The 922746-nt window shown below is 57.8% G+C and carries 700 protein-coding genes, 3 tRNA genes and 2 pseudogenes (2 of these 705 running past the window's edge); 312 read left to right on the forward strand and 393 right to left on the reverse strand.

Annotated features, from left to right (window positions below):
• Nucleotides 1-62 carry the 5' portion of a carboxypeptidase-like regulatory domain-containing protein gene (locus ETAA8_RS11355; protein ID WP_145088131.1) on the reverse strand. The gene continues 361 nt to the left of window position 1, outside the view, so only the first 62 of its 423 coding nucleotides appear in the window; the start codon lies at nucleotides 60-62; its stop codon lies off the left edge, out of view.
• Between the two features lie 140 nt (nucleotides 63-202).
• Between ETAA8_RS11355 and hpnE the strand changes: the two genes are divergently transcribed.
• The 3 genes from hpnE (at nucleotide 203) to ETAA8_RS11370 (ending at nucleotide 3369) form a co-directional block, all read left to right on the forward strand.
• On the forward strand, nucleotides 203-1627 hold the full coding sequence (hpnE, locus tag ETAA8_RS11360) for a hydroxysqualene dehydroxylase HpnE (RefSeq protein WP_202921768.1): 1425 nt from the start codon (nucleotides 203-205) through the stop codon (nucleotides 1625-1627).
• A 99-nt stretch (nucleotides 1628-1726) separates the two neighbouring features.
• A complete protein-coding gene (locus ETAA8_RS11365; protein WP_202921769.1) occupies nucleotides 1727-2935 on the forward strand; it encodes a M20 family metallopeptidase in 1209 nt (402 codons plus the stop codon).
• 32 nt (nucleotides 2936-2967) lie between these two features.
• Entirely contained in the window at nucleotides 2968-3369 is a 402-nt protein-coding gene (locus ETAA8_RS11370; RefSeq protein ID WP_145088134.1) for a DUF6331 family protein, read from the forward strand.
• On the opposite strand, the gene ETAA8_RS11375 is transcribed toward ETAA8_RS11370, so the two are convergent.
• Complete coding sequence (locus tag ETAA8_RS11375) at nucleotides 3366-4481, reverse strand: hypothetical protein (RefSeq protein WP_145088135.1); 1116 nt, start codon at nucleotides 4479-4481, stop codon at nucleotides 3366-3368. The two genes, ETAA8_RS11370 and ETAA8_RS11375, sit on opposite strands and share 4 nt — an antisense overlap.
• 370 nt (nucleotides 4482-4851) lie before the next feature.
• Between ETAA8_RS11375 and ETAA8_RS11380 the strand changes: the two genes are divergently transcribed.
• Both ETAA8_RS11380 and ETAA8_RS11385 read left to right on the forward strand, forming a co-directional pair.
• On the forward strand, nucleotides 4852-6348 hold the full coding sequence (locus ETAA8_RS11380) for an ATPase domain-containing protein (protein ID WP_238397735.1): 1497 nt from the start codon (nucleotides 4852-4854) through the stop codon (nucleotides 6346-6348).
• Entirely contained in the window at nucleotides 6348-7958 is a 1611-nt protein-coding gene (locus ETAA8_RS11385) for a hybrid sensor histidine kinase/response regulator (protein WP_145088137.1), read from the forward strand. Before ETAA8_RS11380 ends, ETAA8_RS11385 begins: the two co-directional genes overlap by 1 nt.
• A gap of 12 nt (nucleotides 7959-7970) precedes the next feature.
• Here the strand turns inward: ETAA8_RS11385 and ETAA8_RS11390 are convergent, their stop codons facing one another.
• The 5 genes from ETAA8_RS11390 to ETAA8_RS11410 form a co-directional block, all read right to left on the reverse strand.
• Nucleotides 7971-9422, reverse strand: a complete 1452-nt coding sequence (locus ETAA8_RS11390; protein ID WP_145088138.1) for a DUF1501 domain-containing protein — start codon at nucleotides 9420-9422, stop codon at nucleotides 7971-7973.
• 32 nt (nucleotides 9423-9454) lie between these two features.
• Nucleotides 9455-12091 (reverse strand): PSD1 and planctomycete cytochrome C domain-containing protein, encoded by a 2637-nt coding sequence (locus tag ETAA8_RS11395; RefSeq protein ID WP_145088139.1) that lies wholly within the window; start codon nucleotides 12089-12091, stop codon nucleotides 9455-9457.
• A gap of 121 nt (nucleotides 12092-12212) precedes the next feature.
• Entirely contained in the window at nucleotides 12213-12686 is a 474-nt protein-coding gene (locus ETAA8_RS11400; RefSeq protein WP_145088140.1) for a hypothetical protein, read from the reverse strand.
• A gap of 92 nt (nucleotides 12687-12778) precedes the next feature.
• Nucleotides 12779-12964 carry a hypothetical protein gene (locus ETAA8_RS11405; RefSeq protein ID WP_145088141.1) on the reverse strand — a complete coding sequence of 62 codons (186 nt, stop codon included), beginning with the start codon at nucleotides 12962-12964 and terminating at the stop codon, nucleotides 12779-12781.
• A 6-nt stretch (nucleotides 12965-12970) separates the two neighbouring features.
• Entirely contained in the window at nucleotides 12971-13183 is a 213-nt protein-coding gene (locus ETAA8_RS11410; protein ID WP_145088142.1) for a hypothetical protein, read from the reverse strand.
• Nucleotides 13184-13316: 133 nt separating this feature from the next.
• On the opposite strand from ETAA8_RS11410, the gene ETAA8_RS11415 reads away from it, so the two are divergent.
• Together ETAA8_RS11415 and ETAA8_RS11420 are read left to right on the forward strand one after the other, a co-directional pair.
• The gene (locus tag ETAA8_RS11415) at nucleotides 13317-14297 is read left to right on the forward strand and encodes a sialidase family protein (protein WP_145088143.1); all 981 of its coding nucleotides are present in this window, start codon (nucleotides 13317-13319) and stop codon (nucleotides 14295-14297) included.
• 34 nt (nucleotides 14298-14331) lie between these two features.
• Nucleotides 14332-16692, forward strand: coding sequence for a Kelch repeat-containing protein (locus tag ETAA8_RS11420; RefSeq protein WP_145088144.1), 2361 nt, complete (start codon nucleotides 14332-14334; stop codon nucleotides 16690-16692).
• On the opposite strand, the gene ETAA8_RS11425 is transcribed toward ETAA8_RS11420, so the two are convergent.
• From ETAA8_RS11425 to ETAA8_RS11455, 7 genes are all read right to left on the reverse strand, one after another.
• Nucleotides 16684-17076, reverse strand: coding sequence for a YidH family protein (locus ETAA8_RS11425; RefSeq protein WP_145088145.1), 393 nt, complete (start codon nucleotides 17074-17076; stop codon nucleotides 16684-16686). The genes ETAA8_RS11420 and ETAA8_RS11425 overlap by 9 nt on opposite strands.
• 13 nt (nucleotides 17077-17089) lie before the next feature.
• Complete coding sequence (locus ETAA8_RS11430; RefSeq protein WP_145088146.1) at nucleotides 17090-17668, reverse strand: heavy-metal-associated domain-containing protein; 579 nt, start codon at nucleotides 17666-17668, stop codon at nucleotides 17090-17092.
• A 5-nt stretch (nucleotides 17669-17673) separates the two neighbouring features.
• The gene (locus ETAA8_RS11435) at nucleotides 17674-20298 is read right to left on the reverse strand and encodes a DUF1592 domain-containing protein (RefSeq protein ID WP_145088147.1); all 2625 of its coding nucleotides are present in this window, start codon (nucleotides 20296-20298) and stop codon (nucleotides 17674-17676) included.
• A 9-nt stretch (nucleotides 20299-20307) separates the two neighbouring features.
• Nucleotides 20308-20718 carry a four helix bundle protein gene (locus ETAA8_RS11440; RefSeq protein ID WP_261343630.1) on the reverse strand — a complete coding sequence of 137 codons (411 nt, stop codon included), beginning with the start codon at nucleotides 20716-20718 and terminating at the stop codon, nucleotides 20308-20310.
• Between the two features lie 20 nt (nucleotides 20719-20738).
• The gene (locus tag ETAA8_RS11445; protein ID WP_145088148.1) at nucleotides 20739-21977 is read right to left on the reverse strand and encodes a DUF1552 domain-containing protein; all 1239 of its coding nucleotides are present in this window, start codon (nucleotides 21975-21977) and stop codon (nucleotides 20739-20741) included.
• Nucleotides 21978-22072: 95 nt separating this feature from the next.
• On the reverse strand, nucleotides 22073-23542 hold the full coding sequence (locus tag ETAA8_RS11450; RefSeq protein ID WP_145088149.1) for a DUF1501 domain-containing protein: 1470 nt from the start codon (nucleotides 23540-23542) through the stop codon (nucleotides 22073-22075).
• A gap of 13 nt (nucleotides 23543-23555) precedes the next feature.
• Entirely contained in the window at nucleotides 23556-26246 is a 2691-nt protein-coding gene (locus tag ETAA8_RS11455) for a PSD1 and planctomycete cytochrome C domain-containing protein (RefSeq protein WP_202921771.1), read from the reverse strand.
• Between the two features lie 236 nt (nucleotides 26247-26482).
• Here ETAA8_RS11455 and ETAA8_RS11460 point away from each other — a divergent pair, with 236 nt between their 5' ends.
• Nucleotides 26483-27901, forward strand: coding sequence for a DUF1501 domain-containing protein (locus ETAA8_RS11460; protein ID WP_145088150.1), 1419 nt, complete (start codon nucleotides 26483-26485; stop codon nucleotides 27899-27901).
• A 135-nt stretch (nucleotides 27902-28036) separates the two neighbouring features.
• On the opposite strand, the gene ETAA8_RS11465 is transcribed toward ETAA8_RS11460, so the two are convergent.
• On the reverse strand, nucleotides 28037-28519 hold the full coding sequence (locus ETAA8_RS11465) for a GNAT family N-acetyltransferase (RefSeq protein ID WP_202921772.1): 483 nt from the start codon (nucleotides 28517-28519) through the stop codon (nucleotides 28037-28039).
• Nucleotides 28520-29229: 710 nt separating this feature from the next.
• On the opposite strand from ETAA8_RS11465, the gene ETAA8_RS11470 reads away from it, so the two are divergent.
• A complete protein-coding gene (locus ETAA8_RS11470; protein WP_145088151.1) occupies nucleotides 29230-29460 on the forward strand; it encodes a hypothetical protein in 231 nt (76 codons plus the stop codon).
• A gap of 16 nt (nucleotides 29461-29476) precedes the next feature.
• A complete protein-coding gene (locus tag ETAA8_RS11475) occupies nucleotides 29477-30349 on the forward strand; it encodes a tetratricopeptide repeat protein (RefSeq protein WP_145088152.1) in 873 nt (290 codons plus the stop codon).
• Between the two features lie 31 nt (nucleotides 30350-30380).
• On the opposite strand, the gene ETAA8_RS11480 is transcribed toward ETAA8_RS11475, so the two are convergent.
• On the reverse strand, nucleotides 30381-31868 hold the full coding sequence (locus ETAA8_RS11480) for a prenyltransferase/squalene oxidase repeat-containing protein (RefSeq protein ID WP_145088153.1): 1488 nt from the start codon (nucleotides 31866-31868) through the stop codon (nucleotides 30381-30383).
• 264 nt (nucleotides 31869-32132) lie between these two features.
• Between ETAA8_RS11480 and ETAA8_RS11485 the strand changes: the two genes are divergently transcribed.
• Complete coding sequence (locus ETAA8_RS11485) at nucleotides 32133-32354, forward strand: hypothetical protein (RefSeq protein WP_145088154.1); 222 nt, start codon at nucleotides 32133-32135, stop codon at nucleotides 32352-32354.
• A gap of 307 nt (nucleotides 32355-32661) precedes the next feature.
• Here the strand turns inward: ETAA8_RS11485 and ETAA8_RS11490 are convergent, their stop codons facing one another.
• The 4 genes from ETAA8_RS11490 to ETAA8_RS11505 all read right to left on the reverse strand — a co-directional run bounded on the left by ETAA8_RS11490 (nucleotide 32662) and on the right by ETAA8_RS11505 (nucleotide 38109).
• Nucleotides 32662-32994 carry a heavy-metal-associated domain-containing protein gene (locus ETAA8_RS11490; protein WP_145088155.1) on the reverse strand — a complete coding sequence of 111 codons (333 nt, stop codon included), beginning with the start codon at nucleotides 32992-32994 and terminating at the stop codon, nucleotides 32662-32664.
• Nucleotides 32995-33109: 115 nt separating this feature from the next.
• Nucleotides 33110-33949 (reverse strand): DUF1559 domain-containing protein, encoded by an 840-nt coding sequence (locus ETAA8_RS11495; protein ID WP_145088156.1) that lies wholly within the window; start codon nucleotides 33947-33949, stop codon nucleotides 33110-33112.
• 6 nt (nucleotides 33950-33955) lie between these two features.
• The gene (locus ETAA8_RS11500) at nucleotides 33956-34420 is read right to left on the reverse strand and encodes a hypothetical protein (protein ID WP_145088157.1); all 465 of its coding nucleotides are present in this window, start codon (nucleotides 34418-34420) and stop codon (nucleotides 33956-33958) included.
• 83 nt (nucleotides 34421-34503) lie between these two features.
• Nucleotides 34504-38109 carry an acyl-[ACP]--phospholipid O-acyltransferase gene (locus tag ETAA8_RS11505; protein WP_145088158.1) on the reverse strand — a complete coding sequence of 1202 codons (3606 nt, stop codon included), beginning with the start codon at nucleotides 38107-38109 and terminating at the stop codon, nucleotides 34504-34506.
• A gap of 117 nt (nucleotides 38110-38226) precedes the next feature.
• Here ETAA8_RS11505 and ETAA8_RS11510 point away from each other — a divergent pair, with 117 nt between their 5' ends.
• Nucleotides 38227-39783: a YcjF family protein gene (locus tag ETAA8_RS11510; protein ID WP_145088159.1), complete on the forward strand. Its 1557-nt coding sequence runs from the start codon at nucleotides 38227-38229 to the stop codon at nucleotides 39781-39783.
• Nucleotides 39784-39937: 154 nt separating this feature from the next.
• Nucleotides 39938-41254, forward strand: a complete 1317-nt coding sequence (locus tag ETAA8_RS11515; RefSeq protein ID WP_238397737.1) for a GTP-binding protein — start codon at nucleotides 39938-39940, stop codon at nucleotides 41252-41254.
• Nucleotides 41255-41268: 14 nt separating this feature from the next.
• Here the strand turns inward: ETAA8_RS11515 and xseB are convergent, their stop codons facing one another.
• From xseB to dapF, 3 genes are read right to left on the reverse strand one after another with little or no spacing between them, the layout of a single operon-like run.
• Nucleotides 41269-41586, reverse strand: coding sequence for an exodeoxyribonuclease VII small subunit (gene xseB / locus ETAA8_RS11520; RefSeq protein WP_145088161.1), 318 nt, complete (start codon nucleotides 41584-41586; stop codon nucleotides 41269-41271).
• A 3-nt stretch (nucleotides 41587-41589) separates the two neighbouring features.
• A complete protein-coding gene (gene xseA / locus ETAA8_RS11525) occupies nucleotides 41590-42939 on the reverse strand; it encodes an exodeoxyribonuclease VII large subunit (RefSeq protein ID WP_238397738.1) in 1350 nt (449 codons plus the stop codon).
• Between the two features lie 4 nt (nucleotides 42940-42943).
• Complete coding sequence (dapF, locus tag ETAA8_RS11530; RefSeq protein ID WP_145088162.1) at nucleotides 42944-43783, reverse strand: diaminopimelate epimerase; 840 nt, start codon at nucleotides 43781-43783, stop codon at nucleotides 42944-42946.
• 334 nt (nucleotides 43784-44117) lie between these two features.
• Here dapF and ETAA8_RS11535 point away from each other — a divergent pair, with 334 nt between their 5' ends.
• From ETAA8_RS11535 to recJ, 3 genes are all read left to right on the forward strand, one after another.
• Nucleotides 44118-46130 carry a thioredoxin domain-containing protein gene (locus ETAA8_RS11535; RefSeq protein WP_145088163.1) on the forward strand — a complete coding sequence of 671 codons (2013 nt, stop codon included), beginning with the start codon at nucleotides 44118-44120 and terminating at the stop codon, nucleotides 46128-46130.
• 177 nt (nucleotides 46131-46307) lie between these two features.
• Complete coding sequence (rpmG, locus tag ETAA8_RS11540; RefSeq protein ID WP_145088164.1) at nucleotides 46308-46472, forward strand: 50S ribosomal protein L33; 165 nt, start codon at nucleotides 46308-46310, stop codon at nucleotides 46470-46472.
• A gap of 109 nt (nucleotides 46473-46581) precedes the next feature.
• Nucleotides 46582-48369, forward strand: a complete 1788-nt coding sequence (gene recJ / locus ETAA8_RS11545) for a single-stranded-DNA-specific exonuclease RecJ (protein ID WP_145088165.1) — start codon at nucleotides 46582-46584, stop codon at nucleotides 48367-48369.
• Between the two features lie 24 nt (nucleotides 48370-48393).
• Here recJ and ETAA8_RS11550 read toward each other — a convergent pair whose 3' ends face one another.
• Complete coding sequence (locus ETAA8_RS11550; protein WP_145088166.1) at nucleotides 48394-49221, reverse strand: YdjY domain-containing protein; 828 nt, start codon at nucleotides 49219-49221, stop codon at nucleotides 48394-48396.
• A 195-nt stretch (nucleotides 49222-49416) separates the two neighbouring features.
• Here ETAA8_RS11550 and ETAA8_RS11555 point away from each other — a divergent pair, with 195 nt between their 5' ends.
• Together ETAA8_RS11555 and ETAA8_RS11560 are read left to right on the forward strand one after the other, a co-directional pair.
• On the forward strand, nucleotides 49417-51246 hold the full coding sequence (locus tag ETAA8_RS11555; RefSeq protein WP_145088167.1) for a hypothetical protein: 1830 nt from the start codon (nucleotides 49417-49419) through the stop codon (nucleotides 51244-51246).
• Nucleotides 51247-51258: 12 nt separating this feature from the next.
• Nucleotides 51259-52056 (forward strand): HpcH/HpaI aldolase family protein, encoded by a 798-nt coding sequence (locus ETAA8_RS11560; protein WP_145088168.1) that lies wholly within the window; start codon nucleotides 51259-51261, stop codon nucleotides 52054-52056.
• A gap of 64 nt (nucleotides 52057-52120) precedes the next feature.
• On the opposite strand, the gene ETAA8_RS11565 is transcribed toward ETAA8_RS11560, so the two are convergent.
• Both ETAA8_RS11565 and ETAA8_RS11570 read right to left on the reverse strand, forming a co-directional pair.
• Nucleotides 52121-53566 carry a DUF1501 domain-containing protein gene (locus tag ETAA8_RS11565; protein ID WP_145088169.1) on the reverse strand — a complete coding sequence of 482 codons (1446 nt, stop codon included), beginning with the start codon at nucleotides 53564-53566 and terminating at the stop codon, nucleotides 52121-52123.
• Nucleotides 53567-53663: 97 nt separating this feature from the next.
• Nucleotides 53664-57149, reverse strand: coding sequence for a PSD1 and planctomycete cytochrome C domain-containing protein (locus ETAA8_RS11570; RefSeq protein WP_145088170.1), 3486 nt, complete (start codon nucleotides 57147-57149; stop codon nucleotides 53664-53666).
• A 243-nt stretch (nucleotides 57150-57392) separates the two neighbouring features.
• Here ETAA8_RS11570 and ETAA8_RS11575 point away from each other — a divergent pair, with 243 nt between their 5' ends.
• Genes ETAA8_RS11575 through ETAA8_RS11585 form a run of 3 tightly spaced genes read left to right on the forward strand, consistent with a single transcriptional unit; the run spans nucleotide 57393 to nucleotide 60179 of the window.
• On the forward strand, nucleotides 57393-58208 hold the full coding sequence (locus tag ETAA8_RS11575) for a hypothetical protein (protein WP_145088171.1): 816 nt from the start codon (nucleotides 57393-57395) through the stop codon (nucleotides 58206-58208).
• A gap of 58 nt (nucleotides 58209-58266) precedes the next feature.
• Complete coding sequence (locus ETAA8_RS11580; RefSeq protein WP_145088172.1) at nucleotides 58267-59487, forward strand: ABC transporter permease; 1221 nt, start codon at nucleotides 58267-58269, stop codon at nucleotides 59485-59487.
• Nucleotides 59488-59489: 2 nt separating this feature from the next.
• Nucleotides 59490-60179 carry an ABC transporter ATP-binding protein gene (locus ETAA8_RS11585; protein WP_145088173.1) on the forward strand — a complete coding sequence of 230 codons (690 nt, stop codon included), beginning with the start codon at nucleotides 59490-59492 and terminating at the stop codon, nucleotides 60177-60179.
• A 3-nt stretch (nucleotides 60180-60182) separates the two neighbouring features.
• Here ETAA8_RS11585 and ETAA8_RS11590 read toward each other — a convergent pair whose 3' ends face one another.
• From ETAA8_RS11590 to ETAA8_RS11605, 4 genes are all read right to left on the reverse strand, one after another.
• Complete coding sequence (locus ETAA8_RS11590; protein ID WP_145088174.1) at nucleotides 60183-60857, reverse strand: hypothetical protein; 675 nt, start codon at nucleotides 60855-60857, stop codon at nucleotides 60183-60185.
• A gap of 115 nt (nucleotides 60858-60972) precedes the next feature.
• Nucleotides 60973-62526 (reverse strand): group II intron reverse transcriptase/maturase, encoded by a 1554-nt coding sequence (gene ltrA / locus ETAA8_RS11595; RefSeq protein WP_202921773.1) that lies wholly within the window; start codon nucleotides 62524-62526, stop codon nucleotides 60973-60975.
• A gap of 782 nt (nucleotides 62527-63308) precedes the next feature.
• Nucleotides 63309-65594 carry a LamG domain-containing protein gene (locus ETAA8_RS11600; protein WP_145088176.1) on the reverse strand — a complete coding sequence of 762 codons (2286 nt, stop codon included), beginning with the start codon at nucleotides 65592-65594 and terminating at the stop codon, nucleotides 63309-63311.
• A 388-nt stretch (nucleotides 65595-65982) separates the two neighbouring features.
• Nucleotides 65983-66675 (reverse strand): hypothetical protein, encoded by a 693-nt coding sequence (locus tag ETAA8_RS11605; RefSeq protein WP_145088177.1) that lies wholly within the window; start codon nucleotides 66673-66675, stop codon nucleotides 65983-65985.
• Between the two features lie 610 nt (nucleotides 66676-67285).
• Between ETAA8_RS11605 and ETAA8_RS11610 the strand changes: the two genes are divergently transcribed.
• The 3 genes from ETAA8_RS11610 (at nucleotide 67286) to ETAA8_RS11620 (ending at nucleotide 70988) form a co-directional block, all read left to right on the forward strand.
• Complete coding sequence (locus tag ETAA8_RS11610; RefSeq protein ID WP_145088178.1) at nucleotides 67286-68890, forward strand: transglutaminase-like domain-containing protein; 1605 nt, start codon at nucleotides 67286-67288, stop codon at nucleotides 68888-68890.
• Nucleotides 68887-69489, forward strand: a complete 603-nt coding sequence (locus ETAA8_RS11615; protein WP_202921774.1) for a GNAT family N-acetyltransferase — start codon at nucleotides 68887-68889, stop codon at nucleotides 69487-69489. The genes ETAA8_RS11610 and ETAA8_RS11615 overlap by 4 nt, the downstream gene beginning before the upstream one ends.
• Before the next feature lie 74 nt (nucleotides 69490-69563).
• Complete coding sequence (locus ETAA8_RS11620) at nucleotides 69564-70988, forward strand: DUF1570 domain-containing protein (protein ID WP_145088179.1); 1425 nt, start codon at nucleotides 69564-69566, stop codon at nucleotides 70986-70988.
• A gap of 13 nt (nucleotides 70989-71001) precedes the next feature.
• On the opposite strand, the gene ETAA8_RS11625 is transcribed toward ETAA8_RS11620, so the two are convergent.
• Nucleotides 71002-72153: a hypothetical protein gene (locus ETAA8_RS11625; RefSeq protein ID WP_145088180.1), complete on the reverse strand. Its 1152-nt coding sequence runs from the start codon at nucleotides 72151-72153 to the stop codon at nucleotides 71002-71004.
• A gap of 531 nt (nucleotides 72154-72684) precedes the next feature.
• Between ETAA8_RS11625 and ETAA8_RS11630 the strand changes: the two genes are divergently transcribed.
• On the forward strand, nucleotides 72685-73860 hold the full coding sequence (locus tag ETAA8_RS11630; RefSeq protein ID WP_202921775.1) for a 3-keto-disaccharide hydrolase: 1176 nt from the start codon (nucleotides 72685-72687) through the stop codon (nucleotides 73858-73860).
• 99 nt (nucleotides 73861-73959) lie between these two features.
• On the opposite strand, the gene ETAA8_RS11635 is transcribed toward ETAA8_RS11630, so the two are convergent.
• Entirely contained in the window at nucleotides 73960-75765 is a 1806-nt protein-coding gene (locus ETAA8_RS11635) for an ATP-binding cassette domain-containing protein (protein WP_145088182.1), read from the reverse strand.
• A 209-nt stretch (nucleotides 75766-75974) separates the two neighbouring features.
• Between ETAA8_RS11635 and ETAA8_RS11640 the strand changes: the two genes are divergently transcribed.
• The 10 genes from ETAA8_RS11640 to ETAA8_RS11685 all read left to right on the forward strand — a co-directional run bounded on the left by ETAA8_RS11640 (nucleotide 75975) and on the right by ETAA8_RS11685 (nucleotide 88926).
• The gene (locus ETAA8_RS11640) at nucleotides 75975-77510 is read left to right on the forward strand and encodes a GumC family protein (RefSeq protein WP_145088183.1); all 1536 of its coding nucleotides are present in this window, start codon (nucleotides 75975-75977) and stop codon (nucleotides 77508-77510) included.
• A gap of 188 nt (nucleotides 77511-77698) precedes the next feature.
• Nucleotides 77699-78745, forward strand: coding sequence for a polysaccharide deacetylase family protein (locus ETAA8_RS11645; RefSeq protein WP_145088184.1), 1047 nt, complete (start codon nucleotides 77699-77701; stop codon nucleotides 78743-78745).
• A gap of 40 nt (nucleotides 78746-78785) precedes the next feature.
• Nucleotides 78786-80150 carry a lipopolysaccharide biosynthesis protein gene (locus ETAA8_RS11650; protein WP_145088185.1) on the forward strand — a complete coding sequence of 455 codons (1365 nt, stop codon included), beginning with the start codon at nucleotides 78786-78788 and terminating at the stop codon, nucleotides 80148-80150.
• Complete coding sequence (locus ETAA8_RS11655) at nucleotides 80147-81544, forward strand: O-antigen ligase family protein (protein ID WP_145088186.1); 1398 nt, start codon at nucleotides 80147-80149, stop codon at nucleotides 81542-81544. The genes ETAA8_RS11650 and ETAA8_RS11655 overlap by 4 nt, the downstream gene beginning before the upstream one ends.
• 13 nt (nucleotides 81545-81557) lie before the next feature.
• Nucleotides 81558-82529, forward strand: a complete 972-nt coding sequence (locus tag ETAA8_RS11660) for a glycosyltransferase (RefSeq protein ID WP_145088187.1) — start codon at nucleotides 81558-81560, stop codon at nucleotides 82527-82529.
• Between the two features lie 30 nt (nucleotides 82530-82559).
• On the forward strand, nucleotides 82560-83657 hold the full coding sequence (locus ETAA8_RS11665; RefSeq protein WP_145088188.1) for a GNAT family N-acetyltransferase: 1098 nt from the start codon (nucleotides 82560-82562) through the stop codon (nucleotides 83655-83657).
• Between the two features lie 16 nt (nucleotides 83658-83673).
• Nucleotides 83674-84807, forward strand: coding sequence for a GNAT family N-acetyltransferase (locus ETAA8_RS11670; RefSeq protein ID WP_145088189.1), 1134 nt, complete (start codon nucleotides 83674-83676; stop codon nucleotides 84805-84807).
• 78 nt (nucleotides 84808-84885) lie between these two features.
• On the forward strand, nucleotides 84886-86034 hold the full coding sequence (locus ETAA8_RS11675; RefSeq protein ID WP_145088190.1) for a GNAT family N-acetyltransferase: 1149 nt from the start codon (nucleotides 84886-84888) through the stop codon (nucleotides 86032-86034).
• A 32-nt stretch (nucleotides 86035-86066) separates the two neighbouring features.
• Nucleotides 86067-87260, forward strand: coding sequence for a glycosyltransferase family 2 protein (locus ETAA8_RS11680; RefSeq protein ID WP_202921776.1), 1194 nt, complete (start codon nucleotides 86067-86069; stop codon nucleotides 87258-87260).
• A 178-nt stretch (nucleotides 87261-87438) separates the two neighbouring features.
• Nucleotides 87439-88926 (forward strand): BBP7 family outer membrane beta-barrel protein, encoded by a 1488-nt coding sequence (locus tag ETAA8_RS11685; RefSeq protein WP_145088192.1) that lies wholly within the window; start codon nucleotides 87439-87441, stop codon nucleotides 88924-88926.
• Nucleotides 88927-88965: 39 nt separating this feature from the next.
• On the opposite strand, the gene ETAA8_RS11690 is transcribed toward ETAA8_RS11685, so the two are convergent.
• Nucleotides 88966-90477, reverse strand: coding sequence for a cytochrome P450 (locus tag ETAA8_RS11690; protein ID WP_145088193.1), 1512 nt, complete (start codon nucleotides 90475-90477; stop codon nucleotides 88966-88968).
• A 116-nt stretch (nucleotides 90478-90593) separates the two neighbouring features.
• Here ETAA8_RS11690 and ETAA8_RS11695 point away from each other — a divergent pair, with 116 nt between their 5' ends.
• Both ETAA8_RS11695 and ETAA8_RS11700 read left to right on the forward strand, forming a co-directional pair.
• The gene (locus ETAA8_RS11695; protein WP_145088194.1) at nucleotides 90594-90974 is read left to right on the forward strand and encodes a glyoxalase superfamily protein; all 381 of its coding nucleotides are present in this window, start codon (nucleotides 90594-90596) and stop codon (nucleotides 90972-90974) included.
• A gap of 155 nt (nucleotides 90975-91129) precedes the next feature.
• Nucleotides 91130-91540: a hypothetical protein gene (locus ETAA8_RS11700; RefSeq protein WP_145088195.1), complete on the forward strand. Its 411-nt coding sequence runs from the start codon at nucleotides 91130-91132 to the stop codon at nucleotides 91538-91540.
• 392 nt (nucleotides 91541-91932) lie between these two features.
• Here ETAA8_RS11700 and ETAA8_RS11705 read toward each other — a convergent pair whose 3' ends face one another.
• On the reverse strand, nucleotides 91933-92322 hold the full coding sequence (locus tag ETAA8_RS11705) for a barstar family protein (RefSeq protein ID WP_145088196.1): 390 nt from the start codon (nucleotides 92320-92322) through the stop codon (nucleotides 91933-91935).
• Between the two features lie 3 nt (nucleotides 92323-92325).
• Nucleotides 92326-92922, reverse strand: coding sequence for a ribonuclease domain-containing protein (locus ETAA8_RS11710; protein WP_145088197.1), 597 nt, complete (start codon nucleotides 92920-92922; stop codon nucleotides 92326-92328).
• 132 nt (nucleotides 92923-93054) lie between these two features.
• Here ETAA8_RS11710 and ETAA8_RS11715 point away from each other — a divergent pair, with 132 nt between their 5' ends.
• The 9 genes from ETAA8_RS11715 (at nucleotide 93055) to mutS (ending at nucleotide 106356) form a co-directional block, all read left to right on the forward strand.
• Nucleotides 93055-93516, forward strand: a complete 462-nt coding sequence (locus tag ETAA8_RS11715; RefSeq protein WP_145088198.1) for a hypothetical protein — start codon at nucleotides 93055-93057, stop codon at nucleotides 93514-93516.
• A 27-nt stretch (nucleotides 93517-93543) separates the two neighbouring features.
• Complete coding sequence (locus ETAA8_RS11720) at nucleotides 93544-93969, forward strand: hypothetical protein (RefSeq protein WP_145088199.1); 426 nt, start codon at nucleotides 93544-93546, stop codon at nucleotides 93967-93969.
• Between the two features lie 125 nt (nucleotides 93970-94094).
• The gene (locus ETAA8_RS11725) at nucleotides 94095-95477 is read left to right on the forward strand and encodes an SPFH domain-containing protein (protein ID WP_145088200.1); all 1383 of its coding nucleotides are present in this window, start codon (nucleotides 94095-94097) and stop codon (nucleotides 95475-95477) included.
• Nucleotides 95478-95535: 58 nt separating this feature from the next.
• Entirely contained in the window at nucleotides 95536-97572 is a 2037-nt protein-coding gene (locus ETAA8_RS11730) for a sialate O-acetylesterase (protein ID WP_145088201.1), read from the forward strand.
• 76 nt (nucleotides 97573-97648) lie between these two features.
• Entirely contained in the window at nucleotides 97649-98236 is a 588-nt protein-coding gene (locus ETAA8_RS11735) for a hypothetical protein (RefSeq protein WP_145088202.1), read from the forward strand.
• A gap of 307 nt (nucleotides 98237-98543) precedes the next feature.
• Nucleotides 98544-100595 (forward strand): prolyl oligopeptidase family serine peptidase, encoded by a 2052-nt coding sequence (locus ETAA8_RS11740; protein WP_145088203.1) that lies wholly within the window; start codon nucleotides 98544-98546, stop codon nucleotides 100593-100595.
• A gap of 24 nt (nucleotides 100596-100619) precedes the next feature.
• Complete coding sequence (locus tag ETAA8_RS11745; RefSeq protein ID WP_145088204.1) at nucleotides 100620-101570, forward strand: amidohydrolase family protein; 951 nt, start codon at nucleotides 100620-100622, stop codon at nucleotides 101568-101570.
• Complete coding sequence (locus ETAA8_RS11750; protein WP_145088205.1) at nucleotides 101567-103600, forward strand: tetratricopeptide repeat protein; 2034 nt, start codon at nucleotides 101567-101569, stop codon at nucleotides 103598-103600. The genes ETAA8_RS11745 and ETAA8_RS11750 overlap by 4 nt, the downstream gene beginning before the upstream one ends.
• 107 nt (nucleotides 103601-103707) lie before the next feature.
• Nucleotides 103708-106356, forward strand: coding sequence for a DNA mismatch repair protein MutS (gene mutS, locus ETAA8_RS11755; RefSeq protein WP_238397739.1), 2649 nt, complete (start codon nucleotides 103708-103710; stop codon nucleotides 106354-106356).
• Here mutS and ETAA8_RS11760 read toward each other — a convergent pair.
• From ETAA8_RS11760 to larB, 6 genes are all read right to left on the reverse strand, one after another.
• Nucleotides 106353-107717, reverse strand: coding sequence for a hypothetical protein (locus tag ETAA8_RS11760; protein WP_145088206.1), 1365 nt, complete (start codon nucleotides 107715-107717; stop codon nucleotides 106353-106355). The two genes, mutS and ETAA8_RS11760, sit on opposite strands and share 4 nt — an antisense overlap.
• Nucleotides 107718-107906: 189 nt before the next feature.
• Nucleotides 107907-108053, reverse strand: coding sequence for a hypothetical protein (locus ETAA8_RS34580; RefSeq protein ID WP_202921777.1), 147 nt, complete (start codon nucleotides 108051-108053; stop codon nucleotides 107907-107909).
• A gap of 107 nt (nucleotides 108054-108160) precedes the next feature.
• Complete coding sequence (locus ETAA8_RS11765; RefSeq protein ID WP_145088207.1) at nucleotides 108161-108511, reverse strand: hypothetical protein; 351 nt, start codon at nucleotides 108509-108511, stop codon at nucleotides 108161-108163.
• 174 nt (nucleotides 108512-108685) lie between these two features.
• Entirely contained in the window at nucleotides 108686-109000 is a 315-nt protein-coding gene (locus tag ETAA8_RS11770) for a hypothetical protein (protein WP_145088208.1), read from the reverse strand.
• Nucleotides 109001-109128: 128 nt separating this feature from the next.
• Nucleotides 109129-109638, reverse strand: coding sequence for a hypothetical protein (locus tag ETAA8_RS11775; protein WP_145088209.1), 510 nt, complete (start codon nucleotides 109636-109638; stop codon nucleotides 109129-109131).
• A 302-nt stretch (nucleotides 109639-109940) separates the two neighbouring features.
• Nucleotides 109941-110771, reverse strand: coding sequence for a nickel pincer cofactor biosynthesis protein LarB (gene larB / locus ETAA8_RS11780; protein WP_238397740.1), 831 nt, complete (start codon nucleotides 110769-110771; stop codon nucleotides 109941-109943).
• Nucleotides 110772-111145: 374 nt separating this feature from the next.
• Between larB and ETAA8_RS11785 the strand changes: the two genes are divergently transcribed.
• A complete protein-coding gene (locus ETAA8_RS11785; RefSeq protein ID WP_145088210.1) occupies nucleotides 111146-112360 on the forward strand; it encodes an argininosuccinate synthase in 1215 nt (404 codons plus the stop codon).
• Between the two features lie 26 nt (nucleotides 112361-112386).
• Here the strand turns inward: ETAA8_RS11785 and ETAA8_RS11790 are convergent, their stop codons facing one another.
• On the reverse strand, nucleotides 112387-115473 hold the full coding sequence (locus ETAA8_RS11790) for a fused MFS/spermidine synthase (protein ID WP_202921778.1): 3087 nt from the start codon (nucleotides 115471-115473) through the stop codon (nucleotides 112387-112389).
• A 499-nt stretch (nucleotides 115474-115972) separates the two neighbouring features.
• Between ETAA8_RS11790 and ETAA8_RS11795 the strand changes: the two genes are divergently transcribed.
• Both ETAA8_RS11795 and ETAA8_RS11800 read left to right on the forward strand, forming a co-directional pair.
• A complete protein-coding gene (locus tag ETAA8_RS11795; RefSeq protein WP_145088212.1) occupies nucleotides 115973-116302 on the forward strand; it encodes a hypothetical protein in 330 nt (109 codons plus the stop codon).
• Nucleotides 116303-116326: 24 nt separating this feature from the next.
• Nucleotides 116327-116713, forward strand: coding sequence for a hypothetical protein (locus ETAA8_RS11800; protein ID WP_145088213.1), 387 nt, complete (start codon nucleotides 116327-116329; stop codon nucleotides 116711-116713).
• 24 nt (nucleotides 116714-116737) lie between these two features.
• Here ETAA8_RS11800 and ETAA8_RS11805 read toward each other — a convergent pair whose 3' ends face one another.
• The 8 genes from ETAA8_RS11805 to ETAA8_RS11840 form a co-directional block, all read right to left on the reverse strand.
• Nucleotides 116738-118417, reverse strand: a complete 1680-nt coding sequence (locus ETAA8_RS11805; protein ID WP_145088214.1) for an RICIN domain-containing protein — start codon at nucleotides 118415-118417, stop codon at nucleotides 116738-116740.
• Nucleotides 118418-118507: 90 nt separating this feature from the next.
• On the reverse strand, nucleotides 118508-119338 hold the full coding sequence (locus tag ETAA8_RS11810) for a hypothetical protein (protein WP_145088215.1): 831 nt from the start codon (nucleotides 119336-119338) through the stop codon (nucleotides 118508-118510).
• A gap of 648 nt (nucleotides 119339-119986) precedes the next feature.
• Complete coding sequence (locus tag ETAA8_RS11815; RefSeq protein WP_145088216.1) at nucleotides 119987-122866, reverse strand: cytochrome b N-terminal domain-containing protein; 2880 nt, start codon at nucleotides 122864-122866, stop codon at nucleotides 119987-119989.
• Nucleotides 122863-123495, reverse strand: a complete 633-nt coding sequence (locus ETAA8_RS11820; RefSeq protein WP_202921779.1) for a QcrA and Rieske domain-containing protein — start codon at nucleotides 123493-123495, stop codon at nucleotides 122863-122865. Before ETAA8_RS11820 ends, ETAA8_RS11815 begins: the two co-directional genes overlap by 4 nt.
• A gap of 139 nt (nucleotides 123496-123634) precedes the next feature.
• The gene (locus tag ETAA8_RS11825) at nucleotides 123635-124618 is read right to left on the reverse strand and encodes a DHH family phosphoesterase (RefSeq protein ID WP_145088218.1); all 984 of its coding nucleotides are present in this window, start codon (nucleotides 124616-124618) and stop codon (nucleotides 123635-123637) included.
• Nucleotides 124619-124643: 25 nt separating this feature from the next.
• The gene (gene ribF, locus ETAA8_RS11830) at nucleotides 124644-125642 is read right to left on the reverse strand and encodes a riboflavin biosynthesis protein RibF (protein ID WP_238397741.1); all 999 of its coding nucleotides are present in this window, start codon (nucleotides 125640-125642) and stop codon (nucleotides 124644-124646) included.
• Between the two features lie 30 nt (nucleotides 125643-125672).
• Nucleotides 125673-126530: an NAD(P)H-hydrate dehydratase gene (locus tag ETAA8_RS11835; protein ID WP_145088219.1), complete on the reverse strand. Its 858-nt coding sequence runs from the start codon at nucleotides 126528-126530 to the stop codon at nucleotides 125673-125675.
• 14 nt (nucleotides 126531-126544) lie between these two features.
• A complete protein-coding gene (locus ETAA8_RS11840) occupies nucleotides 126545-127999 on the reverse strand; it encodes a type 2 periplasmic-binding domain-containing protein (RefSeq protein WP_145088220.1) in 1455 nt (484 codons plus the stop codon).
• 188 nt (nucleotides 128000-128187) lie between these two features.
• Between ETAA8_RS11840 and ETAA8_RS11845 the strand changes: the two genes are divergently transcribed.
• The gene (locus tag ETAA8_RS11845; RefSeq protein ID WP_145088221.1) at nucleotides 128188-129240 is read left to right on the forward strand and encodes a beta-ketoacyl-ACP synthase III; all 1053 of its coding nucleotides are present in this window, start codon (nucleotides 128188-128190) and stop codon (nucleotides 129238-129240) included.
• A gap of 27 nt (nucleotides 129241-129267) precedes the next feature.
• On the opposite strand, the gene hemG is transcribed toward ETAA8_RS11845, so the two are convergent.
• Nucleotides 129268-130701 carry a protoporphyrinogen oxidase gene (gene hemG / locus ETAA8_RS11850; RefSeq protein ID WP_145088222.1) on the reverse strand — a complete coding sequence of 478 codons (1434 nt, stop codon included), beginning with the start codon at nucleotides 130699-130701 and terminating at the stop codon, nucleotides 129268-129270.
• Nucleotides 130702-130743: 42 nt separating this feature from the next.
• The gene (priA, locus tag ETAA8_RS11855) at nucleotides 130744-133029 is read right to left on the reverse strand and encodes a replication restart helicase PriA (RefSeq protein ID WP_145088223.1); all 2286 of its coding nucleotides are present in this window, start codon (nucleotides 133027-133029) and stop codon (nucleotides 130744-130746) included.
• Between the two features lie 109 nt (nucleotides 133030-133138).
• On the opposite strand from priA, the gene ETAA8_RS11860 reads away from it, so the two are divergent.
• Nucleotides 133139-134161: a DUF1559 domain-containing protein gene (locus ETAA8_RS11860; protein ID WP_145100435.1), complete on the forward strand. Its 1023-nt coding sequence runs from the start codon at nucleotides 133139-133141 to the stop codon at nucleotides 134159-134161.
• Nucleotides 134162-134224: 63 nt separating this feature from the next.
• Entirely contained in the window at nucleotides 134225-134656 is a 432-nt protein-coding gene (locus tag ETAA8_RS11865) for a hypothetical protein (RefSeq protein ID WP_145088224.1), read from the forward strand.
• Between the two features lie 21 nt (nucleotides 134657-134677).
• Here the strand turns inward: ETAA8_RS11865 and ETAA8_RS11870 are convergent, their stop codons facing one another.
• From ETAA8_RS11870 to ETAA8_RS34585, 4 genes are all read right to left on the reverse strand, one after another.
• Nucleotides 134678-135364 (reverse strand): DUF4956 domain-containing protein, encoded by a 687-nt coding sequence (locus ETAA8_RS11870; RefSeq protein ID WP_145088225.1) that lies wholly within the window; start codon nucleotides 135362-135364, stop codon nucleotides 134678-134680.
• 23 nt (nucleotides 135365-135387) lie between these two features.
• On the reverse strand, nucleotides 135388-136293 hold the full coding sequence (locus tag ETAA8_RS11875) for a polyphosphate polymerase domain-containing protein (RefSeq protein WP_145088226.1): 906 nt from the start codon (nucleotides 136291-136293) through the stop codon (nucleotides 135388-135390).
• Between the two features lie 185 nt (nucleotides 136294-136478).
• Nucleotides 136479-137348 carry a dihydroorotate dehydrogenase electron transfer subunit gene (locus ETAA8_RS11880; protein WP_145088227.1) on the reverse strand — a complete coding sequence of 290 codons (870 nt, stop codon included), beginning with the start codon at nucleotides 137346-137348 and terminating at the stop codon, nucleotides 136479-136481.
• Complete coding sequence (locus tag ETAA8_RS34585; protein ID WP_202921781.1) at nucleotides 137345-139300, reverse strand: pseudouridine synthase; 1956 nt, start codon at nucleotides 139298-139300, stop codon at nucleotides 137345-137347. The genes ETAA8_RS11880 and ETAA8_RS34585 overlap by 4 nt, the downstream gene beginning before the upstream one ends.
• Nucleotides 139301-139687: 387 nt before the next feature.
• Between ETAA8_RS34585 and ETAA8_RS11890 the strand changes: the two genes are divergently transcribed.
• Entirely contained in the window at nucleotides 139688-140701 is a 1014-nt protein-coding gene (locus ETAA8_RS11890; RefSeq protein WP_145088228.1) for a hypothetical protein, read from the forward strand.
• A 9-nt stretch (nucleotides 140702-140710) separates the two neighbouring features.
• On the opposite strand, the gene ETAA8_RS11895 is transcribed toward ETAA8_RS11890, so the two are convergent.
• From ETAA8_RS11895 to ETAA8_RS11970, 16 genes are all read right to left on the reverse strand, one after another.
• A complete protein-coding gene (locus ETAA8_RS11895; protein ID WP_145088229.1) occupies nucleotides 140711-141529 on the reverse strand; it encodes an enoyl-ACP reductase FabI in 819 nt (272 codons plus the stop codon).
• On the reverse strand, nucleotides 141526-142113 hold the full coding sequence (locus ETAA8_RS11900) for a hypothetical protein (RefSeq protein ID WP_145088230.1): 588 nt from the start codon (nucleotides 142111-142113) through the stop codon (nucleotides 141526-141528). Before ETAA8_RS11900 ends, ETAA8_RS11895 begins: the two co-directional genes overlap by 4 nt.
• Before the next feature lie 33 nt (nucleotides 142114-142146).
• On the reverse strand, nucleotides 142147-142572 hold the full coding sequence (locus ETAA8_RS11905; RefSeq protein ID WP_145088231.1) for a 3-hydroxyacyl-ACP dehydratase FabZ family protein: 426 nt from the start codon (nucleotides 142570-142572) through the stop codon (nucleotides 142147-142149).
• 97 nt (nucleotides 142573-142669) lie between these two features.
• Complete coding sequence (locus tag ETAA8_RS11910; protein ID WP_145088232.1) at nucleotides 142670-143155, reverse strand: DinB family protein; 486 nt, start codon at nucleotides 143153-143155, stop codon at nucleotides 142670-142672.
• 11 nt (nucleotides 143156-143166) lie between these two features.
• Nucleotides 143167-144612 carry a phytoene desaturase family protein gene (locus tag ETAA8_RS11915; RefSeq protein ID WP_145088233.1) on the reverse strand — a complete coding sequence of 482 codons (1446 nt, stop codon included), beginning with the start codon at nucleotides 144610-144612 and terminating at the stop codon, nucleotides 143167-143169.
• Nucleotides 144613-144687: 75 nt separating this feature from the next.
• Entirely contained in the window at nucleotides 144688-145986 is a 1299-nt protein-coding gene (locus tag ETAA8_RS11920; RefSeq protein ID WP_145088234.1) for a 3-keto-disaccharide hydrolase, read from the reverse strand.
• An 88-nt stretch (nucleotides 145987-146074) separates the two neighbouring features.
• Nucleotides 146075-146896, reverse strand: a complete 822-nt coding sequence (locus ETAA8_RS11925; protein ID WP_145088235.1) for a sugar phosphate isomerase/epimerase family protein — start codon at nucleotides 146894-146896, stop codon at nucleotides 146075-146077.
• A gap of 5 nt (nucleotides 146897-146901) precedes the next feature.
• Nucleotides 146902-148515, reverse strand: coding sequence for a glycine--tRNA ligase (locus ETAA8_RS11930; protein WP_145100438.1), 1614 nt, complete (start codon nucleotides 148513-148515; stop codon nucleotides 146902-146904).
• Between the two features lie 562 nt (nucleotides 148516-149077).
• Nucleotides 149078-149839 carry a 2-phosphosulfolactate phosphatase gene (locus ETAA8_RS11935; RefSeq protein WP_145088236.1) on the reverse strand — a complete coding sequence of 254 codons (762 nt, stop codon included), beginning with the start codon at nucleotides 149837-149839 and terminating at the stop codon, nucleotides 149078-149080.
• 182 nt (nucleotides 149840-150021) lie between these two features.
• Nucleotides 150022-152715, reverse strand: coding sequence for a cation-translocating P-type ATPase (locus ETAA8_RS11940; protein WP_145088237.1), 2694 nt, complete (start codon nucleotides 152713-152715; stop codon nucleotides 150022-150024).
• A gap of 25 nt (nucleotides 152716-152740) precedes the next feature.
• Nucleotides 152741-153700 carry a diacylglycerol/lipid kinase family protein gene (locus ETAA8_RS11945; RefSeq protein WP_145088238.1) on the reverse strand — a complete coding sequence of 320 codons (960 nt, stop codon included), beginning with the start codon at nucleotides 153698-153700 and terminating at the stop codon, nucleotides 152741-152743.
• 72 nt (nucleotides 153701-153772) lie between these two features.
• Entirely contained in the window at nucleotides 153773-154858 is a 1086-nt protein-coding gene (locus ETAA8_RS11950) for an HlyD family secretion protein (protein WP_145088239.1), read from the reverse strand.
• Between the two features lie 13 nt (nucleotides 154859-154871).
• Nucleotides 154872-155621, reverse strand: coding sequence for an ABC transporter ATP-binding protein (locus ETAA8_RS11955; RefSeq protein ID WP_145088240.1), 750 nt, complete (start codon nucleotides 155619-155621; stop codon nucleotides 154872-154874).
• A gap of 19 nt (nucleotides 155622-155640) precedes the next feature.
• Nucleotides 155641-156786: an ABC transporter permease gene (locus ETAA8_RS11960; protein ID WP_145088241.1), complete on the reverse strand. Its 1146-nt coding sequence runs from the start codon at nucleotides 156784-156786 to the stop codon at nucleotides 155641-155643.
• On the reverse strand, nucleotides 156783-157448 hold the full coding sequence (locus tag ETAA8_RS11965; RefSeq protein WP_145088242.1) for a TetR/AcrR family transcriptional regulator: 666 nt from the start codon (nucleotides 157446-157448) through the stop codon (nucleotides 156783-156785). Before ETAA8_RS11965 ends, ETAA8_RS11960 begins: the two co-directional genes overlap by 4 nt.
• 215 nt (nucleotides 157449-157663) lie before the next feature.
• Entirely contained in the window at nucleotides 157664-158248 is a 585-nt protein-coding gene (locus ETAA8_RS11970) for a Maf family protein (RefSeq protein ID WP_145088243.1), read from the reverse strand.
• 120 nt (nucleotides 158249-158368) lie between these two features.
• On the opposite strand from ETAA8_RS11970, the gene ETAA8_RS11975 reads away from it, so the two are divergent.
• The 3 genes from ETAA8_RS11975 (at nucleotide 158369) to ETAA8_RS11985 (ending at nucleotide 161417) form a co-directional block, all read left to right on the forward strand.
• Nucleotides 158369-159757, forward strand: a complete 1389-nt coding sequence (locus ETAA8_RS11975) for a sialate O-acetylesterase (protein WP_145088244.1) — start codon at nucleotides 158369-158371, stop codon at nucleotides 159755-159757.
• 83 nt (nucleotides 159758-159840) lie between these two features.
• Entirely contained in the window at nucleotides 159841-160788 is a 948-nt protein-coding gene (locus tag ETAA8_RS11980) for an SMP-30/gluconolactonase/LRE family protein (RefSeq protein ID WP_145088245.1), read from the forward strand.
• 275 nt (nucleotides 160789-161063) lie between these two features.
• Nucleotides 161064-161417: a transposase gene (locus ETAA8_RS11985; RefSeq protein WP_145088246.1), complete on the forward strand. Its 354-nt coding sequence runs from the start codon at nucleotides 161064-161066 to the stop codon at nucleotides 161415-161417.
• Nucleotides 161418-161541: 124 nt separating this feature from the next.
• Here ETAA8_RS11985 and ETAA8_RS11990 read toward each other — a convergent pair whose 3' ends face one another.
• From ETAA8_RS11990 to ETAA8_RS12010, 5 genes are all read right to left on the reverse strand, one after another.
• A complete protein-coding gene (locus ETAA8_RS11990) occupies nucleotides 161542-162669 on the reverse strand; it encodes a redoxin domain-containing protein (RefSeq protein ID WP_145088247.1) in 1128 nt (375 codons plus the stop codon).
• Between the two features lie 129 nt (nucleotides 162670-162798).
• A complete protein-coding gene (gene lepB, locus ETAA8_RS11995; RefSeq protein ID WP_145088248.1) occupies nucleotides 162799-164199 on the reverse strand; it encodes a signal peptidase I in 1401 nt (466 codons plus the stop codon).
• A gap of 72 nt (nucleotides 164200-164271) precedes the next feature.
• Nucleotides 164272-164850, reverse strand: coding sequence for an RNA 2',3'-cyclic phosphodiesterase (gene thpR, locus ETAA8_RS12000; RefSeq protein WP_145088249.1), 579 nt, complete (start codon nucleotides 164848-164850; stop codon nucleotides 164272-164274).
• 115 nt (nucleotides 164851-164965) lie between these two features.
• Nucleotides 164966-166084: a mandelate racemase/muconate lactonizing enzyme family protein gene (locus tag ETAA8_RS12005; RefSeq protein ID WP_145088250.1), complete on the reverse strand. Its 1119-nt coding sequence runs from the start codon at nucleotides 166082-166084 to the stop codon at nucleotides 164966-164968.
• 116 nt (nucleotides 166085-166200) lie between these two features.
• Entirely contained in the window at nucleotides 166201-167625 is a 1425-nt protein-coding gene (locus ETAA8_RS12010) for an MFS transporter (RefSeq protein ID WP_145088251.1), read from the reverse strand.
• A 555-nt stretch (nucleotides 167626-168180) separates the two neighbouring features.
• Here ETAA8_RS12010 and ETAA8_RS12015 point away from each other — a divergent pair.
• Both ETAA8_RS12015 and ETAA8_RS12020 read left to right on the forward strand, forming a co-directional pair.
• Nucleotides 168181-169617, forward strand: a complete 1437-nt coding sequence (locus tag ETAA8_RS12015) for a right-handed parallel beta-helix repeat-containing protein (RefSeq protein WP_145088252.1) — start codon at nucleotides 168181-168183, stop codon at nucleotides 169615-169617.
• Nucleotides 169618-169887: 270 nt separating this feature from the next.
• Nucleotides 169888-172866, forward strand: a complete 2979-nt coding sequence (locus tag ETAA8_RS12020) for a LamG-like jellyroll fold domain-containing protein (protein WP_145088253.1) — start codon at nucleotides 169888-169890, stop codon at nucleotides 172864-172866.
• Nucleotides 172867-172907: 41 nt separating this feature from the next.
• Here the strand turns inward: ETAA8_RS12020 and ETAA8_RS12025 are convergent, their stop codons facing one another.
• Nucleotides 172908-174299 carry an SHD1 domain-containing protein gene (locus ETAA8_RS12025; protein WP_145088254.1) on the reverse strand — a complete coding sequence of 464 codons (1392 nt, stop codon included), beginning with the start codon at nucleotides 174297-174299 and terminating at the stop codon, nucleotides 172908-172910.
• Between the two features lie 1078 nt (nucleotides 174300-175377).
• On the opposite strand from ETAA8_RS12025, the gene ETAA8_RS12030 reads away from it, so the two are divergent.
• The 5 genes from ETAA8_RS12030 (at nucleotide 175378) to ETAA8_RS12050 (ending at nucleotide 180734) form a co-directional block, all read left to right on the forward strand.
• Nucleotides 175378-176700, forward strand: coding sequence for a Gfo/Idh/MocA family protein (locus tag ETAA8_RS12030; protein ID WP_145088255.1), 1323 nt, complete (start codon nucleotides 175378-175380; stop codon nucleotides 176698-176700).
• A gap of 213 nt (nucleotides 176701-176913) precedes the next feature.
• Entirely contained in the window at nucleotides 176914-177480 is a 567-nt protein-coding gene (locus ETAA8_RS12035) for a Uma2 family endonuclease (protein WP_145088256.1), read from the forward strand.
• A gap of 164 nt (nucleotides 177481-177644) precedes the next feature.
• Nucleotides 177645-178880, forward strand: a complete 1236-nt coding sequence (locus ETAA8_RS12040; protein WP_145088257.1) for an LL-diaminopimelate aminotransferase — start codon at nucleotides 177645-177647, stop codon at nucleotides 178878-178880.
• Between the two features lie 80 nt (nucleotides 178881-178960).
• A complete protein-coding gene (locus ETAA8_RS12045) occupies nucleotides 178961-179866 on the forward strand; it encodes a hypothetical protein (RefSeq protein WP_145088258.1) in 906 nt (301 codons plus the stop codon).
• Nucleotide 179867: 1 nt separating this feature from the next.
• Nucleotides 179868-180734: an alpha/beta hydrolase gene (locus ETAA8_RS12050; RefSeq protein ID WP_145088259.1), complete on the forward strand. Its 867-nt coding sequence runs from the start codon at nucleotides 179868-179870 to the stop codon at nucleotides 180732-180734.
• Between the two features lie 17 nt (nucleotides 180735-180751).
• On the opposite strand, the gene ETAA8_RS12055 is transcribed toward ETAA8_RS12050, so the two are convergent.
• From ETAA8_RS12055 to ETAA8_RS12070, 4 genes are all read right to left on the reverse strand, one after another.
• Entirely contained in the window at nucleotides 180752-181261 is a 510-nt protein-coding gene (locus ETAA8_RS12055) for a hypothetical protein (RefSeq protein WP_145088260.1), read from the reverse strand.
• Between the two features lie 229 nt (nucleotides 181262-181490).
• Entirely contained in the window at nucleotides 181491-182870 is a 1380-nt protein-coding gene (bioA, locus tag ETAA8_RS12060) for an adenosylmethionine--8-amino-7-oxononanoate transaminase (protein WP_145088261.1), read from the reverse strand.
• Nucleotides 182864-183151 carry an SAM hydroxide adenosyltransferase gene (locus tag ETAA8_RS12065; protein ID WP_145088262.1) on the reverse strand — a complete coding sequence of 96 codons (288 nt, stop codon included), beginning with the start codon at nucleotides 183149-183151 and terminating at the stop codon, nucleotides 182864-182866. Before ETAA8_RS12065 ends, bioA begins: the two co-directional genes overlap by 7 nt.
• A 110-nt stretch (nucleotides 183152-183261) precedes the next feature.
• Nucleotides 183262-184053 carry an SAM hydrolase/SAM-dependent halogenase family protein gene (locus ETAA8_RS12070; RefSeq protein ID WP_145088263.1) on the reverse strand — a complete coding sequence of 264 codons (792 nt, stop codon included), beginning with the start codon at nucleotides 184051-184053 and terminating at the stop codon, nucleotides 183262-183264.
• 163 nt (nucleotides 184054-184216) lie between these two features.
• Here ETAA8_RS12070 and ETAA8_RS12075 point away from each other — a divergent pair, with 163 nt between their 5' ends.
• The 3 genes from ETAA8_RS12075 to purB all read left to right on the forward strand — a co-directional run bounded on the left by ETAA8_RS12075 (nucleotide 184217) and on the right by purB (nucleotide 187541).
• Entirely contained in the window at nucleotides 184217-185305 is a 1089-nt protein-coding gene (locus tag ETAA8_RS12075) for a sugar kinase (protein ID WP_238397743.1), read from the forward strand.
• A 28-nt stretch (nucleotides 185306-185333) separates the two neighbouring features.
• Entirely contained in the window at nucleotides 185334-186032 is a 699-nt protein-coding gene (locus ETAA8_RS12080; RefSeq protein ID WP_145088265.1) for a Uma2 family endonuclease, read from the forward strand.
• 81 nt (nucleotides 186033-186113) lie between these two features.
• The gene (gene purB / locus ETAA8_RS12085) at nucleotides 186114-187541 is read left to right on the forward strand and encodes an adenylosuccinate lyase (protein ID WP_145088266.1); all 1428 of its coding nucleotides are present in this window, start codon (nucleotides 186114-186116) and stop codon (nucleotides 187539-187541) included.
• 98 nt (nucleotides 187542-187639) lie between these two features.
• On the opposite strand, the gene ETAA8_RS12090 is transcribed toward purB, so the two are convergent.
• The 3 genes from ETAA8_RS12090 to miaE are packed head-to-tail and all read right to left on the reverse strand — an operon-like array spanning nucleotide 187640 to nucleotide 190395.
• On the reverse strand, nucleotides 187640-188620 hold the full coding sequence (locus tag ETAA8_RS12090; protein WP_145088267.1) for a zinc ribbon domain-containing protein: 981 nt from the start codon (nucleotides 188618-188620) through the stop codon (nucleotides 187640-187642).
• A gap of 8 nt (nucleotides 188621-188628) precedes the next feature.
• A complete protein-coding gene (locus ETAA8_RS12095) occupies nucleotides 188629-189795 on the reverse strand; it encodes a zinc ribbon domain-containing protein (RefSeq protein WP_145088268.1) in 1167 nt (388 codons plus the stop codon).
• A 24-nt stretch (nucleotides 189796-189819) separates the two neighbouring features.
• Entirely contained in the window at nucleotides 189820-190395 is a 576-nt protein-coding gene (gene miaE, locus ETAA8_RS12100; protein WP_145088269.1) for a tRNA-(ms[2]io[6]A)-hydroxylase, read from the reverse strand.
• 120 nt (nucleotides 190396-190515) lie between these two features.
• On the opposite strand from miaE, the gene ETAA8_RS12105 reads away from it, so the two are divergent.
• Both ETAA8_RS12105 and ETAA8_RS12110 read left to right on the forward strand, forming a co-directional pair.
• Complete coding sequence (locus ETAA8_RS12105; protein ID WP_145088270.1) at nucleotides 190516-191244, forward strand: Uma2 family endonuclease; 729 nt, start codon at nucleotides 190516-190518, stop codon at nucleotides 191242-191244.
• Between the two features lie 49 nt (nucleotides 191245-191293).
• Entirely contained in the window at nucleotides 191294-193207 is a 1914-nt protein-coding gene (locus ETAA8_RS12110) for an ABC-F family ATP-binding cassette domain-containing protein (RefSeq protein WP_145088271.1), read from the forward strand.
• Here ETAA8_RS12110 and ETAA8_RS12115 read toward each other — a convergent pair.
• Both ETAA8_RS12115 and ETAA8_RS12120 read right to left on the reverse strand, forming a co-directional pair.
• Entirely contained in the window at nucleotides 193201-194088 is an 888-nt protein-coding gene (locus tag ETAA8_RS12115) for a cysteine peptidase family C39 domain-containing protein (RefSeq protein WP_145088272.1), read from the reverse strand. The genes ETAA8_RS12110 and ETAA8_RS12115 overlap by 7 nt on opposite strands.
• 302 nt (nucleotides 194089-194390) lie before the next feature.
• The gene (locus ETAA8_RS12120) at nucleotides 194391-197957 is read right to left on the reverse strand and encodes a secretin N-terminal domain-containing protein (RefSeq protein ID WP_145088273.1); all 3567 of its coding nucleotides are present in this window, start codon (nucleotides 197955-197957) and stop codon (nucleotides 194391-194393) included.
• Nucleotides 197958-198314: 357 nt separating this feature from the next.
• Here ETAA8_RS12120 and ETAA8_RS12125 point away from each other — a divergent pair, with 357 nt between their 5' ends.
• Nucleotides 198315-199787, forward strand: coding sequence for a DUF1570 domain-containing protein (locus tag ETAA8_RS12125; RefSeq protein WP_145088274.1), 1473 nt, complete (start codon nucleotides 198315-198317; stop codon nucleotides 199785-199787).
• Between the two features lie 17 nt (nucleotides 199788-199804).
• Here the strand turns inward: ETAA8_RS12125 and ETAA8_RS12130 are convergent, their stop codons facing one another.
• The gene (locus tag ETAA8_RS12130; protein WP_145088275.1) at nucleotides 199805-200134 is read right to left on the reverse strand and encodes a hypothetical protein; all 330 of its coding nucleotides are present in this window, start codon (nucleotides 200132-200134) and stop codon (nucleotides 199805-199807) included.
• A 989-nt stretch (nucleotides 200135-201123) separates the two neighbouring features.
• On the opposite strand from ETAA8_RS12130, the gene ETAA8_RS12135 reads away from it, so the two are divergent.
• Nucleotides 201124-204534 carry a PQQ-dependent sugar dehydrogenase gene (locus ETAA8_RS12135; protein ID WP_145088276.1) on the forward strand — a complete coding sequence of 1137 codons (3411 nt, stop codon included), beginning with the start codon at nucleotides 201124-201126 and terminating at the stop codon, nucleotides 204532-204534.
• Between the two features lie 80 nt (nucleotides 204535-204614).
• Here the strand turns inward: ETAA8_RS12135 and ETAA8_RS12140 are convergent.
• A tRNA-Lys gene (locus ETAA8_RS12140) sits at nucleotides 204615-204687 on the reverse strand.
• A 183-nt stretch (nucleotides 204688-204870) separates the two neighbouring features.
• Between ETAA8_RS12140 and ETAA8_RS12145 the strand changes: the two genes are divergently transcribed.
• On the forward strand, nucleotides 204871-205734 hold the full coding sequence (locus ETAA8_RS12145; RefSeq protein ID WP_145088277.1) for an SDR family NAD(P)-dependent oxidoreductase: 864 nt from the start codon (nucleotides 204871-204873) through the stop codon (nucleotides 205732-205734).
• Between the two features lie 26 nt (nucleotides 205735-205760).
• On the opposite strand, the gene ETAA8_RS34590 is transcribed toward ETAA8_RS12145, so the two are convergent.
• Entirely contained in the window at nucleotides 205761-205919 is a 159-nt protein-coding gene (locus ETAA8_RS34590; protein WP_202921782.1) for a hypothetical protein, read from the reverse strand.
• A 960-nt stretch (nucleotides 205920-206879) separates the two neighbouring features.
• Here ETAA8_RS34590 and ETAA8_RS12150 point away from each other — a divergent pair.
• Entirely contained in the window at nucleotides 206880-208169 is a 1290-nt protein-coding gene (locus tag ETAA8_RS12150) for a hypothetical protein (protein ID WP_202921783.1), read from the forward strand.
• A gap of 20 nt (nucleotides 208170-208189) precedes the next feature.
• Here the strand turns inward: ETAA8_RS12150 and ETAA8_RS12155 are convergent, their stop codons facing one another.
• The 5 genes from ETAA8_RS12155 to ETAA8_RS12175 all read right to left on the reverse strand — a co-directional run bounded on the left by ETAA8_RS12155 (nucleotide 208190) and on the right by ETAA8_RS12175 (nucleotide 214549).
• Complete coding sequence (locus ETAA8_RS12155; protein ID WP_145088278.1) at nucleotides 208190-209173, reverse strand: fatty acid desaturase family protein; 984 nt, start codon at nucleotides 209171-209173, stop codon at nucleotides 208190-208192.
• A gap of 289 nt (nucleotides 209174-209462) precedes the next feature.
• Complete coding sequence (locus tag ETAA8_RS12160) at nucleotides 209463-210800, reverse strand: toxin-antitoxin system YwqK family antitoxin (protein WP_145088279.1); 1338 nt, start codon at nucleotides 210798-210800, stop codon at nucleotides 209463-209465.
• 418 nt (nucleotides 210801-211218) lie between these two features.
• Complete coding sequence (locus ETAA8_RS12165) at nucleotides 211219-211545, reverse strand: DUF6793 family protein (protein WP_145088281.1); 327 nt, start codon at nucleotides 211543-211545, stop codon at nucleotides 211219-211221.
• A gap of 342 nt (nucleotides 211546-211887) precedes the next feature.
• Nucleotides 211888-213144 carry an outer membrane protein assembly factor BamB family protein gene (locus ETAA8_RS12170; RefSeq protein WP_145088283.1) on the reverse strand — a complete coding sequence of 419 codons (1257 nt, stop codon included), beginning with the start codon at nucleotides 213142-213144 and terminating at the stop codon, nucleotides 211888-211890.
• A gap of 412 nt (nucleotides 213145-213556) precedes the next feature.
• The gene (locus tag ETAA8_RS12175) at nucleotides 213557-214549 is read right to left on the reverse strand and encodes an alpha/beta hydrolase (RefSeq protein ID WP_145088285.1); all 993 of its coding nucleotides are present in this window, start codon (nucleotides 214547-214549) and stop codon (nucleotides 213557-213559) included.
• 225 nt (nucleotides 214550-214774) lie between these two features.
• On the opposite strand from ETAA8_RS12175, the gene ETAA8_RS12180 reads away from it, so the two are divergent.
• A complete protein-coding gene (locus ETAA8_RS12180; RefSeq protein ID WP_145088287.1) occupies nucleotides 214775-216070 on the forward strand; it encodes an aminopeptidase P N-terminal domain-containing protein in 1296 nt (431 codons plus the stop codon).
• Nucleotides 216071-216103: 33 nt separating this feature from the next.
• Entirely contained in the window at nucleotides 216104-219064 is a 2961-nt protein-coding gene (locus tag ETAA8_RS12185; RefSeq protein WP_145088289.1) for a PVC-type heme-binding CxxCH protein, read from the forward strand.
• Nucleotides 219065-219096: 32 nt separating this feature from the next.
• On the opposite strand, the gene ETAA8_RS12190 is transcribed toward ETAA8_RS12185, so the two are convergent.
• Nucleotides 219097-220026, reverse strand: coding sequence for a universal stress protein (locus ETAA8_RS12190; RefSeq protein WP_145088291.1), 930 nt, complete (start codon nucleotides 220024-220026; stop codon nucleotides 219097-219099).
• An 82-nt stretch (nucleotides 220027-220108) separates the two neighbouring features.
• Nucleotides 220109-221212: a pyridoxal phosphate-dependent aminotransferase gene (locus ETAA8_RS12195; RefSeq protein WP_145088293.1), complete on the reverse strand. Its 1104-nt coding sequence runs from the start codon at nucleotides 221210-221212 to the stop codon at nucleotides 220109-220111.
• 240 nt (nucleotides 221213-221452) lie between these two features.
• Here ETAA8_RS12195 and ETAA8_RS12200 point away from each other — a divergent pair, with 240 nt between their 5' ends.
• Complete coding sequence (locus ETAA8_RS12200) at nucleotides 221453-221881, forward strand: hypothetical protein (RefSeq protein WP_145088295.1); 429 nt, start codon at nucleotides 221453-221455, stop codon at nucleotides 221879-221881.
• A 494-nt stretch (nucleotides 221882-222375) separates the two neighbouring features.
• On the opposite strand, the gene ETAA8_RS12205 is transcribed toward ETAA8_RS12200, so the two are convergent.
• From ETAA8_RS12205 to ETAA8_RS12215, 3 genes are all read right to left on the reverse strand, one after another.
• A complete protein-coding gene (locus ETAA8_RS12205) occupies nucleotides 222376-222822 on the reverse strand; it encodes a DMP19 family protein (RefSeq protein ID WP_145088297.1) in 447 nt (148 codons plus the stop codon).
• 129 nt (nucleotides 222823-222951) lie between these two features.
• Nucleotides 222952-225093 carry an alpha/beta hydrolase family protein gene (locus ETAA8_RS12210; protein ID WP_202921785.1) on the reverse strand — a complete coding sequence of 714 codons (2142 nt, stop codon included), beginning with the start codon at nucleotides 225091-225093 and terminating at the stop codon, nucleotides 222952-222954.
• An 80-nt stretch (nucleotides 225094-225173) separates the two neighbouring features.
• Nucleotides 225174-226259, reverse strand: a complete 1086-nt coding sequence (locus ETAA8_RS12215) for a class I SAM-dependent methyltransferase (protein WP_145088299.1) — start codon at nucleotides 226257-226259, stop codon at nucleotides 225174-225176.
• Nucleotides 226260-226530: 271 nt separating this feature from the next.
• Here ETAA8_RS12215 and ETAA8_RS12220 point away from each other — a divergent pair, with 271 nt between their 5' ends.
• The 5 genes from ETAA8_RS12220 to ETAA8_RS12240 all read left to right on the forward strand — a co-directional run bounded on the left by ETAA8_RS12220 (nucleotide 226531) and on the right by ETAA8_RS12240 (nucleotide 232486).
• A complete protein-coding gene (locus ETAA8_RS12220; protein ID WP_145088301.1) occupies nucleotides 226531-226845 on the forward strand; it encodes a hypothetical protein in 315 nt (104 codons plus the stop codon).
• Between the two features lie 390 nt (nucleotides 226846-227235).
• Nucleotides 227236-227544 (forward strand): hypothetical protein, encoded by a 309-nt coding sequence (locus tag ETAA8_RS12225; protein ID WP_145088303.1) that lies wholly within the window; start codon nucleotides 227236-227238, stop codon nucleotides 227542-227544.
• A 663-nt stretch (nucleotides 227545-228207) separates the two neighbouring features.
• A complete protein-coding gene (locus ETAA8_RS12230; protein ID WP_145088305.1) occupies nucleotides 228208-229569 on the forward strand; it encodes a MotA/TolQ/ExbB proton channel family protein in 1362 nt (453 codons plus the stop codon).
• Nucleotides 229566-231473, forward strand: a complete 1908-nt coding sequence (locus tag ETAA8_RS12235) for a hypothetical protein (protein WP_145088307.1) — start codon at nucleotides 229566-229568, stop codon at nucleotides 231471-231473. The genes ETAA8_RS12230 and ETAA8_RS12235 overlap by 4 nt, the downstream gene beginning before the upstream one ends.
• On the forward strand, nucleotides 231470-232486 hold the full coding sequence (locus ETAA8_RS12240; protein ID WP_145088309.1) for a hypothetical protein: 1017 nt from the start codon (nucleotides 231470-231472) through the stop codon (nucleotides 232484-232486). Before ETAA8_RS12235 ends, ETAA8_RS12240 begins: the two co-directional genes overlap by 4 nt.
• 134 nt (nucleotides 232487-232620) lie before the next feature.
• Here the strand turns inward: ETAA8_RS12240 and ETAA8_RS12245 are convergent, their stop codons facing one another.
• A complete protein-coding gene (locus ETAA8_RS12245) occupies nucleotides 232621-233631 on the reverse strand; it encodes a hypothetical protein (protein WP_145088311.1) in 1011 nt (336 codons plus the stop codon).
• Between the two features lie 330 nt (nucleotides 233632-233961).
• Between ETAA8_RS12245 and ETAA8_RS12250 the strand changes: the two genes are divergently transcribed.
• The gene (locus ETAA8_RS12250) at nucleotides 233962-235557 is read left to right on the forward strand and encodes a hybrid sensor histidine kinase/response regulator (protein ID WP_145088313.1); all 1596 of its coding nucleotides are present in this window, start codon (nucleotides 233962-233964) and stop codon (nucleotides 235555-235557) included.
• Nucleotides 235558-235566: 9 nt separating this feature from the next.
• Here ETAA8_RS12250 and ETAA8_RS12255 read toward each other — a convergent pair whose 3' ends face one another.
• The 3 genes from ETAA8_RS12255 to ETAA8_RS12265 form a co-directional block, all read right to left on the reverse strand.
• Nucleotides 235567-236940, reverse strand: coding sequence for a DUF11 domain-containing protein (locus tag ETAA8_RS12255; protein ID WP_145088315.1), 1374 nt, complete (start codon nucleotides 236938-236940; stop codon nucleotides 235567-235569).
• 84 nt (nucleotides 236941-237024) lie between these two features.
• The gene (locus ETAA8_RS12260; protein ID WP_145088317.1) at nucleotides 237025-237813 is read right to left on the reverse strand and encodes a hypothetical protein; all 789 of its coding nucleotides are present in this window, start codon (nucleotides 237811-237813) and stop codon (nucleotides 237025-237027) included.
• A gap of 115 nt (nucleotides 237814-237928) precedes the next feature.
• Nucleotides 237929-239071 (reverse strand): hypothetical protein, encoded by a 1143-nt coding sequence (locus ETAA8_RS12265; protein ID WP_145088319.1) that lies wholly within the window; start codon nucleotides 239069-239071, stop codon nucleotides 237929-237931.
• Between the two features lie 331 nt (nucleotides 239072-239402).
• Between ETAA8_RS12265 and ETAA8_RS12270 the strand changes: the two genes are divergently transcribed.
• On the forward strand, nucleotides 239403-240521 hold the full coding sequence (locus ETAA8_RS12270) for a hypothetical protein (RefSeq protein WP_145088321.1): 1119 nt from the start codon (nucleotides 239403-239405) through the stop codon (nucleotides 240519-240521).
• Between the two features lie 143 nt (nucleotides 240522-240664).
• Here ETAA8_RS12270 and ETAA8_RS12275 read toward each other — a convergent pair whose 3' ends face one another.
• The gene (locus ETAA8_RS12275) at nucleotides 240665-241306 is read right to left on the reverse strand and encodes a histidine phosphatase family protein (protein WP_145088323.1); all 642 of its coding nucleotides are present in this window, start codon (nucleotides 241304-241306) and stop codon (nucleotides 240665-240667) included.
• A gap of 246 nt (nucleotides 241307-241552) precedes the next feature.
• On the opposite strand from ETAA8_RS12275, the gene ETAA8_RS12280 reads away from it, so the two are divergent.
• On the forward strand, nucleotides 241553-242242 hold the full coding sequence (locus ETAA8_RS12280; protein ID WP_145088325.1) for a hypothetical protein: 690 nt from the start codon (nucleotides 241553-241555) through the stop codon (nucleotides 242240-242242).
• A complete protein-coding gene (dtd, locus tag ETAA8_RS12285) occupies nucleotides 242239-242685 on the forward strand; it encodes a D-aminoacyl-tRNA deacylase (RefSeq protein WP_145088327.1) in 447 nt (148 codons plus the stop codon). The genes ETAA8_RS12280 and dtd overlap by 4 nt, the downstream gene beginning before the upstream one ends.
• Nucleotides 242686-242788: 103 nt before the next feature.
• Here dtd and ETAA8_RS12290 read toward each other — a convergent pair whose 3' ends face one another.
• Nucleotides 242789-243658, reverse strand: coding sequence for a metal-dependent hydrolase (locus tag ETAA8_RS12290; protein ID WP_145088329.1), 870 nt, complete (start codon nucleotides 243656-243658; stop codon nucleotides 242789-242791).
• A gap of 262 nt (nucleotides 243659-243920) precedes the next feature.
• Here ETAA8_RS12290 and ETAA8_RS12295 point away from each other — a divergent pair, with 262 nt between their 5' ends.
• Complete coding sequence (locus ETAA8_RS12295) at nucleotides 243921-244757, forward strand: CvpA family protein (protein ID WP_202921786.1); 837 nt, start codon at nucleotides 243921-243923, stop codon at nucleotides 244755-244757.
• A 1043-nt stretch (nucleotides 244758-245800) separates the two neighbouring features.
• Nucleotides 245801-246031 (forward strand): hypothetical protein, encoded by a 231-nt coding sequence (locus ETAA8_RS12300; protein WP_145088333.1) that lies wholly within the window; start codon nucleotides 245801-245803, stop codon nucleotides 246029-246031.
• Between the two features lie 409 nt (nucleotides 246032-246440).
• On the opposite strand, the gene ETAA8_RS12305 is transcribed toward ETAA8_RS12300, so the two are convergent.
• From ETAA8_RS12305 to ETAA8_RS12330, 6 genes are all read right to left on the reverse strand, one after another.
• A complete protein-coding gene (locus tag ETAA8_RS12305; protein ID WP_145088335.1) occupies nucleotides 246441-246848 on the reverse strand; it encodes a hypothetical protein in 408 nt (135 codons plus the stop codon).
• 9 nt (nucleotides 246849-246857) lie between these two features.
• Nucleotides 246858-247046: a hypothetical protein gene (locus ETAA8_RS12310; protein ID WP_145088337.1), complete on the reverse strand. Its 189-nt coding sequence runs from the start codon at nucleotides 247044-247046 to the stop codon at nucleotides 246858-246860.
• A gap of 58 nt (nucleotides 247047-247104) precedes the next feature.
• Complete coding sequence (locus tag ETAA8_RS12315; protein ID WP_145088339.1) at nucleotides 247105-248148, reverse strand: hypothetical protein; 1044 nt, start codon at nucleotides 248146-248148, stop codon at nucleotides 247105-247107.
• Between the two features lie 795 nt (nucleotides 248149-248943).
• Nucleotides 248944-250392, reverse strand: coding sequence for a voltage-gated chloride channel family protein (locus ETAA8_RS12320; protein WP_145088341.1), 1449 nt, complete (start codon nucleotides 250390-250392; stop codon nucleotides 248944-248946).
• Between the two features lie 21 nt (nucleotides 250393-250413).
• Complete coding sequence (locus ETAA8_RS12325; RefSeq protein ID WP_145088343.1) at nucleotides 250414-251460, reverse strand: acetyl-CoA carboxylase carboxyltransferase subunit alpha; 1047 nt, start codon at nucleotides 251458-251460, stop codon at nucleotides 250414-250416.
• A gap of 96 nt (nucleotides 251461-251556) precedes the next feature.
• On the reverse strand, nucleotides 251557-252459 hold the full coding sequence (locus ETAA8_RS12330; protein WP_145088345.1) for a serine/threonine-protein kinase: 903 nt from the start codon (nucleotides 252457-252459) through the stop codon (nucleotides 251557-251559).
• A gap of 248 nt (nucleotides 252460-252707) precedes the next feature.
• Here ETAA8_RS12330 and ETAA8_RS12335 point away from each other — a divergent pair, with 248 nt between their 5' ends.
• The 4 genes from ETAA8_RS12335 to ETAA8_RS12350 all read left to right on the forward strand — a co-directional run bounded on the left by ETAA8_RS12335 (nucleotide 252708) and on the right by ETAA8_RS12350 (nucleotide 257946).
• The gene (locus tag ETAA8_RS12335) at nucleotides 252708-254744 is read left to right on the forward strand and encodes a hypothetical protein (RefSeq protein ID WP_145088347.1); all 2037 of its coding nucleotides are present in this window, start codon (nucleotides 252708-252710) and stop codon (nucleotides 254742-254744) included.
• Nucleotides 254745-254857: 113 nt separating this feature from the next.
• Nucleotides 254858-255763, forward strand: coding sequence for an OB-fold nucleic acid binding domain-containing protein (locus ETAA8_RS12340; RefSeq protein ID WP_145088349.1), 906 nt, complete (start codon nucleotides 254858-254860; stop codon nucleotides 255761-255763).
• A gap of 55 nt (nucleotides 255764-255818) precedes the next feature.
• Nucleotides 255819-256472, forward strand: coding sequence for a response regulator transcription factor (locus ETAA8_RS12345; protein ID WP_145088351.1), 654 nt, complete (start codon nucleotides 255819-255821; stop codon nucleotides 256470-256472).
• Nucleotides 256456-257946: a sensor histidine kinase gene (locus ETAA8_RS12350; RefSeq protein WP_145088353.1), complete on the forward strand. Its 1491-nt coding sequence runs from the start codon at nucleotides 256456-256458 to the stop codon at nucleotides 257944-257946. Before ETAA8_RS12345 ends, ETAA8_RS12350 begins: the two co-directional genes overlap by 17 nt.
• Before the next feature lie 17 nt (nucleotides 257947-257963).
• On the opposite strand, the gene ETAA8_RS12355 is transcribed toward ETAA8_RS12350, so the two are convergent.
• The 3 genes from ETAA8_RS12355 to ETAA8_RS12365 form a co-directional block, all read right to left on the reverse strand.
• On the reverse strand, nucleotides 257964-258269 hold the full coding sequence (locus ETAA8_RS12355) for a type II toxin-antitoxin system RelE/ParE family toxin (RefSeq protein ID WP_145088355.1): 306 nt from the start codon (nucleotides 258267-258269) through the stop codon (nucleotides 257964-257966).
• Entirely contained in the window at nucleotides 258266-258463 is a 198-nt protein-coding gene (locus ETAA8_RS12360) for a hypothetical protein (RefSeq protein WP_145088357.1), read from the reverse strand. The genes ETAA8_RS12355 and ETAA8_RS12360 overlap by 4 nt, the downstream gene beginning before the upstream one ends.
• A gap of 138 nt (nucleotides 258464-258601) precedes the next feature.
• Nucleotides 258602-259609 carry a CPBP family intramembrane glutamic endopeptidase gene (locus ETAA8_RS12365; RefSeq protein WP_145088359.1) on the reverse strand — a complete coding sequence of 336 codons (1008 nt, stop codon included), beginning with the start codon at nucleotides 259607-259609 and terminating at the stop codon, nucleotides 258602-258604.
• 1104 nt (nucleotides 259610-260713) lie between these two features.
• Between ETAA8_RS12365 and ETAA8_RS12370 the strand changes: the two genes are divergently transcribed.
• Together ETAA8_RS12370 and ETAA8_RS12375 are read left to right on the forward strand one after the other, a co-directional pair.
• Complete coding sequence (locus tag ETAA8_RS12370; RefSeq protein WP_145088361.1) at nucleotides 260714-262222, forward strand: hypothetical protein; 1509 nt, start codon at nucleotides 260714-260716, stop codon at nucleotides 262220-262222.
• 3 nt (nucleotides 262223-262225) lie between these two features.
• Nucleotides 262226-263020, forward strand: coding sequence for a glycerophosphoryl diester phosphodiesterase membrane domain-containing protein (locus ETAA8_RS12375; protein ID WP_145088363.1), 795 nt, complete (start codon nucleotides 262226-262228; stop codon nucleotides 263018-263020).
• 24 nt (nucleotides 263021-263044) lie between these two features.
• On the opposite strand, the gene ETAA8_RS12380 is transcribed toward ETAA8_RS12375, so the two are convergent.
• Entirely contained in the window at nucleotides 263045-264037 is a 993-nt protein-coding gene (locus ETAA8_RS12380; RefSeq protein ID WP_145088365.1) for an NADPH:quinone reductase, read from the reverse strand.
• A gap of 326 nt (nucleotides 264038-264363) precedes the next feature.
• Between ETAA8_RS12380 and ETAA8_RS12385 the strand changes: the two genes are divergently transcribed.
• From ETAA8_RS12385 to ETAA8_RS12395, 3 genes are all read left to right on the forward strand, one after another.
• The gene (locus ETAA8_RS12385) at nucleotides 264364-266184 is read left to right on the forward strand and encodes a hypothetical protein (protein ID WP_145088367.1); all 1821 of its coding nucleotides are present in this window, start codon (nucleotides 264364-264366) and stop codon (nucleotides 266182-266184) included.
• A gap of 286 nt (nucleotides 266185-266470) precedes the next feature.
• Nucleotides 266471-267685: a hypothetical protein gene (locus ETAA8_RS12390; RefSeq protein ID WP_145088369.1), complete on the forward strand. Its 1215-nt coding sequence runs from the start codon at nucleotides 266471-266473 to the stop codon at nucleotides 267683-267685.
• 158 nt (nucleotides 267686-267843) lie between these two features.
• On the forward strand, nucleotides 267844-269169 hold the full coding sequence (locus tag ETAA8_RS12395; protein WP_145088371.1) for an ATP-binding protein: 1326 nt from the start codon (nucleotides 267844-267846) through the stop codon (nucleotides 269167-269169).
• A gap of 12 nt (nucleotides 269170-269181) precedes the next feature.
• On the opposite strand, the gene ETAA8_RS12400 is transcribed toward ETAA8_RS12395, so the two are convergent.
• Entirely contained in the window at nucleotides 269182-269973 is a 792-nt protein-coding gene (locus tag ETAA8_RS12400) for a ComF family protein (protein WP_145088373.1), read from the reverse strand.
• A 177-nt stretch (nucleotides 269974-270150) separates the two neighbouring features.
• Here ETAA8_RS12400 and ETAA8_RS12405 point away from each other — a divergent pair, with 177 nt between their 5' ends.
• Entirely contained in the window at nucleotides 270151-270579 is a 429-nt protein-coding gene (locus ETAA8_RS12405; protein WP_145088375.1) for an NIPSNAP family protein, read from the forward strand.
• A gap of 78 nt (nucleotides 270580-270657) precedes the next feature.
• On the opposite strand, the gene ETAA8_RS12410 is transcribed toward ETAA8_RS12405, so the two are convergent.
• From ETAA8_RS12410 to asd, 3 genes are all read right to left on the reverse strand, one after another.
• Nucleotides 270658-271821, reverse strand: a complete 1164-nt coding sequence (locus ETAA8_RS12410) for a glycosyltransferase family 4 protein (RefSeq protein ID WP_145088377.1) — start codon at nucleotides 271819-271821, stop codon at nucleotides 270658-270660.
• Nucleotides 271822-271827: 6 nt separating this feature from the next.
• Nucleotides 271828-272670, reverse strand: coding sequence for a tRNA pseudouridine(38-40) synthase TruA (truA, locus tag ETAA8_RS12415; protein ID WP_145088379.1), 843 nt, complete (start codon nucleotides 272668-272670; stop codon nucleotides 271828-271830).
• 158 nt (nucleotides 272671-272828) lie between these two features.
• A complete protein-coding gene (asd, locus tag ETAA8_RS12420; RefSeq protein ID WP_238397744.1) occupies nucleotides 272829-273959 on the reverse strand; it encodes an aspartate-semialdehyde dehydrogenase in 1131 nt (376 codons plus the stop codon).
• 1160 nt (nucleotides 273960-275119) lie between these two features.
• On the opposite strand from asd, the gene ETAA8_RS12425 reads away from it, so the two are divergent.
• From ETAA8_RS12425 to ETAA8_RS12435, 4 genes are all read left to right on the forward strand, one after another.
• Nucleotides 275120-275554 (forward strand): NINE protein, encoded by a 435-nt coding sequence (locus tag ETAA8_RS12425; protein WP_202921787.1) that lies wholly within the window; start codon nucleotides 275120-275122, stop codon nucleotides 275552-275554.
• A gap of 36 nt (nucleotides 275555-275590) precedes the next feature.
• Nucleotides 275591-275749, forward strand: a complete 159-nt coding sequence (locus tag ETAA8_RS34595) for a hypothetical protein (RefSeq protein WP_202921788.1) — start codon at nucleotides 275591-275593, stop codon at nucleotides 275747-275749.
• Nucleotides 275750-275847: 98 nt separating this feature from the next.
• Nucleotides 275848-278271: a DUF1549 domain-containing protein gene (locus ETAA8_RS12430; protein ID WP_145088381.1), complete on the forward strand. Its 2424-nt coding sequence runs from the start codon at nucleotides 275848-275850 to the stop codon at nucleotides 278269-278271.
• A gap of 92 nt (nucleotides 278272-278363) precedes the next feature.
• Nucleotides 278364-279812, forward strand: coding sequence for a DUF1501 domain-containing protein (locus ETAA8_RS12435; RefSeq protein ID WP_145088383.1), 1449 nt, complete (start codon nucleotides 278364-278366; stop codon nucleotides 279810-279812).
• 75 nt (nucleotides 279813-279887) lie between these two features.
• Here ETAA8_RS12435 and ETAA8_RS12440 read toward each other — a convergent pair whose 3' ends face one another.
• A complete protein-coding gene (locus ETAA8_RS12440) occupies nucleotides 279888-280364 on the reverse strand; it encodes a hypothetical protein (protein WP_145088385.1) in 477 nt (158 codons plus the stop codon).
• A 219-nt stretch (nucleotides 280365-280583) separates the two neighbouring features.
• Between ETAA8_RS12440 and ETAA8_RS12445 the strand changes: the two genes are divergently transcribed.
• Both ETAA8_RS12445 and ETAA8_RS12450 read left to right on the forward strand, forming a co-directional pair.
• Nucleotides 280584-281174, forward strand: a complete 591-nt coding sequence (locus ETAA8_RS12445) for a hypothetical protein (protein ID WP_145088387.1) — start codon at nucleotides 280584-280586, stop codon at nucleotides 281172-281174.
• 67 nt (nucleotides 281175-281241) lie between these two features.
• On the forward strand, nucleotides 281242-283041 hold the full coding sequence (locus ETAA8_RS12450; RefSeq protein ID WP_391484809.1) for a DEAD/DEAH box helicase: 1800 nt from the start codon (nucleotides 281242-281244) through the stop codon (nucleotides 283039-283041).
• 25 nt (nucleotides 283042-283066) lie between these two features.
• On the opposite strand, the gene ETAA8_RS12455 is transcribed toward ETAA8_RS12450, so the two are convergent.
• Complete coding sequence (locus ETAA8_RS12455) at nucleotides 283067-284365, reverse strand: phenylacetate--CoA ligase family protein (RefSeq protein WP_145088389.1); 1299 nt, start codon at nucleotides 284363-284365, stop codon at nucleotides 283067-283069.
• A 218-nt stretch (nucleotides 284366-284583) separates the two neighbouring features.
• On the opposite strand from ETAA8_RS12455, the gene yidC reads away from it, so the two are divergent.
• Both yidC and ETAA8_RS12465 read left to right on the forward strand, forming a co-directional pair.
• Nucleotides 284584-287037: a membrane protein insertase YidC gene (yidC, locus tag ETAA8_RS12460; RefSeq protein WP_145088391.1), complete on the forward strand. Its 2454-nt coding sequence runs from the start codon at nucleotides 284584-284586 to the stop codon at nucleotides 287035-287037.
• Nucleotides 287037-288419, forward strand: a complete 1383-nt coding sequence (locus ETAA8_RS12465; protein ID WP_145088393.1) for a tRNA modification GTPase — start codon at nucleotides 287037-287039, stop codon at nucleotides 288417-288419. The genes yidC and ETAA8_RS12465 overlap by 1 nt, the downstream gene beginning before the upstream one ends.
• Before the next feature lie 4 nt (nucleotides 288420-288423).
• On the opposite strand, the gene ETAA8_RS12470 is transcribed toward ETAA8_RS12465, so the two are convergent.
• The 3 genes from ETAA8_RS12470 to fliG all read right to left on the reverse strand — a co-directional run bounded on the left by ETAA8_RS12470 (nucleotide 288424) and on the right by fliG (nucleotide 292161).
• The gene (locus ETAA8_RS12470; RefSeq protein WP_145088395.1) at nucleotides 288424-289320 is read right to left on the reverse strand and encodes an alpha/beta hydrolase; all 897 of its coding nucleotides are present in this window, start codon (nucleotides 289318-289320) and stop codon (nucleotides 288424-288426) included.
• Between the two features lie 53 nt (nucleotides 289321-289373).
• Nucleotides 289374-291014 (reverse strand): arylsulfatase, encoded by a 1641-nt coding sequence (locus tag ETAA8_RS12475; RefSeq protein WP_145088396.1) that lies wholly within the window; start codon nucleotides 291012-291014, stop codon nucleotides 289374-289376.
• 154 nt (nucleotides 291015-291168) lie between these two features.
• Entirely contained in the window at nucleotides 291169-292161 is a 993-nt protein-coding gene (fliG, locus tag ETAA8_RS12480; RefSeq protein ID WP_202921789.1) for a flagellar motor switch protein FliG, read from the reverse strand.
• 204 nt (nucleotides 292162-292365) lie between these two features.
• Here fliG and ETAA8_RS12485 point away from each other — a divergent pair, with 204 nt between their 5' ends.
• Nucleotides 292366-293109 carry a hypothetical protein gene (locus tag ETAA8_RS12485; protein ID WP_145088401.1) on the forward strand — a complete coding sequence of 248 codons (744 nt, stop codon included), beginning with the start codon at nucleotides 292366-292368 and terminating at the stop codon, nucleotides 293107-293109.
• 28 nt (nucleotides 293110-293137) lie between these two features.
• Here the strand turns inward: ETAA8_RS12485 and ETAA8_RS12490 are convergent, their stop codons facing one another.
• Nucleotides 293138-293911, reverse strand: a complete 774-nt coding sequence (locus ETAA8_RS12490; RefSeq protein WP_145088403.1) for an NRDE family protein — start codon at nucleotides 293909-293911, stop codon at nucleotides 293138-293140.
• Nucleotides 293912-294430: 519 nt separating this feature from the next.
• On the opposite strand from ETAA8_RS12490, the gene ETAA8_RS12495 reads away from it, so the two are divergent.
• Nucleotides 294431-295552: a Gfo/Idh/MocA family protein gene (locus ETAA8_RS12495; protein ID WP_145088405.1), complete on the forward strand. Its 1122-nt coding sequence runs from the start codon at nucleotides 294431-294433 to the stop codon at nucleotides 295550-295552.
• A gap of 194 nt (nucleotides 295553-295746) precedes the next feature.
• On the opposite strand, the gene ETAA8_RS12500 is transcribed toward ETAA8_RS12495, so the two are convergent.
• Together ETAA8_RS12500 and ETAA8_RS12505 are read right to left on the reverse strand one after the other, a co-directional pair.
• On the reverse strand, nucleotides 295747-296778 hold the full coding sequence (locus ETAA8_RS12500) for a TIGR03000 domain-containing protein (protein ID WP_145088407.1): 1032 nt from the start codon (nucleotides 296776-296778) through the stop codon (nucleotides 295747-295749).
• Nucleotides 296779-297097: 319 nt separating this feature from the next.
• Nucleotides 297098-298066: an EamA family transporter gene (locus tag ETAA8_RS12505; RefSeq protein ID WP_145088410.1), complete on the reverse strand. Its 969-nt coding sequence runs from the start codon at nucleotides 298064-298066 to the stop codon at nucleotides 297098-297100.
• 202 nt (nucleotides 298067-298268) lie between these two features.
• Between ETAA8_RS12505 and ETAA8_RS12510 the strand changes: the two genes are divergently transcribed.
• On the forward strand, nucleotides 298269-299387 hold the full coding sequence (locus ETAA8_RS12510) for a retropepsin-like aspartic protease family protein (protein WP_145088412.1): 1119 nt from the start codon (nucleotides 298269-298271) through the stop codon (nucleotides 299385-299387).
• A gap of 12 nt (nucleotides 299388-299399) precedes the next feature.
• On the opposite strand, the gene ETAA8_RS12515 is transcribed toward ETAA8_RS12510, so the two are convergent.
• The 4 genes from ETAA8_RS12515 to frr form a co-directional block, all read right to left on the reverse strand.
• The gene (locus tag ETAA8_RS12515; protein ID WP_145088414.1) at nucleotides 299400-300188 is read right to left on the reverse strand and encodes a class I SAM-dependent methyltransferase; all 789 of its coding nucleotides are present in this window, start codon (nucleotides 300186-300188) and stop codon (nucleotides 299400-299402) included.
• Between the two features lie 47 nt (nucleotides 300189-300235).
• A complete protein-coding gene (locus ETAA8_RS12520) occupies nucleotides 300236-300835 on the reverse strand; it encodes a DUF4126 domain-containing protein (protein WP_145088416.1) in 600 nt (199 codons plus the stop codon).
• Between the two features lie 40 nt (nucleotides 300836-300875).
• On the reverse strand, nucleotides 300876-301835 hold the full coding sequence (locus ETAA8_RS12525) for a DNA-methyltransferase (RefSeq protein ID WP_238397745.1): 960 nt from the start codon (nucleotides 301833-301835) through the stop codon (nucleotides 300876-300878).
• Nucleotides 301836-301976: 141 nt separating this feature from the next.
• On the reverse strand, nucleotides 301977-302537 hold the full coding sequence (frr, locus tag ETAA8_RS12530) for a ribosome recycling factor (RefSeq protein WP_145088418.1): 561 nt from the start codon (nucleotides 302535-302537) through the stop codon (nucleotides 301977-301979).
• Nucleotides 302538-302777: 240 nt separating this feature from the next.
• Between frr and ETAA8_RS12535 the strand changes: the two genes are divergently transcribed.
• The gene (locus tag ETAA8_RS12535; protein WP_145088420.1) at nucleotides 302778-303272 is read left to right on the forward strand and encodes a CinA family protein; all 495 of its coding nucleotides are present in this window, start codon (nucleotides 302778-302780) and stop codon (nucleotides 303270-303272) included.
• 85 nt (nucleotides 303273-303357) lie between these two features.
• Here ETAA8_RS12535 and ETAA8_RS12540 read toward each other — a convergent pair whose 3' ends face one another.
• Nucleotides 303358-304140 carry an MBL fold metallo-hydrolase gene (locus ETAA8_RS12540; protein ID WP_145088422.1) on the reverse strand — a complete coding sequence of 261 codons (783 nt, stop codon included), beginning with the start codon at nucleotides 304138-304140 and terminating at the stop codon, nucleotides 303358-303360.
• A gap of 511 nt (nucleotides 304141-304651) precedes the next feature.
• Here ETAA8_RS12540 and ETAA8_RS12545 point away from each other — a divergent pair.
• Together ETAA8_RS12545 and ETAA8_RS12550 are read left to right on the forward strand one after the other, a co-directional pair.
• Nucleotides 304652-305728: an ADP-ribosylation factor-directed GTPase activating protein isoform b gene (locus ETAA8_RS12545; protein ID WP_145088424.1), complete on the forward strand. Its 1077-nt coding sequence runs from the start codon at nucleotides 304652-304654 to the stop codon at nucleotides 305726-305728.
• 263 nt (nucleotides 305729-305991) lie between these two features.
• The gene (locus ETAA8_RS12550; RefSeq protein WP_202921790.1) at nucleotides 305992-306669 is read left to right on the forward strand and encodes an SGNH/GDSL hydrolase family protein; all 678 of its coding nucleotides are present in this window, start codon (nucleotides 305992-305994) and stop codon (nucleotides 306667-306669) included.
• Nucleotides 306670-306686: 17 nt separating this feature from the next.
• Here ETAA8_RS12550 and ETAA8_RS12555 read toward each other — a convergent pair whose 3' ends face one another.
• On the reverse strand, nucleotides 306687-308042 hold the full coding sequence (locus tag ETAA8_RS12555; RefSeq protein ID WP_145088426.1) for a 2-oxo acid dehydrogenase subunit E2: 1356 nt from the start codon (nucleotides 308040-308042) through the stop codon (nucleotides 306687-306689).
• 174 nt (nucleotides 308043-308216) lie between these two features.
• Nucleotides 308217-310937 (reverse strand): pyruvate dehydrogenase (acetyl-transferring), homodimeric type, encoded by a 2721-nt coding sequence (gene aceE, locus ETAA8_RS12560; RefSeq protein ID WP_145088428.1) that lies wholly within the window; start codon nucleotides 310935-310937, stop codon nucleotides 308217-308219.
• Nucleotides 310938-311458: 521 nt separating this feature from the next.
• Between aceE and ETAA8_RS12565 the strand changes: the two genes are divergently transcribed.
• Nucleotides 311459-312271, forward strand: a complete 813-nt coding sequence (locus ETAA8_RS12565; RefSeq protein ID WP_145088430.1) for a hypothetical protein — start codon at nucleotides 311459-311461, stop codon at nucleotides 312269-312271.
• A 15-nt stretch (nucleotides 312272-312286) separates the two neighbouring features.
• Here ETAA8_RS12565 and ETAA8_RS12570 read toward each other — a convergent pair whose 3' ends face one another.
• From ETAA8_RS12570 to ETAA8_RS12590, 5 genes are all read right to left on the reverse strand, one after another.
• Complete coding sequence (locus ETAA8_RS12570) at nucleotides 312287-316297, reverse strand: WD40 repeat domain-containing protein (RefSeq protein ID WP_145088432.1); 4011 nt, start codon at nucleotides 316295-316297, stop codon at nucleotides 312287-312289.
• 152 nt (nucleotides 316298-316449) lie between these two features.
• On the reverse strand, nucleotides 316450-319530 hold the full coding sequence (locus tag ETAA8_RS12575) for a [protein-PII] uridylyltransferase family protein (RefSeq protein WP_145088434.1): 3081 nt from the start codon (nucleotides 319528-319530) through the stop codon (nucleotides 316450-316452).
• A 40-nt stretch (nucleotides 319531-319570) separates the two neighbouring features.
• Nucleotides 319571-321409 carry a sulfatase-like hydrolase/transferase gene (locus ETAA8_RS12580; protein WP_145088436.1) on the reverse strand — a complete coding sequence of 613 codons (1839 nt, stop codon included), beginning with the start codon at nucleotides 321407-321409 and terminating at the stop codon, nucleotides 319571-319573.
• Nucleotides 321410-321498: 89 nt separating this feature from the next.
• Nucleotides 321499-321909 carry an SRPBCC family protein gene (locus ETAA8_RS12585; RefSeq protein ID WP_145088438.1) on the reverse strand — a complete coding sequence of 137 codons (411 nt, stop codon included), beginning with the start codon at nucleotides 321907-321909 and terminating at the stop codon, nucleotides 321499-321501.
• 111 nt (nucleotides 321910-322020) lie between these two features.
• A complete protein-coding gene (locus ETAA8_RS12590; protein WP_145088440.1) occupies nucleotides 322021-323361 on the reverse strand; it encodes a DUF1501 domain-containing protein in 1341 nt (446 codons plus the stop codon).
• 279 nt (nucleotides 323362-323640) lie between these two features.
• Between ETAA8_RS12590 and ETAA8_RS12595 the strand changes: the two genes are divergently transcribed.
• The 3 genes from ETAA8_RS12595 (at nucleotide 323641) to coaD (ending at nucleotide 325673) form a co-directional block, all read left to right on the forward strand.
• Nucleotides 323641-324078 carry a hypothetical protein gene (locus ETAA8_RS12595; protein ID WP_145088442.1) on the forward strand — a complete coding sequence of 146 codons (438 nt, stop codon included), beginning with the start codon at nucleotides 323641-323643 and terminating at the stop codon, nucleotides 324076-324078.
• A 311-nt stretch (nucleotides 324079-324389) separates the two neighbouring features.
• Nucleotides 324390-324626, forward strand: a complete 237-nt coding sequence (locus ETAA8_RS12600; protein WP_145088444.1) for a hypothetical protein — start codon at nucleotides 324390-324392, stop codon at nucleotides 324624-324626.
• Between the two features lie 543 nt (nucleotides 324627-325169).
• Nucleotides 325170-325673: a pantetheine-phosphate adenylyltransferase gene (gene coaD / locus ETAA8_RS12605; protein WP_145088446.1), complete on the forward strand. Its 504-nt coding sequence runs from the start codon at nucleotides 325170-325172 to the stop codon at nucleotides 325671-325673.
• Between the two features lie 27 nt (nucleotides 325674-325700).
• Here coaD and glgA read toward each other — a convergent pair whose 3' ends face one another.
• On the reverse strand, nucleotides 325701-327203 hold the full coding sequence (gene glgA, locus ETAA8_RS12610; RefSeq protein WP_145088448.1) for a glycogen synthase GlgA: 1503 nt from the start codon (nucleotides 327201-327203) through the stop codon (nucleotides 325701-325703).
• A gap of 374 nt (nucleotides 327204-327577) precedes the next feature.
• On the opposite strand from glgA, the gene ETAA8_RS12615 reads away from it, so the two are divergent.
• From ETAA8_RS12615 to ETAA8_RS12630, 4 genes are all read left to right on the forward strand, one after another.
• On the forward strand, nucleotides 327578-328138 hold the full coding sequence (locus ETAA8_RS12615; RefSeq protein WP_238397746.1) for an RNA polymerase sigma factor: 561 nt from the start codon (nucleotides 327578-327580) through the stop codon (nucleotides 328136-328138).
• On the forward strand, nucleotides 328128-328688 hold the full coding sequence (locus ETAA8_RS12620; RefSeq protein ID WP_145088450.1) for a hypothetical protein: 561 nt from the start codon (nucleotides 328128-328130) through the stop codon (nucleotides 328686-328688). Before ETAA8_RS12615 ends, ETAA8_RS12620 begins: the two co-directional genes overlap by 11 nt.
• A gap of 56 nt (nucleotides 328689-328744) precedes the next feature.
• The gene (locus tag ETAA8_RS12625; protein ID WP_145088452.1) at nucleotides 328745-330097 is read left to right on the forward strand and encodes a S1C family serine protease; all 1353 of its coding nucleotides are present in this window, start codon (nucleotides 328745-328747) and stop codon (nucleotides 330095-330097) included.
• A gap of 148 nt (nucleotides 330098-330245) precedes the next feature.
• The gene (locus ETAA8_RS12630) at nucleotides 330246-332423 is read left to right on the forward strand and encodes a vWA domain-containing protein (RefSeq protein WP_145088454.1); all 2178 of its coding nucleotides are present in this window, start codon (nucleotides 330246-330248) and stop codon (nucleotides 332421-332423) included.
• A gap of 558 nt (nucleotides 332424-332981) precedes the next feature.
• On the opposite strand, the gene ETAA8_RS12635 is transcribed toward ETAA8_RS12630, so the two are convergent.
• Entirely contained in the window at nucleotides 332982-335627 is a 2646-nt protein-coding gene (locus tag ETAA8_RS12635) for a RecQ family ATP-dependent DNA helicase (RefSeq protein WP_145088456.1), read from the reverse strand.
• Nucleotides 335628-335743: 116 nt separating this feature from the next.
• On the opposite strand from ETAA8_RS12635, the gene ETAA8_RS12640 reads away from it, so the two are divergent.
• Nucleotides 335744-336532, forward strand: a complete 789-nt coding sequence (locus ETAA8_RS12640; RefSeq protein ID WP_202921791.1) for a peroxiredoxin family protein — start codon at nucleotides 335744-335746, stop codon at nucleotides 336530-336532.
• 101 nt (nucleotides 336533-336633) lie between these two features.
• Here ETAA8_RS12640 and ETAA8_RS12645 read toward each other — a convergent pair whose 3' ends face one another.
• Nucleotides 336634-336897 carry a hypothetical protein gene (locus tag ETAA8_RS12645; RefSeq protein ID WP_145088460.1) on the reverse strand — a complete coding sequence of 88 codons (264 nt, stop codon included), beginning with the start codon at nucleotides 336895-336897 and terminating at the stop codon, nucleotides 336634-336636.
• 315 nt (nucleotides 336898-337212) lie between these two features.
• Here ETAA8_RS12645 and bcp point away from each other — a divergent pair, with 315 nt between their 5' ends.
• Nucleotides 337213-337695, forward strand: a complete 483-nt coding sequence (bcp, locus tag ETAA8_RS12650) for a thioredoxin-dependent thiol peroxidase (protein ID WP_145088462.1) — start codon at nucleotides 337213-337215, stop codon at nucleotides 337693-337695.
• A 138-nt stretch (nucleotides 337696-337833) separates the two neighbouring features.
• Here bcp and ETAA8_RS12655 read toward each other — a convergent pair whose 3' ends face one another.
• A complete protein-coding gene (locus ETAA8_RS12655; protein ID WP_145088464.1) occupies nucleotides 337834-338319 on the reverse strand; it encodes a PA2169 family four-helix-bundle protein in 486 nt (161 codons plus the stop codon).
• Between the two features lie 438 nt (nucleotides 338320-338757).
• On the opposite strand from ETAA8_RS12655, the gene ETAA8_RS12660 reads away from it, so the two are divergent.
• Nucleotides 338758-341865 carry a PVC-type heme-binding CxxCH protein gene (locus ETAA8_RS12660; protein ID WP_202921792.1) on the forward strand — a complete coding sequence of 1036 codons (3108 nt, stop codon included), beginning with the start codon at nucleotides 338758-338760 and terminating at the stop codon, nucleotides 341863-341865.
• 2 nt (nucleotides 341866-341867) lie between these two features.
• On the opposite strand, the gene ETAA8_RS12665 is transcribed toward ETAA8_RS12660, so the two are convergent.
• The 5 genes from ETAA8_RS12665 to ETAA8_RS12685 form a co-directional block, all read right to left on the reverse strand.
• Nucleotides 341868-342788, reverse strand: a complete 921-nt coding sequence (locus ETAA8_RS12665) for a dihydrodipicolinate synthase family protein (protein WP_145088468.1) — start codon at nucleotides 342786-342788, stop codon at nucleotides 341868-341870.
• 30 nt (nucleotides 342789-342818) lie between these two features.
• Complete coding sequence (gene pdxA, locus ETAA8_RS12670; RefSeq protein WP_202921793.1) at nucleotides 342819-343826, reverse strand: 4-hydroxythreonine-4-phosphate dehydrogenase PdxA; 1008 nt, start codon at nucleotides 343824-343826, stop codon at nucleotides 342819-342821.
• 27 nt (nucleotides 343827-343853) lie between these two features.
• Nucleotides 343854-345131 carry an MFS transporter gene (locus ETAA8_RS12675; RefSeq protein ID WP_145088470.1) on the reverse strand — a complete coding sequence of 426 codons (1278 nt, stop codon included), beginning with the start codon at nucleotides 345129-345131 and terminating at the stop codon, nucleotides 343854-343856.
• A gap of 60 nt (nucleotides 345132-345191) precedes the next feature.
• Nucleotides 345192-346199, reverse strand: a complete 1008-nt coding sequence (locus ETAA8_RS12680) for a DUF1559 family PulG-like putative transporter (RefSeq protein ID WP_202921794.1) — start codon at nucleotides 346197-346199, stop codon at nucleotides 345192-345194.
• Nucleotides 346200-346611: 412 nt separating this feature from the next.
• Nucleotides 346612-347538 (reverse strand): DUF1559 domain-containing protein, encoded by a 927-nt coding sequence (locus ETAA8_RS12685; protein ID WP_145088474.1) that lies wholly within the window; start codon nucleotides 347536-347538, stop codon nucleotides 346612-346614.
• A gap of 201 nt (nucleotides 347539-347739) precedes the next feature.
• On the opposite strand from ETAA8_RS12685, the gene ETAA8_RS12690 reads away from it, so the two are divergent.
• Entirely contained in the window at nucleotides 347740-348177 is a 438-nt protein-coding gene (locus ETAA8_RS12690; protein ID WP_145088476.1) for a hypothetical protein, read from the forward strand.
• 487 nt (nucleotides 348178-348664) lie between these two features.
• On the opposite strand, the gene ETAA8_RS12695 is transcribed toward ETAA8_RS12690, so the two are convergent.
• The 5 genes from ETAA8_RS12695 to ETAA8_RS12715 all read right to left on the reverse strand — a co-directional run bounded on the left by ETAA8_RS12695 (nucleotide 348665) and on the right by ETAA8_RS12715 (nucleotide 357077).
• Nucleotides 348665-349105 (reverse strand): DUF4198 domain-containing protein, encoded by a 441-nt coding sequence (locus tag ETAA8_RS12695; protein ID WP_145088478.1) that lies wholly within the window; start codon nucleotides 349103-349105, stop codon nucleotides 348665-348667.
• Between the two features lie 46 nt (nucleotides 349106-349151).
• Nucleotides 349152-350108: a DUF1559 domain-containing protein gene (locus ETAA8_RS12700; protein WP_202921795.1), complete on the reverse strand. Its 957-nt coding sequence runs from the start codon at nucleotides 350106-350108 to the stop codon at nucleotides 349152-349154.
• 199 nt (nucleotides 350109-350307) lie between these two features.
• On the reverse strand, nucleotides 350308-351363 hold the full coding sequence (gene rtcA, locus ETAA8_RS12705) for an RNA 3'-terminal phosphate cyclase (protein WP_145088482.1): 1056 nt from the start codon (nucleotides 351361-351363) through the stop codon (nucleotides 350308-350310).
• 93 nt (nucleotides 351364-351456) lie between these two features.
• On the reverse strand, nucleotides 351457-353862 hold the full coding sequence (locus tag ETAA8_RS12710) for a hypothetical protein (RefSeq protein ID WP_145088483.1): 2406 nt from the start codon (nucleotides 353860-353862) through the stop codon (nucleotides 351457-351459).
• A gap of 83 nt (nucleotides 353863-353945) precedes the next feature.
• Nucleotides 353946-357077, reverse strand: a complete 3132-nt coding sequence (locus tag ETAA8_RS12715; RefSeq protein WP_145088485.1) for a serine/threonine protein kinase — start codon at nucleotides 357075-357077, stop codon at nucleotides 353946-353948.
• 286 nt (nucleotides 357078-357363) lie between these two features.
• Between ETAA8_RS12715 and ETAA8_RS12720 the strand changes: the two genes are divergently transcribed.
• From ETAA8_RS12720 to ETAA8_RS12730, 3 genes are all read left to right on the forward strand, one after another.
• Nucleotides 357364-358599, forward strand: coding sequence for a Glu/Leu/Phe/Val family dehydrogenase (locus ETAA8_RS12720; protein ID WP_145088487.1), 1236 nt, complete (start codon nucleotides 357364-357366; stop codon nucleotides 358597-358599).
• Nucleotides 358600-358805: 206 nt separating this feature from the next.
• Nucleotides 358806-359357: a hypothetical protein gene (locus ETAA8_RS12725; protein ID WP_145088489.1), complete on the forward strand. Its 552-nt coding sequence runs from the start codon at nucleotides 358806-358808 to the stop codon at nucleotides 359355-359357.
• Nucleotides 359358-359843: 486 nt separating this feature from the next.
• Nucleotides 359844-361088, forward strand: a complete 1245-nt coding sequence (locus ETAA8_RS12730) for an exo-alpha-sialidase (RefSeq protein ID WP_145088491.1) — start codon at nucleotides 359844-359846, stop codon at nucleotides 361086-361088.
• Between the two features lie 71 nt (nucleotides 361089-361159).
• Here ETAA8_RS12730 and ETAA8_RS35585 read toward each other — a convergent pair whose 3' ends face one another.
• Nucleotides 361160-361294: a hypothetical protein gene (locus ETAA8_RS35585; protein WP_261343632.1), complete on the reverse strand. Its 135-nt coding sequence runs from the start codon at nucleotides 361292-361294 to the stop codon at nucleotides 361160-361162.
• A 317-nt stretch (nucleotides 361295-361611) separates the two neighbouring features.
• Here ETAA8_RS35585 and ETAA8_RS12735 point away from each other — a divergent pair, with 317 nt between their 5' ends.
• Nucleotides 361612-362439, forward strand: a complete 828-nt coding sequence (locus tag ETAA8_RS12735) for a hypothetical protein (protein WP_145088493.1) — start codon at nucleotides 361612-361614, stop codon at nucleotides 362437-362439.
• Nucleotides 362440-362443: 4 nt separating this feature from the next.
• Here the strand turns inward: ETAA8_RS12735 and ETAA8_RS12740 are convergent, their stop codons facing one another.
• A complete protein-coding gene (locus ETAA8_RS12740) occupies nucleotides 362444-363283 on the reverse strand; it encodes a hypothetical protein (RefSeq protein WP_145088495.1) in 840 nt (279 codons plus the stop codon).
• 47 nt (nucleotides 363284-363330) lie between these two features.
• On the opposite strand from ETAA8_RS12740, the gene ETAA8_RS34600 reads away from it, so the two are divergent.
• Complete coding sequence (locus ETAA8_RS34600; RefSeq protein WP_202921796.1) at nucleotides 363331-363507, forward strand: hypothetical protein; 177 nt, start codon at nucleotides 363331-363333, stop codon at nucleotides 363505-363507.
• Between the two features lie 108 nt (nucleotides 363508-363615).
• Nucleotides 363616-364905 carry a purple acid phosphatase family protein gene (locus ETAA8_RS12745; RefSeq protein WP_145088497.1) on the forward strand — a complete coding sequence of 430 codons (1290 nt, stop codon included), beginning with the start codon at nucleotides 363616-363618 and terminating at the stop codon, nucleotides 364903-364905.
• 17 nt (nucleotides 364906-364922) lie between these two features.
• Here the strand turns inward: ETAA8_RS12745 and ETAA8_RS12750 are convergent, their stop codons facing one another.
• The 7 genes from ETAA8_RS12750 to ETAA8_RS12780 form a co-directional block, all read right to left on the reverse strand.
• The gene (locus ETAA8_RS12750; RefSeq protein ID WP_145088499.1) at nucleotides 364923-365351 is read right to left on the reverse strand and encodes a lipocalin/fatty-acid binding family protein; all 429 of its coding nucleotides are present in this window, start codon (nucleotides 365349-365351) and stop codon (nucleotides 364923-364925) included.
• Nucleotides 365352-365477: 126 nt separating this feature from the next.
• Nucleotides 365478-365813: a hypothetical protein gene (locus ETAA8_RS12755; protein WP_145088501.1), complete on the reverse strand. Its 336-nt coding sequence runs from the start codon at nucleotides 365811-365813 to the stop codon at nucleotides 365478-365480.
• A gap of 2 nt (nucleotides 365814-365815) precedes the next feature.
• Nucleotides 365816-366559, reverse strand: a complete 744-nt coding sequence (locus ETAA8_RS12760) for a BPL-N domain-containing protein (RefSeq protein ID WP_145088503.1) — start codon at nucleotides 366557-366559, stop codon at nucleotides 365816-365818.
• 126 nt (nucleotides 366560-366685) lie between these two features.
• On the reverse strand, nucleotides 366686-367735 hold the full coding sequence (locus ETAA8_RS12765; protein ID WP_145088505.1) for an alpha/beta hydrolase: 1050 nt from the start codon (nucleotides 367733-367735) through the stop codon (nucleotides 366686-366688).
• A 137-nt stretch (nucleotides 367736-367872) separates the two neighbouring features.
• Nucleotides 367873-368277 (reverse strand): carboxypeptidase regulatory-like domain-containing protein, encoded by a 405-nt coding sequence (locus tag ETAA8_RS12770; protein ID WP_145088507.1) that lies wholly within the window; start codon nucleotides 368275-368277, stop codon nucleotides 367873-367875.
• A gap of 18 nt (nucleotides 368278-368295) precedes the next feature.
• A complete protein-coding gene (locus ETAA8_RS12775) occupies nucleotides 368296-369309 on the reverse strand; it encodes a DUF1559 domain-containing protein (RefSeq protein ID WP_145088509.1) in 1014 nt (337 codons plus the stop codon).
• A 343-nt stretch (nucleotides 369310-369652) separates the two neighbouring features.
• Nucleotides 369653-372478 (reverse strand): hsp70 family protein, encoded by a 2826-nt coding sequence (locus ETAA8_RS12780; protein WP_145088511.1) that lies wholly within the window; start codon nucleotides 372476-372478, stop codon nucleotides 369653-369655.
• A 235-nt stretch (nucleotides 372479-372713) separates the two neighbouring features.
• On the opposite strand from ETAA8_RS12780, the gene ETAA8_RS12785 reads away from it, so the two are divergent.
• The gene (locus ETAA8_RS12785) at nucleotides 372714-374006 is read left to right on the forward strand and encodes an outer membrane protein assembly factor BamB family protein (RefSeq protein WP_145088513.1); all 1293 of its coding nucleotides are present in this window, start codon (nucleotides 372714-372716) and stop codon (nucleotides 374004-374006) included.
• Nucleotides 374007-374486: 480 nt separating this feature from the next.
• On the forward strand, nucleotides 374487-375878 hold the full coding sequence (locus ETAA8_RS12790) for a DUF1501 domain-containing protein (RefSeq protein ID WP_145088515.1): 1392 nt from the start codon (nucleotides 374487-374489) through the stop codon (nucleotides 375876-375878).
• A 19-nt stretch (nucleotides 375879-375897) separates the two neighbouring features.
• On the opposite strand, the gene ETAA8_RS12795 is transcribed toward ETAA8_RS12790, so the two are convergent.
• The 4 genes from ETAA8_RS12795 to ETAA8_RS12810 all read right to left on the reverse strand — a co-directional run bounded on the left by ETAA8_RS12795 (nucleotide 375898) and on the right by ETAA8_RS12810 (nucleotide 378545).
• Nucleotides 375898-376470 (reverse strand): hypothetical protein, encoded by a 573-nt coding sequence (locus ETAA8_RS12795; RefSeq protein WP_145088517.1) that lies wholly within the window; start codon nucleotides 376468-376470, stop codon nucleotides 375898-375900.
• Nucleotides 376471-376597: 127 nt separating this feature from the next.
• Nucleotides 376598-377368 carry an ExbD/TolR family protein gene (locus ETAA8_RS12800; protein WP_145088519.1) on the reverse strand — a complete coding sequence of 257 codons (771 nt, stop codon included), beginning with the start codon at nucleotides 377366-377368 and terminating at the stop codon, nucleotides 376598-376600.
• A complete protein-coding gene (locus ETAA8_RS12805) occupies nucleotides 377365-377853 on the reverse strand; it encodes an ExbD/TolR family protein (protein WP_145088521.1) in 489 nt (162 codons plus the stop codon). The genes ETAA8_RS12800 and ETAA8_RS12805 overlap by 4 nt, the downstream gene beginning before the upstream one ends.
• Before the next feature lie 50 nt (nucleotides 377854-377903).
• Nucleotides 377904-378545: a MotA/TolQ/ExbB proton channel family protein gene (locus tag ETAA8_RS12810; RefSeq protein WP_145088523.1), complete on the reverse strand. Its 642-nt coding sequence runs from the start codon at nucleotides 378543-378545 to the stop codon at nucleotides 377904-377906.
• A 484-nt stretch (nucleotides 378546-379029) separates the two neighbouring features.
• Here ETAA8_RS12810 and ETAA8_RS12815 point away from each other — a divergent pair, with 484 nt between their 5' ends.
• On the forward strand, nucleotides 379030-380019 hold the full coding sequence (locus ETAA8_RS12815) for a sensor histidine kinase (RefSeq protein WP_202921797.1): 990 nt from the start codon (nucleotides 379030-379032) through the stop codon (nucleotides 380017-380019).
• 67 nt (nucleotides 380020-380086) lie between these two features.
• Here ETAA8_RS12815 and ETAA8_RS12820 read toward each other — a convergent pair whose 3' ends face one another.
• Both ETAA8_RS12820 and ETAA8_RS12825 read right to left on the reverse strand, forming a co-directional pair.
• Nucleotides 380087-380515, reverse strand: coding sequence for a Dabb family protein (locus tag ETAA8_RS12820; protein ID WP_202921798.1), 429 nt, complete (start codon nucleotides 380513-380515; stop codon nucleotides 380087-380089).
• A gap of 128 nt (nucleotides 380516-380643) precedes the next feature.
• On the reverse strand, nucleotides 380644-381156 hold the full coding sequence (locus ETAA8_RS12825) for a hypothetical protein (RefSeq protein ID WP_145088530.1): 513 nt from the start codon (nucleotides 381154-381156) through the stop codon (nucleotides 380644-380646).
• Nucleotides 381157-382201: 1045 nt separating this feature from the next.
• Between ETAA8_RS12825 and guaB the strand changes: the two genes are divergently transcribed.
• Nucleotides 382202-383686 (forward strand): IMP dehydrogenase, encoded by a 1485-nt coding sequence (gene guaB, locus ETAA8_RS12830; protein WP_145088532.1) that lies wholly within the window; start codon nucleotides 382202-382204, stop codon nucleotides 383684-383686.
• A gap of 46 nt (nucleotides 383687-383732) precedes the next feature.
• Nucleotides 383733-385226 (forward strand): hypothetical protein, encoded by a 1494-nt coding sequence (locus ETAA8_RS12835; protein ID WP_145088534.1) that lies wholly within the window; start codon nucleotides 383733-383735, stop codon nucleotides 385224-385226.
• Nucleotides 385227-385457: 231 nt separating this feature from the next.
• Here the strand turns inward: ETAA8_RS12835 and ETAA8_RS12840 are convergent, their stop codons facing one another.
• On the reverse strand, nucleotides 385458-386705 hold the full coding sequence (locus ETAA8_RS12840) for an alpha/beta hydrolase family protein (protein WP_145088536.1): 1248 nt from the start codon (nucleotides 386703-386705) through the stop codon (nucleotides 385458-385460).
• Between the two features lie 210 nt (nucleotides 386706-386915).
• Between ETAA8_RS12840 and ETAA8_RS12845 the strand changes: the two genes are divergently transcribed.
• The 3 genes from ETAA8_RS12845 (at nucleotide 386916) to ETAA8_RS12855 (ending at nucleotide 390434) form a co-directional block, all read left to right on the forward strand.
• Nucleotides 386916-387833 (forward strand): hypothetical protein, encoded by a 918-nt coding sequence (locus tag ETAA8_RS12845; protein ID WP_145088538.1) that lies wholly within the window; start codon nucleotides 386916-386918, stop codon nucleotides 387831-387833.
• Between the two features lie 15 nt (nucleotides 387834-387848).
• Nucleotides 387849-388631, forward strand: coding sequence for a YkgJ family cysteine cluster protein (locus ETAA8_RS12850; protein WP_145088540.1), 783 nt, complete (start codon nucleotides 387849-387851; stop codon nucleotides 388629-388631).
• Between the two features lie 99 nt (nucleotides 388632-388730).
• The gene (locus tag ETAA8_RS12855; protein ID WP_145088542.1) at nucleotides 388731-390434 is read left to right on the forward strand and encodes an ABC1 kinase family protein; all 1704 of its coding nucleotides are present in this window, start codon (nucleotides 388731-388733) and stop codon (nucleotides 390432-390434) included.
• Between the two features lie 128 nt (nucleotides 390435-390562).
• On the opposite strand, the gene ETAA8_RS12860 is transcribed toward ETAA8_RS12855, so the two are convergent.
• Both ETAA8_RS12860 and ETAA8_RS12865 read right to left on the reverse strand, forming a co-directional pair.
• Entirely contained in the window at nucleotides 390563-391267 is a 705-nt protein-coding gene (locus tag ETAA8_RS12860; protein ID WP_145088544.1) for a 3-keto-disaccharide hydrolase, read from the reverse strand.
• Nucleotides 391268-391364: 97 nt separating this feature from the next.
• Complete coding sequence (locus ETAA8_RS12865; RefSeq protein WP_145088546.1) at nucleotides 391365-391781, reverse strand: hypothetical protein; 417 nt, start codon at nucleotides 391779-391781, stop codon at nucleotides 391365-391367.
• Nucleotides 391782-391943: 162 nt separating this feature from the next.
• Between ETAA8_RS12865 and ETAA8_RS12870 the strand changes: the two genes are divergently transcribed.
• Entirely contained in the window at nucleotides 391944-393269 is a 1326-nt protein-coding gene (locus ETAA8_RS12870; protein ID WP_145100466.1) for a Gfo/Idh/MocA family protein, read from the forward strand.
• 60 nt (nucleotides 393270-393329) lie between these two features.
• Here ETAA8_RS12870 and ETAA8_RS12875 read toward each other — a convergent pair whose 3' ends face one another.
• On the reverse strand, nucleotides 393330-394295 hold the full coding sequence (locus tag ETAA8_RS12875; protein ID WP_202921799.1) for a sugar phosphate isomerase/epimerase family protein: 966 nt from the start codon (nucleotides 394293-394295) through the stop codon (nucleotides 393330-393332).
• A 154-nt stretch (nucleotides 394296-394449) separates the two neighbouring features.
• On the opposite strand from ETAA8_RS12875, the gene ETAA8_RS12880 reads away from it, so the two are divergent.
• From ETAA8_RS12880 to ETAA8_RS12905, 6 genes are all read left to right on the forward strand, one after another.
• Nucleotides 394450-395559, forward strand: a complete 1110-nt coding sequence (locus ETAA8_RS12880; protein WP_145088550.1) for an RluA family pseudouridine synthase — start codon at nucleotides 394450-394452, stop codon at nucleotides 395557-395559.
• Entirely contained in the window at nucleotides 395549-396652 is a 1104-nt protein-coding gene (locus ETAA8_RS12885) for a glycoside hydrolase family protein (RefSeq protein WP_145088552.1), read from the forward strand. The genes ETAA8_RS12880 and ETAA8_RS12885 overlap by 11 nt, the downstream gene beginning before the upstream one ends.
• A 2-nt stretch (nucleotides 396653-396654) precedes the next feature.
• Nucleotides 396655-396846, forward strand: coding sequence for an antibiotic biosynthesis monooxygenase family protein (locus ETAA8_RS34605; RefSeq protein WP_202921800.1), 192 nt, complete (start codon nucleotides 396655-396657; stop codon nucleotides 396844-396846).
• 351 nt (nucleotides 396847-397197) lie between these two features.
• The gene (locus tag ETAA8_RS12895) at nucleotides 397198-398199 is read left to right on the forward strand and encodes an FAD:protein FMN transferase (protein WP_145088554.1); all 1002 of its coding nucleotides are present in this window, start codon (nucleotides 397198-397200) and stop codon (nucleotides 398197-398199) included.
• Nucleotides 398200-398262: 63 nt separating this feature from the next.
• A complete protein-coding gene (locus ETAA8_RS12900; RefSeq protein WP_202921801.1) occupies nucleotides 398263-399582 on the forward strand; it encodes an FMN-binding protein in 1320 nt (439 codons plus the stop codon).
• 6 nt (nucleotides 399583-399588) lie between these two features.
• Nucleotides 399589-401748, forward strand: coding sequence for a 4Fe-4S binding protein (locus tag ETAA8_RS12905; protein ID WP_145088558.1), 2160 nt, complete (start codon nucleotides 399589-399591; stop codon nucleotides 401746-401748).
• Between the two features lie 6 nt (nucleotides 401749-401754).
• On the opposite strand, the gene ETAA8_RS12910 is transcribed toward ETAA8_RS12905, so the two are convergent.
• The 8 genes from ETAA8_RS12910 to ETAA8_RS12945 form a co-directional block, all read right to left on the reverse strand.
• A complete protein-coding gene (locus ETAA8_RS12910) occupies nucleotides 401755-403953 on the reverse strand; it encodes a hypothetical protein (protein ID WP_145088560.1) in 2199 nt (732 codons plus the stop codon).
• Between the two features lie 128 nt (nucleotides 403954-404081).
• Nucleotides 404082-404549, reverse strand: a complete 468-nt coding sequence (locus tag ETAA8_RS12915; protein ID WP_145088562.1) for a GNAT family N-acetyltransferase — start codon at nucleotides 404547-404549, stop codon at nucleotides 404082-404084.
• Between the two features lie 211 nt (nucleotides 404550-404760).
• Nucleotides 404761-405333, reverse strand: a complete 573-nt coding sequence (locus ETAA8_RS12920; RefSeq protein WP_145088564.1) for a hypothetical protein — start codon at nucleotides 405331-405333, stop codon at nucleotides 404761-404763.
• A gap of 1305 nt (nucleotides 405334-406638) precedes the next feature.
• Nucleotides 406639-407412, reverse strand: coding sequence for an acyl carrier protein (locus ETAA8_RS12925; protein WP_145088566.1), 774 nt, complete (start codon nucleotides 407410-407412; stop codon nucleotides 406639-406641).
• A 33-nt stretch (nucleotides 407413-407445) separates the two neighbouring features.
• Nucleotides 407446-408057: a pyroglutamyl-peptidase I gene (locus ETAA8_RS12930; protein WP_202921802.1), complete on the reverse strand. Its 612-nt coding sequence runs from the start codon at nucleotides 408055-408057 to the stop codon at nucleotides 407446-407448.
• 46 nt (nucleotides 408058-408103) lie between these two features.
• A complete protein-coding gene (locus ETAA8_RS12935; RefSeq protein ID WP_145088570.1) occupies nucleotides 408104-409759 on the reverse strand; it encodes a formylmethanofuran dehydrogenase subunit A in 1656 nt (551 codons plus the stop codon).
• 56 nt (nucleotides 409760-409815) lie between these two features.
• Nucleotides 409816-410025, reverse strand: a complete 210-nt coding sequence (locus ETAA8_RS12940) for a hypothetical protein (RefSeq protein ID WP_145088572.1) — start codon at nucleotides 410023-410025, stop codon at nucleotides 409816-409818.
• A gap of 33 nt (nucleotides 410026-410058) precedes the next feature.
• Entirely contained in the window at nucleotides 410059-410919 is an 861-nt protein-coding gene (locus ETAA8_RS12945) for a sugar phosphate isomerase/epimerase family protein (RefSeq protein ID WP_238397747.1), read from the reverse strand.
• Here ETAA8_RS12945 and ETAA8_RS12950 point away from each other — a divergent pair.
• On the forward strand, nucleotides 410897-413758 hold the full coding sequence (locus ETAA8_RS12950) for a hypothetical protein (protein WP_145088574.1): 2862 nt from the start codon (nucleotides 410897-410899) through the stop codon (nucleotides 413756-413758). The two genes, ETAA8_RS12945 and ETAA8_RS12950, sit on opposite strands and share 23 nt — an antisense overlap.
• Here ETAA8_RS12950 and ETAA8_RS12955 read toward each other — a convergent pair.
• Nucleotides 413755-414735 carry an ABC transporter ATP-binding protein gene (locus ETAA8_RS12955; RefSeq protein WP_145088576.1) on the reverse strand — a complete coding sequence of 327 codons (981 nt, stop codon included), beginning with the start codon at nucleotides 414733-414735 and terminating at the stop codon, nucleotides 413755-413757. The genes ETAA8_RS12950 and ETAA8_RS12955 overlap by 4 nt on opposite strands.
• Nucleotides 414736-414924: 189 nt before the next feature.
• On the opposite strand from ETAA8_RS12955, the gene ETAA8_RS12960 reads away from it, so the two are divergent.
• The gene (locus tag ETAA8_RS12960) at nucleotides 414925-416571 is read left to right on the forward strand and encodes an ABC transporter permease (RefSeq protein ID WP_145088578.1); all 1647 of its coding nucleotides are present in this window, start codon (nucleotides 414925-414927) and stop codon (nucleotides 416569-416571) included.
• A 9-nt stretch (nucleotides 416572-416580) separates the two neighbouring features.
• Here ETAA8_RS12960 and ETAA8_RS12965 read toward each other — a convergent pair whose 3' ends face one another.
• The 3 genes from ETAA8_RS12965 to ETAA8_RS12975 form a co-directional block, all read right to left on the reverse strand.
• Complete coding sequence (locus ETAA8_RS12965; protein ID WP_145088580.1) at nucleotides 416581-418170, reverse strand: hypothetical protein; 1590 nt, start codon at nucleotides 418168-418170, stop codon at nucleotides 416581-416583.
• 315 nt (nucleotides 418171-418485) lie between these two features.
• Nucleotides 418486-419721 carry a tetratricopeptide repeat protein gene (locus tag ETAA8_RS12970; protein WP_202921803.1) on the reverse strand — a complete coding sequence of 412 codons (1236 nt, stop codon included), beginning with the start codon at nucleotides 419719-419721 and terminating at the stop codon, nucleotides 418486-418488.
• Nucleotides 419722-419886: 165 nt separating this feature from the next.
• The gene (locus tag ETAA8_RS12975; protein WP_145088584.1) at nucleotides 419887-420483 is read right to left on the reverse strand and encodes a hypothetical protein; all 597 of its coding nucleotides are present in this window, start codon (nucleotides 420481-420483) and stop codon (nucleotides 419887-419889) included.
• A gap of 740 nt (nucleotides 420484-421223) precedes the next feature.
• Between ETAA8_RS12975 and ETAA8_RS12980 the strand changes: the two genes are divergently transcribed.
• Both ETAA8_RS12980 and ETAA8_RS12985 read left to right on the forward strand, forming a co-directional pair.
• Complete coding sequence (locus ETAA8_RS12980; protein ID WP_145088586.1) at nucleotides 421224-422315, forward strand: prenyltransferase/squalene oxidase repeat-containing protein; 1092 nt, start codon at nucleotides 421224-421226, stop codon at nucleotides 422313-422315.
• A gap of 19 nt (nucleotides 422316-422334) precedes the next feature.
• Entirely contained in the window at nucleotides 422335-422676 is a 342-nt protein-coding gene (locus ETAA8_RS12985; RefSeq protein ID WP_145088588.1) for a flotillin-like FloA family protein, read from the forward strand.
• Here the strand turns inward: ETAA8_RS12985 and cobA are convergent.
• On the reverse strand, nucleotides 422623-424152 hold the full coding sequence (gene cobA / locus ETAA8_RS12990; RefSeq protein ID WP_145088590.1) for a uroporphyrinogen-III C-methyltransferase: 1530 nt from the start codon (nucleotides 424150-424152) through the stop codon (nucleotides 422623-422625). The two genes, ETAA8_RS12985 and cobA, sit on opposite strands and share 54 nt — an antisense overlap.
• A 64-nt stretch (nucleotides 424153-424216) precedes the next feature.
• On the opposite strand from cobA, the gene ETAA8_RS12995 reads away from it, so the two are divergent.
• Together ETAA8_RS12995 and rpsT are read left to right on the forward strand one after the other, a co-directional pair.
• Nucleotides 424217-425602 carry a tetratricopeptide repeat protein gene (locus ETAA8_RS12995; RefSeq protein ID WP_145088592.1) on the forward strand — a complete coding sequence of 462 codons (1386 nt, stop codon included), beginning with the start codon at nucleotides 424217-424219 and terminating at the stop codon, nucleotides 425600-425602.
• A gap of 88 nt (nucleotides 425603-425690) precedes the next feature.
• A complete protein-coding gene (gene rpsT / locus ETAA8_RS13000) occupies nucleotides 425691-425972 on the forward strand; it encodes a 30S ribosomal protein S20 (RefSeq protein WP_145088594.1) in 282 nt (93 codons plus the stop codon).
• Between the two features lie 217 nt (nucleotides 425973-426189).
• Here the strand turns inward: rpsT and ETAA8_RS13005 are convergent, their stop codons facing one another.
• Together ETAA8_RS13005 and ETAA8_RS13010 are read right to left on the reverse strand one after the other, a co-directional pair.
• Nucleotides 426190-427248 carry a YheT family hydrolase gene (locus tag ETAA8_RS13005; protein ID WP_145088596.1) on the reverse strand — a complete coding sequence of 353 codons (1059 nt, stop codon included), beginning with the start codon at nucleotides 427246-427248 and terminating at the stop codon, nucleotides 426190-426192.
• Nucleotides 427249-427294: 46 nt separating this feature from the next.
• Nucleotides 427295-429127: a sigma 54-interacting transcriptional regulator gene (locus ETAA8_RS13010; RefSeq protein WP_238397748.1), complete on the reverse strand. Its 1833-nt coding sequence runs from the start codon at nucleotides 429125-429127 to the stop codon at nucleotides 427295-427297.
• A gap of 141 nt (nucleotides 429128-429268) precedes the next feature.
• On the opposite strand from ETAA8_RS13010, the gene ETAA8_RS13015 reads away from it, so the two are divergent.
• The gene (locus ETAA8_RS13015) at nucleotides 429269-430111 is read left to right on the forward strand and encodes a sirohydrochlorin chelatase (RefSeq protein WP_145088598.1); all 843 of its coding nucleotides are present in this window, start codon (nucleotides 429269-429271) and stop codon (nucleotides 430109-430111) included.
• A 132-nt stretch (nucleotides 430112-430243) separates the two neighbouring features.
• Entirely contained in the window at nucleotides 430244-431653 is a 1410-nt protein-coding gene (locus tag ETAA8_RS13020; protein WP_145088600.1) for a DUF1501 domain-containing protein, read from the forward strand.
• Between the two features lie 1424 nt (nucleotides 431654-433077).
• On the opposite strand, the gene ETAA8_RS13025 is transcribed toward ETAA8_RS13020, so the two are convergent.
• Together ETAA8_RS13025 and ETAA8_RS13030 are read right to left on the reverse strand one after the other, a co-directional pair.
• The gene (locus tag ETAA8_RS13025) at nucleotides 433078-433338 is read right to left on the reverse strand and encodes a hypothetical protein (RefSeq protein ID WP_145088602.1); all 261 of its coding nucleotides are present in this window, start codon (nucleotides 433336-433338) and stop codon (nucleotides 433078-433080) included.
• A gap of 63 nt (nucleotides 433339-433401) precedes the next feature.
• The gene (locus tag ETAA8_RS13030) at nucleotides 433402-434073 is read right to left on the reverse strand and encodes a hypothetical protein (RefSeq protein WP_145088604.1); all 672 of its coding nucleotides are present in this window, start codon (nucleotides 434071-434073) and stop codon (nucleotides 433402-433404) included.
• A gap of 64 nt (nucleotides 434074-434137) precedes the next feature.
• On the opposite strand from ETAA8_RS13030, the gene ETAA8_RS13035 reads away from it, so the two are divergent.
• The 5 genes from ETAA8_RS13035 (at nucleotide 434138) to ETAA8_RS13055 (ending at nucleotide 440730) form a co-directional block, all read left to right on the forward strand.
• Nucleotides 434138-434401, forward strand: coding sequence for a hypothetical protein (locus tag ETAA8_RS13035; protein ID WP_145088606.1), 264 nt, complete (start codon nucleotides 434138-434140; stop codon nucleotides 434399-434401).
• Between the two features lie 606 nt (nucleotides 434402-435007).
• A complete protein-coding gene (locus ETAA8_RS13040; RefSeq protein ID WP_145088607.1) occupies nucleotides 435008-437653 on the forward strand; it encodes a DUF1549 domain-containing protein in 2646 nt (881 codons plus the stop codon).
• 65 nt (nucleotides 437654-437718) lie between these two features.
• Complete coding sequence (locus tag ETAA8_RS13045; RefSeq protein WP_238397749.1) at nucleotides 437719-439074, forward strand: DUF1501 domain-containing protein; 1356 nt, start codon at nucleotides 437719-437721, stop codon at nucleotides 439072-439074.
• Entirely contained in the window at nucleotides 439067-439846 is a 780-nt protein-coding gene (locus ETAA8_RS13050) for a hypothetical protein (RefSeq protein WP_145088609.1), read from the forward strand. Before ETAA8_RS13045 ends, ETAA8_RS13050 begins: the two co-directional genes overlap by 8 nt.
• 113 nt (nucleotides 439847-439959) lie before the next feature.
• Nucleotides 439960-440730, forward strand: a complete 771-nt coding sequence (locus ETAA8_RS13055; protein ID WP_145088611.1) for a 3-keto-disaccharide hydrolase — start codon at nucleotides 439960-439962, stop codon at nucleotides 440728-440730.
• A gap of 6 nt (nucleotides 440731-440736) precedes the next feature.
• Here ETAA8_RS13055 and ETAA8_RS13060 read toward each other — a convergent pair whose 3' ends face one another.
• From ETAA8_RS13060 to trpD, 5 genes are all read right to left on the reverse strand, one after another.
• Nucleotides 440737-442143, reverse strand: a complete 1407-nt coding sequence (locus tag ETAA8_RS13060; RefSeq protein WP_145088613.1) for a metal ABC transporter permease — start codon at nucleotides 442141-442143, stop codon at nucleotides 440737-440739.
• On the reverse strand, nucleotides 442140-443402 hold the full coding sequence (locus tag ETAA8_RS13065; protein WP_145088615.1) for a metal ABC transporter permease: 1263 nt from the start codon (nucleotides 443400-443402) through the stop codon (nucleotides 442140-442142). The genes ETAA8_RS13060 and ETAA8_RS13065 overlap by 4 nt, the downstream gene beginning before the upstream one ends.
• The gene (locus ETAA8_RS13070; protein WP_145088617.1) at nucleotides 443399-444160 is read right to left on the reverse strand and encodes a metal ABC transporter ATP-binding protein; all 762 of its coding nucleotides are present in this window, start codon (nucleotides 444158-444160) and stop codon (nucleotides 443399-443401) included. Before ETAA8_RS13070 ends, ETAA8_RS13065 begins: the two co-directional genes overlap by 4 nt.
• A 9-nt stretch (nucleotides 444161-444169) precedes the next feature.
• Nucleotides 444170-445117 (reverse strand): metal ABC transporter solute-binding protein, Zn/Mn family, encoded by a 948-nt coding sequence (locus tag ETAA8_RS13075; protein WP_145088619.1) that lies wholly within the window; start codon nucleotides 445115-445117, stop codon nucleotides 444170-444172.
• 166 nt (nucleotides 445118-445283) lie between these two features.
• Nucleotides 445284-446315 carry an anthranilate phosphoribosyltransferase gene (gene trpD / locus ETAA8_RS13080; RefSeq protein WP_145088621.1) on the reverse strand — a complete coding sequence of 344 codons (1032 nt, stop codon included), beginning with the start codon at nucleotides 446313-446315 and terminating at the stop codon, nucleotides 445284-445286.
• Nucleotides 446316-446481: 166 nt separating this feature from the next.
• On the opposite strand from trpD, the gene ETAA8_RS13085 reads away from it, so the two are divergent.
• Nucleotides 446482-447423: a nucleoside hydrolase gene (locus tag ETAA8_RS13085; protein WP_145088623.1), complete on the forward strand. Its 942-nt coding sequence runs from the start codon at nucleotides 446482-446484 to the stop codon at nucleotides 447421-447423.
• 45 nt (nucleotides 447424-447468) lie between these two features.
• On the opposite strand, the gene ETAA8_RS13090 is transcribed toward ETAA8_RS13085, so the two are convergent.
• Nucleotides 447469-449073, reverse strand: a complete 1605-nt coding sequence (locus tag ETAA8_RS13090) for a porin (RefSeq protein WP_202921805.1) — start codon at nucleotides 449071-449073, stop codon at nucleotides 447469-447471.
• A 226-nt stretch (nucleotides 449074-449299) separates the two neighbouring features.
• Between ETAA8_RS13090 and ETAA8_RS13095 the strand changes: the two genes are divergently transcribed.
• From ETAA8_RS13095 to ETAA8_RS13105, 3 genes are all read left to right on the forward strand, one after another.
• Nucleotides 449300-450289: a glycosyltransferase family 2 protein gene (locus ETAA8_RS13095; protein WP_145088625.1), complete on the forward strand. Its 990-nt coding sequence runs from the start codon at nucleotides 449300-449302 to the stop codon at nucleotides 450287-450289.
• A gap of 179 nt (nucleotides 450290-450468) precedes the next feature.
• Nucleotides 450469-451404 carry a dihydrodipicolinate synthase family protein gene (locus ETAA8_RS13100; RefSeq protein WP_145088627.1) on the forward strand — a complete coding sequence of 312 codons (936 nt, stop codon included), beginning with the start codon at nucleotides 450469-450471 and terminating at the stop codon, nucleotides 451402-451404.
• A gap of 60 nt (nucleotides 451405-451464) precedes the next feature.
• Entirely contained in the window at nucleotides 451465-453462 is a 1998-nt protein-coding gene (locus ETAA8_RS13105) for an FG-GAP repeat domain-containing protein (protein ID WP_145088630.1), read from the forward strand.
• A 13-nt stretch (nucleotides 453463-453475) separates the two neighbouring features.
• Here ETAA8_RS13105 and ETAA8_RS13110 read toward each other — a convergent pair whose 3' ends face one another.
• The 3 genes from ETAA8_RS13110 to ETAA8_RS13120 all read right to left on the reverse strand — a co-directional run bounded on the left by ETAA8_RS13110 (nucleotide 453476) and on the right by ETAA8_RS13120 (nucleotide 456627).
• On the reverse strand, nucleotides 453476-454672 hold the full coding sequence (locus tag ETAA8_RS13110) for an AI-2E family transporter (protein WP_145088632.1): 1197 nt from the start codon (nucleotides 454670-454672) through the stop codon (nucleotides 453476-453478).
• Nucleotides 454669-456063: an AI-2E family transporter gene (locus ETAA8_RS13115; RefSeq protein ID WP_145088634.1), complete on the reverse strand. Its 1395-nt coding sequence runs from the start codon at nucleotides 456061-456063 to the stop codon at nucleotides 454669-454671. Before ETAA8_RS13115 ends, ETAA8_RS13110 begins: the two co-directional genes overlap by 4 nt.
• Before the next feature lie 345 nt (nucleotides 456064-456408).
• Nucleotides 456409-456627, reverse strand: a complete 219-nt coding sequence (locus ETAA8_RS13120; protein WP_145088636.1) for a hypothetical protein — start codon at nucleotides 456625-456627, stop codon at nucleotides 456409-456411.
• A gap of 200 nt (nucleotides 456628-456827) precedes the next feature.
• Here ETAA8_RS13120 and ETAA8_RS13125 point away from each other — a divergent pair.
• Nucleotides 456828-456901 (forward strand) — tRNA-His (locus tag ETAA8_RS13125).
• A 74-nt stretch (nucleotides 456902-456975) separates the two neighbouring features.
• Here the strand turns inward: ETAA8_RS13125 and ETAA8_RS13130 are convergent.
• The 3 genes from ETAA8_RS13130 to ETAA8_RS13140 form a co-directional block, all read right to left on the reverse strand.
• Nucleotides 456976-458802 (reverse strand): glycerophosphodiester phosphodiesterase family protein, encoded by a 1827-nt coding sequence (locus ETAA8_RS13130; RefSeq protein WP_145088638.1) that lies wholly within the window; start codon nucleotides 458800-458802, stop codon nucleotides 456976-456978.
• Between the two features lie 329 nt (nucleotides 458803-459131).
• A complete protein-coding gene (locus ETAA8_RS13135) occupies nucleotides 459132-460142 on the reverse strand; it encodes a glycoside hydrolase family 5 protein (RefSeq protein ID WP_145088640.1) in 1011 nt (336 codons plus the stop codon).
• A 126-nt stretch (nucleotides 460143-460268) separates the two neighbouring features.
• The gene (locus ETAA8_RS13140) at nucleotides 460269-460535 is read right to left on the reverse strand and encodes a hypothetical protein (protein WP_145088642.1); all 267 of its coding nucleotides are present in this window, start codon (nucleotides 460533-460535) and stop codon (nucleotides 460269-460271) included.
• A 672-nt stretch (nucleotides 460536-461207) separates the two neighbouring features.
• Here ETAA8_RS13140 and ETAA8_RS13145 point away from each other — a divergent pair.
• Nucleotides 461208-461627 carry a hypothetical protein gene (locus tag ETAA8_RS13145; protein WP_202921806.1) on the forward strand — a complete coding sequence of 140 codons (420 nt, stop codon included), beginning with the start codon at nucleotides 461208-461210 and terminating at the stop codon, nucleotides 461625-461627.
• On the forward strand, nucleotides 461624-462163 hold the full coding sequence (locus ETAA8_RS13150; protein ID WP_145088644.1) for an HD domain-containing protein: 540 nt from the start codon (nucleotides 461624-461626) through the stop codon (nucleotides 462161-462163). Before ETAA8_RS13145 ends, ETAA8_RS13150 begins: the two co-directional genes overlap by 4 nt.
• Before the next feature lie 11 nt (nucleotides 462164-462174).
• Here the strand turns inward: ETAA8_RS13150 and ETAA8_RS13155 are convergent, their stop codons facing one another.
• Both ETAA8_RS13155 and ETAA8_RS13160 read right to left on the reverse strand, forming a co-directional pair.
• On the reverse strand, nucleotides 462175-464517 hold the full coding sequence (locus ETAA8_RS13155) for an NPCBM/NEW2 domain-containing protein (RefSeq protein WP_145088646.1): 2343 nt from the start codon (nucleotides 464515-464517) through the stop codon (nucleotides 462175-462177).
• A gap of 248 nt (nucleotides 464518-464765) precedes the next feature.
• The gene (locus tag ETAA8_RS13160; protein WP_145088648.1) at nucleotides 464766-465035 is read right to left on the reverse strand and encodes a hypothetical protein; all 270 of its coding nucleotides are present in this window, start codon (nucleotides 465033-465035) and stop codon (nucleotides 464766-464768) included.
• A gap of 348 nt (nucleotides 465036-465383) precedes the next feature.
• On the opposite strand from ETAA8_RS13160, the gene aspS reads away from it, so the two are divergent.
• From aspS to ETAA8_RS13190, 6 genes are all read left to right on the forward strand, one after another.
• On the forward strand, nucleotides 465384-467159 hold the full coding sequence (gene aspS / locus ETAA8_RS13165) for an aspartate--tRNA ligase (RefSeq protein ID WP_145088651.1): 1776 nt from the start codon (nucleotides 465384-465386) through the stop codon (nucleotides 467157-467159).
• Nucleotides 467160-467229: 70 nt separating this feature from the next.
• Nucleotides 467230-467592 (forward strand): hypothetical protein, encoded by a 363-nt coding sequence (locus tag ETAA8_RS13170; RefSeq protein ID WP_145088653.1) that lies wholly within the window; start codon nucleotides 467230-467232, stop codon nucleotides 467590-467592.
• Nucleotides 467593-467634: 42 nt separating this feature from the next.
• Nucleotides 467635-468093: a hypothetical protein gene (locus ETAA8_RS13175; protein WP_145088655.1), complete on the forward strand. Its 459-nt coding sequence runs from the start codon at nucleotides 467635-467637 to the stop codon at nucleotides 468091-468093.
• Nucleotides 468094-468252: 159 nt separating this feature from the next.
• The gene (locus ETAA8_RS13180; RefSeq protein ID WP_145088657.1) at nucleotides 468253-468981 is read left to right on the forward strand and encodes a Uma2 family endonuclease; all 729 of its coding nucleotides are present in this window, start codon (nucleotides 468253-468255) and stop codon (nucleotides 468979-468981) included.
• A gap of 85 nt (nucleotides 468982-469066) precedes the next feature.
• Complete coding sequence (locus tag ETAA8_RS13185) at nucleotides 469067-469558, forward strand: hypothetical protein (RefSeq protein WP_145088659.1); 492 nt, start codon at nucleotides 469067-469069, stop codon at nucleotides 469556-469558.
• 198 nt (nucleotides 469559-469756) lie between these two features.
• A complete protein-coding gene (locus ETAA8_RS13190; protein WP_145088661.1) occupies nucleotides 469757-470806 on the forward strand; it encodes a linear amide C-N hydrolase in 1050 nt (349 codons plus the stop codon).
• A gap of 28 nt (nucleotides 470807-470834) precedes the next feature.
• Here the strand turns inward: ETAA8_RS13190 and ETAA8_RS13195 are convergent, their stop codons facing one another.
• The 7 genes from ETAA8_RS13195 to ETAA8_RS13225 all read right to left on the reverse strand — a co-directional run bounded on the left by ETAA8_RS13195 (nucleotide 470835) and on the right by ETAA8_RS13225 (nucleotide 476541).
• Complete coding sequence (locus tag ETAA8_RS13195) at nucleotides 470835-472028, reverse strand: hypothetical protein (protein WP_145088663.1); 1194 nt, start codon at nucleotides 472026-472028, stop codon at nucleotides 470835-470837.
• A gap of 242 nt (nucleotides 472029-472270) precedes the next feature.
• Nucleotides 472271-472783, reverse strand: a complete 513-nt coding sequence (locus ETAA8_RS13200) for a Uma2 family endonuclease (protein ID WP_238397750.1) — start codon at nucleotides 472781-472783, stop codon at nucleotides 472271-472273.
• A gap of 84 nt (nucleotides 472784-472867) precedes the next feature.
• Complete coding sequence (locus tag ETAA8_RS13205) at nucleotides 472868-473404, reverse strand: hypothetical protein (RefSeq protein ID WP_145088667.1); 537 nt, start codon at nucleotides 473402-473404, stop codon at nucleotides 472868-472870.
• 268 nt (nucleotides 473405-473672) lie between these two features.
• On the reverse strand, nucleotides 473673-474473 hold the full coding sequence (gene trpA, locus ETAA8_RS13210) for a tryptophan synthase subunit alpha (protein WP_145088669.1): 801 nt from the start codon (nucleotides 474471-474473) through the stop codon (nucleotides 473673-473675).
• A 68-nt stretch (nucleotides 474474-474541) separates the two neighbouring features.
• Complete coding sequence (gene trpB / locus ETAA8_RS13215) at nucleotides 474542-475744, reverse strand: tryptophan synthase subunit beta (protein ID WP_145088671.1); 1203 nt, start codon at nucleotides 475742-475744, stop codon at nucleotides 474542-474544.
• A gap of 114 nt (nucleotides 475745-475858) precedes the next feature.
• Nucleotides 475859-476269, reverse strand: coding sequence for an HNH endonuclease (locus tag ETAA8_RS13220; protein ID WP_202921808.1), 411 nt, complete (start codon nucleotides 476267-476269; stop codon nucleotides 475859-475861).
• Between the two features lie 26 nt (nucleotides 476270-476295).
• Complete coding sequence (locus ETAA8_RS13225) at nucleotides 476296-476541, reverse strand: hypothetical protein (RefSeq protein WP_145088675.1); 246 nt, start codon at nucleotides 476539-476541, stop codon at nucleotides 476296-476298.
• Nucleotides 476542-476800: 259 nt separating this feature from the next.
• On the opposite strand from ETAA8_RS13225, the gene mutM reads away from it, so the two are divergent.
• Together mutM and ETAA8_RS13235 are read left to right on the forward strand one after the other, a co-directional pair.
• Nucleotides 476801-477697, forward strand: a complete 897-nt coding sequence (gene mutM, locus ETAA8_RS13230; RefSeq protein ID WP_145088677.1) for a bifunctional DNA-formamidopyrimidine glycosylase/DNA-(apurinic or apyrimidinic site) lyase — start codon at nucleotides 476801-476803, stop codon at nucleotides 477695-477697.
• A gap of 119 nt (nucleotides 477698-477816) precedes the next feature.
• Entirely contained in the window at nucleotides 477817-478545 is a 729-nt protein-coding gene (locus ETAA8_RS13235; protein WP_145088679.1) for an FkbM family methyltransferase, read from the forward strand.
• A gap of 20 nt (nucleotides 478546-478565) precedes the next feature.
• On the opposite strand, the gene ETAA8_RS13240 is transcribed toward ETAA8_RS13235, so the two are convergent.
• From ETAA8_RS13240 to ETAA8_RS13270, 7 genes are all read right to left on the reverse strand, one after another.
• Entirely contained in the window at nucleotides 478566-478772 is a 207-nt protein-coding gene (locus ETAA8_RS13240; RefSeq protein WP_145088681.1) for a hypothetical protein, read from the reverse strand.
• A 31-nt stretch (nucleotides 478773-478803) separates the two neighbouring features.
• Nucleotides 478804-479307 (reverse strand): Fur family transcriptional regulator, encoded by a 504-nt coding sequence (locus ETAA8_RS13245; protein WP_145088683.1) that lies wholly within the window; start codon nucleotides 479305-479307, stop codon nucleotides 478804-478806.
• Nucleotides 479308-479558: 251 nt separating this feature from the next.
• Nucleotides 479559-479834 (reverse strand): flagellar biosynthesis anti-sigma factor FlgM, encoded by a 276-nt coding sequence (locus ETAA8_RS13250; protein ID WP_145088685.1) that lies wholly within the window; start codon nucleotides 479832-479834, stop codon nucleotides 479559-479561.
• Between the two features lie 619 nt (nucleotides 479835-480453).
• Nucleotides 480454-481404 carry a hypothetical protein gene (locus ETAA8_RS13255; protein ID WP_145088687.1) on the reverse strand — a complete coding sequence of 317 codons (951 nt, stop codon included), beginning with the start codon at nucleotides 481402-481404 and terminating at the stop codon, nucleotides 480454-480456.
• Nucleotides 481405-481411: 7 nt separating this feature from the next.
• Nucleotides 481412-482761, reverse strand: coding sequence for a type III PLP-dependent enzyme (locus tag ETAA8_RS13260; protein WP_145088689.1), 1350 nt, complete (start codon nucleotides 482759-482761; stop codon nucleotides 481412-481414).
• A gap of 43 nt (nucleotides 482762-482804) precedes the next feature.
• On the reverse strand, nucleotides 482805-484385 hold the full coding sequence (locus ETAA8_RS13265) for an acyl-CoA ligase (AMP-forming), exosortase A system-associated (RefSeq protein ID WP_145088691.1): 1581 nt from the start codon (nucleotides 484383-484385) through the stop codon (nucleotides 482805-482807).
• The gene (locus ETAA8_RS13270; RefSeq protein ID WP_145088693.1) at nucleotides 484373-484645 is read right to left on the reverse strand and encodes an acyl carrier protein; all 273 of its coding nucleotides are present in this window, start codon (nucleotides 484643-484645) and stop codon (nucleotides 484373-484375) included. Before ETAA8_RS13270 ends, ETAA8_RS13265 begins: the two co-directional genes overlap by 13 nt.
• A gap of 394 nt (nucleotides 484646-485039) precedes the next feature.
• Here ETAA8_RS13270 and ETAA8_RS13275 point away from each other — a divergent pair, with 394 nt between their 5' ends.
• Nucleotides 485040-486005: a hypothetical protein gene (locus tag ETAA8_RS13275; RefSeq protein WP_202921809.1), complete on the forward strand. Its 966-nt coding sequence runs from the start codon at nucleotides 485040-485042 to the stop codon at nucleotides 486003-486005.
• Nucleotides 486006-486080: 75 nt separating this feature from the next.
• Here the strand turns inward: ETAA8_RS13275 and ETAA8_RS13280 are convergent, their stop codons facing one another.
• The 8 genes from ETAA8_RS13280 to ETAA8_RS13315 all read right to left on the reverse strand — a co-directional run bounded on the left by ETAA8_RS13280 (nucleotide 486081) and on the right by ETAA8_RS13315 (nucleotide 495052).
• Nucleotides 486081-486980: a rhomboid family intramembrane serine protease gene (locus tag ETAA8_RS13280; protein ID WP_145088699.1), complete on the reverse strand. Its 900-nt coding sequence runs from the start codon at nucleotides 486978-486980 to the stop codon at nucleotides 486081-486083.
• A 63-nt stretch (nucleotides 486981-487043) separates the two neighbouring features.
• Entirely contained in the window at nucleotides 487044-488786 is a 1743-nt protein-coding gene (gene ggt / locus ETAA8_RS13285; RefSeq protein WP_145088703.1) for a gamma-glutamyltransferase, read from the reverse strand.
• 149 nt (nucleotides 488787-488935) lie between these two features.
• Nucleotides 488936-490027, reverse strand: a complete 1092-nt coding sequence (locus ETAA8_RS13290) for a DUF3500 domain-containing protein (protein WP_145088706.1) — start codon at nucleotides 490025-490027, stop codon at nucleotides 488936-488938.
• 177 nt (nucleotides 490028-490204) lie between these two features.
• Nucleotides 490205-491500 carry a site-2 protease family protein gene (locus tag ETAA8_RS13295; RefSeq protein WP_145088709.1) on the reverse strand — a complete coding sequence of 432 codons (1296 nt, stop codon included), beginning with the start codon at nucleotides 491498-491500 and terminating at the stop codon, nucleotides 490205-490207.
• Between the two features lie 95 nt (nucleotides 491501-491595).
• Nucleotides 491596-492669, reverse strand: coding sequence for a DUF2330 domain-containing protein (locus tag ETAA8_RS13300; protein ID WP_145088712.1), 1074 nt, complete (start codon nucleotides 492667-492669; stop codon nucleotides 491596-491598).
• 146 nt (nucleotides 492670-492815) lie between these two features.
• The gene (locus ETAA8_RS13305; RefSeq protein ID WP_145088715.1) at nucleotides 492816-493085 is read right to left on the reverse strand and encodes a hypothetical protein; all 270 of its coding nucleotides are present in this window, start codon (nucleotides 493083-493085) and stop codon (nucleotides 492816-492818) included.
• Between the two features lie 89 nt (nucleotides 493086-493174).
• A complete protein-coding gene (locus tag ETAA8_RS13310) occupies nucleotides 493175-493426 on the reverse strand; it encodes a hypothetical protein (RefSeq protein ID WP_145088718.1) in 252 nt (83 codons plus the stop codon).
• A 60-nt stretch (nucleotides 493427-493486) separates the two neighbouring features.
• Nucleotides 493487-495052: a hypothetical protein gene (locus ETAA8_RS13315; protein ID WP_145088721.1), complete on the reverse strand. Its 1566-nt coding sequence runs from the start codon at nucleotides 495050-495052 to the stop codon at nucleotides 493487-493489.
• 422 nt (nucleotides 495053-495474) lie between these two features.
• On the opposite strand from ETAA8_RS13315, the gene ETAA8_RS13320 reads away from it, so the two are divergent.
• The 5 genes from ETAA8_RS13320 (at nucleotide 495475) to ETAA8_RS13340 (ending at nucleotide 504778) form a co-directional block, all read left to right on the forward strand.
• On the forward strand, nucleotides 495475-496029 hold the full coding sequence (locus ETAA8_RS13320; protein ID WP_202921810.1) for a MarR family winged helix-turn-helix transcriptional regulator: 555 nt from the start codon (nucleotides 495475-495477) through the stop codon (nucleotides 496027-496029).
• A complete protein-coding gene (locus ETAA8_RS13325; protein ID WP_145088727.1) occupies nucleotides 496017-499469 on the forward strand; it encodes a hypothetical protein in 3453 nt (1150 codons plus the stop codon). Before ETAA8_RS13320 ends, ETAA8_RS13325 begins: the two co-directional genes overlap by 13 nt.
• Nucleotides 499470-500778: 1309 nt before the next feature.
• Nucleotides 500779-502587, forward strand: coding sequence for an efflux RND transporter periplasmic adaptor subunit (locus ETAA8_RS13330; RefSeq protein WP_145088731.1), 1809 nt, complete (start codon nucleotides 500779-500781; stop codon nucleotides 502585-502587).
• On the forward strand, nucleotides 502584-503360 hold the full coding sequence (locus tag ETAA8_RS13335; protein WP_145088734.1) for an ABC transporter ATP-binding protein: 777 nt from the start codon (nucleotides 502584-502586) through the stop codon (nucleotides 503358-503360). The genes ETAA8_RS13330 and ETAA8_RS13335 overlap by 4 nt, the downstream gene beginning before the upstream one ends.
• 14 nt (nucleotides 503361-503374) lie before the next feature.
• The gene (locus ETAA8_RS13340) at nucleotides 503375-504778 is read left to right on the forward strand and encodes an ABC transporter permease (RefSeq protein ID WP_145088738.1); all 1404 of its coding nucleotides are present in this window, start codon (nucleotides 503375-503377) and stop codon (nucleotides 504776-504778) included.
• Between the two features lie 125 nt (nucleotides 504779-504903).
• On the opposite strand, the gene ETAA8_RS13345 is transcribed toward ETAA8_RS13340, so the two are convergent.
• The 10 genes from ETAA8_RS13345 to ETAA8_RS13390 all read right to left on the reverse strand — a co-directional run bounded on the left by ETAA8_RS13345 (nucleotide 504904) and on the right by ETAA8_RS13390 (nucleotide 514040).
• Entirely contained in the window at nucleotides 504904-505818 is a 915-nt protein-coding gene (locus ETAA8_RS13345; RefSeq protein WP_145088741.1) for an OmpA/MotB family protein, read from the reverse strand.
• A gap of 185 nt (nucleotides 505819-506003) precedes the next feature.
• On the reverse strand, nucleotides 506004-506585 hold the full coding sequence (locus ETAA8_RS13350; protein ID WP_145088744.1) for a DUF6174 domain-containing protein: 582 nt from the start codon (nucleotides 506583-506585) through the stop codon (nucleotides 506004-506006).
• On the reverse strand, nucleotides 506582-507535 hold the full coding sequence (locus ETAA8_RS13355; RefSeq protein ID WP_202921811.1) for a sugar phosphate isomerase/epimerase family protein: 954 nt from the start codon (nucleotides 507533-507535) through the stop codon (nucleotides 506582-506584). Before ETAA8_RS13355 ends, ETAA8_RS13350 begins: the two co-directional genes overlap by 4 nt.
• Before the next feature lie 766 nt (nucleotides 507536-508301).
• Nucleotides 508302-509372 (reverse strand): DUF1570 domain-containing protein, encoded by a 1071-nt coding sequence (locus tag ETAA8_RS13360; RefSeq protein ID WP_145088750.1) that lies wholly within the window; start codon nucleotides 509370-509372, stop codon nucleotides 508302-508304.
• Between the two features lie 103 nt (nucleotides 509373-509475).
• The gene (locus tag ETAA8_RS13365; RefSeq protein ID WP_145088754.1) at nucleotides 509476-509952 is read right to left on the reverse strand and encodes a hypothetical protein; all 477 of its coding nucleotides are present in this window, start codon (nucleotides 509950-509952) and stop codon (nucleotides 509476-509478) included.
• Between the two features lie 154 nt (nucleotides 509953-510106).
• Entirely contained in the window at nucleotides 510107-510910 is an 804-nt protein-coding gene (locus tag ETAA8_RS13370) for a Nif3-like dinuclear metal center hexameric protein (protein ID WP_202921812.1), read from the reverse strand.
• Between the two features lie 60 nt (nucleotides 510911-510970).
• Nucleotides 510971-512233: a lactate racemase domain-containing protein gene (locus ETAA8_RS13375; protein ID WP_145088757.1), complete on the reverse strand. Its 1263-nt coding sequence runs from the start codon at nucleotides 512231-512233 to the stop codon at nucleotides 510971-510973.
• A gap of 66 nt (nucleotides 512234-512299) precedes the next feature.
• Nucleotides 512300-513421, reverse strand: coding sequence for a dihydrodipicolinate synthase family protein (locus ETAA8_RS13380; protein ID WP_238397751.1), 1122 nt, complete (start codon nucleotides 513419-513421; stop codon nucleotides 512300-512302).
• Nucleotides 513422-513502: 81 nt separating this feature from the next.
• Complete coding sequence (locus ETAA8_RS13385; protein WP_145088760.1) at nucleotides 513503-513706, reverse strand: hypothetical protein; 204 nt, start codon at nucleotides 513704-513706, stop codon at nucleotides 513503-513505.
• Complete coding sequence (locus ETAA8_RS13390) at nucleotides 513693-514040, reverse strand: hypothetical protein (RefSeq protein ID WP_145088763.1); 348 nt, start codon at nucleotides 514038-514040, stop codon at nucleotides 513693-513695. Before ETAA8_RS13390 ends, ETAA8_RS13385 begins: the two co-directional genes overlap by 14 nt.
• 634 nt (nucleotides 514041-514674) lie before the next feature.
• Here ETAA8_RS13390 and ETAA8_RS13395 point away from each other — a divergent pair.
• A complete protein-coding gene (locus ETAA8_RS13395; protein ID WP_145088766.1) occupies nucleotides 514675-515424 on the forward strand; it encodes a glycosyltransferase family 2 protein in 750 nt (249 codons plus the stop codon).
• A complete protein-coding gene (locus ETAA8_RS13400; protein WP_145088769.1) occupies nucleotides 515421-517106 on the forward strand; it encodes a hypothetical protein in 1686 nt (561 codons plus the stop codon). Before ETAA8_RS13395 ends, ETAA8_RS13400 begins: the two co-directional genes overlap by 4 nt.
• 64 nt (nucleotides 517107-517170) lie before the next feature.
• Here ETAA8_RS13400 and ETAA8_RS13405 read toward each other — a convergent pair whose 3' ends face one another.
• From ETAA8_RS13405 to ETAA8_RS13420, 4 genes are all read right to left on the reverse strand, one after another.
• On the reverse strand, nucleotides 517171-517737 hold the full coding sequence (locus tag ETAA8_RS13405) for a GrpB family protein (protein ID WP_145088772.1): 567 nt from the start codon (nucleotides 517735-517737) through the stop codon (nucleotides 517171-517173).
• 2 nt (nucleotides 517738-517739) lie between these two features.
• Complete coding sequence (locus tag ETAA8_RS13410) at nucleotides 517740-518852, reverse strand: 3-oxoacyl-ACP synthase III (protein ID WP_145088775.1); 1113 nt, start codon at nucleotides 518850-518852, stop codon at nucleotides 517740-517742.
• A 174-nt stretch (nucleotides 518853-519026) separates the two neighbouring features.
• Nucleotides 519027-520097: a 23S rRNA (adenine(2503)-C(2))-methyltransferase RlmN gene (gene rlmN / locus ETAA8_RS13415; RefSeq protein ID WP_145088778.1), complete on the reverse strand. Its 1071-nt coding sequence runs from the start codon at nucleotides 520095-520097 to the stop codon at nucleotides 519027-519029.
• Nucleotides 520098-520201: 104 nt separating this feature from the next.
• The gene (locus ETAA8_RS13420; RefSeq protein WP_145088781.1) at nucleotides 520202-520645 is read right to left on the reverse strand and encodes a hypothetical protein; all 444 of its coding nucleotides are present in this window, start codon (nucleotides 520643-520645) and stop codon (nucleotides 520202-520204) included.
• Between the two features lie 76 nt (nucleotides 520646-520721).
• Here ETAA8_RS13420 and ETAA8_RS13425 point away from each other — a divergent pair, with 76 nt between their 5' ends.
• The 5 genes from ETAA8_RS13425 to ETAA8_RS13445 all read left to right on the forward strand — a co-directional run bounded on the left by ETAA8_RS13425 (nucleotide 520722) and on the right by ETAA8_RS13445 (nucleotide 525123).
• The gene (locus ETAA8_RS13425; protein WP_238397752.1) at nucleotides 520722-522014 is read left to right on the forward strand and encodes a M20/M25/M40 family metallo-hydrolase; all 1293 of its coding nucleotides are present in this window, start codon (nucleotides 520722-520724) and stop codon (nucleotides 522012-522014) included.
• Nucleotides 522015-522056: 42 nt separating this feature from the next.
• The gene (locus ETAA8_RS13430; RefSeq protein ID WP_145088784.1) at nucleotides 522057-522362 is read left to right on the forward strand and encodes a (2Fe-2S)-binding protein; all 306 of its coding nucleotides are present in this window, start codon (nucleotides 522057-522059) and stop codon (nucleotides 522360-522362) included.
• Between the two features lie 117 nt (nucleotides 522363-522479).
• Nucleotides 522480-522824: a hypothetical protein gene (locus ETAA8_RS13435; protein ID WP_145088787.1), complete on the forward strand. Its 345-nt coding sequence runs from the start codon at nucleotides 522480-522482 to the stop codon at nucleotides 522822-522824.
• A 114-nt stretch (nucleotides 522825-522938) separates the two neighbouring features.
• Nucleotides 522939-523970 carry a M14 family metallopeptidase gene (locus ETAA8_RS13440; RefSeq protein WP_145088790.1) on the forward strand — a complete coding sequence of 344 codons (1032 nt, stop codon included), beginning with the start codon at nucleotides 522939-522941 and terminating at the stop codon, nucleotides 523968-523970.
• A 31-nt stretch (nucleotides 523971-524001) separates the two neighbouring features.
• The gene (locus tag ETAA8_RS13445) at nucleotides 524002-525123 is read left to right on the forward strand and encodes a mandelate racemase/muconate lactonizing enzyme family protein (protein WP_145088793.1); all 1122 of its coding nucleotides are present in this window, start codon (nucleotides 524002-524004) and stop codon (nucleotides 525121-525123) included.
• Between the two features lie 113 nt (nucleotides 525124-525236).
• Here ETAA8_RS13445 and ETAA8_RS13450 read toward each other — a convergent pair whose 3' ends face one another.
• Nucleotides 525237-526592 (reverse strand): hypothetical protein, encoded by a 1356-nt coding sequence (locus ETAA8_RS13450; RefSeq protein WP_145088796.1) that lies wholly within the window; start codon nucleotides 526590-526592, stop codon nucleotides 525237-525239.
• 245 nt (nucleotides 526593-526837) lie between these two features.
• Here ETAA8_RS13450 and ETAA8_RS13455 point away from each other — a divergent pair, with 245 nt between their 5' ends.
• Entirely contained in the window at nucleotides 526838-527956 is a 1119-nt protein-coding gene (locus ETAA8_RS13455) for a mandelate racemase/muconate lactonizing enzyme family protein (RefSeq protein ID WP_145088799.1), read from the forward strand.
• 130 nt (nucleotides 527957-528086) lie between these two features.
• On the opposite strand, the gene ETAA8_RS13460 is transcribed toward ETAA8_RS13455, so the two are convergent.
• Nucleotides 528087-529490 (reverse strand): MFS transporter, encoded by a 1404-nt coding sequence (locus tag ETAA8_RS13460; RefSeq protein WP_202921813.1) that lies wholly within the window; start codon nucleotides 529488-529490, stop codon nucleotides 528087-528089.
• A gap of 133 nt (nucleotides 529491-529623) precedes the next feature.
• Between ETAA8_RS13460 and ETAA8_RS13465 the strand changes: the two genes are divergently transcribed.
• On the forward strand, nucleotides 529624-530394 hold the full coding sequence (locus ETAA8_RS13465) for an HpcH/HpaI aldolase family protein (protein WP_202921814.1): 771 nt from the start codon (nucleotides 529624-529626) through the stop codon (nucleotides 530392-530394).
• 210 nt (nucleotides 530395-530604) lie between these two features.
• Here ETAA8_RS13465 and ETAA8_RS13470 read toward each other — a convergent pair whose 3' ends face one another.
• The 3 genes and pseudogenes from ETAA8_RS13470 to ETAA8_RS13480 all read right to left on the reverse strand — a co-directional run.
• On the reverse strand, nucleotides 530605-531891 hold the full coding sequence (locus tag ETAA8_RS13470; RefSeq protein WP_145088808.1) for a DUF1552 domain-containing protein: 1287 nt from the start codon (nucleotides 531889-531891) through the stop codon (nucleotides 530605-530607).
• Nucleotides 531892-531941: 50 nt separating this feature from the next.
• Entirely contained in the window at nucleotides 531942-532265 is a 324-nt protein-coding gene (locus ETAA8_RS13475; RefSeq protein WP_261343643.1) for a DUF1585 domain-containing protein, read from the reverse strand.
• 39 nt (nucleotides 532266-532304) lie between these two features.
• Nucleotides 532305-534338: pseudogene (locus ETAA8_RS13480) on the reverse strand (DUF1592 domain-containing protein); the annotation flags it as partial.
• A gap of 565 nt (nucleotides 534339-534903) precedes the next feature.
• Between ETAA8_RS13480 and ETAA8_RS13485 the strand changes: the two are divergent.
• Nucleotides 534904-541743, forward strand: a complete 6840-nt coding sequence (locus ETAA8_RS13485; RefSeq protein WP_145088817.1) for a Calx-beta domain-containing protein — start codon at nucleotides 534904-534906, stop codon at nucleotides 541741-541743.
• Between the two features lie 61 nt (nucleotides 541744-541804).
• On the opposite strand, the gene ETAA8_RS13490 is transcribed toward ETAA8_RS13485, so the two are convergent.
• Nucleotides 541805-542245 carry a hypothetical protein gene (locus ETAA8_RS13490; protein WP_145088820.1) on the reverse strand — a complete coding sequence of 147 codons (441 nt, stop codon included), beginning with the start codon at nucleotides 542243-542245 and terminating at the stop codon, nucleotides 541805-541807.
• A 255-nt stretch (nucleotides 542246-542500) separates the two neighbouring features.
• Here ETAA8_RS13490 and ETAA8_RS13495 point away from each other — a divergent pair, with 255 nt between their 5' ends.
• Together ETAA8_RS13495 and ETAA8_RS13500 are read left to right on the forward strand one after the other, a co-directional pair.
• Nucleotides 542501-542785, forward strand: coding sequence for a sigma-70 RNA polymerase sigma factor region 4 domain-containing protein (locus ETAA8_RS13495; RefSeq protein WP_145088823.1), 285 nt, complete (start codon nucleotides 542501-542503; stop codon nucleotides 542783-542785).
• The gene (locus ETAA8_RS13500; RefSeq protein ID WP_145088826.1) at nucleotides 542782-543285 is read left to right on the forward strand and encodes a hypothetical protein; all 504 of its coding nucleotides are present in this window, start codon (nucleotides 542782-542784) and stop codon (nucleotides 543283-543285) included. Before ETAA8_RS13495 ends, ETAA8_RS13500 begins: the two co-directional genes overlap by 4 nt.
• 48 nt (nucleotides 543286-543333) lie before the next feature.
• Here the strand turns inward: ETAA8_RS13500 and tatC are convergent, their stop codons facing one another.
• On the reverse strand, nucleotides 543334-544887 hold the full coding sequence (gene tatC / locus ETAA8_RS13505) for a twin-arginine translocase subunit TatC (RefSeq protein ID WP_145088829.1): 1554 nt from the start codon (nucleotides 544885-544887) through the stop codon (nucleotides 543334-543336).
• A gap of 174 nt (nucleotides 544888-545061) precedes the next feature.
• On the opposite strand from tatC, the gene ETAA8_RS13510 reads away from it, so the two are divergent.
• From ETAA8_RS13510 to ETAA8_RS13520, 3 genes are all read left to right on the forward strand, one after another.
• Nucleotides 545062-546057: a type I phosphomannose isomerase catalytic subunit gene (locus ETAA8_RS13510; protein WP_145088832.1), complete on the forward strand. Its 996-nt coding sequence runs from the start codon at nucleotides 545062-545064 to the stop codon at nucleotides 546055-546057.
• Between the two features lie 211 nt (nucleotides 546058-546268).
• Entirely contained in the window at nucleotides 546269-546532 is a 264-nt protein-coding gene (locus ETAA8_RS13515; RefSeq protein ID WP_145088835.1) for a membrane or secreted protein, read from the forward strand.
• Nucleotides 546533-546999: 467 nt separating this feature from the next.
• A complete protein-coding gene (locus ETAA8_RS13520) occupies nucleotides 547000-548226 on the forward strand; it encodes a molybdopterin-dependent oxidoreductase (protein WP_145088838.1) in 1227 nt (408 codons plus the stop codon).
• Nucleotides 548227-548424: 198 nt separating this feature from the next.
• On the opposite strand, the gene ETAA8_RS13525 is transcribed toward ETAA8_RS13520, so the two are convergent.
• The gene (locus tag ETAA8_RS13525) at nucleotides 548425-549378 is read right to left on the reverse strand and encodes a DUF1338 domain-containing protein (RefSeq protein WP_202921817.1); all 954 of its coding nucleotides are present in this window, start codon (nucleotides 549376-549378) and stop codon (nucleotides 548425-548427) included.
• A 132-nt stretch (nucleotides 549379-549510) separates the two neighbouring features.
• On the opposite strand from ETAA8_RS13525, the gene ETAA8_RS13530 reads away from it, so the two are divergent.
• Nucleotides 549511-550821: a UDP-glucose dehydrogenase family protein gene (locus tag ETAA8_RS13530; protein WP_145088844.1), complete on the forward strand. Its 1311-nt coding sequence runs from the start codon at nucleotides 549511-549513 to the stop codon at nucleotides 550819-550821.
• A gap of 6 nt (nucleotides 550822-550827) precedes the next feature.
• Here ETAA8_RS13530 and ETAA8_RS13535 read toward each other — a convergent pair whose 3' ends face one another.
• The 5 genes from ETAA8_RS13535 to ETAA8_RS13555 all read right to left on the reverse strand — a co-directional run bounded on the left by ETAA8_RS13535 (nucleotide 550828) and on the right by ETAA8_RS13555 (nucleotide 558929).
• Nucleotides 550828-552711, reverse strand: a complete 1884-nt coding sequence (locus tag ETAA8_RS13535; protein ID WP_145088847.1) for a M48 family metalloprotease — start codon at nucleotides 552709-552711, stop codon at nucleotides 550828-550830.
• A gap of 304 nt (nucleotides 552712-553015) precedes the next feature.
• Complete coding sequence (locus ETAA8_RS13540) at nucleotides 553016-555529, reverse strand: response regulator (protein WP_145088849.1); 2514 nt, start codon at nucleotides 555527-555529, stop codon at nucleotides 553016-553018.
• Nucleotides 555498-556409, reverse strand: a complete 912-nt coding sequence (locus ETAA8_RS13545; RefSeq protein WP_202921818.1) for a response regulator — start codon at nucleotides 556407-556409, stop codon at nucleotides 555498-555500. The genes ETAA8_RS13540 and ETAA8_RS13545 overlap by 32 nt, the downstream gene beginning before the upstream one ends.
• A 4-nt stretch (nucleotides 556410-556413) precedes the next feature.
• Nucleotides 556414-557046, reverse strand: coding sequence for a pentapeptide repeat-containing protein (locus ETAA8_RS13550; RefSeq protein ID WP_145088853.1), 633 nt, complete (start codon nucleotides 557044-557046; stop codon nucleotides 556414-556416).
• A gap of 362 nt (nucleotides 557047-557408) precedes the next feature.
• Nucleotides 557409-558929, reverse strand: a complete 1521-nt coding sequence (locus tag ETAA8_RS13555; RefSeq protein ID WP_145088855.1) for an HTH domain-containing protein — start codon at nucleotides 558927-558929, stop codon at nucleotides 557409-557411.
• A 700-nt stretch (nucleotides 558930-559629) separates the two neighbouring features.
• Between ETAA8_RS13555 and ETAA8_RS13560 the strand changes: the two genes are divergently transcribed.
• The 4 genes from ETAA8_RS13560 (at nucleotide 559630) to ETAA8_RS13575 (ending at nucleotide 562833) form a co-directional block, all read left to right on the forward strand.
• Entirely contained in the window at nucleotides 559630-560451 is an 822-nt protein-coding gene (locus tag ETAA8_RS13560; protein ID WP_202921819.1) for an HNH endonuclease, read from the forward strand.
• Between the two features lie 129 nt (nucleotides 560452-560580).
• Nucleotides 560581-561117 (forward strand): hypothetical protein, encoded by a 537-nt coding sequence (locus ETAA8_RS13565; protein ID WP_145088858.1) that lies wholly within the window; start codon nucleotides 560581-560583, stop codon nucleotides 561115-561117.
• Between the two features lie 65 nt (nucleotides 561118-561182).
• Complete coding sequence (locus tag ETAA8_RS13570) at nucleotides 561183-561659, forward strand: DinB family protein (protein ID WP_145088861.1); 477 nt, start codon at nucleotides 561183-561185, stop codon at nucleotides 561657-561659.
• Between the two features lie 175 nt (nucleotides 561660-561834).
• Complete coding sequence (locus ETAA8_RS13575; protein ID WP_145088864.1) at nucleotides 561835-562833, forward strand: DUF2332 domain-containing protein; 999 nt, start codon at nucleotides 561835-561837, stop codon at nucleotides 562831-562833.
• A gap of 62 nt (nucleotides 562834-562895) precedes the next feature.
• Here the strand turns inward: ETAA8_RS13575 and ETAA8_RS13580 are convergent, their stop codons facing one another.
• From ETAA8_RS13580 to istA, 10 genes and pseudogenes are all read right to left on the reverse strand, one after another.
• Complete coding sequence (locus tag ETAA8_RS13580; RefSeq protein ID WP_145088867.1) at nucleotides 562896-563291, reverse strand: response regulator; 396 nt, start codon at nucleotides 563289-563291, stop codon at nucleotides 562896-562898.
• A 329-nt stretch (nucleotides 563292-563620) separates the two neighbouring features.
• Nucleotides 563621-566488, reverse strand: a complete 2868-nt coding sequence (locus ETAA8_RS35250; protein WP_391484818.1) for a PAS domain-containing hybrid sensor histidine kinase/response regulator — start codon at nucleotides 566486-566488, stop codon at nucleotides 563621-563623.
• Complete coding sequence (locus ETAA8_RS35895; RefSeq protein WP_145088874.1) at nucleotides 566382-567023, reverse strand: DUF4118 domain-containing protein; 642 nt, start codon at nucleotides 567021-567023, stop codon at nucleotides 566382-566384. The genes ETAA8_RS35250 and ETAA8_RS35895 overlap by 107 nt, the downstream gene beginning before the upstream one ends.
• 368 nt (nucleotides 567024-567391) lie before the next feature.
• Nucleotides 567392-568984 carry an ABC-F family ATP-binding cassette domain-containing protein gene (locus ETAA8_RS13595; protein ID WP_145088877.1) on the reverse strand — a complete coding sequence of 531 codons (1593 nt, stop codon included), beginning with the start codon at nucleotides 568982-568984 and terminating at the stop codon, nucleotides 567392-567394.
• Nucleotides 568985-569985: 1001 nt separating this feature from the next.
• A complete protein-coding gene (locus tag ETAA8_RS13600) occupies nucleotides 569986-571410 on the reverse strand; it encodes an IS4 family transposase (protein ID WP_202921820.1) in 1425 nt (474 codons plus the stop codon).
• 127 nt (nucleotides 571411-571537) lie between these two features.
• A pseudogene (locus tag ETAA8_RS13605) lies at nucleotides 571538-571705 on the reverse strand (transposase); the annotation flags it as partial.
• Between the two features lie 1135 nt (nucleotides 571706-572840).
• Nucleotides 572841-574991, reverse strand: coding sequence for an RHS repeat-associated core domain-containing protein (locus ETAA8_RS13610; RefSeq protein WP_145088880.1), 2151 nt, complete (start codon nucleotides 574989-574991; stop codon nucleotides 572841-572843).
• A gap of 645 nt (nucleotides 574992-575636) precedes the next feature.
• Nucleotides 575637-581558, reverse strand: coding sequence for a Calx-beta domain-containing protein (locus ETAA8_RS13615; RefSeq protein ID WP_391484819.1), 5922 nt, complete (start codon nucleotides 581556-581558; stop codon nucleotides 575637-575639).
• An 81-nt stretch (nucleotides 581559-581639) separates the two neighbouring features.
• Nucleotides 581640-582461 carry an IS21-like element helper ATPase IstB gene (istB, locus tag ETAA8_RS13625; RefSeq protein ID WP_145086466.1) on the reverse strand — a complete coding sequence of 274 codons (822 nt, stop codon included), beginning with the start codon at nucleotides 582459-582461 and terminating at the stop codon, nucleotides 581640-581642.
• The gene (gene istA, locus ETAA8_RS13630; protein WP_145086469.1) at nucleotides 582458-583972 is read right to left on the reverse strand and encodes an IS21 family transposase; all 1515 of its coding nucleotides are present in this window, start codon (nucleotides 583970-583972) and stop codon (nucleotides 582458-582460) included. Before istA ends, istB begins: the two co-directional genes overlap by 4 nt.
• Before the next feature lie 768 nt (nucleotides 583973-584740).
• Between istA and ETAA8_RS13635 the strand changes: the two genes are divergently transcribed.
• The 7 genes from ETAA8_RS13635 to ETAA8_RS13665 all read left to right on the forward strand — a co-directional run bounded on the left by ETAA8_RS13635 (nucleotide 584741) and on the right by ETAA8_RS13665 (nucleotide 589069).
• Nucleotides 584741-585112 carry a hypothetical protein gene (locus ETAA8_RS13635; protein WP_145088886.1) on the forward strand — a complete coding sequence of 124 codons (372 nt, stop codon included), beginning with the start codon at nucleotides 584741-584743 and terminating at the stop codon, nucleotides 585110-585112.
• 315 nt (nucleotides 585113-585427) lie between these two features.
• Nucleotides 585428-585673, forward strand: coding sequence for a hypothetical protein (locus ETAA8_RS13640; RefSeq protein WP_145088889.1), 246 nt, complete (start codon nucleotides 585428-585430; stop codon nucleotides 585671-585673).
• Nucleotides 585674-585694: 21 nt separating this feature from the next.
• Complete coding sequence (locus ETAA8_RS13645; RefSeq protein ID WP_145088892.1) at nucleotides 585695-586306, forward strand: hypothetical protein; 612 nt, start codon at nucleotides 585695-585697, stop codon at nucleotides 586304-586306.
• Nucleotides 586307-586473: 167 nt separating this feature from the next.
• Nucleotides 586474-586773 carry a hypothetical protein gene (locus tag ETAA8_RS13650; protein ID WP_145088895.1) on the forward strand — a complete coding sequence of 100 codons (300 nt, stop codon included), beginning with the start codon at nucleotides 586474-586476 and terminating at the stop codon, nucleotides 586771-586773.
• A 103-nt stretch (nucleotides 586774-586876) separates the two neighbouring features.
• Nucleotides 586877-588346 carry a hypothetical protein gene (locus tag ETAA8_RS13655; protein WP_145088898.1) on the forward strand — a complete coding sequence of 490 codons (1470 nt, stop codon included), beginning with the start codon at nucleotides 586877-586879 and terminating at the stop codon, nucleotides 588344-588346.
• Nucleotides 588347-588359: 13 nt separating this feature from the next.
• The gene (locus ETAA8_RS13660) at nucleotides 588360-588644 is read left to right on the forward strand and encodes a hypothetical protein (protein ID WP_145088901.1); all 285 of its coding nucleotides are present in this window, start codon (nucleotides 588360-588362) and stop codon (nucleotides 588642-588644) included.
• Entirely contained in the window at nucleotides 588641-589069 is a 429-nt protein-coding gene (locus ETAA8_RS13665) for a GIY-YIG nuclease family protein (RefSeq protein ID WP_145088904.1), read from the forward strand. Before ETAA8_RS13660 ends, ETAA8_RS13665 begins: the two co-directional genes overlap by 4 nt.
• Before the next feature lie 86 nt (nucleotides 589070-589155).
• Here ETAA8_RS13665 and ETAA8_RS13670 read toward each other — a convergent pair whose 3' ends face one another.
• Nucleotides 589156-589368, reverse strand: coding sequence for a helix-turn-helix domain-containing protein (locus ETAA8_RS13670; protein WP_145088907.1), 213 nt, complete (start codon nucleotides 589366-589368; stop codon nucleotides 589156-589158).
• A gap of 157 nt (nucleotides 589369-589525) precedes the next feature.
• Here ETAA8_RS13670 and ETAA8_RS13675 point away from each other — a divergent pair, with 157 nt between their 5' ends.
• The 4 genes from ETAA8_RS13675 (at nucleotide 589526) to ETAA8_RS13690 (ending at nucleotide 591785) form a co-directional block, all read left to right on the forward strand.
• Nucleotides 589526-589747 carry a hypothetical protein gene (locus tag ETAA8_RS13675; protein WP_145088910.1) on the forward strand — a complete coding sequence of 74 codons (222 nt, stop codon included), beginning with the start codon at nucleotides 589526-589528 and terminating at the stop codon, nucleotides 589745-589747.
• Nucleotides 589748-589836: 89 nt separating this feature from the next.
• A complete protein-coding gene (locus ETAA8_RS13680) occupies nucleotides 589837-590229 on the forward strand; it encodes a hypothetical protein (protein ID WP_145088913.1) in 393 nt (130 codons plus the stop codon).
• Nucleotides 590226-590411, forward strand: a complete 186-nt coding sequence (locus tag ETAA8_RS13685; protein WP_145088916.1) for a hypothetical protein — start codon at nucleotides 590226-590228, stop codon at nucleotides 590409-590411. The genes ETAA8_RS13680 and ETAA8_RS13685 overlap by 4 nt, the downstream gene beginning before the upstream one ends.
• 57 nt (nucleotides 590412-590468) lie before the next feature.
• A complete protein-coding gene (locus tag ETAA8_RS13690) occupies nucleotides 590469-591785 on the forward strand; it encodes a tyrosine-type recombinase/integrase (protein ID WP_145088918.1) in 1317 nt (438 codons plus the stop codon).
• A gap of 156 nt (nucleotides 591786-591941) precedes the next feature.
• Here ETAA8_RS13690 and ETAA8_RS13700 read toward each other — a convergent pair whose 3' ends face one another.
• On the reverse strand, nucleotides 591942-593654 hold the full coding sequence (locus ETAA8_RS13700) for a serine/threonine-protein kinase (protein WP_238397754.1): 1713 nt from the start codon (nucleotides 593652-593654) through the stop codon (nucleotides 591942-591944).
• Between the two features lie 18 nt (nucleotides 593655-593672).
• Complete coding sequence (locus tag ETAA8_RS13705; RefSeq protein ID WP_145088921.1) at nucleotides 593673-594317, reverse strand: sigma-70 family RNA polymerase sigma factor; 645 nt, start codon at nucleotides 594315-594317, stop codon at nucleotides 593673-593675.
• 203 nt (nucleotides 594318-594520) lie between these two features.
• Here ETAA8_RS13705 and ETAA8_RS13710 point away from each other — a divergent pair, with 203 nt between their 5' ends.
• From ETAA8_RS13710 to ETAA8_RS13720, 3 genes are all read left to right on the forward strand, one after another.
• Nucleotides 594521-595672, forward strand: a complete 1152-nt coding sequence (locus ETAA8_RS13710; RefSeq protein ID WP_145088924.1) for a peptidoglycan-binding domain-containing protein — start codon at nucleotides 594521-594523, stop codon at nucleotides 595670-595672.
• Nucleotides 595673-595962: 290 nt separating this feature from the next.
• The gene (locus ETAA8_RS13715) at nucleotides 595963-596520 is read left to right on the forward strand and encodes an RNA polymerase sigma factor (RefSeq protein WP_238397755.1); all 558 of its coding nucleotides are present in this window, start codon (nucleotides 595963-595965) and stop codon (nucleotides 596518-596520) included.
• A 45-nt stretch (nucleotides 596521-596565) separates the two neighbouring features.
• Complete coding sequence (locus ETAA8_RS13720) at nucleotides 596566-599931, forward strand: hypothetical protein (RefSeq protein WP_145088930.1); 3366 nt, start codon at nucleotides 596566-596568, stop codon at nucleotides 599929-599931.
• Nucleotides 599932-599949: 18 nt separating this feature from the next.
• Here ETAA8_RS13720 and ETAA8_RS13725 read toward each other — a convergent pair whose 3' ends face one another.
• The 7 genes from ETAA8_RS13725 to pepF all read right to left on the reverse strand — a co-directional run bounded on the left by ETAA8_RS13725 (nucleotide 599950) and on the right by pepF (nucleotide 610333).
• On the reverse strand, nucleotides 599950-601314 hold the full coding sequence (locus ETAA8_RS13725; protein WP_145088933.1) for a WD40 repeat domain-containing protein: 1365 nt from the start codon (nucleotides 601312-601314) through the stop codon (nucleotides 599950-599952).
• 21 nt (nucleotides 601315-601335) lie between these two features.
• On the reverse strand, nucleotides 601336-602778 hold the full coding sequence (locus ETAA8_RS13730; RefSeq protein ID WP_145088935.1) for a DUF1501 domain-containing protein: 1443 nt from the start codon (nucleotides 602776-602778) through the stop codon (nucleotides 601336-601338).
• A 128-nt stretch (nucleotides 602779-602906) separates the two neighbouring features.
• On the reverse strand, nucleotides 602907-605885 hold the full coding sequence (locus tag ETAA8_RS13735) for a DUF1553 domain-containing protein (RefSeq protein ID WP_145088939.1): 2979 nt from the start codon (nucleotides 605883-605885) through the stop codon (nucleotides 602907-602909).
• A 660-nt stretch (nucleotides 605886-606545) separates the two neighbouring features.
• The gene (locus ETAA8_RS13740; RefSeq protein WP_145088942.1) at nucleotides 606546-607118 is read right to left on the reverse strand and encodes a DUF1802 family protein; all 573 of its coding nucleotides are present in this window, start codon (nucleotides 607116-607118) and stop codon (nucleotides 606546-606548) included.
• Nucleotides 607115-607840: a Uma2 family endonuclease gene (locus tag ETAA8_RS13745; RefSeq protein ID WP_145088945.1), complete on the reverse strand. Its 726-nt coding sequence runs from the start codon at nucleotides 607838-607840 to the stop codon at nucleotides 607115-607117. The genes ETAA8_RS13740 and ETAA8_RS13745 overlap by 4 nt, the downstream gene beginning before the upstream one ends.
• Before the next feature lie 118 nt (nucleotides 607841-607958).
• Entirely contained in the window at nucleotides 607959-608339 is a 381-nt protein-coding gene (locus tag ETAA8_RS13750) for a hypothetical protein (RefSeq protein WP_145088948.1), read from the reverse strand.
• Between the two features lie 191 nt (nucleotides 608340-608530).
• On the reverse strand, nucleotides 608531-610333 hold the full coding sequence (gene pepF, locus ETAA8_RS13755; protein ID WP_145088951.1) for an oligoendopeptidase F: 1803 nt from the start codon (nucleotides 610331-610333) through the stop codon (nucleotides 608531-608533).
• Nucleotides 610334-610476: 143 nt separating this feature from the next.
• On the opposite strand from pepF, the gene ETAA8_RS13760 reads away from it, so the two are divergent.
• Entirely contained in the window at nucleotides 610477-611040 is a 564-nt protein-coding gene (locus ETAA8_RS13760; RefSeq protein ID WP_145088954.1) for a GlcG/HbpS family heme-binding protein, read from the forward strand.
• Between the two features lie 14 nt (nucleotides 611041-611054).
• Here the strand turns inward: ETAA8_RS13760 and ETAA8_RS13765 are convergent, their stop codons facing one another.
• Nucleotides 611055-611585, reverse strand: coding sequence for a hypothetical protein (locus ETAA8_RS13765; RefSeq protein WP_202921822.1), 531 nt, complete (start codon nucleotides 611583-611585; stop codon nucleotides 611055-611057).
• 124 nt (nucleotides 611586-611709) lie between these two features.
• Here ETAA8_RS13765 and ETAA8_RS13770 point away from each other — a divergent pair, with 124 nt between their 5' ends.
• From ETAA8_RS13770 to ETAA8_RS13785, 4 genes are all read left to right on the forward strand, one after another.
• A complete protein-coding gene (locus ETAA8_RS13770; RefSeq protein WP_202921823.1) occupies nucleotides 611710-613311 on the forward strand; it encodes an HsdM family class I SAM-dependent methyltransferase in 1602 nt (533 codons plus the stop codon).
• 80 nt (nucleotides 613312-613391) lie between these two features.
• Nucleotides 613392-615716: a dienelactone hydrolase family protein gene (locus ETAA8_RS13775; RefSeq protein WP_145088963.1), complete on the forward strand. Its 2325-nt coding sequence runs from the start codon at nucleotides 613392-613394 to the stop codon at nucleotides 615714-615716.
• A 29-nt stretch (nucleotides 615717-615745) separates the two neighbouring features.
• Nucleotides 615746-616069, forward strand: a complete 324-nt coding sequence (locus tag ETAA8_RS13780; protein WP_145088966.1) for a hypothetical protein — start codon at nucleotides 615746-615748, stop codon at nucleotides 616067-616069.
• Between the two features lie 198 nt (nucleotides 616070-616267).
• Entirely contained in the window at nucleotides 616268-617017 is a 750-nt protein-coding gene (locus ETAA8_RS13785) for a metallophosphoesterase family protein (protein WP_145100499.1), read from the forward strand.
• 352 nt (nucleotides 617018-617369) lie between these two features.
• Here the strand turns inward: ETAA8_RS13785 and ETAA8_RS13790 are convergent, their stop codons facing one another.
• A complete protein-coding gene (locus tag ETAA8_RS13790; protein ID WP_145088969.1) occupies nucleotides 617370-617567 on the reverse strand; it encodes a hypothetical protein in 198 nt (65 codons plus the stop codon).
• Between the two features lie 363 nt (nucleotides 617568-617930).
• Here ETAA8_RS13790 and ETAA8_RS13795 point away from each other — a divergent pair, with 363 nt between their 5' ends.
• Both ETAA8_RS13795 and ETAA8_RS35590 read left to right on the forward strand, forming a co-directional pair.
• The gene (locus ETAA8_RS13795) at nucleotides 617931-619496 is read left to right on the forward strand and encodes an outer membrane protein assembly factor BamB family protein (protein ID WP_145088972.1); all 1566 of its coding nucleotides are present in this window, start codon (nucleotides 617931-617933) and stop codon (nucleotides 619494-619496) included.
• Between the two features lie 214 nt (nucleotides 619497-619710).
• Nucleotides 619711-620832, forward strand: a complete 1122-nt coding sequence (locus ETAA8_RS35590; RefSeq protein ID WP_145088975.1) for an SHD1 domain-containing protein — start codon at nucleotides 619711-619713, stop codon at nucleotides 620830-620832.
• On the opposite strand, the gene ETAA8_RS13805 is transcribed toward ETAA8_RS35590, so the two are convergent.
• The 5 genes from ETAA8_RS13805 to tsaB form a co-directional block, all read right to left on the reverse strand.
• Complete coding sequence (locus ETAA8_RS13805; RefSeq protein ID WP_145088978.1) at nucleotides 620829-621164, reverse strand: DUF4190 domain-containing protein; 336 nt, start codon at nucleotides 621162-621164, stop codon at nucleotides 620829-620831. The genes ETAA8_RS35590 and ETAA8_RS13805 overlap by 4 nt on opposite strands.
• Nucleotides 621165-621174: 10 nt before the next feature.
• Complete coding sequence (locus ETAA8_RS13810; RefSeq protein WP_238397756.1) at nucleotides 621175-622812, reverse strand: hypothetical protein; 1638 nt, start codon at nucleotides 622810-622812, stop codon at nucleotides 621175-621177.
• A gap of 157 nt (nucleotides 622813-622969) precedes the next feature.
• Entirely contained in the window at nucleotides 622970-623323 is a 354-nt protein-coding gene (locus ETAA8_RS13815) for an HPF/RaiA family ribosome-associated protein (protein WP_145088984.1), read from the reverse strand.
• An 86-nt stretch (nucleotides 623324-623409) separates the two neighbouring features.
• Complete coding sequence (locus ETAA8_RS13820; protein WP_145088988.1) at nucleotides 623410-623814, reverse strand: bifunctional nuclease family protein; 405 nt, start codon at nucleotides 623812-623814, stop codon at nucleotides 623410-623412.
• A 131-nt stretch (nucleotides 623815-623945) separates the two neighbouring features.
• Complete coding sequence (gene tsaB / locus ETAA8_RS13825) at nucleotides 623946-624653, reverse strand: tRNA (adenosine(37)-N6)-threonylcarbamoyltransferase complex dimerization subunit type 1 TsaB (protein ID WP_145088991.1); 708 nt, start codon at nucleotides 624651-624653, stop codon at nucleotides 623946-623948.
• A gap of 300 nt (nucleotides 624654-624953) precedes the next feature.
• On the opposite strand from tsaB, the gene ETAA8_RS13830 reads away from it, so the two are divergent.
• Entirely contained in the window at nucleotides 624954-625706 is a 753-nt protein-coding gene (locus ETAA8_RS13830) for a metallophosphoesterase family protein (RefSeq protein WP_145088994.1), read from the forward strand.
• Here ETAA8_RS13830 and ETAA8_RS13835 read toward each other — a convergent pair.
• Both ETAA8_RS13835 and ETAA8_RS13840 read right to left on the reverse strand, forming a co-directional pair.
• Entirely contained in the window at nucleotides 625703-626347 is a 645-nt protein-coding gene (locus ETAA8_RS13835) for a Uma2 family endonuclease (RefSeq protein WP_145088997.1), read from the reverse strand. The genes ETAA8_RS13830 and ETAA8_RS13835 overlap by 4 nt on opposite strands.
• Before the next feature lie 55 nt (nucleotides 626348-626402).
• Nucleotides 626403-627500, reverse strand: a complete 1098-nt coding sequence (locus tag ETAA8_RS13840; protein WP_145089000.1) for a serine hydrolase domain-containing protein — start codon at nucleotides 627498-627500, stop codon at nucleotides 626403-626405.
• 844 nt (nucleotides 627501-628344) lie between these two features.
• On the opposite strand from ETAA8_RS13840, the gene ETAA8_RS13845 reads away from it, so the two are divergent.
• Nucleotides 628345-630930: a YXWGXW repeat-containing protein gene (locus ETAA8_RS13845; RefSeq protein ID WP_145089003.1), complete on the forward strand. Its 2586-nt coding sequence runs from the start codon at nucleotides 628345-628347 to the stop codon at nucleotides 630928-630930.
• A gap of 74 nt (nucleotides 630931-631004) precedes the next feature.
• A complete protein-coding gene (locus ETAA8_RS13850; RefSeq protein WP_145089006.1) occupies nucleotides 631005-631346 on the forward strand; it encodes a (2Fe-2S) ferredoxin domain-containing protein in 342 nt (113 codons plus the stop codon).
• A 25-nt stretch (nucleotides 631347-631371) separates the two neighbouring features.
• On the opposite strand, the gene ETAA8_RS13855 is transcribed toward ETAA8_RS13850, so the two are convergent.
• The 7 genes from ETAA8_RS13855 to ETAA8_RS13885 all read right to left on the reverse strand — a co-directional run bounded on the left by ETAA8_RS13855 (nucleotide 631372) and on the right by ETAA8_RS13885 (nucleotide 638511).
• Nucleotides 631372-631623 (reverse strand): hypothetical protein, encoded by a 252-nt coding sequence (locus ETAA8_RS13855; RefSeq protein ID WP_145089009.1) that lies wholly within the window; start codon nucleotides 631621-631623, stop codon nucleotides 631372-631374.
• The gene (locus ETAA8_RS13860) at nucleotides 631620-632516 is read right to left on the reverse strand and encodes a radical SAM protein (protein WP_145089012.1); all 897 of its coding nucleotides are present in this window, start codon (nucleotides 632514-632516) and stop codon (nucleotides 631620-631622) included. The genes ETAA8_RS13855 and ETAA8_RS13860 overlap by 4 nt, the downstream gene beginning before the upstream one ends.
• Nucleotides 632517-632596: 80 nt before the next feature.
• Complete coding sequence (locus ETAA8_RS13865) at nucleotides 632597-632863, reverse strand: hypothetical protein (RefSeq protein ID WP_145089015.1); 267 nt, start codon at nucleotides 632861-632863, stop codon at nucleotides 632597-632599.
• 190 nt (nucleotides 632864-633053) lie between these two features.
• A complete protein-coding gene (locus ETAA8_RS13870; protein ID WP_145089018.1) occupies nucleotides 633054-634778 on the reverse strand; it encodes a beta strand repeat-containing protein in 1725 nt (574 codons plus the stop codon).
• Nucleotides 634779-635078: 300 nt separating this feature from the next.
• Entirely contained in the window at nucleotides 635079-636083 is a 1005-nt protein-coding gene (gene ilvC, locus ETAA8_RS13875; RefSeq protein ID WP_145089021.1) for a ketol-acid reductoisomerase, read from the reverse strand.
• 132 nt (nucleotides 636084-636215) lie between these two features.
• Nucleotides 636216-636776 carry an acetolactate synthase small subunit gene (gene ilvN, locus ETAA8_RS13880; protein WP_145089025.1) on the reverse strand — a complete coding sequence of 187 codons (561 nt, stop codon included), beginning with the start codon at nucleotides 636774-636776 and terminating at the stop codon, nucleotides 636216-636218.
• A gap of 229 nt (nucleotides 636777-637005) precedes the next feature.
• Complete coding sequence (locus ETAA8_RS13885; protein ID WP_145089028.1) at nucleotides 637006-638511, reverse strand: hypothetical protein; 1506 nt, start codon at nucleotides 638509-638511, stop codon at nucleotides 637006-637008.
• Nucleotides 638512-639453: 942 nt separating this feature from the next.
• Between ETAA8_RS13885 and rpmB the strand changes: the two genes are divergently transcribed.
• The 7 genes from rpmB to ETAA8_RS13920 all read left to right on the forward strand — a co-directional run bounded on the left by rpmB (nucleotide 639454) and on the right by ETAA8_RS13920 (nucleotide 646077).
• Nucleotides 639454-639762, forward strand: coding sequence for a 50S ribosomal protein L28 (gene rpmB, locus ETAA8_RS13890; protein ID WP_145089031.1), 309 nt, complete (start codon nucleotides 639454-639456; stop codon nucleotides 639760-639762).
• 17 nt (nucleotides 639763-639779) lie between these two features.
• Nucleotides 639780-640070: an Asp-tRNA(Asn)/Glu-tRNA(Gln) amidotransferase subunit GatC gene (gatC, locus tag ETAA8_RS13895; RefSeq protein ID WP_145089034.1), complete on the forward strand. Its 291-nt coding sequence runs from the start codon at nucleotides 639780-639782 to the stop codon at nucleotides 640068-640070.
• 185 nt (nucleotides 640071-640255) lie between these two features.
• The gene (locus ETAA8_RS13900; protein ID WP_145089037.1) at nucleotides 640256-641794 is read left to right on the forward strand and encodes an Asp-tRNA(Asn)/Glu-tRNA(Gln) amidotransferase subunit GatA; all 1539 of its coding nucleotides are present in this window, start codon (nucleotides 640256-640258) and stop codon (nucleotides 641792-641794) included.
• 65 nt (nucleotides 641795-641859) lie between these two features.
• The gene (gene gatB, locus ETAA8_RS13905; RefSeq protein WP_145089040.1) at nucleotides 641860-643332 is read left to right on the forward strand and encodes an Asp-tRNA(Asn)/Glu-tRNA(Gln) amidotransferase subunit GatB; all 1473 of its coding nucleotides are present in this window, start codon (nucleotides 641860-641862) and stop codon (nucleotides 643330-643332) included.
• Between the two features lie 97 nt (nucleotides 643333-643429).
• On the forward strand, nucleotides 643430-644029 hold the full coding sequence (locus ETAA8_RS13910) for a Uma2 family endonuclease (protein WP_145089043.1): 600 nt from the start codon (nucleotides 643430-643432) through the stop codon (nucleotides 644027-644029).
• Nucleotides 644030-644076: 47 nt separating this feature from the next.
• Entirely contained in the window at nucleotides 644077-645702 is a 1626-nt protein-coding gene (locus ETAA8_RS13915) for a HEAT repeat domain-containing protein (RefSeq protein ID WP_145089046.1), read from the forward strand.
• 129 nt (nucleotides 645703-645831) lie between these two features.
• Entirely contained in the window at nucleotides 645832-646077 is a 246-nt protein-coding gene (locus ETAA8_RS13920) for a hypothetical protein (RefSeq protein WP_145089049.1), read from the forward strand.
• Nucleotides 646078-646864: 787 nt separating this feature from the next.
• On the opposite strand, the gene ETAA8_RS13925 is transcribed toward ETAA8_RS13920, so the two are convergent.
• The 4 genes from ETAA8_RS13925 to ETAA8_RS13940 form a co-directional block, all read right to left on the reverse strand.
• Complete coding sequence (locus ETAA8_RS13925) at nucleotides 646865-647455, reverse strand: hypothetical protein (protein ID WP_145089052.1); 591 nt, start codon at nucleotides 647453-647455, stop codon at nucleotides 646865-646867.
• A gap of 290 nt (nucleotides 647456-647745) precedes the next feature.
• A complete protein-coding gene (locus tag ETAA8_RS13930) occupies nucleotides 647746-648378 on the reverse strand; it encodes an ankyrin repeat domain-containing protein (RefSeq protein ID WP_145089056.1) in 633 nt (210 codons plus the stop codon).
• 60 nt (nucleotides 648379-648438) lie between these two features.
• Nucleotides 648439-648726 carry an ankyrin repeat domain-containing protein gene (locus ETAA8_RS13935; RefSeq protein ID WP_145089059.1) on the reverse strand — a complete coding sequence of 96 codons (288 nt, stop codon included), beginning with the start codon at nucleotides 648724-648726 and terminating at the stop codon, nucleotides 648439-648441.
• A 366-nt stretch (nucleotides 648727-649092) separates the two neighbouring features.
• Nucleotides 649093-650808: an ABC transporter permease subunit gene (locus tag ETAA8_RS13940; RefSeq protein ID WP_238397757.1), complete on the reverse strand. Its 1716-nt coding sequence runs from the start codon at nucleotides 650806-650808 to the stop codon at nucleotides 649093-649095.
• Nucleotides 650809-651238: 430 nt separating this feature from the next.
• On the opposite strand from ETAA8_RS13940, the gene ETAA8_RS13945 reads away from it, so the two are divergent.
• The 6 genes from ETAA8_RS13945 to ETAA8_RS13970 all read left to right on the forward strand — a co-directional run bounded on the left by ETAA8_RS13945 (nucleotide 651239) and on the right by ETAA8_RS13970 (nucleotide 657921).
• The gene (locus tag ETAA8_RS13945; RefSeq protein WP_145089065.1) at nucleotides 651239-651787 is read left to right on the forward strand and encodes an RNA polymerase sigma factor; all 549 of its coding nucleotides are present in this window, start codon (nucleotides 651239-651241) and stop codon (nucleotides 651785-651787) included.
• Nucleotides 651788-651800: 13 nt separating this feature from the next.
• A complete protein-coding gene (locus ETAA8_RS13950) occupies nucleotides 651801-652394 on the forward strand; it encodes a hypothetical protein (RefSeq protein WP_145089068.1) in 594 nt (197 codons plus the stop codon).
• Nucleotides 652395-652397: 3 nt separating this feature from the next.
• On the forward strand, nucleotides 652398-653132 hold the full coding sequence (locus ETAA8_RS13955) for a hypothetical protein (RefSeq protein WP_145089071.1): 735 nt from the start codon (nucleotides 652398-652400) through the stop codon (nucleotides 653130-653132).
• A gap of 82 nt (nucleotides 653133-653214) precedes the next feature.
• Nucleotides 653215-655920 (forward strand): DUF1549 and DUF1553 domain-containing protein, encoded by a 2706-nt coding sequence (locus ETAA8_RS13960; protein WP_238397758.1) that lies wholly within the window; start codon nucleotides 653215-653217, stop codon nucleotides 655918-655920.
• Nucleotides 655921-655997: 77 nt separating this feature from the next.
• On the forward strand, nucleotides 655998-657299 hold the full coding sequence (locus tag ETAA8_RS13965; RefSeq protein WP_145089078.1) for a DUF1501 domain-containing protein: 1302 nt from the start codon (nucleotides 655998-656000) through the stop codon (nucleotides 657297-657299).
• 127 nt (nucleotides 657300-657426) lie between these two features.
• Nucleotides 657427-657921: a hypothetical protein gene (locus ETAA8_RS13970; protein ID WP_145089081.1), complete on the forward strand. Its 495-nt coding sequence runs from the start codon at nucleotides 657427-657429 to the stop codon at nucleotides 657919-657921.
• Nucleotides 657922-658010: 89 nt separating this feature from the next.
• On the opposite strand, the gene ETAA8_RS13975 is transcribed toward ETAA8_RS13970, so the two are convergent.
• Entirely contained in the window at nucleotides 658011-659726 is a 1716-nt protein-coding gene (locus tag ETAA8_RS13975) for a hypothetical protein (RefSeq protein ID WP_145089084.1), read from the reverse strand.
• A gap of 682 nt (nucleotides 659727-660408) precedes the next feature.
• On the opposite strand from ETAA8_RS13975, the gene ETAA8_RS13980 reads away from it, so the two are divergent.
• The 7 genes from ETAA8_RS13980 to ETAA8_RS14010 all read left to right on the forward strand — a co-directional run bounded on the left by ETAA8_RS13980 (nucleotide 660409) and on the right by ETAA8_RS14010 (nucleotide 672206).
• Nucleotides 660409-661518, forward strand: a complete 1110-nt coding sequence (locus ETAA8_RS13980; protein ID WP_145089087.1) for a hypothetical protein — start codon at nucleotides 660409-660411, stop codon at nucleotides 661516-661518.
• Between the two features lie 183 nt (nucleotides 661519-661701).
• The gene (locus ETAA8_RS13985) at nucleotides 661702-664323 is read left to right on the forward strand and encodes a c-type cytochrome (protein WP_145089090.1); all 2622 of its coding nucleotides are present in this window, start codon (nucleotides 661702-661704) and stop codon (nucleotides 664321-664323) included.
• A gap of 188 nt (nucleotides 664324-664511) precedes the next feature.
• Nucleotides 664512-664991, forward strand: a complete 480-nt coding sequence (locus tag ETAA8_RS13990) for a four-helix bundle copper-binding protein (protein ID WP_145089092.1) — start codon at nucleotides 664512-664514, stop codon at nucleotides 664989-664991.
• Between the two features lie 99 nt (nucleotides 664992-665090).
• A complete protein-coding gene (locus ETAA8_RS13995) occupies nucleotides 665091-666635 on the forward strand; it encodes a hypothetical protein (RefSeq protein WP_145089095.1) in 1545 nt (514 codons plus the stop codon).
• A 147-nt stretch (nucleotides 666636-666782) separates the two neighbouring features.
• A complete protein-coding gene (locus ETAA8_RS14000) occupies nucleotides 666783-670262 on the forward strand; it encodes a DUF1553 domain-containing protein (protein WP_145089098.1) in 3480 nt (1159 codons plus the stop codon).
• Between the two features lie 10 nt (nucleotides 670263-670272).
• The gene (locus tag ETAA8_RS14005) at nucleotides 670273-671745 is read left to right on the forward strand and encodes a DUF1501 domain-containing protein (RefSeq protein ID WP_145089101.1); all 1473 of its coding nucleotides are present in this window, start codon (nucleotides 670273-670275) and stop codon (nucleotides 671743-671745) included.
• A gap of 47 nt (nucleotides 671746-671792) precedes the next feature.
• A complete protein-coding gene (locus ETAA8_RS14010) occupies nucleotides 671793-672206 on the forward strand; it encodes a hypothetical protein (protein WP_145089104.1) in 414 nt (137 codons plus the stop codon).
• A 2-nt stretch (nucleotides 672207-672208) separates the two neighbouring features.
• Here the strand turns inward: ETAA8_RS14010 and ETAA8_RS35900 are convergent, their stop codons facing one another.
• Together ETAA8_RS35900 and ETAA8_RS14020 are read right to left on the reverse strand one after the other, a co-directional pair.
• A complete protein-coding gene (locus tag ETAA8_RS35900; RefSeq protein ID WP_145100503.1) occupies nucleotides 672209-672637 on the reverse strand; it encodes a type II toxin-antitoxin system VapC family toxin in 429 nt (142 codons plus the stop codon).
• A gap of 47 nt (nucleotides 672638-672684) precedes the next feature.
• Nucleotides 672685-672909, reverse strand: coding sequence for a FitA-like ribbon-helix-helix domain-containing protein (locus ETAA8_RS14020; RefSeq protein ID WP_145089107.1), 225 nt, complete (start codon nucleotides 672907-672909; stop codon nucleotides 672685-672687).
• Nucleotides 672910-673051: 142 nt separating this feature from the next.
• Between ETAA8_RS14020 and ETAA8_RS14025 the strand changes: the two genes are divergently transcribed.
• A complete protein-coding gene (locus ETAA8_RS14025) occupies nucleotides 673052-673669 on the forward strand; it encodes a 3-keto-disaccharide hydrolase (protein WP_202921825.1) in 618 nt (205 codons plus the stop codon).
• Nucleotides 673670-673857: 188 nt separating this feature from the next.
• On the opposite strand, the gene ppc is transcribed toward ETAA8_RS14025, so the two are convergent.
• Nucleotides 673858-676605 carry a phosphoenolpyruvate carboxylase gene (gene ppc / locus ETAA8_RS14030; protein WP_145089113.1) on the reverse strand — a complete coding sequence of 916 codons (2748 nt, stop codon included), beginning with the start codon at nucleotides 676603-676605 and terminating at the stop codon, nucleotides 673858-673860.
• Between the two features lie 502 nt (nucleotides 676606-677107).
• Between ppc and ETAA8_RS14035 the strand changes: the two genes are divergently transcribed.
• Together ETAA8_RS14035 and ETAA8_RS14040 are read left to right on the forward strand one after the other, a co-directional pair.
• The gene (locus ETAA8_RS14035; protein ID WP_202921826.1) at nucleotides 677108-677758 is read left to right on the forward strand and encodes a TlpA family protein disulfide reductase; all 651 of its coding nucleotides are present in this window, start codon (nucleotides 677108-677110) and stop codon (nucleotides 677756-677758) included.
• Nucleotides 677755-679701, forward strand: a complete 1947-nt coding sequence (locus tag ETAA8_RS14040; protein WP_145089118.1) for an ATP-binding protein — start codon at nucleotides 677755-677757, stop codon at nucleotides 679699-679701. The genes ETAA8_RS14035 and ETAA8_RS14040 overlap by 4 nt, the downstream gene beginning before the upstream one ends.
• Here the strand turns inward: ETAA8_RS14040 and ETAA8_RS14045 are convergent.
• Entirely contained in the window at nucleotides 679698-680579 is an 882-nt protein-coding gene (locus ETAA8_RS14045) for a phosphoribosylaminoimidazolesuccinocarboxamide synthase (RefSeq protein WP_238397759.1), read from the reverse strand. The genes ETAA8_RS14040 and ETAA8_RS14045 overlap by 4 nt on opposite strands.
• Nucleotides 680580-680820: 241 nt before the next feature.
• Here ETAA8_RS14045 and ETAA8_RS14050 point away from each other — a divergent pair, with 241 nt between their 5' ends.
• Entirely contained in the window at nucleotides 680821-682305 is a 1485-nt protein-coding gene (locus ETAA8_RS14050; protein WP_145089121.1) for an endo-1,4-beta-xylanase, read from the forward strand.
• A gap of 207 nt (nucleotides 682306-682512) precedes the next feature.
• Nucleotides 682513-683601, forward strand: coding sequence for a 3-keto-disaccharide hydrolase (locus ETAA8_RS14055; protein WP_238397760.1), 1089 nt, complete (start codon nucleotides 682513-682515; stop codon nucleotides 683599-683601).
• Between the two features lie 21 nt (nucleotides 683602-683622).
• Here ETAA8_RS14055 and ETAA8_RS14060 read toward each other — a convergent pair whose 3' ends face one another.
• From ETAA8_RS14060 to ETAA8_RS14070, 3 genes are read right to left on the reverse strand one after another with little or no spacing between them, the layout of a single operon-like run.
• Complete coding sequence (locus ETAA8_RS14060) at nucleotides 683623-684414, reverse strand: DUF4058 family protein (protein ID WP_202921827.1); 792 nt, start codon at nucleotides 684412-684414, stop codon at nucleotides 683623-683625.
• A gap of 44 nt (nucleotides 684415-684458) precedes the next feature.
• Complete coding sequence (locus ETAA8_RS14065; RefSeq protein ID WP_145089128.1) at nucleotides 684459-684944, reverse strand: cyanophycin metabolism-associated DUF1854 family protein; 486 nt, start codon at nucleotides 684942-684944, stop codon at nucleotides 684459-684461.
• Nucleotides 684941-687190 (reverse strand): cyanophycin metabolism-associated ABC transporter, encoded by a 2250-nt coding sequence (locus ETAA8_RS14070; protein ID WP_145089131.1) that lies wholly within the window; start codon nucleotides 687188-687190, stop codon nucleotides 684941-684943. Before ETAA8_RS14070 ends, ETAA8_RS14065 begins: the two co-directional genes overlap by 4 nt.
• Before the next feature lie 1102 nt (nucleotides 687191-688292).
• Between ETAA8_RS14070 and cphA the strand changes: the two genes are divergently transcribed.
• Nucleotides 688293-691001, forward strand: a complete 2709-nt coding sequence (cphA, locus tag ETAA8_RS14075; protein WP_145089134.1) for a cyanophycin synthetase — start codon at nucleotides 688293-688295, stop codon at nucleotides 690999-691001.
• A gap of 81 nt (nucleotides 691002-691082) precedes the next feature.
• Here the strand turns inward: cphA and ETAA8_RS14080 are convergent, their stop codons facing one another.
• Entirely contained in the window at nucleotides 691083-691880 is a 798-nt protein-coding gene (locus ETAA8_RS14080) for a DNA alkylation repair protein (RefSeq protein WP_145089137.1), read from the reverse strand.
• Nucleotide 691881: 1 nt separating this feature from the next.
• Nucleotides 691882-693447 (reverse strand): APC family permease, encoded by a 1566-nt coding sequence (locus ETAA8_RS14085; RefSeq protein WP_145089140.1) that lies wholly within the window; start codon nucleotides 693445-693447, stop codon nucleotides 691882-691884.
• Between the two features lie 366 nt (nucleotides 693448-693813).
• Between ETAA8_RS14085 and gcvT the strand changes: the two genes are divergently transcribed.
• From gcvT to ETAA8_RS14135, 10 genes are all read left to right on the forward strand, one after another.
• Nucleotides 693814-694932: a glycine cleavage system aminomethyltransferase GcvT gene (gene gcvT / locus ETAA8_RS14090; protein ID WP_145089143.1), complete on the forward strand. Its 1119-nt coding sequence runs from the start codon at nucleotides 693814-693816 to the stop codon at nucleotides 694930-694932.
• 82 nt (nucleotides 694933-695014) lie between these two features.
• Nucleotides 695015-695407 (forward strand): glycine cleavage system protein GcvH, encoded by a 393-nt coding sequence (gene gcvH, locus ETAA8_RS14095; protein WP_145089146.1) that lies wholly within the window; start codon nucleotides 695015-695017, stop codon nucleotides 695405-695407.
• A 57-nt stretch (nucleotides 695408-695464) separates the two neighbouring features.
• The gene (gene gcvPA / locus ETAA8_RS14100; RefSeq protein ID WP_145089149.1) at nucleotides 695465-696859 is read left to right on the forward strand and encodes an aminomethyl-transferring glycine dehydrogenase subunit GcvPA; all 1395 of its coding nucleotides are present in this window, start codon (nucleotides 695465-695467) and stop codon (nucleotides 696857-696859) included.
• Nucleotides 696860-696924: 65 nt separating this feature from the next.
• Entirely contained in the window at nucleotides 696925-698385 is a 1461-nt protein-coding gene (gene gcvPB, locus ETAA8_RS14105; protein WP_145089152.1) for an aminomethyl-transferring glycine dehydrogenase subunit GcvPB, read from the forward strand.
• Between the two features lie 5 nt (nucleotides 698386-698390).
• Nucleotides 698391-699137 carry a lipoate--protein ligase family protein gene (locus ETAA8_RS14110; RefSeq protein WP_145089155.1) on the forward strand — a complete coding sequence of 249 codons (747 nt, stop codon included), beginning with the start codon at nucleotides 698391-698393 and terminating at the stop codon, nucleotides 699135-699137.
• A 332-nt stretch (nucleotides 699138-699469) separates the two neighbouring features.
• Nucleotides 699470-700150 (forward strand): FHA domain-containing protein, encoded by a 681-nt coding sequence (locus ETAA8_RS14115; RefSeq protein WP_145089158.1) that lies wholly within the window; start codon nucleotides 699470-699472, stop codon nucleotides 700148-700150.
• A gap of 218 nt (nucleotides 700151-700368) precedes the next feature.
• A complete protein-coding gene (locus ETAA8_RS14120; protein WP_202921829.1) occupies nucleotides 700369-700989 on the forward strand; it encodes an RNA polymerase sigma factor in 621 nt (206 codons plus the stop codon).
• Nucleotides 700976-701731 carry an anti-sigma factor family protein gene (locus ETAA8_RS14125; protein WP_145089161.1) on the forward strand — a complete coding sequence of 252 codons (756 nt, stop codon included), beginning with the start codon at nucleotides 700976-700978 and terminating at the stop codon, nucleotides 701729-701731. The genes ETAA8_RS14120 and ETAA8_RS14125 overlap by 14 nt, the downstream gene beginning before the upstream one ends.
• Before the next feature lie 258 nt (nucleotides 701732-701989).
• Nucleotides 701990-702433 (forward strand): hypothetical protein, encoded by a 444-nt coding sequence (locus ETAA8_RS14130; protein WP_238397763.1) that lies wholly within the window; start codon nucleotides 701990-701992, stop codon nucleotides 702431-702433.
• Nucleotides 702434-702596: 163 nt separating this feature from the next.
• The gene (locus tag ETAA8_RS14135; RefSeq protein ID WP_145089165.1) at nucleotides 702597-703526 is read left to right on the forward strand and encodes an outer membrane protein assembly factor BamB family protein; all 930 of its coding nucleotides are present in this window, start codon (nucleotides 702597-702599) and stop codon (nucleotides 703524-703526) included.
• A 19-nt stretch (nucleotides 703527-703545) separates the two neighbouring features.
• Here ETAA8_RS14135 and ETAA8_RS14140 read toward each other — a convergent pair whose 3' ends face one another.
• From ETAA8_RS14140 to ETAA8_RS14150, 3 genes are all read right to left on the reverse strand, one after another.
• Entirely contained in the window at nucleotides 703546-704643 is a 1098-nt protein-coding gene (locus tag ETAA8_RS14140) for a vWA domain-containing protein (RefSeq protein ID WP_145089168.1), read from the reverse strand.
• Between the two features lie 114 nt (nucleotides 704644-704757).
• The gene (locus ETAA8_RS14145; protein WP_145089172.1) at nucleotides 704758-706542 is read right to left on the reverse strand and encodes an ABC transporter permease subunit; all 1785 of its coding nucleotides are present in this window, start codon (nucleotides 706540-706542) and stop codon (nucleotides 704758-704760) included.
• Nucleotides 706543-707194: 652 nt separating this feature from the next.
• Complete coding sequence (locus ETAA8_RS14150) at nucleotides 707195-707479, reverse strand: acylphosphatase (protein WP_145089175.1); 285 nt, start codon at nucleotides 707477-707479, stop codon at nucleotides 707195-707197.
• Nucleotides 707480-707706: 227 nt separating this feature from the next.
• Here ETAA8_RS14150 and ETAA8_RS14155 point away from each other — a divergent pair, with 227 nt between their 5' ends.
• Both ETAA8_RS14155 and ETAA8_RS14160 read left to right on the forward strand, forming a co-directional pair.
• On the forward strand, nucleotides 707707-708561 hold the full coding sequence (locus ETAA8_RS14155; RefSeq protein WP_145089178.1) for a tetratricopeptide repeat protein: 855 nt from the start codon (nucleotides 707707-707709) through the stop codon (nucleotides 708559-708561).
• Nucleotides 708562-708603: 42 nt separating this feature from the next.
• Nucleotides 708604-709626 (forward strand): RluA family pseudouridine synthase, encoded by a 1023-nt coding sequence (locus ETAA8_RS14160; RefSeq protein ID WP_145089181.1) that lies wholly within the window; start codon nucleotides 708604-708606, stop codon nucleotides 709624-709626.
• A 92-nt stretch (nucleotides 709627-709718) separates the two neighbouring features.
• On the opposite strand, the gene ETAA8_RS35905 is transcribed toward ETAA8_RS14160, so the two are convergent.
• The 3 genes from ETAA8_RS35905 to ETAA8_RS14175 all read right to left on the reverse strand — a co-directional run bounded on the left by ETAA8_RS35905 (nucleotide 709719) and on the right by ETAA8_RS14175 (nucleotide 711675).
• A complete protein-coding gene (locus ETAA8_RS35905; RefSeq protein ID WP_391484811.1) occupies nucleotides 709719-709946 on the reverse strand; it encodes an addiction module protein in 228 nt (75 codons plus the stop codon).
• Nucleotides 709947-710195: 249 nt separating this feature from the next.
• A complete protein-coding gene (locus tag ETAA8_RS14170) occupies nucleotides 710196-710903 on the reverse strand; it encodes a hypothetical protein (RefSeq protein WP_145089188.1) in 708 nt (235 codons plus the stop codon).
• Nucleotides 710904-711201: 298 nt separating this feature from the next.
• On the reverse strand, nucleotides 711202-711675 hold the full coding sequence (locus ETAA8_RS14175; RefSeq protein WP_145089192.1) for a hypothetical protein: 474 nt from the start codon (nucleotides 711673-711675) through the stop codon (nucleotides 711202-711204).
• A 131-nt stretch (nucleotides 711676-711806) separates the two neighbouring features.
• Between ETAA8_RS14175 and ETAA8_RS14180 the strand changes: the two genes are divergently transcribed.
• Nucleotides 711807-712700, forward strand: coding sequence for a DUF58 domain-containing protein (locus ETAA8_RS14180; protein ID WP_145100516.1), 894 nt, complete (start codon nucleotides 711807-711809; stop codon nucleotides 712698-712700).
• Between the two features lie 33 nt (nucleotides 712701-712733).
• Here the strand turns inward: ETAA8_RS14180 and ETAA8_RS14185 are convergent, their stop codons facing one another.
• The 3 genes from ETAA8_RS14185 to recA all read right to left on the reverse strand — a co-directional run bounded on the left by ETAA8_RS14185 (nucleotide 712734) and on the right by recA (nucleotide 716960).
• The gene (locus ETAA8_RS14185) at nucleotides 712734-714233 is read right to left on the reverse strand and encodes a glycosyltransferase family 39 protein (RefSeq protein WP_145089195.1); all 1500 of its coding nucleotides are present in this window, start codon (nucleotides 714231-714233) and stop codon (nucleotides 712734-712736) included.
• 30 nt (nucleotides 714234-714263) lie between these two features.
• Nucleotides 714264-715760, reverse strand: coding sequence for a trypsin-like peptidase domain-containing protein (locus ETAA8_RS14190; RefSeq protein WP_145089198.1), 1497 nt, complete (start codon nucleotides 715758-715760; stop codon nucleotides 714264-714266).
• Between the two features lie 105 nt (nucleotides 715761-715865).
• Nucleotides 715866-716960 carry a recombinase RecA gene (gene recA / locus ETAA8_RS14195; RefSeq protein WP_145100520.1) on the reverse strand — a complete coding sequence of 365 codons (1095 nt, stop codon included), beginning with the start codon at nucleotides 716958-716960 and terminating at the stop codon, nucleotides 715866-715868.
• Nucleotides 716961-717291: 331 nt separating this feature from the next.
• On the opposite strand from recA, the gene ETAA8_RS14200 reads away from it, so the two are divergent.
• Complete coding sequence (locus ETAA8_RS14200) at nucleotides 717292-717684, forward strand: VOC family protein (protein WP_145089200.1); 393 nt, start codon at nucleotides 717292-717294, stop codon at nucleotides 717682-717684.
• A gap of 289 nt (nucleotides 717685-717973) precedes the next feature.
• Complete coding sequence (locus ETAA8_RS14205; RefSeq protein ID WP_145089203.1) at nucleotides 717974-718537, forward strand: TPR end-of-group domain-containing protein; 564 nt, start codon at nucleotides 717974-717976, stop codon at nucleotides 718535-718537.
• Nucleotides 718538-718679: 142 nt separating this feature from the next.
• Here ETAA8_RS14205 and ETAA8_RS14210 read toward each other — a convergent pair whose 3' ends face one another.
• Nucleotides 718680-719450, reverse strand: a complete 771-nt coding sequence (locus ETAA8_RS14210) for a WecB/TagA/CpsF family glycosyltransferase (RefSeq protein ID WP_145089205.1) — start codon at nucleotides 719448-719450, stop codon at nucleotides 718680-718682.
• A gap of 324 nt (nucleotides 719451-719774) precedes the next feature.
• Between ETAA8_RS14210 and ETAA8_RS14215 the strand changes: the two genes are divergently transcribed.
• The gene (locus ETAA8_RS14215; RefSeq protein WP_145089208.1) at nucleotides 719775-720341 is read left to right on the forward strand and encodes a lysophospholipid acyltransferase family protein; all 567 of its coding nucleotides are present in this window, start codon (nucleotides 719775-719777) and stop codon (nucleotides 720339-720341) included.
• On the forward strand, nucleotides 720338-721513 hold the full coding sequence (locus ETAA8_RS14220; protein WP_145089211.1) for a phosphatidate cytidylyltransferase: 1176 nt from the start codon (nucleotides 720338-720340) through the stop codon (nucleotides 721511-721513). Before ETAA8_RS14215 ends, ETAA8_RS14220 begins: the two co-directional genes overlap by 4 nt.
• A gap of 1 nt (nucleotide 721514) precedes the next feature.
• On the opposite strand, the gene ETAA8_RS14225 is transcribed toward ETAA8_RS14220, so the two are convergent.
• The 3 genes from ETAA8_RS14225 to ETAA8_RS14235 are packed head-to-tail and all read right to left on the reverse strand — an operon-like array spanning nucleotide 721515 to nucleotide 723570.
• Nucleotides 721515-721928, reverse strand: a complete 414-nt coding sequence (locus ETAA8_RS14225; RefSeq protein WP_145089214.1) for a hypothetical protein — start codon at nucleotides 721926-721928, stop codon at nucleotides 721515-721517.
• Nucleotides 721929-721946: 18 nt separating this feature from the next.
• Entirely contained in the window at nucleotides 721947-722975 is a 1029-nt protein-coding gene (locus ETAA8_RS14230) for a hypothetical protein (protein ID WP_145089217.1), read from the reverse strand.
• A gap of 55 nt (nucleotides 722976-723030) precedes the next feature.
• The gene (locus ETAA8_RS14235; RefSeq protein WP_145089220.1) at nucleotides 723031-723570 is read right to left on the reverse strand and encodes a hypothetical protein; all 540 of its coding nucleotides are present in this window, start codon (nucleotides 723568-723570) and stop codon (nucleotides 723031-723033) included.
• Between the two features lie 238 nt (nucleotides 723571-723808).
• On the opposite strand from ETAA8_RS14235, the gene ETAA8_RS14240 reads away from it, so the two are divergent.
• Together ETAA8_RS14240 and ETAA8_RS14245 are read left to right on the forward strand one after the other, a co-directional pair.
• Nucleotides 723809-724900 (forward strand): hypothetical protein, encoded by a 1092-nt coding sequence (locus ETAA8_RS14240; RefSeq protein ID WP_145089223.1) that lies wholly within the window; start codon nucleotides 723809-723811, stop codon nucleotides 724898-724900.
• 516 nt (nucleotides 724901-725416) lie between these two features.
• The gene (locus ETAA8_RS14245; RefSeq protein WP_145089226.1) at nucleotides 725417-725749 is read left to right on the forward strand and encodes a Flp family type IVb pilin; all 333 of its coding nucleotides are present in this window, start codon (nucleotides 725417-725419) and stop codon (nucleotides 725747-725749) included.
• Between the two features lie 135 nt (nucleotides 725750-725884).
• Here ETAA8_RS14245 and ETAA8_RS14250 read toward each other — a convergent pair whose 3' ends face one another.
• On the reverse strand, nucleotides 725885-728137 hold the full coding sequence (locus ETAA8_RS14250) for a serine/threonine protein kinase (RefSeq protein ID WP_145089229.1): 2253 nt from the start codon (nucleotides 728135-728137) through the stop codon (nucleotides 725885-725887).
• Nucleotides 728138-728272: 135 nt separating this feature from the next.
• Between ETAA8_RS14250 and ETAA8_RS14255 the strand changes: the two genes are divergently transcribed.
• Together ETAA8_RS14255 and ETAA8_RS14260 are read left to right on the forward strand one after the other, a co-directional pair.
• A complete protein-coding gene (locus ETAA8_RS14255; RefSeq protein ID WP_238397767.1) occupies nucleotides 728273-729445 on the forward strand; it encodes an amidohydrolase family protein in 1173 nt (390 codons plus the stop codon).
• Nucleotides 729446-729732: 287 nt separating this feature from the next.
• Nucleotides 729733-730158: a hypothetical protein gene (locus ETAA8_RS14260; protein WP_145089235.1), complete on the forward strand. Its 426-nt coding sequence runs from the start codon at nucleotides 729733-729735 to the stop codon at nucleotides 730156-730158.
• Between the two features lie 15 nt (nucleotides 730159-730173).
• Here ETAA8_RS14260 and ETAA8_RS14265 read toward each other — a convergent pair whose 3' ends face one another.
• Nucleotides 730174-731007 (reverse strand): endonuclease, encoded by an 834-nt coding sequence (locus ETAA8_RS14265; protein ID WP_145089237.1) that lies wholly within the window; start codon nucleotides 731005-731007, stop codon nucleotides 730174-730176.
• 16 nt (nucleotides 731008-731023) lie between these two features.
• Nucleotides 731024-731854 carry an alpha/beta hydrolase gene (locus ETAA8_RS14270; protein ID WP_145089240.1) on the reverse strand — a complete coding sequence of 277 codons (831 nt, stop codon included), beginning with the start codon at nucleotides 731852-731854 and terminating at the stop codon, nucleotides 731024-731026.
• A gap of 240 nt (nucleotides 731855-732094) precedes the next feature.
• Between ETAA8_RS14270 and ETAA8_RS14275 the strand changes: the two genes are divergently transcribed.
• From ETAA8_RS14275 to ETAA8_RS14300, 6 genes are all read left to right on the forward strand, one after another.
• On the forward strand, nucleotides 732095-732616 hold the full coding sequence (locus ETAA8_RS14275; RefSeq protein WP_145089243.1) for an RNA polymerase sigma factor: 522 nt from the start codon (nucleotides 732095-732097) through the stop codon (nucleotides 732614-732616).
• Entirely contained in the window at nucleotides 732613-734877 is a 2265-nt protein-coding gene (locus ETAA8_RS14280; protein ID WP_202921830.1) for a DUF1549 domain-containing protein, read from the forward strand. The genes ETAA8_RS14275 and ETAA8_RS14280 overlap by 4 nt, the downstream gene beginning before the upstream one ends.
• Nucleotides 734878-735257: 380 nt before the next feature.
• A complete protein-coding gene (locus ETAA8_RS14285; protein ID WP_202921831.1) occupies nucleotides 735258-736169 on the forward strand; it encodes a DNA-methyltransferase in 912 nt (303 codons plus the stop codon).
• A 146-nt stretch (nucleotides 736170-736315) separates the two neighbouring features.
• On the forward strand, nucleotides 736316-737383 hold the full coding sequence (locus ETAA8_RS14290; protein ID WP_145089249.1) for a hypothetical protein: 1068 nt from the start codon (nucleotides 736316-736318) through the stop codon (nucleotides 737381-737383).
• Between the two features lie 48 nt (nucleotides 737384-737431).
• Complete coding sequence (gene eno / locus ETAA8_RS14295) at nucleotides 737432-738721, forward strand: phosphopyruvate hydratase (protein WP_145089251.1); 1290 nt, start codon at nucleotides 737432-737434, stop codon at nucleotides 738719-738721.
• A gap of 563 nt (nucleotides 738722-739284) precedes the next feature.
• Nucleotides 739285-740031, forward strand: a complete 747-nt coding sequence (locus ETAA8_RS14300; RefSeq protein WP_145089253.1) for a gamma-glutamyl-gamma-aminobutyrate hydrolase family protein — start codon at nucleotides 739285-739287, stop codon at nucleotides 740029-740031.
• Nucleotides 740032-740170: 139 nt separating this feature from the next.
• Here ETAA8_RS14300 and ETAA8_RS14305 read toward each other — a convergent pair whose 3' ends face one another.
• Complete coding sequence (locus ETAA8_RS14305) at nucleotides 740171-741460, reverse strand: PDZ domain-containing protein (RefSeq protein ID WP_202921832.1); 1290 nt, start codon at nucleotides 741458-741460, stop codon at nucleotides 740171-740173.
• 346 nt (nucleotides 741461-741806) lie between these two features.
• On the opposite strand from ETAA8_RS14305, the gene ETAA8_RS14310 reads away from it, so the two are divergent.
• Together ETAA8_RS14310 and ETAA8_RS14315 are read left to right on the forward strand one after the other, a co-directional pair.
• Complete coding sequence (locus ETAA8_RS14310) at nucleotides 741807-743108, forward strand: sulfatase family protein (protein ID WP_145089258.1); 1302 nt, start codon at nucleotides 741807-741809, stop codon at nucleotides 743106-743108.
• Nucleotides 743109-743222: 114 nt separating this feature from the next.
• Complete coding sequence (locus ETAA8_RS14315; RefSeq protein WP_145089261.1) at nucleotides 743223-744269, forward strand: ferrochelatase; 1047 nt, start codon at nucleotides 743223-743225, stop codon at nucleotides 744267-744269.
• Nucleotides 744270-744272: 3 nt separating this feature from the next.
• Here ETAA8_RS14315 and uvrA read toward each other — a convergent pair whose 3' ends face one another.
• Nucleotides 744273-747176 (reverse strand): excinuclease ABC subunit UvrA, encoded by a 2904-nt coding sequence (gene uvrA, locus ETAA8_RS14320; RefSeq protein ID WP_145089264.1) that lies wholly within the window; start codon nucleotides 747174-747176, stop codon nucleotides 744273-744275.
• Between the two features lie 204 nt (nucleotides 747177-747380).
• Nucleotides 747381-748490 (reverse strand): hypothetical protein, encoded by a 1110-nt coding sequence (locus tag ETAA8_RS14325; RefSeq protein ID WP_145089267.1) that lies wholly within the window; start codon nucleotides 748488-748490, stop codon nucleotides 747381-747383.
• Nucleotides 748491-749902: 1412 nt separating this feature from the next.
• On the opposite strand from ETAA8_RS14325, the gene ETAA8_RS14330 reads away from it, so the two are divergent.
• Nucleotides 749903-751126: an outer membrane protein assembly factor BamB family protein gene (locus ETAA8_RS14330; RefSeq protein WP_145089270.1), complete on the forward strand. Its 1224-nt coding sequence runs from the start codon at nucleotides 749903-749905 to the stop codon at nucleotides 751124-751126.
• A gap of 21 nt (nucleotides 751127-751147) precedes the next feature.
• Here ETAA8_RS14330 and ETAA8_RS14335 read toward each other — a convergent pair whose 3' ends face one another.
• From ETAA8_RS14335 to ETAA8_RS14350, 4 genes are read right to left on the reverse strand one after another with little or no spacing between them, the layout of a single operon-like run.
• Nucleotides 751148-752836, reverse strand: a complete 1689-nt coding sequence (locus ETAA8_RS14335) for a sulfatase-like hydrolase/transferase (RefSeq protein ID WP_202921833.1) — start codon at nucleotides 752834-752836, stop codon at nucleotides 751148-751150.
• A gap of 22 nt (nucleotides 752837-752858) precedes the next feature.
• Entirely contained in the window at nucleotides 752859-754274 is a 1416-nt protein-coding gene (locus ETAA8_RS14340) for a DUF1501 domain-containing protein (RefSeq protein ID WP_145089276.1), read from the reverse strand.
• A gap of 3 nt (nucleotides 754275-754277) precedes the next feature.
• Entirely contained in the window at nucleotides 754278-757178 is a 2901-nt protein-coding gene (locus ETAA8_RS14345) for a PSD1 and planctomycete cytochrome C domain-containing protein (protein WP_145089279.1), read from the reverse strand.
• A gap of 11 nt (nucleotides 757179-757189) precedes the next feature.
• Entirely contained in the window at nucleotides 757190-758629 is a 1440-nt protein-coding gene (locus ETAA8_RS14350; RefSeq protein WP_145089282.1) for a sulfatase family protein, read from the reverse strand.
• Nucleotides 758630-758801: 172 nt separating this feature from the next.
• Between ETAA8_RS14350 and ETAA8_RS14355 the strand changes: the two genes are divergently transcribed.
• Complete coding sequence (locus tag ETAA8_RS14355) at nucleotides 758802-760160, forward strand: DUF1501 domain-containing protein (RefSeq protein ID WP_145089284.1); 1359 nt, start codon at nucleotides 758802-758804, stop codon at nucleotides 760158-760160.
• 4 nt (nucleotides 760161-760164) lie between these two features.
• Nucleotides 760165-761052 carry a WD40 repeat domain-containing protein gene (locus ETAA8_RS14360; protein ID WP_145089287.1) on the forward strand — a complete coding sequence of 296 codons (888 nt, stop codon included), beginning with the start codon at nucleotides 760165-760167 and terminating at the stop codon, nucleotides 761050-761052.
• Between the two features lie 333 nt (nucleotides 761053-761385).
• Here ETAA8_RS14360 and folD read toward each other — a convergent pair whose 3' ends face one another.
• Nucleotides 761386-762264, reverse strand: coding sequence for a bifunctional methylenetetrahydrofolate dehydrogenase/methenyltetrahydrofolate cyclohydrolase FolD (gene folD / locus ETAA8_RS14365; RefSeq protein ID WP_145089290.1), 879 nt, complete (start codon nucleotides 762262-762264; stop codon nucleotides 761386-761388).
• A 164-nt stretch (nucleotides 762265-762428) separates the two neighbouring features.
• On the opposite strand from folD, the gene ETAA8_RS14370 reads away from it, so the two are divergent.
• Together ETAA8_RS14370 and ETAA8_RS14375 are read left to right on the forward strand one after the other, a co-directional pair.
• On the forward strand, nucleotides 762429-763415 hold the full coding sequence (locus tag ETAA8_RS14370; RefSeq protein WP_145089293.1) for a tRNA 4-thiouridine(8) synthase ThiI: 987 nt from the start codon (nucleotides 762429-762431) through the stop codon (nucleotides 763413-763415).
• A gap of 175 nt (nucleotides 763416-763590) precedes the next feature.
• A complete protein-coding gene (locus ETAA8_RS14375; protein WP_145089296.1) occupies nucleotides 763591-764784 on the forward strand; it encodes an acyltransferase family protein in 1194 nt (397 codons plus the stop codon).
• Here the strand turns inward: ETAA8_RS14375 and ETAA8_RS14380 are convergent.
• From ETAA8_RS14380 to ETAA8_RS14390, 3 genes are all read right to left on the reverse strand, one after another.
• A complete protein-coding gene (locus ETAA8_RS14380; protein ID WP_145089299.1) occupies nucleotides 764755-765636 on the reverse strand; it encodes an ABC transporter permease in 882 nt (293 codons plus the stop codon). The genes ETAA8_RS14375 and ETAA8_RS14380 overlap by 30 nt on opposite strands.
• Before the next feature lie 2 nt (nucleotides 765637-765638).
• Nucleotides 765639-766454, reverse strand: a complete 816-nt coding sequence (locus ETAA8_RS14385) for an ABC transporter permease (RefSeq protein WP_315851590.1) — start codon at nucleotides 766452-766454, stop codon at nucleotides 765639-765641.
• A gap of 75 nt (nucleotides 766455-766529) precedes the next feature.
• Nucleotides 766530-767225, reverse strand: a complete 696-nt coding sequence (locus tag ETAA8_RS14390; protein ID WP_202921834.1) for a hypothetical protein — start codon at nucleotides 767223-767225, stop codon at nucleotides 766530-766532.
• 99 nt (nucleotides 767226-767324) lie between these two features.
• Between ETAA8_RS14390 and ETAA8_RS14395 the strand changes: the two genes are divergently transcribed.
• Nucleotides 767325-767648, forward strand: coding sequence for a DUF971 domain-containing protein (locus ETAA8_RS14395; RefSeq protein ID WP_145089302.1), 324 nt, complete (start codon nucleotides 767325-767327; stop codon nucleotides 767646-767648).
• Here the strand turns inward: ETAA8_RS14395 and ETAA8_RS14400 are convergent.
• Complete coding sequence (locus ETAA8_RS14400) at nucleotides 767645-768721, reverse strand: zinc-binding dehydrogenase (protein ID WP_145089305.1); 1077 nt, start codon at nucleotides 768719-768721, stop codon at nucleotides 767645-767647. The two genes, ETAA8_RS14395 and ETAA8_RS14400, sit on opposite strands and share 4 nt — an antisense overlap.
• Nucleotides 768722-768725: 4 nt before the next feature.
• Complete coding sequence (locus ETAA8_RS14405; RefSeq protein ID WP_202921835.1) at nucleotides 768726-770081, reverse strand: DUF5690 family protein; 1356 nt, start codon at nucleotides 770079-770081, stop codon at nucleotides 768726-768728.
• A gap of 182 nt (nucleotides 770082-770263) precedes the next feature.
• Here ETAA8_RS14405 and ETAA8_RS14410 point away from each other — a divergent pair, with 182 nt between their 5' ends.
• From ETAA8_RS14410 to ETAA8_RS14430, 5 genes are all read left to right on the forward strand, one after another.
• Nucleotides 770264-770851, forward strand: coding sequence for a phosphonate degradation HD-domain oxygenase (locus tag ETAA8_RS14410; RefSeq protein ID WP_145089308.1), 588 nt, complete (start codon nucleotides 770264-770266; stop codon nucleotides 770849-770851).
• On the forward strand, nucleotides 770848-771990 hold the full coding sequence (locus ETAA8_RS14415; protein WP_145089311.1) for a TIGR03364 family FAD-dependent oxidoreductase: 1143 nt from the start codon (nucleotides 770848-770850) through the stop codon (nucleotides 771988-771990). The genes ETAA8_RS14410 and ETAA8_RS14415 overlap by 4 nt, the downstream gene beginning before the upstream one ends.
• 29 nt (nucleotides 771991-772019) lie before the next feature.
• Nucleotides 772020-772808: a phosphonoacetaldehyde hydrolase gene (phnX, locus tag ETAA8_RS14420; RefSeq protein WP_145089314.1), complete on the forward strand. Its 789-nt coding sequence runs from the start codon at nucleotides 772020-772022 to the stop codon at nucleotides 772806-772808.
• A gap of 263 nt (nucleotides 772809-773071) precedes the next feature.
• Nucleotides 773072-773707 (forward strand): HEAT repeat domain-containing protein, encoded by a 636-nt coding sequence (locus ETAA8_RS14425; RefSeq protein WP_145089317.1) that lies wholly within the window; start codon nucleotides 773072-773074, stop codon nucleotides 773705-773707.
• Between the two features lie 334 nt (nucleotides 773708-774041).
• The gene (locus ETAA8_RS14430) at nucleotides 774042-775556 is read left to right on the forward strand and encodes a hypothetical protein (RefSeq protein ID WP_145089320.1); all 1515 of its coding nucleotides are present in this window, start codon (nucleotides 774042-774044) and stop codon (nucleotides 775554-775556) included.
• A gap of 38 nt (nucleotides 775557-775594) precedes the next feature.
• On the opposite strand, the gene ETAA8_RS14435 is transcribed toward ETAA8_RS14430, so the two are convergent.
• The 4 genes from ETAA8_RS14435 to ilvE all read right to left on the reverse strand — a co-directional run bounded on the left by ETAA8_RS14435 (nucleotide 775595) and on the right by ilvE (nucleotide 777830).
• Complete coding sequence (locus ETAA8_RS14435; protein ID WP_145089323.1) at nucleotides 775595-776074, reverse strand: hypothetical protein; 480 nt, start codon at nucleotides 776072-776074, stop codon at nucleotides 775595-775597.
• Nucleotides 776075-776186: 112 nt separating this feature from the next.
• Nucleotides 776187-776537 (reverse strand): DUF5615 family PIN-like protein, encoded by a 351-nt coding sequence (locus ETAA8_RS14440; RefSeq protein ID WP_145089326.1) that lies wholly within the window; start codon nucleotides 776535-776537, stop codon nucleotides 776187-776189.
• A complete protein-coding gene (locus ETAA8_RS14445; protein ID WP_145089329.1) occupies nucleotides 776518-776892 on the reverse strand; it encodes a DUF433 domain-containing protein in 375 nt (124 codons plus the stop codon). Before ETAA8_RS14445 ends, ETAA8_RS14440 begins: the two co-directional genes overlap by 20 nt.
• 80 nt (nucleotides 776893-776972) lie before the next feature.
• Entirely contained in the window at nucleotides 776973-777830 is an 858-nt protein-coding gene (gene ilvE, locus ETAA8_RS14450) for a branched-chain-amino-acid transaminase (protein ID WP_145089332.1), read from the reverse strand.
• Nucleotides 777831-778297: 467 nt separating this feature from the next.
• Between ilvE and ETAA8_RS14455 the strand changes: the two genes are divergently transcribed.
• Both ETAA8_RS14455 and ETAA8_RS14460 read left to right on the forward strand, forming a co-directional pair.
• On the forward strand, nucleotides 778298-778891 hold the full coding sequence (locus ETAA8_RS14455; protein WP_145089335.1) for a tetratricopeptide repeat protein: 594 nt from the start codon (nucleotides 778298-778300) through the stop codon (nucleotides 778889-778891).
• Nucleotides 778892-779165: 274 nt separating this feature from the next.
• Complete coding sequence (locus tag ETAA8_RS14460; RefSeq protein ID WP_145089338.1) at nucleotides 779166-781727, forward strand: ATP-dependent Clp protease ATP-binding subunit; 2562 nt, start codon at nucleotides 779166-779168, stop codon at nucleotides 781725-781727.
• Nucleotides 781728-781857: 130 nt separating this feature from the next.
• Here the strand turns inward: ETAA8_RS14460 and ETAA8_RS14465 are convergent, their stop codons facing one another.
• From ETAA8_RS14465 to ETAA8_RS14520, 12 genes are all read right to left on the reverse strand, one after another.
• Nucleotides 781858-782607, reverse strand: a complete 750-nt coding sequence (locus ETAA8_RS14465; RefSeq protein ID WP_145089341.1) for an SDR family NAD(P)-dependent oxidoreductase — start codon at nucleotides 782605-782607, stop codon at nucleotides 781858-781860.
• Nucleotides 782608-782645: 38 nt separating this feature from the next.
• Complete coding sequence (locus ETAA8_RS14470) at nucleotides 782646-783824, reverse strand: helix-turn-helix domain-containing protein (protein ID WP_145089344.1); 1179 nt, start codon at nucleotides 783822-783824, stop codon at nucleotides 782646-782648.
• A gap of 211 nt (nucleotides 783825-784035) precedes the next feature.
• Nucleotides 784036-784944 (reverse strand): DUF58 domain-containing protein, encoded by a 909-nt coding sequence (locus ETAA8_RS14475; RefSeq protein ID WP_145089347.1) that lies wholly within the window; start codon nucleotides 784942-784944, stop codon nucleotides 784036-784038.
• A gap of 105 nt (nucleotides 784945-785049) precedes the next feature.
• Nucleotides 785050-786081: an AAA family ATPase gene (locus tag ETAA8_RS14480; protein WP_145089350.1), complete on the reverse strand. Its 1032-nt coding sequence runs from the start codon at nucleotides 786079-786081 to the stop codon at nucleotides 785050-785052.
• Nucleotides 786082-786180: 99 nt separating this feature from the next.
• Nucleotides 786181-790536 carry a hypothetical protein gene (locus ETAA8_RS14485; RefSeq protein ID WP_145089353.1) on the reverse strand — a complete coding sequence of 1452 codons (4356 nt, stop codon included), beginning with the start codon at nucleotides 790534-790536 and terminating at the stop codon, nucleotides 786181-786183.
• Complete coding sequence (locus tag ETAA8_RS14490; protein ID WP_145089356.1) at nucleotides 790533-792545, reverse strand: hypothetical protein; 2013 nt, start codon at nucleotides 792543-792545, stop codon at nucleotides 790533-790535. Before ETAA8_RS14490 ends, ETAA8_RS14485 begins: the two co-directional genes overlap by 4 nt.
• On the reverse strand, nucleotides 792542-795040 hold the full coding sequence (locus ETAA8_RS14495; RefSeq protein WP_145089359.1) for a hypothetical protein: 2499 nt from the start codon (nucleotides 795038-795040) through the stop codon (nucleotides 792542-792544). Before ETAA8_RS14495 ends, ETAA8_RS14490 begins: the two co-directional genes overlap by 4 nt.
• 46 nt (nucleotides 795041-795086) lie before the next feature.
• Nucleotides 795087-797660, reverse strand: coding sequence for a BatA domain-containing protein (locus ETAA8_RS14500; protein ID WP_145089362.1), 2574 nt, complete (start codon nucleotides 797658-797660; stop codon nucleotides 795087-795089).
• Between the two features lies 1 nt (nucleotide 797661).
• Entirely contained in the window at nucleotides 797662-798822 is a 1161-nt protein-coding gene (locus tag ETAA8_RS14505) for a prenyltransferase/squalene oxidase repeat-containing protein (protein WP_145089366.1), read from the reverse strand.
• Between the two features lie 185 nt (nucleotides 798823-799007).
• The gene (locus tag ETAA8_RS14510; protein ID WP_145089369.1) at nucleotides 799008-803240 is read right to left on the reverse strand and encodes an outer membrane protein assembly factor BamB family protein; all 4233 of its coding nucleotides are present in this window, start codon (nucleotides 803238-803240) and stop codon (nucleotides 799008-799010) included.
• Complete coding sequence (locus ETAA8_RS14515; RefSeq protein ID WP_145089372.1) at nucleotides 803237-803905, reverse strand: RNA polymerase sigma factor; 669 nt, start codon at nucleotides 803903-803905, stop codon at nucleotides 803237-803239. Before ETAA8_RS14515 ends, ETAA8_RS14510 begins: the two co-directional genes overlap by 4 nt.
• Before the next feature lie 200 nt (nucleotides 803906-804105).
• Nucleotides 804106-805302, reverse strand: coding sequence for a M14 family zinc carboxypeptidase (locus tag ETAA8_RS14520; protein ID WP_145089375.1), 1197 nt, complete (start codon nucleotides 805300-805302; stop codon nucleotides 804106-804108).
• A 615-nt stretch (nucleotides 805303-805917) separates the two neighbouring features.
• On the opposite strand from ETAA8_RS14520, the gene ETAA8_RS14525 reads away from it, so the two are divergent.
• The 3 genes from ETAA8_RS14525 (at nucleotide 805918) to ETAA8_RS14535 (ending at nucleotide 807891) form a co-directional block, all read left to right on the forward strand.
• Nucleotides 805918-806688, forward strand: a complete 771-nt coding sequence (locus ETAA8_RS14525) for a hypothetical protein (RefSeq protein WP_145089378.1) — start codon at nucleotides 805918-805920, stop codon at nucleotides 806686-806688.
• 72 nt (nucleotides 806689-806760) lie between these two features.
• Nucleotides 806761-806834 (forward strand) — tRNA-Val (locus tag ETAA8_RS14530).
• 220 nt (nucleotides 806835-807054) lie between these two features.
• A complete protein-coding gene (locus tag ETAA8_RS14535) occupies nucleotides 807055-807891 on the forward strand; it encodes a phosphoenolpyruvate hydrolase family protein (RefSeq protein WP_145089381.1) in 837 nt (278 codons plus the stop codon).
• A gap of 198 nt (nucleotides 807892-808089) precedes the next feature.
• On the opposite strand, the gene ETAA8_RS14540 is transcribed toward ETAA8_RS14535, so the two are convergent.
• The 6 genes from ETAA8_RS14540 to ETAA8_RS14565 form a co-directional block, all read right to left on the reverse strand.
• On the reverse strand, nucleotides 808090-808683 hold the full coding sequence (locus ETAA8_RS14540; protein ID WP_145089384.1) for a DUF1990 family protein: 594 nt from the start codon (nucleotides 808681-808683) through the stop codon (nucleotides 808090-808092).
• A gap of 43 nt (nucleotides 808684-808726) precedes the next feature.
• Nucleotides 808727-809467 (reverse strand): UvrB/UvrC motif-containing protein, encoded by a 741-nt coding sequence (locus ETAA8_RS14545; RefSeq protein ID WP_145089387.1) that lies wholly within the window; start codon nucleotides 809465-809467, stop codon nucleotides 808727-808729.
• A 239-nt stretch (nucleotides 809468-809706) separates the two neighbouring features.
• A complete protein-coding gene (locus tag ETAA8_RS14550; protein ID WP_145089390.1) occupies nucleotides 809707-815595 on the reverse strand; it encodes a beta strand repeat-containing protein in 5889 nt (1962 codons plus the stop codon).
• A 584-nt stretch (nucleotides 815596-816179) separates the two neighbouring features.
• Complete coding sequence (locus ETAA8_RS14555) at nucleotides 816180-817214, reverse strand: sialate O-acetylesterase (RefSeq protein WP_145089393.1); 1035 nt, start codon at nucleotides 817212-817214, stop codon at nucleotides 816180-816182.
• Nucleotides 817215-817366: 152 nt separating this feature from the next.
• Complete coding sequence (locus ETAA8_RS14560; RefSeq protein ID WP_145089396.1) at nucleotides 817367-824074, reverse strand: dockerin type I domain-containing protein; 6708 nt, start codon at nucleotides 824072-824074, stop codon at nucleotides 817367-817369.
• Between the two features lie 409 nt (nucleotides 824075-824483).
• Nucleotides 824484-825965, reverse strand: a complete 1482-nt coding sequence (locus ETAA8_RS14565; protein ID WP_145089399.1) for a Kelch repeat-containing protein — start codon at nucleotides 825963-825965, stop codon at nucleotides 824484-824486.
• A 278-nt stretch (nucleotides 825966-826243) separates the two neighbouring features.
• Here ETAA8_RS14565 and ETAA8_RS14570 point away from each other — a divergent pair, with 278 nt between their 5' ends.
• Nucleotides 826244-827179 (forward strand): histone deacetylase family protein, encoded by a 936-nt coding sequence (locus ETAA8_RS14570; protein ID WP_145089402.1) that lies wholly within the window; start codon nucleotides 826244-826246, stop codon nucleotides 827177-827179.
• A gap of 26 nt (nucleotides 827180-827205) precedes the next feature.
• Here the strand turns inward: ETAA8_RS14570 and ETAA8_RS14575 are convergent, their stop codons facing one another.
• The 3 genes from ETAA8_RS14575 to ETAA8_RS14585 form a co-directional block, all read right to left on the reverse strand.
• Complete coding sequence (locus ETAA8_RS14575; protein ID WP_145089405.1) at nucleotides 827206-828321, reverse strand: Gfo/Idh/MocA family protein; 1116 nt, start codon at nucleotides 828319-828321, stop codon at nucleotides 827206-827208.
• 95 nt (nucleotides 828322-828416) lie between these two features.
• Entirely contained in the window at nucleotides 828417-829013 is a 597-nt protein-coding gene (locus ETAA8_RS14580; protein ID WP_145089408.1) for a thioredoxin family protein, read from the reverse strand.
• 130 nt (nucleotides 829014-829143) lie between these two features.
• The gene (locus tag ETAA8_RS14585; RefSeq protein WP_145089411.1) at nucleotides 829144-831366 is read right to left on the reverse strand and encodes a glycoside hydrolase family 5 protein; all 2223 of its coding nucleotides are present in this window, start codon (nucleotides 831364-831366) and stop codon (nucleotides 829144-829146) included.
• A 342-nt stretch (nucleotides 831367-831708) separates the two neighbouring features.
• Between ETAA8_RS14585 and acnA the strand changes: the two genes are divergently transcribed.
• A complete protein-coding gene (gene acnA / locus ETAA8_RS14590) occupies nucleotides 831709-834462 on the forward strand; it encodes an aconitate hydratase AcnA (RefSeq protein WP_145089414.1) in 2754 nt (917 codons plus the stop codon).
• Nucleotides 834463-834563: 101 nt separating this feature from the next.
• Here the strand turns inward: acnA and ETAA8_RS14595 are convergent, their stop codons facing one another.
• From ETAA8_RS14595 to ETAA8_RS14610, 4 genes are all read right to left on the reverse strand, one after another.
• Entirely contained in the window at nucleotides 834564-836921 is a 2358-nt protein-coding gene (locus ETAA8_RS14595) for a hypothetical protein (protein ID WP_145089417.1), read from the reverse strand.
• Nucleotides 836922-837049: 128 nt separating this feature from the next.
• A complete protein-coding gene (locus ETAA8_RS14600) occupies nucleotides 837050-838372 on the reverse strand; it encodes a DUF1501 domain-containing protein (protein ID WP_145089420.1) in 1323 nt (440 codons plus the stop codon).
• Between the two features lie 47 nt (nucleotides 838373-838419).
• Entirely contained in the window at nucleotides 838420-840984 is a 2565-nt protein-coding gene (locus ETAA8_RS14605) for a DUF1549 domain-containing protein (protein ID WP_202921836.1), read from the reverse strand.
• 177 nt (nucleotides 840985-841161) lie between these two features.
• Nucleotides 841162-843261 carry an alpha/beta hydrolase family protein gene (locus tag ETAA8_RS14610; RefSeq protein ID WP_145089423.1) on the reverse strand — a complete coding sequence of 700 codons (2100 nt, stop codon included), beginning with the start codon at nucleotides 843259-843261 and terminating at the stop codon, nucleotides 841162-841164.
• A gap of 368 nt (nucleotides 843262-843629) precedes the next feature.
• On the opposite strand from ETAA8_RS14610, the gene ETAA8_RS14615 reads away from it, so the two are divergent.
• From ETAA8_RS14615 to ETAA8_RS14625, 3 genes are read left to right on the forward strand one after another with little or no spacing between them, the layout of a single operon-like run.
• Nucleotides 843630-845837, forward strand: coding sequence for a Kelch repeat-containing protein (locus ETAA8_RS14615; protein WP_145089427.1), 2208 nt, complete (start codon nucleotides 843630-843632; stop codon nucleotides 845835-845837).
• 60 nt (nucleotides 845838-845897) lie between these two features.
• On the forward strand, nucleotides 845898-847523 hold the full coding sequence (locus tag ETAA8_RS14620; protein ID WP_202921837.1) for a DUF2271 domain-containing protein: 1626 nt from the start codon (nucleotides 845898-845900) through the stop codon (nucleotides 847521-847523).
• Complete coding sequence (locus ETAA8_RS14625) at nucleotides 847459-848205, forward strand: PepSY-associated TM helix domain-containing protein (RefSeq protein WP_145089433.1); 747 nt, start codon at nucleotides 847459-847461, stop codon at nucleotides 848203-848205. The genes ETAA8_RS14620 and ETAA8_RS14625 overlap by 65 nt, the downstream gene beginning before the upstream one ends.
• A 96-nt stretch (nucleotides 848206-848301) precedes the next feature.
• On the opposite strand, the gene ETAA8_RS14630 is transcribed toward ETAA8_RS14625, so the two are convergent.
• On the reverse strand, nucleotides 848302-848826 hold the full coding sequence (locus ETAA8_RS14630) for an ORF6N domain-containing protein (protein WP_145089436.1): 525 nt from the start codon (nucleotides 848824-848826) through the stop codon (nucleotides 848302-848304).
• A 594-nt stretch (nucleotides 848827-849420) separates the two neighbouring features.
• Here ETAA8_RS14630 and ETAA8_RS14635 point away from each other — a divergent pair.
• A complete protein-coding gene (locus ETAA8_RS14635) occupies nucleotides 849421-851682 on the forward strand; it encodes a bifunctional SulP family inorganic anion transporter/carbonic anhydrase (protein ID WP_145089438.1) in 2262 nt (753 codons plus the stop codon).
• Nucleotides 851683-851978: 296 nt separating this feature from the next.
• Here ETAA8_RS14635 and ETAA8_RS14640 read toward each other — a convergent pair whose 3' ends face one another.
• The 6 genes from ETAA8_RS14640 to wbaP all read right to left on the reverse strand — a co-directional run bounded on the left by ETAA8_RS14640 (nucleotide 851979) and on the right by wbaP (nucleotide 859724).
• Nucleotides 851979-852653 (reverse strand): hypothetical protein, encoded by a 675-nt coding sequence (locus ETAA8_RS14640; RefSeq protein WP_145089442.1) that lies wholly within the window; start codon nucleotides 852651-852653, stop codon nucleotides 851979-851981.
• A gap of 226 nt (nucleotides 852654-852879) precedes the next feature.
• Nucleotides 852880-854358, reverse strand: a complete 1479-nt coding sequence (locus ETAA8_RS14645; RefSeq protein WP_145089445.1) for an aldehyde dehydrogenase family protein — start codon at nucleotides 854356-854358, stop codon at nucleotides 852880-852882.
• Nucleotides 854359-854474: 116 nt separating this feature from the next.
• On the reverse strand, nucleotides 854475-855650 hold the full coding sequence (locus ETAA8_RS14650) for a glycosyltransferase (protein ID WP_145089448.1): 1176 nt from the start codon (nucleotides 855648-855650) through the stop codon (nucleotides 854475-854477).
• Between the two features lie 70 nt (nucleotides 855651-855720).
• Nucleotides 855721-856734, reverse strand: a complete 1014-nt coding sequence (locus ETAA8_RS14655) for a glycosyltransferase family 4 protein (protein ID WP_145089451.1) — start codon at nucleotides 856732-856734, stop codon at nucleotides 855721-855723.
• Nucleotides 856734-858074, reverse strand: coding sequence for an O-antigen polymerase (locus ETAA8_RS14660; RefSeq protein WP_145089453.1), 1341 nt, complete (start codon nucleotides 858072-858074; stop codon nucleotides 856734-856736). The genes ETAA8_RS14655 and ETAA8_RS14660 overlap by 1 nt, the downstream gene beginning before the upstream one ends.
• Nucleotides 858075-858233: 159 nt before the next feature.
• Nucleotides 858234-859724: an undecaprenyl-phosphate galactose phosphotransferase WbaP gene (wbaP, locus tag ETAA8_RS14665; protein ID WP_202921838.1), complete on the reverse strand. Its 1491-nt coding sequence runs from the start codon at nucleotides 859722-859724 to the stop codon at nucleotides 858234-858236.
• A gap of 445 nt (nucleotides 859725-860169) precedes the next feature.
• Here wbaP and ETAA8_RS14670 point away from each other — a divergent pair, with 445 nt between their 5' ends.
• Together ETAA8_RS14670 and ETAA8_RS14675 are read left to right on the forward strand one after the other, a co-directional pair.
• Nucleotides 860170-860883, forward strand: a complete 714-nt coding sequence (locus tag ETAA8_RS14670) for a PTS sugar transporter subunit IIA (RefSeq protein WP_145089459.1) — start codon at nucleotides 860170-860172, stop codon at nucleotides 860881-860883.
• Nucleotides 860884-860914: 31 nt separating this feature from the next.
• Nucleotides 860915-861685 carry a hypothetical protein gene (locus ETAA8_RS14675; RefSeq protein ID WP_145089462.1) on the forward strand — a complete coding sequence of 257 codons (771 nt, stop codon included), beginning with the start codon at nucleotides 860915-860917 and terminating at the stop codon, nucleotides 861683-861685.
• 3 nt (nucleotides 861686-861688) lie between these two features.
• On the opposite strand, the gene ETAA8_RS14680 is transcribed toward ETAA8_RS14675, so the two are convergent.
• The 8 genes from ETAA8_RS14680 to ETAA8_RS14715 all read right to left on the reverse strand — a co-directional run bounded on the left by ETAA8_RS14680 (nucleotide 861689) and on the right by ETAA8_RS14715 (nucleotide 874965).
• Complete coding sequence (locus tag ETAA8_RS14680; protein WP_145089466.1) at nucleotides 861689-863194, reverse strand: sulfatase family protein; 1506 nt, start codon at nucleotides 863192-863194, stop codon at nucleotides 861689-861691.
• Between the two features lie 61 nt (nucleotides 863195-863255).
• The gene (locus ETAA8_RS14685) at nucleotides 863256-864677 is read right to left on the reverse strand and encodes a DUF1501 domain-containing protein (protein WP_145089469.1); all 1422 of its coding nucleotides are present in this window, start codon (nucleotides 864675-864677) and stop codon (nucleotides 863256-863258) included.
• An 82-nt stretch (nucleotides 864678-864759) separates the two neighbouring features.
• On the reverse strand, nucleotides 864760-865692 hold the full coding sequence (locus ETAA8_RS14690) for a PIG-L deacetylase family protein (RefSeq protein WP_145089472.1): 933 nt from the start codon (nucleotides 865690-865692) through the stop codon (nucleotides 864760-864762).
• A 38-nt stretch (nucleotides 865693-865730) separates the two neighbouring features.
• Nucleotides 865731-866981: an outer membrane protein assembly factor BamB family protein gene (locus tag ETAA8_RS14695; RefSeq protein WP_145089475.1), complete on the reverse strand. Its 1251-nt coding sequence runs from the start codon at nucleotides 866979-866981 to the stop codon at nucleotides 865731-865733.
• 57 nt (nucleotides 866982-867038) lie between these two features.
• Nucleotides 867039-868991, reverse strand: coding sequence for a hypothetical protein (locus ETAA8_RS14700; protein ID WP_145089478.1), 1953 nt, complete (start codon nucleotides 868989-868991; stop codon nucleotides 867039-867041).
• 18 nt (nucleotides 868992-869009) lie between these two features.
• Nucleotides 869010-870095, reverse strand: coding sequence for a hypothetical protein (locus ETAA8_RS14705; RefSeq protein ID WP_145089481.1), 1086 nt, complete (start codon nucleotides 870093-870095; stop codon nucleotides 869010-869012).
• 30 nt (nucleotides 870096-870125) lie between these two features.
• Nucleotides 870126-873455: a DUF1549 and DUF1553 domain-containing protein gene (locus ETAA8_RS14710; RefSeq protein WP_145089484.1), complete on the reverse strand. Its 3330-nt coding sequence runs from the start codon at nucleotides 873453-873455 to the stop codon at nucleotides 870126-870128.
• 94 nt (nucleotides 873456-873549) lie between these two features.
• Entirely contained in the window at nucleotides 873550-874965 is a 1416-nt protein-coding gene (locus tag ETAA8_RS14715) for a WD40 domain-containing protein (RefSeq protein ID WP_145089487.1), read from the reverse strand.
• Between the two features lie 696 nt (nucleotides 874966-875661).
• Here ETAA8_RS14715 and ETAA8_RS14720 point away from each other — a divergent pair.
• The gene (locus ETAA8_RS14720) at nucleotides 875662-877302 is read left to right on the forward strand and encodes a hypothetical protein (protein ID WP_145089490.1); all 1641 of its coding nucleotides are present in this window, start codon (nucleotides 875662-875664) and stop codon (nucleotides 877300-877302) included.
• A gap of 72 nt (nucleotides 877303-877374) precedes the next feature.
• Here ETAA8_RS14720 and ETAA8_RS14725 read toward each other — a convergent pair whose 3' ends face one another.
• The 5 genes from ETAA8_RS14725 to ETAA8_RS14745 all read right to left on the reverse strand — a co-directional run bounded on the left by ETAA8_RS14725 (nucleotide 877375) and on the right by ETAA8_RS14745 (nucleotide 886664).
• Nucleotides 877375-878427, reverse strand: a complete 1053-nt coding sequence (locus ETAA8_RS14725; RefSeq protein WP_145089493.1) for a Gfo/Idh/MocA family protein — start codon at nucleotides 878425-878427, stop codon at nucleotides 877375-877377.
• Between the two features lie 92 nt (nucleotides 878428-878519).
• Entirely contained in the window at nucleotides 878520-879893 is a 1374-nt protein-coding gene (locus ETAA8_RS14730) for a c-type cytochrome domain-containing protein (protein ID WP_145089496.1), read from the reverse strand.
• Nucleotides 879894-879949: 56 nt separating this feature from the next.
• Complete coding sequence (locus ETAA8_RS14735) at nucleotides 879950-882424, reverse strand: DUF1549 domain-containing protein (protein WP_145089498.1); 2475 nt, start codon at nucleotides 882422-882424, stop codon at nucleotides 879950-879952.
• A gap of 29 nt (nucleotides 882425-882453) precedes the next feature.
• Nucleotides 882454-884793 (reverse strand): hypothetical protein, encoded by a 2340-nt coding sequence (locus ETAA8_RS14740; RefSeq protein ID WP_145089501.1) that lies wholly within the window; start codon nucleotides 884791-884793, stop codon nucleotides 882454-882456.
• 221 nt (nucleotides 884794-885014) lie between these two features.
• Nucleotides 885015-886664 carry a SulP family inorganic anion transporter gene (locus ETAA8_RS14745; protein WP_145089504.1) on the reverse strand — a complete coding sequence of 550 codons (1650 nt, stop codon included), beginning with the start codon at nucleotides 886662-886664 and terminating at the stop codon, nucleotides 885015-885017.
• Nucleotides 886665-887039: 375 nt separating this feature from the next.
• Here ETAA8_RS14745 and ETAA8_RS14750 point away from each other — a divergent pair, with 375 nt between their 5' ends.
• From ETAA8_RS14750 to ETAA8_RS14760, 3 genes are read left to right on the forward strand one after another with little or no spacing between them, the layout of a single operon-like run.
• Nucleotides 887040-887711 (forward strand): response regulator transcription factor, encoded by a 672-nt coding sequence (locus ETAA8_RS14750; protein ID WP_145089507.1) that lies wholly within the window; start codon nucleotides 887040-887042, stop codon nucleotides 887709-887711.
• Entirely contained in the window at nucleotides 887692-889164 is a 1473-nt protein-coding gene (locus ETAA8_RS14755; RefSeq protein ID WP_145089510.1) for a sensor histidine kinase, read from the forward strand. Before ETAA8_RS14750 ends, ETAA8_RS14755 begins: the two co-directional genes overlap by 20 nt.
• A 56-nt stretch (nucleotides 889165-889220) precedes the next feature.
• Nucleotides 889221-890174 (forward strand): L-lactate dehydrogenase, encoded by a 954-nt coding sequence (locus ETAA8_RS14760; RefSeq protein WP_238397769.1) that lies wholly within the window; start codon nucleotides 889221-889223, stop codon nucleotides 890172-890174.
• Nucleotides 890175-890185: 11 nt separating this feature from the next.
• On the opposite strand, the gene ETAA8_RS14765 is transcribed toward ETAA8_RS14760, so the two are convergent.
• Nucleotides 890186-890941: a hypothetical protein gene (locus tag ETAA8_RS14765; protein WP_145089513.1), complete on the reverse strand. Its 756-nt coding sequence runs from the start codon at nucleotides 890939-890941 to the stop codon at nucleotides 890186-890188.
• 397 nt (nucleotides 890942-891338) lie between these two features.
• Here ETAA8_RS14765 and ETAA8_RS14770 point away from each other — a divergent pair, with 397 nt between their 5' ends.
• The 3 genes from ETAA8_RS14770 to ETAA8_RS14780 all read left to right on the forward strand — a co-directional run bounded on the left by ETAA8_RS14770 (nucleotide 891339) and on the right by ETAA8_RS14780 (nucleotide 896409).
• A complete protein-coding gene (locus ETAA8_RS14770; protein WP_145089516.1) occupies nucleotides 891339-893642 on the forward strand; it encodes a VWA domain-containing protein in 2304 nt (767 codons plus the stop codon).
• A gap of 54 nt (nucleotides 893643-893696) precedes the next feature.
• Complete coding sequence (nadD, locus tag ETAA8_RS14775; protein WP_145089519.1) at nucleotides 893697-894302, forward strand: nicotinate-nucleotide adenylyltransferase; 606 nt, start codon at nucleotides 893697-893699, stop codon at nucleotides 894300-894302.
• A gap of 280 nt (nucleotides 894303-894582) precedes the next feature.
• Complete coding sequence (locus ETAA8_RS14780) at nucleotides 894583-896409, forward strand: 30S ribosomal protein S1 (RefSeq protein ID WP_145089522.1); 1827 nt, start codon at nucleotides 894583-894585, stop codon at nucleotides 896407-896409.
• Nucleotides 896410-896475: 66 nt separating this feature from the next.
• Here the strand turns inward: ETAA8_RS14780 and ETAA8_RS14785 are convergent, their stop codons facing one another.
• From ETAA8_RS14785 to ETAA8_RS14800, 4 genes are all read right to left on the reverse strand, one after another.
• Nucleotides 896476-896940, reverse strand: a complete 465-nt coding sequence (locus tag ETAA8_RS14785; RefSeq protein ID WP_145089525.1) for a hypothetical protein — start codon at nucleotides 896938-896940, stop codon at nucleotides 896476-896478.
• A gap of 108 nt (nucleotides 896941-897048) precedes the next feature.
• Nucleotides 897049-897630, reverse strand: coding sequence for an ASCH domain-containing protein (locus ETAA8_RS14790; RefSeq protein ID WP_145089528.1), 582 nt, complete (start codon nucleotides 897628-897630; stop codon nucleotides 897049-897051).
• Nucleotides 897631-898431: 801 nt separating this feature from the next.
• Nucleotides 898432-901755: an AsmA-like C-terminal region-containing protein gene (locus tag ETAA8_RS14795; RefSeq protein ID WP_145089531.1), complete on the reverse strand. Its 3324-nt coding sequence runs from the start codon at nucleotides 901753-901755 to the stop codon at nucleotides 898432-898434.
• An 11-nt stretch (nucleotides 901756-901766) separates the two neighbouring features.
• On the reverse strand, nucleotides 901767-903056 hold the full coding sequence (locus ETAA8_RS14800; RefSeq protein WP_145089534.1) for an ArnT family glycosyltransferase: 1290 nt from the start codon (nucleotides 903054-903056) through the stop codon (nucleotides 901767-901769).
• Nucleotides 903057-903374: 318 nt separating this feature from the next.
• On the opposite strand from ETAA8_RS14800, the gene ETAA8_RS14805 reads away from it, so the two are divergent.
• The 5 genes from ETAA8_RS14805 to ETAA8_RS14825 all read left to right on the forward strand — a co-directional run bounded on the left by ETAA8_RS14805 (nucleotide 903375) and on the right by ETAA8_RS14825 (nucleotide 911295).
• Nucleotides 903375-904115, forward strand: coding sequence for an ImuA family protein (locus ETAA8_RS14805; protein WP_202921839.1), 741 nt, complete (start codon nucleotides 903375-903377; stop codon nucleotides 904113-904115).
• Nucleotides 904042-905502, forward strand: coding sequence for a Y-family DNA polymerase (locus tag ETAA8_RS14810; RefSeq protein WP_202921840.1), 1461 nt, complete (start codon nucleotides 904042-904044; stop codon nucleotides 905500-905502). The genes ETAA8_RS14805 and ETAA8_RS14810 overlap by 74 nt, the downstream gene beginning before the upstream one ends.
• A gap of 2 nt (nucleotides 905503-905504) precedes the next feature.
• Nucleotides 905505-908609, forward strand: coding sequence for an error-prone DNA polymerase (locus tag ETAA8_RS14815; RefSeq protein WP_145089543.1), 3105 nt, complete (start codon nucleotides 905505-905507; stop codon nucleotides 908607-908609).
• Nucleotides 908610-908691: 82 nt separating this feature from the next.
• A complete protein-coding gene (locus ETAA8_RS14820; protein WP_145089546.1) occupies nucleotides 908692-909789 on the forward strand; it encodes a serine hydrolase domain-containing protein in 1098 nt (365 codons plus the stop codon).
• 156 nt (nucleotides 909790-909945) lie between these two features.
• Nucleotides 909946-911295: a VWA domain-containing protein gene (locus ETAA8_RS14825; RefSeq protein WP_145089549.1), complete on the forward strand. Its 1350-nt coding sequence runs from the start codon at nucleotides 909946-909948 to the stop codon at nucleotides 911293-911295.
• 4 nt (nucleotides 911296-911299) lie between these two features.
• On the opposite strand, the gene ETAA8_RS14830 is transcribed toward ETAA8_RS14825, so the two are convergent.
• The 7 genes from ETAA8_RS14830 to ETAA8_RS14860 form a co-directional block, all read right to left on the reverse strand.
• Nucleotides 911300-912403, reverse strand: a complete 1104-nt coding sequence (locus ETAA8_RS14830) for a sulfotransferase family protein (protein WP_202921841.1) — start codon at nucleotides 912401-912403, stop codon at nucleotides 911300-911302.
• A 53-nt stretch (nucleotides 912404-912456) separates the two neighbouring features.
• The gene (lipA, locus tag ETAA8_RS14835) at nucleotides 912457-913443 is read right to left on the reverse strand and encodes a lipoyl synthase (RefSeq protein WP_391484820.1); all 987 of its coding nucleotides are present in this window, start codon (nucleotides 913441-913443) and stop codon (nucleotides 912457-912459) included.
• A 7-nt stretch (nucleotides 913444-913450) separates the two neighbouring features.
• A complete protein-coding gene (locus ETAA8_RS14840) occupies nucleotides 913451-914245 on the reverse strand; it encodes a lipoyl(octanoyl) transferase LipB (protein ID WP_145089554.1) in 795 nt (264 codons plus the stop codon).
• A 174-nt stretch (nucleotides 914246-914419) separates the two neighbouring features.
• Nucleotides 914420-915811 (reverse strand): hypothetical protein, encoded by a 1392-nt coding sequence (locus ETAA8_RS34630; protein WP_202921842.1) that lies wholly within the window; start codon nucleotides 915809-915811, stop codon nucleotides 914420-914422.
• 184 nt (nucleotides 915812-915995) lie between these two features.
• The gene (locus ETAA8_RS14850) at nucleotides 915996-918392 is read right to left on the reverse strand and encodes an ABC transporter substrate-binding protein (protein WP_145089557.1); all 2397 of its coding nucleotides are present in this window, start codon (nucleotides 918390-918392) and stop codon (nucleotides 915996-915998) included.
• A gap of 1 nt (nucleotide 918393) precedes the next feature.
• Nucleotides 918394-922173 (reverse strand): outer membrane protein assembly factor BamB family protein, encoded by a 3780-nt coding sequence (locus tag ETAA8_RS14855; RefSeq protein WP_145089560.1) that lies wholly within the window; start codon nucleotides 922171-922173, stop codon nucleotides 918394-918396.
• 295 nt (nucleotides 922174-922468) lie between these two features.
• A protein-coding gene (locus ETAA8_RS14860) for a hypothetical protein (protein WP_202921843.1) crosses the window boundary here: on the reverse strand, nucleotides 922469-922746 show its 3' portion. The gene runs 199 nt beyond the window's last position; the window shows 278 of its 477 coding nt (coding positions 200-477); its start codon lies beyond the right edge, outside the window; its stop codon occupies nucleotides 922469-922471.

Here is a 922746-nt window from a genome sequence, read left to right on the forward strand (position 1 = left end):
TCGCAGCCCGCGAGTAAAACCAAGCCGGTAACAATTAGCGAGCGAAGAAATGGAGAGGTCATAACACTTGCCGAAAAAAGGTTGCAAGAGAGTTCACTGGCCTGATTAAACTCGCCTGCCGCCGAGAAAGAAAGAGTCCGTCACCCGCGGCTGGCAAGGACGGGGCTTTCGACTATCTTGCTGAGGAATGAATGAGCCCCCATTGAAACCGCCCGAGGAACAGCTGCCGCGCGTGGTGATTGTCGGCGGCGGACTAGCAGGAATTGCGACCGCGGTGGCGCTGGCCGGCAAGGGACTGGAAGTTGAACTGCTGGAGGCGAAGCAGTCGCTGGGGGGGCGCGCCGGTTCGTATCGTGAGCGAGAGGAAGATGGGCTCGTCGATCATTGCCAGCATGTGGCTATGGGCTGCTGCACGAACTTTCTCGATCTCTGCCGGCAAACAGGCTGCGACGATCTCTTCACGCGCGACCGCCGGCTGCATTTCTTTTCTGCAGAGGGAGTGCGCAGCGATTTTGAGCCAGCCAGTTGGCTCCCCGCGCCGTTGCATCTGCTGCCGGCCCTCTTGGAGCTGAAGTATCTTTCGTGGCGCGATAAGTGGAGCATCATGCGCGGCATGGTCGCGCTGATGCGAACGAAGCCTGAGACGGCGGCGTACGAGTCGACGGTGGGCCAGTGGCTGCTGCAGACTCGGCAAACGCCGGCTGCCATTGAGCGATTCTGGAAGGTCGTGCTGGTGAGCGCACTGGGAGAGTCATTGGAGCGGGCTTCGCTCTCGGCGGCGAGGAAGGTGTTCGTCGATGGCTTCTTGGCCAATGGACGAGCGGCCGATGTACTGATTCCCCGCGTGTCGCTCGGTCAGTTGTACGACGAACGAGTTGCTCACTGGTTACGCGAGCGCGGCGTGAGGATTCGCTTAGGCACTCCGGTGAAGGGCCTGCGACTGACAGCCGAGAATAAGGTGCAAATCGACACTATGGCGGATACCAAAACTGCGGACGTGGTGATCGCGGCCGTTCCCTGGCGCCGCCTGCCGGAGTTGCTCGACGAGCGTTTGGCGGCAGCCATTCCGGGGCTCGCAGATTTCGCCAAGATTGAAAGTTCGCCGATTTCCAGCATTCACCTATGGACCGATCGGCGGCTGACCTCCCTGCCGCATGCCGTGCTCGTCGATCGTTTGAGCCAATGGGTCTTTGCCCGCGCGAAGCAGGGTCGGAACGAGCAGCGGCATTATTATCAGATTGTAATTAGTGCTGCGCGCCAATTGGCCGGGCGCGAGCGACAGTCGATCATCGACGAAGCGTGGCAGGACCTGCAGGCGATCTTTCCGGCCGCTCGCGAAGCTAAGCTGCTAAGCGCTCAACTCATCACGCAGCGCGAAGCGGTGTTTTCGGTGCAACCTGGTCTGAATGCGATTCGACCAGTTCAGCGAAGCAATTCTCCCGCCTTGGTACTCGCCGGCGATTGGACTGCGACCGGTTGGCCGGCCACGATGGAGGGCGCGGTTCGCAGCGGCTATCTCGCCGCGGAAGCGGTTCTGCACCAGTTGCGAGTTAGAGGCTCCATTGAACCGAAGTGTCTCGTGCCCGATCTTCCCCGCGGACTGCTCGCCAGACTGCTCATTCGCTGAGCCGTTTTCCTGTTGATTGGTGGGTCGCTGCCCACAGTCGCTTCGCGGCGCACTACAATGCCAAGGCGGTTTTTCGAGTGCAGCCACGAAGGATCAATTATGCCGCTGGATGTCGTTGAGACGCTGGCCGACCTGGTGCGGATTCCGAGCGTGAATCCGATGGGACGGAACGTCACGGGTGAGATTTATTACGAACATCGCGTCACGGATTATCTCGAATCCCTGTTTCGCCAATTGTCGTTGCCATTCGAGCGGCACGCGGTAGCCCCGCTTCGCGAGAATATCATCGTTCGCGTCGAAGGGAGCACTCCGCCCGAGAAAGGCGGCCCGGTGTTGATGTTCGAAGCCCATCAGGACACGGTTCCTGTCGATGGCATGGAGATCGATCCGTTTGCGGCTGACATCGAAGATGGCCGGCTGTTTGGTCGCGGGGCCTGCGACATCAAGGGTGGCATGGCAGCCATGCTGGCCGCGCTGGTGCGCGTGGCCGACGAACGCCCGGCGTCTCGACCGACGATCATTTTGGCCTGCACGGTGAACGAAGAGCATGGCTTCACCGGCGCGACCCATTGGGCCGATACTTACATGGGGCGCAAGGGTCTGAAGTCAAAACTGTTGGCGCGCTCGCCGGATGCTACTATCGTTGCGGAGCCTACCGAACTGAATGTTGTGGTCGCTCACAAGGGTGCCTGTCGCTGGCGATGTCACACGGGGGGCTTAGCAGCCCACAGTTCGCAGCCCGAGCGGGGCGATAATGCCTTCTATCACATGGCCCGTGTGCTGACGGTGCTCGAACAATATGCCCGCGATGTGGTGCCGCACTTGAAGCAGCATCCGCTGGTTGGCCATCCAACCCTGAGCGTGGGGCTCATTAGCGGCGGCATCAGCGTGAATACGGTGCCCGATCGTTGCACGATCGAGATTGACCGCCGCGTGCTGCCCGGTGAAGACCCCGACGCTGCTTTCACCCACGCCGTGACGCATCTCAATTCCTTCGTGACGACGGGGACACCGATCATTCACGACAAGCCGTTCATGCTGACCAAGGGCTTGAACAACGATCACAATGTGCCGCTGGCCGAACGCTTGGGTCAGGCGATACAGCACCATGCGCCCAACGCGGGCGAGCAGATTGGCGTTCCCTTCGGCACCGATGCCCCGCACTATGCTGCCACTGGCAGCCCCACCGTCGTCTTCGGCCCGGGCAGCATTGCCCAGGCCCACACCAAGGACGAATGGATCGACCTCAACCAGCTGAAGACCGCCAGTGAGATCCTGTACGACCTTGTTCGGCACTGGGACGAGTGAGAGGAAGGGGGATAGGAACTTAGAGGTTAGGGGTGGCAAAAAAGTTAAATACAGTTCGAATTGGCCTAGGTAACTGGCTCCCGATTGGTGAGTTTCAGGGCAGCATTGAGGCCGCTCAGGATATCGATGAGTGGGTTAAGCCCACGATGCCCTTTTGGCAACATTTGCAGTTGGAGTGCGAAATTGAATGCTGTGGAGTTGAAGCCCTTCGCTTTGACCCCAGCGATCTTCTGCAAGCAAGAGCGAAATGCAACGATCCAGAATTAATGAACAGCCTGCGAAAGTTACGAAGGAACGTACAAGACAGTAGCGAGGTTATCTTTTTCAGCAGCCAACTTTGCCAGCACTTCCCGCGTCCATTTCTCGTTCAATTGCTGGACCACATCGTCTATTATTTGGATTCGCCTTCTAATACTTCCCAGCCTAGTTCCTAGCCTCTTCCCAGCGCAGCTGACAGGTGCTGCACGAACGCGAGGTTGTCAAGCTGCAGATACTGCATCTGCCCGCCCATGCGTGAGTAGCTTTTGCAGAAGCGAAGATAATAGGCAGGGTTCGATTTTGGTGGCTCGCCTTGGGTCCAGTCCCAGCCGCCACCATCTTGCAGATCGACAACGTAAATGCCCAGGTCGCGGAGCACGGGCTGGCCGGCTTGTAGCCGCAAGTTGTTCACGCAGCTGATGCTTTTCTCGAAGACCTGCGGGCCCATGATGGCCGAGCCCACGGAGAGCACAACTCCTCCTTCGAGTTCGGCACAGGAGCCGCCGAAGAGTTTAAAGTCGAGTTCTGCTCCGCGACCAATCACACTGCCGCTGAACATCGGATGGTTCGCGATGATGTCGTAGCCAATGCCAGGATGTACCGTCAACGGGACGCCATGCTTATATGCACTGCGGAGGATCGACGCTTCTTTCCAGCGATGCTGCACGTCGATGCGCCCGCGGGGAAGGTCGAACTTTCGCATCGCCTGCAGCAGATCTGCTCGCGCTGCGGTGAGTGGGTGTGTCGGCTCGCGCGAAATGGCATCATCGAGTTCGTTGGGAGTTGGGATCGTGAGCCCATCTTCATGAATCAGCCGACCGAGCGAACGACCGTAGCCATCGCCCTGCAAGGCACCAACCATCAGCGCCACGTGAATATGCCAGGCTGTTTCATGCCAGGTGCCGAACTTTCCTTCGGCCACGTTCATCTCGACGCTTTCGGTCGAGGCACCGAACCAGGCGTATTCCCAGTCGTGAATCGTCCCCGCACCGTTGGTGGCCAGGTGAGTGAGAAAGCCGTCCCCCAGTAATTGATCCAGGATGAGGGCCGCGCCATTCCGGAGCAAGTGCGCGCCATAGATCAACATAACCGAGCGGTCGTTGTCTCGCGCCCGTTTGATCCGCTGTGCGCACTCGTCAATGATCGCTGCCTGACTCTCATCGCGCAGTGGTTTGGGCTGCGCCGTCGGTGAGACGAGAACTTCTTGCACGCGCGTTAAACTTTGCCGCTCCGCGAGCGGATAGACCTGCAGCTGGCTCAGATCGAGCGGTTGGATTTTGCGTTTCATATGGGGACCAGCGTAACGATTGGCGAGGTGCTTGTCTGTTGCCTTGCCAGGGTGCCTAGCCTGAGAAAAATGCCCGCCTTCTTGTTGAAAATCTTACCGCTGGCATCGAAAAGTGGCACTGTCGACGGGCCGGTCAAGGCGGTCAAACAGTGAGCAGTTGCCAATCCGTGGGTTCAGCCAATAATTATTCGAAAGCGCTAAAATTGCCTAAGAAAGTGAGGTGTTTATGGCCATGGGCGAATTGGCACAGCTGTTGCAATACGGACCTGCCAACTTGGAGCAATGAAATCGATTCACGCTAAAGTCGTGACGATATTATCAATAGGTTATGTGTATGCTCGCTCGAGGAAGCGAGGTTGGGATAATGGACGTGAAAATCAAAAAACCCGAAAACGCTCAACAAAACCTGGCCAAGACCGGTGTCGACGGCCTGGACGATATTCTGGCCGGCGGCCTGACACCGAACCGCCTTTATCTGGTCGACGGCAACCCCGGTTCTGGTAAAACGACCGTGGCTTTGCACTTCTTGATGGAAGGCGCTGCGCTTGGCGAGACAACGTTATACGTGACTCTCGCCGAGACCGCCGAAGAACTCAAGGCCGTCGCCGATAACCATGGCTGGGATCTGGATGGGATTGAACTGCTCGAAATCATTCCCGGTAGCGATGCGCTTTCATCGGATGAACAGATTACGATGTTCCATCCGTCGGAAGTCGAGTTGGGTGAGGCGACCAAAAACATCTTGGCCGCCGTGGAACGTCTCAAGCCGACGCGGGTAGTGATCGACTCCCTCTCGGAACTACGACTCCTGTCGCAGCATTCGCTCCGCTATCGTCGGCAGATTCTGGCGCTCAAACGGTTCTTCATGGGCCGCGAGTGTACGGTGCTGCTGCTCGATGATCGGACTGCCGACGCGACGGATCGCCAGCCCTATTCGATCGCGCACGGCGTCGTCACTCTAGAACAGTTCGCGCCCGACTACGGTCCTGAGCGTCGCCGGCTTTTGGTCTCCAAGTATCGCGGCTCCAGCTTTCGCGGCGGCTATCACGATTTTGTCATTCGCCAGGGTGGAGTACAGGTATTTCCGCGATTGGTGGCTGGTGAATACCCCATGCGCTCGCAGCGCGATGTTGTTCCTAGTGGAGTTTCTGAATTGGATTCGCTGCTCGGTGGCGGCCTGGCACTTGGAACCAGCACACTGATCACTGGTCCCGCTGGTGCAGGTAAGTCGAGCCTGGCAATGCAGTATGTGCTGGCGGCGTGTAATCGAAACGAAAGGGCCGCGGTCATTCTGTTCGACGAAAGCATTGCCACCACCTGCGACCGCATGTCGGGAATGGGTCGCCCGCTCAATGAAGTTCGTAAGAAAGGTTTGCTGTCGCTACAGCAGGTCGATCCTGCCGAACTATCGCCAGGCCAACTCGTGCATTCACTGCGCGAAAAAGTGGAACGAGACGGTGCCAAACTGGTCGTCCTCGATAGTTTGAACGGCTACATGCACGCAATGCCGGGCGAAGGGTTCTTGACCGTGCAATTGCACGAGTTGACCACCTATCTGGGCCAACGTGGTGTGACAACTATTCTCGTCACGACTCAAATGGGCTTCATTGGATCCGCCATGCAATCTCCGGTCGATGCGACTTACCTGGCGGACTGCGTGGTGCTGCTGCGGTACTTTGAGGATCAGGGGCGTGTGCGCAAGGCTGTGTCCGTCGTTAAGAAGCGTACTGGGCACCACGAAGACACAATTCGCGAACTAATCATCAGTTCGAACGGTATTCATGTGGGTCCTCCTTTAAGCGACTTCCGCGGCGTGCTTACCGGTGTTCCCGAGTGGCGTGGCACGAGAAAGGGCCAGGAACGCTGATGTCCAGCACCCTGACTTCTAAGCCGCCTACCGCAGCGGAGCAACGTGTGCTGATTCTTGCGCCGACCAAGCGCGATGGCGAGATCTCGGCTGCACTACTACTGCAGGAGGGAATTACCGCTGATGTTTCCACCAATATCGATTCTTATGTCGAAGAGCTGCGCCGGGGAGCAGGCGCGCTGGTACTCACTGAAGATGCACTGTTTCATCGCAACAGTGGTCCTTTGCATGTTGCCCTGAAGCAACAGCCCGCCTGGTCGGAATTGCCCGTCATCGCACTAGTGCGAAATTCCAGTGATGGCTCGATCGATCGCCAGTTGAAACTGCTGGGCCATGTAACATTGCTCGAACGACCAGTGCTGCTTCGCACGTTTGTTTCGTCGGTGCAGACAGCTCTCTGGGCGCGCATGCGGCAGTATCAGATTCGCGATCTGCTGGTCAAAGAACGTGAAGCGCGCGAAGAAGCCGAGCGAACTAGTCGGCTGAAGGACGAATTCATCGCGACGTTATCGCACGAACTGCGTACGCCGCTGAGTGCCATTCTGGGTTGGTCGCAACTGCTCGGGCGCGATCTTCTCGACGAAAAAGAGACTCGGGAAGCTGTCAGCAGCATTGAACGAAATGCTCGCGCGCAGACTCAATTGATCGAAGACTTGTTGGATATGAGCCGGATCATTTCCGGCAAGATGCGGCTCGATGTGCAGACCGCCGATCCTACGGATTTCATCGCAGCAGCCATCGAAACGGTTCGCCCAGCGGCCGCTGCCAAAGAGATTCGCCTGCATTCCGTGCTCGATCCCAATGCGGGACCGGTTGCCGGTGACCCCAACCGCTTGCAGCAAGTGATTTGGAATCTACTTTCGAACGCGATCAAGTTCACGCCCAAAGGGGGCGAAGTCAAGGTGATCTTGCGGCGGACGAATTCGCACCTGGAGATTGCCATTTGCGATACGGGGCAGGGGATTTCGGCTCAGTTCCTGCCTTACGTGTTCGATCGCTTTCGTCAGGCTGATGGCTCGACAACTCGCCGTTTTGGCGGCTTGGGTCTTGGGCTGGCAATTGTCAAGCAACTGGTGGAGTTGCACGGTGGTCGCGTCGAGGCTCAGAGCGATGGCGACGGTCGTGGCAGCGTTTTTGTTATTTCGCTGCCGATTACTGCAGTCCACTCGCAGCTCCCTGCGGTTGCGCTTAAAACGCCAGCGTCACCTTCTCCGCGGGAACGGAAGGCAGCGATTCATTCCCTGGATGGGCTGAAGATCCTGGCTGTCGACGATGAAGCCGATGCGCTAGCGATCATTGAGCGGGTGCTGGTGATGGCTGGCGCTCAGGTTTACACCAGCACCAGCGCGAATGACGCGCTGGTGGCGGCCCGCAAATTCCAGCCTGATCTGATGGTCAGCGATATTGGCATGCCCGATGTCGATGGCTATGAGCTTATGCAAATGGTGCGGGGACAAGGCTACAAATTTCCCGCCATTGCATTGACAGCGTTTGCGCGGTCGCAAGATCGCACACGTTCGATGCTCGCCGGCTTCGTTGCTCATATCGCCAAACCGGTGGAACCGACCGAATTGATTGCCACAGTAGCTGCGGTTGCCGGCCGCGTTTAAGTCCGGCATCCATCACGCCAGTATCTGTTTAATGACCGTCGCAGGCTGGCCATCAATGAGGGAACCGGCTCCCTGGGGACGAGCAAAGTTGAGCTTGGTGTGATCCAACCCAAACAGATGGAGGATGGTCGCGTGCAGATCGTAATGATTCACGACATCCTTAACGGCCTTGTGGCCGAACTCGTCAGTCTCACCATGCACGTGTCCGGATTTCACGCCCCCACCCGCCATCCACGCACTAAAGCCGTAGGTGTTGTGATCGCGGCCAATGCTCTTCGCCTTTTGAATGACAGGCAGGCGCCCCATTTCGCCACTCCAATGGACGAGCGTGCTATCGAGCAGACCACGGCGTTTGAGATCGAACACGAGCGCGGCCGTCGGTTTATCGGTCTGCTTGCACCGCATTGGCAGCGAGGTGTGAATCCCACTGTGATGGTCCCAATTCTGATTCCCCGAGCAGATCTGCACAAAACGAACGCCACGCTCGACTAAGCGGCGCGCGATCAAACAGCGCGATCCCCAATCGCGAGTCTCAGTTTGATCGATGCCGTATAGCTGCTTTGTTTCAGCCGTCTCTTGCGATAAGTCGAGCGCTTCGCGTGCGGCGGTCTGCATCTTGGCAGCCAATTCATAACTGGCGATGCGGGCGGCCAGGTCGTTTTCGCCCGGATGCTCTTTCAAGTGCTGTTGATTCAAGTTGGCGAGGAAGTCGAGATAACGCTGCTGCGAGACTGGCGACGAATCACTGGGTGGGTCGAGATTGAGAATCCGCGGTTCGCGGGCCCGGACGACGGTGCCTTGATAGAGCGAAGGGAGCCAGCCGTTGGCCCAGTTATAAACACCTTCGACCGGCAGATTGGCCGGATCGGTCAGCACCACGTATGCGGGCAAATTATCGCTTTCGCTCCCCAGCGCGTAAGTAAGCCACGAGCCCAGCGCGGGACGCCCCGTGATTGTGCGGCCGTTGCAGAGTGCCAGGATCGATTGGCCGTGATTGTTCACGCCGGTATGCATCGAGCGGATCAGCGTAATGTCATCCGCCACGTTCCCCAGGTTGGGCAGCAACTCGCTAAGTTCCATACCGCATTCGCCGCGCGGAGCAAACTTCCATTTGCTGGCCATCAGTTGCGAACTGGCCTGTTCCACGCTGTCGAACTTGATACCGCCGCCAGTAAAATCCGTACCATCGCGCTTGTCGAGTTCCGGCTTAGGATCGAACAAGTCGATATGGCTCGGGCCACCCTGCATGAAGATCGAAATCATCGCTCGCGCTTTGGGTTCACCCGCAGGCTGTTTCGGCCGCAAGTCGTAGGTCGGCTTTTCGAGCGCTGGTTTGGCCGGCGGCGCAGGAGCGGCGGCAGCTTCGTGCGACAACAGCCACGCCAGTGCCAGCGATCCGATTCCCGCAGCCTGTTGAGCGACGAAGTGCCGGCGTTGCGAGCGAAGAATTGATTCACGATCCATGGAGGCAATCCCGACACAACGGAACAAGGGAATTAGTCGACGTATAAAAACGCATTTGAACCCAACAGGGCCTGACAGAGATTAGCCAGCGCTCGCACCTCGGCGCTGGGAGGCTCCTTAGCTTGGTCGTCGGCTGCCGGCTTTACAGCTTGCTCGAACTCGGCCGCTTGAGCCACAAGGAACTCGCGCGCCATCGTCAACTGTTCGGAATCAGGCCGCACGGCATAGATCGCCTGCCAGGCAGCGTCGATCTGTGCCGACAAATCCCCCTTGGCATCTGCCTGAATCTTCTTCGCCAAGTAAGAGGCCTGATTGAGCACAAAGCGGTTGTTCATCATCAACAGTGACTGCGGAGCAGCTGTCGACTGATTGCGCACTTCACAGTTCGGCGTCAGCAGTGGCGAGTCGAAAGTTTCCAGCATCGAAAGTGGCAGCGAGCGGCGAACTTGCACATACAAACTGCGGCGAAATTCTTCTTCACCCAGCGGAACAGCTCGCCCCGTAAAGCGACCAGCACCGTCGCGCGTATCAACCCCGACGATCACCTGGCCAATCTCGTCGGGTGTGACTGGGACCGGTTTCCCGTGCAGCTTCGTCGTCAGCCGACCGCTAACCTTGAGCATTGCGTCGCGAACGGTTTCTGACTCAAGCCGACGAAGATGCATTCGGCCGAGGAGTTGATTGTCGGGATCGACGGCATCGAGTTCATCGGTCCGGACCGACGACTGTTGGAAGGCGGTGGACGAAAGAACCAATCGCTGGAGGCGTTTTAGTTCCCAGCCATCGCGCGTGAAGCGTGTTGCCAGCCAGTCGAGCAGTTCAGCATGCGTCGGGCGAGCGCCAAGCAAACCGAAGTCGCCGGGAGTTGCCACAATGCCGCGGCCAAATTGATGAAGCCAGAATCGATTCACCAACACGCGGGCGACGAGTGGATGCTCGCCGGAGGCTAGCCATTTGGCATAGGCAAGACGGCGCCCGGTCGTCGCCACCTTGGGATCGTCGACAGGAATCTTTGCCAGCGGACTTACTTCGTCTCGCAACAGTACGGTCAGTTCCGCTGGCTGAACTTGAGCGCGCGGAGAATGGACATCGCCACGAAAGAAGACGTGCGTGGCGGGTACTTTGCCGGGAACTTCTGTCAACACCGCTGCCTCGTTCTCAGTCGGCTTCTTCTTGTTGAGTTTGGCAGTTTCGTCAGCGTACTTCTTATTGATGGCGTCTAAAGGAGCCTTTTCAAACTGAGCCAGATTCTTCACGTTCACATTCAAGCTGGGGTGTCTGGCAAGCAGTTTCTTTTGTTCGTCCGTTCGGCTCTTCACTGGCGTATCGAGCGCCGCGCGAGCCAGTGCTCTTTCTTCTTCCTGAAGTTCGTCCAGCTTCTTTTGAATCGCACTGGCGACGAGTTTATCGACTTCCGCAGCTCGTTCCTGGTTGAAATGCGAAATGGCGGCATCGAGGTCTTTCACACGTTGGCGCTCGGCAGCGGTAAGGAGCGAAATCTGTCGAGCGCCGGGCGTTTTCCACGCTTTCACGTCGTAAGCAGGTTCGAAGATTGCGCGGATTTGATAGTAGTCGGTTTGCGGAATCGGGTCGTAACGATGGTTGTGGCATTGGGCACACCCCACAGTCAGACCAAGGAGCGAGGTCGAGACGATTTTAATCGTGTCATCCAACACAGCGTTGCGAGCCACAACTTGATCGAGTGCGGTATCGCCCGTACCATCGGGGCCCATCCGAAGAAAGCCGGTCGCAATCAACTGCTGGGCCTCTTGCGGAGTTAGCGAGGCGTAAGGAGGCTTGTGCAACTCATCGCCGGCCAGTTGCTCGACGATGAAATCCTTCCACGGCTTGTCGACATTGATCGAACTGATAACGTAGTCGCGATATTTATAGGCATATCGCCGCTCGAAATCCTTTTCACTGAAGCCATCGCTATCGGCGTAGCCGGCGACATCGAGCCAATGCCGGGCCCAACGCTCGCCGTAATGAGGCGAGGCCAGCAAACCATCGAGGAGTCGTTCCCAGGCATCGGGGGCAGGATCGTTGACGAAGGCTTCGATGTCGGCCGCGGTGGGTGGCAGACCCAAGAGTGTGAACCAGGCGCGCCGCGCGAGAACTGCCTTGTCTGCGACGGGCGAGAACGACAGGTTCTTATTCTCAAGCTCCTTGAGCAAAAACAAATCGATCGGAGATTGCGCGATCGCCGCATTTGTAACAGACGGCAAGGCTGTGTCGCGAATTGGTTGGAACGACCAAAAAGCTCGCTCTTCGTCGGTGATTTCACTCAGCTGGGCTGGCTCCGGTCGAGCCGTTTTGGCTCCCTCGTCGATCCACTGGCGAAGAATCGCAAGTTCGGCTGCCGTTACTTTCTTTCCTTCGGGTGGCATCTCACCTTGTTCGATACGTTGAATGAGCAGGCTGTCCGCGCCTTTGCCTGACGTGAACGCAGGGCCACTTTCGCCGCCAGTGGTCATCAAGCGAACAAGTCGCAAGTCCAGCTTTCCCTGCAGCTCTTCTTCCTCGCCGTGGCATTGAAAACAATGCTTCTTCAAAATCGGCCGGACGTCTCTCTCGAAAGTAAGGGACGGCTCGGCACCGATAGCTACGTGTGCGACGCAGCACGCAGCCAGCGCGAACAAGATGGCCAGGCACTTCCTGTGAGTTGGCATAAGGAGCCGCAAAGGTGGGATGATGGCGGGCGGGATGGATCAGACATCAATTATCATCGTCCCGCCGTCACCTTGCAAGAAAAACTTGCGACCCGTTGAACTTGTTGGCTTGCCCGCTGATTTATTCCGCCTTCTTCACATGGCTAACACCGCTGGCCGTGTTGCCATCGAGCAATCGCCACAGAAGTTCGGGCTTTGCTGCGGTGCCGCCGGTGATGAGTTCGAGATAGATAGTGCATTCTTCGGCGGGCGGTCCTGGGTCGCGAGGCACGCCTGGCTTGGGCCGCTGCGAAGTAAATACGTTCTGCGTCGCCCCGAACTTCCGACCGGCATTGTTCTTCAGAGTGTCGATCACCTTCATTTGATACCACATCACGCCTGTTTCGCCGCCGAGCGGGCGCATGAGTCTTGCCCGCAACACAACTGTCGCACGTTCAAATCGCTTGGGGTCGACATTCGCCGGAAACTTCTCTTGCTGCTGCCCTTCAGCCTGTGGAGTGGCCTTAAGTATGTCACTTGCGCGAGCCGTGGCGCTAATTCCGATTGCCAGTAATGCTGTGGCGATGCCACAGATCAACTTTGCGTTCAACGACATAACGATTCGCCTCGAAACGAGTAAGCAGTTAATTCCTAGCTGAAAAGAAGACGATACCGGCTCGGGAATCGTTCTCCTTTTTTATGCCAATTTTACTTTGCCGGGACCTTTTTCAGTTCCGGCAATTGCTTTTGCAGGTCGACGCGAAAGCGAAGTGGCCAGTCGATGCTTTCGAGTTGCTTGATGGTCGCACTTGCAGCCTCGGTTTGCTGCAAGTGAATTTGAACACGCGCTGAGTTGAGCAAACCGGTGGGTTCCAGCTTCCGCAGCTTAGCCACTTGTATCTACTGCTCGAGCGCGTCCTTCCAACGCTCTTGACGCGCGCGCTCTTTGGCTAACAGCGACAGTCCCTCCGTTTCGCCGGGCATTACTTCCGCCAGAGAAGTGCGGGCACGCTCGGCTTCGGTTGGTTCTTGGAGTGTATCGAACCGTTTAGCTAGCTTTTGCCACAACTCAAGATTGCGGCGATTGAGCTCGAGCGAGTCGAACGACTGCATCAGAGTTCCCTGGTGATCTTCGACTGGATCGAGGCACTCAATAACCGCGTAGTATTTAGACGACAGTGGCTGGGCTTTCGGTTATCGTGAGCACCAATAAATTAAAGCAAATGTTTCGCCAGGAGTAAGGAACATGCTCGCACGCTCTGCCGTTTGCCTGTTGATGACTACTCTCGTTCTGGGCACGCTGTCAGCTGCCGAACCGGTACTGGTGAAGATCGGCAGTCCCATAGGCGGACACATTCACCCGGCCATTTGCCGCACGAAAAAGGGGACGCTGATCGTCACCTTCGGACAGGTAAATCATCGCGACCTGCGCATCAGCCGTTCAACCGACGCGGGTAAGACCTGGTCGGAGCCGGCGGCCTTTGCGCATACCGTCAAAAAGAGTTATTACCCTGGCTCGCTCACAACCCTGGCGGACGGTCGAATCGTTCACTGCTGGAATCGTTGGAGCACGGACACTAACGAACAAGAGCCACGCAGCGTGCTCTATTCGGTATCGAGCGACGATGGTCTGACGTGGGCAGAACCACAGGCGTTACCTCGCGACGAAAAACTTCGCAGCGTGATCCGGCATCCCTTGGTCGAATTAAGTGCGGATAGCTGGCTCTTCTCGCTCGACGACCGCACACTGGTTTTTCACCCTTCTACATCCACGGACGAATCTTTTGGCGATGGTCGCGTACACGGGCTGACTCCCATCGTCCGCACGCCGCAGGGAACTTTCATCAGTGGCGCGGGACTGCGGAGTACCGATAAGGGCAAGACTTGGAGCAAAATCGAAAAGTTCCCCGATCTCAAGACACAAGGTTGGCGGCACGAACTCGTCTGCCTATCGAATGGCTGGCTCCTTGCTTCGGAGATTCTTGGTCCCGGCTTCGGCGGCGAGCGGATTCGCTATGTGATTTCAACCAATGACGGCCTGACTTGGGACCAGACGTACGAGTATTACAATCCGGGCCGCGCTATTGGCGGCCGTGCTTGCCCACGCACCGTCGAACTTAACGACGAAACGATTGGCGTTGTGTTTTATGATGTTGATGCCAAGGAGAAGGAAGGACGCGGGCTGTTCTTCCTGACGATTCCACTCGCGAAGCTTGCGAGTAACTGATATCTCACCAATGTGCCCTCCACTGAGTTGAACCATGTTGCACCGAGCCTGTTCGTGTTTGCTGGCGATTGCCTGGCTGCTCGCGGTCGTTAGAGGCCCCGCTTTAGTCGCGCAAGATCAAGCTTCTGCGTTACCGCCGAATCAGTGGCAAGAGATTGTGGCGGGCGGAGTGGGACCGCGTGTTTCGCCTGCGCTCGTCTGGTCGGCAGCAAGGCAGCGATTTGTGATGGTTGGTGGCACCATTTCGCATGCCCACAAACCTCCGTTTCCCTATGATGTCCTGTCGCTGAATCTTGCGACCAAGACCTGGGAGAATGAATTGCCTCCGGGTGGCGAGAAGTGGGGGCCGCTAACGGGTGCGGTGCAGCCGCCCAAGTTCAAGTCGCCCTACTTCGAGATGCTCGATAGCGAGCAAAATGTCCGTCCTTGGCAACGGCACGCGAAGATGTGGTATCAGGGCCAGCTTGCGCCGTGGGATGGCAATCTTTATTCACTCTTATGTGGGCGAACGGTGGCCTACCATATCGAAAGTCGGCAATGGCGCAATCTTGAGCCTGCGAATGCTCCGCTGCCGCTGACGAAAAGCGAGAAAGAAGGGCTCAACTGGTCGGCGCTCGGACTCGATCCATTGAATCAGGAACTGGTGCTGTTCGGCGGTGGCGGGTTGGCTACATCGCGCGGCGATGCGGGAACGTGGGTTTACTCGACGAAGAAGAACGAATGGCGGCAACTCGATTTGAAAGTGCAGCCGCCACCGCGCGCACTGTCTCCACTGGTCTACGATCCCCAGTCCAAGCAACTCGTACTCTTCGGCGGCGATGGTCTCGACACGCTCTATGGCGATACTTGGACTTACGACTGCGCTACGCGTACCTGGCACGAGCGTAAACCGGTTGTCGCTCCCGCGCCGCGCTTGGGGCATGCACTTGTCTCCTTGCCCAAAAGCGGCAAACTGGCCCTCGTCGGTGGAGTTGGGTACACGTCGTCGACGGCCTATCAGGCACTGCTCTACAAGCCGCTGCCGCTGGAAATCTGGACATACGATGTCAGTCTGAATGCGTGGTCGCTGGTGAAACGATTGGAAGAGAAAGGCCCCACTCATTTTTCGGTCGATGCCGCTGTGGCTGCCGTCGATGACCAGGATCGACTCCTCTGGTGGGGGCCGAAGACGACCGGCAACCGTTATGAGAACGATTCGCGCACCTGGCTGATTCAACTCGATGTCAGCCATTCTGATGCTGCGGCGACAGCTAAATTTGGCGTACCCGCGGGGACGGTGGTTCAACGCGACGAGTCGCACGATCCAGCCTGGTACGCTGCTGATGTACCAACTCCAAACCTCTCGGAGCAAGTACGGTTCTATGAGGAGTTGCCGACCAATCGCTGGACAGCAGTTGCCGCGCCCAAGTGGCCGATGAATCGCCAAGGGGGCGGTTGGAGCACCGTGGCCTACGACACCAGTCGCCAGCAGTTTTTGCATCTTGGCGGTGGTCACAGTTCTTACTTTGGCAACGATGTGGCCCACTTCGATACGCGCGCCGCGCGCTGGAGCATCAGCTATCGGCCGCAGTTCGCTCTTGATTTCAATTACGATTTATCGGGACCTGGCCCCTGGGCATTTAACGGCGGCCCGTGGGGCAATCACAACTATCATGCTTACAACTATGACCCAGTTCGCGACCGGCTCATCTTTATCCGTAACGAGTACACGCATGTGTACGACCCCGAGCGCAGGGTTTGGCCCCATGAGGAATTGTTGCGCAACAATCCCTTTGCCGGCAGCAAATACACCAGCTACCTCGTTACGACGCCGGCCGGGGTAGTGATCTGGACGAATCGCAAGGAGAGTCAGTTTGCCAGTGGCGTATGGAAGCTCAGCAAGGATGGCTGGAACGAATTGGCGACCACGGGAGATTCGCTACCGTTGCCACAAACCGATGGCAGCACCCTCACGTTCGATTCGGAGCGAAACCGCTTGCTATTGACCACCACCTTGGGTGAAAAAGGAATTGTTCACTCGGGCCAGGTCTGGTCGTGCGATTTGCGCAGCGGTGAAGTCCGCAAGCTCGACCCCGCGGGGCGCGAGGCGATCACTTCAAAGCGCTTTGCCCGTGAGTCGGTCTTTTTGCCCAAACGCGACGCGGTACTGTTCGGGCATCATCTTGGCGAACAGAACCGGCTTGCAATTTACGATGTTGCCAACAATCGCTGGTGCGTTGCCCACGTTCCTGGCAGCGAGTTCTTTTACCGTCCGGAAGCGGGGAGCAGTGTGGACCTGGGGTTGCAATACGATACGGCTCGCGATCTCGTCTGGGGCGTCATGTGCAAGCTGCATCCCGGCGCGGTGCAAGTAATGCGAGTCAGTGACGAGTTGAAACTCACCCCGTTACCTTAACAAAACGGGCAAGGGGTACGCGCTGCAGAACAGATACACCGCCAAGGCGATGCCTAACACGGCGACTAATGAAGCCATCCACACGCTGAAGTTCATCCAGTAGCGGTTGGGCTGCTGGTCGGCCGGGAGTTCGCTGCAGAAGCGAACTTGCTGGCAGGCTGCAATTCCGATCATCGCAGTACCAAGCAGCACGAATGCAATGCCGATCAGTGACGAGAAAACCGGCGGCGAATGATCGACGTTGGGTTGACGAATCAGCTTGAGAAACAGCCCGAAGCGGGCGACGAGAAAGCCGACGCCAATCACGGCCAGGCCAGTGCGCAGCCAGGCAAGCAAGGTGCGCTCGGCAGCAAAGAAGACGCGGGGATCGTTTTCGGCGGGCACGGGGACTTTCGAGTTAAGGGGTGGTTTCCAAGGGCTTTTTCAATTCCACGCGGGCCTTGACCAGCGCCGCTTCAAGCGCGGCGCGGTCGGTTTTCGCCGGATCGAACCTCGCTGTAACGAGTCCCGTTTTGAAGCTGGCGGTTGCTCGTTCCACGCCATCGACCTTGGCAACACTTTCGTATGCAGCCAGCGCACAGCCTTTGCAGTCGAGGCCCACGACGGAAATGTCGACGTTTTGCAGCTTGTCTTTTGCCAGTCCGCTGAGCGGTTTCGCCCCAAAGGTGCCGCGCGAGTTGGTGCGGATGGCGTTATCGATCCGTTCCGGAATCTTATCGGGCTTGGCTTTATCGAATGCCTTGTTGGGCTCGTACTCAAACACCGCTTCGGCCTGAAGATAGTCGACGCTCACGAGCGCCACATCGGGAATGAGCATCATCAGTTCGCGAAGGTCCGCTTCGCGATCCGGCGCAAACAGTCCGGTAACACGCAAGGTTAATTGCGCGCGCTCGACGGGCACGTCGTCGGCAGCCTGCAGCGCAGCGGCGGACAGGCAGGTAACGGCAACAGTGATTAACAGTATAAAGCAACGCATGTGAACTACTTTGTTTGAAACAATTCGCTTTGCACCAGTTCGTGAATCAAGGTGCGAATCCCACCGCCACGCTGTTCGGTGCTCGCCACAATCTTCGCCAGAGCTTCGCGATCGCCGAAGTTGAGATCGCGGCCCGTGGAATAAATGGCGAACTGGCGAGCCATGTTTTGGAGGAGCAATGGCGTATCGGCGGCCAATAGCGCCTGATATTCGCGAATATCTCGGAATTGACGTTCATCCAGCAAGATACCTGCACTATCGACGGGCGGACCTAGTTTGAAACTGATGCCGATGAACGGATCGATCGAACCGCGCGGCGCGGGGTCCCCTTCGCCAATCGAACGATAGCGATTGCGAAAACCGCCGATCACGTCGAATGATTCGAGCGCGAAACCGGGAGGGTCCATCTTGGCATGGCACGATGCGCAGGCAACATCGGCCCGGTGCTTATCGAGTTGATCGCGAATGGTGCTCGCGCCGCGCACATCGGGCTCAATGGCCGGGATGTTCGGCGGTGGCGGTTCCGGGGGCTGACCAAGGATGCGATCCATGACAAAGGCTCCGCGCGGCACGGGGGAGGTGGTCGTCCCATTGGCGGTGATCTTCAGAATCGCAGCTTGTGTGAGAAAGCTGCCGCGGGGTGAATCGGCCGGCAACGCGACGCGGCGAACTCGCGGCCCACTGACACCTTCAATGCCATAGTGCTTGGCCAGTTTCTCGTTGAGCATGGCGAAGTCGGATTTCACGAGATATGTGGCCGAAAGATCTTTCTCGACCAGTTCGCGGAAGTAAGCCCGCGTTTCTGCAATCATCGAGTCCTGCAAATAGGGACTGAACTCGGGATACAACTTCTTATCGGGATCGTTCGCGGCGATGGCTCGCAACTTCAGCCATTGGCCCAGAAAATCCTCAACAAACCGCTCCGACTTCTTGTCCTTCAGCAGGCGTTCAACCTCCAGCTTAAGCACTTCGGGTTTGTGCAAGTCATTCGCAGCGGCCAGCGTGGTCAGGTGTTGGTCAGGCAGCGAATTCCAGAAGAAGTACGACAGCCGGCAAGCAAGCGCGTGATCGTCGAGCTTGCCAGCTGGTTCGATGTGGTAGAGAAAATCGGGCGAGCAAAGTGCCGCGCGATAGGCCCAACGCATGGCTACTTCGAAACAGTCGCCCGCTTGCAAGCGTTCGTCGACTTTGGTGACATAGGCTTGCCGCAGTTCGGCATCGACCGGCCGACGAAACGCGCGAGGTAAAAACGTGGCCAGCAATCGATCGGCGTCGACGAGCGGTTGGTTACTCTGGACGGTCCAGATGCCGACAACTGGATCGGGTCGGTTGGTGACGCGGATGATCTCTTGCTTGAGCGGTTTTCGATTCGGCTTGCGCACATTGGGATGATCGGCCGGCTTGAACTCGGTAAGTGGTAAATCGCCAAACAGCCAGCGGTGAGCGCGCGGCGGCCAGACGTCATATAGCGGGCCTTCTACTTCCAGCCAATCGACGGCGATGCCCGGTCCAGTGAAGGCCATTGCCCGTCCCTTGCGGTTATAGTTCACCGCCGGAGCAAGCGAAGCGGCATTGAAGCCGATCGTCTCTTTGTAGTTGAACCAATGGACAAACTCGTGCACTTGTGATTCGAGCGAAGGAGCATCGTAGTAACCGAGCACATAGCTGGGGTGACCACCGTGCCGGCCATTTCCACTTAACTGCACGGCCGAGAGGCGGGCTGCTTCCACACCGCGATTCGGCACGACCTTCCCTTTGTCCCAACCAAAGCTGAAGAATGAAGCGCGAATGCGGTAGTTGGCCGGATAGATGGCGGCGAATTCGAGGAAGTAGGGATTGAACGATTCGTCTTCGTGGCGAAACACGCCCGTGCTGCTATCGCGATTGAACGAACCGATCCGCTCGTGGGCTCCCTGGTCGATGTGACCCTGCTCGCCAGCTGGCGGATATTCTGGATCGGGCTGTTTGTTCTTCAGCAGCACCGCATCGCCGTTGTTCAAAATGTGCCCTACATGGCTGGCCAGCGAAATTCGCTGCTTCTGAACCTTCGGTGGTTCGGGCTGCGTGGCAATCGCCATGTCGAGCACGTGGTCTGCCGCTTCGACGTACTTGGCCATGTTCACGTGCGAAATATCGAGCGCATCGCTGTTTTTATCGAAGCCGTGCGCCGAACCATCGGCTGGCAGACTGCCATGCAGGGCAATGCCCGGCATCTCGAACAGGTCGCGCATCGTATTTTCGTATTCCGCGCGCGTCAGGCGTCGTACGCCGGTGCGGACTTCCTCTTTATGCTTCTCTTTTTCCGCTGCGAGGAGCCTGCTGCGCAGTGATCTCGTAACTGCGGCTACGTCTTCTGGCTTTGGTCGAGACTCCTTCTTGGGTGGCATTTCTCCCGAAGCGATCCGGTCGTGGATCTTCACCCAACGGGCAAAATTGTCTCGGTTGGTGAAGTCTTGCTTAAAAGACGATAGATCAAGCCCGCCTTCTTTTGTGTCTGCATCGTGGCAGGTGAGGCAGTGAGCCTGGAAGAACGCAGTAGTAGATTCGGCCGCGTTCGCGCTTGCCAGAAGGAGAGACAAGGTGACAAGGTGAGGGGGTGACAAAGTGATGAAGCGGGAAAAAAAGTACATGAGGGTTGGCTAGTCGTTTGGCTGGCGAATGATCCAAGTATCGGAGTGGTGGATCATGCCAACGAGCGTGGAAATAATCTGGTCGTATGATTGGTAAAAACTGGTGGCGGTATCACGATCGAGGTATCGACATTTCACCGCGAATTCAATCCAGACTTGGGTTTCTGTTGCTTCTGTCTCGGCGTCGGACAACTTGGCAATGAAATGGGCCTCGTATCGGCGTTTGCGCCATGCTTCAGCGAGATTCGCACACACGCTGCGTGACGACCGTCGTAACTGGTCAGTGAGTGAGTATCGCTCTTCTTTCGGAAAACCCTGCGACAATTCAAACAGTTTCATCGCCACGTCCATCGCTTGGCGATAAACATCCAAGTCATAGTGATTCCGAATTTTCGCGCGCGGTGAATGCTCGTCTGTCACCTTATCACCCCCTCACCTTATCACCCTTGCATCTCCAGGCCGCGCATGGTCCCCTTGGAGGTCGAGAACTCAGAGGTTTCTACGCCCAGACGCTGGAGCATGCTGAGGTAGAGGTTGCTAAGCGGGTAGTTGTTCTTCTGATCGAATGCCAAGTGCTGGCCGTGCTTGAAGCCGCCGCCAGCGAGCAGGACGGGCAGGTTGACGTTCGAGTGGGAGTTGGCGCTGCCCATACAAGTTCCGTAGAGGATCATACTGCGGTCGAGTAAGGATTCGCCTTCTTCGTTGGTCTCGGCCAGGCTAGTAAGGAACTGGTTGAGGACAGCGAATTGCCCTTCTTCTTTGCTACGGAGTTCGGCGATTACTTCGGGGCGATTGCCGTGGTGGGTGATGTTGTGAATTACGACGGTATCGATGAACAGCGAGACCAGTCGCGACGAATCAGTCTCGATGGCGAGCTTGATGACGTCGAACATTAGCTTCGTCCGGGCCACGAATTCCTTTTGGTCTTCGATATCTTCGGGCGCTGGCACGCTCACTTGCGGCTTCGGTTTGTATTCCCAGGCTTCACTGTTGTGCAGTCGCTGTTCGAGTTCGCGAACCGAGGACAAATATTGATCCATCCGTTGCTGGTCGGACTTCGACAAGCTGCGATTGAGCCGCTTGGATTGGTCGCCGACGAAGTCGAGCATGCTCCGACCCTGCTTGAGCGCTTCGACGTTGGCCGCCACTTCGTCGGCCTTGCCTTGGACAAACAGCTTCGTGAAGACCTTCTTCGGGCTTCGTTCGGCCGAGATGGGGGCTCCGCTGCGGGTAAAACTCAGCGTGCTGCCCTCATTGCTGTTGGCCAGGACCAGCGATGGATAACGCGTGCGATTGCCGATGTGTTCGGCAGCGAATTGATCGAGCGAAACCCAGTTGCGAAAGCCGCCGCGCTCGGGATGCGGCGTGCCGGTGAGAAAGCATTTCTCAGCTGCATGCGCGCCGGTGACTCCCGGCAAACTGACGCCGGAGAAAATGGTCATGTTCTTCCGATGCGCGGCCAACTTTTCGAGATATGGTGTGAGCGTGTAATCGCGGCCCGCCTGCTCGGGAAAGAAGAACTGCGGCAAAATGCCCATGTTCGTTTCGATGGCTACCATGCGCCGGGGCACTTCCTTTTTCTCAGCACTAAATGCCGGACGCATGGCATCCAAGAAGGGGAGCGCCATAGCGACGCCCGTGCCACGCAAAAATGCACGACGATCGAGTTGTTTGGGCATGTTGGTCTCTCGTTTGGTTTCTTTGGGCCCTGGTCGTATGGCTCCCTCACCCCGGAGTACCGAGGAGAGGGAGCAGGTTCTTACGAACCAAAATCTCACGCCATGATCTCGCGGATCGGTTTGCCGTGATCGATATCGAGACGCTTGCGGCCGGGGATTTCGAGCTTGCGCGAATCGAGCCCCAGTTGGTGCAGGATTGTAGCGTGAATATCGGTGACGTAATGCCGATTCTCAACAGCGTGGAAGCCGATTTCGTCGGTCGCGCCATGGACGATGCCACCCTTGAGACCGCCACCTGCCATCCAAACCGAGAAGCCATAGATGTGGTGATCGCGACCGTCGGCCCCTTGTGAACCGGGCGTGCGACCGAACTCGCTGGCGAAGACGACGAGGGTCGATTCGAGCAGTCCGCGCTGCTTGAGGTCTTTCAGCAGACCCGCAATGGGCTTATCGACCGATTTAAAATTCTTGCTGTGATTGGTCTTGAGCCCACTATGGGCATCCCAGGCTCCCGCGCCGCCGGCACCGTGTTGTACTTGGATGAACCGGACGCCGCGCTCGACAAAGCGGCGGGTGGCGAGCATTTGCATGCCAAAGTCGCGCGTGGCCGGATCGTTGATGCCGTACATCTCCTGCGTCGCTTTCGTTTCGATATCAAGATTCAACGTCTCGGGAACCGATGTCTGCATGCGATAGGCAAGCTCGTAAGCCTTGATTCGCGCGCTGAGAGAGGCATCATTCGGGTACTGCGTCGCTTTCAATTGATTTAACTTGCCGACCAGATCGAAGCCGATTTGTTGCTCGGTCGCAGTGAGACCGTTGGCGGGCTTGCCAAAGTCGAGCGGGTTCTTGGGGTCGACGCGAACCGGAATTGCGTCGTGCGCGGGCCCGAGATAATGACCGTCCTTGGCGTTCCAGTACTCGCGTTTCCCCAGCGAGATGAATTGCGGCAGGTTGTCGTTGATCGAACCCAGGCCGTAGTGAACCCAGCCACCGAGCGTAGGGTATTCGCCATCGAGCATGTGGCGGCCCGAGTGGAATTGCGTCTGTGCCCCGTGATTGTCGTCGGTCGTGTACATCGAGCGAATGATGGCAATGTCGTCGACGCAGCTGCCCACGTGCGGCACCCAGTCGCTCAGTTCAATTCCCGCCTGGCCATACTTCTTAAAACCGACTTGCAGCGGATAGAGCTTGTTGCGCTGCTGGCCGTTGGCATCGTTAATGACGGTGACGCGGGCCAGTTTCAACTTCTCCGGATTCTGCGCATCCTTGTGCGGCGTCTCGTTGATCGCCTTGCCCGCATATTTCGTCAGCTCCGGTTTGGGGTCGAACGACTCCATGTGCGCGACGCCGCCGTTCATGAACAGCCAAATCACGCTCTTGGCCTTCGGTTCGAAGTGTGGCTTGCCGGTCGGTGGCTGCCATTCTTCAGCGGGATTGGCCTGCACGATACCATCGCGCGCGAGCATCGCCCCAAGCGCGATTGCTGAGAGCCCTGCCTTCAGGAAGTTCCTGCGCGGAAGGGGTGACAAGGTGAGGGGGTGATAGGGTGAGGGAGATTTCATAACATGCAATTCCTTACCTGATCGTCACAAAGTCGTTGTGGTTCAGCAGGGCGTGGATGATAGCGGTGCGGGCGACGAGGTCGGGAGTCGGCTTCTGTTGCGAACGGGCCAGTTCTTTGAACTGATCCAAGGCGGAGGCTACCAGGGCGAGTTCGTCGGCGTTCGGTTCGACTGCCAGGATGGTAATGAATGCCGCGCGGGTGAACTCCTCGTCGCTGGCCTTCGGTCGATCCATTTCCAGGCGGGCGGCGATCTTTTGGGCCACGTTGGTTGCCAGTGGACTATTCTCGAGCGCGAGAGCCTGCTGAGGGACAATGCTTTCGCTGCGGCGATAACACTCGAGGACGTTGGCATCGTCGAAGATCGAGAGAAACTGCTGATGATCGTTATGGGAGTGGACAAAATACAAGCTGCGGCGGCGTGATGTTTCGTCCTTGACGGGAATCGAAGGACCGCCCCGCGTGAGATCAAGTTCGCCCGCGAAATGAAGCAGGCTGTCGCGGATTAGCTGGGCCTGCATGCGAACTGGGTTGCCGTGCCAGTAGTAACGATTGTCGCCATCGGCGGCGAGCGTGGCTGCAGTCGCACCAGCTGTCGATGACGAGAGGCGATAGGTCTGCGATGTAACAATCAGGCGGTGAATGTGCTTCATGCTCCAGTTGTGTTCGCGCAGCTCGACCGTCAGCCAATCGAGCAACTCCGGATGGGTCGGCGGAGTTCCCTTGCGCCCGAAGTCGAAAACAGTAGGAACGAGCGCGCGGCCGAAGTGCCGATTCCAAAGATGATTGACGGCAACTCGCGCGGTGAGTGGATGTTCATTGGCTGTGATCCACTTGGCCAAAGCAGTGCGGCGACCTGTGCTGGTGGCGGGAAAAGGCTTGCGGCGGGAGTCTTCTTTTTCAAGATTGTTCTCGAATGTCTTCAGCGAGCCGATAAGGGAAGTGTAAGCTTCGCCGGGCTTGGCGAGCCCCTTCTGGGCTGCTTCGAGCGCTGTTTTCGCCTTGCCGAGCGCGGCCTTGGGTACATCTTTCTTGTTGTCTGCCGCGCGCAGCAAAACGAGTTCTGCCCGGGCGACTTCTTCTTCGGCCTTGTTGACTGCAACCGTCTTCTCCGTGAGGGCAGCAGTCGCGGCAAGAGCGGCAGCATCGCCGGCTGGTGGTTGCGCGAATTTTGCCTGGTCGGCCACCGTGCGAGCTTGAATCGAGAGGAGTTGCGATTCAGCGGTCGCAAGTGCCCGCTCGGCAATCGTCACTTCGAGTTGGGCAACCGGTTTGTCAGCGTCGGTGGCAGCAGCAAGTTTTGCCTTGGCTGGCTCCACGGCCTCGCGCGCTTTGGCAACCGCTTGCTCGGCCGTTAAGCGATGGGCTTCGATGACACGCGTAAGCAAGCCGGGGCGATAAGCTTCCAGGGGAAGTTGCACTGGTTGAACGTCGAAGGGTACGGTCGACAAGAAGTTCGGAATCTTGGGCTCGATCGTTTTGCCTTTGTCCGGATTGCGATCGTCGCCCCGAATGTGCAGGAAGGTTGCTTCTTCCAAATTGCAATCGAAGGGGCGCGGCAACCCATCTTTTTCGAAGTCGAGTTCACTGCCGACGACATCGGTACGAACTTGATAGGGCTCGAAAATGGCCCGCAGTTGATAATATTCGACCTGCGAAAACGGATCGTACTTATGGTCGTGGCACTTGGCACAGTTGAACGTCAGCCCGAGCATCGCTTTGCCGGTATGTTCGACCGTGCCATCGAGCCAGGTCGTGCGGTTGAACTTGAAATATTGCCGTGCGAGGAAGCCGCCACCACGCAACTTATCGGGATCGTTGGGATACAACTCATCGGCGGCCAGCATTTCGCGCAGCATCTGGTCGTAGCCTTTGTCCTCGTTCAGCGACTCGATGATCCAGTCGCGCCAATGCCAGATATGCTTCTGCGAATTGCGAACTTCGACGCCGAGTCCCCACCAATCGCTGTAGCGCCAAATATCCATCCAATGGCGGCCCCAGCGCTCGCCATATTGCGGGCTTTCGAGCAGGCGATTGGCTACTTTTTCGTAAGCGTCCGCTGAATCGTCGGCAAGGAAGGCCGCTTGCTCGGCTGACGTCGGTGGCAGGCCAATCAAGTCGAGTGAGACTCGCCGCAACCAAAGGCGTTTGTCGGCGGGCGCTTGGGGCGTGAGATTTCGTTTCTGATATTCGGCCGCGATGAAGGCATCGATGGGATTCTGGGCCCAGGCCACATTGGCCACGATAGGTATCGTCGGACGAACTGGATTCTTGAACGCCCAATGCTCGCGCGGGTCACGTTCGGGCTGCTCATCGGCAGGGATGATCGCCCCTGTCGAGATCCACGCGCGAAGAGCATCGATCTCAGCTGGCTTGAGAGGTTCGCCTTCGGGGGGCATCCGTTCGGATTCTTCGGCGGCGGAGACGCGTTCGATGATCAGACTGGCGGCCACGTCGCCGGGCTTGATGGCTGCGCCACTTTCACCACCCTTGATGGCGAAGGTCGCGGTATCGAGTCGCAGGCCCCCTTCTTGTTTGAGCACGCCGTGGCAGGCATAGCAGCGCTCGCGGAGGACGGGTTTGATGCGGGCGAGATAGTCCGCGCCGGGCTGTTTGTCGTCCGCCATTGCGACCGCGCAGCAAACGAAGCTGCCGAGGGCAAGCGAGGCGGTGAGTGTCCAGCGCTCAGTCAGACGGTGGGCCATACGGTGGGGCCTCGGGCGAGGGACTTGGCCAGGTGGGAATAAGGGGGCCGCAGCCCGTATCGTACTCGGTCGGCGGGCAAATGTCTCGATTTGTTTTGACACACTTTTTGCGGCCTCGAATGAATTGACATCCCTTCGGCTGCGTGTTCAGATTAAAATCTGCCGATGGATAAAATGAGCTATAGTTACCCGCCCTGTCAACGCTCTCCCTGCCCGCTCCGCTGGAGTTCCCGCCGATGACGTTTTCTGCCCAGCCGATTACAGACAAGAATTGCCCCGGTCCACTGGGGCGTCGTTCGTTTCTGCAAGCTGGGGCAGTAGCATTTTCTGGGCTCGGCATGGCTGACCTGTTGCGGCTCAAAGCGCAGGCCGCGCAGAGCGATCCTGAGACCTCGGTCATTTTCGTGTGGTTGCCGGGCGGCCCGCCCCACATGGAAACGTTCGACATGAAGCCGAACGCTCCGGAAGATTATCGCGGCGTTTTCCGCCCCATTCATACCAATGTCCCAGGCATTGATATTTGCGAACACTTGCCGCTGCTGGCCAAGTGTGCCGATAAGTACTCGCTCATTCGCTCGATTGCTCACAAGTTTGCCGACCACGGCGGCGGGCATAAGCGGTTCATGACCGCCCGCGATCCGAAAGAGCCCGTCGGCTTTGTGAATGACTATCCGGCCGTCGGTTCGATGATTGCCCGCATGCGCGATCATGTGAATCGCGGGCTGCCGAATTACATTCTGGAAGTCGATGGTGGCCGGCAGCAGATCGATACGTTCAGCTTGGGGACCGCTTACCTGGGCGCGGCATACGCTCCATTCACCGTGCCGGGCGATCCGAGCGAAAAGGCCTTCAAGGTTCAGAACGTTTCGCTGGCTGCCGAGATGGAAAACCGCTTAGCCGACCGGACGCAGTTGCTGCAGGGGCTCGACCGGATGCAGCGAAAGATCGACGGCAGCGGTCGGATGGACGCGCTCGATCAATTCAGCGGCAAAGCGGTCGATCTGTTGACCAGTGCCAAGGCTCGAGAGGCGTTTGATTTTTCGCGCGAGCCGGAGCACATCAAAGATCGTTACGGCAAGCATGCCTGGGGCTATCGCGCGCTGATGGCTCGGCGACTGGTCGAAGCGGGCTGCTCGTTCGTGAATGTGATTATGGAGAATCCGTACGTCAGTGGCGTCGGCTCGTTGAAGAATGGCACCTACAACTGGGATTCGCACGCGGTGAATTGCCACTTATTCGATGACGCCCTCGTGAGGCTGCCACTGCTCGACAAGGTGATCTCGGCCCTCATTCAAGATCTGTTCGAACGGGGCCTCGATAAGAAGGTGCTGCTCGTCGTCACTGGGGAATTCGGTCGCACACCGCGCATCAGCAATACGCTGGGCTCACAAACGGGCATCATGCAGCCCGGTCGCGATCACTGGCCAGGTGCCATGAGCGTGCTCGTTTCCGGCGGCGGGCTAAAGATGGGTTCTGTCGTGGGTGCCACCAACACCAAGGGTGAATACCCGGTCGACACACCGCTGACTCCCAACGACCTGTGGTCCACCATGCTCAAGCACTTGGGCATCAACCAGAACCACAACTTTCTCGATCATCACGGTCGCCCCATGCCGCTGCTTCCCTACGGCTCGCCGATCGCGGCACTGGGATAAGTTTCTATCGCACTTGGGTGGCTGTGTTTTGTACTCAAAACACAGCTGACTTTTGAATTGACGCAATGCCTTGGTTGCGCATCTGCGCGCTGTGTTTTGAGCACAAAACACAGCTACCCAGATCCTAAAGGATTGTCAGAGTTCCTTCGTCAGGAACACGCTGTTGGGATCGGGAATGTAGTTGGCGAAGGGTTCGCAGGCGACGAAGCCGAAGTTGGCGTAGAGGCGGCGGGCGGGTTCGAAGTAGGCCATGGCACCGGTTTCGAGACTGACGCGCGAATAGCCGCGGAGTTGGGCCTGGGCGAGGAGGTGCTGCAGCATGGCGGCCGCGATTCCTTGTCGCAGGAAGTTGGGCGCGGTGCGCATCGACTTGATCTCGGCGTGCTGGGCGTCCAGATGCTTGAGGGCTCCGCAGCCCGCGAGGTTCGGGCCGCTCCAGATGGTCCACAGGGTGATCTCTGGCCGGCGAAGACCATCGAGATTGAGCGCGTGTGTGCTCTCGGGGGGCGTGGCGAGCTGACAATTACGCAGGTGGTCGAGCAGCAGTTCGATCACAGCCGGGCTGCTGACATCGTCGGTGCGAATGAGCAGGGCAGGGGGGGCAGGGATGTTCGTCATGCGTGTGTCGAGTTTAGAAGTTCGCGGGGGATGTGCCTCACGATAGGGCAGGGGGGCGAGTGAGGTCAATTACGCTGGAATCCAAAACCAAAGTTCCCCGCGGAAGCTTTCTTCAGTGAGCGTTCGCGCTAATGTGACCGGGGTCGCGAATTCGCACGATTGGGTTCGGGAGGATTTTCGGGCCTTCGCCGAGCGGCTGAAGACACGGTCCACCTGCCCGAAAAATCTCCCGACCCCGGGCAGATGGTTTGCCGGCGTGATTGGCTAATTTCGTTAATCTTGCGTGACCAGACGTGTCACGGGTGTGGCGTCTAATGTGTTTAGGAAGTGCTGCGCATAAAGTGAATAGTTGGCGTGGTACTTAGGTGGAGATTTTTGGAAGGTAGGGCGCGAGCGCTCGAGGCGAATACTTAAAACAGGGGGTGTTGAAAAATGATCCGGCGCCGCGAGCCAGAAAGTGTGTCAAACGCGGGAATGGCGCATGTTGAGAGCAAAATTAGGGGTGGGTTTGTCAACACTTAGGTAGCAAATCAGGTGTGCGATGAAACGCAGCACACGGCATTGCGGGGAACGTGGTCCGCGGGTCTCGCTAGCAAGCGGCAAATATTGCAGGTTGGTCTCGACTTGAGGAAAACTTCCTGCGATATGCGATTCGTGTGAAAAAATTCGGGCGTGGAAATGAGTCGTTTCTGATGAGGTTGGCAGCAGCTATGTCTGGGCGATGTTTACGTCTGACAGCGATCTCGTTCGGCCTGGCCATGTGCCTGGTCACGGGCAGTGGCTGTCAGTGGTATGAGAAGTTGAAGGGGCCGGGCTTTTCGCATTGGAATGACTCGTTCGGCGGCGGAATGCGGGGGAAAGACCCGGATGCCAAGCCGAGCGGTTTATTCACCGACCGCCGTTCGGAAGAAATAGAGAAAAACCTGGGCGGGAATTTTTAATCGCAGGAATGCCACGATGCCTGGTTGGAAACCGCTACCGCAAAAACTTTCAGACTTGCAGCTTTCGGACGTCGTCGCGCTGGCGGTGTGCTGTTTGCTGCCGTTGTCTCTGGGCTGCGGTCTGGCCGCGCAGGGACGGAACGTCGACGGCGTACGGTATTTTCAGCAAGGCAACTATCCGGTGGCGATGGCTAAATTTCAGGAAGCCATGCGAACCGATCCGCAGAACCCTGACAGCTATTACAACGCTGCTGCGACCAGTCACCGGATGGGGCTCGTCAATCGCGATGCCAACGCGCTATCGCAGGCGGAATCGCTCTATAACACTTGCTTAAGCTACAACCCGAATCACGTCGATTGCCGCCGTGGTCTGGCCGTGTTGCTGACCGAAACAGGTCGCACGACGCAGGCCTTCACGATGTTGAATGATTGGGCCGCGAAGAGTCCGAGTTCTGCCGATGCTCGCGTGGAACTCGCGCGGTTGAGCGAAGAGGTGGGGGACAACCGGAATGCGGAATACTATCTGACCGAAGCGCTGCGGCTGGATGTAGGGAACTGGCGGGCGCATGCAGCGCTAGGACGACAGCGAGAATTGAGTGGGAACTATCAGCAAGCCATCGTCAACTATCAGCGGGCTCAGCAGTTGAATCCTTATCAGCCACAACTGGCCAGCAAGGTGCAGGAACTGACGACGCGCATGGCCCAGGGTGGTTTGTCGCCGGGGGCTTTGCCGACTGGCAACACACAAGTGAACACGACTCCTGGAACTGTCGGCCCCTTTCAATGGACCAATCCGCCGAGCAGTGCTCCGGCCAACATCATTGCCAGTCCAGCCCGCGCCACGTTTGGAAATTCAGCTTCGATGCCGGCGGCGAGTCGGCAGTATTAAGAGGCGAAGTTCAAGCGGGCGAATCGCAACGCTAAAAGTCGCCCGCTCCACGATGCCCGTAGAGTGGCATGTGGCGGTAATAGACTTCGAGAATCATGACGGCCAGCGCGGTGTCGCACAGACGGCCGCCGGCCACCGTGTGATGATCGGGCGTGTACCAACTGCCGGCAGCATGCCCCTCTTGCACTTGAGTTGCGATGAGTCGGTCGCGCTGGGCGAGGTTCCATTTTTCCCAGAGAGGACCATCAAAGTGGTGGAGCGCTTGCGTGGCGTAATAGTTGAAATAGAGGTCTTGCTCGTCGGGGCCGCGCGCAGCGAGTTTTTCCAGACCGGCGATCAAGCGCGGGTCGGTTCGTTTCCAGCTGCGATGCATGCGGCACAGGAGCCCGATGGCAGACGGGGTGGGCTGGTCGCCCGGTGATTGATAGCCATAGGTTGCTCCCCCTTCGTCTTGCACGCGGTCGAGAAACTCGTGGGCGAGGACGAAGGACTTGGTTGGGATTTGCAGACCGGCGAGTTGCCCGCTGTGTAAGGCGAGGAGTTGGCTGCCGAGTACTGTTGTATCGCCGGTTTGGCCAGGGAAGTAACGCCAGCCACCGAGCGGGTGTTGGACGTTGATGATGTAGTCGAGCGCGAGCTGGGCTGGGTAGTGCAGTTGGTTGTCTTGCGTGATGGCGTAGGCCTCACACAGGGCGAGCGCGGCGAGTCCTTGGGCATACATAGTTCCTTCTTGAAAATCGCCACCGCGACTGTTGGGAACCACGCGGCTCACGAGATAGTCGAGGCCCCGCTCGACGACCAGTTGATAGTTTCCTTCGCGATGCGTTTGACCCGCCCCCATAAAAGCTAAGAGCGCTAACGAAGTGGCAGCTGTGGTGGATTGATGCGTGCCGGGATGGCTGCACTTGCCGGCGCACTTGCCATGCTGATGGTCGAACTGCCAGCCTCCATTCTTGTGTTGATGGGCGGCAAGCCAGTTGAGGCCCAGTTCAACCGCCCGTTCGCTGGCGGGTGAACCTCCGCGTGCAGCGGCCAGGCGATCGCGCGCGTCAGTAGTTCGCCCTTCGTAGCCGCCGCCAATCTTCAGTTCGGTATTAGTTAGAAGCATTTGCGGACTGGGTTGCACGCCTTTCCCTTCGTCCAACAACAGAGGTGCGGAAGCCTGGCCAGCCGTGGGAGCCGGAACGTTGGGAGCGTCGGGTGCCAGGGTTGGAACGGGAACGGCATCGGCTTCCGTCGGCAGCCCTTCCGGAATCTCAGGGGGTGTGAAGTGAAGCTCCGTCGGCGGCAACGGTTCTTGTTCCTCAGGAGTCCACTGGGCAATGACCGTCGCAGCGGGAAACTGCTGCTGTCGGGGTTGAACGGGCCGCATGTAAATGGACAACACGACGATGGCTATCAAATGGCCATACAGAGTCATCAGTCCGCAAAAGACCACTTGCTGGGACCGACGACCGAACAAGCAGCGATATAGCCACTGGCGGCGGGTCTCGGGCTCGATAGTGATGTGGACAGACACAACCGTTACCAGCGTTAGCAACAGAATCAGCGTTACCGGCGGTACCAACTACCCGCACGCGGGGGCTGGAAACTATAGCTTGCGGCTGAAGGGGCGGCCGGAGGTGAAATCTGCGACCTGGGCCGGCGTAGCCCGAAAATCTTGAGGCGAAGATCACAGGTTTTGCCAGAAAGAGGCATTTCCCTTGTAACAACCGGCAGATCGCTACGCTCAGCAAGTTAGAACAAAACCAACAAGCTCAACGGTGATGACAGGAACTTTCGGATGGTCGCCACGACAAATAACAACACGCTCGATTGCTCGGCCGGGGACAATGCCTCCGATTACGAAGCAGCGGCGAACTACTGTGTCGCCTGGCGGCTCCGATCGACCAGTACCTGGAATCGCGAGTTGTTCGCTAACCGCTTTGAGGCTCATCGTCGCTATTTGCAAGTGATGACTCGGGCCAGCGAAGTTTGCTTGTATGTTCCCAGCAACAGTCCCTGACAGGAACGTTGCGATCAGAGTGGCAATTGGAAGATTGCCGGAAGCGCCGGCCAGCCCGCGGCGTCAGTAAGAGAGAACCACGCACGACTTGATTTCGCACCGGCCGAATTGCAGAGCAAAACACTGCCCAGCCAACTCTGCGAACCGGTCGGTTGAACATCAACACCGCGCTGGCCGAACTCTCTTACTGACACTGCGGGCTACGGTGTTTCTTGGCGGTCACTCGTGGGATAGGCATCCTTGCCTGTCAGAACTCAAAATCACAGGCAAGATGCCTATGCCACGGAAGCCAATTCTGTAAGACAAGCTAATTCAACCGTTCCCAGCCGGCGATCTTGTCGCTGCTCTTGGCAAGTTCGTCGAGCTTGGCTTTGATGTCGTCGGCGGACTTGGTCGACCAGAACGAGCACTCGTGCTTGACGGGATCGGTCACAATGTTCGAAACGCCGTCGACCTTCACGAGGGTGTCTTTCACTTCTTCGGCACAACCGCCGCACACCATTCCTGGCAGCTTGAGCTTCACCAACGTCGTGCCGGCTGGAGGAGGAGTTTCAACCGCCGTAGTGCTGGTGGAAGTCATGCAGCCGGAAAAGGCCAGGGCAATGAACGCGACGCAGATAGCTGTCAGAACAGACTTCATGACCTTGAACTCCAAACAAAAACCGAGAATCGTCCGCCACTGCGATTGGCTGGGAAACAGCACTTCTATTGTAGTCGGTCAGGGCCGATTTCGGCCAGTGGCGTAACGGACCGCTTTAGGGCGAAATGTCTCCGCCGTCGAGGGTGGCGAGCGCGACAAGTTCGTTAAAGTTGATCGAGTAACTAACGAACCGAACGGAGCCATCGGCGAGGCCGAACACGGTGCCGCCGGTGTGATAACTCCAAAACTTATTCAAGTTGCTGGCGACGAGTTCGTCATCGGTCCCCTTCGAAATCCCGAGCGACATGCTGAGGAAAGCGTCCTGGTCGTTCTCGCCGCAGAGGGCCCAACCCCAGCGTAAACTGCGTGGCACTGCCCGTTCGCCAATGATGGCGGTGTTCGACAGCCCATCGGTAAAGTGCTGAAACCTCGTCTCGCTGAATTTGAAGAGCGCGCCGTCGTACGAAGTTGCCAACTTGCCGCCGCTGACCCCCATGTAGTTGGTGGGCATGTAGTTCGCCCCCATGTGATTCAAGAAAGGCTTTTTCGCATTGGGGTCGCTGGGGCAGTGATAGAGCGGCACCGACTTCTCGCTCGGATTGTTCGGCCCCGCTTCGTAGGCTGCCTGATAGCAGGAGGGGTACTGATAGTTAATCTTGGCGTGCAGGTTACCTTGCTCGATGTTCGGCAAGAGCGACGAGCGCCAGAGGTAAGTGTGCTTGGTCGTGAGGACCGGCTTGTACGCGCCCGAGGGAAGCGCGAGATGCGAATCGTGATAGGTGTGAAGTGCGAGCACCCATTGCTTTTGATGGTTCGTGCATTGAATGCGCCGCGCTGCTTCGCGCGCAGCTTGGACCGCCGGCAGGAGCAGCGCCATGAGTGTGCCAATAATGGCAATCACGACGAGCAATTCCACCAGGGTGAAAGCGCGGCGATGGGAAACCAGGTTATGCATGCAAAACTAAGGTTGAGTCTCGGGGACGATTAGATCGAGTTGCAATGAACCACTCGCAGGAACTTCCACCGCAATGGTCGGCGGTGCCGGCGCGGGGTTCAGTGTTCGCGTGGTCAATTGCGGAACTTTGTCGACGGCTTGCGGCAAGTGTTTGAGCAGCAGCGGAGCGAAGCCGGTGGAGGGAGTATCGAGCAGGAACACCACTTCGTACGTTCCCGGCACGGGACCGTTCTCGGTGGTGAAGCGGTAACTATTGTTTGTGACGTCGGTGGTGACCGCCGGACCACTTGTCTCGGCGGTTGGTTGAAAGGTGACTGCCAGGACCGCGCGCGAACTGGTGATGTTGCCGAAGATCGGCCGGCGAGACGCTTCGGAACTACAACTCGCGGTTAGCAACGCCAGCATTAGTAGTGCGCAGCAGCGAACCGCTCGTAGCCAGCGATTGTCGTTGGAGGACCGTGGGAACATCATTGCCAGACGCGGACGGAGTTGGATCGGTTACAGGGGTTTTGCCACCCTCCTACCACCCTAGCTTCCAATTCCGTTCTTGGCGATCATTCGGCAACAAATCGTTCCTGGGCGAGAGAGCGAATTTCCTTCAAATCCAGCTTTCCCGTCCCCAAAATCGGTAGTTCTGGTACTTCCAGAAAACTGTCCGCCGACGGGATGAACAGATTCGGCAGCCCGGCTTCGGTCAGTCCCTTGCGCAACTCGTCGACCGATTTGTCCAGCTTCAAGTGGAGTACGATCAGTCGTTCTCCCTTTTTCGAATCGGGAATGGCAGTCACTACGGCGGGCTGCTTTTCGTGTTCGCCACCAATAATGGCGAAGAGGGTTTCTTCGATCTTGATATGCGGCACCATTTCGCCGCCGATCTTGCTGAAGCGGCTTTCGCGACCGGTGATAAAGATGAAGCCATCGTCATCGATGTATGCGACATCGCCGGTTTGATACCAGCCGTCCTTGATTACCTGGCTGGTCAGTTCGGGTTGATCCAAATAGCCCTGCATGACATTGGGCCCGGTGATCCACAGCATGCCCGACTTGTTCGCCGCCAAGACTTTGCCGGTATCGAGGTCGGTAATCTTGGCAGAAACGCCGGGGACTGTTCGGCCCACCGAACCTTCTTTGCGATCGACCTGAAAATTGCCGACTGAGCGCGAAGGCGGAATGTTCACCGAGACCAGTGGCGAGAGTTCTGTTGTGCCGTAACCTTCGACGGGACGCACGCCAAACCGCTCTTCGAAGCCTTGGATCAGATCTTGGGGGAGTTTTTCGGCACCAGCTACGACGACGTCGAGCGTCTTGAAATCTTCGGGCTCAATGCGCCGCAAGTAGGAACGCAAGAAGGTTGGGGTGCTGAGCAGCAGCGTTCCGCCTTGGCGCTTGACGAGCTTGGCGACCATCTTGGCTTCGAGCGGGCTGTAATGCCAGGCACCTTTGATGTTCAGGGCCGCTGGGCCCCACATGGTGACCGTGTAACCGAAAGAATGAAAGAACGGCAGAATGCCGATCAGCACATCGCTGGGCTTGAGCTTCACGACTTGATCAATGGCGTCGACATTGGTTCCCACGTTGCCGTAAGAGAGCATCACCCCCTTTGGAGTACCCGTCGAACCCGAGGTGAAGATGATCGTGACAATGTCGTCGCTCTTCACTTTATTCAAGCCCAGCGACCACTCGACGCAGCTGGCGGGCAAGACATAGGTCTGCAGGGCTGCGATGGCTTTATCGGCCGCCGTTGGTTTGTCTTTGAGCGTTTCGAGTTCGATGATTTCGGCATCGAGCTTGAATTCCATTTTCTCCATGAACCGCCGGCTGGTGAGCACGTGCTTGATGCCCGCCTGCTTGATGCACGCGTTCATCACATCGGGCGAGACGGTGTAGTTCAAGTTGACCGAAACGCGTTTATCTAAGGCCAAGGCCATGTTGGCCAGAAACCCAGGAACCGATGGTGGTAGGAGCACGCCCACGCACTTTTCATCGGGCTTGATGACGTGCCTGCGGAGCAGGCGGCGCAGAATCAGGGCGCGGAGCAGGGTATCTGCGCCGGTCATGTCTGCCCCCATCGAGTCGGCAACCTTAGATTGCTTGAGGCGTTCCTTGCAACGGCGAATGAACAAACGCGGGAGTGGCAGCATCGATTGCACGCTTTTCTTCACGGCGACTGCCCCCAGGTCGAGCACGGCCTGACGAATCTTGTGGATGTCGTCGGGCTCGGTGACCGCAGGGCCAAAATGAATAGACAAAGGATACGGAATTCGCTTGGGCCATTTCCAGAAGAACTTGTTTCCCTCAAAGCTGAAAATGCTTCCCCACAAACCTTCAAAATAGACCGGTACCACGGGGGCGGTGGTCCCTTCGAGGATTTTCATCATGCCGGGGCGAAAGGCTTGCACCTGGCCTGAACGCGTGAGGCCGCCCTCGGCAAAAATACAGACGAGTTCGCCATCGTTGAGCGCCTGGCGAGCAGTTTTGAAGGCTGTGACCACCATCTTCGGCTTCGCCGGATTGATCGGAATCACACCGAACATATTGGCCAGCCATTTGAGCCAGTGATTCTCAATGTTCGACGACAGGGCGACCATGCGGATAGGTCGCGAACTGGCCAGCAGCAGCAAGATGCCGTCGACCCACGTAATGTGATTCGGTACGAGGAGAGCGCCCCCTTCGCGGGGCAGGTTTTCGCGACCATACACGCGCATGCGGTAGATCGTCATGCTTAGCAGCCACACGAAAAATCGAAGCGAGGCCTGGGGAATTAGCCAGACGATGTAAACAAACACTGGCAGGGTGAATAAACCGGCCAGCAAAAAGATCTGCTGCGAAGTGAAAAGAGGTTGCAGCGCTGCAATGGCTGGATCGCTCGATTTCCAGAACGGTAATCGCAGGGTGGCAAACAGCACCGAAGCAAGCAAGATTCCGGAGAAGGTGAGAAAATTGCTCGCGGCCAGGATCGAGCCACGCTTATCGCGCGGGCTCCGCTGCTGCAGATAGCTTTCGAGCGGCACATCGAACAGCCCGGCACTGGTGCCCAGAAAGCAGAGCAGGGCACAGGCCCAGACCAATCCGCCGGGAATGTTGCTCCCCGCCTCGAAGATGTGACCCGGAACGGTGAAGAGTAAGATCGATCCGATCGCCATCCCCAACGCACCGAGCGGGAGCAAACCAAGTTCGACATGATCGCCCGACCAGATGCCAGCGAGCACACTCCCCACGCATACTCCGGCGATGAGGGCAATGAGCAGCGGCACCTTCGCGGTCTCTGTGGTGCCACCACCTTCCGTCGCCAGTTGGTCGATGTTGAGTTGTGCGAGAGAGCCAATCGAGAAGAAAAACAGAATGCCCAGTGCCACGCGAAATAATGCCGGTTGATTCCACAGGAGTTGCAAATCGCGAAACGTCTGGGCGGGAAACGACCAGGGGAATTTTAAGTTTGGATTGGCGGCTGCAATCTTCGGTATGAGCAGTGAGGTAAGGGTGCCGACAACGGCAGTGCCCACTAGCACGGCAGCGGTCAATTCCCAATGCTCGAGGCCTTTTGGCTTTGTCCAATCGGCCAGCATGCTTCCCACGACCATGCCCACGACAGTTGCAAACACCCCCGCGAGGGCAAACAGGCCATTGGCGAGCGAGAGCCACTTGGGATGAAGCGTTTCGGGCAGCGCGCCCGAGCGAGCAGGCGAAAAGAGCGCGCTTTGGCCGCCCATCAGCGTGAGTGCTGCAAACAACAGGAGCAATGTCGTGTTGCTGGCGACTTGCTCGCCACTGAGGATGGCAGCGACTCCGAGAGCCATGAGCAGGATCTCGGCAATTTTGCAGCCGATAATTACCGATCGCTTACTGAAGCGATCGGCCAAATAGCCCGCGGGAGCGGCCAAGAAGAGAAACGGCATGACGATGCAGGCCGTGCCGGCCATTAAGATCGTGCCGACCGTCAATAGCAGGCTGACATCACCTTTCAAGACATAATCTTTACCAATACCAATCACCAGCCAGCGAAAGATATTGTCGTTGGCTGCGGTGAGGAACTGAGTCGCCACGAGGCCAAAAAACCCGAGCGACCAGATTGAGGCATCGCCAGTGGGAGTGGTTTCGACCGGCGCATCTGCCCGCGTCGACGGCGGACTCGCATTGTGTGATTCGTCGGTGTCAACCATGATAAAACGTGGCCAGTTCCTCAGCAGGCTGCAGTGCTTAATTTTTGTACCCCGGTAAGGTAGGGTTGTCGCCGGACTGCCGCAAGGTTGAGTTGTCTCGTTTGACCGATAGTTGCCATGAAATCTCCCTCTCTTACCGACAAACTGCTCCTGGTCGTGGCTTTGGCCATCGTCGGTGCCCTGTTGGTCTATATTCCGCCGCGCTTGCTCGACCAATACGACCGCATTAAAGACCTCGGCCCACCGTTCACGTATCTCTACTTTGCCCTGGTCGGCAGTGGTGCGGCAATTCTAATCGGCCTGTGTGGCTACATGATCTGGCGAGTCTGGCTGAATACTCGCGATAAGCGAAAAAAGACGGAGCGCCGGGCTAAGAATCCCAGCGAACTCTCGGCGGCTGAAAAACAGCAGGAGCTGGTCGATAATCTGGCCTCAGTCGATCAGTTGCAGAGTGATTCTGGGGTCAAACCAGAACTGAAAAAAGAACTTACCGGCCTGCGTGAGAAGGTCGAGGAGAAGCAACAAGCTCAGCGGCTGGAGATCGTCGCCTTCGGCACCATCTCCAGCGGCAAGAGTTCGCTGATGAACGCACTGGCCGGCCGCGATGTCTTTCAGACCGATCCGCGCGGTGGAACGACATTGCAACGTCAGCAAGTTCCCTGGCCAGGCAACGATCAGGTGCTGCTTGTCGATACTCCCGGCCTGGGCGAAATCGATGGCTCGGAGCGGTTGGCTGTGGCAGCCGAATCGGCCCGTGATGCAGATCTGGTGCTGCTCGTGGTCGATGGTCCGCTGCGCGATAGCGAGTTCACCCTGCTGCAAAAACTGGGCGACATGGAAAAGCGAGTCGTTGTTTGCCTGAACAAACAAGACTGGTACGCAGCTGATGACCAGCCCAAGTTAATGGGGCAGATTACCGAACAACTGAACGGAATCGTCGAGCCAAATCATATTGTGGCCGTTCGTGCGCAAGCCTCACAGCGCTCGCGCGTGCTCGTCCATGCCGATGGCAGCGAAGCTGAGTCGATGATTACCGTACCGCCCGAGATCGGTCCGCTGGCCGAGCAGATGCTGCGGATGGTGCGGCGCGATGGTCGCGACTTGCTCCTGGCGAACTTGCTCCTGCAATCGCGCGGGCTGGTCGATCATGCCAAGGCGAAAGTAAAGGCAGCCCTCGATGCCCGCGCTTGGGAAATTGTCGATACCTACACCTGGGCTGCCGGCGGCGCTGCTGCAGTCAGCCCGATGGTGCTGGACGTCATTATTGGCAGCGGCATCACTGCCAAGATGGTCGTCGATCTGGCCAAGGTCTATCGCCAGCCCATCGATACTAGCATCGCCATGAACCTGCTCGCGCAGCTGGGCAAGAACCTGGTCGCCATTCTCGGTGTGAATGCAGCTGCCCCGGCCATCGCCGCTGGCATCGCGGGCTTGCTGAAGACAATTCCGCTCGCGGGAAGCATCGCGGGTGGTGCGTTGCAAGGGCTGACGCAGGCGCTAGTCACACGCTGGATCGGCGGCGTGTTTATCGGTTACTTTCAGGCCGATATGCAGCAACCCAAAGAGGGACTCGCTAATCTCGCCTTGCAAGAATGGCGGCGGGTTACCGCTCCCGCCGAGTTGATTAAGTTCGTCCAGACCGCCCGAGACAAGCTGATGAACACGCCTAAGTAGCCCGACGCGTCAGCAAGGAAGAACTGCACAAGAAGTCGCCTGCGACAAGTTATCAGGAAATGACGTTCAACAAGACTCAGCGGTCAACTAGTTTTCCCCTCGCTGACGCGTCGGGCTAAGTAATTCAACCTCAACCTTAAACAAGATTCAGCACTTGCCCTCGCAATCCTATAACGAAGCCCTGAATTCCGTCGAGCAGACGCTGACGAAACTCAAGGGCTGCACCGAAGATGAAAAATCGCGCCTTCGCGGCGAACTCGCCGGCCTGCGCACCATGCACGAGAAATTGACGAGTGGCCGCGTCGAAATCGTGATTTTCGGTGAGATTAGCACCGGCAAAAGCGCGCTCATCAACGCACTGGTGGGGAGCAAAGTGTCGGAAGTCGACGTGCGGGGCGGTTGGACGAAAGAAGTCTGGCACGTTGCTTGGAATGGCGCAGGCTACTCGATCCCCGGCCTGGGCGAATCGCAAGTCGTGCTGATCGATACGCCCGGCATTAACGAAGTCGGTGGCGGGCCGCGGGGCGAAATGGCCCGCGATGTTGCCCAGCGAGCCGATCTCATTTTGTTCGTTACCGATTCGGACCTGAACGAGACCGAGTACACCGCCCTCGTCGAACTGACCACTTTCCACAAGCCGATTCTGCTGATCCTCAACAAGGTCGATCTCTACAGCCGCGAGCAGCGGAGCCGGCTGATCGAAGTCCTCAACGAACGACTGCGCGACATTCTGCCACCCGACCAGATTGTCACCGCCTCGGCTGATCCGCGCGAGAAGGAATACATCATTCAGGCGGCAGATGGCAGCGAGCGGAGCGAATGGCGCAAGCCGCTTGCCGATGTGAGCGAAGTCAAAGCCCGCATCCTGCAACTGCTCGAGAAAGAAGGTCTGGCGCTCATTGCGCTCAATGCCGCCCTCTATGCTTCCGATCAAAGCGACAAAGTCGCAGCGCTGCGGGTGCAACTGCGGAACTCGCGGGCCGAAAAGATCATCTGGGGCGTCGCGGGCATGAAAGCGGTCGCGGTTGGCTTTAATCCCATTCCCGTCGCCGACGTGCTCGGCGGTTTGGCTTTTGATGGGCTGATGATTGTTTACCTCGCCGAGATTTACAACTTGCAGATGTCGACCAAGCACGCGCAAGAATTGGCCAAGGCGATTGGTGCGGCAGCGGGCGGAATTACGCTCAGCGTCGCGGCCACGCATGGAGTGACGTGGTTCTTCAAGACGCTTACGCCGTTGTGGGGCACACTCATGACCGCGCTGCCGCAAGGCACTGCAGCTGGGTACGGCACGTACATCGTCGGCAAGGCAGCCAAGTACTATTTCGAAAATGGCAGTAGTTGGGGGAGTGAAGGCCCCAAGACGGTCGTCACGCGCATTATCGACTCGATCGATAAAGACTCCATCATGCAGCAGTTCAAATCCGAGATCGGCAAAAAGCTGCTCGTGAATCGCCACGCGAAAAAGTAGTTGGCCTACTGAGCCTACTTTTGTGCGCGTTTGCGGCTGCGCGTGCCGGTCTTCTCGGCGAGTTCGCCAGTGGTGGAGTCGAACGGTTCCGTCGTGGCCTGGCCTTCCTCATCGACGCTCGTGAGGAGCTCAATCTTCTGTTCGGCCGCATCCAGCAATTGATAACAGCGCTGCAGGTGCTGAATTCCCTGTTCGTAAAGTTGCAGGGACTTGCCGAGTCCCTGCTGGCCATCTTCCAGGCCGTACACAATCTTTTCGAGCGCAGCGAGCGACGACTCAAACGATTCGGGCTGATCGGCGGTTGCGTCGGGCGTGGCGGGGGACTTGGTCATCTCTTACTCCGTTGCCTCGGGAATGCGTTCAACCTTGCTGACCACCTCGCCGCGCAGCAGGCGCGTGGTGAGCGTTTCGCCAATCGATAGTTGCGCAGCGTCGCGCACGACGCTGCCGTCGCTCCGCTGAGTGACGCTGTAGCCGCGCGTCAGAACTTGCAGCGGACTAAGCGATTCCAGTCTGGCTGCCGTAGCAAGCAGCGAATCGCGTTGGCGTTTGACCTTACGGCGAATGGCCTGATCCATATTGCTCGACAGTTCGTCCAACCGCCGGGCGCGTTCGTGAATGCGGTCGAGCGGATGCGTGAGGACGCGGCGGCTAGCCAGCAATTGCAAATGCCGGCGGGCCGAAATGAGCTGCGTCGCCAGCGAAGTCTTCATGCGCCGTGCGACAACATTCAATTGCTCGCGCAGTTCGGTTGCCGAGGGCACGACTCGCTCGGCCGCTTCCGTGGGTGTGAGGGCCCGCACATCAGCGACCAGATCGGCGAGCGTGACATCGATCTCGTGACCGACGGCCGAAACGACCGGTACGCGAGAAGCAAAGATCGCCCGCACGACCGGTTCTTCGTTGAAGCACCACAAATCTTCGATACTGCCACCACCCCGACCAACCACCAGTACGTCAAGCGATGGGCGCAAGCGATTCGCCAGTTGAATGCCACGAACAATCTCGGCGGCGGCACCTTGCCCCTGCACTTTGGCCGGAATCACCAGCAGTTGCACCCCTTTGAAGCGGCGGCGAATCACTTGCACAAAATCGTGAATGGCGGCACCACTGGGACTGGTGACAAAGCCGATCCGCCGCGGAAATCGCGGCAACTGTCGCTTGCGTGCCGGGTTGAAGAGCCCTTCGGCCGCTAGCCGCAATTGCAGTTGGCGAAACGCGAGCTGCAGCGCGCCGATCCCTTGCGGCTCGATCTGTTTGACGACGAGTTGATAGGTGCCGCGGGGTGGATAGACGTCGATATCGCCCCGGCAGATGACTTGCTGCCCTTCTTCCAACTCAAACTTCAAGCGCTGAGCCGATGTGCGCCAGAGGATCGCGCGCACCTGGGCCGAGTCGTCCTTGAGCGTGAAATAAACATGCCCCGAATGAGGCCGCGAGATTTCCGAGATCTCGCCACTGACACTGATCGACGAGAACTCAGCTTGCAGCGTTCCTTGAATGGCGGCGTTCAACTGCGAAACGCTCAGCACCAAGGGCTCGGGCGGAAGTTCGATCTCGATCGGCGCGGGCGCTGCTATTTTTGTCGGCGCTGGTTCTGGCTCGGCACTGGTCGCTGCGGGCACGGAGACGCCGGGCGTTTCGTCGTCGTCTTCGTCCGAAAATAACCAGCGCTTTACCGGCACGATATTACTCCGGCCAATCGCCCGAAAAAACTTCGACTGCAGGCCCTGTTTTGTAGACGCAGCCGTCTTGCTCGTTCCACTCCAGTTCGAGATCGCCGCCGAGCAGGTGGTTCACGATTCGCCGGTCGGTGCGTCCCGAAAGAACACCGGCTACGCAAACAGCGCTCGCCCCTGTACCGCAGGCCAAGGTCTCGCCCGAGCCCCGTTCCCAGGTTCGCTGCCGCACTTCGCCGCGGCTAAGAACTTCGACAAATTCCACATTCACGCGTTTGGGAAAGAGGGGCGAAGTCTCGATGTGTCGGCCAAAACCGAGAACCAGTTCGTCGGTTGCGGCAGGCACGAAGATCACGCAGTGGGGATTTCCCATCGAAACAGCGGTCACTTCAAATTGCCGGCCGTTCGCTTCCAACGTGACGTTCACCGGTGGACTGCCGACGAGCTTGGTAGGAATCTTTTCGGCTTCGAGGATCGGCTTGCCCATGTTCACGCGGACGCGCTCAGCCTTGCCGTTCTTCACTTCCAGGTCGACGGTCAGAATGCCGTTGCCGGTTTGCAAACGGAGTTGCGGCGACTTCTTAATGCCGTGGTCATGCACATATTTGGCTACGCAGCGGAGGCCATTGCCGCACATTTCCGATTCGCTGCCATCGGCGTTGAACATTCGCATCCAGGCATCGGCCCCTTGGTTGCTGGGGCAGATGAGAATTAGCCCGTCGCTGCCGACGCCGAAGTGTCGGTCGGACACCTGCTTGGCCAGTTCTGCAGGATCTCGGGGAAACGGCTCTTGGAAGCAGTTCACGTAGACATAGTCGTTGCCGATTCCCTGCATCTTCGTAAATCGCATGTCCCGCATCTCCGCAGTTGTCTGGTGGGTAGCTCTTTAGTTTATCGCGAGACGCGATTCGGCAGAATGGCGGGGCAGGGTGGAGCGATCTTCAAGTGAGCACTTCAAACCCCAGCCGCAAAAGGGGGGTGTTCAATTAAGGGGTTACTAATTGAACAGGACACTGCGTAATTCTCGGGTTTCCGAGCGTTTGGTGTTCAAATAAGAGGCACGAAGTTGAACGAGTTGGTTGAAAATGATATCGGGGTTTGAGCGGCGTTGGGGATCGCGCTCCTCTATACTGACGACCTTATCTGGCGGGCCAAGAGGCGGATGAAACGAAAACGAGGGGACGATGTCTGGCTTCCTGAAGTATGTGATTTTGGCGGGGCTGACGTTGCCGATTGCTGGCTCGGTGTTCGCCCAGCAACCGGAGCAGCCCAAAGCGAAACCAGCTGAAACGAAGCCGGCACCGGCGGTCGCCCAGGAAGGGAAGCGGCCGGCTAATCGCCTGGCGAAAGAAACGAGTCCGTATCTGCTGCTGCATGCGCACAACCCGGTCGATTGGTACCCGTGGGGCGAGGAGGCACTGACGAAGGCGAAAAAAGAAGGGAAGCTGATCTTTCTCTCGGTGGGCTATTCGAGTTGCCACTGGTGCCACGTTATGGAGCGAGAATCGTTTCTCGACGACGAGATTGCCCAACTCCTGAACAAGCACTTTGTCTGCATCAAGGTCGATCGCGAGGAGCGACCCGATCTCGATTCGATCTATATGACGGCGCTGCAAACGTACAGTCTGGCCACCACGGGCCGGCGTGGCGGTGGCTGGCCAATGAGCATCTTCCTGACGCCAGAAACGCAGCCCTTTTTTGGCGCAACCTATCTGCCTGCTCGCGACGGTGACCGCGAAGGGATAAGCGGATTCTTGACCGTTCTAAAGCGTGTGATCGAGGCGTGGGAGAAGACCCCGGAGCGGATCAAGCAGGATGCACAGTCGCTTACTGACCTGGTGAAGGCGGAGCTTGAATCGCGGCGGACGATCTCGCTGGCCCCGCTGGAGATCAAGTTGTACGACGCCGTTCAGCCGGCGCTGGCCGAGCAATTCGACGCCAAGTGGGGCGGTTTTGGTTACGACGAAATCACCTGGCAAAGGCCGAAATTCCCCGAGCCGCCGAATCTCATTTATCTGCTCGACCACATTCGGCGGAAGGATGACGCTCGCTCGAAAGAGATGCTCACACTGACCCTCGAGCGGATGATGCGCGGCGGCATTTACGACCACGTGGGGGGCGGCTTTCATCGGTACAGTGTCGACCGGATGTGGCGGATCCCGCACTTCGAAAAAATGCTCTACGACAATGGTCAACTGGCGAGCGTGTATGCCGAGGCGGGCGAGTTGCTCAAGCGGCCCGACTTTTCGCGCGTGGCGGATGAAACCTGCGACTTCGTCCTGCGCGAGATGACTTCGCCCGCAGGGGGCTTTTACGCAGCCCTCGACGCCGAGTCCGAAGGGGAAGAAGGGAAATTCCAGCGCTGGACAAAAGAGGAACTGCAAAAGTCGCTGACGGCTGAAGAATTCGAATTGGTGGGAGCGATGTTCGCCCTGCAGAAGGATCCGAATTTTGAAGAGCACTATTACGTGCTCAATCTGGGGCAGCCGAACAGCGAACTTGCTACTGAGCGAAAGATTAGCGAAGAGGAGTTAAACAAAAACTGGACTGCGATCCGCCAGAAGTTATTGGCCGTGCGTGATAAGCGTGCGAAGCCCCTGACCGACATCAAAATTCTAGCTGCCGACAACGGGCTGATGATTGCCGGGTTGGCGGACACCGGGCGCTTGCTAAAGAAGCCGCGGTACATCGAAGCTGCGAAGCAGGCCGCCGATTTTGCCTTGACCAGGCTCGTCACCAAAGAAGGTCGGCTGCAGCGGAGTTACGCCAGTGGCGAAGCCAAGTTCAACGCCTACTTGAATGACTACGCCTATCTGACTTACGGTCTGCTGGCGCTGCATCGTGCGACCGGCGAAGACCGCTGGCTGCAAGCGGCCAAAGATCTGACGGCGAAGCAAATCGAACTGTTTGCCGATCCGCGGGGGGGCGGTTTCTTCTTCACGTCGAAAGATCACGAAACTCTGCTGGCCCGCGGTAAGGATCCGATTGACGGCGCGAACCCGGCGGGCAATTCGATTGCGGCCGGGAACCTAATCGCCTTGGCCAAATTGACGAACCAGCCCGATTGGCTGATCCTGGCTGAAAAATCGATCCAGTCGGCTGCTGGTCTAATCGAGCAGGCCCCGTCGGCGGCTCCCTGGATGGCGGTGAACATTCCGGCCCTGCTGGCAGCCCGCGCGGAGGCTCCGGCAAAGTGACCTGCCGTCAGCGAAAAACGCTGAGAAGTTTCGCCCCGGTCCCTATTCCGCTCGGCCGGGTGAATGCCTATACTCTTGGATTCCCTGAAAAGCCGCCCCCAGTTGCGGTGCGTGCTCTCTGCAGCAGGCACGCCTGATTTGCTGGCGAATTGAATCGATCCGACGGAAGTCCCTACCATGGCCAAAAGCAAGAAAAAAGCCGAAGTCGTCTTTCTGGTTTGCGAAGAAACGGGCGACATCAACTACATCCTCCGCCGTAAGCCGGGTGGCGAAAAGCTGAAGCTCAAAAAGTATTCTTCGCGCCTGCGCAAGCACACGCTGCACATCGAAAAGAAGAAGTAAGCCGGCTCTTGCCGCCGACCTTCAGCTGGCCTAGGCTTGGCTGGATTGTCAGTTGCCCGGCTGCCTGCCGGGCATGCTTCAGGGATTTATTTTCAGTACGGAAGCTGTCATGCGCAAGCGCTGGCGAATCAGCCCCTTGGATGCGGGAAGAGTCGCCCAGCTTGAACAAGCCGCTGGCGTTCCCAGCATCGTCGCGCAGCTCCTGCTCAGCCGCGGCGTTTACGATCCTGCTACGGCAAGGTCGTTCCTCGAAGCCAAGCTGTCTGGCCTCCGCGAGCCCGACCTGCTGCCGGGTGCCGCCGCAGCTGCGGATCTCATTCACGCCGCCATCCAGGCCAAGCGCAAGATCGTCATTTATGGCGATTACGACGCCGATGGCATGACAGGCTCCAGCCTGCTGCTGACGTGCCTCAAGTTGCTCGGCGCTGATTGTTTGTATTACGTCCCCGATCGTCTGTCGGAAGGCTATGGGCTGAATCACGAAGCGCTCAAGACGCTCGCCGAGCGGGGCGCGAACATGGTCGTCTCGGTCGACTGCGGGATTACTAGCGTCGAGGAAGCCGAAACTGCTCGAAAGCTCGGCATCGAACTGATTATTACCGATCACCATGAACTGGCCGACAGTTTGCCGAATGCGGCGGCTGTCGTGCATCCAAGGTTGCCGGGAACGAACTATCCCTTTGGCGGCCTGTGCGGGGCAGGGGTGGCACTCAAGTTGGCCTGGGCTATTTGTCAGCGGGCCAGCGGAGCCAAGCGAGTTTCCGAAAATCTGCGCAACTTCCTGCTCTCCGCGGTTGGCCTGGCTGCCATTGGAACGGTGGCAGATATGGTTCCGCTCATCGACGAGAATCGCATCCTCGTCCGGCACGGACTCACCAGTTTGAAGTTTCAGCCTTCGATTGGTCTCCAGGCGCTGATGCAGGTCTGCAAGTTGACCGATAAAACCGCGCTCTCAAGCGAAGACATCGCCTTTGCGATTGCCCCGCGATTGAACGCGGCGGGCCGCTTTGGGCAGGCGAAGTTGGCCGTCGAACTGCTGACCACCGACAATCCCACCCGAGCGCAGCAACTGGCCGAATACATTCACGAACTGAACAACAGCCGCGAAAGCATCGAGCGGAGTATTCAACTGGCTGCTGCCAAGCAGGTGAAGGATGAGTTCGACCCGGAAAACGACGGCGCGCTGGTGCTCGCAGGCAAGGGCTGGCATGCAGGAGTGATCGGTCTGGTTGCTGGTCGGTTGGCCGAGAAATATCAAGTTCCGGTGGTTCTCATCGCGCTCGATACCACGGGCTCTCAGCATGGTGTTGGCTCTGCGCGGTCGCCAGGACGGCTGAACTTGCATCAGGCTCTAAATGCCTGTAGCGAGCACTTGCTCGGGCACGGTGGACACGCAGCGGCCGCTGGTCTGCGGATCGAAGAGGCGAATATTGCTGCATTCCGCAACGCTTTTCTCGACTACGCCGCGGCAGAAGCTGGCGCGGTGGGAGCACAAGGGAGTGAATTGCGGATTGATGGAGAAGGCCCCTTTTGCCAACTGACGGCGGAAGTTGTCCGTCAGATCGAATCGCTCGCGCCGTTCGGCATGGGTAACCCGCGCCCCGTTTTGTGCGCGAGTGGGGTAACACTGATGGAACCACCGAAACGAATCGGCGGTGGCGAACGTCACCTATCGCTCAAGCTTTCGCACCTGCGAACGCCGATGCGGTGCGTGGCGTTTGGCTTCGGCGATGATGCCGAAGCAATCACAGCAGCCAATGGCCCGCTGGACGTTGCCTATAAGCCTGTGATTAATGAGTTCCGTGGTATGGCGAAAGTAGAGATTCAACTCGTCGACTGGCGAGTTTCGGAACTATCGAAGCCCGCGACTGCAGCCAGTTCGATTGCTGCAGTGTAATTGGCAAGGCAAAGCACAGGCGCGTTACTTCGCCGGTGCTTCAGCCGCCGGTTTCTCGGCCTTCTTTTCGTTGGGATTATCTTCCGCCTTCTTCAGTCGGGGCACGAGCACCACGCGAACAGCTGTCCCCTTGGCGGGAATGTTCTCGGTGAAGGCATGAAACAACAGCCCTCCGTTGGCCTGCGTGCTTTCGACTGGCAGATCAAGCGTGGCAGTTGGGAAGTTGGAAACGCAGATGAAGTCGCCGCCGTTGGCCTGATAATGCAGGCGATTATTCTCCGGGTCTTTGTAAAAACCGCTCCCCGCAAAGACCCAATCGTAAGCCATCGCCTTGCCAGTCTTGGCGTGCTTAATGAGTTCCTGGGCTCGCACTTCCTTGGCGGTACCATCGGGTTCTTTCCACATCACATAGATGTCGACGATTTCGCCCGTGGCCGATTTGTATTCCGGATCGAACTTGACTGTCGTCCCTTGCTTGGCACCCAGGGCCAATAGCCCGGCATGCACTTCTTCGGGCAGGCAATTGAGGGCGACGATCGATTCATGCTCTTTTGTTCCCTTGGGGCAGGCGAACATTTCCAACTGACCTTCGCGCAGGCAGATTTTGCCATCAACGACAATGGCCTTGCGCTTGGTATCGAGCCAGACGTCGTGTTTTTTCGACAGCTTGACCATGCCGTCGGGAGTCTTTTCGATGGCTGGCAATTCCGGCTTGGTTTCAGTCGGTTTTTCGGTTTCTTGCCCAATGCTGGGCAAGGACCACAATGCGGTACCGAAGGTGACGCCAGCAGCCAGGAGGATGATCGCGAAGGGGAATTTGGCCGGCCAACTGCCAGTGCGAACTAGTTTCACGAGAGGAACTCCGAGAAAAGGCTGAAGGATCGAAACACAAATCGACGCTGGCGTCGTCGATGCTAAGGGACACGTCGGATACTGCTTGTAACTTGCAGGATAGCAGTGCCGGATAGGCAATGGCCATGCGAGTTGCTAAAACAGCCTCGCCTGCATGGGCAAACGAATTATACACCTACGGCGTGCGCTCTGAGAATGGACGATTCAACCTATCGGGATGTGGCCGGTCGTTCGTCGTCCGATTTCGCTCCCACATCGCGGGCCAGCGAGCGGGCGGAAGCCACCCGCCCAGCACCGCGAGCACCGAAACCAATGCGGCGAATCGACGAAACCGCATGGGTTGCCGCCTGCCGCGAGGCTGCACCATTTTCACCTCTAGCGCGCCTGGTTGGCGGCAAGACTTCGCCGTTGCTATGGGGAATTCCCACGGGATTACTAGCCGGGCAAGAAAAGCTGCCACAGGCCGTCCGTACACAGCGAGTCAAGAGCGACCTGCTGGCGGATAGGAACACGATCCTGGCTCAGATGGGATCGGACCTGGCGGACTTCACTACGGCACTGAATAAGTTGGCACTCGGCTATCTGCTGCCAGCCATTGCGAAAGTCGATAAGAGCGATTTGACTGCTCGTCTGTTGACTGCCTTGCTCGCAGTCACTGAAGCTGCGCCGGGGAATGAATCGGCAGACGCAGCCTTGAATCAGTTGATACTCGGTTGCGAATTGCCACTGGTCCTGGCTCTCATCTCGCCCGATGCCAAGTTGGCTGCTGCTTTACGCAAGAGCGCGCTCAGTGTGGAAGCAAAACTGGCAGTTGCCTGGTTCGATCCATTCGCATTGCCAAAAGCAAACGTGCGAGAACTGCTCCGCCCTTGGCTCGCGTCGCTTGTTCGATCGCACGAACTGCTCCGCAGCACCGAAACACAATTTTCCGAGGCGGCCCGCGAACGACTCGAGCGGATGGCCCGTCACGCGCTCAGACTTTCGCGCCCCGATGGCAGTTTCGTCCTGCTACAGGCTGCGGGCCTGGCCTGCGATCGAGAGTTTCTCACTGCTGCCGTCTTGGCCACCAAATCCACGCCGCCGATTGCGGAACTCGCCTTCGGCAAGCATAAAACTGAGCCCAAGCCTGTGAAGGGGATGCCCGCTGCGCCGCTCTATTCGCCGCAAGCATCGCTGGCCGTGCTTCGTAACCGCTGGGCCGCGCCGCAATTGCAAGTAACGGCGGATTTCGCACGCGAGCAAGTTTGGCTTGATCTATCGAGTGGCAACCAGTCTCTGCTGCATGGCGAGTGGTCAGCAAAGGTGCAGATTGATGGCCGCGCTGCGAATCCCATTGGCCCTTGGACGGAAGTTTGTTGGCATACCGACAAAGACTGCGACTACCTTGAAATTGAACAAAAACTGAGTGGTGGGTGGTTGATGCAGCGGCACTTGTTGCTCGTGCGGCAAGACGAATGCCTGCTCATGGCCGATAGCCTGTTGAACGAACAGAACAAACTCACACCTGCGAATGCGCTCGATACTTCGGTACCGCCGCCGCGGCTTGAGTATTCGTGTAGCGTTCCCTTGGCCAAGCCGGTTTCGTTCGTGCCGCAACAAGAGTCGCGCGAAGGTCATCTGGTCTGCAATAAAAAGCCACTTGCGCTCGTCATGCCGCTGGCAATGCCCGAATGGCGTGCGCAGCCGATGGCCGGAGACTTGACCAGCCACGACAATTGCCTGCGACACTCCTTGCGGACCAATGCACGCAACCTGTTCGCCCCGCTGTGGCTCGATTTAAGCCCCACGCGATTTAAAAATCCGGCGACCTGGCGACAACTCACCATCGGCGAGTCGCTCCTTGTGCAGCCACGCGATGTCGCCGTCGGCTATCGCGTGCAAGTCAATTTCACGCAGTGGCTGCTGTATCGCTCGCTGGCCTGGCGTGGCAATCGCACCGTGCTCGGCAAGAATTTTGCAACCGATTTCGTCTGTTGCCGTTTTCTCCCGAACGGCGAGACGCAAGACATCTTAGAAGTTCAATAGCGGAATCCAATCATGCGCAAGAACACCGTCAAAGAAAAACTCCGTCGCGGCGAAGTAAGTTACGGCACCTGGTTGTCGCTTGGCGATTTGTACGCGACCCGCGTCCTCGCCCGCATGGGCTTCGATTGGCTCACGCTCGATATCGAGCACTCGGCCGTCGACTGGTCGCAAGCTGCGATGATCTTCGCCGCCGTGGCCGATGCCGGCTGCGTGCCGTTGGCGCGCGTTCCCGAAGGGAATCATCACCTGATCAAACGCGTGCTCGATGCCGGCGCGTGGGGCATTGTGGTGCCAATGGTCGATACGGTTGAACAAGCCAAACTGGCGATTGCCGCCGCTTACTATCCGCCCGTTGGCAACCGCAGCGTCGGTGGCGGCATGCACTCGATGAACTTCGGAGCGACCGCCGGCGACTATTATGCCCAGGCCAACGACAACATCCTGGTGGTGCTGCAAACCGAAAGTCCGCAGGGTGTGAAGAATGCCGAAGCGATTTACAGCTTGCCTGGCGTCGATGCCATTTTCATCGGCCCCAACGATCTGCGCTTTCAGATGCGCGCGCCCGACGGCACCTTCCCCACGGCTGAAGAGCACGAGGCGGCGATTCAGGAGGTGATTCGCGTCGGCAAGAAGACCAAGTGCGCCACCGGCATTCACGCCATGGATCCCGACTCCGCCCTGCAACGGGCTCAGCAAGGAATGCAGTTCCTCGCCGTCGGCAGCGACCTCCGCATGATGACCCTCAAGGCCGAAGAGACCATCACCAAGTTGCATCCGAATCAGGGCAAGAAGGATCTGGCGCGGTATTAATCGTAGGCGAGTCGTTCCCTGACTCGCATCTTTCTCCGTCATGGATTGACTGAGTTACGAAACATCAGGCGATAATATCCTTCAGCACGTGTCCCTTCACGTCGGTGAGTCGCATATCGCGACCGGCGAAGCGGAAGGTGACCCGGGTGTGATCCATGCCGAGCAAGTGGAACATCGTCGCATGCAGGTCGTGGATCTCGCAGACGTTTTCGACTGCTTTGTAGCCGTACTCATCGGTCGCACCGTACGTGGTGCCACCCTTGATGCCGCCGCCAGCCATCCACAGGCTGAAGCCGAACGGATTGTGGTCGCGACCGTTCTTGCCTTGAGCGAATGGTGTGCGGCCGAACTCGCCGGACCAGACGACAAGCGTGCTTTCGAGCAGTCCACGCTGGGCGAGATCGGTTAATAACGCCGCGATGGGCTGATCGACGCACCGGCTGTTGTCTTCGTGCCCCTTAACCAGGTTGGCATGCTGATCCCAGCGATCGTGACCGAGACCCGGGCAGGTGAGTTCGATGAACCGCACCCCTTTTTCGACCAGCCGGCGCGCGAGCAGGCATTGCCGACCGAAAGTTTGGGTCGGTGCATATTTGGCATCGAGCCCGTACATGCTTTGGGTTGCAACAGTCTCGTCCTTCAGGTCCATCAACTCCGGCACAACGGTTTGCATGCGATAAGCAAGTTCGTAGTTGGCGATGGCCGACTCTAGCGCGTCGGCACGACCTTCGCGGGCCAGCAGTTGCTCATCGAGTCGCTTCAGCAGTGCGAGCTTGTTCTTTTGCAAGGTGTCGGTTGCTTCGAGACGTTGGATGTTCGAAACCGGCGGCTGCTGGGCGGCGAAGATCGAACCCTGATAGGTGGCCGGTAAGAAGCCGCTATTAAAGTTATCGAGGCCGCCAGGAGGAATTAGCCCGCCGTTAATGACGACGAAGCCGGGCAGATCGCGGCACTCGCTGCCGAGGCCATAGTTGAACCAGGCACCCATGCTCGGCCGGCCTTGCACGCCCGTACCGGTGTGCAGAAAGTAGTTGGCCGACGTGTGCTCGGGAAACTCGCTCGTCATTGAGTGAATGACTGCAAGCTTATCGGCATGTTGGCCCACATTCGGAAACAAATCGCTGACGGGCAGGCCCGACTCGCCGTAATTGTTGAACTTCCAGGGGCTGCCGAGTGTGGCCCCGTTGTTGTTGAACTGCGTCGGCTCCATCTTCAAGCCGAACGGCTGGCCGTCTTCGGCCGTCAAACGTGGCTTGGGGTCGAACGTATCAACCTGGCTTGGTCCGCCATCCATGTACAGATAAATGACGCTCTTTGCCTTGCCTGCAAAGTGCGTCTGCCGCGGCGCAAAGGGCCCCAGGTCTTTGGCAGCCTCGGCAGCTAGCGCGCTGGGCAACTCGCCGCCGGCTAAAAGCGCCGACATGGCAAACGCGCCGAACCCCGCTGCCGACTGCTGCAGGAAGTCGCGCCGGGAATGACAGGTGGAACGAACGCGTTGACAAGGATACATGGAAGCGATCTTTGAAGGAGTTGTTTGGTGTTGCTTTGATCTAGTTCCCTCTCCCCGGAGTACCGAGGAGAGGGAGTAGGGATAATGCTGGAGGACTTCACCGGATAAACACAAACTCTTTACTATTCATGAGCACATGGCACAGGTCGGCCCAAATTCGTTCGTCGGTACTAAGCGAGTCAGCAGCTACACCGTATTCGGTTCCTTGGGTCTTGAGAAACTCATTCGCTGCGGCAATTTCATCGCTAGTCGCCGGTCGGCTGAAGGCCTCCTCATACAACCGCTCGATGCGAGTAGCGGGCGCAATGTCTTTGGTGATCAACGATCGTTTGGCCCAGAGCTTGGCTTGTTCTGAGACCAACGGGTCGTTCATGAGAATGAGTGCCTGCGCAGGAACATTGCTGACGTTGCGTTTGCCAATAGTGCTGGCCGGATTCGGAACATCGAATGCGAGCATCATTGACGAGAGAAAGTTCCGGCGAATGCCCAGGTAAATGCTGCGACGACCGTCGCCATCGAGCGGGCCGCTGCCAGGGCGGCCACGACCTTGCATGAACGCCGTGAGATGGACAGGGACGCTCGGCCCGAATTGTTTTGAGTCGAGACGACCCGACAAATGGAGGATCGAATCGCGAATCACTTCGCCTTCCAGCCGACGAAGCTGGGCTTTGTGAAAGAGGAGATTCTGCGGATCGCGTTGTTCTCCGATTGCCAGTTGCGAGCGGTCCAGCGCCGAACCTCCGCTGGCCATTTGATAGACATTGCTGAGCATCAACCGACGAATGGCTCGCTTCACCGACCAGCCATCGGCAATGAACTCGAGCGCCAAATGATCGAGCAGTTCGGGGTGAGTCGGGGCTTGTCCGAGCACGCCGAAGTTATCGACGCTCGGCACAATGCCGCGCCCGAAGAGGTGATGCCAGATCCGATTGACCATCACGCGCGACGGAAAAGGATTCCGCGGATTCGTCAGCTTTTCTGCGAGTTTCAATCGTCCACTGCCGGTTGGTTCCGGCGTGGCTGCAGTCGTGCTCAGCGTGCTTGTGGGAACAGTCTTGCCAGCGGCGAGATCGGCTTCGATGGCTTCCAGCAAGCGGCGTTGCACGAGCGGGCCGGTCGTTTTCTGGCTGCTGTTGCCGCGGATTAGCAAGTGCTCATCGACGCTGCTGCCGTCCCACATCGCCAAGGCAACCTGCGATTTGAGCGGGCCAGCGGCGACCAGCTTTTGCTTCGCGGCTTGATACTCGGCCTGGAGTTGCTTGGAAGACGTTTTGCCGAGCAATTCCGCCTCAGCCGATTGCCCGCCAGTGGTCGGTTCGGACCAGAGTGCAGGCTGTGCGACTAGCAGATTCAAGAGCTGAGCCTGAATCGCAACATCGAGTTGTGGGTCAACGTGCGCAGCCAACAACGACTTGCTGGATGAGACAAAACGCTGCTCGTACGCAGCAGCGAGGCTGCTCAAGTCCTTCGATTCATTGGCTGTGAGCAACTTGGCAAACTGCGAGACACGATTCAAAGGGTAGGGCAGGGGAGGGGCTGTTGCACCTTGAGCCACAGCGAGCACTTGCAAGTCTTCTTCCCCCTTAGGAGTGAACTCCAGGTGCGCGTTGTGACCGATGTAGCCCTTCAGATCCTGCGTAATCCAGCGCGGCGCGGTCTCGCCGTTGCCGCCCGTTTCCTTGATGAGTTGCCCGTGCAAGGGGCCGTTGAGCATCGCGTGTGAATCGACAGCTGCGTAAACGTGTCCGGCTCCTTTCACGAGATAATGCACGGGGCCGTCTTTCAGCACGAAGGTCTTCGTACGAATGGTGCGGCCAGCACGCGGATAGGCAAGTTTCCCGGCTTCGGCTTCGCCATCAATTACCAGCTTGTTCCAAATGGCATCGCGCTGCGCTGCACCGTATTGGGCTACGCTTAGCTTGCCATCGCCAAGCAACAGAGTGCCGGTGGTGACGGGAGCCAAACCAAACGTGACGCCATTGCTGAACCATTCGTTAGCGGGCAACTTGGAGTAGTCGACAATCCACTCACCTTGATAGGTAGCCGCTTCTGGTGCTTCTTTCAATTTGGCGACTAGCTCGGCGAGTCGCGTGGGCTCGGCAGCTTTGGCATCGTGGGCAATCAGCGCCCAAAAATGCAAAGGATCCGCTGGATTCTTTTGGGCTTCGGCCAATTGCGCAAGCCAGGCCTGCAAACGTATCGCAGAAAGTTGCTGAGACTTGGCAATTGCCGCAGCATCGTTGCCCGACTGAATGGCTTCTCGGGCAGCGAGCAGGTACTTGGCCAGTTCTCCTGCTCCTGCTGCATTTTCTCCGGCAATCGCGGCGGCAATTTTCGGTCGCCAAGTGTTTTCTAAGTCAGCCAGTTCGCGCGCGAGGTGTTCTTCTGCCAATTGCGTTTCGAATCGAACCAGCCGATGTCCACTACTTTGCAGGTAGCCAAACAGGGCGTAATAATCCTTTTGCGAAATGGCATCGAACTTATGATCGTGACAACGGGCACAGGTGACAGTCAAACCGAGAAAGCTCTTGCTGAAGACGTCGACCATGTTATCGAAGCGGTCGGTTTCATCCTTGCGAATGTCGACGGGAGAGTGAATCCATTCGCCGAGAAACCAGAAGCCGGTGCCGAGAATCGACTCGTTGAACTTCTTCTCGGGATTCTGACGAGGCGTGCGCATCAGGTCGCCCGCGATGTGCTCTGTCATGAACTGGTCGTAGGGAACGTCGGCGTTGATTGCGCGAATGACGTAGTCGCGATACTGCCAGGCTCCCGGAATGGTGTAATCGAATTCATGCCCGCGCGATTCGGCGTACCGCATCAGGTCGAGCCAATGGCGTCCCCAGCGTTCGCCGAAATGAGGCGACTGCAATAAGCGGTCGACTACTTTTTCGAGCGCTGTGGGTGAATCATCTTTCAGGAATTGGGCGACTTCTTCCGGTGTGGGAGGGAGGCCGATCAAATCGAAGTAGACGCGGCGGATGAGGGTGCGCTTGTCGGCCGGCGGGGCAGGGGAGAGGCCCGCGGTTTCCAGCTTGGTCAGAATGAAGCGATCGCTGGGCTGCTTGACCCACGCTTCATTCTTTACTGCAGGAAGTGCGGGCTGCTTGAGCGGCTGCCAGCACCAGTGCTCAGCTTTGCGACGGGCGAGATCGAAGTCCTTGGTCAGCCCTTCGCTGGGGTCTTTTTCCGCAGGCCACGGCGCGCCCATTTCGACCCACTTCGTCAGTACGTCGATCTCGTCGGCTGGCAACTTACCCTTGGGCGGCATTTGATAGAGTTCGCCGTAGTTCACGGCATCGATAATCAGGCTCTCTTTTGTTTTGCCTGGAACCACACCGGGACCGGTCTCGCCCCCTTTGAGAAGTGCCGCGAGCGAATCGGCCCGCAGTCCACCTTTGGGCTCTTTGTTCTTACTGCTATGGCATTCGTAACAGCGGTTGATCAGCACGGGCCTGACCTTCTTCTCAAAGAATTCAAGCGCGGCAGGTTCGGGATCGGCGGCTGAGGCCAGGCCCTCAATCGTCAGGCTGAGAAGCAATGCGACCAAGACGAACAACGGTAGCCGGCAAGTGCGCTGCATGCGGAGTGAATCCATGGGCGGGAACGCGGAGGGTAGCGTCAGGATTGCATTCTAGCCACGCAACAGTGGGGGAGGAAAGCATTGGAAAGCCAGCGAGCAGTGACGCGCTAGCACAGTTTGATCCCGCGATCGTTAGCGATTCACTGCAGGGCGGTGGCCAATTGTGCCGATCATTCCGGATGTTCGTAGGCAGGCGCGCTTTTTTGATTGCAGCTACTCACCAGAATTCAAGGATTGAATACCATGTCGCTGAGCAACCGCGCTGCCCTCTTGTTGATTGTCGCAGCAGCCGTCGCAATTCCGTCTGCATCTGCCCAGCCAGCAGCCAGCAAGGCTCAGGCGGCAATGAGCCAGGCCGCGCAACAGGGCAAGTACACGTTCGTCCTGTTCTATAAGCAAAATGATCCGGCCACGTCGACGATGAACACGACCCTCCAACAATCGTTGGCCAAGTATGCGAATGTGGCCGTGTTGACGTTTGTGCAGGTGGCCGATCCGAGTGAGCAGGCTTTGGTCGCCAAGTACGATGTGGCCCGCGCGCCCATGCCGATGTGCGTCGCCATTGCTCCGAATGGCGCGATGACGGGAATCTTTGCGCAGCAGCTTCAAGCACAGCATGTCGCCAACGCGATTGTCACGCCGACAATGATGCAGGTGATGCGGGCACTGCAGGACAATAAGTTGGCGTTTGTGACCGTGCATGGTTCGGGCAACCCGGTTGTGCCAGCTTCGCTACGTGAGTTCCAGAGCGATCCCCACTTCAGCGCGCGGATGGTGTCGCTGAGCATGAATGCTGCTGATCCCGCTGAAGCCAGGTTTGTGGCGGAAATGGAAGTCGATCCGCGGACGCCGGGAACTCACCTGTCGCTGCTTGCACCTCCAGGAGTATTGGTCGGTAAGTTCGCCGCGAACACGCCCAAGGCCACCATTGCCGCTGCCCTCGCCGAAGCCGGTAAGTGCTGCGACGACCCGAACTGCAAGCACCATCAACAACCCGGCCAGCAACAGCCCACGCAAGGGAACAATCAAGCTGCGACTCAGCGTGCCCCGGCCCGGTAGTGGTGTTTTCGCTCGTCGATCACATCGCTTCCTCAATCATCTGACTCGGGGTACGCACATGAATTTGCAAACATTGGTCTGGCGCGAAATGCGCGAGCGGCCGTGGGCGATGTTCACCAGCGCCACGGCAATCCTGCTTGGCGTGACGGCACTGGTGGCGATTCGCCACGTCACGGTTTTTTCGGAGAAGGAAGTTGGACGCAAGTTGGAATCGCTGGGAGCGAACCTGCTCGTTCTGCCGAAGGATGTCACGCTGCAAGATTACTATGCCGCGGATCTGAGCGAGCACACGCTGCCGGAATCGCACGTCGCGAGCATTCTCATAGCCAACTTGCCGGGCGTTGAACGCTTGTCGCCACGGCTTTGCACGGTCACCAAGATCGCCGGCCGCGATGCCACGCTGACAGGCATTCTGCCACAGGCGGAGTTCGCCAAGAAAGCCATTTGGCAATCGGCGGGGCTGTTTAGCAACAAGCATCAAGGTTGCACCAAGGCATCGCACGGTCCGAAGACCTACGATGCCGCGCCTGAGACTTTGGCCAGCAGTCGTTCGATCGATCAACTGAGAGGCAACGAAGCCGTCATTGGTGCCGACATCGCCGAGTTTGCCAAATTGAAAGCGGGGAGCAACCTGGTGATTCTCGGCGACCAGTTCAAGGTACTCGCTGTCCTGCCGCCGACAGGCACGATTGACGACACCCGCGTCTTCGCTCACCTGCACACCGTGCAAAGGCTCACGGAGGCTGGTGAAGTGGTGAACGCGATCGAAGTCATGGGCTGCTGCGAAGACGCTGCGGGCAATCTGGCTCCTTCGCTAGGCAAGCTGATGCCCGATGCGAAGGTTGTGACCATTTCTCAAGTGGTTTCGACCCAAGTTGGCGTGAATCAATTGATGAGCCAAATGAGCTGGTTCGTCTTTGGCATGCTGATTGTGATTGGCGGCGCGAGCGTGGCCAGCACGATCTCGGCCAATGTGCGCGAACGTCGCCGCGAAGTCGGAACGCTGCTCGCACTGGGCGCGACACCGCGACTCATCTCGCAGATCTTCCTGTTGAAAGCGTTGATCCTGGGTGTGACCGGCGCGGCTTGCGGAAGCTTGCTGGGCGTGGTCATTGCGATGGTGTTGGGAGCTTACTGGGCGGGAGTCACGGTGACTCCGCTGCCGGGCTTGATCGCTCTGGCCTCGGCTTCGGCCTTGCTGGCGACGCTGCTTGCCGCGTTGTGGCCCGCGCGGACTGCCGCGCGCCTCGATCCTTGCCTCTGCTTCCAGGAGATCTAACCATGTTTCAACTGACTGACGTGATGAAGCGCTATCGCCGGCGAGAAGAAGAAGTGGTGGCGTTTCGCACCAGCGACTTAAAGATCGCCAGCGGCGAGTACGTGGCGATCGTCGGACCCAGTGGCAGCGGCAAGACGACACTGTTATCGCTGCTCGGCGGCATGCTCTCGCCTGACAGCGGCAAAGTCGAGTTTCAGGGAGAATCGATTTACGATCTGCCGATTCAAGTGCGGACGAAACTACGCCGCTCGCAAATCGGCTTCGTCTTTCAGACGTTCAACCTGATTCCGTACCTAACCGCTCGCGAGAACGTGCAAGTCCCGCTCTACCTCGCCGGCATGAAGCCCGACGCTCAGCGCGAGCGCGCGGAAGCATTGCTCGAGCAAGTCGGCCTCTCTCAACGGCTGAATCATAAGCCGAGCGAAATGAGCACCGGCCAGCAACAACGCGTGGCCCTCGCCCGCACGCTCGCCAACTCGCCCAAGCTCATCCTCGCCGACGAGCCCACGGGCAATCTCGATCCCGACAGCAAAGCAGCAGTGATGAGCATCTTCACCCGCTTCGTCGCCGACGGCGGCACCATCGTGATGGTGACCCACGACCCCGCCTCAGCAGCCCAGGCCTCACGCCGGCTGCGAATTGTGGATGGGTTGATTCAGGAAGAGCCCGCGCTGCGGAAACGGGTGGCGTGATGCTTACTCAATGACGTACCAGCTGAATCCGTCTGCGGGAATGGTCACTGGGAGTTTTGCTTGCGATTGCTCATCCAGCGGATAGGGCTTGGCTTCGCCTTCCTGTTCATGGATATGAGCTTGGCCGGTGAGGCCAGTGTAGTACAGCGGGACGGTGAGGGTTTTGGTGACGGGATGTTGGAGGGGATTGAACACCAGCAGCATGCCGCGCTTGTGTTTGGGATCCACATGCAGGGTGTAATCCAGGCTGCGGCCATCGGGACGGCGCAGATGGATGATGTCTCCTTGGACCAGGTCGCGGTGCTTTTTGTACCAGGTCATCCATTTGAGGAGCATGGCTTTGGACTTGGGGCCGTCATACAGGCGATGCCCGCGCACCCACACTTGCGCTCCGGATGACATCATGGTGAAGAACATCCGTTCGTATCGATCCAGGTCTTTTTCCATGTCGCCATGCAGCATCTCGGTATTGAGATTGACCCAGCCCATGCTGGCGGTCTTGTGCCAGGTGCCGTCAAAAATATATTGACGATAGATGAGGGCCTGCAGGCCGATGTCGATGTTGTCGGTGGCTTCACGATAGCCCATACCGGTGCAGGTTTGGCCATTGAGCACATACCAGTCGGGAATGGTCAGGTACAAGTCGCGCTTCTGGCCTTCGTGCAGGATTTTGCACATCCACTTCCACTGCGCCCATTGGCTGGTGGTGTAGGCCGTGGAATTTCACCCCGACCCCAACCCCAAACCGGACGTGCAAGTTTCCAAGCATCCGGCTTTCCAGATGATTCTTCTCTCATATATCTCCCTTGGTTTTGAGCTTGTGACAACGCAGACACAAGGTCTGGATGTTGTTCAAGTCGTTTGCCATCGCGAGATTGGCAAAGCGGTTGACAGGTTCGATATGGTCCGCTTGCGAGGTCTTGGATGTAACCGCGACCGCGCAATGGCGGCATTGAAAGCCGTCGCGAACCAAAGCCTTCCACTTGAGGTCTCCGCTTCCTGGCCGGGGACGATCCGGGTAGACGAACGACGCCTCCCATTCATCATCCTCCGGGTATGGCTGTGGGCAGCCAGGTTGATACGGTTCCGGCGCCGGATAATAGAACGTCGAATCCGTATCTTGGAAGCGAACCAGCGTATGGTCTTCGTGAACACCGATGGTGTTGTGGAAGACATGCCGCCGGAGACACTGGGCAGTCGATATGTCGTTCTTCTGGCATATCGCCTTCGCCGCAATCCAGTAAGCCTTGTGGTCCAGCCTGTGGGCAACTTTTGGGAAGTTGTGGGCGATCTTGAAGTAGTTCGACCAGCCGCGAATGACGGCCGACGCATCATCAAGACGGACCGAGATGCTTACGCTCATTGGGCAGTAACGAAGGACTTCGCCCAAACGAGCCTGGATGCGGGTAATAGCCTTGCGGCCAACCCTGAGTCTGGGTACGAGACGCCCGGATCTGCCAACACCAACCTGGATGTTGAATCCGAGAAAATCGTACCCGTCTCTCACGTGGGTAATTCGGGTCTTGTCGGCCGACAGTTCTAACCCGCAGACTTTCCGAAGAAAGTCGCGGATTTCGTCCCGTAGCCTTTCCACTTGCTTTCGGGAGGCCCGTGTGAGACACACGCACCAATCGTCGGCATAGCGGGAGAACCGAACATTGGACAGGCCGCGAGCCCACCTCCTATTGCTGTCCTTACCGTGGAACCCCTTGGAATGAATGAACCAATCCAATTTGTTCAGCACGATATTGGCAAGTAGTGGTGAGGCCACGCCTCCCTGCGGAACCCCTTTCGTCGTCGGATGAACGACGCCATCAATTTCCACACCTGCTTTCAACAGAAGTTGAATCAGGGCGAGGAACTTGTTGTCGATCACCTTCTCCTTGATACACCGCAAGATCGCCTTGTGCGAGATTTCGTCAAAGCAAGCCTTGACGTCTCCCTCGATGACCCAGGTGAAGCCCGTCAACGCCAAATAGCGACAACGGGCTACCGCATGGTGCGTGCTCCGATTGGGCCGAAACCCATAAGAGCTGTCATGGAACTCGACCTCGAAAATGGGTTCCAACGCCATGCGTATTGCCTCTTGAACGATTTTGTCGCGTAGGCACGGGATTCCAAGCTGGCGCATTTTGCCGTTAGCCTTGGGAATTTCCACTCGCCGCAGCGGCAGAGGCCGATACGTACCGCGTTTCAACTCCAGACGTAGCTGTTCGAGACGGTACTCAAGGCTCTGAGCGAACCTGTGAGCCGTCACCCCATCCACGCCTGCTGCTTTGCCTCGGGAGCGTTTCAACACACGTTCACAGGCGGCTGCAATCCACGTGGGATTGTGTATCAGGTCCATCAGGTTCCGAATCCGGCCACCGTATGGGTTGGTCGGAAAGAGCGGTAAACTAGATTCCCTGTGTCGCCTGTGGGCCTGCGATTGCTCCCAGAGCCTACGTCGGACTTCGTCGATGTTCATTTGGAAGCCTCCAAATTAAAGAACACTTCAGTCATCCTCCACGAATCATCCTGCACCCCTTCGCCCTGTGGCCGGCTTTCCCGACCTCCGACTACTACGGGTGCTCCGCCACTCGGCTGCCTCATCGGCAGGTGCTTGGGTCGATCTTGCGACCGGCCTAGCCGTGTAACTGCCATACTCAGCCGAGCTTCCCTGGTTCCCTTGTTGGCACTCAAACGCATCCGTTTAGACTCTGACTTTTTCATACCCAACAGCGGGCTGCTGCTCCCCTAAACATCACGGGATACTTGGTTGGCCCGTGAATCGTTGGCACAGTTGCCATGGATCGCGAAACCGGAAAACAGAGCTTGCGATCGTTTAGGACACTCCCTATCCCGGTGTCCAATCCGGGCGGCTCTGATGTTGGCGGGAGTGTGGTTCAGATTTACCGAAGGTAATAGTCAGTTCCTTTCGTAGTCGTGCGGATGCTCTGGTTAGCAGGACTTCCAAGGCTACAGAGCGTTGCCAGTGTCCCACATTGTTGGGGTAGCTTTCTTGCCGACGAATTACACACTTCATCAACGTAACCCCTTAGCCACGGTGGCCGACCAAACGGCCACGGTCTTTCGACATTGCCAACAAGGCTTCCCGTGCGGGCTCATCGCTGAGCCAGCACCGATACATCAGGCGCACTCTTCCAGTCCCTTGTGGTGCGGATGATCGGTCGCGGCGCAGCAGTCGCCGTGGAAGGGGCCGTCGGGCTTGAAAGCGCGCATGCCCGCACCGTCGATGACTTTCCACATGTTGGTGAAATACATGTCGGCCCAGGCGCTGGCGCCGCAAGCGCTCTGGCCGAATGCGCTGCCGGGGGCTTTGGAAGCCGGATCGATGCAGTTGAAGTTGTCCTGACGCGATCCCCAGCCTTGCGAGGCCATCATCAACTGGTAGGCACCGACGCGGATGTCGTATTGTTTGGCGTAATCGCAGACGGTCTTCATCGCGGCGATGTTGCCCGGCGAAGCGTCGGCGTAGTTAAAGCTGCCCGGATGCTCCGGAGCTTGTAACTGCTCGAAGCCAATCTCATGCATCTGGTCGAGCAGGGGACCCAAATGTTTGATGTGATGCGAGGACGGCGCATGCACTTCAAACAGGTGCTCGTTGGATTGAGGCGCCAGGGTTTTGTAGAAGCGGCGCTGGGCCAGGAAGCGACGCTCGTCTTCTGTAGTGTCGTTCAGGATGGTGAAGGTGCGAAAGGCGTCGAACGATTCGCCCGGTTTGACTGTCCAATTGGGACCGGTCGGCGGAGTGCTGATCAGCAATGCGTTTTCGATGTCGCGCACGAAAATATCTTCGGCCGGATTGAGCGTCGCCATCGAGCCCCAGTTGGGGTCCCGTTTAAAACGAGTGGTTCCACCCCCGAGGTAGTACTCTTTGAACGGGGCCCGGGAGCCGGCTGCGTGGATGCCAAGGCCGCTGGATGTTTCTCGGAAGTTAGCAAGTGCGAACGAGTAATCGCTCTCTACATGCATCATTTTCGAGTTGGTCGGCTGCACGGCCAAATGTTCGCCTTCAAAGCTGGTCACCACGACTTCTTTGCTGGACTGGTTGCGCAAGGTGAACGTTTTCATCATCACCGGAATGCCATCGTAGATTTCATAATGCAGGTCGATGTGCAACCCTGCGAGGGCTGCGTTGTTTTCCGGAGGCGCAAATTCAAAGGTCACGCGGCGGCCAAGCGCTGGCCAGGGAATATCGATCGGCGCGTTGCACTTGGGCTTCCACTCATAGGGTTTGACGCAAGGGCCGACCTTCATGCCCGCCAGGCGGAACGATTTGCCGCTGGATTGCAGACGGTAGAACCAATCCGGCGTAATGAAGGCCTGGTCGAGCGCGCCGACGAGGCCGCCGATGTCCACCCATTGCCCATTGAGGCTGACCCGCGCTTCTGGCTTGATGGCGCGCACGAACTCGATGTCTTTATCGGCGCGGCGGAGACTGATGCAGCCGAGGTTGCCGTCGGTCACTAGGAAGGTGCGACTGACCAGGCCGTTGGTCAGCATGATTTGGGCGGGCTGGTTATCCTCTCCGGGAATGACTTGCACGGAGGCTGGGGTTTTGGCGGCGGCTACCAGCCAATCCTTGTCGTAGGCCCGTTCCGCGAACGCGTCTACCTTTTCGACACCGGGCGCTGTGGCGAGCCCTGTGATGAGTTTGGCCACCAGGGCCCGATCTGCATCTCGCAAAATCTTGGCTTGGGCGGTGTCCACCAGAAAGTCGGTGGCTCCTGCGAATTGGCCGGGCTTGAACGTCGAAACCCTCGCTTCCGCAATCCAGCCATTGAACGATTCTTTGCCTGGTGCCGAGGCACCCAAACTGAAGTTGTTCGCACCGCCGCCGCCGACGGGCAACTGGTTGGCGACTTTCTTGCCGTCGATCCAAGCCGAGGTGATGCCGCGATCGCGCACGATGGCCAAGTGCGTCCAGGTATTGGCTGTTACTTTCCCCAGATTAGTCCCGCCCACGCCGCCAATGAACAATTGCCATTGGTCGCCGCTTTGGACGATCAGAAAGCCGTTGCCGCCATTGCCATTGGCCAGCACGGTATGTAGGCCTTTGTCATTGACTTGAGTGGCGTAGGCCCAGGCTTCTACGACCCAATTGTCGCCGCGAACAAGATTCACCGGCGCGGCATAGCATAGGTTGGCATCTTCGAATTTGATGGATCCGGTATAAGCCAAGGAGCGGATCGCCGGCCCATTGGACATGACCTTCGGCTCGCCGTGGGATTTGAGCGCCGGCCCACCCTTGGCAAAACTTTCCAGCACTGCTGGTGCAGCCGTATCGCGGATCGCGCCCTCGTCCGACTTGAGGTGGTAATGGGCAATGGGCGTGGTTTCCGCCACGGCAGCGTGTGTTACGCACAAGGCCGCCAAGAAAGTCAAAGCCGTGGTCCGATGAAGGATTCGCATGGATGCTTGTTCTCGAAAACGTGGCGGGCAGGCAGGACTGAAGGCCGCAACCAAGAGTTTTAACCTGCGAAGCGAGCAAACCGCAAAAGGGGGGTGTCCAACAATCGGGTCGATTGTTGGACAGCGGTGTAAGTTTCGCTCGGGTTTGGCTGCAGGTTGGTGTCCAACAATGGGGCGGATGTTGGACGTTTAGGTGAGAATTGGGTACCGCAAATCGGCACCGCCGAAGTTGACCGCCGCTCGCGCGTTGCACAGCCAAGAAACGCAGAATGGCTGGTTCAGCACCAGCCATTGCGTCGTTGTCACGTTGTCGCGGACCGTCTCTGATTCTTCTGCTAGTCCCTAGACTCTAAGCTCTAGTTCCTAGCCCCCCATTTCCAGCAGTGGCTTAGTAGCCGCTGTCCATGCCCAGCCGCATTCGCAGTTGGTCGAACTCGTCGAAGTACTTGTCGTTCGACGAGTGGACGTGTTCGGCTTCGGTGATGAACTTGATCTGCTCATCGCACTTGATGCCAAAGCGTTTGAAGATTCGTTCGTAGTCGGCGAGCGGGTTGCCATAGACGATGAGCAGCTTGTGCTCGTCGAACTGGACTTCCTGCGGGATGCCGGGATTCAGCACCGCGAGGCCCGTGCAGCCGTCGTTCATAATCAGGTCTTCGTAGTCCCAGAGCGTGCTCTTGAGGACCGGCACATCGATGTGCTCGCGGTACAGATCCTCATGGCCGCCTTGGTCGCGATGGTGGCTGGTCTCGAGGACCACATCGACTTCGTGACCGAGCGGATCGATCAGTTCCATGAACAGATCGAACACGATCTCTCGCGAAGCGGCAGCCATCAGGACTGGCACTTTGCTTTTCGACTCTTCGTCGACGTATTGGTCGTGGCGATAACCGGCTTGCGGTACCACTTTTAAATCGTAACTAGGACGAACTGCGTCGGTGAGCATGAATTTGCCATACCGTTGCACGCCCAAGTGCGTTTCGAGTTCTTCTTCCGTAAGGCGCTCAAAACTGCTGTGGGTCGGAGCAGCTGGAGCACCTTCGTGAAACACGCCTCGAAAAAACCGCTTCAGGAAGCCCATCGTAATCCTCAGTCGTTACTGCTTCAGGTGAAACTCTCGCACGGCGAAAGCTTGGTCTCACCAATCGTAGGTTACAGAAAATGCCTCTCGGGGCTTGGCATTCTGAGGCTTCCAGGAGAAATGTTGCGGCGTAGGAATCATCGGTGCAATCGTCACAGGTGGACTCGGCAAAGGATTACGAATCGACGAACATCAGTGGGACTGGAGCCAATCCGCGCGAACCTGCCGATTAGTTGGTTTGTCGGGTTACTCACCTGGCGGGGTCAGCCCAAATGAGACCGGAGCAAGCAAAGGAAAAAGCGGTGGTCCGCACACGCCACAACTGCAGAACGCAGCCTTGGCGCTGTTAGTCCGCAACTCTACCCGCCGTTCAGTCCGAAGCTAGCAAAGCGTCGTGACTTAGCAGCAATTTCCCACCAGTGAGCGACTGGCGTAACAATCAGCGAGACTTGCACTTACGGGCAAGCTTCGCGGGTGCGCGAAGCTGGTCCGGCGATGCCGAAGTATCTGCCGCGAGTGGAGTCTGATTCGATATACTGCCGTACGAGGCAAATGGTTCGACTCATTTTTGCCGCTGCTGAGAAACCCTTTGCGACACTCGCGAGATCCGATGCGAAATCACTTCAAAGTCACGCTGTTTGTACTGGCCGCGGTCCTGGCGGGCTGTCAGCCCACGGCTGCGCCGCCAGCGATCAAGCCCGTGACGGGTCCGCTTGTAAGGCCTGCGCCGGTTACGGGGCCGATCACTTCGCCCACGGTCGAACCAAGTGGTCCGAGTGTCCAGCCAGTCAACCATGAAACGGCCTCGTCGGGCGAGCGCGAGGTTTGGTCGGTCTTCTATATGCAGGATCAGAGGGTTGGCTTTTCACATGTCGTCACGCGGCCGGTGCAGGATGGGGGACGGACGCTGTTGCACACGCATGGGCAATCGGAACTGACACTGAATCGCGAGGGGAGTGTGCTGACGCAGCGGATTGAATTGCAGACCTGGGAAACGCCCGAGGGCAAACTTGAGCGATTTCAATCGCGGCGAACATCGGGGCCAGGCGAAATCGTCACGCAGGGCAAGCGCCTGGGCGCGATGATGCTGGTCGCTACCGAGTCCCTCGGCAAGCGCGAAACGAAACCAGTTCCATTTGCCGAGAATTGCGGAGGCTATTTCGCCGCGGAACAATCGCTGGAGCGGTCACCGCTCAAAGCGGGCGAGAGCCGCACGGTCCCAAGTTTGGTTCCGGTCATCGATCAGCAAGGCGAAATCATTCTGACCGCACTAGGCGAAGAAGAAGTCTCGATTCGCGGCCTCACCCAGCAACTGATGAAAGTGAAAAGCGATATCAAAATCGCCGGTCAAACGCTGACGACGTTCTGCTGGATCGATAGTCGGGGACAAACTCTCAAGACGTTCGACCCCAGCTTTAAACAGGAAGCTTATAAGACGACTCGCGAGTTCGCGCTGGCGAAAGAAGACCTCGGCAAGATCGATCTGTTGGCTGTGACAACGGTGCCGTTAACGGGAAAGCTGCGAGATGTTCGCCCACTCTTCGAAGCCACTTATGTGGCCAAACTCAAAGGCGACAAGATTGCCAATCATTTTGCGAACGACGAGTTTCAGCAAGTGACCAAGGTCGACGACCACACAGTCAGGCTGACGATCGCCGAACTCGACCGCCTTAGCCCCGTGAATCGTGAGCGGCTCAGCGAACCACCGACACCCGAAGATTCAGCCCCGAATAGCCTGGTGCAAAGCGATGACGCTGCCATTGTGCGGCTGGCAAACTCGTTGGCCGGCGATAGAACCGAACCGTTCCAGGTTGCTTTGGCCCTCGCCAAGGGAACGCGGGCCCACATCAGCAAGCGGACCTACGCCCAGGCATTTGCCACTGCTGCGGAAGTGGTGCGGACGCAAGAAGGAGATTGCACCGAGCACGCGGTGTTACTTGCTGCACTTTGCCGGGCGAGAAAAATTCCCGCTCGCGTTGTTTTGGGGCTCGTTTATTATCCACCGCAGAAGGGCTTTGCGTATCATATGTGGAATGAAGTTTGGGTCGGCAATCGCTGGTTCCCCCTCGACGCCACGGTCGTCCAGGGGACAGTCGGGGCCGATCATATTAAACTGAGACACGCGAGTTTGCATGGCGAGTCGGCTTACGCGGTGATGTTACCGCTGCTGCAGGTTGTCGGCCGTTTGGAGTTGGAGGTCGTCGAAGTCGAGTGAATCAAGCTACCCTGTCGCAATTGCCGGACGAGCCCGCTCCGATTCTTCCTGCCGTGCAACCCACGCTCCGCAGCAAGCGCCTCCGCTTGCGCCCATTCGATATTTCCGATGCTCGCGTCGTGCAACTTTTGGCCGGCGATAAGGAAGTCGCTCATAACACCAGGCTAATCCCGCACCCTTATCCGGACGGCCTGGCCGAAGCCTGGATTACCTCGCTCCCCGCGATTTACGAAGCGGGCAAAGGCGTCTCGTTCGCGATCACGCTTCCCGCTGGCGATGTAATCGGCAGCATCGGCCTGATGATCAACAGCGTCGATAACCACGCCGAGATGGGCTACTGGGTTGGCCGCCCTTATTGGAATCACGGCTACTGCACCGAAGCGGCCCAGGCCGTTTTGAAGTACGCCTTCGACAAACTCAAGCTCGAACGAGTGTTCGCGAACTACTTGGCCCGCAATCCTGCCTCCGGTCGCGTGCTGTCGAAACTTGGCATGACTCAGGAAGGCTGCTTTCGCTCGCACCGCTTCAAACACGGGCAGTACGAAGACCTGATTGTCTGCGGTGTGCTGAGGAAAGAATTTGCGGCGAAGAAGAGTTAGCTGGGGTGCCAGCCGTTCCTTCGCTAGTCATCAGCAACATTGACTCTCCACTGCAGCCGTGCGAATCTGATCGGATGGCTCGTTATTTTCTCATCTGCTCTTTTCTGGTGATTGTCGCACATTGGTCTGCGCACAATCTCTGCGCGCAAAGTCCGAAACCTTCGGCACCGAAAACACTTGGCGCTTGGAAGCTAGAAGAGTTGCTCCTCAAAGATGGGAAGGTCTACAAGGGGGTCGTGCAGGACGAGCGCGAGTACGATCTTGACTTTGCCGAGATCATGCAGCCTGCGGGCAAGCCAATGTATGGCGTGTTGCGGTGGGTGAATAAGCGCGAAGTTCTGAAGTTGACCAAGTTGCCCAAAGAAGAGCATGAGGAACTATTGCAGCGGTTCGAGCAGTTTCGGAATCGCACGGTGATTGAAGCGGGCCGTATGGAAGAACTGCTACTCAAGCAGGACGAGGTCGGCGGCAAGCTGCATCACCTTTACGATGGGCCGTGGTTCCGCGTCGATAGCACTACGGACGAAGAGACCACGCGCCGCTGCGTGGTGCGCATCGAACAAATCTTTCGTGCTTATCGCATGGTTCTGCCGCCCAAAGGACGACCGCCGGAACCCCTGACCGTTCGACTGTTCGGTTCGCTCGATGAATATCGCGCCGAACTACGGCGGATGAAGTTGAACATCAAGAACCCGGCATTCTATTCCACTCGTCAGCGGACGATTCTTGCCGGCAGCGATCTTAATACTTATGCCGAGCACTTGACCGAAATTCGTAGCCACCACGAAGAGTTGCGCAAGACGTGGCAAAAGTTCGACGTCGATTTCCAGCGTGAAACGGCCCGCATTATTGGCGACCTAAAAACAGCGAAGTTCACGACCGACGAAATCAATGCCGAGATACGGCTCCGCAAAGCTCGCTGGAACGAGCAACTCGTCGCCCAGTTCAACACGATTACCGAACAGGATCGTCGCAACGATGGCAAGTTCGCCGAGGTCACTGCGCAGATGTTCGCGCAGTTGTATCACGAGGCCTTTCATGCTTGGATCGACAACTTTGTCTATGCGAGTTCACGGCAGAACGTCCCTCGCTGGCTGAACGAAGGCCTGGCGCAAGTGTTCGAAAGCGGCAAGCTCGACGGTCAATCATTGCGGCTCGATTCACCTTCTGCAGTTCAACTTGCCGTGCTGCAAGAGGAACTGCGTCGGCGACCGCAGCCGCTGGAAGATATGCTGGCAGATGAGAACTTGCCGTTTCTCGATGGACACGTGCAGGACGCCCAGCGGGCCGATCGCAACTATGCGTATGCTTGGGGTCTTGCCTGGTATCTGACGTTTCACGAGCAGAAGTTGGCAGGCCATGCGCTCGATCGCTACGTGTCTGAAGACTCCAGGCAATTCACTCCGGTGGAACGGTTCGAAAAGTTCACCGGCAAAAAGCTAGCGCCGTTCGAGACAGACTGGCGTCGAGCGATGCTGGAGTTAAGGGTGCCAAAGTAGGCGGACATGCATCCTACATATTGAACTGGCAGCCGAAGACGTAGTAGAGGCCGACGCGTGGTTCGTTGCCCCAGGCGTCGTTGAGCGTCGTTTCGTTCATCATCATTAAGTAGGTCTCGACCATCGGCGTCCAGTGCCGGCTTGCTTTGATTAAGCTGCGGGTGTTGGTCTGGTCTTGTTGCCGGATGCCAATCTGCTCGGGGAAGTATTGGCCAATGTTCGCCACGAGCGTCCATTTGGGACCGGTGTATTGCAGGTTCACGTAGTAACCCATTCCGTACATAGGTTCCCAGGGACCTTTGTTGACGTCGCGATAATACAAGCTGCGTCCCCAAAAGATGTTGTCGAGCGGATAGGGCCGCCGCATTCCGTATTGGTCATAGATCACTTCACCCGAAAGGCTCCAGCGTTCGTTGCGAACCATGGCATCGAGGCCGACATGGCCGTTGTAGAGCTTTTGGTCTTCTGAGCCGACGCCGTCTTGAATCTTGACTGACGCTCCCGTGGCCAACCAGCCAAAGTCGTTCCCCACACGGGCCACCAGCGCCTTCGACGAGTTAGTATCACCTTCCAGGCCGCCGTTGGTCAGCGCCACGGCAATATCCCAACCTGCGGGTTTGTATTCGAGCAAAGCACCGGTTTCACGATAAAGAATGGCTTCGGAGCGAATGAAGGGCGAGTCGTCGAAATTGTTGCGATAGAGCGGATAGTAAAAGCGGCCGAATGGCGTTTGGAATTTGCCTACCGTTGCCCGCCAGTCTCCCCACGCCGCGGCGAGTCGCAATTGCGAGATTTGAAACTGGTCGATATCGAAGTTATGGGCGTACGACCAGCGCCAAGGCGACTCCTGGTAGATGTTTCGTTCGAACCGCTGATTGAGGAACAACTCGGTGTCGAACTGATAGAGCCAATCGCCACATTGTCGTTGGACGCCTGCGTTGACAACTCCCTCGACGAGAAACGTCGCTTCCAATCCGGTGAACTCAATCCGCTGATCGTTGTAATAGTAAGCCCGGGCCTTGCCGTTGGCGTAATACGAATAAGCATCTTCGCCCATCGGGTCAGTGGGGAGTCCCAGGTGATCGGGGTGGTACTCTGTCGATTCGCCGTAGGCAGGCATTGACGGAAGCTGTTCAGGAAACGCCCCGGTTGGCTCGTGGATCACGGACAGATCGTCGTAGGCAGCACTGCTGCCAAGGTTGCCGGGCCAAGCTGGCTGTTGCGCTGAGCTAGCATCTACGAACGCCAGCCCAAGGCAGGCAACCACTAGCCAACAGAGAGAACAAGGCGTTTTATTCGACAATTGGGCCACGGCACTGATCCTTACGGGTTCTTAAGATTTCCACCCATAACGGTTGTTTCGACCCATGCGGACGGCACAATCAGTTCGCGAGGAACAGGCGGCATGATGTGCATTACCAACAGTCTTTCGCTAGCGAGCAAACCTTGCCGGGCTTGCCTGTTTTACAGCCCGCATTTTGGGCTCCATTGCGCGTCGCGAAACCTCGTGAAACTGGCGCTTTCTGGACTGACGGGCACGCCACTTCCCGGGCGGCGGTTGTTCATTAGCTTGTGCATTAACCAACTCCATCCTGGATTTGCCACCAGCGCTATCCTGGCGCTTGCAACAGGCTCGCGCGGACACCATGATTGGAGACTTGCAACTTGCTCCTACCTCCCGCCTGGAATACTCCTCATGCAAACGAAGTTCATGTTCACCATCCTGTTGTGCACGCTGGTTTTCGTGGTGGCAGGGCAGGGTAGAGGTCAGGAACCAGATGCGAAGCTGTTTGCGTCGCTCGCCGAACGGGCGAAGGGCGCGGAGTACTCACTCTTCAATGGCCAGAACCTGCAGGGTTGGAAAGCACTGACCTGCGAGGTGGTGGTCGAAGACGGCAAGCTGGTCATCGCTGGCGGTAATGGAGTGCTGCGGACGGAGCATCGCTATCAAGACTTTGTGCTGGAATTGGAGTACAAGCCGCGCAAGGGAGAGAAGTACGACAGCGGAATCTACTTTCGCGCCGAAGAGCCGGCGATGGGCAAGCCTTTTCCCGATCGCTTTCAAGTCAATCTGAAGCAAGGGGACGAACTGAACCTGATTCGTTTTCCCAAGGCCCGCAGCAGCGGATTGATTAAGGCGGGCGACTGGAACCAGGTGAAGCTGACCGTAATCGGCGAGCACGCGACCATGGAGATTAACGGCAAGCAGGCCTGGTCGACCGACGGCGTTGAAGTGAAGGACGGTTATCTCGGCTTGCAGGTCGAAGTGCCGCTAGGTGGGCAGTTTGAGTTTCGGAATATCAAAGTGAAGGAAATCGGCTATCTGCCTTTGTTCAACGGCAAGGATCTGGCGGGCTGGGAAGGAGCCGGTCAAGAGGCCAGTGCTTGCTGGCAAGTGGAAGATGGCTTGCTGATGTGCACCGGCAAGAAGGGACCGTGGTTACGCACCAAGGAGCAATACGGCGACTTCAATCTGCGACTGGAGTACAAGTTGAAGGCTGGCGGCAACTCGGGTGTGTACGTGCGGGTGCCGGAAAACGGCAATCATCACGGCAAAGATGCGGGTGTCGAAATTCAAGTTCTCGACGATCACGCTCCCAAATACAAAAACTTGAAAGACTATCAGTTCACCGGCAGCGTGTACGCCGTTGCTCCCGCGAAAGAGCACGTCGGTCGCGAAGCGGGCGAGTGGAATTCGCTGGAGATCGATTGCCAGGGGACTCGTTACCGCATCACCCACAACGGCATCGTCATCTTAAACGCCGATGTCGAGGAATATCCAGGATTGAAAGAACGCCTGACCAGCGGCTTTTTAGGCCTGCAGAATCACAGCGAAGCTGTCTGGTACCGGAATGTGCGGATCAAGAAGTAGGTTCGCTGGATTGCAGTGAGCCGGAAGCGTCAGCGCCCGGAGGGCTCACCGCCGCAGCTGCAAATACTCTCCGGGCGCTGACGCTTCCGGCTCAGGAGTTTACTTCTCCAACGTTTCCCAGCGCGCGAAGGCGGCGGTGAGTTGGTCTTCGAGCGATTTAAGATTGGCCTGTTCCGCGGCGATGCGGTCAGCCGGCTGTTTGTAGAATTCAGGCTGAGCAAGCGTGGCGTGGAGTTCGGCGATTTTGCTTTCCAGCTGTTCGATCTTCGCTGGAAGTCCGTCGAGTTCCTTTTGCTCCTTGTAAGAGAGTTTTCTCTTCGGTGCGGCAGGAGTCGAGGAACTTGTCTTAGCCCCGGCAGAGGTTGAGGTTGCTGCCCGTGCTTTCTCGGCCTCGCGTTCGAGCCGGCTGGCTCGCTGACGTTGCCAGTCGTCGTAGCCCCCGACGTACTCTTTCACGTTGCCGTCTTCAAAGACGAGCGTGCTGCCCACGACGTTGTTCAAAAATTCGCGATCGTGACTAACCAGCAACACCGTACCAGAGAACTCAACGAGTCGCTCTTCGAGCAACTCAAGCGTTTCGGCATCGAGGTCGTTCGTCGGTTCGTCGAGGACAATCACATTGGCGGGTTTGGTGAAGAGCTTGGCAAGCAGTACGCGATTCCGTTCACCACCGGAAAGGAACTTGACGAGTGTGCGCGAGCGCTCGGGCGTGAAGAGAAAATCTTGCAGATAACCGATGACGTGCCGGCTACCACCTTCCCAGCGGATGGTGTCGTTCCCATCGCCGACGCTTTGCTGCACGGTTTCATCTTCGCGCAGCTGATGCCGCAACTGATCGAAGTAAGCGATTTCCAAGTTGGTGCCGAGTCGCACGTTTCCTGTTTGTGGTTGCAGTTGACCAAGCAGGATGCGGAGGAGTGTGGTCTTGCCGGCACCATTGGGACCGATAATGCCAATCTTATCGCCGCGCATGATCATGGTTGAGAAGTCCTGCACGACGGGCTTATCGCCATAGGCGAAGGTCACATCCTTGACGTCCGCCACCAAAGCCCCACTGCGCTGCGCCTCTTGAATGACAAGTTCTACCTTGCCGGTCTTCTCTTGTCGTTCGCTTCGACTGCGGCGCATTCGTTCGAGCGCGCGGACGCGTCCCTCGTTGCGCGTGCGGCGCGCTTTGACGCCGGTGCGGATCCAGACTTCTTCCTCCGCCAGTTTCTTATCGAAGAGGGCGTTTTGCTTCTCTTCGGCGGCGAGGGCATCTTCCTTGCGCTTGAGGAAGGTATCGTAGTCGCAACTCCAGTCGAACAGCCGGCCGCGATCGACCTCCAGAATGCGCGTAGCTAACTTGCGGAGGAACATCCGGTCGTGCGTCACAAAAATGAGCGTGGCGTTCCAGCGGGCGAGAAATTCTTCCAGCCATGTGATTGAAGTGACGTCCAGGTGATTCGTCGGTTCATCCAGGAGCAGCAAGTCGGGCTTTGAAACAAGCGCCCGGGCGAGTAGGACGCGGCGCTTCATGCCGGTCGATAGCGTGCGAAACTCGGCCTCGATGGGCAACTGCATTTCGGCGACTAGTTGTTCCAGGCGCTGTTCCACTTGCCATTCGGGCTCATGATCTTCCCCCGTCTCTTTTACGCCGCTGGCAATCACGTCGTGCACGCGCCCGCTGATTTCCGGGGGCACATCTTGGGGCAATAACGACATTTTGAAGCCCGGCGCATAGAGGACTTCGCCGGCATCGGGCTGTACTTCACCCGTCAAAATGCGAATGAACGTGGTTTTGCCCGCGCCGTTGCGGCCAAGCAAGCCGATGCGCTGGCCCGCATCGATCTGGCAGTTGACTCCATCCAGCAGCAGCGGTCCCCGATAACCGATGCGTAAATCCCGAACCGTAACAAGCGGCATAACGTCAATAACAAGAAGGTCGGAGAAAGCCCGAAGGCGGAAAGCACCGGATTATACCGCACAACCGGAACTTGCGGAGGAACCAACAGCCCAGGGTTTGCCCGGGCACTGTTTATGACCTAGGCATTGTAGCCCGCGGATGCGCCCCACATGGTGCTGCAGCCGCGCGGTCCCACCCGCCTACATCCTTCGCGCCTGCGAACCCACCGATGATCGAACCACAAGCCATCTGGCAAACGCTGGACTTTGTTAAGCAAGCCCTCTGGCGTCACCGCACGCTCGCAATCGGTACGACCTTTTGCCTGCTCGGACTGACAACCATTGGCGTTTTAATGCTGCCGAAGTCGTACTTGTCTGAAGCCAAGCTGTTCGTACGCTTTGGCCGCGAGAATCAACTCGACCCCACCGCCTCGACCGGGCAAGCAATCTCGATCAACGAGACGCGAGAAAGCGAAATCAACTCGTTGCAAGAGATCCTGCGCAGCCGGGCCATGCTCGACCGCGTGGTGAGCGAACTGGGCCCCCAATACATTCTGGAAGGCAAAGATCTGGGGCCAGAAGTGAAGGTGACGACGGTTGGCAACGACCGCTCGACGACGCGTTCCGAGGGGAATGAATACACTTCCCAAGAAACGTCGGAGGGAACTCCTTCCCGCGCCCACCAACTGGCGGTGCAGAAGCTGGAAAAAGATCTGGAGATTTTCTCGCCACGTAAAACGACGATCATTGCCGTAAGAGCCAAGGCCAAGAATCCCGAAATTGCGCAACGAATTGTCTCCAAACTGGTGGAGACCTATCTCGATGAACACGTCCGCGTACATCGCACGCCCGGTTCGTTCGAGTTCTTCGAGAGTCAGACCAACTCATTCCAGGATCAATGGAAATTGGCTGCCAATGACTTGCAGAAGTTCAAGACCACGATGGGAATTGTGACCATCGACGGTAAGCGGACGCAGCTGCAGTTGCAGATCAGCGATCTTGAACAACGACTGCTGGCGGCTGAGTCGGAAGTCACTTCGTCGGAAGCTCGCATTGTGTCCTTGAAGTCGGCGATCCGCCTATTGCCTGAATTCATTGCCTCGCAAAAGGTGCAGCAGCCGAGCGTGGCGATGGAAGGCATGAAGCAGACGCTGTTTCAGTTGCAAAGCCGCGAACAGGAACTCCGCTCGAAGATGACGCCGAATCATCCGATGGTGATTGCCGTGCAGCATCAAATGGAAGACCTGCAACAGATTCTGGGCGAACACGATGTGAATAGCGTGCAACAGACGCACGTGATCAATCCGGCGCGGCAGACGCTCGAACTCGACTTGCTCAAAGAGCAGTCGCAGGTTGATTCGCTGGCTGGGCGAATTGCTTCGCTCAAATCACAACAAGCGGCTTTTTACGTCGCCCTCGGCGAGTTGAATACCGACGAAGTGAAGCTGGCGAATTTGCAGCGAGACATGGATCTGGCAGAGAACCGCTACCGCAGCTACTCCGAAAAACTGGAACAAGCACGCATCAATCGCTCGCTCGACGAAGAACGCATCAGCAGCTTGAGCATCTTTCAGCCGGCGACTTACGCGATTCAACCGCAGGGTCCGCGCAAGCTGATGATTATCGCGCTGGGTGGTTTTGTAGCGATTGGCGGCGGCCTGATTCTGGCTTTGGCCATGGCCTGGTTTAACCCGGTGTTGCTCAGTGCTGAATTGATCCAACGCCAATTGCAACTTCCCGTGCTCGGCACCGTGGCAATGCACTAACGAAGAACGACCGTGAAGGGCGTCAGGGAGCGTTCCCTGGCAATGATGGGACTAATGGGCATAATCGGAAGAACCGCCAACGAGCGGTTTTTGGGCGGCAAACCCTGCGAAACGGTATGGGCATGACCTATTGTTTCGTAGGCGAAAACTTCGCCCGCAATCGTTAGTCCCCCAGAAACGGTGCATCCGTGAATCAACTTCAACTCAGTTCGACGATGATTGCTTCGGCTGACGGCTTAGAACGCGCTGCCGATTCATATTGGTCAGCTCCCATCACGCCGGTGGTACGCAAGCCAGCGCGCGATCCGCGGTTTGTCGAGAAAACAGCCCGTGGCGTGGCCGTGGCACTGAACGAAATCTGCGGCTCTTGTCAGCGCACCGGGTTTGGCATCTTGATGTATCATCGGGTAATCGACACAGTACCCGGTCAGCCGCGACCCACCTGGAACGTGACCCCCGCGCAGTTCGAAGAACAGCTGAGTGGCCTGCTCAAACGCGGCTACGATCCGTGGCCTTTGCATCGCGTGCTGGAGCATCACGAGAAGCAATGGACCATTCCGCGCCGCGTGTTTGTCGTTACGTTCGATGATGGTTACCAAAACAACTTCACCCGAGCGTTCCCGATTTTGCAGAAGTTGCGCGTGCCGGCGACAATCTTCCTGGCGACGCGCTACCTCGATTCCGACGAGAACTTTCCGAACGACGACTGGCTGTTGAGCGGTTCCGCAGAGGCTTCGCCTGAAGCCTGGCGGCCGATGACGACCGACGAATGTCGGCAATTGCAAAAGTCTGGACTGGTCGAACTCGGTGCTCACACGCATTCGCATGACGACTATCGTGGCCGCCCCGACTACTTCCGCGCCGACTTGCAGCATTGCTGCGAAGTGCTGCGCGAGAAGTTCGGCATCGAGCGGCCGACGTTTGCCTTTCCTTATGGCACCAAGAACAACGGCTTCGCCGGCCCGGACCTGGTTCAGGCGGCGCGCGAGACCGACGTCTGCTGCAGTCTGACGACCGAAGCCGAAATCATTACCGCCCAGACGGATCCCTTCGATTGGGGCCGGCTGGTGGCGGAAGACATCGATACCTCGACGACCCTGGCTGCCAAACTGGGTGGCTGGATTTCTGCGGCGCGAAAAGTGAAGCACTTTATCAAGGGTTTGCGCGGCGGAAAGAAATCGACCGGCGACGACAACTCAGACTCTACTCCGGAGCGATCGAGCGCTGCCGATTGATGGCTAGTCCATCAACCGGCCCAAGCGCTCTGCAGCACGCATGAGCAACTTGCCGACCACCCAATCTGTTGCTCTTGATGTGCCGCAAACTGCTGGCCGGATTAGTCGTATCACGATCTTGCTCAAGCGACTCGCCAGCAGCAAGCTGCTGCAAAGCAGTGGGCTCTCGATCTTCGATCAAGCGATTGTCAGTGGCACCAGCTTCGTCACTAGCGTGATTCTCGGCCGCTGTGCGGGGCGCGAAGATCTCGGCATTTACTATCTGGCGTTAAGCATTGTGCTGCTGGTGCGCGGCTTGCAGGAACAGTTGGTTTCTGCACCTTACATGATTTATTGCTCGCGCCAGACAAAGGCCGATCAGCCCCGCTATGCGGCGAGTTCGCTGCTTCATCAGTGCTTGATTTCGCTGTTTGCCGTCGTGGGACTCGCGCTCGTCGCGGTAATGGGCTGGGGACCAGCGGGCATTCAGCAGACGATGTTCTTGCTGGTTTGTGCCGCTCCCTTGTTGTGGATGCGGGAGTACGTTCGGCAGCTGTCGTTTGCTCATCTCGATGTCCGTGCTGCGATCGTTACCGACGCGACCATTGCAGTTACGCAACTCGGCGGTCTCGCTTACCTGGCCTGGCTCGGTGAACTGAATGTTGGCTCTGCGATTGCTGTGATGGGAATTTGCTGTGGACTGGCGAGCGTGGCCTGGCTGGCCAGTGGCCGACAGAAGTTCACACTCTCGTGGTCGGCCGCTTGGGTCGATTGGTGCCACAACTGGACATTCAGTCGTTGGGCCTTGGCCAGTCACATCTTGGCGTGTTCGGCTCCGTACATTTTGCCTTGGGTTGTGGCTGCAACTCATGGCGAACGTGAAACGGGCACACTGGGCGCGTGCGCGACGCTGGTCGGACTGTCGAATATGTTCTTGATCGGGCTGGCGAATTATCTCAGCCCCAAAGCGGCGCGGGCTTATGCGGAGCAAGGGTTGCCCGAATTGAAACGAGTCCTGCGGCAGACGGCGATCATGTTCGTCGCCGGATTAGGATCGATGTCGGTCTGTGCCTTCATTGGCGGGCATCACGTTGCTGCGTTGGTTTATGGTCCCGAGTTTATCGACACGCGCTGGATCATTGGTGTTCTATCGCTCAGTGTGCTCGCGAATAGTTTGGGTGTGACCGCAGGAAATGGCTTGTGGGCGTTGGAGCGTCCGAGCGCTAGTTTCTTTGCCGACTTGTGCTCGCTGATTGTCACGATCATTGCTACGGCCTCGCTGGTACCGGCCTTTGGACCACTCGGAGCGGCGATTGCAGGATTAACTGGCACCGCCAGCGATGCGGTCATTCGCGGCTGGACGCTGCGGCGTACGATGCGTGAATTTGAACATTTGCCGAACATCTCTGCGGGAGGCTCGGCATGAGTTCCCCCGCAGTTGCACCTCGGCCCATCGCCGACTTCATTCCTGCGCAGGCGTGCGCGGTGGCGACTTCCGAGAAGAAGTGGCTATTTGGACTGTCCCCCACGTTTTGGTATGCGGCCATCGCCATTTGGTTTGGCGTGTTCCTCAACGAGCACAATTTGTTCTTCTCTCAGATGGAAGACTTCGCGCACGGCGAAGATCATCTGCTCGATGGCGTTGGCGGTGGCAACGTGCTGCGCCGCATGACGTTCTTCTGGTTGGGGGGCATCGGACTCGCGCTCCTAATTGGTTCGAATCAAACACCCTGGAAAGTGAAGCCACTGCTAGCGCTCACCTTTTGTTTGCCGCTTGTCTGGGCCTGGACCAGCATTCTGTGGTCGATCGATCCCGGCATGTGCTTACGGCGTTTGATCGTTCGCACTTGCTGCGCGGTGGCCGCGGTGGGTATCGGTCGCATGTTCACGCTGCGCGAGCTTTGTTGGCTAGCCGTGGTGGTGATGGGTGGCTGTATTGGCGTCGGTGTGCTCGCCGAGATCGGGCTGGGGACCTTCAGGCCGTGGGCCGGCGGCTATCGATTTAGTGGTACCCAGCATCCGAATCCTCAAGGGATGTACCTGGCGGCCTGGTGCTTTGCCTCAATCTCGCTCGCCTGGAACGAACGTAAATATCGCGTGCTGCTGATCGGCTGTGCCCTGGCCGGACTAACTTTATTGGTGCTGACCAAGTCACGCAGTGCGACTGCCGCGCTGGTAATAACGGCGGCAGCGGTTTTGCTGTTGCAAACGACATTGCGATTTAAGCTGTTCGCGGGACTGAGCGGCGGCTGGTTACTGGCTGCGTTAATTCTGGCGATCTGGTTGCTCCAAATCGACGCCTTGCGCCAGTTGGGCGAGGCCGTTTTGATGGGTCGTAAGGAAGAAGCGGACACGCTGAGTGGTCGTAACTTCATTTGGCCGCTGGCCCAGCACTTCATCGATAAACGTCCCTGGTTCGGTCACGGGTTTGAATCGTTCTGGACCGCCGACCACGTGCAGTTCATTGCAGACGAGCTACAGTTTCCTGTCGTCGAAGCGCATAACGGCTATTTGGAAGTGATGCTCAGTACCGGTCGTATCGGCCTGGGATTGCACTTGCTGGCGGTGTTCGCCGGCATTGCAGCTGCTGCACGCACGCTGTGGAAGACCAACGATCCGGCCTGCGGTTTCATCACCGCGGTGCTGATTTATTCACTTCTGAGCGCCTGTTTCGAGTCGACGATGTTTGGCATTTTCTTCGTCACGCTGGCCGCCTGGTCGGGCGTGGCCCATCTGGCCTTTGGTGGCCGAGAAGAAGAATCGTGTCCTGAAGAGCAGCCGATTGCAGTGCCTAATCAGCCGCGGTCGGCCTTGAACTGAATCACGTGAACCGATGACGAACCCCGACATCTCGATTATGGTTTGCACTTATAACCGCGCGGGAATGCTGCGCGACGCGCTGCGCAGCCTGTACGACCTGCAGACAGCCGGCGAATTCACTTACGAGGTTCTCGTCGTCGACAACAACTCGTCCGACGATACTCCCGCGGCGATTGCCGCCGCTGCGACCGAATCGACCTCAACCTTGCGCTGTGTGCGGGAGACGAAGCCAGGTGTCGCCGCCGCTCGCAATCGAGGCGTGCGCGAAGCACGGGGGGAGTGGATCGCCTTTTTCGACGACGATCAGATTGCCGATCCGAATTGGCTGTTGGAACTGCGTCGCGGGGCGAGTGAGCACAACAGTCGTGTTGTCGGCGGTGCAGTTCACTTGCTACTGCCCGAGAACTGCACCCGCGACCTTCATCCATTCTGCCGGATGCTGCTGGGCGAATCGCGCTGGTCCGAAACGCCCCAGCCGTACGACGATCACATCAATCCCGGGGCGGGAAACCTGCTCGTGGAGAAGTCGGTCTTCGCCGAAGTCGGTGTCTTTAACGAAGCCCTGCGCCGCGGCGAAGATACCGACCTTTATCGGCGCACCCGCGCCGCGGGAATGGCCGCCTGGTATCTGCCCAAGGCCATCATTCATCACATGACGCCCGATCTGCGATTGGAAGATGCTTATCTTCACAAGCTGTCGCGCAGCATGGGCGAGGGCGTGAACGACTACGAATGGAACGATCGCGGTCCACTTGTCGCAACTGCCATTTGGCTCGCGAAAGCCGCTCGTGCCGTCGGACTTTACTGGCCCAAGTTGCAGTGGGCATGCGTGACAGGGAACCACGAAGCAGCTGTTGGCCTGCGTTGTCAATTGGTTCTTTCGGCAGGCCATTTTTGGCAAGGTTGGGCGCGCCTGCGGCAACGGCTGAGTGGTCCGCGCACGAAAGTTCCGACAACGGCCGTTGCCAGTCGTCCCTTGGCCTGAACTGATTGAGCGAGAGACGCGGTCTGACCGATGAGTCACCATTGCCTGGATGACAACCTGAAAGTGCGAGTCGTCCCCGGCAGGGAACTGTCGGGTGACCTCTGCGCTCGTTGGGCTGAGATCCAGTGCTCGAATCCGGCACTGTCGAGTCCCTACTTCCGCCCCGAATTCACCCAAGCGGTAGCGGCCGTGCGCACCGACGTGGAAGTAGCTGTTCTGGAGAACGACGCTGGAATTCAAGGCTTCTTTCCGTTTCAGCGCGGATGGTGGGGAAACTCGCAACCCGTGGCTGGCCGGCTCACCGACTTTCAAGGCTTAATAATCTCGCCGGGAGTTTCGTGCGATCCGCTTCAACTGCTGCAGAAGTGTGGACTCGCCTCGTGGCGCTTCGATCACTTGCTGGTTTCGCAGTCGTGCTTTCAATCGCACATGTGGACATACGGCGAGTCCCCCTACATCGATTTGTCGGCCGGCTTTGCCAACTATCAAGCCAAGCAACGCCAGCAGAACACCGAACTGAAAACGATCGCGCGAAAGATTCGCAAGCTGGAGCGCGAAGTCGGCCCCGTACGTTTCGAGTTGAGCTCAGCGAATCCTGATGACTTACAGAGCCTGTTTCGCTGGAAGAGCGCGCATTATGTGCGGACTGGTTTCCGCGATTTACTGTCGTTCGCTTGGATCCGAGAGTTCTTCACACGGTTGCCTCAACACCAACAGGTTGAGTTTGCCGGCCTGCTCAGTTGCTTGTATGCGGGTGATCAACTCGTCGCCGCGCATTTGGGCATGCGCTCGCGCCACGTCATGCACTGGTGGATGCCTTCGTATGATCGCGAGTTTGCGCGCTATTCGCCCGGCCTGGCGCTGATTTATTTGTTCGCCCAGCAAGCGGGCGAGCAAGGCATCACGCGCATCGACCTGGGGCAAGGTAACGAGAGTTTTAAATATCGGATTGCGTCGGGAATCGACACTGTTGCCGAAGGTCGAGTTGACAGGCGCGCGGGAACGCGAATGTTTTATCGCACGTGGCAGGTCACGCGCGATTGGGTTCGTACTTCGCCGCTGGGTGGTCCGACCGAACGCCCCCTGCGCTGGATCCGGCGGATGAGAGACTGGCTCCAATTTCGTTAAAGAAAAGTATTGCTTCATGGCCGCTTTGTTAACTACCAACATGTTCAACCCTGTGAACGTGCGCGAGCACGAGAATCACCAATGTGTGCGCGTTGTCCCCGGTCAGCAACTCAGCCCACAGTTGTGCGTTGAATGGCGGCTGCTACAGCAGGCTAATCCCACGCTGAGCAGCCCTTACTTCAGCCCCGAGTTCACGCAACTCGTTGCCAGTGTGCGATCGGATGTTGAAGTCGCCGTGGTCGAAGAGGCGCAGCGCGTCGTCGCGTTGTTTCCGTTCCAACGCGGGTTGTTCTCGGCGGCGAAACCAGTCGCTGGCCGTTTGTCCGATTTTCAAGCCGTGATCGCTGCGCCAGGGACGCCGATCGACCCGCAGCAATTGCTGCGGCAATGTGGGCTGAAGAGTTGGAAGTTCGATCACTTGCTCACTTCGCAAGTTGAATTTGCGCCCTATTTGTGGACCCGCGCTAACTCTCCCTACATCGATCTCGCGCAGGGCTTCGCTGCCTATGAGGCGGGACGCCGAGGTGAAAACTCCGAACTATCGACCATCAAGCGCAAACTGAAAAAGATGGAACGCGAAATTGGCCCAGCACGCTTGGAATGGAAGTCAGCCAGCCGCGAAGACTTGCAAAAGTTATTGCGGTGGAAGAGCGAGCAGTACGCGCGTACCGGCTTGCGAGACCTGTTTAGCATCGATTGGATTCGTAACTTCGTCGATCAACTGTTGCTGCGAGACGATCCCAATCTGACCGGTCTGCTGACTTGCCTCTACGCCGGCGACCGCCTGGTGGCAGCCCATCTGGGAATGAGTTGCCGCCACGTCATGCACTGGTGGTTCCCTTCGTACGATCGTGAACTGGGGCGCTACTCGCCGGGCATGTCACTGATTTACTTGATTTCCCAACAGGCGAATCAGCACGGCATCACACGAATTGATTTAGGCAAAGGTGACGAAGACTACAAATTTCGCCTGGCTTCCGGAAGCGACGAAGTGGCTGAAGGAAGCGTCGATTTAAGTCCGGGTTCACGTTTATTTCGTCGGACGTGGCAAGCCACGCGCGATTGGCTGAAGACGTCGCCCCTGTATGGACCGGTAGCAGCACCGCTCCGCGCTGTTCGCCGCTTACGCGATTGGTTCAGCTTTCAGTAAGTGCAGTGTGTGGTTGTTAAGACCATTGTTTCGACTTGTTCACTCCATTGGCGGCAGGGATGCCTTGCGTAACTCACCATGACCGAGCTCATTCCTGCGACAGAACCGAGTGCTGTTTCCTCCGCAACCGCGGCACCTCTGCACGTTCGTGTCAGCCGGCCGAATGACTTGACAGCTGGCGAGTTGGCACTGTGGAGCCAATGGCAGGCCGAACAGCCGGAATTGCAAAGCCCGTACTTTCGCCCAGAGTTCACGCAGACCGTCAGCAGAGTTCGTACTGATGTCGAGATCGCCGTGTTGGAACAGGCTGGCAAGACCGTGGGCTTTCTGCCGTTTCAGCGCGGGCGCTTGAACATCGGCAAGCCGGTGGGGGGCAAGCTGTGCGACTTTCATGGCTGCATTACCGCGGCCGGGCTCGTCTACGATCCCGCGCAAATTCTGGCCGCTGCAAAACTTGCCACGTGGGACTTCGAGCAAGTTCCTGTTACGCAAACCTGCTTTTTGCCGTTTGAAGTCCTGCCGCCAGGACAAGAGCGAGAACGTGCGCCGGGGCTCGAACTGCGCGACGGCTATGCTGGCTGGTGCGAGACGCGCCGCGAACAGGGCTCGCAGATCGTCAGCAAGACGATGCAAAAGGTCCGCAAGCTGGCGCGCGAGCAAGGGGAACTGACACTCGAGTTGCAAACGCACTCGGGCGAAGTCATGGATCAACTGATTGCCTGGAAATCGGCCCAGTATCAGGCGACCGGGCTGACGGACGTCTTCTCGTTTCCGTGGACGCGGGCCTTGATCGAAAACCTGCTCGCTGCAGAAGGTGCCGAGTTCGGCGGCTGGATGTCGGTGCTGCGGGCTGGTCACCGAATTGTCGCCATCACCTATTCGCTCCGCAGCCGGCACGTGGCGCATGCCTGGTTCACTGCCTACGACCGCGATCTTGCTGCCTACTCGCCGGGCTTGATTCATTTCCTGAAGCTGGCCGAAGCGTGGCCGCAAGTTGGCGTGACTCGGTTCGAACTCGGCAAGGGTGACGAGCGCTTCAAATGGAACCTGGCAACCGATAGCCAGGAAATGATTGAAGGAACCGTGGCCAGTCGTTCGCTGGCCACCTGGCTGCGAAACAGCTGGCGACAGACTCGCAGTTGGGTGCGCGAATCGCCCCTGGCGGCGTCGGTGAAAGTGCCTGCTCGTTTGTTAAAGCCCCTGCGTCAATGGCTGGCCTATCGCTAGTTCCAGCGACTGCTGCTGAGATCGAGGTACTTATGATCGTGCTCAACGTATTACTGATTGTTGCCGCTATTCTGGTCGCGATTCCCGCGGCCATGTTCAGCGTCGAAGTTCTGCTGGCCGTCCTCTTTGGTCGCAAGACTCCGGTAATCAACGACACGAGCAAAGTTCCTTCGTTCGCGGTCCTCATTCCCGCGCACAACGAGCAAACGGTGATTGCCAAAACACTGGCGACCTTGCTGCCGACGATTCCTGCGCAGGGGCGGGTGATTGTCGTGGCCGATAATTGCAGCGACGCGACTGCTGCAATTGCCCGCGAATGCGGCGCGATCGCTGTCGAGCGATTTGATACCACACGCCGCGGCAAAGGCTGGGCGCTCGACTTTGGCATTGAATCTCTCTCGGTCGCGCCGCCCGAAGTGGTGGTCTTTCTTGATGCTGACTGTTGCGTCGACGAACATACTGCGACTCGTTTAGCGGTAGCAGCCCAATCATCCGGTTGTCCCGTGCAAGGTCTGAACCTGTGCGATCCAGATCCCAATGGTGGCGCACTGCAGGCTGTTTCGGGCCTGGCCTTCCGCTTCAAGAATCTGGTGCGGCCGCTGGGGCTGACGAAGCTTGCCGGAATGACGCATCTCACCGGCACCGGCATGGCATTGCCTTGGGCACGCATCAATCGTGCCCAGGTTGCCAGCAGTAATGTGGTCGAAGATATGCAACTGGGCATCGACCTGGCCGTCGCGGGTTTTCGAACGAAGTTCCTGCCCACCGCCCGCGTGAATAGTCCGCTCCCGCAACAGCGGGCAGCTGCCAAGACGCAGCGCACCCGCTGGGAGCACGGCCACCTGCGCACATTGATGACGCAAGTGCCGCGGTTGTTTGCCCGCGCTTGCGCGACTCGCCGCTGCGACCTCTTCTTACTAGCACTCGACCTTGCCATTCCGCCGCTCTCGCTCCTCGTCATGATGACGGTCGCTTTCACATTGCTGGCGACCGTTGCCGCTTTGTTCGGTGGCAGTCCCATCGCGGCGGCGATTGCTGGCACGGCGCTGCTATCGATCGTGTCGTCCGTTGTGCTGGGTTGGGCCGTCTTTTGCCGCCAGCAAATTCCCCTGCGAGCGCTCGTCCTCGCGCCCTTGTACGCACTGTGGAAAGTGCCGCTCTATGTGGCGTTTCTCTGGCGTCGTCAGCAGCAATGGGTGCGGACTGCCCGTGACTCGGCGGCGTAACTGCTAGCTGCCAGCATTTTTATTTTCTGTCGCGGTAAAATTTTCCGGTTAAATCAACCTTTCGGGTTGGGAAAGATTCAACGCCGGCGGCTGAAGTGCCGAAATAAGGCTTCGTAACGATCATCTCCGTGCCGGGGGGCGCGCGGGTGTATTGGCCTCGCATTGGGAAAGCCCCCGCATGTTCGCAATCTCCACCCGATCGACACTGACCTCTCTGTTGTCGTTGGTCTTGGCAACTGCGTCGCTCGCCACGGCTCACGCTCAGTACGGCGCGCCCGTCCGCAGTAATCCCAATCTGCGGCGTCCCCTGCCATCCATTGCCCGTCCCGCTGGGACGCAGCCCGGCTATCCTCAGCCCGGCGTCGCTCCGGCTCGCTATCAACCTGCGGCCGAACTCATTCCCGGCGAACGGCTGCCGCCACCCGCTGGCGAACTGATGGAAGTTCAGCCGCGCTCGATGCGGCAACCCAATGTTGCTCCCAGTACGAATCAGATTCCGCAGTCCGATGTCATTTACGACGACGGTATGTACACGGGCGAGTATGGCGCAAACTACGGCGGTTACTATCCGCAGAATCAGTGGTGCGCACCGATGCTCCCCATGCTCTCGTGTATGAACTTCTCGCTGCGCGGCGAACTGTTGTATTGGTGGACGAACTCGATGCACACGCCGACCTTGGCGACCAGTTCACCGGCGAATACGCCCATCGAAGAAGCGGGCGTGCTGGGACAACCCGGGACTACTTCGCTGTTCGGCGGCAACTTGAACGACGAAATTCGCGCGGGTGGTCGTTTCACCGCCGACTTCTGGTTCGATCCTTGCCAGATGAACGGAATCGAAATGAGCTACACGTTTCTCACGGATGGTACCGAACACTACGACGTGAACAGCAATCGCCTGCCGATTATTGCTCGCCCTTTCCTCAATGCCGAAACCGGACTGCAGGATTCGAGTCTGGTCGCCTTTCCGAATCAACTCATTGGGGCTCTCGCCGTCGATACGAGCACCACGTTTGGGATGTTCGACATTGCCTATCGCCGTAACCTGGTCTGCGATGGCTGTCGTCGCGTCGACCTGCTGGTCGGCTATCGCTACGGCTATCTCAACGATCAGATTCGCATTCGCGAACGGGAAACCTCGATCGATGACGACAGCGGTATTCCAGAAGGAACCACTATCGCCATCACCGACCGCTTCGAATCGACCAACAACTTCAACGGCCTGATGCTGGGCATGAATTTCCAGCGGCAAACCTTCCTCGGCTGTGCCGACCTGTGGTTCAAGTCATCGCTTGGCAACACGCGGTTACAGTCGACAATCTCTGGTTCAACCGTAGTGACCGCCGACGGCCAAACGGACACCAACAACTTCGGCTTCCTGGCGTTGCCGACCAACATCGGCAATCGCCGCACCGACGAGTTCTCGGCGATTAACGAACTGGGTGTGCGGTTGAATCGCGACATCGGCTGCTGGCGAGCCTCGATTGGTTACAACGTGTTGCTCTGGAGCAGCGTGCAACGTGCTGGCGATCTGATCGATACCGAAGTCAACACTTCGCAGTTGCCCCCTGGTCCCCTCAGCGGCTCGCCTCACCCGCGCTATCACGAAAACAAGGGTACCTTCTGGGCTCAAGGTTTGACCTTCGGCCTCGAACGCAGCTTCTGAGGCGAGTTTGATAGCTGGCGGAAGCAGAGCTTCCGAGCATTATCGCAGTTCCAAATCGACCAGTGTCCCATCGAGCGGTTTGGTCGAGACTCCCGCTTTCACTCGGTATTCAGCAACCGGCGAGCGGAGGCGGAACATCTTCAGGAGTGCGCCGACGACGAGCGCGACTTCGAGCTGCCCGAGATGCTTGCCAGGGCAAACGCGGGGGCCGTGACCAAAGCCGAAGTGGAGCACGTCCTTCGAGGCCCGGCCCGCGGCGGCGAGATGCTCCCAACGCTCCGGAGCAAAGTCGACGGCCGGATAGCCCGCGACTGCTGTTCCCCAGTGATCTTCGTGACGATTAGCGTGCCACACGTCGAGCAACACGTGCGTCCCCTGTGGAATGAACATCTTCCGTCCGTCCGCCGTATCGACCCAGGTATCGACCGTTGCCTGCCGCGGCAGAAAGTATAGCGAGGGAGTCAGCCGCAACGTCTCGTCGAGGACTCGCCCCAAATACTTCGCGGCGTCGAGATGCTCGGGAGAGTAGTCTTCGAGCGACTTCACTTCCTCCCACACCTTCTCTTGGGCTGCCGGATGTCGTGCCAGGTGAGCCACGGCCCAACTGGCATAGGAAGTTGTCGCTTCCAAGGCACCAGCGAGAAAGACTTTCAGATTGCTCCGCAGAGCCTCATTGGGAACATCCGACTTGAACTGCTTCCACAGGCCTTTTCCCTCGTTGCGGGCAGCCAGCACGTGGTCAGTGAGTGCCTCGAAGCAGGCGAAATCTCGCTTTGTTTGTGCCATGCCGCGCGTCAAGCTCGGTAACTTCCAGACGGGAATGCCGAGCTTGTTCTTAACCGTATCTCCCACGATGTGCTCGATCACGCGTTCGAGTCCCGGGACGTAGCAGTTACGGATTTCGTCGTATGACAATGTTGTGCCGAAGAAGCTATTCGTAAGCATCTCGAGCATCACCGCTTTGATCTCCGGTTCAAGCGGAATGCGGACTGATTTCTCGCCGCTGCTAAGCAGGTGTTGCCGCAGCACTTCGAGCCGTTTCAGGACAGTGTGCCGAAAGGTCTCGGCAAACTCGTGAAACATTTCGGGTTGGAAGAGTGTGGTCTTGCCGAACGGTGACGCAGCCAGTTTGCGCTGTGACTTCCAGATCGCGCCATTCGAATAGAGGAGTGTGTCGTTGCCCGTGGCGCGGGCAATTCCCGTAGAAGGGAGCGTATCGCGATCGAACTGGCCCGGCTTATCACCCGTTTCCGTCGTGATCGCGCGGATGATTTGCGGATCACGCGTTACGAGGATCGGGGCAAAACCTGGCACGTCGAGAAAGCGATTGTGCTGGCCACCACCAGTTTCGTTTTCCGAGTTCCAAAAATAGCTTTCTAGAATCTCAATTGGCCGGTCGTAGTTCCAAGGATGCGGGAACGGAAACGTCCCGCGCCCCGAGCCAAAGTGAATGAGTTTCACTCGCGAGGGGAGACAATCTCCGCGGAACGGATTGCGGCCGAGCAATTGTCCAGGCAAGCGAGTCAGGCATCTTACAAGGTTGGCAAACATGAGGCAGGTTCATTTTCGGAGAGGTCGGCGACAATCTTGAGGAACTGCTGGCGAAGAGCTAGTTTGGTTCTGAGCAAGTACCATACGCCAGTTTATTCAAGCGGAGAAGCAGCACGATGTCGTTTCAGGTACTGCAGACGATTCCCATCTTGCGAATCTTTAGCGTCGAGAAAGCGCGGGAGTTTTATCTCGACTTTCTGGGCTTCGCGGTCGACTGGGAACATCGCTTCGACGAACGTGCGCCGATCTACCTGCAGATTTCGCGCGCGGGCTGCGTACTGCATCTCTCGGAGCATCATGACGATTGTTGTCCCGGTTCGACTGTCTTTATTCGGGTTGCGGGACTGGAGGAGTATCATCGTGAGATCACGGGCAAGAACTACGGCTACATGCGTCCGGGCATCGCGAAAACGTTCCATCAGTCAAAGGGAATGGAGGTGATCGACCCGTTTGGAAATCGCCTGCGGTTCGACGAATCGATGGTGTCAGGTAGTTGAAGATGCCAGCGTGCTAATCGGTGGCCCCAGCGCAGTCAGCGGCATTCGCCGCTTGGCTCTTAATCCAGCGAACCAACTGCGGATGCCATTGTCTGTTGATTGGTAAGAGCGATCGAAGTTCATCGAGCGCCTTGCCATCAATGGTCGCTACTCCGATGTTTATTCGCTTTGTTGCTGCTGCCGAGACGGACGATCCGTGGTGGGCCGATGGTGTCATCACGGCAGCGTGCTCGTTGCTGGATGACGGCACGTTAGAGTCTTACCAGGCTGAAGTGGTGAACGACTCGTTTGCCTGGTTCAATCGGTGCTTACCCTGTCCGCCGTTTCATGCCGGCAGCTGGTCGCGCAGCGCCGTCTGCTGGTTTCGACCGACGGCGAAGGAGCCGATTGCACGGATGTGGGATCTGGTTGCCGTGCTGAAGGATCACGATCTTCGTGTGAGAGTTATCCGCACGGAGTTTCCCGGGCGAATTGTCTATCAAGATCCGTTTCAGATTGTAGCCGAGACACCGCGGCCGAGTGGAATCCGTCGACGCCATCAGCCGCGCAAGCTTGCGCAGTGCTGAGGAACGCAAACGATAACTGCTGCTTGCGTGAGGCCAACCCTAGTCCGACCACGCCAAGTAGGACTAAAAAACATCAACATCATTTAATTTACAAGTAATCACTAGATAGTCATAAATAAATCAGCTGTATTGGCAATCTGGTGGAGAAGTGTGCCTGCGCGACGCGTGGCAGTTCGCGCGCGAAGAGGGCTGTTTCGTGGCTTGCCTGGAAACTTTCCGATCTCGGAGAGATGTGCCACTGAGGTTTATCAACAAACAGGATGATTTCAGCATTGCCAAATTGGGCGCAATTCGTTGTCGTCAAACAGTTTGCAGGTGATGCACGCAAAAGGGGGGTGTTGATAAACCTTGCCCCGCGGCGAACCGGCAGGAAGGCGAATGCCGGGCGTGAATCAGCCCGGCACGACGATCTGCAGCGAGTGGCCGTCCGTGCGATTCGCTGCTGCCGAGAGGAGAATCTCGAAATAGGTCGTGTGATTTTCCCCTTCGCCAAAGGGGACGTGCTCGTGCACGATGATGAGCGCGCCATGTTCCGGCAATGACGCCAGATATTCGCGGAGGGACTCTTCAAAGGCGTCCCAATTGCGGCGGAAGTAACGGGGAAAATGGAGCGCATCGGCGAACAGGCGCAAGAGGGTGTCTTTGCTGCGCACGCTGCGCGGCACCCAGACGACGCGATTCCGTGGATTCGTCCGGGCTTCTGCGGCGAAGGCTCGTGGGTCTTCGACCGGCAGGATTTCCGGCGTGGGGTGATCGGCTGAAGATGCTTCGTCGGCGGTCATCGTTTATTTCTTTCCCGCGGGTTGATCGAGCCGCTCGAAGGTTTCGTAATGATCGGGCGTGTAATAGAGTTCACCTTGTTCGCCAGTAACAATGCGCTGCGGACCAGGTCCGCGCTGCTTGGGGGTGGGATGGACCCACTCGTGATAGTAGCCACTGGGCTGCTTGGGCAAGCGCTTCTCGCGATTTTGAAACACGCTCCCGTCGTTGACATGACTGCCGTAGTCGCGGCGTTCGATCCGCGCCAAAGTCTCGCTCAGGTCAATATTGCCCCGATAGATCACGCTGCCATCTTGGTTCCGAATGACAACGTTCTTGATAAGCGTCTTGACTGCCGGCTGACTTGGCGCTCGATCGACGGTACTTTCTGCCGGAAGATCCGCAGACTTTGTGGTCAGCTTCTTCGCGGGCAATACGACAACTTCAGGATCGCCGGTTTGCGCTGCTGGCGTTTGCTCGGCAGCAGGGTCCACTTGTTTCGCCCGCTCGCGCGAAAAGTAAATGAATGCCGCCACCACACACAGGCTGACAATCAGCCTGATGAGTTTGGAACTAGCGCCGGCCGTGGGTCGCGGCTGCGATCCTGGGAGAGATGATTTCATAACGACTCGGGGAATAAAGGGAGCAATCGCGGGCGATTCAGTTCGTCGCCAAGTTGCTTGACCAGCTTAAAGGTGCATCATACAACGCGGGGCAGCTTTTCTTCTATCCGGCTGTATTGGCACGAGGCGGAAATGGACGACTTTCCCGTGATTGTTGAAGTAATACCCAAGCCAGATTTAGGCATAAGCTCCAGAATGTCGTACGTGCAGTGGTTCGTTGAGGTCGTCGGTACGCCCACGCTATTGCTGTTATTTGTTGCCACCATTGTGGCGTTAGGCTTGATCGTACTCTTGCGCTTTCGAGGGCGCGGATCGGCAGCTTCTACGGCCGTATTGCTGCTGATGACATTGCCACTCCTGGTTGGCACCTTTGCTTTCCTCGCCGCAACTTCCATTTCGCTAAGAATCGTTGCCGTAGCAGGAGAGACATCGGACGCCATGGCGTGGTTTGCTTATGGGGCGACGACGGCCATGTTGTCGGCAAATTGCTTTCTGCCGATTCTGCTTTTCGGCTCTTACGTTCTTCTGTCGATGGGAATGCGAGGCGACCCGCTGAAACGAGCATCGGCACCAATCGTCACTGTCTTGAAATAGACAGACTACGACAACGAAGGACTTTGAATGGACGTCAACTGTCAACTCCTGGGCGCCGACGACACGAGCTATTTGCTCTGGTTCCTGCGCGCACTGGGCATCCGGTTTGTGGTGCAACTGCTAATGACCATTTTCTCGCTCACCATGATTTGGGTGCTCCTTAGGCGTGGCAAGTCAACCCATCTCACGGCTGCGCTACTGCTTCTCATTCCTTTGCCTTTGGACGTGACTTTCATCAGTGAATTCGATGGCTTCATAGCCAGCATGCAGGTGATTGCGCTGAGTGGTGCTAGTCCCACGCCGGAAGAACTGGCCGCTGGTGGTTCGATGTCCCTGGCCGCGATTCTCACGGGCATGTGCTTCGCGCTGCCGGGCTTTTTGCTCGCGATTACTCTCCTGGTGATTCGTGCTTTGACGCACGATGCTGAGCCGCGTGACCAGCGAGCCCAATAAACACGTTCGCTTCAACCGCAAGCGAAGTTCGGGAACGTGCTTCGCCTCTTTCGCCACACACCTGTCAGCGATACAACGGAGGGCAACAGCCAAGAAAACTCTTCTCTTGCCGGAGCGGTACTGCCATGGGCATTCAACTTGAAGTCATTCAGTTTTTCGATAACACCAATCGCACCATCGTTCACCGCGAGCCTCCGGAAGGTTCGGCCGACATCAAGTTGGGTGCCCAACTGATCGTTCAGCCCAATCAAGAAGCGGTCTTTGTTCGCAGCGGCAAAGCGCTCGATAAATTCGGCCCTGGCCAGCACACGTTGTTTACGCTGAACGTGCCGCTCCTCACGCGAATGCTGACCATTCCGTGGGAGAAGTCGCCATTTCAGGCTCAGGTCTATTTCATCGGCAAGCAGACGTTTCTCGATCAAAAATGGGGAACGCGGCAGCCGATTACCGTGCGCGATAAGGATTTTGGCATTGTCCGCCTGCGGGCCAACGGCAAGTTTGCATTTAAGGTCGTCGATTCGAATAAGTTTCTGGATGACCTCGTCGGCACGCAGGGGAAATACACGACGGATGAAATCCAGTCGTACTTGAAAGACTTGATCGTCTCGCGCTTGACCGACCTGCTGGCTACTTCGCAAACCAGCTTGCTCGATTTGCCGGCGCAGTTCGATGAAATCGGTGCGGGAGCCACTTCGAAGATCGGCCAGGACTTCGCGCGCTACGGGTTGGAGCTCGTCGAGTTCTTCATCAATGCCATTTCGCCACCCGAGGAAGTGCAGAAGGCCATCGACGCCCGCAGCAGCATGGGAGCCATCGGCGACCTGCAGGCTTACACGGTTTATCAAGCGGCCAATAGCTTGGGGAAGATCGCGGACAATCCAGGTGGGCAGGCGAACAGCGTCGTGGGGATGGGTCTAGGTGCCGGCTACGGCGTGATGCTGCCGGGAATGATTCAGAATGCCATGCAGAATCGCCCACAAGTGAATCCCAATCAGTTTTCGCAACCGGCTGCTCCACCGCCATCGACGGCCGCAGCGATTCCCGGTGGCATGCCGGTTGGCCCCGACTTGAGCGGGATCACACCGATGCGGCCTGCTGCGTCCGCTGATCCGCGGGCATTGATTCGCAGCGTGGCGCAGTCCGCAGGCTGGCAATTGAATGACGCCGCTGATGTTTGGACAGCAACCGTCGCGGTTGGTCCGCTGCGGAAGCAGACCGTTTCGATTCGTTTCGAAAAGGATCACGGCGGCAATTCGGTGGTCGCTTATTCTTCGACCTGCGGACCATGTTCGCCCGAGAACGCCCTGGCTCTGCTCAAGTACAACAACAAAATGGTGGACGGTGCGTTTGCCGTGGAAGATACTCCTTCCGGCGATATCGTGGTTGTCCGTCACAGCCAGCTCGCCAGTACGCTCACGCCCCTCGATGTCAGCCGCGTCGTCACGTCGGTCGCCTGGCAAGCGGACCGCGTCGAAGAGAAGCTGATCAGCGGCGGCGACGAAAACTAACTCGCTCCCCAAACATATCCCGCCCTGACCGCCGCTCAATGCGGCCGAGTTACCTCTCATGCAATCACGCCCCCACTGGGCCAGCCTTTCGCTGGCCTGCGCGTTTTGCCTTGCGCTCATTGGTTCATCGTCGGCCATCGCGCAGCCCACCGGTCCGCAGCCTTGGTGGCCGACGCGCCCCACTCCGCTGCCTTTCGTTCATTCGCTCTTCACCAGCGACATGGTCCTCCAGCGTGATGTGGCGGCTCCCATCTGGGGCTGGAGCACACCCGGCGATGTTGTCACGATCACTTTCAACGACGAGCCTACCGACCAACCCGCGAAGGCTGGTGCCGATGGCAAATGGATGACGAAGATTGGCCCCTTCCCAGCAGGTGGCCCTCACAAGCTGTCGATCGCCGGCAGTACGCAACGCGTGGAACTTACCAACGTCTTATGCGGCGACGTTTGGCTTTGCTCCGGGCAATCGAATATGAACTGGCCCGTGCGGCTGGCACAGAATGCGGAAGCAGAAGTGAAGCAAGCAAGTCATCCGCAGATCCGCTCGTTCACCGTCGGCTTTTATCCTTCGCTAGTGCCGCTGAAACTTCCGCCTCCCGCGCGCTGGGAACAATGCACGCCGGAACTTGCGCGCAACTTCTCCGCCGTCGGCTACTACTTCGCCCGCGAGTTGAATCAGACGCAAAAAGTCCCCATCGGCATCATTCACAGTTCCGTCGGCGCGACCGCAGCCGAAGCTTGGGTCTCCGGTCCCGCGCTGGCGCGTCTCATGCCCGAAGACTTTCCCAAGGAACTGGCCGACCTCAAACAACAGGCTGGCGATGTCGGCGAGAACTACGATCACTTCGCCGAACTGGAAAAATGGGCCGCGAAGGTCGATCCAGAAAGCGCGAAGAAGAAGTACACCAGCGATCCAGAACTCGATACCTCTGACTGGCAGGAAATTGACGTCCCTCAGCCTTGGGAAGAAGCCGGGCTCGGCGACTTCGACGGCCTCGTTTGGTTTCGTCACCACTTAGAGATCCCCGCTGAATGGGCCGGCGAAGATCTCCTCCTGCAGCTTTCGGTGATTAAAGATTTCGACATCGTCTGGCTGAACGGCAAACTCCTCGCCTCGAGCCAACTCAAAGGAAATACGCGGAACTACACCATCGAAGGCTCACGCGTAAAGCCCGGCAAGAATCTGCTAACCGTCGCGATCCTGAACCAGGAGGGCCCCGGTGGTTTTTGTTCAATGCCATCCAACATGGCTTTACGCTCGGTAAAGCGACCCGCCGAAAAACCTCTGCGCCCCGCAGGCAAGTGGAAAGCAAAGAAATCAGTCTCGATTACGGATCTGAGCGAGCCCTTTCCCGAACCGAAAGTCGGGCACTACAAAACCATTACTGGGCTCTACAATGGCATGATCGCGCCGCTCGAGCCTTACTCGATCAAAGGAGTCGTCTGGTATCAGGGTGAAGCGAACGGCCCGCGCTGGCTGCAGTATCGTCGGTTGTTGCCCACGCTCATCACCGACTGGCGCGAGCATTTTCAGTCCGGAGAGTTTCCGTTCTTAATTGTTTCGCTGGCTAATACGAATCCCAAGCAGACGAAGCCCACCGAACCGGGCTGGGCCGAAATTCGTGAGTCCCAGTGGCGCACGGCGCGAACGGTTCCCAATACGGGGCTGGCAAATACGATCGACACGGGCGATGGCAACATTCATCCGCCGAACAAGCAGGAAGTTGGCCGACGACTAGCGCTCACCGCGCGGCACCTGGTGTATGGCGAGAAAGAGCTCATCTATTCCGGTCCGCAGTTCAGCTGCATGAAAATCGAAGGGCCCAAGAACGACCGCATTCGCCTCTCGTTCACGCATCTTGGCGGCGGCTTGGCGATCAAAGAAGGGGAAGAAAAACTAACCGGCTTCGCGATCGCTGGTGAAGACAAGCAGTTCGTCTGGGGCAACGCAGTGATCGACGGCGACACCATCGTCGTCTCTTCCCCCGAAGTGGCCGAACCCAAGCACGTTCGCTATGGGTGGGCCTGGAACCCGCTCGTGAACCTCTACAACAAAGCCGGACTGCCCGCGGTGACATTCCGGACGGATGAGTAAGAGTTCGCCAAAACCGTAGCGGAATTCGCCAGAATTCCGATGAACTGCAATGCGCAGGAACCATGGCGAGGAGATAATGAGCGAAACAGACGACGGCGACTATCTAAAGCGATTACCCGCAAATGCCTATCGCGGACAGGCGTATGTTCACTGGACAATGACGATCGAGGACCGTCTCACCGGCTGGCTAATTCCGATTTTCTACTACAAGTTTCGTGAGATCCTCACTCATACTTGCTTTCGTTACGGACTCTGTTGTCCCGTTTATTGCTGCATGCCCGATCATCTTCATCTGCTGCTGGTTGGGATCGCCGATTCCAGCGATCAGCGAAATGCCGTCCGTTTCTTTCGGAAGCACTTGAATCCAATCTTGGCTGTCTTGCAGTGCAAATTTCAAACGCAACCATACGACCACGTTTTGCGAGAAGAAGAGCGTGAGGTTGGAGCATTCGAAAACGTTGTGGAATACATCGCCAGAAACCCCGAACGCGCCGAACTTGTCAGCACGGACTGCTTTCGGAACTACAAGTATTCTGGATGCTTGATGCCGGGCTATCCGGAACTAAAACTCTGGCAGCCCGAGTTCTGGGATCGCTTTTGGCGGATTTACTCTTATCTTCGCAAGCACGGCTTTGGTGACGGGACGATCGGAGGCGAAGAGTAACGTTGCGGGGATTACGAGACCGGCCTGCGGCGAGTTGTTTAGCCCCTGAATTCTGGCGAATTCAGCTACCGCTGTTGCTGCCATTGCGATTCTCATTATAGACGGCGATATTGCACAATTCCTCTCAACTCGCCAATTCGCGGAGTAACGCGTTGTGAACTGCCTTCTCTCGTTAGCGCCAGCCTGGCAATCACGCGCGGTCCTGCTGTTGGGAATTGTCTGCGCGCTTGCGCCGATCGTTCTCACAGCCGCTGAACCCGCCGTTGTCGCTCGTCCCTCAATTTCCAGTGAAGCAAACGCCAGCAGCATGAAATTCACATATCCTGAAACCGCCCGCGGCGAGCAGATCGACGACTATCACGGCACCAAGGTCGCCGATCCGTATCGCTGGCTCGAAGAGCCCGATAGCGATGCCACCAAGGCCTGGGTTATCGCCCAAAATAAGCTGACGTTTGATTACCTGGAGAAGATTCCGCAGCGCAAGGCCATTCGCGCTCGCCTGGAAGAACTCTGGAACTTCGAGCGATTCGGCCTGCCGCGGGTGAGGCACGGCAAGTACTTCTACACACGGAACGACGGCCTACAAAATCAAAGCGTGCTCTATGTGACCAATGGTTTGCATGGCGAGCCCAGGCTGCTGCTCGATCCGAACAAGCTCTCGGCCGATGGGACCGTGGCGCTCGGCGATTGGGTCGTCAGCGACGATGGTAGGTGGATGGCTTACAGCCTGGCTGCTGCCGGTTCGGATTGGAACGATTGGCGAGTGCTGAATGTCGAGACGAGTGAGAACGAAATCGACCACTTGAAGTGGGTGAAGTTCTCGGGAGCCTCGTGGACCAACGACAACGCCGGCTTCTATTACAGCCGTTACGACGAACCGAAGCCCGGCGAAAAATACACCGGTGCCAACTATTACCAGAAGCTCTACTACCACAAGTTGGGGACGCCGCAGGCCGCCGATCAGTTGGTATACGAACGCCCCGACGAAAAGGAATGGGGCTTCAGCGGCGATGTGACCGAGGACGGCAAATACCTGATCATCACGGTCTGGCGCGGCACCGAGCAAAAGAATCTCGTCTTTTACAAAGACCTCACGCAGCCCGACGCGAAAGTCGTCGAGTTGATCTCGGAATGGGACGCCAAGTACTATTTTGTCGGCAATGAAGGGGCCAAGTTCTGGTTCACCACCGATCTCGGCGCGCCGTTCAAAAAGTTGATTGCCGTCGACATCACCAAGCCCGCGCGGAGCGAATGGAAGGACGTCATTCCGGAGTCGCGCGATACGCTGCAAGGTGTCGGCGCGGTCGGCGGGCACTTGATTGCCAATTACCTGCACGATGCCTGCTCAGCAGTGCGCATCTTTGATACCAGCGGCAAGCTGATTCGCGACATCGATTTCCCGGGTCTCGGCTCGGCCGGTGGCTTCGGTGGTCGCTTCGACCAGAACGAAACGTTCTATACCTTCACCAGCTATACGGTGCCCGGGGCCATTTATCGCTACGACATTCGCAGCGGGAAGAGCGAGATCTTCCGTCAGCCCACGGTGAAGTTCGACGAGAGCGCGTTCGAATCGAAGCAGGTTTTCTACCCAAGCAAAGATGGCACACGCGTGCCGATGATTCTTACCTATAAGAAAGGTATCAAGCTCGACGGCAATAATCCGACAATCCTATATGCCTACGGCGGCTTCAATGTTTCACTCACGCCGGGGTTCTCAGTTGGCGTGATTGAATGGTTGGAACTGGGTGGCGTCTACGCGGTTCCCAATTTGCGCGGCGGTGGTGAGTACGGTCGTGCCTGGCACGAAGGGGGCATGAAGGATCGCAAGCAGAACGTTTTCGACGACTTCATTTCCGCAGCGCAATGGCTCATCGACCAGAAGTACACGAACCCGCACAAGCTGGCGATTCGCGGTGGCAGTAACGGCGGTCTGCTCGTCGGCGCTGCAATGACTCAGCGGCCCGATCTATTCGCAGCAGCGGTCCCGGCGGTTGGCGTCATGGACATGCTCCGGTATCACAAGTTCACCATTGGCTGGGCCTGGGCCCCCGAGTATGGCTCGTCCGATGATGCCGAACTCTTCAAGGTGCTGCATGCCTACTCTCCGTTGCACAATTTGAAGTCAGGAACAAAATATCCCGCGACGATGGTCACTACCGGCGATCACGACGACCGCGTCGTCCCGGCGCACAGCTACAAGTTCGCAGCCGCACTCCAAGCAGCGCATGCCGGAACTACTCCCGCGCTCATCCGCATCGAAACCCGCGCTGGCCACGGCGCTGGCACCCCCACCAGCAAACTGATCGATGCTTCGGCGGACGTGTTCGCGTTTCTCGTGAAAGAATTGGGCGTGAAGTAGATTCCCGGCTGAAGGAGCCCGCCGATGAATGTGTCGCGACGTAGTTGGCTGCAACAGGCTGGTGCAATGGGTGCCGTGTTCGCAGCCGATTCTGCGCTGTCTGCGGCTCCACGACCACTCCCGCCCGACATCATCGATTGCCACACTCACTTCTACGATCCAACTCGCAAAGAAGGAGTTCCGTGGCCCGGCAAGCAAGACTCTGTGCTCTATCGCCCAGTATTGCCGGACGAGTTCCAGAAACTGACGAAGCCGCAGGGCGTAACCGGAACGATCGTGGTCGAGGCCAGCCCATGGGTGGAAGATAATCAGTGGTTGCTTGATCTGGCCGCCAAACAACCGTTCATCGTCGGTCTCATTGGCAATTTGAAGCCGGGCAGCGACGATTTTGTGAAGAACGTCGAACGATTCACGGCCTATCGAAAGTTTCGCGGTATTCGGCTCAACGTCAATGATTTGAAGAACGGTCTGGAGCAATCGACCTATGTTGACCATTTGCGGGTGTTGAGCTTGCTGCAATTGACCGTCGATGTGAATGGCGGGCCCGAGACACCCGCTGTCGTCGCGAAGCTGGCGAAAGCCCTGCCAAACCTGTCGATTGTCATCAATCACTGCGGCAATCTACGCATCGATGGCGAGGAACCGCCCGCCGATTGGCTCGCGGGCATGCAGGCCGCCGCCGAGCACAAGCACGTATACTGCAAAGTCTCGGCGCTGGTTGAAGCGACCGGCAAGCGCGAGCAAGATGCGCCGCAGGATCTGAACTTCTATCGACCGGTGCTGGACGCCCTCTGGAAGACTTGGGGCGTACATCGCGTGATCTACGGCAGCAATTGGCCTGTCTGCTCGCGCGCTGCCTCGTATCAAACAGTCTTCGACATCGTCAACAAATACACCGCGGCGCGGTCCCAGGTTGCGCACGAAGCCTTCTTCTCCCAAAACTCGATTGCCGCCTATCGCTGGAAGAAAACATGAAAACCTCTCTCCTCGGCTTCAGCGTACTGCTCGTCGGCTCGGCCTTGTTGGCCCAGAACGAACTGCCCAAGGTTCCAAGTTCGGAGATCTCCCCCTTTCAAAAACCGGGGCGAGTGAGCATCGCCTCGCAAATGATGGCCGCAGCCCAACAAGCAGCGGCAGCCAAGCGGCTTGAAGATGCCGAGAACGCCTGCCAACGTGCGGAGCAGGTCGCGCCATTCTTTCCTCTGTTCTCCTATAACCTCGCCTGCTTCCAGGCGCTGCAAGGAAAAAAAGAACCAGCGCTCGCCAGCTTGGAACGCGCGGTGAAGGCTGGCTTCTCGAACGCGGCGCATTTGCAGAAGGATGACGATCTCGCTTCGCTGCGGGACGATCCCAAGTTTGCGGAACTCGTACAGCAGGTCAAAGACGGCGTCTACAAACCGGCCAGCACCGATCCACCAACCAGCAAGGTCGAAGTGGGCGTCGCCACGGTCACCGCTAAGAATGCCGTCTGGGATCCAGGACGTAATCTCGTTCGTATCTCGTTCGAGCCCGCCGAGCTTGATAAGGACGCGGAAGCTGTTCCGGTGATCAAGGGGCACGGCGAAGTTGGCAAAAAGCTGATCGAGTGGTTCAAAGAGGGAACCGCAGCCGGCAACAGCGGCGACTATTACGACAACTGCGATCGCGACCACTCGAACATGGCCTACGAGCAGTTTCCGCAACTCACCCGCATCGAATACGCTCCGGAAATCTCCAAGGAAACGGGCTACGGAGTTCAATTGACGAACATCTTCGCCGCTCCCGGGTTGCAGGCAGTGCTCGGCAATTCATCGACCGCACAAACGGCCGGCCCGCTCTGGCGCAGCAATCCGCGGCTCGCCTACATACGTCCCGGCGGCATCGAAACTCTCTTCGTCCAATACCTGAATAACCATATGTACTTCTATCCCGAGCATCGCGATCACGACCCGGGTCACAACGGCGAGGGAGATGGTTACGGCGACGTCTACGCCGTGAATCTCCCTTACGTCATTGTCAGCCAGGGCTCGTCGGGCTCCGATCGCGCCTTCATGGATGCCATCTGCTGCACGCTCGCCGCCTTGCGGCCCGATGTGAAAAAAACGCTGGCCGAAAAGCAGATGCTCATGCCCGCCATGCAGATGATTTTCCGCCGCTCGAACAAACCGGTGAAGAACGACGCCGACTACCTGACCGGCAGCGCGCACCCCACCGTCTTCGATGGCAAAGAACTCGACGTGCTCCGCATGATCGAGCTCGCTCATTCGCTCACACTCGAATCGCTGCCGCCGGTGGTAATGGTCCGTGTGGAGGACGAAGAGAAGCCCGTTCTCGGCCGCGACTACTTCGACGCTGGCGAGCGCGAAAAACTGTTCGACACGCCGATGGCCGTCGCCCGCATTTGGCGATCGACCCAGTACAAGCGCAAGTACATCCTGTCGGCCAAAGGGGTCGACACCAACGGCGCCAAGCTGACCTATCACTGGAAAGTCCTGCGCGGCGACGCGAGCAAGATCGATATCAAACCCCTGGGCGACGGCACGCGCGCCGAAATCGCGCTCACCTGGCAAGGCCGCGCGCCGATCGCCGAGGGCTCGACAATGGAATCGAATCGCCTCGACATCGGCATCTTCGGCCACAACGGCACTCACTACTCCGCTCCAGCGTTCTTTTGCGTCAACACGCTCGATAACGAAGAGCGGACCTACGATGACCAGGGACACATCAAAAGCATCGTCTACACCGGCGCTGAAGAAAAAGGAAACTACGTCGACCCCGCCTTCGACACGCCGAAGTCATGGCGCGACGACTACCGCTACGACGACGCCGGCAAACTTCTCGGCTGGAAACGCACCAAGGGCGAACGCAAAGAAGACTTCACCGCCGACGGCCTCCTCATCACCTCCAAGGACGACAACGGCCTGCCGCTCGTTCTCAAGCACGTCACCTACGTCCCCGTCCCGCGTGCAGGCAAGCCCCCCGCGCTCGAAGCCATGGTGGGTGAAGCGGTGGAGAAGGGGAAATAGTGGGGAATTCGGATTGCGGAATGTGGATTTAAGAAATTGACGCATTTGCACTCCGCATTTCGCAATCCCCACTCCGCACTTTCAGGTCCGTCGCGTAAAATCGCCCGATGGCTGCCGCGACCCCCATGATGCAACAATATCACGATGCCAAACAGGCGTGCGGCGACGCGCTGCTGCTGTTTCGCATGGGTGATTTTTACGAGCTCTTTTTCGAAGATGCGAAGACCGCTTCGCGCATTCTCGGGCTCACCCTCACCAGCCGGGACAAGGGCGAAAACCCGATTCCCATGGCCGGTTTTCCCTACCATCAGCTTGAGGGCTATCTCGCCAAGCTGATTGCCACCGGCCTGCGGGCTGCGGTGTGCGAACAGGTCGAAGACCCCAAGCAGGCCAAGGGACTCGTCAAGCGCGAGGTCACCCGCGTCGTCAGTCCCGGCACACTCACCGACGACGCACTGCTCGATCCGCTGCAAAATAATTATCTGGCGGCGGTTGCGCTTCCTGTCGATCTGCAAGCAGCCGGTGCGCTGGCGGGAATTGCCTGGGCGGAATTATCGACCGGTCGGTTTTTCGCCGCGGTCGTGCCGCTCGCGCGCGTGAATGACGAGATCGCGCGCATCGGCCCGGTCGAATGCTTATTGGGCGACGAAGCCGAGTTCAAGTTACACCTTCCCAGCAAGGCTGTTCTCACCAAACGCCCAGCTTGGGCATTCGCGCACGATACGGGTGCCTCCGCGCTCGCGCGGCATTTTCAAACCAAGAGTCTCGACGGCTTCGGCTTCACTGAAGACGATGTGCCCGCCATTCGCGCGGCCGGCGCGGTGCTCGATTACCTGCAAGAGACGCAGAAGACGAATCTCGAACACATCGACCGACTGCTGCCGTATCGTTCCGGGCAATCGCTCGAAATCGACGAAGCGACCCGCCGCAGCTTGGAACTGACCCGCACGCTCCGCAGCGGCTCGCGCGAGGGTTCGCTCCTGGCCGCGATCGATCGCACGGCAACCCCCATGGGTGGCCGCTTGCTCGCCGATTGGCTGGCCAGTCCGCTCACCGATAAGACGCAGATCGAAGGCCGACTGAACGCCGTCGCCGAACTGGCGCACGAATCTTCACTGCGCGACGACCTGCGCGAGCAGCTTCGCGGCGTCTACGATTTGCAGCGGCTGCTCGCTCGCGTCGCCACCGGCCGCTGCACGCCCCGCGATTTGTGCTTTGTCGGCCGCACGCTCGCCTCGCTCCCCAAGCTCAAGGCGAAACTCACCGCGCGGAAGAGTACGCTGCTAGGTGAATTGGAAGGTCAGATCGATCTCTGCCCAGAGATTCGCGCTCAGCTTGAATCGGCCCTGCTCGACGACTGCCCGCTGCTGGCCCGGGATGGCGGCATGATCCGCGGCGGCTTTCACGCCGATCTCGATAAGCTGCGAGACCTTGCTGCCGGCGGCAAACAGTGGATCGCCAAGTACCAGGCGGAAGAAGCCGCGCGGACCGGCATTCCGAATTTGAAGGTCGCGTTCAATAAGGTCTTTGGCTACTACATCGAAATCACCAACAGTCACAAAGACAAAACGCCCCCCAACTATCATCGCAAGCAGACCACCACCAACGCCGAGCGGTACGTCACGCCGGAACTCAAAGAGTACGAAGAGCAAGTCCTCACCGCCGACGAGCGTGCCAAAGAACTTGAGTACGACCTGTTCCTTAAACTGCGCGACATCGTGCAGGCTGCGACTCGCCGCCTGCAAGGAACCGCCGCAGCCCTCGCGCAGATCGACGTCCTCGCTTCGCTGGCCCAGCTTGCTTGCCAACGGAATTACTGCCGGCCGGTGATGACCGAAGAACCGGTGCTGCAGATCGTCGACGGCCGTCATCCGGTGCTCGACGTCATTGAGACGCAGGGTTCGTTCGTTCCCAACGATGCCCGCTGTGGCGGCGACGACGGCTTCGTGCTGCTGATCACCGGCCCCAACATGGCCGGTAAGAGCACGTACATTCGCCAGGTCGCACTGCTCACCGTTATGGCCCAGATTGGCAGTTTTGTACCAGCCAACTCGGCGACTATCGGCATCGCCGATCGCGTGTTTGCCCGCGTCGGAGCCAGCGACGAACTGTCGCGCGGGCAAAGCACGTTCATGGTCGAGATGACGGAAACGGCCCGCATTCTGAACACGGCCACGGCTCGCAGCCTGGTGGTGCTAGACGAGATCGGCCGCGGCACTAGCACCTACGACGGCATCTCGCTGGCCTGGGCCATCGTCGAACACCTGCACGACACCATCGGCTGCCGGACCTTCTTCGCCACGCACTACCACGAACTGACCGACCTTGCGGGAACCATGGCCGGCGTCCGCAATCTCAATGTCGCCGTCAAAGAGTGGGAAGAGCAGGTCATCTTCCTCCATAAAATCATTCCCGGCGCGGCCGACAAGAGCTACGGCATTCACGTCGCTCGCCTCGCCGGCGTGCCCCGCAGCGTGAATGAACGGGCCAAACAAATTCTCGCGCAACTCGAACAGGAACACCTCGACTCCGACGGCAAATCGAAGCTCGCCGTCAAACCCAAGACCAAGCGCCGCGGCGACCTCCAGCTCACGCTCTTCGCCCCCGAAGAGCACCCCGTCATGGATAAGCTCCGCCAACTCGACCCCAACAGCCTCACCCCGATGGCTGCGTTGCAACTGTTGAGTGAATGGCAGCGGGAAGTGAAGGCAGAGGCAAGTAGGACGAATCTCAGCTTGACTCCCCTGAACTCCTAAACCTTCCAAGGCACTCGTGAACTCTCCCAGACGGCTCTTCGCGTAATTCGATTCGCATAATTGCCTTCATGACCGCAGAGTCGAAGTAACACGAGGTCCAGATACCACATGGATAGACGCCAAGCATCATAAAACGCGCCTTCCGGAAGACCTTTGATCTCACCAGAATGGACAAGCCCGTTTCGAATCTTAGTAACTGCCTCTAACCCATCTTCCCACTGCTTACCTGGTTGGGCGTGTAATGTCCGTAGTTCTTTGGGTATTTCCGAGGGAATGCCCAACGACGTCGTAAGTAGCCGTAACCGATTCGCCGCGCTTAGTCCTCGCGGAGCAAAGGCATCCTTCGTAACAAGCTTTTTATCTTCGACACAATAGGTCCAGGCCAACCCTTCGAGAGCCGTCTGTGCAAGTATCAATCCCGTATCGACACCAATACCAACGCCTCGGTCGCTCGCACCGAGGTACCAGTACAACGCGTTTGTCAGAGCTTTCCTCCACGTCTTCTGGAAAAACAGGTTAGCAAATCCTGGGAACACCTGGGACAGAATTTCCCCTTCCTGCTCGCAAAACCATGATTGCGAAGAATTCCACGCTCCATCGGACACCATTGGCAAGCCCCATTCTTCATGCACAACTCTGCCGTTTTCATCAAATCCGACCGGCAGCGCGACGGCTGACCAACGTCCAAAGGCGAAAGACAGAAAATACTGTAGGCAAGTGATAATCTCTGTTACCGATTTGGTCGAAAACTGTGAACTGTCCTCCCTAACGATTTCACAAATGTGTGTAATCGCATAGCCACCCTTCTCCTTAAGTTCTTCGAGCATCTTGCCTGTTTGTAAGTTTGCCGCAATCGTGATGGTCCAGCCATCAAAACGCAACACGACACGCCCACATCTGCAACCGCCAAAAAGTGGCGGCTCGTGTGTTCTAAAAATGTAGTCCTGCGCAGACAGAAACTTGGGCAAATTGAATAGGTGAACGACCGCGCGACTAATACAATTGGAGGGAGCCGTCGCACAAATAGCCGACCTAGCCGGTACAAACTCTAAAGTTCCTTTCGATCCATGTGCGGAACTGAATAATGCATCGAAGGAAACATTCCGCTTCGTGAATCGGAGCTGCAAGTCACCCCGATCAAAAAGAGTATGGATTGCCGGGCCTTCATCACCATTCATTGGACACACAATCTCAAGCCTGTCCCTTGGTGCAAAACGCAATCTAAAGTCAGCTTCATAATTTAGGGTCACGCCATCGACTTCGAAGTCAATCGAATGATTGCCAAACGAGATCGGTTCATTTGCGAAATTCTGAGTATAGACAGGAGCGATTGGGGCTTGCAAAAGTATTTCTAAAGACATAGGGCACTTTGATGTTCGCTACGTTGGTGTGGCATTTGTCGTGAAGGACACTCTACCAGATAACGATAATGACCCGAAACCAAACAAGTAGTTCAGGCAAGTACTCTTGCCTGACAGAACCCGCGTTCGTTTTTGTTTAAGGCCGGCACCACATATGCTCGCCCGCGTTTCGTGGTAGGTCAGGACTTCTTAGGGAAAACGCTCGCGGCACTCGCGCATCACCTGACCGAGCAGGTCGCGCGCGAGTTCCGTGGCGAATAGTGCCGCGCGACGTTCGGCAACAACCGTGAAGAAGTACGTTCCACCAGGGATGAAATGTCGTCGATAGTCGGACATGGTAGGTAACCACCCGTGAGGTAGGAGTACCTGCCTGACCTACTGACTGACTTGTATTGCAGTTGTTGAGTGAATGTCAGTGGGAAGTATATTGGTAGCCGATGCCATCAGCCCTTGGTAAAGCCGATATCGCGCATGCTTCCGTCGGAAAGTTTCACTGCCACGATCCGACCCGACCATCGATAGCCGATAAGCTCATCGGGATTTTCGTCGGATATGACGATGTCTGTGAAGGAGTCGGAATCATGCTGTGGGTCGTCTGCAACTCTCCACTTTTCAGTGCCATCGGCTGAAATCAAAAAAACATTGCGATGTAGGCCGCCATCTTGCAGATCCTCAAGAACAAACACGTATGGGTCGTCCAGCATGCAGAGTGTAGGGTCGTAGGACTCAAACAGTAGAGCAGTCCCGTAGTTGCCGCACATCAGTGACTTTTTAGCATGGCGGGAATCTGGCATCGGCATGTCATAGAGACTTTCGAAGAGCAAGTTTATCAGGCAGGTACTCGTGCCTGACGGTGGAGGCTGAGGCTGCCAAGGTAATGATAAGGCATCGCTGCAATCGAGTACACACGCGGGCCCTGCGGCTTGACGCTGGTTTGTCTGACTATTATTTGCACCGGACGCCTTTGGTCACAAATCTAATTCAATTACATAGCCAAAAATCCATAAATAATACTTCGGTTTCCATGTCAAGCTGCTAAGTGGTGTGCTTATCCCCCCTTCATGCAATAGCTCGCCTGCCTCAATTACTAGCGGAGCCTTCGCAGTTACGTCTTCAATCTCTACGAGTCTATCTTGCCGCGCCAAGAAGTCTTTCACATCTTGAGTTCCCCAGTCTTTTGTAGCCTGCAATAGACCAAAGTAGGCCGCTGCACCCAACACGGCGACAATCAGAAATGCGAGCGAGAATCGCGGCTTCCATCGTTCAGTTTCTAATTTGCCCATCGCATGCGATCTCATATTCTCGGTACGGAACGAAATTGCCGGCGATGCTAATATGACTTCTTCGGAATCCGCTCTGGCTTTCTATCGAGATCTGACACTACTGATCTAGCTACCTCTACAATTACTGGCTAAGGTCGCACAATGACGTAGGACGTTTCGTCGGGCATGACGAGAATGGCGGAGATGAAGCGTCGTTCTTTGCCCCAGCCTTCGTCGACGGGACCGATGATGTAGCCTTTCCCTTTGGTTCCCGTAATGTCGTAGACGGCGGCCTTCTTGCCGATGCGGCCTTGGTTGGCTCCGGCCGACTCCGTCAAGTTAATGCTTAGCTTGGTGATGTCGCCGATGTGCTGCCGGATGTCGGGATGGCTCTTCAACTGATTGAGTTGCGCCTGGCTGGCCAGGAAGCCCAAGGGGCCGCTCGCCTGTTTGCTGGGGGGCGGTGCCAAGGCCACTGCACCGCAGCAGAGCCCGCAGGTGAGCAGGCCGAGCAGGGCAAAGCCACCGAGGACATACCAAATGGTATTGTTGCGTTGCGGGCGACGATAAGGTTGTGGCGGATAGTTTTGATAATGCCCGGGAGGGGGTTGCTGGGCATTCAATCGTTGCCAGTTCGGGTCGTTCGGATCGAATGACATTGCTTCCTCAACAAATGGCAATTGCGCGGGAGCGGTTGTTGTGAGGAAGGTTTTACCAGATAGCAGTAGGGGCCGAAAAGAACTTTTGCCTAGTTGGGGTCGGGGTCAGGAACACTCTCCGGGCGATCACGCTTCCGGCGCAGGATCGCACGATGTGAAATCGTAAATGGGGGGGTGTTCAATTAAGGGTGCCTTAGTTGAACAGCAGTGGTTGTATCTCTCGGGTTTTAGCGGGTGTTGGTGTCCAATTAGGCGAGGCAAGTTGAACGTTTAGGCGCGAATCGGAACGGCGCTTGGCCAGGCTACTGCGGCCGTTGTCGCGCGTCGTGCAGTTTGCTGGCGATCATGCCAGCGAGATAGCCACCCTTGAAGCCGGCGTTGATGTTGACCACGGTGACATTGGCGGCACAACTGTTGAGCATCGACAGTAGGGCTGCAATGCCGCCGAAGTTGGCTCCGTAACCCACGCTGGTCGGCACACCAATCACTGGGCAGTCGACATAGCCGCCGACGATGCTGGGGAGGGCTGCTTCCATGCCGGCGACGCAGACAATGGCATCGCTGCCGACGAACTCCGGCAGCCGCGCGGGGAGGCGATGGGGGCCGGCGACCCCGACGTCGTTGATGGTGTGGACGTTGATCCCCATCCAGTCGAGCGTTTCGCGGGCTTCGTCGGCGACGGCCAGGTCGCTGGTGCCGGCGGTGATCACCGTGACCCTTCCCTTGCGCTCCAGCGGCGGAGCATCGTGCGGATCGACGCGAAACGTGCTGGCGAGTGAGTTGTAGCGCGCGGTGGGATTCTTCCTCGAGGCGAAGTGGGCGCGGAGCAAATCGGCTTTCTCCTCCGAGATTCTGGTGGCCAGACAGCGAACCTGCGCGGCCAATAGACGGTCGAAGATGGTGGCGATGGTTGCGGCGGGTTTCCCTTCGCCAAAAATTACTTCGGGAAAGCCGCAGCGGCGGGCACGGTCGAGATCGAGCGTGACGTCGGGCGTAACGGCTGTGGTGTTGGCCGACATCGCGGCCGAAATGGCCGAGAGGAAGTCTTCGCGGGGAAGTTTTCCGGCGAGCAGGTCAGCGGTGAGTTGAGCCAGTTCGTCCGGCGGCATAGGGGAGGGGAGGGGAGGAGGCATCAAACGTAAATCCCGTCAGCGGACACAGGGTCGGGTTGTTTTTCGGGCAACAGGACTCGGCTTTGCCAATTCGCGTTGGCCCGAAACATCAACCTGACCCTTTTTCGGGACGAGTTTGTTCGGCCACGGCAAGATCATGCTGTCCGAAAAACCTCCCGACCCTGCTCATATTATCGCGGCCTTGTCAGCAGAACGATGGGTGGTGAAAATACGAGGCTTGCCGGTAGGTCACATTCGCTGAATGTGACCTATGCGGATGCGAACGGGCAACCTTGCTCGCGGACGCTCGATCGTCGCGAGCAGCAGAGGTCACTTCGGGCCGAAGTGACCTACTAGTCGACCTTCAACCACAATTCACAACAGAGTCTCTTTCCATGCCTAGCTGCGTGTTGGCTTATTCTGGCGGTCTCGATACTTCGGTCATTCTCGGCTGGCTGATGGAAGAAGGGTACGACGTCCACGCGGTGTATGTGGACCTGGGGCAGCCTTGCGAAGACCGCGCGGCAACCAAGAAGAAGGCCCTCGATTGCGGCGCGAAGAGCAGTCGGATTGTGGATGTGCAAGAAGAACTGTGCCGCGACTTTGCCTTTCCTGTGCTGCAATGGCAGGCCAAATACGAAGGCTGGTACTTGCTGGGGACTTCGATCGCCCGCCCGCTGATCAGCAAGGTCTGCTTGGAAGTGGCTCGCGAAGTTGGGGCCGATGCTTATGCCCACGGAGCGACCGGCAAGGGGAACGATCAATGCCGTTTTCAGTTGGCCGCTGAGGCGCTGAATCCTGCGGTGAAGATCATCGCCCCTTGGCGGATCGAAAAGTTCCGCAAGCTGTTCCCCGGCCGGACGGAAATGATCGCCTACTGCGACAAGCACAACATTCCGGTCAAGGCCAGCGTGAGCAAGCCTTATAGCAGCGACGAAAACTGCCTGCACATCAGCTACGAAGCGGGCAAGTTGGAAGACCTGAACGTGAACGGCGTCGAGACCGTCGAGTTCGGCATGACGGTAACCCCACAAAAGGCACCCGACAAAGTCGAGCAAGTGAAAATTGCCTTCGAGAAGGGCGTACCCGTCAGCGTGAATGGCAAGGCGCTGAGCCCGCTGCAGATTGTGAAAACGCTGAACGAAATCGGCGGCCGCAACGGCGTCGGCCAGATCGACATGGTCGAGAATCGCTTTGTTGGCATGAAGAGCCGCGGCGTGTACGAAGCCCCGGGCATGACCATTCTTTACGCCGGTCATCGCGTCATCGAACAATTGACGATGGACCGCGACCTGATGCACCTCCGCGATTCGCTCTCGCCCGTCGTCGCAGAAATGGTGTACTACGGTTTTTGGTATCACGCCAAGATGGACGCCCTCCTCGCTTTCATCAAGGATGCCCAAAAGCACGTCACCGGCGAAGTGACCCTCAACCTTTACAAAGGGAACATCCAGGTCGACGGCCGCAACAGCCCGAACAACCTGTACGACGAAGGGATCGCCACGATGGAAGGTGGCGGTTCGTACAACCAGACCGATGCCGAAGGCTTCCTGCGCATTCAAGGGCTGCCTGGTCGCGTGCAAGGCCGGACGACACCGCGGAAGTACTAATGGTTATGCCAGGGCTTGCAAGGCAACTAGCGGGGCTGTCGCGCCCAAGCGTCGAACTGCGATGCGTCCGCACGAGCGCGGCCGGCCCGCCAATGTCCCGTGGCAGTGTATAGCTGTGCCCGATTTGTCAGGAAACCGGCTTTCCAGAAAACGTTTGGCTCGATCGCGGCCAATGCGGTGAGGGACTGATCTGGCGAGATGCACATGGCGACCAGGCAACGACCGAGCAAACGATCCTCTTCCAATCGATGCATCGAGAATGGCGTGTCTAGTTGCGCCAAGACTTGAGTTGCCGCGGCAGCATCGACTTCGGTTAAGGGAATGGTGTGGCGAAGTGCGGCAGTGAGCAGTTGCGGACTTCCCCAAGGGTTTTGGTGCAATTGCCGCAGCATCGCCAGTGACTCTTCGAGCCCACGTCGACGGTCCCCTTTTTTCAGGAAGCCGATCGCTGCGATGGCGGATGCTTCGGTTTTGTTATCCGCTTGAATGGCTGCCAGCACTTTTTCGGGAATTGGCTGCCCCGCTTCAGCCAACGAGTGCGCGTACAACACTCGTTCGATTGCACAGGAATCGTCGAGCGGGAATTTCTGAAACGCTTGCGCTGCGGCGGAGTAGTTGAACTGCGTGTAAAAAGTGAAAGCATCGGCGCGGTCCGTCTGTCCCGTGAGCAGCCACGGTTTACTGGGAACTGTGCCCCCTAGATAGGCATGGAGTGCCAACCGCCGCTGGGCGAGTCGTTGCTCGTTCCATTCGCCCGGTGGCAGCGGGCTGTCATCCCGCAGTTGAATCGCCTGCGCCTGCAGATCGACCACCGAAAATCGCGTCAGCTGGCCCATGGTTTTCGCGAACGCATACTCCAGCAAGTTGCGATCGTCGCGATTCAGGACAGCTTCCTCACGACTACAGAATTGTTCGATCGCTTTCGAACCGCAGACATAATGCGCGAGCAACCCTTCCAGATCGTCGATGCGCCAGGCAAGTTGCAAGCCTTCGCGAATCACAGGATCGGCCTGCCAGCGAGTCAGCGAAGCCTGGGTGTGTTGCAGCGACTGTGGCGACTTCCCGCAGACCAACACCATGTCAAGCGCGATCGTTCGCCACACTTGTACTTCGGGAAAAACGGTTCGTAGTGTCCTGAGCACGATCTGCACGGTCCGGTCATCGACTTCATACCCCTGCAGCCATTGCAGAAACAGACCATCTTCCGAGAGTCGCTCGTGGGCCGAGCGATAGAATTCCTGTGTGTACAGGTTCGCGATGCCGGCGCGATACGGATTCGAAGGTTCCGAAATGATAATGTCGTAAGCCTGGCTGCTGGTCAGCAAAAACTCGCGAGCGTCGTTGTAGTGCAGTTGAATCTTGGGGTTTTGGAGGGCGTTGCGATTGAGGGGCGCACAGAGTTCGGCCATGTACTGCACCGCCGGTTCTAGTTCAATCACATCGACCTGCTGCATCCCGCCAGCGTCCGCCAGCCAGCCTGCCGTTTCAGCCGTTCCCAGGCCAATGACGAGGCCGGTCTGGGGTTTGGGATGAAGGATTGGCCCTAGCAATCCCAGGCCAATCTGCGTGCCGGCATCGGCATAGGCGTTTCCATCGCTCTTGCCATTTACATTGAACGACAAGCTATCGGTGGCAATGATTCCGACACTGGACTCCAGTCCGTCTGTTTCCCACACGCACTTTCTGCGTTGGGCGTGCAGGAACTCCTGATCGGAATTTCTGCTGGTGCCGACGATTTTTCCGCGCCCCGCGCCGATGCCCGAATGGCGCCACGCAGGGGTGGGACCGTCCGCATAAGTGGCGAGAATCGCCAATCCAGCACAGCAGGCCGCCAGGCCCAACGTGCGGCTGTCGCGTAGATGCTTTGTTCCGCGCAGGCTCACGACGGCGAGGACAATGCCCCACGCGGCGAGGCCGAGGATCGCCGCCATCCATAACCCGGGCGCGGTGAGGGCAGGCAAAAGCAAGAAACCACCTGCTAACGAACCGCAGATCGCTCCGGCTGTATTGGAGGCGAAAGTCCACCCCACGTGCTTGCCGACGTTCTCGCGACCGCTGCCGGCGACAGCAATCAGTAAAGGAAACTGAAAGCCCGAGACGGCTGCCGCGGGCAGAATGACAAACGCCCCCACTTGAAACCAGTTCCACACGACGGCGGCGAAATTGGCGCTCTCCACACTCTGGGCATGCTGCATCCACAAAGCAATTTGATCGCCATACCAGAAAGGAATTGCGATCAGCAATGCCTCGAGAGCGCATGTGAGCGACACCAGTTGGAGAGACGGTTTGAGCCATCGCCCCACCAGATTGTAAGTCGCGCCTCCTGCACCAATGCCTAACAGCGCGACGCAGAGGATCAGCCCGAACGTGTAAGTCGTCCCTCCCAACAGAGGTCCGAGCATGCGATACCAGACAAGTTCCATCAAAAAGAAGGCGCACCCGACGACGGCCGAAGTGGCACAAACAAAGACTAGTGACGATGCGTTGCCCACTTCACTTGGCGCAGGTTGGACTTGCAAGTGTTTCTTAGTTTTGACGGGACTCTGGGCACATAACTGCCGGGAATAGGAAAACGCCGCCAATGCGATGAATGCATTGACGCCACAGGCGAGCCAAAGAACGCCGCGGTTACCCAGTTGTTCGATGAGCCAGAAGTTGGCGAGAAAAGCACCAAGCACTGCTCCCAGTGTGTTCAGACCATAGAGAGCGGCGATACCCCGGCGCGTGGGGTCCGAATTGCTAACCACCGCGCGGGCGGCCGCCGGAAGTGTGCCGCCCATGAGGACGGTGGGGACGGCCAGAACCGCAGCGGCGATCAACAATCGTACGAATGTTGCCAGGGTTGGCCCCAGCGCGACTTGGCCGCCGATGCTCACATAGAACCACCGTGCCAGGTCAATCAAAAATGGCGTGCTCGCAGTAAATATGGCGATGCCAAGTTCAAACCGGGCGTACCAGCGCAACGGCCGCTGCGACTCATCCATCCGCTTTCCCAGCAGTGCGTTACCCAGTCCCAGACCAGCCATGAAGATTGCCAGCACTGCAGCCGAAGCCGAAGTCGTGGCGCCAAATACCAATCGCAACTCGCGAATCCAGACGACTTGAAAGATCAACGCGCAGCTGCCTGAAATCATTAACAGGCACGCCAGGAGCCAGGCTGAGGCTGGTTGTTCGGGTCGGTCGTCGCGCACAGAAAGCTCAAACTTGTTGAAGGCACACAGAACAGAAAGAGTCGGTTCTCAACGATTTTCTCAGGCTGATCGCCCGCTTCGATGAAGTTTTGACGAAGAATTCGCCAACTTTGGCGACTTCGGCAAAATCATTGCTTGATCGACAGCGGGCTGCGTAAGTATCGCGGTGGGCAGTTGGCGACTTAACAGAAACAGACCGGCCGCGGCACTACGATCGACGGGGGGTAGGGAACAGGAAATCGGTCATTGGCACTGTTTATTTAACTTGCCCCGTCGCTCTGTGGTGGGGTATCTTTAGCTCCAACTCTGCCGGAACAGAGTACCCAGGCAACGTCGAGTCTTTCCCTCCTCTGGTTCGGAGGTTGCGATGCGGCTTTGCAGGTTCGTTCCCCGATTTTCTTTACGCACGCTGTTGGCGTGCATGTTCGTGGCGGCAGTCTCGTTGCAGACGGGTCTGCGGGCGCGCGAGCATTATCGACAGCAGCGGCAGGAAGTGTTGATCGCCGATTTGCGGGCGTCGATCGTTACGAGCCAGCGGCTAGCGCCTTGCTTTGGGCCAAGGATGCTCGATTTCACCGAGCGGCGCATCAAGCAATCGCAGCAGGAGGGGTGGCTATCCCCGCGGCAGCAGCGCGACCTATTGCAATTGGTGAGTACTGAACGGGTGCGTCAGCAACAAGAACGGGTTGCCTTCGTTCCCAACCAACTCGACCAGTGGGCTGGAACGGGCGGGCAACTTTGCCCCTGGTAGTCGCTGGGCCATAAGATGCCAGCTATGGGATTGAATCGACACTACCTGCAATTTTCGCTGCGCACACTGCTGCTGAGCATCTTCGTGGCAATTGTGATGGGGCAAGCAACGCGCACCGTAATGCACGCGCGGCATGAGGAGCAGTTGCGACTGAAACGCGAAGCGTTTATCGCCAAGATTGAGCAGTCCATCGCCAACACGCGCAACTACCCGCCCCGCTGCGGGCTGATCTTTTTGAATCAGATCGAAAGACAGATGGACACAGCGCCGGAGTATAAAACACTCCGCGCTGACGACCGTAGCCAGCTGGGCAGCCTGCTCGAAGCGAAACGCTTTGAGTATTTTTCGCAGCGCGATCAGTTGGCAGCAACGCGGTCGATGTCTCCCGATCGCGCCGCGGTCGTACCGTAGCGAACGTCAGTTCCAGGTCGATTGCTACAGCGAATCAAGCTCCGGCAGCACGCGGACGAGTTTCCAGTGCTGTTCTTTTCCGTCGTGCCATTTCCACTGGATTATGCGAGCGCTATCGTCGACGCGTGCTGCGGCCACCGAGACGTAGTGACCGGAAAACGTCAGACGAATTGCGTAGAACGAGCCCTTGTACTCCATCCGCACCATTTCGTTGTCGCCGTTCGTAACCGTCCATTGCAGGAGCGTTCTTCCCTGGGCACGGTCGCTGGCGGGAACGTTGACCACCATGTCGGTCTGGCGATTTTTCAGTCGTGGCTTGGAACCATTCCACTGAGCGGAACGCCAGTGCAGCAAGTGGTTGGTGGGATCGTCCTTCAATTGCCCAAGTTCACTGCCGCGATGGCGTCCCTCGTTTTTCACACCAAGGACAAGCCCGCTGTTCTCGTTGATCAGGCGGAACCAGCAATCGGGAAATCGCTGGATGACGTCGCCAATCACCGCACTTTCCGTCGCCATGAATTCGGTGAGTTCGGCGTGAAGTTTGTCAAGCCGAGCCTGGTCGCCAGCGGCCTTCGCTTCTTTGAGGAGCGACACGAAAGTCTGCTCCACCGAGGCCCGTGCGGCGATGATCTCTGCCAGGTCTTGCGCTGGAACATATTCCGGAACGATGCTTCGTGTCAGGTAAGCTTCGCGCGCGGCGATGACTTCATTGGTGAGTTTCTCGACCCCCGACGCAGCCTCTTCCTGCTTGGCGAAAAAACTCAGGATGGCTTTGGAAAACTCGTCTCGCTCACGAGCGTAATTTGCATGCGCCTGCTCGAGACTCACACTTTCGACAACCGGTGGCGTGAGTGGAGCGGGTGGATCGACGGTCGCTGGAGGCACGAGCGCGACGGGTTCGAGTTGTTTCACATCGGGATCGGGAACCTTGGCCACTTCCGCTGGCTTGGCCGGTGGTGGTTCGGTGATTTTCTTGGCAATCGGTGGGACGAATTTGGGGACTGGACGCGTGACTGCGATTTTGTCGGGCTTGGTTTTAGTCGGTTGAACCTTGGCCGTTTGCTTGGGGACCGCGGGGCCGCCCGAATTAATCAGGACGATCACGCCGGCGCAAACGGCAACGGCGCCGAATGCGATCAACGTCATGACGGCCGGTGAAGCATTTTCGCGCTTCGCGGGCTTCGAGAACTTGCTCTTGCTGAACGAAGGTTGCGGCTCGCGTATCGGAGCAGTTGGTGCCACGACCGGCTTCACGGAAGCGAGCACCGGCCGGATGGGCTGCGGCGCGAGAGATGGTTGCGGCAGCAGCGGTGGGGGAGGTGGCAACGGCAGGCTGACGGGCCGAGGCGCAACCGCGGCACCGACAGGCGTGATTGGCACCGTTGGCAGTGGTAAAGCTGTGGTCGCTACAGTCGGTGTTGCTGGTTGGAGCGTGGCTTTGAGTGCATCGTCGTACTTGGCCTTCGACGCCGGATTGAGCAAGCAGATCATCGCTTGCGACAGTTCGTTCATCAGCTTTTGCGAGATGGGGCCCTGGGGCCCGGACTGATATTGCTTGACGAACGTTCGCTGACGATCGGCTGCATTTTCGATTACCTTGCCATCGGCCTCGAACAGTTCCAGGCCGAGCAAGCGGTAATGATTCGGTGGCTGATCCTTGGGCGGGATGCCCAGCCAAGCGTGATACGGATCAAAGGACTTCATGCGATGGTTCTGCGGCGCGAGGCGAGCGTTTTACCCATGCCTCAACCTAGGGTCGTGCAGCGGTAAATGCAATCTTGGTCAACGTTCGACCTAGCGTCGCTTGCTCATTTGCTGGCTGAGCAGGTCGAGTTGACCTTTGAGATCGGCAAGCAGGAGGTGCGGGCTGGCCCCTTCGGACAGGTGCAGATAGAAGGACTGCGAAGGGTTGCTGTGCGACTGAGTGAGAAGGGTGGTCGAGTGACGGAGCTCGTGGAGTTCGCCATCGAGTTGGTCCAGCGTGTGCGACGTGGCGCGGTTGGTTTGCCAAAGTGTTTCGAGTTGCAGGACGAGGCCGAGAATGAGTCCTGCTTGACCGAACAGGGTGAGGGGCAGGCCAATCGACCAGAGGCTTTGACGGCCGGTGATGGCCGACCAACCCAGCAGGACGCCGCCGCAGACGAAACACATCACGCCGACAGACAGGGTTGCCCAGGCCAGCGCAGCGAACCGCGGTTTACTTGCGACTGAGTCCGAGTGATGGGGTGGCCTGCTATCACCCGTTGAGTTCGTCTCATAGGTGCCCGCCACTCCACCGGACAGTTCGCCAGCCCGCGCTAGGGACTCGGCAACTGGCGGAGCATCTTTCCAGGCCATGGCCAGGCGTTCGACGTAGCGAAGTTCCGCCTCCAGCTGCCAGTCTTCTTGGGGCAGGGGAGGGAGGAGCAAATTCTCGATGCTGGCCTGTTCGGGCAACGTGGTGAGCGGTTCGAGCCCGGCTGGCAGCGGCGGCATGTCGTAGCTGGCAACGCTACCCGGTGCGAATGGTGTCTGGCAACGAATGCACCGCTGGCCGCTGGTCCGGTCGCCCGGAACTACGGCGGGAACATCCTGCTGGCACTTCGGACACCACATAGCAGCCACTTGCCGAGAGGGAAAAGGCATTCTGCCGACGGCACAAATGCCACCGGCGTCTGTCCTAATCCATCGGCAGGCTGGTTGTTAATCTGTAGCGATTTTGCCGATTCTGCGGGGTGACTTGGCCGCGGCAAAACCTTTAAGAACTCCGACCTTCGTTTGACCAGACGTGTCACCAGCTGACGCTCTAATGGCTTGGCGATCGCTCTCTTTCAATTTGGTAGTTCCTGCGCGCGTGATATGCGGATAGCCTTGCTGCGCGCCAAGTGAGGTCGCCAACGTTGGCTAGCAAGGGCCGGCGAGTGTCCTTAACCTTCGCGATTGCCGGTTTTGGAATGAGCCTGCTACTGGGAGATGAGGCGAGATTTACTTCACGACATTTCGGAAACTGAATTTGGAGGTTTCCACAACGCGATCAGGACTTACGACTTGATCGATTGCCGCAAGTGATTTTCTGTAAATGCTTTGGTAGTTGCCGGAGAGACTTTCCGAAATTCGCGCACGCTACGAATTCCGGAAATTTTTCCAGATGATTGCCTCGCCTGCGAAGCAAATAGGTCTGAGCAGGCCCAGATTTGGTAAGGGTAGGGAAGCTTCCGCTGACCGCTCATTCCGCGACATGCGGAATGAGCAGCACGATACTGGCAATTAACCCCGGTTCACTAATCGCCAGCTTTATTCCAGCTTTTCGCCCCGGAGCCAGCGAGCAAGATCGGAGATTTGCTGCTTGGTCAGAAGCGAGCCCTTCGCGCCGGGCCCTGCTTTGCCGAAGAGGGGCATGCGGTCGTTGTTCTCGCCATAGAACGACGCATGGGCCGGGTCGGCAATGAACCGCTCGAGCCATTCTTGCGATCCCCAGCCCGTGAGGTCGGGAGCGGAACCAAGATCGCCCAGATCGCCGATCTTATGGCAATCGACGCAAGACGAGGTTGCAAAGCTGGTTTCGAACGCCGTGCGGCCCCGCATGAGCGTGCCATCATCGGCGGCTTGCTTATCGAGTTCCGCTTGGGCGGGAAGTTTCGCTTCGGCTGAGAGGGCGGCAATCAAGTCGGCAACTTGCTTTTTGCCGTCATCGTCCAGCGTCGTCATGTTGTCTTTGACAAAGTCGACCATGTCTCCTTCGAAGTGCTTTTTGGTCCGGCCGAAGTAATTCGGTCCAGCGATCTGCTTAGGATCGAGCAAACCAGCGAGCCAGGCGCGCGAACCGAAGCCGAACAGATTCGGCGCGGTCGCTTGCCGGGAAACGACGCCATTGCCGCTCGAGTCGCTATGGCTGTGGCACTGCGAGCAGTTGCTAACAAACAGTTGCTCGACCTTGTCTGCCTTGGAAGGCTTTTCCCCGCCCACGATTGCCAGCGGCTGGTTTTCGAGTTCGCGCGATTTGCGGACAGTCTGGCGAGCGAATTCCTCGGTCGGTGGCAGTTGAGGCTGTTTGGAATGCGGGTCGTAATATTCGCCGCGGAGCCAGGCAATGATCAGCGACAACTCGCGCACGCTGACCGAGTGCTTAGCGGGGCGGTCTAGGTCTTCGGCAAACTTGGGCATGCGATCGTTGCCGCTGCCATAGAACCGTTCGTGTTCCGGATTGCTAACGAGGCCCAGCATCCATTCGTAAGAGCCATAGCCGGTTAGATCGGGAGCAAGCCCGAGTTGTCCGTGATCGCCGAAACGATGGCATTCGTTCGTGCAGTTCTGCTGAATCAGGCCGATGCCCGCGCGAATCAGTTTGCTCTGGTCTTGCGAGTCGATTTCCTTCTGGCTAGGAAGCTTCGCTTGGGCAGAGAGAGCAGCAGCGATCGCGTCAAGCTTGTTTACACCATCGTCGGTCGTCCCTTCCAAGTCAGCTTGATGAGTCTTGAGCCATTCGACCATGCGACCTTCGCGCTGATTGGTGTGGCCGAAGTAATCGGCGGTGATTGGCTTCAGGTGATTATCGGGATGATCGTTCTGCTTGGCGACTGCTGGATTAGGCGAGGGAATCGCATCCCCCACGCTGACGGCGGTGAGTTGCTCGGGATTGAGAAAGCCCTTGATCCACTCGCGCGAAGCAAAGCCATACAAGTTGGGAGCGCCACTGTAAGGGAGTGTTTCGTCATACACGACTTTGCCGGCGGAATCACGAACGACTTTGATTTCCTTGCCACTGCCGGTGGTTTTGGGCGGCAGCATTTGGTTGGCAAAGCGAACGGCTGCAGCGTGCTCATGGTCGGCGGCCTTCTCTGGCGGCTTATCAGCAGTGGGCGCTCGATAGTCGTGACAGCTGGCGCAGTGCTGAGCAAACAGGCGTGGACCTTGAGTCAGAGGGTCGTTCCGCAGCAGATAGACGGCACCCTGACGTTGAATAAATCGCTTGTCGGAGAGCTCCCCTTCGTCTGGTTTTTGTTCATCCGGGATGACCCACTCTTGTCGGTTGATCAGATCGTACGTTCGCTCGGCATTTTGATGCGCGAGGATTTTCGCCTTTTGAAAGTCCGGGTTATTGGCGTCTTCCTGCAACGCAATGCCCGTCAGTGCCATGGCACCAACGAGCAAGAACAAGATGAAGCCAACGTTGAAATAATGCCCTGCTTTACTCATGCCAATGAACGGCGCGAGCGCGAGGATGGTCATCACAACGCCGGGAATCACCAGCGCGCCGATGATTTCCGTATTGCCGTGGAAGTACTTGAGGAGCTGAAACAGGAAGAGGTAGTACCACTCAGGACGAGCTGCGTCGTATGGTTCCGAAGGATCTGCGGGGGCACCGAGTTCGGCACCTTGATGAGCGATGGGCAACCTGCCGGCAACAGCATTCGGAACATCCCAGTGAATCACGCACAGGAGGACGATGGCCAGGAGCACTAGACAGCCCACGGCATCGAACAGAACTTGCTTCGGCCAGAAGTATTCGTTTTTAGCGTTCGGCCGCGGATGGGTCGTGATGCCATGCTTACGGAACACGGCAATGTGCGCGGCGAGAAAGATCACCAGCAAAGAAGGCAATACGCCGGTGTGCATGGCGAAGAAGCGAGTCAGTGTGTGATGGCCGTACTCACTGCCACCGACGGCGAGCAGTTGCAGGTCTTTGCCGACGACGGGTACCAGCGTGGCGAGGTTGGTGGCAACGTTGGTGGCCCAATAACCTTTTTGATCCCAGGGGAGTAAATAGCCGGTGAGACCGAGACCCATGACGATTTGCATGAGCACGAGGCCGAGCCAGTAGTTCACTTCGCGCGGGGCGCGGTAGGCACCATCGACAATCACCTGCAACAGGTGAATGCCCATGACCACGACCATTGCCTGAGCCATGAAGTGATGCACGCCGCGCAGCAACCAGCCGCCGGTCATTTCATGCTGAATGTAGTAAACGCTTTCGTAAGCGGTTTGACTGCTGGGGCTGTAAGCCATCCAAAGGAAGATGCCGGTGATGGCCTGCACGGTGAAGGCGAACACGAGCATGCTGCCAGTGATGTATCGCCAGCGGGCACCGCCGGGGATAGGTTCATATAAGGCATCGGCGAGCAACTTGTTGTAGCCGATGCGACGGTCTAGCCATTGGCTTAAGGCACGGATCATGCTGGTTTCGCCTCCCGGTGCTCTTTGCCTGGATAGAAGTTGCTGAACGCGACGAGGACTTCACCGTCGGGCTTCACTTCGACCTTGAGCGGGTCCATGTTGCGCGGACTGGGTGAGGGGAGAATGCGGGTGCCATCGGTTTCAAACGAACTCGTATGGCAAGGGCATTGGTAGAGCTTGCGTTCGGCCGAATAAGCGACGAAGCAACCCGCATGAGGGCAGATGGCGTTAAAGCACTCGACCGTTTTGCCGCCATCGACCTTACGCAGATAGACGGCACCGATGGGCTGGTTCGGCTCGACAGTCCAAATGTCTTTCAAGTCGGCGATGACGGGAACTTGGATTGGGGTGCCGTCATTGGGAATAGCAGCCAACGTGGCCACACGACGGAACGGCGGGACTGGCTCGTCACCAAAATGATCAGCGGGCGAGGTCTTCCGCTTCTTGATCGCCGGATCGAGAAAGAAGGCGAGGCCGGTGAGAAATGGAAAGACGCCGACGAGTCCGCCGACGACGGTGGCAATGATCGCGTAGACCACATTTCGCCGCTTGGTCGGTTCATCGAGCACGACCGTGACGTGAGCAGGATTGCCCACCGGATCGGGCGCTGCAGGGTCGGATGGTTTCATGGCAGCAGTCTCCAACATCCAATGCCGGGAAAGGTGTTCGACCTGGGATCGTGACGAACCAAGGTCGAACCGAAAACGACACGTAGTTAGGCGGGCTTAATAGGTGAGGCTTTAAGGTGGGAGCAGGGCAGGGGGGCGATTATTGCAGGGCGGCGCGCGCAGCGTCAAGAACGCGGGGCTGGACGTCGGCCAAGGTGCCGGGCAGGAATGCACCGGCAGCAGCCTTGTGTCCACCACCTCCATATTGTTCTGCCATCTTACTGCAATCAACAGCGCAGCGACTACGGAAGCTCAGTTTGAATCCGCCAGTTTGCTGTTCGACAAAGATGACGGCGAACTGGGTGCCAGCAATGGCCAAAGCCATGTTGATCACGTCTTCGGTATCGCTGGGCAAGGCCCCGGTGTTCGTGAAGTCTTCTTTCAGAACGTGCGTGTAGACCAACTTGCCGCCGAGCTCCGCTTTGACACGCGAAAGAATCACCCCTCGCAACAACACCCGACCGAGGGTGTCCTGCTCGTAGAGCGAATTGAAAATCTTCGACGGGCTGGCCCCGGCATCGATCAGGCGAGCAGCGATGCGATACGTGTTGCTGCTGGCCGAACCAAAGCGATACCAACCGGTGTCGGTGGCGATCGCAGCAAACAATGGGGTGGCGATCTCCGGCGTAAGCTTCACGTTGAGGGCATCGGCCGCTTCGACCACCAAGCGTCCCGCTGCTTCAGCCGTGGTGTTCTTAAAGTTTTCAGCTCCCAGATCGTCTTGGCTGACGTGATGGTCGAGGACCATCTTCTTGGCCGAGTGCGCGCGAATGACTTCGGCCATCGCACCCAGCTGTTGCCACGCGCTGGTATCCAAAATCATGATCGCGTCGCGATCGGCCAGATCCGAGGCTTGGGCAGTTTCGCCGATGACTTTGATGCGGCAAGTGGGATCGATGAACGCAAGATTTGGCGGCGTGGCCATGCCATTGACGATCTTCACGTCCTTGCCGAGCGCTTCGAGAATGCCGGCCATGCCGAGTTCGCTGCCGAGGGCATCGCAGTCGGGGCGAATATGGCTGACCAGCAGGAACTTCTGGTGAGCACCGACGAGTTCAACAAAGCGGGACCAATCAATCGACATGAGAGAGATTCTTTCGTTCGTTTCTTCAAGCGTCTTCAGCAGTATCTTGTTCGTACGTTTTCAGCACTGTCTGCACGTCGGCGGCCAGTTGTTGGGTGAGCTCTGCGACCGAGGCAAAGGGTCGAGTATCTCGCACGCGGGCAAGGAACTCGATCTCCAGCGGTTGACCATACAGGGACCCACTAAAGCCCGGCAAGTGTGCTTCGAACTTGAAAGCGTCTTCGCCGAAGGTCGGATTGGGACCGATGTTGATGGCGGCTGGCCAAATTCCCTGTGGCGTGAATGCCCGACCAGCATAGACGCCGATCGGGGGGACCAGCGTATCGATGCCGGCGAGGTTCGCCGTGGGGAAACCAATCTTACTCCCTCGCTGGGCTCCGTGGGTGACGAGTCCCCGCAATCGATAGGGGCGCGTCAGGAGTTGTCTGGCGGCGGCGACATCGCCCTGGCGAATCAGGTCTCGCACCCGGCTGCTGGAGACCAGGTCGCCAGCGGTTGCCAAGGGCTCGACGACGTCCAACTTCAGTCCTTGGCTGGCACAGAGCCCCTGCAGCAAGGCCACATCACCCCGCCGCTGCTGACCGAAGCGAAAATTCGGGCCTTCGACCATCCCCTTTGCCCGCAACGACTGGACGATGATCTGCTGAAAGAACTCCTCGGCCGTTAGTCGCAGCAGGGCTTCGTCCGTGGGGTAAGACCAGACCGCGGTTACGCCGAGTTCCGAGAGGAGTTCCGCCTTTCGCTCAGACCAGGTGAGCGGTGGCGGAGCGAGTTCAGGCCTTAAGATGCGAACGGGATGCGGATCGAAGGTGAGGACGACAGCGGGACCGCTTACTTCGCGGGCTCGGGTAAGCAGGCGTTCGACCAATCGCGCGTGCCCGCGATGAACGCCGTCGAAGTTGCCAACTGCAACAGCGCCTCCCAAAAACTCAGCGGGCAGGGGACCCGAGGTGCGGACGAGATGCAGGGCAGGATCCTTGTGGAAACAGGCTAAAGGTTGAGTGGCGAGTCTAATTGCTGGCACTTCTAACTATAAACCTTGCGGCCGAAATTTTTAACCCTCAAGGCGTTGAAACGCCGGCGGGAGAAAGCGAACCAGATCGGTGGCGATCAGCGAAACCTGACCGACTTCCGTAGCTGCCAGGTCGCCGGCTAAACCATGTACGTGGCAGCCAAGCACGGCCGCCTCGAACGGGGCGAGTCCCTGGCAAACGAGGGCGGTAATGACGCCCGTCAAAACGTCGCCACTCCCCCCAGTCGCCATGCCGGGATTGCCGGTTTGGTTCAGTTCGTGGCGAATGCCATCGGTGATCAAGGTGTGCTGTCCTTTGAGGACGAGCACTACATTCCACTGAGCGGCGAAAGTCTTGGCAGCTACGACCTGCTCAGCTCGCGAGGCAAACTTCTGATTGGTCAGCCGGCTGAATTCGCCTGGATGGGGTGTGAGGATCCGCGGGCCAGGATGCCGAGGGGGCTGACCATTCCGCTGGGCAACGTCAGCCAAGGCGTTCAAGCCGTCGGCATCGACCACCAGAGGCTGTGGAAGTCGCTCGTACAAGTGCTGCACGATCTTCGTCCGAACTTCGGATCTGCCGAGCCCGGGACCAATCGCCAGGCAAGTCGCAGGCTCGGTGACTTTCTGCAGTTCATCGATGACCTCTGGAATTGCGAACTCGGCGTCATCGTGGCAACTCAGCGGCGTGGTCATGTAGCACGGATCATGGCAGGCAACTTGGGCGAGCATTGGCTCCGCGACAGCCAATTGCACTAGTCCGGCCCCGCTGCGCAGGCAGGCCATGCCCGATAGGCTGATTGCTCCAGCCATGCCGTACGAGCCGCCAATCAGCACAGCGCGGCCAAAATTTCCTTTGTGGCTATCGGGCTTGCGCGGTGGAAGGTGGGGAAGAGGCATGGATTCGCTCGAACTCAGGAGTTCACCGGCAACAGGGCGTGGAGAATCTTCAGTTGAATGTTGATCTTCAGCCCGTCACACCGCTGGTGAATGACTTCAGACAGGTTGTTGAACAGCAGTGACGAGTTTTCCTGGGTGTAGTAGCCGCTGATCATGCTGATCTGGCCGAGCAAGTCACTGCATAAGCCCAAGTAGAGCAGGTTTTCTTTGCGGCTGGCAGGATCGGCCAGCCCCAACACGTCCTTATTGCTTTGCAACATACTGATGAGGCTGATGAGGGAGTTAAGTTCGTGAAACCGCTTGCGATAGGCCATGATTTCCAATCCCAGCAAGGCCAGGAACGCGAGGCCAATGTTGACGATGATGCCCAGAAAAGCTTCAACGCCTTGAAAGATCTCGCTGGCGTCGTTCATGTTTGGTTCGAAGCCGCCGTCACTGATCGTCTGCGGATGGAAATCGAGCAGGTGGTTCGCTTCGGCCAGCAAACGCGGCGTTAAGGCTGAGCGAGCCACGAGAAATGTCGAGACGCTGTAAGTGGGAATCGCTTCCGCCGGTACCGCGGGCGAAAAGTCAAAATGCCGTGCAGGAAGCGTTGTCGAGTGCAGGTAGTCGAGCTTACCAGCCCGCGCGCCGAGATCGACAGCTTGAAGTTTGAAGCCAGCCTTCGTCAATCGCTCGATGGCGACGATCGTTTTTTCATCGGCCGGGTCTTTCACGACAAATGCGGCATCGACGTCGTCGGGTAGCCGATAGTCTTCATTGACACTCAGTTCGCGCCAATCGTGTAACCATTCGATCTGCTTGTTCATCTGCCAGAGGGCAAAAAACTGCATGGCCACGGTATGACTACCTTCGCCGGCGAGGGATGTCAGTACTTTTTTCACATCGCGTGGGTTCTGGATGTGCTCCTTCAGGAGCCACAGGACCGTCTCGGGACTCGGCGTTTCTACTCTTGGCAATTCTGGTGGGATCGCAATGCCACCTTGCACAAACGCTAGATCGACTTCGCCGCGCGCGACTTTCTCGGCTGCTTCGCGTGAGCCGGGGACGACAACCGGAGTAAAGCTAACTTTCGAGCGTCCTCGTAGTCGTTCCTGCAGTTGACTAAAGTCGCGATCAGGTAAAGCAATGGTCAGTTTTGTCGTATGAACAAAGCGCCAATATGTCCAACCCAGCAACAAGATCAACGCGACGGCCAGAAAGATTGCCGGGAGGCGATGCAGGCTCCAGGGACGTTGAATTTCTTTCGATGCACGCTCGGCTTCGCGTGCTGCACGGGCCACATTCGCAGCGGCGCCGGCCAGTCCTTGGTGCGTGGGGAGATCGCGCTGCACGCGCTGGCTGACTCCCTCCGCGGCGGCAATAACTGGCGCAATTCGCAGCTTAAGCGGCTGACCGGATTCCAGCACCCCATTTGATGGCGGAGCAGGCGCATCTGGCCGGATTCGTTTCGACTTTTTGGCAGCCATTGGCACGACTCCCATGTTCAACAAAATCAGCGAGTCAGCAAGCTCGGCAACCCCCGAATTAGCGGGTCTCCGGTCTTTTTTAGACGCTGGTCTCAATTACTCGAAGCCGTTATAACAAAGAAGGCGTGCCAGACGATTGGCGGAGCCGGTCCCTTTGCCCTGGCACACTTCTTCTCACCGGAACAGGCATGACAACTTCTGTTTCCCGTATTGATCCGGCAGCATTGCCGGTAGATGAGCCTGTTTTGCACTCACCCATTTGGACGCTCACTGGCGTGCAAGTCCTTGGTATCGGAGCATTTGTACCGCCCCGGGTGGTGAAGAACGAAGACCTGATTTCGCTCGGCTGCGATGCCGAGTGGATTGAACAACGAACGGGCATTCGCGAACGCAGACAAGCCGAGCCCGATCAGGCTGCCAGCGATTTAGGGTACGAGGCAGCAGTCAGGTGCCTGGAGCAGGCCGGCGTCTCTGCCAAGCAAGTCGACCTGATCGTCCTGGCTACCATGAGTGCTGATAGCCCGGCCCCGTCCACAGCCTGCCGCCTGCAACGCCGCTTGGGTTGCAGCGCTCCCGCCTTTGATGTGAGCGCAGCCTGTGCGGGCTTCATGTATGCACTTTCGACCGGTATGCAGTACGTCAAAACTGGCAACGCCCGACACGTGCTCGTGGTTGGCAGCGATGTGATGTCGCGAACGGTGAACCCGGCCGACAAAAAGACTTTTCCTCTCTTTGGCGATGGCGCTGGTGCAGTGCTGCTGGGTGCCGGCAAGCCCGACCAAGGCCTGGTCGCCTATACACTGGGTGCCGATGGTAATGGCGTAGAACTACTGCACATTCCCGCTGGTGGCAGTCGCGAACCGCTGACGCCAGAATCGCTCGCAGCTGGCCGCCAATACATGTCGATGGATGGCCGGGCGGTCTTCAAGTGGGCGGTGCGCACGGTTGCCGACTCGTGCCGGGAAGTGCTCGGCCATGCGGGACTGACTACGAGCGACGTAACGTGGCTCGTTCTGCATCAAGCGAACAAGCGCATTCTCGATGCAGCTGCTGCGGATCTTGGTATGTCCGCCGACCGAGTGATTATGAATCTCGATCGTTACGGCAATACTTCAGCCGGTAGCATTCCGTTGGTGCTCGACGAACTTAATCAGCAGGGCCGACTCAATCGTGGCGACCATGTGTTGCTGAGTGGCTTCGGTGCCGGTTTGGCCTGGGGCACCGGAATCTTCCGCTGGTAAAGCTAGGCCGGAACTGTTGTTCACGGACTACATTGCACTCGCAATTCGTTCTGCAGCTTCTTCGCCGCTGCGGACGCAGAAAGGAATGCCCACGCCGTGGTAGGCATTGCCGGCAAGCGCGAAGTGCGGAATCGCGTTGGCCGCAGCGTCGATCTTGGCGACCAGGTCCAAATGCCCGACGTGATACTGCGGCATGACGCCATGCCAGCGATTGACCTGGCAGAATTCGGGTTCGCCGGTCGCTCCCAGTAACTCGCCCAGCTCTTTGCGGACGAGTTGTTCAATGCCCTGGTCGTCGAGTTCATTGAGCTCGGGCTGCAAGGCACCGCCGACAAAGACGCGGAGCAGGATCCTCCCATCGGGTGCTCGGCCGGCGAACTTCACGCTGGCCAAACTGCCGGCGATGATCCGGCGATTCTCTACCCGCGGCGCCACGAAGCCGAAGCCATCGAGTGGATGCGTGAATTGTTCCCGCTTGTATCCCATTACTGCCACGCTGCAGCCGGCATGCGGAATGAGCTTCACCAGGCCCGACAACTGCGGGGCGATTCGTTCGAGGAGCGGCGGACACGAGTGGGCCGGGGAAGCGACGATCACGTCGTCGAACGTCAGGGGCGCGGGTGAGCCTTGTACGAACAGGCACCAGTTCACGCCGCTATCGTGAGGAGTTCGTTCGAGCCGTTCGATGCGGGCATTCAAGCGAATCGAACCAGCGGGCAAGTGATTGGCAATCGCATCGATCAATTGACTCATGCCAAGCCGCGGCGCGAGAAACTGGCCATAGCGCGCACCGCTCGCAGCAGCTTCCTTGGGCTTGCCCGGTTGCGTCTTTTGCATGGCCCGCATGGCACGGATCAAGCTGCCGTATTTCCGTTCGTGCTCCACAAATTGCTTGAGCGTGGCCTGCATGCTGAGGCGATCGGGGTCGGCGGTGTAAATGCCGCCGATGAGCGGTTGAATCAACCGGTCGAACGCTTCGCGCCCAAAGCGGCGCAGAGCGAAGGACGTCAAGCTTTCGTCCTGGTCATCGCGCTTGCCAGGAATGAAGTACTCGCTGGCGAGCCGCAATTTGCCGAGCGGACTGAGGAGCGGAGTTTTCAGAATCGGCCAGACTTTGGCCGGCGACATCAGCGTGAAGCCTTCGGGCACGGGACATAGTTTGCCACGATGAACGACGAAGGCGCGGCGAAAGCGTGGATCGGTGTTGATCAACTCATTCGTGAGTCCCACGCGCTGGGCGAGTTCGAGCGCCCACGGTTCGCGGGTGTTGAACATGTCGGCCGAACGTTCAATCAGGTAACCATCGCGCTCGACGCTGTGCAACACGCCGCCGAGTCGATCGCTCCCTTCAAACAACGAGATTTTCGCAGTTGGGAGCAATTCGTGCAGGCGGTGAGCGGCGGCCAGGCCGGTGATGCCACCACCGATGACGGCAATTCGTCGTTGTACCGAGGAACTCAAGGCTGGATCGCAATCAGGCGGAGGGCGGGTGAGATGAACGAGCTACAACAAATCGAGCGGGTCGACGTCGAGCACCCATTGTACCTCAGCGGGAGCTTGCAGCGACGCCGCCACCTTGGCGATGCACTGCCGCAAGGGCTCGCCGTGCGCACTGCTGATGAGCGCATGAAAACGGAATTTGCCGCGGAGCCGTGCGATGGGACAGGGCGCCGGGCCGAGAACTCGATGCGCAACCTGGTGGAGTTCGAGCGCCTGGCGAAAGCGTTCCGCGGTCTGCTCGGCAAAAGCTTCTACAATCGATTCTTCGTCGCCACGAACAATCAGCCTGACGAGGCTGGTCTGCGGAGGATAAGCGTGCTCGAGTCGCACGGGCAATTCGGTATTCGCAAACAGGGCGTAGTCATGCTTGAGGGCAGCTTGAATCGCAAAGTGTTCGGGGCTGAAGGTTTGAACCAACACGCGGCCACCTTTGTCGCCGCGGCCCGTTCGGCCAGCGACCTGCGTTACGAGTTGAAACGTCCGTTCCGCAGCGCGAAAGTCGGGGAAGTGCAACGAGGTATCGGCATTCACCACGCCCACCAACGTCACGTTGGGAAAATCGAGTCCCTTAGCGATCATCTGCGTGCCGAGCAGGATCTTGATCTCACCCGCGCGAAACTTCGCGAGTGCCTGCTCGTGACTCCCCGGCTTTTGCATTGTGTCGCTATCCATGCGCAGCACAGGAACATTGGCAAATCGCGACTTCACTTCCGCTTCCAACCGCTCGGTGCCGAGGCCGCTGTAGCGGATGCCATCAAACTTGCAGTCGGGACATTTCGCGGGGGCTCGTTCCTGATGATCGCAATAATGGCAAACGATTTTGTCCCCTTCGCGATGATGCGTGAGGGCAATGCTGCAGTGCGGGCAATTCGCCACATAGCCACAACTGGGGCATTGAATGTGAGTGCTGAAGCCGCGTCGATTGAGGAGCAAGATCACCTGGCCATCTTCGCGCAGGGCGTGTTCCATCGCCAGATGCAGTGGGCGGCTAATCGCGCCGCGACTACGGCGATCTTGAAACTCAGTGCGCAAGTCGATCGTTGCAACATCCGGCAACGGCCGGTTGCTGACACGCGTGGGCATGTCGATCAGCAAGAATTCGCCCCGCTGTGCTGCCTGCCACGATTCGAGGGCCGGTGTGGCGCTGCCCAGAACCAGCGGCACATTCTCGGCCAGTGCCCGTCTCTGAGCGACATCGCGAGCGTGATAACGAGGGGATTCGCCCTGCTTAAACGAATGGTCGTGCTCTTCGTCGATGACGATCAGCCCCAATTGAGGTGTGGGAGCGAAGACCGCACTGCGGGCACCAATGACAACTTGCACTTCACCGCGCGCGATCCGCTGCCAATGCCAATGGCGCTCGGCATCGCTCAGGTGCGAATGCAACACGGCCACGCTGCCAAAGCGAGAACTGAACCGCTGCTTGGTTTGGGGTGTGAGGCTGATTTCCGGAACCAGCACGATCGCTTGCCGGCCGAAGCGAATGACTTCGTCGATGGCGCGGATATACACTTCGGTCTTGCCGCTGCCGGTGACACCGTGCATCAAGACAGCGCGGTGCTGACGCCTTTCGAGTGCCCCGATGATCACGTCGAGCGCTGCTTGCTGGTCGACATTCAGATGCAAGTTCTCTTCGCGGGGAGTAGCCGCGATGTCGATCTCCACGTTCTGAATGCGCTGCACCTGGGCCCGCAGCAGTTTCTTTTTTCGCAGCTCGCTAATGGGACCCAACGTGCACTTGGCCGCGGCTGCCAACTCCGGCGGCGTGAGTGGCCGCGGCGAAGCAGCGAGGATGCGGAGGGCATCGAGTTGCTTCGTGGGGAGCTTGAGCTGATCGAGCTTGAGGGCGACATCGTCGGGTACGCTGAGAAAGGTCATTTCTCGCGTGCCGGCTTGCCCGCGCACACCGGCGGGAAGCACGGCGTGCAAGACCTGGCCCAGCGGACACAGGTAATATTCGGCCATCCACTGCGCCAACCGGAGCATTGCGGGCGAGAGCAACGGCTGCGGATCGACGACCGCCAGAACTTCCTTCAGCGGACGACTCCCAACGCTCTTTGACCCTGCGTGCAAGCAGTAGCCGATGACGCCGCGGTTCCCCTTGCCCAGCGGCACCTGCACTCGTTGCCCGGGAGCCAACGGAGCCCGCAAGGTCGCGGGAATGCGATACGAAAAGGGGCCGTGAGGCGGATCGGCAAAGACGATTTCAGCGACCTGCTGCTCGCTGCTCGCATCGAGGGTCCAAGGATCGGGCTCCGTCTCGAACAGCGATTTTTGAGATTTATCCATAAGAAGGCCGGCCGTCCAAGGTCGTCGAACATTTATTGTAGCGTGTTCAATCCTTAGTTAAGCTGTGCCTAGCAGTTTTCCCGCCCTGATGTTTTAACCTCTCCCCATCATGACGTACTTTGTACTGCACCGCCGTTTGCGCTTGCGCAAGTCGCGAGGTTTCACCCTCGTTGAGTTGCTGGTAGTCATTGCCATCATCGGCGTACTGGTTGCGTTGCTGTTGCCCGCGATCCAAGCGGCCCGTGAAGCGGCGCGGCGAATGTCTTGCCAGAACAACCTTAAACAGTTCGGGTTGGCGATTCACAATTATGAATCGGCCATGAAGACGTTTCCCGCAGGCGGACAAGCAGGACGGACGGGGGCCGCGAACAATTATGGCGCGTCGTGGCTCATCATTACGCTGCCCTATACCGAAAACGGCTCGATGTATAACCAGTTGGATTTGTCGGCGACGACCGCCGCGGCAACAGGGTTGACGTATGACAACGGGACGATGGGGAACGCGCACAACGGAAATCTACTGCGAGGCAAGTCGATCAAGATTCTGAGTTGCCCGAGTTCTGTCCTCTCCAAATGGGGACTGGTAGGCCATAGTCCGCCAGGACCAGAAGGCGTGATGCGACCGACCTATGTGGGCATCAGCGGAGCGAGTACGCATCCGAACGTGCCTCCGTCCGACGTGACCGGCAACACGAACCAGCACACCGCGACCGGTCACCAATCCAAGGCCGGCGCACTTGTATCTCACAAGTATGTGCGCATCAGCGAGATCTCCGACGGCACCAGCAATACTCTGGCTGCCTCGGAACAATCGGGCCATTGCTTTAGTAGCACAGGTGCCAAAGTCGATTGTCGCAGTGACTACGGTCACGGTTTTTCGATGGGGCCATCGACCGACAACAACCGCGACTGGAACATCACCACCGTGCGCTATGCCATCAACGAACGAGACTGGGGGAAAATGGGAATTGGAAATCCCAGTTACGCCTGCAATCGGCCGATTCAATCGGTTTACCCCGGTGGCGCGAACGGGCTCTTTGCTGACGGGTCGGTGAGATTTTTGCAGCAAGGGCAGGCGGTTCAAACGCTGCACGATCTGTGCAATCGCGACGACGGTAATACGGCAAATTAACCTCCCGCCATCGATACCACTTGTTTCTCAGTCTTTGCTTCCCAGTCGCTGGTTGAGCCCATCATGTGTTGCTATCTGCGCCGTTCATGGTTCCTGCTTGTCTGCGTGCTTCTGTGCTGCGGATGCAATCCTGCCAGGCCGCCAGTGGCGAAGGTGCATGGGCAGGTCCGGCTCAATGGTGAACCGTTAACCTCTGGCATCGTGATCCTGGAATCGGAAGATGGTCAGCAATCGCAGCTGGCCGATCTGGATGCACAAGGGAAGTTCGAAGTGCGGACCTATCAAGACGCGGGTATTCCGCCGGGCATTTACAAGATTGCCGTGCAGCCCGGGCGTCCCACGGGCGATGAAATGCCCCTCGTGAGTGACGTGACCAAACCTGCGCCGCCGCCCAGTCCGATTCCGATGAAATACTTTAGCGTGGCAACCAGCGGCCTGACGTGGGACATCAAACTCGACCAGGATAATGACTTGCAAATTGACTTGAAGCCTTAACGGCTTGGTGCTCTGGGCACCTCAGTCGTCCCGTACTTGCTTGCGGAACTGCACCTGCTGCACTCCTTCGACCTGGTTGATTTTGGCGACGAGTGTTGCTGCCGAAATTTCCGGGCGCAACAGGACGCGATACTCCACATCGACCGCGGCCCCCTGCTTGGCAGTTTCCACGGTCGTCAGTTCGCGCCGTGTGGTGAATTCGGCCAGGACAGGCTCGAGAACTGCTTCCGGACTTCGGCCCAGTCCTAAGCGAACATGCAAGATTGCGACTGCGGTTGAATTCACATTGGCGGGGAAGTAACGGAAGATAGTGGCTGCTGCTGCCACTCCCAGAAACGACATCAAGGCAACCACGGGCTGCCCAGCGCCGATCGACATGCCCACAGCCACCGCAAAAATCACGTAGGCAACATCTTGGGTGTCCTGCATCACGGTGCGAAAGCGGACAATCGACAGTGCTCCGACGAGTCCGAAGGCGCGGGCCAGATTGTCGCCAATCACCTGCGTGACCATGGCGATCAAGATCGTCATTAGCACCAATGTGCCGGGAAATGTCGAAGCGGTCAGCGTGGTTCGACGGCCCCAGGCATAAACAAAGGCGACCAGCCAGCCACCGGCAAAGGCAACCAACAAGCGGGCCAGGATGGCATCCCAGGCCAGCAGGTCTTGAACGGGCGCGAAGAGCGCATTTTTCAGCCAGGTCTCCATGCAATACTTTCTAGAGAGCAGGCCTAGGCCACTGCGCGCGATTCATCCGAGCCCGATACATCGCCGGCAATTTCTTCTGCCGGCGGCACGACCCAGGTCTCCATGCAAGTGCGAAACTTGCTGACCTTGAGCGGATCGAGCGTGAAGTCACTCATCACCCCTTTGAAGAGCGCTGGGAGTGTCGTGGGGTACTTCAGTTCAAGAATGCACAAACCACTCAGGCGGTTCAGTCCACTGAGCGAACTGCGAGGAACTTCCCAGTTTGCAGCGGGCTGGCTGTCGACACCACTCTCGAGCAAACCGCTGCCGCCGATGGCGCGATCGAGGGTCATGCGAATCGGCCCTTCGGGAGTCAAACCGACTCGCGCGAAGCGTTCGTAGGTGACTGAGCAAACAGGCTGGAGTTGACGTAACTGCACGCGGCGGCGGAACCAATGTCCTGGCCAGTGCGGCGGTGGCGCTTGCTGATGAAGGCAAGCCAATTGATTTTCCTGAATGGCTGTGCGGCGCTTTTTAACGCGGCCTCTGACTTTGGCTTTCCGCTCAAGCCAGATGGTCTCTTCGTGGCCATAGCGGCGGAGGCGATATTTGCGCGTGCGGAGTGCTCCCGCCCGGCCAAATACGCCGAGCGCGGGAGTATCCAGGTAGACGCTGTGGACCTGATACATTTCGCTCTCGTCGCAGAGGGCGACAGGATCGCGGGCCATATGAATGCGTGCCCAGTCTATTACCTGTGCTGCTTGTCCTTCAGACAGCAAAAACTTTAACTCATACTGGCCAAAACGATGATCGCTCCGCGAGCGGTTGGGGGGAGTCGTGTTGCTAGAACCCGACACTGTTGAACTCAACGCTGCACCTGCTTCCTTGCTACCGGTCATCCTCGGCCCAAATTCGGGCTGAGATCGCTCCGGTTCTGCGCTTGCGTGCATTCGTCCCTCGCTACAGAACTTTGTGATCTGAATCAAATGCCCGCCGCTGCCTGCGGCGATATCAATACAGTGTAATTGGTCGCAAGGTGTGATTCTGTTTCAACATACCAGCAATTAGCAAGCGAAAATTACAGCCCCCGCCCCCCGGCCTAAGAAAAAAAGGTTTGTGCCCGAACTTTCGTCACCTACCAAACAATGCACGACGAATCGAAAACAGGTCCTTCGACGCACGTGCGCCGGTAATCCCATTCGCCATCTTCATCCCTCACTTTGGCGACGCAGGTGAAGCAAATTCCGATGCCACAGGCCATGGGTGTCTCCAAAGAGATTTGACACGGAACCCGCTGCTGTGCCGCCAACAGCGAGACGGCCTCCATCATCGGCTCTGGACCGCAGCAGACGATTCGCGGTTGGCCGCGGTCTTCCGCAAGCACCTCACGCAGCAGATCCGTCACGAGTCCCTTCTTGCCGCGACTGCCGTCATCCGTAGCCAGTCGAACATCCACGCCTAGCGCTTCAAAGTCTTCAACCCCGGCGAAATACGATTGGTTTCGGGCACCGTAGCAAAAGGTCACTCGCCGGGCTGGAGGAGCACTTCTTTGCGGCAACCCGAAGCGGGCGAGCCCCAAGTATTCTTTGGCCAGTGCCAGAAAAGGCGTCTGCCCGATGCCCCCAGCTACCATGATCAAGTGTTCGGTCGGCTGCGGTTGAAAGCCATTGCCGAGCGGTCCCCAAACATCGAGCCGTTGCCCAGGCTGCAAATTGCAAAGACGCGAAGTCAGCTTGCCTTTGACGAGATAGACAACATCGACATCCGTCGCTTCGCCCTGCGCATTGCCCTGCACGTCGTACATAGCGAGTGGGCGCCCCAGGAGCGGATCGTTGAAGCCTGCCAGCTTCAGCATCACGAATTGGCCCGGGGTGATTTTGGCTGCTAGTTCCGGGAAGCGAAACCGGACCCGCCAGGTATCGCGAGCTAACTCGATGTTCTCCACGATCTCGACCGATCGCTGAACTGCTGAGTCGGCCAAATAGGGCGCGTGAGCCACGCTCATGAAGACTTACCTTTCTTGCGAACGCGCTTGCCGAAGATATTCTTGCCGCCCCCACCACCGCCACCGATGTCCTCGCGTTTTCCCTTGCCCGTAATCTTGCCCGGATACTTACCCCGGGCTCCACGATTCTCTTGAGGACGAGCGGCCACCAACTTGCCGGGGCGGCGTGGCATCTTGGCAGGTCGTTCGTCACTGCGGATCGCATCACCGCGAGGAGCCTCAGGGTTGATCGCGACATGGCGACCGGCGACGCGGGTCATTTGCTGACCGGGACGACCGGTGCCGCGCCCCTTGTTAGGCCGGCCTTCACCGCGAGCACCTTCGACCCGGGCAGCTTCCGTACGTTGTCCGCGACGTCCTCCTTCGGGCTTGGATCCTGGGGATCGCGATCCTGCGGGCCTCGCTCCAGTTGGGTTGCGGCGGTCATCACGCCCACGATTGCCACCGGGACGATCACTGCGCCCTGACTCTTGCCGTACGCCACGCCCCCGCGATTCGGGCATTTCTTCTTCCCGTCGATGTCGTTGGCCCCGACGCTGCTCTTGTCCCGATGCCGACCGATGCCCCGTACGCGGTTCAGCTCGCAGCGGACCCGATCGATCCGATCTGGCCGCAACCTTGTTGCCAGCAGATTTGTTTCCGACTGGCTTTGTCTCTTCACGCCGGCGCGGTTGCGGGCGAGTGGATGCTGGTTCACGCACCCGAGCAGGCTGTAGCGGCGGTGGGCCATCTTCGTCGAAGTCGATCACATCGCCACGAGGAGCGGGGCCGGAACGGGGCGGACCCTCGTCATCTGTGATCTCTTCCATGATGACGGTTTGCTTGACGTGAGTAGTTTCGTCATCGTCATCGTCTTCATCGTCGTCGCTGAAGTCACTTTCCTCTTCACTGTCGTCATCAAAGTCGTCATCCGCGAAGCTATCGAGGAAGTCTTCATCGTCGTCCTCAAAATCTTTGCCTGCGAGCAACTTGGCTGCGATGGAACTCGCACTAGGTGGTTTTTTGGCTGGAGTCGAAGGGCTGGCACTCGGAATAGCAGCTTCCGCTGCGGGGCGTTTCTTCGGTGCTTTAATAGGCTGTTCGAGAATGACTACCTGTTCGGTGGACTCAGCAACCGTCTCGAGCTCCCGAGGGGGAACTTTCTTCTTCTCTTTGCGCTTCTGCCGCGAGATTGCCAGGAGTGATTCGATCTCGGCACCGCTTAGTTTCCGCCATTCGCCCGTTTCGAGCATGCCGAGCTTGAGTCCCCCTATGGCAATCCGCTTCAGCTTGAGAACCTTGTGTCCTACTTTCGCCAGAACACGCCGAATCTCGCGATTGCGCCCTTCATCGAGCACCATCAATAGATCGCTGCTTTGCTTGTGGCGTCCCTTTACCACGACGGACTCAACTTTGCAAAAGCCTTCGGCCAAATGCACGCCGCGGCGGAGCTTAGCCAATGCTTCCGGACCAGGGCGTCCTGCCACGCGGACCAGATAGGTTTTTTCCACGCCATAACGTGGGTGCGTGATATGGTTGGCAAATAGTCCGTCGTTGGTGACGAGGATCAAGCCCTCGCTCGCGCGGTCGAGACGACCCACAGCAAAGACGCGCTCGTCGTTCGGAACCAGATCGATCACCCGGGCGCGACCGGACGGGTCGAAGTTCGTGCAGACGACGTCGACGGGCTTATTCAGTGCGAAGTAGACCCGCTTAGGCTGCCGCAGGGGTTCGCCATCGACCCGAATCTCTTGCGAGCTGGGATCGACTCGCGTTCCAAGCTCCGTCACGACCTTGCGGTCCACTTCCACCCGGCCTTCGCGAATGAGTTCTTCGCAGTCCCGGCGGCTGGCAACTCCTGCCGCTGCCAGCACTTTTTGCAATCGCTGGGCACCGGCGGTTTCGTGTTCGGCGGCAGCGCGGCCAGAGGGGCGAGACTGCTGGTTAGGTCGACTTTTTCGGGGGCGTGTCATGGAAGCCAATCGAGGGAAAGGGGAAGCACGTGGAGCGACTGTCGGCGTGCCTCCAGGCAAATGCAGAACCATCAATTTAGCCGAATGACGGGAAAACAGCCATGGCCGCCGCGGATCTCCTAGCAAACTGCGAATGAACGAACAGCGTCGCATGCTCCCTGAACTGAGGGGCCTGTCGACCGTCGCGCGGCAAGCCCTGCCGCCTCGCCGTAAAAGCCGAAAGGGAAGGAGCCTGATATTCCGATGAATCGTTTGCTGCGGATCATTCCGCCCCTACCGGCCGCACCGCCATCTCCTGCCTCGGTTCGTTCCCGCTGCAGCCCACCTAATCCGTACGGTTTGACACCCGTTCGCAATCCCGTGCATCTCTTGTGAGGATGGTCGCCTATGTCCAGCCCCGTTTCACGCCGTCACTTCCTGCTTGGTTCCGCCGCTGCACTGGCGGTTGGACAATTGGCAAACGCAGAGCCTAAAGTTCCGGTGGGTACTCCGCTGCCGAAGCAATCACTCAAGGGAGTCGTGGTACCAGGAACGGGATCGCGCGTGCCACGAACGGGCGACGACTTCGAAGCCGACGATTGGATTTACTATCCCCAGCACCCGAAGAGCAGCTACAACATCGACGAGAACATCCGGGCTCCAGGGGGTGTGAGCAAGAACTATCTGTGGGTGGAAGCTGCGAAACGCGGTACTCCCGACATCGTGAAGCGAGTGCCGACGCCGAAGGGCGGCATCGAAGGGAGCAAGGGTTCGATTATGATGCAAACGCTCTACTCGGGAGTTCCCGGGCGGTTGTCGGGAGCCGATCAACAGGATGACTTGCTGCAAGATGTGAAGGGACGCTTTGGCAGCGAAATTCCTGTGTCTTGGACTCCCAATGTCGTGGTGCGAGTGTACGTGCCCGCCGCTGAGAAATGGGAAATGCGTTACGCCTACACCTTTGGCTTTCGCGCTGGCCTAATGGGGCATACACCGAAAGGGAAGAGTGACGAATACTGGCCCGGCATCTTCCTCGAACAGCAGTTCGATCTAAAAAATAGCGAGAAACATTCCTTCGTGCGGGCTCGCATTCGCGGCGACGAATGGGGCCGCGACCTGCCTGGTCCGACGTACGAATGCGAAACGTGGATTACGATGGGCATGAGTTTCACGCCCGATGGCCGCTGCCATTTCTTTTCGAGGGCCGGTGTCGATAACCTGACCGAAGCCGATCATCTCGGTTCCTGGTATAGCTATAACTGGCGAGCGCACACGTTCATGGCCTACTTTTTTAACGTCATGAACATGGACGACGGCCGTTCGCTCTCGACGCCGTGGATCATTGACGATCCGATGCTGTATGTCGCTTCGGCACCGCAACTCCGTTCCGCCCAAACGCCGCCGGCCGCGAGCAAACGATAGCGTGCACTGCTATTCCGGCCGCATGGCGCGCCGGATGACGTCCGCATCGAAGTAGTTCGTACTCATGCCCGCGTCGACAATCAGATTCTGCGCTTGAATGCCGGATGAACGCGGGCTGAGGAGGAAGACGGCAACATTCGCCGCTTCCTCGGTCGTCAAGGCTGCTTTACGCGGGATCACTTGCTCGGCATATAAATACGAGTCGATATAGCCGGGAATACCGGCGGAAGCACTGGTCTTGAGCAGCGACGGCCCCACGGCATTGAAGCGCACTCGCGAAAAACGACTGAACGACTTCGCCAAAAAGGCCAGCGAGGAGTCGAGGGCTGCTTTAATCGGTGCCATGTAGCCATAGTTCTCGCTGGCCATTCGCGTCGTCGAAATCGATACAGTTACCACACTCGCATCTTCCGCCAGCACATCCTTCAGCGCGTTGCTCAGCGCCATTAGCGAGTAGCACGAAATATCCATGGCCCGCAGAAATGCCCGCTTGGGCGTCTCGTGAAACGGCTTCATCCCGTCGCTGTAGTCAGCAAAGGCAATCGAATGCAACAGCCCTGCAAATTTTTTGCCGGTTGCGATTAGGTCCTCGCGCAGCCGTTGAATTTGATCTTCGAACTCGACATCGCAAACGAAAACCGGCCGGCTGCCAATCAGCTTCTGCACACTGGCGCGGCGCTCTTCGCTGCGGACGACGAACGTGACTTCTGCGCCACAGGCGATCAATCCCTGTGCCACCTGCCAGGCAACACTCTTTTTATTGGCAACGCCCAGGACGATCACCGACTTGCCGGCGAGGCCCAAATAGTCGGGCTGAGGGTCACTCATCGATCTTCCTCATCGTCTTCGTCCTCATCATCCTCACCTTCTTCGTGCTCGTGCTCGTCGTCCTCGGGCACCTGGTTCTCGGTCCAATACTCTTCGTTAGAAAGCAACTCTTCGACAACTGATTTGTCCGTTAAGGCTTCGACTTGCGGCACGCAGTTGATCTCGTGATAAGAATGCATCCCTTCCATCGAGATCTCTTCGACCGTGGTGGGGATAAACCAGCCATCGAGATAGACGTACTCTTCGCCCAACTCCAGTTCTTCGCACATGACTTGCATCGCCTCGACCCAGGCCGCGACATCGTCCTCCGTGGGAGCGTCAAAACCCGGCCCGCGTCCCTGAAGATCGCGCAGGGCCGTTGCTTCCCACGATTCATTCAATTCCACCGCGACCGCAAATGAAAACGCTTTGCGGCACTTCGCGCAGCAGAACAGCCAACCGCAACCGCACCAGGGACAATCCATCTGCGGCGGGAAAGTGATCAGCGCTTCGTCGCACTGGCAGTGGCAAACGAGCTTATCGTTTGCCCGCTTTAAGTACAGGTGCTTTTTGGGACGAGCGGTGAGCGGAGTGGACTTTGACATAACCGGGGCTTCGGCTGAAGGGTATTGTAAGGACTATTGTTTAGGGGCCAACTTAACGACGAAGTTGAGCGTGCAGGCAGGCTTTCCTTCGTGCAGAATCTTGCCGGACAGAAAGTAGGCATCGCTGACTCGGTCGTCGAGATTGGCCTCGATTTCGACAGTATCGCCAGGGCGGATCATCCGCTTGAATTTCACATCGTTGAGTCGACCGGCAACCGGCACGCAATTAGTAGCCTGGGCGACTTCACTGAGCAACACCGCGCCGGCTTGCATCGTCGCTTCGCACAGAATAACGCCAGGTACCAGCGGATAATCGGGATAGTGTCCCTGGAAGTAGAACTCTTCAGCCCGAAATGTTTTGCGGCAGACAACACGATTGGTTTCGCGCGAGACGATTTCATCCAGAAGCAGCATCGGTGGGCGATGTGGGATCGAATCCAGAATCTCGGCAAGTGACATGCAAGCGGCCAATCCGGCGGAAGAGAGTAGTAAGCGAAACGTTGCGGCCAGCAGATTGAACCATTGTCGAAGAGACACCCAGGTTAGGGCAAGCGGGTTAGAACAGCGGCGGATGTCCTAATTGTCGCCGCATCAACGATAGCTGACCGATGTGCAGCGACAAATGCGTGGTCATGAGCAGGGCTACCAGATCGCCAATGGTCGCAACAGGCGAGCCGTGGAATAAAGCAATCGCATGGGATTGATTCATGGTGTCCTCGTCGGCCTTAACGGCGGCAGCACAGACGGCCGCGTGTCCCACTTCGAACCGTTCGAGCAAGGTCTCTTTGGTCGGATAGGCATCAGGTGCTGGGGGAATTGCGCTGGGCCCAAAGAGCGTATGCCATGCTTTGGGGCAGACCATCGGCTGACCCAGCAAACGCAAGGCACTATCGTTCGAGATCGCCAAGTGGCCGAGCACATGCGAAGGTGGATTGACCGCGCCAATCGTTGTTTGACGGCACTGCTCGTCGCTCATCTCGCCGACTACTTTATGTAGGTAGCCAGCCATAAACTGGGAGAGTCTGGTTTCGCGCTCGAACATGTTGCTGCCTGTTATTCTGCCGCGTGCGGCTGGGGCGCTGGTGCTTTCATGAGCAGTGCATCGACATCGTTGGCGACGATCACACCATAGTTGATCGCACCCAACCAGCCCGACATGATGATGCCGACGCTGCCGGCGTGATAGAGTCCGCTCACTTGTTCCGGCAATGCGCGGCTTACTCCCAGTCCCTCGAACTTGGTTCCAAAACTGGCGCCGGCAACATGCTGCGTGTAGTGCTGAAAAGTCTTAGGAGTGGCCGCTTCCACGTGATCCAGCCGCTCGCGGATGCCAGGAATATAGTTGTTCAAATGATCGAGCGTTCCCTCAATTAACTCCTGCTTACTGGCTTCGTAATCTTCGTCCGAAAGTTTGGCCCAATCGGCAAAGTTGGCGTTGGTGCTGGAAACAATCAGGCAGCGCGGCCGGCCTTGCGGGCGCGTGCGCGGGTAGTAGAACGAATACGTCCGACTGGTGACATCCTTGCTCAGCAGCAGATCGGTGCGAAATTCCTTGGCGGTGCTGGTGAAAAACAAGTCGCCCATGTTTTCGTCCACGCGTTCATCCGGCTTCAGGCCGATATAGACCTGCGTGCTGCTGTTGTTGAGTCGGACCGCTTCGGCATCGTCGACAAACTTGCGATCGAAATGCTCTTTGCCCGCAAGTTTCAGGATGGTGTATTTCAGGTTGGCATTGCTGACGACTGCTCGGCAGCCAATCTTGCGGCCGTTGATGGTAACGCCTGTGACGCGGTCGTTCTCGATGTGAATCTTTTCGACATCGCAATTGATGCGCACATCGACCCCACTGGCCTTGAGGTCGTCGTGCATCAACTGCACAAGCCGATCGGTGCCACCCTCGAAGGTATAAACCCCTTTCGACATGAAGTTCGAAAAGACGATGCCATAGGTTATGGCCGGGTCTTCGAGCGTGCTGCCGTTGGCGTAAACAATGGGCTCCATCAACAGGCGAACGACATCTGGCCGGCCTGGAAAGAACCGCTCGAAGAGTTGCCCGGTCGTCAGTTTTTGATCGTCGTAAAAGTTCATCCCGCGTGCGGTATCAAAGAACGCCTTGATGGTTGCCGCCTCGATCCCGAACCGCTCAATGAGCAAGCGAGTGAAGTCGTCGCGGTTGTAGCTGGTCGTCAGCGAGAACATCGGGTTATCGAACCGAATATTCTTCAAAGGCACGATCGATTCGGCGATTTCCTCCGTCCAATAGCGGCGACAACTTTTGATCATTCCAAATGGAAAGCCGTGCAACGATACATCGAAGATGTGACCACCGGGGCGCTTGAACCAGGTGGCCATGCCGCCGAGTTTGTAGTGCTGTTCTGCCAGCAGCACGCGATGCCCCGCACGGCCGAGGATGTTCGCGGCCGTCATGCCAGCGAGACCGCTGCCGATGACGACCACGTCATACTCGTCGCTGGCACCTTTGAGAAAATCCTTCGGCATCCAAATTCCTTCTGCTCTTGTTGGAGTACTGGCATTGGCCAGTACTCCCAAGGCCGGCTAAAGCCGGTACTCCAACTATTTTGCCAGTTCCACAGCACGCAGATTCCGGAACGACAAGTCGGTCGTCGGATCGTGTCCCTGAATCTGCAACGTACCCGCTTCCGTTCGCAGGCCCTCGCGCGGGTTTGTGTGAGGCTTCCGTTCATCGGTCCAAGCTGTGACCGGATAACCATTCACCCAGCACTCGATGTTCGCGCCATCGGCAATCAAAGTCTGGTGGAACCATTCGTTGTCGTTCGAAACAACCATGCGGGCGGGAATTCGACGGTAAATGCCACCCGTGCCGAAATCCTTGGGTTTCGTGCGGTCCCCGTCCTTATAACCGTTGTGAATCTGGCACTCATAACCGTTGGTCACTTCGCCAGGAATGCAACGGAAAAAGATCCCGCTGTTTAATTCCTTCGCGTTGCTGATGCATTCCCATTGAGCCACGAAGTCACCGAACGTGGCCTCGCTTTCCAAACTGCCGCGGCCATCCTTTACGTTGATCTCGCCCGCTTCGGTTACGGTGAACTTGCTCTTGGATCCGGCCACATCTTTCCAGCCGGTCAAGTCTTTGCCATTGGCAAGCGAGGTCATGCCCAGCGGCTTGAGCTTGATGTTTTTGAACTCGACTTGACCTTCGTTCAGTTGCAAGCCAACGTATCCGCGGCCAACCGGTTTTTCGTCGACATACTCCAGCACGGTCTTGCCGTTCAGATCGACCTTGGCTTTACCACCGACAAGCGTGACGTGAAACGTTTGCCATTCGCGGCTGTCGGGAACTTCGTCGGCTTTTTTGCGCCCTACAAAACTACCGGTGGGAAACGGATTCTCGGGAGGGGCGATATTCAGTTCGTAGCACTTGGTCGTGACATCTTCCTTACCTACCACTGGTGAGGTTCGCAGGAAGACGCCGCTGTTGGTCCCCTTCGCAGCGCGAAAATCGACCTTGAGCTCGTAGTCGGCAAATTGCACATGTGTGCAAAGTAAACCTTTCTCGCCGCCGCCTACCACAATCGCTCCGTCATTCACGCGCCAGTCGGCTTTGCTGTGGGCTTGCCAGCCGAACAGGGACGTGCCGTCGAACAGGGCGATCCAGCCGTCCTTTAGTTCATCTGCGGTCAGCAGGGCAGGGGCCTCTTTCACCGGCTTGGCCGCCACCAGAGTTTCTGCCTTGTCGGTCGGCCTCTTATCGGCCTGCGCGATCTGCTCGGCGATCTTCTTCGCTGGCGGTGGTGTGAACTTGACCGTTGATTCTTGGCCAATGCAGCCAGCAGTTGGCAGGCTAAACACGACAGCCAGAAGCGTGGCGAATAGAACAGTCGATCGCATCGGGTAAGTACCTTGGCGAGAGTTAGACGAGGTTAATTGAAACATTGTAGCAATCCCATGAGCGCCGGTCCGCTGACTTTTCGCAGCATCACATCGACGCTTGTCCCAGCAGCCGTCGCAAACAAGTGATTCCAATTTCGCCCATCTGCAGCGGTGGAATGAGCCACAGCTGTGGGTTGAGGACTTCGAGCGAGACGCAGCCGGTGTAATGAATGGCCCGCAGTCGATCGAGTAACGGAACCAGATCGATGTCTCCTTCGCCAGGCAGGATGCGCTGGCTGTCGCTGGCCAGTTCGCGCGGCAAGTCGGCGATATCGCACAACTGCACATGGAACAGGTTTTCGCTCGTGAGTGAAGTCAAGTCGGCCGGCTTGCTCGAACTGGTGTGATAGTGAAACGCGTCTAGACAAATCCCCAAGCTCGGCAAATTGAGATCGGCCAGCAGCATCGCCAGCGTCTTCACGTTGTTGCCGAAGGCGGCCGACGATTGAAACTCAATCGCCGCTCGCACGCCGTGGTTTCCGCACCGCTGCCCCAGGTCTTGCAGCGAAACCAGCACCCTTTCGAGCATCTGCTGATCGAAGCCTTGTCGCGGCACATCGCAGGCCACGACGATAGTCCCAATCTCCGCTTGCTGACAAAGTTGCAGCCGGCGGTCGAGCAGTTGCCAGGCTTCCTGCCGTCGCTCGCCTTGGCTGGCGAGCAACCCACCTTGAAAACTGGCCACTGGCGTTTGCAACTCGAGCTTGTTTCGCAGCCGGCGAAACTCGTCGAGCGAGTGTTGCTCGAGCCATGTTTCAAACTTCGTCAGCCAGATCTCTACGCTGCCGCAATGGCCGGCAGCGTAGTCTTCCAAGTCCTTGGCGAACGGACTGTTGAGCGAACAAACCTGGCTGATGGTGGCGAGCATGGAAGTTAACTCAGTCGTGTTTCCAGTTCAGCCACCAGTTGATCCTGATGCACTCGCTTTTGTTCGAGCGAATCACGATCACGGACGGTAACTGTGCCATCCTGCAACGTCTGGCCATCGACGGTGATGCAGAACGGAGTTCCGACTTCGTCCTGACGACGATAGCGCCGGCCGACCGCGCCCTTCTCATCGTAAAAGACGTTCCACCGCTTCTTCAGCTTGCGATAAATGTCCTGGGCAATCTCGGGCATCCCTTCTTTCTTTACAAGCGGAAAGATGGCCACTTTGATTGGCGCGATCCGCGGATGAAACTTCATCACCACGCGCGTCTGCAGCTTGCCGTTCTCGTCCGGAGCTTCGTCTTCGTGATAGGCCTCGCACAAGAATGCCAGCGTCGCTCGATCAGCACCAGCACTCGGCTCGATGACGTGCGGCGTGAACCGCTCGTTGGTCAACTCGTCGCGATAGGTCAAATCCTTGCCGCTGCCGCGCCATTTCGGCTTGCCATCGGGGCCGAGTTGAACTTTCAAGTCTGGCTTTGAATCCGGATCGAGCTTCCCTTCCATGTGACTGCGCAGGTCGAAGTCGCCACGATGCGCCACACCTTCGAGCTCGCCGTATTCACCCGCCGGCAGGAAGGGGAACGCATACTCGATGTCAGCAGTGCCGGTCGAATAATGGCTCAGTTCATCCTGGTGATGTTCACGCAGTTGCAAGCGTTCACTCGACAAGCCGAGATCGGTGTACCACTTCATCCGGCGATCGCGCCAGTATTCGTACCACTTGCGCGACGTGCTCGGATGACAGAAGAACTCGATTTCCATCTGTTCGAACTCGCGCGAACGGAACGTAAAATTCTTCGGCGTGATTTCGTTGCGAAAACTCTTGCCAGATTGCGCAATACCGAACGGAACTCGCACGCGCGTGCTGTCGCAGACGTTCTTGAAGTTGACGAAAATACCTTGAGCCGTTTCGGGACGCAAAAATGCAGCATCTTCTTCGGTGCCGAGCGCGCCGACGATCGTCTTGAACATCAGGTTAAAGTCGCGCGGTTCGGTCAGCGTGTTCAGTTCGCTCGCATCGGGACCGAGCACCTTCACGCGATCGGGTACCGAGATCGTCGAGTATGAGACGTGGCTGTCGACGACGATCTTCGTCTCCTTGCCGCCGAACAGTTTGCTCACCTTCTTATCAAACGTGTTCGAGAGTCCCTTGGCGAACTCTTCTGGCTCTTTCATCGACGAAACCCAACCAACCGTCTGGCCGTCGATCTGGACGGGAAAGCAGCGGATGTGATCGGCCCGGTAACGGCCTTTCGATTCCTTGCAGTCGACCATTTTGTCGACAAACAAGTCGTAGTGGCCCGAGACCTTCCATACCTGCGGATGCATGATGATCGAGCAATCGAGGCCGACCATTTCATACGCGGCGGGGGCGCCGGGCAACGTCACCAGGTCGTCGTGGCCGCTGACCATGTCCCGCCACCAGGCGTCCTTGATGTTTCGCTTCAGTTCCACGCCCAGCGGGCCGTAGTCCCAGAAACCATTGAGGCCGCCGTAGATTTCGCTCGATTGAAATAGAAATCCGCGCCTCTTGCAGAGCGAAACCAGTTTTTCCATGTCCATGGTAGGTCGGCAGTTTGTAAGGAAGTGAAATGGCCGGTCCTGACACGGCGTCAGGCTCTTCCGCGAAACTAAAGAGTGTACGTTCTCTTGGCAGGTTCGGTCTATGCCGGGGACGGGTCCGCCTGCCTGACAACGCCTGTGACGTAAGTCCTCGAGCGCGACCTGCCAGTTTCAACCAACTTGTCCAACAATCACCCCGATTGTTGGACACTCACCCGCGCCGTTGCCGAGAAATACGCTATCGCGCGTCCAGCAATGGGATTCATTGTTGGACACCCCCCTTGGGTGTGTACGCTCGACTTACGGCGATTTGCTACTGCGATCGGTAGGCGAGAATTAACTGCTGGAGACAATGTCTCTAAAACGCCCAAGCAAGCCACCAACTTTTCAAAGAACGCAAACCTTCCAATCATACGAGGTCGCGTGGACTAGCTTGGTCCTGACGCGGGCAGTTTTTGGCTCTGCTGTAGGTCACATCGGCCCGATGTGACCTTGGATTGGCGAACACGCGCTGTCGTGCCAATCAAGGTTACATCCGGCGGATGTAACCTACTTGCTACTTCGCCGTAATCCGCCAGCTCGTAAGATCCAATTCGGCAACGAGGTCGAACTGGTCGATCTGGGCGGCCAGGTCGATATCGTTCTCGTGGCCAATGTCGATCAGGTTGCGGCCGCCGCGACTGGCTCGCAGGGCCTGGCCGAGGGGCGAAGTACCGGTCAAGTCGCCGACTGCGGAGCGCCAGGCATCGGCTGCGATATCGGCCTGGTCGTTGGTCTTAAACTCCAGGCCCGTCAATCGCGACAGATCATCGACGATCGCGCCGGCCAGCAGCGTGTCCTCGCGAGTCACGTGGCCATCGGTGCCGGCGCAAACAATGTCGATTTCGCTTTCATCTGCCAATTCACGACAGACGGCTGAGAGATTGACGAAGCTGGCGAGGAGCACACGCTTGGCCAGCTTGCAACGTTGCATTGCCCGCGTGCCGTTCGTCGTCGTGAAGATCACCGTCTTGCCGCCAACCACTTGCTCGCTATATTCCGCCGGCGAGTTCCCCAGTTGGAAACCTTCGATTCGCAGGCCGCCCCGTTCGCCGCCCAGTAAGACTCCAGCGCCGATGAGTTTCGCTTTCGCGCGTGCATCGTCGACATTCAAAAACGGCAGCACTTCGCGCGCGCCATTGGCCAGCGCATGGACGACGGTCGTCGTCGCGCGGAGCACGTCGATGACAACAGCGGTCTTGCCCGCCAGTTGTGGCGGCTCGACCAAATCGGGCAACAAGTGTACGGCCACAGTGCGAACGGTCTTGCCAGCAGGCATGCGTCGATTCCTTCACCTTCGTAGCGTGGGCTTTAGCTCCTGGACTGCTGAGCCGGAAGCGTCAGCGTCCGGAGAGTTCTCTTACTCGAGGGCCAATTCTCTCCGGGCGCTGACGCTTCCGGCTCAATAGAGACAAAATGCAGTTTAGCGATTTGAACTAGCAGAGGGACTGAGGAAGAAAGTCACTCAGCCTTCAGCCAAGGTGCTTGTTTGAACAACAGCTCGATGACGGAGACCGGCACAAAGGCCAGGCCAACGATCAGCAGCCAGTTTTCCAGCGTTAAGTCTCCAGCACGGAAGACGTCGCGCACGCCAGGCGTCAACACTACCACCAATTGCAATGTGGCAGAAGCGGCGGCAGCGATCAGCAAGTAGCGGTTGCTAAAGGGGCCCAGCCGCCAGAAGTTATAGGTCAGACTGCGGGCCGAAAGACTACGCAGGATCTCGGAGAACACCAGCACGCAGAAGGCTGTCGCTTGTGCCTGGTGCAAGTTGCTGCCGTCCGAGTTCAATACCCACAGGAACGCACCGAGCGTGACGGCCGCTTCGAGCAGGCCTTGCGAGACAATGGTGAAGACTCGTGTCGCCGATAGAACCGGCTCTTTGAGCCCGCGGGGATGCCGTTTCATGATGCCCGGCTCGGGTGGTTCGAGTGTTAGCGCGAGCGCAGGCAAGCCATCGGTGACGAGATTAATCCAGAGCAAATGGATGGCAATGAGCGGAGCGGGAAAGCCAAACAAAATGGCAATGAACATCAGCGCCAACTCACCAAAATTGCACGACAGCAGATAGGCGAGCACTTTCTCGATGTTGTCGTAGATCGAACGCCCTTCTTCGACGGCGGCAATGATCGTGGCGAAATTGTCGTCGGCGAGTACCATGTCTGATGCACCCTTGGTGACATCGGTACCCGTAATGCCCATCGCAATGCCGATATCCGCAGCCTGAATAGCCGGGGCATCGTTCACGCCATCGCCGGTCATCGCGACCACTTCGCCGTTCTTCTTCAGGGCCTTCACGATTCGCTGCTTATGCTCGGCCGAGACACGAGCGAATACGGCGATCTGCGGCAACTTCTCGCGCAGTTCCTCATCCTCCATTTTGTCGAGCTCTTGGCCGGTGACGGCGATCGACTTGTCGTCGGCGACGGCCAATTCGCGAGCAATCGCCAGGGCAGTAGCTGGATGATCGCCGGTAATCATCAGCGGACGGATGCCGGCAGTGCGTCCCGTTCGGACGGCTGCCTTGGCCTCGTCGCGCGGTGGGTCGATCATGCCGACCAGGGCCACGAGCACGAGATCTCTTTCCAATCCTTCTGCAGTTGCTTTGAAATCCCTCTCACTAGCCGGGCGATGCGCCAGAGCCAGTACGCGCAGGGCGCGCTCGGCCATTTGATTGCATTGAGCCAATATTTCTGTTTGCTGACTTTCGCCGAGTTCCATGACCTCGTCTCCCCGCTGCATTTGTTTGCAGAGGGGCAAGATCGACTCGGGAGCACCTTTCGCCAGGACGACGTGGCGATCGTCGATGGTGGCCACGACCGACATCCGCTTGCGCTGCGAATCGAAAGGGGCCTCGTGAAGAATGCGCTGCTGATTGCGGCCGATCTCGACGCCCGCCTTGCTCGCAGCCACGAGCAAAGCACCTTCCGTCGGATCGCCAATGACCGTCCAGGTTCCGTCCTTCTCCTGCAATTGTGCCGAGTTGCACCAGGCGGCAATCTGCATCGCCTGAATCAACAGGGGCAGTTGCTGGGGATTGATCTGCTCTTCATTCTTCGCGACGAGAAAATCCCCCTCGGGCTTGTAGCCGCCACCGGTGACTTTCAACTGCATTTCGTGCAGCACGATTTCGCGCACCGTCATTTCGTTGCGGGTAAGCGTGCCGGTTTTGTCGGAGCAGACAATCGTTACACTGCCGAGCGTTTCGACGCTCGCCAGTTTGCGCACGATGGCGTTCCGCTTGACCATTCGCTGCAAGCCGAGCGCCAGGGCAATGGTTACCACAGCTGGCAGTCCTTCGGGAACTGCAGCGACACCGAGGCTCACGGCGAGGAGAAGCGTTTCGGTCCAGTCGTCGGGTTTGCGCCACAATTGCAGCGCAAAGATGAGGGCGATGGCGCCAAGGCAAAAGACGACGAGAGTCTTCGTGAGCGTGCCGAGTCGCTTTTGCAGGGGCGTCGCTTCTTCTTGATGTTTGTCGAGCAGTCCGGCGATTTTGCCGAGCTCGGTATGCATGCCCGTGGCGACAACGATGGCCGTGGCCTTGCCAGCCGTCACCACCGTGCCCAAGTAAGCATGGTTTACGCGATCTGCGAGCGGCGTATCTTCGGCCAGTTCCTGAGTCGACTCTTTGTCGACGGGAACCGATTCGCCGGTGAGTGGCGACTCGTTCACCTGCAAGCTGCTGGCGTGATTCAAACGGACATCGGCCGGGATTTGATCTCCCGCTTCGAGCTCCAAGCAATCGCCCGGCACCAGATCGCGGGCGGGAAGTGCGCGCAGTTTGCCGTCGCGCAGCACCTTGGCCTGGGGCTGCGATAGTTGACGCAGGGCTGCCAGCGCCTGCCCTGCGCGCTCTTCCTGCACAAAGCCGATGACGCCATTGAGGATGATAATCGCGATGATCGCAATCGCGTCGGTCCATTCCTGCAAGACGATCGACAGGATGGCCGCTCCGATGAGTAACAGCACCATCAAGTCGGTGAAGTGGAGCAGAAAACGGATCCACACCGGTCGCGGAGGTTTCTCGGCTAGTTCGTTCCAACCATGTTCGGCGCGTCGCTGTTCGACATCTGCTTCACTCAGTCCGCGCGCGGGGTCGACGCGAAAAAGCTCTGCGACTTGCTGAGGCGACTGAGAGTGGGTGGCAGGCATGGATTCAATCTTGAGAGCAGGTTGGTCAAGCCGTGGGCACTGCTGATTGTACTGCAGGAGTCTGCGGGCCGAGGATGACTGGCAGTCGCGAGGGATGAACGGTAATGGTCAGTTCCGAGGCAGTGAACTCCTGGCCATCGACAGCCCAGGCAAACGGCTGCTGCGAGCGGAAGGTGACTTTCTTTGCTTTCCGCGCGAGGATCAGATCGTGTTCGTGGGGATCGCCGACCACATACGTCAGCGCCAGTTGCGCGAGTTGTACGCCCGTCCCATCGAGCACGATGACCGCATCGAGCAGTCCATCGTCGAGCAGGGCATTCGGTGCCACCGGCAGGCCTGCGCCGGCACAGCGACCATTGGCCACAAACAAATTGAGCACGTTCAACTGCTGCGGCGGCTCATCGTCGAATTGCACTTCGACCGGATAAACTTCCAGATTGTTCAGCACTTCGATCGCGCCGCGCAAAAAGCAGAACGCGCCCCATTGCTGCTTCATCTCGTCCGTCAGTTGCTGGGTGTATTGCCCGGTGTTGCCCCCGGCCAACATGTTCGCCCCATACCGCTGAAAGTCGCCGGCGCTGGACTTGCCGTGCAGTTGAAACACATCGAGTCGTCGGGGGTTTTCGGTGAGAATCAAAGGGGCTGCTTCGACGGCCGAGAGGGGCAGGCCGAGCGAACGGGCATAGTCGTTGCCCGTGCCCGAGGGGAGCACCGCGAGCGCGATGTTGGGCTTGCCAGTTTGCAGGATGGCATCGGAGACGACGTTAATCACGCCATCGCCACCGGCCGCGGCGATGCAGGTGGCACCTTGGTCAATGAGTTGGCGAGTTAGTTCTGCCGAGTGCTGTTCCGACTTGGTCACATGCACTTCGACATGGCTGCCCAGTTCGGTTTTGATCTGCTCCAGCGAAGCAGCGTTTCGCTCCTGCGGTCCCGCATTGGGGTTCCAAAGGATGGGGATTTTCCGAGAGGAACTTTGATTCATGGGATTCAGTTCGGCAGGGCTAGCGGGATGAGCAGTCGACGCCGCGCCCAGCCGATGCAATTGACGTGCCGTTCACATGGCAGTTGTCAATACTGCGGGTTCGCCCGAATCGAGAAACACGTCCATCTGTTGGCCCACGTAGAGGGCTTCGGCCGTGTCATCCACTTCATAAATGACCTGCAACACACGCGTGTCGACCCGCTCGGTGTTGTCACCGGTAAGTGACCGCTTGGGAACCACGTAGGGTTCCACGCGGACAAAGTTTAACTTGATCGGCCGGATGTTATTGCCGCGAGCATAAGCTTTGGCGGGCATTCCTTTCGAGAATCGCGCGATATCCTGCTCGTCGATATCGACCCGCACGCGCAGGCGGGCGAGATCGCCCAGGACGATCAATTCTTTATTGGGCGGCGCCGAGACAAACTCGCCGGGCCGCACGCTGACTTGCAGAATCTGCCCGCTGGTCGGGGCGCGAACGAGGCAGCGCTCGATATCGGTCTTGGTCATTTCCATTTGGGCCTTGGCCTGTTCAATGGCCGCTTGCGCGATCAACTTGTCCGGCTTCCAGGCACCGGCTTTCAGTTCATTCAATTCCGCCGTCGCTTGCGCCTGTTGGGCCAGCGATTCTTCATAAGTCATGCGCTTGGTGTTGTTCTCTTCGGCACCGATCGCGCCGGAACCCAGCAGCTTGGCCGAACGATTGTATTGATCGAGCCACAACCTGACTTTGGCTTCGGCCGCTGCCACGCGGGCTTCGGCTGGGGGCAATTCTTCCGGCCGCGGCATCATGTCGAGCTTGGCAAGTTGCGCTTCGGCTGCTCTTAAACTGGCGGTTTGCCAGGCGAGTTGCGACTTGAGATGACGATCGTCGACGCGGAACAGGGGAGTGCCGGCCGTGACTTCCTGCCCCACTTTATCGGATGGCACAAAGACTTCGAGCACGACACCCGACAACGGCGAACCGATGGCGATGTTTTCGCTGCGCGGTTCGACGATGCCAGCGGCGGCAATCGACTTGAGATATGGATTGCGGGCCGGCAATGTCGGCGGCTGTAACTTCGGCAATTCTTGCTCGGCCGAGAGAATATGGAACACGCCGAACACGAGCATCGACAATGCCCCGAGGGGCACGACATACAGAATCAACTTGCGGAACATCGTTTGAATCCTCCTATCCACTCACGCCGGCTGTCTCGAGCCGACCTTCGGGCTGTTTGCCTTGTTCGATTTTTTCCACGCGACCATCGACCATGTGCACAATGCGATCGCCATAGTTGAAAACGCGATTGTCGTGCGTCACTACCACCACCGCGCGATCGTGCTGCACAGCGACGCGCGTGATAAGTTGCATGACGGTTTGCCCCGACTGGGCATCGAGAGCCGCGGTCGGTTCGTCGCACACCAGCAGTCGCGGTTGGTGAATGAGGGCTCGCGCGATCGCCACCCGCTGTTGCTGACCGCCAGAAAGTTGCGAAGGAAAGGCATTCGCGCGGCTGCCGAGTCCCACTTCTTCGAGCACTTCTTTCGCGCGCTTCACAGCGGCATGGCGATACTCGCCTTTGATGACCAGCGGCACGCAAGCGTTCTCGGCAGCGGTGAGCGCCGGGAGCAAGTTGTACTGCTGAAAAACGAAGCCGATGTTCTGCGCGCGAAAGTTCACCAGGCGACCGCCACGTAGTTGCTTCAAATCTTGGCCGAGCAACTTCACTTCGCCCGCAGTGGGATTGAGCAAGCCGGCAATGATCGAGATGAGGGTGGTCTTGCCACAGCCCGAGGGGCCGACGAGGAGCGTCATCTCGCCGTAGTTTACTTGCAGATCGACGCCGCGCAGCGCCAGCACGCGGGTATCGCCGGAACCGAACTCTTTTGTTACGCGCCGGCAATCGACGGCAACAGCGGTGGTGATAGCAGGGGCGGTCATCGTTGGTCTCGAAACATTCTTATCCACGGAAGACGACGGCAGGTTCGAGCACCAGCACCTTGGCAATCGCCACGAGGCTGGTGAGGATAATGATGCACAACACCGCCACGCCGCAGCCGCCCGCTGCGAGTGGCGTTAAGCTCAGACCGGCCAGGTGCGTAATGCCACTGGTCGATTCAAAAAACGCAGCCGTCAGCCCAATGCCGATGCCATAGCCCAACACGCCAACGACCACAGCCTGCAGCAGAATCATGCCGATCAGTCGCAGGTTACTTACGCCCATCGCCTTGAGCGCGCCGAACTGTTTCAGGTTCTCGATGGTGAATAGATAAAACGTCTGCCCCGTGATTGCGGCGCCGACGATGAACCCGAGCGTGATGGTGATGCCGAAGTTCACGGGAATGCCCGTCGAGCCGAGGAAGTAGTAGACCGTCTTCCAGAAGAATTGATTCTGCGTGAGGGCCATCAGCCCCGTTTGTTCGTTAATCCGTCGGCAAACTTCTTCAGGGTTTCGATTGGGTTCGTGCTGCACCATGACGAAGCTCATCAAGTTGCGGCGATGCGGAACGAACTCGACGGCCTGGCTATAGCGCGTGTAAAGCACCGGAAGCGTGACGAACGGCGGCGAGGCTTTGCAAACACCGACCAGGACTGCGCGGCGATCGTTCAGTTCAAAAGTGCGGCCGATTTGGTATTTGCCGTGATCTTCGGGCCACATGTATTCGTAGCCCGCCTTATCGACAATCACTGCATCGGGCTGGCGAAGATCGTCGAGGCTGCCGGCGAGCAACGTTTGCGGCGCGGCGACCATCGTTTCGTCGTCGACACCATACAACAGCAAGTTGCGAAGGTTGCCATCTTCCAGTCGTGCGCGATTCTGGCCGTAATACAATCGTACTGCCCACGCTACACCTTCCACACCGCGCACGCGGAACAAATCGGTATCGGGCAGGGCAGGGACCTCGTCGATGTAACGACTCTTTTCGTCCATGACCCAAATGCTGCAATCGCGAACATCGAGAATCTGACTCGCTGTGCGGCGAATGATGCCCATGAAAATGCTCACCTGCTGAGACATGAGCAATGTGGCGAAGGCTACGCCGAAGATCAGGCCAAAGTACTTGGCCCGGTCACCCATCAACATGCGGAGCGCGATCCAAGTCATGGCAGTGACTCCTCTGGCGGGGCACTCTGGGGAGCATCTTGAGTGAGCCCGCGAATGATGGCGTCGATCATCAAGCGGGCTGTTTCGTGAACGGGGCACCAGGCAACCCAGGGGTCTTTGCCGCGCGCGAGGTGCAGCGAGACCACCCCATGTGTGCCGGAGAAAAACAACTGAGCGATTTGATCGGCGCTCGTCAGTTCGGAACGAAAGCGCCCGGCGGCCAGTCCTTCTGCTACCGTCGCCCGCAGATAGGCATAACAGTCCTGCGCGGGATTGCCGTGCTCGATCAGCCCGATCTTAGGGAACTGCTCGATCTGCGTGTTCATGAAGAGGAACTTATAGGCAGACGTCTGCTCCAGCCCAAAGTCGACGTAAATCATTCCCATCCGGCGCAGCCGTTCGATGGGATCGAGTCCGGGCTGACCAGCTTGATCGAAGCTGCGGCGGAACTTCATGAACTCCCGTTCGACAAGTTCGCCGAGCAGGGCTTCTTTATCGGGGAAGTGAAAATAGATGGCCGTCGGCGAGTAGCCGATCTTGGCGGCCAACTTCCGCATGCTCAGACCGTGGAAACCTTCCGTCAGCAACAGTTCGCGGCACGCATCGAGCATTCGCTCGCGCGTTTCCAGCTTCTGTCGTTGACGGCGTTCGACGATCGACATGGTTCTTATGCTTGCGGCTTATTTTGCGTAGCCCGCGTGGGTGAGCCATTTCATGGCTGAGGTAAGCGAGTCACGGAGTGACTCGGCTACGGGCTTAACAGTGTTATATTACCTAACGGCGTTAAGTCGGCAAGGAAGAAAAATTCGCAGGGCGACGCAAGTCGTTATTTATTATAGGCTTGCGAGGCAATAAATTTGGTTGCAGTGGTTGCTAGCTAGGGCACGTTCAGGCCAAGTTGACGTAATTGTCGAGCCAGCAGCATGAGCGGGAGCCCGGTGATTGCCGTGTGATCTTCCGACTGGATCGACTCAAACAGACTGATTCCCAGGCTTTCGAGCTTGTAGCTGCCGGCGCAGTCGAGAGGTTCGTCGGCAGCCACATAACGGGCAATCTCGCCCGCAGATAACGGCCGCATTTGGAGCGTGGTCACGTCTTTGAAGGCCAGTGTGCGACCAGCGTGGATTAAGCAAACCGCCGTGATGAGAGCGTGCTGCTTGCCAGCCAAGAACGCCAACTCCTCGCAAGCCCGCTCGACGGTACCAGGTTTGTTGAGGACTTGGCCAGCGCACACGCAGACCTGGTCGCTACCCAGCACGATTGCATCAGGTTCAAGCGCCGCCACGCTCCGCGCTTTGGCCTCCGCGAGATGTTCGGCCAGTTGTTCGGCCCGGTGGGCGGCGTAGCGGGCTTGCACGACTGCTTCGTCGACTTGGGGTGCGATGCAGCGAAAAGGAACGCGCAGGCGGGTGAGCAATTCCTGCCGATAACGCGACGTGCTGGCCAGAATCAATTCGGTCATTGGCAACTCATTCGGCAAAAATCTGTTAGCAACCGTTTGGAAAAGACTCGAAATGCCCCCGCTGCGGGAGTTACACTTTCGTCGTCAAATCTTCACTCCCACCTCACACAGGCCCAGCCCATGTCCCACCGTCGTAAGTTTCCGATTGCCATTCTGACATTAATCACCGCGCTCGCGAGTGGCCTCTGGTCGCCCGCTAGTGCCCAGGTCAAAGTTGCGCCGATCTTTGGTAACGGCATGGTCCTGCAGCGCGAGATTGCGGTCCCTGTCTGGGGCACGGCTTCTCCCGGCGAAGAGGTTACCGTCACGCTTGGCGAGCAGAAGCAAACTGCCAAGGCCGACGAAATGGGTAAATGGCAAGTCGAGCTGAACAAACTGACTGCCGGTGGTCCGCACGAGTTGACCGTCGCGGGCAAGAACATGCTCAAGTTCACCGATGTGCTCGTCGGCGAAGTGTGGCTCTGCTCGGGGCAATCGAACATGGCGTGGCGGCTGGCCCAATGCAATGCCGATGCTGAGATTTCCGCCGCGAATGACGATCAACTGCGGCACAACGGTGGCGGCTCGAACTGGCAAAAGACCACGCCGCAAACGGCCGGCAATTTTTCCGGCGTTGGCTATTACTTTGGCAAAGAGCTGCGTAAGGCGCTGGGTGTTCCGGTCGGACTCATCAATCGTTCGGTGGGTGGCACCAGCGCTCGGCTCTGGACCAGCCGTGCTGTGATTGAATCGGCCGATGAGTTGAAGCCGTTTCTAGCATCGCTTTTGAAGCCCGATGTCGATAAGCAAGGTAAAGAGAAGCCGCTGAACTTGGGTGTGTTGTACGAAGGGCACATCCGTCCTGTTGTTCCCTACGGCATCCGCGGTGCTATCTGGTATCAGGGTGAATCGGATGCTGGTCGTCCGGCCGAATATGCCCAGCTCTTTCCGACCATGATTAAGTCGTGGCGCAAGGACTTCAATCAAGGGGATTTTCCCTTCCTCTTCGTGCAACTTGCCCCGATCGGCGGAGCTCAGAAGCAACCGGCCGAAGGTGGTTGGGGACCGATTCGTGAAGCCCAAAACGCAGCGCTTGCATTGCCGAACACTGCCGTCGCGGTGATTGTCGATAGCGACGTTGACTTGCATCCCAAGAAGAAAGAGATTCCTGGGGCTCGTCTTGCACAAGCGGCTCGTGCGATTGCTTATGGCGAAAAGGTCACTCCTTCGGGCCCGCTGTATGATTCGGTGAAGTTCGAAGCAGGCAAGGCCATTGTCTCGTTCAAGCATGTCGACAAAGGACTCGAGACACGCGGCGAAAAGCTGACGGGCTTTGCCATCGCCGGCGACGACGGCAAGTTCGTGTGGGCCGATGCCAAGGTGGAGGGAGACAAGGTCGTCGTCTCCAGCCCCGATGTCCCCAAGCCAGTTGCCGTTCGTTATGGCTGGGCCAGCAACCCGGCGTGCAACTTGTTCAGCGCGTCTGGCATGCCCGCTTCGCCGTTCCGCACCGATCCCACCGGCAAATAGTGAATTCATCGCTGGGGCGAGGCTCGTCAGGGGCCTCGCCCTGGTTCTTTTCTTCAGTTCATTTTCGTCAGGAGCCTCTGTTCATGTTTGCCGCTCGTCTCCACCTGTTCGTCGCACTGGCTTGCTTCACTTCGTTTGCGGTCGCCCAGGAACTGCCCGACGCGGCAAAAACGAAGACGCACGAAATGTTCCGCGTGCTGAAGTATTGCGAAGGAGTCGTCTTCGATCACGACGGCAAGGGCTACATCAGCTGGGGCGATACGATCACGCAGTTCACGCTGGACGGAAAGAATCAGCCGTGGGCTAAGACCGGCGCGCCCAACGGGCACAAAGTCCTTGCCGATGGCACGCACCTGGTGTGTGACGCCAGCCAGCATGCGGTGCTGCATCTGGCTGCCGATGGCAAACTGTTAGATCCGGCCAGCAAAGAGTGCGAAGGGAAAGCCCTTCGCGGGCCGAACGACCTGACGCTCGACGTGAAGCATGGCGGCTTTTATTTCAGCGATCCAGGCGGCAGCAGCGCCGAGAAGCCGATTGGCACGGTTCATTATGTTGACAGCAAGGGAGTTACTACGCTGGTTGATTCTGGCCTGGCTTTTCCCAACGGCATCGTCCTGACGCCCGATGGCAAAAAGCTGTACCTTGCCGAGAGCCAGAAAAACATGGTGCATGTCTACGACGTGAAAGGCCCCGGCAAACTCGGCAAACGCGAGAAGTTCGCCGACCTGCCGCGCAAGAAAGAGAAGACGCCGCAGATCGACAACCAGCCCGACGGCATGTGTCTCGATGCGGCCGGCAACCTGTACGTCGCCCACTACGGAATGAAGCAAGTGCAGGTGCTCAATCCCAAGGGGGAAGTCATTCGCCGTTACGACGGTGGCAACGTCACCACCAGCAACGTCGCCTTCGGCGGCCCCAAGATGGACCAACTCTTTATCACCGGCGGCATCGGCCCCGAAGCGGGCGAAGGTGGCCTCTTTCGCATCGACCTCGGCATGAAAGGCCTCGTGATCCTGCCGGCGAAGAAGTAGGAGAGTACTTGTTGCACACGATGAATTGGCCCTGCTAACCAGTTAAAAACCTAGTTGAGCCATTTTTAGTCCCGTAGGGACGTCCCTATGTCAGCCCAGGCTGCAAGCCTGGGTTGTGCAATACCACCAGCACGAAAGCCCCGGAGGGGCGGCCCTATTGGAGATCGCCAATGCCGCAATCGCAGGCCATGATCATTGTTCACATTGTGTTCAGCACGAAACATCGTAAACCGTGGCTCCGCGACCCTGATCTCCGCGCATAACTCTACTCCTACATGGCGACGATCTTCCGCGACGTTGTTGATTCTCCCGCGCTAATCATCAACGGAGTCGAAGATCATATTCACGGACTTGTTTTGCTCAGCCGCAAATTCGCAGTGATGAAGGTCATTCAGGATGTGAAGACCGAAACATCGAAGTGGCTGAAGAAGCAGCCCGCCTGCGTGCGAAATTTTGCCTGGCAAGCTGGCTATGATGCGTTCTCTGTCAGCGAATCAAATATTCCGAAAGTGACGAACTACATTCAGAATCAAGAATCGCATCATCGCAAGATGACCTTTCAAGATGAGTATCGGGAGCTCTGCCAGCGTCACAAGATTGAGATCGATGAGCGCTATGTCTGGGAGTAGTTCCGTAGTTCAAGCTGCCCGATTAGGGCCGCCCCGTTGGGGCTTATTCGAGCAACAACGAGCATTCCCAGGCTTGCAGCCTGGGCTGACATAGGGCCGCTTCTTCGGAGCTAATTCTGCTCGACTATTTCCCTCGCGACGCATATGTGCGGCCGAGTTGGTCGACGATAGCGCGGCGGACGGCGAGGGGATCGATGGGGCCGTTCTTGCGATAGAGGAGCTTGCCGCCGGGGCCGATGAGGATGGTGTGGGGCAGGGGGCCTTGCCACTTGGCGTCGACCAGGTCGGCCAGGCGGTCTTTCTCGTTGATGAGCGAGAAGTAGTTTTCGGCGGCAACATGTTTTTCTTGCAGCAGCTTGAGGGCATCGGCCCTTTGTTCCTCGCCATCGAGTGTGATGGTGATGAGCTTCAGTTTGCGGTGGCGATACATGCGGTTGATCGTCACGAATTCGGGCAGCTCTTTCACACACGGGCCGCACCAACTGGCCCAAACGTTAATGAGGAGGTACTCGTTGGCTTCGTTCTTCACCAGCTTGGCCAGGGTGGCTTCGTCAAGATTCTTCAGGGTGACGGGTTCCTGATTCCACTTGTCGATTGAGGCCTGCGCCTCGACTCGTTTCTCGGCCCACTTGGTCGAGCAGCCGAAGGTGCGAGTTTTTTCGACGGGGACCGGCTTGCCGGCGAGCAGGGCCTCGAGGGCGTTGCGGCAATCGTGACTGGTGACTTCCTTTACATCGGAATTGTCGATGCGGCCAACGTAACGGAGTTTGCGCTCAGCATCGAAGAGAAAGACCTGCGGCGTGGCAACGACTCCGAAAGCCCGCGACGCAGCCTGAGTCTCGCCGTCGTACAGATAAGGAAATTTGAAGTCCCGCTCTTTCGCCCGCACCTTCATGTCGGCCAGTGAATCGCCGACATCGGAGTAACCGAGTTCATCGAGTCGCACCGCCAGGTCGTCGTTGGGCGAAATGGCAATCAACTTGACGCCGCGACCTTCATAGTCGGCATGCAATTTGATGATTCGATCTTCATAAGCCTGAGCAGTCGGGCAGTGATTGCAAGTGAAGACAACCAGCAGGAGTTTGGCGTCAGCAAAGCTTTTGAGCGTATATTCCTGATCGTCGACGCCGGGTAATTTGAAATTGGGCGCAGCAGCACCAATCTCGAGCGTGGTTACTTCCTCAGCAATTGCGGACGAGTAAATCGCGAGAAAAGAAGCGAGAAAAGCACCCAACAAAAACATCGCACGCATGTGAGAGAACCTCCCGTTGCTGAGGTGAAGACGAGAGGGATTGTAAGAGCGGGGAACTCCGTGGGATAGGCTTGCAGCCTGCGAAGTGGGCAGGAGAGTGACGACAGGCTGGAAGCCTATCCCACGTGGCTAGCGAATCCAGAAAGGGCGGACGACGCGGCCAAGGATGTTCGCGAGCGGCACTTCGGCATGGGGCCATTGCCGACTATCGATAGAGACGGTCGGATTATCGCCGAGCACCAGGTAATGATGGGGCGGTACCACTTCTTCGGCATGCCACGCGCGCGCGGTATTCAGCGGTTCGAGATAATAGATGTCTCGCCAGACTTTTACCTTGCTGATGCGAATGCGGGCTCCTGCGCCGCCAATCTCCAGCTGCGGCTCGGTCTGCTTGGCGTTTTTGTCGGTCCGCGTGTAGGGCTGGCGGAGGACTTCGCGGCCATCCATGCCGAACAGCACGCGCTGATCGCAAAGTGCGAATTGAATATCGATGGGCTCATCGTTGCGGCGATGGGGGAGCAGCGTCACGTTCGTCTGCGTGCCGTTTTGAAACAGCTTGAGCTTCTGCTCGTCGTGGCACATGTGCACTTCAAAACGGTCGGCTCCATCGGTGGCAGCAAAGACGAGGCAGCCATACTTGGCCACGCTCGCGCGGCAAGTGAGGAGCAAATCGGAGACGTCGTTGAGCGGCGCGCCGCGCTCAAGGTCCTGGTTGTAACTGTCGTGATCGAGCACCGTCGAAGGGAGCGTGCGAGTTTCGGGCGTATAGCCGAGTTGCCAGTTGCGGAACGACAGCCAATCGAAGTTCTTGCCATCGGGGGGCCGCTTCCCGCTATAGATAAAGGCCTGCTCGCGCTCGAGCCAGTGACTCTTCTTCGAGGCGGGCTGCCAATGCGCGGGAAGACCGCGCGACTTGGTGGTGGGATGCCGCTCGTCACTTACCAAAATCGCCTGCCCGCGTAATTCGTTGAGGCTCTTCTGCCACGGCTGACCGTTGACGTAGATATCGCCGCGGCGAATGGCAATCTGCTCGCCGGGAAGACCGACGATCCGCTTCACGACCCGCTGCGAATCGTCATCGGGATGCGTGAACGCCACGAGCTCACCCCGCCGCGGTCGCCCGAGCAGATAGACCCAGTGATCGATCAGCACCTGGTCGCCAGCATGCAGGTCGCGCTCTTTGAGCTGGTTCGCGGCGTAGCCACAGTGGGGGCAAATCGCTTCGTTCGATTGCGGCACGTCGAGCGCGTCGCAGCGAAAGATGACGCCGCAGTCCTCGCACTTCACGCGGTAGTGAATGCCGCTCAGCGTTTCGCCCATCGACGCGCCGGAAATGTGGACGGGAAACAGCAATCCTTCGAGACACCAAATGCGGGCCGCGACGAAGGCCACGAGCACGACGACGATGGCAGCAATCGCCTGCCGAGTGCGGCGCAATCGCTGCTCTTCGAAATCGACGCGCTCGCCGGTCAAGCTGAGCGCGGAAGCTTGCGAGACAATGCTGTTGCCGATTTGAGCGGACGTGGCCATGCGTCAATTATAGCCGGCCCGCGAGATTGCGAGGGGCGGGGCCAAAGATGACAGGCCGGAGGCCTATCCCACTTAGTCTGCTAGCGGGCAGTGGGCCAGCGCTTCGTAGGTGGGACCACTGCGGCCGAGAAAGCTGGCGAAAATGATCGCCTCTTCGACGACGGACAGATCGGCGTCGAACTGCGCGAGTTCGCCGAGCTTGGTCGCAATTGCCGCCATCCCTTCCGGCGTGCCACCTTTCACACGGCCAATCGTCAAGTGAGGTGTGAAGCCCCGCTGTTCTTTGGCAAAGCCCAATTGGTTGCTGAGCGCGGTATCGATGGCCGCTTGCAGTTCGCGCAACTCGTCATTTCCTTGCTCAAGGCCAATCCACAGCGTGCGGGCCTCGGCAGAACTGGGAAAGCCACCCAGTCCACGGCAGATGATTTCGAACGGCTCGACCTCAGCAGTCGCTTGAGCAACCACTTTGCAGATGTCGGGAATTTCGCTATCTGCCACGTTCCCCAAAAACTTGAGGGTGAGGTGCATTTGCGTCGGCTGCACCCAGTTCACGTCGACGCCCTCCGTCTTGAGTTTTTCAATCAGCTGCTTCGCGCGTTTGGTCACGCTGCTGGCGAGTTCGACGGCGATGAAGGAACGGATGCGTTGCATGGGGGAGCAGGGTGGAAGGGATAAAGGGTCGAAGAGAGGAAAGAGATGGTTGATTCTACCAAAAACTCTCTCCGTCTTTGCTCTTCATCACTTTATCCCTTTGTCGCTTCATCCCTCACGCTCGCCCCATCCTCGCCACGGCGTCGCGATTCAACTTGATGCCGAGGCCAGGGCCGGTGGGGACGGGGAGCATGCCATCGGCGTCGAGCTTAAAGGGTGTTTCGAGAATGTCTTCGATGTAAGGGACACCCGTTTGATATTCGACCCAACGCGCAACCGGCATCGCCGCGGAGAGCGCCAGGTCGGCAGCGACACCGATGGCCGTGTTCCAGCCATGGGGCACCAGCAGCACGCCCTGATCGTAGGCCAGCCATGCGAGCTTGCGACCTTCGCTCAGGCCGCCGCACTTGGTCAAGTCAGGCTGAATGATGTCGACAGCCCGCTTGAGCAAAAACGGTTGAAAGGCTTGCCGGCGGGAAAGGACTTCGCCGGTCGCGATCAGGACCGGCGACGTAGCCTGCAACTGCGCGAACCCTTCGACATCGTCGGGCTTGAGAGCTTCTTCAAACCAGGTGATGCCGTAATCGCCAAGCATCTTGGCCGTTTCACGGGCCCAACTCACGCTATGCGGCCAGAACTGCTCGCTGCCGCCGGCATCGACCATTAATTCCACTTCTTCGCCGACGGTTTCGCGGGCGGTTCGAATCAGCAATTCATCAAGCTGCCTGCTGACGCGACCGAAGGGTCGCCAACCCATCTTGATGGCGCGGAAGCCACGCTCTTTTTGCACAAGGAGCGCATCGCGCAGCTGCTCGGGTTGATCGAACAGGATCGACGCATAAGGCTTGATTCGGTCTCGGTAATTGCCCCCCAGCAGCTTCGACACAGGTTGACCGAGGGCTTGCCCCCACAGATCCCACAGGGCGATATCGATGCCGCTGATGGCGTGTTCGACGCTGCCGCCGCGCCCGAGCCAGAACATACTTTGCCGCAGCTTCTCGCTGACGCGATCGGGCTCGTCGGCCGCTTCGCCAATCAAATGGGGCGAGAGCAATTGCAGCGCGCCTTCGACGAGAGCCCGCGTGGTGTAGCAACTGCCCAGACCGGTGATGCCTTCGTCGCTGATGACTTCAATCAACGTGTTGTACTGCACGTTGGGGTCGGTACCGCCCGGCCAGCCGTGATCGTGCGTGGCTCCGCCGAGCGGAATGGTTTTGACTGCGGCGATTTTCATATAGCCATTCTCCGTGCGATTTGAGTCCTATCAGTGAGCCGGAAGCGTCAGCGCCCGGAGGGTATGCCGAAACAACCTGCGATAAGCTCCGGGCGCTAACGCTTCCGGCTCATTCTTTAATGGTCCGCGCTCGTGGTTGTGGTGGAACCAAAGTCCCGGCCGTGGCGGGCAAACCGAATCAGCGAGAGGAGTGCGATAATCATCAGCCCGATGGCGGCGTAGTACGGCGCGACTGCCGAGACGCTCTTAAAGAGCGGAATGGCGAACAGCGGCCCAGCGATACGCGCCAGAGCGCTCACGCCTTGACTCACACCCATGATGCCACCCTGACGATCTGGATCGCTGCGGCGACTGATCAGCGCGCTGAGTGAAGGAGTTGTAAAGGCGAAGCCGCCGACGGAAACCGCAGTCGCAATGAAGAGGAGCGGCCAACTGTGCCAGAGCGTGGCGAGGGTGAGCAGCACGAAGCCGATGGTCGTCAGTACGAAGCCGATTTCCGCCATCGTTACTTCACTCAATCGCGTTGAAAGTCGGCGCACGACGCCACCTTGCACCAGGCTGAGCATGATACCGATGTAAGCAAAGAACAGCGGGATTTGCCCGAACTTCATTCCAAAGCCTTGGTTTTCGTCCTTCAGCAAGAGTGCAGCCGTCGTTTCAAAACCGCCGAAGGCGGTCACGCTGAGGAACGAAGTGAAGAGCAGGGCAGCGATGGTTGGCGTCGAGACGGAATCTCGCAGGGCGCGAAGATCGAACAGCCCCATGTGCGTGTGCGAGACTCCGGGGCGCAAACTTTCGGGCAACAAGAAGACGGCCAGCAACAGGGCCACGAGTGAGAGACCCGCGGCGACGAAGCCGGGCAGGGGACTGCGAGCCACTTCGTCGTATTGCCGCTTGTCGGCCTTGGCAATCTCGGCGCTCGACTTAGCAGGATCGAGTTGCACATCGAGGTTGTCGGTGGCGCTCGCTGCAATCACCGGTCCTTCGCTGGTGGGCTCTACTCTCGCCGATAAGAGTGCCGCCCAGGCGAGCAAGGGGCCGAAGGTGAAACCGAGACCAAACGAGACGCCGATCAGCGCCATCCCTTTGGCTCGTTTTTCTTTCGTTGTTACGTCGGCGATATATGCAGCGGCGGTGGAGATGGTCGCGCCGGCAATTCCCGCCCCCGTGCGGCTGATGAACAGCAGCAGCAGGCTTTGCTGGATGGCGGCGATGCCGAACAGCGTGTAACAAACGACGGAGCCGATGAGCCCGATGATAATGACTGGCCGCCGGCCGATGCGATCGGAGACGCGCCCCCAAAGGGGCGAGAAAATGAATTGCATCATCGAGAAAATGGCCATCAGCAGCCCGAGCTCCCAACCATGCTCGGCGATGCCGAACTTCTCCGCATAGAGCGGCAGCAGCGGCAGCACCATGCCAAAGCCGAGCAGGTCGATGAAGACGGTGAGAAAAACGACCAGCAACGAACCTTTGCTGGCATTCGTATCGGGTGAATTAGAGCGTTCGCCCGCGAGGGGCGAAGCAACTTGGGCGGGCATTTTCGTTTCCAAACGGCGAATCGTAGGTAGTTACTGACCACAAAGCGGCTGTTTTCTTTGCTTGGTTATCCGGTACCGAGGCAATGGCAGCAACAGGGCAGCCACCAAGTGCGAGCGGGACAAGTTCCCACTTCTTTGTTGGCGATCGACTGGACAGCCGACGGCAACGAGTGTGGACGAACCCAAGTCACGCTGACCGAGACCGCATCATCGCGCGCAGCGAAGCGCACGTTGCATCCGGGGGCACCGGAACAAATCTTGGCACCGCAAAAAAATGAGATGCAGGTGAAGAGTGCCTTATGCGCTGCAGAATCTCCAGCAACCCTGGAGCGCGCAGATTCGCTGCGCTGACAATCCGGCACACTTGTTGCAACCCGCACATCTTCCACTTGCCGCCACAGCCCGCCACCTCGACTAAAAAACCTCTGCTCTGCGCCACAAACTCTTTGGCGCATTTCTTTGGCGTTACATCAAAACTGCTCAGAACAAGTATTGAATGTCTTGAGCAACTGTTGCGTTTTGTTCTTTCCCTTACTCCGCCTTTGGAAACGATCGATGACCGCTCTCGCCACTTTGAAGAAACTGTTTGCTCGATCCACGCCAGCAAAACAAGCTCGCTCGAAATTCTTTCGCCCTGCAATCGACGCTTTGGAAGATCGCCGGTTGATGGCGGTCTTCATTGTCGATGACGACTTTGCGGCCGATAATCCCGCGCGCCGCCAATACACCACCATTCAGGGGGCGGTCGACGCTGCAATCACTCCGGTTGGCAATCGCGCGGGCGATTCGATTGTGGTCCGCCCCGGCTTGTATAACGAATCGGTCTCGATCGATAAGCGCATCACCATTACGGGGGCCGTGGCACCGGCTATTCCCTTCATTGGTAACAGACCCTATGCGAACGATCCTTCGCTCAACCCGGCGCGGGCTTCGATTGTCGATCCGGCCACAGGCGCTGGGTTCACCATCACCGCCAGCAATGTGATTCTGCAGGGCTTTACGGTCGCAAACTTCGACGAAAGCGAGGATACGCAGGGCATCGTTGTGACCGGTGGCACAGCCAATAAAATTCTCAGGAATGTGATCGTCGATAACACGATTGGCATCTCGCTAGCCACCGATACTGCCACATCCAACGTGGGTGCAGCCCGAACGACCTACGTCACCGGCAACGTACTGCGCGATAATAACACGCTTGGTGCTGCGGCAGGCAATGGTATCTATTCTGACGCTGGCCTGCGCAACGTCAGCATCACGGCCAATCGGATCACCGGGCACGAAAATGCATCGATTCTGGCCATTACCACCGTCGATACGGACTTCAACACGAGCGTGACCATTGCCTCCAACTTGATTGGCAATCAAGTCACCGGTGAAGCTGATTCGGCCATCATCCTGGCGAATCTGACGAACTCGACTGTGGTTGGTAATGTAATGCGCAACATCTACAACAACGGCACCGGTATCGCGCTGGTGGGTGGTGTCAGCAACGTGAAGGTGTTGAGTAACAACCTGGCCAATGGCGCGTTCACTGGCATCAACGTCATTTTCCGCCCGGGTGATTACGCAGTTGCAGCGCCGAACTCAAACAATCTGATTCAAGGCAATGTCATAACGAACTTCGGTGACGGCGGAATTCGTTTGCGAGAAGGGGCGAACAACAACGTCGTCAAGGCGAATGTCGTGCAGAAGAATGGCTTTGGTGCCTCCGAGGCAGACGCGAACGATGGCTTCGGTTCAGGCATTAGCTTGGAAGATGCAATCGATAATATCGTGGAACTGAACGTTTCGTATTACAACGACACGGACGGTTTCTATGCCGATTTGCTCTCCAGCGGGAACATCATTCGCAACAACACCGGCCTATTCAATGGCGAACACGACTTTCACGATGATTCGATCGGCGCGGGAACCGCTGGCACAGCCAACACCTATACCAACAATCGCGGCCGAAATGGTTCGCCTGCAGGGCTGATTCGGTTCCGTTACTAGGATCTTCGCTCGACTTTTGGGCGAATGTCCTTAGTCGGCAACACACCGGGCGGGGAAAGAATTTTCTCTGCCCGGCTTCGCTTCTTGATTCATCGCGCAGGTACGTGTTGCTGCCAGTTCGAGCGTAACTACTAACGGTGTCATTCCGCTGCGCGCTGTTGTTTGACCACCTTCTGGAGACGGGCTAGGATTGGCAACATCCTGCTTGGGGCGAATTCTTGCCTACCCAATTCTTTGGATTTTCATTGTTTGCGACCTGAGGCTCAGCGGATGGCCGAACAATTCGATCCCTATTACACCTGGCTAGGAATTCCGCCGGAGGATCAGCCTGCGGATTACTACCGACTGCTTGGATTGAAAAAGCTTGAGTCGAATCTAGATGTGATCTCGCATGCTGCAGATCGCCAGATGGCGCACCTTCGCACTTTGCAGACCGGCAAGCATGCCACCCATTCGCAGCGATTGTTGAACGAGATCTCGAGCGCGAGCACCTGCCTGCTAACGCCCGAAAAGAAGGCCGCTTACGATCGCAAACTGCGGGAAGAGCAAAAGGCAAAAGAACAAACCGTCGCCAAGCCCACACTGCAAGTCGCGAAACCTCTGCCTGTGGCGAAGCCGAATGTACTTCCAGTCGCGGCTTCAGTTCCGTTATCGCCACAACCGATTCCGGTTATGCCACAACCGCTGCCGAACCTAGCGCCAGCGCCCATTCAACTCGCCCCCAGTTTTCGTCACAACAGTCCCGCTGCCAAGAGTGGCCTGGCCAAGCTCATTCTCAGCGCTGCTGCCATCGCCGCCGTGTTTCTCGTTGCGCTGACGATCGTCGCGCTGAATCTCAACCAGCCGCCAGAAGTTGCTACTCGACCGGCCAGCGCCGAGGCGGCTCCCACTCCGCCCGCCATTCAGCAGTCGAGTCAGTCACCCATTCAAAAGTTACCGACTCCTCCCGTTGTTCCAACGCCCAAGGTTCCTCAGCCTGACGCTACAAATCCGGCGGTGAAATCTAACTCGCCAGTCGGTTCTCCTGCCAGCACTTCTCCGGCCATAACAGCGAACAATCCTCCTCCGGCAGTTCCGGCGAATGTCATTCCCGCCTCAGCCCCACCCGAGCAGTTCGTCATGCGACTTCCCAAACGCGCGCGCATCGATCTGCAGAATACGCAAGCTCTTGTGGATTTTCGCCAGCCATTCACCTATGAATTGGCGGTGAAATTCGATGCAGGGTCGACAGGTTTTCTGTTTGGGAATCGCAACCATCTGAACTTGCTGAAGGTTCCTCCAACTGGGCCGATGATTGGCTACCGCTGGAACTTAATTGGCCTCCCCCCAGTCACCTGCCTGATGCCCCCTCCGACTGGTAGCGAGTGGTTTCATCTGGCAATCTCGCACGACGACAAGCGGCTGTATGCCTTTGTCAACGGCCGTAAGGTGGACGAGGCCGACGGGGAATTTAAGAAGGGGGAGATGCCAGTTCACAATGTGCCGCTCTACTTTGGCTCGCATCCCGACCACTCACCGCTCTTTAGCGGAGTTCTGGGCGGGATTCGCATCTCGTCGGTGGCCCGCTACGTGAGCGACTTTGCACCGCCAACAAAGTTCACGAAGGATGCGGACACACTTTTGGTCCTCGATATGGCAAATCCGCAACCCGGCGTCATGACCGACCTTTCGGGGCAGGGGCACGATGGCTCAATCAAGCTGGGGGAGTGGGAACCGGGTAAACCGGACTACTCGACTGCGGTGGCCTTGCTGGGTTTGCCATTGCCAACCGGTGAGGCGGTCGTCGCAACTACGCCGAATTCACCCAGCAATCCAACGCCATTCGGTGAGAGTCCTGCATTTGGCCCGCAGCCCGCGATCGAACCGACGCAACTTCTTGCTGTTCCAGACGAAGCATTGCTTATGAAGGCCCGAGTTGCTGTTTTTGATGTTTTTGGAGCGGCGGCCAAACAGGCGACCAAGCCCGAATTGAAGGTCAAAGTCGCCCAGGACATGCTCAAGCTGGCGAGCGAGACCAAGGATGACTTAGCTGCTGAGTACGTGCTGCTCGACAACGCCCGCAAATTGCTGATTGGTGCCGGGGATGTCCAACTGGCTTTGGCAGCAGTCGCGCAGATGGAACAACGCTTCATGGATCCGGCCCGCGAGATTCGCACGACCACACTCACCGCGCTAGCCGACGCCAATCTGTCACCCGAGGCCCGCGAACAGTTGGTAAACGTCACGCTGGCAGCGATGGACGCTGCCACACAGGCTCGTCAGTTTTCGCTTACCGAGCAATTGTCGCTACTCGCAGTACGGGTTTCGACTAAGTTGAAGGATGCCGACGCGCGCAAAGCCGTTGCTCAGCGGCGAACCGAAGTGGTTCGCTTAAGGCAGCAAGTTACGATCTTTGAAGCTGCGCAAGAAACGCTCAAAAGCTCGCCCAGCGATGCTGCGGCGAACCTGGTCATCGGCAAGTTTCTCTGTTTTCTGCTGCACGATTTCGCTGCGGGACGAACTCACCTGATTGCTGGCGATCTGCCCGAGTTGGCTGAGGCGGCCAAGCTCGATCTGGCCGCGGACCAGGGAACTCCCGCCGACAAAGTGGCTGCTGCAAATGCCTGGCTCAAATGGGTCGAGGGCGCGAAGGGGACTGATAAGGATTTGACGTCTGCTGCGCAAGTTCGGGCGAAAGCTCGCTACCGCGAAGCGCTGCCATCCCTTACTGGACTTGAGAAAGTGAAAGTGGAGAAATGGCTGGCAGACTTGGCCGCGGTGGCCGATGTCTCGTCTGCGACTCCCGGCACATCACAGGCAGTGGCCAAAGGCCCAGTGCTGGTGATTTATAACACGCATGGTTTCCGCTTCCGTGATCGAGGAACGCTCGAGTTCAACGTGCTCTTATTGAAGGACGGGAAGATCGTGGATCAGGCCCGGGGAGTGCCGCTGGAGTGGAACCCTGAGATCAACGTTTCCAAGCAATTGCAGTTGGGGACGAAGCCGTTCGACACCATTCGCGTGGAAATCACGCGTTGGCAAGAGCATAGCGGCGGCCTCGCAGAGGTTGAATTGCTGGTGAATAGCGAGAATGTACTGCGGGGTAAGCCGGTTACTGCCAGTGGAAAGTACGGCACCAGTTTGACTCAGCACCAGCCGGCGATGGTTACTGACGGCATCAAAGACGAAGAGCGACACGGTGGCGAAGGAAGAGGCTACTGGATCTTGCCCAACAAGACCGCTGGTTGGATCGAGATTAGCTTAAAGTAGCGGTCACAGAACATCTGCGCTCATCCACCCGCGGATTTAATTTATTGCTGCGCCAGTCGACTGGTGATCCACTGCTGGTCGTTGGGCGAGAGTTTGGCGAGGGGGATGGTGGTGTTTACGCCACTCGGGCGACGAAGGCGGACGATGCCGGCTTCGAGTGCGACGAACTCGGCGTCAGCAGTGTATTTGCCGCTGGTCCAAGTGCGGGGCTGGGGAGCTGGCGGTGTGGCCGTCGAAGTTTCCACTTTGTCGCGTTGCTGGGCGACGATTTGGGCCGCTTTTTCCGCCACGGTAGCTAAGACGGGCTTGGCAGTCTTCGTGGGCTGGGTTTGCATTGCCTTGACCACGCTAGTCACTTCGGCGGCTGGCATGGCGACTTGGACGACGCGCCACTTGCCGGCCTTTTGCACGCGGAGCGGGCTGGTTGAGTCGGTGGAGTGTTCGTGCATGGGGTGCGAATTGCCACGCAACACTTCCGCCGCGGCCGCGATAGTAGTGACGAGATCGCTAGAGCCTAAGTGCGTGGTCAGCATGTCGATGCCGGCTGATAGTCGCTCACCCACGAGCGAATCGTGAACCCAGAGTTCAATCGGGCAAGTGACGTTTTCGACGATGTGATGATCTGGCAATTCGATCGTTGCAGCACCAGCGCAGTTCTTGGTGGCAATGTGGAGATGGCGCGGAGTGGTGCAGCAAGTGAAGTTTGCTTCGCCTTGCGAATCGGTTCGCAGACCGACCATCGCCAGCGAACGATTGTCTAAATTTTTGTTGAGCTTTGCCAGGCGAACCTCGCTGGTCTTTTCAAAGCCCAGAGCGATTCGTTGTTCGGCACGGCGGCGAGCGATCTCGGTAACTTGCGGACGTAGTTCAGCCTCTCGTTGAGCGGCCCGTCGACGGACGATACGGCCAAGCCAACCGCTGCGAGTCGAGGCGATTCCTTCCAGGGTGGAAGCCGTCGTAGCCTTCACCTTAGTCGGCTGGCCTACAAACCCTTCGCCTGGTTTGAAAACGACCAGTTTGGACGCCGAGAACTTGGTAACTGCCCGGCTGTAAATGATGGCCGGGCCATGATAGCCGGTGGTGCGGGAATGAACTTCGCCGTGAAAGTGAATGACAAACTTCGCCGCGTCGCCACTCTCGACCAGATTGACGTGAGTGTGACCGACAACTCTTCCTTTACCTTGGATGGCAGTTCCCAAGATGTCTTCGCGGATGTCGATGGGGCGGTCGATTTCCTTGTTATCGAGCATGCCGTTGAGCATTGCACCAGAAATGCGGAGCACCACTTGGTGATCGGGACTTGCGTCGCGAGTCGTTGGCTGGGCAGCGGGAATTGTTTCGTCGGCATGGGCACCGGTCGCTACTGCCAGCAAACAGGCCAGCGAAAAGAAGAATGCCTGCTGAGGCTGATAGCAACGAAACGAAATCCACATGGCCCGCTCTCCGTACCGACGTGATGAGCTCGATTCGCTTTAGGAATGCACTTCGTGTGCCGGCCGGAAAAAGTGTGCGGAAGGGCTCTTGCCGGCGAAATATCGCTCTCGTTTATCATCATACTTACCTGTCGAGATAACGGAATGGAGAACGTGAAACAAGATCATTGAAATCAGGATTTCTTGATGGTTCAAGCCAATGGTTGTGGGCCTCACTCGCCAGATATTCATATTTGGGATGTGACCAGACTTGTCCGTTGCCGTTGCTCCAATGTTCTCACGACGAGTTTCATCAAGTCGGTAGTAGTTAAGGAAAAAATGGCAATTTGTGACGAGGCGTTGTGGGGGTGATGTTGTCAGTGAATCGTTCCTGGTAATGGATCGCGTTGATCCCTTGATGCGCCCGGTGGTGGTTGGCACCGAGCCCAAGAGTGGTAGGTGGAGGGTCGCAAAAGCGCGCACGAATTACGGAAATCGATTTTGGAAGTTTCCTGATGCCTGTAAGGACTTAGGTCGAAGGGTTTTTTTGTTAACTACTTGCGCAATAAATGATTGCGATATATTGGTCATGTGCTTGGAAATTTGCAGTTAACGGAAATTTTTTGGCGTGGATCGTAGCGACTGCGGAACCTGGGGGGCAATGGCGAACTGAACTCGATGCAGATGCGTAGGGGACTTGAGTTGCCGGCAGCGAAGTGGGCGTGTGGTCAGCGAGCTGTTTTCGGGAAGCGACTTGGCGGTTCAAAACCGGGTGTGGCCGTCACGTTGTGACTGCCTGTCTGGGCAAGAGGGGCGCAAAGTTACTTCTATGACTTTTTTGCCAAGAATGCGGGTTGTAGGTTTGAAATCCGGTCTGCGTTGGGCTAAGCTGCTGCGCTTTGGCCAACCGTGCGACGCTTTAACAGCGTTCTCGCTGCCCTTGATGTGCCAGCCGGGGTGTTCCGGGGATCGGATTGTTGCTGGGTCGGTAGTCATCGACTAAGCGAACATTAGCGCTGACAACGTTATTCCCACGAGACGGTAATCTCATCGGACAACCCAAGCCAAATTTTTCGTTCATTGTTTAGGAGCCTATTTGATGTCGAGTAAGCAAACACGTCGTCGTTTTCTACAAACCACGGCAGCTGTTGGTGTGGGTTATTGGGCAGCCGGTGGTGTCTCGCCGCGTGTGAGCTTGTCGGCTAATGAAGAAATTCGTTTCGCCAGCGTCGGCGTCGGCGGCAAGGGGAGCAGCGACTCGGCCGATGCGGGGCGCAGCGGCAAGATGGTCGCCATCGTCGATATCGACGACTCGACCCTCGGCAAAGCTGGCGAGAAGTTCGAAGGAGCGCAAAAGTTCAACGACTATCGCAAGATGCTCGACGAAGTGGGCAAGAGCATCGACGCGGTGACGGTCAGCACACCTGACCACTGCCACGCTGTGGTTGCTTCGGCCGCCATGAAGATGGGCAAGCACTGCTTTGTGCAAAAGCCGCTGACCAAGTCGCTGCACGAAGCTCGCCACCTGGGCAATCTGGCGAAGGAAATGAAGGTTGCCACGCAAATGGGCAATCAAGGAACAGCCGGCAACGACCTTCGCGAACAAGCGGCCATTTGCAAGAGCGGCGTGCTCGGCAAGGTGAGCGAAGTTCACGTGTGGACCAACCGCCCCGTTTGGCCACAAGGGCTCGACAAGCCAACCGACACCCCCGAAGTACCTAAGAACGTCCATTGGGACGAATGGATTGGCCCAGCTCCGAAGCGCGCCTTCCACCCGGCCTATCATCCGTTCAAGTGGCGCGGTTGGTGGGATTTCGGCACCGGTGCTCTCGGCGATATGGCCTGCCATACGCTCAACATGCCATTCATGGGCATGGACCTGCGCGACCCAATCAGCGTGCAAGCGCTCACTTCGGGTCACAACAAAGAGACGTTCCCCAGCTGGTCGGTCATCACGTTCGAATTCCCCGAACGGAACGGTCGCCCGGCCGTGACCTTCAAGTGGTACGACGGCGGCAAGAAGCCTGACACCGCTTTGTTCCAAGGCGCGAAAGTGGCTGGCAGCGGTTGCTTGATCGTGGGCGAAAAGGGTTCGATGTACTCGCCTGGCGATTACGCCGGCAAGACCGAAATGCTCGGTGGCATCACCAAGCCAACGGTGGAATACACCAAGTCGCCCGGCCACTTCGAAGAATGGGTCCGCGCGATCAAGGGTGGCGATGCAGCTGTTTCGAACTTTGGCGATTATGCATCGCCGCTGACCGAGACCATCCTGCTGGGCAACTTGGCCGTTTGGGCCGCTGCCGAGAAGGAAGTCATGGGCAAGAAGATCGAATGGGATGCCAAGAGCCTGACGGCCACCAACGCTCCCGAAGTGGCTCACATTGTCAAGCCTGAGTTCCACAACGGCTACAAGCTGTAAATCGTCGGTGAGTCACCCGTAGGCGAGTCATTCCATGACTCGCTCCGGTCAACCGAACTCTCAGTCACGGAGTGACTGAGCAACGGTAACAGTCGACGGTGCAACACCAGAGTTCAACCTCTCCACCCGCGGTCAGTCGGAAGATTCCGACTGACCGCGGTTTGGTTTCTTGGGGGCGCATGAGTTAGAATTCAGGTGGAAGGAACGTTCCCCATGATTATTGCCAACACGCCCATCACTCCTGAACAGCTGCTCGCCATGCCCGATAGCAAAGGGCTCGAGATTGTGGCAGGAAAGCTCGTGGAGAACAAAATGGGAGCGGAATCAAGCGAACTCGCAATCGTGCTGGCGAGCATCTTGTATCAATACTGCAGCAAAGACCGTATTGGTCGCGTATTTGGCCCCGACACTTCGTTTCAATGTTTTCCGCACGACTCAACGATGGTCCGCAAGCCCGATGTGGCGTTTCTAAGCTACGCCAGATGGCCTGCCGATAAACGAATCGGAGCTTTCATCAAAGTCGCTCCCGAACTGGCGATTGAAGTTCTCTCGCCCAACGATGTGATCAAAGAGGTCAATGACAAGGTTGACGACTACCTTGCCGCAGGCGTATCAACCGTGTGGGTCGTGAATGAGTTTCGCCGCTACGTGGAAGTCCATTCCGCAAACCAGCCACCGCGAATCGCAACTTTGAATGACGAACTGACGTGCGAAGAGATCCTGCCGGGCTTTCGTTGCGGAGTGAGCGAAGTCTTTGCCCGTATTCCCACGGCTGAGTGATTGGTTTCGCCAACCAGTTTCCCCGCCTCGCACGTTTTCCGGCCTTGCCCCCTTTTCGCCCAATATGGGTGCGGTAGGCTGACGTTTTATCAGCAAATCGTTACGCGTTCTAAGCCGATTTGCCATTTCCATTTCGAGTTGTTCGGACCCGAGCCCAATCCAACATGAGCGACCCTTATTTTCAGCAGTTGTTTGCCGAGCGAATCGGTGGCGTGAATTACGGCAAGGGAACCGAGATCTATAAGTTCGAAAAGATCAAACGGGCCAAGCGGAAGGCACTGGCCGATTTTCCGAATCGGCTGCTCGTCGATTTCGGCATTGGCGAAAACGACTCGATGGCTCCCGAGAATGTGCGGGCTGCACTGACCGCCGAAGTCAACAAGCCCGAAAATCGCGGCTACATGGACAACGGCAATCAGCGGTTCAAAGAAGCGGCCGCTGCGTTCATGCAGCGGAACTTCGGCGTGAAGCTCGATCCGAACACGCAGGTGAATCACTGTATCGGCAGCAAGCCGGCACTCGCGATGATCCCCGCCTGCTTCATCAATCCTGGCGACGTCACTTTAATGACGGTGCCGGGCTATCCCGTCGCCGGTACCCACACGCGTTACTACGGTGGCAATGTCTTTCGCCTGCCACTCCTCGCGCAGAACAATTTCTATCCCGATTTCAAATCGATCCCCGCGGACATTTGGACGAAGGTCAAGTTGCTGGTCATCAACTATCCCAACAGCCCGACCGGCAAGACCGCGACCAAGGAGTTCTACGAGCAAGTGGTTTCACTCGCCAAAGAGAAGAACTTTGTCGTGGTGCAAGACGCTGCTCACAGTCTGCTGAGCTACGACCAAAAGCCCTCGAGCTTCTTGCAGACGCCCGGGGCGATGGATGTCGGCGTCGAAGTTCATTCGCTCTCGAAGGGCTTCGACATGATCGGCTGGCGCATCGGTTGGGTCTGCGGTCACGAACGGATCGTGCGGGCCTTTTCCGATGTGAAAGACAACAGCGATTCGGGGCAGTTCGGCGCGATTCAAAACGCTGCTGCTGCCGCTCTCGATGACGACAGTATTCACGAACGGACGCGCACGAAGTACAAGCGGCGGCTGGAGAAGCTGGTCGCGATGCTGACTCGCTGCGGTTTCAATTGCAAAATGCCCGGCGGTACTTACTTCCTGTACACGCCCGCCCCCAGCGGCTTAAAGGATGGCACCAAGTTCGCAAATGCCGAAGAGGCAAGCCAGTTCCTTATTACGCAACTGTCAATCGTCACCGTCCCCTGGGACGATGCTGGAGCGTTCCTGCGCTTCAGTGTGACGTACGAAGCCGCGGATGAAGCTGCTGAAGACGCCCTGATGGCAGCGGCCGAAGATCGGCTCAAGGGCTGCGGCGTCCAATTTTCCTGATAGGATAACGTGTCGCGCGTTGCCAGTCGCCGATTGTTTCGTTTATCGCTTCGTACTTCTCGTCGGTTTGGGGTGCTTGCATGTGCAGTCGGATCTGGCTTGTCGCGTTGGCCTGTTTGCTCGGTGCTGCGGTCGGTTGTGGTGGTGGTGGCAGCGGCAAGAAAGAACTGTCCCTCGACGCCCAAGTGAAGAAGGCGAATGCCGAGACCGATGCCGGTCGCCGGGCCAAGTTGTTGGCAGGTTTGGGCGAAAAGCAACTCAAAGCCGGCGACGTCATCACTGGCGATACGACTTTGAACTCCGCGCTCGAATCGGCGATGGAGGTGGAAGAGCCTGGGAGCAAAGCCAGCGCCCTGATTTTTGTGGGCCAGGCAATGGCCCGCGCCGGCAAAGTAAGCGAAGCGAAAAAGACGTTGCGCGAAGCAGCGAAAACTCTGGAAGCAGTAGAAGACTCCGGGCCTAAGGCCATGGCTTTTGCGGAACTGGGGACTGCTTCTGGCGTGCTGCTGAAGAATCCGGATCAGGCGACGGAGTACCTGAAAAGCGCGGAACTGGCCGCCGACAAGATTGAGTTGCCGGCGATGAAAGCTGGCGCAATGGGAAAGATTTACGTCGCGTACGAGCGCTCCGAACGAGCGACGGAAGCTGAGGCAACGTTAGCGAAGGCCAAGACCTTTGCCAAGGAACAGCCAACGCCACGGGAACAGGTCGATTGCCTGGCTGAAATTGGCGATGCTTTGTCCAAGGCGAAAAAGAACGACGAAGCAACAACTGTCTTCACAGATGCCGACAAAACAGCGGGTGACATTAAAGAGGACGAGGCCCGCGGCTACGCTTTTTTGAACCTGGCCCGTAAGCTGAAGCAAGCCGGTCGTCCCGATGAAGCACGCAAGGCACTCTCGAAGGCCGATGATGCCGCGCTCAAGATCAAGGACGGCAGCCTTCGACAGCCCTTGATTGCCGAAATCCAAGCCGCGGCGAAATAACATGCTGGTCGAACTGGTCCGCACGACAACTGCCGACGGCCTGCGGCTCGATGGCGCGCTTCACGCCAGCGACGACGGCAACGTTCGTAAGAAGCCTGCAGTCCTCGTGCTGCACGGCGTCGGCGGCAATTTCTATTCGTCCAGCACGTTCGAACCACTCCTCCCTAAGTTGCACGCGGCAGGTTACCCCACGCTCACTGTCAACACACGCGGCCATGATTCGGTCTTTGGTGCGCAGTTAGGGAACATTCGCCGGCGACTCGGGGCGGCTTACGAGATTGTCGATGAATGCCGGGCCGATATTGCTGCCTGGATCAAGCTGCTGGTGAGTCGCGGGCACCAACGGGTCATTCTGCTCGGCCACAGCTTGGGAGCGATTAAAGCCGTCTATGCACAGGCCCACGATCGTCATGCAAGTGTTGCAGCAGTGCTTGCCGTGTCGCCGCCCAGGTTGTCTTTTACCGCTTTCAACAATGCAGCCGAAAGCAGCGTCTTTTTCGAATCGATGAGCATCGCTCGTGAACTCGTGAAGGAAGGAAGTGACGACGAGCTGTTCGATGCTCGCTTTCCTTTTCCGTTGTTAATCACGGCGGCCAGTTACATCGATAAGTACGGACCTGCCGAGCGCTACAACATTCTGGAGTTCACCCAACTTCTCCGCTGCCCCACGCTCTTCACCTACGGCAGCAAAGAACTGGCCCAAGGGGGCATCGCTTTCGCCGGCTTGCCCGAAGCGATCAATAAGATCCCTGCACATGCCGCGCGTGATGTCATCACAATTCCCGACGCCGATCATTTCTATACCGGCGTGCAAAAGCTGTTGGCCGACAGGGTAGGGGAGTGGCTGACGCAGCAGGGGATTGATTGATTGCGTGAAATGGCTCGCTATTTTCCTTCAAATTGCAACTCGTGATTTGGATTAAGTGGCTTCCCAATCTTCACAAAATTCGCCCGAAACTTGCTCAATTCCGCGCGTCCGTCGTTCCAAACTTTCGGCTCAATCCGTTTGTCGTGCGGCTGCCGCAGAGCCCAGTCGATTGCTTCCAGTTGAAGCTCGAAAAGTGGCTTGTCTTTGCGCGACTGATACCACACTTTGTATCCGCCTGTGCTCTCGATGAAATAAAGCGAACGAGGTACGCCAGTATCATCAAGAAACGCGATCTGGCCTTGATAAACTTCGATATGGGCGGCGATTAGACTCCTGCACGCGTGCCCGACGCTGTACGCCGCGAAGACACCGTTTGACGGAACTTCTCGCCAGTGCGAAAAGCGGTTGTCATCGACGCCTTGCATAATCGACGGCAATGAAACTTCAAAGTTGTCGGCCAGTTGATCGTAAGCTGCCTTTACGTCTTTATAGGCAACGTCGCCAGAATTGCGCGGCGAGTCGAGCACATACGATTCCTTGTACGGCCATGCTTTCCGATTCGCTAATTGCTGCACCCAGACATCGCACTGCTGGCGAGTCACTTGCTGGTTAGCCGGTTTGTCCTGTGCGAATGCGAGGCATGGCAGAGATACGAGAAGAACTAACGCAGCTCGACTTATTGACATCATTGCAAGATTCTCGGACATTGATCGCCAACACGTAGTATAAGCCGGCATAATCTACCAGGCACGTATATTAACGCGTTGCCACTTCAATCCCTTCTTCCACTGCCAGGCAAATCCGGTCGAGTTCTTCAAGTTTGATGTTAAGCGGTGGCATCATCACGACGACGTTGCCGAGCGGACGCAGCCAAACACCGCGGGTCAGTGCGTGATTGCAGACTCGTTGACCGCGTCGCTCGCCCCAGGGAAAGGGCTCTTGCGTCACACGGTCGCGGACGAGTTCAATTCCGGCAATCAGGCCCAGTTGTCGTACGTCGCCGACGTTTGGGTGGAGGGCAATTCGAGCCAGATATTCTTGCAGCCGAGCGATTTTGGCTGGCATGTTTGCGAGCGTTTGTTCTTGCTCAAAGACGTCGAGCGTTGCAAGCGCGGCCGCTGCACCGAGTGGATTGCCGCCATACGTGTGCCCGTGGAAGAAGGTGCGCGACGAACTGTAAGTTCCCAGAAAGGCCTGCCAGATTCGATCCGTCGCGAGTGTGGCTGCCAGCGGCAGGTAGCCCCCGGTGATTCCCTTCGCCAGGCAGAGCAAATCGGGCTGCACATCTTCTTGTTGGCAGGCAAACATTCGCCCGGTGCGACCCATGCCGACGGCCACTTCATCGGCAATCAGCAGTACGTCGTGCTGGCGAGTGAGTTCTCGCAGGCCCCGCAAGAAGCCCGGTGGGTGCAAGATCATTCCAGCCGCGCATTGCATGAGCGGCTCCACAATTACCGCGGCAATCTCTGCGTGCTGGTGCTCCAAGACTTGGGCAACCAGATTCAGGAAATACTCGCACGCATTCTCGCGTGTGACGTTGGTCGGCAATCGATACATCGTCGGCGACGGCAGACGCAGCACTTCGAACAGCAGGGGGCGAAACATTTCATGAAAGCGCGGCACTCCCCCTACGCTCACGCTGCCGAGCGTATCGCCGTGGTAGGCATTCTCAAACGCCAGGTATTTCGTTTTCTTCGGTTGAGGCTGTTCACACTGTTGCCAGAACTGAAACGCCATCTTCAGGGCCACTTCGACAGCTGTGGCCCCGCTATCTGAAAAAAAGACATGCCCGAGACCTGCCGGCGCAAGGTCGACTAGCCGGCGGGCAAGCTTGATCGTCGTGGGGTGTGCCATTCCCAGCGAAGTGACGTGTGCCACCTGGTCAAGTTGCGCACGAATGGCCGCGTCGATTGTCGGGTGCCGATGTCCGTGGACGTTGCACCACAGACTGCTCACGCCATCGAGATAGGCCCGCCCCTCTAAGTCGTACAGGGTGCAACCTTCAGCCCGCTGAATGATGAAGGGCTGATGCTCGGTCATTTGCGTAAAGGCATGCCAGACCAGCTCGCGGTCCCAGGCTTCGAGTTGCTCGCGCGTCGGCGATTCGTCAGCAGGACGCGGTGAATCGTCTACCATTGCACCGTGATGGCTTGCCCCGCGCGCACGCCCAGCATGATCTTGGCACTATCCCCCACAATCACCAGTTCCAGAAATCCGCTGGGGGCGAGCAGTGCGAGAAATGTCATCTCGGGCTCTTGGTGGTCGGGCGCAAACAGGCCGACAGTTTGATGCTCGTCACACGTAATCGTTACCGACTGGTCACGCGGGACCGAACGCAGTCGGTCGACAGCGATATCGGTCACGAGGTTGCCGGCCTCGTTATAGGATGTGATTTTGCCTTCGATCTTTCCCGGCACTAGCTACACTCCGCCCGAAGTGGTGAGATGTCGCGGGTAAACGTGTGGCGACATTCTAAAACGCCGCTAGCGGAGAGCCAAGCGGTCTGCGGAGCCTATTCAGGACATTGTTAAGATTTTGTTCCCCGGCGTACTCGCACCCAATCCCCCACTTGTACGGCGAGCGCGTTTGCCGCGTTGCCATTGACCTGGGCAATCTCCAGTCTGCCTTGCGAATCAACGAGCGAAATGAGTTCCCCCGGGGCTTGCTTGCCATAAGTGGTTTGCAAACCACTGATACGCCGCTCGCGAATCTGCGTTTCGATTCCCGCCGGCCCAGCCCAGCCCTTGATTTTGGCAGCTGATAGGTTCGTAATTAAATTGCCGAACGAATCGATACAGAGGACCTCGCCCCGAACTTCGTCGAGCTCGATCAGAGGCTCATTCCATGGCAACATTATTAGCGATTCATAGATCGGCCCCAAGTCGATAGGATCGAGTCCGCTGGCCAGGTGCCCGGCCACCGAGGCGAGAATATCGCGCCCGTGAAATGTGTTACTCACCACCTGCCGCCAGAACCTCGGCTCCGCTAGCGCAACGACTCGCTGCGGCGGATGCTGTTTTGCCAAGTAGCTGAGCACCCCGTTATCGGGCGCTAAGAAGCTCTGCCCGCCGATCTCTGCGTAGACCATTTTGCGCTCGGTGCCGACACCCGGGTCAACAACCACCAGGTGCAAGGTATTTGTTGGAAAGTAGGGAGCAACATCGGCCAACACGATCGCTGCTTGCCTTACGTTTTGCGGACTGATGCCGTGCGTAATGTCGACCATCTCGACCGCTGAGCAAACCTGTAGCACTGCCCCTTTCATCGCGGCGACGTAGGGACTCGAAATGCCAAAATCGGTGGTGAAGGTCAGGAGCATGCAGATTGCAGAAGTGAGAAGGCAGAAGTAACAGAAAAGGCCGCTTTCGCGGGGAGGTTGATTGCGGCCAGCTTGCTTTCAAAATACATTGCCACATTCACTGAGCGAAACAGCTCGAGCGAATTATTAATTCTGCATTCCGCCTTCTTACTTCAACATTCCTATGTTTCTCACCTTCGGCGAAGTCATGGCTCGGATCGCACCTGCGGGGCATTTGCGTTGGCCGCAAACGCTGCCTGGTAGTGTGCAAGTTACTTGGGGAGGTGGCGAAGCCAACGTGGCAGCTTCGCTGGCGATGTTCGGACATAGCGCCCGCTACCTGACCGCGCTGCCCAAACAACCGGTTGCCGAAGCACTCGTGACATCGCTCCGCGGTCTGGGCGTCGATGTTTCGCAGATCTACTGGCGTAAAGAGGGACGACTCGGGCTCTACTTCGTCGAAGTCGGCGCTAATCAGCGGGGAAGTACGGTCCTTTACGACCGCAGCCATAGCGCCATCAGCCTGGCCGCTGCGACTGAGTACGACTTCGAAAATGCGTTGCAAGATGTTCACTGGCTGCATGTGACGGGTATTACACCAGCCATCAGTGAAGCCGCAGCGCACGCGAATCAAAAGCTTGTTGAACTTGCTCACTCGCGCGGGATAGCTGTTTCGTGCGATCTCAACTTTCGCAAGAAACTCTGGAACTGGCGCAGCGGAACCAAGCCTAAAGATCTGGCCCGCGAATGCATGACAAAACTGCTTGCGCATGTCGATCTCGTCATTGCCAACGAAGAAGACGCTGCCGACGTGCTGGGGATTCATGCCTCGGGAACCGATGTCACTCAGGGGCACATTGCTGCCGATGCATACGAGCAAGTCGCGCGCAAGATCGCCACTGAATTTGCGAGCGTGAAGCGGGTGGCCATCACCCTGCGCGAGAGCATCTCGGCAGATCACAACAACTGGGGAGCGATGCTGTTCGATGTCGCGACTGATCGCGCCCATTTCGCGCCTCTCGATGCAGCCGGCAATTATCAGCCTTACGAGATACGAAACATTGTCGATCGCGTTGGTGCCGGCGACTCCTTCGGAGCCGGTCTGCTCCACGCGCTCAGTACGCCGGCAATTTCATCCCCCGACAAAGCGATTGCCTTTGCCGTCGCGGCCAGTTGCCTGAAGCATTCCGTTCAGGGCGATTTTAACTATGTTACAGTGGAGGAAGTGACCGCCCTGCTTGCCGGCAATGCGAGTGGGCGAGTGCAGCGGTGAGTGCTCTGAGATTGCACGAGGAGGGGCCATGTCAACAAGATATCTTAAGGATCCAGGGCAAATTGCAATACCACCGTTAGAACCCGGCGATCATCTCACACGTGATGAGTTCGAACGGCGATATGAGGCAACGCCGAATCTAGCGATGGCCGAGTTGCTTGAGGGAGTTGTCTATATGCCTGCTGCGACACGAGCTTCGTACCACAGTCGGCCTCACCAGATGATTGCTGCCTTGCTAGGTGTCTACGATGCCAATACCCCAGGTACGATTTCCTTCGACAATGCCTCTGTGCGGCTTGACTTGGATAATATGCCGCAGCCCGATCAAGTCCTCCTCGTGCTGCCAGAATGCGGTGGGCAGTCCAAGCTGAGCAGCGACGACTATATCGAAAATGCTCCCGAACTTATTTGGGAAGTCTCGGCGAGTTCAGCGAGTTACGACTTGAATGTAAAGTTTCGAGTTTACAGGCGAAACGGCGTCAAAGAGTATGTCGTTTGGCGAGTGCTTGATGAAGCCATCGACTGGTTTGTGCTTCAAGGAAGCGAATACGCAAAGCAGACAAGAGCCGCTGACGGCTTGCATCAAAGCGTGATTTTTCCAGGATTGTGGGTGAATCCCGACGAGCTCGTACGACAATCTATGGATTTAATGCTTAAGACGCTCGACCGGGGACTGGCCTCGCCCGAACATCAAGAGTTTGTAAAGCAACTTAAGTATCAGCGCTGATATCCCATCGGCAAAATCGCCGAAGTTGCTAAAATCCGCATTTCCATTCGGCAGGTATTCGCCCGGTAAAGTTGTCACTTCATGTCGCACGATCGTTACGAAAATCCCCTCATTTCCCGGTATGCTTCGAGCGAGATGAGCTCGCTCTGGAGCGAACAACGGAAGTTCAGCACCTGGCGCAAATTGTGGGTCATTCTGGCCGAAGCCGAGCAGCAATTGGGGCTGCCGATCACTAGCGAGCAGATTGCTGAACTGCGCGGGCAGGTCGACAACATCGATTTCGACGCCGCGGCTAAGTATGAGAAAAAGTTGCGGCACGATGTGATGGCCCACGTCCATACGTACGGCGATGTCTGCCCGAGTGCCCGCGGCATCATTCACCTGGGGGCTACCAGCTGCTACGTCACCGACAATGCCGACCTGCTGCTCCTGCGCGAAGGTCTGCAACTCGTTGCCCGCCGGCTGATGACCGTCATCGACTCACTTGCCAGGTTCGCCACCGAGCAGCGAAGTGTTGCTTGCTTAGGTTTCACGCACTTGCAGCCCGCGCAGCCCACGACCGTGGGTAAGCGTGCGACTCTCTGGTGCTACGATCTCGTCCTCGACCTGCTCGAAGTGGAGCATCGCATTGGAGAAATGCGCGCACGGAGTGTGAAAGGAACCACTGGCACTCAGGCGAGTTTTCTGGCCTTGTTTCATGGCGACCATGCGAAGGTGCGTGAGCTCGAGAAACTCGTGGCGAAGAAAATCGGCTTTGCAGATAGCTATGCCGTGACCGGGCAGACTTACACGCGCAAAGTCGATTCGCAAATTGTCGATGTCTTGTCGGGAATAGCCCAATCGGCTCATAAGTTGGCGACCGACCTCCGCCTGCTCGCTTCGCGCAAGGAAATGGAAGAGCCCTTTGAAGCCGATCAGATTGGCAGCTCGGCGATGGCGTACAAGCGGAACCCGATGCGCAGCGAACGGGTTTGCGCGCTCGCGCGGTTCGTGATCAGCCTGCAGTCAAGCGCTGCCAATACGGTAGCCACGCAGTGGATGGAACGGACGCTCGACGATAGTGCCAATCGCCGGCTCGTGCTGCCGCAGGCATTTTTAGCCATCGATGCGATTCTGGTGTTGCTGCAGAATATTTCGAACGGGCTGGTCGTTTATCCGCAAGTCGTCGCGCGAAATCTGCAAGAAGAACTCCCCTTCATGGCGACGGAGAACCTGTTGATGGCTGCCGTCGAGCGGGGGGGCGATCGCCAGAACTTGCACGAAGTGATTCGCAAGCGCAGCCACGAGGCAGCGGCGGTTGTGAAGCAAGAGGGGAAGCCGAACGATCTGCTTACGCGTCTGGCTGCTGAGCCGGACTTTGCCGGCGTTGATCTGCAGGCAGCGCTTGATCCCGCGCAATACGTTGGCCGCGCTCCGGAGCAAGTGGATGAGTTCGTGGCCGAAGTGGTCGCACCCATTCGGGCACGTTATGCGAATCAACGCGAATTGACGGCCGAACTAAAGGTCTGATTCGCACATAGCCCGACGCGTCAGCGAGGGAGATTTGCCGATTGATTCTCGATTGGCACTTCTCCCTCGCTGACGCGGCGGGCTAAGTAAGTCAGAACTCACTGTGAGCCTGCAGCGGAAATAAGGCCGGCGCAGATGATGAACAGAATGATGGCGGCGATTACCGCAGCGGTGACGGCAGCAATCTTTTTGTAAGAGGTCGGTGCGGTGCCTGTGCAGCGGCCTGTTTGTCCGTTCAGCAGAAAACGAAAAGTCTGCTGCTGATAGGTGTAGGCCATTATCCACACGGGCAGTAACACGGGATCGGCCGACAATCCTTCGACACGCACGTTCACGTGTACATTCCTCGCGTTTCCGGGAACTAATTCCGCGCAGGCTTGCCGCACGCGCTCTTCGAGTCCCTGTTGTGCAAGCGGACGAGCATATTTGCGTTGCACCTGAAATTGCTCAAAGAGTGAATTCTCTAAATCGACTTGCCTGGTGGGGACTGCCTGCGCAAGGTCGTAGGGACAAATCGCGTGCGTCTCGGCAGGCGAAAGAGAACTACTTGCCCCCACGAGCAGGCCGTGGTGCTCGCCCCGATGTTCGCCCGAGACAGGGCACCAACTGGCGTTTGCGCCCCACGGTGTTTGGCTGCTATCGGCTGTCCAATAAGTGAATGTCTTACCGCTGAAGACCCAATAAGGAATATAAATGGCGGTCAGCTTCGTCACGATGGCAGCGGTAGCCAGATCGCCGGGACGCCAGAAACTGCTTCCCATCCACTCTTTCAGCCGACTGACGGCGTCGGACTGCTCGATTTGAAATGGCACGACGTACTTCGGAGCGAGCGACTTTGCATCGCGCTCGGCGTGCAGTTTTTCGCCACCACAAAACGGACAGCGGAGGGTTTGGACCGAGGCATCGTAACTCATCGACGCGCCGCAGCCATCGCAGCGAAAGTTGTGCGTGGTTTGCATCGTCGCGCTGCCGTCGTTTGCTGCGCGATGGGGCGCTTCGGTGCCGCAATTGGCGCAGAACAAGTCCTCCTCGTCGAGCAAGGCCTGGCATACGGAGCATTTTTCAACCACTTCAGTCATGGATCACATTACCGCGCATTCACGACAGCGACGATGAGCAGAATCAGCACGATGACGGCCACAATTACACCGACGAGGATCGCAATTCGCTGACTGGAAACTGGCTTGTCGCCGGCCATGCGGCCCGTTTGGCCGTTCATCAGAAAGCGATAAAGCTTGTCGTGATACTTGTAGCTGGCGATATACATCGGCAGCAGACAGAGGTCGGAATTTACGTGGCTGAAGTCCGTGCTGACGATCAAGCTGCGATGCGTGTCGCCCGGCAGGAACGACGCAATGTTCTGCTGCTCGCGGCGATAGAACTCGTGTTGCGAAATGGCAAGCGCTTGCTCGCGATCGACTGAGTATTCTTCTGCGAACCAACCGGCTAAGAAGTAGGCTGCGTAGCGCTTGAGGGCTGGCAACTGGTAAGGCTGCACACGCAGAGCCTGATCCTGCGGCAGGCCTTTGCTGCCAGAGACTAAATAGCCGCTGTAATAGTGGTGATGCCTGCCGGCCAGCGGATACCACTCGGTCTCTTGCACCTGCCGCGTATGCGTGGTCGTGTTCCCCTTGGAGTCTGTCGTGGTATAAGTTTCGGTTCGGTACCAATGTTCGCCGATGGAAGCTTGCCAGTTGCTATCGGCCCGCATCGAAAACGACCAGAACGGCAGATAAACGCCTTTCATTTTGTCGAGCACGGCAGCAGTCTGCAGGTCGCCGGGACGGTACCAGTCGTTGGCCGCAAGCCAGGCTTTGAACTTGGCCTGCGCTTCTTCCGGGGGAATCGCAAAGCCGATCACGAACTCGGGTTGTTGTCGGCCGGTGTCGCGTGCCGGGAGTTCGACGACATAGGTCGAATCGCAAAATGGGCAGATGTAACTCCGCTGGTCCGGATCGGTCGCGACTTCCGCGCCGCAAGTTTCGCAGCCGAAGTGTTTTTGCTCGGGAACTTCTCGAATGGGGGCAGTTGACGCTGGGCCGACCACTTCCGCATCAATCACTTGGGGCGGCGGAGCTTGAGAGGCGGAAGTCGAAAGGGCAGGGGACTGAAAGTCAGGATTGGTAGTGCCGCAAGCGGGACAGAACTTATCCAACGGTTCGATGGGGGTGCCACAAGCTTCGCACGGTTTGCCGCGCGGCGCGGGAGCATCGCGATCGACCGCTTCGGCATCGAGCCATTGGATGTCTGTCATGAAAGTTGCGTTAGGAGGATGTACTCAACTGTGCATGCGGGGGAAATCATCGCCGTCTGCGAGAATGGCGGCCTCAGCTGCCGCCAGTTCCTGCAATCGCTGGCGGAGCGAGGCTTCATCGGTGTATTTGCGGGCCAGTTGAACGTACGTACTATGATGCCGCGCTTCGGATTCGAACAGGCTCCCATAGAAATTAGCCAGTTCGCGGTCGGCAAGGCGATCGCGGAGCAAGCCAAAGCGTTCGCACGAACGGGCTTCAATAAGTCCTGCAATCAGCAGACGGTCGACTGCCCGCTGCGGTTCGTGCTTCGCGATTAATTCGTGCAGTTTACTGCCATAGGTGCTGGGATGAATGCGGCGAAACTTCAGCCCCCGCGCGGTGAGTAAATCGATGACTAGGTGATAGTGTTCGAGTTCTTCGTTGACGATTTCCGTCATGGCGGCGGCCAGTTCGGTATCTTCGACATAGTAGCCAATCAGGGCCAGCGCGCAGGCGGCTGCTTTGCGCTCGCAATGAGCGTGGTCGATCAGCAGTTCTTCGAGGTTGGCTTCGACTTGGTGCAGCCAACTTTCGGGCGTGGTGCTTTGCAAGTTCAACATGCGATTATGATAGGCGGATCGAACGAAAGTGGGGAGAGGCGACCGCCGACCACGCAAGGTTGGCTGAAAACGATTGGCTGTTTAGAATGACAGTGCTATCCCTTTTGAAGGACACATTGCATGTCAACCGTTTTCTTCCAGTCCCTTCCGTCGCCGGTGACTCCGATTGCCGAACAAGCTCCCCCATTGCAATCGGGCGATCGTTTGACGCGCGACGAATTCGAACGGCGTTATTCTGTTGCACCCAGCCATATTCGTGCCGAGCTTGTGGAAGGGATTGTATACGTCATGGGGCCACCCGTTTCTGAACAGTATCACGCCATTCCGCACGGCGACTTTGTAACTTGGATGGGTGTTTACAAAATTTACACACCCGGAGTGCAACTCTACGACAACGCCACAGTTCGTCTCGATAGCGACAACGAGTTTCAGCCCGACGCTGCGTTGAGAATTCTTCCGGAGTTTGGTGGTCAGTCGCGGACACGCGACAACTTCATTGATGGTGCTCCGGAACTCGTTGCCGAAATTGCGGCCAGTAGCGCTAGCTATGACTTGGGCGAAAAGCTGAAAGTCTATCGAAGGGCAGGGGTGCGCGAATACGTTGTGTGGCGAACTTGGGATGGAGCAATTGACTGGTTTTCGCTCCAAGCAGGTCAATACGTGCCACAATCGCCCGATCAGCAGGGCCTGCACAAAAGCGAAGTCTTTCCCGGCTTGTGGCTTGATCCCGCCGCCATGCTTGCCGGCAACGGTGTACGGGTGATTGAAGTGCTACAACAGGGACTAGCCACTGCTGAACACGCCAAGTTTGTTACTGACCTGGCCACGAAGTTTCGTTCGCTTGAGTAGTATTGCTCTTCTCCAAAACTCCCCCGATCGCGTTTTTCTCGCTTAGCTAATGATTCTGTTGACCGTTCACGACATTGTGAAGCATTACGGCCCCGAACCGGTCCTGGATGGCGTGACGTTTGACTTGCGGCCAGGCGAACGGGCATCGCTGGTTGGTCCCAACGGGGCCGGCAAGACCACGCTGATGCAGATCATCGCCGGGCAGAGCGAGCCGCACTCGGGATCGGTGGTGATTCACCCCTCTGCGCGAATCGGCTATTTAGAACAGCAGCCCGAGTTTCCCGTTGGCCGCACAGTTTGGCAGGAAGCGAGCAGTGCGCTCGACGAGTTGCTGAACCTGTCGAAAGAGGCCGAGCGAATTGCAACGGCAATGGCCACCGAACAAGAGCCCGCTGCGCGGCGCAAGCTTGAACAGCAGTTCGACTTTATCCAGCACCAGTTGCACCGGCACGATGTTTATCAGGCCGATCGCCGCATCGAACAGATTCTCCAAGGGCTGGGGTTTGGTCCTGCCAGTTATCATCAACCCGTCGATCAACTATCGGGAGGGCAGCAGAATCGCCTCTTGCTCGCAAAACTGCTGCTGGCCGATCCCGATCTGCTTCTGCTGGATGAACCTTCGAACCACTTGGATATCGACGCGACGGAATGGCTGGAAAACTATCTCACAGCTACCGACCAAGCGATGCTGGTGGTCAGTCACGATCGCTACTTTCTCGACCGGGTGACGAATCGGACCATCGAACTTTATCAAGGTACCGTTGAATCATACCCCGGCAACTTCACGCAGTACAAACGGCTGAAAGGGGAACGCCTGGAAGTGCAGCGGAAGACATTCGAGAAGCAGCAGGAAGAAATCGCGCGGATGGAAGATTTCATCCGCAAGAATCATTACGGAGTGCTGGCCACACAAGCTGAAGATCGCCGGAAGAAACTGGAACGGATCGAACGCGTACCGCCACCGCGCGAAATCAAATCGCCAGCGATGAGTTTTCCCCCGGCTGCACGCTCGGGCGATATCGTACTACGTGTCGAAAAACTGAGCAAAGCTTACGACCGGCAACTGTTCAAAGACCTGACGTTCGACGTGCTGCGCGGCGAGAAGTGGGGAATCCTCGGGCCGAATGGAACCGGCAAGACGACGCTCCTGCGCTGCATCTTGGGGCAGATCCCGGCCGATAGTGGCCGCGCGGTCCTTGGCAGCCAGGTGAAGCTTGGCTATTTCGATCAGCACTTGAGCAGCGTACCGGCCGATGCCGAAGTGGCCGATGCCGTTCGTCCCGATCACAAAGAATTCATGATTCAGGCGCGGCGCGACTTGCTCGCGCGGTTCGGCATTACGGGCGATACGGTGCTGCAGAAGGTTTCTAGCCTGAGCGGCGGCGAACGAAACCGCACGGCACTGGCGAAACTGGCGGCCCTTGATGTGAACGTACTGATGCTCGACGAGCCGACGAACCATCTCGACCTGTGGGCCCGCGATGCGTTGGAAAAGGCCTTGAAGGAGTTCGATGGCACGGTGATCTTTGTCAGCCACGACCGTTATTTTCTTAACCAGGTGGCCGACAAGTTGCTGATCGTGCAGCCCGATCGTTTTCGCGTGATCGAGGGAAACTACGACACATACTTGCATCTGGTGAAACAAGGCTTTGCGCAAGATGCCCGGGCTGGGGTCGCTGCTGAGAAGAAGCGCGAAGCAACCACAGCCAGCCAGGTCGCCCAGACGAAAGAACGGGAAAGCCGTCGCAAGCGGAAGTTTCCGTATCGCAAGCCGGCCGACATCGAAGCTGACATTCACGTGCAGGAAGCCCGTCAGGAAGAATTGCTGCTAACTTTCACGCAGCCCGATGTGCTCCGCGACGGCGAGCGAGTCAAGCAGATTCAAACCGAACTCAGCGCGCTGGAAGAATCGTTGCCCAAGCTGTACGAGCATTGGGAAGAAGCGCTCGAGATGAATCAGTAACGGGCGAGAGTCTGGTTCGCTGCCGGTTCGCCTCGCTCTACTAAGCGGAAGGCATAGCCCCGCCAAAGCGTGTGGAGCATGTCGCTCGGCCAGTGTTCGCGGCACATTTCGAGCGAAGGATCGGCGATGACTGCATTGCCGCTGGAGTCGAACCGCAGCAGGACGACGGAGTGATTCACGCCCGGTTGCCAACCAAATTCGCGGGTGTAGTCCGAATCGGAGCGTGCGCCCCGCGACAGACCGACGCTGAGAATCAGCGGTCGATCGGCCAACTGACGAAGTTGTGAATCGCTACAGTGCACGACTTCCACATCATAGGGAGTGCCTGCAGTCTTCAGTTTCAACCCGCGATAGAGGCCTTGCCAGCTCGTTCCGTGACGGGTGAGACACAGTTCTGCCATCTCTTGCTCGGTGGCGGGAATCCCATACTGCTTCAGTAAGGTGGCGGCACTGGCTGGCGAGCAAGTCTGCTGGGTCGTTTGCAAACAGGTGCCGAGGCTGTCCCAGCGGTTGCCGCATGCGGGCGCGCTGCCAAGCAGAGGATAAACAAAGCTATACGCGGCGGCGGAGGCCAATCCGACGACGCAAGCCATTCGCCGCGCGTAAGAGCTTGCCGGGCGATGCCAAACGATGGCCGCCAGGGCCGCCGCCAGCAGCGGTAGCCAATTGCCCACGAGAATCAAGTTCGAGTAGGGGAGCCAACGAGAGATCCGGACGTCGTACCACAACTCGTAGATGTAGTAAAAAAGGAGGCCCATGATCACGCAGCCCGCTACTTCACTAACGCGGGGCGAAACTCGCTGGGTGACGCGGGCACTGAGCAGAAACACCGCGACCGCAGCTACTGCGATCATCAGCGATCCCCACCCAAGATCCGACATCCGCTCTCTCCCTCGCCGGTCGATTGATTTCGACGTGGCCGAAAGGCGTGACACAAATCTTCCGCGAAGCAAATGCGAAGATTTTGTGAAGACCCGGGGAATTTTAGGAGAGGATTCAGGTCGGGTCTAGGGAGAACATCGGCAAAAGTGCCCGTTGAATCAAGTATTAATAAAGAAAGGCGCTAGCGCGGCTGAACGCCAAGTGCTCAGCGCCACCCAAGAGTGAAGTGAACTGACCTGCGAGCAAAGTAAGCAGTGGGGATGCGTTCAGACAGCGGTGACTGCGTTTGCTGAAGCAACGACTATCGTCCGCCGCGGCCACCGGAGCCGCCACCAAAACCACCACCGCCGCCGCCTCGGCTTCCGCCGCCACCAAAACCACCACCACCGCCGCCGCGACCACCGCCCTGCAGGGCATTGAACATCTGCATTTGCTGGCGAATCTGGTTCGAAACCTGGGGAGCCTGCTGCTGGGGCTGATTGTTTTGCCCGCCCGTTCGCGAGCCACCGGTACGCTGCCCACTGCTTGAACTGCCAGATGGGCGACCCGTTGGAGTGCCGCTGGTGGTGGTCTTGCTACTGGTGATCGACTCGCCATAGACCTGCGCGAGCGAACGGGTAATCACGTCGGCATTGGAGCCGCGGAGAGACACCACGCGCACCGTTTGATCGGAGGCCAACTCAGCGGTATCGAGTTGCTTGACGAGGGCTTTTACTTCTTCGAACAGATAGTCGGGAGCAGAGACAATCAGCGAATTGGTGCGGGTGTCGACCCCGACCGTCATCTTTTGTTCTTCACCCTTGTTCTCCTGAGCTGCGCCGCGTCCGCCACGACCGCCGCCGCCACCACCGCGGAGAGCGCGAACGAAGTCTTCGGGCGATGGTTGCCGCTGTTGATTGGCGCCAGCATCGGCAGTCATCCGACCGGAGTAGACCTGCTTGACGACCACTGCGATCTGATCGGCAGTCGAGTTGTAAACGGGAATGAACCGCGGCGCTGCCACGGTTTGCACGGCTTCGGGACCAGAGGGCTTATCGAGCAGTTCCAGCAGTTCTTCGATTTTCTCGTGATCGCGCGATGTGGCCTGCACAATGAGGGCGTTCAAACGAATATCAGCGGTAATGGTCGCGCTGCCGGCGGTTAGCGGGGCACTGCCGCCACTACTGCCGCCGCCACCCATGCCGAGCAAGCCGCCCAGCAAACCACCACCCATATCGCCCATCATGCTCGAAGCCAAATCACCCATCAGGCTGCCACCGCCACCACTATCGCCGCCCGAACTGCCACCGCCACTCAGAATCTCTTGCAGCAGCGTGGCTGCAACTTGAGCCTTCGAATACTTGAGATAGTAGATGGCCAACTCTTTGCCGCCTACTCCCTGACTATCGGCCACTTGCCGCAGCAGTTCTTCCAGTTCATCGAGCGCGTCGAGATCTTCGGAGGTAATGAGGATGCCGTTCGGGGTGAGCGTAATCACCACCTCGGCACCCGGCTTGGAGACCGGACCCTTCGGAGCTTCAGCTGCTTCGGCGGGCTGGGCTTCCGCCGGTTGCTCAGCGGGCTTTTTCTCGGCATCGGCGGCCGGCAACGGCTGGCTGACAAATTGCAACTTCAGGTCGCGATATTCCTGCCGGGTCGTCCGATCCTTCACATCGGGGTTCAAGATGGCGGGCTGGTCGGCTTTTGGTGCAGCAGGTGCGCGCCGCGTCTGATCGGGCAACGTGGTGGCTTCGGGCTTGGGAGGAGGAACAGGACCAACGGGCCCAGGAGGATACTCGTTCGCGGATGGCGGGCCGAAGTTGTCTTTCAGTTCATTTGGCAGGCTCTTGCTGGCAGGGGTGATGACGCGAATCTTGTTCTTGTGCATCGTGGGCCAGATCATTTCGAGTTGTTCGATCGCCGTGCGCGCCGATCGACCCGTGAGGGGAATCGTGCGATAGGTCTTCCGCTCCCCCATCTCGACCACGTCGTTGCCGCCGACTTCGCCCATCTTCTGCAACAGTTCACGAATCTGGGCCACCTGCGGTGCGTTGGCCCGAATCAGCAGTTGCATGTTGATCGTGTCGGCTTCGACCTTGGGCGCGTTGGCGGCAGGCTTGTCGCCGTCGCCACCAAACAGCTTGTTGATTTGCAGCACGGCCGCTTGCGGATCGGTTCGTCGCAGTTTGATCACTTCAACCATCGTGGCGTCGCGCTGCATTTCTTCGAGCGTCGCGCGAATGGTGGCATGTTGCGACGGGCGACAGAGAGCGACGAGGTTGCCCGTCTTGGGGTCAACCGTCAGGCGGACATCGGCAAGTCCGGCCAGCAGGGTTTGCAGCACCTGCAGTACGGCAGCTGGGTCGGCCTTCTGCACGCTATAAATCACTAATTGGGGCTGTTCGAGCGGAGTACCTTCGCCGAGTGTGCCCGAAGCTATGTCGACCAGCTTCTGAATCTCTTTCACCTTCTCGATTCGTTCGGGCTTGCCGGTGGCGAGAATTCGCATCCCCAGTTCATCGACCGAGAATCGCAGGCTGCCGTCCGGTGCCGCATTCACATTGGCTGGAATGCCGAGCAGAGGATTTGCCAGCGCGAGAAACTCGCTGGGGCGAATATTCTCGAGCTTGATTACCGTCACGTCTTCATCTTTGGGGACGGCGGGATTTTCAATGGATTGAATCGCGTTGCGAATCAACCGCAGCGTGCCGACCGCTTCAGTAATTACCAGTTGGCGCGCTTTCGACAATACGACAATCTTGCCATGCACACCGATCAGTTTCTTGATTTCGGCCTCGGCCTCTTCCGCAGTAATCTTGGTCAGTTGAAAGAGGCACTGCACGATCTCGAAATCGCCACGCTTTTCGAGTTCCGACTCCAGAATGCGCGGGGCGAATGTATCGGGCAGTTCATCCTCGGAGTTGAGCAGGAACAACATCCGCTCTTTGCGAATCAAGCGATATCCCTTGGTCAGGAGGACGCTATTCAGCAGGTCGAGGGCCTGCGCCGGAGTATAGGCCCGCGTATCGGAGTAGTTGAAAGTGCCGGTCGGGTAGATATCGGAGACGAGCGAAAAATCGGACTGCTCGGCGAACCACTCAATCACTTCTTTCCAGGGTGCATAACGAAACTGGAACTTCAATTTCACATCGCCATCGGCGGCCTTCAGCCCGGTGCTGGGAATGCGTACGCTGGAATTGGTGGGAACGCCAGTTGGGGGATTTGTCGGTGCGGCCGATGTGCCGGCAGCAGGAGTGCCAGCCACGGCGGTTCCCGGCAGTGGTGTGGTTGGTGCAGTTGGAGTCAAATCTGGCAAGACTCTTCCCGTGAGCGCTTCCCATTTTGTTCGTTGGTCTTTATCGAGCAAGGCGAGCATCTTCTTTTCGAGTTCGATGCTGGCTTTGGCTTTCTCTTGTTCGGGAAAGGCGGCCGTATCGCGCAGAAAGAGTTGATGCAGAATGTTGAACTGCATTTTCTGTCGTTCGGAGACGCCCACCTGGTCGGCGATCGACTTTTCCAGCAGACCTTTCATGCCCGCCCGCTGAATGCGGATTTGTTGCAACTTGGTTTGTTGCTCGGCAGTGAGGAGGGCGAGACCCTGCTTTTCAGATTCGGCCACAAACGGAGCCAGGCGGGCTTCTTTGTCCGCTGCGGGGAGGTCTTTGATTTCGAGCACCAACGGACCGGCCTCGTCCTCGCGCTTGCCAACAAGGTCAGTCAGTTGCTTGAGCACTTCTTCGCTCAGCCCCAGTTCTTTGGCAACAGCTGGATCAGAAGCCAAGGCCAGCACGCCCACGAACGTACCATCGGCGGCGACCACCGAGGCCAGCGAACCAACAACCAGCCAACTGGCGAGCACCCAAGCAGCAAAACGGGTGGACGATGCCATGAAGTAAATCCTCGGCGGCCCGCGGTCGGTGGCGGGCCGGATCGTTTGAATAACAAATGCGGTGGGCGACGGCGAAAAGCAGCACGAATGCGCGGTGCGGGCCGAATGCACCGTCAATCAATCTAACCCCTGGCAGGTTCTGGGGTTTCGTATTTGCTGGCAGGGGTGGCTACCCGAGCTAGCCCCGATTGCCTAACCCCTTCGTAATATAGTACTTAACAGTGAGGTTGCCGGCCAGCGAAATTGGCCGCACTTGCTTTCCGCGGCCACTCCGGATGGCTACGATAGAGATGTCTGGACGGCTGCCATTATTCTCCTCCCGCACTCGATTGGCCTGCTGATCGCAGCTTTTGTGGCATGAAATCCGCTCGAACCAGTACGCAGACCGCCGTCATCGCCGCGGCTTTGGGCCTGTTGGCCAGCTTCGGGTCTGAAGCCGGTTCCGGTTTCTGGTTTGGGGAGGGTGCCCTGTTTTGTGCCGGTTGTGCCGCTGCCGACTGGCCCGCGCCGACCAAAATCCAACCGCGCGAAATGGGGATCGACCTGCCGGGCGGCGCTGTGGTGAAAGGGAAGGGGGAAATCGTCACCACCCTCGATCAGGCTTCGCGGCCGGCGGTGGCCAAGGTTTATGTCACGGTTGGAGACAACGCCATTCTGCTAATGCCCGATGGTCAACTCCTGCCGCGCAAGAAAGGTGAGTTCTCGCCCAGCGATCGTAAATTCGAACCGCTGGACAAGAAAGCGCTCGGCGAGGCTTTGGTTCGCGATGAGTTCGCCGGCTTCAAGATCAAGCCGACCAATCACTACGTATGCATCTACAACACCAGCGAGGAGTTTGCACTCGCGACCAGTCGCATTCTGGAAACGATGCTGCCGGGGGTAATTCTGCACGGCAAGGCCCAGCAAATTGAAGTCAAAGAGCCCACGCTGCCGCTGGTGGTGGTGATGTTTCGTTCGGAGGAAGAGTTCCAGAAGTATCAGCGAATGCCCGCAGGCGTCGTGGCCTATTATCACACGCTCAGCAATCGCGTGTTCATGTATGAGAAGTCGGATTTTGCGCAGCAGCGACCCGATCTGGCCGTACAGCAGGCGTTTGCCACGATAGCGCATGAAGGGGCTCATCAGATTCTGCATAACATCGGCGTGCAGCAACGTTTAAGCCTGTGGCCCATGTGGCTGAGCGAAGGACTGGCCGAGTACTTCGCGCCTACCGCGCCTGGCGAACGGCTCCGCTGGAAAGGTGCCGGGCAGGTGAACGACCTGCGGATGTTCGAACTCGAGCAGTACATCAAGAGTCGAGCCGCCGAAAAGCCCAATGGTCAACTCATCGAACACACGACACAGGCGGCGCGCTTGACCAGCACCGGCTATGCCACGGCGTGGTCTCTAACGCACTATTTGGCAAAGAACAAACGGGTGGAGTTCAACGCCTATGTCAAACGCATGAGCCAATTGGGGCCGTTCGAAGCGACCGGGCCAATCGTCGAGCCCGGACTGGTGCGACAGAATCTGGCGACGTTTCAGTTGCAGTTTGGCGAAGACTTGCCCGAGCAAGAGAATCGCCTGGTGTTGCATTTGAAGAAGCAGAATTACACCGATCCGTTCGCGAATTACGTCCACTTCGTGGCCACGATCAAGGCCCTCGATGGTCGCCGCCCGGTGCGCCAGGTGAATACGTTTCATGCCCCCAATCTCGCCGAAAAGTGGGTGCGAGACGCCGTGCAGCTATTGCCGGCGGGGGCCCGCCCGAGTGCTGAAACTTCGGTACGGGCGTTCCCAAATCGACCCACCGCCGAGGCCTGGGCTCGGCAGTGGGTCGGTGGCAAATAATTCCCAAAAGGCTGGGGCTAACTGGCTGCAGCGCCCGTCGTCATCTCGAGTTCCAGGTCGTTAATCAGCCAGTGGGCTTCGCGTTCGGGCAGTTCGACGATGATCGGCATGCGGCGCGAAATGCGGTCGAGATCGATGATCTGCTTGACGACCAGATACCGCCCGCCGGTGACGCGGACCAGCATCGTCAGATACTGCTGAATCGGCTGGCCACTAAAATCGGTCTGAATGCGGTTCGATGGGCCCCAGGCTTCGCACAGGCGGGTTGGCATGCCGAGTTGCGTCTGCATGTGATTCAGGGCGGCCGCCACCATGTCGGGAGTGCGCGATGGATGTAATTGAATCATTCTTGAGTTCCTCTCTCGTTCAGTTCGTTGGCGATTTTGTGTTTGGGCAGACTGTGTTTGGGCAGAAAACGTGGGGGCTGATCTAAAATCAGCTTGCCAGGCGAGAAAAGTGCCAGCGCGAGATTGCCGGAAAGTTCACTAGCGAACGTGAAGGGAGCCCAGAGAGCAGCCCGAGTGCGCATGAATGACCAGCTCGACGGCTGACACTTCATCGCGGGCTGATTTAGATCAACTGCACGCCGGAACACTGGTGGCGTGCCGAATCGCACAAGTAAGACAGGACCAACCCATTAGGGATGAGCCTGGGAGAGGGGAGGGCGGCGGGTTGCCAATAAATGACTTCGGTCCAGTCACTTTCGACCCGCAACGTACTGCTGGAATTCAACTCAGTCGGAGCATCCGGATAAACCGTCCGGAACTCATCCGCCGGCAACTGATCAGAGTGCCGTTCCTCGGCTTCGACCGAGCAGTCAAACAGTCGGATCGTCGAAACCGTAGCAGACTGCCGCGAGCAGCTGGTCTCTTGCTGGATTGACTCGGCGGATTTCGCAGTTGGGCAAGTTGCCAGAATGCTCAACAGCAACAGGCCAGCGGAAAGAAAAGCAGGCGACCAGCAGCGAGAGCGCTGGTTGAGGAGGCGGCAAAATGCACCGTCCGCGGGCATAAACGCAGTCTGCAAAGACTTCCTGATGGGGCGCAAGCGACTGAGGTATTGTGATAATCCAAACGAACGGTTTCGTCAAACACTCCCCGTTAGAAATATCTCGCCGCCCGGGGTCACGGCAGGGAAAAGCGAAAATTCACGCGTCTTTTTCTGCATCGCGCACGTCCGCTGGTGGTCAATTGAAACCACCACCCACTCGAACTATAGTGCCCTTCTTGATTTGACGACGGTTGAGTTGTTGTTCTTCTGTTTGGCTCGCTGTTCTCCACGCCGGCCAGCTTTCGCCCTCCATTCGTAGCTATTAAGTCCGGCGAGGAGCCGCTCGATGCCTTTGCGCCCATTTCGCTTGCTCGGCAGCAATAAGCCCCGCACTTCCCGCCCGCTGCGCGTGGAGCAACTCGAGTCTCGTCATCTCCTGAGTACTCTGCCCGTTGGTTTTCAAGAAGACTTTGTCGCCGGCGGACTCTACGAACCGACTTCGGTGACCGTCGCGCCCGACGGCCGCATCTTCGTCACCGAGAAACCGAACGGCGTGCGGATTATCGACCACGGTCACCTGCTGCCGACTCCGTTTGTCTCGCTCGACGTCGAATCGGGTGGCGAACGGGGCGTGGAAGGTCTCGTCTTCGATCCGAATTTCGCCCAGAACCGATTTGTTTACATATATTACACGCATGCCACCCCGACCGGCTCGTTCGACCGCCTCAGCCGGTTCACCGCCAGCAGCATCAATCCGAACGTCGCCGAAGTTGGGAGCGAAGTTGTTCTGCTCGACGGCATTCGCACCGCCGAACCGGGCTTTCACAACGGCGGTGTGATGAAGTTCGCCCCCGACGGCATGTTGTTCTTGGGAATTGGCGATGTCGGCGACCTGTCGCTGCCGCAAGATCTTTCCAAGCTGCAAGGGAAGATACTGCGACTCAACGTGGCCGCATATCCGAACATGATTCCCAGCGATAACCCGTTTGTGAATACACCCGGCGCGCGGGGTGAAATCTGGGCCTACGGTTTTCGCAATCCGTTTACGGGTGACCTGGTTCCCGGCACCGATCGACTGATTATGGGAGACGTCGGCAGCGACAACTGGGAGGAAATCAACGAAGTCGAAAAAGGGAAGAACTACGGCTGGCCATTAGCAGAAGGGATGAGTGACGACCCGCGGTTCACCAATCCGCTCCATTTTTATCCGCACGATAACGGCATGGGGGCAGCGGTTGTGGGTGGCGCGGTTTACGCCGGAACGAATTTTCCCGAGGACTATGTCGGCAAGTACTTTTTTGCCGACTATGTGCGCGGCTTTATCAAGACACTCGACCTGACCACACGCGAGGTCGAAACGTTTACGCCCGACGCCTTCATTCCCGTCGATGTCGCGAATGCCCCGGACGGTTCCATCTATTGGCTCTCGCTCGGCTTAGGCTCCGCCGCGAACGGCTCCTTGTATCGCATTCACTATGTGGGCGGCAATCGAGTGCCGCTGGCGGTGGCCACTGCCAATCGAACCAACGGCCTGTCGCCGTTGACGGTGCAATTCGACGGCACAGCCAGTAGTGACCCAGACGGAGATACCCTCGTTTCGTACAACTGGGATTTTGGTGACGGCCAAACCGGCAGCGGGGCCACGGCCACGCATACCTACAGCACCAACGGCGTGTATACGGTTCAACTAACCGTGAGCGATGGGGAGGCAAGCAGCCAGTCGCAACCGCTGACGATTACGGTCGGGAATGAAGCGCCCACGCCGACAATTGACTTCCCTCTGGCCAATTCCACTTACAGCGCTGGAGACATCATCAGCTTTAGTGGTTCGGCCACCGATCCGCAGGACGGAACTTTGCCGCCGAGCGCGCTGACATGGAGTGTCGAGTTTCATCACAATACGCACTTCCACCCGGGGATCGTTGTGGCGGGCAGCGCCAGTGGAAGTTACCCCGTTTCGCTATTGGGAGAAGTGGATGCCGATCAGTGGTATCGAATTCTGCTCACCGCCACCGATGCTGGCGGGCTAAGGTCGACGACCTATCGGGATGTGTTCCCCGTTACTTCGACGTTCGCTGTCGCCACGAATCCTCCCGGCGGGACGATCCTGCTCGATAGCCAGCCCATCGGTGCGGGAGAAACCGTGACCGGCGTCGTGAATATGACCCGCTTCCTGGCGGCACCGCCGACGCAGTTGATCGGTGGGCGAATGTATAAGTTCGTCAGTTGGTCCGATGGCGGCGCAGCTGAGCATGAGATTGCCACGCCCGCTGTCCCCACGACTTACACGGCGCAGTATCAATTGATGCCTTTGGGTGCGACCTATACGGGCCCCATTCCCACCGAAGTGATCAATAATCAGACGATCAAATACTCCCTGACGATTACCAATGCCGGCACGCAAACATGGAGTGCGACGGGTACCAATCGCGTTCGCCTCGGCGTTTATTTCGACGGTACGAGCGACGCTGCGGGAGCTTGGAGCAAGGATCCGATTCGTTTCTCGTTGCCGCGGAATGTCGCGCCGGGACAGTCCGTCACCATTGCCGTGACGATCAAAGTCCCCGCGACAGCTGGCGATTTTGTCCTGCGCAATCGACTTGTGAAGGAAGGATCGACGCCGACCTGGTTCGAAACTCTGCGCAAGACGGACGTCGCCGTGCAGACGCTCAACGCCACCTACGCGGGCGATGTACCAACGTTCTGGCATACGAAGCAGAATCAGGAATACCAACTGACGGTCACCAACACCGGTACGGCTACTTGGAATCACTTGGGTGCAGATCGCGTTCGTCTTGGCGTCTATTTTGGTGGGACAAGCGACGCCCCCGGCACTGGTACCAGTCAGCCGTTGCGATTTGAATTGCCCCACGCTGTGGCCCCCGGTGAATCGGCCACCATCACCGTCACGCTCGCGGGACCCGCGACCGCCGGCAATTTCACGTTGCGGCATCGCCTGGAAAAAATGACGGTCGCCTGGTTTGACGACATCCTGCGGACGAGCGTCAGTGCCCAGATTTTTGCCGTTACCTACAGTGCCAGTCCGCCCAAGATTTGGATTGTCGGCGAATCGAAGACCTACACGATCAAGCTCACCAACACGGGCACCAGTACTTGGAACGCCACGGGTGACAAGCCGGTGCTCTTGGGTGTTTACTTCGGTGGTACCAACGACAATGCTCCATTGACCGAAGAGCCACAGCGTTTCTATCTGCCTAAGAACGTGGCCCGCGGTCAAACGGTCACGCTGACGATTACAGTGCAAGCCCCTGAGACTGGCGGCAACTTGGTGTTGCGCCACCGCCTGGTAAAAGAAGACGTGAACTGGAGCACTTCGATGCTCAAGACGAGCGTTGCCGTGCAAACACTCGCGGCCTCGTACGTGGGGACGGTGCCGACCGCCTGGACGGCCGGTGAAACGAAGTCCTTTGTTCTAACGGTCAAGAATACCGGCACTGCATCCTGGAACTTAACCGGCACGAACCCCGTCCTGCTGGGCATCTATTTTGGTGGCGCCAACGACGATCCTGACCTTAACGATGAACCCACGCGCGCGGCACTTTCCACCGGCAAGCTGAGCCCCAGTGGAGCAAAAGTGGGGACGGTGATCGCCCCCGGCCAGGCGGTGAAGTTGACCATAACCATCACTGCGCCCCTCACGCCCGGCCAATACGTGCTCCGGCACCGCATGGTCAAAGAGAACGTGAGCTGGTTCGACACAATGCTACGGACCGACGTGACGGTAGCTGCGCCGTAACAAAAAGCACCCTCAAGCCAAAGAAAAACCCGCCCCGGTCGGCAAACTTGTTTGCCAACCGGGACGGGTAAAGGCTTCAATGAGACCGGCGGGACTCGAACCCGCGACCCCAGCATTAAAAGTGCCGTGCTCTACCAACTGAGCTACGGTCTCAACCCTGCCCTTCATTTTCGCAGCCGGCGATGCTTGGAGGTAACGAAGCACCTTTGGACCCGCCGGGCGAAGTTTCTGATTGTAGGCAGCTGAGGCGAATTTGCCCAGCGGTGGCCAGCCCCAAAATCGTACCCAAAAATCGTAGGAGAAAGGGAGTTTACGTCCCGCACCAATTCGCAAAGAATGGCTACTGCTCAAATCCTCTTAACCAATGCCGACGGATCGGTCCCCCGCTTATTTTTCCTCGATTGTCCCCCAGCAATGACCGAACCGTCGACCCCTCCGCGCTTTGCCGGAAAAGTAGCCATAATCACCGGCACCAGCGACCGTGGCATCGGCGGAGCGACCGCTCTGCGGATGGCGGACGAAGGGGCCTCCCTCGTCATGGTCTCGCGCCATCTTCCCGAGCGTCTGCTCAAGCGTCTGGAGAAGACCACCGCGCCCCACGTCCACATGCTGGCCGATATTACGATTCCCGAAGACGTTGAGAAGATCGTCGCGACCTGCCGCGAAAAGTTCGGTAAGCTCGATATTCTCATCAACAATGCGGGGATCGAAGTTGCTTCGCGACTTGTCGATTCCAGCGAAGCAGAATGGCGAAATCTGCTCGATGTGAATTTGAACGGCTCGATTGCCCTGACCAAAGCGGCCTTGCCACAGCTGTCGCAACCTGGCGGCGTGATCGTCAATGTTGCCTCGGCACTTGGCCTGGCGGGGTGCGCAGGTTTTAGTGTGTACAGCGCGAGCAAAGCGGGGCTGATCGGCTTTACGCAGTCGCTGGCTTGGGAAGTTGCCAAGCAGGGAATTCGTGTGGTCGCAGTTGCCCCCGGCCTGGTAGTGACCCCCATGGTGCAGAAGCACACCTCCAAGCTGACTCACGAAACCTGGGCGCAACTAGAAGCCTGCCATCCGCTGGGCGTCGGGCGAGCCGCGGACGTGGCTGCTGCGATTACCTTTCTCGCTTCCGAAGATGCCCGCTGGATCACCGGCATCACCCTGCCGCTGGGCTTCGCCCATCAATATCCGCTGCCAGTCATGGGCGAGTAGCGGGCGGATCAAGCAGCTAGCGATCCTTACTGCCCTCTCTTCAGAGTAACCGCCACGCAGAATGCGACGATCAGCAAGCAGACGATTAGTCCGCAGCCGATGCTCGTTCGGCGGCCGTCGGGACTCGAATCAGCTTCGTAAGCGCTGACGAAAATGGTGATGAGAAATTCGAACACCTCAAACATGAGTGTACTTCGCGCGGCACGCTCAAAAATTGCGCCAGTGAAACACGGGCGAACAAAAATTCGAAGTGCACTTCAGCATGGAATCGCCCAAGGTTGCAGCCTTAGGATCGCATCGTCGCGCAAAATTACTTGACAAGTATTCAGTAGTTGTAGATAAAGTAAGTGTCTGTTTTGCCGGCTGACGGAAGGAGCGCGCATGCGCTTATGGAAGGGGTCTCGTGGACGCGAGGAACCGTTTCTTGGCGTCACTTGGAATTCGTCAACGGCGACAGGGTGTGCGGCTGAGGTTTATCAACAAAGAGGATGATTTCAACTTCAGAAAGTTTGGCGCAATTCGTTGCCGAGGAACGTCTTGAGTGTGCTGCACGCAAAAGGGGGGTGTTGATTAATCGGGGGTCGGGAGATGTTCATGCCAGCACTTTTCAGTTGCTCAAGTAGCGGTGGACAGACGTTTCAGGAAACCCGAAGCGTCAGCGAGGAGAGTGCTTCTGCCGGCACGGCAGTGTGGTCCCAGTCAGGCCATTCGCTTTGCCCAGTAGCGAATCTCTAGGAGGTTGGTTCGAACGATTTTGGGATGAATCTCGGTTCGGTGCCACCGTCTCGCTCTCCTCGCTCACGCTTCGGGTTTCCTAAAACCGTGCAGGCGTGAACAAATACGGAATCAGGAAACTGGAAATCAGGCGCGATGCGGGTTTTGCTGGGGAATTTGCGAGTGGAAGACGTTTTGCCGATGTGGAATAACGGAAATTTCCGGAAATCGGAAATTGAAGAAAAACGTAAGTCGCACGGGAAATTTCCGAATGAAGTGCAGTTTGCGAACGTGGAATAATGGAAATTTCCGAATGGTGGTGGGCCACATTGCAGGGGTGGACTTGAAAGTGGATGTTGACATCCAATTATGAGGCCGGTAGGTTGAAATCGTTCCAGGCGGAGAGGGGGATTCCGTGCGATGAGGCTGCTATGCCAACGAGATTGATTGCTGTGACGATGAATGTGCTGGCGCTGGCGGCGCTCTGGTGCGCGGTCAGTTACGCGCGTGCGCAGGAATATGAACGAGAGCCCATTGAATACGGCAAACGCGAACCGGCGAACCAGGTGAGTCGCCTGGCGGCGGAAGTGCAGGGGGGGAAGCGGAAGTTGAAGTTTGACGAGAAGTTCGGCTACCTGCCGGACCTGCTGCGGGCTTTGGAAGTGCCGCAGTCGTCGCAGATGCTGGTCTTCTCGAAGACCAGTTTGCAGCGAAATCGAATCACGCCACGAACGCCGCGGGCAATTTACTTCAACGACGATGTGTACGTGGGCTATTGCCACGAGGGGGATGCGATCGAGGTCTCGGTCGCCGATCCGCAATTGGGAGCGGTGTTTTATACGCTCGATCAAACGCCTGAAGCGCGCCCGGTGTTGGTGCGGCAGCAAGAGCAATGTTTGATCTGTCATGGATCGCCGAACACGCGGAACATTCCTGGGCATGTTGTGCGGTCGGTGTATAGCGATGCCGGTGGCTTGCCAATTTTGGCCTCGGGGACTTTTCGCATCGATCACACCAGCCCGCTCAAGCAGCGATGGGGCGGCTGGTACGTGACGGGCACACACGGCGAACAAACGCACCTCGGAAACTTGATAGTGCGCGGTCAGTCGCGACCTGAAGAAGTGGATAATGCGGCCGGCCACAATGTGACGGAGTTGAAGGATCGATTCGACACCGATAATTACCTCACGCCTCACAGCGACCTGATCGCCCTGATGGTGCTCGAGCATCAGGCCGATTGTCACAACTACATCACGCAGGCGAATTTCACCACGCAGCAGGCCCTTTATTTCGACCGCGCGCTGAAACGCGATTTGAAAGAGGAGTCGCCCGAACTGCGCGATAGCACTAAGAGCCGGATCAAGAGTGGCTGCGAACCACTGGTCGAGTATCTGCTGTTCAGTGAAGAAGCACCGCTAACGCATGCGCTTAAAGGTACGACCTCATTTGCGGATGAATTTGAGAAACAGGGGCCGCGCGACAAGCAGGGGCGTTCGCTCCGCGACTTCGATTTGTCGCGGCGGATGTTCAAGTATCCGTGCAGCTACCTGATCTATTCGCCCAGCTTTGCGGCCTTGCCGGCCGAAGCGAAGAAGTACGTTTATCGCCGATTGAACGAAGTGCTGAGTGGCGAGGATCCAAGCGAGAAGTTCGCCCACTTAACGGCGGCCGATCGGCGGGCGGTTCTCGAAATCCTGAAAGAAACGCACCCCGATTTTTAGCGACGTTTTTTGTGTTGTATTTAAGTCTGATGTCCGGTCGTCACCATGTCGGTGTTGGTACCCGCTTCGCCCAGTTGGATCTCGTCGGTCGTCAGATCGTTCGAGATGCCCGGGGGCGGATCGAAGGCGGCGCGGCCGACTTGCTGTGTGCCGAAGGCGGGCCAGAACAATGAGACAAAAAAGTTGTTGAACCAATAGAGGAGCACATTCCGCTGCTGCAGTCGGACGTCGATTTGGTGAGCGATCTTGCGGTGCTCCTGCGGGGTCTTGCTCCAATGCAAACCGGGCTGGTTGTGGTGGACGGTGTGATAGCCGTTATTGAAAAGGAGAAAGTTGATGATCGGGCCGACGAAGTTGCGGGAGTGATTGTGCGCGGACCAAGGGTCGGTGTGCACGTGCTGCTCGTAGTTGAAGAACATGATGGTCCAGACCGACGAGAGGGCAGGGAGGCCCACACCTAAGAGCCATAAGACCGTGCCGCGGCGCAGGCCGTGCAACATGACTCCCGTTAACCAAACCGCAAACCAGATGCTGAGCCATACGGTGTATTGCCATTGAACGCGACGGAAGAGCTTGGAGTTGGTGGCTTTGGCTTTCGCCAGAAAGGCCTTGATTTGCGCGGTCTGATGATAACTGGATACGAAGAAATAGCTGGCGGCAACCCACAGGTTGTGACGGTCGGTGTGTCGCCACGTGATGGTAGCATCGCCCGCGCGGTTCACATGTTTGTGATGATTGAGGTTGTGAGTCGGCACCCAAACGAAGGTCGGGTAGCCATAAAAGAAGGTTAGTACATGACCTAAAATGCCATTGCTGCGTTTGCTCGCGAACATGGGGCAATGGTTGTGATTGTGGGCGATGACGCCAGCGCAAATGGCAAAGTAGATATTGATTGGAAAGAGAAAGAAGACGAGGTACGAATGGGAGTACTCGAGAATCAAGATGCCGATTGCCAGGGTTAACCAAAGGAGCGCGCGATAATCGGCAGCGTAGCGTGGCAACAAGCGATAGCCCCTCCCTGTGCAAAAAATCTTTAAGAACACTTCGATTCTAGAGATCGCCAGGTAGAACTGTAAGGAGCAAAATGACTCGCGGCGACCGTATTTGGCAAATGGTCTGACACCGCAATTCAGCTATCAACGCAAAAAGGCCCACGAACTCTGGTGAGAATTCGTGGGCCTGGCACTGCGAGGGGGTATCGCGGTCCGGAGTTTATTTTCGGAGAAGCCACGTTGCCGAGTCGAACTCGTGAGCAGCCCTCTCCCGGATGGGAGAGGGAGACATGAGCAACGCTTAGCGGCGAATGTTGTCTTCGGGATCGGGCAGCGGGGCAGGAATATTGGCGACCTTGGTAGCCGTCATATCGCTGCGCTGAGCGAGCTTGCCGGTTTCTTTCCACCACGACCACTTGCCCACTGGCACGCCATCGCGGTAGTCACCGGCAATCTGCTTGATGCCGTTTTGGTGCCACCAGGTCCAGGTGCCGTCTTGCTTACCATCGACGTACGTGCCTTCCATCTGCTTTTGGCCGTTGGAGTAGTACCAACTGGCTTTGCCGACGGGCAGGTTGTAACGGAACTCGCCTTGGCGAGCGAGTTGTCCGTTCGCGTGCCAGATGCGGAACGAACCGAACTTCTCGTCCTGGCCACGAATTTCGAACACGGCCAGCGTGGCAGCGTGGAAGTCGTCGGTGGTCTTCACCACCAGTGGAGCGTGGAGGTAGAAGATCTCCGACCGCTTGTGTTCGGCATCGTAGTAGTCGACCTTCGGCGCCAGCTTGCGGCCGTGGGTGAATGTCTCTTTGCCGAGGAGCGAGGCATCGGTGCCCCACTTCATAACATCGCCATGGACGCGTCCATGATCGTAGGCGGCTTGCGAGAGGAGCGTGCCGTTAGGATAGAACCAGGCAGCTTTGCCGTGGCGATTGCCGTTGGCAAAGTCGATCTCGCTGATCTTCCGCTGCTTGGCATCGGAGATGGTCCACTTGCCGTGCAGCTGGCCGTCGACGAACGAGGCCTGCGAAGTGAACGGTGCTTGAAAGTCTTTGTAGGGAGCAGTGGCAAGCAGGGCTGCATCGCCGCCGCGATAGTAGCGCTTCCAAGTGCCGACGGCTTGACCCTGCTCGTGTGTACCTTCGCACACGATCTGGCCACGTTCGTCGTACTGGCGATAGACACCATGCAGCACGAAGTTACCGTCGCGGTCCTGGGCCATTTCGCGTTCGGCCTTGATGGTGCCGTTGGCAAAGCGTTCCTTGACCAGTTCGGTGACGATGTCATCGTCATCGCTCTTGGCGGCGGGCGTCGGCTCGGTGGCCTGTTCGGTGGGAGCGTTCGGGCTTTCGTCAGTGATGCGAACCTTCGACAGCCGGCTGCTGGGAGGTGCTGCGAGCGGCGGAGCGAGTTCGACGGCCTGCAAGGGCTCGGCGACTACTTCGGCCTGGGCCGGAGTCGGTTCGCCGGCGACCGGTTCCGCTTCGGGGGGCACAGCCGAGATTGGTTCGGCAGCAATCGGCTCGGCCGAGGGTACCGGAACGGGGATGATGTCTTCGGCCACAATCGGCTGAATCATCCAGCCGGCGGCGAGGCACAGGGATAGCGAGACTCGCATCCAGGGCGACGTGACTTTCATGAGGCACTCCTTTGCCAAGTATCCGACGGCGGGACTGACCAGTCTGGGGTCAGCTTGCAAATCGGCAGAACGTGATGAGATAAGGCAGGGGAGGCGGTCGCTGAGAGACGACTGGGTCTCTGCGAAATACTGCCCCGGCAGGGTAGGCTTGCGTTGCACTCTCGGGATAAGCCCGAGAACCCATACTGCCGTTTTCGACGGTCTCTGTAGAAAGATGCAGAGTTTTGCGACTTACCGTCAGACGCGGAACCACTCGGAGAGACTACGTGGCCGGCAAAGTTTAACAGGCCGTTGCTAGCGGCAGGCCGGAGCGAACCTGATTGCGTCGTTCCGGCCAGGCAGCGCGTAGTTCAGGCCGGAACTACGCAGCGGTCGTTCGCGGCCTGAGTCAAGAAGGCCTGAATCGAGAAGTGTGGCCTTACCAGCCCATGACCATGTTCGACTCAATGACTTTACGGGCGTGTTCCAGGTCGGTGCCTGTTTCGTGCATGTACAGGCGGATGGCATGTACCTTGTCGCCGGACGACTTGCTGAGGCAGTCGCGGGCGGTCGAGCAGACGTCGACTCGCTTGGTGGTCAGGCCGAGGGCACCCTTGGAAATAACCCAGGTATCGCGTGGCCGCTTAGTGAGGCGAATGACTTTATCACCTGGGTAGGCCTCGTGGACGACGCCGCCCGCAGCGGTTTCGTCAGCGGCCCAGGTGATGATGATGTGAGCGTCCGTTTCAATCTCAAACAGTGGCATGACAATCTCCTTCCCTAAACTAGAAACGCCGGGAAGTGTCGCTCTGTTGGCTCGAGCGAGCCAGGCAGAGTCAGGCACCCAAATGCAGGCCGATGACAGGCCTTCGAATCGGCCGCTGACGCGACCCCACAGCGGGATTACGGCAGCTAACCGCAATTCTACCACATTGCTTCTGCCAAGGTTCCCCCATGGGCGATTGGATTTCAAGCCCTCACGGGGAAAAAAGGGGCGAAGCGGGCAGAGGGTGGAAGGGATTAAGCGAGGAAGGGTCGAAGAAAAAATGCATCGAATTGAATTCTTCGCCCCACTCTTCATCCCGTTCTCCCTTTAACCCTTTCCTCCCTACTTCAGCCCCACACAATACAACGCCTCGTTCGACCTGAGCAGCAGTTTGCCATCGACGGCGACAGGACTGGCATTGAAGACGCTGCTGTCGAGCGAGCGATTATGGGCGACGAGTTCGAACTGCGGCTTGGCCGCCACGACATACACGCCATTGTTGCGGCTGACGTAATAGATCTTGTCGCCAGCCAGCAGTCCGGAGGCGTAAATCAGGTCCGGGCGAGGTTCGAGTCGTTGCTCGTACAGAACTTCGCCGGTCTTCGCATCGGCACAATAGGCCACGCCGCGGCTTTCGTGCGTCCAGTACAAATGCCCCTCATGAAACACGGGCGAACAGACATTCGAGCCCCGCTTCATTTCCCACAGCACCGGCACATCGCCGCGTCCGCCAGCTTTCACGGCCACACCCATGCCCGACCGGGCACCAATCGCATAGATGATGCCGTCGTGGGCAATCACACTGGGGCAGACGTAATCCTGAATGCCCGGTGCCCGCCAGAGTGGCTTGCCATTCTCGGGATCGTACCCCTGCAGTTCACCCTCACTGCTCAAGACGAGTTCCACTTTGTTATTGGGTGCTTTGACCAGAATGGGCGAATTCCAGGCCGCGCGCACGCCCCGCTGAGTCCAGGCAATACTTCCCGTTTTCTTATTGATTCCTACCAGCGCACCACTCTCGACGCTCGCGTTCACAATGACCGTGTTTTTGTACAGCACGGGCGAAGTCCCCGAACCCCAGCTGTGCGTCTTGTCACCGACCTTGCAGCCCCAGCGAGGCTTGCCATTGAGCCCCAAGCAGCCCACACCCGATTTGCCAAAGAAGACATACAGTGCATCGCTGTCGCAGGCGGGTGTGCTGGAGGCATAGCCGTGCAACGCTTGAAAGCCTTGAAAACTCTCTTCTGGCACCAGGGCTTTGGCCGCGAAGGTCCACTCCTCCTTGCCGGTTTTCAGATCGAAGCAGAGGACTTGCCGCTGCAGGGCCGATTGATCGCCCGGGTTGTTTTCGTCTTCGCCATAGCCCGAGTAACTGGTGAGATAGATCTTGCCGCCGACGACCACCGGACTGCTGCTCCCTGGGCCCGGCAGTTTGGCTTGCCAGAGCAGGTTCTGGCTATTGCTCCAAGTGGTCGGCAAGTTCGCTGTTGTCGCCACACCATCCTGCAAGATGCCGCGGAACTGCGGCCAGTCTTCGGCCACCGCTGGCAGTGCCAGAAAACAAACCAGCACGCTCCAAGTCCAAAAATAAGTCTTCATGTGGCCTCACGGGGGATAGGCATTTCAGTCTGGCACCAATCTTACATGCCGCTGGAGTATCCCGCCTGCTGGTCCGTCAATTTGAATGCCTGCTCCACGGCGAGCCCGGCTACCTCCCACCTATGGTCACGAGTTGCCCGGACCTTTCACGCCCGCCGAAATTATCTCAGGCATTCCGCTCGCTGCGAAGAGTTGCGCACCACTTGCGCCTCGGGTGCTCACGAAGAGTGAGATTCGAGAACACCTAAAGGTTGATTTTCACTCGCGTTTTTCAACACCATCGCCTGCCGCACGCGGGAAATACCGCAGCAGGTGTTGATAAACGCCCGAGGTTTATCAACACCCCCCTGTTGCGGTCAGCACATTTGCTTGTGACGTAAGTCAGCTAAATTATCTCCACTTGAATCGCCGGCTATTTCTTTTCAACGGGCTTCTTTCCGTCGGCCTTCTTGGCTGGGACAGCCATCGGCGCAGCTTCGATCGCTTCGCTCGATACTTCCACATCCTTGCCAAGCAAATGCTTATCGAGGAATGTTTTCACCCGTTCCTCGACCTTGGGGCCGCCAATGCCGTGGCCGCCGCCGGTGATTTTCACGAAGGTCGACTTGGTGCCGGCCTTTTGTTGGGCACTGTGAAGTATTTCGGCCTGGCGAATGTCGACCGTCCGGTCGTCGGTCCCATGCAGAATGAGGAACGGCGGGTCATCAGCGGAAACATGGGTTACGGGTGACGCTTCCTTAGCGACGTCTTCCTTCGTGGTAATTGGTCCCCCCAGCAACTTGTAAACGGGGCCCGAGGGATCGTTCAACTTGGGATTGTCTTTGTTGATGGCGAGAAAATCGCTCGGGCCGCAGAAATCGACCACGCAACTCACGCGGCTCGAGTTATCTGGCGAGCCATTCTTCCCTTCGAGTTCTTTCACATCGCCGCTGGTGCCCAGCATGCTGACCAGGTGACCACCAGCCGATGAACCCATGACGCCAATCTTATCGGGATCAACTCCCAGCGTCTTGGCATTCGCCCGAATCCAGCGGACTGCCGCTTTGCAGTCGTGAATCTGACCGGGCCAGGCGGTTTCGTCGGTCAAGCGATAGCCAACCGTCACCCCCACGTAATCACCGCTCGCCACGAGGTTCGTCAAGCGAAAGTGACCGCTGCTCTTGTTGCCATTTTGCCAGCCGCCGCCATGAATCCAGACCACGCAGGGGCGCGGCTTCTCACTGGCTTCTTTCGGCTTGATGACGTCCAGCTTCAAACTACGGTCGCCAGCCTTGCCGTATTCCACATCGGTTTGCACATCGACTTTCTCTCTCGCTGCCGCCGGCGAAAGCCTTTGAGCAAACGTTGCGGAAGAAGTTAACAATGCGAGGGCAAACACCAGCAACAGCGTGCGAAGCGGGCTCATCGAAAGAACTCCGGGCGCGAAAGACTTCGCGCAGTGAAGAAATAGGCAACTCGTTCCACGGCAAGATGTGTCTGCCGTCGCGATTATTGTGGTCCGTCGCCGCGGCTGCCGCAATCATCGGCCGCTGCCTCACTTTGCCCTGTCACTCCTTCTCCCGCAGTCGAGATTTTGGCTACGATGGTGCCAAACTTATTACCGACGATGAAGCTCCGAGGAGTGCAGGGAATGCGTCACGATCCGATTGAAGCCGAACTGTTTACAGAAAATCGCGCCAGGCTGAGCGCCAAGCTCCCCCCCAAGTCGCTGGCGGTGGTCCAGGCCAATGATGTGCTCCCCACCAATGCCGACGGCCATTTCGTCATGCACCCCAACTCGGACTTGTTCTATCTGAGTGGCATCGAGCAAGAACAGAGCATTCTGCTGATCGCCCCGGATGCCGATGATGAAAAATGGCGCGAGATTCTCTTCATCCGCGAGCCCAACGAACTCCTCAAGACCTGGGAGGGGCACAAGCACTCGAAGGAAGAGGCAACGAAGCTCAGCGGCGTGAAGAACGTGAAATGGTTAAGTGAGTTTCGCGGCATCTTTCACAAACTGATGTGCGAGTTGGAGCACGTCTACTTAAACACCAATGAGCACAAAGCCGCTTCGCTGGAAGTCGCCAGCCGCGATCAGCGCTTTGTGCAAGATTGCCGAGCCAAGTATCCGCTGCATGACTACAGGCGACTCGCTCCGCTCATGCATCAGCTGCGAGTGGTGAAGTCGCCGCCGGAACTCGAGCTGCTGCGCAAGGCGGTCGACATCACCCGAGCTGGCTTTTTGCGCGTGTTGTCGTTCACCAAGCCGGGCGTGAACGAATGCGAAGTGGAAGCCGAGTTTGCCCACGAGTTCATCCGCCAGCGCGGCAAGTTCGCTTATCCGCCGATCATCGCAGCCGGCAAGAACTCCTGCATCTTGCACTACAACTCGAACGACCTTCCTTGCGAATCCGGCGATTTGCTGCTGCTCGATGTGGCCGCCGCGTACGCCAACTACAACGCCGACCTGACTCGCACCATTCCCATCAGCGGCCGTTTCACTCCCCGCCAGCGCGAAGTCTACGATGCGGTGCTGCGGGTCATGCGCGCCAGCATCAAGGGAGCGGTGGTGGGGAAGAAGCATCGCGACTGGCAGCGAGAATCGCAGCTGCACATGAACGAGGAACTTCTCAAGCTCAGTTTGATTACCGAGGAAGACATCAAGAAGCAAACAGAGGACGAGTTGGCGTGTCGCAAGTACTTCATGCACGGGCTGGGCCATCCGCTGGGCCTCGACGTGCACGACGTCGGTCACACCACCGAAGCGTTCGCCCCGGGCTGGGTTCTGACCGTCGAGCCGGGGATTTATATTCCCGACGAAGGTTTTGGAGTGCGGCTCGAAAATGATATCGTGGTCACTGACGACGGCCCCCTCGACCTGATGGCCACCACGCCCGTGGAAGCCGAAGAGATCGAGCATCTGATGGCTTCCCGGCACAACTGATCTTCACCACACTCACCCACTCGAGTTTTCATCATGCAGCGAATCACTTTCGTTCTCCTCCTCATCGCACTCTCGCTGACGCAATCGTTGGCCGAAGATACCTCTGCGCCGGTGCCCACCAAAGTGGCTGCTTCGCGCATGAAAGTGCCCGAGGGCTTTCACGTGTCGTTGTTCGCGGGGGAGCCCGACATCGTTCAGCCCATTGCCTTCACCTTCGACGACCGCGGTCGGCTGTGGGTCGTGGAGTGCCTGTCGTATCCGCAATGGTCGAAGACAGGGGAGGGGAGAGACCGCGTTACGATTCTGGAAGATCGCGACGGCGACGGCACGTTCGACGAGAAGACCATTTTCTATGACAAGGGAGTGAATCTGTCGGGTATTGAGTGGGGCTATGGTGGCGTCTGGCTGACCGCAGTGCCGAACCTGATCTTCATTCCCGATCGCAATGGCGACGATAAGCCCGATGGCGAGCCGGTCGTTGTGCTGAACGGCTTCGATCTGGCGGCGAAGCACAACGTGGTGAATGGCCTGGCCTGGGGCCCGGATGGTTACTTGTATGGCCTCAATGGCATTCTCTCGAACTCGCGCGTTGGTCGCCCCGGACAGCCCGATGCAGAGCGCAAGCCGATTAACTGCGGTGTGTGGCGAGTCGATCCAAAGACTCACGAATTCGAACCGTTCGCCTATGGCACGACTAACCCCTGGGGACTCGATTGGAACGAACACGGCCAGCTGTTCATTACCAATTGTGTAATCAAGCACTTGTTCCATGTCGTGCAAGGGGGGCACTACGAACGGATGTTCGGGCAGGATCTGAGCCCGCGGTCGTATGGGCTGATTCAAAGTTGTGCCGATCACCTTCACTGGGGTGGCGGGCATTGGACCAGTTCGCGCGGCGGGCAGGGGATTCACAACGATGCCGGTGGCGGCCACGCTCACAGCGGTTGTTTGATTTATCAAGGCGACGCCTGGCCCGAAGCCTATCGCAATCGCGTTTATGCCTGCAACATCCACGGCGCGCGCGTGAACCAGGATCGTCTCGAACCTCACGGCAGCGGCTATGTCGCCAAGCATGAGCCCGACTTCTTGCATGCCGGCGATCCGTGGTTTCGCGGCTTGGCTGTCAAGCAAGGGCCCGATGGCAGTGTTTATATGACCGATTGGTGCGATACGGGCGAATGTCACGACTACATCGAATGCGATCACTCGAATGGTCGCATCTACAAAATCACGCACGGCACTGCCAAGGCTAAGTCGCCAGCACTGCAAACCAATCAGCTCGAACTCGCGAAGCAGGCACTGAGCAAGAACGAATGGCTGGCGCGGCATGCTCGGCGGCGACTGCAAGAAATGGCTGCGACCGACGAACTCGATAAGGTTGTCGTGCGCGAAGCGCTCATCACCGAGTTAGTTACCGGAGAAAACGAGCATGGCAAACTGCGGGCGCTCTGGGCGCTGCAAGCGACTCGGCAGATCATCGATGCCGATCTTCGCGGCGCGATGCGCGACGAAAACGCCTACGTAAGAACTTGGGCCGTCACACTCGCCGTTGATTCGCCCAAGGCCAAAAACCCGCACCTCGACATGTTGCTGCGATTGGCAGCCGAGGATCGTGCGCCGCAAGTGCGTCTGGCATTAGCGTCAGCGCTGCAACGATTGACGGCGAAGGAACGACTGCCGCTGGCAACGCGACTCGTCGCGCACGAGGAAGATGCCGGTGACCACCACATTCCGCTGATGCTCTGGTATGGCATCGAGCCGATTGCCGGCGAGATGCCCGCTGAAATGTACAAACTGCTCGCCGAGTGTCGCATTCCGCTCGTGCGGCAACATCTGGTGCGCCGCTTGCTCGAAGAAGATCCCGGCGACCAGCGTTTGGCAACTCTGATCGAAACGCTTGGCAATGTCCGCGATGCCCAGGTGCAACTTGATCTGCAGCGTGGCATTCTGCTGGCCCTCGAGGGCCGCCGCAGTGTGCCGATGCCCATGACCTGGCCCGCAGTCTTCGAAACCCTCAGCGATAGTCGCACTGTGGATGTACAAGATCACGCCGTGGCGCTGGCCGTGAAGTTTGACGATGCTGCCGTCATCGCCAAGTTGAAAAAGCAACTCGTCGATATGGGGCAGGACTTGGGCACCCGTCAGCAGGCCCTGGCTTTGATTCTCACAAAGCTTCCGGTCGAATTGCCGGTGACGCTGCACGGCTTGCTGCGCGAGCCGGCGATTCGCGCTCAAGCGATCAAAGCGCTCGCGGCTTACAACCACCCGGGCACGCCGGCGGAACTTGTCAATCTTTATGGTTCGCTGACAGAAGCGGAACGAGCTGATGTCGTGCAGACGCTGGCCTCGCGCCCCGCCTATGCCGTCGCGCTCCTCTCTGCGGTTCAAGAGAAGAAACTGCCGCGGACCGACATCACCGCTGGTGTTCTTCGCCAACTGCAGGCTTTGAACCATAAAGACGTTGCCGCGAAGCTCGAAGCAATCTGGGGGACGATTCGTCCAGCTGCCGAAGACAAGAAAGAACTCGCGGCCAAATACAAGTCGCTATTGACGACGGAAACACTCGCGACTGCCAACGCCTCACATGGTCGCGCCATCTTTGCCAAGAACTGTGCCAGCTGTCATAAGCTGTTCGACGAAGGTGGGAAGATGGGTCCGGATCTGACCGGTTCGCAGCGGACGAATCTCGACTACGTCCTTGAAAACGCCCTCGATCCCAGTGCGGTCGTGCCGCGCGATTACCAGGTGACGACCTTTCTGCTCGACAACGGCCGCGTGGTGCAAGGGATCGTCCTCCGCGAAACCGCCGTCGCCGTGACCGCGCAAACGCCCAACGAAGTCCTGACCATTCCCGTCAGCACCATCGAAGAGCGCAAGCTTTCAAAGCTTTCGATGATGCCCGAAGGAATCTTTCAGCGACTGAGCGACAACGACGTTCGTGACCTGGTCGCTTACCTTGCCAGTTCCAGGCAAGTCCCGCTGCCCATGCAATAAAAAGCGAGAAAGGGTGGCTGAACTAACTTCGCCTAACTCACCGGGCTCACAAAATCGTCGGGTTTGATCGCCAGGATGGAAGTCTTGAGTTGGGGCAGCACTTCTTCGGCGGTGTTGCCGAGCAGCGCGCCGGCGATTCCTTGGCGGGCGACGGTTCCCATGACGACAAGGTCGAAATTGTGCGTGTTGGCGAACGCCGGGATGTGTGTGTTGGGCAGGCCGCGAACCAAATTCAGGTGCAACTCAGCCGGCTTCTCGGCAAGGGTGGCTGCGAGTGCCTGTAGGCCTTCTTCCCCCAGCTTGCGCGTGGCCTCTTCAATATCTTTGAACTCCGCGGCCGACATGTAATCTTTTACTAGCCCTTCGCCATAAATGGCCCAGCAGTGCATGGCAGTCAAACTTGCCCCCAGCTTGACGGCCAGGTGAGCGGCAGCAGCCATGATTTTTTGATTGAGGGCAATGTGCTTCTGATCTTCGGCAGCAGCATCGAGGGCGACGAGGATCTTCTTGGGCGACGTGTTGGCCTCTTGCTGCGAGACGAGCAGCACCGAGCTCGGACATTTGCGCAGTAGTTCCCACGCAGTATCGCCGATGCCACCAGCGCGGCGGCTATGCGGGCCCTTGGCTTGCAGAATCACGAGGTCGTGTTTGCCAGCCAGCACCTCCTTGATGACCGCGGTGCCGGTTTTTCCTTCGGCAACCACCGGCGCTACCGGTCGCCCGCGCTTTACGGCTTGTTCGCCCGCCAGCATGCTAAGGGCCGATTCTTTTTGCGACTTTAATTGCCGGCGAATTTCGTCGGCCTTGCCACCGAGCATCTTCCAAGTCCACCCTTGATCGGGCAGCACGTCGATCAGCGTGATCGTGGCTGTAGGCTCCGCCAAAGCGATCGCCAGATCGATCTCTGGCAGGGCAGGGTGGAGGGCATCGATGAGAGCCAGTGGTTTTTGATAAGCGGGCATGGGAGTGGATTCGTGGAGAGAAAGTAGACTCAATTGATCGCAGTCCTCAACATACCAAATTGCAGTGAAGATTGCGGGCGAGTTAACTACGGGCTAGCCGCTGCAGCACTTCTACTCCGCGAGCGAGCGTAGCTTCTGATGCGGCGTAGCTGATGCGGAAGTGGCTGTCGCGACCGCTGAAGATATTGCCGGGAATGATGAGCAGTTGATTCTCGATGGCCTTGGCGACGAACTGTGCGCCACTGGCGATGGGCGCTTTGGGAAAGACGTAGAAAGCGCCGCCGGGAACGGTCAGTTCGTACATGTCTTTCAGCCCGTTCACCACGAAGTCGCGCTTCTGCTTGTAGGCCGTGACGTGCGCGCTCATGTCGACGTCCATCGCCACCGCGCCGGCCCATTGCACGGGCTGCGGGGCGCAGACGAACGTGTACTGCTGCAGCTTGACCATCGTGTCGATCACTTCGGCCGGTCCGTGGACGAAGCCGAGCCGCCAGCCGGTCATGCCATGGCTCTTGCTGAAGCCGTCGATTACCAGCGTGTTGGGGTTGTACTTGGCCGGCGAAACGAAAGGCTGGTCGTAGCAAAAGCTGCGATAGATCTCGTCGCTCAACAAGCAGATGTTCCGCTCGGCAGCCAGTTCGGCCAGCCCGCGAACTTCCTCCTCGCTGGCGATCACTCCCGTCGGATTGGCCGGGCTGTTGAGCAGAATCAGTTTGGTCCGGGGTGTGATGGCGGCCTTTACCTTGGCCAGATCGATGCGGAAGTCGGGGTAGGTATCGATGATGACTGGTTTGCCGCCGGCCAGTTGCGTTAGCGAGGTGTACATCACGAAGTAAGGATCGAAGACGATCACTTCGTCACCCGGATTGATTAACGACCACATCGCCAGGGCCAGGCCGCCGCTGGTGCCGCTAGAAACAAAAACCTTGCGGTCAGCGTGACCATATTCGGCATCGATCCGCTGCTGCAACTTATCGCGCAGGACCGGCATGCCTTGGGTCAGAGCGTAGGCGTTCTTGCCTTTCTTGATCGCATCAATGCAGGCTTCTTTGATCGGCTCGGGCACATCGAAGTCGGGCTGCCCGATCGAGAGATTGATCGGATCCTTCATCTTCGCGGCTAATTCAAAAACTTTGCGAATACCGCTGCTATCAAACGCGCGGGTCCGATCGGCAATCCAAGACATGGCAACCTGCGTGGCTTAGAGAAGACAGGGCCCACAATTGAACCCTAATTCATAGGGAGCCAGCGGGCCGGGAGTTGCGGAAAGAACCAAGTAGTATCCAGCGATTCTCCATTTTCGGCAAGCCGGGGGACTGAAAACTGTGAATTTGCGCTGAATGGCTGGTTTTGGAAGAGTATTTGCATCGCTACAATCACCCCATCTTCGCACCCTTAACATGTCTCATGTGACAAGGAGAAGACCATGTTTTGCAATCTGAACTTCATTTCGACGATCCTGCTTGCTGGCTTCACCGCCGCCATCGCAGCTGGTCAACAACCAGCCAGCGATGATCCGTTCGCTCCTGCGCCGACAGTGCCGACGACTAATCAACCCGCTCCAGCGAATCCTGACGATCCTTTTGCCCCGACTCCTAAACCAGCACTGCCGCCTGTTGTTCCAGCGCCAGGTCCAGGCATTGTTCCGCCACCTCAACCGCGCGTTCAGCCTGTTCCAACACCGCAACCGGCGAACCCCGCCCCGGTCAACCCCGATGCCGAGGGTGCCAACGACGGTAACGGAGTGATCGTTGCTTCGCCGGGACGTTTCGCACCCTGGGGCAACACCAAGGGGACCTGGGTTCCCTTTTATTACAACAAACAGTGGCACCTCTATCGCAGCTGGTGCCAATAACCGCTCTGCCAGCCGTCGAGGTGACGGCTGGAGTTTTTGCTTGAGGGGCCAGGCAGGGTGCCTGGCCAGAAGTTTTTCCGTGGAGGGAATTTAGAATGTCGAAGTATGTGAAGATGTTGGTGATGGCAGCCGCAGTGGTAATGCTGAGCAGCACCTCGGCGATGGCTTTCGGTCATCGTCGTTGCAACAGCTGCTGTGCGCCAACTTGTGCAGCACCCGTGTGCGAAGCACCAGCCCCAGCCCCAGCGCCAGCTCCTGTTTGCGAAACTTGCGCACCTTCTTGCGACACTGGTTGTTGCAAGCAAAAGCGCTGCAAGAAGCAACGCTGCCGTCGCGTTCGCTGCTGTGCTCCAGCTTGCTGCAGCTAGTCCGACACGCAATCCTGCCGTCAGACAAAGGAAGCCGCGGGCAAGGGATGCTGGCGGCTTTCTTTATTTCTTGCGGCGACAGACAAGCATCGCAGATGGCGAGGGCTAACCAGCAACGCTTCCCAACTATTTGAAGGTGTTGCCCGTGTTTGATCGAATCCATTTCTCCAGATTGCTCCAAACTCGTTCATCGCCGCATACGGCATCGTCCCACTGAACTTCCCAAGCCCCATCAGCACCAAATTGCTTTTCCATGAACTCATTCCGGAGCTTACTGTCTCGCTCCGGAAACGAAATGCCGAACGAAGTTGCGGCATCTTGAATCGCATTAGCGGCGTCGACACTACCAATCCTTCGGTACGCGTCAGCGAATAGCGAGTAGGATGGATTCCCCGGCCAGTCAGATTCGAAAAAATAATTCAGCCCGCCGTTATCGATCACACCTTGTGCGGAAAACACGAGCGCGACTGTCCGAAACGGCTCGTCCAACAAGCTAATTTCGCCGCCTGCGACTTTGAGCTTTTCAAATGCGATGGTGCTCGCATGCTCGAGGAGTGATTCTTGGTCATTCATGTGAAATAACGAATCGGTTGATTTTTCCGAGATGAAAAACTGTCGGTAGATGAAACGATCACGGCAGATCGATCTGCACGACTTGATCACCGCAGAGCTGCGTCATCTTCCAAATCCTCCGCTCGCAAGCTACTTATCCTCGGCTGGAGTAGGTGGTTTGCGAAACTGCAACTGCTTCTTCTCCCAGCCCAGATTGCTCGCCACTTGCTGCGGCCATTCAAAGCCGGCGACATCTTGATAGATGACGACTTGAGTCTTCTCGGCTGCCAGGGCCACCGCTTGCGGCATGTCGAGCTTGCGCTGCACGTTTAGATAGATGGGCCCATCGCGATGCGTCGTGGGCAAATCGTAGAGGTCGATGCGTTTTGCACCTGGTTCCATGATTGAGGCGTACAGCGCATTGCCACCCATCTTCCGTTGGCTTTGCAACCAGAGGGCCGCTTTGCTCAGTGTCTCGGGCGTGCGGCAAGCTTTCATGGCGGCCACAATGTCCAAGGTTTGCATTCCGTCCAAGGTTTGCCCGAGCAGATAAAACCGGCGGCGATTTTGAATCTGTTTCTTTTCCGACTGATCGAAGGCCGTCGGGCCGACGCCGCGCGGCGCGCAGTAGCTCATCACCCAGGGGAACTTTTTCAGCATCTGTGCCGTGGATTTCCAATTCTCAGACTCTTCAGCAGTTGCGGGTGCCAGCTCGAATTCCTTGGCAAAGCCTGCCCGCAGAAGAAGTTGGAATTCTGCCCAGGCTTGATCGTCGAGCACATTCAGTACTTGCAGTTCCGGCTCTTTCAAGTCTGCCCGCCGGAACGTGAAGAGCTGCAGGCGAATTCCTTCCTGACTGGTGAACTCGCTGGTCGTCAAGCGAATGCCGTCGTGCTCTACAGTCGAAATCTCTTTGAGATCCAGCGGAGGCGAGTTCTCCGGCCAAGCGCGGAACGACTTCGCGCGCAGAAAAGCCAGGTAATCGTCGCGCAGCGTGTTCCACTCCGCAGCGGTCTTGAGCGGCTCGGGAATCACTGCAGCCGGTACAAACGTCTCGTGAATCGTCGTGTTGATCTGATCTTCCGGCAGTTTGTCGAAGACCTTCAATTGCTCGGGCTGAAAGAACTTCTCGGTGACCTTGGTCACCTGGTCATCAGTTCCCTTCAACTGTTTGTTCAGCCAGCGGAACGCGTGTACCTGCAACTCTTGCGTATCGAGATGCCCGCCAAAGGTAATGTTCAGACCGACGTCATTCTCCTTGCCGAGCTGCGCATAGAGTGGGCGAACCTTTTGAAACGTTCGGTAAACACCGTCGAGCGGAAAGATTCGGTCCCGGTCAGTGTTGGCGATCAGCAGCGCGCGGGGGGCGACCATCGCGGCCACCTGTGGATAGTCCCACTGATAGGTGTTGACCATGAACATGCAGTCGCAGTGTCCTTCGACCGCGCCGTCGACCACATAGTTCTGCAAATCCGTGATGCCGGCAGTTGGCACGGCACACTTGATTCGTTCATCGAGGGCCGAGATCCACCAGCTGTATGCACCGCCGCCACTGCGGCCGGTCACCCCCAGCTTTTGGCCATCGACCTCTTTGCGCGACTGCAGATAATCGAGCGCGCGGATGCAGTTCCAAGCCTCTACGCCGGCCGGCGTATAACCGCGGTTTAGCCACCACCACATGCCATAGCGATGCGTGCCGTGATGAATTCCTTCAATCTCGCCCAGTTGCAGAGTGTCGATGGTCAGGCAGACGTAGCCATTGCGGGCGAACCAGCCGCCGTGGTGCTGGTAATGCGACTTCGAGCCGTAGGCGATGCCGTCCTTCTTGATCTGCCCATGCCCGCAAACATAGAGAACCGCCGGCAATGGCTTATCGATCGTCTTGGGAAGATACAAATTGCCCGTGACATAGAGCCCAGGGCGCGATTGGAAGTGCAACTTCTCGACCGTGAACTCTTCGTGCTCGACTTTGCCCGTAATGACCGGCTTCAAGTCCGTGCGTTCAGGGAGTGGATCGAGACCGAGCATCTCGTGTAGTTGTCGGCGCAGTTCGACTTCGCGTGTTTTCCAATCCGCTGCCGTCTTCACGTCGTTCAAGCAAGCTTGCTGCAGTCGCTCGGTCTCTAGTCGAAAATATTCGGCGAGCATCTCGTCGCCGCGCTTGGTGTCCAACTTCGCGACGGCAGGTTTAGCCGCTTGCTGCTCTTGGGCTGAGCAGGGCAGGGGAGGGAAGCAGGCCGCTGCGAAGAAAGAGCCAGCCAGCAAGACGCAGCGAAATAAACGGTAATCCATACAAGGTTCCTTCAGACGGTCGCGCGAAGCGCAGGAGGGAGCCGCTATGGTGGGATAACCTTGCCGCGAATGCAAGTCTTTTACTTGCCGCCGTCGATCATCCCACTGCAAATGAAGACGTGGAACTGCCTCGCTGTTGAAGGTTCAACACTCGTGAACCAACGCGTGAGATTGGTGTTGTACCAATCGGGCATTTTCGTCACGAGCAGGAACTTGCCCGTGGGCTTGAGAGCGCGGCAGGCAATCTGAATGAAGAGCTCCGGAATTCGAAAGTTGCTGTAGTAAGGCGGATTGCCCAGCGCCAGATCGAACGTGCCAGGAGCAAGTGTGCTGCCGTCGCAATCGAGCGACGTAGTCACTCGCGCCGCTTCGTTGCGCACTGCCCCCCAAGCGGTCGCTTCCACCGCTCGCGCGTTGCTATCGATGGCGGTGACGGAAACATTTTCGAGTCGGAAGGCCGCTGCCAGGGCGACCGCGCCGCTGCCGCAGCCAATATCGAGCACATTGTCCCCCGCTTGCAGCGGCATCGATTCAATCAGCGCGCGAGCGCCGGTATCGAGACTGCGGTGGCTGAAGACGCTGGGCCGACTGCGGAGGTGAATCAGTCGCTCTTGATCGCGAAAGGCAAACTCGCAGGCGAAGTTCTTTTGCTTCTTCAGTGGCTTCTGCTTGATTGCGGAATAGACGACGCCGCCAGGGACGACGTAGCGCGAGACCTTATCGAACAGCGGCTTCAGTTGTTCGTGCAGCCAGGAATCTTCAGCGTTATCGGACGACGCGACGAGTTGCCCACCGATCGCCAGCCGTTCCTGGGCGAGTTGTAACTGATCGCGAACCAGTTCCACTTCACCCTGGCGTTGAAACGGCAAGCAGGCCAGATCGAACTCTTGCTCGGGTGGGTCCGCCACGCAGACTAATTGAAAACTTTCTCGCCGGCGGCCGACTTGCAGCGCGCTTTGCTGCATCGCATACAGATCTAGAAACCAGCACGTGACGGCTGACTCGAGGTGGGCATCGGCAAAGGCAGTCGCGAATTGTGCGCGGCCCAGCGTGGTGCAGAGGAGTCGCTCACCTTTAAGTCGCGGCAAGAAGTCGATCAGCAGTTGTTCGGCGGAACGGGCCGGGTCGGGCGGGAAGAGGGAGCGGGGCGCAACAGGGGAGGGCATGGAGCAGATTTCGCTGAAACTCGTTGATGGTCGGTAAACGGCCACTCAGGTTATCACGCAGGCCAGTTAAGGCCAATCATCGCTCCCTCAATCGGGTGCAGTTACGGCGTTTTGGGTAACAAAGCTGTGGGATACCGCCAAAAAGCGGCTGTTTTAGTGCCTCACTCGCCTTTGGGCCGCGGCTGGCACGTCGCCTGCATAAGAGTTTATCTCGTTAGCCTGAGTCCTGCTGCTCAGAAATGAGACACACTTTCTTAAATGGAGATAGACCATGAAATCGATTCTTCTCAGTATGGTGGCAGCGAGCGCCTTGTGGATTGGCGGGACGTTTACGTCGCAGGCCGACGCTCAAATTCGCGGCGGCTACCGTGGTGGTTATCGCGGCGGGTACTACTCTGCTCCGAGATACTACAACAACAACTATCGGAGTAACTACCGGCCATATTACAGCGGCTACCGTGGTTACAGCCGACCGTACTACGGCGGCTACAACTACGGCTACGGACGTCCCTACTACGGTGGCGGTTACTATCGACCCGGCGTGAGCGTCGGCGTCGGCGGCCTTGGGATCGGCGTAGGCTTCTAAGCTCGCCTGCAAACAAACAATCTGGTTGAACAATTCGAACACGTGATCTGTTCACAGATCACGTCCCTACAGGGAAGTCGCCGCGAGCTGGGCCGAACAGGCTTGGCGGGCGACTTCCTTTTTTTTGCGCGCACGTGAAACAGCAGAGCGGCGGCGGGGCCTCCTTTAGGCCACGGATATATCAGTTTGATGGCGGCGTGTTGTCGAAGTGACGACGCTGTCGCGTGTGGCTGACCACTTTGGCATGTTGCCAAAAATCTTAACTCGTTTCCGGCATTGAGCTTGCGACAATTGGGAAAAAACTGGCACACCCACTGCTTTATTACTGATCCGTTGCTCGGGCACATCGCTCGGCCGAATCAAAAAGATCAAGCACAAGGGAGTTCTGCGATGAAAAGTTTTCTCTACACATTGGTTGCTGTGGCTGCTCTGTCGCTCGGTGGCGTGTTCACTTCGACGGCTTCGGCCGGCGGTGGGCACGGTCATGGGGGGCATCATCATGGCGGGCACGGTGGTCATGGCCATCACAATCATGGCCATCATGGCCATCATGGTCACCACCACCACAACCACCGCAATCACTATCACGGCGGCTACTACCGTCCGTACTACGGCAATTATGGCTACGGCAACCCCTACTATCGCCAGAACGGAGTCTACTTCGGTGGCAGCAACTTCGGCGTACGGATCGGGTTCTAAGCAGTCGCAGGTTCGATATGCGTACGTGCCCATGGAGGGGCCAACACTTTCGGCCGCTCGCTCGGCTGGTGCTGTGCTGGCCGATCAGCACTAGCGAAGCCAGCGGCTGAAGTTTGGCTCGCCCACGAAGATTGCTGCTCGAGTGTAGAACGTGATGTTCGAACAATGAGCAACAAGAAATGAAAAAGTCCGGGCCCTTCGCTTTTGGCGAAGGGTCCCGGACCGTCGTCCCCCCCGGGATTATCGATAGTGCGACCATTCGGTCGCTGATCTGTTCGTTAAAGAAACGCAGGGCGCTTCCTGTTGCTGAACACCGGTTGCAGCGATCAAGTCGCTCGCAGCGGTGATGGTTAAGAAATCGGTCAGCGAGCCCTTGCGACTTTGGCAAAGTTTGCCGGTTGTCTCTTAAAACCGTCACTTTGTCGGATTTCGACACTCCACTTCTTCTCCAGTCGCTCTTGGCTGCGCGCGGCGAATTGTGTATTCGCTTCTCCGTCATCGTGCGCAGATTGCGTTTGCCAGCAAGGCTAGCAAATTGTGCGGTGTGCTCGGTCCAGGACAATGACTGATTCGGCGGCGGTGTTTTGGTCGATCTTAACGGTTAGCCAAACCTTGCCGGCCGAAATGGGCCCGTGATAGTTGCCCGTGAGAAAGGATGCTCCGGTGTCGCAAGAGATTAAGTCGCCAGCAGCGAACAAGCAGAATGCCCTCTGGTCCCTGATCAGCGGGGTGGGTTGGCCCCTCATGCTCGGTCTGGGACTGGCGGTCATCTTTTATGCGCTGATTTATCGAGGGCCCCTGCATCATCCCTCGATGATTCGCTACTTTGGCGGTCACCCGATCAATATTATCGAGACCGCGCTGTTCTTCATCGGACTGGTCGCGCTCATCAACAAGATGCTCGACGTGATTGCCCAGCAAGCTTCGCTGGGGGCCATCAGCCTGGGTGAATTCAACGGCCCGCAACCGACCACCAAGGCTGGCGAACTGCTCGATATTCTCTCGTCACTCTCCAAACGGCTGCAAGAAACGTATCTCGGCCGGCGTTTGACCGACGCGCTCGAAGCCGTCGAGCGAAATGGCTCGGCCGATAAGCTGGAAGAGGAATTGAAATACTTGTCCGATATGGACGGCGGTCGGCAGCAGGAAAGTTACTCGCTGGTCCGAATCATTATTTGGGCCACGCCGATGCTCGGGTTTTTGGGTACGGTCGTCGGCATTACTGCCGCGCTGGGTGACCTGGGCAAAGAGCTTGGTTCTCAATCGGCAGATGCCGGCGGAGGCCTGCAGGGGGCAATGACCGGCCTGCTGGCTGGATTGTATGTGGCCTTCGATACCACCGCGATCGCCCTTTGCTTTTCGATTGTGTTGATGTTTATTCAATACGGCATCGACCGGGTTGAAATGGAGCTGCTGGGTCAGGTTGACAAGCGCGCCGCACAGGAACTGATCGGCCGCTTCGAAATGGTCGGCGCTTCGAGCGATCCGCAGCTGCAATCGATCCATCGCATGACGCAGCTCGTCGTGGCTGGCACCGAACAACTTGTCCTCCGGCAAGCCGAGCTCTGGCAGCAGACGATTCACTCGGCCCATGGTCACTGGGACCGCTTACAGCAGTCGAGTGGCCAGCAGTTGCAAGCTTCGCTCACAGCATCGCTGACGGAGTCGCTCGAGCAACATGCCACTCATCTGGCGAGGATCGAGCACTCGTCAGCCGAACACATGCTTAAACGCTGGGAACAATGGCAGGGGGCGCTCAATGAGAACGCCAAACTGCTGTATGCCCAGCAACAAGAAATGGCTCGCCAGGGTGAACTGATGACCCAAGCTATTCGCGCTGCTGGTGATGTGGTGCAGCTCGAGAAGGCTCTGAATAGCAACCTGTCGGCACTCGCCGGTTCCAAGAACTTCGAGGAAACCGTTATGAGTCTGGCTGCGGCGATTCACCTCCTCAACAGCCGGCTGGGGCGTTCCGATGCTCAGCATGTTGAACTTGGACCTCAAGGCAGGAGTCGTGCGGCATGAGCAAGAAGGTTCGCCGGCAAGCTATCGGCGTCGCCCTCTTCCCGTTCCTTGCCGTACTAATTTGCACGATGGGCGCCTTGATCGTGCTGCTCGTGTTGCTGGTGCAACAGGCGCGGCTTGATGCGCACGATGTCGTGAAGAACAAGCAGCGGACTCCGCCGCCTGTCGACCCGCTCGCGGCCGAACGCAAGATCGCGCAAGAGAAAATCGAAGACGAGCAGTGGCGGCAAGGAATGCTCGAACAGCAACGGCTCGAACAGGCTGAGGTATTGGCCTCCAGTCGCGTGAAAGTTGCGCACTTAGAAGATCACATCCGCCGCTTGCAGGACCAGGCCCGCGCGCTGATGACCCGCGCGCAGGAAATCGATCGTGGCGAAACGGCGAAAATCGCTGATGTCACGGCCGAGCAAACTGAACTGGCGAAACTGCAAGCCGAGATCGCCCGCCGCAAGACCGAACTCGAAGACAAGAAAAAGAAGCTGGCCGAAAAAGATCGCTCATTCGCGCTGATTCCCTACGATGGGCCCAACGGCACCAAGCGCCGGCCGATTTACATTGAATGCCGCATCGAAGGTGTGGTGCTACAGCCCGAAGGTCTCATTCTCGGACCTGCCGACTTCAGTGGCCCGATGAATCCGGGCAATCCGCTTGATGCGGCGCTCCGTACCATTCGCGAGGCCTGGAAGCGGTCGGGTGAACCGGGCGAGCCTTATCCGCTGTTGGTCGTGCGCCCCAGCGGCATTGTCGCCTATCAAGCAGCGCGACAGGCGCTCCGCGGTTGGGATGACGAGTTTGGTTACGAACTCGTCTCCGACGAGAAACGACTCGACTACGGCTCGCCGAATCCGGCCATGCAAAGCATGCTCGAAGAAGTGGTCGGCAAAGCGCGCGAACGACAAGTAATGCTGGCTGCTGCCATGCCGCGCAAGTTTCAAGACGATGACACGCTGACCTCGTTCTCGCCGCAAGATCAACCTGAATTCCAGGCCGCTGTGAATGCGGCGCGCGGTTCGGGTGGTGTCGGCAATGGCAACGGCGAATTCGCTGGTGGAGCAGGGAGCATCGGTGGCAACGGCGGCTACAACCCAGGCAGTAACGCCCCTGGCATAGGCAATCCTCAAGGCACTTATGGTGCTCCGGGCAATCCTGGAACCGGGCCTGGTATCGGGCCTGGAACGGCCGGTGGTGGCCCGAATGCACAGTTCGCCGCCAGCAGTGTTCAGGCCAACAGTATTCAGGCCAACAGTATTCAGGCCAACAGGGCAGGGCAGGGGGGCGCGACGGGTGGCAGCGGTGCCGCGAACAATAACACCGGAGCGAATGCCGGCGCAAATGGCCAATACAGCACCGGACAAACCAGCGGTGGCGGCGGTTCGAGCACGGGACGTCCCACCACCAACATCAATACCGGACAAATGGCAGGGCAGGGGAGCCCCAGTGGTTCCGCCAGCGGTTCGCCCAATACCAACTCGGCTGCTGCGTCGGGCTCGAATCCAGGCGGCACGCCCAGTGTTACGAGCGGTGCGAAAAGTAGTCAGCAGCGCGCGGGCAACTCGCGCACGGCGAGCAATTGGGGATTGCCCGGCGCTCAAGGACGAACCACTGCGGTCACACGGCCAATTCGCGTGGTCTGCTTGCCCGATCGATTGGTTGTCGTTCCCGAGCGAGGTGACGATCGCGCTGTCAGCACCATTGCCGTCTCGCCGCAAATGAAACCTGAAGAGGCCGATGCCTTTGTGAAGGCGGTGCAAAAGCACTTGGATGCGTGGGGCCCCGCCATGACCAATGGCTATTGGAAACCGGTGCTGCAAGTCGAAGTGACCCGCGCCGGCGAAGGACAATTCACGGCTTTACAGCAGATGCTGAATGGCAGTGGCTTTGATTTGCAAAGGAAGACGCCGTGAGACGCCGAACCGCACAGGTCGAAGCGCCGGGCCAGGATTCCTTCTTGGATGTCGTCGCCAATCTCGTCGGGATCTTGATCATCCTGGTGATGATCGTCGCTGCGCAGGCCAAACGGGGTTTCATCGCGGCTGAAATGCCGGTCGAAACGCCGGCAGCGGAAATTGCTCCGCTACCCGATGTGATCGCGGCCACCGCAGCTGCCAACGAAGTCGAGCAAGGGATTGTGCAGATCAAGCGGAATCTGGCTGCCCAAAACCTCGAGTTGCAAATCAAGCAGCAAGAGCGTGCGCGCCTGCAACTGCTCGTGACGGTGGCTGAGCAATCGCTGGAGAAGCACCGCAACAAACTGAGTTCCGAAGATCAGCAGCGGTTCGATCTGAAGTCGCAAATGGATCAATCGCTCAAGGAGCTACTGCAACTCGATATTGAGCGGATGACCCTCGAACAGTCCCGTCCGGGCAATGTCATTCCCCATCTGCCGACGCCGATGGCGAAGACAGTCTTTGGCAAGGAGATTCATTTTCGTCTGCTCGGTGGCAAAATTGTTTATCTTCCCTGGGACGAAATGATTGAAGCGATGAAGGCGGACTTGCCTCGGCAAGCTCAAAAGCTGGCCGATACGCCGCGCGCCGAATTTGGGTTGCCGATTATCGCGGGCTTTGGTGCCAAGTACATCTTGCGGCGGTTTGATGTCGACGTGCAAACTCGCATTGCCGCTGCGCGGCAAACTCGTATCGGACTCGAACGCTTCTTCTTTGTGCAAGTCGACGACCCGATTGGCGAAACGATGGACCAGGCAATGCGCCAAGGCTCGCAGTTTCGCGGCCGCTTGGGAACCGTCAATCCGCAGCAAGCAACGGTCACCTTGTGGGTCTATCCCGATAGCTTCGAAGAGTTCCGCGCCGTCAAGCAGGAACTTTTTCGTCTCGGTTATCTCACTGCTGGCCGGCCACTCCCCGCTGGTCATCCCATCGGCGGCTCGCCCGAAGGCTCAAGGTCGTCGGCCGAGTGAGAAGAATTGCAGACCGCTGATTTGAGATTGCAGATTGAAGGCAAGCTCGTTCCCTTATCTGCAATAAAAAAGCCCGCTGATTTCTCAACGGGCCTGACTAATTCTGCATTCTGCCTTCTCACTTCTGCATTTGCTCACTCCGAGACATCCAAGATCGTCTCGATGCTGCTGATATCGAGCGGGCTGTTGCCGCCCGCATCTTCCAGCTTGTCAGTGCCGCCACCACCGTTGAGTTCGACATCGGCTGCGATCAGTTCGAAGATTTGCAGCAGGTCGTTCCCCAACCCAAGGTTGATATCAATTTCGTCCAGGGCTTCGACTTCGACGGCAATCACCGTGTCGTTGCCGCCGCCGGCATCCACCAGCAGGTCGTCGGCAATGAGTAGGTCGAACAGTTCGACTTTGTCGTCGCCCGCTTGAGTCCGAATGATCAGATCGCTGTTGTTCTCGATTTCGGCAAAGAACAGGTGGACCAGATCGTTTTCGCTTCCAGTATCGATGTCGACCAGTCCCTTAAATTCGGCGAAGTCGATCAACACCTGGTCGTTACCGCCGTTGGTATCAATTTCGAGTGCCTGGCCACTTGAGCCGACTGCGTTCACAGTGACTCCATCCAAGCGGACGATGTCGATTCCCGTGCCGCTGCCGCCATCGACCTTGAGTTTGCCTCCGACGGTCATATCATCGGCGGCGTAGGTGTCGGCTCCATCGCCGAGGTTCACGGTGACATTCTTGGCGAACTTCACCGGCTGGAACGATGTCGGCAGACCAGGTTGCGAAGCGAAGAAACCTTGACCATCGGAGATGTGAACTTGATCGTTGCCGCCGTTCATGTTGAAAGTCACGTTGCCGGTGACGCCGCTGAACACCTTGAAACCGGCACCGTTGATCGAGGTGTTCGCACCGGCTTGCTTGAGGCCAACGACAGCAAACTGGTTGCTGGAGATTTGGCGAATTTGGACCCCGTTACCTTGAGCATCGCCGGTCACTGTCAAGTTACCGGACGAGAGCGTGACGTTAACGTTGCCGGCCATCAGTTCGCGAGCTTCGAGGGCTTCGACCCCGTAGCGGCGAGTGGTCTTGGGGGGAGCAACTTTGCGAGCAGCGGGCTTGCGAGCAGAACGGGCAGTGGTGAAACGCGACATGACAGAATTCCTTGAACTGAGGTGGGATAAAGTGAGGCGGGAGACGAGTGTCAGGCTTTTTCGTTAGCACTTGTAACTCTCGTCAGGATGGTTAGGCGGGGAATGCGGGAATTTGTTTCGCAGGTTATTCGCAACTTTCAGCGGGAGCGAGCGAAGCCCACAGACATGCTGGCATCGAGGCCGGTTGCCTCTCTGGATTTGTAGGCGAACTTGCTGTTTACTAGGTGACCTGCCAGGCAGCAAAGTCATGGAATCTTGCGACCGCTGCCCGCAACGCTTTGCCCAGTTCCAGTTGGGCGAGGGGACCGATTTAGTCGCCAAAGGATTGAGATGCCGCATCAAGAGTTAATTCGTGTCGTGCAGCGGCTGTCATTTTGCCGCGATCTGCCAGCTGTCTTTAGCGTGCTGCAGAATTCCGCCCGCAAGCTGACCAAAGCGGACGGCGTGACCATCGTTCTGCGAGATGGCGATTTCTGTCACTATGCCCAGGAGGATGCGATCAGTCCTTTGTGGAAAGGGCGACGGTTCCCACTCGAGAAGTGCATCTCGGGTTGGTGCATGCTCAACCGCGAACCCGTAGCCATTCCCGACGTCTTTGCCGATGCGCGAATTCCGCACGATGTCTATCGCGCCACTTTCGTAAAGAGCATGGCGATGGCACCGATCCGGACTGAAAATCCGCTCGGCGCTGTGGGTGCCTATTGGGGCGATACTTGCCACGTTACCCCCGAGCAACTCGATATGCTGCAAGCGCTGGCCAATGCCGCCGCGGTGGCCATTGCCAACGTGCAACTCATCGACTCGTTGCAGGAAGCGAATCGGCGCAAGGATGATTTTCTGGCGATGCTGGCGCACGAACTGCGCAATCCCCTTGCGCCACTGAAGAACAGCTTGCACCTGCTGAGCATTTCGAACTGTGATCCGGCAGTGGTTGAACAATCGCGGCTGATCATGACGCGACAGGTCGACCACATGTCTCGGCTGGTCGATGATTTGCTCGACGTCTCGCGGCTTACTCGCGGCAAGGTCTCGCTGCACGAGGGTAAGCTGGAACTGAATCAACTCGTCCGGCAAACCCTGGAAGATCGCGCATCGGCACTGGCTGCGGGCCGCCTGCAATTGACGACCGATTATTCTCCCCAGCCACTTTGGATCAGTGGCGATTCCACGCGGCTAACTCAAGTCATCGCGAATCTGCTCGACAATGCGGTGAAATTCTCTGATGGCGCAGGCCAGTTGCACATTTGCCTGGCAAGTGACGAAACAAATCGCCAGGCCGTCTTGCGCGTGCGTGATAGTGGCATTGGCATTGCCGAAGAGTTGCTGCCCCATGTCTTCGAGAGCTTTTCGCAGGCCGATCGTTCGCTTGATCGGACTCGTGGCGGACTAGGACTCGGTCTGGCCGTAGCCCATGGTCTGGTCACGCTGCATCGCGGCACTATTACGGCTCACAGTGAAGGGCAGGGGAGGGGGGCTGAGTTCGTGATTCGCCTGCCTCTTTTGCAGGTAGCACCCATGGCAGCCAAGACGCCCAGCGAGCCGAAAGCACAGCAGCGCCGGCAACGGGTGCTGATTGTCGAAGATAATCAAGACTCGGCCAATACGCTGCGGATGTTGCTCGAACTATATGGCCACGAAGTGAGGTTGGCCTACGACGGGAAAGAAGGAGTGACTGCGGCACAGCAGTTCCAACCCGCCGTGGTCTTGTGCGATATCGGGCTGCCGTTGATGGACGGCTTTGAAGTCGCGCGGACGTTGCGAACCATGCCCGAGGCGAAATCAGCCCGGCTGGTGGCAGTCACCGGTTATGGCCGCGAAGAGGATCGCCAGCGCGCATTCGCAGCTGGCTTCGATGCTCATCTCACTAAGCCGGTCGACATGACGCAGCTGCTGCTGCAGATCGAGCCGGCTGGAAACAAACTGTAAACTCTCGCGTTATCGCACGCGGCAGCGGAAGCGGATCAGCCCGCCTTGGCCCACTTCGAGTGGTTCGGTAACTTCCCACCGCAGGACGAGCGTATCGGGATTCTCTTGCATCTTGAATTCTGCACCGACCGTGCAGCTTTGGCTCTTGGCTACATATTCGAGCCGTGGCGTCAGGTGATCGATGATCGTGACGTTACCGATCTTTTGATCGCCGACGTTATCGAACCGCAAGGTGAACTCGACAAACTCACCCACCTGAGCATCGCAGCTGCTGGCGATCTTGCAGATTCGCAGACGGGCTTTGCCTTGCATTTCGTAGGTGTAGGTGACTTCAGGTTTGGCAATACCTTTCGCCTCGTGAGCCATCACCCCTTCGATGATAACTTGAACTGCCTGATTGCTCTGCCAGGTGACCGCGGCCAAGGTCCGTTCGGCCAACACCGCTTTCTCTGCGTTCTCGAAAATGCCCTGTTGAATGAACTTCAGATTCTCGTGCGGCATGAAGCCACCGCGAGCGAGCACAGGATTGGTGACGTTGTCGACACCAATTCCCTTGGTCTGTTCGCGGAAGGTAACTGCCGGATCGATGTGCAGATCGGCGAGGACTTGTTCGGGCTGAACGGCCGTCGTGGGCGAGCCGAGCTCTTGATGCAAGTTAAGTTTGGTTGGTTTTTCGACGCCCGCCATCCGCTCGTGACCTTCGTACACGATCGGGTTCATCACTTTGCGAATTGCGGCGAAGCGCGGAGCATAGATGCAGCACTTATTGCTCGCGGCGACTTCGGTTTTTCCATCGAGCGTGTCGAAGTGAGCGATTGTGTCTTCGGGATCGAGCCCGACGACATCCCAGTTCTGCTTCACGCGCACATCGTCGTTGTTGTCGCCACCATCGCAGATGTATTCGTCCGAGGGCCAAGGCTTCTTGATGCCGTCGGGCATCCAGCCGCCATAGGGATCTTCGCCGGGCAGATCGGGTGAGAATTGAAACGGAGCTTGGGGCCCGCAGCAAGGGCAACCGCTGCCGTGGGGACCATGTCCGTGCATCGGCTGACCGGTGTAAGCGCTCGAGGGGAGCGAAGGTGCTGGTGCATTCACGCCGGGATAATAACCAACGGGCCGCACCAAGCGCGGAGGCTGATAGCCCGCTTTGGGCACTGCAGCCAAGGGAACGCGATCGACGGCCGGTGTCGGAGAGGCTGCGGTGGTTGCCGTGGGAGTGGTCGTTGTGGAGGCAGTTGGCTTCACCCCGTCGCCAGTCGGCAACAGTGGACGAAACGGAACCTGCAAACCTTTGCACGAGCAGAAGGTAAGGAGCGGCAAAGCGATCAATACCAGCAGGCCCCGCCGAGCGAAGTGTTGGGCAATGATGTTGGGCTGGCTCATGAGCAATTCCTTTACGCGTCGTGTCTTGTTCGCTACGCTCGTTGGGCAATTAATGAAGCGACCTTCAAAAATCAGCTTTCGACCTTATGGCACGTGCATTTCGCGGGCTGGTAGGCGCGGAATGAGAAAGCTCTTCTGCCCCTGATTGAGCGGACCTTCGAGCGGTGGCTCGAGGCCATCGCGGCGATTCACAAACGGCGGCGGCACTTCGTATTTGACGTAAGGCGGATTGAGGTACAGGAACTTGCCATCGACGAACTCGGGCGTCGGCAAGCGTGAACCCATTCGCAGGATGGCTACTGGCCGGCCCATGCGATCGGCCACATGCAGCGGATCTTCGCCAGCTGGAACTTCGATGTATCGCTGACGGGGCGGTTCATCGCGGCGGGGCAGGGCGGTCTTGGGTTCTTCGATATAGATGACGCGCATCACGTATTTGCCTTGCAAGGCAAACTCGAGCTCTTCAGCGGTCAGTTCGATCGGAATCGGAAAGCGGGCTGCTTGCCCCGGCGGTGGATACAAACGATCGATCACTTCGACCGAAGGATAGACTTCTTCGCCTTCGTGCAGCGGGATGCCCGTGACTTTCAGGCGATAGACCTGACCAATCAGCATGCCGGCCAGGGCAGAGTTCTTATCGGTGGGCGCAAAGCCACCTTGTTCGGCCAGCGCGACACTGGTCCCCTCGGGGCCGGTGACTTTGACCGGTTGAAAGTAGCCAGGTCGTGGTCCACCACGTTCCAGCTGCTTTTGTCCAATCCAACCCGGCGGCATATCGGCGTTGTCTTGCAGATGCCACACGTTTTGAGCGTGGGCCGAAGAGGTTAGCAGCAAGGAAGCTGCCAAGACAACGAATGTGAAGTGACTTCGCATGGTGAGCAGCCAGGCAAGGCGTTAGATGGTTCGTGAATTTGCACCGCAAGCCCGCTGGATTTCGCCAGCGGGCTGCGAGTTTGTTGATCTGCGGTTTTAGCAACCGCGTGATTGTTTACTGCTGGCCGGGCGGGCAGTATTCGCCGGCCTGGTTGTAGCCACCGCTGCCAGGGCCACCACCGGGAATTCGTTCATGCTTGTCGTAGTGCGGTTGCCCGAACTGATAACCAGCGTGAATGTTCTGTTCGCGGATGTGTACCTTGTTGACCGGCTTCGGATAGCTGAAGCCCGGTTGTTGCCGCACGTGCACTTTGAAGTGCTCGGTCGGACCTGGGATGTGATAATGCGTGTGGTTCTTCATCATGTGCGACTGCAAACCGGCTGGGCCACCCAGTGGAATGTGGGGCGGGCCAGGCAGGCCGATCGGCGTGCCGCTGGTGGTCATGCCGTACTGAGCGGCTGTCACACCGGCGACGTAGTTCGGCGGCAAAGTACCAGGGAAACCACCACCCATGCCTGCCATTCCGCCAGGTCCGCAATAGGCACCGCCCATACCTCCCATGCCAAACATCTCGCCACCGAATTCCGGCCCGACGATGCTGCCCGGCATTTCGATGTCCTTGTTACCGACACGGATCACCGCGAGGATCGCACCGCGGCGATCAGCTTCGACGATCGGATCGACACCTGGATCGAGCCGCGTGCTGACCAGAGTTTCGACACCGGCCAGAGCCAGTTCTTGGAACTCCGGATCAGGCAAGTAGATCACCTTGGTGACGAAGTTGCCGGCCAGTACCTGGTCGAAATCTTCTTCGGTGAACTGCATGGGAATCGCGTTGTGAGCCAGGAACGCTTCCGACCGTGGAGTGGTCGGGGCGATCTCGACGGTGGGATACAGTTCCACACCTTCGCGGCCTGCGATGTTGGTGATCTTCAACCGGTAGATACCGTTCTGGGGAAAATTCTGGCGACCAGGAACGACCAGCGGAGCTGAGTCGAACGAGGCTGTGCCACTCACATCCCACCGCACTTGCATCCCTTCGGGTTTCGCGAAGAGGAGCTGCACGGTTGGCATGCTGACGGGAATCATCGCGGGAGGTAACGAGGGGGGCAACACGCCCGGCCCTGGTCCACCCACGCCTGGTCCCGGCTCCAACAATTGCGAAGCCGGTGGCAGATTGTGCGCCTTGGGGAATACACACCCCGTAGCCGTTACGACGGCCAGCGACATGATGCAAAGCAACAGACGGATTTTCATGGTGTCCCCCCTGACACAACTCACCGCGATTCACTCCGCAAACCTCCTGGCTTGCTAGGACCGCGGCGTTCATGCTTCCCTGAACGAACTTGTGTGTGCGTGTGCTAGCGTCCGATTGCAATTCGCAACACGAAAGCTGGCTTAGACTGCCGTGGACCCGAAAGTCGCTGAAGGCCTATCATCTGGGCAGAAAATCTCGCGACCAATCTTCGCGAGGTTCCCCTTCAATGCTCAGGATGCACCTGCAGCCACTTCCGCTGACGGAGTGTCTATGGGTAATTGTTCGGCCCGGTGCAGAACGAATCTTTGGCAAAACCCGCACGACCCTCCAATGACATACAAACTGCCCGATTTAACACTCCCTGGATTCACACAGCCCAGCTTCACAAAGGGGCTCTTGGCGCTCCTGGCCATGGGAGTTGTCCTCTATTTTGGTGCCAGCGGCATTCAGAGCGCGCTGCGCATCGGTCGGGCTCACGCGCAGGACCGTGCTTTTCCGCTGGCCGAGTTTCAGGGGCTGGCCGATAGCCGCGCGAAAGCAGGCGGGGCAGGGCAGGGGGGCGCGCCAGTTGCATCGCCAGGCGTGGTCGATGGGAACGCGCTCGTCGCCCAAGCTGCGCGGCGCGTGCAGGCCGAGCCTTCGGTACAGGCGCAGATTCGTTTTCGCATCGATGCCGCGGGCCAGAACCTGCTGGGCAACGGACAGTACGTCCAACTGGGCGATGGTCCCGAGAAACTGCTGCGGTTCGATCTCAAGTTGCAAGTCGCCGAGCGCACCGCGGCGCTGCAGCAGATCAGCGGTCAGCAATATTATTGGGTTCGGCGCGATCTTCCCCCCGCCGCGTATAAAGTGGCCCGCGTGAACCTGCGCACCGTGCGTAACGCAATTGCGAAAGAGAAGGCGGCGCCTGAGCGCGACGAAGTGCGCCCCGCAGTCCCTTCGCCCGGCGACGATGCCTGGCTGCTGCTCGGTGGCTTGCCGGCGCTGCTCGAGTCGCTCCATCGCGATTTTGAATTCACTGCTGCTCGCGCTGGTGAGATTGAATACCCAGTATCGAGTGAGTCGCGCGCGCGACGCATGCCCGTTTGGGCCGTGAGCGGCAAATGGAAACCGGATCGCTGGAAAGAATTAACAACGACGACGGGCAAAAAGAGCAAGCACGAATCCCCCATGTCATTGCCCGAACGAGTCGACCTGGTGCTTGGCCGCAACGAACGCTCGTTTGGGCTCTTTCCGTATCGCGTCATCTACTATGCGCGCGCCTTGCCTGGCGAGGCAGGGCAGGGGAGTGGTACCGGTGAATTGGTCCCACTGGTCAGCATGGAGTTCTTCAACGTCCAGCCCGCCGCGGAACTCGACCCGCGCGACTTCGACTACAACCCGGGCGAACAAGAGATTGAAGACCTCACGCAAGCTTATCTCGTGAAGCTGGGACTGCCGGTGAAATGAGAGCGGCGGGAGACGGGAGACGGGAGACGGGAGGCGAGGGATGTTGGAAAGAAGGAATCAGGTTCGCGATCCACTCACATTATGAAATGCTTTATCCTCTCGTTCTCACTGGCCATAGTTTCGATTGCAACTTCCCTCGCCCCTCATTCCCCCAAGTGCCACACCGAGTTGACCGTGCGGACTTGCATCGTGGCGTGTTGCCAGACGAGTACATTCACGCAGCAGTTCTCTTGCGTAAGTTGGCGATAGCGGGCGAGTGGAATTTCCAAAACTTGCGCGAGGTAGGCGCGCAGGACAACGTTATGTACGACAACGATGATACGCTGGCCCAAGTGGCGCTCGGCTAAGGCTTCGAGAATGGGTGTCACGCGGTCGGCAACTTGCACGACGTTCTCACCCTCGGGATAACCATTGGTTGCCGGGTCTTCCAGGAACAGCAAAAAGGCTTCCGGATCCATCGCTTCAATTTCGTCGCGATCGCGGCCTTCCCAGCGGCCAACATCGACCTCGTGCAGACCCGAGAGCGGCTCCACCACCAAATTCTGACGAGCTGCGATTCGCTCCGCTGTTTCCACCGCTCGCTTCATCCGACTGCTGAAGACGGCTGAGCACGGGATCGTTGCTAAAAACTCAGCAGTTGCTTCCGCTTGCCGCACACCTTCGGGTGACAAACTCAGATCGATGCCACAGCCTTGCAATCTGACTGGCCTGGCAAGATTGGCAACCGTCGCACCATGCCGCACCAGCAGCAATACGCAAGAATCCGGGGCAGGGGAGGGGAGCATGTGGAAGTTCGGAGGTCAGAGAGCTTGTTCGTACTCGATCAACAGCCAATTCTAGTCGAATCGTTCTGCTTTAGGTTTCACCTTATCACCTTGTCACCTTATCACCTTGTCACCTTATCACCTTGTCACCCCCTCTCCCTCTCTTCCTCTCTTCCTCTCTTCCCTTCCCCCGCCTCGTCACTCACTCCCCGCCTCTCTAAACTGTCGTTAGTCTCTAAGCCCCAAGTCCCTTAGCCCCTCCCTCACGTGTCACGCATTTTTTTGGTTCTCGCTGCCATCGCCTGGCTTTCGCTCGCGGCCAATTTCTTCATCGGGTTGTGGATCGGCGACTTCAACAGTGTTGCTGCGTCCTACCGCGCGGCAAATGAAGAATACAAACAGGCGAAATTTGATCCGCAGAGTCCTGCCGACAAAAAAGCGGCTGCGGAAAAGAATCTGAAGGCTGCTGCCGATTCGCTCGACGTCCCGCGTTATCGCATGACGTTGCACTTTTATGTTGGCGTGGCTTCTTCACTGCTTGTGGTGCTGGTGAATAGTGTGACCGTTACCTATTTCGTCGGCACGAGCAAATGGTGTCGCGAAGTGGGCGAGACCTATTCGCTCCAGGAAGAGTTGCAGGCTCGCAGCACGCTCATCAAACGCAAGACCTTTCCCTGGGCCGCCGGGAGCATGGTGGCAATCGTCGTGCTGGTGTTTCTGGGCGGGCTCTCCGACCCGTCGATTCCGCTGAACCAAGCTCAGCCCGGTCGCAGTGCCGACATGGTGCAGTGGCATTACTTGATGGCGATGCTCACGCTGGCGTTCATCGCCGTTTCGTTCTTCGTCCAGGCGCTTCGCATTGCCGAGAACTATCGCGCGATCGAAGCGATTCTGGCTGAGGTTCGCAAGATTCGCATCGAAAAGGGGTTGCCTGTCAGCGAAGAGGCCGCCCGATGAAAGCGGTCCTGCAGCGAGTGAAGCGAGCGAAGGTCACGGTCGCGGGCGAGATTGTCGGCGAGATTCAGCATGGCCTGCTCGTGCTGCTGGGGGTTGCGCAGGAAGACACGCTCGACGATGCTCGCGCACTGGCCGATCGCACCGTTGGCCTCCGCATCTTTGACGATGCCGATGGGAAGATGAATCTCAGTGTGCGCGATGTGGCTGGCAGCGTGCTGGTGGTCAGCCAGTTCACGCTGCTGGGCAACTGCTCGAAAGGTCGCCGCCCCAGCTTCATTGAGGCAGCCCCACCGGAGCGCGCGAACGAACTCTATCTGAGTTACGTGGCAGCAATCAGCGAACAGCAAGTTCCCACTGCCACCGGCCGCTTCCGCGCGATGATGGAAGTGGAACTCGTCAACGATGGTCCAGTCACACTGCTGCTCGATACGCGCAAACCGTAGACGAGTCATTCCCTGACTCGCTTTACTCAGTCACGGAGTGACTGAGTTACGGAGTGACTGAGTTACGGGACAGTCACGGAGTGACTGAGCTACGGGGAGGAACTTACCGTTGCAGTTGGGGCGGATACTGTTGCTGCTGCTGATATTCGTACTGCGCGCGATAGCGAGCCTGCTCCAGCGCCTGTTGAGTGGCGGGATCAATCGGCTGCGTGTTCGGGTCATACGGTTGTTGATCTGCGGGCACAAACCGTTGATCGACCCGTTGAAACTGTTGTTGGATTTGTTGTGAAGCTTGCAACCCGGCGGGATGGCCAAAATGGACTTCGTGCCCAAAGTGGTCCATCAGCATTGGATCGCCAACGGCAAAGAAGCTGAGCGCGAGCAATTTGCCATACACGCTGTAGTTGGCCCAACTATCCTTGCCAAAAAACTTGATCGCGGTGCCAAAGCTTTTCTTCACGTTCAGCCGCCCGCTGCGGACATTAAAACTCCAGATCTCATCCAGCAATAAATGCGAGAAGAAACCCAGCATCACTCCGCCCGCCTTGAACAAACGAATCTGCAAATCGAGATCGGCAACGATCAAGAACGTGAGCAGTCCGCAGGTCAGACACGCCGGGATGCTGTGCCACATGCCGCGATGGACGGTGTACCTTTTAAAAATCTCGACAATGCCAAAGCGGATGATGACATACGTGATCGCGGCCGCCAGCACCATCATCTCGCGCGACCAATGCAGAGCCTCGAAGCGCGGCATCATCAGCATGGGAATGACCGCTGCGGCGAACGTCGACATTTCGCGCACCGGCGTTCCTGAGTCGCTGTCGAGATCCGGGAGCATTCCCGACAAGCTGCAAAGCGCGCCACCAAGAATGCTGATTTCGATTGGCTCGTTCAGAAAGAAAAAGCCCACAGTCCCATAGCCGACTCCCAGCACCGAACTGAAAGTGATGTGCGATTTGAAATCCGCCATGTCAGGTTCCTTCCCGCTGCTCGCCCGCCATCGCTAGCATCCTGCTGGCGATCCGCCCTGCCCTTGCCTGCTGCTGTCTATCTTGCAACCGCGCGAACTTTACCGACGTTGTCTCTTCTCTCCAAGATCAATGTCAATTGCTCTTCGGCGTTTGCCCCCTGCTCGGCTATACTGCCGCCGACCCAGGATGACCGCGCGCCAAGCGCGACCGTTCGTCCTCGCCAGAAATCGAGGGCTTCCCCGCACAGCGGAGTTTGCAAGGATGCAAGGTTACGATTTTTTGATGATTGGCGTTCTCGTCGGCGCGATTGCCTGGGGAGCTTGGAAAGGCTTCGCCTGGCAAGTGGCTTCAACGGCTTCGATGGTGCTCAGCTACTTCGTCGCGCTTAACTTTCGCGCGCCAGTCGCGCAAATGATCTCTACTTTCTTTCAGAATCGCGCGGAGCAATCTTCGGGTGCTGCGGCTTTGGCCAATGGGCCGTGGAACGTCTTCGGCGCGATGCTGATTTTGTTCCTGGGAACGTCGCTCGTGGTTTGGTTGTGCTTCAACTTTGTGAGCCAGGCGATCGAACGCATGAAGCTCAAAGAGTTCGATCGGCAAGTTGGCGCAGTGATGGGTTTAGCCAAGGGTGTGCTGTTGTGCATCATCATCACCCTCTTTTCGATGACCCTGCTCGAACAACCGCAGCGACAAGCCATCATCAACTCGCGCTCTGGCAATGTCATCGCCCAGATTCTGGCGAAGGCCGAATCGGTTTTGCCTCCCGAGATTTTGCAGGTGCTGGCACCGTACATCGACGGACTGGAAAATCGGTACCCCACGGCGAATTATGGCGGTGCCTTCGAGCCTGCCCGCGACCTGCTCAACACGGCAACTCAGCAGTTCGAAAAGACCTACCAGGCGCAGCCAGCCAGCAGCTACTACGGTGGCCAGCCTGCGAGCAACTACGCGCCCAATGGCTACGCCCCAACGACCGGCCAGCCCGGCATGCTCCCCAGCTTCAACGGCGGCCAGCCCACCTATATCGACCCGCAAATGGCTGACCGCTATCGCCAGGCGATACCACCTGTTCAACCTCCCGGTGACCGGCCGTATTAGTTGGAGTTGAGGGGGCGAAAAGATGGCAGTCACACGGCGCGACTTGGTCTGGGGAAGTCTCCTCGGTTTGGTCTGCGTCACTTGGATGCTGGACCACTTACAACTTCAGTGCCAGGTACTCCTGCATGAATGGGCTTGGGAAATGCACCCGCCCACACAGCGTTTGTCGCAGCGGCGGGCAGGGGGGGCATACGCGGTTCCCGATGGGCCAGAATTCTACTGCCCAGTCGACTCATCCAACACCGATCAGCCTCTGCCATTTTCGTTCATCGGCCAACCGAGTTCTGGCACCAATTTCGAGGACGTCTCAGGTCGTTCGGCAACAGGTATCGATTCACAAAAAGGCAGGGGAGAGTGAGTCGAAATTTGCGCCACTTGCGCGATCTGTTTTGGGCGAAACTGCGCAGCGAAACCCAGTCAGATTATCGCTGCCGTTGCAGGGCCGATCGCAACGTCTTCGAATAGCAATCGTCAGAACCGGAATATGCGTATTTCCCGAGAGAAACAGCGACCTCAACCGAACATAACAAACATTATCGGACGTTGGGCACAGGGTCTCATTCTCAATAAAGGCCCGCTGCTCTTGGCGAGAATCGCCTGTAGATGTAGGTTCAGAACGCACGTTAGGAAGTCCTTTTTCCAGCGTGTAAGTCTTGGCAGTTGATAGCTGCACAAGCACCCCGCTCGAACACCCCGCCAAGGGTGAACGAACATCAGCAAGCGACCAGGTTCCAACGCCTGGTCGTTTGCGTTTCTTGGGTCAGCTGCGGATCATCGGCGAGAACGCTGGTTCCCGTCAAGTGCAGCAGCTGGGCAGACTGGTCAATCGCCAGTTCTGCGAACGCGAGCGCAACCGTTTTCAGAGGGTCGTGCGATGGTTGCCGCGATTAGATTCCTGCACACTCCGACCATGCGTGAGTGGCTTAAAGGCCCGGCTAGTAAGGCCTGTTCGGCTGATAGTATTTTCGACCTGCCGGGGTTATCGAACGGACAGCCCCCGAACTTTAATTTCGTCGCCTGACGGATGGAGACGGAGACAAGCCGTGGCACGACAACCCGCCGTGGAAGTTGAAGGTGTGTGGCGTGCCACCAAGCGAAAGACCGAGCGTCACACCCCAGGGTTCGACAATGGCCAACCGCAGCTACACCAGCTAAGACCGGGGAACCTTCAAGGCGGGCGGCTGGAGTGGTTCGAGAGTGGCCGGATCACTCGCCGCCAGCTCCCCGGTTGCACGCACGGCAGCGAAGCAGCCACCGGAACACTGAGCCGATAAACGAACAAGGGCCGATCACGTCTCTTAATCGTGACCAGCCCCGTGCGTTGCAAGTGCGGCGTCCAGTTGCCGGGATTCTATCCGGCTGCTGCTCGTGAGAGCAACCGGACTTTCACCCGACGCCCGAACGTCAACGCCAGCTCCCGCAGCGACGTCAGCATGTTCTGAACACTGCCCACGTGGCCGAACGTCCGAACTCGCACCGCGTGCAAGAACTCCTGACACCGAATGAACTCCAACCCTCGCGGGAACAGCACCTCTACAACGTTCGCTCCGCACCGGAGATTCACCGTTGTCGGACTCCATTCCTCACGCGCTTTCCGTTTCTTACGCATCACAGATTCCATTCTGATTCCCGGCTGTTGATGATCGAGCGAACGCGAGCCAGGTCAACGCGGTCGCCGTTTTCTCATTCGCTGTTTTCCTGCTTGGCTTCGGCCGCGAGCACGAGCAACGCCGCGAGCCAAGTTTGATCTTGCACGGCACCACGGAGAATGAACAAGCCCAACTCGTTTTGCGTGACGAAGTTTTCGCGTGCGATCCGCATCAGCTCGCACTTGAGCTTGAGCGGAATCGACACCACGAACTTCTCCCATTGCCAAAGCCCGCCGTCTCGACGCCTCGGCCGCACACCGAGAGACGTCGTGCTGTAGTCATCGAGCCTTGCCTTCTCGCTCAGCAATGCCGGCCGTTCGATCCGTTCGCGGATCACATCCAACGAACTACGACCTTCTTGCGTTGCCTGCTCGAACATTGCGAGCAACACCGCTCGGCTGATCGCCACTCGAATCTCGACCAACTCCGGCACGCTCGCCATCTTTCGCTCCTACGCCGTTCGCTGATCTTCAAGTTCCTTGACCCACGCTCGCATAAGCCGCACGGCTTGCGAGATCACGAACGCCCGCGAACGTCGTTGCCGCTTCGCTTCCTGATCGAGCCACGCGACCAGCTCAGGAGTCATCCGCAGGTACACGGCCCGCGTCTCTGCTTTGGGAATCTGCCCAGGTAATCTCATTTTCTTGCGCTCCGATATCGCTGTTACTCTCGTCCGATATTTCCCGCGATCGCACCGGCTAGAACGGCACTTGTCCGGCACTGACACCAAGCACGCCGATCATTGGCCGACGCTCCTGGAACTCCGCTTGCCGTTCGTTGATGTCGTGCCAGAACGTCGGCGGCAGCAGCAGTTGGAACATGTCCCACAAGGCCCCGACTGCCTCATCTTGTGACGTGAACTTCGCACACACTTGTGCAAGGCCCGACTTGATGCAGCCGACCGCTTGCCGCAACAGACGGCCGGTGTCCGGCACCACTTTCGGTTTTGGTTCGGCCGCTTCCTTCGCATCTGGGAACGCGTCGAAGAACCTCTGCACGACGAGTGCCCACACGTCGGCAACTTTTGCTCGCGACTGATGGCCGTTGCTGCGATCCGGTGTTTCCGCCGTGAACCGCAGCCAATCCGTCGTGAGCTTCTGACCGATGGTTCGCAACTTCGAGAACAGGTCGTAGATGTCCGTTACCGAGAAGTCATCCCGCATTTCCTCGCGACGAAGCTGGAACTCAACTCGCACCGCTTCTTCAGGGATGACGCCGCCCCAACGATGCACCCGCATGACTTCCCGTTTGGCAGGATCATCCTTGGTTTCGTACACCTTGTCGTAAATCCGGCACCGAATGCCCTTGCCGAACACGATGCCAGTCACCTTGCGATGCTTCCGATACCAGCCGTCGTCGACGGCCCGGCAGACGAACGCTTCGGCGACGTACTTATCGCGGAACCACTTGATCGCCTGGTTAATCAGGTCAACGCAGATGTCGCACCGAGAGGCCACGCCCTTTTCGTAGTGCCAGCCCAACCGCTCAAGCGTGGTTCGAGCGAGAGAGAACGCCTCCACATGCCCACGCTGCATCAGGACCATCGAGCTAAGGTCAACCAAGCAGTTCGGAATCTTCTCCGCTGACTTGCGCTTCGCGACCAGGAGCGTCATCCCCTCATGCTCCAACGCGAAGTCGAAGAACCACGGCCCGCGACGGATGCCAGCCGGTCGCACGTAGATGCGGCCACCGTCCGGCCCTTCGAAGAACACGCCGCCTTTCTCCTGAGCTTCGTCCTTCATCCCTTCTAGCATTGCTATCAGGCGTTGGTAACTTTCGTCGCACCATGATCCGTAGAGGGGCACGCTGAGCCAGTCCACGCCTCCCGTGACGCTATCGCTTGGGTCTTGGTTTTGGCTGTTTGAGCCCCCCGTGATACTAGACTCGGGGGGCTGGCCCACTGAAGTCGCTAAGACGTTGCCGCTACTTGGCTTCCAGGCGTTCGACGCAGCGGCTTCGCCGCCTGCTCCCGAATCCCCTGATACAGCCAACGAGACGGCCTGAGCTTCGCTGCTGGCCCCCTGCCCTGCTCCGTTGGCACCCGACAACTCGTCAACGCGACCCCAATCAAGATCACGCCACCAATCGTCCGCGACTGGCCCTCCGTTAACGCAGCTCAGTGCAGCACCCGACAACTCGTCAGGCATCCCACCGGAGAGGAAATTTTTTCGAGAAATTTTCCCGGTCGCGTCCGACTGCTCCGATTCGCCTCCCCTGCCCTCTCCCGCGATGCTCCCGAGACTACCCACTTTCGTCTCAATAAGACTTTCGTCTCGTCTCAACAAGCTATCGGGAATTGACTTGTTATTTCCGACTTCTTTCCTATGTCTGCAAACATTATCGGACGTTGGGGCTGGGTCGAATTAGGGCGAAAACGGCTTGGGCGGCCCTGCTCTGCGAGCCCATTTGGCAGCTACGATTTTAGTGAACTTCAGCTGTGATTTCGGGACGGAATCTGGCGCTTGAAGCACTGCCGATTTTGGGAGCGAAGCGAAGAAAAAACGGTCGCACGGATGGCCCGTTTTGCTGGCCGGGAATCAGGAGTTTTTAGCGCCAGATTCAGGGCCAGATTTGGTTTTGTTTTCGAGTTCGGTTTTCTCTTCCGCCGGGAAATTTGTGCCGCCAGTTCGGCCGTCCCGAATCGACCGGATCGAGCCGGCGGAAAAATGTTCGAACGAACTGGTCAACGGACTGCCAACTCGCTGCGAAAGATAAATGCCGGTGTGACCGCTCAGGAAATACGAAACGTAACAAGCGATGGCCAGATAAACGACAAAGCCCGACTGGAGTAGTTCGCCGTTGCCTGGTGCGAAGAGTTCGATTCCCATGATCGTGCAGGCGAGCGGAGTGTTGGTCGCGCCGGCAAAGACGGCGACGAAGCCCAGCCCGGCCATGAAGTCGACCGGCACTCCGAGCAGCAGTCCGAGCACGTGACCAAGGGCCGCGCCGATGAAGAACAGCGGCGTCACTTCGCCACCCTTGAAGCCGCTGCTGATCGTGACCACCGTGAACAAGATCTTCCAAGCCCAGCTGAACCATTCCGCGCCGCCGGGACGGAAGCAGGACTGAATCGTGACTGCTTGAGGAGTTGCCGGATCGGCATTCACACCGAGGCCGAGATAATCTCGATTGCCAACCGTCCAGACCAAGGCAATGACGATGAGCCCGCCAACCAGTGGCCGGAGTGCCGGCCAGCGAATCGTCCTCTTGAACCAATGATGCAGCGAGTGTGCGAACTCGGCGAAGAGGACGCTGCACAGCCCAAAGCAAGCGGCAGCGATTGTCACTTTGCCGGCCAGCCACCAATTGAGTCGCGGTGCGTGTTCAATCAGTCCGACCTGCGTCAACGCGTGAATGCTGTAGTGCGTGTGACCGATGCCCCAGGCCGAGGTCGTATAGTCGCCAACGATGCTCGCGATCAAGCACGGCAGCATGGCGCGATAGTTCATTTGCCCGAGTGCCAAAACCTCGAGCGCGAAGATCGCGCCGGTCAGCGGCGTGCCAAAGACCGCGCCAAAGCCAGCCGCGATCCCCGCCATCAATAGCAGTCGCGCGTCTTCGGAGTTGCTGCGCAACCAACGAGCGTATTGACTTGCCAGGCTGCCGCCCATTTGCACAGCTGTTCCTTCGCGCCCAGCGGAGCCACCAAATAAGTGAGTCAGTATCGTGCCGACAAAGACCAGCGGAGCCATCCGTAGCGGCACGCCCGCCGCGGGCTCGTGAATCTCATCGAGAATCAGGTTGTTGCCCGCCTCAGATTCCTTACCCAAATACTGATACAAGAGCGCGATCGCCGCGCCTGCGAGTGGCAGCAGATACAGCAGCCACGGATGTTCCCAGCGCAGCTCCGTCGCGCGATCGAGCGACCATAAGAAGAGTGCCACGGCGCTGCCAATGACAACACCCAGAGGGATTGCCAACGCCAGCCATTTCACCAGGAAGCCAGCAAGTTGCAAATGTTCGCGCAGAACCCAACGGTAAGGCATTTTCGAAGGGCTCGCGGAGAATTATTCGGCAACGGCCAACGGTTCTTCGAGGAACTTGCCCATCGCGCGGAACTTCTCGTAACGCTGTTGGGTCAATTGGTCGCCAGTCTTGCTCGAAAGTTCACGCAGCGAACGGAGCAAGTACTGTTTGACCCGCGCGGCCGTTTGAAAGTGGTCGCGATGTGCGGCGCCCAGCGGCTCTTCAATCACGTGATCGATCACGCCGAGTCGCAGCAAGTCGCTGGAAGTGAACTTGAGCGCGGTCGCGGCCTTCTCGGCAAACTGATGGCTCTTCCAAAGAATGCCTGCGCAACCTTCGGGGCTGATGACCGAGTAATAGGAGTACTGCAACATGGCCACGCGATCGCCGACGCCGATGCCTAGCGCGCCACCGGAACCACCTTCGCCAATGACGATGCAAATGATGGGCGTCTTCATCCGCGACATTTCGTACATGTTCTCGGCAATCGCCTGCGACTGCCCGCGCTCTTCGGCGCCGATGCCCGGATAAGCTCCCGGGGTGTCGATCAGGCAGACGATCGGAATGCCATACTTCTCGGCCATCTTCATCTTGAGCATCGCCTTGCGATAACCCTCGGGATGAGCGCAGCCAAAGTAGCAAGCGGTTCGTTCTTTGTAGGTGCGACCTTTCTGATGGCCGACGACGAGCACTTTGTGCTGATCGAGCCGGGCAAATCCGGTGAGCATGGCGCGGTCGTCGCCAAACTTGCGATCGCCGTGCAGTTCGACAAAGTCTTCGAACACCAGCGAGACATAGTCGGCCGTGTAAGGACGATCTTTATGGCGGGCGACTTGTACGATTTGCCATGGCGTGAGGTTGCTATAGACCTGTCGCGTGGTCTCGTTCACTTCGCGGCGGATGCGGCGGAGTTCTTCTTCCTGCTCGGGCGTGCGCGCGGGAGTTTGCTCCAGGGTGCGAAGTTGCGCTTCGAGTGCGAGAATGGGAAGTTCGAAGTCGAGGCCAGGGGCCGTTTGCGCGGCACCGCTCGACGACCCATTGGCACCACTCGGGGAACCGTTGCTCGCGATGCTTGTCGTTTCACTCATTTCAATTCACCATCATCGAACGGAATATGCTGGCAGCGAGGAGCAGGCTTGCTAAGACAGCGATGCTAGGAAAGTGTTCGGTAATAACACGGACGATTACACGAAGCCTTTGCGGTCGTCCTTTAATGTTGGTCGAACCGTCGGGGGCTTAGGGACCACTTTGAAGGCGCGCATTTTCTGATACTCCTTCAAAAACTCCCACATCGAGGGTGGGCGGTCCTCTTTGCGCTTGGCCATCATGCGGCGAATCAGATCGCTGAACTCTTGCGTGACATTGTCGTTCATTACTAGCACTGCTGGCACAGCAGCATTCAAGTGCTTGTTCAGCAGATCGTCGGCATTGTCGCCCGTGTACGGCACCTTGCCGGTGATGAGTTCGTACAAGACGCAGCCAAAGCTATAGATGTCGGCCCGCGCGTCGAGATTTTGGTTCCGAATCTGCTCGGGCGAAATGTAGCTGCGCGTGCCTTGAGTGCGCGTGCCGCCGAACATGTTGCCAAACATTGCCGAGAGACCCGTCCTCATCTTCTCGGAAATGGCGAAGTCGATCAGCTTGACGTGGGCGTCGTCGCTGATGAGAAAATTATCTGGCTTCACGTCGCGATGAACCCAGCCTTTGGTGTGCAGATAAAACAGTGCTTGCGAACCTTGCTCGACAAACTTCGGCGCGAAATAGCTGATGGCCTGAGGCCCCAGTCGCAACCAGAGTTTAAGGTTCGGGTGCTCGAAATATTCCATCACCAGGTAAGGCGTTTCGCCTTCGGTGTTGAACTCGTGAATGCGAATGAGGTTGGGGTGATTCAATTCCCCGGCCACTTCATATTCGCGTTTGAGTTCGTTGATGATCGCCTTGTCTTTTCGCTTCTCGGGGACGGGCACTTTCAGTGCATAGCGAGTCGTATCGTCCGATTTGGCTGCTTCCCAAACCTGGCAGGTCTGACCGACGCGAATCAGTCGCACCAGGCGATAAGGTCCAAGAAAATCGCGGGCTCTTGTCACTGCCTGTATGCTCGCAAAAAGTTGTTGACCATTTATTTGCAGGGTTCCGCCAAGTGCGCCCTACAATCGGTAGTCTAAACCAGCCCTCCGAATGGTTAAAGGGCAGCCTGCGGCGTGTACCCCCCTGACCTGCCTCGTCAGATGGCTGCTGAAGGTTAAGATCGGATCAAGTTTTCGGTTCCAAGTGTCAGGTTTCACGTTCGAAGTCGATAGTTCGAAGTTTAGTCCCTTTCACTCACTGCCATCCCATGCCTGATTGGACTTACCGCACGCTGTTCCAGAGGCCGCTCTTCGCGCTGCCTTTTAAGACGGCTCGCGCGCTGGCCTTCAGTGGACTGGGAACACTCGCGAAGATACCGGGTGGCGTATATGTCGTCGATTTTTTTGGACACATGCTGCCGCCGCGCGATCTGACGATTGTTGTGGACGGCGTGGAATACCGCAGCCCCGTCGGGCTTGGCCCTCATCTCGATCCGCAACAACAAGCGCTCAGGGCGATCAGCCGGTTTGGAGTGGGCTGGGTCGAAATTGATCCCGCGTTCCAAGCTCAGGATGCCACCGCGAAACTGTCAGTTTCAGCGGTCGAGCAAACGGTTCAATGGCAACTCAGTTCCGATGGGACAGAGCCCGCTGCAGATCCGCCCCCCTCCCCTGCCCTGACGGTTCCCGTTTGGCGACGGCTGAGTTGCCCGCATACGACCGCCGAGCAAGCAACCACCGCTGCCTGTTTGCAGCAGATCGAGGCCCACGGATTTACAACGAATCCGCTAACGCTCAATACACTCGGCATTGCAGTCGCCCAGCAGTGGTCACTCGACGAGTGGAAAGTTCATCTCGGCACGATTCAAGAGCGGCTGCGCTACGAAGGCGAAGACGAGCTCGCAGAGATCGAGTTCGCGACGCCCGTCTACGTCGTGCTGCCATTGGATCTGTCGCTCGCGGACCAGCGACACTATTTAATCGCAGCTCGCGAAGCAGGGATCCGTGGTTTCGTGATTGCCAATACCGAATTCGACTCTCCCCTCGCCGCGAGCGCGCAACTTGGTTGCTGTTGTCTTCTCCTTCAAGCTCTGCGAACCGAGTTCGGCAACGATTGCACGTTGGTTGCCTCAGCTGGAATTCACTCGCCCGAAGATGCGCTGCGCGCCTGGCGCAGCGGCGCGACGCTGGTCCAAGTCGATTCCGGACTGATCTTCGCGGGCCCCGGATTGCCGAAGCGAATTAATGACGCGCGGCGGTTCTTCCAATCGATCTATCCGCCGCTCTACGCCAATCGTGGCCAGCATGTGCAGTTCCCCTCCCCTCCCCTGCCCCAGCCACACTCACCTGCCGTGCGGATGGTCGAGCAGTCCTGGTTTTGGTTGCTACTCCTCGGGCTCTCGATGTTTGGCGGTGGACTACTCGCAGGAATTATTGCCGCGACTCGCGTGGTCCTTCCTTACGACGAAGCTTACTTGGGACTGACGCGCGTGCAGATCGCGGCAATCAATCCGCGGCTGTTGCTCTTCATGGCGCACGACCGCGTGACCCTGGCCGGCACGATGTTGGCCATTGGTGTCTTCTATTCGTTCCTCGCCTGGCATGGTGTCCGTCAAGGTTCGCATTGGGCCTGGCTGACGATCCTCACTTCTGCCCTCTCCGGATTCGCCAGCTTCTTCTTGTTTCTCTTCTTCGGTTACTTCGACCCATTTCATGCGCTCGTCACGGCCATCTTGCTGCAGTTACTGCTCGCCGGTTGGCAAGGGAAGTTGAGTTCACCGGCCGTGCCGCAATTTCCTAACCTGCGCGATACGCTCGCCTGGCGTTTGTGCCAATGGGGACAGCTGTTGTTTGTCATTCAAGGGGCGGCCCTCATCGTTGGCGGCTGCGTGATTTGTTACGTCGGCAGTACCACCGTGTTCGTGCCCGAAGATCTGGAGTTCATGCGGACCACGCGCGAGACACTTCTTGGTTTGCATCCGCGACTGATCCCCGTCGTTGCTCACGACCGCGCCAGTTTTGGTGGCATGCTGATCTCGTGCGGGCTCGCCACACTCCTCTCGGCGCTTTGGGGCTTTCGTCAGGGTGACGGTTGGCAGTGGTGGATGTACTTGCTCGCCAGCACGCTGGCCTATGGTTCCACCATGCTCGTCCACTTTGCGGTCGGATATCACAGCGGCTGGCATCTGGCCCCTGCCCTCCTTGGCTGGGGGCTGGTCATTGCCGGCCTTGCCCTCAGCTATCCCTATCTCATGGGTATCGACCTGGCTCACTATCGCCGCTGGAAAGAACTGCTGGCAAAGTAGCGACCAAAAGCTCTTCATCCGGCATTAAGGTTGGCTTCCCTACAGTTCCTCCGAAAGACGCCGTGGTTCCGCAACTTGGCGGGCTTCCGCACACTTCTCGAAAAGGAACGATCATGAAACGAAGCCTTTGGACGAGCGCAGCGCTCATCATCGCCACCGCCTGTGGGGCTATCGTGCTTCCCGGCAGCGGGTATTTCGGCTGGCAGACTTCGGCCGAGGAAGTCGCCCAGACCGAACAAAACTCTGAAACTGTCAGTGGCAAGGTCGCCAAGCTCCTGCGCAATGACCGCGACGATGTTGATGGCCTCAAGCTGGAGAATGGTCGCGACGTTCATTTTCCGCCGCACATCGGTCGCGAAGTCGAACGGGCGGTGAAGCCAGGCACTACGGTGATTGTCGTCGGCAAGCTGGAAACGCGGCCGAAGGGAGAGAAGGTTTTCGCGGCCTTGCGAATCGAAGCGGCTGGTCAGACCATCAAAGTCACCCGCCCAGAGCCACCTGCACCCAAGGATGGACCCAAAGCCAACAAGCAGGCCGAAGAGAAGATGAGCGTGACTGGCAAGATCGAAAAGGTGGTCAAGAACCCTCACGGCGATGTTGATGGTCTGCTTCTCAGCGACAAGACCGAAGTGAAATTCCCACCACACCAAGGTGCGGAACTCGCCAAGCTGATTGCTGTCGGGGACGAAGTGAACATCTCCGGCCGCAAACATCAGACTCCCAAGGGGGAAACACATTTGCAAGCCGACAAGATCACCGCGGTGGCCAGTGGCAAAGTGATCGAGCGCGAGGAACCGGCTCCTCATCGCCCCCCTGCCCCGCCCCACGGCCCCAAAGGCGGACCAATGCACGATGGGCCCAAAGGCGGGCCGAAGCACGATGGGCTAAAGCATGCCAAGCCAGCTCCGCACGAACAGCCACCGCACGAAGAAATTCTGCGCGAGTTGCGAGAACTGCGCAAACTGATCGAACGAAAGTTTCCAGATCAACCTACTTCGGCTGCCGACGCCGCGAAGTAAGCGGGCCAGCTAAGATGGCTGGTCTATCACAGCCCCTTTGGTCCCGAGTTCGATCATGCGTGTGCTGATCATTGAAGATGAGCCTGACCTGCGGCGTCTGATCGCCGAGGTCTTGTGCGAAGCCGATTACGCCGTCGACATTGCAGCCGACGGTCAGGACGGACTCACGAAGGCTCTCAGTTGGTCGTACGATGCCATCGTGCTCGACTTAATGCTTCCCAAGCTCGATGGCTGGAAGTTGCTCGCGCAGTTGCGGCGCGAGAAGGCCACGCCCGTGCTCATTGTCTCTGCTCGCGACTCGGTGCGCGATCGCGTCGAAGGGCTCGACCTGGGCGCCGACGATTATCTGATCAAGCCCTTCGAGCGCGCCGAGTTGCTCGCACGCTTGCGGGCGCTCATCCGCCGCGCCGCGGGGCAGAGCGTGACGGAATTGACCATCGGCGAAGTTCGGATCGACCTGCGGTCGCGCACGGTGTTGCTGGGGCAGGAACCAATCGTGCTTACATCGCGCGAGTACGTGCTGCTGGAATACCTGGCGCTCCATCGCGGGCGCGTGGTCAGTCGCACCGAACTCTTCGATCACTTGTTCGACGAGAACGAAAACAGCTTGTCGAACTTGCTCGATGTTCATGTTTCGAACATTCGCAAAAAGCTCGGACACGAACTGATCGAAACCCGGCGAGGGCTCGGCTATGTCATCCCCGAATGAGCCCGAAAATTCAGCGCAACCGGAGCGCCTCCCCTCCCCTGCCCCGCGCGCGGGCCGTCCGTTATGGGTCGAGATTCTCTTGGCGCAATTGGCCGTGCTGCTGCTCGTTGTGCTTGGCTTCGGCGGGACCGTTTATGGATTGCTGCGGCAGAGCATCTATCGCGAAGCAGAGGCGGACCTGTTTGCCGCAGCCCAGCTAATCGAACGTGATCTCGCCAGCGGACAACCCGCCACGCAGTTGGAAATCTCGCGCACTTATTGGCACCGCTTTGGTCCAGCCCCGCGCGATCGCGCATACTTTGTTGTCTGGCAAGCTGCGGGCAAATTACTTGCCGATAGCGGCGACGTGCCGAAGCAGGTCACTCCGGCGAAAGAGTTGCCGAAGCGAGGTGGTCCCCGTCCTTACGCCACGCGTTGGCAGGCTGGCGACTTGCAAGTGATTGCCCGCGGACCCCGCGATGAGCAAATCTTGATTGGTCGACCACTCGGCAAAGAGCAAGATCGCTTGCGCAATCTGCTCTCGACCCTTGCTCTGATTGGCCTGGCAGCGCTTGCCATCGGCGGGCTCGTGGCATGGTGGCTGGCGCGGCGGATTACGCAGCCGATTGAACAACTGACGCAAACCGCGGAGCAGATCTCGGCCCGGCAACTCGACCAGCGACTGCCATCGCCGACGAGTTCCACGGAACTGCTTAGCCTGGCCACGGTGTTTAATCGGATGCTCGACCGTTTGCAGGGAGCCTTTCAGCAGCAAACGCGATTCACGTCCGACGCTTCGCATGAATTGCGCACGCCGGTCACCGTCATTCTCACACAGGCGGAGCATTCGCTGGCCCGGCCGCGCAGTAGCGACGAATACCGCGCGGCGCTCGATACCTGCCTGCGTGCTGCGCGGCGAATGAAGCGGCTGGTTGATGACTTGCTGTTGCTGGCTCGCGCCGACGCCGGCCGGCTGCAACCAAGGCGAGAAGTGTGCGATCTGGCCGAGGTTGCTCGCACGACGCTCGCCTGGCTCGAACCGCTGGCCAGTGAACAGAAAATTCAGCTGATGTCGCAACTAACGAGTACGTTGACCGCGGGCGATGCCCAACAGCTCGGGCAGGTTGTTGCCAATCTGGTTGGGAACGCCATTCAATACAACAGGCCTGGCGGCGAAGTGCAAGTCACCACTGCGACCGAAGATGGCTGGGCGCTGCTCCGTGTGCGCGATAAAGGCCCCGGCATTGCGCTAGCCGATCAATCGCGAATCTTTGAACGATTCTTTCGCGCCGATCAAGCTCGCACGGTTCCCAGCGATTCCACCGCCGCCGCGAGTGGTCAGGGAACGGGGCTCGGGCTGAGCATTGTCGCCGAGATTGTCACTGCACACGGCGGGACGATTCTTGTGGAATCATCACTGGGGGATGGTTCGACGTTTACTGTGCGGTTACCGCTGGAGGATGAAGCGGCCGAAGCAAAGTTGAAATCAAGCTAGTTCGCGGTGCAGCGCACTCAGGCCAGCGACAATGTCTTGAGTGTCCGGGGAAGTTGCCGTGCCGTGTGGATGACGGCGAGCACATCAATATGATTTGCCTGAATCTGATAAATCACCCGATAGCTTCCCTCAATCACTTTGGGAATTGACGGGTCTCCGTATTCGAGCACTATCTGGCCCGATTCAGGAAAAGTAGCAAGTTGGATCGATCGTCCGGTGATGCGATCTACCATTCGATGTGCGTAGCGTTGTGAGTTACCCGCGATGTACTCGTAGATGTCCGTCAATGGACCAATGGCAGTATTGGTCCAGTACACTTTCATTTGTTCAGCCCAAATCCTCGGCGCACTTCTTCGACATCGACCACACGTCCCGCCTTGGCATCATCCAGGCCACATTCGATGCACTGACGAACGTAAATCTGCTGCATCACATCATCCCGGGTGGCGTTGAGTGGAAGTGAGTCGATCAGTCGATGAGCAGCGGCCCGAATATCGGGCGAAGTTTTATCCGCCATACCAGCATCCTTGGGGCTTGTCCGCTTGACGATTTCCACTTCTAAACTACCGCCGAATTCCCCTTCGTGCCACCTGGTTATATCTTTGCCAGTCCAGAACCGTAATTTGGCGAATTCCCCTCCTTGCGAGAAGTATCCCTATATAGCCGGCTGAGGCAGCGCCAGCGGCTGAGACTCTGGGTTGACTGCAGTTCGTCGCAGTAGTGAGAGGGCGGATGGCAGGCCGACGAGCGCGAGTAGCACGATCAGTCCGATGATTACGAGCCCTGCTTGTTCATCGCCGAGAAGAGGAGTTAAAGCTCGGGTCAACGCGCCGCAGGCGACAGCTCCCATGTTGTGAATCGCGTGGACGAGCATGCCTGGCTTGACTGAATTAGTGCGGTAGGCAAGCAAGCCGGTTACTATCCCAAGCGGGATTACCGCCACGATATGTTGCAGCGAGTCAGCATGCAGGATGGCGAACAGGAGTGTTGAGACAGCAATGGCTGTTGTTGGCGACCAGCGTGCGAGCAGCCGACGTTGAACGTAGCCGCGAAACACGATTTCTTCGACGAGCACTGGGAGCACGCTGAGGATGACTGCGACCAGAACGATCGTCCACCAGGCACTTTCGCTCACCGCCGCGCTCGTCGGACTGGCGGCTGGCTGGCCCAGCAGGAGTGTCGAGCCGATCATGACTGCCAGGGCCGTCGAAAGTGTGAAGCACGCCAGTGTCGCCAGGCCGAGGCCAGTGAAGTTTCGCCCCGTTGGTGCCAACAGGCCGAGCCGTTGCTGGAACGGCTCTGGCGAGCAGCTGGCGGCGAGCAGTACGAGTGTGCCCATGCCGAGTTGAAAAGGAATGACCGTGACCAATAGTGCCATCAGTGGCTGCTGAAAGACTTCTTGTGCATGGGTTTTCATGGCAGAGGGATCTAATCCTTGCGGTCCGAAGGATATGGCAATTACGATGCCGGCAATCACGAAGGCCATGATTACGGCAATCTGCCCGACCAACGCCGCGACAAACAAAGTGGTGAAGACTGTCCAGATGCGCGGTTTGCTCGGCGCTGAACTAGGGGAGTAACTTGGAACAGCACTCGCGGCAGAACTTGTGGCTGGCAACGCCGATTCAGAACTTTCCAAGGCCAAAGCGATACCCGTGCTCATTGCTGGACTCCGATAGTAAAGAGGCGCTGCGCTGACAACCGCAGCGCACTTCGCGGACTTACACTCCAGCGTAAGAATCACCACTTTGTTACAGCCGGGCGGTGAGTTTTCGCACGACGGCTGAAGGGTCAGAATAAAGGGCGTAACCGTTCACGCCAGCACACGAATCTAGGAAACCCGAAGCGTCAGCGAGGAGAGCGAACGGGAGGCATGGAAGCGAATTTCCTTCGTGGCCCGTTGGGAGGACTCTGGTGGTGAAGCAGAGCAAGCCCAAGCGAATGGTTTGGCGACGGCTAAGGTTCATTGCGGCGATAAGCACTCTCCTCGCTGACGCTTCGGGTTACCTAAATTGCGCTGAAACCGCGTTTCAGCAACCCGCCATGGTGCTGGCGCGAACGGTTACTAAAGGGCAACTCTCGTGACCAGACTAGTCACGACATGTGAGTATATTGAAACACATATACGACTCATCTAATCAGGTAGTGTCGATAACTAATAAACCACATAGTAACGATAAGTTGCTGGTGTTGCGAAAACTCTGCAGCCTGCTGGGGACCGCTTGACGAGGTTCTGTAGACAACTGGGCAATGAAAAACCAAGGGCGAGCAAGGTGCCATTGATAAATGTTGGAGTGGTCTGCGAATCTGGTGAGGATGTGGTGAGTAAGTAGACGTAAATTGCGGAACATTTCGGAAACTGAAAATGGAAACGTTCCAGGTTCTGCAGGGGTGTCAAACGGCGAAATCGATTGGGCGATAAGAGGTTAGTACGATGAGGCGATTTGCAGAAAATTTGGAATTATGGAAATTTCCTGTTCACTCCCCTGCCCTGCTGACGGCATTCGGGAAAACTCAAAAAGGAGCGATCAAGGGAGGAGAAGTTGCCGCAAAGATTTGGAACTCAAGAGCGAACGGGAGATGTCCGGGTGACGCATTCCAGACCAGATGCCAGCTTGGCGACGGGTCGCGCTCCCCTGGGGGTATGGGCAGCAAACCGTTATCTTTGAAGCAGCAGAAGTCGGGTCAGGAGGCAGTGCTTGTGTTTCGCATCGGTGCGTTTCATCAGGCCACTGTCAAATAAGCCACCGTTGATTGAGATGCCTCGATGAAGATTCAGCAATTTCTCGAACATCATGGAATCGCTCGCAATCCGTTCGCCGAGGAGGATGCGCAGACCGATCCCGTCTTCAAAGATCACTGCATCGACAGTACCTATCATCCCACTTGGGACAAGGTCTATGGCGATCCGAATGAGCCGGCGAGTTCGATCGTGTTCGGCGAAAAGGGATCTGGCAAAACGGCCATGCGGCTGCAACTGGCCCGGCACTTGGAGGCGTTCAATGAGCAATCGCCAGTCAAGCGGCTGTTCGTGATTCATTACGACGATTTCAACCCGTTTCTGGACCGCTTTCGCGATCGCTTGAGTAGCCGGAATCGCCGGCCCGACCGAGTGCTGCAGCAGTGGAAGCTGTGGGACCACATGGACGCAATTCTGACGCTGGGTGTGACTGGTTTGGTCGACCGGGTTTTGGAAGGTCGGCAACCGAGTACTTCAGTCGTCTGCAAAATCGAGCAGAGCAAAGTCGATAATCTCGACCGGCATCAAGCGCGCGATTTGCTAGTGCTCACTGCTTGTTACGACCAGGCAACGGGCGAGAACTTTAAAGATCGTTGGGCGCGGCTGCGCAAGCGACTGAAGTTCAACACGTACAAGAGCTACTGGCAGTTGGCCGTAGGCTGGGCGTGGATGCTCGTGGCTTTCACGCTGATGGTCGTGATGTTTGCGAACGGTTACGGAACGTGGCTCAAGCCCTTGTGGCTGTACTTGCTGATTGCCGTGGGTGGTTGGATTCCGTGGTTGGTAAAGGCATGGAAGAACTTCTGGCTTGCGCGGAGCATTCTCGGCCGCATGCGAGTTGGCATTCGTCACACCAATGACCTGCGCAAGGTCTTCATGCAACTGACGCCGGCCGAGTTGTCTTCGCAGCCATTGCCGAACAAGGACAGCACCGACGACCGTTACGAATTGCTGATGAAGTTTCAGGCGATTCTGCAGACGCTCGGATATCCGGGCATCATTGTGCTCGTCGACCGCGTGGATGAGCCGCACTTGATCAACGGGCAGGCGGAACTGATGAAGGCCCTGCTGTGGCCGATGCTCGACAACAAGTTTTTGAAGCATCCGGGGCTCGGCACCAAGCTGATGTTGCCAATGGAATTGACCCGCTTCATCGAGCGCGAAGAGCGCGAGTTTTATCAGCGGGCGCGGCTCGATAAACAGAACATGGTTCCGTCCTTCGAGTGGACCGGCGAAGCGCTGTACGACGTGGCTAATGCCCGCGTCAGAGCCTGTGCGCTCGATGCACTAAAGACGCCGACGCTGCAATCGCTCTTCGACACGAGCATTTCCGAAGCGCGCTTGATCGATTCATTTCGTACGTTGCGCGTGCCGCGACGGCTGTTCAAGTTTCTTTATAAGTTGCTCGTTGCGCATTGCAATTCGCACACCGACGAGAATCCGGTGTGGCAAATCAACTCGTCGCGGTTTGAATCGGAACTCGCGCTCACGTTGCGCGATCAGGATGCGTTCGATCGGGGAGTCGGAGCGGGGTAAGCCATGTCGCAGCCAAATCCTTATGCGTCGCCAGGCTCGGTCGATCCGCACGTCGAACGAGTTCCCGAGCCCACTTGGGCTCGCGTACTAAGCAGGCTGCAAGATTTGTTGCTTAACATCTGGCCCATGATGTTAGGCGTGCTGGTGGTGCTCTGCCTGCCTTGGCAGTTGCTGCTGAGCTTCGTCATCTACACTTTTTTGGAACAAGAAGAGGTGATGTCGCTGGTCTATGTTTCGCTGCTCGGTACGTTTGGTCAACTGACCGTACAACTGCTGGCCGAGGCCTTGGTGATTGCCGCTGCATGGCAACATTTGCAGAAGGAGACGCTCGACGTGTCAGCTGCCATTGGCCGCGGGCTGCGCGGCTTCGTGGCGGTATTTCCCTCGATGCTGTTGAGCTTCATGGCGATCAGCGCTGCGATGATTCTATGCATCTTTCCAGGTGTTTATTTGAATATTCGCTGGATGTTCGCGCTCCCCATTGCTGTTGCCGAGGGACGCGGCGGACTCCATCCGCTGCAAAAGAGTTGGGAAATCACGGAGCCGCACTTTTTCTATTCGATGCTGATGTTCGCACTTTTTTGTATTCCGCTGGTGGTTGTGATGGTCGTCACTTCCCTGCCCAGCGCGCTGATGCCGGAGATCGACCATTGGGTGATCGACGGCACTCTGACCACTGTCGGTGATCTGTTCACGCTCATCGTCTGCTGCGGTTTCACCGTCGCTTACTACGAGTTGTTACTCTCGCAAGTGGTACCAGCGACCGCGCTGCCGCAGTCGCCGCACTTCAATCAATAAACGCCTTTGCGGCGTTCAAACAATTTACGGCTTGAGAACGATTTTGCCACAGAGCGTGTTGCTCTTGCGCAGGGTGTTTTCTTCCTGCAAGCGATGAGCTTCGGCTGCTTGCGCGAGGGGGAGCACTTTGCCGATGTGTGGCTTGAGCAAACCGGATGAGAGCCAGCGGTTGATATCGTCGGCCGCGATGCGTTGTTCTGCGGGCGTCGCTTTGAACATGACGAAGCCGAGCAGCGAGCAACCTTTGACATAGAACGGACCAACGGGAAACGCGGGCCGGGCATCGCGGCCAGCCATCAAGAGGAGGCGGCCACGCTCGGCCAAGAGTGGGACGATCTTTTCGAAGTCGGGCTCGCGGGTAGTTTCCCAATAGACATTCACACCGCCAGGAGAGAACGCTTGAATGGCCGCAGCGATATCGTCGGACTTGTAATTCAGCACTTCGTCGGCACCAAGCGCTTTGACGGCGGCCATCTTCTCTGCGCTGCCCGCCGTGGCGATCACGCGCGCGCCGGCCGCTTTGGCCATTTGCACCACGATGGATCCCACGCCACCCGAGCCGCCATTCACAAACAGGGACTCGCCAGCTTTGATTGCCGCCCGATTGAATAGCCCCAGATGCGCCGTGATGCCAACCAGCGCGCTGGCCGCTGCAGCCTCGTCGGGCACATCGCTGGGAGTGGGTTGCAGCCAGTGAGCATCGACGGCGCAGTACTCGGCAAAGCAACCTTGCCGGCCCATCAGCCCTTGATTGCTGGCCCAGACGCGGTCGCCAGGATTGAAGCCTGTAACCTGCGAACCCACTTCGCTGACGACTCCCGCCAGGTCGCTGCCAATGATGAACGGCTGCGGCAGTGGCCAGTAATTGGCTCCGTTGCGGATGTAAGTGTCGATGGGGTTGACCGCGACCGCGCCGACCTTCACCAGGACTTGCGCGGGGCCAATTTTGGGCTGTGGCAGGTCGCCAAATTGGATGACATCCGGCGGCCCCGTGCGTTCGATGTAAGCGGCCTTCATGGGGAGGTGACCTTTCGTAGCAAGTGGCAAAATCAGCGAATTACAGGGGGAGCAGTCATTCTACCGGCCGAAAATTTCTCGTGTTTATCGCACTTTCGGGTGAAATTAATGTTCGCCGTAAGCCATGTGCCAGCTTGTGATTACGCGACCGAACAACGGTTAAAATAGTAAAAATAGGTAAATTGTGGTGTTTCGAGAGATTGACATAATTCATCTGGACATTACGGTAATAACCGCAAATGCAGTCAAAAAGGCGAGGCGATACCCCTCAAATGGCTGCTGCGTTAACCCCACATCCCTGTATTGCTCTCGCTGGAGTCCCCGCCATGAAGAATCGTACCAACGCCAAGCCCAAGGCACGCCGCCTGTTTCTGGAGAACCTCGAACGCCGTGAAGTGCTAGCTGGCACCGTGCTCGCCACGCTCTCGGCGGGCACACTAAAGATCACCGGCGACGCGGCAAGAAATAGCGTTGTCATTTGGCAGGACGCCGACGGCAACTTCAATGTGCTCGGCCGTACTTCATCCGGCGGGACCATGGTGAAAGCTAAGGCCAGCGATCCGAATCCAGCCGTTAATAACAATCTTCCCATTGTTGGCAAAGTCACGAACATCACGTTTGATGGCGGAGCAGAGAACGACACGGTCGCGATTTTTTCGGCGCCTGATGCCACAGCCGCCGGTTTTATTGCAACTGGACTTAGTGCGTTGCCATTCATCGGAGCCGCAGGACGTGGTGCCGCTCTGGCTCTGCTTCCCCCAGCGATTGTCTCTGGCCGCGTAACCATCAATGGCGCTGCCGGTAACGACACTGCAACCCTTGCTGTAAATGGTGGGCCGACCGGTGTTCCCGGGGTGCCAAAGTTTACCTCTGCGATCGTCTTCAATGGCGGGTCTGAAACTGGTACTTCTCAGAACGATGTTCTGAACGTGGGCAATACGTTTGCCAACTCGTTGACGGCAACCACCTACAATGGCAACGACCGGGTCAGCTTGGGTTTGGCGGTCATCCCAACCATCAACATCAATGTTGGTGGCACTGGAACGCAGACCACCGATAACGATGACGTCGAACTGAGTCTCACCGCAGCACTCAGTGCGATCGTGTCGCTCGGAGCCGCGTCTACTTCGGGCGATGGCAATGACTTCTTTGCCAGCAATGTGTTGATTGCCAACTTGAGCGTGACGGGCGACAAGGGTGTTGACGATGTCGAACTGTTCGACGTTGGCGTGCTCAATGCTTCGTTCAATCTTGGTGCCGGTGATGACTCCCTCGAGGCTGAGGGTTTGAAGGCCGGTCTGTCGCAACAAGACTTTATTGACCTGGCCGAAGAAATCGGACCACTACCGTTCGGGCTGGATAACTACATTAAGTCGATTCGTGGCATTCCTGGTTCGGTGAGCATCAACACGGGTGAAGGGAGTGATGAAGTTGAACTCGTTGATGTCGACGTTGCCACTTCGCTGGCCATCACTTTGGCCGGTGGCTTGCTCGACACCCTGGCAATGGAAGATGTAATCACCCAAATTGCTAACATCAACACTGGCGAAGGGGAGGATGAAGTTGCGATTGATGGACTCACCGCCACACTTTCTCTGTCACTTACGCTCGGCGGTGGTCTGAATACGGTCGACATGTTCGACGTCGCCACGAAGACTGCCAGCATCACGGGTGGCAAAGACGGCGACGATATTGAGGCCACAAACTTCACCGCGTCGAGTCTGCTTAGCGCCAACTTGGGCGCTGGCGAGAATTTCCTGTCGTTGACGACAGTACTTGCCAACAGCGTCAGCGTCACCGGTGGTGCCGGCGTTGACACCGTTACCATTGACGGTCTGACCGCCTTGAATGGCGATCCGGCAACTTCCCTCACCATTTCACTACTTGGTGGTGCAGATGTCCTGAGCGTCAGTAACGTGTCGACGAAAGCTGCCACGTTGAACTCGGGCGAAGGGGACGATGAAGTCACTCTGACCAATGTGGCAGTTGTAAACACATTGTCGGTGATCATGGCTGGTGGAGTGGATACCCTGACGACGACTACGGTTACAGCCAAGACCGCCAGCCTCAATGGTGGGGCAGGGATTGACACGTTCAACGACGACGTGACCACGACGGGAACAAAGTCGGTGGTCTCCTTCCCTTAGTTTTAGCGAAGACGAACTACTAAACTCCGCGAAGACATTTCGCACGCCCTCTTCTGCATACAAGCAGCTGGGGGCGTGTTTTATTTTGCGCGCCGAACTTGCAATTTCGGAACGGAGCTAAATTGCAAAAACCAGGGGAAATTGCCCAGAAATGCTAAATGCCAGTTGACTGCAGTGGTTTTTCTGCCAACACTGTTCGCAGTCGTTTTGTAAGGATGCGGATGAGGTTTCTGAGGGATGCGACAAGATCTTTGTATGACATGAGCGCTCAAGTAAGGAATCTGGCATGAAGACATTTCGCAAACCGGTATCCACTCCTAGGCGGTTGTTCTTGGAAAGCCTCGAACGCCGTGAAGTTCTGGCAGGCAATGTCGCCGTATCGCTCGTCGGTGGCGCGCTCCGCGTTACGGGCGACAGTGGCGACAACGTAATTGGAATCTTCCAGCAACCCAACGGGCGTTTTAACGTCGTGGGTCTCGATGATGAGACGATCACCGGTCCCCAAGAGAACCTAATCGTGCGCAGCATTCTCGTGAATGCAGGTGCCGGCGATGATACCGTCCTTATTTCTGCCGAACCCGATCCGTTTGATCCCTTTACGATTGTGCCTGCTCAAGTACTCGGAACGACGGTGGTGAACGGTGGCACTGGTGGCGATACCATCTCCGTCAATGTGGTGGGGCGGTTGATTCCAGCTGCTAACCTGGCCTTACCTTCCCTTTCTGTTACGGTGGATGGCGGCATTCAAACCACGGGCATGCAAGACGACGCGGTGGCAGTTGTCAACACCGTGACTGGCGTACTGACCGTCAACACTTACTCCGGAGACGACACCATCGATATCATTGGTGTCATCTCGTTGACGGCGTCGATCAACTCCGGCGTGGCGGCCACCAGTAGAGATGCGACCGACAACGACTTAGTCAATATATTTGGCGGCTATGCTTTGACCTCGACCGTCTCGCTGGGAACCAGCAGCAACACCGACTCAGGCAACACTCTGGCGATCGATACCGGTGCTTACGGCACGTTGACGATCATGGGGGGCAATGGCATCGATAACATCGAAGCTTCCAATGTGCTGGCCGGCCTCGCCTTCAACATCTACGCCTATGGTGGCGCCGACACGATCACGCTCAACGAAGTGCAGACGGGGCTGACAAGGGACAACTATCAGGAATTCGCTGACCTGGTGATTCAGGCCTTGGGCATCGACGTCAATCGGTTGCCATTCGACCTGCCGTCATTGATTGGTCGCCTGCCCACTTTGCCCGGTTCGCTGACCATTTTCTCCGGTGCGGGAGATGACGCGGTCACGCTGACAAATATTGTTTCGACGTTCAACATCTATGCGTACTTGGAAGGTGGCAACGATACGCTGGATGCCGACTTCATTATCGCGAAGCGTGCCTACTTCAACGGTGGTGCAGGTACCAACTTCAGTACGTTGGGGGATGAAATCGACGCCATTGTCAGTTTGCTGCTGTTTGAAGACCAATAAGCTACGTACGTTCCCAGGCAGTCCGCCTGCCTCCATTGTTACAATCCGAACCCTCCGTACCTTCCGTGCGGAGGGTTTTTTCGTTAGCGAATCAGATCGTGACCTAGGCTTACAGGAAGCAGGAGAAAATTTCGCTCCCCCTGTAGGATGACTGAACAATGACGGCTGTTGCTGCCCCACCCGCCTCTGGCAATCTCTTGGCGTCGATTTTGTCGGAAGACAGCTTTCGCCCCGCGGAACCGCGGACGATTGAAGAAACCGGACTCACTGGCACAGTGGTCGAGACGCTTGTCCTCAAGTATCTGCTGTTACTAGGCTCGGCCAGCGGCCGGCAAATTGCCGAGAACGTCTGCATCAACTATCTGATCCTCGATCCGATCTTCAACTCGCTGCGTCAGCGGCAATTGATTATCCATAGCGGCAGCGCTCAGTTGAATGACTACAACTACACGCTCACCGATCAGGGTCGCGCGCGAGCGCGGACTGCAATGGAGCAATGCTCGTACATCGGAGCGGCACCGGTGCCACTCGACGATTACATCGTCTCGGTCGAGGCTCAGACGATCCGTGCTGAGGCCCCGCAAAAGCGCCAACTGCAAAAGGCGTTCTCCGATATTACCGTCGAGCAGCAGATGCTCGATATGCTAGGCCCTGCCGTCAACAGCGGAGCTGGTCTGTTTCTGTATGGAGCTCCGGGTAACGGCAAGACCACGCTCGCCAAGCGAATCACGGCCTGCTACGGACAACACATTTGGATTCCGCGCACGATCACCGAAGACGGGCAATTCATTAAGCTGTTCGATGCCGCCTTTCACGAGCCGCTCGAACAAAGTGGCACTTCGCTCCTCAAGGCTGCCGAGCACGACCGCCGCTGGGTCAAGATTCGCCGGCCGACGGTGATTGTTGGCGGTGAATTGACGATGGATGCCCTCGAAATCCGCAACGACGCGCGCAGCAATGTCAGCGAGGCTTCGCTTCAGTTGAAGAGCAACTGCGGCTGCCTCCTGATTGACGACTTCGGTCGTCAGCGGATGCAACCGGTGGAGTTACTCAATCGTTGGATCGTGCCGCTCGAAAACCGCTTCGACTTTCTCACTCTAGCCACGGGCAAGAAGATTCAAGTACCCTTCGAGCAGTTGATCATCTTCAGCACGAATTTGCAGCCTAAGGATTTGGCCGACGAAGCGTTCCTCCGCCGCATTCCGTACAAGATCGAAGTGAAGGATCCGGGCCGCGAAGAGTTTCATCTTCTCTTTAAAATCTGCTGCAAGTCGCTCAGCTGCGAATTCAAGCCGGAAGTGGTCGATCACTTAATCGAGAAACACTACAAACCGGCCCGTCGTCCGCTGCGTCGCTGCCAGCCGCGCGATCTGCTCAATCAGGTGCGCAATTTCTGCGTTTACAACGCCATACCGGTGGAAATGAAGCCAGAATACTTCGACCGCGTAGTGCCGAGCTACTTCACCGTCGTCTCCGGCGGCTAACGTACATTCTGCTTAAACAAAGCCTGTCGCCCGCGCTACAGCGGCGACATAGACCCGTGCCGCGCCCGCCTTCTTCAGTTCCTTGGCAATCGCGTGGCTCGTCGCGCCGGTCGTAATGACGTCGTCGACCAAAAGCACATTCGCGCCGCGAATATCGAATCCCCAGCCGACGGTATATGCGCCGCGCACGTTGTTCTGCCGCTCGCTGGCTGGCAAGTGATGCTGTTTGGCAAGCCACTTCTTGCACCGAACCAGGTCGTTCACTAGCGGCTTATTCATAGCACTCGAAATCGATCCGGCTAACGACTCGGCCGGGTTGGTTCCTCTCCATACTCGCTTTAGCCAGTGCATAGAAACTGGCGCAACGACGTCGGCAGCTGGAGTGAACTCTGCTTGCTGGATTCGCTCGGCCAACAGATCGCCAATTTGCCGCGCGAGGGTTTCATAGGCCGGGTTCTTCATTCTTAAGACTGCGTCCCGCAACACGCCGTCGTACACACCGAGGGTTCGCGCGGCGTCAAATGCGGGGCGATGCTTTCGGCAATCCACACAGTCGCCGTTGGGATTGGGCAAATCGGGGTAAGGCATTGCACAGCGTGGACAATAGTTACGTTCGCGCGCCCACAGCTGATGCTCGCAACCGAGACAGAGCAACCGCGCCCGCTCCGGAAGTTCTCCCGGCTGTTCGAACAAATCGCCGCAGACGGTGCACGCCGGCGGAAAGAGCAAGTCGCTCGCCGCACCCAACGATCGTGAGAATCCGGTCGTCAGCCAGGCGAAGCACTTCGCAGTGGGGCGATTCATCGGAAGTCTCGTCTCAAGGCAGTTCACGCACGTGCTCCCTATTATCGCCAACGAGTGGTCCTCGTCGCAATCATCTCTTTGCCTCCCCCTCCCCTGCCCCGACTTTTCACTGCCCACTCAGCGTGCGAAACTCAGGCGAGTCCCACTTCCGCCGTTCTTTCCTTGGAGTCTCACCCCATGCTGCGCTGCCGATTTAGTCTGCTCTTCACCAGCCTTGCCCTCATCGGACTCGCGTCCGCCACCACCAATCTTTCTGTATCTGCCCAGGAGAAAGCTGTGCCACGCGTTTATGAACTTCGCACTTACACAACGCATCCCGGTCGGTTGCCGGCGCTCAACAAGCGGTTTCAAGAGCACACGCTCAAGCTGTTTGAGAAGCATGGCATGAAGAACGAGATGTATTGGATTCCGACCGACACAGCCAAATCCGAAAACACACTGATCTATGTTATCTCGCACGAAAGTGAAGCTGCCGCCAAGAAGTCGTGGGATGCGTTCCGTGTCGACCCCGATTGGATCAAGGCCCGCGATGCCTCCGAAGCCGATGGCAAGATCGTGCTCAAGGTCGACGCAGTATTCATGACCAAGGCACCCTACTCGCCGTAAAACCGTTCGACAAACGTCCTTCAAAAAACGCCACCGCCCCTGCGGCGGTGGTTCATTGGCTTATGCACTACCGATTTTTTAACCCCGCAGCACGCGCCAATACAACTCTCGGATCCGCCGGGTCATGGTTTGGTGCCCGAATTGATCGGCAAATAGCCGCCGACCTTCTTGCCCGTATTTCTCTCGCAAGTCTGGAGCGTTTGCCAGCGCAATGATTGCTCGCGCTAAGCCATCAATATCGCGAGGCGGAATCAAGAATCCCGTCCGCTCCGGCAGAGTCACTTCGCGCGCGCCATCGATGTCGTAACTCACCACCGGCTTGCCAGCGATCAGCGCCTGAGGCAGGGCGCGGGCGAGACCTTCGCGCAGGCTCGCATGCACGAGCAAGTCCATCGCGCCCAGATACTGCGGTATCGTGGACGGCGGAACTAAGCCGGTGAAGACGAAATGCTGCCGAAGATTTGCCGCAGCAATCTGCGCTTCCAGTTGAGAGCGTAGAATTCCATCGCCGATGAAAAGAAACTTGACGTTTCGGTTCGCGGCAATTGCCTGCGCAGCAGCAGCGATCACATCGTCGTGCCCTTTGAGTTCGAACAAGCGGGCGATTTTGCCCACCACGATATCGCTCTCGGCAAAGCCCAGTTCCTGCCTCACGCGCGCGCGGTGCTCATCGGCCTGCAAGAAAGGGTCGACATCCATGCCGCTGCTAATCGTCGTGAACTTCTCGCGCGGTGCTACGCCAGCCGCGACGAGCTGATCGGTCATCGCATCGGCCACGCTGATCAGGGCATGGCAGCGGGTCGCGGCGTACTTCTCGCAGGCACGATAGAACGTGCGGGTCGGCCACGATTGATAGGGATGAAATGGCGCGCCATGAACGGTGTGAACGATCGCCGGCACTTGCAACTCCCACGCCGCGAGTCGCCCCAGGATGCCGGCCTTCGCGCTGTGCGTGTGGACGACATCGGGTTCAAAGTCGGCGAGGACTCGCTTGATTGCAAAATAGCTGGCCAGATCATTGCGCGGGTCGATGGCCCGTCGCAAGGAGTCTATTTGCTCAACGGGGACTTCGCGCCCCCCTCCCCTGCCCTGCTGCAGCAAATCCCCTTCCGGACCAATCGCTGGCCCGGTAATCAGCAGCACATCATCGCCGTGCAGTTCCAGCAGGTCACGACAGTTGTAGAGAGTATTCTCTTGCGCGCCGCCGACGATCATCCGCGTAATGATGTGGGCGACTCGCATGCGATTCTATTCGTCCAGCATTTCTGCGTTGGCCAGTTCAGTAGCATTGGCAGCGGCATGAGCGGCCCGCAGCGAAGCCGACATCTCGGGATCGTCGTAGCCATCATACTCGACGCCGATCAAAAACAGCCCTTGAGCCGGCGCGGTCATTCCCGCGGCGCGGCGGTCGCAGGCCGCGAGCGCTTCGGCCGCAAAGCTGACGGGATACAAGCCCTTGCCGATTTGTACCAGCGTGCCGACGATGTTGCGGACCATGTTGTACAAGAAGCCGTTGGCTTCGACTTCGATAATCACGCGCGACGTCAACTCCGCTTCGCGTCTTTCAACAAGCAGGTCGAGAATTGTCCGCTCGGTCGTCAGTCGCATGGAACCGGTGGATTGATAACTCTTGAAGTCGTGCGTTCCAATGAGCGCGCGAGAGGCTTCCCACATCAGGCGTTCATCCAGTTTCTGCCGTACGTGCCAGACATACTCGCGGGCAAAGATGTCTCGCAACCGGCCATCCTGTACGACATACCGGTAGCGTTTCCGCACTGCATCGCGAATCGCATGAAACTCGGCCGGCGCGAATTGCAGATCGCAGACGATCATGTCGTCGGGTAGTTCCGCGTTGATCCCCTTCCGCAGCACATCGCAGTTCAGGCCCGTTTCGCACTGAAAGCTCACCACTTGCCCCAGCGCATGCACACCCGCATCGGTTCGCCCACTCGCGGTGCAACGAACCTTTTGCTGCGTGATCCGCTCGATTGCCTTCTCTAACTCCGCCTGCACCGTCCTCGAATTGGGCTGCCATTGCCAACCACCAAAGTCAGTGCCGTCGTAGGCCAGCGTGAGTTTGAAGGTAGGCATGGAGCGGGGAAGAAGGGTTGAAGGGAGGAAGCGATGAAGAGTTTAGGATGAAGCTCGATCGGAAGTCAGGTTTTCAATAACGAGTTAGAGGAGTGAAGAGTTTTCTTTTTCTCTCCCTCCCTTCAACCCTTTTTCTCTTCCTCCCTCGCCCCCCTGCCCTACCCCACCACAATTCGCAACATGCGGCGCAGCGGCTCGGCAGCGCCCCACAGCAGTTGATCGCCGCAGGTGAAGGCCGAGAGATACCGCCCCTTGTTTGTGGGCTCTAGTTCGAGCTTGCGGAGGCGACCGACGGGCACGTTGAGCGTGCCGCTGATGTCGGCGGGAGTCAGTTCGCGAATCGATCGCTCCCGCTCATTAGGCACGACCTTCGCCCAGGGATTGGCTGCAGCGAGCATCCCTTCGATCTCGCCGACTGGCACGTCCTTGGTCAGCTTGATCGTCATGGCCTGGCTATGACAACGCATGGCACTGATCCGGACGCACAGTCCTTCCACAGGAATCACTTTGTCGCCGGTCAGTCCGAGGATTTTGTTCGTCTCGGCCTCCCCTTTCCATTCTTCCTTGCTCTGGCCGTTCCCCAAATCCTTGTCGATCCACGGAATCAAACTACCGGCCAGCGGCACGCCGAAGTTCTTCGTGGGATAGTCGCCGCTCCGAATGACTTCGCTCACGCGGCGGTCAATTTCCAGTATGCTCGACGCGGGATCGGCCAGTTGTTCTTTCACACTGCCGCTGGCGACCGCCATTTGGCTCAGCATCTCGCGCATGTTCTGCGCACCGGCACCAGAAGCAGCCTGATAGGTCATGCTCGTCAGCCACTCGACCAGGCCCGCCTTGAACAGTCCTTGCAAGCCCATCAACATCAAGCTGACCGTGCAATTGCCGCCGACGTAATTCTTCACACCCTTAGCCATTGCGTCTCGAATGACGTGGTCGTTCACCGGGTCGAGAATAATGACCGCGTCGTCCTTCATCCGCAGCGACGAAGCAGCATCGATCCAATAACCGTTCCAGCCTGCGGCCCGAAGTTTGGGATAGACCTCGTTCGTCCAGTCGCCACCTTGGCAGGTGATGATCGCATCCATCTTCTTCAAGGCGTCAATACTACCGGCGTCTTGCAGTTTGCCTGTCTCTTTGCCGTCGATCGTGGGACCAGCGCCGCCAGCAGCCGACGTGCTGAAAAACACGGGCTCGACCTCAGCGAAATCTTTCTCGGCCTGCATCCGCTGCATCAGGACCGAACCGACCATTCCCCGCCACCCGACCATGCCGACAACGCGTTTCACGACTGGCAAACTCTCTTATTTTTGACATCTATCCGGTACGAACCAGGCAAACCATCAGCCTAGTTTAGGACCAGGAAACAGGCAATTGCCAATAGGTTCGCGCCCCACTCTCCCACTCGTAGGGTCCGCTGTGCGGACCATAGCTGGCTCTGCTACTCAGCACTTGGTTTGAATAGTCCCATTCATGTCTACTCGGCCGCGCGGATTACAACCTGCTTCCCCGCACTGTACCAACGATCGAACTTCGTGCCGATTGCGGCGAATCGTCCCTTTGAACAGTCGGAATTTCACTGTGTTTGCGGCGAACAGTCGGGGTGGTCTTCGGATTGCAACTAATTTCCTTCAAACGCTTTGCGTCTATTCGGCGGTCCCGCTTCTCAGCCTTAAACCCCTGTTCAGCGGTCGACCCTGAACAGGCACCATTCAGGGGGGCTTTTTCGGAGTTCAGTCACTCCGTGACTGAGAATGCCCGAGTCATGGAATGACTCGGGAACGGGGCTTCGTCTCCTGTTCACAACTCCAGCCTGAACATGCCCCAAACGGGGGTCTGTTCAACGTTGTTGCCGTCTTCACCCTCCGCCACGATGCACCTATCAACACGATCATTCCTGGCAACCTCGTTCAGCTGATTAGTGCAACTTCCACCCACTTCGCCGCGAATCATTTCGCGCGCACCGATACCTCTCGCCCCAGTTTGCAACTGCGACCGGGCAGATTCCCTCCCCATCTAACCACACACTCGTGACACGTCTGGTCACGCGTCAGAGGAAAATATGACCATTCGCGCCTGTAGCCAGTATGGGAGGGCGAGGCTCCTGCCGAGCCGTGGTAGCGATGAAATCGCCGTCGACGATTGAATCCCGTTCCCAAAATCGATTGAAATGGCCGAAGGGAAGCGACGACCAACGGTTTGCGGCTCGGCAGGAGCCTCGCCCTCCCGAATTGCAGGCTAACTTCAATGCCAGCGTGCATGGCTAAGGTCCTGCCCAGTCCCTGGCCCAACGAGTCGCTCACAACCCAATACTTCTGGCAACCTCGCTTCATTCCCTTCGGGCTGGCACTTCGCTACATTGCGGCAATGTCGAGGCTTGCCCAGCGAATACCAATACGTTTGCTGATTCGCGGCAATTAGCTTCGCTCACAGAAAGGTGGCTCGCTCCATGAATGTGCCCTCCGTGTCGGTTGGAAGTATGGCTCGCCCGAACAACACCCACTCGGTTCTGATTGGCTACTTGTGCTGGCTGATCGGCATTTTTGGCGCTCACCGCTTCTATTATGGCAAGCGGATTACAGGCACGATCTGGTTTTTCACCTTCGGCCTTTTTTTCATCGGTTGGTTGATCGACTTGTTTCTGATTCCTTCGATGGATCGCCAGGCCGACAACAAGTATGCCGAAGGCCCGATCAACTACAACGCGGCCTGGGTGCTACTCGCCTTTTTTGGCCTGCTCGGCTTCCATCGATTTTACATGGGCAAATGGCTGACCGGCTTGCTCTGGTTTTGCACCATTGGACTCTTGGGAATGGGTTGGCTGTATGACCTCTGGACCCTGAACGAGCAGGTGAGCGAGATCAATCTCAAGACGCGGATGTAGTTTTCTTAGTTACCGTTCGCAGAGGAGCTCGGTCCCATGAATGACCTTCCTCCTCATCCCACCAAAGACGACTGGAGCACGCGCGACATCATCATCGCCGTGCTCTTTGCCTTGGCTGGGCTGACGCTCGTTGCCCTGGCAGTATTCGGCTCGGCGATCGTGAATTGGCGACTCAACGACATGATGCCCAGGTAACAATTGAGCTGTTGCTTGCACGGCTCCCGCCTCGCGGCGAAGATAGAGGCGCCCTACCCATCGCTATAAGTTCCCTCGCCGCGAAGGTCTCTCCCGAGATGAAGCTGCTTGTCGCTTTGCCGCTCCTGTTATTTCTTGCCACGTCGCTCCCCGCTGCCGATGTCGACTTCGCCCATGAAGTGGCGCCTGTGCTGAAGCAGCACTGCGGCAAGTGCCATTTGGGCGAGCAGAAAAAGGGGGGCCTCTCGCTCGACACTCGCGAAGCCATGCTGATGGGCGGCGAGTCGGGCAAAGTTGTCGCTCCGGGAAAATCGGCGGCCAGCGACCTGATCGAGCGGCTGAAGTCAGCTGACAAAGACTATCGCATGCCCCCCGATGGCCCGCGCGTGCCGGCCGAGCAGATCGCCAAGTTAGCCAACTGGATCGATGCCGGTGCGCCGTGGGAAGCAGGCTTTCGCTTCACGAAGAGCGGCTACGAACCGCCGCTGAAACCGCGCCGCCCCACCCTGCCCTCTGCGCGCGATGGTCGCGAGAATCCGGTCGATCGAATTCTCGATGAATACCTGGCGCAGAAAAACTTACAGCGCCCCGCGACCGTTGACGACGCGACCTTCGCCCGCCGCGTTTCGCTTGACCTCGTCGGCTTGCTACCTTCGCCGGAAGAACTGGCGACGTTCGAAAGTGATAAGTCGACCGACAAGCGCCATCGCTATATCGCCCAACTGCTGGCCCGCGACATCGACTATGCCGAGCATTGGCTTACTTTTTGGAACGACCTGCTGCGGAACGACTATGCCGGCACCGGTTTTATCACGGGCGGCCGCAAGCAGATTTCGAAATGGCTGTATCAATCGCTAGCCTCGAATAAGCCCTATGATCAACTCGCGCGCGAGTTGATCTCGCCCCCCACGCCCGACAGTGCCGGTTTCATCGATGGTATTCGTTGGCGCGGCGATGTGAGTGCCGGGCAAACGGTCGAGATTCAGTTCGCGCAAAGCGTGGGTCAAGCCTTGCTTGGCATCAATCTCAAGTGTGCCTCGTGCCACGATAGTTTTATTGACCGCTGGACGCTGGCCGAGTCGTATGGCCTGGCTGCCATCTATTCCAATCGCCCGCTCGAGATTCACCGCTGCGACAAACCCATCGGCCAACAAGCGGCAGCCGCGTGGCTCTTTCCCGAATTGGGCCAGGTCGATGCCAAGGCAGCTCAGCCTGAGAGGCTGAAGCAATTGGCTGGCCTGGTAACACACCGCGACAACGGCCGCTTTACGCGGACGATCGTCAATCGCCTGTGGCATCGCCTGATGGGGCGCGGCATCGTTCATCCGCCCGATGCCATGCAGACTGAACCGTGGAACGCCGACCTGCTCGATTTTCTCGCTGAAGATCTGGTCGAGCACAACTATGACCTCAAGCACACACTACAACTCATCGCCAGCTCAGCTGGTTATCAAAGCCAGATTGAAGTCGTCGGCAAAGATACTGACGACGAAGGCTACACCTATCGCGGCCCGCGTGCCCGCCGCCTGACAGCCGAGCAATTCGTTGATGCCGTCTGGCAACTGACCGATACCGCGCCGACTCGGTTCGATGCGCCGGTGATTCGCGGTGCCGCAAGTTCCACAGGGACGCCGCTCGCGATGCGTCCCGTGCATGGCAAGTGGATCTGGTCGCGCGCCGATACTGCCGACGCCAAAGCAGGCGAGACGATAGTGCTCCGCAAGCAGTTCGATTTGAAAACGGCCCCGCTGCAAGCGATTGCCGCTCTCTCGTGCGATAACAGTTACACGCTGTTTGTGAACGGGCAAAAAGTTCATGCCGGCGAGAATTGGGAAACGCCCGATGCCGTGGTGCTAACAGGCAAACTAAAAGCCGGCAGGAACGACCTGGTCATCGTCGCCAAGAATGGTGGGACTGGTCCCAATCCGGCTGGTCTCTTCTGTGAAATCGTCGCGCATCTCAGCGACAAGGAAGAAACAACGATTGCCAGCGATGAATCTTGGCAATGGACCAGCCAACTACCCGACGGCAAGGGCCGTTTTGGTAAAGAGCCCGCAGATTTTTCCCAAGCCGCGGTCGTGAAGAATGCCGACGTTTGGAACAACCGCGTTGCCCCGCAACTCTCGGCCGCGCTGACGGCTGGCAGCCAATCGGTGGGTCTTAAGGCCCGGGCGTCACTGCTGAAGAGTGATTTTCTGATGCGGGCGCTGGGTCGGCCGAATCGCGATCAAATCGTGAGCCTGCGCCCCGCTGACCTGACCACACTGGAAGCCATCGACCTGGCTAACGGACAATCGCTGGCCGATAGTTTGCAACAAGGGGCCAAGAAGCTGTCTGCTCGCAACTGGCAATCGCCCGATGACTTTGTCCACTGGCTTTTCCGCAGCACCCTCAGTCGTGAACCTTCGCCGGCCGAGCTTGCTACGATGAAAGCGGGGCTCGGCGAACAGTTGAGTCCTCAAGGCATCGAAGACGCCCTCTGGAGCGTGCTGATGTTGCCCGAGTTTCAGTTGGTAAGGTAATCGAAATAATGCGGTGAAGCGTTAGCGTCCGGAGAGTAGTGACGACTAAGAAGAACTACGGGCGCTAACGCTTCCGGTTCAGGAATAATGGAATGGCAAACGTGAAGCAACTTGAGATTATCGCGCGTCGTCAATTCGTGCAGAGCCTCGCTGCCATGTCGACCGCGGCACTGATGGCGGGCGAACCGCGCCGACTGTTCGCGGCCGAAGAGAAGATGGTGCAGCCCAAGGCAACGGCCGACTCCTGCATTCTGCTGTGGATGGGTGGCGGCATGGCTGCACCCGATACCTTCGATCCCAAAAAGTACGTGCCGTTTGAAGTCGGCGTGCCGGTGAAGGAGATCGAAAGCACTTTTCCGGCCATCGACACCGTCGTCGACAACATCAAGATCACTGCCGGGCTGGAAAACATTGCGAAGGTGATGGACCGCGGCACGCTCATTCGCTCGCACGTCCTCCCCGATCTCGGTCACATTCTTCACTCGCGCCATCAATATCACTGGCACACCGGCTATGTGCCGCCACAGACCGTCGCCTGCCCACACCTGGGCGCGTGGATGGCAAAGGTTCTCGGTCCGAAGAATCCGGTCATTCCCGCGTTCATCAATATCGGCCAACGACTCGAAGGTGTCGGCGAACAGGAAGAACTAAAGGCCTTCACCACCGCTGGTTTCTTTGGCAGTGAGTTCGGCCCGATGAACTTGCCCTATCCGGAAGATGCCGCGCAGTCGGTTCGTCCGCCCAAGGGGATGCAGTCAGATCGTTTTGAGAGTCGCAATCAGCTGATGAAAAAGCTGATCGATCAATCGCCACGGCGCGAGTTCATTTCCGACTATCAGCAGCAATCAATGCTCCGCTCACTCGAAAATGCACATCGCCTGCTGAGTGCGAAGGAACGGGCCGCGTTCGATATCTCGCTCGAACCAAAAGAGAGTTACGAGAAGTATGACACGGGTCGCTTTGGCCGCGGCTGTCTGCTCGCGAGGCGCTTGGTCGAAGCGGGTGCTCGCTTCATCGAAGTGACGACCGAGTACGTGCCGTTTCTCAATTGGGATACGCACGCCAACGGCCACACGACGCTGCAAGCGATGAAGAAGCAGATCGACGGACCCATCGCGCAGCTGATTCTCGATTTGGAATCGCGCGGGCTGCTTGATCGCACGCTGGTGATTTTGGCCAGTGAGTTCAGCCGCGACATGCTGATGGAAGGCGTGCCGGGCTCGAATGCCGGCGATCAAGCGACCGAGAAAGTCGACGTGATGAAAGAACTAAAGCACTATGGTCAGCATCGCCACTTCACTGGCGGCTCTTGCGTGATGCTTTGGGGTGGCGGCATCAAGAAGGGCCAACTCTACGGCGAAAGTGCGCCGCAGCGTCCCTTTCTCGCCACCAAAAATCCTGTCAGCGTGATGGACCTGCACGCGACCATTTTCAGCGCCATGGGCATCAGTCCGGCCACCGCCTTCGACGTCGAAAATCGTCCCTTCTATGCCACCGAAGATGGCAAAGGGAAAGCGGTGAAAGAGCTATTCGTGGGATAGGCTTTCAGCCTGTCGTTCCCACTCGTGTGCACAGCCATAACAGTGACTAGACAGGCAAGATGCATGTCCCACGACCTACGACGGGTTCGCCACGGGGGCTGGGGGTGCAGCGCTCAATTGCGAGAGAACTTGCAGCACACCGTTCAAGTGGGCCAGACGCGGACCGAAGCGGTCTACGAATTCGTTGAGCATAAAGTCGCTATCGCCCAGCGATTCTTCATTATCGAACACGTCCTGGGTGATGTTTTCCAGGAATTGCGTCTGCACCTTGCTGAGCGTCTCAGTGGCGTACCGACAAGCTTGAGCCAGCTTGGGATTAGCTTCTTTCCACTGATTCAATTCCTGCTGGCGCTGCTTCTGGCCCTGGCTCAGATGGTTCGACATCTCTTCCAGCAGGGTAATTTCGCGCTTTTGCCCTTCGAGCATTTGCCGCAACAGCGTGACGATGAGTTCGTTCGCGTCAATCTTGGACTGATTGCTGTTTTCGGTGCGTGGATCAGCGGAGACATCGATGCTGAACATGGCAGAAAACTGGCGGGGATCTTGCGACATGCGGTTTTCCTTGGCGAGATGTACAACTTAGTATACACGCCTCTGAAAGACTGTCGAGCAATTCCAAAACTTTAGCGAAAACCGCAGGATTTCCGCGGCTTGACAGTTTGGTGCAGGACAAGCTCAAGGCGCGCGCGCGAAAACCCGATGCTGAAACAGTCGGTTCGCCGGTGCCCCGCGCGAGCCGCCGCGTATTGGTAGCAGTCGTTGATAGCTGCCGTGCGAATCCCGCCTGAACCCGCCGTCTCACCCCTGAGCTTCCACCTGATGCCCGCTGAACGGACACCGACTGCCTTGGGTTTCTTGACCGTGACCGAACACGCCGAGTTGGGCCTGTTTGGCGGCTACCTCGTTTTGAATCATGCCGGTCGCCCGCTCGAGTTCCACTGCACTTCGCCCGTCAAAGCCAACCGTGCTCAAGAGATCCTGTATGGCCCCACGCTGCGGCCCTATCTCTTTGGCGAGCAAATCGGGCAGACGCTGATTGCGAAAGCCCGCAACGAAGTGGCCCTCGTCTGCACCGATCTGGCCTCGTGCCTCGCCGCCCGCGAGTTCATCGAAAAGCCGCTGCTGCTGATCATGAGCGGCGAAAATAAAACAACGACCGCCGCGGAGGGTGAAGCCTTGTTCGGTGCCCGTTTCAAGCTCGGCAAGAACGACATCGCCATCGCGGCGAGGTTTGAAGCCGACGAACAAGCCGCGCGAACATTCCATTCGCAACTAATCGACGGCATCGACCTGACCGAGCCCTTCGCGCGCATTCGTGAAGCTCTTGAAGAGGCGCAGAAGAGCGTGCGGCAGGTAGCGTAGATGTTTGTCTTGATCCTCTCCCCGGAGTAACGAGGAGAGGGAGTTTGAAATAACACAGGTGCTAAGCATGGATGCGATGCCCTCTGCCGATCACAGCCTCTCGCTGACTACCAGCGATCTGTCGCTCCCTGTCGATACCTTCGCCCTTGGTTGGCAGGCAGCCCTCACTCGCGCACCCAAAATCGATACGGAACTTGTCGATTTCTCCGGCCAGCAATTGAAGGTCATCGCGCTGAAGATTCCCCGTACCCTGCCGCGAGTCTATAGCTTCACGTTTCCTGAGTGCCCGTCGTTCTTTCAGCCACCCCTGGCAAAAGAGGCGAAGCCCGCCAAGGCAGAAGCAACAACAGCTGAGACAGTAGAAGAAGCGACCACCACCGAAGAGACTGGAGAGTCGAACGGCGAAGCGAAAAAGTTGACGCGCATCAAGCCGCCGGGTGACATCGTCAAGCTGGAAGACCGCTTGTACTACGTGCTGCAGCCGCCGCTCGAATCGCTGGTGAAGAACGGTTCGCTGACATTCCCTTTCGAGCCTTTCCCTTATCAGTTTCAAGGGATTGCGTTTATGTACCCGCGCTATACCGCGGTCCTGGCCGACGAAATGGGGCTCGGTAAGACGATGCAGGCGATCACGACGATTCGCATGCTCGTGCGCGCCGGCGAAATCCGCAACTGCTTGCTCGTTTGCCCAAAGCCCCTCGTCACCAACTGGCGGCGCGAGTTTCAAACGTGGGCACCGGAAATTCCCATCAACATTGTCGAAGGCGATTCGAACAAACGGCGCTGGCAATGGACCGAAGCAACCGCGCCAGTGACGATCGCTAACTATGAACTGCTGATGCGCGACCGCGATGTCCTCGACTCTGGTCTGCATTTCGACCTGGTTGTGCTCGACGAAGCGCAGCGCATCAAGAACGTCGGTGCCACAACCAGCGAAATCGTCCGTTCCATCAGTCGCACCCGCAGCTGGGCACTCACGGGTACGCCCATCGAGAACCGGCCCGATGATCTGGTGGGCATTTTCGAGTTCCTCTCGCCCGGCTATCTGCAAACCGGACTCCCGGCGAAGAAACTGGCCGAGCTCGTGCGCGACCACATCATTCGCCGCACGAAGGATATGGTGCTCACCGACATGCCGCCGAAGATGTTCCGCGATGCGGACATTGACCTTACGCCCGAGCAGTGGGCCACCTACAAAATGGCTGAGGACGAAGGGGTGATCAATCTCAATGCGATGGGCGATCAGATCACCGTCCAGAATATTTTCGAACTCGTGCTGCGGCTCAAGCAGATCTGCAACTTCGATCCTCTGACTGGTGCCAGCGCCAAGCTAGAACGACTCGAAGCAGACATGGAAGAAGTTGCGGCCAGCGGCAAAAAGGCGATTGTCTTCAGCCAGTGGACGAAGACCATTGATCAGATGAAACCGGCGCTCGCGCGGTTCAATCCGCTGGAGTATCACGGCAAGATCCCGTCTGCCAAACGCGACCCGATCTTGAAGGAGTTCAAAGAAAACAAAGACCGGCACATGATCATTATGAGCTATGGCGCCGGTAGTGTGGGGTTGAATTTGCAGTTCTGCGAGTACGTGTTCTTGTTCGATCGTTGGTGGAACCCGGCCATTGAGGACCAGGCGATCAACCGCGCTCATCGGATTGGCGCGAAGGGTGCCGTAACAGTTACTCGCATGTTGGCAATGAATACGATCGAAGAGCGGATTAACGAAGTGCTCGCCCATAAACGAGAACTTTTCGCTGCGGTAATCGATCAAACGGGCGGCGCTTCCAGCGCTGGCCTCAATCAGTCCGATATCTTCGGCCTCTTCAAACTGCGCACGCCCAAAGGACCGATCAAAGCGGCCGCGTGACGCCGTTAGATTAGATCAGGACTTCTCAGCCTGCGGTTACCGGGGCTGGCTTGGACCGCCGATCGATGAACCGTTGCCCCTTCCCTTCGAAGCGGGGCAACGTGCCGAGTGCGACAAGTTGCACGTCGATTTTCAGGCCAAGTCGCAGCTGCATTTCGCGCGCGATCCGTTCGGGTTGGGCCAGACGATCTTCGACTTCGACCGCCAGCGCATCCATCGCCCCTGCTTTGGTCGCTGTTACGCGAAACTCGACCACTTCGGGAAAGCCGCGCAGGATGTGTTCGATGGAACTAGGAAACACGTTCACGCCGCGGACAACCAGCATGTTATCGGCCCGGCCGAGGACTCCCCCTTCGAGCAGCACGAAGCGACAATCGCCGCTGGCGTTGAACTGCGGTCGCACCAGGTCGCCCGTGCGATAGCGAATCAGCGGGCTGCCGCGGCGACCCAGCGAAGTGAGCACCAGTTCCGACAATTCGCCATCGGTAGCCGGCTCACCCGTGGCAACCGAGAAAAACTCCGCGATGAATTCACTTTCGACGATGTGCAGGCCGCGATCATCCCGACTGAAACCCCAAGGTCCGACTTCCGATGCTCCGGCATGATCGATGAGTGTTGCGTTCCAGGCTTGTTCGATCCGCTCTCGCGTGGCCGGCACCGAACCGCCCGGTTCGCCCGCGACGATGACTTTGCGAACGTGCAGCGCCCGCGGATCGATCTGATTTTCGTGGGCCACTTCGGCCAGATGTAAGGCGTAACTCGGTGTGCAGAACAGCACTGTCGCCTGAGTGCTGCGAATCATTTCCAACCGACTGCGACTGTTCATGCCGCCGGTGGGAATGACCATTAGTCCGCGAGCGACAGCGGCGTCGTAGGCGCTCCAAAAGCCGATAAACGGGCCAAACGAAAATGCGAGCGCGGCCCGATCTTCCGTGCGCACTTCGGCCGCATCGAGCACGTACTGCCACGTTTCGATCCACCACTGCCAATCGTCGGCCGTATCGAGCACGGGCATCGGACGCCCGCGCGTCCCCGACGTATGGTGATAGCGCACATAACGTTCGAGCGGATAGGTCAGATTCGCCGCAAACTCGCCCTGGGCTGGCGCGGTGACCAATTCATCTTTATAGGTGAACGGCATTTCGCTTAGTTGGTCGAGCGACGTAAGCGGGTGGACCAGCTTGCCGAGTTTGTCGAGATAAAAGCGATTGTGCGAAATAACATCGACCAGCAGCTTGTTCAGCCGTTCGAGTTGCCACGCGCGCAGGCTATCGCGCGACAACTGTTGACGATGCCAACGATCTGAAGCAGTAGTACGAAGCATGAGCGCTATGATAAGTGACTGCGCGGCACAGGGGGAGAGCGCGGTTATTAAGTCTTCTACCTCGCGCGTTGGCACTAGCTCGAACGAGGGCAGCCACTTGCAAGATTCGCCTCCCGGCAGAGAATACTAGTTGGCGGCATGGCGTCGCCTGGTTTGCCTCCCCTTTCGAGCGGGAGCGGATTGCCCGTTGCTTCACCGCTGCGAGAGGGGCTCCCCCTGTGGATAAGCGTTTCGTTACGTTTCTTGTGCTGGCTTTCTTGATCTGGACGACCTTTTTGGTTGGTCGTGCGGTCTTCCTGAAGCCTCAGCCCCCCGTCGCAGCCAATCCGGCCGAAAAGCTGGATCCCGCTGCCGTTCAGCCCGGCGACGACCCTGCTGGCAAGGCTGCGGACCCAAATCCGGAAAAAACTCCAGCCGATCCGGCGGCAGTCGATCCCGCCCAACCGAACCCCGCCCAGCCAAACGATGAGCCCCAGGTTGGTGCTGCCGATGGCACACCGACTGTTGCCCGGGCGTCGGTCACTATCGGCTCGCTCGATCCGACCAGTCCCTACACCATGCTGGTCACACTTGATAATCGGGGTGCTGCGGTCGAGCGGGTGGAACTCAACGACCCGAGATTTCGCGATATCGAGGATCAATCAGGTTACCTGGGGCATCTCGGTTTCGCCCTGGTCGGGCGCGACACCAAGGATGCCACCGTGCAGACCGTTGGACCCGGCACGCCAGCTTCGCTGGCCAAGCCTGTTGATGGGACTCGCCCGATTGGCCTGCAGGTGGGCGATGTCATCCGCGAGGTCAACGGCGCACCCATCGAACGCGGCGAAGAACTCGAGTCGTGGCTGCGCAGGAACAGCAAGCCTGGGCAGTCGATCGAAGTGACCGTCGACCGCACCACCGCGGGCAAGACCGAATCGCTGAAGTACACGATTCTGTTGACTCGTCGGCCGCTGGAAATGATTCGCCCCGAAACTCGCGTCACGGCCGATAAGCGGACGGTCACCGATCCGCTGTCCATGCTCCTTACGCTCGAAACATTGCAAGGCGTGCAGATTAAGGCAGGCGAAGAAGAGATTCGCGGCTTGTCGGCGCTGCGCAACGGCAATTGGGAAATGAGCGATCAATCGGAAAGTGGCGTCACGTTCAGCATGACCCTGACCGAACAAACGCTGCAAGGAATTGGCCGCAAAGAAGCTGGCTCGCTCAAGATCACCAAGCGGTACTCGCTTCCTAAGGCTGGCAAAGAGGAAAAGATTCCCGGCAAGGCCAAGATCTATCATTTGGATATGGTCGTAGGTGTCGAGAACACCGGCGATAAGCCGCTGGGCCTGGCATATCGACTCGACGGCCCGAACGGTATTCCGCTCGAAGGCTGGTGGTACAGCACCAAGTTGCATCGCGATATGTTCCGCGGAGCAGGTGCTCGCGACGTGTTGTATCAGACAGGCGATCTGCCCCACCATCTCGTCGGCACGCCCATGATCTTCGATCATGCGAAGAAGGCCCTTAAAGATCACACCACGATCGAATACCTGCTGCAAGACAACAGCAAGGATGCCGAACCACTCACTTTCCTTGGTGTCGATGCGCAGTTCTTCGCCGCGATGGTGATGCCTGTGGGAGACAAGGATCATCCCGCCCCGAAGTTCTCGCGCGCGAGTGCCATTCCGATGCACGACGTGACTCAGCTGACCAAGACGCGCATCCGCACCACGAACACAAGTGTGCGCATGGTCACGCCGCGGGAAAGTCTCGATGCTGGCAAATCGCTCGAACATCGCTACCAGATATTTCTCGGGCCGAAAGATCCCGATATCCTCAGGCCTTATGGATTGGAAGAGATCGTTGAATTCGGCTGGTGGTACGCGGCCTATCCCGCGATGCTCCTGCGGAACATCTTGACCTTTCTGTACTCGGTTACCGGTAACTACGGCATCGCGATCATTTTGCTGACAGTACTGGTGCGAACCTGCATGTTACCGTTCAGCATTCGGCAATCGATCGCCGCGAAGCGGATGCAAGAGATTTCGCAGCTCTTAAAGCCGGAATTGACCGCAGTTAAGGAGAAGTACAAAGACGATCCACTCAAGCAGCACCAGGCCACGCAAGAGTTGATGAAGAAGGCCGGCATGCCCAACCCGTTTGCCGGCTGCTTATTGGTCTTTTTTCAGCTGCCGGTGTTTGTGGGGCTTTATCGCTGCCTCAGTGTCGACATCCACCTGCGCGATGCGTCCCTCTTCCCCGGGCTCGCTTGGGCATCGAATTTGGCCGGTCCCGATAAACTGTATTATTGGCGAGATTACGTGCCGGCTTTCATTGGCGACGAAGCCGACGGCTGGCTGGGACCATTCTTCAACGTGTTGCCGCTGGTAACGATTGCCCTGTTCATCGTTCAGCAGAAACTGTTCACGCCGCCGCCGACCGACGAACAGCAAGAAGTGCAGCAGCAGACCATGATGATCATGAGCCTCATGATGGGCGTGTTCTTCTATAAAGTTCCCGCCGGTCTCTGCTTGTACTTCATCACGTCGAGCTTGTGGAGCGTGGCAGAACGAACCTTGCTGCCGAAATCGAAGCCCATCGATCCGAGCGTAATCTCCGAAAAGAAGCTCGTGACGGAGTCGTCCAACGGTAGCAGTGCCCGCGCGGCTCGCAAGCAGAAGAAGCGGTAATGTCGCTGGAGATGGACGATACGATTGTCGCCATCGCTTCCGCAACGGGGGGAAGTTACGAAGGGATCATTCGCCTGAGTGGTCCCGCGACCGAGAAGCTGCTGCAACAAACGTTGCGGTCGGCACCAACCAACCGAAAGAAAGCATCGGCAACGATCCAGTGCCTGTTGCTCGTGCGCGGTAGCGATGGTGTCGAACGCAGCTTACCGGCGATCGTTTACCTCTGGCGAACTTCACGCAGCTACACGCGGCAGCCCCTGGCCGAAATCTACCTGCCGGGCTCGCCTCCGCTGCTCGACTTGGCCATAAGTGCGTTGTGTGCCGCTGGCGCAAGACTGGCGCGCCCTGGCGAATTTACGCTCCGCGCGTTTCTTGCCGGCCGGCTCGATTTAACGCAGGCTGAAGCGGTCCTGGGTGTGATCGAAGCCCGTGATGCTGCGGAACTGCAAACGGCGCTCGCGCAACTCGCGGGCGGCCTATCGCACCGGCTCGCCGAAGTTCGCAATCAACTGCTCGATTTGCTCGCGCACTTAGAAGCTGGGCTCGACTTCGTGGATGAAGACATTGAATTCATTACCCGCGCGGATCTGCAAACCCAGGTGGCTGCAGCAGCGACTGCCGTGCGCGCTGTGGCGGAGCAGTTGCAGTCGCGCGCCGAAACGAGCTCCACTGCGCCGCGAGTGGTCTTGCTTGGAGAACCGAATGCGGGGAAGAGTAGCCTGCTCAATGCCTTGGCCAATGAGCAAGCTGCCATTGTTTCACCGATGGCGGGTACGACACGAGATTATCTCGCGCGACTTCTCGTCGTCAGCGGCAAACAGTTTCAACTGATTGATACCGCGGGTATCGAGACGGCTTCGAATGCCGACCAAATTGGCAGCGACGCCCAGGACCATCGGCAGCAGCAGCAGGCACAGGCCGACTTGGAAGTTGTCTGCATCGATAGTACTCAGCCCGTATCGCTCGCCGTCACCAAGCAACTGGCACGCTCCACGCAACAGCGGATCGTCGTGCTGACGAAGTGCGACCTCGATGATGGTCGACACCCAAACAGGTTCTCGCTCCCCTCCCCTGCCCTGCGAACCAGTGCCACGACTGGGGCAGGTTTGAACGAACTACGCACGGCAATCGTGGCCGCACTCGATCTGGCGCCAAGCGAAAGTCTTGCCGTCCCAGCTACTGCCATCCGCTGCAGTGCTAGTCTGCAAGCCGCGGCTGCATCACTGGCAGCAGCATCAGACCTCGCCAATAGCGGCGCGAGTGAAGAATGGATCGCGGCCGAGCTGCGCTTGTCACTTGATGAACTTGGTCAGGTCGTCGGTGCGATTTATACCGACGACATTCTCGACCGCGTCTTCAGCCGCTTTTGCATCGGCAAATAGCGGGTTACTTCTTTTCTGCCTTCGAGCGCAGGTGTTTCTCGAAAAATTCGTTCATCGCCTTACCCGTTTCCGGTGAATAGGGATGATGATTGCCACCCTCCACAACCAGCAGCGTGGAATCGGCTCCTACCTTTTCGAGCGCGGCGTGCATTGCTCGTCCTTGGCTGACCGGCACGATATCATCCTTGTCACCGTGAATGATCAGAAACGGCGGAGTCGATTTCTGCACGTGCGTGACTGGACTCGCTAGCGCGGCCAGTTCCGGCTTCTCCGTCACCAACCCACCGAGCAATCCTCTGACTGCCGGATGTGCTTCGTTGCCCCATGTGGGAAAATCGGCTGGTCCGCTGATGGCGCAAACGGCCCGCACCTTACTGGAAAACTCTGGCCAGCCTCCTTTCCCTTCCAACTCCGGCAGATGGGCCGAGGTGCCGACAAGCGCGCTCAAGTGCCCGCCCGCCGAATGCCCGCAGACGGCGATTCGATCGGGGTCGAGATGATACTCCTTGGCCTTCGCACGCAGGAAGCGAATCGCGCATTTGCAATCTTCAATCTGAGCCGGAAACTTGGCCTCGCCCGAGAGCCGATACTCGATCGACGCCCCGAGAATCCCCCGCCGCGCCCACTGCGACGCATGGCCGAGACCACCGTCACGATTGCCGCCCGTCCAGCCGCCGCCGTGGATATAGACGATGGCCGGCATCGGTTCGGTGGGCAATTCCTTCGGCCGAACCAGATGCAACTTCAGCGCTCGTCCGCCACCTTGGCCGAATTCGATATCGCGAACGACTTCAATTTCGGTAGGCAAACGAGGTGGCGCTTGCGCTACGACCTGTGTGGCCGCCGCCGTCCAGAGTGCGAGCCAAACTGATATCCAACATGGCATTTGCAATTGCAACATGACTAACACTCCGGACCTGAGAACTGTCGACCAATGCTTGGAACAAAGCCGCCTTAGTTGCCCGTAGGCAATGGAATCTTCACTCCCTGCTTATCCAGTTCCTGACGGATGTGCTGGAAGCGTTCGTAGTCAGTCAGGGTAACCGGTCCTGAATAGGCCTCGCTCTGTAATTTACGCGGTGGGTACTGGGCATAGGTCTTCATCAGTCGATTGATAGCTTCGCTAATGGTGACCATTGTCCAGGTCCGTTCCGTGTAATTGTTCATGAAAATGTCGTACCGCTCTTGGGGGTCTTGCCACAGATCAAACACTTGTGGCACCGTTGCCACATATTTATCCGGACCTTTCCAGCCGAGGTTCGAGTCGACTGCTAGACCGCCTGTTGCCTGGCCGTTATCGCCCCGCAAATTAAAGCACGCTTTATAATTACCGACACGGGCGGCACCAGGAGACAATTCATTCTCGGTGAAGAAGAACCAGGAGTTTCGCGCGCACTTGCCAGTTCCAAACAGGACTGGCGACATATCGAAACTATCAAAATAGATCGGCTGATTCGCGCGATCTTGGGTCGGAAGTTTAGTTCCTGCAATGGCAGCGAACGTCGCCATCAAATCGAGCCCACCGACGATGTCGTGGTTCCGCTTGCCGGCTTCGATTTTTCCCGGCATCCACGCTATGGCTGGAACGCGATTGCCGCCTTCGCGAACAGTCCCTTTGGTGCCCCGGAACGGTGTGTAGCCCGCATCGGGATAGACGTCCTGCCAAGCGCCATTGTCCGTCGTGTAAAACACGAAAGTGTTCTTGTCTAAGCCTAAAGCCCGGACCTTATCCATGATGGCACCGATCCGCGAATCGAGTTCCACGACGGAATCGGCATATTTGCTCTTCGACATCGATTTATGCACGAAGTCTGGGTGGGGCATGTTGGGCTGATGCACCTTCATGAAGTTCACGTTCAAGTAGAACGGTTTGTTCGACTTGGCAGCCTGATCGAGATAATCGAGCGCTGCTTTTTCGACGTAAGAATCAAAGAACGGAATGCCGACAACACCCTTCTCCGGTGTGTTCACATACTGGCCATTGATTTTGAATTCTTCCTTGACGGGTTCGCCAGCCTTACCCGAAAGAGCGCCTTTCGTCACACGGTTGAACATGGCCCGCAGCGCGGGGTCCATATCGGGGAACCACGTTGGATCGCCGTAGGTATAGGCATTGAGATGATAGAGACCGCAGTACTTCATCTCGTCATAGCCTTGCGCGGTTGGCATGGCGTAATCGGCTTCGCCCAAGTGCCACTTGCCAGTGAAAAATGTTTGGTAGCCAGCGGTTTTAAGCACCGACGCCAAAGTCCACTCAGCTGCCGGCAGTCCGCCACCTTGACCTTGGAAGGCAACGGTCGTCATGCCGCTGCGGTTGGGAATGCGGCCGGTTTGCATGGCGGCTCGACCCGGAGTGCAACTTGGTTGGGCGTAGAACGAAAAGAAGGTCATTCCCTCTTTGGCCAACCGGTCGATATGGGGCGTCGGCATCCCGCGGCCTTCACCGCCGCCATAGGGGCCCAGGTCTCCATAGCCGGTGTCGTCGGAGACAAGCAGAATGATATTTGGCTTTTGTTGTGCGAAAGCAGTTTGGTAACTGCAACAGGTGAGGGCTGCGCACATAACGAGCGCAGCAACTCTCGATGAATTCAACATGGTAGGCAACTCCATAAGATGTGGCAGAAGCGATGCCGTTTCGAGTGAAACGAATCGATGCGCGCGTCATCCTAATACTGCGGTCAGCTGGCCGCCAGTTGTGAGAATCAAATCTTCACTCAGTATATAAGAAGATTGATGAATCGATAGCGCGTTACTGCACTAACTGCTCGTTCTCTTCGGCGGCATGCACGGTGATTTGTCCCGCGTCTTCGAGCTTGCGGACGATATCGACGATCTGTTGCTGCACCGCCTCGACTTCGCTGAGTTTCTTCGCGCCGAGGTAGTCGATTTCTTCGTTCAGCGTTTGTGCTGCCCGCGTCGAAAGATTGCCGAGCACTTTCTGCTTGAGCTCCGGGCTGGCACCCTTGAGGGCCATGGCCCATTGCGAAGTCTCGACGTTCTTAAGGACCGTCTGAATGTCTTTGTCGGTCAGCTTGCCGATGTCGTCGAACACGAACATCAGGCGACGAATCTCGTCGACCAATTCGGGATCTTCTTGCGCGAGACTTTCGAGCAGCGTGCGCTCGGTTGCGCGGTCGGTAACGTTGAGAATCTCGGCAACGCTGTTCACGCCACCTGCTTTCTCGAACGATTGATTCATGACGTTGGCCATCCGGCTTTCGAGTCCTCGCTCGACTTCGGAAATGACTTCCGGGTTCGTCTGTCCCATGTTGGCGATGCGGCGAATGACCTGCAGTTGCCGCTCGGCTGGAAGTCCCTTGATGATTTCCGCCCCGTAGGTCGACGGCAGGTGCGAGAGGATGAGCGCGATCGTCTGCGGATGCTCATCCATGATATAAGTCATCAGGTTCTGCGGATCGATCTTTTTCAGAAAGCCGAACGGCAACGATTGAATCGATTGCCGAACGTTTTCCAAAGTCTTACTCGCTTCGGCCCCGAGCGCTTTTTCGACCAGATGGGAGGCCACTTCCAGACCGCCACCGGCCACACCGAGCGCAGCAGGGTTCACACCGGCGAAGTCTTGAATGACCGACTCCTGCTCGGTGCCGGACAGCCGACCCAACTTGGCGATCTCGATGGAGACCACTTCGACTTGCTTGGGCGTGAGCTTGCCCAGGAGCGCAGCGGCATCTTCTTCCGGCAAGCTCATGAGCAGGACAGCGGCTTTTCGCAGTTCGGACATTGCGATCTCTTCCTAGTTTGCGCTTTCAAGTAGCCCGACGCGTCAGCGAGCAGTTCTCCCTCGCTGACGCGTCGGGCTAAGTGCGTAGGCGCGGAGTATCGGTGGTCGCCGGAAGTACGTCGAGAGCAATTGCCGGCTGCTAGCGGGGCAGAATGTGGAATCGGTCTTGGGCGGCAAGGGAAAAAGCTGGTATCGTTGGCCGCTATGGAAACTTCTCTCCATCGACAGTTGAAAGCACTCTACGCGGGCGAGCACGAAGCTAGCGAGCAAGAGTGCCGCAAGTTGGCGGGCTATCGCATCGATGTGGTGCGCGGCGACGAGTTGGTCGAGATCCAGCATGGGTCATTGGGGGCGATTCGGAACAAGGTCGCCAAACTGCTCGAAAAGCATCAGGTCCGCGTCGTGAAGCCCCTCATCGCGCGCAAAACGCTCATCAAGATGGAGGAAGTCGGCGGGCGGGAGATTAGCCGTCGCCTCAGCCCCAAGCAGGCGACGCTGCTCGATTTGTTTCACGAGTTGATTTACTTCACGTCCGTCTTCCCACACCCGCGGCTGACGGTTGAAGTGCCGCTGGTGATCGTCGAGGAACGCCGAATTCCCGGTCATGGCAAGCGTCGGCGCTGGCGGCGCAACGATCACATTGTGCATGACCTGAGCATGGTCGATGTTGTCTCGACGCATGCCTTTCAAACGAACGGCGACTTGCTGGCGCTTCTTCCCTGCGATCTGCCCACCGAGTTTCACACTGGCGAACTCGCCGACGCCATGGGCATTCAACGCTGGATCGCCCAGCGGATTACCTACTGCTTGCGCAAGACCGGCGGTATGAAGGTGACCGGCAAACAAGGGAATGCTCTGCAGTACGAACTGATTCGCGAGCTTCCGGCCCCGAAAAAGCGGGCTGTGGCCACAAAAAAACGCCCGCGAAAGAATTCGCGAGCGTCCTAAGGGAGTTCGATATTAAGTGCTGGGCAGCTTATGCCTTGGCACGGGTCCGCGATTCACGCAGGCCGCGGCTGAGGATGTCTCGCAGTAGTGGCGAGTAGTCTTCATAGCGGGCCACATCCGGGGCACCATTCGCGTATTGAAAAATCGCGTCACGAGGCTTCTTGCCGAGGGCAATCAACGTCGAGCTGACGGTTCCGCGTTCTTTGCCTTGCACCACCATGCCCGGTCGATCCGGAGTCGCTGGCGGGCGAGCAAAGGCCTTGCTGGCAACGGCGAGGAACTTCACAGCCGAGTCGAGCGTCTGCAGTGTAAGCAACCGGCGAGCGAGTTTTTGACGCTCGTCGCGAGGGTCGTTCACATCGTAGCTCGAAATGATGTTCAGCCCCTCTTCCAGTTCTTCTACCTCTGGGTCTTCGCTCCCGTGTACGACCCAGCCTGATTCATTGTCAGCGATGACAAAGTTCACGCCTTCGTACTTGCCGGAGAGAAGTTCTTCCATGGCCAGATCGACCGCTTGTCGGGCCGAGTTAACCCGCAGCAGCTCTTTGCACAACAGGCCGCGCGAGCGCGGTCCCATCGTTGCGAGCATTTTAGGCCGGTTACAAGCCCCAACAAACAAACCGTTCTGATTGACGCCTAACCACGTGCCCCCGTGGCGTGCGTCAACTCCCGACAGCACCCGCGGTTTACCAGGCTGAATAGCTGGTACCAGCGAAGGGCGGTCGTAAGCTTCCTCTCGGTTGGCGGCGACCAGGATTGGTGCCTCCGGTACCGAGCGGTATTGTATCGCGAGCAAACACATAAAGTCTTATCCATATGTGGGTTGCAATCCCGGCGCACCATTCCACGAGGGGTTCGCCGGCCCTGTTCCGTTCCGAGTCAATGTAACGGCTTCAGGATGAAAGGGACACCCTCTAACGGGTGGTGATTGAGAAAAGATTCACAGCTTCGCCCTGGCGGAGGTCCGCAAGCAACTCGCCTTGCGACCAGTTCGCAGCTGCTGGTTTGCTTCGATGCAAGTCCCTTTCTAGAATTGATTTAGAGCGATTTCGCGAGGGGTTCGCAGTGCGTCATCAAAGTGCCCAAACTGTTGCCGGCAAGTTTATTTGCTCCAAATTACTTTCTTCTTAGGTAGACCCAACAATCTGCGGGCAGGTTCTTGGAAACTTGGTTAAATCGTGAACGACTTGAGAATTCGTCTCGGCTTGACGTCCGGCCCGGCGGCGTCACATTGGTGGGCTGCAAAAACGATAAAGCTCGCCTGGATTGCCACGATTACCTTTCTACGCTCCCCTGCCCTTATTTGTTCGAGGAGGACGAAATGCCTGCTTACTCTGCGGCCAACCCCGTCAAAATTGCAATCGTCGGCGCGGGCGCCGTCAGCGACTATCACCATGTGCCTGGCATTCGGATTGACACGCGCTCGAAGCTAGTTGCTGTCTGCGATGCCAGCCAGGAGCTGCTCGAGAAGCGCAAAAAGGACTGGGGGGTCGAGAAGATCACCACCGACTTTGAAGCCATCTGTGCCGATCCCGGTGTCGACGCGATCATCATCGCCACACCCAATGATACGCATCGCCCGATCACGCTCGCGGCCGCAAAGCATGGCAAACATGTAATGTGCGAGAAGCCCCTTGGCCTGCACGCGCAGGAAGTGCGCGACATGTACCACGCCTGCCGCGACGCGAACGTCGTCCATATGACGGCCTTCACCTATCGCTTCGCCCCCTCGATGCGGTACATGCGACACTTGGTGAAGAGCGGCACGCTCGGAGACCTGCGTCACTTTCGTAGTCAGCGGTTTCTCGATTGGCCGGAGACAAGCTGGGGCTGGCGACAATACAAAGAACGGGCCGGCGCTGGCGACTTGTTCGATATGACCATTCACCGCATTGACTTCGCGCTCGATTTGCTCGGTCCGCTGAAGACCCTGAGCGGAGCGGTAGCGCGGTTTGCTCCCCGTACTAAGACCGTCGATGGCAAAGACTGCGCTCCCTCTGAGGTCGACGATTGGTCGTGCATCCTGGGTGAATTCGCCAGCGGTGCGACTGGTGTGTGGGAAGGAACCACGCTGGCGAAGGGTTACGGCTTTAAGGGCTTTGGGCACGAATGGGCCGAAATTAACGGTTCGGAGTATTCGTGTGTCTATCGCTTGCACATGCCCAATCAGTTGATGATGGGCAAGACCGGTCAGGACCTCGCTCCGGTCGATGTTCCCGCTGAATTCCTCAAGCCCGTCGGCAGCCCGCGCGATGTCACGCAAGGTGAACCGGCCACCGTCTTCCGCTACGACCTGGTCTGGGAATTTGTCGACGCCATCTGCAACGGCCGCGAAGCGGTCCCCAGCTTCTATGATGGGCTGCAGTCGCAAATCATCGCCGACGCTACGCTGCAATCGCACGCCGAGCGCCGCTGGATTGATATTCCGGTGGAACCGAAGTGAAGCAAGGGAGGCAAGGTGAGGGGGTGACAAGGTGACAAATGCCTTGATGTCCGGATAACTTGCCTACTCTCGACCGTTTCTCCAGCACACGAAAAAACCCTCGTACTTCGCAGCACGAGGGTTTCTTATTTTCTTGCGATCCTCACATCGGTGTGAGGTTTCTCGTCACGACGGAGCGTGACGAGCACTTCAGACTAGCGAGTCGAAGCAACCTTCGGGGTTTCGACGTCGAAGGTCAATTCCTTCGAGTCGCCAGCAGCGAGGGTGATCTTCTCTTCGCGAGTGACGAGTTGACCATCGCGTTCGAATTCAACGCGAACGGTGTAGTCGTTCCAGCCCTTGCCGTTGCTCAGGCCAGTGGTCTTGAAGACGCGAACTTCGCCAGCGGCGGTCGTGGCATTGCCAGCCAGGTAAACCTTGGCATCGGCAGGAACGCGAACGGTCAGCGAGGTTTCAACCGACTTCGAATCGAAGTTGAAAGCCAGCGAGTTGTTGGCACCGGCGCGGAGGTCGATGGTCTTGGTTTCTTCGATGGTCTTGCCATCGCGAACGACTTCGGCCCGCACTTCATAGGTGTAAGCGAAGCCATCCTTCAGATCGCGCGACACATACTGGCGGACGTCGCCCGTGCTGCTGGTGGCTTGGCCGTTGACATAGATCTTGGCATCTTCCGGAACTTGAACGGTCAGCAGACCTTCAGCCCGGCGAGACATGGTTTGAGCAGGAGCGGCTGGAGCTGGTGCCATGGGAACGGCACCTTCAACGCCTGGAGCTTCATAAACTTCAACTGGCGAGTACGAGCCGCCACCCGAGCTACCCCCCGACGAACCACCACTGCTGCCGCCACTCGATCCACCCGACGAACCCCAGCTACCGCTCGAGCCACCGGACGAACCGCCCGAAGAGCCCCAGCTGCCGCTAGAACCACCACTGCTATGGTTGTGGCGACGCCAATGCTTGCCACCCGAGCTACCGCCTGAAGAACCGCCGCTCGATCCACCCGAAGAACCCCAGCTACCGCTGGAACCGCCCGATGAACCCCAGCTGCCACTCGAACCACCCGAGCTGCCCCAGCTTCCGCTGCTGCCACCCGACGAACCCGAGCTACCACCACTCGAGTGGTGCCAGCGCCAACCAGCCATGGCGTCCGTTGCTTCGCCGACGACTGCGACGCACGAGACAGCAGCGATAGCAACAGTCCGTAAGGCCTTCCAAGACTTCAACATAATAACCTCGTAACTGCAGAACAAAAGTTTGTAAGACGCGAGAGGATTTCCGAGATTTCACCTCGGAGGATAGTCAAGCGTAGCTCGTAATTCAAGCAGTTTGGGTGTTTTTTAGCGACTAAGTAATCTAGCGATCTTTGGAAGGGTTTGACTCCACACAGCCCGTTTCATCGGTTCTGCCCGCACAATCGTGCTAGCCAGAAAGAGGGGTGGCAGCGGTTGAGGTTAATCTAAGTGAAAGCTGCCGCCCCGAAACGGCGGCCCCGGAGAAAGAAGGGGTAAGGTTGGGAACGATGCGATTCGCAGCCTTGTCACCCACTCAGCGCTTGCCGCGGGTGAGTACGGTGAGGCCGAGAATGGTCAGCCCTACGCCGGCAGTGAGGGCCACGGAAGCGGGCTCGTTAAACACCAGGACGCCAGCTAAAGCCGCCAGTGCTGCTTGGGCTGCATTGAGTACATTGGCATACACCACGCTCGTTAGTTGCAGGCAGCGCGTCAGCGCCACAAAGGCGGCGGCATTGCAGACACCGGCAGCCAGCATCCAAACAAGATCGAGCTGCGCGGTCTGCAGCATCCCTGCCACGCCGATTTTTCGCAGCGCAAGCATTCCCAAGGCGATGAGTCCGACCATGGAGACGGTCATGAGCGTGGCGGGTAACGTGGCTCCCCGTTGCACGGCGTGTCGAATGACGACGTTTAACACAGAGTAGGCCACGCCGCTCAGGCACGCGGTCGTAACACCCAGAGTAAGTTGCCAGTGATTCGCCGACACCTTCTGCAGCACCATCGCCCGTGCTTCTTCCGCGCCGAGTGACAGCACAGCGATTGCCATAAGCAGAATTCCCACCGCAATTGCCGATGCCACGCTGACGCGCTCGTGCAGGAAGAGTCGGCTGAGGACCGTGGCTCCGACGATCATGCCGCCGAGTGACAGCGGAACAGTGAGCGCCAGCCCAATTTGTCCCAGGGCATATTGAAAGGAAATGTTTCCGCCCAACTGCCCGACCAATGACGACGCAGCAATCATCAGCCAGATTTTAACCGGCGGGAAACCGTCTCCGCGGCGCAGCGAGAGGACGAGCCACGGTGCCAGGCAAGCGGCGGTCGAGAGGGCCTTCATGGCTGAGACCCAAATCGGATCGCTATCGGTCACCGCGCGGAGGAAGCCGTTGGCGACAGTATAAACCACTGCCGAAAAGAGCCCGCAAAACGTGCCCCACCAGGGATGTGGCGAGTGCAAAACGGCGTTGCTAAGAAGTGGCGCAGCGGCGGTGGAAAGTTGTTTCACAGAAGTTGAATCGCAGCTGGCAATGATCAGTCGCCGCAATCGTCGGGCTTGAATGGTGAGAGCGAAATTATAAGACTAATTCTCTTTACATTGCAGGGGACAACGGGGTTGCTCGCCGTGAAAAAACGCCTAGCGTCGCCTACGAACCGGGGGTAGTATTTGAGGACCGTTGTTCGCAGAGTTTCTTAAGGCGGGGCCTCTTATGTCGTATCGAAATCCCGTTTTGTTTACCGGCCTATCACTATTCGCGATTGTGATTGGCATTCACACTGCCCTTGCCCAAGATGGCGCGGCAGCGATCATGCTGACGCCCGCCGAAGCGAAGGCTGCGCTCGAAGCCTCTGGCTTCAAGGTAACAGTAACTGGCATCGCTCTGCCCGATGAGGCGGAATTTGCCAAGCTGATGAAAGATGTGACTTTGGTCCGCAAGAATTTCATCACCGCCGAGAAAGAGTTGGCCCTCACGGAAATGGAACTCGAACAGGTTAAGGCCACGATTACCAAATTGAAGTCAACCGAAGTTGAATTGAATGCCGCGTTCGCGGTTGGCAACCTGACGATCGATAATCACAACCGCCTGGTGGGTGCGCTCAACGCCATCGGCGGGCAAATTCAATTGGGAATCCAACAGCAGGAAAAATCGGGCGATAAAGTGAAGGCAGCCCGCGGCAAGTCAGCTATCGCTCGCGAGGCTTACACGGAAAAACTGCTCGAACTTCGCACCGCGGCCACTAAGGTCGAACAAATTTGGGCCAAGGCCGCTGCTGATCCGAATAGCCAGGCAGCGCTCGCCAAAGTGAACGAGGTCCTGAAGAAATCTCTCGCCCTGAAGCCGACACCGGTATTCACGGTAGCCGAACGGCAATTAGCACTCCTCGAGGACAAGATTCTCTCGGAGAATATTCCCCTTCGCGACGACGATGACACGCTCTGGGCCTCGGTGATGATTAACGGCAAGCACACCAAAGAGATGGTCGTCGATTCCGGAGCTACTTCGTTGGCCTTGCCCTATGAAATGGCCAAGGAAATGGGGATCGAACCGAACAGCACCGATCAACCGATTCGCCTGATACTTGCCGATGGTCGCGAGATTCCTGGTTTTCGCAAAACGCTTTCCAGCGTGCGGGTCGGCAAGTTCCTGGTCGAAAACGTCGAATGCGTCGTGATGGATCAAGTGGCCATTAAGGCCGTGCCACTCTTAGGCATGAGCTTTCTCGGCAACTTCAAGTTCGAAGTCGACAAGGCCCGGGCCATTCTCAAGATGGTCAAGATCGACGACGAAACCGTCGCCAGCAAACGCGAAGCCGCGAAGAACAAGTAGTATGAATACTGTTCAGGCTCCCCGTTTTCTCAAAATGAAAACCGTGTCGGAAAGCTCATTGCTGAGCTTGAGCGGTTCGTTGATGTCATACAAAAAGTCGTAGACATCGCAAAGTTCCAACTCGGGAACTTCGGCAAAGAGCGCGCGGATTTGAGCAGCGGTGTAGATGCGAAAGCTGAACTCGCTCGCCAGGCGGAGTTCTTTGCCGGGAGAACGGACCAGCATCGTGGCTCGCAATTTTTCAACTCGTGCGCGGCGGTTGAAATCGAGCACCCGCAGCGTGAAGACCACTTTTGTTTTGCCCTTCACGGCGGTCCAACGTTCGAGGCTCTCTTCGTCGGCATCTGGGGGGAGCAGGTGGAGCCCAAGCACATAAATGCCGCCCGGAGCCAAAGCGTTCGCGATGCTTTGCAAGTGATCGCGGGCTGCTTGGGCTGTGGTGAGATGGCGGAAGGTGTTGAACGTGCAGATCGCCGCATCGACAGGTTGCTTTACCGTGAACTTCGTCATGTCGTCGGCATAGACTTCGGCCTGCAGGTTCTTCCGCGCGAGTCGCTTGCGCAAATAGGCGAGGGATGCCTGGCTGGTATCGAAGCCGAGCATTTCGTAACCGCGCTCGGCAAGCGCCACGACGAGTCTACCGCCGCCGCAGCCAGGCTCGAGCACTCGCTTGACGGGGTGCTTGGCGTATTTCTCAAACGCAGCGCAGAGAAAGCGAGCTTCTGGCTTGGTGTCTTCCAGAAAGGCCATGTCGTAGTACTGCGGGTAGTCGTACCAATCGGCAAGGACGGGGCGAGGCATGAGGTGCGTCTTTGGTTGTCGGCCAGGGATAGAAGTGGCCGCTCATTCTACGCCAGCGGCTGCTTCGTGGGGCTGCACTTCTCTGGTGTCGCATTGGCCTGCTGACGAGTCGCCAGCCAATAGAAGACGAAGCCCACAATCGCGACCACCAATACCGCAGCGAGAATCGGGAGCATAATCGCCAAGATGGTTGCAACTAGCGCGCTAATTAGTTCGAACGTCGAGATGATGAAGTTGCCGGTGCCGCCGGTGGTTGCGGTCGAAGTTCCTCGCAGCAGCACCGTTCCCGTTTGCACCATGCCCGCGGCACCACCGCCGGCAATAATTGCCACCGTCCAGCGCATGAGGGGAGACATGTCGGTGACGACGGATGCCGTCAAAATCGTCCCCGCGACGACTGCTGCGGGGGTGGCGATGGTATCAAGCAGGTTATCGAGCCAGGGAATATAAAACGCCCCAATTTCCAACACTGTTGCCACGGCAAAGCAGGCCAATGCGACTGGCGAATCGAGCCATTCGAAGCCGGCTCCGAGTTGCAACTGATCGGCCTGGGCTGCCAGGCTTAGGCCAAGCATCGGCACGAAAACCCGAAAGCCGCAGGCGGCAGCGAGTCCGATGCCCAGACAGATAGAAAGAGCGAATTCCATGGACGAAGGAACCAGTGTTGAGACCAGAAAACGACGCGAGTTAGTCCGCGATTAACGGCGTGTCTGTTCTCTTATTCGTTTGACGAGTTCGTTTCTTGCGATTGGGGTCGGCCAGTTTATCGGCCACGCGTTTGCCCGCTGCCGTCGAAGGAGCACTCATGGTCGGTTCAGCGGCGCCGACGAGTGCGTCACCGACTTGGGTTTGCTTCAGCCGCTCGTTGCCGCGCTCGACGTAATCGGGCGACAGGTCGAAGCCCAGGCATTCGCGGCCGAGCTTCTTGGCACAGACGAGCGTCGACGCGCTGCCGCTGAAGGGATCGAGGACCACTTCGCCGGGTTCCGAACAGATGCGGATGATCCGCGCCAAAAGTTGCTCGGGCATCTGACAACCGTGAAATCCGGCCCGTTCTTTGAATGTGCCGGCGACGCGAGGAAAGTACCAGGTATCTTCTTCACTCGAAAAGCAGCCGGCAAGATCCTGCGGCCGCAGCACCCAGGTGTCGTCGGGCAAGCGGCCGTTCGGGTTGGCTCGCGTGTCGGCATAGACCAACTGCCGGGCCGACGGAATGCGGTTCTCCAACTCTTCGCCGCGGAACGTGAACTTCTCGCGATCCTTCACGAAGTAGAACAAGTGCGCATGCGACCGGCTGAACTTGGCTTTGCAATTCACGCCGAACGTGTAATACCAAATGACCCAACTCCGCGTGTGAAAGCCAACTTTCTGACTCAGCAGCTTGAGTTCCGCTGCGTACTCGTCGCCAATGGCCAGCCAAAACGTGCCAGTCGGCTTGAGAGCGCGATGGACTGCGGCGATCCACTTCTCGGACCAGTCGAGATACTCGTTGTGCTCTTTCTGGTCGTGATAAACGTCGTAGTCGTAGCCAATGTTGAACGGCGGATCGGCGAAAGCCAGATCGACCGAGCCCTCCGGCAGCGAATTCATCTGCTCGACGCAATCGCCGTGCGAAACGCGACCCAAAACCTTTGCGAGCGATTTCAAGCGAGACTCCTTGCCCAATAGCTTCAGCTCAACCTGCCCGCGCGAAACCTGTAGTCGCGACTGCCCACGCGTGAAGTGAATTCTCGTTCTGAAGCTGCAGCAGACTTGCCTGCCCATGTCTCAGAACGTTAGTTCTTTGCGTCAGTTATCCATCACTTCGGCTTCGCGGGTTTTCGCCATGTCGCCGGCGGCGTTCTCGTACTTCTTGGTGAGCTCTTGAATTTCTTCCTTCAAGGTTTTGCACTCGTCTTCGCTCAGGAGCTTGTCTTTTTCTTCTTGCTCGGCGGCCTTATTGCCGTCGCGGCGGACGTTGCGAATGGCGACCTTGGCTTCTTCGGTTACTTCCTTGATGCGAACGACCAGCTTGCGGCGCGTTTCGGTGGTGAGCGGCGGAATGTTCAGACGGATCACGCGACCATCGCTTTGCGGCGCGAGCCCAAGCCCGCTGGAGATGATCGCTTTTTCAATGTCCTTAATCGTGGTCGCATCGTAAGGGCGAATCACAATCTGCTGCGGCTCCGGCGCGCCAACCGAAGCGAGCTGCTTCATGGGGCTGAGCGAGCCGTAGACTTCGACCTTCAGTCCGTCGACCAGACCGGGGTTGGCCCGGCCGGTGCGAATGCCAGCCAGGTGGTTCTTCAGCACGCTCAGGGCCTTGTCCATGCGTTCTTCTGTGTCGAGCAAAATTTCGTCAGCTGGCATACACCTACCCTCAAATCAAAAACCACAATTCCGCGCCTGATTTTGTATCGTATCGTTACTCCCCGCAATTCACCACCGGGCAGCCCCGTAGGCGAGTCATTCCATGACTCGCGCCCTCTGAATGGGGTTCTTGGCAACTGCAACAATCGTTCGCAAATTGAGGGGCGGTCTCGGAGTGACCGAGCTACGGTGGTTTCTGCGATACTTGGAAGCCTTACTAACCGCATTGCGAGCATTCTTATGTCCATTCCCCAGGTTGCCCGGCGAGTCGCCAAATTGCTGGCCGAGAAGCAGCGAAAAGTGGCGTTCGCCGAGAGTTGCACTGGCGGTCTCGTCTCTGGGGCACTCACGGCCGTGCCGGGAATCTCCGCGTGGCATTGCGGGGGTGTGGTGACGTATCGCAACGAAACGAAGCAAGCCCTGCTGAAGATTCCCGCGTCCCTGCTCACTGATCCGGGACCTGTAAGCGAGATCGTGGCCCGCCGGATGGCCGCCGGGGTTCTGGCGATAATTCCCGAGGCGAATATATCCGTCTCCGTCACCGGACACTTAGGTCCGCAAGCCCCGCCGGAACTCGACGGGCTCGTCTTCATTGGTGTGGGTCAGAGACGTGCAAAGAAGACCACTGTCAGCGTGCATGAGCTTCGGCTGCCCGCCGGTACCACGCGTCTCGCGCGGCAAAAGCAGGTAGTTGCGGCAGCGCTCGAATTGCTTGGAGCGGCGCTAACGGATTAGGAAATTCAGAACCAGAGCCAGTTGCCGGAGGTGCACTGGGTTTTGAGGAGCAGGTGTCAGTCACGGAGTGACTGACCAACGGAAGTTACTCCGGCATTTTGCCAGCGGCGACTTCGGCTTCGTATTCTTCCATCAGCGGCCAGTGCGTGGCGCAGGTGCCCCAGTCGGCCATGCTCAGGTAACCGGTCAGGCGCTTGACGGTGGCGTCGATCAGTTTGTTGTCCTTGCGAAAAACGGGGCCGTGGCTGGGGAGGAGCCATTCGACGTCGCTGTTGCGGATGCGTTGGAGCGACTTGATGAAAGCGGGAATGTCGCTGCCGTGATGCGCGTCGATCGCGCCGACGCAGCCGTCGCGATAGATGTTATCGCCGCTGAAGAGGATGTTCCCCATGCGAAAGCTGAGTTGGCTGTCGGTATGACCCGGGGTCAACCAAACTTCGAGTTTCAATTTGCCGACCGTGATTGTGTCGCCATCTTCGATGGTATGATCGATTTTCACACTGGGCATCGCCATGTCGATGTTCTGGGGCTCGATCTGGGCGAAGGTCCGAAGCCGATCTCCTTCTTCCAGTGGCTTCACCGCCTTGGGGTGGGCATAAACGGGTGCCTTGAGCAGCGCCTTCGCCTTGGCCATTCCTTGAATGTGGTCGACGTCCGCGTGCGTGGCGATCAGCATCTTGCAGCGGCTGAGGGGAAAATCGAGGTTGCGGATCAACTCGACGATTTCTTCCGTCGACTCTTCGAAGCCAATATCGATCAGCAGCCACTCCTTTTGATCGAAGACCAGATAGACATTGCAGCCCATGATCTGGCCGGCCTGGAAGTTCAGTTCGATGATGTTCGGAAAAATTGGCTTACGTGGCAACATGCGTACAAACTCGACAAACAAGGCTGCTGGCGGATGAGGGCGACAAGAACATTGCCGCGATGCGGGATTGTAGAAGGGAGGGTAGTTGCCAGCAACCTGCGGACGGCGTGAAGATCGCTAAATTCAATAGCAGAAACGAGTTATTGAGAGTCGCTCTCAGTGAGGCGGCGATTTCAGAGGCAATGAGTTGGGTATGGCTGTTCGCTGTAATCCCAGCACGGTCTTCCCAAAATACCCAAACTACTAGCGTGGATTCCTGTTTCGTGCCAAAACTGAGGGGTATACTCGCATACCAAGGAGGCGCTCCGCGGCACGTAGGCCCAATTCCCCTCGAATCGGCATTTCTCGGCTGTCATTTGTGACCCCGAGCTCGCCCCACCGAGAAAGTTCTATCGCTATGTTTGATCTCCCATCGTTTACCTCCCCCCTGCCCCGCTTGATAACTGCCTGCACGTTACTGGGCAGCGCACTCCTATTTGCTGGTTGCGAAACCTCGCCCGACCTCCCGACCGTGCAAACCAATCGACCGGTGATCGATGAGAGCGGGGCACCCAAGAAACTTGAGCTGACCGATGCCGAGCTCAAAAAGCAGATCGACGACGCGCTCGACTATACCTACGAGAATCGCCGGCTCGATCTGAAGGACCAGGCTGCCTGGCAGATGATTCACGGCGCGCTCGCCTTCAAGCGAGACTTTTTGGTGCGCGATGGCGACAAAGACGTCTCAGCCCTAACGCACGTGTTAAATGGCGGCAAGATGAAGGGTTGGAACCTCGTCCGAGGTGACCTGCTCAACGAAGAGACCAAGCAGTACGGCGTTCGCGCGCTGCTCGAAGAAGGAACCAAAGCTGGCCAAGGGCACACCGACCAATGGCTCGGCTATTTGTGCGATTGCGGCATGCCCCTCGATGAAGCCGTGATGGTCGAAGGAGAGCAGCAGACCCTCAACGATTGGATTCTGCAGGCCGAACGCGACGTCCATCGCAACCCAGCGAAGGAATACAGTTGGACGTTGATGGCATTGAGCGCTTATCGCAAACCTGGTTACACCTGGATGGCTGCCGACGGCTCGGAGTGGAGCATCGAGAAGCTGGCCGAAATCGAACTCGGCTACAGCTTGGATCAAAGCCCCTGCGGTGGTGCTCACCGCATGTTCGGCCTCGTCATGGCTCGCGATCGTCACGTGGCTGCTGGCGGCAAGCTCGAGGGAGTATGGGCCGACGTCGATCAGAAGATCAAAGACACGATTGCCAAGGCTAAGGAACTGCAGAATCCCGATGGTTCGCTGTCGTCGAACTACTTCCAACGCCAAGGCATGAGCGCCGACCTGGCTCAAGCGATGGGTTCGGCCGGTCACTGCATGGAATTTCTGGCAGCTGCTATGACCAAAGAAGAACTGCAAGAACCTTGGGTCCGCCGCGCTGTCGGCAGCGTCTGCTCCGTCTTCCGCAAGACGAAGGCAGTCGATGTTGAATGCGGCGCGCTGTTTCACGCCGCCCACGGTCTGCGTCTCTATCGCTTCAAGGTCTTTGGCCCTCGTACTTTCCCCGCCACCGGCGAAGAAGTGAAGACCGCTGCCGCGAACTAAGAAGTAACGTTATGAAGTTGGTAGGTCACGTTGGCCCGATGTGACCTCGGACTGTCCGTCGGGGCATGACTCGCCGATCAAGGTCACATCCAGCGGATGTGACCTCCTAAGAGAGCCGGAGTTTTCACTCCGGCTATTCTGTTTCTTGGTTCGTTTGTGGGTGATCCAGCCGCCGACTGGTTCCTGACCCGGTCCCCGGCCAGAATGGTCCTACTCCGCTCGCTCGCGGCTGTGCGTCGACACACTTTCAGAGGAAAACACTCATGCGACTTTGGATTTGCGGCTTGCTCGTCGTGCTGGCCGATACTGGAATGACTCGCGCGGCCGATGATGCACCTGAAAAAACTCTGCCCAAAGTGGTGCTCATTGGCGACTCGATTCGCCTGAGCTACGCGCCGGTCGTTGCGAAGCAGTTGGCCGGTAAAGCGAACGTCGTTAGTCCGAAGCCGAATGGGGGCGATAGCTCGAATGTGCTGAAGCACATCGAAGAGTGGGCCGTTCGCGAGCAGCCCGCGATCGTCCATTTCAACTGCGGCATTCACGACACGAAGAAATTCAAGAGCACTGGCAAGTTTCAGGTTTCTCCGGAGCAATACGAAGCCAACTTGCGCGCGATTGTCGCGGCCATTCGCAAAGGAACCAAGGCCAAGGTATTCTTCGCGCTGACGACGCCGATTGTCGATGATCGCGCGGCGAAAACGCGGGCTGAGCGCGATTACGGTCTCCACAACGCCAGCACCGAGCAATACAACGAGATTGCCCAGCGGGTGATGAAGGAACTCGATGTGCCGGTCAACGATCTGCGTGCAGCACTCGGCACGCCCGCAGAGCAAGCTGCCAAGATTGTTGATGATGGTGTTCATCTAAACAAACAGGGTGTCGAGAAACTGGGCGCCGCAGTCGCCACTTTTGTCGCCCAGCACTTGCCGGCTGCCAAGTAAGTCACGGAGTGACTGACCTACGGAGCCAGCAGCAGGCGGCTGGGGCTCTTGAGATAGTCGATAATGTCGTTGAGGAAGCGAGCCGCAGTCGCGCCATCGACCAGGCGGTGATCGTACGAGAGGCTCAGCGGCATCATCAGGCGAATCTTCACTTCGTCGTTGACGACGACCGGCATCTTGCGCGAGCGCCCCAAGAGCAGGATCGCCACTTCGGGCACATTGATGATGGGCGTGCTGTAGGTGCCGCCGATCGCCCCAAGGTTGCTGATGGTGAAGGTGCTTCCCTTCAACTCGGCCGGGTTAATCTTGCCGTCCCGCATGTTGTCGCTGATGGTGCCGAGGGCTCGGGCGATATCCGGAATCGACATCTGGTCGGGGCCACGCAAGCTGGGCACCACGAGGCCGCGCTCGGTGTCGACCGCGATACCGATGTTCACGTAATTCTTGTAAATAATCTGCTCGTTTTCCATGTCGAGCGAAGCATTCACGGCTGGATGCGACTTGAGACTCATCGCCACGGCCTTCATCACAAATGGTAGCGCCGTGAGTTTGATTCCTTTACGGGCGTAATCTTCTTTGCTACTGACGCGAATTTTTTCGAGTTCAGTAATATCGGCATCGTCGAAGTTGGTAACGCGTGGGCAAGTGGTCCACGACAGGTGCATCTGCGCGGCGATGACCTTGCGGATCTTGGTCATCTTTTCGGTATGGATCGGGCCGTAGGCATCGCGAGCCGTAGTATCGGGGCTGGCTTTGCCGCCGATGATCGCCCCTTGGCTTTGCGAACGAACAACAGCGAGGACGTCCTCACGCGAAATGCGTCCGCCTTCGCCCGTGCCTGTGACGCGCGACAAATCTACGCCCACTTCGCGAGCAAAGCGGCGAACAGCAGGGCCGGCAGCAACATCGCCGGTTTCCGTCGGCGCTTCTTCCGTCGGCGCGAGCGTGGCAATAGGTGCCGCAACCTCCGCCGGGGCAGCTGCAGCTGGCCTCACTGGTGCTGGGGCTGGTTTTACGGGAGCAGGTGCGGGCTTAGCAGCGGCAGGAGCCGCTGGCTGTGCTGGAGCCGGCGCAGCCTTGGGCGGAGCGGCAGCAGGGGCGGCCGGTTTGGCAGCAGTGGGGGCCGCACCAGCCGCAGCACCTTCGAGTGTAAGGAGGACGGCGCCGTTCTTAACGGTTTGTCCCTTGGTGACATGCACCTTGACGACCTTGCCCGCGGCATCGCTGGGAACCTGCATGGTCGCTTTGCCGGTTTCGATTTCGAGAATTCCCTGATCCTTGGCAATAGTGTCGCCAACATTCACCAGCACTTCGACAACATCGCCCGATTCCACACCTTCGCCCAGGTTCGGCAGTTTGATTTCAATGGCCATTGGTCTGAATTCGCTTCTAAGTATGCGTTAAGTTGATGCCAAACGGGGCGAATTCGTGGGCGGCGTTAATCACGCATCACCCCTCACCCCAACCCTCTCCCCGGAGTACTAAGGAGAGGGAGAATGAGGGCCTTCTCCCTCGTCATCCCTTCCTCGCTTTTTCAACTTCTCTCTCTAGGCAAAGTATGGATCGATCTTTTCGGGATTGATCCCCAGGTCTATCACGGCTTGGGCGGCGACGCTCTTATCGAGATCGCCGCGAAGCCCCAACTTGTAAAGCGTGGCGAGGGTGATGCACTGGGCATCGACCTCGAAGTGACGACGCAGGGCTTCGCGGGTTTCGCTGCGCCCCATGCCGTCGGTGCCGAGAGCATAGTAGTCGCCTGGCACCCATTGGGCGATCTGTTCTTGCAAGGCGCGAACGTAGTCCGACGCTGCGACGAACAGACTTCCCTTTTCTTCCTTAAGCAGTTCTTCGACGTAAGAAGTCCGCCGTGGTTCGCCCGGGTGGAGCATGTTCCAGCGTTCGCACATGTGGGCATCGCGCCGCAACTGCGTGTAGCTGGTTACACTCCAAACATTGCTGCTAATGCCGTACTTCTCGGCGAGCAAATCCTGTGCGGCGAGCACGTGGCGGAAGATCGCTCCGCTGCCGAACAAGTTCACCTTCAACTTGCCGCCAGCTTCCTTCGTGCGGAACTTGTACATGCCGCGAATGATGCCGTCTTCGCAACCTTCGGGCATGGGCGCGTGAACATAGTTCTCGTTGCCGACCATCAAATAGTAGATGGCGGTCTCGCCATCCTGATACAACCGTCGCATGCCGTCGAGGATGATGGTGGCGATTTCATAGTTGTAGGCTGGATCGAAAGCGCGCACATTCGGGAACGCGATTGCATTCAGCAAACTATGGCCGTCTTGATGCTGCAGTCCTTCGCCGTTGAGCGTCGTTCGTCCAGCAGTACCACCGAGGAGGAATCCCTTGGCTCGCATGTCCTGCGCGGCCCAGATCGAGTCGCCGACGCGCTGGAAGCCGAACATCGAGTAATAGATATAGAACGGAATCATGTTCACGCCGTGCGAAGCGTACGCCGTTCCGGCCGCGCAGAAGCTGGAGATCGAACCGGCTTCGGTGATTCCTTCCTCGAGAATCTGGCCGTCCGTCGCCTCTTTGTACTTGGCGAGAATGCCCGAATCGACGGGCTCGTACAACTGTCCGACGTGCGAGTAGATGCCGATTTCGTTGAACATACCTTCCATGCCGAAGGTGCGCGATTCATCGGGCACGATCGGCACCACGTACTTGCCGATTTGCTTATCGCGGCAAAGTTTGCGGAGCAGCGCGACGAACGCCATCGTTGTTGAAGCTTCCTTATCGCCAGTGCCGACGAGGAATTCCTTGAAGCCCGGATCGGACAGGCGAGGCGTTTCAATCAGGGGCGCGACCTTCGGCCGGCTGGGCATGGAACCACCGAGGGCTTCGCGGCGTTCGCGCAGGTACTTCATTTCGGCCGAGTCGTGCGGCGGCTTATAGAACGGTGTCTTGGTGACTTCGGCATCCGAAATGGGAATGCCAAATCGCGTGCGGAATTCGAGCAGTTCGGCTTCGTTGAGTTTCTTGTTGTTGTGAGCGACATTGCGCCCTTCGCCCGCCTCGCCCAGCCCGTAGCCCTTAATCGTCTTGGCTAGAATGACCGTAGGCTTGCCGTTCGATTCAGTGGCTGCCTTGTAAGCCGCGTAGACCTTCTCGGGATCGTGACCGCCGCGCCGCAGCTTGGCCAGCTTTTCGTCCGAGTAGTTTTCAACCAGCTTGAGCAGTTCGGGATACTTGCCGAAGAAGTGCTCGCGAATGTACGAGCCGGGCATGACGACGTACTTTTGATACTGACCGTCGACCACTTCGGCCATGCGCTTGGCGAGCAGGCCGGTTTCGTCTTTTTCCAACAGCGCGTCCCAATCGTCGCCCCAGACGACCTTAATCACGTTCCAGCCCGCACCGCGGAAGAGCGCTTCGAGTTCCTGAATGATCTTGCCGTTGCCGCGCACCGGACCATCGAGCCGTTGCAAGTTGCAATTGATGACGAAGATCAGGTTCTCGAGCTTTTCGCGGCCCGCCAGCGTGATGGCACCCAGCGATTCGGGCTCGTCGCATTCGCCGTCGCCAAGGAATGCCCAGACCTTGCGGCCGTTCATCGGGCGAATGCCGCGGTCTTGCAGATAGTAATTGAAACGGGCCTGATAGATGGCCATGATCGGGCCGAGACCCATCGAGACCGTGGGGAATTCCCAGAACTCGGGCATCAACCAAGGATGTGGATACGACGACAGGCCAGGAGTCTCGCGCAACTCACGGCGGAAGTGGTCGAGATTCTCTTCACTCAAGCGACCTTCCAGGAAGGCCCGCGAATACATACCGGGCGAAGCGTGCCCTTGGAAATAAATCTGGTCGCCGCTGTAACCATCGCTGCCGCGGCCGCGGAAGAAGTGATTGAAAGCCACTTCGTATAAGGTGGCGCTCGAGGCGAACGTCGAGATATGACCGCCGACGCCATCAAAGTTCTTGTTGGCTCGCACGACCATCGCCATCGCATTCCAGCGAATGATGCTCTTAATGCGGCGTTCGAGTTCGCGATTGCCGGGATAGCGTGGCTGAGCCTTCGGCGGAATGGTGTTGATGTAGGGGGTGTTCATGTCGACCGGCAATTCGACACCCTGCTCGCGAGCCCGCTCTTCGAGAGCGTTGAGCAGATACTTGATTCGTTCCGGTCCTTTGCTTTGCAGGACGTAGTTCAACGAATCGAGCCACTCTCGCGTTTCGGCCGGATCGACATCCTGAACTGGGTTAAAGGTGCTAGCGGCGGCCTCGTCGACAGGAATGTCTTGTACGTCCGACATGGAGCGTCCCTCTTCGTTCTGTTTGCTGGACTCGCTCAAGGGGCGAATCCGACCTGTAAATGTTCCTAGCTCAATTCAGCATCGTGCCATAACTCATTCCTGGCAAAGGATTTGAGCCGCCCTACTTGCCCAAGGTCCCCTGCTCGACGCAGTTTCTGGCTGGCAGCGACGAGGCGTCGTCGGCTTGCCGAACCATTAATGTCGGCAGGTCAGCCCCGTTTATCCAGCCAACGAATCGTTGCAATCCGCAAAAACTACCAATCCACGTACCATTGTTTGCCGAAATCGCGTCGGGGTAAAGGTCTGTTGAGTTCCGCCACCTGAAATGACACCTGAATTTTTCGCAAGGTTCGGCTAGATAACGAGTTGCTGGGCCACCAACGAGGGGAATTGCTGGCCATCGTTGCACCTGATTGGGGCGGGGAAAACTCCCTTGACCACAACTCCTGGGCATCGGTAGACTCCGCCCCCTTTGCTGACGTTTGTCGCCGCAATCTGTCGCGCTCCGGCTGGAACCCTGAATGCCACGAACTTGCCATGTCGCTAAAGCTCGCCGGTCAAAGGCCGCCGAGATGGTTGCGCTAGCGATGCTGTTGGCCGTTCCAGCGCTGGCCCCAGCGCAAGTAACTCGCACCGTGACGTGGCCCGCCGAGAAGACCGTCGGCAACTTTCATTGCCATGCAGATTTTCCTTTTGGCCGTGACGAACTTCTCCTTGCGCAATTGGGCGAACTGTCGCGAGAGATCTCGGAGATCCTGGGCTTGCCGCCGGCGCGCGAGCCGGTCCATCTGTTTCTGCTACACGATCGCGAGACCTACCAGGCTTACATGAAGCAGCATTTTCCTCGCGTTCCCGCGCGACGGGCGATGTTCATTAAGTCGAAGGGGCCCGGAATGGTCTTCGCATATAAGGGAGACGAATTCGAAATCGATGTGCGGCACGAATCGACGCATGCCGTACTACACGCGGTCGTGCGCGATCTTCCTTTGTGGCTCGATGAAGGGCTGGCGGAGTATTTCGAAGTCCGGCGCGATGACCGCCCTTCGAACAATCCGCACCTCGCCGATATTCGCCAGCAGCTGCGAGCGGGACATGCGCCTCGATTGGAAGCACTCGAAGCGATCACCGAGTTCGACGATCTGGGTCGGGCCGAGTATCGAGACTCTTTCGGTTGGGTTCACTTCATGCTGCATGGACCGCGTGCCGCGCACGAAGAACTGGTCGCTTATCTGACCGACCAGCAACAAGGCCGCGACACCGAACCCCTCAGCAGCCGGCTACGTCGTCGCCTGCCCGATCTCGACCGCCGCTTCATCGAGCACATCCGGCCGTAACAACGGTCAGCGAGCCTATTTGGGTTTGATGGGTGGCAATGTCGTTTTGTCGAGTTCGTTTTTTAGCGGCATGTTGTAAATGAGCCCCGGCAATGCTGGCTTCTTCACGTATTCGACAGCATCGAATTGAAAATCGAGCGGCCGTTCCATACGTTCCATATTTCGCCAATAGACGGTGCCGGCGCGATCGTTGATCGTCAGAATGGGCGTCAGAATGCGCAGCACTTTCAACCGCTCTTCCGCGGGTACAATCCGCCGTAACTCAAACGTCAACAGCAACTCGGCGTTAGGGTCATAGGTAAAACCGGAGGCCGTCAGCTTCTCCACCAGCGCCTGGCCAACTTCGTTGGGTTGGCCGACTTCGCCCAAGACTTGGGCGGACATTTTCGACCCGCGCTGGGCAATGAACATGGACTTCAAGCCTTGAGCCGGAAAGTTGAAGTCCCGATCCGTGAATCCCTGTAAGTAAACTCCGCCAGTTGCCACATTCGGTTGTTCCTGGCTCAGCTTCACGATTCGCTCGCTGCGCCAAAATGTGCCATCCGGCTGAGAAACGTGAAAGTCACTGGTTGGCCCAGCGCTATAGATGCCGGCGATCTGCTGCAATTCGAGATCGTAGAGCAAGAACCCGTTCTGGCCGTTGACAGGTTGCTCAAAGAGCAGGCCGCGCTGACCGAGCGGCCAACAAAACGAGCGCGCTTGAGGCATGCTGAGGGGCAACCGGTCCCGGATCTTGCCATCTAATCCCCAACGAATGATGGCATCCCCCGCTTGATGCTTGGCCCAGCAAATTAACTGATCTCCCGCCGTACTGAAGCGGATCTCGCCAAGCATGCCGCTGTTGGCGAATGGACTTTCGAGTTGCACGAGTGCCTGGCCACTCAAGCTGTCGTACATGACGCGTTGGCTGGGATCGAGCCAATATTTGCGCGATGGGCTTACGAGCGGCGAGCCCTCGCAAACGCGGCGATAAACCATTTCGCCGGCGGGCAATCGCCACAGCGCTGCCTCGTTGCCGTCCCAAGTCAATACGTGGCGTTTGTCGACGAAGCGCGCGCCTTCCGTCGAGGCAGTTACCGGCGATGTGCGCGAAACTGTTTCCCAGCTGAGAACGTGGGACTTGCCGATCTGCGGCCCCCAGATGTCGAGGCGTGTATAACCCTTGTCGCCAGGAAACCGCCCTTCCCCCTGCCCTGTCAGCACCAACGAACCATCGGCAGAAACATCCAACAATCGCGACTTACCGGGAATCTTCAAATGGTGCAGAAGTTTGTTTTGCGCGAGATCATAAATGTCGATGGCCGCGCCACGTTCGGGACGAAGGGGGTGACCCTGCTGCTTCCACAAGTCATTGACCGGCTGTGCATAGTGTTCGGGCAAGTCTTCCATTTCGACAATGGCCAGTCCCCGCGCTGGGCCGCCAATGCACAGCCCGCTCGGGCGGCCAAATTGCTCTGTGAGTTTCACGGGCCCCAGCTGGGGTTCAGCGCTGGCAACGGAGTCAGCGGTTAGCGATCCGGTCGCGGGCGCTTGAAAGGGAACCAAGGGCGGAACTGCCGCACCGGCCGTCAACGCTAGTTTCGGCTGATTTTCTGATGCTGCCTGCCGAACCGCGGCGACTGCTGCCGACAATTCCTGTGTGGGCAGAGGCACTGCACTGACCACTTCTTCGTCGTCATATACCAGTCCTTGCGCGTCGCTCAATGGTTGCACGAGCCAGTTCGGTTCTTGCGGCAGACGGAAGAAGGGTGTGCCGCTTTGACGATCAATCACCAGCGTGCCGTAGGCCACGAGCAAATCGTTGCCAGCCCAAGCCAGCAGCGATCGTCCCGAATCCTCACTGCGTGCCTGCCGCCGCCAGGCTTCCCGATAAGTGCGGCTCAGCAGAGCTTCGCCCGTTTCCATGTTCCAGATGACGAGCTTGTTGAAATAGCCATAGGTGTTCTCTTGGCCAAATGCCAAGAGCGCAGCCAGATAACGACCGTGCGGGGAAAAGCGAAGTGCATGATCCACTTCGGAATGTTCTGCGGGCTGCCAATGGAAGGGGACTGCCGCGCGCTGAATAACTTTGCCAGCCTCGAGATCAATGATTGAGACTCCGCGATGCGCTTGCACTGCCAGGTATTTGCCGCCAGGGCTAATTGCCACATGCGCGGGCTGGTCGGGGGTGTTGGGCAGCGCAAGGACTCGCAACGTGTGTTCGGGTTTGGCTTGTCCCCGGGCATAGATACGTACGATGTGGTCGGACAACTTCTCCTGCACCACGATCAGGCTGCCCGCCGATGAGAAGCCGAGGAAGCGAACGTCATCAAAGTCGTCGATGCTGATCGATTCCACTTTCCCATCCTGCAAAGTGCGAACTTCGACCCGCTCGTCCCGTCCGCTATCGCGCGGAATGTAGGCAATTCGTTCCACTCCCAAATCAACGGCGAGAATCTCATTCCGCTTATCGTTGGCGAATGGCTGACCAACTTGCTTGCCCGTGGAGAGATCAAAGACGCGCACTTCACCTTGCTGATCGCGCGTGATCAGTCCCTTGCCGTGCTGAGAAGGATAAAAAGAAGTGCGCCGCTCGAAAGAATGGCTGAGCTTGCGCGTCGGCGTAAAGGCTGCTTGGGCGGAAGGATCGATGATCGATTTCCATTCGCTTGGGGGCGTGAGTGGAAAATCGTCGTTCTTGACTGCCGGTTGGCCTGCGATTGGCGTCGCCGCTGCTGGGGGAGTTACGTCGCGAGGTTCGACACGAGCAAGTGTCGCGGGAGGGGGCAAGTTCGAGAGCGCGACGAGTGACGTAGGACTGCCCGACGAATACTTCGTGCCAATTACCATTTGGGGACCGATTGTCAAACGTTCGTGCGTGTCGTGCTCGGCCGGAAAGAGTGGCGTCAGATCGCTCCCTTCAGAGGGCAGAAAGTACCGCCCACTAACGGCCCAGCCACCCTGCGGAGCATCGGCCTGGGGCGATACCGGCTGGAGTTGTGGTTGCTGAGCAGAAGGTAGAGTCGAGTTAGCTTCGAGCGTGTGTGTCGCCATTCCTTTGCGCGAGCCGCTGGCCATGTCCCAAATGAGGATCCGCAGCTGATGTTGATTGGTCGAGAGCGCGGCAAGCTGTTTGCCATCGTGCGAAAATGCCAAACCTTGCGCCCGCCAGCCTGCGGCGACCGGTTCCATCTCCAGTACACCCGCACGCTGCGCGCTATCGAGGTCGTACAGCACAATCTGCGCTTGCGAAACAGTCTGCAGGACTGCTGCCAGGTATTTCCCGCCGGGGGAACAGGCGGCCATATCTGCTGCGGCAGTCGTTTCCTCGGGTGAATTCGCAAACAGGTCGAATCTCGGTTTTAGTCGAAAATATTTCTCCTCATCGACGTCATGCACAATGGCAGCGGTCCGCTTCTCTCCGCGGGCGATGGCCACCACGCGACGATCCGAAGCGAACTGCACGAAACCGACTTGGCCATACTCGCTGGGCAATTTTCCGCTACTATCGACGCCGATGCCCTCATTCCCCAGCGAAGTGATCACAATTCCAAAGTTTCCCGGCTCACCATACGTTTGAGCGATCATCTGGCCATTGGGGCTGACGGCTTCGCGGTTGTACTTGCGATCGCTGAGATGCCCCGAGCCCGTCACTTTGCCCGTCAGCAGATGGATTACCTCGGTGTAGTTAGGTCGGGCATATTTTACGAGTGCCAGCGGAGCAGGTGTGGTCGAAAAGGTGACCGTCGTCGCGGGCTCTGGCAAGGTTCGCGGGTAGAGCGTGTTAAGCGACTCTTTGCCAGGAACGTTGAGCGGCGTGGAAGGGGGATCAACTTGCACCTGCCAACGCAGGGCGGCGTCGAAGGGAGGTGCTACTGGCAGAGCTGGCTTGTTTTGCGGGCGATTCAACGCGTGTTGCGGGTGATCGAGTGGCAGGGGTTGCTGCGTGATCGGAGGCTGCACCGGCATCATTGGCCGGGGCGGTTGTTGCCTCTGGTTGTTTGCCTCGCCGCAACCGACGAGCAACGCCACCAAAGCTCCTAACATGGAGCCGGAAATCAACCAGCGTTGGCACATATCCTTCGCCCTGTAAGAAAACCACCGATCACTACCGAATACGATTATGGCGGACGTCTCTCAAAACGACTACCAAATGGCGCAGGTCGTGATTTGCGGGAGAGTGTTTTATCCGACTTCCATCAGGGCTCACTGCTTTCTCGTTCCGCTGCGACTGCATCCGCAAACACCTGCAGCAGCCTCTGCCGATTCTGCTGCATGGTGGTGGCACAGATGTCGTGCAGTTGTTCGGGAGATTCGTAGCCAAGCAGAAGCGAGAGACGATGCAGGTCGACCGTGTAATGCGGCAACTCATGCCGATCGCGCGCGTTGAGAAGCCGAATGCCGCACTCGATGCGCCGCAACAGGCGATAAGACTGCGACCAGTGCACGGCATCAGCGGGGGAAATTGCTTGCGCTTTGGCAAGGGCTTCGATTGCTGCCAAGGTATTGGGTTCGAGCACCCGCGGTTCGCTCTGAGCGAATTCGAGTTGCAACCGCTGCACCACATATTCGATATCGAGCGTGCCGCCAGCACCGCGCTTGATGTTCAGCGGCGAGGCACCTTCTTCGAGTTTGAGGCGGGCGTGAAATAATTGGGTTGCATCGTCGGCCTGCCAGGGGCGGGAAGTCAGCGATTGGCGAATCGCGCGCATGGTCGTGGCTCGCGTCTCGGCGGGACCAAACACCGCGCGGGCTTTGCACAGAGCCTGCCAGTGCCAGAGGGGCGCACTGCCCGATTGATAGTGGCTGACGAAATCGGAAAGGGAGATGGCCAGCGGTCCCGACATTCCCAGCGGACGCAGCACGGCTTCAATCGGATAGAGGCGACCTTGGGGCGTCGATTGCGACAGTTCTTTCAAGATTCGCTGAGCTAATTGTGTGAAAAAGTGGCTATTCGTGGTCGCTTGCACACGCTTCGCGCGCCCCACACTTTGCGTCGTCCCTTCAGCTTCATAAACAAACGCAACTTGCAGATCACTGTGATAGTTAGGCTCACGCCCGCCGAGTTTGCCGAGTCCCAGAATTACGAAGCCACACGGATCGCCGTTGTACGGTCCCCCTTCAATCGTGGGTGTGCCGTGTTTTTCGCTCAGGCGATCAAATTCATGCTGCGCAATTGCGTTAAGACTTACTTCGGCCACATCGCTCAACGCCCGCAGGGTCGAGTCGATGGGTTCGCGCTGCAACACGTCGTGAACGCCGATTTGCAAATGGCGCGAGGCCTTGAACGACAGCAACTTCGGCAAGGGTGCTCCCTCGCCGCGATACAACTCTTCCCACGACCGTTGCAGTTCGGCCAGGTCGGGCTGATGCGCCAGCTGCAGCGAATCGAGCAGTTCGTCGAGCATGCCCGGATTGCTGATGAGCAGGTCGGACAGATAGGGACTGCCGCCGCAAATGCGCACGTACAATTCCAGCGAAGGTTGATGCGCGTGAAAGAGTTCCCACAGCACTCCTTTGCCACCGAGCGAATCGCTCACGCGGCTCAGATTCGCCAACGTCGCGTCGGGCTGCGGTGTGGCTGCGATGGCGGTGAGCAGGCGGCCGATGATGGCCGACAGATAGTAGCGGCAGCGGCGCGTGGAGAGGAACGTGATTCGCTCGCTGGCCAGTTCGTTCAAGTGACGGAGCGCGGCGGAGCAATCTTGAAAGCGATAAGGGCCCAGAATCTGCTCCGCTGCGGCCCTCTCCGGATGTGGTGCCAGGAGCAAATCAACCTCTGCGGGCGGGTCGGATTCTTCAGCAAATGCCGCGTTGAGCAAGCCACTTAACAATTGCCAAGATTGCTTCAACCGCTGACGGCGTGCGGTATTGTCGGCAGCCGATTGAGCACCCAGCACACTGGCCGAGGCCGTTTGTTCTAAGTGCAATTGTCTCCGCAGCCACAGGAACGACTCTTCGAGTGCGGTTCGTTCGGTAACATTGATCGCACCGGCTTGCTCTAGTCCGGCAATCGCTTCCAGGGTTTGCGTGGCTCGGACTTTGTTCGGTGCCTCGCCCCCGCTAAGCAGCCGCAGCAACTCCAGTGTCTGTTCGAAATCGAACAGTCCGCCGGGCCCCAGTTCGATACTCCCCTGCTCTGCCGGCAACGTAGCAGCGAGTTCCGCGCGCCGAATGATCCGCCGCTTGAGGGCCCGCAGGCCGGCTTCATCGGCTGGCGAGAGAAGGCGGCGATAGATCCACGGTTCGATCTGATGCAAAAAACGCTCGGCCAGCGCGCGATCGCCGGCCACACAACGGGCTTGCGTGAAGGCTTGTCGGTGCCAGGTACGACCGAGATTATCGAGCAGTGAGGCCAGCGCATCGGCAGCGATGGTGAGGGGAGTTGTTTCGCTTTCTGGCAGTTCTTGCAGTTCAATCTGGAAGACGCTACCCAGTTCGGTCGGTTCCGTGAGCAGACGAATTGCGCTCCTCGCCAGACGTTCGTACTGGTCTTGAGCCACACGGCGCGAAGCATCGTCGGCCGGCAATGCCTCGTGCAACAGCAGAAGTTGCAAGCGATCGCTGTAATCTTGTTCGCCCGCCCCGCAGCGGCCAAGGGCGACAATCGTCATGGCACCCAGTGGTTGCACCCGGCGCGAAGTTGTCGCCGGTTTGTGCGCGAGCAGCTTGCGCTGTGCAGCTGCGAACGATGCCTCTAGAAGTGCTTCGGCCAGATATGTCAACTGCTGCCAAACCAGTTCGGGCTTATGCCGCGCCACGCGCTCGCCATAGGTGATCCGCAGTTGCTCGCGCCGTTTAATCCGGCGCAGCGCGGCAAGGAGTGAACGCTCGTCGACCAGGTTGATGGCCTCTGCGGTAATGTCGGCAGTGAGCACCGATTGTTCGACCGGTTGACCTTCGGTCAGGCGCAGAAAATCGTAAGCTTCGGGATCGCGCAAAATGGTTTCGCGCCAGACGCCGCCCCAATCGAGCACGCGCACCAGCATTGGCAACGCCGTGGGATCTCGTTCGCTGAGCGCCGCGAAGGACATCGGGCTGCGAGAGACGAGCATGAACTGCCGAATTCCCTCGAGCACACTGCCAGGGTCGAGCGTACTGGGGAGCAATTCATCCAGTTGAGTGCAAACCGTGGCTAGCAGATCGAGCGGGACGCCCGCTTCGGCCAGATCGAGTAGGGCATGCCGCGCGAGGGCTGGGTCGCTCACCCGCCAAGGCTGCAAGATCGCCGCTGCCTGGTCCGGTTGATCGAGCAACGTGGTTAGGGTCTGAATTTCCATTCAGCTATTCTAGCGTGACACTGGTCAGCGGGGATGACGTTCACTTCACCGGTAACAGCTTGACGAGCGGCACATCCATGACCGCGGCTCCGGGCTTCTTTTGCGGGCGAATTTCGAGCGTGTGCCGGCCGGCCTTCGTTAGTTCGATCTTGCCGATTTTACGCGCAACGAAGTTCTGAAAGCCGCCCGTCTGTTCGACGACGAACGAGAGCTTTTGCTCGCCAACGAGCACGTCGACTTCGCTGCCCCCACTCCCATTGCCGCAGCCGATAGTCAGTTCTACTTCGTAGGTTCCGGGTTGCTTCAAGTCGAACTCCCAACTGGCCCAGTCGTTGGGATTGGTCCAGTAGCCGAGCGTGTTCTTATGCGGCAGCGGCTCAAAGCGCAGAGTCTCGCCATGCACAGTAACCCATTTGCCCGGCAGCGAGACGGTTCCATCGGCGGCCTGCGCATTGGGCGAATAGTCGGGGTTGGGCGTCATCATTTTCGCGCCGACCGATTCTCGCCAGTCATCCAATTGTTTCTTTAGGTCCGCCACCACCTGCGGATTTTGTGCGGCCACGTTGCGCCCTTCGCGCATATCGCTGGCAACATCGAACAACTCGCGTCGGTCATCCTCATAGAATTCGATCAGCTTCCAGCGATCGGAGCGAATTGCTCCACCCGGTTTGCCACCCTGGTTTGCATAGTGTGGATAGTGCCAGAAAAGGGGTGACTTTCGCCGTTCCTTGGTCTGTTTCCAAACGGGCACGATGCTTTGGCCATCGATCTCGGTGGGAACCGGCAAATTGCAGATTTCCATGATGGTGGGGAGTAAGTCGATGCTGCTGACAGGCACGCTGCTAGTGCCGGGCTGAATGCCGCGCGGCCAGCGCATGATCAGCGGGACGCGAATGCCCCCTTCGTACAAAAAGCCTTTGCCTTCGCGCAGCGGCGCGTTGGAAGTCGCCGGAGTGTGCGCCCCTTCGAGTGTCGCGAGGCCACCGTTATCGCTGGTGAAAATGACCAGCGTGTTCTCGGCGAGTTTTAGTTCGTCGAGCGTCTTCATGATTCGTCCAATGCCGTCGTCCAGGCTTTCGATCATCGCCGCATAAACGCCGCTGTTCTGCTGGCCGCTGAACTTGGAATCGGCAGGGTACTTTTTGATGACCTCTGCTTTCGCCTGCAGTGGGATGTGGACCGTATAATGCGGCAGGTACAAAAAGAATGGCTCGCTCTTGTTCTTTTGGATGAAGTTAATCGCCGCATCCGTCAGCAGATCAGTCAGGTACTCGCCGTCTTTTGCTGCTTCGAGTCCTTTCAATTGCCGCCCCTTGCGTTTGCCACCTGGATTGCCGAAGGGAGCAAAATAGCCCGGCGGACTGCCACCTTGGTCGCCGGCAATGTTCAGTTCGAAACCTTGCTCTTCGGGACCGAAGCCAGTGCCGCCGAGATGCCACTTGCCAATGCTCGCCGTGCGATAGCCGGCAGCGCGGAGACGTTCGGCAATCGTTACTTCCGCGAGTGGTAGCTGCTGTTCGATCTTGGGCCGGGCCAGTTTCTGGGAAGGTTGGTCGCCACGACCGGGAAGCCAATCGGTCAGGTTCAGTCGCGCGGGCCAGCGACCGGTCATGATCGCCGCGCGCGTGGGGGAGCAGACCGGGCACGAGGCATAGGCATCGGTAAAGCGGAGTCCTTCTTTCGCCAGTTGATCGAGTTGGGGTGAACGATGGAACTTGCTGCCGTAGCAACCGAGATCGGCCCAGCCCATGTCGTCGATGACGATCAGCAAGACATTCGGCGGCACAACAGCGGGCTTGTCATCCGCAGCTTGCAAGGATTGAGTGATGAAAAGTACGATGCTGCTGAAAGAGAGAAATAAACCGATTCGCTTGTACATGCTGTGTCTCCCGTGGCGTTGTTAGCCCGGCAGCATAGTCGCTCCAGTGGCTCAGAGCCAGCTAAAGGATCGGTCAAGAAGCGGGAACATCACGCAACTGCATTTTCTTCCAGCACGCGCTTGAGCGTATTCAAGTCGCGCTCAACCAAGCCGGCATCTTCGGCAAATTTGGCGGCCGACATGGAAGGGAGTTGAAAGAGCGTGAAGAGGACTTCGCTGCCGGCACCATTGGTGATCACGCGCATGGGAACGTGCACTTCCACGCCCGGCGCAAGCATGACTACATGATCGAGCACTCCCAACTCATTTGCCGCCGCGAAGCGAATCTGCACCTCTCCCTCGGGTGTGCTGATGATCCAATCCCCCTGCTCTTCGCGCACCGATTTGCAAAATGCGGTGGCCCATTGTGGCAAGTTCCGCGGATCACTCACAAACCGATAGACTCTCGCTGCGGAACAATCGATCGAGACGCTGATGTTGCGAACAGGATGAGTGAGCATGGGAGGAAGAGGCTAGGGGTCAGAGGTCAGAGACCAGGAACAAAGCAAATGCAATTAGACCAAAGCGTCTTGGCTGCTCTAGTCCCTAATTCCTGGCCACTGGTCCCTTCCCTACGCTAGTTCCCGAATCGTTGTGGCGTCGCTCACGAGATGGGTGGGCCGGCCTTGCGGCGTGTAGACGATCTTGCCGGGATCGATGCCGAGCTTGGTGTAGATCGTCGAGACGAAATTCTCGGGCGAAAGGACGCGCTCTTTGGCGGTGTAGCCTTTGCGGTCGGTGCTGCCGACAATCACGCCGCCTGGTGTACCGCCGCCGGCAATCAGAACGGACATGGCATTGGCCCAGTGATCGCGACCGGCCCCCTTTTGTCCGTTGAGGGTGCTGATGGCGGGCGTACGACCGAATTCGCCCAGGGCAACGACGAGGGTGGACTCAAGTAATCCGCGATCGTTCAAGTCGGAGATGAGCGTGGCAACGGTGTTGTCCCAATCTGGCAATCGCTTGCGAAGGGTGGGGAAAATATCGGCGTGATGGTCCCAGCCCCCGTCGTTGATCGTAATGAACGGCACGCCCGCTTCGACCAAGCGTCGCGCGAGCAGAGCCCGCTGACCAAAGCCGTTGCGTCCGTAAGCGTCGCGCACTTTTTCCGATTCGCGCTGAATATCGAACGCAGCTTGCGCGGTGCGCGATGTGATCAGGTCGTAACCCTGGCGATAGTATTCGTCGAGACCGCCCACAGGATCGCCAGCAGCGGGGTCGTTGATTCTTTCGATCCGATCGACCAGTTTGCGCAGGTCAGTCCGACGATTGAAATGATCTTCGGTCAGTCCTTGAGGCAGGGCCACATCGCGGACGCGGAAGTCGGCCGAGTTGGGATCGCCACCGACGACGAACGGAGCATACTTGGCTCCGAGAAAATTCGGTCCCCCCGATCGCGACATGCTGGGAATCGAGAAGTAATTCGGCAGCCCGTTGTCTTTGCCCAGTTCATAGGCGGCCACCGAACCCATGCTGGGATGGAAGCTGACGAACGCGCCACAGCCCACGGGAATGCGAGGGGGCGAACCGGTCATCATGTAGTGATTGCCAGCGCCGTGATTTCCTTGGTCGTGACGGATCGAACGAATCACGCTGAACTGGTCGAGCATGCCCGCCAGGCGAGTCATGTGCTGAGAGAATTGCACGCCGGGCAGCTTGGTGCTAATCGGCTCGAACTCGCCCCGAATTTCCGCTGGTGCATCGGGTTTGGGATCGAATGTTTCGAAGTGGGTCGGGCCGCCGTCCATCCAAATCAGGACGCAACTCTTGGCGGTTCCCTTGCGGGCCACGGTTGGCGAAGCTTCGGCTTGCAAACGGAGCAAGCTGGTCAGACCCACGCCGGCCATGGCCGACAAACCGAACTGCAAGCAGTCGCGGCGACTTACGCCAGCACAGTTTCGATACTCACTCATCTTGCTCTTCCTCGCCAAGGTCATTTCGTTCGGCGCTCCCGCCGACCAACATCAAAGCTCATTTATCCTATCGGCCGCGCGGGCTGCTGCCAATCCTTTTCTGAACACTGTCAGCTGTCAAATCTTTTTTGGATAAATACTTTTTGATGAATTGCCTTGACGTCGGAAGATTGAACTCAGACAATGCGCTAGTTGTGCCGATAATTCCGATTGGCCAAACTGTGCCGCTATGATTTGCGTTTAAAATCGTCCTCCCTAGGTCTGTCCGGAGAAGTCCAAATGAAGAATCGCATGTTCCTCGGTCTCGGTCTCGCATTTCTGGCCGTCGCAGCGGTAGTGGCTGCTGAAGGTGTCAAGCTCGAAGGCGTGAAGTGCATCATGGCGGCCTCGAAGGACGCCAAAGAAGCTAACGCCGTCGAATATCGGGGTGCCAAGGTCTTCTTCTGCTGTCAGAACTGCCCCAAGGCATTCAGCAAAGACGTTGCCAAGCACGCCGCCAAGGCCAATCACCAATTGGTTGCCACCAACCAAGCTAAGCAAATCGCTTGCCCGCTGAGCGGCAAGGACCTGAATCCTGACACTAAGGTCACCGTCAACGGCGTTGACGTCACCTTCTGCTGCAACAACTGCAAGGGTGCGGTTGAAGGTTCGAAGGACCAACTTGAAATGGCCTTCGGCGATAAAGCCTTCGATAAGGGATTCAAGGTCACCAAGTAGTTTTTCGGTAAGCCGAAAGCCTTAGCAACTCAAGGGTCGCTGCTGTTCATTCAGGAGCGACCTTTTTTCGTAGCGTGGGCTTTAGCCCACGTTTGCCTGTGAATCGACGTGGACGAAAGCCCACGCAACGCGATCATGTTTCCTCTGGACGCAATATTTCCGTTTGGGTATGGTCCCGGCGGAAACGATCAACCCGACAGGCGGCGGAAACCGAATTTTCCAGATAGACCAGTCAAGGATGACTCGTCCCCCTCGCTAGCGATTGGCCGCTGGCGTCCCGCTTTGGAACTAAAAGGCAAGGAGGCCTGTCCATGCAACTCAATCTTTTCACTTGGATTCGCGAAGGTGTTCGTCGCAGCGTGTTGCTCGGCGTTTCTGACGCCGTGGAAGCTCTCGGCAGTCCCTCTGGTGAGGATGTCTTCCACCAGAATTTGGGCCGACTCATCGACAATACGCCGGCTGACGACGGACGTGCGACGTTGACCGATGTCAAACGCAGCAAACGACTCGGCCGCTCGCTCAAGGACTTTGATGGCGCGGCTGGCTAAGGCCGGTCACCAGCTTGAATGCTCGACCATCAAGAAAATACTCACATGGTCGTCTCTTCGTCGCGAACTGATGACCGTACTTTCGTGCGCGGGCTAACCGCAATGTTCGCAAACCCCGCCTCGGGGGAGTGACAATTTCGTGTACGGTGACCAGCCACAATTGGACGATAAACCAGTTAGATAAGCCAGTTCGGGCAACCGAAGCTGGCCATCTGGAAGCCCCGGCACTGCCCCGCTGGGGCTTTTTTCATGCGCCGTGTGTGGCTGGGTGCTCAGCGTTGACGAGGGAAAACAGGCTGGGCAAACATGAGGCGCGGATGCGCAGCCGGCAGTTGAACATTTCCTGAATCACGCTGCGCTGATAAAAGTTCGATAACTCATTACAGACGCCGATCCGCGGTGTTGTGAGTGAGGGGCAGACTCACCAGGCCCGCGGCTCGGCGTTTTTCTATTGGCCGCGCATCTGCGGCACTAATGAAGTTCCCACTTCCAGCGAGTAAGATGCGCACTTGAAATTGAGTGCCTCATCCTGGAATTTCCACCATGACCCGTTCCGATTCACGACTGGCTGTCTACACCGGTTCGTTCGACCCGCTGACGCTGGGGCACATGAACGTGATTCGCCGCGCGGCGCGGCTGGTCGACACGCTGGTGGTTGGCATTGGCGTGAACGCCGAGAAGAAGTCTCTCTTCACCCCCGAAGAACGAGTGGAACTGGTGGGGCGCGTGACGCACTCGCTGGGGAACGTGGTGGTGAAGGCGTTCTCGAATCTGGCCGTGGAATTTGTGCGCGAGTGCGGGTCACGGGTGATGGTTCGCGGCGTGCGTCCGCTCACCGACCTGGCCGGCGAGTTCACCATGATGATGGCCAACAAGCATCTCGATCCTGCGATCGAAACCGTCTTTCTAATGGCCGACGAAGAATTTGCCCACGTTAGCAGTACGCTGATCAAGCAGATCACGCCCCTCGCGAATGACGAAATGCTCGGCCGCTTTGTCCCGCCAGAGCTAATTCCCGCGCTCCGCGCCAAACTAGCGAAGCGATAGTCGAAAGCGGTCTCGCTGGCCCGCTGCTTACAGCATCGCCTGCAGTCGTTCGTAGGCTTCGAGGCGCCGCTCGTGTACGTCTTGATAGAGTTCGACGTATTCGAGCGCGCTCTTGCGCCACGACCAATCCTGCTTCATGCCGGTTTCGACAATCTGCTGCCACTTCTCGGGCTGATGATGATAGGCATTGAGCGCCCGGCCGAGCGCAACTTCCATATCATGCGTGGAGTAATTGTCGAACGAGAACCCTGTGGCTCGCTGCTGCCAGAGGTTTTCGTCGTTGGCATCGGCGACGGTGTCTTTCAGGCCGCCCGTGGCTCGCACCACGGGAACGGTGCCGTACTTCAAGCTGTAAAGCTGATTGAGTCCGCACGGTTCGTACCGGCTGGGCATCAGAAAGATGTCACTACCGGCTTCGATGCGGTGCGACATTCCTTCATTGAAGTCGAGACGCAGGCCAACGCGGTGTGGATATTCGCGGGCGAGTTGCGCGAGGATGTCGTGGTACTGCATCTCGCCAGTACCCAGGATCGCCCATTGCACGTCGACTTCGCGGACCCAGCGGCGCATCAGATCGGTAACCAGGTCCCAGCCCTTTTGTTCCGAGAGGCGACCCACGAGACCAATGACCGGCGTGCGCGGCGAGACCGGCAAACCGAGTTCGGCTTGCAGCGCCGACTTGCAGGCTGCTTTGCCCGATTGCCAATTCGAGACGTCGTATTTGTACGGCAGGTGCGTGTCGTGCGCTGGGTCCCACTCGGCGTAATGCACGCCGTTGACGATGCCGCACAGCACGTCGGCCCGCGATTGCAGCACCCCTTCGAGTCCACAGCCTAGTGGATCGGTTTGAATTTCCTGGGCATACGTCGGGCTGACGGTGTTCAAGCCATCGGCGAACGTCAGGCCCGTCTTCAGCAGGTTCAGCTTGCCGTAGAACTCCATCTGATGCCAGTTGAAGTACTTCCAGTCGAGCCCGGTCAGCAACATGTCCCAATGCCAGAAAATGCCCTGATAGGCCAGGTTGTGAATGGTCAGCAGCGAGCCGATGGTTTCGTAGCCGTGGCAGTGGGCATATTCAATGTGCAGATACGCGGGAATCAGGCAGGTCTGCCAGTCGTGGCAGTGAATCACTTCGACGTCCAATTTGAGGATGCGGATGGCTTCGAGCGCAGCGCGGCAGAAAAAGGCAAAGCGTTCGCAGTTGTCTTTAAAGTCTTCGCCCTTATGGCGATAAAGTTCGGGGCGGTCGAAGTAGTCGTCTTGTTCGATGAAGAAGATCGGCACTTCAGAGTTTGGCAGGGTGCTGCGAAGCAGGCGGCCCCGGACGATCTTGTTGCCAATCGGCACATCGAACTTGATGTTGAGGGGCTCAATCCCCGGATGCCCTTTGGTTTGGCGATAGGCGGGCATCATCACGGCGACGTTGTGCCCGAGCTTGTTGAGCTCGATGGGGAGAGACCCGCAGACATCGGCCAGCCCGCCCGTTTTGGCATAGGGGGTGACTTCGCTGCTGACAAAAAGAATGTTCACCGTCGGCTCCCCAATCGATGCTGCCCCAACCATTCCGGCTTCTCTGCTGGCGACCTGCGGTCGATCCATCGGGGCGCGATGCAGAAAGTTTATAGCTTAAGCCTAGCAAACTGGCCAGCGCAGCAGGGCTTACAAATCGCCCAATTTCGCTGTTTGCTGCTTGTTGAAAGGATTCTGCGGGCTGTTCAGGGGTGTGAATGTTTGGTGAACACGCGGGATGGGGTGGTTTCGGTTGAACTTCGCCCCAGGTGCGGGGCACTAAGCGTTGTGGACGAAGTGGTCGGAGACCGCACGAAAGTCGCTTTGCGCCCAGTTGTTTGTTAGAATCCAAGCTGCTCGATCCCTAATTTTAGGCGGAAAGGATTGGTTGAAGCGTGGCTATCGACCTGCAAGAGACCGCCCGGCAGCATTTCGACCGGATTCACCGGGCAGCGCTCGTTTTGAGCGGCAACCCCTGGGATGCCGACGACCTGGCTCAAGAGACCTTTCTCGTTCTTTCCCGGCAGTCTGGCAGTTTTGAAGGCCGCAGCAGCTTGTACACGTGGCTGTACGGCATTCTGCTCAATCTCGAACGGCGGGAACGCCGGCGAATTGGGATGCGGCGCAAGAAGCTGCAGGTGCTGTGGGATTCAGAACCCACCGAAGAGCGCTCTTCCCCCGGTGCCGATGCGCCGGCCGAAGTGAGCGAATGGAAAAACAGTTTGTGGGCCCGAGTGGCTCAGTTGCCCGACGGTCAGCGGCAGTCGCTGGTGCTGCGCTTCAGTGAAGGCCTGCGGTACGAAGAGATCGCCGAGATCCTGGCTTGCCCGCTAGGCACGGTCAAGTCGCGCATCTTTCATGGCCTGGCCGCCCTGCGCAAGATTCTGGAATTAGAAGGGGAAGACGCCCGGCAGTTGCCTGCGTTCCCCACCGAGGACCTCTCTCATGTCATTTAAGTTCATTCCTGCTGACGACTTGCCCGACGAAGAACTGGCGGTTGAAGAGTGCGCCGGCGATTTCACCGGTGACGAACTCCCCGCAGATTTTGCCGCGCTGGGCGAACAGTTGCAGGCCGATGCATTTCGACTCGGGAGCGTTTATCCCGCCTGTCGTCCGCCGCTGGAATTGATCGAAGCTTTGGCTCCGCGGCCGCAACGTCCTCACTGGGCACGCTGGCTCGTCGGCAGTTCCGCAGCGGCCGCCATCTTGCTGGCCGTTGGTTTGATCGTCGCGATGAACGTCCCCCAGCAACCGGCAGTTACCTCAGCCCATTCAAACACGACAGCGCCAGAGGCTGTTCCAGCAGAGAGCATTGTCGCGGTCGTTCCCGCGCCAACACCTCCGGTCGTTAGTTTGCCGGTCGAGCCAACTCGTCCCGCGTTCCTTACTCCTTCGCGCCCGGTTTCGTATCGGCCTGCGGTTGTGGGTGTAAGTGGCCCTCAGTTAGAAGGGTTGCTCGATTTGTGGAATGAACAGCCGCAAGCTGGGGCCACGATTGCGTTTTAGTTTTCGGCAACCAGTTTCATCGTCACGCTGAGATTGCTCGGCTTCCCTGGTTTCGCATGGTTCGCTTGTCGCCTATCGCCGCCCTCCTCATCGCCTTGCCCGGCGCGATGTTGGCCAGTGCGCTAGTCGCTCGCGGGCAAGTTGCCAGCGCTCAGGTGAACGGCCCCCACGAGTGGAAGACCACTGCCGAGCGCTTGCAGCGAGGGATTGTCACTGTCCGAATTCGCCGGGCTGATGTGCCGCAGCCTCCAGCCGCCGACCAGCCCCTAGCAGATCAGTTGTCCGGCGAGCAGTCCGCGAAGAAAGCAGAAGCTTCGGTAACCATCTGTACTGGCTTCTGCGTCGCCCCCGGCAAGATCATCACCGCGACGCTGGCTGCGACGGACGATCGAATTCGCTTCACGCTGCCGGGTGGTTTGCAAAGTGATGCCCGCTTGCTGGTCGTCGACGAATACTCGGGCCTGTCTCTCCTCTCTTGCGAGCGCAAAGAACTCGATCCCCTGCCTCTTGCCGCCAATCAGCCCGACGTGGGCGAGTATGTGATGGCGGGCGCTGCCTGGGGTGTCGAGCGGCCGGTTGTCTCACTGGGCATTATTGGCGCGACAGAACGGACGCTGTCCGGCCTGTTGGTGCCGCCGCTGTTGCAATGCGACTTGCGAACCGTCGAAACGTCGAGTGGTTCGCCGCTGGCGAATCGCCAGGCGGAAGTGGTCGGCATTGTGATGGCCGTCGAAGAACCCGAAGCACGCCGCGGCTGGACGTATGCCATTCCCGCGACTCACATTCGCCGCCTGCTGCGCAGCGCCGATGCTGTGGTGACGAAGCCGGGCACAGAGAAATCTCCGAACGTCCTCATTCTTAAACGCCGCCGGCCAATTGTCGGTATGGTGCTCGAATCGAGCGATGAAGCAATCTTGGTTCAGCGATTGACGGCTGGTGGTCCGGCAGAAAAAGCGGGCCTCAAAATTGGCGACCGAATCCTGACTGCCGATGGCGTCGCGATTCGCAGCGTCTATCAAGCGGTGCTCCCCACGCTCTATAAACAGCCCGGCGATAGTGTGCGCTATCGCGTGCTGCGAGAAGAAGGCGAACGCGAGCTCGAAGTGATTCTCGGCGGCGGTGTCGAACTCCCCAAGCTCTCGCAAAACGATCTCGGCCAGTATATTCTGCCGCGCGTGGAAGTGGGCCGCGGTGCCGACGGTAATTACTTTGCCCAGTCGGGCCGCAGCGGCGTCCGCGAAGTCTTCTCCCCTCCCCTGCCCCAGGATGTTGAGCCCGCCGTTGCTCCCGTCCCCACCGCCGAGCAGAAGATCGACCTGCTGATGAAATCGCTAGAGCGGTACCAGGCCGTCATCGAGTTGCAGCAGAAAGAGATCCTCAAGCTGCGCGAAGAGATGAAGAAGAAGTAGCCTTAAAGTAGTCATCACCCTCCGCGTGATGACAACGCTGGGTAGGAATCTCGCTCTTTTGATTGATTTGAGCGATGCTTCGGCTTAGCATCAGACTCTCTGGTACTTCCGAGCCGGCGGTTCCAGCCCAGCTGCGAGGATCCTCCGCATGTCTATCGCCGACCTTGGCCCGCCACCGCCGGTGCCCGAGCAGTTGATCGGCGAACCGCCAGTCCTCGTGCCCCTTGTCGTCGAACCGTCGCAGCCGGAACCCGTCGACCGCCTGGTGAAGCGCAGTCTCCCTTGGATGGTGTCGCTGGTCATCAATCTTGCGCTGCTCGTGCTGCTCGCCTTGCTGTCGGTCACCGGCCTGCTCGATAAGTTGCAATCCGTCGAAATCATGGCCCTGTTCGACGCAGAGTCAGAAGTGGCTCCGCTCGAAATGGTTTCGATCGGTTCGGCCGGCACCGAAACATCGAGCATGAACTTCCAAACGGAAGCATCGCAAGAAGCGGAACCGAGCAGCCAAGCGCCAATCGAATTGAATCAAGAATTGCTGCCGACCACGCGCAAGTACGACTCTGCGTTGCTCGGCGACGGCGCGCTCGATTTGCCAGCCGCCCCCACGAACAAGTCCGGCCTCATGGGTTTGCCCACTTCCAGCGACCTATCGACGCTAGTTCCCACGACGACGGCCAAAGGCCCGGTCACCGAACGGGAACTGAAGGAGCGGACTTCGCTCACCGAAGTTGCCGGCGACCTGGGGCAGGAGATCAGCGATAAGTTGAGTGAAGACAACTTGCTTGTCGTTTGGCTGATGGATGCTTCGATCAGCCTGGTCGATAACCGCCTGGAGTTGGCCACTCACCTGGAACGGATGTATGCGGGGATTGAACACGATTTTTCGAATGCGAACGCCAAGGGGGCGAAAGGCCAGAAAAAGCGACTCTTGATGAACTCGGTCGTCGCGTTCGGCAACGGCGCGCAAGGAATCTCCGCACCGTATCGCATCCCTACCAAAGCGCTCACAGCCATGCGCAACATGCCCATCGACGTCACGGGGGCTGAAACGACTTGCCAGGCCATCATGTGGACTGCAATGCAGGCCCGCGAAGAGTGGAAGCCGCACCGCGGTCAGTTGATGATTGTTGTCTTCACCGATGAATCGGGGGACGACACGCTGCTGCTCGAACAAACGATTGAGGTTTGTCGCGTGAACAAAGCGACCGTTTCCATTATCGGCCCCTCGGCCGTGCTTGGTACCGACGAAGGCTTTCATCGCTGGAAGCATCCGCAGGTTCGTGAGCCGTTTTGGTTGCCAGTGGCGAAAGGGCCCGATTCGGCCATTCCCGAACGCTTGCGCCTGCCCTATTGGTGGAGTGCCGAGCGGCTCACCCAGCGTCTTAACATCCCACCGGCCGCGCAAGAATTTCCGACCGATCGGCTGATGGCCGTCGAATGGGCAGCCAAGTTGCCGGCCTGGGCGCAGGGGGCTGAAGTAAACCCGCGCGATTATTTCGTCGGCTCCTACTCGGGGCGCGAACTGATCAATTTGAATTCGGGCTTTCCTCCCTACGCGCTGATGCGATTGGCGCGGGAAACGGGGGGCACTTACACCATGTTCGACCGCCACGGCGACCGGGGGCCGTTTCGGTTGGAGTTCATGCGCAAGTATGCTCCCGACTACCGCTCGCTGCCGGAGATCATGGACGAGATGCGGTACCATCCGCTGCGACTGGCGATTGTGAATGCCGCCATGCTGACGCGCAAGTACGCGCCGCAAACACCACCGCAGACCAGCTTCATCGATCTCTACGATCCCGATAACTTTCGCCGGTATTGCGGCCGTCAGTTTCCCGAGTGTGATGCCAAGGCTGAATTGACGGCCAACCTGCTGGAAGAAGCCTTGATCCCGTTTGGCGAAGCGGGACTCGAAAAAGAGTACGAGCGCGAGCAGTTGCCACGTTGGCAAGCCTGGTACGACCTGGTGCTGGGTCGCCTGCTGCTGCAAAGCGTACGGCTGGCCGAGTATCGCATGATCTTGCGGATGCTTTCGACGCCGCAGGGCTTTCCCTATCCATCGAACTCCATCCAACTCTTCCCGCAAGAAGGTTTACGAACCGGAACGGCTAGTGCGCTGCGAATTCAAGAGGGGCGCCGACTGCTGCAGCGGTGCCTCGACAACAACCCGGGCACTCCGTGGGCCTTTCTCGCTGCGCGGGAACTCGAACATCCCGAAAGCCTCGATTTTCGCTGGCGGCTGATTCCCGTGCCGCCCCCATCACCCCCCGGCCCACCTCGCCGCCCTTCTCCACCGTCAGCCCCCATCGTGCTGCCGCGGCTGTAGCGCCATTGCGAATCGCGCGCCGCTAAAAATGTTTATTTGAATTCAAATCAGGGACCAGACTAGTCAATGCGCGCGCATCGAACTTGTTGGCGCTCCTTGAAAATCTGGTAGTACATGCGTAGATGTTGTGCGCAATTGTTGCGGTTGTCATCGACAAACGGTGAGCAGGTGTTCGGAATCATTATGGAAATTGAAAATCTAGCGATCCTGACTAATTTAAGGACTTAGGACGAGTGGCAATCGCCCAAACGGTTGTTGGTAAACCCTTTGCGACATTCAGGAAACTTCTCGTAAGAGTCGAAATAGTGGAAATTTCCTGATCCCAAGCCGGCCACGCGCAACGTAACTCTGCACTGCTGCAGCATGTTGCGCCGCATGACTTCGCTTGCAACTCCTGCCGGATTCAGGAAATTGAAGTTGGCAAGTTCCACGCTTGCGTAAGGAGTTATGGCGCGCCCGGTTGCCACAGTTGCTTGCACTTAAAGAGGTTTCGACTTAACGGAAACTTCGCGAAGTAAGTTGGATCGTGGAAATTTCCTGATCCGCGTTATCTGGAAATTATTCCAGCCAGTCGAGTTCGACTTGATAGCCGTCCTGGGCTGCGAGCTTGGCATGCTGGCGGAGTTGGGCGATGGTGAGGCCCCGAATCTGCGCAGCTTCAGCGAGCGTGAAGCCGGCGGCCAGAACGCGCCAGGTCCAGTAGTGCTCGGGTTGAGCGGCCTTCTGTCCGTTCGTCTGCTTGACTGGCGCGGTCGACTCCCGTTGGGCCGGCACCGAGTCGAACAAATCAGGCTTCCGCAGCACCCCGGGCGTGCTTGCCGTCGGCACTGGGGTGGGCCTCGGCGCGGGTTGCTGAATCGCGGGTGGTTTGACCATCGTCTCGGGTTCGTCGGTGCGAAAAATCTCCTCGAAACATGGTTCGTAACCATCGTCTGCGGACTCGGGCGAATAGCTAGGGACTGGCTCGCGCGGTTTACTTGTCGGAGGCATTTTCGGCGGTGTCGCTGGCGGCGCTTTTTGAGCGGCAGGCGGAACTGGGGCCGGCGCGGAACCGGTAACAAACGGCCCTGCTGCGGCGATTCGCTGTAGCAGCTCACGCTCGACCGGCAAGGTGTGCTGCAGCGGAACTTGCCCGCGCATCACGGCATCCCCTTCGTCACTCAGTTCGATGGTCGGCCGATTTCGTTCGAGCTCTGTTTGCTTGAGGAGTCGAATTTTGAGGAGCCCGTCGACAATGGCTGTCACTTCCGGTTGCTTGAGCCCTTCGAGCAGACCGAACGTGCTGAGCTTGGCGAGGCCGAACTGCTTGATTTCTTTGGACGTGGAGCCACAGAGCATGCGGACAAGCATCCCTTTGCCAAATCGCCCGCGACCATTCATGCGGGCCGCGCCGCTGAGAACAATGCGAACGGCTTCCACCACGTGCGGATGAAGGGCCATTGGCTTTTCGGTGGAGTTAGCCAGCAGCCCCACGCTCTTCACGCCGTGGCAGTTGTCGCACAGTCCGCAGTTGCCGGGGCTAGGATCACCGAAGTAATCGAGCACCGCGCGTTGCCGACAGTGGCGCGTTTCGGCATAGTCGATCATCCGGTCGAGCTTTTCATACTCGGCCCGTTTGCGCCGATCAAGCTCTGCGAAGTCGATGCCTAATTCACGGAACGGCTTGTCTCGCTCCAGCATGTGAATCGCGCGGCCACGGAATGGTGGCACATAGCTGAAGGCCTGCAACTTGTTGAGTTCCTTCAGCGCGCGGTTGACAGCGCTGACATCGAGCTCGGCCGCTTTGGCCACCGATTCGGCCCGCATGAAGACCCGCTCGCCGCGGACATCGCCCATGAATCGTTCGATGACTTGCAGCACTTTGCGTGGGTTCTTTGCGTCGCGTGAAAGCAAGTCGACGAGCGAGGGCAAATCGCTATCGATCCGCACCGCTCCTTGATTTTGCCGCGAGTCGAGCCGCTCCAGCGCGCCGCATTGTTCGAGCAGTTTTTCGCAGGCGCTGACACCTTCGCTCGAGATGGGCAAGTTCAGCGTTTCCTTGATTTCCTGTAGCGTTTGTTCGATGGGGTCGGAGTTTTGTTCGCGCAGGTAGTCGTAAACCTCCTCGACAATTTCCGGAGGGGGATAAGAACTGTCGATGAAGAACTCTTGGATTTTGCGATCGGCATAGCTGTACAGCAGCAAACATCGCGACCGTTCGCCATCGCGGCCGGCGCGGCCCGCTTCTTGATAGTAGGCCTCCAAGCTGCCTGGGATGTTGTAGTGAACGACGAACCGCAGATCGCGCTTGTCGATGCCCATGCCGAACGCGTTGGTGGCGACGATGATGTTCACGCGATCGGCCATGAACGCTTCTTGCACGCTCCGTCGTTCCTCGGGTTGCAGGCCAGCATGATAGAAGGCGACCTTCCGCTTGAGTCCGGCATCGCCCAGCATTTCGACCAACTCGCCACAGCGTTTGCGCGTGGCCGCGTAGATGATGCCGCTGCCGGGAGTCGCTGCGAGGAACTCCATCAGCTCTTGAAACTTGTCGGCCTGGCTATGGGCGGTCGTCACTTCGAAGTGCAGGTTGGTCCGCGCGAAGCCGGTGATAAAGACTTGCGGATCTTGCAGGTTGAGCTGCTGGACCACATCGCCGCGGACGATGGGTGTAGCCGTGGCGGTGAGGGCAATGGTCGGTGGACTGCCGATGCGTTGGCGGAGCAAACCGAGTCGCGCGTAATCGGGACGAAAGTCATGTCCCCACTCGCTGATGCAGTGAGCTTCGTCGACGGCGAGGAGGTCGATTTTCGTCGACCGCAGCTTTTCGACGAAGAGCGAATTCCGCAGTCGTTCGGGGGCGATGTAAACCAGCCGATATTCGCCCGCAGCCATCCGGTCCATGCGATCGCGCTGTTCAGGCAACGTCAGCGAACTGTTGATGAACGTGGCCGAGATGCCCAGCGATTGCAGGGCATCAACCTGGTCTTTCATCAGGGCGATCAGCGGAGAAACGACGAGTGTGAGTCCCGTGCGGGCAATGGCCGGCAGTTGATAGCACAAGCTCTTGCCGCCGCCCGTCGGCATGATGCAGAGGCAATCCTGGCGGGCCAGGACGGCACTAATGACGTCTCTTTGTCCGGGGCGAAACGCGCGCAGGCCGAAGGGGGCCAGGTGAATCGCCAACTGGTCCGTCGTTTCAAGATTCGAGTCCGCAACTTCCATGCACAGATTGTAGCGAGGACTACCCGGTGCGTGATGCGGGGCGGCAAGTCGGTATAATGATTGAGCGATCTCTACATTCCGTGTTTGCCTGCCGCTGCACTGATGGAGTGATTTTTATGGTCCAACCTGCCAAACCGAGTCCGACCAATTCCACCAAGGGGGCCGAGTCGCCGCTGATGAGGATCATCAAGGGGACCGTGGCGATTGCGGTGCTGGGATTCGTGGCCTGGTACATCTATCAGCAGATGTTTACGGAGCAGTGGCCGTTTGAAACCCCCGATCGGGTTCTAGCCACCAATGCTCACGAGATCTCGGCCGAGCAATTGCTGGGGCTGAAATTCACCAACGACCAAGGGGCGCCGGTGTCGCTGCGAGAATTGGTTGGCAAGAAGCACCAGGTGATTGTCTTCACGCGTGGCTCGTTGGCGTCGGTCTCGTATTGGAACAAAGGGAAGACGAAAGAAGGGCTGGTGAATGTTTGCCCTTATTGCACGTCGCAAGTCTCGGGTTTGGCCGCAGTGGCCGACCAATTTCACGAAGCAGGGGCAGAGGTGCTCGTGGTCTTTCCCGTCAGTAAGGCTGCGGAGGCCAAAGACGCCGAACCGATTCGCGCGATCAACACTCCCAATCAAGTTCCGGTGTTTCCCCTGTGGCTCGATCTCGATTTGAAGGCGGTCGACGCGCTGGCAATTCGCGCCCACTTGGCACGACCTTCGTCATTCATTCTCGATAAGGCTGGCCAACTCCGTTTTTCGTATGTTGGCAGCAATGCCGATCGACCCAGTGGCAACGAGTTGCTCCGGCAGGTGCGCGAATTGGGCAAGGAATTTCCTGTGGAGCCTGTGACTCCTGAGCCCGCACTGGAACCCAGTGGTGCAGCGCCAGAAGTGCCAGCCACGAAGTAGGATGTGTCGAGCGTTTACCAAAAAAATCAGACCCTGCTCTGTTCTGAGAGCAAGGTCTGTTCAATTCCGCTGGTTTTGCTCTCTCGTCATTAGGGAGGCAATTAGGGATTCACAGGTGCCGGTTCGGCGGGGACGTTCGGGTCGATGGGCTGGTTCTGGTAGCCATCATTTTGCATCTGGTAGTCACCCCCGTATTGCACGCCGCAGCCGCCGTTCGTGTAGCAACCACCGGCATTGCAGGGAGCAGTGTGGCAGCCACCACGATGATGCCGACCACCGCAGCGATGGCGTCGACCGGCTTCGGCTTCCACAACGCTCGTGAGGGCGAACAAACTGGTGAGACCGAGCAACAACAAACTTTTCATCAGACCAACTCCTTCCAAGTGCTAAACATTGCTGGCAAACTTTTTCCCAGCCCGTGGCCGGTGGTAAAGCAGATACGATGCCAAAAGCTACAACTGGCAAAGAGAAGTAAGATTCAGCCGCTTTCAGGTTGTTTAGGCTGAGTGTCAGCGGGGTTTTCCACTCCTCCGGGGCGCTGCAAAGTAACGTGAAGTTCTGCGCTGCTGATTTCAGACCGGCCGCGGTGAATTTTGAGAGCGCAAGTGAATGCGCAGTTGCCGCTCCTTTAGAATGTCGACGCGCACAATTAATCCACATCTGGAATGAGGTAACTGAAAATGGCTGATTGGCTTGAAGAAGGTGCGAAGGCACCGGCATTCACCTTGGCAGACGACAAGGGAAACAAAGTGAAGCTCTCGGACCTGAAGGGAACTCCTGTGGTCCTCTACTTCTATCCCGCCGACGATACCCCCGGCTGCACGCGTGAGGCCTGTGCTTTTCGCGACCGGAAGAGCGAGTTGGAAAAACTCGGTGCCAAGGTGCTGGGCATCAGCCCCGATGATGTTGCCAGTCACGGGAAATTTCGAGACAAATTCAACTTGAACTTTCCCTTGCTCGCCGATCCCGATCACGCCGTAGCAGAAAAATTCGGCGCCTGGCGCGAAAAGAACATGTACGGCAAGAAGTCGATGGGCATCGCCCGCTCGACCTTCCTGATCGATGGCAAGGGAGTCATTCGCAAGGTTTGGCGGGCGGTAAAAGTTGACGGGCACGACGCCAAAGTAATTGAGGCCGTGAAAGAGCTGACAGCAGTCAACTAGGGAAGAATTTGAAATTTCTTCGTCAAGAAAATCAGAACGGCAGCGCCTTCGATACCTGCCATATCGTTGACACTGCCGCCTGATTTCAGCATGAAGCTGATTTGAATGCTAGGCAACTGGGCACTAGCAGTTGTCTACCTATCGAGCCTTGCCCGGACGATGGTTTGAATCGCGGAGGGCCTTCACTTCGTCATGCGAACTCTGCACAGCCGTGAGGTGGCGGCGGAGCGTGTCGCAACACGGCTCCGAACCACCCATGTCTTTTAGGGCCTCTTCGTATTTGGCCTTGATCGTGTCTTCGCCCCGCTCAGCTTCGTCGAGGACGGCTTGCTCGCCCCCACCAAGTGCGGTGCGAAGGTCCATCCAAGTGCGATGAGCTGCCGCTGAGAAGCTGCCAGACTCGGTTGGCGCTTCGGCGTTGCTGGCGACCATAGTCTGCAATTCAGTGGCTTGTGAGTCACGTTGCTGTGCGAGTGAGCAGAAGCGGTTGGCGAGAGAAGGATTTTTTTCCTTCAGGTTTTCGGACGCTTCTTTGAATCCATCCCGACTGTCGATATTGATTTGAATCAGGCTCTGGAGCCAATCGATCGATTTCTGAGTGAGAGTTTGGGCAGACATGGCCATGATGAGGGCTCCTAAACGTGTTTCCTTAGCCGACAGCAGTTTTGCGTCGTAACGAAACTCACCTAAAGCAGCTTGCGTGCCACGCAACGCGACAACAGCCCATAAAAGAATTGCATTGACCGAAATCGTGCGAAAAGCCTACGCTAAAGCGGGATTCTTCTTAGAAACCGATTGGTCCCGGATTTTCTTGTAGGCATAGATCACCGCCGGTGAATGGACGACCGGCAACCAACACGAACAAAGATCGGCCAGCCGGTCATTCTCCGGGATTGCAGCGGACGGGCTAACCAGACAAGTGAAGAAACAATGAATCAACCGGCAATGTCGGAAATCTTACCGAGGCCCGGGCAATTCAGTTTGATTGCCCACTTCATCGTGGTGTTAGGTTGTTCGCTCGCGATTCCTGCCGCTCCGTGGCTCCAAAATCGAATCGTCGGAATGGAGCAAGTTTCCGAATGTGAAATGGTGATGCCGGTAGTGCCCCGGACTGAAGCAGTCCGTGCCGCTGCCTCGTTCATGGCCCAGCAAGCATCTGATACGTCTCACATCACCGTCCCCGAGGGCTTTACGGTTGACGTTGCTGCGGCTGCTCCGCTGGTGCAGCATCCGATCATGGCAGGGTTCGATGATCGCGGCCGCTTGTATGTGGCAGAAAATGCCGGGCTCAACTTGCGCCGCGAAGATCTGGAGAAACAGCTTCCCAATAGCATCGTCCTGCTCGCCGATACCGACGACGACGGCGTTTTCGACAAACGAACTCTCTTCGCCGACAAGCTTACCTTTCCTCAAGGGGCGCTGTGGCACGATGGGTGGTTGTATGTCGCCTCGTCCGGTGCCATCTGGCGGTTTCGTGACTCGAATGGCGATGACGTCGCCGACCAGCGCGAGCAGATCGTCGGCAAGTTCGGCTATACCGGCAACGCTGCCGATGTGCATGGCTGCTTCCTAGGGCCTGAAGGTCGCATCTATTGGTGCGAGGGTCGGCATGGTCATGAAATTGCGAATGCGGCTGGCGAGATCGTTTCCAAAGGGAAAGCGGCCCGCATTTTCTCGTGCGAGCCCGATGGCACCGACGTGCGCACGCATTGTGGTGGCGGGATGGACAATCCCACGGAAGTCGATTGGACAGCGGCGGGCGAGATGCTGGGCACGGCAAACATTTTTTATCACCAACGGGGCGATTGCCTCGTCCATTGGCTGCACGGTGGCGTTTATCCGCGGCACGATCAGCCCGCCATGCACGCTGAATTCCGTCGCACGGGTGAACTGCTCGACGCGGTGCACGACTTTGGGCACGTCGCCGTCTCCGGTCTCTGTCGCTATCGCCCCTGCGGCGAAGGGAAGCAGGGATTTGGCAAAAATTGGAACGATGCCTGGTTCGTCACGGAGTTCAACACGCACAAAGTGAAGAGCGTGCAACTTGCTCGCGAGGGAAGCTCCTATCGCGCGGAAGTGCTGGATTTTTTTACATCGTCCAGCAGTGATTCGCACCCGACTGACGTGCTGCAAGATGCCGATGGCAGCTTGCTGGTGATCGATACCGGTGGCTGGTTTCGAATCGGCTGCCCCACGTCGCAAATTGCCAAGCCCGACGTGCTCGGGAGTATTTATCGTGTGCGAAAGCGCGATGCCGCCAAGATGGTGGACCCCTGGGGAAAGAAAGTCGCTTGGAATCGCGCGACTGCGGAAGAACTGATCGCCCTGCTCGGTGACACGCGCCCAGCGGTTCGCGCGCGAGCTGTGGCTCAACTTGTACGCAATAAGAATGCCGCAGTTCCTTATCTGGGTAAAGCGATTGACGAAGAAGATCCTTTGCTGCGGCAACACGCGGTCGAAGCGTTGACGAAAATTGGCTCCCCCGCCGCCCTCAGTGTGCTGCGGGCCGCTATTGAAAATAATGATCCCGTTGTGCAACAACTGGCTGCGCTCGCCCTCGGTGCGCACGCCGATGGTGACGCTGTAGACTCTCTCACCTCGCTGCTGGCCAAGGATCAACCTGCGCAGTTGCAACTGACGGCTGCGACTGCGCTCGGTCAAATCGCCTATCCGACCGCAATACCCGCATTGGTCAAAGCACTTGCGGGTAACCTCGATCGGCCGCGCGAGCATGCTCTCATTTACGCCTTGATTGAAATCGACGACCCTGTCGAAACCCGCGCTGCCCTCGCGCATCGCAGTCCGCTCGTCCGCCGTGCGGGGCTCATTGCGCTCGATCAAATGCCCAGCGGCGATTTGCAGCGGGAAGAGGTGGCGAACTTACTTAGTACTGGCGATCTAGGCCTGCAAACTGCCGCGCTCGATGTGATCAGTCGCCGTCCCGGGTGGACTGACGAACTAGTTTCCTCAATTAGCCAACTTCTTGCTCAGCCCGAACTGAACGAAGCGCAGCAAGGACTTGTAATTCAATCGTTGGTTGCTTTCCACAAACAACCTGCGGTGCAGCGACTGCTGGCCGAAACGCTGGCCAGCGAAAGAACTCCGGCTCGTACTCAGCTTCTTTTGCTGGAAGCGGTCGCCCAGGCCCGCTTCGAGCAAGTTCCTCAGGCGCTCCGCCCTCCCCTGCTCCGCGCTTTACGCCAGGCAGAGGCAAATATTGCTCTATCGGCAATTGCGGCAGTAAGTTCTGCGGCCGATGCGTTTCGTGATGACCTGAGCCAACTCAGTGCCGACGGCAAACTGTCAGCTGAAGTCCGTCTCGCCGCCTTCGCAGCAAGTTCTCCGGGCCGGCCTCTGCAAGCCAGCGAGTTCGCCTGGCTGGAATCGCAATTGGCTGGCGAAGTAGCTCCCGCGCTGCGCATGATCGCCGCCCGCGTACTTGGTGCTGCGAAGCTGACCGCCGATCAACAGCAACAACTCACCAAAGCAGTTGCGATTGCTGGCCCGCTGGAAATCATCCCACTGCTCGCAGCCTTCGAGCACTCCGGCGATGAAACTTTGGGAAAATCGCTGGCTGCTGCCATTCTGCAATCGCCTGGTAATGCATCCCTCTCGTTACCGCAAATCGAAGCGCTGCTCGCGCACTACCCGGCCAGCACCCGAACCGCGTTGCAAACACTCATCACACGGTTGCAACTGGCCGTTCAAGAGCAGCGGTCCCGACTCGAACTACTTACGACGATGCTACCCGCGGGTAATCCAAAGACCGGCAAGCAAGTCTTCGTCAATCGCCAGGCCGGCTGCTTTCTCTGTCATCGAGTGGGTTCCGAGGGCGGCCGTGTGGGGCCTGATTTGACAACGATTGGCCAGCGACGCAATAAACGCGACCTGCTCGAAGCGATTGTCTTTCCCAGTTCGTCCCTGGCACGTGGTTTCGAGTCGCACACCTTCCTGCTCGACGACGGCCGGTCGCTTACTGGGCTTATCGTGCGCGAAGCAGCTGACTCACTCGTGCTGCGCGCGGCCGATCAAAGCGAAGTAAGGGTATCACGCACAAGCATCGAAGAAATGAAACCCAGCAGCATCTCCATCATGCCTGCGGGGCTCGACAACGTGATGAGTCGCCAGCAACTGGCCGATCTCGTGGAGTATTTACAGACGTTGAAGTAAAGCTATCGCGGCGTTCGTTTCACTTCGGCATTCAGAATTGCCAGTAGTCGATCAACCTCTGCCTGCGTCTCGGCGTCCAAGTTCCACGAGTTGGGTCGCCGCCGCAAATCGGTCGCGAACAGCCCGCGCTGATGCAGGATGTACTTTTCAATTGCCAAGAAGCCATCGAGTCCCGCTTGCAGCTGCAGGGCAACCAGAGCGCAGACCGGAAAGTAAAGTCGATAGGCGGTCGCATCGTCGCCGCGCACGAGTGCTTGCCAGAGCGGCACGATGGCATCGAGATATTCCATGCCCGGCATGGTCCCGGCAATACCGCGGCGAAAGCTATCGATCAGCAGGATTCCGCCAGAGCCTTCGTACACGCGCGCCTGCCCGCTGGTCATGTCTCGCAGTTCGGAAAGGAGCGGCCCAATGGGCGACGCTTCGGGTTTGAAGAGAATCTTCTCGTTGCCGTAACGCTTGAGAAGTTCGGCCTGCACGCTGATAGGAATGCTCTTGCCGACATATCCCGAAGCATCTTGCACAATTACAGGCAAGGGCGAAGCGTCGGCCAGGCTGGCATAATAGTGCAGCAATTCCTCCGCCGGGACGCCGCACGAAATAGGCGGCACGGCCATTACCGCATCGCAGCCCGCGGCAGCAGCCCGGCGTGTGAATATCAACGCCTGCTTCACACTTTCGGCACCCACGCTCATTACCACGCAACCTCGGCCCGCAGTGATGGCGGCCAGTTCGTCGGTTAGTTGCAGTCGTTCGTCGTGCGTCAGTCGCAGCAGTTCGCTAACCATGCCAGTGCAAACGCCATCGGCCCCCACGTCGATGGCCCAATCGATCTGCTTCCTCAAACTCGCATAGTCAATTTCATCTCCGGCAGTAAAGGGTGTATGTGCAATCGGCAGAACGCCGCGGATGGGACGGGGCATGAGCAGACTTTCTAATTTCGGTTAGTGGATTCAATGAGGTTGAACGGCCAGTTTTGCAGCCAGCCGAACTGCGGCAAACAGGCTGCTGGGACCGGCGATTCCTTGCCAGGCGATATCGAACGCGGTGCCATGATCGACGCTGGTTCGAATCACGGGCAGACCTAGCGTGGTGTTAATCGCAGTATCGAAAGCCAGGGCCTTCAGCGGAATGTGACCTTGGTCGTGGTACATGCAAATGTAAGCATCGGTCGCCGCCCGCCGCCACGTGAGAAAGCAAGTGTCGGGAGGCAACGGCCCTTCGATCTGAATTCCTTTCGCCCTGGCCATGGCTAACGCTGGTGCGATGATCCGTTCCTCTTCGCGATTGCCGAACAGACCATCTTCGCCCGCGTGCGGATTGAGTCCGCAGCAGACCAGCTTCGGTTCCCGCTCGCGCAGTCTGCGCATCGCGGCGTGCGTGAGTTCGATCACTTCGAGAATCCGCTCACTGGTGAGCAACTGCGGCACTTCGTGATAGCCGACATGCGCGGTGACAAAGCTGCAGGTGATCTCGGGGGACGTGAGCATCATGCACCAGCGGTCCACTTGCATCCGCTCGGCGAGAATCTCGGTATGTCCCGGGTAATGATGCCCCGCGGCATGCAGGGCCGCTTTGTTGATGGGGCCTGTGCAAATGCCGGCAATCTCGCCCGCCAGCCCCGCTGCAATCGCCCGGTCAAGATACTGATAGGCCGCGTGACCTGTGTTCGCATTCACGCGGCACGGGATCACGTCGACGGCGGTCACGCACTGCAAGTCCAGCACCGCGGGCACAGTAATGGTGCGGTGTTTCTCGGGCCACTCGGCAGTGGTGATGACTGGTGCATTGAACGTCCAGCCTAAGTGCGCTGCTACGCGCTGCAGCACGCCGGCATCGCCAAAGATGATCGGCGTCACTTCGCGCGCAAGCTCTTCATTCTGCAGCAATCGCAGGCAGAGTTCGGGACCAACCCCGGCGGGGTCTCCCATGGTCACGGCAATTCGGGGAAGCGGGTTCATGGAATCGTGAGCGGATTGCAGGAGCAACTAAACTCTGAGTTTAGCCGAAGCGCCGGCGTCGCGCGGTAAGTAGAACAGCCAGCCGATGGCCGAGAGTCGCATGATCGTCCCCACGATGAATGCCAAGTGAAAGCGATCGACCGAGACCGGTCCCAGCGGCACGGGCGAAGTGCGCGGCAACTGGTCAAACAGCACCCCGAATAGTACCGAACTGGCAGCAGTCACCAATCCACCTAGGGCAAAGTACAGGCTGATATACGGGGGCGAGTTTTCACCCGGCGACAACTTGAGCATCAGGTGGGGCAGGCAGACGTTCAATCCGGCGTAGGCGATCCAACAGAGATAGGCACCGGTCAGCCACAGGGGATGTTCGCGCGTGGCTAACGGAAAAAAGAGAAGCGCGATTGAAACGATCACTTGTGAACCAATCATGATCGCGCGCGAGTTACCTCGATCGGCCCAGTAGCCAATCAGCGGGGCAACGATGATCTGGCCAATGTGCATTAGCGCTATCAGGAACAATGTCTTCTCGACTGGCAACTTCAGCACCACAATGGGGAAGAAGGCTTGGGCCGCTTGAGTTACTCCATTGGCCAATCCGGCGTAACACCAAAAGCCGAGCAGTGGACGGAAACGATCGTCGGTGATGGCTGCGAGGAGTTGCCGGGTGGTGTCGTTGGGTTTGCTGATGAGTGGCGGCTCAGGCATCCAGATGAGCGGGACGATGGCCAGGATCATGCACCATGCTCCGGCTAGCGCCGGGCCAGCCAATGTCTCCCAACGACCGATCGAGGGATCCCACAGCGGATACCACTTGGCGAAGCCCGCAGCGGCGAGAATGCCGACGATTTGCCCAACGGCCATCAGCGAGGTGCGCAGGCCGATAAACGAACCTCGGGTGGCAGACGCCGCAACATCTCCCAGCCACGACCAGAGGGCAATCACGCCCAGGAACATCGCGAAGTGCCAACCGCCCCACAGGGTAACCAGCCAGAAAAGCTTCAGCCGTTCATCGATGGCTGACTTCGGCTCGCACACAATTGGCAACGCCAAGAGCAACAAGCAACTGAGCAGAAAAGCGGCGACAGCGAACCACTTGCGGCTGCCAATCCAGCGCAGAATTGCCGGAGCGAAAAGCCTTAAACCGCCGGCCAGATTGGGGCTGGCAACAATCAGCCCGATCGCGATTCCTTCGGCACCCAACTCGCGCGCCAGGTAAGTCACCAGCGTGGTGCTTACCAGCCCATTTCCCAAACCCCAAAACAACCCATTGAGATGCGCTTGCCAAAGCGTGGTCGGGCGCATCGTGCGGAAGACCTGTCACTGCGGAGCTACTTGGTAAGTGTCGTTGTGGAAATAATATTCTTAGAAGTCAGCCGGCAACTTGGTGGATTGCCAGTCGGGCTCGGGTGAAGCATTCGTTGGATTGGCGGGATCCTTAGTCTTCGCGCCGTGGGATGTCATTAGCAGGCAGAACACTCCATAGTCGACGGTTTCCGCCATAAACTTCGCTGAACCATCTGCGTAGCAAACCACAAAGCCGCCAGGATGCTGGCTGGAGGGACGGGCATAGTCACTGCTACCGGATAGGGGAGAGCCAGTCCCTTGAGCTCGCGCGTCGTAGTTTTTGTTCAATCCCTTGGAACTGGTTGGCTGTGACGTAACGCTTGATACCGCTTCCCACATCACACCGCACAAGTGTTCCTCGGAGGCTTCACGCCAGTCATAAACATCCAAGTTCTCAAGGAACTGCAAGGTATTCGTTGCCCCATCGCCGTTGGCAATATCTCCACTCGTGCTCTGGAAGATTTTGAACGTGTCACTCGACCCCTTGAGCCGATCGTCGAGAGCCCCATTGGCAAAATAGTCGAGTGCATTCGAGCCGCTGACGGCAGCGTTAATTCGTCCTGAATTGGCCGCATAGGACGACTTAAAGGCTTTCACGCTATCGCTATTATCGGAATTGTCAGAAGCACATACCAGACTCTTAAATGCGCCGCCCGATACTTTCCCCAAACCTCCTGTGGGTGGAGAAGCGGCATTCGTCGCCAGGTCGGTAGTGACATCGGGACGCCCCAGCGAATCTGCCAATGCATGGACCCAGTTCAAGGCATGGGTCGTGTCGGTAGCGTTGGTCGGTCTGGCCGAAGCGTGTGGATAAAACCAGCGCGAGGGGGGCAGATGCTGTTTGCTCGATTCGTAGTATTTGGTAGCGAGCCCAATCTGCTTCATGTTATTGAGGCACGCCATTCGTCTCGCTGCTTCTCTCGCCATTTGCACCGCTGGCAAGAGCAACGCCATCAGCACGCCAATGATGGCGATGACGACTAGAAGCTCGACGACCGTAAACGCCTGCCGACTGTTGCGACCCATGTGAATTGCCCCCTCCAACTTGTGCGTGCGTGCCGTTCCTGTTCCGTGGCGTTCGAATCTGTTCCGAGATGCGAACGGTTCTTCTCTGCCGCTCATTCTGACCGCGGCAACTAGCGCTGGCAATTATCCCCCAGCAGTCTTAACAAGTGGGCTGCTCATCCTCGGCACTGCCGTTGTTTGATTCGGCTGCGAATCAACATCGGCTCCAGTCGAACCACATGCGCTGGCAGATGATGCTTGCGCAGGGGGAACCAAGCCAAAACTTCGTGCTGTCAGATGAGAGAACCGCCACAGATAAGATGCTTCAATTGTCGCAAAGGGGAACAGCCATGTCGAGTTCGCGTCAGGAAAAAATCTCGAAATCTTCGCAATCGAGCGTTTTCGCCGGGCCTGCGGTGGGGCGACAGGAACCTTATGGCACGCTCACCGGTTCGCCGTCATCGCGATTGGCTATGCGATCGAGGGTCGTCAAATCGGTGGTCACGCTCAATGTTTTCACCGCGCCATCGCCAAACACGAACTGGCAAACCGCGGGGTGATAACTGCCGAAATTGCCGCCGGCGCGAATATCTCGCACGATCGGGGCACCCGTCCCCAGCTTTTTGAACGAACCGGAATGGTCGCCATTCCAGATGGAACTGTCTTTCTGCGTGGTTTGATTCAACTGGACATGCTTCTCGCCATAGAACACCGTGTTGCTCAATCCGTCCGTAATGTTACTGAATTTTAGTGGACGACCCCCACGATACCAAAAGGGTCCGTTCGCCCGGTTGTCTTCGGTGACGGCAACCATCACGCCGCCGCCCGAGTCGTACGTCATCCCCGGAATGTAGTCTGTTCGGCCAGCGGGCGTACCGGCATTCGAGGCATAGTCACCAACGCCGCCGGGTGTATGAGGCGTCACGCCATCCTGATGCTTATCGCCATCGGGAATGGTCAACTTCGCCCGTTGCCGCGAAGGACACAGATAAAACTTCATGGTCCGCTCGCGAGCGTCGGCAGCTTGGGTGTAATAGGTCTTGGTGAGATCCCATTTTTCGAACTCGTTTCGCGATTCGATAAACGGCAGCATGATCAGAAATGAGGTCTCGCGCGTGTCGTACCGCGAATAGGGAATGTACCCATAGGTGTCGTGATAGTTCTGCACTGCCAGCCCGATTTGCTTCAGGTGGTTGCCGCACTGCATGCGGCGGGCAGACTCGCGGGCCGATTGAACCGCCGGCAACAAGAGAGCGACCAGCACACCGATGATCGCAATCACGACGAGGAGTTCCACGAGGGTAAACCCCCGCTTATGTCGTTGGTCGGTTGGAGAGGACTGGTCCGCTGGAGAAGACATGACCGAGACTCCGCCGCTTTGGATATGCTCGCTCGCAAGACAATACGTAGCCGAAGCGAATCCTAAGTGTTTTTGCGCGCCGAAGTCAATCAATTCCGCATAAATCTGCCACCGCGAGGTTTTGACAGTTGAATTTTGCTACCGCAATTCCTTACAGTCAGCAGCACTCGACTCTCCCCGCCTGACGTTATGAGGTTGGCCATGCGTGTTCCTTTCCCCGTGCCCGTTTGTTTCGCCTGGATAGTGGTTGGCCTGCTCGCAGTTGCCGGTTGCAGTCAACGCACGGTGCCGGTAACCGGCCAGATCACGATCAAAAACGAACCGAACGCCGCCAAGCTGGCTGGCTATGGCGTGATGTTCGAACTGGCCGAAGCGGGCCCCGATGGCAAACTGGTCAGCAGCTTAGGGGAAGTTGATGCTGATGGAAAGTTTGCCCTCAGCACGCTCGGCAGTAACGACGGAGCCTATCCCGGCAAGTATCGCGTGGCGATCACGCCCCCGATACCAATGGGAGACGATCCGCACCCGAAGCCCGTCATTCACAGTCGCTATCACGACCTGAACAGTTCGGGGCTAGAAGCAGTCATCGGGGCCAACGGCACCCAGTTCACTTGGGAACTCGATCCACCGGGTAAGTGAACCGTCATCGCCGAGAGGTTAATCAACACCCCCCTTTTGCGTGCATCACAGGCAAGCCGTTTCGTGACAACGAATTGCGTTCAAATTGCGAGTTCCGAAAACATCCTATTTGTTGATAAACCGTATGCGTTCATGCCAGCCTGATGTCGCGGTACTGACCCTCAGTTCGCAGTATTTCAGGTAACCCGAAGCGTGAGCGAGGCGCGTGCTGATCGCGGTTAAGAACTGTCGCGACTGCTAGACCATTCGCTTTAGCCCACGCGATCGCGCGCCCCGAGTCGCCCCAACGATTCAAGTGAGCTCTGCGCGTCCGTATCTCCGTTTCGCTTTCCTCGCTCACGCTTCGGGTCTCCTAAATAAGCCGTACTAGCGTGTGCGACTCCCACGCCGCGAGCGCGCATTCCTTCTACCAGGTTGCCAAACAGCCGCTCTATTTATGACGACTTATTGATTAAGTGTCAAGTAACAGGCGCCGATATTTTCGCGTTTACTTGGTAACAATCTCGATATTTGCCTGGTCGGTTCCGCCGGCCGGAACTTCTAACTCGTAACTCCCATCCGTATAACGCGCAGGGACTTTCTCCGGTTCGGCGAGCTTCAGGTCATCGTCGGCGGCCTCGGCAAAAACGGCGGTCGCAATTGTTACCCGATGTTTGCCCACCAGGGCGCCGGGTTGCTCGGGGGTGATGAGTTCGAGCGTAAACTTTCCCTCGGCATCGGTCTTGGCGAACGAACCGCTGGCGGAACTTGCCGCGGCCGATTTGTCCGTGACCGGTTGAAAGGTGATATTCGCGCCGACGAGGGGCCGGCCATCGAGCGTGACCTTGCCGGAGACGGGCACAATGTTGGCGCTGGGTCGAGCACAGCCAGCGAACTGCGCGGCAGCGGCCAACGCGACCAAGACAAACAAGGCGCGACCAGACTTCACGGCGATTGTTCCGATGGTGAGAGAGTCGGGGCAACGATGCGGGCGATTACTGCGACGTTTCGCCGCCGTTAATGGTGGCCAAATCGCAGAAGAGGTTGATATCGATGGTGGGTGAGATCGAGCGCGCCGAGCCATCGACATTGATGAACTGAATCCCGCCCGGGTGAAAGCTGCCCCAGCCGCGTTTGCAAGGATTGGCGCCCCCGGTGCCTCCGATCGCCACGCAGCGATCGAAGTCATTCAGCAGCACGCGCGACTGCGGGGTAGCTGCACCTTGATTGTAAGAGGTGTAGCTATAGCCCCAAAAAGTGCGCCGGCGCGGATGTGTTTTGGTCGAGTATTCGCCCACCATCAGCGTATTTGAAGTGCCGTCCTGCACCGTGCCGATCCGTTCTTGTATTGGCAAGCCGCTGTCATAAATATGCAGCACCCCGGCCCACGACTTGTCTTGATTGCTGTATTGATTCGTGTCCCACCAGCCGTTGCCGTCCGACTTTCCCTGCATGCCGCGGTAACTCCCTCCCATGAACTCGATGTTGTTGGTCCCGGCCGGGCCACTTTCGGGCACCAACTTTTGCTTCGTCTTCAGTTCACTGGGGCACTCATACAACTTGATGTACTGCTCGCGGACGAACTGGTTCGCGGCGTCTTCGTTGTTCTTCGCAAAGTCATACTTCTCGACCAGGGCTGTCTGTTCCAAGTAGGGCAAGATCGAAATCGACCACGAAGTGAAACTGGGTGTGGCACAGCAACCCCCCAAGGTGATGTTGCCCGGCGGAAAGTAGAGGAACGTATCGTGATAATTGTGCAGGGCGATGCCGATCTGCTTGAGGTTGTTCTGGCAGGTCGAGCGACGGGCCGATTCGCGGGCTGATTGCACGGCGGGGAGTAGCAGCGCCACCAGGACCCCGATGATGGCGATGACGACGAGCAATTCGACGAGCGTGAATCCGTGAAGCAGCCTGAAATCGCGAAACTTGGTTCGCTGACGAAACGAAGACATCCTGCGCTGGCGGGAGAGTTGACCAGTCATGTTCGTTGGCCTTGTCGGTTCCGCTGACTGCGGAATTTGCACGGGAATTCGCCGTTTACCGCTTTGCAGAATGGTGGCAGGAAAATTCCGCAAAATGGCTAGAAAAGTTTCACCTAAGCTAAGCAAACTTCGCCTGCGATGCAAGTTGAACGTAGCGAAGTTTTGCCGATTACGATGCTGCAGCCGGCTGCGAAGCTTGCGGCGCAACTCGAACATCCACCAACCCGGGTTCCGGCTCGCTCTGGGTGAACTGCACGGGGAGAAACCGCTGGATGATATCGATATGCGTGAGCGAGTGGCCGCTGAGCGTGCAGGTGCGGAATTCGCTGGCTTGGCCCTGGTGGGCGGCGATTGCCAACGGGAGCATCAGTTGGTCGGCCAGGTGCGGACCAACGGGGGCTGCGTGAGCGAGATACTCCTCCGTTTCTTGCCAGGCACGTCGCGCAACTTCTTCAGCCCGCACACCCCGCTCGCCAAAAGCGACGAAGAGTTCGGTCACGTGTTCGAATTCGAGTTCGATGAGAACGACATTGCCGCAGCCGTGCGCCGGAACTTCCTCAGCCTTTAGCCATTCTTTGGCCCAGCCCGAGAGGCGTCGCAGTTCGTGACATTCACGCTCGGCGATTGTTTTGGGCAAGTTTGCCACCAGCGCGCGAGCCCTTTGCTTGAGCAATTTGCCCCGCGCGAGCAACTGCAGCCCAACCAGCGGCTCGCGCGGTTCGATATAGACACGCAGGCGACCTCCACCAGCTGGATAGAAACCGTGGCGCTCGAGTTCCAGTTGCAGGCCGGGACCAAGTTGGCGCACGAGTGGTGCATAGCTGCGCTGTAAGAAGTCGACCGGTGGCGCGAGCGGGTTGTGCGTTCCCCCTTCGATGACGAGCGACGACGGGCCGCTGGCCACGAGCAGCGGGGCGAGCACCGTTTGCAGCACCAGCGACGCACTCCCCGCCGTGCCAATCGAAAACGTGTACTCGCCGGGCTGGACCTCGCCCGGTTCGAACCAGAGTTGCGACGAACCGAGCGCGGCGCCGCGCAGCCTGGCACTGCTAATCGCGGCCGAGGCCTGCACGGCGACCAGATGCTGCTTGGCCAGGCCGCTGTTCTTGCGCTTGGCGCGAATGTTCTGCAGCATCACAGGTTGGCCAGTGACGAGCGAGAGCGCGAGGGACGATCGCACGATTTGTCCGCCCCCCTCCCCTGCCGAGCCATCGATCTCGATCATGGTTCCCTCGCCAAATGTTTTTCGATTCAACTAGCAAGAGAGCCCGGCGTGGCCAGGGTTCGCGATGAAGTGGATTGAACTCACCGCGTCGAGCTATTTGGCAGGCGCTGCGCCGCGAAGCTGCGCCAGTTGAGCGGCCAGTTGGCGCTGCTGCGGCTGAGAGAGCGAGGCGAGCAGGCAATTGCCGGTCGCATCGAAACGGAGTTCGCCGTGGCCCCCCGCTTCCCGAAAGTGTTGATTGCCGAGTGCGGTTCGCAACCTGGCCACAAGGTCATCCCCGCCAGTCTTTTCCGAGAGCAAATCGCGGACAGGATAGACTTCCAGCTCAGACTGGGCGGCGAGCGACTGAAGCGAGACGATTTGCAGTGTGCGACCATCGACCACGCGCCAAGCCAGTTGCATGCGGCGGGTGAGATCGTCGAGCACGGTCGCCAGGGGCTGCTTCTCGACCGTCAGGGTCACTTCCCCCAATGGATTCCAGCCCGCGGAGGCCAGCGATTGCCAATCAATCAGAATGCGGACCTTGGCAGCTTTGCCCAGCCGATCGGCCACCCGGAGCAGCGACGTGGGCTGACTGTAATTGAGTGTGATCGGTGTAGCCAGCGCGGCCTGGGCCCGCTCGGTGCGCGTGGTGAGTTCGAACAGCTTGGGATCGAACTTGCTGGCCGGACGTCCGCCGCGCGCGACGCGCAGTTTTTCGGCGAGCAACACACACTCGGCCAACACCAGGCGATGCTGACGAACCTGGAACTCGTCCTTACCGGTGATGAGCGTCGGCTGGCCTTCGTCCTCGCTCCAGGAATCGGGCGCGATCAAGCTAGTGAACAGGCTGGACAATTCGGCCGCTCGATTTTCATCGCTGCCGGTGAGGTCCTTCACCGCGAGACGCATGGTTGTGAGTTGCGGGCTGGCGACATCGATCACCAATTGACCGGCCTCCAGGCGCGCCTCCAAACCCATTGGCTGCAACGCATCGCGGAGCGCATCGCCAATCGTGGTTCCTTCGCCCTTCCAGGTGATCGGAGTTTCGGGCGAGTAGGGAATCAGCTTGACCATGCTCAGGCCATCGGGCCGCAGCGTGATTGGCACGGTGCTTAAGTCTTGCATCACTTGCAGGAAGTCAGCGAGCGGAGTGCCGGCGATTTCAATGGCCGGTAGCGGATCGGACAACCGGGCGGCAGCATCGACGTGCAGCGGTTCAGGCTTGGGCAGGTTGTCTGTCGGGGCAGCTGGTTCTGGTTCGACTTCGAGTGGCGGCAGGACCGGTTTTACTTCTGGCGCGGCGGGACTAGGGAGCGGGTTCTCGTTGCCGCCACCAAGAATGTTGTCGAACTTGCTGAGTGGATCATCGCCCGGCGCGAGTGGTTTTTCAGGGGGCTGGGGGGCGGTCAGTCCGAGTGGATCGATCTCTGGCGGCTTCGGTACAGGAACCGGCACTGGCGTGATGTTCGGCAGCGGTGCCGGAGTGACGGGGGCTGTTTCGACTGGTGCCGTTGGTGGAACGTTGGCAGCTGGATTAGGCGTTTCAGGAGCGACAGGTGGATTGCTCGGCGCGGGTGCGACCGGCGTGGCCGCGGTTGGTGGTTGTTCAGGGATCGTGTTCGTCGAGCCTGGGTTTGCTGTTGATGGGTTCGTCAGTGCTGGGTTGGTTGGTAGATTCGCGATGGGCTGGGCAGCATTGCTGCTGAACCACGAGAGGGTCATCGCGACCACGCCGATCGCCAGGATCACTCCCAGTGCTCCGGAGGCAGAGACAATTGCCCAGTATTGCCACGGGCTGCCAGCAAGTGTTCCAGTTCCAGTTGCGGTGGCCACGGGCTCGTCTTGCGGCAACACCGTGGGGTCGTAACCGGCGGGGGTCGCATTGATCGGCAACGTGGGCTGAGCAGGCTTGATCGGTGCCGCTGCTACCGCCGGGGCTGAGGCGGTGGCCAACACTGCGGCAGCAGTTGCCGCCGCAGCTTTTTGCTGGTTGTGCTCACTGGGCTTGATCGCGACCGGGGACTGATTGCGAACGGTGGTCGTCGGCGGATTGGCGACGGGAATATCGTTCTGCGAAATCGTCTTGGCTTGCGAATCGGGATTTTGCTTCGCATCGGGCGAGCGAATCACCGTGGGCTGAGTACCCATGGGTGGCGCGGGACGCGCGGCGGCTTTGGCTGGTGGGCCCGCAGCAGGAGTGCGGGCGGTTGGAACTGGCACCATCGACCGAGCCGGAACATTGCCGAGCAACGCATCGACATCGTCGAATGCGCTGGTATTGATGGGAGTGTTGATCGGAAAGTTAGCGCTCGCCGGTGGCAAGGGACGAATCGATCCCGACAGATCGGAACGCGTTTCACCGGTGTCGCTGGCACTTGCTGGCTGGGGAGTTTCGGGGGGCTTCACCAGCACCATGCCACCACATTTCGGGCAGGCCATGATCTGGCCAATAGCCGAAGCGTCGCGGACCTTGAGCCGCGACTTGCAAGTGGTACAGGTAAGGGAAAATGCTTCCACGATGGTTCGAGCTCTCGTTCGGTCTGCGCCCCGTCTCTCCTAACCTTACACTCTAGGCCACAAACGGCCCGCCCGCAGAATCGTTACTGACCTTTCGGTCGGAACGCGGGGGGGAGCGTGTACTTCTTCGTGGCCGCTGCTGCCCGCGTGGTAATCAGAATCATCTGCTTGGCCGGATTATCCGGATCGGGCCCCACCACCCACAGCAGTTTTTGATCGGCCTCGTCGGGCGTTTTGACGGTTGTCACTGGATTTGCCTTCATCACCAGCGCCGTCAAGATGTCGGAGATTGACTTCCCTTGTTGATTGAAGTCGCGAACGGTTTGATTGCGCGTAATGCCGTCGATCTTCAAGTCATCGCCAATGATCTTGATGTTCAACTCCTGAGGTCCACCTTTGGCAAACGGCGACCCCTTGGCGACTTCCTGGGCATCAATGGCCAAATCTCGCATGCAGAACTCCAGCGGGTTAGCGTCGAACTGCATGGACGTCTTCAGTGCCAAGACTTCTTCAATCGACTTCGGTCCCGTTGGTTTCGCTGGGCCACCCGAGGCTACTTGCCCTGCTCCTGGCGCGCTGGCCACCAGCAATTCGCCGCCGAGCACCAGGTTGTGGGCAGCGGAGCCGGGAAGATAGGCGTTGACGATGGCTTGATCCCCTTCGACCCCGACACGCATGTTGTCGTGCAGTTTTTCGATCATGCCCGGAAACTTCATCGACAGGCGACGCCAGTAATCGGGCGTGTTGATGCTGGCGACATAATCGAAAATGGAATTGGGGACAGCCTTCAAACGCGTGCGCAAATCTTGAGCGACGCCGAAGGGATCGCGATTGAGTCCCGCAAACATGCGGAACTCGAGATAGAACGCACTGTCGAACTGCATGCTCAACAGCCCAGCTTCGATGTCGTCACCTAGGAACAGATCGAGCGGCTGACGAACCTTCGCCCGGTCTCCTTGAAACAATGTTTGGCCATCGTCGTTGTCGAAGAAGTCGGGGTTGAACATCACGCTCACATGCCGCGCACCATCGATGGAACGACGCAGTCGTTCGAGATCGCGGGCCATGAGTGGCGGAGCGCCACCGACCATCGCCACTTCTTTCACGTCGATGGGGTCACCCATCAAAAACGACTGGGCACCTGTCGGCGAATCGGCCACAAAGAAGGCCGACTGCTGGCCGAGATAGTAACGGTTGTTTCCTTCCTGCGTTTCGGCCGGATTGCCCCACTTGGCAATCAAGTCGCTGCTGGGAACAGCGGTCTTCAGCTGCACAGAGTGGGAGACTCGCGGAAACTTTCCTTCGTTGTTATGCAGAGTGATGATGATCTGCTCAACATCGTTCAACGAGACACCGGCCGCTTGTTCCCAGGCTGTGCGACCAACAGAAAATTGAGGCCCGAGCGCGTCGAGCACTTTCGTTCCTTCGCTCGCTGCGAGGATTTCCGCAGGGCGAGCGACGATAAAGATCTGCCCTTCGGGCGGAACCAGGCGGAATTCCACGGGCTTGCCGCTGGTAGGAGAGGCCCAGAGCAATTGACCATCGTCAGCCACGACCTGCTGGGTGGGGCCGCTATCGCTGGTACCTGCCGGATTGCCCGCTGGTCCCGTCACGGGATTGTTGATTTTTTGCGTACCCGGAATCAGCGGGTTATTGGTGCCAGGGTTCCCCATTCCATTCGTTGGGTTCGTTTGGACAGGAGCCTTGACGTTCGGGTTGAAGTCACCCTCGATCCGTTCGATCACAATCGGTGTAAAGTTATCGTCCTTCGTGACGACCTTCGTCACTTCCGTCGGCGCAGGCTTTTGGTTCATCGCATAGACAACCAAGATCAGCGAGATGGCCACAGCCCCGACTCCCACGAGCGCGGTAATCACGGTGCGTGTTTGATCTTTTTCCTTCTTGGCGATCAATTCCTGGCTAGTAATGGCCCGGTTCACTGGCGACGGTGCTGCGCCGGCCAGCGCCACCCCAGCGAGTGGTGATGCGCTAGTGCCACTCTTGGCAGTCACCACCGCTTCACCCGCTTCTTGAATGCGCAGACCGAAACCAGGTTTGCGAGTCTCGATTGCTAATTCGGGCTGCGGTGTTGGCTGCGCGGCAGCGGCCAACTGGGCTTGCTTCTGAGCGACCCAGTGTTCAAAGCCACCTTGCGTGGGCAAAGGTTGCGGCGGGGGCGAGTAGAGCAATTGCGGATCAACAAACGGAGCCAATTGTTCGGCCACGATGGCAGCCGACTGATAGCGCACCTGCGGATTCTTCGCCAGCATGTATGTGACCAGTTGGGCCAGCGGCGGCGGCACACCGAGCGGTTCGAGCGGACGAATCCCTTCCGTCGCGTGCCGAGTCATCTTCTGCAGCACATTGCCGCCGGTAAACGGAGGACTGCCGGCGAGCAAACAATAGAGCGTGCAGCCGAGCGCATAAACATCGCTGAGCGGATCGGGCGCGCGGCCGGCATGCATCAACTCGGGGGCGAGATAGTCCGACATGAGCGTCAACTTCGCATCGGCCTGCGCAAAGTTGATCGCACCGGGAACCGTGTGCGGATCGAAGAGGACTTTGACATCGCCCGGATGACCAGGGACGGAAGTATCGAGAAACAGGTTGGCGGGACGCAGGTCACCATGAGCGCGGCCCGATTGATGCAACTGCGCCAGACCAATGGCCGCCTGCCGCGCCAGTCGGGCAGCTTCGCCAGCGGGGAAGCGGCCCATCGCCAGGCGTTCGTCGAGGGCCGCGCCACGCAGGTCTTCGGCGACGACAAACTTGAAGGAACCGAGATCGACGGGCTCGAAGAATCGTTGGACGTGCGGCGATTGCACCGCGCAGGCGGCCAGGGTGTTTTGCACCGCATCGGCCCAGGCACTGGGGTCTTGAATCACCGCGCCGGTGAGAAACTGCAGCAGCACGGGATGACCCGTCGGACCATGCACCGCGCGAAACGCTCCCGCCAGTCGCCCTTTTTCAATGCGGTCGTAAACTTTGTAGTCGCCGTAATGAAACGGTCCCGGCCGTCCTGCCAGCAGAATCATCGTCTGGTAGCGACTAAGCACGTTCCGCGCAACGAGCCATTCGGCCAACGTCCTCGCATTGCTTTGGTCGCTGGCACCCTTCACGTGACTAAAGTCTGCCGCCAATTGCTGGCACTGTTCCGGAGCCAGCAGCCGACTTTGTTGTAGCAACGACCAGAAATCGGGTATCGGAATCGACATCCAGAAAAGCTCCCTCGCCTCAGTTCCACTCGCACCCTGCCCTACCCTTCAAATGTAACGTGGGCCAAGGGTGGTGACTAGCAAATGAACTGCGGAAAGGGCGGGAGGCGAACGCCGGGAGACGAGGAAAATGTGGTGGAAAATACAAAAACAAGCCGCATTGTCATATCTGCCGCCTCTCGTCCCCCGCCTCCCGTCCCTGAAATGCTAGAATTTTCAGGCTAGGCAGATTTGCGTTGCACCTTGCTAGTCGCTTAGCCTCTCGTCACCTCTCCCGGAGCTAGTCATGAAAGCGTTTGAATCGACTCGGTTGTATTTTGAGCGGGCTGCTGATCGTCTGGAACTGGCCGAGTCGCTGCGCAAACTGCTCCTTACACCCAAGCGAGAAGTGCAGGTGCAAATTCCGGTCGAAATGGACGATGGCCGCCTGGAAACCTTTATTGGTTACCGAGTGCAGCACGACGACTCGCGCGGGCCCATGAAAGGTGGCCTGCGGTATCACCACGAAGTCGATCTGGATGAAGTCCGATCACTGGCAACGCTAATGACCTGGAAGACAGCCGTCGTCGATATTCCCTACGGCGGAGCCAAGGGGGGCATCGCCATCGATCCGAAAAAAGTCAGCGTGAAAGAGCTGGAACGGATCACGCGGAAGTTCATCGATCAAATTCACGACATCATCGGGCCGCACAAAGATATTCCCGCGCCCGATATGGGAACCAGCGCCCGCGAGATGGCTTGGATTCGCAATCAATGGGAGAAGTATCACGGCTTCGGCCCGGCATGCATCACTGGCAAACCAGTCGAGGACTATGGCGCACTAGGGCGTGAAGAAGCCACGGGGCGCGGCGTTGGCGTGCTGGCTTATAAGCTGCTGGGGAACTTGAGCCGCAAGCCGCAAAACACCCGAGTTGCGTTGCAGGGGTTTGGTAATGTCGGCTCGCATGCAGCCAAGTATCTGTATGAGTCGGAATACAAGATCGTGGCTGTCGGCGATCATACCGGTTCGTTCTATTCGCCCACCGGGCTCGATATTCCCAAGATGCTCAGGTACGCCCTGGCGAACAAAGGTTCGCTTCTCGGCTTTAGTGAGGCGGAGCGGATTGGCCACGATGAACTGCTGGAGTTGAATGTCGACTTGCTTATTCCCGCAGCCCTCGGCGGTGTGATCACCAAGCAGAATGCCGCCAAGATCAAAGCTCCCTTAATCATCGAAGCTGCGAACGCGCCGATCGATCCCGAAGCGGACGACCTGCTGCATCAGCGCGGCTGCATCATCCTCCCCGATATTCTAGCGAACGCCGGTGGTGTTACCGTCAGCTACTTCGAGTGGGTGCAGAACCTGCAGTTCTACAAGTGGAGCTTGAACCGCATTCGTCAGGAACTCGAAGCAGTGCTCACCTATGCCTTCGAAGCGGTCTGGCAAGAAGCCAAGCTGCACAACGTCAGCTTGCGAACCGCCGCCTACATGATTGCGATTCGCCGCGTGCAACGGGCGACCGAACTTGGGGGCATGGGGTAAATGCAGAATGCAAAATAAAGAATGCAGAAGGAAGGAGTTCTATCCCTCCGTTCATTCTGCCTTCTGCGTTCTCATTTCTGAATTTCGCCAGATTTTGCTTCAAGTAGCAATCACGTTAGGCCGATAACTCCCGCCATAGCTCCGATTCGGCGTTCTGGGGAAACTTTGACGCCGCTAGCGACCCCCTCGATAGCAAGGACGATGGCATGGATGCCCGCCACTCACTCACTTTGACCGCGATCTCCGGTTTGCTGGCCCTCAGCTGCCTTAGCACGGGCTGTGCGTCACTCGGCAAAACGGCGCTCTGGGGTTCCAAGGCAGAAGTAGTGAAGGGTGACGCTGCCGACGTCCCGGGCGCGGCCGCACCAGCTGGCAAGTTCATCGTCGAACTCCGGCCGGTGAGCGGCAAAGCGCGAGCGATCGAACACACGATTGCCGGGCCGCTTAACGTGCACGATGCCCTGGTGCAGGCGAAAGTCATCAAGGAGTATCGCCGCATGAAACTGGAACTGGTTCGTCCGTTGCCGAGTGGCGGCTGGCATCGGATGCCGGTTGAATACGATCGGACTTCCAAGCGAGTTGCCGCCGAGTGCGACTATGCCATACTCCCCGGCGATCGCCTGATCGTTACCGAAGATCCCACTACGATCCTCGGCGACATGATGGATTCGGCCACCAATGGGGCAGGCTTCATGGGCACGGGCACGGCACCCAAATCGGGCAAGACCAAGTACGGCACCTTTCGCGTCGCCGGTTAGTCCCACCTGACTAAGCAAATACTCTTGATCCCTTCAGCCCCGTCATTGCGATGGGGCTGTTCTGCGCGCCTGCCCAGGGACCACCAATTCGTCGGCTGCTTTTCGCCCGATACGTCCAATCTAGCTGGCCCTAATGAGACATACCTGGATGGCGACCTTTCTTCGTCAGGGCGAAGTACCTAAGCTGACCTACTAGTCCGACTAGCGATCAACGTCATCTGGTTAACCCTCGGGTTTGCGCGGGTGAACTGCAAACTAGGGAACCACCAGTTCAACGGCCGCAAGCGGCCCGGTTAACCAAGTTTGGCAACCCAACATCCATCGGTAGCTCAGCCACTACGCGGCTGCCAAGGGGGAAAGCGGCAATCGAATATAACCAGTGAACTTTCCTGGACTAAAATGAGTTGGCCAATCGAGCACGCTTGCCCATTGTCTTCGTGACTTGCTTTTCTCAGTAATCCCTCAATCTGTTCCTGGGTATTCCGCATGAATCGCTGCTTGTCGTTGCTCGTTCTCATTGCTGGTACCGCTGTGGCGGGGGCGGCTCCGCCGCATCCAGTGACTAACCCGAATTCGCCGCAGATGTTGGCGGGGTCTTGGGTCCCGAACGACCCGCACAAGTTGGATTTCAACCGCCTGCCCAGAGTTCCCAGCGAGCACGTGGTGGTGAGCAACGTCCGCGACCCGGCGAACTTGTCCAAGGGGCCTGACAAAAGCAAAGGTGGGGTCAATCAGCACAACTATCTCGCCCATCACAAGGGAAAGTTCTGGCTGATGTGGAGCGATGGTCCAGGAATTGAAGATCGCGTGGGCCAGCGGGTGAAATTTTCCAGTAGCCCGGATGGACTCACCTGGGCCAAGCCGCAATTTCTCACGCCAATTCCGCCTGGTTCGGGGCCAGATTCGCCCCATTACGCCACCCGAACCGACCAAGGTTTTCGCTACATCTCGCGCGGATTTTGGCAGCGCGACGGCGAACTGCTGGCGCTGGTTTCGCTCGACGAAGCAGCCGGCTTTTTCGGTAAAAGCCTAGAATTGCGGGCCTTTCGTCTCAATGCAGATGAAACCTGGTCCGACGCCGGCGTGGTCTACAAAAATGCGATCAACAACTTTGCTCCGCTCATGCTCCGCACCGGCGACTGGATGATGTCTCGCCGCACCCACGACTACAAAACCGCTGGCGTGCATTTTTTGGTGGGGGGCGCGAAAGGGCTTGATCAGTGGGACTCGTTTCCGGTGCTGGGCTCCAGTTCGGCGCTCAAGGCCGAAGAGCCCGATTGGTGGATCCTGCCCGATCACAACCTTTCCGCCATTTTTCGAGACAACGGGGGCGGAGGTTTTCTTTATCGTTCCTTCTCGAGTGACGACGGCCGCACCTGGAGCCCGCCAGTCAAAACCAACTTTCCCGACGCCACATCCAAAGTCAGCGGCTTGCGCCTCAGCGATGGCCGCTATGTGCTGGTTTCTAATCCCAGGCCGAAGCACCGTGATCCGCTCGTGATTGCCCTCAGCGACGATGGGCTCGTGTTTACTAAAATGGTCTATCTAGTCGGCAAACGTCATGTTGATTATCCCCATGTGATGGAACACGAAGGCCAACTCTACATCGCCTTTGCCGGTGGCAAACAGTCGATCGAAGTGCTGCGGCTGAAACTCGCCGATCTGGACGCAGTCAAGATGCCGACGCAGCCGCTGACGTTCGCCGCCCCCGCCCCGCAGAAGATGAAGTAAGGCCAGGAACCCCGTCCCTGACTCTGCTGCTTGCCGCTGCGGGTCTGATGGGCGACTGTATCTTCTGGCCTTTACTCACCGGCATCTCCCGGCAGGTCTGGTGGCTCGTAGGCCGCTCCCGAATCGTTATCGTGATGTCCTAGTTCGACCCAGCGATGAAAGGTGGACCAGGGCCAATTGCGCGGACGCGGCGTGTACTCACCCATGTCTTCCCCAGACTTCTGCGGTAAGGTTTGTGGCCAAGTCTGCCGGAATTCAACGTAATCTCAGCCCAACCTGCGGCGCTACGTTACCTCAAAACCACTTTAAGTGAGAGAGCCAGTCTCAACGGCCTACGTCGCGGCCAGCGTAACAAACGGCTGCGATTCACGCTTGGCAAATTAGTGGATGATCTCATCCCCTGCCTTCCATCGCCCCCTGCGATCCGTGTTTCTGACGGCTTTAGCAGTGTCGAACAAGCTCTGCCAGGCGACAGTTCAGAACATCAAGCTGCTTCCCCCTGCCGTATTGCCGGAGAGCCCCCATGTCACCCGATAAACTTCGCGACTACCGCAACTGGTACGACCTGAACGCCGAGCAAGTCCTCACGGCCGTGCAAAATACCCAAGGAGGCTGGGCGACAGTTTTCCCGAAGGGGATTCCGTGCTGGGCGAGCCGCCTCCGCAACTATTTCAACGTCACACCGAAGTTCCTGATGCGTTACGACTCGCAGCGGGAGGGGACGAATTACTACAAGCATCTGGTCAAACGAAGCCTGATGGAATGGCATGCGCTGCACGGGGCCGTGTACAAGGACAAGCAGAACCGCGATTGGCTGCAGATGGCGACCGCAGCCGCCATCTATCACTACTCTGGAGAGAACAACAATCGCAAGAAGGTCGCGGCTTACATCAAACCGCAAATGATGATGCCGATCTTCAAGCTGATCTCGCCCGATGGTACCGGCGGGTCGCGGGAACTTGTTCTCACCAACCCCAAAGGCTGGATCTTTGGCGACAGCACGGTCGCCGAAGTGTGCGAGTGGAAGTACCTCCGCAACCGGGTCGTTCTGCAAGAACCCTACGAGGGAAGCTACAACTACGCCGAGACCATCACCAGCGGCTACGATGAGCACGTGAAAGCCGATGTCGACACCCACCGCGAATGGCCAGGGTTCTACATTAACCCTGACCCCGACTCGGCACTCAAGGACCGCGGCTTCCCCGAACGCGACGGCCGCGGCGCTCTGCTCTTCGAGCAAGTGAAGTACATCAGCCCGGCAGTAAACGCCTCACCCAAGCGAACCAACATCATCCCCAGAAGCCTCGCCGCCTCGCACCTGCCGCCCATGGCCGATCCAGATACCTGGTAAGGCTCTATTCCTCACCTGGAAGCCACAACTTAAAAGCGTCCCGAATATCTGGAACGAGTTGAACTAGGCATCGGATTACGTACTTCCATTTGGTTGCTTTGATTGCACCGTGCTTCGAGAAGATTCCCGTTTGGATGCCAACTACCTTCATTTCATCAGGGGTCCAAGCAGGTGACAGTTGAGTTGTTGAAAGTCGCCATACCGCGCAGCCACTAATCCCCTCAAGGCTCTTTGGGCAAGGTGCTGGTGGATCGAGGTCCATCAGCATGTGTAAATTGGGATTGAACGAGGGAACTCTCTCGGGCGCTTCGAGTGGGCCAGTAATTAAGGGCATTGGAGTCAAGTTGATCATGAGTGCATTCAGATCACTCGACGACCACTCCGTTGGATAACCGACCAGGAAGTACACCCCAGATGTAACATCTGCGGATATGGAAATGCTGCCCCGATTTAAATAGGACTTTCCCGTGAGAGAGTCGATGGTTTTTTCGTGCAACTTCCAAACGGCGATGTCGAGATCGTCGCCATCTGCTGCGTGTTGGTTACTGGAAGTATCATTCGCGGTTTCTGTTGCGTTGTATTGTCCGTATAACCGAACGAGTTTTCCTGCCCCATTCTCAACGAGAAGGACAAGGTCCTTGTAGTGTTGTTTGCCTCTTAAATACTGCTTGATCGCATGGCTCGCCGTCACTAGGAAGCGATGAGAGCCGAACGCGAACAAGGTTCCTGTCGCATGCTGATAGACCTTGCCGCCGTATGCCGCCAATATTGGGGTGGAATAGGACTGCATTATTGGCGTCAAACGATCAAGGATGACGTTGAACAAACCATCGGAGGGTCGCATATCCCGGTCCTCTGCCTGGGCTCTGGAGTTCTGCAGGAAAGACTACCATGAATAGCGGTGATGCGGTCGGTATTCTGCAGCGCGAGATGGTGGCGGTCAGCTCGATGATGGCGGTTGTTCTCGTGAAGGTGGACGAGAAATCAAGCCTATTTGCGGCGCGGCCCCTCACCCCGGCCCTCTCCCCGGAGTATCGAGGAGAGGGAGTTCAGGCACTTGCCTTCTGACCTCTGACTCCCGACCGCCGACCGCGCGCTTGCAACTCCTCCGCAGGGTCGTCATAGTCGAGATTCATTCCTCCGCTATAAAGCTCCGCCTGTCTGGATGTAGTTGCAATGTCCCAGTTCGATCGCCGTCATTTTCTGATTGCCTCACTGGGTTCCGCTGCGGGCTGGTCGCTGAGCAGTTCGCTGGCAGTTGCTGCCGACAGCAAGTCGAGTGAAAAGAAGCAGGCGTTGGTCTTGCCGTCGGCCAGTATTCCCGGCGAACCGACGTCGCTGTTTCTCACCTGGTGGACCGACCCCACCACGACGATGGTCATTCAATGGATCGGGCTGGCCGAGCAGAAGTCAGTCATTCATTACGGCCTGCATAAGTCGAGCGACAGCCTGGTGGCCCGCGTTTTGACCAAGCCGTTTCCCGATACCACCTTGAAAGTTCATCGCTGTGAACTGACGGGCCTAAAGCCCGATACCGATTATCAATTTCGGATCGACGACTCAAAGCGGAACTATCGCTTCCGCACGATGCCGGCGAAAGCAACAAATACCATCCAGTTTGTTTCCGGCGGCGACTGTGGCACGGGTTCGGCAGCGCTCGAGACCAACCTGCTCGCGGCCAGGCAAGATCCGCAGTTCGCGTTCATCGGCGGCGATCTGGCCTACGACAATGGCAAGTCCCCCAAAACGTTTTTGACGTTCCTCGAAAACTACAGCAAGACGATGCGGGACTCGCAGGGGCGCGTGATCCCCATGGTCACCTGCATCGGCAATCATGAAGTGACGACCAGCGGCATCTTGGGGACGAATTTGCTTGCGACGAGAAAGCCCATCGCGCCGCACTATCTCTCGGTCTTCGACGGCATTTTTCACGACTCGACCTATGGTGTGCTCGACTTCGGCGACTATCTGAGCCTGGTGATGCTCGATACTGGTCACATCGCGCCGGTGAAAGGTGCGCAGACAAGCTGGCTGGAAGATGCTCTCAAGTCGCGGCAGTCGCTGCCGCATTTGCTGGCGGCCAATCATGTGCCTGCTTATCCCTCGCATCGCTCGTTTGAGAATACGGGCAAGGAGAACCGCAAGTACTGGTGCCCGCTGTTCGAGAAGTACAACGTCGATGCAGTGCTCGAACATCACGACCACACATTCAAGCGCACGCACCCGCTCAAGGACGGTTTGTACGACAAGCATGGCGTGCTCTACTTGGGCGATGGTTCCTGGGGCAAGCTTCGCCCAGTCACTCGATCGGAAGAGCGGCCCTATCTGGCCAATTTTGGCGAGTCGTACCACATCAGCGTGCATCGGCTGGAAGGAAATCAGCGGTATCACCTCGCGCTGACTTCCTCGGGTCGAATCGCCGATATCTGTCAAACCAATGGCAAGCGAATTGCGCGGCGCGGTTAATCGTTATGTGATTTGAATTATCGATCGACGCTCGTCTTCGTCGCTGCTGCGGTCGTTACGACGGGTTTGGAGGTTTTCTTTTCTTTCAATTCAAAGTGGCCAGCATAACGCGAGCCGCCGAACTTCCCTTTAAACATGGCCGGTGACTCGTCATCGATCACACCGGTCCAGGTGTAGTCAGCATGGTCGATGACCGCCGTTCCCTGCAGCGACGATTTCGGCCCTATGAACTTCACCGTGTAATCGAAGGGGACACCTTGCCAGATGCCATAGAAGCGTCCCTGCATTTTGTTATCGCCTAAATCCTTCACTACGGCGGTCATAATGCCGTCGAGTTTGCGATTCGTGGTTTTCCATGGTCCTTCGAACACCCGGTCTTGCCCTTCGACATGCATCGATCCGGCGAAAAAGGCAGCAAAAATCAGCGCGTAGTAATACCATCGCATGACGAATCTCCTGCGGGAGCGGAATCACTTTGGTTGTATTTCCCCCGGATGACGAAAAAATAAGCAACTACCGTGCCTAGAAGCTGTCGCGTGACAGTAGCACAATGAGCAAGCGTAGAAGGAGCTTTAACAGGTGTAGGGCGAGCGGACGATGATGCGCTCGGGCTTGCGGCGATAGATGAGTCCGCTGGTGCGGGCCGCCTGTTCGATGGCTTCGAGTTCTGCTGCGCCGAAAGCGCCGCCACTCCCCTGCCCTGGCGTCTGCTGGTCGAATTCGAGTTCCAGCGTTTCGTAGAGCTTGTAGTTGAACTCCGGATCGGCCGCGAGTTCTTCTTCGCCGATCAGTTCGGCAGGCGGGATGAGCTTGATGAGTGACTTGCCGTCCGACATGCGCCAGATGGCCACGAGCGACGTTGTGCCGGCTGGATTCAACTTCCTAAGAAACTCGGCCCACTGCGACATGGTTACTTCTTCGTTCCCGTCGACCAGCGAATGCCGGCGTACAAGAGTGCATCTTGTCCTTCGGTCATTTCCGGATGCGGGCTGTAGCACAACACGCGCCCCGCGCCGTACTCCGCACTCACGATGGCTGAGGTGCCGACCATCACGCCCATCGGAGCGCCGTTCTTCGCGACTTCGGTTTCGAACCTCGCGAGTTCTTGATAAGCGGGCAACTCTTTATTCTCGGCAGGGGCTAACAGCGGACCCTGATGATAATGCAGCGTGAGCCGATCCTTCGATTCACCGAGCAACTGTTTGCCGGGTTCGGGCAGAGAAACTTCAAGGTCAGCAATTCCGCGGGCCCAGTGCTGCTTGTCGATGACCTTGGCATTGAGAATATGCAGCGACCATTTGTAATCGCAGGTCGCCAGGTAAGCTCCGGCACAAATGCCGACGTAGCCACCGCCATCCTTCACAAACTGCTTGACCTTCGCCCGACCATCTTCGCCCAGCACATTCCCTTGCCAGCTGCTGCTGCCGCCGGGAGCGATCAGAACAGCAAACGGCTGCTTCAGTTCACCAGCGCGAATCTGCTCGGCCGTGATCTTCTGAAACTCAAAATCTTTCGACCGTTCCAACGCCGCGATCAGCTTTTCGCGACTGCGGCTGTAGCTGTTATCGTCGAAGATGGCGAGTTTGAGTGGTTCGCCAGCGGCAAGCAGGCTGGGCAGCAGGAGAATGAAGAATAGCGTGAAGTTGCGCATCATGAATTAGGATTCCATTCTCACAAGACTCTTTGTGACTTCAGGGGGCAGGCCCATCGCCCCAACCCTCTCCCCGGCCGTCTTTTCGAAAACAGGGCGAGGAGAGGGAGTTAGGAGTAGGGAGGACACTTATTTGCCAGTCAGCTTCGCGATGAGGAACTTGGCGACGGTGCCGAACTCCTTATCTTCAGCCGTTTCGTACTGCACGATGCACTGCACGCCGGCAGGCTTGCAGCGTTCGGCCAGTTTCACGCCGTACATGGGCGAGTGAGTTGGGTCCGGAGCTGATTCGCCGAGCACCGGCGGCCTCTTGCCGGTGTAGTCGAGGAACAACGGCGGATCATCTTTGCTGACGAGTTCGATCGGCGAATATTCCTTGATCCAGGGCATGACTTGGTCGCGATTGGCAATCAGCAGGTCGAACTCGGCGGCGCGGTCGCGTCCCGGTCCGGCAAAGCCGAAGGCGTGGCCACCGTAGATGGCGTTGGGCATCCATTCGCGCAGTTCTTTGGGATCGAGCGAAGTTTGCGCACCGCTGACGGCTGCTGCTTGCAGCTTGGTCGATTCGCGGGCGATGGGATCGCTGCTCTTGGGGTCGGCCAGGTCATCGTGCAATGCGAGCCACAGCGATGTGCAAGCGCCAGCGGAACCGCCCGTCGCGCCGACGCGAGTCGGGTCGAGATTCCATTCCTTCGCCTTCGAGCGAATGGTTTGCAGCGCGCGGGCCGCATCGTGCAACGGAGCCTTCACCGGCGGCACAACCTTTTGTTCCATGGCCTGATCGATAAAGCGATAGTTGATCGCGGCGACCGAAATGCCGGCATCGAGATAAGGCTTGATCGTGGTGGTACCGTAACCGGTCTTGTCGCCGTTCTTCCAGCCGCCACCGTGAATCAGCAGCACGACCGGCGTGGGCTTGTCGCTCTTGGCTTGCCAGAAGTCAAAGCGTTGACGTTCACTGTCCTTGCCGTATTCATAATTGGCAACCGTGGGTGCGAGCCGTTCCGGGGGAGCCTTTTTGGCAGGTGCTTTTGGTTCGACAACTTTGCTCTTCGGCGCGTCGGCCTTGGATGCAGCCGTCTTTGGTTCAGCAGCTTTTTTCTCTTGAGCAAAAGACGAAGTGACAGGCAGCAGGCCGAGCAGCAGTGCTGCGGCGGCCAGCCAATGAGTGGAACGCATGGGCAAATCTCCGGAAAGAGAGCGGATGAACTCGTTACGAGCCGCTTAGTCTGGAGAGGCCCGCGCGCGAAGTCAAGCGCTCGTACGGTTCGCCAGTGAGAGCAATGCTCGGCCCGTGATGGTCCAAATAGCAGAGCCTACTTGGAAACCAGATCAAAGTTCAGAGTTTGATTGCCCGGGCCGACATCGCGCACCAGTTCGGATTGGCGATTGTATTTGGTCGGCACCCGTTCGCGCTCGCGCGGTTTCGACTCACGAAAGCTGGTGATGCGGACGACATTTTTACCGACCAGTGCGCCGATCTGATCGTTCGTGAATTGCAGGACGTAATTTCCCTGTTCATCGGTCACGCCATAGGCAGGAGAGCCACCTTCGGGCTGAAACTCCACCGTGCAAAACTCGAGGGGCTGACCATCGAGCGTGACCTTGCCACTGACGCGACCAAAGTCCGCTTCACGGCAGCCGGTGGCAAATGCGAGAACCGAAGACAAACAAATGGAAACGGAGAATCCGAGTTGCTTTGAAGTACCCAGCCAATTCATGCAGCAAGATCCTGTCGCTTAGTAGCCGGCCACCGGTTGTCCGTCGTTGCGCATGCCCAGCCGCTGATAGGCACCCAGCATTGTCACATCAAGCGGGCTGCCGGTGGTGCTTTGCGGGTCACCCGCGCTGATGTCGTAGTGAATCGTGTTGCTGATAAAGTGCACACTGCCATCGCAGAACAAAAACATACCGCCGCCGGGATGCAAACTGCCGAAGCCCTCGGTGCAGGACGTATCGCTGCAGAACGTGGGCGGCTGGCGCGGGTCGTTTAGCTTGACGCTCACTCGCCCGCGCAAATGATACGAGCCCCACATATCGGGCCCCGGCGGATTGCGCGAACCAGCCCAAACTCCCGCGCGACAACGGAAATCGCGCTCACCAACGGCAAAGGTTTGGCTCAGGCCATCGACAATATCCTTCATGCCGTAAGCCCTGTTCGCATGCAGGATGCCCGTGCGCAATTCTTCGTTGTTGTGCCCGTTTACACCGTTGGGGTCGAAGAAGCCGCCGTTTCCCATGTAATTGTTGGTCGCCATCTCGAAATCGATGTCGCAACCATTGCATTCAAAGTGTCGATGGCACGACAGTCCGCTCTTGCCAGCCGGCGAAAGTGCGGGCGTGATATCTGACGGGCAGCGATACATTTTCAATTTGGTTTGCAGGAACTTTTGCTGGGTGGTGTCTTTCACCACGTCCCACAGGCGGCGCTCACTCACGCCCGCTTTCTCGAACAGTCCCTGCTGTTCCATGTACGGCAGCAGAAACGCGGGCCAGCCCCATTCGGCCTCGTTCCCCGCCTTCATGATCCAGCCCGAAGGGAGCGTCTGATACGTGTCGTGATAGTTGTGTAGTCCGACGCCAATCTGCTTCAGATTGTTCGTACACTGTGCTCTCCGGGCAGCCTCGCGGGCCGCTTGCACCGCCGGCAGGAGCAGCGCCACCAGGACGCCGATAATGGCAATCACGACCAGCAGTTCCACGAGTGTGAAGCCGCGAACACCTTGGTTCTGAATACCAACAGATCTGCGCATCGCTCAACCTCCCCGATCATTGCCCGCTGGCGCTGCCGAATGGAGAGACGCGCGGGAAAATTCAACCAGGACAGAACCTCAGGCAACAGGCTGACGCAGGACGAGATGGTTCGAACGAACTAACAGTGAAAAGAGTGCAGCACTCGCCCCGTGCCGACCATTGGGCGGATGATATAGCACCGTTAGGGGAAATTCAATCAGCGAAATTCAAGTTCGCCAAAGAAATAATTTCCCGGAGCCAGAAGCGTCAGCGGCGCGGAGAGTATTTGCTTGATATCTCCTGCTGTACTCTCCGCGCCGCTGACGCTTCCGGCTCACTGTGACTGCATCGCTCGATGGCTTTTTACGCGCCGCCTAAGCGCAAGCCCTTCGGCAAGCTTTCGCCGAACGCGCGGGACTGTTCTTCGACGTCGAGCTGGCCACCAGCGCGGACGAGTTCCAAGATGTGGGCCGCTGCGTTTTGTTGTTCGAGCCAAGCGAGGACGCGGTCGCGAATGAGCTCGGGAATGTCTCGATAGCGGTCGCCCGTCTTGCGGGCTAGTTGAACGACGGCAAAGACCGTTTGCGCATCGGGCGTTTCGATTTGCAGCAGCGCATGGAGCCAGGTGGCCGCAACGTCCGCGGCGACGACCGTGTTGAGTGGGCCATACATCGGCTGCCGAGCGCCAAGGCGGCCGAGCGTCCACTGCATGGCCGGGCGAATTCCTTCCAGCTTCTTCTTGGGCAGCAGATCAACGAGCAGCGTCCCCAGTTCGAGCTTGATAGTGCCGGGCAGAAGCTCGAGCGAACCGAGGAGCCGCAGGACCTCAATGGAGTCTTGCACACTAAATGCCGCGGCCTGCTTGCCGCCGGCGGTGCTCTGCTTGTGCAATTGCCTGACGAGCGCCAGAAGTGGCTCGGCGATCGCCCGCTGCTGACCGGCTGAGAAGCCGCCGGCGATGCGCCGCCACAAAATGAGCGACTCCGTCCTGCTGCTCGCAGCAGCGTGTGCCAGTTTGCCTTGTACGGTTTTCCAAGTTTCGGCAACGCGCCAATCATCCACCGCCAGGCCATAACCGGGACGCAGTGCATAGCCAAGCAAGTTAAGCCAGCGGGCTTCGTGAACGGCCGATTTCTTTCGCCCCGCTTCGAGCGCGAGGAGTGCTTCCCACAAGCGGCGGAGGAGCGACGTCGGCCAATCGGCACGATCCATTTCCAGCGCGGTGGTCAGCCCTTTCATCAGCGAGTCTGGCTTCTCCGTGCTGCCCGGGCCAAAGACATTTTCCAGCACTTGCTGACAAGCGGCCCAGGTCTGCTCGTCGACAAAGCCTTCTTCTTCGGCTGCCGATTGATGGGCCGTCAGATCGGTTTGCGTCGTGGAACGAACATCGAACTGCAACTTCCAACTCCGCTCGCCCCGCTGCTCGGCACACCATAGTTCGAGGGTGCCGATTTCGGTGAGCATGGCATGCAGCTTGACGGAGACCATGCCCCGCTCGCTGCGGCGACGCGTCTTCAGGGCGGTGCGAATCGGTGGCAGCGGCGTCATTTGTTCGCGATCGACGGAAAAGACTTCGCCCGGACGATCGGCAAGCCGTGTGCTCGACACATAGAGCGGAAACTCGACCGGTTCGCTGACGAGGAGTTCCAGCGGGCGGTCGAGGACCACTTCCTGTCCCGGTTCCGCATTGCCAGGTAACAGGCAGATCGCGGACGGCGGCTCCGATTCAAAGCCGATGTAATACGTCCGCGCCAGCGAAGCTGCGATCCGCACACCTTGCCCACGCCGCACCATGCCGTAATAGGCGGCCCCGCGGGCCACGGCCAATTCCAGCCGGTCGTTTTCCAGAACGGTTGGCTGCCACGGTTTCTCTGGCGTGCTGAACCAACTGGTCACCACATCGACCACGCGTTGCTGCAGCAATTTCGAAAGAAATGCGCCGCCGTTGAACAGCAGCACGTCGGGCCGCGCGGGATCTTGCCCGGCAGGCAGATTCACATCGTCGAGCGCGACATTGCGATGCGCAGTAAGAAACGCGGCCAGATAACGCGTGATCGCCGCGTCGTTGGCATACGGCAGTCCAAACTCTTGAAAGCCCGAGCGCCGCGCGCTGGGCTTGTCGTTCAAACTCACATGCGGGCAAAAACCTTCGACGAGGACTTGCCGCACTTCGTCGCGGGTGACCGTCAGCGACGAACTACTGCCAATCAATTTCGAGCCCGTCGTCGGCAAGCTCACGCTGCGCTGCTCGGGGGCCGGGTCGGCCAGCATCTCTTCTTTCAACTGCCGCGCCAGCCGCAGCAGAATGTCCCACTGACGCGGCTGCAGCTTGCCCCCTTTGGTAAAGCGTGCTTCGAGATGCTGCGCAAGTGCCAGGTCGAAGTTATCGCCGCCGAGAATCAAGTGATCGCCGACGGCGACGCGGTGAAACTGGACGCGGTCCCCTTCGCCGCGGCGGACACGAATCAGCGTGAAGTCGGTGGTGCCACCGCCGACGTCGCAGACGAGGATCTTCTGCCCAGGAGTGACGCGCTCTTCCCAATTCGCCGCGTGCTTGTTGATCCAAGCGTAGAACGCCGCCTGCGGTTCTTCGATCAATACCACCCGCGGCAGTCCCGCCCGGGCCGCGGCCTGCACCGTCAATTCGCGAGCCACTTCGTCGAACGACGCCGGCAGCGTGAGGACAACATCTTGCTGCTCGAGCGGTTCGGTCTTGAAGCGGGCATTCCAGGCTGCCCGGAGGTGCGCGAGATAACGACTGCTCGCGGCAACCGGCGATAGTTTTTCGACATCCTCGGCCGCATGCCACGGCAGCACATCGGCGGTCCGATCGATGCCCGTATGACAGAGCCAACTCTTGGCTGATGAAATCGTCCGGCCAGAAACCTGCGCACCCCAATCGCGGGCCATCACACCGACGCAACTCGCCGGCTCAGCAGTATCCCAAGGCAATTTCAAACCGCCAGCGGGAATCTCGCCCGCCGGAGGCTGGTAATGAAACGACGGCAGCGTTTCGCGCGGCTCGATCTGGCTCGGGGCGACAAGCTGCGGAACCTGCAGCACCCGAATCGGCCCGTTCTTCTCCTGCGTATCTACGTAGCAAAGCGCTGAGTTGGTCGTCCCCAGGTCGATTCCCACGACATAGCGACTGGGGAGTTCGGTTTCGAACGGCGCGGGCGTAGCATCCATGAATGGGCGGACAAGCAAAGGGGCGAGAGGACGGAACCGCCCTCATTGAACCCGCTGGGGTGAAGTTTGGAAACCGGTGTTCCCGCGTAGGGTGGGCCTCGTGAAACTCGGCCCACCCTACACCCGGTTTACGGCCGCCCCGATCGTTGCTGAAAGGTTGTGGCGGAATCGCCGTTATAGCTATGATCTGTATGCCCCGTTCACTACTCACGCATCCACCCGCCAGGTTCTCCCCATGATTAACGCTTCCCCACTTCGTAGCATTCTTCTCTTCCTGTTGCTTGGCCCGTTCGCGATGGGTTCTGTGGCGTTTGCACAAGAAAAGGGTGTCGCCGATTTTCCCCAGTTATCGGCAGAAAACGATTGGCCGTGGTGGCGGGGGCCGCAGCGGAATGGCATCGCCGTGGGGAAAGCGCCGATTCAATTTGGCGATTCACAAAACGTGAAATGGAAAGTCCCGGTACCCGGCCGCGGTCACTCGTCCCCGATTGTCGTCGGAAATAAGATCTTTTTGACCTCGGCCGACGAAGCGCAGCAAATTCATGCCGCTCTCTGCTTCGACCGGACAACGGGCAAGCAGCTTTGGCAGACGGAGATCAGCCGGGGCGGTTTCCCGGACGACAACCACGCGAAAAATACCGAAGCGACTCCCTCGGTAGCCTGCGATGGCGAGCGGCTGTTCGTGACCTTTTATCATCACGAGCAGGTGCAGGCGACGGCGCTCGATTTGAACGGCAAAAAGTTGTGGCAGAAGTTCGTTGGCGACTTTCATCCGCAGCGCTATGAATATGGTTATGCACCTTCGCCCATTCTGTACCAGAACACGGTGATCATCGCCGGCGAGTGGGAAAAGACGAGCTTTCTCGCGGCCTTTGATCGCGCATCCGGTGCTGAAGTGTGGCGCACCAAGCGGCCGAGCAGCATCAGCTTTTCGACGCCGGTGATCGGCCACATTGCCGGTAAGGATCAACTGCTGCTGAGTGGTTCGCAGCAAATCGCGTCGTACGATCCGGCGACCGGCAAACCACTGTGGACCGCAGCTGGCTGTGCCGCTGCAACCTGCGGCACGATCGTATGGGACGGCGACATTGTCTTCGCCAGTGGCGGCTACCCTCAATCCGAAACGATCGCCGTTAAAGCCGACGGCAGCGGTCAGGTAGTTTGGAAGAACAATCAAAAATGCTACGAGCAGTCGATGATTACGACCGGCGGCCATTTATACGCCCTGACCGACAACGGCATTCTCTTCTGTTGGCGGGCCAGCGACGGCCAAGAAATGTGGAAGCAACGACTCAAAGGCCCGGTTAGTTCGTCCCCCGTGCTCGCTGGCGGGCATATCTATTGGGCGAATGAACTGGGCACGCATTACGTCTTTAAGCCCAATCCCGAACGCTTGGAAATCGTCGCCGAGAATCAACTCGGCCGTGATTCGTTCGCCAGCCCGGCCATCTGCGGCGGGCAGATGTTCCATCGCACGGCGATGCAAGTTGGTGGCAAGCGGCAAGAGTTTTTGTTTTGCTTGGAGTAGGAAATGCGATGCATCCTTATCCGGATTCGAGAAAATCGCGGCCATTTGCACCCTGGAAGCCGTTTTGGTTCTTCCTGCGGATTTTAGGTTATTTTGCAGCGATCCTAGGCGTCTCAGTCGCGTGCTTGTGGTTTTGCGAAATCCTATTTGGCATGGTTGGCATTATTGCGGTCATTTGTTACCCGCTACTGATCGTCGGTTTTGTCGGTGTGTCATTTGGTGCATTTGCCGGGATCATCTCGCTGTGGATTGGTGCTTGCACGCGGTGCCCAAAATGCGGTTCGATATTCGCCGGACGATACTTCGCAACCGAGTGCAGTAATTGCCATATCTCTTTGCAAGAGCTTGAATCGATGCCAAACATTGATTCGCGGACCACCAACAGATAGACTCAACTACGCATCAACAACCGCTAATGCCCCCGCCGATAAGATAAAAGCAGTTCCCCCCTGCCCCGCTTCCCGCCTGGAATTTTGCCCGATGGACCGCATCCCTGGCTGTGCTGAATTTCGGAAGACGCTCGAGTTGAACCGCCGTGGGCTGTTGCGGTTGGGCGCGCTCGGGGCGAGCGGGCTGACGTTGGGGCAATTGTTGGCCGCCGATTCGCAGGCCAGTGAAGCGGGCACGGCCTCGAAGAAAGATACTTCGGTCATCATTCTGTGGATGCGGGGCGGGCCGAGTCAGCTGGAGTTGTGGGATCCCAAGCCCGATGCGCCGGCCGAAATTCGGGGCGAGTTCGGCACAATTGAAACCAAGGTTCCCGGCATTCGCCTGGGCGAGCACTTGCCGCTGTCAGCGAAGATGATGGACAAGTGGTCGATCATCCGCAGCATGCACTTTCGCGCGGAAGATGGCCTGACCGATCACAGTTCGGGTGACCAGGTTTGCTTCACCGGCTATCCCGCGGCCAAAGATCCCAGCAGCAACATCAGCCCGAGTGTGGGCTCGGTGGCGAAGCGACAACTGCAGGGATTTTCGCCAGAGATTCCCGCCTATGTAATGATCCCGAAGATGGTCCCCGGGACCGACGCTTCTTATTTGGGCGCGAATTGCAAACCGTTTGAGACGCAGGCCGATCCGGGGAATCTGGAAACGCCCTTCAGCGTGCCGAATCTCGATTTGAGTGGCGGGCTGTCGGTCGATCGGATCGAGTCGCGGCGGCAATTGGTTTCGAGCCTCGATCAGATCCGTCGCTCGGTCGATCAGTCGGGGCAGATGGCCGCGCTCGATACGTTCAATCAACAAGCTTGGGAAATTGTGACCGGCCCTAAAGCGCGCGAAGCCTTCGACCTGGAGAGCGAGCCCCGCGCGGTGCGCGAGCGGTATGGCTTTCCCGAATCGTACACGCCGCGAATGCGAGCCGGTGGCGATCGGCCAAATTGGCCCCAGCGGTTGTTACTCGCGCGGCGCTTGGTGCAGGCTGGCGTGCGACTGGTAACCGTCGACTGCCGTTGGTGGGATACGCACGACGACAATTTCTGGGCGCTCAAGAACGGCTTTCTGCCGCCGTGGGACATGGCCTACACCGCGCTGCTTGAAGACCTCGAGCGGCACGGCCTGCTTGAAAAGACGATGGTCCTGGCCTGGGGCGAAATGGGTCGCACGCCGCGCGTGAATGCGACGGCTGGGCGCGATCACTGGGCACGCGTCTTCAGCGTGGCGATGGCTGGGGGCGGCATCCAGGGGGGCCGCATTGTGGGTTCGTCTGACAAAGAGGCTGCGATTCCCAAGGACAACCCAAAGATCGCGCAGGACGTGCTCGCCACGCTCTATCGCCACCTTGGTGTGAACACCAAGGCCAGCTACCTCAATCACTTCGGCCGCCCAATGACGGTGCTGCCCTGCGGCGAGCCGATTCACGAGCTGTTTTAAGCCTGACTGAAACTCTCCCCTATCTATGCTCGGGCGGATTGGCGGCAGCTTGCCTGTGTGCCGCCGTGAAGAACTCCTTCACTTCGGGATGATCTTCGGGGTATTGCTGAATCTGTTGAGTTTGAGTCGGGAACTTGTTGACGTCGATCTTCAATTGCTTGACTTGTGGTTTGTCATCCTGCGTTGAGATCAAGAACAGCGAACCATCTTTTGAGTCGAATGTCTGGCCTTCAATGGTGATTGTCGCATCGGTACCGTTCTTTGTTTCGCAGCGAAACTTCGCCAGAGGCTGCCCCGCCTCAAGCAGTTCCCCTTCGGCAGACGCTCCGGTTGCACTACCCGAGCCATGACTTTTGCCGCTTGACCGATCGCCCCAGAAAACAAGCTTCACTCCCTGCGGCGGACCATGCTTGAGCGTCACCACATTGACGGTTCCTTCGTGAATGCCAGGGACTGGGTCCGCAGTGGTTGTCACCCAAGTAACCGCGCCAGTGGAGACGCCGTTGGCCGATGTTTTTAGGCAACCGGTCAGGGTGATGAGTAGCAACAGGAAATTGGCAAAGAACGAAAACTGTTTCAAGCGGTTCAACATCGCAGATCTCAGAGTTGGTGCGAGAGGCAGGGCCACGACCATGAGCAGTCACCGTGTATTCGCAGCACCTGGGCAACTCTTGGCAAGAGCTGCGTCGCTCGGGCCAAAAACGTACGAAAACGCAGCTTCAGTCGGCGTCGGTATCGTCTTGCACGAGCAGGCTGATGCTCCCCACGCCCGCAGCTGCGCCAGCATCGAAGACGCGGACTGCGGTGCCGTGGTTGGCATCGGCATTGCCAATGACGACCAGCGAAAGAGGCGTTCCTCCGGCGCTGCTAACCGCAGTGCGAATCTTGGTTCGCAGGTCGTGATCGCTATAGACTTCTTCGTCATCGACCAGGATCGAATTGTCGTCCTGAATCTTGACGATCAGAGTTTCGCTGTCGGTTTGAATTTCGCCAATCGAACGCGAGCCGCGTTTTTCGGTCGCTGATTGGGGCGTCGGCAAGTCCATCACAGCTTGCAGGGAGGTGAGCGAAGTCGTGAGAAAAAAGATCAACAAGAAAAACACGATATCGACCATCGCGGTCATGTCGATCAAATCTTCGTGCTGCGCACTCTTCGATGAAACCAAGGGCGCCATTTCCTCGTCATCGTCGTAGTAATCATCATCGTGCGAATCGTGCTCGGCGGTGGGGACGATTGCCGGGGGTGGCGTTCCTTTCCACTGTGGGCGATCTACGGCCGCTGCTGGTGAAGTTGAACCGGCCGTGCCTAGAGGAGCGGGCACAGGTGGCAGCAGCGATGACTCGGCCAGCGTAGTGTCAGCAGTGCCGGGCGCATTGGGCACGGTGACCGCGGCAGCACATTGCGGACAGCGGGCACGGCGGCCGGCAAACTTGTCGGTGGTTTTGATTTCGCGATTGCACGCGGGGCAGTGAAAGACGATGACGCTCATTCGGCCGTCTCCTGCGATTCCATCACGGCAATGTGCAGCGTGACCCCTTCCGCGCTGGCAGCAGTCGCCAGGCGGTGAATCTCGCGCAGGCGAATTCCCTGTTGCGCGCGGAGCAAGACCTTTTTCTTGTTTTGCGAAACAGCCACTTCCACGGCCTTGGCGATGGCTGCTTCCTGGGCCACGGGATCGCGAATAGCTTCGCCTCCTGCCGATTCCAACTCCACGGTTACAAAGTTGGGGTCGGGGCTCTCGAGCACGGTGATCTGAATGGCTTCATCCATGTTCAAGGGCGCGGCATGCACGGCCTGGGGTAGATTGGCGATATCTCCCATGGCAGTGGTGATGAACGTCACCATGAAATAGATGTTCATCATGAACACCAGGTCGATCATGGCGGTGATGTCGAATTCAGCATCGTCGTGCTTTTTTTGCGAAGACAGCAGTCCCGCACTAAAAGGCCCCGACGATAAATTCGAACCACTCATTTCGCGCTCAATTCAACCGGGCCACTGGGTCGCAACTCGCTAAGTGAAGATCAGGCGGCACGGACGCGCTGATGCTTGAAATGTTCGAGCACTCGCAACATGCTCGACGACACTCCGTCCTGCAATTTCTTCAGCCGATTGTTGATCGAGGCCAGCAAGAAGTTAAACGGAATGGCGGTGAGCAGCCCCAGGGCCGTGCAAATGAGGGCGATGGAGATATCGCGGGCAATGTCGTGCGGTTCGACCTTGGCTCCAGAGCCGATGGTGCTGAACGCCGCCATCATCCCCATCACCGTGCCGAACAATCCCAACAGCGGACCGCTCTTGATGGTCACTGCGATCCAACCCGTGCGGAATTCGAATTCAGCCAGAATGTCTTGGGTCAGCATCTCGGTGACAATTTGCCGCTGCGGTTCAAAACCGTAAGAGCGACTGACGATGGCCGCATGAGCCAGCTGAGGAAACGCGCGGACGTCGCCATCGCACATTTCGGCAGCAGCGTCGTACTGTTTGTCGCGCAACTTATTCATGACCTCGTCGGTGAACTCGTTCAACTGCTGCCGATTTTTAAAGGCCAGTTGCGACAGGCGGCGGAAGGCGATGATGACGCAGTACAGCCCCCAGAAAAAGTTGAGGGTCAGCAGCAAGTAGCAAGCTTTGTCGACGACCCCGGCAATTGCACTGATATTCATAGCGTGTCCACGAAGAGAAGATCGACGACATCCGCCAGCCAGTCAGCGGAGCTTCGGGCCATTCTAGTTGCTGGCAACGAGAAATGGGATAAGGCGACAAGCCCTTGTAGTAGTTGGTCCACGACCTGTGTCGAGCTTCCGGATTTGGATCAAAGCTCGCAATTGCGCGGGCAAACTGCGAAATAAACAACTAGCAGTTTAACGGCTGTCCACGCAAAACGTGCCGGGTGCGTCAGTGCAGTGTGGTACACTGATTTTCCGGAAATTTGGCCGTTGGATGATCGGCCGCGGTTCCATTGAGGTTGTGCGGCCAGGCTTCGCCCCGCATTTTCGCAGCGTCCAAAGGGACAACACAATCAACGATTTGAAAAAACTTGCCGATTTGATCGAACTGCAGAGCGAAGACTTGCTGTCCAAGTGGCGACACCAGGTGCGGCAGCTTCCCTCGGCAGAGACATTGGATGTCCCGACACTGAATGATCACATGCCGCTTCTCCTCCAAGAGATCTGCAAATCGTTTCGTGCCTCGTCGGATCAATCGATTGCCGAAGCACTCCGCGACGGGAGTGCCTTCGCGCATGGACTGCAGCGTGTTCAAGATGCGTTTGACATCGAAGAGGTAGTGGCCGAGTACAACATTTTGCGCTGCTGCATCCACGATGTGGCTGAAGAGAACGGGCTGAACCTGCAAGGCATTCCGTTCCGCATTATCAACCGCGTGCTGGATCAGGCGATTGGGGTTGCCCTGCAGACCTATTCCACCGAACGAGCGGCGGAGGTTTTGAAACGCCGTGAAGAATATCTGGCCTTTGTCGCCCACGATCTGCGCACGCCGCTCAATGCCATCTCACTAGCCGGACGAATTTTAGAGGTGTCGCAGTCAGGACAGGAGGCCAGTGAAGAATCAGTCCAGGTCCTCAAGGCCTTGCGCCGAAGTGTCAAACAGCTGGAAGGGATGGTCGACAAGATCCTGGAGGAGAACGCCAATCTTCAGACCGAGTTGGGGGTTAAGCTCGAACGGAGAGAGTTCGATCTATGGCCGCTGGTAGAAGGCCTGATTCACGACCTGCATCCAGTTGCTGGCACTTCTAGTACGAAGCTGGTGAACAAGATTCCCGGCGACCTTGTCGTCTACGCGGATGCTGGCCTCCTCCGGCGAGTCTTTCAAAATCTCATTGCCAACGCCATCAAGTACACTCCCCGCGGCCAGATTGTCATCGATGCGCGCGAGGCGACGGATGGTAAATCCATCGAATGCTCTGTGACCGACAATGGCACGGGCATTCCGCCAGAGCTAATCGACAAAGTCTTCGAAAAAGGCGAAACCGATCCGCACAATGTGGGCGGACTTGGTCTCGGACTGGCGATCGTGAAGACTTTTATTGAAGCGCACGAGGGGAACATCAACGTCTCCAGCGGACAAACAGCGGGCACGGTGTTCGTGTTCACCTTGCCTGGCAAGGCTGCCTCGTAAGCCTGTTTGATTGTTCTCTAGCTTAGCCACGTGCTCGGCCAAGTGGTGTGCGATTCCGTCTGCGGCTTTACTCAAAGTCGTAGGCAACGATCTTCTCGAAATACTTCGCGTACTTTTTCTTTAGCTCGTTGTGCCGTTGGTCGTTGCCGTACTCGGCCATGCCATCGAAGTTGTCGAACGTAAGCACGATGCCCACGTGGTAGGCATTTTTCGGGTCGATCATGTATTCTCGCGGCGTAGCCTTAGTGGCCGGTTTGCCGATGCGAAACGTGCGAACCGATTCGATTTCGCCAAAGCACTTTTCGGCCTCGGCCACGAACGCAGCTACTGTCCCCATGGGAGCATCGGCTTTGAAGGTGTAGAGGGCCACATGCACAAAGGGCCCTGCAATCGGTTTGGTAGCTGGCTTTGAACTGGTGGCCTCGTCCGCCATGGTTCGCGCTGAGATAGTAAGCAATCCACAAAGCATGGTGAGAAGTAAGAGTCGATGGTTCATGGCCATGCTCCGCGAAAAGATTGCCCTGAAAAAGACGAGTGGGTTGACGTTGCGTCAGTATAGCCCTGCGAGTAACAGGTCGCAAAGCCGCGGAGGCGGTCGTAATCTGCCCGCAGTTCCAGCGAAGGTTAGACCCCGAAGTGGTAGATATAGAGCCGACCATTGGCCGCGCGAACTTGCGCGGCGTAGTTGGCCAGTTGTTGCAAGACGCTGACGATGGGATCGCGAGCCAGGTGGAGTGGCTCGTAACCTCCTTCCAACTGCAGCGAGTCATAAACGGCTGTTAATTTGGCTTCAGGATTCATTGGCGCATTTTGTTCGGGGCCCCAGCCAAAGCAACCCGTAAGTTGCAGTGTTGATGGCCCGCAGGCGAAAAGTTTTGACCAGGCGCCAAACACTCGTTCTGCGATTTCGGCTCCCTCGTACTCGATGATCGTCATTCCCCACATGTTGAGACCAACCTGCCGCGATTGCAGAGCAGGATTGAACGTCGGGATCCAGGCCAGAGTGTCGCTCAGATAGCGGACGAGATCATCGTGCAAATGGATCGCCCGCGGATCATGAAAGAAACAATGGCCTGTTGCCGATGGTTCACCGTCGACTTCGCAATCGAGCAGCAGAAAGTCGTGATCAAGGCTCATGTAATAACTTGCACGTGGCAAGCTGCGTTTGGGACCTGTGAAGCGCTGGACGCCAATTCTGAGTGAGTGGCACTCTGCCGTAAACCGTAGTCGCGATTCTTGAGAATCTAGTGACCAAACGTGTCAATGAAGTGCTGTAAAAATGTATTGGACGTTTGTCGAAGGTCGGGAGCGGTGCGCGCGGAGGTTTGACGAACTTACGAGTTGGCTGGTAGCAGCTTGGGCGTGAAGCAATCAACTTACTGACTTTGACTACCGCAATTATGCGGTAGTCGTGAGTATGTGTAAAGTAAGTGTTGCGAACTGGTGTTTTTGTAAATTGAACGCGACCGTGACCAAACGTGTCAAAGCCCGCGCATCGAGTGAAGGGGGATTGTGCGCGCGGAGGTTATGGGTGCGGAAGGGAGAAGTGTTCGGTGCGAGTGAAGAAGTGGTTTCGTAGTGGAAACTGGAAATAAATTGGAGAGTGAGAGGTCGGTCGGTGGAGGGTGGCGAATTTCCCCTTGCGAGGTTGAATTCGCAAGTGGAAACAGGAAATTTCTTGGTTGGTTGCGGGGCGAAATCATTCATTCATTTTGGAAACAGGAAATTGCCTAGATTCTGAATAAGTGATTTCGAATAGCTTCGGAAGTGGTTGATTTGTGGGTGGTTACATGCATCGCGGTGGCGAGTTTGGCGATCAGAGGAAATTGGAATAACGGAAATTTCCTGGGTAGTCGGAGGCGGGATCGGGCGAGGAAATCTGGAAACTGGAAATGGGTGCGGAAAGGTGGTTAAGGGCAGGAGCGGTAAGGCGTGTAGTTCAGTTTGTAGTTCAATCACAGAGTGACTGAACCCGTAGCTCAGTCACTCCGTGACTGAGAAGAATCGAGTCATGGAATGTCTTGTCTACGGGGGTGGGAAACCGGGTCGTGGAATGGGGAGGCGGTTGTGAGGGCGGGCAAAGCGCGGCATAATTCGGGGTTTACTATTTTCGCAGGACTGCCCAACTGGCGATGTCGTTGACAGCACCGGTCGGCAGTCAGTTTGAGGGAGGGGAATCGCGATGGACGACCGCATCGGACGGATGGGCATTACTTTTGACGATGTGCTGCTGGAGCCACGCTACAGCGACGCCGTGCCTGCCGATGTCAACGTCTCGACGATGCTCACCAAGCGGATCACGCTCCATATTCCCCTCCTTAGCTCGCCGATGGACACCGTCACCGAGCATCAGATGGCCATCGCCCTCGCCAAAGAGGGCGGCCTCGGCATCATTCATAAGAATCTGTCGATCGAACAGCAACAAGAAGAAGTCATCAAGGTCAAACGCTCGGCCAACGGCATCATTCTCGACCCCGTCACGCTGAGGCCCGAAGCTCCGGTCAGCCAGGCTCAGGAGTTGATGAAGCAGAAGAACGTCAGCGGTTTCCCCATTACAGATGAACGGGGCAAGCTGGTGGGAATTTTGACTCGGCGGGATCTGCGGTTTTTGGAGAATCGCGAGCAGCCCATTAGCGAGGTAATGACCGCCACTAATCTGGTGACAGCAAAGGGGACCGTAACGCTTGAGGAAGCTGAGCAGATTTTAACGGCAAAAAAGGTCGAGAAGCTGCTGCTGGTTGACGATACATATTGCCTAACCGGCATGATTACCATTCGCGACATCGACATGATGAAGCGCTTCCCAAATGCCTGCAAAGACAAACTGGGAAGACTGCGGGTGGGTGCTGCGGTGGGAGTGTTCGACTTCGAACGTGCTCAGACCCTGATTCAAGCAGGCGTCGATGTGCTAGTGGTCGACAGTGCTCACGGGCATAGCCTGAATGTGATCGAGTCGGTTAAGGAAATTAAGAAGCGTTGGGACATTGATGTCGTCGCGGGGAACGTGGCAACCCGCGAAGGCTGCAGAGACTTGATCGCCGCTGGTGCTGACGCCGTGAAGGTGGGCATCGGACCGGGATCGATCTGCACGACGCGCGTGATCAGCGGAGTGGGCGTTCCGCAGATTACGGCCATTATGGAAGCAGCCCAAGTTGCCAAGAGCAGCGGAACTCCCATCATCGCCGATGGTGGAATTCGCTTCTCCGGAGACATCACGAAAGCGATTGCCGCCGGTGCTCACGTAGCGATGATCGGCGGATTGTTTGCAGGCCTGGCCGAAAGTCCGGGCAAGACCATCCTGTTCCAAGGACGAACCTTTAAGGCCTATCGAGGCATGGGTTCGATGGGCGCGATGGTGAAGGGTTCGAGCGAGCGATATCGCCAGTCTGGTGCCAACGGTGGCACCGGCAAGCTGGTGCCCGAAGGAGTCGAAGGACGCGTTCCATTTAAGGGAGCGCTCAGCGACTTCGTGTATCAGATTGTCGGCGGGCTGCGGGCCGGCATGGGATATTGCGGAACGAAGACGATTGAAGAATTGCGAACGGAAGCGCGGTTCATCCAGGTCTCGGCGGCGAGCGTACGAGAAAGTCACCCCCATGATATTGCCATCACGCAGGAAGCACCCAACTACAGCCCGGACTATTCGTCCGGCAAAGAGACGGACTAGTCTCCTGCTGGCCAGCTGCGCGCTGGCCGCGGGAAGCTTCTTCGCCTTGCTGCCCGAGCTGCTAGTTGCTCAAGACAATTATCAAGCACCGATTTCCGCAGATGCCAAGCCACTGCGGGTGGAAGGCAGCGCTGAAGCGCCGCTTCGCTGGAAAGCTCGGCCAATCGCCAGTCTGAACCAAACCCAACATGCGGCCGGCACTGGTCCGATCACCAGAAGTGCCATTGGCAGCGGAGTCGTACAAGCCAGTCACACGAGCGAAGCGCAGCCTGCTGGTGCTCCCGCCGGTGCCTGGAACAAGATGCGGATCGATTCGTACGTGACGCCGGTGCAACACTCTACGGCCGTCGATCCATTTCGCGATCCCTTCAACGATCGCCACGCCACTCGCAAGGCGTCGGCTTTGCAGCTGCAAGGTGCCGAGCAGACAGTGAGCCAACCAGGCTTCTTGCAGCCACCGGGCAGCGGTGGCTTAGGTGGCACGGGCAATCCGAACGCCCCAGGCGCGAACCCGAACGCGCCAAGTGCGAATCCTGCTGGACCAACACCGGGCTTCAGTCCGTTTCAACCTGTCCCTTCGCCCGCACCGGCTCCAACTCCAGACCCGAACAATCTGCGGCCGATGACCGATCCCGGCATCGTACCCCAGGAAGCTCCGCAACCGTTGACGCCGCCGGCGTTCAATCCGAATCAACTCGCGCCCGAAGCTGACAGAAGCAACCCTGCTCCGCTGAATCGCGCGGTGCCGTATGGCGCCCGGCCACAAATGGTCGAAGGGCAGCCTTGCGAAAAGCGGACCTACGACGAACTCAACTGTTGCGATGCCGACAGCAATTGCCGCAGCTTTGTTAACGGCTTGTTGCGCGATCGGTTGAATACGATTTCGCTCGACATTACCCCGCGCTTCATGCCCGACAAGGACCTGCAAGAAGATCAACAACAGCGCGAAGCGCGCATGGTCCTCAGCGGAACCCGCGAGTGGCACGACCGTCGCGTGCGGTTCGAAGAACGTGAAAACTATGAACCGCTGGCCAAGGGACAACTGCTGGACCTGCAACGTGGCCGGGCAATCATCGGCAATGAAGCTGGCGAAGTGGTGGCCCGCGTGCCGCTGACCGACCTGAGCGAAGACGACTTGTGCTTCATCAGTGGTTGGTGGAAGTTGCCGGCCGAGTGCGCGATCGCCAGCAATCAACAGATCGACAACTACAGCCGTGGCTGGATGCCGTCGACGCTCAACTGGCATGCTTCGGCCCTGTGCCACAAGCCGCTGTACTTCGAACAAGTGCAGCACGAACGTTATGGCCACTCGGCTGGACCGTTCCGCCAACCTTGGATCGACGGAGCCCACTTCTTTGGCAGCTTCCTGTTGTTGCCTTACCAGATGGCTCTCGACGCTCCTTGGGAATGCGAATACGCCTTGGGTTACTATCGCCCGGGCAGCTGTGCTCCTTACCAAATCCCTCCCTTCCCTTTCAGCCCACGGGCTGCGATGGCTCAGGCCGGGTTTGTGGTCGGTGGCATCTACATCATCCCGTAGTGCCAGGTTCACTCCGATGTAGTGTGGGCTTCGGCCCACACTCTTGGACGATCAACGTGGGTTAAAGTCCACGCTACGAAGAGCGACGAACAAAGACTGATGAACGAAGAAATGTAAGCCTCCCACTAGCGAATTCTCCGATTTCGCGGGAGCGATTGGCCGTCCTGACGGCGAGCACTCAACTGCTCGCCGTTTGGCGTTTCTTGGACGCGACGATGCGGTGGTTTGCTGCTATCTTCCCGCTCGCTGCTTGATCCACTCAATCCCGGCGGGGATGCCCTCTTCGATCATTGCATCGTAGTGATCTCCTTCTTCGACCGTATAGACCGTGACTTGGGCATTGGTCTTTTGCAGCAAGGCCGCGAAGTCACGGGTCTTTTGCACGTCGACGACGGAATCGTCTTCGGCCGAGAAGAGCAGCACGGGGCAATGAATTCGCTCGGCGTGCGTCGTGGGCGAGCTTTGATGCAGAAAGTCGATAAGACCCGGGAACTTCGGCTTCATTCTCAAAATCGTCCCGTAGGGATGAAAGCCAGCGACATCGGCACAAGGGGCATAGGCGACGCAACCTGCCACGCGCGGTTCGTGCGCGGCAAACAGGAGCGCGGCTGCACCCGCGGAACTATGTCCCGCCGTGTAAATCTGCTGTGGATTGATTTGGGGGATCCTAGCGAGGATGTATTCAAAGGCGTTCCTCGCATTCACCATGCCCGCGCACGAGGCTTTGAATTGGTTGTAGGCTACGGTGAGTTGTTCGTCTGACTTCACTTCCGCTCCGCCATCCATTTCATAGACGACGACTGCGAACCCCGCCTGAACGTAAGGGAGGTGTTCGGCACCAGCTGAAATATCCTCAATCGGTCCGAAGTTAGCACCTTGCAGCAGGTTAGTCCCAGCCACGGTAATCAGCACGGCAGGCAAGGTTCTCGGCGCATGTTCGCCGAGCGGCAGATAGACGCAGATTTTTCCGCTGTGGCCAGGCGTCGAGCTATTCTCGCCAACGGAAACGGCACTGAAGTTGGCCTCGCCCTGAAACGGATTGGGAATGGCAAAGCTACGTTTCCTGAAGGTGTCAATAACGATGCGTGTGCCAATCGTCTTGGGCTTGGGATGGACATGAAACTTCTTCTTGGGGGGCGGCAGAGTGAGCAGCGTGGGGATGGGTACCAGCGAAAGATCGAAAAGTTGAGACGCTGCCGAGGAAGGCTTTTGGGGCTGAGCCAGGTAAACGAGGCCACCGCAACACGACACGAACATCAGCCCAAGCAAACTGCCAATCACTCCCAGAATAATCAGTAGCGTCTTCAATCCACTGCCGGCGTGTTTGGGGCGCTGTGGCGGATAGCTCTGACTGGGAAAGTTCTGTCCGGTGTAGTTTTGCTGCGGATATTGTTGACCCTGATAGCCACCATAGCCGTCTGCTTGCGGTGCGAAGGGATTGGGCTGCGGAAAGCGAGGATCGTAATTGCCTTGCGACATGCGAACGTTCCAGCCCGAAGATGTTCAAAGAGATGTTAGTAGAGTTTTACTCGCTCCTCGTGTGAATCGCCAATGTGACAGCTGAGAAGTCAAAACGGATTCGGTAGAAAGTCATTTGCACTCCGATCACCGACTTGCCAGAATGCCTTGCAACTTGCCCTGCAGCGAATCCAACCGATCTCCCGCCTCTCTTGTTTGGAGCCAATTCTCATGCCTGTTCAGCCTGCCCTGCGACTTATGTTTGGCTGCGTTCTCTTCGTTGCGGTTTGCTCGTTCACCATCGCAACGGCACAAGATGCTGCGAGAAGTAAGAAAGAAGTCGCTGCGACTGATGCCACGGTGAAGGGAGCCAAGGTCTTTTCGATCGGCCACAGCTTTCACGTCTTCATGCCGGGGATCTTGACCGATATTGCCAAAGCAGCCGATGTGAAGGAGCACATGCACCTGGGCACGTCGGGCATTGGCGGCTCGCGCGTCATTCAGCATTGGGACGTGGCCGATGACAAGTTCAAGGTGAAAGCCAATCTGAAAGAAGGAAAGGTCGATGTCCTCACCATCGCACCAATTTTCCTGCCCGATCCTGGCATTGAGAATTTCGCGACTCTCGCCTTCGAGAATAACCCCAACATTCGCATCACGCTGCAAGAGAATTGGCTCCCCTACGATGCGTATACTCCGCCAGCCCTGAAGCGCGTCGCCACTGTCGACCACAATGCAATCAAAATTGAAGATCTGCGCAAGCAGCAGAATGAATATCTGGTGTCCCTCACCGAGCATGTCGATCAGCTGAATAAGAAATTCGGCAAGCAAGTGATTGTGATTGTGCCGGTCGGTCAGGCGGTCGCGAACTTGCGAGAGAAGATCGTGAAGGGAGAAGCTCCTGGCCTGAAAGAGCAGGGTGATCTGTTCACCGATGCCATTGGCCACGCCAAGCCGCCGTTGATGGCGCTCGTCGGCTATGTGCATTACGCGACCACCTATCAGAAGAGCCCCGTTGGTTTGCCGACGCCAGCTGTCCTCGGAGCAGGCAAGAATGCTGCTTACAGTCCGGAACTGGTGAAGCTGTTGCAAGAGTTAGCCTGGCAAGCCGTGACGGAGTGCCCGGCAAGTGGTGTCAAAGTGAAATAAGAAGTAAATGCAGCCATGACCACTGAAACAGCCAACATTCATTTCGAAGTTCACGGCCAGCAGCACATGCTGCCGGTCGAGTTTGAATTGGGCGAGCAGCCTTTGCGGGCCATTCTTCCCGTTGCTCGGCAATTGGCCGAACGTTTGACCACTTTGGCAATCGAACAAGTCGAAGCGGAAGGGAAGTCGATCAGTTGCCGTGCGGGATGCGGCGCTTGTTGCCGGCAATTGGTCGTCATTACCTTGACCGAAGCAGAGGTGTTGGCAGACGTTGTGGCGGCGCTTCCTGCCGAGCAGCAAGCGGCGATGCGCGCTAAGTTCGCGGCTGGCATCAAGCAACTGGAATCCGCGGGCATGCTCGACCCTGCCGAAGAGCCCGGGACGCGATCATTCTTAAGCGACGTGGCGGATCAGTTCGCCTTAGCCGTCGCCGATGTCGGCCGCCGCTACTTTTCCCAGCAAATTGCCTGTCCGTTTCTCGTCAACGAAAGCTGCGGAGTGTATGCCGAGCGGCCGCTTGTCTGCCGCGAATATCATGTAACCTCGCCAGCCGCTGATTGCTCGAATCTCTATCAAATTGGAGTCGATCGCGTGACCAGCGATGTGAATATGGGGGGCTACGTGACACGTACGTTGCATCAGTTGGCGGACCAGCCGATGCAAATGATTCCACTGATTCTGGCCCTGGAATGGGCGGCGTCGCGATCGGCACGGCAAGCGCGAACGATCGATGGCCTCACACTCGTGCAAGCCCTTGTAACCGAAATCGGCAAAGGCCCGCAACTGCCTGGGAACTGAAAGTCCCCTGCCCTGCTCCTTTACAAGTAATTAGTCTGGAAGGGAGCTGTTTTCGGTTGCGCTTACTTTTGCCTGCTGCTACTTACTCCTGCTGCCTCCATGCGACTTACGTCGATACCCCAGATCTATCGCAACGTCCGCCGTGGTACGGAAATTATTTCCGTGCTCAGCAAGTATGGACTGGCCGATTGGTTGAGTCGTACGAATATCGACTTTGCCAAGGATCGCCTGCTCGATCGCGATGGGGATTCGCTGGCCCGCCTCACGCGCGAGGCTCGCATTCGCCTGGCGCTGACGGAACTTGGTCCCACCTTCATCAAGCTGGGGCAACTCCTCAGCACCCGTCCCGACCTGGTGGGAAAAGAACTGGCCAATGAACTGCAGTTGCTACAGTCGTCGACGCCCGCCGACCCGCCAGAAACCGTGCGAAAGTTAGTCGAGACGGAGTTAGGCCAACCGCTCGAAGAACTGTTCGCGGAATTCAGTCTCACGCCCATCGCTTCGGCCTCCATCGGCCAGGTGCATCAAGCGCGGCTGCTCACCGGCGAACGAGTTGTGGTGAAAGTGCAGCACGCCGGCATCGAACAAGTTGTGAACGAAGACTTGGATGTCCTTGCTGGACTGGCTCAATTGGCCGAAAGCCTGAGCGAGTTCAAGCCCTACCGACCTGTAGCCAACGTGGCCGAGATGGGGCGCACGCTTCGGCGCGAACTCGACTTTGGTCGTGAAGAGCGCAACCTGCAACAGTTCGCAACACTGTTTTGCGACGACGACACCGTCTGCATTCCGCGCGCTTTCACCGACCTCTGCACGCAGCGGGTGTTGACCATGGACATGGTCGATGGTCTGCCGCTGAGCCATACCGGCCTCATCGACAGTGCGGGGATCGATCGTGAAGAAGTCGCCCGCCGTGGTGGGCAGATCTATCTGCAGATGATCTTCACGCATGGCTTTTATCATGCCGATCCGCACCCGGGAAACATCCTGTTGTTGCCCGGCAATGTCATCGCCCTCATCGATTTTGGCATGGTTGGGCGCATTGACGAGCGACTGCGAGAAGACATCGAAGAAATGCTGCTATCGATTGTCAATCACGATGTGCCGATGCTCACGCGACTCATCAAGCGAGTCGGGGCGGTGCCGCTGAACTTGGATGAAGCGGGACTGGCGAACGACGTCGCCGACTTTGTGGGGCACTATTCCACGCAAGCGCTCGACCAATTCGATCTTAGTGGCGCGCTAACAGACATGGTCGAAATCATTCGCCGCTACCAGATCACTTTACCCACTCAAGTCGCGATGCTCATCAAGGTGCTCGTCACGCTCGAAGGAACGACGAAGCTGCTAAGTGCCAAGTTCAGCTTGATGGAACTGATGCAGCCGATGCAGAAGCGGATGCTATTCCGCCGCCTCTCGCCGGCGCGACAGGCGCGCAAGTTCCGCCGGCTGATCGTCGAGCTCGAACAGTTGGCCGAAGTGCTCCCGCAGAGAGTCATGCAGATTCTGGAGCAGGTGCAGACGGGCAAGTTCGACGTGCATCTCGATCACCGGGGCCTCGGCCCGAGCGTGAATCGACTCGTCCTGGGCATGCTGGCCAGCGCACTCTTTATGGGAAGCAGTTTGATGATGGCGCATCACGTGCCGCCAATCCTGCCCACTATTCCCTTCATCAGTTATTGGCTGGGGTTGACGAACGTTTCCATCCTCGGACTGAGCGGCTGCTCGCTCAGTTTGCTCGTCGGCCTGCGGCTCTTGCGGGCAATCGGCAAGAGCGGGCACTTGGATCAAAAGGTTTCGAAGTGAGTCTCGCAAAGTAGGTCACATCGGCCCGATGTGACCTTGATAGTCAATGTCGCACTGGTCTTCCGTTAGTTCAGGAATCTAGTCAGCTAAGCGGCGGAGGTCACATCCGGCGGATGTGACCTACACTTCTAGTTCAGCTCTTTGACGTAGATGTTGCGGAAGTAGAGCGTATTGCCGTGGTTCTGCAGTTCGATTGGGCCGCGCTCGTAGCAGGGCTTATCGCGTTCCCAGTAGTTCTCGAGCACGGTGTCGGTGACGAGCTTGCCGTTCAGGTGAATGGTCACTTTGTCGCCGACCATCTTGATGTGGAAGGTGTTCCACTCGCCGATCGGATTGTCGGCCTTCACTTTGGGAAAGCGGTCGTTCTTCTGATTGTTCCACAAAGCGCCGGAGCCTTTGTCGCAGCCGTGCTTGAGTTGATTCGGATCGGCTGGATCCCAAATCTGAACCTGCGGAGTGCCGCGCAAATACAAGCCGCTATCGCCATTGGGCTTGATCTTCCAATCGCAGTAAAGCTCGAAATCGCCGTAGTCCTTGACAGTGCACAGGCTCTGGCCTTTTCCATCGAACTCCAGCACACCGTTTTTCACGCTCCAATGCGCATTGGCAATTTTGTCGGCGTCGATCTGCGCCTTGGCAATTTCTTCAGCAGACATCGTCTTGCGGGCTTTGATATTCTTCACCAACCCTTGCCAATTGGTCAGGTCCTTGCCATTAAAGAGCGCCGTGAAACCTTCGGGGGGACTGTTTTGCGGCTTGTCGTCGGCAGCCATCGCGGCCGGAGCAAGTAAGAACGCAGACGCGAGTGACCAGCGCAGTAAGGAAGCATTCATGGAGACAAATCCTTGGGTGGATGGTGAGGAAATAAAAGGGTAGGCAGCAAACGATGGAGACCGCGTGATTCTAAACGACGGCCACTGCTCATGCGACCTACACGCGGGGTTGTGGCAAAGGAGCCAGATCGGGTTCGACGAATCTGGTCTTGCAGTCGTGTTGCTGCCAGATCGCTTTGGAATAGAACAGCCGCAGCAGCGTGCTCGCTAAGAGATGGGGCTGGCGATCGACGAATTCAGAAGACGAGGCCGCAGTTCCTTGTTCGCAGATGGTGGTGTGAACTAAACGAGCCCAGGCTACTGTCATGGTTTCGTTGTATCCCGCGTTGGGATTCTCTGGCACTTCGTTCGCTGCATTCAACCGCTGAATACCCTCGCGAATTTGCTCCAAGGCCTCTGCGAAGGTGTGCTGAGTTAGATAGAGGTAGGCCACGCGCACGTGCAGGCGATGCGTCCACTCCGCGCGCGAAAGGGCCTGCGATTCGAACCGGCGGAGCAAATCGGCGTCGTCCATATTGAGGGCTACTTTCCGCAGGCTTACCTGCTCAGCGGGTTAGACGAACTTTACCCCAAAAGGTTCGCCAGAACTTGGTGAAACCCGCTGTGGAGTCTGTTATGCTCAACGGATCAATCCCGCCCTCTCCCCTATCCTTCCAGGAGCTTAGACGTGACGCGAATGCCTGATGCCAACTCGCCCGAACAATACGCGCTGGATCGCCGCCAATTCTTACAGGCTGTCGGTTCCGCGGCTGGCACAGCTGCCGTTGTCGGTACACTTGCGGAGCCGCGAGCTGCCGTGGCCGCCAAGGGGCCGAACGAAAAGCTGACCGTCGGCATCATGGGGGTGAATGGCCGTGGCAGCGCTTTGACTCGCTCGTTCGTGACTGCCGGCGCGCACGTGTCTTATATCTGCGATGTCGACGAACGGGCCATTGCCAAGGCAGCGGCCATTGTCGGCGATCAACAACAAATCAAGCCCGCAGGAATCTCCGATTTTCGGAAGATTCTCGACGATAAGAGCGTCGACATTCTCATTTGTGCCGCACCCAATCACTGGCATGCTCCAGCAACTATTCTTGGTTGCGCGGCGGGCAAGCACGTGTACGTGGAGAAGCCCTGCAGCCACAACCCGCGCGAAGGTGAACTGGCGATCGCGGCTGCTCGCAAGAACGATCGCGTGGTCACGATGGGGAGCCAGCGACGAAGTTGGCCGGGAATTGTCGAAGCGATTCAAAAAATCAAAGCGGGCGAAATCGGCAAAGTGCACTACGCGCGTGCCTGGTACAACAACAAGCGTCCGAACATCAAGCATGGCCAACCCGCCGAAGTGCCGAGTTGGCTGAACTGGACGCTCTGGCAGGGACCGGCTCCCGAGAAGGCCTTTAAGGACAACATCCTGCATTACAACTGGCATTGGCACTGGCACTACGGCAACGGCGAGCTTGGCAACAACGGTGTGCATGCCCTCGATGTCTGTCGCTGGGGGCTTGGTGTTGATTATCCGATTCGCGTGACCTCCGGCGGCGGCAAGTATCGGCACGACGACGATCAAGAGACGCCAGACACGCATGTCGTTACCTATAACTTCCCCGGCAATAAGTCGATCATGTGGGAAGGGCTTAGTTGGTCGCCGCTCGGTTCCATGCTGAATCAATTCGGCTGCAGCTTTCACGGCGAAAATGGTTCGATCGTGATCATCGATCCCGGTTACAAGCAATACGACGACCGGAATAAAGAAATCGCCGCCAGTCCGACAGGTTCACGTGGTGGCGATCCCGATCACGTTGGCAACTTCCTCGACTGCGTGCGGTCGAGCAAACGTCCGAATGCCGATATCGAAGAGGGGCACAAGAGCACGCTCATGTGCCACCTCGGAAACATTGCCCATCGGGTAAACCGCGTGCTGACAACCGACGAAACGAATGGCCACATTGCCAATGACGAAGCAGCCATGAACCTTTGGAGTCGCGAATATCGTCCCGGTTGGGAACCAAAGGTCTAAACGGTTGATTGGATCTCCATTGCGGAACCAGCACTCGAACGCTGGTTCCGGGGTGCGGATTTATACCAAACCGAAGGCCTTCTGCATTTGCTCACGAACAATCGTCAAACGTTCGAGTCCACCGCCGCCTACTTCGGCAGTGGCCCAACCGGTGAAGCCGATTTCGTCTAGTCCCTTGCGCACTTCGTCCCAAGGAAGGTCGTCGTCGGGCGAAGTGATGTCGACGAACTTGCTCTTGGCCCGGCTGAAGCCTTTCACATCGAGCTTGACTACCCGGCGGCCAAACGCCTTGAGCCATTCGCGCGGCTGACCATATTTCCAGTGGTTGCCAATGTCGTAGTACATGCCCACCCAGGGGCTATTGAAACTATCGACGAAGTCGATGAACTTCTGCGGCGATTGCTCGGGCGGGGCATCGTGGTCGTAGTGTAGCTTGTTCCAGACGTTTTCGAACAAGATTGGCTGGCCTAGTGCTGCCGCCAGCGGAATCAGTTTTTGGATTTCAGTGCGAGCCCGGTCGTTGCACTCGGCTTCAGTACCATCGTCGCCACGACCGACGACGATCAGTACTCCGCTACCACCCGCCGCATGAGCGACACGGATGCAGTGCTCGATGTTCTTAACACCTTGATTTCGGTCTTCCTCCACTGCGCTCGTCAAGCGTTTGCCCCAGTGAGCATGGTTGATGGCATTATGGACAAACACGCCTGACTCTTGCACTGCCGCGCGTGCCTGCTCGGGAGTGAAGGACCCGGCTTCATCGAAATCGACACCGTCGAAGCCGGCTTCTTTGGCGAGTTTCAAGCGTTCGACAATGGTTAGATCCTTGCCATCGGCCTTCTTGGCAATCATGCCCAACTTGCACGAGATCAGGATGCGCTTGCCGCTGGGCGGAGAGACGAAGGAGCCAGGTTTTTCCTCCGCACGAACTTGTTCTGTTACGGCTAGCCCGGCCGCAGCCACGGCACCAGCGGCAAAGAAGGAGCGACGAGGAAGGGTGAGTGGAGTGGCGGGCTCAGAAGGCATGAGGGTGGTTCCACAAAGCGGGTGATTAAGATGGGATGCTGTCAGGCAAGTTTGGCTGCCACGAGCAGTGTAACATGCTCGGTATTCACTCGTCCCTGCAACCCATGTTAGGCTGCGATCATCGTAGCAAGTGCGTCGTCGGTCGGATTCCATCATGCGCCCCAAGCATTACGCCAATCATCATGTGCAGCCCACCCAGCAAGGGCGAACGCTCTCCGCTGCGTTGAGGGAGTTTCTGCCCGATCGTTCCTGGTCGCAGATTAAGAAGTTGATTTCGCAGCGACAGATTCAAGTGAACGGCAATTTGTGCTTGGAAGAAGGACGCAAGGTCAAGCCGGGCGATGTGATTCAGGTCTGGGAGCATCCGCTGCCGCCACCCGTCGATGAGCAAAGCGTCCGCGTTAGGTATGCCGATCAACATTTGGTGATTGTCGAGAAGCCGGCAGGTATCACCACGCTTCGGCATGCCGAAGAGCGGAACTGGTCGGCCGATCGCAAGCGGCGACAACCGACGCTCGATGAACTTGTGCCTCGCGCGCTGGCCAAACATCTGGGCTGGAAGCTGGAAGATACTCGTCCGCAGCCCAAGCGACTTCCTCCCAAGCGAGGTCGTAAGGAGCATCGGCACTTGTATCAGTCGGAGCAAGTCAAGTTGCCTCAAGTGCGTGCGGTCCATCGGCTCGACCGCGATACCAGCGGGCTGATGGTCTTCGCCCGCACTCAGCAAGCCGAGACGGCGCTCATTCGACTGTTCAGCAGGCATCGCATTCAGCGGGCCTATCTGGCCGTTGCCCATGGCAAGGTGCCAAGCGCAACAATTGAGACCATGCTCGTTCGCGATCGTGGCGACGGCTTACGCGGCAGTGTGATCGACTCGGAACCGCCTGCGGAAGTGGTGGAAGGGAATGAACCGCAACAAGCGATCACCCATGTGAAGCCGCTCGAACAGATTGGCAACTATTCGCTTATCGAGTGCCGGCTTGAGACGGGCCGTACCCATCAGATTCGCATTCACCTTGCCGAACGAGGGCACATGCTCTGCGGCGAGAAGACCTACACGCACGCGCTTGGTGGTCGCCCGCAAGCAGATCCCAGCGGAGCGCCGCGGCAAGCGTTGCATGCTGCCGAGTTAGGTTTTGTCCACCCGCAAAGTGGCGAGACGATTCTCGTCAAATCTTCCCTCCCACCCGATCTTCAGCAATGGCTGGTCCGACTGCGTAAACAAGCCTCCACACCCTCCGAAAGTCCCACGCATGAAACCTGAACGCCTGAGCCGCCGCACATTTCAAACTGCTGCCGCAGCTTCCTTCGCCTTGGCTGCTACCGGTAACTCATTTTTGTCACCGGCACCTGCTGCCGAGGAGAAGAAGACTGAAGCGGAAAAGCTCCAGGTTCACGCTTGGGAGCGAGACAGTCGCAATCCGGTGCTGCCCCCGGGCGGCTTTGAGTTCGACAAAACCTGCTGCATGAATCCGTTCGTGCTGCGGCGCGACGACGAGTACTGGCTGTATTACGCCGGTGGCGATGCCGGCGGCCGGCGGCGAATTTGCCTCGCGATTGCCAAGGTGAACGACCTGTCGAAATGGGAACGCAAAGGCCCGCTGTTCGATCTGGGTGGTAAAGGCGCATTCGATGAAAGTTGGTGTGTACTGCCTTGCGTCCATCGCGTCGGCGATCGCTGGCACATGTACTACACCGGCCGCAGCACCAAGGCTGGTGTCGGTTTGCAAGCCTTCTGGGGAATGGGCCTGGCCACCAGCGATGATCTGCTGACCTGGAAGAAGCACTCTACCGATCCCATCATGACCGGCGACGGCTTCGACCAATGGCCAGGCAACAAAGGCATTGCCGGGGGTGGTCGGATCATCGAGATTCCTCAAGAATCGGGCCCACCGCTGCTGCGGATGCACTACACCCTGCCGACCGGAACACCCAGCAAGGATCTGAAAATCGATCAGGCGAAGCACTCGGTCATTGCGCATTCGAAGGACGGCATTACTTGGACCGACAAGCGACATGTGCTGGGCCCGCGCCTCGATGCCCCTTATGAAAACGCGGCGACCATTGCGCTCAACGTATGGAAGACGAAGACACGCTGGCGCGCCATCTATGCCGGCATCGGCACCAAGTTCGGTGCGTATAGCATTTGCGAAGCGGTAAGCGACGACGGTCTCACCTGGCAGCGGGGCGAGCCAGGCGAAAATTTGGCTTTGGCTCCCCAAGGCAAAGGCTGGGAAGCGCGCATGACGGAGTATCCCAATGTGATTCAAGAAGGGGAAAACCTGCGGCTCTTCTATTGCGGCAACGGTTACGGTGCCACCGGCATCGGGACCGCTGTGGCACCAATGTTAGATTAACAATGGCCATGTTCGCCGCGACACCTCAGCCGCCGTATTACGCAGTGATCTTCACTTCGCAGCTTGCCGATCATGCGCCGGGCTATGACGAACTGGCTCGGCGGATGCTGGAACTGGCCGCGCAGCAGCCCGGCTATTTAGGGGTGGAGAGCGTGCGGGATGCCAGTGGAGCAGGGATTACCGTCTCGTACTGATCATCGCGCGAGAGCATTGCCGCGTGGAAGCGGCAGGGCGAGCACGCGCTCGCGCAGCAACGGGGGCGCTCTGTTTTATCGCGATTATCGGCTCCGCATTAGCGTTGTTGAGAGTGAGTCGTCTCTTAAGAATCGTGATTAACGACACGCAATCTCAGCATCGCTAGAAGCTGAGAAAATCTCTCGAATTCTCTGCGCAAATGCTTCGCAATAGCCGAAGGCGATGTCTAGAATGCCGCCTACTGCAAAACCCGTTTTGCCTGATTGCAGCCAAGCATTTCAACCGCTCAAGACGCAGCAACGTATCGCCAGCGAGAGCGGTCGAGCCAGCCACGATTCAGGAACCCGCCGATGATTCTCGGTCGACGAAAGTTATTGTTGTTCGCAGTTGGAGGTGCCAGTGTCGGGCTCCTGCCCTGGCTCGCGACGCGCCGGCACTCCCCTGCCCTGTTCACGCGCACCGCTTGGGCGCTGGGCAGCGATGTGTCTCTCTCAGTCGCTGGGTTGGGCGAAGCGGCGGCCAATCGCGCATTGGATGCGGCATTTGCCGAGTTGGAAACAGTCGAACAAGTGATGAGCTTGTATCGGCCAGATAGCCAAATCAGCCTGCTCAATCGCGATCGCAGGCTGCGCGATCCGCATCCGTACCTGTGCACGGTGTTGCAAACAGCGGCAGCAACTTCGCGAGCAACGGCCGGTGCGTTCGACATCAGCGTGCAGCCGCTCTGGGAAGTATGTGCTGCCGCAAAGCGCGCTGGCAAGTTGCCAACGGACGTGGAACTCGCTTGCGCGAAGCGAAAGATCAATTGGCAACGGATTGAAGTTGGCAGGGATCGCGTCGTGTTTCACGAACCGGTTGAAAGGATCACTCTCAACGGAATTGCTCAGGGATTTGCGCTGGATCGCGCGATCGCAGCGCTCAAGCAGCAAGGTGCGAAGAGCGCTTTGATCAATACGGGCGAGATCGGAAGTCTCGGCGACAAAGCAGTCGGTGATCCCTGGACTGCGGGCATTCAGCATCCGCGCGAGACAGACGCATATCTGGCGGTTGCCGATCTCGATGGCCGCGCGCTGGCCACTTCTGGCGACTATGAAACCGCTTTTTCGGCGGACTTCAGCCGCAATCACGTCTTCGATCCTCGCACCGGCGATTCGCCAACTGAACTCGCCAGCGTCAGCATCGTCGCCCCGACCGGATTGCAAGCTGACGCTTTGAGTACCGCTGCGATGGTGCTGGGCAAGTCCCGTACGTTGGAACTGATTGCCAGGCTGCCGAATGTCGACGCGCTGCTGGTCGATAAGGCGGGCCGCGCGTTTCAAACCGCGGGCTTTCCCGCGTCGGCAGTCGCTTAGAACGATCGCTTAAGAATCCTATCCGAAGGCATACCTATGCTTCCCCAAATAAGAACCGCACTCTTGACTGTTTTGCTGGTCGCCACTTTCACATCGCTGGCAACTGCCGCCGACGTGATCGAGCTCTTGAGTGGTGCGAAGGTGACCGGCGAGATTGTGCTGCGCGATGATAAGAACGTCTACATCAAGGCGATTCTGAGCGGAGTGACATTCAACCGCACGTACGCACTGTCGAGCGTGCACGCCATTACCACCACCGATGGCACCCGAACTGTGATTAACGAAAAAGGGGCCGCTCCGGCCAAGGGACCGATCACGAAATCGGTCAGTCCGAAGGTCGCGGGCACCAGACCGGGAGTATCAACGAAGCAACAGGGAACGCGCGCCGAACTAGACGCGCTGATCGAGCGCGAAGGTCGCGCGCCCCCCGAATGGTTCGAGGCGACACCACTTAACTATCCGCAAACGCTCAACCTGGCGTTCGACCAGCCCGCGCCGATGTCGGGCTGGAACAATCAGAAGAACGTCACGCAGTTCCTGTGGGACATCGTCAATCCCAACCCGAATCGCTGGAAGGAAGGTGTGCGATTGATGCATCACCTGCTCACGATGCACAAGGACGATAAAGACAAGAGCGAAAGGATCATGCTCACACTCGCGGGCATGTATCACAATCTGCACGAAGATTACGCCCGTTCTGCGTTCTGGTATCGGGCCGCGGGAGTGGAACGCGATCCCACGAAGTCGCAGCAGTTCATGGCCAATTCAGCCACGCTGGCCGAGTGCTATTGGAAACTGGGTTACCCGGCCGAGGCGGTGAAGTTGATGGTCCGAACTCCGTCGACCTACGCCCAGATCAAGTTGCTGGGCGATATGGGCGAGACCGATCAAGCGATAAAACAATTGCAGCACTCGTTCACCCAGCAGCCCGAGGTTGCCTATCTCGCCGCAGGGGACGTCTGCCATGTGGCAGGGCGATACCGTGAGGCGCTGAACTATTATCAAAAGCTGCTCGATTTGCCAGTGCCAGCGAAACCCAACAACCGACTGGTCAAGAACCGGGCGCGGGCCTCGGCCAACGTTGCTGCGATCAAGGCATTCGAACTGTTCGATCTCAGCAAGGTGGCCGATGGAGATTATCAATCGGCCAGTCAGGGGTATGAGGGGCCGGTCGAAGTGAAAGTGAGTGTGAGTGGTGGCAAGATCACCACAGTCGCAGTTACGAATCATCGCGAGAAGCAATTTTACTCCGCGATTTCCGACACTCCGCGGAAGATCATCGCCAAGCAAACCGTGCGTGGTATCGATACGACGAGCCACGCCACAATCACATCCGAAGCCATTGTAAATGCCACCGCCAAGGCCTTGGCAGGAAACAAGTAGCCACCCATGCGGATCGATCACTTTCTCCCCTTCCTGAAAAAGGCGAAGAAGGGCGTTGTGCAGACACCGGTAGGACCGGTGACACAACTCGTTCGCCAGGCCTTACCTCGCCCGCTGTTTGCCGATCTCGAAACCGGCAAGCCGGGGCTAGTGCGCCGCTGGCTGAAGTGGATCGGCCCATCTTGGCACTCCGCTCCGCTGCGGCGGATTGTGCAGGGAACTTGCCTGGCGTTGTTCCTGGTACTGTTCTTTTATGTTTGCTGGCCGTACACGGCGCGGCCGACTCGCAGTTGGACGAACTGGGTCGCGGCCGAAAACGATATTGAGAAGCGCGAAGTAAAGTTCCTGCGTGGCGAAGCAGAAGCGAATCCACCACGCGTGGGCGAGACGCTCTTTCTCGTTGATACTTCGCTGCCCGTCGAAGAGACAGCAACGGGTGGGGCCACTGCGGCACCGTTTGCAGTGATTCACGCGGCAGAGAAAGAATTAGTTCTGAAGGCAGTTGCCGCGCTACCGACCGAAGGACTTGCTCCGGGGCCCTGGTCGCTGCAGCAAAACCCGCCCGGGGCTTGGCCACGGCATTACACACAAGAATTGGCCCGCAAGGAAAAGATCTCGGCCGAGATCTTTCTAACGATTGATCCGCTGGTGAGTCTATCGACGGGAATTGCCTCGCGCTCTTGGATTTGGTCCCTGACCTCGGCTGCGGTGATTCTGCTGGTCTGTGTATTCATTCCCCGCGGCTTCTGCGGTTACCTGTGCCCTTTGGGCACCGTAATCGATTTGTTCGATTGGAGCATCGCGCGGCGAGTGAAGCGATTTAACGTTCCCGAAGATGGGTGGTGGGTACACGTCAAGTATTACTTGTTGTTCGGCATTCTGGTCGCGGCCTGTTTTGGGGTGCTGATCTCCGGCTTCTTTGCCGCGATACCGGTTATCACGCGCGGGCTGCTGTTTACTATCTCGCCGCTGCAGACTGGCACGCTTAGGGGGTGGCACTTGGTGCCGCCGATGAACGTCGGGCATTGGTTATCGATTGGGCTCTTTTTCGCTGTGCTCGGACTTGGCTTTCTCAAGCCTCGCTTTTGGTGCAAGTATGTCTGCCCCAGCGGAGCCGTCTTCTCACTGGGCAATCTGTTTCGCGTGACGGAACGAAAGGTGGAAGACTCCTGCATCCACTGCAACAAGTGCGTGGAGATCTGCCCGTTCGACGCAATCAAGCCCGACTTTACCACTCGCGTGACTGATTGCACGCTCTGCCAGACTTGCGGCGGCGTCTGTCCCACGCATGCGATCAAGTTCGTCGATCGCTTTAACTTGATTCAACTGAAGACCTACAACGACCCCCCCACGCACGAAACGGCTCTCGGTCGCCGTGGTTTTTTGGCAGCAGGGGTTGGTCTCGCGGCGGGTGCAGCTGGCGGATTGGCAGCCGCGGGAACAGCGACGGCCTTCGGTGCGAATGCGGCAAGCAAAGATGGCTGGAAGCCGGTGCGTCCGCCGGGGAGTTTGCCCGAGCAGTCGTTTTTGCAAGCTTGCATTCGCTGTGGCGAGTGCTTCAAAGCGTGTCCGAACGACGTGCTGCATGCGATGGGCTTTCAGCAAGGCTTTGAAGGTTTGTGGACACCGCACGTCGCCGCCGATTGGGCGGGCTGCGAGTCGAGTTGCAACGCTTGTGGCCAGGTCTGCCCGACCGGAGCTATTCGCGCGATCCCGCTCGAAGAGAAAAAGGTCTGCCGAATTGGACTAGCCGAGTTGAACCTGCAAACATGCTTGCCCCATGCAGGGAAAGAAGCTTGTCAGCTGTGCGTCGACGAATGCGTGCATGCCGGCTACAACGCCATCGAGTTCACGCGCGTGCGCACCGAAGTGGATGGCGATGGCAATCCCGTCGAAGATAGTGGTTTCATCGCGCCGGTCGTTCTCGCCGACAAATGCGTTGGCTGCGGACTTTGCCAGACGCGCTGCTACGGCATCAATGTCCTCGATAAGAGGCTGCTCACCGAGTCTGCGATAATTATTCGCGCTGGTGAAGGGAAGGAAGATCGCCTGCAGAGCGGGTCTTACCTCGCGTTGCGCGCTGCGGAAGAAAAGGCCCGCGATGAGCAACAGCAGAAAAACTCTTCGCAGCCTGGCGAAAACTACTTGCCGGATTTTCTGAAGTAACTCGCCTTACAGAGTAGAAGGTCGCTCGGGCGACTCAACTTCGTCTCGGCTTTGCGGGCGGGTGCGGAGCATGCCGAAGAGTGGGCGAAAGTAGCTGCTCGAGGTGTTCATGAGCGGCACGGGGAGGCGAATGGCAAGGGGTGCGGGTACTTCGCTCAGCAGCCAGTCACCCCCCGTCAACTTGCAACTCGAAGCCATGAACTTTTGCACCGATTCGATTTGCACCAAGTGATCGCCACTCCACAGAACCTGCGGCGTCGCAGTTGCCGAGAACAAGATCAGTCGGTCGGCCGTACCTAGTAACCATAGATCGACCGATTTGAGATCGAGAGGCATCTGCCCATCCGGCCATTCGAGCGTTACGGGGTGAAAGAGATAGAAGCGAGAGGAGTCGCCAGCGAGCAAATCGAGCACTGCCCGCATGACGTGCGCCGGCGCTCGTCGCAGCGGCGCTTCGGGATGCAACCGCTCGGCGAAATAGGCCTGCCGCTGTTTCGTCAACAAGGCCTCGAAAGTCTTTGCATCTTTGCGCAAGTAGGCTGCCACGGCGAAGAGCGAATCTTCGCGCTGCACGTCGTGCGGTGGCACACGAGCATCGAGCGCTGCCAGATCGTCGAGATAGATGCCTACCAGATCGCTATCAGGATCGAGGTCGGGATGCTCAAAGAAGTAGGGAGGATTCTCCAACAGTTGAGCAAGGAGCGATTCCCGTTGGTCGTCTGGGATTTGAGCAAAGATGCGGGTGTTACTTAGCAACGCGGGCAGTTCTTCGGGCTCAAGTTCTTTCTCGCCGACCAGGTAGCTAGCGAGCGAGCGAACGGCATCGGTCAGTTGTTCGCGCACGCTCATGAGGGCCGGTTTCAGGCCGACGGTTAGTTTTACTTGCAAGCGAGCTTCGACGCCTTGCTTCCAGGTTGCGATCCGTTCGGGGCTGCGGCCGTGCAGGTATAGATCGAGAAACTTCTCGAGTCGCGTGGCAATGGCGTGCCGCTCGTCGCTCAGCAGGCAATCGAGGGCGTGATATTTCTGGGGCTGCGCGCTTTGATGAGCAGCGAGACAACGGTAGAGAAAGAGGCGGTCGTACTCGCAGCGGAATTGCAGCGCACCGATTTCCTTCAGCGAAGCTGACAGACCTTCGCGCGATAGAGGAAAGGCGGAGATGAGTTCTGTCAGTTCCGCACCATAGATCCAGTTCGCATCGCGATGGCGAAAATCACCGCCGTAGATTGCGGCCACTTCACAGCCAATGACGCGCACCACACTCGACAGCAGCGCGAGCGCCTGGCGATTCACGACCTGCTGGGCGATGACCGTGGCTCCTTGTCTGCCAATCGAGCCCAGAACCCACCACGCGCCGAGTGCCAGCGGATTGGCACCCATCGCAAAGCGGCTCAAGTAATACGCCGTGTTCACGTACGGCCAATAGGGCTCTGTCTTTCGATAAAGTCGATAACCTTCGACTGCGCGGCGAACATACTGATAAAGCGCGCTGAGGTTGTAGTCTTTCACCGAGACAGGAAGTTGGTCGAGCACGATCAGAATGTTGAGCGCACCACGACTAGACGCGCGGACGATCTGATCGAGGCTGACTTCGAGCAGCGGCTGCTCGGCAGAAGGTTGATAGAGACGCGCCACTTTCAAAACGAGTTGATGAGCATCGTCGCGGACCAGTACGGGCTGGAATTGTCCCTCGATCAGATATTTGTTGCTGATGATGTTGTCGTACAGGACCTGCGTTTCTTGCTTCAGCAGTTCCATCAGCTGGCGATCTTTGCGAACCAAATCGGAAATGTTCCCAGCTGGAGCGGGGCCAGATGCGAGGGACAACGGCTCGGGGAATTCCATCCATTCGTGAAAGGTCAAGAGCCGCTTAGCGAGGGCCTGTTCGCGCACATCGAGTTGACTAGCCTGCTGTTCGAACTGCTTTTGCACCAGAGCCTGCTGCTCGGCCATGTCTGCCTTGAGGCGGGCAATGCGGGCTTCTTCTTCGGCAACGTTTTGACGAAGCTGTTCGATCTGCTGTTCGTCGGCCGATAGTTGGCGGCGCAACCAGAATGTTGAACCAGCGACGGCAGCGATGCCGAGGTAAATGGCTAACTGCCACCAGCCGAGCGTCTCGCGCGCAGCAATCGTCGCGACCACAATGGCGACAGCACCTGTAGCCACGAGAATCAGTGGAGTCCATTGCCAGCGGAACTTGATCATGCGAAACAGGGCAGGTTCGAAGTGTGAAGTTTCAGGCTCAAAGTTGACGGCAACTGCCCAAGCAAATCATTCTAGCTCCTTTTGCCTGCAAATGATGAGCCGGGGACTCACCCGCCGTCTTATGGCCGCTAATTCCCAGGGTTCCAGGCCATGATTGTAATAGGCTCGCCGCGGTAGACCGCACCTTCGACGCGATGCCAGCCCAGGCTGGCGTAAAAGCGTTCATGGTGGAAGGTAAACAAGTAGAGTTTGGTCACGCCGAGAGATTCTGCTTCCGCCATGATCCGCTCTACTAGTTGGCGACCGATGCCTCGCGCGCGATGCTCCGGCGCGACGAACACGCTGGCCAGCCAAGGAGTGTATTCGGGGCGCAGGTCGAGATCTTGCTCGACCAGGGATGCGGAGCCCAGAAGTTCCGTGCCCTCGACACCAACGAAGGTCGTGGGAATGGCATGTTCTTGGAGATGCCGTTGCAGCTTGAGGCTACGGGCGGCTATATCGTTCGTAGGATTCAGTTTCCCCCATTCGCCAAAGTGCCATGCGGCTAGTTGCTCGATGGTATCGGGTCGCGCGGCGAGAGGAAGTATTTCGAGCATGGGGTGACGGAAGACTAAGGGGCTAGGGACTGGGTAAGTCGGAGTTCTGAATGTAGTTATAGTCCTTGTCAGCTCAGGGCTGTTTGGTCCCAAACTCTCGTCAACCCTAGTTCCCAGTTCCTAGCCTCCAGTTCCCAAGAAATAAGAACGGCCTGTTCAACTCGAAAGCTGAACAGGCCGTTTCTCGTGTCAGAGCCTCTAACCAACTAGCTTAGCGAACCAAGCTGGTGCTGGCATGAACGACTCGACGGGGAGCGGGGATGTAGGCCGAAGGATCGACCACTGGGGCTGGCGGCATCGGCGACGCGTCGATGCTGGTAGCCGAGGTGCCTTCGAGGCCACAAGCAGGAGCAGCGGCTGGGCCAGCACAGGTCGGCTGAGGAGCCGGGGCTGGGGCGGCACAGGTCGGAGCAGGAGCAGGAGCGGCACAAGTCGGAGCAGGAGCCCCGCAGCTTGGGGCAGCAGCACCACAGCCAGGAGCAGCAGCTCCGCAGCCAGGGGCAGCCGTCGCACAGCCAGTGCTGCAGCCGTTCGAGCAACCGCTCTTGCAGCAACCACCGATCAAGCAACCACCACGGCACTTCTTGGTGCAGCAGAAGATGCGATCGAGCAAGCCAGTCTTGCAGCAGCTGCCGCAAGCAGGTTTGCACGACGAGCAGGCAGGAGCAGCAGCACCGCAGCTGGGGTCGTAACCACAGCTAGGAGCAGCGGCAACACCGCAAGTCGGGGCAGCAGCAGGAGCTGCACAGGTCGGGGCAGCAGCACCGCAGGTCGGAGCAGGCATACCGCAGCTAGGAGCGGCAACACCGCAGCTAGGAGCAGCAGCCGCACAACCCGTGTTGCAGCCAGTCGAGCAAGGCGAGCAGCATTTGCGGCCGTGGTGACGGTGTCCGCAGCTGTTGCAGCTATTGCAGCTGTTGCAGGCCGGGGCAGCTGCACACGAAGGAGCAGCAGCACAGGTCGGAGCAGCAACACCGCAAGAAGGAGCAGCAGCACCGCAAGTCGGGGCAGCAGCCGAGCAAGTGTTGCAACCCGTCGAGCAAGTGTTGCAAGCAGGCTTGCAGCACTTCACTTTGACGCATTTAACTTTGCAGCAGTTGGTTTCGCAGCAGCTGCTTTGGCAACCGCAACCGCTGGAACCGAGCATCCGGTCCAACAGTTCGAAGCCGAAGCTTTGGCTGCAAGTTGCCAAACCGAGAACAATCGTACTGAGAATAATGTTCCACTTCATCGAAAGACGTCTCCTTAACGATGGAACCAATCAACCTGGCGCAGCTACCGGCACCGTCCGACACGTGGCTTAGGGCGGCCGCGCTAGAGGCACGCGTGCCATGTCACGGTGGGCAGCATCCCGTGGGCAATCCGATTGCCGGCGGGATCTTGGAATGTGTGCGGTGGGTTTTGCCAGTGTGCGGGATAGGTGGGCTTGAGCCCGCACATTCGTGGTGGGATTCACCAAACCGGTCGAGTCGTCCTGTGACCCGAAAAAATCAGCTCCGGCTTCACTGGATCAGCATTACGTCCCTGGCGGGTCGCAATTATTGATTGTGACACCTACCCTATCGTCGCGGCTGACTCTGCCTCTTGAACGCACGCAACCAATTTTCAGCTATTGGGTTAGGACAACGCTCAGGCAAACTTTGACGCACCTGGAAGATGTTCCGAACGTGCCGCTTAACCACCCCCATTGCAGGCCGAACGGCAGAACAACTCGACCCTGCCGGCAAGGTCGCTGCTGGCAGAGAAATGCTGCGCGGCGACGGTCATTCGCTAATCGTTAAAGTCCGCTGCGGGAAGTCGCAAGGGAGGAAAAACACGACATCACGAGAAGGATCGATTTAGGGATATAATACGACGAGTCTGATCACTTCGAAGGTTTTACGAATGAAAAAGCGACGCCGCGCACCACCCAGCGACCAACCGATTCACGGCGACCGGCCGTTGTCTCAACTAAAGCCAAGCGAGCATATTCTCATGGTTCCGTCAGATCAATTGAGATTCTGGCAGGCTTTGAATCGTCCCGTCACGTTGAGCAATAAACAACGCGAACTGGCGAAACTCATGGAGCGTGTGTCAAGCTGATCTGCCCTCAGTCCATGCCCAGATCTTCAACCAGCCGCGACTCCGGCTTAATCGATTCCACAGGTTCTCCGAGTAGATCAGCCAGGCATTTCTGGACGAAGATCCAAACTTGTAGGCGGTTCAGTTTCACTGCAGCCAAGCGACCGAAAAATCGCGGATTCAGTGCGGCAAGATGATCCGCGAGTTGTCCAACAGTTTTCGTCGACGGCGTCGCAGCGAACCATCGTTTGCCAGCTATCAGCCCACCGACATACGCCAACAGAAAAGCAAAACCGCCACCAAGTGCTGCTGACAGAAAATCAACACGACATCTTTCAGCGAAGATGAGCAGCCCCAACACCGCCGAGAAGCCGGCAATGATGCCCATTTGTCTCCAGGACAACCATAAATGTGGTGTTTGCAATCCTGCCAACTTCAACGTTCGAAAGAACGAGCGAACTTGTCGGCCACGAATCAAACTCGCGAGTTTCAACTCCTCGGGAAAGTCTAGCGACGAGTGATTCGGTTGCTGTTTAAACTCCCTAAGCTTCTCTTGCAGCCAGCGGAGTGCAGCTCGGTTAATCAAATCCACTGCAGCTTGAGTTAGCTCAGGAGGTGACGAATCTGCTGTTAGGCTGCTCTCTTGGGGTAATCGCTCCGTTTCAGGCAACTTCTCGAAGACAAAATCCGCAAGGCTCCCTGCAGTAACTGGTTTCTGCGCGGCGAGTTCTTGCCAATCTCGATGCGAAATTTTGACGTCGAACTCTTCTTCAACCGCGTAGACTAACTCAATGAAGTCCATTCCCATGCATTGACCAGCCGTGCAATCACGTCGCTAAACCACGCCGCTACTCGATTCCAGCTCATTCAGAATCAGCCGAATCGCTTCCACGCACATGCTTGTCGGCAAGCTGGGGACGTCGTGGCGCTCGTGTAAGGTCTGGGCGGGGGTGAGTGGTAGGTGAATGAAGGCTGCCTGTGAGTTGAGTTGCTGCTGAGCAGCGAAGTGGTGGCAGAGGTAAAGAATCGCGTTGCACAGATAAGTCCCTGCGTGATACGAGACTTGCACCGGAATGCCTGCTTCCCGAATCTTGGCCGACCATTGGCCAAGTGGCAGGGCGGTGCGATAAGCGGCGGGACCATCCACCACAAGTGGCTGAAAATCGTCGGGCGATTGCTGCGAGTGTCCGGCGACGTTGATGCCGACTGCTTCGAGGTGAATTCGCGATGAGCCGGGTGCCTGGCCAAGGTGCAGTACGTAGTCGTAATTCGCGGCAAGGTCTTCAGCCAACTTGGCCCGCGTCTTTTCAAAATCGACCGGATACCGCCGTGTTACGACCCTGGGCCGTTCCGGCAACTGGCTCGTCAGCGCCACGAGCGCATCCCAACTGGCATTGGTTCCCCAGCGGTCGTATGGCTCGAAAGCAGTGATGAGAACGGTTTTCATAAACCGACTATAGCTCGAAACGCGGCGAAAGTGGCGCGCCGACCAACTAGGACACCACTTCCACTGCTGCCAACTCATCCACCGCGACCGGATAGTTCGCAAACTGCAAGCTGTAGTGTTCTTGAAACCAGTCGCGAATGTGTGGAACTCGCGCGCTGTCGTAAGCTGGCGCGACATGAATCGTCTTGCCAAACGGCGTCGCCCGCAGCTCTCCGTCGTCGATCAGAACTTCGCCCGCCTTGAGGACGTAACGTGGCATTTCGAACATCCGCTGCTTGTCGTCGTGCGGTGAATAGAGCGTGATGTCGGCGTCGGCGCCGATCCCGAGATGCCCTTTGTGTTTGAGGCCCAGCATGCGGGCGGGACCAGCACGGGTGATGATGCAAATCTCTTGCAGGGTGTACTCACGTGTGAGATCGCCAAGTTGCGAACGTTTGCGCACCTCGGGATGGCAGCGAGCCAGGGCCTCTTCGCGAAAACTGCGGTCCATGAGCAGCCGAATGATCTGCGGATAGGCGAGAAAGCTGCCGCCGTTCGGATGATCGGTGCTCATCGCCACGCGCCACGGATCGCTCACGAGCAGGTACCACTCCAGCCCAATCGCCCATTGCAGCCCGCTAACGAGATTCTTATTGCGATACTTGATCGGCGAGACACCGCAGCCCGATTCCATCTCGGTGTCGTTGCTATACCACTTGCTCTGCGAGAGGTTGGCCAGGTAATAGCCAAGCGGACCGTCGCCGGTCATGCTCGTCGTTTCGCCGAACAGCACTTGCCCAACATCGACCGTGATGTTTGGATGGCTGTTCACATAGTCGGCCAACTGAGCGACTTTGCTGTTGAAGGTGTTCTCGTCTCCATCGCCACCGCCATAGCTATGAAATTGAATGTGAGTGAGATGGCCCCGATAGCCTTCGAGGGCCCGCATGGTTTCGAGCGTGGTCTGCCAATTGCCGGGCATGCCGAGCTGATTGCAATGGATGTGCGCGGGGTGGGGCAGATTCAGTTCGTTCGCCGCGCGGACGATCTCGCGCACAATCTGCCGCGGCGTAACGTCGAAATGACCAACCTTTTCGTCAAGTCCCGTGACATTACCGCTGGGAAGTTGCTTCCACACTTCCACGCCGCCGGGATTAACGATCTTGGGGGCGTAACCTTTGGCAGCGCTCAGGAGCCAGGCCAGAAAGTTCTTCACCCGCTCGGGCTCGCTGTCGCGAATCGCGTTCAGGATGTAATGGTTGTTGCCCGTAAGAACAAAGAAGCCCTTATCGAGACAGGGCGTATCGGCGAACTCTTCGTGGGTGTGCCGTGCGAGTAGAGGCGTCACTGCAGCATCGAAGGCGGTCGTATAGCCCATGCCGAGATACTTGTAGCCCGTGGCAAAGGTGCTGGGCACGCTGCCGAGAGTGCCGCTTCGTGTGAGTTCGGTCCGCTCCACCTTTTCCGCAGTTCTTTTCTCCGCTGCTCGCATTTTGCGGCCGGCATTCACCTTGGAGCCAGCGATGTGGCAGTGCATGTCGACACCGCCAGGCATTACCACTAGCCCGCGCGCATCGAGCGTTCGGTTGGGTCGTATCGTGGGATCGGTCGGAGCAGCGACGAGCTTGCCGCCGGCGATCCATAGATCGCGCACCTGGCCATCGATGCCATTGGCCGGATCGTAGACCGTGCCGCCCGTGATGAGGAGAAATTCTTGATTCATGCCCGCTGTTGCTCTTGCTTGCCTGTCGTCGTTGGCAGCTTAACCTTCCGTAGTACTTATCGGGCCTTTAAACTTTTCTCGTGATTTCGCTTATCCATGTAATACGAAGCGCCGAGATTCAAGACGATCAAAATCGTGGCTGCCGAGGCGAGCAGATAGTCGCGCTCGCCCCACACGCGGTTCGGATCGCGCAGCAGGAGAATGCAACCGAGCGCGAGGACCAGCACGGCGCCGATCGCAGCTCGGCGAAAGTTGGTGTATTTCATCAGCGGGCCTTCTGCAACGTTGTCGAACTGGAATTAGAGAGCGCGGAGGTACTTTACTGCGGCGGCAATTTCTTCAATCGGGTTGTCTGCATCCTGGCGGCGAATGGTGAGATAGCCGCGATACTGATGTTCTTCGAGCGCGCCGAGAATCTCGGGGAACTCCGCGCTGCCGCGGCCTAAGGGAACTTCAATTCCGCGACCGGCCGCGACATCGCGCGTGCCATCGGTCGCATGTACGTGTACTACATAAGCTCCTAGCGCTTGGGCCGCTTCGCGAGCGTCGAAGCCGTGGACGATAAGATTGGCCGGATTGAGGTCGACCAGCAACGAACTTGGCGGCAGCGAATCGATGAGCTTGCGCAAATCGGCACCACTTTCGGTCCCGGTCTCAGCAGCGAGGAACGCGCCGACCCGCTGACCTTCGCGGCCCAGATCCATCAAGGCGGTGCGGAGTGTGGTCAGGCCTTGCACGTCTTCTGCGGGTGGAACTCGGCCGATGTGATTAATGACGACATTGGTTCCCAGATCGTAGGCGAGTTTCAAGGCCTGCTTGGTAGCGTCGACACGGCGGTCCAGGTCGTCGATGACGTTGTACCCCCGCCGGGTACGGAACGAGACGGCCGAGAGCCGCAAATTCAGATCTTCCAGCATTTTCCGCACTTGCCGAACACCTGTACGGCTTAGTTCTGCCGTGGAAAGCTCGTTGCGGCCGTCAATTTCGACCGCTTCGGCCCCCAATTGGGCAGCCGTGAGCAAGGCTTGCTTAAAGGGGAGCTTCAGGCTCGCTAATTCAATGGCAACCTTGATTTGCAGCATGGTCTTGCTTGGTACTTGGTGCGGCCGGCGGATCCGGACGCGAATGGACTGATTTATGAATGTTTTGACGTCGCTCATTCTATCGCTCGCGGCCTTGGGGGGCGATGACAGTTCGCAGCACCCGGCAGGTGCCGCTGCGCAGGATGCTGCGCACGACGCAAATCTGCCGCATGCCGTGCAAGTGTATCGGTGCGATTTTGCGCAGGAAGACGACCGCAACTACGATGGCTGGCCCGATGGTTGGGTCCGTCGCCGCGGCAAAGAATTTCCTGCCTTCCTCAAGATCGGCATTCAGCCCGAAGCGACCGGCGCGAAAGTGGCTGCCGATAGTGAGCGCTATTTGCAAATGGAACTGAGTGGCGGCAGCGCAGGGGTGATGACCCCCTCGTGCGCGCTCGGTGCGCGCGGCAGCTTTTTGCTCGAATGCCAGGTTCGTACGAAACAGCTGAAGCACGACCATGTCTTCGCCACCCTCACATTTTATGACGACCATGGTCAGCCGCTGGAGTCGTATGAGTCGAACCATGTGGTCGATGCGCCACGCTGGCAAACTTTGCGCGTTGGACCAGTCCTGCCCAAGAGCGAAGCGGCCACGCACGCGCGCGTGACGCTGGCGGTGACACCGCGCGGCGATCAAGAAGATTTGAATGGCGTCGTGCATTGGGGCAGCCTGCGAATGCTGCGCTTGCCGCGGATTGCGCTGCGGGCCAGCGGCGACTTGCAGGTGTACGACTCACTCACCGCGCCGGAAGTGAGTTGCGAAATCTCGGGACTCGTCTGTGCGCGGCCCGAGTTGCAGTTCGAATTGCTCGACCATACCGAGCGCGTAATCGCAACCGAAATGCGTCCGCTCGTGCTGGAAGAAAAGCGAACTTTGCTCAAGCATTCGAAAGCGCATAGTGAGCCCGAACATGCCGCGCCTCAGGCCGGCATCACGGGAAGCGCGAAATGGAAGCCGCCAATTCCCGACTATGGCTTTTATCGCGTGCGCGTTTCGATGCAGCAGGCTGACCAGCCGACAGCTGCAGCCATCGCCAATTCGCAGGCAAATGACGCCACCATGCTGCATCGATCGGTGACACTCGCCGTGCTGCGGCCATTGCCGCGCGTGGCAGGCGGAGAGTTTGGTTGGTCGCTGCCCGGGGGCGAGGATCCCCTGCCCTTGAATGCGCTGGCCAGTTTGCTGAGTCAGTCAGGGTTGGGCTGGGCCAAGTACCCGGTCTGGTTTAGCGAGCAAGAACAAGCTCAGGCCGATCGGTTGGCCTGGTTTGCCGAGCGGTTGAGCATTCACGGCATCGAGATGGTGGGGGTGCTCGATCAGCCCCCGTCACCGCTGCGCGAGATGTTTCGCGATAAGGGACGCCTGCCCGCGGCTTCGGTCTTTCAGGAGCCGCAACTCTGGCAGCCCGCTGTCGATCCTGTAATGACGCGGCTATCGCTCAAGGTTCGCTGGTGGCAACTGGGGGACGATCGCGATACCAGCTACGTCGACTTTCCGATTCTCGAAGAACGCGTACAGGGAATTAAGACTCACCTGGAACGCTTTGGACAACAAGTTCATTTGGGTTTCGGCTGGCGCTGGCTGCGCGAGATGCCAAACTCGAAAGGAACTCCACCGTGGGAGTTCCTTTCGTATTCGGCTGACCCTGAACTGACCGCCGATGAACTGGCCGCGTATTTGCCTCGCAAGGTAATTCCTGCTGCACCTGGCACTGCGGCAAAACTAAAGGCCAAACTGCCGACGACGCCGGTCTCGGTCAACGCCCACGCGCTGCCGACCATTCCGCCGACTGCACCTTCGCCCAGCGCAATGTTGCCGCGAGCTTGGGTGGTGCTCACTCCCCTGCCCCGTTCGCAATACAGTACTGCCACGCGCACGCTCGACCTCGTGCAGCGAATGCTCGCCGCGCGGCAGCATGGCGCGTCGGCTGTGTTCGTGCCGCAACCCTTCAGCGAAGAACAAGGGCTGATGAATGCCGATGGTTCGCCAGGCGAACTATTCGTTCCGTGGCGGACAACGGCCACGTTGCTCGGTGGCACGCAGTACTTGGGTGCGTTGCAACTGCCGGGCGGCAGCGTGAATCACGTTTTCTCGCGCGACGGGCAGACGGTGATGGTCATTTGGAACGACGTGCCTGGTAAGGAATCGTTTTACCTGGGGGATGAAGTTCGCCAATTGGATCTGTGGGGGCGCGAGATTAAGCCCGAGTTCAAACTGACGGACGAGCAAGGGGAAGATCGACCGGAGTCGATCATTCAAGTTGGTCCGGAACCAACCTTTGTGACTGGCCTCGACGAAGGGCTGACGCGGTGGCAGATTCGGGCGAAGTTTGTGACGACGCACCTCGAAAGCGTGTTCGGTCGGCAACAACCGGTGACACTGCGACTCGAAAATGCCTTTGCCCAAGGTGTGAGTGGTTCGGCCACGTTACACGCGCCTAAGGCTTGGAACATTTCGCCGCAGCCGCTGCAGTTTCGCATGTCGGAAGGAGAAACCGCCCAGCCCGATTGGCTTGTCTCGCTACAGCCCGACGCGGCCAGCGGGCTTCAGCGCGTGCGCATCGATTTCGAACTGACCGCCGAACGCAACTATCGCTTCAGCGTTTATCGCACACTGCAACTCGGCCTCGACGACGTGACGGTCGAAATGCGCACCCGCGTGCGTGAAGACGGTCTGCTGCTGGTCGAACAGCACGTCACCAATTTAACCGGCAAGCCGATCAGTTTTCAGTGCCTGCTCTTTCCACCTGGTCGTCGCCGCGAGACCAAACAGATGCTGCATCTGCCCGCTGGTCGCCACACGGTGACGTTCCTGATTCCGCAAGGCGAATCGCTGCTCGGCCAAACCCTGTGGCTGCGAGCAGAAGAAATTGGCGGCCCGCGCGTGCTGAACTCGACGGTGGTGGTGGAACGCTAACCCTGCACTTCTGAAAACATCGAGGCGATGACTTCTTCGAGGGGTGGATCTTCGACGACGACGTCTTCGATGGTCCGCTGAGCGAGGATCGCGGCGAGCGCGCGGGGGACTTCAGCGCGAGGTATGCGGATTTTGACTTTCGGCAGTTCGATGCTCACGATCTTGCCGAACGCATCGAGGCCGTGAGCTGATTCTTCGGCAGCCAGTTGCAAGGTGATGAGCTTCTGCCCGCTAAAGCGGTCGACGATGCCACTGAGCGAGCCGTCGTACTTGATTTCGCCCTGCGTGATGATGACGACTCGCTTGCAAAGCGCTGCGACGTCTTTCATGTAGTGGCTGGTGAGGAGCACGGTAATCTGCCGCTGCTGTTGATATGTCTTCAGGAACTGCTGGATGCGATGCTGGGCAATCACATCGAGGCCGATCGTCGGTTCATCGAGAAAGAGAACTTCGGGCGAATGGAGGAGCGCGGCGGTGAGTTCCATTTTCATCCGCTCGCCGAGCGATAGCTCGCGCACCGGTTGATTGAGGAGTTTGCCAATGTCGAGCAGTTCGCACAGTTCGTCGAGCGTAGCCTGGTATTGCACCGGATCGATGCGATAGATCTGTTGATGCAAGCGAAACGACTCACCGGCCGGCAAGTCCCACCAGAGTTGATTCTTCTGCCCCATGACCAGGGCGAAACGGCGGCGATACTCCATCTTGCGTTCCCAGGGAACGAAGCCCATGACATCGGCCTGGCCGGACGTGGGATAGATTACGCCCGAGAGCAACTTGAGCGTCGTCGTTTTGCCGGCCCCGTTCGGGCCGAGAAACGCCACGAACTCGCCACGTTCCACCTGCAAGCTGACGCTGCGCACCGCTTGCACTTCGCGATACTCGCGCTTCATCAATCCTTTGACCGAGGCCCACAATCCTTCCGCCTTCTGATACACCCGGTACGACTTGCTGAGCGACTCGACAGAGATGACAGGCATGGGGGAACGCAGAATGATGAAGGCAGAATGCAAAATGAAGAGTCAATGCCTGTTATCTTATCAAGCAATATCCGGTCGCGGCGGCGACGTTGGCATTTTTCATTCTGCGTTCTGCATTTTGCATTCTGCATTCACTAGAATGGCAAACAGTCCATACTTTTCTCGTCTGCCTTGAAGGCCGCTCGCCCCATGTATTTGCTCGAAAATCCGGTGTTGCAGCGTGAGTTGCTGGTCAACTTGCGGATGGTCCGGGCGTTTGTGCTGCTGTTTGTTTATCAGGCGTTACTTGGAGCGGTGGTTTATTTCGCCTGGCCGCAGGATACGCATCTCGACCTGACGGCCAACAGCCAGCATGCCACCCAAACGCGGGCCCTCGTTGATTTGTTTTTCATTGGTCAGTTCGTCATCGCCTCGATGATGGCCCCCAGCTTTGCGGCGGGTTCGATCACCGGCGAGAAAGAACGCCATACCTACGAAATGCTGCTCGCCAGCCCGCTGCGGCCGGCGGCGATTGTGTTGGGGAAGTTGGTGGCAGCGCTCACGCATTTGGCCGTGCTGATCTTTGCCTCGCTGCCGATCGTGATGCTCTGCCTGCCACTCGGCGGTGTGTCGGTCTACGAAGTACTCGCCGCTTACATCGGGCTGATCTTGTCGGTGATTACGTTCGGCATGATCAGCGTGGCTTGCAGTGCGTTCTTTCAGCGGACGAGTGCCGCCCTGGTCGTTTCGTACTTGCTGATTCTGCCGCTGGTGATTATCGGTGCCATTTTTTGGCTACGGATGGCTCGCTTTGGCGAGTTCCGCCTGATGCTCATTCTCACGGTGCTGCCGGCCCTCTCCGCGGCTGCGTTCCTGGTGCTGTTCTTTAACACCAGTTCGCTATTGCTGCACCCGCCTGATGTGGGAAGTGAAGGAAAAGAAGTCGTCGACCTGGAACAAGAGGCCCAGCAAGCGGTGGGGCTCGTGATTCAACGAGATCAGTTCCCCGATAAACTGTTTGCGCCACCCAAGCGCGACGACCTGATGGAAGACGACGCGAACCCGGTCTACGACAAAGAAATTCGCAGCGAGATTTTCAGTCAAGGGACCCTGATGCTGCGCCTGGTCATTCAAGTGAGCATGGTGCTGGCGATTCCGTTCATGGCGGTCTGTCTGTACATCTGGCCCATCTACGCTGCGTGGTACATCAGCTACGTGGTGGTCTTCAACATGCTCGTCGGCCCGGTCTTCTCGGCCGGCAGTGTGACCAGCGAACGCGAACGTGAAACGCTCGACCTGCTGCTGACGACCATCATTTCGCCGTGGCAAATCCTGTGGGGCAAGTTGATCGCTGGTCTGCGTGTCTCCAGCGTCTTGACTCTGTTTCTCGTTTGGCCGGTTTTGTTAGCGTGCGCGATGGTGAAGGACTATTGGACCAATCTCCCCTCAGTGGGCGCTTATTTTTCGATCATCCTGCTGACGTGCTTAACCACCGCGATGATCGCGCTATTTTGTTCGGTGCTGTTTCGCACGACGTCGATGAGCCTGATGACGACTTACTTGGTCATCATCCTGCTCTTCTGCGCTCCACTGGCCGTGAACTTCTTCGCGCAGACGTTTTTTCAGGACCATCCGAATACGCCCTGGGTAGCGCAAATGGGCTTCACGAGTCCATTTGCCGCGGCGTTTGCGGTTCCGCTCGATATCTCTTTGGGCACCGAAACGCTCACGCCGGACCAACTGCAGGGCAATTGGCCCCTCTATGCGCTCTACGTCGGTTTCACCGTCGCGATGAATGGCCTGCTGCTCGTTGTGATGATGTGGCTATTCAGCACGCGCTGGCGAGTGGCAGCGTAATTCGATTGTTTACTTTTTGCCACCTTGAATGACCTTGGGCTTCCAACCTGGCACTCCGACCGGAGCGCCGGGTTGTTTGGCCTGACGACCGAGCGCATCGTAAAACTCTTCTTGCGCTTTGCGCCCTTCCATGATGAAAGTGCGGCCATCTGGAAATACTGCGTACGCGGTGTCGTCGGTTAGCCCCATATATTTGGGGTTGCCGCCGTAACCGTCTTGAGCGCCATGCAGCACGCGCGGTTCATCAAATCGCTTGTTGGCCGCTTTCGCGTACTTCTGGACGTCTGGGCCATTCCAGTCACCATATTTCAAATCTTCGGGAACCACGTTGATGTTGCGTCCCGGCGATTTCACCGGGGCGACGCCCAGCAAGTCGTAGTCGCCGACGATCGGCTTGCCGTCGCGTGCGAATACCTGACCGGGCTTGGGGCTCCACTTGGCACCGTCGATTCTGATTACCTCGGCAGCCATTTTGTCACCCTGCTTGTACATTCGCCGAGCTACTCCATCGGAGCCGATGACAAAGCAATCGTTCATATTCGCCGCGGCGGCTTCGCCGGCGTTGGTGGCGGTAAGGATGCCGGTATTCGGGTCGGTTTTGAACTTGGCCCACATCGGTTTACCATGCGCTCCCTTCCGGATGAGTTCGATGGCGGCCTGCTTATTCGAACGAAAGATGGCGATCAGGCCTGCCTCCTGGGCGGCCTCGACCATCTTTTGAAAGTGTTCTTCCGGAATGCCCATCCGCGGATCGTAACCCCGTTTCAGCTTGATTCCTTTGAAGATCATTTTCGCTTCGGCTTCGCTGATTTCCTTGGCTGCCTTTTCGGTGGCTTCTTTGGCCAGCGCGGCCGAGGGACCGTCGAGCGCCTTGGCCGCCTGCTTGGACACAGCTTTGCGGACGAGCGTCTTGGCAACTTTGCTGCCGATCTTCACGCTCAGGGTCGCAATGAGTTTGCCGAAGGAGAGAATATCGGAGGGGGAGTACCAGACGTCTTCCAGAAAGCCGGTGTTGCTGCGGACGGAGTCGAGGACTTCGCCATTGATTCCAGTGATGAGTTCGAACTTATGTTCGGTCGTCGAGGCCGTAATGAAGACCCAACCGGACGGCGCCGAGTTTTTGCTCCGGTTGTGAACGAACACGCGAATCCCAGCACGCAACAGTCCATTCAAATCGTCTGTGTGGTATTCGTCGTCGGGACGATAGCGATGTTGCACGGCACCAAAGGGCAGAATCAAGTCGGCAAAGTAGCCACCGCTGCTCGAGCCGGTGTGACCGATCACGGTCAGGTTCTCATCGAGCACGGGCAGATACGGATTCGCCGGCTTGGCGAGCACGCTCCATTCGCGTTCCCACTCGGTGGCGTATTCCTCGAACTTCTGGTCGCGCCGCGCCATGATTTGCACGGGTTTCAGTTGATTGCCATCGATGCGATAGCCGCGGTAAGCACGATCAAAAACATCCGATACATTGGGGGCCGCACCACCTACACCAGCCAGATGGCCGCGTCGACGCTTCGCATCAGCAGCGATCTTCTCCAGTTCAAGCCGATCACGAAACGAACGATGGTATTGGACGACGGGGTCTTCGGTGGTCATGGAAACACGATGGCAAGTTGAGAGGGGAAAAGACGCGGGAGCAAATCAGGCGTGAATTGCCTAATGCTGCTCAGCGCAGGTTGCCAGAGAATGCTTCGCAGCTTGAACAAAGTAAAACCCGCAAGTCAAAGCCGGCCGCTGATGGCATGCTGCGTAGATGCACAAGGCCGCGTTGCCCAGGGCCGTTCAGAGCGCCCCAGTTCTGTCGTGGAAAGGACCGGGCAGTACCAAGAAATGAAACAGGCCCGTCGCTGCGGGCCTGTGGTTTTTTGCAGTTCTGTTGCCGGAACTGCGGTGTACTTAGTTTCGGCCGACCTAGATTTCCCTCATTGGCAGACGAGCGAGCAGTGGAGGCACATCGGATTGACGAGGTCGCAGCGGGCCAACCTCGGGACCGAGGAAGGCGACGATGTGCGGTGCATCGCGACCTTGTAGCTGCGCTGCATGAGCAAAGAACTTCTCGGCGCGGTCAGCTTCGCCGCTGTAGTGCAGCGTCACGCCGAGCAGATAGTAGGCGCTCGGCAACTCTTGTTCGAGGGCAGCCTTGGCTAGCCCTTCGAGATGGGATGCCTTTGCGGTTCCCACCAGTCCGTAAAGCGAGTCGAGTTCAAAGCCATTGCGATCGGTGTCGTCGGCAATCGCCAATGCCCTTCGCATCGCGCTTGCAGCCAGGTCGTATTCACCCATCGCCACGAGCGTGTGACCATAACGCCAATTGGCTTCGGGCAGGTCGGGCGTCAGGCTGGCTGCAGCCCGATATTGCTGAGCGGCGGCCGCATAACGCTGTTCGCGGAAGAGGTTATCTCCCTGGGTCATGTACGCGCGAGCTTTGCTGCGCGAATCGGGATTCGAGAAGCGAGTCGTCGTCGGCAGCGTGCTGGAGAGGGGTTCGTTGCGAATCACGTTTTGCGTGATGTTCTGCACCACGCCGCGGAGTCGACCGTTGCCGAGCAGGCGACCATTGCTAGCCACGTTACCATTCGTCATGCCGCCGGGCTGTTGGCGCACGGCATCGGCCAGACGGGCGATGAGCATGCCCGTCGTTAACTCGGTGCTGAGTCCGCCATTGTTACCCGAGTAGTTCACAATCGTGCCGGTGGGCAGGATTTGTGTGTCGTAGTAAGGCTGCTCGATGGTCGTGGCCGGAACTACGTTTTCGCAGCCGTAGTAGTAGCTGTTGTAGACCGGGAAACCATAGCTGGGGTAATAGCCGTAATTGACTGCGGGATAGAAGCCGCCGTAGCCGAAGCTGCGATAGCCCACGTTGTAAACGGGACGGTAAAAGGGTCGATAGACGTAGCCGCGACCCCAGCCCCAGTTGCGATGTCCCCAACCGTAACCGCCCCAGCCGCCGTAAAAGCGATTGTGACCATAGCCCCAGCCGCGATTCCAACCGTGGTGACCCCAGCCGCGGCCCCAACCCCAGTTGTGCCCCCAACCTTTGTAATGACCGTGCCCGGCTTGTGCCTGGGCAGCTGCGAAAGTTTGTAGCAGCGTCACTCCCAAGAGGAGAGCGAACAGGAGAAAAATCTTACGCATGGCCCTACGCATGGCACTGCCTCCTTGAAACCAAAAAATCGTGTAGCTGCAGCTGTCGCGGATTAGCCCACGTTGGCCTGGCGATCAGCTTGTACATGACTCGCGTGGATTATCTGCCTGTTGCGGCAACAAGGCAAGTGATTTGCCGAGTTGCTTGATTTGGAATCCCGACCAGGGCTAGCGACCGGTCGCTGGTGGCACTGCGGCGACTGCCGGCGCACTGTTTTGCGAAGTCGGTGTTGCGTTGCGGCGATGTACTGCCAGCGTGGGAACTTCGCCCGTGCGGAGTTGCCGCGCTGCGTCACCGCTAAGGACGGCAGCCAGGCGGGCGATGAGCATGTCGCTGGTGGGACGCGGCCGAGCGCTGTTCTTCTCGGCAGGTGGCTCGGCGTTTGGCTGAGGGGCGCGCATCTTGTCGTCAGCGGGCTTCAGTGCGGCGGGCAGGTCATTGTCTTTCGGTTGGTCGGCTGCTGGCGGAATGATAAACGGCGTGGAATTCCAATAGCCGAGATGGCAACTGCCGCCGTTGCAATTACTCGCGTAACCATAGTTGGGGTAAATGGCGTAGGTTGGGCTGGAGCAATAGCCGCAACTGTAACCATGATGTCTGTGCCCTTGATGCCGCCCCCAGCCGTGAGCACGATCGGTGGCTCGATAGAAGGGCCCCCAAAAGTAGCCATGGTTAAGGTATTGCGCCTGGGCAGGTGCCGCGGCGACTGCTTGGAGCAATGTCAGCCCCAAGAGGCCGGTCAAAATCAGACATCGATTGCGCATTGCGGTGACTCCTCAATATTCACGTCCGGGTGTGTGACTGCGTCGATTATTGGCGTGCCGCGGGCGTAATACAAGTAAAGCAATGGACTGGGTGGGGCTTCGGCGGGAGGGCGAGGCTCCTGCCGCGCCGTGGTCGCTAAGAACAGTTGGCCGGCGAAATGCTACTCCGCAAAATATATTTGACAGATAGTCACAATGTTCATAATATTTTCTAGCGCCGCCGGGGAAGCGTTGCGCGCGGGGAGAAACAGACTGGGGCCGGTTGTGCTGCCTGCTGTTTGGGCAGTGCGCTACGCAGAATGAGAATTTTCCTGGCTTCCGCTAGGCGGACCATTGCCGTGATGTGGTGGTGTGCTCCGGGATTATATCCCTTGTAAGTGCGGTTTTTGGGCTGATGAATAACGGAAATTTCCGGAAACCGTTTTCGGCATGTTTCCGGAATCAAATCGTTGCAAGTCGAGTTAAATGAACGGCTTAAGGTTGGTTATGAAATAGAAGAATGTTGAGAATTCCGGAAACTTTCTGGAAACAAATGCAGCTTGTCGGCGGATACCGCAGCCGACGGGTGCGGTTTGAGCTGTTTGTCGGGGTATGAACTTTGCCTGCCTGTTAGGTGACTAAAGAGGGGAGACCTGCCACCCGCTGAACTAGATTTGTGGTCAGAAGTTGTTGGCTGAAACATCAGCCGGCATTGATAATAGGTGTTGTTCCGTTCCACTCGCCCGATCGAGACTCGAGCCATGCCAGAAGGTCAGACCATGCCAGCAGGTCAGACTCGCGCCCCGGCTGCGTTGGCAGCTATTAGCCGTCGCCAGGCTCTGTTGGCGATCGGTGGTGCTACTGCTTCATCGCTGGCCGGGATTTCGCCGGTGCAGGGGGCCAAGCGCGATCCCAAGTGGGAAATGGCCATCGACCGGGGGCTGAAGTGGGTGGCGAAGAATCAATCGACGCAGGGGCATTGGACGGCTGGCGGCTATCCGGCGGCGATGACGGCCTTGGCTGGAACCGCGCTGGTCGGCTCGGGGAGCACCACGACTCAAGGGCCGTACGCCAAGCACATTCGCAAGGCGGTCGATTTTCTGCTGAGCAAGTTGCGCGATAACGGGCTGATCGGCGATCCGCGGAACGACAATCGCTATACCTACGGCCACGGTTTCTCGATGCTCTTCCTGTCGCAAGTTCTGGGCGAAGAGCAGGACGAAGAAGTGCGCGAGGAACTCGTCAACGCGCTGACGAAGTCAGTCGAGTTCAGCGTGCGTGCCCAGGCTCCGACGGGTGGCTGGGGCTACGTGAGCACCAAGGATCAGCCCGACTTCGACGAGGGCTCGACCACGATCACGCAGGTGCAGGGTTTGCGCGGTTGTCGCAACGCGGGCATCGTCGTTCCAGGCGAAGCAATCGAAAAAGCGAAGGAATACATCTACGCCTGTCGCAATGCCGACGGTGGCATCTCTTATAGCTCGCGCAATCGCGGCAGCAGTCGGCCGGCGATCACGGCAGCAGCGCTGGCCACGCTCTACAACGCTGGTGCGTACGATGACAAGCACGTGCCGCAGATGCTTGAGTACTGCAAGAAAAACCTGCAGAACTTGTCGGAAGGTCCTAATTCATTCGGGCATTGGCATTACACTTATCTGTATTACTCGCAGGTGATGTATCGCCAAGGTGAAAGAGAATGGGCACCGTTTCGCGATAAACTTTACAACAAGATTGTCGGCGAACAGACGGGCGACGGCTCCTGGACCGGAAACATCGGACCGATTTACGTCACCGCTTGCAACCTGATCATGATGCAACTCGATAAGTCGTTCTTGCCGATCTATCAGCGGTGATGGTGCGCGCGAGGATCGCATGGGGCCGAAGGAAATTGCGATATTTCTCGCAGGCCTGATGGTGGGCATCCTGCTCACGATCTGCTTTGCATTCGTGCTGCGGATTTTTTCGCCCTGGCTGCGCTGCTTCCTGGGCGGAGCACCAGTGTCGTTCTTTTCGCTGATCGGTATGCTGCTGCGCGGCACGCCGGTGAACTTGCTGGTCGATGCGCATTTGAGCCTGGTTCACAGCGGAAAAGGTGCAGCGATTCGGGAGTTGGAGTCGACGTACATTGCCCAGCGCGGGAAGATCCTCACCAGCAACGATCTAGTGAATGTTGTGGCCGCGAATCGCGTCGATCAATCCCGGCATGGTGAATGACGTGGCTTCGGCGGCGGGTTCGTGACCCAAGTCGCGGAGGGTGCTTGTGGTGATGGGACTGATGCTCGCCAGTTTGGCGAGGCGAAGATCGTCGCCGAAGAGTGAGTGCAATGAGCGAGCGATGGCGCTGCTGGTGACGGTGATCCAATTGATCTTACCCGCCTGCAAGAGCGACGTGATTTCTGCCGAAGCATGCGTGATGTCGTGACTATCGTAGACGACCACTTGTTCGACAATGCCGCCTGCCGCAGTCAACTCTTCGGCCAGAACTTCGCGCCCGCGACTGGCGCGCAGGAGCAGAAACCTTTTGCCCTGGGCTGTGGTGGCCAATGACGCCGCCAACGACTCCGCGCGGAACTCATCGGGGATTAAGTCGGCACGTAACGAATGGCGCGCAAGTTCCGCAGCTGTGCCGGGGCCAATGGCGGCGATCTTCAGCGAACCGAGGGACCGTAGGTCGTGTCCTTTCGACCAGATACGCGCGAGAAAATGGTGAACTCCATTGCTGCTGGAAAAGACGAGCCAGTCGAAGTCAGTCAGTCGCTCAATCGCTTGATCGACGGGGGCCCAGTTGATGGTCGGAGTGATTTCAATCGCGGGCTGATGCAGCACTTCCGCGCCCAATTCGCTGAGTGGTCCGCGCAGATCTTCGATCTGGTGCGCGGGGCGAGTGACGAGAATTCGCTGGCCGAAAAGTGGCCGCTGTTCGAACCACGACCAGGTGCGCGAGGAGGCGGCCACTTCGCCCACGATGATGATGACCGGCGGGCGAAGCTTGAGACCTTCGATGAAGGTGGCTACTTCTCCAAGAGTCGTTTGCCAAACTTGTTGGTCAGGAAAACTGCAGCGGCGGATGAGGGCAACCGGAGTTGTCGATTGCCTGCCGCCCGCCATCAGCCCGCGGGACCACTCGCGCGCCGACGTCACGCCCATATAAAAACAGAGCGTGCCGGGGAACCGGGCGAGTGCGCTGTAGTCGAGTGTTTCGCCTTGCTTGCCAGGGCTCTCTTGGCCGGTGACCAACGCGACCGCAGAAGCGTGGTCCTTCTGCGTGAGGGGTATCCCGGCGTAACTGGCCGAGGCAAAGGCGGCGGTAATGCCGGGCACGATTTCGAACGGGATGCCAGCTGCGACGAGGGCGTCGATCTCTTCTGCTGCCCGCGCGAAGACGGTGGGGTCGCCGCATTTGAGGCGGACGACTCCCCTCCCCTGCCCTGCCGCAGCGATCATGTGGGCGTTGATTTCGGCCTGCGACCAGAGACGGCCGCGGCCATGTTGACCCAGGCAATGGAGTTCGGCGGTCGAGCGGCAATGGGAGAGCAATTGCGGATTAGAGAGATAGTCGTACAGTACGACGTCGGCCCGGTGGAGGCAGTCGCGACCGCGAACGGTGATCAGACCGGGATCGCCGGGGCCGGCACCGACGAGATAAACCACACCGACTGCGGCAGATGAGAGAGCGTCCGGTGTTACCATGAAGATGACTTTTTCAACGAAATTCGGAAGGCGACACTTCCGAGAATAAATCGACCAGCCTGTTATGACCAGCCCTGCGAGTTCCACTCCGCCACCGACCAATCCGCCTGCGGTTCTTTCCGCGGCCCAGCGGCATCAACTGGCGCGGCAATTCGAACAGGCCAAGCAACTGCTGAATCGACAGCCGCCGGACTTCGCCGGTGCTCATCGCGTACTCAGCGATTGCTGCACGCTGGACCCGGGGAACACACTATTTCTGCAGGCGCTGCTCGAGAACTTGCAGCGGGCCAAGGGGAAGACGGCGAAGGCGTGGTTCTGGCAAGTTTGGCAACGACGGGCGGCGTTCAGCGTCGCGGTCCGCGAACGGCACCTTGGCCTGGCATTAAAGCATGGTTGGTTCTTGCTAGGGGCATCGCCGCGTGACATAAAAACTCTGGCCAACCTGGCAGAGATTTGCTTGTTGCTCGACCATGGGCAGTCACAGGTTCTGCTGCTTCAAGAGGCCTATCGACTGGCACCTCAGGATCCAGCCGTGCTGCGTCCGCTGGCCATTGCGTTGGGCGAAGGGGGGCAATTCTCCGCGGCAGGACATGTTTGGCAGGAACTACTGCGAGTGACCAAGGACGACGAACAAGCCCAGCGACTTGCAGCGCTCTTTGTTCGTAATGAAGTCCCCTCTTCGCCCGCGACGGGTGGTCTGGTGGATCGAGTTCAAGAGCTAATTGAGTTGCAGCACTGGCTGGCAGCAGAAGCTCTGTTGGCTGAGCCAAGCGACGCGTCAGGAGATGCCCCTCAACCCGACCCTCTCCCCGGAGTACCGAGGAGTGGGAGTTGCGAGACGAGGGATTATCTTCGCCTGCGAGCACTGGGCGAGGAAATCATGCTGGGACGGGCACGGGAGAAAACGGAGCTCGCCCGTCGGCAAGCAGAACTGTTGCCGTCTCCGCGAACTCACCGTCTGATCGACGAGGTCCTAGAGGAGCAGCGGCGGATCGAGCTCGGCGTCGCCTTTGCCCGCTACGAGCGATTTCCTTCAGAGGCGGCATCGTCCTGGGAATTGGCCGGCTGTTTATCCAGGGCGGGGAACTATAGCGAAGCGCTCAAGTACCTGAAGCCGCTGCAAGAGATGGCAGGGTGGCGACTGCGTGCTTTGGTGGCTGCGGGCGAGAACTGGCAGCAGTTGCGGCAGTTTGACCGGGCGTTGGAGATTTATCGGCAGGCGACGAAAACGGAGCCGGCCGATGCTAACGACGCCGATTTTAAGAAGGCCCTGTATCGGGGTGCCATCTTGGCCGAGGCCAGCAATTCGACGGCCGAAGCACTCCACTGGTGGCAGCGGTTAGTGGCCCTAAATCCCGCCTATAAAGATGCCTTAGCAAGGCTAGACAATCTTCGCCTGATCTGCGATAAAGGTGGATTCTCTGCCCGGCCCGGCAACGATTGCCCGTGACATTGTTCGAAGTGTCACTGGACTGGCCTCACGCCCTGACAGAGAGCGAATTTGTCCTGTCCTAGAAACGTGTTGTTACGGAACTGTCATGCCACACACCAGTAGTGCGAAGAAGCGACAACGTCAGAATTTGAAGCGCCGGGCATCGAACCGCGCCACCAAGAGCTTGCTCAAGACGCAGGTTCGCAAAGTGACCACTGCGGCTACCTCGGGCGATATGACCGCTGCCGCGAGCGAATTCAAAGTGGCCGTGCAAAAGCTCGACCGGGCTGCGGTGAAGGGTGTGATTCACAAGAATGCCGCTAGCCGCAAGAAGTCTCGCTTGTCTGCCGCGCTGAAGAAGGCCAAAGCGGCCGCTGCTGCCAAGTAATTTTTCGATTCGATTCGGCATCGCCCCAGCATTCCCAATCGGGTTTGCTGTTATGCGGCTTGCTGCTGCCAGTCGATTCGTGCTCTTAGCGCTTGTTGCTCCGCTATTGTGCGGGGCAGTTCTGCTGGAACCAGCTTGCTGCCAATGATGCAGCGCTGACCATCTTTCCAAAGCTAATCGCGGAAGTTAAAGCGAAAAGCGTTACGCACCGCGGAATCTAAACCGAGTGTTGTACGCCAGGGTGTGTCTTCACGCGGGCTTGCATCACTTGCCAATGGGCAGTGGCCAGGTGGCCTGGCATGCGCGAGAGGGTCCAATCGACCACGCGCCAGTCGAGCCAGCGGCAGTCGGCGTCTTTGCTGCGGGCTGCGATATACCCGAGATGACCGCCGCCATCGGCCACGATCAGGCGGACGAAGGGCGAAAGCTTCGAGTCTTGAAATGCCACCACAGGTACGATCGGATCGTCCTTGGCTGTTACGATTAGTGTGGGAATGCGGATCTTTTCCAGATAAGGGCCGGAACTGGCCTGCGCGTAGTAGTCGATGGCGTTGGCAAAGCCCGACAAGGGGGCGGTGATGTGAGAGTCGAAATCCCGAATTTTGCTGACGCCGAAGGGAATCTCCGGAGTTAGCACGTCGGGCGTTGAGCGTTGACGCAGGGCGATGTAGTTTTTCATCCCCTGTACGAACGAGCGGTCGTAAACGCCGCGCAGCACCGTTTCGACATGGGTGCAGCAGACGTTGAGATCGACGGGCGGAGCGACGCCCATTACGCCGACGACGTTTTCGGGCGCGTCGCACTGCCATTCGCCGGCCAGTTTGAGCACCATGTTGGCACCCATTGAAAAACCGATAACGGCCAGCGGCGAGTTCAGGCAGCGGGAGTTGATGTCGGCAATGATCTCACCGACGTCTTGGCTGCGCCCCGCATGGCACAGTTGGCGTGCGAGACCGATTCCGGCTCCGCAGCCGCGCAAGTCCATACGAAACACGCGCACACCATGCGCGTTGAGCTTCTTTGCGCAGCGTTGCATGTAGCCCGATTTGTGCGAGCCGCCGAGCCCATGTACTAGCAGTGCCACCGGGTCGTTCGGTTGCCACTTCTGAGGGCGGTCGTCGTGGAGGGCGATTTGATCGCCGTCCTTGAGCGTAACCAGATGCCTGGTCGCGGTATACGGAATCTCTTGGTGGAAGAAATAGCAGCCCAGAATGGTCTGCAAATGTCCTCCACGAACCCAAGGATGCGCGCGGAAGGCAGGAAAGTGAACATCCATTTTCAACTTTTCCAAAGTCAGCTAGAGACAGGGTGCCGTTAATCCATTATCGGCGAACTATCCCATATTCCTCTATCTTACGATACAACGTGGCTCGCCCCAATCCCAAAAGCTTCGCTGCTTCTGGGACGTTGCCATCCGTCCGATTCAACGCTTCTTGGATCAGCTTGCGTTCCCAAAAATCGAGTCGCAACGATTCAAGTTCTTTACCGCCAGTGGCATCTCGCAGGCCGAGATCGTCTGGCAGGATAGTATTTCCTTCGCACATTACCACGGCGGAGTCAAGCACGTTACGCAGTTGCCGCACATTGCCAGGCCACTGGTACGATAGCAACTTCTCGCGTGTGTCGGGCGACACCATTAGATTAGGCCGGCCGTGTTGTTTGCGGAAGTGATTGAGGAAAAATTCCGCTAGCAAGTCAATGTCAGCACCGCGATCGCGGAGCGGCGGAATATAAAGTTCGAATACGCTGAGGCGATAATATAAGTCTTCGCGGAACTTGTGATCGCGGACAAACTCGCGCAAATCGCGGTTGGTAGCTGCTATCACTCGCACGTCGACGTTTACCTCCTTCGTCGAGCCGACGGGCAAAAACGGGTGCCCTTCGAGGATGCGCAACAGCTTGGCTTGACCTTCGAGCGTGAGTTCGCCCACTTCGTCTAGGAACAAAGTGCCGGTGTGAGCTTGCTGGAACCAGCCGACATGGTCGGTCTCAGCCCCGGTGAACGAACCCTTCTTGTGGCCGAAGAGTTGGCTTTCCATCAGGTCGCGGGGAATGGCAGCGCAATTCACGCTGAGCATCGGTCGATCGGAGCGAGTACTGGCCCGGTGAATGGCCCGGGCCACCAGTTCCTTGCCCGCGCCGCTTTCGCCCCGAACCAGCACGCAGCCCGTGGCGCGGGCTACGCGATTGATCTTCGACTTGAGCTCCATCATCGGCTTGCTTTCGCCGAGAAGTTCGTCGAAGACCGCTGCTTTGTCGCTGAGGCGGCGATTATCGGCCCGCAGTACAGCTTCTTGGCGCGACCGGACCAGCGCGACGGTCAGGATATTCGCCAGCAGCAGCGAAACCTCGAAGTCGCTCTGACGAAAACGTCCCTGCTCGAGATAGATATGAATCGCACCGAGGGTCTTCCCTTCGTGCACGAGGGGTATACAGAGCGCGTCGGCAAACAGGCGCAGGCTATCGGTGCCGACCGTGGCCGGCTGATTGTCGATCCAGACCGCTTTTCCCTGGCGAATGACCATTTCGGTCAAACTGTCGCTCAGCCTGACTTTGCTGGAAGCTTCCTCGGGAATAACGAGCTTGGGTTTCAGCTGACCATCGTCGCTGACCCACAAAAAGCCGACGACCGAAGCCTGCGTGCGCGTATGCAGCAGATCGAGCGAAACGCGGACGACTTCGTCCGGATCGCTGCAGCCGAGCAACCGCACGCTCAATTGATGGAGCGTGAGAAAGTCTTGATTCCGCTCGTTATCCTGCAGCAGCGAAAAACCAAGATCGCTGGGCATCCCTTCGGTGACGATCCGGTCGCGCACCACCGTTTGCGTATGTTCCTGACGGGCCGATTCGCTCAGCGGGTCGATTTGTTCGCAGTAGATGAACTCCGTCGAGCCGATCTTCACCCGGCAATCGGTGGCCAGGCGAGCCTCGTCGATCTTCTGCCCGTTCAGATAGGTGCCGTTGCGGCTGGTGGCATCGCGAATCCACCACAGCCCATCGCTGAACTGGACGATGGCATGCACGCGCGAGGCGAGGGGGTCGGACAGGACGATATCACAATCGAGTCCGCGGCCGATACGAGTCGGGCGATCCGTTGCAAGCGTGACGTGCGCCCCGGCACGAGCACCGCTGATCATCAGCAAATAAGAATTCACAAGCAGCACAGCCAACAGATGAAAAAAGGGGGCCTACCGCCGCCCAGAGCTAGTTCTGTCAATATAGTAATGAATCGCGGCAAAGGACTACCCCGCGAGTGGGAAAGTTATCTGCCGAGTTTTGCTGGAACTTGAATCTTCATGACAGACGCCATCTTGCTGGTTGGTCACGGCACTCGGAATCCGCAGGGTACCGCGCAATTTCTGCGTTTGAGCGAGTTGCTGCGCGCTTCCGTTGCTCCGTTACCCCTGGAAGTGGGTTTTATCGAACTGCAAGAGCCGACGATTGAGACGGCCTTGGTCAATCTATCTCAACGGGGACTTCGGCAGATTCTCCTCTCCCCTGCCCTGCTCTTTGCCGCCGGTCATGCCAAGCAAGATATTCCCGCCGCAGTCGAGCGGGCGAAGTCTGTCCAGCCTGACTTGCAGGTAACAATGGCCGAACCCCTAGGCTGTCACAAAGCCCTGATTGAACTCGCAGCCCTCCGCTTCCTAGGCTCCCTCTCTCCGATACACCGGGCAGAGGATCGGGGTGAAGGGCCTGCCTCTCAACAAGACCCAGCACCATCGCCGATCCAACCAGTGGACCCAGCGAAAACTGCCCTCGTCCTCATTGGCCGTGGCAGCAGCGATCCGGCTGCCATCGAGCACTGCCGCGAGTTCGCAGCCCTGCTGGGCGAAAAAGTGGGAGCAGCTGGCGTCTACACAGGTTTCATCGCCGTCGCCAAACCAAGTTTACCCGAAGTACTCGAACAGGCCGCCGCGGCGGGCTTCGAACGCATCGTCGTGCAGCCTCACCTGCTTTTCAGTGGCGAGATGCTCGAAACCACAACAGCTGCTGTAAGTCACGCTCGCCAAACGCACCCGCGGGTCGAGTGGCGGCAAGCAGGAATTCTCGGCAGTGATTTATTAGCGACGAATGGACTTGCCGCCCAGCATCTAATTCAGGCCTTGCTCGAACGACTGGAAATCGATGACCGTTGAATGATTGCATTCGCTAGACCGACCCTAGCCGCTGGGTTAAACTTCTCTCAGCATCAGATCGATAGTCATTGATGCTCCCCGCCATTGCCGGTACCTGCCTCGTTCGACCTGCCAATCTCGGAAATCCTCCCCATGACTGTGTCTCGCACTCAAGCTGCCCAGATTACTCGTCGGCAATGGCTGCAAGCCGGTGCGTTTGGGGCGCTGGGACTTTCGCTGCCGCAGATGTTGCAGCTTGAAGCTCACGCGGCCAGCGGTCGCAAGGGGCAGGCCAAGAATGTCCTCCTGCTCGTCGAGCACGGTGGCCTGTCACACACCGATACTTGGGATCCGAAGCCCGATGTGGCTTCCGAGCAACGGACCCCGTTCGATCTGGTGCCCACCAGCACACCAGGGCAGCGGTTCACCGAGTTGCTTACTCACACGGCGAAGATCTCGGACAAGATTGCCGTCGTGCGCGGCATGCGGCACATTCAGCGGAACGATGATCACGGCCGCGGCATGCAATATGTTCTGTCTGGACAAAGTCCGGGCGGGCCCGTGGAATATCCCGATATGGGTGCCGTGGCTTCGTATGTGCTTGGCAGTGCTTGCGAGTACTTGCCGTCGTACGTGCAACTTCCGGCAACTTCCGAATTTGCCCACATGACCAAATCGGGCTTTTTGCCCTCTAGCTATGGTGCCTTCAAGGCGACGGCTCGCGATGCTTCCGATCCCGCCTGGAAGGTCTCGGGAATGCAGCGAAATCCGGAACTAACCGACGAACGACTCGGCCAGCGGCGGGCACTCCTTTCGGCCCTCAATCAGAATCGGACCTTGGCTAACGATCGAACCACAGCGGCCATCGACACGTTTCACGAACAGGCGGCGTCGCTGCTCACCAGTCCGGCAGCTTCGAAAGCCTTCGACCTGACGACAGAAACGCCGAAGACCCGCGAGCAATATGGCGCGGGGCATCGTGGTGCTTGCTACCTGCTCGGTCGCAAGCTGATCGAATCGGGCGTGCGGTTCGTGACCATCGACACACGCTGGCCCAAAGTCCCCGGGCAAGTTGGTGGCGGCAATTTGAACTGGGACCATCACGACCATATCTATGCCAAAGAAACTTGCGAACTCCCCGGAGCCAGTGGCGCAGGTGCTGGTCGGTACGGCATCGCTCACTGGTACATGATGGGAAGCCTCGACCGGGCTTATTCGACGCTCATCACTGACCTCGATCAGCGCGGACTGCTCGCCGAAACGCTGGTGTGCCTTGTGACCGAATTCGGCCGTACACCCAAAATCAACAAGCATGGCGGCCGCGATCACTGGCCCGACGCCTACTCGATTGTGTTTGCCGGTGCGGGCATTCGGGGTGGGCAGATCATCGGAGCCACCGACCGACAAGGGGCGTTCGTCATCGACAATCCCCATTCGCCCGATGACTACGCGGCGACCATCTACGACAAGCTCGGCATCAATCGCGAGAAGCCCCTCTACACGCAAGAGCAGCGTCCCATGTTCCTGGCGCACACGGGCAAACCGATTGCTGAGTTGTTCTGATCCCCGACAATTTCGACCGCCGGGGAAAACAGGGTCAACGCAACTCAGCCCTTTCGCCGCAAAATCTCCGCCCCCATTTTCATCCTAAACGTCCAACAATACCCTCGATTGTTGAACACGAATTGCTCGGAAACCCGAGAGTTGCGCACATCGCTGTCCAACAATCGGCCCGATTGTTGGACACCCCCCTTTTGCGGTCGTCGCGTCAAGTCTTCACTGGCAGATCGGTTTAATCAGTCCCCGTATTCCACACCGTTGCGGACAGAACGACGTGAACTGGAAATTTCCACTAAGTGCAGATGTTCGCAAAGTTTCCATTGTCTCGTAACGACTCTAGTGCCAAGGGTTTGTGGCTTCGGCACTCGCCTTAAGTCCTTGCCACGATCAGGAAACCTCGGAATTCAATTTCCATTATCCGGGCAATAGTCTCACTAGCGTGCAATCTCATCTGGTTAACTCCCGCGCTTGTGCGGGTGAATTGCCAAACACACGAATCATCAGTTCAGCGGCCGCCAGCGGCCCGGTTAACCAGTTTTGGCAGCCTGACATCAGCAGGAAGTGCTGTAGACAATCTGCGAAATGATCGCATTACAATTACCAGATTGAGAAAGAGCATCCGCTGAATATTAGATGCTCTACCCGTGACACGTCTGGTCACCGTCGCGAAAAGATCGTCCCAGTTCACGCTGGCGTGATGAGTTTCCTAAGTAGCCCGACGCGTAGGCGAGGGAGCTATTCTGTTATCGCGTTCCGCTGCGAGGAACGGTTGTTCTTGATTTCCCCTCGTTGACGCGTCGGGCTATTTGCATAGGCATATTACTCTCCGCAATCATGCTTCACCTTGGTGTTGCGAGCCTACGCTTAACGGAAGGTTGAGTTTCATTCCCTCATTCTCCCCGCGTGCGAAAATGCCCCGCGAGAGTGACGGGACCAATACGCCTCACGTACAATCCACTCATGCCGAACACCCGCTTAGCCGCGCCGATCTTTGTCGCCCTCGCAATGATCCTCATTCCAATAGTGTACGTGGGGAGCTACTTGGCAATCGTCGATCCAAACCCGAGCGGCGTTCCTTGTTGGGGAACAGGATCGGGTCACTACGGTTATCGCGGCATCTGGGTGGACCGCGCTTTCTGGCCCTTGGAGCAGATCGACCGGAAGGTGAGGCCGGGTGCGTGGAACCCGCCAGAGACAGATTTGCCGTTTCATCATTGGCGATGGTGACCAGACCAGTCATTCAAAGCCGGACACTACCATCTAATGACTTCATATTGCAGCGAACAAGATCAAGAACCTGCTCACCAATTAGTGTAAATACAAAACCTAGCCCGGGGCATTCACCACAATCGTATCCTCCACCGATGTGGCCAGTCCCGTGGCAATGCTCGCACATTCGCTCGAATTCTGGGAGATTTTTCATGCAATTAGTCCGGGTGGCTCTTTAGCCATGCATTCACGAATTCTAGCAGAGACACGGAAAATGACACAGCAGAGTTTGCGTACCTCGCAACAGCAGCACCTCCAAGCAAAAGTGTAGAGCCGAGCGCAGCATCGCGCAGCTCGGGATCGTAGCGAAGGGCTTGTTCCTTGAACTTTTGATCAACTCGACCGCCTTGGTGAGCAAAAAGATTGCGAACAGACTCTAACGCTTTCAAGTCGCCTGCTGAATCGAACAGGTTGCGCAAGTCTGGGCTTGCTTGTGTTCGCCCGCCACTTGCGGGAACTTGAAACGCATCAAGATATGCTTGTCAGGTGGTCGTGTACGACAGGAAATTTACACGCTTTCGTTGCTTTAACAGATCGCCCATTGTTTGAGTTAGATTAAATCCATGGGCGACTAATTCGGTAAGCGGAATGGTTGCAGCTGAGCGATTGCTGTCGCCTTCGTCCCGCACTTGCGCCGGCTTTCGAATTACGTTTACCGCAAGGGTTTTCGGGCGACTGTTAACTGCTGCCACCCACAAGTCAGCAGACATTGATTCAAATACTGTGTACGCACCTAGAAGTAGTGCAGAATATGTTGACGCCAATCCCTCGCTCCAAAATGGGCTACGATCAGCTTCGGCCGACAGGTTCGCGATCAAATCGTTAAACAGTAGCGCTTCACAATTCGCTACCGCCATTCCGCGGTGAGTCTCGAATAATTCACTTGATCGCCGCAGAATCCCATCAGTCTGCCCGTCCTCCGCCTTGATTGCGCCGTGAAGTTCAACAGCCGCAAGGTCGGGATACGCTTGCAATCTTTGCCCCCTCGCAATGGCATGCGCTGGCAATAGGGCAAAGCAGCCTATGCGCTTAAGATTCTCATCCGCAGCATCCGCAATTTTGACGAGTTCCGCTCCATCGACCCGCTTTGAGAGATTCAAGCAGCGAATTCTGCCGGCTAGCTTTACGACTTCTTGGTACTCGAAACCGGTCATTACGAATCGCTCCCCAAAAGGAGACATGATTAAACACCCAAGGGTTCGCAGCTACAATCCACCCATGCCCAACACCCGCTCAGCCGCGCCGATCTTCGCAGCGATATTGCTGCTGCTGCCAGTGCTGTACGTTGGGAGCTATCCCGCGCTGGTCCAGCCAGCCTCCCTACATAGCACGACGACGGACCAACTTGGTGACCCGAGCTATTGCTTGGCCTTCTATCGATACGGCGGCGAACGATCGCGGCGATTCTTCTGGCCGCTAGAGCAGATCGACCGGAAGGTGAGGCCGGAAGCTTGGGGGATTGAACCGGACTTGGAGACTTAGCCAGCTAATCCATGTACAGGCTAGTCACTCAAAACATCCACTACCTCTCGTCCCCGCGAACCTAGCGGGGCTTTTTCGTGCGAGGGTTGAATGGGGCGATGGACGAGAACCCATACGAATCGCCGCAACTGCTATCGAACGAGTCGGCCAAACAAAAACCGCGTTCGCGGCGCGGCGTTATCGTTGGGTGTATTTTGGGGCTGGTTTTGGGAGCAATGTTCTCGCCAGCAGGCGGACCAACAGCAATAATCTTGCACATAACTGGGGGCGCAATTGCGGGAGCAGTTGTCGGCGGATTCCTGTTTCCTTAACCCAACGAGTAGTCCGACTAGTGATATTTGTCAGACTGCCCTTCTTTGGTTAACCGAGCCGCTTGCGGCCGTTGAACTGGTGATTCGCTTGTTTTGCAGTTCACCCGCGCAAGCGCGTGGGTTAACCAGGTGACATTTAGCGCTAGTTGGACTACTAGTCACTCAAAAACACCCACTACCCGCTTGCACTGTTGCTTTACTCAGCCTCGCGCGACGGACTAAGATAGTGAAGCTGTAATCCTGGGATTGCAGCTCCCACCTTTCGCTCACCTGCCCCGCCTGAAAGCAATGCCTGATGAATCGCCCGCTTTGGATTTGCTGTGCTCTGCTCCTAGCTGGAACTTGCTCGTGGCTGGTGGCGGAAGAAGCTCCGCGGCTGCAAATTTTTCCGCCGCTTCTTACGCTCGATGGTGCCGGCGACCGCGCGAGCATCGTGGCCGTCGTCACGCAGGCCAATGGCCGCACAGTCGATGTTTCGGCACAGGTGAAACTTAGCGCTTCGCAGCCTGAATTAGTAAAGATCGAAGGTCGCGAGATCATCTCCATTGCCGATGGTACTGCCGAGTTGATGATCGAGCATTCGGGCCAGCAGACGAAGATTCCGCTGACGGTGAAGAATGCGGCCGCGACCACTGCTCCATCGTTTCGGCACGATGTACTACCCGTGCTCACTCGCTTTGGTTGCAACCAGGGAGCCTGCCACGGCAAGCTGGCCGGGCAGAACGGCTTTCGCTTGTCGCTACGTGGCTATGCGCCCGAGTGGGATCACGGCTGGCTGACGCGCGAGTTTTACGGCCGCCGTATCAGTTCCACGACACCGGCCGATAGCCTGCTGATTCGCAAGCCCAACGGCCGCGAGCCCCATGGAGGTGGACGCCTGTTCGAGCCCGGCAGCCGCGCCGAGCAAACGCTCTTGGATTGGATTACCACTGGCACTCCCAACGCAATTGCCGATGAACCTGCCGTAACTAAGTTGGAAGTCTTTCCTGGCGATCGCAACACCGCCGCCGGCGATACCCAGCAACTGGCCGTTTATGCTCACTACGAAAACGGCCGCGTCCGCGATGTCACCTGGCTCGCGCAGTTTTTCACCAACGATGCGAGCGTGGTGGAAGTCTCTCCCACGGGGCTTGTGAAATGTTTGCGAGCAGGTGAAACCGTCGTTCGCGTTCATTTTCAAGGCGAAGTGGTCGTCACGCAGTTCACCATTCCCTTTGCCGATCCAGTCCCGGCCGATCAACTGGCTGAGCGCCGCAATGTGGTCGACCAGCATGTCTTCGAGAAACTGGCTGTGCTTCGCATTCCGCCATCGGCAGGTGCTGACGATGCGACTTTCCTCCGCCGCGTTTATCTCGACACCATCGGCACGTTGCCAACGGTTGCCGAAACCGAACAATTTCTCGCCAGCAGTTCTCCCAACAAGCGGTCGCAGTTGATCGACGAACTGTTGCAGCGGCCCGAATGGGTCGACTTCTGGACGCTGCAACTGTGCGATCAGTTGCAGAACCGCAAAGAGCGCGATCATGACGTGCGCGGCACGAAGGGAGTGCGGTCGTTTCATGCCTGGATGCGCGAGCAATTGCAGGCGAACCGTTCGTGGGACAAGATCGCTGCCGATGTGCTGACTTCGCAAGGGAGCGTCGGTGCACATCCGCAAGTCGGCTACTACATCGTGACCCTGGGGGAGCAACGGAGGGCGGAAGATTCCGACCTGGTGTCGTCCGTCGCTCAGGCATTTGTGGGAACACGCGTCGGCTGTGCGAAGTGCCACAATCATCCGCTGGAGCGTTACACGCAAGATGATTACTACCGCTTCGCCGCCTTCTTCGCCCGCACACAGTTGCAGCGGAAGAATCCGGCCGAAGGGATGACAAATCTCATCTTCCGCAACGAAGAGGAGGAGCGCGCTCGCCGCCAACTGGACGATGCTCAAAAGAAATTGGCCGAGGCCAAGTCGAATCTGGAAGGTAAAGAAGGGAGCGAGGCGGAGAAGCTGCAAAAGGAATTAAAAAATCGTCAGCAGCAGGTGGATATCTATGAGAAAGGGGTCGCCAGCGCACTGGCGAAGCCGCCGCAAGTTCGGCAGCCGCGCACGGGGCAAATGATGCCACCCCTGCCGCTCGATCGAAGCGAGGTCTCGCTCGCGGAGAACACCGACCCGCGCACTGCGCTCGTTCGCTGGATGCATCAGCCCACGAACGAGACGTTTACGGGCAACATGGTCAATCGGCTCTGGAAGCACTTCTTCAGCGTGGGATTGGTCGAGCCCGTCGATGATCTGCGGGCGAGCAATCCGCCGTCGAATCGCCCGCTCTGGCAAGCGCTGAATCGGGAATTCGTCGAACATCAATACGATCTCAAGCACTTGATGAAGCTGATGCTCAACTCGCGAACCTATCAACTGAGCAGTACAACGGTCGCTGCGAACGAACAGGATCAGCGTCACTATTCGCACTACTATGCTCGCCGCTTGCCGGCCGAAGTGCTGCTCGATGCCATTAGCCAGGTGACGGAAGTCCCCGATCAGTTCCCGGGGTATCCCGTTGGCTTGCGGGCGATTCAAGTTCCGGACCCCGGTGTCAGTTCTTCGTTCCTGGCAATGTTCGGCCGCTCAGATCGTGTCACCGCTTGTGCGTGCGAACGGAGCGGCGAAGTAACCTTGCCGCAGTTGCTTCACTTGCAGTGTGGCGATGGTCTGACGCAAAAACTCAATCAGCCCGAAAGCCGGCTCAAGCAATTACTAACCGCCAAGCTCGACAATGGTCCGCTCGCGCGCTCCATTTTCCTTTCAGCCCTGGCTCGCGAACCGCGCCCCGCGGAACTGCAGGCGATTGAAACGGCGCTCGGCGACGCTAAGACTGACGATGCTTCCCGAGAAGAAGCGGTTCGCGATTTGTTTTGGGCAGTTCTGAATACGAAAGAGTTTGCGTTCAATCATTGAAAGCAGCCGTCACTGCAAGAAGTAGCTCAGTCACTCCGTGACTGAGAAGGCAACCGAGTCATGGAATGACTCGACTACGAAAAAGAGAAGCCAAAATGCTCGACATCAACTTGAATCAAGCCCGCCAAAAGTTCTGCAACGGCTGGAGCCGACGAGATTTTTTGCGCATCGGCGCCATCGGCCCGCTCGGGTTTTCGCTGGGAAATCTGCTGCAGGCGGAAGCCAGCGGCGCTGCGGCCGCGACGAAGCGGGCCAAATCGATCATCCTGGTCTATTTGGGGGGCGGCCTGTCGCACCACGACACCTTTGACCCCAAGCCAAACGCATCAGCTGAGATTCGGGGCAAGTACAGCACCATTCAGACCAAGCTCCCCGGCATCTCGTACGGCGAACTGGTTCCCAAGCTCGCGCAGCAGAACGACCTGTACACGCTGATTCGCAGCGGGGCCCACAGTAGCGATCATCACGAGACAGCGACCAACTGGGTCATGAGCGGCCGCTTTGGTTCGGCTTTCGGCGACTATCCGGCCATCGGCGCTGTCGTCGCGCACGAGACGGGCTTTCGCACGCAAGTGCCGCCGTATGTTTCGGTGCCCAACAATCCGTCGTTCACTTGGGAACTGGGCCGCAGCGCGTTTCTCGGCGGGCGTTACGAATCGTTCAAAGCCGGCGATCCCAACTCCGGTGGCTACAAGGTCCGCGATCTCTCGCGGGCTCAGCCCCTAACCGATAAGTCTCTCAGTCGGCGGCAGAATCTGCTGCAGGCCGTCGATTCGCTCGGCCAGCAAGTGCGCGGCAACGATCAGGTGGCCACCTACGACGAATTCCAAAAGCGGGCTGCGGAAATGATCCTGTCGCCGCAAGCGCAGGCCGCGTTCGATATCGAAAAAGAAACGGCCGAACTGCGCGACAAGTATGGCCGCACCACGTTTGGTCAAAGCTGCTTGCTTGCTCGGCGGCTTGTCGAAGGGGGCGTGACGTTCGTCACCATCAACTACGGCGGCTGGGACCATCACGGCAAGATCTTCCCCGCGCTTGATAAGAAGCTCCCCGAATTCGATCAAGGTTTGTCCTCGTTGCTCGCTGATCTCAAGGAGCATGGCCTGCTCGACGAAACGCTGGTCGTGGCCATGGGCGAGTTCGGTCGCACACCCAAGATCAACAAGGAAGAAGGACGCGATCACTGGGCGCTGGCAGCTTCGCTGATCTTCGCTGGTGCGGGGGTGAAAGGTGGCCAGGTGATTGGTGCGACCGACGAAATCGGGGCGCACACCACCAAGCAACCCGTGAAGCCCGCCGATGTGGCGTACACGATGCTGTCGGCCCTGGGCATTCATCCGCGCAAGCACATTCACACTCCCGATGGTCGCCCGCTTGAGATCCTCGACGAAGGAAAACTGATCGAGGATTTGTATGGTTAGTGCGCCCTCCCCTGCCCTGCTCGCACTGGTGCTTTGTCTGTCCGCTAGCGCGGTGCATGCCCAAGACAAACCTCCCGAGAAGAAAGATCCGCCGAAGGTGCTGATGTCGTTGCCGCTGGCAATTTCGCCGGGCAAACTTGCGCAGATCACCTTGCGCGGCCAACGGCTCGATCAAGCGACCGAAGTCACGATGGCCGGAATCGATGCGGCACCAAAAGTGGAAGTAAAGAAGAAGGAAAAGGCCACCGTTCCTAACGGCCTGAAGGCGGAAGAGATCGGCGATTCGCAAGTTCAAATCGAATTCACGCTCCCCAACGATTTCGACAAGCCGGAAGTGCAACTGGTCGTCGCTTCGGCCGACGGGACTTCGCAGCCTTATTCCATGCTGGTGCTCCCCGCGGAAAAGTTAGTTGCCGAAACGGAGCCGAACGAAGCCTTTCGCAAACCGGGCTCGATTGCCTTGGGCCAGACGACAAGCGGCAGTGTGCATCAGCAACGGGATGTGGATGTCTTCAAGATCGAAGGTGTCGCTGGAGAAACGATTGTCGCCGAGATCTTTGCTGCCCGCCGAGGCTCGGCACTCGACCCGATTATGTCGCTCTACGATGCCACAGGCCAGTTGCTCGTGCAGAGCGACGACCAGCCCGAACATCGGGATGCAATCCTGAAGCACCAACTGCGAGCGGCCGGCTCATATTTTCTTGTCCTCCTCGATGCTCACGATCGCGGTTCAGCCGCTCATCCGTACTTGTTGCAGTTGCGGTCGGAATAGCAGGACCACCGATCCAACCTGTTCGCCTGCAGTGCAGGTCCGTTTTGCGCAGTATATTGCCCTTGGTCTCTGTTTTTCGAATTGCCCCTCCAACTTCCACCGGAGTTACTCTGATGAAGCGTTTTGCCTTGTTTGCCTTCGTCCTGTCGACCCTCGCCCCCGCGTTCGCCCAGAATGTGGCTCCACCGAAGAACCCGCTGGACACGAGAAAGGGGGACGCACCGGTCGTTTCTAAGCCGCGTGAAGCTGCCGAACAGACCCCCAATACGCTGAGCGACAAAGAGAAGCAGGAAGGCTGGAAGCTGCTGTTCGACGGCAAGACGACGACCGGCTGGCGCAACTATAAGAAGACGGAAGTCGGTCCCGGCTGGCAAGTGAAGAACGGCGAGTTGACGCGGGCCGATAAGGGTGCCGGCGACATCATCACCAACGACAAGTTCACCGCGTTCGAACTGGTGCTGGAATATAAGATTTCGAAGGGTGGCAACAGCGGACTGATGTTCCACGTAACCGAAGAAGGGAATACGCCTTGGATGACCGGTCCGGAAATTCAAGTTCAGGACAACGTCGACGGCCACGATCCGCAGAAGGCAGGCTGGCTCTATCAGCTCTACAAGCCCGAAGCTGACGCCACCAAGCCAGTCGGCCAGTGGAACGAACTGCGTGTGAAGATCACTCCAGAAAAGAGCACCGTCTGGATGAACGGCACCAAGTACTACGACTTTGTGAAGGGGAGCAAGGAGTGGGACGAAAAGGTTGCCGCCAGCAAGTTCGGCAAGATGCCACTCTTCGGCAAGCCGACCAGCGGGCACCTCAGCTTGCAGGATCACGGCAACGAAGTGGCCTTCCGCAACATCAAGATTCGCCCGATCGAGAGCAAGTAGTTTTGTCTACTTGGTTTCGTCTTCTTTGCCTAAGCCATGGAGCGGAATCGGCGCTCCATGGGGGTCGAGATCGCGACCGACCAGTTCTGCGGCGAGTTGCTTTTGCAGTTCCAGGTCAAGGAAGTGCTCCATTCGTTCGGCCGGCGCATGCAAGTGATCGCGCGGCAGATCGAAGTGCGTGGCGAGATAGCTTTCCCAGAGGCGGTGGGCACGGACGATGCTCTGAGCCTGCTGACGACCTTGAGTCGTTAGCTGGGGGCCGGCAGAAGTCCAGCCTTGTCGGCGGGCATGAATCACGGCGAGCAGCGCGACGAGCCAACCGGGGGAATGTGTTTCCGCGGTAGCCTTCACGCCCCGTTCTTCTTCGCGATAGAGTCGCGCGATGATGTCCTCGGCCGCGATTTGCACGGCGAGCAGCAGATTCCGCAACCAGCGACTCAACACTCCGTGGCGCGGCGAGAAGAGAACGGCGAGTCCTAGTTGCAGACCAGCGACCGCTGCCATCAGTCCCGCGACACTGGTATCGAAGGCATGGGCAGCCAGGTATCCGAAGACGGCCGAGAAGGCTGCCGAGATCGCGGCCACAACGAGGGTTGTGCTCAAGCGGTCGACCAGCATCCGCGCTGTGGCGGCCGGCGCAATCAGCATGGGAACGACAAGGATCGAACCGACCGACTCGAACGAAGCGACGGTGACCATGGCCACTACGCCCATCAGCGCGAGATGGATTCCTCTCGCAGGCAGTCCCATCGCCCGCGCGAGGGCTGGATCGAAGGCGACCAGTTGGAGTTCCTTCCAGCCCACGATAATCAGGGCGAGGACAATGCCGAGGACCGGCAGCAGTTTGAGCACGGCGGGGGGCCAGCCGATGCCGAGCCAAGGCACGGGCGGATAGAGACCGGTGTTTTGAATCGCGCCAAACAAGACACAGTCGACGTCCAGGTGGCCATGCGGTGCCCAGATCTGCAGGATGATGACCCCCAGCGCGAACAGCGAAGTGTAAACGACGCCGAGGCTTGAATCTTCGCTGACCTGACCGAAACCTTGCAGGCTTTGCGCGGTGAACGCGGTAATGACACCGAAGATCATCGCCCCTGCAAGTACCGGCCAGCCATCGACGCTGCCCGCAAAGAGAACGGCGAGGGCGATACCGGGAAGCACTGCATGGCTAATCGCATCGCCGAGCAGACTCATGCGACGCAAAACCAGGTAGGTGCCGACGAGTGCGCAGCAGACATTGGCAACAATCCCGACGGCAATCGTGCGCAGCGCTATGTTACGACTGTTCGGGGGAATCAACTCGACGAAGAGCCAAACCGCGAGGCCAACTAGCGCGGCGACGAATAGCGAGATCATCAGACCGCGACGGATGGACAACAGAGAGCGACGATTTTCGGCCGCAGGTGCGATCATGGGCGCGCCTCCGGCAACTCTGGCCAGGCTCCGCGCGAACGCAGGCTGTGTTCCATTTTGTGAATAAGTTCAGGTTGCACTTGCTCGGCAAGTGGGGCGGTCAAGTCGGTAATCGCGGAAGCCTGCTCCGGATGTTCTTGCAAGAGCTCGCGCCACAGCAAATGAGTGCGCGTGACTTCGATCGCTTCGGCAGCTCCGGCGGTGGTGAGTTCAAAGCCGCGCGAACTGCTGCTGATCTCGCCGTGCGAAATGGCTCTGGTGACGGCATCGCTTAAGCGCTGGCGCTGCCAGACTTGAGCTTGGAGCAGATCGTCCATTCGTACCGGCAGCGACCTGGCCTGGCTCCGTTGAGACAACTCCCAGACACCCTCCAGCAAACGCCGCCTGCTGATTTCGGTTTCGAACCTGCGCCATTGCCAATAGCGGGCAATGACGCCCCGCCGATAGCCGCACAATAACGAGATAATAAAGATTGCGGCTCCACACAGCACGATGGTCGGTCCCGTCGGCAGCGAGCGATTGAACGCACTGAAGAGTGTGCCGAGCAAACCCATCGTCAGCCCGAACAGAGTTGAGAGTCCGAGCATGTTGCCGAAGCGATCGGTCCAAAAACGCGCCGAAGCGCCGGGGATAATGACCATCGCCGCGGTGAGTACCACGCCCACCGCCGGCAGGCCAATGACGACCGTCACGGCAAGGAGCGACATCAGCGCCAGATCGAGCCAGCGGACAGGCCAGCCCAAGGTCTGACCGAATTCGGCGTCGAACGAAATGAGTTTGAACTGCTTGTATAGAAGCAACACGATGACGAGGCAAATGGCTGCAGTCACCGATATGCCCACGACGTCGTTAAACGTCATGCTCGCAGCTTTGCCGAACAGGAACGAATCGAGCCCTGCTCGGCTCCCACCGCCGGGCAACTGCTGGATGCGCGTACTCAGGGCAATGCCAACGCCAAAGAACACGCCGAGGACGCTGCCGATGGCAGCATCTTCGCGAATACGCGTGCGGCTGGTGAGGAGGTTAATGGTGAGAATGCCCAGCACGCCGCTGACAAGCGCGCCAAGGAGCAGAATGGGTAGCGATCTTTGGCCGATCAACAAATAGGCGATACAGACCCCGGGCAGGGCTGCATGCGCAAGTGCATCGCCAGTGAGAGACCTCTTGCGGAGGACTGCGAAGGAACCGATCAAACCCGCCAGCGAACCGAGCAAGCCAATGCCCGCGAGGACCACAGCCGTGTTGTAGTAGAGCGTCATGGCCCGACCTTCACCTGCAGCGCGTCGGCAGCCGCATCGAGCAAGGCGAGACGGCCGCCGTAGGTCTTGCGCAGATTCTCGGCAGTGAAGGTATCTTCCACAGGGCCGCTGGCGACGAGGCGAACGTTCATCAACGCGACAAAGTCAAAGTACAAGGGCACCGTGCGGAGGTCGTGATGGACGACAATGATCGTCTTCCCTTCCTTTCTCAAACGCGTCAGCAGGTCGAAGATCACGCGCTCGGTGAGGGCATCGACGCCGGCCAGCGGTTCGTCCATGAAGTAGATTTCGGCTTGCTGCGCGAGCGCTCGGGCGAGAAAGACCCGCTGCTGTTGGCCACCTGAGAGTTGGCCGATTTGACGCGCTTCGTAGTCGGCCATGCCGACTTGAGCCAGGCAATCGCGCGCCAGTTTCCGCTCGCTGCTACCCGGGCGGCGAAACCAACCAAGGCGGCCATAAGTCCCCATCAGGACCACATCGAGCACAGTGACGGGGAAGTCCCAGTCGACACTTTCGCGCTGGGGAACATAGCCGACGCGATTACGCACCTGCCGCACAGGGCGATCGAAAATGGTGACCGAACCACTGGCCAGCGGTGTCAAGCCAAGGACCGATTTGATGAGAGTGCTCTTGCCGGCACCATTGGGGCCCACGACGGCGGCGAGGCAAGGCTGAGTGATGGTCAGGTCGATGTCCCACAGCACCGGCTTGCGGTGATAGGCGACGGTCACATCGTGGATATCGAGGATCGAGGACATGCGGGGCGGTTATTTCAAAGCGTGGACGATGGTCGTCACATTGTGGCGGATCATGCCGTCGTAGGTGCCTGCGGGCGTGCCGGGTTCGCCCATGGCGTCGGAATACAGTTGGCCGCCGATCGTCACAGTATGATTTTGAGCCCGGCAGCCTTCGAGCAGCGACTTGACGTTTTCTTCGGAGACGCTGGTCTCGACGAAGATCGCTTTGATCTTGCGCTGGACCAGAAAATCGACCAGTTCGTTGATCCCTTTCACACCAGCTTCGCTTTCGGTACTCACACCTTGAATGCCGCGGACTTCGATGCCGTAGGCCTTGCCGAAATAGCGGAAGGCATCGTGCGCGGTAACCATCACGCGCTGATCGGCGGGAATCTGCGCCAATTGTTCGCGGCAGAACTGATCGAGCTCATCCAACTGGGTGAAATACTGCTGAGCGCGCGCTTGATAATTTGCTGCTTCAGCCGGATCGAACTTCACCAGCGCCGCCAGGACTTGCTCGCCAGCCTGTTTCCACAAGGCGACATCGAACCAAACATGCGGGTCGTGGGTGCCACCATCGTGCAGCAGTTTGGCTTCGTCGATTTTTTCGGCCACAGCAATCACTGGTTTGGTCGTAGCCAACTGAGTGAAGAGGTCGGTCATTTTCCCTTCAAGGTGCAGGCCGGAGTAGAAGACCACATCGGCGGAACTGAGGGCCGCGATATCGCCCGGCGAGGACTTGTACAAATGAGGATCGACTCCAGCCCCCATCAGTTGTTTGATCTCGGCTCGCGGCCCGGCAATGTTCCTCACCAAATCGGCGACCATGCCCGTGGTACACGTCACCTGCAATGGGCCCGCGCCACGGTAGGCTGGTTGAGCGGCGGGAATCGCTGTCCCCGCGCCTTCCGGTTTGCAACCAATGGCCGAAAGCAGGGCAACGAGAACTAGGCCAACGAAGATCGACGAGCGATTCAAGGGAGTTACCTTTGGCAGGAAAGCAGGCAACGAGATTTGCGAGCCGAATTTCTTACAGCTGTTATTCTATCGACAAAAAGACAGGTTTCGATTACTCGAAACCTGTCTTTAGTCTCTTTGGAGTGGCGACTTGCGTCAAGGGGAGAAGGGGCAACTTGTAATGCTGTCAGGCAGTTTCCTGCGTCATCGCCGCCCAGCGCTGCAGAAGTTTGGCCGCAGTGCCGCGGTCGATGGCTTCCTGTGCTCTGTCTGCTGCTTCCGGCACGGTCAGTCCAGGGGTCGCAATCCAAATGGCAGCGGCGGCGTTCATGACGACGATATCGCGCGGCGGACCAGCTTCGCCCGCGTAAATGCGACGGATTAAGGCGGCACTCGCGGCCGGGCCGTCAATTCGCATCGCTTCAAAATCAGCCTGCTTCAGGCCGAAGTCCGCAGCCGACCAGGTGGCTGTACGCTGCGCGTTCCCCTTGATTTCAATGACTTCGGTTTCGCCGGCCAGAGAAAGTTCGCCGCAACCTTCGCTCCCCACAATCACCGCGCGCTCGGTTTGCAGTTGTTGCAAAGCGCCCGCCATGCGCGATCGCAATTCGCTCCGCCCCACACCCATTACCTGATACTTGGCCCCGGCTGGATTGCACAGCGGTCCGAGCAAATTGAAAATCGTCTGTGTTCCCAGCCTTTTGCGGGCTGCGGCGACATGCTTCATGGCGGGATGAAATTGCGGGGCAAAGCAAAAACAAATGCCCAGTTCGTCCAACGTGCGGGCCATGACGGCGACCGGCGCTTGCAGGTTAATACCCAGTGCGGCCAGCACATCGGACGAGCCGCTCTTGCTGGTCACACTACGATTTCCATGCTTAGCAACAGCCACTCCAGCTGCAGCCGTGACGATTGCGGCCGCCGTGCTAACGTTAAAAATGTCCGAACCCGTGCCGCCCGTGCCGCAGGTATCGACGACGACGCCTCGCTCGGTGGGGAGCCGGGTCATGTGGCTGCGCATCGCTTCGGCAGCACCGGCAATTTCCTCGGCGGTCTCGCCTTTGTCGTGCAATGCAACCAGAAAACCAGCCAGATCGTCTTCGGTTTCCGCACCTTGCATGATGCGGTCAAAAACGGTGCGAATTTCCGCGCGCGAAAGGGGCTCGCCGATTTGCAGCCGGTGGGTCCAATCTCGAAGATCCGATGATGGCAGCGACATGGAGTATTTTGCAAATATTGAGAGATTTACGACCGATTGGGCACCGAACTCGCACCGCCAGGGACTACGTCGCCTTGTGATTCCGCGCCAGCGGCGCTACAATCCCACGCGCACCTGATATTTTCTCTGTAACCCAATTCCAGCACTCAGTTTCCAGTTCACAGCCATGCCTCGCAAGGTGATTATCGACTGCGATCCCGGTATCGACGATGCTGTGGCCCTATGCATGGCTCTGTTCGATCCTCGGCTGGAAGTGCTGGCGGTCACGGCGGTGGCCGGCAATGTGACTGCCGATCAGTCTACGCGGAATGTCCAGGCGTTGATCGAGCAACTCGATCCGCCCCGCTATCCGCGGCTAGGTGCGGCCACCCCCACCGAATCGTTGGCGATGGTCGATAACCGCTCGCTCTATGGCGAAGATGGGCTCGGGAATGTCGGCCTGGTCAGTTCAAAACTGGCTCGGCAACATCCGTCCGAAAAACTGATTTGCGACGAAGTTCGCGCCGCGCCCGGCGAAGTCACGCTCATCTGCCTGGGCCCGCTGACCAACATTGCAGCTGCCATCACCCGCGAACCGCAGCTCATTTCGATGCTCGGCCGGCTGGTGATTATGGGCGGTGCGGTGAATGGAATCGGCAATGCTACTTCGGCAGCCGAGTTCAACATTTATTACGATCCCCACAGTGCTCGACAGGTATTCCGCTCCCCGACCACGAAGTCGCTGATCCCGCTCGATGTCACCGGCCAAGTAACGTTTTCGCTCGATCTGCTCGACCAATTGCCGCCGGAAACTTCGCGGGCAGGTAGCTTGCTCCGTCGCACCTTGCCCCACCTATTTCGCACGTATCGTCGCGATTTGGGGCTGGAAGGGATTCTACTCCCCGATGCCGTCGCCATGGCCGCTGCCTTGCACCCTGAACTGTTCACCACGCGCGACTTGACCGGCGATGTCGAAACCGCTGGCGAACTCACACTCGGTGCCACGGTGTTCGATCGCCGCTCTACGGCTCACCAGCGGGGCGATATGGAAGTCGCGCTGGAAGTCGACGCCGCGGGGGTTGCCGATTGCATCGTCCGCGCACTGGTCGACGCGGGCAAGCAGACATAGCCTGGCCAAGCAGACATAGCCTGGCCAAGCCTGGGCGAGATCAACTTAGTAGTTGAACTGAAATTGAAACCGCAGAATCTCGCCCACAAATTGGCGATACGATTCAGTGTCGTCAGCGCTGATGGCGGTCGTATTCGTCCGATTGGTAAAGGTATACATCCCGACTAGCTCCATCGACTTGTCGATCTGCCATTCCAAGCCGATCTCTGTTTCGTCGATGTGGACGTACGGGGCGTTTCGTTCTGGCTTATAGCCACCCTTGAAGCGGTTGTAACGCGCGAACGGAATAAAAGTTCCGTGACACGGACTATCGTATTTATACATCATCATTGCATAGCCACCCGTGAGGGGACGTACGATGACTTCATCCTGGGCGTCGTTCAGCGCTGGGCCCTCACCAACGTTCCACTCCGCTTGAAAGCCAAACGGTTGGGGATACCAAATAAACGAGGCAGCGAGGCGCTTGTCGAGTAGCCCCTGGCGATTGTCGCTGATCGTGCCATCGGGGGTGGCATCAGGTCCAATTCCGAGCGGACTGATCGCCGAACCGAGAACGGTATACAAGCCGGTGTAGCCTTGGATGCCGACTTCCATCATCTGGCAATTGTCAAACTGATAGGGAACTGTCAAACGCGCGACAACGTGCAAATTGTCGTTCTGTTCAACGAAAGAGCCACCTTGGCCGTTGTAGACGCCAAAACCAAAGACACCATAGTTGCCAGAGCCCTTTAAGCCCTCATCGAGGACTTCCTTAAAGAAGTCTTGAGCCGGTTCGGGAGTCCAATAATAGAACACGCCCAAGTCACGTTCGTTGCGGACTGCAGAGTTGAGCGAGTCGGAACGATCGAGCGGCAAGCGATTGGAGCTTGACTGCATGTTTTCCCAGCCGTAAGGAACCTTCGACTGGCCGACGCGAAACCGGTGGACTTTCGTGGTGTCGAGATAGCAGTCGGCGTACCAGTCCCGAATTTGCGTAAAGTGGTTGGCATCGGGGCTGCCGGGTACGGAGGAAGCAAAGTCAGGCTGCAGGTAAACGTAGGTGTGTTCGCCCACATCTCCCGAGATGATCACGCGTGCTCGGCGAATGAGAAAGTTCTGATTGTCGCCGACCGACCGATCACCCGCATGCTGCGCAGGTGCTGAACCGGGTTCAAGATGGGTCACGTGATTCATGCGGATCTGCGCGTAACCGCGAATGCTCAGTTTGTCGTACCACTTCTTCTCTTTCGGTTTACTCTCTTTTTTCTCTTCCGGCTTGAGGTCCATTCCCACATTGGTGGCGGCGTCGAACGCGCTGGTCATCACGGGCATACTGTCTGCAGACGGCTCACTCCCACCTGCTGAGAATTGCTGCGATTGCATGGCACTAAGCGCTGCTTCCGCCCGCTCCAAACGCGCCATGATCTGTTCCATCGATGGTTGGTCGGTAATCACTTCGGGAGTGAGGTGCGCGACTTGAGCCACCGGGTAAGCATTGCCAGCAACGGGCTGTGGCGGCAAGGGTGCGAATGGTCCGGGTATGAACTGCGCCGGTTCGCCGTGCGGTGCCAAGAATGGTTGTTGGGCTGTTGCGAGCTGGCAACTAACCGACATCGCTAGCGCGATGTTGATAGCAGGGAGTGCCTTCAAAAAGCTTTGCAGGTTGAACATAGGTAAGGCTGCACGGTATCGGCGATGCTAACGACGTTGAGTTATCGGAATCATCGACATAGCCGATACAACCCCTACAGTTGGAACCGTGGCTTCATCAAATCTTAACAATTCCGTCGAGTAATCGGGAGCATCTGCTAGCAAAGTTCGCCTTCTTGCTTTGTTGGCGGTGCGTTAAAACCTACTGCCGGTTTACCCGCTCTCCCGCTTCCGATCGGCTGCTGCCATGGACCTCTCGATTGTTGTCCCGATTCACAACGAACTCGAAAACATCGCGCTGCTTCATCAGCAAGTAACTGCAGCGCTCGATCCCACCGGCCTCGACTACGAATTGATCTTGGTTGACGATGGCTCGCGCGATGGGAGTGCGCTGCGGTTGCAAGATCTGGCTCATGAGGACCAGCGCGTACGCGTCGTCGAACTGCGGAAGAATTTTGGCCAAAGCGCCGCGATGCTGGCCGGCATTCGGGAATGTCGCGGCACCTATGTCGTGACGATGGATGGCGACCTGCAAAACGACCCGACCGATATCCCCCGGATGCTTGCCAAGTTGGGCGAAGGCTACGACCTGGTGCATGGCTGGCGGCGCGAACGGAAGGACCGTTGGCTCGACCGCAAGTTGCCTTCGCAACTGGCGAACAAACTAATCACGCGAGTGACTCGCTTTCGGGTGCACGACCTGGGCTGCACACTCAAGGCGATGCGCCGCGAAGTTGCCCAGGAGCTTGATCTTTATGGCGAGATGCATCGCTTCATTCCCATCCTGGCCGATATGCGCGGCGCGAAGTGCGTCGAAGTGGAAGTGAAGCATCATCCGCGTCTGTTCGGCAAAACCAAGTATGGCATCGATCGCACGGTGCGTGTCTTTCTCGACTTGATTACCGTCACCTATCTCAAGCGGTACGCCGCCAGCCCGATGAAACTGTTCGGCCGCTGGGGGTTAATGGCGCTGGCGGTCACGATGCTGTTGTTTATGGCAGCTGCTGTCCAAGGGATCTGGCACCAAACCGCGAATGTCCCACTCATTGTCGGTGGCCTGCTGATGGGAGGTCTCGCAGGGCAGTTCTTCAGTCTGGGGCTGCTCGCCGAAGTCGCGTGTCGCATCTACTTTGCTGGCCGCGATGAGTCGGTTTATGCCGTCCGGCATCGCTGGGGCTTCGGCGAGAAAAATGCAGTGAGCAGGGAGCAGGCGAAGCATTGGCGCAAGGCAGGCTGAGGCAAAACGTTACCAGCCCCCCTGCCCTGTTCGCGATCGTTGCTTGTCGCATCCGCGGGGATGCAAGGCTGTTGAACTTCGCCATATCTGCCGATTATGACGCCCAGCGCTGATTCCAGGCCGCCATTTTCCGGCGGGTAACAATCGACTCCGCACTTGCGCCGGGTTACAAGGGAGGGATGAATACTCCTGCTTTCTCACAGCCCCTGCGCGGCATTGTTCCTCCTCTCGTCACTCCCTTGGCCGCGCGCGATGAACTAGATCGTGCGGCACTGGCGCGCATCATAGAACGGATGATCGAGGGTGGTGTGGCCGGCATCTTCGTGCTGGGTACCACGGGCGAAGCGCCGGCGCTGGATTATCGGTTGCGATACGAACTGGTCGAAGCCGCTGCAGAGATCATTGCTGGGCGCGTGCCAATGCTCGTCGGCGTGACCGATCCTTCGCTTACCGAATCGCTCGACCTGGCACAGCATGCTGCAGCGAATCGTGCCGCTGCCATCGTTGCTGCGCCGCCCTATTACTTTCCCCTGCAGCAGCGCGACCTGGTTCGCTATTTCAGTCAGTTGGCCGAGCAATCGCCCCTGCCGCTCTTTTTGTACAACATGCCCGCCTGCGTGAAGATCGACATCAGCGTGGAGACAACCGAAGCTTGCACGCGTCTCGCCAACGTCTGCGGCGTGAAAGATAGCGGGGGGAATCTCGAACATTATCGCCGCTTGCTGGAGTTGCGCTCGTTGCGTCCCGATTGGACGTTTCTGATCGGCCCAGAACATCTGCTCGCCGAGAGTGTGCTGCTGGGAGGAGATGGCGGTGTGAATGGTGGTGCGAATCTTCACCCTCGACTCTTCGTCGATTGGTTTGCTGCTGCGGTGGCTAACGATTCCAACCGCATTCATCAGCTTGGCGATCAAGTTCGACTGCTTGGGCAAATCTATCGCCAGGCCGATGAATTCATGGCCGTCGTACGTGGGTTGAAGTGCGCGTTGTCCGTCGCCGGCTTGTGCGACAATCGTCTGGCGGAACCGATCCAGCCCTGCGACGCGGTAGCGCGGGAGAAAATCGTCGCGATTGTCGAGCAACTGGGGCTGTTGGCAGCAGCGTCGCGGACGTGATAATCAGGCGCAGCCAATTCAGACTCGCTGAATTGCTCTCCTCTTCACGGAATCGCAGCCATGCGCGTGGTGCTCGCCTGCTTCGCTTGTTTAGCTTTCTCTCTCGTCAGCGCTGTCGCCCCCGCGGCTGAACTGGAGCGATTGAAGCACAACAACCCAGGTCTGGTGGTCGATCTCGGTGTCGGTTTGTGGGCGTGGCCAGTACCTGCCGATGCCGACGGCGATGGCGACAACGACTTGATCGTGGTCTGCCCTGATGTTCCCTACAACGGCACCTATCTCTTCGAGAACACTGCAGGCAAAGTGAAGCTGCCGGTCTTCAAGCCCGCGAAGAAGCTAAGCAACGGCGCGTTTCAAGTTTCTCCTTCGTACGTAGTCGATTCCGCGGGCAAGACAACCGTCCGAGTGTTGACACCGGGGAACGAATACCCCGACTTTCTGCGCACCGGTTTGACCTCGCCGCAAAAGTTGCCCCTGACGGTGAATGTGCACGGCAGCAAGATTCGCTTCAATCAGTGGCGCTATGTCGACTACAACGGCGACGGCAATCTTGATCTGACGATTGGCATTGAAGACTGGGCCGACTACGGTTGGGATCGAGCGTTTAACGAACAGGGAGAATGGACCCGCGGTCCATTGCATGGACAGATCTATTTGCGGCTAAATCGGGGCACCAACGACGCGCCCGAATATGCTGAGCCCGTAAAAATTCAAGCTGCCGGCAAGGTGCTCGATACGTTTGGTTGTCCCTCGCAGAGCTTCGCCGATTTCGATGGAGATGGCGATCTCGATTTGATCTGCGGCGAGTTTCTCGACGGGTTCACCTACTTTCAGAATGTCGGTTCGCGCACGGAGCCCGAGTATGCTGCTGGCGAGCGAATCACTCACCAAGGCCAGCCCTTGCGAATGGATTTGCAAATGCTAATCGTCGTTCCTTTCGATTGGGACGACGACGGTGATGCCGATTTGATTGTGGGGCAGGAAGATGGTCGCGTCGCCTTGGTCGAGAATGTTGGCCAGCAGAAAAACAAGATGCCCGAGTTTGCGCTGCCTCAGTTCTTTCAACAAGCAGCAGACGAAGTGAAGTTTGGCGTGTTGTGCACGCCGGTGGGCTTCGATTGGGATGGCGACGGCAATGAGGATATCGTCAGCGGCAACTCGGCGGGCTACATCGGCTGGGTTGAGAACCTGGGTACGGCAGAGAAAGCGAGTACGCCGAAATTCGCCGCTCCTCAAATGCTCGCAGCGGATGGTGAAACCATTCGCATTCAAGCGGGCTCCAATGGCAGCATTCAAGGGCCCGCGGAAGCCAAGTGGGGTTACACCACAATCAGCGTGGCGGACTGGGATCAGGATGGCCTGCCCGATATCGTCGCGAACAGCATTCTGGGACGGATTGTCTGGTGGAAGAATGTGGGCAGTCGCCAAGTGCCCAAGCTCGGCAAGATGAAATCGGTGCAGGTCGAATGGCCAGGTGCGCCGCCGAAACCCGCCTGGACCTGGTGGACGCCGCGTGAGAAAGAACTTGCTACGCAGTGGCGCACGACGCCACTCGTGCACGATTTCAATGGCGATGGCCTGGTCGATCTCGCCATGCTCGACCCGGACGGCTACTTGGTGCTCTTTCCTCGGGCACGTGTGCCAGCGACGTCTGAGTTCCCTTTCGGACAGTTGGTCTTGCTGCCGCCGCAGCGAATCTTTTATGGAATTGGCGGCAGTGAGTTTGACGGCGGTGGTAAGAAGCTGAATCAGACGGATGGCCTGTTGCGGCTGAACGTTGGCGAAGCGGGCAAGAGTGGCCGGCGCAAATTAACCGTGGCCGATTGGGACGGCGATGGGCTGACTGATCTCATCACCAACGGACGAAACGCTACATTCTTCAAATGCCTGGCAAACAGCAAAGAGCGAATTGAATTGCAAGACACGCGCGCTCTCGACCAACGTCAGTTAGCCGGGCACGATACCAGTCCCACAACCGTCGATTGGAATGGAGATGGCAAGCGTGATCTGCTAGTGGGAGCTGAGGACGGGTTTCTCTACTTCAAGCTGAACGAGTAGTTGAATCCGCTCGTTATTCATTGCTGGCTTGAGGCTGCGAAAGTTCGCTATGCTGCCTGACGAGCTCCATAAACCGTTTCTTGAGGTTGAGGAGTTCGGGTGGAATCGACTCTTGACTGGCGAAGCGTGCTTCAAGTTGCGCGAGTCGATCTGCGAGCACCGCCTCGTTGCTAATGGGTGACTGCTCCTGCACCAGCCGTGGATAAACCTGTCGCACCAGAATTTGCAGCACGTAACCTACCATCGGGCCAAAGATGAGTCCCCAGAAGCCCCAGAGGGCAGCCATCACAATTGCAGCCAGGGCAATCCACAGCGAGTTGTAACGATCGCGCTGAAACAGTCGCGGCTCGACAGCAAACTCCATCAGCAGCAATACGAGCACGATGGCGACAAACGCTGCTCCACTTTGGGGCGAAACCCAGGCGGCATCCCAGTCCATCATCTTCGGCGAACTAAGCACGAGCACCGCAGCCGACGCGAACAGTGTTCCTAACCAAGGAATCAAGGTAAGCACGCCAGCCATTACGGCCACGAAGGCCGCATAGCGCACGTCGAGCACGAAAAATATTAGCCACAGCAGCAGGACTGCGAGCAGGAATTGAATAATTTCGCTACGCATGTACGCCCCCACCTCGCGCTCCATCGCTTGCCACATTCGCTGCGCACCCACACGCCGGCGCACGGGAATCAGCGATAGCCAGAGCCGTTCGAAGCGTGCGCGGTCGAGTGTCCAATAAAAGCTCAGCGCCAGGCAGATGCCAGAGAACGCACTCAGTTGAAACAAGTTCGAAGCGGTACCGACGAGCGAGGGCAACAGTCCCCCCAGCAATGGCAACGTCGGATCGGCCGTTTCACCCGCCGAAGGCTGAGTTGCGAGGACTAACCAGTGGTTGGGCGAATGTTGAGCAAACGAGGCAACGGCCAATGAGATGTCGGCTTGCAGGTGATTCAAATCAGCCAGAAGTTGCGGCGCGATGAGGGCAGCGAGAATTCCCAGCACTAGCGCGCAAGCTCCCGCCACCAACCCTGCGGAGGCAGCCGATCCGAAACCTTTCTGCTTCAGATATTCCACTTGAGGATGCAGCGCCGCAGCCAGCGCAAGCGAGGCGAGGAAAATGACGATTGCCGTCCCTGCTCCCCACAGAATCAGCAAGGCAATGAGTGTGAACACCACAGCGAACGAGTGCTTTGTGAATTGAAAGAGTGTCATTGGGTCACCGCTGCGATCGGTTTGGGGGGAGCGGGTTCCACTTCATCTTCCTGCACCATTTCATCGAGCGCTACCGCGAGTGTTTCGAGTTCCGCGAAGCTTTCGGTGGTCCAATTGTCGACGGGAATATCTTTCTGCCGCTGCTGGCGCTTCACGTCGTGAATCAGGTCGAGCAGTTGATAGTGCAATACGCCGGCTGCATCGCGACTGGTCGTGAACTCTTCTTGCTTGAATTCGCGGAGCAGCACCAGGCGTTCGAACAGCGTTTGCGAAATAGCTGCAAGCGGGATGGCGAAGATCGCTCCCGTCAGGCCGAAGATCGCACCGAAGGCGACAATCGCCAGCAGGGTGACGATGGCACCAATGCCCACCGAACGATCCATGATTTTCGGCACAAGCAGATAATTCTCGAGCGTTTGAATCAACATTGCCGCGCCGATAACGAGCGCCGTTTCTTGCACGCCGAGCGAAAGGGCCACCAGAATCGCGGGTATCGCTCCCAATGTGGGACCAATGATGGGAACCGCTTCGAGCACACAGGCGATGAGCGCTAGCAGCAAGGCATAGGGGAGCCCAATCACCAGGTAGGCAATCAGGCTCAGCACACCAACCGCCGCGCAGAGGATCATTTGCCCGCGAATATAGCCGCCGAGCTTGAAGAGCATTTCGTCGACCAGGCTTTGGAAGAACGTGCGGCGATAGTCGGGCGCCAGTTGCAGTAACGAGCGAATCGTCTGCTCTTCATTCACCGACCAGTAAAAGGCCAGCACTCCGACCGCCAGCACTCCCAGAATGCCGGTGCCCACCTGCATGATAATTTCCAGCGGCGAGGTTTCACTCCCGCTCATGCCGGCGCCAAAACGCATCACCTTATCGAGATCGGGCATTTCTGCCGGAATGCGTTTGCCCAACGTGAGCAGCACTCTTTGTTGGGAGGCCAACAGATAGTCACGCCCATTGTCATACCAGCCCGGCAATTTTTCTAACAAGCTTTGTCCTTGGCCAATGATTTCGGGCACCAAGGCCACAATTGCCGCAATGAACAAGAGCGAGAAAATTCCATAGACGACAATAGCTGCATGGACCCTGCCCACATGACAGCGTGATGCGACCAGTTCGATGATGGGCCGGAGCGCGGTTGCGAGGACCACGCCGCCGAACAACATCAATCCCACGTGTCTCAGCCAGATCAGTCCGAGGCCGAGAACGATGGTCGCCGCAACAATCAGCGTCGCAGCGACCGTCCAACGTAGCGGCCAATTGATGCGGGGCAACGCGACTGTAGCAGTTGGCGCCGCAAGATCTGCTCGTCCGTCGCGTGCGTTCGTCGAGAGGCCATTGGCCGGCACCGGTGGTGGTGACTCAGGGAGTCGATAATGCGGAGCGGGCATCGTAGGGACTTTTGGCTGCGGGCAGGAATGCAAATGAGACCGTCATTCGCTGCGCGACGTGAGAAGCAGTTCTCGTGCCAAAGAAATTGTTCGGGCCCGAATGCAGAATGGCTGAGTCTGCGAGTGAAAGTTTGCCAAATCGCCGAAGAATGAATGGTCGCTTGCCAGCTGGCTGCATTTTGCAACCAAGCAGGTTCCCGGTGTTCGCAAGGGCTGCCTGATTCAATCTCCAACAAGGTGAACTATTTGCGAACACCAGTCGCAGCTTGTGTTTGGCCAAGAAACGAAGAACGCGCAGGGGCCGAGGGTTACTGCCGCTTGCGCGTTCTGGGAATCAAGTGACAACTATCGCCAGTTTCGACTTTCTGCGACCGGTTTGGCTGAGTCCTGTCGCGTCCCCCATTTATCCATCTGACAGCCGCACTGGTGGCAGGTCCAACCGCCCCACTGGGCTTGCGCGGCCGAAGCGGGAATGCGCAGCGTGGGAAGCGGGGTCTGGCATTCCGGGCAATTCACCCGTTTGAGATTGATCGAGAATATCTTTTGGAACAGTTCTTTGAGCATGCAACGACTCCTAATGGCCCACCTAAATAAAAGCTGACAGGCATACTGCCCATGCTTCGCTAAGCGAGAATTGGAGCCAGTTGTTACAGCCGAATTCTGTTGCCAGCAATCGCTTTCACCGCTTATTCGGGGGCTAACTCAAACTTCCCAGCCGTTGCCTGCAACCGAGGTGATTGCTAAACTAGTTCCCGTTGGTTGTGGTGGCTGTAGCTCAGTTGGTTAGAGCACTAGATTGTGGATCTAGAAGTCGCGGGTTCAAGTCCCGTCAGCCACCCTGATTGCGGGGCCGTTGAATTTGCTTTCACCGGCCCCGTTTTCGTTCTTGAGTCAGGTGCGCGGAGGCCTTGCCTATTGCAGGATTTCGTTCCGCGCTCGGAGCAATAAGCGCTGGACGGTATCGAGCCCGCGAATTTCGTCGAGTTCGCGGCGAATGAGCAGTGGGTCGTCGGTAATCAGGTTCGTAACACCTGCGTCGAGCAGCGGTGCCACCGAATTGGGTTGATTGACCGTCCAGGCATGCACGGCTATTTTTCGTGAATTGGCGCGGTCGACTAGTTGACGCTTGGCCAGGCTCGTCTTGACCATCAAAAAGTCGACATTCAGTTTCTCTGGCGAACCGAGCGAAGTGGCCACGATATACCCGACCGGCAGCTTGGGTTCTAGTTGGCGGGCGAGTTGCAGGCTTTCGTACGACTGCGAACAGATGCGGCAGCGGTCCACCTGCCCCGCTTGTTGAACCTGTTCGATCACGCGCTGGGTGAGTAGCTTCGCATCGCGCGAGTTGTGCGGCTTGAGCTCGATGTTGAGACGAATGTTGTCACCCATGGCCGTCAGAAAATCGGCCAGCGTCGCGATTCGTTCGCCCGCGAAGGCGGGGCTGAACTGCTGGCCAACATCGAACTGTTGAATCTCAGCGAGCGTAGCTTGATCGACTCTGCGCTTGCCGCCGCCCAGGCGGGCCAGATCGATGTCATGCATCACCACCAACTTACCGTCCGCAGTATTCTGGACATCGATCTCGGCCCAATCGGCCTTGTCGATGATTGCCTGCTTGAGTGCGGCAATCGTGTTCTCCGGCGCGTGCGTCGCCCCAGCGCGATGGGCTGTGATTTCGACCTGTTCCGCAACCTGTAAGTCCACGATCGCCAAAAAACTGCCGATCGAAGAAAGTAGTCCTGCCGAGGCTAAAGCGGTGCCCATCAGCCAACCCATCGACAACCGCTGGTGGTCTTCGGCAACCGGTTGATGGACAAGTGCGTCCGGTGGGGCAACGTGGCGATAGAGGGCCAGGATCACGCCCGCGAAGGTGAGGTTCGCCAGGACGCTGATGGTTACCGCGACGATGGCATTGGCGAGCAGAACCAAGCCTGTCGCGAGCACACTGGTTGACATATTCCAACTACTAAAGCGCAGGATTTCTTCAGAAAGAAAATCACTGGCCGAATAGACCGCCAGCACCAGAATCGCTGCGGAGGCAAGCCAGACGCCAAGCATCAGGGCAGCTGGCAATAGTTGGCCGCGCGAGCGCAGGGCGCTCTGGCGCAGCGCAGTTGTGACCGAAACCACGGGTTCTAGGCAGAGAATGGGCACTGCATAGAGCCAGCGGAGAAAAAACCAGGCGACCACCGCGGCATAGCTGCCGGCAAAGACCGCAGCCAGCCCCGCGCCCCACCAGTAAGCGGGCGGCTTCAACACGATCAGGCCGTTCAGATCCTTGCCGCTCCAGAGGAGCCAATAGGTGAGGCCGATGGCGGCAGCAAACGGAATGAGCAAAACCAAATAGACGAGTAGCTGACGCAATCCCAATTGAACGAGGTGCAAAAACAGCCGCGTTGAACTGCGAAACGCTTCCCACCAATGCAGCCTGTCGTTGGCCAGCAGGCGGAGCAGACCGGCAAGTTCCAAATAGGTCGAAGCCAGCAGAATCGTGCCTACTCCGAGGAGCGCGGCCAGCCCTTCGGGCGTGAGCGCAAACGAGAGCATCTCGAAGTTTCCCACCGAAGCGCGTCCCCAGCGACTCAAACCAAAGCGGAGAATGGCGGCGGCCACTGGTGCGAGCAACACCAGGTTCAGCACGCGGAAGGCCAGCGTGAAGGCGAGGGCACAGGCGAATCGATGCCGGCAACGATTCAGGATCCAACTGTACTCGGCCGAAAGCTGCTGCAGGCGGTTCAAAGGTATTCGGTCCAGTTAGCGGGGAGATGTCGGGCAGGACAACTGCTGCCAGCGTACCGACAAATGGCTCGTTCGACGAGAGTATGCGGTTTGGCAACCCCAGCCACGGCCATTGTTCGTAACGGCCGGGCGCGGGAAATTATCAAGCCGAGTGGACTCGATTGCTTACCCAGGAGGATTGTCGTGGAACAACCCGAGAAAGACGAAGCCGAATCTCCGCCCCGCTGTGCATGCCCGGTTTGTGGCGGGCCGTTGATTGAAATTCGCGCGAAGTTGCAATGCGAGCGCTGTCACACCATCTGCGAAACCTGCTGCGAAGGGGGCCGCGGTTAGGGCTTGAGCAGGGCGTCGCGCAGGTCTGCGCGCCAGGCTTTCTTCTCGCGGTCGTAGATGCTGAACTCAGCGCCAAATTCCCAGTAAGCCCAACTGAAGTTGCGGGCTTCAGCTTCGCGGGTGATGGCGGCCGTCCAGAGAACTCGGCTGGCTGCATCGGCCTTGCGGAAGGCACCGAACTCGCCGAGATAGATGGGGCGATTGTTTTCTTTCGCCCAAGCTGCGGTGGAGTCGAACTCTTTGGTGATGGCCTTCATTTCAGCCTCACTGCCGGTCCACTTCTTCCCCAGCCAGCGGTCGGAGTCCTTCACCCAGTGCGCGCCTTGATGCGTGAACTCAAACGGATTGTAGTAGTGAACCGTCACGATCAAGTTCTTATCTTCCGGCAGCTTGAATTTGCTCAGGGCCCACATGCCATTCCAGAAAGGTGGGCCGATGATCACGGGGCGCGTCGGGTTCGTCTCGCGCACTACGCCGAGAAGTGGCGGGATCATCTCGGTCCAGGCGTTGTCCTTGTTCAACTCTTCATGGGGCTCGTTCATCAGTTCGAAATAGAGCCAAGCGCCACGATCTTTGTAGCGCGCGGCAATCTGCTGCCAGATCGCAATCGCCCGCGGTAGTTCTTCCTTTGGGCGGGCGTCGAGTTCGCTGTAATGATGATGGTTGAGGACCACGAGCAGTTTGTTCGCTGCGGCCTGCTCGAGGATCGAATCGACGCGCTCGAAGAACTTGGCGTCGATCGCATAGGGAGCTTCTTTCGCCGCATGCGACGTCCACTTCACCGGCAAGCGCACATGTTGAAAGCCGGCCTGCTTGATGAGCGGAAAAAACTCCGCCTCGATTTTCATCCCCCAATCGCCTTCTTTCGGAGCTTCGAGCGCGTTGCCGAGATTGACGCCGCGACCGAGCGCCTTGTTGGCAGCGAAAATATCCTGAGCCTGCGCGCTCGCGGAAGATAAGATCGCCAGCAACAACAGGCCGCAGCTAGTGGGAGAGAGGGTATTCATGGTTGAAGTCGGGAGAAGAAGGATTGATTGCCGCTGCGAAGATCAAAGCGCACTCTATCGCGAGCTGTAGGGACGGGCAATCGGGTCCGCAATTGGGTAGTGGGATCATTTGAGTGAGTAGTTATGTCACGGGAGTGGAGCAGGCGTAATCTCCCACGCCTCCGGTCTCACCTTCCGGTCGATCTGCTCCAGGGGCCAAAACAACGCAGGCAGAATGACATCGCTATCGATTCGATAGCGGCACAGGTACTCATGTCCCGGAAAATACTCCGTGGCCTTAAAGACCATTCGCCCTTGCGGCACCACCAGCGCCAAATAGCTTCCCACGTACAGCAACGGCAGGAGCAGCAGGACGATGGCTGTGATGAGTGGTGCGCGGCTGGTCTGATTCATCGTCGCACCCGTAGAGCCTGACGCCAAAGCAAAACGACTATGGTCACCAGCAGGCTAATGGCAAAGAGTGCCGCAACTAAGTATTGAACTGTGGCAAGGTAGACTCCTGGTTCTATCGCCCCATTCTACCCGCGCACGAAAAAGCCCCGCTAGAGTTCGCAGTGCTAAGGCGGCTCATGTTGAATCTACTCAAGTTGCACGTTCCAACGGGCAACAAAAATTAGTCGTCAGTTGATTGACAAGTTGTCAGTAAATAGTAATGATATTGTTGTCTGTTTTGGCAACCTGGTCGAAGAAGAAACGCGCCGGCGCGGCGGGGGCGGTGCGCGCCGAGGAAAAGGTAGTAATTCTCGCTGACACCACTTTCGGAAAGCCGCAGCGTGAGCGAGGAAAGCGAACGGGAGCGAGGAAAGCGAACGGGAGGTACGGAAGCCTGTTTCTCTCGTGATTCGTTGGGACGTCGCAGGTTGCATAATTGAACTCGGTAACCGGCACGGTGCAGTGCGGAGGTTTATCAACAAATAGGATGATTTCAGTTGTTACAAGTTGGGCGCAATTCATTGCCACAAAAGGTCTTGAGTGTGATGCACGCAAAAGGGGGGGGTGTTGAAAAACTTAACACCGTTAAGCCACTGAGCGTCGGATGCGCGGCACTTTCCTATGATAAGAGCCATGAAAATACCTACTGCTCGGACTTCGCCGGCCTGGATGTTTTGGATGCTCTGGGCTGCAGCCATTTACAATTTGGCCTGGGGAGCATTGGCTGTACTTTGGCCGCGATTGGCGTTTGATTGGGCCGGGATGGAACCGCCGAACTATCCGAGCTTGTGGCAGTGCATCGGCATGATCGTGGGCGTGTATGGCGTGGGGTATGCCATAGCCGCGTACGATCCCGTGCGGCACTGGCCGATTGTGTTGGTCGGTCTGCTGGGCAAAGTCTTGGGGCCGATCGGTTTTTTGTGGGCTAATCGCCATGGCGAATTGCCGTGGATTGCTGGACTGACGAATGTGACGAACGACTTGATCTGGTGGGTGCCATTTGGCCTCGTACTTTGGCACGCCTGGCAATTCTCGCGGGTGAACCCCTCATGAGTAATCAGGAAGTCGCTCAGCAGCTGGCACCGATCGTCCGTCGCGTGTTGCAGGATTATCTGCTGCCGCTGGATGGTTTTCATGGCGTGAGTCACTGGGCCCGGGTGCTGGAGAATGGTCTTCGCCTGGCCGAGGAAACCGGTGCGAACGCGCGAGTGGTGAGTCTGTTCGCAGTGCTGCACGACTCGCAGCGCGAAAACGAAGGGCATGATCCACAGCATGGTCCGCGGGCTGCTGAGTTTGCCGCTCAACTGCACGGCCAGTTATTTGAGCTTCCCGCTGCTGAGTTCGCACTGCTCTATCGCGCCTGCTACGATCACACCCACGCGCTGACGCACCCCGAGATCACGGTGCAAACGTGTTTTGATGCTGACCGGCTCGATTTGGGCCGAGTCAATATTACGCCCCATGTCAGCCGACTATGTACCGACGTGGCCAAACGGCCCGCAGTTCTGAAGTGGGCCGACGATCGCGCGGGCAGTCGAACCGTGCCTGAATTCGTGCAACAAAGTTGGGGGTTGGAGGTCGATTGCTGAGATTGCCACTGCTACTTGGCAACGATGAAGCCTGCGTCTGTCCAGGCAGCAGCACTTTCGTAAATGCCATCGACACCGTTGATGAGCGTCAGCTGTTTGGCGTCTGCTGGCAGGGGCAATTCAATCAACTCGGCAGGGCGCAGCGAGTTCATTTTTGGTCGTTCCCACAGCACCTTGCCATCGACCATGACGCGCAACGCGCCCGACGTGTGATAGCAACTCCCCACGACAGCGACAAACTTACGATACTCGGGCTTGAGTTCGAAGGTGAGTTGGGAATTGCGAACCATCCCATAACCACCGGTACGAACCTGGCCCAGAAAGCGAATGGGCTGTGCATCTTTGCCGCGATAGGGCATCAAATCTCGAAAGGCATAGCGATTGTGTGGGAGCGAGCTATGAGCCAAGGTTGCTTCCGTCAATTTGACATCGACCTTTGGCAATTCACCACTAGCGGGCAAATTGCCAATTGCCGAGCGGAGCGAACAATCTTGCCAGACAAGTTTTACCTCGCGTGAGCCCGCGCTCAGAGTTAGGTCGAGAGTGACTTCGCGACCGCGAAACTCTTGCAAGTCCCACCAGTAGGCCAGTGTGTCGGACATGAGTTCTTCGCGCATGTCGCTAAATCGGTTGTTGCGGCGAATCCAGGGCTGGACATATTTCTCGTGGCGCGTGGCCATCGCTTCGCGATCTTCACTCGTCAACCACTCCACCACCTGGTCGTTCACTCTCAATTCCAGTTGCTGTTCGGTTGGATTGCGCGAAACAGCGGTCACCATTTCCAGCACATCGCCCAGTGACGTAATTTTGGCCGTTCGACGCAACTGCAATTTGGTGTTCGCGGGAATCGAAAGAACCGCTTCCCAGCGATCGGCTGCTTCGCTCCAACGCTCGCCCACGGAGACTCGGGACCAGTCTTCACTTTGTTGCTGCCAAACGTTCAGGCCAGGCAGGCTTTGGGCGACTGCTTCTGGTCGACGCAAGTACTGCGGATCTATTTCGACGAGAGGGGCGAGCCAACAAACAGCATCACGAATATCGAGTGGATCGGCACCGGCAGGTCGCTCGTCGTGCGCGTCGTCCGTAATCAGGACGATGTTGGCCAGCGATTGCACATTCACCGCACCGGTCGATTTTGGGCCGTCACTTCCCTGCAAGATGCCACTATCCCAGAGCGTGGTTCCTGGCTGGCGTGCGCTTGCATCCCATTCGGCAATGCGACAACGAACGCAACCACCATTGCCGGCACTGCGGTCGAGACCGACGGTCGTCGACAGCGATGCAGCACCTGCGGGCAACTTAAATACGATCTGGCTGATCGAATGAGTTGCCAGACCTAAATCAGACTCCAGTCTGCCAGAAGCAGCCATTGGCCCCGTGTGCGAACGGTTTCTGAGCCAGGTTTGGGGCTTACCAATCAACCGTTGGTTGACGTGCGTTTCTGCAGGGAGCAACGAGAGCGGAATCTCGCTGGATTGGCGATAACCAATCCAGGCAATCTCGCTCTCGGGGATTGCGATGGGGTGTGAACTCCAGGCCGGCTGTACGTAGTACATCACCTCGACCGTGGAACCTTTCCGCGAGCGAATGCGCTCCACCTCTCGCGAAACTCGAGCCCCGGTAAGTACGGCACCACTGTTAATGGCAAGACGCATGATCGCTGGTCCGGTCATGCTCCCTGCGCCCAAGCTATCTTCGACCACGGCTGCCAATTGATCGACCTGCGGAAAAACGACATCGGCCAGATCCGTGAACTCAGCTTGCACGATGCCGTCATCGGTCAAGATCGACAGTCCGTACTCTTGCCAGCGAATGCTGCTTCCTTTGAGCTCGCGGCCATCGAGCAGCACCACCGTGCCGGGTTCTGGTGCCGGGCGTCGCTGTCTCGATTCCTGCCCGATGATTCGCTGCACGCGATCGGTTCGTACGCTGACGCCAGTGCCATCGACGGGCATCAGAGGCGAATCAAGTTGCAAGCGGACTTGCTGCAATTGACCTTGGCGGCCATCGGTTGCGACCAACTGCCGTGGCAAGCCAGTGATCACATCGCCATTGGCCATGATCACGAGCGGCACTCGCAGTTCGATCTTGGCCTCGTGATCGCGAATCAGCCGCACCGGGTTGTCTTTGGCGAAGAGATCACGCCGACCCAACTTCGAATTTGTGCTGCTGCCAGTGATCGGCCAGGCCTCTAAGTCATTCGCTGCCACGTGTTCGCCACTGCGAAAATGCAACGAGAACCGAGCGCTCTCCCCTTTCTCGGCAGCTGCTGTCTCGGTAGCGGATAGTCCAGCGCTAACGAGCAAAACAAGCAGCGCGGCGCAAAGCAACCGATTGAACGAACCAATAGGCATTGGTCAGCATCCATGACGAGACGGAAATCGATCTAGGAAGGGGCAGGAGAGGTAGGTGAATTCTAACTGAAGCCTGCGGGAATTGCTGCGGGAAAAGGGGGGCAAATCTGATGAGCGGCTAGCCCTTGGGAATGCTGTTGCAGATCTCTCGAAGCAGCGGTTGTGTCCCGTGTTGCTCTGCCCATCCTTCAATGTAGGGCCAATCGAGGCTAACTTCGCTGACTCGCCGTAGGGAACGTTCGCGGCGATCAAAGCATCAATGACGCTTCGGACGTAGGGATGATAGTCCATGCGTTGGGTTCAATCGCTTTCAGCCGGTCAAGTTGCGCTCGCAAACGATATTCGATCTGCTCTTCACTCTCGTTGGGAAACCGAGCCCGCAGACCAACTCGAGCCCATTCGCAGGCATCCGCAAACAGCTTAAGCCCGTCGAACATCTTCTCTTCCATCGGCGTTCGACGCGCGCGCTCGATCCGCTCGCGATAGATATCGTCGATCAGTTCTTGGCTAGGCTTCATACCTCTGATTCTTAGCTGACAGCGCGCAATGTACAAGCGCAACCAACGAAAGAATCTGGTCGCGGTTTCGATGCGGGTGAGGCTGTGTCGACTGCCCGTAAGCCCTTGCTGAAATTAAAGTTGCGCCGGTTTTTGGCAGGCGTCACTATGCTTAGACCAAAACTGGGCCGGCTTTCCAATTGCTCTCGCTCCGAACCTTCGCGCCACCGGCTGCAACAACTACACTGGCGGATTCGATTTTCAGCGACCGCTGGATCGATGCACCGAACAACGACAGCCGGCAGCTCTTTGGGCGTAACTCGCTGCCGCCAACCATATTTCGATCGTACCAGAGACGGGGAGGTTCCTTTGCTGCGGACTCATACTTGCGGGCAATTGCGGGCAGAACATGTTGGTCAACAAGTCACCCTGTGTGGTTGGGTCGACACCGCCCGCGACCACGGTGGCACTCTGTTCATCGACCTGCGCGACCGCTACGGCAAGACCCAGGTCGTCTTTGCTCCCGAAGGTGGAGCGGCCCAGCTTGAAGATTCTCGCAAGATTCGCGGCGAGGATGTGATCAAGGTCGTCGGCACCGTGGCGAAGCGGCCGGAAGGAACGATCAATCAAAAGATCGGCACCGGCGAAATTGAAATCCGCGTCACCTCGCTCGAATTGCTGAACAAGTCGAACAACGCCCCGTTCAATCCTACGCAGGCCGATCTGCCCGGCGAAGACCTGCGTCTGAAGTATCGTTATCTGGACCTCCGCCGTCCCGAGATGCAACGCACGCTCAAGCTGCGGAACGACATCATTCTCGAGATGCGAAATTACTTCGCCGACAACGATTTTCTCGATGTCGAAACGCCCATCCTGGGTCGCAGTACACCCGAAGGAGCCCGCGACTACTTGGTTCCCAGCCGCGTCCATAACGGGCAATTCTACGCGCTGCCGCAATCGCCGCAGTTGTACAAGCAGATTCTCATGGTCGCCGGCTACGACCGCTATGTGCAGGTCGCCCGCTGCTTCCGCGACGAAGACCTGCGGGCCGATCGCCAGCCTGAGTTCACGCAGCTTGACTTGGAAATGTCGTTCGTCACGCATCACGACGTCATCAACATGATCGACGGGTTGATGAAGCGGATGGCGAAGAAGTTCCTCGGCATGGATCTGCAACTGCCGCTGCCGCACATGACTTGGGACGAAGCCATGGAACGCTTCGGCCACGACGCGCCCGACCTGCGTTACGGCTGCGAACTGATCGACTGCACCGACCTCGCCGCCAAGAGCGACTTCCGCGTCTTCAAAGAAACGGCTGAAGCGGGCAAGAAGGTTCGCGGCATCAATGCTCCGGGGGGCGCTGCGTTCTACTCGCGCAAACTGATCGACGAGCTCACCGAGTTCGTCAAGCAGTTCGAAGCAAAAGGACTCGCTTGGTTCCGCGTCGAGCCAGACGGCAAACTCTGGTCGCCGATTAGCAAGAATTTCACCGAAGAGCAACTCGCTGGTTTCGCTCAACGCATGCAAGGCAAGCCCGGCGACCTGTTGTTCTTTGTCGCCGACACGTGGGCCATCAGCTGCAAGGCCTTGCACAACCTGCGCAAGAAGGTGGGCGTCGATCTCAAGTTGTACGACCCGAAGAGCTACAGCTTTTCGTGGATCGTTGAGTTCCCAATGTTCGAATACGACGCCGAAGAGAAGCGGTGGAACAGCATGCACCATCCCTTCACCGCGCCTCGTCCGCAAGACATTCCGATGCTTGAAACCGACCCCGGCAAAGCCCGCGCGGTCGCTTACGACCTGGTCATCAACGGCAGCGAAGCGGGCGGCGGCACGATTCGTATCCACGATAGCGCCACGCAGAGCAAAGTCTTCGGGCTGCTCGGCATCGATGCCGAAACGGCCAAGAACCGCTTTGGCTTCCTACTCGACGCGCTGCAAATGGGCGCGCCACCCCACGGCGGCATCGCCCTCGGCATCGACCGCGTCGTCATGCTCTTCGGCCAACTCGACAGTATTCGCGAAGTGATTGCTTTCCCCAAAACCCAGAAGGCCACCGACTTGATGACCGAAGCGCCAAACCTGGTCGACAACAAGCAACTGCGCGAGTTGGGGATTCGAATTGCGACGAATGACACGAAATAAGTACTCAAGGTGCGATCAACAAAATCCTAGCCCGACGGGCTAGGCTTCACTGCATCGGAAAGGACCACGGATGACGGCCAGTTCCGCATCGCCTCTGGTGGTCTACGTTGACGTGGATGACACGCTCATTCGCACAGCCGGCTCCAAACGCATACCTGTTAGCGGCGTCGCTCAGCACGTTATCGCTTTGGCACGTCAAGGAGCAATTTTGTATTGCTGGAGTTCGGGTGGCGCGGACTATTCTCGCGAAGTGGCCACGGAACTCGGCATCGAAAGTTGTTTTGCTGGATTCTTGCCGAAACCGAATGTCATTCTCGACGATCAGCAAGTTGAGAAATGGCGGCGGACCATGCAGATTCATCCGGGTGCGTGCGGTTCGAAAACGATCGAAGCGTATTGGGACTCAGTTCATAATGTGCCGCGACAATCCTGACGAGTGAAGCAGCGATGCAATGATCGCCAGTGATATTGCACCATGATCAACCCTTACGAGTCACCGGTCGCAACGAACCAGAAAATTTCCACGCCAGGCTTAGCCGTTCTGCGAGGCGTGTTCTTTTGCCTGAACTCTTTGGTAGCGGCACTCTTCATTACCGCTGGCCTAAGTGCCCCCTTTCAGGACGAGTGGACCCTGGGGACCATCTTTTCAGTCCTATTCGTAGGACCGATTTTGGCCTACGAGATTGGTGAATGCTTGGCGTACTTCGGCGGATCCAAGTCCGCTGAGCGCGTAATCGGAGGCTTTAACCTCGGCGGCGCGGTGGTTACTGCCTTCGGTATTGTTGCCAATCTCGTGGAACTCCTCTTCAAAGAACCATCGCGACTTGCTGAAGACTGGCCGTTCATCTTGGTGTTTGTGTCTGTTGGCTCGGCGATTGTGATCTACTTCGCAATCTGCGGCTACCTGCGAGTGAAGTGGTCCAACCCTTCGTGAAACCGGTCGTTAGGGCCTGTGCCCAGATTCGTTCTAAATGATTCAGGAGCGGGAGTCGCGCTAAAGCACTGCATGGTCGAGATGACAAGCGTCTTCCGGGGCGTCCTCGATTTGACATATAATGATGAGAGTCCTGCGCATTTGCAACGGAACTACCAAATGTCCACCGCCTCAACCAATTCTCTGATTTCGCCGATCATTCCGGCGTTTGAGCATGTGCCGCCGTTGCAATCGGGCGATCGACTTACGCGCGATGAGTTTGAGCGGCGTTATCGGGCGATGCCCAGGAACACAAAGGCTGAGCTAGTCGAAGGAATCGTCTACATCATGACTCCGCCAGTTTCTGCCGACGGGCATGGAGTTCCGCACTTCGAGTTCATCACGTGGCTAGGTGCCTATCGGTGGAGTACGCCAGGCACACAGGGTGGCGATAATGCGTCGGTGCGCCTAGACGCGAAGAATGAGCCGCAGCCCGATGTGTACCTGCGCGTTCTGCCAAGTCACGGCGGTCAGTCACGGACAAGCGACGACAAGTTTATCGAAGGTGCGCCGGAATTGGTGACCGAGATCGCTGCTTCCAGCGTCAGTTACGACCTGCACGAGAAACTCGAAGTTTACCGGCGCAACGGCGTGCAAGAATATATCGTCTGGCGCACCTGGGAACGAGCCATTGATTGGTTCAAACTCGTCGATGGTAAGTTTGTGCGGCAAATGCCCGGTGCAGATGGCATTCTAAGGAGCGCTGCCTTTCCAGGCCTTTGGCTCGAGGTAAACGCGATGCTTAACGGAGATCAAGCGCGCGTCGAATCCGTACTACGCCAAGGTCTTGCATCGCCAGAGCATCAACTGTTCGTGCAGCGATTGGCCGATCAGGCTCGCGAGAAGTAAAGCCTACCGAACTACTTTCTCGATTGCAGCGTGCGGACTACGATGCTTCGGCGTCAAAAATATCTCGTTTGTGTGAGGTGATCTGATGTCAGCCGATCTGGCAACTCTCGTATCCAACAGCCTGCGAACGTTGCTCTCAGAAACGATGCTGCGGGCCGATAAGCAGGCCGCTTACATCATCAATCAAGGCGAGCCTGGCCTGGTCGATACGCTCAAGTTTCTGTCGGCGAAGAAAGCGTCGACGTCGCCGCGCGCTGGAGGTAAGCCGATCGTCTCCCACGCCAATCATGTGCTCTATGGTCTGGATATAGTCAACCGCGCGATGCGTGGTGACCAAACGGCCTTTGCCCATGCTGATTGGAATGTCGCTTGGAAGTTAGTGCAAGTAAGTGACTCTGAGTGGGCAGAACTCATCGACAAGTTGGAACGGACAGCCAATGACGTCATTGACATCGTGACCACGAATCAGCAGTGGGACGAAATCAGTTTCACCGGCTGCTTTGCCAGTGCGGGGCACGCGGCCTATCACCTGGGCGCCATTCGCCAGATGCTGCGAGACTTAGAACGGGCCGAGTGACTTGCGGCTTTAGGGGGCAGCAGCCCGCTGGGGCAATCTCTAGCGGGCTACCATGCAGTGCGGAAAACCCTCATTGCGAACTGCGGAAGAGATGTGCGCCAGTGACCTATACTTGCGCTGCAACGCCGCACAAGGCTATGTTCGCCGTCGACTTGGCCCCCTAGTTTGCTCTAAATCCAAAGAACCAGTGAGTCTCACATGAAGCGTTCTCGTTATGCTAGCCAGACGATCCTCGCCTTGTTGATTGGCCTGTTGCTTGCCACTCCAGGCCACACCTGTTCGCGCATTCTGTGGAATAAGAACAAGGTGGCGGTAGTGGTTAGTCGGACAATGGATTGGCCAGAATCGACGCTGCCAATGTTGACCGTGTTTCCTCGCGGCCTGGCTCGCGATGGGGGCCGAGTTGGTGCGGAAGTGGTGGTGAAAGAGAACGCGGCCCAATGGACCTCGAAGTACGGCAGCCTGGTGACAACCATCTATGGGATTGGGGCCGCGGATGGCTTCAACGAAAAGGGGCTCGGCGTTCACATGTTGTATCTGAATGCCTGTGACTTCGGCGCTCGAGACATCAGCCGGCCGGCGGTGCATGCCGGATTGTGGGGCCAATACTTGCTTGACAATGCCGCTAACGTGAACGAAGCGCTAAAGTTGCTGGAGGGTGTTCAAGTGGTTATGGCTGAGGCGCATGGGCACAAGGCTAATGTGCATCTGGCGATTGAAGACGCCAGCGGCGACTCCGCGATTATCGAATATATCGGCGGCAAACCAGTAGTTCACCACGGTCGGCAATACACGCTCATGACCAATGATCCGACGTATGACGAACAACTGGCGCTACTCAAGAAGCAAGACTTCTCGAAGCCCAGCAGCACCATGCCGTTGCCGGGCAACGTCAATCCCGTTGATCGTTTTCAGCGCGCCGCCTACTACTCGGCAATGCTGCCGGAACCAAAGAACGAGCGCGAAGCCGTGGCCAGCGTGCTGGCCATTGCCCGGAATGTATCGGTGCCGTTCGGCGCGCCCTATAAAGGTTTCGGCATCTACAACACTGAATATCGCACCGTGATGAATCTCACGGACCTGCGTTACTTCTTCGAACTAACGACCAGTCCCAACGTGATCTGGGCTGATCTTTCGAAGTTTGATCTGGTGCCAGGTTCAGCCGTAATGACACTGAATCCCGACAGCATTGAGCTTTCGGGAGATGTGACGGCGAAGTTCCAAAAGCTTGAGAAGGCACCATTCTGATTCGAATAGCACAGAGCACCAACGCGGCTTACCGATTCCACATCAGACCGATGACGGGTCCGTGATAGACGACTTCGCCACGGTCGTCGAGTTGTGCCGGGCCAGCGCGAAGAATCGTGTTGTCGCGCTGAATGTTGTCTGCGGAAAGGGCAATGCCGTTGAGGAAGACGGCCTGATAGCCGAGTCGCAGCACCAGACCCGGGCGGAATTGGATGTTGTACACCGCAGCGATATCACCCATCCACGAGGTTCGTTGTTGCTCGCGAGCGGTTGGAAAGACCGTGACAACATTGCCAGCGTCGGTATTGGTGTAGAGCGAGGTTTGGCTGGCGTTGTTGTTGAACATTGCCCCCTTGGCGTCGAACTCGAGCCAAACGTGTGAACTTTGGAGCCAGGCAATTTGAAAGCCAATTTGTCCGCCCCACATGTCGTTGTCAGTAGCGACGTTCAGGTCGTTCGCGATGGTACCGGTTGATTCCGAGCGGAAAGCCAGTCGCTCGCGGGCGACAACATGCCGAGCACCAAGGGTGAGCGAGACGTCGAATGGGCCTGGTGGTACGTCAATCCAATAGCGAAGGTTTACTTCCTGGCTATTAAACGTGGCGAACTGGCCGAGCGAGACAAGGTCGTTGTCGTCCAACCCAGGTGCGTCAGCGAAATTGGAAAGGATGGTGTTCAAGTCACCTACGGCGCTGCGGATTGCCGCCGTGTCGTCCCATGAGTAGGAACCGAAATAGGTTCCTTCGATCCGGAGGCACGGCGAGTAGGTATAGCCAATGGTCGTCCTCGCTCCGGCATCAAATTCGTAACCAATATCGCCAGTGCTGAGCGCTGTGGCGCCGGCAGCACCGATGCGGGCAATCTCGACGTTGTGATTCGGGTCGTAGGTGAGCGGCGCGAAGTCGGCGATGGCGTAGATGCCATTCGGACGGTGGGCGACAAAATTCTCCACGCAGGAGTTGCTCGGCGGCGGACAGCCTTGGCTGCCATCCAGGCACGACTGACAATCTCCTTGGGCATAAGGCACGAAGGGATCGAACTGCCAGATCAGCGGATGCGGCCGGCAATTCGACCAGCGGGCCCAATTGGGAAAATCGAAATAAGGCTGCGCCACGGGCCGCCCTTCGTACTGGGCAACTGCGGCTGAACTCATGACCAATGGCAGCACAATTGCAGCCAGAGCCACGATCAATCGCAAGGCTTGAGGACGAGATGCAAGCATGATGGCAATTCCGCTTCGTTCGATACCTGCGGCACAATCCGTACAGGTGATACCCACAGAATTGGTTCGACCATCACAGGCGGAATCCCCAGCAACATTGCTGCTTGAGGGAGAGTCCACTTGGCTTCCCTATCTTCCGCGGTCTGATTGCTAGCGGTGAAGTCGACAACTACGATTCGGGAACGAAAGAGACGCGGGCGAAAACTTCCGCCAGCGATAGAGAAATCCCAAGCTCCGGAAGTTCAATTTGCTGATCGAGCCCGCTGATAAATAATCCGTCGATCAAAGCCTGTTTCGGTTCGAGTGTAGAGCACCACATCCGGGCTATCTTGTTCCACGAGCAAGTAATATTGCAGCGAAGGAATCGTCAGGTAGGCATCGCGTTTTTCGCCATCATCCAAGCGGCGTGTCGTTGGCGATAGCACTTCGGCAATAAATACGGGACGGTCTTGGAAGTAATCACTACCGGGGTTTTGTTCGCAAATTACGGATGCGTCGGGATAGTAGAAGCGGGTGTCGCGCTTGTTGCGAATCCGAACTTTTGTTTCAGCCGAGTGAGCTTCGCAAGGGCCTTTGCTTCCCAGAGCGGAATCGAGTGAGCGGAAGACATTGCGTACGATTCGGGCGTGGTTATTCGTGCCGCCGGTCATCGCGTAGACTCTGCCCGCGACGTACTCTCTGCGCACCAGAGAATCGATCTCGGTGACGAGATAATCCTCCGGGGAAACGAGCGTGAGTTTGAGTGCTGCCGTCATTTCCATAGCATAAACCGGCTGGCAAGAACCGCAACTCAGCAGTCTTTCATTTCTGCATTCTGCCTTCTAACTTCTGCCTTACCATTACTCCGTCAGCAGGATTCTACCTTCCGCATCGTCGCGGCGTTCCCATTCGCGGCGGACTTCACCTAGGCCGAAGGCGCACATTTCAAAGCGGGTGCTGAGTTGTTGCAGAACCTGGTCGGGAGTGTCTTCGGTGCGATCGGTCTTAATCGTGCTGGCGATGTAGTAAGCCTTCTTCCCATGCGAGCAGTAGTCGATGAAGAAGTCTTTCTTCTCGACGGAGCGCAGTTCGCGCAGTGACTCGGGATAGACGCCGGTCCAGAAGAGGGTCACGTCGCCGATGTGCCGATGAACTTCGCGCTTGGCAAGCCCGATGCGGTTCTCGGCTTCGGACAGCATGTCCACCACTTCGACCGCGGGGCGACCAGACAGGTTGCGAACCCGGTGCATCGTCTCGGTGCGTACAAACCGCAGCAGCATTTCGCTGAGGTAGTCGATCAGCGGCGGGTCAACGACGCCGAGGCGAGTCTGAAAGATATACTCGCAGAGTCCAGAAAAATAGCGTTCGATTGTCGAGGGGCGAGCGAAGTCCGTCATGTTGAAACACCTTTCCCGCAGAGTGAAAGTCCGACCCAAGCTGTCGCTGGGACGGCCACTCGCGTGGCGGAAAGGTGTGGAACGATCGCCCGGTTTCGTTCCAGACGCCACGTGGGGTCGTCGGTAGCCGCTCAGGCAGCTGATGAAACCTATCTTCCTAACTCTACTTTCGGCACTTCAGAAAGGTCAAGCTCGATTTATTTCGCGTGAACAGGGCGATTTTCGGAAATGCCGTTATTCCTAGTGCTTGCAAGCAGCGTGCCGCGACTTAAGCGAGTGCGGCAAGTAGAGTAGACACGTATTCGCCCACTTCCTTCAAAACCTCGCCGCGAGGGCGAGTTGCGGCTTCCGCCACCCGGCGCACAATTGCCGAGCCGACGATGAGCCCGTCCGAAACCGGCGCGAGCAACTTCACGTGCTCGGGCTGGCTGATGCCGAAGCCAATGCAGATCGGCAGCTTGGTCTGCGATTTGAGCCAGCCGACGTTCTCGACCAAGTCAGGCGGCAGTTGAGTCCGCTCGCCGGTGATCCCCGCGATCGAGACGTAGTACAAGAATCCCGTGCTGGAATTCGCGATTCGCAGGGCCCGTTCGCGCGGTGTCGTAGGAGTGACCAATTCGATCAAGTTGAAATCCGCTGCTTTGCAAATCGCCGAGAACCTGTCGGCCTCTTCGACGAGCAAATCGGGCACTATGGCCCCGCACACGCCGGCAGCTTTGGCATCGGCGACAAACTTTTCCGGTCCATAGCGGTGAATGATCGCAAAGCTGACCATGGTCACGATTGGCATCTTCACTTCGCTGGAGACTTTGCCGAGCATCGCCAGGATCTGCTGCACCTTGATCTTGTGCGCTAAGGCCCGGGTATACGAAGCCTGAATCACCGGCCCATCGGCGATTGGATCGCTATAGGGAATGCCCACTTCGCACATAGTGCAGCCGCGGCGGTCGAGTTCGCGAATCACATCGGCCGTAAATTGCAGGTCGGGATCGCCGGCCGTCACGAACGGCATGAGCGCCTTCTTGCCCGAAGTGCGAAGCTGCGAAAAGAGATCGTCGATTTTGGTCATGAGCAGGTGAGTTCTAAGCGGCTGGATGTACAGGTGGTTCGCGGCGTGGCCTTGGGGAAGCGAGGTTACTACCCTCGCAGCCGGGCAATTTCCGCTGCGTCTTTGTCGCCACGGCCGGAGAGGCAGACGACCAGCGTTTGATCGGGCTTCATCGTGGCCGCATGCTTCATGGCGAAGGCAATGGCGTGCGAGCTTTCAAGCGCGGGAAGAATGCCTTCGCACTGGGCGAGGGCATCGAAGCCGCGGAGGGCATCGTCGTCTTCGCAGGCGGTGTAGGTCACGCGGCCCGCGTCTTTCCAATAGCTGTGTTCGGGGCCCACGCCAGGATAGTCGAGTCCCGCCGAGATTGAGTGAACATCGCAGGTTTGGCCATCTTCGTCCTGCATCACATAGCTAAAGCTGCCGTGCAGAATGCCTGGCGAACCGTAACTCAGCGGCGAGGCATGATCGCCAGGACGCGAACTGCGACCGCCAGCCTCCACACCAATCAGCTTGACGGTCGAGTCACCGACGAATGGATAGAACATGCCCGCAGCATTGCTGCCCCCGCCCACGCAGGCGACGACGCAATCGGGCAAGCGACCTAGCCGCTCAAGCGACTGAACTCGCGTTTCGCGGCCAATCACCGACTGAAAGTCGCGGACGATACGAGGAAAAGGGTGCGGTCCGACGACCGAGCCGAGAATATAGTGCGTCGTATCGACCGACGACATCCAGTCCCGCATCGCTTCGTTAATCGCGTCCCGTAGCGTGCGTGAACCGCTCGTCACCGGGCGAACTTCAGCCCCGAGCAACTTCATGCTGTTTACGTTCGGGGCCTGGCGGCGAATATCCTCTTCGCCCATGTAAACAACGCAGGGAATGCCAAAGTGAGCACAGGCGGTCGCAGTGGCGACACCATGCTGGCCGGCCCCGGTTTCGGCGATCACCCGTTTCTTTTTCATCCGCATGGTCAGCAGCGCCTGGCCGAGCGTGTTGTTGATCTTGTGAGCACCGGTGTGATTCAAATCCTCGCGCTTGAGCCAAATCTGGGCACCTTTGCAGCGCTGCGTCAGTCGCTTCGCAAAATAGAGCGGCGAAGGTCGTCCCACGAAGTTCTTGAACAGGTCGTCAAGCTCCGCTTGAAACGCTGGGTCTTGCTGGGCCTTGGCATACTCGGCCGTCAGTTCATCCAGGGCCCGAGTCAGCGTTTCGGGAACATAGCGGCCGCCGAACGAGCCAAAGCGGCCCGCGGCATCGGGAACTGACTGGAGTGGAGAAACAGTGCTCATGAGCTGGAACTACGGATGACGTGGCGGAAGCAAACAATCAATTGTCGTTACGCGGTGGCGCGGTGACAAGGTGAGGGGTGGGAAGTGTTGGCAGGAAGAACGAGACGTTGCAGTCTAAAAAGTTCGGAAGGTCGGTGGGTGTTCTCCCATTTCGACCCACAGTCGGCGCACTCGAACGAGTTGTGAGCGGTTCATTCGCAGCAATTCAATCTTGGCTCGGCCACAGGGCGTCAAGGCTAAGATTTCAGCAGAGTCGACACTCCAACCGAAGTGATCTTCCCAACGGTCTCGCTGAGGATGAAACGGTTTTACCGCCGCCCGGCTTTGCGGATCTTCCGCCATCAAACGATCGGCCTTGTAGCGATTGCAAGTGGGGCAGGCGAAACAAAGATTCTCGAACTTGGTTAGTCCGCCCGCTGCGCGAGGTTCAATGTGTTCGATTTCGAAGATCGAGACAGTCAAATCTTCGGCCGATCGGCAATAAGCGCAGCACCCGCCATAGTGTTCGCGAATTTGCCTACGCATTTCCAACGGAACATAGCCGCTCAAGATTAGTGCGTCCCAGTTGCTTGTTGGCGGAGCGTGAAGCGAGCTCGTGTTTTCAGAATGTTAAGCTGGTCGACTCTCGCCAAGAGGAAGTCCAGTTCGAGTAGCTCGTCAGGTGATAGTCGACCTTCGCTGTTTCCACTCAGCAAACCATTCAGACGGGTCTGCGCGCTGGGTGCGAGCAAGCCATCTGCCAGCGCGGCAAGTTCTGCATCACTTAGGCCCTTCAGCATTTCACCTGAGTCAACCATTTGGCACGTTATCCGGAGGAACTCGTTTATCCAACCAATAGTTTATCATATGTCTCGCGGTATTTCCGCAGCGACTAGCTGGCATGGTCTTTGTGGGCGGAAAAGTCGCTTTCCTGTCGTAGTCTGATTTCCACATGCTTAATACCGCCTTTTCCGACCGCCGTCTCCTGACCTCTGACCTCCTTGAGTCGGGAAGGAGACCAAGCGGTAGAATGAAACGTAACTCGCCAAGCACTTCCAACAATCGAACGCCACCCCAATGCCCGAATTGCCTGAAGTCGAAACGATGCGTCGCGGGATATTGGGGATTGTCGGTGCCAAGGTCCGGGGCGCTGCTGCCCTCCCCTCCCCTCGCAAGCCGATTCGCATGGAACCGGCGGCCAACGAATTAGCTGAGGCAATAAAAGGAAAAAAGGTTCAGGCCATTGATCGATTGGGAAAGCGAGTGGTCGTCAGATTGAGCGGCGACGTGTCGCTGGTGTTCGAACCACGGATGACTGGACTGGTGCTGGTGGCTGATCCGCCGTCGCAGGAGCATCTGCGATTTCGGCTCGACTTGACCGGCTGCCCGATTCGTTCTGTCTATTACTGGGATCGTCGCGGGCTGGGGAGTGTCCGCCTCGTTGCCAATGACAAGCTGGCGGCTGAATTGATTGGCAATAAGCTGGGGCCTGATGCACTTGTCATCTCGCCCGAGGAATTGCAGCAGCGATTAGGGAGCAGCCAGCGGGCGATCAAGGTGGCGCTCCTCGATCAAAAAGCGGTCGCCGGCGTCGGCAATCTGTATGCGTCCGAAATCCTGCATCTTGCCGGCATTCATCCGGCCAAAGCGTGCCGAAATCTGAAAGTGGAGGATTGGCAAGAAGTCCATCGCCGGCTGCTTGAGGTGCTGCACTTGGCGATCGAGCACGAAGGCTCGACCCTGTCTGACGGGACCTATCGCAATGCTTTGAATAAAGCGGGCGGATACCAAAATCAGCATCGCGTCTACGACCGCGCTGGCGAACCGTGCGTTCAATGCAGCACGCAGACCATCATCCGCATCGTACAGGCCCAGCGAGCGACTTTCTTCTGCCCCGTTTGTCAGCCTCAGAAGCGAAAGCTGACGATCAATCCGAATGCACTGGTGAAATCGCGAAAGCCCAAGCGCTCGTAGGCCCAGTGCTGGCATCATCTGCTGTCGGGGGGAAATTGCTCTGGCAGCGTACTGACAAATCCAGCTAATATCCCGCGACTTAGGGAACACTCGCAAACCGCTTCGGCGGAGGGTCGATTATGTCGCAATTAGCAACCGCAACGTCTGCCGATTTAACACTTTCGTACCGACTTCCCTACTGGCAAAAAGCATACTTGCCGATTCTCCGCGGGCCGCTCACCGGCAGCCGTTGGTTGCCGGCTAGTGGCGGGAAAATTGTCCGACTGTTTTGCGGAACGTATGAAAAGACGCAGTCGAAATTGTTTCAAGAACTGATCGAAGACGACGCTGTCGTCTTCGATATCGGCGCGAATGTTGGCTACTACACGCTCCTGTCGGCCAGGCTCGCCTCGAAAGGGCATGTGGTGGCCTTTGAACCCGAACCACGGAATATCGCCTTCCTGCGGGCCAATGTTGCAGCCAATCGCTGCCGGAACGTTTCAATCCACGAGTTAGCCGTGGCTGCTGAAGCGGGCTTCGCGAACTTTCAGATGGGCACCGGCACTGGCACCGGCAAACTGTCGAATGAGGGTTCGCTGCGCGTGCCGATGATCAGCTTGGATGAGTTTGTCGACCAGCAGCAAATGCGGCCGACTCACATGAAGATCGATGTTGAAGGTGCCGAGGTAGATGTCCTCCGCGGTGGCCGTGAGACATTGATCAATTGCCGCCCGACGATCTTTCTCTCAACTCACGGCCGCAAAGTTCACGCCGCCTGCTGCGAATTCCTGCGTGAGTTGAATTACGACCTCCGCTGCATGGACGGTGGCGACCTGGCCGAAGCTGACTCGGTTCTTTGTACGCGCTAGTGCCCCCTTCGATGGTTCTGCTAGGGAGCCCGATTCAGCGGACGAACAGCCGATCCATGAAGCTGTTCCTCAAGTTTCAGTGTCCTGGCGGTCAAATAATCGTTCTCGATGCCACGGTTCTTTGCTTCGTGCTCAGCGGCAATCCGGTGGCGGTGCTCCAGCAAGAGCAAGATGAGCAGCGAAACTGCCAAGGTCAGCCAGATTAAGTCGCGAAGCGAGAACTTCATGAATGACTCGTTCCGGCTGGACGCCAACGATCTAAATCATGTTCATCCGGCTGCGGCTGCGGCGTTTGGCCTGAGTGCATTCCTGGCAGATGCCGCTGATGATGAGGCGGTGGCCGGTGACGCGGAACTGGTGCTGCTTGCCTAGATCGTCGCGCATCTGAAGCAACTCGGGGCTGGTGAACTCCAGCAGCTTGTTGCACTCGGTGCAATGAAAGTGATCATGCTGTGGATAGCCATAGTCGTGCTCGTACACGGCCCGCCCGTTGAGATTGAAGCGGCGGAGGAGTCCCGCATCGACGAACTCGTTGAGCGTGCGATAGACGGTTGGCCGGCTAACGTGGTTGGGGTCGCCCGAGGGGGGCAACTGCTCAATCAGTTGGTCGGCGTCGAAGTGCTCGTGCCGGCTGAAAACATGATCGACCAGCGACAGCCGCTGCTGAGTAACCCGCATCCCTTTGCTTTGCAGAAACTCGACAAAGCGGTCGCGCGGAGAGAGGGCAACGGGGACGCGTTCGAGCGATTCTGAGTTCGACATAAAGCACTTGCGGCGAAGAGAGCTGAGAACAGTCTATTGAGACTGGTCGCTGGCAGTGCTTTGAAGTTTCTTTGCGAAAATCCCCATCAGCTGCCGGGCGTAGTCTCAATAAGTGATTCTACGGTGCAGCGGGCGAATGGGGAAGAAGGGCAATCGAAATGCAGAATGCTGATCGAAGAACGCAGAATGTTCGGAAAGTCGCGAAATGCAGTTTATTCTGCACTCTGCCTTCTCACTTCTGCATTTCCCCCTTAGCCGATTTCATCCAGCAGACGACTGAGGGCGGCGTCGAGCTTCGCGTCGGTGTCATACGTGCCCGAAGCGATTTGGGCGCGGATGCTGTTCACCTTGTCCTGACGAACATCGGGCAGGTCGTGAACCTGGCTGATGAGGTCGGCTTCTGGAGAGATGTCCAACTGATCGACTCCCGACACTCCCCGGCTTTGCGGTGCCTGCGCTGCCAAGGGGCGATGCGGGGCACTCAGGGGCTGAGCGGTGTGAATTTGCGAACTACCATAAATATACATGACGGAATCTCCCTCCACACGTGCTGGCCTGTCCCGATTGGGTCGATGAGCTGAGCCAGTCACAAAATGTCCTCAATGGAATTTCAGAAGCGTGGGAGAACGAACCGCAGTCCGAACCGGACGAACAACCGCTGGGGCACCCGAACGGATGCAGCAGTAGCAAATTGCAAGTAACCCGGCACGAAAGACTAAAGGCTGTTTCCCAATCTACGTCGTACAAAAATCAGCAGGCGTCGCGCTTCCGTGTCGGGGGTTTGTTCCGTGTCAGGCGATGAGACTTGGCGAACGCTAGCACGTTTGACACCCCAGAGTTATCGGCAAGGACGCGAGTCCCCTTCGATCTTTGTTTCGCGAACCTCCTGTAGCGAATTTAAGCATCCTGAACGGCTGTAAGGACTGTGCCAGCAAGGTCTAACGCTGGGTCGTCCCGAGGGCGGTGTTGCTTTTTGGCAACCTGCCTCGGCCGCATGAACAGTACTACGCCAACCAGTCGCTGCCGGTTCGGACTGGGTCGACATTTCTGCGTTTCCAGCGAATTCCCGCACGTAGCCCGACCGGCAATATCTTGCGCAGTCTATCGGGGTCGGGAAATCTCAACAAGATCGAACCTGCCGCGATGCTAGCGTCCAGCCGAATAACGCTTGCGGGGCGTCCAAGCTTGTTTCCAGCGCCACAGTTTCAAAGCCAACCCGCGAATGAACAGCGGCGGTCTAGGGTGGATCGGGAGCTTGAAAAGAGGCATCTCCGAGTACAGAGAATCAATGGCAGCGGGGGGGCAGAGATTGCCGCGGACCAGCCTTTGATTCGCGTCGGCTCGCAACGAGCAGGGAATGCGCTGATCGTGCAAATGAGGCTCGTTTACGGCGACGTAGTAGCCACCTGCCGAGAGCAAGTGTTGCCGAATTAGCCGGTGGTGCCGAGAAAACACTTCCGGATTCGTGAGGTGGTGCACAAAGACATGCGGTAACCAGCGGCTGGCTACCAGCGAGGCAACCAGGTAACAACTTCCTTCCGAACTTTCGATCCACAGGTGCCGGCACTCGATCCCCTGATGATCTCGGTACAGCTGAAATTCAGTTGGCGTTAATTTAGCCTCGGCTAATTCAGGTTGGGAAGTCAACTCAATGACATCGGCAGTAGCCCGACCCCGAGGCATTTTTGGAAGCAACCGAATCGTGCGATCGAGTTTCGAAAAGCCTAACCGCTCGGAGATGGCGACCACTTCGCCCGAGGCGGAGAGGTCTGTGACGACGTGGTCCTTTAATGCCAGGATCGGCCGCATGAGCAGCAGGCTGGCGGCTCGATGGGCGGGCTGAACGTACCAATTGTGCAGATTGCAAAACCGGACGTCTTGCCCGTTGATGAGCCTGCGACTGAACAGCGCGCCGAGCACGCCGACCGGGCGACCTTGATCTCGCAAGACATAGCCAAAATGGTCTTCGTCGTGCCAACCACGCGGTTCAAAGGCGCGTCGACATTTTGCTTCGGGCATCTGCGGGTCGAACTCACGCAGCAGCGTGTCGAACACTTCCGGGAACATCGCGGCGGTGAGTTTTTCGATGGCTGGCATGGTTTCTCTAGTCGCAAAGCAGTTGGTCCGCGAGGTAGTCGTGGTCTGTGCCGCGCTTGCGAGACAGGCGGGCAACTCCGCGTTCGACGACCACTTCAACCGGCGCTTGCCGACTGAGAAATCCTAAGGGACTGGCAGATCGACCATAGGCACCGGATTGAAACACCCCGATCCAATCACCAATTTCGATGGGGGGAAGTTCCAAGCCGCGCGCGAGGACATCGAGTGGTGTGCAAAGTGGTCCAACCACATCGATCGTTTCGGTTGTTACGCAATCCAGTTTGTTGAGGACGGCAACGGGATAGTTGCGCTTGATGGTTTGGCCGAGATTCCCGGACGCAGCTAAATGATGATGCATGCCGCCATCGACAATCGCGAACTTCTTGCCGCGCGACGTCTTTACGTCGGTAACTTGCGTCACGTACAGACCCATTTCAGCAGCTAGAAAGCGGCCGGGCTCCAGAACGAAACGAACCTCGCTGAATTCTGCCCCGCGAGCGATCTCTTCCATCCACGCCCTCAATCCCACCTGCAGTTGGCACAGATCGAGCCTGGTCTCGTGAGCAAAATAAGGGACGCCCAGTCCACCTCCCAGGTCAATTGTCTGCAAGGGACGACCTAGACGCTGTTGCAGATGACGGGCAATTTCCAGCCCGGCACGATACTGCTTGAGCAGTTGCTCGTGGTCGAGAATTTGGGTTCCCACGAACAAGTGAAGTCCCACAATCTCAAGCGCTGGGATCGGTAGCAACTCGTCCAGCAAGTCATCAAGCTGATCTTCATCGATGCCAAAGGGAACGGCTTTCGCTCCCATGCGCATCCCACCACCCTCGACTGCGGCAGCGGGATTTACTCGCAACGAAATTCGCGCGCGTGTGTGTTTTAGCTCTGCCAGGCGAGCAAGTCGCCTGGCTTCGGTGCGAGATTCGACGTGAATCTCGCCGATCTGCTGAGCGAGGGCCAACTCAAGTTCTTGTTCGGTTTTGCCTGGACCAGCAAACAGGATCTTATGAGCTGGGCACCCCGCAGCGAGGGCTTGATGCAACTCTCCGCTGGAAGCGATCTCCAGCCCACTCCCCTGCCCCACGAACGTGCGGAGCAGTGCTTGATTGGGATTTGCCTTAACCGAAAAGCAGATGTCGAAGCGAGGAGGTAGCGTCTGCCGCAATAGCTGGTATTGTCGTCGGGCAACGTCCAGATCGTATACATAAAGTGGCGAACCGAACTGCCGCACCAATTCGCTAATGGCCACTCCACCCACCTGCAGTTGGCCAGCGGACACGCCAAAATGCCGCGCAATCAGGTCGGCGACATGGTCAGTCTGAGTTGCGGGAGTGGTTGTGGTTACGCCGGCCATTTGCTTCTGCAATCCAGAAAACAGGGTCGATTCGTAGTGCGCCTTACTTGGCGCTTGAAGCCGCTTCGCGCTGGCGGAGCGCTGGATAGTTAATTTTGCCGCTCGATGTTTTGGGGAACTCGCGCAGTACTTCGACCGACTTAGGAATCATGTGGCGCGGCAGGAGCGTGGCGACTTGGGCGAGCAATTGCTCCGGAATCACTTCTACCCCTTCACGCGGGACGACGAAGGCCTTGATCCGCTGGCCGAGGACCTCGTCGGGCAGTCCGATGACTGCCGCATCGCGCAGCTGGCCTGTCTTGCAGAGTGCTTCTTCCACTTCCGTCGGACTGATGCGAAAGCCCGAAGACTTAATCTGGTTGTCGCGGCGACCGACAAAGTACAGAAAACCGTCTTCGTCGGTTTTTACCAGATCACCCGAATAACAGACTCGCTCGTGGTCGCTGAGTTCGGGCGGCAACAGTGGATTTGGCCGCAACACTTTGGCAGTAAGTTCGGGCTGACCCCAGTAGCCGAGCGAGACGGTGGGTCCGCGATGGACCAACTCGCCGATTTCGCCCGGGGCACATGGCTTCCCCTCTTCGTCGAGCACGAGAATCTCGGTATCGGGAATCGCCTTGCCCATTGAAGTGGGGCGCTTGTCCAATTCTGACGGTGGCAAATAGGTGGACCTAAAGGCTTCGGTCAGGCCGTACATCAACACCACCTTCGTATCCGGCACTGCGCTGCGTAATCGCTGCAGGGTGCTCAGAGGCAAGGCACCACCGGTGTTCGTGATGTACCGCAAGTGAGGCAGCGGGGTACTGGCCAACTTCGAACTATCTTGAGCAATCAGGCTCCAAAGAGGCGGGACGCCGGCGAGGCCGGTGATCTTTTCCTGCGCGAGCATGTTCACGATTTCCTTCGCGAACAGGAACTTCAGCATCACGCACGTGCCACCTTGTTGGATGGCGGTCGTCAATTGGTTCAGTCCGGCATCGAAACTGAAGGGCAGCACCGCCAGGATGCGATCTGCCGCTGTGATTTGCAGATAGTCAGACACAATTGTCGCCCCTGCCAGCAAGTTCGCATGGCTGAGCATCACTCCCTTCGGCTTGCCGGTGGAGCCAGATGTATAGAGAATTGCTCCGAGGTCTTTGTCGATGGCTTGCTCGGGTAACTGCTCCGACCCGGCGGCACTCCAAGCGGGAAAGGAATAGGTCCGCAGCTGGCTTGTTGCCTCAGCCGTCTCGCCGACGAGGACAATGAATTGCAGTGATTCGCAGGTCTCTAGCGTTGGTCGAAGTTGTTGCCACCGCGCGGCATCGAGAATGATGCCGGTCATGCGGCAATCGCGAACGATGTGCTCCACTTGATCGGCAAACAGGCCGTGGTGAATCGGCACAAAGACCCCACCCGCCTGCGACACGCCGAACAACGAGACGGCCAGTTCGCAAGAAGGCTCGAGCAGGACTCCGACGCGATCGAGGCGCTTGGTCCCTGCTTCGCGCAGTCGTGTGCCGAGGGCGATCGCAGCCTGCTGAGCTAATTCATAGGTCAGCCGCGTCGCACCTTGGATCAGCGCTTCCTTAGCTGGGGACCGCGCAGCCGCATCGCGTAGCAGGTGATGAATCAGGAATTGCATGACACTTCCGGCACTCGTTTGCTTTGAATGAATTCCGCCAACGACGCGATGGATTCAAAGTGCTCCGAAACCATCTCGTCGTCACTCAAGACGATGGCGAACTGTTGCTCGACAAATGTCACGATCTCCAAAACCCCCAGCGAATCGATGATTCCGTGCTTGATGAGCGAATCATGGGGGCCGATCTCTTTGCTTGCCGCAGCTGGAAATTGCTGGACGATGAATTCGCGCAACTTCGTTTGGATTTCGATGGGAGTCATGGGCGATCTCGATAAGCGACAAGCAAGTAAGTGCTACATTATATTACGGAAACGTTATTCTTCGGCAAAATTAGCACGCCTAACGAGGGATATCAGTTGAGGTTTGCCCCAAACGGCAAAAAAATACGGCCCATCGTGGACTTGCTGCCACGATCTGAGATGAAAGAATGTCGCAAGTCGTTTCAAGTTAAAGAGTTAGGTGCATGCGACAGGTTGTCGTGCAGCCAAACTGCTCAGCCAGCGTTTGCCGAATTTCTGAACTTTCGCGGCCAGGTGCGCCGCAATCGACGCGAAAAAATCTCCTGGCATCGCGCCCGAGAATCAACGAAACTTCGGAATCCCCATCAGGTTAAAGGGGATGACCAATTCTGACTTCCTCTCGCGAGACCCAACCATGCGCAAGTTACTTTTCGGAATCGTTACTGCTGCGGCGGTAACCAGCGTTTTTCCCGCAGCAGCCCAGGAACCCGCCGAACTGTTTGAGAAGCTTGACGCAAATAAGGACGGCGTTGTCGCCCTAGACGAAGTGCCCGAAGACAAGCGGCCACTGTTCGAACGCTTGCTGCGCATGGGGGATGCCAACGACGACAAAAAGCTTGGCAAGGAAGAACTGATCGCCGCGCTCAAGAAGGGGCAGCCGATGGCCGAGGCTGCGCCGGCTGGTCGTCCCGGCGGTGGTTTTGGCGGGTTCGCAGCAAAGGCGATCTTCGAACGCTTCGATAAGAACAGCGATGGCAAGCTTAGCAAAGACGAAGCTCCCGAACGGATGCGAGAGAACTTCGATCGCCTGGATGGCGATAGCGATGGTAGTGTAACCCTGGCTGAGTTCGAAAAAGTAGCCGGTGCATTTCCGGGTGGGCCACCAGCTGGTCGTCCAGAAGGAACGCCACCAAGGCGACCTGAAGGCTCGCCCGAAGCTCGCGAGAACGGTCCGTCGCTAGTTCGGGCACTTGATTCGAACGGCGATGGCGAAATTTCGGCTGACGAGATTGCCGCTGCTCCCAAGGCGCTCGCCAAGCTGGATCGCAATGGCGATGGCAAGTTGACGCGCGACGAAGTGGGGCCGCCGCCAGGTATGCGGCCCGAAGGACGCCCCGAAGGACGCCCCGAAGGACGCCCCGAAGGTCGCCCAACTGCCGGAGTATTTGCCGAGCAGTTCCTGGCGCGACTGAAAGAGGCCGATGCGAACGGCGATAAGAAGATCAGCCGGGACGAAGCCCCCGATCGCCTCAAGGAGAACTTCGACCGAATCGACTCCAACAGCGACGGTCAACTCGACGAGACCGAATTAAAGGCGATGATCGAACGGATGCGCGAAGCGGGTGGTCGTCGTCCTGATGGTGACCGGAAGAAAGAATAGCCCTTCTTCAAAAGGTCCGATTGAATTCGCTTGGCGGCGGCTTTGGCGACCGGCACTTGTCGTGGAGAGTGAGGCTTATTTGCGCTTGGCGCGCATGAGCCGGCTGTATTGCTCGAGCGTGCGGCGTTCTTTGGCGGTCAGGCTGGCGTCGCCGTGTTGAGAAATCTTGGCGAGAATGCGATCGCCTTCGCGCTCCAGCACGTCTTCATCATCGTCACCTTCATGGGGTTCGGAGTGGACGCGGAGTGCTGGGCGGCTCTTGAAGCGGTTGCGCAAGTTCTTCAGCCAGCGGCCAGGACTATCGAGAAACGTGCCGCGGCCGAAGTTGATCTTCAATGCCCAGACTAACACGGCAAAGGCCGCACCCGTCAGGTGAACGTCGAAGGCCACGCGGCTCCCTTCTTCTTTGGGCCCCATTTGCACGCCAAATAGATCGGCCAGCACAATCAACGCGCCCAGGATCCAGGCAGGAACGGGTATGAGCACTTTGTCGAGCATCGTGGCTCGCGGGTTCTTCAAGCAGAATAAGATGATGACCGCCGTCACCCCACCCGAAGCGCCCAGCAGTGGCCCCATCTCATGCAACAGGAAGTAATGCCGGGCCGCCCAAGCCAGCCCGCAGATCATGATCGAGGCCAGGTAATAGCGAACCAGATAGGCTCCGCCTTGTTTCTCTTCGAGCAGTCGACCGAAGACCCAGAGGCCGATCATGTTCCCCAGGATGTGCTGGACGTTGGTGGAACTATGCACAAAGCCATAAGTTAGAACCTGAAAGAAATACCAAGGCTTGACCCAAACCTCGGGCCAGAGGGCCAAAGCTTTTGTGATGCGATGTTCGGGGCCGCCGAAAAACAGGTCGACCAGAAACACCAGCACCGTTAGCACGATCAGTTTGGCAGTGACTGACATGGCCCGCAGGCCCAGCGGATCGTCGGGTGCATCGTCGCGGTAGTAATCTCGTTCCTGATATCCCATGACTCATTCGGGGCTGAAAAAAGCGGGCGAAGAATTCCACTCATCGTAGCAGAATTCTGCTTCTTACAAGCCTTCGGCTGAACCGGGCACGCGTGGATCGTGTACGCCGGTGAAGGCTTTCGTGGCAGGATCGAAGGAAACCGCCTGGCAGACACCGATGCCAGCAGTTGCGTCGATCTTATGACCGCGATCTTGCAGCGCAGCAACCGTGGCTGCTGGCAGCGATTGTTCCACTCGCAGTTCATCGGGACGCCATTGATGATGCACGCGGGGTGCCGCGACCGCCTCACTGAGTGGCTGGTGCAGGTCGAGCACGCGGACGAGCACCTGCAGCACTTGCGTGATGATGGTGGGGCCGCCAGCAGCACCAACCGTTAAGAAGGGCTGATTGTCGCGCAGCACGATGGTCGGGCTCATGCTGGAGAGTGGTCGCTTGCCAGGTTGCACGGCATTCGCTTCCGCACCAATCAGCCCGAAGGCATTGGGCTGGCCAGGGCTGATGGAAAAGTCATCCATCTCGTTATTCAGCACGAGACCAGTGCCGGGAACGATGATTTTGGAACCGAATGTCGTATTCACTGTCGCCGTAATAGCGACCCAATTTCCCTCGGCATCGGCGGCGGCAATATGCGTGGTGTGTTTGTCGATGATGGGAGCATCGGCCGGTGGCTTGGCGAAAATGTTCTCCGTCGCGCGTGGTGGGCGGCCATAACTTTTCACCTCGCTGGCCTTGTTTAAGTCGATCTTGGCTGCCAGTTCGCGAGCGTACGCTTTGTCGATGAGGCCGCGCGGCACGTTGGCAAAATCAGGATCGCCCAGCCAGTAAGCGCGATCGGCAAAGGCCAGCTTCATCACTTCGGCCAGTAGATGCTCGAGTGCCCCCCTGCCCTGTTTGTTCAAATCGGCCAGCTCGAACTGTTCGAGCATGTTGAGCATCTGCGCCACATGCACGCCGCCGGAACTAGGGGGCGGAAAGCCGATGATTCGATAATCGCGATAGGTCGTTTGCAGTGGCTCGCGAACGATGGGCTGGTAAGCGGCAAAGTCTGCAGCCGTCAGAATGCCACCGTTGGCTTTCATCCACGCTTCGACCATTGCGGCAAACTCACCACGATAGAACCAGTCGATGCCATGCTTCGCAATTTGCTGATAGGTACGAGCCAAATCTGGCTGTTTAAGCGTTTCACCTTCCTCGTAAGCTGTGCCATCGGCCTTGAGTAACGCTCCTTTCGAGCCGGGAAACTGAGCGAGTTTGTCGGCGGTGCTCTTCAATTTGCGGGCATAGTTGCGATCGAGCGCAAAACCCTTGGCCGCCAGATCAGCGGCCGGCTGAACGACTTCCGCCAGTTTCAACTTACCCGCTTTGTTGAGTGCCAAAGCATATGCGGCTAGTGCGCCGGGAGTGGCGACTGCGAGGGGCCCCGTTTGACTAAGCGCGGGAACTGCTTTGCCATCGCGCACGTACATGTCGCGCGAAGCTTTGGCTGGCGCGGTCTCGCGGCCATCGATGGCCAGCAATTTGCCGTTGGCCTGACGGATCAAAATGAAGCAGCCGCCACCGAGTCCCGAATTGTGTTGGTCGACAACGCCCAGCGTAACGGCAGCCGCGATGGCGGCATCGACGGCATTGCCACCCTGGCGCAGCGCATTCACACCAGCCTTCGTTGCCAACGGTTGGACGGTGGCGACGGCACCGCGCTGCCAGGTTTGAGTGTCAGCAGCACGTAACGAGGCAAAGGTATTTGCCGCCAGAGTCCCCGCCGAAGTCGCAGCTAGCGCGCGTAACAAATCTCGGCGAGTGAGCATGATCTTTTCGCTTCCATTCGCCTCCGCCCCTGCGGCGGTGGTTCATTGGCTTAGGCACAAGCTCTACGACACGTGTCATGTGCCCGAGTAGTGCAAAAGCCGTTAAACCCCCGGAACAGGCCCGGGGGCGTGAGATTAGTTGGCGGAACTTAGGAGTTCAACTTCACGTTGGCGTTGTCGGCGATGTTCACCCAGCAGTGAACGTGCGGCACGCTGCGGAAGTTCCAAACGAACGCCGGGCCCTCAAGGCGCCAGTTGTCCCAAATCTTGTCGTTGCCCAGGTCGGCATCAGTGAAGAAGGCCAGCGAGCACTTGTCGAGACCGCCGTTGGTCTTCAAGCAGGCGAGCACTTCGTCTCGATCGCTTTGGCGATAAGGCTCGATCAGTTTTTGCAGCACTTTCTGCATTTGTTCCTTCTGATCGGACGACATATCGGCCACGGGAATGCCGGCGAACGTTCCCTTGTCGCCCTGCAGTTGCACCTGGCTTTCGGGCCACGTCTTCGAGACTTCGGCCTTCTGTCGCTGCTTGCCGTCGAGCATCTCGTAGACCTTGTTGGCTTCGAGCGCTTGTTCCCAGTAAACATTGCCAGGATGGCCGGGCTTCTCGTTGAAGCCACTGGCCGCGTGACCGTAGAAGATTGGCCCGCCAAAGGCCATGTGCTCGGTGCTGTTGCCGTCGCAGCGAAGTGTCATGTGCCGGCCGGTCATCACCAATTCGAACTTGCCGTCGCCCGGCTTGCCGAAGATGGCAACATTTTGGCTCGTGCCCCAGCCCTTACCGCCGTTGTCGTCCTTTAACTGCTTGTCGACCTTGGCATGCCACTCGGGGCTAATGATTCCTTCGTAGATCGCCCGCACGATTTCAGCTTGCTCCTTGGTGTAGTAGTCGCTGCCGATAATGGTGGGCGAGGTGATGTGCCAGTTGTTCGAGATGCGAGTGCGGAGCAGGCCCAGTTTAGGATCTTGATAGTCCCAATCGAAGCAGACCTCTTTCTTTTGGTCCTTGCTCATCGAGTCGTAAAGTTGCTTGACCAGCGTCTCAGGCGTTTTCTTGTCAGCGGGCTTTTCATCCGCACCAAACAAATTGCCAGTTGTGGCACCCATGGCAAGCAGGGTAGCACCGGCTGCCGAGGTACGCAGAAATTCGCGGCGGGCAACTTCCGTGCGGCCACGTTCGCTGCGCGGCGACGCCGAGCCGGGCGATTCACAATCGGGACAGACGGGATGCGATTCAGACATAACCAACTCCTTGCGAGGAACAAACCGAACGAGAACCGACGCAATCTGGCATCAACCACGCTCCATCAATATAGGCTGATCGATTGAGAGCAACCATCCGCAGGGCAGCGGTTGCCTTGTTCTGACTACTGTTTGCCGACCAACACTACCAACAGGCATAAGGCTTGGGTCGATGATCTACGGAACCGACTCCTTCGCTGGTTGCGGCTCGGCCGGTTTTGCTTTCGCAATCATCATCTCCATTTGCAGATCGGCAAGACTTGAGGTCACTCTCTCATTTTCGTCGGTCTTAGCCAGGTGAAGATTTGCCCAGACCAAATCCATTCCCTCATTGACCTTTTCCTCGGCCAGCGAACGGAGCTTCAGGATTTGCTGCTGATCGACATTCTGACCATCGGCCTGCTGTTCTATTTGCTTTGCTTCGGCAAGCAAGGCGACTGCTTCATCGTGCAACGATTTCGCCTTTTCCATCTGGCGGGCGGCGATGTTCGCGTTGTTGTCTATCGCCATCACCACGCCCACTGTCGGCCCAAGGAAAAAACTAGTGCCATAAACCATCAAGAAAAAGAGCGTGCCGAGGATACCGGGGGACGATGTCGAGGCCTGCTCGTGAAGCGAGATCATGCGCGTGCCGATGTTCGCCGGGTTACGATCTTGCGGGAAGATATCGAGCGCGTATTGATACAGCTGGCGGAGTTCAGCAAGTCCCTGCTCGCGCCATTCGGCGACGATGGTTGGAAACTCTCGCCGCAAGCGGCGGGCGCGCGAGGCCAGCTTATAGCCGTAGGGAATGCCGATCAGCATGAAGAATGCCATCAATCCCAGAATGATCGACCCCGTGATGGCCAGCAGTGCCAGGCCGAGGACGGCGAAGATTTTGAACACCACTTCGAGCGCGGGATGTCGTCGAAAGATGAGGAGATTCATCACCCGGCCGCCGTCGAGTGGAATGAGCGGCAGCAGGTTGAACCCATTCAAGGCGACCAGCATGGCTACGAGTTGAAACATCAGGCTCTTGGAGTCCGTCGGCCGGAAGGCGAAAAATAGAACCGTGCCCAGGATCAGCCCAGGCAGCGGACCAAGGAGGAGCACTACGATCTCTTGCCAGGCCGGAACGGCGTGCTTTTTGCCCGAGACCGCCGCGCCGAAAAATGGAATGAAAAACATCTTCACATCGCGATAGCCGAACAACTTCATGCCCAGAAAGTGCCCCGACTCGTGCAGCAACAGCACAGCCACGAGCAGGCCCATGCCGAGCAGGTTAAAGCCCCCGAGGCTCGTCAGGGCGAAGAGAGCCATCGAGATCAGAAGCCACCAACCGTTGTTGTTGCGCGGCGGGGATTCGATCGCGGCATTGGCGGCATGCAGACTCTGCTCGAAGAGGACGTCTTCCTCGCCGAGCAGGATATCGGCCGTCGTTATTTCAAACGCGCTACCAGTCTGACGATGGCTGGGTGGAGGAGGGAAGTCCATGGAGGGCTCGCGAAGCGATGCAAGTTGAGAAGGAGTGCCTGCTCAATTATTGCATGGCCCGCGCGCGGAATGCACTGCAAGATAATTTGCATCACTTATTGCCGGCGTAACAGCAGCGGCATGAACGCCAACAGCACCAACGCAATCAGGCCAATATCGCTGCTGCCGTCGCGCTGAACGTAGACATCGGGACGGCGGACGTCGGTCTGAGTGGTTGCCTCGGCGAAGTAGACATCGGCAGGTGCCACTTTGTACGGCCACTGATCTTCGAATTCGGTAAGATAGAATTCTGCGGGGCCAGTTTCCGAGGGGAGTTTTAATAGATCGAGCAAGCGGGTGCGCTGCATTTCTTCCAACTTGCCGGCCCAGGCCACTTTGCCGGTCCACGGTTGTGCGGGGGTCAAATCTCCTTGGTAGCGAGCGTTTGAGACAAAATAAATCCGCAGCAGTCGCTGTTGCTCCGCGAGTGCTTGCGTGTGCTTCGCATTGCCGGCAGCAAGTTGCGCATAGTCAGGTTCGCGATAAGGAAACAGCGGCTGATCGGTATCGAACGACAGTCGCAGCGCGCCGGCCTGCACGGTTTGTGTCTCTTGGCTATCCGCCCGTTTGGCCACTTTGAGGGCCGTGATTTTCCAGTTCTGATCTACATAAGGTTGAGCCCAGGCAGCAACTTCGGGCGAATAGGCATAGCCGTTGTCTTTGAGCCATTCGACGAGCACGGCAGTGTTGTCAGCTTCCAGCACTGTGGCATTGAACCCGGCCACTTCCTTTTCTTCGAGCACGCGAACAGCCGGACCAGCTGCGGCGGTGACTACCGACTTCGGCTCGTCGATCGAACAACCTAGATTGCAGCCGCCCCCTTGTGGATTGCGCGGACGATAGACAATTCGTGGCGCAGTTACTTCGTGCAGCAGGCCGAACGCTTCGTTGCCAGACTCGGCCAGCTCGGGTTTGCTCGGTGAAGGGATCAAGAAGCCAAAATCGTCCGCTTCGCTTTGAAAGGAAGCCTTTCGGATGAAGTGCTGTTTCTTGGCAGCCGGATCCCAGAGCATGATGACGGTCTGGTCCGCGTTCACCACCCAATCTCCTAACGGAGGAGCCGGGCAACAAGCGATGCTGGGATAAGCGATGGCCAGCAACAGCAAACAGGCGGAAAGTGCACGCGACATGATTGGCCTCCGGGAGATGAGGAGTTGAGGGCCAGAAGTTTAGAACTAGTGAAGCAGAGTTGCGTCACTGAAGAAAGTGAGCCACTTGAGAGTGAGGATATTCCCGGTTGTTACAGTTTACTTAGCCGAATCGGAGTGACCAGGTACTACTGCAGTTCGAGAGATCCAGCTCGATAGTCAATGGTCAGCTTGCAGTTCTTAAGTAGTCCGATGCCTAGTAATGGCATTCTTCCTTCGTTGGCAATAACCTCAACCCGGCGAAGCTTGTCAAACCAAGCGATGCAGCATTCGTAGGTTTCCAGAATAACTTTCGTTCCATCAGCTAGAGTTGCTTCGACTGCAGCTGATTGAGCCAGTCCGAGTTCGCTGATTTTGTCTTGGGACACAACGAGTTCGCCGTCAAAGGCGGTGTCCACCCAGACAGATAGCTCCGTCTAGGTCGGGCTCGATGAAGAACTGACGAGCAAGGTAAGAAGAGCACGGCCGGCCGAGTCCACAACACCGTTCATGTCGAGAGTTCACCCAAATGTACGGTTGTCTCGTGGCCAACACGCAGGGCGAATGATAAGCGATCCGGAAATGCCTGACGAGCTGCTTGGATAGCTGCCGTCAAAGTTTCGCCAATGAAGTGTTGCCCCGAGTAGGGCTCAATCGCGACGTACTGGTCTTGATGTGACTGTTCGAGAATCGAACGGAGACGTAGTTCGTAGATTTCTTTCGCGGCCTGTGACACGACAAGGGTCTGTTGCGAGGCCATGCTTCTGCCTCCTGGTTAATTGATCCTAACAGAAGCGTGACAATCCTTTGCAACCGATCCCTACTTCACTGACGCCGTAGCTGCTTCGGTGCGGCGATTGGCTTCATCGGTGGCAGCGGCCGTGAGCTGGCGAAGTTCGCTATTGAGCGCCTTATTCGAGGCGAACAGCACGCGGATTTCGTTGTTCGTTTCTTGTAACTTGCCGAAAAGTGTACGGCCATAAGTGAGAACGCCATCGCGCTCGAAGGTGACTTTGGCCAGGTCTTCGTCCAGTTGCCGTTTGTACTCGGTGAGCAGGGCGTATTGCTCGTCGGCCTTCGTTTTGGCAGCGGTCAGCGTGGCGATGTTGCGAGACACTTCACGCATGTTGTTGTCAATTTCCACCATTCGGCGATGAAGAGACACGTACCGAGCGGCGTAATCGATAATGCGGCGACGATAGATGGGCTGGATCTTTTCGACGATGCCTTGCGCGACCAGTTCATCGGCTTTTTCGTTCGGGATGATGGCGGTATCGCCCGGCTCGAACTCAGCGATGTCCGATTCCTTGCGATGAAGTCGAATGGGCTGTGCCCGGCCATCTTTGTCGAACAAATCAGCGCCGGGCAGGTTATTGTCCTTCACTAACGGGGCATCGACTTCTTCTTTGTACGTTTTGACGAACTTCACTTCAGCCCACAAGTTGTCCGGTGACGTACCTTCGGGGGCACGTTGGCCATCGAGGACGTAACTGTTGATCAGCTTGTCGTAATCGGCCTGGCCTAGGCCTGTTTCGGCCATGGGAATCAAAGCCTGAAGTTCAGCTGCCGTCAGGCCGGCGAAGAGTTCGTAAGTGTCGATCGGACAGGTTTCGTACAACGTCCAGGTTCCATTCCCGCCGTTGACTCGCGCTGTTTGTTCGGGAGTGAGTGGCACCAGGGGAGCAAGAGTCACTGCATCAGCCTGAGTCTGCGTGACGATGAATTGACCGAGATAGAACTCAGGCTTCATGAAGCCTTGGCCGCTGTCGACTTCGGTAAAGGCATACAGCACGGTTTTCTCGGCAATGCCGTGACCGCCACCTTGCGGCGCGGGTGCTTGAGCGGCCGGATCGGGCACGACGGGCATTGGTGCCGCGGCAGGATCGACCGGAGCAGCTGGGTCAACCGGCGCTGCGGGATCAACGGGTGCCGCAGGATCAGCCGGCATGGGCACAGGTGCTGGCGCTGCTTGCGGCGGAGGTGCAGCGACAGGAACTTGTACGGTAACTGTGCCACCGGCAGCACCAGCGGGACGAGCGCCGCGCCAGACGCGACCGCGATCGAGAATCAAGCGCGAGAGTTCTTCGCTGCGCACGAAGACGGAATCTTTTTCGCCTTTCACATCGTTGGCTTCGCCCCGCTCGAGCAAGGCGACGCGCGATTGGGCCGCTTCGACTTCGACTTCCAATTTTTGCACCAGCGTCATCCAGTTGGCGCGGGTTAGAAGCGTCATCGAGGCATACACCATGAACGCTGGCACAGCAAAGAACACCAATAACAGGAAGGTGACATGCACCCACTTCCACGTCTTGGTGTTCATGTACGTAACGAACCCGAAGAACAGTACCAGCAGGACGCCGAGCACCTGGAAGATAACTGGATTCATTACAGAATTCGCCTGCGAATAGTGAACGGGCTCGCGTGATCAGAACGGCGGCTGGAAACCCAACACCGAGCTCGTTCGAGCGGACACCGAGTTCGAATGCTCGGGGCCATAGGTCGATGATAAATAGGGCAGTCTGGGGTGTCAAGTTTTGCCGCGTTGGCAACCTTTGACGCAAATCTTCTGCCAACTTGGGTTTAGGACGCGTGATAAGTCATCTTTACGCGGCATAACCGTCATCTCTAGCGCATTCGTTCAAGTCTGAACGGTTTATTACCGAATCTTTCCCTGCAGGAACGTTTGTTTTGGAATCGTTCGCCGCTGAACGATCGGCGAGCGGTGCCGCGCGTGGACTTTCGCCCACGTGCTGCAACCACCCAGTGTTGATGAAAGTCAACACGACGAACGGAATACTCAGGTACGGCATGGATGCACGTCTGAATGCAGAGCCGATTGCTCACGCCGGCGCACGGCCGCGCGGAGCACTGCGCGAGTGGTTGCAACTGTTGTTGCAGACCGGTGCCGTCGCCCGTTCTTGGCGTCAACAATTGGCCAGCCAGGTCGCCGGGCAAGAACTGACCGATCAAGAATTTCTCGTCCTCTGGCTTTGCAGCGAACAGCCTGTTGCCAGGCGCGGACAAGGCGAACTGGCCGAAGCGGTTGGTGCTTCGCCGGCGCAAATGAGCGGGCTCGTCGAACGCCTTCGCCGCCGCGAGTTGCTGCGGTTCGAGCGCCTCGGCAACGATCGCCGCCGTCAAGTCTGGCAACTGACCGCACAAGGCGAACAGTTAGTCGCCGAACTGTGCCGCACCCTCTCAGTCCGGAGCGAACAGATTTTTAGCCGACTCACGAGTGACGAGCAGCGACAACTACTCGCGCTGATTCAGCGCTCCCTGCCCAGCGACGATGAAATCGACACCGACGAACCAGCCCGCTTCCTCACGCCTGGCCAAGGAGGTCCTTCGTCATGCGCTGCCTAACTTCTTCGTGGATCAAAAACACTCCCTCAGTTGCCCGCTGGATTTTTGCCTGCCTGGTGCTGAGCCTGGTGGTCGGCAATGTCGGCTGCCATCGTTCGTTCTATCGCCGGCAGGCGGATAACGACGCTTACAACCTGATTCGTCAAAAGGGCGATCATCCGCACTGGGCATTACCGAACATCAGCATCACGCCCGATCCACGGTCGCGCATGTTCGATGCCAACTGCCCGGACTGCCCTCCCCTGCCCCCTGATGATCCGTTTGCGCACGAACTGATGCACTGCGTCGACAACAAACGGGGCTATCCCGGTTGGCACGACAACGGTGAAACCCCCTACATCGAGAATCCTGCCTGGGCCGAATACTTGGAATTTGGCAACAAGGGAGTGCTCGAAGTCAGTTCCGATAACGCCGTCAGGCTGGGGTTGTTGCACTCGCGCAACTATCAACAACAGTTAGAAGAACTCTATCTTTCGGCCCTCGACGTCAGCTTCGAACGCTTTCTGTTCGACTCGCAATACTTTGCCGGCTACTCGGCGCAGTACACGGCCGATGGTCGCCTGCGTAACGATCCTGCGCGGCTGCTCAATTCAGGCGGTAACTCCCGCAGCGATTTTATTCTGGCGACTTCGTCGAACGGACCGCGCCCCATCGCTGTGCGGAGAGCGTTTACCACTGGCAGCACGTTGGTGGTCGGCCTGGCGAACTCGCTGATGTGGCAATTCTCGGGGCCCGACGATTATCGAGGCAATACGCTCATCGATTTCGCGCTGGTGCAACCACTGCTGCGGAATGCGGGACGCGACCGGATTCTCGAACGTCTGACCGTGGCCGAACGGACGTTGCTCTACAACGTCCGCTCGATGGAACAATATCGCCAGGGCTTTTATGTGCAAGTAATGACCGGACGCGACCCAGGCAGCGGTCCAGAGCGGCGCGGTGGTGTGTTCGGCGGTTCGGGCTTCGATGGTTTCTCAGGCGTTGGCGGCGGCGGCTTCGGTCGGGTGACCGCGGGGAATGCCGGCGGAAATGCCGCTGCTGGTGGTGGACAAGGCGCGGGTGCTGCTGCGGTCGGCGGTTACTTGGGACTGCTGCAGACTCAGCAGGACATCAAGAATCAAGAAGACAACGTCAAGCGGTTGCGCAACAACTTGTACCGCTTAGAGCAGTTTCTCGAAGAATTGAAAACGCGCTCGGGCGAAGAGGGACTCGTCAACAACATTCTCCGTCAAGATCTGCAAGTCGCGCAGGCTCGCCAGGCTTTGTTCAACTCCGAAAGCCGGCTCATCAACTCGCGCAATGCGTATCAGCAAACGCTCGACAACTTCAAAGGGACTTTGGGCCTGCCACCCACCATCTGCATGGAAGTGCAGGATGACTTGCTCGATCAGTTCCAACTCATCGACCGAGCGACCCTCAGCGAACAAGATACGATCGAAAACCTGGTCGATGAATTCAGCGAAACTCGCTTGAAGATCACGTCGCACATCGAAAGCCGCGTGGTTGCCGATGCCAACGACGCCACTCGTTCGGTCGTCATTCGCACTCTGGCCTGGTACCCCGAACTTCCCGCGCACTTGCAGGAACTCAAGGCGAACTTGATTCCCATTCGCCAAGTACGCGAACGGATGCTGACCGATTACCTGCCGCGCACCGAAATAGACCTGAAAGAATTCGCGGCGTCGCTCGGTCGCCGCCGGGCCTGGCTCACCAAGTTGAAGTCGACGCTCGAAATGCTGCGTAACGAAGGGTGCGCGATCCTCCCGATTCCCACCTTGAACGAAGAAATCTTTCGGCTCGACCGGCTCGACCGTTCGCGCAAAGAAGTGGAGGTGCAATTCGAGGCCCTCAAGACCAAGGTCGACAAAGACTATCTCGTCCATCTCGAAGAGCGCGAAGCTCGGCTCGATAAGCTGATTAAAGATGGCGAGCGGCTGATGCCGGAGGAACTATTCACGCAGTTGTACGACGGCATCCTGTATCCCAAGCAGGGTGATGTCGATGCCATGGCGATGGCTCCGACCGATCAAGTGGCCGATATCCTCGTCGTCTTGCCTGCGGACATTCTCACGCTGCAATTGGTGCAAGCGCGAGCTCGGGCCGAAGGGATCGAACTGATTCCGGTCGACCTCAAGGCCGATCAGGCTTTGGAAGTGGCTCGCAAATATCGTCGCGACTGGATGAACGCCCGGGCTGGACTCGTCGATGCTTGGCGACTCATCGAATTCAATGCGGATAACCTGGAAGGGTCACTCGATATCTTCTTCAGTGGCGATGTGCAAAACGTCACCGATAATCCGTTCCGTCTGCGGAGTGCGACCGGTCGCTTGAGAGTCGGCGTTGCTTTCGATGCTCCGCTCACGCGGTTGTCGGAACGAAACGTCTATCGCCAGGCGCTCATCGAGTTCCAGCAGGCTCGGCGCAACTATTACAACTTTGAAGATACTGTGGCTCGCAGCTTGCGGACGACAGTTCGGACGATTCTGACCAATCAGATCAACTTTGAACTGCAACGACTGGCTGTGCTCGAGGCAGCCCGACAGATCGATCGGAACGAAGACATTCGGATCGATCAGGAGTTGACCAACCAGGCTTCGGGTGCGACCGCCGCGCGTGACTCGGTGTCGGCGTTGTCGGACTTGCTCGATGCCCAGAACAACTTCATGAGCGTGTGGGTCAATTACGAAGCCCTCCGCCGCTCGCTCGACTTCGATCTCGGTACGCTGCAACTCGACAGCGAAGGTATCTGGATCGATCCAGGTGCGATTCGCGAAGACTACGGCACCAACGACCCTTGTCTGTGGCGCTGCCCCGATGCTCCCGAACCCTGCTACGACGGGGCGACGGAAATTCCCGTCCCTCCCTATCCACAGTTCCACCTGGAAGATGGCGAAATGCTGGAGGGGGTGCCGCAGTACGGCGAGCCGATGCTGATGCAACCACAACCGGCACAGCTAGAGTACGGACCATCGCCGTATAGCCAACCGCAACCTCAAGAGCGGGAAATGTTGCCGCCACCGGTTCAGCGTGGGGCTCCAAACCCAAATCAGAATCGATATCAACCGAACCAGTTCCAACCGGTTCCGAGCCCGGCTCCAAAAACAGAATCGGGGACGACATTGGGACCACAGCATTCGCACAAAGTGAATCCGCTGCCGCCGCTCACTCCCCGCATCAGACCACAGATTCCGGCTCCGCGCACGCCAGTCCCCCGCAAACCGGGACCGGTCGAGGCGAAGCTGAGGCCGCGAGTCAAAGTCGCGGCGCTACCGGAAGGGTCAGCAGACGTCGAAACCGCCGTCGCCACTCAGCCGATCATCGCTGAGCCAGTGGTGGTCGAACCAACCGCTTCGCCGGCCGTCTATGGCCCGGAACTCTCGCCGGCTATCAACGCCGTCGCCCCACCGGTTGCGGTCGCGCCGGTGCAACTGCAGCGCTAGTTTTCTTTGAGCCGGAAGCGTGAGCGCCCGGAGGGTATTCCATCGCAATTGTTCCCAGTTTAAGGTTTCAAGTTAAGGACGGTCATGGCAACCGATATTCTTGGTACGAAGCGTTGACCAGACAACTCTCCGAGCGCTCACGCTTCCGGCTCAGTTTCGTTCGGTGGCCCTTGGGTTCAGGACAATGTTTCGGGCCGACCTTGCTCGGCCTAAGTTCTGTCCAGCTGCCCGAAAATTGCCCCGACCCCGAATCCAGGGTCGGGAGGTTTTTCGGGCGCGCCGAGCTTGCTTTGGCAAAACAGCGACGGCCCGAAAATCCACCTGACCCACATTGGGTGGCCGGCGAGTTGGCTGGGCGAGCCGGTAATCGCAGGCTCTGCGTTTGTTAGGTAAGCAGTGCGAGGCGGCAGTTTGACCCCCTTGGGTTCAGGACAATGTTTCGGGCCGACCTCGCTCGGCCTAAGTTCTGTCCAGTTGCCCGAAAATTGCCCCGACCCCTGCTGGTGCAGGAAATGTTGCGGCTCGTGACCAACCTAGTCACGAGCAGAGCATCTATCCTGTCACGGACCGTTCTTTGTCATGTTGGCAGAAACTGTGCGAAAATTGTGCACTTAGTCTGTGAATAGTAGAAGTTAAGTGTCGAGTGTGTTGCGTTTAGTAATGGCGTAGTGTTGACCCTAATGAGTGTGGCAAACATCCTGCGGCAGTCATGTCAAAACCAAAATGGGGAGGGTTTTTTAGTGGAAATTTCGGAAATCGATTTTGGAAAGTTCCACATCGCCTTAAGGACTTAGGGCGAGTGCTTTGGACTTAACTGCCCGAAGTTCAACGCTTTGTGGGATCGGGGTCGGTTTGCGAATTCATTGTGGATTGTGGAAATTTCCTGAATCCGATTGAACGACAATTTTCTAGCTTTGGGGGGCATAGGCGAGTTGGGATTTTGAGCGATTAATGGCGGACTCTCGGCCGAGAGGCTTGCGGCATTCCAGTCGCCAGTGAGCTAGCGGGCAAACCGCTCGCAGGCAACTGCCAGTGCGGCTTTGTTCGCACCGGAACTATCGACGCGAAAAGTGGTTAAATAGAAATAGAGCCGGTTGCGGTCTCGCGCACGTAAACGTAGGTAATGCTTGGATTTGGGCGCGAAAGAAGATGACAGCAAGGGGCTGCGAGTATAGAATCCATGATGCTTGATGCTCGGGAAACTCGATGAGTTTTCCAGCGGACCTGTCAAGCAGAAAGGCTGCCCGCGCGGCGGCGTATTTTCCCGCCTGAGTTTGGCCCCTTGAGAAATGGATTAGGGCCCGTACGAATGAATAACACTCTCCCACTTTCGCACCTCCCCGCATGTCGTGCTCGGCAGACATCGCTATGCAGCGGATTCCGCGGCGGTCGACGTTTGCGCCGGGGCAACGCCGCCGGGGCCATTCTCGGTCTCCTCGTCGTCTCCATTGGCATTGGCGTGGCTGTCTGGTGGACTATGTTCCGAAGTGGTCCGGCCAAGGGGCCTGGGCCCATGGTCATGCAGGTCTCGCGCGGGCCATACGAGTCGATTGTGCTCGAGCAGGGGGAAGTCGAGAGTAGCAGCAATATCGAAATCCGCTGCGAGGTGAAGTCGCGCAATTCAAGCGGCATCACGATTCTCGAAGTCGTTCCCGAAGGGGCGCAGGTCAAGCAAGGTGACTTGCTCGTTCGGCTCGATTCCAGTGCGCTCGATCAAGAACGACTGCAGCAGAAGATTGTCGTCAATACCGCTCAGGCCCTGCTGGTTCAATCAGAAAACACTCTGGCGGCCGCCAAGATCGCCCGCCGTGAATATCTCGAAGGGACGTTCAAGCAGGAAGAAAAGACGATCCTGGGCGAAGTCTTCGTGGCCGAACAGGGCCTGCGAAGTTCGCAGTTGTCGTTCGACTCGGCCCAACGGTTGGCAGCCAAGGGGATCTTGAGCCCACTGCAACTCGAAGGAGCCAAGTACGCTGTCGATAACGCCCGCAATCAACTGGAAGCAGCTCAGACCAAGCTCGACGTGCTTCGCAAATACACTCGCGAGAAGATGCTCAAGCAGTTCGATAGCGATATCGCCACCGCCGATGCCAAGCTCCGGTCGGACGAGAGCAGTTTGCAACTGGAAGAAGACAAGCTGAAGGACATTGAAGATCAGATTGCCAAGTGTGTCGTTCACGCGCCACAGGCTGGGCAGGTGGTCTATGCCAACAAGTACAACTCGGGCCGCAGCGGCAGCAGTGCAGAGTTTGTGGTCGAAGCTGGTGCGATGGTGCGCGAACAGCAGCCCATCATTCGGCTGCCCGATTCCGCCAACATGCAGGTGAAGGCGCTCGTCAACGAAGCCCGCATCACCAAGGTTAGCCGTGGCCAACCCGTGACGATTCGCGTCGACGCACTCAAAGACGAATTGATGCAGGGTGAAGTGATCAAAGTGAATCAGTATGCCGAGCCCGGCAGCTGGTCGAGTGGCAATGTCAAGAAGTACGCTGCGATTGTACGGATTCTCAATCCACCCGAAGAGTTGCGAACTGGCATGAATGCCGAAGTGCGAATTCACGTCGAAAGTCGCCCCGAAGCCCTGCAAATTCCCGTGCAAGCGCTGGTCGACCACAAGGGGCAATTCTTTGTGCTTGTGCAGAATGGCGAGCAACTCGAGACGCGTTCGGTCGATGTCAGTTCGACGAATGACAAGGTGGCAGTGATCGAGAAGGGTCTGGCGTTCGAAGAGACCGTGGTGCTTAATCCGCGTCGTCAGGCCGAATTGATTCTGCCGGACCTGCCCGATGTTCCCGCCTCGAACATGGCGATTGCGGCAATTTCGCCGGCACCCGTTGCCACTCCCGCTGGCGATACGCCAAAGAAAAAGGGTGGCACATTGAACCCGGTCGCGATGCTTGATCAAACCTTGGAAGCTGCCGACACCGACAAGGACGGCAAGTTGTCGGTCGATGAACTGGCGAATGTGAACGAACGGATGCGTCCGCGCCTGGACGGTGCCGATGTCAATAAAGATGGCTTCATTGACCGCACCGAATTGATGCCGATCATGGTCTCGGCCGTGCAACGCATCAAAGAGATGCAGGCCCAGAGAGGGATGACGGGAGGGGGCCAGTGAATTATGCGGCAAGGCTAGTGGACGTTCGCAAGGACTACGTCCTCAAGAGCGAAACAGTCCGAGCCTTGCGTGGTGTAACGTTCGACGTGCCCGAAGGGGACTACGTTGCGATCATGGGCCCGTCTGGTTCCGGCAAGAGCACGCTTCTTAACTTGCTCGGTTGTCTCGATAAGCCAACGGCTGGCAACTTCTTTCTTGGCGAAGACGATGTCTCGCGAATGAGCGACGACCAACTCTCGCACACGCGGGCTTCGCGCATCGGCTTCGTCTTTCAATCATACAACTTGATTCAACAATTGACGGTCGTCGAGAACATCGAAGTTCCACTCTATTACCAAGGCCGCGTGAATGCTGCGTCGCGCCGTCGCTGCCGCGAACTGGCCGACATGGTTGGGCTTGGCGAGCGCCTGGGGCATCGCCCTTCGCAACTCTCTGGTGGTCAACAGCAGCGGGTGGCCATCGCCCGCAGCCTGGTGAACGATCCGTACTTCATCCTGGCCGATGAAGCGACCGGCAACCTCGACAGCGTGACGACCGAAGAGATCTTGTATCTATTTCAACAACTGAACGATGCTGGCAAGACGATCATTTTGGTGACGCACGAAGACGAAGTATCGATGCACGCCAAGCGAATTATCCGCTTGCGGGATGGCGTGGTGCAGACCGACGTTCAAAACACCAAACGAGTCCTCGTCCGGGCTCGCAATTTGCCGCCGTCTTCCGATACCCAAATTGACCCTGCCCTAGTCGCTGCTGGTCCGACGCACGAATAGGTTGCTTTCGAACTATGTTTTTCCTTCGTACATTCCAGCTTGGACTCAAGAGCTTGCTGCTCCACCCGATGCGGTCGCTGTTGACCGTGCTCGGTATTTTTATCGGCGTGGCGAGCGTGATTTGGCTGTTGGCTATCGGCGAAGGGATCAGTCAGGAAGCCCAACGCCAGATCGAAGGGCTGGGTGCCGACAACATCATCGTCCGCAGTGTGAAGCCGCCCGCAGAGGCCACTGCCGGATTCTCGGGGCCGATTCCCTACGGTCTTAAACGAGATGACTTCGATAAGCTGAAACTGACGATTCCGACCCTCAAGTCGGCGCTCCCGATTCGGGAGGTCCGCCGCACCGCGAGCTTTAATGATCGCGAAGTCGATGGTCGCTTGGTCGGCTGCACGCCCGAGTACTTTGATGTGACTCGCCTGGAACTGGAGCGAGGCCGCTTGCTCACCGATTCCGATTTGGAAGCGGCGGGCAATTTCTGCGTACTGGCTTCCACGGTCGCCGATCGATTGTTTCCGTACGAAGATCCCATCGGTCGCCGGATCTACATGTCCGAGACGAAGGACTATTTCCAGGTTGTCGGCATTTTGAAATATCGCACGCCGACCGCGGCTATCGGCGGCTCGCTCGATGCCCAGGACTTTGGTTCCGATATCTACATTCCGATTTCGACGTTGCGTCAGCGCGTCGGCGACTTTGTCGTCACCCGCCGCGGCAGCCAGTTCAGCACCGAGATCGTCGAGCTGAATCAAATCACGCTGCGCATCGACTCGGTGAAGAACGTGCGCGAGACAGCCGATCTTGTTCGCGCCACGCTGGGGCTGAAAGATGACTCGCGCGCTGCCCGGCAAGCTGCGGAAAAAAAAGGTGGTCTGCAGTTACCCGGCGATGAAACCAACGAAGCGCCGACCCGGCCAGACGTCGCCCTGATCGTGCCGGAAGAGTTGCTGGAACAGGCCCGCGTCACTCGGCTGATGTTCATGCTCTTCATGGGCCTGATAGCCGCGATTTCGCTGTTGGTCGGCGGTATTGGCATTATGAATATCATGCTCGCCACAGTCACAGAGCGCACGCGTGAAATCGGCATTCGCCGCGCACTCGGTGCCACGCGCTCGCACATTGTCACTCAGTTTTTGGTTGAGACTGTTTCGCTGTCTGTCGTCGGCGGATTAACGGGCATCCTGGTGGGGCTACTCTGTCCGTTTGTAATCACCACCACGCGCGATCTGCTGGTGAAGTATGCGCCGAACCTGATGGCTGATGTGCCCGACGTGGTGCATCGCCTGGAGCCGCAGATTGTGCTCCTCTCGCTGCCGCTCGCCTTCGGCATTTCCGTTGTCGTCGGCGTCGTCTTTGGGATCTACCCTGCCTTCCGCGCTGCGCGCATGGATCCCATTGAAGCGTTGCGGCACGAGTAGGGAAGAGGCGAGGGACGGGAGGCGGGAGTGGAGGGAAAGTCAGAGGACGGAAGAACGTTGGAGACCGCCGGGAGATTTGTATTTCCCTAGCCTCTCGTCTCCCGCCTCTCGCGCCCTTCCCCTCCTCAGCCGTCAATCGAATCGGGATAGACCACGATTTCGATACGGCGATTCTTGGCCTGGCCAGCTGGTTCGCCATTGGAGGCCAGCGGATGATTCTCGCCCATGGCGAGAATCGAGAGTTGCCTTGCAGGCAGGTTGTTCTTCTGCACCATGTGCTGGAACACAAGCTGGGCCTGGGCATTGGTGAGCAGGTGGGCGTTCACCGTGTTGTCGGGTGAATTATCGGAGTGCCCTTCGATGATGATGCGTTGCCGCGAATAAGAGCGAGCGATGGCGCTGGCCACTTCATCCAGAATGCGGCTGGCCTCGGGTGTCATCTGGGCGCTGTTGGGAGTGAACAGTTTGTCGGCGGGAATCTCGATGCGTACGACGTCGCCATCTTGCTTTACGATCAAGCCCGGCAACGAAATGGTTTGCAGAGCCTGCTTCACGCTGCTGTTGGCTTGAATGCTGGCACCGCCGCGGAACTTGGTCGACGCTTGCAGGGCATTGAGTTGCTTTGACGATTCCTGGGCGGCCAACTGCTCGCTCTTGAGCCGCGTGGCCGTATCGCCCAACTGTTTTTGCAAGAGCACGATCTGTTCTTGATACTGCTGCTGCGATTGCTGAGCTTGAGCCAGCTCGCGCGTGAGGTTGCTGTTGTTCATGTCGAGCTGTTGCGTGCGGCGCGTCAGGTCTTGCACCTGGCTGGTGAGCGATTGCTGCTGCGCGAGCATCTGGGTTTGCAGCTGATCGACTTGCTGCTGGGCGAACATCTTGGGCTGCGCCGGCGTCGTGGCCAAGCCAGCCGCGCCGGGCTGTGTGTTCTGCGAAAAGGCCCCTTGCTTGCAACCGGTCGACGAGGCCACCAGCAGCGCGCAGAGCAAGCTGGCGAAGGTGAGAGGTCGCAGTTGTGAGGATCCATGAAGCATGGGCATGAGGAGTGGGCGACAGGTGCCGCTACAGGCTGACTCCGACAAACGGGCGGGATCGTAGCGAGCGCGCGTTGCGAGCACAAGGTCGAAACGGACGTGCTAGCATTGGCGCTCATCGGCCCGCAGCTAATGCCGACTGCAGAAAAAGAAAGTCAGGGCGCAAGAGAGCGGCTGAGTAAAGTCTACGGCTACTTCGCTTCGAACTTCGTGACCTGCCAAACCATTTGCACAGGCGAGCCCCATTCGATGCGGCGATAGCGGGCGGGATAACCGTACTTTGCGTCAAACTCGGCCCGCAGGGTCAGTCGCGGCGTCAGGGCATCGGCCTTACCGGTCGCATGTTTTTCGAGCACTTCGATATCGCGACTCATGGTGCCGAACATGCCCGGCACGCTCCAGGTACTGAAGGTTCGCTGCTGCCTCAGCGGCAAGTCGTTGCGCCAGGCAGCGATCGCTTGCCCCTCGCGCACTTGCACACGATACGTGGCTCCTTGCGTACCGGAGATCTGCACTTCGAGGTCGTAATTCTCGACGGCATTCGCCTTCCACTTTTCCTTGGCCGCGTGATAGTCGGCTGGCGTGACCTCGGGAGTTGGATCGGCATACTGCCAGCGGAGCGCGAAGAGGGTGCCAATCGCGCCCAGCAATAAACCCGCGATCAGCCAGAGGACGAAGGTGCGGCCAAAGCCGATCCTCCGCACACCATCACTGGGCCGCGTTTGCACCGGTGAAGTCTTGGTTTCATGAGCGGGAGGCGTGCTATCATTCATCGCGATGCCTGCTTGGTTCCGATAGGTGGCAGCGCGGCGAAGCACTTCTTGGCGGCGGCAATAGGATCGTAACCGGCCTGTGAAAAGACCTGCCCGCTCACTTCCACCACGATGTCCCCTGTGTATCCAGCCTGAGAAAGCTGGGAGAATAGCTCCTTGTAGTCCGTCTTTCCTTCGCCAGGGAGGAGGAACTTGAACTTGCCAGGCTCACCCTCAGCGTCCTTCACATGGACGAATGTCATCTTGCTGGCCAAGGGTTGAATCGTTTCTGCCATGGTCAGTTTTTGCAGTTCGAAGTGGCTGTAGTCGTAAGCTGCTGTCAGCCAGGGGTTTTTTACCTGATCGATCACCCAGGCCAATTGCTCGGGACGTTGCATGGCGTTTGAGATGTGCGCCTTCACCGCCAGCTTCACTTTTGCGTCTGCCATCACCTGGGCCCATTCGCCCAGACGATCGACGAACTGCTGCTTCACCTCGTCCCACTGCGCTGGCTTGCCACCAAGCACCGTTTCGACGAGCGGTGGATCGCTTGGCGCGAGTTCATGTGCGAGCAATGCGGCCGCTTTCAACCGCCCGAGATTCGCGCGATGCTTCGCCTCGTCGCCGAGCAGCGGCAGGTTATCCATGATTGCAGAGAGGCGAAGTTTGTTTTTTTCTGCGTTCGCGCGAAAATCTTTTTTTGTTGCCGCTGTGAACGTCGCAGTGTCTGCCGGCCAGCCCGCGAGCACGGGCAATTCCACGCACTGATAACCAATGCTCGCGCACTGCGTGAGGGCCTTATTCAGTGGCAATGTCTTCATGCCGTACAAGCTGAAGCCAAGTAGCGGGATTCGCTGCTGCGGGGGAGGTGCTGCAGATGCAATCGGCAGCATAAAACCCGCGGCGAAAACGCTGCCGGCTGTCAGGAAAGAACGGCGATCAAGTGGCGCTGGGCGAGAGAATTTAGTCATCAGATTTCGCTCCTGTGGTTCCTGCCGATTGTAGTCGGTCAGAGAGTCGCTCGCGCGCGGATGCCTGCGACAGTTGGTCGTGGGCTGTGGTCGCGCTGTTCGCTGCAAACTGCTGAAACATTTTTTCCCCTTCATTGTGCCTCGTCCGCAAATTCTACTGAAGTTCACCAACTCGCCTTGACGAAGTAGTGGGCATCTTGGTTGAATACGCACATCGGGCAGGTTGAGGCAATCGCAAGAGACACCTCAACCACGGAAGGGCTCGGAAGCGCGTCAATCAAACAAGCGCACAAAGCGACGTTCCCTCAGGGTGTCATCTGGGATCGCTTCGCTCTTCAATCGGACACCCACGGAAGGAGCCATACTATGGCAGCTGCCAAAAAGACCACCGCCAAGAAGACCCCAGCCAAGTCGACCAAGAAGCCGGCCACCAAGAAGGCCGTTGCTAAGAAGTCGCCAAAGAAGGCTGCTGGCAAGAAGTAGTCTGCTGCTGCGGTAACCCAGGTTGAGCAAGCACTAGAGGCGCTCGTTCAGCTGAAGTTCCTGCGGCTCACACTTCCGATCACAACGAGAAAGGCCGGTCGCTTTCCTACGAAAGCAACCGGCCTAACGCTTTTCTTGGCAGACAAATTCCTAGCTTCTTAGTTCGATGACAAACTTCTATCTGGGGTTCTAGCGACGTCACTTCGTGCCAATTTTGTCTTCCTCCGCCTGCGGCGGAAATTCCTGGCAGTTGACCACGCGACTGCGAGCCTTGCGCGACTTCCTACGGAAGGGCAGCTAGGTACCGGAGCATGCGGGCGTTGAGCAGGTCGAGATTGCTGCCGAATGTCGCGGTGAAGTCGCGCAGGCGTTCCGGGCTGCGATAGGGCACGAACGATTTGATCGCAGCGGTCGTTTGCAGATACTGAAAATACTTTTTGGGCTCGGTTTCGCTCAGATAAAACGTGAGGGCCCAGGCCTCGGCATAAGCGCCCTGCACATCTTGTTCGAAAGCACGATCAGACGAAACGAGATCGGCGATGGCGTTCTTGTTGCGACGAGGAAGATAGCGCCGGAACGATTCCAGCTGGCTGCGATTCACGCGGTCGGCTGCAGTCGTGTATTGCTGCGAGTTCCACACGCCGCGAGCTTCAAAGAGAGTGCCGAGCCCTTCTGCCACCCAGCGCGGCGTCTGCCCAAAGCGGTTGTGCAAGCCGCCGTTGAAGGCAGCCTGGTGCAATGCTTCGTGAATGATCGTTTCGGCATTGATCGTCCAGTCGATCGTGCGGCCCGCGGTGGTGTCGTACATCACAATGCGATTCGTCGCGGGAGAATAGTACCCCAGCATCGAACTCGATGCATGGTTTCCCTCGGCGGTTGCGTAGCGGGCAAAATCGGCCTGTTTGGGAAACACAATCGCTACCAAGGGAAATCGAGTCTCCTGCGGCTTCATTCCGCGAGCGGCAAAATAGTGCGCGAATGAACGATGGAGTTGTTCAAAGCGTGGTGCCCAAGCGTCGCGTTGTCCGGCGGGATGCACGACGAGGAATCGCCCGCCACCCGAGACTTCGAAACCCTGGCCAAATTCTCGCAGCAGTTGGCCTCGCATTTCGGCCGCGGTGTAGCTGCGAAATGGGCCACTAGCCGGAGCGTAGTCGGTGGCCTGTTCGGGAGCAAAATCAAGCAGCTTGCCACTGCGAGTCAGCATCAACACTTGCTGCTGATTGAATCGTAGCGGCGTCCCTTCGTGCACCTGGCCGGCGAGTGTCAGGCGGAACATCGGCTCTTGGCAGGTTGCGGCTTGGGCAAAGATCGCCACGAGCAAGCAGCTGACGAAGTGGATATTCGGGCGCATGGCGGCAAGCTCAGAGCAGGTTGGCGGCGACTTCACATTCGCCTATCGCAAACCTAGCTTGCCGGGGGAAAAAGAGTGGGAGGAGTTGTGACGGTCGCAGCGGTTACAAGTACATCCCGAGGTAGCCACCTTGTTCGTCGCTTTGAGCTTGCAGCTTGGCGATGCGGTCCTTGGCCTTTTGCAAGTCGCCGGCTTCGATGTAGCGATCGAACTCGACGATCACTGCCGGTGCCACACAGGTCTCGAACCACTTTACCACCGGCGCGGTAAGCCAATCGCAGGTCTCACGAATCAGTTCGACCTGCAGATTCGCACTTTGGGCCTTCAAATCAGTGGGGTCGGTGATTACCGTGCCTTGCCAGCGGAACTCGACCGTGCCGTAGTCGGCGCGATTCGTCAAATGAAATTTGCACTGGGCGTTGTACAAGTAGTACGTGTTGTGCGAGCCGTGCTTATCGAGCGCGTGCTTGATTCGTTCGCACCGCTGCTGATAGACGGGCGAAGCATCCAGGGGAATATCGAGCCGGCCAATCGTCCGCAGCGGCAAGCAATCGAAACTGATTTCAACCCAACGATCCATGGCAGCAAATCCTCGGCAGGAGCACTCGACAAACTCTTCATCGTCAATTGTCGACCGCAGCGTGAGAATCAACAACCCCTGTTATCCGCCGCACTTGCGCGGGGAGGAACTGCGACAAACGTTCGCGACATCGCAGCGGCTGCACACGACACGTTTATCCGAGAGGTAGCCACCGCACTGGGTCTGTTTCCGCGCGACTGGGCCAAACTTCGAGACCCGGAAACTGGTTTTTCAGGACTACCGCCAATTGCTCGCAGGCAAATCGTTCACTGGCATAATGCCCGGGAAGGAGCAGGCTCAGGCCGAGGGCTTCCGCTTCGAGACACGTATGAAAAGTTGTTTCGCCGGTGATCAGGAGTTGGCAACCGGAGTCGGCAGCGGCGGGTAAAAAGCTGCCAGCACTGCCGCAGGCGATGCCGATGCGCGAGATTTTTTGGTTCGGTTCTCCAACCATCTGCAGGCCATCGATCTTCAAGAAGTTCGCCAGTAGGGCCGCAGCCTCCTGCAAAGTAATGGGCTTCGTCAAAGTGCCAATGCGACCCGAGCCGAGCCCATTGGGATCGTTCTTGGCCGGGACCAAAGGCTGAATTTGCGTGAGACCGATCCCTTCGGCCAATTGCTGATTGATTCCTGCCGCCGCGGAATCAAAGGCGGTATGCGGGCTGAAGATTGCAACGCCAGCCCGCGCTAAGGACCACAAGAGTCGCCCCGGCGTTTGCTCGGTCGTTAGTCGCTTCAGCGGTTTGAAGGGAAGCGGATGGTGAGTGACGATTAATTCTGCCCGCTCGTGAATCGCTTCAGCGGCGCTCGCGGCAGTGATCGTCAGGCAGGTCATGATTTTGGTGACTGGTTGGGCAGGATCGCCAGCGAGGAGGCCCACGTTGTCCCAGTCTTCTGCAAGAGAAAGCGGTGTGTGGGAGGCGAAGAAGGAAGAAATATCGGCGATGGTGGTCATCATAGTTGTTTCAAATCGAAGCCCTATCCCAGTTCCTAGCTCCTAGTCCCCAGCCCCTACCGCTCACACTCGATCAGGCAAATTGCCGTGCTCATCAAAGGGCAGCGGGCGCGGGTCGGTGAGAATGGTTAGATCGGGGCGGCTCTTGGCTTCGTTCCAATAGACGCTGGAGCATTCGACTTCAGCGACTTCGAGGGTGTTGTGAATCCACTGCAGGGCGATTCGTTCGGGTTCAATCAGCCCGATCGTGGGCATCGCGATATCGAGCATCTCTTGATCGGTCGGATAGTCGAGCGGCAGCATCGCGGCAGTCGGATGACCACCGGTGAGGCAGTTGATGCGAGTGATTTTCACATCGAGCTTGTCGATGACGCGTGTGCGGCAGAATTCGCTCATGCCGATGCCAGTGCCATTCCCATGCGTGGCGTTGGTCAGGTCGCGAATGCAAATCCGCTTCACCTTCGGCCATTCGTGTTCCATGGCCACGTGATCGTTGTATTTGCGGCCGATGACATTGGTATCCATCCCTGCCCCGCTGATGTTCTTGCCAATCTGATCGACGAGCAGGATCTGAGCCATGTTGAACGGCAAGCGCGGAATCCATTGTTTGGCGAGAACGAGCAGTTCCTTCTCGCGGTCTTCGAACTCGTGCGGCGCGACTGCCTTCAGCAGCGCGGTTTGATCGTAAGCGTTCTCGACGATGCCCAAGCCGGCGACGACGCGGCACTTCGATAATACTTCGCGGGCCACGCTGCGGACGATTTGTCCAAAGCTGTAGTTCATGATGGCGCGGTGATAGATCTTGGCTCCTTCGTGCTTGCCAAGACCGATGAGCATCATTTTCATCAGCCCGCTTTCGATATCGCCGACAAAGCCGGTGTGCGGCTTCACCCGACCCACCACGCAGACGTGATCGGCACCGTAGGCAAACTTATCGAAGTGGACCGGAAAGCCTTCTTCAGCCTGGCAGACGATTACCGTTTCCATGCTTGCGCGAATCGGGCAGCCCATCGCCTGCTCGGTCATGCCATAGCCTTCGATCAACTCGCGCTGGCCGGCGGCAGTGCCGCCGCCATGCGAACCCATCGCAGGGACGATAAAAGGCTGGGCACCAATCTTTTGAAAGTGCCGCACTACCGCGTGAATGATCTTGGCGATGTTCGCAATCCCGCGACTGCCGGCTGTGATCGCGACCGTCTGGCCCGGCTGGATCTTCGTGCCCAGTTCCAGGCGAGCCAATTCGTTTTCGACCGTGGTCGGAATGTCCTCGACGGTTTGCGAGTCGAATTTTTGGCGAACGCGAAAAATGGCGGGATAGGCGGACATGGTTCAGTACCCAAGGCAAGGGTGAGGCAGGACAGCGGTTCAGTATAGGAGAGCGAGCAGGCGATTTCAGCTTAGGTAGCTGTTGAGCATCTCAGCACAGGGGTTGTCGTCACCCAGGAGGCAAAGTGAGTAGACGAGCATGTTTTTCGCGTCGGACTTGGGCAACTGCTCAAGCGCGTGTAGGACTCGGTCAAATTGATCTGCGGTCACTTCGCGTGTGAGCGGTTCGCCTAAGCCCATGATGACTTTTGCCCGCTGCAGGTCGGCGAATTTTCGCGGGTCGTCCTGCATGGAAGCAAACACTGCGGTGACGACTTGTTGAATGGCAGCCACTTGGGCCCAATCACCCTGTTGAGCCGCACTGGCGATCGCCAAATAAGGAATCAGTGCAAACGACATTGCGCCGCTAGTGAATCCGCAGCGCTGACGGCGCGTGATGTCGTGCCGAGGTCCGTCCTGAAGTGCGCGGGCGAGATGCGGATCCCAGCCTTGAACGATCTTCAAGTGCGCGAGACGGGGATCATCGAGAAATCGGAGCGTGCTCGCCTCATAGTCAGCCTCGGTCACCTTGATGGCAACAATATTCTCGCCCCCCGGCCCGGCGACCAGTTCGGCTGCCACGTCGGGGCTCATGGGACAACCGCTGACATCCGATATGGAATAGAGACCGACGACGAGACCTCGCGCGGCAGCGGCCCGCACAATCGGCCGCATATTCTCGGTAATTGCAGCAGCGGTCGGATTCGGTCCCAGGTTCGTTCCGGGGCGAACAAAAACCACCGCATACCCTAGCTCGGCCAGCACATTTAACAGGTGGTCGTTAGCGGAGCCATCTTCGGGCCGAAGTAAGGCCGTCAGAATCAGGTCGCGTTCGCGTTTCCGTGTGGCATGCGCCGGCAACGGGCGAGCAGCGACGCGAAACCATTCTTCCAGTTCCGCTGGGGTTCGCAAATGTCCTTGTCCCGTTGATGCACCAATGAGGACCGCACCCGCTTCGGCAGTTCCCGAGGTCGTTTCATACGGAAGCGACAACAGGTGCAGGAAAGTCGTGGTCAGCGGGGCATTCAACTGCCGGCGTGGCAAATCGCCGGTGGTGGGGTCGAAGCATGCGACCGTCGAGAATGGATACCTGGCGATGGGGTCTTGGATCAGACCTTGAATGGTCGCGTGCGTAGCAGAGAGCGTCACTGAAAAATCCTTCGTCGCGCCGGGAGAGGACGGGCGCGACGAAGTGTAACTGGTGCTTCCAGCAGTAACTACAGAGTTTAACTACCGAGCAACCGCTCGCTGGACGCCAATGCGATGGTTGGCTTTCAGCGTGATGAGCGTGTCACCGGTGGCAAAATCGACGCCGCGGCGGCCCTGAATATGGTCGGCCCCGGCGCGAAAATCAATTGCCCGGCACGATGTGAGTGTGTGCTGCGAGCGGATAATGGCGGTCGAACTGAGCACCGCAGCGTTAGACGTTTTCATGGCGACTCTCCGCGGGCAGATCGTTCAACAGCGGCCAGCCACCATAAACGGGTGGCACAGCTGGTGCCCGGTCGAGATGCCAATCGTCGTCTTCAGGGGCCAATTCGTCACTCAACCAATAGTGAGCGGCATCTTCGGCCTCTTCCGCATCTTTGTCCAATGCCTCGGCGTCGAAGTCCCAGGTTTCGTTTTCTTCTTCGTCCTGAGCTTCCAGCCGGCCAACGAGAGCGGCAATATAGGGATCAGCCCATGGCAGAAGTTCTTTCGCTGGCAGGAATGCATCGCCTTCAGCGGCCGTTTCAAGGAGTTGGACGTTGTAGTTCGGCTTACGCATGTTCGATACTCCTGCTCTGTTCCTGGGGGGAAGCTTCGATGGTCAGCCAAATTGCAAGTGGCGGGCCAAAGTACGATCGAATCTTCAACAGCGGTCCCAAATGCCGCTCCATCTGCGAAAAACGCTTGTTTGGCCAGCGTCGCCGCGGTCCATTTTTTCACTCTGCCGCCGGACTAACCGGTCCAACCGGAACACATCCAGCAGGCTGGTTGAAAAGGATACAAACGGCTTCCTTAATTGCCAGACGCAGGCCGAAGCGGAAGAGTTCGCTATCAGCTACCTAACTTGCGCAAACCCGCGGAACGTACCAAACAGGTTTTTCTGTAAGGTCTTCGTCGGCGACCGGTAATTCTCGTAGGCTCCTTGGCAAACTTAGTTCACATTGGCCCCGGATGCTGGCGCGTCGGCGAGTCATTCTATGACTCGCATTCTCAGTCACGGAGTGACTGAGCTACGGGGAGCGAGTCATGGAATGACTCGTCTACGGTTAGGACGCTTCGCTTGCGGGATCGTCACAACCGACTGGCAATAGGCAAGTTGCGGTGTTCGCGAAGGGCCGGAAAGATTGACTACTGTACGGCTGTACTTAGAATGCAGCAGACGTTTGTTCCCCTCAGCAAAAAAGGTTCCAGACATGTCGGAACGTTGGCTGGTTGCTTTGCCCGTTTTCAACGAGGTGAAACACGTCGATCGCGTACTCGACGAAGTGCTGAAATACTGTCGCGAAGTGCTTGTGATCGACGATGGTTCCACCGATGGAACTGCCGAGGTCCTCGCCCGTCGGAAAGACGTTCGAGTCCTCACCCATCCGCAAAATCGCGGTTACGGTGGCGGTTTGATCTCGGCTTTCGAATACGCGCACAAACACGGTTTCGATAAGCTCGTGACCATCGACTGCGATGGCCAGCACGAACCCAAGCGAATTCCGCTGTTCTTCGAAAGTTGCACGCCGGACGTCGATATCGTCTCTGGCAGCCGCTATCTACGGCAATTCAAAGATGACAACGCCGCCCCGGAACAACGGCGGCGGATCAACGAAGTCATCACCGAAGAAGTGAATCGTCGGCTGGGAATGGAACTGACCGATGCGTTCTGCGGCTTCAAGTGTTACCGCGTCGCGGCCGTTCATAAACTGGCGATTACCGAAACCGGCTATTCGATGCCGCTCGAACTGTGGGTGCAGGCTGCGTATGCCCGCCTGCGGATCAAGGAAGTGCCCGTGCCACGCATTTATCTCGATGAGAAACGCTCGTTCGGCGGTGCGCTCGACGATGGTGACGTGCGGCTGCACTATTACTACCTGACGCTGAACCGCGCGATTGCGGCAGCGGAAGCGCAGGGTCTGGCCCGCGATCCAATGATGACGGGGAACTGCTGGCTGTGAACGATCCGGCGGAAACTGCCATCCGCCGGCGGCATCTCCGTGCCCCGCAAGGGGATGAAGAGTCATTAATCGAGCCGGCACTGAATGAAGTGCCGGCTTTAGTTGCGCGCAATCGGCGAGGCCTCGGCCGATCTGACTCAGCGAGCATCTTTGGCTCGCCCCTGGCTGACTTCCGTTCCGAGGCGAGAGTAAATCTGGCCGCCGCCGCCAGGCAATACACTTCGGCATATCGCGATGTCTCTGCTCCCACGTTTTCGCCGGAAACGAACATCGTCCTCGCCGGCCACCAGCCCGAACTTTTCCATCCGGGCGTCTGGTTGAAAAACTTTGTCCTCAGCGAGATCGCCCGTCAGCCCAATACGCTGTCGATTAATTTGACGGTCGACAATGACACTGCTGGTAGCGCGTCGATTCGCATTCCCGCTGGCTCTCGCGAAAACCCGCATTACGAAGAAGTGCCGATCGACGAGCCAGGCGAGAACATCCCGTTTGAAGAGCGGCGTATTGTTTCCGCACAGGCAGTGCGCGATTTTGCTGTGCGATTGCGCCAAAAGTTTGATCCCAGCCAATGGTTCAAAACAGGCCACTCCCCTGCCCTGCTCGTCGATCAACTTTGGAAGTACCTTGAGTTGCCGAAGAATGGTGATACGCCTTTTCCACTCGGCGAAACGCTTGCTCGGGCCCGCCATCGTCTGGAGCAAGACTTTGGTCTGAGCACGTTGGAACTGCCGCTGAGTCATGTCGTTTGCACGTTCGAATTCCGCTCGTTTGCCCTGCATCTATTCTTGAACCTTCCTCGCCTGCGCGAAGTCTATAACCGTTCGCTCGACGAATATCGCGAGGTGAACAAGATTCGCAGCTACAGTCATCCTGTTCCGGCACTTGAAGCTGGCGCAGATTGGTTCGAAGCTCCCTTCTGGATCTGGACTGCCGAGAACCCCCGCCGTCAACGTTTGTTCGTTCACCAACAGCACGCGGCGAATGGCGAAGTCACTTTAAAAATTTCGAATGGCAACCAGCAAGAGTGGAAACTGAGCGGTCGCGAAAGTGATTTTTCGCTGGTCGAACAATGGGAAGCTCTGGAATCGCGCGGAGTAAAAATTCGTCCGCGGGCCTTGATCACCACCATGTATGCCCGCTTGATTCTCCGCGATCTGTTCATTCACGGCATTGGCGGCGCGAAATACGACGAACTTACCGATGTCATCATTCGCCGTTTCTTTCACATCGAACCCCCTGCCTATCTGACGGTTACGGGAACCGTCCGTTTGCCCATCGATAGGCCGCCAGTGACAGCCGACGACTTGCGGCGCGAGAAGCGATTGCTCCGTGACACCGAATATCGCCCCGAAGCCTTTTTAGGAGAGTTGGCGGAACCGCTGCGGCCCGAGTTCGCAGCAGCAAGCAAGCAGCGCGACGAACTTCTCGAAAGCCGTCAGTTCGATTTTCGCCGCGTGCCGAAAGAAACGCATCATCAACTCGACACGCTCCGTAGTGACCTGGCGAATATGCTCTCGGGCGTTCGTCAAAGCCATGCCGAAAAACTTGCTCAGACGCAGCAACAACTGACGCACAAGAAAATCCTCGGCAGTCGCGAGTTCAGTTTTGTGTTGTTTCCCGCGGATGAATTGCCGGAGACGTTAGCGAAAATGGCAACGGGCCCATTGAGCCCGAAGCGTTAGCCCCCGGAGAGTTCCGAACCAGCATTCGATGAAATCTCCGGGCGCTAACGCTTCCGGCTCATCATCAGGCGTCTGATTTGCCAACTTGCCACTCCGTGCGTTTCGCCCATTCTTCGGCAGGCAAGTAGATCAAATCGACGGCTGGGTCTTTCACGTCGGGATAAGTTTCCGGATCGCGCAACTCTTTCGCCAACCGGCGTTTCAGTTCGTCGTAGGCCGCGGCTATGGCCGGATGCGCACGCAGATAATCGCGAAACAAGAGCGGATAGCGCTGATTTCGTCGGCCAGCGATACGCACGTGCGTATTCGTCGGCCGCTCTCCCACCGGTGCACGAAAGAACCATTTCTGCCAATCGGTTGCCGGCGATTCATCTCCCGGAGGTCGGTGGTCACCGGTGATGTGCGCTGCCTGCGCATAACCAAGCGCGAGCAAGCCTTGGCGGAGATCTTCGCTGAACTCGGCTGCGGTGATTTGCACGTCAATGACATCTTTGGCCGCCAGTCGTGGCACTGCGGTCGAGCCGATGTGATCGATCCGGAGTGCCAACTCGCTCAGCAGACAACGCAACTTGGTGGCGAGGCGTTGAAACTCAGCGGGCCACTCGGGGCGGTAGTCTACGATCTCGATCATTGCTAGATCGTCGCGGCCAGTTGTTCGCCCGCGGGGCGCTGGGCGGGTTGCTTGCCGCTGTTGAGCGACTTCTGCCAATCGACGGCGAGCATGACGCAGTTGATGCCGCTGCCGATGCCGAGCATGGCGACGTGCTCTTGGGGTTGGATGAAGCCTTGCTCGACGGCGAGGGCCATGGTGATGGGCAAGGCCACGCTGCCGGTGTTGCCGAGCCACGGGAACGTGCAGAAGTCGCGCTCGGGCGAAAGCTCCAGCGACTGCAGCATCATCTTGCGATGCGTACCTCCCACTTGATGACAAATGGAGCGATGCACGTCGTCGCTCGACCAGCCTGATTCGGCCATGAAGTCGAAGTAGGTCTCTTTGCCCGTCGCGAGACCACCGGCGAGCAGTTTTTCGCTATCGGTCTGCATCAGCAGGGCCGAACTGCCACCTTGATCTTGAATGCCACCTTCGCACAGCTTGTAGTGCTGCGAATGCGAGCGAACCGCGGCGGCCGTCAAGCGATTCTGCGTTTTGCTGATGCTCTTATGTGTGAGCAACACAGCCGCGCTGGCGGAACCAATGGTGAGCGAAGCGATAGCCGACTTCACGGTTTCTCGCGTGAGGGACTGATCGGCATTGAGAGCCGCGATCGTACTCTCGACCAGATGCCGGCTATCTTCGGTGCCGACGACAAGTCCTGCGTCGATTTGCCCCAGTTCAATCAAGTTGGCAATCTGCACCATGCCCGAGAGGAGCCCGAGGCAGGCATTGGAAACGTCGTACGTCTGGCAACGTTCGGGCAGGCCCAGGTGATGATGCACCCGGCAAGCAGTGGCCGGTTCGAGATAGTCGCGGCACACCGAGCCGTGAATGAGTGCGCCGATGCGCTGAGGATCGATGCCCGCATTCGCGATGGCCCGCTGGCCACTGACGATGCTCTGTTCGCTTGGCCGCATGCCGCGCGGCCACAGCCTGCGCTCGCGAATGCCGCTGATGAGTTCCAGCCGACCTTCCGGCAACCGCAGCCGCTGATAGAGCGGAGCGAGGCGAGTTTCGATTTCATCGCTCGACAGCACTTCGTCAGGGATCGAGTAACCGAAGGCTTCCAAGCAAACGTGCTGATAACGCATGACGGTCCAGAGTAAGCGATTCGTATTCAGGAAACCCGAAGCGTCAGTAAGGATTAATCGCCGCAGGACGCTCGTCTTTATTATCGCCTGTCGTACAACTTGGTAAATGGCCGATTCCCTGGCATTGCCGAACATTTACACGCTGGAAACATAGATCTGGCTGGCGGCGGCGGCCTACTTCGAGCCAATCGGCAGCAAGGCTGGCGTGGAACGCCGCAGTTGTCCGCAGGCAGCGTCGATCTCGGCACCCTTCCGCTGGCGGAACTTGATGTTGATGCCCCCTTCGAGCAGGATGTCGCGAAAGCGATTCACGGCCGAGGCAGAAGGAGTTTGATACGGCAGCCCGGCGACCGGATTGTAAGGAATCACGTTCAAGAGGGCGGTCCGCTTGGCGAGCAGCGCGACGAGTTGCTTTGCATGTTGAGGCTGGTCGTTGATGCCGGCCAGCAACACGTATTCGAACGTCAAGCGGCGGCCCGAGACTTCGAAGTATCGATCGGCGGCGGCAATCACTTCGTCGAGGCCAATATTCTTATTCACCGGCACAATCTGATTGCGTAGTTCGTCGTTCGGTGCGTGCAGCGAAACCGCCAGATGATAGCGAGCGTTCCGTTCGCACAGTTGATGCAACTGCTTCGGCAGGCCGACGGTCGAAATCGTAATTCGCCGATGGCTGATTCCCAGTCCATCATCGGCTGAAGCTTCATCGAGCGCGAGCAGGACATTATCGAGGTTGGCGAGGGGCTCCCCCATGCCCATGACGACGATGTGACTCAGCCGTTCTTCGGCCGGCAGCAAGCGTTGGAGGAGCAACATCTGCTCGATGATTTCTGCAGCCGTCAGATTGCGATCGACGCCGTCGAGTCCGCTGGCGCAGAAGACGCAGCCCATCGCACAGCCCACCTGGCTGCTGATGCAAATGCTGCGGCGGTCGCCATCGCGGAGCAAGACGCACTCGATTCTTCCGGGTACTCCCGGCAAAGAACCGGCACCCGGTAACTCCAGCAGCAGTTTTTCGGTGCCATCCGCCGATTGCTGATGCTTCACCACCTGGGCCGTCCAGAGTTGCCAATCGGCGGCCAGTTCTTCCCGCAGCTTTTTCGGCAGGTCGTTCATCTCGCCGAAGTCTTTGGCGCGGCGTTCGAAGACCCATTTGCGAATTTGCGCGGCGCGATAGGCTGGATAGCCTTTTTCGGCGAGCCAGGACTTGAGCGGGGCAGGATTCGGGTCGAGCAGTGAGTGCATCCCTCTATTCTGACACGCCGACCGGTTTTATCCCAGGGCTTAAATCTCCATCCGTAGTTCAGTCACTCCGTGACTGAGTTAGCAGGGTTTCGGAGAAACCCTGACTACGGAAGTGCGGCCTGAATTGCCGCGATTTTCTCGGCTAATTTGCCGCTGGCGAGATCTGCCTGAAAGCTTTCCAGGTCGGCGTAGACCGCATGGCTGCAGTATTTGATCGTCCAGTTCAGCACGAGCGGGCTGATGGCGATGACCACGCGGTTCGCCCGCCAGGCTTCCCACATTTCGATGGCGGTCCCCATCGAAGCCTCTGGCACGAAGGCAATCAGCACGTCGATTTGCCCGCAAAGCCGATTGTGGAACAGGAACACTTCGCGGGCGCGATCCTCGGTGTAATCGAGCGACAACTGATGATCGGCCAGCGGGTCGTAGACTTCGGCCCCAGGCAAATGCTGCTCGAGCAACTGCCGCAGTTGACCGCGATAACCCTGATAGTGCATCACGGCCCCCAGATGCGAGCCCTGCATGATGCCAGCGAGAAAGATTCGCACGAACGACGCTCCTGTTTCACGGCCACTTGGAAGGCTGTCTATAATACCGGCCGAAGTGCGGAATGCGGAGTTCGGAATGCGAAGCAAAAAACTCTGCATGTCCACCGGCATTCGCATTTCATTTCGCAATCCGAACTCCGAATTCCCCACTCGCAAGTCTGCCATGGCAAAAAAGATCACCGCTACAGCCTCCCTTGCCCTCCCTTCTCCCGATCTCTCTCGCGCTGAAAGGCTGATCCTCGATCTGCTGGCCATTCCGGGCAAGAGTGGCGAAGAAGGGAAGGTCGCGGAGTTCATTCGCAAGCAATTGCTGGCAGCAGGGGCTGATGAAAAGGCGATCGTGTTCGATAACTCGAACCGCAGCACGCTCATCAAGGGTGAGATCGGCAACTTGATTTTTAAATTGCCCGGCACGAAGAAAGCTCCGCGACGGATGTTGTCGGCCCATATGGACACGGTGCCGATTTGCGTCGGTTGCCAGCCTATGGTCGAGGGGAATTATGTGAAGTCGGCCAATCCGGTGACCGGTCTCGGCGGCGACGATCGCGCGGGAGTGGCCACGGTCTTAACCGCGGCGTTAGAAATCCTGCGCAACAAGTTGCCTCATCCGCCACTGACGTTCTGCTGGTTCATTCAAGAAGAGATTGGCCTACAAGGTTCGCGCTGCTTGCAGGTGCCGCTGCTCGGCAAACCGGCGATGGCCTTCAATTGGGACGGCGGTGCAGCGGACAAATTGAACATCGGCGCGACTGGCGGCTACCGTATGGACATCAAGATCGATGGCCAGGCCAGCCATGCGGGCGTTGCTCCCGAGCGCGGCATCAGCGCGATCGCGATTGCTTCGATTGCGATTGCCGAACTGCAGCGCAACGGCTGGCATGGGTTGGTGGTTAAGGGAAAGAATCGCGGCACAAGCAACGTCGGCTTCATTCATGGCGGCGAAGCGACGAACGTCGTGACTGACCTCGTCACGCTCAAGGCTGAAGCCCGCAGCCACGATCCGAAGTTCCGCGCCAAGCTCATCAAGGAGATCGAACAAGCCTTCCAGCGCGCGGCCAAGGAAGTGACCAGCAGCGAAGGGAAACGCGGGAAGGTGACGATCGAAGGTCGCCTCGATTACGAATCATTCAAACTCGCAACCGATTCCCCCTGCGTACAATTGGCTGGTGAGGCGGTGCGGGCGATTGGCCGCGAACCGATTCACGCTATCAGCAATGGCGGCGTCGATGCCAACTGGACCAACCTGCATGGCATTCCCACGGTTACCCTGGGCTGCGGGCAGATGAACGTCCACATGACCAGCGAAATGCTGGACCTAAGCATGTATCGTGCTGCGTGTCAGATTGCCTTGCACCTGGCGACGGCATAACTCGCCCGGCGTGGTGGGCAGCAAAGGAAAAAGGGAATTGCCATGAACGTGGACGAAGAACTTTGCCTTTGCTTTCACATCACACGGCGGAAAGTCGTCAATTACATCCGTATTGAGAAGCCCAAGCGCCCGGCCCAGCTGGCCGATTGTTTTGGAGCTGGCACTGGCTGCGGCTGGTGTCGCCCGTTTCTCGAACGGCTCTTCGAACAGGCGGTCCTCAAAGGAGAGACTGCCATCGATTTTCCCGATGCGGCCGAATATGCGCAAATGCGGGCCAAATATGTCCGCGCCGGCGGTGGCACTCCGCCACCAGGGGCCACGCCCATCGATGAAGCCGAGACAGATTAGCCAGAGTCAGCGGCGAAAATTCGCGGCCCCTTCCCAACTGGCAGTCGGGCACGATATTCGCTATGATTACGCCACAAACATTCCTTCCTCTCAATGGTCCCTTAGGGCATTTGGTCCATGGCACGTAAAGTTATCAATCGCCGAGAGTTGCGTGAACAAAGTGATGCTGCTGAGGCGCGCGGAGCCGGAGCCGACGACGCGGAAGTCGAAGCCGTAGAAGGTGAAGAAGAGGGTGGGAAAGTCAAAAAGAAGAAAGCTGCTCCCAAACGGAAGAGCCGGGCAAAGAGCACCGAGCCTGCTCGCTTGAAGCTGTTCTGGGGCGTTTTCAATCAAGCCTCGAAGCGAATCGCCAAGTACGATTTCACCCAAAAGAAGCAGGCCGAAGCGAAGGCTGCTGAACTTTCGGCTGGCGGTAAGAATCAGCACTTTGTGGCCAAGGTCAAGGAAGCCGTCGAAGAGTAAAAACTTCGTCCTGCCAATTTGGGGCTCTTCTCTACTTGGAATTGCCCCGCGGTTGCTCCATAGTTGTGGCTCGTTGGACTTGTGAATTTTGTTCCAAGTACCGGAAAGCCTGCCATGACTGACCGCCAGATTGTGCGTCCCAGCCGTCTCGATCTCGAATCTCCTGGCCGCCGCGACTACTGGGTCGCGCTCGAGCACGATAGTATCTGGGGCGATCATCTGTTGCCCCTGACCGTGTTTGTCGGCCCCGATTCCAAGCCGGGCGAAGGACTCCTCGCGACCGGTTCGAATCACGGTAACGAATACGAAGGACCCGTTGTCCTCAAGCATCTAATCCGCGAGATCAACCCAGCCGATGTGCTCGGCCGGATCATCTTGATTCCCGTCCTCAATCCAGCTGCGTTCCTCGCGGGGACGCGCGAAAGCACGCTCGATGATGGCGTGAATCTCAATCGCGCGTTTGTCGATGGTGCGGGGGTCACCCCAGCGCTCGCGGGAATTACGCATCGCATTGCGGCGTTCGTGCGCGAGTACCTGTGGCCGCGCGTGCATGTCGTCCTCGATTTGCATTCCGGCGGCGAAGTCGCCCGCTTCGCCATTTGTGCCAATTATCATCCCGTCGACGATCCGCAGCTGGCCCGCAAGATTGAAGAAACCGCGCGCTGGTTCGGCACACCCGCGCTGATGGTCTATCAAAACGTCACCCCGGGTTTGCTTCCTAGCGAAGCGGAACGCCTGGGTAAGATCACGGTCGGCACCGAACTAGGCTGGGGCCGCGCGGTCTGCACCGAAGGTGTGCGCTATGGTCGTCAAGGCGTTTTGGCTGCGGCCATTCATAACGGACAACTGCGCGGCACGATCGAGCCCATTGCCCATCATGCTGCTGGGACCCAGCGGAAATTGGAAATGGTCGATCGCGACTGTTTCACCGTAGCCCCTTTTGCCGGCCACTACGAACCGCTCCTCGATTGTGGTACGCCCGTAAAAAAAGGTCAGACCGTTGGTCTGCTCCACGACTTCGATCACATCGACGCCGAGCCTTGGCCCGCCCGCGCTGGGGTCGATGGCGTCGTGCTCGCGCAGGCCTGGGTTTCGCCCGTCCCGCGCGGGCAGCACATCGTCGTTGTCGGTCGCGACATTACCTGAAAAATCCGCCTCACTCCCCTGCCCTACTCCTATGAAAATCACCGAGATCGTCTGCCAGATCCTGCGCATCAAAACCGTCGAAGCAAAAACCGCCAGCAGTCAGGACTCGGTCCTCGTGCGAGTGCGCACGGACACCGGCTTGGAAGGAATCGGTGAAGCCGACTCTTCGCCCGAGATGGTCAAGGCGGTTATCGACGCTCCCTTCAGCCACAATATTGCGACCGGCCTACGGCAACTCTTGATCGGCGAAAATCCGCTGGAGACCGAACGCCTCTGGCAAAAAATGTATCGCCGCACGATGTACGCCGGGCGACGATCCGTGCCGATCACCGCCATGGCTGCCATCGATATGGCGCTGTGGGATTTGAAAGGCAAACATTTTGGCGAGCCCATTCACCGGCTGCTCGGCGGCAAGCAGCACGACAAGATCCTCGGCTATGCTTCGATCCTGTTCGGCAGGAACGGCGACGAGACTCAGCGAATTGCGGAGCGCTGGCGCGCGGCCGGCTATCACGCCGTAAAATTTGGTTGGGAGCCGATGGGCCAAAGCGAAGCCCTCGATCTCGACCTGGTGCGCGGCGCGCGAAAAGGTCTAGGGGACGATGGCACGCTGCTGATTGATGCGGGCTGTGTGTGGGACGCGCGGACGGCGCTGCAGCGGGCCCATTCGTTTGCCGAGTATCGCCCCGGTTGGTTGGAGGAAGCACTTCATCCCGATGACTACGAAGGTTATCGCTGGCTGCGCGATCGCTCGCCCGTGCCGATTGCAGCCGGCGAAGAGGAATGTGGCCGCCAGGCGTTCCGTCCGCTGATCGACGGCCGCTGCTTGGACGTTTATCAGGTCGACCTATCGCGCAACGGCTTCACCGACAGCCTGTACATTCGCCAGCGCGTAGAGGAAATCGGCGCGCGACTCTGCAATCACTGCTACACCAGTCCGGTCACTGTCGCCGCCAGTTTGCACTGGCTCAGCACCTGCCGCGATGCGTTTCTGTTTGAAGATTGCGTCGAAGATTCGCCCCTGCGTCACGAGCTAACGCACGAGAAGATCCAGACTGTCGACGGCTGGATTACCGTCCCCGATCGCCCCGGCCTCGGCGTGACGCTCGACGAAGACTTTGTGAAGCGAACGCTCATCTGCGAATCGCGCTGAGGCGATTTACGTAGCTCAGTCACTCCGTGACTGAGACCATTGCAAAATCGTCATCCAGGCTGAATTGTTGTGGCGGAAATATTAGCAGGGTTGCGAGTCATGGAATAACTCGCCTACGATTTTACACGCTGAATCACACTGAGCATCGCATTGCACATGACTGGGCCGGAGTCGGCCGTGAAGGGAAATTGGTTGCAGTACTTGGGCGATTGATAGCCGGCGTAACTCTTGGCGACGATATCGTGCGCATCGGGCAAGTAGCCAATCCGCCCGTTGGCATAGCAGGCGAACATTAACGCCGGGACTTCGGCCCGCTGACGAATCTCAATCGCGAACGGGCTAAAGAATTCGCTGCTATTGGCGACGAGATACAGTTCGCCCACGCGCAGTGCCTGCACTTCGGTGGGGAGTACTTCAGGACGAGTTTCCCAGTCCTGCAGCATTAACTCGGTCCATTCGAGATGAAAGCGACACATGGCGCGAACCGCTTTCCGTTCGTCGCCGTCGTGACGGCGAACCATGTCGTCGGGCCGGTTCGTCATCGAGCGGCCAATGGTCTCGCGCCAGCCGCGGATATCGTCGTCGGCCATGCGTCGTTCTGCCTCGCGCCGGTCCGCTTCGATTTCCTCGCGCGTCCAGCGCCGGGTCGGCAACTCCACCGTTGCTTGTGCGGCGGCCACCGTGGGCTGTTCGCAGTCGTGAGCGGCTCGTAAGGCGTCGCATGCTTCAGCGATCAGTTTCTCGGCCGGTTCTCGATAGCGATCTGGCGAGATGTATTCGCGGAGGAAGTTCGCATCGCCGCAGGCTCCTTGCACGTAGAGCGCAGTGGAACCTGGGAACGCGGCTTCAATTCCGTCGCACACCACTCCCGGAATATCGCGGCTGACGCTCCAGGGCTGCCACTGGGTTGTCAATGTTGGATGCGCGCCATAGTTGGCGACCATGGCCAACGTGTGACCGGGCTGAGTGACGCGATTGATTCGCAATAGTGTGAGTTGTGAGTCGACCACTCCTGCTGGCCGCGTACGGTTGAAGCTGATGCCCGGCACATCGACCTGAGCATGCGCGACGCGTGCGGGTTCGAGCGACTTCCAGGCTAAGATGGCCGCAGTCGCCGCTTGTTGACTGGCCAGATGTTCGTAGAGCGGATGACACTCACCCACGCCGCGCAGGCCGCCGGCAGCGGGCGCGTTATGGCTGTGCGAACAGGTGAGCATGATCGCGGAGCCGGGAATGCCGGTCGCGCCGGTGATCAACTCGCGCGTGCGGCGGGTGAAGGCTTCGTCGATCAGCATCAGGTCGAGCGTGATTAGCACGACCGTTTGCTCGCCGTCGGTCATGACGAGCGCGGTTGCGAAGAGGGGATCGGCGATTTGTCGCCAGCGCCGTTCGATGTAGTAACCCCAGCCGGTTAACTCCACGCCCCAGAAGGGTGTAATCTCGCGACGGGCGACGCCGGCTTGAAACATGGCAACTCCTGCTGTGAGAACGAAGGCTTCGCTGGCATTTCGGGAGCCGGAAGCGTCAGCGCCCGGAGAGGTCCGATCCGCGATTCGGTGAAACCTCCGGGCGCTCACGTTTCCGGCTCAGGAACTTTGCCGCCGTCACTAACGAATCAATTCAATCGAAGGACTACTGCGGGAAGATGTGCGTCAACTTATACTCGTCGCAGCGAACTGTCACGCATTTCTCGCGAACCAATCGAGCCACTATTATGCGGATTTCCCGTATCGAAGCCTTGCCGATTCGCATCCCGCTCAAGCCCGAGCGGCGGATGATTTCGGCGCTCGGCAAGCATGATGTCTCCGAATTCACGCTGGTGGTCGTACACACCGATGACGGTCTGTTCGGACTGGGCGAAGCCACAGTCACGCCGCGATGGAGCGGCGAAACGGCCCGCGGTGCGCAAACGCTCATCGAACACGTTTTCACTCCCGTGTTATTGGGTTGCGATCCGTGCGATATCGAAGCCATCGATGCGCGGCTCGATGCGGTGGCCGTCGATAACTGGTTCGCGAAAGCGGCGATCGAAATGGCCTGCTGGGATCTGGCCGGTAAAGCGGCGAACAAGCCGGTGTACGAATTGCTCGGGGGTGCGTGTCGCCCGCTGACGATTCGCAATCGCTTTTCGCTGGGTGCTTATACGACGGAAGTGATTCAGCCGCGGGCTGTCGCGCTGGTCGCAGCGGGTTTCGATACGCTCAAAGTGAAAGTGGGAACCGATCCAGTAGCGGATGTGGTGCGGGTCCGTGCTGTCCGCGAAGTGATCGGGCCGAACATCAAGCTGACCATCGACGCCAACGGCGGTTGGAACGAAGCCCAGGCGCTCGATTGCCTCGCCAAACTGGCCGACTGCAACTTGACGCTCGTCGAGCAACCCCTGCCGCGCGGTAACTACTCGGGGCTCAAGCGACTGCGAGAACGAACGGGGCAGAAAATTCTCGCCGATGAAAGTTGCTTTGACGAAGTCGAAGCCCGCGAGTTGATCGAGCAAGGTTGCTGCGATGCGATCAGCCTGTATCCGGGCAAGCAAGGCGGCATTCGCAGGTCGATTCGCATTGCGAACCTGGCCGCCGAGCACCAGATTCCCTGCTCCATCGGCTCGAATCTGGAATGGGACGTGGGTGCTGCCGCGATGCTCCATTTCATCGTGGCCACACCGAACATGCAGGTCGAACTGTATCCCGGCGATTGCCTTGGCCCGTTCTATCACGAGGTTTCGCTGGCCAAGAATCCGCTGCACATCTCCGGGCCCTTCACGACGATCAACTCGGGCCCCGGTTTAGGAATCGAACTCGATTTTGATGTCGTCGAGAAGCATCGCATTCGGTAAGGCAGGATTGTGCGATGTCTTAGGTAGCCCGACGCGTCAGCGAGGGAGCTATTCTGATTTCCGGTTCTGTTGCAATGAACCGCTGTTTGTGATTTCCCCTCGCTGACGCTTTGGGCTACCCAAAGAGGGACTACTTCGCTGCCGCCACGTTTTCGAGCGACTTCGTACAGTCGACCATCAACCAGCAGAGGCCACTGGCGAGGTACATGCCAGCCAAGAGATAGAAGAGTGGATCCCAACTGGTGATTTTGGTCAGCTTGTCGTCGACCAGCACTTCGCGCGTGAAGACATCGAGCAGGCGACCAAAGACGAGGGGCATCACCACGCCGCCGACAGTGCCACTGGTGTTAATGATGCTAAAGACGGTCGCGCTATACCGGCCACCCATATCGGTGCAGGTGCCCCAAACCGTGGGCTGGCTCCAGTCGCCAAAAAACTTCGCGAACATCAGCATGAACGCCGCGACCGTCGCCGATTCTTGCTGTGTAACGGTGAGGAGCATGAGGCAGCCGACGACCTTGCCAACGAAGCCCACTCCCGAACGTCCCCAGCGGCGACTGCCGGAAAGGTGGATCGAAACTTCGTTAAGCGCACCGCCGGCCAGTCCGCCTAGCGCGCCACCGATTAAAGGGAGTGCTGCCAGGATGCCCGTTTGCGAAAGATCGAGCCCGCGCGATTGGAGAAAGTACTTGCCGATGAGCGAGACGAAAGCGACATCGGAGCCCGCATCGCAAAACTGCTGACAAATGAACCAGCGCAAGCTAGTGCTGCGGAGCGCGTTGCCCCAGGGGAGCATTGCGGGTTGAGTGGCGGCATTGGCCGGTGTGAGTTCTTCCGGCCCGCGAATGATTATTCGTTCGGCCTCATTCACGCGGGCATCGGCGGCTGGTGAATCGCCGTAGCCGAGCCAAAAGAGAAGGCCGTAAAGCAAACCGACGGCACTGAGGATGAGCAGGCCAGTTTGCCAACTCAGCCCCAGCCAGCCCATCATGATCGTGCCGAAAATGATGGACGAAAGTGCCGCGCCGCTTCGTCCCGCGGTCGAGGCGATCAAGCCTTGCAGTGCGGTGCGTCCCACGGGAGAGAACCAGACCTTCGATGCTTTCGTGAGTGCTGGATAGCAACCCGCTTGCGCGGCACCGAAGAGTAACCTTGCGCCGCCAATCAGCACAATCACCATCGTCAGGTTGCCGGTCGACGAGCCTCCACCCAGCAGCCACGAAACGCCGACCAGCGCGGCCATCGCCAGCGACCAAAACAGAATGCTGAAGGTCAGAAACCAGCGCGGGCCGAAGCGGTCGATGATCATGCCGCTGGGAATCTGCCCGGCGGCATAGGTGTAGTAGAAGAGCGAAAAAAGAAACTCAGTCTGGCTATGACTGAGGTTGAACTGACCCTGCAACTTGGGATTGACGAAGTTCCACGTGTAGCGATGCAAATAGAGCAGGAACGAAGCCCCGCACGAGAGAAGCAGAATTAGCCAGCGAACACGGGTGGGTTGTGGTGGTGGCTCGGCAGACGTTGTTTCGTCCATGAGGCAGGTTTTCGCAAGCGGGTTTTCGCGGTCAAGGTGCTGGCAGCGGGTGAGCGGCTCCCCCAGAATACGCTTTCCCTTCACGCGATCAAGAAGAACCTCGTTCGATTCGCAACCTCTGCCGAAAGAAATCATGAACGCAAAACTGCTCAAAGAAAAAATGCTGCGCGGCGAAACGGTCTATGGCACCATGATCCAGCATGCGACCAACCCGGCACTCGTCGACTTTCTGCCGCCCGGCGCGCTCGACTTCGTCATCTTCACTGCCGAACACAATGCGCTCGACATCGCCGATTTCCTCCCGCTGCGTTACGCTTTGGCCGCGAAAGGGATTGTCTCGCTCGCCCGCACTCATAGCCGCGATCCCGACGATGTCTCCAAGGTGTGTGACAGCTACGACGGAGTCGTGGTGCCGTATGTCGAAGATGTCGCCCACGCCAAGCGCCTGGCAGCTGCTGCCGTCTATCGCCCGCTGAAGGGGGCGGCGCTCGAGCGGGTGTTGAAGGATGATAAGTGGCCGAATGCGCGGACGAAGCAATATTGCTTTGAAGAACGCTGCGCCAATACGCTGTTTATTCCGATGATCGAGTCGGTCGAAGCAGTCGACAATCTCGAAGAGATTTGCTCGATCCCCGGTGTGAACGCCGTCTTCGTCGGTCCGAACGATCTCACCACGAGCATGGGCATTCCCAACGAATACGATCATCCCGACTTCGTCGCCATGATGAAGCGAATTATCGAGATCGCTGACCGCAAGCACGTTCCCGCCGGCAGTTGGTTCGGCACGGTCGAGCAGCAACAACGGACCATGAAGCAAGGTGGGCGGTTCGTTGTTTACTCGAACGACTCCTCGATGATGAAAGACGCGATTCAGTTAGCGTTCGGACAGATGAGAAAGGCGTAACGCGAGTTCGCCGTTCTTACATAGCCCGACGCGTGAGCGAGGGGACATTCGAATGGATTGTTCGCAGCGAGTGAACGTAAACTCAGGAAATCCCCTCGCTGACGCGTCGGCGAAGTGGGAGATCGTCGATATTCTTGGTTACGAAGCAGCGACGTGAAAGTCGGTTAGTGCCGTCCCCTCGCTGACGCGTCGGGCTAAGTGGGAGGGATGTTACGCCAACTCAAACCCCGGTATGGTGCCGGTGCTGGAACCGAACGAATCGATGTCGAGGCCTAGGCGCTGGAGCATCTGGACGTAGAGATTGCTGAGGGGCGGGTTCTTTTTGGGGTCGAAAGCCAGGTGCTGGCCATGGCGATAGCCGCCGCCAGCAACAACGATTGGCATGTTGATGTTGCTGTGGCTGCTGGCGTTGCCGAGGTTGCTGCCGAAGAGAATGGTGGTGTGGTTGAGCAAGTTGCCGCCAACTTCGGGCGTGGCTCTGAGCTTGGCGAGCAACTCGCCGAAGAGCTTCATTTGTTCGAGTTCGATAATCTTGAGTTCGGCTAGCTTCGCGGGATCTTGCCCGTGATGCGACAGGTTGTGCCAGTCTTGAGAGACCCCTTCGATCTTCGGCACTGCGTTCATGCCGGAGAAAGCGAACGTGATGAAGCGTGTCGAGTCGGTCTTGAACGCAAGGCACATCAGGTCGACCATCAGGCGTACCTTCGCGGCCACTTCCTTGTTGTCGGTCACATCGACTGGAATCTTCGCCTCGACTGCGGGCTTCGGTTGTTTGGCCCACGCTTGTGCTTTTTGCAGACGCAGTTCCACATCGCGGACGGCGGCAAAATACTCGGCCAGCTTTTCGCGGTCTTGTTTGCCTAAGCCTCGCTCAAGCGCGTGGGCTTCCGCCAGCACGGTATCGATCACGCTTTCGCCCTGCGAAAGACGGTCGACCTGCGAGCGGACTTCGGCAGGCGTTCCTTCGACGAACATCTTCTTAAAGACGGTCGAGGGACGATCCTGAGCGGGAATGGCCACACCATTGCGCGTGTGCGAGAGCCCGCGGCTGGAGGATGACGACAAAACCAGCGACGAGAAGCGAGTATCGGGGGCCAACCGCTCGACGGCGAACTGATCGAGCGAGATTGTGTTTTTGAAACTATCGGAGCGAGGATGAGGCGCGGCCGTCAGGTACGAAGCTTCGGCCGAGTGACCCCCATCGACATCGGGGTGCGAGAGCCCGGAGAAGACGGTGTAGTCGTTACGAAAATCCTTAATGACGTCGAGATAAGGAGACGGCTCGTACTCTTTGCCGGTCTGCTTGGGAAACAGATTCTCGGTGTGCAGGCCGAGGGTCGTATTGATGCAAAGAAGCCTGCGGGGAGCCTCTTTGGGCTGCTTCGCGTCGGCGGCTTGGGCGACGCGGCGGAGAATCGTCTGCTCAAAAATCGGCAGTGCCAGGAGAGCGCCAGCACCACGCAGGAACAAGCGGCGGGAATGTCTCGATTCGAGCATAGGAGTAGTCTTCCGTGGCAGATGTAGTTTTTTTGAGCGGTTTGTGGACGTTACTTATTGCGGAACAGTTCGCTGAGGACGACGGCGTGCACGAGCGAGCGGAGGCCGTACTTCTGATCTTTGACTTTAGCGACGACGCGCTCGATCTCGGGCTGATCGCCATATTGTAAGCCGCCGCCGGTGGCGTAGACCATCAGTTTTTGCGTTACCGCCCGCGCGACCTGATCGGGGTCGGCCAGCAGCAGTTGTTTGAACTCGGCGAGGTCGGCGAACTTGCGGCCATCTTTCAAGGCGTCCCCTGCTTCGACCTTTGGTCCCCAGCCGTAATTGGGGCGGGCCAGGAACTTGGCATAGCTGACGTCGGGGACTTTCACTTTTTCTCGCGTGCCGATGGCGCGATAGTTGTCACGATAGCCGCCGATAACGTCGTAACTCTCCAAGGCGAAGCCCGGGGGATCGATCTCGGCATGACAAGACCGGCAACTTTCAATATCGCGATGCTTGGCCAGTTAATCGCGAATGGTCACCGCGCCGCGAATGTCAGGCTCGATGGCCGGCACGCTCGCCGGTGGTGGTTTGGCCGCTTGTCCCATGATGCGGTCGAGGACCCATACGCCGCGCAGCACGGGCGAAGTAGTTGTACCGTTAGCGGTGACCTTGAGAATGCTGGCGTGCGTGAGAACCCCGCCTCGATGATGCTCGGGTGCGAGGGGGACCCGGCGCATTTCGACGCCGTCTACATCCTGAATGTTGTAGTGCCGCGCGAGGCGACCATTGAGGATCGCAAAATCGGAGTCGATGAAGTTGAGGACCGGCAGGTCATTCTTCAGCAGTTCGTCGAAGAACAACTCCGTTTCGCGCACCATCGACCATTTCAGCAGTTCATCGTACTCGGGATAGAGTTGCCCATCGGGGGTCGTGAAGTCGATCTCACGCAAGCTCAGCCATTGGCCGGTAAAGTTCTCGACGAATCGCTGTCCCTTGGGGTGAGTGAGCAAGCGTTCGGTTTGAGCGCGGAGAACTTCGGGCTTGCGCAGTTCGCCTTTGGCAGCCAGGCGGAACAAGTCGTCGTCGGGAAGGCTGCTCCACAAAAAGTAGGAGAGGCGCGAGGCAAGCGCGAAGTCATCGAGTGGTCCCGCGGGCTCTTGCAGGTAGAGGAACCGAGGCGAGCAGAGGATTGCCTTGATGCCGAGCCGCAGCGACTCGTCGTACGGTTTGCCAGCTTCGAGTGAGTTCTTCACCAGCGTTAAATAGGGTTGCAAATCGGTGGGCGTAGTGGGACGACGAAAGGCGCGGGGCAGTATGCGACTTAACGTCTTGGTGGCGTCTTCAATGGTTCCTTGCTTGGGGTCGATGTCGCCGTACATCCGCCGATAGCTTTCGGTCGGCCAGGTTTCGGGCAACGGACCTTCGAATTCAACGCCGCGAATGTTGATCGATGGGCCGGGATAATCGCTGAAGGCATCGCTTTTGACAAAGGCCCGCGGGAGTGCGACGGGTTCGACCTTGATCGTCTCGCGCGGAGCGAGACGCAAGACGAGTTCAATCGTCTGATGCTCCCCCTGATGCAAGTCGTAATACCCCACGCGGCGCGCGGAGCCAGCGGCTGTGTTGAAGTTGCCGGCAAGGACGGCCAAGGTAAGAGGCTTGTCCGATTGATGAGCTCGGGCTGTGATTTTGCAACGATAGAGTCCGGGCTCCTTGGGGCGGAACTTCGAAATGTGCGTGGGATTGCCGTCGGAGCGGAAGAGGTAGGTATCGTCACCTTCAAAGACACAGCCGCGGAAATAGGAAGGAATGCAATCTTTGAGAAGATGCTTTTCGATTGCCGGGGGCGCTTTGGTGAGCGGCAGCACAGCAGCGGTGAAGACGGCGTCGGCTGCTTCCAAATATTGTTCGATCAAGACGGGTGAGACATTCAGTGCGGAGCCGACATTGTCGAAGCCGAAAGCGATGGTGTCTTCGGGCAACAGTTCTTTCACGGCCACATCGACGGCGAACAAATCGCGGACGGTGTTTTCGTACTCTGTGCGGTTCAAACGCCGCAAGACCACACGCCCTTCGGCCCGCTTGGCCAGCGCGGCAGCATCGAGCCGGGCAGAGAGGCGGCGAATGACGGCGGTTACATCAGCGGCAGGTGGCCGCGGCTCTTTTTCGGGTGGCATATCCCCCGCGCGCAGCCGACCGACGATATTTTGCCAGCGCTCAAAAATTTGCGCGTCGGCCAAATCGGCACCGAGTTGATCCAGCCGCAATTCCCCTTCGCTCTTTTTGTCGTTGTGGCAACGATTGCAGTGCTGTGCGAAGAAGGTGCTGACGTGCTGGTCGAGCGGTTCCGCCGCGCGGGCTGGGCGCACGGCGGCGATTCCCAACTGAGCAATGACTATTAATGCAATGAAGTTATCGAGCCTGCCAATCATCTCGCCATCCCTTTGTGCATCCCACATCTCCGCGTTCAACGATCGATACCAAGCATCGATGCGCGAAGCTGTCAGTTTATGCGTGGGCTATTAAAAATGCGAATTAGATACTGTGGGGTGCGAGTCATGTAATGACTCGCCTACGTAGTTCGGTCACTCCGTGACCGAGAAGCGCGAGTCATGGAATGACTCGCCTACGGGAGCTTCTATCTTAATGAAGTGATAAGGAATGGCTTTTTTGGGGGAACTCGTTGGCTGGTGCGGGCGTCCAAGTGCTTCGACAGAAGCAGTGCGCGCAGGGAGCCAGGACCGCGCGAAGTGGGGCCGGTGAACGCCGGGACTAATGCTCGTAACTTATGGATGCACAACAGCTTGTGACGTGAAGTGAGATGTCTGGCAGGCGGTGTTTGGACTGGCGCTGTGATTCGCCAGCGAACCATCCGCCGGGGTTCCGCTAGTTTGTTTCTCGGGAGTAACAAATCTCCGAGTGGCAACTAGGATGGAATATTCGCCCTCAGAATTCGTTTGGAGTTCGTTGGGGGCTGAGGCGGGAAGTTAACGCAATCGAATTGTGGAACGGAAGAGGTCTGTCGTGAAGTTTGCCAATGAGCGGATTCGTCGGCGTCGAGATCTTCATCGTGGTGCAGCTGGGCAATTGAGTGCCGAGGAGCGTGCCCGGCGCAATAAGCTGAAGCGGCGGAACCTGTGGCTAGAGTCACTGGAAGATCGCAGCTTGATGGCGACCTTGAACCTGGTCGTCAATTTGTATGAAGACAATGCCGGCTCGCCCGGAGCGCTCATCACGACCGATACCGTCGTGCCGGGGCAGGAGTTCTTTGTCGAGATTACGGCGAAGGATACCTCCACTGTGCCGTCGGGCATCAACGGCCTGGCGCTCGATGTTTCGTTCAACTCGACAGCCTTTGAAGAGATCGATTCCCCTTTCGATCCCGCCAGCGTGGCCAGCCCGCTGATTACTTCGGCCTTTCCATTGTTCCGCTCGGGTACACTCGATAATACTGCTGGGACGATCGACGAACTGCGCGGTGGCAGTTCGCAATCGACCAGCATGGGCTCGCCGATTGGCATCGCCACTTTCGAGCGGTTTGCACTGCTCAAGTTCCGCGCCGATGCAGCTGTGTCGAACAGCCCGCTCGTGATCACCATTGGTTCGAACGGCGTCACGTTCGAAGACAATACGGCCTTCGACAATTCACCGACCATCGAAGCGCAAACGATCACCGTCGCTGCGCCTGCCCTGCCAACGCTCTCGATCAACGATGTGACGCTGAGCGAAGGAAGTGACGGCACGTTCACAAACTATACGTTTAACGTCACGCTGTCTGAGGCAGCCACGGCTGCGGTCGATGTGCAGATCGATACGGTGGGTGGCACGGCAACTTCGGGAACCGACTTTGACGCCATCACTGCCCAGGTACTCACGTTTGCGATTGGTGAGACTGCGAAGACGGTGACGGTCAAGGTGGCCGCCGATACGGGGCACGAACCGGACGAATCGTTCCAGGTGAAGTTGTCTGCGCCGGTTAACGCCACGATCGCCGACGATACGGGCACCGGGACGATTCTCAACGACGATACGGTGACCGCGAGCATCACCAAGACGCTGTCGCTGGCGGAAGGAAATACTGGCACTACCGCTGCCGAATTCACCGTCACACTCGATAAAGCTTCGTCGGCCGATGTGGTGATTCCGTGGTCGTTCACGCATGGCACCACCAGCGTCTCCGACTTCGACTCGCTGGTGACAACTGGCAACGTGACTATTCTCGCGGGGCAAACCTCGGCTAAGATTCCTGCGTTTTTGGTGACTGGCGACCTGCGAGTGGAATTGGACGAGACGTTCAGCGTGACGCTCGGCGCGCCGGTGACAGCGGGTGTGGTCCTGTCGGCCGATCAGGTCGGCACGGGAACCATCGAGAACGAAGACTCGGCCGAGATCGTCATCACCGCGCCCGTTGCGGCACCTGAAGGTAGCACTGGCAATACGAATCCAGAATTCACGGTGACATTGTCGGCGCCGGTAGATGTCGATGTGTCGTTCAACTATCAAACGCAGGACGGCACCGCGAAGACAAGCGGCAACGACTATGTGCCGGTCAACGGCACGCTGACCTTCCTGGCCGGTAATACGACGGCGCAGAAGATCCCCGTGAGCGTGGTCAGCGATGGCACGGTTGAACTCGACGAACAATTCAGCGTGCTGCTAGATTCCCTCAGTGCCGCTGGCTACGATGTCACCCTGAAAACGGCCACAGCCAACGCGACGATTACGAACGACGATTCGGCCACGATCACGCTTATTCCCCTCTCGCAAGTCGAAGGGGATGCAGGCACGACGAACATGGTGTTCGAAGCGGTCCTGAGCAATCCGGTCGATGTCGATGTGACGGTCGAATTCAACACGACCGATGGCACCGCCAAGCTGGCCAACAACGACTACATCGAGACCAAGGGCACGTTGACGTTCCTTGCCGGCGGGTCGCTGAAGCAAACCATCATCGTGCCGATTGTCGGCGACACCGATGTGGAGACCGATGAGAACTTCACCGTCACACTCAGCAACGTCGCAGCGAGTGGCCGCGACGTCACCGCCGGTGCAGCGGTCAACGGGACGATTCTCGACGACGACGATACAACTCCCACCATCAGCATCGACGATGTTTCGATCAGCGAAGACGACAGCGGCGAAACACTGTTGACATTCACCGTCTCGTTGTCGGCAAAGTCGGCTAGCCCGGTCGATCTCAAGTGGTCGACCCAAGACGGCACAGCCAGCGATGCCAGCGATTACACCGCGGTTTCCCTGCAAACGCTCACCATCCCCGCCGATACGTTGTCGCAGACCATCACCGTCAAGGTGCAAGGTGACAAACTGGTCGAGAAGGACGAGACCTTGAAGGTCATCCTCTCGGACATCACCGGCGCGAAGAGTGGCGATCTCGAAGGGGTCGGCACGATCACCAACGATGACTTCGCAGTCGCCAGCATCACAGAATCGGTGATTCATTCTGAAGGAAATGCTGCGACGACCGACTACGACTTCACCGTTTCGCTCGATCAGGCGGCGTCGTTCGATGTGGTCATTCCTTGGAGCTTTAATCACACCACGACCAATGCGGCGGATTTCGACGGCACGCTGACGACGAGTGGCAAGGTCACCATTCTGGCTGGCGAAAAGTCGGCCAAGATTCCGTCCTTCAAGGTTGTCGGCGACTTGAGCTTGGAAGCCAACGAAACGTTTACGGTTGGCTTGGGAACCCCCGAACAGGACGAAGTGTCGGCATCGGTCACCGAAAAGACTGGTACGGGAACGATCACCAACGATGACGATGCGGTCGTGAGCATCACTTCGCAAGTGAAGTTGAACGAAGGGAACAGCGGCACCACCGATTTCGATTTTGCCGTGTCGCTCGACGTGGTCGCTGGAATTGATGTGGTTGTGCCGTGGTCGTTCACCCACACCAGCACCGACGCTGCCGACTTCGATGGCACGCTGACAACGAGTGGCAAGGTCACGATTCCCGCCGGGACGAAGTCCGTCACGATTTCGCCCACCTTCAAAGTCGTGGGCGATAAGACGGTTGAGCTCGAAGAAAAGTTCCTCGTCACGCTCGGCACTCCCGAGACGGCCGGCGCGAGCCTATCGGTGACAGAGCAAGTTGGCGAAGGAACCATTCAGAACGACGATGGTATTGCCGTAATTGTCGCCAGCATCACACCGACCGTTTCGCAGAGCGAAGGAGATGCCGGCACCACCAACTACGAATTCACGGTCAGCATCGACCAGGTTTCTGCGACCGACGTGGTGATTCCGTGGACCTTCACCCATGTCGATACCGAAGACAGCGACTTCAGTGCTGGCTTCACGAAGAGTGGTAAGGTAACTATTCTCGCCGGGCAAACCTCAGCCAAAATTCCGGCCTTCACCGTGCTTGGCGACGCAACGCTGGAAGGGGACGAGTCGTTTACCGTCACGCTTGAGGCACCAGAGACGTCCGGCGTTACGCTGTCGAGCGATGATGTCGGCACTGGCGAAGTGTTGAATGACGATGCCGTCGAGGTCAGCATCGAATCGAAGGTAACGCAGAACGAAGCGAGCACTGGAACGACAAGCTACGAATTCCTCGTCAGTCTCGACCAGGCTGCTGAAGTTGATGTCGTCGTGCCGTGGACCTTCGCGCACGGAACCACCGACGACGACGACTTCAGCCCTGGCCTGATCACCAGCGGCAAAGTCACCATTCTCGCCGGGCAAACCTCGGCCAAGATTTCTGCCTTCTCGGTCATTGGCGACACCACGCTGGAAACTGACGAATCGTTCACTGTCACGCTGGACACGCCCGAAACAACGGGCGCAACGCTCAATGGCATGGAAAATGTCGCCATCGGCGAAATTACGAACGACGACCAGGTGATTGTCAGCATCACCAAGAACCTCGCGCAGGCCGAAGGGGACAGCGGCACTAACGACTACGAGTTTACGGTCTCAATTAATCAGATTGCCGACGTCGATGTCGTCATTCCTTGGACCTTTGCTCATGTCAACTCCGCTGACAGTGACTTTAGCAGCCCACCAACGACGAGCGGCAAGGTCACCATTCCCGCCGGCTTGAGTTCGGTCAAGATTCCCGCGTTTGTGACAGTTGGCGACACGACCGTCGAGAACGACGAGACGTTCACGGTCACACTAAACACTCCGGAAACTGAGGGAGCGGTTCTCTCGTCGACCGATAAAGTCGGCACTGGAAACATTCAGAATGACGATGGTCTGACGGCGAGCATCTCGAACGCCAGCATTACCGAAGGCAATTCGGGAACTGCGACCATCGAATTCACCGTGACGCTCGACCAGAACGCCACGACCGACGTCGTCATTCCTTGGACGTTCGACAACGTCACCACCCTCGATACCGACTTCACCAGTTTGACCAAGAGTGGCAAGGTCACGATCGTGTCGGGATCGAAGACGGCCAAGATCTCGTTTACCGTCAACGGCGACACGACTCTGGAAGGGAATGAAGACTTCACCGTGTCGCTCGGCACTCCCGAAACAGCCGACGTCGCGCTGTCGGTCGATAAGGTCGGCACCGGTACGATCACGAACGACGACCAAGTTACCGTCAGCGTGACCAAGACCAATTCACAGGCGGAAGGCAACAGCAGCACCAAGGACTTCGACTTTACCGTCACGCTCGATCAGGCGGCCGAGATCGACGTGGTGGTGCCGTGGGCGTTTGCCCACGTTTCGACGAACGATGCCGACTTCACCGCGGGCCTGACCAAGAGTGGCAAGATCACGATTCCTGCTGGGCAGACGTCGATCAAGATTCCCTCGTTCCAGGTGAATGGCGACACTTCATTCGAAGGTGATGAAACCTTCACCGTGACACTCAACACGCCCGAGACTGCTGGCGCGGTTCTCTCGTCCGATAAAGTTGGCGAAGGCAAGATTCTGAACGACGATACGATCGTCGCCAGCATCACCAAGACCCTGTCGCAGAACGAAGGAAACAGCGGCACCACGGCTTACGAATTCACCGTCACCATCGACCAGGTGTCGTCGGTCGACGTGGTCATTCCGTGGAATTTTGCCAATGTGACGACTGCCGATAGCGACTTCACCGGCGCGCTCACCAAGAGTGGCAAGGTCACCATTCCTGCTGGGCAGACTTCGATCAAGATTCCCGCCTTCCTGGCCAATGGCGATACCACAATCGAAGCCAACGAGACCTTCACCGTCACGCTGGGGGCTCCCGAGACGGCTGGCGTCACGCTGTCGAATGACGACAAGGTGGGGACTGCCACGCTGGTGAATGATGACTCGGCGACGGCCAGCATCACCAAGACGGTTACGCAGAACGAAGGGAACTCCGGCAACACCGCCTTTGATTTCACCGTCACGCTCGATAAGGCCAGCAACGTCGACGTGGTCATTCCGTGGACGATGGCAAATGTCACCACCACCGATGCCGACTTTGCCACGGGCCTGACCAAGACCGGCAAGATTACGATTCCCGCTGGCCAAACGTCGATTAAAATTCCGTCGTTCTCGATCCTTGGCAATAACATTGTCGAAGGAAACGAGACCTTCACTGTCACGCTGGGCACGCCAGAAACAGCTGGCGTTTCGCTCTCGTCGACCGACAGCGTAGGCACTGGCACGGTCACCAACGACGACGCGGCCACCTTCAGCATTGGCAACGCGGCGCTGCTGGAACCCAGCACAGGGACCGGCGATCTTGTGTTGCCTGTCACTCTGTCGGCACCGGCCGACGTCGATATCACCGTCAGCTTTACGTACACGGCAGTCACTACCACCGATGCCGACTTCTCGAACCTCACCAAGACCGGCACGCTCACCTTCCTGGCCGGGCAAACCACGCCGACCACACCACTGACGTTCAAGGTCGCGGCCGACACGATCGACGAAACGGACGAGACCTTTACCGTGACGCTGGGCGATCCGGTCTTCCCGTCGGGAGTAACCCGCAACGTTACCACGCCGTCGGGCACCAAAGTTGGCACCGGTACGATTCAGGCCGATTCCAAGAACGGTGTTCTGTCGGGATGGGCTTATGTCGACAAGAACAAGAACGGCGTCCGCGATACGGGTGAAGTCGGCATTCCTGGCGTAATTATCACGCTCAACGGCACAACGACCGGCGGCGCTGCAGTCACACTCACCGCGATGACCGCCGACGATGGTAGCTACTCTTTCACCAACCTGGTCGGTGGCAAGTACTCGCTTACCGAATCGCACCCCGCTGCCATGTTCGACGGCATTGATGTCGCCGGCACGGCCGGTGGCACGATGACCAACGACAAGATCAGCGACATTCAACTCGATGCGGCTGAGCAAGCAACGGCAAACAACTTTGGCGAGCGGGGCCTGCTCCCCAAGTTCATCTCGAAGCGGTTGCTCTTGGCGTCTACCCCCGCGGCGGCCGTTTCTCTCCGCGTGATTAACTCGCGGGCCGCAGCGATTGCCGGCAATCAAACACTGGCCGATCAGATTAGCAATAGCTCGATTCCGTCTGTGGTCGCAGCCAATCCGACCACAACCGCGAACACGCAGTCGGCCGGCGAATTCATTGCCGAAGCGCCGAATAACAACAACCAATCGGCTGGCGAGTACATCGACGAAGCTTTGGCTCAGGTCACTTCGCAGTCGGTTGTGCCCGAGACGCCCGTTGTGCCTGTGGCGACACCAGCGGCCAAGGTCGCTTCGACCAAGACAGCCGCCACGAAAGCAGCAGCCAAGACGGGTTCGACAAGCGCCGTTGCCAGCAAGATCAGCAGCCGCAGCAGTGCGATTCAATCGCTCCGCAGTGCGGCCAGCCCAAGCTTCAGCGATACGCTGGAACTCCTCGCGCTCGATCAGATCGCGGCGCGGGAAAAGAAGGGGAGTTAGACAGTGGCATAGGCTTCCAGCCTGTGAGGAAATTTTGATGACAGGCAAGATGCCTGTCCCACTAGACGGTCGGCAAGAACTTCAGCGAGCGGACGATCTGTTCGACTTCGGACAGTTCGCTCGCGAAGGCCGCGCCTCGTTCGCACGTGTAGGTGACGAACGCCAGCTTGCCACTGTCGGTCAGGTACCAGACTCGCAGAAAATCGTCGCCCCAGATGAAGTTGCCAGCCAAGAGCGGGCGTGGGGATTCTTCTCGCAGCAGATTGTTCGGGCTCCCCAGCTCATGCGCTTTGGCGAATTCCTTGAGCATGGTCCGCAGGACCTCGATGATTGCCGGCGGCTCTCCCTGGGCGGGAAAATCGGCCAGGCTAATTTGCAGCACTCCCAGCCCTTCTTCCGGCGCGAGCGTGCTGGGCGAATCTTCTTCGTCCATCTCGGCCGTGACATCGAACCAGTTATCGGGGGCTAAGACGGCAAACTGCGGAAACGTGATTTCGTTCATCCCTGATCTTTCTAAGTAAGTAGCCACCTACTATAGCGGCAATCGCCTTTTGGTGCGTGCCCTACCCGTAGACGAGTCATTCCATGACTCGCTTTTCCAATCCGGCTGAACCGCATAGCTCTCGGTCACGGAGTGACCGAGCTACGGGGGAAAAACAGATGTTGTGAAGAAATAGTCGCTGACTGCTGACCAGACTAGTCAACGAGTTGTGATGGAATGAGGAGATTATTTCTTTCACGAGTCGGGAGAACTGCCATGGTTGCGGATCTGAAAGTGCCGCCGAGCGAACGGGATTTTCAAGCGTTTCGATTGATTAAAGTCGAGCAGCGGACGACGCGGGCGGTGGCCGAACTGCTGGGCATTTTGCAGACCAGAGTCTGCCAGATTGTGCAGCGAGTGCTGGAGTTTTTGATCGAGACGGCCCCCACTGCCGACGACGAAGCGCGGCGCGCGCATTGGCCGAGGAAGTGGCCGCGGATCGCTTTGATTTTCTGTTTCGGGTGGCCATGCAAAGTTGGGAAGACTCGAAAGGTTACGTGACGACGTCGCGGAGCGTGGGGCGCGACTCGCGCTCGGTGAGCACAACGCGGCGGAACTATGGCGACGTGCAATACCTGTCCGCTGCGGTGCGCATCAACGTGATGGCCGCCAAAATGACGGCCTCGCGCCTGCCGCCGTGGCAAGCGGTGACGAGCGAGAGCGAAGTGCGTCCGGAGAAGCGGCGCAAGAGCGCGGCGGTTGCAAATGAACCGGCTGTAAACCACCCGGTTGAGGACTGTTCAACCCGCGTGAGCGAACAGCAGGCTGATGCTCCGTGCGAGATCATCGCCGAGCTGGTAAGTCGTGAGAATGGAACGGTTTCGCGCGCGGAGCGGTTCGCGTTTCGGCAGCACCGAGAGAGCGAAATGCGAACTGTTCAAGAGGAGCAAAGCGACCCCGGTCCCGCTGCGACTTCCGCCGCAATCCCCCTGAATCGCCACCAGCGGCGGGCCAGGCAACGACTTTTGGCCAAAGCCACGAAGTCGAAGAAGCCGCGCTAGTCACGGGAGTGACCAGCGAGCGACGAATTGTTCCTGACTGCGCCAGCGCTATGCGCTCGGTTCGTAGGCGGTGGTGAAGGGGCTGCGGCTTTGCGGCATCCAGATGCACATGCCGATACCGAGGACATAGAGTCCGCACAACGGAACGGCCATCAGCATCATGCTAATGGGATCGGCCGGCGTGAGGACCATCGCGACGACGAAGATGATCAGAATCGCCATCCGCCACTGCTTCATATAGACATCGACCGAGACAAGGCCCAGGCGATTTACAAACAGCATCACCAGCGGCAATTGAAAACTAATGCCGAAGCCGAGCGGCAGGATCAACACGAAGCTGAGCCATTCGCCAATTCGAGGATCGAACTCGGCATTCAAGCCTTGGTTGAATTGGAACAGGAAGTTCAACACCGGTTCGAAGACAAAGCCAAACGCCAGCGAGGCCCCGGCAAAGAACAGGAGCATGCTGATGGGGAGATAGAGGAAGACCTGGTTTTTCTCGTGCGGGTATAAGCCCGTCGCGACGAAGTTCCAGATCTGAAAGAAGATCCAGGGACTGGAGATCACGACGCCGGTGAGAAGTGCCGCCTTCAGATAAATCATGAAGGCTTCCTGGGCGTTAAGGACTTGGAAGCGGACCTTCACGGGTTTCCAGTTATAAAACGTCACGAGGTTCACGCGCGGAGAACGAACATGATCGGCCAAAGCGCCCGCTACGAGAAACTTGTTGAGCCGGCGGGTAGTTTCCGGATTCTCTTCTTTCTTTACCGCCTCTCGCAGTGCGCTGGTGGCCTCGTGGCTGGCGCCGGCCAGGGCGGCGAACTCGGCCGAGTCGTGCAGTTCCTTCTGCGCCAGAAGTTCGTTCAGCACCATGATCAGTTGCTGCCGCTCGGCAGGAGTGAACGAGGTTCTCACTTCAGCCAATTTGGTGATCGCAGCCTGCTGCTCGGCAGACATCATTTGCCACAAGCGCCGCGCAGGGGAGTCGGTCTTGCTCGCTTTCTGCTCGGCCAGCAGTTTGGCCACGGCCAGTTCGCTGCCCGCTTCCTTAAAGTCGGCAGGCACAAAGGTGCTGGACGAGATGCGAGAATCTTTGAGGTAGTCGGGGAAGGAAAGTCCCATGACGCTGGCGATTTGCGCCGGCTCGACGCTCACCTTCTCGGGAATCAACTCATCTTTGATGATCGTCTCTTGAAATTCGACGGGTGGATTGCCGTCGAAGTCGTCTTTGACTTGTTCGATGGCGCGGGCCAGATAGTGCGATTTGAGGGCCCGTTCGAGCGGACCTTGAAAGAAGACGACGACATATTCGGCAGCATACAGGCCGATCAAGCAGCCGATGATGACGCCGAACAGCGAGCGGAAGAGGCAGATGCGAAGTTCTTCGAGGTGTTCCCCGAAGGACATGGTGCCACCTTCGAACAGATCGTCTTGCGGTTGCTTCGCCATGGCTGGTGTTCCGTTGTGAATGCCCGTGTGAATGATTGTGCCACGCCGACGACAGACCAGCATGCACACCGCCAACAGGGCCTGTGTGACTGCAGCCGGCGCGAGAAGATCGCCGCACGAGTGCTCCGCGCGCAACAAGATTGCGGCAAACACCGGCGGGGATGCTTTGTCCCGAAGGACGCGACCGGCAACGGCTGGCCCACGTTATTGCGGACCAAAACATACGGTAGGAAGCTGCCGTACCAGCCTCAGATCGGGCAGGTAAGTACCCGAGCCAGACCTTATAATACTTGCGGTGCTGGCTGCCGACAACACAGGATCCTGTCCATGAGTTCGCTCTACCCTCTTCGGTTCGAACCAGTCTTGAAGCGCTACCTCTGGGGTGGCAGGCGGCTGCACACCATCTTGGGCAAGCCCTTGCCGGCTGGCGACGACTATGCCGAGAGCTGGGAAATCTCCGATCACCCGGCGGGACAGAGCGTGGTGACGGCCGGTTCTTTGAAAGGAGCCACCCTGGGCGAGTTGGTCGCCAATCATGGACCAGCACTGCTGGGGAAGCACGCGTCGCAGGCGGCCGCGCAGGGGCGGTTTCCGTTGCTGTTCAAATTGCTCGATGCCCAAAAGGTGCTGAGTGTGCAGGTGCATCCGACCGATGCCGCTGCTGCCCAGCTGACGCCGCCCGACTTGGGAAAGACCGAAGCCTGGGTTGTGCTGCATGCCGAACCGGGGAGCGTGGTCTATGCGGGCATCAAGCGGGGCTTTGACCGAGCGACGGTCGAACGAGAGCTCCTCAGCGGCACGGTGGAACTGTGCCTGAACAAGTTCGAGCCGCAGGCTGGCGACTGCTTGTTCATTCCCGCCGGAGTGGTGCATGCCCTGGGTGCCGGGCTGGTGATTGCCGAGATTCAGCAAGCCAGCGACACCACCTTTCGCTTATACGACTGGAAGCGCGTCGGGCCGGATGGTCAGCCGCGGCCGTTGCACATTCAGCAAAGTCTGGCGGCGATCGACTTCGCCCATGGTCCCGTGCAACCGCAAAAGCCAACGGTGGTGCCACATGCCGACGGCACTGCCCAGATCGAACAACTCGTCAGCTGCGATAAGTTCGTGCTGGAGCGCTGGACGATCTCTGGACCCACGAAGATTGGCGGCGATGACCGCTGCTACCTGCTTTGCGCGATCGACGGCGAACTGTCGATTTCGAACGATCCCAGCCAGAAGCCACTCGCTCGGGGACAGAGCGCATTACTTCCGGCCACCTCCCCTGCCCTGCTGACGCCCCGGCGGGAGGCGACGGTGCTGGTGGCGAGTTTGCCGGGGTGACGGATAAGTTTGGATCTCAAAACGCTGAACTAATTCTTTGCCTAAGCCGTATAACCGGCGGGCTGGATGACAAAAGGGAAAGTGGCCTCAAGACGAGGTGCCAGCAGCGCCGATGCTGGCAGAGATGACTACCCAATCTGTCTTGGGCGGAATTCGGCGGTTCTCTATAATCCGCTGCCCGCTCGGCACCCCTCAGCGCGAGGAAAATCGCATGCGAACAACATACATCTTGATGCTTCTGGCTCTCTTGCTCGTTCCGAATGTGGGATGCGCGGGTAACCGCTTTGCCGCTTCGCGCTGGAATTTCTGGCACCCCGGCCCCACGACCCAGCAGCGAGTGCGCGCCAGCGTTCACGATCCCTACTCCGACCGCGATCTTGGTCCGGAAGTGGTCGGTGGTCGGCCGCGCGAGTTCATGAATCAATATCCTGAAGCAGTCCGCAATCGGTTTTATTCCGATACCAACGCTCGGTAGTTCGCCGTCTCCGAATTACATTTCGACTCGCCGGGAATAACTTTCTCCTGGCGCGACCTTGCAGGGGTCGGGAGGTTTTTCGGGTGAGTTGACACTGTCTTCAGCCACTCAACGACGTCCCGAAAATCCTCCTGAACGAAGACGAGCAAATCCCGCAATCATGGGTCAGGTTGGTGTTTCGGGCCAACGGTTTGCGGCACAGGTTGCCCGAACTCGCCCGAAAACCAACGCCGACCCCGGTCAAACAAGCGTGGCCGTTACCCCTACGTTGGCCAACTTGGCCGGCCAATAATCTTGGTCGGCAGCACATCTTTATCGTGCCTCCGCGAACCGTTGCTACGAGGCGGCCCCCGCGCTGAAGTTGGCCGGCCGATCAGGTAAAATCGAGGCAGCGGAATCGCAGCAATCTTGCCGATGGATTGCCGGCCGCTAAGGCAACCTCTCTCTGTGCCTGGCAAGGAACTGTGATGAACTCAAGTCTGACCTCGATGAAGATTGTCCGCTCGACTCGCCGCCTGTGGTTGGCCCAAACCGCGGCGCTCGGTGCAACCGCCTATCTGGGCAGCACTGGTTGGGGGCAGGACTCGGCAACTCAAGCTGCGGGAAGCAAGTTGATTGTGCGGCAAGAAAGGCCGTTCAATGCCGAGCCTGGTTTGCCAGAACTGGTGAAGAACTACTTCACGCCCGTCGAGCAGTTTTATGTGCGCAGTCACGGCGATGTCCCCACGGTCGATGAGAAGACATTTCGCCTGAAGATTTCGGGGCTGGTGAATCGCGAACTCGAATTCAGCGTCGACCAATTGAAGGAAAAGTTCGATACGCACAAGGTTGCCGCGACGCTGACCTGCGCGGGAAATCGCCGGCAGGAAATGAGCGCCATCAAGAAAGTGGCTGGCGTGCAGTGGGATGCCGGTGCCATCGGCCATGCCACTTGGACCGGCGCTCTCCTCTCTGAAGTGCTGAAAGCCGCGGAACTGAAGCCCGAAGCCAAGCACGTGTGGTTCGACGGGCTCGACCCGATCAAAGAGAAGGACGGCAGCGAAGCTCCGTTCGGCGGCTCGATTCCGCTGGGGAAAGCGCTGGCCCACGAAGGGCGCGATCTGCCTTCGCTTCTTGCGCACTCGATGAACGACAAGCCCCTGACTCCAGCGCACGGCGCGCCACTTCGCTCGCTGGTGCCCGGCTTCATTGGAGCCCGCAGCGTGAAGTGGCTGGCGAAGATTGTCGTCAGCGATCGGAGCTCTCCCAATCATTACGTTGCCGAGGCGTACAAGTTAATTCAGACAGATGACAAGGAAGAAGTCGCCAAGGCCGAGCCGATCTATGAGTTTCCGCTCAATGTTGCGATTGGCTTGCCGACGGACGGAGTCAAACTGAAAGCAGGACGACAAGAGATAAGTGGTTACGTATTGCCCAGTGGAACGCCAAACAGCTTTTGCCAAGAAATCGAACTGTCTGTAGATAACGGTCGAAATTGGAGGAGTGTTAAAACGCTCGCGAGCGATCCGATCACCGCAGCAAGTACTTTCAGTTGGCGTCTGTGGACTGCGAATGTTGACATCTTAAAAGGTCGTCAAACGCTAATTGCTCGAGCGGTCGACACCGCAGGCAAGTCGACGCCTGAACAGGGCCCCTGGAATCTCAAAGGCTACATGTACAACGCCTGGCACCGCGTGCGCGTCGAAGGGGTGTAGCCAGCAACCGTTCACGCAAAGATTTGGAGAAGTAAGTCCACGCGCAGACGGGCGCTCGCTACATAGCCCGACGCGTCAGCGAGGGAAAATCAATAACAACGGCTCACTGCAGCGGAACGTGAAATCAGAATAGCTCCCTCGCTAACGCGTCGGGCTATTTCGATACATCAAGTGGCTACGGTAACCAGCAGCAAAGAACTACTTCAGCCTCGTCATCTCGAACAGGTTGGTCGCTTGTGGCCCGAGGAATCCTTCGAAGCGAACCTTGTTGCCGGTCGCGGCATCGGTGATCTCATTCCGCTCGGCTAGCTCGAAATAGGCATAGGACCAGGGCAACTTGGTGTTGGTTGCACCCTCGCGGACATCGACGTCGATCTTGACTGCTTCGGTTGCACTTTGCCGGAGCTTGCTGCCGCGCTCCCCTTCGATTTCGGTCTTGATCGGCACGCCGGCCGCAGCGAGGGCCTGCATGGTTTTTTCGAGATCGTTCAGCTGCGGCACGCCATGCGAATTGACGAGCGAGGTGAAGTGATTGACGTTGTAGCCATGCACTAGCGTCCAAGCTCCATACTGGCTGACCGCGTTGAGCTTTTGCACGGCCGCTTTTTCTGGCGCTTTCCAAGGAAGGGTATGAAACCAATCAACCACTTCGGTCATTAATAGGTCGCGGTGCGAATCGGTGGGTTTCGACTGGTCCAGTCCGGCCAGTTCTGCTAACAGGTCGTTCCGCAATTGCGGACGATGGGCCGCGAGGGCCAATTCGATGAGCGAACGCGACTCGGCCGGCAATTCCCACGTCTTCAATTCCGAAACAAACAACTTGGGAAACTGGACATTCGGATGTTGGAAGTGGATCGCGCTCAGTTGCTTGTCTTCGAAGTGGTAGCTGCCTGCAGCGCGATAGCCGAGGGCTTCGAACACTCGCGACACACTGGCGATACCGGCCTGGGGTTGTTGCACCGCCAAGGTACGGAATGCGATATGATCGTTGAAAAAAGTGGCCCCGGCCTCGTGCACGACTTTTTCATACGTCTGCACGTACGACACTCGCGAGCGATAGCGTTCCCACAGAGCATCGAAGACCGCTGCCAAAAACTGTTCGCGGTTGGCATCGCCAGCCAATCGCTCGTGCGGACCAGAGATCGCAGTCATGGTAAAATCCTCTGCAGGGAGAATTGAGAATTCAGATGGCAGCAGTAAAGCACGTCGTTGAATTGTACGCCACACCATGTTTATGGGCTTCTAAATCCTGAATCCTGACGCTCGGCCAAAGAAAGACATCCGATGAAAATTGCCATGATTGGCGCTGGTTACGTGGGCCTGGTTTCGGGAACCTGCCTGGCAGATACGGGGAACGAAGTCACTTGCGTCGACATTAACCAGGACCGCATCGAACGGCTCGAGCAGGGGCAAGTTCCCATTTATGAGCCAGGGCTGGCAGAACTAGTGGTGCGCAATGCCGCACTCGGGCGGTTGCACTTTACCATCGATACGGCTGAAGCCGTCCGCAGTGCCCAACTGGTGTTTTTGGCGGTCGGCACGCCCAGCAACGAAGACGGCTCGGCGGACCTGAGTTATCTGTGGCAAGCTGTGGAGAAGATTGCTCCGCACTTGCGCACCGATGCCGTCGTGGTGGTCAAGAGTACTGCTCCGGTTGGAACGAATCAGGAGATCAGCAATCGCTTGCGCAAATTGACCGGCCGCGAATGCGACGTGGCGAGCAATCCGGAGTTTCTGAAAGAGGGAGCGGCAATCAACGACTTTCAATACCCCGACCGCATCGTGGTTGGGGTGCGGACCCCAGCCGCCGAAGACAAGCTGCGCGAGCTGTATGCTCCCTACTTGCGCACCGATAAACCGTTTTTGACGATGACGCCCGAAAGCGCCGAGCTGACGAAGTACGTGGCCAACGCGCTCCTCTCAACCAAAATCAGCTTCATCAACGAGATGGCCAATTTGTGCGAACGGCTAAAAGGTGACATCAACGACGTCCGTCGCGGCATCGGTCACGATCGCCGCATCGGCTTTCAGTTTCTCTTTCCCGGCGTCGGTTATGGCGGCAGTTGCTTTCCTAAGGATGTGCGTGCCTTGGCCGACATGGCCCGCAAGGTGGGTCTCGAACCGCGCATGCTCGATGCCGTCGACACGGTGAACAATCATCAGAAGTTCGTCTTGCTGGCCAAGCTCAAGCAGCAATTCTCGGACAAGTTGCAAGGCCTGACGATCGCCATTTGGGGCCTCGCATTCAAGCCGCGAACCGACGACATTCGCGAAGCACCGGCGCTGGTGCTGATCGATCAGTTGCTGGCGGCGGGGTGCAAAGTGCAAGTGCACGACCCCGAAGCATTGAAGAATGTGCAGGCCCTGTATGGCGACAAGTTGCTGTATGCGACATCGCCGCTGGATGCCCTGGAAGGTGCGGATGCCTTGTGCATTAACACCGAGTGGGGCGACTTTCGCAATCCCGACTTCGACGAAATGAAGCGCCGCTTACGGCTGCCCATCATTTTCGACGGCCGCAATCTGTACGAGCCCGAAACAATGCGCGAATATGGCTTCGTCTATCACAGCATTGGCCGGGTACCGGTGAAATAGAGGGGCTTACGTGTCCGTCTTCGTCTCTGAAGCCGTCATCCCTGGAACCAAGGCCTCGAATTTCAACTTCTTGGCCTGTTGATAATCAACCGCTGACAGGTATCGACCGTAGTAACGCTGGTACTCTTCCAGGATCGTGGCTTGGTCCGCCTGCGAGAATTTGTTCAGGTCGATCGTTCGTGTTCGTTTGCCAGCGCGCGTGAAATGAATCGACAGCACGCCGCTGTCGTTCAGTTCGCTGCTGCTAATTTCGTTGAAAGGGAGCGGGTCGGGCCAAGGAGTATGGTGGCATTTGCTGAAGTCGAATTCGACGGCACTTTGTTTGCCCTCGATCTTTAACGCCGGAAACGACCTTTCCACGATGGCTTGCTCAGCGGGATTGTCAGGCATCAAGCGGTAGGCGAGCGTGCTTTCGTGAAACCCACGGAATTGTTCTTCGAATTCTTCCCACTGGGCACGCTCCAGTTCATCGGCATGGGGAATGTGGTAATACCAGCGCCCATCGCCGACGACTTTCAATCTCGAGCAGATATCGTTGGCATTCAACTGCACACCAATCGCCTGGAACCGTTGCAGCATGGGAGGGTGAGAATCGAAGGGATGCGTTGTTTCACTCAGCCCCACATCAGGATCGGCAGAGAACGCCGTTGCGTAGTCAGGAAATCCGCGGGCGATGCGCTGCGAAACGTCAGCAGTGACGAGCGCCTGCTCCTGGCTGAACAGATCTTGTTCGACCGAGGTGCGAAATTTGGAGTAGGCGGCAATGCGTAACAGCGCACCGGCAAAGTCATGCGGCGAGGTCACCTGGGCGGCAATGGCATCGGCACGAAACTCCCGCTCGCGACTATGTTTGCCCAGCGAGAGTTCAAATAGTGCGCGAAAACATAACATGAAATAGAAAATCGGCCGCGTGTACCCGCCATGATAGAGCGCATCCAGGTACGCCTCGTATCGCTGCAATAGCGGAGCTATCTTCTTGCTAAAGAGCGTGTCACGCCCGCTGAAGTGAGCCATTTCATGGGCTAGTACCGCATCGGCTTCAGCCGCATGCAGTTGCTTGAGCAGCGCCAAACTGACGAACAGCGTCTTGCCGGTAAGCTTTTTGCCGTCCGCAGTGAGTGGTTGCTCAGTTACAAAGAAATTGTCGTCAATCCCCGCTACGATCTGGTCCGGTGGTTGAGCGCCCACTTTGGTGCAAATGGATTCGAGAGCCTGCCACAGTGAACTGGAGGGATCTTTCGGCAGCACGACTCCTTCGACGACAATGTCGTGCTTGGGTCGCTTGAAGATCGCGGCCAGAATTGCCCCGACTCCGCACAGAGCCAGAATGCCAGCAATTACAACGAGCTTCACAGAAAATGCATTGAGCCACAGCGCAGTGACCCAGTACGAAAGCGCTACCAGCATGATCCCAATCGCGATCGTCAGCAGTGCACTGTAAATGCGGAGGACTTGCCAGCTAATGAGCAGGCTCAAGTACTGAGCATATTGCGAACGCAGGGAAACAAGCACGCAGATACCAGCAAACGCAAATACCAAAACGCCACCCACGAGTGAAGCGATGGAGAGGCGAATCAGCCAACGGAAGGTCGCGTAATCACGTAGCGTACTGTCGGGTAAGCCGAGTTGGTCTCCTTCTGGGGTTAAGAGCAATTGTGAGACACGAACGCGTTCAAAAAACTGGCGAGCAGCTCTCTTTTCATCCGGTGCGACGTTTTGTTCTGAATCGATCTGGTTCAAAATCGCGGCCCGGATCTCCGAGTCATAGCGATGTTGAGCATGCAGAAAAAACAGCAGCGAAACTAGCGGACCAACGAAGATAAACAGCGCGGGCAAGACGAATGTTTTCACGAAACCCAGGTTGGTGAAAGTTTGCTGAGAGTGGCTCATTGGATTTGGGTGCGTTGCTTGCGCGCCGTCGGCTATTGGTGAAAGGCTGTTTATCCCGGGCCGAATTTTAACTCTTGTCGAGAAACTTTTACAACGAAGGTTTCGCGACTATATTTCGCAAAGGCTGGCGGCAAAAGTGTGTCCATTTAACGTAACCGTGGGTGCCTCCGAACCACTGCATAGAATCCAGCCGTAAGAAAATGATTGGCACGTTCGTTAGATGCGCGGGAAGTTGCTCAACAGGCATGGAACTGAATTTTTTTTTGGCAGTTCACGTCGAAGGGCAAAATCGGAGAGATGACGTTCAGTTCGCCGACCGAAACTGCTTGAGGGCCGGCACCAGTTTCCGCAGCTCGGCGACCAGTTCGACAAGCGCACCTCTGGCTGCGGAGAAATCTCCCGCGCCACCAGCAGTCTCTAGTCGTTGGGCGGCATCCATAGCGGTGGGTGCCGCAAAGTAGCCGCACGAACCTTTGATGGTGTGGCCAGCGCGGCGCAGGCGAACGCCATCTTTCGAAGTTAGCGCGTCGCGGGCTTCGGCAAGCATTTTGGGGCCTTCCAGCAAGAAGGCATCGATCAACGCCTTCATCAGATCGACATCGCCAGCCGTTGCCGAAAGCGCCGATTGCCAGTCGATGGCGAGAGGAGAAACCGGGATTGGCTTTGGCCCGGACGAGCTTGTTGTCGCTGAGGTGGGAACAAGCGGCGCTCGGGGCGGACTTGGCGGCGGCTTGGCTGCCGACATGACACGGTCGACGGCCTCGAACAGGAGCGGAGCTCGAATTGGCTTCGCCACGTAGTCGTCCATTCCACCTTCCAGGCAGCGTTCGCGATCACCCTTCATCGCGTGCGCGGTCATCGCAATAATCGGAACGGGCTGCTGATTGGCGGCTAACTCGGCACGTCGTATTTCACCCACCGCTTGCAGCCCGTCCATAATGGGCATCTGCAGGTCCATGAGAATCAGATCGAACGTTGACGATTGCCAGGCTTTGATTGCTTTATGACCATCGTCTACCACCGTCACCTGGTGGCCACGCTTCTCCAACAGAGCAACGGCCAGTTTTTGGTTCACCAGATTGTCTTCGGCCAGCAGCACTCGGAGTTGCGCGGTGACGGGCTGACTGCTGGCAGATAGTGCGACCTTCCCGTTCTCGTGAGTACCGGGCTGCATGATGTTGAGAATGGCGTCGAACAATCGCGATGGGTTGACCGGCTTGGCGACCACACCTTGCACTCGTGGCGAAGTTTGCCGTTGGTCGGCCAAAGGAAACGGGCCAGGTAGCAGAATGACCGAGGTGGTGGTCAGCCGCGGATCGGCGTCAATGGCATCGATCAGTTCCAGTCCGCTCATGCCGGGCATTTGCTGATCGATAATGGCCAGGCGATATGGTTTGCCCCGACTGGCAGAGGTGATTAACTCACCCAGCGCGTGCGAGCCGCTGTCAGCTTCGGTGATCGGAAATCCCCAGCATTTCAAAAGTTCGCTCAAGCTCTGGCGACTACGGGCATTGTCATCGACGACCAGTATCGGCGTGGCACTGCAGTCGAGTTGCGGCGAGGGTGTGGTTTGGTTCTCAGATTTCTGCCGCAGAGTGATCGTGAAATGAAATGTCGACCCCTGAGTGGGCTGACTCTCGACCCAGATGCGCCCGTGCATCAATTCTACGAGGCGTGCCGAAATCGAAAGTCCCAGGCCGGTACCGCCATATTTCCGCGTGGTGGTGCCATCGGCTTGCTCGAACGCTTGAAAGATTTTGTCGACGCGATCGGCGGGAATGCCGATGCCCGTATCCGCGACGGAACAGTGCAATGTCAAGCGATCGCTGGCCGCATGCTGCGCTTCGACATTCACAAATATCTCGCCGCGTTCCGTGAACTTAATCGCATTTCCCACGAGATTGGTGATGATCTGTCGCCACCGCGTTGGATCGCCGATTAAGTGATCGGGCACGTCAGGAGCGACGCGATAAATCAATTCCAGTTCTTTTCCGTGAGCACGAAAGGCCAACGGCTTTAGCAAGTCGTTCATGGTTGACCGGAGTTCGAAGTCGATCTCTTCGAAATCGAGCTTGCCGGCTTCGATCTTGGAGAAGTCCAGCACGTCATTGACGATGGCAATCAGCCATTCGGCAGAGTTGCGCACCATCTCCAGATATTCACGCTGTTGACCATTCAAGCTCGTATCGAGCAGCAGATCGGTCATTCCCAGAATGCCATTCATGGGGGTGCGAATTTCATGGCTCATGTTGGCCAGGAACTGACTCTTGGCCAGATTCGCCGCATCGGCCGCATCCTTTTGGCGCTGAATAATCTCGCTGGCGTGCTCGATGATCTTCGACTGTGCGAGGAGTAGTGTTTCGCTGCTGAGCAGGCGGACGTCACCATCCGGAAAGCGAATCACGACCGGTTCGTAGATAATGTGGCGTGAACGCGATAGTGCGACGGCGACGGCAGCCGGCACCGTCATTGTCGAAGGGAGTTCCAGCGAGTCGGTTTCCACGGCAGCGGCCAACACCTCGATGGGGCGCCTCATATAGAGTTCGAGGGCGAATGGCTTGCTCAACTGGTTGAAGAAACGCTCGCGCGAAATGGTCGCCAGGTAGCGACCGTTGGCGACAATGAGCACGCCGGGTAACTCGGCACTTCGTTCAAACTCGGCGCGAACGTTCGTCCCCCACGTGTCGGGAGTTACACGATAGTTATGAACCGGAAGGTCACCCAGGGTCGAGTTGGCATGCAGCGTGGGATTTGCAGGTCGCACGCCCGAGGTGTCTTTGCTTCCTCTAGTTAGTCGGAGCGTTTGAGCGTGGTCCATGTATCCGCAGTTCTAATTGCTGCCCAGCGGGATCGAGCCAGACTTCGTCGACAAAGGCTTTCATCAGAATCAAGCTGCGATCGCCGAGGCCATCGTGGGCAGTCGCTTCCGGACTTGAATCCTCCAGCCAGTTTAACGGGGGACCTTCATGGCGAATCGCAATCAGACCTTGTGCCGGCGATAACTGCACAGCTACCAACAGCTTTCGGTCAGATACTCCTGGTGCGCGTCGGCGCTCTTCGACCAAGGGTTGGGCGGCACCACGATGAAATTGAACTTGCCGCATGTCGGCTTCGGAAAGTTCGAGATTGCCGCGGTAAAGGCACATCCGCAACGCTTCTTCCAGAGCCATCCCAAGCCGTACCTGCCCCCCCACATCACACAACCCCATACAGGTCGAGATCTGTTGCACGAGTTCTACTAGTCGCTCCAAAAGAGCGCCGTCATTCGCGAGGTCGAACCGAAAGTTTGCTTCTTGCATGCAGGAGGCGAGCAACTCATAACTGCGGTCGGACTTCGCCAGGTCAAGCACTTGATCGACCGAGTCGAGCAGTTTTTCGGCCACTTGCGACTTCGGAACATAGCTGGCCGCACCTTGCTCTAAAGCGCGGATGGCCAGGTCCTCGCTGCCGTGTGCGGTGATTAGCACAACCGGCACATGTGGATAGTGCAAGCGGATCGCGGTGACGAGCTGCAAGCCGTCCATTTCCGGCATTTGCAGGTCTGTGATAACCACATCCTGCTTGGTTGCTTCCATTTTGGCGAGGCCGTCCAGGCCGTTGGTCGCAACGGTTGTCTTCATGCGCGAGTCGCGCTTCAAGATCCCCTCGACCAGAATGCGGTCGATTGGCGAATCGTCGATTACGAGCACGTTAGGCATTACGTTAGTTCCAGAATTTCCACCACGGTCGTTCATTTGCCGCGCTGGCAGGCGAGCGCGCAAGGGCGACCTCGTCCTTGGTCATTTGAACCAGCTGCTGATGAAGCGGGGTTAGCTTGGCACCGACGACTTGAGCACGCGCAAGCTTGGCTCCGTCGAACCGGGCGTCGGTCAAGTCGGCGTCGCGCAGATCGGCACTACGGAGATCGGCGTTGCGGAGATCGGCACCGCGGAAGCTGCCGGTGATTCGCGCCATGGTCAGGTTCGCTCCGCGCAGGTCTGCCCCATGAAAATCGACATCGGTGATGCGGGCATAGCGAAACTGAGCCTGCTGCAAATCTGCATTTCGAAACGAGACGCCGATCAGCACGGTCTCGGCGAAGTCAGCCGACGTTAGCTCTGCTCCTTCAAACCGTACATTCGTTAGCAAGGCACGATAAAAACTTGCCGCTGCGAGCTTGGACTCGCGGAAATCAGCATTCTTCAGGCAGGCGTGCATCATGCTCACGTCGGCCAGAGACATCGCCGAGAAGTCTGGCGAATCGAGGTTCACTGCCGAAAACGAATGGCCGACCAGAGAGTCCTTGAAAACTCGCAGCAAGATTTGGCTCGAATCCCGCTTTCTGATCTCGATCATTGCCGTGCCTCAGTTGGACACTGCCAGCTTCCTGCGAATCATCTCCCATGAACTTACTCCGCCTGCGTCTTAGCCCCCCCATCGTAGCGAATGCCCCGTACCGTTTTCGTGAAGGAAAAGTGAAAGATAAGTTAAGAGTCGCAGCGCACTAGCCAAGATCAAGGCTTGTCCGCTCGATTGAGCACCGCCGTCTGGGGCGATGCGGCACGCGCTCAGCGCGCTTTCCCAGCAGGGGAATAAGAAAATTGGGGTAACTGGCATTCGTTTGAACCGTTGGTCACGGCAATTGTGGATGCCGTTCTTTCGCCAACCTCGAAGACGCATGTATTGAACCGAATTGTCCAACTTTCTGCGTAAGCCGCTTAGCGAAGCCGATAGATTCCAGATCGTGAGGTTCCAACGAACTCCACCTTTCCTGCTTTTTTCAATGCATTCAGATCCCGTTGGACCGTCTTTACCGAACATCCAAAGTGCTTGGCCACGTTTGGAGCGTTGAGCGGCCTTCCCTTTGCGAGCTCCTTCAGGATCCAAGTCTGACGTTCATTTCCGACATCGGGGACGTTCCGATTACGGACATCCCCATTAGGGACATCAGGGACATCCCCACTAGGGACACTAGAGACATCATGTCCCTGATCGTTGTCCTCAATGTCCGTGATCGCGCTTCCCGGTGCCAACTGGACAGTTATCGCGTCGGCAAAACGGTATCCTGGGCCGCCACTCAGAATGACCTGATGTCCATCGCATTGGATATTTGCCAGCTGCCCTAAACGCGCGGTAATGTCCTCGCGCAAATCCCGAACGAGGCCCGCAACGGACTTTTCGCCACTTTTCAATTTGATTCGTTGCGCGATCTCGTCCTTGTCATATGCAGGAAACTGCCCGTCAGGTCGGCGCTGGGCAAGCAACTCAAGAAAGTCTCGCCGTGGTTTGGAGCGAGCCCCACTACAGATGTCGACATCGCAAAGGGTTACCCGATCCTCACGAAACACCATTAGCCCGCCAGCGAAGAGAGAAGGCGTTACCGCTTTAGGCCCAGTTGCAGGAGACGTAGGCTCGCCTTGAGGGACTGTCGCGGCGGACGGAGATTGTACTTCCGGCCTTTGTCCCATCAACTCGGTAAAGACGGCAGCAAATGCTGCCGCACCCTCGTCCCAGTTGTTCACATTCACTTTGGAAGCTGGCGCTGATGCTTCGACCTTACGAATTTCAAGCAGTTCACCATTGCCGTTACACGGCGGCCTTGGCAATGTCCCAAGGTCTTGGCCGGCTGCTTGGAGTCTGGCGACGGTCTGCGTTTCCTCTTCTGACAATGGTCTCCCGCCGGGCCCCATTCGTCGCAGCCAGTAGCCGGGGCCATGAGGCCCTCGCTTGAACACAAAATCAAACACGAATGCCGGATCCGAATCAGGATTCAACCCGTTAAGATCATCCCGAGCCAGAACGCCTTGGTCGGTTAACCTCCATTCTTGCGGCTTGATCATATATGAATGAAAAGGACTAGCTCCGCCGTGCGAACGACCACACCAATCCCGCCACGCATCGCGCCAAACTTCGAATTGGGTGGGCGAGGCCTGCTGAAGCGCCTCGTGGTAACCAGATTCTCCCGTAGCCTGGAAGCGTATTTCGATGCATGTGGAATGATTGGCTATCGTGGTGCGTAGCCAACCTCGCCGTTCGACCATCCCCGAGGAAATGAGCAGAAAAAGAGCTCGGGTTTGTAGATGGCTCAAACAATCACCATCGACGTCTGCCCAAACAACTGGAATTGCCCGAAGCAGGTCGGAGATCGCCACCTGCAGCGACTGAGCCTCCAAATCCGTCACCGGCAACTGGGCTGAGACGTTCTCTTCGTTTGGCCCGGGGTGTTGTTGCTTGCTCATGCAGACAGTGGGAACTCGAGAGTCCGAGGTGAAAGCAAAAGAGTTTAGCAATCGACGCAGACTAATTGCAATGTGGATCGCGCGATGGAATTCGCTTCGACCTAATAAGCTGCTCTGATAGCTTCCGACGCTCCTTGTGCCGCCAGTCGATCTCAAAGGCCATCATTGTTATCGCTAGGTTAGTTAATCGTATTCGTTTGCTGTGCGCGCCGCACTGGCCGATTTTGGCTGCCTATGGCCATCCCTATCCAATCGCGAGCAAGTCCGCGTGGTCGAGCTACTCGTAGAGACGGTGGCCCACGATGGGCGTGACAGCAATCTGGCGATTTCGTTCCGGTCGGCAGGGATCAACGAGGAGGCAGTGGCATGAAATTGGAAATGAAAGTGCAGTTCAAACGAGCGGCCAAGGGGAAGAAGAAACTGGCGACGGAAGAGTAGGCCCCGGTCCTTCGTGTTCCTCGCATCGCGAAGCTTATGGCACTAGCGATTCACTTCGACCAGCTGATACGCGAGGGGAAGGTGCGGGATCAGGCGGCGATTGTGGAGTACAAGATGTCTCGTAAGCAGCTTCTCGTGAATCGCAGCGCTGTGCGTCAAAACCAACCCCGACGTGGTGCAACGCATTTCAAAGGTTTGACAATAGCACTCAGACTTGCACAATCAGTCCTTCCGTGGTCAATCCCCGCCGTTGGAGGTTCGTGTGAATTCAGTTCCCGGCTACGAAATCGGTCGAATATACAACCGCACAATTGCCATTCATGCACGCTTTGGCGGCCAGCAACAGGGCGGAATCTCGACTCCTGCTGACTATCCATATGTGTTCTTGTTCACTGGGGAAAGTGGCGAGCAGTTTGGATACTCTGATGGCTGGAACAAGGATGGAGTTTTCATCTACACCGGCGAAGGGCAAAAAGGTGACATGCAGTTTGTGCGAGGGAATTCTGCGATTCGCGATCATGCGGCTAACGGGAAAGCCTTGCACTTGTTTGCATCCTTAGGCAAATCAAAGGGGTACAGGTATCTGGGCGAATTTTGCTGTGCAACTTGGGAAGGGCGAACAGGCACAGATGTTGAGGGGTTGGAGCGAAAAACGCTCGTCTTCCATCTCGTACCACTTTCAGCAATTGAGCCATTGGAAAATCAACGAACTCCAGCAGCGGCATCGATACGAGATCTCCGCGCTGCGGCATATGCAGCAGCAAGCGAAGCCGCCCAGGCCGAACCGAAGTCGGCAAAACGCATCGTTTACGAACGCAGCGCGGCAGTGCGCGACTTTGTTTTGGCTAGGGCGGCCGGAACTTGTGAACTCTGTCGCATGCCAGCACCCTTTTTTCGTCCCAATGGTTTGCCTTACCTTGAGCCGCACCACATTCGCCGTGTTTCGGATGGGGGGCCGGACCATCCGCGTTGGGTCGGCGCAATCTGTCCGAATTGCCATACGGAGATTCACTTTGGCCTAGATGGGAATGCAAAGAATCAGGCACTCAAAGACTATGTGCGACAGCTGGAAGACCAACACTAAACTGAAATCCGTCGGCTCGGTGCCGGCTACGAAGTTCGCTAGTCAGTTCAATCACGTCAGCGAAAGGGTCCCGGCACCGGCAGTTATCCTGGTGGCGTCGGAGGACATTTATAGGCTCGGTGGCTACAAATGACCGATCACGAACTGCTTGGGCTCATTAATACAGCTAAGAAGGACTTTGGGCACAAATGCTCAAAATACGCTGGGGCGGTTTGCGCCGAACTCCTCAAGCATTCGTTGTCGCGACACGGTGTCACGGCCTCTGCACGTGACGTCTTTATCGACGGTATCCCTATCGAAGTAGACCTGTTGATCGCTCGGGAGGGCGTTGAACCGAAGCACGGCCTGCTTTACCGCCCCGAGGATGTGCGCGTGGTTTTGGAAATCAAGAACTCGGGTGTCTTTGAACTGAGTGCAATCTCGAGGATCAGGCATAACTTTGACGCGGTGCGTGACAAGAATCCGAAAATTACTTGTGTTTATGTCACACTTGCTGAGCTGAAAGGATACAAGTACGCCGTTACTACTGAGGCACTCGGCTATCCGGCATACACGTTGTTCTTATACAACAGTTCGCAAAAAAACCGCAAATACGAAGTCACGGGGCATTGGGACAACCTCATCCATGACTTGCAGCAGATGGCTGGATGTGTTCCCTGCGGCTAACCGCGCACGCGCTTAGCGATCTACTAAGAATGAACGCCGGTCGGCGCGTTGCCGGCCAGTGAAAATTGATTGCGCTAAGCCACCATGCGACACTCGAGGTTTGGTGTAATCATCGATCTCTGGAAGCCGCAGGTAAGCTGACTGCCGAACAATTATTCCACCGATTTCCCTTCGGATTTCAAACAGTTCACGCGACGTTGTTTCACATCGTCGAAGTACTTCAAACGTGGAGCGGGTGCGTGGCCCCGACCGTTTTCAAGCCGCCGATGTTACCGTATGAAGCGGAGATGTCGTTGGAGCGGCTCACGGAATGGAATCGCGAACTTTCCGATGCCTTTTTGGTGGCAATCGATGCATCCCATGACCTGGAACTGCTGCATCGCGATCGCCGGTTAGAACAGATCTTCCACCTGGTTACACATGGCACGCATCATCGCACGCAGTTTATTACGATGCTCCGCTTGCTCGGCAAGGATCCGCCGTTCGAAGCTGGGGACTTCGGTGGCTGGAGCATGGGAATAGACTCGCGGGCAACCGGCTAATCACCGCTGGTACAGACCGGCCGGACAGCTAGCGTTTTGGTAAGGTGAAGGGATTCGGGGCCGTGTCCCCGTTCTTGATCGCAACTTGTATCCGTGGCCCGAGTAAATACCCCGGGAGCCGTGAGTTTTAAGCTGTAGCTTCGCCATGTCAGCAGGTTACTGAGGAAACAAGAGGATGTTTGATTTTGACCACGTGAACCGGGTTTACCGGAGTTTTGCTGACAATGAATGCCAGGGTTACTCCGACCTGTACTTCAACTTGGCCCATGCGGTTGCCGCCAAGGATGAGCTTGTTGCATTCCTTTCCCCCTTGCCCGTCATTCAGCCCAATCTCTTTCTGGCTGCTATTCAATACCTTGCCGGGCAGGAATGGATGCCAAAGTCGGCTAAAGAGTTAGAAGTTTTTGTGCAGCGGAGAGGTGTAGAAATAGCGACGCTAATGAATTTGCGACGCACGCAAACTAACGAAGTTGGCCGCTGTGCAGTACTGCTGCCAGCATTGCCTGACGGTCCTCTCGCACTACTGGAGGTCGGTGCAAGTGCCGGGCTTTGTCTGCTTCTAGACGAGTTCTACTACGACTATGGTGACACAAAGATTGGCATTCCAGAGTCACCCGTAAGGCTACGGTGCCAGACTCAGGGCGTGCTTCCGTTGCCCGAAAAACTGCCGCAGGTTGTATGGCGAGCGGGGTTAGATCTTGCGCCGGTCAATTTACGGGACCAAGCTGATGCTCGCTGGATGTCATCGTGCGTATTCGCTGATCATGTCGAGAGACAACAGCGGCTTCAGGCGGCGATGGACTTGGGCAGACGACGCGAAGTCAAGGTGCATCAAGGCAATCTAGTGACTGATCTAAGGCAACTAATTGACGATGCCCCCGACCACGCACTACTTGTCGTATTTCATTCGGCAGTGCTCAGCTACGTATCCCCTCAAGAACGAAATATCTTTGCCAGTAACATGGCCGATGCGTCCCGAGCACGTGACATCATCTGGATCTCGAATGAATCGAGATCCGTCGTTCCGGAAATTGCCGCGTTAGCTCCGCCGTCGGGTCCACGTCCGTTCTTGCTAGGCCGGACAACATTTCATCGCGGTGAGCGAAGAGATGAATTTCTGGCGTTAGCTCATCCCCATGGGGCAGAACTTGAATGGCTGCACCCACGATACTAGCCGGGATTTCAACTCCGCGCTCTCTCGTCACCTCAACCGAATGAACCACACGCCTCCTGCAATCAACTCAGGCCACTACCGCTTAAATAGCTGAGCAAATGCCGAATGTCGACCGGTTTGGCCAGGTGAAGGTCGATTCCGGCGGCGGCCGATGCATCAACTGCTTCCGGCTGGCTGTGCCCAGTGATGGCGATGATCACAATCTCTTCAGCATCCGGCATAGCTCGCACGGCCTCAGCGACCTGATAGCCATTCATGATGGGGAGGCCCAGATCGAGCAAGATTACATCCGGGCGACGGACGTTGGCGACCTGCAATGCCTGGAGCCCCGTGTAGGCCACGTCGACGGTATGGGCGCACTGGATTCGCAGCAGCATTGCCAGACTGTCAGCTGCATCTTTGTTGTCCTCAACGACTAAAATCCGCAGAGGCGTGTGAGATTCAAAAGTGTCAGACACGGATTGTCCTTGGCGAAGGGAGAGGAGAGCACCAGAGTTTAGCCTGAATCTAGCGTGCCTTGGCCAGTATTCGCGGCTCGGCAAGCGGGACGACAGCAACCACTGCTTCGGGCTAGCTCGGCCAAATTAGATGTCGTCGGTGGGGTGCCTACCGCGCTGGGAACCTGCAGTAATGGTGACCACGCTCTCCAGTTAGTATCTGCGTCCCGACCAGTACCCCGGATCGAACGAGGCCATTCCTCTTCGGTCCATGTGACCGAACCGAGTTGGCGCTGCAGATGCTATAGCGCAGCCATTGGTGCAAAAGCCAACGGACCTAGCTGGGCAATTCAAGCCGTGTCCGCCTTCAACGACAACAATAGCTTCTCAAGGGCCACAAAATCCACCGGCTTGACAAGGTGTTGATTGAACCCGGCGGCTTGCGACCTCCGCTTGTCCTCGTCTTGCCCCCAGCCTGTCATGGCAACAACGATGGTGTTTTTGCCCCACGGCTGTTCTCGAATGCGGCAGCAGGCTTCGTAGCCGTTGAGCTTCGGCATCCCAATGTCAAGTAAGATGACGTCGGGCCGGAATGCTTCTGCGACATCTACTGCTTGTAGGCCGTCGTGCGCAGTACTCACGTCGTTCCCCAGCAATTTGAGCAATCGCCCTAGCGATTCGGCCGAGTCTAAATTGTCATCGGCGACCAGAATGCGGCGGCTAGTCGATTTAACCGGCTCGTCGACTACTGGCGGCCTGATTTTCTCAACAGCTGATAATACGAGCGGCAGTCGTACAGTGAATTCGCTACCCCGCCCTTCACCTTCGCTGTGAACTTCGATGGTCCCGCCGTGCATTTCGACAAGCCCCTTAACCAGCGAAAGCCCGATTCCCAATCCGCCTGTCGTCCTCTCCAGCGCGCGGTCTACCTGGGTGAACATATCGAATACCTTGGTGAGCATACTGGGCGGGATTCCGATGCCATTGTCGGTGACCGCCACGACCGCCATGCCGTTCTCACAACGGACAGCCAACCGAATCTGCCCGCCCGGGTGCGTATACTTAGCCGCGTTATTCAGCAGGTTGGACACTACCTGGGCCAGTCGGGTCAGGTCGCCATTCATCGAAATCGGTTCGTCCGGTAGTACGACGGCCAATTCGTGCCCGAACTGCTCAATTGTTGGTCTGCTCGTCTCCACGGCGGCGTCAATTACCGTTTTTAGTTCGACCCTTTCCCGGCGGAGTTGCAACTTGCCGCTTGTCACCCGGCTCATGTCGAGCAGGTCGTCTACCAGCCGGACCAACTGCGTGACTTGCCGCTCCATCATGGCGCGGGTTTCTTCGATCGTTCCATCAGCGCCGGCGAATCGCAGGACTTGAAGGCAGTTGCGGATCGGCGCCAGCGGGTTGCGTAATTCGTGAGCCAGGGTCGCCAGGAACTCGTCCTTGCGTCGGTCGGCGTCCCGCAGTTGGCCAACCAACCGCTCCCGCTCCTCTTCGATAAGTTTGCGGGCGGTGATGTCCGCGACCGTACCGTCGAAGCTGACGAGCCGCCGCCCTGGCCCCTCGTGATCGTAACTCGCACGCCCTTTGGCGAAGACCCAGCGGACAGACGCGTCCGGGTGAAAAACGCGGTACTCCTCGGCATACGGGGTAGGGTCATCAATGCGGGTCGACGCTACCACCGCCTCGTGCAGTCGCTCCCGGTCGTCCGGGTGAATGGCGGCGAATGCCTGCTCGTAATCCATAGCCTCGGGGGCGCCCGTGAAGATAATGCGGAATCGCTCGTCGGTGGTTAGGGTGAAGGTCGCCGGGTCGACGTGCCAGGTGCCCAACTCTGCGGCATCGAGGGCCAACCGCCGCCGCTCTTCGCTCTGACGCAACGCCGCCTCGGCCTCGCGTCGCTCGGTCACGTCGCGCGTGGTCCCGGCTACCGCCTCAACCTCGCCGTCGGCTCCGATAATGGGCACAAAGATATAGTCGTAGTGCCGCCGCCCGTGCGTTCCGTTGAACGGCACCTCGCCGCGGATCGGCTGCCGCGTGGCCCGCACCTGGTCGATCTCGCGGTCGTGCATCTCCGCGTGCCACGGCTCGTAGCCGATCTCCAGGAACGTCTTGCCAATCGCGCCCTCCTGGCCGCGACCCCACATCTTGATCAACGCATCGTTGGCATAGAGAACCTTGTGGTCGAGGCTGAAGACATACACGAAGTCCGGTGTGCTCGAAAGCACCGTTTCGTACAAGCGCCGTTGCCGCTCCGACTCAGCGGCCAAGCGAACAATCTCTTGTTCGGCATGTTTGCGGTCGGAGATGTCGATGATCAGCGACATGCCTTCCGAAGTCGAGTCGTCGAACCGCGTGCCCGCGATGATCAGCGGCACGCGCGAACCGTCCTTGCGAAAGTATTCCTTCTCGTAGGGGGCAGCATGTCCGTCCGCTCGGATGGTGCGGATCCCCTCTTCATTGCGGAGGGTCCACTCGGTCGGGGTCATGTCGCGGAAGTTTAGCCGACCTTCGGCCAAGTCTTCGCGGGTATACCCGGTCATCCGCAGAAACTCGGCATTGGCGTCCAGGATCAGACTGCTGTCCAAGTCCCAGCGGATCATGCCGACCACGTTCGACTCGAACACCCGGCGGAGCCGGGCCTCGCTCCGTTGCAACGCCTCCTGATTCACTTTCTGCTCGGTAATATCGCGGATATACGTGGTCAGTCCGCCGTCCGCAGTTGGAAACCCCTTTAGGGAATACCACCGACCAAACGGTTCGTAAAAGTTCTCGAACTCGATCGTCACGCGATCCGCCACTGCTCGCCGGAACTCGGCTTCAAACTTCGTGCCAACCAGCGCGGGGAAAACCTCCCAAACGTTTCGGCCGAGCATTTCGGACCGGGTCAGCCGGTTGATGCGTTCGGCCTCGGCGTTCACATAGACGATCCGCCAGTCGGCGTCATATCGCATGAAACCGTCGGTGACGCTTTCGAGGGTCGTTCTGGTCTGCTCCTGCGCCGCCTGCTGCTCGGCCTCGGCGCGGTGCCGTTCGCTGATATCACGGAATACCAGCACGCACCCAGTGATTGCTCCGGCCTGGTCTCGGATCAGGGCGGCACTGTCGTCAATGGGCCGTTCCGTGCCATCCTTCGCGATGAGAACGGTGTGGTTTGCCAGCCCGACGATGACCCCTTCCTTCAATGCCCGCAACCCCGGGTTCTCGACCTCCAATCGGGTGGATTCGTTGACGATGCGGAGCACCTGCCGCCTCGTCGTGCGTCCACCCGGTCAGAACCTCAGCGACGGGATTCATCGTGGTGATGTGGCCGTCGGTATCCGTGGTTATCACCCCATCTCCGATACTGCCCAGCGTGACTTGCAAACGTTCGGTCTGCTGTCGAGCCCTCTCTTCCGCTTTTTGGGATTGCTGCTGCGCGCGGCGGAAGGCTTCACCGAAGCCGATGAGAATCGACGCCGTGGCCAGGTAAACGAGCAAACCGACGACGTCGGCCGAGTCGCTCAGATCGAGTTGCCCGCGGGGTGCAATGAACAGATAGTGACAGAGCAGGTAGCCGAGAGCAGCAACGAGCAGCGCGGTCCGCCACCCGCCGATCCAGACGGCAACGCCGATTGCCCCGAACAAGGTGGCGAGCGGGAGTGTATCCGCCATCACCGGGTCCAGCAGCCAACGAAGCAACACCGCCGCAGCTAGACTTGCGAGCGAAATACTATATGCGAGAAAAGAGGCCGGGGCGGAACGGTTCATCAGCGACCTTTGCGCAAGACCACAGGTCTATCTCGAAAGTCACAATTACGTAGGACCAGGATTCTGCCGGTGTAGACAAGTAACGTCAATCTGGTTTGAAATCAGGAACAAGAGGTCGGATCATCCAGCCCCTGGCACCGCCATCGAATTCGACCTGCTCGCGGGACGCAATCGTCGTCAGGATTGAGCACCACGGCGTCGATGACAAGGACTAACAATTGTAGCCCACCAGAAGGCAGCTGGAGAGCATTTCATAGCGTGCTTCGGTCCGACACTTCGAAGTGAGGCCCGGCGCTCTCGGTTAGTATCTGCGTCTCGACCAGGCCCCGGACGCTAGTTCAGTCAAATTGGATGCGATCCACCCTGGTCTAGGTGGTATTAAAGGGGCGCAAATCTACTCGGCGTGTAATTCCGATCGCATTCAGAAAAGTCTCGTCGTGGCTGGCGACAAGCAATGCTCCGTCGTAGTCGCGTAGGCCTGCTTCGACCGACTCGATTGAATCGATGTCCAGGTGATTCGTCGGCTCATCCAAGACCAACAAAGGTGGTGGCATCGGCCCGCCGAGAACACAAGCCAAGCCGGCACGCAGTATCTGTCCGCCGCTGAGGGTCGAAACAATCTGGAGCGCCGATTCTGCCCGAAACATGAATCGCGCCAAAGCGGCGCGGCAGGCGTTTTCGTCGGCATGTAGGTTGATCCGGAGGAAATTGTCCCGGATCGAAGCCGAGCGATCGAGGAGTTCCACACGTTGATCTAGCAACGCGAAATTGACTGGGACCTCAACCGTGCCATTCCATGAAGCCAACTTGCCGGTGATGAGCGCGATTAGCGTCGACTTTCCACATCCGTTTGGTCCTGCAACTGCAATTCGCTCTGGACCTCGGATGCTCATGGAGAAGTCCTGAATTATCGCTCGACCTGGCTCGTAGCCAGCAGTTACCGCATTCAACCTGATCACCATTTTGTCGGCGGGGAGGCATGTCGGCGGAAGTTTGACGGATAGCGGCTGCAGAACTTCGACCCGCCCGCGCGCGATTGCCAGCGCATCACGGGATTCATCTCGAATGCGATCAGCGATTCGGTTATTTTCGCCGGTTGTCTTTTCGCTCCGATCCTTCATTCCCCCGAGCAGGATTCGCGGCGTCCCCCCCTTGGCTCCCTTCTTTCGGCCTGTGCTACTTCGGCGAGCTTGTCGTTCGGTCGTCGCCTGGGCGTATCGGGAAGCGTCAGAAACACGCCTTTCTGCATCCGCAAGGTCGCGCTTTGCTGCAGCCAGTTCCTGAGCCTTCTGTGCTCGGTACGCACTCCAGTTGCCGCCATATCGCGAGGCACCGATCGTGGTTAGTTCAACGATCGCATCCATCGTTTCGAGCAGTTCTCGATCATGACTGACCACAATTGCACCGGCCCGCCAGTTGCTAAGAAGTTCAAGTACGGCTGAGCGCCCATCGCGGTCAAGGTTATTGGTAGGTTCGTCGAGCAATAGAAAGTCAGGCTCAGAGAAGATAAGTGCGGCAAGACTCGCACGAGTGCGCTGGCCACCCGACATCGAAGTAAGATGAGCGTCGGGTTGTACGCGCAATCCAACGCGGTTGAGCGCAGTAGCCATACGCGTCTCAAGCGTCCAGTCAGCGTCCGCAAGTTCGTCATCCGTTGCTTCTCCTCGTTCAGCGCGACCCAGTACGGCCAATGCTGAAGTCGCACCGAATAGGTCGGCAACTGTTTGATCGGCGTTCACCTGCACGGTCTGGCGCAAACAGCCAAAACTACCGCTGACGGTTATCTTTCCAGTCTGTGGCTTTAAATTGCCGGCAATCAGCTGGAGAAGCGTGGTCTTACCGATACCGTTCCGGCCGACCAGTCCAGCCTTAGCTGGCCCGAAGGAGAGGTTCAGATGCGAGAAAAGCGGACCGCTCGAAGTGGAGTAGGCGAGATCAACGAGTGTGATTGAGGCTGGCATACGAGGTTCCTTCCTGGCAAGGCGACGGTTCGAAGAACGTAGCGGTGTCCAAGTCGGTTTTCCATTGTTGCCAGCAGCCTCCAAGCGTGAAGAAATCGAACTACAGGAGGACGCGCAGCGGGAGCGAAGGTTCGCGCTCTCTGGTTAGTATCTGCGTCCCGACCAGTACCCCGAACGGAACGAGGCTGTTAAACACTTTTCCGGCGAAAACAGAGAGCGGAGAGAGTTCTGGCGAGGGTGGCGGGCAAATCGCCGAGGCGGCCGAAATAGAGAGTGCCGCCGCAATCGAGCAGAGAGCGCAGCCGTCGTCGTAAACTCTTACAGATCAACGCCTAAACGCCAAACGCCGGCAGAACTCTCTGGCCGGCTTGGTGCGTTAACCCGTGGGTATCCCGAATTTCGGGATTTTGGAGAAGCTCCCTGGTCGGGACTCTCCTACTAACCGCGCTCTCTGTTTTTCGTCTCAGATTGGGACGCGGTTTTGTGTTAAGCAGTTATGAGGAGAGTTCGGCGCGATACCCCAGTCGTGAATTCTGAACTCGGGTTAACAGCCGAGAGAATGATTTGCGCTATCGTTGTGAAGATGGGCTTTTAACCAAACCATCGTGAGAATTGCAGCGACGCGAAGCTGTTGAGTTTCAGCAAATCGAGATGTACTCTGAAATCGAACGACGCAAAGCAGTGGCCAACAGAGCACGCTTCGAGCGAAGCCAGGTTTTCGCGGCAATGAAGCAGCCGCAAGCTTGACAGCGCGGTCCGGTGAGTTGGTCGCAGGTTTGGCAGGTTGCGAGGCGGGCGCTGCGGACGGCCGAAGAGGTCAGGCGACCACCACTAGCCGCGAATTGGAGGGCTGCGTTAGTGGCAGATGCCGCCAGCTGGTTGACACCGGGCTTCGTGGATTGTTGTTCCCCCTGAGACATTGCCAATCTTCCTATCGACTTCGCTTTGTTGAAGAACGATCAATCGTAATGTTCTGAGTGTCCGTTCCGCGAACCTTTCAATTACCCACACTTTGCGCCAAGCTGAAGCCAAGGTGAATGTCGGTCAGACGCGCCATGCCGCGCCAGATCACCATGTTGCCCGGCGGCGAGTCGCGTGTGCGGCCGAGGTAGCCGCCGAGCTTTGCTAGTCGCACGAGATGGGCCCACCGTTTTTTTGCGCGCATCGGTTTTCATGGGAACGAGGCGAGCGAGGAATTTCATCTCCGTGTCGGTAAATACCAGGCGAGCTGGTAGCTCAGGTGACAGTCGATTCACCATGGTCAGCCATAAGACTCGCCATGCCAGAATGCACAGGAGTGCGATCAGATTGGCCAGTCGCTCCGCCGTGCGCAGCTTCGATTCCTCTGCCCTGCAGCCGGATTTGAGGATCTTGTGAAAGGTTTCGATTTTCCACCGCATCGCATACCAATCCAATTTCTCGACGGCTGCAGCCTTGCTGGCGACAGGAAGGTTGGTGATGAGTTTCCATTGGATTGGCTCGCGATGCTTGGGCTTGCCGCGTTCCGTGGCATGGATCACGATTAGCGTCATCCCGGCGTAGCGTTTCTCCTTGCCGATAGGCGGACAGACCGGGAGCCGGAGGTACTTCAGTTCCAGCACGGCGGTCGACGTCTGCCCCTTGGCATCCAGCACTTCTACCCGATGTACAGCTTTGATGGGCTGCCGCCGCATCGTCTTGGCCGCCGTCTGTTCACCATCACCTGAGCGACGATCAACACACGTGCGAAACACAAACTGCGTGCCCAGCGATTCGCATTCGCCGAAGAGTTCATAAATGTCGCTTTCTCGGTCGCCAATATGAATGCAGCGTTTGGTGTCGCCCAACAGTTCTGTCGACTGTCGTACGTTCTCGAGCCAGCGAACACTCTCCTTCTTTTCAATCGGAATGCGCGTGGTGTTCACCGAATGCTTGCTGCTGACGTCCGGGCCTCGGCCCATGAGGGCGTTGAGACCTTTGAATTTCTTACGTGTCCAAAGCTTGATTGCCGCCAGCCCCAGCGGCAGACCTTCAGGTGTCACCACCAGACTCGAATGCATGAGCAGGCCACACACGGTATGCATTCGCTGTCGCCCCTTGCTGTCCTTCTGTCCGCGGGCGACCTTGTGAGTCTTTCCGATGGCCTGCGTATCGCTCCGCGTATAGGAGAACTCGGTGGTATCGTGCAGCACCAAGATCGGGCCTTCGGCCGAAGCTAAGCGCTCGCGCGTGGCCTGAAAATGCCCGCCCAGAATCTCTGTCTCGCTCACCCGTTCGTTGTCAATGAACCGATACGCTCCCTTCGTAGCGGCCCAATCTTGGCAGGCGGTCGGCAACGAATCGCCGATTTTATCACCGAGACTTTTGAGCAATTTATCCATCCGCGATTTAAGCCGCACATCGGGAAAGTGGCAGCCGTCCAGTTCACGATCCACCCAGACATCCATGTCGGGAGCTCCGCTTAGCAAACAATCCGACCGTTACGTGACTCGCCCGCGGCTCACTCTAATCTTGATTCTCCGCAGCAAAAACAGGAATATTTGTGGGTAATTGAAAGCTTCGCGGAACGGACACGAACATCATGGTCAGTGAGGTGAGGCGGCTACCACTGCCTTTCGTGCGACGATGCCGCAGGCGGATGGTGGCGAACGTCGACTCGATCGGGTTGGTGGTCCACAGGTGTCGCCAATGTTCTGCAGAGAAGTCGTAGAACGTGAGCAGCGCGTCGCGATCTTTCGTCAAAGGGCTGGAAATAGGGGACACATCATGGGAACTCCTTGTGAGTGGCACCAGACGAATCAAATCTTGCAAATGTTGCAACTATGGCAATGCAATATGATGAATACGCCACTTTCCCCTCTCCTTAACAAGAATCAAGACACAGTTCCTCTCCTGAGAACGGACCATAAAGTGCGACTGCCGACCTCTCTTAGTCGACTCAATTCGTTGAAGATGAACAATTAGGCCTGGTGATTCATTTCGCGGAATTGACTGCAATGCAGTACGAAATTGAGGTAACGTCACTTTGCTTTGAAAATCCGTAGATGCCTCTTCGTACGCCTCAATCTCTGCGGCCTCTTCGTTAATATGACCTATGAATTCAAGGACAGCGAGTTTCGCTTCAGTGGAATCACTCTTAAGAAGCTGAAGCATTAAAACTGAGCCACCGCAAGCGCAGAATATAAGCAAGGCCACGCAACCGATTATATAAAGTAGAGCTTTGGGCATTGCACCTGCCTAGCGAAATACAATTCACCAAAAATTGGCGCCTAACGAGCACGAACGAGAGGATCAACAGGCTTAACCCTGATTGGCACATATCTCGTGACAACGCCACCTTCGGACGGAACGTCGATAGAAGTTATGAACGGTAAAAGCGTCGGAAATAACGAGGAACTCGTAATTAAAGGCGAACCGAACTCACTTGACTCGTGAATAATCGACAAGCGGCCGCGTGAACATTCTATTTGCGAAACCATTGTCCAGTCGATAAAAAATTCCCCTATCAAGGAAAGGTCAACAAAAATACCACTGTCACAAACCTTCCAAACAACAAATGGTGCCGACGCTGAAAATCGCCCAGGCACACTTAAAATAGCCCGATATCCTGGAGACCTAACGAATTGCGATGGAATCGGTAGAGTGTCGGCCCAGCCTATTCGGCTATGCTTAATGCCGCATAACGATATTGATAGGCCAATGATTGTCAAGTACGGTATACCTACAAACATCAACGCCAGGGCAAGCGAAAAAAGCGTGTCATGCTTGAGCATAGCGGCCATCGCTAAGCATGCCAGCGAAGCAATCACTGAAAGCAGCGATAATGCAGCTGGCACCATTCGACGCCACAAATAATTCGATCTTTCCATACCTAGGCTCAGTGAGTGTATCTTCCAGGTAAAACTATATCTCTAATCATCTGATTAAATCGTGTGCGCATGTTGGCCTGGCATCCCGCCGCGCCAGCACCAGCGCGGGCCGAAAAGACAGTCCACGCAGTAATGACCGCCCGAGGTGTGATAGCTATCGTCTCCGTTCTTCCCCAACCTATATAGGCCCCCACCGGCTCGGGTGCGCGAGCGATTACCCCCCCGGCGACGGTGGTTGTAAGAGGTGGCGTGGGCGAATTGATTGAAGTATCGCTGATGTTTCCAATAGTAACTCCTCCGCCAACTCCTTCTCCAGCACTCACGCCGACCGAATACGAGTATCCATTGAGATCGTCTGGATTGGTGGTATTTGTGTAAGAACAGGCACCGCCACCGAAAAGCCCTGGACCAAATGGATTAAATCTAAAATTTCCGGAAAGCAAGAAACCAAATTGCCAATCAAGCGGAGACTCTTCGTTTACGACCCAAAGTCCCTGTGCCGTGGCGTCAAGCCCGATAATCCCTTCCGCGCTACCAGTCGGTCCAAATGCGTACGTGCCATTTCCAATAGGCGCTACAACTCGCCGTGCCGTAGCTTCGGCAGTTGATTGCCGACGCTCAAGACCATTTGGATCGGTAGCGTCTAGCGGATTATTCCCAATATATTCAGCTAGATTCGGGGTTCCAGCGGCAAACCCGATCGGATCTTCACTCATCCACCTTCCCACCGTCGCGTCGTACCACCGATTAAGATTGTTCTGCAGACCGGTCGAATCATCAAACGGTCGAGCTGTAAAGCCAATCAGCGAGGAGGTGCCCGCCTGGCTCGTCAGATTGCCGAAGGAGTCATAGATGCGGTGGCCGGTATCGACAGTGTCCGTCAGCCCAGAATCGTAGGCCACAAAGTCCCGCGGCGTACCGAGTTGATCCGTCAGTCCAAAATTCGGCGTATCGCCATGCGTGATGTCCGCGATCAACTGATCGACGTTCGGTCCCCAACTATAGATGTGGGAAAGATCGCTACCATCGTCTCCGGCAAACTCGAGCGCAAGCTGGTTGCCGTCGTAAGTAAAGAAGCTGTCAACCGCCGCCGCGGCACCTGCTCCATCCGAATCAACTGACCTCCGAATCCACCGGTTGAAGACATCGTAGCTATTTTCGACCACGCTAAGCACATTGCTCGTGTCGCCCTTCTCGGTCACTGCGACGAGTCGGTTACGATGATCCCAAGTGTACTCGGTGACGTAATTCGTGCTGATTTTCGTACGGGTCGCACGATTCCCTTCGGCGTCATAGGTGTAGTTGTAAATACCATCGGATTCGAGTTGGTTATTTGTCCCTGTCGTATAATCAGTGTCGCGGTTGCCGTTGGCGTCGTAGTCGTAGGTTTCATCGGTCGAGCCGGTGTGATCGGCCCCTACGAGTTGATCGGTATCGTCGTAGTCGTACTCGCTGAGCCCGTCCAGGAACGAATCGATCGAGAGAATGCGGCTGGCGGCGTCGTAGGTGTAGTCGTACCCTGCCCAGGTCGTGAGTCCGGTAGTGTGCAGGATGCCCGTGAGCCGGTTCAGGTCATCGTAAGAGTAGGCCGTGTCGGCCACGCCGATCGGCATCGTGTTGCCCACGAAGCGGTTCAGTTCCGTGTACTGCCCCAACTTGTTGTAGCTGAAGGCCACGCGATGCCAGAAGCTCGCTTCTTCGTCGCTCTCGCGGGTCAGTTGCGTGAGGCGATTCAGGTCGTCGTAAACAAAGCCGGTGGTAATTTCCTCGGTCGTGCCGAAGTTCCAGCGGCTTTCGGTCCGATTGCCGGCCGCGTTGAACTCGTAATCGAAGGTGAGCGTATCGGTGAACCCCGCGAAGGTCTGCACTTCCTGCGTCACACGACCAAGTTTGTCGTGGATGTAAACGTTGATCGCCGCCGGATCGCTGGCCTCCGTCAGCTGGCTGGCCGCATCGAACTCAAAACCGATCGTCCGCACGAGGGATACTCCGTCGTACCACTTTTCCGCCGTTCGCCGATGCAGCGCATCATACTCGTACTCCGTCCGCTGATCGGGGCGATCCACTAGCTCCAGATTGCCACTGCTGCCGTGGCGGTAACTCGTTGCCAGACCAAGCGAATCGATTTCGGTCACCAACTGGACTAGCGAGTTGGACATGCAGACCACGGTTGATCGCGTGAGCACACCCACCGTCAGGGACGGAGTACCGTACGTGACCTACTCGCCACCCGAGATTATTGCCTTGTACAGCCTACTTTACGATTCGATCAATCCCTCAACTCGCATTTTAGAGAAACGTAGCGAGACTGCACGTGTTCTTGTAGCTCACGAACAATGCCAATCGCCTCGCCTCGGGCGATATTACTATCTGTCCGCAGCATTCGCCCGGGCCCAAAGTCTGGCCCGGGCCAAATTACAAACATAAAGCATGAGTCGCGTTGCCTCACTAGGCGAATTGCAGTTACTCGCTTCCAAAGCCATTCCTCGTTGCCATATCTTATGCCTTTGTTGGAGATCAAAAGTTCAATCGGCTTACCAAACAATCGAATCCAAGTCCAAGCATTTACTACGGAAACTGCAACGACTCCAAACACGAGGGTTATCGACAGCACCACAATCGACTCATTCCGCCAAAAAAGAACTACGCCGACGAGGCAAATGGCTGACGTCCACACTGAGGCAAATAGCACCAATAATAATCGCATCCATTTCGTGTGATAGACGTGAAAGGTAAGACAACTTTGGAACATTGCTCTGCTTTCTTCTTTCATGTCCCGCGCCACCCTAGACAACACATTAGTCTTATTTAAAGCATTCATCGATCATGTCCCAGAGCCCACCGTTCCTGGAGAATCTCTCAGCAATTGTCGATCCGCCTCCGGCACCAATGCCTAGCCATCCTGCCCACACCGCCAGTTCCAGAGCGAGCGTTTGAGGAAGTTGTGATAAGGGAACAACCCCAATCATGCTGATTCCTGTTGCCCCAGCTACGGCGAACCCTGCGGCAGCCGATCCTGCAATTACTGCAGTTGCTTGTCCCAGCCTGGTACCAATTCGGAGTGCAGCGTCAACACAATCTTTCCCGCTTGTATTGGGATCAGTGTTAATCGGATTAGCGTAGAACCACCAATCAGAAAAGTATTGACCAACCCCACGTCCTAAGTTGCGTATTTCACGGTTTATAATGACACCGGGGTTCGGCGGAATCAGTCCCGTCGGATCAGTATTGCTTAGTGCATTGTTGTAGGCGTACTCCCGCAGGTTCTCAGTTCCACCATCAAACCCAATCGGGTCCTCACTCACCCACCTTCCCACCGTGGCATCATACCAGCGGTTGAGATTGTACTGGAGGCCGATGGTGATTTCGAAGGGGCGGGCGGTGTAGCCAAGGAAGGAGGTAATGCCGGTGGAGAAGGTGAGGGTGCCAAAGGCGTTGTAGATGTGGTGACCGGTATCGACGGTGGTAGTGAGTAAAGAGTCATAGGCAACGAAGTCGCGCGGGGTGCCAAGGTGGTCGGTGAGGCCGAAGTTGGGCGTCGAGCCGTGGGTGATGTCGGCGATGAGTTCGTCGGTGTTTTGGCCCCAACTATAGATGTGGGAAATGTCACTGCCGTCGTCACCGGAAAATTCAGTAGTTAACTGAGTACCTTCGTAGGCGAAGTAGGAATCGACGGCTGTAGCGATGCCGGGACCATCAGAATCGACGCTGCGGCGAATCCAACGATTGAACACATCGTAGCTGTTCTCGACAGTGCTTAGGACGTTATCGAGGTCATCTTTCTCGGTGACCGCAACCAGGCGGTTGCGGTGGTCCCAGGTGTATTCGGTAACGTAACTGGTACTGATGTTTGTACGAGTCGCGCGATTTCCTTCCGCGTCGTAGGTGTAACTGTATGTGCCGTCGCTCAGGAGCTGGTTGTTGTCGCCAGTAGTGTAGCCGGTTACACGGTTGCCGTTGGCGTCGTAGTCGTAGGTTTCATCGGTCGAGCCGGTGTGATCGGCCCCCACGAGTTGATCGGTATCGTCGTAGTCGTACTCGCTAAGCCCGTCCAGGAACGAATCGATCGACAGAATCCGACTGGCGGCGTCGTAGGTGTAGTCGTAACCGGCCCAGGTCGTGAGTCCGGTAGTGTGCAGGATGCCCGTGAGCCGGTTCAGGTCATCGTAAGAGTAGGCCGTGTCGGCCACGCCGATCGGCGTCGTGTTGTCACCTACGAAGCGGTTCAGTTCCGTGTACTGCCCGAGCTTGTTGTAGCTGAAGGCGACCCGATGCCAGAAGCTGGCCTCTTCGTCGCTCTCGCGAGTCAGTTGCTTCAGCCGATTCTGAGCGTCGTACTCAAACTCCGAGGTAATCTCCTCGGTCGTGCCGAAGTTCCAGCGGCTTTCGGTCCGATTGCCGGCCGCGTCGAACTCGTAATCGAAGGTGAGCGTATCGGTGAAGCCCGCGAACGTCTGCACTTCCTGTGTCACACGACCAAGTAAATCGTAGTTGTAAACATTGATCGCTGCCGGATCGCTTGCCTCTGTCAGTTGGCTAGCTGCATCGAACTCAAACCCAATTGTCCGCACGAGCGAAACTCCGTCGTACCACTTTTCCGCCGTTCGCCGATGCAGCGCATCATACTCGTACTCCGTCCGCCGAGCGAGTCTGTCCACCTTCGCCGTGAGATCGCCCGCCTGGCTGTATTCGAACGTGCGGGTAGCGCTCAGTTCATTCGTTTCCAGCACGACGCGGTTGAGCGCATCGAATTGCCAGGTCGTCGTATTCTCCTCGGGATCGGTGAGCGAGAGCCGATTCCCAACCGCGTCGTACTCGAAGCTGGTCACACCGGTAAGCGGATCGGTGACCGAGGTGTTGCGGTAGAGATTGTCGTAGACGTAAGTCGTCACCTTGCTGAGCGGACTCGTGACCGTCAGCCGATTCCCCACTGCATCGTAGGTGTAGCTGGTTACGGGCGCAGAGGCACCGCCAACTCCATCGGGGTCGGGCTGAGTAACGCCGAGGGTACGGCCTAGCTGGTCGTAGGTGTAGCTGGTGACATTGCTGAGCGCATCGGTCGATTCGAGGAGTTGCCCCGCGTCGTCATAGAGCCACTCGCTGACGGGAGACGTCAGTGGGCCTCCGCCATCAGGATCAGCCTGAGTGAGTTCGATCATGTGATCGAGCAGATCGTAGGCATACTCGGTCGTATTGCCGAGCGGATCGGTCTCACTTAACTTTCGTCCCGCAGCATCGTAGACGTAGCTGATTTCCGGCGCGGCGAGTGGTCCTCCACCATCGGGATCGGGAAGCGTGACAAGCACCAACCGCCCGAGACCGTCGTAGTCGTACTCCGTCACGCGATCGAGCGGATCGGTCACGCTCAGCAACTGCCCCGCCACATCGTAGACGTATTCCGTGACCGGTGAATCCAGAGGGCCCACGCCGTCTGGATCGGGTGACGTCACTCGTGTCTTGCGATTGAGGGCATCGTACTCGTAGGAAGTCACGGCCCCGCCCGGCGCAGTCAACGTCACCAGGTTGCCGACCTTGTCGTAGGCGTACTCGGTAATCATCGCCCCGAGCGGACCGTAATCATCCGGATCGGGCTGGGTAACTCGAATCAGCCGACCCAGGATGTCGTACTCGTTGGTGGTGACTCTTCCCAGGGCATCGGTGACAGTCAGCAGGTTGCCGGCTTCGTCGTAGGTCATCACGGTCACCGGCGATGATTGCGCACCCGCACCGTCCGGATCGGGCTGCGTGATGGTGACCGTCCTGCCATAGTTTTCGTAGGCATAGGTGGTCACATTGCCGAGTGGATCGGTCTCCGTCAGTTTGCGGCCCATCGCATCGTAAGAGAACGAAGTCTCAGGCGACGTCAGGATGCCGCCGCCGTCGGGATCGGGCATGGTGATTAAAACCAAGCGACCCAACTCGTCGTATTCGTAGCCCGTCACGCGACCGAGCGGATCGGTGACGACCGTAGGCAAGCCACGGTCGTCGTAGGTGGTGTAGCTGGTCGTGAGATTGGTATCGCCATCGTGATCTGGACGGTCGACTTGGGTTACCCTGCCGAGACTGTCATAGTGATAACTCGTTTCGCGGCCGAGCGGATCAATCTCGGTTACCAGCTGGCCCAGCGTGTTGTACACATAGCCCAAGGTGGGTCGCGCAAGTGGACCACCGGCGTCCGGATCGGGCTGCTGCACTTCAACCAACTGGCCAACCGCATCGTAGGTGTAGTCGGTGCGGCGGCCCAGCGGATCGAGTTCATACTCCAGCAGATCCTGGACATCGTAGAAGTACTGAATCATCGACTCCGAAACAGTCCCTTCGCCGTAAGTAGCGCGAATGAGATTGCCATGGCCGTCGTACTCCAGATACGTCACGCGTCCCAAGGGATCGGTGATGCGTTCGGGCAAGCCTGCCGGGGGATCACCGGGGGAACTGGGAACCGTGGTGAAAGTGAAACTGGTGACGACGTCGTCAGTCTCAAGATTGTATTCGTCGTCGACGCTGTCCACGACCTGGCGAATAGCGGTAACCAAGCCGGTGGCGGAGGCGACTGTATACAGCGTCATCAAGCCCCGCTCGTCCTCGTAGCTGAGCGGCACGTTCCAGTCTTCATCGTAGGTCCAGGTGCGCACGCTACCGTCTGGAAGTGTCATTTCGAGGAGATTGCCGAGGGCATCGTACTCATAAAGTGTTTCGTGGGCGGGCAAGGGACCAGCGCCGTCTGGGTCGGGATCGACTTGGCGGGTCAGCCTGCCGCGGCTATCACGCTCCATAATCGTGACATTCCCCAACTCATCCGTCGTTGAGGTCTTGTTACCGAAGGCGTCAGTTGTATAGGACAGAGCATTGCCAGATTGATCTTCGAAGCTACCGGCGACGCCGCTGCTTAACAACAGCGGGGCTGGATTCAGTGCGCTGCCCAACGTGCCAGAAGTATCGACGACGCCCGCCGTCATGGAGGGTGCAAACGTTTCTTCGGTGCTATCCGGCGCAACTCGCTTGTACAGTGAGCGATCGGGGCGATACTCGAACGTAGTCGCCTGGTTCTCGGCATCGGTGATACTGGTCATCAGCTTTGTGACCGGATCGTAGTCGAAGGTAGTCACTTTGGCCTCACCTGGCCCAGCACCGTCCGGATCGGTTTCGGTAACACTGACCAACAGACCGTCCTCGTCGTGCTCATATTCAGTGACTCGACCGGCAAAATCAGTCACACTGCTCAGTCGCCCTTCGGTGTAGGCAAAGGTCTTCGTGCGGCCAAAGAAGTCCGTGATGGTCTCGATATCATCGGCAATAGGACCGTCATCCGCATCGATGTAGGTGTAGGTGGAGACATTGCCGACCTTGTCGATTCGAACTTGCAATAACCCATCTTCGTCGAAGTGGCTTTCCTCCCCGTAAACGGTGCGGTAAACATATTCTCCGCCGCCGTAGACGAGCGTAGCGTCAACCGGGTTATCGCCGGTCGCGACGTATACTTCTCCATTGAATTTGAATCGAAAGAGGTTTCCCTCGCTGGTGACAAGGCTGGCTCCATTCTCATCGACAACCAGTCGGTCCACGCCTTCAATCGTCCAACGATTTCCTACCGAACTGCTGATCTGGTTGACGATCTCTTGGCGGCCACGGTATGTACGCGTGACCGAGGGCAGGCTCGGATAATGCTCGGTGAGCGTCATTTCCCAAGGGTATTCACCCGTGGGAAGGCTCGTCGCATCGGCCTGCAACGCAAAACGGTAGGTTTCGCCCGAACTCAGCGACGAGGCATCGTAGAAAACAGAGTCACCAATAATCCCACCGAAGGTGAGTTGGGCTTCGATCGCATCGGGTGTCCCGCTACTTGGTGTAAATGGCACATCCAGGGCAATCGTGGGATGGGGGTTCCCTTTGGATAAGTAGATCGCTGAGGAGAACTTCACTAACATCGCGCCAACGGAGTCGACGACCGACGTCACGACACCGTTTAGGCAATTGCACCAACAAGAGCAGACGAAGAGTTTTCCAAACGGGTTATCGTTATCCTCGATCGTGATCTTGCCCGTTAAGTCGCCCGCAGAAACATGCAAGGACAGGTTCGATAAAGTTGACTTGAAGTTCTCATCGAACTCCCAGAGGTTGTCATCTACGATTGGGACCAGAAACGTTTTCTCAGTCTCGCCAGGCGCAAAGGTGACTATGCCTCCAACCACTGAAAAGTCATCGTCGTGCTCTGCCCCGAAAAAGCCCAGCGGATCGTTTTCTTCGGCGCTATAATCGGCGGTGATTTCCCAGCTACTCTGGCTTGAAAGCGTGACAGTCACAGTCGCATATTTTGATTCGATACCCTCCGACACGTTAACGTCATCAATCGAAATCGACGGCGTTGCATCATCATCTTCGATGGTGCCAAGTGCTGCTCCGTCAGCCAAATCACCATCTTTGCTTACAGTCAGCCCAACCGAAAAGGTTTCATCGTCCTCATCCAGGCTATCACCTACAACGGCAACAGTCAGCGTAGTCGAGGTTTCACCCGCCGGAATGACAACATAAGAGTCACTTTCGAATTCGTAGTCTACGTTACCACTCGCGCTAATATCGTTTGTTGAATAAGATACAGTTACATCCTTGCCACTGACCGCATCGAGGCTAACTGTAAAGGTAAGCGTTGTTGAACTTGTAAACGACGGTCGAATAGTGCAGCGCGCGGCGGTTGAAAAGTGTGGCGCTGAGGTGGGGAAGGGTCTCAGTCTAAATCAGGGTGTTGGGGCATTCCAGTAAGAATCCTTCCTCCTCCGGAGGAGGAAGGATTGCGACGGTTGTAACGACGGCTAGGATTCTGCCGTTTCATCGGCGGGTGACAAGGATGAGGTCGCCGGTTTCGGGCGCGATCCTTTGCGGCGGCGCCGCGCGTCTTGCAAGCGATAACTTTCGCCGGTCGATTCGAGGATGTGGCAGCGGTGTGTCAGCCGATCGAGCACGGCGCCGGTCAGGCGCTCGCTGCCCAGGACTTCGGTCCATTGCTCGAACGGCAGATTGGTGGTCACGATCAACGATTGGCGTTCGTAAGCGCTACTGATGACCTCGAAGAGCAACTCCGCGCCCAGCTTACTGGCGGGGACGTAACCCAGCTCATCGAGGATCAGCAGATCGAACTTGGCTAGTGACGACTTCATCCGCAGCAGCGTCCGTTCTTCTCGGGCTTCCATAAGTTGCGTGATCAGTTCCGTCACGCGGCAGAAGCGGACCCGTTTGCCCCGCTGACAGGCGGCAATGCCAAGCGCGATGGCCAGGTGCGTCTTCCCCGTGCCCGGATGCCCGAGAAAGATCACCGACTCGCGGCGTTCCACGAACTCGCACCGCAGTAGTTCTGCCACCAGCACGCGATTGAGCGAGGGCTGGGCGGCGAAGTCGAAATCACCAGGCGATTTCAGGTTGGGAAAGCGCGCTGACTTGAGCCGCCGCTCGCTGGCACGCTTCTCACGGTTGAGTAACTCCAGCTCACACAGTTGCAGCAGAAAGCCCAGATGATCGACGTTCTCCGTCGCACACCGCTGGGCCGTTTTCTCGCAGCCCTCCAGGAACGACGGCAACCGTAGGGCCTTCAAGTGATGCTTGAGCAGCACCGTGCTTTTGGTTTCGAGAGATTTCATAACACACCTCCCGTCGTCAGCGCGCAGGTCAGTTCACGGTAAGACAGGAGATTGGGAGGAGGGATCGAGTGCGACTGCAGATGCGGATGATTGTCCAGCCGAAACCACCGCGTCGGCTCTTCCAGTCCCTGCTGCACGAGCAGCCGAATCGCATCGACGGCCAGAACGTCGATCTCCAGTGCCCGCTCAATCGCCGCAGTTAATGCAGCCAGCGAGATAGTCTCCAGCAGCCGCAAGGTTTTGATGAACTCCCGGCGGCCGTGTGCGCCGCCATCTGCTTCCAGACGCCGCCGGAGGAGATCGAAACAGTCCGGCAAGCCCCAGTTTTCCAGGGGTTTCGCGAAGTCCAAGCCCCCTGGCTTCCGCTCCAAGAGTGCCAGGTAATGCAGCGGGTTGTAATGGACCTGCTCCTTCGACCAGTCGCGTGGATGCTGGGCAACCAACTTGTCGTTAACGACCAGCCGAACTTCCTCCAGGCCGCCAATTGCGGTCACTTTCTGATGAGCATACTGCGTCGGCACCGAGTAATCGTTGCCGTCGAAGCGAACCAAGGAAAGAGAGTTGGCCTGGGCCGGTTCGACTCGCCGCGCTTCAAAGCCCGACTTCGGCAGCGGCAACAACGCAGCCTGCTCCTCTGCCAACAACGTGGCTTTGTTCGCCGGTTGTCCGCGTAACTGGCGTTCCAGATCTTCACAGCACTGCCGCTCGAGTTCGGCATTCAGCACTTCCAGGCTGCCGGTCCGTGGTACCGGCACCAGGAAGTTCCGCCGCGCGAAACCGATGAGGTTCTCCGTATGCCCCTTCTCCATCGGCCGTCGCACCAGGCAGAAGTGATGCTCAAACAGATAATGACTCTGCAGCCGTAGGAACTCACGCGTCGGCGTGTCACCCCGTTTCCCCACGAACCGGGCCACAGCAATCCGGCTGTTGTCGTAGCTGATCCGGCGGGGCACGCCGCCGAAGAACTCAAAGGCCCGCTGATGGCCCGCTTGAAACGTCTCGGTGCATTCGCGAGGAAAGACCTGCACGAAGAACGCGTCGCTGTACGGCAACGACATGACGCAGTACGCGACTTTCGTCGGCATGCCTTGCAGCACCACCTCCGCTTCGCCGAAGTCGAACTGGGCTTCGCCCGGTTGATGCGACAAGGGTAAGAACACCTCCGCCGTGGTCGTTCGCCACTCCCGCACGACCTCGCCGACCACCGTGATCCCGCCGGTGTAGCCATGCTCGGCACGCAGGCGGTCGAAGATCCGTTTAGTGGTGTGGCGCTGCTTGCGGGGCGCCGTTTTGTCCTGCTCCAGGATCTCGTGGATGATCGGCAGGAACGGATCGAGTTTGGGCCGCTCCCGGGGCAGACGTTGTCGATAACCGGGCGGCTCAGGGTGCTGCAGGATCTTTTCGAGGGTCTGCCAGTGAAGGGAAAATTCCCTGCAAACCGCTCGTTTGGATTTCTTCTCGGTCAGGACAAGACGACGGATTTCGGTCCAGTTATGCATATCTCGCAGCATGGGCTACGCTCGCGGATCGTAAGGCTTGAGACGCTGGGAAGCCTCAAATCTGCCTTACGGATTCTCACGAGCAGGGCTAGCGCTGCACTTTTCGACCGACCATCGGCTCCGCCGCGCGCTGCACTATTCGACCGTCGTTTACAGAGACTTAGCAAAGGCTTGCCGATCTAGGTTTGCTACCAGTGATGCTGCTGAGATGGCACTGCAACAGTTGGTCGATCTGAAACTAGGTGAATGGCAACCTATCCCGACTACCGCTCTTGGCGGCCGACCCTCTCGCGAGTTCTCACTTAAGCAAAGTTGCGGCACAACCTCCGAAACGCCAGAGAATCAGGCAGGTTGTGCCCCTGAGACCAGCCTGAAATCGAAGTTAGACGCCTACAGGAAGACCCGACAAGCCGCAGCAGAGGCACCCCAAAACACGCCCTGCGAGCATGACGACCACACGCAGTTTGTCCGCCGAGGCAATGAGATGCACTGCCCAGGCTGCGAGCGGTTCATGGGGTTTGCTGATGAGTACGAGGACCGGGCAGCGCGACCCGAGCCCCAGGACGACGACGGGGAGGGCGAATGAGGGCACCCCCCCCCCGAAAGTGGAAGGTACTCCGACGGCCACCCGGCAGGGGTGCGGGTAGGCAATGGCACGCATCGGCGAAATACGAAATTTTTAAAATCAGGTTTACATTTACATTGCTCCTGCAATTAAATTGCATGTAGCCCAAAGGCTTGCGGAGAACCGCGAGTGTCAACTTAGGGGGTTTGCTTGACATGGCAACACGATACGACCTTGCGAAACGCTACGAGGTATCCCGGCAGACCATCAATGAGTGGCGGGGGATTGGTGCGCCGGTCAATGGGGACGTTGTTGAGGATATGGACGACTGGGTCCTGACGAACCGCAAGGATCGATGGCCGTTTGCGCAAACGTGCCGCTGGTCCGAACTGCTGCTCTTTGCGATTGAAGACTTGGGCGAGCGCATCGAACCCGATGAGTTGCGTCAGTATGCCGCTGAACTTGCGTGGTCCGTGCTGATTCGCGCAGCAACCAAGCGGCCGGACATCACCGTCAGCGACTTGCTGAACTTGATTCAGCCCCCCGCCCCCATTGAAGCCGAGCCGAATCCGAATTTTGAAAATTAAAAATTCTGCAGGGATGCTTTACATGGACCAGCCCAACACACCCCGCAAGTCAACCGAGGCATTGCCGCGGCACGTCTTCCGAGAACATCAATGCCAAAACTGCAAGAGCATCCACTTGGCGATAAAGGGCAGCACGCGACCAGCCGGCAGAAGTCGATTACGCCGGGCCAGTTGCAAGGACTGCGGTTACCAGTTCGTGATGGTTATGGTTTTGCAGGAATAGCTAACTCATTCAGTTAATCATTTTCTGGACTATCGGAGCATATGCTCGACAATTGGGGCAGACGTTCACAACCTTTCATCAGGAAATAACCAATGTCAAAGACATCAGTTTCCCCAAGTCGCAAGATGCAACTCTCGCAGAACAGTGCTGCCATGCGTGAAGCTCTCGTGGCAAATGCTGCCCAGTGCAACATTCTTCGCGCTGCACTCTTGAGTGATCCGCCGTCCGATCTGCGGCAAGCCTACCGAGCAACGCTTTCCAACCTGGAAGCCACCGGCATCGCGATTGCCGAAAAGCTCGGCCACATGAAAACCGAAATCGAACTCCCTATTTCCTAACCCCTTTCGAAAGTCTGACCTATGACGACTCTACTTGACCGCGTGTTCGGCCGAACCAACGCCGATCCCCACAAGGCCACCCGCGACGCGCTCCCCACGCCAGCCGACCTGGAAGCCGCCGAAGCCAACTACCGCCAAGCCAGCCTGGCCTTTACCGCTGCTCAAGCCAAAGCTGCCAGCGGTGAAGTGTGGCCGGGCAGTGTGACGCCGCACCAACTTCGCTTCAGTGAAGCCGGGCAGCGCGTGCAACGCTGCAAGGAAGGGCTGCAGAAGCGACGCAACCTCGCCCCCGTCGAACTGCAGGAGAAGTACCGCCGAACCAAGGCCGGGCTCGTGAAGCTCGCTGGTGAACGCCGCAAGCTCAATGACGCCCTGGCCGAGCAGGCCCGCGAAGTGGCCAAGTTGACCACCGCTCGTGATACCGCCATTGCCAGCCAGAAACAGCACGAGGATCCCAAGGATCGATTCCGCAACGCCGATCTGGCTCGCGCCGTGCAATCGGCCGAGCGTGCTTTGCTCAATGCCGAACTCGACCACGAGAACCTCGTGGAACAGATCGACGCCAACGCCCAGGCAATCTTGGAAGCCGAGCAAGCCGTGGCAGCCGCCAACAACGAACTGCTAACTGCCTAACCGATTCACAAACCGGGGCGCGAACGGATAACACGCGAACGGACCTGGCAAGTAAACCTTGCGATTTTTTGCAGGACCGTCCCCGCAAGAGAAAGAACCAATAACGGTCGGGTGGTGGCGGTTGCTGAGTAGCCGTCACCCCCGCCCATAACACAAGGAAAAGAACGATGTGCGGAATTGTATTTGACGACAAGTGGCCGCGGGTCCAACAAATCTTGGCGATGGAAATGGGTGGCATGAATCCCCTCGAGCGCATGGCCGCAATGGCGGAACCCAAAAAGACAGAGGCCAACCTGTCAGCGACTCGCGCACGCATGAGCGAATTTACGCCCGTGGGTGTCGATCCCGCAACCAACGAAAGCTGGCACGGCGAGATAGACGTGGTGACCGGCGACGCCTGGCAGGATGAACTGCCACAAGCCAAGGCCGCGTTTTCTCTCGGCACCGATCCGTTTACTGGCCGGTAGTAACACACGGGGCAGCACGGTCCGCGCCGTGGCATTTTGCAGTAGATGGGCTTTTTGGTCGGGGTCTGTCTGCCTGCCCCACCTTTCACGATAGGAACAGCGCATGTCTGAGGAAATGAAGTGGGTAGTAAGTGCTGATGACAAGGACGTTATCGCTGCATTCAAGCGAATGCAGAAGGAGACCGACAAAGCAAAGCAGGCCCTGAAGGACGCGGGCGAAGCCGGCGCGAAGGCGGGCAAGCAAAGTTCGGATGCGTTCGGGGGCACAATCAAAAACCTCCGCGAGATGGTATCCCTGGCGACCGTGACGACTACCGCCATTGCCGGCTCGGTGGCGATCTATCGAAATTGGGAGCAGGAAGTCAACCGCGTCCGCGAAGCCCACAAGGGACTGCAGTCCGACATCATCAAAACCATCTCCGCGAATAACGACCTGCGCAATGCGTCGCAGATTGAAACCGCGATCAAGAATCTGAAAGGGCTCACGCCGGGAGATGCGACCAGGGGCTTCGGCGCGGCCACCGCTGGCAGTCCGTCGATGAACTGGCAGAAGCGACTCGACATTGTTCGCGAGTCTGCCCCGCTGGCCGCGATGGGGCACGACATTGCAGGGCAAGCGAACATGGCCGCGAAGCTGGCCGAACTCGACCCCATGATGAGCGCGAACGATTCCGCCGACTTGGCGCTGTTCGTCCGTCAGCGGCTCGGCGAAGATGCCAGCAAGGCTGGGGGCGGTGAGTGGCTCGCCGCTGTTGGTCGCGCTAAGCAAGTCGGCATGAGCACCGACGAAGCCGTGGGCATTGGTGTTGCTGGTGTTGAGGCAAACCTGCCGGCTGGCGTTATCGGCAACCTGATGGGGAAGTTGATTGAGTCTGACCCTAACAAGGGCAAGCCGATCCGCTCGGCTGAGGATCGAGCCAAGGCGAATTGGTACAAGCTCCCGACCTGGCAGGAAAAGCTCCGAGCGGTGCAGAACGATGCCAAGCTGGCCGGAACTATTCTCGGCACTGGCGGGGCAATGGACCTCTCCGCGATGGGTGACGGCTCAACGCAAGCTGCAGCAGCGCGTGCGGCGCGCGAGCAGAACCTCGTGCAACAGAACGCCGCCGACTTTAACAACTGGCAAGGCGGCAAGCTGGCCCAGCAGCAGTATTTTAATCAGGTAAAGGTGTCGCAGACCGATACGAAGATCGGTGACGCGATGGCCCCCGCCGACACTCTGCGGCAGACCTACGCGGCCGACGCCTACGAGCGGAACAGCGGCACCATTGGCCAAGCAAACTACCGCTGGCAGATGGGTACGAACTTATACGCACGGCAGATGTGGGCTGCGGCAACCGGTGGCGACCAGGTGCAAGCGGTACGCGCTGGCATCCAAAATGAAATCGACTTTAACCGCGGGGGCGCCAATAAGAACCTGCTGAACAAAGACGACGGCAAGCGATACGACGACTTTATCAAATCGCTCGACAAGAACACGAAGGCCGTCGAAGAGCAGAACCGAATCATGGGTGGCAACGGTGGCAAGCCGCCAGCGAAGAAGATCGTCAACGCGGATCGTCACATCGATTAGGAATTAACCGACCATGCACGAACAACTAGCCGAACTGCGAGCAGAGAATTCCGTCCTGGTTGCCGCGGTGGTCGACCTGCAAGCGCGGGTGACTCGCGACGAAGTGGCCATCGGGAACTTGCTCACGCTGATTCAATCGCTGCACACCCAACACGGGCAACACATGATTCAATCGCTGGAACTGGCGACCGAACTGCGCGACCACCTGAAAGAGCATCAGGAACAGCGCGAGACCGACGAAACGGCCGGCGACTGGTGGAAAGAGGGGCCGCGGGATTACGAGGAGACGGACAGATGATTGAGCACATCTATTACCTTCTGGATCCGATCACCAGCGAAATCAAGATTGGCATTAGCTGCGACGTGAACTCGAGGCAGCGAAAGCTTGCCAACGAGAGAGGCACATCGTTGGTTTTATTGGCATCGCATCGTGGCACCATTAACGATGAGCGGCGAGCGCATGTAGCTTGCAAGTCCTACCGAGTGTCTGGTGAGTGGTTTACGGATTGCGGTGCGGTTCGCGCATACATTCAGAGCCAGTTGACCCAAAAAACGGACGCAGCCCTAGAGCGAGTTCGGCAACTCATCGACACCCTGGAGCAGCATGGCAAAGGCGAGTCGGCAGACTGGCACGAAGATTTGACGACGGCGATAAGCGAAGAAATGGCGGATTACCTTCGCTTGCTCGCATTTCGCAATTTTTCCGTAGGTATCGCGGCGTGAATTCGCAATAGGACGCACGCTAGAACGCGCTAACGTGCTTTTAGGTATCAACGGTCACCGACGCGGGGAACGCTCTAGCGGGGCTGCTAGGCTTTCTTCCGCTTCGGTGGCTTCGGTTCAGCCGGTCGCAGTTCTAGGCCGAAGTGAGCGGCAAGTTTATCTGCAGTGGTCAGCCTCAAATCCTGACCGTTCATAAATCGTGCGAGCATCGGCTGAGCAACGCCGCATTCTTTCGCGAGTGCATTTACCGACGTGCCACAATCCCTGATGGCTTCGCGCAACTGGTCCGTCAGCGACATTTATTCACGACCTATGCTAATGCGTATTGACGTATCTATGCGAAAGAGTATAAATACCCAACCGCTGACCAACGTGGCCGGCGAAAACGAAAACGGTCGCGGCGATGCTACTAACCATCCCGCGACCTGGCCCCAATCTCTCTAGGAGATCGAGACAATGACCAGTGTAGTTATCCCTGCCCGGTGCGACAACGCGGCAGCATCTCCCCCGAACGTCACGTTTCTCGACGTGACCGACGACAATGGCAGGCTTCTCCTGCGGACGTTCAACACGGCCGAGGCAGCAGCCTACAAGCACGCATGGGATAGCGTCCAAGCCCCTGGCGTGAACCGCTGCCGAATCGAGCAACGGTCTGCAACTCTTCCCGCGCGGGCCTAGCACGCCCGGTCTGTCTTGTCCCCCTGTCCCCTGCAAGTGCTCGCTGTGAGCGCCTGCGCACGCACAACCAATTCTGAAGGCTGTTTCAAATGACAATCAAACAAAAGCCGAGCAAGGCATACAAGCGGAACCTCAAGAAGCTGTGGAATAAGCGGCCACCTGATGAGCCGGAGCCAGTATTTAGCGACGAGGACACAACGATAACGATTTACGAAGTCGTCATTCCTCAAACCGGCAAGATACTTCGCCGGATGCTGGAAAAGCGCAGCGCGCTCGTTTCCTGCAACGCGTGCAACTCGCTCAATTTCTTTGCCGAACCTAACAAGGTGGCAATCATTCGCGAACGTGAGGCGGTTCTCTGCTCGGTGAGAAAATCACCGGACGTGGAACGTGCCGAAGCGGAGGCGTTTCTCGCCAGTCTCGATTCTGCCGTTGCCAAGGTTGAAGCCGCCTTTAAAGGCAGAAAGGTAGGTGCCCGATGAAGCCCGAACAAATCCAAGAAGCCCGCGTAGCAGCCGAGCGAATGATTGCACTCGGCAACCGGAAGGATAAGCAGGCACGGCGGAAAATGAACGATGCCGAACTGAAGGTAGAGTTCTCGCGCGTGCTCGCAGAGATTGACGCATCGACCAGCCGGCTATTAGCCGCAATGGAACGCAAGTAACCTCTCACCCCTCGCCCCTGGCTTCGGCTGGGGGCTTTCCTTTTGGAGAAACGAACAATGGACGAGATCACCGTCAAAGTTACGAAGTATGCCGACCGCCGATTCTGGCTGATGTACTACGATTGCCCGATGAGCGGCAACCGGGAAACCCGCAGCACGAAGCAGGACAAGCAGAAGGATGCCGAGAAGGTAGCCGCCAAGTGGGAGGCTGAGCTACGCGAAGGACGCTATAAGCCGCTGGTCAATATCGGCTGGGCTGAGTTCCGCGAACGGTATGAAGCCGAAGTTGTGCCGCGAATGGCAGTCACCACACGGAGCGCCATAGCCACCACGCTCAACAGTATCGAGCGGATTCTCAACCCGCAGCGACTCCGCGACCTGACCGAGGAGCGATTGAGCTATTACCAATCGAAGCTGCGAGCGGCCAAGCTGGCCGAACCGTCGATTCGCTCCTATTTCGCGCACCTCAAGTCGGCGCTGGCATGGGCTGCTGATCTGAAGTTGCTGGCCGCAGTTCCCAAGGTGAAGCTCGCCAAGCGTGGTAAAGGCGTGAAGATGATGAAGGGCAGGCCGATTACCGGCGAAGAGTTCGACCGAATGCTGGCCAGCGTGGAAGCCGGCTTACTGCTCGCCGCGAAGGAACGCCGGGCAATCCGTGTTAAGAGCGAACGGCGTGGCAATGAAAAGCCGCAGAAGGCCCGCAGCGATGCCGCCAAGTTGGCTGACCAGAAACGCAATGAAGCATTCGCCAAGGCTACAGCCCCCGCGTGGCGCCGCCTGCTGGTCGGTCTGAGGCTTTCCGGCTTGCGGCTCGGGGAAGCTCTCAACCTCTCTTGGGACGATGAGTCTGGAATTCTGGTCGACCTGAGCGGCAAGCGCCCGATGCTGCGAATCTTTGCCGATCAAGAGAAAGGTGGTCAGGACCGGATGCACCCGGTGACGCCGGACTTTGCCGAGTTCCTGTGGGCAACCACGCCGGCAGAACGCACGGGCCCGGTGTTCCCGATTCCGAGCAAGGGATTCCGGCAGACCGTGGGCATGGTCTGGGCTTCGATGGTGATTGCCTGCATTGGCCGGGCTGCTCACGTCGTCGTCGACAAGGAATCGGGCAAGTTCGCCAGCGCTCACGATCTGCGCCGGACGTTCGGCGAGAAGTGGTCCAAGCTCGTGATGCCCGTTGTTCTGCAGCAGCTAATGCGGCACGAGGACATCAGCACGACGATGCGGTTCTACGTTGGCAAGAATGCCGAAGCGACTGCCGATGCGGTCTGGGAGGCTGCCGGACGAATCAACACTTTCGTCAACAGTCAGCCAGAATCGAAGAATGAGCAGAGGCTCGAATCGTCGCAAGTGCTTGGCACTTCAGCGACTTAGAAAATTGACCTCCATGGATTTGAACCATGACTAAATGATCCAGAATCATTCGTGCTACCGTTACACCAGAGGTCAAGGTGAGTCTTAAAGTTACGTCGTTTTGGCAGGTGGGTCAAGGGTGGTTACGGCAACGACTTTCTGAAGCTGTTGCAGTCTTCACCTTACACCCTGAGAAATAGCTTCCACCGGATTCCCCTTGCGGATGGCGGCGAGGATAGCGCGGAGGCGCTGGCGATAGTACTTCATGCCGGGAAAGAAAAAGCAAGCGGCGGCGACGACACCGAAAATGAAGTGCGCGTATTCGGGAAACAGTGCCATCAGTCCGGCCGTTGCAAACAGGGCGAAGGCCTGGATATAGAAGGCCCCGGTGAGCATGCCCGCTTTGATCAAAAAGGCCATACCGTTGATGATGCCCAGCATGGGCGAGAGTTCAAGCACATCGAGTTCCAGCCAATACTCCAGCGGGAAGAGGAGCGCGATGCTGATCATACTGCCGGCCCAGATGTGGGCGATTTGCCGCTCGACAAAGGTCACTGGCCCCATGCGACGACGAAGAGCCCAGAAAACTGCCGCCCAAGTTCCGAGCCCCGCGGTCCACAGCAAGAAGTAATGCCAGCGGTTATCGTCGCCCGACAACTCCAAAGCGTTCGTCAAGCAGCAAACGAGAAACAGCACCAAGCTGTGCCACATCCACAGCAGCCCCCAGTTTTCCAGAACCTGCGCGTGATGCGTCTCGCGCATCCAGCCTGCCAGGACTTGGGCAAACCGCCCACTGCGGGCCGAGATGCTCTCGTCGTTTAGATAGGCGTCGAGATCGCGGGCGAGCGCTGCGGCCGATGTGTACCGGAGATCGGTGGGCTTTTGCAGGCAGCGGAGGCAGATCATTTCCAGATCGCGGTCGGCATGTTGGTTGAGCATGCGCGGTGGAACGGGATCTTGCTCAAGCACCATTAGCACGGTTTCGACCGGCGAAGCACCTTGAAAGGGTGGACGACCTGTCAGCATGTGATACAGCACCACACCCAGGCTATACACGTCGCTGGTTGGTCCGACTTGCCCGCGATTGCCGGCGGCTTGCTCGGGTGCCATGTAAGCCGGAGTGCCGAGAATCGCGCCAGTCTTCGTCAAGCTCGGCTCATCGCTGATCTGCTTTGCCAGGCCGAAATCGGTGACGTGCGGCTGACCCTGCTCATCAAGGAGAATATTCGACGGCTTGAGGTCGCGGTGAAGCACGCCCTTTTCGTGGGCAAAATGGATGGCACGCGCGACCGACACCAGTAGCTTTGCGGCGTCGCGCGAGGGCATTGGCCCATCGGCCAGTCGCTGGGCGAGCGTGGTGCCACGGATGTACTTCATGCTGAAGTACGGACGACCTTCGATCTCGCCCACTTCATACACAGGGACAATGCCCGGATGATCGAGCTTCGCTGCCGCTTGCGCTTCGGCTTGAAAGCGTTCTCGTTCTGCATGGCGGGCCAGTTGCCCGCGCAAGATCATCTTGATGGCAACCTCGCGTCCCAAGCTCTCTTGCTTGGCGCGAAAGACGACTCCCATGCCGCCACGACCGAGTTCTTCGAGCAACACATAATCGCCCAACTGACTCGGCAACTCCAGCGAGCCAGTGCCGGAATCGTGCTTGCCGGGAGCCATCGTTTCTGCGACTGAGGAACTCTTGCCGGCCACCTGCGCAACCATAATTGCGCCCCACAGTTCGCGCAAATCACTGGCGAAGATGGGGTGCTCGCGGCATTGCCCTTCCAGGTCGATCTGCTCGCCGCGCTGCGCACGGTCGGCCAAGTCAGCAATGAGCATGGCGAGTCGCTCTTCGTGCTGATTGGCTTCAAGATCGTGCGGAGAAGGCTGAATCATGCCGATTGCGAGCAGTGTTTACTCGGCCCCTTCATCGATGACAGAAGTCGGATCGTTGAGCAACACTCGTAGCCGTTTGATCGCCCGCAAATAACGCATGCTGGCCGCCGGTTCACTGAGGCTAAGTGCCTGAGCGATCTCTTGATTCGAGAGTTGCTCGAAATGCCGCATGATGATGATTTCGCAGTCTTGATCGGGCAGCTTGGTAATCGCGAGTTCCACGGCTTTCACCATTTCCGCTTGTGTTGCTGCCGCAGCAGGTGTCATTTGCGGGTCGCACAGCTGGGCGACGAGCTGCATCGTCGAATGATCGTCGGCCCCTGCCACCAACATCGGTTGCTCGCGATCGACGCTTCGTTTGGCGGAACCGCGGTGCCGCCGGTGGGCATCGATAATTCGATCCTGGGCAATTTGCCGGAGCCAAAGGTGAAATGGCATTACGGGATTGGCGATATAGTCTTGCAGCCGGCGATTCGCCTCGACGAGGACGTCCTGCACGACGTCGCTCACATCGACGCGTCGTTGCACTTTATGGTCGAGCCGCATCTGCACCATGCGACGGAGCGAATCGCGATGGCGGTCCATCAGGCGGTTCACCGCATCGGCATTCCCGTCTTTAGCACCGGCGAGCAGATCTTGCGTTGGTTCTGGTTGTGGCCACATGGGGACATTATCGCCTGCGGCGGGGGCCAGAGCGAGAGTGGTAGAGGTAACAGGAAAATCGTTGGTGTTAAGTGGTAGATTCGGCCATTTGAAATCTGGCAGCAAACCACCTAACTTATGGAGGCTGGCCGGCATTTCCCTGGAGCGTCACTCCAACGCTGGCGCCTCACTCAGCAAACAAACATCTCTTGAGGTTCCACCAGATGACACTCAAGTCCGATCTTTTCAAAAAGAGTCAGCAACTCAAAGATTGTGAAGTCAAAGACAGCGCCCATATCGTGGCCGATGAGCCCCCCAAACGTCGCGGCGTGAATAACAAGGGGCCGCATGTGCCGCTGATTCACAAGGCGTTGCGGAAGGTAATGTCCAACCCCAAATTTGGCCTGGAGGAACCGGACGAAGTCTACGGTCCGCTGACGGCCGAGGTGGTGCGGCAGTTCAAGCTGGGGCCGCCCATGATTTTGAACAAGGCACTCGGCCAAACGACACCGGACAACATCATTGGCAAATTGACGATCAAGGAACTGGATCGTCAGGTAGCGCTGCTCGAAGGGAAGGAACTTCCCGATCTGCCGATCGTGCCTCTCGATCCCGACGCGCGCCGCTTCACGGTGGTGCCGTTCACGTCGCTGGGGCCTTTTATGATCAGCGAGCAAAAACATAATCCCGGCGAAGACGACCTCGACAGCACGCCACGCCAGCCCAGGAACGTGCCGATGACGCAAGCGCTCAAAGATAAAATGGCGCTTGCTCGTGCTTCGCTGACCTTCGCCGAAGCCTCGATGAAACTCGAAATCCGGGGAGCTGCTGGTGCCCTGGGTGAGGATATGGCGAATCGCTTTTTTAAGAACGGCGCCGTGCAAGAAATGCCCTTTGGCCCGAACGATCTCCTGACGCAGGCCGTGGCCAAGTCACCCACCTTCCTCGCTTGTCATAAGGAAGTGCAGGATTTGATTACGGAGACCCTCAAAGAGCGAATCGTGAAAGAGCATGTTTGCGACTATCACGATCTGGACGTCGTTCGACATCGCATTGTGCCCGACTTGCCGAATTGGCCCGCCTTTCCTCCAAGTGAACTTGCCCTCAAAGCCGTGATCGGAGGGACCAAAGGACTGGAAGTTTATCTCACCAATTTCACCGCAAGCGACGATCCGCCCCGCTGGCAATCGAAGTTGAAATATGTGCTCTACGACCATTTCGGTATCAACGACTCCGACCTGATTTTGAACAGCACCTTGCACGGTACCCAAGGGCAGGTCTCAATGTGGGTGATGCAGCACGAAAAGCGCCCGGGACATTTTCCGTTTATCACCAAGATCACCCTGTTCTTGGACGGCAGCGGAGATTTGTCATGATCACTCTTGGTCGGAGGTGAGAGGAAAGTTTGGCTGGGGATGGTCGTGAAGCGACCGCCCCCAGAAGCATGGATGATCAATTGAACTGGGGGTTGCTCTGGCGCTCCGTCCCCATTCGCGCACGATTCGTGCCCTGGCCCCTCATCTCTGGCCCCAACTCCCCCTAAATCCTTACCAGCTGCAAACTTCCCTCCCCTCCCCTGCCCTGTTTCTGCTAAAAAACTGGCTGGGAATCTCGGGGCACAAATCAAAACGTGCTGGCGCGTCGTCTGTATTAAGAAGGCATGAGTGTGGCATCCCCCTCCCGCAAAGCTGTCGGCAGCGATACCGCGGTCCAGCCGGCAACGCGCCCGGCTAGATCGTTGGAGGACGCGTTTGCGCTCCACCAGTCGGAATTGCTCGGCACGCTGTACTACCTGGTGGGGAATTTGGAAGATGCCCGCGACGCCTTGCAGGAAGCGTTCGTCAAGTGTTGGAAGCATCAGGACCAGGTCGAGGGAGTGCAAAACCTCAAGGCCTGGATTTTCCGAATTGCTTTAAATACGGGGCGCGACCTGCGCGAGACCGCCTGGCGGCGCAAGCGGCAAGGCCTGCCTGAAGACGAAAATTCACTAGCAGGGAACCAACTGCGCCCGGACGAAATTGTGGAACACGATGAACGTATGCAGCGGCTACGCAGTGCGATGCAACTGCTGCGAGAAGAAGAGAAAGAAGTCTTTCTGCTGCGGCAGAACGGCGAGTTGACCTACGAAGAAATTGCCGAGGCCTTGGGCATTCCCTCGGGCACGGTGAAAACGCGGATGCGGTTGGCCCTAGCGAGATTGCGAGAAGTGCTGGCCGAAGGATGACGCCGGTAACAAGGTCAGAATGATTGCAACAGGATTTTGCAGCTGTTGGCGAAACTCACGATGGGCGAGCCAGCGGCGGGAATGTCAGGCAAGATGAATACGAACGAAGAACTCCGACAGCAACTTTGGGAAATGGCCTACGGCCTACTTGATCCCGAGGCAGAAGCTGCGCTGCACACGCAAATCAAGTCCGATCCGGCAATTGCCCGGCTGTATGCCGAAGTGCGTTTGCAGACCGACCTGGTCTCGAATGCTGCCCGCGTCGAAGATTCGTCTCTCAATATTTCTATCGGTCCTGCTGCAGACGTTGCCACGCAAGACCATCGCGTTCGTTCCAAGTCTCCTTCGCGTAGCCATTCGAAAGCCTCGCCTCGGCCCTTGGCTACAGGTGCACAGTACCAGGCCGGCAGTTCAACCAATTGGCTGGCGATCATCGGTACGACGGCCCTGTTGTTCCTATTAGGTTTTGGGTTGTGGCAGCCGGAGTTTCTCGCTCGTTCGGTGACGATTCAAAACACGGCGATGAACTCCGAGCCGCGTGAAGCATTTTTCACCACCGTGAGTGTTCCTTCGGCCCTGAACGAAGGCCTGACAAACACGATTGAAGTCGAGACACGCAGCACCCAGGACCAAGCCTTTGCAGCTGACCTGGATGTGCGGCTGGTCGATGCGGCGGGACGTGAAACGTTTCGCCAAAAACTGAGTACCAACGAAAAAGGTCGGGCTGAAGTTTTGTTGCCCGGCGCGGCGCTACGCCCCGGGGTGCGATTGCAAGTTTCTCCCGCCGCTGAGCAAGCGCAAGGCCAGCGAGATCAAACGCAAAGTCTGTCGACAGAGTTGCCGATTGCTGCGGAACGTCAGCGAACTCTGATGTTGCTCGAAAAGCCGTTTGCCGATCCTGGTGAGAAAGTTGGTTTCACCATGGTGGGGGTCAAGGAGTTTTCGAAGGAAACTCAGTTGCCGCCAGCGGATGAGTTGATGGTCGAGAATCGCGCGGGCGCCGATGTGGTGCAGCCCATGTGGACTGCCGATGCGAACATCGGTGTCATCAAAGGCGAGTTTGAACTTCCTCCGGCAAGTTCGACAAATGGACTGACGATGCGACGGGAAGCAGCCGGTCTCAAGACTGTGGAACAGCAAACTGCCGGCGTTGATCTCTTAGCGAACAGATCTGCGGCTGAGGGCAATGTGATTGAAAAGCAATCGTTGCCCCTGTCACGTGGTTTGATGCTGCGCAACGACAACGCAGCCTCGGCGAACGGAACTAATCGCAATAACGAACCCATGCGTAAAGCGGGCGAGAGCGCTCTGAAGCTGGCTCGCACAGCCGATTCGCAGGCATTGGCCGCCAATCTCTCCGGTGCTGCCAACCAGACGGAGAGTGGCAAAACTCCTGCTCTGCCCGCGCCAGCAATGGCCCCCGCTGCAGCACCGGTTGAGGTAGCTCCTGTTGCTCCGCCGGCACCTCCCTTGGCAGCGAAAGGCTTTCAACGGGGAACTTTGGAGGACGGACGTGCTCAGTTAGCAGATGCAAAAAACAAGAGTCAGGTTCCAGAGGTTTCACGCAACGTTGCTCCCAGCAAACCTGGCGCGGTTGCTGTTGATAAGTCTGACCTTCCTCCGCCCAAGGCTGATCAACTGGCTGCGAATCAAGTTGAAGCAGAGCAAGCGAATAGTAAACTGTCAGCATTGAAGCTGCAGGCGAAGGAGTCCGCCAACTTCAAATCTCTGGCAAGTAACGGACGAGAACCACAGGCCGCGCTGTCGCCGACGGATATTCACGAATCGTTGGGTGATTTGCCCGTTCCGGCTGAGTTGGCGAGGCAGTCAGTGATTGTCGTTGCGACGAAAGACAATACGGTGATTGCTCGCCAAGAGCTTAGTCCGCAAGAGCTCGCAGCAAACAAGCGAATCTCGCTTCCGCCCGAAGTTGAAGGTGTAGTTGACCTGGAGTATTTTCGTCCAGGTGATTCGAGCGCGCCCATCTATCGTCAACAAGTGAAGCGAGCTGCCTCGCGCTCGTTGCACTTTGCGATCGAGGGGCTGAAAGACGACTATGCTCCCGGTGAGCGAGTGCAATTAAAAGTGCGCGTGCAAGATGAAGAAGGTCGCCCTGTCTCGGCGGCAGTCGGCGTTCGCGTGTGGGAAGAAAACGCGGTGCAGCAAGTGCGCGAGCCGCTACTGCTTGCTGATTCGTTTTCGCGAGCCAAGGCTCGTTCGGTTGATGTCGACGAAAAGCAATCGCTGGCTCTGGCGGGGACGTCTCAATTTCGCAAATCGGCCGTGCAGTTAAATTCACGCGCTGCAGATCCACCCGCAGTTGCAGCGGCCAATGCTCCAGGCGAACTAGCGGCTGCTCCTGCCGGTGGCCAATTGGGCGCTGCCAACGCTCTTGAGGCAGAACGCAAAGATGGTCAACGAGATCTCGCGAAGGCGCAGATGGCGTCTGACGAAACAGGATTCGCCCTGGCTCCCGTGAGCGTGATAGTGGCCGACAACCGCGCCGAAGTAATGAATGAAGTGAACCGTGCTGCTGACATGACCGCCGCGCTGGAAAGTCAACGGCAATCGAGTCAGCGCAGAATCATCGGCAAGGTGTTGGCATTTTCTGCCGGTGCCCTGTTGTTGCTTGTTGGCGTGTTGGCTGTCGCGCGCCGCCCCGTACGCCCGCTCGTTTGGCTTCCTGCGGTCAGCGTGGCGCTCCTCACGCTCGTGGTGGGAGCGGTTCAGCTCGTGTCTTCGGGGGCACGCCAGTCGTTGCCTCACTCAGCAGCAGCTCCGGCGATTGAGATCGCCATGTCGCCGGCTGAATCACAGAACGAGGTGCCCATTTCACCGCCCAGCGCTGAGGTTACTTCTGCGGAAATAGAATCGCTGAAGCGAACTACTCCTGCTCAAGCAGTTGCTGCTAACGGTGAGTCGAACGATGCGGTCGTTAGGGTGCCTGCAGCGCTACCGCCAGCACCGGTCGTAGCCGCGCGAGAGATGAAGCGAGAAGGTACCACGCTCGATTCGCCAGCGCTGCAACAGACGCAAGCTCCCGCCAAAGTCGACAAGCGGCGAGCAGTGGGTGAAGACAAACAGAATGCTACCGACAGCCCCGCTGTGGTTGCTCGCGCCTTCGGTGCGCCGGCTGCGAAGAAATCCGTCGGTGTGCAAGCGTCGGAAGGGAACCGCGATGGCGGCGTTGCCGGCGATAGCGTCGTCAACGATCTGGCAGGGGGCGAAATCAGTTTGCCCAGTTCGCTCTTCTGGCGTCCCCTCTCACCCAGCGAACCCGATGGCAGCGTGACGATCGAATTCAACATGCCTGCTGTTGCGTCTGAGTATCGCCTGCTCGTGGATGCCATTGGCGGTGGTCGTCTGGGTGGGCAGCAGCAGTTGCTCATTTGCCGCGAACGAGCGCCGTAGTGAATCCTTCGCCTCCGCTTACCACGCCAAAGGTTGCGGTTGCTGATCCCAAAAGAGCCAGCGGCGTCGTTCGCGGTGTGTAGCGGTACCGATCTGATATGGGTCGGCCTCACCGGTATGCAGATCGATGATCGACAGGTATCCCGCATGACTGCTGGCTATCAGTCGCTTGCCATCGGGAGAGAGATCGAGGCCGCTAATCGTCGAACCGAGAAAATGCTGCCAGAGCAAGTTCCCCTGCAGATCGATGGCCCTTAACCAGCCGTTGGCATTTCCCAGAATGAACATCTTTTCGTGCGCGGCCACCGCGTACACTCGCGATTCGTCTTCCAGCATGCGGAGGCGCGGATCTCGGTCAACATCGATAATCTCCAGTTCGGGAACGATGCTCAACGGGACTCCGCGGCTGCTCCCCCAATAGAAGTGGCAGGAGTTGCAAAGAAGCAGACTATCGTCAGCGCTAAACGCCATGAAGTGTGGGTACGAACTGGTTGGCGCAATCTCGCCGGCAAATTGCAACTGCTCGTTGAAGATCCAGTGGTTGCCCCATTGGTGACCGAGTGCAAACCAACGACCGTCGTGCGAGACGGCTCCGTGCGGCATATCTAACCGGCTGGATTCATTATCTTCTTCGCCGCTCGGTCTTCCCTTGGGCCCGTCATAGCGATCGCGAAACTCGTCGGGCGTCGGCAGCAGTCGAATTGCCCCAGTGTTGGTCAGCACGAAGATTCCGTTCGAGGTGACAAGCAGAGCGAGTTGCCCGTTCGGGAATGGAATCAGTTGGTGGATGTTGGGCAAATAGGGAGGGCTTTGTTCCTGCCACGACTTTCTGCGAAACGTCAGCCGCTTGGGAATTCCCTCGAGGCCGGTTGGCCACTGCAACTGGCTAACAATGGGGCCATCCCAGCCATCATGAATCGTAATTCGTTCGAGCGTAGCCTTGGCAAAATAGCGGCGATTCGGTGAACGACCATAAGTGATGAGGTCCGGCAAGTCGGTTACCGTGAGGTCATCGATCACGGCCACACGCTTATATTGATAAGGCGCGCCAATACCCACGACGATCCGGCCATTGGGCAATAGCGAAATAGGTTGCAGCGCGCGGCCGTTGTCTTCAAGCAGATCCACCAACGGATTGTGCGCGGGAGGAAACCGTTCGCGCAGTCCCGCGATGTTGCCGCTGGCATTAGCTGAACGCACGATTTCTAAGACGCGGCCGGTAAAGCGTTGGCAATTGTCGGGCGTCGGTTCCGTGGGATCAGGATCTTTCGATCTCAAACGATCTTGCACGGATTCGTTCGCCGCATGCACATAGGCGGCGGTTTCGGCCCGCCACAGGGCGGACATTTCGTCGTCGGAAGGTTCGGGCGCAGCTTGAGTCATGTTGCCGGTATGGGACGTGAACTACGCCAGAATGCCTTTGACCACGTGGCCGTGCACGTTGGTCAAGCGGCGCTGAATGCCATTGTGATAAAAGGTGAGTCGCTCGTGGTTGATGCCGAGCAAGTGCAGCACTGTAGCGTGAAGATCGTGCCAGGCAACGGGATTCTCGACTGCTTTCCAGCCGATGTCATCGGTATTGCCGTAGGCCATGCCCGGTTTTAAGCCTGCCCCAGCAGCCCAGATCGAAAAGCCGTATTGGTTGTGGTCGCGACCTTTTCCTAGTTCACTGGAACCAGCTTGCGTGAAAGGCGTGCGGCCAAACTCCGTCGTAAAGAGTAAGAGGGTATCTTCGAACAGCCCACGCTGGCGGAGATCTCTCACGAGCGCTGCGACAGGCTGGTCGATGCGAATCGCTTCGCCGGTGTGATTCGCTTTGGTGTCTTCGTGCCCATCCCAGTTGATGCGGGGCGAACCAAACGAGCCGCCGGAAAAGAGCTGGACGAAACGAACGCCTTGCTCAATCAAACGTCGCGCCAGCAAACAACTGCGGCCGAAGTCGCGAGTTTCATCACGCTCGAGTCCGTAGTCGTTTTTAGTTGCAGCGGTCTCTTGCGACAGGTCGGTGACGCGCGGCACGGCGAGTTGCATCTTCGCCGCCATTTCGTAGGCCCGCATCCGCGCGAGCAATTCGTCGCTGTCGCCGCGCTCAGCGCGGTTGGTGCGATTCAGCAGGGCATGCAGTTCGCGGCTGTCGCGTTCGACATCGCTGGCAATCTCGCGGGCGGGAAAGAGGTCGTTTATGACCGTTCCCTTGCTCTGAAACATCACTCCCTGATGCTGCGCCGGGAGAAAGCCCTGCGTCCAGTTGCTCGTGCCACCCGAAGGAAGTCCGCGCGTATCGGGCAGTACCACGTAGGTCGGCAATTCATCGGTCTCGCACCCTAGGCCATACGAAAGCCATGAGCCAAGCGTGGGAAAACCATTCAGGCGAAAGCCGCTGTTCTCGTGCAAGGTCGCCGGCGTATGGCTGGAAGATTCGGCGACCATCGAACGGATAATCGTCAACTCATCAGCCACGCCCGCCAGGTGCGGAAAGAGCTCCGAAATCCAGAGGCCGCTTTCGCCCCGCTGTTTGAATTCAAAATCATTCTGCCGCAAGAGCCCCACTTTGCCGAAGAAGACGTCGGGCTTCTCGGTCCCGCCCAGCGGCTGCCCATGCCGCTTGGCGAGTTCTGGCTTGTAATCGAACGTATCAAGCTGGCTGTAAGCGCCGCACAGACAGATATGAATGACGCGCTTCGCTTTTGCCCCGTGATGAGGTGGCGGATCGCTGGCCTGGCCAGGAATCTTGTCCGCGCGCGCGTTGTTGCTTTGTGCCAGTAGCGACGCGAGCGCGGTGGCACCGATTCCTTGCGCGGCAAAGGAGAGAAAGTCACGGCGGGTGTTAGTTTGTAATTCGTTCATATTCTTGTTCGTCTTGCTTAGCCCGACGCGTCAGCGAGGGAGCAATTCTGTACTCGCGTTCGCAGGCAGTGAATACGCACCACAATCTTCCCTCGCTGACGCGTCGGGCTAAGTAAACCAATTTCAGCCTAGTCCACATACAAGAACGCGTTGGAATTCAGCAGCACGCGGCAGAAGGGCGCGAGCCCGTGTTTCTGCACGAACTGCGTGCTAGCCTGTTTCTGTTCCGCTGTGGGTGCATCTCCCGCGGTGAGTGAAAACGCCAGCGCGACTTGTGCATCGATCTCTTTCCCGGCGTCACGCTGCAACCGTTCGGCGAAGGCATCGGCCATCCGCAACGTGAAGGAGTGATTGAGCAGAGAGAGTGCTTGCAGCGGCGTGGTAGTGCTGCCGCGCGTGGGAGTGGTTGTCGACGGGTCGGGGCAATCGAACGTGTCGAGCAGCGGGTTTTTGCCGCCGCGGGCCCACATCCGATAAATGCTGCGGCGCTGATATTCCGGTCCCTCCAAGTCTTGAGGCTGATAGAACTGCGTGCCGCCGCGCGCGACTGGCAGGAAGTCCTTGAAGCTTGGACCGCCGGCCTCACTATTCAATTTGCCCGAGACCATCAGCATGGAATCGCGGACAGCTTCCGCTTCCAAGCGACGGGGCGAAAATCGCCACAGCAGGCGATTATTGCTATCGATCTTTATCGCCTCGCTTCGCGGCATTGAGGCCTGCTGATACGCCCGGCTGGTGACGATCAGCTTGTGGAGTTCTTTCAAGCTCCACTTGCGCTGAATAAACTCGCTCGCCAGGTAATCGAGCAGTTCTGGATGCGAAGGTTGGCCACCGCTAAAGCCGAGGTCGTTGGGCGTCGAGATCAGTCCTTGGCCGAAATGGTACTGCCACAAGCGATTGACCATCGTCCGGGCAAACAGCGGATTCTGTTCGCTGGCGATCCACTCCGCGAGCTTCTTTCGTCGCTCCGCTTCGGGGGCATTGGCAGCGAGTCCAAAGTCTGCCGCTTTTGGACTGAGGGAGAGAATTCCCGCGGGACGAACTTCCGGCCCCTTTTGCTGCGGATTGCCGCGCACAAGCAGGTGCGAAATCTCAGGCTGGGCAGGCGTAATTGCGAAGGTCTTGCGATCGCGGTGATAGTCGACCTTCGGCGTGATGGCCGCCAATTCTTCTTGAAGTCGGCGGCGTTGCGCTTGTTGATTCGGTGTCAGTTGAGCCATGAGTTCGTCTTCACTCACGTAGCTTGAAGCCACACCGGCGGCGGCTGCCACTTCGCCAGCGGTGAGTGCGCGGCTATAAAGCCGCGCGCGGTCAATGCTTGCCGCGATGTGCTTATTGCCGCCGGGCGGACCATGGCGCAAGCCGATCAGAACTTGGGATGACTCCGCCTCGAACATGGCTGAATTGCTGGAGCGGTATTCGCTGCCGTAGGGGCGGCCGTTGCGATAGCCGCGAATCTGTCCTTCGGCCTCGTACACGACAGCGAAGTGAACGAACTCATTTTCCTGTGCGGTTTCAACTTCGCCGGCAAAGGGAGTCGTCCGCTGAAAAAAGTTGCTGCCGGCTAACCAGTGCCCGGGCTCTTTTTCGCCATAGACGATCGAATCGAACAGGCTGCCGTCAAGTTTTTGCAGCGTGATCGCGCCGCCGCCCCGCTGCTTGAGTCCATTCAGGGAGATGAGAACTTCCAACGTCTTGGCGCGAATTCGTTTCGCGAGTGGCGGAGTCGAAACATACGCACTCTTACCATCGAGGACGAGCAGTCCGTTTTCGATCTTTGCTCCGCCATGCAACTGACCATGCAGCGAGCCCCGCGAGTCCTTCGCATCGCCGTCGAATTCCCATTCCGCTGTTGGCTCCGGTGCGCGCACTGCCGCTTTGTTATCAATCGTACGCTCGGCGAGAATCGCGGCGCGAACGGCAGCCTCAAGTGTTTGCAGTTCTTTCTGCAACGACTTTTGTTTGTCGGCCAAATCAGGTGGAACTGTCGCTGCGGGCAACGCTCGCTCGCCGCGCCGCACGCCCGCGAGGGCCGAGGCCAGGCTGTAATAATCGTGCGCGCGAATCGGGTCGAACTTGTGATCGTGACAGCGGGCACAATGCACGGTCAGCCCGAGGAAAGTTTGCCCCACCAGGCCGACGATATCTTCCAGTTCATCCTGCCGCATGATTTGCCGCATGGCATCGCCGGCGGGTAGCAAGCTGTCGTGGGCACCGGCGACGAGAAAGCCGGTCGCAATCACCGCCTGCTGATCGGTCGGCGCGAGTACATCGCCGGCAATCTGCAATTTGGCAAATTGATCGTAGGGAAGATCGCGATTGAGCGCGTCGATGACCCAGTCTCGATAACGCCAGGCATTGGGGCGCATCTTGTCGAACTCGAAGCCGTCGCTTTCACCGAAGTGAGCCACGTCGAGCCAATGCCGGGCCCAGCGTTCGCCGTAATGCGGCGAAGCCAGTAGCCGTTGCACGAGTTCCTCGTACGCCGAATCACTCGGGTCTTTTACGAACGCTTCAATCTCGGCGGGTGTCGGCGGCAAGCCGGTGAGGTCGTAGGTTAGGCGGCGAATAAGAATGCGTCGGTCGGCCGGCGGAGAGAAACTGAGTTGCTTCTCGCGCAGCTTGGCGAGCAGAAGCTGGTCGATGGCATTCTCATCCGTCGTACTGGAGGGCGCCGGAGATTTCACAGGCTGCAGCGACCACCAATCGTAACCAGCGCGAGCACCGGTGCTGAAGCGGTACGGATCGATCGGATCGCTACCCCATTTCGCCCCGGCTTCGAGCCAGGCTTGGAGCAACTTGCGCTCATTCTCGGGCAGCGGCTTCTTTGGCGGCATGTCCCCCGCGGCAACGCGTTGCCACAGTTGGCTCTCGCTAAACTTGCGCGGAACGATGGCTGGTCCCGATTCGCCACCCTTGGTTGCGCCCTGCAATGTCGAGAGATCGAGGCCCCCTTTGGATTCGCTGCCACTGTGACAATCGAGACAACGGCCAGCGAGCAGCGGCGCGATCTGACGGTCGAAATCGGGCGCGTCGGCAGCGGACAAGAGTGTCGCGGCGCGAACGAACCACGCGCAGCCAATCAGTAGTAAAAACCAAGCTCGCATCGCAGCGATCCTTGCGGAGAGGGGCTCGCTGTGACGTGCGGCGACTAGCGCGACAGAGCGAGCCGTCACTATAAGCGGAGCGAACGGCAGGAGCCAGCAAGAGCCTGATGTTCAGGAGGTCACTTCCACTGGAAGTACTTTATTTCGACCGATTCGTGAAATGGTTCTCGATTCTCACTTTGCTAATCCATGAATCGCCGAATGGATTCTGGCATCCGTTCAGCGCGAAAGAAGGCGGCAACAGTCTCCGCGTCAAGGTTCCGGAGAGGACCATCGACAGCAACCCAGATCGAGTTTGAAAGCCGTGAATCCGGTAGCAAGTATACGTAAGCAGATTTGCAGCCGACTTCAAAGTCAATTAATTCGGGAGGTCCGTCCATTTGCAATCCACCGAAATACAAGATGTGCCCAGCGTCCTCACGCCGTCCTAGGAGGACTCCGGACAGCACCTTCAGGTACACGAGGCCGGTACACAAGATATATGCGAAATCGACATAAATCGCCCGATCACTCCGAGGGTTCAGGGGATGCTCGACAAGCCCAAAATTAACGTAAGGGATAACCAAGTTGGAGTTGTCGAAGTACACGTTCGAGTAGTAGGCCTCACTAGAATGAGCCGCCTCACCAATGTCGTAGATTCTCTCGTCCATCACTGTTGGCCTACGAGTTTAACTTCGAATGAATAAGTTGTTTGGCATAGTCGAATGCTGCTGAAGTTAAAGCGGGAGTCGATCTGCCGATGGGAAATGAAATAGGCAGAGCGACCCACGACTTGCAGCCTGCCATCTCGGCGGATTCTGTCACCTGGTTCGTGATTTCGCTGCGAAAGACACGCAGCACGAAGAGAAAGAGTCCGGGCTGACGATAGGCAAAACGCTGGCGGACGACGTCTTCGCTCCAGCCATGTAGGCCGCAGAGAGCGAGCGCCTGTTCGATGGAGGTCAGATAGCGCACTTCTTCAACCACTGCCACTGAACGCAAGACCAGATCGCCGGCTGCGGTTCGCAATTCAGCGGTCTCACTTAACAGTGGAACCAAGTCACTTGTGACCTGCTCGGCCGTTTGATGAAACTGGGTGGGATAGAGCCAGAAGCGAGCATGATCCGGACGAAAGACCCCTGCCCCTTCGGCGATGCCACCCTTCCTCAGCAAAATCGTCTGCTGTCCCGTCTCCAGCGCGCGGCAAATAACAGCCCATTCCTTCAGCGCGACATCGCAGGAGTTTTCGGTCATGCGTCAGATGGCGACGGTGGTTTGAGTTGGATCGGCAGCCGGGCTAAGTGCTTATCGTATTCAGCAAAAAAGTCGCGCAGCGATATCGTCAGGCCGGGAAGGACGTCACTGCCTGAAAGGGTACCATCGACGTCGATCTCCAGAACGTTATCCACTGAACTGAACGCACGTGCTGTGCGCCGCGCGGGATCGACGTACCAAACCAAGCGGGCACCATGTTCGAAGTACTCGTGCAGCTTCCGCTCCATCTCCCGTCGCGTATTTCCTGCGGAGAGCACTTCGACGCATAGGTCGGGAGCGCCGGGACAGAAAGTAAGCTCGTTGTCCGTCAGTCCCTTCAGCCTTTCGATGGAAACAAAGCTCACGTCAGGGGTTCGTACCAATCCCGGCAACAAGCGGCAGATCCCGGATTCCCCCGCGACCATTCCAAGCGGATTCGCTTTCAGGTATTCGAGCAAGCGAAAGCTGAGGAGCATGGCAATCAGTGATTCGTGGTACCCCATCGTTTTCACCACCAGCGTGCCGTCAGCAAGTTCGCAACCGACTTTCTCTACTTCAACGCATTGCAACAAGTCCGCTTCGCCTGCAGAGCCCGGCGGTGGCTTCAATAGAATGCGCTGCAGCGGCAAGTCGCCCAGTTGATGGACCAGCTGCGCGAGTGTCCCGATGTTTGGCAGCGACCAGTCTGGTGAAATCGGCGAGGTTAGTTCAGCAGTCGACATGCTCTATGTCCTGAGGCGAATGTGCCTTACCCAACCGATCAGTATAGCCGTGGGCGCGGTGTTTGCCGAATAAGCAGAATTCGCGCGTTTAGGCAAGGCAATCTGGAAATCGGGGAACTCAGAAAACAGGCTGGAAGTGAACAATCAGGCCATCCCTGATGAAGTAGTCCCAATCTGGATGGTCATCTGAATCCAAGGAAAGGTAAAAGTCAGCACGATCCCCCATAAACTTACCCCGCGTAGTTTTTGTTACTAACCCGACCAAAGTTTCGCTATCGACAGGAGTCTCCAGGTCGAGGTGGTTCAGTGCGAGATCCTCCAGACGGCTGCGCATTTCTGGCCATAGTTGAGGCCAAATCGCACCGAAGTGTTGAAGGATGATGCATGACTCGTCGGAGTTGTCATCCGCGTAGAGTAGCTTTGTTCCATAGGGTTCCATTGGCAGTTCAATGGCAGCGCGGACGTCGCCGCTCTCAAATTCAACGTCAAACGTATCCATAACTCTGAGCTCCGGTGGTGAGGCGCAGTTCGTATGGTGTCATTCCACTCACATATGAAAAAGCCCTGCCAATGAGACGCGGCAGAACGGAATTGGGAGGGCGAGGCTCCGGTCGAGGCATCACAAGGAAAATCAATCTCGCGTCAGCGGCTCGGGAGGAACCTCGCCCTTCCGGGAAGGTGCAAACTCGACTACAACAACTCGTCGAGTTCCTTTACCAGGCTATTGAAATGCGCCAGCGTGGTATCGACGGCTTCGGGCTTCTCCATGTCGACGCCGGCGTCGCGGAGCAGGTCGAGCGGATCTTTCGAGCAACCTCCCTTGAGGAAATTGAGGTAGCTGGCGAGTTCGGTGGGTCCGCCGTTGAGCACCTTGCGACTGAGCGCAATCGCAGCACTGAGGCCGGTGGCGTACTTGTAGACGTAGAACGCGCGGTAGAAGTGCGGAATGCGGAAGCACTCGAGCGATAGTTCTTCGTCGATGGCGAAGTTCGGCCCGAAGTAGGCGTCGAGCAATTCGCGGTACGCAGAACGCATCGATTGCACGGTGAGCGGTTCCCCCGCTTCGGCCATGGCATGCGTGATTTTTTCGAACTCGGCGAACATCGTTTGGCGGATGACGGTGCCGCGAATGTCGTCGATCTCGCGATTGATCAGGTAAGCTCGCTGCCGCTTATCCTTCGCCTGCTTGATCAAATGATGGCTAAGGAGCATCTCGTTAAACGTGCTGGCCACTTCCGCGACAAAAATCACATAGCCGTAATACTGATAGGGCTGATGCTTGGCCGAGTGCCAGGTGTGCATCGAGTGCCCCGCTTCGTGCGTGAGCGTGAAGACGTCGTTGAACACGTCTTCCTTGTAGTTCATCAGAATGTAGGGATAGCCCGTATAGCTGCCACTGCTGAACGCGCCGCTATTCTTACCCTGGTTCGGGTAACGATCGCACCAACGGCCCAGCAAACCTTCTTCCAGCACGCTGCAATATTCGCTGCCGAGGGGCCGCAGAGATTCCATCACCAGTTTGACGGCCTGGTTCCAAGTGCGCTTCACTTCCAAGTCGCTGAGGATCGGCACGTAGGTGTCGTAGTGATGAATGTCCTTCAACTTCATTTTGCGACGTCGCACGTCGTAGTACTGATGGACCGCGGGCAAGTTCTTGCGAACCGCAGCGATCAGGTTGTCGTACACGGCTGTCGGCACATTGTCTGGAAAGAGTGCGCCTTCGCGAGCACTCTTGAAGCCGCGCACTTTGGAGTAGTACACATCCTTCTGAATGGACCCATTCAGCGTGGCTGCGAGAGTATTCTCGTGCCCCTTAAACTGCTCGTAGTATTGAAGGAAGGCCGTTTTGCGGACCTTGCGATCGGACGAGACGAGCAGCTTTATGAACGTCGAGTTCGAGAGTTCGACTTGTTGCCCCTTCTCGTCTTTCACATTGCCGAACTTGAGGTCGGCATCGAGCAGTTGGCGGAAGGCCTGGTTCGCGGCGCCAGCCATTTCTCCCTGCATCGCCACGATCTCTTCTTCGCGCGGCGAAAGGGTGTGAGGCTTGAAGCGGATGATGCGCTCAAGGACGAGCTTCCAGGCTTTCAGCTCTTTCGAGGCTAAGTATTCTTGCAGCTTGGCTTCAGGAAGCGCGAGCAACTCAGGCCGAAAGTACGAGGCGGCTTGCGACGCCTTGGTTGCCAGATTCTGGAACTTGGCGACCATCGACTGCGCCGCATTATCGGTTTGATCTTCGGTGGCCCGCAGGTGGGCATAGCCGCCGACGTTTTCGGCAACCTGATCGAAGTCGGCGTCGAACTTCAAAAACGCCAGCACCGTTTTCGCGCCGTCGCCAAGTTTGCCGCGAAACTTCTCGAAGCCCGCGATCATCTTTTCGAGCTTCTTGAACTGCAGTTCCCAGTCTTGTTCACTCTTGCAGAGAGTAGAGAGATCCCAGGTGTCGGCAGTTTTCACATCGGACCGCTTCGGAAGACGCACGACTTTATTCATGGTGGCAACGCGCAAAGAATGGGTACGGAGACAAGAGAAGATTGGCAAACAAGCGCACAAACGTAGCAAGAGTCGACGCTTCGGGAAAGCGGCAGTAGGATGCGTCGCTTCGTTTCCAGCCCCCTTTTTCAGGACCCATTGTCATGCTTTATCCGCTGCGGTCTCGTTGCTTCTGCCTGGCACCCGCACTCCTGCTAGCAATGTTTGCCGTTCCCGCCAACGCTCAACCTGCGGACGGCGGCGCTAAGGCACTTATTACCGGGGGCCATTATCAATTGACGTTAGCCGGAGCGGAGAAGATTCTGGCTGCTGCGAAGTCGAAGGCTGAGGAGATGAATTTGAAAGTGAATATCGCCGTGGTCGACGACGGTGGTCATCCGCTTGCTTTTCAGCGGATGGACGGCGCTCGACCGGCCAGTTTGTATACGGCGATCACCAAGGCCAGTGCTTCGGCCACACTTCGCGCAGCGACGGGGCCGCTACCGCCGGGAACCAAAGAACCCGATGTGTGGTTGAACTTGAGTCTGCAGTTTGCCGCGGGGCAAAGCGGAGGAAAACTCACCACGTTGAAAGGTGGCGTGCCGGTGATCGTCGCAGGAGAGGTGATCGGCGCGGTTGGTGTTGGTGGCGGCACCGGTGAGCAAGATGCAGAGATTGCCGCCGCGGGGATTGCTGCACTCATGAAGCAACTGGCCAAACCAGAGTAATCGCCTGACGGCAACTAAGCAGCAGCGGCGAGTTCGTCGGCAGCCAATTCCTCGGCGACGGATGGCTCCGGTGTTTCCAAGTGCAGCTGACCAGCGAAATACTTCAGCTTGGTGTCTGCCTGATCCGACTTGCCAGCAGCCTCGCAGGCTCGTTTGAGCGCGCCCATTTGGGCTTGCAGCTTGGGATCGGAATTGATGATTTGTTCGAGGACGGCAGCCGAGTCGGAATCACCCGCGACCGAGACCTTGCCGTCGGCGTCGATGCTCAGTGTCAGTTCGCCATCGAGTTGCAAACCCATCGACTGCAGCTTGGCTTGCAGGCCACTTTGAATCTGATCGACGAGGGCGATCACTCCGTCGCTGGAGTCGGCACCCTTCAGCCCTTGTTCGATCTTCTTCTCGTCCTCGCTTTCGTTGTCTCCCGCGAGCAGCTCGGCAAATGCGCTGCCGGTGTTCACCGCGCTCTCAGTCAACTGCTGAATGGCCGCGGTGCCCAATTGGGCCGCGGAATTGGCGAAGGGGAGAAAGTACATGACGGAGTTCATACGTACCGTATCGTCGCGGTCTGCTCGTTGGTTTGAATCAATATTTGCAACAAGCGCGCTACTTTCCCGCAGGCTTACCCAGTTTGTCTTGCTATCAATGCCAGCTACTGCGACAAGTCGCCCCATGGCTGGCCCTTTCTCCGCACCCGAGCACGAACCGACGCTATCGCGTGCCGCGCGCCGCGCGCGAGGGGTTTTCTATACGCCGGTGGAAGTGGCCGAGTGGATCACACGCGAAACGCTCGGGCCGCTGATTGCGGAGTGGAACGGAACCACTATTCCGCCGAAAGTCATCGACCCGGCCTGCGGTGGTGGTGTCTTCTTGACGGCTGCTGCGCGGCTCATCAAAGAACGCTGCGACGAACTGGGAATCAGCACACGAGCGTGGAAGGAAGTTTGCGGGCAAGCGATCTACGGCTGCGATATCGATCCACAGGCCGTCGCAACTGCGCACGAGCAATTGCCAGATCTGCCGCCAGAGAACATCCGCTGCGCCGATTCGTTAGTGGAGGCAAAGTGGGGCGAATTTGCGGCAGTGATTGGCAATCCGCCGTATGTCAACATTCGGGAACTAGCGCGGGCGCAGTCACCCGCTACGGTGCAATCGCTGCGCGGGCGATATCAAACGGCTCGCGGTAACTTTGATCTGTACGTCCTGTTCATCGAACGGGCGCTTGAACTGTTGCAGCCCGGCGGCAGGCTGGGATTCATTGTGCCGAACAAATGGGGCACGCTCGATTACGCCGCGCCACTGCGCGAGCTGCTGCTGCAGACGACTACGCTGGAACAGATCGTCGACTTATCCTCGCTGCGGGTCTTTCCGCAGGCGAGTACCTATCCGCAAGTGATCGTGCTGAGTAAGCGGCCAGCCCCAGCGAAGCATCTGATTCGAATAGGCCAGAGCAGTGACTCTCTTACGAAGGGCTTGAGTACACGAAGCATTTCGCAGGCAACGTTGTCGTCGCGAGCGTTCGTGCTGGGAAGTGATCTGCGACTGGAAGAACGTGTTCCTACGGTTCCTCTCGAACAAGTTTGCACGTTGCATAGCGGAGCGTCGGGCTACGCGGCTGAAAAAATGGCCAGGCTGTTGTTCGAGCAAGAGCGCTCGGCGAACTGCGGGGACGATGGCGTCGACTTTATTGTGAGCGGCAATATCGATCGATATGCCATTGAGCGGGGTAACGTCCGCTTCCTGAAAAAACTGTGGATGAAGCCGCGACTAAGTTTGAACTCGCCGCAGTTGAGCGCGCAAAAGCAGCGGCTCTATCGCGAACCCAAGATCGTCTTCAGCGGGATGAGTCGGCGATTGGAAGCCGCCTACGATGAACAAGGCTGCGCGCTGGGGGTGCAAGTGTATGCTGCGGCCGAGATGCAGATCGAGCCGTTTTATCTGCTAGGACTATTGAACTCGAAGTTGCTGAGTTACCTGTTTCGTGAACGTTTTGCCGCGAAACGACTGGCTGGCGGTTATCTGGCGATTAACAAAGGTCAACTCGCGCAGTTGCCGATTCGTATCGTCGATGCCAGTGATCCACGCGCGCTCAATCGTCAGCGCAGCATTAGCTCACTCGCACAGCAATTGCATCGCGCACCGGATCTTGCTCTCGACCAGCAACTCGATGAGTTGGTGTACGAGTTGTACGAGGTCAGTGCGCCGGAGCGAGAAGCGATTGAGACGTCGTTTGCTTCACCGCCCGCCGTCAAGCGTGGTTCTCGCGCCGCTTAGAGCGAGATTTCTTGCCTGCGCAATCGTCGCCGATATACTCGGGAGGTCCAACGCGTTCGCTCCTTTCGTTTGGAGATGCCATGCTGCGTCGAACCCTGCTTGTTGCTTGCGGTGTGCTGGTCGTTTGTCTCGCGCAGCCAGCCTTGGCCAAAGAGGGTGAGCCGCTGGCAGGGTCGAAGCGACTAGAACTTCAGGGCGACATTGCCGCGCAAATGGTCGCGGGCATCGATCGCTTTCTGCTCAAGCAACTGGCGGCAGCGCCCGCGGGTAGAGAGAGGCGGTGGGGGCCAGAGTTTGATACGACGGGCCACTACATCCGCACGATTGAGCCGTTTCGTCAGCGACTGGCTCACATCCTGGGCGTGCGCGATGAGCGAACGAAGTTCGCGGCGCCGGAACTGATCGCCACGACCGAGCAGCCGGCGAAGATTGCCACCGGGAAAAAATTTGAAGTCTTCCGCGTCCGTTGGCCAACGGTCCGCGGTATTCAAGCGGAAGGCCTGTTGCTCGTTCCTCTCGATAAGAAGTTCGTTGCCGACATCGTGGCCATTCCGTCGGCTGAACAGACACCGGAGCAGCTATGCGGGCTCAGTGAAGGAATTGCACCGGAGTCGCAGTATGCGCGCAGGCTCGCGCAAAGTGGTTGCCGCGTGTTGGTGCCGGCGATTATCAGCCGGCGAATGCAGAAGCGGTCTTTCGGGGGCGGCGATCGGGGGCCGAATTTGACCGACCGCGAATTTGTCTATCGTCCGGCGTTCGAAATGGGTCGGCACATTCTCGGGTACGAAGTACAGCAAGTGTTGGCCGGCGTCGATTGGTTCGCGCGCGAAGCTGGCAATGATGATCCCACCATCGGCGTGATCGGCTATGGCGACGGCGGCCAGTTGGCCATGTATGCCGCGGCCCTCGATCAGCGGATCGATGCTGCCTGCGTGAGTGGTTACTTCGGCCCGCGCGAAGGAGTCTGGCAGGAACCGCTCGACCGGAATGTGCAGGGGCTGGTCGAACTTTACGGCGACGCTGAAGTGGCAAGCCTCATCGTGCCTCGGGCGCTGACGATCGACAGTACACCGGGGCCGAACATCAAGTTGCCCAGCGAAGGAGGTGGGCCAGCCGACTATGTATTTCCCCAGCCAGCTGCCATTCAGGCTGAGATTGATCGTCTGCTGAAGATCAGTGACCAAGTCCCTCTCAAACCGAAGGGATTTGCCTCGCGGAATCTGGCGATATCAGCGGAGTCGGCCGGTCAGTTTTGTGAAACACGGACTCTGCTTTCGTTCCTGAGGCAATTGTGCGGACCGAATGGTTCGGTCGATACGTCTGAGGTGATGCCCGAGAAAAATGGTCCACTCCCCGATGTTGCCGAGCGGCAATCGCGACTCGTGAAACAGTTAGTCGACGATACGCAGTTGCTGCTGCAAGATAGCCCCAAGGTTCGCAGCGAGTTCATGCGCGAGCTGTATGCCGTCAAGGATCTCGAGGTATACCGCGGTGTTGTTGGAAAGTATCGAGCGATGTTCGCAGCCAACGCCATTGGTTACCTAGATGAATTGTCTTTGACGATGAACCCGCGCACGCGGCAGACCTACGAAACAGACAAATGGATCGGCTACGAAGTGCAACTCGATGTGGTGGACGACGTATTTGCTTACGGGGTGCTGCTGGTGCCGAAGGATTTGAAGCCGGGTGAGAAGCGGCCGGTGGTCGTTTGTCAGCATGGTCTCGAAGGGCGTCCGGTCGATACGTTTCAAGGGAATCACTATGCGTATCACGACTTTGCCGCCAAGCTGTGCGAGCGCGGGTTTATCACGTTCGCGCCACAGAACATTTACATCGGCAAGGATAACTTTCGCACGTTGCAGCGGAAGGCGAATCCGCTGGGGCTGACATTGTTCTCGATCATGGTGCCGCAGCATCAGCAGATTTGTAACTGGCTGAAGCAATTGCCGATGGTCGATGGCGAGCGAATCGGCTTTTATGGCCTCTCGTACGGCGGCAAGAGTGCGATGCGGATTCCGCCGCTCGTTCCCGACTACTGCCTGTCGATTTGTTCGGCCGACTTCAACGAGTGGATCTCGAAAAACGCTTCGACCCGGCTGCCCTTCAGCTATGTCTGGACCGGCGAGTACGAAATCTTCGAGTTCGATCTAGGGAACACGTTCAACTACAGCGAGATGGCTGCGCTCATCGCGCCGCGCCCGTTCATGGTCGAGCGTGGGCACACGGACGGTGTCTCCACCGATGAGTGGGTCGCACACGAATACGCAAAAGTGTTCTATCACTACAATCATCGCTTGAAGATCGGCGACCGCTGCGAAATGGAAATCTTCGACGGCCCCCATACCATCAACGGCAAAGGAACGTTCGACTTTTTGCATAAGCATTTGAAGTGGGCAGCGAAATAAACGATGAAGCAAATCTTCGGTATACGATCATGACCGGCGCCGCCATCTTGACTGTCGTTTTTCTAATCTTGCTGTTCAGCAGCGGGTTCCTGGACTTGTTTTTCCTGGGGCTCGGCGCCTGGATGGGCTTGGTGGAGCCGACGAAGTCGCCAGGGCTGCGCAATGCGGGTCTCGTAATCGCCATTGGCGGGCCCTTGTTGATTTGCTTGTCTTTGGTGCTCTTCGGTGTGGCCGTGTTCACCAATGTGCATGCGTTCTACGAAGTCGCCGCGCTTCTGTTTGCCTTCGCAACGATCGCGATGTTCGGAGGAGGGCTGGTGTTAACGGTCTGGAAGGCATGCGGCCCCCTTTGAACGGGAGCAAACGAAAGAGAAGCAAAAGGACGCGGAGGCGGATTAGGAATCGCCTTAGCCGCTGCCGCGGCTGGGGAAAAAATGAGAGGTTTCCAGTAATTCATCCCATAGCTGGCGGCTTTCTCCGCTTGTCAAAGCTGGGGCGGGCCATGAAGATACAGCCAAGCGATTCTAACTTTTGTGCGAGTGAGTAACGGCGTGCGGCGGGCGATTCTTAGCGACATTCACGGCAACATCGAGGCACTCGATGCCGTGCTGGCCGATGTGCAGACCCAAAGCGTGGACGAAATCGCCTGCCTGGGAGATATCGTCGGCTATGGCCCCAATCCGCGGCAATGCGTCGATAAGGTGATGAACTTCGCCTGGTCGGTGCTTGGTAATCACGATCAGGGCGCGCTCTACGATCCCGAAGGTTTCAGTAGCGGGGCGGAGCGGGCCATCTTTTGGACCCGCGATCAGCTTGAGAATTCGCAGGAGGATTCGGCGGCGATTGCCCGGCGGTGGGAGTACCTGAGCGAACTCCCCCGGGTGAAACGGGACGGCAGATTGATGTTCGTGCATGGCTCGGCCCGCAATCCGCTCAGCGAATACGTCTTTCCCGAAGACATCTACAACCCGCGCAAACTGGAGCGAATCTTCGCGCTGATCGAGCGGTTCTGCTTTCAGGGGCACACGCACGTGCCGGGCGTCTTCACCGAGGATGGCAAGTTCCTTAGCCCGGGCGAAATCAACAACAAGTACACACTGGCCGGCAACAAGGCCATGTTCAATGTCGGCAGCGTCGGTCAGCCTCGTGACGGCGATCCGCGGGCCTCCTATGTGATCCAGACCGATACGCACGTCGAATTTCGCCGCGTGGCCTATCCGGTGGCTAAGACGATCGAGAAGATCAAAGCGGTTCCTGAGCTTGATCCGTTCCTCGGCGACCGATTGCGGGACGGGAAATAGCGGACACGCACAACGCGCTACTACGAACTCACCGCGCAATTCGTCAGTTAGCCTGGCACTCGGCACGTTAGTGCTGGAGTCGAAATTCTTAGCGGTTGAAGTGTGGACGGCTACTCAAGCTTGTCTCCCAGGTCCCACGACTCTGGTCTCACTCTTCGGTCGATCTGCTCCAGTGGCCAGAAGACGCGCGAACACAATTTGTTCTACCAGCGGTAGTGTTCTTCAAATTCCGCCTTGTAAAAGTGGATACCGCCCGGCACGATCAGCACCAGATAACTTCCCGCTTACAACACCGGCAGGAGCAGCAAGACGATCGCGATAATTAGGGGTGCGCGGTTCGACTTTACTCGGTTCATGCTGAGCCTCGGTCAAGCCGTTCGCCCTCGTCTGCCAATTGAAGGAGAAGATGGCCTAACTGGCGGGCATCACCCCACTGCAACTCAACTGGATCACCGTGACTATTGCTAACTTTGAGCATGATTGAGTTTGCCTGCTCGATCCAGGCGTAGGCATCGCCGTTAAAAAGCTGATGTATTTGGTTCTCGCCCATACTCGCCATTCTACCCGCGCACGAAAAAGCCCCGCTAGGTTCGCGGGGCAAGACTTGTTGGGCAGACGCCGGACTTGTTGCGCGAGCAGGACTTTTAGCGCACCGCCTCGAATGACGCTCAATCGGGTGGTGTTGAAAAAGTCCGGGGGTTTTTCAACAGAGAGGCGCGCCGCGCTCGAGAGATGCTGCATGTGGTGTTGAAAAAGTCGGCTACTTTTTCAACGAGTGCGCTGAAAACGACTGCCGTAAACCTGTGAGACTGCGCTTGTCCGCTGTCGCAACTTCACGTGCCGGTCGGTGTTTCATTCTGAACCACCTCTTCCTAGGTTCTCTTTTCTTTACTGCGGGCGAACGGAGTTTCTTATGCGGTTACGCATGCTGGCAGCCGGTTTGGCAGTGCTTGGTTGGCAAGGGTTCGCTCAGGCGGAGAATTGGCCGCAGTTTCGGGGGCCGACGGGGGCGGGGCTCGTGAGCGAAGAGAAGCTGACGACCGAGTGGGGGAACGAGAAGAACATTGCTTGGAAGGTGGAAGTTCCCGGCGCGGCGTGGTCGCAGCCCGTGGTGTGGGGAGACAAGATCTTCGTGACCACGGCGGTGACCGAGAATCAAACCAAGCCGAAGTCTGGTGGTGGCGGCTTTGGAGGTGGTGGGTTCGGTGGCGGTTTCGGTGGTCGTCCTGGCAGCGGCCGACCGGGTGGTTCCGGGAGCGACGCGGGCGATACCAAGAAGGGGGAGACTCCCAAGGCTGGTGACGGCGGCTCTGACAACAGCCGCGACGATGAACCTCGCCAGCCTCCGCGCGGCAGCGGGTTCGGTGGTCGTCCTGGTTCTCCGGGTTCGGGTCGTCCCGGTGGTTTTGGCGGCGGCTTTGGAGGAGGCGGCTTTGGGGGACGAGGCAGCAGTCCGCCGAATGCGGTCTATCGCTGGAAGGTGCTGTGCCTGGATCGAGCCACGGGCAAGGTGCTGTGGGAAAATCTCGCCAAGGAAGGGAAGCCCACGATCTCGATTCATAGTACGAACACCTATGCTTCGGAAACGCCGGTTACCGATGGTGAGCGGTTGTATGCCTACTTCGGGATGACCGGGCTGTTTTGCTACGACCTCGACGGCAAGCTGCTGTGGAAGAAGGATGTCGATTCCTATCCCATGATGAATGGCTGGGGCGCGGGAAGTTCGCCGGCTCTCGATGGGAATCGCCTGTTCATTCAATGCGACAATGAAGAGAAGTCGTTCCTGGTGGCCTTTGATAAAAAGTCGGGGGACGAGTTGTGGCGCGTCTCGCGCAATGAGAAGTCGAACTGGTCGACCCCCTTCGTCTGGAAGAACAAAGAGCGGACCGAACTGGTAACCGGTGGCGGCACGAAGATGCGGTCGTACGATCCGGCCACTGGTAAGTTGCTGTGGGAACTTGGCGGCAGCGTGAGCCGGTGCTCGGCGACGCCGGTGGGTGATGCCGAACTGCTGTACGTCGGCAGCGGTGGTGGGATGGGTGGCAATGGTCCGCTCTGTGCGGTGAAGGCCGGCGCAAGTGGCGACGTCACGCCTGGCGACGATGGCACCGGCCCCGGCGTGGAATGGACCGTCGAGCGGGCTGGGCCGCCGATGGCCTCTCCCCTGCTCTATCGCGGCAATCTGTATGTCCTCGATCAGCGCGGCGGCGTGCTGAGTTGCTTTGATGCCAAGACGGGGAAGCAGCATTTCAAACAACGGCTGCCCAGTGCCAAGGGCTTTACCTCATCCCCTTGGGCCGGCGATGGAAAAGTCTTCTGCCTGGATGAAAGTGGCCAGACTTTTGTGCTGGAAGCGGGGAATGAGTTGAAGGTGCTGGCCACCAATAAGCTCGACGATATGTTCTGGTCGTCGGCCGCGATCGCCGGCGATCAATTACTGCTCCGCGGCATCGACCGGTTATATTGCATCAAGCAGTAGAGTTCGTATTTATTGCCCGATTTTGATTGACTCAATTCGCAGCGGGAATAGCCCTATCAGAGCTTCCCGCGAACGCGAATAATGCCTACTATCTGCTCGGCCAAAAGTTTGACGAAACTTGGGGTGAGAAGTTACGATAGGCAGGTGTCGCGGGGAGTTCTGCGGCCTGCCACGTTGATTGAGTTTCTGATCGCAAATCAAAAGGGCTGTGGTAATGGGCTATCCCTATGGACAGCCAGGTAGTGATCCGTTTGCTCCAGGTCCTGGACCGCAGCGATCGGGCTTGAATCTCAAGGTCCCGCTGCTAATTAGCGGCATCATCCTGGGATTGGTACTGCTGTTTGTTGCCGGCGTGATAGCCCTGGGCGTGGGTGCATTCGCGCTGCTTAAGTCAGCGGAAAAGCAAAAAGTAGAGCCAGGGGCCGAAGCGTTTGCGGATTATCTAAAAAAGCAACAAGCGTTGCCGCCGGGTGAGCGAGAGATATTTGGTCGGACGAATCGGCCTTACAAGTTTGTGTCGGTGACAGTTAAGCCCTTTGTGCCACCCGAGGCTCCACCCCCAAGCCTCCCCAGTACTCAGCCCAGTCCACCCCCCAGTTTTCAACCCGTAACGCCTAGCTTTCAGCCGGCGCCCACTCCCAATTTCCAGCCCGCGCCGGTACCCAGTTTCGAACCAGCACCCAGTTTTCAGCCTGTCGCTCCTTCGTTTACACCGGTTCCGATTCCGCAACCGGGCGCTAACCCAGTTGCTGGTGGGAACGAAGAAAATGCTCCTCCTCCCGGTTTTCCAGCGACGGATGTTTCGCAATTTAAGCCAAGAGATTTGGTTTACGTCTTCTCTGACAAGAAGTGGTATCCGGCCGTCGTGATGCTCAAACGCGGGATTCTGACCAGAATCCGCTATTCCACGAACGGCGTGATGGAAGTGGTTTCGCTGGATCGCATTCGGCTCGAAAAGGATCCTCACGTGCAGGTTGCTGCTTCCGGTTTGCCATCGGCTCTAAAACCGCTGACACCCAAGCCCGGCGAGACCAAGGAGAGTGGCGAGTCTGAAGATGACTCGCTCTTTGTTGCCAAGCCTAGCGATGAGCGGCTTGAACCGACCACTTCGACGCCCGCTGCGAATCCCGCTATCCCGGCGGCATTGAAGCCGGTAAGCGAAGCAAAAATCCGCGAATGGACGGATGCCACGGGACAGCACAAGATCAAAGCGGAACTAATCGATTTCGAATTCGATCACGTGCAACTGCGTCGCACCGACGGCAAGGTCATCAACATGCCAATTTCGATGCTCTGTGCGGACGATCAGGCGATCGTCCGCGAGAAGTATCCTTAGGCTGAGATGACTCCTACAACGATGATTGCAATCATCGCAATTGCGCCGATGGTAGAGATCACGCCGCAGATGATGCCAATCCAGGCATGAACGGAGCCTTTTACTTCGGGCTCCCGCGCTCGCTTCTGCAAGCCCATGACTCCCAGCACGACCGCCACGATGCCGATTGGCAGTCCGAAGAAGCAGCACAACATCGACACAATGCCGATGTAGTACGCCAGCAGCGCCGGCATGTTCTTATAAGGAATCAGGCCGCCTGTGGAATCTCCTTGGCCGTGCCCTGCAGAGCGTGGTTCCGACGGATGCTGGGGTGATTCGAAGGGATTCGACATGGAGAACAATTCACTTTTGCTTAAGGCCGCGGGTCTCGTTGTTTAAGTAGTCCTCAAATTTGGTCGTGACCTGGAATATCTCCAGTAGCAGCGTCGCTTTCTCTTGTTCGAGTCGATAAATATTTCCCTCCTCGATGGGAAAATATTGGTAGTCGAACTCAGTGGGTTGGGAATCGACTTCGAACGCGACCTTCTGCTCCCGAAAACTCTCGGCTGGTAGGAGTGGAACGTGCTTAGTCTCGACTTTTTGCATCTTCTCCAAAGTTCCTTGACCTAAATCTTGCACCTTCCATTTGCCGGGCCCCGCAGAGAAGAACAGCCTGTGCTTCTCATCGCGGTACAAACCCGACAAAGACATTTCAGGCATTTTCACCAAATCAATCCCGACAAACTGGTTAAACAGGCCACCTTGAAGTGGTCCCAGGTAACTCATCTGGTTGGTGACGTAATTCGCGACTCCCGAGGTGACGTGTTCGCCGCGTTTGGGATTTAAGTGATCGGGACCATGGTAACTATAGCGAGCCACTACGAACGTCAAAGGAGGCATATCGATCGGCTTGGCGTCAACAACTTGTCCAGCACGCAAGGTGTAGTTTTCGAAGTATGCATCACGTCCTGGAGCGTAAATTCCTACCACGTAGCTGCCCGGCGCGAGTTGGTAACTGAAGTCAGCAGGAAGTGGAATCGGACTGCGATAGGAATAGGTGAAGAGTTGATCGATCACTTTCTGTTCGGTACTATCGCTTGGTAGTTCGTTGATTGGAACGAGTCTCAGGTCGAAAAAGAATTCTCCTTTGGTGCCAAGTGCTTCTCGCAGTGGCTTGCTAAATGAGAACTTCAGCGTGGCTAATTCTTCTGGCTTTGGTGGCATGAGTTTCACATCGCCGAGCACCAAGGGGCCATCTCCTGCAGCCAAGGGTAACTGCAAGGGCATGAAGTTTTCTAATTGCACACCGATAATTTCTTCCTCCGCGGGAGAAAAGTTTGTCACGAGATAGCCGCTTTCGTCGATGACAGTCGACCACCGTGTGGTTTTAATGTCCGCAATTTTCCCATTTCCCTTGATAATTAAGCGCGCCAGGAGCAATCGTTGCGAGGACTTTTTTCGGTGGTATTCATGTTGCTGCAAAGTGCCAAATAGTGATTCTGCGCGATTGGGATCGTACTTCACGACATGTGCCAAGACTGCGTCAACCTTGTTTCCAAGTGCGGCAGGCTCAGGCAAAAACGTCATCTGCGACGTGCAGAGAGTCCCGAACTGTCTGGCGATTTTCTGGCCTGGCAAGTCGATCGGAAGGTCGTACAGGTTGGCGTAAATATAAAAAACTCCTCGCTTGCCGATCAATTCTGAGGCCTTGTTTGCATTTTCAGGCCCCTGCGGCGAGTTGCGAGTTTTCAATAGATCGACGTACGTGAGATACACTTCCTGCTTACGTTTGGTTGGTTCGAAGATCAGGTTGAGCGAGTTAAACTTAGCGTCGAACGAATGCACAGTTGCATAGTAGAAGCCATTTCGCACCGGGTAGGGCGATGCTTTGGCATGGGAAACTCGAGATCCACCAGCGGTGGCAGTCCGTTCAGAAGCAGATTGATACGGCCGTCGAGTTGGTTGTCGCAACTGCTGGGCATCGGCATTCGCCGCTGCCAAGAGGAGTGCGAAGCTAGAGACCAACAGCGGCTGCCAAGAGCGAATCATGACGTGTCCCTCGCCTCGGTGCATGACCACTGGATTGCGTGCGGAACACGTCGGATTCTACGGTTTGGTCAAAGAGGACTCAAACCGATTGCAGATGTTTTTCAGCACATCAGATTTCTGCCCCGCCGCTGCCCATGGATGAATGACGCTTCGCATCGCGCAGTTTTTCAATGCGGCTGTCGAGCGTGATGATCATGGAATCGAGCGCGGCGGCGAGGGCTTCTTCGACGGTGGGAGAGTTCTTGGTGACGGCAATGGGGTCAAGCCCCGACCAGCGCGCTTCGACCGTACATTGCTTGTCGACTTCCGACTTTTTGTGACTATTTACATCCGACAAAAAGACTTCTACGCGTGTCAGTTGCGGCTGAAAGCGACCGAGCGAGGAATCGACTTCATTGCGGACCCAATCTTGCAGCGAAGTCTTGCCTTCGATGTGGTTGTCGGTATTCACTTGAATGAGCATTGAGTTACTCCTGGTGTCAGGGAGAGAGGGAGTCAGAGAGAGGAATTGTCCGGACAATGTCAATCTTTGGTTGCCGGACGTAAGGTTTAGCTGCCTGTACTTTCATCAAGCACTTCTTCGGACACGTAAATCGGCAGCGGAGGTTCGCAAGCGAAGGCGACCGCGATGGCATCGCTGGGGCGAGAATCAATTTCGATGATCTCACCCTCTTTGCGCACTCGCACGCGGGCAAAGTAGATGTGGTCCTTCAACTCGCTGATGACGATGCTATCGAGTTCGCCACCCATCGACTCGATTGCCCCGACCAGCAGTTCGTGCGTCCGTGGGCGCGGTGAGCGAATGCGCTTCACGCCGCTGTTGATGGCCTGCGCTTCGAACAGGCCGATCAGAATGGGAAACTGGCGATCCCCTTCGACTTCTTTCAGATAAATCAACTGCTGTTCGTTGATCTCGCTGATGATGATCCTCGACAACTGCATTTGCACGGGCATGAGCGGGCATCCGACGGAACTGGGCGTTGGCATGTGAGCGTGAGGTTTATTTTAACATGAGCCGCGGCGCGCAAGGGGGCCGATCAAGTGCAGATTGAAGAATGGAAGGTACGGCCAAGGTCTATAGACACTTAGGCGTCGATCGCTTTAGCCGCAGGCTTCTTCTCTTCCGCATAACTGACCCGCATGTAGTGTGGCGCCAGAGTCCACAACTCGTCGGGTTGGTTTGCTGCGAAGGCCTGGAGGGCGAGCAGTCCGATCGTCGCTGCCTGCGGGTGCCAATGTTGCGGGTCGACCACTGAAGTGCCCGCGGGTAGGGATTCCCGCAGTTTGTTTAGCGCGGGCCCTGAAACGGCGACGCTGGAAACGGGATTTGCGGTCAGCGATTGCAGCCAATCGGTGGCGGTGACAATTATGTCTGTTCCCTGCCGCTCCCATTGAGCTTGGGGAGTGACCCGCTGCAACGTCGCCAGAAACAACTCCTTTCGCTGAGCATCAAGGACGACATGTAACGCTAAGTCCTCGGTTTTTGCTTGAAACGCGATTGCGGTGAGCGTGTTCACGCCGATTAGCCTCGCTCCCCAAGCAAAAGCCAGGGTCTTGGCCGTCGTGATGCCGACCCTTAAACCGGTGAACGAACCCGGGCCGCTGGCCACCGCCACCAAGTGGATTGGCGGCTTACCTGCCCCTTGCCACAGCTGGTTGATCGCCGTGGCGAGGGTGCGGGCCGAGCGCGAATCGGCAGGAAGTTGTTGCTCGGCCACAACTTCAGTTCCCTGTAACAACGCGACCGATCCAGCCGTTGCCACCGTTTCGAGCGCTAGGGTCCACACCGTCATTCGAGGGGGCTTTCGATAAAATCTAGGGAAATCAAGCAACCGCGAGAGAAGGGGAAGCGATAATTGATATAGGCCCTGCGCCAAAATGACCAGCGGGTCGAAAAACCGCTAAGTCACGTCTCGCAGGAGCTGCTCAAGTTTCGCCGATATTGACCAAAGTCCAACGTAGTCTTAGACTTGCTGGCGCGTTGATCAGTGTGAGCAGGCGGCTGATCGCAGCTGCTGTCCGTCCTCATTCGCTCCGCACAGGCACAGCGGAAAGAATAGAAACCATCGTCAGGCTCGGAAAGGTTCACCCGCGTGAAGCGTGCTCTGATCAGCGATATTCACGGCAACTTGGAGGCGCTGCGCGTCGTCCTCGCCGATATCCGTCAGCAGGGCGTGAGCCAGATCTATTGCCTGGGCGATATTGTCGGATATGGGCCCAACCCGTGCGAGTGCCTGGACGAAGTGATCGAACATTGCGAGGCCACGATCCTCGGCAACCACGATCAGGCGACGCTGTTCGATCCCGATGGCTTCAATCCGGTCGCTCAGCAGGCCATCTATTGGACGCGCGAACAGTTGGAAGATGGTCCGGGAACTCCTTCGCAGCGAAATCGTCGTTGGGACTTTCTGGGCGAACTCCATCGAACCTTATCGGAGGGAGACTTTTTGTTTGTGCATGGTTCGCCCCGCGAACCCACGAATGAATATGTCTTTCCCGAGGACATTTACAACCAACGAAAAATGGATGCGCTTTTCAATCGCATTCAAAAATACTGTTTGCAGGGACACACGCATTTGCCCGGCGTCTTTACGCCCGACTATCGTTTCATCACGCCCGAAGAGTGCAATTATCAGTATCGCTTGAGTACCGATAAGGCGATGGTGAATGTCGGCAGTGTCGGGCAGCCGCGCGATGGCGACCCGCGGGCCTGCTACGTGATCTTGGAAGATGCGTCAGTCACCTATCGGCGCTTGGAATATCCCGTCGAAACGACGCGCGAAAAGATCTACGACATTCCCCAACTGAACAACATGCTCGGCGACCGGTTGGTCACGGGGCGTTAGTACGGGCGATTCGATTCGTCGAAGTCCGGTGCCTTCAATTCGCTTGGTTGTTCTAGGGGTGCTGGTGGAAAGTCGACGTCGAAATAGATCTCGCTGAGCGGTAGGGTCACGTCAATAGAAGCAAGTTCCAATTGGCCAGCCAAGTTGTCTGCCAGCGTTAGTTTCCACGACCCATCAACTTCGCGCAAGAACCGTTCGACGAGGGTTTTGTGCTGCGCAATGAGTACATATTCATGCAGCGAAACCAGATTTCGATACATCTCGAACTTGCTGCCCCGATCAAAGTGTTCTGTCGATGGTGACAATACCTCAATCACCACGACTGGATTCAGGAGCGTATCTTCGCGTTTGTCGAGGAATTCAGGCGGACCGCAAACCACAGTTACATCGGGATACGTATAAAGTTTCTCAGCATCAACGCGCACTCGCATGTCGGACGAAAATGCTTCGCAACGGCGAAGTTTCTGCCGGAATCGGTTTTCCAGGCTGACCAAGAGATTTCGGCCAATTCGATTATGGTTCTTTGTTCCGCCCGCCATGGCGAACATCTCGCCTCGGTAATACTGGAATCTTTCGCCGGCAGCGCGGTCGAGTTCTAAGTACTCTGCGGCGGAGATTCGGCGAGTAGGAGCGGCGGACATCTGTGAAGGTTCCTTTTCACTCCAGGGTAAATCAGATGTCAGTTACCGACAACCTCTACAACTTCTTTCCCGCAGCGTCGGTTCCGTAGAGCAGGCGCGCGAGGAATTCGCGATCGCTCCATTCCGTAGCGTCGCGACCGCCGAGAGCTTCCAAAATGCCGCCGGCCTGGCGCACGACGACGAGCTTCAACTGCCGGCTGATATACAAACGCTGATTGCCGGCGCCAGCGGCTTGAACCAAATCGGGCACACGCAGGGGTTGAGCGCCGTCCCCTTTCGCTGCCCGCGCGAGCGCTGGAAAGAGCGCCGCCCGCTGATTGTTGGCGGCGCTGGCGAGCCACCAGGTGAGGCCATAAGCGGGATTCGCTTTGGCGGGAATGAAGCACTCGTCAAGCAGTTTTTGCTGCACAATTTCCTTGCCGTTCCAACTGCCACCGGCACGCACGAGTTCGCCAAACTTGGCCCACTCGGGGGCCGTTAAGTGTGCGCCGGACGGCAAGTGTGGCATACCATCGACCCCCTTGCGCCAACTGCCGACTTGCAGGTCGATGGGTTTGAAGATCCGCCGTTGCAGATAGTCGAGTGGTGTTTCCTTAGTCTCGCTGAGTTTGCGACGCAACAATTCGCCAAAGGTTTGAAAGGGAGCCGGTCCGTACTGAAAGCGCTGGCCGGGTTCAAAACGCACGGTCGTTTGAATTGCATCAGCAAAAGTAGGCACGCGGGCAATTTGGCCGCCACCCATGCCGCTGGTCAGGCTGAGCAGGTGCCGCAGCGTGATGTTCTGTTTGGTCTCGTCATCTTTCCATTCGGTGATGGTATCGCTGACCTTTTCATCCCACGACTTGATCAACCCGTCTTGAATCGCAGCAGCTGCCATTATCCCGTTAAAGCTCTTCGTGCCGCTGGCCAATTCGTGTGCCCGGTTCTGGCCACCGCCGTTGGTGTAGTCGGCAAAGACCTCCTTTCCGTCGACGCGGACGAGCACGCTCAAACCTTTGCGTGCGGCGCTATACTCGGCGGCTAATTTGTGGTGCTCTGGATTCGTAGGATCGGCGACAGGTTCCGCGGCCATCAACGATACTTCCGGTGAGACGACGAGCCAGGCGGCAAACAGCGGGGCCAGCAAAAATCGCCAGACATAGAATTCACGCATCGGTCACCATCCCAGTTTGCGGCAGTCCAAATGGCTCATCGACTCAAAATTCTAAACCAACTCGACCCCGCAGAGTTCCGGTCAATCAGGATCGCAGCTCCGATAGCTTCGCGGCGTCTGACCAAACGAAATAGTTAATCGACAAATGATTTACAAGTGGTGACTATGTAGTTATAAATAAAGTGCCCGTTTTGGCAACTTGGTGGAAGAAGCGTCTCGCCTGCGCGGCCGGAAAGAGTTCGCGCCGTTACGCGCGACTGTTCGTTTGCTTTGCGTGCAATGGTGCAACGGCGGTCGGGTGTGCCGGGGTTTATCAACAAAGAGGATGATTTCAGAACTTGCAAGTTAGGCGCAATTCATTGTGGGGGAAAGGTTTGCAGGTGTTGCACGCAAAAGGGGGGTGTTGATAAACCCTCGGCTGCGACGCCCCTGATACGAAGTTCTGAGAGTCTGACAACGAGCGAACTTCGACAGATCCTGCAGGCGACTTGCCATAGTTGTGATTTTGTAGCCGGCGGCGCTTGGCGCAGCTGCGGGCAACTCAAAATCGCGACAACCTGTAGTCAGCTTGACTTCATTTCTGGGAGTGGCGGTTTGGGCTGCAGCGGCCGAGTGAGTTCGTCGAAGTAGAGATTAGACGCTGAAATTGCCCGCATTGCTGTCGTGCTAAGTGCAAGCAACGGTTATTCTTCGGGAATTGAACGACGCCTTGTCAGCAGCCAATTGCTACTGCCGGCTAGCATTTTTCGCGGCACGACAGCTGCCAAGGCTTGCAAGTTGCTTAATTTGGGATCGCGTGGTCGAATGCGCCCAGAGTTGCTCGAAGTTTTGTAAGGAGGATGACATGCCTGTTCATCCGTCAGTAGGTGAAACGTGGTCTTCTTTGTTCGGCCGACTCTTCCTTGGACTGATGCTCACCAGTTTCGCCCTGGCGGGTGTCACAAGATCCGCGCTGGGACAAGCGGAACTGCCGCCGGATATTGATTCTGACGGGGTGCAGACTCTAACCCGCGGCCCGGTGCACGAAGCGTTTGCCAGCCCAACGGTTGCCGATCCTGCGCCCGGGCTGATCATTCCCAAGCAACCGCCGGCAGACATCAAAGAAACTCCTCCTGAATACCAGCCCGAAGGGGATAACGTTCAATGGTTCCCCGGCTATTGGTCTTGGGACGAAGACCGAGAGGATTTCATTTGGATCAGTGGCGCCTGGCGCGATCCGCCACCTGGTCGTCGTTGGGTTCCCGGCTACTGGGCTGAGGTGTCGGGTGGGTATCAATGGGTCGCCGGTTTTTGGATCGCCGAGCAAGTCGAAGAGATGGAATATCTGAAGCCGCCGCCGGCTTCGCTCGAACAAGGGCCCACCGTTGCTTCGCCCGGCGATGATCACTTTTACATTCCCGGCACGTGGACCTACGCCGATAACGACTATCGGTGGTCAGCTGGCTACTGGGCTCCTTATCGCGAAGAATGGGTCTATGTCCAACCGCATTGGGTCTGGACACCCCGCGGCTGCATCTACGTGGCAGGGTACTACGATTGGCGTCTGCCACGCCGCGGTCAGATTTTCGCGCCGGTCTTTTTCAATCCAGTCGTCTATCAGCGGCCGACTTATTTCTACACGCCGCGCTGCGTAATCAACACCAGCAATCTGTTTGTCCACCTTTGGGTGCGCGATTCGTACTGCCACTACTACTTTGGCAATTACTACGGACCGACTTACACCAACCGTCACTTTACCCCTTGGTGCAACTACAATTCGCGGCCCCGCTGCTACGACCCGTTGTTGTCTTACTGCAATACGCACTATCGCCGCCAGGGAGTGAACTATGTCGGCCGGATGCAGGGTTGGCATAACCATTACGTCAATCATGCCAACGAACGCCCGCCGAATACTTGGCGCGATCAGGCCGCCCGCCATGGGAACGACCGCGATTTCCAGACTCGCCCCTCGTTTATCGCGCAGGACTTGAGAGACGTCGTCCGCTCGCCCGACAAGCATTGGAAGAAGCAAGACCTGGTACAGCGGGACAATAACAAGCACTCGATCGATCAGATCAAGCAGATCCACAAGATGCGGTTCGATCAGGAGAAAGTTGGTTTCGTCAGCCGTGACGTGCCCGGACGAGATTTTTCGGGCAAGGGACCAGACCGCGACGGACCAGACCGAGATGGACCGGGGCGCGACAGACCTGCTGGAGATGGACCTGGTCGCGATCGTGATGGCAACGGCCGAGATTTCCCAGGTCGCGACATTGCCGGAAAGGGCCCTGATCGTGACAACAAACCCAAGGGACCGGAACTGACTTTGCCGGGAAATTCCCGACCCGGTGAGCGTGGGAATGATATCGACAAACCGGTATTGAAATTGGGTCCCGACAAGACTGGTCCTGATAAGATCGGGCGTGAAGATCGGCCCGGAATCGATCGCCCTGGCAATGAAATCGCAGGAGGAAACGAGACGCTGCCGGGCAAATTCAAACTTCCGAAGCCGACGCAGAGCCTGAACAAGCCCAAGGTCAATGTTCCGGAAACGCCGGATAAGAACGTTGTTTCGCGTCCCGGCTTTGATCGCCCCGGGACGAAGGTAGGCAACAATCTGGGGGGTAATCTCGACAAGCCCGAGGATCGCAATCCGTTGAGCCGCCCGACTGGTCGGCCTTCTTTCGGCAATAACAAGCCACCGGTAACGAATTCGCCCGCCAATACAACTGTCGACAATCTGCCAACTCGGAAGCCCGGTGAATTCAATCCGAGTGGACGCGATCTCAATAAACCGCTCGACGTCGATAAGCCCAAGACCCCGAGTGTTGGGACGGGCAATCCTTCCTCGAGCAGCGCATTACAGGACCGACTGAATGCCATTCGTCAGCAACAGCAGGACGCGATCAACAAGGCTCGCGATCGGAGTAACGGCAGCAACGTTCCCAAGACGAATCCGAACGTTGGCGGAAACAACTTAGCGCCGATCGATCGGACGCCGAAGACGGAAACTCCGAAAGTCGAAGTACCTAAATCCGACCGATCGACATTTACTCGCCCACCTTTGTCGTCCGATCGCCCCACTTTTACGCCCCGGAATAACGTGGGTGGTAGCAATCCGGTTGGCAACAAGAGTGGCGGAAACCCGGGCTTGAATCCAACGACAGAGAACCGGATCAAGGATTTGCAAAATCGGCTGAATCCCAATCGGGGTGGTGCGATCACACCGAAGCCGGATATTGCCCCCCGCTCGTTTACGCCGAAGGTGGAACAACCGAGATCGTTCAAGCCGAACATCGAGCCGCGAGTGTCGAAGCCGACGATCGACCGAACTCCCGTGACGCGTCCGCAGGTTCAAGTGCAGCCGCGAAATAACCCTGCCCCACGTTCTCTGCCACAGACCAACAATGCCGGTGGTGGTGACAGGTCCGAAAAAAAGCGAGGGCGATAAGCCTCAGCCGACTCGATTGATCGGAAATCCGCGGCCGTCCTTGTGGCGGCCGCGGTCGTTATTATGATGCACGGATGGCACAATTCACCCACCACATTTTCGTCTGCTGCAACCAACGTAAAAAAGATAGCTCGCGCGGCTCGTGCGATCCTGATGGCGATGAAGAGTTAAAGTCTGCTCTGAAAAAAGAGATCGAAAAGCGCGGGCTCAAGCCGATGGTTCGGGCGAATGAAGCTGGCTGTCTCGACCAGTGCGAACTCGGGCCGGTGATCGTTATCTATCCACAGGCGATCTGGTACGGCGGTGTCCGGATCAAGGATGTGCCAAGGATTGTCGAAGAGACGATCGTCAACGGCCGGGTCATTCCCGACTTGCTCATTCCGGACGAAAAGCTGAATAACTGCAAAAAGAAGTAGTGCCGCGCAGGTGTGGCTCCTCGCGTTACAACTTGGGCTTTCGCCAACTGCGGGCAGTGAGCATCATCCACCAGAACGAGACGAAGATGAGCGCGCAGATAAAAACAATCCCGCCGCGGATTTCAGCATGTTCGCCGCCGAACAGATAAGCGCCCAGGCCGAGTACCGCTCCCCATACGAGCAGGCCGCCCATAATCCAGGGAATCCACTGCTGCGTCGGATTCACAGCTAAAGCAGTTGACCTGGGAGCGGGGGGCTTGGGAGGGGATTCGTTCATGATTCGCTTGGCGACGCTTGCAGGGCGTCGGTGTGAGTTCCGTAAAAAGCTTGGGCCGGTATGCCAGTCTGCTCTTGCACGCGGGAAACGAGGGCATCGACTTCCGCATCGGTCAGCGGCGTGACGTAACTTTCCGTCGGCTTGCGTGCCACAGTATAGATCTGAATCAAGCTCAGCTTGCCGCCCGCGGCAATGATTTCATTCAGGCGATCGCAATAGGCAGCGAACTCGGCCGCTGTTGGTGGCTCGCCGGCCACACGCATGAAAAGAGACTGAATCACCAGCGGGCGAATCTTCGCGGCCGCGGCAATATTATCAACAATTTGCCGTAGAGAGATGGGAGTCCGGTCGATGAGTTTTAAATAGGCTTCAGTTCCTGCTTCTAACTTCGCCCAAACCTCGCCATTGTTTTGGTCGAGGACTTCAAGTCCCCGCTGCACATGCTCACGGTGGAACATACTCGCATTGGTGATCAGCACCAGCTTAACGTTGTCGAGTATGTGTTGCTTCTTCAGCGCTGCTGCTGCGGTTACAATCTCGTCGAAGTTGCGATGAGTGGTTGGTTCCCCATCCCCAGAAAAGGCGATGTCGTTTAGTCGGCGGAGATGCCGCGGTGTGTGGCTGAACTTTTCGAACTCGTACAACTGGCCACTGGTGATGAGCGTTAGGAAGTGATCGAGTTCGTCCAGCATTCGTGGCAGTTCGACGAACCTGGTATCGCTTTGAGTCGTGCGATCGACCTGGCAATAGATGCAGTCGAAGTTGCAGACCTTGTCGGGATTGAGATTCACACCTAGCGAGATACCGCCACTGCGACGACTGAGAACAGGATAGACGAACTTGCTTTCGGCAAACCGGCGTTGATGCTGCGTATGTAAAACGTCGAGAGGCATGGACAGTCGCCTTTGTTGGAGTTCCGGCTTTAGCCGGTTCTCAGATTGCCGGCTAAAGCCGGAACTCCAACGATAGCCAGCTACAGCTTCTTCACTTGCGAAAACTCGTCGAGCGTGACGGTGGTCAACTCGCCACTTTCTCGCTGGATCACTAGCACGTCGCTGAAGACCTTATCGTCGCTGTTGCGGCGAAAGTGCAAGCTATGGCGACGACGTTCTTTACGAACGACTTTGCCGATCGTTGTCGTGTGCCACTTGCGAAAGCCAACTTTCACCTCGTGATCGACTTGCACCCGGTCGCCGGCCTGCAGTTCGGCGAATAATTCGAGCATTTCTGCCTGTGCCATAGTGTTATTCCGTCGGCGAAAATGGTTGACCCGCAGCTTCCATTATACGCGCACGTTGACCCTGGCGTGAGGGGAGTTCGCGAGGTGGATAGCCTCAACGCAATTCCGGCGCACGCCGGCAAAAACGAAAAAGTCCCGGCGGAAAACCAGTTCCGCCGGGACTGAGTTTGATCGATTTGTCGAACCAGAGTTACACGAGATTGAGGGTGATCGACGTCAAAGTCGGGGTAAACGCGAAGTCTACGCCTGCGCCTGCATTTAGCTCGTCATCGCCAGCTCCGCCGTTCACTACGACTCGGCTATTGAAGACCACCACATCTCCCGCGGTTCCAAGGTTGACGACATCATCCCCGCCAGCAAGGCTCACGCTCACCACGCCATTAAACGTGGTGCCGATACCTAGTCCACCTTCTTCGACGTTGATCGTATCAACACCATTGAGGGAGGCAACAGCTACCGCACCGCGGAAGATAGAGCTGTCGACGTTGACAACGTTCACGCCATCGCCCAAGTTAGCCGACGTGGCACCCTTCACGAACAGCCCAGCCACGGTGATGGTATCGCCACCAGCTCCGCTAGCGATCGTCAAGTTCGCCCCAATATTGGGAGTGGCACCGACGACCGACACGTCTTCGCCGGACGTAATGGTGATGGCATCGTCGCCGGCACCCGTATTCAGAGTAATGCCGAGAATGTCCAACTCAGTCGTGGCATTAACCGTGATGTTGTCTCCGCCCTTGCCCGAAACGACGCTCAGCAGACCGTTGATCTGAATGTCTTCGGCCGTAATATTCAAGCCATTGCCGTTAGCGAGGGCACCATCGCCCAAGTTCACGACAACGGAACCTGTCACAAGCAGATCCGCAGTGGCTCCGCTGCCGATGTCGAACAGGTCTTCGCCAGAAGTGCCGGTCAAGGAGATGCTGCCGTTCACGGTAATGACCGCTCCATCCACGAGGATCTCATTGTCGTTGGCACCGAGATTGGCCGTGATCGAGCGTGTGGCGAGTTCCGTGGTGCCGCTGATTTGGACATTGTCTTCGCCGGTTGTGCCAAGCACCGTGATGTTGCCAACTACGTCGACACTATCACCGAGCAAATCGAAGGAATTTAATCCAGCACCAAGGTTCACCGTGATCGCACGGGTGTCCAGCAGAGCGACCGCATTGACACTGACAATATCCGAGCCGGTCGTGCCTAATACGGTGATGTTACCATTCACGTCCAAGTTGTTACCGGCGGTCAATTCGAAAGCATTCACTCCGGAGCTGCTATTCACTGTGATAGCGCCCGTGGTCATGTCTGCCCCTTCGAGCAAGACGTTGTCGAGGTCTCTGCCGCCAACAATCGAAGCGGTGCCGAGACTGTAGGTGCCCGTTGCTCGGATCGTCGTGTAGTTGTCCCCGTCACCGTTGTTGATGGAGATCAAGCCAATGGTGACATCTACGTCTTCGACAGTAATCGTGTCATCACCCGCGCCCATGAGGGCAGTCAGTCGACCCAGTTCGGTCGTTCCACCCGCATCCCCGATCAGCAATTGATCAGCGCCATTGCCGCCGTTGAAGCTCAGCAGTCCACTAATCTCTGCACCGGTAATGGTCACGATGTCATCGCCGTTGTTCATCGTGATGAAGATATTGGCGATGTTGTTTGCTTCGAGGTCAAGAATTGTCGCCCCGTTTCTTGCCTTGAGGGTAGTGCCGGCGGCGGCCTCTACCGTAAAGTCACCTCCCCCGGTGCCCGTGAGAGTTACTTCGTTACTGGCGGTATCGCCAGTAATGTAGAGATTAGCGCCCAAAACATAGGCCGCGACATTTCCCGCCAAGTTGAGGCGACTTTCAAGCGACTCAACGCGTGGAAAAAAATTGCGAGCCGACTTCTCAACACGTACAGGCTTCCTTGAACGACGCAGCATAGTTTTGACTCCCCCTGAATTGCGAAATAGGCCAGTAATTCGCGAGAGTCTATTGGCTTAACCTTGAGATTTCAATTGGTGGGGGGGGGCAAAATACCGATTTTTGCCTGATCATTTTCGCCATTTGATGTAGATTAATTTAATGTGGGCAAAATGGGAAAAATGGGCAAATGAAAATTTGGTTCAATGTCGCCTAGCGTACATTCGAAAGTATGGTGAATGCTCCCGAGCAAAACCAAAAAAGCCCCGCCGGAATTGGCGAGGCTTCAAGGGATATTGCTTAATCGCTGTTCAGTTAGATTAGACTTCCTTCGCGTTGATCCAGGTCATCAACTTGCGGAGCCGACGGCCAACGTCTTCGAGTTGTGACGCCTTCTCTTGGCGGCGAGTGGCCTTAAAGCCAGGGGCACCGGCCTTATTCTCCAGGATCCATTCGCGAGCGAACTGGCCGCTCTGGATTTCCTTCAGGATCTTCTTCATCTCCTTACGGGTCTCGTCGGTCACGATTCGCGGGCCGCGGGTATAGTCCCCATACTCAGCAGTGTTGCTGATGCTGTAACGCATGTAGCTCAGGCCACCTTGGTACAGCAGGTCGACGATCAGCTTCAGTTCGTGCATGCATTCGAAGTATGCCATTTCGGGCTGATAGCCGGCTTCGACCAACGTTTGGAAACCAGCTTTCACCAGTTCGCTGACGCCGCCACACAATACGACTTGTTCGCCGAACAGGTCAGTTTCGGTTTCTTCCGCAATCGTCGTTTGAATCACGCCACCACGTGTGCCGCCTATGCCCTTGGCATAGGCGAGACCGATCTTCGTTGTTTCGGGCTTCGCGCCAGGACCAACGGCGATCAAGCAGGGAACGCCACCACCCTTTTCGAACTCGCTGCGGACCAAGTGGCCAGGGCCCTTGGGGGCGACGAGCAGTGTATCGACACCAGCAGGTGGTTCGACCTGGCCGAAGTGCAGATTAAAGCCATGCGAGCACATCAGGATTGCGCCGGGCTTGAGGTTCGGCTTGATTTCCTGGCGATAAACATCGCCTTGCAATTCATCGGGCAGCAGGATGTTCACCACATCGGCCTGCTTGGTGGCATCGGCCGCCGACATCGGTTTGAAGCCATGCTTGATGGCCAGGTCGTAATTCGGGCCGCCCGGTCGTTGGCCGATGATGACATTCACTCCACTATCGCGCAGGTTTTGAGCCTGGGCATGGCCTTGCGAACCGTAGCCAATAATCGCGACAACCTTCCCCTTCAGGTGGCTCAGGTCGGCGTCGTTGTCATAAAAAATGGTGGCGGGCATGGACGAATCCTTTTGTAGCTAAGAGGAGTACGGGTGTGATTTGTTGGTGCCTCGCTGGAGTTCCGGCTTCAGCCGGTGCCGCGGTCGCACGCGAATGGTTGCCTGCTAAAGCCGGAACTCCAACGGAGTCGACTAGAGATTGTCGTGCGTGGCGACTTCCCGAGTGGGGATATCTTCCGGCAAGCTGATGTCTTCTTCCTTCGGCGTCGTGCGAGGCAGGCCCCGGACCATCGCAATCCGGCCCGTGCGCACAAGTTCAACAATGCCGTAAGGACGCATCCGGTCGATGAAAGCAACGATTTTTTGCTCTCGGCCGGAGATTTCGATCATCACTTCTTCCGGGCCTACATCAACGATGCGACCGCGGAAGATCTCGACCAACTCACGCACTTCGGTCCGCTTGGAGCCCGGCGGAGCGCTGATCTTGAGGAGCATCAAGTCGCGTTCGACAAAGTCCTGCGCGCTGATGTCATCAACGCGGACGACGGTCACAACCTTGATCAACTGCTTGCGAACCTGCTCGAGCACTCGGTCGTCACCGACAACCACGAACGTCATCCGCGAAAGGGTCTTGTCGTCGGTTTCGCCGACGGCCAGCGAATCAATATTGTAGCCGCGCGAAGCCAGCATGCCGGAAATGTGAGCCAGCACGCCGGGAACGTTCTGCACGACGGCCGAAAGAACGTGTCGCATGAGCGAACCCTCTCCGGATTTTGAGAAAACCAGTATGTTAATTACCTCGCCCCAAGCCAACAAGGGCCGGCAGCGAGAACGGTGGGCGTTTATTGGGGGCTTAACTCGCCTCGCTCCCAGTGGCGATCGCGATGGGAGAGAAATTCGGCCCATAAACACTGAAACGCGAGACATCGGCCTCGCGTTTCAGGTTCACTCGATGGAAAGATTCTAGCGAGCTTCGCTGCGCCTAGGCAGCTTTGTTGTCGCCATTCAGCGGGATGGCGGGAGGAGCACTCGGATCCGCATCTGGAGCGTGATTGGGATCTGCAGCGGGAGCGTTCTCTGGTCCTTGGAAGCTCGGCTCCGTGGCTGGCTTCTTCAGCGACGGAATCGTATCGGCTGGCTTCACTGGTTCGGTCGCTTCGGTTGGTCGCCGCACCGGTACTTGTTCCTGGCCTTGGGCCGGGGTCGCCGCAGGTGTGGGGCTGACAACTCGGCGTTCAACACGGACCGGATTGGCATAAATTACAGCTGGCGGCAGCGTCGGAGCTGGCGGGGCGTAGAGGGTTGTCGTACCCCCTTCGATAATCGTTTCGTCATAGGCGCCAACTGGCACCCGCGTCACAACAGTTTTCGGAACCATTCGATAGGCAGTGTACTGAACCCACTTCTGCACCGTGCGCGGCACTTGTACCTTGCGTACTTCGTAATTGATCCTCTGTACCTGGACCTGATAGTCCTCGGTTACTTCTTCGGTCACTACCTTCTGCACGGCCACTTGCACCGGGCGGACGATTTCTTCACGTTCAAACCGGGTTGTTTCGACCGGAATTCGGCGCGTGATGCGTTGCGTGACTGGCCGTTGCACCGTGACTGGCACTTCCCGGACCTCTTCTACTTGCTGCATGCGGGTGACCTGAATCGGCGTCTCCTGAGTCACTACCTCATCCACGAAGCGCGTGACATTAAGCGGCACTCTCTGGGCGATGACCTGCGGCTGCATGGTGGTTACCGGAACCTGAGTGGTTACCGGATTCGAGACGAATGTCGGACGGAAGGTGGTCACGCCCGGGGCCTGCATCGGCACCCATCTTAATCCACCCCGCTGCCATACGGCGGCACCGGTTACTGGGTCAGTCAAAAAGCCACGCTGTACCCAGGCGAGACGATTGCGAGTATTGCCTGGTTGATAAAAGGCCTGATTTACCACTCCGCCCATTTCCACAGTCTGTGGCATGAAAGTCGTTACGGGCGAAAACGTCGTGACTTGTTGGTCTTGAAATACCGTCTCTTGGACCGGGCGGCGAACGGTGAATTGCTGCTGCTGCATCTGCGTTTCGGTGAACGGCCGATTCACGATAACCCGCTCTTGGCGGTTCTCGGTCTCGGTTACCCAAGTGGTTTGATCGACCGTTTCCTCGCGAAACGAAGTCTCGACCACGGGTCGTAGCACCGTGATCCGCTCTTCGCGCTCTTCTGTTTCTGTCACGGGTTTGCTGACCTGAAACCTGCGTTGACGGGTTTCAGTCACCCATTCTGGCCGTTGGACGGTAATTTCTTGCTCTTCGAGGACTTGCTCAGTCACCAAGCGATACGCGGTGACGGGCTGTTGCTCATAGATGGTCTTATAGACGACTCGCTGGGTAACGACCGGCGTGCCGCAACAAGAGCCCTGGGCGAAAACAACTTCGCCAGTTAGCAAGAGGGGACTACCGATGGCCAGCATACTGAGGAATCGAATGGTGCGCTTCATGACCGCTATTCCGCGCCCAGTTGGGCAAAAGCCGTACTCGCGTCCGCTGGCACTCCTCCCTATTGCCGCGACAACGCTAGAAAAATCGCGCAATCGGTTGCGCGAGCCGCTGTGTACGGGTAAGTGTGGGGGACGACTGGTCTAAAGGCAAATGGATTTTTTTCAAGCTGTAACGCGCAGGCTTGTTAACTTCTCTTGGCGCATCACTTTAGGAATTCGAAAATTCTCTGAAGAAAATCGAAGCACCTGCCGACAAGCAAAACTGGTAATTTCCCGCTTGTTTTCGGCGTTTTTGCCCAGTCGTTACAACCGCTCCAAACGGGACAACTTACGGACTTGCGCGTGTCGGCGAACTGAGGAGTTTGCGACCGACAAATAGAGGCAATGCAAGCAAAGCAGATTGGGAACGCTGGCAATGCTGTCCTTCAATTCTTAGTTTCAGCACCTAAGCGGACTAGCCAATCATCCCCGCAGCGCTCCCTAGGCAGGACCATTCATTCTCTTCCAGTCCAACGTTCGTAGTCGTTGAACGATCGATGGATGTCAGGTTGCGAAACTTGGTTAACCGGGCCGCTTGCGGCAGTTGAACTGATGGTCAGCACCATCTGTCGTCTCGCAGAGAAATCTCACCTCCAGTTTCATCGTGAGCGTTCAACTTTGCATTGCATTGTTGAACACTGACCGTTCGGAAACCCGTGAGTTACGCACCTCACTGTTCAACAATCGACCCGATTGTTGAACACCCCCCTTTTGCGGTTCGCACGCCTGTGTTGTTCGAAGATCGCTGGTTGCCAGAGCCACTCCAACCAGCCCACGAAGTCCTGCTATCTGCGGTTGCGTCCCGCCAGCAGACTGGTATATTGCTTGGTTTCGGTAAATGAGACTTAGGTTTGCGGGGACAATTGTTCGCTCCCGCAGCGACCCTTGGCGAAGGATCTGGCAATGGCGTATCAGTGCGAGTACTGCGAAAAGTCGAAATCCAAGGGGAATCAGATCGAGACCCGTGGTAAGGCGAAGTATTTGGGTGGCGTTGGTACCAAGGTAACTGGTATCACCCGCCGCGAGTTTAAGCCCAACTTGCAGCGCGTCCGCATCACCACTCCTGGCGGCACGAACCTGACCGTCCGCATTTGCACCCGCTGCCTGAAAAAGGGCGTGGTTCGCAAGGCCGTTAAGCAGGCTCCTTTCAAGTTGCCAGTGGCTGCTGCCAAGACCACCCCCGGTGTGAAACCCGCCACAACTGGCAAGTAGTTGCCGGAGTTTTCCGCGTGTCGCTATCTCGCGCCGATGTCGAAAAAGTCTCCCTGCTCGGTAGGCTCTTATTGAGCGAAGCCGAGTTGGGGACGATGACTTCGCAACTCGGGCGGATTGTCGGCTATGTCGAGCAGTTGTCCGCATTGAAGACAGACGACGTGCAGCCCATGGCGCACGCTTTCGATCTGCAAAATGTGTTCGCCGACGATATTCAGGGCGAGCACTTGCCGCGCGCAGCGGCGCTGGCCAATGCTCCCAAACGCGACGAAGAGTGCTATCGCGTGCCGGCCGTATTGGGCGAATAGCCCAGCGTAGTCGAGTCACTCCCTGCCTCGATCCACCGTCGCCACCTTTTGGTAAATAAACAGGTGTGCCTCATACGCATTGTGCGACCGGGCTTCGTTGCCTCCCCGCATTGTCAGTTTGCGGCGATTCCGTCATTCTAGCGGTTGTTCCGCGCTTCCTCTGTTTGCCCTGCGCACAGGTTCCCATGTCATTGCTTCGCTCGACCGCCGCTGAACTCATTCAATCGCTCCAGACGAAGAAAGTGTCGTCTGTTGAATTGACGACCACTTACCTCGACCAAATCAAGCAGCAGGATGCCCGAATTCAAGCCTTCTTGCACGTCGACCGCGAGGCAGCCCTGAAGTCGGCCAAAGCAATTGACGATAAGCGGGCCGCAGGCAAAGAAGTTGGCAAGCTGGCCGGTTTGCCGGTGGCGATTAAGGACGTACTCTGCACTCAAGGCGTGCGAACAACGTGCGCCAGCAAGATGCTCGAGAACTTCGTTCCGCCCTACGACGCAACGGTCATCACCAAGCTGAAGCAGGCCGACGCGGTCCTCATTGGCAAGACGAACATGGACGAGTTCGCGATGGGAGGCTCGACCGAGAATAGTGCGTTCCATCCGACGCGCAACCCGTGGGACACTGCCCTGGTTCCCGGTGGCAGCAGCGGTGGTGCCGCGGCGTGCCTGGCTGCTGGAATGGCACCGCTTTCAATCGGCACCGATACCGGCGGCTCGATTCGCCAGCCCGCTGCGTTCTGTGGTGTTTCGGGCTTAAAGCCGACCTACGGCCGGGTCAGTCGATACGGCCTCGTTGCGTTTGCAAGTTCGCTCGACCAGGTGGGCCCTATGGGGCACACGGCCGAAGACTGTGCGATTCTGCTCGATGTGATCGCTGGACATGATGCCAAGGATTCAACGAGCGCCAATCTCGCGGTGCCGAAGTATGCCAACTCAATTGCTCAGCCCTTAGCTGGCCTCAAACTTGGAATTGTGAAGGAACATTTCGGCACCGGCCTCAACAGCGAAATCGCCGCTGCCGTGCAAGCCGCCGTGCAGGTGTATGAATCGCTGGGCGCGAAAGTGAAAGAGATTTCGCTGCCGCATAGCAAGTACGGCATTGCCACTTACTACATCATTGCTCCCAGCGAGGCGAGCAGTAACCTGGCCCGGTATGACGGCGTGCACTACGGCTATCGCTGCGAAGAAAAAACAATGCTCGCCGAGTTGGCCGCCGAGAAGGCCTCGCTCGAATCCAAGAACGACAAAGAAGGGCTGCGAAAACTCGACAACAGCCTGATTCGCCTCTATCGCAAAAGTCGCTCGGAAGGTTTTGGGCCCGAGGTGAAGCGCCGCATCATGCTCGGTACGTATACGCTCAGCGCTGGTTACTACGATGCCTACTACGTGAAGGCTTTGAAGGTCCGCCGCTTGATTCGTGGCGACTACGACGCTGCCTTCAAGGACGTCGACTTTATCGTCGGGCCCACGACTCCTTCGCCCGCGTTTAAGCTCGGTGAAAAGACCGACGATCCCTTGGCGATGTATCTAGAAGACCTTTACACCGTCACCACGAATCTTGCCGGCGTTCCCGGCATGAGCATTCCCTGCGGCTTCACCACCAGCGGGTTACCGATTGGCCTGCAAATGCAATCGCAGCCTTTTGACGAAGAACGCTTGCTCCGTGCGGCCCACATTTATCAGCAGAAGACCGATTGGCATAACCGGCGAGCTCCTGAGTAACAAATCGCCAAGTTACCGGTGTCGTCTCTCAATCTGCAATTCACAATCTTCCATCTGCAATTCCCATGTCCGACTATCCCTACGACATCATCATCGGCCTCGAGACACACGTTCAGTTGCAGACGAAGACCAAGCTCTTCTGCCGCTGCAGCACGAAGTTTGGCGCGGAACCGAATACGCAGACGTGCCCGGTATGCATCGGCATGCCGGGCAGCTTGCCGGTGATGAATCGAGAAGCGTTTGAACTGTCGCTGCAGACGGCCATCGCGCTCAACTGCGAGATTCCCGAGTTCACGAAGTGGGATCGCAAGAACTACTACTATCCCGATTTGCCCAAGGGATATCAAATCAGCCAGTTCGATCTGCCCATGTCGCAAAAGGGCTGGCTCGAGATTTTCGATACCAAGGGCGAATTCGAACCCAAACGCATCGGCATTATTCGCGCTCACCTGGAAGAAGATGCCGGCAAGAGCTTGCACGACGAAGCTCACGGCAAGAGCGACACGCGGATCGATCTCAACCGCACTGGCACGCCGCTGCTCGAAATCGTCAGCGAGCCTGACATGCGGAGCACGAAAGAGGCTCGCGCGTATCTGACTGAGTTGAAGCTGCTCCTTACCTACCTCGGAGTATCCGACTGCAACATGCAGGAAGGTTCGCTGCGTGTCGATGCCAACGTGAACATCCACATTCACACGCCGAATGGCAAGATCGCGACGCCGATCGTCGAGATCAAGAATCTCAACAGCTTTCGCTTCATCGAGCGGGCTCTCGCTTACGAGGTGCAGAGGCAATACAAGGTGTGGCAAGAGACCGGCCGCACGATCAAGGATTATCCAAAGCAGACTCGCGGCTGGGATGATGCCAAGGGAATCACGCTTCCCCAGCGCGAGAAGGAAGATTCGGCCGACTATCGGTACTTTCCCGACCCTGATCTGGCTCCCGTCATTACTCCCAGCGCGAAGACCGAGAAGATTCGTGCCTCGCTGTGCGAACTCCCTGCCGCGATTCGCAAGCGACTCGAAGGTAGTTATGGGGTCACGGCCTACGACAGCGATGTCGTCGTGATCCAAGGACAGCCGTTCGTCGACTACTTCGAAGAAGTAGCCAAGCTGGCCGGCGATGGCAAAAAAGCGGCCAACTGGGTCACGCAAGACGTGTTGCGGGTGATGAACGAACAAGGGGGCGATATTCTGTCATTCGGCATCCGCCCCCCTGCCCTAGCCGAACTTGTGAAACTCGTCATTTCGGGCGACATTGAAGTCACGCGTGCCAAGGAAGTTTTCAACGACATGGTGGAGCACAATCGCTTAGCACCGGAGTCGATGAAAGCGCTCGGTATCGCGAAGGTTGACCTTAGTGAACTCGAAGCCATCTGCAAAGAACTTGTGCTTGCGAATCCGAAAATCGTGGCCGATGTCAAGGGAGGAAAAGTGCAGGCAGTCGGCTCGCTGCTTGGTCAGGCGAAAAAGCGCAATCCCAACGCCAACCCGAATGACGTCCGGCGAATCTGCCTCGAACTGATCGAGAAGATGTAGCTCCACCGCGTGTGCGCTGCGGCAGGTATCGCGGCTATAATTGAGTTGCCGCTGGTGGTTTTCAGGCCGGAAACCAGCGGTTCCGGAGCAACCACGCATGTCGACTGCCTCGCAGCGAAAATACACCGTCGAAGAGTATCTCGAGCGCGAAGAGCGGGCCGAGACCAAGCACGAGTTCTACCGCGGCGATATCTTCGCCATGACGGGTGCGTCGTTCAGGCATGTGCAGATTGCGCGCAATCTCACGATCGCCTTAGGTGGCAAACTGCGGGGAAAACCCTGCCAGCCGCTTGGAAGCGACTTGCGTCTGTCAGTTAGTTCGATCGGCCTGTATACCTATCCCGACTTATCGGTAGTCTGCGGGCCCGTAAAACTTGACTCTCGCAGCGCAAACACGCTTACCAATCCCACTCTGCTGATTGAAATTCTGAGCCCTTCCACCGAACGTTACGATCGCACGACGAAGTTCGGATTCTATCGACAGATAACCAGCCTTCGCGAGTACGTATTGGTCTCCCAGCACGAAGCTCGCATCGAGGTTTTTCGTCGCGATGGTGAAGACTGGAGATTTGCCGATGCAGTTGGACTGGAGGCATTGATCGAGCTGACATCCATCGAATGCACGCTGCCTCTTTCGGATGTCTATGAAGGCGTCGAATTGGACCCACCCGTGGCCTCGTCCGATGATAAATTTTAGACGATTACGACGCGCAGCTTCTTTTTCGTTCCCCTTGTGACGCCTCTATGACCGTACCTCTTGATGATCGTCTGACTGCCCTGCTCGAAGATTTGCGCCGCGGCAATGAACTCGAAGCGCAGGAACTCAATCGTGCGCATCGCCGCGCCGCCTGGGTGATTGAATCGCCGCGCGAAGAGTGGACGGAGTTCTTCGCCGAAGTCTGCAAGCTCGAATTGCCGCTGCCCGCGAATACCGATCGACTGTTGACGTCGATCCTGGCGAGCATGGTGCAGCAGCGCCGCGCATCGCTGGCCTCGGGCGAAAAACGAGACTGCTTGCTGGCCGATGCTCAACTGCTCGCCGTTCTGCATCAACTCTATGTGCAACTGCCGCAGCGCAGCGGTGCCAAGGCCCCCATTCTCACCTGGTTGGCCGTCGGTGGTACCGCGGAACAGTTAGACTTGCTCGTTGACTTGCTGCTCGAAGATCCGCCGGAAGATGAACAGCAAATCGCGCTGGCGCTTAGTCCGCTATTCTTGAAACGTAAGTTGCCCGTTGAGTCATTGTTTCCCAAGCTGTTTGCAGTGATCGACAAACCTCAGTTGGCCGCAGCTGTCATTGACCTGGCCAACTATCTAACGCGTGAAAAACTGATAACCGAACATCCAGGCAAGGCGATGGCGGTGCCGCTGATGGAATTGCTGTCGTCGCTGGCTCAGTCCTTGGCCAGTCTGGAAGAGCGGCCCGAGGACTTTGCCGAAACGCCGCAGCAGTTGGCCCGCAGAGTTGCCCACAGCGTTTCCCTGGCCGTTTCGCTTTGTGATGCGCTAGCGCTTATCGGCGATGAACGGGCAATCGGCAAGTTGAATCAAGTGCTCGAGTTGGCCCATCGCCGCGTCCGCACCGAAGCTGCCGGAGCGCTCGCCCGACTGGGCGATCAGCGGGGCAAAGACACGCTCGTCGAACTGGCCGCAGAGCCCGTCGCGCGGTTACGTGTCCTCACTTATGCCAGCGAACTCAAGATCGCCGATAAGATCCCGCCGCAGTATCGCTCCCCTGCAGCCAAGGCCGAATCGGAACTGGTCATCTGGCTGGCAGAGCCCACGCAGTTCGGCGTGCCCCCTTCGCAACTCGAACTGGTCGATCATCGCCAGCAACATTGGCCTGGTTACAACGGGGCAATCGATTGCTTCCTGTTCCGATTTACGTATCGACTCACGCTCGAAGATGGCACGCAGCGGTCGTATAGCAACGTCGGCATTGCTGGTCCGCTGGCCCATGCTTTTACGGCTGATCTGGCCGACCTCCCTCCGGACGATATCTATGCCGCCTTCGCGGGCTGGCAGGCCGAGCACGAAGACATCAAGCAATACGAAGTGTCGCAACTGAGCAAAACCGAACAGCTCGAAGTGGTGCGGCTCGAACGCCGGCTGCACGACGCGGGCTATGCCGAAATTCAGCCCCTGCAAATGGGATATTTCTTTGGCGAGAAGGCCCTGCTCGCGCAAGTTCAGCGCGATGGTGCCGCGGGGGTCGCCGTGGCCGATTTTGAGGACATTCTGTTTTATCCGGTTCGCCAGCCCCGCCGCTCGCTGGGCATCGAGGAAGCTTATTCCATCTATAAGGGTCGTAAGCTGCTCCGGGCCTTCAACCCTCCCCCGGCTGCTCCTGGGGATGCGGCGAAAACCTAGCCCGCATTAACCCGTCTCAGCCCGCGTTTGACAACCCTTCGCTGCGACGTACTGTTCCTTGGCTGGTAATGCGCTCGTTCGTCATGCGCACGATCCGGGCTGCAGTTCGTGGGCTTAAGGAATTTGTTTATGTCGCTGGCAACTCTGGTGGAACCACAATCGACCCCGTTTCTCGACCGCCGCCAAGGGAGCGCCAATCAAGACGCGCCCGGCCGCGAACGCCGGCAGTTTGCCAATAGTCACGACGAACTCTCGCCCGACGCCCGCGAACTGGCCCTCGCCATCGATGCCTACAAGCTCATGCATCGCCGCCGCTTCATCACTTTCGAAGAAATGCTGAGCGTGATGAAAGAACTGGGCTACCAAAAGTTCTAAGCCGCGGGTCTCGCCTCGCCGTTTCTCACCCCGGGACTGGCCCCACCTGGTTAACCGGGCCGCTTGCGGCCGTTGAACTGGTGTTTCTGGGTATTGCAGTTCACCCGCGCAGGTTAACCAGCTGACATGGAGCGGTAGTTGGACTACCAGGTTTATCAACACCCCCCTTTTGCGTACATCACATTCAAGCCGTTCTGCAGCAACGATTTACGCCCAATTTGCCAACTCTGAAATCATCCTGTTTGTTGATTAACTGGTTGCTCTGGCAAATCATCAGCCCGCTGTCGGCAGGTTTTTCGGGCCAACTGTTACCGGAAAAAGGACTGCCCGAACTCGCCCGAAAACCAACGCCTGCCCCGGTCGTACTGGCATGACTGGTTACCAGAAACGGTTCTTCGCACTGGCGCGAATTCTTGCTGCCTCGCAAACACGCATTTTCCACCAGGTTGCCAAACAGCCGCTTAATTTATGTCGACTTAGTGCGCACTTGTCAAGTAATTGCCGACGATATTTTCGTCGCGCCCAGGATGGCGGTATTCTGCAGCTGGCCACCTTTCGCTTCCTTGGTTAGCCTCCGTCGTCTTACGAAGTAAGGCTCCTCACCAAGCCTGGCGGCTGTCAGCTCAATTTCGCCTCCAACTGCAGCGCGGCCTTACCCCAGAACGGCTCGAAGTCCACCAGAAGCAGTTAAATCCTCCTCGTACGAGAATTGCCAGCAGACACGGGAAGAACCCGTGCCACCCGGGAAAGGCGAGCCTATCGGGCGTGCCACCCAGTCGTGGGCAAGTTACTTTGTCGCAATCGGAATCCCAAAGCGAGCTGCATCGGGCTTGCCCTCTTTCCACTGCAGAACTCCAGAAACCACATGAGGCTGCTTGAGCCAAGCATTCTTGGCGGGGGATGAATTATGAGCGGTAAAGCATGTAATGCGATCCGAATGTTGGGCAGTCTCGAAAGTCGCAACGGCGGCTTTCTCTAATACGCCATGTAGGCGGAGTCGCGGTTCAGACAATGTCTTGAAGTCAAATGCTCGAGTGGGGTCTACTAAATGCGGGCCAAAATTGAATGGCCCAGAAGAGTCATCCTCACCAGGAAGCCCCTGAAATGAGGCAACTGCTTTTTCCCGATTCGCCCGCACAATGATGACCGTTTCCAGTTTTTCACGACTGGGAGGTTTGTTGGCGACGATAGTAAGTTGCTCGCTGAATTCGAGCCGGAAAAATACCTCACCAGCATCACTTTTCTGATATTCAAATGCCCCTTTAATCACTAGAACGCCCTCGGGTTGCGTAATTGTCATCGTGATATCAGCGACGCCGTTGCGAGCGCTTGAAAGTGGAGCGATGAGTAAAACGAGCATAATTGTGAACTCGTTCATTAGCAATACTTCCCATTAACACTGTTAGATTGTGCCGTTGAGACTGATTAATCGATACTGGAGAGTGCCGACGCGGTACCAAGAGAATGCCCATAAGCTAACAAAGCATCGTTAGTAAATGGTTGGATTGTCCCCTGGGTCCGCTGTGAATGCTTCCCAACTATCAGTTTGTAGGTCAGGTCGGTACTCCGGCCTGACAAACCAGCCCTGCCCCAACAAACAACTCACTGTTTTAGTCGCCCGCATTGCCCGGCAACTCCGGTCCCGCGCTCCGCATCGAACCGCATTTGTTAGGGTGGGGTACCGACCTGACCAACTGGTTTCTTTTCTTGCGCTTCCCGGCGCATGCGCTCGGCGATTTCGGCGTCCATGTTGCGTCGGTATTCCCCGCTGGCATCGATCCATGATTTCCAGCGAGCAATATCGGCCCGAGCTTCCTCGACGGACTCGCCGTGATCGATTAGCCACTGCACGACCTTTTCATAGTCAGCCTTTTGCTCGGGTGTCCAAATCTTGCTGCGGTGCTCCTCTCCAATTACAACATGAATTAACCGTGCGTTGCTCTTTGGCTGATAAACTTTGTGGTCCGCGCCTGCGTCGAGTAGCATAAGAGCAATGTCGTATCTACCGCCGCTTAAGGCATCCATCGTTGGAGTAGCCCAGCTTCCGCTCATGTGGTCGAGATTGGCCCCCTTTTCTATCAAGAATTTGATCTTCTCTTTTTTGTTCCCCCTACCTCGCGCGATTACAGCAAACAGAGGCGTATGGCCTGAAAAAATACGATCCGTCCTAACAAGGTTGGGATCGCCGCCGTGTTCGAACACTGCTTCGAAATACCCATCAAAGGTAGTCCTGCACGCCATATGCGTTACGGAATCTCCAGGACGAAACTGACCGCGCGAATTGAAGTCCCCTTGAATCACTACATTGGGATCGGCCCCGTGTTCGAGCAGACGAGTAAACCTCTTGAGCCTGTTATCGGGTTATGCCCAGAATAAGGGCGTCATATTATCTTTCCCCCTGGCGTTCACGTCAGCGCCCGCCGCCACCAAGCGATCGATCTCCGCAATGTCGTCCGCTTCGATCGCCTGACAGAGCTTGATCACCTGCGGATCGGCAAAGTAGTCCGCCGCCTTCCAGCCACACAACTGATGCACGGTTGGACGGATGGCTATCCGCGAAGTAGCGCAGGCAAGCACGATGATCAAGCAGGCTGCGGAGAACGTGATGTAAAGCAATGCGCCTCGGCGCTCATTACTCAAAATAGTCATAACGTCACCACAGAACTGCTATTCACTCGCACACGCCGTCTGCGTTAAGAAGCCCATACAGCCAGCCAGCAAGTAGGTCAGGCAGGTACTCCTGCCTGACGAACCGGGCGTCATACAGGCTCAGGACCCGTGTGTATAGAATTGTAGCGGTGCCTTCGCTTCTTTGCCCGCCTCTGCTCAGAGACGTCTGTTGTACGTCTTCAATGTTAAACGCTTCCACCGTCAGGCAGGAGTACCTGCCTGACCTACTTGCTGGAAGATCCGATCGTTATGTGCGAGGTCCGACGGTCGTGACAGAACCAGCTGAACGAATAAGACTGGAAGAACACGGGTGAGTACACCTGTGCCAACCACCGGTCAAGGCAGCTACTCTTCATTCCCGCCGCGGCTGCGGCCGAGGGCGACGTCGAAGCCCGAGAGAGCGGGGACGAGCATGGCGGCGACGGCAAAGCCGTAGGCGGCAGAGGTGACGAGGAAGACGTCGGACCAGTGACCGATCAGAAAACTGGTGACCGCAAAGAAGGTGGCTAAGGGCAAAACCATCGAAGCCACGCCAATGGCACCGGACGGATTGCGAATCCCCAGCGAAACGAAAATGCCGACGCCGCCGCCGACAATGAAGGCCAGGAACGGCGCGTACTGCACTTGAAACGAACCGCTGAACGAAATCATCAGCAGCATCAGCGTGACGACACCGAGACACAGGAAAAAGACGTTGCCGAGGCTCACGCCAATCGCCTGGCGCGAGTTGGCATAATTCAAGCCGCAATGCAGTCCGAGTGTGATCACGAAGACGTTCATTACCGACAGCCCGAGCATTAAGAAGATCAGATTTGCCAGCGTCATGCCGCCGATGGCAAACGTGAAGACGCCCAGCAAGAGAGGCAAGACGATCATTTCCTTGGCAACATAAGCGACCCCTAACAGCTTGCCAAATATGAACTCTTTCGGCGTCAGATCGGTGACGAGTAGCAGGTCGAGAGCGCCGCCATCGCGCTCGTTGGTGATCGATGTTACGGCCAAGGCATTTACAATCACCAGGCTCACCACCAGCACCGGCGCGAGTGTGCGAGCAGCTTGCGGCACGATGGATGTTTGACCACCGGCGACCACGGGCCCCGGTCGCGCCGTGAACCACAGCCCGGCCACGGCGAGCAGAAACAGCAGGATGTAAGCCAGGCGGACAATTAGTACTTTGCGGCCATAGGCCCAGGTACACATCTCTCGCCAGAGGACCGGGTTGTCCCAGACGCGGCGACTCGTTTGATTCACGTTGCGCACGCGGGCATCAACGTGCCCGGCCCGTGCTCGTTCTTCACGATCGGCAGATTTCGCCCCCGGTTCGGTTGCCGGCTCGGCATTTTCGTTGCGGGGCATCGCATCGCGACCGGTGTTCCAGGCGCGCAGGTTGAAGATGGAGATCGCGTTTAAGATTGCCGACAGGACGAAGGCCACGACCACGAACAGCAGTTCTTTGGGGAGTGGACTCGATTGCATAAGCGTTGAATTCTGTAGTGTGCTCCAGGTAGCCCGAAACGGACTGCAAGCCATCGCGAGTTCTTTGACCGGCACGCCAGCAATCAGTTCGTTTCCCGCGAACATGGCAGCTGCTTCCCACAGGCTGACCCACAACGTCAGCACGATGGCGGTCATCGTTAGTGCTTGAAAGGTCTTCTCCCGCCAAAGCGCGAAGAGCGTTCCCAGGCTGCCGGCGGCGAGCATCGCGGCCAAGGCGATGGCGTAGATGGTGAGGACTTGCTGCCAGGAAACGCCACCGAAGAGTGTGATCAGCCCAACGACCGGCAGCGAGGCCAGCAGCATCGAACAGACCGGCAACAAACTGGCGACGAGTTTGCCGAGGACCACTTCGTGATCGGACAAGCGAGTGAGTAGCAGCAGAACAATAGTCCGGCGATCTTTTTCCTGGGCAATACTGCTGACGCAGGCGAGCGCGGCGAGAAACGACATCACCGCCAATTGCAGCGGCGAAACCACTTGCAGCAAGATGGCACCAAAGCGGGCCATGTCTCCCGTGTTGCGAACTTCCTGCGTTCCCACCACGATGAACCAGGCGGTCGACATTAAAACCGCCAGCGCCGTCGGGTATAGCACCCTGGCAACATAGTGCTGCCAGCGCCGCGGGGTGATTGCCAGCTCGCGCGAAAAGATGGGGCCTAGGAGCACAACGGTCCGTTTCGTGAGGAGTTGGGTTGAATCACTCAGCCAATGATTGGAGTTCCGGGAGCCAGAGATTATAACGGACAGCGAGCCACTGTCGTGTGAAGAACCTGCGATAGTGCAGGGGTCGGGAGTCTTTGGCGAGTGCAGACTTCAAGATGAGCGGGGTCTCAATTCGCCAAAGACTCCCGACCCCGTGCATCGCCGATCATCCATGCTGTCAAGCAAAGATCCCGCCCAGTATTTTTTGCGATTGCCACGCAATAAACTCTGAACCCCACGCGTCTTACCTACGAAGCGTCCTCCGGCGCGGAGATGCCGCAGGAGCGAGCCGTTGTCCGAGAAACCGCCCTCCCCCCTTGCGACTGAATTGGTCGCTGCGCTGTATGTCCAGCACAGCGAAGAGCTTAGGTGTTTTTTGGTGGGTCTGTTGCGCGATTCGCAACTGGCTGCCGATGTGCTCCAGGCGACGTTCGTCAAAATGGTGCAGCGAGGTGGTGAGACCCAGGAAGAATCGCGCAAGGCGTGGCTCTTTCGGGTGGCTTATCACGAGGCGATGGCAATTCGGCGGCGCGATGCGGTGGGCGATAGAATCGTCAAACGAATCGCGGAGTCGGATAGCAACGGCCGGTCGATGCCTGACGATCTGCTGGTCCGCCATGAGGCGGTCGAGCGAGTTCGGCAGGCCTTGGAGTTGTTGCCGCCCGACCAGCGGCAGGTTGTGCGGATGAGGATTTACGATGAAAAAACGTTCGCCGTGATTGCGGACGAGTTGAACATACCCCTGGGGACGGCCCTGGGACGAATGCGGTCGGCCCTGATTAAATTGCGAGCACGCTTGGGCAACACATTCGACGACGAAAGCCATTTGAACGGAACCTGAAAGCAGGTAAGCCATGCCAAACCAACCCAATATCGAGCCCCAAGATGAGCTTGCCTGGCTCGCCTTTCGCTACGTTGCTGGCGAATTGACTGCGGCCGAGACCGAGCAGTTCGAACTGCAGTTGGCCGTCGATCAACGGGCTCGCGAGACGCTGGCTCAGACGGTGGAACTCTATCACGCGGTGGCTGCTGCTGAATCACTTCCCACCATTGCCGCTTGCGAACCGGCTCGTCGTCAGACGACAAGTCGGACGCAGCAGGTCGCTTGGATCTCGGCCGGCGTTTCCGCTGCCACTCTGTTGTTGATGGCTGGTTGGAGCGCGGGCTGGTTCTTTGGGCCGTCATCGGTTCCGTCGGCCAATATCAATGTGGCTCATGTTTCGCCGGAGTTGGCTGCCGCTTGGAACGAATTGCGGGCCGAAGCAACGGTTGGTGATGACGAACTCAGCGACGACGAACTGGCTTCGCTGCCTGAAGACGAGCTCAGCATCTCGACCGAAGCTCCTTCTTGGATGACTGCTGCGGTGCTGGGCATCGCCGGTCATGATCCTGCCCTGCCTGTTGCCACTCCGCTTGATGCAGCCGAATCTCGGCCGCAGGAGAATTAGTACATGTTTGGTTCGCGCCTGATGTTGATTTTGCTCGGGGTGGTTTGCTGGTTGAATGCCGGCAATTCTGCTGACGCGCAAAGGCCCGGCGCCAAGCCGATGCCGAAGCCCGGTCAAGCGCGGCTCGTCACCATCACTCCCGAGCGGGAAGCAACGGTTACGGATTTCGTGACGCGCAATCATCCCGAATTGGCTCAGCTGTTGTCGCACCTCAAGGCCAATCAGCCCAAGGAATATGAGCGGGCTTTGCGCGACTTGTTCCGCGTGACGGAAAAGTTGGCGATGGTCCACGAGCGCGATAGCCGGCAGTACGACTTGGAACTGAAAGCCTGGCAGGCCCAGTCGCGGGCTCAGTTGCTGGTTGCCCGGATGAAAATGGGTGATGCTGCCTCAAGCGAAAACGAAGATCTGAAGGAGCAACTGCGCGAGATCTTGGCCGAGCAATGGCAAGCCCGCCTCGATGTACTGCGATTGGAACGCGAGCGAGTCACGGGACGTCTCGGCAAGTTAGAAGAAGACATCAGTAAACTGGAGCGAGATCGCGATGCTGTGATCGAACAGCATTTGAAGTCGCTGACGAGTAGTGGTGCGAATTCTGGTAAAGCAAAAGGTAAGCCTCTCGATAAGCGTCCCAGTGAACGGGTGGCTAGCGAGAAGTTAAGTGGCGAGAAGGCAAGTGGCGAGAAGCCGTCACCGGCAACTTCCGTCAAGCAACCCGTCAAACAGCGGCCCGAATAACGACCCAACCCGGCGCTTTGAGTGCCGCAAACATACCCCCCTCAATATTATGTCCTACCTGTGGAAGATTGGAGATTCCGTCATGCGAATCGGTTTCGTCAGGCTGCTTGCTTGCACGCCGCTCGCCTGGGCCATGTTGGCCCTGTCTGCCCCTGCGGCCGACGAGGTTCAGAAGCCCATTTACGAGCGTTTTGAACAAGCAGAAGGGGACGAAGTCCCCAGCTTTCAACGCCACGTCAGCCCGCTGTTTGGCCGGCTCGGCTGCAATGGCCGCTCGTGCCACGGCTCGTTCCAAGGGCGCGGCGAGTTCCGTCTTTCGCTCTTCGGTTACGACTTCAAAGCCGATCACGAAGCACTCCTCGATGCCAAGCGTCCCCGCGTGGATGTCAAGAACATTGACGAAAGCTTGATTCTGGCGAAGCCCACCGATGCCGACATGCACGAAGGTGGCGAGCGCTACAAAAAGGGAAGCTGGCAGCACCACGTTCTTCGTCGCTGGGTTGCCGCTGGAGCCAACTACAGCGAGAAGGAAGTCCAAAAGCTCGTTACGTTGGAGGTCACCCCGCAGGAACTGCTGCTGACCAAGCCCGGTCAAACCGTACAAATGAAAGCCGTCGCCGTGTGGCCGGACGGTTCGAAGGAAGACGTGACTCCGCTCTGCCGCTTTCAAAGCAACAGCGAGCAGGTGGCCAAGATTTCGGAAAATGGTCTCGTCACCGCAACTGATACCGGCGATACGCACATCGTCATTTCGTACGACAACGCGGTGATCGCGATTCCAGTCATCCGCCCCGTCACGGAACTCTCGGGCAAGGCGTATCCCAAGGTTTCAGCCCCCACGGCCATCGATAAGCTGGTCGTCCAAAAGCTGCAAAAGCTCGGTGTTGTTCCTTCGGGCCTGAGCAACGATGCGGAATTCCTCCGTCGCGTTTCGCTCGACCTGACCGGCACTCTGCCGAGTGCCCAGGAAGTAGAAGAATTCCTCGCCGATAAGTCGCCCAATAAGCGAAGCGAGAAAGTTGAAAAACTGCTTGAGTCGCCAGCCTATGCAGCCTGGTGGACGACCAAACTGTGCGACTTCACCGGCAATAACGATTCGCAACTGAACAACGTCTCGCCGGTCCGCACTACCTCTCCAGGTCAGGAGTGGTACGACTGGATCTACAAGCGGGTCAGCGAGAACAAGCCTTATGACGAAATCGCTGCAGGAATTGTCCTCGGTCAAAGCCGAAACCCCGGCCAGGACTACAAGGAATATTGCGAAGAGCTGAGCGAAATGTATCGCGAAGGGAAGGCTTCCTTCGCTGATCGTTCGTCGATGCCCTACTACTGGGCTCGTAATAACTATCGCCAGCCTGAAGAGCGGGCGATTGGCATTGCCTACACCTTCCTCGGCATGCGGATTCAATGTGCCCAGTGCCACAAGCATCCGTTCGATCAATGGTCGAAGGATGACTTCGATGCCTTCAAGGCCTTCTTCGCTCGCGTCCAGTTCAATCAGGCTGGTGCCCGCGATAAAGAATCGCTGGCGCAATACAACGAGATCATTGCTGCTTCGGGGCTCAACAAAGAACTCAAGGGAAATGACCTCCGTCGCTTGCTGCCAGACGCGTTGAAAGAAGGAAAGACCATTCCCTTCGGCGAAGTCTACTTGATCAAGCCAACAGCTGCCCCGGCTCGCAAGAACGACAAGGGGAACGCCAACAATAAGAATCGCGCTCCGATGCCGGTGGCCAAGGCCCGCGTCCTCGGCGGCGAAACGATGGATCTCAACAGCGTGGAAGATGCTCGCCAGCCATTGATGGATTGGATGCGCAGCCCGAACAATCCTTACTTTGCGAAGGCGTTCGTGAATCGCGTTTGGGCCAGCTACTTCAACGTCGGTATCGTTGAGCCACCAGATGATCTAAGCCTGGCCAATCCGCCGAGCAACCGCGGACTGCTCGACTACCTCGCCAAGGGCTTCATCGAACACAAGTTCGATATGAAGTGGCTCCACCGCGAGATTCTCGCCAGCGACACCTATCAACGATCGTGGCAGCCTAACGAAACCAACAGCAAGGACGAACGTAACTTCGCTCGCGCTGTGCCTCGTCGCCTGCCGGCTGAAGTTGCCTACGACGCGATCACCATCGCCACGTCTTCGGACGCGAAAGCAGCTGGAGCCCGGACGGAAATCAAGGGTCGAGCCATTTCGATCGCCACTTCGAGTGCTCGCGTGCAAGGCAATCAGGCTGGCAATGCCACGTTTGGTTTGCAAGTCTTCGGCCGATCGACTCGCGAAAGCAATTGCGATTGCGATCGTTCCATGGACGCCAGTTTGTTGCAAACGGTCTATCTGCAGAACGATACCAGTGTGCTTTCGGCGCTGGAAGGTGGTCGCGATACCTGGATCGACCAGATCAAGCAGAAGCCCACCAGACTGAAGGATGGGACTGACCCCGAAAAGGTCGACCTCAGCAAGGAGTTGCCGCGGATGAAGGCTCGCCTCGACCGCGCCAAGAAAGAGAAGAACAAGGAACAAATTACCCGGCTCGAAGCTCGCATTGCAGAGTTGGAATCCGCTGCGAAGACCAAGGACGAAGTCAAAAAGCAGCCCGAAGGACTCAGCCTCGAACCAATCACGTTGATTCGGCAGGCTTACCTCCGCACGCTCAGCCGTCAACCGACGGATGACGAAATCAGCCGTTGCCAAGAGTTCCTGGCATCCTCCTCGTCGCCCCTCGAAGGAGCACGCGGGCTGCTGTGGACTCTGATTAACACGAAGGAGTTCATCGTCAACCACTAATTGCCGACTGACTCCCTAACCAAATTTTATTCGTTCAATAAAAGCAAATCCTCACGTTCGAAAAAAGGAATTCTCTCATGGCTCTGTCCTTTACCTGTGATGGTGTGAAGCGTCGCGACTTCCTGCGGGCTGGTGCCCTCGGCGTTGGTCTAAGTCTCTCTGGATACCTTCGCTTGTCGGCTGCGGGCGAGTTGAAGAAGGCCAAGGCAACTAACGCCATCTTCATCAACCTGACCGGTGGTCCTTCGCACATGGACACCTTCGATCTCAAGCCGGACGCTCCGGCCGAGAATCGCGGCACGTTCAATCCAATCAAGACCTGCGTGCCTGGTGTTGAGATTTCGGAACACCTGCCAAAGCTGGCCGCCCAAGCGGACAAATTCTGCGTGCTCCGCGGTGTCTCTCACACCTTGGGTGCCCACGCTCTGGGAACAGAGTATGTGAATACCGGGAACCGTCCGATTCAATCGCTCGAGTATCCTGGCTACGGCGCTGTCGTGACCAAGGAAAAGGGAGGTCCCAAGGACTTGCCTCCGTTCGTCGCCATTCCCAACAGCAATCAACGGACCGGATTCTTGGGCGTGCAGTACGCACCGCTCAATACCACTGGTTCGCCAAAGTCGGGCCAATCTTATGGCGTCCGCGGCATCTCGCTGGGGAACGGCCTGACGGTAGAAGAAGTCGAACGTCGTCAGAACCTGCTGCAAGGCCTCGACAAGACGTTCGCTAATGTCGAATCGAACAGTCAACTGCTGACCGGGCTTGATCGCTTCTCGGAGCAAGCCCACTCCATCATCACTTCGCGCCGCGCTCGCGACGCCTTCGATGTGAGCAAGGAATCGCCGAAGTTCGCCGAACCCTTCGGCACCGAAACCTTCGGTATGAACTGCTTGCTCGCTTCGCGCTTGGTCGAGTCGGGCGTCCGGTTCGTCACGATGACCCTCGGTGGTTGGGATACCCACACCAACAACTTCACCAACCTCCGGACCAAGTTGCTCCCGCAACTCGATACTGGTGTCGCTGCCCTCCTCAATGGTTTGCAGCAGAAGGGTTTGCTCGAGACTACCGCGGTCTTCATCACCGGCGAATTCGGCCGCACGCCAAAGATCAACAGCCGCGCTGCGGAAGGTGGTCGCGACCACTATCCTCGCTGCATGTTCATGTTGCTCGCAGGTGGCGGCGTGAAGGGTGGCCAGGTTATCGGCGAAAGCGATAAGACCGCCTCCGGACCGAAGAACGATGCCATCACACCTGACGATGTGGCTGCGACCTTCTACCACACGCTCGGTATCGATCACACCCATGAATATCACACCAACACCGGCCGGCCGATCATGATCGTCCGCGACGGCAAGATCATCACCCAAGCTTTGAGCTAACCGCTAACCTCAACAATTCGTCGTAGCGAGCATGGATGCCCACGAGTTTCGTGGGCATCGTTTTGCGCAACTAGATTTTCAATTTTCGCCACTTTTCGTTCCCCTCTCGTGATTCGGAGTTCGCCGCATGAAATCGTTCTATTCGAAGTGTCTCGTCGCCCTCGCCGTGTTCGCTTGCGTCGCCCTTGCTCTGCGTGCTGACGCGCAAAACGATGGCAAGAAGGCAAAGAAGATGCCGGATCCCACCGCTGCCATGGCTAAGAAGCTGGAAGCTGCGGAACTGACTGCCGACCAAAAGGCCAAGTATGAAATCGTCGCCAAGGAGCATGCTCCCCGGTTGAAAGCCGCGCAAGACAAGGTCAACGGACTGCTGACAGCGGACCAAGTCAAAGCCAAGCAAGAAGCGATGAAGGCTGCCAAAGCTGCCGGCAAGAAGGGGAAGGAAGCAGCGGATGCGGTTAACGAAGCGCTCAAGCTGACCGACGACCAAAAGAAGACCATGGTCGACGCCGACAAGGAACTGCGCGAAGCTCAAGCCGCGTTCAATACGGCTGTCGCCGCCATTCTGACCGACGCGCAAAAGACCACCACGAAGATCGGGGCCGGCAAAAAGAAGAAGTAATTGTTTGCAATTACCTCGCACGAACAAAACCTCAGAGCCAGGTCGCCCCGTGCGGACTGGCTCTGAGTATTTCTTGCCGCATGCAGCACTTATCCCATTTCATCGGGATGCAATTGGAATTGCTCATTGAACTGCGTTAGCCAATTCCACAAGTGCTCTGGCAACTTCATTTTCAGTAGGCTGACTGCAATTCCCGCCACGACGACGGCAAGTCCCACCAGCAGATAAGGTAGGCCTGCGGCCAGCCACGACTCGGCCAGCATCTTTCCCGCTGGCCAGAGGTAGAGCAGGCAACTCACCATCCCTGTAAGGCCAAAAGCGAAGAGTTGACTCACCTGCCGGTCAAGCAGCCAGAGTCGGAACGAAACCAGTAACAGGAAGCATAGATAGACGGTGAACTGCAGCAGGGGAGTGCGCGTGAAGCACCACGGATAAGCCAAGGCCGCAACACACGCGAGCGTGGGAATCGCCGATACGGCAAAATTCCGCAGCAGCGCGGCCAACTGATCGCGAAAGACCGACAGCAAAGCGAGGATCACCAGCACGGGCGCATGCATGAGCCAGAAACGATCCGGATCAGCAGGAAACTTCGCAATGTCGGTGAGCCACAGATAGCAGCCTCCCAGCAAAGCGGCCACCAAGGCTCGATAGCTGCTTTGTTGCCGCATCGCATTAGCCATAAAAGCCGCAGCCACCAGCGCAATTCCGCTCGGGTTTGCATCTGTCAGCGTTTGCCAATCGAGCGTGTGTTTTCCCGTCATGCAGGCGAGTATGGCTGTAGAAGTGAGAGCTACTTCACTCGCGAGATTCCAAGGGCCACTGGCCGTTCGCCAATATGCCCAAGCTTGAAACGCCAGCACACTCCACACGGCCAATTGGGGTGGCGAGCCCAGTGTGTTCGTCACCCTCGCCAAAAACGCTGCTTCCGCGCTGCTACTCCCGGGTCCCCAGTAGCCGAGTAGGATGGCAGCTGCAGGGAGCAATAGGCCACCTGCGAGGAAGTATCGTCGGTGATGAACCAATCCCGCTTCAAGCAGAATCAGGCTCCAGACGAGTAGCAGAGGAATGAGCAGGTAAGGATGAAACGAATTCCCTTCTCCCTTGGTTGGGTCGAACGAAATGGTCAGCCACCAGGCCCGCAGTCCCAGGCCCACGGTCAGATACACAAATAGCGACCACGGATAAAACGGCCACTGCCAGGTGGCCGCACATGGAACAGGAACGGCGGTGCGACTCCGTGCGGCAGGAATGAGCGCCAGCAGCGGCAGCGAAGCAGCCAGCGCGAAACTGCCGATGACCCAACTGCGGGCCTCGTAACAGCGATAGTCACTGAGCCACGCGAGCGCGATCGGATAGCTAAACAGGAGGCAGAGGGAAAGATAGAACGCCCAGCGATAGGGTGCCGGCAACTGCAGCCTGAGAATCCGCAGCAGGAATTCGCTCAGTCCCAAGCAGAACGCGAGTCCGCATAACAGCAGCGCGGTTCCGCGCGAGGGAGACTCGAGTACATGCACATCGAGGCTGGTCGAGAGCATGTAAAAGAGGAGCACAACGACGAGCAAAATTGTACGCACATCGTCCCAGAGTTGTCCCCAGCGCACGATGACGACACCAATGAGCACGAGTAACACCGTGTAGCCGGCCAGCAAGCTGGTTAACAAACCCGAGGTGGCCAGCAGCGGTTCTTGGCCCAGGCTTTGTTGCAGCCCGAGCAGGATTAAGAATGTTCCGATCAAGTAAAACGGATTTTGCGTATAAAGCAGGCGAACGAAACGAGTCAATGAGAACGAAGAGGATTCGCTCATCGCGGCCTCCGAAAAAATAAAGCTGTGGAATGAAAAGAAGAGATCAGCTTCAGCGTCCGATAAGAGACGTCAGTCATCACCCACAGGCGGGACAACGAGCTTGGACCACAGCCAGACCGGGAATCGCGAGATTCGATGGTTGAATCACGCGTGATAAATAAAAATGAAAACGACGACACTAGCAGTGGATCGAACTTCGTCAGCCGAGCGAGGTGAATACCTGCGTCTCGAGCGTTACTGCATCGGCACCTCCCCTCGGTAGATGAGATATGGGGAAAGCGACCACACGTTTGTTGTAGTTCTCGGGGCGGCGATTCTCAAGCGCGCACGCTGCGACAGCGTGCGGTTTGTCCCAATTTCCGAATGCGGTGGCAAATCGATCAGCTCTGATTGCTCGAATCCAGCCCATCACTCACGACTTGTGAAAATAGGTAGTTCACGTCTTCTGCTCCCTGGTCGATTTCAAACCGGCCCGGTTTAGCCCGGAACAAGTGACTTGCCCGCACTGGTCGCGTAGTAACCAATCCTGTGGATTTACGAGGAAAAACGACACTTTTGGCGAGAGTTGCGGCAGTCGGCATTGATGTTGCAAAAGTGTTGAATCATCACTGCCAAGTGATTGATACCCGGAGGAAGGGCAGTGTGTACTCCTTCGCAGACTCTCCATAAGGATCGGCCGGTTATGAATACGCCAAAAGCATTGAGTCGGAATACTCGTCGCACCTCGTCATCCCTGAGCCATTCGCGTCGTCTATTTCCGGAAGGTTTGGAAAACCGGCAGGTTCTCGCCGCGGATATGGGGCCGTTTCTCGCTACTGAAAGCGTTCAGCAAGTCGAACCCGAGTCGCCTGAGGACACGTCGTACCTTATCTCTTGCGACTTTGGCACCACGACCTTTGAAGAGAGTGGAGAACAGCCAGTCGCCGCGAATCAAAGTGCGATGACTGCGACCAGTGCCGGTGAAGACGTAGGTGGCGATTTGAATTCTGATCTCGCTGCGGACCTGCATCTCAATCTGGCGAGCGATCACACTTCGTTAGAGACAAGCGTCGGTGCTGACGTGGCTAGTGCTACCGATGCTGATGTCGCGGCGACCGTGGATGCCGACGCTGATACCGTTCTCGAAGATTTGACCGGTTCGCTTGGCTCTAGCACCGATCTCAGTATCTCCGCTGATGTTGATGCCAGTGCCAGTGCGGACTTGAATGATTCGACGAATGTAGACAACAGTCTTGAGGCGGACATCAAAGCGAACGTGGACGCGAATCTTGACGAGGTGATCGATGGCTTGGATATCGATGGACTCGGTTTGGGAACCGACTTGGATATCGATACTGCCATCACCGCCAACCTGCTGTTGGACTCGGCCCTCAACAGTTCCAGCAACCTGGGCGTCAGTTCGCTGCTGAATAGCGACAACAACTTGAATGGCTCCATTGGTGGTTCCGCCGCCCTCAATCTAACAGGCGATGCGAACTTCGACGACTTGGCCACGTTCAACGGCGTCAGTGCCGCCAATCTGACGGTGGACGATGCAGCGAATCTCGCCCTGAACAACTCGCTCCAGTTCAGCTTGGCCAATCAAGCTGCCGATGATTTCTTTGCCAGCCTGGCTGGTCAGAATCAGCTTAACGTGAATGCCAATCTGAACACCGAGGCTAGTTTGTTTGCAAACCTAAGCAGCCAGAACAACAGCCAGGATTCGTTCGGTAACCTGGGCCTCAACAGCAATATCAACGCTGGCGTACGCAGCGTCAGCCAATCTCGCCTGGGCAGCCTGCCGTTTGCCTAGCGCGTACTCCTCACTTTCGACGATCCCCGTGGGCCCCGGTTGATACCGGGGCCTTTTGCTTTTGCGCGCGGGCTCCGGGAATTCACCGTCAGGGGAGAGAAAAATCTCACGCGGAAAGCTATCGTAGGAAGTTGATCGGTTGAAATTCGTTCAGCTCGCACCTTTCCCTTGCCAGAGGTTCTTATGCGTTTTGCCGGAAGTCATTGGTTCTTGTTCGCCGCATTGGCCGCTGTAATTGCCATCGGACTTGGCGAAGGGCACGGGCAAGACGCGGGAAAGAAAAAAGGAAAGCAGGCTCAGCCCAAGCGAGCCGATAAAGCGCCGGACAAGAATGCCCATCTCCCCGAGCCGCCTGCAACTCCGGTCGCTCAGTTGAAGGTTGCCAAAGGCTTTCAGGTGGAGTTGCTTTACAGCGTGCCGAAAACGGAGGAAGGTTCGTGGGTCAATCTGTGCGTCGATCCGAAAGGGCGGCTGATCGCGTCCGATCAAAACGGCGGTCTCTACCGAATCACCGTCCCCGAGATTGGCAGCAAAGACGCCACGAAGATCGAGAAGATCCCGGTCGATATTGGCGAAGCTCAAGGCCTGCTATGGGCCTTCGACAGTTTATATGTCGTCGTGAACACAGCGGGAAAATACCCGAGTGGTGTCTACCGTGTGACCGACACCGACAACAACGACATGCTCGATAAAGTCGAGACACTCCGCACGCTGGAGGGGCGCGGCGAACATGGTCCGCATGCCGTGCTGTTGACGCCGGATAAGCAGAACCTGTATATCGTTTGCGGCAATGGTACGAAGCAGACCCAATTCAATCGCTCGCGCGTGCCGCAGCTTTGGGGCGAAGATCACCTGCTGCCACGAATGCCCGATGGTCGTGGCTTCATGCGCGACGTGCTCGGTCCGGGTGGTTGCATCTACAAGATTGACCCAGCAGGAAAAGAGTGGGAACTCGTTTCGACCGGCTACCGCAACGAGTTCGACGCAGCCATCAATCGCGAAGGAGAACTCTTCACCTACGACGCCGATATGGAGTGGGACTTCAACACTCCCTGGTATCGCCCGACTCGCGTGTGCCATGCGACCAGCGGCAGCGAATGGGGCTGGCGCAACGGAGCGGGGAAATGGCCGACCTACTATGCCGATACGTTGCCACCCGTGGTCGACGTTGGCCCCGGCTCGCCGACTGGAATTGTCTTTGGTTACGGCGCGAAGTTTCCTGCCCGCTATCAAGAGGCTCTGTTCATTTGCGATTGGAGCTACGGCAAGCTCTACGCAGTCCATTTTGAGCCGCAAGGATCTTCCTACACCGCCAAGTTGGAAGAGTTCGTCACTGGTACTCCCCTGCCCCTCACCGATCTAGTCGTTCGTCCCCAGGATGGCGCAATGTACTTCGCCATCGGCGGACGTAAGACCAAATCGGGCCTGTACCGTGTGACTTACACCGGCAGCGAATCAACCGAGCCCAGCAAGCTGGATCAAACCGTCGGCAAGCAGGATCGTGAACTCCGCCGCGAACTGGAGTCACTTCATTTGCAAAAAGATCCGCGCGTAATCGACAAGGCCTGGCCTCATTTGGCTAGTACGGATCGCTTTATCCGCTTTGCCGCACGAGTGGCCATTGAACACCAGGATGTGAAGCAGTGGCAGGACAAAGCACTTGCCGAAAAAGATCCGCAAGGTGCGATCACCGCGCTGCTCGCTCTCGTGCGCGCTGCGGGGACAGACCCGTTTCATCGAAAGGCTGATTTGCCCGTTGCCGATTCTACTTTGCTCGGCAAAATTGTTACCTCGCTCGAAAAAATCGATTGGCAGTCGCTCGACGGCCAACAGCGCAATGAACTGCTGCGGGTATATGCGGTTGCTTTCAATCGCTTGGGTCCGCCCAGCGATGACCTCAAGGCCCGGACAATCGCCCGCTTCGATCCTGCTTATCCAGCGGCCACGCGCGAGCAAAATGCGGAACTCGCGAATCTGCTCGTCTATCTGCAGGCTCCGTCGGCCGCCGAAAAAACGGTCCTTTTGCTAGCAACCGCGCCGACCCAGGAAGAGCAGATTGAATATGCCCGCGCCTTGCGAATGCTGCGTGCTGGCTGGACTCCGGATCTGCGTGAATCGTACTTCAAGTGGTTTCACAAAGCGGCTGGTTACAAGGGAGGAATGAGCTTCGTCTTGTTTGTAGAGAACATCAAGAAGGATGCGCTCACCACTCTTTCCGACGCCGAAAAAGATCAACTCAAACCCCTCTTGGATGCTCAACCCATTCAATCAGCCGGTCCGGTTGCTCCTCCGCGACCGTTTGTGAAGGAATGGAAACTCGACGAGTTGACGCAATTGGCCGATGCAAAATTGACGGGCCGCAATTTCGACCAGGGGCGCAAGATGTTCGCTGCAGCGAATTGCTTTGGCTGCCATCGCTTTGGCAATGAAGGTGGCTCCGTGGGCCCCGATCTTTCTGGCGCTGCGGGGCGCTTCAGCCGTCGCGATCTGCTGGAAAACATCGTCGACCCTAGCAAGGTCATCAGCGATCAGTACGCTGCGGTGCGAATTCTCACGGCCGATGGCCGAATCGTGATTGGGCGCGTCGTAAATCTGGCGGGCGATAACATCAAGATCAACACCAACATGCTTGATCCGACCGCAGTGGTGGATGTCGATCATCGCCTGGTAGAAGAAATCTCGCCGTCGCCGAATTCCATGATGCCCAATGGACTAATGAACACGCTTAGCGAGGAAGAAGCTCTGGATCTGGTCGCTTACCTGCTCTCGCGTGGCGATCGGTCGAGTCCTATGTTCGCCAAGTAAGCAGAAGTGGCGGCTTCCGCCAATATAGAGTCTTGTCTTGACACCGCTGCTGAATACAATTCGCGCGCCACGAGTCTCCGTCAATGGACCGTGGCATGTTGGAGAGGATAGTAGTCGGAACAGTGCGGGGGTGTTGTTCGACTTCTCATGATCTTTCGGTTCCGTTCCTTTTTTCAAGGATGCCTACCATGATCGGACGAAGAGAATTCACCGTAGCCAGTTTAACAGCGGCTGCCTTAGCGGCGATGCAGAACTCGGGAAGTGCGCAAGCTCCGGCGACCAAGCCCGGCCCCAGCGCGGAGAACAATCACGCGCACGCCGACATGAACGATGCCTGTGCCAAGGCTTGTTCCGATTGTCAACGCGAGTGTGATAGCTGTGCGGCTCATTGCGCTCGGCAACTGGAGGCCGGCAAGAAAGATCACGCCAAGACGCTGGCGTTTTGCCACGACTGCGCTGCGTTTTGCGCCACGGCAGCTTCGATCGTGGCCCGCAGTGGTCCTCTTGCCGCACTCATCTGCAAAGCGTGTGTCGATGCCTGTGCGATGTGCGCCAAGGAATGTGAAAAGTTCGCCGACGATAAGCACATGAAGGAATGCGCCGCCGAGTGCCGTAAGTGCGAGAAGGCGTGTAAGGACATGGTTGCGCATGCTGGGCACGCGCATTAGACTCCTAAGGAAGCATTTGGATTTGGTTGCAGCCTCGATGATGCGGAAGTAGATTCAGAAAAATTTGGCCTGACTACTGTGGTGCATTTAGAGGGGCTGATGAATCGATTGACTTCCTGCGTTAGCGTTGCTTGGCTAGCGCTTACCATTTCGTCGCTGGCCGCGGAACCGGGGCGGAAATTCCCGGTGCCAGAAGCCGCCGCACAGCAGGCCGCTGTGGCGCAAGTCGCCGAAGTCTACAAACCGGACTATGAGCTGGCGAAGTCTCCCGCCCAGAAGATTGAACTCGCGAAGAAACTACTGCTCGAAGCTACCGCGACCAAAGACGATCTGGTCGCGCGCTTTGTCCTGTTCCGCGTGGCGCGGGACATCGCCGCGCAGCAGGGCGACTTGACAACGGCTTTTGATGCTATCGAGCGCATCGACGTCGAATACGACTCCAACGTGTTACCGCAGAAGATGGCTGCTGCCGCTACAGCCGCCAAGGCGCTTAATACCGAAAAAGAGAAGCGGGAAGTTGCCGCGTTGCTTTACCCGCTGGTCGATGAAGCCCGCATGGCGGATCGCTATGAGCCGGCCAAAGCCTTGGCCGAGTTAGCCCTGAATTGTGCCAAGGAAGGGAGGGATCCCGAACTTGCGCGGCACCTGGCAGCCAAGGCAACTGAGATTGAGGAAGCAGCCGCGGAATTTCCGACCATCCAGGCAGCGGAGAAAGTCTTGCTCGACAAGCCGTCCGATCCTGAGGCGAATGCCGCCGTCGGGAAGTTCGCTTGCTTTTGGAAAGGGGATTGGGAGCGCGGTGTGCCGATGCTAGCGCTGGGGAACGATGGATTGTCGAACGCCGCGGCACTTCTTGAACTGGCGGAGAGACCTGATCCACTCAAAGTGGGCGATGCCTGGTGGAAGGTTGCCGAGGCGGTCGAAGGAAGCCGGCGGTCGCGGGTGCAAACTCATGCGGCCGAATTCTACCGCCAGGCCCTCCCGGCTTTGAGTGGTTTGACGAAAACCCGCGTGGACCGCCTGCTGGCATCGCTTCCGGCAACGACGAACTATTCGCCGACTCCCGCGGGAGCAAGGGATCGAACTCCATCCATCGAAGGAATCTGGCGAGAATCGGCCAACGTGGTTTACTCGATCAGCCAGACAGGCAATCGTTTCCAAGGGACAACGATCTATCGCCACCCTACGGCTGGCCAGATTCGCGCGGTGGTGGAGGGAAACATTGCGCTAGATGGCAAGATCACGGCGAGTTTGCGGCATGTCCAGGCTCCCCGCGATTGGCAGTCGCAGAAGAGATCCGCCGCCCTATCGGCAGATGGCAAAACCATTCAGGGGCGAGCGATCTTAGAGAGTGGGAAGTCCGAAGCCTTTGAATGGAAGTTGCAAGACACGGAAGCGGCATTTATCGGCATGAAACGAAAGTCACTGAACTTCAGTAAACGGGTGTTCCAGATTGCCAGCGGAGGAGTCGTTATCGGTGCAGTAAGTGAGACGCAGAGTTGGAAAATGGTCGGGCAGCAATTGGTGATCTCGTGGGGACCCGGCGACACCGAGACGTTAACGTTGTCGGCGGACCAAAAGACGGCGAGAGCTGTGGTCGTCTTTAAGAATGGGAAGAAAGAAACAACGGCGTGGCAGAAATAGTGCCTGAATTCGTGATTTTTCCCCAGGTCAGTTCATAGCATCGTCGTTCCGCTGGCAGTTATAATGCAGACCGCTGCAGCGACTGAGTTAAAGTCTGCTACGGCCCCTTCCGCTCGCTCCCTCCCCGCACTTCGAGGCTCTGCTCCGATGCTTCGCAGCTGGCTGATTGCGTATCCACTCTTCGTCTGCTTCGCCCTCTCAGCGGCAATCATGGCCGCCGAGCCGTCGAAGCAAATCGACTTCAATCGCGACATCAAGCCGATCTTGTCGAATAAATGCTACTTTTGCCACGGCCCCGACGAGGCTGAGCGAAAAGGGGGCATCGATGGCCTGCGGCTCGATACGTTCGAAGGAGCCAAAGCAGACCTCGGCAGCGGTCACGCGGCTGTTGTCCCCGGCCAGCCTGAAAAGAGTGAATTGATCAAGCGAGTCACCTCGCGCGAGGCGGATCAAGTGATGCCGCCCCCGGGCATTGGCAAGAATCTGACGCCTCGCGAGATTGAGCTTCTGCGAGAGTGGATTCGCCAAGGCGCTCCTTTCGCCCAGCACTGGTCGTATGTCAAACCAACATTTCCGCAGCTTCCCGCGATCAAAAACAAGGCTTGGCCAAAGAACGAAATCGATCACTTCCTGCTCGCACGGCTGGAGCGCGAAGGGCTGCAGCCGCAAGACGAGGCCGATCGCTATACGCTCATTCGCCGCCTCTCACTTGATCTCACTGGTTTGCCTCCCACGCTCGCGGAAGTCGATGCTTTTGTAAGTGATTCGGATCCCCAGGCCTATGAGAAACTCGTTGACCGCCTGTTGCAGAAAGAGGCTTACGGCGAGCATTGGGCGCATCAGTGGCTTGACCTGGCCCGCTATGCAGACTCCGCTGGCTATGCCGACGATCCAGCGCGGACCATCTGGTCCTACCGCGATTATGTGATTCGCTCGTTCAATACGAACAAGCCCTTCGATCAATTTACGATCGAACAGATTGCGGGCGATTTGCTACCGAACCCAACTGATGAACAGCTGACTGCGACGGCCTTCCATCGCAACACGCTAACGAATAACGAGGGTGGCACGAACGACGAGGAGTTCCGTAACGTCGCAGTCGTCGATCGCGTGAATACCACGATGGCGGTTTGGATGGGAACGACCATCGCCTGCGCTCAGTGCCACACGCACAAGTACGATCCGCTCTCGCAGAAGGAGTTCTTCGGACTGTTTGCCATTTTTAACAATACCGAAGATGCCGATCGCAAAGATGAATCGCCATTGTTGTCCCGCTTCTCGCCAATGCAATTGGAACAGAAGACCCAATGGGAAAGCGAACTTGCCGCCCTGGCAAAAACCCTGCAAACAACCACCCCAGAATTGGCCGCTGCTCAAGCAAAATGGGAAGCAACCATTCCGCGCGCGGTGGAATGGACATCGCTGGTGCCAGCCAAGTTTCAATCGCAGACGGGCCTGCCTGGAGTCATCGCAAATGATGGCGTCGTCCGCGTGGCAACGGCTGCTGACAACGACGACTACACGCTAGAAATTCCGCTGGCCGCTGGGAGACTCCGCGCCCTGCGACTGGAAGCACTGGCTGACGAACAATTGCCCGGCAAAGGCCCTGGGCATTCTGGCAGCAACTTCGTCATCAGCGAAATCTCTGCCGTCGTTGTGCCGCCCGAGGACAGCTTGCTGCGCGGCCGCTACGTCCGCGTGGAGATTCCCGGCAAGAAGAAAATGCTCTCCCTGGCGGAAGTGCAAGTGTTCTCGGGCTCAAATAACCTGGCACTCGCCGGCGAAGCCACGCAAAGTTCGACCGACTACGATGGCCCGCCGAAGTTGGCCATCGATGGTAACACGAATGGTGATTTTCAAGCCAAGAGTGTTACACATACCGCGGCGTCGAACGATCCTTGGTGGGAAGTCGATCTTAAGGATGCACGCGATGTCGACCGCATCGTGATTTGGAACCGGACCGACGGAAATGCCGGCGGACGGCTCGCTGATTTTCAGGTGACTTTGCTGGACGAGCAGAGAAAGCCCGTTTGGCAGAAAATGGTAGCTAAGGCACCACCGAAGAGCGAAGAGTTTCTTCTCTCCGGCGAGAAGGCACTCGACTTTACTACGGCGTTTGCTACTTACTCTCAGCCCCAATTTGAAGCGGCCAGTTTGATTCGCCCGGATGGCAAGGCCGACCGCAAGCAGAAGGGCTGGGCGATTGGCGGGAGGCCAGGCGAATCGCATTCGGTCACGCTAGTTGCCAAGCAGCCAGCGGAAGTGGGCGCAGGCAGCAAGCTGGTCGTTACCATTCACCAGCAGTCTGTTCACAAGCAGCACACACTCGGCAAATTTCGCTTGAGTGCGACATCGTCCGACCAGGTGCAAATGTGGGCTGAGGCACCCGCCAACGTTTTGGCCGCCCTTCAGCCTGCCGTGGATGAACGAACTCCAGAGCAAAAAGATCTGATCGCCAAGCATTTCCTCAGCATCACGCCCGAGTTGAAGGGGACTCGCGATCGGCAAGCAGCGATCAATAAGTTGATTGCCGATCTCAAGCCCAATACGGTCCCGATCATGAAGGAGATGGCAGGCAAAGGTCGGGTCACACGACTGCAACATCGCGGGAACTATCTGGACCTGGGTGACGAAGTTCAGCCTGGCAGCCCGGCCATCTTTCCGCCGCTCCGCACCGATATTCATCAGCGGCTCGCGCTGGCGCATTGGTTGGTGGACGATAACAATCCACTCACGGGGCGGGTGATCGCCAATCGTTACTGGGAACAGATCTTCGGTATCGGCATTGTCTCTACCAGTGAAGAGTTTGGCTCGCAAGGCGAACAGCCCGCGCATCCTGAGTTGCTTGATTGGTTGGCGACTGACCTCGTCAAGAACAAATGGGATCTCAAGGCCTTCGTCAAAAAGCTGGTGACATCAGCCGCTTATCGGCAATCATCGCGTGTCACGCCCGACCTTCAGCAGCGCGATCCTGATAATCGCTTACTCGCGCGAGGACCACGGTTCCGGTTGTCAGCCGAAATGGTGCGCGATCAAACGCTGGCTGCCTGCGGGCTGCTGAGTACTAAGATGTATGGCCCGCCCGTTAAGCCGATGCAGCCCGCGATGGGTTTGAACGCGGCCTTTGGTAGCGGCATCGATTGGCAGACCAGCGAAGGCCCTGATCGCTATCGCCGGGCGCTGTACACCACCTGGCGTCGGTCGAATCCCTATCCTTCCATGGCGACCTTTGATGCTCCGAATCGTGAAGTCTGCACGGTCCGGCGAGTTCGCACCAATACCCCGTTGCAGGCGCTCGTCACGTTGAATGACCCCGTGTACATCGAAGCTGCTCAGGCTCTCGCGCGGAAAGTTGTTGCCGAGGGCGGAGCTACGCCTGCCGATCGCGCGGCATTTGCTTTTCGCCTCTGCCTGGCCCGCCCTCCTCACGCCGACGAGCGAGAGCGGCTGACGCAACTCTTCACTCGCACCCTTACGAAATTCCAAGCCGATCCCGATGCAGCCCGCCGTTTGGCGACCGAACCGATTGGCCCGCTGCCGAAAGATGCGTCCGCTCCCGAACTGGCTGCTTGGACTGTCGTTGGCAACGTGCTCCTCAACTTGGACGAAACGCTGATGAAGCGATAAGGAACCAACGATGAATCCAATTTGTGATCAGCTCCAACACCGCACCCGCCGTCACTTTCTCCAGGACTCGGGTGTCGGCCTCGGCGCGATGGCCCTTGCTGGGTTGCTTCAGCAAAACGGCTATGCGGCGCCGGATAACGGGACGAACAAGGCAGTGGCCGAGATTAATCCTCTTACGCCCAAGCTGCCGCATTTTGCTGCGAAGGCCAAGCAGGTGATTTATCTTCACCTGACCGGTTCGCCACCTCACCTAGATATGTACGACTACAAGCCCGAGCTCGTGAAGCGCGACGGGCAGGCCTGTCCCGATGAGTTCGTCAAAGGGAAGCGGTTTGCCTTTACCTCCGGCGTTCCTAAGCTGATGGGTACGCCCCGCAAGTTCGCTCAGCATGGCGAGGGTGGCGTGTGGCTTTCCGATGCGGTCCCGAATTTTCACGGCATCGCCGACGAGATGTGCGTCGTCAAGAGCATGTTCACCGAGCAGTTCAACCATGCTCCCGCGGAACTGCTGCTTTACACAGGCTCACCGCGCTCGGGCCGACCTTCGTTCGGCACGTGGGTCACTTATGGCCTCGGTAGTGAGAACGAAAACCTGCCGGGCTTTGTCGTTCTCATCTCCAGCGGTGTACAGCCCAACGGTGGGAAGAATTCGTTTGGCAGCGGCTTTCTCCCCTCTGTCTATCAAGGCGTGCAGTGCCGCTCCAAGGGAGACCCTGTTCTATATGCTTCCGATCCCGCTGGTATGAATCGTGACCTGCGCCGCGACACCCTCGACGCTCTCCGAGATCTGAACGAAATGCAGGCCCGCGAACTTGGGCACCCTGAGACCGCGACACGCATCGCGCAATACGAACTGGCCTTTCGCATGCAGACCGCCGTGCCAGAAGTAATGGACATCACGCGCGAGAGCAAAGAAACGCTCGAAGCCTATGGTGCGACTCCTGGCGGAGCCAGCTTTGCCAATAACTGCCTGCTCGCGCGGCGGTTGGTCGAACAAGGGGTTCGCTACGTTCAATTGTTCGACTGGGGCTGGGATTTTCATGGTACGGGCCCTGGCGAGAGCATCGGTGACGGCCTCACGAAGAAGTGTGCCACAATGGATAGGCCGGTTGCCGCGCTCATCAAGGATTTGAAACAGCGAGGTTTGCTGCAGGATACGTTGATCGTCTGCGGTGGCGAGTTTGGCCGTACGCCGTTCCGCGAAGGACGCACCGCCGGCGGACCGAACCTGGGCCGCGATCATTTTCCCGATTGCTACAGCATGTGGCTGGCTGGTGGCGGAGTGAAAGGCGGCTTCAGCCACGGCGAATCGGACGAACTTGGCTTCTCGATCGCTCGCGACAAAGTTCACATCCACGATCTGCAAGCCACGCTGCTCCACCTACTCGGTTTCGATCACACCAAGCTGGTGTACCGTTTTCAGGGGCGCGATTATCGCTTGACGGATGTCCACGGGCAGGTCGTCAAGCAATTGATCGCTTGAGGCATTTAATATTCGCAGCTTGGCAACCAGCAACGTGAGTCCGCAGCATGGCGAAGAAAAAAGTAGCACCGAAGAAGCCGATCAAGGCCAAGCCTGTGCTGGCCAAGGCGAAAAAGGGAACGTCAAAAGCAGCGGTCGTAAAGTCGGCGAAGCTCAAGCCGGCCAAGAAAACCACAGCGAAGCCCAAACCCAAACAACCAACTTTGGGCCGGCCCTTAGTCACCGCGGAAGAGAAACTCTACATGCTCTTCAAGGAAGACTACGAAGCGCGACAAGTGTTCGAATTCCTGCGGGTCGACTCCGTCGGTGACCTGGAAAAACTCTCGCCCGAAGAAATCATCCGCGTCCTCACCGCCCCTGTGCGTCGCACCGTCCACCGCATTCGCCAACGCCTCGCCGAAAAGAACCGAGCCTTGCAAGGCGATATCGAGTTCGCACTTCAGCATCGAAACTCAACTTGAAGTCACTTCAGAGTTGCCGACAAAAGGCTACTTGGAGTGTGAACGTCAATCTCGTGATAACGGCGAAAATCCGAATCGTTTAGCGTCAGTATGGTTGGCACTTGATTCGAAAGCATGACGGCGACTAATCTCGCGTCATGGACCGACACGCCGCAAATCTGGTAGCGCACAATCAAACTGCGCCAGTGTACGTAGTCAGCCAAATCGAAGGGCACAATGCGGCAAACTCGTTCAATCAGTTTGACGCGTGGTTCAACGATGGAGGGAGCAAGTCCTAAACTGCCGCGAGCCGATGCGGGTCGTGTCGATACGTTCCAAAACTCGGCTATGTTCTGCGTCGTCGTTAGCAACTCTTGTTTCTCGAGCCAGAGTCTTTGAAACGACTGCAGAATCGGGGGGCGTTCCGGGGAGTTACGTTGAAACGCTCTCAGCTACACGCCGGTATCAATCAGAATTGACATGGCTTCAACCGAAGGAGCTAGTCGTGGTCTTGATAGATTTCAGCGCGCGAGTAATTGGAATCCACGACCTCAGCCGAACTCAGCAGGTTCAGCTGATGGACCAGATCGTCGAAAGATAGTGGCGCTGATTCAGGAGGTAGCTTCGCAATCAGCCGGAGAAAATCCTCCAAGCTGCAACCACGGGCCGCGGCGCTGGTGCGCAGGGCATTTGCAGTGGCGTCGTCTAAATTGATGGTTACCATTTTGGGTTCCTGGGAGTCACACACCAATTATACGCTATTGCATCTGACGATTCGACGATTGCTTGAGAGATGGCTGTATTCTGCTTCGGCGACGGCTAAGATGGCCGCAGCAATTCAATCCCAGCAATGCAAAGGTGAACCAATGCTCCTCTCTCCTTGGCGATTTCTTAGGATCTTTCTGGTGCTGACAACGGCCTGCCCCGCCCTCGCCGCTGATCTGAGCGATGAAGAAAAGAAGGCGGGCTATGTCTCCCTGTTCAATGGCACCGATTTAACCAACTGGCGTTTCGGTGAAGAGTCGCCGCCGAAAGAAATGCCCGCGAACTGGAAGGTGGAAGAGGGTGTGATCAAAGTCACCGGCGGTGGCAGCCCGCATCTGGCTTCTGCCAAGGAGTACGGCGATTTTGAATTTCGGCTGGAGTGGCGGGGGATGAAGCCCAAGTACAACAGCGGGCTCTTTTTTCGTTCGGGCAAAAAGGTCGGCGCGAATCAGATCAACCTCGCCAGTGGCAGCGAAGGGAACTACATCAACGGCAAAATGATGGGGCCGAAACCGGTTCCAAAAATGCAAAAGCCTTCGGGGGAGTGGAACGAGTGGCGTGTCCGCTGCGTGGGAGACAAGGTTACCTTTCATTGCAACGGCGAGTTAGCTTGGGAAGGAACCGGCCTGGTTGCGAAAAGTGGCTATCTCGGTTTGCAGGCTGAAGGTGCTCCGCTCGAGTTCCGCAACCTGCGGATCTTAGAAATCAAGTCGCCCTAAGCGATCGACGTAAGTTGTCAGTCGCGCGATCGGTTTTTAGCGCACTTGTTGAAAATCGGGTCGACTTATTCAACACGACCTAGCGTAACTCTCGTGCGCGGCGTGCCTGAGTGTTGAAAAAGTCCCTGACTTTTTCAACACCCTCCGAATTTGGTGCGCAAGACTTACGTCAATTCCCGCGAACGCAGTTAGCCCGTGGTGCGCATCCCTGCCGCGATTCCCTGCACGGTTAGGCGGAGCATATCGCGCAGTTGTTCGCGCTCGGCGTCGGTGGCTTCGGCTGGCAAGGTTCGCCGCCGGCGAAGCAAGTCGACCTGAATCAGGTTGAGCGGATCGATGTACGGATTCCGCGCATCGATCGAACTATAGAACCAGGGGTTTGTCGCCAACAACTCGCCACCGCCGACCATGTCGAGCAGCGCTTGCCGAGTGCGGTCTCGTTCGGCTGCGATCAGGCTCCAGCAGCGCTGGCGAATATCGCTATCTTCTTCCAAGTCGGCATAGTGATGGGCAATGTACATGTCAGCCTTCGCCAGCGCGAGGACCGCGTTGTCGATTGTTGCCTGCATGAACGGCCAGGCCCGGTACATTTCGCAGATTGTGTTCCAACTGGTCCGATCGCGATACTTCACTTCGGCCAGCGCGGTCCCCAAGCCATACCAGGCGGGAATCATGCAGCGATTCTGCGTCCAGGAGAAGACCCAAGGAATCGCGCGCAAATCTCCCAAAGAACGCTCGCCGCGCCGCCGCGCGGGACGCGAGCCGATCGGCAAGTTTTCGATTTCGTCGATGGGCGTTGCCGAGGCAAAGAACTGAATGAAGCCGGGCTGATCGACCAATTCGCGATACGCTGTGTAAGACCGCTTCGATAGTTCGTCGATCATGTCGCGCCAGGCAGGTTTCACTTCCACGCCGGGCAAGGCGGAAGCGGTCAACGTGGCCCAGGCTACTTGCTCTAAGTGCCGAAATGCAACCTGCGTGTCGTCGTACCGTTCGGCGAGCACTTCCCCCTGCTCTGTGAGCCGCAACGTGCCGTCGAGCGCCTCGGGTGGCAACGACAGAATGCCGCGCGCGGCGGGACCACCGCCACGGCCGAGCGAACCGCCACGACCATGGAAGAACGTGAGCGAAACGTCGTGCTTTTCGGCGACTGCCTGCAGTTGGCTTTGCGCCTGATACAGCCCCCAGCAAGCGGCGAGATAGCCACCGTCCTTGGTACTGTCGGAATAGCCGACCATGATGACTTGCCGATTCTGCAGCCGCGAAACATGCTCGCGATACAGTGGATGACTGAGAATCGCATCGAGCGTTTGCGAGGCATTTTTCAGGTCCTCGATTTTCTCGAAGAGAGGAATGATTCGCAGTTCGTCGTCTATTGTTTCAGTCGCGGTCGCCTGTGCCCAGCGCCACAGCCACAGCACATTCAGCACGTCGCTCGGGCACTGCGTCAAGCTGATGACGTGACCGCCGAGGCAATCGGGACCAAACGAGCGGACAGCTTCGTGCAATAGGCGAAACAGTTCGAGGGTATCCAGAGTGAGTGGCGCGAGTTTGTCGGTCGCGATCGGCTTGGTCCAGGGCAAGCTCTTCGAGAGCACTTCACAGCGTTTCTCTTCGGGCAAGTCGCCATATCCCTCGACGATGCCGAGCGTCGAGAGAATGTCGGTCATGATTTCGCGGTAGCGGCGCGCATCTTGCCGCACATCGAGCCGCGTCAAATGCAGGCCGAAAACGCGAGCCAAATCGAGCCAACGCTGGACTTCTGTTTCCGCCAGCAATTGGCTGTGATGAACCGTCAGGCTGTCTTGAATTACCTGCAAGTCAGCAAACAAATCGGCACCATCGCGATAGCCTCCGATCGGAATGCTCGCGCCGGCATCGACGGGCATCGACTTCTGCAACCGCCACTGAATCATGCAGACCCAGCGCCGATAAACTTCCAGCGGCGTGACTGGCTCCAGTGACTTGGCCAGTTCCGGCCAAGTCGCCGACCGTTCGGCCAACCGTTGCACAATTACCGATTCCACCGGAATCTCGTGCGTGGATAAGCTGAGAAAGTCGTACATTTTTTTGCACATGGCCAGGTGCTGAGCAATCGCCGATTCTCGCAGCCAGAGAAGCGTTTGCCGTGAGACGGCGGCGGTAACGTGCGGATTGCCATCCCGGTCGCCACCCATCCAGGAGCCAAACCGCAGGAAGAGCGGAATATCGAACTTCTTGCCCGGATAGTACATCTCGAGCGCGCGGCGCAGAGAGTCGTAGACCTGCGGCACGACTTCAACCAGGCGAGGTGTGATCGATAGCCCGCGTTCGACTTCTTCCAACACGGTTGGTTTCGAGGGACGGAGAAAGTCGGTCTGCCAAAGCACGGTCAGGTCGGCGCGAATTTGCATCTCCAGCCGCTCGCATTCACGCGGCAACAGGTCCGGGCGATCGCGCTCCTGAAGCGCGTGCCGCATCCGGCGAAGTTTCGCGCGGATCGATCGACGCTTGGCCTCGCTGGGGTGGGCCGTGAAGACGAGCTCAATTTTGACGGCGTTGATCGCAGCCTGCACTTGGTCGGCTGTGAAGCCGGCCTCGCGTAACTTCGCAATGCCGGCAGCAATCGTCTCGCTGATGGGGTTGGGAGCAGTTTCTTGCACACGTGCCCGCAACACGCGAATACGGTGACGGTCCTCCGCCAGATTTGCCAGGTCGAAAAATACGCTGAAAGCGCGAGCCACGACACGCGCTTCGGGAATCGTAAGCTGCGGGATTCGCTCCGCCAATTCCGCCTCAGCAACATGATCGCCACTGCGCCGCCGCCGAGACAGTTGCCGGATCGTCTCGATCAGGGCGAGTGCCTCGCTCCCTGCCGACTCGGTTATGACCTCTCCCAGCATGTCCCCCAAAGTCCGCACATCGCGCCGCAATAAGTCGCTGCTAATCGTCGCCATGATTACCGATCCGCCTGATGCCAATTCAAAAGTGAAACCCACGGCTAATGGCAAAAGTCATTCCATTCCAAACGTTCCCAAAAACCGATTTACAACTGCTTATAGGCTTTGGGCTTAAGGCCATGACGTCGTGTCTGGCGAGTACTCTCCCAACTCGCACTTGCCCAGAAAGCAGGCAACGGTGCGGTGAAAGGAGCGGAACGATCGCCGGCAGTTTAGTTCGCGGTTCACCCGCCAATGCTGAGTATAACGACCGGTTAGGCTGATCGAACGCCGAATAACCAGCGCGAAAGTGCCGGTTGTAATGTTTGCTCGGCAAAGTGGTCGCCGGATGGCGGGCTTCTCTCTCCCTCGGCGTTGATAATTGCAGCCCGCGGTGAACTAGGGTTGCACGGGGCAGAACTAAGGCAGGCCGATGCGCGCGGAGAAATCCGGGGCTGCGCAATGGCCGCGCTACGGTTATGCCGTGAAAGATTTGAATTTCACGGTTAATGAGTGTGCGATGAATCGCGTAATGACCTGGGGCCTACTTCTCGGCGGCGAAGCAGCACTGGCTGTGCTGGTGGGCGCTACGTTTTGGTATCAAGATGCCCAGTATTCGCTCCCGACGCCCCGCCCCCTGGAACTCGTGCAACCTGCGCTCGGCGAAGTTGTAGAACTGCCTGAGTTGAACCACCTTAGGGTTGATGATATTGACCCGCGGCCCACGCTCTTGCACTTTTTCAATCCGAGTTGTCCTTGTTCGCGTTTCAATTTGACGCACGTGCGAGAATTGATCCATGAATTCGGCCCCCGGGTGAAGGTGGTTGCCGTTTTACAAACAAAACAAGACACAACAGCGCTTTCAGAGTTTAAGCAGTTAAAACTCCCCTGCCCTGCCCTGGTCGACCGGCAGGGAAATCTCGCGCAGCGTCTGGGAGTTTACTCGACTCCTCAAGCGGTCGTCCTCGATGCTCAAGGTACGTTGTTCTACCGCGGAAACTACAACCTCAGTCGCTACTGCATTGCGCCCGATAGCCAGTTTGTCGTCCGGGCCTTAAAGGCCTGCCTGGCAGACGAACCGCTACCCCGCTTCGAGCCGATCGCCATGGTGGCCCAAGGCTGCCCGCTTCCCAATGCCGCGCACGTGGTGCAGGAGAAACCTGCGCCATGACGTTCAGCGCCAATCAAGCGAGCGAATCGCACCCGCTCACACTCGCGGATGAATTGCACCAAAGTGATCAGCCGATCACGTTGAGTCGCGACGAAGCCGAGCGCGCGTTGAGCGAACACCGCGCGCTAGGGCATCGCCTGATTACGCAGTTCCTGCTGTTGCACCTGGTAATTGCGTTGGCGTTGGGCTGCGTTTATCAAACGTGGCTCGTCACCTTGACGGTGTCGACCGCCGGGCTGGCGATGTACGTCCTCAGCGCGAAGCTATCCCCGCAGTCGTTCTTCACACGCTGCATGGCAGGCGTCGCGCTGCAGGTCTTTGTGGCCCTGCACATTTATCAAATGCACGGCATGCCCGAGATGCACTTCTTTTTCTTCACCGCCTTCACGGTGATGATTGCCTATTGCGACTGGAAAGCAATGTGGCCGGGTGCGCTGCTCATCATCGGTCAGCACATTTTGTTTGCTGTGCTGACAAACTCCGGCGTGAATATGTTCTTCTTTCCCGAGACTTATGTCAGCTTTACGAAGCTGTTTTTCCACTTTGGCATTGCCCTGGCACACGTGGGTGTTTGCGGAACGTGGGCCTGCATTCGGCAGAATCAGATCTTGCAAGATGCGCGACAGCGGCGAGTTTTGCGGCGGTCATTCGAAACAGTTGCCGTTGCTGGGGCAAGGCTCGAAGAGCAATCGATCCAGCTGCAACTGCGCAACGAAGAACTGGGCGAAGCGCGCCAGCGGGCTGAATCGGCCACGATGGCGAAAAGCGAGTTTCTGGCCAACATGAGCCATGAAATCCGCACTCCGATGACGGCCATCTTGGGCTATTGCGATCTGCTGTTGGGCGAGTCCGAAACGAACGAGCATTTGCAAAATCATCGTAATTCGCTGCAGACAATCCGCCGCAATGGAGATTTTCTGCTGGGCCTAGTGAACGAAATTCTCGATCTGTCGAAGATCGAAGCCGGCAAGCTCGAAATCGAGCGCATTACCTTCTCGGTCGAAACGCTGCTGGCCGATATCGTTTCGCTGTTTCGCGTGCGGGCCGAAGGAAAAGGCCTGCAGTTGACGGCCCGGTTTGTTGGCGCGGTACCGGAGAAGATTGAATCGGACCCCACTCGCATTCGCCAGATTCTCGTCAACCTGGTGAGTAACGCCATCAAATTCACGGAAACCGGTACGGTAAGTATCGTCGTACGAATGCTGCCGCAAACTTGCCCGAAGTTGCAATTTGAAGTGTCCGATACCGGGATCGGCATCTCAGCCGAAGCGGCGACCAGGTTATTTAGTCCGTTTACGCAGGCCGATACTTCCACGACGCGCAAGTTCGGGGGGACTGGTCTTGGGCTGTCGATCAGCCGCCGATTGGCCCAGATGCTGGCAGGAGATATCACGGTCGAAAGTCAGCCGGGCCGCGGAAGTCGCTTCTGCTTGACGCTGGACGTCGGCGATGTCGATATGTCCGCAGTCGTCAAGTCTTCGGCCAGCGTGGTGAGTGAAGCGGCGAAGCCCGTTGTTGCCAAAGGAATGCCGAAACTGCCAGAGGGTTGCCGCGTCTTGCTCGTGGAAGATGGCCCCGACAATCAACGGTTGATTTCGTACGTGCTGAAGAAAGCAGGCGCGAGCGTGGTGCTGGCCGAGAACGGCGAGATTGGTGTGCAAACCGCATTGGCGGCCAGCGATCGCCGCGAACCGTTCGACGTGATCTTGATGGACATGCAAATGCCGGTGCTCGATGGGTATGCGGCTGCCACCAAGCTGCGTCAACTAGGTTATCCTCATCCAATTATCGCCCTCACCGCGCATGCCATGAGTGGCGATCGGCAGAAGTGCCTGGCGTCTGGATGCGACGATTACCTGCAAAAGCCCATCGATCGCGAAGTGCTGGTGCAGCGCATCCTGACGTGGATTGAGCAAAACCAGACGGCGGCCCTTTTGGCTTAGAGTGACTTACCCGTCAGTCGCTCAAGCGCTTCCAGATACTTCGCCCGCGTTTGCTGGGCGACATCGTCAGGCAATACGGGTGGCGGGCTGTTCTTGTCCCAACCACTTTGCTCCAACCATTCGCGCACGAACTGCTTATCGTACGATGGCTGAGCCCGACCCGATTGATAGCGATCAGCTGGCCAGAAGCGGCTGCTATCGGGCGTGAGGACCTCGTCGCACAAAATCAACTTGCCGTCGTGCCAGCCCCACTCGAGTTTGGTATCGGCAATGATTACGCCGCGTGTGAGTGCATGTTTGGCTGCTCGTTCATAAACGCCCAGGCTCAACAATTTCAGTTGGTCGGCAGTCTCTTGGCCAATCAGGTCGACCATCTGCGAAAACGTAATGTTGATGTCATGGCCGCTTTCCTCTTTCGTTGCCGGTGTGAAGATGGCTTCCGGCAAGCGGTCGCACTGCTGCAGCCCAGCTGGCAGTTCTACGCCACAGACAGCCTGATTTTGACGATATTCTTTCCACCCCGAACCTTCCAGGTAGCCGCGCACGACGCATTCGATCGGCACGATGTTCGCTTTACGGCAAATCATGGAACGGCCACGCAGCGGTCCGCGATCGACGGTGGCGGGGAGCGAAATGCTGTCGACATCCAGGGAGAGCAGGTGATGCGGCACTTGGAGCAAATCGAACCAGAAGGCGCTCAATTGCGTGAGAATTCGCCCTTTGTCGGGAATGCCGTTGGGCATTACCCAGTCGAACGCGCTGATGCGGTCGGAAGCGACTAGTAACAGTTGTTCGCCCAGGTCGAAGACATCGCGCACTTTGCCGCGGCGAACCGCCAGGCCAGGGATTTCGGTTTGCAGGACAGGAGCCATTGTCATGGAGTCCAAGGCCGCTGAAGTGAAATAGGGAGAAGCTACGGAACCTAAGCTTCGCCAATTGCCAACGACTGTCAACGAGGGCTATCGGATGAGCCGCAAACAGTGGCCAGATTGGTCACTTCGGTTGCTCCGCAGCACCTGTTAAGTTAGACTCGCCACGGGCGTGGGAAATGGGCAATCGGTCTGCTCCCGGCCTGCTTTTGTTTTCTGCCTTACTGTGCTGGGGAAGCATCGTTCGCCAATGGGTCAGTTGCGATTTACCGTTCCCGCTCCCGAGCGGCTCGCAGCGCATGGCCGTGAATTGGCATACGTCGCCGGAGCCGATGGCATTCCCTGGGAAGGCCGAGCTCGGCTCGATGGTCAACTCCTCACGATTGAGCGCGACCAACGCGAATCGGGTTGGATCTATTGTGCGTGGCACGTGCCGAAGCGGGGCGTGCAAATGCTCTGCACAGGCAGCCTGATGGAGCGGCAAAGACCTTACTTGTTACCGATTGAATTGGCCCGCGGCACGATCACGCGGCTGCGCAATCAATCGGCGGCCTGGCAGCAAGCGGGCATGCATCTGCCGGAGTCGTATCTAAGCTCTGCCAAACTGGCGACTCAGAAATTGGTCGCGGCCCTCACTGATCGCTCGTCGGATGAAACGGTGGCAAAGCTGGCGGACGAGAGTTTGGTTCACGGGCTCGATGCGGCCGACCATTTGGCTCAAGCCTATACGCAGCAGGTGCTGGAAATTCGCCGCGGACAGCATGCCGTGTTGCCGACCCTCTTGGGCGCTCGGCTCGAGAATGCTCCGGCGAAAGAGATTGCCGATGATTTGGCAGCGGCCAGCAACACGTCGCTGATTTCCCCGCGCTGGAACATTGTTGAGCCGGAAGCCGGCGAGTACTCGTGGCAAGCCACCGATGCCGCTATGCACTGGGCCCGCGAACGGGGCCAGCGAATTTGCCTGGGCCCGCTCGTGCAACTCGATCGCCCCAGTTTGCCCGACTGGCTGTTCTTAATGGCCGACGACTTTGATGAAATCCTGGACTATGTGCTGCAACATGTCGAACGAGTCGTGCAGCGGTACAAGGGGAAGGTTCACTTGTGGCATGTTGCCGCGCGCATGAACTTGCCCACGGGAATTGAACTCGACGAAGAACAGCGGCTGAAGTTGACTGTCGAAGCTGTCGACCGCGTGCGCACGCTGGATGGCAAGACGCCAATGATCGTCAGCTTCGATCGGCCTTGGGCTGAGTACATCGCGGCCGAAGATCAAGAACTGACGCCCCTTCACTTTGCAGATACGCTGGTGCGCGGTGGACTTGGGCTCGCGGGCATTGGACTGGAATTGAACCTGGGCTACTGGCCTGGCGGCAGCGTGATGCGCGATCCACTGGAGATTAGCCGGCTAGTCGACCGCTGGAGTCAACTTGGTGTGCCTCTGGTTTTGCAACTCACCATGCCCAGCCAGGACACTTCCGATCCACTTGCGCGGCATCACGAAAAGCCGCATTACTGCCAACCCTATTCCCCCTTCACGCCCACAGAACAGGCGGCGGTAATGAATCGCCTTGGCACTTTGCTGCTGGCTAAGCAGCCGGTGCAAGCGCTGTTCTGGAATCAGGTGCGCGATGACGTGCCCCACGATTATCCGCTGGGAGGGCTGGTTGATATGGGGGGCAAACTGAAGCCGGTGGTCTCGGTTCTCGCTAAATTACGAGCCGAACTTCTGAGCTGATCGTAGCGATTATGCTATTAACGACGCCTGAATGGATCGGCGCGCTCCCCAGTTCAAGACGAATTGGGGCTTACCTGCCGGGCTGCAAACTACATTTGCAAAGCTTGGCTGCGGATGGATCGCCAGTATTTTTTAGGCAGTGTTTTTGGGAAGCAACGGGCCGAACAATCAACTTGCATGGCAACTGTGAATTGGGGAGTAAGCGTTATGAGGCGGATGGCAGCAGAGCGAATCGTCGCGGCACTAGTGTTGGCTTGGATGCTGGTCTTGGCGGGCACAGCAGTGCAAGCCGCTGATCCACCGAAGGACAAGAACAAGAAGACCTTTCTCGACGCAACCGAAGCTGGTCTCGACTATGCCTTGCAGGGCGAACTCGTCGGCGCTGCCCGCGCTCCCGGTTGGGGCTATGTGAACACTGGTTTGCAAGTCATCGCCAATGGAGACGGCAAGTTCGACGCGGTCCTCTATCGTGGCGGATTGCCGGGTGCGGGTTGGGATCGCACGAATAAGCTGAAGCTCAGTGGCCAGACCAACGAACAGAATATCCTGTGGGTCGAAAATGAAAATCTGAAGATCGCCGTCACGGCTGCGGATGCAACCGTGTTCGACATCTATGGCAATATCGCAGGCAACTTGCAAAAGACTCGCCGCATCAGCCCGACGATGGGCTTGCTGCCCCCCGCGGGTGCCGTGGTCCTGTTCAATGGTCAGCCGACCGAAGAACTCAAGGGAGCCAAGCTGACGAAAGACAATCTGCTGCTCGCCGGCACGCTGACGAAGATGCCGGTCGGCGATTTCCGCCTGCACCTGGAGTTCCGCTCGCCGTTCATGCCCTATGCCAAGGGACAAGCCCGCGGCAACAGCGGCGTCTACATTCAGCAACGGTATGAAGTGCAAATTCTCGATTCATTCGGCCTCGAAGGAGTCGAAAACGAATGCGGCGGCCTCTATAAGCAAAAGCGGCCCGACATCAACATGTGCCTGCCGCCGCTGACCTGGCAGACCTACGACATCTACTTCTCGCAGGCTCGCTGGTCGTCGGAAGACAGTAAGAAGAAGACTCAAAATGCCCGCATTACCGTGCTGCAGAACGGCGTGCCGATTCACTGGCATCGCGAGATTCCCGCCAAGACTGGCGGCGGCAAGGCTGAAGCACCCGAAATCTTCCCGATCAACCTGCAAGATCACGGCAACCCCGTGACCTTCCGCAACATCTGGATTGTGCCCGACCAGGGTGATGTGATTGCCCCCGCAGTCAACTACCAAAGCTGCTGCGGACGACGGCGTTGCCGGTAACGACTTGGAATTTGTTGTGCACTAGGGAGCATTCTGGTTGCGAGCGATTGCTCGCGACCATGCCAAGTCTGCGCCAGTCAGAGGAAGCTCAGGCTCGTGCTCGTAGATGATCAGATCGTACCGGACCTTATCGTATTCGGTGTCCAGCAGTTTCTTTAGATCGATACGCACATCGGGATCCCCAGGACCAAGCGGCACTTGCAGTGGCGGGAAGGGATCTCGCACGCTGAAGGGCCAAATGTCAGCCTGCGGTCGCTCGTCGACACGGCTAACGAGAAGATAGTAATCGCAGTGCTCTAGCCCCTTCCAAGGAAGTTGCGGCCCGCTGCGTCGCAAGTCAATTTCCACGTAGTTGGCATCGCTCTTCAACACTTCATGTCGGCGGGCGATGAACAAGTCGCGATCTTTCCCCAATGACTTATTGGCCGGGCTTAGCAACTCGATGACGGTGACGACGTTGTGAGATTCTCGGTCGTGGATCTCGATAAAGGATACCCGCTCTTCGCTGTAGTGCGTCTGCCAAACATGCTTCGGTGCCGCAGACTCCGCGTGCGACAAAGTGGCGATCGCCACATTCTCTACCACGCGCGCAGGTGGTCGTTCTGTTACGGCTACATCGGCTCGCGCAAAAGAGCGAGGAGTTTGTTCTTCGAAATCATGTATGTAAAGGTGCTCTTCGATATTTGCGTAGTACTTCGGTGTGATCACAGCATTGAGCGCGGCGCGAATTGCCGTGATGAACGCCCCGTGAAAGTCTTGCCAGGCGGCAGGCTGTTCTAAGTAGGGGTTCATCCCGGGAAATTGCGAAGGCATAGGTCGGGCTTCCGCAGCAAAAGACATGGAGCCAAAGACGGCCCTTATGCGTATTCTTCCATCACCCGGCGGCTATAGCTATCGAGCTTGCGAAAATCAGGCACAAGGTACCGCATGCCGATGGCATCGACGATCAGCAGTTTGCCGGGTCCAAGGCTGCGGATATCGTCTTCGCTCTTGAGCACGAAGCGGGTTGGCCCGCGGTCGGTCTGTACATGCCACTCGCTGGGTTCGGTGTCGCTGCTGCAATGAGTCAACTGCTCGATGACTGGCAGGAACTCACGGTCTGCCAATTCACTCTCCAAGACCTCGCGCAAGTGAGTGGGTAGTTTCGTCAAGTCTTCGATCAGAAGTACTTCGACGTTGCCGGGACCGACGAGCGAAATCCAATGATCGCGATCCGAGAATGGGAATAACCGGAGAGGAATTACGCCGACGTGCCGCACTCCGTCGGCATCGATCATGATCAATTGACCGAACGAGTCGCGTCCCAAGCTGAATAAATCTCCGTCGTGATGCTCGTTTTTCATGGCGAGACGCCTCCCTGAGCCAATTCGTACTGAGCCTGATGCAACTTGGCGTAAGCGCCGTTGCGATCGAGCAGTTCCGTGTGACCGCCTACTTCCATGATGCGGCCCTGGTCCATCACGACAATACGGCTAGCGTTGCGCAGGGTGCTAATGCGGTGGGCGATCGCGATTGTCGTGCGGCCACGGGTAAGGACGTCGAGCGCTTCCTGAATCTCTCGTTCGGTTTCGGTATCCACCGAAGAAGTGGCTTCGTCCAGGATTAAAATTCGCGGATCGGTGAGCAAGGCGCGAGCAATCGAAATTCGTTGACGTTCGCCCCCCGAGAGCGACTGGCCACGTTCGCCGACGATGGAATCGTAACCATCGGGCAGGCGAAGGATGAAGTCGTGCGCTTTGGCCGCTTTGGCGGCGGCGATGATCTGCCCGCGAGTTGCACCGGGCTTGGCATAGGCAATGTTTTCGGCAATCGACCCGAAGAACAGAAACGGCTCTTGCAGCACAATGCCGATGTTGCGGCGGTATTCCTCGACAGGAAACGAACGAATATCGATGCCGTCGACCAGGATCGCTCCCGATGCTACGTCATAAAAGCGGCAGACAAGGTTCACGAGAGTGCTCTTGCCGGCACCACTCGCGCCGACCAGGCCGATCATTTCGCCCGGGGCAATCGACAAGCGGACGTCGTTAATTACCTGGCGACTGCCATAGGAGAAACGAATGTCTCGAATCTCGATTTTTCCCTCCACACGTCCCGGTGAGACCGGCTTCATCGGTTCGGCCACGCTGGGGATGCGGTCGAGAATCTCGAAGATGCGGTGGGAAGCGGCAGCCGCTCGTTGCGAGTTCGAGAACATTCGGCTCATCGCATCGAGCCGAGTATAGAACCGGCCGATGTAGGCGAGAAACCCGATTAGCACGCCTGTCTTCAGTTGGCCATTGGCAATTTGATAAACGCCGAACGCCCAAACCACAAGAATACCCGCATCGGTTAGCAAGCTGACCATTGGCCCGAAGAATGCCCAGACGCGATTGACTCGGTCGTTCGATTCCAGCACATGGTTGTTGGCCGAGCGAAAACGCTCGACCTCACGCTGTTCCTGGGCAAACGCCTTGACCACGCGAATGCCGGGGATCGTGTCGGAAAGCACGCTGATCATGTTCGACCAGGTGCGGTTCTCTTGATTGAACCCGTGCCGCATCTGCTTGCGGACTTTTTGAATCAGCCAGGCAATGATCGGAAACGGCACCAACGTGACGAGCGCTAGCTTCACATCTTGGGAGAACAGGATGAGCGAAGTGCCCACGATCATCAACAAGTCGCTGGCAAATTCGAGCAGATAGATGGAGAGGAACGTGCAAATTTTATCAGTGTCGCTACCCACGCGAGAGATCAAGTCGCCCGTGCGTTTGCCGCCGAAAAACTCCAGCGACAACTTCTGCAGGTGCGAGTACATCGCATTGCGCAGGTCGGCAGATATGCGGGAACTCAGGCGGGCGATGATCCAGGTTTTGGCCCAGCCCAAGAGCCAGGCGAGGAGTGCAGCAGCTAATAATCCTGAGAGATACCAGACGATCAGGCTCTGCTCGACCTTTTGGCCGGCCGCGAGAGGCGTCAGGACTTCGTCGACCAGCGGCATCGTCAGGTAGGGCGGAATCAGTGTTGCGGCAGTGGCGGCGATCGTCAAAACCAGGCCGATCGCAAGCATCCCGCCACGCCGCTGGGCAAAGGGCAACAGCCGCAGCAGTGATTTCGAGGGTGGCAACTGAGCCATTGGCGCGCAGTTGGCGCAAGTCACATCTTCGGGCCCCAGCGTAGAACCGCAGGACGGACAAACGGTGACTGTATCTTTGTCGGCGAGCGTTTCGTTCCGCAGGGCTGCGGCAACCCGCTGAGCAAAGCGATGGGCGGCGGTGGTATGGCGAGACGTGAACCGCCAAGTGCCTAACCGGGCCGCAGCGCTGAGTAGTTCAATGGTTCCCAGGCCAAATTGATCGCGGCATTGGATCGATTGAAGCTGGTCGCGATCCCAGGTCTTGTTTTCGCCGCTTACCGCCGCAGCAGGAATGGCCAGAAACCGACGGTCGGTGAAGAGTAATAAAGTCTTGCCGTAGCTTAGGTTAGCAGCAAGATCGACTTCCAGCCAACAAATCAGATTTTCCCCTGCCGAAAGCGCAGCAGTCACCTTGGGCCCCCATTCTGGTGGAATGGCAGCCGGAGGAGTCGCAGAAGAAATGGGTTCGATCACAGGCCGGCGAGAAGGAGCACTCTGGCGGGAAACAGCAAACTTCGCACAAATCTTTGGTCACGCAGTAACAAGACGTAACTCATTTTCCATATCTTACTTCAGAGAGATCATTCGGCGATTGTTTGCGAGTTGGTTGAGTTAGCTAAATCTTAGGAATCCTGCACCGATCTAGCTAGCCGAAACGTTACCAACGAGCATAATAATCGTCACCATTCCGGCGTTAAGCCGGGGAAGAAGAATAGTCTGGTGCGGATGGCGAGGGACGTCGCCAAGGGCGTCGCGGGTGTTTGGGGGACTTTGCCGGTGGTTTGGGCTAATTGCCAGGCCATGCGGTGAGTCAGTCACACATTGCGGCGCATCAGGATTTCTTCTTCGATGCGGAGCGATTGATAGGTACAAGCAGTTGCGGAAACTCCTTCGTGGTTGAGTTTCCGTTGCCGCAGCCGAAATCAATCGACTTTATTGATGCATCGCCGCGCCATATTGGCTGTCAACACAACGCACCACTCGAACCTACAGCAAAGATTCGAGCGGGCTTCAACCCTGCGCCAGTCCTGTCGATATAGCTTAGGACCAGTTCTCGGGGTTGAAAGGATGAAGTTTGCTGTGCCTGTACGGTTGTACGATTCGCGACGATTGCACAGTACGCAGACAGTTTGTCCGACAGCGACGGCTGGGAATGTTGACCGACACTTGATTCTCAACAATCGGGTGGCAACCAACGAACAGGCGGGCTTTGGCCTGCGTAGCCAATCACGAGGAATCGCTCCTGATGTTATCAGGCGGGAGATGGAAGCTCCCACGCAGCCAAGCGGACAATGGCCGGCGGCAATCCGTTATTTAAGACATTTTTCGCTTGAGCAACCATATTTCTGATCACGAGCGCATCAGATTTGCAACGGCAGGAAGCCTAATTCTCCTCTTAGTCCCCTGCCCCAACCGCGCGGAAGTGATCCAACACATGTAATCGTTCAAAACAACTCCTCAGCGCATCGCACGTGTGTACCTGCCGAGTCGTCACTCGACGCACGCTCCGCGATGCTGACCGTACAACCTCTCCTCAACTTACACCCGCTTTTTTCGATAGGCTTGAATTACAGCCATGCAATTCCGTAAAGTTCTCGCGCTGCGTGGACCTAACTACTGGGCTAATTTTCCGGTGCTTGAAGCCTGGGTCGATCTGGGGGAGTGGAAAGACACTTCTTCGGAGATGATGCCCGGTTTCAACGAGCGGCTGATGTCATGGTTGCCCACCATGATCGAGCATCGCTGCAGTGTCGGCGAGCGCGGCGGCTTCTTCGAACGCCTCCGCCGCGGCACGTACCTCGCGCACATCCTCGAGCACGTCACGCTCGAGCTGCAATCGCTGGCCGGCACCGAGGTGGGCTTCGGCCGTGCTCGCGAGACTTCCGAGGAGGGAGTCTATAAGGTTGCGATCGAGTTTTCCGAAGAAACGCTGGCTCGCGCTTGCTTGGAAAAAGGTCGCGAACTGTGCATGGCTGCGGTGCTCGACAAGCCCTTTGACGTCGCTGCCGAAGTGCAACGACTCAAGGAACTGGCTTACGAATCGTGCTTGGGGCCTAGCACGGCCGCTATCGTGGATGCCGCGACTGCCCGGGGCATTCCCTATCGCCGTCTGAACTCGGGCAGCCTGGTGGTGCTTGGTCATGGGCATAAGCAACGCCGCATTCTGGCGGCTGAAACGGATCGGACCGGCGCGATTGCCGAGTCGATTGCCCAGGACAAAGATCTGACGCGTTCACTACTTTCCAGTGTCGGCGTGCCGGTGCCGGAAGGGCGGCCGGTGACCGATGCGGAAGATGCCTGGGAAGCAGCCCAGGAAATCGACGCTCCCGTCGTCGTGAAGCCGCAGTTCGGCAATCATGGTCGCGGTGTCGCCACGAACCTGACGACTCGCGATCAGGTGATGGCAGCTTTCGATGCCGCGCGGCAAGAAGGCAAAGAAATCATCGTCGAGAAGTACGCTCCTGGCGCCGATCACCGCTTGCTGATTGTCGGTAATAAGGTGATCGCCGCTGCTCGCCGCGATCCACCCACAGTGACTGGCGACGGTCGCTCGACCGTAGCTCAACTCGTCGCCGAAGTGAACAAAGATCCTCGCCGTAGCGACGGTCACTCGACGGTGATGAGCATCATCAAGCTCGATACCATTGCCCGCGCGGTCCTGGGTGAACAGGGTTTATCGCCCGATGCGGTACCCGCCGTAGGCCAGGTGGTACTCATCCGCCGCAATGCCAACTTGAGCACCGGTGGCAGCGCCATTGATGTGACCGACGAAGTTCACCCCAGTGTGGCCGAGCAAGCTGTCGATGCAGCTCGCGTCATTGGTCTAGATATCGCCGGTGTCGATATCATTTGCCAGGACATTCGCCAGCCACTGAACGAACAAGGTGGCATTGTTTGCGAAGTGAACGCGGGCCCCGGCCTGCGGATGCACTTGCAACCTGCGAGTGGCCAGCCCAAGCCGGTCGGCGAGAAAATTGTCGAACTGATGTTTCCGCCAGGCGAAAACGGCCGTGTGCCGATCGTCGCCGTGACCGGTGTGAATGGCAAAACGACGACGACTCGCCTCATTGCTCATATCTTGAGTGTGACAGGTCGCACCGTTGGCCTCACTTGCACCGATGGCATCTACATCGGTTCGCGCCGTCTCGATACGGGCGACTGCAGCGGGCCAAAATCGGCTCGCGCTGTCCTGATTAATCCCACGGTCGAAGCTGCGGTGCTGGAAACAGCTCGCGGTGGTATCCTCCGCGAAGGTCTGGCCTACGATCAGTGCGATGTGGCCGTCGTCACCAACATTGGCGAAGGTGATCACCTCGGGTTGTCGGATATCGACGATCTGGAGAAGCTCGCTCGCGTCAAGCGCGTCATTGTCGATGCCGTTGCCAAGACCGGCTATGCAGTGCTCAATGCGGCTGATCCGTTGGTGGCTGCGATGGCGGAGAAATGCCCTGGCGGCGTGGTCTTCTTCGCGCTCGACGAGAAGAATTCCGTCCTGAGCAACTGGCGCGACGGCAACGGCCGCGTGGTCTTTGTGCGGGACAACAGCGTCGTCCTCGCTGACGGGCTGTCCGAATTCTCGCTACTCTCGCTCGAGCGGATTCCGCTCACGCACGGCGGACGAGTTTCGTTCCAAGTCGAGAACGTGTTGGCTTCGGCAGCTGCTTGCTGGGCTCTCGGAGTACCGGCGGAACAAATCCGCGCTGGGCTCGAATCGTTCCACGCCAGCGTCGGCAAGTCGCCAGGTCGCTTCAATCTGTTTGCCTACAATGGGGCGACGATGATTGTCGACTACGGCCACAATCCTTCGTCCCTCCTCGCGCTGATGGATGTGATCCAGCAGTTCCCGCACGAGAAGCGGCTTGCCGTTTACTCGGCGGCTGGCGATCGACGCGATATCGACCTGGTTCGACAGGGCGAAATCCTTGGCGAACACTTCGACCGCGTGGTGGTTTACGAAGATCACTACCTGCGTGGCCGCAAGCCGGGCGAAATCACTGCTCGCTTTCGAGAAGGTTTGGAGCGTGGCAAGCGAGTGAAAGAGATTCAGGAAATCACAGGCTGGAAGATTGCCTGCGAACAAGTCCTGGCCAACGTTCGCCCCGGTGAACTGGTGCTGATGCAGGCCGACGTGGTGGATGAGACGGTCGACTACCTGAAGACGCTCGTTGCTGCCGACGCGCCGATTCGGCAAATCGATCTTTCCGAAGCACTCGCCCAGTCGAAGCCAGCCACGGAAGAGAAGCCCGCAGACCAGCCTCACTCGTCCAAAGTGCCGCTGAAGTAGTGGTGGCGTAAGTATAGGCGCGAATCAACGAGGCCCGTCGGTGTTCCCGGTGGGCCTTTTTCGTTGGTCAATTAATCCAAATCAACACCGGCACGTCTTCTTCTTTTTTCCGAGCGTGCCGCGGGCGTGCATTTTCGCAATGTATTCGGGGGCAAAGGGTGTCTTGCACGACGTGTCGCCCATGTCGACCTCCACAATGCCGATTGCCTTCGCGATGGCCTGCGCTTTCTCTGTGAGCGGCTGGGAGTAGCCGCCACAGGAGATCACAAACATATTCATGGCGGCGCGAACGCGGTTCGGCTGCTGATGAATCGTCTTTTGCACGCGTTGCAGCAACTTGAGGAATGCGGCGAAGTCAAGTTCGTCGTCAGGCTTCACCGCAATCAGATTGCTGAGCGTGGTCCAGCCTGCGGCAGCGGTTTTCTCATCCTTGCTCTCGATCCATTTCAGCGCTAGTGCCCAGCCATGCGGCCCTTCGGCGGCTACCCAAGGGACGGTGTACTCGCTCAGCATGTACCAGTAGGCGCCCTTGAGCCAGGTTTCCAAGTCGGCTTTCGTCATTTGCATTTCGTCGGCAATCAGGCCGGCGAGGTACATGGCGTCCGAAATGCCGGTGGCATACAGATCGAGGGCCAGTTGATAGTCCTTCTTAATCCGTTTTTGGATCGGCTTCATGTCCTGAATCTTCGTGCCGAAGAAAGGCTCGCGCGCACCATGCTTCATCAGCGTGTTTTTGGTCGACTGGCTGCCGAGCTTTCGCAGTTCTTCCACAATCGCTGCGGCGGATTCAGTTCGCTTCGCTCCAACTCCCTTCGTTACCGCCGGCTTTTTCGGAGATGATTTCTTCGGCGGCGACTTCGGGACAGCTTTCTTCTTCATCTCATTTATCTCCGCCCTTCATTGCCGATTCCCTGCCCACCACAATGAAATAAACAACGACTCCGGCCACGATCAGCAGTGAGCCGGCAATCGTTTGCGGCAACGCATCGAGCAATAGGCTGACCAGGGCCGCTGCGAAGACGAGCAAATAAAACGCCGGCGTAATTGGGTAGCCCCAGGTGCGATAGGGACGAGGTAACTCGGGCCTTGTCCAACGGAGAATGAAGACGGCCCCGACGGCCATCGCATAAAAGATCGAACCGCCAAAGATGACGAAATTTGTCAGCGCATCGAAGGCCTCGCGCGGTCCACTCTTGGGAATAAATGCTTTCCGCAGCCATTGGGCGATCATGCCCACGGGTTGTGCGTCGGCAGCAACCATGGGGCTGGTGACTGGTTCCGGTCCGGGCACTGGTGGATCGGGGGCAGTCCACCAATACGCTCCGATCACCAGCACCAACGACCAGGCCATTTGGGCGATGACGGCATTGGCCGGTGTTTTGAAACGAGGATGAACATGGCTGATGGCAGCGGGAAGCAGACCGTCGCGCGCCATCGCGAAATAGATTCGGGGGCCGGCGAGCAAATTGGAATTGAGCGCGCCGAAGGTGGAGAACGTTACCCCCAGCGCGGCGAGCCACAGCCAGTGAGTGCCAAGCAGCGACCGGGTGACGTCGGTTGCCACCGCAGTGGAGTTAGCGACATCCTGCATGGGAAGCACGAGGTGATAACTGGCGTTCGCCCCCAAATAAACGGCAATTACCAGCAACACCCCTGCAGCCAGCGCGAAGGGAACATTTCGCTGAGGTTCTTTGATTTCTTCGGCGACCGGGCCAATGTTGATCCAGCCATCGTAGGGCCAGAAGACGGCGATCATGGCAATGCCCATCGAGCGGAAAAAGGCCAGCGACCAATCGGCGGGCCATATAGGTTGCAGGTTGTCGGTCTTCGCTTTGAGCAGGACGAATGGAGCCACGATCAGAAACAGGATGAACGCGACCTTGATGACCGAGGTTACGTTCTGCACCCAAGCTGCCCAGCGCGTGCCGATCACGTTAATCACCGAACAAATGATGATCAGCAGCAGCGAGACCATTCCTTGGGCATTGTGGGTGAGAGGTATATGGTCAGCGAAGAACGCGGGTAACCAGTCGGCGCTCTTGGCTGCGACCAGCAATTCATTGCCGTAAATAACCGTTGCGCACGCCAGCGCGCCGAGCGAACCGGTGCGAATAATCCAGAACTCGGTCCACCCCCATAAGAAGGCAGGCAAGCGTCCATAAGCTTCGCGCAGATAGACATACGGTCCTCCCGCCTGCGGCAGCATCGCGGCTAGTTCAGCCAAGGCAAGTGCGCCACAAAGTGTGACCAGGCCCACGACAATCCAGATCAGCATGATCGGGCCGAAGGACTGCAGTTCTGTCGCAACGGTGCTGGCCTTGAGAAAGATTCCGCTGCCGATGATCGATCCGACCACGACGGTAATCGCATCGAAGCGATTCAGCACTCGCGGCAGCGTTTCGGCGCTACTTAGTGGTTCATTGGCACTCTCGGGTCGTGAAGACATGCAGACCTTTCGCAAACCGGAAATAGACCGCTAGCGCACAAGAGAGGAATTCGCCCGCGCAGCATATCGCAGCAGCGCGGCTCTGGCGAGGCGGAAGCGAAATTCCTTGCCCAGAATCAATCGAACTTCAGCTTTCGGTTTCTCGCAAAAAATGAGGGCAAAGGATTCGATGGGTTTGGGGTAATTTCGCTGCAGTTCTGCACTCACCCACGAACCGCCAAGCTAGCGCCGCCCCTAGTTTCGCCCGACCGCCGCGATACAATGCACCTCTTGCAGTTCGATCCTTGACAACCTGAACCAATCGCTTCCCTAAATGCCCTGCCCGGCCACGTTGGCGGCTATCCGGGAAATGTTCCGGGAGATGTGATGAGCGGTGCGCTGAATCAAACGCCTCTGCACGCCTGGCATGCCGCGCACGGCGGCCGGATGGTCGACTTTGCGGGCTGGTCGATGCCCGTGCAGTACGGATCGATCATCGACGAACATCAGGCCACTCGCACCGCGGTGGGCCTGTTTGATGTCTCGCACATGGGGCGACTCCGGATCGACGGACCGGGCGGCGCTGCTCTTCTCGATCGCCTGCTGACTCGCAAGGTCACCGGCCTTGGCCCCGGGAAGATTCGTTATTCGCTCGTTTGCAAAGAGGACGGCGGTATTCTCGACGATGTGCTGGTCTATCATCTCCGCCAACCTCAGGATGCGCTCTATCACCAGTTGGTCGTGAACGCGAGCAATCGCGAGAAGATCGTCAACTGGTTTCGCAGTCAGATGCGAGCTGACGACGAAGCCACACTCACTGATCAAACCGTCGAGACCGCGATGATCGCGGTCCAAGGGCCGTCCGCTCTGCGATTGCTGGAACCCCTCGTTGGTGCCGATTTGGGCGGCCTCGCCTATTACAGCGGGGCTGAGACTTCGATCTGCGGTCACCGTGGCATTGTCAGTCGCACGGGTTACACCGGTGAAGATGGTTGCGAACTGATTGTTCCTGCTGCTGCGGCTGTCGACGTTTGGACCCGCGTGCTGGAAACTGGCAAAGATCAAGGTGCTCGAGCGGTGGGCCTCGCTGCCCGCGATACCTTGCGGCTGGAAGCTGCTATGCCCTTGTACGGGCACGAACTGAACGAGTGCATTGATCCGCTGACCGCCGATCTTGCCTGCGCGGTAAACTTCTCCGGGCGAGATTTTGTGGGGCGCGAAGCGCTGCTGGTCATTCAAGCAAAGCCGGGGCGTCCACGACGCGTGGGACTGGAACTGGTCGGACGGCGAATTCCCCGCGAGCACTATCCGATTGTCGTCGGCGGTGAGAAAATCGGCGAAGTCACGAGTGGTACATTTTCACCGACGTTGCAAAAATCGATTGCGATGGCCTATGTCCAGCCGCAATTTGCAGAAGTAGGAACGGAAGTGGCGGTCGATATCCGCGGAGCAATGGAACCGGCGCACGTGGTGAAGCTGCCGTTTTATCATTCACGGGCCAAATAGCCCGAGCGATCTGCGAGAGTGGTTGCCACTGAGTTTGTTTTCGATCATCCAGACATTTGAATCACTGATACAGAGGTTGCGCATGAAGCCCACAGAACTGTTGTACGCCGAGACGCACGAATGGGTCGCAGTCAGCACCGAAGGTGGCCGCAAGGTCGGGACGATCGGCATCACAGCCTTCGCCATCGAACAACTGACCGACCTGGTCCACATGGTTCTTCCCAAAGTGGGAACCAAAGTCGGCGCTGGTAAGGAATTTGGCGAAGTTGAATCGGTAAAGGCGGTCAGTTCTCTCTATAGTCCCGTGAGCGGCGAAATCGTAGCGGTGAATGATCAGTTGCCCGGACGGTTAGAGAAGCTGGGCGACGACCCGTACAACTCGGGATGGATGATTAAGGTCGCGCTCTCGGATGAAGCTGACCTGAATAAGTTGATGGACCATGCTGCGTATCAAAAGCAGTGTGCGTCGGAATAGTTGCCCGTTTAGCGTGGTGCTTGTTCTCATTGGTCCATTTTTTGGTTACTGGTTCTCATGCCTTATACGTACAACACGCCTGATGACGAACGGTCCATGTTGCAATCGATCGGCGTCGATTCCGTCGCCGAACTTTTTCAGTTCGTTCCGGAAGAGTTTCGGCTGCAACGACCGCTCGACATCCCTTCCGCCCTGGGCGAATTGGAACTGACGCAGCACTTGTCGGCCCTGGCCAATCGGAATGCCAGCGCGCAGCAGAAGGCCTGCTTCCTCGGCGGTGGCAGTTACGATCACTTTGTCCCCGCAGTCGTCGATGCCCTGGCTTCTCGCGGCGAGTTCTACACGAGCTACACGCCTTATCAGCCTGAAGTGAGCCAAGGCAATTTGCAGGTGATGTTTGAATATCAAACACTCATCTGCCAATTGACGGGCATGGACGTCAGCAACGCCAGTTTGTACGACGGCGGCAGCGCTGTGGCCGAAGCTGTGTTGCTGGCCATGAGTGTGACCGGACGCAACCGCGTGGTTGTCCCCGCGAGCATGCACCCTGAATATCGCCAGATTCTCGAAACCTACTTCGCGTGCTTGGGCGCGGAACTCGTCACCGTCGCCGCACCGAGTGGTTCGGTTTCGCTGGCGGATATTGCGGCCGCCGTGAATGCGGAGACTGCCTGCGTGGTGGTGCAGCATCCGAATTTCTTCGGCTGTTTGGAAGATGTGCAAGGAATCGCCAAGATCGCTCACGCCGCGGGTGCGCTGTTGATCCAGTCGTTCGATCCCCTCAGCTTGGGCTTGCTCAAGCGGCCCGCGGATATGGATGCCGATGTGGCGGTGGCTGAAGGTCAATGCCTGGGAACTCCGATGCTCTTCGGCGGGCCCTACTTGGGCATCATGGCTTGCAAGGAACAGTTTGTCCGCCGGATGCCAGGACGAATTGCCGGGCAAACGGTCGACCGTCGTGGCCGTCGCTGCTGGGTTCTGACGATGCAAACGCGTGAGCAGCATATTCGCCGCGAGAAGGCCACCAGCAATATCTGCACAAACCAAGGGTTGTTCGCCTTGCGGGCCGCAATTTATCTGTCCGAAATGGGACCGCAGGGTCTCCGCGAAGTGGCGGACCTGTGCGTTCGCAAGACAGCCTACGCGAAGCAGCAATTGACTTCGCAGCCGCGGTTTGTATCCGCCTTTGATCGGCCGACGTTCAAGGAGTTTGTCGTTCGCGATACGCAAGGTCGTGTTGCCGAAATGCTGGAGCAGGCCGCTGATGCCGGTTATCTGGCTGGTGTGCCGCTGGCTCGTTGGTATCCCGAAATGGCCGATTGCTTCCTCGTCGCCGTCACCGAGAAGCGGACTCGTCAAGAAATCGACGGGCTCGTTTCGGCTCTCTCTGCCGCCAGCAAGTCGTCGGCTCCTCGTCCGCACACTTCCCTCGCTCAAGCTGCCTGGGCGTAAGTGGCCCTGTAAGTCACTCCCCTGCCCTGCTTCGAAATACATTTGTCTTTTGCTTGCTGTTAACCATGCGAAACCTCAAATCAACCACGCTGATCTTCGAACTCTCGAAAAAAGGACGGCGTGGCGCTCACTTGCCGGCCTGCGATGTCGGCGGGCCATCCGCCGCAGAATTGCTCCCCGCGGAGGCGCTCGCGGCTGAACCACCGCCGTTGCCCGAAGTCGCCGAGCCCGAAGTCGTGCGGCACTTCACTAACCTGTCGACGCTCAACATGTCCGTCGATACACACTTCTATCCGCTCGGCAGTTGCACGATGAAGTACAACAGCAAGCGGAACGAGCGAATCGCCGGCCTGCCGGGCCTAGCTGATTTACACCCCTATCAGCCCGAAAGCACTCTGCAAGGCATTTTGCAACTCTTTCATGAGCTGCAGCAATATTTCGGCGAAATCTCCGGCCTCCCAGCCGTTTCCTTGCAACCTGCTGCCGGTGCACATGGTGAACTCACGGCACTTATGGTCGCGGCCGCTCACTTCCGCAAGTTGGGACAGAAGCGGACCAAGATTCTCGCCCCCGATAGTGCTCACGGGACAAACCCAGCCAGCGCTAAAATGGCTGGCTTCGAGTTTGTTACGGTGAAGAGCTTGCCCACTGGCAACGTCGATATGGACGATCTCCGCTCCAAGCTCGACGACACGGTCGCCGTCTTCATGATCACCAATCCGAACACGCTCGGCATGTTCGACAAAACGGTCGGCGAGATTGCCAATCTGGTTCACTCGTTCGGCGGTTTGATCTATCTGGACGGTGCGAACATGAACGCCATTCTGGGCATTGCCCGGCCTGGCGACTTTGGTGCCGACATGATGCACTACAACCCGCACAAGACCTTCAGCGGTCCGCACGGTGGCGGTGGTCCTGGGGCTGGTCCGATTTGCGTAACCGAGACCTTGCGACCGTACCTCCCCTGCCCTGTTGTCGAAAAGACGGACGGTCAATATCGCCTTGTCTATGACAAGCCCGATTCGATCGGCCGCGTCCGCAGCTTTTTTGGCAACGTCGGAGTGTTGATTCGGGCCTATTGCTATATCCGAACGCACGGACCTGATGGTCTCAAGCGAGTGTCTGAGACTGCGGTCCTTAACGCGAATTACTTGCTCAGCAAGGTGAAGCACTTCTTGCCGGTGCCACAGGGAGCTCGCTGTATGCATGAATTCGTGGCCAGCGGCCTCACGTTGAAGAAGTCGAAGGGCATTTCGGCCATGGATGTCGCCAAGCGGCTGCTTGATTATGGCTTCCATGCCCCGACGGTTTATTTCCCGCTCACTGTGCCTGAAGCAATGATGATCGAGCCGACCGAAACCGAGAGCAAGGAAACGCTCGACTCGTTTGCCGAAGTGCTGTTTCGCATTACGGAAGAGTCGGGCGAACTGTTGCACGAAGCACCGCATACCACGCCGATTAGTCGTCCCGACGAAGTGCGGGCCGCTCGTCAGCCGGTGATTAAGTGGACTCCGGCAGCGACCTAATTCCGATGACAGTTCCACTGCGCGTCATCATCGATTCGCCGGCGTCGGGCGCGTGGAACATGGCCGTCGACGAGGCAATCCTGCAGTCGACAGCCTTCGACGGGCTTACACTTCGTTTTTATCAATGGGCGGAGCCGACTCTTTCGCTTGGCTACTTTCAAGCGCTCACTGACCGGTTGCAGCATCCGGCCAGCCTTGGTTGTTCGGTGGTCCGTCGCGCCAGTGGTGGCGGTGCGATTCTTCACGATCGTGAATTGACCTACAGTCTGATTGCGCCGGTATCGGAGCGGTTTGGTGCTGCTGCACACGAACTCTATCTGATCGCGCACCGCTCACTGTGTGTCGTTCTGGCCGACTTCGGCGTCAGAGTGTCGTTGTACGAAGTTCCCTCCCCTGCCCTGCCGAAGGCAGCGGAACCATTTCTCTGCTTCCAACGGCGCAGCGGCGGAGATGTCGTACTCGCCGGCGCGAAAATCTGTGGTAGCGCGCAGCGGCGTCATTTGTCCCGTGTGTTGCAGCACGGAAGCGTGCTTTTGGGGAGTTCACTTGCCGCACCAGAACTACCCGGACTCCTTGAATTGACCGGTATGGCAATCGATCTGGCCGACTTCCGTGGGGCTTGGCTCGCTCAACTGGCCCAGAGTTTGCATGGCAATATTGTGCCAGCAGAACTTACGGCAGCAGAAGTAGAAGCAGTAAGCCAGATCTCGCAAGGGAAATTTGGCAACCATAAATGGACAGCCAAGCGGTAGTGTTTTGCCTAACGAACTTGACAGCAACGAATTTTTCGCAAGAAATTCACTGAGTTTGGTAGTTGCAAACCGCTCCCGGGTCTGATGATAATTCGAGGAGGTGACAACTGACTGTCGCTGGATCTAAGACGACTGAGGCTAATCAAATATTTCATTCGGCGTATTCTCGCCACTCAGTTTTCTTCGAAAGGCTACTAGCAGTTGCCACAGCAGGCGTACGGAGCGCTTGCACACAAGTATCATTCGCCCCGCTTCGAGATGATTTTGATCAATCCGTCATTATTCTCGTAGGGTAGGTTTGCAGATCGCAAATCGCGAAGGGAAGGCGAGTTATGCAGGTTCGATTCAAGCTGTTGAAGGGATCTCATGCGGGCAAGGAAGTCAAACTTCCGGCACCTAAGTGCTTGATTGGGCGAAATGACGATTGCCACCTCAAACCGCAAAGCGAAGCGGTCAGCAGGCGGCACTGTGTGATTTTGACAACCGATAGCGAAGTGATTGTTCGAGATTTGAACAGTCGCAACGGCACTTATGTGAACGGGGAGAAGATTTCTGGCGATACCGTGTTGCTAAACGGCGACACGGTAAAGGTAGGTCCGCTGGAATTCGAAATGATGATCGAGCACACCGCGGCCCGCATCAAGCGGCCGAAGGTCTCGGACATCAAGGAAGCCGCCACGCGGATGGTGCAAACCAATGCTTCGGCTTCCAGTCAGGATTTGAGCGACGTCACGGCGTGGCTCGACGAAGCTGACGTCAAAGCACGGACGGAAACGCGGCAATTTCGCGTCGATGATACCGCCACCGGAACCATCGCCGACGTAATGGGCGAAGCGGGTGCGGCTCAGGTCAAGGCAGAAGCGAGTCGCGAAACGGCAGAAGTGAAGGTGGACGAGTCCAAGCGTTCCGACAAGAAGCCGCCCGGCAAGTTGCCGCCTCGTCAGGCAGAGAAGGCCAAGGACTCGCGCGAAGCCGCTTCCGACATGTTGAAAAAGTTGTTTAACCGCCGCTAGCGGTTGAATTCCTCATCAATCGGCCGACAACGAGGTTTTTGTATGTCGTTGTCGGCAAGATTCTTATCTGCGAGTAGAATACTCCGCAGGGACACCGCCACCGCAGGTTTCAGGCTGGAAACGCGGTCCCTTCTTCTACTTTGCGGACGTACCCATTTATTCATTCCTGCAAGCTGCTTGCTGGTGAAACTCCCACAGCCAGGGCGGAGTACAACTGCATGACAAAGCCTCCGGCTGCTGCAAGCAGTTTAGTTCCCGATTCTTCGCCAGACTCCATGTTGCCAGACGAACTGCGTCCGCTTGTTACGCTCTGTTTACAGGGCAATCAGCGGGCAATGTTGGCGCTGGTGGATCGATTTCGCGGACAGGTGTTTGGCCTCTGTTTGCGCATGCTGGGTCAGCGTCAGGATGCCGAAGACGCAGCTCAGGAAACGTTTGTCCGAGTGCTGAAAAACCTGCATCGTTGGGATCCGGGACGGGACTTCGAGCCGTGGTTGTTGGCGATTGCCGGCAATCGGTGCCGTACTGCCTTGGCCACGCGCAAACGAAAGCCAGCGGCGGAGATTCTGCCCGAGCAGGTTCCCGATGACGGCCCGGACGAGCAAAGTGCTCAACATCTGGCCGAGGAAGTAACGTTAGCGCTAGTGGACGTGCGGGTTGAATATCGGCAAGCCTTTGTCCTGTTTCATGAACATCAAATGAGTTACGACCAGATCGCCGAAGCCATGGCGGTACCACTGGGTACCGTCAAAACCTGGGTTCACCGGGCCCGGCGCGGGTTGATCGAACGCTTGCGGCAGCGAGGCATAGTTGAGGGGGCCTCTTATGAAGTGCACTGACTTTGAAGATCGTTTAAACCAACTGCTCGATGATCGTCTGCCCGTGCAGGACGACCAGGAGCTCGCCGCGCATGCCGATCAATGTGCCGATTGCCGTGAAGTGCTGACCGCACAGGAGCATCTTTTCCGTGGCCTGCGCACGTTGCAGCGGCAAACCATGGCTCCCGATCTGGGCCGCCTTGTGTTGGCAGAAGTCGTAACTCAACCCATTTCGTTCCCCCCCATTCCGCCGCCGCGGTTTCAGCGACCGTGGGCAGCGATCCTCACCTCGGCTGCCGCACTGTTAGTGGCCGTGAGCTTGGGGACGTGGATTGCCAATCGCAGCAATCCCGCAATACCTGCCACCGGCACGAACGAGACCAGCAGCAGGCCGCTGCGTCCCGATGGTCTGGCGATCATTAAGGCCGGTCCCAAGCGGTTGCAAGCAACGCCCCACGGGTTGGCGCTTAATCCAGCGCCCAGCGGTGATTCGTCCGTCCCTTTGGACCAGCGCGCTGCCTATCGGCAGGCAATGGAATCGCTCTCAACGCATTGGCCACACTCTTCCGCTTGGACTCAGCCTTCGACCTGGCCGGTGGAGAATCTGGACGTCGAGCACTACGCCCCGAGCATTCGGCCCATTCGCGAATCCTTCGAGGTGGCCATTGATGTGCTCATGCGCACTTTGCCCGGCAAGCGGGACGTCCGGTCCTCGCCCCCTCAGGCTCTTCAACCCTACGGCGGTTGGCGAGACGTGGCCTAAGCTACCCTGCTGCCTGATTGCCCCTAACCATCATCCCGGCTGGGCGCGTCTGGATCGGTAATGGCCATCCTTGATTGGCCACAGAATCGGCAGCCTGCGCGCATTCTGTCGATATCCGTTCGTGCCGGCATAATCGTTACTGCTTCAACCGGCAGGTCTCGCTAATCGCGCAAGACCGGACTTTCCGTCATCTTTGGCTTAGCCGAACATTTTCACTGTCCGGTCTATTTTATCAGGCTGGTGGGACGATTCCCTATCTTGTCGCCCCTGCTTTCCGGCGACGTGTTGCGATCCCCCTCGCTCCCCGTTCTCAAGGTGAATCACGTGCCTAAGACCAACTCGCCCGAAGTCGAACTCAGCCGCCGCTCTAGCGATCGCCGTGCTACGAAGGAAGAACGTCGCAAGGAAAGCGTCCCTGTTGCCGCCGAACGCCGTGGAACTGACCGCCGCAAAGTACAACGCCGCCGTCAAATCGATCCCACCACCTGCGAACGCGATTATTCCGGCGAAGAGATCGAATTCATGCAAGCCATGGACGCCTACAAGCGAGCCAACGGTCGCATGTTCCCCACCTGCAGCGAAATTCTGGAAGTGATTCGCGGCATGGGCTACGTCCGCCTGAACGGCACCCCCAACCCGACCGAAGGGACCGGCAGCGACGACGTCGTCGCCTCCTCGTCGGACGAAAATCAATCTGCCTAGGCCAACTGGCCAGCAGTTCCCGCTCGGACCCACGCCGTAGACTGCGGGGCTAGTGCGCAAGCATTAGCCCCGCGGTCGTTTCTTGGCACTCTCGCCACGCCTGCGCCCGGTTGATACGCTTGGGCATCGACCAATCCGCAACTCCTCTTCCCCAAGTGTCACCATGAACATAGCTCCACGGATTATCGCGCTCAGCTCCGTCTTTGCCCTGCTCCTTCCCGCCTTCGCAACTGCGCAGCAGCGTCTGGCCTTGCAAGGTGCCGGCAAGTTGGCCATTGTCGATCGCGCGGGGAAGATCGAATGGCAAATGCCATGGGGCGGGATTCACGACCTGCATGTGCTGGCCAATGGCAATCTGATGGTGCAGCAGGGCTCGACCAAAGTCGCTGAGATCGACGTTGCCAACAAGAAAGTCACCTGGTCGTACGATGCTGCCAAGAGCAACGGCAACGAAGGAAAGAAGATCGAAATCCACGGTTTCCAGCCGCTGGCCGATGGCAGTGTGATGATTGCCGAAAGTGGTGCCAGGCGAATCATCGAAATCGATCGCACTGGCAAGCTGCTCAAAGAGTTTCCGCTCAAGGTGAACCATCCGCATCAGCACACCGACACTCGTCTGGCTCGCAAACTCGAGAATGGCAACTACCTTGTCTGCCATGAAGGAGACGGCACCGTTCGCGAATATGATTCCGCCGGCAAAGTGGTTTGGGAGTTTGAAGTCCCGCTCTTCGGCCGCCAATCCAAGGGTGGCCATGGTCCCGATTCCTTCGGCAACAAGTGCTTTGCCGCCGTGCGCCTCGCCAGCGGCAACACCCTCATTGCCACCGGCAACGGCCATAGCGTGCTCGAAGTGACTCCCGAAAAAGAGATTACCTGGAAAGTCGAGCAGCGGGACCTTCCCGGCATTACGCTCTCGTGGGTGACAACGCTGGAAGTGCTGAAGAACGGCAACTACTTGATCGGCAACTGTCACGCGGGTGCCGGACAGCCGCTAGTGATCGAACTCGAACCGAAGGCCAAGAAAGTAGTTTGGACCTTCGATCAATACGAGACCTTCGGCAACGATGTCTCCAACACCACGGCCCTCGACTAAGCCGCCAACGCCTCGCAGCTTACTTCTCCGGCACAAAACGATACGTGCCGCCATGGGCCTTGGCGATTGCTTGCATTGCCTCTTCACCATCGCGCTGCCAGAAAGCGATGGTGTGGACGACAGAGCGCGGCCTGGTTCCAATCGCCGGATCTTCCAAAATGTTCTCGGTCTGCAGATAGCGGACAGTCTGGCCCCGGTCGGTGAATTTGCCGTCCGAGAGAATGTAAATTGCATCGGGCTCGAGCGTGAGGGCGAACTTCACTGCGTCGTACGGATTGGTTTGCAACTCGTTCTTTACCGTCTTGATCCACGCCACGCAGCGGTTGATGTTCTTGGTCGTGGCTGGGGCCGCGTTGTCTTCGGGGAACATTTCGTCCGCGAACTTCATCCGTTCCGCATTCTGATCGAAAAAGATCACATAGAACAACTGCTCCGGACTGAGCCGCCGCAGCGAGTACTCCAACTCTTCTTTCGCGGCGTCAAACTTTCCTTTGCGCATGCTGTTCGAGCTATCGACGATGAAGACGAACTTGCGCCCCGCGGCCTTCACGCCAAAAAACTCCGCAGCCTTGAGCGACGAGTTCCCCGCTTCGCTCATGCCGGTCCCTTCGCCGCTGAATAGTCCGCCGATATCTCCCGTCGTATCCACTTCCAATTCGCCATCGCTCACACTGACTGCTGCTGTTTCGCCGCCGACTTGCGTGATGTCGCTCACTTCAATCTCGCCTGCTGCGACCGACGACGCCATCGATTGAACATCCTCCAGCGGTTCCAGCGTCAATTCTTCGACTTGAACAATGGCTGGCGTTTCTTCGACAAAACTCGAGGCAATGACTGTCGCCAATAGCTTTGGCTGAACAGTCACGGTGCAGAGCGCGAGCAGCACGAGCAGCAACAAATGAATTGCCAGGCTCACTAGCCAACTGGGCGACTGCCGCAGCGAAATCAGCGGAGCCGCGTCTACTTCTACAGGAGCGGGCGACGTAGCCGGAGGAGTTACCGGTGGCTCTTCCGCCTTGATCGACTTGCGCGGCTTCGCTGCACGCACCGGCGGAGGCGCAATCGGCCTTGCGGGCGAATGTTCGAATTGCAGTCCGGAATCGCTGACAGACGACATGGTCTGCCTCACGCTGCGGGGCCCCTGAGATGAGATAGCCCGATTCTCAGTGAGCCCTGCTCAGGAGTCAATCAAACTTTTTGGAGTTGATCGCACCTCGCTACGAGATCGTCATTACGCCAGGTCACGATCTTCGAACAGTGTGAGCGCCAGCAGCATTGCAATCGTGCTATAGATCGCCGCATACACAAAGCACCAGCCGAGATACACCAGCGGCACGATTCGACCGCCGGCCACACTTGCTTGCACATCGAAGTGGTCAAGCACGGGAAAGACCGTTGCAATCAACTTGCTGAAGAAGATGATTGGCGGCAATTGCTCGGCCACCACTTGCGACTGCGCCAACTGCGGCGTGAGATGCCCCAGGGCCCAAATCGTGAAGCAAATCAGCAAGTTCGGAATGAACGGCAACCGCGTCGAGATCGCCACGCTGATTGCGGTCATCACCACGACTTGCAAATAAACCAGCACCAGGCCCGGCACGGTCGAGGCCATTTCATGAAAGCACAACTGCCACGTCAACGTATAGTCGGCCCCTTCGCGCTCGTCGTATACGGGCTTGTATGCCACGCCGAGTAAGAGCACTAAACCCAGCACCGTACACATGAACAGGGTCGACCAGGCAATGCCCGAGAATTTGCCGAGGATAAAATCCAAGCGACTGACCGGCTTCGAGAGGACCGTGAGTGCCGTCTTGCCGTCAATTTCTTCCGCCAGCGAAGTACTCGCCGACCAAATCGCGGTGAACAGGCCGAGCACCGCAATCAAGCTAAAGCCCGCGTTCTTTAAACCCTTGATGTCGTTGCCAAACGAGTTCATGGGCACGATCACGAAGATTAAAAGTGCGAACACGCCAATGGCCATCACCAATCCATACACGGGCTGGGCGAAGTCGGTCTTGGCGGTGGCCAAGGTCACGGCGGTCAGCTTCGGCATGGCGGTCCGCTGCAGCAGATAAAGCAGGAATATGCCCACGACGCAGATCGCCACAATCGGCGCGGCCTTGATTTCCGGATTCGCAATCGTGCTAAACCGCGAGACGGTCAACTTGGCCGGCCCGGTCCCCATATTCTTCACATAGAACTTGCTCACGTTCCGTTCCGCGAACGGAGTGACGCCGGAACCATCGCGTCGCCAAACGGTCGGTTCGCCAGGAGTCAGATCAATGGTGATCGAAGTGGCTCCGGGCTTATTGAAGGGTGCCGTCGACACCTTGAGGTGTTGATTCGCTTCGAAAGTAAGTTGCCGAACTTCGTCGCGCCGAAAATTGGTGGGAACTTCCTGCTCAAGCGAAGCGTTCAGATCCAGCGATGGGGCGGCAATCTCAAACGAGTGGGTCGCCGTTCCTTCGGAAACCATCGCCGGCCAGCGACTCAGGCTTTCGACCATTTCGCTCGGCTTGCGGACGAACACCGTCCCCAGCACGCCGACCACCGCCATTACGACCACCACGACACCGAACGGCGCGAGCACCCCTTCGGTGACAGTCTCCCACGTTTCGTTGGCCGCGCGGGCCGAAACCAGCGTCACGGCACCAATGGCAATGACCCAACTGGCTACTGCCAGCCCGCCGAGTAGCAAGATTCCATCGAACACGCTAATCGGTGCTGCCGCATTGGCACTGGGCTGAAACCACCAGACAAGCGTGCCGACAAAAATCAGGACGGCCAGCACCGCCGAGACAATTCGCGACGCCTGTTTGTTGGCGGCCAGATTGCCCAAGCCCGGAATGCGCGAGAGGCCGAACATCAGCGCCCAGATCAGCCCGCACAGAACGAGCCCCATCAATGCTCCAATTCCCAGGATCCAAATTGGCGTCAGCGCGCTGACCAATTCGTCCTTGATATCAATGTGCAACGAGTCCAGCCAGTTGGCCAGAAACAACGGAGGGACAGCCATATCGGGCTCACGCGCTGGTCGTACGAATCGAAATTGACGGAAAAGGCCTTATGGTAGCAGTTTACGCTGTCTGACAGCAGGTGGTTCGCGCGGTTGGGCAATCTCTCCAGGAAATTCGCCGGCCCGTTTTGAATTCTGCCAGTTGCGTTGAGTTCGGCAGCGTCGCCCCGGCTCAAGGCAGCCCGTTGAACAGTCGGAAATCGATAAAGTTGCGTCACGAAGCGTTCTTTGGGTTGAAACGTAAGTGTCCACGTAGTATTGATTTACGGTGTAGTCGATGCGTTTGATATCGCCCGAAGTGCCTGTTCAGCGATTTTCTTGAACAGGCCCTAACCGGGGGGCTGTTCAGGTCTGGGTGGTGGCTTCATTTCCAGTGACTCGTTACGGACGGCAAGTTTCCCACTTCCCATTCAGCATTCAACCATAACGTTGTGACACGTCTGGTCAAAGCAACGCGGAGTGCGTAATAGTTCGCGCTGGCATCCTTGGGTGGGCGAGGCTCCTGCCGAGCCGTTAATCGTTGGTCGTCGCTTCCCTTCTGCCATTTCAATCGATTTTGAAGACGGGAGCCAATCGTCGACTACAATTTCATCGCGACCACGGCTCGGCAGGAGCCTCGCCCTCCCAGCGTTGGCTCGGATATTGTTCGCAACTAGGCAATCGAAAATGCGACGTACTTGCCACTGGCTGGGGCGGTCGATTGATGGGCGGCCGTGATATTGCCGGCCATCGAGTCGGCGATATCGGCCAGGAACTGCTCGACGTGCTCCTTCTCCCCTTCTGCCAGCAGATGCACGCGACCATCCGGCAAATTGCGGACGAATCCCGTCACCACATAACGCCGTGATATATGCCGGGCATTGGCCCGAAAGCCCACTCCCTGCACCCGGCCCGAATAGTAGACCTCGTATTGTTTGGCTGTCGTGGGAGCACTCATCGGGAACTCATCTGCGGCGACGATTAGGATCGAAAGACTGTTGTCTGCCAGTCTCCGCCCGCGGAGAAACGGGGCCGAGCGGCATTGACGCTATTTGCAAGCCACTTCTATACTTGCGATTCTCAGCTGGCATTTTCCAGTTGAAACGAACGGGCGTTTGACGAGGTGCGACCGCAACATCGCGCCTTGAGCCCGCCACTAGGGCGATTGTACGGAAATCCCTCGCTATGAAGTCCGAGAAACGACACGAACTGCAAAAAAACGAACTGGCCGATTGGCTGGGCAATCGCGTTGAAACCTACAGCGAATACTTCTGGCCCGTCGTGGGCGGAATCGTCGTCGCCTTTGTGGCCGCGATTGGCATCGCCTGGTACGTGGGCACGCAAGACGCCAAAGCGGCGACTGCCTGGAACGCCTATTTTCAAGCCTATGGCGAACGTGACCGCGAAGCCGAATTGAAAAAAGTTGCCGAGACCGATGTCGGCACCCCAGCTGCCATGTGGGCCCTGCAAGGTGTGGCCGACTTGAGCCTGGCCAAGGCCTCGAACCTGATGTTCACCGACCGGGCCGAAGCGAGCAAACATCTGAAGGATGCCGAAGACAACTACAACGCAGTCTTGAAAGAAGCCCGCGATCCTTTCCTGCTCGCGCGTGCTCAGTACGGCATGGCTCGGCTGCAAGAGACGCAATGCAAACCTGCGGAAGCACTCAAGTACTACGAACTGGTTGCCAAGAGTCAGAAAGACAAAGCACTCGGCAAAGCTGCCGCGCAAGATGTGAAGCGGATGAGCGACCCGCAGACGATCGCCTTCCTGGAATGGTTTGCTGCGCAATCTCCCAAGCGGCCCGTCCCCACGGGGCATGGCGGCATGCCGGGTATGCCTCCGCTCAACGTGCCGACCGATCTGCCCGAACGTCCCGATATCAGCTTGCCGGGCAATTTGAATCTCGATCTTCCCCAGTCACCGACCGGCGAAACAAAGCTCGAATTCCCCAAGCCTGACGATGCTCCGAAGAACGACGCTCCCAAGGCCGACGCGCCGAAGGGTGATGTTCCTCCTGCGCCTGAACCGAAGAAGTAAGGCGCTGGCCGAACGTTTGGCGGAGAGGATTTACGGTTTCCCATGTCTGCAGATGACGAGCTGATTGAGCCAGCCCCTGAGCTCGTCGTCTTGAATGAGCAAACGCAAGAGCTCGTCGTCGGCGAGGCAGACACGGGAACTCGGCTCGATGCCTTTCTGGCGAAGACTTTTCCCAAGTACAGCCGCATGCAACTGCGCCGGATCATCGGGGCGGGGGGCGTGCGGGTCAACGATCAGGGGACGAAGGTCGCTCACAAATTGCAGCCCGGCAATCGCGTCTCGATCTTTCTGCCGCCGATGCCTTCGGCCGGGCCGAACCCCGAGAACATCCCGCTCGACATCTTGTACGAAGACGAAGTGATGCTGGCGATCAACAAACCGCCAGCGATGGTCGTCCATCCTTCGCGCGGTCATTGGTCCGGCACACTCACCAGCGCGCTAGCCTTCCACTTCGACCAGTTGAGCACTGCTGGCGGCGCACATCGCCCGGGCATCGTCCATCGTTTGGATCGGGACACCAGTGGCGTCATGGTCGTCGCCAAGACCGACACCTGTCACTATGCCCTGGCCGAGCAATTCGCTGCCCGCACCACCGAGAAAGAGTACCTGGCGATCACGGCCGGCGTACCTGACCGGGATCGCGATATGATCGAACAGCCGATCGGCATTCATCCCTATCAGCGCGAGAAGATGGCCATTCGTTCAAACCACGAGACGAGCCGCGAAGCGACCACTTTCTACGAAGTGCAAGAGCGACTACGAGGTTTCGGCATTCTCAAGCTGTTGCCGAAGACGGGCCGCACGCATCAGATTCGCGTTCACTTGTCGCACATCGGTTCGCCTGTGCTCTGCGATCGCTTGTACGGCGGCCGCGCAGAAATCAGACGGGGCGAATTGAGCGGCGACCTCCGCGAGCAAGACCTCGTGCTCAATCGACAGGCTCTCCATGCCCGCCGGATTCGCTTCCTGCATCCCGAGACGAAGGAAATGCTCGAAATCGAAGCCCCCATCCCCGCCGACATTCAGCACGCCATCGATACGCTGCGTGAACTCCGCCAGCGCTAAGTCTTCCTATTCCCTCGACTCGGTACTCCGGGGAGAGGGTTAGGGTGAGGGGCTGAACTGCAACATAGCGTCTTGAATTGCAGCTACGCGCTTCATTGGTGGCGCAGTTTAGAAAGTTGAGATTCAACCTGCTCTTTGGTCAATGCCGTTGATGGGTCTGCATCGTGCGCGGCCAAGCGACGAGAAATCTCCAGCTGTTGGGCAGAAGTCAGTGGCGGAACGTCTGAGTCGTCAAGCGAATCCCAGATAGCGTCTGCCAATTGAAGTCGTTCGGCAACAGTCAACATTGGAACTGCCGCGATCGTCTGTGCTAAGGTCATATTGTCGCTCCAGTTTCGTCTTCATTGTAGCAAGATGGTTGGCAAAGTGAGTCGTCAAAAAACTCAGGATATATTCGCCTACAACGCGCTGCCCTGTGCAAAAAGGCGAGATGTTAAGTTTCGGCTGCACATCGATCTTCGTGTCGCAAAACAGCACTGGCAAAGCCAGTGACACCCGGCGAGTGGCCATAGGGGAACGACTCCGCACTGCAGCGGCGGGGGCCGAGTGAGCTATGAATCGGGAAAAGCTTACATGCCCCCGCCGTCTGCTGCAGCGCCTGGTTCGGCGTGCTGCTGCTTGTAGTATCGTGGTTCGTAGTTTTGGGTTTGAACGAGGAACTCCACAAAGAGTCTTCCGACCTCCAACACCAATTCTGTGAACACGATTAGCGGGGCGATGTGCCCTTGGTGGCCCGCAAGACGAACATGCTGCATCTTTATCAGAGGCTCTTCAACTGTGAGGTCTTCGTGACTGCTCCCAACCTGTTGAGCAACAGCGAGAATCAGTTCCCGGTAGCTGTAGTCGTAGGGTGCAATGAAAACGGCGAGGCTTTTTTCGACATACTCCCGGAACGGGACGGGGCGTCGGAGTGAGGCCTGCCTTTGCAGCACTTGACTTAACTTCTGCTCATCACCGATTGCAGCTTGGACTTCGGCCGTCAATTGCTTGTGAGCTGGGTCGTCCCGCCACCCGACCATCGTGATCGGTTGTTTGTCGAACGGCGGACCCGGCGGCTGCACGTCGAAGGGAAAGGCGAACTCCTCCATCAGCTTGAGGAGGAGAGGGTGATTTGTTCGAGTTTCACAGACGAGAATGCGCAGCTCGGCGGCGATTTGCTTGAACCGATCCTCCTGCGCCGGGTACAGCCGGCGCGCGTCCCAGAGAAAGTAAAGGTGCGTCTCGCAGTCTTGAAGCCGCTGCTCCAGCGACTTCGGGATACGGGGCTTGGCGGACACTTTTGCCTCCGGCTGGCACGAGCAATGCGGAACTTATCCCAATACGTGACAGATTCGGAACACCGCAGGTTCGCCTGGTGCCACTGGTGTTGCCGGTGCCTAGTCAGCGCGGGTGAGTGGACGGATCGCTGAAAGTTGGAGAATTTACATTTTACCAACGCGCTGCCCTGTGCAAAAAGGCGAGATGTCAAGTTTCGGCTGAAGATCGATCTGCGGAGGCCAAATCGGCACTGACAAAGCCAGTGACACCCGGCAGTCGCCGAAGAGATGTTGACCATCGCCTTATCGCGGTCGGGGACTAGAAATCCACTCGGCTGGCAGCCGGATCGCAGCCCTGCATGAACTGGAGCCAATAGTCGGAACTAGTCTGGAAATCTCCGCGGGGCGGAAGCGTCGGGCCGCCTTGGACGAGCAGGTCGCGGAACCAACGGTGGCTCTCTTCCGTTCCCGCCTCGGGCGGCCGCGGCGGGTAGTCGGCGTGCTCCCACTCGAGGAGCGGGCGACCGATGTACTCCTCGACGCACTCGACCGCCTCTTGCAGCGTCGCGAACTCAGCGCGGTAGTACAACCCTCCTTCATCCATCCCCCACACGTCGAACTCGATGATGACGCGGTTGCCCTCGCTGATCGTCGTGGTCCGCACATAACCCGGTGCGCCATCGACGGGGCGGACATCGACGCGCACGGCGTATTCCTGACCGACAGATACCTCGCGAGTTAAGTCGTCGAAAGTCAGAGGGCCTCCGCCGAAGAATGAATGTTTCTCTTGCAAGTAATCGTGTCAACGTAAGTCGGCGAAAAGGGGTCGTCAATCGCGCAAACCAAGAATGGAATTGAGTTTCTGCGCACCGTCCAAACCTACACTCGCTGGGTCGAAGTGGCGCGAGCGTGTATCATGCACCCATGGCCGTCGAAAAGTATTTAAAACCCGAAGTGATCAACCAGATCAAGCGACTCGATCTGCGCGCTCAGTTCGTCGTGAAAGGCTTCTTGCAGGGTTTGCATGCCAGCCCGTTTCACGGCTTCTCGGTCGAGTTCAGCGAGCATCGCCGCTATTCGACCGGCGACGACCCGAAGGATATCGATTGGCTCGTCTTCGCGAAGACCGACAAGTACTACGTCAAGAAGTTTGAAGCGGAGACCAACATCACCGGCTACCTGGTGATGGACCTTAGTTCGTCGATGGGCTACACGCTGCGGCAGGAACTGACGAAGTTCGATTACGCCATCTGTCTCGCGGCCTCGCTCTGTTACTTGATGATTCTGCAGCAAGATCCCTGCGGACTCATTACCTTCGACGAAAAGATCCGCGACTCGCTGCCCCCGAAGAGCAAGCGGACGCAACTGGGGAACGTCCTCGCGCACCTGGCGAAGCTGAAACCAACCGGCCCGACCGATATTGGCCGCAGCCTGACGCAGGTGGCGGCGATGCTGCGGCACAAAAGCCTGGTGATGGTCTTTTCCGATCTGCTGACCGATCCAATACCGGTTTTTCAAGCGCTGCGACGACTGCGTCATCGCGGTCACGACGTCATCTTGTTCCACATCCTGGACGAAGCTGAAGTCGCGTTTCCCTTCGACGGCATGGTCGAGTTCGAAGATCCGGAAACGAACGAGAAGGTAGTCGTTGACGCGTCTGCCTATCGCAAGGACTATCAAAGTGAGATCGAAGCCTTCCGCGCGCTCTACAAGCAAGAGTGTTTTCAAACGCGCGTCGACTATGTGCCGCTCGACACCAGCATGCAATTCGACCGCGCGCTGCTCGAGTATCTCACCAGTCGCAAAGACCGGGGCTGAGAGTGGGACAGGCAGCTTGCCTGTCATCACTTCCTACTTCTCGCGGACCCGCACTCGCTGCAAAAAGACACCGCCCCAGGTTTTCGGCTCGTCCGTTTCGATTCGGTACTTCGGTCCCAGCGACTCTCCTATTTGAGCGAGCAGTTGTTGCTTCTTGGTGGCACTCGTCGTGCGGATGAGCAGCCATGCTTCTCCCTTTGCGACCAATGCCGAGCGGGCCTTGGCGCTAAGTTGGCCGGGGTTTTTGGTGGGGAGGGGAAAAAGTTGATCGTCGGCGAAGTTCGCTCGGTATATGCCCCGCACGGGGAGCAGGCAGTATTGCAAAAAGAGAGAATCCTCGCGGGCCGGGAGTTCATCCGCCTCGATCAGCCCGCTCCGCACCAGCACGGGGGCGGGAGAAGTTTTGAGCTGCTCGTTGAGTTCCGCCACGGCCGCGCGCCAGTCTTCATTGCGGCCGGGAAGTGGCCTGCCTGTCGCGCGCAGATTCTGAATCAACCCGCTGTTGCCGACCGCGATGGCCAACAGAACTCCGATCACTGCTGGTTGCCAGTTCACATTTTTTGTCAGACTCGAGCAGAGGGCGGCCATCACCAGCGTCGGCGGCACTGCGAACAGCAGATACCGCGGATAAAAGATCGCAACCCAGCCAAAGCGCGTTGCGGTCCACGCCACGATCAGCGGGACGAAGAGCCAGCAACTGAGGACGATCAAACTTCGCTGCGAAACAACTTGTCGCCAACCGTTGGCGACGATCAAGACCACCGCCGCAATCGTCCAAGGAAAGAGGCTGAAGAGATCGAGCGCCTCGGGCCGGGCGACAAACGTTTCCCAGTTTCCCTTGCGCGCGGCGACAGTTGCAATGCCCGGAAGTGCGGGGACTATCAGCAAGCACATCAGCAGCAAGTCCATGCCCCGCTGCAACAGGAACTCACGTCGCTGGGCCGGCGCGTAAGCATAGGAGATCATCGCCAGCGCCACGACTTCGGCCACCAGCAACAATCCCGCGGTGTAATGCAGATGCACCAGCAGCGCACCAGTGATTATCCAAGCAATGCGCGCCGGCCAATTCGCCTGGGCGAGTACATTCAATAAGAGCCCGATATGCACGACCGCCAGCAACATCAGCAGCGCATAGGGCCGCGCCTCTTGCGAGTAGGCAATCGCCAGCGGATCGACGACCGTCAACCACGCGGCCAGCAGTGGCGCGGTATCGTCTTCCTCGTCACTCGCAGCGCTTACGAATTTTCTGGTCAGCCAAAAAACAGCGACCGGCAGCGAGCAGCCGGCGAGGAGGCTCGGCAGACGCAGCACAATCTCCGCCGGTCCAGGCAAGAATGTGAAGAGCCACACCAGCCAGAAGTAAAGGGGCGATTGATTGCCAATGGCTGCCCGCTCGTAGACTTCGGTGAGCGACCCGCTGACAGTCCACGAAGTGTGCAATTCGTCAAGCCAGAGACTTTCACTTGCTTGATAACAGCGCAGCACTGTTCCAACGACGACGGCAACAATGAGCAAGAGAGGAGTGGACTTCAAGGGGAACTCGGCAGGTGATTCAGCGGCAGGTTATTCAGCAGCGATGGTGCGCGTCTCGGTGCCGGTCAGCAGACCGCTCAATTTAAGCGAGACACTTCCCCGCAAGTCAGCGGTTGCTTGATAGAACTGCTTGGGTGTGGTGACGCGCGACTTACCCACATGACTAATGAACTCACCGGGCCTCAGTCCCGCCTTCCAGGCTGCCGAGTCTTTCTCGACATCGATCACCCCCAGGCTTCCTTCCGGATCAAGATCTCGGCTGTGATCGCGAAACTGCGGAGTGGCCGTCGCGTACTCGACGCGGAGTCCGCGCCAGCTGGGGTCCGGTTGTTCTGCAAAGGCAGGGCGCGGTCCTTCGACGCGCTTCTTCGAGAGTGTGACTTTAGACGTCACCACTTTGCCGCGACGATTTGCACCACCGCCGCGCTCAAGCGTTAGTTGAACGTTCGTATCGGCGGGCAAACCACTCAAGCGGCGAATCAGTTGCAACTCGTCGCTGATCGGCTCCCCTTCGACATGCGTGATCACATCGCCAGGTTGCAGGCCCGACTTGGCCGCGGGTGTGGAGGGAACAACATCGAGTAGCCGCGCGCCGAAGCGGCCTTGGCGGCGCTCTTCGGCAGCAAGAAAAGTGGGAGCAACGCCGAGAAAGCCATACTCCGGAACTCGCCCCGACTTGAGCGTTTCCAGTGACCGGCGAAAATCCTCATCGACGGGAATCGCAAAGCCGCCACTCTTTTCATAACCAACCAGCGCGGCCAGTGAAGTGGTGATGCCGATCAACTCCCCCTTCAAATTGACGAGTGCTCCGCCGCTGCTGCCCAGTTCGAGGCGGGCATCGGTTTGAATTAGATTACCGTAGTGATGCAGAGTGAATCGACCTTCGGTGGCACCCGCTCCGGTTCGTTCGGGAGCAGGCGGGGCGGGACGAGCCAGATTGGCGATGATGCCCCAGGTGGCGCTCGGCTCGCCATCGCGGGCAATCGCGTATGGATTGCCGAGGGCCAGGACGATCTGTCCCTTTTTCAGCGACTTCGCATCACCCAGTGCCAGGGCCTGCAGCTCATTCGCTTCGATTTTCAGTACAGCCAGATCGAGCCACGGGTCAGCCGCTTTGACGGTGGCTGGGTAGGGCTTCTTGCCGATCCAAACGAGATAGCGCGAAACCCGGATATCGCCTACGACGTGATAAGTAGTGAGAATCAGCCCACGAGAATCGATCACAACGCCAGAGCCGAAGTCGTGCGGCACATAGTCGGGGCGAGTGGGATCGCTGAAGAGATCGGCCCCTTCGCCGGACAAGCCTTCACCTAATTCGGCAGCTGGCGAAGCATCGGGCGATTGCTTGCGCAGGCGGGCGACAGCGACAACCGACTTCTCGGCTTTCGCGATAGTATCGACCAATACCGATTCCAGCGCGACGGCAGCTTGCAGCCCGGATGGCTCCTGGGCTGGTGCGGAGTTAACACCAGCCAGCAGCCAGGTACCTAAGAGCAAACCGAGCAAGCGCTGGGAGTTGAATATCATGCGGCGAGTCCTTCTTCAGACACGATGCGTGCTGCGCGAAGAAGAAGGAGGCTGCTGACGGGCCAGCAGTCGCCGTTTGGCCAATTCCTGTGAGGCCAGCCCCGACTATTCGTCAGGACCGCCTTCATCTTCTTCACCAGGTTCGGGGGCGACTTCCTTCACGCCAACGATTCCCGACGCCAGAATCTTATCACGAATTTCGTCGCGAATCGCGGTATTCTCGGCCAGGTAGGCCCGGGCCTTCTCTTTGCCCTGGCCAATGTAGGCATCGTTGTACTTAAACCACGAACCGCTCCGGGTGAGGACTTTCTGTTCGACACCCATGTCGAGCACGTCCCCTTCGAAGCTGATGCCGTTAGTATGCATCATGTCGAATTCCGCCACGCGGAAGGGTGGTGCGACCTTGTTCTTCACGATCTTGGCCCGTACCCGCTGGCCGACCACATCTTCACCCTCTTTGATTTGGGTGACGCGGCGGACATCGATCCGGCACGAGCAGTAGAACTTGAGAGCGCGACCACCGGGAGTTGTTTCCGGGCTGCCGTAGGTAACGCCGATCTTTTCGCGAATCTGGTTGATGAAGATGACCGCTGTCTTGCTCTTGGCGATCACCCCGGTCAGCTTACGCATCGACTGGCTCATCAAGCGAGCTTGCAGGCCGACGTGCGTATCGCCGATGTCACCTTCCAATTCCGCCCGCGGCACGAGGGCTGCCACCGAGTCGACCACGATCACATCGACTGCGTTCGATTTCACCAGCATTTCGGTGATTTGCATCGCCTCTTCGCCGCTGGCCGGTTGGCTGACGAGCAACGTATCGAGCTGCACGCCCAGCTTTTTGCCCCAGGTCGGGTCGAAAGCATGTTCGGCGTCGATGATCGCGCACACGCCATCTTTTTTCTGAGCTTCGGCAATCACATGCAGTGCGAGGGTTGTTTTACCGCTCGATTCTGGGCCAAAGATCTCGATGATGCGGCCGCGAGGAATGCCCTGTCCGCCGAGCGCCACGTCGAGTGCCAGGCTGCCGGTCGGAATGCCAGAAATGGCCAAGGTGCGATCGCCACCTAGGGGCATGATCGAGCCATCGCCGAATTGCTTTTCGATATTCTGAAGGGTGGCCTTCAGGACCTCGTTACCCTCAATCAGCGCGGCCAGCTTGGCCTTGCCGCTATCCTTGGGAGCCTTCTCTTTTTTTGCCATACGTCCATTCACCTTCTCAGCAGCAACCATCGGAACTTCTCCTTTTATGAGGAAGGCTCGGGCGGCTTGCAAGCGGCCCGGCTTCCATCGTGGAAGCGAAATCGATAGTGGACAAAGGAATACTGTACAGTTATCCACATCGACGTCAACAGCTTTGTTATTAAGATTTTCGCGAAGAGAGTGACTAGTCTGGTCACGGCGCGGACACATTCGGAAAAAAGGAGGATTTTTTTGGAGATAGCCGCCCGCTGCAACTGGTCCAAGAGATTGACCGAAATTGATACCTGTTGGCCGCTAGCGGCTGCTCGCTCAGGTGAACAAAATAGCCAGCATGAAAATCGTGGAACTAAATCATGTGGCCATTCACGTCGCCGACCTTGAGCGCAGCCGGGCTTTCTTTCGAGACGTACTACAGCTAGCGGAGATTGAGCGTCCGGCGTTCGACTTCCCGGGTGCCTGGTTTCGCCTGGGAACGCAGCAGGAATTGCATTTGATTGCCGGGCGGCAACTCGCCACGCACTCTCACAATCGCGGCGATCACTGGGCCTTGATGGTGGACGATCTCGACGCCTGGGAGGCACATTTAACATCCGTCGGCTATCCGCATTTCCCGCGCAAACGTCGTCCCGATGGCGCGGGGCAGGTCTTTTTGATCGATCCCGATGGCCACTACATCGAACTTTGCACCCCTCCTGGTGTCATTTCCAGCGAGCAGGCAAAATAATCTTCGTCGTCTAGAAACTGGCGCAATACACCGGTACGGACGGCGGAAATTCCTGCCGACTACCATCGCTGAATTGCCCAGTTGATTTTTTCTGGCCTGACGAAATGCCGATACAACTAGTGTCCTCAAGGTTTGCTTGGTCGCTAAGACAGTCAACAAAGCGCGGTTTGTTCGACAATTTTTCGTGATTCCTGCCGAAATTACCTGCCCCGCGATTTGGGTTTTTGAAAGCGCCGGTTAGAATTGATGTAGAGAGCGTTCCTCCAGTGAATGGCTGAGATGATTCGCCATGTCTGACCCCAACCGCATCCGCCGCCAACAGATCCTTCGGGAAGCCGAAGGTTATTTGGATCTCATCACTGTCTTTGGCGGTCGTTGGCCGTGTCGACCCGATGCTCGCGACCAGGTGGCTTTGCGAGTGCTGGCAACGCTGGATCGCATTGATAACCCAGGTGGCTTGCGAGCTCATATGTTGTTCCTCCGCGGGCAGGCCCTGCGAACGATGGAACGGTACGGCGACGCGGTCAAGCCGCTGCGCGAAGCAGCTGATCTTGAGCCCGAGAATTTCCACATTCGCTTGGCTCTTGGCTGGTGCTACAAACGGGTGAAGCGGCTCGATCTCGCCATTCAATCGTTGGAAGAAGCGCTCGAAGCTGATGCCGAACAGGCGATTCTGCACTACAACCTGGCTTGCTACTGGAGCCTGGCTGGCAACGCGAAGATTGCCTGCTCTTATCTTGCCCAAGCTTTCGACTTGCAGCCCGATTATCGCGAGCTGGTCGGCAGCGAGCGGGATTTCGATCCGATCCGCCGGCACCCTTACTTTCAATCGCTGACGAGCGTCATCGTTTGAAGGTCGGCATTCGCGCTCGTTGCGTGGGCGCTCACTACTGCCGTGTTAGGTAAGACGAGTTTCTGAGCCGGAAGCGTAAGCGCCCGGAGATTTCACCATCTTAAGCGCCACTACTCTCCGGGCGCTTACGCTTCACGCTCATTTACCGGTTCAAATAAGACTTCAGCACCAGTTGCGGGAAGATCCAGGCATCGCGGGCGTAACGACTGGCCAGCCGACGTGGTTCCGTTGCTAAGCGGTGCATCCATTCGATGCCCATCCCGCGCATCCAAACCGGCGCGCGGCGTTTTTCACCTGCCAGGAAGTCGATCGTCGCGCCAACACACAGCGCGGCCCGGGCTGCAATACGCTCGCGATGGCGATGTACCCACAACTCCTGCTTAGGAGCACCGACCCCCACGATCAGCAAGTCGGGCTCGGCAGCGGCGATCTGTGCAAGGATCTTGTCGTTTTCTTCCGCAGATTTTTCAAAGCCCAGTGGCGGGCTGTAGCAACCGGTTACCTTCACCTGCGGCCAGCGGCGCTCGATGTTCTGGGCTGCTACTTCGGCCACGCCGGGCATTGCGCCCAGCAAGTAGGTCTTCAGGATTCGATCTGGCGGCACGGCGGCGAAGATCGCCGGCGTCAGGTCGGAGCCCGGAATGCGGTCGGGAAGTCGTCGGCCGAGCAAGTGCGACGCCCAGACCACTGGCGCGCCATCGGCCAGAATTAGTTCTGCACCTTCATAGGCAGCTTGCAGGTCTTCGTGGTGTTGCAGCAGCACGATGTGGTCGACGTTCGGCGTGACGACATAGCGGCACGGTCCTGGCTTGGCAGTCCATGCCAGGACAGTTTCGACCGCCTGGCTCATGGTCAGCGGATCGATGGCGACGCCCATCAAGTTGATGCGTTCCGGCCGAACACAGATTGTCATAACGCGTTCCCTCTGACGGTACAAACGACAAAGCCGGCAGAATCGCTCCCGCCGGCCAGGTCGCTGTTTCCCCGTCTCATTTGCATTTCGGTCCCAGCCGTAAAGCTGCCGGACGTTAGGAAAATGTAGGTCGCACTTTGGCGGGTCGTTGGCAGCTCAAACCGGAAAATCGCGGTTGCCGCTAAGTCGATAGGGGCCTACGCTTTAGTGCCGAACTTGGTTAACGTTACGCAGTCAGCCAATCAGAGGGGCTGATGGGCGGTTTGGGGTGGCCTTGTGGTATCGAAGAGACTGACGAGCTCAATCCTGGCTGGCATCGCGAGAATGCTGAGCGGGGCAACCGTGCGCTGGCACGAGATCCAGCCCGATCCTTGTCAGCGCATCTACTTTGCCAATCACACCAGCCATCTCGATGCCCTGGTCCTGTGGTCGTCGTTGCCGCGGCCGGTGCGGGAAGTCACCCGTCCGGTCGCTGCCAAAGACTACTGGTCGAAAGACCCGGTTCGCCGGTACATCTCTAGCTGTTTCAACGCGATGCTGATCGACCGCGAAGAGATCAAGGTGCACCAGAGTCCGGTCGATGTGATGATTCGCGAGATCGGCCTGAAATACTCGCTGATAGTATTCCCCGAAGGAACGCGCAACCGCGACGAAGAAATGCAGGAGTTCAAGAGCGGGCTGTATTACCTAAGTAAGAAACGCCCCGATCTGGAACTCGTTCCCGTTTACATCGACAACTTGAATCGAGTTTTGCCACGTGGAGAGTTCCTGCCGGTGCCGCTCTTGAGTTGCATCACGTTTGGCCCGCCAATGTGGCTGGAACCGAAGGAATCGAAAGTCGAGTTTTTAAAGCGGGCCCGCGAAGCGGTGCGCCGGCTGAAAGAAGTATGAGCCCTGCGTCGTCATTCATCACCGACAGCTTCGCGCTGGCAGGTCAATTGACCTGGCTGCCGGAAATTCGCGCCAACATTCCGCAGATCAAACTCGACGCGCGCACGAACATTCTGCTTGGTACGGTTCTGGTGCTGCTGTTCGCCGCCTATATCGTCGGCCGCGTGCTCAAGCGGCAACCAGAGAGTACTGCGAACCCGGCCGTGGTGCGGACGTTCAATCTGCGCGTGCGGGCCTGGTGGATGATGTTCTCGATCCTGATCGCGGGTTTTGTGATGGGCTATTCCGTCACACTCGTGCTGTTTGGGGTGATTTCGTTTTGGGCCCTGCGCGAATTCATCACCATGACGCCGACGCGCCGCGGCGACCACCGCGCGCTGTTTTGGACGTTCTTTCTCTTCACGCCGCTGCAGTACTTGCTCGTGGGTTTGGGCAAGGAGTTCTACGCAATTTATACCGTGATGATTCCCGTCTATGCCTCGCTGATCATTCCCGCGCGGATTGCCTTCTCGGGCGATCCCAAACGATTCTTGGAGCGAACGGCGAAGATTCAGGCCGGCCTGCTGATTTGTGTGTATTCGCTTAGCCATGCGCCGGCGATCTTAAGCCTCGATCTGACTGACTCCAGCAAGAATCCTTGGGACCTAAGTGCTGCTGCGACAAACAATGCCGGCACATTGGCGGATGAGATGCCGCCAACCGAGCCCGCGATTAGCGCCGCCCCACCGCTGCCAGTCGTGAAAGTGGCGAAGGAGCCGGGCAGTAATGCCGGCCTGCTGTTTTATTTCATTCTCCTCGTGCAGTTGAACGATGTTTTTCAATATGGTTGGGGGATTCTGCTTGGCAAGCATGTGATTGCGCCGCAGATCAACGCGAGTCGCACCTGGGAAGGATTGATTGGAGGCTGCCTTTGTACGATGCTCGTCGGCACGTTGCTGTTTTGGGCAACGCCGTTTGAAGTTTGGGAAGCAGCTTGCATTTCGCTGATTGTGGCGATCATGGGCTCAGCTGGTGGCATCACGATGTCGGCCATCAAGCGCGACCGGGGTGTGCGCGACTACGGCACGCTGGTGCAAGGCCATGCCGGAGTGCTCGACCGGATCGATTCACTCTGCTTCGCCGCCCCGGTCTTCTTTCACATCACGCGTTTTTTCTTCACACAGTGGTCATAAGCTACCGCACTTGTTCGAGCAGATAAGCTCCGACCAGAAACGAAACGAGATTTGCGACAACAATAGCAGCACAATCTTGCCAGGTGCTGCGCGAGCGATTCGATGAATCGCCATCTCGTGGCGCGTCTTGCTCCGGCGGAAAGGCCAAGATGAAAAGTACGCACTCTGCGAGCGGGGCAAAGATTTCGGCAATCACCACATACGTGGTGTAGCCCCAAAGAGGCCAGATCGTCAGGGGCATCAACACCACGACGATGGGATACGTGCAGGCAGTCAGCCAGAATCCAGCGAAGAGTCGTCGCTGCCACGAATGACGGCGTGACAGACCGAGAAGCAAAACTGGCGTCTCGAGCGCGATGGTCAGCAAATAGCCCCACAGCAGAAACTGCCACAATTCAGCGGAGCTAGGAGGCATGACGAATTCTTGGGGACGCTACAACAGTCGCAGCAGGAAGGGAACTTCCGCCAGCACGTGCAGCATGGCCACGGTGAAATAAACGTTGCGTGTCAGCGGATAATCGGCGGCGAAACCGGCCCAGAGCGCGATGACAATGATTAGTCCCAGTGCGAGCAGGCACGCGATTCCAATTCGCCAGATCTGTCCGCGCCGCGCGAGCGGAAGCTGCTCGAGTTGCCACGGTTTGCTGATTCCCGCTAACAGCGGAACAGCAATCAGCCACACGCCGTAGTGCAGCATTTCCAAAAAAGTATGCGTGGCCACCAGCAAGTGAGTTGAGATGCCACTTAAGATGCCATCTCCCGCGTGCTGAGAGATCTGCAGCGAGAGGATGTCTTCGCCGGGCAAATCGGGGGTGTTGCGGAGCGTCCACCAGAGCAGGCCTAGTAACAGCGGCAGCAAAGCCAGGCAACCGCGATACGCAGTTAGCCACGGCGACTTGGCGCGGGCCAGTTCCCGTTCGAGAAAGGTGAGCGCTACGAGCGGATGAATGTAAACGAGCGCCAAACTCCAGCCGAGCGGCCAGAGCCAGTTCAAACCAATCAGCAGTAGGCCGACGGGAATGAGCCAGCGCCAATCGCGCCGCGGGTTTTGTGTGCTACGAAGGAGCGCAAGCGAGATGATCCAGACGACGAGCGCCGTGTTCCAGAGGGCGATGGTCGACAACCAATCGTCGGCCGACCAACGGGCCGATCGGCCCAGCCAGGGAAACAGCGCCTGCCAGGCGGCGAGCGCGATCGTCCCGCCGATACCGAGAGCGAAGTAACCTGTCAGCGGGCCCCACTTGGCTGGCATGCGCCGCAGCATGTAGCGGGCTTCCATCCAGTTATGCGGACCGGCAAACAGGAAGACAGCCACAATCGAAAACCCGAGCGGAGCGCACGCCGCCAGCAACCAAGCGGCGAGAACAAACACAACGACCACCGGCACCGGCCACCAGAGGATGACCGCTGAGGTCGATTCCGAGTATTCACCTCTCGCGGGTAGGCTAGCGAAAGTCGACAAGAGAGTGTGCTCCGTGAATCGAAGACTAGGTCGATCGAACTTGTCGATCGAACCCTTACTTGCCGCTGCTGAGGGTGAGCGTCACTTCTTCAGCTTCGTCCGAGTACTCAATCATGATTTGCGGCTTATCGTCACCAGGTGGTCGAGCCGGCCCGCGATAGGGTTGACCGGGAACCTTGATGTCAGCTTGGGCCACTCCCAACACGGCGAGCAGGCCAGCAGCGCCCAAGACAACAGCCTTCGTCGTTCGCAGCACATGCTTGCCCCGCAGCACGAACACGACACTAACCGCGGCCAGCGAGAGTGCGATGGCGGCAACGATCGAGCGCGGCGTGGGAGCAAGCGAACCTTGAGGTCTCGGTCCGGGTCCAAAACCGGGGATGCGAGGTGCCTCAGCTACAGGCTTCAAGCGAGCTGGAATGACAATCTTGGCTCGCACGCCTTGGTCACTCAAATCGGCCGTCTTGATCACTACCGGCGCTTTTTGAGAAGTCGCTTGTGGCCGCGGTATCGGCGCAGCATTGGCCGCCGCAAAGCGGACTCCCAACAGCAACATGGTGAGCGAAACGGCCATCGTCAACGTACCGGTTCTCATGGATTTCATCCTTTGACGTTGTTGCCCCACTAGGAACGCCCGCTATTAGAGCGTGATTCGCTCCCCCAGTGCAAACGTGGCCAGCCAGCATCTGTTACACGAATGGCTGATGATAGCGAGACAATCTGTCGGACTGATTGCTTCTGCTTCTCGCCCATGCGCACAATGACCGCATTCGGACAGTCAGCTGAGTGCCGTACTTGGCGGCTGTGTTGCATCTTTTGTCGGGAGTGGAACCATGCGCAAAACTGTCTCGTTCGCCAGTCTGCTGGTCATGTTGCTGACTTTGGCTACCACCAGCCAGGCTGCCAACAAATGGGGTTTAAAAGAGGGATCGCCAGAATTGAAGTCGGCCGGGCATCTGGCGTTTGGTCCCGACGGCGTTCTCTTCATTGGTGATGCCAAAGGAGCTCAAATCGTTGCCATTGATACTGGCGATGCCAAGGGGGAAGCTGCCAAGGCCAAGTACGACATCGCTAATCTGAACGAAGCGCTCAGCGCTGCCGTGGGCGGTTCGAAGGTCACGGTGAACGACCTGGTTGTGAACCCAGCCAGCGGCAACCTGTTTTTGTCGGTCAGCAAAGCCGATGGTCAACCTGGGCTGATCAAGATCGACGCAACTGGCAAGGCGAGCGAAATTTCGCTGACGAAAGCGACGTTCCAAAAACTGGCCCTGCCCAACCCACCCGAAGATAAGGTTACGGGCGAAGGCCCTCGCGCTCGCAATCGCCGCAATGAAGCGATTACCGACCTGGCTTATTCCGACGGTAAGTTGCTCGTCACTGGCATGACGGCCGATGCCGCTCCGTCGAACGTCCGCGAAATCACGTTCCCCTTCGTCGAAGCTGATCCAGGCACACAGGTCGAAATCTATCACGGTGCCCACGGCAAGCTGGAAGATTACGCCGCCATCCGCGCCTTTGTGCCGCTGACCATCGATGGCCAACCTTCGATTCTCGCTGGTTTCACCTGCACGCCGCTCGTCCGCTTCTCGGTCAACGACCTGGACGCCGGCAAGAAGGTCCGCGGCACCACGGTGGCCGAACTGGGGAATCGCAATCAACCTCTCGATATCGTCCTTTATGAAAAGGGTGGCGATAAGTTCCTGTTAATTGCCAACACCAATCGCGGGGTGATGAAGGTCAGCACCAAGGACATCGGGCGCAAGGACGGCATTACCGAGCGGATCAGCAACACTGCCGGACAAGCGTACGAAACGATTGCCGATCTGCAAGGAACCGTGCAACTCGATAAACTGACCGACACGCAAGCGGTGGTGGTGGTCAACAAAGATGGGGCACTCGCCCTGAAGACGGTCGCCCTGCCGTAGTGCAGTTGGCCGTCCAACTTTCCCACCTGTTCAATATTTGAGAGACACGCCGATCGGCGTGTCTCATTTTGTTGACAAGCCAAACTTGGCAACTGCCGGGCCGCTGCTATTCGATTCCAATTCTTAACTCTCTCACTCTTCCGCCGCGGCCGCGCGCTCCGTTTCTTTCGATCACGCAACTCGCGCTCCTGTTGCCAAAAGGCATCATTCGGTTGTGCGGGAGCGGAGGCATGCTGAGAAAAATCAACACGTGGCGAAATCACGATTTGGCAAAAGAAAAGGTCATCGCCCCGATTTTCTTGCTGATTTGCGGGATTTTTAGCTGATTAGTGCACTGGCCTGAATTCGCCACCACGGTCCGCGGCAATTTGGCACAACCCCTGCTTTACTCCCCGGCCATACCAGAAGTCGGCGGAGGCGGTGTGCCCCCATCTCCGCCGGGCCCGTCGACGATCGACGGGCGTACACGGATTGAACGTGTTTAGTTTTTTTTCCCAATGTTTCGAGGAGATTGGAATGAAGAAGGTTCTTGCTCGCGTTTGGTCGGAACAGGACGGCGTCCTGTCGTTTGAATGGGTACTGCTCGTGACTCTGCTCACGATCGGTATCGTTAGTGGTGTTGCCGGTGCTCGCGATGCGATCATCGACGAACTGGGTGACGTGGCCCAAGCCATGTTGGCTTTGGACCAATCGTATGTCATCGACTTCCCGTTGGCCGTTTCGGTTCACACTGCCACGACCACCTCGGGTGCCAGCGATTCGTCCTTCACCGACTTCCTGATTTACACCGACTGCGCTCGTCAAACCAGCACGACTGGTATGGGTACGGTTTCGGACAACGAGTCGTAATCGTCCCAGCGAGATATGTCAGCTGGGGTGGACGAGGTTCGTCTTGCTTCACTCCGGTTGAGCGCTCGTTCGCTGAGGTCTGACTGTCAGTTGGCAGTCAGACCTCGCGTATTTTCTTGGCAATTGTTCGGCGCATTATTTGCGCCGGTTACGCAGCGTTTGAGCCAGCGTTTGCACGTCTTGCAGCGGGGTTGATTGCGTCGAACCAGAGGATGAACTGCGGATCGATGGTCGCTGTTCGCGGAACTGGCGAATGACGAACCACCAGAGGCCGATGCTTAGCACCACAATCGAGGCTAAGGCGATGAGGGCTTCGCGCAGCAGACGATTGCCCAACTGCTGCACCGGGCCGATCACAAACCGATAGTCCTCCTGCATCAGGACGATCAAGCCCGATTCGGCCTGCGAGGCATCCGGTAGTTTGACCGGCGCAGCCACGCCAATCCAGGGACGATCAAATCCCTTCTCCTTGCCCAGCGGATGGTCGCCGAGCGGGTCATGATAGGTGCCGCGTTCCGTACCAGGAACTGCTTCGCCGCGCATGATTTCGCCCGGCACGCGACGGGCGAATACATCGGCTGGCAACCGCACCTTGTCGTGTCGCAGCAGGTCGTATAGCGGATGGTGGAGAACGGTCCCTGCCGATTCACCCTTGCGCCCGTCGATCAGCACGGGGAAGTGATCGACTTCAACGATCTTCTCTTCACCGGCCTGCTTTTGGCTGGCTACTAATTCGAGATCGCTGAGGTTGACGGTGAGAACCAGCACACCAATAAACTTTTTGTCGTTATCCAAGAGCGGCGTGGAAACGGCGACCTTCCACCGCTGAGTGGATGAGCTTTGAAACACGCTCGATAGATTTGTCTGCTCGATGTGTTTGGCATTGGGACTGGCGCGGGGAAACTCCGGCAACTCGACAGCATCGCCCGAAAAGTAAGATCGGTGGGCGACATTCTTACCGATGCTGCGCGAGACGGCATCTTCGTCGAAGACGACTGCCAACTGCGTGCCGAAGGCATCGGTCACGAACATGCTCGCAAATTTAGGGGCCCGCGCATCTTTTTCCGCTGCTGCCTGATAAGCCCGGAAGCGTTTGTCGAGATACTCGTTCAGATCCGAACGAACTTTCTCGTTCAAAAACTTTGGCCGGGCTTCATTCAGGTCGGCATCGGTAACTTGGGGGTTGTTTAACTTCGGCAGCCACATACTCTGCTGCAGTACGGGAGCCAGATGCGCATGCAGTTCTTCGCGGTTGGCTTCCTGGCGGCAAATATCGAAATAGTTCGCGATCTTGACGGTCACCTTTTCGGCTGCCAACTGAGCGGCGAAGTCGTTGTTGTCGACTGCCCGGCTACGGGCCATTTCTTCGGTATCGCGCAGGGCCTGCTCGTAGCCACGAAAGCCGAACAGTGTCATCGCCGAGAGCAGAATGAGCGGCCCGGCAAAGCCCAATACCAGCATCGGCCGCCGCGATCGACTCTTTTCGCGCGCGGTCAGTGCATCGAGCACTTCTTGGATGTTGGCAAAGCGATCTTGGGGATGCGGCGCGAGGCAGCGGTCGATGATCTCGGCCAGCGCGCGATCCATACCTGTCACCCGGCGATGTTCAGTGGGCAACGGGGCCGTTGTGATTAGTCGGCGATAGCGGGCCAGGCGATCGGCCAGGTCGCCGGCCGTGTCGATGTGCGAGACAGAGTCGTCGTTGCGATGCGGAGGCAAACCAACCAGCAGGCAGTACAGAATGGCTCCCATTGCGTAGACATCCCACCGCACGTCGGGGACGGCTTGCAGGTCGGCCTGTTCGGGGGCCATATAAAACAGCGTACCGAGCGCGGGGCGCTGCTCGTGCGATAGCCGCGACTGACCAAAATCGGCGAGTCGCGGGCGATTATCGGCGTCGAGCAGGATGTTCGCGGGCTTAAGGTCGCAGTGGAGCACCCCTTTGCCGTGGGCATGGGCGAGGCCAGTGCAAATTTCTTTCCACAGGTCGACGGCGTCGGTAATGCCGAGCGTCCCTTCGCGCCGCAGCATTTCATCGAGCGAGCCGTTCTCGATGTACTCCATCACATAGTACGGCGGGTCGGCATCCCAGCCCACATCGAGCAACTGGACGACGTAACGATCGGCCGAGAGAAAGACCAGCTTCTCGACCTCGCGCGATAGCAGAGACCAATCGACGCTGCGGCGATGGGCATAGAACTTGATCGCGACTCGGCGGCCCGTGTTTTGATCGAGGCCGACCCAGACTTCGCCATACGCGCCGGTGCCCAGCAGTCGTTGGGCTTCGTAACCCGGGGCCTGCGTCGGAGGCTGCGTGCTCCGCAGGCTCAAGTCGCGCGAGCGCTGTTTATCGTCGTCGGACTGTTGCTCGGTAACGTCGGCACTCATGCGGTCACATCGGCAAGTGGCGGAGAGTAGGTTATGGTAACACAGGTTCCGCAGGTTGGGGCGGGGGCGGAGTCGGGAGGCGGGAGTCAGAGGACAGAGGGCGGTCAAATGCGATGTTGTTGGTTGGTGGTGGCGATGCAGCTGTTATTGGTAAGTGAAGTGCTTGCGCAGGAGAAGGCGGAAGAGGCACCAGTGTTGGATGGTCGCGAAGGGCGGCAATTGTTGCTGGAGAATTTTCGGCCGCAGTCGATGCTGAAAGTGCCAGCGACAAAACTAGCGGGGGCAAAGTATCCCGCGATTGATATTCACTCGCACTTTCGCATTCGCCTGCGTCACTCGGCAGAGCAACTCGAGGCCTTTGTGCAGGTGATGGATCGGCAGCGAATTGCCGTGTGCGTCAGTCTCGATGGCCAGTTGGGTGAGAACATCGACGAACATGTGAAGTATTTACTCACCAAGTATCCCGATCGGTTTGCGATGTTCGCGAATCTCGATTGGCAAGGGACTGGCAAGGTCGATCAGCCCGCGACTTGGGACTGCAATCGCCCCGATTTTGCGCGGCGAATGGCCGGGCAATTGGCCGATGCGAAAACGCGGGGCTGTTGCGGGCTGAAGATTTTTAAGTCGTTTGGGCTCGAATATAAAAACGCAGATGGTTCGCTGGTGAAGATCGACGATCCGCGGTTCGATCCCATCTGGCAAGCGTGTGGCGAGTTGGGCTTTCCGGTGATTATTCACGTTGCCGATCCCGCAGCATTCTTCTTGCCGATCGACGAGAAGAATGAGCGCTGGGAAGAGTTGCATCGCCGGCCCGAATGGAGTTTTTACGGCCCACAGTTCCCGCCGCGCGAGGAGTTGCTCGCAGCCTTTCATCGAGTGGTGGGACGACATCCCCAAACGAAGTTTATTGGCGCTCATCTCGATGGCGATGCGGAGAATCTCCAGGCCGTCGCCAGGGCGCTCGACGAGCATCCGAACCTCTATGTCGAACTGGCTTCGCGAATTGCCGAGCTCGGCCGACAGCCCTACTCAGCCCGCAAGTTTTTAGTGAAGTACCAGGATCGCGTCTTGCTTGGTACCGATGGCCCCTGGCCGGAAGAACGCTTGAAGTTGTATTGGCGATTTTTGGAAACCGAAGACGAGTATTTTCCCTACTCGGAGAAAGAGTTTCCGCCGCAAGGGCTGTGGCAGATTTATGGAGTCTATTTGCCGGATGAAGTACTGCGGAAGATCTACTTTGAAAACGCGCTCAAGTTACTGCCGAGTGTGCAAGCCAGGTATGCGCGGGCCGCGGCTGCATTTAAGTGATTGAGGGGCAATTGTTGTAAGCAACAACAGAAGACGATTCCCGTAAAAGAAGAATGGCATGAGGCCACGGAGATTGGCTATACTCCTCCCCACAGAGATGGTTGGCTGCTCACGACAATTCAATAGCAATGGAACGGGCTATGTCGGTTTCCAGCGAGAAGATTTCTGTCGCATGTCCGCAATGCAACAAACGACTGTCGGTACCCGCCGGAACTCTCGGCAAAAAAGCGCGCTGCCCGAGTTGTCAAACCGTCTTCTTGCTAGAGCCAGTGTACGACGCTGAGGTCGTGTCCACTCCGCCTCCCATGCAATCGCCAGCGCTCGCGCCCCTCTCGCCTTTGAACGCCCCTGCCAGTGGCTTTGGCGGCAATCCTTGGGGTACACCTCCCGCGTCTTCTCCTTACGGCAGCGATGCGTACGAGCCCGACTATCAACTGCAAGCTGCGCCACCCACACCGGTTTCGAATTATCCGCCGCCGCAGTTTTCGCAAATGCCAATGAACACCAGCGGCTATTCAAGCACGCAGTACAAACGACAATCGCGGGGCTTTAGTAGTACCGCGCTCGGTGGCATGGCGATGATGGCCCTCGCCGTGGTGTGGTTTTTTGGGGGCCTGGCCGTGGGTGTGATATTTATCTATCCACCAATCATGTTTGTCATCGGCTTCTGCTCGATGATTGGCGGCCTCTTTGGTGGTGGTGGAGATGATTAGTTGTTGCCAGGCGTACTAAGGCTTCGCCGGTACCGCGAACAGAATCTCCTTCTTCGCGCGATTGATTCCAACCAACCCGCCGGTGACGGGATCGTGAGCGATCCCCTGCCCTGTGAACGGTGCCTTCTCTTGGGCGATGAATTCCAACTCCGTTGATTTCTTATCAGCCGCCGGGACTTGTAGGCGATAGAGCACGCCATGATCGTGATCGGTGACGAGGAGCGTGTCTTTGTGCCACACGCCGCCCGAGATGCTGGCGCTGCCGATTTGGTTGATGACCACGTCGGGATAGGTCCAGCGCCCGGTTTCGTTCCACTTGTCATCGAAGCGGACGAGAAATGTCTCCTGGTTGGTGCTGCCATAGCGGGCGAAGTTGCACCACCAATGTTCGCCCCGTTGGATGGCCCACGTTAAACTCCCACCGAAATTGCCGAAGTCTTTGAAGACGGCGATCTCCATGCTCGCAGGATCGAGCAGCATGATTTCGCTCTGCTCAGGCTTGAGCGGGTAGTTGGAGTGAGCGCAATACAACTTTCCCTCATGGAAAAAGCCGCTATTTAGGTGCTTGACCACGATCTTGGCGGTGCTTGTGGCAACTCGCTGGTCTGTTTTTCGGTCGTACTTAGCAATTTTGCTGTTGGTGATCGCGTAAGCATATTTCTCATCTGCCGCTGCTGCCTGATGAGCTTCGGGAGCAGCGATCGATTTTGTTTGCTCCCAGGCGGGACCTTGCTTGGTGCTTTCCGCTGGCTCCAGTCCGTGCGCGCCAGCAGGTAAGAAGCTGGCAGTCACGAGCGCGCATAGTGGCAACATCAACGCGATGGCCACGACGGCGAAATGCTTTTGCATCGGGGACGACCTTGCGTTACTTGAGCAAGTGTTTCTTAAAGAAGGCCATCACGGTCGGACGCAGGTCTTGCTGCTTGGGTTGCAGGTGGAAGGTGTGCGGCGCCCCTTCAATGATGACAAGTTCCTGTTCGATCCCCGCAGCTTTGACGGCTTCGGAAAGTTTTTCAGAAGTCGCGACAGGAACCGTCGTGTCCTTGGTGCCGTGCATGATCAGAAACGGTGGATCGTTCTTATCGAGGTATTTGGTAATGGCCGTCGCACCGTCCTGATCGCCGCGGACGGCAATTGGCCCGTACAAATCGACAACACAGCGCACTTGAGTCGAGACATCGCCCCACGGCGCTTTCGGATCGAGCCCATCTTTCTCCTGCGTCACGGCAATCAGCGACGACAAGTGTCCGCCGGCGCTGCCGCCGATGACGCCAATTCGGTCGGGGTCGATGCCGTACTTCTCGGCATTCACACGCAGCCAGCGAACTGCTGTTTTGCAGTCGTGCAAATTCTGCGGCCAGGCACCCATCGCGTTCCCCCGTTCGCCCAGTTTGTAGTCGATGCTGAACCCGACCATGCCATGTTCGGTCAGCGTCTTGCCGATGTTCTGTTCGCGCCCCGCACGTTTGCTGCCACCAGTCCAACCGCCGCCATGAATGATGAGAACTGCAGGAGATTTGGTGCCGGGCTTGCGCTCGGCAGGAAGGTAGAGGTCGCCGGTCTCTTGGCGGTCTTTGCCTAGGTAGGGAATATCTTTCTCGACCTGGGGCGATTGAGCGCTGGAGACTGATGACGCGACGCTCACCAACGCGAAAGTGGCGAGGCCGCTAAGCAGCGACAGGAACAGGGTTCGCATGCGGGAACTCCGGGAGTTGGGCGAGGTATGTCCCGCGGATTGTAACCCCTGCCCCGCAGACTGCTAGTATTTCCCGTGAAAACTGTACTCCGCCAGACTCGGAAAAGGACCGCGGGGCCAGTACCATGTAAGATGACTTCCGGAAGTGACTTAAGGCGATGCCACCCTTATGGGGGTGGTCTCGTTGCTGGCTGAACGAGTTGAGTACTTTCCCCCTCTTCAAGCGTTTCACTATTGGCAATGAAGTCTGCACCTATCCCTGTCGCGACTGGATTCGACCCAGTCCGCCTGATAGAAACCTATCAGGTGGGGATTTGGCGCTATTTGCGGGCCCTTGGTTGTGATGCCGCCCAGGCAGAAGACCTGACGCAAGAGACTTTTTTGGCCGCCCTGCAGCGTCCGTTCCAAGACATAAACGCTTCAGCCACATCAGCTTACCTCCGCAAGATTGCCTTGAATTTATATATCTCCTACCGCCGTCGCAGTGGCAAAGTGACGGCTGTTGAGAATGTAGAAGAGTTGGATCGAACCTGGTCGACTTGGGCCGGGGACGACGAGGGGGAGAACGCCCTCGACCTGTTACGAGACTGCCTAAAAGGCCTGACCCCGCGGGCCCAGAGATCGCTCGAGATGCGATTTCGCGATCAAAAGTCGCGCACCGATATCGCTGAAGAATTACAGATCACCCCTGATGGAGCCAAAAACTTGATGCAACGTGCGAAGCAACAACTTCGCGAATGCATCGAGAGCAAACTGAAATGACCCCTGACCGCGACGACCACTTGCTCGATGGCTGCCTGGACGAAGTCCTGGGTGGGCGCACGCCCCCAGATCTGACCGCGCGCATCATGCAAGCTTGGGCCATGCGTAGGCAGTCGGGAGTTGAGGGGAATCTGCACGAGCTGAATGGTCATTTGCCGCAGCTCCCTGGTCCGCCAATTGAGACCTTGCCGCTGGAAATTGCTCCGCGCGAGATCACTGCCCAGAGTGCTGTCCCCACGGCTGTGGTGCGGGCAATTACTCCTCCGCCACCGCCGGCCAGCGACTTTGCTCCCGTTCGCCGCGCAACAGTTCATCGTCCGCGTAGTCGCACGGCAGCCTGGCCTTGGTTCGCGGCTGCCTGCCTGGCGGGAATCGGTGCTGCCGTCGCGCTGTTCACCAGTTCGGAGTGGAATACTGGCCCGGGGCCGGTGGTTGTGAAGCCGCAGCCGAAGCCGAGCGTGCCAAATGGTGTCGCGCAAAATCACAATGTCCCTGCTCCTGTAATTGCAACGAAGCCCGCGCCCAAGCTGCCGAGTAAGAAGGACGATACCTTCAAGCCGGCGCCGCAAATTGTGGAGGCGATGCCCGATAAGCGGCCCCTTCGTCCGGCACCCGTTCCAGGTGAATTACCCCAGGAGAAACAGCCCCCAGTTGCTGCGGTCAACGTGCATGAATTGGTGAACAAGACCTACGACCGCGCGATCAGCGATGCGGAAGTAGTGTCGTTCATCAATACGTCCCTCACACAGTCGTGGAAGGACAACAACGTTCAGCCGTCCCCTGCTGCCAGTGACGAAGAGTGGTGCCGCCGGGCGTTCATTCGCTTACTGGGCCGCATTCCGACCGTCGACGAAGTCCGCAAGTTTGCCGGCGATAAGAACCGCGACAAACGTGATCGTCTGGTGACGCAGTTGACGGACGGCGAGCAATATGCCGAGCAATTCAATGCTCACTGGGCCGGTGTTTGGTCGAACTTGCTCATCGGTCGCACGATGGGGCAAGAGTCCGAAAAGATCGCCAGCCGTGCGGGGCTGGAACAGTACCTGCGGCAATCGCTGGCAGCGAAGAAGCCCTACTATCAACTCGTTTACGAACTGCTGACCGCAGAAGGTTCCGCTCAGCCCGGCAGTGCCGATTACAACGGGGCAGTCAACTTCCTGGTCGCTTCGCTGGGGCAGGATGCCACGCTGGCAACCGCTCGCACTTCGCGGCTGTTCCTCGGGCAGCAACTGCAATGTGCGCAGTGCCACCAACATCCGACGAACGACTGGGGCCAGCATCAATACTGGGCCTTGAATGCGTTTTTGCGGCAAGCCAAGGTCGAGCAAGTGGCCGGTGTCACGCGGCTGACGAATCAGGATTTTGTCGATAAGAAAAATGTCACGACCGAAGGGGAGGTTTACTTCGAGTTGCCCAACGGCACCATTCGCGCCACAGGCCCGGCCTTCGTTGATGGGAAGAAGATTCCCGCCAGCGGTCGCCTGGACGAAGTCAATCGTCGCGAGGAACTTGCCAAGTTAGTGGTGACTTCGCCCCAGTTCAGCCCCGCTCTCGTGAATCGTCTGTGGTCGCATTACTTCGGCTATGGCTTCACCCGCCCTGTCGATGACATTGGCCCGAGCAATCAGCCCTCGCATCCCGAACTGCTCAGTCGCCTGTCGGAGCAGTTTGCTGCTCATAACTATGACGTCCGCAAGTTGATGAAGTGGATGGTACTGAGTGACGCCTTCGGCCGCTCAAGCCGGATCACGCCGCAGAATGTGGCCGATGCTCCGGACGCTGGTGGCGCGCCGCTGTTCAGCCACTATTACATGCGGCAACTGCAAGCAGAGGAAGCTTATAATTCGCTGCTGATCGCTGCCGACCTGCGGAAGAAGTCGGCCAATCAAAAGGATCTGGAAAACGCCCGGATCGATTGGCTGGCCCAGTTCCAGCGGCCGATGGGTACCGACGACAACGAAGAAGAAACGCATTTCAACGGTGCCGTCCGGCAGTCGCTCATCATGATGAACGGCGACCTGATGCGTCGTGCCGTGAGCAGTGGCGAGGGAAGTCTGATCAAACACTTGCAGCAGAGCAATCTCAAGCAAGAAGAGAAGGTCGAGCACTTGTTCCTGGCCGCGCTCTCGCGCCAGCCCAACAAGCGGGAACTGGAAGCAGTGAAAAAGATCGCTGCCCAACATCCCGACAATCCAGCCGCCGTGCTCGAAGACATCTGGTGGGCCCTGTTGAACAGCAACGAGTTCATTCTCGATCATTAAGCCGTGGCATTCCACTTTTCCTGAGCCGGAAGCGTCAGCGCCCGGAGAGTTCCCCGCTCCTGATAGCAGGGTCGCATGACTCGCTGGCTATTGACAGCCACGTATTACGGCACCTGGCTCCCCGGTGACAAACGCGGCTCCGCACAGCGGAACGTAGGTCTTCATCGCCGCCCCAATCGGGTGGTGTTGAAAAATCGGGGGTGAATTGATTATAAGAGTCGCGAGTTCTTCGTAAACGGCAAGCAAAGACTCATAACAATTGCCTGAGTTTTTCAACAAACACGTGCGAAAACGTTGGCCACGCCCGGTGGACAAAGGGAGGGCGTCACGCGAAAGTGAGCAGACTTCCGATCGCCCACTAGCTCGCTGAATCGCCTTCCATGCCCCAGGATAAACTTGCCACCGATTCTGCGCCCGCGGTGAAGTCCAATGCAGTGAAACTGAATACGGTCCACAGTGGCGATTCACTAAGCGTGCTGAGCAAGTGGCCGAGTGAGTTTGTCGATTGCGTGGTCACGAGCCCGCCTTACTATCAGCAGCGGGACTATCACGGGCAGAAGAAGCAAGTCGGCCGCGAAGAGTCGCCTCAACATTACGTCGAACGGTTGAAGAGGCTCTTCGCCGAGGTTCGTCGAGTGCTCAAAAGCACCGGTTCGTTGTGGCTGGTGATTGGCGACAAGTACGAAGAGGGAGCCCAACTGGGGTTGCCGTGGCGGGTCGCTTTGGCATTGGTCGATGAAGGGTGGATCTTGCGCAGCGACTGCATCTGGCATAAGCCCAACGCCATGCCCTCGAGCACCAAGACGCGGCCAACCACCGACCACGAGTACATTTTTCTACTGACCAAATCGGCCGACTACTTTTACAACGCCGATGCGGTTCGCGAGCCGCACGTTACGTTCACCGAGAAGAGCAAAATGAAGGGTGGACGCGGCCATTTTGGCAAGCGCGGCGGTACGCCCGAAGTGGGCAAGAACGCCGGCGACACCAACCTGCACAATGGCCGGTGGGATCAGGCTTTTCATCCGCTGGGGCGCAACAAGCGAACCGTCTGGTCGATTCCGCTATCGAAGTTTCGCGGGGCACACTTTGCTGTTTTTCCGGAGTCGCTCGTCCGGACTTGCTTGCTGGCCAGTTGCCCGGCCAATGGCGTGGTGCTCGATCCGTTTCTCGGCAGCGGCACGACGGCGGTTGTCGCCCAAGAGTTGGGGCATTCGTACCTGGGGATCGACGTCGCGCCCGAGTACTGCAAACTGGCCCGCGAGCGACTGAAACAAGCGCGGCTGTTTTAACGTACGACGATCGAGCACTGCCCATGAGCAACGGCAGTTGGATTTTGCTACGATGCGGCAAGAACGCTCCTCGTCGGAAATCTTGTCATAAGACGTTCGCACTGCTTCGTTCCACCTGCTCTGGCGAATTTGCAGGAGTCACCCGCATGGCCTTCCAGATCGGCAAGTTTATCGTGCGCGGAGAACTGCGCAACTTAAGGCGGAACTGCGTGCATGGCTGGTTGGACTTCGGGAACGACGAAGGGATTCGCGTCGAGATCACAGGGAACATGAGTGGCGAGTTAGCAGGCAAGATTGTGCGGTTCGCTTCCGGATTACCGGACGAAGGAGTGCAGGAACCGGCCGATGAGCGCGAGGCGCTCGATGCGTTGCAGTTTCAGCAGATTGGCGTGGCGGAAAGAATGGATCTGAGTGGTGAAGGCGCGGAGCGGCTGTTGCACTTGGAATGGTTCAGCCAGGATGGCCACCTGGTAATTGAATTAGTGAATCCAACAATCGTCTACGTCGATGAAGAGGCGGAAAAGCAAGCGGAAGCCGACAAACGCGAGGCAGCTGGCGAGGAAGACACGCCCCGCTTCGATGACATTCCCTTTGGTGGCGAAGCCGATCGAGATGATCCGGATGATCCGTACCAACTATTTCCCGCCGATCTCGAATCTCAGCTGCGGGAATCTACTGGGGGCGAGAAGCTTGCGGAGCCTGCCGCTGCAGAGTTTGAAAGTGACGAGTTCGAAACTGATTCCAGTACCGAGTTGGAAGCGCTGGTCGATGCAGAACTTTTTCCGCCAGAGAAACCGAAGTCGCGGCCTTGGGATGAAGTGATTCCGGGTATCGATGAGAAGACCAAGCAGATGTACGAGCAGTGGGACGAGGTCTTCGACGGCGAGAAGGATGAACCGATTGCCACAATGTTCGATCCTCCCTTGCTGCTGAAGTCGCCAGCTGAAATTGCGGACGATGCCGAGGCAGACCCGTATCTGAAAACGTTACTTGCGCGGCTGGCGCTTCATTGTGTTGCCATCGACGTGTGCGAGCACTTTGGCCCGTTGCAGACTTATCGCTGGCTGCTGGAAGAGATTTTGCCCGAAGCGCAGATCCATCCCAATTTAAAACCGACCGGATTTATACGACACTACGCGACGTATGAATCGTGCCCGCAATGCGACGCTGAGTTCGAAGAGCGGTGGGAACGTGAACACAAAGACGATTCGTAATTGCGACCTGATTTTTCCGATCCGCAGACCTGTTGAGATAGCCCCTTCATGACGATTATTCAGAGAGTTTATGCCCGCGAAGTTCTCGATAGCCGGGGCAAGCCCACCGTCGAAGCAGAGGTGCACTTGTCCGGGGGTGCGATGGGTTCGGCGATTGTTCCGTCGGGGGCCAGCACAGGCTCCGCCGAAGCGTGTGAGCTGCGCGATGAAGACCCCGCCTATTACGACGGGCAGGGAACGCTGCTCGCGGTCAAGAATGTGAATCATTTGCTGGGGCCGGCAATTGTGGGGATGCGGGCCGAAGAGCAAATGTCGTTAGACGAACGGCTGATCGAAATTGACGGCACGCCGAACAAATCGCAACTCGGCGCCAATGCGATTCTGGCGGTTTCCCTTGCCGCCGCGCAAGCAGCGGCCGTAGCGTGGCAGGTTCCGCTGTTTCGCTACTTGAATGGGCACTACAACACGGTCGCCCAGAAGCTGTCGCGCGGTTCGTTTGTCAGCGTTGCTCCGCGCATGCCGCTGCCAATGACGAACATGATCTCTGGCGGCAAGCACGCCGGTGGCAATCTCGATTTTCAAGACATCCTGGTTATGCCGCACGCTGCGAGTCACTATGCCGTCGGGCTGGAATGGATTGTGCGCATCTATCGTCGCTTGGGAACGCTCCTGAATCGTGCCGGCTACGAAGGTTATCTGGTTGGTGATGAAGGGGGCTACGGGCCGCGTTTGCCCGGCAATCGCGAGGCAGTCGAGTTTGTGGTGCGGGCCATCGAACTGGCGGGACTTAAGCCTGGCGAGCAAGTGTCGATTGCCATCGATGTGGCCGCTTCGCACTTTTATCGCGACGGCGCTTATCAATTGGCTGCCGAGCAAGGAAAGAAACTGACGAGTAGCGAAATGGTCGATCGGCTCGAACAGTGGATGAATGCCTTTCCGATTACGAGCATCGAAGATGGCCTGGCCGAAGAAGACTGGAATGGCTGGCAAGAGTTGACGAAGCGTTTAGGTGGCCGCGCTCACATCGTGGGGGATGATTTATTCGCCACGAATCCCCAGCGAATCAACAAAGGGCGCGACCTGCAGGCCGCGAATGCGGTGCTCATCAAGATGAATCAAATCGGCACACTCAGCGAAACGCTGGAGGCCGTGGCGCTGACCAAGCGCGCGGGCTTTGCGGCGGTAGTGAGCGCGCGCAGTGGGGAGTCGGAAGATACGTTCATGTCCGATCTGGCAGTGGCTGTCGCAGCTGACCGCATCAAGATTGGTTCGATCGCGCGGAGCGAACGGCTGGCGAAATACAATCGCTTGCTGCGCATCGGCGAAATGCTTCGATAAGCAAACCTGAACGAGGCAATTCTGCAAATCGTAATGCGAAGTTCACGAACAATTTGCGGCCCTAATGCAGCAGGTTCAGAACGAGCGAGAAAAGTGCCAAAATGACGCGAAAACTAGTGAACAAATCGCCACCATGGCGCGCGATAGCATAGAAGTGCTAGCACAATGCGTTGCGATAGCGTGAAGGCCAGCGCGCAAGATCGGCGAATTCGATTGTCGGTAGGGAAATGCTCTTTACACTCTGAATCATCGATCACAGGGTTGTGATTGAGACTCAGCCTACGGATTGGCTGATGCCACACGATAAGGAGATCGCAGACACCGCTTCGGGACGAACGGTGCGAAAGATAAACAGGCTCGCCTCATCTAGGAGGTGAACGTCAGGGACTGACACGACGCACTTCTCTCCATTGCGTCGGGTTGCTCAAGACAACAAGACATCGTTACGTAACGGTGCGCCTATTTTCTTTTCGTTCAGCCCAGTGGTGCGACTGATCCGCATGGTTGCGGAATTGGTGCAGTCCCGGCCCAGCCGGGTGTTTTCTACCGAAAGGAAATCGTTCATGTCGAAGAAGCCCCTCATTGGTTTGAATGCAGATTACCGGCCTGCGCAAAAGGCTGGCCCCGCGCTGACCTACGTGCCAGCAGGTTACTACAACGCCATTCAAGCTGCCGGTGGCATTCCTGTCATCCTGCCCCCGCTGGAAGATGAAGACGACATTGCAACTGCTCTCGATCGCCTGGATGGTTTTGTCATGGTGGGTGGTGGCGACCTCGACCCACGTCGCGACGGCTATCAACTGCACAGCAGCGTCAAGCTGATGGATGCCCGCCGCGAAGACTTCGATCGTACGCTCATGAAGCTCATCGCCGACCGCCGCCTGCCCGTCTTCGGCATCGGTTCAGGCATGCAGCTGCTCAACATCTCGCAAGGCGGAAACCTCTACCTGCACATTCCGGAAGAGTTGCCAGATGCCCTGCCCCACCGCGATCCGCAAGATCCCGAGCATCGCCACGGCCTCAATATCGTCTTCGGCACTCTGATGGAGCGGGTCTATGGCGATGGCGAAATCCGCGTCAACAGCACGCATCACATGTGCGTCGATGAAGTCGCCAAGGGCTTCAGCGTCACGGCTCGCTGCCCCGATGGCGTGGTTGAAGCGATCGAAAGCAACATCGAAGACTGGTTTGCCATCGGCACTCAGTTCCACCCCGAAGCTGACTCGGCCTCGGCGCTCGATGTGCGCATCTTCGAAGAATTCATCACTGGCGTGCAAGCTCGCTGCGGCCAGTTGAAAATGGTTGCCTAGGGAAACAGGAAGTTGTTGCCATGGATGGCACTTCAACAAAAACATCCGCGACGAACTAGTCGCCGCGGATGTCTTCTACTGCTCGATGCTGCTTGGGCATCGAGCCGTTTAAGATTTAGTCGCAGAAAGCGCTAACAGCTTACTGCTTGTTGCGGGGGAACAAACCGGGTCGCGGAGCTGGGCTGCCAGCCGGTCGCGGTGCCGGCGCGGGAGCAGGCGCCACTGCTGGGGCTGGGGCCGGAATAACGGCTGGCGGATTTACCGCAGGTACAGCTGGCGCGGGAATCGTAGCTTCGACGCCACCTTGCACCCTCGGAGCCGGAACAGCCCGGTTATCGCGACGGTCGTCAATTCGCTCTTCGCGGCGGTCGAGCCGGTCGTCACGCCGATCTTCTGCATCGAAGTTAGGACGCAGGGCATTGCGGCGTTCGCTGCGAGCTTCAAACCGCGGCACATCCACTTCGTAGGTCCGCGTGTTCTGACCGCGACTGACCTGCACTTGCACGTTGCCGACATCGACACCGGTCAGTCGTTGCACCAGATTCTGAACACCCGTCACGCGTTGATCGCCAAGCGAGACAATGACGTCGCCAGCCCGAATGCCAGCATAATAAGCGGGCGAACGAGGAATGACACGCCAGACCACAATGCGGTCGGTATAGCGATCGTCGATCACCACGCCGAAGTTTTCGAGCGGATCATTGTCGACGTAAGCCAATTCGTCGATGAACAGATTGGGTTCGACGACGACGACTTCTTCGCGTCCGTCACGCATCACGATAACCTTGACTTGTTGGTCCCGTACATCGTCGGCAAAGATGTAAGAAACAAAGTCAGCTTCGGTGGCGACCTTGCGACCATTCACCGAAATCACGCGGTCCCCTTCGCGCAGGCCGAGTTTGCTGATCGCACCTTGGCTGGCGATATCGGCGATCACGAGGCCATTGTTCAGGTTGCGGTTGAACCACAGGCCGAAGTCGGCCGGGCGAGTGCCATCGGCACGAAAGCTGGCACGTACGGCGCGAGCATCGCGAACAGTGTCACGTGTATTCTCGCGAGCATCGCGGACGTTGTCGCGAACGGCGTCCCGAGTGTCACGGACCGCTTCGCGGCCGTCACGCACGGTGTCGCGGGTTTCTTCGCGAGTTGTATTGCGTGGATCGCGAGCATCGCGCGATAAATCGCGGGCTGGATCCCGTGGGTCGCGTGGATCTTTCACGGTGTTCTTGGTGTCGCGGACCGCTTCGCGAGCATCGCGGGTCGTATCGCGCACTTCTTCTCGCGCGTCCTTCACTGCTTCGCGAGCATCTTTAGCCGGTGGGGGGACGTTCTGGGCGTTCGCTGGAGAGGTGTAAAGTGCAGCGCTCAGCAAAGCAGCGGGTACAACGGCGGACAGTGTTTTGAGCCAGGTGCTCAAGGTGGTGGACATAGGGTTACTCCATACAGTGATTCGAAGTTGCCACAGACGTTCTGCAGCGCGGCGTTGAAGCCCCAAATAGCACGCGGTGTGCCTAAAATGCCCCAGCCCGCGGTCCCGCATGGGGTTCCTTGAGTGAAACGCGTCAGATTTGCGTACTTGGCAGAAAAATGCCGAGAAAGTTCGCTGCCCTCGCGACGCGATGATAGTCAGTCAGCCAGATCGTATGAACGTCGCGCGGCCAAATTGAACGCGCGGTGCGCACGTGCACAGGTCGCTGGTAACTTGTTCATCGGGAGGTAAGAATATGGCCGGATACGCCATTTACCCGCGCTCTCCCGCTGGACAAAGAATCATCATGCGAAAATCAATCCACCTGCTTCGATTCGTTTTCCTTTATCTCAGTCTCGTCGCAATTTCCTTGGCCGCGGTGAAAAGCGAAGCACAGGAAATACCTGCCAAGGCACCGCCCAATGTGGTGATTATTCTCTCCGACGATCAGGCTTGGACCGATTACGGCTTCGTGGGACACAAGCAGATTCAAACGCCAGCCATCGATCAACTAGCGAAAGAAAGTCTTACTTTCACACGCGGCTATGTTCCTTCCAGTTTGTGCCGTCCTAGTTTGATGACGCTCATCACCGGGCAGTATCCCCATCAGCACGGGATCAGCGGCAACGATCCGCCGAAAGGTACCGACCGCCGGGAGATGCTCAAGCATGTGCGGCGGGCCGAGACGCTGCCGAAGTTGTTGGGCAAGGCTGGCTACACTAGTTTTCAGTGCGGCAAATGGTGGGAGGGGAATCATGCCGAGGGTGGCTTCACCGCTGGCATGACGCATGGCGATCCGGCCAAGGGTGGTCGTCATGGAGACGTGGGTTTGAAGATTGGCCGCGAAGGCTTGCAGCCAATCGCCGACTTTTTGGACGCCAACGGCGAGAAGCCATTTTTTCTCTGGTACGCACCACTGCTGCCCCACTCGCCCCATACTCCGCCAGAGCGACTGCTGGCTAAGTACCGCGACAAGACCGAGTCGCTCCACATCGCCAAGTACTGGGCCATGTGCGAGTGGTGGGATGAAAGTGTGGGCGAGTTGCTGGCCATGCTCGACAAGCGGAAGCTGAGCGACAACACAATCGTCGTCTATCTGGCCGATAATGGTTGGCTGCAGGATCCCGCTTCGCCCAAGTATGCTCCCCGCAGTAAGCGGTCGCCCAATGAAGGTGGCATTCGTACGCCAATCATGGTCCGCTGGCCGGCGAAGATCAAACCGAGTAACAGTGACGTCGCGGTCAGCAGCATCGATTTGGCTCCGACCATTCTGGCAGCCTGTGGCGTCGCCATTCCGGCCGACCTGCCGGGCTTGAGCCTAATGCCTGAGAACCAGAGCAAGGTAGCGGCCAGAGAATATCTGTTTGGAGAAATCTTTGAGCACGACGTGGCTGACATCGATCGCCCCGCAGCCGGCCTGATGTATCGCTGGGTGCTGGAGGCCGGACCCGGTGACGATCGTTACAAGCTCATTGTTTCTGCCGATGGCAGAGCGAGCCAGCTTTACAACATTGCCCGTGACCCAACCGAGGAAAAAGATCTCGCTACGGCTGACCCCGAGCGTGTGGCGAAGCTCCAAAAGAAACTGGATGCCTGGTGGAAGCCCTAGTTCGAACGTAGCGGGCTAAGAAAAACTCGGCTCGCTTGCCTTCGTGCTAAAGTGGAAGGCTGTTCACCGCGCAACACCTTCCTCCTGACCTCTAGCCTTTGCACTCTGCTCAACATGACTTACGACGCTCTTTTGCTGGTTTCTTTTGGCGGCCCTGAAGGGCCCGACGATGTGCTGCCGTTCTTGGAGAACGTGCTGCGGGGCAAAAATGTGCCGCGCGAGCGGATGCTGGCCGTGGCCGAGCATTATCAGCACTTTGGCGGGGTGAGCCCGATCAACGAGCAGAACCGCGCGCTTTTGGCCGCTATGAAGAATGATCTCAGCCAGCATGGCGTTGACTTGCCCATTTACTGGGGCAATCGAAACTGGCATCCCCTGCTGGCCGATACGCTCGCACAGATGAAGCAGGATGGCGTGCAGCACGCGCTCGCGTTTTTTACTTCGGGTTTTAGTTCCTACAGCGGCTGCCGGCAGTATCGCGAAAACATCGGCGTCGCGCAGCAGACGGTGGGCGAAGGTGCCCCAGCTGTCGACAAACTACGTGTTTTCTTCAATCACCCGGGATTCATCGAGCCGATGATCGAGCGCGTGCGCGACGCCTTCGCGCAGATTCCTGAAGAGCGCCGCAGCAAGGCCGTACTCTTATTCACGGCGCACAGTATTCCCCTCTCGATGGCGACCAACTGCAAGTACGAAACACACTTTGCCGAGGCATCGCGGCTAATTGCCGAAGGGGTGAACCATCCGCAGCATCGGCTGGTCTATCAAAGTCGCAGCGGGCCGGCGAACCAACCTTGGCTTGAGCCGGACGTGGGCGATGTGCTGAAAGAACTGGCGGTAACGGGTGACGTGCGCGACGTGGTCGTGGTTCCGGTCGGCTTCATATCCGATCACATGGAGGTGATGTTCGATCTCGACTACGAAGCCAAGCACCTGGCAGATGAACTTGGTCTGAATCTCGTGCGCGCGGGAACGGTGGGGACTCATCCACGGTTCGTTGCCATGATACGCGAGTTGATTCAAGAGCGAATCAGCGATGCCCCGAAGTTGGCCATTGGCACACTCGGGCCTAGCCATGACGTTTGTCCGGCCGACTGCTGCAAGTACGAACCGCGCCGGCCGATGCCGCCAGCCGCCGAGTCGCGCCCCACGGCCTGCTGAGCTTTAGTGCTTGAGCAGGGGCTTCAAGAACTTGCCGGTGAGGTTTTCCGGCAGCGACGCCAGTTGTTCGGGGGTACCGGCAAACATAATCTGCCCCCCCCCGTCGCCACCATCGGGGCCTAAATCGATGAGCCAATCGGCCGACTTGATTACGTCGAGATTGTGCTCGATCACCAGCACTGTGTTGCCGCGATCGACCAATTTCTGCAGCACGCCCAAGAGCAAGCGAATATCGTCGAAGTGTAGGCCGGTCGTCGGTTCATCGAGCAAGTAGAACGTGCGACCCGTTTCCGCGCGAGCCAATTCCGTCGCGAGTTTCACCCGCTGGGCTTCGCCACCCGAGAGTGTCGTGCTGGGCTGACCTAGTTTCAAGTAACCAAGGCCGACGTCGCACAGGCTCACGAGCGTCCGTTCGATGTGCGAGAAGTTTTCGAAGAAGCCGACCGCCTCGTCGATCGACATCTCCAGAATCTCAGCAATGTTTTTGCCACGATACAGGACTTGCAACGTCTGGGCATTGAAGCGTTGGCCGCTGCAAGTTGGGCAAGGGACGAAAATGTCAGGAAGGAAATTCATCTCGATTCGCTGCAAGCCTTGCCCCTGGCAGGTTTCGCAGCGGCCGCCAGCAACATTGAAGCTGAAACGGTTCGGGGCGTAGCCAAGTTGCCGGGCTTCCTTCGTGGTCGCGAAGACTTTGCGAATCTCATCCCATAAGCCAGTGTAGGTCGCAGCATTGCTACGCGGCGAACGACCAAGCCCGCGTTGATCAATTTCGATTACCTTGTCGATCAGTTCGGTTCCCACCAGCGACGCATGTGCTGCGGGTTTGGGTGCGACGCCCCCCAGCTTGCGAATGAGGGCCGGCGCGAGCGTTTCGTTAATGAGCGAACTCTTCCCAGAACCGCTGACGCCGGTCACAGCAATCAACAGTCCCAGCGGAATGGTTGCGGTGACATTCTGCAGGTTATTCGCAGTGCAACCGGCAATCGTGATGGCTCGCGCCAGGTCAGCTGTTCGCCGGTTCGTGGGCACCGCGATCGTTTGGCGACCGCTCAAGTAAGCACCGGTGAGAGACAGCGGGTCCGCAGCCACTTCTGCCGGTGTTCCCGCGGCGATCACTTTGCCACCCTGGCTTCCCGCGCCGGGACCAATGTCAATCAGCCAGTCGGCCGCGTGCATCATCGCTTCGTCATGTTCGACGACCAGCACGGTGCTGCCGTTGGTTTGCAAATCGCGAAGGGCTGCGATCAGGCGATCGTTATCGCGCGAGTGGAGCCCAATCGACGGTTCATCGAGAATGTACAAGATGCCGGCCAGTCCCGCGCCGATGCCGGTGGCCAAACGCACGCGCTGAAACTCACCACCGCTGAGTGAATCGCTCGAGCGCGCGAGAGTGAGATAGCCCAGGCCGACTTGCTGCAAGAATCCCAGCCTGCTCCGAATCTCTTGCAAGATGGGTTTGGCAATTTGCTGGTCGTGCCCCGCGTAGTGCAAGCCCTGAAAAAACGCCGCCGCGGCGTAGATCGACTGCTGCGTAATTTCGTGAATCGTCTTGCCCGCCACACGTACACCGAGCGCTTCGCGCCGCAAGCGCGAGCCGCCACATTCCTGACAACTGATCTGTCCGCGATAGGCTTCGAGTTGTTCGCGGCGGGCTTCGTCGGTTGCAGTGGCCAACTCTTGTTCGAGCAGCGTCATGAGCCCTACAAAGCGATCGGTCTTCTCGGCCGGTTCACCATACAGAAGTTGCGTAAAGAAGCTTTCGGTGAAATCAGACCAATTGGCGTCCTTTGCTTTGTCGTGCTCGGTCAAGAATGCTTCCAGGCTCGCGCGCGACTTCTTCACGGTGGCCGATCGAAGGCCCGCCCAGGGGGCGACCACTCCGCTGGCGAGCGACAGTCCGCGAATGGGGACGACCAAATCGGGATCGAACTGATTCAAATGCCCCAGCCCTTCGCACTTGGGGCAAGCGCCGTAGGGACTGTTGAAACTGAAGGTGCGGGGTTCAATCTCGGCGAGATTGACCTGGCAATTCGGGCACGCATATTTCGTGCTGAAGAGGCGATCGGTCCACAAACCTTCCGTCGTTGTGCCGGTCGTGCGGGCTTGTTTTTCCTGCTCGGGATCGAGATAGCAGGCCACGAGCGCGCCGTCGCCGTGCCGGGCTGCTAATTGCAGCGACTCGGCCAGGCGCGAGTTTACTCCTGGGCGAACGACGATCCGGTCGACGACCGCTTCAATCGTGTGGGCCTTGCGCGCATCAAGCTGAGGCGCTGCATCGAGTTCACACAACTGGCCATCGATCCTTGCGCGCACCAGTCCTGCTTTGCGCACCGTGGCGAGCGCTTCGGCATGCTGCCCTTTGCGACCGCGCACGATCGGCGCAAGGATCAAGAGCTTCGTACCTTCGGCCAGCGAGAGGAGTGCTTCTTGAATTTGATCGAGCGATTGATGCCGCACCGGCTCGCCACATTGATGACAGCTGACGTCGCCGAGGCGAGCCATCAGCAGTCGCAGATAATCGTAGATCTCGGTGTTGGTGGCCACCGTGCTGCGCGGGTTTTGATTTCCCGGGCGCTGATCGATGCAGATCGTCGGCTGCAAGCCATCGATCGAATCGACATCCGGCCGCTGCAGTTGCGTGAGGAATTGCCGCGAGTAGACGCTCAGGCTTTCGATGTATTGCCGCTGTCCTTCGGCGTATACGGTGTCGAATGCCAGACTGCTTTTGCCCGAACCGCTGGGGCCAGTGATCACCACCAGCTTGCCGTGCGGAATATCGAGGTCGACATTTTGCAGGTTGTGCGTTCGCGCGCCGCGAATCGAAATCGCGGAGTACTCGGAACCAGCGGCGAGCGCAAGTGCCTCGCCGGTCGAAATAGAAGAGCTGGAGTTCTGGCTGGGCATCGGTAGGTGCTTGGTCGAGGGGGACGTTTACGCACCATGTATGCTACCGGCTGAGCGCTCCAGGGACAGGGGACCAGTGACAAGGGGATTGCGACGTTTTCTGAAGTAGCTGAATTCGCCAGAATTCAGGCTTGATGGCGGACTGAATTCTCGCGAATTCAGCTACGCGATAGTCCGCGCGGGACCAATCAACACGCGCGGCAACTACCGCCCGGCCAGCGGCTGCACTTGATTCGACACTGGTGGTTTGGCCGCTTGCTGCGTTGCTTGTTGCCAGCCCGAATACGCAGCCAACTCTTGGCGGGCAGTCACGTAGTCGTTCGCTGCGGTCCGTACGACGGCGGGGAGCTTGCCGGGCACGTTCGAAAGCGAAGGTAAGTAGAGGATCCGTTCGAGCCAATCGTGCGGCACTTGCGGATCGTTGTCGCCGACGAACAGCGGCGCGAGTCCGCGACCAAAGGGCAGCTGCGGCCGGTTGGTGAGCTCTTCGATGTTTTGCCGGGCCGTGATTCGCAGGTTCGCTTCTGCGCGGGCGAATTCGAAGGCAGTCTGCTGAGCCTGAACGTCGCCGGCGACATAGAGCGGCACGAGAAAATCTCGCTGACCGACGCGCTGGGCATTTTGTCCCCGCACGCGCCCTTCGGCCAGGCAGCGCACATGCAAGTAGTCGGCGCGCCAGTTGGCCGGGACTTTCCAAATCACGCTGACTGTCGTCGCTCCTTCGAGCAATTGGCGGTCGGTCGTGTGCAACTTGAAGTAAGCGCCCGTGCCACGAAAGACAGTGCCGCTGGCGACCACGGTCTCGAGCGCGGGGAGGCGTTCGAACTTGCGGCTGGCATTTTCTTTTTGTCCTTGCCCAAGATGCGCGGCGGCGCCCGTCAGGTTTTGATAATTGCCAGTGATATCGAGGCCGAAGTTCGTCGAGTCTTCGCGACCTTCGTTCACCGACACATTGCCGGCGACGCTCGTATCGCGCGCCGAGCGAGGCAGGTAGTCCTGCACGATCATCGTCCTCTGCATGCTCTGCACTTGAAACACGAACTGCGTCACATCCCGTTCGTTGCCGGCAACAACCAGCGACGAGATGTCGAGTCGCGACTCGACCAGCTTTTCGTGACCCAGCGTGGGCGAAGGAGGGAGCGGGAGTTCGCGGACGGCAATCGAGTACGGAGCATCGAATTGCACGCGCGGCGGCTGAACCGTTTGCGCTTGCGCTGCTGGCGTGCCGAAGCTGAACACTTCGCACAGGCCGAGACCGCCGACCACGAGCGACCAGAGACCGACGACTGGCCGAGAAACTTTACCCGCTACCATGGCTGCACACTCCTGCTTGAGGACTGTACCTGGGCCATCATGGGCAAAGACCGCGAGCGCTAATTGAAGCGACCTCGCAGCGGCTCCCTCCTGGAGCAAACAGGCAATTGAATTGCGAATTGCGAACAGATGCTTGCAAAAGCATGTCGCCCACCAGCCAGCTGACCTCCGCTGGCTTGGCCTCAATTGGTGAGGACTTCGAACGAGCGACTGCCGATTCTACGCAGCCACCCTTGGATTGGTTGGCGACGGGTGAATACTAGCCACCGGTTGCAGCAAAGCAAATTTGTCCACCGCAGGCAAACTGTGCGGGCGAGTGAAGTTGCAGAGGTTGTGATAGTGATTGTAGCTAGCTGGGTGCTGGCAGGAGACGTAGATCGGGCGGAGCAGAAAGGCCCGGGTAGAACGGGCCGAGTCGATGTCGTCAGAATTCGGTGTTTCGTCCAGCATGATTGGGAACCTCTCGCGCGACTCGAACTGCCGTACCAAAAAATCGTGCGAGGGGAAATTGAGAGCAACCGTTCCTCGCAGCGGAACGCGATATCAGAATTGCTCCCTCGCTCACGCGTCGGTCTAGGTAGGAAATTTATCCTGCCGGCGTATATGGCTACAAAATCGTTCGGCCCGTGACCAACCTAGTCAACGGCCGCGCATCTTGGTTGTGGGTGCGCTCTCTGGCAATTTGGAAGTAAACGCGTGAATCATGCGCGGGTTGTCGTGAAATGGTAGTAATCACATAGATATGAAATTATTGGAAAGATAATGGAAATCGATTGGCGACGGTTGTCAAGTTCGGTAAGGACTTAGGAAGAGCGGAAAGTCCGCAACTGGTTGCAAGTGAACTGTTTGCGAGATTGCGGAAACTTTGCGATTTGCTTGCGATAGTGGAAATTTCCTGATTCGTGGTCGACGGCCAAGCGAGAGCGGCTGATTGCTGGTGGTGGATTGATGGAAGCGACTTCGAGAATGAGGCAGCTGCAAGGGATGGCTTGGCGCGCGGACCGCAGAAGGGGGTGTCCAACAATTGGGTCCATTGTTGGACAGCGACGTGCGTAACTCGCGGGTTTGCGAGGGATCAGTGTTCAACAATGAGGGTAATTGTTGGACGTTTAGGTTGAAATTAGTTATTGGAAATCGATTGGAGTTGTATTCGGGTAAACGTAAGGAGTGGAGGCACTCATGGGCGTCGTAAATGCCTGTCAGTCAGGTCGTTGCAAGCTGCTGGAAGCTTCGCGCACTGGTTGGGGATTGTGGAAATTTCCTGAAAGCACTGTCGCGATATTCTGGCAAGTGTCAGAGTGTTTGTCAGAGAAATTAGGTGAATGCGGACAATATGTTTTGGCAACGTGCAGGGGACATGGTAAACAAGAGCCCGCTTCCCCCCTCCGCATTCTCACCACCTGGAGATTGCCATGCTAAGGCTCCTACCGCTCGTTGTTGCTCTGCTTGCCCTTCCCTCACCACTGGCACTTGCCGATTGGCCCGCCTGGCGCGGCCCGACCGGGCAAGGTTTTAGTGACGACAAGAATGTGCCGCTCACCTGGAGCGATACCGAAAACGTGAAGTGGAAAATTGAACTTGCTCACCAGGGGAATTCCACGCCCGTCATTTGGGGCGACAAGATTTTTATGACCCAGGCCGACAAGGACGGCAAGACGCGGAGTTTGATCTGCTTCGCCCGCGATGGCGGCAAGCTGTTGTGGCAGAAGGATGTGACGTACGAAGAAAAGGAGCGGAACTGGAACCCCAACTGGTACTGCAATGCGTCGCCAATGACCGATGGCCAGCGCGTGGTGGTTAGCTTTGGTTCGGCGGGGGTCTATTGCTATGACTTCGATGGCAAAGAGCTTTGGAAGCGAACCGACCTGGGGAAGTGGGAACATGCCTTCGGCAATGCTGCCTCTCCGGTGCTGTACAACGACCTGGCGATTCAATGGTGCGGGCCCAACGACAAGGGTCGCAACTTTCTGCTGGCGATGAACAAGCAGACTGGCGAGACGGTATGGGAAGTCGACGAAAAGAATGGCTCGTGGGGAACACCTTTGATCGCCAAGATCGATGGCAAGGACCAACTGCTGCTTTCGACGGTGCCGCACTTGAAGGGATTCGAACCGCAGACCGGCAAGGAACTCTGGTTCTGCGAAGGGCTGAACAAGTACGTCTATACTTCGCCCTTGTATGGCAACGGGCACGCCATCGCAATGTCGGGCTACACCGGCGCTGGGTTTGGAGTCAAGCTTGGCGGCTCGGGAGACATCACCGCTGACCGGCTCTGGTTGCATCCGGTCAACATTCAGCGTGTCGGCTCAGGCATGTTGATTGGCGATCACGTTTATATGGTGGAAGAAAACACCGTGCCGCACTGCTACGACGTGAAGACGGGCGAAGAAGTTTGGAATGTCGGCAAGCGACCCGGCGGCACGACGTGGGGCTCGATGGTTTGTGCCGAAGGGAGGCTGTACATCCTGATGCGCGACGGTTCGACGCTGGTGCTGGCGGCGAACCCCAAGTACGAAGTGCTGGCGACGAACTCGCTCGGCAAGGGAGAGCAGACGAATTCATCGGTGGCGATTTCGAACGGCGAGATCTTCTTGCGAACGTTCAAGCATCTCTATTGCATTGCCAAGCCGAAGTAGCGGCAGGCAATTTGGATGAGATCATTTGGCGTTAGGGTTCTTACCACCAGAGGTGACGAACTCTGCGCGGGTCAGCGAGCCGTTCTTATCGACGTCGAATTGGACGAAGCGCTGGGGCGCTTCGTCCGGATCGGGTTGATTGGCGAGAAACTCCTCGCGCGTCAGCTTGCCGTCGCCATCCTTATCTTTGCTGGCGAAGAGCACGCCGCGATCTTGCGACTTCTTGGCGGCTGGCTTGGATCCGGTATTGGCAGCAGCTTTGATTTGCGGCTTCGCTTCTGGATGTTTCGCCAGATTTGCCCGCAGCTCGGCAACGACCGTTGGCAACTCGGCGGCCAGATTCTTCGTTTCGAGTGGATCGGTCTGATAGTCGTAAAGCTCGAGTTCAGCTGTCTCGGGCGAAGCGCCGATCTCCTTCCATTCAACCAGCCGATAACGAGCCGTGCGAACGGCGCGGCCTAGCAGCTTGCCGCGCGGATAGACGTGAATGATCGAGTCCTTCGTCGCAGACTTGGGATCGGAGAGTGTCTTCGCAAAGCTGCTGCCATCGAGCCCCGTGGGAATCGGCAGACCAGTCAGTTCACATAGCGTGGGATAGATATCGACGGTTTCAATAAGTGCAGATGTTTTGGTTCCGGCCTGAGCACCCTTAGGCAAGGCCACGACGACAGGAATGCGAGCGGCCTGTTCATAGTTAGTGTGTTTGCACCAGATGCCATGATCGCCCAAGTGCCAGCCATGATCGCCCCAGAGAACGACGATGGTGTTGCCCGAGAGCCCGGAATCATCGAGCGCGGTGAGCACGCGACCGAGTTGAGCATCCATATAACTAGTCGCGGCGTAGTAGCCGTGAATCAATTTCCGTTGCAGGTCAGCGGGAAGATCACCTTTGACTGGAATGTCTTTGTAGTTGCGGAGTTCGCCGCCGAATTGCGGGGCGTAACTTGGTGCACCCTTAGGAGGCTGTGTGACTGCTGCAAGATCGAGCTTCTCGGGGTCATATAGATCCCAGTACTTTTGCGGTGCACAGAACGGAAGATGGGGCTTGAGAAAGCCGACTGCGAGAAAGAAAGGCTGGTCTGGCTTTTCTTTCAAGGCCTCGATTCGCTTGACCGCTTCGTCCGCGACGATGCCATCACCATAAGTGGAGTCCGAAACGTCAGCCGCTTCATAGGCTGCTCCTTTGGGCAAATTGCCGGCGGGCTTATTGCTGAACAAAGCACCTTCGCGAGTTTCCTCCGCTTGATTCGCCTTGAGTGCGTACTGCACCGTCTTGGCTTGGAAGTGAGGCACGCTCCACGAAGTGGCGTCCTCGTTATTGCCGTGACCAACATGAAACAATTTGCCCATCGCTTCGGTGCGATAGCCTTGCTGCTTGAAATACTGCGGCAGAGTGACGGCTTGCGGTGCTGACTTGCGAAAGTTGGTGCCCAGGTCGTAAATGCCCAGTGTTTGGGGGCGCAAGCCAACCAGCAGCGAGTTGCGCGACGGCGAACAAACTGCCTGATTGCAATAGGCACTATTAAAGACCATTCCACGACTGGCGAGTCGATCGATGTTTGGCGACTTGGCAAGTTTGTCGCCGTAACAGCCGAGTTGCGGCTTCAAGTCGTCAACGCAGATCAGCAGTACATTCGGCCGCGTTTTTTCTGCGGCTGCGACAATCGCAACAAAAAACAGCACGAGCAAGAGTGAGGAGAGGAGTTTCATCGTTCGCTTCCAGAAGAGTTCGTCAGGCGAGTAATTCACGCACGACGTGACCATGCACGTCGGTCAGGCGAAACTCGCGCCCCTGATATTGAAACGTTAATCGCTCGTGGTCGAGTCCCAGCAGATGCAGTATCGTCGCGTTCAGGTCATGCACGTGTACTGGCCGTTCGGCAATGTTGAAGCCGAATTCGTCCGTCGCGCCCACGCTGCAGCCCGGCTTAATCCCACCACCTGCCAGCCACATCGTAAACGCGTCTTTGTGGTGATCGCGCCCCGGCTTCGTCTTTTCGCCATCGCCGCCCAAACCTTGCGCGAGGGGCGTGCGACCAAACTCGCTGCCCCACACGACCAGCGTATCGTTCAGCAAGCCGCGCTCCTTTAAATCGGCCAGCAGGGCCGCCATGGGCTGGTCCACATCGCGGGCTTTTCGTGGCAGCGAACTGGCGATGTTGGAATGATGGTCCCAGTCAGCGTCGTAAAGTTCGACCACGCGCACCCCGCGCTCGACGAGTCTCCGCGCGAGCAGACAGTTATTCGCAAAGCTCGCTTTACCCGGCTGCGCGCCATAGCGTTCTAAAGTCTCCTGCGACTCGGCACCAATATCGATCAATTCAGGAACCTTGGTTTGCATTCGAAAAGCCATCTCGTACTGGCTGATGCGAGTCGCAATTTCCGGATCGCCCACATCGGCCAGTCTGGCTTCATTCAGAGCACGCGTGGCATCAAGCACGCGGCGACGACTGTCGTTCGAGTGCCCCTGCGGATTCGAGAGGAAAAGCACCGCATCTCCCTGCGAACGAAATTGCACGCCCTGATTCACGCTCGGCAGAAACCCGCTCGACCACATGGCGGTCCCTGCGCCACCCGCATTGCCACTGAGCAGGACGACATACGCCGGCAAGTCTGCATTGATCGAGCCGAGTCCGTAAGTCACCCACGAACCAAAGCTGGGGCGGTCGCCGCGGCCGAAGCCAGTGTGCAGAAAAATCTGGGCGGGGGCATGATTGATTTCTTCCGTATGGAGCGAACGCACGACGGCGATTTCATCGGCCATTTTTGCGAGGTTGGGCAATAGCTCCGACATCTGCTGGCCACTCTCACCATGCGGCGCAAACTTGAACTTCGAGCCCGACAACTTCTTTTCTGCCCCGAGAAACGCAAACCGCTTGCCAGCCAGCAGCGATTCGGGACACGCTTCGCCATTGCGGCGAACGAGTTCGGGCTTGGCATCGAACAGATCGAGCTGCGACGGCGCACCGATCATGTGCAAATAGATGACTCGTTTCGCCCGCGGTGCGAAATGAGGCTGTTTACCCGCTGCAGATTCCGGTGCCGCTTGCAGCAGATTGCAAAGTGCGAGCGCGCCAAGACTCAAACCGCCACGCTGGAAAAATGAGCGCCGGTCGGTCAACTTCAAGTGAGCCAGTTGCTGCTGCATTACTTAACCCTTAGTAATCGTTTCGTCGAGGTTCAGGAGCGCGCTAGCGACGGCAAACCAGGCTGACACTTCATTTCCCGCCGCCTGTTCGGCATTGAACAGTTTTCGCAGGACGGCGAGTTCCGCTGCGGATGGCGCCCGCGCAACTGCCAGGCGAAAAGCGTGCGCGAGTCGGGCATCAAGGTCACCATCAGGTTGCTCGCGCACAATTCGCTGCGCAAAAGCCTGAGCTGCGCCAACGTAAACGGGATCGTTGAGCAGCGTGAGGGCTTGCAGCGGAGTGTTCGAGCGCAGCCGTTTAACGCGGCACGACAAGCGAGCGGTGGCATCAAAGGTAATCATGCTTGGATTCGGGGACATGCGCTTGAGCACCACATAAATGCCGCGGCGATATTGCTCCGAACCGGGGCTGACGGTGTATTCGTATTTCTCGCCACCCACTTTGTTCCAGAGTCCCGCAGGTTGCGGCGGATAAATAGGGGGGCCAAACTGCTTGAGGTCGATCAGCCCGGCGATTGCCAACGCGTTATCGCGAATTCCCTCTGCGCTGAGGCGATAACTGGGTCCGCGAGCCAACAGGCGATTCTGTGGATCCCGCTCGCTCAGTTCCGGCGTGAGTCGGCTCGATTGGCGATAAGTTTCGCTCGTGAGTATTGCCTTGAGGAGCTTTTTCTGCGACCAGCCTTGCTCGCGATATTCGACGGCCAGCCAATCGAGCAATTCGGGATGAGTCGGGCGTTGTCCTTTGATGCCGAAATCCTCCGGCGTTGTGACCAGACCTTCGCCGAAGAGTTCTTGCCAGACGCGATTCACGGCCACGCGGGCGGTGAGTGGGTTCTCGTCGCTACAGAGCCAGCGGGCGAGCGCGATGCGGTCGGGTTCGATCGCTTTGTTGGTGCCGGTGAGAATCACAGGTGTCGCGGCCTGAATGGCTTCTCCGGGTGTGCGAAAGTCACCGCGATTGAACATCGTCGTCGGGCGAAGCTGAGCAACCTGCTGCATCACCAAAGTGCGCGGCGGCTTCAATCCCTTCAGGCGATTTTCCAGCGCGGAGAGTTGGGATTCGAGTTCCCGTTTGGCCGGCGAAGCAGCGATTGGCTGTTTGGGAGCAGGCTTGGCTTCGCCGGTGAGCGCGGATAATCGCACTCGCCCCAGCGTGCGCGCCTGGCCAAAGTTCTGTTCGAGTTTGAAAGTGAGTGTAGTTCCCTGCTCAAAGCCGATTGGACGTGCGGTCCGAAAGCTGGCCCAATGGCTTTGCTTGAAGCGGGGACCAATGGCCCAGCCCGTCTTCGCTTTTCCATCAATGGCCCCCGAGACATCCCAGCCTTGCTGTGAAAAACTGGCGGTCGCATCTGCCAAAGGAACTTTCTCGGCGCGAGATGCCGCATCCAGGGAAGCCGCCTGGACAGAGAATTCGTGCAGTACGAAGTTGGTCCGCTGTGGATCGCCGCGTCCTGGTCCCATTCCTGGCAACGATTCGTCGGTCAGGGCCTCTAGTTTAAAGCCCGTGATGTTCTTCAGCTTGGTGTGAACAGTGATGGTGTACGTGTCCGTGGCGGGTGGATCGCCGACGAGCAAGATTGAGCCATCGTCCAAGATCTTATGCCCGGCATCGCCGGCGGAATCGAAATCGATGGGGACGAGTATTTCGGCCTTCGGTTCCTCCTCTGCGGTTGCTGTTGTTGTGGTGGTGGAAAAATTCGCCAATCCAGCTTTCAAACCGGCGATTTCCTGCGTCAGTTTTTCTCGCTGCTGTTCGAAGGCAGGATCCTTGATGTCTAGGTAAGGCCCGAGGAAACGAATGGAACCGGGCACTCTGGGATTTGATCGTTCGGCTTCGATCTCAGTTTGGTTGAAGTACGCGAACAGCCCGTAATAGTCGCGGTGAGTAATCGGATCGTACTTGTGATCGTGACACTGAGCGCACTCGAACGTCGTCCCGAGCCAAACGGCACCAAGCGTGTTCACGCGGTCGAACACCTGGTTCACGCGATTCTCTTCGGGGTCGGTTCCGGCTTCCACGTTGCAAGGAGCACAGCGGTTGAACCCGCTGGCGATTCGTTGGTCCTGCGTGGCATTCGGGAGCAAGTCGCCGGCCAACTGCTCGAGCGTGAACTGGTCGAACGGCATGTCGTCGTTGAGTGCGCGAATGACCCAATCGCGATAGGGCCACAGCTCGCGCAGGTCGTCCCGTTGAAATCCGTGAGAGTCGGCATAGCGAGCGGCATCGAGCCACGGGCGAGCCCATTTTTCGCCGTATTGAGGGGAACGCAACAGCTCATCGACCAGCTTTTCAACGGCCGACGGCAGATCGCGACTTGCTGCCTGCTCGAAGGCAGTCACTTGTGCGGGCGTGGGAGGAAGTCCGATGACGTCGAAATAAAGTCGCCGGGCGATGACGGCAGCGCTGGCGGGCGGCGAAGGCTGGAGGCCTGCGGATTTCAACTTGTCTAGGACGAATGCATCGACTGGATGGCTGCTTGATTGTGGGAGCGGCGCTTTCACCGGCGTGACATAAGCCCAATGTCGCGCGAGTTTCGCACCGGCGGGCCAAACGGCACCGGCGTTGATCCAGTCGCGAATCCTGGCGACTTCATCCGGTGTGAGGACATCGCCCCGGTTCGGCATTACTTCGGAATCGCTCTTAGGCAGCGAAATGCGCCGCAGCAATTCGCTGTTGGCTGCTTTGCCCGCCACCACGACCGTGCCGCTATCGCCCCCTTTCTGCAGCGATTCTGCAGTATCGAGTTTGAGTCCACCGGCCGCCTTTTCGCGGCCGTGGCATTCAAAACAAGATCGCTGCAGAACTGGAAGCACGTCGCGCGCGAAATCAACTTCCGCGGCAAGCGAGGCGCAAGAGCCCACCACGACAAGAACGGCAGCGAGCAGAGAACGAACAACCATATGCGCTGGGCCTATTCTTTGTTTTTGTTTTTTGATGGCTGCTTTTTCGACTGCTGCTTTTTGTTGGCCGGACCATTCTGATAGGTCTTCCACCAGGTAGGCCCTTCGGCCTCAATCTCCGCATTCAATTTCTTGAGTTCAGCTTGCATCTCGCCAAACTTGGCTGGTTCCTTCTCTTTCAAATCGTCCTGTTCAACCGGATCGGACTTCAGGTTGTAGAGTTCGAACTGCGTAAGGGGTTCATCGGCAACGATCTTCCAATCGCCAATCCGCATCGCTGTTTTCATCGGCCCGGGAGCAATCACGCAGCGCCAATAGAGCGGTCGCGAACGTTCCACTACTTTGCCTTCCAGAGCCGGTAGCAAATCTCCACCGTCCAGCACGCGATCGGCGGGCAATTTGGCTCCGGCGAGTTTCACTGCAGTGACGAAGATATCGGAGCCAATGACCGGTACAGCACTCTTGCTCCCTGCCGCTACGCTGGCTTTATTCAGGCTGGTAGGCAGCTTCACAATTCCTGGGACGCGAATTCCCCCTTCGTAGACGGCCCGCTTGCGGCCGCGCAGGCCTCCGGTCGAACCTCGGCCCGGCGATTTAATCCCATCACCTTCGGGGCCGTTATCGGAGGTGAAGATCACGAGCGTATCGTCGGTCAATTTCAATTCATCGAGCGTCTTTAGCAACTTGCCGAAGGCCGCGTCGAGTTGGCTGACGTTGGCATGATGTTCACGCTGGACGTCGTCGGTCAGGTCGGGATAGAGCGCCTTGAATTCGGGTGCCGACTTGATTGGGTAATGAGGCTCATGTGCCCAGACCGACAGGAGAAACGGCTTCGCCGCGTCCCGCTTGGTTTTCAGCCAGGTTGCTGCCTCATCGACAATGATGTGCGACGAATAGCCTTCGACCTTGCCGATTGGCTTGCCGTTGCGAACAAAGTTGCTCGGGTTCTCGTGGCTGGGGGCCGCATTGTTTTGCGTCGCGAGCCAATGGTCATATCCATGGTCGTTGGGCTGCGGCTGCGTGGGCTGGTTGAAGTGCGAATTGAGATGCCATTTGCCAACGTGGCACGTTTCGTAACCCACTTCCTTCAGCAGTTTGGGGAGCGCGAGTTCACTCGATCGCAAATGGATTTCGCGATTCTCGGGAATCCACGTGAAGACGCCATTTCGATACGGAGTGCGCCCCGTGAGAATGGCTGATCGCGAGGGACTGCAGACGGCACTCGCGGAATAGCAGTTCTGCAGCAACACGCCCCGCTTGGCAAACTCGTTGAGATTGGGAGTCTTGATGATCGGATGGCCATACACGCCCAGATCGCCATGCCCCAGGTCATCTGCCAGAAAGACAACGATATTCGGCTGCTTGGTTTGGGCCGCAGCAGTGGCGGCCAATAAGAGCCCGAGAACAAGGGCAAGAATTTGATTGCCCAACTGGTGGGACGATGCTGTCATGTGAGACGTCATTAGGGAACCACGGGAGAGGATGCAGCGAATGTTCCGAATGTACAACATCCATGCGCGAAACACAGATTTTATTGACCCGGACGAGCCGACGATGATATAAACATAACTTGATTAGAAGCCCCGCCTATAGCTGCCCACCAAGTTCCACGGAGATTTGCCGATGCTCACGGTAACAGGGAACGAACACCGCCATTGCGACGGCGTATCGCGACGTTCGGTGCTGAAGATCGGCGGTCTCGCGATGGGGGGCTTGTCGCTGTCGCAATTGCTGTCGGCAGAAGCAGCGGCCAAGCAACCGCAGCGGCAAAAATCGATCATCATGATCTTCCTGACCGGCGGCCCGCCTCATCAGGATATGGTCGATCTGAAAATGGATGCCCCGGTGGAGATTCGGGGCGAGTTCCGGCCGATTGCCACCAAGGTTCCCGGCATTCAAATCTGCGAACATCTCCCCGGCTTAGCTGCGACCATCGACAAGTGGACGATCATCCGCTCGCTGGTGGGTTCTGAAGGCAGGCATGCGGCCTTTCAATGCAACACGGGCTGGCCGGTGACGCAGCAGCCTGCGGGTGGCTGGCCGTCGTTCGGGTCGGTCGTATCGAAACTTAAAGGACCGGCCAATCCTGGCACTCCGCCGTTCGTCAGCCTGGCGAACAAGATGAAGAACCGCCCCTGGGGCGATCCTGGACAACCCGGATTCGTCGGTCAGGCATTTGCCCCGTTCACACCCAACGCCGACGGTGCCGGGACTTTGTCGGTGGGGAGCGTATCGGTCGAGCAGATGGCCGATCGTCGCGCTTTGGCTCAGCAACTGGACCGCTTCAAGCGTACGGCCGATGCCAACGGAGCCATCGAAGGACTCGATGCCTATCAGCAGCAGGCCTTCAGCATTTTGACTTCCGGCCGGTTGGCCGAAGCTCTCGATCTCTCGAAGGAAGACCCCAAGCTGCGCGATCGTTACGGCCGCGGCTCGACGGAAAATTCGGGCTACGGCGATGCTGGTCCGCTGATGAACGATTACTTCCTGGTGGCCCGCCGCCTGGTCGAATCGGGTGTGCGCGTGGTGAGCCTCGCTTATGGCCGTTGGGATTGGCACGGCCGCCCGCACGGAACAACGTTCGATAACGCTCGCGATCACTTGCCGCTGCTCGATCAAGGGTTGACCGCGCTAATGGAAGATCTCACTGCCCGCGGCATGATCGACGATGTATCGATTATTGTCTGGGGCGAATTTGGCCGCACGCCACGCATCAACAAGAACGGCGGCCGCGATCACTGGCCCAATGTCGGCTGCGGGCTGCTCGCTGGCGGCGGTATGAAGACCGGCCAGGTAATCGGCGCGACGGATCGACTGGGGGATCACGCAACCGAACGACCGGTTCATTTTCAGGATGTGTTCGCCACGCTCTACAACCGTATGGGAATCGATATCAACCGGGCCACGGTCAACGACCTGAGCGGTCGGCCTCGTTACCTGGTCGATCACACGCAGTACCAACCTTTGCGGGAAGTGATTTAGCGCGATGCCGACGCTCGAACTGCTCCACACGCTGACTCATCCGAATTCAGCCTATGCAGTGGCCTTTTCGCCGGATGGCAAGTTGCTCGCAACCGCGAGCCTCGACAATACCCTCAAGAATTGGGATGTCGCCAGCGGGAAAGAACTTGCCCGCCTGAGCGGTCATGGCGACGGTGTCTGCGGCGTGGCCTTTTCGCTGGATGGCAAGAAGCTCTATTCGGCCAGCATGGACAAGACCGTTCGCGTCTGGGATGTCGCCAGTGGCGGTGTCGAAGCGACGCACGGCGGGCACGGCGCGTATATCGAGAGCTTTGCGATCTCGGCTGACGGAACAACAGTCGCCACCGGCAGCCACGATAAGTCGGTGCGAGTCATTGCCGCCGATTCGGGCAGTTTGAAAGGAACTTTAGTCGGTCATGCCGACGCCGTCTTTGCGGTCGCACTCTCCCCCGATGGCAAGCGCGCCGCCTCCGGCAGCAATGATGGCACATTGCGACTTTGGGATGTGGCCAGCGGCAAAGGTCGCACGGTGGCCAATAACGATGGCGTACCGCAAGCCGTCATTTTTTTGAACGACGGCAAGAGCGTCGTCTCTGGCGGCAACGAAGGATTGATTGAATTCTGGAACTTTGCCACCGGCGAGCGTTTTCAAACGTTCGAGGGGCATCAAGGCATGGTGAAGAGCCTGGCAATTTCCGCCGATGATCGCTGGCTGGTGAGTGGCGGAACCGATGGCACGGTGCGGTTGTGGAATGTCGAACTCGGCAAGCAGATCGCGTCGGTTGCCGCCCACAAGAACAATATCTACGGCGTCGCCATCGCGCCCCATAAGAAGCAACTCGCTTCGGCCAGCTTCGATCGTTCGATCAAGGTCTGGGCAATCCGCGACTAGGTTTATCAACACCCCCCTTTTGCGTGCATCACAGACAAGCCGTTCAGTGGCAACGAATTACGTCCGAATTGCAAGTCCTCAAATCATCCTGTTTGTTGATAAACCTCGTAACCGCTGACGCTCGTACGACCAGGGTCGGCGTTGGTTTTCGGGCTGGCTGGTCGCCGTTAACCGTTGCAGCCTATCTAAACGCTTCTTCCACCAGGTTGCCAAACAGCCGATTAAATTATGACGACTTAGTGATTTATTGTCAAGTAACTGGCGATCATATTTTGCTGCTGTTTTGGTCCGGACGGTCCTCGCCTCTTTCAATAATTCGTAATACTCGCGTGCTTAAGTCAACTGCAGCCGGGCAGCGGTCAGCGTATTGAGCATCAGCATGACGACGGTGAGTGGCCCCACCCCGCGCGGCACCGGTGTGATGGCGCTGGCGATTTCACGGACGGCTTCGTAATCCACGTCGCCGCAGAGACCCGTTTCAGTGCGATTGATACCGACATCGATCACCACTGCACCGGGCTTGACCATATCGGCCTTGATGAACTTGGGAATGCCGATCGCGGCCACCAGCACATCGGCGGTGCGGGTGATAGCTGCCAGATCGCTCGTACGGCTATGGCAAACGGTTACAGTCCCATTGCAGCAATTGGGGCCAACGGGTGAATCTTTGGCAGCGAGCAACGTGGCGACGGGCTTGCCGACAATGTCGCTACGGCCGACGACCACGCACTGCTTGCCGGCGACAGAGATTCCACTTCGATCCAAAATCTGCAGCACCCCGTGCGGCGTACAGGGAAGAAAGCGTGGCCGTCCCTGAACAAGCAGCCCGACATTTTCAGGATGAAAACAATCGACGTCCTTGAGCGGATGAACCGCATCCAGAATCTTGGCCGACCGAATCTGCGGCGGCAGGGGAAGCTGGACCAAAATGCCGTTGATGTCTTCATCGGCATTCAATTTGGCAATCAGTTCGAGCAATTCCTCTTCGCCAGTTTCGGCGGGCAAGCGGTGCATCTTGCTTTCGATGCCGACCCGATCGCAGGCCAGGCGCTTGTTGCGCACGTACACGGCGCTCGCAGGATCATCGCCCACGAGGACCGCGGCCAGCGTGGGGCCGTCGCCATTGTTTTGAATGAAGTCGGCGACTTCCTCCGCCAATTCGATCTCGATTTGCGAAGCGATGGCCTTGCCATCCAGAACCGTACCGGCCACGCGTGAATTCCTTCGAAGGTTTGCAGAATCTGGTTGAACTAGCGCAGGCCTATTGTACGGATCATCGTCCGGGGCTGGTAGGCTTGCCCGCTCGTCGCCCGTTCGTCGAGGCGATAAGTTGAGAACCGTTGAATTCTTAACCGTTCTGGATACCAACCCGCCTCATGCGTTGCCTGGCTCTGTTTACCGGTGGTCTCGATTCGCAAATCGCCGTGCGGATGATGCAGCGACAAGCGATTGAAGTGATTGGCGTTCACATCCGCACGCCGTTCACTCCGCCGGCGAACGATGCGCGCGTGGCAGCGGAACGGGTGGGAATCGAGTTGCGAGAAATTGAGTGGTTGACAGACTATCTCAACTTGCTTCGGCGTCCGCTGTTTGGCTTTGCGCAGGAAATGGCGCCGTGTCTCGATTGCCGCATCGGTATGCTTCAGCGCGCTCAGCAACAACTGGAGTCGCTCGCTGCGTCATTCCTCATTTCCGGCGAAGTGGTTGGTCAGCGCCCAAGCAGCTTGCGCTCGCGCGATCTGGAGTCGATTGCCGTGCATGGCGGTGTCGACGATTTGTTGCTGCGGCCCCTCTCAGCCCAGTTATTACCGCCGACATTGCCCGAACGGAATGGTTGGGTCGACCGCACGCAGCTGCATGGCTGGCATGGCCGCGGGCGGAGAGAGCAACTGCTACTCGCGCGCGAGTGGAATCTCGTCAGCGAGCGCGAACAACAGAACAGTTGCCTGTTGCTCGAGCCGACCTACGCCGGTCGACTGCGCTTCTTATTGAAGCAGTCGTCGAATCCTCCGCTTTGGCACCTCGCCACGCTCAAGTTCGGTCGGCACTTTGGACTTGAAAACCGGGCACACATTGTCGTTGCCAAAAACGCCGATGAGGGCCGCGAACTAACGACTCTGTTCGACGCCAACGTGGCCACTGCAAATGTCGCCTTGTTGCAACCGTTGAACTTTCGAGGCCCACTAGCACTGCTGATTGGCAACATTGACGATGGCACACTGCAAGCAGCGGCCACTCTGGTGGCCCGTTATGGGAAAGACGTGCTGCCAGAGGAGTCAACGATTTCTGTGCGCGGAACAGTCGATCGACACGTGACAGTTCCCTGTGCTCAGCCCGACCAGGTTGTTGCACCTTGGCACTGAAGCGCTAACGGTGAGGTCCGTTTGTAGTGATTAGGGCAAACGTGACGTCCTGGTTCGACACCAACTCTCGTCTTCCACTTCTCGGCAGCCCGTTCAGGCAGGTGGATGTCGTAGGTTTCTATGTTCTGAGAAGATCGTCGCGCTTGGTTCGAGCACCGTCAGTGGGAATCTTGTTATGGGCCTCTGGCTGCCAACATTTGGTCGGTCCCTTTCCACCGTAACGGCAGCAGAACCGCTCGCTTTGCCGCGCGGCCATATTCCCGCGCTGGATGGGATTCGCGGCCTCGCGATTCTGTTGGTAACGGCCTATCGCTTCGCTGGTCCGCACGATGCGGAAACGCCCGATTGGATCATGCCGCTCATTAACTTCGGCAATCGGGGTGTCGATCTGTTTTTCGTGCTCTCGGGGTTCCTGATCACCGGCATTCTCTTCGAGGGGAAGGGATCGGACGGCTACTTCCGCAACTTCTACGCCCGCCGCACACTGCGGATTTTTCCGCTCTACTACATCACGCTGCTGATTGTGCTCCTGGGTTTGCCGCTGGTCGGCATCGGGACCAGTTGGTTAAAAATGACCGATAGCGATAGCAACTCGCTGTGGATCTATGGCAGCAATGTCTTGATGAGCTACCGTGGCCAGTGGCAGTTTGGCGGACTGAATCACTTCTGGTCCCTCTGTGTCGAAGAACATTTCTACCTCGTTTGGCCGCTGGTCATTTTTGCCTGCTCGCGCACGACGGCGATGCGCGTTTGCGTAATTACGATCGTCGCCTCGGCTGGTTCGCGCTTGGCCTGGTTAGCGCTCGGTGGCAATAACGTTGCAGCGGAAGTCTTCACTCTGTTTCGACTCGATGCCCTGTGCGCTGGAGCTTGGATCGCGCTGGCGGCTCGTGGTCCGGGTGGCCTCGGCGCTTTGTTGCCATGGGCCAGGGGCACATTTGTTATTTGTGGCTTGCTCTTACTGCCACTCGTGGTACTGGGCGCGCGATTGCTCACCATTCCCACGACCATGTTTGCGTTCTTCTTCTCGTCCTTCATTCTGTTGGCAGTGGCCTCGGCCAAACAGGGTTGGTTGTCGTTCTTAGGAAAATCGCAGCTGCTCCTCTGGCTGGGGCGCTATAGCTACGGCATGTACGTCTATCAAAACCTGCTGTTGTATGGCCTGGCCGGCGTTTTCACTGCCGAGACCATTCAACAAGTTACTGGCTCGGACCTGGTTGGCCGGCTGGGCTTCATGCTGGTGATGTCGCTCTTGACGTGTGGTTTGGCCTGGCTCAGTTGGCATGCCTATGAAAAGCGCTGGCTAGCCTGGAAGCATCTGTTCGAAGCCAAACGCCCCTCAACTGCTCGCACTGCGGTAGCCACGTAAGGCCTGCTGAAACAACCAGCGAGAAAACACGAGGCAAACGATCGTCGCGATCTGGCAATACAAGGCCAGTTGCATAGTACTACGAAAGTCCGCAGCTACTGGCCAGGCGATGACTCGTGCCGGGACGTTCACGACCAATAGAATCGGCAACGCGAACGTGAAGATCCAGCGGAGGGGCTGTCCCCAAAAACCGTCGTAGATCTCCATGGGATAGCGCGAAAAGTTGGTGATGTAAAACCAGAAGTCGTACAGCGACCGATTCTGACCGAGCCAAATACTGGTCGCTGCCAGGCTGATCATCACGCTGTACATGATCGCCACGCCACACACGACGTAGTAGGCATAGACCAGCAGCCAGAGTGGGTTGAACACCAGCGGCGAGTCTGGTTGCTGAGTAAGTCGCCACAAACTGAAGCCCAGCAGCAGCAAGCCGGCAACAAAGTTCGAAAGTCCCGCCCACTCGATCTTGCGGAGCGAAATCAGGAACTGCGTATCGATTGGCTTGAGCAATGCAAAGTCCAAGCCGCCGGTGCGAATCAATTCGCTGAGCTCTTCGCAATTCGGCATAAAGAACGACTGCACCAGGCTGTTGACGATCATCGTCGTCGACAAAAAGGCGAAGAACTCGTACTGATTCCAGCCCGAGATTTCTGCCGTGTAGCGAAAGATGAGCAAATAAAAGCCCAGGTTCATTGCCATCCACGTGACCGAAGTGACGCACTCGATCAAAAAGTTAGCGCGGAACATCATCGCGCGAATCAGGCTATTGCGCGCGAACGTCAGGAACACTTGCCAGTAAGAAGGATGCTTCGAAGCGATGGCAGGCGCGAGTAAGTTTGGGTTGGAGTCCATGGTTAACCCCCGTACGCGCTATAACGGCGCACGCCACGTGCCCACAGCACGCGGGCCAGCACAGCGAAAAACAAAACCCAGGCGATCTCGATGAGCAGCCCCCAGGCCAATTCCCAGCCTCTCACTTTTCCCAGCCAGACCGCTGCCGGAAAATAAGCCAAATACTGCAGCGGCAAGAAGCGAACGATGCTTTCCCACGGTTCGCTCAACATGTCGATGGGGAACATATGCCCGGAAAGGAAAAAGCTGAAGAGCATGTAGACGAACAGCATCGAACTGACTTCAAGCATCCAGAAGCCCACGAGCCCCAGGCACGCCTCGAGGAAGTAACCCAGCATGAAGCCGAGGATCAGCGATAGCGCAAAGGCCCCGATTGTCGTCAAATCGGGCCAAGCCGGAAAATAGTTGCGGCAGAGAAAAAAGACCAGCGCGAATGGACCCGTCGCCACCGAATAGTAGGCCAGCTTGTGTGCCACTCGGCTAACCAACTGAAACCCGAGGGGATCGATGGGTTGGATCAGGAATTTTTTGATCTCGCCTGTACGAATCTGACCGGCAATTTGCGACGACAGGCCGGGCATACTCGAAAAGGCCCGCGCGACCATGGTCAGCAGATAGTAGGCGACAAATTCCTCGTAGGAATAGCCCGCGATTTTGCCATCTCCCAGATTCTGGAAGATGGCGTACCATAAAAAAACCTGCGTAACGATCGGCAAGAACCGCATCAGCGTACCGAGCGCGAAATCGCCGCGGTAAACCAATCGTTCCTGCAGCGAGATTCGCAGGATCATCCACCAGGTGCCGAACGCTGCATTCACAGGGGAAAGTTTCTTCTCGTTTTCTCAAGCGGTCTGCAGGCGGGGACAAAGCAAATATCGTTCAGCCTCGCAGGACTATTTCTTCTCGACCTTCACGCCACGGAGTTCGAGATTATCGTAGTCGGCAGTGTCATCAAAGGTACCGACGCCGATTTGTCCCCACGCAAACGTTTTGTCCTTGGCGGTCATGACTGGTTTGTTCATGTCGTCAAAATAGATCTCGATTGTGCCATCGGCAACCTTGCGCACGACTTTCACGTCGTGCCAGCGCTCCTCCCAATTCGTGCCGGGAGTCGTGGTGAGCGAAATCTTCGCCCGCGCCGAGTCGTTGACGATGAAGATTTGATTGGCGCGATCGTCACCCTGCTTGCCGAGGTGGACATAGTAGAAGTGGCTTGGGTCTTGATAGCCAAACACCAGGCAGGCATCGCGATGGCCGTAATCGACGTGCGTGCTCTGAACTTTGGTTTTCAGTTCGAAGTCGCCGACGACCACATCCTTAAGGATCGCAATGTTCGTGGGACTGCGGTGCGGCGGCTTGTACTTTGTCTTCTTCTCGTGCTGGCTAAAGACTTGCCCTTGGTCGGTCTTTTTGACCTTCCACTGGGCAGGATCCATCGGCTGCCAGTTGTCGGCACCTTTCTCGAAGTCTTCGGTGTAAACCACCGGCAATTGGTCCGCAGCAGTTACCGCGGATGTCGAAAGCAGGCTGCCTAGGCCGAGAACGACGCCGCCAATTGCCCAACAGAGAGAGTGAATCATCCGACGCATGGAGTTTGCTCCGCCAGTGAAAACATGAGTTAAGTTAGCCTGCTTATAATACTGCGAGCCCCTTCGCGTTACCATTCCCATCACTGCCACTGGACTGACATGTCTGCCGATTTTGCCACGATTCCACCACAAAGCGTCCGCCGCGATCACAGTGCGGGCGTTCTCCATATTGCCTGGCACGACGGCCTGGCAGCAGCGGTGAAGTATCCGCTAGTGCGTGTCGCCTGCAGTTGTGCGCGTTGCGTGGATGAGGTTACCGGCAAGCGGCTGATCGACATTACCGATATCGATCCGCTGGTCATCGCGCAGGAACTGCAAGGAGTCGGTTCGTATGCCATTCGCATTCAATGGAGCGATGGCCACAATACGGGGTTGTACACCTGGCCCCAACTCCGGGCGCTCAGTGAAAGTTCCGTGGCTTAGGGCTTTATGCCGATGCGAATTGCTTGCGGATTGCGGGCTTGTTCAAAAGCCTCTGTGACTGCGGTCAGCGGGCACCAGGCCTCGACCAACCCGGCAAAGGGATAGTGTCGATGATGCTGACTCAGGAACTCGACGGCAGCGATCAAGTGCTCCGGCCCGTAATTATGCACGCCGGAGATCGTCAGGTTTCTGCGCACCATTTGCTCGAGCGGAAGACTGAACGGCGCGCCGGGAAACACTGCCCCGACTAGCACGAAGCGCCCTCCCATCCGCACCAATGGCCAGGCGTTTTCGAACGCAGCTGTCGCGCCAGTGAACTCGAGCACCAGGTCGAAGCCGTGTCCGTTGGAGACCTCTTTGGCGATGGCAGGAAGTTCATTCGGTGCCACACTGTGGGTCGCGCCAAAGGCCTTCGCTCGCTCGCGGCGATCGACATGCATATCGACGCACACAACTGCCGATGCCCCTCGTGCATGGCACATGGCGGCTGCGGTCAGACCGAGCATGCCAGCGCCGAGAACGCAGACAGTGCGTTCACACACCTCGCCCGCCGAGGCAAGCGCTGCGGCCACCGTTGCGGTTGCGCAACTGGCTGGGCAGGCAACTTCGAGAGGGAGTTCATTCGGCAAACGTATGATTGAGGTGCCAGCTACGAGCAAGACGTGCTCGGCAAGACCGCCCAGCAATTCACGACCCGGGCGCAACGGCTCATGCCCATACTTCACGCTCTGGAGGCATTTCTGGGCGAGCCCGCGGAGGCAATAAAAGCACTCGCCGCAACTGGCGACGATGGCCCAGGTCACTCGGTCGCCAACTCTCAAGGGCTGGCCGGCAATATCGAGGCGAGACTTATTCTTACCGAAGGCGACGATCTCGCCAACAATTTCATGTCCCAGCACCGTCGGTACCGGCACTTTGCGATGCCCTTCATAGCTGTGCAAATCGCTGCCGCAAAGCGTGCAGCCCAACACCCGCGCGAGTGTTTCACCAGCCTGCAGTGTTGGCAATGGCAGTTGGCTTAGTTCCACTTCGCGGGGTGTGCCATGAAAGAGTGCGGCCCGGGACTGAATCACGTTCTCACCTCGTCACCTCGGCAGCAACTACTAATTTCGGCTCGCGAACTCGGTCGCTGAAGTATCGCCAACTTCCTGCCAGGCAGCAGAGCGCGAGGCCAGTCGCGATCCAACAGACCAGCAGAAAAAAATTGAGAAAGGAACCTTCAATGTTCAGCAAGTTCTTGCCCAGCAGCACGCCCACCACACCGAGATAGCCGATGGAGTCCGCAACATACATCAGGAAACCCAAGTTGCCTCGTTCGCGAGTCATGGCGAGAAACCGCTCGAACACCTTAGTGTGTACGGCGACATACGGCAGGTACAGCCCCAGTCCGATCAGCACCATCAAAGTAAAGCCGTCAATCATCGCCGCCTGTCGACACAGGAGCGCCACGAGGATTAGTCCTAGCCCTGCGCCACAAATGCCGAGCGAGATAAAAAATGCTCGGCGACTATCACGGACAAAAACGGCCGATCCATTGGCCAGCAAGACGCCAAGTGCCACACAGTATTCCGATTGGCTGTAGATCGCTGGTACCGCCTTCTTGCCGAGCAGATCAAGCCATAACTCGGGTGCAAAATCACTACGGATGCTCCGCAAGATAGAAATAAGCAAGTACAAGATCACGAGCAGCGTGAGCCCGAACATATAGCGGAAATAGAGTTGCCAACGGTCGTTGCTCGACATCGTCACCCGCGCAGCGCGCTCGGCGATGTCTCGCTGGTTCGGTGGGGGGATCATCGCCAGCATCGCGACAAAGATCACCAGTGGCACCACAAAGAGCAGCCCGGCAACACTCGGCATCCACGGTTCAGGCACCTTCTGAATCAACAGCCAGGCCCCCACCGATTTGGTCATCCCATCTGCCAAAATGAAGCTGGTACACAGTCCGGCCGTTAACGCCTCGGTCGATCTTCGGCCTTCCAAGAATCCCAGCACGAGTCCAAACACCATGCCCAGTGAGAGTCCGTTCAAGAACAGGCTGCCGACGTTCCAAGGGCTTGGGAGCAGTCCAAAGAGTACCAGCGCGAATTGGGCGATCATCACGAGAAGCAGAATGCCGCCGGCACGACGATGCGGTGGCATCTCGGCGATGACTTTGATGCCAATAAACTTCGACAGCATATAACCAAGCGTTTGCGAGATGACGAGCGCAGTCTTGAGTGTGACCCCAGCCACCATCGCATCTTCAAATGTTGCTGCGGTGAACGGCTTGCGGAACGCATACATGCAGAAGTAAGTGCCAAACGCCGCCACGACCGACCATATTTGCCAAAACCAATCTGGCATATTCGTGCGAGAACCGCTCAGCGGCGCGACGCCTGCGACCGAAGCATCAGCGGGAGTAATTTTGAGATCGCGGTCCACGGCAGTCATAGCGAGCAAATCGAATGGGCAAAGACGCGTTTACTATACAGTCCGCCATCACAGCCTGTGTTTAGATTTCGTGAATCTGGCTGCCGACCCTGCTCAACGTTAGGTTCAGACGTTACGATGCGAAGCGAATAACTTAGGAATCTGGTGAAACCTCCGAGCCGCCCTTAACAGCGCTGCCTGCTATGGATTCTACAAACAGTTCGACTCATCATCCGACAACTCTAGCTGTCCTGCAATTATTCCGTGCTCATGGTGGCTCTCGCTATGGCGGAGAAAACGTTTCTCAGCTTGAGCATGCCTTGCAGGCGGCCTTTTTCGCCGAACGCGAAGGAGCGAGTTCGCCACTGATAGTAGCGGCGCTGTTGCACGATGTTGGTCACTTGCTCCACGACCTCCCCGCCGATGCTCCCGATCGCGGCATTGATGATCGCCACGAGGAACTGGGCGCTCATTGGTTGCAGGCTCGCTTCGCGGCGAATGTCTGCGATCCCGTGCAGTTACACGTGGTCGCCAAGCGGTACCTGTGCGCAGTTGAACCGACCTATCTCGGGCAGCTAAGCGCTCCTTCCATCCAAAGCCTAGGTTTGCAGGGTGGGCCCATGTCTCCGGACGAGGCGCGCCAATTCGAGCAGCATCCGCACTTTTGCGATGCCGTTCGCTTGCGCAAGTGGGACGATGCTGCCAAAGTCGAAGGACTTGTCACGCCCTATATCGAACACTTTGCCCCTCACTTAGATGCTGCAGCCAAACTTGCCGGAGCGGCAGAGTGAAGCCGCAGCAAGTCGGCATCATCGGTGCGGGAATCGTTGGCCTGGCCTATGCCTGGTCGGCTGCCCAGCGCGGGCATCGTGTCACGGTGTTCGAGCGAAGTCCGCAAGCCTGCGGCGCTTCGATTCGCAATTTCGGCATGATCTGGCCCATTGGTCAACCCGCCGGTGAACCGCACGAAATCGCACTCGCCAGCGCCGCGCGCTGGCGGCAAGTGGGCGAAGCGGCAGGAATCTGGGTAAATCCCTGTGGTTCCGTTCATCTCGCCCATCGCGATGATGAGTGGCAAGTGCTGCAAGAGTTTCATGCTCAATCCAACTCGCTCGGGTTTGAATGTGAACTGTTGACGTGCGACGAAGTGCTGCGCCGTACACCCGGAGCAAACCGTGAACAACTCAAAGGCGGCCTGTTTAGTCCCACGGAACTGGGTGTGAATCCGCGGGCCGCGATCCGCGAGTTGCCCGGTTGGCTGGCGAAGCAATTCGGCGTGCAGTTTGAATTCCAGACGGTGGTGACTGCGGTTGATGATCGGGGGATTCGGACCGCCAATGGTCGTACCTGGTCAGTCGATCGGGCGGTTGTCTGCGCCGGTGCAGACTTTGCGTCGCTCTTTCCCGAAGTCCTCGCGACCGCTGGCATGAAGCAATGCAAGTTGCAAATGTTGCGTACAGTTTCGCAATCCAGCAATTGGCGAATTGGGCCGCACCTGGCCAGCGGATTAACGCTCCGACACTACCACAATTTTGATGTCTGCCCGTCGCTGGAACCATTGAAGGCGCGGATCGCGCACGAAACTCCTGAACTCGACCGCTATGGCATTCACGTCATGGCGTCGCAGAACAACTTAGGTGAGGTGATCTTGGGGGATTCGCACGAGTACGATGACGAAATCGAGCTCTTCGATAAGACCTTGATCGACGATTTGATGTTGCGAGAGTTGCAGAAGATTTTGCATTTGCCCAACTGGTCAATCGCCGAGCGCTGGCATGGCGTCTATGCTAAGCATTCGGAGGTGCCACTCTTCGCAGCCGATCCACAACCCAACGTTCACATTCGCACGGGCACGGGCGGCGCGGGTATGACCATGTCGTTCGGTCTCGCCGAGCGCTGCTGGAACCGCTGGTCAGCTGTGGCAACATAATTCAACAGAAATAGGGCCGGAGGCAAAGTATGAAATCGCCACTGCAAGCTGTGATCCTCGATTGGGCAGGAACCACTGTCGATTATGGCAGCCGCGCACCGACCGAAGTCTTCCTGGAGATCTTTCGCCGCCGTGGCGTTGAGATCACCGTGGCCGAAGCCCGCGGACCGATGGGCATGGCCAAGCGCGCCCACATTTCGACCGTCATTTCGTTGCCGCGCGTCGCCCAGTTGTGGCAAAGCGTGCATGGCCGCCCCCCCGTCGATAGCGACGTGCAAGCCATGTACGAAGAATTCCTCCCGCTCCAGCAAGAAACTTTGGCGCGTGGTTCTGATCTCATTCCCGGCACGCTGGAAGCGATTGCCGAGTGCCGGCGACTGGGCCTGAAAATTGGCTCGACCACGGGTTACACCCGCGCACTGATGGAGGTCGTTGCGCCGCTGGCTGCCCAAAGTGGTTACAAGCCAGACTGCATTATCTGCTCTGACGATGTCTCGGCGGGTCGACCAGCACCCTGGATGAACTTTCACGCTGCAGAACGGCTCAACGTCTTTCCCATGGATGCCGTTGTGGTAGTGGATGATACACCGGTTGGCATTCTGGCTGGCAGAAATGCTGGCTGCATTACTGTCGGTGTTTCTCAATCGGGAAATGCCCTCGGCCTTTCTCTGGCAGAAGCAGAAAGCTTGCCTCCAGCAGAGTTGCAAGCTCGACTGCAGGCCATTGAGCGGGAGTTTACAGAACTGGGTGCTCATTATGTCCTGCGCAGTGTGGCTGAACTGCCAGCACTGCTACGACGGCTGATCGATGGCCTTTAGCCCTCCCCTGCCCTTCAGAACTTTTGCGTTTTGAAGTAACGCCAGCAGAATTCGTCTGGTCTGGTTTCTTTGCCACTGGTATAAGCCGCGACGAGTGTTGCCCGCCTCGCGCTCCGGCGCGGTCGTGGCGACGACGCGCCCGTTTGTCATTGCGCAGGAAAACATCCTTGAGCTCTCATCCTCCTGCATACAACCGAAGGTGGATTTGTTGGGCTGCCGTGCTTGGCTGCGGCAGTTTCACTTTGGGTTGCGCCGAAGGCCCCGTGCCAGAACTGCGCTCCCTCAATCCCTGGGTGACTAAGGATTGGAATGCCGACGAAGCCTATGCGCCCACCTATCATCGCAAGGTGCAAGACCTGGCTGACCTGCGCAACCGCGCGCCATCGATGACTCCCGAAGAACATCAACGTTTCAGCGCCGAGATCGTAGCCGAATTGCAAAAAGAAGAAGCTGTGGTCATGCGGACGGAACTCGTCAAAACGCTGGCCACGCTCCCCACCGAACAATCGCGGGCAGCCATTCAAATGGCTGCGAACGATGCCGATGCGTATGTCCGCCGTCAGGCCTGCCTCGCTCTGGCGAAGAATCCGGACGCGACTTCGCTGCAGATTCTCGGCCAGGTTCTCGCTAACGATAACGATACGGATGTGCGACTTGTCGCCGCAAAATCGCTCGGACAGTTCCGCGATCCACAAGCGACACAAGCGCTGGCCGTGGCTATCGACGATAACAATCCGGCCTTGCAGCACACGGCCATGGACTCGCTGAAAAGCGTCACTGGAAAAGATTACGGCTACAGTGCCTCCGCCTGGCGCGAATACGTCCAAGGTGGCACACCCACGCCACCTCCGGCACCTTCGTTGGCTCAGCAGTTTAAAGAAAACTGGTGGTGGTGGTAAACGAACAATCGACAAGGTCGGTGCGGCTTAGCTAGGCGCAGCAGCACCTTAAATTACCCCTGTCGACGGAGTACGACAGGTTTGGCCATCAGCCAGGACCCGCACATTCCGCAGGTTAAACAACGCACAACTGGAGTGGGTAGTTTTTTTCATTCGCGGTTCAGACTAGTCGCCATGCGGTTCCGATATTGGACCTACCACGGCGTGAGGCGGAATCGTCGTGAGTACTACCCTGGCAAAACAACCGGCAGAGTCACGCTAGCAGTCGGACGATCTACCCTCGTCCGTTGCTGGCACGACTACCATTGCTATCACGTCGAGCGAAAGCTAGTTCATGATTCGTACGACTTTCTCGTTCACCGCGCTCTTCGGTCTGCTCGCTTTGGCGTGCAACCTTTTGTTTACTCATACCGCAGACAAATCTGACAGCGGAGGGGGTGATGCGAGTGGAGTCGGCACAGAACTTAAGTGTGAATCGCCAACCAACGAGCCTTTGCTGCGGCAGGCTCAGCGCCAAGATTCGCCGCTGTCGCTGCTGACAGAACCCATTCATTTGCAGTCGATCAGTCAGGCACAGAAGCCTGGCGAGATCCAGTTGGTTGATTTCGAGGAAGCTTTCTTTCTCGACCCGCCTGCCAAGGAAGACGAAGCCAAGAGCGACGTAAGTGATGGTATCGCTCCGACTAAAACGATTGATGAATTGGTGGGCGACGAAAAGCCAGCGGAAGAAATCAAAGACCAAGCGAAAACCGACGCTGATAAGCCAGTTAACGATAAACCCGCTGGCGAAACTGAAGATGCCAAGCCGATGGGGCCCGAAGAGGGAAAGACACTGCCCGACGCCAAGTCGCAAGAACTGACTTCCGAGCAAATCATTCTTCGCGACGAGATTCGCGAATGCCTTGGCCATTATTATCATCGCCCCGAAAACATCGCGACCCGTAGCCCGTGGGCCTGCATGCACGCGATGATCGCTTACGGCGTAGATACCAACCTGGTGGTCGGTGGCCAACGCGCCAATGCCATTGGTTACCTCTGCTACAACGGCAATTGCAACGGCCAACAATTGTTCTACACCCAAGGTGGCCAGTTGCAGGCTCGCATTGGCCCCGGAGTGCAAGGTCACGCCGGCCAGTTCCTGGCTATGCTTGCTCAATCTCGCGTGAAGACCACCTTCCCCATGAAGGTCGATGCTCGCGACTTCACGGTGGCCGATCTCGTCGAACACGAGAAGCTCACTTGCCGCCCAAACACCGAACTCACATTCAAACTGATTGCCCTCTCGCACTACTTGCGATCCGATGAGTCGTGGACCAGCAACGATGGTCAAACGTGGGACATTCCTCGCCTGATCAAAGAAGAACTCAACCAGAAGATTGTCGGCGCCGCGTGCGGTGGTACGCATCGCCTGATGGGTTTCAGCTATGCCGTTCGCAAACGCCAGCAACGGGGCGAAGTGATGGAAGGGCAGTGGCTGCGGGCCAAGAAGTTCCTCGAAGCCTATCACCAGTACACTTTTCGTCTGCAGAATCCGGACGGCAGCTTCAGCACCGACTGGTTCGCTGGTCGCGGCGACAATGGCCCACCCGCCCGCCGCTTAGAAACGACCGGCCACATTACCGAATGGTTGTCGTACTCCCTCTCGCAGGAAGAACTGAACGACCCGCGCATGGTGAAGAGCGTTGGCTATCTGACGAAGCTGCTGCACGACGGGCGCAACGACCGCTGGAACATCGGACCGCTTGGTCACGGGCTGCATGCCCTCGCCATCTACGATGAACGCGTCTTCGGTGGCGAACCTGGCAAGCGAGCCGAACAGCTTGCCCGCAAGTCGGCCATCCAGCGCTAAGTGATCGTCACTAATCCGATGATGTTCGAATCGTACGTTTACTTTGCCTCTGCCCGGGTGATCGTCCCGGCGATGGTGCCGCCGTGTTCTTTGTTGGCGGTTTCCCACCAACGGCCGGCGTAGACGTCGTCGTAAAACATAACGCGGGCCGACCAGTTGGCGCTTCCCTGGCTGGTCTTCACGTTGTCGAGCATCAGCACTGCTGTATCGCCGGCGAACTTTACCGAGCAGGCAATCGGAAATTCAACTTCCCGATCGCCCAGTTTGAACACCGAGACCACGGCCCACTTGTCGCCGTCTTTCTTCTCGACGCGGGCAATTCGGTACGAATCGTTCCCCTTCTCGCCCCCCAACTTGCCCCCTGCCACAGGCGCCCAACTACCCTTAAGCGTCGCGTTCTTCAGCATGGCGACAAACTTAGCTTCTACCTCGCCATCGCCTTGAGCGAAGCAAGGGAGTGCCGAAGTGAAGCAGTAGGCAATGAGAAGTCCGAGCATTGCTGCTTGAATGCGTTTCATGAGAGGAGTCCAAGGAAGTTGAGAAAACTGCGGGCAACGTGAAGCGGATTCTATGCTGCCCTTTCGCGCCTCGCAAACCAGCGTCGAGCGATTAGGGAAACCTGCCAAGCGGTCAGAAAGGCAGAAAGAACACTTGATTGGCAATCTCGCTTGCCTGGATCTCGCGGGAAAGAAACGCGATGTCGGCAATTGCTCGGCTCGTGGCGAGTTGGTCAGGCACGATGATGACTCCCGGCATGGGCTTTGATTCAGCGACTCGCTGGTATGCCGCTGGGGGAACTGTTGAAACGTCGTACGTGACAAGGACGCGGTTTTCGCGGGCTGCCCATTCCAGGATTAGCTCGTCGGCAGTGTTCATCAAGCCGACGTCTTGCACGCGCACGCAGTCCAAGTCTGGATGAATCCTCATCAAGCCCCTGACGATATCGCCGTTGAGGTTCTCATCACTTAGCAGGCGGAGCATCAATAGATCCCGCTAGGTCGTGTTGCGGGGCGTTACGACGAGCCAGCAGCTTCTCCCGCAGGGCTGACTGGTCGGGCAACTGAGCTTCGATGGTGCTGCGAATGTTTGCAGCGTCAAGGTTGCGACGGCGAAGATACTCATGCACTTCTTCGCGACGCTGGAGATACCAACTCAGAACTGAATAAACATCGGCGAGCTGCAGGGTGTCGTAGCACTGCACGATCCCTTCCGGTGTTGCTCCATTTTCAAACGCCCGGACGACTCGCTCCAACAACACGCGTGTTCCCCGGACTCGCAGCCCACCTTGCTCGTCGGCTACGAGCGGCACTTCGACGGCAGCAAGGGGTAGGATCATTGGAATGGTTCCAGCGCGGTCGCAGAAGAGCAACTTTTCCCAATTGTAAGTCACCCTGGGCTAGATTCCAACTTCTGCTTCTACTCCCGCGTCAGCTGATGGAACTTGGCCGTGAGTGACTTGGTCATGGGGCCGGGTTTGCCTTCGCCGATGATGCGGCTGTCGATTTCAACCACGGGAATGACTTCCGCGGCACTGCCGGTGAGGAAGACTTCGTCGGCGATGTAGACGTCGTGGCGCGAAAGGGGAATCTGGCGAACGGTGATGCCGGCCTTTTCGGCCAGTTCGATCACGGCGTTGCGGGTGATTCCTTCGAGAATGCCGGCGTCGATCGGCGGCGTGAAGAGCACGCCCCCTTTCACCAGAAAGATATTGTCACCGGTGCATTCGGCCACTTCGCCCTGGGTGTTCAGCATCAGCGCTTCGACACAGCCCGCCCGCAGACCTTCGATCTTGGCCAGGATGTTATTCAGATAGTTCAGCGACTTGATCCGTGGGCTTAGGGCGGCCGTGTGGTTGCGCACCGTCGCGGCGGTCACGATCTTCAGTCCGTTGTCATAGAACTCTTTCGGGTACAGCTGAATGTGATCGGTGATGATGATCACTTCGGGAACCGGGCACTTGTTGGGATCGAGCCCCAAGGTGCCGCTGCCGCGGGTGACGATCAGGCGAATGTAACCATCGCGGATATTGTTCTTCGCTAGTGTCTCGTTCACTGCCGTGGCCATTTGTTCTGGTGTGATCGGAATCGTCAGCCAGATTGACCGGGCAGAATCCCACAGTCGGTCGAGGTGCTCTTTGAGGCGAAAAACCTTGCCGTGATAACTTCGCATTCCCTCGAACACGCCGTCGCCATAGAGCAAGCCGTGGTCGTACACGCTGATCTTGGCGTGTTCTTTGTCGTAATATTTGCCGCTGATGTAGATTTGGAGCGTCATGGGGAGGGCCAGAGGTTAGGGATCAGGGGCCGGGGAAGGCCAAGCGAAATTGCGCGAAACCAAATATATCGGACTTGTGCACGCTTGAGCAGAGAGCAGGTGACAGCGTTTCTGGTTCGGGGATTTGCCTGAGTGCTAGCGAGATGGCGGCAAGTTCAGCAGCGCGAAATTGAGTTTTCAGAATCGGCGCGATTCTTGCTTTAGTGGTTTACCAGTCGCGAAAGCTGCCGAAAATGCGTCGGCCGATCAGATCGGCTGGTAATTTGGCAAGGCGAGACCGCGGCCCCGTAAAACATCGCTTCCCCCTGCTTCTAACCGCTTGAAATCATTCATCTTGTCGCAATTTTCATCCCTCACTAGAATTCCGCTTACAGGTCATCGCTGGCAAATGCCGCGTTGGACCCGCAGACGGCGTGTTTCAAGGAGGATGCTTTTCGCTGCCCATGCCAGATTCGTCCGCTGGAGCAATGGCGAGCTGGTTTCCGCCGCCGGTCACTTCGTTGTGGCCCGGACTGGCCCGGCTGTGGCTGCGCGGAGAGATTCGCGGGCTGTTAACGGCGGTAGCGTTTACGCTGGCTGTGAATTTTGCCCTGATAACGACGCTTGTATGGCCGCAACTCGTCTCGCGGCAACTGCCGCCTTGGCTGGTTCCCACAACGGCCTGGATTGTGGTGGTATGGTTTTGGGTTGCCGGGATGCGCGCCGGGGGGCAGTTGGCTGCCGCGATAGCGCGGGCCAATCGGCCAGCCGACAAGCAGTCATTCGAACTATACCGGCAAGCTCAACTCGAATATTTGAAAGGTCACCTACTCGAAGCCGAGTCACGCCTGCTGACTTTGCTGAATCGCACGCCCGGCGACGTCGAAGCTCGACTCCTCCTGGCGAGTGTCCAACGAAGAACAAAGCGACCGGCCGAAGCGCGCCAATCGTTAGCTCAATTGGCCGAACTGTCAGGTTCAGCCTTGTGGAGCGAAGAGGTGCAGCGAGAGCTAGTGCAGGTCAAAGAACTGGAACGCGAATTACAACTGTCAACGGGAATAGTGAAGCCAAAAGCGGCTTAGTCCGAACTAGACCACTTGGCGATTGATACCGAACACGAAAGAATGCCTGCGATGGAGATGCCTGACACCTTGTCAGCATTGATGTCGCGACGCGCAGCAGATGAGACGCGTCGCGGGCAGATGTAACCGAACAGATGAAACACAGTCGACAGACTTAGTTTAAGCAACCACGAAGATCGTTGGCTGTACACCGGGTAAGGATGCTAACACTTGTCACAAGGTGACTCACGCGACTGGACTGTCCAGCACACGAAGCACCTGCGGGAGATGAAGAATGTACGAACGATTTACTGATCGCGCCCGCAAGGTCATGCAATTGGCCAATCAGGAAGCTCAGCGCTTCAACCACGAATACATCGGTACCGAGCACATCCTGCTCGGACTGGTCAAGGAAGGTAGCGGCGTCGCGGCGAATGTGCTCAAGAACCTCGATGTCGATCTGCGCAAGATCCGCCTCGAGGTCGAAAAGCTGGTGCAGAGCGGACCAGAAATGGTCACCATGGGCAAGCTGCCCCAAACGCCCCGCGCGAAGAAGGTCATCGAGTACTCCATGGAAGAGGCTCGCAACCTGAATCACAACTACGTTGGCACCGAACATATACTGCTCGGCCTGCTGCGTGAACAAGAAGGCGTCGCTGCTCAGGTTCTGATGAACCTCGGCCTCAAGCTGGAAGAAGTTCGCGAAGAAGTCCTCAACCTCTTGGGCCACGGCCTGGAAGGCGAAGGCTCGAGCGAACGTGGTGGCCGCGAAGGCGTCGGCGCTGGTGGTGGCGGCGGATCGGGCGAGCAATCGAGCTCGGGCCGCAGCAGCAAGAGCAAGACCCCAGCCCTCGATAGCTTCGGTCGCGATCTCACCGAACTGGCTCGCCAAGGCAAGCTCGATCCAGTGATTGGCCGCGAACGCGAAATCGAACGGGCCACTCAAATCCTCTGCCGCCGCACCAAGAACAACCCCGTGTTGCTCGGTGAAGCTGGCGTGGGCAAGACTGCCATTGTCGAAGGCTTCGCTCAACGCGTGGTTGCCGGCAACGTGCCGGAAATCCTCGCCGAAAAGCGAATCGTCGTGCTCGATCTGGCGATGATGGTCGCCGGCACTAAGTACCGCGGTCAATTCGAAGAACGCATCAAGGCCGTGATGAACGAAGTTCGTCGCGCTCGTAACACCATCCTGTTCATCGACGAGCTTCATACGCTCGTGGGTGCCGGTGGTGCAGAAGGTGCGATCGATGCGGCCAACGTACTCAAGCCAGCTTTGGCTCGTGGCGAAATTCAATGCATCGGTGCGACGACTCTCGATGAATACCGCAAGTACATCGAAAAGGATTCGGCCCTTGCTCGCCGGTTCCAAGAGATCATCGTCGAACCGACCGGCAAGGAAGAAACGATCGCGATCCTCAAAGGTCTGCGCGAGAAGTACGAAGAGCACCATCGCGTGCAAATCACCGACGACGCTGTGGAAGCAGCCGTCGAGTACTCGGAACGGTATATCACCGCCCGCTGCTTGCCCGATAAGGCCATCGATGTGATCGATGAAGCCGGCGCTCGCGTCCGTCTTCGCTCGATGACTCGTCCGCCAGATCTCAAAGAGATCGACGAAGAAGTCGAGACTCTGAACAAGCAGAAGGAAGAAGCAGTCGCCAATCAAGATTTTGAGAAGGCCGCTGCCCTCCGCGATCAGGCCGACAAGCTGAAGAAGAAGAAGGATTCGATCACCCGCGAATGGCGTGAGAAGTCGCGCGATAACGAGGGTGTGGTCGATGAGGAAATCATTGCCGAAGTCGTCAGCAAGATGACGGGCATTCCCCTCACCCGCATGACGACCGAAGACAGCATGCGGCTGATGAAGATGGAAGAAGAGCTGCATCGCAAGATCATCAGCCAGGAGCAGGCCGTGAAGGCCGTTGCCAAGGCAGTTCGTCGTAGCCGCAGCGGTTTGAAAGACCCGCGCCGGCCGGCTGGCTGCTTCCTGTTTGCTGGTCCGACCGGTGTAGGTAAGACGTTGCTCGCCAAAGCTCTCGCTGAATTCATGTTCGGCGACAGCGACGCGCTCATTCAGATCGACATGAGCGAATACATGGAGAAGCACAACGTCAGCCGTCTGATCGGTGCTCCGCCGGGATACGTCGGTTATGAAGAAGGCGGTCAATTGACCGAGAAGATTCGTCGCCGTCCGTACGCCGTCGTGCTGCTCGACGAAATCGAAAAAGCTCACCCGGACGTGTTCAACACCCTGCTGCAGGTGATGGAAGAAGGCCGTTTGACCGACAGCTTCGGTCGCCGCGTCGACTTCCGCAACGTGATCCTGATCATGACGACCAATGCTGGTGCGTCGGCGATCAAGAACGAGTCGGCCTTCGGTTTTCAGGCCACGAGCGATCAAGATGCCTCTTACGATGGCATGAAGCGCCGCGTGACCGAAGAAATCGAACGTCAGTTCCGTCCCGAGTTTTTGAACCGGCTCGACGACATCATCGTCTTCCGGCACCTCAACACGAAGGATCTCAAGCAGGTCATCGACCTGGAACTGTCGAAGGTTCGCGAACGGTTGGCCGAACGTGGCTTGAAGCTCGAACTCACCGATGATGCCAAGGAATTCATCATCATGAAGAGCAACAAGGGTGGCGAGGACGACAACCCGTACGGTGCCCGTCCGCTCCGCCGTGAAGTCGAACGGATGATCGAAGATCCGCTGTCGGAAGAGCTCCTCAAGGGCGAGTTCCAAGGCAAGGACACGATCACCGTCAGCGCCATTCGCGACGACGAAAACAAGCTCCGCCGCCTCGACTTCAAAGGCTCGGTCTCCGTTAAGGAACCAGTCGCCGCCGAGACGAAGTAACACGCTTGTGACCAAATCGGTAGCTGTGTTGTGTATTTACAACACAGTTGCCTGACGGATAACCATCGAAGCCCGCGATCACAACGATCGCGGGCTTTTTTCGTGGACACCTGCGGTACTCGAACCACTCTTACGCGATGCGGCTCGAAAGTCCGCCGTCAATGACGACGGTTTCACCTGTGATGTAGTCGTTGGAGATCAGAAAGGCTGCGACGTCGGCTACTTGCTCGGCGGTCCCTTCGCGATGGAGCGGAATGCGATTCTTGAGGTTGAACTCTTTGCGCTCTGCGCTCATGTCTTTGTGGAAACGCGTCCGAATGACTCCGGGGGCAACGACGTTCACGCGAATGTTGTCGTCAGCTAAATCGCGAGCGAGTGAGCGAGCCATCTGTGGCAATGCGCCCTTGGCCGTAGCATAAGCGATGGCACCCGGCACGCCACGTACACCAGCTGACGACGAAATCATGAGGATCGCACCCTCGCCACCCTGCTTCAGGTGTGGAATGGCAGCTTTAGTTAGGTAGAAGTTGGCGCTCACATGCAGGGCTATCGTGTGTTCCCATAGTTCGGGCGTCACTTCCTCGGTCTTCCCAAATGCTGGACCACCCGCATTGTGCACGAGCACATCGAGACGGCCAAAGTGACTGGCCGTTTCGGCCACCACTCGAGCGCACTCACTGGCGACAGCCATGTCGGCTTTGATGAGCAGGCATTTGCGCCCCAGTTGTTCGATTTCTGCCTTCACTTTCGCCGCATCCTCGCCCAGGTTCCGCGCGCAGATCGAAAGGTTTGCGCCGCGTTTGGCCAGTTCCATGGCAATCGCGGCACCAATGCCCAATGTACCTCCGGTGACGAGTGCCGTTTTTCCAGTCAGGTCCATGAAAATGTCTTTCGAGGAGGTGGGTGTGTGGCGGGCCCTTACATGTCTTCTTCGCCAGCAATTTGCATGCGGCGTTCGATCACGTCGGGAGCGAGGCGGACGATTTCGCTATCGGCAGCGAGATCGGTGAGTAGCGCATGAGGATCGTTTTCAGATTGGCTTTGCAGTTTAAACTTCACCACGAACGCGCCGATCTGAATGCCGTGCCCTGAGTAAACTGGCGGCCAAAATTCTTCCCCGCGGCGGGCAAGCATTCGCGCAAGGAGTCGGGTCGCGCGACCTGAGTAGCCGCCGAGCATCATCTCCAAGCGGCCTTGCGATTCGCGATGAATGTAAAAGACCACTGCTGCGTCCTGCTTGGTCGCGTTCCAGGTGCAGGCATCCCAGGTGCCGTCTGATTTTTCGTAATAAATGCCCGGCGCATCCGATTTTTCACTCGTCGACAGTTGCACACCGCCGCAGCACGAGGGAGTTTGCGGATCGTGACCACGATAGCGGAAGAAGATCGGGCAGTGGCGCTTGTTCGCCGTCGCGAGGCCATCCTGGGTTTCGAAAGGGACAGCACCGAATGCTTCCGCCAGCAGGATTTCGACGACCGGGTTGCTCTTGTTGCTGCCGAGGCAGATCAGCGCTTTATCCCCAGCTGCACTGCAGAAGCCGTTGTAGACCTGCTTGGCCAGTTCGACATAGTCGGCAAACGACGACTGACCGGGACTGAAGACCAGTGACTGGTGCAATTGCTCCGGATGCGGATCGAACGAAGGCTCGGCCGGCGCGCCCTCGACTTTCTCCTTCTCGCGCTTGTGCCGGGCGGTGCCACCCAGCGACGTAACGCCATTGAGCAGTTCGCCCAGCAGGACCGAGTCGGATGCTACGACCCAGGCGTCGTCGAGCGAGTCACCTGGTTCCCCCCGCCGCACGCCGAGGCACAATTCCAGCCGTCGCCGGCGTGCGAGCAATTCCCAAAAGTGTTCCGGTTCGACTGCGAACAATCGCCCGGGCAGTTCCTCTGCTGTAGCGAAGCCCTTTTCGATTAGGTAGTCGCACAGCTTCGACAATGCATCGAGCGGGATGTATTTGACTTCGTTCTTAAGTAACGCCGCGACCTGATGCCGATCGAGGCCCGTGTAGTCGCAGATTGCTTTGATCGTGCCCGGTCGTCGCCGGGGATCGGGAACGTGCCCTACGACCTCAGCCAGTCGAAAAGAATATCGCATCGCCCTCTACCTTTTGTGGCAACCATTTCGCCGCAAGCGAATCGCAGAATTGCGTCTTTGGCGGCAATTGTGGAGGCCTTCCTAGCCCGTAAACGCTTACGACGGCAGATTGTGCCCCGTTTGGCAGACGTCGATTCTAACGCTTTAGGCGCGATAAGCAACCATTAGATGGCCGCTAGTGGGGCGCGTTTTCCAGCCGCTGCGGGCGCGGCTATCGGCCGCGGTTCAGCAAGCTACGCTGATTGAGATAGTCGATAAAGAGTTCGGCCATCGATCGGCGGGTATCGACCAGAATCCGTTCGCAGCCATTGCGCTGGGCGAGGTCTTGAAATTCATCGTTGAACTTTTTGAGAGCAGCCAGATAGCCGCGGCGCAGGTCTTCGGTCTGAGCCAGCAGTTCGTCTGGTGCTTCGAGCCCTACGAATTTCACCATGCCATCGAACTCAAACGTTGTCTCGTCGTGATGCAGCACTTGAAACAACACCACTTCATGCTTGTTATACCGCAGTCGCTGCAGGATCGGCTCGAGCGATTGCAGATCGCCAAAGAAGTCGCTGAAGACCATGACGATTTCGCGGCGAGCCATTCGGCTGGCAACTTCGTTCAGGCAATTTGCCAGCGAGGTTTTTTCGACGGGGTCGATCTTGTCCAAATGTTGCGTCATGCGAAACACTTGGCTCATCGAGTTGCTCGGCGGCACTACGCCGCGAATCTGGCTATCGAACGTCGTGAGAGAAACCTTGTCGCTTTGGCGAATGATCGAGTAACCGAGCATTGCTGCCATTTGCGATGCGTACAGCAGTTTCTGCTCGCCGCCGTCGCCATAGCGCATCGAGGCGCTAACATCGAGCACTAAGTGGCAGACGAAGTTCGTTTCGAGCTCGTACTGCTTGACGAAATACTTCTCGCGCGTGAAATAGACGCGCCAATCGACGTGCTTGGGATCGTCTCCCGGCACATACTCACGATGCCCGGCAAACTCCACCGCAAAACCAGCCAGCGGCGACTTGTGGGCGCCAGCGAGGTTGCCAATCACCAAGCCGCGCGGCTCGAAATGCCGGTCGGCGACGTGGCTGAGCACTTCGGGGTCGAGATAGCGGTTGAGGACGGAGTTGGACATGCGAATTGGTTATCGTAGCTTTTGGTAGCCCGACGCGTCAGCGACGGTGCAATGCCGATCTATATCGATTTCGAATCACCCTCGCTGACGCGTCGGGCTACTTACTCACGCAGCGGGTTTTTCGTACTTGCGGTCGGCCGGAATCGCTTGCAGCAGCATGTCGATCAGCTTTTCGCTGTTCAGGCCGTTCGCTTGGGCGGCATAATTGCCGGCCATGCGATGCCGGAGAGCCGGTTTAACGATGGCTTGTACGTCTTGCACGGTGGCATGATAGCGGCCGTAGAGGATCGCTCGTGCTTTGGCGGCCGTGACCAGGGTGAGGACACCGCGCGGGCCAGCGCCCCAGTTGACCCACTTGTTGACGAACTCAGGAGCTTCTTTGCTATTGGGACGGGTCGCTCGAACGAGTGCCCAGCAATAGCCGAGTACCTGATCGCTAACCGGAACACGCGTGACGAGCTTCTGAAACTCGACGATCTCTTCGCCGGTGAGAACAGGCTGGATGTCGCCGAGTTGGCCGGAGGTAACGCGGCGGGCGACTTCCCATTCTTCCGCCGGGCTGGGGTAATCGACCTTCACGTACAGCAGGAAGCGGTCGAGCTGCGCTTCGGGCAGCGGGTACGTGCCTTCTTGCTCAAGTGGGTTTTGCGTGGCGAGCACGAAGAATGGAGCAGGGAGACCGTGGATCTTGCCGCCTGCCGAGACCTGCCGCTCTTGCATCGCTTCAAGCATGGCAGCTTGCGTCTTGGGCGGGGTACGGTTGATTTCGTCCGCGAGGAGCATGTTTGCAAAAATCGGCCCAGGCAAAAACTTGTAGCCGCGGTTGTGCGTTTCCGGATCTTCCTGAATCACCTCAGTGCCGGTGACGTCGCTCGGCATCAAGTCGGGAGTGAATTGAATTCGCTTGAACGACAAGTGGAGGGCTTTGGCGAGCGAACTAATGAGAAGCGTCTTGGCCAGACCAGGCACACCTTCCAGCAGCGCGTGACCCTTGGCAAACATCGAAATCAGCACTTGCTCGATCACGTCGCTTTGGCCAACGATCACTTTCGACAGTTCGTCGCGCAAGCGGTTGTAAGCCTTCTCGCACTTTTGCACGGCGGCGACATCGTTCTGTTGTTGCTGATCACTACTCATACGAATCACTCAACTATTAGGCGGGCGATAATCAGGAAAGGGATCTCTGTTCGGCTGCCGTTACTTGATTTCACAGCAGCCTCTATTTCACTCGAAAAATTAGTCGATGCTTTCAAAGTAACGACGGAGCCGTTCTTCGTAGCCGCGTGGTGCTTTGCCACGAGCCTTGGCTTGAATCGCACTTTGTAGGGCGGGAGGCAGCTTGGCGAACCAAGGTTCCTTTTCGAACTTCTGTGCCTTCGCGTCTGCATCTTGGTTGTTCTTCTCGCCGCGGCTGTCGCCCTGCTGGGTGGCTTCGTTTTGCAATTCGCCGGGCGCTTGATCGGGATTCTCCCCGGTCTCGCCACCCATGGGCGAACCACCCTTGGTGGCCTGGCTCGTTTGGCCGGGCATCGGCGGGCCTTGTCCCGGCATCGGTTGACCGGGCATTGGAGTCCCCTGCCCTGGTTGACCAGGCATCGGTGGGCCTTGTCCAGGCTGGCCGGGCATGGGTTGTCCTTGACCAGGTTGACCTTGGCCTGGCATTGGCTGGCCGTGACCGGGTTCGCCTTGAGCCAACTGACCCTGCAAAGCGGCTTCGGCAGCTGCTTCGATGGTAGCTTCGGCTTGGGCAAGTGCATCGGCACCGGCAATTTGCTGCGCGGTTGCTTCGGGATTGCTTGGCACCAGACCAGTACCCAAGTCAGTTGGCGCGGCTGGCGGCATGCCTGCAGCCGCTTGAGCCTGACCCATAGGTTTGGCTTGACCAGCAGGGGCCTGACCTGCGGGTGCTTGGCCCATTGGTTTGCCTTGTGCCGCCTGACCCATTGGCTTGCCCGTAGCAGGTTGACCAGCGGGCGTTTGCGCAGCGGGTTGACCGGGTTGTGCTTCACCAGGTTTTCCTTCGGCTGGTGCGGCCTCTCCCATTGGCTGACCAGCTTCGCCCATGGGGGCTTCGCCGGCAGGCATTGGTTCGGCTAAGCGGGATGCAGCTTCCAGTGCTTCGCGAATTTCAGCCTTGGCCACTTCTTGTTGACTGGAGATTTCGGCAGCACCTACACCCGTCGCCTTTTGGGCTTCGGCAAACGACTCAGTTGCTCGTTGAAGAGCTTCGGCAGCGGCTAGCTGTTTGGCCGAGGGCTGCTTGGCGGCAGGCATCGGCTTGCCGGCTTGTCCCGCGGGCATGGGTTTACCGGCTTCGCCAGCCATCGGTTTGCCAGCTTCACCAGCCATTGGCTTACCGGCTTCGCCAGCGGGCATGGGTTCGCCGGCTTCTCCTGGCATGGGCTTCGCCGCTTCACCAGCTGGAGAATCACCCTTGGCCAGCTGTTCGGCAGCTTGACCGATGGCATCACGGGCAGCCTGTTGGTCTTTAGCGAGTTCAGCGATGGCTTCAGCCAAATCACGATCTCGACGAAGCTGTTGCTCGCGAGCGGCCAGATTCGCGGCGGCACGATCGAGACGCTGCGCAACTTCAGCGCGAGCTTCGGCCGCTTTAGCGGGATCAGCAGCTGCCGGTTTTCCTGCTTCGGGTTTGCCCGACTCCGGCTTGCCTGCCGGTTGTTCCCCCGGTTTCGCAGCGTCGTTAGCAGCCTTGGCTGCTTGTTGCAGGGCAGCCTGAGCACCGGCATCGACTTCACCGGCCTTTTCAGCGAGTTCACCGGCCGCTTTGCCTTCTTCGGCCAGTCCGGCTGCTTCTTGCTTGCCGAGTTCCTTTAGTGCTTCTTGAATCTTCTCACCGGCCTTGGCGAGTGCTTCACCGGCTTTCTTTTGAGCCTCGGCTGCACCAGCGGGCATACCCTTATCGAATTGCTCCTTGGCGGCGTCGGCTTGGGCAGCGGCGTCAGCAGCTGCTTTGCCAGCTTCCTGGGCAGCTTTCGCGGCCATGTCTCCCGGCTGATCGCTGGCTTCGGCGGCGGCCTTCTCGGCCAGCGCTTCGGCTTCACCGGCTTTATCGCCAGCAGCTTTTTGGGCCATCGCGTCGGGCTTGCCGGCGGGTTGCTTGGCTGCTTCGGCTGCTTGAGCTTCGGCGGCTTCCATGGCTTTCGCGATTGCCTCGCGCGCTTCATTGCGGGCTGCTTCGGCCTTGGCAGGATCACCACCGAGCGTTTCTTTGGCAGCTTCAGCAGCGGCAGCAGCAGCTTCCTTCAAAGCTTCAGCGACAGGGCCTTTGGTTTGCTTGGCGGCTTCGGCAGCTTTTTCGGCAGCCTCTTGTTGCTCGCCGGCAGCCTCGAGCGGAGTGTTAGCTTTGCCTTGAGCCAGATCGTTAGCTGCTTTGTCAGCCTGATTCTGTTCTTTCTTCACTTCCGCCACTTTTTCGGCCTGAGTCTTGGCTTCGGCAGCAGCCGCTTTGCCTTCGGCCTTAGCTTGTTCGGTTTGCGCTTCGCGAACTTTCTCTTTGGCTTTCTGGAGGCTGGCGATGGCTTCGGCCTTCGACGGCATCGGCTTCGCCGCGGCCTTTTCGACGGCCTCCAAAACCGCTTCGGTCTTTTCCAATTGTTCGCCGGCAATCTTGGCGAGTTCCTCGGCAGTTTTGCCAGCTTCCTTACGAAGTTCAGCAGCTGCCTGGGTTAGTTTTTCGGCAGCTTTCTCAGCGGCCTTGGCAGCATCCATAGCGGCCTGTTTGGCGGCGGGCTTGGCTGCTTCACCGGGCATTGGTTTGGCTTCGGCCAATTTCTTAGCGGCCTCTTCAGCAGGAGCCTTCGCTTCGGCTACTTTCTTGGAAGCTTCGGGTGCCGTGTTCTTCGTGCCTTCAGCAACCTTCTCGGTGACTTCTTTCACGTCGGCCTGTTTGGCTGCCAGCGCCTCAGCCTTTTCGGCCGTCAGTCCTTCTTCCTTCGCAGCAGCAGCGGCCTCTTTGGCGATTTCCTTCTCAGCAGCGGCAGCGCGTTCGAGTGCTTCGGCCGCCCGGGCCAGTTCGCCCACCTCGACGGCCTTCTCGCGGCGCATGGCATCGGCCAGCTGTTGTTCCACTTCGGCCTTGGCCTGAGCGATGGCTTCCTTAGCTTTTTCGGTAGCGTCCTGGCGAGCCTCGACTGCTTCGGGAGCCATTTTCTTATTGGCTTCGATTGCTTCTGCGACAGCCTCTTCAGCGGTTTGCAGTTTGTTCTCGACGGCGGAATTCAATTCAGCCTTCTCATCGGCCTTCTTCAAAATCTCGGCGACTTTCTCTTCTTGCTTCAGGGCTTCGGCAGGAGCTTTTTCCGCATGTTTGGTCGCTTCCTTCTGCTGCTCGGCGGCAGTTTCGAGGTCCTTCTTTAATTCTTGCAATTGCTTGACCTCAGCAGCCAGTTGATCGGCGCTCTTGTCGGCCTGTTCGAGGTCGAGTCCTTGTTCGATTTGCTTTTCGATCTGAGCCAGATCGCCGATGACTTTATTCTGTTCTTCCAGTGCTTCGGGCTTGTTGGTTTCGAACAAGTCGCGTCGAGCTTCCTGCGCAGCGGCCTTGGCGTCTTCGAGCAACGGTTGAGTGTTCGGGAAAGCACTTTGCAGAGCCTGCGCGAGCTTGCCGAGTTCCTTCTGCACTTCGAGTTGCTTGGCCGCGAGCTTATCGGCGGCTTGCGGATCGAGGGGCGACTTCTTAGTTTCTTCACGCAATTGTTCCTGCTTCTTCAGCATTTCGCGAACCATCTTTAGCGCCGCTTCGCGGTCGCTATCGATCAAACCTTGAGTTTCTTCGAGCTTATCGAGCAGCGCCTGCAAGCCGCGAATCACCACTTGTTGCGATTTGCCAGCGCCAGGAAAGTCCGCCTTGGCCAGTTGCATACTCGCGGCCTTCAATTCTTGATCGACCTGACCGGCGCGCAGGATTCGCAGACCAGCACTAGCTCCGGCACCAGCCTGGCCACCCCAAGTGCTGACGTCGTCGAGCGCGGCGACCAATTGGTAGTAGAGGCGTTGGACATCGGCCTGATCTTCAATGGTCGAGAGTGCGAACTGATCGCGCTGCTGAGGTGGAAGGGCGGGAAGACCAACCGTCAGAGTCTGCGTTTTCACCTGCATGTTGATTAACTCGCGGACTTGGGCCGAGAGCTTGGCGATTTGCATACGGCGGAAAAGCTTTTGCCGTTCAGCCATCAGCTGCACGACGACTTCGCGAATGCGAGCGCGGGCTTTGTTGAAATTATCGAGCCGTTGCGCTTGTGTCCCTTCCTGGGCTTGTACTAGTAGCTGGACGATTTCTTCCATGTCGGCCTTCATCAGTTCATGGATGTTCCCCTTCATCGCTGCGATGTCTTTGTAAATCGGCAGCGCCTTGAGCCCGTTTTCGTCGAGCTGGCGAAGTTGAATGTCGAGCACACCGGAGACGAGTTCTCCGGCCAGCGCCCGGGCTTTCTCCTGTGCTTGTTGCTTGTTGCGGAAGGAGTCTCCGTCGGCAGCGAGCGCGACAGTCCCCAGCAATAGCGCGACAAGTCCGCCGGATGGCAGCCAGCTACGCAAACCACGAGCGACTTTCTCAGCAGCGATTCCTGTCATGGAGATTCTCCAATCCCGAGTTGACGTTTGATAATGTCCGTAAGACGTTGTTCTGAGCGCTGGTCGGCCTCTGAAATGGCCGCCAGTACACCACTCTCATCCGAGATTTCGAGCACCAGCGGATCCGACTGATACCGTTCACCCGCAGGCTGGCCGGCTTCATTGTCACCGCGATAATCGACTACTTCCAACGTTATTTTGACCCGGTCCCCTTTGTTGAGCGCCAGAGACGATAGCGGCAAGGCGAAACTGGCATCCAGCGGCAACTTGCCCGCCCGGAGCGGTTCGCTGGTTGTCAGCAAAGGGAATTCTTTCTTTTCGACGGCCGTGGTCGCTTCGGCAGTTCCTGTCGTCTGCGCACTTTCTTCAGGCGCGGCAGCGGCTACGTTGTCGTCGGTACGTCGTTCGACTTCCGCGATCAGCTTGAGGGAAGCGATGCCGTAGTCATCGGCGGCACGATAGTGAACCACGGGCTCCGCAGTTGGCAGGACCACTTTGTGAACTACATCGGCTGCCGCAGTGGGAGGACGGTCGGGCTTGATGCGGACTGAACCGCGAATCGGCATCTCCAAGCTGAGGCCGTCTTCGTCGATCACTTGCAACTCGTAGCGGAACTCTTCCCGAATGTTCTTCAGTGGCGTGTGGCCTTGCAGGTCGACCAGAGCCCACTTCGTACCGTGCCTATCCTGAACGGCCAGGTCGAGCCGCTCCGTTGTTTCGCGCTGACGAAGGTTGATCCAGGCCGATTGCAGGCGTTTGCCGTTCGTGCAATCGAGCGCTATCTCCAGGGACGAACCGGAGAGCAAGGCAACTTGTCGTTGGCCCGCATCGGGCACTGCTTCCTGCTGGGCATATGCGGGAGGTACGATCTTGAGGGAAGGTTCGACCGCGGGAAGCGGAATCATGCTGATGGTGGCCGGGTCGGTCCAGGCATCACCAGCCACGAGCGAATAGCGAACACTTTCGAGCAGTCGAGGTTGCTGCACCAAAAAAAGCGACTTGTGCTCTTGGATGGCACCATCACTCTTGAGCTGCGCAGCGACTTGCGACGCCAACTCAGCGAGTGAGCTGCGCTGTTCAGTTTTTAGCACTTGAGCTGAATGCTCATCGGCATCAAAAGCTAGCAGCAGGGCTACCTGTTCGCGCCACGGCTGCGAAATATCAATCTCGTCATTCTTCGCCGCGGCTTCCATCATTTCGGCCGCGCGGCGCAGGCGATTGAGGCGCTCTTCGCGCGTAGCGGGTTTGAGGTCGAGCTGGGTGCGGGTGCGCGTGACGCCGGTGGCCGTCAGCGTGAGTGCAGCGGCCTCGGGTTTGTGGCCGCGGGTGAATACGGCAAACTCAAGCGGTCTTCCCTGAGCGGCCTTCATACTTTGCGGAGCACAACCTTCCACGTTCTCTTCCAGCACCTTTTTCTGATTGATGACGATGCGCTCGATGGTGGTGGCCGTGGGATAATGCCGGCCGCCGAGCAGGAGACGATTGAAGAATGCGCCGGCATAGTGGGGATAGACAATGGCTGCAGCAATGAGCACCACGCCGGTGACCGCAAGCAACGCGGCGCGGCGAATCATCTGCGTGCGCGAAAAGCCTTCGAACACGTTCAACTGATTGCCGACATGGGCGACGTAGTCGATGACCGCGCCTTCCAGTTGCTGCGAACCCCAAGTACCCGCTTGAGTCGATTCGAACTGCAGGGCGGCAATCAGGTCGCTATCGATTTTTTGCTGCCGCTCGACGAGCAGGGCCATATCTTCAACTGACTCATGTTGTTGCAATAAGGGCCAGGTGAACTTGATGGCAGCCCACACGACCGCACCGATGGCAATTGCCATAACGACCAAACGTTGCGGCGCGGGAAGTTCGAACAACAAATCGAGCACCAGGACCGCGACCAACGCCCAGAGCGCGGCGATGACAAGCGCCGCACCCGCGGTGGCCACGCGCACGAGTGAACGGGCCCGCCTGAGCGAGGAAAGTTGTGTGCGTAATGTCGACAGACGCGTCATGAAAGTTTCAGCAGTTTGCGGAACAGCCATTCGCCTAGCATCAAGCCGACGACCAGCGTGAACCAGAGAGGCGTCGACCAGAGAGGTTGATTGCGAGTCAGTTTTTCGACGGTTGGCTCCGCGCGCAGATCGTTCACCAGGTTGTGCACGGTGGTCAGGTCGTAGGCTTTGCCGCCCGATTGCGCGGCGATTTCATTCTGCAGTTTTTCGTCGCGCACTGCGCGGCGACGTTCAGCAGAGAGCGGCGTTACTTCGAACCGCTGTTCGTCGAACTTGCCAGTGACCGGGTCCTTTACACGCAGGCTGTATTCACCCACGGCGAGCACCGGAATGCGAGCTTCGAAGACGCCCTTGCGAAGCATGGGGACGCGAATCGGACGAACTTCACCACCGCCGGGACCAGGAATCACCAACTCGGCTTCAAGCGTGCGGTCGGTCACATTTTCTTCATCGAGCGGTTCGAAGTTGACGTCGTAGGCTTCGACAGTGAGCGTGACTTTATCTTCCGCTCGATACTGAGGCTGATCGAGTCGAGCGACGAACCGCTTATCGCTGCCAAGCGCGTGGCTCATGCCCAGGCGATAGATCAACTGCGACCAGAACTGCCGATAGTATTTCTCGCCATACTTCTTCCGCAGACGCCAAGTCTCGTTGAAGCTGAGGAAGACAACCTCGCCTTTGCCGTACTGACGCACGGAGATGAGAGGCTGAGGCGTTTTGCCATCGCGGCATTTGTCGGTGGGATGTTCGGCCAGAGCGAACGCTTGTTCGTGCAAGGCAGCGACCGGTTGATACCAAGGGAGCTTGCCCAGATTATCCCAAGCCTTGGTGTTCTCGATTTCAGTGGCACCCAATTGCATGAATGGATAACGAGCGGCATGTGGCGTGAGGCGGGCACGAAACTCGGGGAACTCCGGAGCATCGCGGCGGTCGGCTTGCGGGTCGACAATCACGGGCAATAAATCGGCCAGTGGAGTTTGCTGAATCTCTTTGGGGCCGAAACGCGGGCCTGTAATTACGACCAGACCACCACCGAGATTGCCGACAAACTCTTTCACCATTTCGCAGAAGCGATCGTTGAGTGCCGAACGGGGCATATCGTCAAGAAACAGCACGTCGTTGGCGAAGAATTCGCTTCGCTTGGGTGTCAACGTGGGCAGGAACAGCACGTTTGCATCGCGAACCCGTGGATCGGAGGAGGCAAGGAAGGTGCGAAAGCCGTCCATGCCGACGAGTTTATCGCGATGGAATACTTCTTTGATGAATCGCCATTCCCAGGTGGGTTCATAAGCGACATACATCAGGCGAAGATAGTCATCGATGATGTTGACTTGCCGCAGTGCATGGTTGTTCTGGTCGACAATTTCACCTTCGAGCGGTTCGACGGTCGCCGTGAATTCGAAGCGGCCCGATTCCTCGGGAGTAAAGGGAATCTCGAGCGTTTCGACGCCACTTTGCAGGGCAACGGTTCGCTGACCAACTTGAAACTCGGGTAAAAGCGCGGCCGAGTCTCCGCCAACCTTGCGACCACTGACGCGAACCGTGACGTTCTGTCCTTGCAGTCCGCTTTGACGCAACTTTACGAGGACACTGCTCCGCTCGGCTTTCTTCATCTTGGGGTCGGTTTGCAAATCGACCGCTAGATCAACTGCCTCAGTCGCACCAACACCCACGGCGTAGACTGGTACGCCCAACTTGGCGAGAGGGGTATTATCGCCAATGCCCACGGGGGCAGCGCCCGCGTTATGGGCAAAGTCGCTCACGAAGACGACGCCTGCCAAACGACCTGAACCGAATTGTTGACTAGTCTCTTGTAGCACAGCTCCGAGCGCCGTGACCTGACCCTTGGTCGTCAGTTGCTCAGCGAGCCAGGCACCCGAAAGCTTCTTTTCGGATTGATTGCCAACTTCGCTTAGTTTGCGAAGTTGGCTCGTGGTGTTGCCATCGAAGACGAAAGCTTCGAGTTGCACGTTGTGCTTGTCCTGCAACTGCTGCAAGGTGTTTTCGTTCTCTTTGCTCAACCAAGACTGCACGTATTGCATGCGAGTCGGGGTTGTGAAGCTATTGGCGGCGACCGGAGTTTCGCCCGGGGCAGCAGCGGGAGCCTCTTTTAGGCCCGTTGAAGTGGCCAATGCGGTGCGCTGCGATTCGGGGAGTTGATCGCCGATGGCCATGCTGTCGGTGCCATCGAATACGACATAAACCTGTGGCTGATGTTTACGCGTGACATGCATCTGTAGCACAGGGTCGGCCAGAGTCAGAAGCAGAATTGCCAGGAGTAAGCCGCGGCAAATGGCGAGCACCCAGCGAGTTGGTGCCTTCGGACCATTCTGCAGGCGGAGATAGAAGAACATCGAGAGGACAATGAGCCCAGCTGCGGCGAGAAAGACCCAGAACGGACCGTCCTGCGCCCAAGGCGCAGCGAGAGCGATGCCGATCTCGTCGATCGACGTCACCCCATCCAATCCCAGAAACCAGCCCCACCAGCGATTCATCGAGTTATAATTTTCCCTGCAAGTGCAGCAACAGACTCAAACAAAACTAAACGGCCACCTGCGGCCGCAACGCAGGCCACGACAAGACGACCATCTCGGCAAGCAACAGCAGCAACACCGCGAGCGCCAGATACCACCAACTTGTTTGGCCGCGAATCGCGGCTCCAGCCAAGCTAATGTCCTCGCCTGGTTCAACCCACCGAAGCGAACTTCCCGCGGTCAGTTCTTCGAACTTCTCGCGCGTAATCGGCTGCAGTTCCGATTCATCGGCTTCACCATTGACCACGATGGGAATATCCCAGACGGGTTTGGCGTCCGTGGGTTGTGGGCCTTCAGCATTCGGATCGTGACGATAACCGGCGACGCGATACACGCCTCGTTGATACAGGCCGTGCAACGTGATGCCGCGCAAGTCACCGCTGATAAAACCGATATCGAGCGATTCCGGGTCGAGTTGACGCGGACGAGTGAGCGTGACTGCCAAATCGTGCTCGTTCGAGGGAACGGGCAATGTGAGTTGTTCGAGTGGTTGATAGTTCCGCCGCGTGAGTGTCGATCGCGTCATGTTACGCAGCAAACGGTCGAACATCAGAATCGCGTTCGTCTTGGGCAAGGTATTCCACGAGGACAGTAATCCAGTGCCCACGAACAGAATCTCACCTTGGCCCCGTTTGCCCGCAACCAGGAAAGGTGTTTGTGCGGGATCATCGAAGCGAGCCAGGATTCGCGGCAATTGCTGCTGCAGCAAACTGTCGACTCGTTGTGCGCGCAAAGCGGGATCATCGGGAAGAGCTTCGTCGCCCCCGGTACTAACGGAATTCCCCGTGGCCCAGGTGAGCCAGCGCGGCTGGAGTTCGGCCAACTTAGCTTCGTCTTGTTCCTGCGACTCTTGATCGGCCGAGGTGATCTCGCCCGCGGCTTGCTTGGTCGTGAATTCCTCGCGACGCTTGGCAGCGGCCTGCACGAAAGTCAATTCTTCTTCCAGGTTTTTGCGAGCGGCAGCGGCCAATTGAGCGGTCGTATCGGCCGACGTATCGCTGCCAACTGCTTTGAAGAAGAACGGTTCGGAATAGAGATCGCGCAGTTCCGTTTCGCTAATCGACGACAATTGAAACAGCTCATCGCCCGAGAGGCTTTCGAACGAAATGAAGAACGGACGCGTATTCGCGCCAGCAACTTCCGGTACTTCGCCCACCGTTTCGAGCAATGGCAGCGGCAAGATTCCGTCGCCACCTTGCCAGGCCAATTCTTGCCAGCGCGCCGGATCAAAATCGGCTCCAGCAGCAATCACCAGCCGGCCACCTTGGCGAACGTAATCGCGCAGGAGGGAAACAACTTCCTCCGACTGTGGCTCTTTCAAACCGGCGAGCACAACCAAGCGAGCGTCTTTGAGCACTTCTTGATCGAGCTCGTTCTGAGTCAGGTGGCGAACCTTCACTAATTGCCGCGGGGCATCGCTACGCGAGGTCTTCGGTGCCAGCAGTTTTCGCAAATGCCGAGTCTCGCCCAATTGATTGCGTCCCGGATCTTCTGCCGAACCGAATTGATCGACAAAGACCACCGGCAGGCCAGCAACGATTGGCAGGGCGAGAAAACGCTCGTTGTCGGCAGCGAGGGCGTCGTTGGCTTGAATCTCGGCCTTAAGGGCCACAAAAATCGGCCGATCAGGCTCAGGAACTTCGGTAAGTGTATTGAAGACGTACTCGAACTCAACCTCTTTGCTGCCCGAACCGGGTTCGATGGCTACTGTCCGCTCGCCAATCACGGTATCGCCGTACGACAGCTTGACTTGAATGTCTTGCCGGGCGACGCCGCCCTGATGTTGCAGCACCACTTGGATCGTCGTGGGCGTCTCGATATCGGCAAGGCCATCTTGCACCCGCAAATCGGCAATCCAAGTATTCTCCCAATCAGCTGCGGTGCCAGCCGGTGCTACAGCAACAAGTTGCCAGTCTTGTAGTTTCTTCAAAGTTTCGGCCGAGCGAAGATCGCGCCAATTTGTGCCTTGCTGATCGCTGAAGACGACGACTCGTTTGGCAAGTTCGGGTGACGACTCACTTGCCCGTTGCACGTCGTTCACTGCGCGGAGCATGCTCGCGCTGCGATCGACGAGTTCAAGTTTGCCGATGGCTTCGAGAGCGGCGTCCTTGGTGTCGTAAGGATCAGGACTATAACCCTCGCGCGAGCCGCACGCCGGCAGGACCGAGATCTTGCTACCGGTGGGGAGTTGATCGATGAGCCGGCGAGCACGGTCTTTGGCTTTATCAAGCAAGGTGCCGTCGAGCCCTTCGTAGCCCATGCTCAGGCTGTTATCGACCACGAGAATCGCATGCAGTGGTTGGCGCTCATCGACCCCGCTGTTGCCACCCCGGGCGAAAAAAGGACGAGCAAGCACTAGACCGAAGAGAAAGACAGCAATGGTACGCATCACCAGCAGGATGATGTCGCGCAGCTGCAACATTTTGCGGTTTCGTTGCATGGCTTCCTTGAGGAAGTCCATAGCCGCCCATTGCACCACACGATAGCGCCGCCGATTGAGCAAGTGAATGATCACCGGCCCCGTGGCAAAGAGTGCACCGGCAGCTGCAAATTGCCAGGCGGTTAACGACAAAAACGACATGCTACTGGCCCGCCTTTGCCTTTTGGCGGAAGCTCTCGATCTTCCCTTCCTGCAAAATGGGAAGGTAGCGATTCGGAATAGCCAGAATGAAGCAGCCCACGCTAGTCGCGTATAGCTGGCCCTCGCGGCCGCCTACGTGGCCGTTGGTTTTCGCGCCGTGATCGTGCCATGCTCCGTGATTGGCTGCATTCTTGTCGTCCATCACCTGCGCGGTGACGAGATACTCGCGCAGCAGCGGATAACATTCTTTCCACGGATCGCCATTCACTTGATACAAAGCCTGGCCGACGTAATACAGCGTGTAGGCATCGAAGGGCATGCTGCCGTTTCGTTCGCGGGCTTTGGGAACTTCCTTCACCGCAGCCGCGATGACGTCCATATTCTTGCCGATTCGCCAGTCGTCGTACTGTCCGAACTCCTGCATGCAAACCACGCCGGCTGCAGCCATGGCAATGGTGCCACCACCACCACCGCGGCTATACGTGAATTGGCCGGGCATTTTCATTTGCTCAGCTTCTGATGCGCGGCGATCACCCTTTGCCGCGTAATGATCGCGGACGCTCTTGATCGCCTGATCGATGACTTCGGGTGGAACTTCCAGTCCGCTATCGACGGCCGAACGAAGCGCTTTCGCCTGCATCACGGCGAGACTCAGATCGTGACCATTCTTTTGGCGATGAGCTTTGTAATCCCAACCACCGTCGTCGCACTGGACGTTGGCGATGAGTTTCAAAGCGCCATCCAGAACGCGATTAAGCCGGCGATCGCGACTAGCTGTCATGCCATGAGCCTGGCCGAGCACAAAGGTCGCCAAACCGTGGTTGTACATATCTCGCTGGGCGTCAGAAACGTTCAGCAAGCCCGAAGGCTTGGCATGGCTGACTACGTATTCCAATGCCCGATCGACTTCGCGGCCATATTTGCCACGACCGGGAGCATGACCGGCGGCCAGGAACGCCAAGGCCCCCATGCTAACAAGCCCCAGGTCGTTCGAACCCCAGTTTCCTTCGGCACCCTGATTCCGGGCTAACCATTCGAGCCCCCGGTCGAGAGCAGCTTCACTCAGCGGGGTGATTTCATCGTCTTGCCCCCACGCGCGAGCGAGTGGAGCAAAGAGCATTGCCAGCGAGAGAATGGCCAAAGCCAGCTGACGTCGCAACATGCAGTTGCCTCTCGATGGGAGGGAGTAGGGGCGAACGGTGGGGAACAGGCTATTGTCATTAGCCAACGGTTACTTTGCTATGGCTGAAGGGCGAATTTCGTTACACGCCTGCCGAAAAAACCGACAAGAACCGGCGATTGCCAATCGTGAACGTAAGAATCGACCGGGAAGTGACTTGAGGTGCGTTATTTCGCTGTGGGGATCAACTCCACAACGTCGCGATTTGGATCATGTTGCCCGCGGCCAAAGAACGTGAAAAGCCGGTCCTTATAAGGCACCAGCGGGCCAAGTCTCGGCAATGAATCTTTCAGTTCCGAGAGTGTGGCGCTTGTCCGTTCACTTCCGTCCGCCGGGTCCAACCAAACGAGTTGAAGGGCTGGCTTGTCTTTCTGAGCGACACGCTGGACTATGAGAATGGCCGAATCATCGGCCAGGCCATATGGCTGCAACTCCACGACCGGCTTGAACCACCGACGCTCGCCCGTCTTGGCATCGAGCGCCTGCAGTCCTAATTCCGTTTGCACCAGAATGTTGCCGAGTGAGACGCCAAAAACGCCGATCACGTCGGGGAGCAACGTCTCCCACAACTGCAGTCCGGTCGTCGGCTCAACACACACCACGGTTCGGGTGCCAGGCTGGCTGATTACCACATGGCCATCGACCAGTAGCGGGCGCTGATAGTTTTGCAGCACCCAGCGAGGATCTTCTTCACTGGGAACGACGACATGCTTCCGCAGCCAGGCAATCTGCCCGCGACCGTCCAGCGCGAGTGTCACGCCGCCCAAGGTGACAATTAGCTGATGGTCGAGCGGCAGCACTTCACAACAAGCACGTGCGCCCCAGGTATTACGCAGCCGAACTAGATCTCGTTGTTGCTGCAACTCGCCTGTGGCGGGATCGATTACATTCCAGCGCAACAGGCCCTCTTGCTGTTCCTGAGCGACGATGCTGAGAGCCACGATCTGGCCGTGAAGGTAGACCGGATCCGAACAGAAGAATTCGCGCTCACCGCGATCGGTGGTCCAGATCAGTTTGCCGTTGGATTTGTCGAGACAAACAATCTGCTGGCTGCGACTGTAAAGTTGGCGCGCAAGAATCTGATCGCGGAGAACGAGCGGTCGCATGGCAATCAGCGCAAAATCTTGCGCCTTCTGCATGCTTCCGGACGGTGCCTGGCTTTGCCACCTGCGCTGCCCATTGTTCAGGTCGTAAGCCGCCACTTGAAAGCGGTTCGACACGAACAGGGTATCACCTTCGACAGTCGCAGCCAGTTGTTTATCGGGCCAAGGGACCGCGTACTGATTTGTTTTGCGGCCCACTTCTTCCTGTGGGCGTTCGCCGGATGGTCCGTCGAGGCGACTCCGATTGTGAACAGTGAATTGCCCGGGCTGTGGCACCGTCAGCAGGCTTCCCGGCATCACATGCGTGGCAGAACCGACGGCGGAACTGGTGCCACGCGCACGCATTTCGGTGACAAGTGCTTCGAACGCAGGCGCGTCGAGTTTCAGATTGTTGAACTGCACGACCGCTGTGGCGGGGCTGCCTAAATCGCGACCGAGCATAGCGGCTGCCAATCGAATGCGCGGCGATAACTCGGCGGCGATGGAGGGATGACGTACTATCGCCTGTTGGTAATGGGCAATGGCTTCCTCAAACCAACCATTCGAAAGTGCTCGATCGCCCAGCCAGCGAAGCGCATCGGCCGATTCGGCAGTGGCACCGAATTGCACGGTCGCAAGTTCCACGGCGCTCGCATCCGCCGCGGCGATGGCCTGACCAATTCGCAACTTGGCAAGTGGACCGTAACGCTCGCCTAACGCAACGCGCAGCTGTGGAAAGTCACTAAGCAGCAGTTGCACAGCGACCGGCAGCGAGGTCAACAGCTGGCGATCCTTCACATACGGCGCGACGCCCGGCGCTGCTTCATGGTCGACTGAGGTGATGATTCGTGCGGCATCTTCCCAGGCTTCGCTTTCGAGCACCGCCTGCAATTCGCTCGTCAAGTTGTAAGTTTCTTTGCTGAGTTCTTCGACTAGCAGCGGCCGCCAGCCATCTCGCATGAGCGTTGTATTGGCGGTGGCTGTGGCCCTACTCGAACTTTCGCGCCGCGCGTGGGCTTCGGCCCAGGCAATTATCGGCATTGTTTCATCGACGTGGAAAAAGCGAAGTTGATCACAAATGGCCAGCAGTTCTGCCGGCTGCTGCTGATAGGCTCGCTGCAGCAGTTCGGTGCGAATGAGCGGTTCCAGTGGAACAAGAGGCGGACCATAGGGCCGGTTGGGTGTATGAATCGGAGTACTCATGTAGGTCCGGCGAACGGTCGACCAGGGCGGCAATTGTTGGTCTTCAAAGGCGTTCAGGCCGACTTTGGCAATCCGCTGCAGCAAGTTAATTCGCACCGCATCGCCGTCTTTCATGGAACCGACAAGTTGCATGGCATCGACGTGAACAGCAAGTTGTTCAGCGACAGGTAACTTCCGCAGTGCTGGCTCATCGAGCAGCATTTCCAGCAGCGGATATCCCAGATCTCGACCGGGGCAAGCGGCCAGTGTGCTGACAGCGCAGGCGATCCGCCACTCGACTTCGTTCTCTTCTGCAGGTTTTTGCTTCGCAATTTCCGCTTGCCAAGTCGCCAGATTAGCAGCCTGCGGCACCGCTACTGCCGTGGCTCTTTTTTCTTCCGTAGCAAGATTAGACAGTGCCGAAAGTTCGCGCAGTTCTACGCGTTGAATTGTCCCTTGGACACCGGGTCGCTTGCTGACGAGCAGCAGCCCGAAGGAGTCGATCCCGCCTTGCTGAGCTTCTTTGACAAATTCAGGCTGCCCCCAATTCTTCCCGTCGGACGACACCCACCACCTTAGCGAACCGCAGCCAAAACCGAACTTAATCCAAACCGACGTTGGATCGACGCAGGCTTCGACTTGATCGGAATAAGGAGGAGAAGCAAGTTCATGATCGCTGTCGACATAGCGACCGCGGGCCATGATGCGGTTCGTAGTCGTGTTGCGAACAAAACGGACGCAGTCATCCGGATTTCCCTGCTTTCGGCCGAGGTAAACAGCGAATCCAGGCGTGACGTCCTTTAAATGCAGAACAAGTTGATGTAGCCCTTGCTTGGGCAGAGGTGTCCAGCACCGGATATTCTTTTCAGTATTGTTGGCAGTGAACGACAGAGAACCGTCTGCATTAGCTTTGGGCTGCGAAATCTCTGGCGAGGACGAGGTCCAGTTGAGTTCCGCCGGACGATCGGTTTCGAACACAACCTTGTGGGGTGGATCGCTAATGATCGCGTCGATCGAGCGTAGCAACTGCAAACCGTAAAAGGTTGCACGGCCGTCGAAATAGACGTCGTCAGGTGGTCCGGGCAGTGGCGCGGTAACAAGCACAATATCACCGCGAGTGAGAATCACCTGCCCTTCGTGAAAGCGCAGATCGAGCGGGCCACCAAAACGAATTTCGGTGCGGAAGCAGCGCAGATCATCCGTTCCGGTGAGCGATAAAGTATTGGGTCGCGAAGTTTTTGGCTTGCGCGTAGTGGTATAAGCGGCCCAGCGCGAACTTTGGTCCTGATGATAAACGAGCGTGACGCCGGTATTGCCGTGATACAGATGAATTTGGAGCTTGTTGTAGTTCTCCAAAGACATACGCAGAAACGAGTCATTGAGCCAAGGGGACCTCAGTCTGGCGCGTCCTTCGAGCGAAGCACACTTGCCAAACTGCGTGTCGACTTCGTGCAGCCGATAACTGGCGTCGGGTGCTGCTTCGAACCAAGGCTGCAGCTGATCGCGGCGGAGAATCGCTTTCGTCAGATCAAATCGCCCGAAGGCCACCTCCTGAAACTTGGGCGGCTCAACGGTGGAATCGACAATGGCTTGCCATGGCAATGGCAAGGGTGCTGCCGGTTTCACCGGACTCTTCGTGGGGCCTTTGTCTGGAGTGCCTTCTCTCGAGCCTTGGACAGCTGGATGCGCGGGATCGATAGTCCCTGCGGCGGTTGCTCGATTGTCCAAAGCGTTGGCTGGTTGCTGTGGTTTCGTTAGGTCGTCGGTCTTGGTTTCGTCCGCAGCCTTGTCATTGGTCTGTGGATTCTCAGCCACTTCCGGCGTGCTGAACATCGACAAACCCACCATGCCCAGCACCGCAATCGTTGGCACAACGATCAGCAAAGTCAGCATGAGCAGGCTCAGGCCGGATCGCTGCGGTTGTTGCTGACGAGCGCGGGCAGCAATGTCTGCGGGAGTGAGCTTGAGCCGCGCGAGGGCCGTTTGCAGATAACTTTCGAGGTGAACATGGCTGGCGAGCGCTTCTCGCAAAGCTGGAGATTCTGCGATTCGCCGCTGCAGCAGTTCAATTTCCTCTAGCGTCAACTCCTCCGGCATTTTGTCGTCGAGTAGCCGCAACAATTCTTGATCGGTCATTCGCTACCCTTTAGCCTGTTATCGAGACACTGCTTGAGCGCGAGTCGGGCGCGATGAACCAGAAGCCGGACGGCACCTTCGCTGCGTCGCAGCGTATTGGCGATTTCGGCCATCTTTAATTGAGCACGATAGCGGAGGTCGATCGCTTGCCGCGCACTAGGTCCGAGCGATTCCATGCAAATCGGCAAGCCTTGCAACACATCGCTGCTGCTTTCGACCCGCTCTTGCACCATCTGATCGAGTTCCAGGCACAATTCCGTCCAGGCCACTTCGCGCCGCCGAGTAATGCGCTTGACATGCTCGCGGAGCAGATTCCGCGCGATTCCAATTAGCCACGGGCCCACCTGCGTAGCCCGCGAGAGTTTCTCTCGCCCCTGGTAGCAGCGGAGGAATGTCTCCTGGCAAAGGTCTTCTGCATCGGTCGAATCGAACAAGCGAGCCCGCAGATAGCCAAAGACGGTTTGCTGATAAAATTCGACGAGCGCAGTGAAGGCCTTTTGGTCACCTCGCTGCGCCGCCATTACCAGCCCGTGATGTGGCTCAACTCCAGCCGCACACACCGAATCGCTCGGTGACTCATTACCACCTTCTCGCCCATGCGCAGCAGTCCCTAGCACCAGAGCGGCTGACTCCATACTTCGCGCGGGTGGCTGAGACGATTCCATGAATGGGCGTACGAATCCAGATGCGTGTCGAAACAGATAGGGTGGGAACGGACAGGCAGGTGGGCAGCAGCGGATTGGCCCTGACCACGCTCCGCCTGACGCTTTTCCATCTTAGTCCGCAACTCCCCACCCTCGCAATCAACTGGTCGTCCATTCGGAAGTTGTTACGCGGCAAGCTTCAGCAGCGAACAAGTAATGGCCTAATTTGCCCTTGGTTTCGTTCGTTCCAAGAATGCATGAATCGAACGCCCCAGTGCGCGGCCATAGGCCTGATACCCTTCCTGAGTACTGTGCGGTGTGTTGTAGCTCGTTTCGAGTGTGACGGAGACTGCTGGCCGCTTGGTATTTACGGTAACCCAATTCTTGCTGATTTCGCGCCAAAGCGGGTGATATCCCGGGCCACTCTCCTTATGTTTCGGTGCCAGACTAAGTTTCTCCTGGCTGAGAAAAAGAGTCGCCGTATCGATCCATTCCTGTTGTCGGGCGGCCCTTTCTTTCGAGAGCAGCATCGCCGGACTGACGAAGAAAAACGGCTTCAAATCGTTTGGCGCTGGATTATGCAAATCGATGAACAAGTCAAACTCCTCCGCCTCGTCCATTTCTTGGATAAGCAACTGAGCGGCGCGAACCGCAGAGAAGACAGGTTCATTGCTCCAGTCGCGATTGTGGTCGTGAGGTTTCTGGTCTTTGCCCCCGGCCCCTAACTCGACATTGTCGATGTCCATGATGGGTATATAAACAATACGCGTGGTTGCACGCAGAGATTTAGCCTCCGCTTCATCCGAAATAAGCCAGTCGACAAATCCCGCACCGACCCAACGCGCTCCTGATTCCCAGGCGTGTTGTCCCGCTTGCAACCAGATGCCGCGGCGTTTGTTGCCATCTCTCGCCGGTGGATCCCAGCGCAAGGCGGGAATCTCGCTTCCTCCCTTGGTGGTCGCTAGTGTGAACTCCTTCGCACCGGTATCACGCTTGCTCGTACGCGCGATCAACTCTTTCGCGTGACTCAATTGAAACGGCGGTCCCCAGGCAAGCCAAACCCCTGGTTGCTCAAATTGCAGATCGTAAGTGATCTGATCTTTTTCGGAATTTCCCGGCGCGGTGTGCTGCCAGGTGCGACCATCGAGACTAAAGCTAGCACGGATGGGTCGGGCGAAGTTCATTCCTTTAACGATCAGCTGAATTCGCTCGCCGGGATGGATACCATTGAGTTTGAAACTCCACCAGCACTGCCATCCGGCGTCCTTGTGCGGTGCGGGACGAATGACAATGCGCCGCGCCGCTTGATCGAGAGAGTCAACCTGAGCTGAGCCGCCAGGGAACCGGCTATCGATACTCAATTCGGCAGTGGTGGTAAGTGAGACACAAATGGCGGCAGCGGCGAGAAATGTACTCATAAGTTTGTCCGGAGAGGATTGGTAAGAGGCGCTTATGACACCAATGTCAAAGTTTAACGATAAATTTGGTCATTGCGCAAGCAATTCCTTTGAGGGGGCCAGCATACCAAGACAGTCGTTGTATTTGTTAGAGACCGGACAAATGGTACGCCGATGGTAGGGGTGAGAAACTAACACCGTGGGTAACGGCATCCATTGTTGTCACCCATTTGAATGCCCTGGAACACTGCGATGCGACTTCACAGGCAATCAATTTTAGCGTTCCTGACGCTAATCCTCACCGGGCAACTCAGCACGATTTTTGGAGCGACGCCGCGGCGCATTGAACCATCGTGCGAAGTCGTTTCGCCGAACTGCGCCGCACCTCATAATTGCGCTCCTCCTCCCACCTGCGAAGCACCTCCGCCGAAGCGCTGCAAACCTTGTCAGCCGCCGCCCGCGGTCTACATGCAGCAGCCGACGGGAGTGTTCGTGCAACCGCAAGGTGCAGGTCCGGTGCGCGGTCCTGTGGATCAAACTGGTATCGAGGGCGCGACAATTACATTTCCCGAATTGAGTCTCCGGATGCCGTCGTTTCGGTTTCCGGCAATCTCACGATATCGATCGAACGCTCAAATGGAACTGGCTCCGAATGTAGCCCCATTTGTCGAAAACGCGGTTCAAGGCTTTCCCGCTGCAGCCCCACTGGCAGCCGCTCCTATGGCGGCGATGCCGATGGCCGCTCCCGCGATAGCACCATCTCAGTTTGCCACAGTCCAGATGTCGGCAGTGCCTCAATCCACTCCCACGCAAATGATGCAAGTTCAGGCCGTGCCGATGCAGTCGCAAATGATGGCAGTTCCTTCGATGGCTGCGCCCCAAATGATGCTGGTCCCGATCAGCCCTTCGTTGGTTCCTCAACAGGCACAACCATCACAGGTCGATCCGAACTCACAGCCCAATCAAGCTCCGCCACCGCCCTACCATTCGGTGCCGCAGTCTCGGCCACCAATGTGCGATGGTAACGCTGCTGTCTTTCTCGATCCGCTCGAAGAAAAACTTCGGCGCATCGAAGCTGCCGAACGTCGCTTGCAGGCCCAGGTGGCTGAACTGCAGCAAGTGATGAAGCAGTTGCCCAATCCAACGGCTGTCGTTCCGCGCGGCGAGCAGCGCTCGATTCCGCTACACCCCCTTGGTCCGAGCAGCATTCGTCCCACCGAAGCTCGTGAGCCGCTCGCGCCTCCTCAACCACCACCCGATCTTGGTCAGCGTCACGCGGTGCCCACAGTTAAATACTCGGCTCGGCCGGCCGGCTATTACTTGGAACAACCCCAACCACCACCAGTCAGCCAGGTGATCCGCGAACCCGGTGCACCCCGAGCGTTAATCACCGGCTTGAATCGTTAAGTGATCCCGTTGAGCTTCGGCGACCCGGAATTGCCAACTCGCCAAAATAGTGTACACTTGGAGGACCTCTTCGGGCGGCTAGCTCAGTTGGTTAGAGCACCATGCTCACACCGTGGGGGTCGCTGGTTCGAGTCCAGTGCCGCCCATTCTTTACTTTCGAAAAATCCCGGGAATTTAAGCATTCCCGGGATTTTTCGTTAGTATCTCCGCGCAGTGGATGTTGACTGTTCTCGCAGTCCCACCTGGTTTTCTTTGCGAGCGCTCCGAATGTTTTTCGCTGGTTATTTCCTGTTTCTTTTCGCAACAGGGAAAATGCTAAACTCAGCGACCACTTTCCTAAGGTTCTCTAACTCATCCGGAGTTGCGATGGCACTCTTCTCTCGCCAAGAAATTTTGAACCGCCTGCGTGCCAAGATTGCCGCTGGTCAGCCGATTGTTGGTGGCGGCGCTGGGACAGGAATCAGCGCGAAAATGTCCGAAGCGGGTGGCGTGGACTTGCTCGTGATTTACAACAGTGGTCGATTTCGCATGGCTGGACGCGGATCGCTATCGGGAATGATGCCCTATGGCGATGCCAATGCCATCGTCATGGAGATGGCGCGCGAGGTGCTACCTGTCGTGAGCATCACTCCAGTACTGGCTGGCGTGTGTGGGACCGATCCCTTTCGCATCATGAAGCTGTTTCTCAAACAGGTGGACGAAGCTGGCTTTTCGGGCGTGCAGAATTTTCCCACGGTTGGCCTATTTGATGGTACGTTTCGGCAAGGGCTCGAAGAGACCGGAATGGGCTACGGACAAGAAGTCGACATGATTCGCCAAGCCCATGAAATGAACATGCTCACAACCCCCTACTGCTTTGACGTCGACGAGAGTAAGGCGATGGCCGCTGCCGGGGCCGACATTATCATCGCGCACATGGGCCTCACTACCAAGGGAACCATCGGGGCCACCAGTTCCGTCACGCTCGCGGATTCCGTTACGCGAGTGCAGGCCATTCACGATGCTGCCAAACGCGTGCGCAGCGATGTGATTATTCTCTGCCATGGAGGGCCGATCGCTGAACCGGCGGACGCGCAGTATATTCTCGATCACACCACAGGGGTGACGGGCTTTTATGGCGCAAGTAGCATGGAGCGTCTTCCCGTCGAGCCAGCCATTCGTGATCGTGTTGCCGAGTTCGCAAAATTGAAAGTCAAATGCTAGGATCTTCTCTGATGATCCGACTTCTCTTACTTGCACTAACTGCGATATTTTTCACAGCCCACTATGCTCGTGGTGAGACTCACTCGAACATCCGCTAGATCAGCAGCGACGATTGCACCAGTAGTGACAAACCGCGGATTTGCCGGATTGACTATCGCGAAAGTCCCGTTGATTGAAACGGCAACTTAATCGATGTTCTCAATTTGCAATGCGAGAGACAAAGTCGACCATCGCAACCACCGATTCGCGGCCGAATCGGCGCTGAATGTGGCGAACCCATGGGTTGAACAATCGCGCAAGTGGGTTTCGTGGTCTCGAAAAAGCAGCCAGGTCGTACCACACTTGGCCCATTTCATCCTGTTCAATTAAGAAACGCTCTTCACCAGATTCTGCATGGTCGTTCAGCGTGCCGTAGCCGAACCCGCAGCGGCGGACAGGCTGAATCTCATCAATCTCATACAATACGCGGCAGGGATTGAGCCACCAGCAGCCGCCGATTCGAACCAGCATCCCGACGACATTTCCGACTCTCGGTGCACCAATTGGTGCATACAACTCGGTCCAACCGTTGCCGAACATCACCCACGACTCAATTGCCGCTCGCGCAGCGTGCCAAGCGGCATCGCCAGTGCCGATTACGACACGCCGATGGTCGAAAACAAATCCTGCAGGCGTTTCAACATTAGGAATGTCGCGCGTTACGCCGCAGAAATTGTACGAACAAGGTTCGCGCTGCTGAGCGGCAAGATAGGCGTGAACGCGATCAGGAGCAGGCTTGCGGAGCAGTATCATAGTGCTTGAACCGCACGAACACTGACTCACTTAACTTCCGGCGTTAACGGGCGTTCGTTCGCTTGGCCAGTTGATCGCGGATTTCTGCTGCCAGTTCATATTTTTCCGAAGCCACCGCCTCCTCGAGTCGTTCTTGCAACGTTTGGCCCACGCCGAAATGCTGACGCAACGATTCACGGAGTTCGATCAACCGGGTCACCAGTTCATCCTCGTCGTACTCTTCTTCAGCTTCGTAGTCGGCAAAGACTTTCCGAATCTGATCCAGCCCCTGGTTCAACGCTTCGACCGCTACCTCTGCGCCTCCTTCGCCAAGTGCAGCCAGCGCGGCCGCCTGCGTGCGGTGAAAGAGGACAAAAGGGCGGTATTGCTCGTGCGACAGAGTCCATTGATCATCGGGCGAAAACTCGCGGCAGAAGTCCATTAACGCGAGCGTGTGGTCGGCATCGGCCACGGCACTTTCGAACTCTCGCAGCGCCAGCCAACAGACTCGCCGATGATAATACTGCACAAATTCACGATCAGCTTCTTCGCACTCTTCTTCGGACATTTGAAATGTTTCGCCTTCAGCATCGGCTTTCTTTTTCAAATGTTCGTAGAAAGTGTCTTGCCCTTCGGGATGCGTGCCATCGGGACGACCTTGGACTTCGAGTTGCAACAGGCCGAGGTCGAGACGCATTTGCAGCACTTCACGACCGTCGTCCCCCTTCTTTTTGCGGACGCTGATCCCTTGCGGATCATACGGCCAATCTCGCAGTAGTCGATCGATGTTCTCTTTGCGTGCCATAGGTTGACCGGTTCTATTGGCGGAGGCCGCGACGGTCATCATCCGCCGCTCCCAGTCTCCGACACCAGCCAATTATACCAACGAGCCAACGCTTGGGGCAGCGGCACCCGCGGTTCTAATTTGGCCGTTTGGGGTAGGGGTACATGCGGGTAAATCGATTACGCCAGCGGTAGCGGCGATCGCTGCGAGCATGTGTTGCCGTCAGTCAGAGCTAGACAGTTTGTTATTCTCCATAAATCTTAGATCAGTCGGACGTCAGGTCCTGTGGCTGGGTTGTTGAAGTCGTTGGGGCCGGGGGCGGTGAGGGATTCGTCGGCCATGTCGGCGGCGTCCCAGCTGAAGAGGTCGCTGCCGTTGCCGCCCCAGGCGTCGTCGTCCGAGCCGTCGGGCGCGATGATGGGGAGCAGGGCAAGCACTTCGGGCGGTGGTGCAGCGGCGTTGGAGTTCCCCTGCCAGGCCGTCAGGAGTGCGAGCAGGGCTGCGTCGTTATCCATTGGGTCGCTGTAGGTGTTCGCCGCATAGGTCATCGTGTTGGGAGCCGAAGTCCAGGTGCTGTTCTCTTCACCACCCAGCCCACCGGTGATCAGCAGGTCGTTGCCGTCCCCACCCGAGAGCGTGTCGCTCCCCGTGCCACCGATTAGCACGTTGTTCCCCGAGTGACCCAGCAGCCAATCGTTACCGTCGCCGCCCGACAGCAGGTCGTTGCCGCTGTTGCCTTGCAGCGTATCGTTGCCGCTGTAGCCATACACCCGGTCGTCTCCGGCCCCGGCATCGACGCTGTCGTTACCAGCCCCGGCATGGATGTAGTCGTTGCCCCCACCGGAGTTCACCACGTCGTGGCCACCACCGGCATAGATCACGTCGGCTCCGTTGCCCGAACTGATCGAGTCGTTACCGTCGTTCGGGCCTTGGAAGTCCTGCGGAGTCGGGTCGCCCGGATTCGTCGGCGCGTTATCCCCCCAGATCACGTTCTGGCCTTCGCCACCTGTGATCTGATCGTTCCCGTCGCCACCCACCAGCCAGTCGTTGTTCGAGCCCCCCGCCAGCGAATCGTTGCCCGCTTCGCCATAGAACACGGCCGGGATCTTGGCCGTGGTCTGCGACATCGTGTCGACTCCGTTGCCGCCGTACAGCACGGCCTTGCCCGGCACGTTGTAGTTCATGATCGCGCCGCCGATGCGCACCCGCACCTGATGCGGAAGCGCGGCCGTGGCATTGGCCGAGATCTGCATCAGGTCGTTCCCCGTGGTCCCGCGGCCGAACACGTCGCCGATCTGCACGCCCGTCAACTTGCCGTTGTCGACCAGGTTGAGGTCTTCGATGCTGACCCAACTGAAGGGAGCCGTGTTGGCGCTGAGGACGTTCCCCGACGAACCGGCTCCCACGATCATCGCCGTGTTCTTCGGCACGTCCGTGACATCCAGGTTCAGCACATCGCCCACCGTATCGCCGGCCTGATTGAGCGCCGGCACCGGATCGCCACCGTCGATGAAGATGGTGCTTCCCCCCGCAGTCGCGGCCGTGGTCGGACGAATCAGCCGCGTCGTGGCGGGGACGGCTAGGCCCACGTGCATGGCTCCCGTGTTCCCGATGACCGGGGCCGGAGTTTCGCCGAAGATATCTTCACCATCGTTGCCGTACAGACTGATCGTCCCCACGCCGCTGGCCACGCGGGTGAACGGTAGCTCCGTCACCGGGGTGACCCCGCCCCATTGGTTCGACGTGAAGAGGAGGAACTGATCGTCGCCGTCGAAACCACGCAGGGCCACCGTGTTCAGGTCGTGCGGCACATTGGTCGGGGTGAACCGGCCGTCGATCGTGTCGCCCCCTTGCGTGCCCGTGTAATCGAAGCTGTCGATGTTGCGGAACGTCACCCCGCTGGCGTTGATTCCCGTCACCGCATAGTCCGCATTCATCCCGCCGGCTGCAGCAATCAGCACGTTCGGGTCAGCGGTCGTGTCGCCACTGTCGTCGATGAACAACTGATCGTTATTGCCCGCCAGGTTGTTGTCTTCCCCGTCGACCACCACCGGGCCGGCAATGTCGTCGACCGTCAGGCCCGGACCCGCGAGGAAGAACTGATCGCTGCCCAGACCACCCAGCAGCGTGACCAGTCCGGTGTTCGAACTGGTGCTGAGGACGCGGAGCGTGTCGGCGAGGCCGTCGTCCGTTGGACCACCGAAGCCGGTCGGATTGCTGCCGTCGAGCACGATGGTCGGGTTATTCGTCTGACCGCTGCCGAAGCTGGTCAGCGTCAGCGTGTCGCTGCCCCGCAGGCCGTAGACTTCGAAGCTGCTGAAGTTATCGCCGCTGAAGTCGAACGGCGTGTAACCGGTCGGCTGGACGCGGGTCTCACCACCACCGTTATCGGTCGTGTTGATCGTGTTGCCTGACAGGTCGCCCAAGATCTGCAGCCCACCGGCCGTGGCATTGAAGCCCGCCCGATTCACTTCGCTGACGCTGGTGAAGTAGGTGATCAGCGTGTTCGCCGGATTGGTCGTGCTGATCTCGCCGTCGTTCGCAGCAGTTCCCGAGCCACTGCCGATGCCGTACACCTGGGCGGTGCTGGCCAATCCCAGGTTGAACGTCAGCACATCGGTGCCTGCACCGCCGGTGAACAAGAACTCCGGCGTCCCCACCACGTTTGGATTATTCGTTACCCCAGGCACCGTGCCGACGAAGTCGGGCAGGCCCGTGCCGGTGTCGAACACTTCGACCGAGTCGTTCTGCCCGCCGCCGCGAATCTCCAGCGAGTTGATCGTGGCCAGGGTGCCGGTGTAGAAGTTGCCGGTGACCGGGCCCGTCCCCAGGCGATTGATCACCAGGTCGGCTCCGACCCGCTGCATCGTGAGTTGATTGTTGACCCCGTTATAGACCGGCGTGAGATCAATCAGCAGGTTCAGCGGACCGCCGGTCACGTCCTGCTCTTCGATGCTGACGTAGGTCACCGGGTCGAGCGCCGGATTGGCGGTCGGCGCGAACGAGAAGCCGCCGCTCCCCACGTCGCTGACCGTTTGCACGGTGAGTGCCGGGACCGTGATCACCAGGCGATCGCCGTCGGCCGTGCCGTGCGGCGCGTTGCCGTTCACACTGAACGAGGTCGTTGTCTGCGGATCGAAGTCGAACGTGTCATAGTCGTCGCCGCCGTTTAAGAACGTCGTGCCAGCGCCGCCGTTGACGGTGATCACACCATTGATCGTCACCGTCCCACCGCTTCCCGGCGCAACTTCTCCGACTCCATTCGACTCCCCATCGCCCGCATCCACATTCACGGTCACCTGCGTCAACGCGTTCACATCTCCATCCAACAACGCATCGTCACCCGCATTGAGCGTCACACTGCCACCGGAGGAGGTGAGGGCAGCGCCGAGCGGCAGGGTAATGTTCTCCCCGGTGGCTCCCGTATCGAGGCTGGTTAGCACGATCGAACCGGTCGCGGAACTGCTACCGAACAGATCGAGCGCGGAGTTCTCATGGATCGTCGTGCCGCCGGCCGTGGCCGTGAATGTGAGCGAGCCTAAGTTTAGCGCATTCCCCGCCGCTTCGCCGAGCGTGATGCTCGAAGCCGAGAAGGCTGCACTTCCGCTCACGCTGATCGCGGCAGTTGCGTCATCGGTTAGCGCGCCACCTGCAGTAATCGTGGCATTGCCATCAAACGCTGACAGCCCGAGCAAGTTGAGCGCATCGAGTTCGGTAATCGCAACGCTGCCAGTCATGCTGCTGAGCGTGGCATCGACCACGGCCGTTTCGATCGCATCACCGCTGCCGATGCCGGTGGCCGCTTGCAGGAAGATGTTCGGGCCTGTGACGTTGTTGTCGAGATCGCCATCGATGATCGCACCTTGCGCGACAAGCCGGCCGCCACTCGCCGTGGTCACATTCGCGATCGTCGCATCGCCCAGCGTCGTCAACTGATTCGCGCCGAGCGCCAACAAACCATCCACTTCATTCGCAGGGTCATCAATTCCCACAAACGACGACACCGTCTCGTCCGTCAACAATTGCAGTTCCGCGCCGGGCTGCACCGTCACCGTGCCCGCCATATCAGAAATCGTCGTTCCACCCTGCAATTGCAACGTGCCCGCGTTGACACTCGTGGTGCCCAGATAGCTATTCGTGCCAGTAAATGCTTGTACGCCATTTCCCGCCTTGATGACGCTACCAGTCCCACTGATGCCACCGCCAAAACTTGGCATGGCTTCGTTGTTGCCACCAACCGTGAGAGAATTAGTGCCGAGGATCACGTTACCCGATCCGAACAAGCCATCAATGGTATCGCTGGCCCCGACGTTGTAGGTGGCACCTAGCGCTACACTCACGTCGGTCGAATTAGAGAGCGACCCGGTGACCGATAGCGTTCCCGCAGAGATGGTAGTGGTGCCCTCGTAGGTGTTGGTACCGGTCAGTGCCAACGTGCCGAGGCCAGTCTTGGTAAGACTACCATTGCTGATGGCTGCACTAATGGTGAAATCGATGGCGGGAGTTGCCTGGCCGATATTGAATGTGCGTGTACCGCCCCCCAAGTCGAGGTTGCCAGAAATCAGCCCTCCAGTGCCCGTGTATGCGGTATTGATGTTGTAACTTAGGTTGCCATTGAGTGTGAGGGTGCCTGTTCCGGTACTAATGGTTGGCACCAGGGACGTCGCGCTGGCGTAAGAAATGGTGACGTCGGTCGTGGTTTGATTGAACCCGTTGAGATCGAGCCGCGTGGTCAGATTCGAACCTTCCCCGAGAGTAAGCGTTCCCGTCGGTGGCAGTACGTTATCGGCACCCAATCGCAGAACCTGGCTCGCGACGACTGTGTTGTTCCAACTGTAGGTCTTGCCGGCCGCACCGATGAACCAGGTGCCCGCGCCGGTTTTTGATAAGTTACCTCCCGTGAAATTAACGCTGCCCAGCAAACGGTTTGAGAGGCTGGTCGACGCTCCGCGAATAAAGAAAGTAGTACTGGTGAGCGCACCTGTGATGTCGCCAGTGACGGTCAGCGAACCTGAGCCTTCTGAGTAGATTTGAGCAACGCTGCCGGTGCTCGTAATATCGATGGGGCCTGAGAAAGTATTGTTGAGCGTTAAGTTCTGCAGCGCCACGCGGTTGGCGGAAAGGCCACTCAAGTGCAACGATTCTGGAACATCAATCGCCGTGGACTGTGGATTCAAGTTGAGCGCCGTGCCAATGCTGCCAGCAGCACCAGACTTGACAGTTGTGGCGTTTCCAGCACCGGAGGCACCCAGGGCGTTGCTATGTCGCAAATTGATGCTGGGTTTGTTGGTAATTGTGTTGCCAAAGTAAGTATTGTTGCCAGTCAGCGTCACCGATCCCGGCGTAGCCGAGGTTGAGGTCGAGATGAGCGTCAGGCTATCGACACCAGTGGTCCCGCCACTAATGATGCCGTCAATCGTAATTGCGAGCGCATTCGCATCGATCGTGCTAGTGCTTGATCCATTGAGCATGACGCCACGTGCTGCTGGAGAAACGATGTTGCCCGTCGCGAGCAGTGTGCCACCATTCAAGATCAGCGTGTTCGTAGAGGTCTCATTGCCGAGCGCAGCGCTCGTATTTGCAGATAAGATTCCGCCGCTGATGGTGGTGCTGCCTGAATAGGTATTGGTTCCGCTCAATGTAAGACGTCCGGCCCCGACCTTCACCAAATCGCCGGAACCCGAAATGGTTCCGCCGACTGTCACAATTCCAGCCCCGATATTGAACGTGCTGCCAGGCGCTAGTGCCAACGGCAAGTTGAGTTGATTGGTTCCCGACGAGGACACAATATCGTCTCCAGAATTGTTGAGAGCGATGCTGTTGCCGGTGAGCACATATCCGCCCGATGAGTACTGTAGCGTGTAACTGTTGCCGGCTGTGGTGTTGTTGACTTGTGTCAAATTGGAACCGCTGATATCGAACACCAAAGTGTCACCATCCGCTGGGAGAGAGTTCCCAGACCAGTTAGTGTTCCCTCCGCTATTGGTCGCCCAGTTGCTATCGACGTCACCCACCCACGTCAACGTAGCGGCTAGGACTGCGCGATCCTCCAGTTGTTCGAAAAGGGTACGACGCGCGCGGAGTGCAGCAGCGTATCGATTTCGCAAGCGGCGAAGTGCGAGGCGGGAAACAGTCGCGAAGCGTGTCATGAGGGTTAGCTTCCGGTGAAGTAAGGACGATCGGCGCGTAGCATTCCCATACGCAGTCCAAAGACAACGAAAAACGGGATAGCCGAGCAGTTAGCCAAGCGGGCAAGCACGGCTCAGCAAGTGGGCATGAGTTGGCGGGAAAGTGCGACTGCCGCACGGGAGTTGAAGTGGCCGTAACGCGAGCGCGACGGACGATTCAGCAAATGCTGCGATGTCGATTCGCCGCTCCAACGGAGGCTGTGAGAGTCAACTCCGGTTGCGAATCTACTCGCAGAATCCCTGCACGTAAGTAGCAGGACGACGAATGGGAAAGAGGATTTCGCCGTCGGAACTAAACCTAGTTGCTAACTGTGAGTTTGACAACGGTTGTATAGCTGTCTTCAAGAGACTGTGTGGTGTTTACCCGCAACTCATTGTTTTAAGTTGCGTTGATATCGAAAAGATGTGGAGTCATTTAGCTGGATTCCAGTCCATCGAAGCAATGGCTGACGGCTTCTGAAAGAGGGGGTGGCGATGATGCTCCGTCAAGTTGCCAATCAATTTGCTGCGGGATGCCGCATTCCTGACTTCATGCCCCGTTAGTTCTACTTATTTGCACTTTCGCGTAGTTGCAGAGCAGCCTCTCCGAAAGCGTGACCAATGCCCAGCATCGTTTTCGGACTGCCTAAATAGTGAAAGGGAAAGTCGCTGCCGACCTTGTTCCACTCAGCAACATGTTCTTTCCATCCCTTTTTGAAAACGGCGGCTGCGTCCTGGTCCCAATAGACGTCGGTCTTTACAAGCGCGGCGTTCGACTTAAATTCTGGCGAATCGAGCACCTTTGCCTGGGCAGCTTTGAACTTCTGAACGCCAACGCTCGGATTCACGCCATCGACTCCCATTTGTCCAATCACAAACGGTAGTTGGGGAACGTTCAGGTCCTTGCGCACGTCGCGAATGAAGTGTTGCAGATTGGTGGAGTATTCGGCCGTGTATTCAGCGTTAATCATATCGTTCCAGCCTTGAAACCAGATGAAGCCAGCCACTTCGTAACCTTGCTTTGCGTCCGCTGGGAAATGTGCCGGCAAATCTGCCAGCGTTTGCTTCACTTCCGCGAGCATGGCGCGATACGAGTTGCCGAACGATATTTTGATTTCGGCGAGTGTGGCGGCGGGCGTCTTTTTTTGCTGTTGCGCGAGTATCTTTTGCAGCACTTCATCTGTTGGCAGCCCTGCACTGGGAGAGCGAAAGTCGCGATAAAGACTTCGGCCGCCCCAGGCCGTTTTGATGAGGAGCACTGGTTCCGAGAAGTGGTTGCCGACGACAGTGCCAAACTCCAATTCGGGCCCGATGCACTTGGGCGAACCATAGCCCACGGTCAGCGGTCCGGCGCGGTCGAAGAACTTGATGCGGACGTCGTCACGCTCAAGCCACTTGCCGTCGCGTCGCCAATGTTGAAATAACTCGCGCGTGGCTGGTTGTTCGATTTGATAGTCGAGGAGCGAGACTTTGGCCTTCCCTTCCATATTCGACTGACCGGCGAGTATGTAAACCTTGATGGGGCCTAGCTCCTCGGACCCCAGCACCGGGGCAATGGCAAAAGCGAACAACGACAGGGCGAACATACGAAGGTAGTTCATGGCAGGATCTCGGCAAGAGGAAGGGAGAAGCAATGAATTGCAGCGGATGCCATGATAGCGAACTGCTGATGCCACCGACACGAAAAAAGCTCTGCCGAGTCGGCAGAGCTTTCGTTGGTCAGCGAGTTGACCGAGAATTACTTCTTGCAGAGTTATTCCGCGTCGTTGTCATCCAGCTCTGCGGCCAGCAGGGCTAGGAGCGCTTCGTCGGTCACACTGTTCGCCTGGCTCTGGCTGGCGGTGAACTGTTCGGCGAACTGCTGATTCTGGACAGCTTCTGCATTGTCGATTAGCGAGTAGTCGTTCAGATAGGCTGGCATCTCGTAGGTCGTCTCACTGCGATTCAGCTTGTTGATGATGATGAGGGCGTCCATGGCGGTGAGCATCATATCGCCGTTGACGTCGAGGAGATTAATCGGCTGAGTGCCGTCGACATTATCGCCGCTGAATTCGCCGCCGGGCGTAGTATCGATCGCGCGAGTTCCCTTGCGATTCAACTCGTTGATGATGGCCAGTGCATCGAAGGCAGTGATGCGACCGTCAAAGTTCACATCCGAGGGTTCGATCGGATTGGTCATCATTACTGAATAATACTCTTCTTCCACAGCTTCGCCACCGTTCAAAAGTGGCGAATCAGGGGGCAAAGTACCTGAAGGCAAGGCCTTGCCCAATGGTTGGTATGTCGGGCTGGTGACCACTGTCGGGTTAGCGGGGTTGGCAATCGTCGCTGGGCCAGGCTCGCGGATAAAGTCGCGGATCGCTTTATTGATTGGTGCGTACATCTTGGCAATGGCCAGCGGCGTGACTGCCAGTGGCAATTGTGCTTGGAGCCACTCGATGACCGTGAGGCTGGAAGCTTGCGGATCGCCAATGAGTGCGAACTTGCCCTTGATCCAATTATCGAGGCGGGCGAGAACCTGGTTTCGCTTGGAGATGCCGGCATGCGTGGTCGAGTACTTGTCGCCAGCTTGGGCATAGGTGTTCGGCGCAGGGAGGCCTGTATTAACCACTTGAATGCGGCTAGTCTGCGTCCCGCTGCCGAACACGTAAGGGACCGTGTTGTTGACAAAGAAGTCGCCCACGAGGAAGGTCGTACCAGTTGCCGACGAATTTGTCGTATGCAAAAAGTCGATGCCGTCGTTGCCGAGTAGCACCGGACTATAAATGATTGCTCCTATTTGTTTACTTTGAGCGTCGGAACTGATGACGTCGTTCTGATTGCCAGCTTGAACCATGGCATTCGCTTTGGTTTGATCTCCGTCAAGCAAGCCGGGCACGCTGGAACGATTGTGAATGACATCGGCACCTTGAGCACCTTCGACCCACAAACGAGTGACATTCGTCAACTCAAACTGCGAACGATTCAACTCGTTGGTTTCTAGATTGCCGACTGTGATTTTATCGTCTGCAACAGTCCCAATAATGTGAACGCGGTTATCAACACTCGCTGGAGCACCGCCGCCATCCACTGAAACAACCGTGGGAAGATCGGGTGCTGCGGATGGCATGTTGATGGTGACGTCAGTGATTTTCTGATTGGCCGTAACATTCAACAACTCGATATTCGAGTAAGCGAATGTCTTGGCAGTAGGTGATGTCCGCGCAACCTGAATACTTGTGATTGTGTACTTCGCGACTGGATCCGTGGAATTTCCGAAGTCACTCAGGCTCAGGGTGTCACCTTGGGCTTCCACGCTGGACTTCGCATTGAACTTGATATCGTCCGGTGTGCTGCCGCCTTTGAACACCGTGCGAGTGGGCACAGCGGGATTGTTACCACCGTTAACCGTCAAGCCAGCGGCGTAGTTGTCGAATTTGCTAAGAGCCGCCGTTGTGTCAGCCAGGGTAATCGTGTCATTGCCATCTTCGCCATTGATGACCGTGGCGTGATTCGTAGCCCGGACGGTAATGGAGTCGTTGCCGAGGTGAGCGTTGACTGTTGTTGGCGCTGGAGTGGCGAGAGTACCGACCTTGGCAATCGTGATCGTGTCGTTCCCTTCGCCGGCGTTCAGCTTGTACGACGAGAGCAACGTGGCTTTGTAGTTGACGGTGAGCGACTGCGTGGGAATGGTGCGAGTCGTCCTTTCGCCATCGATGGCCCACGTATTGGCGGCCGTATCGCCGGTGTCGTTGATTGTGAGTGCCGTTGACTTGCCGTTGACGGCATGGCTGAGCGTGATTATTGCAGCTTCGGTGCTGGTGCCGTTAAAATCTCCGAAGTTTCCGTCGACGACCTCAATCGTATTGGTGCCGTTGCTGGCCTGAAGCTTGATCGACTCGATATTGAAGGAAGTGCCGCCCGACGGCGTGATCGACTGGCCTTCGAAGTCGATGGAAGTTGGCGACAACTTGTAGTTTTTGTCGGCGTTCTGCGACGAATCCAGCAGTGTGAGTTCGTCGAGGTCGGCAGCATTGATGCCGCCGTTGAGCTTCAGCGATTCGATGCCGGCCAGCACATTGGTGCCGTCCGCGATCAAAAACGAATCATTTCCGGCGTTGCCGTTCAGCGAGAACGTCTCGCCATTATTTACCTGCACCTTAAAGGTGTCCTTGCCCGCACCACCGTTGAGTACTTCGAACTCGACGATTGGCACCGTCTTTGTTGCGGTTGAAGTCTGCTTATAGGTGCTGCCTGTCGTTGTGTTGATGATCCACTCGCTGTCACCAGCCAGGCCGTTGAACGTGTCGTCGGTGGCTGCAGTGCTGCCTTTGAAGTTTTCGATGGCAGAGAACGATAGGAAATCGGAAGCCGCCACATTGGACACCGAGACTTTGCCGGTCGCCCCCCCCACCACTGCCGCAGCGGCAGCGATGCTGGTCAACGCTACATTGGCTCCCTTGTCGGCACCTAAGACCTTGAAGTTGGTGAAATCGAGCGTGTCGTTGCCGGTGCCAGCGGTGATTATGGTTTGACCAGCGGTCGGCTTTTCCAGCACGATGAACTTGTTGCTGCCATTGCCGGCATTCAAATTGAGCGTTGAGATCGACGCATAGCTGATGGGGTTGCCATCGCGCCCGACCTGGCCGCCGTTCAACTTGTAATCGATGTTGGTGTTATCGCCCTGATCGTTCAGCGTGAGCGTGGCCGAGGCGGTTTCGCCATCCACACTGATTGGATAGGTGATGCCATCGAGCTTGTTCGCGTTGCCGAAATTGAACGCGTCGAGGCTGGCTCCGCCCTTGAGCGAGAACGTCGCCGTCGTGCTATTGTTGAGCACGTTGAAGGTGTCGACGAACGAACGGCCTTGGAGCGTATCGAAGCCTGCGAACCGCAATGGACGTGCGGGGCTCGCGTTGTTGACGTACTTGCTCGTGTTACCAGCGGATTCGTCGATCGTCCAGGTGCTGGCGACATCCATGCCCACTAATTCATCGCCGGCAGCCGCGGCTGCGGTGATGGCTTCCACACCGGTGAAGTCGAGCGACTTCATGCTGCTTTCCACTGTGCCATTAAAGCCGGTCGTGGACGGCACACCAGTCAACGCGGTGAGCGTCACCTTGGCGGGATTGATGCCCGCGACTTCGAGCGTGTCGTCGCCAGTTCCGCCGTTCAACTTGACGGTTCCCGTCACGGTCGGCATGCCGGTTAGCGTGATCTTGTTGGCGCCGTTGCTGGCGTTCAGCGTCAAATTGTTGATGGCGTCGTGAGTAATCTCTCCCAGCAGCACATTGGCAGCATCACGCCGAGCCAGCGTCGTGGTGGTCAAGGAGTAATTTCGATTCGCATTTGTCGACGTGTCATCGAGTGTCAAGTTCGCGGTATCGGCCTCACCGAAGACCGAAACATTCTTGCCGCTTGTTAGCAACGAATTCACACCGAAGTTGAACGCATCGAGCCCCGCACCACCCTTGAGCGTGTAGAGCGCTGTCGTATTGTTATTTACGACATTGAACGCATCGAGCCCCGCACCACCCTGCAAGCTGTTAAATCCGGAGATATTCGCAGTGCGGGCTGCAGTTGCGTAGGTGCTCGTGCCGCCGTCGTTGATCGTCCAAGTTGAGTCGGCGTCATCGCCCGTAAAGCTGCTCCCCGTGGTACCCACGAACGAGTCGATGCTGGTGAAGTCCACGCCGGCAAAATTGCCGTCAAAGCCGGCGCTGACATTGTTGTTCGTGATCGTGACCGCCGTCACTCCAGCGCCGGTGAGATCGAGGGTGTCAGCACCCGAACCGCCGTTCAAGGTCTTGATGCCGGAAGCCGTGGGAGCAGCAGTCACGCTGATAGTGTTCGTGCCGTTGGTAGCATTGAGCGTCAAGTTTGTGATGTCGTCGAACGTGACCGTGCCGCCCATTCGACCAATGGTCGTCGCGCTGATTGAGTAATTGACATTGGAATTAGTTCCCTGATCGTTGAGCGTCAGCGTGGCACCATCTGTTTCACCATCAACGCTGATTGGATTATTGATCTTCGTCAGGTTGTTGGCATCGCCAAAGTTGAAGGCATCGATACCATCGCCACCCTTGAGCGAGTAGGTTGCGATCGCGCCATTATCCACGACGTTGAACGTGTCCTTGGCGGAACCACCCTGCAAGTTGTTGAACCCGGCGATGTTCGCCGTGCGGGCAGCGGTGGCATAAGTGCTTGGGACGCCGTCGTTGATCGTCCAGGTCGAATCGGCATCGTCACCGATCAGCGTGCTTCCGGCGGCACCCTTGAAGGAATCGATGCTAGTGAAGTTGGATGCGCCGAATGTGCCATCGAAACCAGCGGGGACTCCGTCGTTCGTGATGGTGACGGTCGTCGCGCCAGCGCCGGAAACATCGAGTGTGTTCGCTCCCGATCCGCCCGCCAAGGTGAAGGCGACTGCGGCTGGGTTAATCACCGCGAAACTATCAGCAGCCGAGCCGCCGTTTAGGTTCTCGAGATTGGAAAAGTTCAGCGTGCCCGTCGAAACATACTTGCTGCTGGCGGGCTCATCGATGGTCCAAGTCGATACGGCATTGAGACCCGTGAGCGAGTCCGTCGTGGTGTTGCTGTTGCCGCTCACGGCATCGATTTCGGTAAACGACGTGATCGTGGGCGCGCCGACCTTGACGTTGCCGCTGAATCCATTCGCCGCGGTGGCGGTCAGATTCACATCCACCGCACTATCGACGGCCGCGACCTGATAGGCGGCATAGTCGAGGGTGTCGCTGCCAATGCCACCATTGACGGTAATCGTCCCAGGGGCGGCAATGGATGCTTCGAAGACAAACGTGTCGGCACCAGCCCCGCCGTTGATGGTGAGAGCTTTGTTGAAGGTCGACATCGAAGCATCAATTCGAATGATGTCGTCGCCAGCTCGGGCATTGACCGTGACGGTCGTGAAGGCCGCGAGCGCGATGTTATCGAGCTCATGCGCGGCGACTAGGCTCGTCACCGTCAGGATGGTCCCACCACCGGTGAGGCTCAATTCGGTGTCGTCCGGCGTGCCGGCGACATCGGGCAGATTGATGACGAGATTGGTGATCGTCGTGCCGGTGATGTCGACCGGTTCCAAGCCGGTGTAATTGATCGTACTCGCGCCGAGAACCACGCTGCCGTCGGTAGCATTGGTGTGATTCAGTGTACCGGTCGAATGGCTTCCGCCGGTGACCACGAGCTTGTCGCCAGGGGCAATTGTCGGATCGCCACCGTTGAAGGTCAGGATTTTTCCCAAGGCAGTCGCAACGTTGGCGGTCAGCGTGTCGTTCCCGTCCATGCCGTTGATGATTACCTCCATGCCGGTGATCGAGCCAATCGGGACCGTCAGAGTTTTGCCGCCGTTGCTGAGCGCAGCCCCGGCGATGCCGCCCGTACCGGCGAAGGTTTCAGTAGCATCCGTAATGACAATCGCGGCACCGTTGTTGGAGATCGTCAGGCTGTTGTTCTTGCCCGTCGCATCGGAATCCGTGATGACCAGATTCCCGCCGGTGAGGGTGGGCACCAGTGTGCCGGCCAGAGCTGGCACGGTGTCGAGAACGGAATCAAGGCTGGTGCCAGCCGGTAGGGTCGCAAACGGAGTCGCAGCAGCAAAACTGCCGCCCGAAGAAATATCATAGATGTCTGGAGTGTTATCGTTTGTCGCCAGGAAGCGTCCGGCGCCGTCAAACGTCAGGCCCACGAAGAAACGTCCCGTTGCAAACGGGGTTGCTGCGGAAAAATCCCCACCAGCCGTGATATTGAAGACTTTTTGACCAGAACGATCACTCGCGTAGATCGCGCCGCTGCTGGACTGCACGATGTCGGAAGCATTTCCCATACCGAAGGCGAACGGAGTGGCTGCTGACAAATCTCCGCCAACGCCAAGGTCGGTTACCTGGCCGGTGCTATCTTCTCCCACCAGGATTCTGCCGTCTGCCAGTTGCACCATGTTCCGGGGAAGACCTAATCCCGTTGCATAGGCTGTCACGCCAGTAAAGTCGCCGCCACTAGTGATGTTCGTGATCTCTCCAGAGCTGTATTCCGACACGAGCAGACGGTCGTCGCTGGTTAGGATTATCCCAGCGGGACTCGTCAGACCAGTGGCAAAGGTGTTGACGATGCCGGTGGAATCTACGGTTAACACAGCGCCGGAGTCGAACAGCGCGATGTAGGCTGTGCTCAGATCGCGCGACCAGGTAATCTGCCCGAAAGTCCGGTCCCCCAAGCTCGCAACGGGAGTTGCCGCTGAGAGATCTCCGCCGCCGGTGACGTCGTACAAAGCTTGCGGAGCCAGGACAGTGCTTGCAAACACATCCCCCGGTGTGAACGCCATCATGCTGCGGGTTTCTAAGGACTCAAAAAAGACCTTGCGGGCTGTTGCCCGGCGTGGCTTGTACTTCGCGGCATCGTTGGCGACTTGCTTGCGATTGCGGCCGAGGCTCGACGAATGGGACGGCTTGTTTTTCGATACAGGCATCTCAGAACTTCCTCGGAAAACGCGGCGAGCGAATCAGCGTGAAGAATCCCCTGCTTCAAGGGGAGGATTTGAGCGGGTACCAATCCATGGTAATTACCCACTCGGCAGGTACAAGAAGTCGTTATCTCTTCCCTTAACGGCAAGGTCAACCGTTTGGCAGTGCTGGCCGGAATAATCCAACCAACTGCTGCGTAATTACCGCTGGAAAGAGCAGCGGAGGACCTATTCGCAAAAAGGAACCGCATTTCCACCCCCGACGGGCAGGGCGAAAATGGGGGCAGGTGACGAAAATTGGCTCTGCAGGGAGTTTTCAGCTGGCAGTTGCCTGCCAGCTGTGAGCCTTGGCAATCCGCTGGCCGGCAGATAGCCAGCGGAGAATGGTATTCTTATCAAATCCTTAACGGCGGAATCATTCCCGTTCGCTGGCGGGAATCTTGATCGAAGTCAAAGCCACTGTATCCCACCCCTTGGTACCGCGGGCGGCATTCCAACAGATGAAGACCTGACTTCCATCGGGAGTGACCGATACTGCATAGGTGCCATGAACGGCCACACCGTACTTCGCTTGATAGAAAGGATGGAGGAACGCAATGACCTTGCGCTTGCCGGTGTGAGTGTTGAATTGCACGACGGGCGAGCCATCGCGATAGCCGCCACCGTGAGCGCCAGGAGCATAATAGATGTACTTGCCAGTGGCCTCGGCCGAGAGTGCGGCAACGTAATGCTCGGTGCCGACAGAAGCCAATCCCAGCGAGCGGATCTTTTCGGTTTTGGTGTCGAACTCATACAGTTCGCACCCGCCGACCGATGAGCCCGCTTGCGAAGCGCAATAGATCTTCCCTTGTGGGGTTTCGTCGCTGGCAGCGCGAATGCCGAGCGAGCCTTCGATTTTCTCGGGAGCCTTGCCCGACTTGGGATTGAAGCGCATCAGCGGTTCGTTGCCGGCACCTGGAACGAAATACACATTGCCAGTCGACTTCGAGACCATCATCGCGCGAGCTGGGCCATCGGGACCCGAGTAGATCATCTTGCGATTGGCCAGGTCATAGGCCCAGAACTGAATGCCGCGTGTATCCGTTTTGCTGCCCGGGGCACTGCCTCCGTAGATAATGAGTCGGTCAGGGTCGAGGTGAGCACAGGGCAAGCAATGCTTTTCAACCGGAGCGGCCTGGACAACTTCTTGCACCCCGGTGGCGGGGTTAGCGCGGATGATCCAGTCACCCTTGTAATGGTATTGATCGGTGGTGATGGTGGTCGAACCGCGGTGCGTGGTGCAGTAGAGCCAGCCATCTTTGCCGACGCCGAGACGGCTATGAATTTTGCCGGGAGCGTAGTGCCCTTCCGGCATGTTCAACAGCTTCTTCGTATTGATGAGTGTGCGGAATTTCTTGGTGGAGGGGTCGTATTCAACGACGAACCCATTTCCTTGCGGAGCCAGGTGGTCGCCGTAACCGCAGTAATACTTGCCATCGTGCACCACGCTTTCGCCCCAATTCGACCAAGGGCGAGCGGCATAAGTTTGCTCTGGCAGATACGCAAAATCGATCGTCGGCGGCGTCTTGGCAATCTCTACGCCTTCCGGCAGTTCTTTCAAGGGTTTCAGGAATTCTGGGGAAGTGTCGGTGACAATTTCCTGGCCGCCGGGCAGTTTGGGGGGATATTCGAGTTCAACCTTGAGCTCAGCTTTCGGCTTGGGTTTAGGTTCGGCTTTCTTCTTCCTTTCGGTTTTGGCCTCCGCCTTTGCTTCGCCCTTCTTCTTATTTTTGGGAGCGTCCTCTTGGGACCAGACTGGCGAATTGATTAGGAGGGCGGTTGTGAAAGCGAGCATCGCTAGTGGGGCGAGCCAACTGAGCGAGCGAACGAGGTATGAACACATCGACAATCGACGCATCGAAACGTCTCCAGGCTGGAAGGGATAGGGTGGGAGCGTTTAGCATAACAATGTCGCCGTCTAAAAGCCAAATTTGCGATTGAAAAATAAGTGGCGGGAGGCGCGGGACGAAGTGCGCGAGAGAACCAAAGAAGGTTAAGACATGAGATACGAATGTCGCCCGATAAAATCGAATGACGATCCTGTCTGCCTGATTCTCGTCCCCCACCCATCTCCTTACATCTCCCGCATCTAATTGAATCCGCCTCATCACGCATCTCCCGACTTCAGGAGCCACGATGACCCTCCTTTACCACAGCCCGCTGTTTCAAACGCATAAGACGGGAGCACATCCGGAGAAACCCGAACGACTGGCGACGATCGACCGGCATTTCAAGCAAGTCGGCATGTACGAACGGTGCAAGACTGCAGAATGGAAGCCCGCGACTGCCGAACAGATCGAGCGGATTCATACCAAGGCGTATGTCGCGGAGTTGGAAAAGTTCGCGGCTAGCGGCGGAGGGCGAATCGAAGCCGACACCGTCATGAGCCCTGAGAGCTTTTCGGTCGCCCATCAGGCTGCCGGGGCCGTTTGTGCAGCCGTAAAAGCTGTCGTGAAAGGGGAAGACAAGTCGGCTATGTGTCTGGTGAGGCCGCCCGGTCATCATGCGCTGGAAAAAAGTGCGATGGGGTTTTGCCTGCTGAATAACATTGCCGTCGCGGCCAAGTGCGCCATTGCCGAGCACGAACTGGACCGCGTGCTGATCGTCGATTGGGACGTGCATCACGGCAACGGTACGCAAGACGTGTTCTACACCGATGAGCAGGTTTCGTTCTTCTCGATGCATCGCTGGCCGTTCTATCCCGGCACAGGTGACAAGGACGAAACGGGCAGCGGACGCGGACTGGGGCATACCAAAAATGTGCCCGTCGCTTTTGGTACGCCGCGTGAAAAGATCCTCAGCCAGTTCGCGAAGGAACTGGAATCATTTGCCGAGAAGACCAAGCCGCAGTTGGTGCTGATTAGCGCTGGCTTCGATGCTCACGTGCGCGATCCGATAGGTTCGCTAGAACTGGAAACCGAGGATTTTCGTGAGCTGACGAAGATCGTCCAGCGCGTGGCCGATGCACATGCCAAGGGGAGAATTGTGAGCGCGCTCGAAGGGGGCTATCAGCCGCAGCGTTTGGCCGAGTCGTTGGAAGTCCATCTCGATGAGTTGCTAAAGAAGAGTTAGGGGTCGAAAAAACTCCCGCCTCGTACTTAGGACGCCCTGCCTCGCAGAATTTCCTTCATAGTCACCGCCCGGTGCTCCTTGGCGGATAGATAACACGCATCGACGAGCGCCATCGTCTTGAGATTGTCCTGCCCGCTGATTTCTGGTTCAGCTTTGTCTTCTAGTGCGCAGAGCAACTGGGCCATGGTGCCGGCAAACGCGTCGGGAAACCAGACTTCCTTCCAGCGCGGTTGCAGCCAATAGCCGGGCTGATGGGTGGTGGTGTAGTCGAGCGTGCTGGGCGTTGGATGTGGGTAGTCAGGCCAACCGATCGTGCCGCGGGCCAGCCCTTCGGTTCCTTCGACTCGCCAGCGAATCCCAATGTCTTTCTCGGCCCCTTCGAGCGCCGGCCCAGCCCAGACATCGTCGCAGGCCATCGCCCGCAGGCCGTTGGCATACTCAAGAATGTAGAGACAGATGCCGTCGGTATGGGCAAACTTCTTTGCCGTGCGGGGATCGGGGCGCGTGCTGCAGAAGACACGTTCGGGATCGCCGAAAAGCATCCGAAACGAATCGAGATGATGGATCGACATGATCCGCAACGTGACCCAACCTTGCCGTTGTTGCCAAGGCATCCAGTGGGGAATCGCCCGCATGTCGATCGTTGCCAGTACCGGTTCGCCAAGCGTGCCGCGCTCCAATAGGCACTTAAGGGCCCGCATGGAATGGTCGTAGCGCATGTTCTGATTCACCGCCAACGTGATTCCCGCGCGGCGGCACATCTGCACAATCTCTTTCGCTTCCGCCAGGCTGCCGCCCAGCGGCTTCTGCGCGAGTATCCCCCGCACATGCTTCTTAAACTTGCAGACGTTGCGGATCACATCGATTTGCGTATCGGGCGGCACCGCGATATCGACCACTTCCACCTTGCCGCTGGCGAGCATCTCTTGATACGTATCGAACGCGGTGAGCGAATGCCGCTCGGCGACTCGTTGAGCGTGGGCCGGTGTGCGCGAAGCTATCGCTACCGGATTGAAGCCCGATTTGCGATAGGCCACCAGATGACAGTCCGCCATGATGAACCCGCTGCCGATGCAGCCAATCGGCGCATCGCGATGCTTGGGCAACCTCGGCAGATAATCGAGCGGCAGGAGAGTGGTCATAAATTTGTAGGTTACATCCGCTGGATGTAACCTTGATGTTCGCAACGCGTTGATTCGCAAATCAAGGTCACATCCAGCGGATGTGACCTACACGACTACATCTTCACTCCCGCTGGATCGAAGTAAGCCGGTTCGTTCCCTTCTTTCCATTTGATGTTGCAGCCGAGACTCGGGATTTGTTTCTCCGGCGCGGGTTTGCCGGCGAGCAGAGCGTCCATGGCAGCGCGGAGGTCGCGACCGTCGGGAACATCACCAGCCTTGGGGCGGGAGGGATCGAGTTGGCCGCGATAATAGAGCTTTTGCTCGCCATCGAATAGGAAGAAATCCGGCGTACACGCCGCGTGATAAGCCTGCGCGGCGGTTTGATCTTCGTCGAACAAATAGGGGAACACATAGCCGCGCTGTTCGGCTTCGTGAACCATCTGCTCGGGTGAGTCTTCGGGATGCTTCGAAGTGTCGTTCGAATTGATGCCGACGACCGCGATCCCGCGCGGCATGTAGTCCATGGCCAGGCGTGCCAGTTCGGGAGCAACATGCTTCACGAACGGACAATGGTTGCACATGAAGATCACGAGCAATCCAGGCTGACCTTTGAAATCGCTGAGCGAAACAGTTCGTCCGTCGACATTAAGCAGCGAGAAGTCCGGCGCGGGCGTGCCCAGTTGTCGCATCGTGCTGGCGGTTTTGACCATGGTGTATCTCCTTCGAAAAGCTTCCTGATGTTAACTTGGCCGGGGTCGGGAGTCTTTGGCGAATGAAGACGTTCTACTTGGCTGAATCGATCTTCGCCAAAGACTCCCGCCCCCAGACGGATCGTGATCCCTACCGCTGCTTCTTCAATTCAAACTGCTTGCCCGACAGTGCGTCCTTTGCGAACTTGCCCCAGAACGGTGTAGGGGTGAAATTCCAATCGCTGATGAGGATGGGTGTCGCCTTGGGATGGAACGAGAAGCCGGTCCAGTTCAGCTTGTGCTTTTGAATCAGGCCGAGCATGTCGGGAACCCAGGTGTAAGGGTCTTCCTGGGCTTCGGCGGGAATGAACGACATCTTGTTGATGTCGGCACCGACCTCGCCAATGAAAATTGGATGCTTGGCAGCGACTTTCATCACCTTGTTTTCCCAGTCCCGTTTCCAGGGATAGATGTGCGTCGAGTAGACGATGCCATTGCCGCTGGTGTCGGAAAGTTCGTGGCCGTTGGCGATGCCCGACAGGTCGTAGGCCCAGTCGAGCCCTCCGCAGATGACAATATTGCGGGCACCGGTCGCGCGCACGGTATCGATCAGCTTTTGCATGCCGGGCGATTCAAAACCGTTTTTGGCTTTGGCTTTTTCTTCGGGCGTGAGGAAGTTGTCTTCATCGGCGGGCTTCTTCTTTTCTTCGACAAAGCCGCCCTTCTGCCAGACTTCCCACGAGATGCCGTGAGGCTCGTTGAACAGATCGAATAGCACGGCGGGATGATTCTTATAAACGGTCGCTGCGTCCTTCCAGAATTCCACGTGCAGATCGTTCGGAGCGCGGAAGCGATGCAGATCGAGCGCGACATACGCGCCGCGATTGGCCACGAGTGTGATTACCTGGTCAACCAATTCACGATACGACTTGCCACCGTCTTTTTGCCCTGCAGCGCGGCCGTACCAGTATTCCTCTTTCACGGGCAGGCGGATGCAATTCGATTTCCACTCGTCGACCGCGACGAGGGCCGACTTCATGACCTTCTCGCCCTTGATCGAAAACTCCAAGCTGACGACGTTCACGCCCTGCAGCCAAACGTGCTTCCCTTGGGAATCGACGATCTTGTTCCCTTCGACGTGAGTCTCCAGCGGCCACTTGGCTTTGTTGGGTTCTTCGGCGGGAACTTGCGCAGCTTTCTCCATGGCCGCAGCGGCTGCGGCCGCCGCAAGGAGTTCGGCCGCAGGGACGGGCTTCATTTTCAGGTCGTCAAGATCGTAGGTTCCGCGTTCGACTTGGAAGAGCGAGGGCATGAATTCCAGCGACAGGGCCGCGGGGGGAACTAGGAACTGCACTTTCTTTTCGACCCAGCCTTCGGTGTTGCTGCGGGCATAAGGAGGCGAAGGCTTGCCGATCTTCTTGCCGGCGGCATCTTTGAATTCCATCATGATCCGGGCATCGAAGTACGATTCTTTGCCGGGCTTGAGGTCGGTAATGCGTTGACGCCAGGTGAATTCGATCGCCTCGACACCGGCGGGGATGTCGATCTCGCGATACAGCATCACAGTTTTGCCTTTTTCCAACGACTTCAGCCGGAGAAAGCGGTTACTGTTTTCTACTTCCCAATCGCCGCCCGGCTTTCCTTTGCCCCATTGATCGGGAACCCCGCCCACTTTGGCGTCCGTCTGAAAGCTGCCGTTGGCAATGATGGAACCTTCTTTTTCCAGCACGGCCGCTGCCTTGGCGCGGCGGCCGGCAGCGTTCTTCTCTTGCTTTTCCTTCGCGGCGGCTGCGGCAGCCTTGGCAGCTTCTTGGAGCGGAGCGGGATCGGCAGCAACGAGGGTTACGTCATCCAAATCGAGCATGCCGGCCTCGACTTGAAACAACGAAGGCATGAATTCCAGCAAGTGAGCCCCTTCCGGCACCAGAAAGCTGGTGCTGCGATCGACCCAGCCGTCAGTGTTCTTGCGGGCATAGGGAGCACTGGGGCTGCCAGCGAGTTTATTCCCTTCGGCATCTTTGAACTCGAGCAGTAGGCGGGCATCGAACCAGGGCTGCTTGCCCGGCTTGAGATTGCTGATCCGTTGTTTCCAGGAGAGAGTCACTGCGCGAACGTCGGCCGGCAAGCGAACCTGGTGATAGACCATCACCATTTCGCCCGGTTTGGACGAAACCAGTCGCAAGAAATGATTCTCCCCTTCCTGCTCCCAGGTAACGCCCTGTTTCTGCTTGGTCCACTGATCGGGCCACTTGTCTCCGTCGGCGTCAACTTCGAAGCCGCTATTGGCCACCAGCGGCTTGGCGGGCGAATCCGCGGCGTAAGTGCTGGCCGCCAGAAGAGTAAATAGAAAAGTAATGAGGAGAGAGGTACGCACGGTTGAATTCCTTGGAGTCCGGGCATTTCGTCCCGCCAAACTGGCTTGTCAGGCTGGCCAGGGGCGAAATGACGCTAGGGTCTTTTTATACCACGATTCGCCGGATTGTCGTGAGCCAAACGCTTTTGCAGCTAGAACTGGGTGTCAGTTCAGATTGATTGCTGAACCACCGCGGCACAACCGAACAGTGGCAAATTCGGTACGTGTTGTCCACGTTACAAGCCGTAAGCGAATTGCTACAATCGCGGCAGCAACATGCGGGGCGATACCGCGTTACTGCGATCGTGATTTTGCGATCTGGGCAGTATTCCATCCGGCAGGCTTCCACCCACCAGCAAGGCCATGACCAACACCGTCTTCGATCCGTTTGGTTCTCGCGACACTTTCTCGACCGGCAGCGGCGAAGCCGGCATCTATCGCCTCAGCAAGCTCGAACAGTTGGGCCTGGGCGCCGTGAGCAAGCTGCCGTTTTCGATTCGCATTCTGCTGGAAGCAGCCCTGCGAAACTGCGACGGCTACATCGTGACCGAAGACGATGTGAAGGCTCTGGCCAGTTGGAACGCCGCCGAACCGGCCAAGCGTGAAATTCCGTTCATGCCGTCTCGCGTGGTGCTGCAAGACTTCACCGGCGTGCCGTGTGTCGTCGATCTGGCAGCCATGCGTTCCGCCATGCAGCGACTGGGTGGCGACCCGAAGAAAATCAATCCGCTGATTCCCGTCGACCTGGTGATCGATCACAGCGTGCAGGTCGATTTCTTCGGTACGTCGCAGTCTCTGGGGCAAAACGTCGACCTGGAATTCAAGCGGAATCGCGAGCGGTACGAGTTCCTTCGCTGGGGCCAACGGGCCTTCAATAATTTCCGCGTCGTGCCGCCAGATGTCGGCATCGTTCACCAGGTGAATCTGGAATACCTGGCCAAGGGCGTATTCATCCGCAGCGATAAGAAGGGCCCCGTCGCCCTGCCCGATTCGCTCGTCGGCACCGACAGCCATACGACCATGATTAATGGCCTCGGTGTACTCGGCTGGGGCGTGGGTGGCATCGAAGCGGAAGCAGTGATGCTCGGCCAGCCGCTCTATATGCTGTTGCCGGAAGTTATTGGCTTTGAATTGACCGGCGAATTGCAACCTGGCGTAACAGCTACCGATCTCGTCCTCACCGTTACGCAGCAATTGCGCAAGGTGGGCGTGGTCGATAAGTTCGTCGAGTTCTACGGCAGCGGTGCCCGCAAGATGTCCCTGGCCGATCGGGCGACCATCGCCAACATGGCCCCCGAATACGGCGCCACGATGGGCTTCTTCCCTATCGACGACGAAACGCTGTCATTCCTGCAACGGACCGGACGGACCGCCGAAGAAGTTTCGCTGGTCGAACGATATTGCAAGGAACAAGGGCTGTTTAACGCCCCCGGTTCGGCCGAACTGAATTACACGAAGAAGGTTTCGCTCGATCTCGGCACGGTCGAACCTTCGCTGGCTGGACCGAAGCGGCCGCAAGACCGCGTGTCACTCGCCAGCATGAAGTCGAATTGGCAAAAGTCCCTCAAGGCCCCCGTTGCCGAACGAGGTTTTCAGCTTGATGAAGCCGCGTTGAATCGCAAGGGGACAGTGCAGACGAACGGTCACAGCGAAACGATCGGCCACGGGGCCGTCGTGATCGCCGCCATTACCAGTTGTACGAACACCAGCAACCCGAGCGTGATGCTCGCCGCTGGCTTGCTCGCGAAAAAGGCTGTGGCAAAGGGGCTGAAGGTTCCTAGCTATGTGAAGACGAGCCTTGCCCCGGGATCTCGGGTGGTAACAGACTATTTCGATCGCGCGGGCGTTAGCCAGGCGCTCGATACGCTCGGTTTCCAAACCGTCGGCTATGGTTGCACGACTTGCATCGGCAACAGCGGACCGCTGCCAGATAACGTCGCTGCCGCCGTGCAAGAAGGCGATCTTGTCGCCTCGGCGGTAATCAGTGGCAATCGCAATTTCGAAGGCCGCGTGAATCCGCTGGTGAAAGCGAATTTCCTCGCTAGCCCGCCCCTCGTAGTCGCTTATGCCTTGGCGGGAACCACTGATATCGACCTGATCAACGAACCGATCGGCGAAGGGACCAGCGGGCCGGTGATGCTCAAGGACATCTGGCCCACGCATGCCGAAGTTCGCCAGGCAATTGCCGACTTCGTTCAGCCCGAAATGTTTTCCAGCCGTTATGCCCGTGCGTTCGATGGCAACAACATGTGGAATGCGATCAACGTTGCCGAAGGGGCACTCTATAACTGGAATGGCGACAGCACCTACATTCAAGAGCCGCCCTTCCTGGATGAGTTCAGTGCCAACGCGACTGTGGTGCGGCCGATAAGGGGTGCTCGCGTACTAGCCATGCTTGGTGACAGCGTGACGACCGACCACATTTCTCCTGCGGGCAACATTGCCAAGAACAGCCCCGCTGGAAAGTTCTTGATGGAACGAGGCGTCGAGCCTGTCGACTTTAACAGCTACGGTGCGCGCCGCGGTAACGACCGCGTGATGGTCCGCGGCACATTCGCCAACGTTCGCATTCGTAACTTTCTCGCCCCTGGAACCGAAGGTGGCGTGACGAAGTACCTGGGTGCCGGGCACGTCGCTGGCAAGCCACCGGTGGCTGATGCCGATGCGGGCCAGGTCATGTTCATCTATGACGCGGCGATGAAGTATCGCGCTACGGGCACGCCGACCATTATTCTGGCCGGTGCGGAGTATGGCACCGGTTCCTCGCGCGACTGGGCTGCCAAGGGAACCAACCTGCTGGGTGTGCGGGCAGTGATTGCCGCCAGCTACGAGCGGATTCACCGCAGCAACCTGGTGAACATGGGTGTGTTGCCGCTGCAATTCCTCGAAGGTCAGACCTGGAAATCGTTGGGCATCGTCGGTGACGAAACCTTCGAGATCCTCGGCCTCGATGAATCGCTCTCGCCTCGTTCGCAAATCAGTGTGCAAGCGACTTCGCCCGATGGTACCAGCAAGACCTTTGCTGCCGCGGTCCGCATCGATACGCCCGTCGAACTCGACTACTACCGCAACGGTGGCATTCTGCAGACGGTCGTCAAGAAGTTGATGGCGGAATAAGAACTCAACCGAAATCTAGTTATCGCGATGAGAAAGTTAGTTAGAGGCTCCGAAATGTGTAGCCTCTATCAGTAGATTTCGGCCGTTTAACATGCGAGCAATTACTTCGGCGCTTCTTCTACATAAATCCCCACCGTCGTCTCGCTGATCGCAGGCCACTTACCGTCTTGCAGCGCAGTGGCGCGGATGACGGCGTGATGAACGCCAAGCTTGGCATCCGGAGCAATCTTGACCTTCAGCGTGCATTGATCCTCGCTGGGAGCCAGGTGCAATCCATCCGCGGTTAGGGGAGCGTTCTTTTCGCCGCTTCCCATGAGCAGAACATCAGCTGATGTGGGCAATTTCACTGTGCGCGAAACTTTGAGCGGAATGTCGATCGAGCCGCCGGGCGACGCGACGTACTCGAGCGGCTCGTGAGTGATCTTGAGCAGTGCCCCTTCCAGCGACATCACAATGAAGCCATCCATGATGCCGGTCACTTGACGAATGTTACCTTTACCATCGGCCACGGGTGTAACACCGATCACGTTCATGCGGGCGGTAAGACTCGTCTCCAGCCATTCCGGCATGAAGATCGGGTACTGCACCTGCTCGACACCAGCGGGAACTGTTAGCGAACCGCCGCGAATCCCCCGGCGCTGTCGCTGCTGGGTTGCAGCCATTTGCAGTGTCACCGGCCCTTCGTAACCATCGAGCCGCTCGACGATGACATCGGCCGGGTAAGTGGTGCCGCGATTCACGATACGGCCGCCGTCTTGCACGGTCGATTTCACTTTGACGCGTGTCTTGATGATGCTCGTCACCAATACTGGCGAACTGCGTTTTTCGATTGTCTTGTCACCAACCGTTGCGGTGGCAACCACGGTGACATACCCAGCCGTCGCCGGAGCAGTCTCGGCGACGTTAAGCGTAATGTTCAGCGCTGGCTTATCAGCTGGAATGGTGTTCGCTACTGCTGGTGCCATTACTTCGGAAGGGACGACACCTTCGGGCAGACCTTCCAACTTGAGAGTCACCGGGGCTTTCCAGGTGCCGCGACGGTCTACCTTCACGACCAGGTCAGCTTTGCCGGCTAGGGGGATATCGAGTTTTTCCGGCAGCGTTAGGTCAAAATCAAACAACGTTTCGACGTCGGCAACCGTCAGGCGATAAACGCTGGCGATGCTCGGTTCGTTTCCACTGACATCGCCGACGACGAGCTCGTAAATGCCGTCGGTAGCCACTTTGAAGTCGAGCAGAGCGTCGTTCGAACCGGGTAGGTCGTCGTTTCGCAGCAGTTCTTTTCCGTCTGCATTCAGGATGACTAAGGCCGGATCTACAGTCGACTGAAAACGATCAACCTCTGCGATGATGCGAATCAATTGCCCCATTTTGCCTTCAAACCGATAGCGGTCGACCGGCATACCGCTCACACCGTCAATCTTGTCGAACGACGCCGAAATAGCACTCGGAATTGTCAGACTTCGCTGAGCAACGTCATTGCTAACCGGCTCAAGGAGGTCCGTCGCATCACCCCCATAAACTTTGGCGTCAGTGCTACCCAGCGGCGACTTGATGCTAACAACCTGCTCCGTCTTGGTCGGATCGTTGCCAATCGCGATTTCTTGCGACATCGTCTCGAGTTGACTCGGCTTGGTCAGTCCCCAGCCGATCACCTTGACCGCGTGCGTTTCACCTCGTTTGAGTACCAAAGGCATGGTCGTGATGACTTCGGGCGCCGAGCGAATGGAGAGGCGATAAACATATCCCCGATCGCCAGCGAACTCTGCATCGCGCACAGCAGCGGTGTAGGTCATGCCCGCTTGCGAAACAAATCGCAAAGTCACGCCGGTGCCCACCGTGTCGGCACCGTCAGCCACAATTTGGCCATTTGAGTCTTTAATCGTCAGCACGCCCGAGAAGGGCTGGCCGAGTCGATCATTCAACTGGCAAGTGAGCTGAATCGCTGAGGGTGTAGTAAAGCGATATTCGTCGATCTCGGTAATGCGCGACACTCGCCCTGATACGGCTGCGGGGAGCGCAGGTAATTCAATGAACTTCTCGCGCTGCTCGGGCTCGAAGATTTCATTGACGTCGCTGATCACGAATTTGCCTGTGTTGGATCCTCCGTTGGCATTTGCCACACGCCAAGCAATCTCGCCCGGGGGTAATCCAGCAGGCAGTGTGATCTTTGCGGGTACTTCTCGCGCCAATGGCGGTTGAGCCTGTCCGGCCTTATTGCCGAACCAATAAGGAGGAGGAGTAAGGAACGGTTCGCTAGCCGGGCCAGTAACTTCGATTTTCACGCGCGGATCGAGCGGCAAGATCTGCATGTCGGTCGTCCAGTCGTAGGTCCCGAGTTGAACCTCGATTGTTGTCCCCGCTTTGCCCGCCGTGGGATAGACGTAGCCGATTTGGGGGCGAATGTTCGCTGCCGCAACCTGGCCGACGGCGGAAAGCATGAGGAGCAAGGTGATCATTCGACTCTCCAGTGTGGTCATCTCGCTCCGCGAGATTACAAGCGTTCGGCTATCAAGTGCCCGTCAGGTTTTCTGAGTAGTTCTCTACCTGGTTTTTCATCATGCGGAGCATGATGACTACTGAGAGACTAGACCAAACCAGGAATGACACGACCACCATTCACAATGGGGACTGGCCGGCCGAGGGGTGTATAATAGGTCTTGTTCGTGTCGATCCCCATCTGGTGGAAGAGCGTGCAGATGACATCTTCGACGCCGTAGGGTTCGGTCGTGGGATAGGCGCACCGGTTATCGGTCGCGCCGATCACTTGTCCTTGCTTCACGCCACCGCCGGCCCACAAAATGGCTTGCGTCATCGACCAGTGATCGCGTCCGGCGCGGGCGTTAATCTGAGGTGTGCGTCCCATTTCGCCCATCATGACCACCAGCGTGCTTTCCAGCATGCCGCGCTCGTCCAGGTCCGTAACCAGCGCGCTGAAGGCGCGATCGGCCGAGGGAATGAGGTCTTCCTTCAAGCTGGGGAACTGCGAAAAATGGGTATCCCAACTGCCGTTATCGACGCCGACGAACCGCGAACCCGCTTCGACCAGGCGGCGGGCGAGCAACGCGCATTGGCCGAGCGATGTATAGCCATAGCGTTCGCGTGTTTTGTCGCTTTCAGCCGAAATATCAAAGGCCTTGCGCGCGTCGGGCGCGGTGATCATTGAATAGGCCTTCTCATAATACGTGCTCATCACATTCGTCCGACCGCTCTGCTGAGCCTTGTTCTGCTGCTCGACCGCGGCCAACATTTTCCGACGGCGCTCCATCCGGCCTTCGGACACGCCCGGCGGCAGACGCAAATCACGCACTTCAAAGTCGGGCTGTACGGGGTCGGTCTCGAGCACGAAGGGAGCGTGAGCAGGACCATAAAACCCAGGTCCGCCTGCTTCCATGGGATCGGGCAGGTTCACGTATGTTGGAATATTGCCACGTGGACCCAATTCGCGCGAGACAATCGACCCTAGGGACGGAAAGAGAAGATTGTTCGGGGTACCGCCGGCCTGACCGTCGGCAAAGGCCGCTTTGTAGCCCGTCATGCAATAGTGATAGCCGGTGCTGTGGCCATTGTCCTTGTGGCTGTGCGACCGAACGATCGTGAACTTATCGGCAATGGCCGCCGAGAGCGGGCAATGTTCGCCCACGAATGTGCCCGGCACTTTCGTGGAAATAGGCTGATAAGGGCCACGAATCTCCGCCGGCCCTTCGGGCTTGAGATCCCACATGTCGATGGTGCTAGGCCCCCCCTCGAGAAACAGGAAGATCACCGACTTTGCCTTAGCTTCTTTGCCATTGCCGGCAGTCGCTTCGAGTTCGAGCAGACGGGGCAACGTCAAACCGCCGATCAGACCGACCGACCCGAGTCTTAACGCTTGTCGCCGAGAAACTCGATCGCAATATGAGCGAGACATCAGTCACCTTCCTTCGTGATACTGGTTGGCTTGAGCTATGTGCAGTGTTAGTGGTTAAACAAGAATTCTTTGCTGTTGAGCAATACCCACACGATGTCTTCGCAGGCTTCGCGCCTCGCCGGCCCTTCGTCGGGGCTCTCCACAAGGATCGGCAGCAGTTGCTCTTTCTCGCCCGGCTTAGGATAGCGGGCGAGTACGGTGAGATAGAGTTGGTCGAGCGTGTCGGCGGCAGACAGCGGTTGCTTTGCGACTGTCGCCGCATTGCCCGAACGGTTGCGAATCTTCGTCATGATCTCGGGCGAATTCATCAGGTGCAGTGCCTGCGAAATGCTCGGCTCGTTACTTCGCTCACATTCGCAAACCGTGGCTCGCACGGGACGACCAAAAATGCGAAAAAAGTACGAGGGCAACTTGTTGTCCCAAATCTGCACCGCTCGATGACCTTCCGGCCAGCCGTTGAAGACTTCCGGTGTTCCGGTGGCCTGACCGATGGCATCCAGCAGAACTTCAGCCGGCAATGCCTTGTGCGCGGCATGCGAGAAGTTTTGCTCATCTGTCGCATTGCTGGGGGTTGTCGTGGTTGCCAATTGATACAGCCGACTGTTGAGCAGTGTCCGCGTAAAAGCCTTCAGGTCGTACTTGCAGTCGCGCAAATGTTTAGACAACTCCAGCAACAGCGGTTCGTTGGAAGCCGGGTTGGTGATCCGTAAGTCGTCGATAGGCTCCACCAGGCCGCGGCCAAAGTAATGGGCCCAGAGGCGATTGGCCATCATCGTAGAGAAGTACTGATTGTCCGGCGCAGTCATCCAGTCCACGAGTTCTACGCGTGGATCGGCCGCTTCGTTAACTGCCGTATCCGGTACGAATCCCTTTTTGGGCTTCGGTGCGGGCCTGGCCTTGCCTTTGACGACGACTGGTTCTGGCACCGGTTCAGGTTCGGGTGCTTTCCGCGGCTTTGGCGTGACACCTAAGGGACGCGCTTGCACGAACTCGTTGGTCCGCGGATGCTTTAAGTCCTTAGCGACAATCGGCACGATGGCTTCACCGCCATCGGGTGTCTTCTTGCGACTTACGCCGCTAAACATGCCCGCCATCGCAAAGTAATCTTCCTGCCCCCAGCGATCAGAAGGATGATGGTGGCACTGAGCACATTCGAGGCGAATTCCTAAAAATACCTGACTCACATTCCGTGCTGCGATCTCCGGTGTATCGAGCGCTTTGTAGAACGCGGCGGGGCCTTCGGCTTTGACGTTTCCTTTAGCAGTGATCAGTTCACGAACGAATTGATCGTAAGGGCGATTCTCGACGAATTGCCGCTGTAGCCAGCGAGTAATCGCGACCGCTCCCTGAGGCGTAATTTTCGACTGATCGACACGCAGCAGGTCGCTAAAACGCATCGTCCAGTAATCTGCATATTCGGGTCGATCAAGTAGCCGATCAACCAGTAGCGAGCGTTTGTTTGGGGCTGGATCAGCCAGAAATGCTTTTGCTTCGGCAGCAGTGGGAAGCACGCCGATGACGTCGAGAAATGCTCGCCGCAGAAACGTCGCATCGTCACACATTTCGCTCGGCTCGATACCGAGGCGTTGCAACTTGTCCCAGGCCAGCCGATCGATGAAGTTGTTTTCGGGCGGGCGAGTGAACGTTACCCCGGGCTGGGGAATCGTGATGCGGCAAACAGTGACTTGCCCCAAATAGCGGGCCAGAATCGCCGCTTCACCAGCCAATTCAGAGGCCTGAACAAACCCACGGCCATCGACACCGGCAATCACCCCTGCATTCGACTCGTATTCCGCCTCGGTCGTGACGCAACGACGCGAACCATCGCTATCGATGGCCCACACCCGCAGTTGTTGCGTCCCTTTGGCATGCAGCACCTGCTCAGTCGGTTCGACTTCGATCCTCACCAAGGTCGGTGCTTCTTCGCTGCCGTAAGTGGCTCCTTCGCTGATCCAGCGGGCCAACCGGCGATGACGGATGCTTCCTTCCTCAAACCGTTGACCGCCACCATGTGGCTCATTCGCCAGCGCCTTGCGCAGTAGCAAACTGTGTTCGGGCGAAGCCAGCGAAATCCGCCGTCCGCGACCTTCTTTGGTGATGGCGTCGTGATCGGCCTTTGGGTCGAACCCAAACACCGTCAACTTGAAACCGTTCTGACCTTCAGCCTTGCCGTGGCAGCCGCCCATATTGCAAGTGGCTTTGGTAAGAATCGGGATGATGTCCCGAGGAAACGAAAGGTGCGTCGGATCCTTAATTCCCTTGATCGTCACCGGGACTTTCGTCGTACCGTCTGGATGTTCCACGATCACATTTGTCTGCCCGTCTGTCACCGGAGTGATTAGCCCCAACTCATCCACGCGGGCGATCTTCTCATCTTCGCTGCGATACTTCGCCACGCGCGTTAGGTCGATGATTCGCTTGTCGGCAGTTGGCTGACTCACGAGCAACTGCAGGCTCGCCTCGGGCTGATCGAGTTCAGCGGTCGCGGGGGTAACTGTTATTTTTTCAGCTGCGGCCAGATGCTGGCACAAGCCAGCCGTCACGGCAAAAAACGCGAGGGCTGGTGCGGTCATCCGCAGCCAACTTCGCAGGTTAGGCAAGGCTAAACGCATGAAACGGTTCGTCCTGGTGGGCTATGGGGGGACGAAGAGGCGGGTTTTGGTCTCCAAACCAAAGCATCAACTTAGCACGATGGATCGAACGACTCAAGAAATATCGGCCCCAAAACGGCGGGTAATGTGGAATTCGGCTGTTGCAAGGCGAACTGGGCAAAACAACCGCCAACGAAGCTATGCCGGTGCTGTCTGCACCGCCCCACGCGGTTCGATCTGCTTCAGTTGTTTCAGTTCCAGTACGCGGTAGACCTCGGGCAAATCGAACTTGCCAAGCACGCCCGGAATGAACGACGAAACGGGCCAGTCATAACCTTCGCTAATTGCAATCGCTTCGTACGACGTGAGATTGTTCTTCAGGGTGACTCGCTTCACATGCTTCGAAAGAAAGCCAGCGAGTGCGGCGGGAATGCTGCCCCAGCCTAAACCCGCCAGGTGGATGTCGGTGTAGCCGTTATCTGCCAGCCAATCGAGAACCGAGAGGACATCGTGTGTCTTCTGCCCGACGTACGGCCGGTCGAGCATAAAAGAATGGCTCGCATAAAAGTAATCGCTGCCGTAGGGACGCAGGAATTGATCGGCACCCGCCGTGTTCGGACGCGATTCGCCGATGCCCCGCACGTCGCAGGCAAAGAAGGGGACGTTGGGCTCGGCTTTGATTAATTCTTGAATCAGCGGTTCATTGCGAAGTTCGGCATCGGATGAATGATGTGCGACGTAAAGGATCGCTGGGCCCTTTCCTTTCGGCGGTCGAGAGTAATGGCTTTGCTCGCTCAGCTTCGTGACAAGCGCGAAGACGCCGGGCTCCGATTCAATGGCATAACTGGTCGACGCTGCGGTCGGGTACTCGCGCTTCGCCACCGGCCGCAGAATGCGATAGTCCGGCGCACCCGTTCGCGTTGGCAACTTGAGTGTGCTGGTTATCGCCTCAGCTAATGCGCTGACATCGCGTTTTTTATGTTGCTTGCCAAGTTCAATCGCCTTGTCCTGCGTAAAGTTGAAGACGCTGCGGGAGCGAATGCCGGCCACTTGTCCGTGCGGAGTACAACGAAGCGTGTCGTCCTTTTCAATCGTCAGCTTCGGTTCGGTTTGGCCCTCGGCGATGCCTGTGGCGCGATTGAACCAGCCATACATGGCCTCGCGATTCTCGATCGAGTAGCCGTGCTCGGTCGGGCCAACGAAGAACGAAATGTTCTCGGGTTTGCCCAGCAGCGTGTAGAGGTTCTTCAGTCGCTCGTAGGCAACTTTGGCTCCACGCACGTCAAAGTAATCTCGTTCCTTCGCCAGAATAATGACCGGCTTCGGAGCCATCGCGGCGAGAAAGTCAGCATGATCCAAACCAAGCGCAATCGCTCTGGGAGGGCATTGCTCGGTATCCGCCGGCAGTTCATTCTCGAGATTGCGACGAAACGTAGTGACGAAGCAACTAGGCGCCGCCATGGTCCAGCGATCTTCGACGCCGCATAACCATGTCGTCATCGTGCCGCCACCCGAGTTTCCCGTAATTCCTACGTGTTTCGGGTCGACCTCTTCGCGCGTCAGCAAATAGTCGAGCGCGCGAATGCCATCCCAGGCCCGCCAGGCGCCAAAAAAATCACCGACAAGAAACTGCTGATTCCCCGCATACAAGTGCTCACTCACACTCACGCCGCGGCGGGGCTTCAGGTTTTCGTCGACGTACTGCAAGCGTTCCCCCTGGCCAATCGGATCGAACAATAGCACTACATAACCTTGCCGCGCGAGTCCCTGGGCAAAGCTCTGGTAGGCATCGATTGCCTTTCCATTCGCCGAGTGTCCACACGATCCGACCACGCCCGGCAGTGGAAACTTGCGATTCTTCGGTACATACAAATTCGCCGTGACAAAGAAATTCGGCCGGCTCTCAAAGATCACATTCTCGATGCGGTACGTATCGCGCTCGACGGTACTCGTTGTTTTGGCATTGAGCGGTGTCTTCTCTGGCCAGGGGCCAAACACCTGCTGAATCTTCGCTCGGATGCCTTTCACATACCTTTCGGCATCTTCCTTTGTCTTCAGCGCGGCTCGCGCGGCATCGCCCTGCGCTTCCATGGTCCGCACTTGATCGACAAAAAATTCCTGCACCATGCGCGGAAAGCGATTGAGCGGTGGAAGGTCAGTGGTGTCCCCTTCAGCGCTCCAGAGTTGGTCTGGCAACGAAGCCGAAAGAACGGAGGCGCTCGCGGCAAGACCAGATGCAGTGAGCCAATCGCGCCGGTTGAACGAGGTTGAACCGCGGTCGGGAAAAGAGTCAGTCATGGCAGCAACCTGGGAGAGTTAAGGAGGGGCGTTGGATCTTTCGAACCGTTTCCGATTCGTTTTCGATTTCAGGGGACCGCTAGTATATGGTCGTGAGAACCGGCAGTGAAAAGCAATTTTGGCGAGCGACGACGAGAACTTTCGTGCCGCTTGACACACTGTCTTCGCCGGCTATGCTTTTGGCTACTGAGACTGACTCTCATTTGATCGCCAGCAGTTGCCAGCTTCTCAATCGCCTGTTTCTCTCGGCAGGCTTGATTGTCAGACTTCCCCAAGTCGCTTATGGTCGACATGCAGGCGTCCGCGCACCGGGCGTTTGTCAATTCGCGGCTTCCTTTCGTGGCTCGCATAACTGCTAGGAAGATTCCATGCTCTCGCGCTCGCTTGGCCTTCTGCTGGGGCTCGTTGCCGCCATACCCGCTATTGCGGCTGATGCCTGGGTAAATCCCATGCCCTATCCGCCGCTGCCAGAGGCCATCTCCAGCTTCGGGGCCACTGTAAGTGGCGACCACATCTATGTCTTTAGTGGTCACATGGGGCGAGTGCCAGGCAATTCGACGGACGGGCTTTCTCCGCACTTCAGCCGCCTGAATCTGCGCGAGCCGAATGCCAAATGGGAAGAACTCGCCCTGCTGCAACCGTCGCAAAGTCCAGGTCTGGTCGCCTGGAAGGGCGCGGTCTATCGCGTGGGCGGCTTGAGCTTTACGAACAAGGCCGGCGAAGAGACCTCGTTCAATTCGCTTCCCATCTTTGCCAAGTACGATCCGGCCTCGAACACCTGGAAAGAACTGGCCGCGCTGCCAGAGCCGCGCTCGTCGCTCGATGCTGCCGTGGTCGGCGACAAATTGTATGTGGTTGGTGGCTGGAACTTGCAGGGTGCCAGTTCGATGGATGCACCATGGCACGAAGAGGCTTACAGCTTTGACCTGACCAAGGAAAATGGGCAATGGCAAGCTATCGCCAAGCCGCCGTTTCAAACCCGGGCCCTCGCAGCTGCTGCTCATCAGGGAAAACTGTGGGTGCTTGGTGGTATGCACAGCACCAACAAAATTACACGCGACGTTCACATCTACGATCCGCAAACCAACACCTGGACCGCTGGTCCCGAATTGCCGGGGGGCGATCAGTTGGCTGGCTTCGCCATCTCGGCGTTCGCCACGGGTGGCAAGCTGTTTTACAACGGCTCGGAAGGAATTGTCTACACGCTGAAAGCTGATGGCAGCGGTTGGGAAGCCGTCGAACGGTTGATGTTCCCGCGTAGTTTTCATCGGCTGGTTCCTGCGAACGACACCACGCTGGTCGCGATCGCAGGTGTGGCTCGCGGCGGTGGCTACTTGTCGAACGTCGAGGCAATTCGCGTTAACACCGGTAACAAGCCGCAGCCCAAGTTGGCGCAGTGGTTGGTCCCGTTTGCCGGCACAGCCAAGCACAGCCAAATCCTCCTGTTGAGTGGTTCGTCGCTCTATACCTTTGGCGGCAATAAGAGCCGCAGCCCGCATAACTTCTCCAAGGAAATGTTCAGCAACGAAGTCTTCCGCTTCGACCTTGCCGCTCGCAGTGTGGAACAGCTGCCTCACTTGCCCCAAGGTTTGCAAAGTGGAGCGGCCTTTCTCTCGGGGAGTCGCGTCGATCAATCGATCTACATTTTGGGCGGTCTTGGCTTTGTCGGCAATGAGCACAAATCGCTCGACACTATCTATCAATATCGGCTGCGTAGCAAAGCCTGGGCAGAAGAAGTGCAACACCTGCCCGGTACTCGCGCCATGTTCAACACGGCAGCCCACAACGGCACGCTGTGGATTTTCGGTGGCGCGGAAGTCAACACTGGCAAGGGACTCGTCAGCGATACGCTCAAGTGGAAACCAACAGCTGAAGAGCCTGCGGAAGTAGTCGCCGCTGCTGCAATTCCGACACCTCGTCGCTCGTTCGGCGGCGCTACGATTGGCGATAAGTACTACGTCGTCGGCGGCCTGGGTGAGAAGGGGAGCATCGTTGGGAACGCTGCCGTGTTTGATCTGCAGGAAAGCAAGTGGGCTGATATCGCCTCGCCCAAGATTGCCCGCGTCTTCCCCAACCTGATTGTCGTCGCTGGCAAACTCTATCTGGCTGGTGGTTTTACCAAGGTCGATGGTCACTTCATGGCCGTTACCGAAGTGGAAATCTACGACCCTGCGGCCAACGCTTGGGAAACGATGAAAGGCGAATTGCCGCTGAAAGGCAAACAGTTGATCGAATATCAGGGGCGACTCCTCTTCTTCGGTGTTGATGAGGAAAAGGAAGGGATCGCCCATTTCGCGCTGCTTGATCTGAGTCCCGAATCGACCTTTGTCGCGTCCCCGCTGAACTTCGGTGGCGGCGAAGGGGAGTCGACTGCGGAACTGCTGACGCGGCTCCTCAAGCTTGATAAGAACAAAGACGGCAAGATCACCAAAGACGAAGTCGGCCCGCGGTTCTTGCCCATTATCGAAAAGGTCGATGCCGACAAAGACGGCGTGGCCACAAAGGAAGAAGTAGAAGCCTACATTCGCAAGCAGACGTCAGCTGCCGGTGCTTCGCCACGAGCGAATCGCAACTAAGTCTGTGGTTCGCGCCCGTTGTCCCCTCACTGAATGAGATCGCTTCGCCGGGAGTTTCGCATGTCTGTCCGCTGGTCTGCTGGTCGCTGGTCTGCTAGTGGCTTTGTTTCGCTGTTTGCGCTTGGTTTGCTCCTGCTGAGTAGTGGCACGGGTCGCGCTGAGAATTTCGTCTTTCATCACGAACACGTTCTCGGCACTTCGCTCGAGATTCAACTGCAGGCGGCCTCTGCCACGGCTGCGAATGAGGCCGAAGCGCGCATCCTTCGCGAGATCGACCGCCAGGCGAAAGTCTTTAGCACCTACGACGCGACTAGCGAACTGACTCAGTGGCAAGCGACAAAGGATGAAGCTCACCCAGTTTCGCGCGAGCTTTTCGCCATCATGCAAGCCTCGGACAACTGGACGAAGCTCAGCGGCGGCGCGTTCAATCCCGCGGTCGAAAGTGTGACAAAAGTCTGGCAGCAAGCTGCGGAAAAGAAGCAACTTCCCAGCGACCAAGACGTTTCTGCGGCGGTCAAGTTGGCCGCTACTCAACCTTGGAAACTTGATACGAACAAGCAAACTGCCACTCGGTTGACCACCGCGCCCCTTACGTTCAACGCCATTGCCAAGGGAGCCATCGTCGATGCCGCTTGCCGCGCGGCAGCTCACAAACATCCCGAGATTCATGGTGTACTGATCAACATCGGTGGCGATCTGCGGGTCGCTGGTGACACGTTCGAGCGCGTGGCGATTGCCGATCCATTTCACGATGCGGTAAATGCCGAGCCCATCACCACGATTTTTGTTCGCAATCGAGCAGTCGCCACCAGTGGCAACTATCGCCGCGGTGTGCAAATCGGCGACAAGTGGTACTCGCATATCATCGATCCTCGCAGCGGCCAACCCGTCGATCACGTCGTCAGCGCCACCGTGGTTGCCCACAGTTCGATCGATGCCGATGCGCTCGCCACGATTTGCAGTGTACTTACTCCCAATGAAAGTCTGGCTCTTGTTGAATCGCACGGCGCTGCTTGTCTCCTCATCACGCGCGACGGCAAGCGACTCGCCAGCGCGGGCTGGACCGACTTCGAACAGCCTCAGCTTTTTCGCCTGGCCACTGCCTTTGAAAAATCGGCCTTTGAAAAACCCGCCCAACAAGCGCAGCCTCAAAAGCAAGTGACAGAGCAAGTCGCCTTGGTCGAAGACGCCAAGGGTGAATTGTTGGAACTGGCCGTGAACATCGAACTCTCGCGTCCTGCGGGGGCGCAGTATCGTCGGCCTTATGCGGCCGTTTGGCTGGAGGATGCCGACGAGTTCCCCGTTCGCACCGGTCTCTTGTTTATGATGACCAAGGGGAATGGATCTCGTTGGCATCGCGATCTCCTTCGCTGGTACCGGCAGGACAATGTTCGCAAATTGGCAGACGATACTTCCCTGATCGATACCATCTCGTCGGCCACGCGCGGTCCTGGCGAGTACAAAGCGGTCTTCGATGGCAAGGACGATGCCGGCAAGCCCCTCAAGCCCGGCAAGTACACGCTCTTCATCGAAGTCGCCCGCGAGCACGGCACCTATCAAATCATTCGTCAGCCCCTGGAACTGGGCACCAAGCCCATTGAAAAAACTAACCTGAAGAGCAATGTCGAAATTAAGTCCGCCACCTACGAGTATCGAAAGCCCGTCGCGCGCGCTGCCGGCCAGTAAAGGCCGCAGCCAGCCGCAAACGCCCAGCGCACCCAAGGCCAAAACTTGGAACACGCAGTTTGCCGCTGCGGTTCGCTGGCTGCACATCTACGTTTCGCTGCTCGGCTTCACGTCGCTCCTTTTCTTCGCCGTCACTGGTGTCACGCTCAACCATCCCACCTGGTTTGGCGTCGACGGCGAGCGCGTCACGCAGCATACCGGTAAGGTCAATATCGAGTGGCTCAACCGTTCCCTGCCCGCCGGCCTCACCCAACCTGCTGACGGCGAGGAGGTCGACTACAGCTTGCAAGTCGCCAAGCTCGAGGTGGTCGAGCATCTCCGCAACAATCACAAAATTCGTGGCTCCGTCGGCGAGTTCCGCGTTGACGAGCGCGAATGCTCGATCATCTTCAAAGGCCCCGGCTACGCAGCCGATGCCTACGTCGATCGCGCGACCGGCGAGTATCAATTGACCGAAACCGTGATGGGTGTGGTCGCGGTGATTAACGACCTGCACAAAGGGCGCGATACCGGCCTCGTTTGGTCGTGGGTCATCGATATCACAGCCCTGCTGATGGTCTTTGTTTCCATCACCGGCATCGTCCTCATTTTCTATCTCAAGCGCAAGCGCTGGTCTGGCATCATCACGGCCGTCATCGGCACCATCGTCTTCGCCCTCCTTTACGTCTGGTACGTTCCCTAATGGAGCCGCCTTCCGGCCTACCATTGTGGGATCGGCTTCCAGCCTGTCGCAGCTTCCCCTCGCCTGTTCACAGGCTGGAAGCCTGTGCCACGTGAATCATTCTTTCCGAAAACCAATCCGTGGCTTCTTCCCCTTTTCCGGCGGTGGCTCCATCAATTGGCGAATGGCATCGAACACAATCCGAAAGTGGTCGTCGTACTTCCGTTCCAATTCGTCAACTTTCCGCGCCAAATCTCTGTGATTCAGCAACAGTTCGCGCAGCTGCACGAACGCCCGCATGATGGCAATGTTCACTTCTATGGCCCGCTCGCTATTGAGCACGCTCGATAGCATCGCCACCCCTTGCTCGGTGAAAGCGTAGGGTCGATATCGGCGACCGCCACGCCCACCGTTTGAGGTCACAATTTGTGACCTCAAAAGTAAGTCCTGCTCTTCCTCGCTCAGTTGGAGCATAAAATCGTCCGGGAACCTGGCCATATTCCGCCTCACCGCCTGATTCAGCACCTTCGTGGGCACTTCGTACAGTTCCGCCAGGTCCTTATCCAAAATTACCTTCTCCCCCCGGATCACCAGAATCACCCGCTCGATCCGCTGCCGCAGCAATAACTCCACCCGTGCCATCAATCACCTCCCCGCTGCCAATCAATTGTTTCCCGACCTAATATTGTTGCCCGACCCACTAATCCACCTCCACCACTCTCCCTTGTCGCCATTTGAGAAATTTCCGTTATTTCCAATTTTCCATTCGTGATTTGCTCGTTATTTACCGGTGATTTCCGCTGTTTTCAAGTGAAAGCGTCAATTTTCAATTTCCTGATAGCCCTAAAAATTTCCGTAATCGGCCACAAAATTTCCTGAATGACGGTGCAGCCGTATTCCAATTTCCAAAATTCCGGAAATTGAAATCTTCATCTCCCCCAACGCCTAGCGCGCACCGCTACCGACCGCCTTCATCAGGCGCCAAACGACTCTGCGGCAGCTCGCCCTGGTGTCCACTGTTTCCGGACGAGTTGCCACCAATTAAACAGCAGGTCGATGACTAGTCTGGTCATAAAGGCCAAAGGTATTTGCAAAAGTATTTGCAACATATTGGCCAGCCGGTTGCATCTGTGCGAACTCATGGTCGCTCACGACGACTGCAATTAACCTTCAATCGCCACTCGTGTGCGGTATAATCCCGGCCAAGCCGCTAACTCGCAGTTGAGCAAATCACCCATGCCGTTGACGAAGAAGCCACTCTCTCAGACTTTGCCGCGCGACGTATCGGCTGGCATTGTCGTCTTTCTCGTCGCCCTGCCGCTGTGCCTCGGCGTCGCGCTCGCCTCGGGGGCGCCGCTGTTATCCGGAGTGCTGGCGGGTATCGTCGGTGGAATATTGGTGGGAGTGCTAAGCGGGTCGCATACCAGCGTCAGTGGTCCAGCGGCTGGTTTGACGGCGGTCGTCGCTGCACAAATTGTGTCACTCGGTTCATTCCAAACGTTCCTGCTCGCGGTCGTCCTGGCCGGCCTGCTTCAGATTGGCCTGGGACTGGTCCGCGCAGGTTTCATTGCCTCGTTCTTTCCCTCCAGCGTCATCAAAGGCTTGTTGGCTGCGGTCGGCTTAATTCTCATTCTGAAGCAAATTCCCCACATCTTCGGTCACGATGCCGACCCGGAAGGTGATCTCGCCTTTCTGCAGCCCGACCATGAAAACACGTTCACAGAACTCCTCCGCATCCTGGGCGACGTGCATCCAGGTGCGGCCGTAATTGGCTTTCTTTCGCTCGCGATCCTCATCGTTTGGGACCGCTGGAAACCGCTGCAAAAGTCACTCCTTCCCGCGCCCTTGGTCGTAGTGCTAATCGGGGTCGGCCTCAGCCAACTGTTCAGGCAATTTGGCAGCCCGTGGGCGATTGGGAATAGTCACTTGGTGCAGGTGCCCATCACGGAAAGCTTCTCGGGTTTATTCGGTTACCTCCAAACTCCAGACTTCTCGCAGTGGGCCAACCCCGCGGTGTACGTTGCTGCGTTAACGATTGCCGCCTTCGCCTCGCTAGAAACTCTGCTCAATCTGGAAGCTGTCGACAAGCTCGACCCACGGCAGCGAACCTCGCCCCCCAGTCGGGAGTTGCTCGCCCAGGGATTTGGCAACATCGCCACGGGACTGATTGGCGGTCTGCCAGTCACCTCAGTGGTCATCCGCAGTTCGGTGAATATTAACGCTGATGCCCAAACGAAACTTTCGGCAGTCATTCATGGCGTACTGATGCTGGTCTGCGTCGGCTTACTGCCGATGTGGCTGAACTTGATTCCGCTGTCGTGCCTGGCAGCGATCCTGCTCATCACCGGTGCCAAGCTGGTCAGCCCGGCGCTGGTGAAGCAAATGTGGAACGATGGACGTTATCAGTTCATTCCCTTCGCGGTGACCGTCGTGGCCATCATCCTGTCCGATCTGCTCATCGGCATACTAGTGGGGCTCGCAGTGAGTCTGGTCTTCATCCTGAACAGCAACATGCGCCGCCCCATTCGCCGCTCGGTCGAAAAGCACTTGGGGGGTGACGTATTGCACATTGAACTAGCCAATCAGGTGAGCTTTCTCAATCGGGCCGCCCTCGCCAAAGTTCTCGACGAAGTTCCCCGCGGTGGCCATTTGCTGCTCGATGCTCAAAAGACCGACTACATCGATCCTGACATTCTCGATTTGATTCGCGAATTCAAAGAGCAAACTGCTCCTGCCCGTGGCGTCGAGGTGAGCCTGCTGGGGTTCCGCAGCAAGTACCTACTCGAAGATCAGACGCAGTACGTGGACTACGCGACGCGCGAACTACAGAGCACTCTCACCCCGCAGCACGTCCTCCAAATCTTGAAGGACGGCCACGAGCGGTTTCGTACCGGTCAGCGACTTACGCGCGATCTCAGCCGGCAGGTCAGCGCGACTGCGGACGGGCAGTTCCCGCTCGCCGTTGTTCTCAGTTGCATTGATTCGCGCACGCCGGCCGAGTTGATTTTCGATCTCGGAGTCGGCGATATTTTCAGCGTGCGCATTGCCGGCAATATTACCAGTCGCAAAGTTCTAGCCAGCGTCGAGTATGGGTGCGCCGTCGCCGGAGCCAAGCTGATCTTGGTCATGGGGCACACCCGCTGCGGCGCCGTGACTGCGGCGGTCAGCCTCATTGGCGATGCTCGCACGCCCGCCGAAGTTACGGGCTGCCAACATCTCGACTACCTCGTGAGCGATATCCAACAATCGACCACCGTAACAGCCAGCCAGGCTTCTAAGCACTTGCCCCCCGCCGAGAAGCAGGCATTTGTCGATGCAGTAGCTAGGCGCAACGTCGCCCGCGTGGTCGCAGAAATGCGCTCGCAAAGTCAGACTCTCGACCGCCTCGTCCGCGAAGGACGCATCGCCATTGTCGGTGCCATGTACGACGTCTTCAGTGGCCAGATCGACTTCCTCCCCGACGACTCCGTCGTCCGCCTGCAGCCTATGGAAGGTTGAGATCATCGCTTGCGATAACGCTGCCCCATCGCACAACCTTGTCCCTCTCACTTGGGCCGAAAAAGCTGGGTTTATGAGCGGAATTCAACGGCCGAATCTTGTTTCTGTAGACGACTGCTATGGTGCCCACGAAAATCGCGCCACTCGCAATTATTGTGCGCATCAGAACGAGCAAGCCCCTGGTCTGTTGCTGACGATGGCGGAATCGCGCTCTCGGCTGCGGAGGTTTTTGTCGTGGTTGCCGGACGACTGGGATTTGCCCCATCAATGAGTTCCGGTTATGGCCACTCCGCGAATTAGGGTTTGGGCCAATCTTTGGCCACGCCTTCATGCACAATTTCCAGTAGCGTCTGATGAGGTATGTTGTAGGTCTTGCCGATCAACAAATACGACTCGACATCGCCGATTCCTGAATCCTGAGCTGCTACAAGTGCATAAAATATCTTCCGCTTTTGAGCGTCGCCTAGCATTCTATCGCCTATAGGTTGGCGACTATGGCGTCTGTCTTGATTGAGCTCAGCACTGATCTCTTTCGAGCTTACTGGCTGCGACTGTTCCCCGCTTGGCACCGGCCCTAGGCTTTTGATTCGAGCCCATTCCTTTTCAAGGGCCTTCAACATTCCTTGCGAATATGCGCGTACACTGTCATCGGAAATGGCGTTGTATCTCTGCCTCAAGTCCTGCAGTTTGGCCTCTGTTTCCGATTCGGACATAAGCGTGCCGTGACTATCACGATAGATTCTATCTGCCATCGGAATCGTAGTTGCAGTATCTAATACTGCGGCCGTCGCGGTTGGAACCGGAGTTACGGCTGCAGCCGATGGTGCATTCTTAACGAGCGTCATGTTTGTTCCATTATCATTGTCCAAATATGCGGGACCTGGATGATAGAACGATAACGCCACCATTAATAGGATAGTCGCCCCGACCATTCCCGCACCTGCGGCAACGAACTTCTGATTCTCGCTCATTCAAACGCCCCCTGTGCTGCTTCTGCTCACTCAACCCCGCGCGTCATTGCTGCGAGATTCTAAAACAATAGCACAGGCCCATAGCAACCATATGTTCAAAGCTATGTTGGCCGGGTAGTCCCAATCAAAAACTGATATTCGCTCATACAAACTAGCCAACCGGTGCTACCCCACCTATACCAGGGTTGTGCTAATGCTCGTGATGGTCTATCGAGTTCCCTTTTCATCACCCCATCGCCACGGTCACCGTCTTGTTCTCGAGATAGGCTTTGAGACCTTCTTCGCCCAGTTCGCGACCTTGGCCGCTGAACTTGAAGCCGCCGAAGGGAGCAGCGGCGTCGAAGACGTCGTAGCAGTTCACCCAGACAGTGCCGGCGCGCAGCTTGTGGGCCAATGCGTGGGCTTTTTGAATGTCGCGCGTCCAGACAGCTGCGGCCAGACCGTAGGGCGTGTTGTTGGCGCGGGCAGCAATTTCGTCGAGCGATTTGAACTTCAGCACCGACATGACGGGGCCAAAGATTTCTTCTTGAGCGATCGTCATTTCGTCCTTCACATCGGTGAAGAGAGTGGGTTCAACGAAAAAGCCGCGACTGCCGTGGCGATTGCCGCCGGTCAGGCACTTGGCACCTTCCCGCTTGCCACTATCGATGTAGCCGAGAATTTTGTCGAACTGTTCTTTATCGACCTGCGGACCTTGCTCCGTGGTGGGATCGAGCGGATCGCCCAATTTGCGAATCTTGTTCATCGAGACAATCTGGTCGACAAACTTGTCGTGAATCTTCTCCTGGACGAACAGCCGGCTACCCGCGCAGCAGCATTGCCCCTGATTGAAGTACAGGCCGAAGTGCGCGCCGGCGACAGCTGCATCGAGGTCGGCATCTTCCAAGACAATGTTCGGGCTTTTGCCGCCGAGTTCCAGCGTCACACGTTTCATGGTGGCTGCTGCTTCGCGCATGATGATCTTGCCGACTTCGGTCGAGCCGGTGAACGCCACCTTGTCGATCAGCGGATGCTTCACAATCGCACCGCCCGCCGAGGGGCCATAACCGGGCACGACGTTAATCACGCCATCGGGAATGCCCGCCTTCTGTGCGAGACGCGCCATCCGCAGGCAGCTGAGCGGTGTTTGCTCGGCGGGCTTCATGACAATGGTGCAGCCCGCGGCGAGCGCCGGGCCCCACTTCCACGCCGTCATCAGCATGGGGAAGTTCCAGGGAATGATTTGCCCGACGACACCGACCGGTTCCTTGCGCGTGTAGCAAAAATAGTTGCCGCGGATGGGAATGGTGCTGCCATGAATCTTGTCGGCATAGCCCGCGTAATAGCGCAGGCAGTCGATCGTCAGGGGCAGGTCGGCATTCCGCGCATCGCGAAACGGCTTGCCGTTATCGAGCGATTCGAGCGCTGCCAGTTCGTCGATTTCCGCTTCGAGCAGGTCGGCCAATTTGTACATCAACCGGCCGCGGTCGCGGGCATCCATGCGGCTCCACTCACCCGAATCAAACTGCTTGCGAGCCGCTTTGGCGGCCAGGTCGATATCGGCAGCGTCCCCTTCCGCCACATCGGCAATCAGTTCTTCGGTGGCTGGGTTGTAGGTGGGAAACGTCTTGCCGCTCTGCGCGGGGATCCATTGTCCGTCGATGAAGCAGGTGGTTTGTTGAATCCGAGGACGCTGAATCTTGACGGGGGCAGTTGCAGTTGCCATGACGTATAACTCCGAGAGAGAGGTGGTGCGTGCATGCGGAGACGTACCGGTGTCGCTATCGCTATTCTACGGGCGCGAGATAGCGGGGTGGCAAGTCGATTCTCGGAATCGCCAACTTAGCTCGCAGCTGCCACAGCGGTCTGCTCGGCCGTGCGAGCCTCGGCAACGGGAGCAGCCTCGTCGCCCTTGAATCGGCACCACTCGTCTGCCACGAATTGCTTCATCGTTTGGCGAAACACCGCCTGGCTGAAGCGCTCTGCCTGGGCACGAATCACGTCGGGGTCGAACTTCATTGTTTCAAAGCGGCGAACAGCGTCGACTAATGAAGCTGGAGTCTTCTCAGGGAAGAACGTCCCGGTTTTTCCCTCGACCACCGTTTCGAGCGCGCCCCCCACACCAAAGGCGACCACGGGAGTACCGTTGGCCATTGCCTCGATTGGCACGATGCCAAAGTCTTCTTCGGCCGGAAAAATAAAGCCCTTCGCCCGACCGTACAAGCGCGGCAGATCGGCATCGGGCACACGACCGAGGAACTCAATGTTCGACTTGGCGCGCGGCTTATGCTTGGTGATTTCTTCGCCCGTTCCTGCCACCTTTAGCGGCAGACCCAGTTCATTAAAGGCATCGACGGCCAGATCGAGCCGCTTGTACGCGACCTGCCGGCCAACAATCAGATAATAATCATCCCGTTCGCGCGAAACTTCGAACTGGTCGACGTTCACTGGCGCGTGAATGACCGTCGAACTCTTGTGGTAATACTTGGCGATTCGCGCTTGAACAAAGCGCGAATTGGCGACGAAGGAGTCAACCGTTTGAGCGCCTTGGTAGTCCATTCGCCGCAGCCAGCCGATCATCAGCGGCAGCAAGCCCTTTACCAACCAGTTCAACTTGCCGAACGGCGGATGCGCCAAATACCACTCGTAGTCACTCCAGTAGTAGCGCACGGGCGTATGGCAGTAGCAGATGTGCAACGTCTGTTCGCCGGTCTTCACGTACTTCGATTCGGCGCTGCAGGAAGAAATGACGATGTCGTAGTCGGAGAGATCGAGACCGCGAAACGCCCAGGCGCGAAAGACCGAGAAGAGCTGATGTTTGCGCTTGGCCAGCGAGATACGATCGAGCCAGGTGGGGCGAATGTCGGCGTTTTTGAATTCGGGAAACTTCTCCGGCACATAGTTGGCAGTGTAGATCGGCGCATTGGGGTACATCTCGTGCAACTCGAGCAGCACTTTTTCAGCGCCCCCGGGCGAGACAAGCCAATCGTGAACTAAAGCAATTCGCGGCTCGGGCATCGAACTTCTACTTTCAAGCGACTTCGTCGCAGCAACTCGGTATTTCAAGGAGACTAGGTGGCCGCGGAGATTAGCTGGCCGCAGCGAGGATATTCCAGGTCTTACGTGCCGCGTCGTCCCAGCTAAAGGTTTGAGCGCGAATCAATCCTTGCTCGCGCATTTTGGCACGCAGCGCCGCATCGGTGGCCAACTGTTGCATGGCGGCAGCAATGCTTTCGATCTGCAGCGGGTCGACGAGGATAGCTGCGTCACCAGCGACTTCGGGAAGTGAGGTGGTATTGCTGCAGATCACCGGCACGCCGCAGGCCATCGCTTCAATCACCGGCAAGCCAAAACCTTCGTACAGGGACGGGCAGGCAAAAAACTCAGCTCCGGCATAAACGGCGGGCAAGAGGTCATCGCCCACATAGCCGGCCAGATGGACGTTTTTGGGGGGCTCGGTCAGGCCAATGTTGTCGTAAATGTTGTCGCGGGCACCCACGATGACCAGGTGCAAATCGTCCGGACGATTCTGCATCGCCGACCAACTCTGCAGCAATCGCAGCAAATTCTTGCGTGGCTCCAGCGAACAAACGCAGAGCGCGTAACGCGACGGAAGTTTCAACTCCTCACGGGCCCGCGCAACTTGTTCCGCGGGCTGAGGACGGAACTGCGGGCCGACGCCACAAGAGACCACTTCCACTTTCTCTTCGGGAACGCGGCAGTGTTCGACAATCCGTTGCTTCGAAAAGTGCGAGACAGTGATGATTCGTTGCACCCGCCGAGCTAAGCGCGGCACCAACCACTGATACCAGGCGGCAAATCCTCGTGTGAAACACTCTGCGCGATCGACAAAGGCCGTATCGTGAATCGTAACCACTTGCTTGCGCACCGCGATCGGTCCCGTCGTGCAAGGCGACCACAGCAGGCCTTTTGCCATCGTCGGCAATCGCAACTGTTCCCACAAATGACCGCTGGCACCTTTGCCACCCAGGTTCGGCTTCAAGATGGGGACCGGTTCCCAGCGCGAAACGATTTCGCGCGCGTAACGCTGCACGCCGGTCAAACGCTGAACGAGATAGCGGCCATTCACACAGGGAAGCATCAGGAGCCTCCCTGCGTGAGCAGAGTTGGGGAAGCAGTTTCGGCAACTTGCTGCAACTGTTGTGCTTTGCGAGCAGCCAGCGAAGCGCGGTAGCCGAGCCAGACAATGACGACCAGCGGCGCGAGCACGCGTGGATGCGTTAGATAAATAAAGCGGGGCATTTCGAGCAGGCTGAGGAACACAATAGGAAACAGGAGTTGGCCCACGAGCGAACCTTCTAAATAGCCGCGATAGGCCCAGCCCAAGACGGCACCGAAGGCGACCCACCAAACGAGCGAACCGAGCGGGCCGTAGTCGCGGATCGGCTCGAACAGGCCGCAAGGGCTGTTGTATTCGACGTTGGCGTACTGCTTGAGCATATCCGTATGGGCCTGCGGAGCATCGATCCCCGTCAGTGCTTGATACGAAAGGGGCGACTTCTCGACCGGCGGAAACTCCCACAGCGCGTCTATCGTCGCCAATGGAATTGGTCGCTGACCTTCGCGCTCCCAACCCAACGCGCCATTGTTCTGCGAGGTGCTGTAGTAGCCCCCGATGCGCCAGACGGTGAACTCGGCATACGAAGTGAATTCGTTGCGATAGTGTCGCCAACTGCGAAAGTATTCGAAGACACCAAACAGGACGACGACGCCCATCAGCCCGACGAGGGGGGCTGCGCGAAACGCGTTCTTCATCCAAGGACTCAGGGGCCGCGCGAGCCAGTATTGCCTGAGCAGCAACACACCGGCAGGGACGGCAACTTCAATCAGCGCCAGCCGTTCGTGAAAGAGAAGTGCCCGCATCAGGGCCAGGCCTGCGATCACCGCAATGTATTTGCGCACATACTTCAGGCCGCGAAAATCGAGCCAAAGCCCGAGCAAGACGCAGCTAATGCCGAACTGAGTGGCGGTTGTTACGCCGGGCAGAAAGACGACTACTTCGCCAGCCAATTCGCGCGAAACTTCATTCGGCGGCGCTAGCAAGTTCTCCATAATCACGCCGAGCGACAATCCGTTTTGCAGGCCGCGCAAGAGCAAGATTGCATAGGCTGCGGTCGTCAGAATGAATGTGGCAAAGAACCACCATTCAACGTCCTTGACGATCGCGTCACCAGATTCGCCGCGCTGGCGATGCCATCCGCAGCCAATCCGGCGACCAATTTCCAAGGCCAACCAGGCTGAGAGGGCAATCCACCAATGCTCGCCGCGCAAGTACTTGGGTGTGTCGTAAAGGGCGTAGCTTTGTTCCGACAGGTACAAAGCCATGGCGAAGGTGCCGACGGTTCCCAAGCCAAATATCCATGACGGATTGAGCCACCAAAGGCGGTTCAGCGGTGTCAGAGGTTGATTGGTCGAGATCATGGCACAGAAGGGCCGTTTTCAACGGGCAAAACAGAATGCGCCGGTGGCTACCGATTGAAGCTGCTGGCAACGTGGCCGCTAAGTAGCAAGCCAGGTTTCAGTCTAATCGAAGGAGCAGTTTTGCCGAGAGGCGGCAAAGCCGCCGAATCGCAGTCTGCCCTAGAAAGCACCTTCGCGCAGCAATACAACCCGCACGGTACTCACTAGAATGTGCAGATCGAGCCAGAGCGACCAGTTGCGGACGTAATAAGCGTCGAAATCGATCCGCTGCTCATAGGTGGTCTTATTGCGACCAGAAATTTGCCAAAGGCCTGTCAGCCCAGGCGTCACAGCCACATATTGCTCGTAGCAATCGCCGTATTTCTCGATCTCGGCTTGTACGATTGGCCGCGGACCAACGAGGCTCATATCCCCTTGGAAGATGTTCCACAATTGCGGCAGTTCATCGAGACTGGTCTTGCGAATAAACCGGCCGATCCAGGTGATCCGGGGATCTTTTTTCAGCTTATGGTCTGCTTCCCATTCGGCCCGCAGGACCGGGTCTTTCGCGAGCAAGTCCTTCAGCACCTGATCGGCATTCGGCACCATGCTGCGAAACTTCCACGCGCGAAAGCGCCGGCCGTGACGGCCAACCCGCTCTTGCGAGTAGAAGATCGGGCCCGGCGAACCGAGGCGAATCGCGGCGGCAATAAATAACAACAGGGGCGAAGCCAGCAACGCGCCGACACTGACAATCAGCACGTCGCAAACGCGCTTGGTAACGAGCGCGGCAGGTGAAAGAAGGCCCACTTGCATGGCGAGTGCTGGTTGACCAGCCACTTCGCCCGCGGTGGCCCACAAATGCGGCATCCCTTGCGATTCGGGCATGACTATCCAATGGCGAATTCCCATTCCACCGCGCGAAATCATCCGCCGCGTATCGTCGTCGAAGTGCGGAGACATCGCCAGCACGGCGGTATCCACGCCATGTTCTTTGGCAATCTCCGACACATCGTCGAATTGACCGAGGTAACCTTCGACTTCGCCGCTTGTGGCGGGCGAAATGACATCTTCGACAATTCCGACCGGACGCAACCCCATGGCAGGAAATCGCTGCATTTGACGATAGGCAGCCAGTCCGCGGCGACTGCCGCCAACCACGATCACTCTCCGGCCCCACCAGTTTGCCCGGCCCGCAGTCATCCGCACGATGGTCCGGGTCAGCGGAGCGACGAGGGCAAAAACGAGGCTGGAGAAAATCAGGGCGACGCACGCGCCGACTGAGATATCTGGCATGGCAAAGAGCAACGTGCCGAGCAGGCAGATGGTCACGAGGCTGGTAAGAAACACGATCCGCAACTCGGCGGCGGGGCGGAGCTGCAGCGCGCGATACAAGCCCTGCGACTGGAGTGCCAACAGCATGGCCGCAGAGTAACCAGTTGCCAAACGGAGCGATGTTTCGTTGGGCCAACCCCAGGCATTTCGCCACCAGGCGACAACGAGGGCGGCAACAGCCAAGCCAGTCAGAACTGCGGCCAGATCAGCAATCACCAGGCAGACCGTCATCGGCCAGCCATTGCGAGTGCCGCGAACCGGCAAGGGGCGTGACGCCGGCGCGCCGCGCTCGTCGAGTAAATGATCGATCCCCGCAGTTTGCGAAGATGGGCGCAATGCGCGCGCAGAAGCAGATACGGAAGTACTTAGATTTTCTGGAGTCATAATCTCAGTGAGCGAGGCACTTTCATCATCTGCCGGAGATGAAAGTACCGAATTCCGCTCACATGTCCTGGGGGGTAGTCAAAGCTTGCTAAGCACGGCTCGCAGTCACTGAACCCAGGTAGGAGAGGGTTTAACCAGTTGACTGTTGGCTGGAAGCAGGATTTGGCTGGGTGGTTTTTGGTAGGAAAATTCCGTACGGTTAACCTGGGAAGTTTTCAGAGTAGTTTGACGATCCGGCAATGTCTAGGGGATCGTTTCGAACGATTTAGCTCCTAAACAGAAAAGTCATGAAAGTTCCTGGCACCTTCCTTTCCATCTGGACACTAACCGCCCGGGTGGGTCAAAATCGAAGCCCCTGCACCGCTTCCCCCTCGCTGAACGCCCACTGAACCTTCCCATGAGCCGCGACGACTTCGATATCGAGAGCCTGGCAAAGTATCTCCACTTGATGCCTAACCAGGTGCAACGCATGGCGGAACGCGGCACCGTTCCCGGTCGGCGAATTGGTGGCGAATGGCGGTTTTCGCTGGCAGAAATCCATCATTGGCTAGAAGACCGCATCGGAGCGGCGGACGAAGAAGACCTGCAAAATGTCGAGGGGGTGTTGAACCGCCAGGCGCGTGAAGCCCAGTCGTCGGTTCGCATTGCCGAAATGCTGTCACCGGCCGGAATCGCCTTGCCGCTCGAAGCCCGGACCAAGGCTTCGGTCATTAGCGACATGTGCGAATTGGCCGCTAGCACCGGTTTTTTGTGGGATCCTGAGAAGATGGCGGAGGCTGTCAAAATGCGGGAAAGCCTCCATCCCACTGCCATGGAAAGTGGTGTGGCGCTCTTGCATCCCCGTCGCCCCTTGCCACACATCCTGGCCCAGCCCTTTATTGCCCTCGGTCGCACTTATCAGGGAATTCCGTTCGGAGCGGAAGGAGGCCAATTAACTGACCTTTTCTTCCTGATCTGTTCCGTCGATGATGCCGGCCACCTGCGGACCCTGGCTCGGCTCAGTCGCCTGCTCGGTTCGCCCGGTTTTATGGAAGCTTTGCGATTCTCCGAAACTCCAGCTGACCTGATTGCCGAAGTCGGCCGGTTAGAAATCCTGCTGCCCGATCTCTAGTCGTGATGGGGCAGTGAACCGATTCACGCCCATGCTTATCACCACCGTTGGCCAGCACTTGTCGCCCGAACTCGTGGCGTACGAACGGGAACTGCGAAAGTTCTCGGTCATCTATGCGTTCGAGCGAACCAGCGACGTGCTGGCTGCCTGGCAAGTCGCCCGCGAGCAACCCCTGCCACGGTCTCACACGTCCGCTGCGGTGGTTTGGTTGCAATCACGCTCGGGGGATTTTCAGCAGACCGAGGTGGACGCCATTCGCGATGCCTCGCCGACTACGGAGCGGGTCGTCGTAACAGGCTGTTGGAGCGAAGGAGAAAAGCGGAGCGGCCGACCACTCGGCGACGTTGCCCGCATCGCCTGGCATCAGCCGCCGCATGTGTTGCTTTCGCTCGTGGGCTGGAAGGGGACTGCAACTCAATCTGCTAACAGTGAGTGGCTGGTTATTCATGCAGCTAGTCAAACCGACTATCAAGGACTCGCCGCCCTCTGTGCGTCGCTAAACTATCGGACGATTTGGCAGCCGCCACACATGCCGGCGATTTGCAGCGAACCGCCGGTTCGTCTCTTTGAAGATTGGCGATGCTGGGAGGATTGGCAGGTCGCAAAAAAATCAGCTGCTACAAAAATGCCTGCGGCAGAGATTCTGCTGCTAAGTTTTCCGCGGCCCAGCGATTTGAAGCGGGCCGCGAAGCTCGGCATCGGGCATGTGATTGCCCAGCCATTCGCCAGGGAAGAATTGGGCGCAGCATTCAATCGAATCTCGACTGCTCACCGACAAACGCCCATTCGGCTGGCGGCGTAGGTCTCACTTCCCTTCTTTTCTCCACTGCTTCATCTGAGCAACATTTTTCTCGACAGCGGGGTTCCCGCGGCCAAGATAGCTGGCCATATCGCTGTCGTAGCGCGATTCGGTTTCGGGCGTTTGACCAAGGTCGCCCGTCTCCTTGATCCAACGATCGAGTCGCTGACGCAGTTTTTCCAGCATGCCCTGATGGTTTGGATCGCCGGCAAGATTGTTGAGCTGATGCGGGTCCGCTTGCCAGTCGTACAACTCTTCTTTGGGGCGGGTGGGGGAGAAAAGAAGCTTCTCTTGCAAATCGCTCAACTGCTTCATCTCATGCAGAGAACGCAACGTTTGCACAATACTCTTTCCATCTTTGTACGCATTCGGCTGCAGGTGCGGCCGCTCCGGGTAGCCATTGCGAATGTAGAGCCAGCGGTCGGTGCGCACGCTGCGGAGTTGTTCGACCGTTTCGTCGCAGCGATCGCGGGCAGCGAACACTGCGTCGCGCGGCTGATAATCTTTCGCCAGGATATTGCGGGCCTGCATTGTTTTGGGAATTTCAATTCCTGCCGCAGCCAACGACAGTGCAGCCAGGTCGATGTGCTCGACCAGGTCCTCGCGCGTCACGCCGGCTGCAATGCCAGGGCCGCGAATCACAAGCGGCACATGAGTCCCCTCGTTGTACAAAAACTGCTTACCCCGAGCATGGCTAATGCCGTGATCGGTCATGAAGATGACCACGGTGTTATCCAGTAGCCCTTCTTTTTCCAAGCGGGCGAGCACCTTTCCCACATGCTGATCGGTGAAGCGCACCGCTTCGAGATACGCCGCCCAATCTCCAAGCAGCACCGGATCGCGCGGGTAATACGGGGGCAAGGTGACATCAGCTGGCTTCACAGCATTGTCGAATTCCGCTGCGGCCCGTTCGCTCAACCGGCGCGCACTGGCGTCGGTACCACCGCGCAACTTTCCACCCGCTAGTTGCACCTGCATGAAAAACGGTTGATCGGCCTTGCGCTTCGACCAGTCCGCCGAATCGTACATCTTGCTGTCGTATTCAAAGTTGTAATCCGTTTTGCCCAATCCACCCCCGGCTTGCTTCTTCTTGGCTGGTTGGCCAGCACGCCCCGCATCGGGCAGTCCACTGCCAATGCAGGTGTAGTAGCCGGCCTGCTGAAAGAGGGTGGGAACTGGAGTCACACCGGTGGGTAAGTGGATCTTCTCCACGCCGCGACCGCTCCGATGATGGTGCGAGCCGATCGTCGTTTGATACATGCCGGTAATCAGCGCCGAGCGACACGGCGAACAAACCGGCGCGGTGACGAACGCCCGCGAGAACTTCGTTCCTTCTTTCGCCAGTCGATCGACATTGGGCGTCGCGATCAGTTTCTCGCCATAGCAAGAGAAGTTCGCCGACATGTCGTCGACGATAAACCACAGGACATTCGGACGCTGTTTGACTGCCTCGTCGGCAGTCAGCAAGGTGGTGCAAAAACACAGTACGACGAAAGAGTAGATACGAAACATGGTGAAATGACCTTCAGTTCACAAGCTGGCAAATTAACTTGGCTGTTAACCGATAAAAATATTAGAGCAGTTCGGCGATCGGTTCGCCGGCAGGGAGGATCGCGAGTGGGCGTCCCAATTGGTCGTGCAAGTGTCGCCGCGTGTCGATGCCAAACCGCCGATAGATGGTGGCGAGCAAACAGTTACTATCCATGCGGCGTTCGACGGGTTCTTCCGCCTTGGCGCTCGTCTTGCCGATGACCTGACCCATCTGCAGACCTCCACCGGCCAGCAGCACGCTCATGGCCTTGGACCAATGGTCGCGACCGGGCCGGCCACTCTTGTCTTGGTTCCGAATCAATGGGGTGCGGCCAAACTCACCACAAAAGACAAAGAGTACGTGCCGATCAAGTCCACGCAGATATAAATCCTCGACGAGCGCCGAAACCGACTGATCGAACGAGGGGAGTTTCTCGCGATAGGAATCGAAAATGTGCGAGTTGACGCTGTGATCGTCCCAGTTGCTGGTCACCCCTGTTTCTGGCCGCAAGCGATAATTCGCCTGGCACTGCACAAACCGCACGCCAGCCTCTACCAGGCGCCGGCAAGTCAACAGGCTCTTGCCGAAGTGAGTGTCTCCATATCGCTGCAGGGTGCGAGAATCTTCCTGCGTCAAATCGAAGGCCTGGCGCGTGCGCGGACTGGCCAGCATCGTCGCGGCCCGCTTTTGAAAGCTATCGAGCGCCTGCATTTCGCCAGCGGCATCCACCGCGCGAGGCAACGCATCGAGTTGCGCAAGAAGATTCATCCGCCGGCTGAGGCTGACAACGCCCTCGGGCGAAATGGCCAGATCGTCGTTGCCGATCCCTTCTTTGAAAATCGGAATCGGGTCGTACTGGTTGTCCCCGGTCGACGAACGTGGATTGGGACTCGGCATGTATGGACCGAATGCGGGGCCCAAGTAGGCAGGGCCGCCCCCATAGAACTTGGTGTTGGCCACGAACGACGGCACTTCTCCGCCGCGGCCACGAAGTTCGTGCGCCACGACTGAACCGAGTTCGGGAAATTCCGCGTCGTTCAGGTTGGCAGCCCGCGAGGGGTACCCAGTGAGAAAGCGATGCGTACCGCCCGAGTGCTCGTTCCGCTCGTGATGCAAACTGCGGATCAGCGAAAATTTATCCGCTAGACGCGAAAGTTGAGGCAGAAGTTCAGTGATTTCGATGCCAGGAACGTTCGTCTGGATGGGCTGAAACGGCCCCCGATACTCAGCCGGCGCACCTGGCTTTAGATCGAAAAGGTCGAGATGGCTCGGACCGCCATTCGCCCAAAAAAGGATGACCGAGAACTCCCGATCCACCGACGTGTGACCTTCAGCAGCCAGTAGACCGCCGAGCGTTGGCTGAATGCCTGTGGCTAACGCTCCCAAACTCAAGCCGCCGAGCGACATCCACAATCGCCGATTCAGCGGCCCGGGGCATCGAGTGTTGAGGTGGGTGAAAGGCATCAAGTGACCCCGTCCAGCGCGGTAAATGTTCCATCAACATAGGCGGATGTGTGGCTGGGGGCAATCAAGATCTGCTCCCGCGTCAGTCAAAAAACGGGAACAGTTTTTTCAACTCATCTGCTGTCGGTCGGCGGCCGTATTCGCACAGTTCGAACGATTCTGCAAAACGGACCTTCTTACCACGTTCTTCACCGTACAGCTTGATCAACAAATCGCGATTGCGGTCGGCCTCGCGCCCTTGGCGATCTTCCCATTTTTCGCGCAGCCAGGCTTTGCGTCCCGCTTCATCGCGGGCCAGAGGAACCTTGCGGACAAACTCTTCGCTGCCGCTGGCACCACCTTCATAGACCTGCGAAGTCAGTTCGTGGATCGCGTCGAGCTTTTGCGTAAAGACTTCGTCGAGCGCCACCACCACATCTGGGCGAAAGGCATACGGCTTTTGAAACAGGTCACTCGAATAGAGGAAGACCGGATTCGTCTTCAGCGGCGGCACATCGGGGCAAAAGAACGGCACCGTAACCATGAATGCAGCATCCTGCACCAGCACGCCGACGTAACGATGATCGGGGTGATAGTCCCAAGGGCGATGGGCGATCACGATGTCGGCTTTCCATTCGCGAATTAGCCGGGTGAGCGTCTGGCGATGTTCGAGCGTCGGCAGCAATTCGCCGTCGTGAATATCGAGCACCTGGCTCGTTGTACCCAACTTCGCGCCGCAGGCTTTTGCTTCTGCCGCGCGACGCTGAGCCAGTGGACCGCCGGCCATTTGCCAGTGCCCGATATCGCCGTTGGTAACCGACACTAGCTTGACGTGATGCCCCTGCCTGGCCCACAGCGCGCCGGTTCCTCCAGCTTTGAACTCAGCATCGTCCGGGTGAGCACCGAACACGATAATCCGGAGTTTGCCATCCGCAGCAGCGGGCTGTTTGATTGCAGCTGTTTCGGCAGTAACGGATTGAGCCGCGGCGACGGAGAGGAGACTTAACCAGACAAGCACGAAAGCCAGATTGCGCATGGTGCGATTCTCGAGAGAAGTGGGATTTGCGGAATCAATTATTCGCTGAAGCAATACAAGTGCTCTTCGCCGCGGATCAGCAGTTTGCCACTCACCGCCACCGGCGAGGCAATGATGCGCTCTTGCATGTCGTTCTCGCTCACCAGCTTGAAGCCATCCTGCACATCGGCCACGAAAACAACGCCATCCTCGCGCGGGGCATACATCCGGCCGCCGGCGATCATGGGGGAAGCGTAGTATTTGTTTCGATTCTTCGGCAAGCGATCGATCCAAACAGTCGCGCCGGTTTTAATATTCAGGCAAACGACTTCGCCTTCATCGCGCACGACGTACACATTTCCTTGATAGGCAACCGGCGAGGGAACGAACGAACCAAGATCGTCGTGCGTCCACACCCGATGCGTCGCAGTTACGTCCCCGGTCCCATCCAGCTTGATGCCCGCAATGCGAGCGCCGCGGCCGTAAGGGACGACAGCCATATCGCCATCGACCACGGCTGATGCCACTTGCACCCAGTTACCTTTGCGGTCGGGATTGAACCCGCCGCAACTCCAAAGAGTTTTACCATCGTCCGTAGAGTGGGCCGTTAAATGTTCGGCCCCCCAAACCAACAGAATCTCGCGGCCGTCCCGCTTAACCACGATTGGCGTCGCATAACTATGATCCCCTTCGACGGGCGTTTGATAGTTGCGAGAGACCTTCCAAAGAAGTTCGCCCGACGCTTTTTCGAACGCGGCAAGGTACGATTCGCCCGAGTGCATGGTCGCAACGATCACCGCCTTTTCGGTAACAATCGGCGACGTACCCACATCCCAGTAAAGCGTGTCTTTGGCGAAGCGAGTCTGCAGGTTCGTGGTCCAGAGCAACTTGCCGCTCAGGTCGAGCGTGGCCAGTTCGCCACTCTTGAAATAGGCAAAGATAAAGTTGCCATCGGTAACTGGCGACGAGTTCGCTGCGGAGCCATTGCGATGTTTGCCGCGGCGTTCTTCGCCCAGCTTCGTGCGCCATTGTTCCTTTCCTTGCCAATCGAGGGCGATCACGCCGTTATGGCCATCAACAGGGCAAGTGACGAAAATCCGATCACTCAGCACCGCCGGCGTCGAGCAGCCGATGCCGGGAAGTTTCACCTTCCAATTCAGCTTCTTCTCGTCGAGGAGATTGGCAGGGTATTTTCCGTCTGCCACGCTGCCGCTGTCGTTCGGTCCGCGCCAACGAGGCCAAGGAAGATCAGCTGCCATGGCTGTTGCAGCCAGCACGAATAGAGCGAGCAAGGCGAGATAAAGACGCATGTGTTGGACTCCCGGAGAGTTAGATAGTCTGTTTGTAATGGCAGGCAGATCGAATTGCTATTCGCGACTGGCAGAAAGCCGGACAAAGTCATCGACGATCTTGTCGTCGGTGGGAATTTTCCAAGTATGGGGCTGCGTACCCACCGGAATGCTCTCGGTATGGGTTTTCAATTTGCCCGCTTCGAGCCAGCCATACTCAACCTTCATTGTCGAGGAACTTGGCTGTTCATAAATGCCATAAAACTGCGCATCGATGAGGCCCGTCTTGTGTCCACCGGCGTAAAGTGTGACGCGCACCAGCGCCTGGTTCTTCTTTGCGTCCGCAATGTTGACAGCCCCCGCTAGCCAGCCACTGGAGAATTCGTTGTCCTTGGGGATGTCTGCCTTGGCAAATGTTTGCCAAGTCTTGCCTGCATCGGTGGAAACTTCCAGACAATAGTCGTGCCCCTGCGGCGGCGGCACACGAACCTGGTAGCGAATCGCAGCTCGCACTTCGACAAGCGGATGCTGCGACACGATCGGAAACACCGTGCTCGCCGGCTTGTTGTTTGTCGTCTCATAGGCCAAACGGGATTGGGCGCTCCGACCGCGATAGGCCAGGTTGCTGCTGCGGCGGGATACATCTTCGAATTTTCCCACCTCCTCTTCCGCCAAGCCGAAATTAGGCAGGACTGCCACCACGCCGCGTGCGGCTGCGCGATAGTCTACTTGAGAGCCACCCGGTCTAAGCCGAGGGTAAATCGCCTGACAGACTTGCGTCGTGGTCGTGAATTTAATCTCGTTGATGCTTGACGGTTCCGCCGCGAGAAGACGGACGTGCCAACCGTTGCGTCCTTTCACGCGCTCCGTCAGATCGAGCGGCAACTGAGGATTTTCAATGGTCGTCCACGTCTGACCTTGATCGGGAGAAACATCGACTTGCACTTCGCCATGGAGTTTGCCAGAGACGATAAGGCCATCGGTTGCGCGCCCCGTCATCGGATTGGCATCGTCGACCGGATCGCCGCAGATAACGTATGGGGACCAGTGAGTGAAGGTCACTGAGAATTTGTCACCCAGTTTCGCAAATTGGGCCTTTGCCAGGTCGGGCTGATAGACAAACTCCCCATTGCTATACGAGGCATTGCCGCGGGCATTGTGCTCTCTGCCGTCGTGCCGCGGCTGGCCGTTATTCGCGAAGGTCCAATCGCGAAAGGGTCCGCCAGGCTGATGGTGCCAGAAGCGGCGTTTTGTTGGGCCGCCGAAATGATCGGGATCGAACCAGCGTGTGAACGTTTCGCCGGCACGCAGGTTGACAATTCCGGGCTGGCACTCGTAGCCGCCGTTGTACATGCGGTACCACTTGTTCGGCTCTTTCGCGACCTGCAGCCAGCCTTTCTTCATGCCGTTGAAATCGCCGGGCCAGGCAAACGGATAATGCGGCACGGGAGCTTTCACCGAACCAGCAAGCGTGGGATCCGCGATGATGTCTTCGTAACCGGCGACGATGCCGTCCTGGCGAAACAAGAGTCCGGCCATATCGGTATCGAAGGCATGCCAGGTTCCGCCGTACTGAATCTCGCTGTTGGTGTGCCCGGGAAATGCTCGCCGCCGCGCCGCAAAGCCAGCAGCTTGCCAGTATGGTTCGTTCCAAGCATGTACGGTGCCGCACAGGCCGTAGCCGTACGAGAATCGCGCTCGCGCGGCGTCATACACAATCGAGTCTTCATGCCCCGCATTCGTATCGGGCTGCCTGCCTGGCGAACAGAACTCTTGCGGCGACGCCAAATGCCATTGGTGCGTCAAAAGCCAGTTATAAACGGCAATAGCCTGCTCTTGCTCGGTCAGCGGCTGCTTGCCATTCACGGCGAATTTCACACAGTCGGCTACCGTCTGAAACGCTCCCTCGCCGGCATACTGCGGGTGGTCCGTGCGCAACGTGGGGTCGCCGACTTGGGCGTAGGCCGTGGAAATTTGCCAAGCTACCAATGTCGCTACCAAACTGTAGGTAAGTCGAGCTCTTTTCAACATCGAATGAATTCGTCCGTGTTAGAGAGGCGATTGCGATGCGAATGGCTTGGCACGGCCCGCAAGTCGCCAACCATGCCATCGCAATAGATGAAGTCCGCAAGCATACGTAACCGTAAGCGAAAATATGGCGAGGCAACCGATCAACAGCATTTGCCACAGATCTTGGGAGAATGACCAGGATGCGTAGAAGGCATACACCACGGCGAGCCCCATGGATCCTGCCAAGTTCGCTGCCCAGGCAATCGACAATCGCCCGCCTCGCAGAAACAGGGCCGTCAGGGGCACAGCGATCATTAGCACGAACAGGGCGATGATGGATGAGAATAGCAAAGTTGTGATGCGCGAGTCACTTTGACTAACAGCAACTTCCTGGGAACATGTTTTGCTGAATTGCAGCAAGCCCAAACTAAGCGCGACGATGGTGGTCGCCAGTAGCAAGTCCCGCAGCGAAAGCTTGTCAGTCGAGCCGCACGCAATTGTGCCCACTGGCCGTTCATCGCTGCGCTGCAATCGCCACCCGAAGACCACTCGCATGAACCAAAACGGAGCTTGAAAACCCAACAGCAAAATTGGAATCGTAGCCATGAGCGGCCAGTTTTCGCTCCAAGGTACACTCAAGTAAAAGTCGTGCGAAAAAGGATCGGCTGGTCGGCGTAGCGATTCGAGCCAAGTGCCGAACCAGGAAGCGAAGGGGTAACTCGCGCAGAGAGATGCCGCGATTCCGGCAATCACCAGCCAATAGGCGGTCAGGCGCGGCCACAAGGTTCCTGTGCTCCCGGCTAACACCAGGCTCGCCAATGTGGCCTGAACCATAATGAGTAAATAGACCAGCAGCGAGCCTGACGCCAGAAGTGCGAACCCAAAACTGTAGTTGTAGGGATTGCTGAATTGCGTGGAGGCCACGAAATGCATCGCCAGCGTCTGCCAGCAAAACAGACTCGCGTTAGAAAATGCAAACGGCAATCCCAGCCAAATCAACAACGTCCGCCACGGCGAACCGTGAACCTGCCAGCGGAAGACTGGTGGCGCAGACGCTGCTGAAGCGTCACTTTCAGCAGGTGGCAATGCAACTGCGGGCGATGTGGCGAGCGCGGCCTCTTCCATGCGTTCGCCTCCCAACATCCTTGTGATGATTTACCGATTGAACAAAAACGCCGGGCTGTTGATGAGAGCCCAGGCGAGATCTTGCACACCGATGAGGCGGGCATTGCGCGTGGTCTCTTCTGCTTGCGAAATGGCGTTCTTCAGGCGGGCAAGTTCGCCATCCTGAGCAATCACGTGCGCAGTGAGCGCGCTGTTCTGCTCGGGCGTTCGTTTTTCTTTAGGCGTGGCAAGGATCGCGGCAATCGCGTCGGGCACCTTGCCGCCGCTGATCGGCCGGGGCGAATTCGTTGCGCTCAAGCGGAACTTACCGAGGGCGTGCGTACCATCCTGATACTGCTGCGACAGGGTGAACGTCAGCACCGTACCACCAGCAGCACCGGCGTCGGTTTTCGTTTCGAAGATGGCAATGTGCGTTTTGCCTAAGTCGGGCGAGACACCCCAGCCGGTCGCTTCGTTGCCATCGATGGCGCCAACCACCGCCCAATTTGCCTGGCTAAAGTCAGCCGTGGCGTTTTGCAATACCACGGGCTCTAGTTTCATCGGTTCCGCCTTCGGTGCAGCAGTGACTTTGAATTCACTCAGCACGAAGTTCCCCTTGGCCGATCGCCCGGGCCCCTTGCCCGGCAATGCGGGGTCTGCCAAAGCTTCCAAGCGAATGCCGGTGATTCCAGCGAGATCGACGTTGGCAGTCAAGGTATAAACATCCTTGGCAGTCGAACCGCTCACCATCACTGCTTGATCGTCCAACACCTTAAAAGTGGCACCCGCTTGCGACTTGGCTTCGCCAATCGTCAGCGGAGTCCACGCAGCGGCCTTGCCAGCCGTGGCTTCCCAGGCGGCGACCTTCGCTGGCAAAGTCGTTTCATAAGCGGCCAATTCCTGCTTGGCCTGTTCCACTTCGCCGTTGGTGGCAACGAGCGCAGCCTGCGAGAACTTAATCTCTTGGGCCGAAGGCTCGCGGGCCAGGAAACGAAGGAAGACCTCGCGAATCAGTTTCGTGTCGTCCTTCTCTGTCGTGACCAGCTTGCTGAGTTCGCTATTGGCGTCGGCGAGCGCGTTGGCGACCGTCGGGCCGTTAATCAACTTCAATACTGGCCCCAGCACCATGCCGGACGAGCGCTCGCATTCGCAGCTGCTCTCGCGCACCGGCTTGCCGAAGTCATCCAGGAACGGATCGGAAATGCCTGCATCGGGCAGCGCTGCCGCGCGGAATCCAGCCGGCACACCTTGCAGGCGCGGCTGCGATCCGGTCGCAATGTGAATGGCGTCGTATAGCGTCTCAGCAGTCAAACGCCGCGGTAAAGCGTGCGAATAGTTGATGCCGTCGTCGTCGTTCCACTGGTTTGTTTTGACCGACAGTTGATAGGTGCGCGACTTGCAAATCGTCCGGAGCATGTGCTGCACGTCGAAGTTCGATTTGACGAAATCGATCGTGAGAGCATCTAGCAGTTCGGGATTCGTTGGCGGATTGCCGGCGCGAATGTCATCGATGGGCTCGATGATGCCCACGCCAAACAGATAGCCCCACAACCGATTCGCATAGCTCTTGGCAAAGTACTGATTTTCTTTCGACGTCATCCACTGCGCCAGTTGCTGCCGGCGCGGTGTGGTGGTCGGGGCCACGTCGCTGTGGGCGAAGGGAAATGCCGGCGGACTGACCTGGCCGGTACGGTTGTGATTGATGTCGCCGCTGCGGGCATCGTAAATCACTTCGACCAGAGGTGTCGCGCCTTCGACGGCCGAACCACCAATCTTCATACCGGAGTAGAGCGGGTCTTCCTTGCGACCAATCTGAGCGAAGTAGGCCGCCATGTTGTAGTACTGGTCCTGCGTCCAGCGCTCGAAGGGATGGTCGTGGCACTTGTTGCAATTGAACCGCACCGCCAGGAAGAGGTGCGTCGTATTCTCCATCGCGTTCTCGGGATCGCGCAGCACTTTGTAATAGGCGGCCGGCGGATTCTCGATGTTCGAGCCGCGGGCGGTGAGGACTTCGCGGGCGAATTGATCGTAAGGTTTGTTGGCGGCAATTGCGTCCTTGATCCAGTTGCGCAGGGCGACGGAACCTTCCTCGCCCAGGAACTTACGATTCACCTGCAGCATGTCGGCCCATTTGTTGGTCCAGTTTTCGACATATTCTCGGCTGCCAATCAGACTGTCGACGAGCGCGTCGCGCTTGGTTTTGCTATCGCGCGTGTCGGCGAAAAACGCCTTGACCTGCTCAGCGGATGGCGGCAGGCCGGTGAGGTCGATGTGCAACCGGCGAATGAATTCGTCATCGCTGCACAATTCGCTCGGCAGAATCTTGACCTGCTGCAATTTCTTATAGATCAGCCCATCGATGTAGTTATTGGCTGGCGGTTCTTGCCAGGCGAAACCGCTGCGGTCGCCCATGCAGATGATGGTGGTGGCCGCATACGCACCTTCGTAGCGCACCAGCACGGGTGCTTCGCCGCGACGCAGGGTGGTGATGATTCCGCGGGCATCGGCTTCGATCTTTTCGATATCGCCACTTTCGATGAAGGCCTCGCGAGTGACGTCGCGAGTGCTGCCGTCGCTATAGGTGGCTGTGACAGTAATCTGCTGTTTCATGTCCGGACGCGGGACGATCGGATTGAGCGGATAGACATCAATTTTCGTAACCCGCGGCGCTTGCAGGTCGAGCTTCACCCCCTGAGCAATCCATTCGCGAAGCAGACCGTAATAAGCATCTTCCACGTTCATACGTACGCCACCGACGTGCGGCGCGGAACCAGTTGCTTTGAGCAACATCAAGCTCTGATCGGGAGCGGCGCGATTGAACCGCCGTGCGCCCAGATCGTCCGTAAGTGCGCGATGATCGTAAAGCGCGTCGTAACCTCGCAAGGAAAGTTTAAATCCGTTCTTACCATCCTTCGCGCCGTGGCAAGTTCCCTGATTGCAGCCGGTGCGCGAGAGGACAGGTTGCACGTCGCGCAAGAAGCTGATGGGTTGGGCTTGTTCGACACCCGCGACTGCGACCGGAACTTTGGCGGAGAGATTGTTGTACGAGTAAACGAGTTCGGCGTTGCCGTTGCCCACGGCCCGCAGTTGACCGTCGGCCGAAATGCTGGCGACCTTCGCGGCATCGGCACCGTTAAGTTGCGGCTTGGCAATGCGCGTCAGATCGACGCTTTCGCCCGAGTCGAGCTTGCCGGTCACGAGAATCTGCCGGTAATCGAAGCGGTGCTTTAGCTCCGCTGTCGTCGGGCGAACTTCGAGGGACACGACCTTCAAGCCCTTCGGCAATTCCTCGCCGCGTGCCGCCGATAACGACATAATCATCAGCGCGAGGGGAATGGCGGTGAGCCAGCACAACCAGCAGTAAGTACGATTGCAATGCATTTCCGTGCCTCAATTCTTCGTTACTAGTCCGACGCGTAAGCGAGGGACGATGCGGGTACCAGCTTCACCCTCGCTTGCGCGTTGGGCTAATGGACTAATTCGCTGCGGTAGCTGTCTTGATTTCGATGGGCAGGAATTTGCTGATGAGTTTTCCATCGGCGGCATTCACCAATCGCACTTCACCATCAAAACCGGCGATAGCTAAGGTCTGGCCATCGGGCCGAAAATCGACGCTGTAGATGCCCCCTTCGGGAATTTCCAACTTCCACAGCTGTTGGAAACTGGTTGTGTCGTAAACGCGAACTTCGCCGCGGCCATCTTGACTGCTGCCCGCAGCGATCTTGCTGCCATCCTTACTGTAAGCCACGCCAAAGATGCGGCCGGGCTGAGCGGGAAACTCTTTGAGCAGGTTCGCATTGTCGCCGATCTTGCGGGCTTCGGTGCGGATCATTTTGAAAACCTTCGGGGCACCATCGGAACCGCCGCACAGCAGTTCGTCCTTGGTGGGATGACGATCGATGGCAATCAGCCCGCCCTTGAGCGCGCCGGGTGTGATGCTCGTGAGATTATCGACGAACCGCTGCGTACCAACTTCGACCAGCTTCATCGACATGTCGCGACTGACGGTGATGATGTGATCGCTGGCGGTCGAGAAAACGGTATCGAGCACCCAGTCGTTATGGGCCCCGTTAAACAGCACCTGTTCGCCGGTTGTGGGATCGATGCCACGCATCGTGTTATCCGGGCAACCAAAGCCAACCAGCTTGCCGTTCGGCGACCAACTGACTCCATAGATCGTATCGTAGCCGACCATCTTCGAGAGCTTGAGTTCGCGCTTGGCGATGTCCCAAATCTGCACTTCGCCAAAGCGGCCAGGCGAGCCACCGCAAGCGGCGAGCATGGTGCCATCGGGCGAAAAGGCAATTGCTTCGATTCGTTCCGACTCGCCAACCAGCCGGGCAATCAGCCCGCTGCCGTCAGGCTTGTGGAGCAGTACCTCGTGATAGCCGGCCACGGCTAGCGCGTCGCCACTGGGCGAAAACTTCACGGCCTTCAGCACAGGCGGAGCCAGATACTCGGGCGGATGATCGGCATCGTAGCGGAGCATGTTCGAGGCGGGCGTATCGTTCTTGGCCCCTTGCTCAATCCAGGTCTTCACCAGGGTCACTTCGGCATCGGTCAGCGGCGGGGCATCTTTGGGCATGTCCGCCTTGCCATCCTTGGGCGTGATCTGTGCGAGCAGATGACTCTTGCTCGGCTGACCAGGCACCACGGCCGCATCGCCCGATTCGCCTCCTTTGAGCAGGGCCGCGAAGTCGGTCATGACATAGTCGCCACCTTGCTTGGCAGGCTGGTGACAGCCCGTGCAGTTCTTGGCGCGAAAGATCGGCAGCACTTGTTTGAAGTAGCTGACTTCGGTCTTGGCCGGCGCTTCTTCAGCAGCAATAGGCAACGAGAACAAACAGCAGAGGCATAGCGCCGCTGTGGGAGCGAATACGAAACTCTTCATGCCAATTCACGTCCGCGTAAGGCCACGGGAAAGGATGGTCGACGGCTGTGGGCCCAGCAGGCAGCTGACGCAGTTCGCAAGTTGCGATAGCCTGACCGGCAAAAAGGTAGGGTCCAGCGGCGAAAGAGCCCAGCCGGACGACCTCTTCACTATATCTGTCCCGCAAAATCGCCGCAAACTTTTTTCGGGCATTCTTCGCAGCGGCGCGCGAGGGCCAGGGAGTAAGCGGAACGCCGACTTACGTCAATCGTGCCCTCCTTCAGGAGCGATCTGAACGAACCTAAACGTTCAATTATTCCCCGATTGTTGAACACCAATCCGCCGCAAACCCGAGAGTTACCGTAGCGCGCGTTCAACAATGGCGTCCATTGTTGAACACCCCCCATTTGCGGTTGGCGCAAAGGCTCAACTCCTAAGTTGCAGCTGATTGGACTTGTTAACGGCGAATAGTTCCAAGTCAGGACGAAAACGCCCCAGCCAGCCAGGGCTCTCCATTTTCGCAGCATCTGCCAGTTCTCACCAAAGAAGATGACGATTTGATGTCATTCGACCGCAATCTGCCGCGTCGTCGCTCTTTACCGAAACCGCGCCTTTCGACTAATATTGCCGCAGGCCTGCGATTTCCGTTGGCCGCACGGGGTAGTTGTTGGCCCCCTTACGCCCAGGCAGGAACGCTAGGGTGGGAGTTGTAAAGCGATGAATGGAATCGCGCTATTAATGATTGCGGCCACGCTAGGCGTCGAATACGACTGGCGCACCACTGACGATGGCCAGATCGAATACGTGCTGATCGTCGAGCCCGACTTTATCACCGCGCTCGCCGAAGGGAGCGAAATCCGCAGCAGCGTGCCCCCCGAACTCGAGAGCGTGCAGCGCCTTTGCATTCGGATTGCACCGCCAGCCAATGCGGCCGCGGCTCCGCGGCCTGAGTCGCAACAGCGGAAGTTACCCGCCAGCGCGTTTCTCACGTCCCGTGCTGGCCAGCGACCGGGCGAACCCATGACTATTCTTTGGAAGGCCAACGGCCAACCCGAAGAGAACATCAGCGTCCGCTACGGCTGGCAGCCAACCAAAGAAGGACTGCTCGAATACTTCGTGCAGGTCGATCCCAAACTCCTCCGCACACTCGTCCCCGGCGACGAAATCTACACCCTGCTCAGCACCGAAGCTGGCCGCGTCGATACCTTCGTCGTGTTCTCGAACACCAAGCCATTGCCCCGCGTCGCTGGTCGTCCGGCTGCTGCGCCGCTGGGTGCTGCTCCACTCGCTAACGCACCTCTGGGGGCCACTCCGTTTGCCGCCAACGACACAAGTAAGACGCGTCCCGCGCTGTCGACTCCGCCGCTCGGCCCTGGTTCCACGAACCTCAACGGAAGCAGCAATCCATACAGTCCTTATAGCTCGACGGGGACGGCCCCCGCTCCGCTCGCGCCACTCGGTCCAGCACCCGGCTCCACCGCGCCGCCGTCGCAGTTTAATTGGACGACTCCACCCACAACCACCGGTACTGCGCCTGCAGCGAACGATCGTTTTGCCAGTAACACGCCCCGGGGCTTTGGTACCACGGGCGATTCGACACTCGAGAACTCGCGGGTGAATCCCGCCACTGGCTACGAACCAGTCCAGCCGGGACTCAACAATGGCGGCTATCAGAACCCCAATCCGCGCACGGACATGACGCGCCCGAACCTCGGCGCGCCACAACTGCCCAGCATGCAGCCACCTGCCAATGGCTATGCGAACGATTTCCGCAACACGGGCTTGAACCCGGGCCTGCGCGATAACTCGTTGCCCAATCAGCAGCCCGCGGCCGATCCGTATGCACCACGCGACCCCTATCGCCAGGATCCTCCGCTGCCGACCGCGCCGCGTAACGATTTGTTCCCATCGAACAATAACAACTACGCAAATAACCCCTATCCCAACAATCCGCAAACGCCCGCCTATCGCCCCAACGATCAGTTGCCTCCGGCTGGAAATGTTCCCTATCGGCCGACGGTCGGCTCGCCGCAGGATAACCTGGCTGGCCGTGGCTTCAACGATCCCAACATGCCTACGGGTCAGTCGGCCAACTATGGCTCGACGAGTCCCGACAACCGTATGGCCTCCCTCTCAAACGCACCACTTTCGCTCCCCCCAGCGCGCGTCGACAGCAGGGGAAATCCGCTGGCCCCGGGAGTAGAACCCGAGAAGCCGTGGTGGACGCTGCTGTTCACCGTCATCATTCTGTTCTTCTCGATCGGTGCGAACCTGTATCTGGGTTGGACTGCAGCGGAGTTCTACAGCCGCTATCGTCTCGCCGTCGAACGCCTCCGTTCCTCCGGCGGACGGGGCTAACGTCCCCACGTCACGTTCGAGAGCCTGGCGAGTTCCCATCTCGAACTGCCAGAGATTGATACTGCGGCGAGTTTACTTCACGCCGAGCGCTGCGAGGCGTGAAGCAGCTTCAACTTCGGCCTTCTTCATCACGGCGTCGATCGACACCGGCTTGCCGCCCTGACGCTTGCTCTCGTCGGCAGCTTCCATGAAGGCATAGATTTGAATTGTTTCTTCCGCCGAGATGGGCGCTGGGCCGCCACGGAAGAACTTGACGATCTCGACGGCCAGCGGTCGGTAGCCATCGAACTTTCCGATTTCGCGGATTCCCTTGCTGCCAAAGGCAGTGCCGCCGTAGCCGGTCCCTCCCTTGCTGCGAATGCCGCGGAAGGTGCCAATGCGCCCGCCGTTCCACACTCCCGCGACCAGATCGCAGTCGGGGGTCGACAATCGGCTCACACTTTCGCAGCCGGGGCCCATGACGGTGAAGAGAGTCTCGACACCGTGAATGCCGTACCAGAACAGATCGGGATGGGTCTTTTCCAGCGAGCAGGGGCTGTAAGCATCGCAGCCTTGTACGTCACCGATTGCGCCGTTGCGAATCTCTTGCGCACCCTTGGCAAACCGCAGCGACGAACAGCTGAAGACCGGCGCGTTGTACTTTTTGGCCGCTTGAAAAATGGCCACAGCATCGGCCAGCGAACCGGCGACCGGCTTATCGATGAACGTCGGCTTCCCCGCTTTGAAGGCGACGAGTGCTTGTTCGAGATGCGGCCGGCCATCGTTTGTTTCGAGCAGCACGCAGTCGACACGCTTCACGAGATCCTCGACCGAACCGACAATCTCGACCCCCAACTCTTGAATGCTCTTGGTGTAGCCGGGAATGCGCGACGCGCTCGATTCGATATCGGCGCTCCCCTGGGGATAGGCGGCGACCACGCGGCAATGGGCCACGTCTTCCATCGCCTTCGGATTGTTCAGTTCTTTAGCGAAGGCCATGACGTGCGAAGTATCGAGCCCGATGATGCCAGCCTTCAATTCCTTCGGCGCAGATTCTTTTGCCTCTTGTCCCATGGCCGTCAGCCCCGAGAGGGCGATACCCGAAGCGACGGAAAGAGAAAACGTGCGGCGGGAGACCTTGGCCATGAGATTCATTCCTGATGTGGTTTTGGTAGCGTGGGCTTCAGCCCACGGGCAATGCGTCAACGACGTGGGCTAAAGCCCAAGCTACGGGACAGTTACTTTTTCTCGGCCGGTTTTTCAGCAGGCGCTGGCGGAGTGAAACCAGGTGCCGCAGTGAAGGCGACCACTTGTTTGCCGTCTTCGGCATTCCAGATGATGACCTGGCCATCGAACGTGCCGCCAGCGATTCGCTGGGTGCCGGCATGATAGGCGGCCGAGAGGACCCAGTCCTTGGCACCCGGGTATTCGCGAATCTGCTTTTGATCCTTGGCGTTGAACTGCCGGACCTTGGCCTCGGCGGAGCTCGTCAGAAAGAACTCGCCACCGGCTGCCAGCTTGTAGACCTCGCCGCCAAAGCCAACTTCGGCACTCTTTTTGGCTTCGCTGACGGTCCAGCGCTGAATTTTGTTATCGCTGCCGCTGGAATAGACTTCGGCACCATCGGGATGGAACATCACGCCGCGAACTTCCTTGTTGTGGGCCGAGTAAGTGATGAGCAGGTCGCCGGTCTTCGCGTCGTAGACCTTGGCCGTCTTGTCGCGGCTAGCCGAAGCGAGCTTATTGCCATCGGGGCTCCAGGCCACGGCGAAGACCCAGTCGCTGTGACTGGTGATCGTGTTCTGCTCCTTGCCGGTCGCCACTTCAAACACGCGAACGGAGCCATCGGCGGCAGCGGTCGCGATGCGATCGCCAGCCGGATTGAACTGGCAATCGTAGACGACGTCGCTGGTGGTCGAGATGACGCGGACTAGTTCGCCGCTATCGAGTTTAAAGATGCGGCATTCGCCCAAGCGACCGGGAGCGCCGCAAGCGACGGCGAGCAATTGGCCATCGGGACTGACCGACAGGCCATACGTCCGCTGGCCGACGTTGTTGATGCGGCGAATGAGCTGGCCGTCGGCCGGATTCCAAACGGTCACTTCGTGATAGCCGGCAGCCAGCAGTTGCGAACCATCGGGTGTGAAAGCGAGCGCCGTGATGGGCATGGTCGCGCTGTACTTTTCCGGACCAGCGGGATGCTTGGGGGCCGGAATGTACGAAGCCAGCGGAGCTTTCGGATCGGGCCCGTCGAAGTTGGCCCCTTCTTCGATCCACTTCTTAACGGTGGCGATCTGCTCGGCTGTCATCGGGTCGCCATCAAGCGGCATCCGTTCCTTGGGGTTCGTTTCAATCATGCGCCGGAATGCTTCGCTTCCCTCCAGATCCTTCGCATGAAAGCCCGGACTCGTCGAATCGCCGGCGGCCATCACCTTTTCGAACGTATCGATCCGGTAACCACCTTCTGCCTTCTTCGGCCCGTGGCACGCCAGGCAGCTGTTAATCAGCAACGGGGCGACATCCCCCTTGAAGCTGACGGGATCAGCTTGGGCAGAGGAAATTGCGAGGGCGGCGACGATTGCCGCGACGAGAAATTCGAATGTGCGTTTCATGTTCAAACCGGTGGGAGTAGGCGGATGCTTGGCCGAGGAGAGGGAGCAGGGAAGGGTTAGTGTTGAAACAGGAACTCGTTGGTGTTGAGGAGCGCCCAGCAGACATCTTCCAGCCCGACGACCTGGTCCCCCTTGCTGGCGATGTGGGTGAGGCTGGCTTCCAGTTCTTTGGGCGTGGGACGACGGCTGACGGCGGCGAGGTACAAATCTTCGATGATGTCTTCGTTCTTCTTGCCCGCGGTGATGGCTTTGCGAAAGCGATTGTTCGCATCGCGCAGCTTGCCATAAATCAGCGGGCCGTTGAAGAACTGAATCGCCATGCCGAGGTTCGAATCGCTGGTCCGCTCGCAAGCGCACACGGTTTGACGTTCGGGCTGGCCGAAGATCTTCAGAAACTCATGCTTGGCCAGATCGGGCGAAGGCAGCTGCGTCGCCTTGGTACCAACTGGCAAGCCCGCGAAGGTTTCGGGCAGGTCGGTGACGGCACAGATGGAGTCGAGCAATTGCTCGGCCGAAAGGAGCCGCGGCTGATAATGGGAAAAGTACTTTACATCGTCCTTGTTCATATCATTCGGGCGGAAGTCGGCCTGGTAGGTGCGGCTGTTGAGAATGGTCCGCAGGATATGCTTGCGGTCGTAGTTGTGTTCGACAAAGTCCTTGGCCAGCGCGTCGAGCAGGGCCGCAATCGACGGCGGATTCGACTCGCGGAAGTCATCGGCCGGTTCGACAATGCCACGCCCGAGCAGATGGCTCCAAAGTCGATTAACTTCGATCTTGGCGAAGTAGGGATTCTCTTTTTCGATCAGCCAATTGGCAAACGTGTCGCGGCGGTCGCTATCGGCAGGAGGATCGACGTCGCCCCGCTGCGGCAGCCACGGCTTCATCTGCTTGTTGGTGCGCGGCTGGGTGACTTCACCACCGCGGGCCATGTAGACAACCAGTTCATCGGGGCGCGCCGACTTCTTCCGCTGCACGCGATTGAAAAAGGCTGCCATGCCATAGTAGTTATCTTGCGTCCATCGTTCGAACGGATGGTTGTGGCACTTGGCGCACTGCAGGCGAGCGCCGAGAAAGACTTGCGAGATCGTTTCGACGCATTCATTCGTATCGCCGGCCGTGCGATAAAAATTGGCTGCTGGATTTTCCAGCGTGCTGCCACTGGCGACGAGCAATTCCTTGGCGAATTGATCGTAGGGCATGTTGGTGGCTAGCGCCCGTTCGACCCAGCGATGATATTTGAACATCCCGCTGTTGCCGATTTGCTGATTCGTCAGTCGCAGCAGATCGCCCCACTTGAGCGCCCAGAAGCGAGCGTATTCCGGACGATCGAGCAGCGCGTTAATCGCCTTCGCCCGCTTGTCGGGAGCACCGTCAGCCAGGAAGGCTCGCACTTCGTCCACGGTGGGTGGCGTGCCGATCACGTCGCAATAGGCCCGACGGAGGAACTCTTCGTCACTGCAGAGGCCCGATGGCAGGTACTGCAATTGTCGCAGTTTGACGTTGACGAGTTCGTCGATGTAATTGTTCGTCGGCGGATTGGGCCACTGATAGCCGGGGATGTCTTTCACGAAGGTGAGAAAGACCGATTCGATGTGTTCGAGATAGCGAACCAAAATCGCAGCTTCGCCTCGGTTTTTGCCGATGACGAGGCCGGCTTCGGTCACTTCGGCGACTTCGGTATCGGACGACGAGTAGCAAGCGAGCGGCGTGACATCGCGGCTGGTGCCATCCGAAAAATGAGCTCGCACGGCCAACTGTTGGGTGTGTGCAGGAAACTTGAACTGCCGGCCGGTCGGCGGCGAGACTTCAATCTTCACGCAGCGGGCCTGATCGGCGGGATCTGCGTTACAGCCTTGTTCGATCCAGTCGCGCAGCACGGCGTAGGCGGGATCCGACTTCTTCATCTTCTGGCCGCCGCCGTGCGGAACTTTCATCAGCGGCTTAAGGAGCAGCAAGCTTTCGTCGGCAGTCACTTTATTGGTGCGGCGGCCGAGATCTTCGCGAATGAGTGTGAGGTTATCGAGCACGGGATCGAAGGCCCGCAGCGAAAGGCGAAAGCCACCCTTGCCACTGGGGGAACCGTGACAAGCGCCGGAGTTGCAGCCGTTCTTCGAAAGGGCCACGAGGGCGTCGAACTCGAACGACAAACGAGCCGGAGTGGCTGCGTGGGTGATTTCCACCGGCAGCTTCACTTGCTGGCCACCAGCGGCGATGGTGATTTCGGCATTGCCATCGGTCTTGCCACGCAGGATGGCACTCTCGGCAATCACGAGATCGTTGTTGCTCGAGGTGATCGTGGCGGCGCGGGTCAGATCTTGCATCGAGCCGTCGGCATAGTGGCCGGTGACGACAAGCTGAGCGGTGGCATTCTTGCCGTTCAGTTTTACGGTCGCCGGATGGACTTCCAACTTTGTAGGCTGGCCGATTTGAAGCGGCTCGAGCGGCAAATCATCAGCCCGGAGCATCGACGTGCTGCTGAGCAGGCAGAGCAGAGCGATGGTCGGTCTCGTCAGCGAACGTGGCAGTTGCATGAGCAAAATCCTGGCTGGCAGTTAGCTGGTTAGGGCTTCTTGACTTCGAGCGTGGCAGCGGCACTTTCGCCGGTCACATTCTGGCCCGCTGCTTTGCTGGTCGCAACAACAGTGAGTTCCTTGAACATGATCGCTGCCGCATCGGCGGCGGCAGAAAGTTCCACTTCCAGTTCGTTTTGATCGGGAGCAAGCGTGCTCTTCTCTGGCGCGGCAGTCACACCTGGTGGGAGCGACTTGAACGTTAGTTCCACGCTTTGGCGATCGTCCGCTTGTCGCTTCACCGCAATCTTTACCTTTTGCTTTTGACCGGCCACCAACGGCCCGGCTGGTGTTACCGTAATCGTCAGCGGATCGACAACGTTCACCACCACATCGTTCGACAATACGGCCAGTCCAGTACCCGCTAACTCGGCATAGGTAAAGTACCGCAGCACGTGACGCCCCGCGGCAATCTCTTTTGGCGCTTTCAAAATGATGTCATACGTTTCAGCCGGGCCGTTGCCGTTTCGTTTGACTTCCGTCGTCACTCCCGCAGGGGCTTTGGTCACCAGCACGGTCAGGGGAATATCTTTGAACGTCGCTTCGGTTCGCTGCATCGCCAGCGTGAGTTGAGCTTGGCCCACTTGCCGCAGCAAGGTGATTTCGGGCTTCGTTTGCGAGAGCGTATAGAACTCGCTCTTGGCAAGCAGGCCCGAGGCGAGAATCAGACCATCGCTGAAGGGAGCCGGGTAGATCATCGCCGGCTTGGCGAGTCGCACTTGAGCGATTGTCGACATCACTGCGGGCGGAATGTCTTCGCTATCGGCTGCTTCGCCCACCACGCGGAGCGAGGCGATTTCTGCCAGCTGCCAATCGGCCGGGGGAATGACGTATAGCCGCGTTTCGTTCGCTTTGGCCGCAATCACATGGTTCACAGTTTGCCAACCGCTGCGTGGCGAATCGATCCGCAGGCGAATGGCGCCGTCGTAACCGCTGCGCTGAGCGACGACATCAATGGCAAAGCCGCCACCGTCGATGCTGACGGGAAAATGGATTCGATTATTGTTCGGATCAGCGACTTTCGGCTTCAAAACGCCTGGCTTGCGAATGAGTTGAAAACTGGGGCCAGTCGTCGCTTCGATGCGATAGGTGAAGTCGCTGCCACCGCGGGCCGTGAGGTCGCTCACTTGCAGCCGATAAACACCGTCGGCAGGAGCCACGAACGACAGAGGCTCTTCCTCGTTATCAGTGACTGCTGCTTCGGCCACTTGCGCACCAGCCGCATTGATGAGGCGTAGCGAAACAATAGCCGGCGAACCGACGCTGCGTGAAACAGGCACAAATGACGCCCGCTGACCTTTGGCCAAGGTGAAGGCGAATTCATCCTGCTCGCGAGCGACGGCGAGCACTCCATGTACCGCAATGGGCAGAGTAAGCGGTTCTTTCGTTCCTTGGGGTTCAACTGCAGCGGGGAGCGAACTGGCAATCACGGTGCTCCAACTGGCACCGACACTGTTGGCGGCGGGTGAACCGAGAGGCAAGCGCCGGCTGTTCGACTCGCCGGTGAGCAAAGTCAACGGAGCCAGGCCAGCGACGTTTGGGCCAACGAATTGCAGCGACGTCGGCACGCCCGTTTGCACACCAATGGGATGTGCGGTCGTAACGATTGGAAAAGTGCCTAGTCGCAGCCGATAGCGACCGTTGGGCTTATAGCGATTGTCGCGCAGTTCGAGCAGATACTTGCCATCGGCGGGAGCCACGAACAGCCCGCGAAAATCGGCCCCCGCGGCGGCATCGTCATCGAGCAGCAGTAGTTCTTTACCGGTCGAGTCAATCACCCGCAGCACGCCATCGAAATCGTTACCCAACCGGGCGGCGACCAGTTCCAGCGAAACTCGTTCGTTGGCTTTGGCATTGAAGGCGAAGTAATCGCTGGCGGGACCATCGCTGGTTCCTTCGATGGCAGCGGGGAGCGAAACGTCCTGCGGCGAAGCGGGCGCGTGGTTCTTGCCGTTATCGGCGACCAGCGGTAAGTCGTCGATCATCACCGGCAACACATCGCTGATGCCTCGAATCGAGGCGATCACAATCCCGCCGACACCCAAGCTCGCGCCGGCCGGGACCGTCATTTTGCAGACCAGGTTTTTCACTTCCTTCGCTTTGGGATCGTGCCCGACCCATTCGCAGCGGGCGGGAAAACTCGTCCAAATCTGCAGGGGGCCGTCGATCTTGGTCCCGGTGAACTTGACTTCCGTTGTCGCGCCCGGCTTAACAGACGAAGGGGACACGCCTGTGATTGCGGGCTGGGCGATGGCCGGTGCAGCACCAATCAGGATGAGCAGGCAGCAACAGACAATCGCTGACCAACATATTGGCGCGGGGTGAGTCACGAGTGCGCTCTGGGTGGAAGGTAGGTATGTCGTGGAGGCGGGAGCGACAAAGCCAGTAGCCAGCTTTGCCAAGGCGAATTGAACACCCATTACCCAGCAGTCAGCGGGCAAGAGAAGAACCAAATCGCCAGCGCCCATTCTGACCAGCGCCAGCGCGCCGGTCAACCAAGAGAGCAAAATGAGAGATGGCCAAGAGATTCCGTCAACAACGCAACCAACGACTAAGCCTTGACTGCTGCCGCTGACTCGGCCGTCATGCTCGCTGATCGCGCCGGCAGATCCTTAAAGCGGGCATGTAGTGAATTCCAGTCGATCACCAATTTGCCACCGGTGCTCTTGTGGCGTTTCGCCCAGGAGGTGATGAGTTCCAGGCAAGCATGGTCGATGTACGAAAGGTGGGTGAAGTCGACGTGCAACTCCGAACCGACGGGCACCTGTTCGAGAAATGAAGCCAAGAGCGGCAAGCGGATGAACGTTGCGGCCCCTTCCAGTTCGAGCGTGGCCTGCTTTTGACCGGCAGCAATGGTCAGTTTGGGTGCCAGATGCGAAAAGCGATACAAAAGCTTGCCGGCGCTCAGAGCTAAACCGGCCAGCACACCGAGGAGCAGATCTTCGGCCACGATGATGGCCATCGTCGTGAGAAAAATGAGAGCTTCCCCTTTGTCGACGCGCCACAGTTCTTGCAACGTTTTGAACTTCACCAGTTTAAAGCCGGTGTAAACCAGGATAGCTCCCAAGGCCGCTTTGGGAATGTAAGCCAGCAGGAATGGCAGAAACACCACAAAGACAAGTAACCAAATGCCGTGCAAAATGGTTGACAATCGACTCGACGCACCCGCTTGAACATTGGCCGAACTGCGGACAATGACGCCGGTCATCGGCAAGGCACCCAGCAGGCCACATAAAAAATTGCCGATGCCGTGCGCACACAGTTCCTGATCGTAATTCGTGCGCGGACCGTTCTGCATTTGATCGACAGCTGTGGCGCATAGCAGCGTCTCGGCACTGGCGATGATGGCGATCATTCCACCGGTCAGCAGCACGCCCGGATTCAGTATCGCCTGCAACGAGATCGCCGAGGGAAAGCTCATGTCCGCCAAGATATTGCCCGTAACCTGCAATTTGCGAACTTCCCACCCAGTCACCACGCCGAGCGCCACGGCCAGAATCACGGCCACGAGCGCGGCCGGAATCAGCCGCAACTTTTTCGGTGCCAGGCTTTGCCACAAAACAATCGCGGCGACGCTCAGCAGGCCAATGAGCGTGGCGTGAAACTTGGGTCCCGATAGCCCCCCGGCAAACGCCTGTTGCAAGGCATCCGGAATGGTAGCCAGATATTGCAGACCGCCGTGTGCCTTATGACCGTGAAACATCGCATCGTGATCGCACATTACGTGAAACTGACTCGCCAGGATCAAAATCCCAATGCCACCCAGCATCCCCTCGATCACCGCCGGCGACACGGCTCGAAACCACTGCCCGAGCCGAAACTGCCCCGCCGCGAACTGCATGGCTCCCGCCAGCATCACACTCACCCCAAGCGCGCTGAGCGAATACGCCAGAGCGTCAGCTTCGGTTCCCTGCGGGTTCACTTCCGCGAGAAAGTAGCTTTTCTGTTTCAGGAGGGCATCGGCCACGATCACGAACAGGCCGGCCGCGGGACCACTCACTTGGAGCGGGCAACCGCCGATCAGGCCCACCACAATGCCGCCGACAATCCCGGTGATGAGTGCCCGGCCAGGACTAACTCCCACAGCCACCGCAATGCCGATGCAGAGCGGCAACGCGACTAGAAACACGACCATGGACGCCAGCAGTTCCCGTCTTAAATCGAAGCTGGGAGGGCGTGCAGCAGGAGCGGACTCAGGCATAGTGATTCAGATTCCTGCTGACCAGCACGCCGCAAGCGCGTGAGTCAGATGATCGCGAACCAAGGAAGCAACGGCCGGGCGAGGAGAGTTCCCGAATGCAGTGTGTTTGAAGCGAAAGCCTGAGAGGAAGGCGGCAGCCAGCACTGGAACAGGCTCTATTTTAACTGCGCGTTCTCAAGGAGTAAGTAGACAACTTGATTACGATTTTGCCAGATTTGCTCCAGCAGCGCGGGCAAATGATCCGTTACGAAACAGCAAGGTAGATGGGCAGCCCTAGCTGAATTACCGCTGCAGTGCCAATAATAGATTTAGTGCCGCGCTGCGAATCGCCGCTACCTGCGTGCGATCGACTCCAGCTGCGGCGGAGAATCAAGCATGAACCTGCTGGTAATCGAAGATGATCCCGTCTTGGGTAAGGCGCTGCAAAAAGGACTGGCCGAAGCGGGGCATGCGTGCGAGTGGGTCCGTAACGGTCGCAAAGGCTTAGAAGATGCTCGTTCCCAGCGGTTCGACGCCGTCGTTCTCGACCTGATGTTGCCCGACCTGACGGGGGTCGAGATCATGAAAACGTTGCGGGTCGAAGGAATTCGCACCCCCGTCTTAATGCTCACTGCCATGGGATCGGTAGAAGATCGGGTGACCGGATTGAAGGCTGGTGCCGATGATTATCTCGTCAAACCGTTCGCATTTCCGGAATTGATGGCGCGGCTCGAAGCCATAGGGCGACGCGTGGCCGACCGCCCGAGTTCGACGATGAGTGCTGGTCCCTTGTCGCTCGACCTGACCAACCGCCGAGTTACTCGCGGCGGGGCCGAAATCTCGCTCACCCCCACCGAATTCAGCCTGCTTGAGTACCTCATTCGCTTTCATGGGCAGGTGGTTACTCGCAAAATGCTCTGCGAACATTTGTGGGAATCGGACTGGGAAGGTGTGACGAATGTGGTGGAAGTGCACATCAATCGCCTGCGCGGTAAGATCGACCGCGGCTTCGACGAGCCGCTGATCCAGACTGTGCGGGGAAGAGGATATGTCCTTCGAGCGACTTAAAACCACCATTCGCTCTTTGCGATTCCGGTTGATGTTGTGGAATGCGCTCGCCGTACTGCTCACTGGTTTTGCCATTCTGCTGATTGTGCGCCAGGGGATGGCCTACATCCTCAACTACGACCTGGACCGAGTGCTGGCAGAAGATCTCGAAGAAATCTCGCAGAATCTGCGTGCGGAACCTGAATTCGACTTCGATCGCTTGCAGCGCGAGCTCGACATCAAGGCCGGCAGTCACGCCTACCACCAGTGGTTTGTCTTATTTCTCGATAGTGCTGGCGAAGCCATTTGGACCAGCAAGAGTGCCCCGCAGTTGCCGCGACTGCCAGCCGCAACCGAGACTGTTCAACTACTGACGGTCGGTGACTATCGCCTGGCACTTCGCAAGTTTTCCGGCAAACAGCACGCGATCGTCTGCGTTGGTTCGTCGATTGCCTTCATCCAACGCGAAATGGCCGTCATCGATCGCCTGGTAATGATCGTCTCGGCAGTGCTGTTGGTCGCGTCGCCCGTCGGCGGCTATATTCTGGCCGGTCGCGCCACGCAGCCCCTCGCGCAAATGATGCAGACCACGGCCCGGTTACGACCGGCCGAAATGTCCGAGCGGTTGAAAATTCGTGGCACTCAGGATGAACTCGACCAGTTGGCCATCACCGTCAACGGCTTGCTCGACCGACTGGCTGCTTATTTGAAACAAAAGCACGATTTTCTCGCCAATGCGGCTCACGAACTGCGCACGCCCCTCTCGGCGATTCGCAGCAGTGTCGAAGTGGCCCTGAGCGGCAATCGCACCGTCGACGAATACAACGAACTGCTGGCCGAAGTGATCGACGAATGTGCCTCGCTCGAAACGTTGGTAAATCAACTTTTGCTGCTCGCAGAAACCGATGCCGAACGGCCGACCGTGCTGGATGGCGATGTGCGCCTCGATTCGCTCGTGACGCGTACCGTCGAGATGTTTCAAGGCGTGGCGGATTTCAACGGGGTTCGGCTGCGTGTCGAACCCTTGCCGGTGATCTTCGTCACGGGCAATCGCAACTACCTGCGGCAGGTGCTGAGTAACTTGATCGACAACGCCATTAAGTTCACGGCCAGTCATTACCAACAGCCGTCGGTAGCTGCGGGCGTGAACGGACAAGCGGAACGGGGCGAAATTGTCATCTCGATGCAAAAGGATCCTGAGCGTCCCATGGTCACCCTGACCATTGAGGACAACGGACCGGGCATTGGCGAAGTCGACTTGCCACACATCTTCGACCGTTTTTACCGGGTGGATCGCTCGCGGATGCGGGGCACTCCCACGGGAGGAACAGGCCTGGGGCTCAGCATTTGTCAGTCGATCATTCAAACGCATCACGGCACGATTACCGTCGAAAGCACGATCGATCGCGGCACCAAATTCATTATTTCTCTCCCGCTCGCTTCGAAACTCGCCGAAGTGATCGCCGCCTCGTAGCGACTGTTGTTCATTCCAGCCCGCGTTAGCAGCAAGAGTCAAAAAAGGAGCCCAGGATGGCCATTAAAGTGGGAGTCGTCGGCAGTGGTTTTGTGGGTGCAACCGCCGCTTATGCAATGGTGCAACAAGGGGTTGGCCGCGAAATCGTGCTGGTCGATATGCGAAAAGAACGCGCGATCGCCGAAGCTCAGGATATCTCTCACGCCATTCCGTTTTCGCAGCCTTTGCGAGTACGAGCCGGCGACTATGCCGACCTGAACGGCAGCCAGGTGGTGGTCATTGCTGCTGGCGTGGGGCAAAAGCCCGGCGAGACGCGCTTGCAACTGCTGGAGCGAAATGCCGAAGTATTTCGCGCCGTCGTTCCGGCAGTGCTCAAAGCCGCGCCCGATGCCGTGTTGTTGATTGCTACCAACCCGGTCGATGTGATGACACACATTGCCGCCCATTTCGCGGGTTTGCAAGGCGTGCCCGCTTCGCGCGTGCTCGGCAGTGGTACCACGCTCGATACGGCTCGTTTTCGCACGCTGCTGAGCGAACATTTTGGCGTCGATTCGCACCACGTGCATGGCTACGTCATCGGCGAACATGGCGATTCGGAAGTGCTCACCTGGTCGCAGGCCACGATTGGCGGCATGCACCTGGAAGATTATGCCCGCCTGCGGCAATTGCCGTACGACGAGGCGCTGCGGGAGAGGATTGATGTTGGGGTCCGCCGCGCGGCCTATACCATCATCGAAGGGAAGGGAGCGACCTATTACGGCATCGGGGCGGCAATTGCCCGAATTGTCGACGTCATCGTTCACGATCAGCGGGCGATTCTGACTGTCACCTCGCGCGTCGACGACTATCAAGGGCTGAGCGGAGTCACGTTTGCACTCCCACATTTGGTGGGCGGGGCCGGAGTGCTCGGTTGCATTCCGCTACCCTTGAGCGACCAAGAGGCTGCTGCCCTGCGGCATTCGGCCGAGATTATCGATTCCGCAGCGCGCTCGTTGGCAGGCAAACTTTAAGCGGCCCTGCTTTAAGCAACCCTGCGCGATGGTGTACCGCGGCGGTCGCTCCACTGGCGAAGGGTTTGAATGGCCAGTCCTTGGCGCTCGCGCAGGTGGTTGAGTTGCCCCAGGAGTTGGTCGAGACGATGAAGTCCGCGGGGGCCGGCGTCGCACAATTGTTGGGCATCGATTCCCAAGTGACAGGCCACGTGACCGGGAAAGAGACTCGTCCGGCGAAATTGGGTGGCCAACTGCGACTGCCAGTCCCACCACGACCACCAGGTCGGCAAGGTCACGCGCTGAACTTGCTCGGCCAGTTGCAAATCGTGCGGCAGACCGGCCATCGAGACCGCTCGCACAACCTCATGGCCGATGGGCTGGCGAATGGCCCGAATGCCCAACTCGGCCAATGGCAATCCATTGGCAAAGCTTGATTCGTTGTGCAGGACGAGAGTGCGGATGGTGATCTGGCGGGCAGCGGCTCCGTTGATCCGCCGGGCCAGTTCGCGGTTCGCTCGGCTGCCGCCGGCACCCCAGCCCAACCAACTCCGATCGCCCAACACCGCCAACTCGTGTGGCTGGGTGGAAGCGAGGACAGGTTCGGTCGCCGCTGAGCGAGCAGGGTCAGCCACCGCCCATGTCGCCGGAATCGCATGGCTGTCGAGGAGTGCGACAAGCTCGGGAGTCAGATCGTCCAGCCAGCGGAGCTGAGTTTTCGAGGCCCGGCTGATCTCCAGTTCCAAATCGATGGAAAGCGTGATGGAACCCAATTGGACGTCAGCCATGATCTTTTACCTTGCTTCGCCTGCCCCGCAGTGACAATGGACAGGTCACTAAAAATCTCATCGGCGCAAGCGCAAGCGCAAATCGACGAAGTTGGGCGCGGGTGTTGCTGTCGCTAAGTTGTGCAAATCGGGAGCGCGACGAGCGGAGTCCAGCAGCGGCCAGAGTTCCACTCGGGAGCAAGTCTCTCGTACCTGGCGGCCCACTCGGGCAGCCAGTTCCGCGCAGCCAGCGATCACCGCCGGCCGGTGAACTTTCCCGCCAACTGCAATAGTTTCTATTTCTGCAAACGAATCAAAAAAACGATGGAGTATTCCTCCAAAGGACTGCTATAATCAACGCCTGTATATTGGTGCTAATGATTGTCAGGCCGTCGTTCCTGCAGCGAGGAGCCGCGCTGTGTCAGACTCTAGCCTCTCGGATAGTACCCACGAATCGGCGATGTTTCCGCCGTTCACGCCTACGGTCCCGCCTCACAGCGGCAAACCGCCTGTCGATGAAATTCAGGACTTTGAAGAGTTCGAGGAAGTGGACGAGTTCGAAGAACTCGCTCCCGAACCGACGAAACCAGCCGTAGCGGCACCGTCTGCGGCCGCCTCAGGCACTGCGCCGAAGAAAGCTAGTCCGACCGGCGCGGCGACTGTGCCCAAGACCCCACAGCCAACCGCACCAAAGCCTGCCGCTGTGGCCACTCCCCCCGTCAAGCCACCGGCCAAGGTTGTGACTCCACCGGTGACGAAGGCTGCCATACTCCCGGCCAAGACCGCCAAGCCCCGCACTCCCGAAGAGGCTGTCGAAGAAATTGTCGACGACGGCGCGCAGCCCACGCGGGCTCAGAAGATTGTGCAGAACACTTCGGCTGCCATGATTTCGATGATCGTGCACCTGCTTGGTTTGTTCCTGTTGTCGTATTTCGCCATCGACACGCCGACCGCCAAAAAATTGTTAGAGATCGTTTCGTCGGCCGTCGAACCTGACGAATTGAAGGAAGAGATCAAGGTCGAACTCGAAAATCAGCTGACGGAAGTTACCGAAGTAACGAACCAAACCTTCAGTTCGTCGATGGATGCGGGCGAAGTTGGTGCTTCCGGGCCCGTCGCCGGCGCCCAGGAAGTTCAACCCGTCGATAAAGCCCTGCTCGAGGAAATGGTGAAGGCGGCCGACGTCACCGTCGAGGGGCTATTTATTGATACCCCTTCCAGCAAGCAGCTGATCGTTCAAGCGCCCGATGGCCAGGTGGGGGATGCCCGCGCGGTGGTCGACGACTACAACGAAGCCCTCGATCGCATTACGCAAGAGATTCTGTGGATGCTCGAAAAAGGGCCCGTATTGGTTGTATGGGCCTTCGATCAGTCCGAAAGCATGAAGGACGATCAGCGCGAGATCCGCGACCGAATCGAGCACGTCTACAAGCAATTGGGCCTGGTCAGCAAACACAATCAAGATCAGTTAGAAACGGCCGTCGTCAGCTATGGCGAAGGGTACATTCAGCACACCCGCAAGCCGACTTCGGACTGGTACGAAATTAAGGCCTGCATCGACGAAGTGCCGAGCGACCCTTCCGGCAAAGAAATGATGTGCTCCGCAGTGACCCAGGCTGTGGCGACGCACCGGGCCTACGCTCAGCGGACGGGGCGGCGGATGTGCCTCATTCTCGCCACGGACGAAAGTGGTGAGCAGGCCGACAATCAAAGCAACCTGGAACGAGCCGTGGCAGAGGCCAAGGCAGCAGCCTGCAAAATCTTCGTCATTGGGCGGGAAGCTATTTTTGGCTATCCCTATGCTCATATCCGTTGGATTCACCCGCAAACAGGTCACCATCACTGGATCCGGATCGATCGCGGTCCCGAAACCGCTTTCGTCGAGCAGCTGCAAACCGATGGTTTCCATCGCCGGTACGATGCCCATAACAGCGGCTTCGGCCCGTACGAACAAACGCGAATGAGCCACGAAACGGGTGGCATTTTCTTTCTATTGCCCAGCTTGGAAACTGCCCTCGTGCGCGGCGAGAAACGCCGCTACGAACTCGAAGCGATGCGCATGTACCTGCCCGATATCCGTTCGCGGATGGAAGTAGGTCAGGAAATTGAAGGTTCCGAGCTCCGCCGTTCGCTCACGAAAGTCATTTACGACCTGAATCCGTACAATCCGGAAATCGCCAAGATCATCGAAATGCGAATGGAGTTCTCGCCCGATCTCCCCAATTTGCTCAAGCAAATCCAGATTGAGTCTGGCAAGGCGACCATTTACGGCGAGTACCTGTCGCGGGTCGAACAAGAAATGCAGCGGCTGGAGAAGGTTCGTCGTCACGAATCTTCCCCGCGTTGGCAAGCGAACTACGACTTGATCTACGCTCAGATCATCGCCTACCAAGCGCGAATGTTCGAGTATCGGGCTTATATTCAGGAATTTGCCAAGGCTCCGCGAGTTGTACCGGCGACCAAGCCACCAAATCTGCGGCACACGGGCTGGGATATTCACTCGCGCAAGCAGATTATCACCGGTAAAGTGGTGGAGCCCTATATTGAACGGGCGACCGCGATGTTCAACGCGGTGATGACGGAGCATCCTGGCACACCCTGGGCTGCTCGCGCAGAATATGAACTGAAGCGTGGCTTCGGCGTTCATTTCGTCGAAGAGTATCACGGCCCCGGGCGATCGGTACCGCCGGGCACTGTCCTCCTTCCTGTTCCCAAAATGTAGTTCTGGCGGATCGCAGCGCGCGGCTCGCCACCGCCGCGCGTGCTGAGAACCTCCATGAAGATTGGCATTTTTGGCGGGTCGTTCGATCCCATTCACTACGGCCACCTGTTGCTGGCCGACAGCGCCCGCGAACAGCTGGCTCTCGATCAGGTTTGGTTCATTCCCGCAGCGGTTGCGCCTCACAAGCAAGACCGTCACGCGACGAATGCCCGTCAGCGAATCGAAATGCTGGAACTGGCCATTGCCGGCAACGAGCATTTTCGCCTCTCGACCATTGAGATCGATCGCGGCGGCGTCAGTTACACCGTCGAAACGCTCCAAACCATTGCCGAGCAAATGCCCGGCGCGGAGCTATTCCTTTTAATGGGTGCCGATTCCCTTCGCGACCTGCTGACCTGGCGCGAGCCGGGGCGGATCTGCGAACTGGCCGCGCCGGTTGTTTCGCGTCGCGCGGGCGCGCCCGATCCCGATTTTACGAGTCTTGCGCATCTACTTTCACCTGCGCGGCTGCTGCAACTCTCTGCGTTAAGGTTGGAGATGCCCATCGTCGAACTCAGCAGTACCGATCTGCGGTATCGAGCCCGTGTGGGCCAAAGCTTGCGCTATCGCACCCCGCGGGCAGTTGAGGAATACATCCGCGCCCAGCAACTGTATCGATAGCTCTCATTTAGAGCAGCCCCCAAATGGCGGCGCTATAACCCCCAAACTCCCTCCAGTTTGTCTTGTGGGTTGGCGATCAATATGGTAGTTTGCCCGATTCGCTATTTGCCGGATATTTCGCGCGCCGAGTGGCTCGTACGGCAGCAGCAAAAGCACCTCAAAGCCTCTCCATTTCTGCCCGTCGTCCCAGCTTATCACCTGGCGTTCAACACGCGGCGGTAGTGAGCCAGGACAAACAAGCGGTCAGGGCTGACGAGAGGAAGGTAAGCACGACTGGTCTATGGTTAATCGCAGTCTGATTCGAACCCTGGAGAATGATCCCGACATTACCTCGATGTACGATCTGGCAATCGCCGGATTTGATGAATTCGGGCTGGAACCCGGTGAGGGTGGCGGTGATTTTGACGTCAACAAGATCGTCGAAGGACGCATTCTCCGCGTCGGCGACGGAATGGTTCTGGTCGACATTGGCTTTAAGAGCGAAGGCTCGATTCCGCTCGACGAATGGGATGCCGAAGATCCGCCGCCACAAGTGGGCGATATCGTCCGCGTGCTGATCGAAGATCTCGAAGACGAAACTGCCACGCCGGAAGACGGCGGTATGGTTCGCATCAGCAAGCGCAAAGCTCGCAAGATGGACCAGTGGCTCGATATTCTCAAGAAGATCAAGGAAGGGGACGTCGTCTCCGGTCTGGTCACGCGCAAGATCAAGGGTGGTCTGCTCGTCGACGTCAGTGGCGTCAACGTGTTTCTCCCCGCCAGCCAGGTCGATATTCGTCGCCCGGCCGACATCGGCGATTACATCAACCGCACGGTGCAGTGCGAAGTCCTCAAGATCGACGAAGCTCGCAAGAACATCGTCGTCAGCCGTCGTTCGCTCATCGAACGTCAGCGCCAGGAAGCACGCGAATCGCTGCTCAAGGAATTGGAAGTCGGTCAGGTCCGCAAGGGTGTCGTCAAAAACATCGCCGAGTTCGGCGCGTTCGTCGACCTGGGCGGCATCGACGGCCTGTTGCACATCACCGACATGAGCTGGGACCGTATCGGCCACCCCAGCGAAATGGTGGCGATCGACCAGGAAGTCGAAGTGATGGTGCTGCACATCGACCGCGAGAAGCAGAAGATCGCGCTCGGTCTGAAGCAGAAGGGGCACAACCCGTGGACCAACGTCGCCGAGAAGTACCCGGTTGGCAGCAGCCACAAGGGTTCGGTCGTCAACGTGATGAGCTACGGTGCATTCGTCAAGCTCGAGCCGGGCATCGAAGGCCTCGTGCACATCAGCGAAATGAGCTGGACGCGCCGCGTTAATCACCCGAGCGAACTCGTCAACATCAGCGACGAGATCAACGTGGTGATCCTGGGCGTCGACAAGGAAGGCCAGCAGCTTTCCCTCGGTATGAAGCAGACGCAGGAAAACCCGTGGACCAAGGTCGCGGAAAAGTATCCTGTCGACAGCCTCGTCGAAGGCAAGGTTCGCAACCTCACCAACTACGGTGCGTTTGTCGAACTCGAAGAAGGAATCGACGGCCTGCTCCACGTCTCCGATATGTCTTGGACTCGCAAGATTGGTCACCCCAGCGAAATGCTGGAAAAGGGCCAGGTTGTGAAGTGCAAGATTCTGTCGGTCGATCAGGAACGCCGCCGTATCGCCTTGGGCCTCAAGCAACTGGACGAAGATCCATGGGCCCGCGACATTCCCGGCAAGTACTCCGCGAACCAGGTGGTGAGCGGAACCGTGACGAAGATCACCAACTTCGGTGTCTTTGTCGGCCTGGAAGATGGCCTCGAAGGCCTGCTCCACATTTCGGAACTCGCCGATCATAAGGTCGAGAATCCGGAAGAAGTGGTGAAGGTCGGCGACAAGATCGACGTCAAGATTCTGCGCGTCGACATCGACGAGCGCAAGATCGGCCTCAGCCGCAAGCGCGTCGATTGGTCCGAAGACGACAACGTCGAAGCTGCCGCCGCTGAAGGTGCCGCTTCGCCAGACCAAGGCAAGAAGAAGGGCAAGGGTGGCGAGCTGAAGGGTGGTTTGGGTGGCAGCGGTCCGCTGATCAGCCCTACCATGGCCGCCGACAAGACCGAAGGGGACGAGGGTAAGGCCTAGTCTGCTGGTTAACCACTTCGTCCTGAATTGAAAAACTCCGAGCCCCGCTGATGAACTCAGCGGGGCTTATTTTTTGGCCGACTCCTTCAACTTTTCGGAGAAGAGCTTCCATTCCCAATCGGGAACAATCTCGAGGGGCGTGGTCTTGGCAAGTTTGCGTTCGCTGCGAACTGCTTCCTCCAGCATTTCTTTGCGAACCTCGCCAACGCTCAGCTTCCACGCGAAGAACACAGTCAACAGCACACAGGCGGCGATCGCAGGCAAAAAGTACCACTGTTTGAACAGTTCCTTCGGATCCTCCCGAAAATAGAACACGCCGCCGCAAATCAGCGGAAATACGATCAAGCCACCGACACCCGCGATCGCCATTAGCAACGCGAACGGAAAGTACAGATAGAACCGCGCGGTGCGAAAGATCGGCAAGTCGACCTCGTGCTCTTGCAGTGTGTCCATGTAGTACTCGTTTCGCACCGTCACGTTATTGATGCGCTGCGAGCTGCGAATGAGCAAACTGCGACACTTCACTTTCATGGCAGATCAGCTTTCTGCACGGGTGATCTTGATGAAACGGGCTAGTAGTTTTTCCCGCCAGGCAAGTCTCAATGATCTTACGGGCCGCACCATTCGTAGTAAACAGAATCACTTATCGCCAAGAAATGCGAGCAACGCCTCGCCGCGAGGCGACAGTCGATAGCCCGGGTTGAGACTTTCGGTGAGGCCGAGGTTTTTGAGTTTGCGGACGTTAAGCTTGAGCCACTCTTTGTCGAGCTTGGCTTTGGCAGCCAGGTCACCCGCTTTGAGTTCCGGATGTGCAGCGATCAGGCGCAAGACCCGTTCGGTCCAAGGGCCAATCTTGGAAGCTGCGTCCAGCCGCGCGAGACGCTGCGTCAGTTCTGCCAGTTCGTCGGCAGCGAGAGTTTCCTGTTCACGCAGGGCAATGCGGGTATCCGGGCCGGCCAGGCGAAATTGGATGCGGTAGAGCGTGCCGGGTCGCTTGCCTAACTCTGCGAGCAGATCATCGAGCGAGTGGTAACCTGCCTGCCGAACCGCGGCGGGAGTGAGTTCCCGCTCTTGAATCACGTCGACTGCTTGAATGGCCAGTTCGCCGATCGCGGTGCGTAAGCGTCCACCCGCTTTGACCGTCGGCCGCTGCCAGCGACGAAAGGCGAGGGTGACTTCGCCGCGGGCAATCGCATCGAGCGTGACTTGCTTGAGGAGCATCGACGGAAACTCTCCAAGGACAGAAAGGCGATTCGAGCGCCGGCAGATTTCCTAAACGACGTTTTTAAGCGTTCACGTTAGTGTGATGTCGAGTTGCAGTCACTCAGTCTCGCCGCATTTCAGGAGATCCGAAGCGTGAGCGAGGCGCGTGCTGATCGCGGTTAGGAGCTGTCGCGGTTGGCAGACCATTTCGATTTACCAAGATCAATTACGCAACTTGCGTCATCCCAACGAATCACGAGAGAAATATGCTTCCGTACCTTCCGTTCGCTTTCCTCGCTGACGCTTCGGGTTTCCTAAAGAGGTGCCCGCGTGAGTGGCTGCGAATATTTATAACATTGACCAGACTAGTCAACGAGCGCGCATCTAACTTGTTGGCGCGCTCTTTGACAATCAGGTAGAATATGTGCAACTATCGTGCGATGCGTATCGAAATAATCGCGCGCATGTCTGTAATTCAGTTCTGGAATGATAATGGAAATTGAATTACGAGGTTTCCCGCCTCTGGTAAGGACTTAGGGCCACTCGCGACTGCCCAAGTGATTGCCGGTGAACCACTTGCGACTTCCAGGCAACTTTGCAAACTGAATGGAATAGTGGAAATTTCCTGTTTCCAAGTCGGGCACAAGCTGGCGAGGCCTGATCGCGTTCGGCGCGGGATATTGGAAATTGAATTCGGGGCCTTCCACCGCGCCTTAAAGACTTACGTCGAATTAGACTCGCGCAACTGACTGCCAGCTATCTATTTACGACATCATGGTAACCTTGCGAGAAATTTGAAATAACGGAAATTTCTGTTAGCTACTTTCGCCAAGGCATCAGCGTGTCTTTGGTCGACTTGATCAGCGAGTTGCCGATGCCGGGGCGATTCTCGGGCCGGACGACGCCCAGTTGGGCCAGTTCCGGGAAGAGTTCTTGCAGGCGTTCGTTCAATTGCGGAAAGACTTGCCGCTGGACGATGGGCTGGTCGACGGGACCGGAAACTTCGAACAGCAGGAACTGCCGGCTGGCTTCGCCCAGGATGGGGCGGAAGATCGGAATCTGGGCATCGTCGCGGCCCACCTGCGTGTAAAGCTGCATGTTGATTTCGCGCCCGGCTGTCAGCCGACCGCGCCCCTTGAGGGTGATCGCATCGCCGGCAAGTTCGATCCGGTCGAGTTCGAGATCGTCCCCCTCAATGCGGAAGTCGATGTTGCTTTGCGTAAAGGCCGTTCGATCCGGGCGCTGAATGCTCGACAGCTTGAGCATCGAGAGGATGGCCGGCAGTTCATAGATGTCAGCGTCGCGAAGCCGAACTTGTCCCTGGCCGCGATAGGTATGCATTCCTTCGCCGGTTCCCGACAAGCTGACGACGGCGAACACTTTGCCACTGAGGCGTTGTTGCCGCGGCGCTACCTCGCGGACGATGGTCCCCAGGTCTCCTTGCTCCAGCCAGACCTGCAACTGGAAAGGGAGCTCTTGACCGAAGCGCATCTGCCCGTCGAGTGCGATGGCACCGCCAAAGACGTTGGCGGTGAGTTGGCGCGGGACACGACCGGGCAAGTCTCGTTCGGCCCAGCCGCCGAAGCGCAGTTGCTCGGCATCGAAGACCAGTGGTCCGCGAATCTGCGTCAGTTGCACATCGCGCACGACCGCTGAATCGATCTGCAATTCGCCGCGGTTTTCAAAGGTTGATGCCTGGTTGCGTCCTTTGAGGCGAACCGAGCCGTGAATATGTTCGATGGGCACACCCGCTGTCAGGCTGCCGTTTTCGATATCGAAATTGAGATCCCAATCGATCTGCGGCGGTTGTTCCACATCGGCAGGAACGGTGATGCCCAGTGCCCCTTGCATGTTCAAAGGGCCATTGATCGCCAGCTTCGATAGGGAGGCGGCAAAGCCGGCCGGCAGCGCGGCGAGCAACTCGTGGTCGACCAGCATGCGGTCGGCAGTCACGCGCGACAACATCACACGGCAAGCTCCATCGGGCATTAACTGCGTCTGGCCTTCGGTAGTCAACGTCAGGCGGCCATGCGTGGCCGTCACATTTTGCAGTGTGGTTTCGCCATCGCGATAGTGAAAACTGCCGGTGAGATTATCGAGGCTATAACGGAACCAGGTCGGCTCGATCGAGATCGTGCGCCCTTCGACGTTGCGATTTGGCGGCCATTTTTCGGCGTCTACGGCGACGGAGGTTTTGTGCAAGGCGGGATCGTACTTCACCTGCACTTGCAGATGATCGATGTTGCCGCGCGGTCGCATGTTGACCCACAGTCGCTGCATTGCCGGAGACAAGGCCCGCCGCAATTCATCCTCGAGCGGAAGATCGCTGGCCGTGAATTGCAGCTGAAGTTGGTTGCCATCGGGTGCGTCTTTGCGCCACGTGCCGTGGCCAACGATGTAGCCACTGTCATTGCGGCCGCTGAGATTTGTGAAGTCCCAATTGTCGTTCGTCATCTGCAACGTGCCGTTGACGCGATCGATGGGATAAGGAAATGCCTCGTGCTGAATGGTGAGGTCGTGGAGGGTGACGTTCAATTTGCGATGGAGAGGAGCAGTCCCATGTTCGCGCTCGAGCGTGGCATGAAACGAAACAGCGCCACGGGGCTGGAACTTGCGGACGATGAGCTGAGCACTGGGAGTGAAGGCATGCAACAGGCGATCGTCGATGGCAAGGGGACCACCTTGCGAATGGAGCTGCAGCCAGCCGCGGAACTCGGGACCGGGGTGGTCGATCTCTGCGCGGCAGACGATGATCTTGCCGCCGCCGATCATTTCGAGCCGCACCTTCAGATGGTCGTCTTTCAACTCCACCGTGCCACTGGCATCGGTCATGCGGTAAGGAAACTTCTCATACTGCAGCGAAAGATTGTGGCACTTGATCGTGACCTCGGGCGTCCAGTTTCGGCCATCCGATGTGAGCCGTGTGCGAATGTCGACAATACCGCGCGGCGCGAAGTCACTCCAAACCTTTTGCAGGGTTGCGGGGAGTTCCGTGACCGTCAGACGGTCGAGGTTAAGACGTTCGGCGATGAGATCGATCTGGCAAGGGCTGTTGGGCGAGTAGCCGTGCAACTCGGCGTTGAGCTGCAATTCTGCGGGTCCGCAGCGGCCCGTGAGGTCGTTGATCCAGACGCCCTGCGGATCGAGTCGAATGGTCGCTTCAACGTCTGTCAGCGGATCGGGCAAGCGAGCGTCATCGATGCGTCCTTCGGCAATTCGTCCGTGCACGACAAAGTCGACTTTCGCCCCTTGTTGTTCGCGAGCTTGGGTCGTGGGGCAAGTCACATGAAAACCAAACTGAGTACGGCCACGAACCGACGACAACGGAGCCAGGAGTTCTCCCGCTTCGCGCGGCAAGGCCGCTCGCAGGCGCGGGCTGAATTCCAGGCCTTCAACGGCTCCTCGCAGGTCCCAACTACCGGCGAAAGGTTGCACGGTTCCTTCGACTTCGACACGCTCGAAGTGATCGCCGGCAATCGTGCCCTGCACCTTCAAAGACAACGCGGCGCGATTGTCGACGGTGGCCGGAACGGGCAGCACAGGTGCAGTTGCCACCTCAGGTGTGGGAGCGGCGGAACCAACGGTGAGTTCGATGTTGCGAAGCGTGAGCGGGGTGGTGTTCCCTTGCGAAGGATCGATGACTTCGACGGTGCCGTCAGAAATTGTCGCATGTGGGGCCTGTCCGCCGACGGAGGGAAGGGGTAGCAGATGACTAACGTTCCAGACACCACTTGGTTTTCGTTCGGCCCGCACTTTGACGCGGCGAACATCGATCCGACTGATCTGCGGCAGTTTGGTGAGCAACTCTGGCAAGCTGGTATCGCAATGGATGATGGCTTCTTCGATTTGGGCGATGAGGGGAGCTGTTTTGCCCCCTGCTTCCTGAATGGTAATGCCGCGGATCTCGATGCCGCGCGAATCGAGCCGCCGCGCGGAGCGAACCGTGACTTGCAAACCTTGGTAGTGATCGCGGAGTCGCTGCTCGACGCGGGCCCGAATTTCGCGGTCGAGCTTGTTCACGCCGTAATAACGAACGGCCACGAGAATCGCGAACACGAGCGAGACACCAATCACGACGCGCACGGTCTGCTGCCGCAAGGCAGAGCCCCAAGTGCTGGTCGAACTGGTGATCGTGGAATCCATGCCGCGGTGATTTAGCTGTTTGAAGTTGAGGAGGTAGTGGGCGGTCTACGAACAGTCGTGATGAGCCAGGAAACGGCCACGGCCGAGAGAATCAGCAGCGGAACCATGGCGGGCTGCCGGTAACGAATGGAGCTTACGAAGATCATGTGCAACGAGGTGAAGTAAATCGCGGGCAGCAGAAGCAGCCACACCGGCCAACCGTGCGAGCGCGATCGCCACAAGCCGATCGCGGCCAGAATCATGGCGGGGAGATAGCTGATCATCAGCACGAGGCGCAGCTTATTGCTGCGGAACTCAGCGGCATTGGGGAGAGGACTCCAGATGCGCAGGAATTTTATCCCGGCCAGTTGCAACGCTCGTTGGGGGTTGGCGGTTATCCAGGCGACGCTGTCGCGCTGCAGTCGCTGGTCGAGTCGATCTTCGAAGAGTTGATTTGCCGGCGGCAGATTCGCAGCGTCCAGCTGTTTTTGTAAACGTTCGTACTCGGGGACGAAGCGCATGTCGCTTGCGCCCGTGGCGATGGGACTTAATCCGTCGTACAAGCTTGCGCCCACTTGCAACGAAGTGGGGACAAATCGCCCGGCGACGGAGTAGGTGTAATACCACCAGGGAGACATCGTCAGCGCGAGTCCCACCATCATCAGCACGCCAATCTGCAACTGCTTCACTCGCTCGACAGTCAGCACGATGCCGATGCCCAGCGCGAAAGGAGTGAACAGTAACCAACTGGGTCGCATCAGCGTGGCCACTCCCGCCGCAACACCAGCGAGTAACGAATAGATCACTACGTCGCGGCGCGAACTTGCTCGCCAGGCTGCCAGCCAGGCGATGAGCTGCGCGATCATTAACGGAGTGAAGGGTGCTTCGCTTAATACGAACACACTTTGGGCAATCGCTTCGGGATAGACCGTCACCGCGAGGGCGGTAAGAAGTGCCGTTCGATCGTCGAACATCTGCCACGCCAGCGCGGCAGCGAGCGCCACCGTAAGTGTGCCGAGGAGTGCCGAAAGGAAGCGACCACTCATGACTGAAACATCGTGGCCACCGGCAACAAAGAGCACGCTCAACAGCAGTGGATAACCGGGGGTACGGAAGACTCGATAGCGCTCGGGGCCAAACTCATAAGGCTGACCAGCGGCAATTGTCTGTCCCAGTTGCCAATAACTTTCACTATCAGGAAAACCAAACCGCTGGCCCGCTGGGACTCGGCTTTGCCACCAGAAGGCAGCCCCCAGTCGCACGATGAGCGCGACAGCCAGAATGGCCGCGAGCACCCAGCGAGTACGAATTCCGGGGAGCATGAAGTGGCCTCGCACAAAAAAATCGGGAGCCCCGAGTGGGCTCGCGCGCGAGGAATCGTAGAAGAAATGGAGTTTAGACGCAAGACAAGCCAGGGCTACGATTTAGAGCGATTGCTGTCTGCCAGCTACCACTGCTATTCGCAGCAGCCAGATGAATTGGTCGGCCGCACATGAAAAAGTGCTATCACTGGCGTTCGGGCTTGGACTTACGACGATTTTTTTGGTCTCCAATCGCTACCTGCCGATCCGTTTGCCCCCTGAAGATCGAGGTTGACAAATAACTGTACATAAGTACAGTTTCTGCCAAGGGGATTGATCGTGCCTGCATCACGCCAAGAAGTCGTGGCCGCTCTGCAAGGAGCATTACGTCAGGGAGCCAAAAGCTTCGGCAACGACTTCGTTGCTAGCGGCAGCCGGGCCTTAGATGCTGAGTTGGGAGGGGGCTTTCGGCGCGGATCGCTGGTCGAGTGGTTGGCAGCAGAAGGGAGCGGGGCAGCCACGCTAGCAATCATCGCCGCCCAACGAGCGGCGCAAGGTTTTGGGGTAACCCAGGGAAGTCAGGCGATTGTGATTGTCGATCGGCAGCAGCAATTTTATCCACCTGCTGCCGCAGCGCTCGGGCTGGTTTTGTCACGGACGATCGTCGCGCGTCCCACCACCAAGCGCGACCAGGACTGGACGTTGACTCAAGCCCTTCGCTGCCCGGCAGTCGCAGCAGTGTTGTGTTGGCCAGATCGATTCGATGACCGGGCCTTTCGGCGTTGGCAATTAGCGGCCGAAGCGGGGCGCAGTTTAGGACTGATCGTCCGCAGCGAATCCGCTCGTCACGAACCCTCGTGGGCCGAAGTTCGCTTGTTGGTGGTCCCTGTTGTGGGAGGTGAGAGGAGGAGATTTCGCCTGGAGATACTGCGCAGTCCCACGGGGGGCGCTCGAACCATGGAAGCCAAATCCTTGGAAGTTGAACTCAGTGAAGAGGGCCTGCTCCATGACGCGAATACTTTGTCTCCGCCTTCCCAATTGGCCAGTTCAACGCCTGTGCAACGCTCGTCCCGAGCTTAAGCGCCGCGCGGTCGCGATTTATGAAGAACGGCAAGGTTGCCGAATCGTCGCGTCGAGCAGGTCCGATCTTTTGCCCGGCACTCCTGTCGCCGAAGCCACGGGCGTGCATCTCGAACGTTACGACCCGTTCCTCGATCGCAGCACGCTCGAGCGAATCGCCGTCTGGTGCGAACAATTTTGTCCGCTGGTGGGACTGGAAGAGACCGATCGCCCCAGCAGTCTGTTTTTCGATATTTCGGGGCTCTCGTCGCTCATTGCTGGCGAGCGAGAACTAGCCGAGCAAATTCTCCGCGCCTTTTCTCGCCGAGATTTGCAGTGCCAATTGGCCATCGCCGATACGCCGGGCCTGGCTTGGGCAGTGACGCACGACCCGGAGTCGCCGCGGATTGTCGCTCCAGGCGACCAGAAGGTGCTTTGCAATCTCGCGATCGAAACCTTGCGGTTGCCCTTCAATATTCTGCAGGTATTAAGGGAACTTGGCATTCAGCGCGTGGGGCAAATCTTGGCTTTGCCCCGTACCGCCTTGATGGCACGATTCGGGCAACTGTTACTCGATCGCCTGGATCAGCTCACGGGAGCGAAGCCCGAGATGATTACCGCAGAGCGCGCCGTGCCGGAGATTCTTGCGCGGCGAGAGTTTGAAAATCCGGTGGAAAGTCGCAGCGTACTCGCCGCCGTTCTGCAGCAACTGGTGACTGAAATCTCGGCAGCGCTGGCGGCGCGGCAATTAGGGGCAATCCAACTGAGTTGCCAGTTGAAGTGTGAAAACGAAGAGGTGCACTTCATCGTGGGGTTGTTTGAGGCCAGTGGCAATCCTCGCCATTTGCAGGAACTGGTCGCAATGCAATTGGAGCAATGTCTTATCCCGGGCCCGGTGTCTGGCGTATGCCTGGCAGTGCTTCTTTCTGCCCGCTTAATCGCTCGACAGCGGGAATTGTTCGTTACGAACCAGAATCACACGCGCGACTTGGCTCTCTTGATCGACCGCCTGAGTAGCCGCTTGGGACGAGAGGCTGTCTTGCGAGCCTTGCTCGGGGCCGATGCTCAGCCGGAGTATGCTTTTCGTTATGAAATTCTGGCTGGCAGGGCTAATCGCTCGCTTGGCACCGAGCATCGCAAATTGCCGCTGCGACCGTTGTTTTTAACGCGGCCTCCCCTCCCACTCGCCGCGTTATCGATTGCACCAGCAGGAGCACCGGTGAAGTTTCGGCTGCAAGGGGGAGAGCATCGCATTCTGCGCAGCTGGGGCCCCGAGCGAATTCAAACGGGCTGGTGGCGCGGCCAATACATTCGGCGCGATTACTACCGAGTGGAGTGCGATATCGGCCAGCATTACTGGCTCTTTCGCAGTGGCGGCAAATGGTTTTTGCACGGGGTCTTCGCTTAACCATGCCCGAACACCACGATGACAAACGAATCATTCGGCTCACTCCGCCGAGCCAGGTGAGACCGGGCAATTATGCCGAATTGCACTGCAAGACGAACTTTTCGTTCTTGGAAGGAGCATCGCATCCCGACGAACTAGTAAATCGCGCGGCCGAATTGAGTTATGCCGCGCTCGCGATCACCGACCGCAACAGCTTGGCAGGTGTGGTTCGCGCGCATGGAGCAGCCAAGCAAGTGGGACTCAAGTTGCTGATTGGCGCGGAGATCGTGCCAATCGATGCCGCGCCCCTCGTGCTGCTGGCAACCGATCGCCCTGCCTACAGCAGGCTTTCGCAGCTCATTACATTGGGACGGCGCAAGGCCCCCAAAGGAGAATGTCACCTGACATTTGACGATGTGGCCAGGCATGCCGCCGGCTTGCTCGCGTGTGTGATCGATCAGCATGTCGATGTATTTCGCTACCGCGAAGTGTTTGCCGATCGGTGTTATCTGCTGGCCGAGTTGCACTACGGAACCAATGACGAGCACGATTTACAACACGCTCTGCGGTTAGCAAAACGGGCGAACACTCCTTTAGTTGCCGCAGGTGGAGTTCATTTTCATACTCCCGAGCGGAGGCCCTTGGCGGATGTGCTAACAGCCATTCGCGCCGGCTGTACGGTAACTGAAGCTGCCGAACTGCTGCTCCCCAATGCCGAGCGGCATTTGAAATCGCCTGAACAAATGGAGGAGCTATTTGCCCACGCACCAGAAGCCGTGCGCAGAACGCTCGAAATCGCCGCCCGCTGCACCTTCTCGCTGGATGAACTGAAGTACGAATATCCCGAGGAACTATCTCCACCTGGGCAATCCCTTCCCCAGTATCTGGCTCACTTAACCTGGAACGGAGCTCAGCAGCGATATCCAGCGGGATTGCCCGAGAAGGTCGAGCAGCAAATCCATTACGAACTTCAGCTGATCAACCAACTTCATTACGAAGCCTATTTTTTGACTGTTTGGGATCTGGTTCGTTTTGCTCGTGAGCGCGGCATTCTCTGTCAGGGGCGTGGCTCGGCAGCCAACTCGGTCGTTTGCTATTGCCTGGGAGTGACTGCCGTCGACCCCGATCGCATCGATGTGTTGTTCGAACGCTTCATCAGCGCCGAGCGCGACGAAGCTCCGGACATCGACATCGATTTCGAGCACGAGCGACGCGAGGAAGTACTGCAATATCTCTACGACAAATATGGTCGCGAACGAGCCGGCATCGTCGCTGAAGTGATTACCTATCGGCCGCGCTCGGCGGTTCGCGATGTGGGAAAGGCGCTGGGACTGTCACTCGACAAGGTCGATAAGCTGGCCAAGCATCTCGATAGTTATCATGCGGAGAAGATGAACGAGCGACTGGTCCAGGCGGGGCTCGATCACGATTCTCTCTTGGGATCGCAACTTTTTGCACTCGCAGGAGAACTTATCGGCTTTCCGCGGCATTTGGGGCAACATGTTGGTGGCATGGTAATCACGCAGCGACCGTTGTGGGAATTGGTTCCCATTGAAAACGCGGCCATGCCCGGTCGCACCGTCATTGAGTGGGACAAAAACGACCTCGACGAACTGGGCCTGCTGAAGGTCGACTGCCTCTCGCTGGGCATGCTCACAGCCATTCGTAAATGTTTTGCATTAATCGAACAAGCAACGGGCCGCGCACTCACACTGGCAGATATTCCCGAAGGAGATACCGCTGTTTACACGATGATCTCCCGCGCCGACACGATGGGCGTCTTTCAAATCGAAAGTCGCGCACAAATGAGCATGCTGCCACGCCTGCGCCCGGAATGCTTTTATGACCTGGTGATTGAAGTAGCCATCGTTCGCCCCGGACCCATACAAGGCAACATGGTGCATCCTTATTTACGCCGTCGCACTGGCGAAGAAGCCATCACTTATCCCAGCGAAGAAATCGGCAAGGTGCTGCAGAAAACGTTGGGAGTGCCCTTGTTTCAAGAGCAGGCGATGCGTTTGGCGGTGGTTGCGGCGGGCTTCACTCCGGGCGAAGCCGACGAATTGCGGCGAGCGATGGGCAGCTGGCGAAAGACGGGAGTGATTGAACGGTTCGGTAAGAAGCTCATTGATGGGATGACGGCTAAGGGACTTTCGACGGAGTTCGCCGAACGGGTTTTCAATCAGATTAAAGGCTTTGGCGAGTATGGCTTTCCGGAGTCGCACGCCGCCAGTTTCGCGCTGCTGGTGTATGCGTCGGCCTGGCTAAAGCATCACTATCCAGCAGCCTTTTGTGCGTCGCTCATCAACAGTCAACCGATGGGCTTTTATGCTCCCGCGCAACTGGTTCGCAACGCGCGCGAGAACGGCGTGAAAGTCTTGCCGGTTGACGTCAATCACAGCGAGTGGGACTGCACACTCGAAGCTGGCGCAATGCGGTTGGGGTTAAGGACCATTGCGGGCTTATCGGCCACCGTGGTTTCGAGAATTGCCCAGGCGCGTCCTTTCTGCTCGGTCACCGATTTTACGGAGCGGACGGAACTCGGCGTTCCGGTTGTCAAATTGCTGGCCGATGCCGATGCCTTCCATTCGTTGCAATTAGATCGTCGGCAAGCCCTCTGGCAGTCGCTGGCGCAAGAGCCGAAGAAACTCCCGCTGCTGGCTGGCCTGGCGGACGAAGAAGATGTTCCCAGCGAACTGCCTGCCATGAGCGGACTCGAGCAGGTTCTTGCCGACTATCGGACCCAAGGCCTTTCGCTGCGAGCGCATCCTCTGTCGTTTTTTCGCGATGAAATGCAATCGCTGCAAATCACTCCCGCAGCAGAGTTGAGTGAAAAGCCCGATGGCACGTCAATCAAAGTCGCCGGGCTGGTACTCGTTCGGCAGCGTCCCAGTACCGCAAAGGGAATAACCTTCGTCACACTCGAAGACGAGACGGGAGTCGCCAACCTGATCATCCGCGTAGAAGTTTGGGACCGCTATTATAAGGTGGCTCGCACTGCTGCTGCCTTGATCGCCACCGGTCGCCTCCAAAATCAACGTGAGGTAATTCACGTGCTGGTCACGAAGTTAGAGAACCTCGCTGGCCGCGTTGGTGGGATGAAATCCCAGTCCCGCGATTTTCATTGAATCAGAGGACAATACCTCTGCAAGTGATGTACGATTTGCTGACCGCTCGAATACTCAACTCATATCCAAAGGCGCCTCAACCATGCGACGACGCAGCTTTCTACAAGCCACTGCGGCAGCTACGTTCACTTCGCCAATTCTTGCAGCCGTTCGCGCGGGTAGATGGGACGCAGCAGCCGAGGTACTGACGAAGGCCACCGATTCGAAGCAAGTTCACGCAGCCACCCTGTACGTTTCCCAAAAGGACGATTCGTACACCCGCCACTTCGGGCAGGCCACCACAGGCGACGCCATGTTCCTGCTAGGTTCCATTTCGAAGCCAATCAACATCACGGCGGTGATGACCCTTTATGACCAGGGCAAGTTCCAACTCGAAGATCGCGTGAAGAAGTTCCTTCCCACCTTCACAGGCGGAGGGCGAGACGATGTAACGATCCGCCACTTGCTAACCCACGTCTCCGGTTTGCCCGACCAATTGGCCAGCAACAATGAACTGCGCAAGAGGCATGCTTCACTCACAGAATTCAGTGAGCAGACACTGCGCACCCCGCTGAGCTTTGCCCCAGGGACGAAATACCAATACTCCAGCATGGGAATCTTGTTGGCGACCCGCATCGCGGAACTGATCAGCGGCACCGATATCCTGACACTTGTCGATCGCAGCGTATTGCAGCCGCTGGGGATGAAGCATTCGGCCCAAGGAGTCGGTCGGTTCCAACTCACGGACCTGCTCCCTTGCCAGATGGACGGCGCTGCGCCCGAATCAGGAAGCGGCGATCCCCAGGCTAAAGACTGGAACTGGAACAGCCCCTACTGGCGCAAACTGGGCGCTCCGTGGGGAGGCACGCATGCCTCGGCTCCCGATGTCGGTAGATTTCTCGCGGAGTTCATGGACCAGCGGAACGTTGCTATCAAGCCCGCCACAGCGCGACTGATGCTCCAAAACCACAATCCCGCAGGATTCACGCCGCGCGGTCTTGGATTTCACGTTGGCGCCGAGTCCGGCAGTAAAGGCTGCTCCGACCAAACCTTTGGTCACACTGGATCCACGGGCACACTCTGCTGGGCCGATCCCCAGAGTAAAACCATTTGCGTGGTTCTGACCACGCTCCCGCGCCGCGCCGTGCAGCCTCATCCACGTGAAGTAGCAGCCAACTACGTTGCTGCGGCAGTGCGGTAAAGCGACGCTGATCGGACTGTTCGAAGATTATTTCCAGAGATCGCCAACGACTGCTCGTTGCGTTGACTTCGGTTTTTCACCGCCTGAAAATGAGTTGGTAGTACCGTGCATCGAACATTCCTGCGATCTGCCCGCTTTCCCCCGAAATTTACACCCATGAAACCGCTCGCTTCCATCCTGCGAATCGTGGCGGTCGGCATTGCGCTTCACCCCACTCACTTTTCTGCCATTTGTTTTGCTGACAACATAGATTCAGCGTTTCGCGCTGCCAAGTCAAAGCTCGTTCTCGATCTCCGGTCATCCAAAGCAGAAGTGCGATCCGCTGCGATTACCAGATTCAAGGAATTTCCCACACCCGATGCGGCGAACACGCTCCTGTTGCAAGGGAGCCTGTCCAAGTTTCCAGATGTCCGGCGCGGCTGCTTTGCAGCGCTGCGGTCGTATGCAAATTCGGAAGTGGTGGGCAAAGAATTGCTCACCGATGTGCTGCGGGATTTAAAGGTCGAAAAGATTGAAGCCGCGACAGCGATGCGGATGATCGTGTTGTTAAGTAGTGATGACCCGAAGGTTAAAGAGTTTGCGCAACAGGCCTTTGATCAAACTGAAAAGAGCCCGGCCGGCGTGCAACTTTTGGTAACAATTGTCGATCAACTTGCAGAAATGGGAGACTCGGCCAGCGCACGTTCGCTGTATCATTTGAGCGACCTTCCGCTTACCACTTCCCATGCGGGTCTGAAACGTGCGCTGGTTCAGGCCTTGTGCAAGATCGACGAACCCGAAGCTGTGGCGAAGTTAGTGCAAGCGGTTACCACCGCCGAAGGTGAGACTCGCGCCGACATCGAACGTCGGCTCATTCAACTTAGTGGGCTCAAGGCCGAAGACCGTCCCGACTGGCCCGGCTGGTGGCAAGAAAAACAGACTACTTTTGTGTTTCCGCATGGCGCAAAACCAGAAGTGGGTTTGTTCGCGAAGGCGGTTGCCAACATCCCCTCTTACTATGGTTTGCCACTCTACGGCTCAAAAATTGTCTTCGTCATCGACTATTCCGGTAGCATGCGAGGTGCCAAGTTGGACGCGGCCAAGTGGGAATTGCAAAACGCAATCGCCAAGCTTCCCGACGGAGTAAGATTCAACGTCCTCGCCTTCAATTCCGTCGTCATCCCGTGGAAGCGAGAACTTGTACAATCGTCGCCCGAATCGAAACAAGAGGCAGTCCGGTTCATTATCGGCGGCGACGCGGGAGCACAAACTGCTTCGTACAATGCGCTAGAAGCTGCCTTGTCGCAGGACTGCGATGCGATCTATTTCCTGACCGATGGCGCGCCGCGTGGCAGCAAGATTGACGACCCGCAGCAGATTGTCACCATGATTGGCCGCCGCAATCGAGTGCGGCGCGCGACGATCAATGTGATTGGTATTGGCGTCGGCAATGAAGGTAACGCGTTCGACGTCTTCCTGCGCGAACTCGCCGCTCAAAACTTCGGTGCTTATCGACGCCTGGATTAAGGCACTATTCGTAGCCAAATCGTGAAAAATAGCCGGCCCAGCGACGGCGAATTTCAGCCTCGGTTTCAGCATCCATCTGATGCTTGTTCGTCTGGTAATCCTTCTGCGACTGCATGTACGCGGCGATCTTATCCCGCACTGGGGCAAAATTGCCGAGTTGCAAGCGCTCATAAATTTGCTCGCACTGGCCCACGGGGTCTTTCACCAGGTCTTCGTACTTAAGTTCGTACAAGTCGCCCGCTGGAATCTCGTTCCGCTGTTTTTCGTAACCGCGGTACATCCGCTCGAAGCAATCGAAGACATACTCGCGCAGGTGCTTATGCCGGGCAACTTGCAAACCTTGCACATCGTCCAGCGACTCCCATAGCCGCGTGGTCGAAGGAAAAAGCGAGAATGGACTGCGGGCAATGTGAATGAACTTTGCCCCGGGAAACCACTGCGCCAGATGGCCAATGCGACCGGTGTGCGGAGGGGACTTAAGCAGTAACTGTTTCTGACGGGTTTGCAACGTAATCAATTTGGCGAACCAGACGATCGCCTTCCTAAACTTCTCAACATCGGCGGGAGAAGCTTCATCAAGATTGAGTACATCGCTGTAATCGGCCGGCACGTCGTTTGGAAAGGCCATCCGTGCGTATGGGGTTGGCGCGCCGAGTGCGAGCAGGGCAAACTCATCTTCCTGCGGGCGTTGAAAACCAGCAGCCATGTTGTCCATGGGGCGCTGCTTGGGAACGAGCCAGCCCATGCGTTTGCCAATCAGCCATTCGGTGACGAAGGTATGGTGCGGGGCCATGCACTGATAAGTATTGGGAGTCGCGAACCGGGAATCGAGATGGAGCAGTTCGTGCAGAAGAGTCGTACCGCTGCGCCAATGGCCCACGATAAAGACGGGAGGTTGCTCGACGCGCGTACGCTCGATGTAACTGCCGAACCACAAATGCTGCAGCAGCGCCGCGGCGGAATTGAACGGCGTCGTGGCCGTAATCATCGCCGCCATCGGCAGTTTGAACGGATGCACACGAAAGCCGTGGCGCGCGAGAAGTCGGCACCAATCGCTGATCCGCAGCGCATGCCAAAAGCGCGGGCTGTACCAGGGATAGTCGTTCATCTTCGGCTTTTTAGCCGGTTTATTTTGTGCCGGAGAAGGCGTCGTCAAGCTAGTCATGCGGATTCACTAATAATGGAAGGTAGCGGCACTTCGATGGTTGCGGCAGCCATATCGCGGGCGTGATAACTGCTGCGGACGAATGGTCCGCTCGCAACATCGGCAAAGCCCATCTGGCGGGCAGCGCGGCCGAGAAACTCGAACTCTTCCGGCGGAACATAGCGAACCACGGGCAAATAGTTGTCGGCAGAAACGGCGCTCGGCATCAGGTACTGCCCCAGTGTCAGGAGGTCGCAACCCGCGCGGCGCAGGTCGGCGAGGACTTCGAACAGTTCGTCCGTCGTCTCACCCAGACCTAGCATCAACCCGCTCTTGGTCTTGATCGACGGATCGAGTTCTTTGATTTTGCGCAGCAAGTGCAACGTCCAGCGATAATCCGACTTCGGTCCACGCACTTTGCGATACAAGCGAGGAACTGTTTCCGTGTTGTGATTGAAAACTTCCGGGCGCGACTCGACTACCCGGGAAATCGCGGCATCGTTGTGGAGAAAATCGGGAGTCAGAACTTCAACCGCAGCGCCGGTTTTTTCGCGCACGGCGAGGACGCATTGATAAAAGTGTTCGGCACCGCCATCGGGCAAGTCGTCGCGCGTAACGGAAGTAATCACCACATGCTTGAGACCTAAACGCAGCGATGCTTCTGCCAAGCGCGCAGGCTCGTCGCTTTCCACTTGCTGCGTGCGTCCACGGGCGACGGCGCAAAAGCCGCAGGGGCGAGTGCAGACATTGCCGAGAATCATGAAGGTAGCTGTTCGCTGCGAGTAACACTCCATGCGATTGGGGCACTTGGCGTTGTCGCAGACTGTCTCAAGCTTGAGTTCGTCGAGCAGCCCTTGAGTTAGATGATTAAAGTTGCCTTTGGGAACTTCGCGCTTCAACCAGCGCGGAAGACGACGCGTATCGTTCGCGGCCTCCCCCGATGCTACTTCGGCAGAGGTAGTCGTGCAGCCCGACGAACATTCGCTAGTAGGCTCGCGATACAGCGGCAATTCACGCAGCAGATTCACGGGGGGTAGATCCTGAAAGTTCCGGCAGCAGAGGATGGCCGGTGTGCATGTGGTAGTCGGCACAGCCAAACGCGGCAGCCAAGTGGGGCACCACGGCGGCTCGGACACTAGTCATTTTAACGGGCTGCGTCGTTTCTGACAGGAGAGAGGAGTGAATCGGCCGCTGCGGGGGAAGTGTATTTCCAGCTGGAAGACTAGCAACAAGGCCGGAAAACTCGCGAGCCGGGACTGTTTCGATCCGCTGAATGCTGCGCATGTCAGGATTCACGTTGATAAAGGCGCCCTGCGAGGCGACGCCAAATCTCACGGCAATTCCCAATGCTGCCAATAATCCCGTTCGCCCCCATAGGCCGAAATGTCCTGGTAGGATCGTGGTCGTCACTCCTAATTCCTGCAGTGCGGCGCTTAACCCCGACTGAAAGCGGCGAACAAATTCGCCGACCGACCAGCGGTGCCATTCAAGCTGAGTAATGATGTAAATTGCCAACTGGCCAGGAGCGTGGAGCAAGCAGCCACCACCACGAGCAACGTATCGCACTGCCAGTTCTCGCTCGGCAAGTTCTGCGCCGCTCAGGTGCAGTTGATCGCGCGAGCCGCGGCGGCCGATCGTAATTAGCCCCGGGTGCTCGCACAGCAGTGCGGTGAACCGACCATCGCCACGCGTGGCCGCGTCGTAGGCAAGCCGCTTTTGCGCGGTGAGGCAGTCCTCGAAATCCACCTGCCCAAGCAAGTGGAAATGACTGGCGAACTGCGGCGGCAACTTTGCTGAACGAGGCATATAAATTGATTGCGCGGAACGAATTACCTGCGCAAGGGGGGCGACGAGAGACAAACGAGAGAAGGCGGGAGACTAGCAAAATGCGTCTCGACAGCCCAGAGCAAGAAAAAGGGACATCTTAAGCGGTGCCAGCGTGCATCGACGCGTCTTAGGTGTGCCCTTTAGTCGTCTTGGTTAAGGTGTTGGTGCCGAAACCTCGGTCGGCATGGGCAGCGGGCTTGGCATGGGCGCTGGAACAGGGACGGGGGCAGGGGCAGGGGCTGGTTCAGGAGGTTTGGGCGGTGCAGACTTGGCCGTTTGCAGTTCTCGCTGCAACGTAACTCCTAGCTGCGGATCCAAAAACTTTGATAGCAAGCTTCGCGCATCGATCACCAGCTTTTCGATGCGCTTTTGCGTTGTCGGGTCGATGGACTTGATATTCTGCTGGTCGAGAAACCGGCTCAGATCGGCCCGTGTTTCCAGTGCCCGGAACTGATCGAGCAATTGCTGCGCTTCGTCGAACTTCCCCTCTTTGGTCTTCGCACGAAGTCGTGCGGCTGTGATTTGTCGCCGCGCTTCCAGATCCATGATCTTGCTTTGCAAAGCGACGATCAGCCCCTCCGCTTGCAGTCGCCCGTCGTCGTTCACGACCGACGCCTCCATCTTCAACTGCTGACCCGGCACGATGGGAAGCCGCGCGAGTAACTGACCACCACTTCGCACTAGTAACGTTTGTAAGGCACCGGTCGCGGCCTGCGGCAACTCAATGTTCCCGCGCCAGTCAGTCGCTCCAACCAGTTCACCATCGGTTTCGCTGGTCTTGCGCCAGATCTCATAGCCGGACAGTGGCGATCGACTCGCATCGCGTGCCCGGAGTTGCAAGGTCGTAGAGGGAAACTGGGGCTGCACGAGCAAGGCTAAGCGTTCAGTGCGCGCATTACTCTTGCTGGGGATCGGCGATTTGTAGCCCGAATGAAGTCGGCAGGTAACAAGTGAACTTTCCTGTTTATCGACCTCAAGCAGGGTCCACGGTATCAGACCGATACCACCCTTGAGCGGCTCACCCATTCGATCGTTGCGACGAATGACCGGTCGCAACACAGCACCTGCTCGGATCCAAGCGGGCGATTCGTCCGTAGTGATCAGCCCGCCCGCACGTAGTCGGGCAACGATCGTTGGACCTTCCACCCGTTCGATCTTCGCGATGGGAGTGAACGCGCGCGCGATCGCATCCCAAATCAGCCAAGGCAGACTTTCGCGCTGCGGCGTTTCCCGGGCAAGGACGACGCTGAATTGGTGGGCTCGCGCATCAAACTCACGCACTAGAATCCGCAGACTACCCTGATCTTCATTCACACCGACCAGGTAGATTTTATCGATGCCGGTCAACTTGGGACCAGCATTTACGATTTGATCCGATTTCAACTCATCCATTCGTTGGCGCAGTTCAGCCGCGACTAACGCGGGAGCTGGCAGGACTTCGCAGTTCCAAAGTGGGCCGAAGGTGGTCTCGGCACGGCCAAGCAATGTCGCTCGAATCTGCTCGAATTGCGCGCCCTGCCATGTCGGATCGTCTGGCAACGACAACCAGATCTTCACTTCATAAGGAGTGAATTCCCATGCCGCTTGAGCAGCGCAGTGTTTTGTAGATAAACAACAACAGAGAAATACCAACAACCCGCACGCAAAGCTCGCGACTTGGCACCTCCGACGCAGCCAGGAGGCAACGAACGCCTGAAAACTCGTGATGGCAGCGGGTGGCAACATGCGATTACTTGCTCACCAGCTTGGTTTCGGGCTGCCACTGCTGAACATTTTGAAAGAGTGTCACGCGATCGGTTTCTAGCGCAGTTATGCCGCGGCGGTAGGCATAGTAGTCGTAAGTTTGCCACAGTGGGAGGACGGAAACGTCTTCATGCACCAGTTGATGCAACTGCTGCATCCGCTGCCGCACTTGCTGCCAATTGGTTGCGGTTTCGATCTGCCGGATTGCCAAGCGAATGAAGGCGTTATCGGTGGGCGTGATTCCTTCGGTACTAAACAGGCGCGAGGCATCAATGATGGGTTCCCAAGTGGCAGCTTGCACGTAGGTTAAATCGCACTTTTCCTGCGGGTCGGCAAATACCCCAGGCGGGAATTCCTGCAGTTTGCATTCGAACCCCGCAATCTGCCATTGCTTGACGAGAGCGCGGCAAGCCAGTCGGCTGGTTTCGTCAGCCGGATGCCCCAGCACCAGTGGTTGCCATTTAGGCAATTCTTTCTTGGACTTCTCGGCCGTGCTTTTCATCTCTCGCTGAGCGAGCACCTTGAGCACGATTGCGAGGCGCGGATCGTAGGCGCGCGGCAAGACTTGCTCGTCATAGCCATAGGCGATGTTATCACTGCTATTGGCAGGTGCTGGAAACGGCCCGCTAATGACCCGCCAACCGGGCAATGTTTGTCCCTTCAGTAGGCCTTGTTGCAAGATGGTTTGCCGGTCGCTGGCATATAGCAGCGCTCGGCGAAACGTACGATTGGCCAGGTAGGGGTGGCTTCGATTGAACAGCAGCATGTGGGTCGTGGGGGCGGAATACTGCGCGATTGCGATCGCAGGATCCGACTTAAGTCCGATCACATCGCTCGGAAACACCTGGTCGACGACATCGACCTCGCCCCGTTTGAGCGCCAGCAACATCCGCTGAGGGTCGTCAAACAATCGCTCTACAATCTCTGCTGGCTGGGTTGGTGTGACGAAGGGCGACGCATCGTTACGAACAAAGCGGGCGTTGTCCTTGACCGTCGACAGCACGCGATACGGGCCTAAATCATCTCCTGGTGAATCCTTGTCTGCAGGGGGTGCCACCGGAATCTGCAGCAGAGCCTCGGGGAGCACATGGGGCAACCGCAAATCGATTTGCACTAGTTGCGTCTGCTTGACTTGGATCGCCGAAACGAGCCGCGTCCAAGCCGGCAGAGAATCAGGCCGCGATTCGTCGGCAAGTTGCAAAAGTCGTTGGGCCACATCGAATGGGGAAACCGGCGCGGCGCGATTACCGTCGCCATTCACTTCGAGCGTGAAGTAACGACCGTCATCGCTACGAGAGATTTCGCCAATCGGACTGGAGTACCTACCACCCTCCGGTCCCATGCCGGAAAACTCCGTTAATTGTCGCTGCACCAGGCGACCGGCGCGGCGGGCAGCGGGATCGATCATACTGCGCGAATCGAATGACTTTGCCGGTTGAGTCACTCCCACCGAAACAAGTGGATAGCGGCGCGCCATTTCAATCAGCAACTCGTTCCCGCCAGCAACGGTCGGCCAGATGTTGCGCATGCGACTCGATGCGTCGTAGGCTTCGACAAACTTCTTCTGCTCCAAGAGTGCTTTTGCCTTATCGCGTTCGGTGACGGCCATCTCGCTGAGTTGAGTTTGCCACTTCATGGCAAAGGGCTCATTTCCCGCCTGATAGGTGCGCACCAACCGTTCTAAAAGTATGCGGGCAGATCGATAGTCTTCTTTCGCGACGTAACCGCCAATCAGATTGTCGGCGGTGCTGCCGACAATCTGCATGATCGTCGGCGCTGCGCCACTTGAGCGAAAGTCGGGATTGAGCGAGCGCAATTCTTCAAGCACGCCAAGTGCTTCTGAGTAACGCTTCTGCCGAAAGGCCTGCCCAGCTGCAGCATACAAATACGACTGTCGGGCATCGGCCAAACCAGGAGTGTTGGGATAATTGTTCAACAGAAAAAAAAGATAGTCGTAGACTTCATCGAGTTTGCCTGCAGCCAATAACGACTTTGCCTCCTCAAGCACGATACTCTCGAATAGTTCGAGCTTGCTGATGTTGTACCAGGTGACTTCGAAATCCCGGGCATCGTCGAGCAGTTTTACTTTCAACTTGTCAGTTGGCTTGGGCTTGACAGGGACAGTTCGATTGGGAAACGGAATGGGACGCACCTTGATGACAGCGCTTTCATTCTTTTCATCGAGCGTCAGGCGGTCGAAAGGCTCTCCTTCGAAGATGCGCTGGTTCGCGGGCGGCGCAGGTTTGGCAGCTGGCTCGTCTTGGGCGGAAACGGAACTTAGCGAGCAAAGCAGAAGCAGGCTGGAACCAAGCGACAAACAGACACGCAACAGTTCGGTGCCGAACCAGCAACGCTTCGTCGATGTTGTTGTCTGACCGCCCATGCTAAGGTTTCGCCTGAGGTTGAGCAGTCACATGAATCACGCCATCGCGACCACTTACTAGCAGCCTTGGGCCAAATACGCTCACGATTTCGCCCAGAGGTTCCCCCACTTCAACGGCTGCAATATCTTTGCCTGTGTTCGGATCGATTCGCACGATGGTCCCCGCTGCGTGCAGCAGAAGCAGGTCATTTTCCAGCGGCTGCGGCATGGCCGAAAGTGGGCCACGTGCAAGGTCGATCTGCCATGCCTGACGATCTTGATCGAAGCAAAGAAGTTTTCGTTCCTGCACTTCGACGAAGGTCTTTCCATTCACTGTAACGGGCCCAGCTTTCCAACGACCGCCGAGCGGTAACTTCGCACCTGCTGCCAGGTTGCCAGCTTGAAAAACTTGCAAAAAGTCGCCACTAGTTTCGCGCACCACCGTGTACACAAAGCTCTCGGCACTCGAACTGGGCGAAATCAGAGTTCCTTCGACTCGCGCTTCCGCTTCTTTCAACAAAGCAGGTTGGGCAACGTCTTTCGTAGCCAGTCGATAGATGGTCTGCTTGCCGTCTCCCAGCACGATTGCTCGATCGTTGCCGATCACGGCGGGCTCGTTCCACGCGATTCGTGCCCCAGGAGATAAGGCCGGTTGAAATGGAGAGGCAGCTGGTTTCGTCGTCGCAGGGTTGAGTAATTCCACGCGACCGATGGTCAGCGGCAAAACGAGCCCTTGCTTATACATGACAGTCTGAGAGGCCAACTCTTTGACATTAGCGCCGAGATCGATCAGGCGCGAACGATCACTGGCCGCCGCGGCATCGTAGAAGAGCGCATACGAAGTGCCACTCCTGCCGAGCGATAGCCAGCGACCGTCGGGCAGTTTGCGAGCCTCGCGTAAGGTCAGATTGCCCACAGCTGCAGGGGGCGAGAATGAGGGCTGATCGAAATAGCCAGCGGTGATCGCCTCGGGTGGGATCTCAAAGACTCGCGCCTGATTGTTAAAGGCGATGAATTGCCGACGCTCGATGTCGGCTGCTAAACCCACCAGCGGCACCGCGAGCTGAGTAATCCAAAGTGTCTTGCCATCCGCGGCCTGACTGGCTTCGACGAGTACGGCTGGCGAATTAGGTCGGCGGCGCACATGTAGCAAGGTCTCGCCGAAGATCTGTGGTGCGGACAGGAACGCATCGTCTTGATGCATCGACCATTTGCGCCCGAGTTGCTGCAGCGACACTTGAATCTCGTACAGCGTGCATCGGCGGCCGGCCAGCCATAAGCGTCCGCCATCGGTCGCCTGATATAGCAGCGACGGAACCGGTTCGCTGGCTTCGATCTTGCCGACAGGTTGAACGGGCTGATCTTTAATCGCCGGGTCGACTTCAAACGCATTCACTTCCCCCAAGTCCGTGACCACCGTCACTCGGCGACCAGAGACACCAAGCGGTGTCACCACGCGTCCCTTCAAACGAAATGGTCGATGTACTTCGCGTAATTTGTTCTGCTCGGGATCGCGTGCCAAGACGTGCAGAAGCGAAAAATCGTCTCCGGGGCTTTCGACCACGAGCAAGTGATTGACCGCAAGTACCGGAGGAACGAGGATCGATCCGGCCTTATGACCAAGGTAGAAGGTTTCGTCACATGCCAGCGACGAATTGAATGAAAAGACCGTCGAGTGTTCGCCCAGTTGATAGTACTGAGAGGTCTTCGTGTCGTAGGCCGGTGGCACATTGATTTTTTGTGGCAAAATGAGGCGTCGATCAGATGTGCCACTCTCGGCTTCCACTTCGATCAACTTGCCCGACGAAGTCGCCACCAGCAGTTTGTCTTCGGCCAGCGTGGGTTGATAGAAGGGTTCGCCAATGGGCAAGCGCCAACGTATCTTCCCTGTCAACGCTTCGAGGCGATAAAGCTCTTGGGCGCGGGCATCGGCTACCAACACGTCAGCGCTGACGTCGCGACCGAAAGTGGTTGGAATAATTTGCGTTTCGTGCCCTACGTATCTGCGCCACAGGACTTTGCCGGTTGTTAGATCCAGGCCATACACGGCTCCTTCGATCGTAACGAAGACTGGGCGACTGGGAGGGGCCGGTGCCGTTCCGATCGTACGGCTCGCCAGCACTATTCGCTGCGCTGACGGCCGGGGATCATCGGTGGCTGGGGCAATAGCTGTTTCCGCCAGACGCACAGCTTGCCGCTCACGCTCGCTGATGGCGAGCGTGGCCCCGATCAATTGCGGATTCGGTTCCAAACCCGGGTATTTTCTGACCAAGTCAGTCCGCACCTGATAGCTTTCTGCGGTCTTACCTTCCCCAATCAACGTGTTGATGCTCGCGATGGCGGTTTGCAGGTCTTTGTCTTGATCGATGCTCCGGCGTGTTAAATTAAGCTTATCGATGATCCCAGCAATTCGACCTTCGAGGTTCTTGCGCTCGGAGGACGGGAGGTACTCGGCGTTGTTCACGAGCGACATCGACTCGTCAGCGAGCTTCGTCAGTTCGATCTTGCGCTCGATCTTCTCAGCAGTTTTGGCTTGCTCTGCAAAGCCATCGGCAATAGCGGGCAGGATTGAAGCGAGTTCACCGCGCGAGTCGACAAAGGCTGGTTCCGTCTTAATGACAGGCAGAACTTCCGAAGCCACACGCAGCGCCGAGCGAGGATCCTTATCGGCATTGCTACTCACTTGTTGGATTTGCGCCATTCCATGCAGTACTTTGGCCCGACCGACATCTTTTTCCTTAGGATATTTCTCGATGTACTTACTGAATAAATCCATCGCCGCAGGATAGGAGCCGCCGCGATATTCCTCTTCTGCCTTCGCAAAAACCTCCGACGCAGTTCCGCGCGTCAGCGAGTAGTACAGAATGACGAAGGCGACGATCATTACCAACAGCGCACCACCGCCCAGCAACATCAGAGGCGAATCCCAAACATTCTTCTGCCCCAGCTTCTTCTGAACCCCGGGCTTTCCACCAGCTGGCTTGCCACCCAGCGGATCTGTTGGCAACGGCGCAGCAAAAGGATCGGCACCACCCCCCGCAGGAAGCGGCGCGAGCAGATCGTCCATTCCACCCATCCCCGACGAATCTGGCACTGCGAAGGCATCGAGCGATACGGGTGCAGAGAGTGGGGGTGGGCCGCCAAGTTGCGTTGGGTTGCCAGGCGCACTTGCGGGCGGCAGCGGTGTTAGCGGTGTCAGGGGAGCAAGGGCCGGATTGGGTGCATTCAATGGAGTCAGATCGTCGAGTGGGGCCATCTCCATGGATGACGCCGGAGTCGCCGACTTGGCTGGCGGCGTCGCAGGTTTCGAGATCGGCTTGGCGACCACCTTTGGCGCAGGGACCTCAACCTTGGCTTGTTTGGGAGCAACTGGCTTGGCGGGCGTCGGCGGTGGACTGTCATCCAAAGACGCCATCATCAGCAGATCGTCAGCTGCCGGCGCTTTTGGTTGCGGCTTGGGTGCAGTCGGCTTTGGCACTGGCGCTTGAACCGGCACAGGTTCGACCGCTTCCAACATCACCAAGTCATCGTCGGCGGCAGGCGGAGGCGCGTTTGGCTTGGTAGGTGCAGATGGCTCGGGAATGTCGAGCGTGAGATCAATTTCCGGCTCGGGGGGCGAGGCAGCAGCGACCAGCTTTTTTGCCTGAAACGCAGTCAGCAGCTTCTTGTCGATGAGCGTCTTGGCAAGCAAATCGGCCGTGATATTGGCGCGGCTTTGAACTTGCTTGCGCAGGCTCGCGATCACTTGAGGCTCGAGCAAGCCTTGTTCTTCTGCAAGTTCCAAAAATTTCACTGCCGACATCGGTCACGCTGCTCCCGCTTCACTGCGTTGTCTGCACTTTTCTGACCCGCTCACCGCCCCTAAGCCTCGAAAAGTGACGGGGCAGGTTCGTCCTGCCATGCCGCATGTGTCGACGAACATGTCGCAGAAAGCGACAGGCGGCCAGATAAGATAGTATCGCGCCACTTTGATTCTAATTCAACCTGCGGGGCGCAGCAGCAACGGAGCAGAAAGATTCTGTGAAGTTCGATCCGGAATCCGAAGTGCCCCTTAAAACGCAGCGGGAAGAACTCGCTCTGTCGACGTCGGGAAACTCTTACGGAGTAGCCGTATCCTCAGCGGGACGATCACCTGCCGGATCCACCGCGTAAAACACACATGCTTCTTTCAGCAAAGCAATCGTCTCCCCCATCTTCGCTGGAGAGCACCCCGCAAACTTGACCGTGATCTCGGCGAATGCGGAATTTCCGTTCTTCATGTCTTTGAGCGTAGCCTTCAGCTCATCCAGGGTGGTTGCCTCGCCACTTACCAACAGCTGATCTTGGGCGTTGATTTCAACGGGGAGTCGCGGCACAACTGGCGCGGCAGATTCAG

It is taken from the genome of Anatilimnocola aggregata (genome assembly GCF_007747655.1).
In the GTDB taxonomy this organism is placed as follows: Bacteria; Planctomycetota; Planctomycetia; order Pirellulales; family Pirellulaceae; genus Anatilimnocola; species Anatilimnocola aggregata.

Excerpts from the sequence above, each read along its gene's own strand:
- ETAA8_RS13555 (WP_145088855.1), bottom strand. The coding sequence starts at position 558,929 with ATGAGCAAGCAACAACACCCCGGGCCAAACGAAGAGAACGTCTCAGCC.
- ETAA8_RS11490 (WP_145088155.1), bottom strand. The coding sequence starts at position 32,994 with ATGAAGTCTGTTCTGACAGCTATCTGCGTCGCGTTCATTGCCCTGGCC.
- ETAA8_RS11800 (WP_145088213.1), top strand. The coding sequence starts at position 116,327 with ATGGGATTGAATCGACACTACCTGCAATTTTCGCTGCGCACACTGCTG.
- ETAA8_RS12390 (WP_145088369.1), top strand. The coding sequence starts at position 266,471 with ATGAAGACATTTCGCAAACCGGTATCCACTCCTAGGCGGTTGTTCTTG.
- ETAA8_RS11410 (WP_145088142.1), bottom strand. The coding sequence starts at position 13,183 with ATGCAGTCGTTCGACTCGCTCGAGCTCAATCGCCGCAATCTTGAGTTG.
- ETAA8_RS11795 (WP_145088212.1), top strand. The coding sequence starts at position 115,973 with ATGTTCGTGGCGGCAGTCTCGTTGCAGACGGGTCTGCGGGCGCGCGAG.
- ETAA8_RS13950 (WP_145089068.1), top strand. The coding sequence starts at position 651,801 with ATGCCAAACCAACCCAATATCGAGCCCCAAGATGAGCTTGCCTGGCTC.
- ETAA8_RS13835 (WP_145088997.1), bottom strand. The coding sequence starts at position 626,347 with ATGTCCGCCGCTCCTACTCGCCGAATCTCCGCCGCAGAGTACTTAGAA.
- pepF (WP_145088951.1), bottom strand. The coding sequence starts at position 610,333 with ATGAATAAAGTCGTGCGTCTTCCGAAGCGGTCCGATGTGAAAACTGCC.
- ETAA8_RS13635 (WP_145088886.1), top strand. The coding sequence starts at position 584,741 with ATGGCAACACGATACGACCTTGCGAAACGCTACGAGGTATCCCGGCAG.
- ETAA8_RS12750 (WP_145088499.1), bottom strand. The coding sequence starts at position 365,351 with ATGCGATGGTATTACTACGCGCTGATTTTTGCTGCCTTTTTCGCCGGA.
- ETAA8_RS11565 (WP_145088169.1), bottom strand. The coding sequence starts at position 53,566 with ATGTATCCTTGTCAACGCGTTCGTTCCACCTGTCATTCCCGGCGCGAC.
- ETAA8_RS13135 (WP_145088640.1), bottom strand. The coding sequence starts at position 460,142 with ATGAATACCCTCTCTCCCACTAGCTGCGGCCTGTTGTTGCTGGCGATC.
- ETAA8_RS14200 (WP_145089200.1), top strand. The coding sequence starts at position 717,292 with ATGAAAATCGTGGAACTAAATCATGTGGCCATTCACGTCGCCGACCTT.
- ETAA8_RS13250 (WP_145088685.1), bottom strand. The coding sequence starts at position 479,834 with ATGTATATTTATGGTAGTTCGCAAATTCACACCGCTCAGCCCCTGAGT.
- ETAA8_RS13595 (WP_145088877.1), bottom strand. The coding sequence starts at position 568,984 with ATGCCAGCCTCAATCACACTCGTTGATCTCGCCTACTCCACTTCGAGC.
- ETAA8_RS34605 (WP_202921800.1), top strand. The coding sequence starts at position 396,655 with ATGGCCATGTTCGCCGCGACACCTCAGCCGCCGTATTACGCAGTGATC.
- ETAA8_RS12725 (WP_145088489.1), top strand. The coding sequence starts at position 358,806 with ATGGATGCCCGCCACTCACTCACTTTGACCGCGATCTCCGGTTTGCTG.
- ETAA8_RS12385 (WP_145088367.1), top strand. The coding sequence starts at position 264,364 with ATGAAGAATCGTACCAACGCCAAGCCCAAGGCACGCCGCCTGTTTCTG.
- ETAA8_RS13085 (WP_145088623.1), top strand. The coding sequence starts at position 446,482 with ATGCCTCGCAAGGTGATTATCGACTGCGATCCCGGTATCGACGATGCT.
- ETAA8_RS14390 (WP_202921834.1), bottom strand. The coding sequence starts at position 767,225 with ATGCGTCGGATGATTCACTCTCTCTGTTGGGCAATTGGCGGCGTCGTT.
- ETAA8_RS11770 (WP_145088208.1), bottom strand. The coding sequence starts at position 109,000 with ATGGGCAAATTAGAAACTGAACGATGGAAGCCGCGATTCTCGCTCGCA.
- ETAA8_RS13575 (WP_145088864.1), top strand. The coding sequence starts at position 561,835 with ATGTTTGATTTTGACCACGTGAACCGGGTTTACCGGAGTTTTGCTGAC.
- mutS (WP_238397739.1), top strand. The coding sequence starts at position 103,708 with ATGGCTGCCGCGACCCCCATGATGCAACAATATCACGATGCCAAACAG.
- ETAA8_RS14480 (WP_145089350.1), bottom strand. The coding sequence starts at position 786,081 with ATGAGTAGTGATCAGCAACAACAGAACGATGTCGCCGCCGTGCAAAAG.
- ETAA8_RS11880 (WP_145088227.1), bottom strand. The coding sequence starts at position 137,348 with ATGAGCGTGGCTCACGCGCCCTATTTGGCCGACTCAGCAGTTCAGCGA.
- ETAA8_RS12960 (WP_145088578.1), top strand. The coding sequence starts at position 414,925 with ATGTATTTGCTCGAAAATCCGGTGTTGCAGCGTGAGTTGCTGGTCAAC.
- ETAA8_RS13360 (WP_145088750.1), bottom strand. The coding sequence starts at position 509,372 with ATGCGCCCGAATATCCACTTCGTCAGCTGCTTGCTCGTGGCGATCTTT.
- ETAA8_RS13775 (WP_145088963.1), top strand. The coding sequence starts at position 613,392 with ATGCTGCGTCGAACCCTGCTTGTTGCTTGCGGTGTGCTGGTCGTTTGT.
- ETAA8_RS14025 (WP_202921825.1), top strand. The coding sequence starts at position 673,052 with ATGCTCCTCTCTCCTTGGCGATTTCTTAGGATCTTTCTGGTGCTGACA.
- ETAA8_RS14330 (WP_145089270.1), top strand. The coding sequence starts at position 749,903 with ATGCTAAGGCTCCTACCGCTCGTTGTTGCTCTGCTTGCCCTTCCCTCA.
- ETAA8_RS14515 (WP_145089372.1), bottom strand. The coding sequence starts at position 803,905 with ATGGAATCGTCTCAGCCACCCGCGCGAAGTATGGAGTCAGCCGCTCTG.
- ETAA8_RS11705 (WP_145088196.1), bottom strand. The coding sequence starts at position 92,322 with ATGACCGCCGACGAAGCATCTTCAGCCGATCACCCCACGCCGGAAATC.
- ETAA8_RS34595 (WP_202921788.1), top strand. The coding sequence starts at position 275,591 with ATGAATGACCTTCCTCCTCATCCCACCAAAGACGACTGGAGCACGCGC.
- ETAA8_RS14695 (WP_145089475.1), bottom strand. The coding sequence starts at position 866,981 with ATGCGTCTTTATCTCGCCTTGCTCGCTCTATTCGTGCTGGCTGCAACA.
- ETAA8_RS12785 (WP_145088513.1), top strand. The coding sequence starts at position 372,714 with ATGATTAACGCTTCCCCACTTCGTAGCATTCTTCTCTTCCTGTTGCTT.
- ETAA8_RS13520 (WP_145088838.1), top strand. The coding sequence starts at position 547,000 with ATGAACTCAAGTCTGACCTCGATGAAGATTGTCCGCTCGACTCGCCGC.
- ETAA8_RS11605 (WP_145088177.1), bottom strand. The coding sequence starts at position 66,675 with ATGGGCTTCCTGAAGCGGTTTTTTCGAGGCGTGTTTCACGAAGGTGCT.
- ETAA8_RS14540 (WP_145089384.1), bottom strand. The coding sequence starts at position 808,683 with ATGATACTGCTCCGCAAGCCTGCTCCTGATCGCGTTCACGCCTATCTT.
- phnX (WP_145089314.1), top strand. The coding sequence starts at position 772,020 with ATGAAATCGCCACTGCAAGCTGTGATCCTCGATTGGGCAGGAACCACT.
- istA (WP_145086469.1), bottom strand. The coding sequence starts at position 583,972 with ATGCTGCGAGATATGCATAACTGGACCGAAATCCGTCGTCTTGTCCTG.
- ETAA8_RS12320 (WP_145088341.1), bottom strand. The coding sequence starts at position 250,392 with ATGCCTTACCGTTGGGTTCTGCGCGAACATTTGCAACTTGCTGGCTTC.
- ETAA8_RS14085 (WP_145089140.1), bottom strand. The coding sequence starts at position 693,447 with ATGTCTTCACGACCCGAGAGTGCCAATGAACCACTAAGTAGCGCCGAA.
- ETAA8_RS13005 (WP_145088596.1), bottom strand. The coding sequence starts at position 427,248 with ATGGATGTTCACTTTCCTGCCTTCCGCGCGCATCCTTGGGTTCGTGGA.
- ETAA8_RS12875 (WP_202921799.1), bottom strand. The coding sequence starts at position 394,295 with ATGCCTTCTGAGCCCGCCACTCCACTCACCCTTCCTCGTCGCTCCTTC.
- ETAA8_RS14255 (WP_238397767.1), top strand. The coding sequence starts at position 728,273 with ATGCAGCTGTTATTGGTAAGTGAAGTGCTTGCGCAGGAGAAGGCGGAA.
- ETAA8_RS11500 (WP_145088157.1), bottom strand. The coding sequence starts at position 34,420 with ATGATGTTCCCACGGTCCTCCAACGACAATCGCTGGCTACGAGCGGTT.
- ETAA8_RS13425 (WP_238397752.1), top strand. The coding sequence starts at position 520,722 with ATGCGAAGCAAAAAACTCTGCATGTCCACCGGCATTCGCATTTCATTT.
- ETAA8_RS14685 (WP_145089469.1), bottom strand. The coding sequence starts at position 864,677 with ATGCCTTTCACCCACCTCAACACTCGATGCCCCGGGCCGCTGAATCGG.
- ETAA8_RS12590 (WP_145088440.1), bottom strand. The coding sequence starts at position 323,361 with ATGAGTGAGTATCGAAACTGTGCTGGCGTAAGTCGCCGCGACTGCTTG.
- ETAA8_RS13815 (WP_145088984.1), bottom strand. The coding sequence starts at position 623,323 with ATGCTCATTCAAGTGAATACCGACAACCACATCGAAGGCAAGACTTCG.
- ETAA8_RS12235 (WP_145088307.1), top strand. The coding sequence starts at position 229,566 with ATGAGCAAGAAGGTTCGCCGGCAAGCTATCGGCGTCGCCCTCTTCCCG.
- ETAA8_RS12225 (WP_145088303.1), top strand. The coding sequence starts at position 227,236 with ATGAAAAGTTTTCTCTACACATTGGTTGCTGTGGCTGCTCTGTCGCTC.
- ETAA8_RS14830 (WP_202921841.1), bottom strand. The coding sequence starts at position 912,403 with ATGAACGACTATCCCTGGTACAGCCCGCGCTTTTGGCATGCGCTGCGG.
- ETAA8_RS14115 (WP_145089158.1), top strand. The coding sequence starts at position 699,470 with ATGCAGGTTCGATTCAAGCTGTTGAAGGGATCTCATGCGGGCAAGGAA.
- ETAA8_RS12765 (WP_145088505.1), bottom strand. The coding sequence starts at position 367,735 with ATGCGTTCCACTCATTGGCTGGCCGCCGCAGCACTGCTGCTCGGCCTG.
- ETAA8_RS14245 (WP_145089226.1), top strand. The coding sequence starts at position 725,417 with ATGAAGAAGGTTCTTGCTCGCGTTTGGTCGGAACAGGACGGCGTCCTG.
- ETAA8_RS12570 (WP_145088432.1), bottom strand. The coding sequence starts at position 316,297 with ATGTTAGGAGCTTTGGTGGCGTTGCTCGTCGGTTGCGGCGAGGCAAAC.
- ETAA8_RS14050 (WP_145089121.1), top strand. The coding sequence starts at position 680,821 with ATGGGTCAGTTGCGATTTACCGTTCCCGCTCCCGAGCGGCTCGCAGCG.
- ETAA8_RS12095 (WP_145088268.1), bottom strand. The coding sequence starts at position 189,795 with ATGACAGACATCCAATGGCTCGATGCCGAAGCGGTCGATCGCGATGCT.
- dapF (WP_145088162.1), bottom strand. The coding sequence starts at position 43,783 with ATGCGATTTACGAAGATGCAGGGAATCGGCAACGACTATGTCTACGTG.
- ETAA8_RS13395 (WP_145088766.1), top strand. The coding sequence starts at position 514,675 with ATGTCGGAACGTTGGCTGGTTGCTTTGCCCGTTTTCAACGAGGTGAAA.
- ETAA8_RS13315 (WP_145088721.1), bottom strand. The coding sequence starts at position 495,052 with ATGAATCCAGTTATCTTCCAGGTGCTCGGCGTCCTGCTGGTACTGTTC.
- ETAA8_RS13865 (WP_145089015.1), bottom strand. The coding sequence starts at position 632,863 with ATGGCACAGGCAGAAATGCTCGAATTATTCGCCGAACTGCAGGCCGGC.
- frr (WP_145088418.1), bottom strand. The coding sequence starts at position 302,537 with ATGCCAGCTGACGAAATTTTGCTCGACACAGAAGAACGCATGGACAAG.
- ETAA8_RS14010 (WP_145089104.1), top strand. The coding sequence starts at position 671,793 with ATGGCGAAGAAAAAAGTAGCACCGAAGAAGCCGATCAAGGCCAAGCCT.
- ETAA8_RS12805 (WP_145088521.1), bottom strand. The coding sequence starts at position 377,853 with ATGAGTGGTTCGAATTTATCGTCGGGGCCTTTTAGTGCGGGACTGCTG.
- ETAA8_RS12365 (WP_145088359.1), bottom strand. The coding sequence starts at position 259,609 with ATGAGCACGGGTATCGCTTTGGCCTTGGAAAGTTCTGAATCGGCGTTG.
- ETAA8_RS12435 (WP_145088383.1), top strand. The coding sequence starts at position 278,364 with ATGGCAAACGTGAAGCAACTTGAGATTATCGCGCGTCGTCAATTCGTG.
- ETAA8_RS13275 (WP_202921809.1), top strand. The coding sequence starts at position 485,040 with ATGCGCAAGTTACTTTTCGGAATCGTTACTGCTGCGGCGGTAACCAGC.
- ETAA8_RS13640 (WP_145088889.1), top strand. The coding sequence starts at position 585,428 with ATGTCAAAGACATCAGTTTCCCCAAGTCGCAAGATGCAACTCTCGCAG.
- istB (WP_145086466.1), bottom strand. The coding sequence starts at position 582,461 with ATGAAATCTCTCGAAACCAAAAGCACGGTGCTGCTCAAGCATCACTTG.
- ETAA8_RS13020 (WP_145088600.1), top strand. The coding sequence starts at position 430,244 with ATGACTGTGTCTCGCACTCAAGCTGCCCAGATTACTCGTCGGCAATGG.
- rpmB (WP_145089031.1), top strand. The coding sequence starts at position 639,454 with ATGGCGTATCAGTGCGAGTACTGCGAAAAGTCGAAATCCAAGGGGAAT.
- ETAA8_RS11665 (WP_145088188.1), top strand. The coding sequence starts at position 82,560 with ATGAGTCACCATTGCCTGGATGACAACCTGAAAGTGCGAGTCGTCCCC.
- ETAA8_RS12430 (WP_145088381.1), top strand. The coding sequence starts at position 275,848 with ATGAAGCTGCTTGTCGCTTTGCCGCTCCTGTTATTTCTTGCCACGTCG.
- ETAA8_RS14580 (WP_145089408.1), bottom strand. The coding sequence starts at position 829,013 with ATGGTCAAAACCGCCAGCACGATGCGACAACTGGGCACGCCCGCGCCG.
- ETAA8_RS14190 (WP_145089198.1), bottom strand. The coding sequence starts at position 715,760 with ATGATATTCAACTCCCAGCGCTTGCTCGGTTTGCTCTTAGGTACCTGG.
- ETAA8_RS14435 (WP_145089323.1), bottom strand. The coding sequence starts at position 776,074 with ATGAAACGCATTCAAGCAGCAATGCTCGGACTTCTCATTGCCTACTGC.
- ETAA8_RS12930 (WP_202921802.1), bottom strand. The coding sequence starts at position 408,057 with ATGAAAACCGTTCTCATCACTGCTTTCGAGCCATACGACCGCTGGGGA.
- ETAA8_RS12485 (WP_145088401.1), top strand. The coding sequence starts at position 292,366 with ATGGAAACTTCTCTCCATCGACAGTTGAAAGCACTCTACGCGGGCGAG.
- ETAA8_RS14335 (WP_202921833.1), bottom strand. The coding sequence starts at position 752,836 with ATGAAACTCCTCTCCTCACTCTTGCTCGTGCTGTTTTTTGTTGCGATT.
- ETAA8_RS14465 (WP_145089341.1), bottom strand. The coding sequence starts at position 782,607 with ATGGACCTGACTGGAAAAACGGCACTCGTCACCGGAGGTACATTGGGC.
- ETAA8_RS12850 (WP_145088540.1), top strand. The coding sequence starts at position 387,849 with ATGACCACTGAAACAGCCAACATTCATTTCGAAGTTCACGGCCAGCAG.
- ETAA8_RS13310 (WP_145088718.1), bottom strand. The coding sequence starts at position 493,426 with ATGGCCTCGCAACAGACCCTTGTCGTGTCACAGGCCGCGAAAGAAATC.
- gcvPB (WP_145089152.1), top strand. The coding sequence starts at position 696,925 with ATGCGAAACCTCAAATCAACCACGCTGATCTTCGAACTCTCGAAAAAA.
- ETAA8_RS13060 (WP_145088613.1), bottom strand. The coding sequence starts at position 442,143 with ATGATCGCACCTGCGGCCGAAAATCGTCGCTCTCTGTTGTCCATCCGT.
- ETAA8_RS11365 (WP_202921769.1), top strand. The coding sequence starts at position 1,727 with ATGCCGCTGGATGTCGTTGAGACGCTGGCCGACCTGGTGCGGATTCCG.
- ETAA8_RS13550 (WP_145088853.1), bottom strand. The coding sequence starts at position 557,046 with ATGATCGAGATCAGAAAGCGGGATTCGAGCCAAATCTTGCTGCGAGTT.
- ETAA8_RS11710 (WP_145088197.1), bottom strand. The coding sequence starts at position 92,922 with ATGAAATCATCTCTCCCAGGATCGCAGCCGCGACCCACGGCCGGCGCT.
- ETAA8_RS11930 (WP_145100438.1), bottom strand. The coding sequence starts at position 148,515 with ATGGAAAAACTGGTTTCGCTCTGCAAGAGGCGCGGATTTCTATTTCAA.
- ETAA8_RS11435 (WP_145088147.1), bottom strand. The coding sequence starts at position 20,298 with ATGTACTTTTTTTCCCGCTTCATCACTTTGTCACCCCCTCACCTTGTC.
- ETAA8_RS13350 (WP_145088744.1), bottom strand. The coding sequence starts at position 506,585 with ATGAATGATAGCACGCCTCCCGCTCATGAAACCAAGACTTCACCGGTG.
- ETAA8_RS11610 (WP_145088178.1), top strand. The coding sequence starts at position 67,286 with ATGCGAAATCACTTCAAAGTCACGCTGTTTGTACTGGCCGCGGTCCTG.
- fliG (WP_202921789.1), bottom strand. The coding sequence starts at position 292,161 with ATGTCCGAACTGCGAAAAGCCGCTGTCCTGCTCATGAGCTTGCCGGAA.
- ETAA8_RS12375 (WP_145088363.1), top strand. The coding sequence starts at position 262,226 with ATGTCGCAGCCAAATCCTTATGCGTCGCCAGGCTCGGTCGATCCGCAC.
- ETAA8_RS13660 (WP_145088901.1), top strand. The coding sequence starts at position 588,360 with ATGCACGAACAACTAGCCGAACTGCGAGCAGAGAATTCCGTCCTGGTT.
- ETAA8_RS13565 (WP_145088858.1), top strand. The coding sequence starts at position 560,581 with ATGACCGATCACGAACTGCTTGGGCTCATTAATACAGCTAAGAAGGAC.
- ETAA8_RS13115 (WP_145088634.1), bottom strand. The coding sequence starts at position 456,063 with ATGCCCGCTCCGCATTATCGACTCCCTGAGTCACCACCACCGGTGCCG.
- ETAA8_RS14565 (WP_145089399.1), bottom strand. The coding sequence starts at position 825,965 with ATGCGTCGATTGTCGATGTGTTCATACCTCGTTCGCTCGCTCAGTTGG.
- ETAA8_RS11505 (WP_145088158.1), bottom strand. The coding sequence starts at position 38,109 with ATGGTTGACACCGACGAATCACACAATGCGAGTCCGCCGTCGACGCGG.
- ETAA8_RS13730 (WP_145088935.1), bottom strand. The coding sequence starts at position 602,778 with ATGAACGAATTACAAACTAACACCCGCCGTGACTTTCTCTCCTTTGCC.
- acnA (WP_145089414.1), top strand. The coding sequence starts at position 831,709 with ATGACCAACACCGTCTTCGATCCGTTTGGTTCTCGCGACACTTTCTCG.
- ETAA8_RS11675 (WP_145088190.1), top strand. The coding sequence starts at position 84,886 with ATGACCGAGCTCATTCCTGCGACAGAACCGAGTGCTGTTTCCTCCGCA.
- ETAA8_RS12490 (WP_145088403.1), bottom strand. The coding sequence starts at position 293,911 with ATGTGTTTGCTCGCGATACAATACCGCTCGGTACCGGAGGCACCAATC.
- ETAA8_RS14730 (WP_145089496.1), bottom strand. The coding sequence starts at position 879,893 with ATGAAACGCACATTCGAATTTCTCGTCGCGGCAATCGTCGCCGCCCTC.
- ETAA8_RS14575 (WP_145089405.1), bottom strand. The coding sequence starts at position 828,321 with ATGACCACTCTCCTGCCGCTCGATTATCTGCCGAGGTTGCCCAAGCAT.
- ETAA8_RS14570 (WP_145089402.1), top strand. The coding sequence starts at position 826,244 with ATGACCCTCCTTTACCACAGCCCGCTGTTTCAAACGCATAAGACGGGA.
- ETAA8_RS13170 (WP_145088653.1), top strand. The coding sequence starts at position 467,230 with ATGACGGCCAGTTCCGCATCGCCTCTGGTGGTCTACGTTGACGTGGAT.
- ETAA8_RS12665 (WP_145088468.1), bottom strand. The coding sequence starts at position 342,788 with ATGCCCCGTCCCATCCGCGGCGTTCTGCCGATTGCACATACACCCTTT.
- ETAA8_RS14160 (WP_145089181.1), top strand. The coding sequence starts at position 708,604 with ATGTCTGCAGATGACGAGCTGATTGAGCCAGCCCCTGAGCTCGTCGTC.
- ETAA8_RS14670 (WP_145089459.1), top strand. The coding sequence starts at position 860,170 with ATGAGCCGCGACGACTTCGATATCGAGAGCCTGGCAAAGTATCTCCAC.
- ETAA8_RS12800 (WP_145088519.1), bottom strand. The coding sequence starts at position 377,368 with ATGAGCGTCATCGTCTTTCACTGCCCCGCGTGCAATCGCGAAATCAAA.
- ETAA8_RS12145 (WP_145088277.1), top strand. The coding sequence starts at position 204,871 with ATGGCTACTGCTCAAATCCTCTTAACCAATGCCGACGGATCGGTCCCC.
- bioA (WP_145088261.1), bottom strand. The coding sequence starts at position 182,870 with ATGGTAGACGATTCACCGCGTCCTGCTGACGAATCGCCGACGCGCGAG.
- rpsT (WP_145088594.1), top strand. The coding sequence starts at position 425,691 with ATGCCACACACCAGTAGTGCGAAGAAGCGACAACGTCAGAATTTGAAG.
- ETAA8_RS12465 (WP_145088393.1), top strand. The coding sequence starts at position 287,037 with ATGTCGCTGGAGATGGACGATACGATTGTCGCCATCGCTTCCGCAACG.
- ETAA8_RS12935 (WP_145088570.1), bottom strand. The coding sequence starts at position 409,759 with ATGAATCAAGAATTTCTCCTCATCACGGGCGGCACGGTCTACGATCCG.
- ETAA8_RS13925 (WP_145089052.1), bottom strand. The coding sequence starts at position 647,455 with ATGAACGAGTTCACAATTATGCTCGTTTTACTCATCGCTCCACTTTCA.
- ETAA8_RS13185 (WP_145088659.1), top strand. The coding sequence starts at position 469,067 with ATGTCAGCCGATCTGGCAACTCTCGTATCCAACAGCCTGCGAACGTTG.
- ETAA8_RS12870 (WP_145100466.1), top strand. The coding sequence starts at position 391,944 with ATGCCTGATGCCAACTCGCCCGAACAATACGCGCTGGATCGCCGCCAA.
- ETAA8_RS12640 (WP_202921791.1), top strand. The coding sequence starts at position 335,744 with ATGGTCCAACCTGCCAAACCGAGTCCGACCAATTCCACCAAGGGGGCC.
- pdxA (WP_202921793.1), bottom strand. The coding sequence starts at position 343,826 with ATGAACCCGCTTCCCCGAATTGCCGTGACCATGGGAGACCCCGCCGGG.
- ETAA8_RS14360 (WP_145089287.1), top strand. The coding sequence starts at position 760,165 with ATGCCGACGCTCGAACTGCTCCACACGCTGACTCATCCGAATTCAGCC.
- ETAA8_RS12170 (WP_145088283.1), bottom strand. The coding sequence starts at position 213,144 with ATGAAGACTTATTTTTGGACTTGGAGCGTGCTGGTTTGTTTTCTGGCA.
- ETAA8_RS12760 (WP_145088503.1), bottom strand. The coding sequence starts at position 366,559 with ATGATGCGCAACTTCACGCTATTCTTCATTCTCCTGCTGCCCAGCCTG.
- ETAA8_RS11955 (WP_145088240.1), bottom strand. The coding sequence starts at position 155,621 with ATGACCGCCCCTGCTATCACCACCGCTGTTGCCGTCGATTGCCGGCGC.
- ETAA8_RS11415 (WP_145088143.1), top strand. The coding sequence starts at position 13,317 with ATGCTCGCACGCTCTGCCGTTTGCCTGTTGATGACTACTCTCGTTCTG.
- ETAA8_RS14370 (WP_145089293.1), top strand. The coding sequence starts at position 762,429 with ATGCGTTGCCTGGCTCTGTTTACCGGTGGTCTCGATTCGCAAATCGCC.
- ETAA8_RS13045 (WP_238397749.1), top strand. The coding sequence starts at position 437,719 with ATGACTCGACTACGAAAAAGAGAAGCCAAAATGCTCGACATCAACTTG.
- ETAA8_RS14205 (WP_145089203.1), top strand. The coding sequence starts at position 717,974 with ATGTCTGACCCCAACCGCATCCGCCGCCAACAGATCCTTCGGGAAGCC.
- ETAA8_RS12355 (WP_145088355.1), bottom strand. The coding sequence starts at position 258,269 with ATGAAAGTGTACTGGACCAATACTGCCATTGGTCCATTGACGGACATC.
- ETAA8_RS12955 (WP_145088576.1), bottom strand. The coding sequence starts at position 414,735 with ATGCCTGTCATCTCTGTCGAGTCGCTCAGCAAGTCGTACCGGGTGTAT.
- ETAA8_RS12450 (WP_391484809.1), top strand. The coding sequence starts at position 281,242 with ATGGATGCGATGCCCTCTGCCGATCACAGCCTCTCGCTGACTACCAGC.
- ETAA8_RS13410 (WP_145088775.1), bottom strand. The coding sequence starts at position 518,852 with ATGCGTTATCAGCACGTTTGCTTGGAAGCCTTCGGTTACTCGATCCCT.
- ETAA8_RS13780 (WP_145088966.1), top strand. The coding sequence starts at position 615,746 with ATGACCGGCGCCGCCATCTTGACTGTCGTTTTTCTAATCTTGCTGTTC.
- ETAA8_RS12295 (WP_202921786.1), top strand. The coding sequence starts at position 243,921 with ATGCAAGGTTACGATTTTTTGATGATTGGCGTTCTCGTCGGCGCGATT.
- ETAA8_RS12630 (WP_145088454.1), top strand. The coding sequence starts at position 330,246 with ATGTCTATCGCCGACCTTGGCCCGCCACCGCCGGTGCCCGAGCAGTTG.
- ETAA8_RS12660 (WP_202921792.1), top strand. The coding sequence starts at position 338,758 with ATGGAGCAAGTTTCCGAATGTGAAATGGTGATGCCGGTAGTGCCCCGG.
- ETAA8_RS12645 (WP_145088460.1), bottom strand. The coding sequence starts at position 336,897 with ATGAAAAGTTTGTTGTTGCTCGGTCTCACCAGTTTGTTCGCCCTCACG.
- ETAA8_RS14440 (WP_145089326.1), bottom strand. The coding sequence starts at position 776,537 with ATGCTCCGCCTGCTAAGTGATGAGAACCTCAACGGCGATATCGTCAGG.
- ETAA8_RS14405 (WP_202921835.1), bottom strand. The coding sequence starts at position 770,081 with ATGACTGCCGTGGACCGCGATCTCAAAATTACTCCCGCTGATGCTTCG.
- ETAA8_RS14150 (WP_145089175.1), bottom strand. The coding sequence starts at position 707,479 with ATGAGTGCTCCCACGACAGCCAAACAATACGAGGTCTACTATTCGGGC.
- ETAA8_RS13140 (WP_145088642.1), bottom strand. The coding sequence starts at position 460,535 with ATGAATCAGACCAGCCGCGCACCACTCATCACAGCCATCGTCCTGCTG.
- ETAA8_RS14275 (WP_145089243.1), top strand. The coding sequence starts at position 732,095 with ATGAAGTCTGCACCTATCCCTGTCGCGACTGGATTCGACCCAGTCCGC.
- ETAA8_RS13735 (WP_145088939.1), bottom strand. The coding sequence starts at position 605,885 with ATGCGAGCTTGGTTTTTACTACTGATTGGCTGCGCGTGGTTCGTTCGC.
- ETAA8_RS12245 (WP_145088311.1), bottom strand. The coding sequence starts at position 233,631 with ATGTCGCGTTTCACCACTGCCCGTTCTGCTCGCAAGCCCGCTGCTCGC.
- ETAA8_RS13980 (WP_145089087.1), top strand. The coding sequence starts at position 660,409 with ATGAATACGCCAAAAGCATTGAGTCGGAATACTCGTCGCACCTCGTCA.
- ETAA8_RS14690 (WP_145089472.1), bottom strand. The coding sequence starts at position 865,692 with ATGCGCAATCTGGCTTTCGTGCTTGTCTGGTTAAGTCTCCTCTCCGTC.
- ETAA8_RS34580 (WP_202921777.1), bottom strand. The coding sequence starts at position 108,053 with ATGTCCGACTATCGACGACATTTCATCCCTGGTGGAACGTACTTCTTC.
- ETAA8_RS14600 (WP_145089420.1), bottom strand. The coding sequence starts at position 838,372 with ATGTCTCGCTCATATTGCGATCGAGTTTCTCGGCGACAAGCGTTAAGA.
- ETAA8_RS14355 (WP_145089284.1), top strand. The coding sequence starts at position 758,802 with ATGCTCACGGTAACAGGGAACGAACACCGCCATTGCGACGGCGTATCG.
- ETAA8_RS12310 (WP_145088337.1), bottom strand. The coding sequence starts at position 247,046 with ATGAGATTACCTGGGCAGATTCCCAAAGCAGAGACGCGGGCCGTGTAC.
- ETAA8_RS12350 (WP_145088353.1), top strand. The coding sequence starts at position 256,456 with ATGTCATCCCCGAATGAGCCCGAAAATTCAGCGCAACCGGAGCGCCTC.
- ETAA8_RS12080 (WP_145088265.1), top strand. The coding sequence starts at position 185,334 with ATGTCAACAAGATATCTTAAGGATCCAGGGCAAATTGCAATACCACCG.
- ETAA8_RS12130 (WP_145088275.1), bottom strand. The coding sequence starts at position 200,134 with ATGATTCAATTACATCCATCGCGCACTCCCGACATGGTGGCGGCCGCC.
- coaD (WP_145088446.1), top strand. The coding sequence starts at position 325,170 with ATGACCCGTTCCGATTCACGACTGGCTGTCTACACCGGTTCGTTCGAC.
- ETAA8_RS12020 (WP_145088253.1), top strand. The coding sequence starts at position 169,888 with ATGGCCGAACAATTCGATCCCTATTACACCTGGCTAGGAATTCCGCCG.
- ETAA8_RS13960 (WP_238397758.1), top strand. The coding sequence starts at position 653,215 with ATGCGAATCGGTTTCGTCAGGCTGCTTGCTTGCACGCCGCTCGCCTGG.
- ETAA8_RS11860 (WP_145100435.1), top strand. The coding sequence starts at position 133,139 with ATGACGTACTTTGTACTGCACCGCCGTTTGCGCTTGCGCAAGTCGCGA.
- ETAA8_RS11715 (WP_145088198.1), top strand. The coding sequence starts at position 93,055 with ATGGACGACTTTCCCGTGATTGTTGAAGTAATACCCAAGCCAGATTTA.
- eno (WP_145089251.1), top strand. The coding sequence starts at position 737,432 with ATGACGATTATTCAGAGAGTTTATGCCCGCGAAGTTCTCGATAGCCGG.
- ETAA8_RS14060 (WP_202921827.1), bottom strand. The coding sequence starts at position 684,414 with ATGCCTTCGCAATTTCCCGGGATGAACCCCTACTTAGAACAGCCTGCC.
- ETAA8_RS13975 (WP_145089084.1), bottom strand. The coding sequence starts at position 659,726 with ATGAGCGAATCCTCTTCGTTCTCATTGACTCGTTTCGTTCGCCTGCTT.
- ETAA8_RS14645 (WP_145089445.1), bottom strand. The coding sequence starts at position 854,358 with ATGGCAACTGCAACTGCCCCCGTCAAGATTCAGCGTCCTCGGATTCAA.
- ETAA8_RS14155 (WP_145089178.1), top strand. The coding sequence starts at position 707,707 with ATGAAGTCCGAGAAACGACACGAACTGCAAAAAAACGAACTGGCCGAT.
- ETAA8_RS13490 (WP_145088820.1), bottom strand. The coding sequence starts at position 542,245 with ATGAACGAAATCACGTTTCCGCAGTTTGCCGTCTTAGCCCCCGATAAC.
- ETAA8_RS13290 (WP_145088706.1), bottom strand. The coding sequence starts at position 490,027 with ATGTCTGAATCGCATCCCGTCTGTCCCGATTGTGAATCGCCCGGCTCG.
- ETAA8_RS13190 (WP_145088661.1), top strand. The coding sequence starts at position 469,757 with ATGAAGCGTTCTCGTTATGCTAGCCAGACGATCCTCGCCTTGTTGATT.
- ETAA8_RS14280 (WP_202921830.1), top strand. The coding sequence starts at position 732,613 with ATGACCCCTGACCGCGACGACCACTTGCTCGATGGCTGCCTGGACGAA.
- ETAA8_RS12030 (WP_145088255.1), top strand. The coding sequence starts at position 175,378 with ATGTCGAGTAAGCAAACACGTCGTCGTTTTCTACAAACCACGGCAGCT.
- ETAA8_RS12405 (WP_145088375.1), top strand. The coding sequence starts at position 270,151 with ATGCTGCGCTGCCGATTTAGTCTGCTCTTCACCAGCCTTGCCCTCATC.
- ETAA8_RS13855 (WP_145089009.1), bottom strand. The coding sequence starts at position 631,623 with ATGAACGAATCCCCTCCCAAGCCCCCCGCTCCCAGGTCAACTGCTTTA.
- ETAA8_RS12360 (WP_145088357.1), bottom strand. The coding sequence starts at position 258,463 with ATGGCGGATAAAACTTCGCCCGATATTCGGGCCGCTGCTCATCGACTG.
- ETAA8_RS14215 (WP_145089208.1), top strand. The coding sequence starts at position 719,775 with ATGCTGAGCGGGGCAACCGTGCGCTGGCACGAGATCCAGCCCGATCCT.
- ETAA8_RS11385 (WP_145088137.1), top strand. The coding sequence starts at position 6,348 with ATGTCCAGCACCCTGACTTCTAAGCCGCCTACCGCAGCGGAGCAACGT.
- ETAA8_RS35585 (WP_261343632.1), bottom strand. The coding sequence starts at position 361,294 with ATGGGTGAGTACACGCCGCGTCCGCGCAATTGGCCCTGGTCCACCTTT.
- ETAA8_RS12185 (WP_145088289.1), top strand. The coding sequence starts at position 216,104 with ATGCAGCGAATCACTTTCGTTCTCCTCCTCATCGCACTCTCGCTGACG.
- ETAA8_RS13650 (WP_145088895.1), top strand. The coding sequence starts at position 586,474 with ATGTGCGGAATTGTATTTGACGACAAGTGGCCGCGGGTCCAACAAATC.
- ETAA8_RS12910 (WP_145088560.1), bottom strand. The coding sequence starts at position 403,953 with ATGATCAAGTTCCGCTGGCAATGGACTCCACTGATTCTCGTGGCTACA.
- ETAA8_RS13435 (WP_145088787.1), top strand. The coding sequence starts at position 522,480 with ATGGCACGTAAAGTTATCAATCGCCGAGAGTTGCGTGAACAAAGTGAT.
- ETAA8_RS12335 (WP_145088347.1), top strand. The coding sequence starts at position 252,708 with ATGCCTGATTGGACTTACCGCACGCTGTTCCAGAGGCCGCTCTTCGCG.
- ETAA8_RS35895 (WP_145088874.1), bottom strand. The coding sequence starts at position 567,023 with ATGAACCGTTCCGCCCCGGCCTCTTTTCTCGCATATAGTATTTCGCTC.
- ETAA8_RS12770 (WP_145088507.1), bottom strand. The coding sequence starts at position 368,277 with ATGAATTGGCTGGGTACTTCAAAGCAACTCGGATTCTCCGTTTCCATT.
- ETAA8_RS13300 (WP_145088712.1), bottom strand. The coding sequence starts at position 492,669 with ATGTCGCGTGCACTTTCCGCCTGTTTGCTGTTGCTGGCCATCGCTTAT.
- ETAA8_RS14120 (WP_202921829.1), top strand. The coding sequence starts at position 700,369 with ATGACAAAGCCTCCGGCTGCTGCAAGCAGTTTAGTTCCCGATTCTTCG.
- uvrA (WP_145089264.1), bottom strand. The coding sequence starts at position 747,176 with ATGCCCAGCCAGAACTCCAGCTCTTCTATTTCGACCGGCGAGGCACTT.
- ETAA8_RS12620 (WP_145088450.1), top strand. The coding sequence starts at position 328,128 with ATGTCATTTAAGTTCATTCCTGCTGACGACTTGCCCGACGAAGAACTG.
- ETAA8_RS13805 (WP_145088978.1), bottom strand. The coding sequence starts at position 621,164 with ATGTCGAATCCCTTCGAATCACCCCAGCATCCGTCGGAACCACGCTCT.
- ETAA8_RS13205 (WP_145088667.1), bottom strand. The coding sequence starts at position 473,404 with ATGACGGACTTCGCTCGCCCCTCGACAATCGAACGCTATTTTTCTGGA.
- ETAA8_RS12125 (WP_145088274.1), top strand. The coding sequence starts at position 198,315 with ATGAAATCCGCTCGAACCAGTACGCAGACCGCCGTCATCGCCGCGGCT.
- ETAA8_RS11750 (WP_145088205.1), top strand. The coding sequence starts at position 101,567 with ATGAAAACCTCTCTCCTCGGCTTCAGCGTACTGCTCGTCGGCTCGGCC.
- ETAA8_RS12215 (WP_145088299.1), bottom strand. The coding sequence starts at position 226,259 with ATGCCCTCCCCTGTTGCGCCCCGCTCCCTCTTCCCGCCCGACCCGGCC.
- ETAA8_RS13455 (WP_145088799.1), top strand. The coding sequence starts at position 526,838 with ATGCGGATTTCCCGTATCGAAGCCTTGCCGATTCGCATCCCGCTCAAG.
- ETAA8_RS12735 (WP_145088493.1), top strand. The coding sequence starts at position 361,612 with ATGTCACCCGATAAACTTCGCGACTACCGCAACTGGTACGACCTGAAC.
- ETAA8_RS12305 (WP_145088335.1), bottom strand. The coding sequence starts at position 246,848 with ATGGCGAGCGTGCCGGAGTTGGTCGAGATTCGAGTGGCGATCAGCCGA.
- ETAA8_RS12895 (WP_145088554.1), top strand. The coding sequence starts at position 397,198 with ATGATTCTCGGTCGACGAAAGTTATTGTTGTTCGCAGTTGGAGGTGCC.
- ETAA8_RS13095 (WP_145088625.1), top strand. The coding sequence starts at position 449,300 with ATGGACCTCTCGATTGTTGTCCCGATTCACAACGAACTCGAAAACATC.
- gcvH (WP_145089146.1), top strand. The coding sequence starts at position 695,015 with ATGAAGCCCACAGAACTGTTGTACGCCGAGACGCACGAATGGGTCGCA.
- ETAA8_RS13770 (WP_202921823.1), top strand. The coding sequence starts at position 611,710 with ATGGCTGGCCCTTTCTCCGCACCCGAGCACGAACCGACGCTATCGCGT.
- ETAA8_RS12540 (WP_145088422.1), bottom strand. The coding sequence starts at position 304,140 with ATGTTGCCACGTAAGCCAATTTTTCCGAACATCATCGAACTGAACTTC.
- ETAA8_RS12200 (WP_145088295.1), top strand. The coding sequence starts at position 221,453 with ATGTTTTGCAATCTGAACTTCATTTCGACGATCCTGCTTGCTGGCTTC.
- ETAA8_RS12775 (WP_145088509.1), bottom strand. The coding sequence starts at position 369,309 with ATGCGCAGATCTGTTGGTATTCAGAACCAAGGTGTTCGCGGCTTCACA.
- ETAA8_RS14270 (WP_145089240.1), bottom strand. The coding sequence starts at position 731,854 with ATGCGAACCCTGTTCCTGTCGCTGCTTAGCGGCCTCGCCACTTTCGCG.
- ETAA8_RS13860 (WP_145089012.1), bottom strand. The coding sequence starts at position 632,516 with ATGCCTCTCGACGTTTTACATACGCAGCATCAACGCCGGTTTGCCGAA.
- thpR (WP_145088249.1), bottom strand. The coding sequence starts at position 164,850 with ATGCAACGCATCCGTTCCTTCATCGCCGTCGAACTCGCCAGCAGCGTG.
- ETAA8_RS13710 (WP_145088924.1), top strand. The coding sequence starts at position 594,521 with ATGACACTCAAGTCCGATCTTTTCAAAAAGAGTCAGCAACTCAAAGAT.
- ETAA8_RS12050 (WP_145088259.1), top strand. The coding sequence starts at position 179,868 with ATGCTGGTCGAACTGGTCCGCACGACAACTGCCGACGGCCTGCGGCTC.
- ETAA8_RS12715 (WP_145088485.1), bottom strand. The coding sequence starts at position 357,077 with ATGTCGATTCCGATACCCGATTTCTGGTCGTTGCTACAACAAAGTCGG.
- ETAA8_RS14785 (WP_145089525.1), bottom strand. The coding sequence starts at position 896,940 with ATGAAAGTGAAGTGTCGCAGTTTGCTCATTCGCAGCTCGCAGCGCATC.
- ETAA8_RS11815 (WP_145088216.1), bottom strand. The coding sequence starts at position 122,866 with ATGATCCGTGCCTTAAGCCAATGGCTAGACCGTCGCATCGGCTACAAC.
- ETAA8_RS14225 (WP_145089214.1), bottom strand. The coding sequence starts at position 721,928 with ATGCCTCCTAGCTCCGCTGAATTGTGGCAGTTTCTGCTGTGGGGCTAT.
- ETAA8_RS14495 (WP_145089359.1), bottom strand. The coding sequence starts at position 795,040 with ATGAATCGCTGGTGGGGCTGGTTTCTGGGATTGGATGGGGTGACGTCG.
- purB (WP_145088266.1), top strand. The coding sequence starts at position 186,114 with ATGTCGCACGATCGTTACGAAAATCCCCTCATTTCCCGGTATGCTTCG.
- ETAA8_RS11680 (WP_202921776.1), top strand. The coding sequence starts at position 86,067 with ATGATCGTGCTCAACGTATTACTGATTGTTGCCGCTATTCTGGTCGCG.
- ETAA8_RS13100 (WP_145088627.1), top strand. The coding sequence starts at position 450,469 with ATGAATACTCCTGCTTTCTCACAGCCCCTGCGCGGCATTGTTCCTCCT.
- ETAA8_RS12595 (WP_145088442.1), top strand. The coding sequence starts at position 323,641 with ATGAAGAATCGCATGTTCCTCGGTCTCGGTCTCGCATTTCTGGCCGTC.
- ETAA8_RS13385 (WP_145088760.1), bottom strand. The coding sequence starts at position 513,706 with ATGAAAACGTCTAACGCTGCGGTGCTCAGTTCGACCGCCATTATCCGC.
- ETAA8_RS14795 (WP_145089531.1), bottom strand. The coding sequence starts at position 901,755 with ATGGATTCCACGATCACCAGTTCGACCAGCACTTGGGGCTCTGCCTTG.
- ETAA8_RS12795 (WP_145088517.1), bottom strand. The coding sequence starts at position 376,470 with ATGTTGAACCGCTTGAAACAGTTTTCGTTCTTTGCCAATTTCCTGTTG.
- ETAA8_RS12980 (WP_145088586.1), top strand. The coding sequence starts at position 421,224 with ATGCCAGAAGGTCAGACCATGCCAGCAGGTCAGACTCGCGCCCCGGCT.
- ETAA8_RS11745 (WP_145088204.1), top strand. The coding sequence starts at position 100,620 with ATGAATGTGTCGCGACGTAGTTGGCTGCAACAGGCTGGTGCAATGGGT.
- ETAA8_RS11900 (WP_145088230.1), bottom strand. The coding sequence starts at position 142,113 with ATGTCAAAGTCCACTCCGCTCACCGCTCGTCCCAAAAAGCACCTGTAC.
- ETAA8_RS12045 (WP_145088258.1), top strand. The coding sequence starts at position 178,961 with ATGTGCAGTCGGATCTGGCTTGTCGCGTTGGCCTGTTTGCTCGGTGCT.
- ETAA8_RS12500 (WP_145088407.1), bottom strand. The coding sequence starts at position 296,778 with ATGTTGAAGTCTTGGAAGGCCTTACGGACTGTTGCTATCGCTGCTGTC.
- ETAA8_RS11685 (WP_145088192.1), top strand. The coding sequence starts at position 87,439 with ATGTTCGCAATCTCCACCCGATCGACACTGACCTCTCTGTTGTCGTTG.
- cphA (WP_145089134.1), top strand. The coding sequence starts at position 688,293 with ATGCAATTCCGTAAAGTTCTCGCGCTGCGTGGACCTAACTACTGGGCT.
- ETAA8_RS14810 (WP_202921840.1), top strand. The coding sequence starts at position 904,042 with ATGACGCGAATACTTTGTCTCCGCCTTCCCAATTGGCCAGTTCAACGC.
- ETAA8_RS13430 (WP_145088784.1), top strand. The coding sequence starts at position 522,057 with ATGAACGTGGACGAAGAACTTTGCCTTTGCTTTCACATCACACGGCGG.
- ETAA8_RS13685 (WP_145088916.1), top strand. The coding sequence starts at position 590,226 with ATGAAGCCCGAACAAATCCAAGAAGCCCGCGTAGCAGCCGAGCGAATG.
- ETAA8_RS12455 (WP_145088389.1), bottom strand. The coding sequence starts at position 284,365 with ATGCTTCGTACTACTGCTTCAGATCGTTGGCATCGTCAACAGTTGTCG.
- ETAA8_RS13370 (WP_202921812.1), bottom strand. The coding sequence starts at position 510,910 with ATGATGACCACCATCGCCGATATTTCTTCCTTCTTCGCCTCCCACACA.
- ETAA8_RS13220 (WP_202921808.1), bottom strand. The coding sequence starts at position 476,269 with ATGCGTAGGCAAATTCGCGAACACTATGGCGGGTGCTGCGCTTATTGC.
- ETAA8_RS14345 (WP_145089279.1), bottom strand. The coding sequence starts at position 757,178 with ATGGTTGTTCGTTCTCTGCTCGCTGCCGTTCTTGTCGTGGTGGGCTCT.
- ilvE (WP_145089332.1), bottom strand. The coding sequence starts at position 777,830 with ATGACGCTCCAAATCTACATCAGCGGCAAATATTACGACAAAGAACAC.
- ETAA8_RS11585 (WP_145088173.1), top strand. The coding sequence starts at position 59,490 with ATGTTTCAACTGACTGACGTGATGAAGCGCTATCGCCGGCGAGAAGAA.
- ETAA8_RS12425 (WP_202921787.1), top strand. The coding sequence starts at position 275,120 with ATGAATGTGCCCTCCGTGTCGGTTGGAAGTATGGCTCGCCCGAACAAC.
- ETAA8_RS14780 (WP_145089522.1), top strand. The coding sequence starts at position 894,583 with ATGGTTAATCGCAGTCTGATTCGAACCCTGGAGAATGATCCCGACATT.
- ETAA8_RS13885 (WP_145089028.1), bottom strand. The coding sequence starts at position 638,511 with ATGAAGCGCACCATTCGATTCCTCAGTATGCTGGCCATCGGTAGTCCC.
- ETAA8_RS14840 (WP_145089554.1), bottom strand. The coding sequence starts at position 914,245 with ATGCCTCGTTCAGCAAAGTTGCCGCCGCAGTTCGCCAGTCATTTCCAC.
- ETAA8_RS11630 (WP_202921775.1), top strand. The coding sequence starts at position 72,685 with ATGCAAACGAAGTTCATGTTCACCATCCTGTTGTGCACGCTGGTTTTC.
- ETAA8_RS12090 (WP_145088267.1), bottom strand. The coding sequence starts at position 188,620 with ATGACTGAAGTGGTTGAAAAATGCTCCGTATGCCAGGCCTTGCTCGAC.
- ETAA8_RS14350 (WP_145089282.1), bottom strand. The coding sequence starts at position 758,629 with ATGACAGCATCGTCCCACCAGTTGGGCAATCAAATTCTTGCCCTTGTT.
- ETAA8_RS11510 (WP_145088159.1), top strand. The coding sequence starts at position 38,227 with ATGAAATCTCCCTCTCTTACCGACAAACTGCTCCTGGTCGTGGCTTTG.
- ETAA8_RS11375 (WP_145088135.1), bottom strand. The coding sequence starts at position 4,481 with ATGAAACGCAAAATCCAACCGCTCGATCTGAGCCAGCTGCAGGTCTAT.
- truA (WP_145088379.1), bottom strand. The coding sequence starts at position 272,670 with ATGCCTACCTTCAAACTCACGCTGGCCTACGACGGCACTGACTTTGGT.
- ETAA8_RS14220 (WP_145089211.1), top strand. The coding sequence starts at position 720,338 with ATGAGCCCTGCGTCGTCATTCATCACCGACAGCTTCGCGCTGGCAGGT.
- ETAA8_RS14290 (WP_145089249.1), top strand. The coding sequence starts at position 736,316 with ATGGCCTTCCAGATCGGCAAGTTTATCGTGCGCGGAGAACTGCGCAAC.
- ETAA8_RS14525 (WP_145089378.1), top strand. The coding sequence starts at position 805,918 with ATGGAACTGGCTCCGAATGTAGCCCCATTTGTCGAAAACGCGGTTCAA.
- ETAA8_RS12345 (WP_145088351.1), top strand. The coding sequence starts at position 255,819 with ATGCGTGTGCTGATCATTGAAGATGAGCCTGACCTGCGGCGTCTGATC.
- ETAA8_RS14065 (WP_145089128.1), bottom strand. The coding sequence starts at position 684,944 with ATGAAAAACGAGCATCACGACGGAGATTTATTCAGCTTGGGACGCGAC.
- ETAA8_RS12825 (WP_145088530.1), bottom strand. The coding sequence starts at position 381,156 with ATGAGCCTTGATCACGACTTTCTGCTGCTCGATTGCGAAGTCGACGGT.
- ETAA8_RS14055 (WP_238397760.1), top strand. The coding sequence starts at position 682,513 with ATGAGGCGGATGGCAGCAGAGCGAATCGTCGCGGCACTAGTGTTGGCT.
- ETAA8_RS11390 (WP_145088138.1), bottom strand. The coding sequence starts at position 9,422 with ATGGATCGTGAATCAATTCTTCGCTCGCAACGCCGGCACTTCGTCGCT.
- ETAA8_RS13365 (WP_145088754.1), bottom strand. The coding sequence starts at position 509,952 with ATGGATCGTTGGGTTGAAATCAGTTTCGATTGCTTGCCGCTGCGGACG.
- ETAA8_RS12105 (WP_145088270.1), top strand. The coding sequence starts at position 190,516 with ATGTCAACCGTTTTCTTCCAGTCCCTTCCGTCGCCGGTGACTCCGATT.
- priA (WP_145088223.1), bottom strand. The coding sequence starts at position 133,029 with ATGGATAAATCTCAAAAATCGCTGTTCGAGACGGAGCCCGATCCTTGG.
- ETAA8_RS14850 (WP_145089557.1), bottom strand. The coding sequence starts at position 918,392 with ATGGGCGGTCAGACAACAACATCGACGAAGCGTTGCTGGTTCGGCACC.
- rlmN (WP_145088778.1), bottom strand. The coding sequence starts at position 520,097 with ATGCACTCACTGCTCGACCCGAATCCTGCCCCGCTCAAGTCCTGGCTC.
- ETAA8_RS14445 (WP_145089329.1), bottom strand. The coding sequence starts at position 776,892 with ATGATCCTACCCCTTGCTGCCGTCGAAGTGCCGCTCGTAGCCGACGAG.
- ETAA8_RS11725 (WP_145088200.1), top strand. The coding sequence starts at position 94,095 with ATGGGCATTCAACTTGAAGTCATTCAGTTTTTCGATAACACCAATCGC.
- ETAA8_RS12115 (WP_145088272.1), bottom strand. The coding sequence starts at position 194,088 with ATGTCGGATCTTGGGTGGGGATCGCTGATGATCGCAGTAGCTGCGGTC.
- ETAA8_RS11430 (WP_145088146.1), bottom strand. The coding sequence starts at position 17,668 with ATGCGTTGCTTTATACTGTTAATCACTGTTGCCGTTACCTGCCTGTCC.
- ETAA8_RS11820 (WP_202921779.1), bottom strand. The coding sequence starts at position 123,495 with ATGAAACCATCCGACCCTGCAGCGCCCGATCCGGTGGGCAATCCTGCT.
- ETAA8_RS13935 (WP_145089059.1), bottom strand. The coding sequence starts at position 648,726 with ATGACTATTTTGAGTAATGAGCGCCGAGGCGCATTGCTTTACATCACG.
- ETAA8_RS11420 (WP_145088144.1), top strand. The coding sequence starts at position 14,332 with ATGTTGCACCGAGCCTGTTCGTGTTTGCTGGCGATTGCCTGGCTGCTC.
- ETAA8_RS12700 (WP_202921795.1), bottom strand. The coding sequence starts at position 350,108 with ATGTCTTCGTTTCGTCAGCGAACCAAGTTTCGCGATTTCAGGCTGCTT.
- ETAA8_RS13920 (WP_145089049.1), top strand. The coding sequence starts at position 645,832 with ATGTCGCTGGCAACTCTGGTGGAACCACAATCGACCCCGTTTCTCGAC.
- ETAA8_RS14410 (WP_145089308.1), top strand. The coding sequence starts at position 770,264 with ATGGATTCTACAAACAGTTCGACTCATCATCCGACAACTCTAGCTGTC.
- ETAA8_RS14505 (WP_145089366.1), bottom strand. The coding sequence starts at position 798,822 with ATGTTGCGACGTCAGCTGGCTTTGGCCATTCTCTCGCTGGCAATGCTC.
- ETAA8_RS12070 (WP_145088263.1), bottom strand. The coding sequence starts at position 184,053 with ATGCTCCTGACCTTCACCACCGATTTTGGCATTTCGAGTCCCTACGTC.
- ETAA8_RS11905 (WP_145088231.1), bottom strand. The coding sequence starts at position 142,572 with ATGTCACTTGCCGAGATTCTGGATTCGATCCCACATCGCCCACCGATG.
- ETAA8_RS13495 (WP_145088823.1), top strand. The coding sequence starts at position 542,501 with ATGGTTGCGGATCTGAAAGTGCCGCCGAGCGAACGGGATTTTCAAGCG.
- ETAA8_RS12815 (WP_202921797.1), top strand. The coding sequence starts at position 379,030 with ATGCCGCTTCTCCTCCAAGAGATCTGCAAATCGTTTCGTGCCTCGTCG.
- ETAA8_RS12925 (WP_145088566.1), bottom strand. The coding sequence starts at position 407,412 with ATGGACTTCATTGAGTTAGTCTACGCGGTTGAAGAAGAGTTCGACGTC.
- ETAA8_RS12950 (WP_145088574.1), top strand. The coding sequence starts at position 410,897 with ATGAATGTTTTGACGTCGCTCATTCTATCGCTCGCGGCCTTGGGGGGC.
- ETAA8_RS11555 (WP_145088167.1), top strand. The coding sequence starts at position 49,417 with ATGGACGATTCAACCTATCGGGATGTGGCCGGTCGTTCGTCGTCCGAT.
- ETAA8_RS11950 (WP_145088239.1), bottom strand. The coding sequence starts at position 154,858 with ATGTTCCGCAAGTTGATTCTGTATGTCGTGCCCCTCGGGGCATTGTCG.
- ETAA8_RS11400 (WP_145088140.1), bottom strand. The coding sequence starts at position 12,686 with ATGTCGTTGAACGCAAAGTTGATCTGTGGCATCGCCACAGCATTACTG.
- ETAA8_RS14660 (WP_145089453.1), bottom strand. The coding sequence starts at position 858,074 with ATGATCTCGACCAATCAACCTCTGACACCGCTGAACCGCCTTTGGTGG.
- ETAA8_RS11670 (WP_145088189.1), top strand. The coding sequence starts at position 83,674 with ATGGCCGCTTTGTTAACTACCAACATGTTCAACCCTGTGAACGTGCGC.
- ETAA8_RS11695 (WP_145088194.1), top strand. The coding sequence starts at position 90,594 with ATGTCGTTTCAGGTACTGCAGACGATTCCCATCTTGCGAATCTTTAGC.
- ETAA8_RS13850 (WP_145089006.1), top strand. The coding sequence starts at position 631,005 with ATGGCACAATTCACCCACCACATTTTCGTCTGCTGCAACCAACGTAAA.
- trpA (WP_145088669.1), bottom strand. The coding sequence starts at position 474,473 with ATGACCAAAATCGACGATCTCTTTTCGCAGCTTCGCACTTCGGGCAAG.
- ETAA8_RS14615 (WP_145089427.1), top strand. The coding sequence starts at position 843,630 with ATGCTCTCGCGCTCGCTTGGCCTTCTGCTGGGGCTCGTTGCCGCCATA.
- ETAA8_RS13145 (WP_202921806.1), top strand. The coding sequence starts at position 461,208 with ATGAAAATACCTACTGCTCGGACTTCGCCGGCCTGGATGTTTTGGATG.
- ETAA8_RS12730 (WP_145088491.1), top strand. The coding sequence starts at position 359,844 with ATGAATCGCTGCTTGTCGTTGCTCGTTCTCATTGCTGGTACCGCTGTG.
- ETAA8_RS12840 (WP_145088536.1), bottom strand. The coding sequence starts at position 386,705 with ATGTCGCAAGGCAATTACGATCCTCGCTTTCCGCAGCCCAATCCCTTC.
- trpB (WP_145088671.1), bottom strand. The coding sequence starts at position 475,744 with ATGAGCACTGTTTCTCCACTCCAGTCAGTTCCCGATGCCGCGGGCCGC.
- ETAA8_RS12625 (WP_145088452.1), top strand. The coding sequence starts at position 328,745 with ATGGTTCGCTTGTCGCCTATCGCCGCCCTCCTCATCGCCTTGCCCGGC.
- ETAA8_RS12820 (WP_202921798.1), bottom strand. The coding sequence starts at position 380,515 with ATGAACCATCGACTCTTACTTCTCACCATGCTTTGTGGATTGCTTACT.
- ETAA8_RS11650 (WP_145088185.1), top strand. The coding sequence starts at position 78,786 with ATGAGCAACTTGCCGACCACCCAATCTGTTGCTCTTGATGTGCCGCAA.
- ETAA8_RS12015 (WP_145088252.1), top strand. The coding sequence starts at position 168,181 with ATGACCGCTCTCGCCACTTTGAAGAAACTGTTTGCTCGATCCACGCCA.
- ETAA8_RS11560 (WP_145088168.1), top strand. The coding sequence starts at position 51,259 with ATGCGCAAGAACACCGTCAAAGAAAAACTCCGTCGCGGCGAAGTAAGT.
- ETAA8_RS11920 (WP_145088234.1), bottom strand. The coding sequence starts at position 145,986 with ATGCGATCGACTGTTCTATTCGCCACGCTTCTGGCTGTCGTGTTTAGC.
- nadD (WP_145089519.1), top strand. The coding sequence starts at position 893,697 with ATGAAGATTGGCATTTTTGGCGGGTCGTTCGATCCCATTCACTACGGC.
- ETAA8_RS11965 (WP_145088242.1), bottom strand. The coding sequence starts at position 157,448 with ATGTCGATCGTCGAACGCCGTCAACGACAGAAGCTGGAAACGCGCGAG.
- ETAA8_RS11475 (WP_145088152.1), top strand. The coding sequence starts at position 29,477 with ATGCCTGGTTGGAAACCGCTACCGCAAAAACTTTCAGACTTGCAGCTT.
- ETAA8_RS13255 (WP_145088687.1), bottom strand. The coding sequence starts at position 481,404 with ATGCCAGCCATCGAAAAACTCACCGCCGCGATGTTCCCGGAAGTGTTC.
- ETAA8_RS13090 (WP_202921805.1), bottom strand. The coding sequence starts at position 449,073 with ATGTTCAACCTGCAAAGCTTTTTGAAGGCACTCCCTGCTATCAACATC.
- rpmG (WP_145088164.1), top strand. The coding sequence starts at position 46,308 with ATGGCCAAAAGCAAGAAAAAAGCCGAAGTCGTCTTTCTGGTTTGCGAA.
- ETAA8_RS11470 (WP_145088151.1), top strand. The coding sequence starts at position 29,230 with ATGTCTGGGCGATGTTTACGTCTGACAGCGATCTCGTTCGGCCTGGCC.
- ETAA8_RS14630 (WP_145089436.1), bottom strand. The coding sequence starts at position 848,826 with ATGGCACGGGTGGAGTTATTGCTGCGGCAGCGGATCGAGCGGGTGATT.
- tsaB (WP_145088991.1), bottom strand. The coding sequence starts at position 624,653 with ATGACGGTGTGGACCCTAGCGCTCGAAACGGTGGCAACGGCTGGATCG.
- ETAA8_RS13750 (WP_145088948.1), bottom strand. The coding sequence starts at position 608,339 with ATGGATACGTTTGACGTTGAATTTGAGAGCGGCGACGTCCGCGCTGCC.
- ETAA8_RS12475 (WP_145088396.1), bottom strand. The coding sequence starts at position 291,014 with ATGTTGAATTCATCGAGAGTTGCTGCGCTCGTTATGTGCGCAGCCCTC.
- ETAA8_RS13375 (WP_145088757.1), bottom strand. The coding sequence starts at position 512,233 with ATGTCCGCCTATCCCGCCATTTTTCGCGTTCGCCAAAAATTCGACTCG.
- ETAA8_RS13050 (WP_145088609.1), top strand. The coding sequence starts at position 439,067 with ATGGTTAGTGCGCCCTCCCCTGCCCTGCTCGCACTGGTGCTTTGTCTG.
- ETAA8_RS13345 (WP_145088741.1), bottom strand. The coding sequence starts at position 505,818 with ATGCCCATGCTTCATGGATCCTCACAACTGCGACCTCTCACCTTCGCC.
- ETAA8_RS13445 (WP_145088793.1), top strand. The coding sequence starts at position 524,002 with ATGAAAATCACCGAGATCGTCTGCCAGATCCTGCGCATCAAAACCGTC.
- ETAA8_RS11940 (WP_145088237.1), bottom strand. The coding sequence starts at position 152,715 with ATGCCTGCCACCCACTCTCAGTCGCCTCAGCAAGTCGCAGAGCTTTTT.
- ETAA8_RS13330 (WP_145088731.1), top strand. The coding sequence starts at position 500,779 with ATGAATAACACTCTCCCACTTTCGCACCTCCCCGCATGTCGTGCTCGG.
- ETAA8_RS13160 (WP_145088648.1), bottom strand. The coding sequence starts at position 465,035 with ATGAAGCCTAGCCAAGAACTGATCGACGATATCTATCGCGAGCGGATC.
- ETAA8_RS12040 (WP_145088257.1), top strand. The coding sequence starts at position 177,645 with ATGAGCGACCCTTATTTTCAGCAGTTGTTTGCCGAGCGAATCGGTGGC.
- ETAA8_RS13900 (WP_145089037.1), top strand. The coding sequence starts at position 640,256 with ATGTCATTGCTTCGCTCGACCGCCGCTGAACTCATTCAATCGCTCCAG.
- ilvN (WP_145089025.1), bottom strand. The coding sequence starts at position 636,776 with ATGCGACACGTTCTTTCGGCCGTCGTGCAGAACGTTCCCGGCGTGCTG.
- ETAA8_RS11875 (WP_145088226.1), bottom strand. The coding sequence starts at position 136,293 with ATGCACGCAAGCGCAGAACCGGAGCGATCTCAGCCCGAATTTGGGCCG.
- ETAA8_RS11445 (WP_145088148.1), bottom strand. The coding sequence starts at position 21,977 with ATGCCCAAACAACTCGATCGTCGTGCATTTTTGCGTGGCACGGGCGTC.
- ETAA8_RS11495 (WP_145088156.1), bottom strand. The coding sequence starts at position 33,949 with ATGCATAACCTGGTTTCCCATCGCCGCGCTTTCACCCTGGTGGAATTG.
- ETAA8_RS11980 (WP_145088245.1), top strand. The coding sequence starts at position 159,841 with ATGTTTGCCGCTCGTCTCCACCTGTTCGTCGCACTGGCTTGCTTCACT.
- ETAA8_RS14110 (WP_145089155.1), top strand. The coding sequence starts at position 698,391 with ATGACAGTTCCACTGCGCGTCATCATCGATTCGCCGGCGTCGGGCGCG.
- ETAA8_RS14210 (WP_145089205.1), bottom strand. The coding sequence starts at position 719,450 with ATGACAATCTGTGTTCGGCCGGAACGCATCAACTTGATGGGCGTCGCC.
- ETAA8_RS13915 (WP_145089046.1), top strand. The coding sequence starts at position 644,077 with ATGACCGTACCTCTTGATGATCGTCTGACTGCCCTGCTCGAAGATTTG.
- ETAA8_RS13245 (WP_145088683.1), bottom strand. The coding sequence starts at position 479,307 with ATGTCGAACTCAGAATCGCTCGAACGCGTCCCCGTTGCCCTCTCTCCG.
- ETAA8_RS13270 (WP_145088693.1), bottom strand. The coding sequence starts at position 484,645 with ATGACTCCCATCGAAATCCAAACGAAGTTGCGCGAATTCATCGTCCAG.
- ETAA8_RS13840 (WP_145089000.1), bottom strand. The coding sequence starts at position 627,500 with ATGCGTGAATTCTATGTCTGGCGATTTTTGCTGGCCCCGCTGTTTGCC.
- ETAA8_RS14240 (WP_145089223.1), top strand. The coding sequence starts at position 723,809 with ATGCGCAAAACTGTCTCGTTCGCCAGTCTGCTGGTCATGTTGCTGACT.
- ETAA8_RS11575 (WP_145088171.1), top strand. The coding sequence starts at position 57,393 with ATGTCGCTGAGCAACCGCGCTGCCCTCTTGTTGATTGTCGCAGCAGCC.
- ETAA8_RS12865 (WP_145088546.1), bottom strand. The coding sequence starts at position 391,781 with ATGGACGACGCCGATTTGCTCCGCCGGTTCGAATCGCAGGCCCTTTCG.
- ETAA8_RS12005 (WP_145088250.1), bottom strand. The coding sequence starts at position 166,084 with ATGAAAATCGCCGCAGTCAAAACCATTCCGCTCGGCGGAGCCACGCAC.
- ETAA8_RS11690 (WP_145088193.1), bottom strand. The coding sequence starts at position 90,477 with ATGTTTGCCAACCTTGTAAGATGCCTGACTCGCTTGCCTGGACAATTG.
- ETAA8_RS12720 (WP_145088487.1), top strand. The coding sequence starts at position 357,364 with ATGAAAGCGTTTGAATCGACTCGGTTGTATTTTGAGCGGGCTGCTGAT.
- ETAA8_RS12995 (WP_145088592.1), top strand. The coding sequence starts at position 424,217 with ATGACCAGCCCTGCGAGTTCCACTCCGCCACCGACCAATCCGCCTGCG.
- ETAA8_RS14635 (WP_145089438.1), top strand. The coding sequence starts at position 849,421 with ATGCCGTTGACGAAGAAGCCACTCTCTCAGACTTTGCCGCGCGACGTA.
- ETAA8_RS14520 (WP_145089375.1), bottom strand. The coding sequence starts at position 805,302 with ATGAGTACATTTCTCGCCGCTGCCGCCATTTGTGTCTCACTTACCACC.
- ETAA8_RS12510 (WP_145088412.1), top strand. The coding sequence starts at position 298,269 with ATGTCGTATCGAAATCCCGTTTTGTTTACCGGCCTATCACTATTCGCG.
- ETAA8_RS13515 (WP_145088835.1), top strand. The coding sequence starts at position 546,269 with ATGCGAACAACATACATCTTGATGCTTCTGGCTCTCTTGCTCGTTCCG.
- ETAA8_RS11460 (WP_145088150.1), top strand. The coding sequence starts at position 26,483 with ATGACGTTTTCTGCCCAGCCGATTACAGACAAGAATTGCCCCGGTCCA.
- ETAA8_RS11805 (WP_145088214.1), bottom strand. The coding sequence starts at position 118,417 with ATGAAGTCCTTTGATCCGTATCACGCTTGGCTGGGCATCCCGCCCAAG.
- ETAA8_RS14315 (WP_145089261.1), top strand. The coding sequence starts at position 743,223 with ATGACTTACGACGCTCTTTTGCTGGTTTCTTTTGGCGGCCCTGAAGGG.
- ETAA8_RS12395 (WP_145088371.1), top strand. The coding sequence starts at position 267,844 with ATGACGGCTGTTGCTGCCCCACCCGCCTCTGGCAATCTCTTGGCGTCG.
- ETAA8_RS12810 (WP_145088523.1), bottom strand. The coding sequence starts at position 378,545 with ATGAATATCAGTGCAATTGCCGGGGTCGTCGACAAAGCTTGCTACTTG.
- ETAA8_RS13655 (WP_145088898.1), top strand. The coding sequence starts at position 586,877 with ATGTCTGAGGAAATGAAGTGGGTAGTAAGTGCTGATGACAAGGACGTT.
- ETAA8_RS13325 (WP_145088727.1), top strand. The coding sequence starts at position 496,017 with ATGCGCTGCCTAACTTCTTCGTGGATCAAAAACACTCCCTCAGTTGCC.
- ETAA8_RS13765 (WP_202921822.1), bottom strand. The coding sequence starts at position 611,585 with ATGAACTCCGTCATGTACTTTCTCCCCTTCGCCAATTCCGCGGCCCAA.
- ETAA8_RS11775 (WP_145088209.1), bottom strand. The coding sequence starts at position 109,638 with ATGTCATTCGATCCGAACGACCCGAACTGGCAACGATTGAATGCCCAG.
- ETAA8_RS11465 (WP_202921772.1), bottom strand. The coding sequence starts at position 28,519 with ATGACGAACATCCCTGCCCCCCCTGCCCTGCTCATTCGCACCGACGAT.
- xseB (WP_145088161.1), bottom strand. The coding sequence starts at position 41,586 with ATGACCAAGTCCCCCGCCACGCCCGACGCAACCGCCGATCAGCCCGAA.
- ETAA8_RS14650 (WP_145089448.1), bottom strand. The coding sequence starts at position 855,650 with ATGCCCGAGCCGCGAATTGCTTTAGTTCACGATTGGCTTGTCTCGCCC.
- ETAA8_RS12635 (WP_145088456.1), bottom strand. The coding sequence starts at position 335,627 with ATGGAAGTTGCGGACTCGAATCTTGAAACGACGGACCAGTTGGCGATT.
- ETAA8_RS12210 (WP_202921785.1), bottom strand. The coding sequence starts at position 225,093 with ATGGATTACCGTTTATTTCGCTGCGTCTTGCTGGCTGGCTCTTTCTTC.
- ETAA8_RS11840 (WP_145088220.1), bottom strand. The coding sequence starts at position 127,999 with ATGGCTGCCAAAAAGTCGAAACGAATCCGGCCAGATGCGCCTGCTCCG.
- ETAA8_RS12275 (WP_145088323.1), bottom strand. The coding sequence starts at position 241,306 with ATGCTCCCCTCCCCTGCCCCGGATTCTTGCGTATTGCTGCTGGTGCGG.
- ETAA8_RS12290 (WP_145088329.1), bottom strand. The coding sequence starts at position 243,658 with ATGGCGGATTTCAAATCGCACATCACTTTCAGTTCGGTGCTGGGAGTC.
- ltrA (WP_202921773.1), bottom strand. The coding sequence starts at position 62,526 with ATGGACCTGATACACAATCCCACGTGGATTGCAGCCGCCTGTGAACGT.
- ETAA8_RS13150 (WP_145088644.1), top strand. The coding sequence starts at position 461,624 with ATGAGTAATCAGGAAGTCGCTCAGCAGCTGGCACCGATCGTCCGTCGC.
- ETAA8_RS12260 (WP_145088317.1), bottom strand. The coding sequence starts at position 237,813 with ATGCGAAGTCACTTCACATTCGTTGTCTTGGCAGCTTCCTTGCTGCTA.
- ETAA8_RS13340 (WP_145088738.1), top strand. The coding sequence starts at position 503,375 with ATGTTTTTCCTTCGTACATTCCAGCTTGGACTCAAGAGCTTGCTGCTC.
- ETAA8_RS14700 (WP_145089478.1), bottom strand. The coding sequence starts at position 868,991 with ATGTTGAAAAGAGCTCGACTTACCTACAGTTTGGTAGCGACATTGGTA.
- ETAA8_RS13465 (WP_202921814.1), top strand. The coding sequence starts at position 529,624 with ATGAACGCAAAACTGCTCAAAGAAAAAATGCTGCGCGGCGAAACGGTC.
- gcvT (WP_145089143.1), top strand. The coding sequence starts at position 693,814 with ATGAGCGGTGCGCTGAATCAAACGCCTCTGCACGCCTGGCATGCCGCG.
- ETAA8_RS12165 (WP_145088281.1), bottom strand. The coding sequence starts at position 211,545 with ATGCCACTGTTTGAGATTGAAACGGACGCTCACATCATCATCACCTGG.
- ETAA8_RS14745 (WP_145089504.1), bottom strand. The coding sequence starts at position 886,664 with ATGCCTGAGTCCGCTCCTGCTGCACGCCCTCCCAGCTTCGATTTAAGA.
- ETAA8_RS12255 (WP_145088315.1), bottom strand. The coding sequence starts at position 236,940 with ATGAGCCAGCCCAACATCATTGCCCAACACTTCGCTCGGCGGGGCCTG.
- ETAA8_RS11825 (WP_145088218.1), bottom strand. The coding sequence starts at position 124,618 with ATGTCGATTGATTGGTCCCGCTTTGTTGAACTCGTCGGTGCTCACCAG.
- ETAA8_RS13665 (WP_145088904.1), top strand. The coding sequence starts at position 588,641 with ATGATTGAGCACATCTATTACCTTCTGGATCCGATCACCAGCGAAATC.
- ETAA8_RS12685 (WP_145088474.1), bottom strand. The coding sequence starts at position 347,538 with ATGTCTTCTCCAGCGGACCAGTCCTCTCCAACCGACCAACGACATAAG.
- ETAA8_RS12905 (WP_145088558.1), top strand. The coding sequence starts at position 399,589 with ATGCGGATCGATCACTTTCTCCCCTTCCTGAAAAAGGCGAAGAAGGGC.
- ETAA8_RS13610 (WP_145088880.1), bottom strand. The coding sequence starts at position 574,991 with ATGTCCAACTCGCTAGTCCAGTTGGTGACCGAAATCGATTCGCTTGGT.
- ETAA8_RS12600 (WP_145088444.1), top strand. The coding sequence starts at position 324,390 with ATGCAACTCAATCTTTTCACTTGGATTCGCGAAGGTGTTCGTCGCAGC.
- ETAA8_RS12195 (WP_145088293.1), bottom strand. The coding sequence starts at position 221,212 with ATGTCTTGGATTGCCGATCGGACCCGCGCGTTTGATAGCAGCGGTATT.
- ETAA8_RS14510 (WP_145089369.1), bottom strand. The coding sequence starts at position 803,240 with ATGACCGATCAAGAATTGTTGCGGCTACTCGACGACAAAATGCCGGAG.
- ETAA8_RS13680 (WP_145088913.1), top strand. The coding sequence starts at position 589,837 with ATGACAATCAAACAAAAGCCGAGCAAGGCATACAAGCGGAACCTCAAG.
- ETAA8_RS13675 (WP_145088910.1), top strand. The coding sequence starts at position 589,526 with ATGACCAGTGTAGTTATCCCTGCCCGGTGCGACAACGCGGCAGCATCT.
- ETAA8_RS13065 (WP_145088615.1), bottom strand. The coding sequence starts at position 443,402 with ATGACGCTCTACTACAACACGGCTGTGGTCCTCGCGGGCATTGGCTTG.
- ETAA8_RS35905 (WP_391484811.1), bottom strand. The coding sequence starts at position 709,946 with ATGACCTTAGCACAGACGATCGCGGCAGTTCCAATGTTGACTGTTGCC.
- ETAA8_RS14305 (WP_202921832.1), bottom strand. The coding sequence starts at position 741,460 with ATGTCCACCACCTTGAGCACCTGGCTCAAAACACTGTCCGCCGTTGTA.
- ETAA8_RS14790 (WP_145089528.1), bottom strand. The coding sequence starts at position 897,630 with ATGCTCCTCAAGCAAGTCACGCTCGATGCGATTGCCCGCGGCGAAGTC.
- ETAA8_RS14325 (WP_145089267.1), bottom strand. The coding sequence starts at position 748,490 with ATGGTAGCGGGTAAAGTTTCTCGGCCAGTCGTCGGTCTCTGGTCGCTC.
- ETAA8_RS13440 (WP_145088790.1), top strand. The coding sequence starts at position 522,939 with ATGACTGACCGCCAGATTGTGCGTCCCAGCCGTCTCGATCTCGAATCT.
- ETAA8_RS13235 (WP_145088679.1), top strand. The coding sequence starts at position 477,817 with ATGTCGCAATTAGCAACCGCAACGTCTGCCGATTTAACACTTTCGTAC.
- ETAA8_RS13705 (WP_145088921.1), bottom strand. The coding sequence starts at position 594,317 with ATGTGGCCACAACCAGAACCAACGCAAGATCTGCTCGCCGGTGCTAAA.
- ETAA8_RS12755 (WP_145088501.1), bottom strand. The coding sequence starts at position 365,813 with ATGTCGCAGTGGGCCGAGTTTCTTAGGAAGTTGAATCCAGCCGGCACA.
- ETAA8_RS11640 (WP_145088183.1), top strand. The coding sequence starts at position 75,975 with ATGATCGAACCACAAGCCATCTGGCAAACGCTGGACTTTGTTAAGCAA.
- ETAA8_RS11760 (WP_145088206.1), bottom strand. The coding sequence starts at position 107,717 with ATGTCTTTAGAAATACTTTTGCAAGCCCCAATCGCTCCTGTCTATACT.
- ETAA8_RS11735 (WP_145088202.1), top strand. The coding sequence starts at position 97,649 with ATGAGCGAAACAGACGACGGCGACTATCTAAAGCGATTACCCGCAAAT.
- ETAA8_RS13260 (WP_145088689.1), bottom strand. The coding sequence starts at position 482,761 with ATGGCCGGCGTAACCACAACCACTCCCGCAACTCAGACTGACCATGTC.
- ETAA8_RS14395 (WP_145089302.1), top strand. The coding sequence starts at position 767,325 with ATGTCTGCCGATTTTGCCACGATTCCACCACAAAGCGTCCGCCGCGAT.
- ETAA8_RS14555 (WP_145089393.1), bottom strand. The coding sequence starts at position 817,214 with ATGAACTACCTTCGTATGTTCGCCCTGTCGTTGTTCGCTTTTGCCATT.
- ETAA8_RS14080 (WP_145089137.1), bottom strand. The coding sequence starts at position 691,880 with ATGAAGAAGAAAGCTGTCCCGAAGTCGCCGCCGAAGAAATCATCTCCG.
- recA (WP_145100520.1), bottom strand. The coding sequence starts at position 716,960 with ATGGCAAAAAAAGAGAAGGCTCCCAAGGATAGCGGCAAGGCCAAGCTG.
- ETAA8_RS13195 (WP_145088663.1), bottom strand. The coding sequence starts at position 472,028 with ATGCTTGCATCTCGTCCTCAAGCCTTGCGATTGATCGTGGCTCTGGCT.
- ETAA8_RS14300 (WP_145089253.1), top strand. The coding sequence starts at position 739,285 with ATGTCGAAGAAGCCCCTCATTGGTTTGAATGCAGATTACCGGCCTGCG.
- ETAA8_RS11945 (WP_145088238.1), bottom strand. The coding sequence starts at position 153,700 with ATGAATCAAAGTTCCTCTCGGAAAATCCCCATCCTTTGGAACCCCAAT.
- ETAA8_RS11455 (WP_202921771.1), bottom strand. The coding sequence starts at position 26,246 with ATGGCCCACCGTCTGACTGAGCGCTGGACACTCACCGCCTCGCTTGCC.
- ETAA8_RS13700 (WP_238397754.1), bottom strand. The coding sequence starts at position 593,654 with ATGATTCAGCCTTCTCCGCACGATCTTGAAGCCAATCAGCACGAAGAG.
- ETAA8_RS12325 (WP_145088343.1), bottom strand. The coding sequence starts at position 251,460 with ATGAGTGAAACGACAAGCATCGCGAGCAACGGTTCCCCGAGTGGTGCC.
- ETAA8_RS11890 (WP_145088228.1), top strand. The coding sequence starts at position 139,688 with ATGTCCAGCCCCGTTTCACGCCGTCACTTCCTGCTTGGTTCCGCCGCT.
- ETAA8_RS34585 (WP_202921781.1), bottom strand. The coding sequence starts at position 139,300 with ATGACACGCCCCCGAAAAAGTCGACCTAACCAGCAGTCTCGCCCCTCT.
- ETAA8_RS14760 (WP_238397769.1), top strand. The coding sequence starts at position 889,221 with ATGGCCATTAAAGTGGGAGTCGTCGGCAGTGGTTTTGTGGGTGCAACC.
- ETAA8_RS14755 (WP_145089510.1), top strand. The coding sequence starts at position 887,692 with ATGTCCTTCGAGCGACTTAAAACCACCATTCGCTCTTTGCGATTCCGG.
- ETAA8_RS12690 (WP_145088476.1), top strand. The coding sequence starts at position 347,740 with ATGCGTGTTCCTTTCCCCGTGCCCGTTTGTTTCGCCTGGATAGTGGTT.
- ETAA8_RS11590 (WP_145088174.1), bottom strand. The coding sequence starts at position 60,857 with ATGTGCAAAATCCTGCACGAAGGCCAGAAGCGCGACTTGTACCTGACC.
- ETAA8_RS13155 (WP_145088646.1), bottom strand. The coding sequence starts at position 464,517 with ATGCCTATTGGTTCGTTCAATCGGTTGCTTTGCGCCGCGCTGCTTGTT.
- ETAA8_RS12495 (WP_145088405.1), top strand. The coding sequence starts at position 294,431 with ATGCCTGCTTACTCTGCGGCCAACCCCGTCAAAATTGCAATCGTCGGC.
- ETAA8_RS13510 (WP_145088832.1), top strand. The coding sequence starts at position 545,062 with ATGAGTTCGCTCTACCCTCTTCGGTTCGAACCAGTCTTGAAGCGCTAC.
- ETAA8_RS14180 (WP_145100516.1), top strand. The coding sequence starts at position 711,807 with ATGGCCGTCGAAAAGTATTTAAAACCCGAAGTGATCAACCAGATCAAG.
- ETAA8_RS13955 (WP_145089071.1), top strand. The coding sequence starts at position 652,398 with ATGTTTGGTTCGCGCCTGATGTTGATTTTGCTCGGGGTGGTTTGCTGG.
- ETAA8_RS12075 (WP_238397743.1), top strand. The coding sequence starts at position 184,217 with ATGTTTCTCACCTTCGGCGAAGTCATGGCTCGGATCGCACCTGCGGGG.
- ETAA8_RS14820 (WP_145089546.1), top strand. The coding sequence starts at position 908,692 with ATGCGACGACGCAGCTTTCTACAAGCCACTGCGGCAGCTACGTTCACT.
- ETAA8_RS11740 (WP_145088203.1), top strand. The coding sequence starts at position 98,544 with ATGAAATTCACATATCCTGAAACCGCCCGCGGCGAGCAGATCGACGAC.
- ETAA8_RS11570 (WP_145088170.1), bottom strand. The coding sequence starts at position 57,149 with ATGCAGCGCACTTGCCGGCTACCGTTGTTCGTCTTGGTCGCATTGCTT.
- ETAA8_RS11720 (WP_145088199.1), top strand. The coding sequence starts at position 93,544 with ATGGACGTCAACTGTCAACTCCTGGGCGCCGACGACACGAGCTATTTG.
- ETAA8_RS14455 (WP_145089335.1), top strand. The coding sequence starts at position 778,298 with ATGGCGAGCTGGTTTCCGCCGCCGGTCACTTCGTTGTGGCCCGGACTG.
- ETAA8_RS13105 (WP_145088630.1), top strand. The coding sequence starts at position 451,465 with ATGCGCGTGGTGCTCGCCTGCTTCGCTTGTTTAGCTTTCTCTCTCGTC.
- ETAA8_RS14125 (WP_145089161.1), top strand. The coding sequence starts at position 700,976 with ATGAAGTGCACTGACTTTGAAGATCGTTTAAACCAACTGCTCGATGAT.
- ETAA8_RS13790 (WP_145088969.1), bottom strand. The coding sequence starts at position 617,567 with ATGGGCGAGAACCAAATACATCAGCTTTTTAACGGCGATGCCTACGCC.
- ETAA8_RS11450 (WP_145088149.1), bottom strand. The coding sequence starts at position 23,542 with ATGAAATCTCCCTCACCCTATCACCCCCTCACCTTGTCACCCCTTCCG.
- ETAA8_RS13110 (WP_145088632.1), bottom strand. The coding sequence starts at position 454,672 with ATGACACTCTTTCAATTCACAAAGCACTCGTTCGCTGTGGTGTTCACA.
- ETAA8_RS12120 (WP_145088273.1), bottom strand. The coding sequence starts at position 197,957 with ATGGCATCGTCCACCCGTTTTGCTGCTTGGGTGCTCGCCAGTTGGCTG.
- ETAA8_RS13320 (WP_202921810.1), top strand. The coding sequence starts at position 495,475 with ATGGATGCACGTCTGAATGCAGAGCCGATTGCTCACGCCGGCGCACGG.
- ETAA8_RS14340 (WP_145089276.1), bottom strand. The coding sequence starts at position 754,274 with ATGCAGCAGCAACTGGCTCACTTGAAGTTGACCGACCGGCGCTCATTT.
- ETAA8_RS14375 (WP_145089296.1), top strand. The coding sequence starts at position 763,591 with ATGGGCCTCTGGCTGCCAACATTTGGTCGGTCCCTTTCCACCGTAACG.
- ETAA8_RS12515 (WP_145088414.1), bottom strand. The coding sequence starts at position 300,188 with ATGCCTCGCCCCGTCCTTGCCGATTGGTACGACTACCCGCAGTACTAC.
- ETAA8_RS12175 (WP_145088285.1), bottom strand. The coding sequence starts at position 214,549 with ATGAGCCCGCTTCGCACGCTGTTGCTGGTGTTTGCCCTCGCATTGTTA.
- ETAA8_RS14285 (WP_202921831.1), top strand. The coding sequence starts at position 735,258 with ATGCCCCAGGATAAACTTGCCACCGATTCTGCGCCCGCGGTGAAGTCC.
- ggt (WP_145088703.1), bottom strand. The coding sequence starts at position 488,786 with ATGCTCACTCGCCGAGATTTGTTACGCGCGCTAGCTGCGACTTCGGCG.
- ETAA8_RS13175 (WP_145088655.1), top strand. The coding sequence starts at position 467,635 with ATGATCAACCCTTACGAGTCACCGGTCGCAACGAACCAGAAAATTTCC.
- ETAA8_RS14605 (WP_202921836.1), bottom strand. The coding sequence starts at position 840,984 with ATGCGTTTAGCCTTGCCTAACCTGCGAAGTTGGCTGCGGATGACCGCA.
- ETAA8_RS12180 (WP_145088287.1), top strand. The coding sequence starts at position 214,775 with ATGCGTCACGATCCGATTGAAGCCGAACTGTTTACAGAAAATCGCGCC.
- ETAA8_RS12025 (WP_145088254.1), bottom strand. The coding sequence starts at position 174,299 with ATGTGGATTTCGTTTCGTTGCTATCAGCCTCAGCAGGCATTCTTCTTT.
- ETAA8_RS13535 (WP_145088847.1), bottom strand. The coding sequence starts at position 552,711 with ATGAGCCACTCTCAGCAAACTTTCACCAACCTGGGTTTCGTGAAAACA.
- ETAA8_RS14265 (WP_145089237.1), bottom strand. The coding sequence starts at position 731,007 with ATGCAAAAGCATTTCGCCGTCGTGGCCATCGCGTTGATGTTGCCACTA.
- ETAA8_RS12550 (WP_202921790.1), top strand. The coding sequence starts at position 305,992 with ATGCGACTTTGGATTTGCGGCTTGCTCGTCGTGCTGGCCGATACTGGA.
- ETAA8_RS14470 (WP_145089344.1), bottom strand. The coding sequence starts at position 783,824 with ATGCGATATTCTTTTCGACTGGCTGAGGTCGTAGGGCACGTTCCCGAT.
- ETAA8_RS13600 (WP_202921820.1), bottom strand. The coding sequence starts at position 571,410 with ATGGATGTCTGGGTGGATCGTGAACTGGACGGCTGCCACTTTCCCGAT.
- ETAA8_RS11785 (WP_145088210.1), top strand. The coding sequence starts at position 111,146 with ATGCCTAGCTGCGTGTTGGCTTATTCTGGCGGTCTCGATACTTCGGTC.
- ETAA8_RS12380 (WP_145088365.1), bottom strand. The coding sequence starts at position 264,037 with ATGAAGGCCGCTTACATCGAACGCACGGGGCCGCCGGATGTCATCCAA.
- mutM (WP_145088677.1), top strand. The coding sequence starts at position 476,801 with ATGCCCGAATTGCCTGAAGTCGAAACGATGCGTCGCGGGATATTGGGG.
- ETAA8_RS12205 (WP_145088297.1), bottom strand. The coding sequence starts at position 222,822 with ATGAATGACCAAGAATCACTCCTCGAGCATGCGAGCACCATCGCATTT.
- ETAA8_RS11985 (WP_145088246.1), top strand. The coding sequence starts at position 161,064 with ATGGCGACGATCTTCCGCGACGTTGTTGATTCTCCCGCGCTAATCATC.
- ETAA8_RS14140 (WP_145089168.1), bottom strand. The coding sequence starts at position 704,643 with ATGTCGTCTGTCAGCGATTCCGGACTGCAATTCGAACATTCGCCCGCA.
- ETAA8_RS34590 (WP_202921782.1), bottom strand. The coding sequence starts at position 205,919 with ATGTTTGAGGTGTTCGAATTTCTCATCACCATTTTCGTCAGCGCTTAC.
- ETAA8_RS13795 (WP_145088972.1), top strand. The coding sequence starts at position 617,931 with ATGCGGTTACGCATGCTGGCAGCCGGTTTGGCAGTGCTTGGTTGGCAA.
- ETAA8_RS11655 (WP_145088186.1), top strand. The coding sequence starts at position 80,147 with ATGAGTTCCCCCGCAGTTGCACCTCGGCCCATCGCCGACTTCATTCCT.
- ETAA8_RS11845 (WP_145088221.1), top strand. The coding sequence starts at position 128,188 with ATGACAACTTCTGTTTCCCGTATTGATCCGGCAGCATTGCCGGTAGAT.
- ETAA8_RS14560 (WP_145089396.1), bottom strand. The coding sequence starts at position 824,074 with ATGCCTGTATCGAAAAACAAGCCGTCCCATTCGTCGAGCCTCGGCCGC.
- aceE (WP_145088428.1), bottom strand. The coding sequence starts at position 310,937 with ATGTCGGACGTACAAGACATTCCTGTCGACGAGGCCGCCGCTAGCACC.
- ETAA8_RS12520 (WP_145088416.1), bottom strand. The coding sequence starts at position 300,835 with ATGGAATTCGCTCTTTCTATCTGTCTGGGCATCGGACTCGCTGCCGCC.
- ETAA8_RS13540 (WP_145088849.1), bottom strand. The coding sequence starts at position 555,529 with ATGGACCACGCTCAAACGCTCCGACTAACTAGAGGAAGCAAAGACACC.
- ETAA8_RS13845 (WP_145089003.1), top strand. The coding sequence starts at position 628,345 with ATGCCTGTTCATCCGTCAGTAGGTGAAACGTGGTCTTCTTTGTTCGGC.
- ETAA8_RS14715 (WP_145089487.1), bottom strand. The coding sequence starts at position 874,965 with ATGAAGAGTTTCGTATTCGCTCCCACAGCGGCGCTATGCCTCTGCTGT.
- ETAA8_RS11895 (WP_145088229.1), bottom strand. The coding sequence starts at position 141,529 with ATGAGTGACCCTCAGCCCGACTATTTGGGCCTCGCCGGCAAGTCGGTG.
- ETAA8_RS11910 (WP_145088232.1), bottom strand. The coding sequence starts at position 143,155 with ATGTTCGAGCGCGAAACCAGACTCTCCCAGTTTATGGCTGGCTACCTA.
- ppc (WP_145089113.1), bottom strand. The coding sequence starts at position 676,605 with ATGGCGACGATTAGCAGCGACTTATTGCGGCGCGATGTGCGGACTTTG.
- ETAA8_RS11635 (WP_145088182.1), bottom strand. The coding sequence starts at position 75,765 with ATGCCGCTTGTTACGGTTCGGGATTTACGCATCGGTTATCGGGGACCG.
- ETAA8_RS12745 (WP_145088497.1), top strand. The coding sequence starts at position 363,616 with ATGTCCCAGTTCGATCGCCGTCATTTTCTGATTGCCTCACTGGGTTCC.
- ETAA8_RS14430 (WP_145089320.1), top strand. The coding sequence starts at position 774,042 with ATGATTCGTACGACTTTCTCGTTCACCGCGCTCTTCGGTCTGCTCGCT.
- ETAA8_RS14675 (WP_145089462.1), top strand. The coding sequence starts at position 860,915 with ATGCTTATCACCACCGTTGGCCAGCACTTGTCGCCCGAACTCGTGGCG.
- ETAA8_RS11700 (WP_145088195.1), top strand. The coding sequence starts at position 91,130 with ATGTTTATTCGCTTTGTTGCTGCTGCCGAGACGGACGATCCGTGGTGG.
- ETAA8_RS14310 (WP_145089258.1), top strand. The coding sequence starts at position 741,807 with ATGCGAAAATCAATCCACCTGCTTCGATTCGTTTTCCTTTATCTCAGT.
- ETAA8_RS12470 (WP_145088395.1), bottom strand. The coding sequence starts at position 289,320 with ATGTTGCAATTGCAAATGCCATGTTGGATATCAGTTTGGCTCGCACTC.
- ETAA8_RS12675 (WP_145088470.1), bottom strand. The coding sequence starts at position 345,131 with ATGCGCCCGACCACGCTTTGGCAAGCGCATCTCAATGGGTTGTTTTGG.
- ETAA8_RS11580 (WP_145088172.1), top strand. The coding sequence starts at position 58,267 with ATGAATTTGCAAACATTGGTCTGGCGCGAAATGCGCGAGCGGCCGTGG.
- bcp (WP_145088462.1), top strand. The coding sequence starts at position 337,213 with ATGGCTGATTGGCTTGAAGAAGGTGCGAAGGCACCGGCATTCACCTTG.
- ETAA8_RS14040 (WP_145089118.1), top strand. The coding sequence starts at position 677,755 with ATGACGTTCAGCGCCAATCAAGCGAGCGAATCGCACCCGCTCACACTC.
- ETAA8_RS12565 (WP_145088430.1), top strand. The coding sequence starts at position 311,459 with ATGCCACGAACTTGCCATGTCGCTAAAGCTCGCCGGTCAAAGGCCGCC.
- ETAA8_RS11960 (WP_145088241.1), bottom strand. The coding sequence starts at position 156,786 with ATGACTTGGATCGCGCTCCGCATGTTGATGGGTGACCGGGCCAAGTAC.
- ETAA8_RS14620 (WP_202921837.1), top strand. The coding sequence starts at position 845,898 with ATGTCTGTCCGCTGGTCTGCTGGTCGCTGGTCTGCTAGTGGCTTTGTT.
- ETAA8_RS12535 (WP_145088420.1), top strand. The coding sequence starts at position 302,778 with ATGTCCATTCCCCAGGTTGCCCGGCGAGTCGCCAAATTGCTGGCCGAG.
- gatB (WP_145089040.1), top strand. The coding sequence starts at position 641,860 with ATGTCCGACTATCCCTACGACATCATCATCGGCCTCGAGACACACGTT.
- ETAA8_RS14680 (WP_145089466.1), bottom strand. The coding sequence starts at position 863,194 with ATGTTTCGTATCTACTCTTTCGTCGTACTGTGTTTTTGCACCACCTTG.
- ETAA8_RS14765 (WP_145089513.1), bottom strand. The coding sequence starts at position 890,941 with ATGGCTGACGTCCAATTGGGTTCCATCACGCTTTCCATCGATTTGGAA.
- ETAA8_RS14625 (WP_145089433.1), top strand. The coding sequence starts at position 847,459 with ATGTCGAAATTAAGTCCGCCACCTACGAGTATCGAAAGCCCGTCGCGC.
- ETAA8_RS14595 (WP_145089417.1), bottom strand. The coding sequence starts at position 836,921 with ATGATCACCTTGCTCCTCATGCTTTCCGCCGTCGGCCAGGTTGCGGCA.
- ETAA8_RS14490 (WP_145089356.1), bottom strand. The coding sequence starts at position 792,545 with ATGACGCGTCTGTCGACATTACGCACACAACTTTCCTCGCTCAGGCGG.
- ETAA8_RS12160 (WP_145088279.1), bottom strand. The coding sequence starts at position 210,800 with ATGAAAGTCACGTCGCCCTGGATGCGAGTCTCGCTATCCCTGTGCCTC.
- ETAA8_RS12880 (WP_145088550.1), top strand. The coding sequence starts at position 394,450 with ATGCGCCCCAAGCATTACGCCAATCATCATGTGCAGCCCACCCAGCAA.
- ETAA8_RS12035 (WP_145088256.1), top strand. The coding sequence starts at position 176,914 with ATGATTATTGCCAACACGCCCATCACTCCTGAACAGCTGCTCGCCATG.
- ETAA8_RS12370 (WP_145088361.1), top strand. The coding sequence starts at position 260,714 with ATGAAGATTCAGCAATTTCTCGAACATCATGGAATCGCTCGCAATCCG.
- ETAA8_RS14000 (WP_145089098.1), top strand. The coding sequence starts at position 666,783 with ATGCTTCGCAGCTGGCTGATTGCGTATCCACTCTTCGTCTGCTTCGCC.
- ETAA8_RS14460 (WP_145089338.1), top strand. The coding sequence starts at position 779,166 with ATGTACGAACGATTTACTGATCGCGCCCGCAAGGTCATGCAATTGGCC.
- ETAA8_RS14550 (WP_145089390.1), bottom strand. The coding sequence starts at position 815,595 with ATGACACGCTTCGCGACTGTTTCCCGCCTCGCACTTCGCCGCTTGCGA.
- ETAA8_RS13740 (WP_145088942.1), bottom strand. The coding sequence starts at position 607,118 with ATGACCGAAAACTCCTGCGATGTCGCGCTGAAGGAATGGGCTGTTATT.
- ETAA8_RS12915 (WP_145088562.1), bottom strand. The coding sequence starts at position 404,549 with ATGCTCGAAATACTTCCTCTCGCCGCGCGACCCGATACCATCGAGCAA.
- ETAA8_RS13200 (WP_238397750.1), bottom strand. The coding sequence starts at position 472,783 with ATGACGGCAGCACTCAAACTCACGCTCGTTTCCCCGGAGGATTATCTC.
- ETAA8_RS14640 (WP_145089442.1), bottom strand. The coding sequence starts at position 852,653 with ATGAGCGAGAATCAGAAGTTCGTTGCCGCAGGTGCGGGAATGGTCGGG.
- ETAA8_RS13760 (WP_145088954.1), top strand. The coding sequence starts at position 610,477 with ATGCTTTATCCGCTGCGGTCTCGTTGCTTCTGCCTGGCACCCGCACTC.
- ETAA8_RS13450 (WP_145088796.1), bottom strand. The coding sequence starts at position 526,592 with ATGTTTCAAGCCGGCGTCGCCCGTCGCGAGATTACACCCTTCTGGGGC.
- ETAA8_RS13525 (WP_202921817.1), bottom strand. The coding sequence starts at position 549,378 with ATGACTGCGATCTCTGGTCCGCACGAGCGATTGGCTGGCGATGCCAAC.
- miaE (WP_145088269.1), bottom strand. The coding sequence starts at position 190,395 with ATGTTGAACTTGCAAAGCACCACGCCCGAAAGTTGGCTGCACCAAGTC.
- ETAA8_RS12855 (WP_145088542.1), top strand. The coding sequence starts at position 388,731 with ATGCGACTTACGTCGATACCCCAGATCTATCGCAACGTCCGCCGTGGT.
- ETAA8_RS13745 (WP_145088945.1), bottom strand. The coding sequence starts at position 607,840 with ATGTCGACTGCTGAACTAACCTCGCCGATTTCACCAGACTGGTCGCTG.
- ETAA8_RS11730 (WP_145088201.1), top strand. The coding sequence starts at position 95,536 with ATGCAATCACGCCCCCACTGGGCCAGCCTTTCGCTGGCCTGCGCGTTT.
- ETAA8_RS11835 (WP_145088219.1), bottom strand. The coding sequence starts at position 126,530 with ATGCCTCTTCCCCACCTTCCACCGCGCAAGCCCGATAGCCACAAAGGA.
- ETAA8_RS14655 (WP_145089451.1), bottom strand. The coding sequence starts at position 856,734 with ATGCTTCCCTGTGTGAATGGCCGCTATCTCGTTCAGCGTTTGACCGGC.
- ETAA8_RS13545 (WP_202921818.1), bottom strand. The coding sequence starts at position 556,409 with ATGCCTAACGTGCTCGTAATCGACGATTCGCCAATCGACCGCATTCTG.
- ETAA8_RS12920 (WP_145088564.1), bottom strand. The coding sequence starts at position 405,333 with ATGCCTGCTCCGACCTGCGGTGCTGCTGCCCCGACCTGTGCAGCTCCT.
- ETAA8_RS12190 (WP_145088291.1), bottom strand. The coding sequence starts at position 220,026 with ATGCCCGCTTATCAAAAACCACTGGCTCTCATCGATGCCCTCCACCCT.
- ETAA8_RS12270 (WP_145088321.1), top strand. The coding sequence starts at position 239,403 with ATGACATACAAACTGCCCGATTTAACACTCCCTGGATTCACACAGCCC.
- ETAA8_RS12860 (WP_145088544.1), bottom strand. The coding sequence starts at position 391,267 with ATGAATGCTTCCTTACTGCGCTGGTCACTCGCGTCTGCGTTCTTACTT.
- ETAA8_RS12250 (WP_145088313.1), top strand. The coding sequence starts at position 233,962 with ATGCCGCATCAAGAGTTAATTCGTGTCGTGCAGCGGCTGTCATTTTGC.
- ETAA8_RS13870 (WP_145089018.1), bottom strand. The coding sequence starts at position 634,778 with ATGCTGCGTCGTTCAAGGAAGCCTGTACGTGTTGAGAAGTCGGCTCGC.
- ETAA8_RS12680 (WP_202921794.1), bottom strand. The coding sequence starts at position 346,199 with ATGGGTCGCAACAGTCGGCAGGCGTTTACGGTCGTCGAGCTTCTAGTC.
- ilvC (WP_145089021.1), bottom strand. The coding sequence starts at position 636,083 with ATGCCCGCCACCATTTTTTATGACAACGACGCCGACCTGAGCCACCTG.
- ETAA8_RS13970 (WP_145089081.1), top strand. The coding sequence starts at position 657,427 with ATGAAATCGTTCTATTCGAAGTGTCTCGTCGCCCTCGCCGTGTTCGCT.
- ETAA8_RS14725 (WP_145089493.1), bottom strand. The coding sequence starts at position 878,427 with ATGGCCAAGGTCTCCCGCCGCACGTTTTCTCTTTCCGTCGCTTCGGGT.
- ETAA8_RS14500 (WP_145089362.1), bottom strand. The coding sequence starts at position 797,660 with ATGTCGTTTTTGTCGTTAACCGCCTGGCAATTTGCAGCTGCCGGTGCA.
- ETAA8_RS14750 (WP_145089507.1), top strand. The coding sequence starts at position 887,040 with ATGAACCTGCTGGTAATCGAAGATGATCCCGTCTTGGGTAAGGCGCTG.
- ETAA8_RS12940 (WP_145088572.1), bottom strand. The coding sequence starts at position 410,025 with ATGAAATACACCAACTTTCGCCGAGCTGCGATCGGCGCCGTGCTGGTC.
- ETAA8_RS12010 (WP_145088251.1), bottom strand. The coding sequence starts at position 167,625 with ATGCCCGCCCAAGTTGCTTCGCCCCTCGCGGGCGAACGCTCTAATTCA.
- ETAA8_RS14705 (WP_145089481.1), bottom strand. The coding sequence starts at position 870,095 with ATGGAAGAGGCCGCGCTCGCCACATCGCCCGCAGTTGCATTGCCACCT.
- ETAA8_RS13670 (WP_145088907.1), bottom strand. The coding sequence starts at position 589,368 with ATGTCGCTGACGGACCAGTTGCGCGAAGCCATCAGGGATTGTGGCACG.
- ETAA8_RS11535 (WP_145088163.1), top strand. The coding sequence starts at position 44,118 with ATGTCTGGCTTCCTGAAGTATGTGATTTTGGCGGGGCTGACGTTGCCG.
- ETAA8_RS14485 (WP_145089353.1), bottom strand. The coding sequence starts at position 790,536 with ATGACAGGAATCGCTGCTGAGAAAGTCGCTCGTGGTTTGCGTAGCTGG.
- ETAA8_RS13405 (WP_145088772.1), bottom strand. The coding sequence starts at position 517,737 with ATGATCGAGATCGTAGACTACCGCCCCGAGTGGCCCGCTGAGTTTCAA.
- ETAA8_RS11870 (WP_145088225.1), bottom strand. The coding sequence starts at position 135,364 with ATGGAGACCTGGCTGAAAAATGCGCTCTTCGCGCCCGTTCAAGACCTG.
- ETAA8_RS13690 (WP_145088918.1), top strand. The coding sequence starts at position 590,469 with ATGGACGAGATCACCGTCAAAGTTACGAAGTATGCCGACCGCCGATTC.
- ETAA8_RS13070 (WP_145088617.1), bottom strand. The coding sequence starts at position 444,160 with ATGTCCTCGATCCTCGATATCCACGATGTGACCGTCGCCTATCACCGC.
- ETAA8_RS12945 (WP_238397747.1), bottom strand. The coding sequence starts at position 410,919 with ATGAGCGACGTCAAAACATTCATAAATCAGTCCATTCGCGTCCGGATC.
- ETAA8_RS13265 (WP_145088691.1), bottom strand. The coding sequence starts at position 484,385 with ATGCAATTCCTGATTCATCACCTGCTACGCGATGCGGCTGCGCGGTCC.
- ETAA8_RS13985 (WP_145089090.1), top strand. The coding sequence starts at position 661,702 with ATGCGTTTTGCCGGAAGTCATTGGTTCTTGTTCGCCGCATTGGCCGCT.
- ETAA8_RS12410 (WP_145088377.1), bottom strand. The coding sequence starts at position 271,821 with ATGCGAGTCGCCCACATCATTACGCGGATGATCGTCGGCGGCGCGCAA.
- dtd (WP_145088327.1), top strand. The coding sequence starts at position 242,239 with ATGAAAGCGGTCCTGCAGCGAGTGAAGCGAGCGAAGGTCACGGTCGCG.
- ETAA8_RS11485 (WP_145088154.1), top strand. The coding sequence starts at position 32,133 with ATGGTCGCCACGACAAATAACAACACGCTCGATTGCTCGGCCGGGGAC.
- ETAA8_RS12400 (WP_145088373.1), bottom strand. The coding sequence starts at position 269,973 with ATGAATCGCCCCACTGCGAAGTGCTTCGCCTGGCTGACGACCGGATTC.
- ETAA8_RS11975 (WP_145088244.1), top strand. The coding sequence starts at position 158,369 with ATGTCCCACCGTCGTAAGTTTCCGATTGCCATTCTGACATTAATCACC.
- ETAA8_RS14855 (WP_145089560.1), bottom strand. The coding sequence starts at position 922,173 with ATGTCGGCAGTGAAATTTTTGGAACTTGCAGAAGAACAAGGCTTGCTC.
- ETAA8_RS13645 (WP_145088892.1), top strand. The coding sequence starts at position 585,695 with ATGACGACTCTACTTGACCGCGTGTTCGGCCGAACCAACGCCGATCCC.
- ETAA8_RS14250 (WP_145089229.1), bottom strand. The coding sequence starts at position 728,137 with ATGAGTGCCGACGTTACCGAGCAACAGTCCGACGACGATAAACAGCGC.
- recJ (WP_145088165.1), top strand. The coding sequence starts at position 46,582 with ATGCGCAAGCGCTGGCGAATCAGCCCCTTGGATGCGGGAAGAGTCGCC.
- ETAA8_RS14475 (WP_145089347.1), bottom strand. The coding sequence starts at position 784,944 with ATGTCCAACTCCGTCCTCAACCGCTATCTCGACCCCGAAGTGCTCAGC.
- ETAA8_RS13355 (WP_202921811.1), bottom strand. The coding sequence starts at position 507,535 with ATGACTAAATTCTCTCGCCCAGCGCCACTTGATCGCCGTTCTTTCCTG.
- ETAA8_RS12440 (WP_145088385.1), bottom strand. The coding sequence starts at position 280,364 with ATGTCGCAAGATCCCCGCCAGTTTTCTGCCATGTTCAGCATCGATGTC.
- larB (WP_238397740.1), bottom strand. The coding sequence starts at position 110,771 with ATGCCTCCTCCCCTCCCCTCCCCTATGCCGCCGGACGAACTGGCTCAA.
- ETAA8_RS13055 (WP_145088611.1), top strand. The coding sequence starts at position 439,960 with ATGAAGCGTTTTGCCTTGTTTGCCTTCGTCCTGTCGACCCTCGCCCCC.
- ETAA8_RS12780 (WP_145088511.1), bottom strand. The coding sequence starts at position 372,478 with ATGGATGCTACGCCCGCGCCGTTCGAAACCGAACTCCCCAGTCGCTAT.
- ETAA8_RS12845 (WP_145088538.1), top strand. The coding sequence starts at position 386,916 with ATGCCTGTTCAGCCTGCCCTGCGACTTATGTTTGGCTGCGTTCTCTTC.
- ETAA8_RS13015 (WP_145088598.1), top strand. The coding sequence starts at position 429,269 with ATGACAGACGCCATCTTGCTGGTTGGTCACGGCACTCGGAATCCGCAG.
- ETAA8_RS13965 (WP_145089078.1), top strand. The coding sequence starts at position 655,998 with ATGGCTCTGTCCTTTACCTGTGATGGTGTGAAGCGTCGCGACTTCCTG.
- ETAA8_RS14545 (WP_145089387.1), bottom strand. The coding sequence starts at position 809,467 with ATGGCACGCAAAGAGAACATCGATCGACTACTGCGAGATTGGCCGTAT.
- ETAA8_RS13940 (WP_238397757.1), bottom strand. The coding sequence starts at position 650,808 with ATGTCGACCGCCTGGTTCATCGTGGTGGGAACGCAGGAAGTTCGCAAC.
- ETAA8_RS14035 (WP_202921826.1), top strand. The coding sequence starts at position 677,108 with ATGAATCGCGTAATGACCTGGGGCCTACTTCTCGGCGGCGAAGCAGCA.
- ETAA8_RS12110 (WP_145088271.1), top strand. The coding sequence starts at position 191,294 with ATGATTCTGTTGACCGTTCACGACATTGTGAAGCATTACGGCCCCGAA.
- ETAA8_RS13225 (WP_145088675.1), bottom strand. The coding sequence starts at position 476,541 with ATGGTTGACTCAGGTGAAATGCTGAAGGGCCTAAGTGATGCAGAACTT.
- ETAA8_RS14825 (WP_145089549.1), top strand. The coding sequence starts at position 909,946 with ATGAAACCGCTCGCTTCCATCCTGCGAATCGTGGCGGTCGGCATTGCG.
- ETAA8_RS12265 (WP_145088319.1), bottom strand. The coding sequence starts at position 239,071 with ATGAAAATCCGTCTGTTGCTTTGCATCATGTCGCTGGCCGTCGTAACG.
- ETAA8_RS14020 (WP_145089107.1), bottom strand. The coding sequence starts at position 672,909 with ATGGTAACCATCAATTTAGACGACGCCACTGCAAATGCCCTGCGCACC.
- ETAA8_RS13530 (WP_145088844.1), top strand. The coding sequence starts at position 549,511 with ATGAAAATTGCCATGATTGGCGCTGGTTACGTGGGCCTGGTTTCGGGA.
- ETAA8_RS13240 (WP_145088681.1), bottom strand. The coding sequence starts at position 478,772 with ATGAAGTTCTCGCTTCGCGACTTAATCTGGCTGACCTTGGCAGTTTCG.
- ETAA8_RS13030 (WP_145088604.1), bottom strand. The coding sequence starts at position 434,073 with ATGACCGGTTTCGAGTACCAAGAAGTCGTAAAGCTAGCCGGCAGAATT.
- ETAA8_RS14045 (WP_238397759.1), bottom strand. The coding sequence starts at position 680,579 with ATGACAATGGCTCCTGTCCTGCAAACCGAAATCCCTGGCCTGGCGGTT.
- ETAA8_RS13295 (WP_145088709.1), bottom strand. The coding sequence starts at position 491,500 with ATGGACTTCCCTCCTCCACCCAGCCATCGTCAGACTGGTAGCGCGTTT.
- ETAA8_RS14720 (WP_145089490.1), top strand. The coding sequence starts at position 875,662 with ATGAATGGAATCGCGCTATTAATGATTGCGGCCACGCTAGGCGTCGAA.
- ETAA8_RS14380 (WP_145089299.1), bottom strand. The coding sequence starts at position 765,636 with ATGGACTCCAACCCAAACTTACTCGCGCCTGCCATCGCTTCGAAGCAT.
- ETAA8_RS13180 (WP_145088657.1), top strand. The coding sequence starts at position 468,253 with ATGTCCACCGCCTCAACCAATTCTCTGATTTCGCCGATCATTCCGGCG.
- ETAA8_RS14535 (WP_145089381.1), top strand. The coding sequence starts at position 807,055 with ATGGCACTCTTCTCTCGCCAAGAAATTTTGAACCGCCTGCGTGCCAAG.
- ETAA8_RS14800 (WP_145089534.1), bottom strand. The coding sequence starts at position 903,056 with ATGCTCCCCGGAATTCGTACTCGCTGGGTGCTCGCGGCCATTCTGGCT.
- ETAA8_RS12575 (WP_145088434.1), bottom strand. The coding sequence starts at position 319,530 with ATGGAAATTCAGACCCTAACCACGTTGCTCGATCAACCGGACCAGGCA.
- ETAA8_RS11935 (WP_145088236.1), bottom strand. The coding sequence starts at position 149,839 with ATGCCTGCTGGCAAGACCGTTCGCACTGTGGCCGTACACTTGTTGCCC.
- ETAA8_RS12970 (WP_202921803.1), bottom strand. The coding sequence starts at position 419,721 with ATGCGTAGGGCCATGCGTAAGATTTTTCTCCTGTTCGCTCTCCTCTTG.
- ETAA8_RS12150 (WP_202921783.1), top strand. The coding sequence starts at position 206,880 with ATGCCAACGAGATTGATTGCTGTGACGATGAATGTGCTGGCGCTGGCG.
- ETAA8_RS12315 (WP_145088339.1), bottom strand. The coding sequence starts at position 248,148 with ATGAAGGACGAAGCTCAGGAGAAAGGCGGCGTGTTCTTCGAAGGGCCG.
- guaB (WP_145088532.1), top strand. The coding sequence starts at position 382,202 with ATGGACGACCGCATCGGACGGATGGGCATTACTTTTGACGATGTGCTG.
- ETAA8_RS13040 (WP_145088607.1), top strand. The coding sequence starts at position 435,008 with ATGAATCGCCCGCTTTGGATTTGCTGTGCTCTGCTCCTAGCTGGAACT.
- ETAA8_RS11660 (WP_145088187.1), top strand. The coding sequence starts at position 81,558 with ATGACGAACCCCGACATCTCGATTATGGTTTGCACTTATAACCGCGCG.
- ETAA8_RS11810 (WP_145088215.1), bottom strand. The coding sequence starts at position 119,338 with ATGCCTTTTCCCTCTCGGCAAGTGGCTGCTATGTGGTGTCCGAAGTGC.
- ETAA8_RS12975 (WP_145088584.1), bottom strand. The coding sequence starts at position 420,483 with ATGCGCAATCGATGTCTGATTTTGACCGGCCTCTTGGGGCTGACATTG.
- ETAA8_RS11395 (WP_145088139.1), bottom strand. The coding sequence starts at position 12,091 with ATGCCAACTCACAGGAAGTGCCTGGCCATCTTGTTCGCGCTGGCTGCG.
- ETAA8_RS13995 (WP_145089095.1), top strand. The coding sequence starts at position 665,091 with ATGAATCGATTGACTTCCTGCGTTAGCGTTGCTTGGCTAGCGCTTACC.
- ETAA8_RS14710 (WP_145089484.1), bottom strand. The coding sequence starts at position 873,455 with ATGCATTGCAATCGTACTTACTGCTGGTTGTGCTGGCTCACCGCCATT.
- ETAA8_RS11620 (WP_145088179.1), top strand. The coding sequence starts at position 69,564 with ATGGCTCGTTATTTTCTCATCTGCTCTTTTCTGGTGATTGTCGCACAT.
- gcvPA (WP_145089149.1), top strand. The coding sequence starts at position 695,465 with ATGCCTTATACGTACAACACGCCTGATGACGAACGGTCCATGTTGCAA.
- trpD (WP_145088621.1), bottom strand. The coding sequence starts at position 446,315 with ATGTCGCTGCCATCATCGGATCTTCGAGATTGGACCCACCGGCTGCAA.
- ETAA8_RS12885 (WP_145088552.1), top strand. The coding sequence starts at position 395,549 with ATGAAACCTGAACGCCTGAGCCGCCGCACATTTCAAACTGCTGCCGCA.
- ETAA8_RS12740 (WP_145088495.1), bottom strand. The coding sequence starts at position 363,283 with ATGCGACCCTCCGATGGTTTGTTCAACGTCATCCTTGATCGTTTGACG.
- ETAA8_RS12135 (WP_145088276.1), top strand. The coding sequence starts at position 201,124 with ATGCCTTTGCGCCCATTTCGCTTGCTCGGCAGCAATAAGCCCCGCACT.
- ETAA8_RS14815 (WP_145089543.1), top strand. The coding sequence starts at position 905,505 with ATGCCCGAACACCACGATGACAAACGAATCATTCGGCTCACTCCGCCG.
- ETAA8_RS12585 (WP_145088438.1), bottom strand. The coding sequence starts at position 321,909 with ATGCTCACTCATCCTGTTCGCAACATCAGCGTCTCGATCGATTGTTCC.
- lepB (WP_145088248.1), bottom strand. The coding sequence starts at position 164,199 with ATGGCCACGTCCGCTCAAATCGGCAACAGCATTGTCTCGCAAGCTTCC.
- ETAA8_RS35590 (WP_145088975.1), top strand. The coding sequence starts at position 619,711 with ATGGGCTATCCCTATGGACAGCCAGGTAGTGATCCGTTTGCTCCAGGT.
- ETAA8_RS12555 (WP_145088426.1), bottom strand. The coding sequence starts at position 308,042 with ATGGCCATTGAAATCAAACTGCCGAACCTGGGCGAAGGTGTGGAATCG.
- ETAA8_RS13390 (WP_145088763.1), bottom strand. The coding sequence starts at position 514,040 with ATGCGTAAGCCGAACTACAACGTCCAACTCCTTGAAACGGCCGCTGAA.
- ETAA8_RS13910 (WP_145089043.1), top strand. The coding sequence starts at position 643,430 with ATGTCGACTGCCTCGCAGCGAAAATACACCGTCGAAGAGTATCTCGAG.
- ETAA8_RS13035 (WP_145088606.1), top strand. The coding sequence starts at position 434,138 with ATGCCCAACACCCGCTCAGCCGCGCCGATCTTCGCAGCGATATTGCTG.
- ETAA8_RS13460 (WP_202921813.1), bottom strand. The coding sequence starts at position 529,490 with ATGGACGAAACAACGTCTGCCGAGCCACCACCACAACCCACCCGTGTT.
- ETAA8_RS13820 (WP_145088988.1), bottom strand. The coding sequence starts at position 623,814 with ATGCCCGTGCAAATGCAGTTGTCGAGGATCATCATCAGCGAGATCAAC.
- ETAA8_RS11600 (WP_145088176.1), bottom strand. The coding sequence starts at position 65,594 with ATGCGAATCCTTCATCGGACCACGGCTTTGACTTTCTTGGCGGCCTTG.
- ETAA8_RS13725 (WP_145088933.1), bottom strand. The coding sequence starts at position 601,314 with ATGACTCAAGCTGCGCCCGAACCTTCCGACGACGAAATGTCCGCCCTG.
- ETAA8_RS11990 (WP_145088247.1), bottom strand. The coding sequence starts at position 162,669 with ATGCGTGCGATGTTTTTGTTGGGTGCTTTTCTCGCTTCTTTTCTCGCG.
- ETAA8_RS11865 (WP_145088224.1), top strand. The coding sequence starts at position 134,225 with ATGTGTTGCTATCTGCGCCGTTCATGGTTCCTGCTTGTCTGCGTGCTT.
- ETAA8_RS12985 (WP_145088588.1), top strand. The coding sequence starts at position 422,335 with ATGGGGCCGAAGGAAATTGCGATATTTCTCGCAGGCCTGATGGTGGGC.
- ETAA8_RS14735 (WP_145089498.1), bottom strand. The coding sequence starts at position 882,424 with ATGCAACTGCCACGTTCGCTGACGAGACCGACCATCGCTCTGCTCTGC.
- ETAA8_RS34600 (WP_202921796.1), top strand. The coding sequence starts at position 363,331 with ATGAATAGCGGTGATGCGGTCGGTATTCTGCAGCGCGAGATGGTGGCG.
- ETAA8_RS14145 (WP_145089172.1), bottom strand. The coding sequence starts at position 706,542 with ATGGCTGTCCCTCCGTTGTTTCTGGCCAACTGGCTGGACTCGTTGCAC.
- ETAA8_RS12580 (WP_145088436.1), bottom strand. The coding sequence starts at position 321,409 with ATGTACAAGCGAATCGGTTTATTTCTCTCTTTCAGCAGCATCGTACTT.
- ETAA8_RS11765 (WP_145088207.1), bottom strand. The coding sequence starts at position 108,511 with ATGCCAGATTCCCGCCATGCTAAAAAGTCACTGATGTGCGGCAACTAC.
- rtcA (WP_145088482.1), bottom strand. The coding sequence starts at position 351,363 with ATGATCGAGATCGATGGCTCGGCAGGGGAGGGGGGCGGACAAATCGTG.
- ETAA8_RS11915 (WP_145088233.1), bottom strand. The coding sequence starts at position 144,612 with ATGCCGAAGGATTTTCTCAAAGGTGCCAGCGACGAGTATGACGTGGTC.
- ETAA8_RS14135 (WP_145089165.1), top strand. The coding sequence starts at position 702,597 with ATGAACATAGCTCCACGGATTATCGCGCTCAGCTCCGTCTTTGCCCTG.
- ETAA8_RS13280 (WP_145088699.1), bottom strand. The coding sequence starts at position 486,980 with ATGGGATATCAGGAACGAGATTACTACCGCGACGATGCACCCGACGAT.
- ETAA8_RS11925 (WP_145088235.1), bottom strand. The coding sequence starts at position 146,896 with ATGCTCGCCACCATCAGCCAGGTTTGTTCGCTCAACAGTCCGTTCGCC.
- ETAA8_RS12655 (WP_145088464.1), bottom strand. The coding sequence starts at position 338,319 with ATGGCCATGTCTGCCCAAACTCTCACTCAGAAATCGATCGATTGGCTC.
- ETAA8_RS14235 (WP_145089220.1), bottom strand. The coding sequence starts at position 723,570 with ATGAGAACCGGTACGTTGACGATGGCCGTTTCGCTCACCATGTTGCTG.
- ETAA8_RS12965 (WP_145088580.1), bottom strand. The coding sequence starts at position 418,170 with ATGACCACCGAAGACCCCGTCGTCCAATACCATCGTTCGTTTCGTGAT.
- cobA (WP_145088590.1), bottom strand. The coding sequence starts at position 424,152 with ATGGTAACACCGGACGCTCTCTCATCTGCCGCAGTCGGTGTGGTTTAT.
- ETAA8_RS13470 (WP_145088808.1), bottom strand. The coding sequence starts at position 531,891 with ATGCTCGAATCGAGACATTCCCGCCGCTTGTTCCTGCGTGGTGCTGGC.
- ETAA8_RS14005 (WP_145089101.1), top strand. The coding sequence starts at position 670,273 with ATGAATCCAATTTGTGATCAGCTCCAACACCGCACCCGCCGTCACTTT.
- ETAA8_RS12220 (WP_145088301.1), top strand. The coding sequence starts at position 226,531 with ATGAAATCGATTCTTCTCAGTATGGTGGCAGCGAGCGCCTTGTGGATT.
- ETAA8_RS12790 (WP_145088515.1), top strand. The coding sequence starts at position 374,487 with ATGGACCGCATCCCTGGCTGTGCTGAATTTCGGAAGACGCTCGAGTTG.
- ETAA8_RS12340 (WP_145088349.1), top strand. The coding sequence starts at position 254,858 with ATGAAACGAAGCCTTTGGACGAGCGCAGCGCTCATCATCGCCACCGCC.
- ETAA8_RS13120 (WP_145088636.1), bottom strand. The coding sequence starts at position 456,627 with ATGCTCAAAGAACTGTTCCAAAAGATATTCTCGATCAATCTCAAACGG.
- ETAA8_RS13990 (WP_145089092.1), top strand. The coding sequence starts at position 664,512 with ATGATCGGACGAAGAGAATTCACCGTAGCCAGTTTAACAGCGGCTGCC.
- ETAA8_RS11970 (WP_145088243.1), bottom strand. The coding sequence starts at position 158,248 with ATGACCGAATTGATTCTGGCCAGCACGTCGCGTTATCGGCAGGAATTG.
- ETAA8_RS14610 (WP_145089423.1), bottom strand. The coding sequence starts at position 843,261 with ATGACTGACTCTTTTCCCGACCGCGGTTCAACCTCGTTCAACCGGCGC.